We start from the raw sequence: 922,746 nt of genomic DNA, 5'->3' as shown, positions 1-922,746 counted from the left end.
CAGGTTGATAAGGTGGAAGTAACACATAATGAATCACTTTCCTCCCATATGTATCAGGATGGCCGCGGCTCCGGTGCTAATCAACAACAGCAATCCAACCAGCGTTCCAAAGCTCAAAGTAGAGAAGAGAACGAGGATGCTTTGAAGGTAGCCGAAATGGCAGAAGAGCTGCGCAACTGGACAGCAGAACAACGCGCAGATGATGTGAATCGGACAGGTTCCTTTACAGCACAAGCGTAATGATGGAGGTGAGAACACTATGACGACTACAGACAACAATGTATCCACCAGTAACGTCTGGCCGAATTACAATGTGAATAATGTCAAAACAGCAAGTGCCAAGGATACCAAAACGATGGGTAAGGATCAATTTTTGAAAATTTTGATCACCCAGCTGCAAAATCAGGACCCGATGCAGCCTTTGGAGGATAAAGAATTTATCGCTCAAATGGCCCAGTTTTCTTCGGTGGAGCAACTGATGAACATTTCTACGCAGTTGACTGCATTGGGACAGTCTTTGGGCACAGCTTCCGGATTGATAGGGAAGGAAGTTAGCTGGATTGAGGCAGGTAAAAAAGATCCCCTGACGGGTGAAACAGCCGCAGGTACGACGAAAAGCGGAATCGTAGATTCTATCGTTATTCGCGACGGTGTGCAGTATGCCAAAATGGGATCGTCCGAGGTAGCATTAAAAGATGTTACATCGGTAGGCCAGCCTAACTCAACAGCTCCTGCAACAGCAACGTCAGATACTACACCTTCTTCCTCTACTGGAAGCGGTGAGAACTCATGAATGACAGAATAACGGTTGGACGCCTTTTTCCCGCCAATGTTCCTCCGGCAGCGATTCCGCAAAACCGGACTAATCCAGTGCCGAAGAATGCCAAACCATTCGATCAGGTACTGCAGGAACAGGTTGTCAAGCTGAGCAATCATGCGGCCAAGCGGCTGGAGCAGCGAGGAATAGAGTTGAGAAGCGATCAGATGGAAAAGATTAACTCCGCTGTCGATAAGGCGGCTGCCAAAGGTGCCAAGGAATCATTGATTTTAATGCAGGATATGGCTTTGATTGTAAGTGTGCCTAATCGGACAGTAGTTACAGCAATGGACAAGCAGTCCATGGAGGATAACGTATTTACGCAAATAGACAGTGCCGTAATTATTTCATAAAAATGGTATACGAAGTGGCTGGCCCGAACAGGAAAGCCATGAAAAAGCCGCGGATCGACTGATGCGGTTAACGAAGCAACCAAACAGAGGAGGATTTACACTCAATGTTGAGATCAATGTATTCAGGTGTATCGGGCATGAAGGGCTTTCAAACAAAGCTGGACGTTATCGGTAACAACATTGCCAACGTAAACACAACAGGTTTCAAATCCAGCCGGGTCATGTTCAAGGATATTTTGAGCCAAACAAGTTCGGGGGCAAGCGCACCGGATGGTACGACAACTGCAGGTCTAAATGCCAAGCAGGTTGGTCTAGGGGTATCCGTCAGCTCGATTGACACACTGCATCTTCCAGGTAGCGCAATGACCACCAATAATCCGACAGATTTGCGGATTAACGGCGACGGATTTTTCTTGGTGAAAATGAATGACGCACAAGAGGTCCCTTATCTGACCCGTGCGGGTGATTTTCACGTAGACGCGAACCGAAATCTGGTTACCTCTGATGGATTTTTCGTAGTAGATACAGGCGGAACTCCAATCACACTTGCAGACAACGTTACTGCGTTCTCTGTCTCGCAGGACGGTACGATTGTACAGCAATTGGATGATGGTACGACTGATAACGGTACTCAAATTGGTGTGGCTAGAGTTACTAACCCGGAAGGTTTGGAGAAAATCGGCGGGAGCTTGTACCGTACTACTGTAAACTCCAACATTGATGCAATTGAGCCGGGTGCAGCAAATGCTAATGGTCTGGGAGCTATCATTGCGGGCCAACTGGAGATGTCCAACGTTGATCTGACTGGTGAGTTTACCGAAATGATCGTGGCTCAGCGTGGGTTCCAAGCGAACTCGCGTATCATTACGACCTCGGATGAAGTGCTTCAGGAAGTTGTAAACTTGAAACGATAATCTCATTTAAACGCGGAGGAGTAGAGTCTCCTCCGCACCTATCAGGAGGTTGGTGTTACGATGATCCCGTTGACGCGGCTGAACGGCTCGCCTATGTGGCTTAATGCGCTGCTCATTGAGACTGTGGAGGAAACACCGGATACATACGTCACTTTGGTGACGGGGAAACGGTTGATTGTATTGGAAAAAGCGGCAGATGTCGTCTCCTTGATCAAGGATTACAGCCGTGAAATCGGCATCCATGCCGCCACGATAAAAGTGCAACAAATGGAGGAAGACGAATGAAGAAGATGCTGCCATGGCTCATTACAATTTTACTCGCGATTACTTTGATTGCAGGCGCGGCCTTTGTACTTATACCAGCGCTTAGCGGGAAGAAGTCGGAAGTCACTCCGAATGTGCAAGCCACCCAAGCAGAACAGCTTCCAAGATTGTCAGCAGATGAACTGGTGGAAGTGAGTTCTGAAATTACCGGTATCAAAACGAATTTAGCGGACGCCGATTACATTGTACAGATGAATCTTTCTTTCCAATTGAACGATGCCAAAGCAAAAGAAGCTTTTGAAAAAATCAAAGACATTAGTATTAAGCCTATTGTTATTCAATTACTTGCAGACACCAAGCCTGATGAGCTCAGAACGGCTAAAGGCCGTAGCCAATTCAGTGACAAGCTGACGGATCTCATCAACAAGTCGCTCCCTGAAGGTCACCTGGGGAACGCCAAAATTACAGACTTTTTACTGGCAGCCATATGATTCCAGGTGAACTTGTCAGGAACACGTAAGGGGGTGAATAACATTGGTGGATGTACTGTCACAAGGGGAAATTGATGCCCTTTTAGCAGCTCTTTCGTCCGGTGAAATGGATGCGGAAGAACTTAAAAAGGAAGATACCCAAAAGAAAGTTCGCGCTTATGATTTCAAAAGGGCGCTTCGTTTTTCCAAGGATCATATTCGGAGTCTGACGCGGATACACGAAAATTTTGCTCGGTATCTGACCACTTATTTTTCAGCTCAGCTTCGTACATTTGTCCAAATTAATGTCGTTCAGGTGGAGCAGCTTCCTTATGATGAATTCATTCGCTCCATTCCGAAAATGACCATTCTGAACATTTTTGAAGCTGAACCGTTGGAAGGCCGAATGGTGCTTGAGGTTCACCCGAATGTAGCTTATGCCATGCTGGACAGGCTTCTCGGAGGAACAGGCTCAGCGCCGCCCAAGGTTAGCGCGTTGACGGAAATCGAGACGACAATCATGGAGCGGATCTTCAGTCGTACCTTTGACAGCCTGCAAGAGGCTTGGAAAACGGTATTGGACATTGAACCGCGTCTGGAGGCGATGGAAACCAATCCGCAGTTTATGCAGATTGTTTCGCCGAATGAAACGATTGCTCTGATTTCGCTCAGTACCAAAATTGGTGATACCACGGGGATGATTAACCTCTGTATCCCGCACGTGGTATTAGAGCCCATTATGGCTAGACTGTCCACGCACCAGTGGTTTACATCCCAAAAGAAATCAAGGGCGCCTGAAGAGATTGACGCCTTGAGATTACGGGTCACCAAGGCAGAGCTTCCTATTGTTGCCGAGCTAGGTGAGTCCCGGATAAATGTGGCTGAGTTTCTAGGCCTTTCGGTTGGGGATGTCATTTCATTGAACAAACCTGTCAAGGAAGGACTGTCCATCCGGATAGGCGAGAAATTGAAGTTTATGGGAAGTCCCGGCATGGTGAGAGATCGTGTTGCCGTACAAATTGACGAAGTTGTCAACGAAGGAGTTGAAGAAATTGACGAGTAAAGACTATTTGTCCCAGGAGGAAATTGATGCCTTGCTGAAACAGTCTGAAGCGGGGACGGATTCTACTCCCGCAGGCAAGACCGTTGACGATTTTCTGACTTCTCTGGAGCAGGATGCTCTCGGGGAAATCGGTAATATAACGTTCGGCAGCGCAGCGACGGCTCTTTCCACACTGCTGGGTCAGAAGGTGGACATTACGACACCAAAGGTTTCAATTATTACCCGTTCTGAATTTGAAACGGCATTTCCAAAGCCGCACGTAGCAGTACATGTGAATTACGTCGATGGATTTGAAGGTATTAACTCGCTCGTAATCAAAAAGCGCGATGCGCAGGTTATTGCGGACTTAATGCTTGGTGGTGAAGGAAATCCGGCAGATGAAGAATTAAATGAAATTCATATCAGCGCTGTGCAGGAAGCGATGAACCAGATGATGGGCTCGTCGGCAACCTCGATGTCTACCATGTTTAACCGTTTTGTGAATATCTCTCCACCGGGGATTGATATTTTAGACCCGATGCACGGAGATGGAGTATCCAGCTTGCCAGATGAAGAGACGCTTGTCACAGTATCCTTCCGTCTATTGATCGGTGAACTCATTGACTCTACATTGATGCAGCTGTTACCTGTAAACTTCGCCAAAAGGATGGTAAGCATCCTGATGAATGGCGGAGAGGACGAAGAGCAGCCGCAAACCTCAGCACAGCAGACAGCTGCAACAGCGGCTCCGGAAGTGCCGCAACAAGCCAAGGCTCCGCAGCAGCCGCCTGTAGCCGCTCAGGCGCCACAGAATGCAGGCCACGGACAGCAGCCGCCAGCATATCCTCAAGACCCGGGATATGGACAGCCAGCAGCTTCAGGCTATGGAGCACCGGGTTATGGAATGTCGGCTGGTGTACCGCCGCAAGCTCCTTATGGGACACCTCATCACTACGGTGCAGTACCGGGACGTAATGTAAATGTGCAGCCTGTACAATTTTCTAACCTACAGTCTGGTGCATTTGCGCAAGTCGATGAAAACAATTTAAATTTATTGATGGACATTCCCCTTAGAGTCACCGTAGAATTAGGAAGGACCCAAAAGCAAATTAAAGATATTCTGGAGCTCTCACAAGGTTCAATTATTGAACTGGACAAACTTGCCGGGGAGCCGGTCGACATCCTAGTTAACAACAAATTGATTGCTAAGGGCGAGGTTGTCGTGATCGACGAGAACTTTGGCGTGCGTGTAACAGATATTGTAAGCCAATGGGACCGTATTCAAAAATTACAATAATAGCATAATTTAGGGAGGATTTATTTCAGATGGCAAACCGTATTTTGATCGTGGACGATGCTGCATTTATGAGAATGATGATTCGGGACATCCTGTCCAAAAATGGATTTGAAGTAGTAGGAGAGGCCCAGGACGGATCACAGGCGATTGAAAAATTCAAGGAGCTTCGTCCGGACCTGATTACGATGGATATTACGATGCCCGAAATGGACGGCATTGCCGCTCTGAAGGAAATCAAACAAATTGACGCCAACGCAAAGGTTATTATGTGTTCTGCGATGGGACAGCAAGCCATGGTTATTGATGCCATTCAAGCTGGTGCAAAAGATTTTATCGTTAAGCCTTTCCAATCGGATCGGGTTATCGAAGCCATTAACAAAACACTGGGTATCTAAGGCGCACCCGGTATGGATACAAAACAGGGTGCCTCTGACGCATTGAGTACATCCAGCAATATAGGCAACATCGCCTGGGTCCTTTTTGTGCTAATCTTGATCATCGTACTGATCGTGTACTTGATACGGTTTTTGAGTAAAAGAAATCAGAGCTGGTTCAGCAACCGCTCCGTTCGCATACTGGGAGGCGTGGGGCTGGGCCCCAATAAATCCCTTCAGCTTGTTGAAGTTGGTAGCAGTGTGTACCTCATTGGTGTAGGAGAAGATATCCGGCTTGTTGACAAAGTATCCGATCCTGAAGAAGTGGAGCAAATTTTGGCCGCACTGGAGCAGGAAGCTTCTCTGCAGCGCGGCCCAATTGCCCCGCTGTTCGCTAAAATCGCGGACAAGCTTCGTCGGAACAACGCGGTACAGCAGCAGCCTGAAGAAGAAACGTCGTTTCACGAGATGTTTGAAGCCAAGCTTCGGCAGATGCCAAATCGCAAGGATAAACTTGAAAAGCTGCGCAATGAGGAGAATACTACAGATCGGTCGGGAGATTCATGAGAAAAAAGATTATACTAGCATGTTTGCTGCTTGTCTTGTTCAGCTTCATTTCGGTGACGGCGGCCTCTGCAGAACCGATTCCGAACATTGATATTCAAGTCGGCAATTCGGACAAAGGACAGCCCGGTGCCACCTCGCTGTCTATTATTTTACTTATAACGGTCATTAGTGTAGCGCCGGCGTTGCTCATGCTTATGACAAGTTTTACGCGAATTGTGATTGTGCTCGGATTTGTGCGAACCTCGCTGGGGACACAGCAGATGCCGCCCAATCAGGTGCTTGTCGGACTGGCTTTGTTTCTCACTTTATTCATTATGGCCCCGACGTTCTCGGCTATGAACGAAACTGCGCTTCAGCCATATCTGAAGGGGGATATAACACAGTCCCAGGCGCTGGACAAGGCATCGGTACCGATCAAGACTTTTATGTTCTCTCATACGCGTGAGAAGGATCTACTGCTCTTTATGAAGTACACCAAGATGGAAAAACCAAAAAATTATCAGGAAATTCCATTAACAGTGATGGTCCCGGCTTATGCAATCAGTGAGTTGAAAACGGCATTTCAGATGGGTTTTATGATTTTCATACCATTTTTAGTCATAGACATTGTGGTGTCGAGTACACTCATGGCTATGGGGATGATGATGCTGCCGCCTGTAATGATTTCACTTCCTTTTAAGATACTGCTTTTTGTGCTTGTAGATGGCTGGTATTTGGTCGTCAAATCATTGCTTCTGAGTTTTAACACATGAATATTTCCTGCAAGGACAGCAATCAAGGAGGACGGCAATGACTTCGGAGTTTATTATTTCCCTGGCTGGACAAGCGGTGTACATTGTACTCAAGGTGAGCGCTCCGATGCTGATTTTGGGGCTAGTCGTGGGTTTGATTATCAGCATTTTTCAGGCGACAACCCAAATTCAGGAGCAGACACTGGCCTTTGTTCCGAAGATTGTCGCCGTATTGCTGGCGTTGCTTTTGTTCGGACCTTGGATATTGACCACTTTAGTGGACTTTACGTATAACATTCTGGACAATTTGTACAAATATATAGGTTAGGCTGAAAGCTATGAACATGGTGTTACAGAGTTTTCCTGTTTTTCTGCTGATTTTTTGTCGGATTGCCTCGTTTTTTGTAGTAGCACCTATCTTTTCAACCCGAGGAGTACCTAATATCTATAAGGTTGGAATTTCAGGATTTCTGGCTTTGGTCGTGTATCTTACCTACGGTACACATCAACAGGTACCAACCGATGTTGTATATGTGCTGTTAGTAGGTCGTGAAGTGCTGATTGGGTTGCTGTTGGGGTTTACTGCATATTTGTTTATGACAGCGATCCAGACCGCCGGTTCATTTATTGATCTACAGGTAGGTTTTGGGATGGCCAGCGTGTTCGATCCCATGACAGGCGCTTCAACGCCTTTAACAGGGAATTTCAAGTTTGCCATAGCTGTGTTGTTCTTTTTAAGTATCAATGGGCACCATCACCTGCTGAATGCAATCTTATATAGCTATGATTGGGTACCGCTGACAAATGATTTTTTTGTGAAACTGTATGGCGGCAGTGTAACTGAATTCCTGGTACGCACCTTTGCGGAATCCTTTTTGCTGGCCTTCCAAATTGCTGCTCCCATTGTAGTGGCTACTTTTCTGACGGATGTGGGCCTTGGCTTTTTAGCAAAAACAGCGCCTCAGTTTAACATTTTTGTCATTGGTGTACCGCTTAAAATTATTGTGGGATTGTTCATGTTGCTGCTTCTCATGCCAAGTTTTGCTTTTATATTCGAAAAATTGTTTTCTGTGATGTTCGAATCCATGCGCAACTTATTGGATATTATGGGCACCCGCCCTTAATGTCTGGTCTGGAGGAACGTAGTTTGTCATTTAAATATGCTATGAACCTGCAGTTGTTCTCAGGGGAAAAAACGGAAAAAGCTACACCCAAAAAGAAACAGGATGCAAGACAAAAAGGGCAGGTTGCCAAAAGCATGGAGTTGCCCGCCTCCGGTGTTTTGCTGGCTACGTTTTTTTGCCTTATGATGTTCGGCGGGTATTTTAAGGATCATGCGGTTCGCTTGTTTCGGGATATATTTATGAATCGCCTCAATATGGAGGTAACACCAAACACAACGCTGCTGATGATGGGTGAGTATGGCGTGCAAATCATCATTATGCTGGCTCCTATTTTTATTGGGGCTATTGTCATCGGGATAGCGGCGAATTACATGCAGATCGGTTTTTTATTAACCGGAGAGGGCATTACGCCCAAGTTTAGCAAGATTGATCCGATTAAAGGATTCAAAAATATTTTTTCTATGAGGTCATTGGTCGAATTCCTGAAATCAGTTTTAAAGATGACCGTGATTGGTTATCTGGTGTACAGCGTACTTTGGAAAACAAAGGCAGACCTACCCAAACTGGCTGAAATGTCCGGTGATCAAATGTTGAGCTTCACGGCTTCATTAACGATGGAACTGGGGCTTAAAATTGGCGTGGTGCTGTTCATTTTAGCGGTATTGGATTATATGTACCAACGCTATGAACATGAGAAAAACCTGAGAATGTCCAAACAGGACATCAAGGATGAGTACAAGAAAATGGAGGGTGACCCGCTGATCAAAGGGAAAATCCGCGAACGGCAGCGCCGTATGGCCATGCAGCGTATGATGCAGGAAGTTCCTAATGCAGATGTCATCATCACCAACCCTACGCACTTTGCTGTGGCTTTGAAATATGACGGTTCGGAGATGGAAGCCCCTCAGATTATTGCGAAAGGGCAAGATTACGTAGCACTCCGAATTAAGGAAATTGCCAAGCAAAACGGCGTTATAACGATGGAAAACAAGCCGCTGGCGCGGGCGCTGTTTCAAAGAGCCGAAATCGGGGATGCGATACCAGCTGACCTGTTTCAGGCCGTTGCCGAAGTGCTGGCGTATGTATATAAATTAAAAGGTAAAGTGAAATAAAGGGATCGGAGGCCTAGAGACCCATGAAAATGAAAGAAATAACTGTCCTTGCAGGCGTCATCGGCATCGTTCTAATGATGATTCTCCCGATCCCTTCATGGCTGCTTGATATTTTACTCGTCATCAATATATCTATTGCTTTGATGATTCTACTTGTTTCTATGAACACGAAGGAAGCTTTACAATTCTCTATTTTTCCTTCATTGCTGCTTATCACCACATTGTTCCGTTTGGCGCTTAACATTTCCACGACCAAACTCATTTTAGGTGAGGGACATGCAGGGGAAGTCGTGGCTACATTTGGTAGCTGGATTGCAGGCGGACAAATTGCGGTCGGTTTTGTGGTCTTCCTGATTCTCGTGGTCGTACAGTTTATCGTTATCACCAAGGGCTCTGAGCGGGTTGCTGAGGTGGGCGCACGCTTTACATTGGATGCGATGCCGGGTAAACAAATGAGTATTGATGCTGACCTCAATGCGGGTCTGATCAACGAGCAGCAAGCCCGTGAGCGGCGCAGCAAAATCGAACGTGAAGCGGATTTTTACGGAGCGATGGATGGTGCGAGTAAATTCGTTAAAGGTGATGCCATCGCCAGTATTATCATTTTGATTATTAACCTGGTTGGCGGTTTTATCATTGGTATGGCCGTTCAAGGAAAGGGATTTGCAGAGGCACTGTCGACTTATTCTGTTCTCACCATCGGTGATGGACTGGTTAGCCAGATTCCTGCACTGCTCATATCCACAGCGTCAGGTTTGATTGTTACGCGAGCTACATCGGATGGAAACCTGGCAGAGGACTTGACAGGACAGCTTTTCTCTTATCCAAAATTGATCTACATTGTGGCTGTCACGATTGCATTATTGGGCTTTTTCACGCCAATCCATATCATTACAACTCTCCCGCTGGCCGTTCTGCTATTTTTCGCGGCCCGCAGGATGCAGGGCAATATGGAACGCAAGCAGATAGCCGATGAACAGCTGGAAGAGGAACAACAAATTGAAGAGGTACGTAGTCCGGAAAGTGTCATTAATTTGCTTCAGGTTGATCCGATTGAGTTTGAGTTCGGGTACGGGCTGATTCCACTGGCCGATACACAGCAGGGTGGGGATTTGCTGGATCGGATTATCATGATTCGCCGTCAATGCGCCTTGGAGCTGGGTTTGGTTGTACCGGTCATTCGTATACGGGATAACATTCAGCTCAAGCCTAACGAATATGTAATTAAAATTAAAGGCAATACGGTAGGTGGCGGAGAACTGCTGTTGAATCATTATCTGGCTATGAGCCCGGGATACGACGACGATTCCATTACAGGGATCGAAACGACAGAACCGGCCTTCGGATTGCCTGCGCTCTGGATTGATGAGAACACCAAGGATGTTGCGGAACTATCAGGCTATACCGTAGTTGATCCACCTTCAGTCGTAGCTACTCACTTGACGGAAACGATCAAGAAACATGCTCATGAGTTGCTTGGCAGACAGGAAACACGTTCGTTGGTCGACAATCTCAAGGAAAATTATCCAGTGCTGGTGGACGACCTTATTCCTTCCGTGCTGGCAATTGGAGATGTACAAAAAGTATTGGCCAAGCTGTTGAAGGAAAAAATTTCAATACGGGATATGGTTACTATTTTCGAGACACTGGCTGATTACGGTACTTACACAAAAGATCCCGATGTGCTGACTGAATATGTACGTCAGGCGTTGTCCCGTCAGATTACCCAGCAGTTTGCTCAGCAAGGCGAGACGTTGCGTGTCATTACCGTAGGACCGGGACTGGAGAAGAAAATTGCTGAAAGTGTGCAACAGTCGGAGCAAGGAAGCTATTTGGCCCTTGATCCGGTGTCAACGCAAACCGTGTACCAGAAGATGATGGAGCAAATCAATCGTCTCATTCAATCCGGACAGCAGCCGATCGTATTAACGTCACCGACGATTCGTATGTATTTGCGGCAAGTGATGGAACGGACAATGCAGGATGTCCCGGTGCTGTCGTATAGTGAACTGGAGCCGAACGTTGAAATTCAAAGTGTCGGGGTGGTGAACTTATGAGAGTGAAACGATATGTGGTGGATACCATGCCGGAAGCCATGCTGCAAATCAGGGGTGACTTAGGAACGGATGCCGTCATTTTAAGCACGAAGGAAATCAAGGCCGGCGGTTTTATGGGGATGTTCAGTAAAAAGAAAATCGAAGTGGTCGCTGCAGTAGAGGAGAAGCAACCTCAAAAGCCTCAGCGGATTGGAACCCCACGACAACAGTCTTTTCCTATAGCAAAGGAACCTGAACAGCCGGAGGTGCCATCGGCGCCTGTAGTTCCCAGACAAGCCGCTCCAGAAGCTTACCGGCGTGTAACGCAGATGACGGGCGGTTCCAGAGAGGGAATGGCTGATTTAACAGCCGGCTCGGAACAAACGGCATCAGCCTCGGAGCATTCATCTGCAGGGTCTGATCATAGTCCGGAAACAATAGCTCAACTCCTGACGAATGAAGCCTTATTTTCGAACATGGAAACGTCCAGTGAACTATTGAAGCAACCAATGGAACCAAGGGTTCCAGACAAGAGCGGCGCAGCGGAAAATAAGGCTCTGCTCAATGAATTACGGGAAATGAAAGCTATGATGACTCGCTTTTCCCGCAACTCCTCGCTGGAAAGTACTTGGCCGGAGCCATTGCAAGAGATTTGTGAACGATTGTTGGAACAGGAAGTGGAGCGTGATCTGCTGGAGTATTGGCTCGAACGAGTATATGAGCGACGTAGTGAGCACCTTTTTGCTCCAGAGTCTTTTGATTGGGAACAAGCCCTTCGTGAAGAAGTAGCCGAATTTATTCGGACAAGACTGGACAAAGGCATCTCAAAAGATACCAAAATTGTGTATGTGGCAGGCCCAACGGGGGTAGGGAAAACGACGACCATTGCCAAGCTGGCAGCAGAGCAGTTGTTTAAGCATCAACGCAAGGTTGGATTTATTACTTCTGATACGTATCGTATTTCGGCCGTTGAGCAACTGCGTACATATGCTACGATTTTGAATGTACCGCTTGAGGTTGTGCAATCTCCCGGGGATGTTCACAGAGCCATTCAGCGTCTGGAGCATTGTGACCTGATCCTCATGGATACTGCGGGACGAAACTATCGGAATGAGCTGCTGGTTTCCGAATTGCAAAGCCTGCTTTCACCTATTAAGGAAAGTGAGACGTATCTGGTGCTCAGCATGACGTCCAAAAGCAAGGATATGCTCAATATCACCGGCCATTTCAGTAAGTTCGGCCTTGGCAAGGTTGTATTTACGAAGATGGATGAGACGGGAAGCTGCGGAGGAATGTTTAATCTATTGCATCATTTTCCGATGCAACTAGCCTATATCACTAACGGACAAAATGTTCCTGATGATCTTCTTCATCCAGATACAGAAATGGTGACAAGCATGCTGCTCGGAGCCAAAGCATTATCAGGAGATAGCGGAGATTTGATATGAGCGACCAAGCCCAATCACTTAGACAGATGGCTTCAGCCTTGGATAAATTCCGATTGCCCCCACGTGATCGCCAGGCGAAAATTGTAACGGTCACCAGTGGTAAAGGCGGGGTAGGCAAATCCAATTTCACGCTCAACTTTGCTTTGGCCCTGCAATCCCTTGGTCGAAGGGTACTTGTATTTGACGCTGATATTGGTATGGCCAACATTGATGTGTTGATGGGGGCCAACTCACAATACAATCTTCTTCACCTGCTAAAACGTGAAAAATCAATGGATGAAATTATTCAAACGGGTGTAGGTGGTCTGCCTTATATTGCCGGAGGATCGGGCTTGAGCGAGCTGTTTGCGCTATCAGATGATGATCTGAATTATTTTGCCGATGAAGTAGAAAAAATGGCAGCAAATATGGATTATATTTTGTTTGACACCGGTGCGGGTTTGTCCAAGGAAAACCTTAAATTCATCACTTCAGCTGACGAATGTATAGTTGTAACCACACCGGAACCGACGTCCTTAACAGATGCTTATGCGCTAATCAAGGTCGTGAGCGGCTTGCAAAAGGATACGGTATTCAAAATTATAGTCAATCGTGCCGATAACGATAATGAGGCCCGTCAAGTTGCCGATAAGATTGCACTTGTTGCAAGACGTTTTTTGGAGATCGATATCCCGTTGCTTGGACATATCAGTGATGATACACATGTCATACAGGCAGTCAAAAGGCAAGTACCTTTCTGGGTTGCCTTTCCGGGATGTGCGGCCTCCAGAGATGTATTGAATCTGGCTCACCGTTTTGCAGCAATGCCGCAGGCTCCGCAATCTAGCACATTGAGCGGAATTAAAGGTTTTATGCAAAAATGGCTGCGACGTTCTGTACATTGATTTTGATGAGAGGAAACAGAGGTGTTTAACATGTGTGCTTACCGGGTGCTGGTTGTAGATGATTCGGCCTTTATGCGCAAAATTATTTCAGATTTAATTGTAAGGGATGAGTCGTTCACCATCGTAGGTACAGCTGCCAACGGCAAAGAGGCTGTAGAGAAGGTAAAGGAGTTACAGCCGGATCTGGTTACTCTGGATGTCGAAATGCCTGAAATGAATGGGCTTGAAGCATTGCCACTGATTATGGCAGCCCATCCGTTGCCTGTCATTATGTTGTCTGGCATTAATGAGCAGGGCATGAAGGAGACCATCATGGCTCTGGAGGCAGGAGCTTTCGATTTTATAAGAAAGCCATCCATATCTCATGCGCAAGACATTGGGCAGGTGAGCAAGGCGCTGCTGGAGCAGATGCATACCGCTATGCAAGCAGTGCGCAGCCGTATGGAGCGGAAGGAAGCGAATGAGCGCAAAGCAGCACTGGAGCAAGAAAATAAAACGCCACTGGAAAACCCTCCAGAGGGACAGGCTGTGACAGAGAAACGAGTGGAAGCACCAACAGAGAAGACCCGTATTACTCCTCCAGTTTCTCCACCTGCTATATCGGCGCAGCCGAAGCGAGTTGCTGGCAAACCCGTCCAGGCTGCTGCCAAGCCAGAAACAAAACGGAAGCAGTCAGAAACATCTGTGACTGGTGAGCGCAAAGGTCAATCCTCGGCTCAGCCGAGCAAGCCAGCGAAAGCACCTGCTGCGCAGCCGAAGCAGGAACCGTCCAATGGTACGGAACGAAAGAATAGGAAACTGGATATTTCCGGTACGGCTGCTGCCAAATCGCTGCAGGGGACGGACAAGGCAGGACTGGTTAAGCCGGAGCAGCGGAAGACCGTAACTTCATCGGCTTCTTCCACTCCTTCAACGGCTACGCCTTCGGTAACGGCACCTGCAATTCCGACTCCACCTAAGGGGCTGTCTTTTAAAAAAGGTGTGCATACATCCAACTTTCGCAAGCTGGTAGCGGTCGGATGCTCTACAGGTGGCCCGCGGGCGCTGAAGACGTTGCTGGAGCGCATTCCTGGGGATTTTCCTGCCCCCATCGTCATCGTTCAACATATGCCTCCTAACTTTACTCGCTCGCTGGCACAACGTCTGAACACGTTGAGCCCTCTCCGAGTAGTGGAGGCAGAGCAGGGAATGACGCTGGAGACCGGTACCGCCTACATCGCTCCAGGAGGATATCAGTTAAGAATTGTGCCAGGAGCGGGCGGTAAATACACCGTTTCACTGAAGACGGAAGAAGCTCGTAATGGTCACCGTCCTTCTGTAGATACGATGTTCGAATCCTTGCTCCCGTTAACCTCGCTGGAACGGCATCTAGTGTTGTTGACTGGCATGGGAAGCGACGGAGCTAAAATGATGAAAAAGCTTTATGATGCTGGGGTACAGTCCACATTTGCTGAAAATGAAGAAACTTGTGTCGTGTACGGAATGCCCCGCTCAGCAGTAGAGTTAAAATGTGTGCGTCACCTTCTGCCTATGCAGGAGATCGCCCCCAAGCTTGTACAAGTTGTGAAATAATCGGAGTGTAACTCATGGAGGAGGTGTCTCACAATGGACATGAACCAATATTTAAACATGTTTATTGATGAGTCGAATGATCATCTGCAATCTCTTAACGAAAATATGCTTCAACTGGAAAGCAACCCTACAGATCTAGGCATCGTTCAGGTGATTTTCCGTTCTGCCCATACCCTCAAAGGAATGGCCGCTACGATGGGGTTTGAAGATCTGGCATCGCTCACTCACCAAATGGAAAACGTTCTTGATCTGGTACGCAACAACAAGCTGGCGATGCATGAATTTATATTCGATACCTTGTTCAAGGGATTGGATGCTCTGGAGTCCATGGTGCAGAACATTACAGAGGGCGGCGATGGAAAAGCGGATGTTTCCTCCATTGTAGCTTCACTGCAATCCATTGTGAGCGGTGATTTCCAAAAGTCCGGTACGGGTGCTGTTTCTGTGGATTCTCCAGCCCAAAAAGTGGAACGTAGCGATAGTGCTGGGCTTGTTCTGGATCAATTTCAGTATTCTGTACTGGAGCAATCTATTTCCGAGGGGCATCGTGTTCACTATATTCAAGTGACAATCAGCTCAGATAGCCAGCTGAAGGCGGCACGTGCTTTTATGGTATTTAACACGCTGGAAAACTCCGGTGAAATCGTGAAAGCTTATCCGTCCGTACAGGATATTGAGCAGGAGAAATTTGAACAAAGCTTCTCGTTATATTACATAACGCAGAAAGAAGTCGGGGAGCTGGAAAAGGAAATCGCGAGTATTTCCGAAATCGAAACTGTCTCCGTAGTACAGCTGGATCAGGAATCTCTTAAACAAATGAGCGAAGTTACTGCCGGAGTGGCAGAGGCTGCTGCGGTGCAGGAGGCTGTTGCCGTACAACAATCCGCTCCATCCCAGCCGCAGTCTCCAGCTGCGGCCTCTGTTGCTAAGCCAGCTGCAGCTAAAGCACCAGCAGCCAAGGCAGCTGCACCTACACATAACCGTACTATTCGTGTCGATATTGAACGTCTGGACGTACTGATGAATTTATTCAGCGAGCTGCTCATTGATCGGGTACGGTTGGAGCAGCTGGCAAGTGAAGCTTCCAATCCGGCATTGACAGAAACGGTAGAGCACATGAGTCGTGTGAGCAGCGATTTGCAAAACGTTGTGCTTAAATTGCGGATGGTTCCGGTCGATACTGTTTTCAACCGTTTTCCACGCATGGTACGCGATCTGGCCAAATCACTTGATAAAAAACTGGATCTGGTTATTACTGGTGCAGAAACTGAAATGGATCGCACCGTTATCGACGAAATTGGCGATCCTCTGGTGCATTTGCTCCGTAACTCCGTGGATCATGGAATTGAGTCAGTAGCCGACCGTATTGCCGCTGGCAAACCAGAGACAGGAACGGTGCAATTGCGTGCCTTCCATAGCGGAAACAACGTATTTATCGAGATCGAGGATGACGGGAACGGCATTAATCGTGAGAAGGTACTGAACAGCGCTATTTCCAAAGGGATTTTGACAGAAGAGCAGGCAGCCGTCATGACCGACGAGGAAGCCTATCAGGTACTGTTTGCTCCAGGCTTTAGTACAGCGGCGGTTATTTCCGACGTCTCAGGACGAGGTGTTGGTCTGGATGTTGTTAAATCCAAAATTACGGCTTTGGGTGGCAATGTTACCGTTCACTCTACCTTGGGGAAAGGCACCAACTTCTCTGTACAATTGCCACTGACCTTGTCCATTATTGCAGCGATGATGATACAGATTGGCTCTGAAAAATATGCAATTCCTTTGTCATCCATTGTGGAGACCGCGATCGTCAAACGGACACAAATTCGTTCGGTACATGGCAATAAAATGATCGCTTTCCGCGATTCCCATATCCCGCTTATCTCCTTGAGTCAGCTGTTTGAGGTACCGGACTTCAATGAAGATGAGGAAGAAGAGACTGAGGTCGTGGTAATCCGCAAGGGAGACCGTCTGGCAGCACTTTCTGTGCAGGACTTTTTGGGGCAAAGTGAAATTGTCCTTAAAAATTTGGGCAAGTACCTTCCAAACATTCAAGGAATTTCAGGCGCCACGATTTTGGGTGACGGTCAGGTTGCTTTGATCATTGACCCGAATGTTTTCATTAAATAATGTCTTCATTAAAAATGAAAGAAATGTGAGATTGCTGACATCAATAAGGAGGGTTTTTAGACATGGGAGAAGAAATTAAAGTTATCGTATTTAAGCTTGGTGAAGAGGAATACGGTGTCGAAGTAGAAAAAGTCCAATCTATTGAACGCATGGTGCCGATTACACGGGTTCCGAGAACATACGATTTTGTTAAAGGCGTATTCAACATGAGAGGCGTAGTCATCCCAGTTATTGATCTTCGTGGCCGCTTTGGATTGCCTGAAGCTGAATATACGGATCAAACCCGTATCATTATCGTTGCAGTAGGTGAGATGCAAGTCGGCTTTATCGTTGATTCGGCGAATGACGTTATCGACCTGAATACCGACAACATCGAGACACCACCAGAAGTGATTGGCGGAGTCAAGGCTAAATACCTGCGTGGAGTTGCTAAAATCGGTGAAGAACGTCTGTTGATCATGCTGAACTTGTCCGAAGTTCTGAATCGAAGTGAAATGAACCAACTGGAAGGTTTAGAGGACTAATATATGGAGAATCTTAGGAATCTCGAAGACTTCAAGTTGGATGTTTTGAAAGAGGTTGGCAACATTGGTTCGGGGAACGCTGCTACAGCGCTCTCCCGGCTTCTCAATAAACCGATTGATATGGGTGTGCCCAAAGTACAGATGCTGCCCTTTGAGGAAATTGCCGATAAAGTCGGTGGAGATGAGCAACTTGTTGTTGCCGTGTTTTTTAGGGTCGAAGGGGAAGCGCCAGGTAATCTATTTTTTATATTGCAGCCTCAGGCGGCCAAAAGTCTGCTGTCCCGTCTGGCGAACATTCCTTCAGATGACGAAGACAGCTTTAACGAAATGGAGCATTCAGCCCTCTCCGAGATTGGAAATATTTTAGCGGGCTCATACCTGTCCTCGCTGGCGGATTTCACACGTTTGTCTATGTATCCGACAGTCCCTGCGCTGGCATTGGATATGGCGGGAGCAATTCTCAGCTACGGGCTGCTCCAATTTGGGCAAATGGGGGATGCGGCTTTATTGATTGACACATCGTTTCTGGAAGGTCAGAATCAGATTGAGGGTCAATTTTTCCTTATTCCTGATCCAGAATCGTTCGGGAAAATTTTTAGGTCGTTAGGAGTCCCGATGAACGATGATTGAGGAGAAAAGCATCATTAAAGTCGGCATGGCAGACTTAAATGTAACCAGCAATCCGAATTCGATTCGCACGACAGGACTTGGCTCCTGCGTCGGATTGACCCTCTACGACCCTCATTTGAAACTGGCAGGCATGGCACACGTGATGCTACCGTCCTCGGATATTGCACGTGAAGGGCAATTGAACATTGCCAAATACGCGGATACAGCACTGCCGGAGCTATTTGAGCGGATGCTGAAATTGGGAGCCGAACGCCGCAGACTGATTGCCAAAATGGCAGGCGGAGCGCAGATGTTCGCCTTTGCCGGTAGTGGAGATACCATGCGGATTGGTCCGCGCAACGTAGAATCATGTAAGGAAATGCTCGTAGATCTTGGTATTCCTTTAATTGCGGAGGATACTGGCGGTAATTATGGACGAACGATTGAGTTGGACTGTGAAACCGGCGTTTTGAACATTCGAAGCGTACAAAAAGGTGTAAAGGAATTATAATTATGTTATTTGGCAGCTTACGCATTAATCTTTGGTCTGGAGTAGTCGGATTTTTTCTGACTTTTGTGTTGTCCGTTGGCAGCAATCTGCTGACCACGAGCTTAATTCGTGGCTTGATCGCCTTCGTTTTTTGGTTCCTACTTGCATTTGTGCTGCGCTGGACACTTGGTGTTGTAGCGCGGCCAGATCTGGGGAATGCCCAAAGCCGGGCAAGCTCTCAGGTAGATGGCGTAGGTGAGAATCTGGACCTGATGACACCAGACGAAAATGAAAATCTGAATGAATTGCTAAAGCCGAAGCCAGAGCAGACGGACGGGGGAGATCATGGTTTCGCACCTTTAAACCCGCCTAAGCTGGTTTCCAACAAGAACCCTGAAGAATTGGCCAAGGCCGTTCGTCACCTGACAGACAAATAAGGAGGGTGAAGCCGATGAACGAGCGAAAAGCCGCTCATTTAAACCATTCCGAGCTGTGGGAGCAATGGAAAGAACACGGTGACAAGGAAGCAAAAAAGCAGTTAATTGAAAAGTATCTTCATATTGTGGAGTATGTGTCGGGTCGGCTTGCAGTAGGCTTACCTAAAAATGTATCCAAAGACGACTTGGCGAGTAACGGGGTCATGGGCTTGATTGATGCTTTGGAGAAATTTGACTATGGACGTGGTTTACAGTTTGAGACTTATGCTTCTTGGCGTGTTCGTGGAGCGATTTTGGATGGTCTTCGTCAAGGGGATTGGGTTCCTCGTTCAGTTAGGGAAAAAGCGAAAAAAATTGAAGATGCCTACCAGCATTTGGAACAGAGATATTTGCGTACAGTTAGCGATGAAGAGATGAGCCATTATTTGGACGTCTCCGAGAAAGAGTTTCAAAATATGATTCAGGAAGTTGCTGTTATGTCGATCGTCTCACTGGAGGACCCGATCCGCGAAGAAGAGTCGGAAACACGACTTTCCCTTTTGGTGGACGAGAAGGCGAAAAATCCGGATCATAAAGTCAATGAATTTACACTTCGTGATGCCCTTGCACAAGGCATTGACAAATTGACTGAAAAAGAGCGTATCGTTGTTTCTTTATTGTATTACGAGGATTTGTCGCTCAGTGAAATTGCTGAGGTCATGTCGCTCTCTCCTTCGAGAATTTCACAGTTGCATTCCAAGGCAATATTACGCCTGAGAGCGACATTGGACAAACAACGGGATTTGTTAATGCGTAAAGATTAACGTACGGGAGGTTACAGTAACAGTTAAACGGAAGGAGCACCCTTGTGGAGAAGCAATATGCTTTGGACCAGTTTTTAAAAGTGGTTGTCTCACCTGACAAACAAACCGCCTATTTGGAGTTTGCGAAACGTGAAGAAGGCTTTAACTGTTCTGTCGAGGAACTAGAGCGTTTTCTGAGCAGCCAGAAAATATCTTATGGTTTAATTACTGATGCGATCCATACATTTGTGGCACGTCCAGAAGATCATTTCTTCACCAAATTATTGATTGCTCAGGGACAGCAGCCGATCCATGGCAAAGACGGAAAAATTAATCTGGCCGAAATCGTGACCGGAGATTATTCACATAAGCCGCTCGAAACCGCTGACGGCAGGGTGGACTATAAAGAATTAACTCGTTTGCGAAATGTAAAGCGTGGACAGCTGATTGCCGAACGAGTTGAGCCTATGCCGGGTGTACCGGGTATTGCTGTAACTGGGGAGGAGATTCCTTTTCTTCCGGGTAGAGAGGCCCGCTTTAAGATTGGAAAAAATGTAGTGGTTCATCCGGAAGGCATTGCGATGTATGCGGCTATTGATGGATTGGTGACTACAACTGAAAAGGGCAAGCTTAATGTATTCCCTGTATATGAAGTAAACGGAGACGTGGATTATAGTGTTGGTAACATTGATTTTGTTGGAACCGTCGTCATTCGTGGAAATGTATTGACAGGTTTTCGTATTCGGGCTGCTGGCGACATCCGTGTTATCGGTGGTGTGGAAGGTGCTGAACTGGAAGCGGAAGGTTCGGTGGAAATCAGTGGCGGCATTATTGGATACCATAAGGGCTATGTGAAAGCAGCACAAAATGTGAAATGCTCCTTTATACAGGATGGTAACGTCATTGCGGGAGGCGATATTCTCGTATCCCAAAGCATTATGCATTCCCAGATTAAAGCGAGCAAAAATGTGATCTGCGAGGGGACAAAAGGACTCATCGTGGGTGGCAATGTACAAGCAGGTGAAAAGGTAGTGGCGCGTACTATCGGTAACACGATGTCCACAGCTACCATTATCGAAGTGGGCGTGCTTCCAGAACTGCGTAATGAGCTGACAGAGCTGCGCGCACGTTTGAAGCAACAGACAGACAGTCAGGATAAAACCAATAAGGCTCTCACTATATTGGATCAGCTAGCTGCCACTGGACAGCTTGCACCGGAAAGAATGGCCATGCGAATCAAGCTGACATCTACTAAAAAATCTAATGAGCATGAGCTTTTGGAAACCAAGTCCAGGATGCTGGAAATTGAACGAACATTGGAAGATACGAGCCGTGCACGGGTAGAAGTAAAAAATATAATTTACGGCGGCTCTAAAATAGTTATCGGCAGATATACGAAATTTATTAAAGATTCAGTGGAAAGAATGGCGTTTTATTATCATGAGGGAGACATCAGCATGTCCTCTTATGTATAATTTGGTATACGGATTCTAACTTGACATTGTATTCCTCGGAAGACATACACGGATGCTCAATCGGAAAGGGCGTGGTCCAATGAGCTTGAAAGCTGTTGAATTGCAAATTGCCGTACCTCGTACCAGTGAAGCAGGTAGATACCAAAGTGATTTCCAGCAGCGGCCGATGAATGACCAGGCACTGCTAGGACAAAAGAACGCGCTGGAGACGGAGAACTTGCGTCAGCGAAGCAGTGCGGTAGATGAGTCTGCAGAAGCATTTGTCGATGAACGGCAAACAGGAGCTCAGGGCAGGGAATCTTCGCAGCAGGGCCGTTCCCAATCTGGTGAGAACGAGCTGCCCAAAGAGCATCCAGCAGAGCATCCGTATAAGGGACACCATATTGATTTTTCGCTCTGATTACAACAGGTGGAGGAGCATAATTAAAGGAGACGATGGGCAGTGGACCAACCATGGATTTATATTGTTCTGCTGGGCGTTGCAGCTGTTGTCTACGCCTGGCTGCTGCCTAAGCGTCAGCCGGATCGGGGAACAGAAGAGGCCGTCGTCCAAAAGGTCGAGGCCACACTGGAGCAATACATGGCCGATATTGAAAGCGATAATGACGAGCTGATTGAACTCGTATCTGGTATGAAGCAGGAACACGCAGTTAAGCAGGCGGCATTACAGGAGCAGGTGGCTGAGCTGCGAAACCGTATCGTCGAGCTTGAGCGACAGGCTGTGCTTGTTGCGGCCTCTGCACAAGTGGAGACTACATCTGGGGGAATACGCTATACAGGTATTTCTCAACAGGCAGCGGCTGCTTATGACCAGTTTCACAGACCGCAGTCTGCAATGCCCTTACAAGAAGGGCATCCTGTTTCGGACGCTCTCAACGTAGCTGGGGATGAGCAGCCAGCATTGCAAGAGCCTGAAACCAAACAGTTGACAGAATCCATCCGTGATCGTTATCAAGAGCTGTTCACGCTCTATGAGCAGGGGAAGTCGGTGGATTATATAGCCAAGCAATCAGGTATCCAGCGGGGCGAGGTACAGCTCATATTGCAACTGGCAGAACGGGAGGATCTAAATTGATCAAAAATCGTTCATTTATGCTAGGCATGGGTACCGGACTTGTAACAGGCGCATTGCTGCTGCAACTGGCAATGATCGGTCAAGGACAATCCCAGCCATCCTCAATAGACCCGAAAAACATGACCCGTGAGCAATTGGAGAAGGCAGCAGCTGGATTAAATCTTCAGATCAGTGACCCTTCTGATCCGAAGATGACAGAAGAGGAATGGCGGAATAAGGTGATTAAGGAAGGCAGCAAAACACCGACTGCACCTCAAAAGGCAAAACCAGCCCAAACGCCATCAACACCAAAGGCACCCGCGAACAGCACACCTTCGACTGCTTCCAAGCCTGCGGCCAGCACGTCTATACCGAAAAGACCGGATAAACCGCAAGCGAAAGAATCTGGTACTGAGACTACTCCAGCTATCCCTAAGCAGCCTGCTGCTCCGCAAGTGCAATATAGCATTGCATCGGGAAGTAATTTGAGAAGTGTAGCATCCGGCTTGGAGAAGGCGGGCGTTGTTTCAGATGCCAATGCGTTTGAGGCAGCGGCTAATGCTCAAAAAATCAATACTAAAATTCGTACCGGCACCTATCAGTTTGTCAAAGGTGAGGATTTCGGTTCTATCATTACTAAAATTACAAAGAAGCCGTCCAACTGACCAGTACGGGAAGTGGATGGCTTTTATCTTTTCTTAAAAGCTCGACAGACGGAAGCACCCAGTTACTTTGGGCACGGATTCAATGATTGTCGAAAAGTTGGTTGCAACGATACAAGTGTTATGGTATATTAATTGACGGTGTTAAAAACGCACGTCGGTTAATTTCGTGAAGGGTGCTTTCAACAGAAAGTCTTTATGAAAAATGATGTCGGCGGAGGACACACAAAAAACCAAACTTAGGAGGTGTGTGAAGATGGCAGTAATCTCCATGAAACAGCTTTTGGAAGCTGGGGTTCACTTTGGTCACCAAACACGTCGCTGGAACCCGAAAATGGATCGTTATATCTTCACTGAAAGAAACGGTATTTACATCATTGACTTGCAAAAGACAGTGAAAAAGGTTGAGGAAGCTTACAACTTCGTAAAAAGCATTGCAGCTGAGAATGGTACAATCCTGTTCGTAGGCACAAAGAAACAAGCGCAAGATTCCGTTAAGGAAGAAGCAGAACGCGCTGGTCAATTCTACATTAACCAACGTTGGTTGGGTGGAACATTGACTAACTTCCAAACTATTCAAAAACGTATTGATCGTTTGAAACAGTTGGAATCTTGGGAAGAGGACGGCACATTCGCAGTTCTTCCTAAAAAAGAAGTTATCATTCTTCGCAAAGAAAAAGATCGTCTTGAAAAATTCTTGGGCGGTATCAAAAACATGAAGGGCCTTCCAAGCGCTCTGTTCATCATTGATCCACGCAAAGAACGTATCGCGGTTGCTGAAGCTCGTAAATTGGGTATCCCAATCGTTGGTATCGTTGATACTAACTGCGATCCAGACGAAATCGACTATGTTATCCCAGGTAATGACGATGCGATTCGCGCTGTTAAATTGCTGACTGGTAAAATGGCTGATGCAGTTATGGAAGCAAACCAAGGCGAAGAAACTACAGCATAATATTTCCGATAGGAAATACCTATACGAATTAAATGAAAAGGGTGGTTGGCAGGTGGATAACCTCTCACTACCCTTTTTTTAAGGAATAAAGCTCGTATATACCACTGAAAATCAAATTTGGAGGGAAATAATATGGCAGTTAATGCTAGCGCAGTAAAAGAGCTTCGTGAAAAAACAGGCGCAGGAATGCTGGATTGTAAAAAAGCGCTTGAAGAAGCAAATGGTGATTTGACAAAAGCGGTTGAAGTTCTGCGTGAAAAAGGACTTGCAGCTGCAGCCAACAAAGCAGGTCGTATTGCTACTGAAGGCGTTGTTGAATCCTACATTCATGCTGGCGGCCGTATCGGCGTACTGGTAGAAGTAAACTGCGAAACAGACTTCGTAGCGAAAACAGACCAGTTCAAAGATTTTGTACGTGACATTGCAATGCATATCGCTGCATCGAACCCTCGTTATGTTCGTCGCGAAGAAGTGCCACAAGAAGAGATTGAAAAAGAAAAAGAAATCCTGAAAGCACAAGCTTTGAACGAAGGCAAACCAGAAAAAATCGTTGAAAAAATGGTTGAAGGCCGCATCGGTAAATACTACGAAGAATTCTGCTTGCTGGAGCAATCTTTCATCAAAGATCCAGACAAAACAATCTCCACACTGATCAACGAGAAAATCAGTACGATTGGTGAAAACATCTCCGTACGTCGCTTTGTTCGTTTTGAGCTGGGTGAAGGTCTGGAGAAAAAAGAAGACAACTTCTACGAAGAAGTTATGTCTCAAGTGAAACAATAATTACCAACGAGCGGTAATTGAATATGGAAAAGCGGAAATGGAACACATCGGTGTTCCTTTTCTTGCAACAGGACACTTATCCTGTTACATAAAATATAAATGATATTGGAGGGTGATCATTTGGAAAAACCTGTGTTTAAGCGTGTAGTCCTGAAGGTTAGTGGAGAGTCGCTGTCAGGATCGAACGGTTACGGTATTGATGCAGATACGATTGCTTCGATTGCTCAGCAAGTCAAAGACGTTGTGGAACTGGGTGTGGAAGTTGCCATCGTATGTGGAGGCGGCAATATCTGGCGTGGTATCGCTGGAAGCGCCAATGGGATTGACCGGGCGACGGCGGATTACATGGGTATGCTGGCAACGGTGATGAACTCACTGGCTTTGCAGGATGCTTTGGAGCAAATTGAAGTACCTACACGTGTGCAGACATCCATCGCGATGCAACAAATTGCAGAACCTTATATCCGTCGTAGAGCTATCCGCCATCTGGAAAAAGGCCGGGTCGTTATCTTTGCGGCAGGTACAGGGAATCCGTTCTTCTCGACTGACACTACTGCTGCTTTGCGAGCTGCTGAGATTGAAGCCGAAGTGATTCTGATGGCTAAAAATAAAGTGGACGGTGTATATTCAGCCGATCCGTTTAAAGACAGCACTGCTGAGAAATATGAGCAGCTCACGTATTTGGATGTGCTCAATAAAAACCTCGGTGTCATGGATTCTACAGCTTCCTCGCTGTGCATGGATAACAATATTCCGTTAATTGTCTTTGCTATTACAGAGCAAGGTAACATTAAACGTGTCGTGCTGGGTGAGAAAATTGGTACGATCGTCAAAGGGAGTGTAAATTAATGCCACAATCCGTGAAAAAAAGCGCTGAAGAGCGCATGCAAAAAGCAATTCAGGCCTTGCAACGTGATCTTTCATCTTTGCGTGCAGGGCGGGCGACACCAGCTTTACTGGACCGTGTGCAGGTTGAGTATTACGGCGCAATGACTCCGGTCAACCAACTGGCGAACGTAAACACACCTGACAGTCGAACCTTGATGATTCAGCCTTGGGACAAATCCTCCTTGGCCGACATCGAGCGCGCTATCCAAAAATCGGATCTCGGTTTGACACCTTCGAATGATGGAAACACCATCCGTCTGAGCATTCCTGCTTTGACAGAGGAACGCAGAACTGAACTGGTGAAGATGACGAAAAAGAACGGTGAAGAGGCGAAGATTGCTATTCGTAACATCCGCCGTGATGCAAATGATGATATCAAAAAAATGGAGAAAAGTGATATTTCCGAGGACGAATCTCGTAAACATCAGGAAGATATCCAGAAAACAACCGATAAATTTATCGCTGAAGTGGATAGAGTTCTAGCTGCAAAAGAAAAAGAAATTATGGAAGTCTAAAAGAATGGCAGCCCCTCCCTTACGGTGGGGTTTGTCTCTTTTCAAGCCTGAGGCACATTTTCAGAGAATGCTGGAGGAACTGGAATGATCAAACGGGTTCGGTCTTGGTGGAACAGGGAACAAAATCAGCAAACACCGGCCATTTCAAAAGACAATATTCCGCAGCATGTTGCTGTCATCATGGATGGAAACGGCAGATGGGCCAAACGGATTGGAATGCCGCGGATTGTAGGGCATCAAAATGGAATGAAGGCAGTGAAACGCACGGCAATTGCGGCGGACGAACTGGGCATTAAGTATTTGACTATGTTTGCTTTTTCGACTGAAAATTGGACGCGTCCAAAGGACGAGGTTGATTTTCTAATGCGATTGCCACAGGAATTTCTGGCTATTGAGCTGGATGAGCTGATTGAAAAAAATGTGCAGGTACGTATGATGGGAAACAAGGAGCTTTTACCTTCTCATACCGTTGAAGCGTTGACTGAAGCGATTCGGCGAACCGAACATAATACCGGACTTGTTCTTAATTTTGCATTAAATTATGGAAGTCGGCTGGAAATCACAGAATGCATGCAAACGTTGGGTCGTCAAATTGAGAGCGGGAAACTCAAATCAGAAGATATAACACCTGATATGATCGGAAACACGTTGCTTTCCAGTGATATGCCAGACCCTGATTTACTGATTCGGACAAGTGGTGAGCTTAGACTCAGTAATTTCATGCTATGGCAGCTTGCTTACAGTGAGTTATGGTTTACGGATATTTATTGGCCTGAATTTAAGAAAGAACACTTATACGAAGCAGTGGTCGAATATCAGCAAAGATCACGACGGTATGGCGGACTGAAGTAAATGGAGGATGAAAGCCGTTGAGACAGAGATTAATTACCGGTATTCTGGCAGGCGTATTCTTTTTGGCGATGGTCCTGTGGGGCGGCTTGGCCTACCATTTGCTTATTTTGGTGATGGCCCTGATCGGATTTTATGAGTTCGCACGAATGACACAGGTATCTCCTTTTGGGGGTACGGCAATGCTCGGGTACGTAAGCATATTAGCTTTTGTATTCCCTTATCAACCTTTGGGCTTGCATTCACCACTACCCTTTGCCAGCATGCTTTGGCTGATAATGATAGCTTTTATGGTCATTACAGTGGGCACGAAAAACAAAATCCCTATTCAAACGGTAGCTATGCTATTCCTTGGTACCGTTTATATAGGTTTTGGATTTTCGTATATTGCGGAATCACGTCATATGGAACATGGGCTGTTATGGACTTTTTTATTGCTTGCTTGTATTTGGGCAAGTGATGCTGGGGCCTATTTTGTAGGTAAAATGGCAGGAAAAACAAAGCTATGGCCTGCGATTAGTCCAAACAAAACGGTCGAAGGGTCCATCGGTGGGATTATTTTAGCGTTGGTTATAGCTCTGCTATTCGCCGGTTTGTCAGGAGGACTGCTGCCGTGGTCCAAAGCCTTCGGTATTGGCTTGGCCTGTGCGGTTGTGGGGCAACTGGGCGATTTGGTGCAATCTGCATACAAACGAGTGTACGGCATTAAAGATTCCGGTAATCTGCTGCCAGGGCACGGTGGTATTTTAGACCGCTGCGACAGCTGGATTGTCGTTTTTCCATTTGTACATATGCTGATGCTGCTTCCATGAAACTTACCTGGTGATTACAGTTTATGCTCAGGATTAATCTCTATGCTGCTCACACCGCTTCATAAGAAGGATGAAACCAATAGCATAGCTGCCCTGAATAACAAACAATGAGCTCCTGGATAAAAGTGATTTTCAGGATAGGAAGGTGCATCATGAAAAGAATTACGGTACTCGGTTCAACCGGATCTATTGGAACACAAACGCTGGATGTGGTATCTATGCACCCGGATCAGTTTGCTGTTGAGGCTTTAGCAGGTGGTTCTAACATAAAGCTGCTTGCTGAACAGGCGCATCTTTATCAACCTAAAAAAGTGTCTGTCGGCACCAGGCAGCTGGCGGAAGAAATTCGGCCTTTACTGCCACCTGGCATGGAACTGCATTGGGGAAATGAAGGACTCGTTGAGCTGGCTGCAAACACAGAGGCAGATATGGTTGTGACGGCTGTAATGGGCAGTGTCGGATTGCACTCCACGCTGGCCGCGATTGAGGCTGGGAAGCAGATCGGTTTGGCCAATAAGGAAACACTGGTTACTGCCGGTCATCTGGTCACAGAGCGGGCTCGGGCGAAAGGCGTACCGTTGCTGCCGATTGACAGTGAGCACTCAGCTATTTTCCAATGCTTGAACGGTGAGCGCATGAAAGATGTGGCGCATATCACCCTCACGGCATCGGGAGGTTCTTTCAGGGATCTGACAAGAGAACAGCTTCGTGAAGTTACGGTGGAAGATGCACTTAAACATCCCAATTGGTCGATGGGCGCCAAAATTACGATTGATTCAGCAACGATGGTAAACAAAGGGCTGGAGGTCATAGAAGCCCACTGGCTGTTTGGGCTTGATTATGAGCAAATTCACGTATTGCTTCATCCGGAAAGCATCATTCATTCCTATGTGGAGTTTCAGGATACGAGCATCGTTGCCCAACTGGGGAATCCGGACATGAGAGTACCCATTCAATATGCTTTGACTTACCCTGAACGAATGAAGTCCCCGGCGAAACCGCTGTCGCTGGCTGAGGTCGGCAAACTCCATTTTAAGGAAATGGACTTTTATCGTTTTCCTTGTTTAAGGCTTGCCTTCGAATGTGGTAAAATGGGTGGAACAGCACCAACCGCATTTAATGCAGCTAATGAGATTGCTGTTGCCCGTTTTCTGCGCGGAGAGATTCCTTTTCTGCAAATTGAAGCTATTATTGAGCGTGTGCTGGAGCGACATGTCAATGTGGCTAACCCTGATCTGTCTACGATTGAAGCTTGTGATACTGAGACTCGCAGCATAGCTGGCGGGCTATAGGGCTGATTTGGGGTTGGAGAAGCTAAATGTGATTCTCTTGTGCAGGATTGGAGAATAATGATAATCTAGGAAGACAAACTCGATCTCATTGAAAGGGGAACGGAAACGATTGGAAACGATTCAAATAGTGTTGATGACGGTGCTCATGTTTTTCGTCATAGTGACGGTGCATGAATGGGGGCATTATTATTTTGCCAAACGCGCCGGGATTCTGGTACGGGAGTTTGCGATCGGTTTCGGTCCGAAACTGTTTTCTTATAAAAGAAACGAGACGCGATTTACGCTACGTTTGTTGCCTTTCGGTGGTTTCGCCCGCATGGCGGGAGAAGATCCGGAGGTTAATGAAATTGAAGCCGGACAAACGATTGCTGTACGCGTAACGGACGGCGTCGTTAAAACCATTTATCTGGATCAATTGGATAACCGTAAAAATGTGGTCCGTGGCGAAGTTTTGGATATTGATCTGGAAGAGGCGCTGACTGTAAAATTGGATGTGGATGGTGAAGATCAGCAATACACTGTACACCCGCAAGCGATGATGGTAACCAAAGGACAATCCATTCAAATTGCTCCGAAGGATCGGCAGTATGGCAGCAAAACGGTGGGACAGCGCGCGCTGGCTATTTTTGCTGGACCACTGATGAATTTTATTCTTGCCTTTATTCTGTTTGGTCTGCATATCCAGATGGTCGGGATACAAGTGGAGAACCCCACTTATGTTCAAATTAGTGAAATTACAGCGGGGATGCCTGCTGCCGAGGCTGATTTGCATAAGGGAGATATCATTGAATCGGTGAATGGTACTGCAATTGGTGCGAATGTTGAAAATTTGATCAAGCTGATTGCCGATTCTCAAGACAAGCCGATGAAGTGGAAGGTTCGCCGCGATAATCAAACATTTGATCTTACCATCACACCTCGTGCAATGGAGGGGCAAAAGGGCGGCAAAGTAGGTATCGTGCCTGAACTTCCAAAGCGCCAAGCAGGGGTTGGAGAGACCTTTAAATTTGCCGGACAATCCATGGTAAGAACGACCGATATTATTTTCCAGGGATTTAGCCAGCTCATTCAACGCTTTTCTATTAATGATCTGGGCGGTCCTGTACGTACTTTTGAAGTGACGGGACAAATTGCCAAGCAGGGCATTGAGCAGTTAACGTATTGGACGGCTATTATGAGTCTCTATCTGGGGATATTTAATTTGTTGCCTATCCCGGCGCTGGATGGTAGCAGACTTGTGTTCCTCGGTGTAGAGGCGGTAAGAGGACGTCCCATTGATCCGGGCAGAGAAGGAATGGTCCATTTTGTTGGTTTTGCTATGCTATTCCTGCTTATGATCGCAGTCACGTACAACGATATTTTACGCTTAATTAACGGTTAATTAGAGGCGGACTTTATAAAAACGGTCTGTATGGGAGGACATGCATTTCTATGTCGAACGATAAACAGTTTGTCGAGGAAATTACGCCACAGAGCGAAGATTTTTCCCGATGGTACATTGATGTAATTAAAAAAGCAGAGCTGATGGATTATTCCCCGGTTCGCGGGTGTATTGTATTTCGCCCGGACGGTTTTGAAATTTGGGAGCATATCAAGGAAGCGATGGACGTGCGTTTCAGAGAAACGGGTCACCGCAATGCTTATTTTCCAATGTTTATCCCCGAAAGCTTTTTCCAAAAGGAGAAAGAGCACGTGGAAGGATTTAATCCTGAGCTTCCTTGGGTAACCGAGGCTGGCGGGGAAAAGCTGGAAGAGCGCCTTGCAATCCGACCGACTTCAGAAACCATGATTGGACATATGTACTCCAAATGGATTCAGTCCTATCGAGATCTGCCTGTGCTTATTAACCAATGGGCTAACGTGGTGCGTTGGGAAAAACGGACACTACCTTTCTTGCGTACAAGTGAATTTTTGTGGCAGGAAGGTCACACGGCTCATGAAACAGAGGAAGAAGCACGCGAAGAAACGATGAAAATGCTGGAAGTGTACCGTGAGGTTATCGAAGAAGTTCTGGCTATTCCAGTTATTACTGGACAAAAGACACCATCTGAAAAATTTGCAGGTGCGAAGGAAACATTCTCACTGGAAGCGATGATGAAGGATGGGCGTGCGGTACAAGCTGGGACCTCCCACTATATGGGGACCAATTTTGCGGTTGCATTTGATATTAAATATTTGAGCCGTGAAAATAATCTGGAGTTCGCACATACAACTTCATGGGGAACAAGTACACGCTTGATTGGTGCACTGATTATGGTCCATGGAGATGATCGCGGTTTGGCTTTGCCTCCTAAAGTTGCACCTACACAAGTCGTTATGGTTCCAATCGGACCGCCTAAGAAGCGTGATGCTGTGATCGCGCGCGCAGATGAACTGTTCGCTCAGTTGAAGCAATCAGGTGTACGTGTGAAAATGGACGACCGCAGCGATGTGAGTCCAGGCTGGAAATTTAACGAATATGAAATGCGCGGTGTACCAGTACGTTTGGAAATCGGACCTCGTGATATGGAAAACGGTGTCTGTGTACTCGTATCCCGTATTAGCGGCGAGAAAAAAATTGTACAGCAGGACAACTTGGTAGAGGAAGTCCAGGCAATGCTTGCACAGGTACAACAGGAAATGTATGTTCGTGCGAAGAATTTTATGGAAGAAAACTTCTATTCCGTCGATACGCTGGATGAAATGAAGGCGCTCATGGAAGAAAAACGCGGCTTTACTTTGGCAGGCTGGTGTGGATCTGAGGAATGTGAAGACAAGGTCAAAGAAGTGACAGGCGCTACAAGCCGCAACATACCGTTTAAAACAACCGAGCAAAAGACCACATGTCTGTGCTGTGGCAAACCGGCCAAGCATACTGTAGTGTTCGCACGGGCGTACTAATAAAGAAGTAAAGCAAACCCATTATACTCACTTCATTTTCTCTGCCAACAGTATAACTGTACGTGGCAATGCCCCGTAGGATTTATATTGTCGCGTTGGAGGGGTGAGGAGGGCTACGAAAAGCTTTTGCGGTCGGAGATGTTTTTGACGCAGAAGCTTTTCATGTTTTCGGAATGAAAGTTGAAGATGAGGAGACCGCTGTACACTTTAAAGACAGCTAAGATAGAATTATTAGGAAATGGGGGGGAGAGCCATGGGCGGAGCTGAAGAAAAGAGAAGGCGGCTGGAACTGCTGATGAAACAGGTTGTGATGCCTGCGGGAGTGGTTGAACCTTATTTCTTGGACGGTTGGATTGATCAGGTGGAAATTAGCCGTACCAATAAGGACTGGAATATCATTCTTGTCAAGGAGACACTGGTTCCCGCTCAGGTATATCGTACGTTCTGCATTCAGGTACAGGAAAAGATGAATCATATCGCCAAAATAACGTTTCGATTTCATTATGGTGATCAGGTTCAACCTGGTGATATTATCGGTGAATACTGGAAGCTTTTTCTGGAGTGGGTACATCGTGAAATTCCCTCTGTAAACGGTTGGATGAATCGGGCTGTGCATGAGTGGGAAGATGGGCTGTTCATACTGACGATGAGCGATAGCATGTCGCTGGAGCTGGCGCGTAAAAAACAGATTGACCAAGCTATTATCAAATTTTACGACAAATATTTTGGACTCTCCATGCGCGTTAAAATTCAGGTCGGTGAAAGTAATCAGGAGGCTTTGCAACAGTTCCAAGAGAAGAAGATGCAGGAAGAACGCGAAGTTATTCAGAAAATGATGGAAAGTATGGAAGCTGAAATGCCGCCTGTAGAAGAGGAAGAGGGAGATGTCCGGCTTCAATTTGGTTATGAAATCAAAGAACCGCCTGTTCCGATGCAGGATATTCAGGACGAAGAGAAGAAAGTTACTTTGCAGGGGACGATCTTCGGTCTGGATAGTAAAGAGCTGCGCAATGGCAGTACGTTGTTTACGTTCTATTTGACAGACTTTAGTGATTCCTTGCAGATGAAAATGTTTGCTAAAACAAAAGAAGATCTAAAAGTGCTCAGCCTGCTGGCTAACGGAAAATGGGTCAAAGTCCGTGGGCGGGTAGAATACGATCGTTTTATGCAAATTCCCGAGCTGGTTATGATTCCTTCCGATCTGATTGAAGTACAGGCTCCGCCTACACGTAAGGATAACGCAGAGGAAAAGCGGGTTGAATTCCATCTGCATACAAAGATGAGCGCAATGGATGCTGTAGCCTCGATTGATCAATATGTCAAAACAGCCGCTAAGTGGGGGCACAAAGCGATTGCGGTCACCGATCATGGTGGAGTGCAATGCTATCCTGATGCCGCTAAGGCAGCCAAGAAAAACGGAATTAAAATGATCTACGGCATTGAGGCCAATGTGGTTAATGACGCAGTTGAGGTTGTGATGCAGGCGCAGTCGTTAAATTTGAAAACAGCGACCTATGTCGTTTTTGATATTGAAACCACCGGTTTGTCCGTCACGCAAAATAAAATCATTGAGATAGCGGCTGTCAAAATGTATGAAGGCAAGGAAATTGACCGTTATGCGACCTTTGTGAATCCGCATGAGCGTATTCCCTACAATATCCAGCAACTGACCAACATTAACGATGAAATGGTCAAGGATGCACCGGATGTGGAACCGGTTATGAAAGAGTTCGTCGATTTTGTTGGCGATGCCGTGCTGGTTGCCCATAATGCGCGATTTGATGTTGGCTTCATCCAGGCAATGCTTCGAAAGATGGGGTTGCCTGAAATGACCAATCCGGTGCTGGATACGCTGGAACTGGCCCGCTTGCTGTTTCCGACGCTGAAAAATCACCGATTAAATACGCTGACGGCTAAGTATAAGGTTGCGCTCGAAAGCCATCACCGGGCTATTGATGATACCGTTGCGTTGGCAGAAGTGTTGAACGGATTGCTCAATGATGCGGAACAAATTAAGGGTTTGCAAATGCTCGATCGCTTGAATGACTATGTTGGGAAGGATTTATCAACCGCTCGTCCCTTCCACTGCTGCATTTATGCCCTGAATCCGATAGGTAAAAAAAATCTGTACAAGCTGGTTTCAATGTCTCATACCGAATATTTCAAGCGTGTGCCTTGTATTCCTAAATCTAAATTGTCGGAAATGAGAGAGGGATTGCTTATTATTTCCGGCTGCGAAAAGGGAGAGTTTTTCGAGGCTGTGTTGAATAAATCCGAGGAAGAAGCCGAGGAAGTTGCACAGTTTTATGATGTGTTGGAGATTCAACCTTTAACAATGTATATGCATCTGGTGGAAAAGCAGCTGGTAAGCGGACCTGACGCTCTCAAAACGGCCATACGCAAAGTATGCGAAATAGGAAAGCGGCTTGATAAGCCGGTTATTGCTACAGGCAATGTTCACTATTTGGAGACTCGCGATAAGCTGTATCGTGATATCACCATACACGGCATTACCGGGTTTAGCCCGTTAAAAGATATCCGTAAGCCGGATGCTCATTTGCGGACAACGGATGAAATGCTGGCAGAGTTTGAGTTTTTGGGTGAGGAAAAAGCTTATGAGGTTGTTGTGACCAACACAAGCGAGCTGGCGGAGCGGTTTGAGGAACTGGAATTGTTCCCTGACAAGCTGTTTACGCCATTGCTGGACGGAGCAGATGAGGAGATCCGTAATACATGCTATGAGACGGCTCAATCCATCTATGGCGAATCCTTGCCCGAGGTCGTTGTAGCTCGTCTTGAAAAAGAATTGGAGCCTATTATCAAATACGGGTTCTCCGCTAACTATCTCATTTCCGAGCGTCTGGTTAAAAAGTCTAATCAGGATGGATACCTGGTAGGTTCACGGGGCTCTGTCGGTTCTTCTGTGGTAGCTACTTTCCTCGGTATTTCCGAGGTTAATCCATTGCCTGCTCATTATATTTGCGTTAATCCTGAATGCAGACACAGTGAATGGTTTTTGGATGGAAGTGTGCCGAGCGGGTTTGACTTGCCAGACAAGAACTGTCCGAATTGCGGTGGCAAGCTTAAGGGTGAGGGACAGGATATACCATTTGAAACGTTCCTCGGCTTTAAAGGAGATAAAGTTCCCGATATTGACTTGAACTTCTCCGGAGAATATCAGCCTGTCGCGCATAACTATACGAAAGTGCTGTTTGGTGAAAAAAGTGTTTTCCGTGCAGGAACCATCGGTACGGTTGCTGAGAAAACGGCGTTTGGATTTGCCAAAAAATATGAAGAGGCACATCATAAAAAATGGCGCGGAGCCGAGCTGAACAGGCTGGCTTCCGGTTGTACAGGTGTAAAACGCAGTACCGGACAGCATCCGGGCGGGATTGTGGTTGTTCCCGATTATATTGAGGTCGAGGACATTACGCCGGTGCAGTACCCGGCTGATGATACGAGCTCGGAATGGAAAACGACGCATTTTGATTATCACGCTTTTGATGCGAACTTGCTCAAGCTCGATATTCTGGGCCATGATGATCCGACCATGATGAGGATGCTTCAGGATTTGACCGGGGTTGACCCGACGACGATCCCCATGAATGATCCCAAAGTGATGAGCATGTTCAACTCCACGGAGGCACTCGGTGTAACACCACAGCAAATCCGCACACCTGTCGCAACCTATGGTGTACCAGAGATGGGGACGAAGTTTGTACGCCAAATGCTGGTAGAGTCGCAGCCGAGCTCTTTTGCCGATTTACTGCAAATCTCCGGTTTGTCTCACGGTACGGGCGTATGGCTGGGGAACGCGCAGGAGTTAATCAAAAATAATACCTGCAACATCAAGACTGTAATTGGTTGCCGGGATGATATCATGCTGTTTTTGATTTACAAGGCGGGGATGGACGCAGGTCTGGCCTTTAAAATTACGGAGAGCGTGCGTAAAGGTAAGGGTCTTAGTGCCGAATGGATTGAGGAAATGAAAAAATGCAAGGTGCCGCAGTGGTACATTGATTCCTGTCTGAAAATCCAGTACATGTTTCCGAAGGCGCATGCCGCAGCCTATGTTATTTCAGCGGTGCGTACAGCGTATTTCAAGCTGTATCATCCGATAGAATATTATGCGACTTACTTCTCCGTACGTGCAGCCGATTTTGATATTGAACTGTGTTGTCAGGGATATGATGCAATTGGAAAGAAAATTGTCGAGATCGAGCAGCTTGGCTTCCAGGCCTCGCAAAAGGAAAAAGGGATGCTGCCAATCCTGGAAATGGCTTTGGAAATGACAGCTCGCGGCTTCAGTTTCAAATCGATTGATTTGTACCGTTCCGAAGCTACACGCTTCAAAGTGGATGGAGATTCGCTCATTCCGCCGTTTGGAGCCCTTCAGGGGATTGGTGAAAACGCGGCGCGTAACATCGCGGCTGCCCGTGAACAGGGTGAATTTTTGTCTGTCGAGGATTTTCAGCAAAAGTCGAAGGCCAGTAAAACCATTGTCGAAATGCTGTCCCAGATGGGGTGCTTTCGAGGTCTGCCAGAGAGTAATCAGCTGTCTCTGTTTTAATCCGAACCACAGTAGTCAAGCTCTGGCACTTGTCACATAACTACGGTTATGATATAATTTTTTTGGTAATCATGGAGATAAAACCGTTGCTAAAAGAGTGGGGAAACCCACTCTTTACTGTTTGATATACAGTTACAACGTGAAAACGTTATTTTTGGGCCAAAACCGGTAAGCCGGTTTATTTGCAGTGAGCCCGAAATGAACATTACATCAAATAAAAATGGAAAATGCCGGTGATGAAGAAGCATTGTCCATCGTAATGGGGCGTCTTTTTTCACCACAGGAAAGTTTACTTTTGGAGGTTATAATCTTTGAGCACACCAAAGATCAAGTCAGCAGTAGAAGAAATGGCCCAACCTTATTTTGATGAGCATGGCTTTGAACTGGTCGATGTCGAGTATGTCAAAGAGGGCAGCAACTGGTTTCTTCGCGTTTTTGTGGACAAAGACGGAGGAATTGATCTGGACGACTGTAGTATGATCAGTGAATATCTGAGCCAAAAGCTGGATGAGAATGATCCGGTTTCTACAGCATATTTTCTGGAAGTATCCTCACCAGGTGCCGAGAGACCGCTGAAAAAAGCGGAGGACGTAACTAAAGCGGTAGGCAAAAATGTATTTGTTACTACATACGAGCCGATCAACGGCCTGAAGGAATTTGAAGGTCGTCTGCTTTCTTTTGAAGATGGGGAGCTCACCGTTCAAAGCGGACAAAAGAAGCATGCCATACCTTATGAAAAGGTAGCTGGTGCAAGGCTCGCGATCATATTTTAATTTGGATTTGACTGTTGCTGTTTGACATGACTTCATGTTTTATACCTCGTGTGCTGACCAGGACACAGGTGCCATCATTTGAAAGGGGGAGCAGTAATCCATGAGTATGGATTTTATTGAAGCAATGAACGAGTTGGAAAGAGAAAAGGGGATCAGCAAGGATGTGCTGTTTGAGGCCATTGAAGCAGCCTTGATTTCCAGCTACAAACGGAATTTCAATACCGCACAGAACGTCCGTGTTGATATGAACCGCAACTCGGGAGTCATTAAGGTATATGCGCGCAAGCTGATTGTTGAGGAGGTATTGGACCCTCGCACCGAGATTTCGTTGCCAGCAGCTCGTGAAATTAATCCGCATTTTCAGTTGGAGGATATCGCTGAAATTGAAGTTACACCACGTGATTTTGGACGGATTGCTGCACAAACAGCGAAGCAGGTTGTGACCCAGCGTATCCGCGAAGCGGAACGGGGCTTGATCTACAACAAGTTTGTGGACAAGGAAGAAGATATTGTAACAGGAACTGTACAGCGCCAAGACCCACGCAATATTTATATTGATTTGGGCAAGGTAGAAGCGGTTCTGCCGTTGAGCGAGCTGATGCCAAATGAGAAATTCAACCATCTGGATCGGATTAAGGCCTATATTACCAAGGTGGAGAACACAACTAAAGGGCCGCAAATTATGCTGTCCCGCTCACATCCCGGTCTGCTTAAGCGTTTGTTTGAACTCGAAGTGCCTGAAATTTTTGACGGTGTGGTAGAGATTCGTTCTGTAGCGCGTGAAGCAGGCTTCCGTTCTAAAATCGCGGTTCATTCCCGCAATGAAGAGGTTGATCCGGTAGGCTCCTGTGTAGGACCTAGAGGAACACGGGTACAAACCATTGTGAATGAGCTGCGTGGCGAAAAAATTGACATCGTGCGCTATTCCGATAACGTTGACGAATACGTTGCTAATGCGTTAAGCCCTTCTAAAGTACTTGAGGTACAGGTATTTGAAGAAGAAAAGATGGCGCGCGTCATTGTGCCGGATTATCAGCTTTCTCTGGCTATTGGCATTAAAGGGCAGAATGCTCGTCTTGCTGCTAAGCTTACTGGCTGGAAAATTGATATTAAGAGTGAAACACAGGCGGAGGAAGAGCTTGGCAGACCAAGAACATCCACCGATGAAATGCATCAGGATTCCGTTTCTGTAGACTAAGCGGAGTGTAGGGGGGTTAATGCATGAAACAGAGAAAGATACCTTTGCGCAAATGTGTGGCCTGTCATGAAATGATGCCAAAGAAGCAGTTGATCCGTGTCGTTAAAACCCCTGAAGACGAAGTGCTGATTGACTTGACTGGTAAAAAGTCAGGACGCGGTGCTTACTTGTGCGGCAAAGCCGCCTGCTTCAAGCTGGCTCAAAAAAGCAAAGCACTGGATCGAGCATTGAAGCACTCGGTTCATCCTGACATCTATGAGCAGCTAAGTCGTGATTTTGCTGCCGTCGAGGAAGAATTCCTGGCGGCACAAGGCAGCGTGCAGGATGAATAAGGCGCTGTCTGGATTGGGTCTTGCCATGAGAGCTGGCAAGCTGCTAACAGGTGATGAGACCGTTTATAAAGCGATCAGGTCTTCAGAAGCCAAGCTGGTCATTCTTGCAAAAGATGCTTCAATGAATACTCAAAAGAAATTCCGCGACAAATGCGGGACGTACAAAATCCCCTTATTGATAGGATTTGACCGGGAAAGCTTGGGAAGCAGTATCGGCAAACCTGAACGGGTTGTGCTGGCTGTGACGGATCAAGGATTCGCGAAATTGATCATGAAACATGCGGGGATAATGTCGGAGGTGGAGTATATTGAGTAAACAAGAAAGCAAAGACAAAGTGCGGGTATACGAATACGCCAAATCGTTGAACATGAGCAGCAAAGAAATTATCACCATTCTTAAACGGCTGGATATTCCCGTAAACAACCATATGAGCGTCATGGAACATGATGCCGTAGGCAAAGTGGAAAATTTTTTTAAGAATATCAAATCCAATGCTGCGGCCAAGCAAGGTGGAGCAGACACGGCGCAAGTGAGCTCGAATCAGGCTGGCTCAAGCCAGAACGGTTCAAGTCGGACTGGTTCAAGTCAGACCGGTTCAAATCAGAACAGTAATCATTCAACTGAGCAAACCAAAAATCAACAGGAAAAGCAGGTAAGTATGAATAGGACAAATAACAACCAAAACAGTAGTCGAAGCAGCGCTCCAAAAGCGCAAGGTAGTCAGCAGGGCGGTCAAAACCGCAGTCAGCAAAGTGCGAATAAACCAAGTGGCCAGCAGGGCAGCCAGAACCGCAGTAATGGTCAACAACAAGGGGGACAACAGCGTTCCGCTAGCAACACAGGTACGCGTTCTCAAGGGAGTAGCCAAGGTGGAACGGCAGTAAGAACATCTTCATCTACGGGAAGCGGCAATGCCAACCGTAATGGTGGTGGCAATCGTACAGGCAGTAACTTCAGTAACGGAAATAACCGTTCCGGTCAAGGTCGTTTCGACGATAACCGTCAAGGCGGAGGACGTGGTGGTAACGGCGGTGGCCGTGGTGGCAATAATCGCGGTGGTAACAATCGTGGCGGGAAATTTAACAACCGTGGTAAAGGCCAACCGCAGGAGCGCCGTGAGAAAATCGACAATACGCCTAAGAAAATTATTGTACGTGGCGAGATGACCGTAGGCGAAACAGCGAAGCTGCTTCACAAGGATGCGTCAGAAGTTATCAAAAAGCTGATTATGCTCGGAACAATGGCGACAATCAATCAGGAACTGGATATGGATACCATTCTTTTACTGGCTGGTGATTTTGGCGTTGAAGTCGAAGTGAAGATTCCGGTCGAAGAAGATCGTTTTGAAACGGTGGAAGAAAATGATGATCCAGCGGATTTGAAAACACGTCCACCAGTTGTAACAATCATGGGTCACGTCGATCATGGTAAAACCACTTTGCTGGATGCTATTCGCTCCACGAATGTAACAGGTGGCGAAGCCGGTGGTATTACACAGCATATCGGTGCATACCAGGTTGAAATTAACGGTAAAAAAATCACTTTCTTGGATACACCGGGTCACGAGGCCTTTACTGCAATGCGTGCTCGTGGTGCTCAAGTTACAGATATGACGATTATCGTGGTTGCAGCTGACGACGGTGTTATGCCACAGACGGTCGAAGCCATCAACCATGCGAAAGCGGCAGGTTTGCCTATTATCGTGGCTGTGAACAAGATTGACAAACCGGATGCGAACCCGGATAAAGTGAAGCAGGAACTGACTGAATATGAGTTGGTACCTGAAGAGTGGGGCGGAGATACCATTTTCGTCAACGTCTCAGCGAAACAAAGAATGGGTCTGGAAGATCTGCTCGAAATGATTCTGCTGGTAGCTGAAGTGAACGAATACAAAGCGAACCCGGACAAACGGGCACGCGGTACTATCATTGAGGCTGAGTTGGATAAGGGCCGCGGTTCTGTAGCTCGTGTGCTTGTGCAGAACGGTACTCTGAAAGTCGGGGATGCCTTCGTAGCGGGGAACTGCTTCGGACGTGTACGTGCCATGGTCAACGATAAAGGTCGTCGTCTCAAGGAAGCTGGGCCTTCCACACCAGTTGAAATTACTGGTTTGACAGAAGTTCCACTCGCTGGCGATCCGTTCATGGTGTTTGAGGATGAGCGCAAAGCCCGTGCTATCGCGGATAAACGTGCGATCACGCAGCGTCAGTCCGATCTGGGCAGCAACACCCGCGTAACGCTGGATGATCTGTTCCAACATATCAAGGATGGTGAGATGAAGGATCTGAACGTCATTATCAAAGGTGATGTACAAGGTTCTGTCGAAGCGCTGAAAGGCTCCTTGAACAAGATTGAAGTTGAAGGTGTACGCGTCAAAATTCTTCACAGTGGTGCAGGTGCAATCACCGAATCCGATATTATTTTGGCTGCGGCTTCCAATGCCATTGTCATTGGTTTTAACGTTCGTCCTGATAATCAGGCGAAATCTACAGCGGAAGCTGAAAAAGTGGACATTCGTCTGCATCGCGTCATTTACAATGTCATTGAAGAAATCGAGCAGGCTATGAAAGGCATGCTGGACCCTGAATATAAGGAAAATGTGATCGGACACGCTGAAGTTCGTAACGTATTCAAAGTTACTAAAGTCGGTACGATCGCTGGTTGTATGGTGACGTCCGGTAAAATTACCCGTTCAGCAGAAGCACGCCTGATTCGTGACGGCATCGTCATTTTTGAAGGTAAAATCGACTCACTGAAACGCTTTAAGGACGACGCAAAAGAAGTTGCCCAAGGTTATGAATGTGGTATCACCCTTGATGGCTATAATGATGTTAAGGAATCCGACATTATTGAAGCGTTCGTCATGGAAACAGTGGAGCGCTAACGGCAGAGAGGTGAGCATCCATGGCTAAAATACGTACAGGTCGAGTTGGCGAGCAGATTAAGAAGGAGCTAAGCCTACTCATACAAACCGAATTAAAGGACCCTCGTATCGGTTTTATTACGGTGACGGGTGTCGATGTCACAAACGATTTGTCCCAAGCGAAAGTATACTTGAGCGTACTTGGGGATGACGAACAAAAGACTTCTTCCCTGAAGGCGTTGGACAAAGCGAACGGTTATCTTCGTTCTGAGCTTGGCAAACGGATACGGCTCCGCCATATTCCTGAGCTGATTTTCAAAATTGACGAATCTATTGCTTACGGCAGCCGAATTGAAAAGCTGTTGAGTGATATCGACAAGGACGAAAAATAGGAAATCCTCTTGATCCGAAGAAACCATGAACTGAATGTAAAGGAGACGGCAATGCATACCTATGAACAGGCGCTTCAACTAGCGAAGGAATTTATTCTGGAGCATGATGATTACCTGATCGTATCGCATGTACAGCCGGACGGAGACGCAGTCAGCTCCACCGTAACGGTGGGCTGGCTTCTCTCATGTCTGGGGAAGAAATTTACCATGCTGAACGAGGGAGCTATTCCCAAACGCATGGATTTTTTATGGCATGCCGATGAGATTATGGATATGAGCCAGCAACCGCCAGAACGGAAATACAGCCGGATTATTTGCGTGGATTGTGCAGACTACCGTCGTGTTGGTCTGACAGAACAGTTTTTTGCGGAAGATGCCGTTATCCTGAATATTGATCATCATCCAACGAATGATGCGTATGGTACGGTGAATGTAATTAAGCCGGATGCAGCGGCAACAGCGGAAATCCTTTTTGATTTACTGGAAATATTTGCAGTGAAGTGGGACGTTGAAGTAGCGACTTCTGTGTATACAGGACTGCTTACGGATACAGGAGGCTTCCGGTATTCCAACACTTCGCCAAAGGTGATGTCTATTGTGTCTCAGTTGCTCACTTACGGTGTAGACGGTCCATCTTTGTCTGAAAATTTGCTGGAAGAAATGACATTTCCGCAGATGAAGGTGCTGACCAAGGCATTACAGACGCTCACGATGTCGGAGGATGGTAAAGTCGCCTGGGTGGTTGTTACACCTGACGATATGGAGGAGTGCGGAGCTGTTAACGAGGACTTGGAAGGGATTGTTAACTATCCAAGAAATATTCGTGGCGTTGAAGTCGGCATTTTCTTTAAAGTCATCAATGAACAAGCGGTTAAAGCCAGCATGAGATCAGCAGGCCGTGTTAACGTAGCTGCGTTAGCCCAGTCGTTTGGGGGCGGAGGACATGTTCGTGCTGCGGGCTGCCGGCTGGAAGGTAAACTGGAGGATATTATTGAGACGGTTGTAGGGCGGGTGAAGGACGAGCTATGAACCCAATGAAGAAGGAACAGGCAAGTTGGGAAGGTATTTTGCCCGTCCTTAAACCCGCTGGATTTACCTCTCATGATGTGGTGGCAAAGGCTCGCCGTCTACTGGGGATGAAACGGATTGGACACACCGGAACGCTTGATCCGCAGGTAACCGGTGTGCTGCCCTTGTGTCTGGGGCGGGCTACCCGAGTCGTTGAATACATGCAGGAGCGGCCCAAGGAGTATCAGGCCACGTTGAGATTAGGCATAGCGACCGATACCGAAGATCTTACAGGGACAGTTACTGAAGAAAGTGAACGCCCAGTAGAGGTGACGGAAGTAGAAGCCAAAGCGACGCTGGAGCGATTTGTTGGTACGATCTCTCAGGTGCCGCCGATGTATTCTGCGCTCAAAGTGAATGGCAAACGTCTATATGAACTGGCCAGGGAAGGAAAAACCGTGGAGCGCAAAAGCCGCGAAGTAGACATTTACGAGCTGGAGATGACAGGATTCGAGCAGACAGGATCGTATGTGGATATTTCCTTCCGTGCCCTATGCTCCAAAGGGACGTATATCCGTACACTATGTGTTGATATTGGCCGTGCGTTGGGATATCCTTCAACGATGGTCAAGCTGGAGCGAACCATGTCTGCGGGAATATCCGCGGAACGTTGCCTGACGTTCGATGAGATAGAGCGCTGCGTAGCGGATGGCAGTCTGGGTGAGCGGCTCATTGCAACCGATCAGGCGATTGACTATATGCCTGAGCATACGGTGGCCGAAGCAAAGGCAGCTGCAGCTTTGCAAGGTCAACGTTTGTCGCTGAATATGATTTCACCACCTGTGACCGATAGCCAGCCCTTTCGTTTGTATAAAGAGGATCAAACGTTTTTAGGCATATATGGACGAGATGAATCAGGTGCGATCGCTCCAATTAAAGTTTTTTTAAAATTATAGAATTTATAAATTTTCAGCGGAGCTGAACAATTCTATAATCGCAAGAAAAACTTCCACTAGGCGCGGTCTGGCTGCTGTGAAAGTGTGTCGATAGACGTTTTTCTTACCTTGAATTGTGCTATAATTTTGACGAAGTTAGTCAAATGATGTGAAATGCAGGTGAATGAATATGATTACCGTTTCATTATCTTATCCATTGAGTGATGAGCTTTTACAGCAATGGGGGCGTCCACAGGTCACGGCGATTGGTCAGTTCGACGGTCTTCATCTGGGACACGCAAGCGTCATACACCAAGCCGTTTCGTTGGCTCGGGAACAGAAAGTGTCGGCATCTGTCATGACTTTTCATCCTCACCCGAAGGAAGTCATGAAAAAAGGTGACTATGAAGGTTATCTAACACCGCTTGCGGACAAGCAGGCTATTTTGGCCGACATGGGTGTGGATGTTCTTTATATTATGAGCTTTAACGAAGATTTTTCCAAGGTCAGCCCTGAGGCGTTCATGACAGATGTACTGCTTCCATTGCAAATCCAAACGGCAGTAGTGGGCTTTGATTTTCGGTTTGGCTACCGAGGTGCGGGGCATGAGGATACGCTTCGCAAGCTTGGTGGAGAGCAGATGGCTGTTCACACCGTACCCCCGTTTGAGCTGGATGGGGAAAAGGTGAGCAGTTCTGATATCCGCCGTGCTTTGCAGACCGGGGATCTGACCCAAGCGTCTCGCTGGTTGGGACGTCCCTACCGTATACGGGGGACTGTAATGGATGGAGAGAAGCGGGGGCGCACGATCGGATTTCCGACCGCTAATCTCAAACTGGATGATACCTACGTAATTCCGGTCAAGGGTGTATATGCTGTACGGGCACTCGTAGGCAATCATTGGATAAGCGGTGTCATGAATGTAGGAGTTAAGCCTACCTTTCATGAAGGCGTGCTGAATCCGTCGTTTGAGGTGCATCTGTTTGATTTTAATCAGCAGATTTATGGGGAGTCTGTGGTGGTTGAGCTTCATCATTACATCCGTCCTGAACGTAAATTCTCTTCTGTAGACGAGCTGATCAGTCAAATTGGCAATGACGCACAGACGGCTAAAAAGCTGTTAGGCTAAATTATTTACATAAGACAGGCGCTGTGTTATACTGACTTATGTTGTGTAAACAACGATGAACCTTAGCTTGGTTGTCCGCTTTCACCGGCGGCTACGAGGCTAGTGGCGATTATAATGAAGGAGGTGAACAGGATGGCATTGACTCAAGAGCGTAAACAGCAATTGATCGAGGAGTACAAAACTCATGAATCCGATACAGGATCACCTGAGGTACAAATCGCTATCCTTACTGAAAACATCGTCAACTTGCAAAGTCACTTTCGTTCGCACAAGAAAGACCATCACTCCCGCCGCGGGTTGTTGAAAATGGTCGGTCAGCGTCGTAAACTTTTGGCTTACCTGAAGAAGACTGATGTTAAACGTTACAGTGCGTTGATCGAGCGTCTCGGACTGCGTCGTTAATTTTCAGACATGTAATGTGAAAAGAAGCCTGGTTGTTCACCGCTTGTCCCTGCTAAGGCGACGGCGGACAGCAGCCGGGTTCTTTTTTGAAATGGGAATCTTTTTTGAAAGCAGAATCTTTTTTTGAAATTACATATCGTATTTGAATGTGAATTTCTTATGAATAAGACCTGCGCAGGAAATACTGGATATGTATAGAACTTTTACAATGAAATGAAATGGAGGGATACCATGGAGCAACGTGTAGAAATGCAGCTCGGCGGAAGAAAGCTGGTGCTGGAAACAGGACGTCTTGCGAAACAGGCTAATGCGGCAGTTAAAGTAAGCTACGGAGAAACAGTTGTGCTTTGTACCGTGACTGCTTCCCGTGAACCGAAAGATCTGGACTTTTTTCCACTGACCGTGAACTATGAGGAAAGATTGTATGCTGTCGGGAAAATTCCAGGTGGATTTATTAAACGTGAAGGACGCCCAAGTCAAAAAGCGATTTTGTCCAGCCGTTTGACAGACCGTCCAATTCGCCCATTGTTCCCGGAAGGCTTCCGGAATGATGTACAGGTGTTGAACCTGGTGATGAGTGTTGATCAGGATTGCGAACCGGAAATTGCAGCGATGATCGGAACCTCGGCGGCACTTAGCATTTCGGATGTGCCTTTTAACGGGCCGATTGGTGGAGTTGCTGTAGGCCGTGTCAACGGACAATTCGTGATTAACCCGGACATTGCGCAGCAGAAAACCAGCGATTTGTACCTGGTTGTAGCCGGAACGAAAGATGCCATCATGATGGTAGAAGCAGAAGGCGATGAAATTCCAGAGGAAGTCATGCTGGAAGCGATTATGTTCGGTCATGACGAGATTAAGAACATTGTGGCAGTCATTGAACAATTGGTTCAAGTCGCAGGAAAAGAGAAAATGCAGGTTAAGCTGCATGCTGTTGATGACAAAGTGAACAGTGAAGTACGTGCTTATGCAGGTGACCGTTTGGTGGAAGCTGTAAAAATTGCAGAAAAACATGCCCGTCAAGAGGCGATTGATGCAATCAACGAAGAGACAGTTGCCCACTTTGAAGCGCAATACATAGAGACGCCTGAGCTTTTGAAAGACGTGAGCGAAGTTCTCTATGATATCGTGAAAGAGGAAGTTCGTCGTCTGATTACGCATGATAAAGTGCGCCCTGACGGTCGAAAGCTTAATGAAATTCGTCCGATCGAAAGCGACACGAGCATTTTGCCGCGTACGCATGGCTCGGGCTTGTTTACACGCGGTCAAACGCAAGCGCTTAGCGTTTGTACACTTGGCGCATTGGGTGACGTACAAATTCTGGACGGTATTGATCTGGAAGAAACGAAACGTTTCATGCATCATTACAATTTCCCTCCATTCAGCGTAGGTGAGGCTCGTCCTTTGCGTGCACCGGGTCGACGTGAAATTGGACATGGTGCGCTTGGTGAGCGTGCGCTTTCCAAAGTAATTCCTTCCGAAACTGAATTTCCATATACCATCCGTCTGGTTTCCGAGGTTCTGGAATCGAACGGTTCAACCTCACAAGCTAGTATTTGCGCTAGTACGCTCGCTATGATGGATGCGGGTGTACCGATCAAGGCTCCGGTTGCAGGTGTAGCTATGGGATTGATCAAGGACGGAGATCATGTTTCGGTGCTGACGGATATCCAAGGTATGGAAGACCATCTGGGCGATATGGACTTTAAAGTGGCTGGTACAGCAGAAGGTGTAACTGCCATCCAAATGGACATTAAAATTGACGGTATTGACCGTGAAATTTTGCAGGATGCGCTCAAGCAAGCTAGAGAAGGACGTTTGTTCATTCTTGGCAAGATGATGGAAGCCATCCAAAAGCCGCGTGAGCAGTTGTCTCCGTACGCTCCAAAAATTATGACGATGCATATTAATCCGGATAAAATCCGTGATGTTATTGGTGCAGGTGGTAAAATCATTAACAAAATTATCGAAGAAACCGGCGTAAAAATTGATATTGAGCAGGATGGTCGTGTGTTCATCGCTTCCACAAACCAAGAGATGAATGAAAAGGCGCGCTCCATTATTGAAGGTATCGTTAAAGAAGTTGTGGTCGGTGAAATTTACATTGGTACAGTGAAGCGGATTGAAAAATTCGGTGCATTCGTCGAGATTTTACCGGGCAAGGACGGTCTGGTTCATATTTCTCAACTGTCTACTGAACGTGTAGCCAAAGTTGAGGATGTGGTTGCTATTGGAGATACGATTACGGTGAAAGTAACTGAAATCGATCAGCAAGGTCGTGTCAATTTGTCCCGTAAGGCGGTTCTGACGGCTGAAGCTCCTGCAAAGTCCTAGGTATTGGTACCGCGGACCACAGCAAGAGGAAGCCTATCCGTTTTACAGAACACGGGATTGAATAGCATGATTTAAGCTTTTGGAAAGAGGCAGAGCTACGTTTCTGGCTCTTTTTTCATACATACGCACAAGCTGTGCTGAACTGGGCTTCTAGAAGCTTACTGCGTCATAGTTCTTGTCCTCCCCGCATACAATGTGGACAAACGCGTGGGAGGATGAAGGGATCATGAGAAGTGCAAAGAGAGCAGTGTGGGTTGTAGCCAGTTTGGCCATCACGCTGATTATCGGACAGTTTAGCGGGGTTCGTGAATACATTGGTCAATTACGTAACGGACAAGGCACAGGGGGTAACGAGCCAGAGGCTGTAACAACAATGGGAGTTGCAGCTTTACCTGATAATGCGCTTATGCAGCGACTACGTGCTGAAGCAGCCCGTCAGCGGCGGGAACCGGTTGATGCCAAGATCGACAGAGTATGGAAGGCTATCCCGGGCTATAACGGACTGGAGGTCGATCTGGATGCCACCTATCGCAAAGCGATTAAAGCTCCAGACCGCCCAATCCAGTATGTGTATCGGCAATTGGCACCCAAAGTACATTTGAACCAGCTGGGTAATGTGCCGATCTACAAAGGGAATCCTGAGAAGCCGATGGTCTCCTTCATGATCAATGTGGCTTGGGGAAACGAGTATATCGTACCGATACTGAATACGCTGGATCAGGAAAAGGTCAAGGCTACGTTTTTTCTGGATGGAAGCTGGTTGAAAAAAAATCCTGAACTCGCCAAGGAGATTCAAAAAAGAGGACATGAGCTTTCGAATCATGCCTACTCCCATCCCGATATGAGTCGTCTGAGTCGGGAAAGGGCCACACAAGAAATACAGAAGACGGAAGTGCTTCTTCAAGAAATCTTGGGTGTGAAAAACAGCTGGTTTGCCCCGCCGTCAGGTGATTTTAATCAGCAAACCGTTGATCTGGCCGCAGAACTTGGACTCAAAACCGTGCTGTGGACATTGGACACCGTAGACTGGAGGCATCCGTCGCCAGAATCGGTGGTTAACAAAATCAGCAGTCAGGTTGAATCAGGCTCCCTGATATTAATGCACCCTACGGATTCCTCAGCGGCGGCTCTCAAGGGCATGATTCATGCCATTCGGAGTAAGGGACTCGTGCTCGGAACTGTCAGTCAGACGCTTTCCCCCGATCGGCAGCTACCTGCTCCGGTTGAGTGAACGTCCTTTTTCTGTTAGGATTGAACATTATGGCTAAGTATGCAATTCAGTTTAGGAGGGCCAATCGTGGAAAGAATTCAACTCAAAAACGGCCTAAGAGTGGTCATTGAAAAAATTCCAACCGTGCGTTCAGTTTCTTTTGGTATCTGGGTAAAAACCGGCTCCCGGAATGAAACATCGAGCAATAGCGGTATTTCTCATTTTATTGAACACATGCTTTTCAAAGGAACAGAGCGCTTTAATGCCAAGGAAATTGCCGAGCAATTCGACGCTATCGGGGGAAATGTGAATGCGTTCACTTCCAAGGAATATACCTGCTATTATGCAAAAGTGCTGGATGAGCATCTGCCAATCGCGGTCGATGTGTTGTCTGATATGTTCTTTCATTCCAAATTGGATCGTGATGAACTAGCAAGAGAGAAAAATGTGATTCTTGAGGAAATCTCCATGTATGAGGACACACCGGATGATATGGTACATGATCTTGTATCTCGGGCAGCTTATGGTGGACATCCACTGGCTTTTCCAATTCTCGGAACCGAAGGGCATCTGCTTGCTATGGATAGCTCACATCTCAGCCACTATATGAAGGAGCATTATACCATTGATAATACAGTTATCAGTGTGGCTGGCAATGTGGACGATCGACTGATCGAATTGCTGGAGCAACATTTTGGACATTTTGATAATCATGGTACCGCTTCGCCGCTGACAGTGCCTGCGTTTAACGGTGAGCTGCTGTATCATGAGAAAGCGACGGAGCAGAATCACATTTGCTTGTCCCTGCCCGGATTTGCAACTGGCGACGAACTACAGTATGCTATGGTCTTGCTGAATAATGCGATCGGCGGCGGCATGAGCTCACGTTTGTTTCAAGAAATTCGGGAAAAGCGCGGACTGGCTTATTCGGTTTATTCCTATCATAGCTCTCATGCAGATAGCGGCTTGTTCACAATCTATGCAGGGACGGCCCCTAAGCAGACGAAGGACGTGCTGGATTTGACGCTGGAGCTGCTGCAGGATGTGGCTATCAACGGATTGGACGCTAATGAGCTTCATAAAGGCAAGGAGCAATTAAAAGGAAGCTTGATTTTAAGTCTTGAAGGTACAGGCAGCCGGATGAACCGTCTTGGAAAAAATGAGTTGATGCTGGGTCAGCATTATACGCTGGATCAAATGATCGAACATATTGAGCAAGTGACGGCTGATGATGTGAACAAGGTGCTGAATCAGATGTTCTCGGAGCCGTTTGCTCTGTCGATGGTCGGAGCAAGTGATTCAGCGGTTAAGGATATGAGGAGGGACTATTTTGTTAACTTACGTTGAAATTAACAGACTTGAGGGCAATGAAGATATTGAGTTACCTCGTAAAATGTCAGAGCTGGCATCCGGGTTTGACCTGTATGCAGCGGTGCAGGAGGAACTGGTGCTGGAGCCGGGCAAACGTTGCCTCGTTCCAACCGGATTTGCAATAGCGATGCCAGCCGGACTGGAAGCACAAATCCGTCCACGTAGTGGACTGGCTCTCAAGCATGGTATTACCTGTCTCAACACACCGGGGACGATAGATGCGGATTATCGTGGGGAAATAAAGGTACTGCTTATTAATTTGGGCGAGGAACCGTTCACGATTACACGTAATGAGCGAATTGCGCAAATGGTATTTCAGGCTGTACCTGAGGTGGAATTGAAGCAAGTAGACCAGTTGTCTGAGACAGTGCGTGGTGCTGGGGGCTTTGGTCATACAGGACGCTGAGTATATGGTTTATCTATAAATTTCCTTATTCATTTTTCATGGCTCGGCAGCACAACATGTAAACGAATTAATGCGTTTCGCTCTATATATTACCGAGTTGAAATCGCTCTTGGCATGTATTCAAATGGCCTGCTTATGAATATAAATACACATAAAGGCTGTCCCATAAAGGGGCAGCCTTTTTTGCTTTTCACCCCTTTCCGGGCGCATGCATAGAATAAAAACATGATCGTGTCTCGGAAAGGAGTGATCTGGATGCTAACAGGAATACGCATCCTTATTTTGGGTGGCGATGCAAGGCAGCTTGAAGTCATCCGCAAATGTGTGGACATGGATGCTACGGTCAGCGTGGTTGGTTTTGATAAGCTTGAAGCGCCACTCAAAGGAGTATCACTAGAGCCATTGTCTGTCAAGCTGCTGGAATCGTCAGACGCGCTAATTCTGCCGGTTGTGGGATGCGATGAGGAAGGGAACGTGACTGCACTTTTTGGAGCGCAAAAGCTCCAATTTTTGAATGAGCATGCTGCTGCTCTTCCACCGCATTGCGTTGTGTACACAGGAATGGCGAGGACATACTTAAAAGATATTTGTAACAGGCACGATTTGAAGCTAGTGGAGCTGCTGGATAGAGATGATGTAGCCATATACAACTCCATACCTACGGCCGAAGGCGCATTGATGATGGCCATTCAGCATACAGATTTTACGATTCATGGTGCCGATTGCATGGTTCTGGGCATGGGGCGGACTGGATTTACCATGGCAAGGGTACTGCAGGGTTTGGGAGCCAAGGTGAAGGTTGGAGTACGGCGGGCAGAGGAAGCGGCGAGAGCGGTGGGAATGGGGTGGAGCCCTTTTATGACAAGGGATCTAGCGTGTGAGACACAGGGAGTTGACTTGATTTTTAATACGATACCCTCTATGATAATCACAGCGCAAATCCTGTCTAAGTTGCCACTGAGCACCGTGATTATTGATCTTGCCTCCGCCCCGGGCGGATGTGACTTCCGTTATGCGGAAAAACGTGGAATCACGGCTGTGCTTGCCCCCGGCCTTCCCGGTATTGTTGCTCCCAAAACTGCTGGTACCATTATAGCGAATACACTGGTGCAGTTGTTAATGGAAGATAATCCTGAGCGGGGGGATGCACAATGAGTTGGCAAGGGAAAACAGTAGGTTATGCCATTACAGGCTCACATTGCACATTTGAAGAGGTAATGCCTGTTATACAGCGCTTTGTTGATGAGGGTGCTAAGGTCATTCCCATTATATCCAATGCGGTACTAACAACGGATACTCGCTTTGGTACTTCGCAAAGTTGGCAAAAACAGTTGAAAGATATAACAGGGAATGATATCATTTCTACAATTGTGGAGGCTGAACCACTGGGACCCTCCCAAATGCTCGATGTGCTGGTGATTGCACCTTTGACGGGGAATTCAATGAGCAAGTTGGCGAATGCGATGACAGACAGTCCGGTTTTAATGGCTGCCAAGGCGCAATTACGCAATGGTCGTCCACTTCTTTTGGCCATATCTACGAATGATGGTCTGGGTCTGAATGCTGCCAATATCGCCAAGTTACTAGTAGCTAAAAACATCTTTTTTGTGCCGTTTGGACAGGACAATCCACTTAAAAAGCCAAACTCGCTTGTGGCTAACATGGAGCTGATTCCGGAGGCAGCTTACGAAGCAATACAGGGCAAACAGCTTCAGCCGATGATTGTGGAACGCAAGACCCTATGAAGTACTATAGTTGACTGCTGAGCATCCCTCGCCTAGAAGATGATTCGATCATGCATCGGGTCTAATTTCTTGTTGGCGGTGGATGCTTTCAGAATAAAAAATGGTTTTTTTAGTCGAGAAGGGGAGATAAGCCAGATGAGCAATAGAAAGTTTAATGTAGCTGTCGTTGGAGCGACGGGCGCTGTAGGAGAACAAATCGTAAATCTGCTGGAAAAAAGAGATTTTCCTGTGGACAAAGTTAAATTTCTTTCGTCGCCTCGTTCTGCCGGCACGTTAATTAGCTTTAAAGGTCAGCAAATTCCAGTAGAGATCGCTACCCCCGACAGCTTTGAAGGAATCGACATTGCCTTGTTTAGTGCAGGCGGAGACGTAAGTAAGGAATTGGCACCACATGCTGTTCGTCATGGTGCAGTTTGCATTGACAACACGAACGCATTCCGAATGGAACCGACAGCTCCTCTTGTAGTTCCTGAGGTGAACAGTGACAAAATTGCCGAGCATCAGGGTATCATTGCCAACCCGAACTGCTCCACCATCCAGATGGTAGCTGCTTTGAAACCATTATATGATAAATATGGCATTTCTCGTATTATTGTATCCACATATCAGGCAGTGTCCGGAGCTGGAAGTCGTGCCATTGATGAGTTAAATCGTCAAAGTGCAGCGATCCTTAACGGTGAAGATGCTCAGCCCGATCTGTTGCCGGTAGGCTCATTGCCAGTGAAGCATCAGATTGCTTTCAATGCTATCCCGCAAATCGATAAATTTCAGGACAACGGTTATACACTGGAAGAAATGAAAATGGTACGTGAAACGAAAAAAATACTGGGTGACGAATCCGTAGAAGTAACGGCAACATGCGTACGGATTCCTGTCGTATACGGTCACTCGGAATCTGTCTATGTAGAGCTTAAAGAAGATTATGATTTAGAGGAAATCCGCAATCTGCTTGCTTCGGCACCAGGAGTAACGCTGGTGGACGATCCTGCTGCTCAGCTCTATCCGCTGGCATCCGAAGCCGCAGGAAAACCGGATGTATTCGTAGGACGTGTACGCCGTGATTTGGGCAATAGCCGTGGATTAAATTTGTGGGTCGTATCCGACAATCTGCTCAAGGGAGCGGCATGGAACGCGGTACAAATCGCGGAAATTATTGCTGCAAATGCGGAGTAACGTTCCCGAAGCAGGGAGTAAGATGGGGGAAGAATGATGGGTATTTTAGTGCAAAAATTTGGGGGAACTTCGCTGTCCACACCTGAAGCGCGTCAACTGGTGCTGGGACATGTGAAGCGAGAGCTGGAACAAAATGTTCAACTGGTTGTTGTTGTGTCAGCCATGGGGAGGAAAGGAGAGCCTTATGCGACGGACACGCTGCTCGATTGGGCGGCGTCTAACGGCGACAGTCTTCCGAAGCGCGAACGGGATTTACTGCTGTGCTGTGGTGAAATCATTTCTGCCGCTACATTATGCAGCCTGATGGAGAAGGAAGGTATTCCTGCTACGGTGCTAACTGGTGCACAGGCAGGCTTTATTACGGATGATCAATACGGCAATGCTCGTATTTTGGATATAAAGCCGGATCGTATTGTGGAAGAGCTAAATCAGGGCCGGGTCGTTATTGTGACAGGTTTTCAGGGACAGACGGCAAACGGTGATATGACTACACTGGGCCGGGGCGGCAGTGATACATCGGCGACTGCGCTAGGTGCTGCACTACATGCGGATATGGTTGACATTTATACGGATGTGAACGGCATATTGACTGCAGATCCGCGCATTGTAGAAAATGCCAAGCCGCTTTCGCATGTTAGCTATACAGAAATTTGTAATATGGCTCATCAGGGAGCAAAGGTTATCCATCCGCGTGCTGTTGAAATCGCTATGCAGGCGAATATTCCGGTTCGTGTTCGCTCCACCTTCTCTGATGGAGAAGGTACGCTGGTTACAAATCCAGAAGGCTTCAAGGACGTAGAGGCAGACATCGTAGACCGCTTCGTGACCGGTATTGCGTATGTCGGCAACGTCACTCAAATTACCGTAGAATTAAAGCCGGGTTTGGAGCATTTGCAGCTGCATGTATTCAAATCTATGGCGGAGCACGGAATCAGCGTTGATTTTATTAATGTCACTCCATCCGGGGCAGTTTATACGGTGTCCGATCATGATGGAAGCAAAGCAGTTGATGTGTTGAACAATTTGGGCCTAGAGGCTAAGATTCTGGCCGGGTGTGCTAAAGTTTCAGTCATAGGAGGCGGTATCAACGGGGTACCGGGCATTATGGCGACGATTGTAGAGGCATTGGCAGAATCAGATGTACAGATTCTTCAATCGGCAGATTCCAACACGACTATCTGGGTACTTGTAAAAAAAGATGATATGGTGCAAGCTGTACGCGCATTGCATAATAAATTCGAACTCCATCAGTAGGCGCATGTCCGTGCTCGGACTTGCAAAAAAAGGAGGCAGCATGGTGAACTTCGGCAGACTGATTACCGCAATGGTGACACCTTTTGATCAGCAAGGAGAGATTGACTGGGCTGCATTGTCCTCGTTGATTGATTATTTAATAGAAGAACAACATTCAGAGTCACTTGTCGTATCAGGGACAACAGGCGAATCCCCTACTCTGAGTGATGAGGAAAAAATCAAGCTATTTGCATTTGTTGTAGAAAAAGCAGCCGGACGATGTAAAATCATTGCCGGAACCGGAAGCAATAATACACGTCATTCTATTCACTTGACCCGTGCTGCGGAGCAGGCAGGAGCAGACGGTGTGCTACTGGTAGTGCCTTATTATAACAAACCGAATCAGGAAGGGATGTATCAGCATTTTGAAAGCATTGCGAACTCCACTTCCCTTCCAGTTATACTGTATAATGTTCCAAGCCGTACCGCAGCGAGTCTGACAGCTGAAACGACGCTGCGTCTGGCACAAATCCCGAATATTGTGGGCACCAAGGAATGTGCATCACTCGCGCAGGTTACACAAATTGCAGCGGCAGCCCCAGAAGGCTTTGTAGTTTATTCAGGGGATGACGCGTCTGGATTGCCTGCTATGGCTGTGGGCGCATATGGTATTATCAGCGTAGCCAGCCATGTGGTAGGCACAGAAATGAAGCAGATGATCGATGCACTTGTTGAAGGGCACGCGCAGGAGGCAGCGAAGCTGCATCAGCAGTTGTTCCCGGTTTTCAAAGGCTTGTTTGAATGTCCTCATCCTCTGCCTAATCCGGTCGCTGTAAAGTATGCATTGGAATTGCGGAATGTTAAGGTCGGTTCGGTTCGGTTGCCGCTTATTTCTCCAACCGAGGAGGAAGCGGAGTTTATCAAGAAGTTATTTACTCGGTAATTGAAGATCTCGCGGTGAGAGTTTATGGCCTGACAAGATTTTTCGGCATGAAGGGCGTTCTTATGGAACGCCCTTTTTGTCGTGCTTTTAACCATCCATCTGGATAAATGGACTGGATTTGGTTTTAGACGGCAATGGGAAACCTAGCGTAACGGACTGGATGACTTGTTTTTTCGTATTTTAATCATGTATAATGGGGTCAAGTGACTGGGTGCGGTATTTTTTTGAAAATTAAATAAACAAATCAAGGTACGACGTCCAACTACCATAGGAGGTTTAGATTCATTTGTCTAAAAAAACAAACAACGATAAATTGATGATTTTCGCTTTGGGCGGCGTCGGTGAAATCGGGAAAAATATGTATGTCGTTCAATACGGCAATGACATTGTCGTGGTGGACTCCGGCTTGAAATTTCCGGAAGAGGACATGCTCGGCATTGATATCGTTATTCCTGATATTTCCTACCTTACAGAGAACCGCGACAAGGTAAGAGGCATTGTGCTGACTCATGGTCACGAGGACCATATCGGTGGTTTGCCTTACGTGCTGAAACATTTGAATGTACCTGTATATGGTACCAAATTGACGCTGGGATTGGTGGAGAACAAGCTGAAGGAAGCGAATCTGCTTGGCGAAACCAAACGGATTTTAATCAATGCTGATTCCGAAATCAAGCTGGGTTCCTCGCTGAAGGTAACATTCTTCAAAACAAACCATAGTATTCCGGATTCTGTAGGTGTCTGCATTGATACTCCTGAAGGTGCTGTTGTTCATACTGGCGACTTCAAGTTTGATCATACCCCGGTTAACGGACAATATGCGGATTTACAGCGTATGGCTGAAATCGGTGCACGTGGCGTACTGGCTCTTTTGTCAGACAGCACCAATGCGGAAAAACCGGGCTTTACGCCTTCAGAAAAGAGCGTCGGCATCGTGCTGGAAGATATTTTCCGTAAGTCGAGACAGCGTGTGGTTGTAGCAACTTTTGCTTCCAACGTACACCGCATTCAGCAGGTTATCAATGCTGCGGAAGCGACAGGGCGCAAAGTAACGGTTATCGGTCGCAGCATGGTGAATGTCGTAGGAATTGCTTCTGATCTGGGCTATTTGGAAATTCCAGACGGAATGCTGATCGAGCCTGAAGAAGTTGGTAAAATGTCAGCAGATCGCGTAGTTATTCTCTGCACAGGCAGTCAGGGCGAGCCAATGTCCGCTTTGACAAGAATGGCTCGTTCCACACATCGTAAAGTGGATATTCTTCCGGGAGATTCGGTCATTATCGCAGCTACTCCGGTACCTGGTAATGAAAAATATGTGGGTCGCACGATTGACGAATTGTTCCGTTTAGGTGCCAATGTATACTACAGCGCAGCTAATCCGGGGATCCACGTTTCTGGACACGGAAGCCAGGAAGAACTCAAGCTGATGTTGAACCTGATGAAACCCAAATTCTTCTTGCCAATTCACGGTGAGTTTAGAATGCAACGCCGTCATGCTCTGCTTGCTGAAGGAGTAGGTGTAGAGCCTGAAAACATCTTCATCACAGACATCGGTGAAGTCATTGAAATTCAGAACGGCGGGGCGCGCAGAGCTGGTAAAGTTACAGCAGGGAACGTGCTAATCGACGGACTGGGTGTAGGGGATGTAGGAAATATCGTATTGCGTGACCGCAAGTTGCTGTCACAGGACGGTATTCTGGTGGTTGTTGTAACGCTGAGCAAGCAAGACGGTACGATCAAATCGGGACCGGATATCATTTCTCGTGGTTTCGTATATGTCCGCGAATCGGAAGGCTTGCTGGATGAAGCCAATCGTATTGTCTCAAGTACATTGCATAAGCTCATGAGTGAAAATGTAAATGAATGGGCTTCCCTCAAGACAAACGTCAAGGATGCACTGGGTCGCTTCTTGTACGAGCAAACTCGTCGCAGACCGATGATCCTGCCAATTATAATGGAAGTGTGAGTCAATTGAAATTTGTTGGAAAACCTGAATTAAAAACTTAAGTCACAGGCACACAGTCGCCTCTCTCCCGCAGGAAATATTGGACGGTTTCCGCGGGCGGAGAGGCTTTTTTGAGTTTTTCGACTGAGGAAAGGCATGGGGACGGGTATAAAATATTCCATTCCCATCCCATACTAGAGGGTGAATACGGGTCACATAGATGCGTAAAGCGAAAGGAAGATCACCTATATGGAACAATACAGCAACCTATCATCTGGCAACGAGGAAACGGAAACGCCGGATCAACCAGAAGTTGGACAAAGACCCGCTTTACCTGCTATGGAGGCATTGCAGCAGCTGGGACAAACCTCCATGCCCGGAAGCGAATCCAATATTTTCTGCATGACAATTATCGGCCAAATTGAAGGACATCTCATTTTACCGCCTCAAAACAAAACGACCAAGTATGAGCACATCATTCCCCAACTGGTAGCGGCAGAGCAAAACCCACGAATCGAAGGATTAATGATATTGCTGAATACAGTTGGTGGTGATGTAGAAGCTGGGCTGGCTATTGCTGAAATGATCGCTTCGATGAGTAAACCAACAGTGACTATCGTCATTGGCGGAGGGCATAGTATCGGTGTCCCTATTGCTGTATCATCCACTTATTCCTATATTGCCGAGAGTGCGACAATGACCATTCACCCCATTCGTATGAGCGGTCTGGTCATCGGAGTCCCGCAAACGTTTGAATATATGGAGAAAATGCAGGAACGTGTCGTACGTTTTGTTGTTTCCCATTCCCGGATCACTGAAGAGAAATTCAAGGAACTGATGTTCAAAACGGGTGAATTAAACCGCGATATTGGTACAGCAGTTGGTGGAGCCGATGCAGTAAAATATGGATTGATGGATGCAGTTGGTGGCATCGGAGAGGCGCTGAAACAGTTGAATACCATCATTGAAACACGTCGCCAGCAAAACGGGCTGGCAGGGAATCAGCAGCAGGCTTCGTTTGCTCCTTTTTCACCCAATGCTACTGGTAGCCCTACAGAGACGCATTCAGGTGAGCATAGCGGGGAGCTGCCCCAATGACCTTATATACGGTAATGCCAATGGAAATGGTGTGGGAAGGTATGTGGAAGGAGCCAGAGGGGTTTGCAGAGGTTCGGGTGGACGGTTTGCTTATGCAGGTGCAACAGCTCGAAAGTCGTCGGGGAATCATTGTACGATTGTTGGACTGCCCGCTGGAAGCCTACCTGAATCCGCGTTATGAGCCAGGGCAAGTCATCGAGTGGTCGTAGAAGGTGTCGAATAACACGAAAATAGGTCGTTTATTGCTGAAAAAGAACATATGTGCGGATACCCGGTGACGTGGTATAATATTCTTCTGGGGGGTGACCTTGTATGTCCAGAAGAAGAAAAAAGAAAAAGAAGGCTGTGTTTGGCGGAGTTCTAAAATTTGAAATTTACGGCATTGTGCTGATTACATTGGCGGTCATTGCGCTATCGGGTGAAGCGGCGGTTGGCCGGTCGCTATCCAAGATGTTCGGGCTTGTACTGGGAAAATTCTATTTTGCAATCCCGCTGATTGGCATTTATTACGGTCTGATGGTGATGATTCATCGTAAATGGCCGAACCAGTGGAACTCACGTAAAACGGGATTGCTGTTACTGGTATTCGCCTTTACACTTATGAGTTCTATTTCATCGATGGAGCAGCGTTTGGGGCCGATTAACGCGCTTCAACCGGGCGGAGTGATGAGCCAAATACATATAGATATGCGTGAGCAGTTGCTGTCGCCTGACAAGGTAGGTCATACCTCCATGCTGAACAAGGATATTAGCGGCGGGTACGTCGGCGCATTGCAGCTTACCGTTCTGTTGTGGCTGTTCGGGATTACAGGAGCCAAGCTGATTATGATTGTCATGTTTGTTATTTGCTTCATGCTGTTGACCCAGCTGTCTTATGTGGATTTGGTACGGATTGTACGGACCAAGCTACTGACAGCAGGGGGAAGTGTGCGAAAAAAGTGGATTGGTAAAGCGACTCCACTTTCGGCATCTGACAAAGGCAATAGAAAAGTCAAGTCCGAGCCCATTCCTGCTTATGAGGAGGATATGGATGATGACTTTGAAGAAATGCAGCCTCCGGCACGCAAGCAGCCGATTTTCTTTCAGTTGTTTGGTCTCAAAAAATCTGATAAATCGGATAAGGAAGAGCATTCTGACCATGTGGATGAGGATAATTATGACCTTCCATATGAGCCTGAGGCTGCAGAGTCCCAGTGGCGAAACGGAACTCAGGAAGAAGAGCTGTCTGATGTGATCGAGCACGCTGGGGAGGAAGCTTCAACTCCAGTGAAAAGGTCGCCGATTATTCGGGATTTCTTTGAGCAGGTGAAGCATGAGGAAAGAAGATCAGAAGCTGAGGAGTCTCTGGCAGAGGTGGAGCATTCGGATTCTGTCTATGATGAGCCGCTGGATGATAACTTCACGGATGCCGTGGTAAACACAGATATGGATAATGCATCGGCGTCTCGTAGCACAACGGATGGTACTGAAGGACAAGCTCAGACGACTGCAACTGGATTTACAGGTGTCGGGACTGAAGGTGCCGATGCAGCCATGCCTGCTCCACCGCCTCCTAAACCGTATAAGCTTCCGTCGTTTCGTTTGCTTGCCAAACCGCAAAACGCGGGCAAGGGTATGGGACAAAAGGATTACATGCAAACGGCACGCAAGCTGGAGGCAACGCTGGAAAGCTTTGGTGTGCGGGCAAAGGTGTTGGAGGTTGTCCGTGGACCTGCCGTAACGCGTTATGAAATTCAGCCGGACATTGGTGTGAAGGTCAGCCGTATTGTGAGTCTGACGGATGACATTGCGCTTGCGCTTGCTGCAAAAGATATCCGTATGGAGGCTCCGATTCCTGGCAAATCTGCTATCGGAATTGAGGTTCCGAATAATGAAGTTTCCATCGTAACGATGCGTGAGGTCATGGAGACAACCGTTTTCCAGGAGTCAGCTTCCAATTTATCCATTGCATTCGGACGTGATATTGCAGGTCAGACGATTGTCGGTAATTTAGCCAAGATGCCCCATTTGCTTGTAGCCGGAGCAACGGGCTCAGGTAAATCGGTGTGTATTAACGGGATTATTACAAGCATCTTGTATAAAGCGAAGCCAGATGAGGTCAAATTCCTGATGGTCGATCCAAAAATGGTGGAGTTGAACGTGTACAACGGAATTCCGCATTTGTTGGCTCCAGTCGTGACCGATCCGAAGCGTGCCTCGCTTGCTTTGAAAAAAATCGTTGTTGAAATGGAAAAACGCTACGAGTTATTTTCCAAATCGGGAACACGCAATGTTGAAGGCTATAACAATCTGATGAAAGATAATCCGGCTGCATTTCTGCCTTACATTGTCGTTATTGTCGACGAGTTGGCGGATCTGATGATGGTAGCTGCCGGAGATGTGGAGGATGCGATTGCCCGGCTTGCCCAAATGGCGCGTGCTGCAGGCATTCATCTGATCATTGCTACGCAGAGACCTTCGGTTGACGTTATCACTGGGGTTATTAAAGCCAACATTCCTTCACGTATTGCCTTCGGTGTTTCTTCGCAGGTGGATTCCCGTACCATACTGGACATGGGGGGAGCCGAGAAGCTGCTTGGACGTGGTGATATGCTGTTCATGCCGATGGGAGCCTCCAAGCCGGTTCGCGTTCAGGGGGCGTTTATGAGTGATCAGGAAGTGGAGAATATCGTTAACTACGTGCGTGAACAGGGTGAAGCGCAGTATGATGAAACGCTGGTGCCTGAGGTGGAAGAGGTATCGGCTGATGCGGATGAAATGCTGGATGAGCTGTATGATCAAGCCGTCAACATCATTTTGGAAGCCAAGCAAGCCTCCGTATCTCTCCTTCAGCGCCGGATGAGGATCGGTTATACACGTGCTGCCCGGCTGATTGACTCCATGGAGGCTCGCGGTGTGATTGGCCCTTACGAGGGCAGCAAGCCTCGGGAGGTACTTATCTCAATAGAGCAATATCAGCAAAATAAAGTTAGCTCCTGATCATTAGCTTTTATCAGAACTACATGAAATCGCTGTTTGTACGCTTGGACGGTTGCTTCAATATGGCAACTTCATCCGTACACCACAGCGTTTTTTTTGTGCTGTTTTTTCAGGTGCTGCGGCTGTCTGCTGTAAGAAGATTAAAAGGGTGAATAGCTTCAAGCAGAGCTTGTCATAATAAACGTAGCCATCCTGTTAATCCCACAAAAGAAAGGTAGATCACAGCATATGAAAAAGACAATGGTCTGGATTTGCACGGGTATTCTCGTAGCCTCGGCTATTACGTACACAGGGCTTTTAAAAATTGGCTCTGCACAGCAGCAAGCAAAACAGCTGAATACGCAACAGAAAGTACAAGTGGCGCAGCCTTCCCAGCCGACATTCAGCTCAGAAGCGATTAATTTTGGTTCTTACGGTCAGGATGTATATGAGTTGCAATCACGATTGAAGCTGCTCGGTTTTTTCGGCGCGCAGGTGGACAGTCAGTTTGGCAACAGCACGTTAAAGGCTGTCAAAGGATTTCAAAAGGAATTTGGCATGACACCGGATGGAGTGGTCGGAGCGAAAACAAAGCTGAAGCTGGTCAACGCTACTCCTCACTGGAAACCGACAGAAACTCCTTTGCACCGTAAAAATCAAGGCTCCACACAAGGACAGACAGCGGCCAATGATGATCAAAATGATGAAACGATGGGATCGGCCAACACGATGGGGCTATCTGAAAATGATCTTAAAATTATGGCCAATGCGGTCTATGGTGAATCCCGTGGCGAGCCGTTTGAAGGCCAAGTTGCCGTAGCGGCAGTTATTTTAAACCGGGTCAAATCCCCCAGTTTTCCAAACACACCGTCTGGGGTAATTTTTCAACCTGGAGCCTTTACGGCTGTAGCTGATGGTCAAATCTGGCTCACGCCGAATGAAACTGCACAGAAAGCAGTGCGCCAGGCATTGAACGGCTGGGACCCAAGCGGAGGTTGTCTCTATTATTTTAATCCGAAAACAGCCACCTCCAAATGGATTTGGAGCCGTCCGCAAGTGAAGACGATTGGTGAGCATATTTTCTGCATGTAAACCGCCGAAGCAGCCGGAAACTTGTCTCCGGTTGCTTCTTGGCTTTTGCATGGTTAGAATAAAGATTGGCACACTTTACCTCTTTACAGGAGAATGATTCACAACGGTCTATGCTAACAAAGGCTGGACGAAATTGACGCCACAAAAGGAGTTTTGGACTTGAACAAAACAGGTTTCGAGCGTGGCACGCGCAGGCAATTAAGAATTCATGTGCTGCCGACCAAACGCTTTAAGACGTTTGCCATATCATTGTATGTAGGTACTCCACTACGAGAGGAAACCGTAACCCGAGTGGGACTGACACCATTCGTACTGCGGCGGGGAACAGAATCATATCCGCAGACTACACAATTCAGAGAACAATTGGAGCAATTGTATGGGGCGGGCTTTGGATTCGATGTTTATAAGCGCGGAGATTATCAGATCGTGCAATTTCGCATGGATACGATCAATGACAGCTTTGTAAACAGCTCGGACAGCTTGCTGGATCGTTCGTTTGCTTTTCTCGGAGAAGTGTTAACAAAACCAGCTCTGGAAAAAGGTGCTTTTCAAACTGGATATGTTCAGCAGGAACGAGAAAATGTTCGCAAGAAGCTGGAATCTATAGTTAACGATAAAATGCGTTATGCCGCAGAGCGCTGCATGGAGGAAATGTGTAAAGATGAGCCTTATCGTCTGCATCCCCTCGGCCAACGCTCCGATTTGGAAAGCATAGATGCACAGGGATTATATCAGGCTTATGGACAATGGCTAAATCATGCCAGCATGGATTTATACGTTGTCGGGGATACAACGCTGGATGAAGTTGAGAAGTATGTTGATCGTTATTTTCAGTTAAACCGTTCAGCGGAAACAGAGTATGTTCCCGAACAGCCCAAGTCGGTGGAGCGTGATGTTCAAACGATAGTAGAGCGTCTTGATGTGAATCAGGGTAAGCTGAATATGGGCCTGCGTACTCCCATTACGTATGGCGATGATCGTTATGCTTCTGCGCTGATGTACAATGGAATTTTGGGCGGATATCCGCATTCCAAGCTGTTCGTCAATGTGCGTGAGAAGGAAAGCCTGGCCTATTACGCCTCATCGCGGTATGACGGTCATAAGGGCATTGGCACGATTCAATCCGGTATTGAAATTCCCAATTACGAAAAAGCGGTCACTATTATTCGCAAGCAATTGGAAGATACGCAAAATGGAGCGATTACCGAGCTGGAAATGACCCAAACGCAGGCGATGATTCGCAACTTGCTAAAGGAAATGCAGGATTCCGCTTTTGAAATGATTGCCTACGATTTTAACAGACAGCTTTCCGGCAAAGAGCGGACGGTAGATGAGCTGCTGAGCCAGGTGGAGGCTGTCAAGGTGCAGGATGTTCAGGATGCCGCCCGGACGTTCCGACTGGACACTATTTATTTCTTGAGAGACCAGAAGGGGGAATAGCGGGTGGAGCGCATCGTTTATGAGCATCTGCAGGAAACGTTGTACTATGAAGTGATGGATAACGGCTTGCACGTCTATGTGTTGCCCAAACCGGGTTTTCAGAAGACATACGCCACATTTGCAACAAAATATGGCTCAGTCGATAATCATTTCCGTGTGGAAGGTCAACAACCGATCAAGGTACCGGATGGGATCGCCCATTTTTTGGAGCATAAAATGTTTGAAGAGCCTGAGGGGGATATCTTTGCTACCTTTTCTTCGAATGGGGCATCTGCAAACGCATTTACGAGCTTTGATCAGACCGTATATCTGTTTTCTGCAACCGAACGCATTCAGGAAAACTTGACTACCCTTGTGAATTTTGTGCAGCATCCTTACTTTACGGATGAAAATGTAGAGAAGGAAAAAGGCATTATCGGCCAGGAAATCAATATGTATGGGGATAACCCGGACTGGCGGAGCTACTTTGGTCTGATTGAAGCGCTATACAAAGTCCATCCGGTGCACATTGACATTGCAGGTACGGTCGAATCCATCAGCACGATTACAAAGGAAACGCTGTATAGCTGCTATGAAGCTTTTTATCACCCGAGCAACATGATTCTTTTTGTGGTCGGCGGGGTGGACCCGACTGAAGTAATAGAACTGGTGCGTAATAATCAGGCGAAAAAGGACTATAAGCCGCAGGGAGAGATCGAGCGGATTTTTGATGAGGAGCCTGCCACGGTTGCAGAACCGCGCCGTGAGGTGAAGCTGGCGGTCTCTCTGCCGAAGCTGCTGTTCGGATTCAAGGAGGCCAAGGTAGGTCTGACGGGTGATGAATTGCTCCGTCATGATCTGGAAACCAAGCTGATGCTTGATCTTCTTTTTGGCTCCAGCACACAGCTGTATCAAAAGCTTTACGATGAGGATTTGATTTCGGACAGCTTTGGTCATGAGTATAACTCTACGCCACAGTATGCCTTCTCTGCCATCGGTGGGGATACCAAAGACCCGGATCGATTGCTGGCGCGAATACGTGAAGAGGTAGAGTCTGTTCAGAAGCAGGGCTTTGCGGCAGAGCATTTTGAAAGAGCCCGTAAAAAGAAAATCGGCGGTTACTTGCGTACTCTCAACTCACCCGAAAATATTGCGCACGAATTTACAAGGCATCGCTTTCGGGGCAGTGATTTCTTCCAACTGTTGCCGATCTATGAAAGCATTACACTAGAGGATGTAAATCGGCGTCTGAAAGATCATATCCAGTGGGATCAATTAGCAATATCTTTGGTGGTGAGTCCATAATGTCCAGGGAGAGGGAACCGATAACCACCAAAAACGGTGCATTAAAAGCCATTGGCGATACGACCGTACTGATTACAGGAGCGAGTGGGGGGATTGGGGCGGCGATTGCCGAGCGGTTTGCATCTGTAGGGATGAATGTAGTCATCCACTACATGAAGTCCCATGAAAAAGCGAATGAGGTTGCCCGTCGTTGTATGGTTTATTCAGGCAAGGTGATGACCGTGTCTGCGGATCTGCGCAGCAAGGAGCAGATTGAGCGTATGCGGGAAAAGCTTGAAAATCACGGAATGAGGCCGGATATTCTAGTGAATAATGCTGGATTATCTCATTATGGACTGCTATCGGATGTATCGGAAGAGGAATGGGACGAAGTGATGGCCGTCAACGTTAAGGGAACCTTTTTGTGCTCGCAGGCTTTTATGCCCCATATGATTTCTCAACGCTATGGCCGCATTGTAAATGTGTCATCCGTGTGGGGGATATGTGGTGCTTCATGCGAGGTGCTGTACTCCACCACCAAAGGAGGCATTAACGCTTTCACGAAAGCGCTGGCTCAAGAGGTTGCACCTTCCGGTGTGACGGTAAATGCTGTAGCTCCGGGCGCGGTGGATACATCGATGCTGGATCATTTGGATGAGGGGGAAATTACCAGTTTGGAAGAAGCGATTCCTGCCGGGCGATTGGCTCGGCCTGATGAAATTTCGTCCCTGGTATATTTTCTCGCACTTCCTGAGTCAGGCTATATTAACGGTCAGGTCATAAGTCCTAATGGGGGATGGGTAACTTAAGGGGAAACTATGCTTGGGGGAATCCACCAGTATAGTAAGCGTCTGAGAAGAGAATATTACAACTGTTGATTTTAAATCTGAATCATCTAAGGAGGATTTAAGCATGTCAACAGTCGTTAAGGATTTTGATGTTTGGAAAAAGTTCCTCGGTCAGCGTGTAGAGCAAGCGGAGAAGCTGGGCATTAGTCAGGACACCATTTCAGAGCTTGCTTATGAAATCGGTGATTTTCTGGATGAAAAGGTCGACCCAGCCAACCATTCCAACCGTGCACTGAAGGAACTGTGGGGAGTTGCCGATGAAAGTGAGCGTCACACCATCGCCCGGCTAATGGTCAAATTAGCCAAAAGCAGCACATAAGCAGGAATTCACATGAAAAGCTCCCTTTTGGGGGGCTTTTCTGTAATGGTTACAGACCTGTTCTTGTAATTCCATTGTAATTTATATATCATAAACGTGATTGAATCATTATTGAAGCGTACAACTCAATAACGACCTTTCAGGTCTCAATAATTGGTTTTGTCGAATGATGGTATTTTATGATACAATAATGCTTTGATTTGGAATTTTTGGCGGTTTGAATGTGAATGAGGTGCTAATGTGACGGAGGAAATGAAACAGTGGTACATGGAGTACAAGATACATAAAAATCGGCCCGGACTGTTGGGGGACATTGCTTCCATGCTTGGTGTTCTGGGGGTTAATATATTAACGATCAATGGTGTTGAAGGCGAAAGACGGGGAATGTTGCTGGAAACGGATGACGATGAGAAAATACGCATTCTCGGAGATACGTTGAAAAAGGCCAGCAACATTACTGTCACGGCCTTGCGTGCTCCGAGACTGGTCGATATATTGGCAGTAAGACATGGTCGTTACATTGACCGGGATTCGGACGATCGTAAAACATTTCGCTTTACTCGCGATGAGCTTGGGTTGCTGGTCGATTTTTTGGGTGAAGTATTAAAGAGGGACGGCAATCAGGTCATTGGCCTTCGCGGAATGCCACGTGTAGGTAAAACGGAATCTATTATTGCCAGTAGCGTATGCGCCATGAAGCGCTGGACTTTTGTATCCTCGACGCTTCTGCGTCAGACGGTGCGCAGTCAGCTTTCCGAGGAGGAAATGAACCCGAACAACGTGTTTATTATTGACGGGATTGTGAGTACAATTCGATCCAATGAAAGACACTATCACTTGCTTCAGGAAATTATGAGCATGCCAAGCACCAAAGTGATTGAGCATCCTGACGTATTTGTGCGTGAATCGGGATACAGCTTTGACGATTTTAATATTATTATTGAACTTCGCAATAATCCGGCTGAGGAAATTATCTATGATACCTTTACAGCCAGTTATACAGAAGAGCTTTAAATAAGCGTAATTATACAAGGAGATGATGACATGTCAGAACTGGGTCAGCAATTAAAGGAGGCCCGGCTGCAAAAAGGATTGAGCCTTGACGATGTTCAGGAAATGACGAAGATACGCAAACGTTATCTGGAAGCCATTGAGACGGGCGATTACAAAGTGCTGCCGGGAAGCTTTTATGTCAGAGCTTTTATTAAAACATACGCCGAAACGGTCGGTTTAAATCCCGATGAGATTTTGGAAGGACATCAAAGCAATGTACCTGAACCTGAACCGGAAGCGGTCATGGAGCCTGTCACACAGAAACGCTCTAGCCGTCCCGCTACAATTGGGAGTCTCAAATGGTTGCCTACTGCGTTAATGTGGCTTTTTCTAGTTCTCATTGTTGGGGTTATTTATGCTTATTGGGTGAGCAACAATCATTCAGCTCCAAAAACAGCAGAAAACACAACACCGGTCACAACACCAAGCTCGTCTGCTCCTGATACTACCAAGGGTGGAACTACGCCGCAACCACAGGACACAACACCAGCCCAACCGGATAATAACAGCCAAACGACGACTCCTAACGGTGGTGGAGGGCAAACCACTGATACAGGACAAACGGGACAGACTCAGCCAGGTGGTACGGGAACTGTTACTCCTGATGGAACTTCACCTGACAATAGCCAGCAGCCGAATACAACTGCGCCACAACAAGGTGTAACTGTGGCACAGGACGGCAAGCAAGGCAAAACAACGATTTTCAAAGTCTCCAGTGCGACTGGGGCCACGGTCAAGGTTGATATTAAAGCAACGGGTGAAAGCTGGCTTGAGGTATACAAGGGACAAAACTCCCGTGGTGAAAAGCTGAGCTATGGTATGACTAAAAGCGGGGATGCCATGTCCTTTGATATTGGTCCGGAAGGCTTATATATCAAATCAGGACGATCTTCTGCCACAGACATTTCTGTAGCTGGCCAGCCGATAACCGATAACAAATCGACTACTCGTGTACTGATACAGCAAGGAGAACCTTCTTCTACCGGAACAAGTGCCGGGGTGACGGGTTCACCTACAGATTCGACGACAGGCAGTAATACGGATTCTGCGCAAAGCGGTGCAGACTCTACAACTACGAACGGCGAATAAACATCTTCGTGCGAGTAAATACTAATGACTGTAATTCTTGGGATGCCAGTCATTTTATTTCCGCAAAGTGAGGTGTACACGTTATGACCGTTAGCTGGATCGTGACAGGGCTCGGAATCATTGTCAGTTTGCTTGGCTATTATCTGACACCGAGTGCTTGGGGCTATGGCATACTGGGCTTTGGTCTTGCTCACATTTTGCTTGGAGTTTTGGATATGTTTCGAACTCCAACCCGTATCTACAATTAGACATGTTGAATCGTAGAATTGAAATAAGGCGTTTTTGTCAGGGAAACTGGCAGGAACGCCTTTTTAATGAACGGATTATTGGATTTTTGTAAATGACTAGCCTATAATTAGATATTGAACTTTGTTGTGGAAAGGGAAGTGAAACGATGGCTTCAGAAAATTCATTTGATATCGTCTCCAAAATGGATATGCAGGAGTTAACGAATGCAGTTCATCAGACGGAGCGTGAAATTGAAACACGGTTTGATTTTAAGGGGAGTAAAAGCAGCCTAAAGCTTGAGAAAGAAGCTCTTACGATTGCATCAGAAGACGAATACAAGCTGAATGCGGTGATTGATATTTTACAATCCAAAATGGTCAAGCGAGGATTGTCTCTTAAAAATGTGGAGTTTGGCAAGCTGGAACCAGCTTCTTTAGGTTCAGTACGCCAGCGCCTTACGCTCAAGCAGGGGATTGATCAGGATAATGCCAAAAAAATCAACATTCTTATTCGGGACTCCAAGCTAAAAGTGAAAAGCCAGATTCAAGGTGATCAAATTCGCGTAACCGGAAAAAGCAGGGATGATTTACAGGCGATCATTCAATTGCTGCGTAAAGCTGATTTGCCATTGGAGCTCCAATTTACGAATATGAAATAAAGCCGTTTTCCCTCATGCTTTGTGTAGGATAAAACGTTGCTTGATGTGGGCAGGCTATTTTGACATGCGTTTTGCACCATATTATACTTGTAACGAAAATGCAGACAATGCAGGTGTATAGCGCTTGTCGGAAGCGATTTACATCGGATTGAATTCAATCCGAAAACTGCCATTTGTAATCAAGTACGATAATCAGGGGAGAGTGTGTTGTGAATTTACCCAACAGAATTACAATTACGCGGATTTGCCTAATTCCGGTGATGATGCTGGCTTTGCTGGTGGACTTTGATTTTTATCCGCCGCCGATTGAGATCGGAGCTTTCAAGTTGCCGTACAATCAGCTGATTGCGGCTATTATTTTCCTCATAGCAGCCAGCACAGATGGTCTTGACGGATATTTGGCCCGCAAAAATAACATGGTCACCAATTTGGGCAAGCTGTTGGACCCCCTTGCTGATAAGCTTTTGGTAACCGCTATTTTGGTTTCTTTGGTGGAAATGGGCAAGATTGATTCGTGGATTGTCGTTGTGATTGTTAGCCGTGAGTTCGCGGTTACGGGTCTGCGCCAGATTGCCTTGCTGGACGGTTCAGTGGTCGCTGCAAGCAATTGGGGCAAATTAAAGACGATCATTCAGATTGTTGCTATTGTAGCGCTGCTCATTAATAATTTCCCATTTGTTTTTCTGGGTATTCCATTCGATTTAATAGCGATGTGGGCGGCTGCGCTGGTTACTATTTATTCGGGTATAGATTACTTTGTGAAGAATATTCATTTGCTGAGTTCCTCCAAAGTTTAACAGGATAAATTTTAATGGAAACAGCAATAGGGACAATACTTATTGCTGTTTCTTTACATAATTCCCACAACATTTGCAGTACAGGAGGAAAAGACAATGAAGGCTGAAATCATCGCAGTAGGAACAGAATTATTGCTTGGACAAATCGTGAATACAAATGCTCAATATTTGTCACAAGAGTTGGCCGCAATCGGAATTGATGTATATTTTCAGACCGTAGTTGGCGATAACATGGATCGGCTTCAGGAAGCGGTACGACTGGCTCAGAAGCGTGCAGATATTATTTTGTTTTCCGGTGGTCTAGGACCAACTCAGGATGATTTGACGAAAGATGCGATAGCTGCTGTACTGGGGCGGAAATTGCATATAGATCGTCTTGCCATGGACAAGCTCGAACAGTTTTTCCGCAACCGTGGGGTAGTAATGACCGAGAATAACCGCCGTCAGGCGCTGTCTATTGAAGGGGCTACCCCGCTTGAAAACGAGACCGGATTGGCTATAGGGGACGCCATTGCACAGGATGGTAAATTTTATGTGGTTTTACCTGGTCCTCCTAAGGAACTTAAACCGATGTTTGAAAATCAAGCGAAGCCTTGGCTGCTTCAGCAGGCATTGAGCGGTAAGGAAATGCCGATTTATTCGAAAATGCTAAAATTTGCAGGGATTGGTGAGTCCGCACTGGAAACCCGGCTTCTAGATCTGATTCAGTCTCAGACGGACCCGACTATTGCTCCTTATGCCAAGGAAGGGGAAGTCACGATCCGCATATCCACCAAGGCTGCGAGTGAAAGTGAAGCGTTAATCAAGCTGACGGCTACCGAAGCAGAAATTCAACAACGTCTTTCCGAACATATGTATGCAAGCGAGGATGTTACGCTGGAGAAGGTCATCGTGGATCTAATGTCCAAGCGGGGGCTAACGGTTAGTGCTGCGGAAAGCTGCACAGGCGGGATGCTGATGGAACACATTACTGCCGTACCGGGGAGTTCTGTTATGTTTCAAGGTGGCATTGTGTGTTATTCCAATGAAATGAAGATGAAGCTGCTCAACGTTCCTTATGATTATTTGGAAGGGGATCATGCGCCCGGCGCAGTGAGTAAGGAAGTGGCCCTTGTGCTTGCAGAGCAGGCAAGAATAGTCATGGACAGCGATTTCGGACTTTCAGTTACAGGTGTGGCCGGACCTGGATTTTCCGAACGCAAGCCTGTAGGCCTGGTATACATCGGTATCGCTGAACGCGACAAGGAAACGGAAGTATATGAGCTGAATCTGAGTGGAAACCGTGAAGCAATCCGCCTGCGATCTGTCAAAGCAATCCTATACAGATTGTGGCGCAGATTGATGGAGAACGAGAAGCTCTCTTCATGATGTAGAGGGTGCGAATCATAAAGTTGTTTTTGATAGACTATTCATGATATAATGATCCTATCGGAAGAACCGTTGCAGAGCCTTTTGCCTACGGTTCTTTTTTTATTTTAAGAGACAGATGCAATTATAGTAGAGAACCGACTGAGCAAAAAAAACGAATGTATGTTCGAAAAAATGCTTGGCAAGCGTGTCAAAACAAGGTATTATTAAAGTACAAACAATGAAGGATGTGAGTTTATTGTCAGATCGTCGTGCTGCGCTGGATATGGCGCTCCGTCAAATAGAAAAGCAATTCGGTAAAGGTTCCATTATGAAGTTGGGTGAGTCCACTCACATGCAGGTGGAAACGATTCCCAGTGGTTCGATTGCTTTGGATATTGCGTTAGGAACGGGTGGCTTTCCAAGAGGCCGGATTATTGAAGTATATGGACCGGAATCATCCGGTAAAACGACAGTAGCTCTTCATGCTATCGCAGAGGTGCAAAAAACAGGCGGACAAGCCGCCTTTATCGATGCCGAGCATGCGCTTGATCCGTCGTATGCGAGCAAGCTGGGCGTCAATATTGATGAGTTGTTACTATCGCAGCCAGATACAGGAGAGCAGGCACTTGAGATTGCCGAGGCTCTTGTGCGTAGTGGAGCAGTAGACATTATTGTCATTGACTCTGTAGCGGCACTTGTACCGAAGGCAGAAATTGAAGGTGAAATGGGGGATTCCCACGTTGGTCTTCAAGCGCGCTTGATGTCGCAGGCATTGCGCAAGCTGTCTGGAGCCATTAATAAATCGAAAACCATTGCTATCTTTATTAACCAGTTGCGTGAAAAAGTAGGTGTTATGTTCGGCAACCCTGAAACTACACCAGGTGGACGTGCATTGAAGTTTTACTCAACGGTACGCCTGGATGTTCGCCGTGTTGAAAGCTTGAAAATGGGGAACGACATCGTGGGTAACCGCACACGTATTAAAGTCGTGAAAAATAAAGTGGCTCCTCCTTTCCGTCAGGCCGAAGTGGACATTATGTACGGTGAGGGCATTTCCAAAGAAGGTAGCTTGATCGACATCGGTACGGAGCATGATATTGTCGACAAGAGCGGAGCCTGGTATTCTTACGAAGGTGAGCGCCTTGGTCAGGGACGCGAGAATGCGAAGCAATTTTTGAAGGAAAATCCGAACATTGCTAGTACAATCGAGCAAAAAATTCGGTTGGCCAGTAATTTAATTACGACAGTTGCGCCACCGACAGAAGAAGAGTTGGCACAGGAAGCCAAGGAAGAACAGGAATTGCTAGAGCTTGAATAAGCTTGGCTGAATCTTGGTTTCTGTTCTGTCATGTGAACTGTGGCCTGAGGATTATGGCACAGTCCGTTTGAATAGCATAATTCTGATGCCCTGCACAGTTAGTTGTGCAGGGCATTTTTGCATCGAACACGGTCTGTTCTGTCAGCAGGAATCTAACTATTGCGTGGCAGGCGCTCTCAGCCTGCTTTCGTGAATTTCAAAGTGAGGGAAGCACATTGCATTTGCACAATGAGGATGAAAATATCCCGAACGAAAATGAGCAGCAAGGGATTTCTCATTTTCCGGATAACGAAGAATTGATGATTACCAGGGTGGAGCAGGGACAGGGACGCAAACGTGGAAGATACATCATTCATTTCGGACCGTATTCACTGTCCGTGTTGGAAGATGTAATGATCAAATACAATATGCTTAAAGGAACGTTGTTCGACAAAAAAGAACTGGAAGATATCGTTCTGGCAGATGAAAAGCAGCAGGGTTACGTGTATGCGCTCTACTATTTGGGGCGAAAGCCGCGTACACGTCAGGAAATTGCGCAGCGATTGGTGCAAAAGGAACTGGGTCAGGCTGTTATAGATGAAGTGTTGATGCGACTGGAAAGGGAACGACTCGTGGATGATGATTTGTACGCCCGCCAGTGGGCAAGGCAGCGTATAACGAGCCAACGTAAGGGGAAGATGTGGGTTAGGCAGGAACTTCGTCAAAAGGGCATTTCTAAAGCCTCTATCGGGGAGGCTTTAGAAGAGATCACTGATAACGAGGAATGGGAAAGTGCTTTGGTAATCGGGCGTAAGAAGTGGGAACAGGTACGCGGTGACGTGATGGAGAAAAAACGGAAAACGTATCCTTTTCTCATGAGACGCGGATACTCGGGTGACATGACACGCCGAGTAGTCAATCATCTCACTGCGGCTGAGCAAAACGGAGCTTATGATGATGAGGAATTATCGCAGTGGGATGAATAGTTGTTAAATGTCGGTCATTTATTGGCTGGTGATCTGATCGGGCAGGGCGAACAGGTTATTACATGGAAACTGCACGATAGCCTACTAAAGTTTGCATTCCCTTGACAATGCCATTTGTCAAATAATAAAATATATATGAAACGATACTTGTGGAATGCCCTTTTTCCTTCCAAAAAAGCGGAATCCACGGTAAGTTCTCATCGCCAAATAACAAGTGATGCCGCTATGCCAGGCGGAATTGTACATGTGAGAGCATGTGCATATGAAATGAAACGACCTCGTGTCGTTATCTTAGTTTGACGATTAAAGTAAATATGACAACTGCAAAAAGTCCCAAGGAATGCCTTGGAGGAACCAACGGGGAGGTGAACAGTATGATGACTGCGATCTGGTTCGTTCTCGTTGCTGTAGCCGCGTTATTCTTTGGGTTCTGGATTGGTTATTTTATTCGCAAATCTATTGCAGAAGCTAAAATCTCCAGTGCGGAAGAAGCTGCCGCGCAAATCGTGGAGAACGCGAAAAAAGAGGCGGAAGCACTGAAGAAGGAAACGGTATTGGAAGCGAAAGATGAAATCCACCGCATCCGTGCCGAAGCTGAAAAAGAAACTCGTGAACGTCGCAATGAAATTCAACGACAGGAACGAAGATTGCTGCAAAAAGAAGAATCGCTGGATAAAAAATTGGAATCGCTGGAACGTAAAGAAGAACAAGTGGCCAACAAAGAGAAACGAATCGATGAAACCCAGCAGCAAATTGATTTGATTTACAAGAGTCAGGTAACTGAGCTGGAGCGTATTTCCAATCTGACGATGGAGGATGCAAGAAGTATTATTCTGACCAACGTAGAGCAGGAAGTTCGTCATGAAACAGCTCAGATGATTAAGGAAATTGAACAGCAGGCTAAAGAAGAGGCGGACAAAAAGTCTCGTGAAATCATCACACTGGCCATCCAACGCTGTGCGGCAGACCATGTAGCAGAAACGACGGTTTCTGTTGTCACGTTGCCAAACGAAGAAATGAAGGGCCGGATTATCGGGCGCGAAGGCCGTAATATCCGTGCACTTGAAACCCTTACGGGAATTGACCTCATTATTGATGATACGCCGGAAGCTGTTATTTTGTCCGGATTTGATCCGATTCGTAGAGAGATTGCGCGTACTGCGCTTGAGAAGCTCGTAGCGGACGGACGGATACATCCGGCACGTATTGAAGAGATGGTTGAAAAATCCCGTAAAGAAGTGGACGAACGAATCCGCGAGTATGGCGAACAGGCTACCTTCGAGGTGGGTGTGCATAGCCTGCATCCGGACTTAATCAAAATTTTGGGACGTCTCAAGTTCCGTACGAGCTACGGACAGAACGTGTTGAAGCACTCGATGGAAGTTGCATACTTGACAGGTCTGATGGCCGGGGAACTGGGCGAGGACGTTGTACTGGCAAGACGGGCAGGATTGCTGCATGACATCGGGAAGGCGCTGGATCACGAAGTGGAAGGATCACACGTTGAAATTGGCGTGGAACTAGCGAAGAAGTACAAGGAACACCCGGTCGTCATCAACAGCATTGCTTCACATCACGGCGACTGCGAAGCGACTTCAGTGATCGCCATGCTGGTCGGGGCGGCAGATGCTCTGTCAGCAGCAAGACCGGGAGCGCGGCGTGAAACGCTAGAGACGTACATCCGTCGTCTTGAGAAGCTGGAACGTATCTCCGAGTCTTTTGAAGGCGTTGAAAAATCATACGCGATTCAAGCCGGACGCGAAGTTCGTGTTATGGTACAGCCAGAGAAAATTGATGATGCGGAAGCATTCCGACTGGCCCGCGATATAACGAAAACGATTGAAAATGAACTGGACTATCCTGGTCATATCAAGGTTACCGTCATTCGCGAGACGCGCGCGGTAGAATACGCAAAATAAAAGCATTTCAATGAAAAGTGGCCGCTGCTTGTAGGGCCACTTTTCATTATGTAGGGCAGACTAGGGAGGGCTTTCTATCAACGTATTATTTATTGGAGACATCGTCGGCAGTGTAGGCAGAAAGGCATTGAGGGAAAATCTTCCTTCATTAAAGTCAAAATACAATCCGCATGTTATTATTGTCAATGGAGAAAATGCGGCTTCGGGAAGAGGAATTACCCCAGCCATCGCCAGGGAGTTTTTTGATTGGGGCGTTCATGGGATTACGATGGGAAATCATACATGGGACAATAAAGAAATATTTGATTTTATAGATGATGAGCCGCGTATTATACGCCCGGCCAACTTTCCACCGGGAACACCGGGACGGGGTTACACTGTTGTAAAGGGTGGGGGAAAAGAGCTGGCAATCGTTAATTTGCAGGGCAGAACCTTTTTGCCAGCTATTGATTGCCCATTTCGTGCAGCCGATGAAATTGTAGATGAGCTGCGCAAAAAACACAAGCATATTCTGGTCGATTTTCATGCTGAAGCTACCTCGGAAAAGATCGCCATGGGCTGGCATCTGGATGGACGTGCTTCTATTGTGGTAGGCACACACACACATGTACAGAGTAATGATGATACCATTTTGCCGCAAGGAACTGCGTATCAGACAGATGCGGGAATGGTGGGTCCCTATGAGGGAGTGCTTGGTATGCAAAAAGAGGCTGTGCTGCAGAAATTCAAGACGCAGCTTCCGGTACGTTTTCAAGTGGACATGGGCAAATGGCACTTTCATGCCATCAGCGTAGAGTTGGATGATGACAATGGAAAAGCCCGCAAAATTCAGAAAATCAGACTTAAAGAAGATGAATGGCGGATGGATTAACCTTTTTACAAACTACTTAAGGAAACAATATGGAAAACTGTCACCAAAAAGCAGGAATTTTTTGCTGACCCTCGAATAACATCTAATAGTGGAATCAAACCATCATCATTCCCAGGGGAGGTACTTACTATGGATGTATTAAAAGTATCAGCAAAATCCAATCCCAATTCAGTTGCAGGCGCGCTTGCAGGTGTACTGCGTGAACGCGGAAATGCAGAATTGCAGGCGATTGGAGCCGGTGCACTAAACCAAGCCATTAAAGCGGTAGCCATTGCCCGGGGATTTGTCGCACCAAGCGGAGTGGATTTGATTTGTATTCCTGCTTTTACAGACATTGTTATTGATGGAGAAGATCGGACTGCAATTAAATTGATAGTAGAGCCAAGATAATAAATGATATTTGTCTGAGCCTGTTTACGCTGGTAAACGGGCTTTTTTGCTTTGTGGCTCGTTACGATATGATTTTTAAAATACATTTCGTGCTTCAAGCTATGAAGGAGGTAAAGTGTATGAACGGTAAGTTAAATGCAAAACGGCCAGTTGTTGACTTTCATTGTGATGTGCTGTGTAAAATGCAGCTTGATTCAAAGGTAGATTTCAGTCATCCATCGCTTGATGTTACAAAGGAGCGCTTGCTGGCAGGTCATGTGCGGCTGCAAACGTTTGCTATATATATTTCACAGGTATTGGGCACGCCAAGATTTGAGCATATCGTTCGTCAAATTGAGCTGTTCAGGCAGCATGTGGTATCTTCCTCAGGTGGGCTGAGACCCTTGCTATGGCGGGAAGACTTGGCAGAACAAGACGAACAGGCAGAAAAGCCGAAGCATTTGGATGGTAATAGGGCGGATCAAACCGACTCGCCTTGGGCTCTTCTCTCACTGGAGGGAGCAGACGCGCTAGAAGGGAATCCGTTGTATGCGGAACTGTGCTATGCCATAGGAATACGGCTCATTGGATTGACGTGGAATCATGCAAATTGGGCGGCTGATGGCATTATGGAGCCAAGGGGGGGCGGCCTGACACGTAAAGGGCGTGAACTGGTTAAGCGCTCCAATGAGCTGGGGCTGCTGCTGGATGTATCGCATTTGTCCGTACAAGGATTCTGGGAGGTACTGGAGGAGGCAACTTTACCGCCAATCGCTTCGCATTCGAACGCTTTTGCCGTTTGTTCTCATCCACGCAATTTGCGGGATGATCAGATTCGGGCGTTGATCGCATGTGACGGACGAATCGGTTTGACTTTTGTCACGATGTTTATCAAGGAGCAGGGTACAGTAACTGCTGAGGATCTGCTACCGCATATTGAGCATATTTGTGCCTTGGGCGGTGCACGGCATATGATGTTTGGCTCTGATTTTGATGGTATCGAGCGTCATGTACAGGGATTGGAGCATCCGGGGAAATATCCCGAGTTTGCAGAATTGCTATTAAAGCATTATCCTGAGGAGCTGGTCACGGGCTGGTTGGGAGGCCATGCGCTTCATTATTTGCAAACCAATCTGCCCTCTAAAAGGTCTTTTTGAATGCTCTTATTGTCAAAAAAGGGAACTTTGTGTCCTTTCCTTTTCTTTCTTGACGAAATAAGAGTATAATAGCAGAGGTGTGTAAAGTATTGTATAGAGAAAAAGGAGTGACCTTACGATGAGTAAAATCGTACCTGTCGGCGTTTCCGCACGTCATATTCACCTGACTCAAGAGCATATTGAAATTTTGTTTGGAGCAGGCTATCAATTGACTGAATTTAAACCTTTGTCCCAACCAGGACAATTTGCCGCAAATGAAACCGTAGCTGTAATTGGTTCTAAGGGCCAATTTGATAAGGTTCGCATTTTGGGACCGGCTCGCCCAGCTTCCCAGCTCGAAATCTCCCGTACAGATTCCTTTGCTATTGGTGTTAAAGCGCCTGTACGTGAATCTGGCAGCATTGATGGTACACCAGGAATCACGGTAAAAGGACCAGCCGGAGAAGTGGAACTGCAAGAGGGTGTTATTGTAGCAGCCCGTCATATTCATTTTCATACATCAGATGCAGCTAAATGGGACATTAAAGACAAGCAGCTGCTAAAAGTACGTGTCGGTGGCGAACGTGGCCTTGTGTTTGAAAATGTGATTGCACGTGTATCTGATTCCTTTGCTTTGGATATGCACATTGATACGGATGAAGCGAACGGAGCCGGTGTGAAAAACGGCGACAGCGCTGAAATTGTAGACTAATATACGTATTGTATTGATGCCGGAAGGCTTTAGAAGCTCGATTCTTGCAAAGGAATCGGGCTTTTTTACATATATAGAAAATTCACAAATCTTCACATATACATATAAAGATCATTCGTTCAGATTGGCGGCATTTGCCGTCTGTGGCTGCTCTATGGCTATGGCCTATAAATCATGCTATAATTTAGTGTAATGCCTTTTTCAAAGGATATTAATGGGCTTAAAAGGATATATACATGTATGGGAATTTAGTAAAAGCGCAAATGGCGTGAAATAGATGGTGTAAGGAGTGACCAGGAATGGCTAAGGAAACAAAAGATTACTCCAAATATTTTGATTTCTCGGATGCGAAGATTATTTCTGAAGATGAGCATAGCAAAAAGATCCGCATTCGCGGACGTGAAATCAACATTATGGCGGAGCCGAACCATAGAAAAGAAAAGCAGCGCGGTAAAGAGGACGTACAGGTATTGTATGATAACGCAGTCCCGGATGAGCTAAAGCATATCGGTCAGGGAAAGCATTATATCGTATATACATTCGGTTGCCAGATGAACGAGCATGATTCCGAAACGATAAAAGGCTTGCTGGAGCAAATGGGCTACCAGGCAACCGAGGATCGGAAGGAAGCAGATATCATTTTACTGAACACTTGCGCCATCCGTGAAAATGCGGAGGATAAAGTGTTTGGTGAACTGGGCCACCTCAAGCATCTCAAAACAGAAAAGCCAGGACTGTTGCTCGGCGTGTGTGGCTGCATGTCGCAGGAAGAGAATGTCGTTAACCGGATTATGCAAAAACACGGTTTTGTCGATATGATTTTTGGTACCCATAATATTCACCGTTTGCCTCAACTTGTTAAAGAGGCGCTCTTCAGCAAAGAAATGGTGGTCGAAGTGTGGTCCAAGGAAGGCGACATTATCGAAAACCTGCCGAAGAAGCGCGAGGGAATGCGGGCTTGGGTAAACATCATGTATGGCTGTGATAAATTTTGCACCTATTGCATCGTTCCCTTCACACGTGGTAAGGAAAGAAGCCGTCGGCCAGAGGATGTTATCGCCGAGGTACGGGATTTGGCACGTCAAGGCTTTAAAGAGATTACCTTGCTGGGTCAGAATGTCAATGCCTATGGCAAGGATTTGAAGGATATGAATTACAGATTCGGGGATCTGATGGATGATATGCGCAAGATCAATATCCCGCGTGTACGTTTTACCACATCACATCCACGTGATTTTGATGATCATTTGGTTGAAGTGCTCGGTAAGGGCGGCAATTTGGTGGAGCATATTCATCTGCCGGTACAATCCGGCAATACGGATATATTGAAGAAAATGAACCGAAAATATACTCGTGAGCGTGTTCTGGAGCTGGCAGCGAAGATTAAAGCGGCTGTTCCGCATGTTTCTCTGACAACGGACATTATTGTAGGTTTCCCGGGTGAAACTGACGAACAGTTTGAAGATACACTATCACTTGTGCGGGAGGTCGGGTACGACTTCGCCTACACATTCATCTATTCACCACGTGAAGGTACGCCAGCTGCTTCGATGGAAGACAATGTACCAATGGAGGTCAAAAAAGAACGTCTCCAACGTCTTAACAAGGTTGTGAATGAAAACAGTCTCCGCTTTAATAGTCGACTGCGGGGCGAGGTGGTTGAGGTGCTGGTAGAAGGCGAGAGCAAAAATAACAGCGAGGTGCTTGCCGGACGTACCCGATCTAATAAGCTCGTGCATTTTGAAGGTTCCAAGGATCTGATCGGTACTTTTGTGCAAGTGAAAATTACAGAGCCTATGACCTTCTACATCAAGGGTGATCTGGTTCAAACCGCAGTTGCGGTTAACGGATAAAAAAGATTCTAGCGGGTTGCATTTGAATGACTATAAGTACCACCGGGTGCATAGATCGCCTAAGTGAGAAAAGGAGCGATGAACAGTGACAGAGGAGCGGTTGCAACAGACAGAACTTCAATCGGCGGCGCGCCAGCATGATCATTTGGTCAATCGCGATATGATATTGGCAAAAGCCAAAGAGTTGGCAGGTATTTTGGGCAACAGTGAGGAAGTGCAGTTATTTCGGAAAGCAGAAGAAAAGATTCGGGATCATCAGCGCATCCAGCAACTGATTGCAACTATGAAGAAGAAGCAAAAGGAAATTGTAGCGTTTGAATCCTTGAAGAATCAAAAAATGATTGCCCAAATAGAGGCCGAGCTTCAGGAGCTGCAGGAAGAGCTTGACGGTATTCCGATTGTAACGGAGTTCCAGCAAAGTCAGGTTGAAATTAATGAATTGCTGCAAATGGTGATCATGGCTATCCGTGATACGATTGCGGAAAAGGTGAATGTAGAAGAGGGAAAAAGCACTTCTGCCTCCAATTGTAGTGACTAAAATCAGATGTATGGTGTGGAGGCTTAGGCTTCCACGCCTTTTTTTCGAAGGCAATCTTGAGGTGAGGAATGCATGCTGAACCATGCACACTGAACCATGCATACTGCGCCAGACATCAGGAGTAATGTGACATCGAAGAAGGGATGAAAACTAGGAAATGGATAAGTTGCGTAAGATGGTAGAGGGGGAAGGGAATACATTCTGGAGTTACTTGGGATGTGAGCTGGTTGGTGCGGATGAGAACGAGGTACGCATTGCCTTGCAAGCTGGTCCGCAGCATACGAATGTAATGGGGATTGTCCATGGGGGCGTGCTGACTTCGTTAATGGACCAGGCCATGGGAATGGTTGCTATGGGCTCGCGTCAGATGCAGTCATGTGTAACGACGAACCTGAATGTTCATTTTTTGTCAGCGATGAGGCAAGGGGCACTGGAAGTGAAAGCTCGGATTCTTCATCAGGCAGGTCGCACCATCACGACAGAGGCAGAGGTAAGGAATGGTGAAGGGACACTCGGATGCATATCTACGGCGACCTTTCGAGTGTTGCATAAACAGCCAACTGACTAAGGACAAGGTCTAAAGCTTGACAAAACTTTTTATTATGTCATAATGAATTTATCAAAACGATATAATATGGTGATGTGAATGGATAACAATCGTACAAACGAAGAGGCGCAGAAGGCGTCGTACAACATTAAGAAATACCGCACCCCGGATGGTGCTCCGGCAGATATCGTAATGTTTACTTTAACGAAGCGGGAACGCAAGACGGTGACGAAGACATTGCCGATCCGGGAACTGAAGGTAATGCTCATCAAGCGCCGCAGGTGGCCGTTTGCGGGACGCTGGGCGTTGCCCGGAGGGTTTTGTCAGGAAGATGAGTCTATGTATGGAGCGGCCAAGCGGGAGCTGTTAGAGGAAACCGGTGTGGACGGCGGACATCTGGAGTATTTAGGTGTATACAGCGGACCGGGGCGTGATCCGCGTGGCTGGATTATATCGCATGCATTTTTTGCATTGGTAGAGGAATGGATGCTGGAGCAGCGGCAGGCAGCGGATGATGCTTCCGAGGTAGGGCTGTTCACGATCCGTGAGGCGCTGGAGGAATTGGAGCTGGCGTTCGATCACCGGGACATCATCGTCGATGCTTATCGGAAGATTCAGTTGCAGATGCTGCAGACGACGATAGCCAAGCAGTTTTTGCCGCCACATTTTACACTGGGCGAGCTGTATCAGGTAATTCAGAGTGTCGTGCCGGATTTTGAAGAGCCGAATTTTATCCGTAAAATAACATCGACCCGCAGCAGACAGGGGATATTGGAAGAGGTACGGGATGAAGATGGTAAACCGCTCAGCTCCAATCAGTATTCACAAAGACCGGCTCAGCTGTACCGTTTTAGTGACAGAGTACCGCGGTTGTCTATCTACACCTAATGTGATAAGACAGGTCATACGAAGAGCGCACAATCCCCAACTTTGTGGATGAAGGAGCTGATTGTACGATGAAGGCACTCATTGTTATTGATTACACGAAGGATTTTGTAGATGGCAGCTTGCCTGTAGGTCAACCGGCGATTGACCTGGATGATCGGATTGCAGCAATCACACAGGCGTATGTGGATCAGGGGGACTTTGTAGTCATGGCTGTGGATTTACATGAGGAGAAAGATCCTTATCACCCGGAGAGCAAGCTATTTCCCCCACATAATATACGTGGAACTGAGGGACGACATCTATATGGCAAGCTCCAGCCCCTCTATGAGAAACAAAGTGATTCTATCTATTGGTTGGATAAAACACGGTATAGTGCGTTCGCTGGCACCGATCTGGAGCTCAGGCTGCGCGAACGAGGCATTTTGGAGGTTCATCTGATCGGTGTATGCACGGATATATGTGTGCTCCATACGGCTATAGACGCCTATAACAAAGGCTTTGCTATTACCGTTTACAAGGATGCTGTGGCGAGCTTTAATCAGGCTGGACATGATTGGGCTTTGGGTCATTTTGAGGGAAGTCTGGGAGCTGCCATATGGTCGGCTGAGGATACGATTTTACTACAGAATAAGTAAATAACTTAACGATTGTGCACCATTATCCGATAACAAATGGAGCCGGATACTGCTAAGCTGGACAGATGAGACGATATGCCGTCGCAATCGCAAAACCGGGGATAGTCAGAGAGGATGAATACGATGCAATCAACGAGCCTCGCATTACATACAGATAAATATCAGATTAATATGATGTACGCCCACTGGGTGAACGGAAGTCACCAGTGTAAAGCTGTGTTCGAGGCGTATTTCCGTAAGTTGCCCTTTGGCAATGGTTATGCGGTGTTCGCTGGTCTGGAACGCATTGTGAATTACATCTCAAATTTGCGTTTTACAGAAGAGGATATTCGCTACCTTTCGGAACAGGAAGAGAAGTATGATCCTATGTTTCTGGAGGCTTTGCTGCAGTTTAGATTTGGCGGAACGGTTCATTCGATGAAGGAAGGAGCTCTCGTTTTTCCGAACGAGCCTCTGATACGCGTTGAGGGAACAATTATGGAAACGCAGCTGGTGGAGACGGCGATACTGAATTTTATGAATTATCAGACGCTGATCGCTACAAAGGCGTCACGTATTAAACAGGTGGCAAATAACGACACGCTGCTTGAATTTGGCACACGGCGTGCCCAGGAAGCAGATGCGGCGATTTGGGGGGCGCGCGCAGCTTATGTAGCAGGCTTTGACGCGACGTCCAACATGCTGGCAGGAAAGCACTTTGGGATTCCGACGAAGGGGACGCATGCCCATTCCTGGGTGCAAACCTTTATGTCGGAGCAGGAGGCTTTTGACGTGTATGCCAAGGTTTTGCCAGATCAGGTTACGCTGCTGGTAGACACCTTCGACACGCTGGAAAGCGGTGTTCCTCATGCGATTCGCACAGCGAAGATGCTGGAGAGCCAGGGCAAGCGCATGAACTCAATCCGTCTCGACAGCGGTGATTTAGCTTATCTGTCCATCCAGGCGCGGGAAATGCTTGATGCTGAAGGCCTGGATTATGTACAAATTGTAGCCTCCAATGATTTGGATGAAAATACAATTTTTAATTTGAAAGCCCAAGGAGCGCGTATTGATGTATGGGGTGTGGGAACACAGCTTATTACAGCTTCGGATCAACCTTCACTTGGCGGAGTGTACAAGCTGGTTGAGCGGGAAGTGGACGGCGAAATGCTGCCGACGATCAAGATTTCGGGTAATCCGGAAAAAGTAACCACACCGGGCAAAAAGGATGTATACCGCATCGTGGATAAAAAGAAGGGAAGAGCCGTTGCAGATTATATTTCTTTTCCGGATGAAGAGCGTCCGCGTAATGGAAAGCGTCTGAAACTGTTTAATCCTTTGCATCCATATATGAAAAAATACGTAGAAAATTACGAAGCCGTACCGATGCTTGAACCCATTTTCATAAACGGGCAGAAGGTATATGCGCTTCCCGAGCTGGATGAAATTCGAGCTTACCATGCTTCACAGCTGAAGCTGTTTTGGCCAGAATATTTGCGGAAGCTCAACCCTGAAATTTATCGCGTTAATCTCAGCGAAAAGGTGTGGGGGCTGAAGCAAAAGCTGATCGACAGCTATATGCAGCCTGAAGTAGAGGAAAAGGAATAATAGTATGAAGAGGCACCTCATGAATGTATGGGGTGCCTTTGTGTTGTGGCGAGTATGGAAAAAGAGAGCTTACTTATAAATTTCTCTCATGACATGTCTTAGCTCAGGTACAATAATGCGTTCCATCGCCAAACGTACAGCCCCACGTGAGCCAGGCATGGAAAATACAGCTGTCCGGCCTATCGTACCGGCCACAGCACGGCTTAATATAGCCGCTGAACCAATATCCTCGGCAAAGCTGAGATATCGGAAGATTTCTCCAAACCCAGGCAGCTCTTTATCCAGTAGGGAGGAGACAGCTTCATATGTGGTATCCCGAGGGGAAATACCGGTGCCGCCTGTCAAAAGCACAGCTTCGATGCCGTCCTCTGCTGCAGCTTCGGATACCAATTGCCGGATGCCTTCATAGTCGTCCTTGACGATGACATATCGGGCGATCTCATAGCCGTTGGTTTCCAGCAAGTCCATGAGCAGTCGTCCGCCAGTATCTGTTTCTACGGTGCGTGTGTCGGAGACGGTTATGACCATGCAGCTAACCCGCTGCGGAGCTTCCCGTCGGTGCTCTTCTACAGAAGTCATATTCATTACAATGTTCACTCCTTGAATCAGTGGTTAAGCCTACTCTTTTTACAATAGAGGAATGGTTGTCCGTATGCAAGTCAGGAGCGGAGACTATAAAGCTTTGTGATGAATATCCTTGCTTTCATGCATTGGAATATAGTACACTTCCTTACATAAGTCGGGACTTTCTGGTTTTATTTTGTTGAAAGCGCGAACATCAACCGATTAATCTCAATTATTAGCGGGTAATAATCAGCAGGGTCGACAACTGGGAGGTAATGTAATATGGATTATTCATACCAACAATGTGTAGATGCTTGCCTGGAATGTTTGAACGCTTGCAATGTTTGCAATGTAGCGAGCTTAAAGGAATATGATTTGGCCATGCTGCGTGAATGTATCCGAGTGAGCAGGGAATGTGCGGAGATATGCGGGTTTGCTGCTCAAATGCTGGAGCACGGAACCAATTTCGCCGAGCAAATCTGTGAATTGTGTGCTCATGCCTGTGAAGTATGCGCTGCCGAATGCAGCAAGCATACCCATGATCATTGCAAACAATGCGCAGAAGCCTGTCGTCGCTGCTTTCAGGCTTGCCGCCAATTGGTGGCTGTGTAATTACATATATGGAGTTAGCGCCTGAAGAAGAAAAGGTTGCTTTCTACTGAATAGATTTGTATAATGATGGGAAATTAACGTCGTGGAATGGGAGAGTAGCATTGAAGCCTGATCATTACAGCGAGCCGGAAAAGGTGGAAGCCGGTATGAGGTTTGATGTGAAGCGCACCCGGGAGATGGTTGGTCGAATCATGAAGTACATTCAGGAGATTCCTTGAGTGTAGTTCCTTTAGTAGATCAGCCCGGCAGACACCGTTATTCGTCATTGGAGTGAAATCGGCGATTTGTGCAAGTAAGCTTTTAGCTGCGCAGCCCGATTTACGAAGAGTGGTACCGCGGGGATATTGAAGTTCTCGTCTCTTGAATCATGTCAAGAGGCGGGAGCTTTTTTTGTTAGACAAGGATTTTGCAAAATCCTGAAATCTTAATAGAGAAGGAGAGAGAAAACATGCTGTTAAAGACTGCTGCCAAGGTTTTATTGACCCATACGGGCTTGGAGGAAAAGGAAGTTTTATCTTTATTGGAGATACCCCCGCAGCCGGAATGGGGAGATTTGGCGTTTCCGTGTTTTGTGCTGGCTAAAAAGCTTCGCAAGTCTCCACAGCAAATTGCACTTGAATTGGCGGAGGCAATAAGTCATGAGGAAGGTTTAAGTGCTTCGGCTGCTGGTGCCTATGTAAATATAACACTGAATCGTTCTGTTCAGATTCCGCTTATGCTGGCTGAATTGAACAAGCCTGATTTCCTCAAGCCAGATATTGGGCATGGACAGCGGGTGGTGATTGATATGTCCTCACCTAACATCGCCAAACCATTTGGTATCGGCCATCTTCGCTCTACTGTCATCGGTGCTGCCCTGTATCGCATTCTAGGGGAAACAGGACATGTTCCTATTAGCGTGAATCATCTGGGAGATTGGGGAACACAATTTGGCAAGCAAATTGCAGCCTATAAAAGATGGGGCAATGACGAGCAGCTACAACAGGATCCGATTGGAGAGTCGCTTAAGCTATATGTGCGTTTTCATCAGGAGGCCGAGCATGACCCGTCTTTGGAGGAAGAAGGCCGCGAGTGGTTCCGGCGTTTGGAGCATGGGGATGCCGAGGCACAGCGACTATGGGAGTTTTTTGTTGAGGTCAGTCTGGGTGAATTTGATCGCATGTACCAGCGTTTGAACATTACATTCGACCATGTGCTAGGGGAAAGTTTTTATAATGATAAGATGCAGGCAGTTGTTGCCCAATTAAGAGCGAAAGAACTGCTGGAGGAAAGCGACGGGGCACTCGTGGTTCGCCTGGAAGAAGAGGAGTTGCCGCCGTGTCTTATTTTAAAAAAGGATGGGACCACGATTTATCCGACACGTGACCTGGCAACAGCGATCTATCGTCGTGAGGTGATGAAGGCTGATTGGTTGCTTTACGTCGTTGGCGGGGAGCAGAGGTTGCATTTTCAGCAGGTGTTTGCGGTACTGAAGCGTGCAGGGGAGACATGGGCGGAGCAATGTGAGCATGTGCCGTTTGGACTGATGCGGTTCGCAGGCAAGAAAATGTCTACGAGACGCGGCAAGGTTGTGAAGCTGGAGGAGGTGCTCGATGAAGCTGTAGCGCGTGCTCAAGCCATTATCACGCAGAAGAACCCTGATTTACAGGACCAACAGGAAATAGCCGAGGACGTTGGGATCGGAGCGATTATTTTCGGTGATTTAAAAAACAATCGTCTAAATGAAGTGGATTTTTCGCTGGAGGAGGCGCTCACCTTTGAGGGCGAGACCGGGCCTTATGTACAGTACACTCATGCGCGCATACGCAGTCTTCTGGAAAAAGCTTACGCGCGCACTCACGCTGGTGCTCATTCTGATTTTAGCGGCACCGTCCCAGCGCAGGAGAAGCATTCCTCTGAATTGACTGACGCCTCGAGTGAGATACTGGGTGATGCAGGCTGGGAGCTGCTTAAGCAGTTGGATCGCTATCATGGACAATTGATACGTGCGGTTCGACAGTTGGAGCCTTCGGTTATGGCGAGATTTGCGTTGGATACGGCTCAAGCGTTCAACCGTTTTTACGCCAAGGAACGGATTGTTGGTGGTGGGCGGTGGCGTATTCAGCTGGCGGAACAAACTGCGGATATTCTGGCAAGTACGCTGCAGCTTCTTGGGCTGAAAGCACCTAATCGGATGTAAACCAAGCGAATAAAGGGCTGCTTGCTGTGCTGTTTTGCAATCCTTTTGTGCATATGTGAAACATTTGCTGCTCCTATTACGTCGGTAAGTATAGAACATAGTAAAAATGGAGGTGCACCACATGACAAAAAATAAAAGTGTGACAGCTGCTCTGCTCGTCATCTGCTCATTGGCAGTGGCTACATCGGCTTCTGCTTTTCGTGATATAAAAGGAGCTGAACAGGAGAAAATCGTGAATTCGCTTCAGGAGAAAGGTATTATTCAGGGAATAACAAAGGACAAGTTTGCACCTGACCAAACGCTTACCTATGCACAAGGAGTGCATATGGTCGTTAATGCCATGGATCTTCAGGTTATGCCTGATTTCACAACCGGTTCCTTTGCAAACATTCCCGCTTCAGCCTGGTATGCCAAGTCCTACCGGATTGCAGCACAGCATCAAATCCCTCTGTCACCGGATATTGACCCAGGTACTCGCATGACAAGGGAACAATTCGCAAACATTCTGTATAAAGCAGTGAGTGCCACAGGAGAATACCCAACCGTTCGTATGTACGTTAATGTAGCGGACGGCAAAAAGCTGGACCAGGATTCAAGCGAAGCGGTTCAATTTCTGCTGTTGACCAAAATTGCCAAATTGGATGATCAGAGCAACTTTAATCCGGATCGAAAAGTAACCCGGATGGAGGCAGCGGAAATGGTCTATAACGCATCTGAATTTGTGCAAAATCATAGACCAGCTGAGGCCACTCCTGAAAATCCGGCCGAGCCTTTAGATTCGGTTCAGCAAAACGGTATTAGTATGAGCATAGAGAAGGTGAATGACCAGCAGAACAAGGTGACAATTACCCGTTTGCAGGCACCTAATCCGGGATACGGCATTGAAGTGGATCATATCGACTATGTAGATGATACGAATGCAGTCATTTACTACAAGTTAACAAGTCCAAAGCCGGGGGAAATGAACATCCAGGTTATTACAGATACCCACACAAGTACATTGGTGAACAGCAAATATAAGGTTACGCTCAAAGCTGTAGAAGGAACAGTATCTCCACCCGCAGGCACAGGTACATCGGTAGCTAAATAAGGTCTGTAGCCCATTCAGGGAATGTAGCAATATACAAAAATAAAACCAGCAAGTCTCCTATATCTAATGGAAACTTGCTGTTTTTTTTAATGCTTAATTTTAATGCATCACGCGAGTCATTTGCCCAAGGCAAAGTCGTTTATTTCATCTTTACAAGCCGACTTAAGCGTTTCCGCCAACCAAGCCGGGGCCGCTTTGGCCGGAACTTGCTTTCTGCGAAGCGCTGGAACTCGACCGATTGTCAGACTTTCCAGAAACCGTAGCCATTGCGGCTACAGTATCTTTACCGCCAAGCAAGCCGTCCTGCGCAGGTGATGAGGCTGCATCTGTTCCAACCGTTCCCGACTGAAGCTGATACATTTGGAAATAACGACCGCCATGAGCCATAAGCTCCTCATGGCTACCGCGCTCCACAATTTCACCCCGATGCAGCACCAAAATTTGGTCCGCGCTGCGAATGGTCGACAAACGGTGAGCGATGATAAAGGTCGTGCGCCCCTTTTTAAGCACCTCAAGGGCAGATTGAATGAGCGCTTCCGTTTCGGTATCAATATTGGCAGTAGCTTCATCCAAAATCAAAATGGCTGGATCGAAGGCCAGCGCGCGCGCAAAGGAAATAAGCTGGCGCTGGCCGGCAGATAATGTGCTGCCTTTTTCAATAACAGGTTCATCAAAGCCTTGCGGCAAATGAGCTAACAGTTTGTCAGCTCCAACGTCATGCAGCGCTTTGTCCACCTGTTCTCTGGTGATGCGGCTGTCTCCGAGACTGACATTGGAGGCTACCGTACCTGTAAACAAATACGGATCTTGAAGAACAATGCCCATATGATGGCGAAGCCATTGCTTAGGGATTTCCTTGACAGGCGTTCCGTCAATGGTGATCGTTCCTTTCTGCGGATCATAGAAGCGGAACAGCAGATTAATAATCGAGCTTTTACCTGATCCGGTATGTCCGACCAGGGCAACCGTTTGGCCAGGCTGTGCTGTAAAGGAAATATGCTTAAGCACATCATCTTTTTTGTAGGCAAAAGATACGTCGTCAAATGCTACCTTCCCTTTGTAGCGCGGCATGGTGCCGTCCGTCACGGGCTCTCCGGTTTCATCCATCAGTTCAAATACCCGTCCGGAGGACACGATGGACGTATCCAGTACGGCAAGTTGGTTGACCATACCTGTCATAGGTTGGAACAGTCGCCCTAGCACATCGACGAAGGCATACAGGACACCTAGCGATATCGCACTGTCTGTAGTGCCAAGCGCCTTGGACCCGAAATACCATAACACCACAGCAAAGGCGAGGTTTCTCAACACGTTGACCAAATTGTGCGAAGTAAAAGCGTTCAAATTCAGCATTTTATTCTGATGCTTCATATAGTCATCATTCAATTCTTCAAACTCGGTTTGCGTTTGCTTCTGATGACGGAATACACGAATAATGGACATACCCTGAATAGATTCATTGATAATCGCATTGATTTCACTGAGCCTGGATCGAATGATCGTATTATAGCGGGTGGCAACCTTGCGATATAGCACAATCCACAAGATCAGCAGCGGCACAATGAATAAGGAGATCAGGCCCAATCTGAAGTCCAGCAGGAAGAGGGCAACATATACCCCTGTCATCGTCACAATACCTGAGGTAAAGTTTGACAATACAGCTACGAACAAGTCTTTGACCGCCTCGGTATCATTCGTAACACGCGATACGACCTTGCCTGCGGGCAGGTTGTCAAAAAAGTAAACCGGCAAGCGCTGAATGTGCGCGTAGAGGTCTAGCCGAAGCTTCTGAATGACCTTGTTGGCAGAGGATTGCAGCCAGTACGTTTTGCCAAACTCGGCAAAGATCGAAACGACCAGAAAGAAGCAATACCAGCCAATCAGTTGAAAGATGCCGGGCATTTCCGGTTTGTAAAAGCTATACAGCTCATCAGCAGTCAAAGCCTTGGCTTCATAGCGAAAGGTATCGGAGCCGCGTGTCACCGTTAGCGTACCGTTAGCAAAGGAGCGGTTGCCGTCAGCCACCTGCACCGAGCCATCAACAAATACAAAGGATTTGCCCACTTGTAAAATTCTCGCTTCGCGACCTTTGGCTTCTCCGGGCTCAAAGCGGTCTTCACGCTTAAAGTGGGTTCCGGCAAAGCTTACAGTACCGTCCACACTCGTTGTTTCATAAAATGGTTTTTCTATAGCGAGCATATGGTCGTCGATCATCGTTTTGGCGATGAAGGGTCCGGCCAGCTCGGCGGCTACTCCAATGGCCAATGCGATGAGTGCAGCGATAAAACCTGCTTTGCTCGTCAGGGCGTACTGGAACAGCCTTTTGCCGATATTGGGTTTCATTAGGATACCTCCCCTGAGGTCAGATCAGATTCCACTTGTTGCCGTTCATACTGCTGCCGGTACCAACCGCCAGCCTCAAGCAGCTCACTGTGGGTTCCTTCCTCAATAATGCGTCCTTGCTCCAGCACGACGATCCGGTCTGCATGTTCGACAGCCGAGAGACGGTGAGTGGAGATCAGGGTTGTTTTACCCGAGCGCTTACGCCGGATATTTTCGATAATACGCGCTTCCGTCCGGGCATCTACCGCAGACAGTGCATCGTCGAGCACCAGAATATCCGGCTCACCGATAAAGGCGCGCGCCAGCGAGACACGTTGCTTCTGGCCGCCGGACAGGGCGATCCCTTTTTCCCCAACGAGTGTATCCAGTCCATCGGACAGGGTCCCCAGGTCCTGATCAAAGGCAGCAGTGCGGATAGCTTCCATGATGTCGTCATCATCTGCACCAGGCTTACCGAACTGAATGTTCTCGCGTACCGATTTGGAAAACAAAATTTGCTCCTGCGGCACGTAGCCGATCCAGCTGTGCAGCTGCTCAATGGAAATGTCCTCCAGCCTTGTGCCAGAGATTAAAATATCACCACTGCCTGTCGGGTACTCATGCAAAAGTTGTTTGAGCAAAGTGGACTTTCCGCTGCCAGTTCGACCGACAACGCCTAGCGTTTCACCACGTTTCAACTCCAGGCTCATATGCGACAAATTATCGACAGTGGAGGTGGGATAACGGAAGGTAACATCTTTCATCGTAATGGACTCAGGACGGCTAACCGATACGGGATGGGCTGCATCCTGTACGTCTGGCTGGACATTGAGCGTTTCATTGACCCGATCCAGAGAAGCGCTGCCGCGCTGCATGATGTTAATCAGCTCACCGATGGCAAACATCGGCCAAATCATCATTCCCAGATACATGTTAAAGGAGACCAGCTCGCCCAGCGTGATATCGTTATGAAAGACCAGATAAATACCATAGCCGAGGCCGATGACGTAGCTAAGTCCTACGCAGAGGCGGATGGTTGGTTCAAAGAGAGCGTCCATTCGGGCGACTGCCAAATTTTTACGAAACACATCCTCGGTAATATCTGCGAAACGCTTTTCATCCATCCGCTCCTGGACATAGGCGCGAATGACCCGGATGCCTGCCACTGATTCCAGCACCTGATCGTTCATATCGCCAAATGCATCCTGTGCGAGTGTGTAGCGCTCGTGAACGGCTTTGCCGTAAATGCTCATGGCCAGGGCAATAAAAGGCAGCGGCAGGATAGCCGCCAGTGTCAGTTTCCAGCTAATCAGGGTGCCCATGGCAACTAATACCACGGTCAGATAGACCGTCGAGTCTGTTAATGTCAGCATCCCGAAGCCCGCTGTACTAGCTACGGAACGCAGGTCGTTCGTGGCACGAGCCATTAAATCACCTGTACGATTGCGCTCAAAAAAAGGCGGCGTCATTCGCAGCAGATGATTCATAAAGCGCGTACGAAGCAGACGCTCCACCAGATTGGCCCCACCAAACAGCTTGTGCATCCATATGTACGTAACGTAGTAGATGACGGCGAGAATGCCCAAGATCATAAAAATATAACGCCAAAGGGAGGACCAGGATATCGTACCGCGCACGATTTCATCAATGGCGCTGCCTAGCAGACGAGGAGGAGCCAGCTCTACAATACCAACGGCTATCAGCATAAACAATCCAATGGAGTATCGGCTTCGTTCTTTTTTAAAAAACCAGCTTAAATTTTTGAGTACCGAAAACAAGAGGAATCCCATCCTTTCATAACAAGCTCATTCGAGAGTTGTGTACCATTTTGAAAAAACAACAGCAGTTTCTGCCACGAGCTTGATCAGGCAACAGGCGCAAAAAAGGCATACCGTCCACAGACGATATGCCTTAAATCTCAATATCATATGGCGTGCAGGTATTTTCAGCACACTCACCACTGAAAAACTGCTCAAACACAGGCAAACATTCGTATTAAACCATACAACGTGAATGGCCCAATTCGGAAAGTTGCGACAGGGGAGGTGCTCCGGTATGAAGTTGTTGTGTGTGTAGATGAAATACAATAGGGAATTTTAGCACCGGTAACACTCCTTTCTTCCTCAAAATGGGTTCATTTTTACATGAGTAATCGTACGAATTGTAATAAATTCCAAAATGGATCTCGTATGGTTGAATCTTAACACCCTTATTTGCGAATTGTCAAACCCTTTTCAAAAAAATGTATATGACTTGTACCGAAAGGCTGGCTAAAGCAGGCGGTTGGTGGCCATTCCAAAAGATGCTATGATATAGTTGGCAGGATGTCATTGTACAAGGAGATGAGCATAACGCATGAGTATACAGGTAACTGAGCCTGCGGCACAGTGGTACATTAAGGAGCTTGGTTTGAATCATGGTGATTCGATCCGTTTTTTTGTTCGTTACAGTTCTGGCGGCGGGTTGCATCCAGGCTTTTCTCTGGGAATTGCCGTAGAGCCTCCGCAGCATCCCGTATTGCAGCATGAAGCGGCTGGCATTACGTTTTATATGGAGGACCAGGATTACTGGTATCTGAAGGGTCATGATCTGCAAGTCAAGTATTTGGAGGAACATGACGACATTATTTACACCTACACGGAGGAAACGCAAGCGTAATGTCCCAGTGTTGAAATAATGTGCAAGAGTTGTTTGTGGACATGAAAAAGCGGCGGAGCATCGTGCTGCAGGGGATTAGCCTGCGCATGATACACCGCCGCTTTATTGCGTTTAAGGAGGTATGACATATGTTAAGGATTGTTAAACATCGGATCATCGACCGCAAAATCAAAATCATCAATGTCATATACATGCACAGGTACAGAAGCTTCAATAATGCGGTGAATCCAATCCAATTGATCTGTCAAAATGGGCAATGCTTCACGCTGGGCAGTCAGTACCAGCTCGGTTTCGATCGGATCAAAATATTCTCCATAGTGCGCCGTATCCACAGCATTAATGACAATAAGCGAGGTGTTGGCGTCGAATAGAATGGGCAAGCTTTTGGCCCAGGGCATCTGAAGGGCACGCCTTATTTTTTTCTGATTCAACGGCTCCTCAAAATAGCTGATGAGCTCGCTTACCTTTCGCTTCACATGCTGGTCGTCCATAGGATTATCCATGAGAGGCTCCGTGCTATCCTTAAACTCGTATAGCTCCAGCAGTGATGTGTAAGGCACTATATATTCAACAGGGGCGGGAGATGTAAGCAACTGGCCGTATATGGCCACCATTACAGCTTCCGTTACAAATTGTCGAGACATCGGTCAAGCCTCCTGCATTTACCAAATTATGCGATAAGAGTATAACACAAAAGCGGGACTGAATTCAGCCCAACATGCAGATTGCTTTATTCGGACCATAAGCCAAGGGTTTAGGAGCGGCCGATCAAGAGAGACAGCAGTCCGGCAGCAATAAGCGGCCCTACAGGTACACCCTTAAAGAAGGCAACGCCAATGACAGTCCCGATGAGCAGACCTGTCACAATGATAGGCTGACCGGACATCAGGGTTACTCCGCGACCGCCAAGATAGGCTACCAGGATGCCGATGGCAATCGCGAGCAGTGACTTCCAGTGCAGAAAGGACTCCATCACTTGATTGATGCTGATTTTACCGCTGGCTAGCGGGGTCATGACCCCGATTGTCAGCATGATAATTCCGATCGTCAAGCCGTACTTTTCAAGCCAGGGGAAAGCAGAATTCAAACTAGTTACCCGCAGTAGCAATAATACGACCATGGCGATGGTCACCGTGGAATTGCCGCTGATAATTCCAAGACCGGCCAGCGCCAGTAAAATAAGTGAGCTGTAATCCATGTCGGTGTTCTCCTTAGTTCGTTTGGCTTTGAATATGCTCAGCAATTTGACGTCCATGCCAGCGCCCTGTCTCAATGAATACCTCATTGGCATTGCTGCCGGAAGCGATCACGCCCGCCACATATATACCCGGTATGTTCGTTTCCATCGTGGCAGGATCAAACTCGGGTTTATCCAGATCTTCAGCCATGTGGACGCCGACCGATTCCAGTAGTTTTCGTTCCGGGTGAAACCCGGTTAGTGCCAGAACAAAATCATTTTCCAGTCGGAACGCTTCGGCCTCCAGCGGAGTGACTACTACATGATCTGGATGGATCTCCGTAATACGAGCACCTAAGTGCAGCGTAATTTTCCCCTTTTGTACCATACTGTCGAACAGTGGACGAACCCACGGTTTGATGTAGGGAGACAGCTCGGTCCGACGGTATACCATATCAATCGTAGCCCCGACCCGCACTAGCTCCATCGCTGCATCTACTGCAGAGTTACTGCCGCCGATGACCGCGACTCGGGTTCCTGTATAAGGATGGGCTTCGCTGAAATAGTGAGTGACTTTATCTAATTCTTCCCCGGGAATGCCCAAATAGTTCGGATGATCAAAATACCCTGTAGCCACTACAACATAGCGGGACGAATACGATTGGGGTATTCCACGCTTGCTCATGGTATGAACGGTGAATGTACCGTCATCCTGACGAGCGATGGTTCGAGCCTCCTCATAATGCTGAATGTTCAGGTTATAATGTGTCGCTACTTTACGGTAATACGCCAAAGCTTCATGACGAAAAGGCTTGTCATTGGGGGTGCTGAATGGAACATCACCAATCTCCAATAGCTCGGCGGTGCTAAAAAACTGCATGTTCGTCGGATACAGAAAAATAGAGTGGACAATGTTGCTTTTTTCAATAATAACGGTTTGCAAACCTTTGCGGCTGCATTCGATAGCAGCGGATAGCCCGCATGGACCGCCGCCAATAATAATTACGTCATGCATATAGATGAACCTCCAATTGTATTGTTCTACTGCGTAAGTATTTCGCAGGATTAGCATTGCGCATCATTCGATTCCAGTCGCTCGTTGGTACAAAATATATACGGTCAGAATCATTCTGATTAATATTTTGATCCATGAAAGCTGTGCTCTGGATTGATGCAAAATGCACGGGTATGTAAGAAGTTTTTCAAATAATAATCCTACCGCAATGCGTACATAATATCCAGCCGTTTTCAGGAAGAAGTGATGGGAGGATATGATTGACAGATATTTTTGACAAACATTTTTGATATACATATAATTAGATCAATATCTATTTTGATTAAGTTCGTTTGTAGGGCAAGTCTCGCTTTTTGCAGAGCAAGTAAGGATTAAGGAAAAGAGGTGTTATCACGATGCAGCTGGATAAGATGGTCAATTATCATAAAGCGCTTGCTGATCCGACGCGTATGCGCATATTACTCCTGTTGTCCCGTGGGGAGTTGCATGGTCAGGCTTTGGCGAAAAAGCTGAATTTATCCCAACCGACCGTTACGCATCATGCTTCCAAACTCCGTGAGGCTGGATTAATCAAAGAACGACGGGATAAAAATACGGTGTATTTCACATTGAATCCGGAGCTGATCCGGCAGCATGCCGAGGCGACGGTACGTTTTATCTTCGAAAAGGGAGAGGGTGAGGAAGAGATGTCAGAGCTTAATGAAACATTGGAGGCGACGGTTTTACGTAATTTTTTTGCCAAGGACGGCAAGCTGCGCCAAATTCCTGCACAGTACAAGAAAAAGCTGATCGTGCTTCAGATGCTGGCTGAAAAGCTGGAGCCGGGCCGCGTGTATCCTGAACGTGAATTAAACGAGTGGATTAAACAGTACCATGACGATTTTGCGACGATTCGGCGTGAGCTGATTATGCATCAGTTTATGTATAGGGAACGGGAAATGTACGAATTGAATCCACGTGAGATGTGGACGCGCTGGGATCAGGTACGCTAAACGAAACACAAAAAAGATTAAAAAAAAGTTTTGCGGCAGGCTTGACAGATGATTTATCGACTTGTATGATAAAGGAAATTTTAGGAGGAGGCGATGTTATATGCGTACGAACAATAATGGATGGGTTCAGCAGCAGAATGACTTGTCTCCCGCACGGACGATGCTCAGTTAAGACTGTATCATATATAGTTTTAGCTAGGCAGTTGGTTGGACAGTAGAACCGACGAAATCCGCAGGGAGTGATTCCTTGCGGATTTTTTTACGGTTAGGTGTCCTTGTATAGGGTTGTTGGTTCCGGAGAGCAGTTTGCGCATAAGCCGCTTGCTTACGTAACGAACACGGATTACATCGGCTTCAGCCGCATACTTTCCGCAGGGGTTTCCCTGCGGATTTTTTGCGTTGTTTGCTTGCGGGAGGAAAAATGTGCACATATCGATATCGAATAACACTACAATCAAAAAGATGATTTTCAGGAGGAAAAAAATGAGTATACATCAATACGGTTGGTCTGATGAGTGGAACAGTTATTGGGACCAATGGAAGCAAAGTTTTGAGGAACGTGCAGGACATTCACAGCTGCGGCCTGCCCGCTTGATCGCCGATTATGGGCAAAAAGTCAAGCTTATCACGATGGATGGGGAACGCTGGGGAGCAGCTTCTGGCAAGCTGCGACATATCATCGATGATCCCGCCGAGATGCCGGCTGTCGGGGATTGGGTGGCGATCAGCACACCGGATGGAGTGTCGGATGCTGTGATTCATGCCGTCCTGCCGCGCAAAAGCAGAATATCCCGACAGGCTGCGGGTTTTGAGACAAAGGAGCAGCTGATAGCGACCAATGTGGATACCCTTTTTCTCGTAAATGCGTTGAATCATGATTTTAATATGCGCAGACTGGAGCGGTATTTAATTATGGCTTGGAACAGTGGGGTGAACCCGGTGGTTGTGTTGAGTAAGAGCGACCTTTGTGACGATGTTGAGGCACGGATCGCAGAAGCGGAGGGGGTAGCTCCCGGTGTGCCTGTCATCGTTATTTCTGCGCTGCAAAACGAAGGCAGAGAGCAGTTGGAGGCGTTTCTTCAACCCGGCTGTACCGTTGCTTTAACAGGTTCTTCCGGGAGCGGCAAATCAACGATTGTAAACTGGCTCTCCGGGACTGAAGTACAGTTGACACAGGATGTGAGAGAGGAGGATAGCCGGGGACGGCATACGACAACTCATCGACAGCTTTTTCCCATCGCCAAGCAAGCCGTTCTGCTGGATACGCCTGGCATGCGCGAGCTTAACCTGTGGGATGATTCCACGGGTGTCGCTCATACCTTTGCTGATATTACCGACATAGCGCAGAAATGCCGATTTGCAGATTGCAAGCACAAGGGCGAAGCCGGATGTGCAGTGGAGGAAGCTGTACAGACGGGGAGACTGTCTGAATCCAGAGTGAACAATTATCGCAAAATGCAGCGAGAGCTGGAATATCAGGCGCGCAAGGAAGCGGACCGACGCAGAAAGGATGGCCGTACCAGCACAACCTCAGGTCGAAGGGATCAGCGAAGTGGCTGGCGACGGGATGTGGAATGGTAAGCCGAGCTGAATTGAAGCAATTTTGGTAAAAATACAAGAAAATCTGAGTTGTGATCGGCATATGGTGTAAAGGGGTGAGCATATGCCGAACTACAATATCGTGGTGGATTTAACCGAACGTCGTTTATATTTGAAGGATGGCGATCAGATTGTAGCCAGTTATCCCGTCGGTATTGGTAAAGTGGCTACACAGACGCCGAGCGGACAATTTACGATCATTAACAAGCAGCCCAATCCCGGCGGTCCTTTCGGAGCGTTCTGGATGGGGCTGTCCAAGCCGCATTATGGGATTCACGGCACCAATGATCCTTCGTCCATTGGCCAGTTGGTGTCACATGGCTGCATCCGAATGCATAACGAGGATGTGCTTGAGCTTCAGGAGAAGGTAAGCATCGGCACACCAGTAACGATCCAGTCTTAACAATATACTTAGAAGTCTGGAGTCTGCCTTACATTCAGGCGGTGAAATCGCAAATCCCAGTATATGCTGAGTCTGTGAGCATGGTTTATACTAAACAGCAGCATCTTTAAGCTGTGTACGCTGACCCGTTACGGTTTGGGCTGTATACGGACACGGGGCTTCAATCCGTTTGGAGCCCTCTTTGTCGTTCATAGCTCTGTGTTCAGACAAAAAAATAGTCCCTCTTAGTAGAGGGACAGTGCCAATGAATCATTTTCACTAACGCTATGCAGGATGGCTTCACAGCCGATTATCTCTATACTGATCAAGGAGTTGAGACATTTCTTAAGGGCACGTTTGCCGCTGGAGATTTTATTCTCCAAAGTATTGCTTAGAAGTTTTAATGTTTTTTGTACGGGTTGTTTATTTTCTTGGTTAATGTATACGGGAATACGTTTGTTTTGAAATGTAATTAATGTTCTCACAAAAATCACCTCACCTGAGTTATTTCATGGCTTTATTGTAGAGCCCGTTTCTTAAAATTACCTTAAAAACACCTTATAAAAACATAAAGGTCTGAGAAATTTACAAACTGTTCACAATAATCTGGATAACAATCGAGTTTAGTTCTAACTAATTGACAAAATGACGCAGATGCGATTATTAAAAATGTTCAAATACATATTTATGATTCAATTGACTCTATTAATTCATGAGAATGAGACTAAAGTCTTTAAATCATTTTGAGAGTGGGTATTTTGTAACAAATTGACAGTTTAATGGGCGAATGCTACAGTTACGATAGCCATCTTTCTATCGAAAATAGGCTTTTTGTGGGAACTTTATTGTATTGATCAAGGATCGGGAGGGATGACAGATGATCCTGACCGTGCTTTCAGGACGACAGGAAACAGAGTGGTTTGACATCGAGGTGGCTGATGAATATTCGGTGGAGCATTTGAAGCTGATGCTGGGTGTGCGTATTTTTGGAGAGCCTCCGGCGGAGGGGATGCAATATATTATGGAAGCAAAGTTTCCGGAGGGGCTTTGGTTCAGAGTGGAGGACGTCCAGCTGCTTACTGGGGCAGGTTTGCGGGAAGGCTGTACGGTGCGTATTCAGCGTGCCTTTTCGACAACCCAGGACGAAGCGCCTGTATATGGACGGCGTTCGCTGTTTCAAAACGAAAAAAATGGGTCAATACACACATGAAATTATATGAAACCTTGGTAAAATGAAATAGTAAGCGAAAAGGGGGACTTTTGTCTTGAATGTATTATACCAGCGATCCCCGAGATTAAGGCCGGCCCTCCGCGAGGAGAAGCTGGAGATTTTACGGCCCCCGGCAGAGCCGAGCAAGCCGTCTTTTTCTATTATATCTATACTTATACCGTTAATGATGACGTTGGTGACGATAGGCTTTTATGTATATATGAGCAAAACAGGCAAGATGGGCAATAGTAACTATTTGATGTTTCAGATGATTACTGTAGTCATGATGCTTACATCTTATACAATTCCTTTTTTCGTCTACTTAAGTAACAAGAAGGAATATAAGCGCAAGCTGGAGGAACGCGACCGGATGTACCGGGAACAGCTCCAGAAGCATCGCGAAGAGCTTGAGCTTAAGCGTGAGGAACAGATTCGTACATTGTATGAAATTCATGGTGATCCGCAAATATGCACCCAAATCGTCAAAAACCGTAACAGCTCCCTTTGGGAGCGCTCGCCGGAGGATGAGGATTTTTTACAGGTCCGTATTGGGACTGGACAAGTTCCCTTTCATATTAAATTGCAAATCCCTCGCCCGGACGGTTACGATCGTGACCCTCTGCTCGGGGCTGCGGATGAGCTGGAGGAAGAGTTTCGTCTGGTGGATGCGGCTTCCATTGCATTACCGTTGTTTCAATCCAAAGTGGTAGGACTGGTTGGTGAGCGAGAGCATACTCTTGCTGCCTTAAGAGTGATTCTGGCGCAGGTGGCTGTGCGTCACTCGCCGGATGAAGTGAAAATCGCATCCTTTTATGATGAGCGTGAGGAAAATGAATGGGTCTGGATGCGCTGGCTTCCGCATGTGTGGGATGATGACAGAACCCAGAGGATGATGTCAGATCGCAGCAGCAGCGCTCATCAGTTGGCTGATTTTCTGTTTGCCAGGCTGAACCGCCGTAAAAACAATCGCAGCGAACGTCATGGAAAAGGAATGGAAATCCCTTGCTATGTGATTGTTTTATCCGATAGCCAGCTGATTGAGGAAGAGCCTTTGCTTCCATTATTGCTGGAAGACGGACGAGCCATTGATTCATGCACGATTGTGCTGGCTTCTCGTAAGGAAGCATTGCCGATGCAGTGTCAGCTGATCGTGGAGGCTTCGAAGGAGCAGGGGGTATATGCCCGCAAATCGGAATCGGCGGAGGTTGAACAGCAGAGCTTTAAGCCGGATCGCTTGTCCAAAGAGGAAGCAGATGCATTGGCCCGGTATATGGCTCCTATTCGCTTGAAGCGTTCCTCGGCTTCAGATATTCCATCTGTACTGCCTCTCTTTGAGATGATGAGCGTAGCAGATGTGGAGGAACTGGACGTAACAGAACGGTGGCGGCGCAACCGCCATCCGGATACTTTACCTGTGCCGATGGGTGTGCGAGCAGGCGGCAAGAAGATCATGATCAATCTGCATGATAAAATAGAGCGCCAGGGACATGGTCCGCACGGCCTGATTGCGGGTACGACCGGTTCTGGGAAGAGTGAGGTTATTCAGTCTATTGTAGCCTCCCTTGCTGCCGAGTTTCACCCGCATGATCTTGCTTTTATGCTGATCGACTACAAGGGCGGCGGCATGTCCAACACATTCGTCAACTTGCCGCATGTTGTGGGCACGATTACGAATTTGGACAACAACTTGATTGAACGTGCCAAAATATCTCTCAAGGCAGAGCTGGTTCGAAGACAGAAAATATTGAACGATGCAGGCAATTTGCAGCATATTGATGAATATTACAGATTACTTCGGCAGCGGCACGAACAGCCGCTGCCTCATCTGGTTATTATTATTGATGAATTTGCACAGCTAAAACGGGATCAGCCTGAGTTTATGGACGAGCTGATCAGTATTGCGGCGATTGGGCGGACCTTGGGTGTCCATTTGATTTTAGCAACCCAGAAGCCCGCCGGTGTTGTAGACGATAAAATCTGGAGCAACTCCAGATTTCGTATCTGTCTCCGGGTGCAGAGCGAAGGCGATAGCCGTGATATGTTGAAAATACCGAATGCGGCGTGGATTACCAAGCCGGGACGAGGATACTTCCAAGTCGGCAGCGATGAAGTGTTTGAGGAGATGCAGTTTGCCTGGAGCGGTGCGCCGTATATAGGCAACAGTGATATTTCTTCCGCCCTGCCTGTACATGAAGTGAGATTGAACGGAAAACGAGAAGCGCTGCTGACGGGCGGTGAACGCGCCAGTTCAGGCTTCAAAGGAGAAGAGGCTCCCAAGCAGCTTCAAATCTTCATTGATTATATTGCAAATGAGGCTGCTAAAGCAGGGATTGAGCGGCTTCAGGGACCATGGCTTCCGCCGCTGCCTGAATTGCTTGATTTAACTCATTTGCGTCCAAGCACGAAAACGGATAGTGCATCATCTCCTCTGGAGCTGCAGGCGCTCATCGGGCTGGTCGACGATCTGCCGAATCAGCGCCAGGAGCCGATTTATGCATCACTGGATCATGGCCATTGGGCGGTGTACGGCATGCCTGGCATGGGGAAAACGACCTTTTTGCAGACTTTGCTGATGTCAACGGCTCAGCGCTTTGATGCGAACCGTTGGAACGGTTATATCATTGATATGGGGCGGACGATGCGCGATTTTGGGGAACTTCCGCAAATCGGTTCTGTGATGATGGCAGAGGAGGACGACCGGATCAAGCGGTTGTTCCGTTATCTGTTCAAGCTGGTTGCTGTACGCAAGGAAATGATCTCAGAAGCCGGCGTCAAAACGATAAGCTCGTATCGTCGTTCTGCGGTTGAGGATGTACCGCAAATTGTCGTAGCTATTGATGGCTATCTTAATTTCCGCAATGCTTATCCGGATGAAAATGAACTGCTGGAATCACTTTTGCGTGAAGGTGGCAGTTTAGGTATCACCTTCATCATCACAGCGAACCGGATTACGGATGTGTTTGAGAAATTCCGCAGCAACATTCCGAATGCTGTTTCTTTTGAATTATCCGATCCAAGTGATTATTATTACGCGGTGGGACGACCGGCGAAAACGCCGGGACTTTTAATTCCGGGCCGTGCTCTGGTTAAAGGGCATATTCCACCACTCGAGTTCCAGACGGCATTGCCTTCACCGGGAGGAGATGAGGCGGAACGTTCGACACAGCTGCGCCGCAATATCGCGAGCATTGTGCAGGAATGGAAGGGAGCGCACGCTCCAGCCATTCTCCCGTTGCCCGAGCGTATTCCGCTGGCGGAACTGCTGCAGCAGTGGGATCGGACAAGCGGGCCTTCCGATGCGCTCCCTTATGAGGTGCCTGTAGGTCTACAGAGTGACGATCTTGAGCCTTTCCTCCTGAATCTGAAAGAGGGTCCTAATTTTATCGTCGGCAGTCCGATGGAGGGCGGAAAAACTTCCTTTCTCATGAGTTGGATCCTATCGCTGGCTTATTACACCTCACCGGGGCAATTGGAAGTCTATACGCTTGATACCCGCTATGGAGGCGGTGGACTATCACGGTTGCGGCATCTTCCTCATGTCAAGGCTGCGGCCGAAAGCGAGGAAGAAATTGGGCCTCTGGTACAGCAAGTGCATGATATTGTTCAACAGCGGAGCAAGGATGGAAATGATCCCGAGTTACTGCTGGTTATTGATGATGCGGATATGTTAAGCAAACAGCTGAACGATTTTATGGTAAAGGATCAGCTCTCCGCCATTGTACGGTTGGGACGTGATCGCAATGTGCATGTTGTGTTATCGGGTGTGCCATCTGATTTTCCGACCTTTGGGGTAGACTGGTTCAATGATGTCAAGGCAAGTCAAAGTGGTATGCTTTTTGGAACACTGGATTCGAATGATTTATCGTTCTTTCGTATCCCCTATTCGGAAGCGAATGCCGCTGCTGGTGGCCTAAAAGTCCTGCCGCCTGGACAGGGATACTACGTACGGCGCAAATTTACCAGGATTAAAGCGGCAATTCCTTTCTCAGAGCAAGTGAGCTGTGAGGATTGGATAACGAAAATTCGTGACCGATGGCATGTTGTAGTTTGAAGGGAGGTGGCTCATAATGTTAACGTTTCAAGCTTCCAAGCAGAAGTTAATAACTCTCAAGTCGAAGGAACTGTTTTTTCTGGCAGGCGTGCTGGGTTCTGACAGACTGCTTGGGGTGGAAGATCCGTTTAAGGGCTATCTGGCGGAGGAATTGACAGAAGAGTGGGAGAAGGTAAAAGCTGCTCTTTTGGAAAAGGGGTATTTAAAACGGGTAGACAAGGGCAAGGAATTGGCCATGCCCCCTACTGTTTTTTCAAGGGTTGCTATTGCCGGATTATCTAACCGGGCTTGCCGCATACGCTATGCACGGGAAGGCAAGCAGTTTGAAGGCTACCTTCATTGTACGAATGAGCGTGTCGTGGAGCTTGTGAAATCCGTTGATGAACCCGATGAATACCGCCTGTATGATCTGGGTAATGTGGAAAAGGCTTGTGAAACATTGATTGATAAAATGGGCTGGGTAGATCGACCCCTGCCTGAATCTCCAGCACTCATGTTTTCAAAGCAGGCATTTAATGAAATTTACAAGCAATCTGCAGGAGAGAGTGTGCCTCTAATCAGCAGTAAGCTAACCGAGGCTAGCGGCGATGCGGAAGGGGCTGCCAAACTGGCTCAGTCGCTAAGCTCACGAGTAGCCGAAGGAGAGCTGCAATTGCTGGTTTGGAACGGCAGGGAGTGGGAGTCACAACGGGCTGCTTTTGTCCTGTGTCCTGCAATGAGCTGGATATTTCGTATGAGCTCTAATGGTAATGGAGACTGGCTTATTGCAGCCATGACTTCGAGGAATCAGTTTGTGGATTTATTATTAAATTGGCTTAGACAGTCGGCAGTAACTGAAGAAGAGACAGAAGAAGGGTGATGGATATGCGCATTCGAGTTGAACCGGATGTGCTTCGGGGGCTTAGCGGGCAGCTACAGCATGCGGCGGAGCAAATTCAACAGTTAACAGCAGGTTTGGAGCAGGCGTTACAATCAGTGGATTGGGATGTATCTGCACGTGAGACGGTCTTGAATCATTGGATGCAGGCCAAGCGAATGTCGGAGCAGATTCATGCTTATCTCCATACATCAGGTGCACAACTGAACCGAAAGGCAGAGGAGTTTCAGGCTGTTGACCACGACTATCATACGATCCTGTCATTAGCCAGCCAACCATTGGGACGACCCGTCACAATGCTCGATTGGTCGAATCAGCAATCCCCGTCTATTTTGCCCGGGCAAACTTCGGAAGGAAGCGATCTGATTTCAAACCCGCAGTCTGTCGTACATGCCATTACCGGCATACCGTCTTCAGATGCAGGAACACTGAATCAGGATATTCTGGAGCAGGCAACCTCCAGCAGTCCGCAGGATTGGTATTTTACGGACCCGTCTGTAGCGAGAGATCAACCTGTCGCTTAGTAGAGCTAATTTCGTGATGATCCTGTTTGATTGCGAGGTTCATAGGAATGAATAGCATAATTCCTGGTTCTTTGGGACTTATTAGGTGTTTTTTTGTCGAAATCCTACTGTTAGATGCTGTTTTATAGTTAAAAAGTGGGATTATTGCATTTAGGACCTTTGCCTTTTGTAGGGAATTAAATAATCATAGTACAATTTGAACCAGTTAAACAATAAACATTTTTTCATCAAGGAGGACTCCAAAAAATGGCAGGACGCATTTTAATTACACCAGAACAGGTTGATCAGGTAGCCAACCAATTTAAACAAAGCGGTGAGCAAAGTCAGCAAATCGTTTCCAGTCTGACACAGTCCATCTCAGGTATGGAAGGTCAATGGGAAGGTATGACCAAGCAACGTTTCTTCCAAGAATTTCAGGAAGCCAGCAAGCAAATGCAAGCTTTCGTAACGACTTTGAACAGCATCAGCCAAGAACTGACGGCTATCGCTAACAAATTCCGTACGGTTGACCAAGCCAAGTAAGCTGCCAGTAAGGCATTACTCTATAATTTACCACTCTATGAAGAAGCAATATGTGAACTATTCCTCACGGTTTAGTATAGGTGGTTCCATGTAGAAACGGTTTGGCTGTCCTTTACCAGGATGATATCCATTTCTGCGATAAATATAAGAACAGAGGATAACGGCAAACGTGTACCTTCTTATATTTCAAGAAAACCGGGCGATCTCAGGACACCCGGTTTTCTTGCCATCCACGGATGTTTATAATAAAGTGAGGAAACTAGCATATTGAATGATGTAAGGAGAGGGATGTTTCATGTCTTTTCAACCGAATCCGGGAGACGAATTGATCATAAACGGTACAGCTTATGTGGTTGGACGACATCCGGCTGCACCCGGTTTGGCTTATGCTCAAGCGGGGCGCCAAGGCATTGTATATCAGTTGAATGCCAAAAGTGGAGCGCCACATGAGGCTAAAGCCCTTAAAGTGTTTTTTCCAAAGTTCCGTATCCCGGCTATGGTTTATCAATCTGAGCATATGGAAGCATACGGGAATATTCCCGGTTTGCAGGTGTGCAAGCGTGATGTGCTCACTCCAGAAAGAAACGGAAGTCTGATTGCCGAGCAGCCTGATTTGCTGTATGCGGTACTGATGCCATGGATTCATGGTACGACGTGGTTCGATTGTCTCACAGATCAGCGTCAGCTTGAGGCTTCTGATAGTCTGGCTTTAGCCAGAGCGCTGGCAGGGATCGGTTCGGCTATGGAGCAAAAAGGACTGGCACACTGTGATTTATCAGCGCCGAATGTCATGCTTCCGTTTTTTTCTGAAGTGGAACTGCCTGAAGGCACGTCAGCAGTAGAATTGGTGGACGTGGAGCAAATGTATAGTACCAAAATGGATCGGCCAGACGCTCTATTGGCAGGTTCACCGGGATATGCCGCCCACCGTACCGTTCACAGTGGGTTATGGAGCGCATACGCAGATCGTTTTGCAGGGGCCATTATTATTGGAGAAATGCTGGGCTGGTCTGACCGTGTAATTGTAGATAAAGCATGGGGCGAAAGCTATTTTGACCAGCACGAAATGCAGACACCTTGCGAGCGATATTTCATTTTGCGAAAGTCGCTGGAAACCCGGTGGGGGAGCAAGGTGGTAGAGTTGTTCAGCCGTGCCTGGGACAGTCAGGATTTAAGCAGTTGTCCGACTTTTGGTGAGTGGCTGGTTGTGCTTAATGCAATAACGGAACAGGATATTCCTGTTGAAACAGAGGCGACGGAACTGGAGGCAGCGGAAACAGCAACATCAGTGGAAGCGGCAGCTACGGAAAGTTCTTCCGTTGAGACAGTCTCCTCTTGGGTTGCACCGCCCGGAACTGAGCAGGCTGCAATGCTAAATCATGCTGCTGAGGAGCAGGGGGAGCGAGGGGTAACAGACAAACTGTTCCGACAGGCCCGTGAGCTTGAGCAGCAAAATAAACCTGCTGCAGCGCTGGAGGTATATCGTTCGTTATATCATTTTGTGGAAGATGGCAGCCCTTTGCATGTGGAGGTATCGGCTGCTATTACAGGACTGGAGGAGCAGCTAAATCCCAAGGCATCGGAGCAACCTGAAAAAACGCCAGCCTGGTATCGTTCGAAAACATTTATCGTGTCGACAGCGGCTGCGGTCGTTCTATTAGCGGCTGGAATTCCAGCGGTTAGCATTCTTGCGGATCAGTCCAATCAGCGACAAATTGAGGCAGCTAAGCAGGAAGAAGCCGCGAAGGCGGCGCAAGCCAAACTGGTTGCCGAGCAGGAGGCCGCGTACAAGGCATTGTCTGAGAAGCAGCGGCAGGCAGCGGAAGAGAAGGCCAGACAGCAGGCCAAGCAGCAGGCTCTTGCTGCCCAAAAACAGCAGGAAGAGCAGAAAAAACAGCAGGCTCTGATAGATCAACAGGTCAAATATGAAGCATATCTTGCGCAAAAGGACAAGGATAAGCAGGCGGCTGTCAAGCTGGCCAAGCAAAAAGCGTATGATCAGCAGGCAAAGTATGAAAAGTATTTGGCTTGGAAAAAGGACCAGAAAGCCCGTGCAGCCCAGCAAGAGGCAGCGCGTAAAGCGACAACTGAGGCGGAACAAAAGCAAAAAGCGTCGATGCAGGCGCGCAACAAGGAGAACGTTCTTCAGCTTATTACTCTGTATAACAAAGCCTACGCCTCCCAGGAGGGGGGAAGCGCGGCAAAGGCCAAAAGCTTTGCCAATAAGTTTAGAGCATTATATGATAGTAATCCATCCTATTATCGCTCGGTAGGCGAAGTGGGATATCGGGCTTCTTCTATCTATAACTTTTTAAGCGACACGAATTTTAGACTGCCTAAAATTTAATTTTTGAACTATTTATGCTGGATAGACTGATAGATAAAGATACAAGGTAACTGAGGGGAGCATGTACAAACCATGAATTATACAATACAGGCATCACAACGTACCCCCGCCCTGATCATTTACCTGATTGACATCAGCGCGTCGATGAACATGCTGATGGAGGGGCGACGGCGAATTGACGTTGTGTATGAGGCTATATCGTTGGCGATCCGGCAGATGGTGTTCCGTTCAACCAAAGGGAATCGTCTGACTGCACGCTATCGGATTGCGATTTTGGCTTACAGTGACGACGTGTATGATTTGCTGAATGGTGTAAAAGGGATTGATGAAATCGCGGCCATTGGTTCGTTGCCCGATTTGACACCCAAACGGTTTTCAGATTCGGCAAAGGCTTTCTTGCAAGCTGAGCGTATTTTACAGGCAGAGCTACCGGGGATGCAGGATTGCCCTGCTCCTCTGGTATGCCATATGACAGATGGGGTATCTACAGGCGATGATCCGGAGCCGATTGCCAAGCGCATTATGAGCATGAGCGTACCGGACGGCAATGTACTGGTAGAAAATATCTTTTTATCCGACAGACTGCTGGAGACGCCCATTCAGGACCCTCGTCGCTGGAAAGGCTTGACGCACAATACGCCGTTGCAGGATGAGCATGCTGTGAAATTGCGTAATATGTCTTCTGTACTCCCTGAAAGCTATCGGGAAATGCTGTTTGAGGCAGATTATCAGTTGGGTGAAGGAGCGATTATGATGTTGCCTGGAACCTGTGCGGAACTGGTGTCGATAGGTTTTCAAATGTCGGCCGCAACGCCTGTACGGTAAGGAGGTAAAAGCATGAATCCACTGCTGTCTCTGCTCCCCGCGAGCAAAAGAAAGGGAATGAATGCAAGGCTGGCTCAGCATTTTGCTTATATAAGCTCTCAGACAGGCGATCAGCCTTTATCATCTCATCTTAGTCGTTTTCTGTGTCGTTATGGCTATGGAAGGTCTGCCGAATCTGCCAGCATGGGGGAAAGCGGACAGGATTTTGCCGCAGTGCGTATTCATAAATCCGTCTGTTGCTTTGTCTTGTGTGATGGTGTCGGGCTCAGTTATCGAGGAGATTTTGCAGCCCGCTATCTGGGCTCTTCTTTACTGGATTGGCTGGAAGAGGGGCGGGATCTGTCTGCTGATCAATTGAGGATGCATCTCGAACGTTTGGCTAGTACAGCTACAGAGGAACTGAATCGGCAGCCTTTGGGTCATGAATCAGGCTTAATGCGTTCAGTATTAGAGGACAAACGTCGCCAGGGAAGCCAGTCCATGTATATTTGCGGTCGAATCGAACTGCCGAAGCGCGGTACCCGTGGGCGTCTCAGACTTGCCTGGCAGGGAGATTCACGCCTGCGACTATGGAACGGTACGGAGGAAATCAGCGAGCTGTTTGATCATACCTTCTCTACAGCGGAGCGCTGGTCCACAAGCCGTGGACCGATCGGAGGCAAGCCTCATTGGTACGAAAGAAGCATACCCGCAGATATGGCGATGAGATTGCAGGTATATAGTGACGGTTTATCCGATTTGGACCCCATTCGCGAGCCTGTCCCAGATGAGCAGATACAAGTATTGCTGGATGCCTCCCATACCGGGGGACTTGATGATGATGCTGCGTTTATTGAATTGCAGTGGTAAATGAATATGTGTAAGGACGTTTGCATCCATACCGATGGCTGTAGAACGTCCTTTTTTGATACATACATACAAAAAAATGAATAATTAAGATATATATGAGATGCAATCGAGATGCAAGAAGAAAAAATGCGCAAGAATGGTGATTATAAAGTATCCCCTTTTGGGTAATCTTGTGATTATACAGGATACTGAAAGGAGCGATACATATGAGCTATACATCTGCAAGAAGCGCGCGCTTTGAAGGCAAAACGGCTCTAATCACGGGGGCCGGTTCTGGAATTGGTAAAGCAACAGCTATTCAAATGGCCAGAGAAGGAGCGAATGTCGCTCTTTTTGATGTAAGTAATGAGCGGATTTTAGAGACAGAAAAAGAGATTAATGCTATACGAGAAGGCTCGGCCCGGGCATTTGATGTGGACATTGCCGATCCGGTTCGTGTGGAAAAAGCAGTCCTGGAAGCTGTTGAATTGTTTGGCGGGCTGCATATCATTTTTGCCAATGCGGGGATTAACGGAGTGGTTGGACCGATTGAGGATTTGAGCATTGAGGATTGGCGGCAAACGTTGTCTACAAATCTGGATGGTACCTTCCTGACGGTGAAATATACGGTGCCGCATTTGAAAAAGAACGGAGGCGGCAGCATTATCATTACCAGCTCCATTAATGGAAATCAGCGTTTTACCAGCTTTGGGATGTCCGCGTACAGCACTTCGAAGGCAGGTCAAACCGGGTTTGCTAAAATGGCTGCGCTGGAACTGGCCAAATTCCGTATTCGTGTCAATGTCATCTATCCCGGTGCCATTTCGACCAATATTGATGAAACAACGGAGAAATCCGAAAGATTAAAGCAGATTACCATCCCCGTTCAGTTTCCCGAAGGTGGACAGCCGTTGGCTAATGGGCCCGGTCAACCTGGTCAGGTAGCTGATTTGGTGACCTTCTTGGCTTCGGATCATTCGCGCCACATTACCGGCGCACAAATTGTAATTGATGGTGCGGAATCTTTATTGTTTTAGCGTTAAAGCATTCTCTATGACGGAAAAAGGATTTATGGTATCCTGATTGTAACATTTTGGTTAAGGTGCGAATGTGGAGCTCACATAAAAACCCCGGGTCCTTCGCACCTCGAAATTTGTCGAAAAGGATAAAAATCTGATTTCATCTATAAAAGTCAATAGTAGATTTAAGCTTTTTTGGTATTGTTTATTTTGAAATTGTATCGAATAGATACCTTTTTTGGATCAATTGGGTACATTTTCGCTGTCGCACTCTATATGAGTGCGTGGATTGAAATACCCCTTAATTTTTTCCACTATAATTCCCAATGACAGTCGCACTCTATATGAGTGCGTGGATTGAAATAGCAATCCACCTGGATAGGCACTTGCAGTAGGCACGAGTCGCACTCTATATGAGTGCGTGGATTGAAATTGTAAATGGTTAAAAAGTAACAGTCGGGAGGGAAGTCGCACTCTATATGAGTGCGTGGATTGAAATTTCCTCCGGTATTCTTTTGCGCCCCAATTATATCGTCGCACTCTATATGAGTGCGTGGATTGAAATCAAAAAAGCTGCTTTTCTTTTTGCCCGTTTGGAGTCGCACTCTATATGAGTGCGTGGATTGAAATTTTTTGCCCGTTTGGAGTGCTATGATTAACAAAAAGTCGCACTCTATATGAGTGCGTGGATTGAAATCCACCATCGTTTTTGATTAGCAGCTGCAATCATCCGTCGCACTCTATATGAGTGCGTGGATTGAAATTTATTCTACTGGATTTGACGCAGATATTCAATGGTCGCACTCTATATGAGTGCGTGGATTGAAATTTCTCGCTTGACGGTGTACAATTGGCGCTTTTTGGTCGCACTCTATATGAGTGCGTGGATTGAAATTTCTCGCTTGACGGTGTACAATTGGCGCTTTTTGCGTCGCACTCTATATGAGTGCGTGGATTGAAATCTTTCGTAGAGACAAGGTCTATGACGACCGGGACTAGTCGCACTCTATATGAGTGCGTGGATTGAAATAAGTACCATAGCGAAATATTTCCCTTTTTCTTCGGAGTCGCACTCTATATGAGTGCGTGGATTGAAATCTGAAAATGAGGTGCCTATGACCATCTTTTGCAGGCGTCGCACTCTATATGAGTGCGTGGATTGAAATTTTTTGCCCGTTTGGAGTGCTATGATTAACAAAAAGTCGCACTCTATATGAGTGCGTGGATTGAAATAATCAAGAGATCATTGTCATGCGAATCGAATATCGTCGCACTCTATATGAGTGCGTGGATTGAAATTTTTTCAAACTCCGATACCAAACAAAATAATTAGTCGCACTCTATATGAGTGCGTGGATTGAAATTGCTGAGCGTGTTGGAATAAGCAATAGTGTGCTTTCGTCGCACTCTATATGAGTGCGTGGATTGAAATATCCATCATTTGTTTGGACGAGGCTCATACCGATGTCGCACTCTATATGAGTGCGTGGATTGAAATTTACAAAAGAAAAGGCCACGTTTCACGTAGTTGTGGTCGCACTCTATATGAGTGCGTGGATTGAAATTTCATTCTCGCAGTTTAAGCGGCGCAAAAGTAAGTCGCACTCTATATGAGTGCGTGGATTGAAATACCTTCAAGCTCTTGTATTTTAAGTTTCAAGCGTTTGTCGCACTCTATATGAGTGCGTGGATTGAAATCTCCTAAACGTTGGGAGATAATAGAAGACAAAATTAAAGTCGCACTCTATATGAGTGCGTGGATTGAAATACGAACAACCATATGTGCACTTTGTTTCACATCAATAAGTCGCACTCTATATGAGTGCGTGGATTGAAATTTTACCCCATGTATCCACGGCAGTAACCTTGAATTTGTCGCACTCTATATGAGTGCGTGGATTGAAATAGCACCGAAAACTTGGAACTCTCTAACGTTCGTGGTCGCACTCTATATGAGTGCGTGGATTGAAATTGAAATAGATCATACATATTTTTTTGATGTTGAAGTCGCACTCTATATGAGTGCGTGGATTGAAATCATCAAAGAAATATTCGAAGACTCTCGCGTCGCCGTCGCACTCTATATGAGTGCGTGGATTGAAATAAGAGAAGCCAAAAAAATCTGAAACTTACATTGGTCGCACTCTATATGAGTGCGTGGATTGAAATAAGTAGTGGGCATATGGAAGATTGGAGCCGACTTCGTCGCACTCTATATGAGTGCGTGGATTGAAATAATCTCTGCACCTCTTGTAAGTCTTGTTTATTCAGCGTCGCACTCTATGTGAGTGCATGGATACAGCAATAATTTTACGAGGGAAAAAATCCAAAAAACCTTAATTTTTTATACTTGTTCTATATAGTAGTACCAACGATTGATAGCTATTAGCTAGGTAGGATTCCTCTCTGGGGTTTAGCGGGCTGTGCCATTCGAACCGCTCTTGGGAAAACATCCATAAATCTAATTGTGGTATTATAGATGGGATTCATTGCTGCTAACAATGGAATAAGTACTAAAAATGTATGTGACAAGGTTATATGGGATACTGGTTTGTATTAAAGAAATGAACAGAACGTATACAGCAGGTAATGCATTAGCATGGGTTGGATTTTATTGGTATTTAATTGACGAAAGGTTATTCTCGAAGAAAAATTAAAGGAGTGAAAAAATGGACTATATCGCCCACATACGGGAAAGTGACCATGAGATTCAGACAGTTGCAGATCACCTGATGGAAACTCAACAACTAGCAGAAACTTATGGTGACAAAATAGGAATACAACATATTACTGGACTCGCTGGTATGCTGCATGACTTGGGGAAATACACAGAAAAATTCCAGAATTACATACGTTTAGCCGTACAAAATCCTGATATTCCGCCGAAACGAGGAAGCGTGGATCATTCTACCGCTGGTGGGAAATTGTTGTACAATCTCTTTCACATCCAACCTCAAGGGCCATTTGATAAGCAGGATTTCATGAACAAAGCTTTATTATCCGAAGTTGTAGGGAATGCGATTATTTCACATCATGCCTATCTGCAGGATTTTTTAGACCCTGACCTGGAATCAAAATTTTTGGATCGGGTGCGTGATCGAAAATTAGAGGGGTTTGACCATGCGGTGACCCTTTTTTATGAACAGGTGATGGAGGAATCTGCCTTTATTCATTATGTGAATCAAGCAGGGATCGAGTTGGCTGATTATATGAAACGGGATGATAATCCAGATATTGAACTCAAAATGATGTTTTTATCCAAGTTTGTGTTCAGTGCTTTGATCGATGCTGATCGCACGAATACCCGTTGTTTTGAAGAAGTTAACGTTAAAAACGAGAAGAACAGCAATGAACCGATGATTCGCCAACAGCTATTTCAAACGTATTACGAAAGACTAATGGAGCGTATTACCGATCTGCAATCAGGAGAGAATGCCGATACAACCATTAATCTGCTTAGAAAGCAAATGTCCGAGCAATGTGAGCAATTTGCAGTCAAGCCTTCCGGGATATTTACACTCTCCATACCTACAGGGGGTGGAAAAACGCTGGCCAGTCTGCGTTATGCCCTAAAGCATGCAGTCACATTTGAAAAGAAGCATATCATCTACGTCGTTCCATTCACAACGATTATCGAACAAAACGCTCAGGAGGTTCGTGAAATTATACGGGATGACGCTAACCTTCTGGAGCATCACTCCAATGTGGTCACGAACGAAGTAGAGGACATAGATGGTGAGGATCATGAGCTTGAAGATGTTGTTGTGAATACGCATCAAAAATTAAAGCTGGCTAAGGATAATTGGGATTCGCCAATCATTTTCACGACCATGGTGCAATTTTTAAATGTGTTTTACGCGGGTGGCAGCAGAAATATCCGTAGGCTTCACAATTTGAGTGAGTCCGTCATTATTTTTGATGAAGTCCAAAAAGTCCCCACACACTGTACTTCTTTGTTTAATCAAGCACTGAATTTTTTGAAAATATATGCCTCTTCAAGTATTGTTCTTTGCACCGCTACCCAACCGGAATTGGATTTTGTACACAACAAGCTGGACATAGACCCAGATGCCGAAATGGTGCATGACCTCGATCATGTTATCGAAAAGTTTAAGCGGGTTGAAATTGTTGACAAGGCGACAGATGATACTTTGGATACCGAGAAACTTGCTAATTTTGTTGAGCAAAAACTTGCCGATGAACCAAGCATACTCGTTATTCTCAATACAAAAGCGGTGGTCAAAAATCTATATCACCGATTAACAGAAGGAGACGGTGCCATCCCGATCTACCATTTAAGTACCTCCATGTGCCCAGCTCATCGCAATCGCATATTGGGGGAAGTAAAAACACATTTAGATCATAAAGAACCTGTCGTTTGTATCAGCACACAACTCATCGAGGCGGGAGTAGATATTAGTTTTGATTGTGTCATCCGATCCTTGGCTGGTCTGGATTCGATTGCTCAGGCGGCAGGTCGATGTAATCGCCACGGAAGAGATGGAACGAAGCAGGTGTATGTCATTGATCATGAAGAAGAAAATCTCAAAGATCTCAAAGAAATTAAAATCGGCAAAGAAATTACCAAAAAAATGTTCATTGACTTAAAACGTGACAAAACCTGCTACGGCGGTAACATATTGTCCGGACATGCTATGGAAATATATTTCCAAAAGTATTATACCGAGCTGGCATCGGATTTAAACTATTTTATACCTAAGCTAAGAAAAAATATGACCGAGCTATTATCTGTCAGTCGCAGTGAAAATACGTATTATCGCTCCTATTACGATGAACATGATACACTTCTTCCTTTATTTTTAGCGAATAGTTATAAGACAGCAGCAGACCACTTTCAAGTCATTAAGGATCATACGACAGCCGTCATTGTTCCTTATGGAGATGGAGAGAAGGAAGGAAAAGAGATCATCGCTGATCTGAATGGACAGCAAAGCATAGAGGATCTTAGCAGCCTGCTCCGCAGGGCACAGCAATTCACCATTAATATAACAAACACAGATAAAAATCAATTGAGTCACAATAAGGCGCTGGTTTCTTTTTTGGACGGAAAAATATGGGCTCTGACCGATGGGGCTTATGATGATTCATATGGGCTCAATCTTCAAAATGATAGCTCGCATGGTGGTTTTATCCTTTAAAAATGCCTTTAACGGGGCTTAAGGGCTTATCTTTTGCGTTGACTGACTATGTTGAAAGTAATACTCTGGTATTAAGTTTGGGTAAAAAGACTTAGAAAGGAGGAAGCTACCAGTTGAGAAACGCAATCGAATTTAGAGTGTACGGAGATTATGCATTGTTCACTGATCCGCTAACCAAACTGGGTGGTGAGAAACTAACATACAGTGTCCCCACCTATCAGGCACTAAAAGGGATCGTAGAAAGCATTTATTGGAAGCCTACGATTACGATGGTTGTGGACAAGGTTCGTGTTCTAAACGCTATCCGAATGGAATCCAAGGGGATTCGGCCCATTGAATATGGCGGCGGTAATACGCTTGCTAACTATACTTATCTTAAAGACCCTTGCTATGAGGTTCAGGCTCATTTTATTTTTAATCTGCATCGTCCCGAGATGGAATATGACCGTAATGAAAACAAACATCATAATATTCTCAAACGCTCGTTGCTTGCGGGTGGACGCAGAGATATTTTCCTGGGTACACGAGAATGCCAAGCTTATGTGGAGCCCTGTGTTTTTGGTGAAGCACCCGGTTTCTATGATAGCTATGGCGACATTCATCTAGGCAATATGGTACACGGGATTAACTACCCGGATGAGACAGGCAGGAATCACTTGGAGGTACGCTTGTGGAATCCGGTGATGAAGGATGGAGTCATTGAATTTATTCCACCGGAGATATGCACACAAGTTCGCATCATAGCGGATATGCAGCCCAAACAGTTTGATGAAAATAATGTTCAATCCGCTGATGAGCTGTTTGCAGAGTGGGAGGGGTGGGGCATGAAATGAGCTGGCTACTAAATCTATATGAAACCTATGAATCCAACCTTGACCGTGTGGGTGTGATTGAGAAAAAGCATAATGATCGCGAATATACGCTGCTGCCCATCTCCCATACAACTCAAAATGCACAAATTGAAGTGGAAATTACGGAACAAGGTGATTTTCATTCAGCCAGAGTGCTGGACAAGGACGATTTTAGCACATTAATTCCTTGTACCGAGAAATCCGCCAGCCGGGCTGGCTCTGTCGTAGCACCTTATCCGCTGCATGATAAATTAAGCTATGTGGCCGGAGATTTTGTCGCATATGGCGGAAAGATCAAAAAAGAAGAGCCCTTTGCTGCTTACATTCAGCAGTTAGAAGGGTGGGCTAATTCAGAATATGCCACTCCCAAGCTGAAAAGCATCTATCGTTACTTGAGCAAGCGCCGACTGATTAAAGATTTGGTAGACGAATCTATTTTATACCTTGATGAGGATCAAAAATTAATAAGTAAATGGGAAAAGAAGTATGAGCGTTCACCTGGGGAGAAACCACGTATATTTACGGCAGTTCCCGGTGAACTGGAGAGCGCATTTATTCGTTTTAACGTGTATTCACCAGATAAAGCGTTAACTAAAGTATGGCAGGATAAAGAGCTATATGATTCATTTATTGGTTACTACAGTAAGTTGCTGGGCGAAGAAGACATTTGTTATGTCACCGGAAAGCAGCTCCCGAGCACAGACAAGCATGCAAACAAAATCAGAAATTCCGGGGATAAAGCAAAGCTGATTTCTGCTAATGATACGAGCGGGTTCACATTCAGAGGACGGTTTGCCCATAGTCATGAAGCAGCAAGCATCAGCTATGAAGTATCTCAAAAAGCCCATAATGCATTAAAATGGCTGATTCATCGTCAAGGGAAAACCACCATGGATAACCGTGTTTTTCTCGTCTGGGGTAATGACGCCACGAATGTGCCGAGTCTTACCGACAATGACAACATCTTTGCAATGGGTTTTGGTACTGAATCATCCAGGCCGACAGCAATCAAAAGTCATACCAACGAGGAGCTTGCATTTGATCTGGCCAAAGCCCTGTCGGGTTATCGTAATAAACTGGCCGTCAAAGCAGATTCCAAAGCAAACGTCAATATTCTGGTGCTTGACTCCGCAACAACAGGGCGCATGGCTGTTCTCTATTATCGGAATTTGGATAAAAAATTGTATTTTGACAGGCTTATTGATTGGCATTCCAAATGTGCCTGGTTACACCGTTACCAGAAGGACGAGCAAGGTGAGTTATTACTCTTTTGGGGGGCTCCGGCAACCAGAGACATTGCTTTCGCGGCATACGGCCCTAAGGCGAATGACAAACTCATTAAAGGCTTGATGGAACGAATGCTTCCATGCATTGTGGATGGTCGAACAATTCCGCAGGATATTGTGAGAAGTGCTACTCACCGTGCCTCTAATCCGGTAGCTATGGACAAATGGGAATGGGAGAAGACACTGAGTATAACATGTGCATTGATTAACACACGGGAGGGATACAACGTGGGATTAGATGAAGAAAATACGGATCGCAGCTATTTATTCGGCAGACTGTTGGCCATTGCTGATGTACTGGAACGAAATGCACTGGAACGAAGTGGACAGGATAAGGAAAAAAAGCGTTCCACCAATGCCATACGCTATATGAGTGTATTCTCACAGCATCCGGAAAGAACCTGGAGAACGATTCAGAATGCTTTGCAGCCGCATCAAGCCAAGTATGGTCAAAGCCTAAACTATTATTCCATTATGATTGATGAGGTTGCTTCAAAAATCCCGTTTGATCAATTTAATAATGAACCGCTGACCGGGAAATATTTGCTTGGATTCTACAGTCAGCGCTATAAGCTCTATCACAACACGGATAAAAAGAAACATCAGGCAAATACCACAGAAACGAATGACAGCCAAAACGATAACACCCCAGCATAAAAATCTTTTAAAATATAGAGTTATATGAAAAGGAGAATCATCATATGTCTATTTTGGATCATAAAATTGATTTTGCCGTTGTATTGTCTGTCGCGAAAGCAAATCCTAATGGCGATCCCCTGAATGGCAATCGCCCACGGCAAAATTACGATGGATTTGGCGAAATTTCAGATGTGGCTCTGAAACGGAAAATAAGAAATCGTCTGCAAGATATGGGAGAGTCTATTTTTGTTCAATCGAATGATCGCAAATCGGACTCTTTTAGTAGTTTAAGAGAACGTGCCGAAGCCAATCCTGAGCTGGGAAAAATTTTTAAGAGCAAGGAAGGTTCAAGCGAGGAGTTTGCCAGAATGGCCTGTCAGGAGTGGATGGATGTTCGTAGTTTTGGTCAAGTTTTTGCATTCAAAGCGGTGGGTAAAGGGGCAGGAGTATCTGTAGGGGTAAGAGGTCCTGTATCTATACATACGGCAACCAGTGTTCTACCTATTGATATTACCAGCATGCAAATTACCAAAAGTGTAAACTCCGAACCAGGTAGCGAAAAAGGTTCCGATACGATGGGGATGAAGCATCGGGTGGATTTTGGCGTGTACGTTTTTAAGGGAAGCATCAATACACAGCTAGCTGAAAAAACAGGATTTACAAACGAAGATGCGGCAAAGATCAGGGAAGCGCTGATTTCATTGTTTGAAAATGATGTCTCATCCGCCCGTCCTGACGGTAGTATGGAGGTTCATAAAGTCTATTGGTGGGAGCACAATTCCAAGCTTGGAAAATACTCATCTGCTAAAGTACACCGATCTTTGGAAGTGAAACCGAAAGAAAATGTAAATGCAGCCGACAAATCTTTTGATACACATTATGAATGTATATTAACACCGCTCGAAGGCTTAGAGGTCCAAGAGTATGCAGGGCTATAACGAAGAAGATTATTTGCTATTATCCGGTATTCAGCATTTTAATTTCTGTAGAAGACAGTGGGCGCTTATTCACATTGAGCAGCAATGGGAAGAAAACGTGCGAACGATTGAGGGCAATCATTTGCACCGAAAAGCCGATCAGCCGATGATTCGTGAGAAAAGAGGGGATAAGCTCGTTGTACGCGCATTACCTGTACATTCCAGAGAGCTTGGGATCACTGGTATCTGTGACGTGGTGGAGTTTGTGCGTGATCCCCTTGGTGTCCCACTTGCAGGGGAGGAAGGGACGTACCTTCCTTTTCCTGTGGAATACAAGCGTGGCAAGCCGAAACGAAATGATTCGGACCATGCCCAGTTGGTCGCACAAGTAATGTGTCTGGAAGAAATGCTCGTATGTGAGATTTCAAAAGGCTACTTTTATTACGATGAGATCAAGCATCGCGTAGAGGTTATCATCACAGCGTCTGACCGTGAACGTGTGCGTGCCAGCTTGCAGGAAATGCGGCATTATTTTGAGCGAAACCATACACCCAAAGCCAAAGCAGGTCCCCATTGCCAAAGCTGCTCGCTTCAACACATATGTGTGCCGGAGATTTTGAATAAAAAATCAGTTTCAAGCTTTATTGAAAGCAGGATCGCTGAATGAAAAAACTACTGAACACATTATTTGTGACCATGCCAGATACGTACTTGTCACTGGATGGGGAAAATATCGTAGTCAAACAAGAAGAGTCCATTCTTGCACGGTATCCTTTGCATAATTTGGAGGCAGTTTGCACTTTTGGCTACTCAGGAGTCAGTCCTGGCTTGATGGGAGCTTGTGCAACACGTAACATAGACCTAACCTTTATGACGCGAAGCGGACGTTTCCTGGCACGAGTTACGGGAGAAAGCCGGGGAAATGTAGTGCTGAGAAAAGAACAGTACCGGATTTCCGATGATGATAGAAGAAGCGCTCGTGTAGCCAGAAATATGATTATAGGTAAGATCTATAACCATAAATGGATTTTGGAACGGGCTACGAGGGACCACCAGCTTCGGATTGACATGGATCGTATGAAAAAGGTGAGCGCTTCTTTAACAGAGATCATGAAGCAGGTCCGTGAAGTGGAGGAGCTAGACATTTTACGGGGCTTGGAGGGTACGGCGGCCGTTCAGTATAATTCCGTTTTTGACGAGCTGATCTTGCAGCAAAAAGATGATTTTTATTTTCATGGACGCCATAAACGTCCACCGTTAGATAATGTAAATGCGTTGTTATCTTTTGCCTATACATTGCTGTCCAACGATATGAAATCGGCTTTGGAAGCTGTCGGCCTGGATGCGTATGTAGGTTTTCTGCATCGAGATCGTCCGGGAAGAGAATCTTTGGCATTGGATGTGATGGAAGAGCTTCGAGGAGTATATGCCGACCGTTTTGTGCTGTCTTTGATTAACAAAAAGCTAATTCATGGCACAGGATTTTATAGGAAAGAAAACGGATCTGTGATGATGGATGATGATACGAGGAAAATCGTATTGAAGGCCTGGCAGGAACGGAAACAGGACAAGATCATTCATCCTTATCTGAATGAGAAGATGTCTTGGGGGCTGGTGCCTTATTCACAGGCATTGCTTTTGGCAAGGCATATTCGGGGAGACTTGGACGAGTACCCTCCATTTTTGTGGAAGTAGGTGTGAAACTTGCTCATTTTGATTACTTATGATGTAAGTACGGTAGACAGAGAAGGTAGAAAAAGACTGGCAAAGGTTGCGAAAAAGTGTGTAGATCACGGACAAAGGGTGCAAAATTCTGTATTTGAATGTATTTTGGATTCGACCCAGTTCCGCCGTTTAAAGTATGAATTAGAAGAATTGATAGACAAAAAAGAAGACAGCCTGCGTTTCTACAACTTAGGCGATAACTACAAAAAGAAAGTAGAGCATATAGGGGTCAAAGAGGCTTACGATATGGAAAGCCCACTCATTTTATAAGGTGCGAATGTGAAGCTCACATAAAAACTCCGGATCCTTCGCACCTCGAAATTTGTCGAAAAGGTTTGAGCTGGTTATTTTAGATAAATGTCAACGCTTGATGCAAGCCTTTTCGGCATCGTTTTTTTGCGGAAATGTGTGGAATTGATCTCATTAGAGTATGAATTACTGCATTTTCGCCGTCGCACTCTGTATGAGTGCGTGGATTGAAATTTTTTGCCCGTTTGGAGTGCTATGATTAACAAAAAGTCGCACTCTGTATGAGTGCGTGGATTGAAATAATACACCATAGTGTTATGGTTAGTTACAAGAGCGTCGCACTCTGTATGAGTGCGTGGATTGAAATCTCTTTCTCGTGCCTACTGCAAGTGCCTATCCAGGTCGCACTCTGTATGAGTGCGTGGATTGAAATCGATCCTGAGCGCATATGCTATGTCGATAGACCTTGTCGCACTCTGTATGAGTGCGTGGATTGAAATTGTTTCACCAAGAACCTGGAACCACCGCGAAAATGTCGCACTCTGTATGAGTGCGTGGATTGAAATTGGAAATACGGCGATGTGACCGTGTTCCAAGACAGTCGCACTCTGTATGAGTGCGTGGATTGAAATATGTGCTGGACGCTGTGGGCAGCTGGCATAAGTTTGTCGCACTCTGTATGAGTGCGTGGATTGAAATTTAAATTCCAATAAGAAATACAAATTTCAATACACCAGTCGCACTCTGTATGAGTGCGTGGATTGAAATTAATGGCGATACCATTTAAGGTACGTCGGACTAGAGTCGCACTCTGTATGAGTGCGTGGATTGAAATGCATTGCCACGTTGCAAGAACCTACCGATACCATGTCGCACTCTGTATGAGTGCGTGGATTGAAATCTCTTTCTCGTGCCTACTGCAAGTGCCTATCCAGGGTCGCACTCTGTATGAGTGCGTGGATTGAAATGTTCTTGTATCCGCTATAACCCTTGTCTCCTGGCCTGGTCGCACTCTGTATGAGTGCGTGGATTGAAATCATTGGGCTTCGGACATCTTCAAAAGTCCTTTTTCGTCGCACTCTGTATGAGTGCGTGGATTGAAATACTCATTGCTTAAAGCCACCCCACTTCCTCGTTATGTCGCACTCTGTATGAGTGCGTGGATTGAAATTTTGATGTGGAAACTATGATGAACGATAATTGGGAGTCGCACTCTGTATGAGTGCGTGGATTGAAATAATCGTCCTACTGCTGCGCTAATGATCTCCCGGTAAGTCGCACTCTGTATGAGTGCGTGGATTGAAATACCGATTTTTTTAATGTTGGATGTGTAAACTGACCGGTCGCACTCTGTATGAGTGCGTGGATTGAAATAACCACCCGAGGAGAGGGCCGAAGATGCTATCGACGTCGCACTCTGTATGAGTGCGTGGATTGAAATTGTGGCTTATGGCATTAAACGTTTGGTGATCGAAGTCGCACTCTGTATGAGTGCGTGGATTGAAATTCTGAAATTTCGTCTAAAATCTCCTGGAGTATCAAGTCGCACTCTGTATGAGTGCGTGGATTGAAATAGATTCACCCTCTTGCTGCAAGATTATTTTCGCAGTCGCACTCTGTATGAGTGCGTGGATTGAAATTTCCAAGTACGCGGGTAATCTCAACTATTTTGTGTTGCACTATATGATTGTTCACCCTTTTATTTGTAATATATGTAAATTTTTCATTTCAAATAATGTAGACATAATATATTGGCAGATGGCCAATTTTGGCGAGAAATAAAGTGTGCATTTTGAAATTATGGAATTTTTATGTGAAGGGTGGTTATGGCTTGAAGCATACACCCTACGATTACAAAAGCACTCTTTTTGTCATATAATCTAAATGCGAAAAATGAAACACAAGAACGAAGTAGGCGGAATGGTGCTGTACAAGCGAAGCGGTCGCTTTTGTCCCCGGATTTTTACCCTTAATCATAGGCTCCATTCAAGAAAATCCGGGGGCGGTGGCGATGGGAAGCACCATCTGACTGCGTAGTGGCACAAAAAGTAACTTTTAAGTTCAGCTTGCAGGAGACTGTAGCATTTTAACTAAACATAAACCGCCAAAGTGCCTCTGGGATGCTCCAGAAGCACTTTTTTTGACGAGCAAATTTTTAAAAAAATCCAAAAATTTACATTTTACATTAGGGTATGACATAGAAGGAGGAATCATGCTGATGAATCCGGGTGTGACTTTACTTCGTGTCGAACGGGCTAGAAAAAGACTGCATCAAGTCCAGAAGAAATACGGATTTTTAACCCATCCCAAAAGTGATCGAACAATCCCGGAAACTGGATGATTTATTGAATCATGCAAATCAAAAACTTAACTAATGAATGCATTACGTGCTATAAAAGGAAGAATGCGATTCCCGATCCTATCCTTTGAACAAAATCTTAATTGGAGGTAACATTGTTGAAAAAACGCAATGCGGTAACCCCTTATGGCTGGAAAATCAAACAAAAGCTAGTCGAGAAGCAGATGGATCAGGGAACATTTTGTGACACCTACCATATTCCTCCCAGCCGCTTGTCCAATCTCATTCACGGAACACGTAAGGCTAAAAAATATAGAAAGCTAGTATCTGAATTGCTTGGGCTTGAAGAATAATCGCTCTTTCTCCCCCCAATCTATACGGGACACCCTAATGATCGTATGGTACAGTGGCAAAAGAATCTGTTTTATTATTAAATAGGATTGTACATATAGGCTGTTAGCCATACTAAATATGCAGTAGAGCAGAACGAATGCTATAAATGCAGATACAGGAGTGGATAGGATCTATGGGAATGTTCTTCAGAATGGCTGAGCAGAAGATTGCAGAGGCGATGGCGAAAGGCGAGTTTGATCATTTACCCGGAGCAGGCAAGCCGCTGGTCATCGAGGATTTATCACATGTTCCAGAGGAACTGCGTATGTCGTACAAGCTACTGAAAAATGCGGGCATTTTACCGGAGGAGCTTCAGCTACAGCAGGAATGTGTCCAGATGCGTGATTTGCTTCATGCTTGTCATGAGGCAGGAGAGCAGCAGCGGATCAGTCGCAGGCTGACTGAAAAGTCACTTCGTCTCCGCATGCTGCTGGAAGAGAGAGGACTGAATACTTCGTCTGTATTTTATGAATATGAGTCGGCTGTGCGTAAGCGGTTGGAGGAATAGAAGCGACAGGAACAAAGGGCGGAATGCCCTTGTCCGTATGCTTGAGTACTACCGTCAATAGCAGCGTTAACGCTGCAAATCTGACAGTCTCCTGAAGAACTGTTCCGTCAGGATGACTGGCTCCTTGGGCAGCTTATCGAGATGAAAATCCTGGACCAAATCCACAGCCTTCACAGGCTCGGGAGAATCCAGCAACCCGGAAAAATAGGCGAGCCAGCCAATGACCGCTTCCGGTGTAATTCCCTGCCTACGCATGGCCCGGAGTGCTACACCGCCGTGTCGTTTGGCGAGCCTTCGTCCGTCAGGCCCCAAGACGAGGGGGACGTGTGCGAAGCGTGGCGGCTGCAAGCCCAAAGCTTGGTATAGCAATAGCTGACGAGGTGTCGAATCGAGCAGATCGTACCCGCGCAGCACGTCGGTGATATGCATGTCAGCATCGTCGACAACGACGGCCAGCTGATAGGAGAACATGCCGTCTGCCCGTTTAACGATAAAATCTCCTCCATCCCCGGCGCCGAAGATTGCATGGCCTGCTACCTGATCATGAAATGAAATCACCGCATCCGAATTTTGCGGTACTTTAAAGCGAAGTGAAGGGAGCTTATGTTGTGAGTTGGTCTCTGCTTCCTGAGGGGTAAGACTGCGACACGTCCCCGAATAGGCTGGCCCTTCACCAGACAGTCCATGCGGAGCACTGGCGGCGGCCACAATATCCGCCCGGCTGCAAAAGCAAGGATACAGCATATCCTGCCCCTGTAGTTTGTCCAATGCAGCCTGGAAGCGTTCCAGCCGCTGGCTTTGAGTGTAGGGACCGTAGGGACCGCCTACATCCGGTCCTTCGTCCCATTCCAGACCGATCCAGCGCAAATCTTCCATAATTCCTTGGGCCAATGGGCTGCGAGCCCGTGTCATATCAATGTCCTCGATACGTAAAATATAGGTTCCGCCCAGGGAACGAACGTGCAGCCATGACAACAACGCGGTGCGGGCGTTTCCCAAGTGTATCCATCCCGATGGTGTTGGAGCAAATCTCCCTCTGATGGGTTGGTCCTGTAATTCCATACGAAAGTTACCTCGTTTCTATATCCCGTTCTTGACAATCCATATAATACTATTATAAAACGATCCTGCCGCGAGTGCATCTCGACATAGATCGTTTCCATGTATTCAATGCATACTTGGTGAGATCATCAACAAAAACAGACCAAAACGGTAATAAAGTTTTGGTCTGTTATATAAAACATCCTTCACTATAATGGCAAGAACTCGCCACTTCCAGGCACCGTACCCTTATTCGCAAACAAAGAACTGCCGCTAAAACCTCGGTTTTACAAACTTTAACGTCCGCATAACATATTCCGCAACGTCCTCCTGCATACTTAGTGGTGCCAAATCAAGAGAGTGGGGGGCTTAAAAGTATGCTGCAACTTCACACATTACTGTCGGGTACCCGACAGAATCATATTGTCTTTTCTCTTATACTGGGCTTGGGTTCGTCGATGAAAGCAGCCAGGCTACACTTGGTGTACAGAAGTGGAGGCGGATGCGGCAATGCTTGATTTAGCGGCAAAGACTGTATCTACCGGGTCGAAAGCGTCGAAGCGCTCCATCGATTCCGTGTATGCCCTGCACCGCAAATACGGAACCTTGCGGAGGTTCCCGAAAGGCTCGTTTGTCTTTACCAAAGGAAGTGTTCCTGTCGGCTCCTATTTCATCGAAAACGGACTGCTCAAGGTATGCCAATTTACCGAGGAAGGACGGGATGTAACCTTTTTCATCCGAAAAACCGGGGACGCCTTCGGGCTTGCAGAAATTGTCCTGGGGCAAAATCATCCCTGCTACGCTCAGTGTCTGCACGACAGCCAGATTTGGGTGCTTGACGCGGCCATTATTCAGGAAAAAATCCATTCAGACCATGAGGTCATGAGCGACATCCTGTATACGATGACCGATCGGCTCATTCATCATCAAAGTACGGTTGAACTGCTGATTTCCAAGCCTGTGCCGTGGAGGCTCGCCTGGCTTCTCCAGCAATTGGGCACGCCTGTTGGCGATGGCGATTCCAGAATCGACCTGGTACTGAACCATGAGGAAATATCCAACATGATCGGATGCAGTCGGCAGACGGTCTCGGAATTGCTGAGCAAATGGAAGGCCCAGGGCATCATCAGCTATGACCGGAAGCATATTGTGCTTCACAATGTACAAGCGATATTCGGCGCCAGCGGCATGAATTGACCTTTTACAGGCATCAAACAGAGAAAGTAGTGGAATCCATTGTCGAGAATTATTTTGGATACGGATATCGGAACCAACGCGGACGATGCGGTGGCGCTCGCCCTCGCTCTTAGATCAACGGAAATCCGTATTGAAGGCATCACCACCGTCTACGGAAAAGTCCGGACCCGCGCGCAAATTGCGCAAAAAGTGCTGAACCTGTGCGGAGCCTGTCATATCCCGGTATGTCCCGGGATCGAATTACCGCTTCTGCGCAACCGTCCGCTACTCAGAGCAGGAATCGAGGGAAAAGGCTTGCACCTGGAAGAAAGCGGAAGCAAGTTTGACAGGCATGCGGTCGATTTTATCATGCAATCCGTAATGGAGCATCCTGGAGAAATTACACTTGTCATGATCGGTCCGCATACGAACGTTGCGGCGGCCATGATCCGGGAGCCCCGTATTGCCGAGTGTGTGAAACAGATTGTCATGATGGGCGGCGTTACCCGTCTTGCTCCTAACGGCAGCGATTTGTCACCTGTCGAGCATAATATCCAATGCGATCCGGAGGCGGCAGCGATTGTTTTTTCAAGCGGAGCGCCCATCCTAATGCTTGGTCTGGACGTGACCCGGCAAGCTGTATTTTCCAGGGAAGAAGCTGACCTCATGGGGGCCAGCGGAACTCCGCTTGCGGGAACCCTTGTACGGATGATGCATGACTTTATGGACTACATGCAGCGAGATTTTTCGTATATGTGCGACCCGCTCGCCATCGCCGTGCTTATCGATCCTACATTGATCCGCACCAAACGGATGGACATCCGGGTCCAGTATGAACGCGGAGAATTTTCCGGACAAACGATCGCTGAGGCATGTGCAGACGGGAATGTGGAAACAGCGCTTGAGGTTGATACTGCCCGTTTTTTTGAACTGCTGAACCACAGATTGTTTTTTACGGGATAAAGCCCTGTTTTAAAAAAAGCATACTCTTTAAACCATAAATCGTTAAGTCATAAATCGAGGTGGAACATACATGATTCCCAAACAACCGGTAAAACGCTTTGCCGCTTGGTGTGCGCCTATGCTGGCGGCAGCCGTCCTTTTTACAGGCTGTTCGCAGGGAGCGGGCACATCTGCAGATTCTTCAAGCTCGAACGGGCAAGGCTCCTCCACTTCTTCTGCAACAACGGAGATTTCGTTTGAGGCCTACTCCAATTACGAGAAGCCGCTCACGAAGGTGGTCGAAGCTTTTGAACAGCAAAATCCGAACATCAAAGTCAAAATGAATCTCGTTCCGATTGACCAATTGACAGAAACGATCGAAATCAAGCTCAGCTCCAAAGCCGAGGATTTGGACGTGCTGTTTGTCGATACCCCACTGGTCATGAACTATTCCGTGAAAGGCTATCTGGAGCCGCTGGATTCTCTGATCCCAGCCGATGCTAAGGCCAAATGGACGAAATCCGCGGTGGACACGGTATCGTACAAAGGCGAGCTCATGGCTGCGCCTATGAACAGCTCCAGCCAGGTGCTTTACTACAATAAAGATATTTTTAAAAAGAAAGGCATTCCTTTCCCGGACGCTGACAAGCGTATGACGTGGGAGGAAGTCCGGGATTTGGCGAAACAGCTGACTTCGGATAACGTATACGGTTTTTCCTTCGAGCAGGTGGACAAAGCGTACCAGCTTTTGGCCCTGTCGGATAGCCTGAGCGCCAAAATGCTCAGCGACGACGGACTGGTGTCCAGCGGCTATTCGAATTCGCCGGAGGCCGTCAAGGCCTTCCAATTTTACGCGGACCTGTTCAACAAGGACAAAGTCAGCCCGAAAATCAAAAAAGAAGAATCCATCGACTATTTTACATCCGGCAAAGTGGCGATGTTCGTGTCCACCAACCAGAACATGCCGAAGATTAGGGATTCCGGCTTGAACTTTGGCGTCACGCTGCATCCGTATTTCGCGGGTCAGAAAGTAGCCACGCCAACCGGGGCATGGAACGTGGGTATCTCCAAATATTCCGAGCACAAAGAGGCATCCGCCAAGTTCATTAAATTTCTGACGTTGGGCGAAGGAGCAAAAATCCTGTTTAAAGAAGGAGGGACGCTGCCTCCACAGATCGATCTGCTCAATTCCATCGACACCGATCCGAAATATGAGCAGTTCCCTGACAATGTCATCCGCATTGCTGCCAAGGAATCGCGCGAAACTGCCGTTCCCCGTCCCAAAACGCCCGGTTACCTGGAATGGGAAAAGAATATGAACAAAGCATTTGAAGATATGAAAAACGGTGCCGATCCGCAAAAAGCGCTGGATGATGCCGTCCACGTCATAGATAACCTATTGAAAAAATATAAGGGTGTAGCAGCAAATTGAACACATTCGGGGGAACGAAGGGCTGAGCACGGTTCCCCCTTTTTCCTTCAAGAGGATGCCAGCGGTCCTTCCTGGCCCTGAATCCGAATTGCTGCAAAAGGTGAATGTATGAAACTGAAAAATAATATTGGCTCTATCCTGCTCTTTCTACTGCCTACCCTTGCCGGGCTGTTTCTGTTTAAGCTGTATCCCATCTTCAGCGCTGTAGTGCAAAGTGTATACACGACACAATTTTTTACAGGCGAAAAAAGCTTCGTCGGATTGCAGAACTACCAATCCTTGTTCGCGGACCCCGTGTTCTGGAATTCGCTGAAGGTAACGCTGGTGTTCAATCTGATCATTAACCCGCTGCAAATTGTACTGGCCTTCGCGCTGGCGATGCTGTTAAATACGAAAATCAAGCGGATTGCTTTCTTTCGCGGTATTCATTTCGTACCTGTCGCCGTATCCGTCCCGACCGCCTGCGTCTTATGGAACATTATGCTCAGCCCCGAGCAGGGCGTCGTAAATTCGATTTTGGTTGCGCTGGGACTGGACCCGCAGCCGTTTTTGGGTAGCAGCCTCCAGGCGCTCGGCTCCATTATCGCGATTGCGTCATGGAAGGGTGTCGGCTATTGGTCGCTGTTCCTGCTGGCCGGTCTCCAGGAGATTCCCGGTTCGCTGCTTGAAGCCTCCTCCCTGGACGGAGCGAGCCGTTGGAAGCAATTTGTCCATGTGATCCTTCCGCTTATGAAACGCCCACTCACCTTTATCGTCGTGGCCGTGACGACGGCAAATTTCCTGCTGTTTTCACCGATGTACATTTTGACCAAAGGCGGGCCTGAAAACAGTACGAATGTGCTGATGCTTGAAAGCTTCAATAACGCTTTTCTATATTCCGATATGGGCAGATCGTACGCGATTATGGTCATTTTGCTGCTGATTACGCTAACTGTTGTCGCCCTGCAGTTCAAGTGGCTGCGGACCTCCCATTAGAAAGGATTTCAACGTGAACCGATTTACCCGTTCTCATCTGTTGTTGTATGCCGTACATATCGTTCTGGCGCTGCTGGTGCTGCTGCCGCTGGCGTTTGCCTTCGTTTCGTCGTTCCGTCCGCTGGAGGACATTTATAAATATATGTCGCCGATCACCTGGAAAACGTTTTGGCCGTCCAATTTTACATGGGGAGCTTATCAAATGCTGTTTACGGAGCGAGGGTTCGGACAAATTTTTCTGAACACGTTTTTTGTCGGAGCAGCCAACGTGATTGGCGGGCTTTTGCTTGGCTCCATGGCCGCGTTCGCATTCGTATATTTTGAGTTTCGTGGAAAAACGCTGCTGTTTCTGCTGGTGCTGCTCACCTTCATGATTCCGTTCGAGGTCATCTCCATCCCGTTGTACAGCCTTGTCAACAGCCTGGGCTGGGTGGACACCTATGCGGGCATCATCATTCCCGGCATTGCCAACGGACTGGTCATCTTCCTGTTCCGTCAGTTTTTTCTCGAACTGCCGACGTCTCTGGTCGAATCTGCCCGCATGGACGGGGCCTCCTGGCTGCGGGTATACACTCGAATCGTCATGCCGCTCTGCAAGCCCGTTACCGTCAGCGCCAGCCTGCTTATTTTTATTCAGCAGTGGGAATCGTTCCTGTGGCCACTCATCGTGACACGCTCGAAGGAGTATAAAGTGATTCAGGTCGCGCTGAGCGACTTCGTTACCGAATACGCCACCTACTGGAACGAAATGTTCGCGGCCGTCATTTTGTCCATCCTTATCCCCGTTGTGCTGCTGCTTCCACTGCAGCGCTATTATGTGCAGGGGATTGCCAATACGGGATCGAAGGAGTAGGACGCACCGAGAACGAACCATTTCTCCAATCGCTGTTGCCCCGAATTTCAAACTATTTTTTTAGCGGTAGAAATTCGGGGATAAAGGCGAACCCAACGTAACTTACATAAATTATGAGGATGAAAATGCTAAACTGAATGAAAGCCTCGGTATCCAGGCTAATGATTGAGCATGGACTACACATCATAAGTGAATTGCCCAATGTATCAAGCATCTGTATACTATTTTCAATAGAGATATTCCGACTCTGACCATTTTGGGAACTTTTCTCGGAGGGGATCGTGTGAAGCGAAATTGGGAGCTGGGCGAGTACCATTCAATACATAGCTAAGCAGATCGAAACCCCAGCGTAACTGTACGCGAGGAACAACTTTTCCAATCTACATTTGACACAATAATAAAAAGCTAAAGCTTAGATTCACGCATCTGCGTATCATTGGAGAGATTTCATTGACAGATAAACAACTGCCTATCATTCAAATTATACCCGAGCTTAAAAATGCGCTGCGATCCCATTCGGCTGCCGTATTGATTGCGCAGCCAGGCGCGGGCAAGACGACGGTTACGCCGCTTGAACTGCTGCACGAGCCGTGGCTGGCGGGTCAAAAAATGCTGATGCTGGAGCCAAGGCGCTTGGCGGCACGTGCAGCAGCCGCGCAAATGGCGAAAGCGCTGGGAGAACAAACGGGGCAGACGGTGGGCTACCGGGTTCGCATGGATACAAAAATAGGACCGAATACGCGGATTGAAGTGGTTACTGAGGGCGTGCTGACACGGATGCTGCAAAGTGATCAGGCGTTGGAGGGGACTGGACTGATTATTTTTGATGAGTTTCATGAACGCAGTCTGCATGCAGATTTAGGGCTGGCGCTTGCTCTACAAAGTCAGGCACTGCTGCGGTCGGATTTGAAAATATTGATCATGTCTGCCACGCTGGAGGCTGAGCCGGTCTGCCGTCTACTGGGGGATGCTCCACTGCTGGAATGTCCAGGCACCGTATTTCCTGTAGAAACCTTTCATATGCCCAAGCCTTCATCGGCCACATTAGAAACTTTTACAGCAGAGACCGTAGAAAAGGCGCTCCATGCCCATAAAGGAGATCTGTTGGTCTTCCTGCCTGGGGCGAGGGAGATTCATCGCACGGAGCGTGAGCTGACTTCAAGAAATTTGTCTCCACATGTCAAGGTTATTCCGCTGTACGGAAGTATGAAGCTGGAGCAGCAGGACGAGGCGATACGCCCTTCGGCTTCGGGCAGCCGAAAAGTCGTATTGGCAACCTCGATTGCCGAGTCCAGCCTGACCATAGCGGGGATTACGGTGGTGATCGACAGCGGACTGTCGCGGGAATCGGTGTTTTCCGCGCGAACCGGCATGAGCCGTTTGACCACCGTCAAGGTGTCCAAAGCCTCGGCCGACCAGCGCCGCGGCCGGGCGGGCCGCCTTCAGCCGGGCGTATGCTACCGGCTGTGGAGCGCGCAGGAACATGCCGCGCTCCCGGATGCCAGCCGCCCGGAAATCGCGGCGGCTGATCTGGCTCCGCTCGCGCTGGAGCTGGCCGCCTGGGGCGTGCGCGAGCCCGCCGAGCTGGCCTGGCTGGATGCCCCGCCTGAGGCGGCGTACCGCCAGGCCACGGGCCTGCTGCGCCAGCTCGGCTGCCTGAGCACCGCAGCCGATGGCAGCGCAGGCGGCATCACCGCGCATGGACGCGAGGTGTCCGCTCTGGGCGCGCATCCGCGCCTCGGACACATGCTGCTGCGCGCGGCCGCCCTCGGTCTGGCGCCAACCGCCAGCCGTCTGGCTGCGCTGCTGCAAGAGCGCGACCCGTTCCGCGCCCATGGCGGAACGGATTTGCGCCCGCGGCTGGACGCCCTGCGCGAGGCGGCTCATGCCCGCAGCACGCACAGCCTGCTGCGGGCGGCAGACGATACGGTGATTCGCCGTATCGTGCAGGAAAGTCGGCAGCTGCTGGCCACGCTGCCGAAAGTAGCGCAGGACGAGCCTGACGGCTCCGCGTCCTGCGGGCTGCTGCTGGCCTTTGCGTATCCGGATCGGATCGCGCAGGGCCGGGGTGACGGCCGCTTTTTGCTTAGCGGCGGCCGGGGCGCGCGACTCCGACAGGTGGAGTGGATGTCGCGCTCGTCCTATCTCGTCGCCGCCGAAGTGGACGACGAGGGAGCAGATGGTGCCATTCAGCTGGCGGCACCCGTTGAGCTGCAAGAGCTGATCGAGCATTGCAGTGAATGGCTGCTGGAACAAGCCCATGTATATTGGGACAGCTCAGCCTCAGCTGTGAGAGCCCGCAAGATACTACAGCTTGGCGCGCTCGTTTTAAAGGAAACGTCCTATGAGCGGCCTCCGGCAGAGGAAATAGCTGGCGCCTTGATGGTGGGTGTCCGCGAACGTGGTCTAAAGCTGCTGTCCTGGAATCGGTCAACCCTTCAGCTGCAGGCGCGCTTGATTTTTATGCACTTCTCGGCACCCGAAGACTGGCCGGACAGCTCGGAATCCGCACTGCTGGATTCACTGGAATCGTGGCTGCTGCCTTTTGCGCTTGGAGCCAAAAATGTATCTGATCTGCAACGACTGGACGGTAGCGAATTGCTGCTCGGCAGGCTGGATTGGGAGCAGCGGCAGCAGCTTGAGCAGGAAGCACCGACGCATATACGAGTACCCAGTGGTTCCCGTATTCCGGTCGATTATTCGAATCCCGAGGCTCCTGCGCTGGCAGTGCGGCTGCAAGAGCTGTTCGGCCTGAGGGAAACGCCGCGGATTGGCCGGGGACGTGTGCCGCTCGTGCTGCATTTGCTGTCACCCGCCCAGCGGCCTGTGCAAGTAACCTCCGACCTGTCCAGCTTCTGGAGCGAGGCCTATTTTGAAGTTAAAAAGGACCTGAAAGGCAGATATCCCAAGCATTATTGGCCGGATGATCCGTTGGAAGCTGTGGCGACCAGCAGAGCGAAGCCAAAGCGTTGAGCTGCTTTGTTTGGTGTCCAATCCGTTCATTATAGCGAGCAGTGGTCTTCCCAAGAGGGAAGGCTGCTTTTTTTATAGGCTATGTTAAATCCAAAAGTCATAGAGATATACCACTTAGAAATAGGCGACATCGGGATCAGCAGTATGGAATTGTTTTTGGAATAGGAATCCTGTGGTGTAAGGTGACGATTGTCCTTTTAGTCGAAAAGCTTTTTCAATTTCAACTGCAGCATGACGTGCATCTTCCACGGTTCGCTTGCCAGTAATGATGTCGTTCATCAAGTTCAAAGCCATAAAATTCGCCGCTTCTTGATCGCATTTAGCCGTAGCTTCACCAGCCGTTCGGTCTGGATATAAACTACCATCAAACCTCGCTAAGTCGCCAAAAAATTGAACCGGGACCCTATAATCAATGGTTTGTGCTAAATAATCAAGATGGGGAGTCGGAGTATTATGAGGTACTGTACGAAGATGAACAACCGTCCGTTTCCAAGGACCATTATTATACCATGTAATTTTTGTCCAGCTTGCGTCATTTGGTAAGCCATATTTGTTGATTAACAAATAAACTGTTTTTTTGGGTTCCCCAGTCCACCGCTCCAAAATTCGATCTAAAACTGGATTTATACCAGAATATTGACATTTATATCCGTCTAATCCATTATTCATTAAAAAATCCCTCCTGCTAACAGATGTAATATTATATTGTGGGCATCTGTCCATGGTTACACATATAGATACTCTCCCGCTGGCACGTTTATCCATTCTATATTTATTTTGTGGAATTGCAGTTATAATAGATTCATACTTTGCTAGACATATCTGCTAGACATAACAGGAGAGTGACATGAGTCAAAAAGAGAGAATTTCCGAAGTCGCTTTGCTGAGAGGATTGGCTTTTGCCGCTGTCGTTCTTCAGCATTCCATCGCACACTATGCGGTTGCGCAGGGGGCGCGCATCCAGGACGGAGTGTTGCTGACACTATTACTGCTTTGTTCCAAGTTCGCAGTTCCCGTGTTTGTATTTATCACCGGGATGGTGTTGTTTTACAATTATGATGGAGCCTTAAAGTATGGAACGTTTTTACGTAAAAGATTTATGGACATCATCGTACCTTATATCATATGGTCTCTTTTATACGAATTGGGAAATCAGCTTGTCCAAAGTGGAGGATCTATTCATCCGCTGGATTTTTTGCAGAAGCTTTTGAACGGAAAAAGCAGTTATCATCTGTGGTACATCGTTATGATTATCCAATGCTATGTGTTATTTCCTGTGTTTCGTTATGCTGTGCGCCGTTTGTCTGCGCTGCTGTCGTCACAATGGCAACCCGCTGCATTGGCTGGAGTTGGCGCGTTATATTTTTTGCTTATGTTCGCAGTTGGACCTGTGTACCACGCGATGGACAAGCTCCAGCTCCCGGTCATCACCTCCTGGTTTACCCTGTACGCTGACCGGAATGTGATCTACTTTTTCTTTTATTTTGTGTTAGGAGCGGCAGCCGGGATGAACGTTCAACGCTGGAATGCCTGGGTAACCAAGGGACAGATGGTGTATTGGCCGCTGTTTATCGTGCTTACAGGATACTTGCTGTACGAGATGACCAGTCTGTTTCAGACGCCGCGAGGTACGGTTCTTTCCTTTAATTACTTGTCCCTGCTGCGTCCGATCATGGCTGTATATTGTGTTACGTCTATTTTTGTGGCATATCGGGTAGCCACGTGGATCGCTTATAAGGGTGGCCGTGTGGCGAATATGCTGACTGCCATCGGAACGTTGTCCTACGGAGCGTATCTGATGCATGCCTTTATGCTGCGTGTGACCTACTTTTTTGATGAAACGTTGTTTGCAGACTGGAGCCACGTGCTTCGTACGCTAATCTCGTTCATTCTCTGCGTGGTCTTTTCCATTGCCGGAACATGGCTGCTGGCCCGTATGCCTCTGGGCAAATGGATTGTGGGGCTTCGGGTTCGTCCCCGCCCGGCGGGAGGATCGCCAGCCTTGCAAAAGCAAGCCTGACCTTGCGGTTTCCTGATGCATCAAATGATCTCGTTGTGGATGCTGCTTAAATCCACAACGAGATTTTTTGTATAAATCGCAAAATTAAACGCAGAATCTCTGTTTTTTTATTTCTTATAACAATGCTATAACGATATTATAAACCGTTTCTTCTTTAAAAATGGAGGGGCCAATTCCAAGATCGGAATCAGGGAAGGGCCTATTTTTTAATGCTTATTATAATTTCACTATATGAAAAATTCATAATAGAAAATAGAACTACAACCACCGCCCACCAATCGCAACCTGCCTAACGAGGCTTCATTTTAGTTCGCTCGCAATCTTTAAGAACGGTCATAAGGGGGAGGAATGTTCTCATACATCCTCATGAAAATGAAAGGAAATAGTGTATGGACATAGAGTGGGTTATAATGGAAGATAAGGTATATGAATAAGGTGTGGAGGAGGCTTATGCAATGGCGTTTATGATATCCCAGCGGGCTTTTATCAAAATTTATCTGATCACAATGGTGGAGAGGCATCGCGGTTATGGATATCAGATGCTTGAATCGATGAAGGATGAGTTTAGCAGCTTCGGATATGTTCCGCCTCAGAGTGAGGTCTACCGAGCGCTCCATGAGCTGGTGCAGGAAGGCGTTTTTTACCGTACCAAACAATTAAAAGGAACAGACCCGCGGGTGGATTTTCAGGAAATTGTACTCTATCATTTTACAGATGATGGGGAGGAGAAGGCCCGACTTTACAAAAAGCAGGTTAAAACCGATTTGGACCGTTGCTTAGGCATGTTGCATAAAGCGGAACAAGACAACTATTCCTGACCACGAAAGGATGAGAATGATGGGTAGAAAGCTGAAATGGGGAATTTTGGGCACTGCGGAGATTGCCCGAATAGCTGTCATTCCGGCGATTCAGCAATCCGAACGCGGAGAAGTGCTCGGGATTGCCAGCCGTGATACCAATAAAGCTGCTGACGCTGCCCGGGAATTCGATATTCCGAAAAGCTATGGAAGCTATGAGGAGCTATTGGCTGATCCCGAAATCGGGGCGGTGTATATTCCGCTGCCAAACCATCTGCATGAAGAGTGGACGATTCGGGCGGCCGAGGCAGGAAAGCACGTTTTGTGCGAAAAACCATCTTCTCTCAGTTCAGCCGGGACTAGCCGCATGATTGAAGCCTGTAAAAGTGCAGGCGTGATCTTTGCAGAAGCTTTTATGTATCGCTATCATCCAAAGCATCGAAGAATTAAGGAAATTATCCATAGCGGGGAAATTGGCGACATTCGCGGTATTCATTGTACATTTACGTTTAACAATGCCGATCAGGCAGATAATGTGCGTTTTAATAAAAGCATGGGCGGCGGCTCGTTATATGATGTAGGCGTGTATCCGATATCCGCGGCTCGTATGTATTTGAATCGGGAGCCCGAGGCGGTGACGGTACATGCCTTATTTTCCCCGGAGCATGACAACGTTGATATGATGGCATCCGGCCTGCTGGAATTCCCGGGCGGGGTCAATCTCACCTTCGATTGCGGCATGTGGGCCGCGAACCGCTCCAATATGGAGATTCTCGGCAGCAAAGGCACGATCGCGATGCCCAAAATGTTCGGCTGGGAAAGAACGTCTGTTGTACCGCAGATCTTCGTCCACGTCGGTTCGGTTACGCGCGAGGAACGTCTTAAAGGCTTTAATTCCTTTGAACTGCAGGCGGATGCTTTTGCCGAGGCGGTGCTTGACGGTGTTCCGTTGCCATATGAACCAGAAGATGCAGTAAACAATATGAAGGTGATCGACGCCTGTATTGAATCGGCTCGCAGTCGCAAACGGGTGGAAATTGGATCAGAATAATTGAATTAAAGTAATAGCTGTGTCACAGCAGAATTAAGAACAGCAGCCTGTCACAAAGACAAGCTGCTTTTTAGATCAACAAATACATAGAATGCATACGCATACAATCAGGCTTCGAGCCTTTGCATCTCACATATTTTTATCATAGCTTGTGGCATCGTGTTTGGCTTCCTTGATACCGCTCACAGGACGGGGCAATCAGCAGCGACTTTTATTCCCGGCCTAGAATGTGATATAAAAAGAATAGTGCGTTAAGGAGGGAACAACGATGGATGAACATATGAAGCGTCGTCTGGATAAGCAAAAACAGTTGTTTAAACAACTGGGCATTCAGCTGGACGCGCTCTCCATTCATGAAAAACAGTTTAAAAATAAAATGCGCGGCTATGATCCGGATGAGGTAGATGCTTTTCTGGATGAAATCATCAAGGATTATGAACGCTTTTATGCGAATATAGCCGACTTGATGGACAAGTGGCAGGAGCAGCAGGCAACGATACGTGATTTGAAAAATGCACCTAAGCCTGCTGCCGATTTCAGCGGGCTTGATCGTCGTCAGCTGGAGGACATCGTCAAGCAGCTGGAATATAGCGTGCGCCAGTTGAAAGTGCGATTGCGTCCTGAAAATGACTATTTTCCGGAGTGAGGCGCTGTAAGCGCTGTGTTGATGCCTCTTTAATGTGGTATGATGTAGGTATGCATTTTACACAAGATTTAATGAGGCACACATATAAAGGTGGTTAACATGAGTACCCATTTTTCCGTTAGTATCCATTGTCTGCTTCTACTGGCTGAAGGAGCGCCGGAACGAATGACTTCGACGATTATCGCTTCCAGCATCAATACGAACCCGGTCGTCGTGAGAAGAATTATGAGCCGACTCAAGCAAGCAGGTCTGGTTGATTCCTCGCCGGGAGCACGTGGCTTTCGTTTGAGTATGTCAAGTTCCAACATGAATCTTAAAATGATATATGAAGCGACCAAGGATGAAGGGCCGTTGTTCGCCATTCATACCGACAGTAATCATAATTGTGAGGTAGGCAAAAACATAGACGCTTTGTTAGACGGTTTATATACCGTGGCAGAGGAGAAAATACAGGCGTTTTTCGAGACCGTTACGCTGCGAGATCTGGAACAGGCACTCCAGCAGCGGATTGAACACCAGAGCTCGTCTGTGTAGAGACGCCGATAAGGAGATTTGAATATGAAAATCGTCGTACTTTCAGATACTCATATGCCGTATCGAAGCAAGGCGCTTCCGAGTCGGCTTGTACAGGAGCTAAAAGACAGTGATCTCATTCTCCATGCCGGAGACTGGACGGACTGGTTCGTATATGAACGCCTGGCGGAGTTTGCACCTGTGCAAGGAATTGCCGGGAACAATGATGGAATAGATATCGTAGATCGCTTGGGCTATCAACGAATCGTTGAGGTTGAGGGCAAACGGATTGGTATGGTCCACGGTCACGGCTGGCGCGGCTCGACAGAGAATATTGCGCTGAATACGTTTAAGGGAGAACCGTTGGATTGTCTGATTTACGGACATTCGCATATTCCGGTGGTTAAAAGGGTGGGAGAGCTGCTTGTCCTGAATCCCGGTTCTCCGACTGACAAGCGTGGTGAGGACGAATACTCATTTATCGTGCTGAACCTTACAGGTGGACGGTTGGAAGCACAGCTTATTCTTTATCCAGATAAACATTAATCAATCAACATCCGTTGAATAAAGGGGAAGCTATGGCTATATTTGAATTAGAAACGATGAAGCACCATGTATTGATCTGTAATGGAGGTACATGTATGCGACATGAGGGTGAAGAAGTGACACAAGCAATCCGGGATGAAATTCGTAAACAAAACGCAGATGCTTATATTCACACGACCAGAACTCGCTGTAATGGTCGTTGTCATGATGCTGCGGTTGTGATCGTATACCCTCAAGGCGACTGGTATGGCCAGATGACGCCTGCTGCGGGGACACAGCTGGTACAGAAGCTCGTAGAGGGAGAAAAGCTGGAAACTCATCTTTTTCATGAGTGTGCAGGCAATTCCCGTTCGGAATAATCCAATAAGGGATCAAACAGGCATAGGGAGAGAAAATCTTTACGGAGATTTTCTCTTTTTTGCGTTTAATCCCTGTTCTGAAAGGTAAAAGTATACTGTGGACAACTAAGCCGAGAGGGAGGGAAACAACAATGGCCTCATTTAACGATGAGCTGCACCACCAGAATCAGAATGACGGGAAAGAAGAGACAGGGAGAGGGACAGCGGAGTATGCTGCTCAGGAACAGCCCTTAAGCCGGGATCATGCGGAGCAGTATCCGACAGAGCAGAAGAGCCTGTTTGATCGTTTTGAGAGTGAGCAAACCGTAGATGCTATTCCCATGGAGGATTTAAAGATGGAACGCGAGGAGGAATTCGACAAGGACGTAACCAAGCACACCTCTTCCAGTGAGAAAAAATACAAAGGCGATGTATAAACCAACAGGTTGCTGGTAATATTTAAAAAGAAATCTCTTGACATTAAGATAAGTGTAATATATATTTAGTTACGAAAAGTAATTAATTTTTCTCAGGAGGTAACAAAAATGTCTAAAGACTTCTTTACAGCTCTGAAAGAAAGACGCTCCTATTACGGTATCAGCAAAGAACAGGTCATTTCCGATCAAAAGATTCAAGAGATTGTAGAGGAAGCTGTGAAGTATACACCTACCTCTTTTAATTCCCAAACTTCACGCGCAGTGGTATTGCTCGGAGAGCAGCATGACAAACTGTGGAATATTACTGAGGATATTTTGCGTGAGGTTGTAGGCAACGAAGAGCAATTCAAGTCTACTGCTGAGAAAATGAACGGCTTCCGCAGCGGCTACGGAACAGTCTTGTTCTTTGAAGACAACAACGTTGTAGCAGGTCTGCAACAACAATTCGAAGCGTATGCGGACAATTTCCCAATTTGGTCCAACCAATCCAATGGTATGCTGCAACTGGTAGTATGGACGGCTCTGGAGCAAGAAGGACTGGGTGCATCCCTTCAGCATTACAACCCTTTGATTGATGAAAAAGTAAAAAATGAATGGAACATCCCTGAACATTGGAAGCTGATTGCTGAAATGCCATTCGGTAAACCAACCTTCCAACCAGGTGATAAAGAGTTCCAACCTGTAGAAGAACGCGTAAAAACGTTTAAATAAGTCAAACAATATATAAACGACCAGGTTTCATCCTGAGCAGAGCACTGTGATACCCACAGTGCTTTTTGTCATTCCATTCGTTACGTGACTAACCTGTGGAAATGCGCTGATTCGGAGATTAATTCAGACGTCAACGGGACTAACCGACTGTTTTCCCAAGCTGGAAGGGCTCGAGGCTTGCTTGGGTAACAGTGTGTATGTCTGCCCGGATAGTGATGGGTATGAGGTTCCGGTATGTAAACAAAAGTACCGCAACGCTAAGAGCTGCGGTTAAAAGGGGGGATGTATACCCGTTTGAAGATGCTGTTCGAAGCGTTTTAACTGATCGCTCATGCCGTATTTACGTAAAATCTCCGTTTGCTTGCTGCCGATCAAATCAAAATGAGGATAGGGCTGACGCTGATGAATATATCGAGGGTCCAAACCGTTATTGTTGCACCATAAGCGCAGCTTGTCCAAATCTGAGCAGCCTACCTTGGTGACCGTTGTAATTCCTGGAAAACGATTATCCAGCCAGTAATGCGTCAGAAAAGCAATTTCACCGCGACTGACCTCTCTTTTCCAGGCTGCAAGCTCCTGTCGGGTAATGCCAAATGCCATCCGTCTCATCCTTTCTTGGCTCAATCCAAAATCATGAGCAGCCCGCGTGGTTGTACCATTATTTTCGTATGCTAGCCTGTATTATGATCCTTAAAAGGTAACACAATAACAGGAGACCGTGTAGGACGATCTCCTGTTGGTGGTTAAAGCCATCTTTCGGCCCAGCTCTCTACACCATTCAATGCATCACCAAGTTCCTTTCCCTTGCGTGTCAGCGAATACTCGGTACGCACAGGCCGCTCTGTGATGACATTGCGAAGGACCAGGCCGGAAAGCTCTAATTCCTTGATGCGTTCGTTCAGCATACGTTTGCTAAGATCAGGTATGGAGACATGAATTTCACTGAATCGTTTGGGATGTTCCATCAAAGTATGAATGATGAGAGCGGTCCATTTTTTGCTGATGATCTGAAAGGACTGTTCCACCTTGCCGCACAAAAGCTTGGGCTGCCTGTCGTCGCTCATCTTGAATCCCCTCAATTTCATTATTGTTTTAGACAGTATACTAAAAGTAACTCTGTATACCAATAGTAACTATATCATGTTGTAGTAACTGTAACATATTTAACATTATTTTCTCTTTTCTTTCGTCAATCATACCACAGAAAACGTTATCATTACAGGATATTTCGAATGTTCACGAATTCGCTAAAATTTGATTGACTTGCCCCTTATTTTGGGTGTATTATGGGTTACGTTAATTCCTCAGGTAACTTTTAATAACCTCATCTTTTATAATGGGAAGAAGGAATAATTCATGGATTCAATGACTTTTGTCTTATTTGGAGCGACAGGGGATTTAGCAAAACGCAAAATTTACCCTGCCTTGTATAATTTGTTTGTAGAAGGTAAAATTCCGGCTTCCTTCTCTGTAATTGGGATGGGGCGCCGTGAAGTGGCTGACGAGCAATTTCAAAGTAATGTAGAGCAATCCATTAAGGATTTCTCCAGACACGTGAATGATGACCGTGCACAGATGGATCAATTCCTGAGTGCGTTCCGCTATAGCGCTTTGAACGTCAATCATCCGGAAGATTATAAAAAGCTGCTACAGCTTGCTGAACAGCGTGAAAATGATTTGGGAATTCCGGGGAACCGCATGTTTTATTTATCGGTGGCACCGGAATTTTTTGATGTGATTGCCCTCAATATCCGGGAAAGCGGTCTGGCCGAAACCAAGGGCTGGAAACGACTGATTATCGAAAAACCGTTTGGACATGATCTGGAATCAGCACGCGAGCTGAATGATCGTTTGAGCAGAACATTTGCTGAGGACGAGATTTACCGTATTGACCACTACTTGGGCAAGCCGATGGTGCAAAACCTGGAAGCCTTGAAATTTGCCAATCCTTTGCTTCAAGGAGTATGGAACAATCAGTACATTGCCAATGTACAAATTACCGCTTCCGAGATCGTAGGGGTTGAAGAACGTGCTGGATACTACGATCATTCTGGAGCTATTCGTGACATGGTACAAAATCACATGCTGCAGGTGCTGATGATGGCAGCCATGAACAAGCCTGAACATGTAACTGCTGGACAGGTGCGTGACGAAAAAAGCAAGGTTATGCAGGCACTCCGTGCGCTTGATCCTTCGGATATTGCTTCCAGTGTGGTTAGAGGGCAATATACGAGCGGTGAGATTAACGGAAACGCAGTTCCTTCCTATAAAGAAGAACTGGGCATTGCGCCTGATTCGCAAAATGATACATTTATTTCAGCCCGTCTATGGATTGACAATGAGCAATGGTCAGGCGTGCCATTCTATATTCGCACTGGCAAACGCATGAAAGAAAAATCCACACGTATCGTTGTGGAATTCAAACAGGACAGCACAGATCCATATGCCGCTCAAGGGCAGCCATCTGAACCAAACTTACTTATCATTCATGTGAATCCAGATGAAAAGGTAACTCTGCGTCTGAACAGCAAAGACCCGCTGAACAATGGTCAACTGGAGACGGTTCTGATGAACTATAATTCCGAGGACAAGGATGTACCGGAAGCTTATGAGCGCCTTATCTTTGATGCGCTGCGCGGCGACTCCACCTTTTTTGCTCACTGGAATGAAGTTGAGCTTTCATGGATGTGGGTACAACCTGTGCTGGAAGCTTTTGCACGTGGAGAAGTTCCGCTTCACACCTATGCAGCAGGCTCCTATGGTCCGGAAGCTTCGGATCAATTGTTAGAGGAACAGGGCTTTACATGGTGGCTGGATCAAAAGTCCGAAAGTTCTGAAAAAGCAGTTGTTCGTTCATAAGCATTAACAAATAGACAATATATTTTGCTACGGCAGGAGGCCTTTACAATGCAAGTTGGACTAATTGGTTTGGGAAAAATGGGCTTGAATCTCGGAAAAAACCTGATCGACCATCAGCATGAAGTTGTTGCTTATGATGTGAATGCAGCAGCGATTCAAGAAATGAAGGATTATGGTGCTACAGGTGCTTCCACATTGGAAGAGCTCGTACAGGCAACCCAGTCTCCGAGAGTCCTGTGGATTATGGTTCCCCATCAAATTGTTGATACTGTGCTGGATCAGCTTCAACCATTGCTCTCCAAAGGGGACATCATTATTGAAGGCGGCAACTCTCATTACAAAGAGTCCATTGCCCGTCATACCCGTCTGAAAGAATACGGCATCAGCTTTATGGATGCAGGAACGTCCGGCGGCATGGAAGGCGCACGCCATGGTGCATGTTACATGATCGGCGGCGACCCGGAGGCATGGGCGGTTGTTGAGCCTATTTTCCGCGATACAGCGGTGGAAAATGGTTATCTGTATGCTGGTAAATCCGGCAGTGGACATTTTCTCAAAATGGTTCACAACGGTGTGGAATACGGTATGATGGCTTCCATCGGTGAAGGATTTGAAGTGCTGGAGAAAAGCAACTTTGACTTTGACTATGAGCAAGTAGCGCGCGTGTGGAACAACGGCTCCGTTATCCGCTCCTGGCTCATGGGCTTGACTGAACGTGCCTTCTCCAAGGATGCGAATCTGGATGAAATCCGTGGGGTTATGCACTCTTCCGGTGAAGGCAAATGGACAGTTGAGGAAGCACTGGATCTTCAGGCAGCGACGCCGGTCATTGCTTTGTCCCTGCTGATGCGTTACCGTTCTCTGGACTCGGATACGTTCAACGGAAAAGTGGTTGCTGCGTTGCGTAATGAATTTGGCGGTCACGCGGTAGAAAAAAAGTAAGAACGAGATAAGCTAGTATCTATCCCCGCAGCTTCACAACTGCGGGGATATTGCTATATGTTTTTGCTATACGCTTTTTGCTGTATGCATATTTTTCCTTGTATATCCGCACAATAGATGAAAAAGGCGGAAGGAAGAAGAGCATATGTGCAAAAGATTTTCGTTATCAGCGGATTTGGATGAGGTAAGGGACCATTTTGGTATACAGCGGGTGATGTATTATTACAAAACACGATATAACATGAGTCCCACCCAGCATATCCCGATTGTGCTGCATCAGGATGGAGAACGGGTGCTTGATGAATTCCGCTGGGGTTTTATCCCTTACTGGGGCAAGGATTGTGTTAACGCCGACTTAAATTCGCTTCGGGTAAATCCGAGCTATCGCAAGATGGCGGAAACCCGGCGGTGTATCATTCCTTGCAACGGATTTTATTATTGGAGAAAATTAGGTAAACGCATGTGTGCTGTACGCGTGGTGCTGCCGGAACAGAAAATGTTTGCGGTCGCGGGCTTATATGAAATATGGCAGGATAGTCGCAAGGAGCCGCTGCGTACCTGCACGATGATGACAGTTCAGGCCAATGTGGATATACGTGAATTCGACAGTCGTATGCCGGCTATTCTGAACCCCGAACATATTGGTGCATGGCTGAACCCGTCCATTCAAAACGTCGATGAATTGCTGCCGTTACTGCGCACATATGAGCAAGGCGATATGAGCATCTATCCGGTGACTCCGCTAGTGGCTAATGATGAACATGATAGCCGCGAATGCATTCAGGAAATGGATTTGCAATATTCCTGGATTAAACCTTAAAGATCATAAACTGCCCGCCGCCTGCATAAGTATGTATTGGGGAACAAGCTCATGATCCGGGGAGAGGGGAAACGGCCGAAGGAGTATCTCATATGGGATGGAGGCGATTGGAATGAGTAACGATACACTCATCCAGCTGCTGGTGCTCATGGTGACGATCATCGGTCTGGTCCAAAACCGGTAAGTGGCAGGTTCCAGAAGGCGGGAGAATTGCCGTAGGCAATCTTCCGTTTTTTTCTGCGTAAAATACTCGCAGATTCAGTAAGCTTGCGGTACAATAGATGCTAGGCTGCAGATGACAAGACATCTGAATATACGGCTGTATATGATGCATTTAGGGGAGAGCGAATCATGAGTGAATTAACTTCATTACCACCAGCTAAGAAAAGGAAGCTGCTGTTTAGCGCAGGGCTCAGTTGGCTTTTTGATGCCATGGATGTGGGGCTGCTTTCATTTATAGTTGCAGCGCTAGCCAAGGAGTGGCATCTGGGATCAGAGCAAATTGGTCTGGTGACTTCGATGAATTCAATAGGAATGGTGTTTGGGGCCGCTTTGGCCGGGATTTTAGCGGATCGCTACGGCAGACGTGCTATATTAGTGTGGACGCTGCTGATTTTTTCCATTGCCAGTGGTCTGTCTGCTTTTGCGACGGGGCTCGGAGTGCTGCTGGTGCTGCGTTTTATTGCAGGCGCAGGCTTGGGCGGGGAATTGCCTGTAGCTTCGACGCTGGTGTCGGAATCGGTGCCTGTTAAGGAGCGAGGGAGAGCCGTTGTATTACTGGAAAGCTTCTGGGCAGCAGGATGGATTCTTTCGGCCCTTATTGCCTATTTTGTGATCCCGAAGTATGGTTGGCAGATGGCCTTTATTCTCGGCGCAGTGCCTGCGCTGTACGCTCTTTATTTGCGCAGGGCTGTTGAGGATTCACCGCGTTACAAGCAGCAGAGCATCAAGCTTTCGCTGCGGGAACGTGTGGCTTCTATTTGGGCGGGAGCGAATCGCAAGTCTACGTTAATGCTGTGGATATTATGGTTCACGGTTGTATTTTCCTATTACGGCATGTTCCTGTGGCTGCCGAGCATGATGTTTATGAAAGGGTTTGAGCTGGTTAAAAGCTTTGAGTATGTCCTGATCATGACGCTTGCACAATTGCCAGGTTACTTTACCGCTGCGTATCTGATTGAAAAGCTGGGCCGCAAATTCGTCCTGATCCTCTATTTACTGCTGACGGCGGTGTCTGCCATTTGGTTCGGAACCGCGGAAACGGCCGGGATGCTGCTGGCTGCTGGGATTTGCTTGTCCTTCTTTAATCTTGGTGCGTGGGGAGCGATGTATGCCTATACTCCGGAGTTGTATCCGACGGCCGTCCGTTCTACCGGTGTGGGCATGGCGGCTGCGTTTGGCCGTATCGGAGGCGTCATCGGACCATTGGTGGTCGGAATATTGGTAGGACAGGGCATTGGGTTATCCGCTATCTTCGGGATTTTCTTCGTCGCTATCCTGATTGGAGCAGCCGCTGTAGGGTTGCTGGGGACTGAAACGAAAAATCAGGAGATCGACTAACTTTACATTCACCTATATAAAGATTCATAATACAAGAGAGAGGAGTGACCTGAAATGGAGCATACCTTTCTGCTCAAGGCAGACTGGAACGGGGGACGCAACAGCGACGGCCGTATTGAAGCCGGACAACTGCGGACTGCGATTTCGATCCCGGCTGAGATGGGTGGCCCCGGCGTGGGTACGAATCCGGATGAAATGCTGCTCGGTGCTGCCGCAACCTGCTATTTGATTACGTTGGCAGCGATGATGGAGCGTGCCAGTCTCCCGGTGGCATCCCTGGGGCTGGAATCCGAAGGGATTGTCGATGTAACGAACAATATTTTTACATATCGTCGAATCGTGCATCGTCCGTGGGTTCAGCTGGCTGCTGATGCGTCAGAATCGCAGATCGAACAAGCATTACGTCTGACAGAGCAGGCAGAGACATCCTGCATGATCTCGCGTGCCGTTGCGGGAAACGTGGCTTTGTCTACAGAGCCTGTCGTGGAACGCGCCTCTTAAAGCGATATTTGAACCAGGAGCAATCATTCCAATTGCCCATTATTTTCTAATTCAAGGAGGACAAAACCATGACAGCACAACAAAAATTGCTCGTATTCGCAGGCTCTTACGCCGAATTGGAAGGCAGTGGAGTGTATGCGTACACTTTTAATGAAGAGACTGGCGCACTTACATTACAGGATGAGTTCTCCGGCTTGAAAAATCCTACATTCCTGAATGTGGACGTCAAAAATCGGAAGTTGTATTCGATCGGTGAGACGATTTCGGCTAGCGGAGCGAAGGTAGGCGAAGCTGCTGCGTTTGAAATTGACCCGGTCAAAGGAACATTTACATTGCTGAATCGCGCGGAAAACGTTGGCTCAACAACCTGCCACATTCAGCGTGATCCATCCGATCGTTTTCTTATCGTAGTCAGCTACCATGGAGGTATGGTGGGACTGGTGTCTCTGACTGAGGACGGACGTATCGGTGAGCTGCTGGATGTGAAGCAGCATGAAGGTAAAGGAGCGCATCCTGAGCGTCAGGATCGTCCACATCCTCACTCCAGCTTCTTTAGCCCTGACGGCCGCTTCCTGTTCGTGCAAGATCTCGGTCTGGATCTGATCCGTATCTACACCATTGACGCTGGCAAAGGCCAGCTGGTGCTTCATGGTGAAGCCAAAACCCATGCAGGTGCAGGTCCACGCCACTTGACTTTCCATCCGAACGGTAAGTTTGCTTTTGTTATTAACGAAGTGGATTCGTCCATTACTTCTTTTGCATATGATGCAGAAGCTGGCAAGCTCACTGAACTGGAGAGTGTACCGACATTGCCGTCTGACTTTACTGGCGAAAACACAACCGCTGAAATTGCGATTTCGCAGGATGGTGCTTATCTGTACGGTTCCAACCGTGGACATGACAGCATTGTGGTGTACGCTGTAGACGGAGCAAACGGCAAGCTGAGCCTGGTCGAGCATGTATCTGCCGAAGGCGAGCATCCGCGCCATTTTGCATTGACTCCAAACGGTGATCATTTGCTGGTGGCAAACCGTGACACGAACAACATTGTTACATTCAAAGTGGACAAGGCAAGCGGCCGCTTAACCTATACCGGACAACAAGTAACCGTGTCCAAGCCGGTATGCGTACAGCCTTTTTACTTTTCCGTGTAAAATGACGGGGTAACTAAAACGACTAAGTAACGGTATGCGGCTCATGTCCGCTACGAGGACGGATCATTCTTCCGATCGCTGCCGCCTCCGGATTTCTTGAGTGTATGTTCAAGGGTAGAAATCCGGGGACAAAGGCGAACGGTCCGCTTCTTCAGAACGATTCCGTCCTCTCCGCTGCTTGGGTGCTTTTGGCGATGATTTCGGTGATTCACCAAGCATAGAGGATTTTTAGAAGACGGTTCGTAGATTAATCTGCGGCCGTTTTTATTTTTACGCTTAGTCGTTTCTAAAGAAGTCAATACCCACGAATGTAATCTAAAGCTTCAAAATTACAAATAAAAATACGAATAATCTCGGTAGGAAAAGGGTACATATGTTATAAGCGGGACAATGATCCCTTATACAAATATAGGACAAGCGTTGCGAACTCATATAAGAGTTAGAAGCTTTAATGAGAGTATACATTTTGGCCTGAGCTTCGGTATCAGTTTGTTTAGATCGTTGTTTTTTAGAGACGAACTTATAAAAATGAGAATGGCAGGGATAAGCTGAGTAACGAAGCGGGCAGATGGATTTCGGAGAAACTATCTATTCGCGCAGTGGGCCACAGAGACCGATAAAAGTATATAAAGGAGGGATTTGCATGAAAATCATCATTACGCAAAAGGAAGCCGCCGACAAAGGAATCTGGACAGAGATTATGGGGATGTTTGGTGTAGCAAAAGAGGACGAGGTGTGGGGAAATGAGGAGTTTATTCTCACTGAGGAACAGGCGCGTCAGGTCGGTTTGATAAGATGACGAGAAGTAGCAGGACATGTAATCAAGTTTTAAGACCAAGTCTTAAAAAATCGTAACTTATTTTTTATGTATCTGATACACTTTTAAACCGTACAACGTTTATGATAAGTGCACAAGGGTAATGAAGCTTACAGACACCGTGTACATACCCAGACGGTAAGGAGAGATCAGACATGATGAGATTAGCTTCGAAATGGACAGTATTGGCTTTAATGATGATGCTGATGACGGCGGCGGGAGCAACAGCACAAGGTTACACGCCCGTAACACCTGCTGAAAATCAGGAGACCGTATATATAAACCAAATGGACATGCGCAACGGACAAATCTATTTGTCGGCAGATCCGATTGAATGGTATGAAGGCAAGGCGGCGGACAAGGCGTTCTTAGAGCATGAAGGAAATACAGGGTTGGACGGAGCGCCAGACGGCTACTACATCGTAAACAATTCCGTTCAAAATGATGTATATCAGGTTGCGCCGGATGCTTCGGTAGAGGTACAAATCTATGATCATACCGGTCGTATTGAAGATACAGATGTGAAATGGAACGAGTCGATTCCGCTGGAACAGTTTGAACAAGATTTCGCCAAAAAAGATGTACTGGACCTCAGCCAATTTCCGTACCATGTGACGCTGCGTGACGGCAAGATCGTTAAAATCGTGCAGCAATTCATTCCTTAACATACAAGGTATGCATGAAAATGAGTTGATATATCGAGAAACGTCGATATAATGCGAAGTGAGCGATGAACAGCTTGAGAAGTATGTCGCAGATTACGTCAACGATGTAGAGGGTCGTCCGGCCCTCTCCGGTAGGGGGCAAAAATAACGGAATATCAATAACAAAAAAAGAGGATATCCATCCCCAGCGGGGTGCGGATATCCTCTTTTGATCATATATATGGTATTAGAATGATTTTGCTGCTTCTACTGCACCTTGAACAGCAGATGCTACGATGTCTTGTGCTTGATCTGGAGCTTGGTTATGTCCTTCCAGTACAACCTTCACGATGTCTTTTACTCCGAAGAAGGATAAGATGTTGCTCATGTAGTTCAAAGACATTTCAGCAGCAGCAGCTGGTCCCTCGGAATATACGCCGCCTCTTGCGTTCAACAGGACTACTTTTTTGTCAGTTACGAGACCAACAGGACCTTCAGCAGTGTATTTGAATGTTTTACCAGCTTGGTTCAGGTAGTCAATGTACGTATGCAATACTGCAGGGATTGTCATGTTCCAGAGCGGGAAAGCAAATACCACTTTGTCTGCTGCCAGGAATTGATCCAGGTAGCCATTGGCAATGTTGGCCAGGCGAGCTTCTTCAGCGTTCAATTCCAAGCCTCTAGCGGATTTGAACGTACCGTTAATCATGTTGGCGTTCAAATAAGGAAGCTCGACAGAGAACAGGTCCAGCTCAGTGATTTCATCAGATGGGTGGGAAGACTTGTAGCTTTCCACGAAGGCGTTATACAATTTAACCGTTGCAGATTCTTCGGCTGTACGATCATTAGCTTTGACAAACAATACTTTAGACATGAAATATTTCCCCCTAGGTAAATTGAATAAGTAAGTTAAGTTAGTAAGTTACCTCGTAATATTACAATATAAAGATAATTTCTGTCAACTCTTTTATATTAAATTTATTTTGAAAAGCCGCTTTATTTTTTACACTGTAAAAACCATGTGTTTCTTTTGCAAATTATCAGTTTTGCGGTAAAATTTAAATATGAGCAGTTGAGAGTATGGATGAATAGGTAAAAATTGAAGTTACGACGTTGCCTGCAAAATGCGGTACAACAATTGAACGAAAAAGGTGAGTAGCTTGAAAATTGGTTTTTTTGATTCAGGACTAGGTGGAATTACGGTATTATCTGAGGCGTTAAGACGGCTGCCGAACGAAAGTTTTGTATATATGGCAGATACGCTTCATGCTCCTTACGGGACGAAAACACCACAAGAAGTACGCGGATATGTCAAGACTTTGGTACAAACGATTCTAAAAGAAGAGGTTAAGGCATTGGTTATTGCCTGCAATACCGCGACGAGTATTGCGGTTGCGGAACTGAGAAGAGAATATTCTATCCCGATTATTGGCATGGAGCCTGCAGTGAAGCCTGCGGTAGAGATGAATCGAGCGAATGGGAAAAGAGTACTGGTATTAGCCACATCGCTGACATTAAAGCAATCCGGTTATGCAGCACTGGTATCGAGGGTTGACGATCATGGAAGTGTGGACTCACTACCTCTGCCGGAGCTTGTGCAATATTGTGAACAGTTAAATTTTGACCGGACAGAATTGTTCGAATATTTTAACCGTAAGTTGTCTTCGTTTGACCTGGACATATATGGTACGGTCGTTTTGGGATGTACGCATTATCCATTTTATAAGGAAATTCTGAAGGAATTGCTGCCTTCTCATATTCAGCTTATCGATGGAAGCCAAGGAACGGTCAGACGATTAAAACAGGTGCTGTCCGAGCGTAATTTGCTGGCATCTCCGGTAAAAGCGGGTCAAGCGCAGGAGGGGCACGTTACATTTCTATGTTCCAGTCAGGATGAAGCCTATGTGCATAAGATGGAACGCGCGCTTGAAATCTATGCGGAGCATGAAAAGATATATTTGTAAATATAACAGACATTCTCCAGGAAAATGATGGGGGTGTCTGTTTTTTTACAGAAATAAGCAAAACGGGGATGTTCAAACTTTTCAAAAATTGCTAGAATATAGTAATCTCGAACGTTCACTTCGTAGAGGGTTTCAAAGTTTCATAGACGGATGGTTTCCGATTGTATCCATGAAGGAGGGAATAGGATGGAACGTAAAGTGCATATCATTCCTTACCAAGTGATCAAGCAGGAGCAGCAAGCGAATGAAATACCGCGAGGTGTAGAGCTGATTCAGGCCCCAGCGGTATGGAACCAGACCCGAGGCCGAGGAGTGAAGGTAGCCGTGCTGGACACGGGCTGTGATTCGGACCATCCTGATTTGAAGGAGCGCATTATTGGCGGCCGGAATTTCACGGATGATGATGAAGGTGATCCGGAGATCTTCAAGGATTACAACAGTCACGGTACACATGTGGCAGGAACCATCGCGGCAGCGGAAAATGAGCATGGTGTCGTCGGTGTCGCCCCTGAGGCGGATTTGCTCATTATCAAAGTGCTGAACAAGCAGGGCTCCGGCCAATATGACTGGATTATTCAAGGCATCTATTATGCGATTGAGCAAAAGGCAGATATCATCTCCATGTCGCTCGGCGGACCTGAGGATGTGCCGGAGCTGCATGAAGCGGTGCAAAAGGCTGTAGCCAGCCAAATCCTGGTCATCTGTGCAGCTGGTAATGAGGGAGACGGTGACGATAGAACGGACGAGCTCGGCTACCCCGGCTGCTATAATGAAGTGATCAGCGTAGGTGCAGTAAACTTTGACAGACATGCCTCGGAATTCAGCAACTCCAATAATGAAGTGGATTTGGTTGCACCGGGAGAGGATATATTGTCCACCGTTCCGGGCGGCAAATATGCGACCTTTAGCGGAACTTCGATGGCTACCCCGCACGTAGCAGGCGCTTTGGCACTGATTAAGCAGTTGGCGAATGCGAGGTTTGAGCGTAATCTCACCGAACCGGAGCTGTACGCACAGCTCATCAAACGCACAATTCCACTCGGCAATTCTCCTAAGCTGGAAGGCAACGGTCTATTGTACTTGACAGCAGTAGAGGAGCTTTCCCGTATTTTCGATACACAGCGTGTAGCAGGAATACTGAGTGCAGCATCTAATAAGTCGCTACTTTAGCGGCTATTTTTGAATTTAAGGTAGAGTATAAGATGGATTTTGCATTGATTATAGGCAACATGAGATATAAAATCAAAAAGGAAGCATTGATTTGTTTCTGAAAATTTCAAAGGAGTGTTGTGAATGTATTTCCCAACTTTAATTATTTTAACTGTCGGTGTTGCATCCTATTAGAGGATTGCAGCAATCCTCTAATAAACGATTAAAATATTAGAGGAGTAATATAAATGAAAAACAAGCACGATTATATAAGGAACTTTTCTATAATTGCCCATATTGATCACGGAAAGTCGACATTAGCAGACCGGATCATGGAGATGACCCAGACGGTTTCAAAAAGAGACTTGAAAGACCAAATGCTGGATTCGATGGATGTGGAACGCGAGCACGGTATAACAGTTAAATCACGGACCGTCCGTGTGTTCTATCAAGCAAGGAATGGACAGGAGTATAAGTATAATTTGCTTGATACCCCTGGACATGTCGATTTTTCATATGAAGTTTCAAAAAGCCTGGCTGCCAGTGAAGGAGTAATTTTACTTGTTGATGCCACTCAAGGTGTTCAGGCTCAGACGATTGCCAATTATCAAATTGCGAAGGAAAATCACTTAGTCATCATACCTGTAATAAATAAAATGGATAGTCCAAACGCTAATATGGATCAAACCCGCCAGCAGATTATTGAATCCATGGATTTTAACGAGCAGGACATATTATATATTTCTGCAAAGACAGGCCAGGGTGTCGCAGATGTATTGGAGCGTATTCAAGCCGTTATTTCTCCACCTGCAGGCTCAGTTGAGAAACCTTTAAAGGCCTTGGTTTTCGACTTGCATTACGATCCGTATAAAGGAGTAATTGCCTACATTCGTTTGTTTGAAGGTTCTTTAGATAAGGAAAAGACACTTGTATTCATGGCCACACAAGCAGGGTTTGAACCCATTGAGATAGGAGTGTTTTTACCTCATATGCAGTCAACGGGTTCACTGTCTGCTGGGGAGGTTGGATATATCGTTACGGGTTTGAAAGAAGTTCAAAGGGTCAAACTTGGTGACACGCTAACTTCATCTGCCGATCCTGTTCAAGAGCCGCTGCCAGGGTATAAAGAGTCTAAATCGACAGTATTTGCAGGATTTTACCCAAGTGACGACAGATACAAAGATTTTGAAAATGCCATTCATCGACTGGCTTTGAACGATTCCTCTTTTCGTTATGAGGAGGAGCAATCTGATCTATTAGGGAAAGGATTTCGTTGCGGATTTTTAGGTATGCTTCATCTGCAAATTATACGAGAACGTCTAGAAAAGGAGTATGGGGTCACAGTTCTTACAACTGCTCCTAACGTTTCGTATCATGTGATCATGAAAAATGGCAAGGAGCTATGGGTGAATAATCCGGTAAACTATCCGCCATTCGTTCAGGTAGAAAGGGTAGAGGAGCCCTTTTCTGAGGTAACTATTACATTACCGGAAGAATATATTGGCGATATGATGAAGCTGGTAACCAGCCGAAAAGGAATCTTTTATGATTTAAGCTACCAATCCAATCAAGCCATATTAAAGTATGAAATGCCTGCTTCCGAAATTGCCTATGACTTTTTTGATCAGTTGAAATCCATATCCCGTGGGTACGCCACAATGGACGTAAAATATAAAGAGTACCGAACCGCAGATCTAGTTAAAGCAGAAATATTAGTCAACTATTTACAGATTGATGCCTTGGCTTTTATTCTGCACCGAGAGGATGTTTACCATACTGCCTCAGAGCTCGTATTAAAGTTAAAACATACGATTCCCAGAAAACTGTATCCTATGCCAGTTCAAGTGCTGGTTGAGGGGAAAGTAATCGCCAGAGAAGATGTTCCTCCATTAAGAAAGAATGCTGCGGTTAGCGGGGAAAAGAAGAGCATCTCCAAGAAACAAGCGTTGTTGCGAAGACAAAATATGAATAAACGCAAAATGGAAAGTAGCGATATACGATTGCCACAGGAAGTGTTTAACACCATTCTAGAAATGGGTAAAGGGAACAACTAAGTAACACGTATAATTGCAGAGACATGTCGAAGACAACTTCAACTACGGTCTCCTGCATCAAAAAAGATCACAGTCAGAGAGATGTAAGCCTCATTCCCTGACTGTGATCTTTTTGCTATAGGGTCCGTATCCTGATGAGTTATACCCTGTGATTACTGCGGACCTTCGGTAACAGCGATTTCTTTATCCAGGTTTTCTCTGGACAGGTTGGCGGTCAAGTAATCCGGTGTATCAGGCAGCACCAGATGCAGATTGGATTTTTGACAAATACGGATGGTGCACTTTTCAATGATTAAATCAAAGACGTGACCGCCTCCCGTGCGTTCCTCATTAATAAAATGCAGATGAAACCCGGCTACGCCAATGCCTTGCGCATAGGCAGGTGTCCAGAAGCCTGTGATCACGCCGGAAGCCTCATTAAAAGTGAAGGTAGGCTGTGACTTGGTTGCTTCAATAAAAGGCTTATAAGGTTTCACTTGGTGAGGCACGGTTCGTGTTTTTACTTCACGGAAAGTGCCATCTAAACGGAAGGCATAGAATAAATTGCGGCTTGGAAACAGCTTGAGCAGCAGGGCTTCCAGTTCATCGCGATGCATGGGGCGATCAATGGTATATGTGAAATCTTCACGAAAAAAGGTGACTGTGGAAAAAGGAGTGGTCTCTTCCGGTTTTACACGATGGGCCGTACCGTCTGGAAGCAAGTGAAAAAATTCACCATCAAACGCAATCATCTCACCATTGAGCTGGTCAAATGTACCAAGCCCGAAATCCCCGTGCTTTTGTAGTTCCTTGAAGGCTACGACCCCATCATAAAGACCATCTAATAAAGCGAGCATGGTGGACGTTTGGTAAATATCATGATCAAGTTCAGTTTCTTCCTTGTTTTCCAGTTCTGCAACGGTCATGGCAATACACTTCCTTTTGTAATTGTATGCATTTATTTTCTTTCTTTTTCAATAATAAACGTAAATTTTCAGTAAATAACATGAATAATTCAAAAAAAGCATAAAAAAAACGTTATACTCCTTCATTGTCACGAAGCTGTCACGAGTGAGGCCCAGTTAAGGTTAATTTAACTGATTAGGAAGCAGTTTACGTCCTAGCTGGATATTATCCTGATAATCAATCGGAATATCGACGACTACGGGACCATCGGTATCAAGTGCCTGCTGCAGCACACTTTCCAGTTCTTCAGGGCCATGTACACGCAATCCGGTTGCCCCAAAGCTTTCGGCATATTTCACAACATCTACATCTCCGAATTCTACACCGGAAGTTCTGCCGTATTTCATTTTTTGTTGAAAAGCGACCATGTCGTAGCTTCCATCTCTCCATACGATATGCACGAGCGGAGAGTTAAGACGTACGGCGGTTTCGAGCTCCATGGATGAGAAAAGGAATCCTCCATCACCAGAAATAGAAACGGCCTTTTGACCGGGGTTGACGAGAGTGGCAGCAATACCCCAAGGTAGAGCTACGCCTAAAGTCTGCATCCCGTTGCTGAACAGGAGTCGCCGCGGTTCATAGGAACGGAAATATCGGGCCATCCAAATGTAGTGTGAGCCCACATCACAGGTGACCGTGACGTTATCATCAATCAGGCTGCGTAATGTACGAATGAATTGTAATGGATGAACCAGATCATTTTGCTTGCGTGCAGGAATAGCGGCCTGATCATTCAAATCTTGGCGAAGTCGGTCCAACTGGGCGCATGAGGCTTCAGGCAGCTTTAAGGTAGGTATTTCCTCTGCGAGGCTGCTTACGATCAGGCCTATATTACCGATAAGCTCATAATCTGGCTGATAATCATGGTCGATATCCGCTTGATGATCATCCAGGTGAATCAGGGTTCGATTTGCGGGAATGTTCCAGTTTTTTGGATCATATTCTATAGGATCATAGCCAATTGTTAGTACCAGATCTGCCGCCGCAAGAAGCATGTCGCCCGGTTGATTGTGGAATAGCCCCACTCTTCCGAAATAGTGGCTTTCCAGCTCACGAGAGATGGCTCCAGCGGCCTGAAATGTTTCGACTACAGGCAAATCCGTATTTCGAATGAGTGCGCGGATGGCTGCGGTGGCTTTAGGAGTGCTGGCTTTCATACCGAGAAGAAGTACGGGCAGCTTGGCTTTTTTGATTTGGCCTGCGACTTGCTTGATTAGCCCGTCTGGTGCAATTCCAAGCTGTGGAAGGGAAAGCTTTTCAATAGCTGTTACTTCGGATGACGAAGTCAACACGTCCTGGGGCAGACTGACAAAAGTTGCTCCAGGCTGAGCTGAGGTCGCAATCCGAAATGCATTGGTAATAGCTTCCGGTACATTATCAGGATGTTCTACTTCGACGCTGTATTTGGTGATGGGTTCGAATAGTCCGGCGTTATCCATAGATTGATGCGTGCGTTTCAAACGTTCGGATCTTGGGACTGCACCAGCAAGAGCAACGACGGGATCACTTTCCGCATTAGCGGTGACAAGTCCTGTCGCCAAATTCGATGCACCGGGACCGGAGGTAACAAGACATACGCCGGGTTTCCCAGTTAATCGACCGACCGCAGCTGCCATAAAGGCGGCGTTTTGTTCATGACGGCATATGATCAATTCTGGACCACGATCTTGAAGAACGTCAAAAACGGAATCAATCTTGGCACCTGGAATACCAAAAATGTGCGTTACTCCTTGCTTGATCAAACAATCGACAACAAGGTCAGCTCCTTTCGTAACGGTCTTTGCTTGGACATCTTGCACTTTTGTACTCAATGCAGTCACCTCTTCTTTTGTCTTTGAAATATTATGAAATACTTTCAATGTAAAACATTGGATGCATGTGACAATTATAATACAATAACTGGTATTTTCAAGAGAGAAATTTTCAGAAAAATGGCAAAAAATAATGAAATCGTTTTCGAAATGCCATTTTAATGGGGAAATACAGAGTGCGGAGACTTGAAAAAGGAATTCCTGTCGAAAGGAAAGTTACTTCGTATGAAGCAGACGAAATTTTGGTTTTCGTATGCCTGTATCGGGTTCCTGTTTATTTTTTGTCATCCCACATGATAAAAATCACTTTCCTCTGCAAAGGATAGCGGTTACAATATAGTTGTTGTTAACGTAAACATTAAATTTAAGGTGAAATGATCCAGAGCGATATGAGAAGCAGGAATCATAATATGGCCTGATCGTCTTGTATAATAACGTGACCTGTTAAGTTATGCAGAATGCTATTGCTAAATAATAGGCAGAATACAATCATTTTTGTTAACGTTAACAATTTTGTTGGAAAGAGGACTATAGAAGGGATGAGAGAGTAATGACTAAAGCATTTTTAGATGAAAACTTTTTGTTAAGCAATCCCACAGCTGAAATTTTGTATCATCAGTATGCCAAGGATATGCCGATTATTGACTATCATTGTCATTTAAGTCCACAGGAAATTTACGAAAATAAAGAATTCAAGAATATTACGGAAGCTTGGTTGTACGGAGATCATTACAAGTGGAGACTGATGCGGGCCAATGGGGTAGAGGAGCGCTTGATTACGGGGGATGCCGAAGATTATGACAAGTTTTTGGCTTGGGCCAAAACCGTACCTACACTGATCGGTAACCCACTGTACCATTGGACACATTTGGAGCTTCAACGCTTTTTCGGTGTACATGAGCTGTTAAATGAACAGAACGCACCTTTGATCTGGGAGAAAGTGAACCAAAAGCTGCAGGGACAGGGCTTTGGAGCACGTGATCTGATTGTAAATTCGAAGGTAACTGTTGTGTGCACCACAGATGATCCGACGGACCATCTTGAATACCATAAACAAATCTGCAAGCTGAGCGATTTTCCAGTGGCTGTATTGCCGAGCTTCCGCCCGGACAAAGCCTTGGAAATTAATCGTGAAACCTTCCAGCCTTGGGTAGCCCGTCTGGGTGAGGTCAGCGGCCTGGATGTTTCCGGCTTTGAAGGATTTTTGAATGCGCTGGCGAGCCGGGTGCGTCATTTTCATGCTGCTGGAGGACGGGTATCCGATCATGCACTGGATACGGTAGTCTATGAGGAAGCGACACGGGAAGAAGCGGCTGCCATATTCGGCAAGGCACTAAAGGAAGGTCGTGTGACTCCGTTAGAGGAAGCGAAATACAAATCATATGTGCTGGTATTCCTCGGTAAGCAGTATGCAGAGCTTGGCTGGGCGATGCAATACCATATTCACGCGCTGCGTAACAATAATACCGCTATGTTCCGCCATCTGGGACCGGATACCGGCTACGACTCCGTAAATGACGGCTCCTTTGCCCGCTCGCTGGCGGCATTGCTGGACGCGCAGGAGCTGGCAGGAGGATTGCCAAGAACCATTTTGTACTCGCTTAATCCGGTTGATTATCCAGTGCTGGCAAGTCTTGCGGGCTGCTTCCAATCCGGTGGAACCGTGGGCAAAATTCAGTTTGGTACTGCGTGGTGGTTTAACGACCATATCGAAGGCATGCAGGAGCAGATGAAGCTGCTGGCCAACCAAGGGGTGCTGTCCCGTTTTATCGGTATGCTAACAGATTCTCGCAGCTTCCTGTCCTACACACGCCACGAATATTTCCGGCGCATACTCTGCGATCTGATCGGAACGTGGGTTCAGGAGGGCAAGGCGCCTGAGGATTTGGAGCTGCTCGGAGCCATGGTACAAAATATTTGCTACAATAACGCCGAGCAATATTTTAATTTCCCCACCGTTGTTCATAGCAAATGACACTTTTATGTCAAGGCAATAGCTTACGTATTCCATAAAAAAGATGCTCTTGCCAGGAGGTTGTATTTAATGGCCTGGTAAGAGCGAGTGACAAACGGGTAGACATCAAACATTTATGTGAATAAAATCACAATAGAAGAGGAGTGTGTAGGTATGGGAGTGCCTATCGTACAGCAGAGCGTTCAAGCTGACAACAAAGCAGGCGAGCACATTAGCCTGAAAGAAAAGATTTCGTACGGTATGGGTGACTTTGGCAACGGGTTCATGTTTGATTTGGGGCAGCTGTATCTGCTGAAATTTTTTACGGATGTGGCAGGTGTTTCAGCGGGAGCAGCCGCCGGCATCTTTTTGGTCAGCAAGCTGTTTGCCGCCATATGTGATCCGGTTGTCGGGTCCTTTGTTGATTACCGCAAGCATATTGGTTCACGTGGAAAATTCAGACCTTTTCTCATCATTGGAAGCGTTATCCTTGCGATTCTTACGATTCTTACCTTTATTTCACCCAATATTTCACCCACAGGCAAACTCATTTACGCTTATGCGTCCTATATGATCTGGGGGATTGGCTATTCTATTGTAAATATTCCATATGGTTCACTGGGTGCAGCCATTACGCAGGATACCATTCAGCGCGCCTCGTTGTCTTCTTTCCGTCAGGCAGGCTCACTAGGCGCATTATTTGTAACCAGTGTCGTTGTTATGCCGCTGATTTTGCTGTTTCCTAATCATCATGTTGGCTATCCGGTTGTGATGGGAATCATGTCACTCATCGGTGTGATTGCTTTCATCATATGTTACCGAGGAACGAAAGAACGCATTATTAGTCAATCCGGACCCAAGGAAAAGCTGTCTTTAGGCGTTATTGTGCACACCTTTACGACTAACAAGCCTTTGCTGGTACTCGTTTTGATGACGATTTTCACCATATCCGCGTACAATATCAAGTCCGCACTGCTGGTCTATTTTGCCGAATATAATTTGGGGCATGTAGAGCTAATGGCTTATATGAATTTTATTATTATCGGTTCGTCGCTGCTGGGTGTGTTGTTTCTGCCCAAGCTGGTGCGGCGTTTTGGTAAACGAAAAACAGCCATGCTCGGGATGCTGGTTAGTGTCATTGCCGACTCCATCAACTTTTTTATGCCTTCAAATGTATATATTTTCACAATTCTGGCCAGTATTTCGTTCATTGGTATTAGTATTCCTAACGGAGTTACCTGGGCATTTGTCTCCGATATCATTGACTACGGCGAATGGTCATCCGGGGAGCGGAAGGAAGGGATTACGTACTCACTATTCAATTTTTCGCGCAAGCTGGCTCAATCCTTGTCCGGCTTTCTATCGGGGATCGGACTGGCGCTCATCGGATATGTTCCGAATGTGGTTCAGTCCTCTGGAACACTGCTCGGGATCAAGGCATTGCTTTGTCTCTATCCGGCTGTTGCCCTGGCATTGGCCATGCTGGTCATCGGTAAAATGTATAAGCTGACTGATAGCAAACATGCAGAAATGGTTCAAGACTTGCAGCGTCGACATGCGGAAAACCGCGTATAATTTGTGAAAGTCTTCTTTTCCGGGCGGCTCCTGTGGTATGGTGGGTATATAATTTTTTAGAGCCTCACTAAAGAAAGGATACGTATATGGCAGCTACCATTAAAGACATTGCCAAATTAGCGAATGTTTCCCATACAACCGTCTCCCGGGCGCTTAACAATAGCCCGCTGATTAAAGAAGATACGAAACGCAAAATTATGGAATTGGCAGAGCAACTGAATTATATTCCAAACTTTAACGCCAAAAGCCTTGTTCTCCAGCGCTCGCATACGATTGGCCTGTTTTTCACCAGTATTTCACAAGGCACCAGCTCCAGTTTTTTTGCGGATACCATCCGTGGAGTGAATCGTGTCATCGGGGTGGATTACAATTTGTTTGTGCGAGGAATTGACGATTATACCGATTTTTCAGCCATTCACCGTAAACGCTTTGATGGCATTATTCTGATGAGTCAAAGCGAAGCGGACAACCCGTTTATTTATCATGTGCTCGGCCAGGGCATCCCGCTTGTTGTACTGAATCGGCAGGTGTCCGGAGCTGGCATCGTGAATGTGATTTCCAATGATAAGGAAGGGTCCTATGCGGCGGTTTCCTTTCTCATTGAAAGTGGACATGAACGCATCGCAATCATCGAAGGGGTCGAAGGCTTCAAGTCTACCCAGCAGCGCCGCGAAGGTTTCATGAACGCGCTGATTGATAAGGGAAAGCCGATCCGACACGAATACATCGTCCAGGGGCATTATGACACCGAAAGCGGAAGCCAGGCGATGAAGCAGCTGCTTTCCTTGCCGGAGCCGCCGACCGCGGTATTTTGCTCTAACGATGATATGGCCATCGGTGCGATGAATGCAGTATTTGAAAACGGCTTGAAGGTACCTGAGGACGTATCTGTTATTGGCTTTGACGATATTGGCTTCTCCATGTATACAACCCCGCCGTTAACGACGGTCAAAAGACCGATTGAGCAGATTAGCGCGCGCGGAGCTGAATGCATTCTGGAACGGATTCAGTCACCGTCGAACGAGGGTGAGCTTATATTTATGGAGACTGAGCTTATGAAGCGGAAATCGGCGGCTAAGAGGTCAGGCTGAATATCATTCTGAAAACAGGCAGGCCGCAAAAGGGCAGGTTCGGTGCATCAAGCACTGTTCCTGCCCTTTTTTGCCTAAAATCGTGCTGTTTTGCAGGTACTTAACGTAAGAGATTGGTTTTCGCCAGTTCAACAATCTCATCACCGCGCCCGTTCAGCACCGCTTTCATCATCCACAGTGTAAAGCCTTGTGCTTGTTTAAGATTAATTTTAGGCGGCATGGATAGCTCCTGACGGTTGACCACCACATCCACCACAACAGGGCCATTATAGGCCAATGCTTGCTGAATGGCACCCTCCAGCATAGATGGATCTTCAACCCGGATGCCCTTGAGTCCCATGGCTTGCGCTACAGCACCAAAATCAGGGTTAAGCAGCTCGGTACCACTTTCCAGGAACCCGGCCGCTTTCATTTCCAGCTCGACAAAACCAAGAGCGCCATTATTGAATACAATGACTTTAACAGGCAATTGATGCTGTTTAAGGGTTAGCAGATCGCCCATCAGCATCGTGAGTCCGCCATCGCCCGAGAGGGAAATGACCTGCCGTGCAGGCTCAGTGGCCTGTGCACCAATTGCTTGCGGCAGTGCGTTTGCCATCGTTCCATGGTTGAAGGAACCGATAAGCCGCCGCTGGCCGTTCATCTGCAAATAACGGGCTGCCCACACCGTCGGCGTACCGACATCACAGGTGAAAATGGCATTGGCTTGAGCGGCATCACTAATGACCTTGGTGAGATATTGTGGATGGATCGGCATATGTCCCGGCTTGCCAGCCGCCAGTTCATCCAGCTCCTTGCGGACCTTGGCATAGCGGGAGACCGATTTTTCCAGATGCTGGTTATCATGCTCGGACGTCAAATGAGGAAGCAGCATCTCCAGCGTTGCTTTTACATCTCCGCACAATCCATAGGTTAGAGGAGTACGTCTGCCGAGGTGGGAAGACTCAATATCCACCTGCAGCACAATCGCATCCTCCGGATAAAATTGTCTGTAAGGAAAATCCGTTCCGAGCATGAGCAAGACGTCGCAATCCATCATCGCATGATACCCGGAAGAGTATCCGATCAGCCCGGTCAAGCCTGCATAATAAGGGTTGTTATATTCCAGATATTCCTTGCCCCGCAAAGCAGAAACGATAGGTGATTTTAGCTTGTCGCACAGCTGCATGAGCAATTCGTGAGATTGTGCGCAGCCTGCTCCGCATAATAAAGTAATTTGGTTGCCTTTATTCAAATATTCGGCCAGCCGGGAAATTTCGGAAGGTGACGGGTGCACTACAGGTGCAGTGGGATGGTAGACGTGTTCGGGGACGGAGACTTTTCCCGCCTCCAAAGCTGCTACATCGCCGGGAAGGACAATGACAGAGACACCTGAACGAGACACGGCCTGTTGAATGGCCATAGTTACGGTTCTCGGAACCTGCCGCGGTGTCATAATAACCTCACAGAAGTGACTGCATTCTCCAAAAAGACGTTCGGGATGTGTAGCCTGAAAGTATTCACTTCCGATCTCGTCACTGGGAATATGGGCTGCAATAGCGAGTACAGGCACCCGATTGCGGTGGCAATCATACAATCCATTAATCAGATGCAAATTTCCGGGACCGCTGCTGCCGGCACAGACAGCAATGCTTCCGCTAAGATCGGCATCTGCCCCGGCTGCAAAGGCAGCCACCTCTTCGTGTCTGACATGAATCCATTCAATTTGGCCACTCCTGCGAATGGAATCAACCATATTATTTAAAGAATCTCCAACGATGCCATAAATCCGTTTGACCCCTGCGTTGACCAAAACTTGTACAATAGTATCTGCGATTGTCTTCATAGTAGTTCCTCCTGTCTAGTCCTTGCCTAGCCTTTGTCTATTAAGTAACGTTATCCTACCCGTGCTTTGTTGTATTTATTCTCCTGAGATATATAAAAACAAGCTTTGTGGAAGAGGATGATAGTCAACCCTTAACAGTTTTGTATCAGGTGCGAAACAGCAGAAGGAGCGGCATAGACTGCGGATTGGCGTACAACCTCTTATGTTCACGTGTTCATATTATTGTCATTAATATTTATAAAATCTAAAAATGTTGAGAAAACTATTTTGTTCACGTGTGCATTGTGATAAAATAATCTTGCAATCATAATGGTAATAATGGGAGGTTACTCCGGATGAAACAAGTAGATGAATTAGACCAATTAAACAGAAAAAGCTTTATTGTAACAGAACCGTATCCTGAGAGGGTGCTGCAATTCGGGGAAGGCAACTTCCTGCGTGCATTTGTAGACTGGCAATTTGACAAAATGAATAAGCAGGCAGAATGGAAAACGGGTGTTGTGATCGTACAACCGCAGCCGGGAGGCATGGTGGAGAAGCTTAACGAGCAGGAGGGCCTGTATACGGTCATTCTCGAAGGGATTAAGGACGGGCAAGCCATGAAGGAGCATACCGTAGTGGAGTGTGTAGCCCGTGGACTCAATCCATACACTTCAGACTTCGCTGAATATGAGGCGTTATCCCAAAAGCCTGAGCTGCGCTTTGTCGTATCAAACACGACGGAAGCAGGAATCGCTTATGTGCCAGAGGACCGGCTGGAAGATCGTCCGCAAAAGAGCTTTCCAGGCAAGCTGGCCGCTTTACTGTACAAGCGCTTTCAATTTTTCGGAGGCGATCAGAGCAAGGGATTGGTGATCATTCCGTGCGAGCTGATCGACCGCAATGGTGATGCGCTTAAGGAGATTGTACTGAAATACGCTGATCAATGGGGGCTTGGGGCTGCATTTACAGCCTGGCTGAAGGAAGCCAATACGTTCTGCAACAGCTTGGTGGACCGGATTGTACCTGGTTATCCCAGAGACCGGATTCATGAAATTCAAGCAGAATTGGGCTACAAGGACGATTTGGTTGTTGTAGGCGAGCAGTATCATCTCTGGGTCATCGAAGGACCGCAATGGCTCAAGCAAGAACTGCCGGCTCATCTGGCGGGATTAAATGTGCTGATTGTTGACGATATGGCGCCTTATCGTACACGCAAGGTGCGCATTTTGAATGGGGCGCATACGGCGCTTACACCTGTTGCTTATTTATATGGCCTGGATACGGTGGGGCAGGCGGTCGAGCATGATGTCATGGGCGCTTTCATCCAGTCGCTGATTCGAGACGAAATTATTCCGACACTGGACTCCCCGGAAGCAGAATTGAATCTATATGCCGACGCTGTTATTGAACGTTTCCGTAATCCATATGTGAATCATTATGTCATGAGCATCGCTCTCAATTCGGTGTCCAAGTTCAAAACACGGAACTTGCCGTCCTTGCTCCAGTATGTGAAGCAGCATAAGGCATTGCCCGCCAAAATGGTATTTTCGTTGGCGTCTCTGCTTGTATTTTACCGGGGAGACAGAAACGGCGAGCCGATCGCCCTGGCAGACGAATCGGAAGTGTTGGGCGCATTTGGTGAGCTGTGGAGTAGATATGACGGAACACTTGCCGGAGCGAAGCAATTGACCGAACAGGTACTTGGCAAGCAGACATGGTGGGGTCAAGACCTGAACCAAATCGAGGGGCTGGCCGAACAGACGGCACAGCACGTGTATGAAATGACAAGCAGAGGAATAAAGGAGACGCTGGAATCTCTAACCGGGAACAGTGCCCCCAGAGCATAAGCAAGGAGGAAACCGGAATGCTGGAATTCATTCAAATCCATGATCAAGATAACGTGGCTGTCGCTTTGCGTGATTATAAGCGGGGAGAGACGCTGATGTGGGGAACGCAAAAAGATCAACGCGTGGAACTGGTCGACGATGTGGCGCGCGGGCATAAAATTGCGCTGCAGAACATACCTGAAGGTGAGCACGTCCTGAAATACGGATATCCTATCGGTCATGCTACTCAGCCCATTCAGGCCGGGCAGCATGTGCATACGCATAATACGAAAACAAATCTGACGGGCGTAGAGGAGTACACCTACAATCCTAAGCCAGCGCCCCTTTTATATGAACAGGAGAGCCGGACGTTTCAAGGCTTTCGGCGTAAGGACGGTCGTGTGGGGATTCGCAATGAGTTGTGGATTGTCCCAACAGTCGGTTGTGTAAACGGGATTGCCGAGCTTATTTTGAACCGCTTCAAGCAGGAAGTAGGCGATATTTCGCCTTTTGAAAATGCGCTTGTCCTCAAGCATAACTATGGTTGTTCCCAACTGGGTGACGATCATGCGCATACACGCACGATTTTAATGGATGCCGTAAAGCACGCGAACGCGGGCGGTGTGCTTGTGCTTGGTTTGGGCTGCGAGAACAACGAAATGAAGGAATTTAAGGAAGCTATCGGTGAATATGATCCGGAGCGGGTAAAATTTTTGTTGTCTCAGGAAGTATCGGACGAAGTGGAGGAAGGGGTACGGCTGCTGCATGAAATTTTTGCGGCCGTGCAGGAAGATCGGCGTGAGCCTGTACCTTTATCCGAGCTGAACATTGGCTTGAAATGCGGCGGCTCTGACGGCCTGTCGGGCATTACTGCCAATCCACTGCTCGGACGGCTGTCGGATTATATGGCAGCGCAGGGTGGAACAACGGTGCTGACTGAGGTGCCTGAAATGTTCGGCGCGGAGACCATTTTAATGGAACGTGCTGCCGATGAGCAAGTATTCGGAAAGATCGTACATCTGATTAACGATTTTAAGCAATATTTTCTGGATTACAAGCAGCCGGTATACGAAAATCCGTCACCTGGCAATAAAGCAGGGGGCATCACGACACTGGAGGATAAATCACTGGGCTGTACGCAAAAATCCGGTTCTTCCACGGTTACGGATGTTATTCAGTACGGGGAGCGTCTCAAGACCAAAGGACTCAACCTGCTCAGCGCACCGGGGAACGATCTGGTTGCTTCTTCGGCACTCGCAGCAGCGGGCTGTCAGCTCGTTATTTTCACTACCGGACGCGGTACGCCTTTTGGCTCCTTTGTTCCGACGATGAAGGTATCGACCAACTCGCCGCTCTATAAGTCCAAACCGCACTGGATCGACTATAATGCCGGTTCGTTGGTGGAGGATGTCAGTATGGAAGATGCGCTCCGCAACTTTGTAGACTACATTGTCGATGTAGCCAGCGGAACCTGGGTAAACAACGAGAAAAACAATTTCAGGGAGCTTGCTATTTTTAAAAACGGCGTGACGTTGTAGAAGTTTGGAACACATCGGGAGGCGGAATTTATTCCGCTTCCTTTTTACGCTGTATATCTCTAAATAGGCGTGCTAGAATTTAGGGGAAACACACCGAATCGCGTCAGAATAGGAGGAAATACAGTGCAAAATGCAATTATTGCTTATCGGGAAGAAAATCATGATCAGCTCGTAGATATTTGGCACCGGGCTGTACGCCGGACACACACTTTTTTAGAGGAAGAGGATATCCAATTTTATCATCATATCGTGCGCAATGGCGCCCTTAGAGAAGTCGAAATTTGGATGGCATGGAATGAAAGTCAAGGTCCAACAGGGTTTATCGGGCTGGACGGGCCCAAAATAGAGATGCTATTTGTCGATCCTGAGTTGCATGGGCAGGGCATAGGCAGTCGGCTCATTCAACATGCCGGGAAAATAAAAGGTACACACCTCAAAGTGGACGTGAATGAGCAAAATGAGAAAGCACATGCTTTCTACAAGCATTTTGGCTTTGTCCAAACAGGGCGATCTGAGCTGGATGGATCAGGTCGGGCATTTCCTTTGCTTCATATGGAGTGGAACCAGTAAACGAAGGACATTCACCTCCGTTCATAACTGGAATATATTATCATAATTTTGTTGCCACACACTTGATTTTATGATATAACTTAATTACGCAATAAATACGTAATTAAGTTATATTTTAGCTGGAACGTAGATCATGCTTTTGTTTGATGAGTACTAAAAGTCGGACAAGGAGGTGGGGAGGGTGGATGATCTCGTTCACTCCCATATCACAGATCTGGACACACTTGTTAACATGATTAAGCTGTCATTTTCATTTGCAGACGGAGCCGACATGATTGCTTTATGTGATCATCTGTATAACCATGCCAGCCAAAAGTATCAGGAGCTGCAGCTTTATAAAGCGCGCAAGAAGCCTGTACAACTCATACATAACAAACGGCCGCTAGTGTATTACTACGGCTACAGTCATCTTATGAAAGGCATGGCCTTCCAAAAACAGGGCAAATATGAAGCCGCTCGGGATTGTATCGAAAAATACGCGGAATTGGGCTGGTTTAATGGCCTTGATCAGCAGGGGGAAGCAGAGGTCGAATATTATCGTCATGCTGCCAAAGCCAACCTGTACGCCCTTGATATTTTGTCCGGCCATGCTGAAGTGCTGCAGGAATACGTCCAATTCCTTCGGGACAATCCGGAAGAGCTGTTACCGGGGCTTCTTTCCATCGTAGAAGGGGCATACAGGCATGATTACCCTTTAGAGACTATACTTCAATCATTTGCCGAGCAAATTGATGATTTCAAGTATTTAGAAGAGCCTGTGAATGTATCTTACTATTTCCGCTTCTGCTATCAATTGGCTCTCTACTATATCAAGCAGCAACAAGTTACAGCTGCATTGGATTATATTCTGCAATCCCTCATGCTGTCAGATACCCTGGGTATGGAACATGAGCATGAGTTTAGAAAATGTACCGCTATATTCGAGATTTTCCGAACCCAAGCTACAGCAACACAGCAAGACCAATATATAACTATTTTAAAAGGAGTGTTAAAGGATGAAAAAATTGATTTCACGGTCTCTGTCGCTCAGTCTGTTTAGCTTGCTGGTGTTTGTTACAAGTCATGACCTTATCTCGGTATTCTACCATGGAGCCAATCATTAATTAGGACAGAAACAAGGCAAAAACGAAGCTGTTTAGAGGTATGAATTTGATGTGAGACGTTTGATGTGAAAAAATTTATTAAGTACACCAAATAGCAGGTGAAGCTCATTATAATCCGGGCTTGCTTGCTATTTGGCGTTTTTATGAAAAGTATTTTGTATTACATTGTTGCGGGGTTACGGAGTAGACCTTGTTCTGAGGGGTGCAATGAAATCCGTGTTTGTTGGTAAGCTGGGAATGCTTCTGTTGAAGGGTATGTCCCGCTTTTTAGTGCTGCATCCAGTGCCCGCAATAAGGAACCGGTGAATTGCTCTGGAGAAAAGAATATACTTTTCCCGACCATATGAATATGGAGCTCGTTATGGTCGCGGTTGCTTACGGACAGCAATAAACCTTGGCCCTGAAAGCCCGTGCCGATGGCCCGTACTTTGTGTATACCCGCAAGCAGCATCTCGGTTTTTAACGCACGCCCGTGTTCTTCCACAAATACAGAAATCAGGCGTTTGTCTGTAACGATAATAATCTGGTTTCCCCGAAACGTATGCGTTAGATGAACAAAATCTTTGTACACTCCAATAATCTGTTCATGCCCAGCAACAATCCCCATGCGTACAAAATCATCCAACACAGCAGCATCGGGTTCCTGATGATTTTTAATCCGTTTCTTAATGCTGAACTGAATGGTTAGTATACCAAAAACGGCCATTAGAAAAGGGATGAGCCCGCCGTTCTGCAAGAAGAAAAGCAGGATGATAAATACGGCCAAAAAACATTGCCCCCAAGTAAGATAACGCAGTTTTTGTTGAACCGTACGGCGATAGTAACGGAACCCTTTTCCCGGTTGATACTCCGAGGCATACTTCGTCATACCACTCATCTGGGTTAATCCATAGACCGCCAGAACGGTCAGCCCAAGCGAAAGGAGCGTCATAAACCATTCTTGTGTTGCAAAGCCAACTAACGTGCAAAGCCCGAACATGATGATCCCCGCCCAGCAAGCAACTCTTTTGATTCGAACCTGTTTTTGAATCGAACGAACTAATTCTTCCATCTTGCAATCCTCCTGATCTAGGTACATAGGTAATGATTGGAATATCAATAGTCTTATCGTACCATCTGATAGTCTTTTTCGTAAATTCTTTAGAAGATATTGTATTTGTGAGCCTTTAAAACTTCACTGCCTTTTTACCCTTATCCTGATATAATAAATGTAAGTATAACCATGTCCTTCGATCAGAAAGTTTGTACACATATCAGATGAATCGCCAAACGGAAGGGGAGAGTATATGGTTATTTATGAAACGGACCAAGCTTATGTAATGACAACGCAGCATGACCATGCCCACATTTCAGGTGAACTGGCTGCACAATGGGAAGAGAGTGCCTTCAAGAATAGGCGGCATAAGCAGGATTTTGTATATGCAGCCAAGGAGCATGACCGGGGTTGGATTAAGTTGGATGCTGCTCCTTTCTGGAATGATCATGTATCTGCACCTTATACGTTTATTGATTTTCCGCTCAGCCCTCGGTTTGTCTTTTATCGTCTTGGGATTGATGAAGTGGAGCAAGTGAATTCGTATGCCGCGCTGCTGTGCAGCTTGATGTACAAGGAGCTGGTCGGACGGAGCGAGCATGAAAATGCTCAGGACAAGCAGCTTACGCGAGCTTATCTGGAGGCGGAGGAACAGCGGCGACACAGGCTCAAACAGGAGCTGGCGGGTGGCGTCACCTTCGACCATCAGGTGCGTACGGATGTGCGCAGAATGTTGTTCTGCGACGAATTGAGTCTGTTTTTGTGCAGCCGGGAGCCAGGGACGCCTGCGGCAGATTATGAATGGTTTGCTGATGGTTTAAGCTTCCCGGCTGTTCGCCATGAAGGCGGACGGGTTCGGGCCGAATGGTTATCGGATCAGACGGTGGGGCTGTCCTTTTTTCCTTTTAAAAGCAAGGTGGGGATTACACATACCTTTAAGGAGGTGGCCAAAGAGCAAATTCATACCTCAGGGCTTCTGCAAGCCTATCGTTCCTCCGAATGGAAGCATCGAACCTTTACCGTCGAACATATCATGGAAGTAGAAAAACGCAAGGAGAATGCCTGACCGTCTACCGATACGGCCTTGGACAGAGCAAAGCCTCCCTGAATAAATCCACTCAGAGAGGCTCGTTTTTTTATCGCATGCCCCTTTATTTCTCATCAGATACGTAACACCCATTCCCAATGCGGCTACCACCCATTTTTTATTTTTTATGAATAGCACCTCTTTAATGTGAAATGCTGAACGAGATTTTACAATTTAGTGCTTCCCTGCGCTCGTTCCGCATAACTATGGTTTTACCCTTTCCATGAAATCTTACCCGTTCCATCGACAATGAAATGATTACGAGTGTCTATTCACGTTTAATGGATATGATCCCAATATCCTGCCGCAATTGCTTCAGATGCACATGACAGGGAGGTCTTTGTGATGAGAAAGAAGGAAGTGGTGGCCATGCTGCTTGCCGGCGGACAGGGCAAAAGACTCAAAGGACTGACCCGGACACTTGCCAAACCGGCTGTATTTTTTGGAGGAACCTACCGCATCATTGATTTCCCCCTTAGTAATTGCGCCCACTCCGGTATCGACACGGTTGGCGTATTGACCCAGTACGAACCGTTGGTGCTCCATTCCTACATCGGCGTAGGCAGCGACTGGGATTTGGATCGCCTGGATGGTGGAGTTTTTGTGTTGCCTCCGCATGAAAAAGAAAACGGGAATAACTGGTATAGAGGTACAGCGGATGCGATTTACCGTAACCTGCATTTTTTGGATCAATATGACCCGGAGCATGTACTGATCTTGTCAGGCGATCACATCTATAAAATGGACTACAGTCGCATGCTCGACTATCACAAGAAAAAGGGAGCAGACTGCACGATTTCTGTCATCAACGTCACGATTCAGGAAGCCAAACGGTTCGGGATCCTGAACACGGATGATGACCTGAAAATATACGACTTTGAGGAGAAGCCGGAACAGCCGAAAAGTACACTGGCCTCGATGGGCATTTATTTATTCAAATGGGAGGTACTGCGTCGCTATCTGCTGGAGAGCGCAAGCGACTCTGAGTCCTCGCATGATTTTGGCAAGGACATCATTCCGATGCTGCTCCAGCATGGACGGTCGCTGTATGCTTATCCGTTTGCCGGGTACTGGAAGGATGTGGGCACGATTCAAAGCTTGTGGGAGGCTAACATGGATTTACTGGCTCAGGACCCGCCATTGGATTTGAATGACCCTTTCTGGCGTATCTATACCCGCAGTCCCAATCAACCGGCTCAGTACATCACCCAACGAGCAATCCTGAAAAACAGCATCGTCAATGAGGGCTGCATGGTGGACGGAGAAGTAAGGCATTCCGTGCTATTTTATGGAGTCGAAGTGGGCGGAGGCAGCATTATTACCGAATCCGTCATCATGCCGAATGTAAAAATTGGACGCAATGTTCGTATTCATCGAGCTATCGTGAACGAAAACATGATTATTGATGACAATATGGTCATCGGATCTGAGAATAGCCCGAATGAGATTATTTTGTTCGATCAGGAATGCGAGCTTCATGCACGAATATAAACCGGATAAGGACGGTGTCCGCTATGAGCCGACTCATTGGAGTTATCAACCTGGATCACGAACTGGATCAGTTGAAGGAGCTGACCTATTTCCGGTGCGGGGCCGCAGTTCCCTTTGCCAGTCGATATCGGCTCATTGATTTTACCTTATCCAACATGATGCATGCAGGGGTGTATGATATTGCACTGTTCGTTCGTCGCAAATACCGTTCGCTGCTGGATCATCTGGGTGAAGGACGGCCCTGGGATTTGGACCGCAGACGAGGCGGGCTGTTTATTTTGCCGCCAGACTGGAATGATCCGACGGATGGTTCACGCGGGGATTTGCAGCATGTGCACAACAACCTGGATTTTTTTCATCGGTCAGCAGGGCAAGTTATTGTACACGCAGGAACGCAGCATGTGAACAAGGTAGATATTGAGGATGTATACCGTTATCATCGCGAAAAGAATGCAGACGTTACTCTCGTCTACAAAGTGATAGAGCAGCTAGAAGCTGAGCATGCGCCTTGTGTACGGCTGGAGATTGCCGAGGACGGGCGAGTGACCGGTATTCATCAGGAGCAGGATCATCATAATATTTATCTGGAAATGTTCGTAATAGACAAAAGCTTGTATCTGGATCAGGTGAAGCATTGCATTGCCCATCAGGATAACCATTTCTTCCGGGATGCGATTCAGAAAAATCCAAGCGGACTACGTATTTTCGCATATCCTTATGAAGGGTATCATGCGGTCATTAATTCCATCGAGAGTTACTATAAAAATAGCATGAGGCTGCTGGATCAGCAGCAATATCAAGCGCTGTTCCAGGATCAGCCGGTGCATACGAAAATCAAGTACGAAGCCCCGACCCGCTTCACTCACAGCGCCGAGGTGGAGCATTCGCTTGTCGCCAATGGCTGCATGATTGGGGGCAAGGTTGAGAATAGCATTCTTTTTCGCGGGGTACGGATAGAGGCGGGCGCGTGGGTAAGCAACTCGATCATTATGCAAAAATGCACGATTCGTAAAGGCGCCATTGTCCAGAATGTGATTTTGGATAAGGATGTGGAGCTTTCACCGGAACGGACTTTGATTGGAGACATTAGGGCTCCCTATGTCATTGCCAAGAACAGCGTCATTTAAAGGGATATATTGTGCATTTAAAACCGAAATACAGGAGGGTACACCTTTGTTCAGCAATAAAGAAGCTTTTAAGCAGGCTTTTCGAGAGCAACTGGTCGGAAGGCTGGGCAAACCGATGCAGGAAGCTCAGGCGGAAGACGTATACAAGGTTTTGGGCGGTATGATCCGCGAACAGGTCGGCAAGAAATGGGCGGAAACGAATCAAGCCTATAAAGAAGGACAAGAGAAGCAGGTCTATTACTTTTCACTGGAGTTTTTGATAGGCCGTCTGCTGGGCAGTAATTTGCTGAATTTGGGTGTATTGGACATGGTTCGGCAAGCGCTGGGAGAACTGGGCTGGGACCTGGAAGAAATCGAAGAGCAGGAGGCAGACGCCGGGCTGGGAAATGGCGGTCTCGGTCGTCTGGCCGCTTGCTTCATGGATTCGCTGGCATCCCTCGGCTATGCAGGACATGGCTGCGGCATCCGATATAAGTACGGTCTGTTTGAGCAGCGTATTGTAGACGGAAATCAGGTGGAGCTGCCGGATTACTGGCTGCAAAAGGGCAATGTCTGGGAGGAGCGCCGTCCTGACAAGAAGGTCGAGGTTCACTTTTGGGGACGGGTGGAGACTCGTGAACAGGATGGCTGTCTCCTATTCGAGACTCAAGATGCCGAAACGGTCTGGGCCGTTCCGTATGATATTCCGCTGGTGGGCTATGGACACGCGCAGGTGAACACGCTGCGGATTTGGAGCGCGGAATCAGCGCTCGACCCCGTTCGAGGGCCGATTCGGGGCGAGGGTGGCTACTACCGCTTTCTCGACTATAACCGCTCGGTGGAGTCCATCTCGGCCTTCCTCTACCCGGATGATTCCAATTATGAGGGTAAGCTGCTTCGCTTGAAGCAGCAGTACTTTCTGTGCTCGGCCGGCTTGCAAAGTATTTTGCGTACGTTCGAGAAGCTTCGTTTACCGTACAGCCAGTTGCCTGACAAAATTGCGCTGCACATTAACGATACACATCCAACGCTGGTCATTCCCGAACTGATGCGAATTCTAATGGACGTAAAGGGCTTGGGCTGGGACGAAGCATGGGATATTACGACACGGACGGTTTCGTATACCAATCATACGATATTGAGCGAGGCCTTGGAGCAATGGCCTGTCAATATGGTGCGGGAGCTGCTTCCTCGAATTTGTTTAATCATTGAAGAGATTAACAAGCGTTATTGCGCTATGCTGCTGGAGCGTTATCCAGGTCAGGACATCAAAATTGGTCAGCTGGCGATTATTCACGGTGAACAAATCCGCATGGCCCATTTGGCTATCGTCGGCAGCTACAGCGTCAACGGGGTAGCGGCGTTGCACACACAAATTTTGAAGGAACGTGAAATGAAGTCGTTTCACGAGCTATACCCTGGTCGTTTTAACAATAAAACGAACGGAATTGCTCATCGTCGCTGGCTGATGCACGCGAACCCTGAGCTGGCAAGCTTGTATGATGAGACGATCGGTACACGTTGGCGAACACGTCCACGTGAGCTCATCGACCTGCTTCGTTACAGTGGGAACGAGTCGTTCCAAGAGCGGATTCAGAAGATTAAGCGAAATAATAAAATCAGGCTTGCCGAGCATGTGTTTGAGAAACACGGCGTTCGACTGGATACGTCCTCGATTTTTGATGTACAAGTCAAACGGCTGCATAGCTACAAGCGACAGTTGCTTAACATTTTGCATGTGATGCATCTGTATAACCAGCTCAAAAATAATTCTTCGCTGGATATGGTGCCACGCACGTTTATTTTCGGGGCTAAAGCAGCTCCGGGCTATTTTCTTGCCAAGCAGACAATTAAATTGATTAACAATGTGGCGGATACGATCAATCGGGATGTGGATGTCAGGGACAAGCTGAAAGTGGTTTTTCTCGAAAACTATTCAGTTTCGCTGGCGGAGCTGATTATTCCTGCAGCGGATGTCAGTGAGCAGATCTCTACGGCAGGCAAGGAAGCTTCAGGCACAGGAAATATGAAATTTATGATCAACGGTGCACTCACCCTGGGCACATTGGATGGAGCCAATGTTGAAATGCATGAGATGGTAGGCGATGCCAACATGTTCATTTTTGGCTTAAAGGTGGATCAGATTGAGGCGTATGTTCAGGACGGCCAGTATTCAGCGCGTAAAACAGCCAACAGTGACGAAAGACTGCGCGAAGTGCTGGATCAACTGGTAAACGATGCTCCTTTTACACGGCATGAACGAGAATTTGAGGCCATTTATCAATCCCTGATTGATCATAATGATGAATACTTTGTGCTCAAGGACTTCGCAGCCTATGTGGATACCCAGGTTCATGTGGAGCAAGTGTACCGGAATTCGTCCGAGTGGACGCGGCGTGCTATTGTGAATATGGCCCACTCCGGCAAATTTTCCAGTGATTGCACAATTCAGCAGTACGCAGCGGAAATTTGGGATATTGCACCTCTCGAAACGATGCCAACAGGCGAATCTTGTCCTAAAAAAGCGAAACAGGCGGAATAGCATTGCTTTTCGACCGCTGAGGGTTATAATGACAGTATAAACATACTGTTAAAGGAGTCCTCCTATTGATCAAGCTCAATCCGAACAGGCTCAAACCTCATAAATCGAAGAAGAAATATAATATGTTCCAAAATATATGGCGGGCGATTCGTCTGAATTTTATCAAGCTGTTGCGTGCACCTGGTGGCGTCAAAAAAATCTCCTTGGGCTTTGCCATTGGCTTCGGGCTGGAGATGATTGTGATTTCCACGGCATCTCTGATTTACCTTGTGTTTTATCCCATTGTTCGGCTGTCCGGCGGTTCGATGCCTGCGGCCATCGTGGGCAATGTAGTAGGCAAGCTGACCTTTTTACCGATTGTGCTGATGCCGTTCGCCAAGCAGCTTGGGGCCTGGATTTACCCATCTCATTATCCGGTACACGTCAGAGGCGGTCGACTTCACGAGCATTCTTTTATGGAGCTGTTTCATGGCAACTGGTCTGTATTCAGAGACTTGCTGCACGGAGGGCTGCACATTCTGATCGGAATGTCGATTTTCGGTGTGGTACTAGGCATTATCTCGTATTTTGTCATTCAGGTCTTGTATAACCGTTCACTGCACAAACGGCTGGAGAAACGGAAATTGCGTCATGGTACAGCCTTTTCGGCGGCTAGATTGCTAAAAAATGGATAACGTAGGTGATTAAGAAGCTCCTTGAGCCTGAAAATTAGGCTTGAGGGGCTTCTTTTGTAATTGGCTTCATCCATTCAAATCGTTTACAATACGTGTGCATACAACACTGGACGATAGGTTAATGTACATACAAGGAGTGGTGAGGTTGCGGAAGATTTGGCACATCTACTTGACGGACTGGAGAAATGTATTCAAAGTATCGACCGGGACTTTATTAGTTATTGGCATTATTCTTTTGCCCTCCGTCTATGCATGGGTAAATTTGAAAGCGATGTGGGACCCGTACGCGAATACATCGGGTATTAAAATTGCAGTAACGAGCCAGGACCAGGGTGCTGAGGTCAACGGGAAAAAAATCAATATCGGGGACGAGGTTTTGCATAACCTTCACAATAACAAGAAGCTGGGCTGGACGTTTGTGAATGAAGCAGAGGCGCGAAGAGGTGTGCTGAACGGTGATTATTATGCCAGCCTGCTCATCCCCAAGGATTTTTCGAAGAAAATTACGAGCGTGCTTACGGAAAATCCGCAAAAGCCGGAGATTGATTACGCGGTAAACGAAAAAATCAATGCGGTGGCTCCGAAAATTACCTCCTCGGGGGCCACCTCTCTGACGAACCAGATTAGCCAAAACTTTATTGAAACAGCCAGTCAGGCTGTGTTGACGAAGCTAAAGGAAGCCGGGGTGAAGCTGGAAGAGGAGTTGCCTACCATTCGCAACATTGAGAACCGGGTGCTGGAGCTGAACAATCGTCTGCCGGATATCGATAGGTTAGGTAAACAGGCGATTGAACTGGAGCAAAATTTGCCTAAAATCAAGGCGCAGGGGCAAAAGATCATTGCCCTGAAGGAGAAAATTCCTGAAATTAACCGCGCTGGCGAGCTGGTGCTTAAAATTGACAAAAACCTGCCTGAGCTGGATAAGGTAGCAGCGGTTATTCTGGATATCCAAAAAAGGCTGCCGGACATTCAAAAGGCCGGAGACCGGATTGTCGAGCTGGATCAAAACTTTGGCAAGGTGGAAAGCGCGTTGGCCACTGCCTTGGAGGACACACAAACGGCTCTTAAGGTCATTCATGCTGCACAGAAAGCACTGCCGGAAGTGCAGAAGATCGCGGATACAGGCAAGGATTTTACAAGTGGCTTACTTGATTTTCTGAACAAAAACGAGGGTGCACTCGACTCCATTGGAACGCTGGTCAAAGAGGACTTGCAGCTGGTTCAGCAAATTGCGAATGAAGTTTCCGAGATTACAGGCATCATTCGTGGGGTGGATTTTGATCCTAAAGCAGCACAGGCTGCGGTGAATCGGGTTAGCGGAAGACTGGCGACTGCTGTGGGGGTGCTGGATCATATTTCCCAGCTGCTGAACCGTGTGAACGGATATTTGCCGAGTCAGCCTCTGAATTCGCTCATTTCCCGTGTAGGCGGGCTGAAGGATCGTCTTGGCCGCTTGAACAGCACCGTGACAAGCATTGGAGATGCCATACAGCGTGGCGAGAAGCCTGCACAAAATTTGCTGGATGACGCAGACCGCCTGGCCGGAGAGGTTAGCAGCGGAATTGACAGCATTTTGAGCAATTATGATACGGAGTATGCGCCCGCCATTCAAAAGGCGCTGGATCAAATCAAAACCGTTGCGCGCAATTCCGCCAATGTGCTGAATACCGCTCAAGAGCAGCTGCCGAATATGGAAAAGATATTAAATGATGCACAGGCTGCTGCAGAATTCGGTCAGCAAGAGCTGGCTCGTCTCCAGCAGGATTTGCCGCAATATCGTCAGAAGCTGCATGAAGCGGCTATAACGATTCAGGGACGCATGGGCGAGTTCACAACTGCTGTCAACAAAGCGGCAGACTTTGTAAATAACGATTTGCCTGCGGTTAAAGGTAAAATCCATCAGGCAGCGGAATTTGTACGCAATGATTTGCCGAAGGCGGAACAACAGTTTGTCAAAATGGCTGACCTGATTGAAAACAAGTTCCCCGAGGCAGAAAAAGCGGTACATCAAGTCGCTAATTTTGTGAGAACAGATCTTCCAGCTGCCGAGGATTCCATACGTCACGCGGCAGACACGATTCGTAAACTGAGAGGCGAAAATGCACTGGGACGAGCCATTGCGTTGCTCAAGGGGGATGTGAAGAAGGAAAGCGATTTTCTCGGCAGTCCGGTATTGCTGAAGCAGGAGCGAATATACCCGATCCCGAACTATGGCTCTGCGATGTCCCCTTTTTACACGACATTATCGATCTGGGTGGGTGCGATGCTGCTGGTCTCGATGTTCAGGGTAGATGTGGAGGACCCGGAAGGCCAATATAAAAGCTACCAGGTGTATTTCGGACGACTTATGACGTTCTCTACGATTGGTATATTTCAGGCGCTGAGCGTGTCCCTCGGTGATTTGTACCTGCTCGGGGCGTATGTGGATGCCAAAGTAGCATTTGTATTGTCGTCTATGCTGATCAGTCTGGTGTTTACGGCCATGACCTATACATTGGTTTCTGTGTTCGGCAATATCGGCAAGGGTTTGGCGGTTATCCTGCTGGTGCTTCAATTTTCCAGTTCAGGCGGAACATTCCCGATTGCAACGAGCACACCCTTCTTTCAGGCGCTGAATCCGTTCGTCCCATTTACCTATGCGGTTAGTCTGCTACGGGAAACGGTAGGAGGGATGCTGCCTTCAACGGTAACACGAGATGTAGTGATGCTGTTTGTATTTATCGGAGTGTGCTTCCTGTTTGGATTGGTGCTTAAGAAGCCGCTCAGCAAGTATACGAAAAAAATGGCCGAGCGCGCGAAAGAAACGAAATTGATTCCTTGATTGTTGAAAAAAGAGTGAGTTACGGTGGGTGAAGAGGCGCTCCGCGAAAGATTTGATCTTACGATCGCTGTTGCCACGGGATTCTTTGGATTGGATAGGACATGAAAAGGTAAGAATCCCGTGGCAAAGGCGAACGCTCCGCTTCTCCAGATTCAAATCCTCCGCTCCGCTGGCAACCACCGTAAAGTCACTTTCTTTAACATTCGGCGGGTAGTAGGAGGGGAGATGCCTCGCGTTTGCGGCTTCGGCAATGCGTGAGGCTTTTTTTGCATACGCTATCCAAACTAAAAATGCATTTTGGAATGTTTCAAAATGGTTTTTTCTGGTGAATGAAATGGGTATGGTCTTTTTTTATGCAATTTTAGCGGAATTTATAAATCTTAAGCAAAGGCGGGAGGCAGTGTGGAGTATTCATACTTGGGCAAGTCAGGCTTGAAGGTTAGTCGGTTATGTCTGGGCACGATGAATTTCGGACCGGAAACCGAAGAAAAGGAAGCGTTTAAAATCATGGATGCCGCGTTGGATGCGGGCATTAACTTCTTTGATACAGCCAATGTATATGGGCGTGACCGCAAAGGCTGGACAGAGGAAATTATCGGGCGCTGGTTCCAGCAGGGTGGCGGAAGACGTGAGAAGGTTGTGCTGGCGACAAAGGTATACGGGGACATGAAAAATGAAAATGACGGACCAAACGCAGGATCAGGCTTGTCTGCTTACAAAATTCGCCGTCATCTGGATGCTTCTCTGAAACGCTTGCAAACCGATCATATCGAGCTGTATCAAATGCACCACATTGACCGGAACGTCTCATGGGATGAACTGTGGGGTGTGTTCGAATCCGTTGTGGATCGGGGACAAGTGGATTATATCGGCTCCAGTAACTTTGCGGGCTGGCACATCGCTGTAGCGCAGGCCGAAGCGAAGGCAAGACGTTTTCTCGGTCTTGTATCTGAGCAGCATCTGTACAATCTGAATGAACGTTCTGCCGAGCTGGAAGTATTGCCGGCAGCTCAAGCATTGGGACTGGGTGTGATCCCTTGGAGCCCGTTGGCAGGTGGACTGCTGGGACGTAATGCATTGGCAGGTACAGGCTCCCGTAGTGCACGGGCCAAGGAAAAGGTGGAACAGAACCGTGCCAAGCTAGAGCAATTTGCAGCATTGTCCCGCGAGCTGGGCGAGAAGGAGGACGTGATAGCACTGGCTTGGGTGCTGTCCCACCCGGCTGTAACCGCTCCAATTATCGGTCCGCGGACCTTGGAACAGCTGGAAGATGCTTTGCGGGTGCCTGAGGTCAAATTGACTGACGATGTGCTTGCCAGGCTGAACGAGATTTTCCCCGGCCCGGGCAAACCTGCGCCGGAAGCTTACGCTTGGTAATAATTCATATTCAAGGGGCTGTCGCAAAAGTAAGATTTTCTGCGAATGAGACAGTCCTGTTCACTTTAGAAACCGTAAAAAGCCAGCAAAGCAGCGATTCTCTCGTTATTGGAGAATCGCTGCTTTGCGTTTTTGGTCATTGGCGGCTTGCTTTGGAATATTATGGGCAAGGGAAATATCAAGTGCAGACGTTGATCCTACTCCAAGAAAGGTTATCTCAAGTACCCATTTCATGGCTTATGAAGTAAGCCCATGCACGCGAAACAGTAATACGTTAGACCGTGTCTATCTTTTTGGATACCAGTCGTTGATCCGGTTTCTTATAGTGTGCAACATAGCTGTGCAGAACCATACCGAGGATGACGACGAACATACCCACCCATGATAGAAGTGACGGAGTTGGGATGGATAAAAAGATCAGTTCCCCCATTAATGCGAACAGCACTTCCAGAGATTGTGTTGCTTCAACGGTCGCCAGCTTTTGCATATTTCCGCGCACCTGATCCGTTGCTTTAAAAAATAGAACCGTCGCGATCACTCCTGAAAAGACGGCTACCAGAGCAGACTGTATCGTCTGATCCTTACTTGGCATTCCTGCACTGAACACTCCGTATAGTGAAAGCAATAACCAGAAGGGCAAACTGGCTAAAGTCATCCCGAGCACACGTTGATAGGCATCTAACCGTCCTGCACAAACCTCCATCATTTTGCGGTTACCTAATGGATATGCGAAGGAGGCAATGATGACCGGCAGGAAGCCAAACAAAAAATCTTGTGTAGAAATGGATTGTGCCTGCTCGTTTTGCATGAGTAGAATTCCAACTAAAATAATCAGAGACATCATAAGTCCTTGAATGGGGATTTTTCCGCGCACCTTTACTGGCCCGTTCACCGTTTGTACAACCTCTGTAAATAACGGCACAAGCAGAGAACCGGAAATAATGGTAACTTGCCAAGTACCCGCAATCAACCAACCCGGCGAATAAGCCGATGCGAAGCATAATGGAGCATAAAATAAGCCAAATCCGATGAAGCTCCATAACAGCCATGTTCCCGGTCGTTCCTTCATGACGATCCAAAGAGGCTTAAGCTTCTGCCGGCTCATAACAATGACGAGTAAAATAGGAACCATAAACACATACCGCAATGAAGCACTCCAAATCCAGCTCCCGCCAGACAGCTCCATAGACCGATTGAGAACAAATGTAAAAGCAAAAAACAAAGCAGCCAATACACCTAGCCAAATGGATCGCAACACATTCACCTTATTCTTTAAATATTGTTATTACCCATAATAATAATGTTTGATCATTTATTTCAAGACATTCTTCGTCGTTGACAAGGCAAAAGGGATGCTGTATATTACTGAATGCCGACTTTAATAGTAATCATTACGATTTAAAAATGTGACATAACAAACAAATAGCAAAGGGAGCATTCTGTCAATGAATAAAAAAGCAATACCGGTAACTGTGCTGAGCGGATATTTGGGTGCAGGGAAAACGACGATTTTGAATCATGTATTAAACAATCGGGACGGAATGAAAGTGGCGGTGATCGTTAATGACATGAGTGAAGTAAATATAGATGCCGAATTGGTTAAAAAAGAAGGAGGCTTGTCCAGAACTGAAGAAAAACTGGTGGAGCTGTCCAATGGCTGTATATGCTGTACATTGCGTGAGGATTTATTGCTGGAGGTCAAGAAACTGGCCGAACAGGGCGAATTTGATTATATTTTAATTGAATCGACAGGAATTAGTGAGCCTGTGCCCATCGCTCAAACCTTTACGTACACCGATGAAGCAACGGGCATTGATTTATCCTCCTTGGCAAAACTGGATTGCATGGTGACCGTGGTCGATGCAAACCGCTTCTGGCATGATTTTGAATCAGGGGAAACACTGCTGGATCGTAGGCAGGCTACTGGAGAAGACGACATGCGTGATGTCTCAGATCTGCTAATTGACCAGATTGAAACGTGTGATGTACTCATTCTGAATAAATGCGATCTGGTTCAGCCTGCCGAGCTGGACAAGCTGGAGGGTGTGCTGCGCAAATTACAGCCTGAAGCCAAAATCATTCGTACTACTAAGGGACAGGTCGCTCCTTCGGACATTTTGAATACAGGGCTTTTTGATTTTGACAAGGCCAGTCAATCGGCTGGGTGGATTCGAGAGCTGGAGCTGGATAGTCATACCCCGGAAACGGACGAATATGGTATTCACTCCTTTGTGTATCGCCGCAGAAGACCGTTTCATCCTGCCAGACTGGCTGAATTTATGAGCTATTGGCCGCAGGAGGTCGTGCGCGCCAAAGGTTTGGTCTGGATTGCGACACCTCAGGATTGGGCAGCGAGTATTAGCCAGGCAGGCCCATCCATTCAGTTTGGACCGGCGGGAAGCTGGCTTGCCGCGTTGTCGGAAGAAGAACGGCAGGAGATCGTCGCAGCCGACCCAGAAGCTCTGGACAATTGGGACGAGCAATGGGGGGATCGCATGAACGAAATCGTCATGATCGGTATCGGAATGGAGCAATCGGACCTGGAAGAGGAACTGGATCAATGTCTGCTGAACGATACGGAGATGAACATGGATTGGTCTGATTTTGAAAATCCTCTGCCGTGGCCAGACGGGCAATAATGATTCGTCTCTGAATGAAACAGGATGTAAAGATATAGCGAATAGGTATAGTATCATATATATTCATTTTTTTATCTCAGTCTTGTGGTTATAATCGAATTTGAGGATTTTGCAAAATCCTTACTTAAGAAAAAGCTGATAACCATTTAATCTCTGGGAGGTACACTTATGAGTTCAATTGCAAAAACGCCACAGCCCCCTTATTATGCTGCTATCTTTACTTCCGAACGTACTGAAGGAGATGGCGGATACGGAATGATGGGAGACAAAATGGAGAAACTGGCTGCTGAACAACCGGGTTTTCTGGGCATGGAAAGTGTTCGTGACCAAAATGGAGTAGGCATCACAGTTTCCTATTGGGAGTCCCTGGACGCTATAAAACATTGGAAACATAACGAGCTGCACAAGATAGCACAGGAGAAAGGGAAATCCGAGTGGTATAGAACATTTGGTTTAAGAGTGAGCAAGGTAGAACGAGATTATTTTTTTACAGTGTAAAGCATCTGTCATTCTTCGAGTGGGATTGGTCCTTCCATTAAAAAGGAAGTGATTGTCGATGATTTTACAAACGGTTCTATTCATATTCAGTTCATAAATGTGGGTTATCCTCTCTATAGAAACCGTTGTAGGGAGGAAATCAAAGTGGATTATACAGACAGAAAAGAGGCCTTGGCCATTGAAGCAAAGGGACTCGTTAAAGTTTTTGGCGATAAGCGTGCGGTTGACGGTGTCGATCTGAATGTGCGTGCCGGTACGATCTACGGTGTGCTTGGTCCTAATGGAGCAGGCAAGACGACTACCATCCGAATGCTGTCAACGTTATTGCGGCCTGATGGGGGATCAGCGCGCATCTTCGGGCACGATGCAGTAAAGGAGCCACAGGTTGTGCGTCAATTGATCGGTGTGACAGGCCAGTACGCATCGGTCGATGAGTCGCTTAGCGCTACCGAGAATCTGATCATTTTCTCCAGGCTGCTCGGACTGGGACGTGCGGAGGCACGTCATAAGGCAGCGGAGCTGTTGGAGGAATTTGGCTTGACCGAAGCAGCCAAGCGACCGTTAAAGCATTTCTCCGGAGGCATGCGCCGCCGCCTGGATTTGGCCGCAAGTCTCATTGCCAAGCCGCCACTGATCTTCCTGGATGAGCCGACCACGGGACTGGACCCGCGCACACGTACCCAGATGTGGGACACGATCCGGCGTCTGGTGAAGTCAGGTTCCACCGTATTGCTCACGACCCAGTACCTCGACGAGGCAGATCAGCTTGCTGACCGAATAGCGGTGATCGACCATGGCCGGGTAGTCGCCGAGGGTACGGTGGACGAACTGAAAGCGGCAGTGGGGGCGTCGACTCTGCAGCTCAGAGTGCAAAATCAACAGGACATTGAGAGGGCTGCCCAGATCGTTGAACAGGTGCTTTCAGTCAAGGCCAGCGTATTGGTGGAGGCTGGAAAGATCATTTCTCCGATGGCCAATGCTGATCGGGTGACGGATCTGCTGATCGCCCTCCGTGCCGGAGAGATTCATCTGGTAGAGATGAGTGTGCAGAAGCCGACGCTTGACGAGGTGTTTCTGTCCATCACTGGTCATGGGGTAGAAGTAAATGAGCAGCAGTCGGCCCAAGGCGCGCATGTTGTGGAAGGGGTGAGAGCATGAAAAGCACCATTGATATGACATCTTCCGATCGCACATTGAAAAAGTCCGTGAGTTTCAGGCAGGCGTTCGCCAACTCCATGACGATGGCCTACCGGGGGGTTCTGAAGCTCCGGCATACTCCCGAGCAATTGTTTGATGTCACGCTCCAGCCGATTATTTTCACCCTTATGTTTACCTATATCTTTGGCGGCGCCATCTCAGGAGATGTGCAGCATTATTTGCCGGTCATCATTCCAGGTATCCTCGTGCAGACTGTCATTTCGACCTCCGTCGTTACCGGCGTCCAACTGCGTGAGGATATGGACAAGGGAGTGTTCGACAGGTTCAAATCACTCCCGATTGCACGGATTGCGCCTTTGGCCGGGGCTTTGCTGGCCGACAGCATCCGGTATACCATAGCGACTGTACTTACCTTCGCTATGGGGTATATTATGGGGTATCGGCCAGGGGGTGGACTGCTGAATGTCGCTATCGCCGCGCTTCTGGTCATCGTGTGTTCCTGGGCAGTCAGTTGGATTTTCGCCTTCTTTGGCGTGATTGCCCGCACTGTTTCCAGTGTACAGGGCATATCCATGATTGTTCTGTTTCCGCTCACCTTTGTTTCCAACGCATTTGTGCCTGTGGGCACTATGCCTGGCTGGCTGCAGTGGTTTGTGAACGTCAACCCGATTTCACATCTTGTGAATGCGGTCAGGGAGCTGGCGAATACGGGAATGGTTGGCCGGGAACTGGCAATCTCCCTGCTTGGTGCTGCAGTTATTGTGGCGGTCTTCGCGCCGCTTACGGTGCGTGCCTATATGCGTAAAGCATAAATGGAGGTCTTCTTGACGAGGACGAGAGGTTTAAGACAGAGTTAGTTAGGGGGATCGAAATGACGCGTGTATTGGTCGTTGATGATGACCCGCACATTCGTGAACTGGTCGGACACTTTTTGAGACTGGAAGGTCTGGAGGTAGTTGGGGCGGTGGATGGTTTGGACGCTCTGCGCATTTTTGATGAAATCAAGGTCGACATGATGGTTCTTGATATCATGATGCCGGGAATGGATGGTTGGGAGCTGTGCCGTAAGCTGCGCGAGCAGACCGACCTGCCATTGCTTATGCTGACAGCCAAGGGAGAGACGTCACAGATCGTGAAAGGCTTCGCACTTGGAACGGACGACTATCTTGTCAAGCCCTTCGACCCCATGGTACTTGTCGCACGCGTGAAGGCTTTATTAAAACGCTATCGGATCATGGCTTCAAAATCGGTAACTGTCGGAGAGCTTGTCCTGCGCAGCGATACATTTGAGTGCCGGGCTGGGGAGAAGGAGATTACCCTGCCCCGCAAGGAATTTGAGCTGCTCTTCAAGCTGGCCAGCTATCCTGGCAAAACCTTTACCCGCGACCAGTTGATCGAACAGATCTGGGGTTATGATTACGAGGGAGACGAAAGAACGGTTGATGTGCATATCAAGCGCCTTCGGGAACGGTTTCCGGAGGCAGGCCATTCCTTCCGGATCAGCACGATTCGGGGATTGGGTTATCGGCTGGAGGTACAGCAATGAAGCGGGAATCGGGGTTACTCCATATCCTTGCGAGAGTCCTACTGGTAATATTGGCGCTGTATCTTAGCTGGACTGCCGCGTTCTTTATTACGGCGGCGATCTATTCGCGCATGTCATGGGCTCCCCATGACTTGTTCGCCTTTCTTATTAATGCGACGCTTGGCTTTTTCTTCTTCAGTATCATCAGCATGGTTGTCAGGCGCTTCATTCAGCCTAGAGAGCAGCATTTTTTTACCGAAATGATCGACGCTTTAAAACGCATTTCACAAGGGGACTTCCACATTAATCTGGATTGGGACTTCGGCTGGAGAAACGGAAAACCTCGGAGGCCGCATCCTTATGTACAACTGGTGGACGGCATCAATGATATGGTGGCAAATCTAAAGGCTATGGAAGAGCTGCGGGAAGAGTTTGTTTCGAACGTATCCCATGAAATCGGCTCACCGCTGACCTCGATCATCGGATTTGCCAAGGCGCTCAAGGACGAGAATCTGGATCGTGAGCAGCGGGACCGGTATTTGACGATTATCGAGACGGAATGTACACGTCTGTCCAAGCTAAGCGATAATCTCATGAAGCTGGCTGTTCTGGATTCAGAGCGGCATCCGTTTCGTCCGTCCCCTTATCGGCTGGACAAACAACTGATATCGCTTATCTTGGCCTGCGAGCCGCAATGGGAGGCTAAAAAAATCGACATGACTGTGGAGGCGGATAAAGTTGAGGTCCACGCGGACGAGGATCTGATGGGCCAGGCTTGGGTGAATCTCCTTCACAATGCCATTAAATTTACACCAGAGAGCGGAAGCATATCTGTTTCTCTTTCAAGTAACGGTGATCAGGCGATTGTCTGCATTGCCGATACGGGACTGGGCATCGACGAACAGGATCAGCAGCGCATTTTCGAGCGATTTTATAAAACAGACAAGTCACGGGCGCGAACTGTAGGAGGCAGCGGCTTGGGACTTTCCATCGTCCATAAAATAACGGAGATGCATTCCGGCTCGATCTCGGTGTCCAGCAGGGTGGGGGAAGGAACGGCATTTACAGTGTTGCTGCCACTGCACCAGGAAGCAAAGAAAGGCAGCAGCAACTGCTGACCGCACTCCGGTACAGTAATAAATAAAATGTTGATGACTTGATGAAATCATGACAGGTTAAAGGGAGCGCCTTCAAAGCCGTAAACGGCTGATAATACGCTCCCTTTTGGTTCCCATACTTATATTGTTATATTCATATACGTATAAGCTCAGGATTTAGACGAATTTACCGGCTGCATTTCCTGGATAGCTTCCTTCAAGTTGTGTGAGCATAGCTCATACAACTGCTTTCTTTGCTGTTCACTGGAACTCAAGGCCAGCTTTTGCAGCTCGGTTGTACATTGCTGCAGCAGCGTCAGCACGGCTTGATTAGAGTCCTGTACCTTGGACATCTGTACGTTATCGCTGTATTGGTCAATGTACAGCTCCCCTTGCTGGTCCACCTGTGCGAAAAATACGTCTTTGACCGTCAGACTTTTTTCTTTCAGCTTTGCATCCAGCCATTGTTGCGTAATTCCTATGTAGGCCATTTGCTGCTCCATGACTTGTCCATCCATAATAATGGCTGTTGGTTCCTTCTCCGGCAGCTGCAGCATATTGAGGTCCTTAAGGGTCACCGGCTGCTTGTCTTTGGTCAGCAGCACGTTGATCTCACCACTGGTTTCCATAATCGCAAATTCCACGTCAGATACCTTGAATGCATTTTTACCCCGCAGCTGCTCCATGAGCTCATCTAGTGTAAGCCGTTCCTTTCTCATATTATCCTCTAAAATTTTGCCGTCTTTGATCAGAGTAGTGGTCTTTCCATCGGTAAAATCTCTGATTTTCTTGCTTTTAATTTGCAATATTTCAATGACAAATGTTGTCAGGATCCATACTGCCAAGGCTATAAAGCCCAAGTACCAAGTAGCTTCTCGTTCCATAGGAATGGTAGCGGCCAGATTCCCTATCGTGATTCCGGTTATATATTCGAACACGGAAAGCTGGGATACTTGACGTTTTCCGAGAATTTTGGCAATTAAAAATAATACAGCGACAGCCATTAATGTGCGTGTAGCAACCTCGGCCCAATCCTGCATTTGCTCCACCTCATTTCATTTCATATTGCCGCAAGTGCGCTAATATTCCAAGCATATCCGCACCAGGATTAGTTTAAACGCGAGCACTTTAATTTAGATAAACCGTTTAAAGCATATTAAAATTTTCTATCGTTGCATTGTCGATGTCTATTAGCCGAGCGATTGACGGAAAGGGGGGAGCAGGATACATTATAAATATAATTCTTATTTAATTCATCGGGATTATAAACATTAAGCTCACGGAGGTATGTGTATGTCGTCCAAACCTAAAGTTGTTCTGTGGAGTAAAACCGGCTGTCATTTTTGTGGAGAGATCAAATCGTACCTGGAATCCCAAAATCAGCCGTATGAAAATATTCAAGTAGACGGAAATGATGCGCTGCGTGATGTGCTGGAGACCAAATATGGTATTCGTTATGTCCCTGTGGTAGAGGTGGGTGGGGATAACAAATATGAAGCCCTGCTCAACCCGGATCTGGAAGAGTTGGCTAAAGTGCTGGAAAGTTACAATCAAGCGGTATAAGCCGACGGGAAATCATTATTTTCAAGAAAGGTGGAAGAGTTCATGGCTAAGAATAGACAAATTAAATTTGGCGCCATTATTCACGGTGTTGGGGGAAGCATGACGACTTGGCGTCACCCCGAAGTGCCTGCGGACGCGAGTGTTAATTTTGAATTTTATAAAACACAGGCGCAAAAGGCAGAGGAAGGCAAGTTTGATCTTGTATTTATCGCAGATGGTCTGTTTATTAACGAAAAATCCATTCCTCACTTTCTAAACCGTTTTGAACCCATTACGATTTTGTCCGCTTTGGCCGGGGTAACCAAGCATATCGGATTGGTTGGTACACTGTCGACTTCCTATAGCGAGCCGTTTACGGTAGCACGCCAGTTTTCTTCCATTGATCATATCAGTGGCGGTCGTGCAGGCTGGAATGTGGTAACTTCTCCGCTGGAAGGCTCTGCTCTTAATTTTAACAAAGGCGAGCATCCGTCGCATCCGCAGCGCTATAAGATTGCCGATGAATATTTGCAGGTAACCAAAGGGCTGTGGGATTCATGGGAAGAGGATGCGTTCATTCGTGATAAGGAAACCGGCGTATTCTTTGACCCTGAAAAGCTGCATACGCTGAATCATAAAGGTGAGTTCTTCTCTGTGCAGGGTCCATTGAATATTGGGCGTTCCAAGCAGGGACAGCCGGTTATTTTCCAGGCAGGTTCTTCAGAGGATGGTAAAAACCTGGCTGCGAAGGAAGCGGACGCTGTGTTTACGGGACATGAAACATTGGAGGAAGCACAGCAGTTTTATCGTGATGTGAAGGAACGGGCGGTCCGCTATGGCAGATCGGAAGAGGATATCGTCATTTTACCGGGCATTTCACCGATTATTGGCAGTACGACGGAAGAAGCGGAACGGAAGTATGAGGAGATCACCAATCTGGTGACGATTGAGGCCGCGTTAAAATATTTGGGACGTTTCTTCGATCATCATGATTTCTCACAATATCCGCTGGATGAGCCATTCCCTGAGCTTGATGGTATTGGCAGCAATGCGTTCCGCAGCGGTACAGATAAAATCAAACGGACAGCCAAAGAGCAAAATCTGACTCTGCGCGAGGTTGCATTGCGTTCGGCTACACCGAGAACCTCTTTTATCGGGACTGCTGAGCAGGTGGCGGATCGGGTGCAGGAGTGGTTTGAAAGAAAAGGGGCAGACGGATTTATTATCGGCTCTGATGTGCCATCGGGTCTGCATGACTTTGTAAATCTGGTTGTGCCTATTTTGCAGGAACGCGGCATTTACCGTCAGGATTATGAATTTAGCACACTGCGTGAAAACCTGGGCGTGCCGATTCCAGAGAACCGTTACACAGCGGCCAGATCCAAAGTGAAGGTAGACGCATAACAGAAGGAGGTAGAAATATGTCCAAGGTTGTCATCCTGTCAGGCAGTCCGTCTACACAATCCCGTCTATATGGCTTGATTAACTATACGACCGAGCAATTGCAGCAGGCCGGAGCGGAGACCACCTTGCTGAATGTGGCCGACTTGCCAGCCGAGGACTTGGTGAAGGCCAACTTTAACAGTCCCGCTGTTACTGAAGCACTTGCGCTGATTGCAGCAGCAGATGCCATCATCGTGGCTTCTCCCGTGTACAAAGCCGCCTATTCCGGCCTGTTGAAGATATTTTTGGATTTGGTTCCACAGGAGGGACTGAGAGGCAAACCTGTACTTCCTTTATTTATTGGTGGCACGCTGGCTCACCTGCTGGTCATAGACTATGCCTTGAAGCCAGTTCTCAACGCGCTGGGCGGAAGACATATTCTTGGCGGTGTGTATGCGTTGGATCAGTGGGTTGAACGGCTGCCGGATGAAGCATACGGGTTGTCCGAAGAATTGGTTGCACGCTTGGACCGTTCTGTGAAAGAGCTGAATGGGCTATTAAAGTGATAGATATTTTCAATATGTCCATTGACAGGTCGTTCAGTGAGTTTTATGATACAAAAAACCGAGTTAACATATTGGATAAATGTATATAAACTCACTGGGGGACTTGCGTATGAATATCGAGAATATGGAAGCCTTTGTATACGTGAATCACTATGGCAGTTTTAACAAGGCGGCAGAAGCGTTGTTCTTGTCACAGCCCTCTGTCACAGCACGGATTCAGACGCTGGAGCGCGAGCTGGAATGCAAGCTGTTTGACCGCCAAAGCAAGCAAACTGTTCTGACGGAGGATGGACGGAAGTTTCTTCCCTATGCGGAGCAGATGCTACAGGTACTGCAAAAAGGAAAGCAAAAGCTTCAACAGCGCAAGAAGGCTCCTCAGCAAATTCGAATCGGCTGCACGATATCGGTGTCGAACTATATCATTCCTGAGATTTTAAAGCAGCTCCGCGCCCGCTATCCGGAGGTTAACTACAAAATTGTGACGGCTACGACGGATCAACTGGTACAAAAGCTGTTGAACCGTGAGGTAGATATTAGTTTTGTCCGTAAAGTGATGCACCCGGCCATTCGCACGCTGGCTTTTTATGAAGATCCTATTTCTCTGTATGTATACGAGGGTCATCCGTTTATGAAGACAGGCAAGGCCAGCATTCAGGATATCCAACATGAAACACTGGTGTTTTTTGAATGCGGATCATTGGATTGGATGAGAATTCATCGGGCTTTTGAATCACTGGAGCAGCCGCCGGATATTGCGTTTCAGGTAGATAATGTGGTTACGGCCAAAAAGCTGGTATTGGAAGAAGCGGGCATTGCCTTTTTGCCGGATGTCTGTGTAAGTCGTGAAGTGAAGGATAAGAAATTGTTCCGCATTCATGTGCCTGAGGTGGCTAGTGTATCTATGCAGATTAGCATTGTGGCAACCAAAGAAGACTGTGCAGTGACATCGGATTTTGCAGATGCGTTGACAGATGGCTTCCGCGAGGCTGTTTTGCTATAGAAAAGTTCTATTACCTGGTGGATTGACGTATATGATTCCAGGTGTTAAATTAGTCACATCTAAAAACCGATTAAACTTATAGGAATTATTAAATACTAAATATTGTAGCTAGCATGTATGTCGCAAACTGCTGATATACCAAGAGACGAGGGGGATTCATATGAAGAAGTGGTTTGCATTATTGTCTGTTGTGGCGATGATTCTGGTGATAGCAGGCTGCGGTTCCTCAGATAACGCGTCTGGCGCGTCGGGTTCAGATGGAGACGTGAAGAAAATTATCGTAGGCACGGGTACTCAATTCAAAAATGTATGCTTTATTGACGAAAACGGAAATCTAACAGGCTTTGATGTGGAACTGATCAAGGAACTGGACAAGCGCCTGCCTCAATACGAATTTGAATTCAAAACAATGGACTTCGGCAATCTGCTGCTGAGTCTGGATGCCGGTAAAATCGACATGGTATCTCATCAAATGGAAAAGAACCCGGAGCGCGAAGCCAAATATCTGTTCAACAAAAATCCGTATAGTATTTTCCTGAACAGAGTTGCCGTAGCAAAGGATAACAATACGGTCCATTCGATTGATGATTTGAAAGGGAAAAAGGTACTTACCAGCCCAACCAGTAATGCAGCCTATGTGTTAAAGGAGTACAACAAAACTCACGGGAACGCCTTGAACATTGTGTATACGAGCGGTGCAGCCAATGATACGGTGCAGCAAATTACGAGCGGCCGTATAGATGCTACTATTACGACAGATTTTGCGAACCGTTTTAACACGGATGAAAAAGGAGAAGTAGCTCTGAAAACCGTCGGTGATCCTCTGACTCAATCGGATGTATTGTATGTACTGAACAAAAATGAGCAGGGTCTGGCGGACGATCTGGACAAAGCGATTCAGGAAGTCAAGGACGACGGCACGCTGTCAAAGCTGAGCGTGAAGTGGCTCGGAGAGGACTTTACCAAGTCTCTGGAAGATGTGAAAAAGGAAGGCAGCAGCAAGAAATAAGGATAGGTTTGAATGTTCAGCGGTCAGGGTACTCCGTGTATTCTGACCGCTGATGTATAGGAAGGAGGCAGGTGTATGAGCAGAGAGTTCAACATTGACTATGTTTTTAGCTTTATTCCGAAAATGCTGTCTTATTTGCACATCACGTTGTTTATAGTGGCAAGCTCGCTCGTATTGGGGCTGATGATCGGTCTGTTGGTTGCGCTGCCTCGCATGTATAACATTCCTTTTCTCAAACGTGTTTCTCAGGTGTATGTTTCCTTTTTTCGTGGAACGCCTATTTTAATCCAGCTGTTTCTGGTGTATTACGGCTTGCCGGAGCTGCTGAAGCTGGTTGATATCAACTCCTCCAGATGGGATGTGCTGTGGTTTGCCATAGCGACCTACGCGCTCAACAGCGGGGCATTTATTTCGGAGATTATCCGGTCAGGTGTGGAAGCCGTAGACCGTGGACAGATCGAGGCAGCACAGTCGGTCGGCATGACCGGATATCAGACCTTTACACGCATTATATTGCCGCAAGCGCTGGCTGTTGTGGTTCCGGTATTTTCCAATTTGGTGATTGGCAATCTGAAGGATACTTCGCTGGCGTTTACCATCGGAGCGATGGAGATGACAGGGAAATCACAGACATTAGGCTCGGCTACCCAGCATTTTGTTGAAACCTATATTGCACTGTCTCTGATTTATCTGGTGATCAGCCTGATTTTACAAAAATTGTTCAAGGTGCTGGAAAATGTGCTTCTCCGACATGAACATCGGGATACCGCCCGGAAAGAGCCTGAACAACGAAAAGGCTTTGTGGTACGGCACCTGAGAAGTCCACGTCTCAGCAAAGGGGGCAAAGGCATATGAGTCTGGACTTTGGATTTATGTATACCGCTTTTTTGGGGCTGTTCTCCGCGCTGCCCAACACGTTAATCATTACGGTGGTTTCCGTACTGGCAGGGCTGGTCATCGGAATTATAACGGCGCTGGCCCGAATTTATAAGGTGCCTGTGTTGTCCCAGATTTCGCACGGTTATGTGACCTTTATCCGGGGTACACCGATGCTGATGCATTTGCTGCTTATTTATTTCAGCTTGCCTTTGTTGATTGATGCGGGAGCGAAGCATTTTGGCTGGTCGTTTCATTCCAAAGACGTTCCCTATATGGTATTTGCACTCATTTCATTTTCCATTACCAGTGGCGCGTATATGTCTGAGGTCGTCCGTTCCGGTATTCAATCGGTGAACCGGGGGCAGATCGAGGCAGCCTATGCGGTCGGCATGACGACGTGGCAAGTGCTGAGACGAATCGTATTTCCGCAGGCGTTCGTGGTGAGCTTGCCGAACCTGACGAATTCTGTGATTGGGATGCTTCATGGCTCCACCTTGGCCTTCACGGTTTCGGTGACAGAAATCCAGGCACAGGCTGAAATTCTGGCATCTACGAACTGGAAATATTTAGAGGTATATATTGCGGCCGCTCTGCTCTTCTGGGGGTTGACGGTGCTGATTGAGCGAATATCCGGGTTGGTAGAGAAAAAAATCAATGTGTTTCATGGAGGTAGAGCATCATGATCCGTCTGCAAAATATAACGAAATCGTTCGGCAAGCATGAGGTGCTCAAAGGCATTGATTTGACCGTGAACAAAGGCGAGGTCGTCGTTATTCTGGGCCCGAGCGGTTCTGGCAAAACGACCTTGCTGCGCTGCATCAATTACCTGGAAAAGCCGAATGACGGGGAAGTCAGCATCGGTGATTTTACGGTAAGCTGCAAGCGGCCTGCGAAAAAGGATGTTCTGGCTTTACGGCAAAAGACGGCCATGGTCTTTCAGCAATACAATTTGTTCAAGCATAAAACGGCGCTGGAAAACGTCATGGAGGGACTTGTCGTCGTCCGTAAGGTGAAGCCGGAGGAAGCGAAAAAAATCAGCATTGAAGTGCTGGAAAAGGTCGGTCTGGGCGAGAAGCTGCATCATTATCCGAGCCAGCTATCCGGTGGACAGCAGCAGCGTGTCGGCATTGCGCGTGCTTTGGCGCTGAACCCGGAAGTGATTTTGTTCGATGAACCGACCTCGGCGCTGGACCCTGAACTGGTGGGCGAGGTGCTGTCGGTGATTCGCAAGATCGCGAAGGAAGGCATTACGATGATTGTCGTTACGCATGAAATGGGCTTTGCGCGAGATGTTTCCAATCATGTGGTATTCATGGATGGCGGTCATGTCATCGAGGAAGGCACACCGGACGATATTTTTAACCACCCCAAAGAAGAACGGACCAAGCAATTCCTGAAACGGATTACACCAGAATATAATTACTCAATATAGACGGGAGAGGGAGACATGAGTATTAAAATCGGAGTGTTGGATCAAAGCCCTATAGGCGAGGGAGAAACAGCAGCACAGGCGCTTCGCAACACGATTAAACTGGCACAGCGTGTAGAGGAATTGGGGTTTTCACGCTTTTGGGTATCAGAGCATCATGATTCCGAGCAGGTCGCGGGCTCTTCGCCAGAGGTACTCATTTCCCATTTGCTGGCACGTACCGAGCATATTAAAATCGGCTCTGGCGGGGTGATGCTTCAGCATTACAGCCCGTATAAAGTGGCCGAAAACTTCAATGTGCTGGCATCTCTTGCGCCGGGTCGCGTAGATTTGGGCATTGGGCGTGCACCGGGTGGATTACCAAAGTCCACACAGGCATTGCAGCGCAACGTGCATGATGCGCCTTCTCTGGAAGAAAAAATTGATGAAGTAAGTCGTTACATTCATAATATCCCGTCTGAAGAAGGGCCGCTAGCCGGACTACAGGCGAATCCGATTCCGGAAACACCGGCGGAAATTTACGTTTTGGGTACAAGCACAGACAGTGCTGGCATTGCCGCACGTTTGGGGTTGCCTTATGTTTTCTCGCAATTTATCAATAGCAGTGAGCAGGTGGCATTGGATGCATTCCGCACGTATCGGGAGTCATTCGATTATAGCTTTGGACGTGAACCGAAGGTTCTTTTTGCACTGTCCGTTATTGTAGCTGACACCTCCGAGGAGGCCGCGGCCTTGGCAGGCGAGCATAAGCTGTACAAGATTCTTCTGGCCAGTGGAAAAACGGCGACGGTGGGAACGCTGGAAAGTGCAGAGGAATTCGGCAAGCAATCGGGTGAAGAGTATACGATTGAAGTTACGGAAGCGCAAATTAACAAAGGCAATAAAGACGAAATTTATGCTTTGTTGACGGAAATTCAAGCAAAATATCAGGCTGACGAGCTGATCGTAACGACGGGAATACGGGATATTGAAAAGCGCGTGCGCTCATTCGAGCTGCTGCATGAAGCCTTTGCCGGATCGCTTGTACAATCCTAGCTGCTATCGGCTTGAAAAGGCTGACACTATTCTGGATTCACGAAGGAGGAATGGGAATGAGCGAATCAATCGGGACCAAGGAGCAGGTTTTGGAGCAGAAGCTGGTGGACATTCGTCGCCATCTTCATCAAAATCCCGAGCTGTCGAATGAGGAAGTTGAAACGACCGCTTATATCCGCCGTCTGCTGGAAGAACAGAACATAGCCATTCTGGATGTGCCACTGCGCACCGGACTGGTGGCAGAAATCGGCGGGCAGCAGGAGGGGCCGCTTGTGGCGCTTCGAGCGGACATTGATGCGCTGCCGATTCAGGAGGAGACGGGATTGGCCTATGCCTCGGTGCATCCGGGCAAAATGCATGCCTGTGGGCATGATTTTCATACAGCTTCCCTCTTCGGGGCTGCTGTATTGTTAAAACAGCGGGAGCAGGAGCTGAAAGGTACGGTTCGGCTGGTGTTTCAGCCAGCCGAGGAAAAAGCCAAGGGCGCAGCCCAAGTGCTGGACAGCGGTGCATTGGCAGGCGTGCAGGCCATATTCGGCCTGCATAATAAGCCGGACTTGCCAGTAGGCACAGTCGGGATCAAGGAAGGTCCGCTAATGGCAGCGGCGGACGGCTTTTACATTGAGGTGGAGGGGCTGAGCACGCATGCAGCCGTTCCACATGCAGGGATTGATCCGATTGTGGTTTCATCACACATCATTACCGCCCTGCAATCGATTGTGAGCCGCAGCGTCAACCCGCTGGACAGCGCAGTGATTAGTGTTACGAAGCTGCACAGTGGCAACGCCTGGAACATCATCCCGGACCGTGCCTATCTGGACGGCACCATCCGGACATTTGACGAAAACGTGCGGGCCCAGGTGGCTGAACGCTTCGAGCAGGTCGTCAAAGGTGTTGCCGATGCTTTTTCCACGAAAGCGACCATCCGCTGGATCGAAGGTCCGCCGCCTGTGCTGAATGACGGGCCGCTGGCTGTCATTGCGGAGCAGGCAGCTCGCGCCGCTGGTCTGGAGGTCGTTCGCCCCGTGCCATCCTCGGCTAGCGAGGATTTTGGGCTTTATCAGAAGAGCATCCCCGGTGTGTTCGTTTTTGTTGGCACTTCAGGCAGCCAGGAATGGCATCATCCGGCTTTTGACCTGGACGAACGCGCACTGCCGGGAACGGCGAAGCTGCTGGCATCACTGGCAGAATCGGCATTGGTATCCATAGAGTAGGGAGGAGAGTCTGCTCCTTTGATATTTGTCCCCTCTTTGCAAAGAGGGGGTTTTTTAATTGACGATTTTTTATTCCAGTGATACTATAAAATTGTTATTTTATTCAAATTGAGAGTGGGTGAAATAGTATACGAAAATAATAGGGTTGTTATTCCCAAGTATGATTATCAAAAAATTACAGGTGATGGAGGTTGAAGAAATGCCGAAGAAAAAAGGAATGATGATGGCTTCTTTTTCATTGATAGTGGCAGCTTCTTTACTGGTTGGCGGGGCTAATATAGGTTCAGCGGCCCCTGATTTGGAAAGCGCTTCCGATATTGAGTCCACGAGCATTAGCTTGGCCGCTGCCGATATACCTGCAAAATTTAAGCCATCGGTAGAATGGGTTTGGAAGAATAGAATGGTTAAGGAAGGCTCAACCAACCGTAAAAACTTGATTTTTGATCAGATTTATGCGGGAAAAGGGACGTTAAATTATGTTGTCCGCTGGCAATCTCCCAAAAATATCACTCTTCAGCAGCGCAAAGATATGGCTTCCATGCTGAGCCGTCAAGTCAATAACTGGAACAAGCAGCTGAAAGGGTATGATGGCTGGCCTTATAACAATATTACTGTCAAAATCGTAGGCTGGGCTGTTGCGAATCCGTCACAAATCCTTAACAAACAATCTAATGAAATCGTTTACACGGATACCATTATAGATGATTTAAGCAAATCAAATCCAAGCATTCCTGCCAAGCTCCCGGTTGCACCTGATGCACTGTCCCGATTTGAACATTTTAATGATCCCAACTATGCTTATCCCGGCGGATTGGACAAGCGGTTTGATATGTATCTGTGGGGAACAGCTAACTTCGGTGGTGGGGCCGGTGGTGACTGGGGACAACGCATGTCTGATGATTACATCCTGAGCACCCTGAACGCTGATGAAGTCCATATCACAGAGCATGAAATGGGTCATGGATTTGGCCTGCCTGATTTCTATGAAGAAAATGACCGTCCACCTGGCGGGTTCCCGACACCCACAATTATGTGGGCAGGAAATTCTTCCAAGATAACAGAATGGGATACCTGGATGTTGCGCTATACCTGGAGCCAAGTCAAGAAGGATACTTCTCGTTTTCCTAACCGATAAAAGATTCTTGGAATAGCGCAGAAAAGCTGATCAACAGGACCGTTTCTTCCAAAATCAAATTCTGTGATGAATTGATTTTAGTGAAGGAGCGGTTTTTCATTTTTTACAAAATACCTGTTTTTTGCATAAGAAGCGACGATATCGTTCCAATATACGATCAAAATACCTAATTTAAATCATTAAGGAAAATATTGACGATGCAATATTCCAGTGATAATATAGTTTGTGATTATTTACAAAAAACGACAAGGAGGATTGATAGATTATTGTTGATCTTATAGATCAATACATAAATACGCAAAAGAGGTGATGTGATAGAGTTAAACGTTTAGGCAATCTATCGTTATTCATACCAATAGATATGGAGGCCAATGCATGTTGAACAAAAAAGGAATGATGATGGCTTCTTTTTCAGTTGTGATCGCCAGTTCATTACTGATGGGAAATGCTACGATGCTATCTGCGGCTTCTGCAGAAAACAGGAGTGCGGTGACTGCTGCAACAGGTGATTCGACACTGGCTGATATGCCAGCTTATCTCAAATCATCGGTGGAGTGGGTTTGGAAGAATAGAATGCTGACCGAAGGCTCGACGGCTCGCAACAACACGATTTTTGATCAAATTGATGCGGGAAAAGGGACTCTTAATTATGTTGTACGCTGGCAATCTTCCAAGCCGGTTACGCTGCAACAGCGCCAGGATATTGCTAGAATGCTAGGTCGTCAGATGAACCATTGGACAGAGCATCTCCAGGGATATGATGGCTGGCCCTACAAGGAGATTAAAGTAAAAGTGGTAGGCTGGGCTGTTGCTGATCCTTCATTGCTATTGGACAAGCAGCCGGATGAGGTCGTATATACGGAAACGACTAGAGATGAGTTAGCTTCCGAAAAACCGGAAATTCCCGCTGTACTCCCGGTTGCGCCTGCAGCCTTGTCCAGATATGAGCACTATTGGGACCCGCACTATTCGTATCCAGGTGGATATGATAAACGCTTTGATATGTATTTGTGGGTAACTGAAAATTTTGTAGGAGGTACCGGTCAGGATTGGGGCCAACGTGTGAATGATGATTATCTTTTTAGCACCTTGAACTCGGATGAGATCCAGATCACGGAACATGAAATTGGACATGGCTTTGGCTTAACTGATTTTTATGAAGAACACGAGCGTCCACCAGGCGGCTTCCCAACCAACACCATTATGTGGGCTGGTGATTCCGACCATATCACGGACTGGGATATCTGGATGCTGCGTTATACCTGGAGCCAGCTCAAAAAAGATACTTCCCGTTTTCCAAATACGCCTAGAGATCATGAGGGGCCGATTGATACATCACCTGATGAAAACGTAAACATTGGGCGAGCTGCCAAAGCCAGCACTTCCTATACTTCGCCTTGGGAAAATGTGAGCGCACTCAATGACGGCTTTGATCCTACCAGCTCCAATGACAGAAGTCATGCCGTGTACGGAAACTGGCCTGAAACAGGAACACAATGGGTTCAATATGATTTTGATCAAGAGCATACGGTATCCCAAACCGATGTATATTGGTTCAAAGACGGGGGTGGCATTGATGTTCCCAAGTCTTACAAGATCAAGTACTGGAACGGTCGAGGCTGGTCCAATGTCAAGCAGGCCAAAGGATTGGGCACTGCGGCAGATCAATATAATACGACCACTTTTACGCCTGTAAAAACAACGAAATTAAGAATTGAAATGGTATCCCAAGGTTCGGCATCCACAGGGATTTTAGAGTGGAAAGTCGCGGCTAATTAATTAAGTAATATTTTGAAATGATATGGAGGGAAACGAATGTTGAAGAAAAAAGGAATGATGGCGGCTTCATTTTCTGTGGTGATTGCTAGCTCCTTACTGATGGGAAACACTAGCTTTGTATCTGCGGATGCGCAGATGAATGAGAGTGCCGTGGTTGCGGCAACGGGTGATTCGACATTGGCTGATATGCCAGCTTATCTCAAATCATCGGTGGAGTGGGTTTGGAAGAATAGAATGCTGACCGAAGGCTCGACTAACCGTAAAAATTTGATTTTTGATCAAATTTTTGCGGGAAAAGGAACGCTAAACTATGTAGTGCGTTGGCAATCTTCCAAGCCTGTTACACTGAAGCAACGCCAGGATATTGCTAGAATGCTAGATCGTCAGATGAACCATTGGACAGAGCATCTCCAGGGATATGATGGCTGGCCCTATAAGAATATTAAAGTAAAAGTGGTAGGCTGGGCTGTTGCCAATCCTTCACTGCTGCTGGACAAGCAGTCTGACGAGGTCATTTATACGGATACCATTACAGATGTGTTAGCTTCCGAACAACCGGGAATTCCTGCTGCACTTCCGGTTGCGCCTAATGAAATATCTCGGTTTGAGCATTTTTCGGACCCGAACTATTCGTATCCGGGTGGATTGGATAAACGTTTTGATATGTACCTTTGGGCTACAGAAAATTTCGGTGGGGGAGCCGGCGGTGACTGGGGACAACGTATGAATGATGAATACGTTCTGAACACGGTGAACGCTGATGAGATTGAGATTACCGAACATGAAATTGGACATGGCTTTGGATTAAACGATTTTTATGAAGAACACGAGCGTCCACCAGGTGGCTTCCCAACGAACACCATTATGTGGGCCGGCAATTCCGATCATATCACGGACTGGGATATCTGGATGCTGCGTTATACCTGGAGTCAGCTCAAAAAAGATACTTCCCGTTTCCCAAGCGCGAATAACGGCGGCGAGGGTCCCATCGATACATCACCTGATGAAAACGTGAACATTGCGCGAGCTGCCAAAGCCAGCACTTCCTATACTTCGCCTTGGGAAAATGTGAGCGCACTCAATGATGGCTTTGATCCCACCAGCTCCAATGACAGAAGTCACGCCGTGTACGGAAACTGGCCTGAAACGGGAACCCAGTGGGTCCAATATGATTTTGATCAAGAGCATACGGTATCCCAAACCGATGTATATTGGTTCAAAGACGGGGGTGGCATTGATGTTCCCAAGTCTTACAAAATTAAGTACTGGAACGGTCGAGGCTGGTCCAATGTCAAGCAGGCCAAAGGATTGGGAACTGCGGCAGATCAATATAATACGACCACTTTTACGCCTGTAAAAACAACGAAATTAAGAATTGAAATGGTATCCCAAGGCTCGGCATCCACAGGGATTTTAGAGTGGAAAGTCGCAGCGAACAAACTTTAAGCATCACATTATTATTTCAAAGGGTTGTCTCTTGCAATATGCAGCAGACAACCTTTTTTAATTCATAGCTGAACAGTTGGAGTCTGATGATATCAGGCTTTTTTTGTATCTTGATATATGTGGCCAGCATCGTTCATATTTGTATGCATGGATTATTGAGAATGAACGTGTGTACGATAATATGTATAATGAACGTTAGACATGAAAGAAAAGAGGACAGAGAGCGATGAGTCACGACGTGGATGCTCCTTATGATGTACATGTAGCATATGGACCGGTGTTTGAGCTGCTCAGCAGCCTGCACACCTTTATTTGCCGCAAGGCTTACAAGAAGACTGATTTATCTTCTGCATGGGCGGAGCAGGTGCGAGGAACGCTGTCTCCAGGCTTGACCGGATTGCTGGAGCCCATGGAAATCAATGCAGATTGGAAGGTCATTTATGGACTTGTCTGCATGCTTACAGATCAAGGGGATATTGCTGAGGTTGTAGATCGTTTGGAGAGCCGGACTGCACAGGAATTGAATGATCAGGCATCAGCCTATGGTATCCCGCTGCCTGACGATATGGAGAGGCTTCGCAGGCTTGCTTTGCGGCTGCTATCCGGCTGGTATGAGGAGTATTTTCGCCATGTGGATACGAAGATTTTAAGCGGGCTGGAGCAGGAAGCCGAACGGAGAAATAAGGAGAAGGATGTATATAGCTCTATGGAATGGGTGGATCGTACAACCAGTGGCTTTCGGTTTGAGCCTTCCGAGGGACTAACGCGGGTGTTGCTGGTGCCACAATACCATTTTCAACCTATTAATATCATTTACCGGTTTGGATCGCTCCTGCTGTGTCACTATTCGGCGGGGATTTATGTTCAAGAGGAAGACTTTTTGTCCCCACAGGAATACCGTATGATTCGAAGCCTGGGGGAGAAGAGCAGGCTTAAGATTCTAAAATATTTGTACCAAAGCCAGTCTCCACGAACCTTTATTGAAATTGTCCGTCATCTCAAGCTGTCCAAGGGAATCACGCATGACCATATATTCAAGCTCCGTGCCGCTGGCTTCATCCATGCTCATTTTGATGGCGAAACATTGCTCGGTTACAGTGCGAGGCTTTCGGCCGTGGATGAAATGCACGGGAGTATCCTGGGCTACATGGAGCGAAAATAGGCTGCCCACACAGGCGGACTTTAACACTTTAAACAAATAGACGCAGGTCATTTGGAATCCAGATGAGTTGACGTCTATTTTTTTACATAAAAAATGGAGTTCTCTCTTTACAGAACCGGAATAGATTCCTATAATGAGATTTATCTTATTAATCACAACTTGTTCTATCGGAATTTACTAAATTAACTCGGGGGGATTATTTTGAAAAAGGGAATTATTCTACTTAGCAGTCTACTTCTGGCAAGCTCTGCTTTATTAGCTGCTTGCTCTAGCGGGGGAACGGATAGCGCTAGCCATGCTAATACGCAGAATAATGAGAACACGCAGCAGGCTGCTACAGCACAACCTTTAACAAGTCTGGTAAAGGCCTCTGATCTGTCCAAGTTGCCAGAAGTGTCCCAAAAAAGAGACGACACGATTATTGTCGGTCTGACCGACCCGGCAGGCGTGTTCACACCGTATTTTAATCAGAGCGGTTATGACGGCAACGTCATTTCGCAGTTGTGGACTCCGCTGGTTACGGTAGACGAGAAGGGGCTTCCACTGCCTAATCTGGCGAAGAGCTGGGATATTTCCAAGGATAATCTGACGTATACATTCCATATGGTTCCAGGTACCAAATTCAGCGATGGCTCCCCTTTGACAGCAGAGGATGTCGCTTTTACCTGGACGTTGATCTATGACAAGGCCTATCCTGGCGACAGCCAAATCCGAAAGCTGAACATTAAAGGCGGCAAAGCCTATACGGAAGGCAAGGCAAAACAAATCGACGGGATCAAGGTGGTTGATCCGCAGACCATTTCTGCGACGCTGGAAAAACCAAATGCGCTGGCTCTGTCCATTCTCGGTGACAATGTACTGTCCAAGGCCTACTACGGCAAGGATTACAAATTCGGACAGCTGGATTATTTTAAAAACCTGCATGGCAGTCCTCTGGGCAACGGAGCTTACAAGCTGGAAAAGTTCTTACCAGGGCAAGAGGTTCGTATGGTGGCCAATGACCACTTCTTCAAAGGCAAGCCGAAAACGCAGCACTTCATTTATAAGACAGCGGAAGGCGATGCTTGGCAGTTTATTGAAACGGGCGATACCGACTTTGCTTCCTTCACAGCAACGCAAGAAAATATCGACAAGCTGAAAGGGCTTGGCTTTTTGAACATTTTGCCCTACACCCCGAGCACCTACGGATATTTGCAGGTCAACCTGGAAAATGAAAAGCTGAAGGATAAAAGGGTTCGCCAAGCGTTGACCTATGGACTGGATCGCAAAAGCATTTATGTCGACGCGGCTCAGGGAGCAGGGGCGGTAGCCAACATTCCAGCTTCCCCTATATTCTGGTCCTACACAACAGACGGAATCAACCCGTATAACTATGACCCGGAAAAAGCAAAAAAGCTGCTGGATGAAGCGGGCTGGGTAGAAGGAAGTGACGGTATTCGCGAGAAAAACGGCCAGAAGCTGACTATTCATCTGCTGACCTCCAAGCGTCCGGAGACAGACACCTTTATTGCGCTTGCGGCGGAGAATTACAAGGCGATTGGTGTGGATTTGCAGCCGGAGATCTTTGCAGATTTTAATGCCATGGTTGCCAAAGTGGAAGGGAAGGATTATGATCTGGCCGCCTTCTCGACAGGTATGCTGACAGATCCATCTGATGGAATCGAACAATTCGTCAATGGAGAAATCAAGGGATATAACAATCCAAAGGTCAAAGAGCTATATGAAAAAGGCTTGTCTACGACGAATATTGAAGAGCGCAAGAAAGTATATAAAGAATTATATGTGCTGTTGAATGATGAGCTGCCTGTCATTTTCACCAATTACAAGAAGACGGTGTATGCCTACAATGGTCGGATGGAGCATGTAAAGGTCAGCCCGTTCATTGGCTTGGCTGGCAATCTGTTCGAATGGTCTCTCAAATAAGGTAGGCATGCGGGCCCCTTGTGAAGAACCCCAGGTTCAGATCAAGGGGCTTCCCAAATGGGGATTGTGATCGAGCAGCCTGAGCCTGAATTGAAAGGAGTCTGTCATGAGCTCGTTTTTAACGAAAAGACTGACGTACATGATTATTATTTTGTTGGCCGCTTCGATGATGATATTTTTCCTGTACGCCATGACACCGGGAGATTTCATTAGTGGCAATCTGAAGCTGTCACCGGAGAGAAAGGCGGAGCTGAGAGAAATCTACGGCCTGAACAAGCCTATTTTTGAACGCTATGGAAATTGGCTGGGAAATGCGCTGCATGGCAATTTCGGCTATTCGCTTGCCCAGCAGAAGCCGGTGCTGACTCTGTTTAATGAGTATATCTGGAACTCGTTCTTGTTGGCCATTGTATCGACCTTCCTGACCTGGTTGATCGCCGTCATTATTGGTGTGATTGCTGCTTACAAACAATATTCTTGGTTCGATACTTTGGTTATGGTGCTGATTTTCGCCGCGATGTCCCTTCCATCTTTTTTTATCGGGCTGTATCTGATTAAAATTGCGGCGGTCGATCTAAAGTGGCTGCCACCGGGCGGCATGCTCAATACAGGCAGTAACGCTACAGGCATGGAGTATGTCAAGGAGGTTCTCCAGCATATGACCTTGCCGGTGATCGTGATGACGCTGCTGGGGTTGGGCTCACTGACCCGCTACTTCCGCAGCAATATGATCGACGTGATTCAGCAGGATTATATCCGTACGGCCCGTGCCAAGGGCTTAAAGGAAAGAAAGGTACTCTTTACGCACGCATTGAGAAATGCATTGCTGCCTGCGATTACGCTCGTTGGTTTTGAATTGCCGGCGCTGTTTGGCGGATCACTTATTATTGAAAAGATTTTTAACTGGCCGGGCATCGGCCAGCTGTATATGCAATCCTTTTCGCTTCGGGATTATCCGCTGCTCATGGGCTTCACGATGCTGATTGCCATATTGAGCGTCATTGGCACGCTGCTGTCCGATATTTTGTATCGCATCGCTGATCCGCGTGTAAAAGTGTAAGGAGGGGCTACGGAATGTCATCTGTTAGCAGGAATTTGAGCCAAAGCAGCGGCAGACTGCGGCCAGCTGCCAAATCCTCGATGTGGCAGCAAGCGCTCAGGCAGCTGTTTCGAAACAAGCTGGCTATGGTTGGGCTGCTCGTCGTGGTATTTATGTTTTTGCTCTGTTTTATCGGCCCGTTATTTTCCCCCTATGCTGATAACAAAACCAATATATTGATGATGAACAAGGGGCCGAACATCCATCACTGGCTGGGAACAGACAAGCTGGGAAGGGATGTGCTGACCCGTGTGATGCAGGCAGGGCAAATTTCTCTGACGGTGGGCCTGGCTTCTATGGTGCTGTCAGTCGTTTTGGGGGCTACGCTGGGGGTCATATCTGCATATTTTCGCGGAATCGCCGATCAGATCATTATGCGTGTTGCTGATTTGCTGCTGACGATCCCCAGTTTGCCGCTGCTCTTTATTATGGGCGCACTGCTGTCTGACTGGAAGGTTCCGCCCGATCAGCGGATGTACATTGTCATGCTGATGCTGAGTCTGGTCAACTGGCCGGGGATTGCACGGATGGTAAGAGGTCAGATGCTTAGCTTGCGGGAGCGTGAATTTATGCAGGCTGCGACAGTGCTGGGATTATCCAATCGCCGTAAGCTGTTCAAGCATCTACTGCCCAATATTTTGCCGTTGCTGATCGTGATCGCTACATTGAACATCGGCGGAGCCATCCTGAGTGAATCTGTGCTCAGCTTCTTTGGGCTTGGCGTGCTGCCCACGACACCGACCTGGGGCAATATGATTGATGCGGCCAACAATGTGCTGGATTTTCAGCAGCGTCCGTGGCTGTGGATACCGCCAGGCTTGTCGATTTTTGCTACAGTCATCGCTATTAATATTTTTGGTGACGGGCTGCGGGATGTACTTGACCCGAAACATAAGAGGTAGGTGATCATACACCATGAACAATTTACTTTCGATTGAGCATTTAAGCACTCATTTTTATACAGAAGAAGGAACCGTTAAGGCGGTGGATGATATCAGCTTTCGCGTGAAGCCGGGGGAAACGGTGTGCATTGTCGGTGAATCGGGCTGTGGCAAAAGCATTACGGCGATGTCGATCATGGGCTTGATCCAGAGTCCAGGTGGTAAGGTGGCAGGCGGAAGCATCCGTTTTGAGGGGACTGATTTGTTGGAGCTTGGCAGAAATGAGATGCGCACGATTCGCGGGCATGACATATCTATGATTTTTCAGGAGCCGATGTCTTCATTGAATCCGGTCTTGACGATAGGTGAACAATTGTGCGAGCCACTAATGGAGCATTTGAAGCTGGGGCGCAAGGAAGCACGCAAGCGGGCACTGGAGCTGATCGAGCAGGTCGGCATGTCCCGGCCGGAGCAGATTTTGAAAAGCTATCCGCATGAGCTGAGCGGAGGAATGCTGCAGCGCATCATGATCGCTATTGCTGTGTCCTGCGGCCCCAAGCTGCTAATCGCAGATGAGCCAACCACGGCGCTGGATGTAACGATACAAGCGCAAATTCTTGATATGCTGCGTGAATTGAAAGCCCGATCCCATATGTCGCTCATGCTAATCACTCATGATCTGGGTGTTGTCGCAGAAATGGCTGATTACGTCATTGTGATGTATGCGGGTAAGATTGTCGAGGAAGGCGAAGTGGTGCAGCTGTTCAATCACCCCCAGCATCCTTACACACAAGGCTTGCTCAAATCCAAGCCAGTGCTGAATCAGCGCCAAAAGGAGCTGTATTCCATCCCCGGACAGGTGCCAAATCCGCTGGAACTGACGGCTTCCTGCTACTTTCATGACCGCTGCGCGCAGTGTATGGACATTTGCCGCGTGAAGGAGCCTGCATTAAAAGAAGTTTCAGCTCAGCAGAAGGCAGCCTGCTGGTTATATGAGGAGGCGGTTGTGCATGGCTGAGCCATTGTTGGAAATTGACCGCTTAAAAACGTACTTTCCGGTCAAATCCGGGTTGATGAATCGTACTTCAGGGCATGTACGGGCGGTGGACGATATCAGCTTTACCATCCGTCAAGGAGAAACCTTTGGCCTGGTGGGCGAGTCGGGGAGCGGCAAAAGCACGGTGGGCCGCACGATTGTCAGATTGACGGACAAAACGGACGGTACCGTGAAATACAAAGGGGTCGACCTGCACAGCTTGTCCGCCAAAGGGATGCAGGAGCTGCGTCCCAAAATCCAGCTGATCTTTCAGGACCCGTACAGCTCCCTGAATCCGCGGGTGCGGATCGGCGACGCGATTGGTGAGGCGCTGCTGGATCATGGACTAGCGACGAAGGAGGAGGTCCGGTCCATTGTACTCGACGTGCTCAAGCTGTGCGGCTTGTCGGAGTATCATATCGACCGTTTTCCACATGAATTCTCGGGAGGCCAGCGTCAGCGGATTGGCATTGCCCGGGCGCTGGCACTTCAGCCGGATCTGATCATCGCAGATGAGCCGGTATCGGCGCTGGATGTGTCCATCCAGGCGCAAATTATTAACCTATTTGCCAAATTGCAGGCCGAGCGGGGGTTGACATATCTTTTTATCTCGCATGACTTGAGTGTGGTAGAGCATCTGTGTTCCCGCATTGGAGTGATGTATCTGGGTTCTATGGTCGAAACAGCTTCGCGTGATGAACTGTTCGGAAATCCGCTGCATCCGTATACGAAGGCGCTGCTGTCCGCTGTGCCTATTCCGGTGCCGAAGCTGAAAAGAGAACGCATTTTGCTCAAAGGGGATATCCCGAGTCCGGTTAACCCTCCTTCAGGCTGCAAGTTCCATACCCGCTGTCCCTTTGCGATCGGTCGTTGCTCCCAAGAGGTTCCGCTCTATCGAGAGGCTCGTCCAGATCACTGGGTAGCTTGCCATTTGGTTGAATAAACAACGTTGAATCAGCAAAATTGGAAGCCGTTGAAACGGCAGACCGTTCATCACAATGAAACGGTTCTGCTGGTTCGACGGCTTTTTGATGTGGCCAGAGGAATTCGAATATGTATTGAAATATCATCTTTTTTTGGGTTTTCGTGTAATTCTCGCAATTTCTACACAGTTTCTACACACTTTCTTTTTACAATAACTCAGATTAAAGCACTCGTAAAGGAAGGAAGAGATGAATGAAAAGATGCGGAATCATCGTTGTGCTTATTGGACTCCTCTCGTTTGTCAGCACAGCCTTGGCAGATGAGGCGACAAAACACGATGAGCATGGACAAGCAGGGCACGAAGCGGTACAAGAGCTACAGAACCCGATAAAAGAAGAAATGACTTCTGATATGCAGATGGATGATACCCATTCCCACAGTATGACCATGGAGGAACACCACAACATGGATATGGGCACCAGTAAAGATTCAGTTGACCCTAATCAATCTGCGGAAAGTGGTGGACACGGCGGACATGGTGGACATGGCGAGGAAGTAGTAGAGACACCTCCAAATATTCCGGTATTAAGCATATTTGCAGGCATAATGGCGGGATTTATTCTCTATGGAGCCTGTCGTAAATGGTTACTGAAGAAGGGACGTGCTCAAGCATGATCAACCCGGCAAGTAAAACGCAGCAGGTGAGCATCCCACCTGAAAAAAAGAAATATAATTTGTTGGATATTCCGTTGGTAAAAGCCTTTATTAAGAGCCGATGGTATCCCGGAATATTCCAGTGGGCGGCTATGATCGTATTTTCTGTGATTGTATATGAGCTGGTTGCCGGTACGGTCAACCCCAGTCGAAATTTTGGAACTTCATTAACGTGGGTGCTGTGGTGGCCGGCCATCCCCATTATTTTTCTGGTATTGGGTCGTTTCTGGTGCGCAGTCTGCCCTTTCGGTAAAATCAGTGACATTGTTCGAAAGCTGGTTGGCAGCGAAAGGCCGATGCCGAAGTTTTTAAAGAAATATGGAATATGGATGATTGATATTTTTTTCATCATGATTACATGGTCCGATCACATTTGGGGGATCATTGAATCGCCGCGCGGTTCCGGATATCTGCTTCTTGTTCTGACGACGATGGTTGTCGGTACTTCCGTATTTTTCGAAAGAAGGACCTTTTGTAAAACACTTTGCTTTCTCGGAGGATTGGCGGGCAACTATTCCCGTTCAGGTATGCTGGAGCTTCGGGGAACACCTGACGTTTGCAAAACCTGCAAGACACAATCCTGTTTTAAAGGTGATAGCAAGACAGAAGGATGTCCCATGTTTCAATTTGTCCGGACAATGGATGACAGTGCGGATTGTAACCTTTGTGGAAACTGCGTGAAGTCATGCCCCAACAATTCCATCCGTATTACCCCGAGAACGCCGACTGCAGAGCTGTGGGGAATCAAAAAACCAAAAGCCGAACATGCATTTTTGGCAGCGGTTATTATGGGAATCGTTTTTGTACAAAATCTTACGATGTTAGGAATTTGGCAAGATATTTTAAAAGTCATTAGCAAGATTACGCAAACTACCTACTACCCGGTGAATTTTACGGTTGCTTTTGTGGTTTCCATGATGATTCCAATCGCCATGCTGTGGGGGACAGCGAAATTAACTGCCCGCAAAGGAACATCCGAGAAAGTAAAAGAGAATTTCGTGCGTTTTGGTTACGCCGTTATTCCGCTTGACTTGGCTGGTCACTTGGCGCATAACCTTTTCCACATGTTCACGGAGGGAAAAGCCATTTGGTTCAATACGGGTAATTTGTTTGGCTATACATTAACCGGAGACCTGGCATTGGCTTCTGTGGGTACTGTACAGCTTATGCAGTATCTTGTTATTGTACTGGGTCTTGTCGGTTCAGCTTATACCGTTTATCGCATAGGGAATAGGGCTTCCTGGAAAAAGCTGCTGCCTTATTATGCGCTAATGATTTTGTTGGCAGTAATCAATATATACTTGTTCTCTTTGCCGATGGACCACCGGGTATAGCTCCTGATAACGCAACAGCCAGTCTTCCTCGTACCATGGGGCGGCTGGCTGCTTTGTTTACCAAGCATAATTGCTTTGGTGTTACAGCTCTTGACAAAACATTTCATCCAATGCTGGCCGGACACTTGTTGGATTTTGGAGCGATAAAGTCGCTGCAACGGATTGAAAAAGAGAATCTGGCAGGATGTTTCTTGCGCTTTTCAAGTTAGGGTAAACGATCAAGTCTATCCTTTTAATCATGGCCTGTTCCTGAATAATCTGACTGTCTTTAAATTGAATCTGGTTATTAACTGATTTTTGTACCAGGATGTTTGTTTTGGGTGTCATAAAGATTTCGAAAAGAATAGAAGGATAGACAACATTATGTTGAAGCTTATTATTAAAGTAACGAAAAATTATAGAGAAACCATGTGTTTTTTGTGGTCAATTTGTGAATGCAGGATAAGGAGGATCGCATGAAATGGAATAAGGTTTATTTAAAACTCAGTCTCACCATGTTTAGTTTGTTTCTTGTGATTCTGGTCTTGCTTAGTATGGTTATCAACCAGCTATTCAGCAACTTTTATACGAAAAAAGCACATGAGGAAGCAAATGAGCTGGCTTTGCACTTATCCGTTATGCTTCGTGATCGAATCTATGCTGTGGAAACGATGGCCGAGTTCTCTGAGGCTAACATTTATCTAGTGAATGGGCAGGGTCAATTTCTTGACATGTCTTCTACAAAACAGAAAAAGATTCAGGAATGGCCGAATGTGTGGGAAAATACACGATTGCTTCAGGGGAAGCGAATTGAAAAGGAGTTTACTGCAGGCGATCAGCTGTATTTATTGCATGGTAACCCGGTTAACCGTTCGGAAAATCCTGCGATCAAGGGGATTTATGTCGTGAGTTCATTAGAACATATGATAGAATCGATCCGTTCTGTTCGTTATCTTATCGGCTTTGCAGGCTTTGGTACACTGCTGCTGGCGCTCGGCTGTATTTTTATCCTTGCCAAAAAGCTGTCTGCTCCATTAGTAGAGATGGAAGCGGCTACTCGTAACATAGCCAAAGGAGAATTGGAAGTACGTCTTCCCGTCCGTTCCCATGACGAAGTAGGCTCATTGTCCGGCGCGATTAATGACTTGGCCATGGAACTCAAGCGATATCGTGATACACGCTCAGAATTTTTTGCGAATGTCTCTCACGAGCTTCGAACTCCTGTCACTTATTTGAAGGGATATGCGAATGTCTTGGCCAATGGACTCGTGGATCATGAAGAAGAAAAACAACAATATTTACACATTATAGCTGATGAGGCTCATCGATTAACGGTGATCATTAACGATTTGTTTGAGCTTGCCAAAATGGAAGAAGGGAAAATTACATTCCATTTGGAATCCGTTGATGTCAGGCGAGCTATTGAAAAGTCGGTAAATAAGGTAAGAATAAAAGCGGAGCAAAAGGGATTACAATTGGTATCCGCTCTGGAAACGATACCACGATGTCTTGTCGACCCTGTCCGCTTGGAACAGGTGCTTTTAAACTTGCTTGATAATGCCATACGTTATACAAGAGAGGGGACGATCAAACTTGCTTTACAGCAAGAGAATGGATTCGGGGTTATTATGATTTCCGATTCAGGGTCAGGAATTCCTCCAGATGAGCTTCCTTACATTTTCGAGCGGTTCTACAGGGTGGAAAAGTCCCGTTCGCGGGAGCTTGGAGGTACGGGGCTTGGCCTTGCCATTGTCCAAAAATTAGTGCAGTTGCAAGGAGGGACGATTGAGGTAGAGAGTGCAATGGGACAAGGGACCGTCTTTCGTTTGTCCTTTCCTTTGGCATAAACAGGAATGATATAGAAAAAAGCTGCCTGAATGAAAAGCCAGATTTCCTGAATAAGGAAGTCTGGCTTTTGTACTGGACCAATATTTGTTTTATTCAGGAGTGTTGTTCAAGTTCGGATCAGGTTGGAACGTATTTTGAAAATCATTATATTTCAGGTCCGTCACCATACCAGCAGAGGCATGATGCAAGTCGTGACAGTGAAACATCCAATCACCGGGGTTATTGGCTGTAAACGCTACGATATATTCTTCTCCAGGTTTAACATTTAAAGTGTCCTTATATACGGGGGAACCTTTAAGTGGAATTCCGTTTTTGCTTAGGACTTGAAACGTGTGACCGTGCAGATGCATAGGATGGTCATCGTTGGCAGATGTATTTACAAAACGAACTTTCACCTTATCTCCAGTTTGTACAGAAAGCGGCTCCGTGTCGGGATACACCTTGTTATTGATCGTATATTCCTGTTTTCCCTGCTGTACACGGGTTCCCAGGTTCATGGTATAACTTACATCATACACATCATTCAACGAAAACCGTCCTTTTTGCGATTTTCCGTAGTTTGTCAGATCTACTGTAGGCAGTTTCGTTAATGGATCGGGTTGATCATTTGTTCCCTGCTCATTGGTGTATTGAATACGCTGCTTCATGTTCGAAATCCTTGGGCTGGAACCGTGCTCTTCCAGGTACCACGTTCCCGGGTTATCGGCCTGAAATTCAATATCCACCCGTTCACCGGGGGCAATCGAAAGAAGCTTGTCCTTAACCCACTTCGGATCAGAGACAGGATTGCCATCGGTAGCAATGATACGGTAACGATGTCCATGCAAATGAAGCGAATGACTCAAATACCCGGCGTTAATCAAGCGTAGACGAACGGTGTCTCCTTGGGTGACTTGCAGCGGCTGCAAGTTATTATAAGTTTGGCCGTTTATCGTATAGAGATCATACATACTCATATCATGTCCCGGCTGAGTAGAGGTATGTTGTTCACTTTGGCCACTTGAGTCGGTTGTGGTTGAGGAATGATCCATGCCGGGCATGTCCATGCTCATGTTCATCATGCCTTCATGACCACTTTCCGAGCTTGAACTCATCCATTCATCTAGCATTAACGTATAATCCCGATCCGCTTTCACCAGATCATCTTCTACAACAAAGGAACCATAAAGCCCCTTATCGATCTGATTGACGCTGTCTTGATGAGAATGATACCAGTACGTGCCGGGAACCGTCGCTTGAAAGGTATAAGTAAAGCTCTTGCCTGGAGCAATCGCATTTTGCGTGATCCCCGGAACACCATCCATTTTAAAAGGTAAAGGGTATCCATGGATATGCAAGGAGAGGGGCACTGTTAACTGATTTTTCACGGTAATGTTTACGGTTTTTCCTTTTTTAATCCGGATTTGCGGGCCTGGCACTGAGTTATTGAACGTCCAAACCGGGAGGGACGTTCCTTTTTCTACTTCCAGGTTGCTGGCCTCGGCCGTCAAGGTTACCAGTTCACCATTTAATTCAGTGGGCTTAACCGTTTGTTTTAATGATACGGCTGTGGACGCGGTTTCTTTAGATAAAGCTGCTGTAGATTTAACGTCTTTAGCTGTTGAACAACCAGCCAAGATGCTACCGAGCACAAATATACCCAGGATTGTCTTTCCAAGCAAAGCTTTATTCATGACGTATTCCCTCCTTCTATTATTAATAAGACGCATTATAGGTCACAATCTTGTGGAAAGTATGAAGTTAGCACAAATTTTAATTATAAGAATTTCCTCATAAAAACCACACAATTAAGGGCTATACTCAAGACGCCCAGAGAGGAGGGATCAGCATGGATTGGAGTTGGCTGCTTGTGCTTGCATGCCCTATCATGATGATTTTTATGATGTTTGGCATGAAAGGACATCATGGTCATGGTAAAAGAAAGGAAGAACAAGATGCGGTAAGCCGATCAGAGTATGAAGCTCTTGTTAAGGAAAACCAGGCAATACAGAAGCAATTAAATCAGATACATGAGAAGGTTCATGGATGATAACTTTTAGATAAATGAAAAAAAGAGACGAAATGGAGCGAATAACAGATGAAAAAGAAATACTGGTTGCTTGCGGCAATGATCGTATTGCCAATAGTTGGATTTAATCTGGTGAGTCAATGGAACATCAGTCAAGCTAAAGGTAGTGAACAGTCGCTTAAGTCTGATCAAGCAGCCGACCATGGCCATATGTCAAACGTTACGATGAGTATGATGAATGAAAATAGAGGTATGCACGCATCTATGAGTAAAGATATGGACATGGAGGGGATGATGGATCATCAGAAGAATATGCAAAAAATGATGGAAGGTAAGGAAGGCTCGGAAATGTTGAAGCAGTGTCAAGAAGCTTTAAAGTCATCTAAAAATGCAAAATCAGGAATATAACCTCAAATGCATCTTGTTCTCATGTTTGTTATGCTGATGTAGGGACAACGACTTCACTAAGGTAGGGGAATAGGCGTGAGTCAGTTAAGAGTACTTGTGATCGATGACGAATGGAATATGCGTAATCTTCTTCGAATTTATTTAAGTAACGAAGGATTCCACGTAACCGAATCATCTAACGGAAGTGAAGGTTTGAAAGCTTTTAGGAGCCAAACGCATGACGTTGTTTTATTAGACGTTATGATGCCGGACATGGACGGATGGCAGGTTTGCAAGAAAATGCGAGAAATTGCGCCTGTTCCAATACTCATGCTAACCGCTCGAGGTGAGGTTAAGGACAAGGTACTGGGACTTGGCATAGGGGCGGATGATTATGTCGTGAAGCCTGTCGACCCGGAAGAACTTATTGCCCGAATTTATGCATTGTTGCGACGCTCCAGCCATCAAGCCCATGCTGTGGTCAGGGAGCAGAAGCTTACATTCCCGGATTTAACCATATATCCGGAACGGCGGCAGGTAGTGGTGATGAACGAAAACATCGACTTAACCCAAAAGGAGTATGATATTTTACAATTATTAGCCCAGCACCCGCAACGAACGTTCGAACGGGACGCTATCGTTGAACGCTTATGGGGGAACGATTTTTTGGGAGAAAATCGAGTCATTGATACTCATATCAAAAACATTCGAGAAAAATTGCAACTTGCTGGACTATCTTATAACCCTATAAAAACGGTTTGGGGAATAGGCTACAAATGGGATGATTCGTCTTATTACTCGCTTAAAGTATAGAGGTGAATGATGAATAAATCGGATTGGACAATTGCTGTTTCGATAATCTTCGTCGGCTTGTCCTGTATGATCATGTCAGCAACCGCGTATGCACCAAATCCGATGTTATCCTATTTTGGAATCATGCTGAAATTAACAGTGGTCGCCGGCATACTGATATCTTTGTTTTGGCTCTCATACATATGGTTGAATAAAAGAAAAAAATAATACTAAAGAAAAACATGCTCCAGATTCTGAGGAACATGTTTTTTTAGCTGTTTTTCATGTGATATATATTATAGTTTGTATTGATTCTCCACAGATGGTTAGGTAAAATATGGACGGGTTGAAAATAATACATAGCAAATGATTACATAATGTGGCACTATCAGATTATGTATACCTCAGGAGGAAGCTACGGGATGGAAGAGAAACAGAGAGAGGACTCCTTTTGGAGTCTAGTAAAAAAGGGGAATAAATCCTCGGGCTCGGCGGCGTTAGGTAATACTGGCATTGCTCTGGTTAAAGGAATTGCTTTTGCCTTGACAGGCAGCGGTTCCATGTTTGCCACGATGATGCATTCCATTGCAGATGCAGTGAACCAAATGTTTGTATTTGCAGGCAGTGTACTGGCAGAGAAAAAGCCGACCAAACGCTTTCCCACCGGCTTTGGCCGCGTGATTAACCTGTTTTGCATGGTTGCCGTTATTGTCGTAACGATTATGGCTTATGAAACAGCTTTGGAAGGCATTCATTTGCTGCAGCACCCGGCTGAATCAGCACAGGGATTTTGGATTAATGTAGTGGTGCTTGTTTTGTCACTGGTGGTTGACGGATTTGTCTGGAGCAAAGCAATGAAAGAAGTGCTGCATGAATCTAGAGTAGAAGCCAAGGGATTCGGCATTTTTACGTCTGCGTTCCGTCATGTGGGACGTGCTGCACCGCCGACCCGTCTGGTATTTTATGAGGATTTGGTCGCAACAACGGGTGGTGTGCTTGCCTTGCTGGCTGTCGTGGTCACATCGCTGACAGATTTTAAGCTGTTGGACGGGATTTCGAGTATTCTTATCGGTTGTCTGATGGTCGGCGTTGCGTTTCGGGTCGGCTACGATAATATGGTGGGCTTGATTGGTGTATCGGCTCCCCCGGATATTGAAGAACGTGTGGCTTCTATTATTCTTGCCGATACGCATGTAACGGATATTTATCAAATGCGTATCTTGCAGGAAGGACGCTATTATCACGTGGAAGGGCTGATTGAGCTTACACCGGGAATGACGCTGGCAGATGCGGATGATATCAAGTTCAGAGTCGAGGATGCTTTGCTGCGTGATCCTCATATTTCGGATGCTGCCTTAGGTATTCTGGAAGATGATGGGGTTAAAAACTGGAAGCAGGAGGCCTCTCAAGGCCAGAAACGATAGATTCAATTAAACCTGGACGGAGTCTGGCAGGAACGCTAATCAAGAACTTCCATGACCACGGAAACGTGGCGTGGAGGTTCTTTTATTTTTCCAAATGGTGGGGCTACCCCTTTGAATTTAGGCTCATTGTTAGATACAATGAAAGCGTTAACAAAAAAGAAGGTGAAATGAATGCTTCTTATGGGGAGGAAAAGCGAATGAGTCTTTTGAAGGAGGCTTGGCCTGCTTCGCGGCTCGTTAAGGTGCTGTCTGACGGGGTGCAGGACACAGCAAGGCAAAGTGTAAGGAGTGAATGGACAAAAAGGCTGCGGGCGACTGTTGCTGAACCGGTATACGCCGAGCTTTGGATGGACATCGAACGTGTCTGCAACGCTAATCGGGAAACACCATGGCCTGAGCTTCCGTTGACACTGTTTCGACAATTTGCACTTACGGGAGAGCGCAAGCCGTATGAGGATGTGTACTTTGAACGGCGTGGACGACTGGTTGCTTTGGTGCTGGCAGCTGTTGCCGATTCGGAGCCCTGGAGGATGAAAGAGGTGGAAAGCGGCCTGCTGGAAATATGCCGCGAGTACACATGGGCGCTTCCTGCACATGTCAGGGAAGAGGACACGGTGACACCACCTTGGCAGCAGGTGGATTTATTCGCGTCTGAAACAGTGCAGATGCTGGCTGAAATTTTATTGCTGCTAGGCGAGCAGTTGGATGGACATGTGGTCGCTCAGGTGCGCCAAGAGGTCGGGCGCCGTGTGCTGGAGCCTGTGTTTTGGCAGCCTCGACATTTTGAATGGGAGACAGCGGACCATAACTGGGCAGCCGTATGCGCTTCCGGTTGCGGAATTGCTGCATTGCTGCTGGTGGAAGACAGTCTGGGCAAAGCCGAGGCCATCGAGAAAATGCTCGGTGCGCTGGATTGTTTTCTTGCAGGTTACAAGGAGGACGGAGGGTGCCCTGAGGGCGTCGGCTACTGGGTGTACGGCTTTGGTTATTTCATGTATTTTACCGATATGCTGCGTGCGTTTACCGGGGAAGCCGTAGATATTCTGAACTCGGAAAAGGTGAGACAAATCGCCGCCTTTGCGGAGCGGGTGCATCTGTCGGATGGTATTTTCGCCAATTATTCAGACAGCAGTGAAACTGAACGCTTGCCCTCTGGACTCATCTCGTATTTGAATTCTTTGCAGGAAGGCCACTCGTCACTCCCTTTTCACGTACCTGGTCTGCTGGAGGACCCTTGTCGTCGCTGGGCACACGTATTGCGCAACCTGGTATGGGCGAATCCTTTGGCATTTGGAAGCGATCCGGCTGGAGTCGATTATTTGCCACAGCTAGGATGGCTGATGTGCCGTAGCCGTAGTTTTAGGCATAGTTCCAGTCATGGCAGAGCTGGAAGACAAAAGCCTGAACTAGACGCAATGCTTGCATTTTCAGCCAAGGGTGGGCATAACAATGAACCGCACAATCATAACGATCTTGGACATTTTATCCTTCATGGCGGTGGTGAAAATCTGCTGTGTGATCTGGGAGCAGGTTTGTATACGAAAGCCTATTTTTCACCGGGACGAGAGTCGATCATCAACATTTCCTCCGGTGGCCATTCTGTGCCCATAATCAATGGGACCATGCAGCAATCGGGTGCAAGGGCAAAGGCGGTTGTACTGGATATTGCTGTGGATGAGCAGGAGGAGACACGGACGGGCACAAGGCTAAAACTTGATTTGACATCTGCGTATCCGGTAGAGGAATTAACGGTTTTCACCCGCTCCTTTGCATGGACTGCGCTGGAGGAAAACGAGGGAGCGAGGCTTACTGTCACAGATCATTTTGAGTTTGAACCGTCCGGCGTGAGTATGAAGCCATGGGATGTGGAGGAGCTTTTGATCAGCCGTATTCAGCCTAGAACAGGAATGGGCTTCGTGGAATGGCAAGGAACGAAGGCTGTGGTCAGGCTGGATTATGATGCCAGTGTGGTGCAACCGAGGGTGGAGGCTGTGAAGCATCTGGATCATGATGGAGTACCCTTTGTGTTTTATAAAACATCACTGAAATTGGCCTCAGATCGCTGGAATGATTCTGCAAGCGTAGATTGCAATCTGTTTTTTATCATCAATCAATCTTCATGTTGAATGGGAGGCAGACAGGATGAATAAGCTGCATACAGGTAGCGTGTATCCTTGGCAGACGGAGCTGGAGAGATTTTTAGAGCAGTTGGAGATCACACGGAATCGAGTGGAGGACAGCTGGACACGCCAACGCAAGCTTACCATGCTGGAAAAGCTCGTTCGTGCATATACTCTGCATCAGGATGAAACCGGAGCTATCATTGACCCCCATTCTGAAAGTGAACGGTATTACTCTACTCCATCCTATGCGCTGGCTGCAGCGGTACTGGTCAAAGAAGGTCGGCATGATTTACTCGAATCTGCGGCTGCGGCTTTGACGCACAGCATCGCTTGTGTAGTGGAGGAAAAAGCGCCGGATCAGCACCCGGACTTTTTTCCCATCATGATGATGGGAGCGTACCGGCTCCTGAAACATTTGCTGCCAGAGCAAGCTACAGCTTGGAAGCAGCAGTTGAGCAGGATTGAGCCGGAGCAGACCTACATTTTTACGATGAGCAAAATGAAAAATCCGAACCGGATGATCAACTGGAACGCGATTATGATGTCCGGCGAGTTTTTGCGTGCCGCCGAAGGGCTTGCAGCCGATGCCAAGTGGATGGAGGCGTATATCCGCAGCTACCATTTGCCACGCTTTACCGGCTTGGGACTGTATCAGGACGGTCCGCTGGACCGACCCAATAGCCCGTTCGCCTACGATATCGTCACTCGCTTTCATCTGGGCGTGATGCTGGAGAACGGATATGATGGCGGCAGCGCTCTTGAACTGCGTGACCATCTTCGCAGAGGGGCGCTCAGCTCATTGCTGGCGTTATCCCCGCACGGAGAAATTCCGCCGCGCGGTCGAAGCGCGCAGCATCAGTGGAACGAAGCGGCGGCAGCCTTCGTCTTCACGACCCATGCGCAGCAGGCTTATACAGCAGGCGAGCGCGGGCTTGCGGGTGCGTTCCGGCGGGCAGCAGACCTGTGCTGGCAAGCGATTAGCCGCTGGCAAATCGACAATGGCAAGCTGCATATTGTCCGCAATCATTATTCGTCCGAGGCACGGCATGGCTTCGAGGTGTACTCGAACCACACCTGCTACAGTCTGTGGACGGCGGCTGTGCTGGCTCATACCCTGCTGTACGGGGAAGGGATAGAGCGTATTGCTCCAGCTTCTATACCGGCGGAGATTGGCAGCCGAGTGCTGGAAACGGACGGCTGGTTCCAGACGGTCATTGCAACTGTAGACGGCCAGCAAATGCTTGTGCAGACGTCGGTCAATGACCCGTACAATATTCCCGGCATTGTGCGTATTCAGCAGACCTCGCTGCCGTCACTGATGGGTCCGTCCTCAGCAGGGCATGCAGACCGCGGCTTTACAGGCTTTGCGGAAGGAGATATTTTCCCGCTAAGCTATTCTCCAGCCTGGCAAACGGAGGACGGAAAGTGGCACAGCCTGTCGGAAGGCATCCCCGGAACGCTGGAATTCGACCGGGACGGAGGGATTGATCCGCAGGATGGTGGAGGGTCCGTACAGGTGGAGCAAAGCTCGGCATCTGACGGAGCAACGGATTTTACATTGCTATGGAGAGGACCCTTTCCGGGGGTGAGGGAAATCCGCACACATTATCGTCAGATGCGTGGAAAAATTGAGGTGGAGTATGAGCTTCAAGGCAATATTCAGCATGTGGGAGCGCTAATTCCCTTAATGGCGTATGACGGTCGGGAGCGCAGCGTAATTCATCATGTGATGTCAGCCGGGGAAGAAACGGAAAGCATACGGGTGGAATACGCAGGCGCCAGTCTTGAAGTCATCCCGACAACGGAAGGAACGAACGTGGTATGGCCGGAGGAATTGACTTCCGTAGCCTGCCGGAACGGCTTGCTCAAGGGAGCGCGTCTGGAATGCACAGGCAGTCGTATTTCCTTTATCATTCGGCTGCCTGAATAATTAGGGCTGTAGTTATAGGCGTTTTCGAAGTGTTGGAGAAAGGGAGAGTAAAAGAAATGACGAAAACAGAAGCATGGCTGGAGCAATCGTGGGAGCTGGCTTTGGACAAAACGCTTGCCTTGGCGGCAAGACTGGGAGACGCTTTTCCACATGTTGCGGAGGGTGGACGCTATGACAATCGTGAGGAAGCGTGGTGGACAGCAGGCTTTTATCCAGGGCTGCTATGGCTGGCAAATCGGGCCCGCCCTGACAGCGGAGCCGCCGGGATTGCGCAGCGGTGCGAGAGTCGTTTGGAAAACGTGCTCTATAACAGCGAAGCGGTAGACCACGATCTCGGTTTTATTTGGTTGCTCAGCGGTGTTGCCGCTTATCGGTCGACGGGGGATGCTGAGTCCAGAAGACGGGGACTGCTGGCTGCTAATCTGCTGGCCGCCCGTTTTAACGTGAATGGCCGTTTTATTCGTGCGTGGAACTTTCATTCGAAGGACATGGATACACGGGGCGTCGCGATTATAGACAGTATGATGAATCTTCCTTTGCTTTATTGGGCCTCGGAGGAAAGCGGAGATCCTCGTTTTGCTGCTCTGGCTGTGCAGCATGCGGATACCGTGGCGCGTGAATTTGTCCGTGCGGACAGCTCCATCGCACATGTGGTCGAATTTGATCCGGAGATCGGAAAAAAGGTCGCCGAGCATGGTGGGCAGGGGTTCGCTCCCGGCTCCGCCTGGGCACGTGGCACGTCATGGGCTTTGTACGGCTTTACGCTTTCGTACGGGTACACGCACGATGCGCGTTATTTGAAGGTAGCCGAAAACACAGCAGACTTTTTCCTGTCCCAACTGGGAGATGCTTGTCTGCCTGTGTGGGATTTTAGAGCACCAGAGGGACATCGCGGAGCATGGGATTCATCTGCTGCGGCCATTGCAGCAAGCGGTTTGTTGGAGCTGGCCAAATATTCGACGCGTGCGGAGCATTTCACCCAAAGGGCAGAATCCATCCTTATGGGCTTGCATCACACATGCACAGCGTGGGGCGAGGAGCACGAGGGCTTGCTGATGAACGGAACCGTACATTATCCTGAGCAAAAATACATCAACGTTCCCATTATTTACGGCGATTATTTCTTTGTAGAGGCTTTGGCAAAGCTACGCGGGGAGGAAGGCTTGTTTAGTGTTTGCTAAATGAACTGTGAGGCAGCGTGTATGTAATCTCATTTACATTACATATACGCTGTTTTTTTATGCACGAAAAGGCTGAATTTTATTCGCAAATTGACAAATATAGGCGGGTAGCCGTATGATATCTTTTTGGATACAGGAATAAACTGGATTTTAAATTACATAGGCAATTTGAATCTCATAGGCAAAAGGAGTTATACATCATCATGACAGCAGCAAGTGATAATGCAAGACGAATATACGGAGGATTTTGGATAAGAACAGCAGCGTTTGTGATGGATCTGTTCATTGTCTTTGTACTTGTTCTTTTAATAGGAGGAGCATTTAGTATTCCACTCCTTCTGGGCATAGAGGAGACTGGTTTCATAAAAGTGTTAATGATGTGGTTGCCGCTGATCTTGTGGCTCATAGTGCCATGGCTGTATTGTGTGTTTTGGGAGTCATCGAAGGTCAAAGCAACACCAGGAAAGCTTGTGTTTTCTCTAATTGTTGTAGACAAGGAAGGAAAGCGGCTTGCATTCTGGCACGCTTCCGGGCGTTATTGGATTAAAGTTATTTCTTTTATGATTGTTCATATTATTTACATCGTGGTTGCTTTTACTGCGAAAAAACAGGGAGTTCACGATCTTTGTGCCAATACCCTGGTTGTAAATAAAAAAGAGTTACAGCGAAATGAGCAGCAATCGTCTTTTCTTCCAGTATCAACGGATATCACCAATTTGTAAGGAAAACTTAAGTAGTCTTTGATTTTCAAAATAATGGGGGAACATGAATTCATGCAACAACGAAAATGGATGTTTTGTTTAGTTGTAGTCCTGCTGCTGTTCGTAGCGGTTGCGGGTTGTACGAATCAAGGACGCTCTGGGGAGATCAGCTCTGGAGATGCTAGAAAAGATCAGCCTGGAAGCACTTTTTTGGAGAACTTGCAGGCAGATCTGCCACAACCCACTGTGGGGCAATTTTCCACGCCCGAATTGGTGGTAGAAGCCTTTTTTGAAGCTGTAAATGATCATGATCTCGACAGCGCGTTGAAATGTTTCCCTATTATGGAAAAGTATCATGCGAATACGGTAGATAATCATTTCAGCCTGCTCCATACCTATGAGCTTCAGGCGGACGCTCCTATTACTTCTTTTGAAAGCCATAACTTTTTCAAAAACTTTTTGGGATATGAACAGTATTGGGAGAAATTTTATATGCTGCTGTTCCTTAATTCAAACCCGGATATCATGGGCAAACGTGTCGTCATGGGCGAAGCCAACGCCGCTACGGAACTGAAGAAAATCAAGGAAATGAAGGTGAGTAGCACATATTCCAAGCCTGAAATAGTTGCGATTCATAGTGAAAAGAATAAAAATGTTATGGAGCAAAGTATGAGTATTCAAGAAATACAGGTGCTTGAAGTTAAGCTTTATATAGATGGAGAAGAACAGAACCATGTATTAATAAGCGTGGGGAAAATCGGATCTAATTGGCGAATTTTGAACATGAGTTAAGGGGAACGAGCTTCTAATTAATGCATATTCTTCAATCCATAAGAAACCAGCTAATGCCTGCAATAGATTAGCTGGTTTCTTGTTTTTTTAATTTTGTTATGACTATTTATTTTTTTGTTATAAAATTAAATTTTTTATTTGTAAAATACCAATATAACGGTGGTGTGCAGCGTAGTGGAGGATTGGAATCTGGAGAAGCAAAGCGTTCGCCTTTGCCACGGGATTCTAACCTTGAAAAGGTTTATAAAAATCTGAGAATCCCGGGGCAACAGCGATCGTAGGATCAAATACTACACGGAGCGTCTCATTCAGACGAAAGCATGTGCCTTTATTTTCAAGGAGTCTCAAAGGAGTCTTTATACCAACATAAAAAATATAAGCTGCTCTTACAGTTTACATATTCCTTTTAGCTTGTTTTGCGTTATAATGAAAGGATGCACATTATGAACGAATTGGAGGCACAGCCCGATTGAGTACTTACCCTTTTGCCTTTGATCCGTCCAAGCCGTTTATTGAGCAGGCAAGTGACTGGATTGCGGATGTATTTTATGAAGTTTTGCCTGAAGTCGGCTTTGAGGTTCGGGATGAACAAATTTATATGGCATTTCAGCTGGAGCGTGCCTATAAGGAGAAAAAGACGATATTTGCGGAGGCAGGTGTGGGCACGGGCAAAACGCTGGTGTACCTGCTGTACGCCATTGCATATGCCCGGTACATGAGGAAACCTGCGATTATCGCCTGTGCGGACGAGTCACTGATCGAACAACTGGTAAAGCCGGAAGGGGATATCGCCAAGCTGGCACGGCATTTGAATTTGACGATTGATGCCAGACTGGGTAAGTCGCCGGATCAGTATATCTGCCTAAACAAGCTGGACGAGGCCCGTAGCGGGCTGGATGAGGATGCGGATGTCTTTCGTGATATTTATCAGGACTTGCCGGATTTCGTCCATTTTCCAGACACCTTGCAGTCCTTTACCCCTTACGGGAACCGCAAGGAATATCCCGAGCTGACGGATGGACAATGGAGCAGACTGGGCTGGGACGTTTTTCAAGACTGTCTCGTTTGTCATCAGCGCCATCGATGTGGGCAGACGTTGTCCCGTGATCATTACCGCAGAGCGGCGGATTTGGTCATCTGCTCGCATGATTTTTATATGGAGCATGTATGGACCTATGAAGCAAGAAAGCGTGAGGGTCAGCTGCCGTTGCTGCCGGAGCACAGCTCTGTTGTCTTTGACGAAGGACATTTGCTGGAGACGGCGGCACAGAATGCGCTCACCTACAAACTGAAGCATACACAATTTGAGGCGATTATCACTCGTCTGCTGGAGGGGGAAGTACGGGAATCTCTTGCCATGACGATTGAAGATGCAATCTCCCAAAGTGAGGCTTTGTTTGCTGCGCTTCAAAAGAACAGTCAACCTGTACAAGGTTCTGACCGCAAGGAATTTAATCTGAATGAGTCGCTGCTTCGAGAGGTGAACCGTTTTAGCGACCTGATCGGGACCATCGAAGAAGAGCTTGTATTTGAAAGCGGGTTATTTTCGTTGGATGAATATCAGCTCAAGATCGTGGAAGAGCATCTTGAAATGATCCAGACGGCCTTGGCCTTGTTTAAACGCCCTGAGCTGTTGATTTCGTGGGTAATTGAGGATCAGGACGGATTAACGCTCGTGGTTATGCCCAAAATGGTAAAGGAGATTCTCAAGGAACGAGTATTTGCCCAGCATATGCCAATCGTATTCTCGTCAGCTACCCTTTCCGTGGAGAACTCATTTGATTACATGGCTCACAGTCTCGGAATTGAAAATCCGCTGACATTTTCCGTCGCTTCACCTTATGACTATGCTGATCAGATGCAAGCGACTTTGTATCCATTGCAGCCGGAGCATCAGCCAATCGAGAGAGTGCTGGCACTGCTGGAGAAATCACAAGGCAGAGCGCTTATTTTATTTCCTTCACAGGAGGAGCTGGCTGTCTTCCAAACAGGCCTCGCCGCTTATCGGGAGGCATCTGCCTATCGTTTTCTGTATGAAGGCTCGGCGGAAATCAGCCATCTGATCTCGGCTTTTCAGAATGATGAGGAAAGCGTCTTGTGTGCTGTTACCTTATGGGAAGGCCTGGATATTCCCGGGCCGTCTCTGTCGCATGTCATCATCTGGTCGCTGCCGTTTCCTCCGAACGATCCTGTGTTTACGTCTTTACGCAAGGATGCGGCGGAACCATTTATGCAGATCGATATGCCTCATATGGCACTTCGACTTAGACAGGGCATAGGACGTTTAATTCGCTCACGCAATGATCGGGGCTGGATTTCTATCCTGGGCCAGGATTTGAATCGTCAAGAAGTACGCACTCAAGTTGAGCAGCTACTGCCTGCGGGCGTAGAATGCACAGTAATTGCTGGAAAACCGGAGGGAATGAAGATATGTTAAATTTTACATCGTACACGATGGAACAGATTAAAGACGCTTTTGGTATTTTGAGCGGGCAGCGGTATGAATTTATTATTGAGGTGGAAGTTGAGGAGGACGACGAGCTATACACCGAAAACGGACTGCATATCCGCGCCCTTTATTTGGTAGACGAAGAAAAGACGGGATTGCTGAAATATGAGTTGATTGAAAAAGTAACGAATCGTTACATTGATCTTGAACTCGAAGAAGATGAGCTGCAGGCCGTTGAGAACTTTTGCAAAGAGCATGTACAGGACACAACAGGTGAATAAAACGCTGTGGCTGCTGATGGTGATCGTCAGCGTATAGCCCCAAAATAACGGGATAGGTAAAGGAGCTCTGGTTTGACCAGACTCCTTTTTTTTATGCAATACGCGGGAGCATGTAAGTTGTAGTGATTTTGTGAATATAAAATTTGAATTTCATGCTTGAAAAAGAAAGCGCATTCAATTACTATGAATGTGTAACCGATACCACACTATTGATTGGATTCATTTTATAAGATTTTAACCTTGAATTTCTTTGTATATAGGCGATTTTTGGAAAATATCGATAAGTAGGTGCCATTTTAATGATATGAATGTGTTAACGGTTACACATCATATTCACGCAGGGGGGATTGTTATCGCTACCATTCGGGATGTTGCCAAACTGGCGAATGTGTCCGTAGCGACGGTGTCCAGATATCTTAATCAGAATGGATATATCAGTAAGGATGCAGAGGATCGAATTAAGGACGCGGTCGGTAAGTTAAATTACTCACCCAATACGATGGCCAGAGGTTTGGCGGGATATAAGACCAATACCATTGCCCTGATCGTTTCAGAAATATCGAATCCGTTTTTCTCTGCCTTGGCAAAAGCGGTCGAGGATACGGCGACCAAACTCGGGTATACGACATTGCTGGCGAACTCCGACAGAAACAGTTTGAAAGAGATTCGTTACATTGAGGCTTTGAAGAAAAGACATGTGGACGGCATTATTTTTGCCACACAAATGCTTGCCACGAACGAAATTAATGAGCTGCTGGGGGCCAAAATCCCGATTGTCTCGATTGACCGTGCATCCTCTGAACAGGCGGTGCACAACATATCCATGCTTCAGGTCAATCACTATAAAGGGGCAGTGATGGCTGTTGAGCATCTGTTATCGGTGGGCTGCAAAAATATCGCTCACATAAGCGGACCGGGAATTGTCATTCCCGCTAAAGACCGTCTGCAGGGATATATCGACACGCTGACCCGGTACGGGCGCTTTACCCCTTCGTATATCGTGGAAGGTGATTTCACGATGGAGAGCGGATTTAAGCTGACGCAGGATTTGCTCGCGCGTCACCCGGAGATTGACGGTATTTTCGCCACCATTGACCTTATGGCTATCGGGTCTTTAAAAGCGCTCCTTCGATCAGGGCGCAAGGTGCCGGAAGATGTGGCGCTGATCGGATTTGACGGCATTGAGATGACCGGGCTTACCGAACCGGAGATTAGCACCATTGCTCAGCCGATCTATGAAATGGGTGAACAAGCGGTATATCAGCTTATTCACCAGATTGAGGACAAGAGCAGTCCGATCCAGTTGAAGCAGCTGGATGTAAAACTCCTCGCAAGAAGCAGCACTACAGGTCTGCCCTGAGCGGTCTATAATTGCACAAAACATGTTGCGTCATTTGGACTTAAATTTTCGATCCTCACCCACTACACTGTGTTTAAGCAAGGTCAGCCCCGAGCCAAACGGTGAAATGGCTGAAGCAGCTCAGTTGTTACTGCGGGCAATGCTCTCAGGGAGGTGAGGATCGCACAGAAGCAGCCTGGTGTCAGAGCTATTCAAAATAATATGATCTCTAGGGGGATTATAAACGATGAAAAAACTAACTGTATTATTACTTACTGTATTTGCACTGACAATGATTTTGGCGGCCTGCGGCAATGGCGGCACCGCAACTTCCACTACGAAGACGGGGAACGGAAGCACGGCTCCGGCAAATGAAGGAGCATCGGACACAAAAACAGGGAAACCTAAGATAGCCGTCATTTTGAAAACGCTTAACTCTCCGTTCTGGACCCAGATGAGAGACGGAATCAAGAAAGAAGCGGACGAAAAGGGCTTTGATGTCGAAATTTTCGCTGCCCAGGACGAAACCGATTTGCAGGGTCAAGTAAAAATATTTGAAGACATTCTGAGCAAAGACTTTGACGGCGTGGCTGTGGCGCCTTTGACTCCGGTCAACATGATTCCTTCCATCGTTCAAGCCAATAAAAAGGGGATTTATGTCGTTAACATTGATGAGAAGATCAATATGAATGAGCTGAAAAATGCCGGCGGATATGTTCTGGCATTCGCTACCTCCGACAATGAGAAAATCGGGGCGCAAGGCGGTAAGGCTATTGTAGATGCGCTGGGTAAACAAGGCGGCGAAGTGGCAATCATCGAAGGAAAAGCAGGCAACGCATCGGGAGAAAGCCGCAAGAAGGGCGCAGAATCCGCTTTTGCAGCGGCTTCCCAAATCAAGCTTGTCGACAGCCAGCCGGCTGATTGGGACCGTCAAAAAGCGCTGGACGTAGCGGCTAACCTGCTTCAGCGTTATCCGAACCTGAAGGGCATCTATGCGGCTAACGACACGATGGCTCTGGCGGCGCAGCAAGCTGTTGAGAATGCAGGCAAAAAAGATCAGGTAGTGGTAGTGGGAACGGATGGCGATCAGGAAGCCCGGGATTCCGTCGCAGCCGGCAGCCTGTATGCGACAATCGCCCAGGACCCTGCCCAAATCGGAATCACTTCCCTTAACAAACTTATCGATGCGATTAACACAAAGAAGCAAGGCAGTGTTGATGCTGAACCGGAAACCGTCTGGATTGACGCTCAGCTGATCACGAAGAAGTAAAACTGTACAGAGAAAAGGACGGTGCCGGAGCGAAGCTGATATTCCGGTACCGGACCAATCTGGCGGAGTTCCCTGGGGAACACCGCTCCAGGAAGGAGAAACCGAAGTGGAATATCTTGTGGAGATGAAAAATATCGCAAAGCATTTCGGAGCCGTAAAGGCTTTGCAGGATGTGTCGTTGACACTGAAGCCAGGCGAAGTTCATGTACTGCTTGGAGAGAATGGAGCGGGCAAGTCGACGCTGATCAAAATTTTGTCGGGCGTATATGAACCGACCGAGGGCCAGATCGTCATTAACGGCAGCGAATTTAAAAAGCTGACGCCGAAGGAATCGACCGAACAGGGGATCAGCGTTATTTATCAGGAGCTGAGTATGATCGACGAGTTGTCCATCGCGGAAAATATCTTTGTGGGCAAGCTGCCCATGATCAAAAAGTTCGGCATCCCGGTCGTTGACCACAAGACGATGCATGCGCTTGCACAAATGATGATTGAAAGAGTTGGTCTGATATGTCCGGCTACCCGAATGGTGGAGACGCTATCCATTTCGGAGAAGCAGCAGGTTGAAATTGCAAAGGCAATTGCAGCGCGCGCCAAGGTCATTATCATGGATGAGCCGACCTCCTCGCTTACGATTGACGAGACGAACAAGCTGTTCGCAATCATCCGCCAACTGCAAAGCTATGGCGTAGGCATTATCTATATTTCCCACAAGCTTGAAGAATTGCTGGAAATCGGGGACAGAGTCAGCGTATTGAAGGACGGCAAGTATGTAGGCACACGGGATATCAAGGACGTTACGCGTGAGGATTTGATTACGATGATGGTGGGGCGTGCAGTCAGCGAACGCCACCTGAAATCGGAGGACAGTCAGCACAAAAATTCGGAAGTGATTTTGAAGGTGGAGCATCTGACCCGAAAAGACAAACGGGTGAACGATGTCAGCTTCGAGCTGCATAAAGGGGAAATTCTCGGCTTTGCCGGCTTGATCGGCTCCGGAAGAACGGAGCTCATGAATGCCATTTACGGAGCGGCACCAATACAAAAAGGGCGAATAGAACTGTTCGGCAAAGAAATCAAGGTCAAGGATCCATATCATGCCATCAAGCTGGGCATCGGACACGTAACGGAGGCACGTAAAGAGACGGGCTTTTTGAAAAACTTCGAAATCTGGAAAAACATCTCGATCTCCAAGCTGCTGAAGGAGTCAACCGCCGGAGGGACCTGGGGACTCGTAGACCACAAAGCGGAAATCAAATTGGCTGAACAATTCAAGCAGACAGTCAATATTAAATGCTCCAGTGTAGAGCAGAACATAACCGAGTTGTCAGGCGGCAACCAGCAGAAGGTGTTGATCGCCAAATGGCTGGCCGCCGGCTCACGCTTAATTATTTTTGACGAGCCGACCAAGGGAATCGATATCGGAGCCAGAGGCGAGATTTACAAGATCATGCGCGATCTGGCGGAGTCTGGTGTGGGCGTCATCGTCGTTTCGTCGGAAATGCCGGAGCTGTTGTCGGTATGTGATCGAATCGCCGTATTCCGGGAAGGCACCATTAACAAAACTCTACTGAATGAAGAGGCCACGGAAGAAAAAATCATGCTGGCCGCTACATCATAGTCAAGGAGCAAATATCTATGCAAAAATTCAACCTGATTTGGGAAAAGTACGGAACTTTCGGCATCCTGCTGCTGATTACACTGGGCTTGGGCATCGGCTCTCCCCAGTACTTTTTGACAACGAGCAATCTGACCCAGGTGCTGCTGCAGAGTGCGGTTACCATTTTGATTGGCGTTGGCGAATTTTTCACTATTCTAATCGCTGGAATTGATCTTTCTGTAGGCTCTATCATGGCGCTTACAGGTATGATCTCCGCCAAAATGATGATTGCGGGCGTGCCGTGGCCAGTTGCGATCCTCATCGGCGGCGTTGTGGTCGGCGGGACTTTGGGCTGCTTCAACGGATTTCTGGTGAATAAAACAGGTCTGCACCCTTTTATCATTACACTGGGGACCCTGGCGATTTATCGCGGGCTAACCCTGATCATCTCGGAGGCGGCGCCGGTGTTCGGGCTTCCCCAGGGCTTTAAGAGCGGCATTGCCGGCTGGCTCGGACCTGTTCCGATTCCGGTATTGATTGCCTTGATCGTAGCTCTTGTATTCATCTTTATTACGGTTAAAACCAAACTTGGCCGCAACATTTATGCACTGGGCGGCAACAGCCAGGCAGCCTGGTTCTCGGGAATCAACATCAAACGCCATACGCTGATCGTATTCGTCATTTCCGGAATTTGCGCCGGCATTGCAGGCGTTGTATTGACCGCTCGCCTGGGGGCAGCGGAACCGCTGGCCGGCACGGGCTATGAGACGCAAGCGATAGCTGCGGCCATTATCGGAGGCACCAGCTTTTTCGGAGGAAAGGGCCGAGTCATCGGGGTCGTCATGGGCGGACTGATCATCGGTGTGATTAATAACGGACTGAACATTTTGAGTGTACCGACCTACTATCAGCAAATCGTCATGGGCGGTCTGATTATCCTAGCGGTGTTCCTAGACCGTCTCTTCGGAAGTAAAAAACTGGCAGCCTAACAGACAGGAGTGAAAAAAACGATGAAAAAGCATTTATTTTCCCCATCCCTAATGTGTATGAACCTGATGGATATTGAAAACCAGCTCAAGGTGTTGAACCAAAGAGCGGATATGGTGCACATAGACATTATGGACGGTCACTATGTCAAGAATATTACGCTTTCCCCCTATTTTATGGAGCAGATCCGCGAGTCTTTAACGATACCGATGGACGTGCATTTAATGGTCGAAAAGCCCTCCGAATTTATCAAAATGATTATTGATGCAGGTGCCACTTACATCAGTCCGCACGCCGAGGTCATAAATAGTGAAGCCTTCCGTATGATTGATACGATCAAGAGTGCCGGTTGCAAGGCGGGAATCGCGCTTAATCCGGCAACACCGCTCAGCCACATCCAGCATTACATTCACCATTTGGACAAAATCACCTTCATGTCGGTTGATCCGGGATTTGCCGGACAGAAGTTCATTCCGGAGGTTCTTGACAAGATTCGTGAAGCGAGGGCGCTCAAGGAAAAGCATGGCTATAACTATCTGATTGAAATCGACGGCTCCTGCAATGAAAAAACATTTAAGATACTGGAAGAGGCGGGAGTCGAAGTGTTTATCGTTGGAACATCGGGCCTGTTCAACCTCGATAGCGACCTGAACAAGGCATGGGACCAAATGATGGAGCATTTCAATTCCCAAGTGAACGCCGAAGTCTGAATACCTAGTAAAGGGAGTGGTTAAATGTCATTGGATGAGCGCAGTTCCAATATATTGACCAAGCTGCTTGGTTCCAGCTCCCATATTTCCATAAATGAGCTTACCTCTGCTTTTCAGGTATCCAAACGCACGATATATTATGACATCGAGAAAATCAATGATTGGTTGAAGGACAACAAGCTTTCTCCCGTTTATTATGTGCGCTCGGCAGGATTTCATCTCGATGAGGATACAAGAAAAAAAGCACCGGACAAGTTCAGCAATATCCAGCAATGGAATTATGAGTATTCACAGAAGGAGCGCAAAGCGCTGATCGCGGTCTATATTATCGGACGAGAAAAGCGGGTGCAACTGGAGGATCTTATCAACCGCACGCGGGTCAGTCGCAATACGGCAATTGAGGACCTCAAGCTGCTGAGAAGCGAGCTGCAGGATTTTCAGACTACGCTGTTGTGTGAACGGCATACGGGCTATTACATGAAGGGCTCAGAAGAAAATATTCGCAAGGCGCTTACTCATTACCTTTCCCAGTTAACGGTTGATCTGGAATGGAGCAAGAGCTTGTTCAGCGCGGATGACATTCAGCTGGACCGGCAGCCTGCTTACGGATTGTTCGAGATCGAGCAGGTGAAAAGCATTTATCAATCATTGACATTGTACGAGCGTACCCTCAAGATCCGGTTTGCAGATGACACGCTGCGGAATCTGAGCATTCAACTATTTTATTTTCTTAGAAGAATGCTGCGGCGGCGAAACGTTAAGGTGGACACTCAGCTCAAAGAAACACTCAAGGATTCGGCTGCGTTCAGCGCCGCCAGCAAGACGGTTGTTCCTGCACTGGAGCGCCTGTCGGATCTGCCAGTTCCCAGTGATGAAATCTTTTATTTAACGATGCATCTGCGGGATGCAAAATTGCATGAAATGAAGCAATCCCGCAGAGACTCCTCTTCCTATGAGAAAATCAGGGATATCGCGAGGCGGATGATTGATGACTTTCAGCAGCAGGCCTGTATCGTGTTTCAGGAGCGCGCAGGGCTGGAGGAGGGATTGACCGTACATCTTCAATCCGCTTATCACCGGATTCAGTATAATCTGGATGCTCCTAATCCCTTGAAAGAAATGATTCAGGAGAAATATAAGGATGTTTATGTATTCACCTTAAAAGTAGTGCATCATTTTGAAATCGAAGCGGGCGTACATCTTGATGAAGATGCGGTAGCCTTTATTGCGATGCATTTCGGTGGATGGATGAAAAGAGAGGGCATCCTGTTTCTGTCGCGGATCACGGCAGTTGTCGTTTGCGCCAGCGGTATTGGAACGTCGCAAATGCTGAAAAAGCAGCTACAGGAGCTTTTTCCGATGATCGACTTTATAGAAACGATGGCCATCTGCGATTATGAGACGGCTATGCCACAGGTGGATTTTGTATTCAGCACTTCACCGCTTAGAAGCGGCGGCAATGAGGTGTTTCTCGTAAGCCCGATTTTGAGCGAAGTTGAAAAGATCAACCTACTTAAGAGAATCTATGCCAAATTAGGGGCTTATGACCATGTAGGCCAATCCATTGAGGGATTGATCAAGATCATCCGCAAACATGCCCTTATCCGCAATGAAGAACAGTTGTACGGGCAATTGCGGGATTATATGGCCCGCCAAGACTGGATTCGAATCGACCAGGCGCCGCGTCCGATGCTGAACGAGCTGTTGACGCCGAGCCGGATTCAACGGATGGATCGCGTGGGCAGCTGGGAAGACGGGGTTGCTGCCGCGGCCTGGCCCTTGCTGAAGGAGGGGGCCATTGCTGATTCCTATATCGAGGCAATGGTTGAGAACGTGAAGCAGCGGGGGCCGTATATCATTATTGCGCCGCTAGTAGCGGTTCCACATGCCAATCCCCTGTCCGGCGTTCATAAAACGGGGATCAGCCTTCTGGTATTGAAGGAGGGAATAGCCTTTTCAGAACAGCCGGAGCACGAGGTGCGGCTCATCTTTACACTGGCCGCGATGAATAATGAAACCCATCTTAGAGCCTTGTCCCAGCTCACCTCTCTGTTGACCGACGAAGGCAACATTGAGAAGCTGTTCCGCTCGCAATCCACTGAGGAGATTATGGAGATCATCCTGCGGTATTCCGTATAGAAAGAGCAAATTAAGATACTATTCAAGTTACTATCAAGAGAGACAGGAGCCATTTGTATGAGAGCGATCGGGAGAGACCTCGCAGCGTTTCAAGGCAATTCGGATGGGAGATGCTAGCGTATGGACAGCAATGAACGTATACAAGGGGGATACACCATCGGAATCGATATTGGCGGAACGAATTTTCGTATCGGACTATTGTCCGAGATGGGGGAGCTGCGCCATTTTCATATCGAGAGCAGCCGTTTGTTATATGCAGAAGGGGAGCCCCAGGATAATCTGCGGAACTATATTACTTCTTATATTCAAAAGCATCCGGAGGCAGAGATTAAGGGGATCGGCATCGGCTTTCCATCCGTGGTCAGCAAAGACAAGAAGACCGTATATTCGACGCCGAATATTGAAGGCTTCAATCAGGTGAATGTCGTTGATCCGCTGGAGTCGGCGCTGGCCATCCCTGTTTATCTGGATAATGATGTGAATTTTCTGCTGCTGACCGAGATCGTCGCGCACAAGCTGGAACGGCGAGGCATTGTAGTAGGCTTTTATCTTGGTACAGGCTTCGGCAACTCGATTTATTACGAGGATCACTTCATTGCCGGCAAGCATGGATCGGCAGCAGAGCTGGGACATGTTCCTGTGCTGGGGCGGCAGGATTTGTGCAGCTGCGGCAATCCGGGCTGCATAGAGCAGTATGCCTCGGGCAAGCGGCTGCGCGAGCTGCATGAGCTTCATTTTGCCGGAACTCCGTTTGAGGATATTTTCGTGAAGTATGGAAGCCATGAGATTATCCAGGATTTTCTCGAAGCGGTGGCGGTGGTGATAGCCACAGAAATCAATATACTGGACCCGGATTACATTGTGTTGGGCGGCGGCGTACTGCATATGTCGGGATTTCCGAAAAAAGAGCTTGAGGCGAAAATATACAGCCACGCCCGCAAGCCCTTTCCCGCTGAGGGACTGAACTATATTTATGCTAAGGACAACCAGGAGGCCGGAGTCATCGGCGCCGGTTACCGCGCCTGGCGGGGGAATTCCCCGGCGCTTATAAAGTGATATTACGAAGAGGTCTATTCCGCTGGTCTGACCAGACTGGCAAATAGCCCTCTTTTTTCTTTTATTAGTTCAATCTTTGCATAAAGAAGTGTGGGGGATATTGTAGGCCAACTGGATGATGGAACACGTCAGGTAGCGGCCATACCGAATCTGCTTGACCTGAACGCCATCAAGCGTGTCTTGGCGCAGCATTTGCAGGCCTGAGAAGATTGACAAATGCTCCGATTACACATAAAATCTTATTGCACAAATACACACCGTATTACTTTGTTTTCCGGGAAAAGAAGTAAACTTTTCCGGCAATACCCTGCTATTTTTTTACCATTGGTTTATTTAGGATTCGCCATTAAAAGGAGCTTGAAAATTATGAATGTATATCGCAACACCCTTGAATTAATCGGACGCACGCCATTAGTGGAGTTGAACAGCTATTCTCTTCCGAGGGGAATTCGTCTGTTTGCCAAGCTGGAGTTTATGAATCCGGGCGGTAGTGTGAAGGATCGGGTGGGTAAGGCTCTTATTGAAAAAGCATTGAAGACAGGTCAGCTGAAGCCAGGCGGGACTTTAATTGAAGCAACAGCAGGCAACGCAGGCATCGGCCTGGCTATGGCGGCGCTTCATTATAACATTTCGGTTATTTTTGCTGTGCCTGAAAAGTTCAGCCAAGAGAAACAGGATCTGATGAGGGCGCTGGGTGCGCGTATCGTTCATACTCCGACAAGTGCGGGGATGAAAGGGGCCATCGAGAAAACGAAGGAATTGGCTGCGGAAATCAAAGATGCATACTTGCCACGTCAATTCAGCAACCCGGATAATCCAGAGGCATATTATACGACAATGGGCCCTGAAATTTGGAACGATCTGGACGGTAAAGTGGACGTATTTGTGGCAGGAGCAGGCTCGGGGGGCACATTTATGGGAACCTCGCGTTATCTTAAGGAGCAAAATGCAGCTATTAAAACGGTCATTGTGGAGCCGGAAGGGTCCATTTTGAATGGCGGCGAGTCAGGTCCGCATAAAACGGAAGGAATCGGCATGGAATTGATCCCCGAGTTTATGGATAAAGGGTATTTTAATGCCATTCATACCATTAGCGACGTGGACGCATTCAACCGGGTCAAGGAACTGGCGGAGCGTGAAGGGATTCTCGTCGGCAGTTCCTCCGGTTCAGCCCTGCATGCTGCTTTACTGGAAGCAGAGAGCGCACCGGATGGTGCACATATCGTTACCATTTTCCCGGATAGCAGCGAACGTTATCTGAGCAAAAAAATATATGAAGGCGGGATATAAAATGAAACGTAAAACAAAACTGATTCACGGCGGGCTACCTACCGATCCTCATACTGGCGCGGTTAACGTTCCTATTTATCAGGTAAGCACCTATGAGCAAGAGGAAATCGGCGTTCATAAGGGCTACGAATATTCGCGTACAGGCAATCCGACCCGGTTTGCGCTGGAGGAGCTGATCAAGGAGCTGGAGGAAGGCAAACGCGGTTTTGCTTTCGGTTCCGGTATGGCAGCGATTCATGCGGTATTTTCCTTGTTTAAAGCAGGGGATCATATTTTGCTGACTGATGATGTATACGGAGGCACCTATCGTATCGTAAGCAAGGTGCTCAGTCGGATCGGGATCGAGTCCACATTCGTGGATACGACAGACCTTGAGGCCATTTCTAAAGCGATCCGTCCAAATACGAAGGCATTGTATGTGGAAACGCCAACGAATCCGCTGTTGAAGGTTACAGATATCCGCGCAGTTTCGGAGTTGGTGAAAAAGCATGAGCTCTTGTTGATTGTGGACAATACCTTTGCCACGCCTTATTGGCAGACGCCTATTACACTTGGAGCGGATATCGTCATTCACTCTGCCACCAAATATTTGGGCGGGCATAGCGATGTTGTAGCCGGGCTGGCCGTAGTAAACAGTGAAGAGCTGGGCGAGCAGCTTCATTTTCTGCAAAACGCCATTGGCGGTATTCTCGGCCCGCAGGATTCCTGGCTATTGATCCGTGGCATCAAAACACTGGGTCTGCGTATGGAAGCGATTGAGCAAAATGCGAAGGGAATAGCAGCCTTTTTGGAAAAGCATCCAAAGGTCAGCAAGGTGTACTATCCTGGGCTGGCAAGCCACGCGCAGCATGGGCTGTCCAAAACACAGGCTGACGGCTTTGGCGGCATTATTTCCTTTGATGTAGGCAGCGATGCCAATGCAGCTGCATTACTGAAAAAGGTGAAATATTTTACGCTGGCTGAGAGCTTGGGGGCAGTAGAAAGCCTGATCAGCGTTCCAGCACGTATGACCCATGCTTCTATTCCGGCAGAACGCCGTGCAGAGCTGGGCATTACGGAAGGTTTGGTGCGGATTTCTGTGGGGATTGAAGATCTGGAGGATTTGATCGAAGACTTGCAGGCAGCATTGTAGGGCCAAAAAACGTAAAGATTAAGAGAGGTGGCTGAGGCTGCCTCTTTTTTGTCCAAAAACGTTGCTTTCCCTCAAAAACCGAGTATAATACTCGGTAATAGAATATATCATAAGGAGAGAGAGCAGATGCGACGGGCAAAAACACACAGTTACCTGCAGGTAGATGACTATTTGGATCTTCTTAATTATGCGAAACAATTACATGATATAAAGTGGCAACAAGAGCTCAAGGAAGCCTTGCAGCATCATTTGCAGGAAAACGGCAAGGAGACTAAGGATTCTAAAATTAACGCGCTATGGCGGCATTTTGACCAGATTAACGACAGGCTGCTGGAGCTATTTGATCTTTTACGAAATAGTAAAAACGCGGCGGAGCGAAACTCGTGGAGCGAACAAATTTGGGAGCTGAAATTGGAGCAAATCAAGTTGGAAAAGCAAATACAAGCGAGCTATTCACATTTATAAACATCAGCATAGAAGGTTATGAGCAGACAAAAGTCAACTAAATATAGAAATTTTAATAACGAAGTGAAGCACGCTGCTTTCTTCGTTTTTTGGTTTATACACCGCTTCTTTTTTTGGAAAAAACAGAGGAGTAAACAGAGATGATAACGAATAGTTTTATATAGTTGTTTTAAGTGTTAACGGAAAAATTTCCGGAAGAATATCGCGGCTACGTCTTTCGAGGAAACAAAAACCTGGAGGGGGAATGTTATGAGGTTCACGCATCTGGAAAAAGCAACAACTGTGCTGTCGGATCATCCGGTTCGTTTGACGTCTGCTTATGCAATCGGTCCGGTCGAGCTGCCGGAAAATTGCGGTGTGGGCAGGGAATGGTCGAATTATTTCACCCATGAAGACTGGAATTTGGAAAGGGCATGTGAAGAGGGACTGGAGCTTTCAGCCGGGGGAAGGGCAGCCTGCCGATTATTAACCGAACTGGACCCCCGGAACGCGGAACTGAATTTAGGGGTTTTCCCACCTTTGGCCGAGCAAGAAAGGCTTTTGCTGGTTTCCAACCTTCGTTGTATGACAGCACAGGAAGTCGTTATCAGACCGTTTGAAGGGACAGGACAAATTTGGATAGACGGCATGCTGTTATATGCGGAATCCGGTCCTTTTCGCTTGCATCTGGAGGAAGGCGATCACACAGTGATCATCATCGCAGCGTTTATTCCCGATGAAGCCCGTTCTATTCGTATTAGCGGAAATCAGATATGCGATCATCCAGATGTGGCAGAGCTGCAGCGTGAATTTGTAGAGCGCAATATACGTTTTCATATGGCTTGGCTAGAGGTTGAGAAAAGTGCGGAGAGGGAGGGGGAAAAAAGTCCGATCTCGTTTTATTTGCTGCGTAAGGATCGCGTAGATCTGCCTGCAGATCAAACGGTATGGATCGAGGTAACGAATGATGCAGGAACGAAGCTGGATCGGTTTCAAGCGACCTGGGAGCAGGAGCAAAGGTATGCCTGGGATGAGGAAATGACCGGGAACACAGGGATGCTGCATTTTACGGTTGCATATCACGATCATGAGGCAGGAGAGCACCATTTTGTGTACTCGGTACTTGTACGTCCTTTGTCTGCCGTTGTGCAGGGTTTGCAGGAAGAGTATGACCACTACAAGCAGGCTCACGTCAGGGATGCTCTCAATCTCAATGCTGCACGAAAAATACAGATAGAAGGTCTGCTGGAGGAACTAAAAAGGTTAACGGCTTTGCCGGAAGATCCTTTTGAAATCTGGGACTATCGGGTTGTGCGTGAATATATCAAGCTATTAAAACAAATTTTCACATATGGATGTGCCGAACAGTCTCAGCATTCATTCTCACTTCAGGAGCAAGACATCTTTGTATCTCCTGACGGGATTGGCGAAGGCTTTTTTGTCTCCCGCTTGGATAACAGCTTACAGCGCTATACCATACAGCTTCCAAGAAGCTTCTCGCCAGAACGACAGTACCCCTTGATTGTCCTGATGCCGGGCAAGCGGTATGAGCTGGGTCTGCCTGATTTCCAGCAACGTGATTTTGGGCGGGGCTGGGAGGAAGAGGCGATATTTGTTACTTTTTCGTGTCGTGGCGTAACGTTGGGCAGTTATATTGGCGAAGCCGCTTTCCTGGAGGCGTTGGATGTCATTCTGCAATCGTACCCGGTGGACGAAGACCGAATTTATCTGACAGGTTATTCTAACGGCGCTTATGCGGCCTGGGCGATGGCACAGGCGTATCCTTCGCGTTTTGCAGCTATTGCTGTAATCGCAGGTGCGCCGCATCCAAAGCAGCTAATGAATCTGTCAAATTTGCCTATATTGAACATCGTTGGCGAGCAGGATTATCTGTTTGACCAGGCGTATACGGCTCCTGCAACTGAGCTTGCATCCAGCCATTTCAAAGGTGTAGTGGAGCATTGCTCTAATCACTGGGACACACATGAGCTGAGGCTTCTGGACGGTGTGATGGGCTGGCTTATGCAATGGAAAAGAGATGTCGCACCTCAGCGTATAGCCTACCGGACAGAACGGGGCAGACATAATCGTGCCTATTGGCTGGAACTGGCGAAAATGGATGAACACGAGGAATATGCTGAGCTGCACGGTGAAATGAGCACAACAGGCGAATTGGACATTACGGCCGTTCATGCTGACGAATTTATCATTCATCTTTCTCATGAAGTCATGGCTTTGGAACTGGTCCAGGTACGTATCGGAGCTCGTATTTTCGTTTTGGATCTGCTGGAATACAGTCGCTTTCGCTTTGTTAGAATGGAGTCACAGAAGCGCCCCTCGCCCGAATACCGTTTAATTGCTGAACGGGGGAGAGGAAGCGATGTAAGCTCTGCAATAGAAACAGAGACCGAGCAGGGAACAAGTGGGATAAAAAGCGCAGGAAGAAATGCTCGGAGCCACGGTATGGGCGTGCTTGACGTTTATATGGATCGTCTTCATATTGTCCTTCCATCCAGCTATGCTACACCGGAGGAAGAGCAGGCGATGAAACGGACAGCGAACGCCTTGGCCAGTCCGCGGACAGCGACTTGGAATCCCTATATTGGTGTCCATTATCCTGTTGTGTCTGCTCATGACATTTCGGAGGAAGAGCTGGCTGACAGTAACGTGATTTGTATCGCTTCGGGCTTGACCAGACATGAGCTGCTTCAACGATACCAGGAAGATTTGCAATTCGTATGTACGGAGGAAGGGTATACGCTGGGCGGTGATTTTATAGCAGGGGAATATTGTCTGTCATATATTCAGCCTAGTCCTTGGTCTGCACACCGACAAATGCTTGTCGTAGCGACCAATTCACCACGGATGCTAGGCAAAAACCTGTTTATGCGCAAGCTGATCATGCCCGGCTATTTTAACGGTTTGCACCCGTATTTGAATAAGGAAATTATTGTATATGACAGTAAGGGTGTGCGTGCTTTTAATTTTATATCCAATCAGCATGACACATATATCCTATAAAATTCCAAAATTAAAACCGTCTGGAGGCACGTTGGTGATCCTGACGGTTTTTTTCTGATTTATTGCAGTGATTTGCAATCGATATGACGTCATATATAAAAGGGCGTTGTAGCAGGTTAGCTTTTATATTGCTCCATCAGGTACATGATCTTCACCTCATCGGCCAAATCTCCGAAGGGTTCTAACGGATTTTCCTGAATGATATGATATAATCGTTGGACTCTTTCCTTGGGTAGCTTGCGTACATATCTGGAAATAAATGCGGCATGGGTGACTACGTAACGCTTTTTGCGGACAGCCGCATTGGCTACGCGGACGAGAATATCCTCGCCTCCTGCCATTTCCAGAATGCGACGCTCATAAAAGGTGACATATCGGAATGTTCGATCCTTGATCAGCTCACGATTTAATCTAGCAATTTCTCCGATATATCTGACCATAAGCGGTTCAAAGCTTTTGATCAGGAGAGGATCGAGGATCAACTCCATATCTTTGCGCAGAACAAAGGATTGCAGCAGGGCAACCTGCTGGAGCCTTATCCGGTCGTTGTGAATGAGAACAGCAATCTCACGCAGCATCTCATAGGAGACACGCTCACTGAGCTGTCGCAGGGCAACCGCGTTTTGATGATTGACGCCCAGTCCCTCATGGATCTGTGAAATGCGTCCTCTGAACAGGCGTATAAGCTGTCTGCGCTTTTCAAAAGGATAAATACGCTGCTGCAGAAGCACCAACGGCAGCAGGAGGAGTGCACCGACAACACCGCTCAGAAGCATTTGCTGTGTTGAGTGACCAAAAAAGACAGCAGCGGCCAACAGCATGATGCCAACGGCGAGGTCTTTACGGAAATAACGTCTGGCACTGAGCTTGGCGTATTGCTCTACAGGAACCAGCGTATCCCGATCGCAGGATGTACATTTTTCTTCCCAGAGGGCGGTGAATTGTCCGCAATGCCTGCAGATTCTCAGCTTTTGGAAGGCATGCTCCGTGCGGGTGAATGGACGGAATTGTACAGCCTGTTTGGAGCTATTCATTGCGTTCACTTCTCCGGTTCAGCAGTGCCAGCAGCTCGGTGTCGATTTGCGTAATCAACGGAGCACGTTTTTTATGTATATAGTAAATGATTAATTTAATGGCGACAAAAAGAAACAAAATCGCCAGACATCCGTATGAGATCATAGTGTACTTCCTCTTTCTGCTTGGATTTTGACTTTGATATTTTACATGGGCAGGTTTCACTGCTGTCATTTTTGTCGTATAAAGGAGAAGGCTGGTGCCCGATTGCCCTGGTTGGGGTATAATTATATCATTACTGCAGGATATTGGTAAAATCTCGCGGTATAACAGGCTTTTTGGCGGTATTATGACCATTCAGGCAGTATTTTCAGCTGGCACTCATGTAAAACTCATTATAATTTAATAGTAGGGGAGTACAACTGTAATTTAGAGTGAAAAGTTTCTAGAAATGAGAATTAAACCGGCAAAGGGGTACAAGCGATGTTGAGTAGAGACAGAAAATGGTTTTTGGTCATCGGAATCATATGTGCAATGATCATGACTTCGATTTCGGCATGGCAGCCACAGACGGCGAATGCCGCTTCACCCTCTGCCTCCAAGGTAGATGCGGTGCTGGTTGTCGATGTAAGTAATTCTATGAACACCAGTGATCCTGGGAAAATTGGCAATGAAGCCATGAAAATGTTTATTGATATGCTGTCGACGCAAAACGACAAGGTTGGGATCGTAGCATATACGGATGTTGTACAGCGCGAAAAAGCCTTGCTTAATATCACGTCTGAAGCGGATAAGCAGGAATTGAAGGCATTTATTGACGGGCTGAACCGGGGGGCGTATACTGACACCTCCGTAGGCGTCAAGGAAGCGATCCGCATTTTGCAGGATGGCAAAACAGCCGGACATGCGCCTATGATCGTTATGCTGGCTGATGGCAACAACGATTTTAATAAAACGACAGGCAGAACCGAAAGCCAGTCCGAACAGGATATGGCGAAGGCTGTAGCCGAAGCTAAAAATAGCGGTGTTCCGATCTATACCATCGGTCTCAATGCAGACGGAAAGCTGAATAAAAACAAACTCGCCGACATTGCGCAGCAAACGAGCGGCAAGTCCTTTATTACAAGCTCGGCGGATGATCTGCCGAACATTTTGAGTGAAATTTTCGCCAGCAATTTGAAATTGAAGGTTGTGCCCTTGCAGTCCATTACGGCGAACGGCAACTATCAGGATGTTACGGTAACCGTACCGAACGATAGCGTGCTGGAGGCCAACATTTCGATTATGTCCTCGAAACCGGTGGATGCAAGACTGATAGATCCGTCGGGCAACACCAAGCCGATTCCTTCAAGCGATGTACTGTTGTCCAAGTCGAAAAGCTACTCGCTGATCAAACTGCTCAAGCCTGTAGCTGGCGACTGGAAGCTCCAGGTCAAGGGAGTCCGGCAGGATCAGATCGATATTAATCTGGTATTTAACTATGATTTGGAATTGAAGCTGGACGCACCGCCTGCCCAATCGTACAAAAAAGGTGACTCGGTTCAAATTCGTTCCTATCTGACGAGTAATAACCAGCAGTTTCAGGATCAGGAATTATATGCGAATATGAATGCTGTTCTGAAGGTCAAGGACCTGGATTCCGGGACAACGAATGAGGTGTCGCTAACCAATGCAGGCGATGCTTTTACCGGCTCTTACACGATTCCGGATGAGCATGACTATGAACTAAGTGTCAGAGCAGAAGAGAAGAGCTTTTACCGTGAAACCCAGCCGATAACCATCAGTGCTAAAGCAGGAGCGGGCAGTGGCACGAATACAGGTACAACTCAAACGGCAGCACCTGCCGAAAAGTCCAACCTGCTGCCACTCATTCTTGCAGGACTGGGATTGCTTGTTCTGCTGATTGCCGCATTTTTCATCTGGAAGGCTGTCAAAAAAGCCAATCGTGGTTTTGTCGGCCAAATTGTACTGGAAATCCGGGATGAAAATACCGGTGAAAAAACGTATCCGCAATACAAGAAGCTGAACACCTTCCGGGGCAAATTCAATCTGCACCAGTTGCTGCAACTGGCACCGGAATTTTCCGGAACCGACAAGGTGGTGTTCACGCCAGCCAATCAGGATCGAATCATGGTGCGCAGCACCCCGGAGATTACGATTGAAAAATCCGGACGCGCTGTAGACACAGGCAGCGGTCTTGAACTGAAAAACGGTGATCGTCTGACGATCCCGCTGGCTAGTGTGGACAAAACCATTTTGCTGGAATTCATTTCAGTGAACAGCTAAACGAACCCTTAGGAGGTCAAATCTATGAAACCCGTAGTTAGAGAGCATATTCAACAATTAGACGTATCACTCGGTGGGGGAATCGTAAGCGACAAGATCAGAGTAGATACCATTGATAATCCTATATTAATTATCGGACTTGGAGGTACGGGGATCGATGCCCTCCTTCGCTTGAAATATCAAATTAACCGCAGATTCAAGCTGCCGGCAGATCCAATTTCCAAGAAAAAGAGCGAAAAGCCGGACAATGTGGAATTTCTCGCTTTTGAAACGAATGAGCAGGATCGCAACAAAAAATACAAGGGCATTGGGCTGGACCCGATCAATGAGTTTGTACTGCTGTCCAATGCTGAAATCGGCGGATTGCTGCAAAATCGCAGCATTCTGGAGCCGTACATTACTGACTGGCTGTCTCCCGAACTGAGCATTACGGATGGAATGAACGGAGCCGCAGGGGTACGTCAGGCTGGACGCCTGCTGCTGTTCACCAAAATCAATCAGGTCGTACAAAGCATTGACAAAAAAATCAAAACCCTGTCGGAAGGCACCAACAAGAAGCTGATGGTGTTCCTGCTGTCCGGTTTGTCCGGCGGTACAGGAAGCGGCACCTTCCTCGATATCTCCTATATCGTCCGGGGAATTATTGAACGTGACTACGGCTCCGCAGGTGTAGACCGTGTGAATACATTAGGTTATCTGTTTACACCGGATATTAACCTGGCCAACAAGAGCCTGAGCGAGCATACACGTGAATATATAAAAAAGAACGGCTATGCCGCACTAAAAGAGCTGGACTACTGGATGAATGTGGATAGTCGCGGTGAACGCTTTAAGCAGCAGTACGGTAACATTTTGACCGTAAACTCGCCGTTGCCGCCGTTTAATCTGTGTCACCTTATTTCGGCCACGAATACGGAAGGCAAGCTGCTGGAAAATGCTTATGATTATTGCATGAATGTCACCGCCGAGAACATCACCAACTTTATGGCGAGTGAGGAAAAACAGTCGGGCGAAGAGTTCGCCATCCATGACTATATCAGCAACATTCGTACGAACATTGCACAAATGAATAAGACCTACCCGGCAAACTACGATTACAATATTATCGGGGCTTCCTCGGCAGTGCTGCCGATGGAGGAAATGACCACGTATCTGGCTTACCGGATGTTTGGTAAAATGTCCAAAATGTTCGAGCAGGCGCCGAATCAGGAGGACGTAGAGAAGTTTGCCCGCAAGCTCGGCGTGGATCTGGACAGCATGATCAAAAACTTTGAATCACGTGTACCAGAGCCACTGCCGGGATTTGAAAATAGTGAACGACTCAGCTATAGCAATGTTGTGAAAATGCAAGTTGTCAATATGGACACTGAGCTGGAGCAGACGTTCCTGACACGTGCCCGTGAAGAATATATCAAAGCAAAGAAACAGCTTCCAGGCGAGATTACGGGGCAGTTTACAGATCAGATCCGCCGGATGTTCCTGCATCCCGAGCAAGGACCGTTCTATGTATCCCGTATGATTTATACGGAAAAAGGATTCAGCTTGCTGAAAATGCTGCTTTCTTATATTGAGGTGTTGAGAGAATCCCTGCACCGTATTCCTACGGATATTGAATGGGCGCGGGAGCAGGCGAATGAGAAGCTGGGCGATGCCAAGAGCGCGTTTGTGTCCAAGGATAAAAAGAAAAATGCATATATTGAAGCAAAAATCAATGAATATTGGCTTCGGGCCGATGTGGAGCGTACAGAGCAGCTTATTGAATTTTATGAAGACCTGTATGACTTGCTAAATAAGGAAAACAACCGCATTTATAATGTATTTACTGAAATTTTGAACGCACTGAGTGCCATTTTCGAAAAGAATGGCGATTTGCTGATCAATGGCGAGGAACAGTCCGATCATAAAGGCAACAAAACGTACTATTGGAATCTGGTAAGCGTCCCGGATATTTCCGAAGTCGTGACCAAGCTGCTGGATAAGCGTAACGGTGATGATTTGATTCGTGATTTTGCCCAGGAATTGCTGGAAAATTCAGATCAATGGGTGAAAGATCAGGATATGGACATCATCAGCTCCATCTCCAATTTCTTGACCGAAAAGTTCGGTGATCTCATTACCCGTTCCATGGAGGATTTCCTGGTCATGAAATACGGGCAGGATGAAGCAATTGAAAAATTCGTGGAGCGCTACATTGCGAGCAAGCTGGATGAGGAGGCTGTACCTGTCTTCCATCTGAGCAACAGCTCTGGTAATTTGTACTTCCCGTCATGGGGATTTGTATCGGTACCTGTGCAGTCACCTAACATTTTGAAGGGTGTTCGCAATTATCAAAATAATGCGATTGGCAAATCGCACTTTACGATTAAAGAGAGTGAAGTCCGTAACCGTATTTTCTGGCTCAATACGCGCAATGGCGTCCCGCTGTTTGTATATACGCCACTCAAAGTGTATGAAGAAAGCTATGAAAAAACGATTCTTGACCGCGAAGGTATTGGCCGCCATTTGGTACAGACAGGTCAGAATAACTGGACCAATCTGCCTTCGCCAATTCCTGAAAAATCATGGGGCGAAACCTATGTCAATCCGCGTGTGCAGGCTTACAATGCCCGTATCCGAAATGACTTCGACCATGCGAAGTCACTTGGTGTTATCCGTGAGAAGGATGTCGATCAGAATACGAGCAGCCGCTTTACCGTGCTGCGTTCACGTGCGCTGGATCTGAATGCGCTGTTGGCAGGCTACGATATGCGTTTGCAGGAATCCAAGCCAAATCTGGGTGAGGTGAAGAGAGCATGGTCTGAGCTGAAACGTCTACTGGCTGAAGGATTGGATCAGACGGGAAGCAAAGACATCTTTGGCAGCATCAATGAAGACATGGCCAAGGAAAACCTGATCCGTTCACCGGAGCTTACGCAGGTGGTTCGTGAAGAACTGGCGAAATATACTGAAATCGAAGCAAAGGCTGCGGAATTGGAGGCTTTGCTGGGCAAATATCAGGATGAGGAAAAATGGCTGGATCAATTCATCCAGGTCCTCTATACCGACACGATTTCGAAGAAAGGCGCTTTGTACGTCTATGATCGTGACGAAGAGGAAGAGGCTTGGGAGCCGTTCGCCAACGTTATGAAGAGTCGTAATTATGTGGAGTTTGAAGTGTTTACAAACTTCCGTGGTCTGGAAGAGAAGAAACTTGCAGCCCTGATGCGTAAAGCGGATCGCCGTGATGCTGTGTTGACTTCGTCGGAGGATATTACACCATTGCTGACAAAGCTGGATGGACTCGCTGCGACCTTTACAGAAGCCCGTAATCAATTGGAGTATGAAAAGGTGGAGCTGGCTAATGGAGCTGAGCTTTATGCGTTTTATGCTCAAATGGCCGGTAAATTAAACGACATTCGCAGAAAGTTGAAGTAAAGTATGAGAGAGCAGCTGTTGCGTTATGCGGCTGACTATGCAGCCGCAGAGGACCAATTAATCGGAAGCGGGGATGGACGCAGCAGCATCCATTTCCCGTCCGTGTTTCTTTTTATCGGTGACGGTATGGGATCGGTGATAAACACCATTGCAGATATCAACCGGACCAAGTGGGATAACAGCACAGGGGTAACCTATATTCAGATTCGCTCACAGGATGAGCAGACGGGTGTAAACCGTTCTGTAGATACTATCCTGCATACGGTAGCCGTACCGGAGGATAGCAGCCACCAAACGATACGCCGTGATTTGCATCAGGCTTTTTATACACATGAATCGCAGTTGATTGAACTTAACACCGCATTGCGCCGTGCAAGTGGGCACTTGGCGGATTACGGCCGGTTGTATTCCTCGTTCGAGCGTGTCCATTTGTCGATCTTGACGACAGCCGATGATCCGATGAATGTATTGGTTCCCGAGATTACGCTGTTGGCGGAATATATTTTTGCGCAGTCCTTCAAGTCCGTACAGATGGATTTGTATGTGCTGGTGAGTGAAGGCGATCAGGCTGCCCAATTCGGCTACCGTAGTGCAACGTCCGTTGCTTTTATGCGGGAACTGGACTATATCCAGAGCCCGGAGTATACGTTTACGGCGCCGCTCCATATGACCGAGGACAAATTGACCATCCCGGTATTCCATGCTCCATCGCCGTTGTTTGATCTTGTTTATGTGCTGTCCGACAAGAACGAGCGCGGCATAACGGTGCCTAATAGCCTGCGCGAGAGCTGCGACATCATTTGTCACATTCAGCTCCTCAAAAACCGTTATCAGGCAGGAGATTCCTATCGGTCACAGGATGGGGGCTACAACAATACATCGTTTAAGAACAATATTATGACGGAATCCGGGCGGCAGGGCTATGTGTCGGCCGGATTTTCCCGGGTCAAGCGCCCCAACCAGTCGATCGCGCTTACGGTACTGTATCACTTTTATGTGAAGCTGCTGACACGTATGAGAACGGAGAGGGAATGGGACGTACGCGATAAGCTGACTTATTTTGGCTTGGATGCTGCCGAGCGCGGGCGTACGCGAAATGATCTTGTGCCTGGGAATGATGCGATTACAGACATGGGTGCGCTGATGACGAGTGGAGCCAGTTATGGCTCGTTGAAGCGGATGTCATTACGTGAGGCAGAGGAAGCCTTGTTTGGTCAAGGCTGCGAAACCTTTTTCCGCGATAACTGTGAACGGATCGTACACAAACGGCTGGGCGATTTTCAGGCGGAATTACGTTTGCAGACAGCTGTGAACACAGCTGCCAAGGAGCATCCCGAAATCGGCCTATTCGAGCTGGCAGACTGGACAGATGAAAATAAACCGGGAAATGTGCTTACGGCTATTCGGGGAATGATTCGTGATACGTCCAATGATTTGCAGGTTAGTGCTGCTGAGCTGGATACCCTCTATAGCGGCCGAGTGGAGGATCAGCCCTTTCAACGGCTGCCGCTCATGGATAAGCATAATGTGCGCAGCCTGATCCGGTATCTGACGGAGACAGTCTACGGGCATAAGCTGCATATGCTGCGGATTCAAGCGGATTTGGAGCTATTGCGCCACTATGAGCTGGCGCTTGAAAAATGGCATGCACAGGCAAAGCATATTACGGTACAGCTTGCCAGCCTGGAGCGTGAACTGCATCAAGCCGCAGCGGACAGTATTCGCCAGGCTGACAGCTACACGGGTCAAAACCTGTTCGAGTATTACGAGCGGGTAACAGAGGATGTCATGCACGAGCTGGAAACCAAACGGGGGAAATCTGTATTCTTTGATACCCGTCATATGGGGCCTGTGTCCGGATTGCTGGACGGAGGTCTGTCCCTACTGGTGGATCGACTTACACAGACCTGCCGTACCATGATTCTCAGCTCACAGCCGTTTAATCAGACATTCGAAGAGGAGTTGCTACGGCGTGCCAATGTAGCCGCTGCATATGAAAATCGGCTGGTCGTTCCAAAGGATGAGCTGTTTAAAAAGCTGTACCAAACATTAGAGGAGCATGGCGGAATTAACGTGCGCTTGCTGGATTATACCCATGAGCATCGGTATGAAGAAAAGTATTTCTTTGGCGACTATGAAGGCGAATTTCTTCCTTATGCGATGGATGTGGACATTACCTCGCGTATTTACAAGCTGGGGTTTGTGCATGAACGTCGCAGCAGCGGGGTGGAAAAGCTGCATTTGATGGGCGGCTTCCATCTGGAGGATCTGATGGTGTATCGCAACGGCAAGACGTATTATGAGACATATACCGCGAACGGTTTTGAGTTTCACGGAATCGCCGCGGATCGGTTGCCGGAATTGCGGTAGCCACTTGTTAATCCTACTTTAATGATGGAAGGAAGCAACGATTCTTATGAAGCAGCGTAAATTTAATGTTCTCCTGCTGCTGTTCGGCTTGCTGGGCGCTGTAGTGGGCTTCATTGTAGGAGAGATTATTCTTCACAAATGGATAGGACACTGGCCGCATATTATTGTGATTGGGCTGTATTTTGGCATCTTGGCGCTATGCATTGGTCTGGGATGTCTTATCGGCGAATGGATTTCACCACAATTAAACGGCCATTCGTGGCGACAACGCTACTCAGGACTGTCCTGGAAGCTGCTGGTGCCTGCTACACTGGTGATGCTGTTCGTGGCAGGCCTGCTGCTGGAGCTGGGCTATCAGGTAAACCCGGAAGGTCGCAAAAGTGTCCAGGACCTTGTGCTTGTGATTGATAATTCCGGGAGTATGCAGGATACAGATCCTGGTAATGAACGGCTGTCGGCTGCCAAGAGCCTGATTGGACAAATGGATGGAGACAAACGGGTAGCCATTGTTTCCTTTGAATCTACTGCGCAATTGGTTCAGCCGTTTACTCCAATTGGGACGGAGGCAGAGAAGCAGGCGGTTTATGCCAAAATTGATAGTATGCATACCATAAAGTCCGCCAGCACAGAAATTAGACTTGCATTGGACGAGACGATCAAGGAGATTGAAAACCAGGGCAATGCCAATAAAGGTTCGCTCGTTATTATGCTGTCTGACGGCTTTAGCGAGCTGGATACCCAGACAGCATTAGCTCCTTTTATCGCCCGCCAGATTCCGATTAATACCATCGGACTCAAGCTGGCTGAATCGAAAGGGATAGCATTATTGCAAAATATCGCCAGTCTGACAGGTGGAACTTATTCGAATGTAGCCAACGCTCAGGGTCTTGCTCAAGCGTTTGGTAAAATTTATGATAAAATTGGTGATCGTACACTAGTAACGGAGCGGACAGGTGAATATGCGGACAGTCTGTATTTTGCCATTTATCGCGTAACGGCTCTGGTCATTATCGGAGCACTGCTGGGATTGGCTCTTGGACTGATGTTCGATAATCGCTTTCTGGCACGGAATTTTGCGATTGGCGGAGTCCCTGCCGGATTGCTTGCCGGTTTCATTTTGGAAAAGGGGCTGTCGGGCTCGTCGATCGGTGATCTGATGATTCGTTTGGTGGCAGCGCTCGTACTGGCGGCGCTCATTGCTGTCTTTTCGCTTGTTCTTCCGATTGGGGAAAATACGCGTCGTTCTTCTGGTGGAGGAAGCCCGGGTGGGCCGTCAGGTCGACGAAGGGGTGCACCGGAAGGCCCGCAGCGCAATCGACGCAGCAGTGGATTTTAGAACGGGGGCTGAAATTTATGCAGTATAGGGATGCACAGCCCGGTGATCCTGTCATTTCGGAGCTGAGCTATAAAATCGACGACAACCGGGTTGTGCTTCGCTGGCAGTGGCCTGAAGGCGCGGCCGTGGTATATATTGCGAAGGAATCATCTGATCCGAGTGCCGGAGAGCAGAATGAGGGTAGAGGTTTACCGCCTTTTTCAAGCCTAAAGCTATTTACGCGTGAGGAATATAAGGCAGCAGGCAGCTACCGTGACCGGATTGAAGGGTTTGGACGCGTGCGCTATACCGTGTATCCGGCTGTGCGTGAGGATGGCGACACTCTTGTGATTTGTCAACAAGACCGAGCCAACCAACTGGAGCTGAGTACAGGTAGAGCTAAAATCAGATATGCAGTTCAACATAAAAAAGGCTGGTTTCGCAGCCGCAAAACAGTTCAGATTCAGGTGAGAGCTGAGGTTCCTGTTCCGCAGGAGGCACTTTGCTACGTGAAGAAACGTGGAGGTTACCCGGCCGACCGTGAGGATGGAACCTTGTACCCGTTCACGGCACCCTTTGCCGCGGGACGGAATGTGTTGCCCACAATTGAAGTGGGCGGAGATGAATATGTGCGGTTATTTTTTACGGACGGTCAGAAATATGGCACGATATATGAATTAGTTCCTGAATGAAAGGAGGCCGCAACCCATGAGTTTTCTTAGCAATTTATTCAGAAGAAAGCCGCAGGCAGCGCCAAGGCCATTATTTTATGATATTGTGTGCCCGTATTGCTTTAGTAAATTTTCCCCGGAAGAAGTGGTATTCCGTGCTTCCCACCACCGCGAAGATGACGAGGATTACGCTTTGGGTGAAGATGAGCTGTTGAACAAATATCGGGAACGCTTTGGTTTGGATAGCGTGCATGATATGGAGGCGATTCTTCATCCCCACGATGTTCCGGAAGAGCACAGATTATATTCGGATCATGTACTGACAGGTCTGACGGATCGTTATGGTGAGCTGACGCGTCACCGATTGTGTCCGCACTGCCACAACGAACTGCCGGTGACTGCAGGTAAGGTGCCGAGCAATATCATTTCGATTATCGGGGCTTCGCAGGCAGGAAAATCAGTTTATATGACTTCCCTGATTCACACGCTGCAGCATGTAACGGCAGATCATTTTGATGCGGCTTGCATGCCGCTCAATGCAGAGATCAGCCGTAAATTCCGCAGCATGTATGAGGAACCGTTGTTTGAGCGAGGCGACCTGCTGACATCCACACAAAAAGAAAAGATGCAGGAGCCTTTTATTTTCCAGTTTGTATTTAAAGATGAGGAAAAGCCGCCGCTGACGCTGGTATTTTTTGATGTTGCCGGCGAGGGGATGGTCGATCAGGACTATCTGGGGCTGCATGGACAGCATATTAAGAATTCGGCGGGTATTCTGTTTATGGTCGATCCGCTGCAAATTCGCTCGATTCGGGAGCGTATTAAGATCAACCTTGGCGACAAGCCGGGCGAATGGGTTTCGCAATATGATGAACCGCGTGATGTCGTACTGACGATGTTCGGTGATTTTATCGCATATCAGGATAAGGGAAAAACGGACATTCCGACCGCAGTCGTCCTGACCAAAAGTGACATGTTGACTGCATTGGCAGATGAGGAAGGCACCTACATCAAGACGAACAGCAACATTTTTAATCCGATGGAGCACCGCAAGTATATGGATCTGGATGAGTTCGCGAACATTGATGGCGAAGTCCGGCGCTTTATCGAGAAGGTGGATAAGCCGTTCAAGGGCACGATGGATGTGTATTTTACAGATACGGCTTATTTCGCGGTTTCCGCTCTGGGTAGCAATCCGGTCGAACAAAAGCTGCAAGGGCTGGTCAGTCCGATCCGGGTGGATGAGCCATTCATCTGGCTGCTCTATAAGTTGCAGTACATTGAGGGGAGAGAATCACAGTGAGTCATTCAACCTCTCATTTGATACAGCAGCAGATGTACACACGGGAACGGCGTGGAATTTTCCGCTCCACGGAAGGTTTCGATACGGTGGCTAATTCCAAAGGGCTGGATGCTTCTTTTATAAAAAAGGTACTGCATCCTTTATGCGTATATGATGCTCCTGCTGCCTTAACAGCCCGTGGCGAGAAGCAAGAGAGCGTCTATCCTGAAGCCATACATCTGGTGCGGACCGAGTCCGGGGATGTGGTCCTGGGACGGAGTATCTATAAAGCAACGGATTTTACCGGGCTGCGAAGCGCTTTTTTCACGCATAACTATGTGATTCCGCCCGGACATGGTGAATCTCCGTCTGATTACAAGCAGTGGCTGAACACATCCTTTGTTGATGCCTATGATATTGAGCAGGGAACGGAGCTGCCGGAATTGGAGCGACTGCCGGGTGGAAGCGTATTTCCGTCTGTTGATCCGTCAGCGGTGCTGACTCAATTAAAGCTCAGCGAAGAAGTGTTCAAGCAGCTTCTATACGCTGTTATGATGTCGGCCACAGGCCGCAAAAAAGTATATGTTGCGCTGAATGTTCCTGCAGAAGAGGTGGCATCTTCAGCCAAGCTGCTGCTCGGTGTATTATACGCGGCATTGCCTTATGCATATCGTAACAGGATCGGATTTCTTACATATGCGCTGGAGCCGAACAGCAGAAAAGGTATTCACTTGATGTTCGTGGAGCCTTTCAGTATCCGGCCTGGTGATCGGAACGTGGATAAGGATTTTGTATTTGACCTGTCGGCCAATAGTCGAATCCTTAATGTGGATGCGGAGCAGGTGAGACAGCCTTATTTTGACTGGATTGTCCGTACGCTGCTTGGTGGCGGGACGCCGGACGATTTTTTCAAATTTGCCGAGCAAATGCTGACAGGCATGGAGGCAGGGCGTAATCTGACGCTAGCTAGCTATCATGAGCTTATTACACTGTACAGAATTGAGCAGGGGGAGCGCGCATTATACAACGAACGACGAGTTGCTGTGCTGCGAAGCCTGACTGATTATTTATCGTCACCTGATGCGTTGTCACGTAAAATGCAGTTGAATGACTTGTTTTTGTCATTTTTTGATCACGAATTTGACCGGGTGAAGGATGGATATATTCCAGAGGCGGGGCTGGTCGATTGCTTTAAGGACTATTATAAAGTTCATGCTCGCACCAGTGAAAATCGACTGGTGGAATATTTAATCCGCTCGCTGAATAACGCTTATACCGCCAGAAATACGGAAGCTGTGACGTATATCTATCATACAATTGAAGAGAATCCGTCATTAGGCAAGGCGTATTTTACAAAGGTGCTGGGGAATCCGGCGCTTACCAAAATGCTGTTCATTCCCTACATGGACAGTCAGATGAAAAGAACAACGGATGTAAAGGGCCTGCTGGCAGTCGTGCATGAATGGGGCAGTCGATATATCGAGGTATCAGCGAATGCCGATTTTCAGCTTTTGGCTGAATCTGCATTGATGGGCAGACTGCGTGCCGAAAGAAAGCCGGTAGAGACTGTGGCTGCCATTCATCAACGCTTGCGTCAATGGGATAGCAGTTCAACGGGCGGGAAGCTTTCCCCGTTGGAGCAATCCGGATTGACAGAGCGCTTGCAGGAGGCGTCGGATCGGTATTTGCTTACCGAAGTAGAGCTAAAAGAAATATCACCTGATCAGCTCGTACAAATTCCGTTCTTCACGCGGCCTGACTTGGTACAGTGGGTGGGCAAGCTGCCCGCTCCTCTCAAGGGACAAGCAGTGCGCTTGATCGCGGCTTATGATTGGTTTAGCACGGAGGACCCGGAACCGTCGGTGCTGGACGGCCTGGAGCCGGGCGAAATAGAGAAGGTGCAGGACTGGGCTTACGGATGGCTGCCCCAGCAGCTAACGGAAGGCCATTTTGCCCGCCTGCTGCCCGCATTCTACCGCTCTGACGGTCCGGGCGAAGGCATATTGGACTTTGCCCGCCTGGTTAGCTCTGTCCGCAAATGGGCGAAGGATAACGATACGATGTACCGCTTTATCCGCTGGTCCGAGGGACAGACTGAATTTGCTACACCACGGGGTGGTTTTGAACCGGCCTACCGACGGGCGCTGCTGTTGTTTTTCCAAAAGGAAGGGCGCGAGGGGCTGCATAAAAAAGCACTGTGGCGTCAATATTTTGAACCTGCAAATCCGGTCTTCAAAAATTTCTATCTGACAGCGAAGCGCGAGACGGATACGTCTTTGGTCAAAACGCTGCGCCGCTTTCGCAAAGGCGGCATCATTTCGGGGATCGTGCTGATTGTCATTGCAGGTACGCTGGGCGGCTTGAAAGCTGCCGGGGTGATCGGATCTGGTGATTCAACTGCGCCTGCTGCGGCTCCTAAGCCTGTGCAGCAGCCTGTAGCAGAGCCTACAGTGCCTGTAAAAGAGGAACCGACGATGATAGTGACCCATATACCTAACACCAAGTCGACTACGAAAATGGTCAAGCTGTTGTTTGCGTTTCAAACATCGGCGGAGCAGGCGGCGTTTAAGCCTGAGAAGCTCGTTCTTGTCGGCGCGGATCAACAGGAGCATTCATACGAAAATTTTACGCTTGCTGAGCAAAACGACAAGGCCGCAATCGATAAAACCGGCAAAGGACAGTCGGGTGACGCGAAAACCGGCAGTACCGTTGGAAGCACGACACCGGCTGGAGAATCCGCAGGTAGTGACTCGACAACTCCTGGAGTGGGCAACGGCGCAACTGCCAATCAAGCCACAGGAAGTACAACGTCCGGTACTACAGCAACAACGGCTAACCAGGGGGTAGGTTCAGGCGATGGAGCCAACACAGACGCTAACGCGCCAACGGAGTATGATTTGGAAAAGTATCCTTATCGTACACTCCTGACCATTTGGCAACGGCTGGAGCTGGACGATGCTGGCACAGTTACGGTCGATGGCAAAGAATACCCGTTGGTTCAAGTGAAGTCAGCGGATTAAGCAACCACATATTTTATGTGTAAGCAAAAAGATGAGCTTCCCTTACAGGCTCGTCTTTTTGCTATGTATTTAAATAATAAAGTACCTTACGAAAAGTATTGACACGAGGCAGATGACTGTTTAAAATTAGTTGGAATTCAAACTATTAAAATTTGGCGGATGTGGAGGTTAGGAATGAGATGGGAAGTGAGGTGTATCCCGTTTGTCTTCCTTGGGAGGAAGAAAGCACGATGTATTTAATTAAGCGGATCTTTACCACTGTCCGACGCGAGATTGAAACGGCACTGCGCCCTTTGGGTCTGACCTCCTCGCAATCGCAGACGCTCTATGTACTGGCGATGTCGCCTGGAGTGACCAACACCGATTTAGAAAAGCTATTGCTTATTGATAAATCAAGTGTTACCAGCCTGGTCAACGGGATGGTTGCAAAAAACTGGGCAGTGCGTCAAAGCCACCCGGAGGATGCTCGAATGAAGCAAATATATTTGACCGAGGAAGGCTTGAAAATTCACAAGGCAGCGGAACGCACCATTGAGCAAATTAAAAGCTCGGTAGGCGAAACACTATCTGTCGATGAATCGGAGACACTGCGCGGTTTGTTAAAAAAAATACTTCACGACTATCGTCCTGTGAATACAGGCGTTTGAGTGGATCTATAGAGAGCTAAGTCTTTTCAGCATAGAGGGTATTTTACAGGAGAGGAAGAAACCATATGACCCAAGAGCAAACTTATCCGAATGCGGATAAGCTTATGCGTGTACTGGCCTTCACACTTGTTTTTTCAGTGATGAACGCCTTTATGTTTAATGTAGTTATGCCTGTCATTCGCAAGGAATTTCATATTAGCGCTTCCGATGTAAGCTGGCTACTGACCGGCTATATGATCGTATATGCGGTTGGCTCGGTGACCTACGGCAAGCTGGCGGATAAATATCGTCTCAAGGATTTGCTTACGTTTGGGATTATCTTTTTTGCGCTAGGCTCACTAATAGGCCTGTTGGCCCATCAATTTTGGATGCTCATTATAGCTCGCTTACTTCAGGCTGCCGGGGCTGCTGTCATTCCGGCAACGGCTATGATCGTGCCTGCCCGCTATTTCTCGGCTGCAAAAAGAGGACAGGCCTTGGGTGTCACGGCAATCGGTCTGGCACTAGGTACTGCACTGGCTCCGATTATTTCCGGTTTGATTACAGGCTTTGCGAGCTGGCGCTTTTTGTTCATTATTTCCATGCTGCCGCTTATCGCCTTGCCGTTCTTCCGCAAATACCTGGACGACCAGCGTGGAGCGGATCAGAGGTTCGATTTTCTTGGGGGATTATTGCTGGGCGGAACAGTAGCCTTCCTATTGCTTTCGATTTCGCAAGCGAACATGACATTTTTGGGGCTCGGCGTTGTTTTATTTGCCTTGTTTATATGGCGCATTAACACTGCGAATGATCCATTCATCCAGCCGAAGCTGTTCCGTAACAAGCAATATTCCTACGGTCTGCTTATCGCCTTTTTAGGGGCAGGGGTCAGCTTCGGGCTACCGTACCTGGCACCGCAGTTTTTGAACAGTCTCAATCAGCTTATGCCGGCCGCGATTGGACTGATTATGTTTCCGGCTGCGATTGCGTCGGCACTGCTCGGCAAAAGTGGTGGGCGTTTGGCGGATAGCAAAGGCAACTCATTCCTCGTCTACACGGCGGTTACGCTGATATTTATCTGTTTTATTAGCCTGTCCACGTTTGTAGGTGCGTCGCCTTACCTGATTTTATTTTTGCTGATTTTCGGAAATGTAGGTCAGACCTTCATGCAAATCGCCATGTCCAACACGATTTCCCGTACCTTGGCGAGGGAGCAGGTAGGGGTTGGCATGGGACTGTTGTCTCTGCTGAACTTTATTTCCGGGGCGATGACCACCAGCATTTTGGGCAAAACGCTCGATAGCTCATCTACTTTTCATTTGAATCCTGTCGTTTCCAATGTGCAGGTATTTAATTTTAGCAATATATTTACGGTTCTTGCACTGATTGCGCTTGTGACGATGGGACTTTACGCGTTGCAGTTCCAGCGGGGTTCACGTCGTAATACACCTAGTGTCGAACAAGGATGATCATTTGATGCAAACTCATGCCAAAACAAGGGTATAATATAGAAGGAAAAGTTCATCTATGGAAGGACGGAGTGTCCGGTATGACAAGAAACCTTCAATATGTACCCTATGGCTATGAGCCTCCGATCGAGACGCATAAAGGGACCATGGTCTACTATGATACGTTTGAGCAGATTACAGCGAGAGAGCTGGAGCTTTTTGCGGAAACGGGGGCAGCATTATCTTTTACAAAGCTGGTGCTGTATCCGCTACACGAAGAAACAGCCAGAAGAATGTGGAAGCAGCCGATACGCTCCTATTACAAGCGGATGGACGAGCTGGGGGAGTGGCAGCGAGAACAGGCTTTGAGCGCTGTTGTGATTGAAAGCTGGGAAGGTAAGCGTAAAAAATATACGCCGATTGAAGCAGCCATCCGTTTTTTGATGGAAAAATATACGACTCCGCTTTTTTTGTACATGAGTCCTGAAATTGCAAATTTGTGCGCTTCCTATGCATCGTTTGAGGAATGGGTCCGAAACGTCAGATTAGTGCTTTCGAGTGAACCATTGGAGCTTCATCCGAAGCTCGCACAGTATCACAATCGCTGGAATACGATAGAAGAAGCGATAAGCCGACATACTAAGGTTGACAAAGAGCAGCGTGAATTATAGAATAAAACTAATCGTAAAAATTACTATTGTAATTGTATACCATGTATTCCAGTTAAGGAGGAAGAGAAATGCGCGTAATTGTTACCTTGGCATGCACCGAATCCGGTGATCGCAACTATACAACAACCAAGAACAAAAGAAATCACCCGGAGCGTCTTGAAATGAAAAAATATTCTCCGCGTCTGAAAAAGTATACGATCCATCGTGAAACTAGATAATTTGAGGCTGGCTACATAGCGGCCTGTATTATGGAACCGGCGAAAACCTGAATTAGTCCAACGGACAGAGCATGGTTGCCGAGTTCTCCTGTGCTGGTGGCAGCATTCGGGACGAGCCGGAGGACCATTCACGATATGCTTATATAACGATGAAGGCTGACGAAAGATGTGGGGCGTTCGTACAATGGGCGATGCGAAAAATGTGGCATCGTTTGCTTGTCGTTTACGGGTCTGAGCACAACCGTTGCGATCTGTCGTCTTTTTTTCTGGGGAATAACTGTTCCTTTTGCCAACTGATGGAGTATTGCGCCAGTATGTTTGAGTTTGAAACTAAAATGACATGAAAGCTTAGGTGAAACAAATGAAAAAAGATCTTCATCCAACTTTGAACAAAGTTATCTTTTTGGACCCTAGCTGTGGATTCTCTTTCCTGAGTGCTTCCACTAAACATTCGCAAGAAACGATGGAATGGGAAGATGGCAACACATACCCGGTTATCCGTGTAGATACTAGTTCCGCTTCTCACCCGTTCTTCACAGGTAAACAAAGAAACGTGGATATCGGTGGTCGTGTGGATCGCTTTAACAAAAAATACAACCTTAAGTAAGACCCGTCGAGCGTTATGTTCGTGGATTATGCCAATAATTCGCGAACAACGCTTTTTTATTATCTACAGATAAAACCCTCTGCAAATAACTCATTAAAATAGAGGTACATACCACGTACAGGATAGTTGTTGAAAAAGGCTCTTCCATGACTTGTAGAGGTCAAAGGAACAGCCTTTTTTATCTCGAACTCAATCTGTCGGTTAAAGCGAAACGAAGCACTGCTCCCATTGATCGGCAATAAATGTCTTGTCCAGTTGTTCCCCAATAAGCGTGACATATCCCTGACTTACCGGAAGGGCCGTAGACTGCCATTCGAAGTGGTTTCCCGAAAATTGCAAAAGCATTGTACCTTCCTGTGGAAGCACGCAATAGCCTTTCGCCCGAAGCAGTGAGGAGCCGAGTCCGGTCAGAAAGTTTTCCAAACGCTGTTTTTCCAATGGTTGCGAAGAATATTGATGCAGTGTCACGCTCTCCAGACGGGAAAACGAATCGGGCTGGTTGGGATCGTAACTGTAGCTATGGCTGTGCGCAGAAATAACTTTGAATGCCGTACTTCTGAACATACTGGCAGGTCGTCTGATCTCTTTGCCAGTAGTGGGGATCGACGTTGCGACTGCATCGGCTGGTTGAGCCTGTACTGGTGCGGGTTGAGGCACCTGCTCGGGATTGGCAGCGACGGATAAACGGGCCAGAACAGGCTCCAGCAGTGGCTCAAGATCAACCTGGCTATATGCAGTCGTTTGCAGTTTGGCCGTATCGTTATGCTTGCGAATGCTCTTGACGACCTTCTTCACTTCACGGCTACTTGCGGCATCCGTCTTGTTCACTACAATGAAGTCTGCGGTGCGAAGCTGCCCGTGCAGAGTTCGAACCAGCTCCTTGTCAGCGGTGAAGCGGCTGTTGTATTCATGAAAAAGCTCTGCGTCCACAACACTGATGCTATGAACGAGATAGAGCCGGTTTGCCAGCAGCGGGGAGCGAAGCTCTTCCAGTACTTGCTCAGGGTTGGCTACTCCTGTCGTTTCCATAAAAATCAAATCCGGCTCCTGACTGAGGAGGGTATGCAGAGCACCTGCCAGCTCGCTTTTTTTGCTGCAGCAAATACAGCCCTCCAGCAATCCTTCCACAGTTACGTCAGGCATTTCTTCTGAAATGATGGCACCGTCTACGTCATATTCACCCATTTCATTCATTAATACAGCAGCGCGAAGCGGGATTTGACGGGTATGGGCCAGCAGGCGCAGAAGCAGAGTCGTTTTGCCGCTTCCGAGAAAACCGCTGATTAAAATCACTGGAACCTTGTTCATCATGTATCCTCCTTGCCGGGATTAGTATGCTGCATTCAAGCGATCAAAGGTGGCTACCGAGTCTGCTTGGGTATAGACATAAGGAGATTCTGGCTGCGCGACTTCGGTTATGTTGTCGGATCGAATTTCAAGTATTGGAGCATTGTTCTTATATGTGGCATGCAATGTTCCTTCAATGGTCACCCAGGTATCCTTGTCAAAGGACGGGGGCTTGTGGGATTGAACGATGACCCCGAAGGGCATGGCATCAGCAGTGCAACACATGACGAGGAACCTGCCCACCGCAAATAAACCTTTATCCAGCAGACTGCTGTCTTTATAGACAAAGCCGGTCACCTGTACTTTTTTGCCTTCAAAAGCGTGCTTGTATAATTCGATGGCTCCGATGGTTTCAGAGAAAATTTCCGGCTTGATCTGTATGATAGGCTGCTGATACAGACGTTTTGCCAGCTCGGCGAATTCCGTATTGTACTTGTCAGGCGGAACGAACAGCTTATCCAGCGTTTCCTGACTCCATTTGTCCTTGGGTGGAGACGAAGCTGCCCCACGAGACACCGATGATAAAATAGGGGATCCAGGTGCAGGGACGGACTTTATATCTGTTTTGCGGCGAATATCCGGGTTAGGATAGGTGAAGGACATGCCTTTTTTGGCCGCCATATCACTGCCGAGTGCCTGATTGGGCAGCAAAGCGCCGAACAGCAGCGGAATGAGCAGCATTCCATATACGAGCATTGTTTTGAACCAGCTTTGAGGTAAAGGATGCTCGCAATCACACATATCCTCACCGTCTCGCGCTCCGACTATTCCATGCCATGCCATCGCGAAAGCAATGAATAGCAAGGGTACAGGGCAGAGCAGAAGCAGCTTTTGCATGTGTGGAGCCAAGTAGTAATGAAGTGTGTTTGTGCGGCTCAATAGGATGATAAGCAGGGCCAAACCAATCATAAGAAAGGAGCGTATACCATATTGCCAGCGGATGCTAAAGGCTGAATTCACACCAGTATTCACCTCCTTAATTCTCACCTTCCTAATTTTCACTTTCCTAATAACCATTCAGCAGCTATAGAACCCGCCAGCACAAGCGAAATAATGAGCAGGCACAGGACGGCGACAAATTTGGTACGAAAGGTGCTTAGCAGCATAAGTGTACCTTTGAAATCCAGCATCGGACCGAGCACGAGAAAGGCTGCCAGCGGACCTAATGTAAAGGTATGCGAAAAAGCGGTAGCGACAAAGGCATCGGAGGTTGAGCACAGCGACAGTACATAGGCAAAGCCCATCATAAAGACATATGAGCCGATTGTTCCACCGCTTAACGAAAGCATTTCATCGCGCGGGATGAATGTCTGAATACAGGCCGTCAATAATGCGCCAATAATGAGATATTTACTCATGTCCAAAAATTCATCGCCAGCATGTACAAAAAAGCCTCGCATGGTGCGATGATGCTGATGAGTCTGGCCGCTCTGCTTCTGCTGGTTAAAAGACAGCAACGACCGTTTTAGCGGATGCACACGCACAAAGGTATATACGATCAGCCCAATCATTGCGGAAACGGCAAAGGCCAGCCCCATGCGAACGGCCGTGACCTCTGGATGGGAAGGGAAAGCCATCATCGTTGCAGCCAGCACGACGGGATTGATGATCGGCCCGCTTAAAATAAAGGTGATGCCCATATAGGCAGGCATTCCCTTGAGCATCAATTGGCGAACGACAGGAATCATGCCGCATTCACAAATAGGAAACAGCAGCCCCAGCAAGGAGGCCAGCAGAACACCCGGAACAGGATGCGCAGGCACCATTTTACGTATCCATGCTTCCGGCACAAGCCATTGTAAAAGGGAGGAGACCAGGACGCCAATAAGGAGAAACGGCATGGCTTCCAGGAAAATACCCATAAATACCGTTTTTAACGACTGCATCTGACTCATATCCAATGAGCGAAGCCACCGGGGAGAGAGCGTAACAAGCACGGGGATCAGAAAGACGAATGGAATCATAAAAGGCAGCATCTTCAACAGCGTACTGTTTTTCATTACACGTCTCCTCGAAAATAAGGGTAGTTGTCTACATCCTATGTCTGTTGCAGGACAAACATGCCTGCAGAAGAGTGTGTGGATCACCTCCTATGTTGACAAGTCAATGACGGGTCATATATATTTATGTTTGTTAATAGTAATTATTACGATTAAAATTCGATAAATGATTGCAAGAAGGAAACTTTTACGGTACGATCCATATTAAATGTTGTAAAGACAAGGAGGATCATATGATACCGATTGTTGTTTTATCCGGGTTTTTGGGCAGCGGTAAAACAACTCTTCTTCAGCATGCACTGGCTTATTATAAAGAGCAGGGCCTAAAGCCAGCTATTTTGATGAATGAGTTGGGCGATGTGAATCTGGACGGCAGTGTGGTGAACGGTCAAGCTCCCATGAAGGAAATGCTCAGTGGTTGTATATGCTGCACCATTCGCGGGGACCTGGGTGTTGAATTGATGAATCTTGCCGAGGAATATAAGCCGGACGTGATTATCGTCGAATGTACCGGAGTAGCCAATCCGATGGAAATTGTAGATGCCGTGACAGATGCTTCTATGTATTCCGCTATGGTTTTACAATCCGTTATTACGGTGATGGACGCGCGTCAATTTTTGGATTATGCCTCGGGTAACGAGAGAAGCAAGTCGCTTCGTTTGATGCAGGATCAGCTTCGCTGTGCTTCCAAGCTGATTATCAACAAGACCGATTTACTGGCCGCGGGTGAGTTGCAGAAAGTACAAGCCCTCGTCAAGGAATTAAATCCCTATGCGCTGACTGTAACTACGCAACGGAGCGACGTGGACACGAATGCTTTTTTCTCCATTCAAGGAGAGGATCGCATGGATGTCTCGCGTTCAAAAGAGCCCATAGCCGATAACGGGAATGATCATCATTCGGAAAATCATCTGCACGATCATGATGATCCTGCAGACCATCACCCTGCAGACCATGACCATCATGATCACCACCACAATCATGATCACGGACACGGGGGGCATGTTCATTCCTACGACCATGTTGTCGTTCACACGCATTTCTTCGGGCAATCTGTGCCGCGTTCCAGGTTTGAACAGCTGTTCCGCAGCTTGCCTGCTGAAATTTACCGCGCCAAAGGAATTGTACGTTTTCTCGAAACAGAGGGTCAGATGATGTTCCAGTTTGCTTATCGGGAGCTGGAAATCATTCCGATTCGCCCGCAAAAGCCGGTGAACGATGTTGCGGTCCTTATGGGTGAAAATTTCTCGGCTTCCGAGATTGAAGAACGGTTGAGAACGCTGGAATTGGCCCGAAAGCCATTGACTGGGTTATGACATCGGGAACGAGTAGCGTTTATCCATCAAAACATAATTCTCGCACCCATATAGCTGGAAAATCTGCTTTGGGATTTACCACCATTCTGCTGCTACTGGCTGCCGGGCTGGTGCTGTCGGTCACAGTTGCAGTCATGCTCGGTCCTGTGGCTGTCGCGCCAGGAACGGTATGGCGAATTGCACTGTCGCATCTTCCCTGGCTGGACCAGTGGTTACCTGTGACATGGACCAGGCCTGAGGAATATATCGTCTGGGAAATCCGCTTTCCACGCGTGCTGCTGGGCGTTATCGTAGGGGGAGGGTTAGCTGTTACAGGGGCGGCTATTCAGGCATTAATTCGCAATTCGTTGGCAGACCCCTATATTTTAGGAGTCTCGTCCGGGGCTTCTGTTACAGCGACGCTGGTTATTGTGTTTGGAGCCTTTGGTATCCTTGGACGGTTTGCGCTGCCTTTGTCTGCTTTTTTAGGTTCGCTTGCAGCGATGCTTATGGTGTTCGGATTAGCCCGTGTGGCCGGACGGATATCGACGACGCGATTACTGCTGGCAGGCGTAGCGGTGTCCATGATGCTGTCGGCTGTGACCAGCTTTATCGTTACGATGGCTCCCAATGAAAAGGGTATCCGTGATGCGATGTATTGGATGATGGGCAGTCTGGCAGGTGCGCAGTGGGATACGCTTCTTATTCCGACCCTCATTATAGCTGCCGGAACGATAGTTCTGCTGACTCAATACCGCTCACTGAATGCTTTGCTGACAGGCGAAGAGGCAGCAGTGACGCTCGGTGTGAACGTACAGACGTTTCGCGTGCTTCTCGTTATTGTCGCCTCGCTTCTAACCGGAGCGGTTGTAGCGGTTAGTGGCTCCATTGGCTTCGTAGGGCTGATGATTCCGCATATCGTCAGGCTGATGGTGGGATCGGATCATCGACGTGTTTTGCCCGTCAGTCTGTTGGCGGGAGCGATCTTTGTGGTATGGGCAGACGTATGTGCTCGGCTCGTGCTGGCTCCGCAAGAGCTGCCGATCGGCATTGTGACAGCCGTTTGCGGAGGACCCTTTTTTGTGTGGCTGCTGCGGCGTAGTTCCTATTCATTTGGAGGCGAAAAATGAATGTAGAAGTTAAGCACGTGACCTTCAGTATTCACGATAAGCAGTTGATCGATGACATCTGTCTTCAGGTCCAAAAGGGAGAGCTGGTCGGTCTGATCGGTCCGAACGGCAGCGGCAAATCGACGCTGCTCAAAAATATGTACCGTGTGCTAAAGCCTGACAACGGATGGATCACACTGGATGGCCGGGATATGCTGAGGATGAAGTACAAGGAAACGGCCCGGCAAATGGCGGTGGTGAGTCAGGATGCACCTCAGACGTTTGATTTTTCAGTACGGGACATCGTCTTGATGGGCCGCCATCCACATAAAAAGCTGCTGGAGGCGGATACCGCTGTCGATTATGAATTGGTAGAACAGGCATTGAAGCGGGTAGGTATGGACACTCAGGCCGAGCAGAGCTTTGCTACCTTGTCCGGTGGTGAAAAACAACGGGTGCTGATTGCCAGAGCGCTGGCCGGACAGGCGAATTTTCTCATGCTGGATGAGCCGACGAATCATCTGGATATCCGGTATCAGCTGCAAATTCTTGATTTGGTCAAAGCGCTTCAGGTAACTACGCTCGCCGCGTTGCATGATTTGAATTTGGCGGCTTTGTATTGTGACCGAATGTATGTATTACAAGAGGGCAAGGTGGTTGCTTCCGGTATCACAGAGGATATACTTCAGCCGAACCTGCTGCGCAGTGTCTTCGGAGTGGAGACGGAAGTCTGTATCCATCCGAAAACCGGGAAGCCGAATATTACCTTTTTACCGGATTCTCTCAGGCGAGAGGAGGCCATCCATGACGCTAACTGAAAAGGCGATACGATGAGGTAAGATAAACTGCAAATGAAAGAGGGGACGGTACATATGAAAAAATATAGCAAGCGCGCAATATCCTTGACGATGCTTGCTTTGGCGGCGGTACTGCTGCTATCTGCTTGTGGATCAGGAAACACAGCTCAAACAACCGATTCAGTTACAAACGGACAGCAGCCTGCCTCATTGCAATCGGAGAACAGTAAGGCGTCGGTAGAACTCGAGAATATGGGGGTCAAGATGATATTTCCCGAAGCCCCCAAACGTGCAGTTACACTAAACCAGCACGCAACAGAGGTGATGCTGGCCCTTGGACTGGAGTCCTCTATGGTAGGAACTGCGTATTTGGATGATCAGATTTTGCCGGAATATAAGGCTCAATATGAGAAAATCCCGGTACTGGCCAAGCAGTATCCGTCTAAAGAGGTATTTATGGCTGCTGCGCCGGATTTTGCCTATGCGGGCTGGAAGAGCGCCTTTAATGATAAAAATCTTGGTTCCCGTGAGGAGCTTGCCGAGCAGGGAGTGGCGACCTATGTACAGGAATCATCCAATAAGCCGGGCCCAACGTTAGAAGATGTATATCTGGATATACTAAATATTGGACGCATTTTCCGGGTTGAGGACCGGGCAGACAAGCTGGTAGGTGACATTCGTAAACAAGTGCAGTCCATTCAGACTCAAATTGGTACTGTAGAGAAGGCACCGAAGGTGTTTGTCTATGACAGCGGCGAAGATAAGCCTTTTACGGCTGCCAATAATTATCTGACTTCATTGATTAAAAGCGTAAAGGCGAAAAATATTTTTGGTGATGTCAACAAAAGTTTTGCAGAGGTAAGCTGGGAAGAGGTTGTGAGCCGCAACCCTGACGTCATTGTCATTCTGGACTACGGAGACACTTCACTGGAGGATAAGGAGAAGCTGCTTCTGAGCAAGCCTGCACTGGCAGGTGTGGAAGCGATCAAAAACAAACGTTTTATAGTACTGCCCCTGTCTGCAGCGGCTGAAGGCATACGCGCACCGATTGCATTGAGAACCTTGGCTGCAGGTCTGTACCCGGACAAAGTGAAGTAAACAAACAAAAGAGTTGTCAAAGCATTGACGAACCTTGCCCAAACTGTTAAACTTGCTAATGCGTAAAGGTTACGTTTATCGAGCGCTTCTTTTTTTAATACCAAATCGTAATAATTACGGTAGATGGTTTAATGATCATAAACGACCTGGAGAATCTGCGCAATGATGATTGCTTGGGTGGCTCCAGGCTTTTTAAAGGAAAGGGAGATTTGCGTCATGTTATTGGCCTCATTGGAACAAGTCACTTTTGGCTACGGAGATGTTCCTAACTTGGTGGATGCCAATGTTGAAATTTTTTCCGGAGAATTTGTGGCAATTACCGGACCGAATGGTGCTTCCAAATCAACCATGCTTAAGCTGTTGCTGGGTTTGCTTCAGCCTTGGCAGGGCAAGGTGTTTATGTCTGACCGCACAGGTGAAGGCAAGAAGCTCGTTGTTGGATTTGTATCGCAACAAATCGCTGCCTTCAATGGTGGTTTTCCAAGCACGATTCTGGAATTTGTCCGTTCAGGAAGATACACGCATGGCTCCTGGCTGCGCCGTATGCGGCCTGAGGATCATGCCTTGACAGAGCAGGCGCTTCGTCAGGTAGGGATGTGGGATTTGCGCCATCGTAAGATTGGCGAATTGTCCGGTGGACAGAAGCAGCGCATTTGTGTTGCACGCGCGCTCGCCCAGGAATCGGATTTGCTTATTTTGGATGAGCCTACAACAGGTATGGATCAGGAAAGCCGCCATCATTTCTATGACTTGATGAATCAGCAGGTCAAGGAATATGGAAGAACGGTGGTCATGGTCACGCATGGACTATCGGAAGTGCAACATTATTTGGATCGTATTATTGAGCTTGAGAGGAAGGAAGATGGCGGATGGAAATGCTGCACTACGACTTCATGCAGCGGGCATTTTGTGCCGGTGGGGTAATTGCGCTGCTGGCCTCGGTGCTTGGAGTGTACCTGATGCTGCGGCGTCAGGCTCTGATGGCGGACATGCTTTCGCATGTATCGCTGGCAGGGGTGGCAGCGGGTGCCTATTTGGGCATGAACCCAACGATTACCGGTTTTATTGTAGCTGTGATCGGCGCGATTATCGTTGAATATGTCCGCAGGTCCTATAAAACGTATAGTGAGATCTCTGTGGCTATTATTATGGTCGGCGGTTTATCGACGGCTGTTATTTTAATGAATCTGAATCAGAGCATTAATAAAGGGTTTTCCGCTTATTTGTTCGGTTCGGTAGTAGCGGTCAATCAGACAGAATTGATGTTGATGATCGTAGTGGCTGTGATCGGAGGCATCTTCTTTTTCGTCTTCCGGCGCCCCTTGTACCAAATTACCTTTGATGAAGAAACAGCGAAAACCAATGGTCTTCCCGTCAAGTCCATTTCATTTGCGTTTAGTATTTTGACAGGGATGATTGTAGCTGCCGCCATGCCGATTGTCGGTGTGCTGCTTGTCTCCTCACTAATCGTGCTCCCTGCTGCGCTGGCCATACGAATTGCACCGAGCTTCGCGGCAGCCATCTGGATATCTATGGTAACTGCCTTGATCGGCGTATTTATGGGGTTAACTGCCTCGTATGAGCTGAGCACGCCCCCAGGAGGGACCATTGCCATGGTGCTGTTATTATTCCTGATCTTGGGAGTTGGTATTCATAAGCTGGTTCGCAAGCTGAGCAAGCAGCAGGCTTCCGGGCGGAAAAATACGGCACGCAGTGAGAGCAATTAAAAATAGTAACTAAAATATACAGGGATAAAGGAGTTATGAACATGAATGCATGGTTCAAAAAATCATTTGTTTTGTCTGCGGGACTGGCACTTATTTTGTCCGGCTGTGGAGCCCAATCTGATCATACAGCTACAAATGCTTCCCCAACCGAGCCGGGTACGGCACAAAGTGGTAACAAGCTGAACGTGGTCACCACTTTTTATCCGATGTATGAATTTACAAGACAGGTTGCCGGAGACCATGCGAACGTAACGGCCCTGATTCCTGCTGGTGCGGAACCCCATGACTGGGAACCGAGCGCCAAGGATATGGCACAGATCAAGGACGCTAACGTATTTGTCTATAACGGTATCGTCGAAGGCTGGGCAGAGCAGGCTTTGAGCAGCGCAGCCAATGACAAGCGTGTTGTAGTTGAAGCGAGTAAAGGGCTAAACCTGATGGAAGGTACTGCTGAGGAGGAAGAAGGCGAAGCACACGCAGAGGAAGGCCATGATCACGATCATGTGCTGGACCCTCATGTATGGCTTGATCCTGTATTGGCGCAAAAGGAAGTAGAGTCTATTGAAGCGGGTCTTGTAAAAGCCGATCCTGCCAATAAAGCCGATTACGAAAAAAACGCTGATGCTTATATCGCCAAGCTGAAAGAGCTGGATACAGCGTTCAAAGCAGGTCTGAAGGATGCAAAACGCAAAGACTTTATTACACAGCATGCTGCTTTTGGTTATTTGGCCAAGCAATATGGTTTGACTCAAGTGCCGATTGCCGGACTTTCTCCCGAGCAAGAGCCTACACCGGACAAACTGGCAGGTATCATCAAGTTTTCCAAAGCAAACAATGTAAAAACCATTTTCTTTGAAACCCTCGTAGATCCAAAGGTGGCTCAGACCGTAGCCACTGAAATCGGTGCCAAAACGGATGTTCTGAATCCGCTCGAAGGACTGACAGATGAAGACAAACAGAACAACCTGGACTACCTTGGTGTGATGAAAAACAATCTGGAGGCTTTGAAGAAAGCTCTGAATGAATAAACAGACTTTAAAGGAATAGTTAAAAACTGACGTTGGAAGTATACTGACGTCAGTTTTTTATGTCTATATAAGCTGAATTTAAAAGTTACTTATCGTGCCACTGCACATCCGGATGGCATCGATAGGTAACTTTTTAAAATAGTACTAAGGTTTCACTGAATACCTAGTACTTTGTGATCTTTACCCTACAGGAACGAATTACGTCATTGTGAAACGATTTTTTGAAAACTAATTCTATGGTAGCTAGTTTCCAATTGCTTTTATAATTCAATGGTAGCGTTTTTGTTTTTACAGATTTTTTCTATTAATATTGCTCGTTTTTTCACCGATATTGAAACTTAAGTGTGTACGTAACCTACAACGGATTGGAGCGATTATTTTGGCAACAGTTATAATAGTGGATGATTCTTTATTTATGCGATCTGTGCTTAAAGATATTTTTTTGGATTTAGGTCACTCTGTAATTGCAGAGGCAGAAAATGGGTATGATGCTGTGTTGAAATACGCGCACTTTCGTCCAGACTTAATCACCATGGATATCAATATGCCTAAGATGGATGGACTTGAGGCCGTTAAAAAAATTGCCGAGCTTGATCCAAAAGCCAATATTTTAATGTGTTCTGCTTTGGGTCAGCACGAAGCGATTATAAAAGCATTTCAGGCAGGCGCAAAAGACTTTATTGTTAAGCCATTTGAGATGGAAAGGGTCGTAAATGCAGTCTCAAAAATGCTTGATAGTTAATAAATACAGATTTTAATACATAAAAATTGAACAATTTGAAATAAGAAGTCCATGGTTATTTTCACGAATATGGAGATGAAGAAGATGAGCAATCGGGTATTGTCTCAAAAAGTATTTATAGATGAACTGATCACTACGATCAGGAATGGAGGGCTTGTTCCTCTAAATTATGAACAGCTCATAAGCGAACATAGAGATAGAATGGATGCTCTTAACAATGAGCTTACGGTGCGTATAGAGGGATTAGAGACGGATTTGATTCCTGCTTCGACGTATTCCATTCCTTTTTCCAGTGGTGAAATTATGTTTCTGGCTCGTTATATTGTACTTATGGGGGATCAAACCGAGGGGTACTTTGTGTTCTATCGAGCAGAGGACTGTGAAAGTCCGGAAGAGGTGCAGTTTATAACAAGCTCTTATCAGCTTCCTCATTTGTTGCTTGAGCTGGCTCTTACTTTAAAAAAAAATGGCACGAGTAAGCCCGTTGATATTTTGACTTATTGGAATGGACCTGTTTATCCGTTAAAAGATTTGAATAAAGAGGATATTAAGCTGTCCACCTATGAATTTTAAAGCTATATATGCCATTGCATAATTTCCAGGTATCAAAATCCCTTGAGAGAGTCAAATCCCTCAGGGGATTTTTTACATTGATAATCAAACGCATGTTCGCATATAATACAAACAAACGTTCTGATAAGGAGTGAAGGATCATGCTGGAAAAATACGTGGGGCAGATCGTGGAAATCGTGTATATGGACCGAAAGGGCAAACTGTCTCATCGGCGCATTGAGGTGCATCGTGTGCAAAATGGTTTGATACGGGCTGCCTGTTTACTGACAGGCCAGCCACGCGTTTTTCGATTAGACCATGTACTGGCATGGCATCCTGTAACCCAAACAGCATAGGAGGCGTTTACGATGGGGAAAAAGCTTGAAGGGAATGGCATATGGGAAAGCTCGCGCATGATCTTGCCTGAGCATCGGGATGCGTATCTGAGACTAATGAAGGAGCAGGGCAGACGTGACAAGCCGACACTGGACGATCAGGAAATGTGGCAGATTGAACAGGCCCTTATCATTTCCTATAATGAACGGAAGTCTATTACGCTGCGGGTATTTAATCCGTTTGATGACGAGGAGTTATGTGGGCTTGTAACGGTGATTAACACGAGTCGGCGAGAAGTAAAGCTGTCCCGCGGAGAAGAGGACTTTAGCTGGATTAAGCTGGAGGAAATTATCGAGGTGAATATATAGCAACAATAGGATTGTAGTCGTATAAGCTCACGTTTAAAATGAAGCAGTAGCTGCAAAAAGAAGGAGGAATTCAATTTGAAAGTAAGCAAAAGCAATGCTGAACACTATATATGGGGAGATCAATGTGATGGTTGGCGTTTGGTGAATCATAAAGATTTGAGCATTATCCATGAGCGTATGCCTGGCAATACACACGAGGTCAGACATTATCACCATCATGCCCGTCAATTTTTCTTTATTTTATCAGGTACAGCGATACTTGAAGTGGACGGCGAACGAATTCAGTTAGGATCTCAGGAAGGCTGTGAGATTCCTCCTTTGATCGCTCATCAGATGTTTAATGAAACGAATGAGGATGTTGAGTTTTTGGTGATCTCTCAGCCTGCGACTAGAGGTGACCGGGTGCTGGCCGAAAACTAATATTTTGGGGCAGACAAATACAAGTGAAGTTTGACAAGTATGTTTTAGTACCGTATAGTGCTAATTATGATGAAAAAAAATAAAACGACCAATCGGGATGTTGTTCTGAGCATTGCGACTTCATTGTTTCTCACTAAAGGCTATCATACAACAAGCATGGACGAAATTGTGGCTGTCAGCAATGTATCCAAAACGAACATTTACTATTATTTTAAAAGCAAGGAAGAGCTGCTGTCAGCTATTCTGGACCAACTGATTCGAACGTATAGCGAGCTGATTTTTGAGGTTGTTTCACGTAAGGATCAATCCGTGCAGGAACGTCTGGAGACCCTTCTTCAATTGCTGACTCAACAAGAGACAGATTATTTGGGCGGCTGTCCCTTTATTACTCTGTACACGCAAATGCCTCAGGATATTCCCTTGTTTCGAGAGAAAGTGAGCCGATTTTTTCAAAGCCAAATCACCACGGTGGAAGCGTTGTTGAACGAGGGGATGGAGAGTTTGGAGATTCGGGCTGAACTTCCTGCCAGATCGACGGCTGAATTCATTGTCTCAGCTATCGAAGGCGCACTCTTTTTACAACATGCAGGTCAAGACCCGGGCATACTTGTAAATTTAAAAATGACTTTAGCGTTTCTGCTAAAGTGATTTTTTTTCATCATGATTAGCACTGTATGGTACTAAAAAATATAGAAAGCAGGTTATATTTATGGCACATATCTTGATCACGGGCGGTACAGGTTTTATCGGCATGCATACGCTGCAGCAACTTTCCCGGGAGGACCATACCGTTACCGTTCTTGTTCGCTCGCTGAAGAAGTGGGAACAAATATGCAGGCAAATGAATCTGGAGACCGCATGGCATACGGGGAAGTTAACGCCGGTTATTGGTGACTTAAGTGCACCTGCTCTGGGGCTGAGTTCTTCTGACAGGAAGCGGGTTGAGACAGCAGATGTGGTGATTCACGCAGGAGGACCGATGGACATATTGCTGGGAGAGGAGGAGGCGAGAGGCGCTTTTTTGCAAGCAGCAGAAGAGCTGCTGACGTTGGCTGCACATATTCATGCAAGCAAGGGGTTGCGACATTTTATCCATTTGGTTGGATTCAAAAGCCCTTTTAATCATCATAACTGGAATGCCCCGGAGCCTGTCATTGCTCATTTGGAACATGCGCCTCCTTACGAGCGCATGAAATTCCTGGCTGATTTGCGTATCCGTCAGGGAGCGCACAAAGAAGGATTTCCGCTGTCGGTTATCCATTTGAGCGTGGTCATTGGTGACTCGGCGCACGGGAATACGCCTCAAACCGGTGGGCTTGGCATACTTGTGGCTTCTACAGCGCGCAAGCTCACGGGTCTTATTCCAGGGGGCAAGTCCCATTGGCTTCCTATGGTTCACGTAGATCATGCAGCCGAATTCATCAGCGTGCTTGCCAAGGAGACACACCCTGTCAGTGAAACATACTACCTAATGGATGAAAGGCAACAGAGCCCAACGATGATGGAACTGGGAACGAATATGGCGAAGGAGCTTCGAGTTCCAAAACCATGGGGCTCCATTTCACCCGCTTGGCTATCCAGCATCTTAGGCACTCCATTGGGACGAAAGCTGGGTATTCCAAAGGAGTCACTTGATTTTATTGTGGATGTGGACTATCCATTGGATGCGACGCGGGGAGTTCAGCGTAAATTCGGATTGACACAGGCGGTAAATACGGATGTTTTCCCATTTGTCATTACGGACCTTGATTTCAGAATTGCACATTCCCGCACGGATACAGATGGATTTGTCCGCAGCAGGCGCGGGCCTTTGGCTACACTGGAGCGAAGGGTGGAAAATGAAAATCCTCCGATGGTGTTTGTTCACGGTACTTTGAGCGGGGCGGATTGCTTGATACCACTGGCCGAGCAGTTTCCGGAATCCTCCGTTTGCCTGGTAGATCTCCCCGGGTTTGGGCGATCTCCTTACCATCATCAGGAGGATGTACTGGAGGGTTACATCGAATCGCTAGTACAAGCGATCCAAACTTTTGAAACACCGATCAACCTTGTGGGTCATTCCTTCGGCGGATTATTGGCCGCCAAAGTGTGGGAACGTGTACCTGAGCGCCTGAGCAGCTTGCATCTGTTGCAGCCTGTATTCCATCCTGCTCCGCGCAGGTATCGGAGTGCACGAATTACGGAGAGCGTACTGGGCAGACTCAGCGAGTCAGGCTTGCGCAAGCAATTGCTGTCGCAGACTTGTTTTGAAAGTATGGAGGCCATTCCGCCAGCATACATCACGTATGTCCTTGAGGAATTGCGTTCTCCCCGCGTAAAAAAGACGACTGCGGAAGCGCTGGCCATGTTAACAAGAGCGGATAGCTTCCGGTTCGCGTCCAAGAATCTCGGACCATCGTTCAAGGAGAAGGTTTCGATTATATGGGGGATGAAGGATCAGATTTATAAACTGCCTGAGCCATTTCATGGCTTGCACACGCTGCATATTCCGGCAGCCCATCATTTTCCGATCTCGCAGCCGGAGCAAACCGCGCACTGGCTAAAGCAGCACATGGAGCAGATTGCCGATGTTCTTTCTGGGTCCGTTAAATAAAATCATAGAGTGAATAGAGGAAGTCGCCATATTGGCGGCTTTTTCTCGTTGGAGAGAGGATTATAAAGGTTTACCGTGTGTTTATTCTGTAGTAATATATATTAATCGTAATTATTACAATTAAAGGCGTGATGGTGAAACAGCCTCTATTAGCCTTGGGCAATCATAATTGAAGGAGTTATCAGCGTGAGAGAAAACAGAGTAACCTCGAAACTGCCTTCCAAGGCAGAGCGTCATCGGCTGTTCGGTTCGGTGGACCCTACTCCGGGAGATAAACCCACATTGAAAGAGCATATGTCCGATTTGCAAAATGAGCAGCGCAACTATTTGTTCGACATTGAACAGGTGGGCATCGCCAGAGTAAAGCACCCTATTACCGTGGAGGCGGGTTTAGCCCCTGCTTCACAGGTAAGCATCGGAACCTTTAAGCTAACAACCTCGCTGAATCGTGAGGCCAAAGGAATTAACATGAGCCGCCTGACAGAGCACTTGGAGGAGTATCGGCAGCAGGGTGGAACAACGGATTTGGCACAGCTCATCCGTTTTACAAAAGGTTTGACCGCGCGGATGAATCAGGAACGGGCTGAGCTGGAGCTTTCGTTCCCGTGGTTCTACGAACGGCGCTCCCCTATGCTGGGGAAAACGGGACTAAACCATGCCGAGGGGTTAATCCGAATCAGCTATGAGGAAGGACGGGGAAGCTGTGTGGTGGTTGGCCTGACGGTGGCGGTAACAACTTTGTGTCCATGCTCCAAGGAAATCAGCGAATACAGCGCCCACAATCAGCGTGGCGTAGTAACGATGGAAGCGCACATAGATGAACTGGATATGGAGCAGGACTGGAAGGTCATGCTGCTGAATGCAGCAGAATCTAATGCCAGCGCTCCGCTGCATCCGATTCTTAAGCGCCCGGACGAGAAGGCGGTAACTGAAAAAGCGTATGAAAATCCGCGTTTTGTCGAGGATATGGTGAGGCTAATTGCTGCTGATTTGGTCGAGCTGAAGGCCGTTCGTGCCTTCACGGTGGAGTGCCGAAATGAAGAATCCATTCATCTGCATGATGCCATAGCGAAAATTTCATATAAAAAACCACGTTCCTGATTCTTCAGGAAGGAAAGCCACAGAACCACGGTGAAAATGGTCGAAATGACGATTTTGCTGTGGTTTTTTATTCTATTTTAGGAATTAAAAATAGTTTTTGTCCAAATTCCGGTCTGAAATGTCCATGGAATCAGGATATTTATTCCATATAATAAGGAGGTGAATCAAATGAAAATGATTATCAATATCAAAGGAGTGATCGAGTTGTCAAAAGCTGCAACTGCTATCTCGCAAAACACCCGTTACCTGGAAAGCCAGGCTGCGCGGGAATCCAATGCCAGATCCTACCCCCGGCGTATTCCGATAGCCATCGCCGAAGCAGAAGGCATCTATGTCAAGGACATGGATGGAAAAAACTATATTGATTGCCTGGCCGGGGCCGGAACTTTGGCACTCGGTCATAACCATCCAGTGGTCCTGGAAGCGATCAGAGAGCTGCTGGATCAAAAACGACCTCTGCATACGCTGGATTTGACCACGCCAGTGAAGGAGCAGTTTGTAGAAGAGCTATTCGCCAGTCTGCCTCCTGAATTTGCCCGTCAAGCCAAAATCCAATTTTGTGGTCCAACCGGAGGCGATGCGGTGGAAGCCGCGATCAAGCTGGTCAAAACGGCTACGGGGCGCCGGAGCATTTTTTCCTTCCAAGGCGGTTATCATGGCTCAACCCACGCGACGATGAGTCTCAGCGGGACTTTGGGACAAAAAGAGCGGGTGCAGGGCTTGATACCGGATGTTCATTTTATGCCCTATCCCTATGCGTATCGGTGCCCATTTGGAGTAGGTGGAGAGCAGACGCATGCGCTTAGCAGTCGTTATATTGAGAATCTGCTGGATGATCCCGAGAGCGGAATCGTTACGCCATGTGCTTTTATTCTGGAGATAGTTCAAGGGGAAGGCGGCTCCATTCCTGCGCCTGTTGAGTGGATTCGGGAAATTCGCCGCATTACCAAGGAACGGAATATCCCGTTGATTATTGATGAAGTCCAGACCGGACTTGGACGTACAGGCAAGTTGTTTGCTTTTGAGCATGCGGATATTATCCCCGATGTACTGATCTTGTCCAAAGCGATTGGCGGCAGTCTGCCGCTGTCGGTGGTTATTTATAACGAAGCACTGGATGTATGGAATCCGGGCGCGCATATCGGTACTTTTCGTGGCAATCAGATGGCCATGGCTGCCGGACTGGCTACGCTGAAATATATAAAGGAGTACTATATACCCGACCATGCTGCAGCCAGAGGCGAACAATTCATGAACCGCCTGAACATCTTGAAGCAGCAAATAAGCTGCATCGGAGATGTACGCGGCCGGGGGCTTATGATCGGGGTAGAGATTGTGGACGACCGACAGTCGGTGGATCATTTGGGACATTATCCAGCCCACAAAAAGCTGGCTGCTCGAATACAGCAGGAATGCCTGAAACGTGGACTTATTTTGGAGGTTGGGGGAAGGCATTCTGCCGTGATCCGCTTTTTACCGCCGCTGATTGTGACCGAGCGCCAAATTGACGACATATTTCTTATTTTCAATGAAGCGGTGCATGCAGCCTATGCCGGGTTGCAGCACGAACACGACTAAGCAGGCTACGGGATGAAAAACCATGCTGTGGCTAAGCAATGGAAGGTCGTCATCACGGTGATGCTCGGCACCTTTACGGTTTTGCTGAATAACAGTTCGCTGAATCCGGCGATTCCGTCCTTCATTAAGGTGTTCGATACGAACGCTGCCACGGCGAGCTGGCTCATTACCATTTTTCTAATCACGATGGGGATGACCATGCCTTTAACCGGGTATTTGGCGGATCGCTTTGGAAAAAAGAAAATCTACCTGAGTGGACTTGCACTTTTTGTTACAGGCTCCTTACTCGGTTCGATATCGTGGGGGCTCGCCGCTGTAATCATGTGTCGTGGACTGCAAGGGATAGCGGGCGGGCTGATGATTCCGTTGTCGCTGGCGCTGATTTTTGAAGCTTTTCCCAAGGAGGAACGCGGCAGGGTTACGGGAATATGGGGGATTGCAATTATGGCCGCCCCGATGCTCGGGCCTACAGTTGGCGGAATTGTTTTATCGCTCAGCAGCTGGCAGGTACTTTTCCTTATGAATGTGCCAACTGGATTGCTGGGATTGCTGCTGGGAATACGCTACTTGGCCGCCACACGTGGCAATCTGTCTCGCACCTTTGATCGCAGCGGATTTATAACGATCACCTTGGGGGTAGGATTCATTCTGTTTGCGCTGGGCAGAACAACGACGGCGGCAGATGTAGTTGACCCGCTGCATATGTTGCTGTTCCTTGCCGGAGCGATTTTGCTGGTGATATTTGTACGAATGGAGCTGATCAAGGAACAGCCCTTGCTGAATGTACACATTTTTAAAATACCTACCTACAGCCTCAGCGTAATCGTGGCGAGTGTACAGGCGATTGCGATGTTTGGCAGCATTTTTCTGGTTCCGATGCTGGTTCAACAAGTATATGGCTATGACGCCATGATGACAGGACTTGTGTTTTTGCCTTCTGCTATATGCACAGGCTGGTTCGTCACCCTTGCAGGCAAGCAACTGGATCGCAAGGGGCCTAAAGGGATTATCAGCACTGGACTTATCCTCACGTGCGCGGCTACAGCGTTGCTCGGTATGCTCCAGCTCCATTCACCGCTCTGGGTCATTTTTGTCCTTATGATGCTGCGGGGAATTGGATTGGGTCTGTCCAATATGCCTGCCACCACCGCCGGATTGAATGCGATTCCCGATAAGCTTGTAGCCCAAGGCTCGGCGATGAATAATGTGATGCGCAGACTGACCTCCTCGCTTGGAATGGTCGTCATTTCGATTTATTTTGAGGTTCGCAAGGCTCAGCTGCTGGTGGCGGGGTATTCGGTGGAAACGGGGACGCTGCAAGCGATCCGGGAAGGTTTTATTGGAATGAGCATACTCATTTTACTTACGATTCCCGCCGCTTTTTTCCTCAAGCCACCCGCATTCCTTCCTGAAAAAGAAGCGCGTCGTACATCCCGTGATGCCTCGGAAGTGAAAGCGCCTGCGTCTGTACCTAAAGCTTGAACAGGAAGGGAGAGGATAAATACATGCTGACACAATCAAAGGAGGCTTCCGCTGCCGCTGAAGAACGGCCCAAGAGTAGAATATGGGCGGAACAAGCGACACTGCGAGCCTTGGTTAACAGCTATCTGCGGGAAACGCAGCAATTTGACCCGAGAATGGATGCGGTGGCACAGGATATGAGGGTGATTCTGCCACGGACCGGGCGACAGGTCAGAGGTACGCTGCTTCATTTTTCTGCGACCGGACAACATGTGTATGGGAAAGAGTGGTACGAGGCGGAGGAAGAAGGAGCCGGCAGACTGCTTGAGATGGATGAGATCATACAATGGCTGCTGGACGAGCTGGGCTACCACGCCAATCCCGAGCAGCGGGAAGCGGAGCAGCAAAAGATGAAGCAGCGCATTCGCAACAGCCTGCACAAAATGACGCTTTTTATGGATAAGCATCTGAAGCTTGCAAGCGAGAGCAGGACCGAATCCTCAAGTAAGGGAGATCGGCTGGCGTATGTCCGCTCGGAACAGTCTTTGCTGATCGGACATCCCTTTCATCCTTTTCCGAAAAGCACGGAGGGTTTTGCCGATGATGAGCTTTCATTATACAGTCCCGAGATGAGCGCGGTGTTCCAGCTGTATTACTTTGCGGTTCATGAGGATAACGTGCAGGAGGAATGGATTGGTGAAGAGTACCGCAGGGACGCCATTGACCCGTCTGTACGGCTCCATGCCGAGCGCCAATGGGGAAAGGAGTTGGAACGCTATTGTATGTTGCCTATGCACCCTTGGCAGGCTGAGCATGTGTTGCGGGAACCGTATATTCAAAGCCTGATACGACAGCGGCAGCTGATTCCTATGGGAGCGCTAGGTCCTGTTTTTTATCCGACTTCTTCAATAAGAACAGTGTGGAATATAGAAACCGGAAATGGCTACAAGCTGCCGTTGCATGTCCGAATTACGAATCTGGTGCGCGATAATACGCAGGAACAGGCTCGGCGTACCTTGGACGCTGCGAAGGTCATCCATGATCTTTCAGCCGAATGGTCATCCCATATCCAATCCGAGGGCTTCAAGGTGCTGACAGAAACGGGTTATAGCCGTGTATGCTTCAAGCCGAATAACGAGACAGAATGGGCGGGAAGTTCGGATGCAAAATATGATGCCGGACAGGAGTCTGGTCCAGTGGCGATAGAAGAAGGAACAGCAGCGGTTCACGAGCTGGAGCAGCTGTCGGACCAGTTTACAGTTCTCTACCGTCCGATGGACTTGAACGCTGAATCAACCTATGTCATGGCATCCTTGCTGGAGCCGCTGCCGGGTGAACAGGAGCCGCGGCTGATTGGAGTGATTCGGGACCATTCTCCGAGTAACGTTGGAGAGCAGCCGAACCTGTCAGCATGGCTGGAACGGTATCTCCACGTATCCATGGTACCCATGCTACGTTTGCTTGCGGTGAAAGGGATCGCCTTCGAAGCCCATGTGCAAAATTCGCTCCTGTCCCTTCAGGACGGAAGGCCGGAATGCTACTATGTACGTGATTTGGAGGGTGTGAGTATTGTGCGTGAACAGGCTGAGGCAGCCGGATGGATCGGTTCACTGATTTCTGAGGATAGTCCTGTCCTATATGGTGCACAAGAGCCGTGGCTGCGTACCCGCTATTATTTTTTTGTGAATCACTTGGGTGCTTTGATTCATGCCCTTGCGGTTCATCAACAGCATAGTGAGCAGGAGTATTGGGGAGTGGTTCGCAAGGTGCTGGAGCAATTAAAGGAGCAACTAGAAGCACAGGAAGAAGTACAAGTACAACAGGAACGGGAAACAGGCTCGAAGCAAGGTGCAGACGCTCGTGTACGTCTAGCTGCCTATATCCAGGATTTATTGACTAATCCTGCACTGCCTGCCAAAGCCAATTTTATAAGCTGCTTTCAATCCAGAGGGGATACACCTTCGTTTATCCCGATTCCTAATCCAATTCAGATTCGTGAGGTGACTTCATGACGATAACGAACATTCCTGGAACTAACAATTCAGTAACTAATAATTCTGGAACTAACAATTCAGATAACTTGCCCACAAGCAATCTTTCTGCAACTTCCTCTGGCACCGCTTCGACCACTCAGCGCTTTATTCAAGCGCTTCGTTCAGATGCCTTTGTACAGGTGGAGCAGCGCATCATCCGACAACTGATTCAGGCATTGTTATATGAAGAAATTTTGCCCTATGACACTCGCGACGATGCTGTGGAAGATGGCTGCCAGCATTATATATTATACGGCAAGAACACTACAGGGCAGCCCGTTCAATATCGTTCTGTTGGAAAACGAATGGACAGCTTTGGGCGTATTCGGCTGGCTCGTATTCCAGTCATACGGGTCGGGACAGACGGAAGCGAAACGACGGCTGCGCTGGCAGATTTTGCGAACGAAGTCCTCAGCGCCGCACAGCAGGGAGAGCGACTTCAACGCTTTATAGAAGAGCTGGAGCAAACTTTGCTCAAAGATGTGCAGGCGCAAAGTTATTTGACAGCGCCATCTCTCGCAGATGACCAGCGTCGATATGATGAGCTGGAAGGCAATTTGGGAGACGGCCATCCGTATCATCCATGCTATAAATCCAGGATTGGATTCACGCTGACAGATAATGAGCAGTATGGCCCCGAGTTCAAGCAGCCGATTCGTCCTGTGTGGCTGGCCATTGCCAAAAGCCACAGCCGGGCCGGGCAATCGCAGGCGATTGATGATGAAGCATTTATTCGCCAGGAACTGGGAGAAGGCGAATTTGCACGCTTCCAAGCCTTGTTGACCAGCTATGGTCAGCAACCGGAGGCTTATCGGCTCATGCCTGTGCATCCGTGGCAGTGGCAGCAGGTCATTTTGCCCCGCTTCCATCAAGAGCTGGCGGAGCAACAGATCATATGGCTCGGTGAAGCAAGCGATGTGTATCAGGCGCAGCAGTCGATCCGCACATTGTCCAACCGAACGACACCGGAGCGCGCTTATGTGAAGCTGTCGCTCAGTATTACAAACACCTCCACCAGCCGGATCATGGCTGGACATACCGTACTGAACGGGGCGCTTATCACGGACTGGCTGCATGGGCTGCTAAAGCACGATGAATACGCCGTTCAACAGGGATTCTTTGTTTTGCGTGAGGTTTTGGGTATCACATTTGACTATGAGCAGCTACCCGAATACCGTCAGGCGAAAACGTATGGCTCGCTGGGGACGGTGTGGCGAGAAAGCATTCACGGCTATTTGCAGCCGGATGAGGACGCGATACCTTTTAACGGATTATGTTATGTGCAGAAAAACGGGGTTCCGCTCATTGATCCATGGGTACAGCAATTCGGAGTAGAGGAATGGACTCGCCGGGTTCTGGAAGCGACCATATCGCCGCTTATTCATATGCTGTATGCGCATGGGATCGGTATGGAATCTCACGGTCAGAATATAATTTTGCTTCATCGAAACGGACAGCCAACGCGGGTGGCACTTAAGGATTTTCATGATGGCGTCCGGTTTTCCGTGAACCATCTGACGGAGCCGGATCAATGTCCACATCTTCACCCTGAGCCGCCAAGTCATGCCCGTATTAACCGTAATTCGTTTATTAAAACGGGTAATCCGGAGGATGTACGCGATTTTACTTACGATGCTTTTTTCTTTATTGCAGCCGCCGAGCTGGCGATGTTTCTTGCCGGGCATTATCAACTGGACGAGCAGCGATTTTGGCAGATGTCTGCGCAGGTCATTCATGACTATCAGCGCCAGCATCCTCAGCATGAGGAGCGTTTCCGCCTGTTTGACTTGTTCGCCCCAACCGTGCAGATTGAAGAACTGATGAAAAGACGTCTGCTCGGGGATGAGGATCTTCACTTCAAGCCAGGGATCAATCCGTTGTATGCACACCGGGAGCCTCAATGCTAACGATCAATCGGCTTCAGGAGAAGCTGCTGAAAGGGCAGGAGGTATTCGGGCTGATTGCCTCCATCCCGGCGGCGCTTACGGTCGAAATGATCGGACATGCCGGATATGACTTTGTCATTATTGATATGGAGCATGTCATGATCAATCCCGAGACCGTAGAGCATATGATCCGTGCTGCCGAAGCCGCACAAATCACGCCCTTGGTGCGTGTACCCGAGGTCGATGCCAAGGAAATATTGAGGGTGCTGGACAGCGGAGCACAGGGAATCGTCGTTCCGCATGTGGAGAGCAGGGAGCAGATGGTGGAGCTGGTACAGGCTGCAAAATATAGCCCGGAGGGCAAGCGAAGCCTGAACAGTGGCAGACCTGCCGCATTTGGCAAAGGAAGTTTGGTGGATTACATGAAGCAGGCCAATGATCAGATCATGCTGGTGCCGATGATTGAGAGCGAACTAGGCGTGGAGCGTATCGCAGATATTTTATCCGTACCAGGCCTTGGCATGGTGCTGGAAGGAGCCGCAGATTTATCGCAATCGTGCGGTGTGCCATGGCAGACCGATGCGGCGATTGTGCAGGAGGGTCTACAGCGGGTCTTTGAAGCTTCACGGGAAGCAAAGGTTCCATACTGTGCCATTCCGCGAAAGGCTGGGGAATACGGTGCATGGATAGAACAAGGGGTTCATGCCTTCGTGCTGGGTGATGAGCGGGGAATTGCTTTTCGTGCCTTGCAAGCAAGAAGGTCTGACCTATACTAGTTCTCAATATAAAGGAGGATGAACATGAGTCAGCTTGTTACAGCACTGTCTGGAGGGCAGGTCGTTTCGTATGTGGAAAAGCTTATCCAGCAAAAGCGGGAACGAGAGCAGCAACCCGTATGCGCCTATATCTATGACCTGGGCGCACTGAGGGAACGGGCACAACGTTGTGTGAGCAGCTTGCCTGATGATTGCAGTTTGTTTTACGCGGTCAAAGCCAATCCCGATCCTCAGTTGATCGCCAGTCTGCTTCCCATTGTGAAGGGCTTTGAAGCGGCATCCATCGGAGAAATTCGTACCATCCGTGAGGTATCAGCCGACGTGCCGATTATATTTGGCGGTCCGGGGAAAAAGGACGCTGAAATTGAGGAAGCGCTGGAACGGAATGTGATGCTGATTCATGCCGAAAGTTTGCATGAGCTGCAGCGTATCGGCTGGATTGCAGAACGCAGACAGCAGCGTGTAGCTATTTTGCTGCGCATTAATTTGCGGCGTACTTTGCCAGAGGCGAGCATTACAATGTCCGGTCGGCCTACTCAATTTGGCATAGATGAAATTCAAGTGCCGGAAGCAATCCGACTTGTTCAAAGCCTGCCGTTTGTACAGCTGGAGGGTTTTCATATGCATTCCCTGTCCAACAATCTGGATGCCCGGCTGCACGCCCGTATGGTAGCTACGTATTTGCAATGCGTGCAGACCTGGATTCAGGAGCATTCCCTGTCCATCCGTTATCTGAATGCTGGCGGCGGCTTCGGCATTTCGTATACCGATCTGGAGCGCAGGTTCGAATGGAATGATTTTATAGAGGAATTGCAGCAAGTATTGGAGGACTATCGTATCCCCGGCGTCCAGCTGATTTTTGAGTCCGGGCGCTACATCGTGGCGCACTGCGGGTATTACGTCGCAGAAGTGATCGATCTCAAAACCAATCATGATCAGCATTACGCCATTATTCGCGGGGGAACCCACCACTTTCGTTTGCCGGTATCGTGGCAGCATAATCAGCCCTTTGAGGTGATTGCTGTGGATGATTGGCCGTATCCTTTCCCGCGAACCGAGCGGCGACAGACATCGGTGACGATTGCAGGAGAGCTCTGTACCCCCAAGGATGTGCTTGCACACGAGGTGCACGTAGAGCATTTGCGGATCGGAGACGTTTTGCTGTTCCACATTGCCGGAGCCTACGGCTGGACGATTTCGCATCATGACTTCCTCAGCCATCCCCATCCGCATTTCTACTATATAAACCAAACTTGAGAGTTACCTTTAGTGCCACTACGCAGCCGGAGAGTGTGCTTCCCATGGCCACCGTCCCAGAGGCTATAAAGGTGATAAAAGCAGCACAAACATAAAGAAGGAGGAATGAATCTGTATGAAGTCCACATTAAACACGAACCCGGTGCTTTCATCCGAAGAAGCAACGCGTCTGCACAGACAAAAACAGGCTGAAAGCCAGGTTATGCAGGATCTTGTAAACACATTGCTGGCGGAAGGGTTTTGGGAGCGTACCGATGTTGAACTGTTGTCTATCCCGCAATGGCAAAACGACTATGCTAGCGTTCAGGCTGAATTAAGCGACTTGTTTTCTTTTAAGGAGAATGAAGCTGCTGACTCCAATGGGGATACGGCTGCAAATGGCGGTCCGATTAGCCTTTACCGCTGGTGGGTGGATCGGGAGCAGCAGCACAGTATCTTATTCCCTGTACACGCTGCGGTGGTTCAGCCCTATCGCTACCTGCGGTCAGGTGGAGTGTGCGAAATTCAGCGGCAGCCAGAGGGAGAAGAATTCCATGCCAAATGGCTTCACCCGGTGACGCTGATGCAGCGTGTAATTGAGGAATGTCTGGACGAGGAATATCGTCGTCAGGAAGGAGTAGGGCGGTTTGTCCAGCTACTGGAGCAGACAATTGAGCAAACTGCATGGTCGCTGGATAGCGGGCTGGGGGATGACAATATCCTGGGAATATCGCCCACTGAGGCTTTTCAACGCCTGGAACAGCATTCCTCATTGCGTGATCGCCCTTTTCACCCCGTATCCAAGGCTAAAACAGGCATGAACGAGCAGGACTATCGAAAATATATCGCTGAATTTGGACAGGATATCACGCTAAGCTGGGTAGCACTTCGCAAGGACGCGATAATGACCGGAGTGGGCATCACACAGGGGCCTCATTTTGCGGACACAGAAGCAGGAGCGACGGCAGCCGAAGCTGAACCGGGTATACAACGTTCATATGCTGGACAGCAGCCTGACGACCTTCTTCTGTCCAGCTCCGAACGTCAGCTGGTAGAGCAGGAGATGCAGGAACGCGGACTGTCTGCGGATTATATCGCGATACCCGTTCATCCGTGGCAGCTCACGCATATACTGCCCCAACATCTGCACGCCGAACAGGCAGACAAAGTGTGGATTCCGCTGGATGTAAAGGCCGGAGCCTTTCAGGCGACCTCGTCTGTACGCTCCTTGTCTCCGAAGGATGGTGGTCCCAATTATGTGAAGCTGCCCTTGAGCGTGTTCTCACTGGGGGCATCCCGCTATTTGCCTGCTGTGAAGCTGATTAACGGGGATCGCGGACAAGCTTTATTGCAGCAGGCCAAAGCACGTGACCCGCAGCTTCAGGAGCGATTGTTTTTATGCGATGAAGGCTCCTGGTGGGCTTATATGCCGCAAAATGGCAGCCTGTATGATGATCCGCCCCGGCATTTGGCGGCGATGGCCCGGATGTATCCGCACGAATTAATCCATGATCCTGCCGTGCGCCTCATTCCCATGTCTGCACTGGCTGCAAGGCAGCATCATTTTTTCAGGGAATGGGCTGCTGAACGCGGACTTCCTGACACGGCAGCTTCGGTAAAACAACTATTCGGTGAAGTATGCCTGACGTTTTTTGAAATTATGCTGCGCCTGTACCGCATCGGGCTCATGCCCGAGATCCATGGGCAAAACTGTGTGCTGGTTTGGAAAAACAGAAAGATAGAACACATTTTACTGCGCGACCATGACTCTGTGCGTCTGCATCTACCCTGGCTGACAGAGCATGGGATTGCCGATCCTGAATATCAAATCCGCCCTGGCTATTCCAACAGTCTGTACAATGAAACACCAAAGAAATTGCTATTCTATCTGCAAACACTGGGCATTCAAGTTAATTTGTACGCGATTATAGATACACTTTCAGATATTTATGGCATAGACGAACCGTCTCTGTGGTCTGTATTAAGGCAACAATTGGAGAACGCTATCCACCACGTGCCCTTCAAGGCTGACGTTCGCCGGGAGATCAAGCAAATGGTATTTGAAAATCCGGAGTGGCCGCTCAAGCTGCTGGTGAAACCTTTGCTGGAGCAATCTGGTGTACCTGGCAGTATGCCGTCTGGTCAAAGCCGTATACAGAACCCGTTTTATCATTTGAATATGGCTCATGCCCAAAATGTAGATCCTTTATAAGCTTGAGCGCAATTCCATTTTGCAAAATCCGACCCAGTCTATATATAATGAAAAGAGTTCTCATAACATGGAGAATAATGATCAATATATAGAAAGGCTGGGAGCCATGAATACGCAGGATCAATCTTTTACTTCATTTCTTTATAAACTGCAAGATATTCAGCATGTGTGCTCTGGCCGATCTTTCTCCCGGCAAGAAACGTCTTTTCATACGTTGTTATTATTCAATGAAGGGGAAGGGGATATCGTCATTGATGGAATGACGTATCCTCTTTACCGTCAAAAGGGCTTTATGCTCGCTCCTGGCGCAGTCATGAAGCTCCATCTGTTGTCCGGCGCTCCGGCAGATTATTATGTCATCCGTTTTCTGGCATTACAGCCGTCGGGGGAGCTGGACTGTTACATACCTGCAGAGGCCATCGGACCACAAGAATGGAACATTCCCCACTTCCGTTTTGTGATGGACAGAGTCGAGGAAATCAAGAAGAAGCATCATTGTGATCGTATATGGGACCAAATGAAGGCCAATATTTTATTTCAGGAAATGCTGATGTCATTGTTTCAGCATGTGAGCCGGGATCAGAAGCCGGACGTGCAGCAGGCGGTGACCTTGACGCTCCACTACATGGAGCAGCATTACGCTTCCGATATTACGCGGGACAAGCTGGCAGAGCTGGCAGGAATGAGTGCCGATTATTATTCGCGTATGTTCAAAAAAATGATCGGCAAAAGCCCAATGGAATATTTGACAGACATTCGTATGAATCACGCGAAGCAAGCGCTGGTGCTCACTCGTGATTCTTTTCGCACAATTGCTCACGGTGTCGGCTTTAGCGATGAGTTCTATTTTAGCCGTAAATTTAAAGCCGCCACTGGACGCTCCCCCTCAGCCTACGTCAATACGATTCGATATACGGATAAAATCGCTTCGCTCAAGCATCTGTTAACCGGACATTTGATTGCACTGGGCATAGAGCCATATGCGGCGGTGATTAACAAGGCTTACCCTGTCACCGAAGGCTTTTGCAACACGATATCAGTAGGTGAGGTTCAGCCCGATCTGGAAAGGCTGATGTCGGCCCGGCCTGAGCTGATTTTAACCTGTGAATTCAGGGATTTTGAGAAATCAAAAAAGGAAAAAATGTACGAGCAGATTGCGCCCACCGTCACCGTACCCTTTTTCCAAAGCTGGCGTACTCATTTTCAGTCGATAGCCCGCATTGTCGGCAAGGATGCAGAAGCGGTTGAATGGTTGGAGCGCTATGAAACGAAAGCAGAACGGATTTCCCGAAAGGTCAGGCAAAAGCTCGGAGGGGAGAGCGTGCTGATCGTTGGGGTTGGGAACCAGAAAATGTGTGTGTATGGACAGCGGAATGTGGGATCGGTTTTGTATGGAGACTTGAAGCTGGCGATGCCTGCGGGGGTCGAGAATATCGCCCATTACCGGGAGGTAACGGTGAGTGAGCTGAATGAATTTGATGCAGACCGCATTCTGCTGACTTGTTATCGCCATTATGGCAACGCCTGTGAAGAACAAGCAATTCAGCAGGAGTGTCTGGCACTGTGGCGTTCCCCCGAATGGCAGCAGCTAAAGGCGGTACGGAATGGGGCCGTACACCATATGTGTGATAGCAGACACCTGTATACATGCTATACTTCGTTGTCTCACGATCTATTATTGGACAAATCGTTAGAGCTGCTGTTGTCTGATTCGTCCAAATAAAGAACGTTAACGTCCATGGTCATACTAAGACCCCTCTTTATAATTAATGATGAGAATGAATATCATTATTGGCGATCTAAATAGGGGGAATAGAGAAATGTTCCGAGCATCAAGCAAAGGGAGTATATGGGTTGCACTCATGGTTGTATTGCTGCTTTTATCAGGCTGCGGTGCTGGAGGTGCGGGTACGAATGCCGGTGGAGCGCCAGAAGCTTCCTCAACCGACTCCGTACGCACCATCGAGCATGTCTTGGGTAAAACCGAAATTAAGGGTACACCCAAGCGGGTCGTAACGCTGTATAACGGAGCCAACGATGTTATGATCGCCTATGGTATAAAGCCTGTGGGGATTGTGGAGGCGAGTGGAACCGAGCCGGTGTATGATTATTTGAAAAAGGATCTCGAAGGGATTCCGACAGTTGGTCTGGAGACACAGCCGAATATGGAGGAAATCTATAAACTGAAGCCGGATGTCATCATTGCAACCAAATTCCGTAACGAAGCGACGTACCAGCAATTGTCGGAAATCGCACCTACGGTTGCCGTCGATCAGCTATATGAGTGGAAAGATACGGTGAAGCTGATCGGGCAAGTGTTGAATCAGGAGGACAAGGGGGCACAATTGCTGGCAGATTGGGATCAGCGTGTAGCGGACTTTAAAAAGAAAATGGGTGATCGCCTGCCGATCAAGGCTTCCATCGTTAATTTCCGGGCAGACCATGCGCGTATTTATTATATGGGCTTCGCAGGACAGATCCTGAAGGAGCTGGGCTTCACCCGTCCTCCTGAGCAAGAAGCGGACAAATGGGGAATCAAAGTCAACAGCAAGGAAAGCATACCAGACATGAATGCAGATACGTTGTTCGTATTTAACTCGGGTAAGGATCAGGCTGCTATTGAAAAAAATTATGAGGCTTGGACAAGCCATCCTTTGTGGAAAAACCTTGATGCATACAAGAAAAAGAGCATTTTTAAGGTTAATGAAGTGAATTGGAATCTGGCCGGTGGCTATTTGAGCGCAAATCTGATGCTGGATGATCTTTATCAATTGTATGATCTGAAATTATAAATAACTATCATAAAGCAAGACGGAAATACAGCAGAGGGGTGAGGGGTCTAGATCTCTCATCCTTCTTTTGTGTTGTACATTGCTGCTGAAAGAGTGAGGATATGCAACGATGCTAACGACGATTGTAAGAAAATGGACTGGACTTGGTGTATGTCTGATCCTGCTCGCGGGTGCCTTGTTCCTTGGCCTGCTGCTGGGCAGAACGCTGATTCCACCGCAATTGATGATATCTTCTCTACTGTATTATGATGCTCAAAATGTAGAGCATGTGCTGATACATACCGAACGTTTGCCGCGCATAATCATTGCTGCTGTTGTAGGCGCGGGCTTGGCGATGGCAGGAGCCTTTATGCAGGCGCTTACTCGCAACCCGTTGGCTTCGCCGAGCACGTTCGGTATCAATGCGGGTGCTTTATTCTTCGTTTCTATCGCTGCGGTCGTGTTTTCGGTCCAGTCCATGATGTCTCTGATGGGCTTTGCCTTGATCGGCGCAGGACTGGCGGCTGTGCTGGTATATGTCATCGGTTCATTAGGTCGGGATGGTTTGACACCGATCAAGATTGTATTGTCCGGCTCTGCCATTCACGCCTTGTTTATGTCGATGATCCAGATTATTTTGGTGATGAATGAAACGGGGATGCAAAATGTGTTGTTCTGGATGGCTGGCTCTGTCAGCGGACGTTCGCTGGAGATGCTGCAGCCTCTATTTCCTTTTATGCTGGTGGCGGGGATCTCGGCGATGTTGATGGGTAGAGCGGTGAATCTGCTTGTGACCGGGGAAGATGTAGCGAAGGGCCTGGGGCAAAATACGTTATGGGTAAAATGCGCCATGGGACTCATTATTGTGGTGCTGGCTGGATGCTCTGTTGCGATTGCGGGGGCGATTGGCTTCGTCGGTCTGATCATTCCGCATGTGGCGCGGGCTTTGGTTGGTGCGGATTATCGCTGGATTACCCCTTTTTCGGCGGTATTGGGTGCTTTGTTATTGGTGTCGGCCGATACTGCTGCCAGAGTGCTGATTTCACCGCAGGAAATTCCGATTGGTGTGATTACGGCTTTGATCGGGGTTCCCTTTTTCATCTACATTGCCCGTAAAGGAGGGGCGTGGAAATGAAGCGTATGAAAGTGAACCATGGTGCCAGCACAGGCAGGTTGAACAAGAGGCGTTATGTAACGCTGCGGAGCAGGAACGGCCAATTTCATATCCAGTTGGAAAAGAAAGTGTTATGGATGATGGGTGGTTTGGCCCTGGCGCTTCTGATCATAGGTGTGATCAGTGTGGGCTGGGGGGATACGTATGTACGTCCTTGGGAAGTGCTTCGAGCGATATGGGGACGCAGTTCAGACGAATATGACTTTATTTTGTACAGACTGCGGTTCCCGCGAGCGGTTACGGGAGTGCTGGTTGGCGCGGCTTTGGGCATCGCGGGAGCGGTGCTTCAGGGCATTATTCGCAATCCGCTGGCATCTCCGGATATCCTGGGCATTACAGGCGGGGCATCTGCTGCTGCAGTGACGTTCATTGCTTATGGAGGAGCTGTTTTGAGCTTCCAATGGCTGCCTGTGGCGGCTGTAGCTGGCGCACTGATCGTATCGCTGCTAGTGTACGTGCTGGCCTGGAAGGACGGCGTAACACCCATCCGACTGGTGCTGGTGGGGATTGGTTTGGCTTCTGCCATGAGTTCGGTTACGACGCTGATGTTGGTTATGAGCTCGTCCTTTACAGCCGGCAAGGCTTATATCTGGCTGACGGGCAGCGTGTATGGAGCGTCGTGGAGCAACGTATATACGATGTTGATCGCTATTGGAGTCTGTACACCTCTGGTTCTCTATTTTGCACGCAGTCTCAACACACAGGAGCTGGGGGATGATGTAGCCACCGGGCTGGGCGTAGAGGTGCAGCGGCATCGTGTGATTCTGCTGCTGCTCAGTGTAATTCTCGCCGGAACTGCGGTAGCAGTCGCGGGAGCGATTGGCTTTGTCGGATTAATTGCGCCACATATTGCACGTCGATTGGTAGGCCGCTCTATGGGCGGACTGACGCTGGTGTCAGCACTGGTAGGGGGATTGCTGGTGTATCTCGCTGATTTGCTGGCCCGCACGGCCTTTTATCCTATTGATGTTCCCGCAGGTATTTTTACAGCTGGCGTAGGGGCGCCGTTTTTTCTGTATTTGCTGCTTCAGCGACGGAATCGGCATTAAGGACTGAAATAGAATGACTTCACGATATGGGAGGGAAGCTGCATGGGTTTAGAGATGAAGGACCTGATGATTAACTATGGGACAGATCCGGTTATTCAAGAGCTGGACCTGCAAATCCCGGAGGGAAAGATTACGGTGCTAGTAGGCAGTAATGGCTGTGGAAAATCGACGATTTTACGTGCCATGGCGCGGCTGTTAAAGCCTGCAGCAGGAGCGGTGCTGCTGGATGGGCAGGCGATTGCTGAGCTCCCCTCCAAGCAAATTGCCAAAAGGCTGTCCATTTTGCCGCAGGGACCCTCGGCCCCGGAAGGGCTAACGGTATATCAGTTGGTCAAGCAGGGCAGATATCCGCATCAGAGCTGGCTCAAACAGTGGTCGGTAGAGGATGAGGAGCAGGTGCAAAACGCGCTGCGGGCAACACAATTGGAGGCCTTCGCGGACCGTCCGGTGGATTCTTTATCCGGTGGACAGCGTCAGCGTGCATGGATTTCCATGACTTTGGCGCAGGGGACGGACATGATTTTATTGGATGAACCGACGACTTATTTGGACATGACACATCAAATTGAGATTCTGGACCTGCTGTTTGATCTGAATGAACGCGAAGGACGGACCATTGTTATGGTGCTGCATGATCTGAATTTGGCCTGCCGTTATGCGCACCATATGGTTGCAGTACATGACAAGCGTATTTATGCGCAGGGAAAGCCGGAAGAAATCATGACCTCAGAGACGGTGGAGACTGTATTCCAACTGCGCTGTCAAGTCATTCCTGATCCGTTGTACGGGACTCCGATGTTTATTCCGCATGGAAAGGGGAGGAAGATAGATGCCGTACGGCAAAACGTCTTCGTTTGAGCCTGCGGAATGGTCGTATCTCACGGAAAAACTGCGAATCAGCAGCGATGCACAAGCACCCACTGGCCGATACGATCTACCCGCTGAAGATCTGCTCGATGCATCTGCATGTACCATCTATCTGGATCTCCTGTCAGAACTGCATGATTTTTCTTCACGTAAGGTGACGGCCTCTGCCTTGGCGAAACGATACGGTTTTTTGATCGTATCCCCGGCTCTGTATGCGATGTCTGTATATAACAAGATGCTGGGAGTCGGGATTGCCGATTGTGCGATTCGTTCTGATTTTGTCAAGGATACGTGGCTTCCAAGGCTGCATTTGAACAGACTGCGGGTTAGTGAATATAACAAACATACGGAATATGGCGGTGAAACGGAAGATGGGGACAGGGATAACGGTGATACAGCCCAGCATCAGTATCAGCGTCATGCTTGGCGTGATTACGTCATCAGGCAGGTATTTGCAGAGCATTTGGCCCCGATATGGCGCACGGTTTCTGCTGTTGCCTCCATTCCGAGAACGGTATTATGGGAAAACACCGCCATCTATGTCTATGCGCTGTATGAGAAGCGCATCTGGCAGGAGCTGAATGGCGGGGATCGGCTGCGGATAGAAGAGGATTTTAAATACTTGATCTATGAAGCACCGGCTCATTTGTTTGGTGAACGACACAACCCGCTGGCTCGGTATGCAGACTCTGCTCGTACACAGCGTACCCCGATGATCTCTGTATCCACCGCATCTATGGACACGGTGCAAGCAGTACGTGTGCGCAAAACCTGCTGTTATTTTTATCAGATGAAGGACAAGGGCGGCGGCTATTGCCCTACCTGTCCCAAAATACATGGTACGAGCTAAGTAGGAACTATGATCCCAAAAGGAGCTGACTTGCATGTTTCGGATTCAACCTCGTGTCGAGGGTGTAACGAAGGAGCTACTGGAGCTTTATCAGCATATTAGTGCTTCCACGATAGGGCATTTTACGGATTTTGGATGTATGCAGGGAGCGCAGCCATTGTTCCGTCCTATTCGTTTGTTGGGGAATGCGGTTACGGTGAGGCTTCCCCATCTGGATTCCACCGCGATCCGTCATGCACTGGAATTGGCACAAGCGGGTGATGTGCTTGTCGTCGATATGTCTGGTGACGATGCCAGAGCCTGCTGGGGGGAATTCAGAGCCTATGTAGCGCTGAAAAAACAGCTGGCGGGGGTGATTGTTTCCGGCTGTGTCACGGATGTTAGCGTGCTGAACCAACTGCAATTTCCCGTCTTTTCAAAAGGGATTAGCGCCTTGACTACACGCACACTGGAACTGGAAGGGGAGGTGAATATGCCGATAAGTCTGTTTGGGGTCAGCGTACATCCGGGTGATCTTATTTTGGGTGATGATGACGGAGTATTTGTGATGAAGCCGGAGGCAGCATGGGAACTGGGGGTAAAAGCAGTGGAAAAACAGCGCAAGGAGGAGCTTACCCGCCAGCAGTACGGATACGATCAGCTTTTGAACGCACGGCTTAACAGGTAAACATCCTACCCTTGCTGTGTTCATGTAAAGACACATAATATTCACGTAAAAGCTACCATTCACATAAAGGCATACCATTCACGACTTGGTGCCGACCGCAAGCATATGCGGGCTCATACCGATGATGGACTCCTGCTCTTCCACCTGCCGTGCAATAGCCGACAAACGTCTGCGATGGTCTGGGACCATCCACTTTTCTTTAAAACCGGGAGCAATCCAGACAGGTCCCTCTACTCCGAAAATACGAGGCTCCTGCAATCCAGCCGCTTGCCAGTCGGCTCGCAAGGCAGCAGGTGTATGAAAGTAGGAGCGAGCGATAAAAGAGGGATACGTTGGAAGGGAGTACATGCTGGCCATTCGTCAGCTCTTGTCTAACCATGTCCATGAACACGTCTTCTTCGACAATGGTATTGTGGTCGCCGTATACAGATAATCCCCGAAACAACGAGCCAAACCTGGATATAGCTGAAGTGATCAGCGTCCCACCCTTTTTTAAGACACGTGCCGCTTCTTGCAGTGCTTTTATTCGTTCATGCTGCTCCGTTAAATGATATAAAGGACCCATTAATAGAACGATATCTGCACTTTCATCTTCACGGTTCACATTTCTAGCATCTGCGGTTTCGAGCTTGCTGATTACGGGTTTGCTCCGTTGTTGCTGACGAGCGAATTCAATGGCTTGGGGGGATAGATCAAACAAATCTATTTCCGCGCCACCATCGTAATAAGCGAGAATTTCTTGCTCATCTTTTTCAAACATAGTACACCTCACCTAAAAGTTCGTCATCCACGACTTGAACCCTACAAATATAAGTTGCATATATTATCAAGCAAGTTGGTCCATAAGCTTTGAGTTTGAAAGGGGAAGAGCACGTGATAATACATGTATATGCTTTATGCTGGAATGAAGAAAAGATGCTCCCGTTTTTTTTCAAGCACTATGATAATATAGCGGATAAATACTATATTTTCGATAATGGCTCAACTGATAATTCTGTATCTATGTTAAGGGAAAATCCCAAAGTTGTTATAGATAGATTCGAAATAGAAGGTAATTCTCTCGTGAAATCAGCACAAGATAAATTCAATCAATTTTGGAAAGGAAGCAGAGGAAAGGCAGACTGGGTTATTGTCTGTGACGCAGATGAACATTTCTATCACCCTAACCTTAGAACATATCTGCAAGAATGCACCTCTAAAGGAATAACATTGATTGTCCCTGATGGTTATGAGATGGTTTCCGATTTTTTCCCGAGTAGCGATCAACCATTACATGAGACGGTAAGGAATGGTGTAAGAAGTCAAACGTACGATAAGCCTCAAATCTTTAATCCAAACGCGATTCAAGAAATAAATTTCAGTCCTGGCAGGCATACTGCTTCACCTACAGGGGACGTTGTAAAGCCATCCAATAATGATGTTTTATTGCTACATTATAAATACTTAGGTTTTGACTATATAAATTCACGTTTCCCGGCTTTAAAACAAGGGCTGCGAGAAGGGGACAAAGCAAATAGATGGGGATTTCATTATTTATGGGATGAAAAACAAAGGTTGGAACAATTCGAGGAATTAAAAAATAAATCTATCAGAGTGTTGTAGATCTACAAGGATAAGGGCACCTTTTTTCTCAGGGGGCCTTTATCCTTTTTATTTTTAATAGGCAAACAAACAATCATATGCAACAAATTATTAATATGATACATGGAGCTACATAATCCCTATTCTGTTCTATATATAGTATTTTTATATAATATGGATTTGTAGTTGATAAATGGGAAAGGGGGATCAACTTAATGGCAGTATTATCAACTGGACCTATTGAGAATAGTCCTGTTAGTGGGATCAGGCCTATTCAGCAGGTTACCGTTAAAATAATTAACCGCGATTTAGTCAATTCTTCGATTGTTTTAATTCAGGGATACTTTTTAAATGGTATACGAACATTGTATGTACTAGAACAAATGGCTTTAGCCCCCAATACAGTTACTACGAAAAATTATCTAGCAGACTTCGACGCATATGAATTCGTTTTTACCACAAGCGGTTTAGCAGAAGAAAGTACTGATATTTCAGTTTGGGGAAAAAACGGGAATGGTGAAATCATTGATGTTCAGCGTGTTGTTGCGGATGAGCAGCTAAATTCTTAAAACTCAGCATATGTATAGAGATAGAACCACAATCGCAGTAAATGGATGAAACATAAAATAGAGGGAACGGGATCTTGAGAAAGATCTTTTGTTCACAAAAAAAGCTTATTTTTACTAGAGAGGAGGGAGTACCTAATGGCAGTATTATCAACTGGACCCATTGCAAATGATCCTGTTCTAGGAGTCAGACCCACCCAACTGGTCACAATAAAAATAGATAATCGAGATTCTGTCAATTCTTCTATTGTATTGATAGAGGGTTTTATTTTAAACGGCAGCAGAACATTATATGTACAACAACTAGTGGCAGTGGGACCCAATGTGGTTTTAACTAGGAATTTCTTTGCAGGTTTCGACGCATTTGAATTCGTTTTTACCACAAGCGGGCCAGCAGAGAATGAAACTCAAATTTCTGTTTGGGGTAAAGATACATTGGGGCAATTAGTACCTGCCCATCGGTTAGTATCTGATGAACTTTTAGGAACTGATCAAGGCGTCCAAGGACCTCAGGGAGTTCAAGGACCTCAGGGAGTTCAAGGACCTCAGGGTGTTCAAGGCCCTCAGGGAGTTCAAGGCCCTCAGGGAGTTCAAGGCCCTCAGGGAGTTCAAGGACCTCAGGGAGTTCAGGGAGTTCAAGGCCCACAAGGAGACCAAGGACCTCAGGGTGTTCAAGGCCCACAAGGAGACCAAGGACCTCAAGGAGTTCAAGGAACCCAAGGCGACCAAGGACCTCAAGGCGTTCAGGGACCACAAGGAGACCAAGGACCTCAGGGTGTTCAAGGCCCACAAGGAGACCAAGGACCTCAGGGTGTTCAAGGCCCACAAGGAGACCAAGGACCTCAGGGTGTTCAAGGCCCACAAGGAGACCAAGGACCTCAAGGAGTTCAAGGCCCACAAGGAGACCAAGGACCTCAGGGTGTTCAAGGCCCACAAGGAGACCAAGGACCTCAAGGAGTTCAAGGAACCCAAGGCGACCAAGGACCTCAAGGAGTTCAAGGCCCGCAAGGTGACCAAGGACCACAAGGCGACCAAGGACCTCAAGGAGTTCAAGGAACCCAAGGCGACCAAGGACCTCAAGGAGTTCAAGGCCCGCAAGGTGACCAAGGACCACAAGGCGACCAAGGACCTCAAGGAGTTCAAGGACCACAAGGCGACCAAGGACCACAAGGAGTTCAAGGCGTTCAAGGCGACCAAGGACCTCAAGGAGTTCAAGGACCACAAGGCGACCAAGGACCACAAGGAGTTCAAGGCGTTCAAGGCGACCAAGGACCTCAGGGAGTTCAAGGCCCACAAGGAGACCAAGGACCTCAGGGTGTTCAAGGCCCACAAGGAGACCAAGGACCTCAAGGAGTTCAAGGCCCACAAGGAGACCAAGGACCTCAGGGTGTTCAAGGCCCACAAGGAGACCAAGGACCTCAAGGAGTTCAAGGCCCACAAGGCGACCAAGGACCTCAAGGAGTTCAAGGCCCACAAGGCGACCAAGGACCTCAGGGAGTTCAAGGCCCGCAAGGAGACCAAGGACCTCAAGGAGTTCAAGGCCCACAAGGCGACCAAGGACCTCAAGGAGTTCAAGGCCCACAAGGCGACCAAGGACCTCAAGGAGTTCAAGGCCCACAAGGCGACCAAGGACCTCAGGGAGTTCAAGGCCCGCAAGGTGACCAAGGACCTCAAGGAGTTCAAGGCCCACAAGGAGACCAAGGACCTCAAGGAGTTCAAGGCCCGCAAGGAGACCAAGGACCTCAAGGAGTTCAAGGACCACAAGGCGACCAAGGACCTCAGGGTGTTCAAGGCCCACAAGGAGACCAAGGACCACAAGGCGTTCAAGGCCCACAAGGCGACCAAGGACCTCAGGGAGTTCAAGGCCCACAAGGCGACCAAGGACCTCAAGGAGTTCAAGGCCCGCAAGGCGACCAAGGACCTCAAGGAGTTCAAGGCCCACAAGGCGACCAAGGACCTCAGGGAGTTCAAGGCCCACAAGGAGACCAAGGACCACAAGGCGTTCAAGGCCCACAAGGCGACCAAGGACCTCAGGGAGTTCAAGGCCCACAAGGCGACCAAGGACCTCAAGGAGTTCAAGGCCCGCAAGGCGACCAAGGACCTCAAGGAGTTCAAGGCCCACAAGGCGACCAAGGACCTCAGGGAGTTCAAGGCCCGCAAGGTGACCAAGGACCTCAAGGAGTTCAAGGCCCACAAGGAGACCAAGGACCTCAAGGAGTTCAAGGCCCGCAAGGAGACCAAGGACCTCAAGGAGTTCAAGGACCACAAGGCGACCAAGGACCTCAGGGTGTTCAAGGCCCACAAGGAGACCAAGGACCACAAGGCGTTCAAGGCCCACAAGGCGACCAAGGACCTCAGGGAGTTCAAGGCCCACAAGGAGACCAAGGACCTCAAGGAGTTCAAGGCCCGCAAGGCGACCAAGGACCTCAAGGTGTTCAAGGACCGCAAGGAGACCAAGGACCTCAAGGAGTTCAAGGACCGCAAGGAGACCAAGGACCTCAAGGAGTTCAAGGCCCGCAAGGCGACCAAGGACCTCAGGGTGTTCAAGGACCACAAGGAGACCAAGGACCTCAAGGAGTTCAAGGCCCGCAAGGCGACCAAGGACCTCAAGGAGTTCAAGGACCGCAAGGAGACCAAGGACCTCAAGGAGTTCAAGGAACCCAAGGCGACCAAGGACCTCAGGGCGTTCAAGGCGTACAAGGCGACCAAGGACCTCAAGGAGTTCAAGGACCGCAAGGTGACCAAGGACCTCAAGGCGTTCAAGGACCGCAAGGTGACCAAGGACCTCAGGGCGTTCAAGGCGTACAAGGCGACCAAGGACCTCAAGGAGTTCAAGGACCGCAAGGAGACCAAGGACCTCAAGGCGTTCAAGGCCCACAAGGAGACCAAGGACCTCAAGGCGTTCAAGGACCGCAAGGAGACCAAGGACCTCAAGGTGTTCAAGGACCGCAAGGAGACCAAGGACCTCAGGGAGTTCAAGGCCCACAAGGAGACCAAGGACCTCAGGGAGTTCAAGGCCCACAAGGTGACCAAGGACCTCAAGGCCCATAAGGTGGCCAAGGAACAGTTTAAGGTCAAGGTATATTTAGAGGACTCAAAAGTTATTTATAACTTTTGGGTCCTTTTTTTGTCTTAAGTTCATGTTTGCAGATCTGGTGTAACGAAAAAACCTTTATCGAAGTCTCATGGAAATAATTCAGAGAGACTTCGACAAAAGTATTGGAAAATAACTGTTGGCTAATGTTTTAATCAGCCTTGCCTGAGATTTAGGGCAACACAACCACTTTCTCTTTGCAGGACGCAATAAATTTTGCATATTGAATACAAGTTTCTAATGAATCATTTGGCTCCATTGGCCACCATCGTATGGCTCCCCTGGGAGCTTTGGAGGCATAGGTTTCGATTTCTGATGGAATTCGACCTACAACCACAATTTCGATCTCCCTAAAGTTGTTTTCAATGCCCTTTTGGAGCGTCTTAATTAATTGCGTATGCTCTATTTCAGGGCAGGAATGGGGGATAGGGAATAATATCGAGAATCTTGAGGTATCTTCTTGAATAACGTGAGCAGATTTCCGGGCAGGATCGTTCGTAGAAGTCTCCCAAATACGACGATAAGGCAATAGCTCTGGTAATTCGAGCTCTTTCAATCTCATTTGAATTCTTTGGAAATAGCATCTATATAGTTCCCCTACAAGAACCTGAATCTGCTTATTTCTGAGGAATGTAGTGTTATTTCCATGTTCGTTACGATATTGGATATATATCAAATCAGGGACGTTTACTATTTTGGTACAAAGAAACGTCCGAACCAGCATATCGTAATCATCTGCTACCAGTAGTTCATTGCGATGGCCTCCAATCAGATGATAACAGTCTCTCGTCCACGCACGGGGATGATTGGGTAAACCGACCAAATGACAAATGGTTTTGCCATTAATAGTCGTATGTTTTTGTACATTTTGCCATCTGTTCATTTCATGCAGCCAGACTCGATAATGAACACTGTAACCAAAGCCACAATCCCAGCCATACCAATGCGCATGATTGCTCCCTGCATACACCTCAGCACAATCTCCATAAACAAAGCCACAGTCAGGGTTTTGTTGAAATGCTTTGACGATTTTCTCCAGGCAGTCAGGAGTTAGCTCATCATCATGATCGACTTCTACTAAAATTTCCCCTGTACATAGACCTGCTGCAAACCTTTTGATGGCCCCTATATAGCCATTACGTGAATCCTGGCGATATCTCCGCACACGGTGATCCTCTAAAGGGAGTAAATGCTCCTTGTATGTCTCATCTTCATCACCGGAATCATCCACGATTACCCATTCCCAGTTCTTGTAGGTCTGCTTCAATAAAGATTGATAAGGTCGTTGAATTTTTTCTTTTGATCTGTAGCTGGCAGTAAAGACGGATATTAAAGGTGTGTTTGAAGAAAAATGTGTTGGAGGAATCGTTCTATTCTCCGGAAGGGGATCTGTTGCCTTGAGCCAGCAGAAAAATAAATGCATAGGTTGAATTTCGTCTGGTGATTGGAAGTGCAACCAGCGTTTTTTTTCGTGACCAGGCAACGCTTTTAGTGCTGAAAATTCTCCCCACTCTTCTCCGAGCGAGATGTAAACCCGAGGCTTTTGGAGGCTAATGTCTATAAGTGGTTGATCAGCCTCATACCGTTTTATTGTAATGTGATTTTCTTCCAATCTATCTATCAATTCTTTAACATCATCCTTTAAAACCTTCTTCGATACAAATAAATGAGTTGTCAGCAGCGGAGTGAAATTCAATGACATGATCATTCCCCTTTACCAATTTCGAACACCAACGAGAGGGAGGTGCCGATTCAGACGCATTTTATTAAAACATCCATTTTCCTGGCATCATTTTATTTCCCAGTAGTATATATGTATGTGTATGTATTCGGGGATGTGAGGAACAGGTCAGCCCATATGAAACCAACAGAGTAAATCGGCTGAAACCTCCGGCGTAGACACCTAAGCATAAAAGAAAGGTGGAGTAAGTGTGGAATGCCCATTAGTAAGTGTAGTTATACCTGCATATAACCGCCCGCATACACTAAAAATCGCCATCGACAGTGTATTGGAACAAACTTACCCGAATATCGAAATCATTATCTGTGATGACAGTACAACAAATGAAGTACAAGAAATGCTTGAAGATTCTTATTTAGATTCTTTTCCCAAAATTAAATATTATAAAAATGATAAAAATCTTTTCCTCGGAAATTGGCATAAATGTTTTGATTTGGCGTCAGGTGAATATATCAATTACTTGATGGATGATGACATATTTCATAAAGAAAAAATAGCAAGGATGATCTATTTCTTTGAAAATTTTGAAAATATCACGCTGGTTACCTCGTATCGGCAAACCATTGATGAATCAGGGGCTATTCTCCCACCGCTCTATGCAACGGAAAGGCTGTACGAGGAAACAAGGATCATGGACGGAAAAATGCTGGCAAACGTTGCCTTAACTCATTGTTTAAATGTGATTGGTGAGCCTACGACAGTGTTTTTCAAAAAAACAGATCTTATCGAACGGTTTGGGGTTTATAAAGGAAAACAGTATTCTCTTCTTAATGATTTAGCGTCTTGGTTGAACTTACTATCCAAAGGAAAAGCAGTTTATATTCCTGAAGCACTAAGCTATTTCCGAATACATCCCAACCAAAATAATCAGACGCTTGGTCAAAATGCATTCACGGAATGGTTAGATATTATGATTGCCTCAAGAGATGATGGGTTTCTTGATACTGACGATTTGTTTAGAACTGCACTTCATTCTTATCATGAACGTATAAAGGGTCGTCCACAATTTGCTGTAGATATCAAGCGAATTGAAATGATATTGAAAACATTGGAATCCTAGCTTGCTCATCCCATATGCGAAGGAGGCTGGCTCATGTTCGACATTCCCTTTTTACGACCTAATTTAGTAAAAAAGGAACGATTTAGTTCCAATTTTGAGAAAATAGAAGAGACGCGGATTTACTCCAATTATGGTCCCTTAAATAACCTGTTTGAAGAGCGGGTCATTGCGCAAATGTTTGATGGAATCGGTTCGGCTGTGACCGTTCATAACGCTACCGTTGGCTTGATTTTGGCGATTTCTCAAAGCAAGCGACCACAGGGCAAATATGCTGTTATGCCTAGCTTTACTTTTGCTGCCACCCCACTTGCTGCTGAGTGGTGTGGGCTAGAACCCTACTTCCTTGACATTGAACCGGAGAATTGGCAAATGAATAGGGAGCAGTTAGAGCAGGCAGTCAAGCAACTGGGCGATGAGATTGCGGTAATCGTTCCTTATGCCACTTTCGGTACAGCTATTGATTTATCCATATACAATAAGCTGCAGGAGCAGGGAATTCCGGTAGTCATTGATGCGGCTGCCAGCTTTGGAACGATAACTCCCGAGGAAGCCACCCATTTTGGCAAAGACTTTGGAGGAGCCGTCGTATTCAGCTTTCATGCCACCAAATCTTTTGGTATTGGAGAGGGTGGATTAGTATACAGTTTGGACCAGGATCTCATTAAGCGAATTCGTCAGGCGGGGAATTTCGGTTTCTCTAGCAGCAGGGAGTCTGTCACCCAAGGTCTTAACAGTAAGATATCCGAGTATACCGCTGCTATCGCTTTAGCCACTCTCGATCATTTCAAGGCTGTACGTGAGAATAGAAGGACGATCTACGAATATTATCTTCAAGAACTGCTCCAAGCAGACTTATTAGAACGAGGGTGGTCTTTACAAAAAGTGCAAGGATCAGTTGTTCATCAATTTATCCCTATTCTTAGTCCAGATGCCCACACAAATCAAGAAGTCGTAAAGTTATTAGCCTCTAATTCAATAGAAGCCAGAACCTATTTTTCTCCGGCGTGCCATCAGCAGAAGCAATTCCAAAGCTATACCCGGTCTACTCTTCATGTTACCGAACACATTACCAAACATATTGTCAGCCTGCCCTTGTGGGAGGAGCTGGACCAGATTATTGTTCGAAGAATTGTGAACGTTCTCGGAAGCCTGGAAAAAGAGACAACCGGATGAGGAAAATCGTGATTTGGGGATCGGGCGGACATGCAAGGGAAATCAACTGGTTATGTGAAGAGCTGGGAGTTCAAGTGACAGGTTTTTTAGACGAACGGCCTGAGACGAAAGGGCAGATCGTAAATGGCGTTCCTGTGCTGGGAACATTGGCTGACATTGAAGCGTTAAAATATGAGGTAGAGCTAATATGTGCCGGGGTGGGGGACCCGGCATTAAAGAAGCGATTTGCTCATCATACAATTCAATCGGGATTTCGTATCGCAGCCCCGCTAATACATCCACGTGTTCGTTTGTCTCGAAGAAACACCATTGGAGAGGGAAGCATGATCTTTGAGGGGGCTGTCCTGTCGGACAATATTAAGATCGGACAGCATGTAATTATCAATCGGAGTGTTAACGTGAGTCATGATGCGGTTATTGGCGATTATGCAACTATAGCCCCCGGTGTGAATCTGGCAGGCAATGTAACCATAGATGAGGGGGCCTATATAGGCATTGGTGCCTCGGTACGGGAGAAGCGCCGCATCGGTTGTTGGTCTATGATCGGTGGTGGAGCCTTTGTTAAAGAGGATATACCCGAATTTACCATGGCTGCAGGTGTACCAGCAGTCGTTAAAAAACGACTTGATATGCCCTGAGCCTCCTTGCTTCGAAACAAAGCGTAATCAATTCGTAGCAATATGCTTGGCAAAGAAGTGATTTACCTGCCCAAAGGCTGTACTGGAAAAGGTTCTTATGACCTGACCCGGCACGGCCTTATTATATTTTAAGCTAATATACTTGTTTTGCAGTTAGTAAAAATTAAATTTATTTTTGATTATTTTTGTATTTCATATTTTCAAATTGAAACAAAAGTGTTATAGTCTCCGTAAGCAAAAATAAACACTATAATAAAGCAATTCAAAACTAAACAGAACTTGGAGGTCTTTTTCCTATGGTACAAAGTCTGTGGAATTCTTCACAAGCATCTGAGCAAAAAAATACGCTGGAACAGCTCGTATACCGTTCTAACCTTATCGGTACGGATAGAAGCGTGTGCAACTGGGGAGGCGGCAATACTTCGGCCAAAACAACGATACAGGATTTCCGCGGACGTGAGGTGGAAGTGATGTATGTCAAGGGCAGCGGTTCCGATCTCGCAACAATGAAAGCGCATAACTTCACAGGGCTTCGTATGGAGGATATCCGTCCTTTGTTTGAGCGGGAAGATATGTCTGACGAGGATATGGTTGCTTATCTGGCGAATTGTATGATTGATGCCAAGCATCCGCGTGCCTCGATTGAGACGCTATTGCATGCTTTTTTGCCTTTTAGACATGTAGATCATACACATCCGGACGCGATTATCAGCTTGTGTTGTGCGCACAACGGCAAGGAAATCGCAAAGGAAATTTTCGGTGAACGCTTTGTATGGGTGCCTTATATCCGACCTGGCTTTAAGCTGTCCAAAATGATTGCTCAAGGTGTACTGGATCATCCTCAAGCCGAATTGGTATTGATGGAAAAGCACGGCCTGGTGACGTGGGGAGATACGTCCGAAGCGGCGTATGCGAAAACGATCGAAATCATTCAGGAAGCAGAAAGCTATATCAAAGCACGTCAAGAGGCAAAACAGCCGTTTGGCGGCGCAATTTATAAAGCGCTTACTTCAGAGGAGCGCCGCAGCATTGCGTCTCAGGTCATGCCAGCCGTCCGGGGGGCGGTCAGTGATGAGAAAAAGATGATCCTCACCTTTGATGATGCGGAGGACGTGCTGGAGTTTGTGAACGGTCAGGAAGCTGCTGCTTTATCCCAGGTCGGGGCAGCGTGCCCGGATCATCTGGTTCATACCAAGATGAAGCCGCTTTTTGTGGATTGGACGCCGGATGTGGAGGACGTAGAGGGCTTGAAGATCAAGCTTGCAGAAGGCATAGCAGCCTACAAGGAGGAATACCAGGCCTATTTTGAACGCAATCGTCATGAGGGAGATGTTAGGTTTGAGGCTGCACCGCGTGTAATTTTGATTCCGGGTGTTGGTATGATCAATACAGGAAAAAGCTGGAGCAATGCGCAGGTGAGCGGTGCCTTGTATCATCGTGCTATCGCTGTTATGCGGGGGGCAACTGCGTTAGGGCAGTTTGTGTCGCTCAGTGAAAACGAATCGTATAACGTGGAGTACTGGCCTCTGGAGCTTTATAAGCTGTCACTCGCACCGGCAGAAGCTGAATTTTCACGTAAAATCGCACTCATTACGGGCGGAGCAGGTGGAATCGGCAGTGCAACCGCGCGCCGTTTGGTGGACGAAGGCGCACATGTCGTACTGGCAGACCTGAATCTGGAAGGTGCGCAAAAGGTAGCCGTAGAGATAAATAGCAGCTACGGAGAAAACCGTGCCATCGCCGTAAAAATGGATGTGACGCAGGAGGATCAGATTCAGGCTGCCTATGCTGAAACGGCTCTGAACTACGGCGGTGTTGATATCATCGTCAACAATGCAGGTCTCGCTACCTCCAGTCCCTTCGATGAAACGTCACTAAAGGAATGGAATTTAAATGTGAACGTGCTGGGCACGGGTTATTTTCTGGTTGCACGGGAAGCGTTCAAGCTGATGAAGGAACAGACGCTTGGCGGCAGCATGGTGTTCGTCGGCTCCAAAAACTCGGTCTACGCAGGTAAAAATGTAACGGCCTACAGCTCGGTCAAGGCGCTGGAGGCGCATCTGGCCCGTTGTATTGCTGCAGAAGGCGGCGAATACGGCATCCGTGTGAACACGATTTTACCGGACGCGATTCTGCAAGGCTCGGCGATCTGGAACTCCAACTGGCGCAACGAGCGCGCCGCCGCCTACGGTATTGAGCCAGACCAGTTGGAGGAGCATTACCGCAAGCGGACGACGCTGCTGGTCAATATCTATCCGCAGGATATCGCGGAGGGCATAGCCTTTTTCGCTTCATCCAAGGCAGAAAAAACGACAGGCTGTATGCTGACCATCGACGGCGGTGTTCCCGCAGCCTTTACAAGGTAAACAGTGGAGTACGGCTCAAGCTTAGGCCGGTATGTCTCTTAATATCGCGAAATGATCTTGAAACAAACGTAAATAAGTCATGATGACTCATTTACGCACTGATGTCTTTTATACACACTAGCACTTCAAAATAGAAGTGACTTTATGGCTGGTCAGCAGCGGAGCGGGCGGAATTGTTCTGGAGAAGCGCAGCGTTCGCCTTTGCAACGGGATTTTAACCTTATTCGGTGTTATAAAATGAAAAAATCCCGTTGCAACAGCGATCGGAAGAACAATCCGCACGCGAAGCGGCCTCCTCCCGTAACTCACTTTATTTTCCAAGGAGGAACCACGATGAGCGACAAAGCCTACGCCTTATTCGAGGAACAGCAACAACAACGGGGGATTGATCTGGAGCAGGTAAAGACAAAGCTGAAAGCGCTTAGCATAGAAACGCCATCCTGGGGTTATGGCGACTCAGGTACACGGTTTAAAGTCTTTCAGAAAACGGGTGTACCGCGTGATCCGTTTGAAAAGCTGGAGGATGCCGCGCAGGTCCACGCCGTGACGGGCTTATGTCCATCGGTCGCCATTCATATCCCGTGGGATAAGGTGGACCATTATGGCAAGTTCCGCAGTCATGCCGAAAATCTCGGTCTGCGGATTGGGGCCGTGAATCCCAATCTGTTTCAAGATGAGGATTACATGCTAGGCAGCGTTACCAATGTAGACCCGGCCATCCGTCGCAAGGCCACCAACCATTTGCTGGAATGTGTGGATATTGCGAAGGAGACGGGCTCTACTGATCTTAGTCTATGGTTCGCAGATGGAACGAATTATCCCGGTCAGGGGGACATTCGCAAACGGAAAAACTGGATGCTGGAGGCACTCGGCGAAATGTATAAGGCGCTCACGCCTGATATGCGCATGCTGATTGAATACAAGGCGTTCGAGCCGGCCTTTTACCATACGGATATTGCCGATTGGGGCATGGCGTACCATTACGCGACCAAGCTGGGGCCGCAGGCACAGGTGCTCGTGGACACAGGGCATCACCTGCCAGGGGCCAATGTGGAGCATATTGTTGCGTTTTTAATGGATGAGAAGCGGCTGGGCGGTTTCCATTTTAACAGCTATAAATATGCGGATGATGATCTGATCGTGGGCTCCGCCAATCCGTATGAGCTGTTTTTAATTTTTTATCAGATTTTGAACGCAGCTCAGGATGTGGATGCAGATATTCGCCATACCGTGGATAAAATTGCTTATATGATCGACCAGTCGCACAATATCGAGCCCAAAATTCCGGCCATGATTCGCTCGGTGCTGAATGTGCAGACTCAATATGCGAAGGCCTTGCTGATTAATCATGCAGAGGTGGAAGCGGCGGCAAACCGCCAGGATGTGCTGGGTGCGGAGGATGCTGTGCGCCAGGCGTTTGAGTTTGATGTGGCACCGCTGCTCAAAGCGATACGTGAAGAGCAAGGCTTGCCTGCTGATCCGATGAAAGCCTATCTGGCGTCTGATTATGGCAAGCAGATTTTGCAAAGAGGCAAGGGTGGTGCAAGCTGGTGAGCATCCTCGCTTATGATTTGGGGGCAAGCAGCGGCAGGGTCCTGCTCGGACGATTGACAGGCTCACGTATAGAGGTGGAGGAAATCCATCGCTTTTCGAATGATCCGGTCAAGGTTGGCGAACGCCTGCACTGGGATATGCTGCGTCTGTATCATGAGGTTCAGCAAGGATTGCTCAAAGCCAAGCATATGGGGGTGAATCCGTCCAGCCTGGCAATTGATTCCTGGGCGGTCGATTTTGGACTGATCGGAGAAACCGGAGAATTGCTGGGCAACCCTTATCATTATCGGGATTGGCATACCCACGGGGTAATGGAGGAAGTGCAGGAACGGCTGGGAAAAGAGTTTATTTTTCAGCGCACAGGCATTCAGTTTTTGACGTTTAACACCATTTATCAATTGGCTGCCATGCGAAATATGAGCTCACCCTTGCTGGAGCAGGCAGCGCATTTCTTGATGATCCCTGATCTGCTGCGGTATTTTCTGACAGGTGAAATGTACAATGAGTTTTCAAATGCGACCAGCACGCAATTATATCATCCGTTGCAGCAAGACTGGGATGATGAGCTTTTGTCCGGAATCGGCATCCCCCGCTCCTGGTTCGGAAAGGTACTGGAGCCGGGAAGTGTTGCAGGTACCATCCGTTCATCGGTCATGACTGATCTGGGCATTGAAGCGATTCCTGTGATTGCAGTAGCAGAGCACGACACAGGATCAGCAGTGGCTGCCGTGCCTGCGCTGGAGCGCTCGTTTGCGTACTTGAGCTGTGGAACATGGTCCCTGATGGGAACGGAAACGGCACAGCCTGTAATCAATGACGACACGCTTCGATATAATTTTACGAATGAAGGTGGTGTGGGTCGGACCTACAGGCTGCTGAAAAACATTATGGGACTGTGGATTTTACAGGAGGTGCGCAGAGAGTGGGAGCGGCAGGGAAGCTCCTATTCCTTTCCTGAATTGGTTCATATGGCGGAGCAGGCTCCGGCGTTCACCTGTTTGATTGACCCGGATGATGAACTGTTTCTGCATGCCGGAGATATGAAAACACGCATACGCCAATACTGTCGCAATACCGGGCAGCCCTTGCCGGAGACACCGGGGGAGGTCACACGCTGTATTTTGGAAAGTCTGGCCTTGAAGTACCGTTACGTTTTGGAGTTGACGGAACGTGTGTCAGGGCAGCAGTTTAATGGGCTTCATATGGTGGGTGGCGGCATTCAAAATCGGCTGCTGTGCCAGTGGACGGCTAACTCGATTCAAAAACCCGTGTGGGCAGGACCAGCAGAAGCAAGCGCAATCGGCAATCTTGCGGTACAATGGATAGCACAGGGAAAGTTCGCCGATATATGGGAAGCACGCCGGGTCATCGCGGATTCTATTGCCGTGGAGGTTTATGAGCCTGCCGATTCAGAGGCGTGGGAGGATGCCTACGGACGATTCCGGCAGGTGGCGAGACTTTTTGTACATTAAAGATGTGGAGTGAGATTGCCATGCTGGTCGCAGAAAGATATGAAATGATTGTACAGCTCGTGAATGAAAAAGGAAGCATACGGGTGTCGGAATTGAGTGAGCTGTGCAAAGTAACGGAGGAAACGATCCGCCGCGATCTGGACCGTCTGGAGCAGGCGGGACGATTGCGTCGTTCGCATGGGGGAGCGGTCAGCGTCAAAAACGAGCAGCCTGAAACCCCCTATGCAGTGCGGGAAATTATGAATGCAGAGGAAAAGCGCCGGATTGCCGAGGAAGCGGTCAAGCTGATTGAGCCGCATGATCGTATTTTGCTGGATGCCAGTACGACCGCCTGGTATATGGCGTCAAGTCTGCCGGATATTCCGCTGACCATATTAACGAATTCAATTCGGGTAGCTACAGAGCTGGCGGGTAAGGAAAAAATCGAGGTTATTTCCACAGGCGGTCAGTTGCTTCAACGCTCGCTGTCGTTCGTAGGCCCGCTCGCGGAGCGTTCATTGGAAACCTATTATGTGGATAAGCTGTTTTTTTCCAGCCAGGGGGTTCATCTGGATCGTGGCATTAGTGAGTCGAATGAGCTGCAAGCTCGTCTGAAGCAGAAAATGGTCAGCATCGCAGACCGTGTGATTTTACTGGCAGATGCGAGCAAATTTGGACAGCAGGCGTTTACGCATGTTGTGAACCTGTCGCAAGTGTCCGAAATCATCACGGATTCGCGGTTGTCGGACCCGATTCACAGTCAACTTGCGGAGCTGTCAATTCCGGTTACGGTTGTGTAAATTTAAAAATGCCGAGGTGGAGGGTGTTGCTCCGCATTTCATTTGATCTTACGATCGCTGTTGCAGTGGGATTCTTTGATGATGTAAAACACGTATAGGTGAGAATCCCACTGCAAGCTTATGCTTACGTAGAGAGCTTTCCTCTGGAAAGCTTTAGGCGAACGCTGACGCTTCTCCAGATTCAATTGAGCCGCTCCGCTGGTATTCTCCATAAGTAGATTTTTAGATAGTAAGTAGATATCGGTTCAAACATAGTGACGTTAGACTAACTAAGACAGCTCAACAGGAAAAGATACAGCATTCAAGATGATTAGAAAGCGTTTACTTTTCATATAAGCTGAACTCGAAAAATTCACATCAAAACGGAGCAGGCGGAATGGTGCTGTAGAAGCGTGAGCGGTCGCTTTAAAAGCTTTCCGTAGGAAAGCTCGCTTCGGAAGCATCACTTCCCCGGATTTTTACCCTGATGAAAGGCTTTATTCAAGAAATCCGGGGGCGGTGGCGATGGGAAGCACCATCCGACTGCGCAGTGGCGCCATATGTAGCTTTCCAGCTCAGTTTATATATAAAGTAATAGCTATTCCATGCACGGAAGGGGTGTCTCGTATGAAGGTATCTTTATTTATTACCTGCCTGAGTGATGCGATTTATCCCAAGGTAGGGGAAGCGATGGCACGCTTGCTTGCCAGATATGGTGTCCAGCTGGATTTTCCAAAGGTACAGACATGCTGCGGACAGCCGTCCTATAACAGCGGCTATTGGGATGAAACGCGAGCAGCAGCCAAAACGATTTTGAAAGCATTTGATGACAGCGATTTTGTCGTATCTCCCTCCGGTTCCTGCACATACATGATTCACCATTACCCTGAGCTGTTCAAGGATGAGCCCGAATGGCTGGACTCGGCACGCAGGCTGGAGCAAAAGACGTATGAATTTACGCAATTTATGGTACAGGTGCTTGGTGTGACCGATGTGGGCGCGTCTTTTCCGCATACGGTAACCTACCATCCGTCTTGCCATGGCACACGCTTGCTAGGCGTAAAAGATGAGCCGATGCAACTGCTTGGCAGTGTGAAGGGCCTGCAATTGGTACCGCTCCCTTTTGCCGAGGATTGCTGTGGCTTTGGGGGCACTTTTGCGGTCAAAATGCCGGATATTTCAGGCGCAATGGTAACGGAAAAGGTGGACCATATCAGGGAAACGGAAGCCGAGGTGTTGGTCGGACTGGATATGGCGTGCTTGATGAACATTGCCGGAAATCTCCGGTATCGGGAGGAGCCGGTTCGGGTGATGCATCTGGCTGAGCTGCTGTATGAAGGGGTGAAGCACGCATGACCGCTGTACATTCACATTCTATGAATCAAAAGGTCCGAAAACGTGCGGAGCTGGCCCTGAACGACGATTTTCTGCGCAAGGCTGTTCGTTTTACCACCGAGCGGCTGCGCAACGGCAAGCAAGTGGCTTCAACGCAGCACGGACATTGGGAGGAATGGCGTGAGCGGGGACGTCAAATCCGACTGCATACCATTGCCCATCTGGACTATTACTTAAATCTATTCGTGGAAAATGCCCGTGCCAACGGGGTGCATATCCATTTTGCCGATACAGCCGCCGATGCCGTACAAATTACATTGGATATTGCTGCACACAGTCAGGCCCGCTCCGTCGTCAAATCGAAGTCGATGGTGTCGGAGGAGCTGCATCTAAATCAGGCACTGGAAGCGGCAGACATTGAGACGATTGAAAGTGACCTCGGTGAATATATCATTCAACTGGCAGGGGAAGCCCCGTCCCATATCGTTATTCCTGCGATTCACAAAAATCGCTATCAGATTGCCGAGCTGCTATCCAAAGAAGCAGGCGAGGAGCTGTCTGCGGATACGACGGTATTGGCGGGCTTTGTCCGCAAAAAGCTGCGTGAAAAGTTTCTGGAAGCGGATATCGGCATGACCGGGTGCAATTTTGCTATCGCCGAGACAGGCTCCATGGTCCTGTTTGAAAATGAAGGCAACGCACGGATGGTATCTACTTTGCCCAAAACGCAAATTACGCTGATGGGCATGGAGCGGATTATTCCATCCTGGACGGATTTGGAGGTGATGGCTACATTGCTGCCACGCTCCGCTACCGGACAGAAGCTGACCATGTACATGTCCGGTATTTCAGGTCCACGGCGCAGCCAGGATGCCGATGGACCGGAAGAAATGCACATTATCATTGTAGATAATGGACGCTCGCTTCAGCTAGGCAATCCCGAGTTTCAAGAGCTGCTGAATTGTATTCGCTGCGGGGCTTGCCTGAATGCCTGTCCGGTATATCGGCACATTGGCGGGCATGCGTATGGCGGGACATATAGCGGTCCGATTGGAGCTGTGCTAACACCTGCACTGCATGGCAACATTGAGGAGTGGAACGATATTGCAAGCGCGTCCAGTCTGTGTGGGGCCTGTTATGAGGCCTGTCCGGTCAAAATACCACTGCATGACATGCTGGTTTATTTGCGTAGACGCAAGGTGGAGGCAGGTCAAGGAGATAAGCTGGAAAGGGCAGGGATGAAGGGGTTTGCAACAGTGGTTTCCAGCTCAAAGCGATTCGCAGCAGCGATAAGGCTGGGGCAGATTGCCCAGAAAGCAGTCGTCCGTAAGGGCGAAATCACTCTTAAGCTTGGCCCGTTAAAGGGCTGGAATACGTACCGTGTGGCTCCCTCTCTGGCCAAAAAGTCCTTCCGTCAGCAATGGAACACACTGGAACGTGAGCTGGAGCAGGAACGCAGCGAGATGCAGCCGGACGTTCGCAGCCGAATGGAGACGATTTTGGCTGACAGGAACAAAGGAGGAATGCAGCATGAGTGAACAGCGTCATTCTTCTGCACAGGCGAAGTTGAGCCACGAAGCATGGCTCCGCCAACGGGAAGCCGAATCGCGCGCCAAACAGGCACGCTTCATGGATGGCATCGCGTCGCGGCTCAACCGTCCGCGACAGACCCAGCCGCCCATGCAGCCGTTCCGCGGCGCGCCTGATTTTTGGCACGAATTCGATTGGAGCGCGGAGCAGCGCATCGAAGAGTTCACCGCCAACTTTACAAGTGTTGGCGGGCATGTCGTGCGTCTGCCGAGTCTGGAGCATTCGGCAGACTGGATCGCGCGCAAGGCGCGCGAACTGGGAGCGGCCTATATCGTCCGGCAGAATGAGCCGGACCTGGATGCGCTCCAGCTGGAAGCGGCGCTGCCGGAAGTCCGGCTGTCGGTGTGGAACACCGATCCGGCCGAAGACTGGAAGGCGCGCGCCGCCGAGGCGGATATCGGCCTCGTCATGGCCGATGAGGCCGCCGCTTACACCGGCTCAGTAGCGGTGCTATCCTCGCCGGAGAAGGGCCGCTCGGTCAGCTTGCTGCCGACCGTGCTGATCATTCTCCTGCCAGTGGAGCGTCTGCGAACGCGACTGGGCGAGATTTTAGGCCGTTTTGACGAAGCCGGGCGCGAGCAATTGCCCGCAGGCATTCATTTTATTACCGGACCCAGCCGCTCGTCGGATATTGAAAATGATCTGACGATTGGCGTACATGGACCCGGCATCGTCTATACGCTGTTATTGGGTTAGTTTGTAGGTGGAATTAGCATGGTAGACTGGCGAACCTTCAATTCAAAAGAGAGTGGGGCAGGCTCCAGCGGCTGGCCGTTCAACTGTCGATGCAGCGTACGGAACATTTCCTGTCCGATTTGCTGCAACGGGTTCGTAATATTGGTCAGCCCCATGGCGTCGGCTACCTGACTTTCGTCAGCTTCAAAACCGACCACCGCCAAATCCCCGGGAACATTCCAGCCTTTACTGCGGGCGGCTGAGATTATACCGCATGCCACAAGATCGTTGGTGGTCATGATGGCATGCGGACGTTCCTTTAACGATTCCAGCTTGGCGAACGCCCGCATTCCGTCCTGTACCGTATGGATCCCGCTGAGCAGCCATTCCTCATTCACTGGCAGCTTCCTTGCCGCTAGCAGGTCATAATAGGCTTGGAGTCTTCTTTGGCTGTTGACGCTGTTTTTTCTGCCTATGGTGCAGGCGATTTTTTCAAATCCCAACTCGACCAAATGTTCCAATCCGATCCGAAATCCTTCATAATGGTCGAGGTAAATGGATGAAATCTCTTTATTTTTTAATGGCTCACAGGTCACAATCGGCCCATATTTGGTATAATGCCTCACAGCAGACCAATCCAGCATACGCCGTAAAATGACAATCCCGTCCACTTTTTTCTGCCTCAAAAGCTCTAACGCCGCGCTTTCCAAATCCCGATTTTCCTCCGTCTGGTAGATCAGGACCTGATAATCCTGCTCTTTACCCGCATTGGATACTCCCTTGATAATTTGCATGTAATAATTGTTAATCGTTGGGGTCATGATCCCGATCACCTTGGTACGGCCTACTTTCAGCTGCACCGCATTAATATTCGGAATATAATCCAGTTCCTGAATGACTTCCATCACCCTCGTCCGCGTAACTTCACTGACATAAGGATGATGATTCAGCACCCGAGACACGGTACTTGTCGATACCCCCGCAACTTCCGCAATTCTTTTTATATTGTGCATGACCTTCATCTCCAAAAATTTAGTTCTTGACCTGGAATGCATCCCAGATTGTAGCATGAAAGCATAAAGCGTATGCAGCAATCCGGAATGCACTCTAGGCACACGGATTCCGTCATACTTCTTCACAAATTATAACCTACTTGGAGGAATGCGACATGGAACAGGCAAAAGGATTTCCCAAAGACTTTCTGTGGGGCGGGGCAGCGGCTGCCATGCAGATTGAAGGTGCTTACAACGTGGATGGGAGAGGGCTCTCCATCTCTGATGTATTTACCTTTGATCCGACACTCGACAAAAAGCACTGGCTGGATCAGTGGCATATGATGACCCATGCCCAGGTCAAGGAAGCATTGGACCCTAACAGCACCAAAAATTATCCCAAACGCCGGGGCAATGATTTCTATCACCGTTATGAAGAAGATATTCATCTGATGGCCGAGATGGGTTTTAAATGCTTCCGTACCTCTATATCCTGGACACGTATTTTTCCGAATGGCGACGAGACGCAGCCCAATGAGAAGGGGCTGCAATTCTATGACAAGGTATTTGATGCCCTGCTGGCCAAAGGCATTGAACCCGTCATCTCACTTACCCATTACGATATGCCCTTGTATCTTGTGACCGAGTATGGTGGCTGGAAAAACCGGAAACTGATTGAATTTTTCGTCCGTTTTGCCGAGACTGTGTTTACCCGTTACAAGGATAAAGTGAAATACTGGATTACGTTTAACGAAATGAACTGTGTCAAACACCATCCGTTTGTCAGCGCCGGGATCATTGAGGAGAATCATCCGAACCTGGAGCAGGACAAGTATCAATCGGCCCATCACCAGTTTATAGCCAGTGCGCTGGCCGTCAAAGCCTGTCACGAGATTATACCAAACTCCCAAATTGGAAGCATGATCAGCTATCTGCTGCTTTATCCGAATACCTGCAATCCGGATGATGTGCTTGAATGCCAAAAGGAAGAGCGAGTATCGTTCTTTTTCAGCGATGTACAAGCCAGAGGGTATTATCCGTCCTATACCGAACGCATGTTCAAGGAAAAAGGCGTTGTCCTGCATAAAGAACCTGGCGACGATGAGATCTTGCGCGATAACCTCGTAGACTTCATATCCCTGAGCTACTATATGTCCAACAATGCCAGCGCCACTGCCGACCAGCATGCCAAAGCAAGCGGAAATCTGATTGGCGGCGTGAAAAATCCCTACCTGGAGCAGTCTGAATGGGGCTGGCAGATTGATCCCAAGGGATTGCGTTATGCGCTGAATTACCTGTATGACCGCTACCAGAAGCCACTGTTCATTGCGGAAAACGGCGTGGGTGCGACAGATCAAATGAACCCCGACGGCACGATTAACGATGATTACCGTATCGACTATCTGAAAAAACATATCGAGCAGATGAGGGAAGCGATTGAGGATGGAGTGGACCTGTTCGGCTATACCGCCTGGGGTCCAATCGACATGATCAGTGCTTCGACCTCACAGGCATCCAAGAGATACGGCTTCGTCTACGTCGATCAGGATGATCTGGGCAACGGAACACTGAACCGCTACAAGAAAAAAAGCTTTAACTGGTATAAAAAAGTGATTGAATCGGGCGGAGAAGTGCTCTAAACGGAGGCGTATGATGCATGAAAGGCTTGAGCCTGCTCTTATGCCTGATCTGGGGCTTTAATTTTGTCATTATGAAATGGGGCAACGGAGCCTTTGAACCCGTCCAATTTGCGGCTTTCCGGTTTCTCACAGGCACGCTGTTCCTGTTCGGAATTCTCATTTGGAAACGGGTTCCGAATCCTGACAGGCACACGATGAAATGGATTATACTCTGCGGGATTCTCCAGACAACCTATTTTAATATTGCGATTCAGATATCACTGAACTACATTAATGCTGGCTTAACCTCTGTGCTTACGTACAGCATGCCGCTGTTTTTATCTATTATGGCTCATTTTATGATTCCGGGTGAGCGGCTGAATACACGCAAAACGATTGGCATTGCTACAGGGATCATGGGGCTATTTTTTGCTATGGACATTCATTTGGGCGGCAATTTGTGGGCTATGCTGCTTGGGTTGAGTTCAGCGATCGCTTGGGCACTTTCGAACCTGATTATCAAGCTCAAGCTCCAGCATTGCGATAAAACACAGTTCACGACCTGGCAGATGGCGTTCGGTACGCTCGGATTGCTACTGTATTCCCTGTTGTTTGAACGCTGGGAGCCGCACTTTAGCGCAGCGTCGATCTTTTATATTTTATTTTCCGGCATTGTGGCGTCTGCGCTTGCGTTCCTGCTGTGGACCCATATTCTCACCAGAATGGAAGCAAGTAAAGCTTCTATTACGCTTCTGCTGGTTCCCATCATCGGTGTTGTATCCGGCTGGATCTTTCTTCACGAGGAACTCAAAGCGGCTACCTTGCTCGGCATTTTTTTAGTACTGGCAGGCATTTGGATTGTGAACCGTTCAGGGGCTCCGAAGCCGCAGTAAGCGGCTGGAAGGCTTTTTTTAATAAAGGGTTGACAGAAAAAAAGAAACTCTATTATAATGAAGCCAAGAAAACGATTACAACAATGAATCTTATAATTTTCAGGGTGTTACTATTTTAGGCATAACCTGAATGGAGTTCCGGTAAATGGGCGATAACGTCTATTAAGCGGTATTCTGTTCAGGTTTTTTAGTGTATGCACATTTTTTAACAGAGTCTCTTTAAAAAATGGCCTTCCAGTAAATAAAAGCAGGTGGTCGCATGATTTTGAAGAAAGCGCTTAACAACAATGTCGTATTAGCAGAGGAAGAGAACGCCCAAGAGGTCATTGCGACAGGGAATGGAATCGCATTCAACCTGAAGCCGGGAGATACCATCGATGAGCGGAAAATCACCAAGCTGTTTGTCGTCAAAACTCAGGATTTATCCTCCAAGCTGGCGGATTTGCTGAAAGATGTGAAGATGGAATGTATTGAAATCGCGGATGAAATCGTGGAGTATGCCAGACCGAGATTGGCTGGAGACATTAGTGATTATATATACCTGGCCTTGATTGACCATATTTCATTTGCCATTGAACGACATGAACGGGGGACCCCGATTGAAAACCGGTTTCTATGGGAAATCAAGCGGTTTTATCGCGAGGAATTCGCGATCGGGAAGCATGCGCTGGAGATGATTCGCAACAAGATCAATATCACGTTCGATGAAAATGAAGCCGGGTTTATTGCCCTGCATTTCGTCAACGCCCGTCTGGATAACCAGAAGCTTGACCTGACGCTAAAAACGTCAAAAGTCATTAAGGATATTATGGATATTGTAAAATACCACTTTAATGTCGAGTTTGATGAAGATTCATGGAATTACAACCGATTTGTAACGCATCTTAAATTTTTTGCCCAGCGGCTTTTTGCCCACGAATCGGCAGACCCGCAGTACATGAACCTGTTCGAAGACCTGAAAGTTAAATTTCCGGAAGAGCACAGATGCGTACAAAAAATAGGGGTTTACGTGAATAAGCAGTTTGAGCAGAAATTAACCAATGATGAAATGATGTATCTGATGATCCACATTTCCAGATTGGTCAACCGAACAGAAAACTAACAGGGTGTTACCATTCGTGGGCATTACCTGAGTGATTTCGATACTAAATGCATTTTGGTATCAGAGATTACTCAGGTTTTTTTATATCAACTAGAGAGCATTGGAGGCAGACTTTATGAGCAAACATGATGAATTAGCGAAATTCATTGTAACGAATGTAGGCGGAGAAGAAAATATCCGTGATCTGTACCATTGTATGACCCGACTGAGATTTACACTCAAGGACAAGCAAAAAGCCAACAAACAGGCTTTGGAAAATTCCGATGGAGTTATTTCCGTGATCGAAAGCGGAGGGCAGTACCAGGTAGTGATCGGCAATCATGTGAGCGAGGTTTATGATACGATTGCGAAGAATTATAACCTTCAGGTCAAAAGCGGCAATGAAAAGAAAGAGGCTGATGCAAAGGAAGGTAATTTCATCAGTCGTGCTTTTACCGTCATGAGCTCTATTTTCCAGCCGATTGTACCTGCTTTGGCTGGTGCAGGGATGCTGAAAGCCATCCTGGTTATCCTTACGCAGTTAGAGTGGCTGGACAGTGCTTCCAGCACCTATGCTATTCTTGCTGCCGCAGGCAACGGCGTATTTTTCTTCCTGCCACTGATGCTAGCGTTTTCAGCTTCAAGAACGTTCAAGACCCAGCCTATCGTATCTGCTGCCATTATGGCCGCTCTGCTAGAGCCTAACTTTACCAAGCTGATGGAGAACACAGGGGACATTGCTTCCTTTATCCACATTCCCGTCGTCCTAATGAGTTATACGACATCCATTATTCCTGCGATTCTAGCCATTTGGCTGTATTCATACCTGGAACGATTCCTGAAACGGGTGGTCCCGAAAAGTATTGAATTATTTATGGTCCCGCTCGTCTCCTTATTAATTATGGTTCCGCTTACGGCCATTGTGATCGGTCCGCTGGGAGTGTATACCGGTAAAGGTATTGCTGATGGCATTGAATTTTTGAGTACGCAAAGCGGCCTCTTGACCGGGGCTATTCTGGGAGGCGGTTGGACCTTCCTGGTGATGTTTGGTTTACACTGGGGGATTGCACCAGCGATGATCAACAATCTTTCGCTCAAAGGGTTTGATACGATCCGGCCTATGATGGCTTCCGCGACCTTCGCCCAATCCGGTGTCGCTCTTGGGGTCTTTCTGAAAGCCAAGGACAAAAAGCTGAAAGCTTACGCACTGTCATCTATTTTCCCTTCACTGTTCGCCGGTATTACGGAGCCTATCGTTTATGGCCTGTCTGTGAAACTGAAAAGACCGATGATTGCCGCTGTCATCGGAGGAATGGTCGGAGGGGCCATCGCCGGTCATTTCCAGGCGACCGTGCTTGCTTATGTGTTCCCGGCCATAACAACGATTCCGGCGTTCTTTACGAATACCATCGCTTTTTATTTGATCAGTATCATCGTTTCATTCGTGGTTACGACCGTATTAACTTATATTCTTGGTTTTAATGAAGGCAACGGGGCAACGGATGCGGAGACAGGAAAGACGGAATCCGAAAAATCCGAGCCTGCCTTACAGACTGAATCTGGACAAATCGCAATCACCGAGAATGTCTATGCACCGATAAATGGCGAAATTGTTCCGCTTAGTCAAGTGAATGATCCGGCATTCTCTACGGAAGCGATGGGTCAAGGTGTAGCCATTCTGCCGAGCGAAGGAAAGGTATATTCACCAGTGTCCGGCGTTGTCTCGCTTGTATTCCGAACCGGCCATGCGGTAGCCATCACCTCAGACAACCATCTGGACCTGTTAATTCATGTGGGACTGGATACGGTTAAGCTGAAAGGCGACTATTTCACAAAGCATGTAGAACAAGGGCAACGGATTGAACGAGGCGATTTGCTGCTTGAATTTGATATTCCGAAAATCCAGGCAGCCGGTTATGACCTGACCACCCCGATCATCGTTACCAACAGCACTGCTTACCAAAAAGTTACCCAGACACGGCAAAAATCCGTCGATTTGCAAAGTGTTTTGCTTACAGTACATTAAATAAGGGAGGAAATGAGTTATGACAGAACATATAGCCCAAAGTTTTCCTGAGAATTTTTTATGGGGCGGTGCTATAGCGGCGAATCAGGCCGAAGGGGCATGGAACGAGGACGGTAAAGGACCAGCGATCAGCGACGCCTTCCGGGGAGGCATTGTAGGCGGGACGTTTGATGATACGATTGATGAGAACAAGTATTATGCCAGCCATGAAGCGATTGATTTTTACCATCGTTACAAAGAAGATATCGCCCTGTTTGCAGAGATGGGCATGAAATGCTTTCGGACCTCCATTGCATGGTCCCGAATCTTCCCGAATGGGGACGATGCCGAGCCGAATGAAAAAGGATTGCAATTTTACGATGATTTGTTTGATGAGTTGTTGAAGCATGGAATTGAGCCTGTCATCACCATTTCCCATTTTGAGCTGCCCCTGAATCTGATCCGCAAATATGAAGGCTGGAAAAGCCGCAAGCTGATTGGATTCTACACCAAATATGCGGAAGTTGTCTTCAAGCGTTATAAGAACAAAGTGAAATATTGGATGAATTTCAACGAAATTAACCATTTTCACACGATTCCTTTGGCGGCGGGAGGCATTGTCGTTCAAGACGATGAGCACAAGCTGCCTACGATATATCAGGCCAGTCATCATGTTTTCGTTGCCAGCGCTCTGGCTACCAAGCTGTGTCATGAAATGATCCCGGGCGCGATGATGGGCGCTATGTTATCCCTGAGTCCGATCTATCCGAATACCTGCAATCCGGACGATGTGTTTGACGCCTATGAGCTGAGAAGAAGATCCTTATTTTATTCCGATGTGCTCCTTAGAGGCTATTATCCAAGCTATGCCAAACGGATCTGGAAAGAGCACAGCATCAAGGTTCAAATGGAGCCCGGTGATGAACAATTACTGCGGGAGCATACGGCTGATTATTTGGGATTTAGCTATTATCGAAGTACGACACATAAAGCAGGTATGCCCATCTTGGGCAATACAGGAGGAATTATGGGACTCGACAATCCCTATTTGGATAAAACGCCATGGGGATGGCCGATTGACCCAAAAGGCTTCCGTTATGTATGTAATGAAATGTACGACCGATATCAGAAGCCTCTTTTTGTTGTAGAGAACGGTTATGGCAGTCATGATGAAATTCTGGAAGACGGCTCCATTCATGATCCTGAGCGGGTAGACTATCTGAACAAGCATCTGATCCAGCTGCATGAAGCCATTGAGGATGGCTGCGAAGTGCTTGGCTATACCTGGTGGGGTCCAATCGACATTGTCAGTGCGGGAACGGGAGAAATGAAAAAAAGGTACGGCTTTATCTATGTGGACAAAAACAACGATGGTTCGGGTACGCTGGAAAGAAGAAAAAAGAACAGTTTCTACTGGTACCAAAAGATTATTGAATCCAACGGGAAAGTATTGTTTGAATCGCAAAAATAAAGGGATATAATCCTTAATTCCGTAAAAGTCAGGAACGAACCGGCCAAAGATACGATCTATGGCTGGTTTGTTTTTGATGTGCAGGAGTAGAATGGAAGCGGGCCGAATCTGATACGAACGCTATTGATCGGCTAGGGCTGTTGTATGCTGGTTAACGAGCGTGATGGAGTGGAAAACGGGTTTCAAAATCCGTTTGTCTGCGATTGCTCCTAACCGAAATGCGGCCATCGTGCAGCTCGGTAATGCTTTTTGTAATGGCAAGCCCCAGCCCGGTGCCTCCGGTTGCCTTGGAGCGTGATTTGTCCACCCGGTAAAACCGTTCAAATAAATGAGGGATGTCTTCTGCCGGAATGGGAGCGCCGTAATTGGTGCAGATCACGACCGCCTCGTCTCCTTCACGTCCTACAGTGATATCGAGACGCTTGCCATCTTTTCCGTAGCGAATCGCGTTGGAAAATAAATTTTCATACAGACGCACCAACTCGTCCGGATCGGCCAAAATTCGGACAGGCTCGACGATCCGCACCCGGTAGGACATGTCCGCCTGTTCCAGCGACGGCACAAATTCCTCAGCAAGCTGAGTGAGCAATTTGCCGAGGTCTACAGGCTCCAGCTCTAGTGGCAGACTGCCACCGCTTACGCGCGTATATTCAAACAAGTCGTCGATCAGCTTTTTGAGCGTCAGTGATTTTTCATAAGCAATGTTCACATAGTAGCGCAGCTCAATTTCGTCTCGGTAGCGGTCAGTTTCAATATACTCCAGAAAGCCGATCACGGATGTGAGCGGTGTGCGAAGATCGTGGGATACACCGGTGATCAGATCGTTTTTGGCTTTGGCGGAAGCCCGCTCCTCTTCCAGAGAGAGACGGAGCTTGTCTGCCATGGTGTTCATATTTTTCGCCAAGGTTGCCAGCTCATCCGCTGAAGACACCGGAATCGAATAGGACAGATTTCCGTCCGCGAACTTCTGCATCCCTGTCGTAATCTCGCGTAGATAGCCAATCGTATTTTTGGTAAAAAGGAAAAAGAAATAAATATATAAAGGCAGCCCAACGACCAGTATGATCAGTGAGGAACCAATGTGATTTACGGTCCAGCGGATCAGCCGGGTGCCAAAAAATGAACGGGAAGGATTCAGCCATAACAGCAATGACGCTCCATAATAAAACACCATCAAAATCAGTCCGGTTAAAGTGAAGGCGGCAAGGCTAAGGGCTGCCAGCTTCCATCCCAGCGTATCGTATCGTTTTGCCTTCAAGTTGCAAGTCCTCCATTAATCGAATTTTTCCATTTTGTAGCCGATGCCCCACACTGTTTTCAGGTATTTGGGTTTCCTCGGATCATTCTCAATTTTCTCGCGAATTTTACGAACATGAACCATCAGCGTGTTGTTGGATTCCAAATACTGCTCCTTCCATACTTTCTCATAGATCTGCTCCATGCTGAGTACTTGACCCCGGTTTCGAGCCAAAAGCTCAACAATGGCGAATTCACGAGGTGTCAGCTTAATCGACTCTCCGGCGAGAGCAACCTCATGTGTAGCAGAGTTAATGGATAGCTCATCCAGTATCATTTCATGCTCCTGCACAGGGGAAGGGTGGGTATATTTCCGTACCCTGCGCAGCTGGGATTTGATGCGTGCCACCAGCTCCAGCGGACTGAACGGCTTGGTGACATAATCATCCGCTCCCACGCTGAGCCCCGTAATTTTGTCCATGTCTTGTCCCTTTGCAGACAGCATGATGATCGGAAAATGCTCGGTTTCCCTGATTTTCATGCAGGCTTCGATCCCGTCCATGTTGGGCATCATCACATCAAGCACCATCACATCTATCGTTTCCCGGCTGACCAGTTCCAGCGCTTCCAGTCCGTCCCGTGCCATGAGCAGTCGGTATCCTTCATTTTCCAAATATATTTGCATGAGCTTAATAATTTCAGGTTCATCATCGACTAATAAAATAGTTCCGTTATGCATGGCCGCGCATCCTTTCTGTTCTTTCCAGCAGTATACAATATGGGCGTATTATATACCTTTTTAGATAGCCAGCCTAGACATGAATTCGTTTAGGTTTTTTATGTCTCTACTGATCAATATTAACACTTACAATAAACTATACATAAGCAAAATGATGATATTCTTAATCACGAAATCATTGCAAACCATCTGGAAAGGTATCTAAAGTAAATATCTGAAAGGTATATGGTTTTATTCTAAAAAATGGTACAATCAAGAGCGATAAAAAAGTATTCTACTGCTTATTTCTCAACTTCATAGTTTATTTGAGTATGCATCATATGACGATTTTATGATGGAAGGGTGGTTTATTCATGCAAATCACACCTACGATACAGGCAGAAGTTCAAACCTATCTGATACGTAAAGGATTAACCATGACCGAGTTTGGTCACATTATTGATTTGAATGTAGGTACACTTAGCGGCATCATCACAGGCAATCGTTCCTTATCTGTTTACCAGCTAGATCGCATTACTATGGGAATGGATTTACCACCGGACTATTTTTATGAACGTTATATTGATGAATGTATTGAAGAAGAACCGTTCAATTGGAAAAGAATTAGCCCTTTTTTGTACCGCTGCGTGGAGTTAGGGCGACTTGATTGCTTGCGACGAGTTGTAGGTATGTTGCTAGATAATCCTGTTTATCTTCCTTCACTTTTTAAAGTAGCCGAGAATTCTTTTAAAAAAGGTTATAATGAAGCAGCGGCGTACCTTTATGAAAATGTAGCAGAAGGGGAAAAGTATCAGTATTCAGATAGATTGGCAGTTTGCCAGTATCGTTTGTTTACGATTCGTGTTGGAGACGATCAAAATCAAAATCTCAGGGCAGCTTCGGTATTTGAAGCTTTTGTAGAGCGCCTAGATGAAGTAGAGCAGCTTGACGCATTGAAGGATTTGGCAAACGTGTATAGGTCTTTGCGTAAATGGGACAAGGTTGATGAAATGGCAAGAAAAATGAGAGATAAAGCGAAAATACAATATACTTTGAGACACCAACAGAACAGTCGAGAAATCAATGAGGCTGCTAAGAAGCTAAGTCGTCCCTTGTTTGTGTACATCGCTTATGCAGATTTGCTGTGTGCCAATGCATATGAAGAGCAGGGTGATTATGAGCAGGCATTACATTATACATACGCCTACTCCAATTTAGATTGGGTTAGAGAGACCGATGAGGATGCCAAACACTGGATCGGTTTGTTTAAACACTGGTCACAAGCTAATATACTTGCATATAGGCTTTTATCTGGAGATATAAAGGCCTTATATGATTATGTAGAATATATTGATGCATCGTCAGATACAACTGTCCAAGATATGGTTACCCAACTGTTGAATATTATGATGATGGCAAACCGATACCAGATAGACGTACATGATATACTAAAACGCTTTGAAACGGAGATTGATTCTATTACCCAACAGGAACCATCTGCTGATATGTATACTCATCAAGTAGTACCAGAACAATCCACGCGTTTTAAGTATGAATTAGCTAAGTATTACTTGAATAGAGGCAGATACTCAATTGGATTTAAGTATTTATTAGACGTTTTATCAAAATCATTAGCCATTAATAAAGAAGCTTTCTTTATTAGGTGCATAAGATTATTTGAACAGTTTAAAGAATTTGCAGATGTTAAAGCTTGTGTAAAGTACGAAAATTTAGTTAGTGAAGGGCAAAAAGAGAAATTATTTTATTATTAGTGGTGATTAATTTTTCAAAGTTAAATTCCAAGCCCTTATGTAAATCTTATAGGTTTGGTTAGACAATGTTAAGAAAAATGGTGCTATTGAATCTTCGTAACTAGTTTTTTGTGTTTATCGTGACTGCACCTGTTCAGACTCATAGCCAACACCAGAATATCGTGCTTTACGATTAACATGGAGGGACTTAATATTTCAAATGAATGTGAAAAAAAGCCCAGCTTAAAAAATACACTCCCTAAAATGGATATTGGAGAAACCCAACACAGGTTTAGCCGATAAGATTCTAAGGAGTGTATTTTTTATGTAATTGACAATTGGGAAGAAATATATGTGCGAGTATTCAGACAAAGACCCAGACCAAAATAATTTTAGTTAGCAAAAAACACAAACCGATATTGCACAAGATCTAAATAGTAATTATAAAAAACTCTTAACTCTTACTCCTGAGTTACAGGATATGGTTGAGGATCAAGATTTGAAAGCGACGACCGCTACATCCTAACTTAGGTATCATCTAACAGCGATATACACTACTTTAGTCGTATTCATCTCTGTTTTACGCCAGTTCAAATGTCATATCAATTAAAAGGAAATAACAGGATAACAGATGGATTTCCCTAAATCACCCCTTCTGATAAGCTTATTTCCATCAAAATTAAAGTGGACGTGGTAAATTTAACTGGAGTATGGATTATGCTGATTTAGAGAACTTGATTGAGGAGTTCAAAAATAGGGAGCTACCTGCTTATGTTGAAGGTCTGACTCAGGAGATCGAAGAAATAAATGAACTTAAGATTTGGGATCGAGTACAAGAATTTGTTTATTTATATGGACAAAGAAATTTGAACATAAAAAAGATCGAGCGCATGATTGAGTTGTTACTGACAAAATTACACGGAGATAAATAAAAATGCAACATTTAGCTCACTCTGAACTGTGATCCGTAAGATGGGCAACTTTGAAAAAAGTGACCCACTTACGGGTATTTGCAGGTATCGGCGGTATTTGAAATCAATAGACTATAGAGTTTAAATCTGATTTCCACAATAAAACTATATACATAGTGCCAGATGAAAATACCTTTAATCATAAAATCATAATAAACTATCCAAAAGGCATCTTAAGTAAATATCTGAAAGGTATACGATTTTATTCTAAAAAATGGTACAATATGAGCAAGAAAAGATATTCTACTGCTTATTTCTCAACTTCATTATTTATTTAAGTTTGCATCATATAATGATTTTATGATGGAAGGGTGGTTTATCCATGCAAATCACACCTACGATACGAGCAGAATTAGACAGATACTTAAAACAACAGGGTTTGAGTCTAACGCAATTTGGGCATATTGCAGGCATTAATCGGGGAATAATAAGTAGTATTGTGACAGGAAATAAGTCTATGTCTGTTAACCAGCTTGACCGAATTACTGAGGCTATGGGTTTAGCGGAAGGCTACTTTTACGACTTATTTATAGAAAACTACATTATCGACTTTCCCCCGAATATGAGACGGATTGAGCGGTTGCTATATCGTTGTGCAGAGCTGGACAAGCTGGATGCGATCCGTCGAATCGTTGGACAAATCATGGACAATCTACTCTACTCACCTAAACTATTTGACATAGCAGAAGCGCTATTAGCACAAGGTCGACATCATGCTGCATTGTTGCTCTATGAGGGGGTTGCAGAAGCGGAGAAATATCAGCACTCCGAACGTTTGGCCATCTGCCAATATCGTATATTCACGATTCAGATTGGAGACGATCAAAATCAAAATCTCAGGGCAGCTTCGATATTTGAATCATTTGTAGAGCGCTTAGATGAAGTAGAGCAGCTTGATGCATTAAAGGATTTGGCCAACGTGTACAGGTCATTGCGCAAATGGGACAAGGTTGATGAAATGGCAAGAAAAATGAGAGATAAAGCGAAAATCCAATATACTTTGAAACACCAACAGAACAGCCGAGAGCTCAATGAGGCTGCCAAGAAGCTGAGTCGTCCCATGTTTGTGTACATCACCTATGCTGATTTACTGTGTGCCAGTGTATGTGAAGAGCAAGGTGATTATGACCAGGCATTGCAATATACATATGCCTATGCCAATTTAGATTGGGTCAAAGAGACGGACGAAGATGCCCTATATTGGATAAAACTGTATCAACACTGGGCACAAGCTAATGTACTTGCAAATAAGCTTTTATCTGGAGATGTAAGTGTGCTATATGAATATCTAAACTATATTGAAGCATCGTCAGATACAATTCAAGAAGATAGGGTTACTCAACTACTTAACATTATGATAGCAGCTAACCGCTATAAGCTAGATGTAAATGATATACTCAAACGATTTGAAACGGAGATTGCCTCTTTTTCACAGCAACCATCATCAGATGATATGTATACTCAGCAAGTGATACCGGACTACTCGGCGTGGTGTGGTTACGAATTGGCCTACTATTATTTAAATCAGGGGATGTTCGGTGATGGTTTTAACCAATTGTTATGTGCAATGTTAAAAGCACATATACTAAACAATGAAACATATTTTATAAATTGTATAGGGTTGTTTGTGCGTTTCAAAGCCCATGCGGTTCCTGAAACCAAAACTGAGTTTTTCAATCTTATTGAAAAGGTATGGTGGTTAAACAATGTTGAAAAAAGTGGTAATGCTGATCGTTGCGGGTAGTTTTTTGTTTATCTTAACTATGCCTACTCATCCTTACAGCCATAATGAGGGAATCCAACTTTTTGCACAGCATGGAGGTTCTTAGACGGAAATTAAATTAAAAGTTCGTTAAAAAATGCACTCCCAAAACAGTTATTGGAGAAGAACCAACAGGTTTAGCCAATAAAGTTTTGGGAGTGCATTTTATATTTATATAAGTAATTAGTATATATTAGGAAATGGTATGTCAAATAATTTTACTCAAGCTAGGAACAGGCGTTTGAGTGGTGAATAAAAGTGAAATAGTAAAGTACAAATTGGCAACTGCGAGATGAATGCTAGGCTACCTAGTGCATCTTTTTAAAATATGGAAAAGTACATTATTTTTTTTGTGTGATGAAATCTAACCATTTATTTAAGTTATCTTTTGAAAATACTATTTGACCATTTAGGTCAGCGTAAGGGATAAATTGATAAGTGTCATAAACCGATAGTTTCTTTTTTGTTCAGTATCTCTTTTTATAATATTGTCTAGTTGTGTCACAGGAATCTTTAGATATGCTGCTGCTTCTTCTTTGTTTAAAATATTATCGCTTGAAGAAGTTTGTGAAATCTGAGGGCTAAGAATTTTTTCGTTCGAATTAAAATACGCGTTAATACAGCTTCCCAATATAAAAGAAGCACCAAGTATTATTGAGGATACGATTATTTTGGAATCTTTATTCATTTGTCACACTCCTTAGTAATTGTATCCATAATATATCATTTTTTCTACTTTTTTTGCTACAAAAAGAAGGGAATAGAATTTTTATGCAGTATATATAGTTAACTACAAAAAATAGAAAAAAAGGATGATGATTTTGAAGAAACTTACCGCAGTAATTTTATCTCTATCAACTGCTCTAGCCGTCTTTGCTCCATTGTCTTTTGCAGAAGAAAATTCAGGTAATACTATTCAAAACACAACCGTAGAAATTGCAGAGCCGAATATTCAGGATGTTCCAACATCTGCAATTACCAGATTTGAAACACAAGGTAATCCAAATGCGCGCGTTGAATTTGTTGATCCCAAGCTCGTTCAGAAAAATTCTGTGATCACACCTCAGGCTGGAGATCGTCGCGTTTATGTTAAGCCAGAATATGCACTTGGTAGTAACAAAATTACTGGATATTCTGTGGGGCCAATTCAAAAACAAACACTTATTATTAGCGTGGCTAAAGGGCGAACTGCAACACGTAGTTCTAGCCTTACAGTAAGTGGAACAGTTTCAATTACAGCAACAGTTGATGCAAATATTGCATATATAGTTAAGGAGAGTCTTACAGGAAATGTAAGTGGTACAGTATCTAAAACTTACAATACTACAGATGTATACTCTGGCCCTCCTGAAGGCTCATCCTACAATACAAGAAACTATTACGCAGCTATCAACTACGATCAGTATAATACAACTATTGTTAGATATGATTATTATGACTATTATATTGGGAATACTTACCAAGGTAGACAATCGGAAAACGCTGGATACACTTATGTTAATGGAACAAAAAAACCTATTAATATTGAGTATCCAAAAGATGTGAATTATTAAAAGGCAAATAAGATGACTGGACTTTGATTCACATGAAAGCTCACTCCTCAACTATAAAATGGGAGCGAGCTTTTTTGTATAGTTATATACACTTCTCTAAGGAATTATCATATTATTATTTGACCAAAGGAAGATTTTCTGATGGCTTTACTTTTTTGTTAAGTTGTTTGGCAAAATTTACATTAAACAATAATAAATCGTATGTAATTAAATGTATATGGCAGTATGAGTCTTATCAGGAGTATGCTCACCTGATACAAAGGCAGCTTATAGAAATTTGATTAAAGAGGTGGAGGAAGATGAAGCGTAAAATTGTCCTAAGTTATATGTACCCCTATACAATTTCAAGATAAAGGATCTAGTTACCAACCAACACATCACGGTGAAATTTAATCATTCCTAATATGGATCAAAGAGAAACAGGGTGGCACACTAAAGTATATAATCAGCTCAGTGTCAGTGGAAGGTTAGATGGGATTGTCCGTCTAGTCTTTTTTGTATTTGCTGAAGCTTGCTAAATGTAATGTTGAGTTGGAGAGGATTTATGGAATTGAGCATGGAGGAGACAGAGCTAAAAAATATTCTTCAGAAGACAGACCGAAATAACTTTGCTCTGGCAAAAACTCAAGAGGATATCGCTAATGATTTGAATATAACTACTCAGCAGCTTAGAAACTACAAAAAACTCTTCACACTTATTCCTGAGTTACAGGATATGGTTGAGGATCAAGATTTGAAAGCGATCACTGCTACATCCTAACTTAGGCATCATCTAACAGCGATATACACTACTTTAGTCGTAGTAATCTCTGTTTTATTTCAGTTCAAATGTCATATCAATTAAAAGGAAATAACAGGATAACAGATGGATTTCCCTAAATCACCCCTTCTGATAAGATTATTTCCATCAAAATTAAAGTGGGCGTGGTAGAATGGGGAGAATATTGGTTCCACCTGACAAATTGATGGAAGTGGCTGACCAGTTCTTGCAAGGCAAACATGAAATGGAACGGATGCTGAACTTTTTGAGTGGGCGAATTGATTTTGTGCAACAAGGCTGGTCGGGGGCTACCCAAGAGAGGTTTTTTCAGGAATTTCAGGTTTCCCGACAATCCATGGGCATGACGCTTGAACGACTATCAACAGTAGCACAGGAACTCATTTTTATTTCAAAAAACTTCACACAGGTTGACGGAGAAAAGGTCGTATTAGATGTGCCGGGGAATGGTGTACCTATTAAAACGGCATCCAGCGATGAAGGCTGGCTACATAAAATTTTTGAACAAATTGGACAAGCTGAGATCACCAAGGCAGAAGCCCAGATGGAAGCTAGTAAGCTTCAAGGAGAAATTTTATGGGATGCTGCTCAAGGAGCAAAAGGAGCAATTCAGGAAGATTTAACCTTGGGGATGCTGCCCGACAAAGACCGCGACTATGATCATCCAATGGCAGCTAAAGTAGGTGAAATTATCGGTCACGTAGCTACAACATTGCAGGGTGCTGGTGAGGTAATCGTTGGAACAGGTGGAGAAGGATTATCAGTTGCTGTTTCATCTACAGGAGTTGGTAGTATAATCGGAATACCTGGATTGATTGGCTCAGCGGCTTTAGCGGCACATGGAGGCACAACCGCAGTTAAAGGTGCGAGTGGCATAGGGAAAAGCTCAGCGGAATTGTGGCAGATGTCGAAGGGAGAAGGGATTTCTAAGACCGAAATATTAAAAAATAAAGCTAATGATATACGTAAAAACGTAAATAATAATATATTAGATGAAATGGAATCTAATGGTGGGCATTTGCTTCAAAAGCACGTTGGCAAGACAAATGAAGAATTAATAAAACGTGCCTCCCAAGAAGGAGTCCCTTCTACAACGTTTTCTGATAAAAGTATAGCTCTCAAATCAACGCAAGAGAATATCAGAAGAAACGCTGATAAGATTGCAGAATGGATAGAAAACCCTAATTCTAGAGGATATCTCATAACAAAAGCTGATCACGAGTTTTCTATTGGACGAGGCGTAGACGTAAAGAATGGAGGGAACTCATCTTCAAAGCATGTAACAAATGACTTATCGAAGTCCCAACTATATTTAGTAAAAGATTCCTCGATGCCAACCGGATTTAGAATTATTACGGGTTATCCCGTGTTTAAATAAAAGAGGAGAATAGTATATGAACCAAGAAGTGAATTATGAAAATTTAAAGTATTTTATAGAGAGTTACTTTAACTGGAGTATGGACTATGCTGATTTAGAGAACTTAATTGAGGAGTTCAAAAATAGGGAGCTACCTGCTTATGTTGAAGGTCTGACTCAGGAGATCGAAGAAATAAATGAACTTAAGATTTGGGATCGAGTACAAGAATTTATTTATTTATATGGACAAAGAAATTTGAACATTAAAAAGATCGAGCGCATGATTGAGTTATTATTGACAAAATTACACGGAGATAAATAAAAATGATCTTGTAGAGCAATAGAATAAAAATCCGACATTTAGCTCACTCCTTTAAAGGGGTGAGCTAAATGTCGAAAGAATACTCTTTCTCAAAGCAAGCATGACAAATTAATTAGAGAAATAGCATTACATTACCACAAATGCGGTATCTATATTCTTACAAATAAACTGATATCAAAGTTGACCGTTTGTCTCGCGTCATCAGCCTTTGGACAATATCGTTTCGGGTGAAGAGATACAGTCTGCCTGTTTGAATGGGCTTTTCCGTATTCCCGGCAGCTGACCGAACAAAATCCATGCAAATGGCAGGAAACGGGTAGTCACCGACACGACGAGCCAGGAGCAAAGAAGCGCAAAGAAAAAGCCTCCGGCGTACCACATATGAATGAGCTGCGGTGAACCGATGTGTGGCGAAAACTGCCGATACAGCAGCAGGAAGAACGGATGAATCAGATACACATCAAAGGACAGGGTGCCCAGACGTTCCAGCTTGCGAATGACAAAGGAATGTTGCCGTCTATACATTGAAAAGGAAACTTGTAGCAATACCAGCGTACTGGACAGGCTGTACATATTGTACATAAGCTCAAAAATCAGCGAATTGTAGGAAGTTCCGTATATTCTGCTTTCGTACCACATGTAGACATGCACGGTAGCTGAAATCAACCATACGGCCCAAACTCCGATCCATGACAGCACCCCGGCAAAACTTCGTTCCCCCTTGCGCATCAGGAACCACGTTCGGAGCTGCGGATAATAGTAGCCAAGAGCAGCGCCCAGCATGTAGCAGGCCATATAAGACAGCGCCCAGCTACCTTTGTTTTGAACCTGAAATAGAAATTTGTTGCCAATTACAAATGACCACTGTACCAGCAGACCCATGACGATAGACCATTGCGGAATATACCGATAACGCTGGAACATCCACAGCACGAGTGGAAATGCAAGATAGAATTGCATCATGATAAAAATATAGTATAAATGCGTATACGCTTTACCTGTCGCCAGCTTCAAAGCAAAGCTTTCCGCAAGCGCGGCTATATTCAACGGTTCGGAGCTGCCAGCCATGAGAGAAAGGACAAAATAAAACAGAGAGAACATAAAGTAAGGCAAGAGAATATACAGCAATCTCTGCTTATAAAAGCGGATTAATAGCTGTCGTCTCATCGGACGATCCTTATAGTTGTAGAACAGCACCATGCTGCTTAGCGCGATAAATACAGGTGTACCATACTTCATCAGCACATTGAGCGCATTATATACAACATAAAGGCTGGAATCTGTAAGTTGAACTGTTGCATAGGAAGTGGCGTGGACCATAATAACGGCTACAATCGCCATGGCTCTAACTAATTGCAATTCGGGAATTTTTTCCTTGTTTGTATGCTTCATAAGCTTCATTTCCTTTCGGCCGTGAACTGGATCTTATTGAACTCTTTCTATTAAAAGATAAAGTTCTTAACAATCCGAAAGGGTAGGGCTTAAGAAACGCTTATCAACTTCTTAACATTTGTTAAGAAATTAAGAATTCGGCGGTTCCTGTCGCATTAGTTCTGACGGGAGGTGCTTCTAATGTTCCTTCTTTCCCCGTGCTGATTTAGTGTATTCATAGGACCAGAGAAAGAGCTGCACATTCCCCTATTCATCAGAAGTTGTGTGTTTTACAAGTGATATAGTCCAAGCACAAAACGATTTTTTTCATAGTCTATTAGTGTCTGATCGAGAGAGGGGGGAAAACCATGGGAACATTTATTGATGGAAGAACATCTCAAAACGCTTCATTTGCAAACTCCATTTTCATTCCGATCACTGTTTTGAATACGCCTCAATTGTTTGGGCAGATCGGATTAAACACACTGGGAATAACAGGTACGCCACGGGTTCTGCTTAAAGGCACCATTTCACTTCAACTTCCGCTTGCTTTAGTAGGAATTACAATCACCATTGTAAGAGGTACGTTGCCAACCGATCCTCTCGTTTATTCGGCAACGTCTACGTTCAGCTTAAGTGTATTGGCTCCACAGGTTATTACGTTCTCGGCAGATGATTTCAACCCGCCGATTACACCACAATTGACTTATACAGCTTTTGTTTCTTCGAACCTGGCGGGTACGATACGGGTAGGTCCAGAGAGCTTCGACGGTATTTTGGTTGGAGACTAATGTTGCGACTGATTACAGTAATTGTGAAATAAGGAATTTTGATTCACGTAGCTTCGCAGATGTGTCTGCGAAGCTTTTTTGATTACAATTTGCAACGAATAAGCTGCTTTTCTATTGCATAGAAATCAAATAGGTACAAACCTGTATCTAGATAGAAAAATTTTATGTATACGCTTACAACAGAGTTTGAAAGGTTCATTTAGTACAATTTAAATTCTGGAGGAGGAATGAAGATTGAAGTGGAAAAAAGGTTTGACAGGTATGCTTTTAGCTGCTTTTTTATGGGGTGCACCGGGTTTGGGCATAGCTGCCCCCGCGTATGCAGCCGCAGGCGAGTATAAGTTTGATTTTGGGGGAGGCACGGTCGAAGCGGGCTATACCGGAGTGAGTGCTTCGCTGTCCTACGATAAGGCACGCGGCTATGGCTTCCGTACCCCCGAGAACATGCGCAATGTCAGTGCCTCTGGGGCTGGAGTGGCTAGTGATGCGGTACAGTTTCTGGCTACCGGAACGAAAAGTGAAAACACCTTTGATGTTGATCTTCCTCCCGGACTGTATGAGGTGTCGGTTACGTTAGGAAATACCTCTCGTTCGAGTATTGCCGCTGAGGGCGTGTATCAGGTCATTAATATGACAGGAAATGGGGCGAAGGATCGCTTCCAAATTCCAGTAACAGATGGACAGCTGAACCTGCTGGTCACCGAAGGCAAAGAGGGTGCAGCCTTTACACTCAGTGCATTGGAAATCAAGCAATTGTCTGGTAATCCGGTTACCAATCGAACGATTTATATCGGCGGAGATTCTACTGTATGTAACTATTATCCGCTAAATAGTAGTGTACAGGCCGGATGGGGACAACTGTTGCCAGCGTTTGTGAACCCCAATACTTTTCAGATCCGCAACATGGCGTCAGGCGGTCAAATTGCTAGGGGCTTCCATCAGGACGGACAGTTGGAGGCCATTGTCAAATATATTAAGCCCGGGGATTATTTCATTCTCCAGCTAGGCATTAATGATACCAATCCCAAGCATAATGAAAGTGAAGCGGAGTTTAAGGACTGGATGCGGGATATGATCCGTCAGGTTAAGGCGAAGGGGGCGACAGTCATCCTGTCAACACCGCAAGGCCGAGCCACGGACTTTAATGCTAACAATGTACACAACGCTGAGCATAGATGGTATAGAAGTGCTATTTTGGCACTGGCTCAAGAGGAACAAACGCCTTTGGTTGATTTGAACGTACTTAGCTCAGCTTATTTTACTTCTATTGGCAAAGAGGCTACGCTCGCCCTGTATATGAATGGTGACTCTCTTCATCCGAACTTTGCAGGTGCAAGGGAGCTGGCACGTTTGGTGGCGCAGGATTTAAAAAGACAGGGTCTGAACGGATTCTGAGTTTACATTTGGGATAACGGGGGTGATATAATCATAGAAAAAGCAATAGTAATGCAGGAGGATCAGAATATGCAGCCTTTCACTGCCCGTGTGCTTCAAATTATATTGCTGATTCCTGAGGGGAAAGTAATGACCTATGGGCAAATTGCAGCAGAAGCTGGCAGCCCGAGAGGGGCCAGACAGGTGGTACGCATTTTGCATTCACTAAGCCAGAAACACCGGCTTCCCTGGCATAGAGTAGTCAACCGCTTGGGCGAGATTGCTTTGCAGGAGGACGGATCAGCATCGCTGCAGCGTCTGTATTTGGAGGAAGAGGGCATATGTTTTAATGCAAACGGACGCATCCCGCTGGATCAATATCTTTATAATCCGCCAGCGGAGATCGAAGAGTAGGCGAGGAACAGCAAAGATTGGATCATAACAAAAGAACCGGGACAAATCAAACTATCGATTTGTCCCGGTTCTTTTTAATCTAGCACACATCATGCAGGCAGATGAGGATGCCCGTTCATATATAGCTTTAAATTCGCCTAACGGCTTATCCAATTAGGTGCTGCTGATTCCGTTGGGCAAGATGAAAGGAAATGCTGTTCATCAGCGGTATATCGTTATTTTTTCGCGCTTCCCGGATCAGTTGCATCTTTTGCTGTTCCGATTCACGTAAAAAACGGGTCATCCACAAATCAGACGGTTCGTTCGCAGTTGTCATGCGAGATTCTTTTATCATCTATTAACCCTCCTAGTGAGCGGCTGTTATTCTTTCTCTAGTATATGTCCCCAACCTTAATAGATTCTGTTGTTTTCCTTAAGATTAGCTGAAAATTAGGTAAAGTTCAGGTAAAAACAGACTGATTCTGATATTTCTCATAGATATGAAGAGCTTTGGGGACGAGTGGCATGAAAGTAAAGGTTACAAAAATGTATTGTTTTTACACCTTGTACCCACATAAACCGGAAAGTACAATAGATTGCGGATAGATGTGGAAATTTATGTCGAATGCAATTGAATGATGCGAATCATGTACGGAAAGGGGAGAAATTCATCAATGAAGCAAAAAGCGGCCGCCACGCTGCTTGTATTGTCATTATCAGCAGGTCTGGTTTCGACCGTACAAGCCGACAGTGCATCGGGAAGTACAGCAACAAGTACAGCAACAAGTACAGCATCGAATACGTCAGGTGCTTCATCTGCAGTGACCTCAAAGACAGCATCCACAACGGGTCAGGCTTTGCCTACATTGACGCTTAAGCAGGCAGTGGAATGGGCACAGACCAACAACTACAACACGCGTTCCACCGAGCGCGATGTGGAGCGTCGCAGAATTGAGTTTAAGAATGCGGAAAAGGACTTGGGAAATGCCTATCTTGATTTGATAGAAGGTGAATATGTTGGCGATGAAGCATCCTGGAGAAATTATAATTCATCGACGTTATCTTATTTAGCTAGCAAAAAGCAGGCTCTGTACGCCAAAGACCAGCTTTATTTTAATGCGATGAAAACCTATCAAAGCGTATTTGTAGCAGAGAATCAGGTGAAAAATGATCTGGAAGCGCTTGAAATTGCACAGGCGGAGGAAAAGATTGCACTTGCCAAGTTTGCCCGCGGGAAGCTGTCCGAGTATGCGAAAAACGAGAGCGTACAGGCCAGAAGCCAGGCGCAACAGACCGTAGAGCAGAGCAAAACCGCGCTCCAGAAAGCACGGGATGCTCTAAATTTCCTCATGGGACAGCCGAACGGGTCAGTCTATGAATTGGTAGATCGTCCTATATACAAGGAACCGGAGAAGCTGGATATTGAAGTACATATACAACAGCTGATGGATATGAATCCAAACTTGTGGAAGCTGGAAGACAACATCAAGACTTCGGAGCTCAATGTAAGATATTTCGACTTTAACAGCGGTGCAGGCGCTTATGATCTGGCCAAGCTGGATGTCGATACCGCCAAGGAGGAGCTGGACAAGGGACAAAAGGATTTTGCCGAATCGCTTCGCAATCTCTATGCCACGTTCAAGGACAATCAAAAAAAATACGTACAACTGGAAGAAAGTCTGATTACGGCCAAAGAGGGATTGGAGCTGTCACGCAAAAAGTGGGCCAGAGGCTTAATTATTGAGCTGGAGCTCAAAAACAGCCAGTTGAAGGTGGAACAAATTGAGCGGCAAATGGAAGAACTGGCGATTGAGTTGAATCAGAATGAGTACACGTTGAACAAGCCATGGAGCACATAGGGAGGAAAAGGCTTTGGCAGAAACGGTTATAAATGATGCTTTAATCAAGTTACGGAGAAAACGGAGAAAAAAGTGGATCTGGACTGCAATTGTTCTGCTGGTTGTAGGTGGGGGCGGAGCAACAGTATACATGAATCTGCCCAAGGAGCAGGCTGCGCCACTGGTTCAGGACGAGACACTTAAGGTGGAGCGCGGGGATGTAAGCGAGAAGCTGGATACGTCCGGCACGGTGCAAGCGTCCAAGGAAGTGAAGCTGAACTTCACGAGCGCAGGTGAAAACAAGCTGGCGGAGGTACACGTGAAGGCCGGGGACAAGGTAAAAAAAGGACAGGTACTGGCGCTTCTGGACAGCTCTGAAATAAAAATGCAGATTCAAAGTGCATCTGATAATTTGGAAATATCCAAATCCAAGCTGGCTGAATTGGAAAAAGGGCCGAAGGCGGAGGATATTGAAATACAGAAGACAAACGTACTTCGGGCCAAAATGGCTGTCGATACAGCGCAGGAATCATTTGAGCTGGAAGAAGCCGAAAGTCAGAAGAAGACTTCCCAAAAGCAGTTGGAGCTGGCGCGGAAGGCATATGAAGATCAAAAGTTTTTACATGATGCCGGGGCAGTATCGAGCAGTGAACTGGAGCAGGCAGAGCAAACGCTGGATAAAGCACAGACAGACTACGATGGTCTGGATCTACAATTTCGCAAAATGATGTCACAAAAGCGCCGCACCATCGCAGAGGCTGAAATCGGTTACCGTACGGCTATGGCTGAGCTTCGCAAGGCACAGGTTCCGGCTGATGCATCCAATATTCAAGCCTCACGGATAGAGGTTCGAAGACTGGCGACTGAGCTGGAGCAGAAAAAAAATGAGCTTAACAAGCTTCAGGTCACAGCACCGTGGGATGGAGTGATCCTAAAAGTGAACGGGGATGTAGGGACCAGTCCGACGGCTCCGTTTATTGTGATGAACAACTCGGATTCCAACAATCTGAAGGTGGTAGTGAAAGTCAGCCAGTCCGACATTGTCAAGGTGAAAAAAGGCCTTTCGGCGGTGTTATCCACCAATGCATATCCGGGTGAAACGTTTCCGGGGAAGGTGCAATTCGTCTCACCGGAAGCATCTACAGATGAAGGGATGACGACGTATCTGATGGAGCTGTCCGTTCATGACCCGAAAGGGAAGCTTAAAACGGGTATGATTATGAATGTGGCTGTTATTTTGGGAGTACATAAAAATGTACTGTTCGTACCTGCGACTGCGCTGAGATCCGAAGGGGGACAGGATGGGGTCTATCTAGCTACGAATCCTGCGAATCCGGGTGCGCGGACGTTCAAGCCTGTAGAGCTCGGATTTTATACGCCGGACCAGGTTGAACTGAAATCAGGTGTAAAAGAGGGTGACACGATTGTTATCCCGGCTCCTGAAGCACCGCCGGACCCTTCCAACATGGGCGGCATGCAGGGAGGATTTTAACAGGCTATGAGATACGTCATTCAAATTGAAAATCTGAAAAAGGTGTATCAGGTCGGGGATCAGGAAATTCATGCCCTGCGTGATGTGCAGCTTGACATTGCTGACGGTGATTTTGTCGCCATTATGGGACCTTCTGGATCAGGAAAATCAACGATGATGAATGTCATCGGCTGTCTGGATTTGCCTACATCGGGACAATTTTATTTGGACGGTTATTCGATATTGGATGCCCGTGAGGATGAACTGGCCATTATACGTAATCAAAAAATCGGATTTGTATTTCAAAAATTTCATTTGCTCCCGCGCGCAACGGCTTTGGAGAATGTGGAGCTGCCTATGATTTATGCGGGTGTTCCTGCCAAGGAGCGGCGCTTGCGGGCAATGGAGGCCCTCACTAGCGTAGGATTAGGCGAGCGGATGAACAATAGGCCGAACGAATTGTCAGGCGGTCAGCAGCAGCGGGTATCCATTGCGCGCGCGCTTGTGAACAATCCGGTTATTCTTTTGGCGGATGAACCGACAGGCGCATTGGACTCCAAAACAAGCGTTGAAATTATGGGGATTTTTCAGCGTCTGAACGATCAGGGGAAAACGGTCGTACTGGTTACTCATGATCAGGAGGTTGCGGAATACGCCAAGCGTCTGATTCATTTTCGTGACGGACGGATTGAAGAGGATCAGCCTGTCGAGAAACGAAGAATGGCGGCAGAGGAAGTGAAAGCATGAAATTTCGGGAAATTATCCGGGTATCACTGAACAGTTTGCGAACCAATATGCTGCGATCCTTGCTAACCATGCTGGGCATTATTATCGGAGTGGCTGCTGTAATCACGATTGTAGCGATTGGAAAAGGCTCTACCGCTACGATTACGTCGCAGATTAACAGTATGGGCAATAATTTGCTTATGATTTACCCTTATGCTCCGTATGATGGTTCGAGCTCCATGTCCTTTAGCCAGACCAAAGGAATCTCGCTTGAGGATGTTGAAGCACTGGAGCAGCAAAAATCAGTGGCCGACGTTGCTCCAAGTGCTATGACCAGTGCGGACATTACGTGGAGTCGCAATAAGGTCAGCGGACAGATTGAAGCAACTTCCCAGGCTTTTGTCCATGTGAAAAAGCTGTCGCTTGCTCAGGGCAGGTCGTTTACCCATTATGAAGTGGATAAACGGTTGAACGTTGTGGTGCTGGGAAGCGACGCGGCCCGAAATATTTTTGGGCCGGACACCTCCAAGGCGGTCGGTGAGACGATCATGATCAAACAACTTCCTTTCAAGGTGGTCGGGGTTCTAACGAATTCTAACTCCAGTATGAATAATAGCTCGCAACAGGTGTATATACCGATCACGACGGGGATGGAACGGCTGGGGAATATGAGCATCCAGCAGGTCAACGCTTCTGCGACAACGGAGGAGAAGATTGATCAGGCGCGTGATGAAATCAAGCAGACATTACGTGCACGGCATGAACTGAAGCCTGCGGAGGGGGATGATTTTCAAATTACGACCCAAACGGAGATTCTTGAAACGGTTTCAGGTGTAGATAAGGTTATGAATATGCTGCTGATTGGTGTGGCCGCGATTGCACTCGGCGTCGGCGGTGTTGGCATTATGAATATTATGCTGGTGTCTGTTACAGAACGGACGAGAGAGATTGGGATTCGCAAGGCGATTGGTGCACAGCGCAGTGATATTATGCTTCAGTTTCTGGCTGAGGCCGTTTTTCTCAGTCTGATGGGTGGATTGGTTGGCGTGATGACGGGTCTTGGGGGCGCAAAGCTGCTCGAGAAATTCGTCCAAATGCCGATTGTGTATTCGATGGAGCCGGTGCTGTACTCTTTTCTGTGCTGTATGGGCGTCGGTGTGTTGTTCGGAGTCTATCCGGCGCGGAAGGCGTCCAAGCTGCGTCCAATAGATGCTTTAAGATACGAATAAGGGAAGCGGATATTACCACCTTGCTCGGAAGAGTATAGTGGAAAGTATCCGCTTTTTAGGGTGGAATAAGTGTTTTAAACGATAAAAAAGCATGAATAACCGCCTTAATTTTATATATGTGATGTTTTATATGCTTTTATAGGTTGATTTATAAATATATATGACGTATTATATTCAATATCAGATGACAAGAAAAAAAGGAGGGGCGTTCATCATCGACCTTACGGCAAGACAAGTGGAAATTTTAACTATTGTACAAAAGCATGCCCCGATTACCGGTGATCAAATTGCGGAAATGCTCAACCTCAGCAAGGCGACCATTCGGACCGACCTATCCAAGCTGGGCATTCTAAATTACATAGATGCGAAGCCCAAGGTTGGCTATTTTGTCGGAAAGCGGGGCACGCCGAACCGGGAGGAAAAATTCCGGCTTATGCAAATGAAGGTTGGCGATCTTCACGGGGTTCCGGTCATCGTACGTGAAACAACAACGATTCAGGAAGCTGTGGTGGCACTTTTTTTGGAAAATGTGAGCAATCTGATCGTTACCGATGAAGATGGGGATCTGGCGGGTGTAGCTTCCCGCAAGGATTTGCTCAAGGTTACGTTAGGCAATCCGAATGCAGCGACTATTCCTGTCAGTCTCGTAATGACCCGTCAGGCGAATGTTGTCACCGTTTCCCCGGAGGACACCGTTCTGGAAGCAGCGCGCAAAATTATTGCCCGCCAAATCGACAGCCTGCCTGTCGTCGTCCCGTCCGACTCCAACAAACCAGGCGAACACTGGAAGGTCGTGGGACGCATTACGAAGACGAATATTATTAAAATGTTGCTCGATATGGTAGCAGAAGATTAATGGGAGGAATCGAATGGTTCAGGCGAGCAGTCATTTTATAGCGATCTGTTCAGACTCGATTGGTGAGACGGCAGAAGCTGTCGTACAGGCGACCATGCGCCAATTTGAGCTACCGGACACAGAGATCAAAAGATTCATGAATGTAAGGGATGAAGATGAGTTGAGCCGGGTGATGGAGGAGGTCGCCGAGCGGAGAGGTTTTGTGGCTTATACGCTGGTTCAGCCGGAATTGAGAGAGGCGATGAAAGAGGAGGCTGTCCGGCTGAATGTGCGGGCGGTAGATATTATGGGGCCGATGATGCAGGCATTTGCCGACACGTTCCATAATGATCCCAAAGAGAAGCCCGGTCTGCTGCATCGAATGGATGACAACTATTTTCGCCGTGTGGAAGCCTTGGATTTTGCGGTTCAATACGATGATGGTAAAGATGTGAGCGCCATTCTCAAAGCGGATATTGTATTGCTTGGGGTGTCCCGTATTTCCAAAACCCCGTTATCGATGTTTCTGGCACATAAAGGTTATAAGACAGTCAACATTCCGATTGTACCGGAGCTGACACCGCCTGCACAGCTGAAGGATGTACAGCACGGTCGGGTGTTCGGGTTGACGATCCAGCCTGAGCTGCTGTTAAAAATACGCAGTGAGCGGCTTAAGGTTATGGGGCTTCCTAACAATGTGCAGTATGCCACATCGGCGCGGGTGGAGGAGGAGATTGCGTATGCGCAGTCTTTGTTCAAGGAACTGAGTTGTCCGGTCATTGATGTCACGGATAAAGCAATTGAAGAGACAGCAGGTCTGATTATCAGAATGTTGTAGTAGCACAGTAACTTTGTTATATAGAGAAAACATGAACCACAGGATACTGGAGTGTAATATATAAAAGGCAGTAAAACTGCTCTAAAGATAAGGATCGGCCGTAGGATATAGGAGATTATATAAATAGATAAACAGATAAAACAGCAGCACAGCTGCTCTAAAAAAATGATTTGGTGTAGGGTAATCATTATATAGGAGAGGTGGAGGGATAGGTATGGAGAGTCAATTGGCATTGGAATTCGTTCGGGTAACAGAGGCGGCAGCGCTGCAATCAGCGCGATGGACAGGACGTGGGGATAAAAATAGCGCAGACGAGGCGGCTACGGTAGCCATCCGCACCCATTTTAATGCGGTATCCATGGACGGTACGGTCGTCATTGGCGAAGGAGAAATGGATGAGGCTCCCATGCTGTATATCGGGGAAAGAGTAGGCAATCGCAGAGGACCGGCTATAGATATCGCTGTTGACCCGCTGGAGGGAACCGAAACGGTGGCGAACGGTTTGAACAACGCTCTTTCGGTCATTGCTGCTGCACCTCGTGGAAGTTTGCTCCATGCTCCAGATATGTACATGCAAAAAATGGCTGTTGGCCCGGCGTTGGCTGGAAAGCTGTCACTGGATGACCCGATCCCGACTACATTGTCAAAAGCCGCACGGATTCTTGGCAAATCCTTGCCCGATCTTACAGTATCCATTTTGGATCGTTCACGTCATGCTGGAATCATCAAGCTTCTGCGGGAAAGCGGCGTTCGAATCAAGCTGCTTGGTCATGGAGATGTGATGGGGGCGATTGAAACTTGCCTGGATAGCGGTGTAGATTTGCATATCGGCTCCGGCGGTGCTCCCGAGGGTGTGTTGGCCGCGGCAGCATTGAAATGCATGGGCGGAGAAATCCAGGGGCGTTTGCTGCCTCATGGTGAAGAAGAGCTTGAGCGCTGCAAACGTATGGGCATTACGGACCCAGGAGCATTGCTGTCCATGGCTGATATGGTTGGCCGCCAAGGTGTGATGTTTGTGGCTACTGGTGTGACCCCTGGCGAGTGGTTACAGGGGGTTCGTTCTCTCCCTGGTCACAGAGCGGAAACGCATTCGGTCGTGATGCATTCGGAGACGAAAACGATTCGCTTTGTGCGCAGTATTCACCATACAGCAGACGCTTCCGGTACGCTCGCTGCAGCGGCTTCCTCTTAAGTCTTCACAGCTACATCAAAGACCAAGTCATAATAAGCTTGAAAAAAGCAAGTCTCTTACCATATGGAGACTTGCTTTTTGGTGTTTCCGGTTGTTTGCCCATTGCAGAAGGGACATAACCAAAATATAAATTCGCTATAAATCGGCACTTTTGCAGGTGGATAAAAACGTTTCTATTAAAGTTTGAAAAGAAAATTCATAGCCTGAGGAGTAAAAATTCAATCTGAACTGAAATTTTTAGGCGGAGAGTCAAAAAAAATTTGCATGATAATTAGTTCTATAGAACTACAAAATGCCAGTGTTTATTAGAAAATTAAAGAGTTATTAATTTCGATTGATGCAAGCTGAATTAAATTTAATACCATAAAATAGGGGGATGAAGGAGGTTGCGAAAAAAGACGGATTTTGTCGGATGATATCAGGAGAAATTTGTTACATTTATGTTAATGGCATGTAAAGGTAAAATCGTTGTAGTACAAGGCTTTCATCTTCTATTGAAAATCATAATAATTTTGATTTTACAAAATTGATGAAAATCTGAAAGCTCGTTTTAAATCAAAATAACAGATTAGAACGGGCAGGGGATTCATGTCAAAAGTGAAATTGTTGCTTTTAAAGACTTGAAACAAATAGCACAATCTGGATTTTGTTTTATTTTTATGAACGCTATCAATTTAGATCTTTTGTCCCATGTCAAGCGGTTTTAAAGTTTGTATATTTAAAAACAGCTAGAAAGTGTTGGAAGAAAAAAAGCGATATAAGGATTTACTGTAAAATCCTGAACTGCATAGAGGATGGAGGAAAATCACATGACGACCCGGTTACAATCTTGGTTTGCGAAAACCGCAGTCCATCCGGCTGAGAAGCTCCAACTATTTTGCTTCCCTTATGCCGGTGGTGGCGCTTCCATATTTAGTTCCTGGAAGTCTAGACTTGCGCCCGACATTACTGTTATACCTGTACAGCTTCCGGGGCGTGAAAGCCGTTCAACCGAAGCCCCAATGGACACTATTCAGGACATCGTGCACTCGCTGCTTCCTGCTATGGCTCCGTACATACATAAGCCGTTTGCTTTTTTTGGACACAGCATGGGAGCACTGATTGCATTTGAAACAGCGCGGCAGTTGTCTAGCCAAACCGGAAGACTGCCTGTCCATATCATCGCATCCGGTAAATCCGCACCACATCTTCCGTATTCCAAAAAACAACTCCATGATTTAGCAGATCAGCCTTTCACCGAAGAGCTTCGTTTGATGCAGGGAACACCCGAAGAAGTCTTGCAAAATGCAGAGTTAATGCAAATTATTATGCCCCGTCTGCGTGCGGATTTTAAGGTGTGCGAAACATATGTTTATCAACCGGGGAATCCATTGGCCTGTCCGATGACCATTTTAGGCGGAATGAAGGATTATGAGGTGACCACGGATTCACTTCATGCCTGGCAGCAGCACACCTCATCGCCCATAGATGTGCGAATGTTCGAAGGCAATCACTTTTTCATTCATGAACAAGAGCAAGAAGTGATAGGCGCAGTCGTAAATATTTTGTCCGCATCCTCAGCCCTGAACCACGCTGCCGCAGCTCATGCATCATACAGCACCAATACCCTACAACCACGATTCAGACAGAGTTAAATAACCCACACATCACGATACACCACGTACACAACATGATTAACATCTCGGCAACCATTCGACAATTAACCCACCACCAGGATGCAACTCTTAGCATAATTCAAGAACGATTTCATTCCATGTAAATACTCATACATCCAGAGCCAGAGTCTATCTCACCATGTCCATTGCAACTTAAGAAAAACGTCTGTCGACGTGTTTTCCAAGAAGCTAGACCGCATGTGATCGTAGCTTTTCTTGCGATTATAGAAACGTTTCAGCTCCGCTGAAAACTTATAAATTCTATAATCTAAAAAAAGTTCACACTGCGAAAGTGTGAGCAACGAAAAAGAGGGATGTCCTTGTTTCGATCCAATTCTGCTTTTCGGAAACTCGCCCGTTATGTAAGACCGTACAATTTATGGGTTTTCATAACGGTAATCGCCTCCTTATCCCTGGCAGCCATAGACATTATTTTGGGTAAGGCCATCGAGCAAATGGCACAGGGGACCTTCTCCTCCACCCGGAACATGATTTATCTGGTTGTTGGTATGACACTCATTGGAATGCCCTGTAAGTTTGTGATGAGGTACGCTTCGGCTCGATTTAGCGTTAGTGCTTTGCGCGACTTGAGAGGCGACCTCGTACATAAGTTTTGCGATTTACCGGTTTCCAGCGTAGAGAGGAAGTTCACCGGAGATTTGGTCTCCCGCCTCACGAACAATACGGCGATGTTACAGAACTTTTTTATCCAGCAGTTTGCCAATCTGTTTTATTTGCCGCTTGTGTTTACAGCATCATTAACACTGCTCTTAATGACAAGCTGGAAGCTGGTTTTGGCAAGCCTCGCGCTCATGCCTGTAGGGATGCTCATAACATCATTGATGAGCAGGCCGATTGAAAAATATTCGGAGCAGCTTCAGGAGAAAATGGCTCATTTGAATGCGGTCGGGCAGGATGCGATTGGAGGAATTCCTATCGTCAAGGCATTCAATATGCAGGCTGTGCTGTTGAAGAAGTATATGGTGATTACGGAGGAGGTCGTCAGGCGCGGCCTGGGGCTGGAAAAACGCTATGCATCCATTACTCCGGTAGGTGTGATGATGCTGGCAACACCGATTATTTTGGTCATTGTGTACGGAGGATACCTGATTCAACATGGAGAGCTGAATGCTGGAGGCATTGTCCTGTTTTTATATCTGATTTCGTTCATATTGCAGCCCGTTGCCATGCTGCCAACGATCATTTCGCAGATGAAGGAAGCGGGGGGAGCGGCGAAGCATTTGTTTGAGGTGCTGGATTGGCCAGATGAACGTCAAGGCGGCGAAATCACCTCAGCCGGTCAGGATCGTGGAGATAAGGTCCTTCGTTTGGAAGACGATGCAGATAGGGAAGCCTGCCAAGTTAGTCAAGCCAGTGGAAGCGAAACAGACGGAGCAGAAAGCGATGATGACGCTGCTGTGGTCGTGGTCAGCTTTGAGCATTTGACCTTTGGCTACAACGAGGGGAACACGGTGCTCAAGGATATCAGTTTCCAGGTGCGACAAGGGGAAACGGTAGCGATTGTCGGTGCCAGTGGTGGCGGCAAAAGTACAATTTTCAAGCTGCTTTGCGGATTTAATGAACCGGGAGAGCATGCTGGAGCCGTTCAGCTATTTGGAAAGAGTTTGACAGATTGGAATTTAACAAGCCTGCGCCGCCATATTTCGATGGTGTCTCAGGAGCCGTCGCTTTTTCCGGCCACCATTGCAGAAAATATCGGATATGGACGTCTGGAGGCGACCCGGGAAGAAATTGTCGAGGCGGCGAAGGCGGCACACGCGCATGATTTTATTGTTCAGCTTCCCGAGGGCTATGAAACCATTTTGAGCGAGCGGGGAGGCGGACTGTCCGGCGGACAAAAGCAGCGTATTTCCATAGCAAGAGCATTGCTGAAAAATGCTCCGCTACTTCTGCTGGATGAGCCGACTTCAGCGCTCGATAGCCAGTCGGAGGCTCAGGTGCAGATCGCGATGAATGCGGCCATGCACAACCGGACGGTGCTGGTCATTGCTCATCGGCTGTCAACCGTGCGTCAGGCGAACCGGATTATTGTACTTGATCAGGGGAGCATTGTGGAATCGGGCACCCATGAGGAATTACTGGGCCGCGACGGTGAGTATCGAAAGCTGTATTTGCAAAATTTCGAAGAAGAACAGCATACAGCGGAAAACGGCCATTCGATGCCGGAGGAAAGGAGCGAGAAGCGTGACCTTCAAGCAGGGGTTTTATGAGTTTAGGCAGCTGATGTCCCTGATGAAGCCGCACCGGAAACGGTATTTTGCCGGGCTGATTGGCAATAGCCTGACCAATGCGAGCATCACGATTTTACTTTCCTTTGTGGTGCATTATTTGCTGAATTTTGCGGTTAATGGCGATGTGCAGGAGCTTTACCGGGCGATTTATTTGGTCAGCGGTACATTTTTGGCATTAAGTCTTATTTCCCCGCTGTGCAGCTACATGTACAAGCGATGTGTGAAGCTGGCGATTGCCAATGTACGAGTGAGACTATTCGGGCATATCGTCAAGCTATCGTATGAAAAGGCCGAAAAACGCCATTCGGGTGATCTTGTATCCCGCATGACCAACGATGTACAGACGTTGGAGCAGGCTTACACCGTTCATATTCGCTCGATTATACTGCAAATTTCGCTCTTTTTTGGCTCGCTGATCATCATGATGGCACTGGATTGGCGATTTGGGGTTATGGCGATTTTACTTGGGCTGGCCTCAGCCTGGGTCAATTCTCATTTCGCAAAAAAGATGCGACAGACGAGTGATGAGTTACAGGGAAGGATGAGCAGGTTCACGGAACGGTTGAGCGATTTGCTTTCCGGCTTGCAGACGGTGAAGCTGTTCGGCTTGCGGACCAAGGTAGGTGGACTTTGCAACGATACAAGCGAGGACATAAACCGAATCAGCATCCGGCAGGGACGTCATATGGGCTTGCAGGATATGTGCAATTTTCTCATTGAATTCATTACGCTGGGCGGTGTGCTTGTCGCCGGATTGATTCTGGTTTCGCAGAAGCAAATGGAGCTGGGAGTACTGGGACAGATTGTGCAGCTGCAAAGCGGCATTTCCACGGTGTTTTTGGAGCTGGGGGCGGCTGTATCACTGCTGCAAAACTCCTTGGCGGGCTTGGTGCGAATCCGCGAAATTCTGGATGAGTCGCAGGAGCAGGAGCACTTCCCAGTAGCACAACAGAAGGGGGTGCGGGCTGGGTTTATCGACCCGGAGGCGGCAGTTTTTTCAGCCAGTGATACGAAGGGATCTTATAGTGATGTCGAAACCGTAAGCCCAGGCCATGCCTTTGAACAAGTTCCAGCCGCGCTGGAGCTGCACGACATCACCTTCGGTTATCAGCCGGACCGTCCAACACTGCGAAGGCTGAGCCTGATCGTGCCGGAAGGGCAGGTAACCGCGCTTGTCGGCCCGAGTGGTGGTGGCAAAAGCACAGTTATGAAGCTGTTACTGGGCTTTTATCCACCGGATGAGGGTATACTGCGGGTCCGTGGTCGTTCGGCAGGTGAGCTTCGGTTGGACGAGGTCAGGGATTTGATGGCCTATGTCCCGCAGGAGGCTACGCTATTCCATGGCACAGTAGCGGATAATATCCGCTTTGGCTCACCGGATGCCACGGATGAGGAGGTAGAGGCTGCGGCCAAAACGGCCTATGCCAGCGGCTTTATAGCCGACCTGCCGGAGGGTTACGACACCATTGTCGGTGAACGCGGAGCCAACTTGTCGGGCGGTCAAAGGCAGCGGATCGCGATTGCCCGCGCATTGCTCAAAAATGCACCGGTTTTGCTGCTGGATGAAGCGACTTCGGCGCTGGACGCAGAATCGGAACACGAAGTCCAGCAGGGCTTAAATGAGCTGATGAAGGATCGCACGACATTAGTTATTGCCCATCGCTTGTCTACGATTGAGCGGGCGGATACCATCTGTGTCCTTGCCGAGGGCGAGCTGAAAGAGCAGGGCACCCATGACCAGCTCCTTGCCCAGGGCGGCCATTATGCGGAGCTGTATGAGCTCCAGTTTCGAAAGCATCCTGAGGAACAAACCGCATAAATATGCGAAGTTCCTTTTTAACAATAACTATTTTGCGAGGAGAGAGACGTATGACTCAGCATGATGTTCAATTGATTTCATTAAGCCAGCCACAGCAGCGTATTTGGTATACGGAGCTTTTGTACCCCAATCGCAACACGTCCACGATTATTGCAACGGTTAAAATCAAGGGAACGGTTCGTATAGATGCATTGCAGCAGGCGATGAACGAAGTTATTGCGCAAAATGATTCTTTTCGTATCAAAATCACTGCTCAGGATGGCATTCCATATCAATATGTAGAGCCATTTGCCGCTCAAAACATAGAAACGCTCCAGGTTACCCCGGAGGAAGCTGATCAATGGGTAAACCGCAACAATCCACAGCCGTTCTCATTGCTGGATTCGCAGCTTTACCGGTTTGTTATTTTACAGCTGGGGGCAGAGGAAACCTGGTTTAATTTCAAAATGCACCATATTATTTCAGATGGTGTATCCATGAATCAGGCCATTAATGAAATTACCGCGCATTACATGGAGATTGTGCATGGCAGTGGTCAAGACAGGGCGACTAAAGCGAATCCATATCTGGATTTTATTCAGGTGGAGCAAAGCTATGAGCAATCTGACCGTTATGAAAAGGACAAGACGTACTGGACGGAGAAGTTTGCCGATTTGCCGGAGACTACAGGTTTAAAATCATACAATCCGCTAACACTGAGCACGGCTGCACGCCGGGAAAGCTATATACTGGAGCATGAATTGTATCGTGGTGTTGCGGCTTTTTGTGAGGAGCATAAAATCAGTATTTTTACGTTCTTCCTGGCCGCCCTGTATATATATTTGCATAAAGTAACGGGGGAACAGGATTTAACAGTAGGTACACTGTACGCTAACCGTACGTCGAAAAAGGAAAAGGATACGATTGGCATGTTCGTCAGCACCGTGGCTACGCGCCTGCTGGTTGAGCCGGAATCCGAGCTGTTGACCTTCCTGCAAGGTGTGGGCAAGGAACAGTCGTCCATTTTGCGGCATCAACGTTATCCGTACAACAAAATTATTCAAGATTTGCGTGAACAGCAAAACAGTCTGGACATTCAGCGCCTGTTTGGTGTTTCCATTCAGTACCGTACGCTGAGCTTCTCCCGTTTTGATGAAGCTATTCAGCAGGTGAACAACGATTTCTGCGGAGATACGGTGAACGACTTCGATATTCACATGGTGGAAATGCTGGATGACGACAGACTTGTCCTGTACCTGGATTATCGTACCGAGCTGTTCAGCGAGCAGGAAATTGCCCGAATCATCCGACAATTCTTGAGTGTGGCGGAGCATATGGTGAAAGGGCCACAGAAGAGGATACAGGAGTTGTCGCTGATTAATGACGAAGAGCGGGCGCAAATTGTAGATGTGTTCAATGCTACAGCAGTAGAATATCCACACGATGCAGGGATTCATGAGCTGTTCGAGCAACAGGCAGAACGTACACCGGATCAGACGGCGGTTGTGTATGGAAACAGTCGTTTAACCTATGGACAGCTGAATGAACAGGCCAACCGACTGGCTCATACGCTGCGCGGTTACGGTGTTACTGTTGAACGGACGGTGGGTATCGTCGCTGAGCGTTCCACAGATATGATCGTCGGCATGCTGGCGATCCTCAAGGCGGGCGGCGCATATGTGCCGATTGATCCGGATTATCCGGCAGAACGTGTACGCTACCTGCTGGAGGATTCAGGCGCGAAGCTGCTGCTGGTGCAGCGCGCGGAGCAGCAACCCGATGACTATAGCGGAATTGTGCTGGATCTGAGCGACGCCACTGTCTATGGAGCAGAGGATGATCAAGGCTTAAATACCGTACAATTGGAGCAAAACGAGGCTTATCATGCGGATTATACCCATTATGCAAATCCGAAAAATGAGATTCCACAAACAGGTACATTCGGGGATCGGCTCGCCTATTTGATGTACACTTCGGGAACGACTGGGCAACCCAAAGGGGTTATGGTGGAGCACCGCAATGTCGTACGTTTGGTGAAAAATACAAACTATGCGCAATTGGATGCCGACACGCGCATTTTGCAGACCGGTGCCGTTGTCTTTGACGCGTCCACCTTTGAAATCTGGGGTGCGCTATTGAACGGCGGCCAGCTGGTGCTGGTGAGCCAGGATGTCATTCTGGACGCGCCGAAGCTCAAGGAAGCCGTGCGCAGCCACGGCATTACGACGATGTGGCTGACCGCACCGCTCTTTAACCAGCTGTCCCAGCAGGATCTGAAGCTGTTCGAGGGGATACGGGAGCTGCTGGTCGGCGGGGATGTGCTGTCCGTCCCGCACATTAACCGGGTGCTGGAGGCTTATCCGTCCCTGCGGATTATCAACGGCTACGGCCCGACGGAAAATACGACCTTTTCCACCACGCATGCGATTACTGGCGTACAATCCGAATCGGTGCCGATTGGCAGCCCGATCCATAACTCGACGGCGTATGTCGTGGATCGTTCGATGCAGCTCCAGCCTGTCGGGGCGTGGGGAGAGCTGATCGTCGGCGGTGATGGGGTAGCACGTGGATACCGCAACCGTCCGGACCTGACGGCTGAAAAGTTCATCGACAGTCCGTTCCGCAGCGGAGAACGCTGCTATCGCACAGGCGATCTGGTGCGCTGGAATGCAGACGGGACGCTGGAATACAAGGGGCGGATTGACGCCCAGGTGAAAATCCGGGGCTACCGGATCGAGCTGGGCGAGGTGGAGACACAGCTGTTGAAGCTGGAGGCGGTGCGAGAAGCCGTCGTGATTGCACGTGAGGACGAGCAGGGGCAGAAGCAATTGTGCGCCTATGTGGTGACCCAAGCGGATGTAGCGGCAAGTGAGCTGCGCAGCGCATTGAGCCAAGAGCTGCCGGGCTACATGGTGCCATCGTATTTCGTGCAGCTGGAGCAATTGCCACTGACGCCTAACGGCAAGGTGGATCGCCGGGCGTTGCCGCAGCCGGAGGGAAGTGTGGATTCCGGCGAGGACTATGTAGCAGCCCGAAACGATGTGGAGCGGACGCTGGTATCGGTATGGCAATCCGTACTGGGTATCGATCACATCGGCGTACTAGATAACTTTTTCCATCTGGGTGGCGACTCGATCAAGGCCATTCAGGTGTCTTCAAGATTGCTGCAAAACGGCTATAAGCTGGAAATGAGGGAGCTGTTCCAATATCCGACCATCGCTGAGCTGAATGGTCGAGTGCAGAAGGTGAACCGTGTCTCGGATCAAGGGGAAGTCACTGGAGCGGTAGCGTTAACGCCGATTCAGCATTGGTTTATAGAGCAGCAGCCATCCAAGCCGGAGCACTATAATCAGGCGTTGATGCTGCACCGTGAGGATCGTATGGACGAAACGGCGCTTCGTCAGGCACTGCAACGCATTGTCGAGCATCATGATGCTTTGCGTATCGTATTTCGGCAAAATGCAGACGGCGGATATGAAGCCTGGAACCGTGGTGTGCAAGAAGGTGATCTTTTCAGCCTCGAAGTGGTCGATTTTACGAATGAGCCTGATTTTGCTCATGCGCTGGAAGCAAAAGCCAGTGAAATTCAAGGCAGCATCTGCCTGCATAAAGGCCCTTTGGTGAAGCTGGGTCTGTTCCGCTGCGCTGATGGCGATCATTTGCTGGTGGCGATCCACCATTTTGTGGTCGATGGTGTATCTTGGCGCATTTTGCTGGAGGATTTGGCAACTGGCTATGAGCAGGCTTTAAGAGGCGAGTCTGTCCGTTTACCTCATAAGACGGATTCCTTCCGTCTGTGGGCTGATCAGCTGTCAGCTTATGCGAACAGCACAGCATTGGAGAAGGAGCGTGCGTACTGGCAGCAACTGGAGCAAGCTGGGGCTGCTCAAGCAGCTTTGCCCAAGGATTACACTCGCAAATCCGAGACCAAGCCTCAGCTGCGCGATGACCGTACACTTACGGTAGTGTGGACGGCCCTGGAAACAGAGCAATTTTTGAAGCAGGCACACCGTGCCTACAATACGGAAGCGAACGATCTGCTGCTGACGGCTCTGGGAACCGCCGTTCACGAGTGGGCTGGCATCAGCCACGTGCTTGTGAATCTGGAGGGTCACGGGCGGGAAGCCATTTTGCCGGATGTGAATATTACACGTACCGTCGGTTGGTTTACCAGCCAATTCCCAGTTGTGCTGGATATGGGCGAGGACCGAAATGTGGGACGGCGTGTCAAGAATGTCAAGGAAGGGTTGCGCCGTTTGCCGCATAAAGGGATTGGATACGGGATCTTGAGATATCTTGCTGGTGGGGAAGGGAAAGCACCTTTTATAGCCGAGCCGGAAATCAGCTTTAACTATCTCGGACAATTCGATCAGGATTTGAAAAATAATGCATTCCGCATGTCTCCTTACTCCATCGGGGCTTCCATAAGTGACACGTTGACCAAGCGGTATGCACTGGATATCAACGGCATGATCACGGGCGGTGTGCTGGAACTGACGATCAGCTACAGCAGCAAGACGTTCATGAAAAAATCAATCAAAAGACTGGCTGATCTGCTGCAGGAAAGCTTGCGTCAGGTATTGGCCCATTGTGTGGAAAAGGAGCTGCCGGAGCTGACACCAAGCGATCTGTCCTTCCAGGAACTGACGGCTGGAGAACTGGAGCACATTGTAGAGCAAACCGCTGCTGCAGGAGAGCTGGAAAATATTTATTCGTTAACACCCATGCAAAAAGGCATCCTGTTCCACGGCTTGATGGAGCCGCAATCGGGAGCGTATTTTGAGCAGGCGACCTTTGATCTGCAAGGCAGCTTCCAGGTGGATGCTTTTGCCGAAAGTCTGAATCTATTGGTGGACCGCCACCAAATTTTCAGAACGAACTTTTATAGCGGATGGAATGAGCAGCCCTTACAGGTGGTGTACCGTCATAAGGCTGCCGGATTCCGGTTTGAAGATGTGCGTTCCATGGAGCCAGCGGAGCTGGACGCGTACATTGCCGATTTTGCCGAGCGCGACAAAGCAGAGGGCTTTGATTTTAGCACAGGCGAGCTGATGAGAGTATCTGTATTACGTACGAGCGAGGAAACATACCGTTTTGTGTGGAGCTTCCACCATATTTTGATGGACGGCTGGTGCTTGTTCCTGGTTGTCGGGGAAGCATTTAATACGTATTTTGCATTGCTTGAAGGCCGCAAGCCAGAGCTTGCCCCGGTAACACCATACAGCGAATATATTGAATGGCTGGAACGGCAGGACAACTCGGCAGCAGAACGGTTCTGGAGTGACTATTTTGCTGGCTTTGAACAACAGACGGTGCTGCCGCAAGCGAAGCAGTTAGACGGTCACGCCAAGGAATATGAAGCGGAGAAGCTTTCGTTTACACTGAGCCGTGAATTGACGGAACAGATGAACAAGCTGGTCAAACAGCAGCAGGTGACGGTAAATACGTTGCTGCAAGCAGCGTGGGGCGTGGTCCTGCAACGGTATAATCATAGCCGAGACGTTGTATTTGGCAGTGTCGTATCGGGTAGATCAGCGGATATTCCGGGCATCGATAAAATGATCGGTTTGTTTATTAATACCGTTCCGGTGCGGGTTCATAGCGGCAAAGATGTTACGTTCGCCCAGTTGATGAAGCAGACACAGGAGCAGGCGCTTGCTTCCCGTGCCTATGAAACCTATCCGTTGTATGAAATTCAGGCCCTGACGGAGCAGAAGCAGGATCTGGTGAACCATATTATGGTGTTTGAGAACTATCCGGTGGAACAGCGTATGGAGCAAATGGGCAGCCATGCCACGAATGGTTTTACGATTGCCAATGCTTCCATGTCGGAGCAAACGAACTATGATTTCAACATTACCATTGTGCCGGGCGATGAAATCGGTGTTCATTTGGAATACAACGCGCTGGCGTTTGAACGTGAGGCTATAGAGCAAATCCGTGAGCATTTGCTGCACATTATAGAGGAAGCAATCAATAGACCGGATGCGCTGGTCGATGAGCTTGAGCTGGTGACTGCTGAGGAAAAAGCGAAAATCATCGACGGTTTTGGTTCCGTTGGCGTGTCTGCGTGGAGTGATGTGAAGGAAGCAGCATGGTTGTTCCATGTCTATGTGGAGGAACAGGCGCAGCTTGTACCGGATCATGTGGCAGTGGTGTACGAGCAGCAGCAGCTAACGTACCGTGAGCTGAACGAGCGTGCGAACCAATTGGCCCGCAGATTGCGGAATGAAGGCATTGGACGCGAGTCGATTGTCGGCATTTTGAGTGAACGTTCGGTGGACATGCTGGTCGGCGTACTGGCGGTATGGAAGGCTGGAGGCGCGTATGTGCCTTTGGATGCCGATTATCCGTCGGAGCGAATCCGCTTCATGCTTGAGGATAGCGGGGCGACGGTGCTGCTGACCCAAATCGGCTTGCAGGAGCGTGCTCAGGCATGGCTGGAGGAAAGCGTGTGGGCCTTGGCCAGAGGGAAGTCTGAGGGGCAACTGGAAACGGCGGTTAGCGCTGAGGCGATGGAACAAGATGCTCTCCATGGAGACCTGAGCCCTTTAACATCAGCTTCGCTATCTAACCGTGAAGCAGCGTCCGAATCCGCGGCTGTACTGCGCCTGCATACGGTGCTGGCGCTGGACGATGAGTCGCTGTACACCGGGGATGCCACGGATATCGAGCACATCAACGAGCCGCAGGATCTGGCGTATGTGATCTACACCTCCGGGACAACGGGACGTCCGAAGGGCGTCATGATTGAGCATCGCAGCCTGGTGAATACGGCTGCGGCGTACCGCCGGGATTACCGTCTGAGCCAGTTCCCGGTACGGCTGCTGCAGCTGGCGAGCTTCTCCTTCGACGTGTTCGTCGGCGATATCGCACGGACGCTCTATAACGGCGGCACGATGGTCATCTGCCCGAAAGACGACCGGATTGATCCAAGCCGTCTGTATGGCTGGATTCGTGATTATCAGATTACGGTGTTCGAATCGACACCGGCTCTGATCGTACCGTTCATGCAGCATGTGCATGAACACGGACTGGACATGAGCAGCCTGGAATTGCTGATCACCAGTTCGGACAGCTGCAGCGTAACGGATTATCGGGTGCTGCAGGAACGATTTGGCGCGGATATGCGCATTATTAACAGCTATGGCGTCACGGAAGCGGCGATTGATTCCAGCTTCTACGACGAAGAGCTATCGAAGCTGCCAAGCAGTGGCAATGTGCCGATTGGTCAGGCGTGGCTCAATGCCCGCTTCTACATCGTGGACAGCCAGCTGAATCCAGTGCCGATCGGCGTGCTGGGCGAGCTGTGCATTGGCGGAGCCGGGGTAGCACGCGGGTATCTGAACCGTGCGGATCTGACGGCCGAGAAATTCGTGGCGAATCCGTACGTACCGGGTGAACGACTGTACCGCACCGGCGATTTGGCGCGGTGGATGCCGGACGGGAATGTGGACTTTATCGGCCGGATGGACTATCAGGTCAAAATCCGGGGCTACCGGATCGAACTGGGCGAGATCGAAACGGCGATCCAGCGGGTGCCGGGCGTGCGTCAAGCGGTGGTGATCGACCGGACGGATGAGCGCGGGCACAAGTATCTGTGCGGATATCTCACGGGAGAAGCGGAGCTGCGAATCGAGGAGGTACAGGCAGAGCTGGAAGCCGGGCTGCCAGCACACATGGTGCCTGCACGCTTGATGCGTCTGGAGACGATCCCGCTGACCAGCAACGGCAAAATCGACCGCAAGGCCTTGCCGGAGCCGGAAGGCAGCCTCCATACCGGCGCAGCCTATGTAGCACCGCGTACAACGGTCGAGCAGGTACTGGCTGCGGTATGGGCCGGGGTGCTCGGCGTGGAAGCGGTAGGCACGCAGGATAACTTTTTCGAGCTGGGCGGCGATTCGATCAAGGCGCTGCAGGTATCGTCCCGCTTGCTGCAAGCAGGCTATCGACTGGACATGAAAGACCTGTTCAGCAATCCGACGGTAGCTTCACTGAGTCCTTTGCTCCGCACAGATGGCAAAATCGCCAGTCAGGAAGAGGCAGCAGGTAAGGTAGAGCTGACACCTATTCAACGGTGGTTCTTCGAGCAGCAGCCAGTTGACCTACATCACAGCAACCAGGCGATGATGCTGTATCGAGCTGGACGCTTTGATGTAGACGCGCTGCGCCATACTATGGAACGCATTGTGCAGCATCATGATGCATTGCGTACCGTATTCCGCGCGACAGAGCATGGCTACGCAGCTTGGAATCGCAGTGTGGAGGAAGGCGAGCTATATACACTGGAAATTGTCAATTTCAGCGGGGTTGAAGACGAAGCTGGCGCTGTGGAAGCCAAGGCGAGTGAAATTCAAGCCAGCATTCATTTGAGCGAGGGTCCGCTTGTGAAGCTCGGTCTGTTCCCATGCGCTGAAGGCGATCATTTGTTAATCGTCATTCACCATTTGGTGGTGGATGGCGTCTCGTGGCGTATTTTGCTGGAGGATCTGGCATCTGGTTATGAACAAGCTGTCGCAGGGAAAACAGGCAAAGCCCTTCGACTACCGCATAAAACAGATTCGTTCCAGACATGGGCTGAGCATCTGTCGGCTTATGCGAGCAGTACGGAGATGGAGCGGGAGCTTGCTTACTGGCAGCATATCGAACAAGCGGAAGCAAGCATGGTGAAGCCGTTACCGAAGGATTTTGCGAGCGATCACGCCTTGCTTGGAGACAGTGAGGTTGTCACAGTCCGCTGGACGAAACAGGAAACGGATTTGCTGCTCAAGCAGGCTCACCGCGCGTATAACACGGAAATGAATGACCTGCTGCTGGCTGCACTCGGCAAAGCCGTATATGACTGGTCCGGTTCTGAACGGGTGCTGGTCAACCTGGAGGGCCATGGACGGGAGGCCATTTTGCCGGATGTGGATATTACGCGCACAGTTGGCTGGTTTACGAGCCAGTTCCCGGTTGTACTGGATGGAAGTCTGGGACAAGGTGGAAATACCGCTCGTTTGATCACACAGGTCAAGGAAGGGCTGCGACATATCCCGCAAAAAGGCATTGGCTACGGTATTTTGCGATACCTGTCAAATACGGATGCTTTTGCGCAAGCAGGTGTGAAGCTTCAAGCGGAGCCGGAGATCAGCTTTAACTATCTGGGTCAGTTTGATCAGGATTATAAAGGCAATGATCTGCAGCCTTCCTCCTATTCCATCGGTGTGCCTGTCAGCACAAACGCGGCTATGGATTTTGCGCTGGATATCAATGGGGTGATTGAGGATGGCGAGCTGCTTTTCACGATTCGTTACGGCACAACGCAATTCCGTCATGAAACGATTGCACGGCTTGGAGAACTGCTGGGAGCTGGCTTGCGTGAGGTGATTAGCCATTGTGTCGCCCAAGAAAGAACGGTATTGACCCCAAGTGATGTTCTGTTAAATAACGTCACACTGGACGAGCTGGAGCAGTTGGTGGAAGATACGCGGGATCTGGGTGAGCTGGAAAATGTGTATGCCTTGACACCCATGCAAAAGGGCATGCTTTTCTACAGTCTGATGGACACGGATTCTGCGGCTTATTTTGAGCAGGCAACCTTTGAGTTGAACGGACGTTTTGATGTGGTTGCTTTTGGCAAAAGCTTGGATCTGCTCGTCCAACGACATGAGGCACTGCGGACGAACTTTATCAGTTCATGGAAGGATGAGCCTGTGCAGGTCGTCTTCCGCAGCCGCAGCGGAGCCTTGTATTACGAAGATTTGCGCGGACTGGCAAAAGAGGAACGTGAAGCTCGGGTTGAAGCTTTTATCCTTGCAGATAAAGCCAAAGGATTCCGTCTGGCAGAGGATGCACTCATTCGTGTCTCCATTCTGCAAACCGGGGATGAAATGTACCACTTTATTTGGAGCTTCCATCACATTTTGATGGATGGCTGGTGCTTGTCCTTTATGACGCAGGAGGTATTTGGCAGCTATCTGGCACTTCGTGCAGGTCAGGAGCCAGTGCTGGAGCCTGTCACGCCGTTCAGTCGCTTTATCGAATGGTTGGAGCGTCAGGATCGTGAGGCGTCCCTGCAATACTGGAGCGGATATCTGGCTGAATATGAGCAGCAAATTACGCTTCCACAGCAAAAAACGCAGCCGAAATCCACACAAGCCGGGGAATATGTCGCCGGAGAGCTGGAATGCGACTTCCAGCCAGAGCTGGTCGCTCAGATTGAACGGGTGGCAAAGCAAAATCAGGTGACCATCAACACATTGATTCAGACAGTATGGGGCGTCCTGCTGCAAAAATATAACAACAGTACGGATGTCGTGTTTGGCAGCGTTGTATCCGGTCGTCCAGGTGATATTCCGGGTGTGGAGCGCATGATCGGGTTGTTTATTAATACGATCCCAGTGCGCGTGCAGTCAGAAAAGGGCGAAGCCTTTGTCGAGCTGATGAAGCGAACACAGCGACAGGCGCTGGCCTCCAATGCCTATGACGCCTTCCCGCTGTATGAAATTCAGGCGCTTACCGAGCAGAAGCAGGATTTGATCAATCATATTATGATATTTGAAAATTATCCGGTGGAGCAGCAGGTAGAGCAACTGGGAAGCGAAGGACAGGAACTATTTACGATTTCGAACGTGGTGGCTACAGAGCAAACCAACTACGATCTGAACGTAGCCGTTATGCCGGGAGAAGGCATAAAGATTCGTTTTATGTATAACGCGCTTAGTTTTGATCAGGCAGGCATTGAGCGTCTGCATGGACATTTTGCGCGTCTGCTGGAACAAATTTCGCTCAACCCGCATGTTCGTGTTGAAGAGCTGGAATTGGTCACGGTGTCGGAAAAACAACAGATTACAGCGTCGTTTAATGATACTGCTTCTGTATATCCGCGCAATCAGACGATCCAAAAGCTGTTTGAGGAGCAGGCTGAGCGGACGCCGGATCATATGGCCGTAGCTTTGGGACATCAATCTCTAACCTATCGGGAGCTTAATGAAGCGGCCAACCGATTGGCACATACGCTGCGGGATGCAGGAGTCAAGGCGGATGAACCTGTCGGTATTCTGACCGAGCGCTCGCTGGATATGATTACCGGAACGCTGGCTATTTTGAAGGCTGGAGGCGCGTATGTTCCGGTAGATCCTCAATATCCGGAAGACCGTATCCGCTATATGCTGGAGGACTCGGGAGCCAAGCTGCTGCTGGCTCAGCAGGATTTGCTGGACCGCTGCTATTTTGACGGACAGATTGTCAATCTGAATGATGAAACGTCTTACAGCCTGGATGACTCCAATCTGGAGATTGCTGGCGCGGGCCATCATGCTGCTTATGTCATTTATACCTCAGGCTCCACAGGCAAGCCGAAGGGCGTAGTCGTTGAGCATCAAAGTGTCGTGCGTCTCGTGCGCAATACGGATTATGTGCCGTTCGATGAATCGACGCGAATGCTGCAGACTTGCGCGTTTGTATTTGATGTATCGACGTTTGAAATTTGGGGCGCGCTGCTGAACGGCGGTCAGCTGGTGCTTGTGCACAAGGATGATCTTCTGGACGCGGCCAAGCTCAAGGAGACAATACGGGATCATCGTATCAACATGATGTGGCTGACCACACCGTTATTTAATCAGCTTTCACAGCAGGACAGTCAACTGTTCGGCGATGTGAAGTATTTGCTGGTCGGAGGCGATGTGCTGTCCGCACCGCATATTAACCGGGTACTGCGTGATAATCCGGATATGAACATCATTAACGGCTATGGGCCTACGGAAAATACTACCTTTTCGACAACGTACCACATTACAGAAGAACAGCTGGATTCTGTGCCGATCGGACGTCCAATCCGCAATTCGACGGCGTATGTTGTGGATTCGGCGTTCAATCTGCAGCCGGTTGGAGCTTGGGGTGAGCTGGTTGTCGGTGGCGACGGGGTTGCACGTGGCTACCTGAACCGTCCTGAGCTGACGGCTGAAAGATTCCTGTCCAACCCTTGGGTGGAGGGAGACCGTCTGTATTGCACGGGGGACCTTGTCCGCTGGCGTGAGGATGGCATATTGGAATATGCCGGACGGATTGACCAACAGGTTAAAATTCGCGGTTACCGGATTGAGCTTGGTGAAGTGGAGACTCAGCTGTTAAATATCGATTCCATTCGGGAAGCTGTGGTGTTGGCACGCGAGGATGAATTTGGACAAAAAGTACTGTGCGCGTACTACACCTCTGATCGGGAGTGGAGTACAGGAGAACTGAGAAATCTGCTGGCGCAGGAAATCCCGGGCTATATGGTGCCATCTTATTTCCTTCATCTGGAGCAGATTCCACTGACGGTGAACGGCAAGGTGGACCGCAAAGCACTGCCGGCACCGGAAGGCGGATTACAGACTGGAATTGAGTATGTAGCACCACAAACAGCAGCGGAACAGGCGCTCGCGGCTGTATGGCAAACGGTGCTTGGTGCTGGACAAATCAGCACGCTGGATAATTTCTTCGATCTGGGCGGCGATTCGATTAAAGCGATTCAATTCTCCTCCAGACTGCTTCAAGCCGGATACAAGATGGATATGAAAGATTTGTTCAAATATCCGAGCGTCAAGGAACTGGCTCCGCATCTGCGTCTGGCGGACAAGAGAACCGCCGAGCAGGGCGAGGTTACAGGAAAAGTGCCGCTGACGCCGATACAGTACTGGTTTGCAGAGCAGGAGCAGGTGAACGACCATCACTTTAATCAGGCAGTCATGCTGCACCGGGAGAAGGGCTTTGATGAATCGGCTCTGCGTCAGGCGCTTCATAAGCTGGCAGAGCATCACGATGCACTGCGGACGGTGTTCAGCAAAACCGAGCAAGGCTATGAAGCATGGAACCGCGGATTACAGGAAGGTGAGCTGTATCACCTGGATGTGCTGGACTTTACGGACCTGACGGATGAAGCCTTGCTCAGCGCAGCGATTGAGGCAAAAGCCAGCGAAATTCAAAGCAGTATTCGTTTGCATGAAGGACCGCTTTTCAAAGTCGGCCTGTTCCACTGTGCTGATGGGGATCATCTGCTGCTGGCGATTCACCATTTGGTGGTGGACGGGGTATCGTGGCGCATTTTGTTTGAGGATTTGGCTACAGCCTATGAACAAGCCGTCAATCAGGAAGTGCTGCAGCTGCCGGACAAAACGGATTCCTTCCGTTCCTGGTCTGGACGACTGTCCACTTTTGCGAATAGTGCGGCAATGGAAAGTGAATGCGCCTATTGGGAACAATTGAACGCATCCGCTTTGGCTGATCAAGCACGGCTGCCTGAGGATCAGGCTCAGGATGGCAGATTTACCTTGGCTGACACGGATACAGTAATTGTCAAGCTTACGAAAGAAGAGACAACACAGTTATTGAAGCAGGCATACCGCGCATATAACACGGAAGTGAACGATCTGCTTCTGACTGCATTGGGCATGATGCTGTACACATGGACCGGTCATGAACGCAGCCTGATCAATCTGGAGGGGCACGGACGTGAGGACATTTTACCGGATACGGACATTTCGCGTACTGTAGGCTGGTTTACGAGCCAATATCCAGTGCTGCTGGACCTCGGTCGTGATCGTAGTCTGTCGGGACGCATCAAACAGGTTAAAGAGAGCCTGCGTCGTATTCCGAACAAAGGAATCGGCTACGGTATTTGGCGGCATCTGAGTCAATCCGGTCAGGTCGTTGGTCAATCCGATGCAGGTTACGCCGAGCCACAAGTGAGCTTTAACTATCTCGGACAGTTCGATCAGGATTTGCACAACAGTGATACTCGCATGTCTCCTTACCCGATTGGCTCGGTCGTCAGTGATCGGACGAAGATGAAATACGCGCTTGATGTGGGCGGTCTCGTCACGAACGGCGAACTGGAGCTGGACATTCGGTATAACGGCAAGGCCTTCCGCAAGGATACGATCCAAATGCTGGCTGACCTGTTAAAAGCAAACCTGCTTGAAATCATCGAGCATTGTGTCACACGGGAGCGGACTGAATTGACTCCAAGCGATGTACTGTTAAAAGGTCTGACGCTGGAGCAATTAGCCACCATTATGGAGCAGACAAAAGACGTTGGAGAATTGGAGAATGTATATCCGTTAACGCCAATGCAAAAGGGTATGCTGTTCCATAGTCTGATGAATGCAGAATCAGGAGTGTATTTTGAACAGGCGACGTTTGATCTGGAAGGACATTTCGAGCCGGATGTATTTGAGACAAGTCTGAATTTGCTGGTAAGCCGACATGCGATACTCCGGACGAACTTCTACAGTGGCTGGCATGGTCAACCGCTGCAGGTCGTCTACCGCCACAAAAAGCCGGTCTTCCATTATGAGGATGTCAGAGGGCGTGAAGACGGTATAGCTGAATTTGCGGCTCGGGATAAGGCTCAAAACTTTGATTTGGGCAAGGATGCGCTTATGCGGGTAACGGTCTTCCGTACGGCTGATAGCTCGTACCGTTTTGTGTGGAGCTTCCATCACATCGTGATGGACGGCTGGTGCTTGTCACTAGTGACAGAAGAAGTGTTCGGTGCATATTTGTCCCTGAAGGAGAAGCAGCAGCCAGTGTTGGCACCTGTCAAACCGTATAGTCAATATATTGAATGGCTGGAACGGCAGGATGCGCAGGAAGCAACCCGCTATTGGAGCGACTATCTGGCTGGCTTTGAGCAGAAGACCTGGTTGCCCGGGGAAAGTGTACAGGCATCTGTAATGGAACGGGCTGAGGGAACAGACAGAAGCGGTGTGACTTCAAATTCCGGATATGTTTCGGAAAAGCTGTCATTCGTGCTGGGTGAAGAACGGAGCGCGGCATTGAACGAAATTGCCAAGCAGCAACATGTAACGATTAATACACTGCTGCAAAGCGTGTGGGGCGTTATTTTGCAGAAATACAACAACAATGAGGATGTTGTGTTTGGCAGTGTTGTATCCGGGCGTCCGGCAGAAATTGCGGGTGTGGAAAACATGATCGGGCTGTTCATCAATACGATTCCGGTTCGCATTTACAGTGAGCGGAATGCAACGTTTGCTGAAATATTGCAGCGTACACAGGAGCAGGCTTTGGCTTCCGGTGCGTATGACACGTTCCCGTTGTACGAAATTCAGGCGCTGACCGAACAAAAGCAAGACCTGATTAATCATATTATGGTATTTGAAAACTTCCCGATCGGGCAGCAGATCAGTCAGGCGACCGGCTCCGGCGAGACAAGCACACAGGCTGGTTTATCCATAACAAACGTGGCCATTGCAGAGCAAACCAACTATGATTTTAACCTGATTGTAGTGCCTGACGAGGATATCTCCATCTTGCTTGAGTACAATGCCCTGGTTTATAACCGAGCTGCTATGCAGCGTATCCAAGGTCATATCGACCATGTCATCGGGCAAATTGTTGACAATCCGCACATCCGTGTGAATGAGCTCGAATTGGTGACACCAGAAGAACAGGCGCAGATTATTCAGGTCTGGGGAGATACAGCGGCAGTCTATCCGCAGGATCAGACGTTAAGCGCGCTGTTCGAGCAGCAGGCAGCGAACACGCCGGAGCAAACGGCGGTGCTGTGCGGAGCGGAATCGTTGACCTATGCTGAGCTGAATGAGCGTGCGAACCGTTTGGCCCGGACGCTGCGTGCGGAAGGAGTTCAGCCAGATCAGCCGGTAGGCATTCTGGCACAGCGCTCGCTGGAAATGATCGTGGGTATCTACGCGATCCTCAAAGCAGGCGGAGCCTACGTGCCGATTGATCCAGAATACCCGGCGGATCGCATCCGCTTTATGCTGGAGGACTCGGGAGCGAAGCTGGTGCTGTCGCAATCACATTTGGCTGAGCAGGCGTCGCTGAGCTTTGATGGCAAGGTGCTGGACCTGGACCATTCGGTGCTGGATCGTGAGGGCATTTACCACGAAGACGGCTCCAATCTGGAGCCATTGGCCGGACCGCACCATGTAGCCTACGTCATTTACACCTCCGGTTCCACCGGAAAACCGAAGGGCGTTATGGTCGAGCATCATTCGGTCCTGAACCGGATTTTGTGGATGCATGACCGCTACGGCTTGAGTGCGGAGGATACGATCCTGCAAAAGACTGCCTTCACCTTCGACGTGTCGGTGTGGGAGCTGTTTTGGTGGTCGATGGTTGGCTCGAAGATGAGCCTGCTGCCCGTTGGCGGGGAAAAGAATCCGGAGGACATCGTCGACACGATTGCCCGTGATAGAGTCACCACGATGCACTTTGTGCCTGCCATGCTGCATGCGTTCCTGGAATATGTGGAGCAGCAGCCACGGGAAGTGATGCAAGCGAAGCTGGGCACGCTGCGCCATGTATTTGCCAGCGGCGAAGCGTTGCCGCCGCAGCATGTGGCGCGGTTCCAACGGCTCGTGTCGAGTCTGGGCGGAGCGAAGCTGATCAACCTGTACGGCCCGACGGAAGCGACCGTGGACGTATCGTACTTCGATTGCGAGCCAGGAGAAGAATATGCGGTGATTCCGATCGGGAAACCGATTCAGAACATCCGTCTGTACATCGTCAAGGAAGGAACGGAGCAATTGCAGCCGATCGGGGTTGCAGGCGAACTGTGCATTGGCGGTGTAGGCGTAGCCCGCGGCTACCTGAACCGACCGGAACTAACGGCGGAGAAATTTGTTGCCGATCCGTTTGCAGGCGGCGAAGCCGGATATGAGCGGATGTACCGCACGGGTGATTTGGCGAGATGGATGCCGGACGGCAACATCGAATATTTGGGCCGGATCGATCATCAGGTGAAAATCCGGGGCTACCGGATCGAACTGGGCGAGGTGGAATCACAGCTGCTGAAAGTGGAGTCCGTACGAGAAGCCGTCGTTATGGCGCGTGCGGATGAAACGGGACAAAAACACATGGTGGCGTACTACGTCGCCGGGCAGGAGATCGGTGCTGGCGAACTGAGAAATGAACTGGGCCGGGAGCTGCCAAGCTATATGGTGCCGTCGTACTTTGTACAGCTGGAGCAAATGCCGCTGAGTCCAAATGGCAAAATCGACCGCAAGGCCCTGCCAGCGCCAGAAGGCAGTCTGCAAAGCGGAGCGGATTATGCAGAGCCGCGTACGGCGCCGGAACGGGCACTCGTGGCGGTCTGGCAGTCGGTACTGGGCGTGCAAACCGTCGGTATTTTAGACAATTTCTTTGATCTGGGCGGCGATTCGATCAAGGCGATTCAAATCGCGTCCCGTGCATTCCAGGCAGGCTACAAGCTGGATATGAAGGATCTGTTCCAGTATCCAACGATCGCTGGGCTGGCACCGCATATGCACGAAGTAAGCCGCGTGGCAGACCAAGGAGAAGTAAGCGGGGAAACGGCGCTGCTTCCGATCCAGCACTGGTTCTTTGCCCAGGAGCGCGAGCGTCCGCAGCACTTTAATCAGGCGGTTATGCTCTATAGCGCCACAGGCTTTGATGAGACGGCGGTTCGCCAGGCAATGGATCACATCGTGGAGCATCATGATGCGCTGCGTACGGTTTTCCGTCAGGCTTCCTCCGGTTATATGGCTTGGACACGCGGTGTGGATGAAGGCGCATTGTATACGCTGGAAACGGTGGATTACCGTGAACAGGCGACCTATTCGGAGGCTCTGGAAGCAAAAGCAACGGAAATCCAAAGCAGCATCGACCTGTCCGCAGGACCTTTGGTCAAGCTGGGATTGTTCCGCACAACCGAGGGCGATCATCTGCTGATATCCATTCACCATTTGGTAATGGACGGGGTGTCGTGGCGGATTCTGTTTGAGGATTTCGCTACAGGCTACGAGCAAGCGGTGAAGGGCGAGCCTGTACGATTGCCTTATAAAACGGATTCCTTCCAGACGTGGGCACGCGAGTTGACGGCTTACACTCATCGTTCCTCGGCTGCTTCGGATGCGACCTATTGGAAGCAGGTAGAGCAGGTCAAAGCCAAGATGGCTCCGCTGCCTAAGGATTTTGTCTATGAAGGCTCCTTGCATACCGACAGTGAAGTGCTGACGGTGGAGTGGAGCGAAGACGAAACCCGGCAGCTGTTGAAGCAGGCCCATCGCGCCTACAACACCGAGGTCAATGATTTGCTGCTGACCGCACTGGGGCTGGCGCTGCATAACTGGACAGGTGCAGGACAGGTGCTGGTGAACCTGGAGGGCCATGGCCGGGAAGCCATTCTGCCAGAGGTGGATATCACGCGCACGATCGGCTGGTTTACGAGCTTGTATCCGGTGCTGCTGGAGACAGGCAAGGGAATGACACTGGCACAGCGGATTAAAGAAACGAAGGAAGGTCTGCGCCGAATTCCGCATAAAGGGCTGACATATGGCACCTGGCGTTATCTGTCCCCTGCGTCCGCTGCGGATGAAGTGCGTACGATCGCAGCAGAGCCGGAAATCAGCTTTAACTATTTGGGTCAGGTCGACCAGGATTTGCAAAACAGCGGAATTACGTTGTCGTCCTACAGTGCCGGGGAGACAGAGGATGCACATTCCCGTTTGCCGTACACACTGGATTTGAATGCGATGATCTCGGAAGGCACGCTGCGCTTGACGATCGCTTACAGCCGCAAGCAGTATCGCAAGGAAACGCTGAAACGGGTGGCGGGCCTGCTGCAATCCGCCTTGCAAGAGGTAATTGCGCATTGCGCCGCTCAGGAACAGCCGGAGCTGACCCCGAGTGATGTGTCCTTCAAAGGCCTGACGATTGGGGAGCTGGAGCAAATTGCGGAGCAGGCTGCCCATACCGGTGAGCTGGAAAATGTATACGCACTGACCCCGATGCAGAAGGGCATGCTCTTTTACAATCTCATGGATTCACAATCAGGAGCTTATTTTGAGCAGGCATCCTTTGATTTGCAAGGACACTTTAACATTGCTGCGTTTGCGGCAAGTTTGGATATATTGGTGCAGCGGCATACGGCACTGCGCACGAATTTCTACAGCGGCTGGAAGAATGAACCGCTTCAGGTCGTGTACCGGAATAAGCGTAGCGAGCTGTATGTAGAGGATTTGCGGGATATGGAGGAAGTGAAGCAAAACGATTACATCCTCGAATTTACGCGCAAAGACAAGCAGAGAGGCTTTAATCTGGCGCAGGATGCATTGATGCGTGTCGCTGTTTTACGCACAGGTGAGGATGCGTACCGTTTTGTATGGAGCTTCCATCATATCGTGATGGATGGCTGGTGCTTGTCGCTGGTGACAGGCGAAGTGTTTGCGAGCTATTTTGCAACACTGGCTCATAAGCAGCCGGAGCTGGCACCTGTAACGCCATACAGTCAATATATCGAATGGCTGGAGCAGCAGGATCGTCAGGCTGCATCCGGTTACTGGAGCAAATATCTGGAAGGGTATGAGGAACAGTCCCGCTTGCCACAAGCAAAAATTCAGGGCAAAACGGGGTATCAGGCAGAGCGTCTGGACTTTGACCTGGGTGCGGAGCTAACGGCTGGCATTCAGCGAGTAGCCAAGCGTTATCAGGTGACTACTAATACGTTGATGCAGACCGTCTGGGGCATTTTGCTGCAGAAATATAACGGCACGGATGATGTGGTGTTTGGCAGCGTAGTATCTGGACGTCCGGCAGAAATTCCAAATGTGGAGCACATCATAGGTCTGTTTATCAATACGGTCCCTGTACGCATCAGCACTCAAGAGGACAGCTTGTTCTCGGATGTGATGAAGCAAAATCAGCAGCAATCCATTGCTTCCCATGCCTACGATACGTACCCGTTGTATGAAATTCAGGGGCTGTCGGAGCTTAAACAGGATTTGATTAATCATATTCTTATTTTTGAAAACTATCCGGTAGAGGAGCAAATTGAGCAATTAGGCAACGGTGATGATGAGTCCAGCTTCAGTATCACAGGAGCCGAGTCTATCGAGCAGACCAACTATGACTTTAACCTGGTGGTGCTGCCGGGGAACACCATCCACATGAGCTTTGGTTATAATGCACTGGCATTTGAACGTGAAAGTGTAGAACAAATACGAGGCCATCTGGTGCAGCTGCTGGAGCAGGTGGCAGCGAAGCCGGACATTCGGGTGCAAGAGCTGGATATGTTAACCGAGCAGGAGCGCGAGCAAATTCTGGGCGTATGGGGAGATACAGCGGCCGAGTATCCAAGCGGGCAAACGATTCACGGCTTGTTCGAGGCGCAAGCAGCGCAGACACCGGAGCAGGCAGCGTTGTTCTTCGAAGGAGAGCTGCTGAGCTATCGCGAGCTGAATGAACGTGCGAATCGCTTGGCGCGTACCTTGCGCAGTCAGGGAGTGACGAAGGATCGTTTGGTGGGTCTGATGACCGAGCGTTCGATAGACATGATCGTGGGCATTTTCGGGATTTTGAAAGCCGGGGGTGCATATGTCCCAATCGATCCGACCTATCCAGAGGAGCGTATCCGCTACATGCTGGACGACTCGGAAGCGAAGCTGTTGTTAACACAAAGTCATCTGGTGGACAAAGCAGTTTTCGATGGCAACGTACTGGTGCTGGATGGAGCGCAGAGTGTGTATCACGGGGATGGTTCCAATCTGGAGCCGTTGTCCGGTCCGAACGATCTGGCGTATGTGATCTATACATCGGGTACGACGGGACAGCCGAAGGGCGTTATGCTGGAGCACCATGGGCTGTGCAATCTGAAAACGTATTTTGATCAGACTCTTCGAATCAGTACGACGGATCATGCGTTGCTGTTCGCCAGCTATTCGTTTGATGCGGCTTGCTGGGAAATCTTTCAGGCGCTGTTCTGTGGAGCCACGTTATATGTTCCAACGTCAGAGACGATTTTGAACTACGAGCGTTTTGAGCAATATATGGCGGATCATCAAATCACTGTGGCAGCCTTGCCGCCAACCTATGCGGTGTATCTGGAGCCGGAACGGATGCCAAACCTGCGTATTCTGTTCACTGCAGGTTCAGCGTCTTCAACAGAGCTGGTATACAAGTGGAAGGATCAAGTAGCGTACTATAACGGCTACGGTCCAACCGAAAACTCGGTCGCGACGTCGATCTGGCCGGTATCCGAGGATGAGAGAGCAGGGCAACTGATTTCCATCGGGCGTCCTATGCCGAACCACCGGGTATACATGGTGGATATGCATGGACATCTGGCGCCGGTGGGCGTAGCGGGTGAGCTATGCGTATCCGGTCCGGGTCTGGCCCGCGGCTATCTGGATCGTCCGGAGCTGACGGCAGAGAAATTTGTACCGAATCCGTTCGCTGCTGGAGAAGCGGGTTACGAACGAATGTACCGCACGGGTGACTTGGCGAGATGGATGCCGGACGGCAACATCGAATACTTGGGACGGATCGACCATCAGGTCAAAATCCGGGGCTACCGGATCGAGCTGGGCGAGGTCGAGGCCCAAATTCTGAAAGTGGAAGACGTGCAAGAAGTCATCGTACTGGCACAGGCGGACGAGCAGGGGCAAAATCAACTGGTGGCGTACTATGTGGCCGAGCGGGAAGTGAGTGCAGGCGAGCTGCGTGGTTTGCTGGGCGAGGAGCTTCCAAATTACATGGTGCCTTCGTATTTCATCCAGCTGGAGCAGATGCCGCTGACACCAAACGGCAAAATCGACCGCAAGGCCCTGCCGACACCGGAAGGCAGCCTGCAAAGCGGAGCGGATTATGTAGAGCCGCGCACGGCGCTGGAGCAGACGCTGGTTTCCGTTTGGCAAGCCGTGTTGGGTGCGAAGAGAGTCGGGATTTTGGATAATTTCTTTGATCTGGGCGGCGATTCGATCAAGGCCATCCAGGTATCCTCCCGTTTGCTGCAAGCTGGCTACAAGCTGGAAATGAAGGATTTGTTCCAATATCCTTCCATATCGCTGCTGAGTGGTCATGTGCATAAGGTCAGCCGTACTGCTGATCAGCGGGTAATTTCGGGGGCAGTTAAATTGACTCCGATCCAGCAATGGTTCTTTGGACAATCATCGGCAGAGCCGCATTATTTCAACCAGTCGGTCATGCTGCATAGAGTGGAAGGCTTCGATATAGACGCATTGCATCAAGCGGTGACCAAGGTTGCCGAGCATCATGATGCACTGCGCATGGTCTTCCGTCAGACCGAACAGGGCTATGAAGCGTGGAATCGTGGCTTGAACGAAGGCCAGATGTACAGTCTGGACGTTGTTGATCTGACGGACGTAGAAGACGCTGCGGACGTGGTGAAGGCCATTGAAGCGAAAGCAAATGCCATTCAAAGCTCCATTAGTTTGGAAGAGGGACCACTGGTCAAGCTGGGGCTGTTCCATTGCATGGATGGAGATCATTTGCTGATTGCAATTCACCATTTGGTGGTGGACGGCATTTCATGGCGGATTGTGTTTGAGGATTTTGCCACTGGATATGAGCAGGCGGTTCGAGGAGAAGCGATTCGTCTGCCATACAAAACGGATTCGTTCTCCACTTGGGCTGAGCGCTTATCTCAATATGCGAATAGTCCGGCCAGCGAAGACGAACGCGAATACTGGCAGCGTCTTGCCCAAACGGAATTCGTATCGCTGCCTAAGGATTACGAGAGAGCGGAAGGACAGCATTATCCGCTGAGAGACAGTGAAATTGTGACAGTGGCTTGGAGCGAGCAGGAAACACGACTGCTGCTTCAGGAGGCACACCGTGCGTATAACACGGAGGTGAATGATCTGCTGTTAACTGCACTCGGCACGGCATTATACAACTGGAGCGGCCAGGAGCGCATACTGGTCAATCTGGAGGGCCATGGCCGGGAAGCTATTGTTCCAGATATCGACATCACACGTACAGTGGGCTGGTTTACGAGCCAGTATCCGGTGCTGCTCGATGTTGACGGCAAGGCAGAGGTAGAGCAGCGGATCAAACGGGTGAAGGAAGACCTGCGCCATGTACCGCATAAGGGTATTGGCTACGGTATTTTGAAATATATGTCTGCGGGTGATACCGATCATTCCTTAACCTTGCAGCCTGAGATCAGCTTTAACTATTTGGGACAATTTGATCAGGATTTGGAAAATAGTGATATCGGTATGTCCTCACATACAGGTGGAGAGCCGATGAGTGACAGCACCCTTTTAGAGCATCCACTGAATGTGAACGGCATGATTACAGCAGGCGTGCTGACGCTGGAAATTCGCTATGACAGCAAGGTATATCATGGGCCAAACGTGGAGAAATTTGCGCGGCTGCTGCAGGAAAGCTTGCAGGAAGTGATCGTTCATTGCGCCTCCAGGGAGCGGAGTGAGCTGACACCAAGTGATGTATTGTTTAAAGGCTTGACACTAGAGCAGTTGGAGCAATTGACGGAGCAAACGGCTTCTGTCGGTGAACTGGAAAACGTGTATGCTCTTTCTCCAATGCAAAAGGGGATGCTTTTCCATAGTCTGATGGAGCCGGGGTCAGGCGCATACTTCCAGCAAGCGTCGTTTGATCAACAGGGCAGCTTTGATGTTGCTGTTTTCCGTCAAAGCCTTGATCTGCTGACACAGCGGCATGAAGCGCTGCGGACGAATTTCCATATGTTTGAGACAGGTCGGAATCAGGAGCCATTGCAGCTTGTGTTCCGTCGTAAAGGCAGCGATCTTTCCTTCGAGGATTTACGCGGAATGCAAAAAGCGGAACAACAGGCGTATATTCAGACGTTCAAGCTGCAGGACCAGGCTCGGGGCTTTGATCTCGGTATGGATGCGCTCATGCGCGTACAGGTGTTGCAGACAGATGAAGAGACATATCACCTGGTATGGAGCTTCCATCACATTGTAATGGACGGCTGGTGCCTGTCGCTGGTGACAGGCGAAGTGTTCGGTACGTACTTTGCACTGCTGGAGCAGAAGCAGCCGGAGCTTGCTGCGATTACACCATACAGCCAGTATATTGAATGGCTGGACCGTCAGGATGAGCGTGCGGCAAGAGACTACTGGAGCAGCTATTTGGCCGGATTTGAGCAGCAGACGTTGTTGCCTGGTTCGGATGCTTCAATGAAGAATCAAGCGCTGGACAATAAGGAAAGTGCTGCATCTGTTTCAGCGAGTGAGACTAACGAATATGTTTCTGAAAAAATAACGGTTGATCTGGATCAAACGTGGAGCGAAGCCATGTACCGGATTGCGAAGCAGCAGCAGGTGACGATTAATACGCTGATGCAGACCGTGTGGGGCGTTATTTTGCAGAAATATAACAACAATGAGGATGTCATATTCGGCAGTGTCGTATCTGGACGTCCGACGGATATTCCTGGTGTAGAGAATATGATCGGCCTGTTCATTAATACGATACCGGTTCGGATTCAAAGTGAACGGAATGCCACTTTTGTGGAAATGATGCGGAAAACGCAGGAGCAAGCACTGACTTCGGGAGCATATGACAGCTTCCCGCTGTATGAAATTCAGGCGCTGACCGAGCAGAAGCAAAATTTAATCAACCACATTATGGTATTCGAGAACTATCCGGTAGAGCAGCAAGTGGAGCAGTTCGGCGAAGTTCGTCCATCCGCTTTTGAAATTACGAATGTAGAGGTTATCGAACAAACGAACTATGATCTGGACTTGATTGTAATGCCGGATGATATCTTCCGTATCATGTTCAGATATAACGCGAATGTATACGACCGGTCTACGGTAGAGCGTATGCAGGGACATGTATTGCATGTCATTGAGCAAATTATCGACAATCCGCATATCCGTGTGAATGAGCTGGAATTGGTGACACCGGAAGAACAGGCACAGATCGTTCAGGTGTGGGGAGATACGACGGCAGCCTATCCGCAGGATCAGACGTTAAGTGTGGTGTTCGAGGAACAGGCGGCACGGACACCGGATCAGGTGGCATTGGTATTTGGAAATCAGAGTCTGACTTATCGGGAGTTGAATGAACGGGCCAACTCATTGGCACGAATGCTTCAAGCACAGGGAGTAGGACCTGACAAGCTGGTCGGCTTGATGGTGCAGCGCTCAGTGGAAATGATCGTCGGTCTCATGGCGGTTCTAAAAGCAGGCGGTGCTTATGTGCCAATCGATCCTGAGTTTCCGTCAGCTCGTATTAAATACATGCTGGAAGATAGCGAGGCCACAGTGCTTCTGACCAGTCGTGATTTGGCAGAAGAGCACCATTGCAACGCCAATGCAATATTTCTTGAGGATGCAGAATTGTATCAGGGAGAAAGCGGCAACCTGGGGGCGATTGCCCGCCCAGAGGATTTGGCTTACGTCATCTATACCTCAGGATCGACCGGAAACCCGAAAGGAGTTATGCTCCAGCATCGATCGGTACTCAACTTTATCACAGGGATGCGCGAGCTCATCGACTTTGAAGCGGACAAAACCATTTTGTCACTCACGACCATTTCATTTGATATCTTTGTCCTGGAAACCATCCTGCCACTGTTGGGTGGAATGACTGTTGTGCTTGGCGACCGCCAGCATCAGGCGGACCCTCAGGCGCTTGGCAAGTTGATTGAGGATCATCATATTGATATGTTGCAAATGACACCATCACGGCTGCAAATGCTGCTGGGTCATGAAGCAGGTTCCCGCGCGCTGCGAAGCGTGAAGGAAATTATGGTCGGGGGTGAAGCACTTCCGTCCAAGTTGCTAGCAGCGCTGCAGGAAATAAACGGTCCCCGCATATTTAACATGTACGGACCTACAGAAACGACAGTTTGGTCGGCCGTACGGGAACTGACCCATGCTAGGCAAATCAATATTGGACGTCCTATCGCGAATACACAAATATATATCCTGAATGCGCATGGGGGAATGCAGCCAGTCGGTGTGCCGGGCGAGTTATGTATTGCAGGGGAAGGATTGGCCCGTGGTTATTGGAAACGTGAAGAACTGACGGCAGAGAAATTTGTGAAGAATCCGTTTGCCGGAGGCAGAGCAGGCTATGAGCGGATGTACCGTACAGGCGATTTGGCGAGATGGATGCCGGATGGCAACATCGAATATTTGGGCCGGATGGACCATCAGGTAAAAATCCGGGGTTACCGGATCGAGCTGAGCGAGGTGGAATCGCAGCTGCTGCAGGTGGAGTCGGTACGAGAAGCGGTCATTATGGCCCGTGCGGACGAAACTGGTCAAAACCAACTAGTGGCGTACTACGTCGCGAGTCAAGCGCTTGGAGCTGGTGAGCTGAGACATGAGCTGGGGCAGGAGCTGCCAAGCTATATGGTGCCGTCGTATTTTATTCAGCTGGAGCAGATGCCACTGACACCGAACGGCAAAATCGACCGCAAGGCCCTGCCGGCACCAGAAGGCAGCCTGCAAAGCGGAGCCGACTATGTTGCACCGCGGACGTGGGTGGAAGCGAAGCTGGCGCAAATTTGGCAGGATGTGCTGGGACTTGCGCAGGTCGGCGTGAAGGAAAACTTCTTCGAGATTGGCGGACATTCGCTGCGGGCAACAACGCTGGCCTCGAAGATTCACAAAGAACTGGACAAGCCGCTTCCATTGCGCAGTATTTTTGAAGCACCAACGATTGAACAACTGGCCGTCGTCTTGGAACAACTGGATCAAGTGGCGTATGCATCCATTCCGGTGACGGAAGAGTGCAGCTTCTACCCACTGTCTTCGGCGCAAAAACGACTGTATGTGCTGCATCAGTTCGACCCGAATGATGTGAACTACAACATGCCGTCGGTGCTGCATGTAAGTGGTCCGCTGGATGTGAAGCGAGTGGAGAACGTGTTCGGTCAACTGATCGCCCGCCATGCGACCTTGCGTACCCGCTTTACCCTGGTGGACGGTGAGCCGATGCAGTGGATTGAGGACACCGTGCCGTTTGCGGTGGAGTATACGGAGGTACAGGTCGGAGATACGACTGCGGATACGGACACAGATACAGGCACGGACACGGACACGGTAGCCAGCCCGGAAACACAAGAACTGGTACGGCGCTTTGTACGTCTGTTCGATCTGCAGACCGCTCCGCTGCTACGGGTAGGCGTGGCGGATCTGGGCGTACAAGGACCGGGGCAAGATCCGCAGCATCTGCTCATGCTGGATATGCACCACATTGTGTCCGATGGGGTTTCCATAGGGGTACTGACCGATGAATTTGTCCGCTTGTATGGCGGTGAAGAGCTGTCCCCATTGCGGATTCAGTACAAGGATTATGCGGTATGGCAGCAAAGCGAAGCCCATCAGGAGTGGATGCAGCGTCAAGAAGCGTACTGGCTGGATACCTTCCGGGGCGAGCTGCCTGTGCTGGATCTATCGACAGACTTTGCCCGTCCGGCGGTGCGGAGTACCACAGGGGATACGGTCGTATTCGGACTGGAGCGTGAAGTTAGCGAACGCCTGAAAGAACTGGCGGCACAGACAGGCTCGACGCTGTATATGGTGCTGCTGGCGGCGTACACCGCGCTCTTGCATCAATATAGCGGACAAGAGGATATCGTGGTCGGTACACCGATTGCCGGACGGCCGCATGCGGATCTGGAGCCGATCATCGGGATGTTCGTTGGCACACTGGCCATACGGAACTACCCGACGGCAGGGCAAAGCTTCCGCAGCTACGTGGAGGATGTGAAGACACGTGCGCTGCAAGCTTACGAGCATCAGGACTATCCGTTTGAAGAGCTGGTGGAAAAGCTGAATGTGAAGCGGGATATGAGTCGTAACCCGCTGTTCGATACGATGTTTACGCTGCATACCACCGAGGAAGGTGAGCTGAAGCTGGCGAACCTGAGCTTCCGTCCATACGGATTGGAGCAAACGCCAGCGAAGTTTGATCTGACGCTGGAAGCCAGCGAGGAAGAGGCAGGCATCCAGTTCGGCTTGCAATATGCGACCGCATTGTATCAACAGGAAACCGTGGAACGGATGACACGCCACTTCATCCGTCTGGCCGAAGCCGTGGCGGCGAACCCGGATGTGAAGCTGGGTGAGCTGGAGCTGATCACGCCGGAAGAAAGCGAACGGATTCTGAAGGTGTTCAACGATCCGCAGGCGCATAGCATGTGTGGAGCCGGATACGCACAGGAGCAAACGTTGAGCACCCTGTTCGAGCAGCAGGCAGCGAATACGCCGGATCAAGTAGCAGTGCTGTGCGGAGCAGAATCGTTGACCTACGCGGAGCTGAACGAGCGCGCTAACCGTCTCGCACGTACCTTGCGCGCGGAAGGAGTTCAGCCGGATCAGCCGGTAGGCATTCTGGTGCAGCGCTCGCTGGAAATGATCGTAGGCATCTATGCGATCCTCAAAGCAGGCGGAGCCTACGTGCCGATTGATCCGGAATACCCGGTGGATCGCATACGCTTTATGCTGGAGGACTCGGGAGCGAAGCTGGTGCTGACGCAAGCGCAGGTAGCCGAACAGGCATCCTTGAGCTTTGACGGCCAGGTACTGGTGCTGGATGGTCCAGAGCAGGATGGAAAGGACATCTACCACGAAGACGGCTCGAATCTGGAGCCACTGGCCGGGCCGCATCATGTCGCGTACGTCATCTACACTTCCGGTTCGACCGGAAAACCGAAGGGCGTGATGGTTGAGCATCATTCCGTTATTAACCGGATTTTGTGGATGCATGACCGTTACGGCTTGGGCGCGGAGGACACGATCCTGCAAAAGACCACCTTCACGTTCGACGTGTCAGTGTGGGAGCTGTTCTGGTGGTCGATGGTTGGCTCGAAGGTAAGCTTGCTGCCCGTTGGCGGGGAAAAGAATCCGGAGGATATCGCAGATGCGATTGCCCGCGACGGAGTCACTACGATGCACTTCGTGCCTGCCATGCTGCATGCATTCCTGGAGTACGTGGAGCAGCAGCCACGGGAAGTGATGCAAGCGAAGCTAGGCACGCTGCGGCATGTATTTGCCAGCGGCGAAGCGTTGCCGCCACAGCATGTGGCGCGGTTCCAACGGCTCGTGTCAAGTCTGACCGGAGCGAAGCTGATCAATCTGTATGGCCCAACAGAAGCAACCGTAGACGTATCGTACTTCGATTGCGAGCAGGCAGAGGAATATGCAGTCATTCCAATCGGGAAACCGATTCAAAACATTCGTCTATATATCGTGAAGGAAGGCACAGAGCAACTGCAGCCGATCGGGGTTGCAGGGGAACTGTGTATCGGCGGTGTAGGGGTAGCACGCGGCTATCTGAACCGTCCGGAATTAACGGCGGAGAAATTCGTTGTCGACCCGTTTACCGGTGGCGAAGCCGGCTATGAGCGGATGTACCGGACAGGCGATTTGGCGAGATGGATGCCGGACGGGAACATCGAATATTTGGGCCGGATCGACCATCAGGTGAAAATCCGGGGCTACCGGATCGAGCTGGGCGAGGTGGAATCGCAGTTGCTCAAAGTGGAGTCCGTACGAGAAGCCGTCGTTATGGCGCGTGCAGATGAAACGGGGCAAAAACACATGGTGGCGTACTATGTGGCCGGGCAGAAGATGGGTGCTAGCGAGCTGAGAAGTGAGCTGAGCCGGGAGCTGCCAAGCTACATGGTTCCGTCTTACTTTGTACAGCTGGAGCAGATGCCGCTGAGCCCGAACGGAAAAATTGACCGCAAGGCCCTGCCTGCACCGGAAGCACGTCTCGCAGTAGACAGGGAGTACGTGGCGCCACGGACGCGGCTGGAAGAGCAACTGGTGCGTATCTGGCAGAGCGTACTGCATGATCCGCAGATTGGAATTACGGATAACTTCTTTGAAGTGGGAGGACATTCTCTGCGCGCGACAACCCTGGTGGCGAAAATTCATCAGGAGCTGCATCACAAGCTGGCGCTGCGAGATATTTTCCAACATCCGACGATCGAGCAATTGGTACAGGTGATGGGTGAACAGACACAGCAAACGTATGCATCCATACCTGTTGTGGAGGAGCGCGCATATTATCCGGTTTCCTCGGCGCAAAAACGGATGTATGTTCTGAGTTATCTGGAAGGTGGAGAGGTTAGCTACAACATGCCGGGAGCTTTGATTATTGAAGGTTCCCTGGATAAAATGCGGCTGGAGCAAGCCTTCCGCCAGCTGATTGCCCGTCATGAAACCCTGCGAACCAGCTTCGACATGGTGGATGGCGAGGTCGTTCAACGGATTGATCCAATCGTCGAATTCAACGTGGAGCATGTGCAGGCAAGCGAAGAAGAGACACAGCAGTACGCACTGGACTTTGTACGCGCATTTGACCTTGCGCAGGCACCACTGCTGCGGGTTCAGCTGGTGGAAAACGGACCGCAACGTCACGTGATGCTCTATGACATGCACCATATTATTGCGGATGGCGTTACTGATGGAATTATCGTGCAGGAGTTCTCTCAATTGTATGAAGGCAAGGAGCTGCCGCCGCTTCGTATTCAGTACAAGGACTATGCCGTTTGGCAGCATGCGGGTATGCAAAGTGACCGTCTTCGTGAGCAAGAGAGCTATTGGCTGAAGACGATGGCTGGTGAAATTCCGGCGCTGGATATGCCAACGGATTTTGCAAGACCGGCCGTACAGCGTCTGGAAGGAGCCCGATACGATTTTGCAATTGGCGCAGAGGGCAGCGAACAGCTGAAACAGCTGGCCGCTCAAACCGGATCGACCTTGTATATGGTGCTGCTTGCGGCGTACAGCACACTCTTGCATAAGTATACGGGGCAGGAGGACATTATTGTCGGAACACCGATTGCCGGACGACCACATGCGGAACTGGAGAATCTGGTAGGTGTATTCCTCAACACGCTGGCGATCCGCAACTATCCGTCTGGCGACAAAACGTTCCTCGATTACCTGCAGGAAGTCAAAGAACATGCGCTCAGCGCTTATGAGCATCAGGACTATCCTTTTGAAGAGCTGGTTGAAAAGCTGAATTTAACACGGGATACGAGCCGGAATGCGCTATTTGACACGATGTTTGAGCTGAAAACATTTGAGCAGCAGGAGTTTGAGCTCCAAGGTCTGACCTTTAAGCCGTATCCGACGGAAAATAATACTTCCAAATTTGATTTGACCTTGGATGCAGTGGAGCAGCCGGAAGGCATTCTGTGCAGTCTGGAATACAGCACGGCGCTGTACAAGCCTGAGACCATCGAGCGATTGGCCAAGCATTTTACCGAGCTCGTTCGTGCAATTACGCTTCATCCGCAGCAGCCGCTGGCAGCCTTGGATATGGTAACCGTTGAGGAAAAAGCAGCAATCATCTACGGTTTTGGAGGTGTGGGGGTAACGGATGTTGCAGCTGTTGAAGCAGAATCCTTGTTCCATGTCTATGTGGAGGAACAGGCGCAGCTTGTACCGGACCATGTGGCGGTTGTGTACGAGGAGGAGCAGCTAACGTACCGTGAACTGAACGAGCGTGCGAACCAATTGGCCCGCAGATTGCGGAATGAAGGCATTGGACGCGAGTCGATTGTCGGTATTTTGAGTGAACGTTCGGTGGACATGCTGGTCGGCGTACTGGCGGTATGGAAGGCCGGAGGCGCGTATGTGCCTTTGGATGCCGATTATCCGTCGGAGCGAATCCGCTTTATGCTGGAGGACAGCGGGGCGACGGTGCTGCTGACCCAAATCGGCTTGCAGGAGCGTGCTCAGGCATGGCTGGAGGAAAGCGTGTGGGCCTTGGCCAGAGGGAAGTCTAAGGGGCAACTGGAAACGGCGGTTAGCGCTGAGGCGATGGAACAAGATGCTCTCCATGGAGACCTGAGTCCTTTAACATCAGCTTCGCTATCTAACCGTGAAGCAGCGTCCGAATCCGCGGCTGTACTGCGCCTGCATACGGTGCTGGCGCTGGACGATGAGTCGCTGTACACCGGGGATGCCACGGATATCGAGCACATCAACGAGCCGCAGGATTTGGCGTATGTGATTTATACCTCGGGTACAACGGGACGTCCGAAGGGCGTCATGATCGAGCATCGCAGCCTGGTGAATACGGCTGCGGCGTATCGCCGAGATTACCGTCTTAGCCAGTTCCCGGTACGGCTGCTGCAACTGGCGAGCTTCTCCTTCGACGTGTTCGTCGGTGATATCGCACGGGCGCTCTATAACGGTGGCACGATGGTCATCTGCCCGAAAGACGACCGGATTGATCCAAGCCGTCTGTATGGCTGGATTCGCGACTATCAGATTACGGTGTTCGAATCGACACCGGCCCTGATTGTACCGTTCATGCAGCATGTGCATGAACACGGACTGGACATGAGCAGCCTGGAATTGCTCATTACCAGCTCGGACAGCTGCAGCGTAACGGATTATCGGGTGCTGCAGGAACGATTTGGCGCGGATATGCGCATCATTAACAGCTATGGCGTTACGGAAGCGGCGATTGACTCCAGCTTCTACGACGAAGAGCTGTCGAAGCTGCCAGGCAGCGGCAGTGTGCCGATTGGTCAGGCGTGGCTCAATGCCCGCTTCTACATCGTGGACAGCCAGCTGAATCCGGTGCCGATCGGCGTGCTGGGCGAGCTGTGCATTGGCGGAGCCGGGGTAGCACGGGGCTACCTGAACCGTGCGGACCTGACGGCCGAGAAATTCGTGGCGAACCCGTACGTACCGGGTGAACGGCTGTACCGCACAGGCGATTTGGCGCGGTGGATGCCGGACGGGAATGTGGACTTTATCGGCCGGATGGACTATCAGGTCAAAATCCGGGGCTACCGGATCGAACTGGGCGAGATTGAAACGGCGATCCAGCGGGTGTCGGGTGTGCGTCAAGCGGTGGTGATCGACCGGACAGATGAGCATGGGCACAAATATCTGTGCGGATACATTACCGGAGAAGCGGAGCTGCGGCTGGAGGAGGTACAGGCACAGCTGGAAGCCGGGCTGCCAGCACACATGGTGCCAGCACGCCTGATGCGTCTGGACGCGATCCCGCTGACCAGCAACGGCAAAATCGACCGCAAGGCCTTGCCGGAGCCGGAAGGCAGCATCCATACGGGCGCAGCCTATGTGGCACCGCGTACCACGGTCGAGCAGGTACTGGCTTCGGTATGGGCCGGGGTGCTCGGCGTGGAAGCGGTAGGCACGCAGGATAACTTCTTCGAATTGGGCGGCGATTCGATCAAGGCGCTGCAGGTATCGTCCCGCTTGCTGCAAGCAGGCTATCGACTGGACATGAAGGACCTGTTCAGCAATCCAATGCTGTCTGCATTGGCGCTGAAAGTCCAATCTGTGACAAGATTGGCGGATCAGAGCGAAGTGGTGGGCGCTGTGGAGCTGACACCTGTTCAACAATGGTTCTTTGAGCAGAACCTGGCGGAAGCTCATCATCATAACCAGTCCATCATGCTGTATAGCAAGGACGGTTTTGATGAAACGGCACTTCGCACGGCGATGGATCAGATTATTAGCCATCACGACGCGCTGCGTACGATTTTCCGACCTGCCGAGCAGGGATATGAAGCCTGGAACCGTGCAATTGGTGAGGGTGAGCTGTATACGCTGGAACGGGCAGATTTCAGCAATGAGGCTGAGGTGTCTGTGACGATTGAGGCCAAAGCGAACGAAATTCAAGCCGGAATTCATTTGAGCGAAGGACCGCTGGTGAAGCTTGGGCTGTTCCGTTGCCCGGATGGAGATCATTTGCTGATTGCTATCCATCACTTAGTAGTGGACGGCGTATCCTGGCGCATTTTGTTCGAGGATATTGCGACAGCCTATGAGCAGGCATTGAATGGACAAGCGATTCGTCTTCCGCACAAAACGGATTCGTTCCGCACCTGGGCCGATGAGCAGTCACGATATGCGAACGGTTCGGCAGTGGCAGCAGAACTCGCGTTCTGGCAGGAAATCGAACAGGGTGTATATGAGCCGCTTCCAAAAGACCAGCCACAGCCATATTCCTTGAATAAGGACAGTGAGATCATTACTGCCACGTGGACAGCACAGGAAACGGAGCAGCTGTTAAAACAGGCGCATCGTGCCTACAACACGGACATGAACGATTTGTTGCTAGCCGCATTGGGAATGGCTATTCAACGCTGGGCGGGCATTGAACGAGTGCTCGTCAACCTGGAAGGCCATGGACGGGAGTCCATTTTGCCAGAGCTGGATATTACGCGCACCGTTGGCTGGTTTACGACTCAATTCCCGGTTGTGCTGGATATGAGCACGGGGCAAGACCTTGCACAGCGCATCAAAAATGTGAAGGAAGGATTGCGCCGCATTCCGCAAAAGGGCATCGGCTACGGTATTTTGAGATACCTGTCCGCAGCACGTGAGCATGCGAGCTTTGCAACCGAACCGGAAATCAGCTTTAACTATTTGGGACAATTTGATCAAGATTTGCAAAACCAAATCATTGGTGTATCTCCCTACGCAAGCGGTGCAGTGCTTAGCCCACATGCGGCAAGATCATACGCGCTGGACATGAACGGACTGATTTCAGAAGGCGAACTACAATTGACGATCAGCTACAGCAATCAGGAATACCGTCGTGAAACGATGGAGCAGCTAGCCGAAGAGTTGAGAACCAGCTTGCAGGAAATCATTACGCATTGCGTAAGCCGCAAACAGCAGGAACTGACTCCAAGCGATGTCATGCTTAAAAATGTAACGATGGCCGAGTTGGACCAACTGATAGAGCGAACTCGCGACATTGGCGAGCTGGAAAATGTATATGCGTTGACACCGATGCAAAAAGGCATGTTGTTCCATAGTCTGATGGATGCAGATTCAGGTGCTTATTTTGAACAAACGACATTTGATCTGCGCGGACGCTTCCAAGTGGATGTTTTCCAAGACAGCTTGAATCGTTTGGCGCAGCGGCATGAGATTTTTAGAGCTAATTTCTACAGCGGCTGGCAGGATGAGCCTGTGCAGGTCATTTTCCGCCGCAAGGATATTGGTTTCCGATGTGAAGATCTGCGTCATCTGGATGATCGGGAACGGGACGCGTATGTGAAGGAATTTATTCGCAAGGACAAGGCAGCCGGATTCGATTTGTCCCGGGATGCGTTGATGCGCGTGGCGATTTTACGAACAGGTGACGAGAATTATTATTTTGTGTGGAGCTCTCATCACATCTTGATGGATGGCTGGTGTGTGGCGCTGGTAACGGATGAGGTGTTTGAGGCTTATTTTGCAGCCGTGGAGCACAGAGAACCAAAGCTTGCCCCGGTTACTCCATACAGTCAGTATATTGAGTGGCTGGAAGCACAGGATGTAGAGGCTGCATCTTCATACTGGAAGGATTATTTGCTCGACTATGATCAGCAAACTTCGATTCCGGCCGGAAAAGCAGGCGTGAAAGCGGACGGTGCGCAATTTGAGCATGTGCTGTGCGATCTGGGCAAGAACTTGACAGGACGCATTGAAATGGTTGCCAAGCAGCACCACGTGACCATGAATACATTGCTGCAAACGGCATGGGGCTTGCTGCTTCAAAAGTACAACGGTAGTGACGACGCTGTTTTTGGCGGCGTAGTGTCTGGCCGTCCGGCTGACATTCCGGGTATCGAAAATATGGTGGGCTTGTTCATTAACACCATTCCAGTACGTATCCGCAGTGGGGCTGAGGATACATTTGCAGACATGATCAGAGCAAATCAGAAGCAGGCGTTGGCATCCCAGGCTTATGAAACGTATCCGCTGTATGAAATTCAAGCCTTGACCGAGCAAAAGCAAGACCTGATCAACCACATCATCGTGTTCGAAAACTATCCGGTGGAGGAACAGGTTGAGCAGCTTGGCGAAGGCGCAGATTCGGATTTTGAAATTAGCAATGCAGGTATGATTGAACAGACCAACTATGATTTCAATCTGGTCGTCATGCCGCAGGAAGCGATGAAAATCCGATTCGAATACAATGCGAAGCTGTATGATCGTGAAGCTGTTGAACGGGTTCAGGGTCATCTGGTGCAACTGCTGGAGCAGGTGGCAGCGAAGCCAGACATTCGGGTGTATGAGCTGGATGTGTTAAGCGAGCAGGAGCGTGAGCAAATTCTGGGCGTATGGGGAGATACAGCCGCCGACTATCCAAGCGAGCAAACGATTCACGGCTTGTTCGAGGCGCAAGCCGCAGAGACACCGGAGCAGGCAGCGTTGTTCTTCGAAGGAGAGCTGCTGAGCTATCGCGAGCTGAATGAACGTGCGAATCGCCTGGCTCGTACCTTGCGCAGTCAGGGTGTAACGAAGGATCGTTTGGTGGGTCTGATGACCGAGCGCTCGGTGGACATGATCGTGGGCATCTTCGGGATTCTGAAGGCCGGAGGCGCGTATGTCCCTATCGATCCGACGTATCCAGAGGAGCGTATCCGCTACATGCTGGACGACTCGGGGGCAGAGCTGTTGTTAACACAAAGCCATCTGGTGGACAAAGCGGCTTTTGACGGCAATGTGCTGGCGCTGGATGGGGAGCAGGATGTGTATCACGAGGATGGTTCCAATCTGGAGCCGTTGTCCGGTCCAAACGATCTGGCGTATGTGATTTATACGTCGGGTACGACGGGGCAGCCGAAGGGCGTTATGCTGGAGCATCGCGGGCTATGCAATCTCAAAACGTATTTTGATCAGGATTTTGGGATTAGTACATCGGATCATGCACTGCTGTTCGCCAGCTACTCGTTCGATGCGGCTTGCTGGGAAATCTTCATGGCGCTGTTCAGCGGAGCCACATTGTATGTGCCAACGTCAGAGACGATTTTGAACTATGAGAGATTCGAGCAGTACATGTCAGAACATCAAATTACGGTGGCGACATTGCCGCCGACCTATGCGGTATATCTGGAGCCGGAACAGATGCCAAGCCTGCGTATTCTGGTCACGGCGGGCTCAGCCACTTCCACAGAACTGATATACAAGTGGAAGGATCAGGTAGCATACTACAACGGCTACGGTCCAACCGAAAATTCGGTGGCGACGTCGGCCTGGTCGGTGTCCGAAGACGCAAGAGCAGGACAGCTGATTTCCATCGGGCGCCCTATGCCGAATCACCGGGTATACATGGTGGATGTACATGGACATTTGGCGCCGGTGGGCGTAGCGGGTGAGCTGTGCGCGTCTGGTTTAGGACTGGCCCGTGGTTATCTGAATCGCCCAGAGCTGACGGCCGAGAAATTTGTACCGAATCCGTTTGCGGCTGGAGAAGTGGGCTATGAGCGGATGTACCGCACAGGTGACTTGGCGAGATGGATGCCGGATGGCAACATCGAATACCTGGGCCGGATCGACCATCAGGTGAAAATCCGGGGTTACCGGATCGAGCTGGGCGAGGTCGAGGCCCAAATTCTGAAAGTGGAAGACGTCCAAGAGGTCATCGTACTGGCACAGGCAGATGAGCAGGGGCAAAACCAACTGGTGGCGTACTATGTGGCCGAGCGGGAAGTGAGTGCAGGCGAGCTGCGTGGTTTGCTGGGCGAGGAACTGCCAAATTACATGGTGCCTTCATATTTGATACAGCTGGAGCAGATGCCGCTGACACCAAACGGCAAGATCGACCGCAAGGCCCTGCCAGCACCGGAAGGCAGCCTGCAAAGCGGAGCCGACTATGTTGCACCGCGGACGTGGGTGGAAGCGAAGCTGGCGCAAATTTGGCAGGATGTGCTGGGTCTCGCGCAGGTCGGCGTGAAGGAGAACTTCTTCGAGATTGGCGGACATTCGCTGCGGGCGACAACGCTGGCCTCGAAGATTCACAAGGAGCTGAACAAGCCGCTTCCATTGCGCAGCATTTTTGAAGCACCAACGATTGAACAGCTGGCAGCTGTGCTGGAAAGCCAGGATCAAGTGGCGTATGCATCCATTCCGGTGACGGAAGGGCGCAGCTTCTACCCGCTGTCCTCGGCGCAAAAACGACTGTATGTGCTGCATCAGTTCGACCCGAATGATGTGAACTACAACATGCCGTCGGTGCTGCATGTAAGTGGTCCGCTGGATGTGAAGCGAGTGGAGAACGTGTTCGGTCAACTGATCGCCCGCCATGCGACCTTGCGTACCCGCTTTACCCTGGTGGACGGTGAGCCGATGCAGTGGGTTGAGGATAACGTGCCGTTTGCGGTGGAGTATACGAAGGTACAGGCAGGAGATACGACTGTGCATGCAGACACGTCTGCAGACATGGTAGTCACCCCAGAAACGCGAGAGCTGGTACGGCGCTTCGTCCGTCCGTTCGATCTGCAGACCGCTCCGCTGCTGCGGGTAGGCGTGGCGGATCTGGGCGTACAAGGACCGGAGCAAGAACCGCAGCATCTGCTCATGCTGGATATGCACCACATCGTCTCTGATGGGGTGTCCATGGGGGTACTGACCGATGAATTTGTCCGCTTGTATGACGGCGAAGAACTGTCACCCATGCGGATTCAGTACAAAGACTATGCGGTATGGCAGCAAAGCGAAGCCCATCAGGAGTGGATGCAGCGTCAGGAAGCGTATTGGCTGGATACCTTCCGGGGCGAGCTGCCTGTGCTGGATTTACCGACAGACTTTGCACGTCCGGCGGTACGGAATACGACAGGAGATACGGTCGTATTCGGACTGGAACGAGAAGTCAGCGAGCGCCTGAAAGAACTGGCGGCACAGACTGGCTCCACGCTGTATATGGTGCTGCTGGCGGCGTACACCGCGCTCTTGCATCAATACACCGGCCAAGAGGATATTGTAGTCGGTACGCCGATAGCCGGACGGCCGCATGCAGACCTGGAGCCAATCATCGGAATGTTCGTCGGCACGCTGGCATTGCGGAACTATCCAACGGCAGAGCAAAGCTTCCGCAGCTATTTGGAAGAAGTGAAAGTTCGTGCGCTGCAAGCTTATGAGCACCAGGACTATCCGTTTGAGGAGCTGGTGGAAAAGCTGAACGTGAAGCGGGATATGAGCCGCAACCCGCTGTTCGATACGATGTTTACGCTGCAAACGACCGAGGAAGGCGAGCTGCAGTTGGCGAACCTAAGCTTCCGTCCATACGGATTGGAGCAAACGCCAGCGAAGTTTGATCTGACGCTGGAAGCGAGTGAGGAAGAAACAGGCATCCAGTTCGGCTTGCAATATGCAACCGCATTGTACCAGCGCGAAACCGTGGAACGGATGACACGCCACTTCATCCAGCTGGCTGAAGCTGTGGCGGCGAATCCGGATGTGAAGCTGGGCGAAATCGAACTGATTACGGCGGAAGAAAGCGAACAGATTCTGAGCGTGTTCAACGATCCGCAGGCGCATAGCATGCGTGGAGCCGGGCACGGACAGGCGCAGGATCGTTTGCTGAGCGAACGGTTCGAAGAGCAAGCGCAGCGCAGCCCTGAGCGGGTAGCGGTAGTATGCGAGGATACGTCCCTGACCTACGCCGAGCTGAATGAACGGGCGAACCGATTGGCTCGTGTGCTGCAGGCGGAAGGAGTTCACGCCGATCAACCGGTAGGGATCTTGCTGGAACGTTCCGCGGATATCCTGGTGAGCATTCTGGGGGTACTCAAGGCCGGAGGCGCGTATGTGCCGATGGATCTCATGTATCCGCAGGAACGGATTGACTACATGCTCCAAGACAGTGGGGCACAGGTCGTGATTACGAGCCACATTGCCCAACTATCGCTCAGCTTGCCGTCCACCGTATGCCCTATAGTCCTTGACGATGAGGACGTGCAGGCTGGGCTGGCGGGACAGGATGCGAGCAACCTGAGCCCTGTCGCTGCTCCCCATAATCTGGCCTATATGATCTACACGTCAGGAACCACTGGTCAGCCGAAAGGGGTCATGATTGAGCAGGGCAGTGTCAGCAATCTGGTGGATGCTTTATCCGAGCGGGTGTACAGCCGCTATGAACAGCCGCTTCAAGTGGCATGGCTGTCAGCATTTGTATTTGACGCCTCGGTGAAGCAAATCTTTGCCAGCCTGCTGTTAGGCCACACTTTGCATGTGATATCCCGTGACGTCAGCCTGAACGGAGAGCAATTGATCGGCTACTACCGTACGCACCGGATTGACCTGTCGGACGGCACACCTGCGCACCTGCATATCTTGAACGAGACCGTCAACGTGACGGAAGCGCCGGAAGTGAAGCATTACCTGATCGGCGGCGAAGCGTTGCCTGTGTCACTGGTTCACGGGCTTCTGCACAAGTGGTCCAAGTATCGTCCGGTCATTACCAACGTGTATGGTCCGACTGAAACGACGGTAGATGCAACCACTTATACGATTGAAGATGTGGAAAGCCTGAACGTGCTGCTGGAAAAAGGGGAACACACGGTATCCATCGGAACACCGCTTCCGAATCTGTCCGTGTACATCTTGAATACCAAGCAGCAACTGGTACCGATTGGTATCGTGGGCGAGCTCTATATCGGGGGTGCCGGAGTCGGACGAGGATACCTGAACCTGCCAGAACTGACGGCAGAGAAGTTCATCCCGAATCCGTTTGCCGATGCGGCAACAGCCGAACAAACGGGCACCACTCACGCGAACCGGATGTACCGGACGGGCGACCTGGCACGCTGGCTGCCTGACGGCAGCATTGAGTATCTGGGCCGGGTCGACCACCAGGTGAAAATCCGGGGCTACCGGATCGAGCTGGGCGAGGTGGAAGCGCAGCTGCTGACCGTGGACGGCATCCAGAAAGCCGTGGTGACCGCATGGGAAAGCGAAGACGGGCACAAGGACCTGTGTGCCTACATCGTAGCCTCAGCGTCACTGAGTTTGCCGGAGCTGCGGAACGCGCTGCAGCCGAAGCTGCCGGATTACATGATCCCGACGTATGTCGTACAGATGGATCGATTCCCGCTGACGCCAAGCGGAAAAATCGACCGCAGAGCGCTGCCAGCGCCGGAAGCACGCCTCGAAGGAGGCATGGAGTACGTTGCGCCGCGGACGCCGCTGGAAGCCAAGCTTGCTCAAATCTGGCAGGATGTATTGAAGTTGTCCAGCGTAGGCGTCACCGACTCATTCTTCGACATGGGTGGACACTCTCTGCGGGCAACGACGCTGGTGGCCAAAATCCACCAGGAACTGGACAGCCGGATTACACTGCGTGAGGTGTTCCAGCACTTTACGATTGAGCAGCAAGCCCAGCTCATAGCTGCGCACGGGACAGACACCTATACGGTGATCCCTGCTGCGGCGAAACAGGCGTACTATCCAGTTTCTTCGGCTCAAAAACGGCTGTACATCCTAAGCCATCTGGAAGGTGGGGATGTCAGCTACAACATGCCGGGTGTGTTAACGGTAGAAGGGCCGCTTCAGGCAGATCGGCTGGAGGATGCGTTCACCCAGTTAATTGCCCGTCATGAAACGCTGCGGACTTCCTTTGAGATGGTGGAAGGCGAGGTCGTTCAGCGGGTTTACGATCAGGTTGAGTTTGCAGTAGAGCGCCTGCAGGTGGATGAATCCGAAACCGAAGCGTATATCGAGTCTTTTGTACGCAGCTTTGATCTTCGGCAGGCACCGCTGCTGCGTGTTCGCCTCATTCAAACCGGACCGGAGCGCCACGTTTTGATGTACGACATGCACCATATCATTTCGGATGGAGTATCGTCTAACAATATCGTGCAGGAACTGGTACAGCTGTACGAGGGACGGGAATTGGAGCCATTGCAAATTCAGTACAAGGATTATGCCGTGTGGCAGCAGCAGGAAATGCAGCGCGAGTCATACCAACGTCGGGAACACTTCTGGCTGGAGCATTTAGCCGGAGAATTACCGGTACTGGATCTGCCGATTGCTTATCCGAGACCTGCTGCCCGCAGCTTCGAGGGTGCGCTGTATGAATTTACAGTTGATCCGAATGTATCCGAGCAGCTGCATCGAATGGTGGCACAGACCGGAAGCACGCTGTACATGGTACTTTTGAGCGCCTACACCGTTCTGCTGTCCAAGTACAGCGGTCAGGACGATTTGATCATCGGTACTCCGGTAGCAGGCCGCTTGCTGCCTGAGCTGGAGCCACTGATCGGAATGTTCGTCAATACGCTAGCGATCCGGCATCAGCCGAAGGGCAGCCAAACGTTCCACAGCTACCTGCTGGAAGCCAGAGATCGTACGCTGCAAGCCTTCGAGCATCAGGATTATCCACTTGAAGAGTTGGTGGAAAAACTCGATGTAGCACGGGATGCAAGCCGCAACCCATTGTTTGACACGATGTTTGTGCTGCAAAATACGGAGTCGCAGGAAGCGAAGCTTGAGACCTTGTCCTTCAGTCCGTATGTTCAGGAGCACAGTATCTCCAAATTCGATTTGACCTTATCCATGAGTGATGAAGACGGGGTGATCAAGGGTTCCTTTGAATATTGCACGAAGCTGTTTGGGGCAGAGGCTATTGAACGATTAACGGAAGATTTGTTAGCGATTCTGTCACAGGTTGGGGCAAATTCAGATTTGCTGTTAAGCGATATTCAGGTGAGCTCGAACGAGCAGCCAGAAGGCTTTTCACCGGATTCCATCGACTTTGTTTTCTAAATCCGTTTTCTAAAATGCAATGATTTCACTTTGTGTGTGCAGGGGGCGGCGCTTGTCCGCTGCCCTTGCCTGCAAAGTATTATTTTTCCAACACCATGTTCATTTACGTAACAACGCTCAATTACGCATCAAAGCACCATTCCAACCGGGGTACGACCCTATGAAGCAGGAGGGATGTCATGAAAGCCTTATTTGAGAAGGAAAAAAATTACTGGAGTCATAAGCTGGAACCTGAGGATCATATCATTTGCCTGCCATATACCAACAACGTATCCAAGGATGCAAATACAACGAATTCAAATTCCCATACGTACACGCTCACATTTCCATCTGAAATTTCCGGGCGAATATCCTCTATAACAGGTGGCGCTCCATGGGCAGTGTTTATGGTTCTGCTGGCTGGAGTAGAAAGCCTATTACATAAATACACAGGTGAGGAACGTGTGCTGCTGGGCATTCCGGTAGCCAAATCTGGCAACAGTGCAACAAAGCCGATCAATCATCTACTTTTACTAAAAAACACGCTGGATTCCACCACATCCTTCAAAACTTTGCTGGCTCTAATCAAAACCTCTGTCAGCGAAGCGATTGAACACCAAAATATTCCCTTTTGGAGCTATACCGAAGGACTGGAAATTCCACGCAGCGAGGATGACAAGCCTCTTATTCACACCTCGATATCTATGCAAAATATTCATATTTCTGATTTTTTGAATCATGTACAGTCTGAGCTGGATTTTCAATTTCAATGGGAAAATGCAGCCGTTTCCCTGAATGTGAAGTATAGTAGCGACCGTTATAGCGAGGCAACGATTGAACGCTTTGTTGAGCAGCTGTTGCGGTTGTACACCATTGTTTTGCATCAGCCAGAGCTGGCGATTTCCGCAGCACAAGTGCTGTCAGAGCAAGAAGTGGAGCAACTGGTTTATACCTTCAACGATACAGCTGCGGATTATCCGCGTCATGCGTCCATACATGCGTTGTTTGAGGAACAGGCGCAGCAGACACCACAGCAGGTGGCAGTGGTGTACGGACAAGACAGGCTGACCTATGGAGAATTGAACGAAAAAGCGAGCCGTATGGCTCATACATTGCGTAAGCTGGGAATCTGCACCGAGCAGACGGTTGGCATTGTGGCTGAACGCTCGATTGAAATGATCGTCGGTATGCTTGCGATTCTCAAAGCAGGCGGAGCGTATGTGCCGATTGACTCCGATTATCCGAATGAACGTGTACGCTATTTGCTGGAGGATTCCGGTGCAAACATACTGCTGGTACAGCGAATGGAGCATCGGCCCGTTGATTTTGCCGGGACTGTGCTCGACCTGAGCGATTCCGCAATCTATGGAATGGATGAGGCTGATCGTTGCAATCCCGTTTTGCCAAATGATCACGGGACGTATACTGGCACGGCTGATATGGGATACGTAGACTGCCTAAACCCGCTCTATTCCATTTCCGCTAGTTCCGAGCTTGCTTCTACTACAACGACACAACCAGAAACCATTCAACCAGAAGCTACGCAATCAGAACAAGCAGAACAGATACAACAGGCTTACACAGCTGGAGAACACTCGAAGGCGACCGCTGCTGATCGCCTGGCATACATTATGTACACCTCAGGGACAACAGGCCAGCCCAAAGGGGTTATGGTGGAGCACCGCAATGTCGTACGTTTGGTGAAAAATACAAACTATGCGCAATTGGATGCCGACACGCGCATTTTGCAGACCGGTGCCGTTGTCTTTGATGCGTCCACCTTCGAAATATGGGGAGCGCTATTGAACGGTGGACAGCTGGTGCTGGTGAGTCAGGATGTCATTTTAGACGCACCCAAGCTGAAGGAAGCCGTGCGCAATCACGGCATTACAACGATGTGGCTGACGGCACCGCTCTTTAACCAGCTGTCCCAGCAGGATCTGGAGCTGTTCGAGGGAATACGGGAGCTGCTGGTCGGCGGGGATGTGCTGTCCGTACCGCACATTAATCGGGTGCTGGATGCTTATCCGTCCCTGCGGATTATCAACGGCTACGGCCCGACGGAAAATACGACCTTTTCCACCACGCATGCGATTACTGGCGTGCAATCCGAATCGGTGCCGATTGGCAGCCCGATCCATAACTCGACGGCGTATGTCGTGGACCGTTCGATGCAGCTGCAGCCTGTCGGGGCGTGGGGAGAGCTGATCGTCGGCGGTGACGGGGTGGCACGTGGATACCGCAACCGTCCGGACCTGACGACCGAAAAGTTCATCGACAGTCCGTTCCGCAGCGGAGAACGCTGCTATCGCACAGGGGATCTGGTGCGTTGGAATACGGACGGGACGCTGGAATACAAGGGACGGATTGACGCCCAGGTGAAAATCCGGGGCTACCGGATCGAGCTGGGCGAGGTGGCAGCACAGCTGTTGAAGCTGGAGGCAGTGCGAGAAGCCGTCGTGATTGCACGTGAGGACGAGCAGGGGCAAAAGCAGCTCTGCGCTTATGTGGTGACCCATGCGGATGTAGCGGCAAATGAGCTGCGCAGCGCGTTGAGCCAGGAGCTGCCGGGCTACATGGTGCCGTCGTATTTTGTGCAGCTGGAGCAATTGCCGCTGACGCCCAATGGCAAGGTGGATCGCCGGGCGTTGCCGCAGCCGGAGGGAAGTGTAAACTCAGGCGCAGCATATATACCTCCTCAAACTCCATTGGAAGAACAGCTCGCGAGTATTTGGCAAGAAGTGCTGGAGCTTGAGCGCATTGGAAGGAAGGAGAATTTTTTTGAAGCAGGCGGTCATTCCCTGCGGGCGACACATGTCATATCGCTTATCCATAAGAAATTGCATAAAAATCTGCAGCTAAAGGATTTGTTTGAGCATCCGACGATTGAACAGCTTGCGCAGGTGATTGAAACGCTGGAGCAAACCGCCTATGCATCCATCTCTGTTGCAGAGAACAAGCCGTTTTATACAGTATCCTCAGCGCAAAAACGGATGTATATCCTCAATCAACTTGACGGAGCGGGAGTTAGCTATAACATCCCCGGCGCCCTGACACTGACAGGTTCACTTGATTATAAGGCACTGGAAAAAGCGTTCCGCCAGCTTATTGCCCGTCATGAAACATTGCGTACTAGTTTTGAAACCATGAACGGCGAACCTGTCCAGCGGGTGCATGACGAGGTTCCATTTCACATCGAGCTGCTTCAGGCCGACGGAGCCGACCGGATGCACACAGATAAGCTGGTACATGATTTTGTCCGGCCGTTTGATCTGGCGCAGGCCCCGCTGCTCCGGGTGGGCCTGATTGTAATCAGTCCAGAGCATCATATTTTGCTGCTGGATATGCACCACATCATTTCGGACGGCACCTCTATCCATGTGCTGATTCAGGATTTCATCCGTTTATATGCAGGCGACACGCTGCCATCACTGCGCATTCAGTATAAGGACTACGCCGCTTGGCAACAGGAGCAGCAGCAAAGTGAACGCTACCGGGAGCAGGAAAGCTACTGGCTGAATACCTTCGCGGGAGAGCTACCCGTGCTGGATATACCGACCGACTATCCGCGTCCAGCGGTGAGAAGCTTTGAAGGAGATTTGCTGGAATTTACGCTCGATCAACGGCAAAGCGAAGGATTAAGAAGAATTGCGATGCAGACGGAATCAACATTGTATATGGTGCTGTTGGCTGCCTATACAGCTTTGCTTAGCCATTACAGCGGACAGGAGGATATTATTGTCGGTTCGCCGATTGCGGGACGGTCCCATGCTGATCTTGGCAGTCTGATCGGGATGTTCGTGAACACACTGGCGATCCGCAATTACCCGGAAGGCGGGAAAACATTCCGTGATTATGTGCTGGAGGTCAAGGACAACGCATTGAAGGCTTTTGGACATCAGGATTATCCGTTTGAAGAACTGGTAGACAAGCTGGGTGTAGATCGAGATTTAAGCCGCAATCCGTTATTTGATACCCTGTTTGCTCTGCAAAATCTGGAGCAAAAGGAGCAGCAGCTGGCAGGGTTGCAATTGACATCCTATCCGAGTGAACAAACGACGGCCAAATTTGATTTGAGTCTGCTCGCGCTGGAAGATGGGGAGGAAATCATCTGCGGTCTTCAATATGGAACCCGGCTCTACAAGCGGGAGACCATCGAACGATTGGCGTTGCATTTCCAGCAGCTTATCCATGTGGTAATAGAACAGCCGGATATCGTTCTTTCGGCTATTGAAATCGTTTCGTCCCAAGAAAAAGAGCAGATTGTGCAGCAATTTAACGATACAGCAGCAGACTATCCGTATCCGTGTGATCAAGCTGTGCATGTGCTGTTCGAGGAGCAAGCAGCACTATCGCCGGATCGGGTGGCAATCACCTTTGCGAGCACACAGCTTACCTACCGCGAGCTGAATGAACGTTCCAACCGTCTGGCACGCATACTCGCTTCCCATGGGATACGGCGCGGCTTGGAGCCGGAAATACAGCGGGTAGGGATTATGGCTGAGCGCTCTATTGAACTGATCGTCGGTATGCTGGCGATTTTGAAGGCTGGAGGGGCCTATGTTCCCATTGATGCCGATTATCCTGAGGAGCGTATCCGTTATTTACTGGAGGATTCCGGCGCTCAGCTGTTACTGGTACAGCGACGCGAGCAGGTTCTTTTTGAACCGGGTATTCCGGTTATCGCTTTGAGTGATGATCCAGAATGGAGCAGCGAACCTGAACTTAATACTCATGCGGATGAATCTGCTGCGATCTCAACGGACGGATCTTCCTCAGATCTTGCGCATGTCATCTATACCTCTGGTACAACAGGCAAGCCGAAGGGGGTTATGATCGGGCACCGCAATGTCGTGCGTTTGGTGAAAAACCAAAGCTATGCCACATTTGATGAAAATACGCGTATGCTGCAAATAGGAGCAGTTGTGTTCGATGCTTCCACGTTTGAAATCTGGGGAACGCTGCTGAACGGTGGCCAACTGTATGTGGTAAGTCATGACACGATTTTGGACGCCGCCAAGCTCAAACAAACCATTGACAAGTATCGTATTAACACCATGTTCATGACCGCAGCTTTATTCAATCAGCATTCACAGCAAGACATTGGAGTGTTTGCTTCCTTGAAGGAATTGCTCGTGGGTGGCGATGTATTATCCGTACCACACGTCAATCGCGTGCTGAAGGAGTACCCGCACCTTCGATTGATCAATGCTTACGGGCCGACGGAGAACACCACCTTTTCCACCACCTATGACATTACAGAAGCGCAAGCCCAGTCTGTTCCCATTGGACGTCCGATTCATCATTCGACCGCTTATGTGGTCAATCGTTCGTTAAAGCTGCAGCCTGTCGGGGCATGGGGAGAACTGATCGTCGGTGGCGACGGCGTGGCGCTCGGGTATCTGAATCGGTCCGAGCTCACGGCGGAAAAGTTTATTGAAAGTCCATTCCGGCCCGGAGAATACTGCTATCGTACAGGAGATTTGGTGCGCTGGCGTGCAGATGGCGTGTTGGAGTACAAGGGAAGAATGGATGAGCAGGTCAAAATTCGCGGCTACCGCATTGAGCTGGGTGAAATTGAAACCCGATTGTCCACGATTGCAGGTGTGAAGGAATCGGTTGTTACCGTGCAGCAAGATGATAACGGGCAAAAACAGCTATGCGCATATTTCGTAACAGACAGCGAATTGAGTGCGAGCGACATACGTAACGTTTTGTCGCAGGATCTGCCTGGCTATATGGTGCCTTCCTACTTTGTGCAGCTTTCCAGACTGCCCTTGACGCCCAATGGTAAAGTAGACCGCAAGGCACTGCCTGCACCTGAGCATAATGTCGACACAGGCGTGAATTATGTGGCACCCGAGACGGCAATTCAGCAGGCGCTGGCTGCGGCTTGGGGGGCCATTCTGGGTATTCGGCAAGTGGGCATACAGGATAACTTTTTCCATTTGGGTGGTGACTCCATCAAGGCTATCCAAGTATCGTCGCGCTTGTTTCAGGCGGGATACAAGCTGGACATGAAGGACTTATTCAAGTACCCGACAATTGCGGGACTGAGCCCATATATTCAGCCTGTGAACCGACTGGCGAAGCAGGGCGAGGTTACAGGAAATGTTGTGCTTACACCGGTTCAGCGCTGGTTTTTTGAACAGCAGGCGGCAGAGCCGCACTATTTTAACCAATCTGTCATGCTCTATCGCCAGGAAGGCTATGATGAACAGGCACTCCGTCAAGCACTTGACCAAATTACCGCTCATCATGATGCATTGCGTATGGTTTTTCGTTCATCGGAGAACAGGTATATCGCATGGAATCGCGGTGTAGGGGAAGGCGAACCATACGATCTGGAGAGTTTTGATTATAGGGACTTTGCTACAAGCGAGAAGGATTTGGCGAAGATTATTGAAACGAAATGTAATGAAATCCAATCCGGTATTTCTTTAAGTGAAGGCCCGCTCATGAGGCTGGGGCTGTTCCGTTGCCCGGATGGAGATCATTTGCTGATCGTGATTCACCATTTGGTGGTGGATGGGGTATCCTGGCGCATTTTATTCGAGGATTTAGCGACTGCTTATGAGCAGGCCTCCAAGGGTGAACGGGTAATTCAGTTGCCTCATAAAACGGATTCATTCCAAACGTGGGCCGAGCAGTTGCACGCTTATGCCAACAGTCCAGCCATTGAACGTGAGCGCGCGTATTGGAAGGAGCTTGCGCAAGCGGAACTGGTTTCTTTGCCGCAGGATTATGGGCATAACGAGCACGAAAAGCCGTTAATGGGTGACAGTGAGTCGGTTACCGCTGTTTGGACAAGTGAGGAGACAGAGCAGCTGCTTAAGCAGGCAAATCGTGCCTACCGAACAGAGGTTAACGACCTGCTGTTGACAGCGGTAGGGATGGCATTGCAAGCGTGGTGCGGTAATGAGCGTTTCCTGATTCATCTGGAGGGGCATGGACGGGAAGCTATTTTTCCAGAGGCGGACATTACTCGAACGGTAGGATGGTTTACAAGCCAATATCCCGTTTTGCTTGATATGGCAGAAGAGCAGTCTCTTTCGCAGCGAATTAAGCATGTGAAGGAAGGACTGCGCGGCATCCCGCAAAAAGGGATCGGATACGGCGTGTTGAAATACTTAGCTGATCGCCAGGGACAAGCGGCATCTATAGCCCTGTTTGAAGCAGATCCTGAAATCAGCTTTAACTATTTGGGACAATTCGATCAGGATATGAAGGGAAATGACCTGCAGTCATCCCCTTACAGTGGAGGAATGCCACTTAGCCCGACCATGGCCCGGACGTATACGTTGGATTTTGGCGGCATCATTTCGGGAGGTCAGTTGGGTCTGACGATTAGCTATAGCCGTACCAGCTATCGAGCGGAGACGATAGAGCGCTTGGCGAGATTACTGGAATCGAGTCTGCGTGAAATTTTGGCGCATTGCATCCATAAAGAACATCCGGAGCTGACCCCAAGTGATATTTCCTATAAAGGAATGAGTATAGAGGGCTTGGACAGCCTGTTATCTGAAATGGGTACTGCGGGTGAGGTCGACAATATATATACACTGACCCCGATGCAAAAAGGGATGCTGTTTCACAGCCAGCTCGATAGTCAAGCAGCCATGAATGACGCGTATTTTGAGCAGGTTTCTTATGATATGCGAGATCAGTTGGATATTCGGGCTTTTGCAGACAGCCTGAATATTCTGGTTCGGCGACATGAGGCGCTGCGTACACATTTTTATTTTGGCAGGGATACGGAGCCGTTGCAGGTGGTGTATCGAAGCCGGGACTGCGGCTTTTATTACGAAGATTTACGCGAGCTGGATGTGGAAACAAGGGATACCTGGCTGAAGAGCTTCAAGTTGGAAGATAAAGCACGGGGCTTTGATCTGCGTCGGGATGTCCTGCTGCGTGTAGCGGTTTTGCGCACCGGGGAAGACAGCTACCATTTTGTGTGGAGTTTTCATCATATCGTGATGGATGGCTGGTGTCTGTCCCTTGTGAATAAAGAAGTGTTTGAGAGCTATGCAGCACTTCAGGAGGGCAGAGTGCCAGAGTTGGCACCGGCAGTGCCGTACAGCAGCTTTATTGAATGGCTGGAAGCACAGGATCGCGAGGCGTCAGCCGACTACTGGAGAAGCTATTTATCCGGGTATGAGCAGCAAACAGCGCTGCCTGCTGTAAAAACCGGTCGTAAGAATGAAGGCTACACAGCCAGCGACTGGGTGACGGATTTGGAGCATGAGTTGACCCTCCGGGTGGAGGAGACGGCCAAGCGATATCAGGTGACCATGAATACGTTATTACAAACCGCATGGGGGATTGTGCTGCAAAAATATAACAACCACAATGATGTCGTATTTGGCAGTGTCGTCTCAGGCCGTCCATCGGACATTATCGGGGTCGAGGACATCATCGGCTTGTTCATTAATACGATTCCCGTTCGCGTACGTACCGAGCCAGGGGAAACATTTGCAGAAGTCATGAAGAACATGCAGGAGCAGGCGTTGGCTTCTCATACGTATGATACGTATCCGCTGTTTGAAATTCAGGCATTGACCGACCAGAAACAGGATTTAATTAACCATATTATGGTGTTTGAAAATTATCCGGTGGATGAGCAGGTCGAGGAGCTGGGAAATGACGGACAGAGTACATTTACGATTTCCAACGTGGTGGCTACAGAGCAGACCAACTACGATCTGAGCGTCGTCGTTATGCCGGGAGAAGGCATCAAGATTCGTTTTATGTATAACGCGTTAAGCTATGATCAAGCAGGCATTGAGCGTCTGTATGGACATTTTGTACGTTTGCTGGAGCAAATTTTGCTTAACCCGAATGTTTGCGTAGAAGAGCTGGAACTGGTTACAGCGGCGGAAAAACAACAGATTACAGGAGAGTTTAATGATACTGCCTCTGCATATCCACGTAATCAGACGATCCATAAACTGTTTGAGGAGCAGGCTGAGCGCACGCCGGATCATGTTGCCGTCGTTTTGGGTCATCAATCTCTAACCTACCGTGAACTGAACGAGAGAGCCAACCGTCTCGCACGGACGCTGCGTGCAGAAGGAGTTCAGCCGGATCAGCCGGTAGGCATTTTGGTGCAGCGCTCGCTGGAAATGATCGTAGGCATCTATGCGATCCTCAAAGCAGGCGGAGCCTACGTGCCGATTGATCCAGAATACCCGGTGGACCGCATCCGCTTTATGCTGGAGGACTCGGGAGCGAAGCTGGTACTGACGCAAGCGCAGGTAGCCGAACAGGCATCCTTGAGCTTCGACGGCCAGGTACTGGTGCTGGATGGTCCAGAGCAGGATGGAAAGGACATCTACCACGAAGACGGCTCGAATCTGGAGCCACTGGCCGGGCCGCATCATGTCGCGTACGTCATCTACACTTCCGGTTCGACCGGAAAACCGAAGGGCGTGATGGTTGAACATCATTCCGTTATTAACCGGATTTTGTGGATGCATGACCGTTACGGCTTGGGCGCGGAGGACACGATCCTGCAGAAAACCACCTTCACGTTCGACGTGTCGGTGTGGGAGCTGTTCTGGTGGTCGATGGTTGGCTCGAAGGTAAGCTTGCTGCCCGTTGGCGGGGAAAAGAATCCGGAGGACATCGTCGATGCGATTGCCCGCAACGGAGTCACCACGATGCACTTCGTGCCTGCGATGCTGCATGCATTCCTGGAGTACGTGGAGCAGCAGCCACGGGAAGTAATACAGGCGAAGCTAGGCACGCTGCGGCATGTATTTGCCAGCGGCGAAGCGTTGCCGCTGCAATATGTGGCGCGCTTCCAACGGCTCGTGTCAAGTCTGGCTGGAGCGAAGCTGATCAACCTGTATGGCCCAACGGAAGCGACCGTAGACGTATCGTACTTCGATTGCGAGCCGACGGAGGAATATACAGTCATTCCAATCGGGAAACCGATTCAAAATATTCGTCTATACATCGTGAAGGAAGGCACGGAGCAATTGCAGCCGATCGGGGTTGCAGGGGAACTGTGTATCGGCGGTGTAGGGGTAGCACGTGGCTATCTGAACCGTCCGGAATTAACGGCGGAGAAATTCGTTGTTGACCCGTTTGCCGGTGGCGAAGCCGGCTATGAGCGGATGTACCGGACAGGCGATTTGGCGAGATGGATGCCGAACGGGGACATTGAATATTTGGGCCGGATCGACCATCAGGTGAAAATCCGGGGCTACCGGATCGAGCTGGGCGAGGTGGAGGCGCGGCTGGCAAGTGTACCGTCCGTGCGGGATAGCGTTGTTATCGCTTTGCAGGATGGAGCAGGCCAGCAGCAATTATGTGCTTACTTCACTGCCGATGAACAGCTGACCATCCGTGAGATTCGAAGTGCATTGTTTGCTGCCCTGCCAGGCTATATGATTCCATCTGCCTTTGTACAGCTGGATCGTATTCCGCTGACGACTAACGGCAAAATCGACCGCAAAGCGTTACCTGTACCGGACAAAGCGTTGCACACGGGTACAGAATATGTCGCACCGCGAACCGATGTGGAGCAGTTGCTGGCAGCCATTTGGCAGGAAGTGCTCGAAATCCCGCAAGTGGGGATCCACGATGACTTTTTCACGTTGGGGGGACATTCCTTGAAAGTACTGGAGCTTGTACGCAAAGTTCACCTTGCCACAGACATCGAGCTTCCAATTCGCAGTGTTCTGGAGTTTCCGACTATAGAAGAGCAGGCGCTCGCATTATTGAAATCCGATCTGGAATACAAGGCGGATAGTCCAATCATTCGGTTGAATGAACACGGTCCTGTCTCCATCTTCTGCTTTCCGCCCATGCTTGGATATGGGCTGTCGTTCGCGGAGCTTGCAAAACAACTGGATCAGGATGCAGTCGTGTATGGATTGGAATTCGTAGAGGATGCTGCGGATGAGCACGAAATGTTGACACGGTATGTTGATTTGATCGTCAGCACGCAAGCACAAGGTCCGTATGTGCTGCTTGGCTATTCCATAGGCGGTAATCTGGCGCATAAGGTTGCCGACACGCTGGAGCGTCAAGGTCATGCTGTATCCGACATTTTTATGCTTGATTCAGTCAAAAGGACGGAAGCCCGGCCCTTCACAGCCGAAGAAACAGAGCACGATATTCATGCCATGCTGGAACAGGTTCCCGAGTCCTACCGTGAGCTGTTGAATGACACGTACCAGCGTAAAATGATCGCTTACGCGGTGTATGGCAACCAGCTTGTGAACACAGAGACCGTTCAGGCCAATATTCACGGTTTTGTTGCTGTCGGATCGGAAATGGTGAAGGGGACGGGAGACAATCGACTCTTATGGAAAGACGCTACACAAGGAAGCTATGAAGAGCATAGCTTGATCGGCAGTCATTATGAACTGCTGGAACCCGGTTTTGTCGAGGAAAATGCAAAATGCATCCGTGCCGCAATACAAAGCATAGCCCGAAGCACGGGGCAAAATATGGCTCTTGGCTCTTCAAAGTCAATGGTCGATGATATGTCCGGCATTCGTTAATTTATAATCTGACAGAATCCTGATCGAACAGATAAGAAGCCTTCTGCTTACGCGATTCGATCAGGATTCGCTTTATCATCTGCATTCCCGCTATGGGAAATGCGATGATTACATAGCGCCATGCAGATAGCTCCGATATGGGGTGAAGATATCTGCTCCGCTATGCAATCACCGCACTGTCAACACAATGATCCAACTTCATACTTACATTGCTGCATACGGTATATCTTTTTCATTGGGGTTTTCTCCCTATTCATTATTCCTGAACGTTTACAAAACATTGCATGTCCGAACATAATTGAATGCTAAAATTTGTATTTGGTCCCCCCTCAGCCAGGGAGCCACAAACTAACCAACAGGAGGAATAGAATGGGAATCATTCGTCTTTTTGCAGCCCGCAGCATCAAATACGCTACTGCGATGGTATTCACTTTGTCATTGTACGCGGGCGCTGTGAGCGGCATACAGCCGGCATCGGCAGAAGGCCCGGCCGATCCGGCTCCGTTCATCGCTGCCAAGGTGGTGAATGAGAATGCTGGCAAAAAAGTGTTATTCGATAATACACACGGACAGACGTCCGGTGCCGCAGACTGGGTCATTGACGGAGGGTTTTCCGACTTCGGACAGGCTCTTGCGAACCGTGGCTATGATGTGCATGAGCTTCGTAAATCTACGCCGATTACTTACGATGATTTGAAAAATTATGATGTATTTGTGACGGCAGAGCCGAATATTCCTTTTAAACAAAGCGAACAGGCTGCAATGGAGCAGTATGTCAAAGCAGGCAACAGTATTTTCTTCATTGGAGATCACTATAATGCAGACCGCAACAAAAATCGGTGGGACGGCTCGGAAAGTATAAACGGCTACCGCCGTGGAGCATGGGAAGACCCTGCCAAGGGGATGAGTTCAGAGGAAAGAAGCTCGGCAGCGATGCAGGGTGTAGTCAGCTCGGACTGGCTGGGCAGCCAGTTTGGTGTACGTTTCCGCTATAATGCACTAGGCGATATTACCGCCAATCAGATTGTGGAGCCTGCGCAGGCGTTCGGCATTACAACAGGGGTGAGCAATGTCGCGATGCATGCAGGGTCCACGCTGGCGATCATCGACCCCACCAAAGCCAAGGGCATCGTATACCTGCCCGAAACGAATCAAGCCTGGGGCAATGCAGTCGATCAGGGCGTCTATAACGGAGGCGGTATACCGGAAGGACCCTATGCAGCCGTATCAAAAGTAGGACTGGGCAAAGCAGCTTTCATCGGGGATTCATCTCCTGTCGAAGATGCAACGCCAAAATATTTGCGCGAAGAGACAGGGACCAAGAAGACGACATATGACGGCTTTAAGGAGCAGGATGATGCTATACTGCTGGTTAACCTGATCGACTGGTTGTCCAAGAAGGAGGATTACACCAGCCTGACGGATGTGAAAAGCTTGCAGCTTGACCAGCCGACGGCGCTGCTGCCTTTTGAAGAGCCGCAGGCTTCGACGGAGCCGCAAGCTGAGCCTTGGTCTGCTCCCGCAGCAGGCTACAAATGGTGGGATCAGCAAACCTTCAAGACTGGCTCTTATGGAGGACCCACAGCCAGCGCACAGCCTGTGTACAGCATCGTTCGTCAGGAACAGCTGCCGAATGCACAGCCTTTTCAAATTCGAATTGTTGCTGACCAGTTGGCTCCCAATACCACGGTTAGTGGATTCAGCACAGGCATTTATGTAGCAGGGGGCACTCAGGTAGCCCAGATTCAAAACCCGGATGGCACTTGGCCAACCTCGTATGGCTATAGCGGAGCATTTAGTCTGGCGTCCGACAGCAAGGGGCATGCCTACAAAGAACTCACCGTACGAATCAAGCCGGGAACCAGCGGTGCGGCCAATCTTCGATTGAGGCAAAATGGCAGCAACCTGCTAACCCAATCGGTCGTACTGGCCGATGTCCCGGCAGAGCCGCTGCCTGAGGAAGGAAATACCATTCCGTCACGTATTAGCATTGCCGAAGCACGGAGCCTCCCGGCTGGCAAAGCTGTGACCGTGGAGGGAGTCGTGACGACACAGCCAGGCGCCTTTGGCGGTCAAGCCTTTTATATGCAGGACGAAAGTGGAGGCATTTATGTATATCAAAACCAAAACGGGTTCCAGCAGGGCGATCAAGTAAAAATTACAGCCAGCCTTGCATTGTACAACAGTGAACTGGAGCTGACCGATCCGGTGGCTATTGAAAAAACGGGAGCAGGACAGCTTCCACCGGCCATGCCAATCACGGAATTAAACGATGCCAATCAAGGACAGCTGGTTGAGCTTCCCTCAGCCACCATTCGTAATATAATCGACGCGACTCCAGCTGGTTCATTTGAATTTGATGCGGTAGCTGGCGAGGCAAGTCACCATGTTCGCGTGGATGCACGTACAGGCGTCACTCGGACATCCTTTCCTTATCAGGCAGGGCAGCAAGTAAAAGTAAAAGGGATATCGGCGATTTTTAAAGGAAATTACCAGTTAAAGCCGCGCGGGCTGGATGATTTTTCAGTTCAAGCAGGGGCAGAGCTGCAAGAAGTAAAGCTTTCGCTGGACCACCAGAACCTCATCGTGGGGGATACCGCATCTACACACCTCAGCGGTACACTAACGGATGGCAGCGAAGCAGATTTAAGCAATGCTTCTGTGCAGTATACCAGCAGTCATGAGTCCGTTACACTGGACACGTATGGCAAGCTCCAAGCGGTAAAAGAGGGCAGCGCCGAGATTACAGCCAGCGTCACTCTACAAGGCAAAACCGTCGTATCCAATCCTGTAACAATTACCGTCGGAAAAGCCAATGCTGGTGATGTCCCGGGCAAACCTGTTTTATCCAATGATAACGGGCAGGACAATGGCCTAAAGGATGGTAATTATCATATCACTATGAATCTGTGGTGGGGTACGAACGGCGATGAACTCAAGCTGTATGAAAACGGCGAGCTGATCGGGACCCAGTCTTTGCAAGCCGCTTCCCCCGGAGCACAGCATGCCATCATTCCAGTAACGGGGAAAGCGAATGGTACCTACACATACACGGCCGAACTGATCAATGCTTCCGGTAAAACGACCAGTGATCCGTTAGTCGTCAAAGTGACCGATGCTTTACCGGGCATTCCGGTGCTCTCTCATGACAATTGGGACGGTGACGGCAACTACACGGTTTCCATGAATATGTGGTGGGGTACCAATGCAACAACATATAATTTATATGAAAATGGTGAGCTGATCGACACGCAAGAGCTGGCGAGCAAAACCCCCCAGGCTCAAAGTGCAGCTACAAACATTCAAGGCCGAAAGCCGGGCACCTATGAGTATCGGGCCGAGCTGGTCAATGACGCAGGAAAAGTTTCGAGCCAAACGATTACTGTAAAAGTGAAGTAGCGTTAATAAATAGCAAGAGCATCTATTGGCTTTGCGGAGCCTGATAGATGCTCTTCATTATTTAATATCAAAAAAAGCCCTGCTGGAACGGGGACCTGCCCATTTAGGATTAAGATGTAGTTGGTGTAGTCGAGAGAGTATCTAAATCGGCAGAGCCGAAGAAAAATAAAACAATCAGAATGGTGAGAATGATAAACTCTGCAAAATGCTCCCCGTCAAACTCGCCTGCCGTAAGCTCACTCACCGCAAATAACCCCTTTCGTCATCGGTATATTACTTATCCATTTTCTTTTGAAAGGCTTGTATGACTTGATCCAGCGTCATATTTCCGTTGTCATTTAAAAATTTCACCATGTTGTCGACATTGGTGGAGTTCGATGCCAGTGTTTTGAATTTTCCCGTTAATCCTACAAGCAGAGTTGCTTGTCTGTATAAAGTAACGGAATCGACGCGCAGCTTGCCTGTTAACAACAGGGCCGCTACCACGACCTCTACATTTTTTCCATGCAGAGCAGAGAAGATAGCCGCATTGCTGTCTAGTTTGCTTTTCTTTTGTCCGTTGGAGGAGCCAGGGGATGATTTGGAGCTGCGATTCCCATTTCCATTCTTTCCTAAGGAAGCCATTGAATCTTCCTCCCACCATAAACTGTTCTTGTCAGGTATGAAAAAAGTTTGGGACAAGGACAGTGGCACTGCACGTGCTCATCAAATGCGATATAATCTTATTGTATGCGATAAAAAAGCATTGGTTACTGCAAGAATAACCCTGACTGAGTGTTCCCAGGCTCCTCTTATTATGTAAATTATTTTCGCATGTTGGTTCAATATAGAGTAAACTACAATAAAGCAAACGAAATAGGAGTTGTGAATAAAGTATGTCAAATGAAGAAGTATTGTTAACCAAAGAGGGATTAGCCAAGCTGGAGGAAGAACTCAAGGAACTGAAGACTGTAAAACGCAAGGAGCTGGCTGAACGTCTCAAGCTGGCGATCAGCTACGGAGACTTGAAGGAAAATAGTGAATATCACTCAGCCAAGGATGATCAAGCGTTTATGGAAACTCGTATTTTGACACTGGAAAAAATGTTAACCAAAGCTCGGATTGTGGATGAAAGCAACCTGGACCTCCGAACTGTCAGTGTAGGCTCAACTGTCGTTCTCAATGATATTGAATTTTCGGAGAAGATGGAGTACAAAATTGTAAGTCCTGCTGAGGCAGACGTTCTGGATAATAAAATTTCCTATGAGAGTCCTTTAGGCAAGGCGCTTTTGGGTAAAGAAGTGGGCAGTATCATTCATGTAGACGCACCTATGTCTGTCATTAAATATGAGCTGCTCGAAATTAAGCTCACATAGTTCATTCCCGATTCCCTTGGTAAGGGAGCCGGGATTTTTTATTTACTGGAGGGCCACTTTCTTGTTGCTTTAGGCCAATATCCACTCCGCAATATCCTCCAAAACTTCAGTAGACACCTTTTGTGGGATTTTGTACTCTTTTTTGAAGTCCTTGACCCTGTCATAAACCGACTTCATAAACAGGTGGTTCAATCCGGGGTAGAGCTTGAAACGGACATTGGGCTTACCGATGCAGATTTGCTGATAGAGTGCGAAATCCTTTTCCGTGGAGACCTGAAAATCCTTGTCTCCCTGCAATATCAGCAGGGGTTTTTCTGTTCTGCTCAGATAATGGGCAACGGGATGTTCAGCCATTTCCTTGAAATACCATGCGTAGGTTTTACCAAAAATCTTTGTCTGTTTTGCTTTTTCCTCATTCATACCGGAGATGGCGTCGAATTTGGCTTTGAGACCCACGATTTGCCTATTCGCTATTTTTTGTAGAAATTTAGGCAGTTGACTGAGCACATCATCATTTTGGCTCATCAATATATCGCTCAACATACGCGGCGAGCCTGCACATATGATTATACCTGCGAAATCGCCGCCCTCCGCGTCAATACGCGGCGCGAGCATACCACCGAGGCTGTGACCTAAAATGTACACCTTGTCGGAGTCAATTCTGCCGTCATTTTTAAGCAGTTTGGCGGCAAGGATGGCGTCCTCTATTGTTTCGCTTTCCACAGTAACATCGCCGGGGCTTTCTTTCAGCATCTGCTTCCCGTAAATCTTTGTGCGCTTGTCATAGCGAAGCACAGCGATTCCTTTGGCAGACAGTGCTTCTGCAATATCGCGGAACGGCTTATTAGCGCCGATACTTTCATCCATATCCGCAGGGCCTGAGCCATGCACCAGTACCACAGCCGGAACCATTGAAGTACAATGATCCGGCAACGACAAAATCCCATTCAAAGGGTATTTCGTTCCCCTGCCAATAATTATTTTTTCGTTCATGTCTATAACCTCCGACCAGATAAGTGATGGCGCTATTACATGTGGAATGAGTAAGTGCAATACAATGTCGGTAGAAAAGTGGGCAATCATAGCCGAGGCCCAAAATCACACCTGTTATAATTATGGCCAGCCACACGCGCTGCCTTCATCAATTCAACGGACATTTTCCAGAACGGGATGCACAATGTCTATTTCCTTCTATAAATTTTTCCATTTTATGAACGACTCGTTGATATCTAGGGTCATCTCGCAACGAATCGAACGCTGGATTCATCAGTCCATCCCGCATCAAGCTTTCCTTAATTATTTGCTCGCTGCGGGGCGCGACTTCGACGCAATCATTCAGCCACGGTTCAATCAGGTCAAAGAAGGAATCTCCATGAAGCTCGAAGGGGAAAAATCCTTCCACGCAGGTATCCACATATTTTCCAAGCAGTTCAATTGCTTTTTCGGGGAAATTGTTCGCGCAATACATATGAGCACCTTGTGCATAAAGCAGGATGACATTGTTTGGGTTTAGCCGCTTCATATTAAAATTTCGTGCGATATCTGTCGCCCTCAGAAAGGCTTCTTCCGCTTTTTCGAGGTTGTCCATATTCGTTTGCAGTACTTTCAGCAGCCCTTGAAAAGTCGCCATCGTATACTGATACAGATCAATCTGCAAGGTTTCTTTGGCTTTGCCAAAGTTACCCATAACCTGATAAGCCTGTGAAATTAACACACCCTCCGGCATCACAGGTCGGATTCCTTCCCCAAGTAAATCCAAAACCCGCTGTGGTTTATTAAGCGTCAGACAGCAAATCGCCTGATATAAAACCGCTTCTTTGGAAAGTTGAACATCGTCGCTTTCTGCCTGAATCCGCTCACATAGCGTCACGGTTTCGTTCAGGAGCGCCTCTTTTCGTTCCTGCGTTCCCGCCAGCATGAAGTGATTGGTGTACAGTCTGACTATTTGCAAAAGGAGTGGAAAACAGGCGTAATATTTTTTAATGATGGTAGCGCACTCCGCGATTACATCTTCAAAAGGCAGGGTAGCGAAATCGGAGGCCAACCTGGTGTATATTTTTGTGATGTCCGTCCGTTCCATTTGCGGGGAATAGCCCATCAGTTCGTCTATGCTGATGTTAAAATAGGCGGCAAGCTGTGGGAGAAATGTGATGTCGGGATAGCTTTGCCCCGTTTCCCACTTAGAAACAGACGCTTTGGAAACGCCGATATATGCCGCAAGCTCATCCTGCGTGATTCCTTTTCCCCTGCGTTTGGCCACAATGACCGATGCCAGATTGATGTCTTTCATCAACGTCACCTCCGCTTATTACTATACGGTTTATATAGTAAACTTCCAAGCGACTCCTGGTTTACTTTTCGAGAAACAATCAACCGTAGGGAAACAATATAAAATAAACAGCCCACCCCGTAGGGTGAGCTGTGTTTTAAATACTATACTTGACTGTTACAAGAATCTTGTTATCGCCGAAGCCGTGTTAGAGCGCGGCAAACCTAAAACGTCCTGCCGGGTTCGATATTTTAATAAACCAAGCCAGTCCAACACTTTATTTTCGTGTTGTGACTGGCTTTTTCCATGAAAGGATTTAAGCTAGTCCGTCATCAAAAAGCCGGCTTGCTCCAATGCAGCACAGGCATCATTAATTTTAGCTTCATCCGAGGCTTGTAAGGTATGAAGATGGATGCCTCCGGTCAGCTGGGACAAATAAGTGGCTTGAGTGGAGTTGATTTTGCGAATAAAATCCTCCACTTCCTTGCGATTTCCGACCCGTATCGGAGCAGTCAGATCGCCATATACCGGATGCTCCACAATAACATCCTGCACACTTACACCATAGTCCACAATTAGCTTTAATTCCTCTTCTGCCTGTTCAGGTCGGTGATTGCACACGATAATACGTGAGGCTATGGGAGCAGCCTGCCCTGCAGGCTCCATATAAATGTATCCTTGGCTCGTAGCCAGGATAGGCTCTTGGCTTGCCTTTAACAGGGAAATATCCTGTACAATTACTTGTCTGGAGACGGAGGCTCTTCGTGCCAGCTCGTTCCCGGTCAGCGGAGATTCATTTTTGAGCCACAGCAGCAGCTGCTTGCGGCGATCCGTTCCTGACCATTTTGAAGATTCTGTCAATGGGATAAGCTCCTTTCTTGTCGATGCGTCAATTCTGCCAAAATACCTACCAGTACATTCAGATCCTCGATTGTAGTTGTCCTTCCGAAAGAAATACGGATAAATTGTAAAGCTTCACGATCAGACGCTCCGAGCGCTTGTAAGGCAGGTGAGGGTTCGTGGTGTCCGGCGGCACATGCGCTGCCGGTAGATATGCACACACCACTGCGGTTACATTCCAGCATAACATATTGTCCCTCGTAACCGTGAAAAAAACATCCCACGATATGACTGAGCACTGCTTCTGTGCCGCTTTCCTGTACGACCCAACGCAACGGAATGGATTTATTTTGAACTTGGGTCATAAAATATTGCCTTAACATAGCATACCGCTGCTGATGCAGCTCCATTTGTTCAGTCATCAATTCTGCTGCTGCGACAAATGCAGCAATACCGGGAACATTAACTGTTCCGGGACGAAATCCGTTTTCATGCAATGTATCAGGGTACACGGGACGCCACGGAGTCCCCGGCTTGAGATATGCAGCACCGACACCTTTGGGGCCATACACCTTATGGCTTGAAACGGAGAGGGCATCTATTCCCATGGCTGCTACATCAATGGGTATGTTCCCGAAAGTCTGTACCGCATCACTGTGTAGCAAAATACCACGATTTCGCAGCAGGGGAGACAAGGCCGCAAGATCCTGAATCAGCCCAGTTTCCGAATTGGCGTGCTGTATGGATACGAGTCCGGTATTTTCTCTGAGATGAGGCAAGAGAGCTTCGCTGGTTATTCGTCCGTCCTTGTCCGGTTGTACAATTGTCAGCTCATAGCCCTGCCGCTCCAGCAAAGTGGCAAGATTGTACATAGACTGATGCTCCAGTGCGCTCATAATCCAATGCTTTTTGTGCTGCGGCAATCCGTTCAGGATCGACTGGACAAGCAACATATTGGATTCCGTTCCTCCTGTTGTAAAATAAACGCCTTCCTTTTGCCCGCCAATCATATTCGCTATCCGTTGTCTGCTGTAATCCAGCGCATAAGCTGCCTGGCCGCCCGCGTCATGAAGGCTGCTGGCATTTCCGAACATTTCCTTATTTAATGCGTTATACATATTCAATGCTTCGTCACACATTGGTGTGGAAGCGGCATAGTCCAGATAAATCACAGCCAATCCTCCCTGTTTAAAAATAATTCCATCACAAAAATCCTTGAGATTATTGTAGGCATGTGTAAATATAAGTGTCAAGACACTTGTAAATATGCATGTAACACGTCGGCTGTCTGTTCATAAAAGCAGAGACAGACCGCCGCAGAGATAATGGAGGGATTGGAATGTCTATACTTGATGTTTTACAAGGAAATCGAGGGCTGATGCCGGAGAGCTATAAGACACTGTCAGTTGCAGATATGGAGCGTCGTGTTGCCGAACTGAAACAAAAATGGGGTCCAAAGCTGCTCATTCCGGGCCATCACTATCAGAAGGATGAAGTGATTCAGTTTGCTGATATAACAGGGGATTCTCTACAGCTTGCCCAAATGGCGGCACAAAACCAGGAAGCGGAATTTATTGTGTTTTGCGGAGTTCATTTTATGGCGGAAACGGCGGATATGCTGACTGCCGACCGACAAACGGTCGTACTGCCGGATATGCGCGCAGGCTGTTCGATGGCAGATATGGCGAATATGGAGCAAACCGAACGGGCTTGGAAGCATTTGCAGGAGCTTGTTGGAGACACGATTATTCCGTTAACCTATGTGAATTCTACAGCAGAGATCAAAGCCTTTGTAGGACGGCATGGCGGGGCTACCGTGACCTCTTCGAATGCCAAGCAGGTGCTGGAATGGGCGCTAAAGCAAAAGGAACGTATTTTGTTTTTGCCGGATCAGCATTTGGGTCGCAATACAGCCTACGATCTTGGAATTCCGCTGGATGAAATGGCCGTGTGGAATCCAATGACCGATCAGTTGGAGACTGAACGGGACCCGGCAACCGCGAAAATTATTTTATGGAAAGGGCATTGCTCTGTTCATGAAAAATTTACGGTAGATCATGTTCGCAGCATCCGTGAGCGTGACAAGAATATCCGGGTCATCGTTCATCCCGAATGCTCTTATGAGGTCGTACAGTTCGCAGATTGCGCGGGCTCCACCAAATTCATCATCGATACCATCCGTGCGGCAGAGCCGGGGACCCGATGGGCCGTCGGCACAGAGATGAATCTCGTGCAACGAATCAAGCAGCAGTACCCTGAACAGCAGATTGAATCGCTCAATCCCGATATGTGCCCTTGCCTGACCATGAATCGGATCGATCTTCCACATCTGCTATGGGCATTGGAGCAAATTGATCAGGGAGAGCCTGTGGGTGTGATTCGTGTGGGTGAGCAGGTCAGACAGGAAGCTGTACTGGCGCTGAATCGCATGCTGGCAATCCGTTAGACTTGTGCCGTGTCCAGCGGATTCCTTCTTGAAATCTTTGGACTTACTTTAGAGATGCAGGGAGCTTGACGGCAAGCAGACGGTTGCCGGATTGAATAAATATCATCCCGCCGGATTTGAGTGTAGGACCGAAGGAGCGTGAGCCTGTGTTGACAGTAAACACGGGATTCAAGGCCATCAGGTCATAGCCGTGAAATACGCCATCTGATTGTCCGACGTACACCCCTTTGCCAAATACGTCAGCTTGAATGATCGGATTATCACCGCCGAAATGAATGAACTGACCTGAGGCCAGCTTCATGGCAGTCAGTCCGCCTTTACTAAAATCCTGGTAGAAGATGCGGCCTTCATGAATGGACGATAAAGGAAAAAGTTGTTCATAGCCTTCTTGCGACCACTTGCGAGCAGGTTTGCTGTCTGCTTTGTAGTTCCAGAAGTCATAGGAAGCCAGTGCCTTTCCTTGAAAGACATAAAGGTCTTTACCGTACAATAAAGCAGAACCATATATGCCTCCAGATTGGAAAGTGCCATCTTTATTTTCAGCTTCGGTCCATCGGTACTGACGATCTCCTTTGGATTCACCTGTCTTGAGGTCGAACTGTGATATCGTAACTTTTCGATTTACCGGATCATCATCCATCATAAACGTATTGGCAAGAGAGTAGACCACCCCGTCTTTAACGGCCAGTGGAAAGGAATTTCTGAAGCTTTCCCAAAGCTTTTTGCCGGTTTTAGCGTCATAGGCATTGATCTGTTCAAAAGTCAGGCTGCCCTGTACGTTATAATTGCGGATAAGGACACCATCGGTCTCCATTAGGTTGTTCAGACCATGGTATGAGTCCTTATCCTCACTGATTTTCCATTTGAGTTTGCCGCTGGCAGCATCGACCGCAGCCGTTTGTTCCGACTGTGTAATGTATACTGTAGAGCCGATTCGATAAATATGATCCGCCTTCGTAAATCCTAAAGAAGTGGTCCATGCTTTCTTGCCTGATTCTGTAACTGCATAGATGGAGCTGTTCTGTGTCATTCCGTAGATGGTGCCATTGCTATGAATCAAAACAGGGGCAAGCTGATCACCATATTGCCACAATTTCCGGCCCGAGCTGCCCTCTAGGGCAACCAGTCTGTGGTTAGCATCAATTGCGAACACCTTACCGTTTTCCGCTACTGCAACCGCCTGCTCTGAATATTGATTTCTATCGATTGGGATAACAGGAAAAGACCAGGAAGGCTTGATCACAGGTGCTTGGATTGAGCTGCTATAAGCTCCGCTGCTCATCGAGACGGCAGATTGCTCTGCACTTGCTTTTTCAGCGAATCCACCAATGATCAGGGGCAGCCCAATACTGGCTACCGCCAATCCTGTTAACCATGAGCTATGTATCGTTTTTCTCATACGTGTTTGCTCCTTTACGAATTAATGGGGAGTAAGGTTTTACATGAAATTCCCTTTTGATTAGACTGTAAATAAAGCCAAAAGTTTCATGTGTTTGTGAACCTATCTGTATCTCTAATTAAAGATTAGTCGTTAACCCGGTTTCGTGCTATAATCGTAGCAACCAACCGAAGGAGGTTGAATCCCTTGTTTGAGCTTCAGGACCTGCTCCCTTATTTGTTTACAATTGGCTTGCTGTGTACCGTAACCTATGCGTATCTCACTCATTTGCACGGCAATGTACCCGAATGCTGGGTAGAAGGCGGGGCTGTGCGGTCACATGCTTCTTCGCTGATGCCGATATCTGCTCGTGGACAGGACATGCCTGTCCGACTGGCACGCCATATCCGGCGCAAGGAAGCGCCGGATGAAGACACGTCAGATTGTTTCCCCTCGTTGAACGATAGTATAGCTAATCAACGAGGAGGAACATATGAAACGTTTCAAGGGATTCACCTTTTGGGGTAAAAAAGAACGGATATTAGGAATGATGGCAGCATTGGCGGTGGTCTTGCTGCTATCTGGCTGCGGTGCGACTGCTGGAGAGATTAATTCACAGACACCCGGTTTTTTTAATCATTATGTGGTGTTCCCACTTTCTTGGCTCATCCAGCAATTAGCGGAATGGTTTGGTGGAAGCTTTGGACTGGCCATCATGACACTGACGTTAGTTGTTCGTCTGGCGTTACTGCCGCTAATGATGCGTCAAACACGTGCCCAGCAGGGGATGAAGCGCAAGATGAGTGCCATGCAGCCCGACCTGGACCGAATTAAGAAGAAGTACGAAAATAAGAAGGATGCTGCCAGCCAGCAGAGTATGCAGCAGGAAATGATGTCGCTTTACAAAGAGCATCAATTCAATCCGCTCAATATCGGCTGTTTGCCTATTCTCATTCAGCTTCCGATATTGAGTGGGATGTACACTGCCATCCGGTTAACCCCGGAACTGGCCTCTCACTCCTTCCTGTGGTTTCGGCTCGGACAGCCGGACTGGATTTTGGCAATCATCGTTGCAGTCGTTTACTTGGCACAGGCTAAGCTTTCTCAGTCTCAAATGACGGCTGACCAGCGCAAGCAATTTGCCATTATGGGATATCTTTCACCGATTATGATGGCGGTCTTTTCCTTTAGTGCCCCTGCAGCCATGCCGTTATACTGGACAGTAAGCGGCACCTTTTTGCTGCTCCAGTCGCTATGGTTTTGTAAACGTTATCCAACCGAGGAAGCAGAGAGTAAGGCCAAGCTTGGAGAAATCACACCAACCTAAAAGAAGAAGATGTTTGTTTAAATATCGAATTGTGTTGCAGCATGACATATGAAATAACAGGATGCCGTTCGAGCCATTATCAGGCTTGAACGGCATTTTTTTGTGCTGATTGTGTACAATTCGCTTGCGTTATTTCAGTCATTATGAAATCCTATTTTAATAAGTTTATTCTTAGAATTGGGAGGCGCGATATGAAAAATCCAGCCACGTCCATTGAATGGTATAAAAATCAAATCAGGGAGGACGGCTGCTATTGCATGAGAAGTATGCAAAAGGCACTGGGCTATGTACACAAGCTGAATTGGACAGAAAACGAATTTTCCCAAGGTTTGACTTACATACAGATAAGAAAGGACAATAAACCTGCAGGATTTATGGAGTATGCGTTGGGTGAACAGGCATGGAGGGCCGTTCATGCGGACGGATATCTTCTGATTCATTGTTTATGGATGGGGGTAACCGGATTGGGGCTAGGCTCTCAACTTATTCAACGTTGCATCGAGGACGCTGTCAGATTGGGTAAAAAGGGAGTTGCTGTGGTCACCAACACGGATACATCGTGGGCACCTGGCCCCGACATTTTTCTGAAGAACGGGTTTCAGCATGTGGAGAACGGACCTTATTCTTTTCAGCTGTATGTTTATAAGCTTAATAGGAATCATATTGATCCTTATTTTCCAAATAATTGGTCGCAGCGGCTAGAGCGCTTTAGTGAAGGCTTAACCATCTTGCGAACTCATCAATGCCCCTATTTGGAGATTGCCACGCAAAATGTGATTGAAGCAGCAGAGAATGTGGGCATACAACCAGAAATCATGTATATACACGATCGTTCACAGCTGATGGAATTGTCCCCGACACCTTATGGTGTATTCCATGTGATCTATAAAGGTGAATTGATTTCATATCACAGACTGACTCCGCGTTCTTTTGCAAAAAGGTTGAGCATGCTTTACGATAAAAGTTGATTCTTTGGGTGAAATTATGTAAGAAAGGTTTGTAAAGTAAAAATAAGAAACGGAGATCACGGAGGACCAACAAGATATGAAACAAACATCAACCAAGCTGCCCATCTCCTTGGCCCTACTCACATGTATAGTATGTGCGCTCGGTTTTACTTTAATCGCATTATGGGTCAGCGACCATCAGGTACGGCATTTTGACTACAAGATCATTACGGATATTCAACAGCTGGAGTCACCAGCAATGACTCGTATAATGAAATTTTTCACCCTAATCGGCAGCGGGATTCCGGTTGCGATCCTTATTTTAATCACCATGCTGGTGCTAAACAGAGTATTGGGCCACCGTAGAGAACTGCTGTTTTTAGCAATTGCTGTGCTGGGTTCGGTGTTGCTGAATACGGTATTAAAGTTGCTCTTTCACCGTGCGCGTCCCGAAATTAACCGTATTATTGAAGCGAATGGATACAGCTTTCCAAGCGGACATTCCATGACTGCATTCAGTATGTATGCGGCGCTGACCTTTTTAGTGTGGAAGCATGTTCCTTTCAAGCTAGGCCGTATCCTGCTGCTCGTGCTCAGCAGTCTGCTGATTATAGCGATCGGGACAAGCCGGATTTATTTGGGCGTGCATTATCCAAGCGATGTTCTAGGCGGCTATTTTATGAGTGGCTGCTGGATGGCGGCCTGTATTTGGTTTTATCAGCGATATGAAGAACGCAGGCCGTCACTTCGCTTTAAATCGACAGTGTAGTTCGTGACGCGGGCATTGAATTATAAAAAGCAAGCAGACGCGTTTAGCGTCTGCTTTTCATTTGGACAGAGGAAGTGAGGTGGTAATACTACATTAATTAGCATGAATAAATTACTCCTTAACATCAAAAAATGAATTACAAAATTACATTATAGAGCTTCCCAACGAATTAAAGCCTAAATCAAATAAAAATGCATGTATTTTCCAGTAGTCATTTGTTTTTCTATAGAAAATAGGTGGTTTTGTGGTGAAAAAATCGGTGCTGATCATTGATGACGAAGAGAAGATATCCAGGTTACTCCAATTGGAATTATCCCACGAAGGATATGCAGTTGAAATCGCTCAGACAGGCAAAGAAGGATTGGAAAAAGCTTTGGCACACACATGGGATATCATCATTTTGGATGTGATGCTGCCTGAGCTTAACGGGGTCGAGGTGCTAAAGCAGATTCGAAAAGTGGACAATCATACACCTGTAATTATGGTCACTGCACGTAACACAACTACTGATAAGGTCTCCGGTCTGGATGGAGGTGCGAATGATTACATTACGAAGCCTTTTGAAATCGAGGAGCTATTAGCGCGCATGCGGGCCAGTATGAGGCATCAATTGGAGTCAAGAGCTACCTCTGCACAAGAAGAGGACAATCCGCCGTATCTTCAGGTCGATAGCCTGATGCTGGAACCCAAAACACGTTCTGTGATGCGGGAAGGGAAGCGAATCGAACTGACGCCCAAAGAATTTGATCTGCTTCATTACCTCATGGAACACAAAAATCAAGTATTACAGCGGGATCAATTGATTCAGGACGTATGGGGGTTTGATTTTGTGGGGGATACGAATGTAGTCGATGTGTATATCCGATATGTTCGTAAAAAAGTGGATCATGGCTACAAAAAAAAGCTGATTAAAACCGTGCGTGGCGTAGGATATTGCATCAGGGAGGAAGATCATTGAAGCTGCGGACTAAAATTACCCTGCTCAGCTCGATTCTAGTGATGACCATTCTCCTGTTTGTAGATGTGACCGTGCATCTGTTGTTTGTCAAAATCGCCACTCGCAATGAAAGAGAAGTGCTGCAAAATAAGTGGACTGAAATCATTTCTGAAACCGGTTCCAAGATGATTTTGAAAAATGCTTGGGGACCCGAGTTAAAAGATGAGCTTTCGGGAGACACGATCCTGAGGGTTTTTGATCAGCAATCCCACCTTCTATATGAAATAAGTCGTCAGTCCCGCTTCAAGCTGGGTGATATACGTTTTAACCCTTCTCAAAGTTCACAGCTGACAGATGTACAGGGCCATAAAATCCTGGTCATTCATCTTCCAGTGCTTTCTCCGGAGGGAAATCAGGAGGGAACGCTGGAGATCGTGGAAAAATGGGATGCGCTCCAAAACAATCTCGATATTTTAGATACGATTCTAGTCACCCAAACTATAGGAGCTATGTTGCTTAGTCTGGTAGGCAGCACAATCTTAGCGAATGCCATCTTACTACCGATTTCGAGCAGTATCCAGACGATGCAGGAAATTGAAAGAAGCCTTAAATTCAAAAAAATCCCTGCTCGCACTCACAATCAAGATGAATTGTCTCAAATGACCGCAACCTTTAACCGAATGATGGACAGATTGGAGGAGAGCTTTCAAAGCCAGCAACAATTCGTCTCCGATGCTTCGCATGAGCTGAATACGACATTAATGATCATTGAGGGCTATGCTAACATGCTGCGACGGTGGGGCACGCGTGACGAGGAAATCCATAAGGAATCCATTGAATCCATCTATGAAGAAACGCAGCGGATGCGAACGATGACGCAGCAATTACTGACTTTGGCTTCCTCACAGCAGGAAGACCCGGAGCCGTATGAGCGAATGGAACTGATCGGTTGCTCTCAACAGGTAGTAGCACATCTCAAGCTTGTACATGATCGTCAAATGACGATTCTTACAGATGAAAAAGAAATCTGGCTTGATGCCAATCTTACCAAAATCAAGCAGCTACTGCTTATCTTGCTCGATAATGCTTTAAAGTACAGCTCAGATCCGATAGAGATTCTGTTGTCCACAGATAAAAAGGATGTGCACATCCGGGTCAAGGACTACGGAATCGGAATACCAGCGGGCGAGGTCAAGCGAGTCTTTGAGCGATTTTATCGGGTAGATAGCTCCAGACATCGTAAAACTGGAGGAACCGGGCTTGGGCTGCCCATTGCCAAGGCTATTACAGACGCCCATCAAGGGACGATACGTATGGAAAGCGTGGAAGGAAAAGGAACACAGGTGACCGTCACGTTGCCTCGAAGACAACAGGAAGGGCTGTCCCTACGGTAGACGTATCTACTCGCGGAACAGCCCTTTGCGTTGATACTTATAAGTGGCCATAGAGGAATGGGATCTTATCTATGCCTGTCCTACAGGACACGACGTGCTGTAGTGTAATGGGAACTCCACCATCCGGAATTAAGGTTCGTAATCGTTACGCCGCCTTTACCGAATGTGTGTAAAATCTTGCCATCCCCCATATAAATAGCTACATGGTGAATAGGAGAGTAGAAGAAGACCAGATCGCCTTTTTGCAGCTGACTACGTGGTACAAACGTGCCGACAGTCGATTGCTGTCTTGACGAACGCGGAAGCTTGATTCCATTTTGTCCAAATACATATTGAGTAAATGAAGAGCAATCAAAAGAGCTAGTGTCGCCTGCCTGTGCTCCAAACTGATAGGGTACACCCATAAATTGGGATCCTGTAGAAATGATCTGATCAGCTGTATCTACCGAAGCGGCGTGAGTGGTGTCAGGTCCAACTACAAAGCTTCCTGCGCCGAATGCCAAAGTCATCGTAAAGCAAATGCCCATCCATAATTTTTTTGAAGTGTGTTTCATATAAGATACCTCCGTTATTTCGTATTTTGTATCTTGTCGTGATGTCCTGATATGACAATAACACAAATAAAATATCCGGAATTTACCACTTAAGGTTACAATCCTGTTACCCCAACGCTTTTCCCTCATTTATTAGAAAACGATGAGAATTTTCACCTGATATTTTGATTGACAGAACGTGCATTTCCCCCTTATCACTGGGTCCGTATGACAAAAAGCGACTTGCAGACGATATGCACAAGCAATCACGCAAAATATGCATACCTATATACTAGAGTTAATAACTTATACGGGAACAAGCCTGGATTCCCGTTTATATCGAAAAGACCACACCGCTTTTCCGGTCAGGAAGGGGAATTCGTATGGCTTCAAAGCAGATTAAACAGCCCGAAGGTCGACATCTAACCATAGTTCAGGTCATTTCCAACTATCCCAATGCACAGCCGGTACCCTCCATCAAGGGTGGAACGGAAAAGGTCGTATATGAATTGACGGAGGAACTGGTAAGACGAGGACATCATGTAACTTTGTTTGCTGCCCGTGGGAGCAGGAGCAGTGCGCGACTGATTACCTATCCCAAGGGATTGAAGCACGATCAGATCTACCAATACGTCCTTCAGCACATGCCTCCCGGAACACAAATCATCCATGATCATACCTTTCGCTCTGCTCTGGGGCGCAAAAAGCTGCCTTGTCCGTCGATATGCACAGTTCATCTTCCAGTGAAGAAACACGGTAAAAATCCGGTGTTTGTCAGTAAGCGGGCACGTCAGCTTATGGGCGGAGGGAAAGGATCCTATGTCTATAACGGTATCAACACACATGAATACGAGTTCAGCAGCGAGAAGCATGGCTATCTACTGTTCATGGGTAGAATTATACGAAATAAAGGTGTATTGCAAGCCATTCAAGTTGCAGAACGAACAGGAAAAAGACTGCTTATTGCCGGTCCTATCAAAGCCCCTGTCTATTTTCGCCAAGAGATTCAAAAGCGAATTCAGCACAATCCCAAAATCCACTATGTAGGGGCGGTCGGAGGGGAACAAAAGCAGCAATTGCTGAAGCATGCCGAATGCCTGCTGTTCCCGACACTGTGGGAAGAGCCCTTTGGACTTGTGATGGTAGAGGCGATGGCTTGTGGAACACCCGTACTTGCTTTAAAAAACGGCTCTGTTGCCGAGGTTCTTTCAGGCTTTCCACAGCTGATTTGCAAATCAGTTGGCCAAATGGAGCGAAAGGTGCAGCAAAAAAATTACCCCTCACCCGCTCAGCTGCGCCAGTATGTCACCCAAAGATTCACTAACAAACAGATGACCAATAAATATTTGAAACTTTACCGTCAAATTATTCGTCGGCAAGGACAGAAGAAAAGGACATCGAAAGCCTGAGCCTAAACGGAGGTGAAGGGAATGAAGGTAAAAAAGCTTATGCTTGGAAAGGGTAATTCCTGGGCCACTCCTTATTATATAGCCACGGGGGAGCAGGAAGGTCCGCATGTGATGGTAGTCGCGGGCATACACGGCAATGAAATCGCGAGCATTCGCGCGGCTGAAAAGCTGGTAAAGCTGTTAAATCAGCAGAAGCTGCAAATCAGCCAAGGCAAGCTTATTATTGTGCCTATTGTGAATCAAGTTGCTTATCGCAAACGAATCAGGGGCGTACCCGATCTCAATCGAACCTTTCCACGCAAAAAAAAGCAGGCGGCATCCAATCCACTTTCCGCTGCGGTATTCCAATTAATACTAAAGCATACACCCGAGTGGTATCTCGATCTGCATGAAGCCAACGGATTATCACAAAAGGATGCCAAGGTGCTTGGTCAAACGCTAATTTCCGATCAGGGGAATCCGGTAGTTCCTGCGGTGCGGCGAACTATAAAGCGAATGAACCATTCCATCAAAAGCAAAGATCGGCATTTTAACATTCGGTTACATGAGCTGCCAGGCTCCTCCCGCACTGCGGCATCCCGCATTTTAGGCGCACGCGCAGTCACCGTGGAAACAGGCTGGAGTCTGCCCAAGCAGGTACGTATAAGGTATCAGCTGAAAATTGTGCAGCATCTTTTGAGAGAAGCCGGGTTGACCATATAACAATACAAAATAAAAATCGCTTCTAGAGCTATGGAGTTTCCTTTCCCATACTCAAGAGCGATTTTTTATTTGCAATTCTCGTCCTCAAATTGATTTTTGGGGCTTATGTGACATCTCTTTGCATCAGGCTTCGGGTTTATAGAAAGAGCTTACCAGGCTTTCTCCCAGGCGAACCTCAATCAGCTCCAATGGCTTATCCTGATCGGCACGGATCGTGTGATGGGTATCGACCAGAATACGAAAGACTGAACCGCTAACCGCCGTAAAGCGTTCTCCGTTCAGCATGACCTCTCCTCGACCAGAAACGATCGTCCACACTTTCAGCCCACTGCCATGACAATGGCCGTTTAAGCGATGATCCGGGAGTACGGTCAAACGTATGGCAAGAATATCGTTCAAACTCCGATGATCAAATTCGTCCAGTACCCGGTAGCTGCCCCAGGAGGTTTCCCCATGCATGGGATGTAGCTGAAGTGTCCCCAGCTTCTCCTTGATCGCGTGGGCATGACTTTTGGCGGCAATGAGGATGCCATCGGGGCTGGCAGCAGCAATAATACCCTCCACGCCAATGACATGGAGTGGAAAGGGCAGCTCATTGACAATATGCGTGTCATGAGCGGGACCGCTGATCTGTCCGCGCCCAATCACTCGGTTGGCGAGCTGGTTCGTTAATGTCTGCCAGCTGCCGATGTCGAGCCATTCACCCTCGTAGGGCAGGACGACGGCGTGTTCGGCACGCTCCGCAATCTCCTCATCGAAGCTGCGAACAGGGAGTCTGTCATACATCGAGCATAATGCCTTGTCGTTCAGGGGCAAATCACTACGCTCCATGCAGGCCAGCATATACCGTAGCTTAGAGGCGTAAATGCCACAGTTCCAGAGTGCACCTTGGCTTATAAGCTGTTGCGCCCCTATGCGATCCGGCTTTTCTGTGAAGCGGGCAACCGACGCATAGGAGGCTTTCCCTTTCCTTCCTGTTTGCTGCCCTGGAACGATATAGCCGTATTGGTCAGAGGGATGTGTAGGCCTTGTCCCAAGCATGGCCAGATCGGCTCCACTATCAAGCAACAGATCGGAAAGTGCCGCTACACTATGGAAAAAATCCTCGCCCGCAAACATATCCGCAGGAGCGATACAAACAATTTCGTCCAATCCCACGCCTCTGGTGTGGAAATAAGCAGCAGCGAGCGCAGCAGCGGTGAAGGTTCCCCGTTTGGCAGGCTCGCCGAGAACGGGCAGACGACCTTCCGTATGTCGCAAGGCCAGATTCACCTGACTCCGATGAGCCAGCAGCAGGGCAGAGGAATCCAGCCCGGCTGCAGCAAGTTGTCGATACACCCGACTGAGCATGGATTCCATTTGCCCGTCAGGGGCAGGCAACAGTCGGAGAAACAGCTTCGAGCGGATATCGTTGGACAATGGCCACAGCCTTTTTCCAGCCCCACCGCATAACAATACGAGTTGCACAGACGCTTCCTCCTTCGATACAGCTCCATGTCGGAGCGTATCATTTTACGGAATTTTTTTGATTTTAAACGATTTCACCAATGATTTGAGCTTGGATATTGGAGCTCGCTGATACACCTTGCGTTGATGGAAGGATAAAGAACGATGGTTTTTAGCCAAGCTATCCAATTGTTTTTCCGACAGGGATGAAGCCTGGCTATGAAGCGCTTTATTAAGGGACTTGCGTAAAATCATCCGAGCGGGCTGCTTACTGTACAGATAGTTGGCATATGTTTCATATTCGGAGAAACCGAACTGTTTTTTCCGGTTTATGCTTTGGATAATCGCATTGTACCAGGATTTTCCATGACGGGTTTCTATGACCTGCTTAAGCCGGGTAAGCTGCGCTTTCTCAAACAGCATATAGTGAGTAACAAAGGACTTGGGTGAGGGAGCTTTCACGCCCATCAGCTTGCGGTAGGTGCGGAAATACTCGGGCTGGCTCCAGCTCCGATAATAAAATATCGTTTTGCCATCCTTTCGAAACTTATGAGGACGAATCAAAATCGTATCCGCATCAATGACGAGAAAGAAAGGCGCTTTGCTAATTTTATCACCGTTCATTTTGAGCAATTGCTGATACAGCCAGCCAGAGCGGTCCCAGCGTGCTGTACCGTAACGAATGTGTTTTTTAGTGATAGGCAGCACCGTCTTTTCATCTACAAATGTACAGTTCTTGCTTGCACATAGTCGACGAATGCGATCGCTTTTCGGTGAAACGATGTAAATCGTCCCAATTCGGTGCTGCACGTAATGGCGCAGGCTGTCAATCACCAGCGGCAATGTGCCCATATCTTTATCAATTGCAGGAATCAGAACATCCATTGTAATAGAACCCTTCTGTAACCCATCCGGTTGCGCTGACAAAGTTATTCACTCCCTATACATGGAAATGTACGTGCCCGTATCTTACATTATCGTATGCCTGGACAGGCAATTTCGACCGGGCAGGCCAGTTGAATATTTCTAAGCAGGCCGGGCTAATGCAGCTTTCGGACGGGGAACTGGCGCATATGATGGATTGATCTTTATAACAGGAGCGTTCTACCTTGAAAGAGAGAGGAGAAGGGGAAATGAAAACTTCACGAGCACAGGCTATACGCAGCAAGTGGCGTAAAACCCAATTGCTGCTCCGTCATCAGGGGATTAGACCTTTAATACCGGAGACCCGAAAATATAACAAAGTCAGTTTGACGTCCATGCTGGAGAAGTACAAGATGGTCTATGTAAAACCCGATGGAGGTACATTCGGTAAAGGCGTAATGAAAGTAGAGCAGGATGGAAGTCAGCCTTTTGCCTATCAACACGGGGAAAAGCGCTGGGAGTTCAAAAATGTAGAGGCACTGTATAAGAGCATGTCGAAGCGAGTGGGGGACCAAAGCTATCTCATTCAAAAGGGAGTTCATTTGCTGCGTCACCAAAAGCGTTATTTTGATATCCGGGTCATGGTGCAGCGCAATGCCAAAGGGACATGGGAGACTACCGGAATTATTGGCCGACTTGGTCATCCTCGTAAAATCGTAACCAATTATCATAGTGGCGGTAAGCCAATGGCATTGGAGGAGCTGCTAAAATCCCATTTATCCCCAGGCAAGCAGGCCGAACTGATCAAGAAACTGAATGCGCTGGGCCTTACCATAGCTGCGCAACTGCAAAAAACATATCCGAATTTCCAGCAAATTGGATTGGATATTGGATTGGACCGGAACTTTACCCCATGGGTTCTCGAAGTGAATACGAGGCCCGATCCCTTTATCTTTAATCAGCTAAAAGATAAATCGATGTACCGCAAAGTATTAAGCTATTGGCGACTGGCCAATGAAAAAAGAAAAAAGACAATTCAGGATAAAGACAAGGATAAAGTTAAAGAAAAAGTTAAAGTCTCCAAAAAAGCAAAAAGTTCATGAGCCGGGAATTGCAGTAGTGACGGAAGCTCTGAACGAAAGAAATCAAAGGATGAATGCCCTATGGATTCATCCTTTTTATTTATCCTATTTCCTGATGCTTGTTGAGTCATACATTGCCTTCTTTGCAAAGAATGTAATGAAAAAAATGAAGTTGGAAAAACTACAAGAAAACAATCAGAACTGAGGTCTTGGTATATGGAATTATTGGAAACGATGTTAAGGTCAATATCTGCATTTACCCTTATGATGCTTATAGCACGTATATTGGGCAAATCGACTATTGCGCAAATGACCTACCATGATTTTGTAGCTGTCATTACATTGGGGGCTATTACTGCGAATCTTGCCTTTAATAACACCATAAGTATAAGGATTTTACTAACATCCTTACTTACATTTACTGGGATTGCTTACTTGCTGATGTTTTTTTCCATGAAGAACCGGAAGCTGCGAAGCTGGTTTTCGGGAAAACCAACCGTGTTAATTCAGGAAGGAAAAATTATGGAGAGCAATATGAGAAAACTTAAGATTACACTGGATACTCTGAATCAGGAGCTAAGAGGAAAGAATATTTTTAATATTCAAGAAGTTCAGTATGCCGTACTTGAGCTGAATGGAAGCATTTCCGTATTGCCAAAGCCGGAGAGTCAGCCTGTAACCAGAAAGGATTTACATTTGAAAAATCAATCTGAGCCGGCTTTTCCCATAGAATTGATTATGGACGGAGACATCATTGATGCGAATTTACAACAAAATGACATAACGAGAGAGTGGCTGCATTCACAGATCAAAAAGAAGGGGCTCTCTATTGAAAATGTCAATTATGCCGTAATCAGTTCTAATGGAAATCTATATTTTGATGAGTATAAGGATCAAATTGAGCATCCGGTTGATAAAGAATGAGCATATTTGATTTGATTTTATTTACATTAAAGGTGTATAATAGAAGTACATAATAAGTAAATACAGACATATGAAATGATTTTAAGGAGGAATCGGCTATGAAATCATTTAAGTATGCGTTGGAGAAAAAGGAGCCCAGAACCGGACCGGGAGGTATCACACGTGGGGCTTCGGTGCATGATTTTCCTGTATCAGAAGGAATAGCAGGGGTTTCTATGCGTCTGGAGCCGGGTGGAATGCGTGAGCTTCACTGGCATGCTAATGCGGCTGAATGGGCCTATGTGATTAGCGGCTCTTGTCGGACAACAGTTATCCATCCAGATGGTTCTTCGTATGTCGATATTTTCAATCCTGGTGATGTGTGGTATTTCCCGCGTGGCTACGGTCATTCCATTCAAGGTCTGGGTCCTGGAGAGTGTCATTTTATACTGATTTTTGATAATGGAGATTTTTCGGAGGATCACACGTTCAGTATAACGGATTTTCTGGCTCAGACTCCTGCGGAGGTTGTCATGCAGAACCTGGGGCTTGCAGCCGACGAGCTGGCTCTTTTGCCAGATAAGGAAGCCTATTTTGTAAAAGGACTTGTACCTTCTAACGGATCTCATGATGCATATCCCCGCATTTCTTCCGATCTGATCACTAAACATCGATATCCTTTAATGGCCAAACAGCCAAGATTAGCACCGGGTGGAGGGACACAACGGACAGTTACCGTAGAAGATTTTCCGATTTCTTCGACGATGGCAGGATCTGTGATTGAGCTGGAGCGGGGCGGATTACGAGAAATGCACTGGCATCCGAATGCGGACGAATGGCAATACTATTTGGACGGTAATGCAGAAATGACTGTATTTCTTGCTGAGGGGAATGCAGTGACAGAGCAGTTTGAAGCCGGAGATGTAGGGTATGTACCCATGGGAGCCGGGCATTATATTAAAAATATCGGATCAGAGGTATGCCGCATTTTGATTGGTTTTAACAGTGGTCATTACGAAGCCATTGATCTGAGTGAGTGGCTAGCTGGAAACCCTGTTGATGTATTGGCAACGAATTTGAGTCTTCCTCGAGAAATAGCGAAAAAACTGCCTCATAAATCGGTCTTCATTGCTCCAGAATCTTAAATCATAGAACAGCTAAAAGGCCCGCTTTCTGCTCTCGTATGTATGGGACAGCAGAAGCGGGTTATTGGTCATGATTCCGTTTCTGTTGTACAACCTGCAACCCTGTGCTATTCTTATACGAAAGTGAAGATTAACGTAGTAAAAATAATAGTTTTACTGTACTTATAAACATCAGATGATATGATCAATAAAAGGGGGAACAATTATGAACCGAGTCATTGAACTTAACAATGTAAGCTGGAAAAGAGACAATCGCACCATACTGGATCAGATCAACTGGCAGGTAGCCGAGGGGGAGCACTGGGCTGTACTTGGACTGAATGGGTCGGGTAAAACAACGATGCTGAATATGATCAATGGTTACATATGGCCAACTACAGGCAGTGTCAGTGTGCTGGGACATACGTTCGGGGACGTGGATCTGAGGGAGTTGCGCAAATCTATCGGCTGGGTCAGCTCTTCTTTACAGGAAAGAATTAATGGCAGTCAGCGCACTCAGGATGTTGTCATTAGCGGCAAATTTGCCTCTATTGGACTGTATGACCAAACAACAGCTACGGATGATGAGCAGGCTGTACACCTCATGACCCAACTGGGTTGTGCTCACCTCGTGGACCGTTTGTATCAAGGGTGCTCACAGGGTGAAAAGCAAAAAGTGCTTATTGCCCGCGCGCTAATGGCCTCGCCCAAGCTGCTGATTTTGGACGAGGCGTGCAACGGTCTGGATTTCTTTTCCCGGGAATCGTTGCTAACCAGCATTCATCAGCTGTCCGAATCGCCAGGTTCGCCGAATTTATTGTATGTTACACATCATATCGAGGAAATTTTACCGATGTACACGCATACGATTTTGATCCGCCGGGGCACTGTTTTTGCCAAAGGTAAAACGACAGATATTCTAAGCAGTGAAACGCTTAGTGCTTTTTTTGAAACACCTGTGCAAGTAGATTGGAGGCAGGAACGTGCATGGCTCTCTATGGTATAGAGAGTCAATGCGGTTTATTCTTTTCCAATCCTGACTACAATGGCATAATAGAACCATTGTGGAGAGGTGATTGGAATGTCAGAGCATCCATTACAATCTTTTGTAAAAACGGCGAAAGATCATTTAAAGGACATGGTGAACGTCAATACGGCCATTGGAGAACCGGTTGCCTTGTCTGACGGAACCATGATCATACCGGTTTGTAAAGTGAGCTATGGCTTTGCGGCAGGTGGAAGCGATTTGGACAGGCACAATCAGGAATCCGCATGGGTGATGCCGTCATTCGGCGGAGGTATGGGCGGAGGTGTGTCCGTAACACCTCTCGCAATTTTAATTATCGGCAAAATGGGCGTTCAAACGATTTACCTGGATAACTCTCCTACTGTTTACGACAAGATTTTGGATATGGCGCCACATCTTTTGGATAAATTGCACAATCTTATGAAGCAATACCAAACAGGAGATGATAGCAGTCAGTGAATCAGGTCTGACCCGTTTGTGTGTGCAGAGGCTGTTAACGGGGTTATGCAATCGTCTTGAATAGTCAAAGAATTGTTTTTCTTTACTACTAGATTTTTGGCCTCTATCTGGCTACAGCAGGGGGGCTGTTCATTGTGCGCTATGACATATCGTCCATCGGGAAGCAGCTGTCGGGCTTTCATATTATCATTTAGCAGCAGCAATAAATATTGGATGACAACAGATTGATGTTCTTCATTCAATAGCGGACACATCAATTCAATCCGCTTGTCCATATTTCTGGTCATCCAGTCCGCACTGGATAGCCACAATTGGGGCGTGCCGGCATTCTCAAAATAAAAAATTCGGGAATGTTCCAAAAATCGGCCGACAATGCTGCGAACGGTAATATTGTCGCTCAGTCCGGGAATTCCTGGACGCAAACAGCAGATGCCGCGAACGATCAGATCAATTCGGACGCCTGCCTGGGATGCAGCGTATAGTTCGTCGACCAACTGTTTATTCGACAGCGAATTCATTTTGGCTATAATCCTTGCAGGTTTACCGATCAAGGCATTTTCCACTTCTCGCTGAATGCAATCCAACAACCGTTGTTTCAAATGCGCCGGAGCTACGCTGAGGTAATGCCACTGGCTCGGGGCGGAAAATCCGGTAATTTTGTTGAATAAATTGGAGACATCTTCGCCGATCTCCGGATAGGAAGAGAACAGCCCGATATCTGTAAATATTTGCGCCGACACTTCATTGTAATTTCCGGTGGAGACATGGATGTAACGTCTAAGAGAATCCGCTTCTTTACGTACAACCAAAATCATTTTGGCATGAATTTTCAACCCGGACAGGCCATAGACGACATGGCATCCTGCTTTTTCCAATTCTTTTGCCCATTCGATATTTCGAGCTTCATCGAACCGTGCTTTCAATTCGACGACTACAGTGACCTGCTTTCCTGCTTCGGCAGCTCGATTCAAAGATCGGATAATGCGTGAATTGCCGTTTACGCGATACAAGGTCATTTTGATAGCCATAACGGATGGATCAGCAGCAGCATGTTCAACAAAATCATTAACAACATCAAACGATTCATACGGATGAAATAAAAGAACATCTCTTTTTCGCAGCACTGAAAAAAAATCGTCTGTCTTCGTAAATTCCCGTGGACAAAGAGGATCAAATCTCGAATGCTTGAGGTGCTCATAACCCTCGACCGAATTGGCGAATGACATGAAGTAGCTCAAGTCAATAGGTCCATCATTCGTAATTAAAAACCGGCTTTCTATCTCCAGTTCTTTTTCTAGCAATTCCAGTGCAAATGGATCAAATCCCTTTTCTATTTCCAAACGAACCGGAGTACCCCATTTTCTTGCGCGTAATACTTTTTCCACTTCATCAAGGATATCTTCGGCTTCCTCCTCATTTAAATCAAGGTCTGCATTTCGAGTTAAGCGGAATGTATGGAAAGTTACAGGCGTATACGTAGTAAACAAAGTGTGTATATGCTGCTTAATCAAATCCTCGAGCAAAATAAACTGCCAATGATCATGATCGGATAGAGACGGAACTTTAATATAGCGAGGCAGATTGGACGGAATTTCAACCAAGGCAATATAAACCTCCTTGCCCGATTCATCGGAAGGCGGCTTTAAACCGACGGCCAAATATACACTTTTCGAACGAATCAATGGAAAAGGGCGGCTTTTATCGATAGCTAGAGGAGTTAGCACGGGAAATACCTTTTCAAGATAATAGGTTTCCATTTCTTTCTTCTGCGCAGGACTAAGCTTACCAAAATCAGTGAAAACAAGGCCTTCTTCCTTTAACAGCCGAAGAATCCGCGCGTGGGTTGCATACTGTTCTGCTACTAATTGCTCAATCATGACGATTACTTTATCTTGTAACTGTTGCGGAGTAAAGCCCGTAAAATCGACCTCTTGATTGCCCGTTCTAATTTTATCCATAAGTCCTGCGACTCTGACGCTGACAAACTCATCCAGATTGGTAGAAACAATCGATAAGAACTTTGTTCGCTCCAACAGAGGAGTACTTTCGTCCTGCGCTTCCTCAAGAACACGTCTGTTAAATTGAAGCCAGCTTATTTCACGATTAATATAGTTCACAGCGCACACCTCCATCTGCCTATTCTTTTTTTCTAAATAATAAATACCGTATTTTTTGGAACAATTGCCATGTGGCGCTGAGGCGAATCGTGATCGTATCGGGAATATTCTCATCGTTTTTAGTCATGGTTGTCAGGTTCCTCTCGTTATTAAAATAGGGAAAACTCGCTAAACGAAGTTAGCGAGTTATATGGATATTTTGTTATTTATTCGTGAGATGCTGTCGTCTTCATTGCATCCACTACCGGGCCCGTTATTGACTCGGTTACTTTCGATGCGGATTGTGTCATGTTGCTGAGCAAACGGTTGTTAAGAAGCACACTGCCTGCTTGCATTCCGACTGTTTGGCCCACACTGTTCCCTAACAACCCACCAACAACGGACCCAAGGACTGTCCCTACTCCTGGCAGCAACGAGGTTCCGAGGATAGCCCCATACTCAATACCGGCCATGACACCGAGTGCTCCTGTCAAATTCCCCGAAGTATGAACCATATAGTCTTTGTTATCCATTTGTCCTTTTGTCAAGCTAATGGTATCCTGCAATTGGGTTAAACCTCCGGAGATAAGACCTCCCCATAATGAACCGCCTTGAAGCATTCTGATCTCTCCTTTGCTTGATTTTTTTACTCCACGATAGTAGTTCCCCATTATGCATTTTTTTAATGATTTTACATTTGCCAATTGTTACGGAAGCAAAACCTTTTCTGTATTTTTTTCTTCAATTTTTACTGCTTCTGTGGACCGTAGCTCTTTAGTGCTGTCTTTGACTTGATCCGCGAGCTCAAGCATCATTGCTGCTCCTTTAACGGCAAGTTTGCGTGCGGCTTTTCGGGCTTCGGGGGACACAGCAAGTGCTATGGCCGCAGCAGTGAAAATAATACCAAGCGGTGATTTGACCACAATACCCTCTCCTTAAAAAGTTGTTAATAAAATAATTCCATTAAATGAAATTTTTATACTGGTTTACATACAGAAAACAAAATGCATATTTTGCTAACTATTGTTAATCATAAGTAAAGTTGAATTTTAAGTATGGAAAAGGGAGGTTAGATATGGTATCGCTGCGAAACAAAAACAGGTTCCTTCATGTTTTACCAGGAAGGATACGTATGGAAATTCACGGCTTGAAAGGGAGCAAAGCTGCCGCAGAGCTTTTAGCCAAAAGCCTGTCCGCTTGTAGTGGAATTTACAGAGCGGAACCCTGTACAGTGACGGGCAGAGTGCTGCTCCTTTACGATGTAAAGCTTGTGTCTGAGCAGGACATTTTCCATATACTCCGTGAAACAGAAGATCGGATTTGTTCGGCCAATCTAACAGCCCGCCCGGATATCCACAACGAGGTTACCGGGGTGAAAGAAGCGAAGCGAGAAGCTGCCGCTGCTCAGGCTGAATTGGATATTCCTTGTGATCAGTCGATTATCTCTACGACGCCTAAGACCAATACGGGCGAGCCAAGGGAAAAAGTCCCGATTCCGTTGGCTATTTCCATGGGCGGTTTAGCCGTGCTGGGAATCAAGCAGGTCTTTTTCGGACGTTCAGCCCTGGCAAGAAGTCCGGCGCCGTTCTATTTATCGGCGCTCGTATCTGTTGTAACCGGCTACCCTTTTCTCAAACGAGGAATTCAGACCTATTCGGACAAGAGAAAAATAAACTCGGATCTCATTTTAGGTACAAGCGCTCTCGCTCTTGCGCTTATGCGCGAAAATCTTGTAGTGCTTGCCGGACTCAGCATTTTGCAATATTTGAACTGGAAGCGAAGCCGTTCTGTATTAAATGAACAGCAAGAGGCTTCCTTGTCACCGGAAATTCAAGCATATAGCGATAAAGCAGGTAAATTAGGTCTCATTGCAGCCGGAATGACCTGGGCCGTTACCCGGAATCCGTTTCGTGCCATTGCCGTACTTCTGGCAGCAAATCCGCGGGTAATAACTGTACCTGCCCAGTATGCCTGGAAACAGGCCGAGCTCGTTTCAGGAGAAAGAAAATACGTAGTTCCGGAAAAAGGCTCATTATCTCAACTCGCTCGAACGAAAACGATTTTATTCGAAGATTCGTCACTCCTGTTTAATCGTCCAGAGATTGAAGAAATTCAATGCATGGCGGAGAAGGAACAAGATACGGATAAAGTGATATGTTTGGCGGCTTCATTAATGGAGAAAACAGAACATCCATGGAAAGAAGAAGTGTTCAGCCAGGCGAAACGAACTTGCCGGACGATCCGCACTGCTTTTCATGTGGAAGAAGAGGCGGAGGGGATAAAAGGAAAAGTCAATGATAGACAGATTATCATTGGCAGCTACAAATACATGGAGGATCACGGTATTGATTGCAGTGCCTTCGAGCTTAAATCAAAGAGGCTTGCAAGAAATGAATACGATGTCCTTTTGGTTGGAAGCCAGGGGAATGGCAAAGGCGAATGTCTTGGGTTAATTGCCAGACATCGGCAATCAACGTTCAACGACTACGGCTCTGCCGCCTTTTCATTCAGCGAAAAAGGCTGGAGGCTTGGACTGCTGCATAACAGCCTGCATATCAGTGCTGACGAGCTTTCGCAATACGGCATGGATACAAGCTGGTCCTCTTTTGAACAAGGCGAAGTGATTGAACGGATCGCAGTGCTGAAGCAGCATGGCGAAGAGGTTTTATTTGTCTCAGGTCTGGAACAAAATCCGCTCAATGAGTTCTATAAAGAAGCCGGAATCCAGACGATTTCCATTCAAGAGCTGCGGCCTATTCAGGAAAGCGCTTTGTACGCCGAGAAAACAGAGCAGATCGTAAACGAGCACGCTTTAATTGCTAAAAAATGGAACCTTTTTGGCTCTGCTTTTGCTACATTAGGCATGATCAGTGCCCCAGTGGTCAATTTGATCAGTGATGCTTTATCGCTTGTGTTTATGTCCAGAACGAAAAACAGGAGCGAAGCCTTGCCAGCTCCACCGGAAATGGCGTATGAGAACGAGGCTGCGGTCGCTTCCGAAGCTTTTGCCTGGCATCAACTGCCTAACGAACAGATTTTCACGAAGTTTCAAACAAACCTGCAAAACGGGTTGACGTCTGATCAGGTTCTTTCTATGAGAACCCAATATGGCTCAAATCAGCTTGAAAGTAAAAAACCTACTCCTTGGCTCATTGCATATTTGGGCCAATTCAAGGAATTCACAACTCTGATCCTCCTTGGGACAAGTGCACTCGCCTTTCTTACGGGCGGATTATTTGATGGACTTGCAATGGGGGCAATCCTGCTCGCGAATGCCGCAATTGGTACGATTCAGGAACGCAAAGCGGAAAAAGTTGTGGACAAGCTGAATCAATTTCAACCCCCGGCATGTAAAGTCATCAGACAAGGCCAGCACGTAGAGCTAAACGCTGTGGAATTGGTGCCTGGAGATATCGTTTCCCTGGAAGCAGGGGATCGCGTTCCAGCCGATATTCGGTTGATCAACTCATGGAACATGAGCGTCAACGAGTCGGCTCTGACTGGGGAATCTCTTCCCGTCGAAAAGAATGAGTCCTCTCTCTCAGAGGATTGTGCTTTATCTGAGCGAACCAACATGCTCTTCATGGGAACCGACGTGTGCGGAGGCAAGGGAATTGGTATTGTTGTCCAAACCGGGATGAATACTGAGATGGGGCATTTAATGTCGCTTTTAAAGCAGGATGAAAAAGAAGTAACCCCTTTACAGGAAAAAGTAACGTCAATTAGCAAAAAATTTGTGAAAGGCGCTCTCATCGTGGGAGGAATCGTATTTGCAATGGGTATGCTCCGTGGCATCCCTTTTCCACAAATCATTTCGACTTCGATCACGCTGGCGGCTTCTGCCATCCCTGAAGGGCTTCCGGTTACCATCACCATTGCTCTCAGCGCAGGCATATTCCGTATGGCGAAGAAAAACGCGCTGATCCGAAAGCTTTCCTCATTGGAAACACTAGGAAGGACCACGGTTATTTGCACAGACAAGACTGGTACATTAACCAAAAATGAAATGACGGTAAAAGCGCTCTCTACCGCGGATCGTGCATGGACTGTAACAGGCGATGGCTACGAACCGACGGGAGCATTGGAGGAGCTTGCTTCCGAGGCTGCCGCTGCAACTGCAGAGCTCAATAATGTAGAAAGTTGTGAAGACCCCTCAACCCATCCTGATTTGACTCGCTTGCTGCAAATCTGCTTGCTATGCAATAACAGCAAGCTAGAGCAGCAGGAAGGACAGTGGCTGACCAAAGGGGACCCGACTGAGGGCGCGCTTTTGACGCTTGCAGCCAAAAACGGACTGTGGCTTAACGATATGACCCACTGGCATCGTGGGCATGAAATTCCATTTGACTCTAAAACCGCGAAAATGAGCGTGGTTTGCAAGGATGTTCAGGCGGAGCAGGAATGCTATCTCTTTTCCAAAGGAGCCGTTGAGACGATTCTCCGCCATTGTAATCGATATCAAAAAAACGGGGAGATATTGCCTCTATCCGAAGAACAGAAGCAGCACATTGCACAGCAAAATGAAAAGTTCTCAGCCGCAGCACTTCGTGTGCTTGCTTTCGCGTATCGACCTCTCGATGAGAGCGCCGACAACGAGTCCATTGATGACGAACATGACTTAATTTATGTCGGTTTGGCTGGCATGATGGACCCACCCAAGCCTGAAGTAGAACAAAATATTCAGGAGGCATTTGCACTCGGGCTAAAACCTGTGATGATCACAGGCGACCACCCGATTACTGCCATTGCCATCGCGAAGCAGCTCGGAATTAACAGTGATGCGCAAAGTGTTGTAACCGGACATGAGCTTGACCGTTTATCAGACGAAGAGTTGAGCCAAATTGTGGAGCAAGTATCCATTTTTGCCCGGGTCACACCTGAGCACAAGCTTCGCATTGTAACAGCGCTGCAAAAAAGAGGGCAAATCGTTGCCATGACTGGTGATGGCGTCAACGATACGCCTGCTATCAAGCAAGCCAACGTTGGTATCGCAATGGGAAGAACAGGAACGGAAGTAACGAAGGAAACTGCGGATATGGTGCTAACGGAAGATCATTTCGGCACCATTCTGGAGGGGGTTAAAGAAGGCCGAACAATTATTGGAAATATTCGTAAGGCACTCGGCTGTTTATTAACCGGAAATCTGGCCGAGATCATCGTTACCAGCGTCGCCGTGATGGTCGGATTGCCGATTCCTTTGGTTCCTATTCAAATTCTGCTGATGAATTTGTTGACCGACGCTTTACCGGCAATGGTTCTTGCTGTAAATCCAGGTCAGAAAACAAAGCAGCAGAAACGAACGGATTTCATCGATAAAGACCTGTACCGGAAAGTGATTACAAGAGGGGTTCTGCTGGGATTGGGATCGCTCGGCCTATTTGCCGCAAGCCTTGCAGTTGGTGCTCCGATGCCTGTGGCTCAAAGCGTTGCTTTTGCAACATTGGTCGCGGGGCAATTGATACAAACCTTTTCGTGGCGACAGGAAGGCTCTGAAGAAACAGTGCGCGATTGGACAAAAGATCGCTTTCTGATCGGGGCTCTCTGCATTTCCTGGCTGGCTCTACTAGGAGCCTTGTATATCCCGCCATTGACCGGGTTTTTCCACACCGCCCGTCTGCCGCTGAAATATTGGATTCCTATCCTTGGCGTAGCCGGATCGGTATCTCTTTTGTCCAAACCGATTTTGACTTTGATTTCAAAAAATCAGACAAGTGAGGATGACTCTGCAAACCACATCTACGCTGCGGCTTAATCAGCCGCAGTAATACTTAACTCAGGATTTTGCAAAATTCGATTCCAGTCGCTCCAAAGTGCAATATATAGACAAACTAGACCATTTTGATCTATATATTGTTGATTGGAAGTCGCTTATTGGATTTTTGCAAAATCCTCAATTACAAGGAGGATCACGATGGTGCAAAATAGCTTTGAAAGAATGGTTATTGGTACTGCGCTCGCCTTTGCGGCTTCCGCTTTGCTTCCCATTGCTAAAACTACTTTCCGCCCTCTTGCCGAAGCTGGCATGCAAGGCGGAGCCAATTTGATCAATCGGGGCAAATCTTACATTCAATTAGCGCGGCAAGAAGTGGAAGATATCATTGCCGAAGCCCAATTTGAAAGAATGAAAAAACAGCTCGACCAAGAAATCTCATTGCTTGACGATACCCAAAAGTGAGGAGAACGGATAGATGAACGAACAAAATATAGATAATCATTTACGCGAAGCCTTAACGCATCTGGAATCGGCCTTAAACCAAAGTGTAAGATGCGTGCTTGAAAACGATAGCACGAAAAAAGAAATAGGTTTAAAGTGGGAACAATTTCTCGGGGAATTTATGGGACAAATCCGGGAAAAGGGAAAAAAATCAAGATTAAATCTGCTGGGCTGGATCAGTTTTCCACGAATACGATAATGGATTGTATGCAGCCTGAAGTCGACAACAGGCTGCATACTGGATTCTCTACACGATAGAGAGTCTTTTTTTCTAGCTATCCTGCTACGATCATAATGAGAATAGGCAAAATCAGGAATGAGGCAATCGTGCTCCACAGGATGCAGGTGGATACCAGTTTGGGCGATGCATTAAATTTTTCTGCTAATATGACAGCATTCACGGCAACCGGCATGGAGGCCAGAATAAAGAGCACGGAGAACAGAAGGTCTGATATCCCCAGTATCAGCATGGCAAGATAGGCCGTAAGCGGAGAGAGCAGAAGCCGGATGATGAGTCCTGCGTAGCTTGCTTTTTTAATAGACGGCTCCAGCTTGAATATTTTCACATAAGCCATCTGGGTGCCAAGGATCGCCAGCACGACCGGAGAATAGGCCGCAGCAATCATTGAGACGCCCGATTGAACGCCGGAGGGCAAATGCCAATCCAGCAGACGCAGCCCCAGGGCAAGTATAGCTGCATAGATCGCAGGCAGTGAGAATACCGACTTGACTGCGCTTTGAACGGAAAATTCAGAGCGGGCTGCAAAATAAACTCCAAGGGTATTGACCAGAATTATCTGAATGACCACATACACAGAGGCTTTATCCAATCCAAGCTGCCCAAAGGCAAGCAAAATGAGCGGCAACCCATAATTCGCACTATTGGTCAGCGTGGAGATCAAGGTAAGTCCAGCCGTTTCCGGGGCGCTTAACTTGAAGATTTTCCCTGCCAATTGAGCAATTCCCCATAACAGCAGCAGATTCAATATCGAAAAGGCAGCAGTCTGCGCTACATCATGCAGAGAAAGCTGTGCCTTGAGCAGCGTGTCGAGAATCATCGCAGGACTTAAAAAGTATAAGTATAACGTCGACAGCGGTTTGGTTTCCAGCTTCATGAATTTGCCGAGCAAAAACCCGGAAATCACCGGTATGGACAGCGGAACGATAACGGATAATAGCGTTGAAAGTACGATTTGAATCATGAAATCCACCCATCCTTTTTCTGTAATGACATTTTCATTATAAGATGCAGCTTTCGAGCCCGTCCAAGATGTAAATTCGATCAAGCTTATAGGTATATACTATGAATCTTGCGTCAGTTATTCTAAGCATGCACAGAGTAAAATATTGACTTCACAATCAAGGAACGTTATACTCCATTTATTAAATGAGTTATAAAAAGTATTAATTAAAGGGAGAAAACATGCAGCCTGTTACACACAATACGATTCAACTCAAAAAAATGAACGTAGAACTGGTAAAACATGTGCTAAAAGCGCAGGGGATCGGAACCAAAGCGTCGATTGCAAACCTGACCAGGCTAAGCGTAGCCACATGCGGTACCATATTAAACGAACTTGTCGCTGTTGGTGAGGTTATTGAGCTGGAGTCAGATGGACCAAGTGGCGGCAGACCTGCCAAACAGTATAAGTATAACGCCGACTTTGGCTGCGTCGTTTGTTTGCTTGTCAAGACGGAAGGAGGCATTCACTCCATCAGTTACAGTATTGTGAATCTGATCGGCGAAACCGTCAAAGAGACAACGATAGAACTGCAACATATCGACGTCGATGTGATTGATGGGCTGATCGAAAAACTTGTAGGCGAAAACGGTAATGTACAGGCAATCGGCATTGGAATACCTGGTGTCGTCCATCGCGGAGTAATCGGCGTTTGCGATGTTCCAGACCTTGCAGGCAAACCGGTAGGACCCTATTTTGAGGAAAAATATGAAGTGTCAGTCACCATTGAAAACGACATGAATATGACGGTTTATGGTTTTTATCATTTACAAAATTTCGAAGAAGAAAAGACGTTTGCCGTCGTTACGTTTCCCAAAAACCATTTTCCCGGTGCCGGTTTTATCGTTGACGGGCACATATTATCCGGTAACACGAAATTCGGCGGCGAAGTTTCTTTTTTACCTTTTGGAATGACACGCGAGGAGCAACTGCGGCAACTGCATACCAATGAAGGCTTTGTACGATTGGCTGTAAATACGCTAACCTCGATCATTGCCATTATTAACCCGGTAACTATTGCGATTACAGGTGAGCTTCCCCGTGAGACTCAGCTAGACGAACTTTATAGGGGCTGTATAAAGGATATTCCGGAAGAGCATATGCCTCAGCTTTTCATTCAAAATGATACGTACCGGGAATACATGAAAGGCATGGTGACGGCGACCTTGGAAAGCTTAACCTATCGGCTGCAAGTGATTGAAAGAAGATAACGAATAAGGAGAAGGCAAAGAGTGAAGGAGCGTACAGGCAAATTCAACAAGATTTATGCTATGCAGCTTGCTACAATATTTCTAGGCTTCGTCATTTTCGGGTTTTCGGAAAATATTAAAGGACCAGCTATTCCGCGCATACAATTTGATTTTATGCTGAATGAATCACAGCTTGGCACCTTATTGTCCCTGAATGCCCTTGGTTATTTGATTGCTTGCTCTTTTACGGCTTATTTAACCAGGGTATGGGGAATTAAGGTGGTAACGGTCACGGCTTTCGCGGCAATGGCTGTCTCAGGTATACTCATTTTTTTCTCGCATCACTATTTCATGTTTTCAGCCTCTTACTTCCTGATGTACATCGGAAATGGAATGCTGGAGATTGGATTAGCTATTCTTGGTGCCCGCATCTTTGTGAAAAACACGGGAACGATGATGAATTTGAGCCATGGTTTCTACGGCCTTAGCTCGACAGTTGCTCCGCTCATCGCTACAGGTCTGATGGAAGTTACGGTCAATGGTTATACGCTGGACTGGCGCGGAATGTATCTCGTAATGCTTTTATTGTCGATATTGCCGATTATTTTTGCGTTGTTCAGCACTTTTCCGGGAGATGATATTCAGCATGAGGAACGTGTTCCTTTAAAAGCTTTGCTGATGGACCCTGTTTTATGGTTTATGGTTCTCATTCTTTCTTTTGGTGTCGTATCGGAACTGGCGGTTGGTGGATGGCTTGTTAACTTTCTAGAAAAGGCTTACAAATGGGACACGGTTACGGCTTCAGGGATACTATCTGCCTTTTTCTTATGCTTTGCGCTTGCACGGCTTTTGCTAGGCCCGTTCACCGATAAAATCGGGTTTACATTATCACTGATTATATTTTCGGGATTTTCAGCCGTATGCACATTTGCCGCAATTTTGGGCGGAGAACGCTTAGCCTTTCTATTTGCTGCCGCTGGTGTAGGTATTGCAATGATCTATCCGACAGTGATGGCTTTTATAGCCAGAAGATACCCGAACGGAAGCGATGCAGCCATTACAATTACGGTTACACTTATGGGATTAGGCAGCGTTATCGGTAATTATCTAATTGGGGGAGTAATCGAGATCGTTAAGAGGCATTTCGGCGAAGATTCACAGATTGGACTACTTCGCGGGCTTCAGGCTGGATACGGAGTTATAGGTTTATGTGCGGCGCTGTGCGCGGTTACCGGTCTTATATTATATATTTATTTGTCCAAGCGGAAAGAAATCATTTAGACAAGACTTTTTTACGAGAGGAATCATTCATATGCAAACAAAAACCGAAAAAGAAAAGATGCTAAGCGGTGAACTTTATTATGGGTCTGACCCAGAGCTGATGAGCGAACGTTTGAACGCCCGGAGGTTGACACGGTTGTTCAATCAGTCACTTGAAACAGATGATGAAAAAAGAACAGAGCTTCTAAGGGAGCTGTTCGGATCAACGGGCAAGAATCTTTATGTTGAGCCGTCGTTCCACTGTGATTATGGCTATAATATTCATGTCGGCGAGAACTTTTATGCGAATTTTGATTGCGTGTTTCTTGACGTGTGTGAAATCCGTATAGGCGACAATTGCTTTATGGCTCCGGGCGTACATATCTATACCGCAGCTCACCCCTTGGAGGCTCAGGAAAGAAATACCGGAGCGGAATTTGGCAAGCCGGTTACGATCGGTCATAACGTATGGATCGGTGGGCGGTCAGTTATCAACCCTGGTGTAAAAATAGGCAATAATGTGGTTGTTGCTTCTGGAGCGGTTGTTACCAAGGATGTTCCTGATCATGTGGTTGTAGGTGGTAACCCTGCTAGGGTTATTAAGCAAATTGACAATGGCTAGTTAACAGAGAGATGAGTCAGTACAACCTTTTGTTAAGTTGACAGGACACGATAGCATAGTAAAATAGCGGCGTACCAAGGACATTATTTTTCAAGTCCTGGTACGCCGCTGCTTCATTTTTAGGGCCAGTCTAATCCTTAAATTACAAAGGTTGACGATATTTTTTCCTTAAAGCTCTGAATATCAGGCAGTTGAACCTAATACTTTATTTTTCGAGGAGGCTATGGTCCGGCACTCGTCAGAGCAATAGTGCTGATGCTGCTCTTCGCAGTCTGGGCATACGATATGCTGGAGATTGCACACTGGGCAGTTGATATAATGATCGTTTGGTGTTTCGCAATGGAAGCACTTGCCGACAACAACGTCTTCATCAGTATGGTTGATTGGAATCGAAATCCGTTCGTCAAATACATAGCATTTGCCGTCAAACAAACGTCCTTGTACTTCCGGGTCCTTGCTGTAAGTCACAATGCCGCCATCCAGCTGGGCTACATCGTTAAAGCCTTCTTTGATCAGAAGACCGGACAGCTTTTCGCAACGAATACCTCCGGTGCAATACGTCAGGATTTTCTTGTCCTTAAACTGACTCATATTGTCGCGAATCCACTGTGGGAATTCACGGAACGACTCAACTTCCGGGCGAATGGCTCCGCGGAAATGACCGATGTCATATTCATAGTCGTTACGACCGTCCAATACAACTACATCCTCACCTTGAAGCTGCTCATAAAACTCCTTTGGTGACAATCGCTTGCCGCTAATTTCATTAGGGTCGAGCTCGTCCTCATGGCGCAGCGTAACAAGCTCCTGACGATGACGTACAAATATTTTTTTGAACGCATGACCGTTAGATTCATCTATTTTAAAAACGATATCGTGGAATTTCGGATTGGCGCGCAAATCACGAATATACTGCTCCGTTTGCTCTACCGTGCCAGACAATGTTCCGTTAATACCTTCCCCGGCAATCAAGATTCTTCCCTTGACGCCCAGTTCCTTGCAGTAAGCCAGATGCTCTGCCGTAAAGGCAGCAGGATCTTCAATATTTACATATTTGTAAAACAACAAAATTCGATAAGCATGCTCACACATGTAAAATCACCCTCTGATTCAAGTCAAAGTTTTTTAACAACCAATTTTAAATGTACCACATTCTTTAACTTAGTCAACACAAATGTTTAAAAAGTGGAAATGTAAAAGCTGACAAGCGACAAAAGTAAGGGGTTACATTATAATAGAGTCATAGTGATAGGTGAATATTGGTAGCTGCATGAGTTCAATGAGACAGAGTTTTATGAGATAGATTCTATGAGAAGAAAGGATGAATGGGAGATGCAACATCATTTGGTAGCGCATACACCGCCTATGGGGTGGAATAGCTGGGATTGCTATGGTGCGGCGGTACGGGAAGAGGAAGTACGTGGGAACGCTCAATATATGGCGGAGCATCTGAAGAAATATGGTTGGGAATATGTCGTGGTGGATATTCAGTGGTATGAGCCGGGAGCTGTATCTTCGCAGTATCGCCCGTTTGTTCCGTTGGAAATGGATTCATATTCACGTCTGATTCCTGCGGTCAATCGTTTTCCATCGGCAGCAGATGGACGTGGCTTTCAGGCCCTGGCGGAATATGTACACAGTCTCGGCTTGAAATTTGGCATACATATCATGCGAGGGATACCGCGACAAGCGGTGCATCAGGATACACCGATCCTGGGAACTACGGCAACGGCCAGACAGATTGCCCATCCCAACTCTATTTGTCCCTGGAATACAGATATGTATGGGGTGGATGCATCCAAGGAGGGTGCACAGGAGTACTATAACTCGTTGTTTGACCTGTATGCGGAATGGGGAGTTGATTTTGTCAAAGTTGATGACATTGCTGCGTCCCGTCTCTACGGTATTCATTTGGCAGAGATTGAATTGATCAGGCGGGCTATTGCTGAGTGCGGACGTCCGATGGTATTGAGTCTGTCTCCTGGTCCTGCACCGCTGGAGCATGCATCAGAGCTTATTGCAAATGCTAATATGTGGCGCATGACTGACGATTTTTGGGATGTGTGGCCTTTATTGCATGGTATGTTTGAGCGCTGTGAGAAATGGGCAGAACATGTGGGTCCGGGTCACTGGCCGGATTGCGACATGTTGCCGTTGGGTCATCTGGGTATTCGTTCGGTAGATTCGGTAGCGTCCGGCAGTCATGATCGCTGGACACGATTTACAAAAGATGAGCAGCTGACTATGATGACCTTGTGGAGCATTTTCCGGTCCCCGCTGATGTTTGGGGGGGAAATGCGGGACAATGATACATGGACACTTTCTTTGCTGACTAATGAAGAAGTACTGGATGCTCATCGCAACGGTGTGGGTGCGCGGCAGGTTTATAGAAAAGATGATCATATCGTTTGGACTTCGCATAACGAGGAAGGTTATGTATATGCTGCTTTGTTTAATGCTGGAGATGAAGTTTCGAAGGTCCGTGTATCGTTAAAAGACCTTGGTATTGAAGGGCAGGCAAGTGCCAGAGACTTATGGAATCATATGGATTTAGGCACGTTGGATCAAGAATTGTCCGCAGATATACCACCTCATGGAGCCGCACTGTTTATTTTAAAATAGGTATGCTGTAACGAAGGATATAAGCAGTATTTTAATTAAAACACCCTATCGTAAATGGATGACTTTTACGATAGGGTGTTTTGTTGTAGAGAGTAGATGCATTTTCAGGATATTTTAAGGTATTCGACATAGTTCTTGGGAATTCGACATTTGGAACGTGTTAATTTTAGTAAGTACCTATTTTCTATAAAATCTAATTCATTGCTTTACAAATTAAAAACAACCAGCGCGAGCAGTTCGCGAAAGGGGTCAAATGATGAAATTAAAACTAAGCCGCAAAAATGAACTGGACGAGCCTTGGCCCACTAAACAACAAATACTATGCATCGGGGGAGCCAATTTAGACCGCAAAATTAAGGTTAAAGGTGCATTTCAGCTTCACACCTCCAATCCGAGCAATGCCAGGCGGCAATCCTGTGGTGGAGTGGCTCGCAATGTAGCCGAAAATTTGGGGAGGCTCAGCCAGCAGGTCAGCCTGCTAACCGCAGTTGGCGATGATGCGGAAGGTGAATTTATAGTTGAGCAATCCAGACTTTACATGAATGTGATTCCTTTGCAGGTCAAGGGAGAACCGTCAACCGGGGTTTACACTGCTGTGCTGGACGAGCATGGTGAGCTGGTTGTAGCGACAGCAGAGATGGAGATTTATGATCAGATTCGTCCTTCAGCCATCCTTGGGAATATCCCCTTAATCACCGCATCCCGACTGGTGTTTTTGGACACTAATTTCCCTATGAGTGTAATTGCTTCCACCATACGAATATGCCATGAACATCGAGTCCCGCTTGTCATTTCTTCGGTATCAGCCTCCAAAATGAGCAGACTTCCCCGAAATTTGCACGGAGTGGATTGGATGGTATGCAATCATATGGAAGCTGAAGCCTATTTGGGGATGCAATTTACGGATGATCAGCAACTAATGGACGCAGCCCGAATTTTTCATCAACTTGGAGTTCAAAATGTAATTATTTTCCATGGAGTGGACAGTGTTTTATTTGCCTCTCAGGATGGAACTCATGCACAAATTTCCATACAATACATTTCGGAAGTTATTGATGTAACGGGTGGAGAAGATGCCTTTATTGCCGGCATGATATATGGAATTATCCAAGGATACCCTATGGAGCAGGTGTGCCAATTCGGAATCAGTTGTGCCGCCTTAACTATTCAAACGGATCGGACGGTTTCAGAGACTCTATCTCTGAATAAGCTGCATTCCATGTTTAAACAGTTGTACGGCATACATTCGCAAAAGTTTATGTTTTTTAAATGTGTGTATTTTAAGGAGAAAGATACATAAATAAAAGAGAATCGAACCTACTTTTGGTGCTGAAACTGTAAAAGGAGCAGGTCGCTTGATGAATAATATGAAATATGCCATCGTTTTTTTGCCGCTGTTCCTCCTGTATTTGTTTTTAAAGGGAGGTTCGTTCGTGGCAGGTTTGTTTTATCGAATGATGTACCCAATGCTGCGCCCGCATCGGAGGCTGGATGACGAAATTCTTGCTGTACGGCACGCCAAACGTATTATCGTGATCGGTTCGCCAGGGAGCGGCAAAACCTTTTTGGCCAAACGTCTTTCCAAACGGACTCATTTGCCGTACATCTCTCTGGATGATTTGTATTGGGGACCAGAGTGGCAGCGGAGCACGGACAAACAATTTCTCAAACAGCTGGAAGAAGTGGTCGAAAAGGAAGAATGGATCATTGAAGGGAATTATCATGATTATTATTTTACCGAGCGGCTTCAGCGCTCTGACACGATCATTGTAATGGATGTTAGTACGATTGAGGCGATAACAGGAGTAATTACACGCTCGCTTAATCGTTTTCTGTTCTCTAAGGAGCTGCCCGAAGAAATAGAACAGGAGGCGGTCCGTATATGGGACATTTCGCCTCGGTTTGTCCGCTTTGTTTTGGGGTTTCGCAGACGTGTACGACCTAAAATTTGGCCGTCCATTATGCAATATGGCAGCCAACGCAGTTTGATTATTTTGAAATCCAAATATCGTTCATCTCTCTGGGTGCAACAGGGAGACGCTTCACATTAGAGAAGCAAGCAGACGGATTTAGGCTATTCAAGCATCAGTGTCTCGTAAAATATGACCTTCACCAAGTGTAATCTCGTAGAAGCCAGCCATTTGACGTGTCTGAAATCGGATCGGTTTGTGCCGGCCGATGATGATGATATTTTGAATATCAGCAGCACCTTCCGAGGGTAATGAAAAAGCAGCAACATAAGCGAACTCTTCACGCAATGTCGTATGAATGGCATTTATCATGTGATCGTGTTCACTTTTGCCCATTAAGTTCATGATGATAGAGCCCTCGGTATCCAGCTTTGCTTTGACCAGCTTAAAAAATTCTCTGGATACCAAATGCAGTGGCGTTCCCTGCTCCGTGAAGGCATCCAAAATAATATAGTCATAAGCGTCCGATGCCTCCTGCTCCAAAATGCGCCGTCCATCCCCAATCGTCACATTGTCTTTATCGTATCCAAAGAAGAGCTGGCTTAACTTCACGACCAGGGCGTCCAGCTCTGCAATTCTAAAGTTTTTTTCTGTAAAATGGCGAACAATCGTTCCAATTCCATGCCCGATCACAAATACGTCCTCGAACGAAGGATCGTTCAGCTCCATCAGGTGGATGATCGCTTTGGGGTATTCGAACAGAATACGCTGCGGGTCATTCAAATCTAACGCACCTTGAATCGCTGCATTTGAAAATTGCATGACACGGAATGAACCCTTTTCACCGTATAGTTCCGAGGTGTCGTACACCGTGATTTCATAGTTATTACTGCGTTTGCTATACAATACATCCAAGTGATTAATCTCCCTCAAGTCATACTTCACCCTCATATTAGACATTTATGAGCCTGATGTCCATATATTAAGCGGCGGGGCCGTTCTACTCTTGCCGAGCAAATCCAAGCCGTATAATTGTTCAATCATGCGCAGCATAGAAAAATGATTGCTTTTTTCATTATAGGGGCCATTTTTTAAATGAGCGCCTATGATTACAGTCGGAATTTTGTTTTTGCTGCTCATATCATCTTCATCCCATGTTAAAACCAAAAGGCTGTTATGCTGCGGTGCCCAACGGGCATAAGAGGATAGGTGGGTCTGTAGCCATTGATCTGCTTCCCGGATCGTGCCGTCGTGCATATCGTGGTTTAGATTGGGAATGACAAAAGAAACCGTCGGCAGCTGATTAAAGTTTTGTGGAAAGCTGGTCAAAGGCATATTGATTGAAGCCGGCAGATTCGTAAAATTCACCCACGGGTTATGTTTACGCGCATACAGGGTTTTCAGATCATATGGACCGGTAAATCCGGTTCGAGGCAGCCCCTCCGAGTAACCCCCAAATGTATATCCATGTTGTATAAGCTCCGAAGCCAGATTGCTGGTGTTCATTTTCTTTGGAGTCAAATCATTGTGGACGCCCTGATTAGAACCGGAAAATAGATCCAGGTAGTTTGGTTGACTTGGATGTTCAATCGCATAATGATTCATCAGATTGACACCTTTTTTCATCAAGTCGTTCATAAATGGGGCGAAGGGATTGCCCGAGATTTTTTTCGACGAATGATTTTCTTCTACCACAATGACGATATGGTCAATACGTTGCGGGGATTTGACAGCACTGGCCTGAGATGCTTTAACCTTTACAGAGGAGTCAGCCCAGGCTGTAGATTGAACGGCCTTAGCATCAGAGCGGACAGTAAACCAGCCGACGTGAGACAACATACAGAAAGCTGCCGATAGAGTGATGGCGGTTATCAGTGTTTTCATTTTCAAGAATACGACCTTCTTTCATGATGAATGGCTAACAGGGGCAGGTTCATAGAGTCATGATCCAGCTTACACAGGACACATTAAAATATCATGAGAAAAATAAATTGAAAAGATCATTATTTTTTAATGTACATAGAGTAAACTGATTTCTATATCAAGCGTTTGGAAAAAGACGCTCTTGCGCCTGGAAAGGAAAGCTATGAAAAAGATACTCCTGATTGAGGATGAGAAAAATTTGGCCCGTTTCATTGAGCTTGAACTAAAGCATGAATCTTACGAGGTGACTGTCGAGTATGAGGGGCGGAAAGGGCTGGAGTCTGCGTTAAGCGAGGAATGGGACATCATTCTGCTGGATTTGATGCTACCAGGCATCAATGGCATTGAAGTGTGCCGACGGATTCGCAAAACAAAGCAAACCCCGATCATTATGCTAACTGCAAGGGACGGTGTGATGGATAAAGTGATGGGACTGGACAGTGGAGCGGATGATTATATCCCAAAGCCTTTTGCCATTGAGGAACTCCTGGCCCGGATGCGATCTTTGCTCCGGCGCAGTGGATTTGTTGAAGATTCCAAACAAATTGCTTACAACGGGCTGATGCTGGATAGCGAGGCGCGTATTTTGACAAAAGACCAACAGATTATTGAATTGACGAAGCGTGAATTTGATCTGCTGTCCATATTGATGCATAACATCGGACGCGTCATGACTCGTGAGAGACTGCTGGAGCTTATATGGGGCTATGATTCGGAGGTCGAAACGAATGTCGTGGACGTGTATATTCGTTACTTGCGCAGCAAAATCGACGAGCCCGGAGAACCAAGCTTTATACAGACATTACGCGGATTAGGGTATGTGATTCGATAATGGCAACGCTAAAATCCCTATTTTCTCGGCTACCCATTCGTTGGAAATTGGCGGTGTGGTCTTCGTTGCTGTTATGTATTTTGTTTGTTTTGTACAATGGTGTCCAATATTTTACGATTAACCAGTGGATGGTCAGTGAGGGAAAAGTGAGTATCCGCAAAAGCATGAACGAACTCCAAACCCTTTTGCAGGAAAAACACTTGTCTGCTCAGGAAATCGTGAACAGTCGACGTTTTGTTGAGAATTTGAATGATCGGCATCAAATGATCCGCATTTTGAATCAGCAGGGAGTTCCACTGCTCAGCGTCAGCAACGAGCTGCCTGAGGATTGGTTCCTTCCGCAAGCAGCACATAGCACCCAGATTATGACTGCCTGGCATCTGGAGGATCAGGTCTTGATTATGCGAAGTCCGTTGACTTCAGATCACTTTACCGGAACCATCGAAATTATAAACAACATGGAAAATATAGAAAAGATTAGTGACAAAATAAAAGGTGTCGTGATTGCAGGCGGTATAGGAGCGATTATATTAAGCGCCTTGGGAGGGATTTTTCTTTCACGCCAATTGATGCGACCCATTCAGTCCATGACGGATACGATGATCAGAATTCGCAAAAAAGGGTTGCATGAGGAACGTGTGCAAGTATCGGATAATAATGACGAGCTGTCGAATCTCGGGAAAGTATTTAATGAGTTGATTGATCAGTTGGAGCGTTCTTTCCTTCAACAAAAACAGTTTGTTGAGGATGCCTCCCATGAATTGCGCACCCCAATTTCGATTATTGAAGGTCATATCTCCTTATTGAACCGTTGGGGCAAGCACGATCCGGCCATATTGGACGAGTCGCTTCGTGTTTCTGTTCAGGAGCTTGAGCGATTGAAGGGTATTGTAAACGATCTTCTGGAGTTGACGCGAGCTGAATCCAAGAATTTGGAACAGGATGTGCCTGCGATAGATATCAGTCATACCATTCAATATACGCTCACCAATTTTAATATGCTGCATCCTGATATGGTATTCCGGAGTGAACTAACTCTCCTCGAACAGGTACAGGTCCATATCACACCGCAGCATCTGGAACAGTTATTGCTGATCGTGCTGGATAACGCCGTTAAATATTCTGGCTCTTCAAAAGAAATCCTTGTAACCGGAACGCTGGAACAAAACGAGGTTTTTATTCATATTACGGATTACGGAATCGGGATTCCTGCAGAGGACTTGCCTTATTTATTCGACCGATTTTATCGGGTGGATAAGGCCAGAAGTCGTGAGCAGGGGGGGACAGGCCTGGGCCTTGCTATAGCCAAGCAACTGGTCAAGCGATATAACGGTAATATCAGAGTGAGCAGTAATGAACATATAGGGACAACCGTAACGCTTTGTTTTCCGGCGTACAGGGTCTGAACATATTGGATAAATCAAAGGAGCCCCATAAACCATAACTATGGCTTATGGGGCCTCATCACGCTCAAGCATCCTCAGATTGAGGCTTTGTTGATTTGTTCCAAATTTTATGTTCTGCTTTTTCGTACAGCTCTAGGCACGAATCTGCCAATTGCTGAGGACGCTTGAAACGCAGAAGCATAAACCGGGTACTAACTGCGCATAAGGCACCGACCAGCGCACCAGCCGCAACATCCGACGGATAATGGACGCCTGCCCAGATACGGGAAAAACCGATAAGCAGAGCAGCGGCCAGCCAGAACATTTTAAACCTCTTACCGTACAGCCAAAACGTGACTGCCAGTGCAAAAGCTCCAATGGCGTGGTCGCTCGGAAAGGAGGCATTGGCCGGGTGCTTAATGAGCTGAATAACGGTGTGTGTGACGAATGGACGATCCCGGTACATGAGATGTCCGATGATAAAGCTGATCCCCATGCCCAAGCTTGCAGATACTGCAGCAGACAAGACCATTTTCCGGTTGAGTTTATTTCTTGAAAACCAGTATAGCAACAAGGCAAGGGCGAACACATATTGGGCATCTTCAGCGAAAAAACGCATCAGTCCATTCAAAGCAGAAAAGCTGTTCGCTTGTTCATTGATGAGATGAAAAATCTGATAGTCCAGGTTGGATAACATACAGGGATACTCCTTTTCTAATGTGATTCGAAAGTAGTATGATCTTAACTCTTTAACATGGGAGCATCTTTAGATGAAAATTAGAATTTCATGAGAAAACGTTTTCATATGTGGTGAAATGGTTTGAACTTGTCCATATGTCCTTTAAAAGATATAATGTATAAGGATATCATAAAGTTCGTTGTGTATATTTATATAGGAAGAGAGCGGGATATTATGGGACGTAAGTGGAATAACATTAAAGAAAAGAAGGCATCGAAGGATGCTAATACGAGTCGCATATATGCTAAATTCGGCGTAGAAATCTATGTAGCAGCCAAGCAGGGCGAGCCTGATCCAGAATCCAATCGGCAGCTGAAAGTCGTACTGGAACGTGCAAAAACGTACAATGTACCGAAAGCGATCATTGACCGCGCTATTGAAAAAGCAAAAGGGGCCGGCGATGAAAACTACGTAGAGCTTCGTTATGAAGGCTTCGGACCCAACGGTTCCATGGTTATTGTAGATGCACTGACGAATAACGTAAATCGCACAGCATCGGATGTGCGTTCTGCTTTTACCAAAAATGGCGGCAGCCTGGGGGTAAGCGGATCAGTAGCTTACATGTTTGATTCAACAGCAGTTATTGGTTTGGTAGGCAAAACTGCTGATGAAGTGCTGGAGCTGCTGATGGAGGCAGATGTAGAGGTACGTGACATCATCGAAGAAGATGAAGCCATTATCGTATATGCAGAGCCTGACCAATTCCATGCTGTACAGGAAGCTTTCAAGCAGGCAGGAGTGACTGAGTTTACTGTGGCCGAGCTCACCATGCTTGCCCAAAATGACATCTCACTTCCAGAGGATGCACAGGTGCAATTTGATAAATTGATTGATGCATTAGAAGATCTGGAGGATGTTCAACAGGTTTACCACAACGTAGATTCTGAGGAATAGTTTTTGTTGGACAGATCATAAAAACATCGTATTTCGATACGGTGTTTTTTTGTTATTGCAACTAAAATTGTAGGGCGTCACAAACCGATCCTGATAGCCTGGTTGCGACGCCCTTGTCAGTTGGAGACAGACACTTACATAATGCTTGATGTTACCTTCCAGTTATTGAAATCATAGGTCCGTCTCTCTCTATCATGAACCAAATCGAGTTTATCTCCATTATAATTCTGATGCATCCATGGATCATCCAGCAGAGGCCAATTCGCATAATTCACTTCTACACCCTGAATTTTACGTGAGGTGGCATATACGATTTCCATCTCTTTACCTGTTAATCCTTTGTAATAGACCCGGGGATTGGTAGTGTTAACACCGCTGAAATCCACTACGGTTTTCGTCAGTACAGCTTCAGCAAAGCAGTCGAGCTCCCTAATGCAAGTACCTCCTGCATAGTCCTTAAGAGGTGCTGTTTCAACGATGACTGCATTTTTTGCCCCGTCACTCCGTAACGCTCTCTGATAACCTCCATATTTCCACGATTCCGTGCCATAAGGCCAATCGTAAGGTTGTGCCGTCCTGACAGCCATCAGCATTTTACCTGTGTGAAAGAATATCCAGCCGTTCCTGTTGAAGGGGTCCTGTTCGATCGTTGCTTTAATTCCGTTATATGAAACAGGGCCGTCGATCCATGTATTTGAATTTGTGATATTGTATACTGCAATGAGTGCACCGCCGTCCTGAAGCACTTCCTCCATATTCGTTCCGCCCATCCAATATTCCGAGTTGGACGGATTCAAGTTTATCGGCTCACTGTAGTGTTGCTTCATGAAGAACGTATTTGGTTCGTCATTGTATGTATCTCCCACCCATTTGATGCCCCAACGATGAAGCTGGTTTTGTGCAAGGCGATTATCCTTTTGACTGAATACGGCATAATCCGGGGTGATGTAGCTTGTCTTACACGGTCTGTTACTGTTTCTGGACATTCGTTCCTTATGCGTGTAAGTTGTAGAACGGGCTGTTGCTATACGCTTGAAAATGTCTGGCAACTCGTAGCCCGCAAGCGCAAATGGGATCGTGGTAAATTTCAGATTGGTTTCATTGCCGAGATATATCGGCTTACGACTGTCACCAAACAACATCCACAGCAGTACTGCACTTTCATCAAGTGTAAATCCCGGCTCTTGCTGCGCATTATATGTTCTGGCCTGACTGGTCACCCAGTACCCATGCAGCCACTCTCCTACGATACTGGCAAAATACCACTCCAACGTCAGTTTGGCCATATTCCGCAATGTCGCATCTTTCAAGTGTTCGGTAATGAACAATAGCGGTCCTACATGATGGATAAAATATGTTGGAGAGTCGTATTCAAAGTATCCTTGTTTTGTAATTGTGGGAAGTTCGGACAGCAGATAGTTTCTGGCGATGGTAGCATAATTCACCGGATAATCTGGCCATTCTTCCGCTCCGACGACCCCGACTGCTGCGTACATGAGCCGTTGATTTTCTGTATTTCCCGACAGAGCCGTTCCATCGGCATTCAAAATGTTAAAACTGAGCATTTTTGCTTTTACTTTATCCTTTAATTCAGGTGTGTAATACTTTTTAAACTTCATATAAGCTTCCATTACGTTAATTCCCCAGAACATGTCTTTGTTCCGATCCAAATGAATGTTGACGTAGGCAAGTCCAGTGCTGATATTTCCTTTGGAAAATTGTGCCATAGCCGCATAACCACCGACCTTTCGCCCCTGATCGTACTCATTGTAAGGATAGCCCAATGCTGCTACATCATCGATTACGATCTGTTTGCGCTCCTGTAGTGAGCTTGTCAAAATCTCATTTTTAAACATAATTACAGCCACTCCCTAATAATAGAATAATAACGCGAGCATAGTATGGATTTAAGAATGTGAGAGAAAGGGAAACCTAAATACAAATTTGGCTGGACAAGCTGATTATAATTGTTAAAAGAGGTTGTTTTTTGTAATTATAAGGCCTTTGTTTATTAATTTCAATAATTTACTATAAATATTGTGAAAATATTGTAGTAATACTAAAAAAGATATAGGCTCGGCTAAAGTCGAGGACCTATATCTTAATGATTAACTTGCGTTTAACTCCGGTGATTGTTTCATTTTAGAAGCATTTAGAGTAGTGTAGATCATTAAAGCTATAAGAATTGTAACCAGTACCAGCGAAGATCCCATCGTACCTAAATCCAAACCTCCCTTTGCGTGTGATTTGGTAAGAAGGTCTCCAAATGTCGCTCCAAAAGGACGTGTTAATACAAATGCTAGCCAGAAGAGAAATACTCGTGAGACATTTGTAAAATAAGTTAATAGTAGAATAATACCGAGCAAGCTCCCTATTAAAACCGCTCCTCCTACAAATCCAAGGCCGGAACTATCCGCCAAAAAATCACCTAAAGCAGTACCCAAAGTATTTGAGAACAAGATAGCAATCCAATAAATTACTTCAACTTTCCGTGTAGTAATATTATTAACGTTCAATGATCGCTCACTAAAATACCAAAATGAAAAAATGGCTAACAAGATACATACTAAAATGAATGATCCCGTTGCATAACCCAATCCTAGGCTACGATCCATGTAGTCCGACATGGTTGTGCCAGCAGTGCTCGTTGTAAGAATTACAGTCCAATAAAGAGATGGGTGGTACTTATTGGAAAAAAGTTGAAAAATAAGACTAACTAAAAATATACTAAACAGAATCATGGAACTAATGGCATAGCCTACATTAAGGGTTTGTGATAATAAGTCACCTGCGGTTTCACCCAGCGTCGTAGCGCAAATCTTCATAATCCAAAAAATGGCCGTAACTTGTGCGATTTTTTGCATCTTTCATTTCTCACTCCCCGAATTTTTACAGCATTTTGTTTTTATAAAATGCCATTTGCGTAACTATATCCGGAGATCATTAAATTCACATTAGAAAGCCGTGAGAAATGAGTGAGGATATTCAGAGCTTACTCTTTCGGGTAAAAAGAATACCCTGGATATTTGACGACAGGCCATTTTTCTTTTCGCAATTTGGAGGTCACATCGGTGCCAACATGTAAATTGCTCTGAATTAGTTCTGTTGGGGTGAGAGCCATCCATTGATTCAACGAAACATCTGCAAAACGGTCACTTTTAAACATTTCTAGAAACCAAAGTGTGCTGGAGCCTGTATTTTGAATGTAATGACCGTAAGCAAAAGGCACATATCCAACATCCCCGGCTCTGAAATCAAACGTACGGGCTGCACCATTACCGCCGAAGACAGTCATCCGTCCTTGCCCGGCAAGGTAATATTGCCATTCGTCATTATTGGGATGCCAGTGCATTTCCCGCATGGCTCCGGGTTCAATTTCAACTAAAGCAGCGGCGATGGTTTTGGATATCGGAAAATTGGAGGAGTCGACGATTCGTACGCTGCCACCCGGCGTTTTAATCGGAGGCTGAGCCAGTAATTGATGCTTGAAGGACTGAGGCACCGTACCATATGGAGAGGGAACCGCCTGACTTTGAAGAGGACCGGGAACGCAATCTTGATAGATGTATACTTGGTCTTGAGGAATCGACGCAAAATCAGCTTCTGGAACACCAAAATTGGCAGAAAGTACATCTTTAGGGGTATGTGCGAACCAATCAGAAATGGATAAAGTGTTTAAATCCGAGAAGCTGCCATCGTCAAAGACCAGCAAAAATTCGCACCCATGCTCAAGACCTTGTATAGAGTGCGGAATGCCGGGGGGAAAGTACCAGAGATCGCCTGGGCCGACATCAGCAATAAAATTACGTCCATTCTGGTCGACAGCCGTAATGCGTGCACTTCCCAGCAGCATATAGGACCATTCCGCTTGCTGATGCCAGTGAAGCTCACGTACGCCACCAGGCGTCAAGCTCATATTTACACCGGCAAGGGTCTTGGCGATGGGCAATTCCCTTACCGTTATTTCTCTTGACCACCCGCCATGATTAAGCTGCATATGGGTGTCTGAAAAAGAGAATCTCATGTTTGGAATGAGTCCATTATCCGTTACAGGCGGGACTAGCATATCGGGATTTTGCAAATCCCTCATCACATCACGAGGACCCTTGTCCATGCCCCCAGTGCCATCACTTCGAATGGGCTGTGGAACTCCACCATTTTTCGAGCAGTCTTTATGCATGATTTGATCTTCCTCTCCAGGTTGAAGCTAAGGATAAGAAAAATACGCATAAAGATTTTATGAGCATGTGGAGAGTTTTATGCTGTATGGGTCAAATCTGCAAACTGTGCCTGAATAATTTGAGCCAAATCCTGTGGATTCAACTCCAGTTGGGTTCCAATTTTTCCAGCGCTTACAACGATGGTTTCCAGCTCCAATGCAGGCTGGTCGATAAAAGTGGGGTAGAGCTTTTTCATTCCAATCGGCGAGCAGCCGCCGCGAATATATCCTGTATGCTTTTGCAGATCTTTGACTGGAAGCATTTCTATTTTTTTCTCTCCCGCGGATTTGGCAGCCTGTTTAAGATCAAGCTCTTTATGTACAGGAATCACAAAAACAAACAAACTTTGTTTGCTGTGTGCAACCAAAGTTTTAAAAACCGTTTCCGGTGCTCTATCGATCTTTTCAGCTACGTTCATACCGTCTATTTTTCCATCCTGATGATCATAACTCAAAATATTGTAGTTTATGTGCTGACCGTCCAATATGCGCATAGCGTTTGTTTTACTGATACTCATCTTACTTCTTCCTCCCCTAATCAGCTTAAGCGTACTCCAGAAATGACACACTGAAAAATTAGCTCGATACGAATAGTATAGCACAATGCTTTTTCCGCCAATTGAAGAATAGCTATTTGGAGATCATAGCATGATAAGCTCAGGATGTGTGTCGCGATAATCACTGACCGCTGGAGTTGAAAAAATACTTGACATGAAACGCGTTACAATACTTAAGATTCAATTAGAAGTAATTTAGAACACATTAGCATAGAGGAGATAAATTCCTATCCTTGTTAATGAAAAAATATCAGCAAAGGCGGAGAGAACATGAGTACACAGTTTCCAAAAGATTTCCTGTGGGGCGGAGCAGTTGCTGCGAATCAGCTCGAAGGCGCTTATCAAGAAGATGGAAAAGGCTGGTCCATTCAGGATGTAACCCCTCGTGGTGGCTGGGGGCCGGTTACGGATGTGCCAACAGAAGATAATATGAAGTTAATTGGTATTGATTTTTATCACCATTATAAGGAAGATATCAAGCTTTTTGCCGAAATGGGCTTTAAAGTGTTCCGTACTTCCATTGCTTGGTCGCGTATTTTTCCTAAAGGTGACGAACTGGAGCCTAACGAAAAAGGCCTGCAATTTTATGATGATTTGTTTGACGAGCTTCATAAATACGGTATTGAACCTCTCGTTACATTGTCTCACTATGAAACACCTTTACATCTATCCAGAGAATACGATGGCTGGGTAAACCGCAAGCTGGTTGATTTTTATGAGCGCTATGCTACGACTGTATTTAAGCGCTACAAAAATAAAGTAAAATACTGGTTGACTTTCAATGAAATCAACTCCATTCTTGAAGCTCCATTCATGAGTGGCGGGATCAGCACACCTAAAGACCAGCTTAGTGAGCAAGATCTGTATCAAGCCATTCACCATGAGCTTGTAGCGAGTGCAAGAGCGGTAAAAATCGGTCATCAAATCAATCCTGATTTCAAAATCGGTTGTATGGTGCTGAGCATGCCTACTTATCCGCTGACACCTAATCCAGACGATGTGATTGCTGCAATGGAGTTTGATCACAGAAACATGGCTTTTGCGGACATTCATGCAAGAGGTCAATACCCAGGCTACATGAAACGTTTCTTTAAAGAAGAAGGAATCACGATTCATTTTGAACCGGGCGATGCCGAAGATTTGCAGCATACCGTTGATTTTATCTCGTTCAGCTATTACATGAGTACTTGTGAGACGGCTGACGAAGCTAAAAAAGTCAAAGGTGAAGGGAACATCCTCGGTGGTGTCAACAATCCGCATCTTGAGGCTAGTGAGTGGGGCTGGCAAATTGACCCGCAAGGTCTGCGTTATGTGCTGAATACGTTCTATGATCGCTTCCAAAAACCACTTTTCATCGTTGAAAATGGCTTGGGCGCCGTTGACGAACTGATCACCAATGAAAAAGGTGAAAAAACAGTAGAAGATGACTACCGGATCAACTACCTGAATGATCATTTGGTTCAAGTTGGGGAAGCAATTGAGGATGGAGTAGAGGTTATGGGCTATACGTCTTGGGGCTGTATCGACCTTGTCAGTGCTTCAACCGCTCAGCTTAAAAAGCGTTACGGCTATATTTATGTAGACCGTCATGATGATGGCAGCGGTACACTTGAAAGATACCGGAAAAAATCATTCAATTGGTACAAAGAGGTTATTGCCACAAACGGTCAAAGCCTTAAACGTTAATTTATAAATAAACCAGTGATTTTGTTTTAAATAACAATGAAGATTTTACGTAGCGACCGCTTCTGCTCTTTTACGGGGAAGCGGTCGCTTATTTTTTAGGTATTAGCATTTTTGCACAGATTTGTTCAGGGAATCATGTAATAATGGACGTAAGAGGAATATCTTCTAAATAACAATGGCCTATTCAGAAAGGAAAGAATAATCATGAAATTGATGTGTATATCAGATATTCACGGCTCGCTGCACTGGTTGCAATTGGCGCTGGAAAAGTTCAGGGAGGAGAAAGCCGACCGTCTAGTCCTGCTCGGAGATTATATGTACCATGGACCGCGCAATCAGCTGCCGGAGGGATATAATCCAGCAGAAGTAGCTGCTTTGCTGAATCAGTACAAGCCGCATATTGCGGTATCTGTCCGCGGGAATTGCGATGCAGAAGTGGACCAAATGCTGCTTGAATTTCCCATGATGGGCGATTATGCTCTGTTATACGATGAAGGGCGGCGTATTTATGTCACCCACGGACATGGCTACAGTATCGGGAATTTACCTCCACTGGAAGCGGGGGATGTATTCATTCAGGGGCATACCCATATTCCGGTGGCAGACGTGGAAAATGGGGTATTTGTACTAAATCCGGGCTCCATCTCGTTGCCGAAGGAAAATTATCCGCCATCTTACGCTTTATTGGAGGGAACACAATTTACAGTCAAGGATTTTGATGGCAATACGATAAAAGCCATCACATTTTCGAAGTAACTACTCCATATGGATGTAAAACATTCAAAACTTTCAGGCTCTGATTGAGACAAAGATCATATTATTGTATGATAGGAGCGGAGTCTTCAGGCTCCATATTATGAAAAAGAAAGAGAGCTTCAATCCATGCAAATTAAGGATTCACATTATAAGATGCCGCCTGAATGGGCGCCGCATGAACGCACGTATATTTCCTGGCCGGTACAGTCTTCCATGGTTTACCCGGATATGCATGCCGATGTATGCAAGGGCTACGCTGGAATTGTACGCGCTATGGCAGAGTTTGAACCGGTTACCGTGGTCGTAAATCCGGCTGATCTGGAGAGCGTTCGGGCGCTTGAACTCGGGGAAAGGGTGGAGCTGCTGCCAATTGAGCATAGCGATGCGTGGCTGCGTGATAACGGTCCCACCTTTCTCACGAACGAGCATGGCCAGCTGGCTGGTGTGAACTGGAAGTTCAACGCCTGGGGCGGCAAATACGCTCCCTGGGACCTGGATGATCAGGTTGCGCCACAAATTTTGGACAAGCTTGGAGTTCCGCGCTTTGATGCACCGCTTGTGATGGAAGGCGGCTCATTGCACGTAGATGGCGAGGGCACACTGATAACAACGGAAGAATGTCTGTTAAATCCGAACCGCAATCCGGAGCTAAGCAGAGAAGATATTGAACGGTACGTGCGCGAGTACACAGGTGCCGAGAAAATCATCTGGCTAAAGCGTGGACTGAGTGGTGACGAAACGGACGGCCATGTGGACAATATTGCTTGCTTCGCTGCTCCCGGCAAGGTTATTATGCAAGTATGCGATGATCCTGAGGATGAAAATTACGAAATTACACAGGAAAATCTGCGCATTCTGGAGCAAGCAACGGATGCCAAAGGTCGCAAGCTGGAAGTGATTCGGATCGGTCAGCCGCCGCGTGTGGATTATGAAGACAGCCGATTGACACTGAGCTATATTAACTTCTACTTTGTGAATGGCGGTATTATTTTGCCGGTGTTTGGCGGCACTGCCGCGGAGAGCGATCTTGCAGCCCAGCAGGTGCTGACCAAAGTATTCCCAGATCGTACGATCCGTACTGTAGATGGTATGGCGGTGATCCGTGAAGGCGGCAACGTGCATTGCACGACTCAGCAGATGCCTGCTGTAAAGCGCTAACGATACAACATCAAAGAGGAGGACTACAGTGAGAAAAGTAAAAGTGGCGGCAACGCAAATGAGCTGCTCTACTAATATCGAAGAAAATATAAGCAGAGCAGAGAAGCTTGTACGTGAAGCGGCGGCGCAAGGCGCGCAAATTATTTTGCTGCAGGAATTGTTCGAGACTCCGTACTTCTGCCAGAAGGAAAAGTCTGATTATTATGTATATGCAACCGAACTGGAGCACAACAAGGCGATTAACCATTTCAAAAAGATCGCCAAGGAATTACAGGTGGTGCTGCCCATCAGTTTTTATGAGAAGAAAAACTACGCGCGCTACAACAGCCTGGCTGTAATTGATGCTGATGGTGAGGTGTTGGGTAAATACCGCAAAAGCCATATCCCGGACGGTCCAGGGTATGAGGAAAAATTTTATTTTAATCCGGGCGATACCGGTTTTAAAGTTTGGAATACACGTTATGCCAAAATTGGAGTCGGTGTGTGCTGGGATCAATGGTATCCTGAGGCGGCCCGTTGTATGGCGCTGATGGGCGCAGAAATTTTGTTCTATCCGACAGCTATTGGTTCAGAACCGCAGGATTCTTCCATTGACTCCAAGGATCACTGGCAGACTTGCATGCTGGGTCATGCTGCTTCCAATTTGATTCCCGTCATTGCCTCCAATCGTATTGGAACTGAAACAGATGAGGATTCCAGTATCAACTTCTACGGCTCCTCTTTTATTGCCGGGCCTCAAGGCAACAAGATAGCAGAAGCTGGCCGTACTGATGAGGAAGTGCTTACTGCCGAATTTGATTTGGATGAGCTGGAAGTAGGACGGATTGAATGGGGGATTTTCCGCGACCGTCGTCCAGAGCTGTACAAGATGATTGCTACCTATGATGGTGAATTGAAATTGTAGTGGAATAGAAATAGAACAGAAATTGAATAGAAGTATAATCTTTGTCTGCACAAAAGGAACATTCCTCATCGGTTTGTTCCTTTTTTGTGTCTAGCTCCAATTATCTATAGATAAAAACTATAGTTTTGTACATAAAATAGCATTAGAATTTATGGATCGCATGATATAAAATCAAGTCATAAGGAAGGATCGTATTCAACAAAAGCTCGATATTCTTTAAAGTGAAAAAAATCACATATAAGAATCCTTTAATGAAACCCTGAAAATGAAATTTGCAAACTTGCAAGGAGGAAGAACAATGAACCACTATCCTGCTATCTTTGAACCTCTGACCATACGGCGTATGACGTTGAAAAACCGGATTGTAATGCCCCCCATGGGAACGAACTTTGCTGCCATGGATGGAAGCTTTGTTCAGGATCATATTGATTATTACGTGCAACGGGCCAAAGGGGGGACCGGCCTGATCACAGTAGAAAATGTTTGTCTGGATTTCCCAATGGGCACGAACGGAACAACTCAGCTGCGTATGGATAATGATCAGTTTATTCCCGGGCTGTTTAGATTAACTGAAGCATTACACTCTTATGGAGCTTGTGTTTCCGTACAAATTAACCATGCAGGTGCTTCCGCTTATGCAGGACGGTTGAACGGAGCTCAGCCTGTATCCTCCTCTAATATCCCATCGAAAAAGGGAGGAGCGATTCCTAGACCTTTGCAAAAAGAAGAAATTTACGCCATTGTACGCAAATACGGTGAGGCAGCAGGAAGAGCGCAACGAGCCGGGTTTGACTGTGTTGAAATTCATGCGGGACATTCCTATCTGCTAAGCCAGTTCCTGTCCCCGATGTATAACAAGCGTACGGATGAATTTGGCGGCAGTCCAGAAAACCGGGCACGTTTTGCCAGATTAGTCATTGATGAAATTCGTTCGGTGGTTGGCCCATTTTTCCCTATATGCTTGCGCTTTAGTGCGGAGGAGTTTACAGAAGGCGGCAACACATTGGAAGACACACTGGAGTTGTTGGAGTATCTGAATGATGAGGTAGATATTTTGAACGTGTCTGCCGCTCTGAATGATTCCATCCAGTTCCAGATTGACGGAATGAATTTGCCGGATGGCTGGCGCTCTTATATGGCCAAAGCAGTGAAAGAAAAGTTCGGAAAGGTCACGATGACCTCAGGTAATATTCGGAGCCCGCAGGCTGCCCAGGAAATTTTGGAAAGAGGCGACGCTGATCTTCTGGCGATGGGTAGAGGACTGATCGCAGAGCCCAACTGGGTGGTTAAAGTACAGAACGGCTACGAGCATTTGCTTAGAAAATGTATTTCCTGTAACATCGGTTGTGCCGACCACCGTATTTCCAAAAGTAAACCGATTTGCTGTACAGTAAATCCTGATCTGTTCAAAGAAGCTGAATACCGCAAACAACGAGTTAAGAACGGTATCAATGTTGTTGTTATTGGTGGGGGTACCGCGGGGATGGAAGCGGCATGTACGGCGGCCGAAGTGGGCTGCAAAGTAACCCTTTTTGAAGAAAAAGCGGAGCTGGGTGGTCTGGCTCGTGATATTGCCCGTCTGCCGGACAAAACACGTATCAATGACTTCCCTGATTATTTGATCCAGCGCACCAAGCAGTTAACTAATCTGAACATCGTCACTGGGACCCGGGCTGATCTGGCGATGATTACTGCTTTGAATCCTGATATTATTGTCAATGCTACGGGGGCCACACCGCTGCTTCCACCCATTGCAGGTCTGCATGAGCAACTGGGCAAGCCAGGTACCAAAGTGTTCTCCATCTTTGATCTTTTGCACAATCTAGAGAAGTTCCGGGAGTTTGAAGGTAAACGTATTGCTGTAGTCGGTGGCGGAGCCGTAGGGTTGGATGTCGTCGAATATTATGCAGAACGTGGAGCAGAAGAAGTTTCGATCATTGAGATGATGCCATTACTGGGCAAGGACCTGGATATGATTACGCGGATTTCCATGATGAAAATGGTAGAGGAGCGGAAAGTGAACGTCCATACAGAAACGGCTTTGACAGAAGTGTGCAGCGACCGCTTTAAAGTAAAGCATGGAGAACAGGAGTTTGAGATTCCATTTGACCTTGGGTTCGTATGCTTGGGCATGCGTCCGCATAGTCCGCTGATGGACAGCTTGCTCGAATATGGTAAAGAACATCAAGTGGAAGTTGTTAACATCGGGGATAGCAAACAAGCTCGTCGTATTATTGACGGCACCCGCGAAGGACGCAATATTCTGAAAACCATTCAACGGGTAGACGCATTCAAAAATGAGTTCTCGTTTTCTTATTAATTGACGGTATAAAGTATTTAGTATGATTATGGCAGCTCACTTGCTAACAGGGTTGAGGAGACAGCCTTGTCTTTTCAACCTTTTTTACTGGGCGTACTTTAACAACGACGTACCTGATTTATTTTTTAAATTTATGGCTTTGTATATTACAAGCAACCAACTGTCATCCATCCATTGGGCGATTCCGTTTGGGAAAAAAGAAGTGGACGATATGGTTCAGCAAGCTGAGCAGGTTTTGGAGGTGTATGATTACTTTCAAACCTATATACCCAAATGGTATTTACCGAGTTACCGCGCTTAAGCAAAAGTTCCATTAAAAAATGAAGACCGACGCTCCTCTCAGAGTGACGGTCTATTCTTACATGCTCTATTATTGTTTCTTAATTTTGTACGTAAACTCCCACACAGCTTGATTACCTGAATAACGTCCACGGTTTTCAGTAACCGTGACTCTTAACTTAACGGTAGAACCTTTGGCGGAAATCGTGGAGACCTTTACATTCTTGCTGGCTTCGCCTTCGTCTGGGATCTTGTCCTGTTCCTCAGCATACGCATACAGCTTTATGCTGCCACCCGACTTGACCTTCACCTTTACGCTGTTACCTTCACTAATGGACTTGCCATCCACCTGAGCAGCAATGGCCCAATCGTTGCCTACATGATCATTGGATACCAAGGTTGCCTGCTGAAACGTAACGACATACGTTGATGCTGCCGAAGCGGCGAGCGCATACGTTCCGTTGAATAACAGGGATGCCACTAATAATAGAATAGCCGATGCTTTCGTCCATACTCTATACATTTATTTATCTCCTCCAGTTTGAGATATCGAAGGGAGAATCCCCTCTAATCCTATTATCGTTGGCTAGATAAATAATTGTTAATGGTTGGTAAAAAAAGAATTTCACTTCTTATTGCAACACCTATTATTCTTCCGGATTTGGCTTTTGCAAGTGGTCTTACCGCAGCATTTTTGATTTTTTTGTTCGCGTATAGACGAGGGATAGATATTTCGCCAACGGGCTTGATTTTAACGGGGGTTGCGAAGCGCATTATCGCTTATAACTGCGCTTCGAATTCATGCTAATAGACAAAGATTTATGACTATACTAAAATGTGAAATAAAATAAATATATTGTTTTACAGAAAATAAGGGAGTGAAACAAATGTATTTTCCTACTTTAATCGTATTAACCATTGGTGTTGCATCCTATTAGAGGATTGCAACAATCCTCTAATTATTTGAATAATACAAATTAGAGGAGTTTTATAAAAATGAAAATTCAATCCAAAAATATACGAAATTTTTCGATCATCGCGCATATTGATCATGGGAAATCGACATTGGCGGACCGGATTATAGAGAAGACTCTAACTGTTTCGAAGAGAGATATGAAGGAACAGCTGCTGGATTCCATGGATGTTGAGCGAGAGCATGGAATTACAGTGAAATCGCGTACAGTGCGTACCTTTTATGAAGCAAAGAATGGACATAAATATCAGTATAATTTGATTGATACGCCGGGACATGTTGATTTTTCGTATGAAGTTTCGAAAAGCTTGGCTGCATGTGAAGGCGTCCTATTGATAGTAGATGCCACGCAAGGTGTTCAGGCTCAAACCATTGCCAATTACAACATAGCGATGGAAAACGAACTGGTCATTATACCTGTGGTTAATAAAATCGACAGCTTTAATGCTAATATAGAGCAAACTTGCCAGCAGTTGATCGACGTGATGCAGTTTAATGAAGAAGACATTCTATATATATCTGCAAAGACCGGTCAGGGCGTTGATAAAGTGCTGGAGCGTATTCACTCGGTTATCCCGGCACCTACAGGTACAGCAGACAGTCCTTTAAAAGCATTGGTTTTCGACTTGCAGTATGATCCGTTCAGAGGAGTCATCGCTTATCTTCGTTTGTTCGAAGGAACACTAAGCAAGGATAAGACCCTTCGTTTTATGGTGACGCAAGCAGAATTCAATGCAACGGAACTGGGGGTGTTTTTACCCCACATGCAGCCAACTGATGTTCTCCGGGCAGGTGAAGTTGGTTATGTAGTTACCGGACTGAAGGAAGTGCAAAAAGTAAAGATTGGAGATACCTTAACAACCACAACTGATCCAAGCCAACAGCCGTTACCCGGCTACAAGGAATCCAAATCAATGGTATATGCAGGCTTGTTTCCAAGTGATGACAATGATAAAGACTTTCAAAATGCGATTCATAGACTTGCTTTAAATGATTCATCCTTCTGCTATGAGGAAGAACGCTCTGAGGTGTTAGGGAAGGGCTTTCGGTGTGGCTTTTTAGGAATGCTGCATTTACAAATCATTCGAGAACGTTTGGAAAAAGAATATGGTTTGACTGTACTCATAACTGCCCCCAATGTCACCTATCAAGTTTTAACCAAAGACGGTCAGGAGCTACGGATAAATAACCCGGTCTATTATCCGACCTTTGATAAGATAAAAACAGTGAAGGAACCTTATGGGGTTGTGACGATCACTTTGCCAGAAGAGCATGTAGGCGATATCATGAAGCTGGCTACAAGTCGAAAAGGGATTTTTATTGATTTGAATTATCAGGTGAACCAAACCATCTTGCACTATGAGATACCAACTTCAGAAATTGCGTATCATTTTTTTAATCAATTAAAATCCCTATCGCACGGTTATGCCACGATGGATGTACAATTTATGGACTATCGTGAAGCTGATCTGGTTAAAATGGATATCCTCGTGAATTATGTTAAGATAGACGCCTTGGCGTTTATATTACACCGGGAAGATGCTTATCGTGTTGCTGCAGATCTGGTAATGAAATTAAAGCATACGATTCCAAGAAAACTCTATCCTATGCCTGTGCAGGTGGTAGTGGAAGGCATCGTGATTGCCAGAGAAGATGTTCCTCCATTGCGTAAAAATGCGGCAGTCAGTGGCGATAAAAAAAGCATTTCAAAAAAGCAGGCACTGCTGCACAGACAAAATATAAATAAACGAAATATGGAACATATGAACATCCAACTGCCGCAGGAAGTATTTAATTCTATTTTGGATATCAATATAGGAAACGATTGAGAATAAGCCCTCACAAAGCATTCAATCAGAATAGCTTGCGAGGGCTTATTCGTCGTATAACCATATAAAAGACTAACTGTCGGTTATTCCGTTATCATAACTTAATTGCCATTCGATTCCGAATTGATCCTTAAGGCTACCGTAGCATTTGCTCCAAAATGTTTCTTGAAGCTCCATTTTTACGGTCCCGCCTTCTTTTAACTTATGAAAGACCGATCTGATTTTCTCCTCATCCTTATTGACGAAGGCGAGGCTGATGTTATTTCCGGCAACAAAAGACATACCGGGAAAAACATCAGAAAACATCACATTACTTCCATCAATGTTGAGCCGTGTATGCATGACCAAATTTTTCGCTTCTTCCGGTAGAGGATAATCGGGGTTGGGCGGTGCTTCACCAAACGTCATGATCTGTGGCTTCTCAGTCCCAAAAACCTCTGCGTAAAACTCTGCTGCTTCACGGCAGTTTCCATTAAAGTTAAGATAAACATCAACAGACATCTGGTTCACTCCTTTTTGGCTGATTTCTTAACAGATAAATTCTCACCTCTCATTATTAACCTGTGCACAAGCAAAAATACCATGTGTGTATGGACATTTAAATCGATTTTGTGAGAAGATTTTTGTTTCATTGCTTCTATTTTCAAAACAAACAGGCATTATGCCTAAAGTAATGGTATGATAGCGTAGTTACATCTGAACGACGACTATTGGAGTGATCATATGGGTGGAAAAAGCAAGGGCGGCGGAACCGGCAGAGGTACAGGCAGTAAGGGCTGGACACGCTGGAATAAAACAGCGAAGCCTGTCAAAAGAAAAAGCGCTTCTACAAGCGCACCGGGAAGCACGGCAGCAGGAGCTGCAAAAGGTGGCGTTGACGCCAAATCAAGTGGGAACAAGAGCCGCGGCAGAAGTAAGTGAGCCGAGCAAGTATAGGATTGTCTTCAAGGCGAACATCTGATTATGCATACGTAATCAGATGTTTTTTTAAATAAACCAGTGTAGAATGTACTTTCTTATTTATCCATATATCTCATATTACGACGTAAATTAGGTGAATCATGCGAATTAACAAGTTCATAAGCGAAACGGGATTCTGCTCCCGTCGGGAAACGAACAGATTGATTGCTGCGGGGAGAATTACGATTAACGGCACAGTTTGTGAAGCAGGGGCTCATGTAGAGCCACAGGATATCGTGCTGATCGATGGGAAAGCTATTCCGATTAACCGTAGTGAACCCGTATACTTGGCGCTAAATAAGCCTGTCGGCATTGTATGTACGGCAGCGGAGGAGGTGGCTGGCAATATTATTAGTTATGTCAATTATCCTTCACGCATTTTCGCCATTGGCAGGCTGGATAAAGCGTCAGAGGGGCTCATTTTATTAACGAACGATGGAAGCATTGTCAATCAAATGATGCGTTCCGAGCATGGTCATGAGAAGGAATATGTGGTGACTGTAGATAAGCCTGTTACAGATGAATTTACGCAGGCCATGTCTCGCGGCGTTGAAATATTGAACGTCATTACCAAACCGTGCAAGGTTGATCGTACAAGCGAGTTCGAGTTCCGAATTATTTTGACGCAGGGGTTGAATCTGCAAATTCGCAGAATGTGCAAGGCTCTGGGATACAGAGTGCTAAAGCTGGAGCGTGTCCGAATTATGAATATTACCTTGGATCATCTGGAACGGGGACAATGGAGACATTTGGACAGGGGGGAACTGGAAGTTCTTCTTTCTAAATTGAAATGATGGATACAACAAAAGTGCATTCCCGGTCAGATTCAGAGACTCATTCCAACTCTCACGGTTTCATTATCGTATAATGTACTGGTAGCATAACCGAAAAAAGGGAGATGAACGTTATCCATATTTCTCGATTGGATCATTTAGTTTTGACGGTTAGAAATGTGAATACAACCTGTGATTTTTATAGCCAAGTATTAGGGATGGAAGTTATCACTTTTGGGGAGGGAAGAAAGGCACTTCACTTTGGACAACAAAAAATAAACCTGCATGAAGTGGGTAAAGAGTTTGAACCCAAAGCAAAAATGCCCATGTCCGGTAGTGCTGATCTATGTTTTATAACGGATGTTGAGCTTTCGGATGTGATTTCCCATTTGGATAGCTGCGGAATACCTATTGAAGAAGGACCAGTACAAAGAACTGGAGCATTGGCTCCTATAACATCCGTGTATATTAGAGATCCTGATGGTAACCTGATCGAAATTTCGAACTATTAAATTGAACCCAACTTACGGGCAGATTAGTATTAAATAGATCGAAAATAAATTAAGCAATAAACTTGAGGATAATTTCCAAGTGTTGACATAGAAATATGCTGACTCAAATGATAGCTCTGCGGCATCCAGAGAGAGTTTTAACTATCACCCTCTTATCAACGTCCAATTTTGCTCCCGATCTTCCACCGATGGAGGAAGGATTATGGATAATTTCTCGAATATGGGAGCAATAGATTGGACGAACGAACAATCGGTAGTCGAATTTGTGATGGGTAGATCAAGAATTCTAGTAGGTTCAAAGCATCTTTTTGATGAAAATAAAATTTTTAAATTGGCAAAAGAAGATTTGGAAAGAGTTCAGTTAATGTGTACATTAGCTGAATAAAACAGCGGTAGTACTTTAATTTCCCATCCATGGCTGCCGCTGTTTCTATTACTAGAGTCAGTCTAATGTAGTATCGTTTTACTCTTTAACATTATACAAAATAATGCTTGTTTTCATTAACCCATTGAGTAAATGTTCTGGCTGGCTTGCCTGTAACTTGTTCTACTGTCGGTAGAACTGTATAGGCTCCTTTAGGAGGGTTTTTCCCAATCCCTATAATAAAGTATTCAATAAATTCATTGTCATAGCCTTTGCTTTTCCAATCTTGTTTTACTTGTTCTTCTGTAATTTCAACAAGATCAATGTATTTATCTGTAACTGCAGAAATTTGTTTAACCATACTTCTTGGAGACAATGCTTCTGATCCTGTCAAATCATATGTTCGTTTATCATGCCCTTCTTCTGTCAGTGCCCTTACTGCGACATCAGCGATATCAGCTTCATGAATTCTAGCGCTTAAACTATCGGGGAAAGCTGTACGAATAATTCCTTCTTTTTGGATTGATTCTGCCCAACCACTGTAAAGTGCATTTTTCATAAATTCCACTGGCTTTAATAAAGTCCATTCCATCCCGCTATTTTTAATAACGTCCTCAATTGGGTTCCCTTCAAAATCTATCAGAGCTACAATTCTTGCAACATTAGCTTCTTTTGCCATCTGAATAATTCTTTTGTTTTTTATAAATTTTTCGTCCGATTGTTCACTCTGAGTGATCAGAAACAAGCTATCTATAGTATGGAGATGTGCTTTTATAGTTTCGGGAATATCAAGATCACCTAGAACTACTTGTGCCCCTTTAGGCAAGTTGCCTTCCTTCCTTGACAATGCCTTTACTTCTATATCTTTTGCAAGGAGTTGTTCAACAATATAACTTCCTACACTTCCTGTTGCTCCTGTAACTAGAACTTTCATTCCTTATATCCTCCCGAGATTAATGATTTAGGCATTACTAAATTGCCAAGTAGCCTTCTTCGTAATATCCACTGCTATTTGAAGGTTACTTGGTTATAATAAAGTGTGGTGTAACACCATAGTCAAGGAGGGATTTCATGGAGAATAATGTTCAAACTCATTTAACTTCAGGACAATTTGCAAAAGTGATGGGTATTAGCAAGGATACTTTATTTCACTATGATCGACTTGGAATTCTTTCTCCTGAATTTAAAGCTGAAAATGGGTATAAATATTATTCAATTAATCAAATTGATGTTTTTAAAGTGATTTCAATACTTAAAGAATTAGAAATGCCATTAAAAGAGATAAAAGAATATTTAAATAAAAGGTCACCTCATGAGCTCATTGTCCTACTTGAAAATGAAGAGGCAATGCTGAATTCAAAAATTAAACAACTGCAAAAAATGAAAAGTATAATATCAGAGAAGAAACGAATTACCCAAGCAGCAACTGAGATTATTTCAACTGATATTATTATTGAGGAAAATAACGATGAGTTTTTGGTAATAACAGAGGCTGATCCTTATACAAATGATAAAAGTATTTACGATTCTATGATAAAACACGAAAAGTACTTGAACATTTATAGTATTGATGCCTCTCACACAGTAGGTTGGATGAGAGATACAAAAAGAGTTTTAGCAAATGAAGCATTCAATTATGATTATCTTTTTACTAGAGTTTGTAAAAAATCAAATTATTCGAATTTCAAGCGAAAAAAAGGAACATATTTAATCGCGTACCATACAGAGGGATACTCGAGTGTATGTGACACTTATGATCGAATAATAAATTATGCTAATGATAAGAGCATAGAACTACAGGGATTTTTTTATGAGGATGTCTTGTTAGATGATCTTTCAGTTAGAGGTTATGAAGAGTATTTAATTAAGATCTCTGTTCAAATTTTAAAGATGTAGATTAGAAAACACTACTATTAATTGGGGTGATCTACAGGTCGCAAGAGATAATGAATGCAAGCATTCAAAAAAACATGTTGAAAATAGTACCATATCGAACTATAATTTTAGTACGATATGGTACTTTTTTTGAAAAAATGGAGGTGCAAATGAGAATTATAAAAGGAAGATCTGTTTTTTTATCAGCATCCGTAGATGCATTGCTGGCTAGAATAGTTTCAAGAAAACACAGGGAATCTGAGGTTGATACTTTAACAGCAACACAAGCAAGGATTTTGTTTTATCTTTGGGCAAAAGACGAAATACCTATCCATGAAATCTCAAGGATTACCAATCTTCAAAAGTCAACTTTAACGAGTATATTAAGTAAGTTGGAAAAAGCAGGACATATCAGTTTTATGCCTTGTCAAACAGACAAACGGAAAACAATAGTTAAAGTAGTGAATAGAAATGAAAATCTAGTGAAATTGAACAAGAAGATTATTGATGAAGTCGGAGAGATTTTTTACAAGGGATTTAGCGAGGATGAAATAGCATTGTATCAAAGTTTCTTAATAAGAACTTTAGATAACCTGATAGAATGCGAGAATGAAAAAAAGTGAGAATCAAGGAGAGAGAATATGAATAAAAAACTAAGAATGGTATCCTTCGCACTTTTAGCAACATTGGCTTTTGCCACACAAAAGGAAAGTTTCGCAGCAGCTGAAAGTCCTCCTACAGATGTTATTCGTATGGCTCCTACCTATAAAGATGTGGTGTATGCAACCGTAACTAATGACGATGGAAAGAAAAAAGAGCTAAAAATGAACATCTTCAAGCCGGAGGGTGTAACCGAAGCAACTCCTGTCTTGGTGTATGTTCATGGAGGAGGATGGGTTATAGGGGACTATCAGGGCGATGATGCTCCTAAAGATGCAAAAAAGGAAACAGCCGCACCACCAAATCGATCAGCACAAATGACAGGTAGAGCCACAGATCAAGTGGCTACAGATTCAGCATACCAGGTTTTCAAAAAAGTATTAGAGGATAAAATTACTTTCGTTTCTATAGATTATCGGCTAAGTGGCGAAGCTATTTTCCCGGCTCCAATATATGATGTTAAGGGCAGTATCAGATATCTGCGTGCACATGCCAAGGAATACGGTATTGATCCAGAAAAAATTGCAGTAGCAGGAAATTCTGCAGGTGGACATCTGGCTACCGAACTCGCTGTTACTGGTGATATAAAAGAGCTTGAAGGTGATGTTGGGGGCAATCTTGAGTATTCAAGCAAAGTAATGGCTGCAGTTGATTTTTACGGTCCAACAGATATGTTTACCATGGGACCTGAGATGGACCCAACCCTGCAATCTCCTGAGGAGGCAGCCGAAACACATGACTCTCCACGAGCAGCTGAAGCCCAACTTCTTGGATTTGATAAAGAAGGACAAGGTGTGGCAGTCCTGAGAGATATTCGGGATAAACAACAAACCAATTCTCCTTATTGGGAAAAAGTAAAGTTGGCAGAATTGGCAAGTCCTATAAATTATGTATCTTCAGATGATCCACCCATGTTTATTGCACATGGAGGACGTGACAGTTTAGTATCTATTCAACAAAGTTGGAGACTTAGAGATACTCTTAACCATGCTGGAGTCGAAAATATTTTTATGTCTAACTCTAAAGCTCCACACGGAGGCCAGGGTGAAGATGTCAATAATGCAGCTATCAATTGGATAACAAAAAAATTGCTTAATAAGTGAGATGTTTTAAATATCTGATGTTATTTCATTAAAAAAAGGGAGCCTCATTTATGGAGGTTCCCTTACCCATTGGATATCAGGATGAAATTGTTGCTTGAACGGAAGATGCCGACCGAACAATAGGATCAGATCATTTTGTAGCGGAAAATGCTCATATGTGAGATGTCATAATGATTTTAGAACTCTATCCTGAGGGGTAGGGCTTTTTTTGGTTTGTTCTATTTAGTAAATAGTCTGTGCTCGTATGATGGAAGTCGGCCAATTTAATTAAAATCGTCGTTGGAATATCTACATCTCCACGTTCATAATTGCTATATATCCGCTGGCTACAATTCAGAAAATCTGCCATATGAGTTTGGGTCAAATCCTTATCTTCGCGTAAATTTCGAATTCGTGGGTACATCTTGCTCACCTCAAAACAAGAATACCCTAGCGAAATATTCGCTATTGATATTTAGCGAATATTTCGCTAAAATTATTTAGAAATGTAATACATATGAAGAGGGGGAAGAAGGTGAGTATCTTGGAGGATTTATATTATGGAAACTGTAACCCAAGTGAACGAGTAAAACCGAAAGATCCCGAATTGGAACTGGTATCGCAGAAAATATCCAAAACTATGGAAAGCCTGAAAATAAAAATGCCAGAACACGAGTACAAACTAATTGAAGAATTATCCGATTTACATGATAATTTGATCTCCATATTATCCGCTTCGGCTTATATAGACGGATACAAGTTGGGGGCATTAATGATGGTTGAAGTATTTGACGGGAAAGAAGGAGGGCGTTCTGCAGAAAAGACGATTCACAATTAAGGAATACAATATTAATTAAAGCCCTTGAAAGGTAGCTCTGGTCATACGGAGTTACCTTTTTTGTTTTTATTGAGCACAGGGAGGCAAAATCATAAACTTGAGTTATTCTGTTCTACCGGGTACGCCTTTTTTTCATTAGTTCTATTTAATAAATAGTCTGTACTTGTGTGATGAAAATCAGCTAGTTTGATTAAAATTTTCGTTGGAATGTCTACATCTCCACGTTCATAGTTGCTGTAAATACGCTGGCTGCAATTCAGATATTCAGCCATTTGTGTTTGGGTCAAATCTTTATCTTCCCGTAAATCTCGAATACGTCTATACATCCTACTCACCTCTATGCCAAGAATAGCCGAGTGAAATTATCGTTATTCATTTTTAGCGATAATTTCGCTATGGGTAAAAAGGATTATTGCAACTAGAGTGTGATTGATATATTGACGGAATTAGTTCCAACGGAGTGTTGAATGATCAACATGATTCTAAAAAATATAAGTTACTTTAGATATAGTGATCTTCGATTTATAACAGTTCATATGTCATATATTTTAAAAGGAAATATTAGGATAATAGATGGATATCCCTAAATATCCCCTTCTGATAATATTATTTCCATCTTATTTAAAGTGAGCGTGGATAAAATGGGCAGAATCATGGTCCCACCTGAAAAGCTTATAGAAGTAGCTGATCGTTTTTTGCAAGGGAAGCACGAGATGGAGCGTATGCTTAATTCTTTGAATAAGCAGATTACATTTGTCCAAGATGGCTGGTCTGGCGCTACCAAGGAGAAATTCTTCCATGATTTTCAGATAGCGCAACAATCTATGAGTGTGACATTAGCAGGATTATACAATGTATCACAGCAATTGATATTTATTTCAAAAAGCTTCGCTCAAGTTGATGGGGAGCAGGTGGTACTAGATATACCAGGAAGCGGCTTACCTGCCCAAACGGAATCTAACGGAGAACAGTGGTGGAAAAAAGTTGGAGATCAGTTCAATGAACTGGTGGATGATGTTACAGATGGTGCAGTGGACGTGGCACATAAAGTAGGCAATGAAATTGAATATGCGGTAGATGTGGGAAAGGAGTTTGTGTTGGGTTCATCCGCAGCTTTTACAGAGGATTTATCGCTTGGCATCCTTCACAAGGATTACGACTCCAATCATCCGTTTGCGAATGTGTTAGGGGGGCTCGCAGGACACACCCTTTCTTCCGTTCTAGGTGTTCTAGGGACAGTAGTAGGCGGGGCAGGAGAAGTAGGTTCATTCGCTTTGGACTTTACTGGAATTGGCGCGATCGTCGGCGTACCCGCAGGTGTAGTCTCGGCAGGCATGATGGCGGCGGGAAGCAGTCTGGCCTTTAAGGGTATCAGCGGAGGCTTCGAGCAGACGAAAGATATGTACCAGATGATGAAGGATAAAGATAGCAAAGCCCTTGAACCTTCCAAACCCTCAGATGTGAAAACAGAAAACACAACGAATATTGAAGGAGCTGAAGCTACAACCAGAACATATGAACCTAGCCCTAAACATGACCCGCAAAGTGGGTGGGGGAGTCCAAACCCAATTCCAGATGCTAAAACAGGACAAAATTTGTTAGATACGGCTTATTCATCATCAAAAAATAAACAATTATACAATATCTATGAAGGTAAACTTGTTAAGTTTCAGCCAGATGGTGAAACAGGCTGGCATCCTTATGAAGTTACGAATCCTGCTAAGGAGGTTCCTGCGGATGTATTGAGACAGTTGCTTAAAGACGGTAAGATTACGAGAGTAGAATACAATAAGCTATTAAAGAACAAGTGAGGTGCTTTACTTTGAGAACATTTGGAGATCAAAACATATTTGCTATCCATTATGAGTTTGTTAATAATCCTTTTAATGAAAGTAGTTTAATTGGTGAAACATGGGGAAAATTTCAATTGTTTGTTCATGGAATAGATGTTTGTCAGTATAAGAGAGAAAACAGCGTAACAACCTTTCAATGGAATCTAATATATATTGTTGAATGGTTAAGTGAAAATCTTAAGCATATTTTAACCGATGAAGCATTTCCTCTCCCTGTTGCAGGGCAAAACTCTCTTGAGCTTATGGATCATTGTTTACTGTTTGAGTCAGACGATGACGATGAATTTGATGCATGGTTCGATACGAAGCAAGAATGGGAATTTAAACACTCATGGTTCTCAAATAGGGCAGGATCATTCTTGCCGGACGTGTTTTTCAGGAGGGTTAAGGATGACATAGAGATTGCATGGAATAATGAATCGACATATTCATCGGAGGGTGTCACTTTTATAAATCCGACAGGAACTGAATATATTCCTATTGACGAGTTTAATTCTATCGTAAAAAAATTTATAGGAGATTTTTCGGATCGTCTTCTGCTTAATTCTAAAAATAAAAGCGATGCCGAGGAAGTATGCCAAAAAATAAAGGACTTGATCGAGTAGTATATTGCTAAGTACCGAAGGCAGCAGGACTATTAAGCGTTGATTTATGATGATGACAGGAGGTTACATAGAAGTGGAGGATTGATACCCCTCCTTTTCTACGTATATATTTATTGTCCATCAAAAGAAGATTGGATCAAAAGATATAAACAATATTATGGACTTCTCCATTGAGTGACTGTATAGATAATTTTTCTCAATCCTATGTGGAACAAAAAGGAACAGAAAGAAGTAGAAGCTGTCTCCCTTTGCAGAAAAAACTCTGCAAAGGGAGACAGCCTCTTTTTGCCGACCCATGCATAAGTTCTTGCACTGTCAATCATACTACAACAATCATTGGTCACGGTTGGGGCTTGTTGTTCCTCGTATCTTCGAGGCGATCCAGTACGATTTGCACGGCAATCGCATCATCCAGATAACCTAATGGAAATACATAATCGGGGATGATATCTGTGGCGGAGACGAAGTACAACAAGCCGCTGCCGAGGATCGAGCGCTCCTCCGGGGTGATGTTTTCGCTACTGTAGAGCTGATACATTCTCTTGAGCTCCTCAATGAACGGTCCCGCCCCGTTGACGCTTTTTACTTTACCGTGAAAATCATTGTGGATAATCCGCGCTCCTTCTTCGGTTAGGACATAGGGCTCGTATTTGCTCAGTTCTTTCTGAACCAGCTCGGCAGTAAACTGGTGGTCCATGAGGTTGGAGGCTTGAAGAATTTCTTTAATGCTGTTGATGGAGGAGTAGATATCATTTGGCTGGTTCTGGTGAATAGAGGAAGCGGGAGCACCATAACCAGCAGCTTGGAAGAGTGGAGCGGAAGGAACATCAAGATGAAGGGCAAAAGCTTCCAGATGTTCAGGCTTGGCTCTTTGCTTCCCGTTAACGATCCGCGATATCGTGGCCGTATCAATGCCGGTAGCGGCGCTTAGCTTTCGCATAGACAAAGAACGTTCTTTCAGCAAGGAGAGCAGTGTTTCGCCCAGTATGGCGTTTCTCTTCTCATCAGACATTTGCAGTTCACCTCACCTTGTGTTGGTGTTGAATCAAATGTTGAGGGAATCTCAACATTTTTAGAAATGATGAGCACCTTTTTGCAATATGCTCAATAGTATGACTGTAAACTGACAACAAGGAGTGAGAACCCCATGGCTGCTTGGCTTGTAATTTTTGGCTTTGCCATATCATCCAGTCTGGATAATTTGGGTGTTGGAATATCTTATGGGATTCGGGGTATTCGTATTAACTATTTATCAAATTTAATCATTGCGGTTATCTGTTTTATTCTTAGCATGATAGGGATCATATCCGGTCAGTGGCTGGCGAAGATTCTTCCGGGCGTATTACCCGTCCTGATTGGAGCGTTATTGCTGTTCATTGTCGGTGCCCGCATCATTCTGCTGGCAGTACCGCGTAAGAAGCAGGAATCCAGCCAGGACGGTGAAGAGGAGGCTGCGTCGGGCGGATCACTCGAAGGAATTCTGCAAAACCCCGAAACCGTGGATAAAGACAAATCAGGCTCTATAGGTTACCTTGAGGCAGTGGTGCTGGGGGTTGCACTTGCCGCTAATGCCGTTACGAATGGGATCGGTGCAGGCCTGATGGGAATGTCACCACTTGCGATCTCTCTGACTGCGGCAATCGGCAGTTATATCACGGTCTGGCTAGGTATGATCCTGGGACAAAAAATGTCGGCGATTCGCATCGGTTCCTTCACATTAGGTCAGTTCAGCACGGTCTTAAGCGGAGTTATCATTATTTTGATTGCTTGCAATTCTTTCTTTAAGTAAGTGTAGAGTTGGAAAGGAGAAATTCATAGTAAACACGGACATCTTTTAGCGATTGTCGAAAAAGCGATTGTCGAAAAAAACAAAGCGACCATGCTTAGTATGCATGATCGCTTTTATTTTAAAGTTAAAATGGACCGCATAGGTGATCCATTTGTACATTCCTATTTTATTAATGATGCCACCACGATTCCACAATTTGATGAGCATGTTGCGGTTGATATCCTCTTCCTATGAGGTAGGAAACTGCTGCCGCCTCTCTTAAAGCATGCTCCGTAGAAATGGTCTGTGCTTCCCACAAACCATTTTTTACCCAAGGCTCCACTACTGCTAATGTTTCATGTTTTAAATTGTGCATATCAGACGATTTCGGATAATGGCTACACATATGAGTCGATTGCGGATAATAACTATATGCCAATTATTTTTCCTCCTTTTTTTCTAGTAAGAATACACTAGCATATGCCCATATTGTTTTTTGGTGAGCCCAAAATTCTCAACTATGGTTTTGGGACTTATATGAATATGTATTGTATTTTTATTTATCAAGCGCCAATTAAAGCTGTCCGAACCCTTGCTAAAATTCAACATATGGCATGCTTCGCCTATGACAATTACCCTACACATGTTAAGCAGTTCAATAGGAGGTGCCTTGCTTATTTCAGGGATTGACTTTGTCTTTTCCTTGTGTCTGTCGGAGCATTCGAAAGTTGACGATACTGCATTATAAAAGATATTATATATAGATTAAATCCTGAATTGAGGTGAACCACCGAACATGAAGTATTCTAAAGCGACGAACTATGCCCTTCACACCATGCTCTTTTTAGTAGTATTAACTCCTAATAATAAGCCTGTTGGTGTACAACAGTTAGCGGATCGGCAAGGGGTTTCACCTACTTACTTGTCTAAAATACTGACCAAGCTGGTCAAGGCGGGAATGATTGAATCCACTTCAGGTGCCAATGGAGGTTATAGATTGAAGCGGAACTGGGAGGATATTTCGTTTCTAGATGTCATTCATGCGATTGAAGGCACAACTTCTTTGTTCGATTGTTCTATGAACCATGAAGCAGAATGCTTGATTCAAAAAGTAATGGTTTCAGCGGAGAGCAAAATGGATGAGCATCTTAGAAACCAAAAGCTGTCTGAACTTGCTAAAGAAATAAAATTGGTTCTGTGAGCCATATTTATTTCAGATTGACTATAGATATAAAGAATCTTTTATATATTTCAAGTGGACTATAGAAGTGGCCCATGTAGGGCCGCTTTTTTTGGTTTTGAAAAGCATTGAGGTACTAGTTGGGGGAAATAGAGTTTCAGATAGATCAATATTTTACAGGCCCATTCCTTACCTTAAAAGGAGTGGATTTTTGCATAGTCGCTTTAAATAGGTTTTAGATCAAGCAAAAAAATATAAACAACACATTTAATTGAGGCGCTAGCTTTAGCAGCACATGGAAGTACCACTGGATTAAATGGAGCTAGCGGGCAGGGAAAAGCTCAACAAAATTGTGCAGATGACGCAGGAAGAGGGTGAAGGAAAAAAATTATACAAAGAATTGTTCCTCTGATTATTCCCCGACTTGATAGTATTAAAGATATCCTGGAAACCACAAAATGAACTCAAAAAAAGCTTTTTTCTTCTTGTTGACTCAGAATCATTCTTTTATGCTATGGGTATGCAAAGGATTTTCGAAATATTGAAAGCGTTTTCGCTTTCCAGTGGACTATAGCGTCTTCTGAAAATGTAGCTTTAAATAGACTGATAAATAAAAAATGGAGGTAATACGTTTATGATTAAAAAGCTTTCGGTGTTTATATTAGCTGTTACATTATTGCTGAGCTGTTTACCAATGATGTCTGTTCATGCTGCTAACAATGCAATTGCAAAACTTCCAGGGAATTCAAATCCTCTGATAGACCATAAATTGGGGGCCGATCCCTATGCGCTAGTCTACAATGGAAGGGTTTATATCTATATGTCAAGCGATGCGTATGTCTATAATAGTGACGGAACGGTTAAAGATAATGATTTTAGTGCACTTAATAAAATAAACGTCATATCTTCTGCTGATATGGTGAACTGGACAGACCACGGTGCAATTCCGGTCGCAGGATACAATAATGCAAATAATGGAACTGGCATTGCAAAATGGGCATCACTCTCATGGGCTCCGTCGGTTGCACATAAAAATATAAACGGTAAGGATAAATTCTTCCTTTATTTCGCAAATGGTGCCTCAGGTATTGGTGTGCTAACTGCAGACACTCCGATAGGACCGTGGAAAGACCCACTCGGAAAAGCTCTTGTTACACAAAGTACAGCTGGAATGTCCGGAGTTACATGGCTTTTTGACCCGGCAGCATTGGTGGATGATGATGGAACAGGATATCTGTATGTTGGTGGAGGTATACCCAATACCTCGGATCCAGCGTCAATTGCAAATCCTAAAACAGCCAGAGTTCTAAAATTGGGCACTGATATGACTAGCATTGTTGGAAGTGCAGTAACCATTGATGCTCCTTACATGTTTGAAGACTCCGGAATTCATAAGTATAACGGCAAATATTATTATTCTTATTGTATCAATTTTTCCGGAACGCACCCGTCAAGTTATCCGGCAGGTGAAATCGGCTACATGGTGAGCAACAGTCCAATGGGGCCCTTTACTTATAAAGGGCATTTCCTGAAAAATCCATCTACTTTTTTTGGAGTTGGCGGAAATAACCATCATGCTGTGTTTAACTTTAACAACCAATGGTATGTCGTGTACCATGCCCAAACGGTCAGCAAAGCTGTATTGGGGGCTGGAAAAGGATATCGTTCCCCGCATATCAATAAGCTTGTGCATAATGCTGACGGCACAATACAAGAGGTTCAGGGAAATATGGCAGGCATATCTCAGTTAGCCAACCTTAATCCATACAATAGGACTGAGGCTGAAACGATCGGATGGAATGCAGGTATTACAACGGAGGTAAGTCAAGCAACTGGCGGTCCAACAAATAATCTTGATGTGACCAATATACACAATGGAGACTGGATTGCTGTAGGAAACGCTGACTTTGGCTCTGGCGGAGCGAAGACGTTTAAAGCAAATGTAGCATCAAATGTAGGCGGCAAAATAGAAATACGTCTTGATAGTGCAACGGGTGCTCTTGTTGGAACTCTTGATGTCAGTTCTACTGGAGGAACACAAACCTGGAAGGAAGTAGAAACCACAGTTAGCAATGCTACCGGTGTTCACAAGGTTTTCTTAGTGTTTACCGGAACAGGGACTAAAAACTTATTTAATATTGATTACTGGCAGTTTACACCCAATACTGCTGGAGCAACCAGGGTTGAAGCCGAGAATATGACCCTTGGCGGTACTTACGCTGGAAAGATCAGTTCTCCTTTCAACGGGGTCGCTTTATATGCTAATAATGATTACTCTGCGTACACTCAGTATTTTGCCAACTCCACCCATAGTATTTCGGTCCGGGGGGCTTCGAATAACTCCGGTACCGCCAGAGTTGACTTGCAAATAGGAGGAACCACAGTCGGTTCCTTTTATTTTACCGGAACTACGCCGACGGTCCAAACCTTGTCCAATATCAACCATCCAACCGGAAATCAAGAAGTTAAACTGATCGTAACTACTGATAACGGGACTTGGGATGCATACGTGGATTATTTAGAAATTAATTAACGGTTTATGAAGAAGAACCTATGAAAGATTGGGAGGCGTTCACTTGTATAAGAGAATAGGCATATTTTTGGTGATTTTACTACTGTTCATGAGTATGATGTCGAGCACTTCTGTATTTGCGGCTACTACTTTTAACAATCCGTTTATATATGCTGATACTCCAGACAACGATGTGATCAGGGTGGGTAATGCATTTTATATGACTAGTACGACTATGCACATGAACCCCGGAGTTCCGATCATGAAATCTTATGATCTCGTAAATTGGGAAATCGTAAATTATGTTTACGATACGTATGCCAACGATGATGCACAAAATCTTAACAACGGGAAAAACGAATATGGAAAGGGCTCGTGGGCAAGCAGTCTTAGATATTATAACGGTATCTATTATGTGTCTTTTGGCTCCAATTCTACCGGCAAAACATATATTTATCAAACCAGTAATATAGAAACCGGACCATGGACATCATCTGTGCTTAACAGCTATTATCATGACGCCTCGTTGCTGTTTGATAATGGACGTGTATTCTTGGTCTATGGCAGTGATAATATCAGCATGATCGAGCTCACTGCAGATGCAAAAGCAATCAAATCAGGGGGACTTAATCAGGTGATTATTCCCAATGCAAGTAATATTGCCGGTTCCAGCTTCATCGTCAAGGCCGAAGGAGCTCACATCCAAAAGATCAACGGAATGTACTATGTATTCCTCATATGCTGGCCATCGGGAAGCAGCCGCACCCAACTAACCTACCGTGCAAGCAGCTTGATCGGACCCTACACAGGTCGGGTTGCATTGAGCGATTCAGGCATTGCACAAGGAGGAATTGTTGATACTGCCTCTGGCTCCTGGTATGCCATGCTGTTCAAAGACAGCGGAGCAATTGGACGTATGCCGTATCTTGTTCCGGTTACATGGTCAAATAATTGGCCGGTATTTGGCGTTAACGGCAAGGCTCCCCTTACAATGAATGTCCCTGTTGGAGGTTATCCGGTTAAGAAAGTCTATGCATCCGATGAGTTTTCATCTAGTGCGACTCTTGCAAAGGTGTGGCAGTGGAACCATAACCCTGACAATACGAACTGGTCCCTTACACAGCGTCCTGGATTTATGAGAATGACTACTGGAAAAGTGAGCACAAGTATTCTAGACGCCAGAAATACGCTTACGCAAAGGACATTTGGACCGAAAAGTACAGGAATCATTGCAATGGAAACAAGCGGTATGAAGGACGGGGATTATTCCGGTCTTGCAGCATTTCAAGCTAAATATGGGTTCGTAGGCGTAAAGATGTCCGGGACTTCCAAATCGATTGTTATGGTGAATGCCGGTTCGGGAGCCATGACTGAAGTGGCAAGTGTCCCGTTTTCCCAGAACAGAGTATATTTTAAGGTTCTCTGTGATTTTACAAATCAAACAGATAAAGCATATTTCTACTACAGTCTTGACGGTACCAATTGGACGACTATAGGCAATACGCTTCAGATGTCATATACCATACCGCACTTTATGGGATATCGTTTTGCTTTGTTCAATTATGCTACTAAATCCACTGGTGGTTTTGTTGATTTTGATTATTTACACTTGCAGTAATAAGAGAACAGGAAAGAATGCATCCGCAACATCCGTCAGGAGGGTTGCGGATGTTATTATGACTTTATTTTTTTCTTGTGAAGTTATTTCCATCCCCTGCGACTTCTCCAACCAATTTGGGTAAACTAATATTATCTTTACCCAAAATCCAACCGAAAAGAGGTGATGTCCCATGACAACGAATAGCAAATCCAATAGATTAGTACATGAGAAATCTCCTTATTTACTCCAACATGCTCATAACCCAGTGAACTGGTTTCCTTGGTCAGATGAGGCTTTTGAAGTCGCCAAGCGGGAAAATAAGCCCATTTTCCTCTCCATCGGCTATTCCACTTGTCATTGGTGTCATGTAATGGAAAGAGAGTCGTTCGAGGACGAAGAGGTTGCGGAGATATTAAACCGGGACTTCGTATCCATTAAGGTGGATCGGGAAGAACGTCCGGATGTGGACCATATTTATATGTCCATCTGCCAGACGATGACCGGACATGGAGGCTGGCCGCTGACGATTCTGATGACGCCGGATCAGAAGCCTTTTTTTGCGGGTACGTATTTGCCCAAGGAGCAAAAGTTTGGCCGTGTCGGTCTGTTGGAGTTGTTGGACAAGGTGGAAACCCGTTGGAAAGAACAGCCTGAAGAGCTGATGGAATTAAGTGAGCAAGTGCTGACAGAGCATGAGCGGCAGGACATGCTTGCAGGGTATCGCGGTGAACTGGATGAACAGAGCTTGAATAAAGCCTTCCACCAATACAGCCACACCTTTGACAAGGAATATGGTGGCTTTGGAGAAGCACCTAAATTTCCTTCTCCGCATATCTTGTCCTTTTTGCTGCGATATGCACAGCACACTGGAAATCAGCAGGCACTGGAAATGGCAGAGAAAACGCTGGATGCGATGTATCGGGGTGGAATTTACGACCATGTGGGCATGGGGTTTTCGCGGTATTCAGTGGATGAGAAGTGGCTGGTGCCGCATTTTGAAAAAATGCTGTATGACAATGCTCTGCTCGCCATTGCTTATACGGAGGCTTGGCAAGTGACGGGCAAGGAGCTGTATCGGCAGATTACAGAACAAATTTTTACATATATTGCAAGGGAGATGACGGATGCAGGAGGGGCCTTCTATTCGGCAGAGGATGCGGATTCCGAAGGAGAAGAGGGGAGATTTTACGTCTGGGACGACTCTGAGGTAAGGGCAGTACTGGGGGATGAGGATGCTTCCTTTTTCAACGACTTGTATGGGATTACGCCTTATGGTAATTTTGAAGGCCACAACATTCCAAATCTGATTGATATCAATCTGGAAGCCTACGGGCTGAAGCATGACCTCACTAAACAAGAGTTGGAAGATCGGGTACGTGAGCTGCGAGACAAGCTGTTTGCGGCCAGGGAAAAGCGGGTTCATCCTCACAAGGATGACAAGATCTTGACCTCGTGGAACGGGTTGATGATCGCTGCATTGGCCAAGGCAGGACAGGCTTTTGGGGACGTCACCTATGCGGAACGGGCACAGAAGGCAGAGTCGTTCCTCTGGAGCCACCTGAGACGAGCGGACGGGCGACTGCTGGCGCGTTATCGGGATGGCGATGCGGCTTATCCCGGATATCTGGATGATTATGCTTTTTATGTGTGGGGCTTGATTGAGTTGTATCAGGCGACCTTTGATGTACAATATCTGCAACGGGCGCTGACGCTCAATCAGAATATGATTGACCTGTTTTGGGATGAGGAGCATCATGGTTTGTTCTTTTATGGGAAGGATAGTGAGCAGCTCATTGCCAAGCCTAAGGAAATCTACGACGGTGCGATCCCGTCCGGCAACAGCATCGCGGCCCATAATTTGGTGCGGCTGGCACGGTTGACGGGTGAAGCCCGATTGGAGGACTATGCAGCAAAGCAGTTCAAGGCTTTTGGGGGTATGGTTTCTTATGATCCGCCAGGATATTCGGCCTTGCTAAGCTCGTTGTTGTACGCGACTGGGACGACGAAGGAAATTGTGATTGTAGGACAGCGTGATGACCCACAGATGCTTCAATTCATTCGGGCGATTCAAGCTGGATTCAGGCCGAATACAGTTGCTATTTTGAAGGATGAAGGACAGTCTGCAATCGCAGACATAGTCCCTTATATCCGTGACTATACGCTCGTCGACGGTAAACCGGCTGTGTATGTGTGTGAGCATTTTGCCTGCCAGGCACCTGTAATGACTCTTGACGATCTTAAAGCTTTGCTGGATTGAATAGAATGAAATAAAAGCAAACCTGATCCCCTTTGGGGTAGCAAGCATATGGCATTTTATGAAAAATGACCTTATGTATGCCACCTTCAAGGGGATTATTTCATGTTAAGAGGTAGGCATAGTGAGTTGAAACTAACATTTTCTTAACATCTATAGCGTATTTTTTTTAATATTTTTTAGGTATATTACATTAAGGAAACGGTTCCAACGAGCCTTGCTGCATTCGAAATTAAGCACAAAGACCTACTCGCTACTATGTTTATAACTTTTTGTGTACAAGCATTTTAGGGGGAGTTGATAAAGAACGAAAAATGGATTTGTCGAGTGAACATCACTGGTAACACGAAGTGGTTCACCATAAACAAGCATTCTTAATAATGAAATGGAGATGTTGATGATGAAGAAGTTTTCTAGAAAATGGCTCATGGGAGGGAAGCTCAGCAATAACTTTAAAATGAAGCTGATGGCAGCTTTTATCGCTTTTTTGATCATACCGTCCTTGATTATTGGGGGGTTGTCGTTTATGAGCGCCAGCCAGCAGATTCGAAAGCAGATTGAATATAGCGCCAAGCAGGCTATTATCCGCACTAATTATGTTATTGACAGTGCTGTTTCACCTAAGGTATACGACGCAGAATATTTTGCTGAGAGGCTAAAAGGCAATCGAGTAGAGACGGAGGAAAAGGCAGCAGAGCTGGAGGAATTTCTCAAGCAATATATTACACTCCATCCTGAAACAGAATCCATTTATTATGGCTCAAAAGAAGGTAAATTTACTACCTATCCGCAGAAGGAATTACCCGATAACTATGATCCTCGAGTTAGACCTTGGTATGAGGAAGCCATGAAGGAACAAGCCAAAACAGTGATCAGCTCGCCCTATCTCTCTGCATCCTCCAAGCAAATGACAGTCACGGTGTCCAAGGCCACGCCAGATGGTTTGGGTGTTATTGGCATTGATCTGAAGATTAGCGGAATTAAAGAGACTTTGAACGATATTAAAGTAGGCCATGAGGGTTATGCCATATTGCTGGACAGCAATCGTACTTACATTGTTCATCCGACGAAGGCAACAGGCGCCAAAATTGCAGATGCTGAAGCACGCATGTATGAGAGCGACGCGGGTGAATACGAGTATCAGTATGAAGGTCAGCCCAAATATATGAATTTTGCGACTAACAAGCTGACAGGCTGGAAGATAGGCGGCACGCTGTATTTATCTGAAGTGGATGAAGCAGCACAGCCGATTTTGATCAGTACTTTGCTTACGATTGTCGGGTGTCTTGTGGTAGGCATAATCATTGTCTATTTCCTGATTCGTTCGATTATCAAGCCTATTATAAAATTGAAGGAACAAGCGATGAATGTGAGCGCGGGTGACCTGACGCAGGACATTCAAGTGAAGAGTGAGGATGAGATCGGACAATTGGGACTGGCTTTCAGAAATATGCAGGATAACTTGCGATCTGTCATTCAGAACGTAGGGGATAGTGCAGATCATGTCGCCAGATCCTCGAACGAGCTAACGGTAAGCGCAGAACAAACCAGTGCTGCAAGTGAGCAGGTGTCTCAGGCTGTCCAGGAAATTGCCAGCGGAGCGGAAAAGCAGACTACAGGCCTGGAAAATAATTCGGTGTCGCTGGATGAAATTGCGCAAGGGGTTACGCAAATCGCGGAACGCTCAGTTTCGGTAGCGGATTTGGCCAGACGATCCTCATTGCAAGCAGAGGAAGGACGAAAGTCCGTTGAGCAGACGGGAGAACAGATGGATTCCATTCACCAGTCGGTAGAGCGATCTAACCGGATGATTCAAACCTTGCAGGCCCGTTCTCAGGAAATCGGCGAAATTACGAAGGTTATCGGTGATATATCCAATCAGACGAATCTGCTGGCCCTGAATGCAGCCATTGAGGCGGCCAGAGCAGGTGATCATGGCAAGGGCTTTGCGATCGTTGCTGATGAGGTGCGCAAGCTGGCAGAGCAATCGCAGGCATCTGCTACACAGATTGCCACATTGATTACCGAAATTCAGCGTGAAACGGAAGCGACGGTGCAGACGATGAACCAGGTTACGACTGAGGTACAGGATGGGCTGCAGATTTCCAAGGAGACGATTGTCAAGCTGGGACACGCGATGGAGGGCATTCGAGAGACAACACCTCAGGTGGAGGAAGTCGCTGGGATTGCACAACAGATATCAGCCAGTGTGCAGGAGATTGCAGCGACAGCCAACGAACTGGCGACGATTGCAACCGGTAATGCTGCTACATCAGAGGAAGTCGCCGCATCCTCGCAGGAGCAGCTGGCTTCCATGGAGGAAATATCGGCTTCTGCTCAGATGCTGTCCACAATGGCTACTGAGTTGAAGTCGATGATCAGTCGTTTCAAATATTAAAACGGACTTGAACCGTATGGAATCTATAGTACAATGAATGCTCGGGACAGTTCTTTAAGCCTTATGGCATAAGGAATCTGTCCTGAGTTTTTTATATGTTCAATATAGCTTGCAAAGTAGGGGAGATTACAGGAGGGAGAACACTTGGTTCGCGACTTGGTGCTATATGCTATCATGCTATTATTAATTGTTTTGATTTCTCAGCTTATCCGGCAAACGATTATACAACGTTTGCTGGATCAAAATCGAGATCTTCTAAGTCTACTTCGGATTCAACCCGGCTTTACCTTCAAGCTGGAGAAAAACGGCGACGAATTTTATTATAGGCTGCTCGAAGGAGGCTTGCTGAAGCGGATGGGTCTGGATCTGCAAGTCAGCTACAATCGAAGGGAGCATGTAGAGCGGCTCGGGAACATTTTTAAGCTATCCTCTGAAACGATGGATCAGCTTAGCGAATATTACAGACAGGCATGGTTCGGTGAGCGGACGGTATTTGAGCTGGAGTTGTGGGAATACTCGGCTTTAATTACATTACATCCGGTCAGGGAGAACGGGACCACCAAGCATGTCATCGGACATGCAATGGATATTACGGAGTATAAAGCCTCTGAGCAGAAAAGAAAGAAGATGGACGAGGCTAACCATGCCAAAAGCGTTTTTATGGCTCACCTGAGCCACGAAATTCGCACACCGCTGAGTGGAATCATGGGTTTGTCGAAGCTGTTGAACAAGACAGAGCTGACGGCCGTTCAAAAAGACTACCTTCACAAACTCCTCGCCTCATCGCGGACCCTTTCGTCCATGCTCAATAACGTACTGGACTTCTCCAAAATGGAAGCAGACAGTCTGGAATTGGAAAGGATTGAATTTGAGCCGGAAACAATGCTTCGGCACCTTGCAGATACAGTAGGCACTTTGCTGGAGCACAAAAAAATAGAGGTTGTTTTTATAACGGCTCCCCATTTACCCAAAAGGGTTAAAGGTGATCCATTCCGAATGGAGCAGGTGCTTTTAAACCTTCTGGCCAATGCCGTCAAGTTCACGGATCAGGGGCATGTATTGCTACAGGTAAAAATGCTAAGCCAGCAGAACGGGCGGGTAGCGTTGTCCTTTATGGTGGAGGATACAGGTATAGGTATTTCTGAGGAGTATATGGACAAGCTGTTTATCCCTTTTATCCAAGCGAAACCATCAACCACCCGCCGATATGGAGGATCGGGGCTGGGTTTGGCCATTAGCAAGCATTTGGCTGAAGCGATGGGTGGAAATATAGAGGTGGAAAGCCGATTGGGAGAATATAGTCGATTTTATTTTAATGTCGAGCTGGATATCGGGGAACTACATCAGGAAGACACGCTGATAGAAAACCAAATGAACGGCAAAGCCTTGATTGTTGTGCAGCACGAGCTGTTGAGATATAGCCTGAACGAATTACTGCAAGGCACAGGCCTAGAAACGCGCACCATCTCATCCTTTCAGGAATGTGTGGAGGCTTTTGAAAAGAGTGAACCATTTGATTGGGTTATGATCGACATGAATATGGATGGTTTCAAAGAACTGGAGGCAAGGAGATGGCTTCAATTGCTGGATAGACAAATGACTCGGGTCATTGGACTAACAACTGTGTTCGAGATGGAAGGGATAGAAACTGGGGACGAGGATAGCAGGGTGGATGTCTTTTTGTCCAAGCCCGTAGCTCGGAACGCTCTAGTGGAGGCTATTGCACATACGATGATGAGTCCTCGTTATGAAGGAGAGACTACAGCACAGAAATATCAAATTCTCATAGCGGAGGACAATGAGATTAATCAGGTGGTGATTACCGAGTTCCTGGCAGAGCGCGACTTTGAAGTAACCATGGTTGCAAACGGAAGAGAGCTGTTAGATTCACTGGAGCTGCGTCCTTGGGATATGGTAATGCTTGATCTGCATATGCCGGAGATGGATGGCTTTGAGACGGCCAGACATATTCGCAGAAAGAAAGCTTTTAACAGACTGCCCATTATCGCCTTTACAGCCGATGCCGGGCAGCATGAACAGGAGGATTGCCTTCGTTCAGGCATTAATGCTGTGCTGCTCAAGCCTGTCCATGAACTGAATGCTGTAAGAATGTTAAACAGCTGGATTCATTTAGCGTGGCTGCAAGAATTACAAGGGGTTCACGCGGAACAGGCGATAGCTGGTATGGATGGGAAGGTATATATTTTTCAATTTGCTCTTTACAAATGGATTCAGGAATATCAGCATTTCGACAAACGAATAATGAGGAAAATGGACAACGGGCAGTTATCTGCCGCTATCCGGTTAATCCACTCGCTTAAGGGAGGAGCAGGGAACCTGTGCGCGTCCGAGCTGCTGGCAAAGGCCAGCGAACTGGAAAAGCGATTGAAGCGTAGCCATGAAACCTCAGTGGGGGAGCTGTATCCAGACTGGCGAGAGCAATTGAGGTTGGTTCAGAAGGAGATTAACGAAATCAAGTCATCGGTTCCCTGGAACTGATCGTGCTACTGCATAAATTTATAACCAATTCCCCAGATAGTCCTGATCAATTTTGGCTTTTTAGGGTCTTTTTCGATTTTTCTGCGCAAATGGTTGATATGTACGTCTACAGCCCTCTCATTAATAAAGGAGTCTGTGCCACGGAGGGCTTGAATCAAGGCATATCGGCTGAATACAATTCCCCGGTTCAAATAAAAAAGCTTCATAAGCTCAAATTCCGAAAATGTCATCTCCACAATCTGCCCATTAACGGTAATCATTCTTCGCGCCAGATCCAGAACTATGTCTGTTTCAGACTCGGCTTCAGGCGCAAAGCCTCTTCTCTGTAACCGTGTAATCTCAATACGTCGGAAAAGAGCCTCGATTCGTGCCTTTAGCTCCTGCATACTAAAAGGCTTGCAAATATAATCGTCTGCTCCCAACGTAAGTGTACGAATGCGCTCTGAGATGTTGTTTTCTGAAGAAATCACGATGATTGGCACATCCGTATGCTTGCGTATCAGTGGGCAGGGATTTATGCCGTCCAGGTCTGGAAGCAACAGATCCAGCACGATAATATCAGGCTGAACGATATCAAGTTGGGTAATCCCCTTAGTCGCTTGTGCCACTCTGGTCACGTTATAACCCTCACCTGTCAAATACAAGGAAAGTGTGTCGCCAAGCATATTATCATCTTCAATAATTAAAACATTAGACATATTGATGTTTCCTTATCTATTTTTAAATTTGGCACGTTCTTTCTGATAGAGTAAACTCCTTTGGTCAGTCTGTCAAAAGATCAGGTAGATTGCGGCAAATCTATGATCAAGAAACCCGGATTTATATCTATTTGATATGGAAATGCACTATTTTTGAGGTTTAAAACCATAATACGACAATTTTCGAACTGTTATAACAATAAACAGCAGGACTTTGTCATTCCATTACAAAAAAATAACAAATCACACCAAAAACATGCATTGACTTCAAAAAAAATCATGGTATTTTATTACATAGGAGTGACATCCACTGATTGGCCCCTTAGAAAACCCCACCCCATATCTTCTGAATGTAAACTACTTTCAGGCATGCTAATCTATATATCATTTTTTTCGTACTCTATTCATTTTCGCGATCGTACTCATGCATTCTTTGGTGTGGCAGCCCCATTGTGATTCAGATTGTCGCCTCATTTTAGATTACATATTTACATTTTTTTGCTTTCCATGCTTGTATTTTTCCAAATCAGGTCAGCGGGAGGACGAGAAATCAATGAACACATTCGAAGCGCTGGAGTCCAATGTAAGATCCTATTGCAGAAGCTTTCCGGTTGTTTTCAACAAAGCCAAAAACGATGTGCTGTACACAGAGGCAGGAGAGGGATATATCGACTTTTTTGCCGGGGCAGGGGCCTTGAACTACGGGCATAACAACGATTTTATGAAAAATCGGATTTTGGATTATTTAACCTCCGATCGGATCATGCACGGTCTGGATATGTACACGACGGCCAAGCAAGAGTTTATAGAGTCCTTTTCCGAGCGTATTCTCCAGCCTAAGGGCTTGAATTATAAGCTGCAATTTTGCGGACCAACGGGAACCAATGCGGTGGAGGCAGCACTGAAGCTTGCACGCAAGGTCAAAAAAAGAAATGGAATTTTTGCTTTTATGGGCGCATTCCATGGCATGTCGTTAGGCAGTCTGTCTGTTACCAGCAACAACTCTATGCGAGAAAGCGCCGGTATATCCCTGAATAACGTCACCTTTATTCCTTTTAACAGTACGTTTAATGGAATGGATACCATTTTATATATGGAGCAGCTTTTGACGGATACCCATTCTGGGGTAGAAAAGCCAGCTGCCATCATTCTGGAAACGGTACAGGCCGAGGGCGGTATTAACATCGCAGATATCGAATGGATGCGTGATTTGCGGCAGTTGTGCGATGACCATGATATTTTGCTGATTGTTGACGATATACAGGTCGGCTGCGGCCGAGTTGGCTCGTTTTTCTCGTTTGAACGGGCGGGGATCGTTCCTGATATGGTTATATTGTCTAAATCGATCAGCGGATACGGACTGCCGATGTCACTTTTGCTGCTCAAGCCGGAATTGGATATATGGAGTCCTGGTGAGCACAATGGAACCTTCCGCGGAAATCAGCTCGCCTTTGTCGCTGCCAAGGCAGCGCTGGAGTTCAGGGATACTGTAGGGCTGGAAGCAGAGGTGAAGGAAAAAGAGGCATTTGTCCAGCAATTTTTGCGTGAGCATATTCAAACCATCGACCCTCTCATTGCAATTCGCGGTTTGGGTCTGATCTGGGGAATTGATGCGTCTCATCTGGGAGAAGCGTTCGCCAAGGAGGTAGCTGCTCTCTGCTTTGAAAAAGGCCTTATCATTGAACGGGCTGGACGTAACGATACAGTCATTAAGATTATGCCTGCGTTAACCATAAATTTGGAAAATTTGCGAAAAGGCTGCAACATTATTAAAGAAAGTATGGCTCAGGTGTCCAATAGCTTAGTCACTTTATAATATTTTTGTGAATTATTGTAAAGCGATTAGTAAATCCCCTTGGCTGGAGCTGCCATCTGCTATGAAGCAGAATATGACAGCTGCCTGCCAAGGGGATTTTAGCGTAAAAATTAAGAAATAACCGTTTGTGCGTATTTTTGTGCAGATTGCTCCAGCTGCTCATCAGTCAGTCCCGCGGCATCATATTGTACGAAATAAGGCAGCAGCTTGGTGCCAACCATATGGCCTGTAGCTTCCAGAGGTCTCAACAACTCTTCAATCGTATATCTATTCCGTCCGTTATGTTGATAATTTTCCTCAACGCTGGCAGCAGACAAGGCGATCAACAGCTCTTTGCCCTGCAGCTTGTCGCCTTCACTTCCAAAAGCCCAACCGTAAGTTAAAACCTTATCCTGCCATTTTTTCAGCAGGGAAGGAGTGCTGTACCAGTACAAAGGGAATTGCAGAACGATACGGTCATGCTGCTCTAGCAGTTCCTGCTCCTGAGCGACGTTAATTTGCTCATCCGGGTATACTTCATACAAGTTGTGAATCGTCACGCCGGATTGCTGCTTGAGCTCTTGTACCCATCTTTTGTTAATGCGAGACTCCGCAAGATTAGGGTGAACAACAATTACGAGTGTTGACATGATGAAAAACATCTCCTTTAAACTAATTTTTTGTAAGTAAATTACCAATATATATATGCGTAACTATTTTAGTTTCAACTAATAAGATTGTCAATTCCTTAAATTTTTAAACTCTACATAAAAACTCCGGCAAGCTCATGCCGGAGTCTCATCAAATGAAGTGTTTTTTTACATCAAGCGATATGGTTAAGCTCAGCAACAATCTTATTTTTTCCAGTACGCTTGGCTTGATACAGATAGTCATCGGCTCCCTGGAAGAATGTATCTTTGTTCATTTCTTCCGAATAGCTTTTTAATCCAATGCTTACAGTCACGGAAACGCTTTGCATCTTCTCGCCAAAGGTCATCTTCTCCACTTCACGCCGGATGCACTCGACAATCTGATAAGCTTCCTCAAAAGTATGCTCGAACATTAGAATAGCAAATTCCTCACCGCCATATCGGGCTGGAATGTCATTGGCTGTAATCTGTTCTGTAATGATTTGCGAGATGCCCTCCAAAATTTTATCTCCAAACTGGTGTCCGTAAGTGTCATTAATTTTCTTGAAATTATCAATATCTACTACCGCTAAGTGGATGATAGCACCTTGTTTGGCGTATTCGAGTGCTTTCTCATAAAAAGTTTGAAACGATAAATGATTGTATAGCTTGGTCAGTCCATCGGTCATTGACATTTTGCTTATAATCGCGTTGCTGATCATTAACTCCTGCTGGGCGTGCTGTGTTTTATACAAATCCACTAGCAGATCACGACCGCTGTCCTGAATGATGAGAGCAAGAAAGGTGGACATCATCAAAAATGTCGGAGTGGCTACGATGTCAAACGGCGATAAGTAAGCACGAAAAGAACCATCGATAGCTAACAATAGAAAAAATACCACTATTTGCAATATGAAGGAAAGCCATATTAGGCGGCGATTGAAAAACAAGACGGATGAGAAAATAGGCAGCAAGCACAATGCCGTAATAATCCGGATATCATAGTTTAAACGAATAATCATCCAGCATATAACCGTACTCGCCACAAACTGGATTACGAAAGAAAACCTGTTGCATTTATGATGAGCCAGCTCTGCAAGTAAGTTGGAACCGCACATGATTAGCGTGGGAACAATAAGGGTTCCAACGTAAAATTCATAAGGTGTAGCAGGATAGTCGAGAAATAGATAGCTTCCAAGCTGGACGATAAAATGTACTGCTATGATCACCCAGTAAAGCAATAGCATTTTGCGTCCCCAGCGGCCTTGTTTTGTAATATAATCCATTGTTTGAGTATCCCGTTTTGTCTTGTTCATGATGTCACCACACTTAATGTATCTTTAGCCATTCTCGTATTATATGATACTATGTGATGAAGTTGAAGCTAATTTTTTAAAGGGTTAAGTACTTGTCTGCCCCAGTAACACTTTTACTTGATGGATAGAACCATCCCCTGCAACAGGCAGAAGATTGTCAGTGAGGGCAGTATTGTCCACGGTAACCGCAGCTACACCCTTGGACACATGCTGGGGATTCATGATCTGAATCACATAGGTATCGCCGCGGAAGATGCGGGTGACTGTATATTCATCCCAGGCTTTAGGAATGCACGGGTCAATGCGCAGGCCATCCCATTCTGGCTGAATACCGAGAATCGATTGGGTAATGGCTATAAAGTTCCAGGCAGCTGTGCCCGTCAACCAGGAATTTTTGGCTTCGCCTTCACGAACGGCATCCTTGCCTGCAATCATTTGTGCGTATACATATGGCTCCGTACGATGAATGTCGCTGATGTCCTCCAGATAGGATGGAGCAATTTTGCTGTATAGCTCAAAAGCACGATCCCCACGTCCGATTACAGCCTCTGCCATCATAATCCACGGATTGTTGTGACAGAAAATTCCGGCATTTTCCTTGTATCCTGGAGGGTAAGACGAGATTTCGCCCAGATTGATATAGTAGCGGGAATAAGGCGGATTTTGCAGTACAATGCCATATGGAGTTTCCAGCCGATCACGTGTGGAATCAAGAGCCCTTTGAGCCAGACCTTCCTCCACGCCGATTCCTGCCATAACACAAAAGCCCTGAGGTTCAATAAAAATTTGGCCTTCCTCACATTCCTTGCTGCCTATTTTCTCTCCGTAGTGGTCGTAAGCACGTAAGAACCATTCTCCGTCAAAACCATGCTCCAAAGTGGATGCCCGCATGAGATCCACATATGCTTGAACTGCTGCTGCTTCGTTATCCAATCCTCTGCGCTTGCAAAGTTCAACAAAATCCGGTCCTGTATATACAAATAGTCCGGCGATGAACACCGACTCGGCTACGCGGCCTTCCAAATTTTGTGTGGTCTGATAGGGTTCATCCGGCGTATTTGAAAAACAGTTAAGATTCAGACAATCGTTCCAGTCAGCCCGCCCAATCAGGGGAAGGCCATGCGGGCCGAGGTTTTCTACAACATGGTAAAATGAACGCTTCAAATGCTCAAACAGCGTAGCCGTGTGGTCTAAATCCCCATCAAAAGGTACATGTTCGTCCAGTATGCCGAAGTCTCCCGTTTCTTTGATGTACGCTGCGGTACCGACAATAAGCCATAGCGGATCGTCGTTAAAGCCACCGCCAATCTCGTGATTTCCTTTTTTGGTTAGAGGCTGATACTGGTGATAAGCTCCGCCGTTTTCAAATTGAGTAGAGGCGATGTCGATAATCCGTTCTCGTGCACGCTCTGGTATTTGGTGAACGAAGCCGAGCAAATCCTGATTCGAATCCCGGAAGCCCATGCCACGTCCGATACCGGATTCGAAATACGAAGCGGAGCGTGACATATTGAACGTGACCATGCATTGATACGGGTTCCATATGTTCACCATTCGGTTCAATTTATCATCGTGAGTTTGAACAGTGTACTTGGACAGGAGGTTATTCCAATAGGCTCGCAGCTCGCTCAAGGCTCGTTCTACATCGGATTCATTCGCAAATTGTGCAATCATGGCATGAGCCTGTTTTTTGTTAATGACGCCGGGGGACTCCCATTTTTCATCCTCCGGATTTTCCACATAACCGAGTACGAAGTTACAGCTTGTTTCCTCGCCCGGCTCCAGCATGACCTCAATACAGTGCGATCCTATGGGAGACCAGCCGCTGGCAATAGAGTTGGAAGCCTGCCCTGCAATGACCGTCTGAGGCTGATCCAGACCGTTATAGAGTCCCAGAAAAGCTTCACGGTCTGTATCGAAGCCCGCCAGCGGACAATTTGCAGAGAAAAAAGCATAGTGATTGCGGCGTTCACGGTATTCCGTTTTATGATAAATGACGGAGTCTTGTACTTCGACCTCGCCTGTGCTTAAATTGCGCTGAAAGTTGGTCATATCGTCATAGGCGTTCCACAGGCAAAATTCCACAAAAGAGAAGAGCTTGATCCTTTTAGCCTGTGGTGAGGTGTTCCGAAGCTTGACTTGATGTACTTCACCATCAAAAGATAGCGGCACAAAAGCCAGCTGGGTAGCTCGAACACCGTTTCGTTCCCCCATAATGGAGGTATAACCAAGTCCATGGCGACATTCATACTGATCCAGCTTTCGTTTGACCGGCATCCATCCCGGAGTCCAATAATCTCCGTCATCATAAATATAAAAATAGCGCCCGCCGTTATCGACAGGGATATTATTGTACCGATACCTTGTCAAGCGACGCAAGCGAGCATCCCGATAAAATACATAGCCGCCGCCGGTATTGGAGATCAGTCCAAAAAATCGTTCATTGCCTAAATAATTAATCCAGGGATAGGGGGTTTGAGGGGTGTGGATGACATATTCCTGATTGGAATCATCAAAGAAACCGTACTTCATGGCGCAGAACTCCTCTCGAATTGAAAAATAAGACCTAACACTTGATTATATTCAAACATAAAGCTGTTCTTCCCTGAGAAAGACATTTCCTTCCTAAAACAGAAGGTACTTGATTTCCCTGACCATTTTTCTTTAACTTGCAAAATATTTGAAATGGGTAAATATCCCTTTTTATGCTAAAATGAAAAAGTTAGGATTCAGCAAGGCGGGAGGTTGCAAAATGGCACCTATTACATTGTTTTTCATTCCATATGCAGGTGGATCGGCGTCCATCAGCTTTAAATGGAAAAAGCTGTTGCTTCCACAGATTAAGCTTGTTCCACTGGAACTGGCGGGCAGAGGGATTCGTTCCGGAGAACCGCTAAAGGATAGTATCGAGGAGATGAGCGATGATCTACTGCATAAGATCGGGCAAGAGATAGCTCCCGGTGATCCTTATGCCATATACGGTCATAGCATGGGGACGATGATTGCATTCGAGCTGTACTACAAGCTGGTGGCTGGCGGATACGGCGAGCCTGCTCATCTGTTTGTTTCCGGTGGACGAGCACCGCATGTCCCAAGAAATCTCCCATGGACACATGATCTGCCTGCAGATCAGTTCAGGACACATTTGCAGCGGTATGGCCAGCTTTCCGAGGCAATTTTTGACAATCAAGAATTATACGACTATTTCATGCCGGTGCTGAGAGCGGATTTCAAAGCCGTCGAGACGTATAAATACACGGCCAAGCCCGAGCCTTTACACTGTCCAATTACCGCTTTGACAGGACTGGCTGATAACACGATAGCCTTGCAGGAGGTAGAGGCGTGGGTGCAGCATACGGATCAGGAATTTCGTATGTTCACCTTCGACGGAGGGCACTTTTTTATTCATGATGAAATGGAGCGAATTACACATATCATCAATGAGAATTTGGAACGCAGCGCAGTGGCAAACAGAATACAACATTAAAAAGAAGAGGTGATTATTGTGACTGTAGGTGTATTGGCACATTTATTTGGCAAGCTGCCATATCGTGAGCTGGCTGCGAAGGTAGGAGCAGCGGGCTTTACCCATGTTCAGCTGGCTCCGTGGAGAGCGATCAGTGATGTGGATTTTAATAAGCCGGGCAAGTTCAGCCCAGGCTTGGCATTGTCTATCGCAGAGGAGTTTCGCAAGCATGGTGTATCCATATCGGTGCTCGGGTGCTATTTGCATTTTTTTGTACAGGATGAGGAATTGTTGCGTGAAAATGTAGAGCGCTTCAAAGAGCTGATCCGATACGCGAGTCTGCTCGGAGCACCCATCGTTGCAGCTGAAGTCGGACGCAATGAGGATGGGAGCGCGTATACGGAACAGGACTGGAGAGTTGTCAAAGAGGTTGTGCGTGAACTGGCGGATGAAGCGGAAAAATGGGGCGTATTCGTAGGATTGGAAGCCGCTAACGATCATTTGGTCGGAACAGCTGCAGAGCTGGCAACCTTGCTGGAGGAAGTACCTTCATCCCAGATTGGTGTGGTCATTGATCCGGGGAATCTGCTGAGAACGGAAAATCTGGCACAGCAGGATGAGGTTATTCGCGAAGCCTTCCGATTGCTGGGGCCTCGTATTATCGCAGCGCATGCCAAAGACCGTCAGTTATCATCATCAGGTGAGATCGAGACGGTACCGCCGGGATTTGGCGACATGAACTATGGCCTCTACATGGAACTGCTGGAGCAGTATAAGCCGGGGGTTCACATCATTATGGAAGCAGCGCAGGAGCATCAAATGGCCGAATCCAAACGCTATATCGAAGGCCATCGGTTAACGGCTCAAAAAGCGCAGGAAGTACAGGCGAAGTAATCCTCTCCTTCATATTACGAGAACAGTTCAAGAGACTTGGAAGCGTCTACTTTTCCAAGTCTCTTGTGTTGGGCAGGGCTTAGCCTTGCACAATCGCCACGATGACAAGCACCCAGCTTGCCAAAAAAGCCAGCCCGCCAAATGGGGTGATCGCTCCAAGCTTTTTGATACCGGACAAACTAAGCGCATACAGGCTGCCCGAGAACAAAAGGATTCCCGCGAACATAACCCAGCCTGCGGCTAGGACCAGGGAAGAATGAACAAGATTCCCTGCAATCGCTCCAAGCAGAAGCAAACCCAGCCCGTGTGCAATGTGGTATTGAATGCCCGTCTGGAATATGCTCATCATGTCTGCGGAAAGTCTCTTTTTCAAAGCATGAGCCCCGAAAGCTCCGAGAGCTACTGCTAAAAAAATCATGATACAGCCAACAATCAGCAATGTTTGCAAATTTAATTTCCTCCCTTCTGTGAAATACTACATATTTCGTGTGAATTCGTCAATTTCCATAGATATTAACTAAAAGATATTAATTTTTTCAACTCTCATTTGATGGCGTTTGTGGTATATTTTTTCCATAGGGCCAATGAGAAGCATTTGAATGATCGGCAGCGTGTCCTCTACTTTTTTTATATGAGAAAGTGTGGTGATATGCTGTTTTTTTGTGCTGTCGTTTTTTTGAAACAAAGCTTTGTGTAATGTCAAGACCTATTTTTGGAGAGGATGGATGTAGCAGTGATACGCAAGAAATCGGCATTTAGGAAGTCTTTCACAATGGTCATGTCGGCCGTTTTGGTGCTTCCGCTAACTATGGGCTTAGCTCAAGCTAGCCCTGCCGGGGCATCGGCCGTAAAATCGGTCACAGCTTCGGCAGTCTCATCAGAGGCGACACGTTTTCTTCAAATGTACAAGCAGTTGAAGGATCCGGCTAGCGGTTATTTTTCAAAGGAAGGGATTCCTTATCATTCCGTAGAAACGCTGATTAGTGAAGCCCCGGATTATGGTCACCTCACGACTTCGGAAGCGTACAGCTACTGGATGTGGCTCGAAGTGCTGTATGGCCATTACACCGGAGACTGGAGCAATCTGGAATCCGCTTGGGATAACATGGAGAAATATATTATCCCTGGTAAAGAAGCTCAGCCTACGATGGGCAACTACAATCCAAACAGTCCTGCTACCTATGCAGCGGAGTATTCGCAGCCAGACGCATATCCTGCCCGTCTGACCGGTCAGTATGCCGGTGGTAAAGACCCGCTGGATTCAGAGCTGAAATCGACTTATGGCAACAATCAAACTTATCTGATGCACTGGCTGCTGGACGTGGACAACTGGTATGGTTTTGGCAATCTGTTGAATCCGTCGCATACCGCTACTTATATTAATACGTTCCAGCGCGGAGAACAGGAATCGGTTTGGGAGACTATCCCGCATCCGTCGCAAGACAATCAGAAGTTCGGCAAGCCTAACCAAGGTTTCATGAGTCTTTTCACCAAGGAAGATAAGAATCCTGCTCCACAATGGCGTTATACGAATGCCACTGATGCGGATGCTCGTGCGGTTCAGGCGATGTATTGGGCTAAAGAGCTGGGATATGACAACGAAGTATATTTAAATAAAGCAAAGAAAATGGGCGATTACTTACGCTACGGAATGTATGATAAGTACTTCCAAAAAATTGGTAGTGCTGCCAACGGAAGCCCGACTTCCGGTTCCGGCAAAGATGCAAGCCAATACCTGATGGCATGGTATACATCATGGGGCGGCGGCCTCGGCCAAGAAGGCAACTGGGCATGGCGGATCGGCGCAAGCCATGCGCACCAAGGCTACCAGAACGTGGTGGCGGCATACGCATTATCCGACAAGAATGGCGGTTTGGTTCCAAAATCACCAACTGCAGGACAGGATTGGAGCACCTCGCTGCAACGCCAGCTGGAGTTCTACACTTGGCTGCAATCCGATGAGGGAGCAATTGCAGGCGGAGCGACGAACAGCTGGGATGGTGCCTATAAAGCATATCCTGCTGGCACAAGCACTTTCTATAACATGGCTTATGTATCAGCTCCTGTATATCATGATCCGCCGTCCAACAACTGGTTCGGCATGCAGACTTGGCCTATGGAGCGTGTTGCGGAGCTGTATTACATTTTAGCGAAAAAAGGCGACACCTCTTCCGAGCAGTTCAAGATGGCCAAACAAGCTACGGAAAAATGGGTTAAATGGTCCAAGGACTATGCATTTGTCAATGAACGCCCTGTGACTGATGCGCAAGGCTACTATCTGGATGCACAAGGCAAACGTATTCTGAGCGGCAAAAATGTAAAAGTCGCCACTAAAAAAGCCCAAGGCGAATTTTGGCTCCCGAGCAACCTCGAATGGAGCGGACAGCCGGATAAATGGAACGGCTTTGCTAAATATAAAGGCAACAGTGGTCTACATGTAGTAACCAAAAATCCGGTACAAGATGTCGGGGTATTGGGTAGCTATGTGAAGGCACTCACTTTCTTTGCTGCCGCAACCAAGGCCGAAAATGGAGACTTTACTGAATTGGGCAAAGAAGCGAAGGGTCTGTCCAAGTCCTTGCTGGATGCCGCATGGAACTATAATGACGGCGTAGGTATTGCGACGAAGGAAACACGTGATGAATACTACCGCTACTTTACCAAAGAAAACTACATTCCAAACGGCTGGAGCGGTAAAACAGGACAGGGCAACACCATTCCTGGCAAAGATGCAGTACCTTCCGATCCTTCCAAGGGCGGCAATGGTACGTATTCCAGCTATGCAGATATCCGTCCTAACATTGTGAAGGACCCTATGTGGTCCTACGTCAAGGATAAATATGAAAACTCATTTAATAAAGAAACGAAGAAATGGGAAAACGGCGCGCCTGAATTCACTTATCACCGCTTCTGGTCCCAAGTTGATATGGCAACAGCTTACGCTGAATATGATCGACTGATTAATGGCGGCGGAACTGCTGAACCAACGGCTCCTAAGGCTCCGAAGAATCTGAAGGCAACCGGTGGCGATGCTGAAGTTACACTGACTTGGAGCAAAGCGACTGGCGCAGAGAGCTACACACTCAAACGTTCCACTACAAGCGGCGGACCTTATGAGACGGTAGCAACTGTAACGGATGTAACATACAAGGATACAAATGTAGTGAATGATACAGCTTATTATTATGTAACCAGTGCAACGAATTCCTTGGGTACCAGTGAGGATTCTCAAGAAGTTAGCGTCACACCAACTGCAGCACCTGTACCAGCTACAGGAGATCTGGTTACACTGTACCGTGTGGGCGATACCAATGCAGGCGACAATCACATTCGTTCAAGCTTCCGTATTGTAAACAAGGGCGAGGAAGCTGTTGATTTGCAAAATGTCAAGCTGCGGTATTATTACACGATAGATGGCGATAAAGCACAGGAATTCCATTGTGACTATGCACAGATGGGCAACGGCAACGTCAAGGCCCAGTTTGTGAAGCTGGACACGCCTGTGGCCGGTGCGGATTATTACATGGAAGTCTCCTTTGGCCCCGGTGCGGGAAGTCTGGCACCAGGACAGGATACTGGAGAAATCCAAACGCGTGTAAACAAAACAGATTGGAGCAATTATAACGAAAGCGACGATTTCTCCTATGATCCAACCAAATCGTCTTATACGGAATGGGAGAAAGCTCCTTTGTATGTCAATGACAAGCTCGTTTGGGGCTTGCAGCCTTAATAGTGGTATTATCGTTCTGTGAAGAGTGGCCTACTTTTTTCATCACAGAGCTGTAAAAACGAACCAGCAAGTTTCCGACCCTCCGGAGACTTGCTGGTTTTTATTTTGGGCTGATTATGGGCCATTTCTCCAACATCGTGTATTCCCGTAGGCTCTTGTGTTACACTAAGTATGCTACATATCACATAAATAACCGAGGTGACCTGAGACATGAATGACAATTTGGCACAGGCTCTGAACGAGCAAATGAACTTTGAATTTTACTCCGCTCATGTGTATCTGGCGATGGCCGCTTATTGCTCCAGTGAAAGTCTAGATGGATTCGCAAACTTCTTTCTGGTACAGGCGGAGGAGGAACGGTTTCATGCGATGAAGCTGTACAAATATATTAATGACCGCAGAGGGCGAGCTACGTTGGCAGCATTACCTGAGCCTAAAAATAGCTACGAATCCATGCTGGATTTATTTGAACACGGCTACAAGCATGAACAGCAAAACACACAGAAATTTTACCATTTGGCCGACTTGGCTCTGGACGCACGTGAACATGCCACGATCCATTTCCTGAAATGGTTTATCGATGAACAGGTTGAAGAGGAAGCTCTGTTCGACGGAGTCATCCAAAAGCTCAAGCGTATTGAGAAAGACAGCAACGCCTTTTACATGCTGGACAGTGAGTTTGCCAAACGAAGCTTTACAGCACCTGCGGAATAACACAGCCTGTACAAGTTTTATTTAAACTTATACAAGATACATCTATCCACAGGAAGAGGACTGATGAACAGGGTGAAATATAATCGTTTGGGAAACAGTGGGCTTCAGGTGTCTGAGCTTGGCCTTGGCACCAATTCCTTCGGTAAAAGAGCGGACCAGCAGACTTCGATAAATATCATCCATGCTGCGCTCGACCAGGGAATTAATTTTGTGGATACCGCCAATATTTATGCTGGTTCGGAATCGGAAAGAATTATCGGGCTGGCGTTGGAAGGTAGACGGCAATCTGTCGTTCTTGCCACCAAAGCAGGTCTTCCGAAGCACGAAGGACCAGGGGGGAGCGGATCTTCCCGCCATCACCTGATGCAGGAGCTTGAGGGCAGCTTGCTCCGTCTGAAGACCGATTATGTCGATTTGTACCAGATTCACACATTCGACCCCTACACTCCGTTGGAGGAAACGCTACGCACGCTTGACGATATGGTCTCCGCAGGTAAAGTGCGTTATATCGGTGCTTCCAATTACGCAGCCTGGGAAATGATGAAGGCGCTGGGGATCAGCGAAGCGCAGAAGCTGGTCAAGTACGTCTCGATTCAGTGCAGCTACTCCCTCGCCGATCGTACGCCGGAGATGGAGCTGCTCCCGCTCTGCCTCGATCAAGGGATCGGGATCATTCCCTATTTCCCGCTTGCCGGAGGTATTCTCACCGGCAAATATGCCGGAGGTGGTGCCGCACCTGTTGGCTCCAGAGCCGAAACCGATCCTAACTTCAGCCGCTTCCTTAGCCCCGAGCGAATTGAACTCGGAAAGCAAGTAAAAGGAATCGCTGAAGAGCTGGGCACTTCGCCCACGGCGCTGTCATTGGCCTGGCTGATGAACAGGCCCGCCGTTTCTACTGTTATTGTTGGAGCCACCCAGGTAGAGCAGGTGCAGCATAATCTGCACAGTGTCTCCGTTCATCTGGATGCATCAACGCTGGGCAAGCTGGAGCAAGCCAGCCTTTCCTTCCGCAGCGGCGAGCCGTTCGCATTCTATCGGCTGCCATAGCGGAATATTTATGCCGAAAACGTTACCCCGGACAGCGGGCGTAACGTTTTCGGCTTTTTTAATGAGCATATTACAACATTTAACATTGTTATTTTAAATGTAGCTATAGAAAAAATTAATTAGTCACTGCAATAGTGAGCGTGCTACAGTAATATTATTCTTCATATCTGATTAAGTAGATGGGATTAATGAAGTTAAGTGACGGGCACACTATAAATGACAATATAGAAAGGCGGGTTAACATGAGCGAAATCTATCGTTTGGCACAACAGGAGGACGCCGAAAGATTGCAGTATGTGACGTACGAGGCATACGAAACGATTCGGCAGCTGGGGCTTCAGTGGCCTGCCGCTCAGGCAGACGTGGCTCTCATTCAGGAAAACATTAAAAATAATGATTGCTATGTGCTGGAAGTTGATGGTGCCATACAGGCTACGGTTAGCCATCTGAAAAATAGAGCCCTTGATTTTATAACCGATTTACCATTTGTGATGTGGTTCGCCGTGGACCCGACTGCACAGGGTAAAGGATACGGGAGAAAACTGCTGAACTGGGTAGAGCAGGCGATTATTCGTGATCAGGTGGTAGCCCCTGCGGTGACACTGGCGACAGCGGAGAAACATCCATATTTGCTATCCATGTACGAGCGTTGGGGATATGAACGTATCCATGCTTTTGATCACGGAACTGGGGATGGGACGATGCACTTACTGCGTAAAGTGGTGAATCCTGAATTATTTGATACCTACATTCGTGAGAAAAATGAAGCCGGGACAGCTAAGCGAAATTAGACCCGATCAGCGGGAACGACTCGGTACGCCTTTCTTAACACAAAATCCGTTTCTTACACTTTACTGCACAGAAATTTTCACAAAAATTCATTAAAAATTACAAACAATGCCTAATTTTTAGACAAAAGAGGGCATTGTTTGTGTGTATAATATATGTATACATTATATCGACATACTTTAATTTACTTTTATGTTTATATTGAAACAAAAACATTTATATATCGCATTTTTTTCTTATTAAAGGAATTTAAAAAGATATTGACATTTTTCGAGTCCATATCTATTATATAAATAAAATATTTCTCATTTAATACTTACTTATCAAAAAACATCCTGTATGACCTCAGCAATTTCTCATCACATTCATCTATGATGCTGAATTTTAGGTTCCAAGCCTGAAATTCCAGCATACCTCAAGGTTTTTACACTTCCAAGTCTACTCACACATCTGACTTTTGATCTCAACCACACCACGAATGGAAACTCCATAACCCATTCACTTTTACATGTCGATTACTGTTTTTTGACAATCGATTTTGTTGCTTTTTGCAGCATCTATCTCTACAGCTGTTGTCTTCATACATATGTACATTAACACCTGAATCGTAAAAACATTTTTGTTTTGCCACATCTTTGTGGGGAGGAAAGGGGTTTGGTATGAATCGCATGGCTTTGGTTTTTCCTGGACAAGGGTCTCAGTATGTAGGAATGGGAACGGCATGGCATAGCGGCTTTACAGAAGCGGATCGCTTGTTTGAAGAGGCTGCTGATATTTTGGGATATGATCTGAAGGCTTTATGCATGGCAGGTCCGATTACCCAGCTATCCAGAACGTTCTATACTCAGCCCGCACTTCTTACGATCAGCGTCATTGCATTTCGGCGTTATATGCATGAAATCGGGATGATCCCTGAATTTTCAGCAGGTCATAGTCTGGGTGAATATTCAGCTCTGGTAAGTAGCGGTGTTCTAGCCTTTGGCGACGCTCTGCGACTGGTTCAAGAGCGGGGACGCTTCATGGAAGAAGCTGCAGTGGCAAAACTAGGCAGCATGATTGCCGTTCGCGGAGCTGAGCCAGGCGCCGTGGAAGAATTCTGTCGTTTACACTCCACAGTCGATCAGCCTGCTGTCATTGCCTGTTACAATTCACCTAACCAGTACGTCGTTTCCGGTCATCGCACCTCTGTCGCTGTGGTAGCTGGCGAGTTAGAACAGCGGGGCGCCCAAATTACGCGCTTGCAGGTCAGCGGTCCTTTTCATAGTCCGCTTATGCAGCATGCTGCGGACAGACTGGCCGCAGAGCTGCAAAGATACACTTTAAATGAGGCGAAGTGGCCCGTGATCTCCAATGTCACTGCTCAGCCATATCCCGATGTTGACAGCATCCGTCAAGGATTGATTTTGCAAATGACTCAACCGGTTCGATGGATTCAAACCATGCAGTATATGGCGAATCATGGTGTGAAACAAGGCGTCGAGTTAGGTCCACGAACGGTGCTGAAAAATTTGGCGAAGGAAATAAATACTGCTATCGAAGTGCTGTCTCTGGACAGAGACCTGGATCGCGTTGAACTGGAACGCCGGTTCTCGATCCGTAATTGGATTGCCTGTTCCCTGTCACTGGCGGTGTCTACCCCCAATGCCAACTGGAATGAAGATGAGTATCGAAAGGGTGTTATTTTACCTGTTCGGAGACTGGAAGAATTATTGCGAAACTCAGAATCAGGCAGCGGCCCTCTTCCTGCAGCTGAGCAAAGACTGGAAATACTGGAGTGTATTCGCCTGGTGTTGCAAACCAAACAGGTCTCCGAAGGAGAGCAAAAAGTAATGCTAGAGCACTTGAGGAGGGAGCAAGATGGAGCAATTTCAAACTTTAATTGAAATCATTCAAGACCGTGCAAGCCGGGATGAGAACGGAATCACCTTTATTACTGGTGATAAGCAAGAGGAATACGTATCCTACAGTAAACTTCTGGAGCAAGCATTACAGGTACTTCATGAGTTACAGGTAAAAGGGATACAACCTGGCGATGAGCTGATCATGCAGATCGATGACAATCATACTTTTGTAAATGTATTTTGGGGTTGTCTTCTCGGTGGAATCGTTCCAGTTCCTGTAAGCATAGGGAACAATGATGAGCATAAAATGAAATTGTTTAAAATCTGGAATACACTCTCCCGTCCTTATATGATTGCAGATGACAAGGTATTGGAGCAGCTGGAAAAATACTCGCACCAGCACGAACTGCTGGATTCCTTTAAGCTTGTTAAAAAAGCGACTTTTTCAAGCCATACATTCGATTATTCCAGTCAGAGTAAAGGTGTAGTTCATATATCCAAACCAGAGGATTTAGCTTTTATCCAATTTTCCTCAGGTTCTACAGGTGATCCCAAAGGAGTCATGCTGACGCATGAAAATTTGGTTTACAATATTCGGGATATCGCAAATCAAACGGGCATGAGCTCCAAGGATGCTTATTTGGGCTGGATGCCGCTTACGCATGACCTGGGATTGATCGCCTTTCATTTAACCTGTGTGATCGCTAATGCCAAGCAACTGATTATGCCAACAGCACTTTTTATCAGACGCCCGTCTTTATGGCTAAAAAAAGTATCGGAGCATAAGGTGACTCAAATATGCTCTCCCAATTTCGGATATAAATTTTTTCTCGATCAGTATAAATATGAAACAGCAGCTAACTGGGATTTGTCAAGTGTTCGTATGATCTTAAATGGAGCTGAGCCCGTATCTGTGGAGCTTTGTCATGTGTTTATGGATGCCATGAGTGTTCACGGTTTGAATAAAAATGCAATGCTCCCTGTCTACGGATTGGCAGAGGCGAGTGTGGGGGTTTCCTCTCCACCTCTGGACAAAAGTACTTTTATCCCCATTCATTTGAATCGGCAGCAATTACACGTAGGTGAACCCATCGAAGAAGTGGACAAGTCCGACAAGCGGTGTCTTACTTTTGTGGATTTGGGGTATCCGCTGGCCAGCACCTCTGTCCGCATTTGCGATGAACAAAATCAGGTGCTCGAAGATGGGGTGATTGGACACACACAGATCCGCGGCAAAAATGTGACAGCCGGATACTATAATAATCCAGAGGCTACCGCGAAGGTCAAAACAGAGGATGGCTGGCTTATCACCGGTGATTTAGGTTTTATGCGGAACGGCCGCCTGACTATTACCGGTAGAGCCAAGGATATCATTTTCGTGAACGGACAGAATGTCTACCCGCATGACATCGAGAGGATTGCCGAGGAACTGGATGGCGTAGATCTCGGGAAAGTAGCTGTGTGCGGTGTACATGATGCGCAAACGAGACAGGATCGTATTGTTGCCTTTGTGATGCATACGAAAAAGATAGAGCATTTTGTACCGCTTGTCCAAAAGTTGAAAAGCCATCTGAATTACCGGGGAGGTTGGCATATTCAGGATGTGGTTCCGATCCGGCGCATCCCTAAAACAACCAGCGGGAAAGTTCAGCGCTTCAAATTAGCCCAGAGTTATGAGCAGGGTGAATTTGATGAAATATTGACAGCACTGGCCGAGGCTACTCGAGTCATACAAGCAGCTGAGCGTGTAGCCTTGCCTCGAGGAGAGATAGAACAGAAGCTGATTGGAATCTGCCAGGATATTTTAAATGTAAAGTCGATCGGGACGGACGACAGCTACTTTGATATCGGAGTGACTTCCTTGCAGCTCGTTCAAATTGTGGATCAGTTGGAGGATCAATTAGGGATTCATATGGAGGTGACGGACTTCTTTTCCTATCCGACCATCGCCAAGCTGGCTGCGTATATCTCCAGTCAGGACCTGAGGAGTGAAGCGGCTGCAACAGCACAGTCTGAGGACAAGAAGGAAGCGAATGACCGGGATATTGCCATCATTGGCATGTCTGGCAAATTTCCTCAAGCGGAAACACTGGAGCAGTTTTGGGCGAATGTGGCAGCAGGGGCTGACAATATCGGCCCGTACAGTGACGAAAGAAGGAAAGATGCCGAAGCTTTCATTTCCCGTCTGAATACGGAAGGACGGAATGTGCAAATCGCGGAAGGTGGATATCTGGACGAAGTAGACAAGTTCGATTATTCCTTCTTTAAGCTGACTCCGCGCGAAGCCTCGCTCATGGACCCCAATCAACGGCTATTTCTACAAACCGCGTGGAGCACGATTGAGGATGCGGGGTATGGGGGTAAGCAGCTGGCAGGTCAAAAGGTCGGCGTGTATGTCGGTTTTTCCAAAACCAGCTTCGAATACGAGCGTTTGTTGTCTGAGGTGGAGCCCGGCGCGCTGCCGAACTTTGCCATTGGCAACTTGTCGTCCGTTATTTCCAGCCGGATTGCATATTTGCTCGATCTAAAAGGCCCGGCGCTAACCGTTGATACAGCATGTTCTTCCTCACTCGTGGCAGTGCATTTGGCCTGCAAGTCCATCCTGAATGGAGACTGCGACATGGCCTTGGCAGGTGGAGTGAAGACGATTTTGCTGCCGCTGAAAGCAGGCATTGGCATGGAATCCTCCGATGATCGGGCACGAGCCTTCGACGACCAGTCGGACGGAACGGGCTGGGGTGAAGGCGTTGGAGCCGTCTTCCTGAAGCCGCTGCGCAAAGCGGAACAAGACGGTGACAACATTTTAGCCGTGATCAAGGGAAGTGCCATCAATCAGGACGGCAGCACGATTGGTATTTCCGCGCCGAATGCGCTGGCTCAGGCAGAAGTGATTTCGCAGGCGTGGCGCGATGCACGGATTGATCCTGAGACAATCAGCTATATCGAAGCGCATGGCACCGGAACCAAGCTGGGCGATCCGGTTGAGATTGACGGCATTACCAAGGCTTTCCGCAAGCATACACAGCGTAAGCAGTTTGTGGCGATCAGCACGGTCAAAACAAATATCGGTCATTTATACGAAGCTGCCGGGATTGCGGGCTTGATCAAATCCGTACTGTCCATGAAGCACCAACAGATTGCGCCGCTCGTTCATTTCCGCACACCAAACCAAAAGATCCATTTTGAGGAATCCCCGGTATATGCCAATACGAGGCTGAGGGAATGGAAAACGAACGGTTTCCCGAGAAGAAGCGGGCTGAGTTCTTTTGGATTCAGCGGGACAAACTGCCATGTGGTGCTGGAGGAATATATGGCGAAGACGGAATCAGACCAAGCCTCAACGGACAGCAACAATAGATCATCACCGCTGCTGCTGACCTTGTCAGCGCGGAGTGAGTCCGCTTTGCGAGAGCTGGTCGGGCGGTACGCAGAACGGTTCGGACGCGCGGAAGAACTCGTGATGCAGGATGTATGCTATACGGCTAACACAGGCAGAAGTCACCTGAATCACCGGATTGCTGTGACTGCCGCAGAGGCGGATGCGCTGAAAGCGAAGGTGCTTCAGTTGCACGAACAAGGCAGGGTCGTCGAAGGTGTATACACCGGGAAAGTGGGTAGCACAGGTGGCGCAGAGATGATCGCTGGAAGCTTGGACACGTTGCAATCACTGGAGCAGTTGGCTGCCAAGTACGTGCAAGGAGCGCAGATCGATTGGAATGCCCTCTATGCAGGTAAGCACTACAAAAAGGTTTCTCTGCCTACGTATCCATTCGAACGGAAAAGATGCTGGATTAACGTGCCCGAACAGGTTCGGATGGAGCAGAAGGCACCAGTTCATGAAAACTCAACAGTAAAGGAGTCTGGAATGATGGGAAACGAATATTCAGCGTCGGCATCTGCTACCGGTCAGCACAAATCATCTATTCTTCAAAAGTTAGCGAAAATGATCGGTAACGTATCTCAGCTCAGCCTGGAGGAACTGGAGCCACAAACACATTTTCTGGAGCTTGGGCTGGATTCCATTAATTTGTCCCAGGTTCGCCACAGTATCAAGGATACCTTCGGACTGGACGTTCCAATGAACGAATTTTTCGAATCGTTGACCACGCTGGAGCTGTTGGCCAGCTACGTAGCCGAGCGGGTGAGCATTTCCACTTCTGCTGAAAACCCGGTTCAATCTGTGGAAAATCGTCCAGAAACAACGCTGAATCAGGTTGATTTTGCAGCCTTCCCGTTAACCCAACCATCTCATGACTCCGCCGTTCCGGTTGCCGCATCCGCGTATGCCATAGATACGGCTGGGCATACACGGGCTCAAAGCCTCCCAATCGCTACAGCTTCTGCTGCTGTAGAGCGAATTTTGGAGCAACAACTGCATCTGATGTCACAGCAGCTCGATGTTCTCAGGCATCAGCCATCTGCATCCGTAATAGCTTCCGAGCCATTTAGCCCGAAAACAGGCATTTTGCCATCGACAAGTAGTGAAAGTGCACAGATCATCCGTATTGAATCCAAGCAGAAAGTCGCAACTGCATTAGCACCGGCTCCATCCGTAAAGGCTGTTGCCAAGCAGACAAGCAATGAAGTCAAGCCATATACGCCTTATAAAAAGCTGGATGTTAAAGCACGTGAATTGCTTTCGCTCCGTCAGGAACAACACCTGCAAGAGCTGATTGAGCGCTACACGGCCCGTACGCGCAGCACCAAACAGTACACCCAGCAGTATCGCTCCGTATACGCCAACAACCGCAATGTGGCTGGTTTCCGGCCTGTTTTGAAGGAAATGGTGTATCAAATTGTATCCCAGCGTGCAGACGGTGCAAAAATTTGGGATCTGGACGGCAATGAATATGTCGACTTGACGATGGGCTTTGGTGTGAATCTGTTCGGACACAATCCAGCTTTTATTCGTGAAAAAATTGAGGACGAGCTGAAGAATGGCATCTGTGTCGGCCCCATGTCCAACATGGCCGGACAGGTCGCCGAGCGAATATGCAAGATGACCGGCGTGGAACGGATTGCCCTGTATAATTCTGGGACGGAGGCCGTTATGGTCGCGCTCCGTTTGGCACGTGCTGCCACTGGACGAGCTAAAGTCGTTCTTTTTGCCGGCTCGTATCACGGTACATTCGACGGGGTGCTGGCATTGGGGAGCGCCGGTGATAACAAGGAGCATTCGACACCTCTGGCTCCAGGTATCTTGCAGCATATGGTGGACGATGTCGTCGTGCTTACTTATGGGACGGACGATTCCCTGGATTATATCCGCACCCATGCGCATGAACTGGCCGCGGTTATCGTGGAGCCGGTGCAAAGCCGTCGACCAGATTTTCAGCCCAAAGCTTTTTTACGGGAAATTCGTCAGATAACGGAGCAGTCGGGTACTGCCTTTATTTTTGATGAAGTCATCACAGGCTTCCGGATTCAGCCCGGGGGAGCCCAAGCGTGGTTTGGGGTGCAAGCCGACCTCGTGACCTACGGTAAAATCATTGGCGGCGGACTGCCCATCGGCATCGTAGCCGGGAAAGCCGCCTTTATGAACGGGATCGACGGAGGCACGTGGAGCTTCGGGGACGATTCCTATCCCCAGCATGAGCAGCAGCGAACCTTTGTGGCAGGAACCTTCTGCCATCATCCGCTGGCCATGGCTGCATCCTTAGCGGTGCTGGATCATTTGGAGAAAAATGGCGAGCAGCTGCAAAATCGCTTAAACAGCCGTACCTCGGCGTTAGCAGCGGAGCTGAACAGCTATTTCACTGACGAACACGTACCTATGAAGGTTGTTCACTTTGGCTCTCTATTCCGCTTTGTGCTCAAAGGCGATCTGGAATTGTTCTTTTATCACATGCTGGACAAAGGCATCTATATCTGGGAGGGACGAAACTGCTTCTTGTCCACGGCCCATACCGAGGAAGATATTGCGCGAATCGTACGAGCGGTCAAGGATAGCGTAAACGAGCTGCGCAAAGGGGGATTTTTACCGGACCCGCCCCCGAATGGAAACGGCCCGGGACCGGGCAAGCAACCTGTAACCGTACCTCCAGAGGCTGAAGCAGCAGAAACTGTGATTGCGTTGACTCCAGAGCAAAAGCAGCTTTGGTTCGCCTCTGTTTCAGATCGAAGTGACTCTCAATCCTTACACGAAACCGCCTTGTTGCGGTTTCGTGGTTCACTTCAGCAGCAGGCGTTCAACCAGGCTGTTCAGGCGATCGTAAACCGTCATGAAGCCTTACATACCTTTATGAGCGGCGATGGGGAAACTCAGGTGATCGCTCCTGTGATGAAAGCGGAAGTCCCGCTTCATGATTTTACCAGTTATCACCCGGATGAACAGGAACAGCATATCCGGGCATGGATGATCAAGGATAGCGAAACCCCATTTGCCATGACGCCAGGCGAGCCGTTATTCCGGATTCATTTGCTGAAAATATCGGATGAAGAGCATCTGAGTGTCTTTACGTTTCATCATTTTATCGCGGATGGCTGGTCGATTGGTGTATTCATTCAGGAACTGGAGCAGATCTATTCTGCGCTTGTCCGACAAGCTGACTACAGCCTTCCAGAACCAATACCTTTTCGGAATTACGTGGTTTGGCAGCAGGATCAATTGAAGACCGGGAAAGAAGAGGCCCTTGCTTTTTGGTCGGTAATGCTAGAAAAGCAGCAGCCTGTCCTCCAACTGCCATCTCCGGTGAGGGGAATACAGATTCCGTCTTCCAGAGGAAGCAGGCATGCTGTAATGCTCGAAGCGGCGCTCGTTAAACAATTGAGATCCGCCAGCATAAAGCTAGGCAGCAGCCTTTTTGTAACGCTGCTATCCGCCTTTCAGATTTTTCTGCATCGCCTGACAGGGCAGCAGGAAGTAACGGTGGGTGTTCCCACCGCAGGACAATCCCATATGGACGCCTTCTCTTTGATCGGCAACTGTGTCAACTTGCTTCCGATGATCAGCGAAGTGCGTCCTGATGCTACTTTTACGGAGCATGTCCAAACGGTCAAAAAGCGTATGAATGAACTGGACAGCTTTCAAAAGTACAGCTTTGCCGGACTCGCTCAGTTGGGGCTGAGGCATTTGCCTGTCATTAACGCTGTATTCAATATGGATCGACCGATTCCGCGTTTTCAATTCCATGGACTGGAAGCAGAACTCGTTGAGAATGAGGTGTCATTCAGCAAATACGAGTTGTTTTTGAACGTGACAGAGGCGCAGAAGCAATTGCGTCTTGATTTCGACTACAATTCGGATCTTTTTCAGCAAAACATGATCGAAGCATGGTCAGGATATTTCCTGAATCTGCTGCATTCCATTGTAGAGGAAGAAGGGGCTTGCGTTTCCGCGCTGTCTTTACTCCGTGCGCCGGAGAATGAACAGCTTCGAGCAGCATGGGCAGCAAATACCGATGCCAACGGAAACTATCTTTGCGTCCTTGATGCCTACAAGCATTTGGCACCAGTTGGGACAGCAGGGGAGGTGTATCAAGCCTCAGCAGCAGGTTTGTTGGGAACGACCCGGGAATGGGTTTACGTGGAAAACGATGGCAAGCTGCGGCATATTGGAAATTTGAATCGGAGCATCCACATTCGCGGACATCAGGTTAACCTGGAGCAGCTGGAGAAACACCTGCTGCAAGTTTTCCAATTGGAGTCCTGCGTCATTACACCACAAACGGACGAAGCTGGAAAAGTCTCATATATAGCCGCCTATGTGGTCGCAAACGCATCGAAGCCTTGGGAAGAAGGAGCACTAAAAAAGGCTGTAATCGAAATTCTTCCAGATTATACGCAGCCCCGTTTTTGGATTCCTATGGACCATATTCCTCTTCTGCCGGATGGTCAGCCTGATCTACAGGCTTTGCCAGAGCAGGGACAAGCAAGCGTATTCATTAAAACAGACGCCGTTTCTGAGAACCACGACGTAGAAGATCAACTCGTGAACATTTGGATGGACGTTCTGAATGTAACGGATATCAGCGATGACGATAACTTTTTTCAATTGGGCGGTGATTCACTAAAAGCGACGGTCATTCTGTCGAGAGTCAACAAGGAATTAGGTGTACACATTCCACTCAGCCACATTTTTGAACTGCAAACGATTGGTGATCTGGCTACATATATTGCGAGTGGAACAAAGAAGACCTATGAACCGATTGTATCTGTGAAATCGCAAGCCTTCTATCCGGTATCTTCTTCCCAAAAGAGAATGTATGTGCTGGATCAGCTGGGAGGTGGGACGGCCTATCATGTACCCGGTCAGCTTTTTATAGAGGGAGATCTGGAGGTTTCCCGCTTCATTGAAGCCGTTAGGGAAGTTATTTTGCGTCATGAATCCTTTCGGACGTATTTCGATCTGGAGGACGGGGAAGTGGTACAAAAAATTCGGGACACGATTCCATTCGACATCCCGTATACCCGTATTTCCAAGGAAGAAGCAAAACAGGCTCGGACCTTGTTTGTTCAGCCTTTTCATCTGGGAACAGCTCCTTTATTCCGCGCCGAACTGTACGAATTTATCGAAGGTGGCTTCAATCTGCTAGTGGATATGCACCACATCGTGTCCGATGGTTTCTCCATGGCCGTGCTGCTGGATGAAATCATTCAACGGTATCAGGGTAGACAGCTTGCGAACGTTCAGCTTCATTACAAAGACTTTGTTGCTTGGCAGAAGCAGCAGATCATGGATGACGCATGGCAAGTGCATGAATCATATTGGCTTCAGACCTTGAATGGCGAGCTTCCTGTACTGAATATGCCTACGGACTTTTCACGCCCGCAAGCACAAAGTTTTGAAGGCGACAGCTTGACCATCACCCTGGAATCCAAACTTACGAGCAGACTTTACAAATTGGCCCAGGATACCGAATCTACCATCTTTATGGTACTTTTGACGGCTTATAATGTCCTGTTGGGCAAATATTCCGGCCAAGAGGACATTATCGTGGGTACACCTGTTGCCGGAAGACGGCATGTGGATACGCAAACGATGATTGGCATGTTCGTCAATACGCTGGTTCTTCGCAATCAGCCGCAAGCTTCTTTAACGTTCCAGTCCTTTTTGCAGGAGGTTAAGCAAAACTTGCTGCTGGCACTGGAGCATCAGGAATACCCGTTCGATGAGCTTGTAGACAAGCTGGAACTGGTACGCGACGTAAGTCGAAACCCGATATTCGATACGATATTCAGTTTGCAAAATGTCGGCACAGATGTTTTGGAAACAGGAGGCATTCGTTTTAAACCGGAAGAATTCAACGCGGGCATATCCAAGGTAGATTTTTCATTGCATGTGACCGAGGAGAAAGAACGTTTGTCCTTCACTTTGGAGTATGGCACAAAGCTGTTTAAACCGGAGACCATCCGGCGGCTGGCCGAGCATTATGTGCGAATTTTGGAAACGGTGACGCAGGATGCCGGGGTGCGGTTGGCCGATATTACGATCGTATCTGATGAAGAGAAGCAATTGCTGCTAACGGGATTTAATGATACTGTCGTACCTTTCCCATACCATGAGACACTCCACGGGCAGTTTGAAAAGCAAGTCTTACAGACGCCGGATCATATAGCATTGGTGTTCGGAAAGCAGCGTCTGGCCTACCGAGAGTTGAACGAACGCGCGAACTCACTGGCACGGGTACTTCAAGCGCATGGTGTAGGACCCGATAAGCTAGTCGGTCTGATGGTGAAGCGTTCGGCGGAAATGATTATCGGTCTGCTCGCCGTGCTAAAAGCGGGTGGCGCTTATGTGCCTATCGACCCTGAATATCCGTCAGCCCGTATTGAATATATGCTGAGTGACAGTGAGGCTGCCGTACTCCTGACCAGTCGCGAGCTGGTAGGAGAACACCATTACAGCGACAACACGCTGTTTATCGAAGATGAGGAAGTATATCAAGGGGAAAGGACCAATCTGGAAGCCAATGCTCAGCCGGAGCATCTGGCTTACGTCATCTATACTTCTGGCTCAACCGGAAATCCGAAAGGAGTTATGCTCCAGCATCGCTCGGTGCTGAATTTTATTACAGGAATGCGTGAAGTGATCGACTTTGCAGCGAACAAAACGATGTTATCGCTCACTACCATTTCGTTCGATATTTTCGTTTTGGAAACGATTCTGCCGCTGCTGGGCGGAATGACCGTCGTGCTAGGCGACCGCCATCATCAGGTCGATCCTCAGACACTTGGCGAGCTGATTACTGCACATCATATTGACATGCTGCAAATGACGCCATCCCGGCTGCACATGCTGCTGAATCATGAGGAAGGCTCCCGTGCGCTGCAAGGTGTACAGGAAATTATGGTTGGGGGAGAAGCGCTCCCGTCCAGGCTGCTGGAGGCATTGCAGAATTTGAACGGTCCCCGCATTTATAACATGTATGGGCCAACGGAAACGACGGTTTGGTCGGCAGTACAGGAGCTTACCCATGCCAAACAGATTGACATTGGACGCCCCATTGCGAATACGCACATTTATGTCATGGATGCGCAGGACAGATTGCAGCCAATCGGCATACCGGGCGAGCTATGTATTGCAGGGGAAGGGCTGGCCCGTGGCTATTGGAACCGCGAGGAGTTGACGGCGGAAAAATTTGTGAATAATCCATTTTCAACAGGAACACAAATGTACAGAACGGGTGACCTCGCTCGCTGGAAAGCAGACGGAAATCTGGAGTTTATCGGCCGAATCGACCATCAGGTGAAAGTACGCGGATTCCGGATCGAGCTGGGTGAGGTTGAAAATGCTTTGATGAGCCATTCTGCAATTCAAGAGGCAGTCGTCACTGTAAATCAAAACAAAGAGCAAGAATCCGCCTTGTGTGCCTACCTTGTACTGAATACAGAAGAAACACCGAGCTTAACGGTCATTCATGAACATGCCGCCAAGTTGCTTCCGTATTACTCGGTTCCGTCTTACTTCGTGTTTCTGGATCGGATACCGTTGACACCGAACGGAAAAACCGACCGAAAAGCATTGCCGGAGCCTGAAAAGCTATTCCGACCGGATGTGGCCTATGTAGCACCGCGAAATGATGTGGAAGAAGCTTTGGCCGCCGTATGGCAAGATATTTTGGGACGTGATCAGGTGGGCATTCAGGATAACTTCTTCCTGCTCGGAGGCGATTCCATCAAAGCAGTTCAGGTCATTGCACGCATGCGTCTTCACGGATATTCACTGGATATCCGACACGTACTGGAGCATCCGTCCATTGAAATTCTGAGCGGCTATACAGAAACACTATCCCGCCCGATAGAGCAAGGCCAGATAGATGGAGAGGCACCACTGACACCGATACAACGACATCTAATCGATGGGTTCGAACGGCATCCAGCATCCGAGGCCCTTCCTGCCGCAATGTCGGTACTGCTGTTGGCAAAGTCGGGCTTTGACGAGCAGCCATTGCGTGCTGCATTGAAGAAAATCGTAGAGCACCACGATGCTCTGCGCCTTGGCTTATTACGACAGGCTGACGGGTCGGTTATGCAAGCTCACAAAGGACTGCATGAGGAGCTTTTTACCCTGGAGGTGTTGTCGCTGACGGGAATAGAAAGCGAAGCACGCAGCCAATTGGAAGCCGAATGCCAACGGATGCAAAGCAGCCTGCGATTGTTTGAAGGGCCTCGGGTTCGGGCAGGGCTTTTCCATCTGGATAGCGGGGACCATCTTTTCCTTGCCGTAGACCCGCTGGTAGCTGACCAAGTATCGTGGAGCATTCTGCTGGAGGACCTTGCAACAGGCTACGGACAGGCTTTGAACGGGGAAATGATTGTCTTACCGGACAAAACGAACGCTTACCAAACGTGGGCAGAGCATCTTGAGCATTATGCAAATAGCAAAGAGCTGCTCAAGGAGCAGGACTATTGGAACAAGATCGAGTTGTCCGAGTGGGGGACGTTTCCCAAAGACCATGAAGTCATTGCGGATTCTGGAGCGGAGAGACAAACACATCAGCTCCACCTGCAATTATCAACAGACGAAACCCAGCATCTGATGACACAGGTCAACCATGCCTACAATACCGTGCCGGAGGAAGTACTGCTGTCCGTGCTGGGTCAAACAGTGTCCGAATGGTCAGGACAAGAACGGATTGCACTCTACGTGGAGAACCCTGGCCGAGAGCCGGGTGAAACAAATTCGCTGGATATCTCCAGAACGGTAGGGCAGTTTACGTCCGTGTATCCAGTTGTACTGGATATCAAATCTGCGGATGATATAGCGCGGTTGCTCAAGCGTGTGAAGGAGACCATTCGACAGGTTCCCAACCATGGGCTAGGCTACGGTGTATTAAAATATTTGACCGAATTCAGCAATCCAACGAATTCCCAACGTTCTCGTCATCCGGAAATGGGGTTCCGTTATATAGACGCCCTACACCCGGAATCGGTTTATTTTTCAACATCGCCGCTGCAAGCTGAAGTTGGAGCAGGTAGCAAGGATGCGGTTAATTGTTCATCTTATGCTCTTTATATGGATAGCCGCTTGGAAGACGGAAAATTAAGTATCCGTATATCCTATGACAGAAATGCATATGAAGAGCGCACGGTCAAACAACTTTTCTCTCGCTTCGAAACTCACCTGTTGAATGCCATCCGTCATTGTCTGGATCAATCCGGTCAGGAACTGACACCAACAGACGTAGGGGCAGATGATCTGGATCTGGAAGAGTTCGAAGAGATGAAGCATTTTTATGAAAGCCTATAATTATTCGCCCGAGGGGGAAATCCGATGAGTAAAAGGCTTGAAATCGAAAAAGTGGCCAATTTAACGCCTTTGCAGGAGGGGATGCTCTTTCATACGGTGATGGAGCCGGAATCACAGGCGTACTATGAGCAAGTACGAATGACCATCCGGGGTGAACTGAACCTGGAGGCTCTGCAAAAGAGCTTTCAGACCCTGGTACAGCGTCACGAAACGCTTCGTTCGAATATTTATCATAAAAGTGCCTCCCGCTCGCGGCTCATCGTGTTTAAGGAGCGAAATCCAACGCTTCGTTACGAAAATTTGATGAATATTCCCGAGGCAGAGCAAGCTGAAGCCATTCGCAGCTACGTAGACGCAGACCGGAACCATCGTTACGATCTGAGCAAGGATTTGCTCATTCGTCTGGCTGTGCTTCAAACTCAAACGAATGCATATACGCTGCTTTTAAGCTTTCATCATATTATTATGGACGGTTGGTGCCTCGGCATCGTGATGGACGAGCTGTTCACGGCTTATGAAGCACTGAAAGCGGGTAAGACCGTACAACTGCCAACACCGCAGCCCTATACTGGCTATGCCCGCTGGCTGGATAAGCAGGATAAGGAGGCGGCGAGGGAATACTGGCGGTCCATCCTGAACGGCTATGATCAGCCATCCGTGCTGCCAACTCTGCCTGTAGCCGATCCGCTCCAGGCAGATACCGGGTACTTGCTGCATGAGCATAAAATAACACTCACGGATGAAACAACCCGTCAATTGCGGGCGGTGGCTGAACGCAACGGAACAACCCTTAGCAGTCTGTTTCTGGCTGCATGGGGAGTGGTGCTTGGAGGATACAATCAAAGTGAAGACGTCGTCTTCGGCACCGTTGTTTCCGGTCGACCGCCGGAACTTGAAGGTGTGGAACAGATGTTGGGACTTTTCATTAACACCATACCGGTACGGATCAAGTTGAATGCAGATCAGCCATTCTCAGGTCTGCTTCGTGAAGTGCAGCGCAGCGCGGTTCAATCACGGGCATATGACTATTTTTCACTCGCTGAAATACAGTCCCAGTCAGCGCTCAAGCAGCAACTCATGAATCATTTTGTTGTGTTTGAAAATTACCGGCTGGAGGATATGGTTGGCCGGCCTGATCTGAAGGAACGGCTTGGATTCGTCGTGGAGGACGCCCAGCTGTCCGAAGAAACGCCTTACCACTTCAACATCGAAGTGGAGGACGGAAAAGCGCTGAGCTTTATGCTGTCCTACAACAACTATGTCTACAGCGATGAAGCGATGACACGGTTAGCCGGACATTTGGAGCATACACTCGTTCAGATTGCACGTATACCAGAGCTCCTGCTGCGGGACATTCGTCTGCTGACCGCTACAGAAGAGGCAGAGCTAACTAATGTATGGAGCGGACCGATTGCTGACTATCCTGCCGGAACGTTTCATGGAATATTTGAGGCGCAGGCAGAACGTATCCCGGAACAGACCGCTGTCATCTACGAAGATACTGCACTGACCTATCATGAGTTGAATGAGAAGGCCAATCTGCTTGCTCAAGCACTACAGAACCGTGGGGTCAAGCGCGAACATCTCGTCGCCGTGATGCTTGAGCGTTCAGCAGACATGATTATCGCTGTGATAGGGATTATGAAGGCGGGAGCTGCCTACGTACCTGTCGATCCGACCTACCCGAAAGAGAGAATTGCTTACATGCTTCAGGACAGCATGGCTACGATTATGCTCACGCAGTCTTCTTTGACTCAACTATTGACCGATGTGGATTTTGCTGGTGAAGTGCTGGACTTGCCAGCGTTATTTCAACAAGCTTCACAAGCGGAGCATTCCCATCAACAAGCGCCCATCTACACGCCTATTCATGATCCTGAGGCTTTGGCCTACGTCATTTACACATCGGGAACGACGGGCAACGCCAAAGGGGTGATGATCGAGCATCGCCATTACGTAAATACGGCGTGGGGCTATAGAGAAGCTCACCAGTTAAAAGAGTTTCCAGTCAAGCTCCTTCAGATTGCCAGTATGTCGTTCGATGTCTTTGCCGGTGATCTGGCCAAGACATTCTTGAACGGAGGCACCATGGTCATTTGCCCGCAGGATGTGCGCAACGATCCTCCAGCTTTGGCCCAGGTTCTCGAACAGCACGAAATTACGACGTTTGAAGTTCCGCCAGCCTTGTTGACACTGTTTATGGACTACGTATATGAACACGGTACAGATGTCAGTGCCATGAAGCTGCTTACTACAGGCGCGGACAGCTTTGGCGTTGAGAACTATCGGACGCTTTTGAATCGCTTCGGCGATACGATGCGCATCATAAATACCTACGGTGTAACTGAAGCGGCTATTGATTCCAGCTTTTATGAAGAAACAGCTGAACATCTGCCTCCATCAGGTATCGTCCCGATTGGAAAAGCACTGCCAAATCATAAAGTATATATTGTGGATGAGGCTTTGCGGCCGCTCCCTATCGGTGTAGCCGGGGAGTTGTGCTTGGGCGGTGCTTCTGTGGCCCGCGGTTATTTGAACCGTCCTGACCTGACGGCGGAGAAATTTGTACCGAATCCTTTTGTGAACGGAGAGCGTCTGTACCGCACCGGAGATCTGGCCCGCTGGCTGCCAGATGGCAACATTGATTTTCTAGGCCGGGTTGACTTTCAGGTAAAAATCCGTGGCTACCGGATCGAGCTTGGTGAAATTGAGTCGGCCTTACTCCAATTGGATGAGGTACGCCAAGCGGTGGTCACGGATAGAACGGATAAGACCGGACAAAAGTATTTGTGCGCCTACGTAGCAGGTACAACCGACAAATCCTTCCTGCGGACAGAGCTTGCCAAGCAGTTGCCAAGCTATATGGTGCCTGCGCATATGATCGTTATGGATCAATTGCCTTTGACCCATAACGGTAAAATTGATCGACGTGCGCTTCCAGAACCCGAAGATTTTGCGTTGACCGACGTCGAGTATGAAGCGCCGCAGAGCGAGCTGGAGCAGACACTCGCTTCCATCTGGGAGGAAGTCATTGGCGTTAAGCCGATTGGCCTGCGCAACAACTTTTTCGAGCTTGGCGGGGATTCGATCAAAGCACTACAAATTATGGTCCGGTTGAATGCGAAGGGTCTCAAAATGGATATGAAGGATTTGTTCCGTCATCCGCAGATTGATTTGATCGCTCCTTATATCAAAGAAGTAACCCGGACCATCCCGCAGGGGGAAGTTCAAGGTGTAGTGGAGCTGACACCGATCCAATGGGAATTTTTTGAGCATCATCGAACAGAACGTCATCATTATAATCAGGCTGTCATGCTCCAGAACGCCGAAAGATGGAACGAAGCCTGGCTGAGAATCGCCATGGATAAGCTGACCATGCACCATGATGCCTTGCGCATGACCTTTGATGAGCGTGAAAAAGAACCTGTCGCCTTTAACAAAGCCATAGCCGAAGGTGAACACTTTACATTGAAAAGCTACGATTTATTACATGCTGACCAGCCTGAGGAAGAAATCGCGCAGCTTGCTGACGCGTTACAAAGCCGTTTTGATTTGCGCAACGGCCCGCTTGTGCGTTTGGCTTTATTCCGGCTACAGGAAGCCGATCATTTATTAATCATCATTCATCATCTTGTCGTAGACGGTGTGTCGTGGAGAATCCTGCTGGAAGACCTGGAAACAACCTACCAACAGTTAGCTAACGGAGAAAAGCTACAGCTCCCCGCCAAGACCGATTCCTACAAGGAATGGGCAGCGCGTTTGTCCGAGTACGCGCAAAGCGCACAGGCGCGTCAGGAAATAAACTACTGGAATGCGGTAGAAGCTCGTGAGATACACCCTCTGCCAAAAGATCATGAGGTTTCGGTTAGCCTCATTCGTGACGCATGCCAATCCGAAGTGACACTCACCCAGGCAGAAACCGAAAACCTGTTGAAACACGTGCACCATGCCTACAATACCGAAATTAATGATATTTTACTGACGGCGCTAGGGTTAGCTTTTCATGAATGGAGCGGGCATGCTGAAATTGCGGTTTATTTGGAAGGGCACGGCAGGGAGGAGTTCATCAAAGACATAGATGTTTCCCGCACAGTCGGCTGGTTTACGTCCGAGTATCCGTTTGTGATGGACGTAAGCAAGCCGGAAGACTTGGCCCATCAGATCAAGCTGGTTAAAGACAAGCTGCGGCGGCTGCCCAACAAGGGTGTAGGATACGGGATTTTACGCTATTTGTCCCCAAGGAACCAGCAGGGTACGAATACACTTTTTTCAGCCAAGGTCCCGGAAATCAGCTTTAACTACTTGGGACAACTTGATGGGAAGGCTGGAGCAGATGCACTTTTGCGAACTTCAACGCTTTCTTCGTTGGTCGGTGCTGAAGTGAGTCCCCATGCCGAAAGAACATTTACCTTTGATATCAACGGCATGGTAATGGATGGAAAATTTCGTCTTGTATTTGACTATAGCGGGCGTGAATATGAACCATCTACGGTGGAGCGGTTGACTACAGGATATAAAAAGCATTTGCTGGGGCTCATTCGCCATTGCTGCGCAAAGGAAACAACCGAGCAAAGTCCGACTGATTTCACATATGGGCAATTATCCATCGGAGAGTTTGAACATATGGCAAGTCGTTTGGCCGACAAGCTGTTGAACAATCTCAAATAAAGATGAACAAACCAACATGAAATTAAACATTCGCACGGTAAAGGAGAGGTGAATTTTGGCTCAGGTGAAAATTAAAGACCTCTATCCGCTTTCGCCAATGCAAGAGGGCATGCTGTTTCATTCCATATTGGATCAAAAGTCGGAGGCTTATTTTGAACAGACCGTTATCACCATTCAAGACATTTTGGACGCCAGCCTAATACAGCAAAGCTTGCAAAAGTTGGTCGACCGATACGATATTTTCCGCACTGTCTTTATGTATAAGGAAACCGAACGGCCTCTTCAGGTCGTTCTGGAACAACGGGAGGCCACTCCCATCCATATTGAAAATTGGAGCGGACAGCCGGACGAAGAAAAAAAATCTCTTCTGGAATCTTTTCTAAAAAACGATCGACAAACAGGCTTTGATCTAGAAAAAGAGGTTCCGATTCGACTGGCTTTAATTCAATGGACAAAGGAAGACTCCAAGCTTATTTGGAGCTTTCCTCACATTGTGATGGATGGCTGGTGTATGGGTACAGTAGCCCAGGATTTTTTCGACATCTACAGTTCTCTTCGGGACAATACGTCTTTAAAGCTGGGGCCAGTTTTTCCATTCAGCAGCTTTATCCAGTGGCTGGAGAGACAAAACAAAGAGGAAGCGGCCGCATACTGGCAACGATATTTGCTTCATGTTGAAAATGAAACCGTCGTTCCCGGCTATATGCGGTCGTTCGATTCCTCCTATAGGGCAAAACAATTTACAAGCATATGGGAAGAACGCCTGACCCAAGGCTTGGAGCATATTGCCAAGCAGTACCGTGTCACCGTTAGCACCGTGTTTCAAACCCTGTGGGGTATTTTACTACAAGCATACAATAACAGTAACGATGTCATTCTGGGTTCAGTTGTATCTGGCAGACCGGATGAAGTACCTGGGATAGAAAATATGGTTGGTTTGTTCATCAATACGATCCCGGTACGAATCATCAGCTCCCCGGAACAACGGTTTTCGGATTTACTGGCGTCTGTGCAGGATTCCATGATGGAGTCCAATCGGTATTCCTATCTGTCACTAGCTGATATCCAGTCTCACACCTCATTAAAGCAAAATCTGATTGGTCATATTGTCGCATTTGAAAATTATCCAATTTCCGAAGATCTCATGAGCCTTGAGGAAGAATCAAAAACGATTCGCATCTCGGAAGTGGAGGAAATCGAGCAAACGAACTACGATTTGAACGTTGTTGTCGTGCCTGGATGCAAGCTTGAAATCAGATTTAGCTATAACGAGCTAACCTATGACTCAAACATGATCCAGCTTATCGCCAGTCATCTCAGCCAAGCCATGGAGCAGGTCCTTCTTAACCCGGATATATCCGTTAAGGACCTGGATTTTGTGACGACAGAGGAGAAACAGTGGCTCTTGTTCGATTTTAATGATACCCGGACCTTGTACCCTGCTGAGCATACAATCCATCACTGTTTTGAGGAACAGGCAGAAAAGACACCGGAAGCGGTGGCAATTGTATTTGAAGATCGAGAGCTGACCTACAGGGAATTAAATACAAAGGCTAATCAGTTGGCCTCCAAGCTGCGGAAGCTGAGCGTTCAGCCAGATACCATTGTGGCTATCCTGACCGAACGATCACCCGAAATGATTATTGGGGTACTAGGTATTTTAAAAGCTGGAGCAGCTTATTTGCCGATAGATCCTGCCTATCCGCAAGACCGGATTACATTTATGCTTCAGGATAGCCACAGCGATATTTTACTTACATTATCAGGCAGGGGAAGCCAAACAACTGGATTCGAATTTTCCGGTATTGTGCTGGATTTGGGCGATATCGGCTCTTATGATACCGACGTCTTCGCCAGTTCCAATCGATCGGCAACAGCAGATGATTTGGCGTATGTGATGTACACCTCCGGCTCCACGGGTCGTCCTAAGGGAGTCATGATTGAGCATCGAAATGTCATACGACTGGTCAAAAATACAAATTACGTACAATTCGCAGAGAACGACCGCATTCTAATGACCGGAGCTTTAGTATTTGATGCCTGTACCTTTGAAATTTGGGGAGCTTTGCTCAATGGTCTGCGTTTGTATATCGTGCCGGAATCCATCATTTTAAATGCGGTGAAGCTGGGTACTGCTCTCGAGCAAAATCACATTACGACGATGTGGCTGACATCGCCATTGTTCAATCAACTTGCTCAGCAAAAGCCCGAACTATTTTCCCCTCTCAAATACCTGCTAGTAGGGGGAGATGTGCTTTCACCTGCAATCATCGCTAACGTTAGAAAGAAATGTCCTGGCTTGACGATCATTAATGGCTATGGTCCGACAGAGAATACCACATTCTCATGCTGTTTTCCGATTGAAAAGGAGTATAGCAACATTCCGATCGGGCGGCCAATCGGAAATTCCACTGCCTATATACTGGATTCTTCAAACAGATTGCTGCCTATCGGGACTCAAGGCGAAATTTGTGTGGGTGGTGATGGTCTGGCGCGCGGATATCTGAACAGAGATGAGCTGACTCGGGAAAAGTTTGTCCCTAATCCGTTCATTCCCGGTGAAAAGATGTACCGGACAGGTGATCTGGGCAGATGGCTGCCAGACGGTAATCTGCAGTATCTTGGACGAATCGACCAACAGGTTAAAATCCGCGGCTATCGAATCGAGCCTGGGGAAATAGAAACCAGGCTTATGAGACATGATGCTATTTATGGAGTACATGTTGCCGTAAGAGCTGCGAATGATGGTCAAAAAACACTCTGTGCTTACATTGCAACCGATGCAGTTTTGACTATAAGTGAGATGAAAGCCCATTTGGCGGGTCAATTGCCAGACTATATGATTCCTGCCCAATATGTATTTCTGCCGTCGCTTCCTTTGAACACGAATGGAAAGATTGATCAGCAAGCGCTTCCTAAGCCGGAAGCGATCAATAGTTCCCAGCTAGAGTACACGGCCCCCAGAAATGAAGTGGAACAGCAACTGGCGAACCTGTGGCAAGCGGTGCTTGGAGTCGAAAGGATCGGTATTGACGACAGCTTTTTCGAGCTTGGCGGGCACTCTTTAAAAGCCATCCAGCTGGTATCCAAAGCACAGGAATTGAACATCCCGTTGGATATACATCAATTGCTTCAATATCAGACGATTCGCAGCTTGTACGATCTTTTGCAACGCGGGGAAGCGGGAGTAGAGGAAACAAGCAAACTTATAGCCGACCCTCGGGAGGCCGGGCGGATTATCGGAGAAGCCTTTGGTACTCATGCCTTGCTTCGAACCGTATCCAGTGCTCAACAAGACTATCTGTTCCTGCAACTAGAGCCTTTCCATGCAGAGCAGGTTCAGGACATTACAGAATTTATTCAATCCCGCATACACCCCGAGCTGTATCCCCATTATATTATTCCATGGGGCATAGACGAGCCCCATCGGGTATGCGGAGTTCCCGTGACAGATGACTCCGAGCTGACAAACCCTGAACAAGAAGCCCTCATCCAACATCAGGCCGAAGAATGGGCGGACAATATTGCTGGCTTAAATACGGAATGGAGTACCCATATACTGGCTCCGGACACGATTGGACAATACCCGCTTGCTCCTGTACAGCTCTATCATTTGCAGCATCCTGTCGGGTCAGGCATGTCTATCCGGTTGGACAGCTATTTGAACATCCCACGATTGACCGCCGCTATTCTACGACTAATTCATCGTCATGAGTTGCTGCGAAGTGTCATTATGAAGTCAGATGAAACGTGGACCTGGGGGCTTAAACCTGCACCAGAGCATATCAGCTTGCCTATGGTGGATCTTTCTGAGTATCCGGTATATATACAGCAGAGGCTCCTTTCTTACATGGTGCCCAAGTTTTATGAGGAACCGTATGAGCAGACACATGCTTTACAATATCGTATTGTCCTGATTCGCTTAAACTTGCGGGAGCAACTGCTTCTGCTGCCATGCTCACATATTATTTTTGATGCTACAAGCGGTGGGATTTTGCGGAGACAGCTTCTTGATGAATATCACCATCCCCAGCAGGCACCACAGCAAATAGAAGCCAATCATTATCGGGATTATGTGGAGCATATCCGTCAAGGCCCTCAAGGCATCAGTGATCAGCAAATGAACAAGCAATTCAGGCTTCAGGTGTTTGGCGAAAATAACGATCTTATTCAGGCCCTAACACAAAATCGTAACCATGCCGTATCTACCAAGTATCATTGGAGATTGGATGTGAGCCACACTCCGGAGCCGGGGCAATCTGCGAGCATGTGGAGTCTTTCACTACAGATGGCTTACCAATTTTTCAGCGCCTATTTTCATATTTCCGAGGTTCCGCTATGGATGACAAATTACGGAAGACAGTATGGTGATCAGAACTATTTTGGAACGGTGGGCGAATGTATTGATCATATTCCCATTGTACTTCAGGAAGACGACATCGCAGCTCGTGAAAAAGGCATCCTTGCACAATTGGACTCGGCTACACGCCATCATTTGAACTTTTTTAATCTAATGATCAACGCAGATATGGAGGAGGCTTATCCCGATTCCAGCCGTATCTTGAAAAAGGGGCTTGAACAATTGCCTGTTGTTTTCAATTATTTGGGGGAGAGCAGAGAAGACTCGGCACTTTTTGACCAAATGGATGCAGATGGAGAAAAATTGAGCGTCAATAAAGCCATTTTTTTCGAGATACAGCATGTCGGCAAAGTTCTGGAGATTTCTCTGATCCTTCCGTATGAAGAGGACCGACAGTATATCCATCAAATCTTCCAGGCTGCTAGTGACAAGCTTTTAAACGCTTTGACCATTTCGCAGTAAGGAGATGAAGATGTGAATCAATTGTTTAAGGATAGTCGTTTTATCCGTTTCTTTGCTTCCCGTACTTCTGCCAATATCGCGGACAGCATTTATTCCATCGTCCTGCTGTATTTTGTACAGCAATCAACGCAATCGGTGGCGATGACCAGCTTTACGTATACAGCCGTATCTGCGGCGTCGATTTTCAGCTTTCTCGTGGGTCCTTTAGTGGACCGTTATTCACCGCCTTTGTTGGCCAGCATCGCCTTGTTTACGCAGGCTGTGCTTATTTTGACCGTCCCGTTTCTCATTCAGGATGGGATGGTTAATCTGGTCGCTATCCTTGTTATTGTGTTTATTGCATCCTGCTTCTCCACACTGTTTTATCCGGCCAACAGTAAAATGCTGCCGCAACTGGTAGGCTCGCCGGATTTGATTGTCCGGGCGAATTCCATGATTTCGTCGACGGATCAGGTTATTAATATCGCCGGATATCTGGCTGGAGCCTCGCTCATCATCGCAATGGGGATGAAAAATACGTTTTTTCTAGCCAGTGCGATACTGTTTCTGTCAGGCTTTGTGTACGTCAGGCTCAACAAGCAAATCGATGCTCCTGCGGTGGAAGACGCGAACGGGAGGGGTTCACTGAAGCTGGGGTACTATCTGAAGGAGCTGAAAGAAGGGTATCTTTTTGTAAAACGGCACACCTTCCTGAGAATTATGCTTCCGTTCTTTGCTCTAACGAACTTTTCGATGGCGATCTTGGTAATTGCCATGCCTTCCATCGCTGTATCCTATGGCTCACCGATCTATTACAGCTTGCTCTATGTAGCCTATTTTATCGGTATTTTTATCGGTTCCTTTCTAGTCAGTGTATTGAAAAAGAACGGCATTACCATTGCGGTTTCCTGGGTGGCTATGGGGCTGGCAATCTATGTGTTTTCCATCGTGCCGGAGATGTGGATGAAGCTGCTGGCAGCTCTGTTATTAGGCGTTTTTACAGGCATCATCAATGTACTGCAAACGTCTTTGATTCAAATTATTACATCGCTGCCGTTGCTGGGACGTGTTACAGCCTTTCTAAACACCTTATCGAGCGCGGCTCTGCCATTAGGGGCCTTGATTGGAGGGGCGTTAACTTTACGGTTTGCTTTGAGTGAGGTCCTATTTTTCAGCGGACTGATTACTGCATTGTGCGGATTGGTTATGTTCCTGGTCAAGGATATTCGCCAGTTTGAGATTCCATCAGGGGAGATTGGAGGAGTAGCCCCTTCCCACAATTCATAAGCTACGCATGCAAAGTGTCAGGTCCTCATCACAGGGCCTGGCATTTTTAGTATGTCTGGCTTCACCATGTTAAGGCTGATTATTTTGGTGCTGGTGCTGGTGCTGGAGCGCTGTTTATGGTTATCATAGACGAAGGTATAAATCTATCGTTACATTCGAGTGTAAAAGGAGATACGAGATGGCTGAGCCTTTAAAAAATATATACACAGAGGATTTTCTTCGCCTTTTCGGTGAAAGAGTACAAACTGCTTATAGCTCGTTTGATACCAACGGATTTATCCTTCAAGTTATGGACGGGACGTGGAATGAGCTGGAGCTAAAAGCCCGGATGCGACAGATTTCACTAGCATTGGGAACGTTCTTGCCAAGTCGTTATGAAGAAGCCTTGGCTGTCCTTTTTGACATAGACGAGCATTGCAGCGGTTTTCCGTACTTATTCTTCCCTGACTTTGTGGAGGTGTATGGACAGGGGGAGGAGCATTGGACACTTTCCATGGAGGCATTGGAGCGCTTCACACAGAAGTCATCTGCGGAATTTGCCGTGAGATCCTTCCTGTTGCGTGAACCGGAACGGATGATGCGCCAGATGACAGCCTGGGCAGGACACCAAAGCGAGCACGTCCGCCGTCTTGCCAGCGAAGGCTGTCGTCCACGGCTGCCGTGGGGGCAGGCACTGCCCATGTTTAAACGCGAGCCTGCACCGGTATTGGCCGTGCTGGAATTGTTGAAATCCGATCCGTCACTGTATGTACGTAAAAGTGTAGCCAACAATCTGAACGATATCGCAAAGGATCACCCCGATACGGTTATCGCGACGGCTAGGAGGTGGAAAGGCACACATCCTGATACGGACTGGATTGTGCGTCATGGCTGCCGGACTTTAATCCGTAAGTCCAGCCCCGAGGTGATGACACTGTTCGGTTATGCCGAAGAAACGAACGGATCACCGTTAGTTACGGAAGCATCTTTTACCGCCGATCCGGCCGTGTTAAAGCTCGGTGATAGCTGCGAGTTGAGCTATGCGCTTCAACTTCGGCAAGGTGACCCGGTACGGGTCCGCATCGAATACGGCATCGACTTTGTGAAGGCGAGAGGACAAGTCTCGCGTAAATTATTTTTGCTTTCCGACAAAACCGTTCCCGGAGGAACCCGTCTTACAGGTATGCGGACGCACCGTTTTGCAGATCTGACGACCCGTCGCCATTACCCGGGCGCACACCGTATTGTACTGCTTGTGAACGGACAGGAAGTCGCATCTACAGTAGTGGAGCTTCAGTTGTATGCTCAATAGCAGGTAAGAAAAAGAGTCTGAAACGAGGCTCTTTTTTTATCGTTCGCTTCTAGAGACTTTATCTTTTTGATAAAAAATTGATTCTGGTATTAGAACCTGGTACTAAGACGTGCTATACTACGATTAGATCATAGTTCTCATCTTATGTATAAAGGGGAAGATACAATTGACAGATCAGCAACAATGGCTTGCGCCTGAATATTACAATATGACCTCGGAAATGGAACACCATGATGCTGATAAAACAGCACTCAAGTGGTTGAGCGAAACTGGAGAATACGAGGAGATCACCTACGGAGAGCTGTTGAAAAAGGCCAATCGACTGGCTGGTGGACTCACAAGTCTGGGATTTAACAAAGGAGACAGAGTTCTGGTCGTAGTACCACGGCGTATTATTGCGTATGTGATTTACCTGGCGTGCTTGAAGCTGGGACTTGCCGTTATTCCTTCTTCGGAAATGCTGCGGGCAAAGGATATTGCGTATCGTCTTCGCCATTCACAAGCACGAGGGGTCATTGCCTGGACCGGAGTAACCGGGGAAGTAGACAAAATAATTGATGATATGCCTGCCCTGGATTATCGGATCATGGTTTCCGGTGACAGCACGGAATCTACACCCGGCTGGCTTGTTCTGGATGAACTGATGGACGGGCAGGACGATACTTTTGAAGCTGTGAAGACACATCGGGACGACATGGCGATTCTGGCCTATACCTCGGGTACTACAGGGAATCCTAAAGGTGTCGTACATAGCCATGGCTGGGGGTATGCTCATCTGCGAATAACATCCCCATGGCTGGATATCCAAGCTTCAGATGTAGTATGGGCTACAGCAGCACCGGGATGGCAAAAATGGATTTGGAGTCCGTTTTTATCCGTACTGGGGAATGGAGCGACCGGATTTATATACAATGGTCCGTTTCGTCCGGGGCGCTATTTACAGCTCCTGCAGGAGTATGGGATTCAGGTATTATGCTGTACGCCCACGGAATATCGGATTATGGCCAAAACGGATGGCTTGGATCAGTACAATCTGTCCCAATTGCGCAGCGCAGTTTCCGCGGGAGAACCTCTCAATCAGGAGGTTATTAACAAGTTTCAGGAGCAGTTCAACATTACGATTCGTGACGGTTATGGGCAGACGGAGAGCACATTAATTATTGGCAACTTGAAGGACGTACCTCTGCGTACAGGTTCGATGGGCAAATCCATTGCGCCGGGACTTGTTGAGGTCGTAGACGAGGATGGCATCCCGCTGGCGGCGGGTCAAGTCGGTGATATTGCAGTACGTGCTGATCTTCCGGCATTATTCCATACGTATTACCTTGATCCGGAACGCAAAGCAATGAGTATCCATGGTGAATATTTTGTGACAGGAGATCGGGCTCGCAAAGACGAGGATGGATACTTCTGGTTTGAAGGACGCGGTGATGATATCATTATCAGCTCCGGTTATACTATTGGTCCTTTTGAAGTAGAGGAAGCGCTTATGAAGCATGATTCCGTGCAGGAATGTGCTGCCGTAGCAAGCCCTGACTCAATACGCGGACATGTCGTAAAGGCCTACATTGTACTTAAAGCCGGAGTAGAAGGATCACCAGAGCTGGCAAAGGAGCTGCAGCAGCATGTTAAAGCATGGACTGCACCCTATAAGTATCCACGAAAAATAGAGTTCATTCAGGAACTTCCCAAAACCAGCTCGGGCAAAATTCGAAGAGTGGCGCTGCGTGAATTGGAGAAGCAAGCCGTACTGTAATGATAAAGCTTAAATACGTGAAAACGGAACAGGAGCGTGGGAGCATGAGTACATTTGAAACATTGCTGGAGCAATATGCAGAGCTTGTCGTGAGGGTAGGGGTCAATATTCAGCCCGGGCAGGTCTTTTTGGTTACAGCCCCGCTGGAAACCATTGATTTCACGCGTTTGATTGTCAGCAAAGCCTATGAGGCAGGGGCCAAATACGTGCAGGTAGAGTTTGAGGACGATCAAATTACGCGCAGTCGTTTTGAGCATGGTGACGATGCCTGCTTTGACTATTACCCGGTCTGGAAAGCGGAAATGATGGAAAAACTCGCCGAAGAGGGTGGAGCGACGCTAACCATTAAGGTACCGAATCCCGATCTGTATCAAGGTATTGATCCGCAAAAGGTTTCGCGTGCAACGAAGGCGGCGGTCACGGCGAGAGAGGGCTTTTCCCAATATACCAGGAATCATAAAATTAGCTGGTGTCTGATTAAAGCGCCAACGAAGGCTTGGGCCGATAAAGTATTTGCCGATGTGGCAGAAGAGGATCGCATCCGTGTCATGTGGGATACGATTTTCCGAATGAACCGTGTAGACGGCTCAGATCCCGTTCAGAATTGGCAGGAGCATTTGAAAAACCTCGAACAGCTGCAAAACAAGCTGAATCATAAAAAGTATAAAAGCCTGCACTACCGCGCACCCGGAACAGATTTGAAAATTGAACTGGCCGACGGACATATCTGGCGCAGTGGTGGTGGTGAAAACGAACGCGGAAATTATTTTGTGGCGAATATGCCAACAGAAGAAGTGTTCACGATGCCTAAGCGTACTGGTGTGAACGGTTATGTCACCAGCACCATGCCGCTAAATTTGAACGGACAGCTGGTAGATCGGATTACATTTACCTTTAAGGACGGCAAAGTTACCGAGTATACAGCGGAATCTGGCGAGCAGCATCTGACTCATTTGCTCGCTACGGATGAAGGGGCCAGCTATTTGGGTGAAGTTGCGCTGGTTCCGCACGATTCACCGATTTCCAATCTCAATCGTATTTTTTACAATACAGGCATTGACGAAAATGCCTCCTGTCACTTGGCTCTGGGCAGTGCGTATCCCTTTAATATGGAAAAAGGAACACAAATGAGTCGAGAGGAATTGCTGAAGAACGGTGCCAATGTCAGCCTGACTCATGTAGATTTTATGATCGGTTCAGCCGAACTGGATATTGATGGCGAGCTGCAGGACGGAAGTAAAGAAGCTGTGTTTCGCAAAGGAAATTGGGCCATTTAGCTTTTATTTCAATATCCATTCAAATAACCCGCATACGATCTTATTCGTTTTGCGGGTTTTTCTATATCCCAAATGTCAGACTGTCCCCTGGCACGGCATTGTTGTGAATATAAAAGCAAAAACCATATCTCGCTCTCCCTTTTCTAAACAACAGCTAGGATCGTACTATCGCAAATCGTGTATGTTGGATGATCTTCAATATCATTGTTTACAAGTTGGAAACAAGTAGAGGTATTCTGGAAATGCGGTTTAGTTACACTTGGTTTGTACCTCATTGAAACAAGGAAAGAGTGATCTCATGATAAAACATTTACATCAACCACATGAACCAAAAAAGCTGCCCTATAAGCTAGTCACAGCTACTGCTTTGATGGCTATAAGTTTCGCTGCCATCACCGGATGCGGCAATAGCGGAGAAGCAAAATCAACTGCTCCAATTACGGAAGGAGCAGCAGTTGCACCGTCTACCGATTCCACGGTTCAGCATACGGACGACAATCGTAAAAATGCAGATACGAACAAGCAAGGTTCGGACACAATCCAGCAAAGTCAGGGTCCAGCAGATTCCAAGGATACCAGAAAGGTGTCTGGGCAAGGTTCATCCTCGCCCCATCAGTCACCTGCCAGTAGTGCAGCGCCATCTAAAAACGCACACTACCCAGCAACCATACTCAGTGCAGCCAAGCAGGGGACACTTCCGAACTTGCCCAAAGGTCTTGGTTTGGGAACTGGCAGCGATCTTTTGTTCGAGCTGTGGGGAAAATCCGAGTCAGGCTCTACTGGCCATACGCGGAGCTACACCAAGCATCATACGGATATCGTACTGGACGGAAGCGATAAAGTTACAGAGATTACATCATCTGATCCCTCTTACAGAAAGCTGGTTATCAGCCAAGTCATTAAGGAATTGGGTACGCCGACCGAAACGAACGACACTTCCAGAAGTGTACCCAATACAGCAGAAGCCAGTTATACGATCAAAGACGCTTCCGGACTTGATCAGTATTTAGTATTTTCCTATCAAACCAAAACGCAAAAAATCAACTATGTGAGATTGTATTTTAACTCCATGACTCCATAATCTTGATCCACAACAAAAGAGTCGCTTCCGTAAAACCATTACGGAGACGACTTATTTTTCTGAGCGATTGCCATTGCATTTTCGTACAGTGTCATTTATATTAGATTTAGTAATTGATTAATCACTTAACTGAATCTATGATAAACAAAAGGATGAAAAAGTCATGGCTAAAGCTACGTCAACGTCAATAAATCGCCAAAATGAAATTATATCAGCCGCTATTGAAGTGTTTGCAGAGATGGGCTATTATCGAGCCACAACTGCCAAAGTGGCAGAACGGGCCAACATTTCCCAGCCGTATGTTTTCCGTTTTTTTGCTACCAAGGAAGCATTGCTTGTCGCAGCCCTGAAGGTTTCCTTTGCACGCATCCTGGAATCTTTTCAACAGGTCATTCATTCGTCCCCATCTGAACAGCTAGAGCAGGAGCTGATCGCAGCTTATTCGCAAATTATGACAGATTATCGCAATGAAATCCTTTTGCAAATGCAGGCGCAGACCATCGGGGAGGATGTGGTTGTGAGCGTGATGCAGCAGGGATTTCGTGATGTTCATACGACTGTTTATGCTGCTTTTCGTCAAGTGGGTATTGAGCATGCATTGGAAAGAACAATGCTCTTTCTTGCCAGAGGTATGCTCTGCAATATCTCGATGTCACTGGATTTGCCGGAACTGATGGAAATAGACGAATAGTATTTTGTTTATGTTACAAAAGTCACGCCTTTGCGTGGCTTTTTTCTTTTGTTTGTGAGTTCAAATCATCAAACAGGTTGACAATGAGAGCAGGCTTCGATATCTTATATACATATAGGGGTATATGTATAATAAATTAAACCGTTACCCTTCCAAAAAATATGCGGAGGTATATATTATGTCATCCAATAACATCCAGGCAGATTATATTCTTGATTGCAAAGGGCTGGCTTGTCCTATGCCGATTGTCAAAACCAAAAAAGTGATGAAGGAGCTCAAAGCAGGGCAGGTTATGGAGGTGCAAGCGACTGACAAGGGTTCATTAGCGGATTTTCAGAGCTGGGCACAAAGCACCGGGCATCATTTTATCGGTACTTTTCAAAACGGAAATGTCATGCATCATTTTTTGCGTAAAGGGGAGCCTGCTGAAGCGAAGGCCGAACCCCTATTACCTTCAACCATAAGCCATGAAGAGCTGCAGACAAAATTGGCTGAAAAGGGGAACCTGTTACTGCTGGATGTTCGGGAGCCTGCAGAATTTGCGTTAAAGCATATCCCTGGATCGAAGTCCATCCCTCTGGGTGAACTGGAGAACAGACTGGGTGAGCTAAAGCTGAATGAAGAGATTGCAGTGATTTGCCACGCTGGAACACGCAGTGAAATGGCTTGCCAGTTATTGGTGAAGAGTGGCGCCACAAACGTCAAATCCGTCCTTTTAGGCATATCCGAATGGACAGGAGAGACGAAGGGGAGCGAGTCCATATGACTTCAACCGCGGAACAGGGACTTACTCATCCCAAAACAACAATCGTATTATTCAGCGGGGACCTGGATAAAGCGATTGCTGCATTCATTATTGCGAATGGAGCGGCAGCATACGACCATGAAGTAACTATCTTTTTTACGTTTTGGGGATTAAACATGCTGCGTAAAGATGAGCTGGTGAGAACGAATAAAGGAATACTTGAAAAAGCCTTCGGCTGGATGATGCCGCGCGGTCCGCAAAAGCTTGCACTGTCCAAAATGAACTTTGCAGGGCTCGGCCCGCAGATGATCAAGCATGTCATGAAAAAGCACAATGCGCTCTCTCTTCCACAGCTTATTGAGCTGGCGCAAGAGCAAGGGGTTAAGCTCATAGCCTGTACCATGACAATGGATCTGTTGGGGTTGCAGCAAGAGGAGCTAGTCGACGGTTTGGAATATGCCGGAGTTGCCGCCTATTTGGGCGAGGCTTCGCAAGGGAAGGTTAATTTATTTATATAGGGTGTCCTATTTATTTTTTTGATTTATAATATACCTATACATGTATATACGTAAATCAAAAAGGGAGTGCAGTGCTCATGGAATATAATTACACTGATGAACTGAAAACGCGCTTGAGAAGAATTGAGGGCCAAGTCCGTGGGGTACTTCGCTTAATGGATGAAGGAAAATCGTGCAAGGATGTTGTCAGCCAATTGTCAGCCGTACGTAATGCATCAGATAAAGCAATTGCGCAAATTGTAGCCGAAAATCTGCAACACTGCATTATGGAAGAGCAAAAGGCTGGAGGAGATACGGATAAGCTGGTTAAAGAAGCGATTCAACTTCTTGTGAAGAGTAGATAACAAGAAATCACAGAACATATCATTCAAAAAAATGCTTCTTAAATTAAGGAGCATTTTTTTTGCAGCCGTTGTAACGATTATTGTTACAGCGGCTTTTAGAATGCAAAACTCGTGAGCTTTGCAGTTATTAATTATTACATATGATGGAATTAATACCTATTCATCTCTATTATTTTATTGTATAATTTAGAAATGTAAGGTAATAAAATCCTCTATGTAAGCTGCTTCGCTATCTATACTTCTGCAAACATGGGTTTCTTGAACTCCAAGATTCAAAGAGGATTCTACACAATCAGAACAATGGGGAGAGGATTCAGAATGCACAGTAAATCGGATGTTAGAGATTGGTTCCCAAGCGAGGACGGAAGTTTGTTACAACGAAAACGGATCATGGAACTGATCGAGCAAATGATTAGCGGCGTAGATGAGTTGAAGAACCCCGAAGCTGTCAATCTCAAAGGAGAGAAACGGCGGGATGGGGATTTTTACGGTCAATTGGTTGCACAAAGTCAGATTCCCTATGAAGGTGCTCCTATGAAGGAGGTAAACGCAGAGCTATTGCAGTTGCTGCACGGACATCCTTACCATACAAAGTATTTTTTTACGAATATACTGCCAATGGCCTCCATTCCCGGAATATTGGGCATGTTATCCGCGATGCTGGTGAACGGCAACAATCTTTGGGATGTTTACGGGCCTGCCGGTGCCGAGGCCGAGGTCAGAGTAATGGCGATGATGTCCAAGCTGGTAGGCTATGATGCCGGGACAAGCGGGGGCTATACCACCTGGGGAGGTCAGGGCGCCATATTTTCCGGATTGCGGATTGCCATTGCCAAATATGACCCGAATGCGTTAAAGCACGGGGTTCCGGACAACTTGTATGCCTTTTGCTCGGAATTGGCCCATTACAGCCTGTTCAAGTCGATGGAAGCGTCCGGGATCGGCAGTGATCACCTCATCAAAGTAAAAGCTTTATCCGACAGTTCTATGGATGTGGCTGATTTGAGATGTAAATTAGCGGCGGTCGCTGTAGGCGGAGGCGTGCCTGTGTATATAGTGGCAACAACTGGGACAACAGATGCCATGGGTATTGACAATGTCCTCCAAATCCGTACCGTTGCGGAGGAATTTTCGAAGCAATTCGGGTTGCCATGCCCGCACATTCATGCAGATTCGGCTCTGGGCGGTTTTTTTGCCGTCTTCAACGATTACGACCTGGAAAAGAACACGCAGCAATTCAGCCCGGGCGTCATCGGGATGCTGACTTCTATTCAGGAGAAGATGAGACATCTTTCATTGGCAGACTCCATGTGCTTCGATTTTCAAAAACTTGGACAAACACCTTATGTCTCAAGCCTGTTTCTGCTCAAAAATGCAGCGGATCTTGGCCTTCTGGAGCTTGATGCGGACGAAACTCCTTATGTCGGGCATCGCGGCTACGGGGAGTATCACACCGGATATACGTTGGAGTGTTCTCGCATGGCCAGCTCCATTAGCATGTACAGTTCGCTGTTGGCCTTTGGGGTAGAGGGCTATCAGCGTCTTCTCGCCCAATTTCTGGAGGTGAATTTGCAATTTCGTGAACGGCTTGTTGCAGAAATTCCGGAGGCCGATATTGCCAACCCGGATAACCCGGGAATATCAACACTGATCCGCATTTATCCACCAGATGGGCCGCGGTTTGCCGAAGAAATAGGCGGAAGCAGCTCTTGGGGGGTTATCGAGCGGAACAATCAATTGAATGAAAGGCTGTTTGAGAAATTGGGCAAACATCGCGATCGGATGTTCTTTGGGGATACAAAGAAACATCTGCTGGTCAAGACCGTTGAAGGCCGGCAAATTCCGCTCTATGTCAGTAAATTTTTTGTCATTTCGCCTCATACCCAACCGGAGCATGTACCGGAGATCGTGCATTATTTGAAGGAATGTATAACCCAAGTATGTGAGCAGTTCGTGTATCAATGAATAAACAAGCTCACTATTCATGAACTTACCAGCAATGAACTTACGATCAGTGAAATAACAATCCAGGAGATGAATCTTGTAATGAAGAAAAAGATGCATTGAATGTTTTCATAGGTTCCATTAACTATACTGGACAGTGAATTTAATAGGGAATTGTGTACAAAATTTTCGGTCATAAAATACATAAAGTAAAACGGCCAACTTGTTGTACTTTTTTCTAATTGTATTCGTTGTGGTAATCCAAAGGAAGCATTAGTGAGGGCTAATGATAGGTTATCAATTGGATAAAACATTATATGGTTTCGAAGATCGGCTCAATTACTGCCTTTCGCGTTAAATTGAATAAGAAGGACTTTATCGACGAATTTGAGAAATCCTTATTGAGTTAAGTTCTATTATTTACAGCATCTGTGGATAAACAAAGAAACCCTTCTTTCTGGTAATGGTTGCTCGACACTTCTATATTACCAAAAGAAGGGTTTCTTTTTATAAAGCATCACAGCGGCAAATAGATTGTTTTATTCCCAGCAAGTGATTAATTTATTTATAAAATCGTCGAAGTTATGAGCAGAAGACAATAGATTCACATTTTTATCGTCTGTTAATATGGTGGCCAATGCATCGAATACGTCGCGGAATATTTTTCGATCCTCTCCGCTGACGGTGAGTAACAATACAATTTTCACGGTCGAAGAATCCCATTTGATCCCATTCGGATTCAAATAAATGAACATGCCTGTTTTGTGAGATTCCATTTTTATCGCATGAGGGATGGCAACGTGTCCGAAAGCAGTAGAGGACATGGCTTCCCGTTCCATGATTTTGCCCCAAAAATCTTCGTCCGTATAACCATCCCGATTCATAATTTGACAGATAAAACGTAAAACATCTTCTTTCTCGGACAATGCTGTGGAGTTGTAAAAATGTCTTTCGTCTAAGAAAGATTTTAAATGGATCTTAAATTGATTTTTCTTTTTTTGCTCTTTTAATTCAAATATTTTGTTCGATACTTTTTCCCGATCACTTTCTATAAAAAATGGGGTAATCACGACATAGGGGACTTCCGGAATCTTATGCAATTGGGCAGAAGAAATAATAAAATCACTTGTTACATAATTCAAATCGCTCTCATCGGTTACAATCGAATGTATCGACATATCATCGCCAAAATACTGCTGTAATTTATTGATGATTTGCACATTCATATTGTAGTAAAGCGGAAACAGTACCGTACACGAAATTTTTACGTTCGATTGCCGTTGCATTTCGATGGCATACCCTAGGTGAAAAGCTAAATAAGCAATTTCATCATCACTAATGATATAACCGGTTTTTTCTTTAATCACATGTGAAGCATGAACAGCGCAATCATAAATGAGCGGGCATTCTCTTTTTATCGTATGCGTTAATGGATTTTTCGTTGAGTGATGATTTTTTAATCTCATCAAAAGGTTTTTTACATGCAGTGTAAAACGCGTAATAAAATCAGAATCGGCAATACTGATATAGTAATATTTATCCAAGTCAATGGCTATTTCACTAACCAGATTAATACAGTCTCTCCCTGCGATATTTTCCAGATCGCTTACTTCAATTTGCGTAAAGTTCACATTGGTCGCATTACACGAAATTAAGATCGCCAAATCGGTGATTTCTTCTTCCGGATAGGTTACATGAAAATACGATTCTAATTTAAAGGCGATTTCTTTGGCGATTAAATATGCGGTGTTGTCGACGTTATAATTCACGGTCTTATTTAAAAACTGAAAATCATGTTTCATTCTGTCCAATGCAATGGTGATGTGGATAATCACATTGGTTAAATAATAATCATTGGTAAAAAAATGATGGGCAGAAAAGGTTTCAACGACGACTTCCCGAATGTAATCGATATTTAGCTCTTTATAAAATCCTTTGATTTTATCGATATCAATAAAACTTCCGTTGGCCTCTTCGTACAAAATACTGCTCATTAGCTTGCGCTTATCTTTTTCTCTTCCTTGCAACCGAATATGATCCTTGCTCAACTGTAATTCCAAGTTATTTTTGGCAAGCTTTTCTTTGATCAGCTTCAGATCAAGTCTAAGCGTTGACTCGCTGATAAACAGAGCGTCGCTTAAATCGTAAATATAAATGGGCTCATTGGTTTGCACCAGTTTTTTCAGAATATAAGCCATTCTTTCGGATTGGGTTTGCGGGATTGCTTTTTGTTCACTCGTTAGAAACCTGTTTACTTGATCGGTATTGACCTTATAACCTTTATTCGACGATAGGATCAACCCGTTGTGAATAGCATTGATCTCACTTATATAAGATTTGATGGTGCGTTTGGACACGTTGCATTTATCCGCCAGGCTTTTCGATGAAATCCAATCATTTCTGTTTTCGGTTAAGTATTGAATTAGATCAATATACTGCGTTTTCATTTAGGATCCCTCGCTTTAAAATGTTGCACCATAGGGGTGCAGTTTTTTATTTGAGCCTGTTTTAAGATTTGTAATATAGTTTGGTTGTAACAAAGATAGCGCTATCATTTCAGAATTATAAGAAAAACTTCTATCGATGTACAGTCACAGAAGACAGACCACGTTTAGCGGAAATTTTTCCTGCGATTAAAGAAAGCTTCAGCTCCGCTGAAAACTTATTCTTTCTTTAATCTAAAGAAAAACTTCTATCGATGTACAGTCACAAAAAAAGCAAGGAGGATTACCATGGAAAATTCAAGCAAAATGTTAAAAGTATTGTTAGTTTGTGGGTCCGGGGCAAGTTCCGGTTTTATGGCTGCCAATATTCGCAAGGCCGCTAAAAAGAGAAACTTGAATATGGATATCAAAGCCAGAGGTGAAGCGGAAATTGAGAATTATATCCATGATATCGATGCTTTGCTGGTCGGTCCCCACTTGGCTTATATCGTTGATGAAATCGAAGAGCTTACCAAAGATGTCCATGTCAAAGTGCTCTTAATGAAGCCTTCTTATTATTCCACTTTAGATGGGGAAGCCGCTTTAGATGATCTGCTGCGTGAGTTGAACAGTTAAAGGGGATAACCAAAATGAACAAATTAATAGAATGGCTGAAAAACGACTTCTCTCCCAAGATGAATAAAGTCAATAACAATGTATGGGTCATCACACTTAAGGATTCTGTCATGCAATTGTTGCCTTTTATTCTTTTAGGATCGGTATTTTGTCTTCTGACTATACCTGGAGATGTGTATCATATCAAAAACTACCCTGATTTTTGGGTTCCGTTCGGATGGACGATGGGCATGCTTTCTCTGTTGGTTTCTTTCCTGATTCCGTTTAATTTGATGGAAAAGAAGAAGTTAAGAAAACAGCGTTTTATTGCCGGATGTACAAGCCTGGTTACTTTTTTGATCATCGTAACTCCTCAAGTCGTAAAGGATGGTACGGTTGGTTTTACTCATAGTTCTTTGGGCACCGGAGGCATGTTCGTTGCCATCATCGCCGCTATGATTACCGGTTATATCATGGGGCTGTTCGGAAAATTTTCCTTTTTCAAAGAAGATTCCGTCATCCCGGACTTTGTCAGATCCTGGTTTGATTCCATGCTTCCCATTGGGGTGACTATCGTTCTGGCCTGGGTGTTGGTCGATCTCGTTCATATTGATATATACAACATCATTTTAAATATTTTTATGCCGTTGGCCAACGTGGTAGAGACACCTTGGGGATTCATGTTAATTCTGTTTATCAGCTGTTTCTTGTATTCCATGGGGATTTCCAGTTGGATTTTGACCCCTGTCACCAAGCCGATTTTTCTGGCGGCCATTATGGCAAACGCTACCGCGGGGGCGCACAATATCGTAACGGCCGAAACGATTTATTCGGCATACTTGTGGGTAGGCGGTGTGGCCTGTACGTTGCCGCTGGCCATTATGCATCTGCTTTCTAAAAGCACCAAGCTAAAAGCACTGGGACGCGCAAGTCTTGTACCTTCCATCTTTAATATCAACGAGCCTTTAGTGTTTGGGTCAATCGTATGGAATCCCATTATGATGCTACCGATGTGGATCAATGGTTTAATTTTACCGTTGATCGTTTGGATCGGAACCAAAGTCATTCACTTTGGTCCTATCCCGAAAGTGGTTTTCGATATGTGGTACGTTCCTTTTCCAATTTCGACGTGGATTACAACGGGAACCATTACAGGCATTATCCTGATGCTAATCGTTGTCGCGGTAGCCACGATGATTTGGTATCCATTTTTCAAAACCTACGAGAAACAAGAGCTTGAAAAAGAATTGCCACAAACCAATTAATCTATTCATGGCTTTTTGAACAACCTCTATAAAGGAGATTTTTATTATGACTTTGGAACAAGTAGCTCAAGATGCGATGCAAATCATTTTGCACGCAGGGGAAGCAAGAAAACATTGTACGGATGCCCTAAAGGATATTGAAAACAGCGACTTTGACAGCGCTAAGGAGAAAATGAAATTAGCCAACGCGGAAATTGTCATCGCTCATCGCGTGCAAACGAATTGTATCCAAAAAGAAACGGAAGGAGCAAAAGGAGAGTACTCCGTTTTATTTGCCCATGCGCAAGACACGCTCATGACGGTCTATAGTGAAATTAATATTGCCAAGCGGCTAATTGATATTTTCGAGAGTTTGAATCAGAGATTGATCCAACTGGAAATGGCCAATAAATAAATAATCAATAAATAACGAGAGGAAGTAATCAAAATGAAGAACATTCCAACGGGATTCCCCTCCGATTTTTTATGGGGGGGAGCGGTTGCCGCCAACCAATTAGAAGGTGCTTACAATGTTGATGGAAAAGGGTTAAGCGTAGCGGATATTAATGAATATTTGGATGGCATTCCTTTAGATAAAAAGTCGAATTTAGAACTGACTACGGACTATATTAAAGAAGCCATTAAAAGCGAAGATCGGATTTTCCCGAAACGTTGGGGAATCGATTTCTATCACACCTATAAAGAAGACTTGAAATTGCTAGGGGAACTGGGACTCAAAACCTTTCGCACCTCGATTAACTGGACAAGAATTTTTCCCAATGGTGACGAAACACAGCCGAATGAAGCAGGCTTGAAATTTTATGATGACCTGATCGACGAAATTATAGCGAACGGCATGGAGCCGATGATCACCCTATCGCATTATGAAATGCCGATTCATTTAACGACGGCTTATAAAGGGTGGTACTCCAGAGATTTGATTGATTTTTTTGTTCGCTTCGGCCAAGTGGTTTTTGACCGGTACCATAAAAAAGTGAAATATTGGATTATCGTTAATCAAATCAATTTGATCGATCATGAATCCTTCAACCACCTGGGCATTGCAGAGGATGTGGTGGAGGATTTGGCCTCCGCCAAATACCAAGGCTTGCATCATGAATTTGTTGCCTGCGGCCTGATCACGAAATATGCCAAAAGTCTGGATCCAAATTTGCAAATCGGGATGATGCTCTGCGGGGGACCGGCTTATCCGGCTACCTGCCGGCCGGAAGACATTTTTGCCACCGTGCGCAGAAATCAGATGGAGTACTTTTTCTCCGATATTCTGCTTCGCGGATATTACCCGGGTTATGCTTACCGTTATTTCACCGACAATAACATCACTGTCGAATTTGCAGAGGGCGATGAAGAGGCACTGAAAAATACGGCGGACTTTATGTCCTTCTCCTACTACTATACCCGCATTTACGATGCGGAAAGCATGAAAAATAAAACGGGACCTTACCGCAATGCCGAACTTCCGGCCAACCCTTGGGGATGGACGATTGATCCGATCGGTCTGCGCACTTTTCTCAACCTGTTCTATGACCGCTATCAGTGCCCTATTTATATCACGGAAAACGGGATCGGTTACCATGACACCTTGGAAGAAGACGGTTCCATCCATGATTCCTACCGAGTTGACTATTACCGGGCCCATATTGAGCAAATGAAAGAGGCCATTAAGGACGGGGTGGATTTAAGAGGATATTATGCTTGGGGGCCTATTGATATTATTAGTTGTTCTTCCTCGGAAATGAGCAAACGCTATGGATTTATTTACGTCGACCAAGATGATCATGGCAACGGTAGTAAAAAGCGCCTCAAAAAAGACAGTTTTTCTTGGATGCAAAAAGTGATCGCTTCTAATGGAGAGAACTTGGACTGAGGTTTTGTAAATGCCTATTTATCTGAAATTTGGCGGACGATTCATGATTTTGGTCGTTGCCATGGTGCTTACCGCTCTAGCCGTTAATTTATTTATCGAGTGCAATATAGGGTCTGATACATTAACCGTTTTATTGGACGGATTGCACAAAAGTACTGGAATGAGCGTAGGTCTGACAAGCTTTTTCGTAAATATGGTACTTCTTGCTGCAGGTCTTTTATTAAATCGTAAATCTATAGGTTTTTCGTCGATGATTTATTCCTTTTTTGTCGGACCATTCATTAATTGGATTCATCCGTTTATTGCGCATATGGAGCTGTCAGATTTATCTCTATTCATTAAAATAGTGATCGTCATCCTGGCTAACTTTTGTTACTCCATCACTTATGTGTTGTTGATGAAATTTGGCAATGGCATGTATGCTATAGACGCTGTTTTGCGATATACAGAGTCAAAATTTGGATTAAGGTATGATATCGGCAGAATAGGCGTAGATGCTATCTTTTTAAGCACCGGATTCTTTTTCGGGGGAATCGTCGGCATCGGAACCGTTATTGCCTTTGCTTTAACTGGGCCGGGAACTTTGCTACTTGAAAAGATTTTATTTATACCGCTGCAAAAAAAATCGAGAAATAAAATAACACCTTAGGAGTTTGGGAGAGATACACGGAGAAAATTGCGTCGATTGCAGAGCCATCTGGTATTGATGGCATTAAACGTAAGCCGAAAACAGAATAGTGTTCACATAAAACCGAAAGCATGGATTCCATAGAGCGGGACCATGCTTTCGGTTTTCCTTTCGTCTCTGCATTGTAATTCCGGTCTTTATTTGAAGAGGGGGAGAGAATTTATTAACAGATTGGGGCCTTTATTGCCAGCAGCCCAGTAAACAGTTTAACGCGTTAGGAATTTACCCCTTCAACTGGTTGCGGTAGCTGGTAGGAGAACAGCCTATTATTTTTTTGAACAATCTTGAAAAATAATAGGGATCTTGAAAGCCAAGTGCTGCGGCGATTTCTTTAATAGAGTCACTTGTCAGGTCCAACAGTTGCCCCGCACGCTGCATTTTCATACGCAGGAAATAATCAATCGGTGAGTAGCTGGTAGATTGCTTGAATATAAAGTTCAAATGCTGCTTCGATATCTGGATGTGCCGGCTAAGCTCTTCTACAGTGATCGTGGATTCCAGATGTTCACTCATATAGCGGGTCGCTTTGTCGATATATCTCTGAGTTTTGCTGTCCTGCTTGCGGACGGCTACGGACGCAACAAAACTCAGCAGGTAACGGATGCTTTGAGAGACCTGTACCTGATGGATGACAGAATAGGGTTTGTCCACGAGCAGGTCATAGCATTGATGAAATAACTCCAGCAGCTTTGCCTCGTCTCCGGGCAGCAGAGATATACAAGGTTTGAATGGCTCCAGCAGAGCTATAAATTCTCCAATCTGTTCCCCTCTCAAGTGAAACCAATATATGGTCCAAGGATCATTTTCATCTGCTCCGTACGCATGCGGCACATCCATGGGGATATAGGCAAAACTTTGCTCAGTCATAGATATGACGCCTTGATCTCGCATCTGAATCCACCCTCTGCCGCTGGCGCAGTAGATGAAAATATGAGAATTGCAGCCTTGAGGTCTTTCACGAAAATGATGGCGGGCCTGTGGGAAATAGCCAATGTCTGTAATATGCCCGTCCCTCGTAAGTGCATGCGATTTTAATTCATCCACAATATAAGCGGGGAGCACATACAGCTTCTCCCGTTCAAATCCTGCGTCTTTTTTATCCATCGTGATCTGCCTTTCTTCTATAACCTTTTCATAAAAAAATAAGTGTATAGTCCATCATAAACAGGAGATCGTTAATTGTGCAACTGCTTATGCTCTTGTAAACTTTTATTCATGAAAGCCATTACATGAGTTGAGGAGTGATCGTGTTGAACATCTCCGTCTCCAAGGTGAAAATATGGGAAGAGACCGTCCAAATTCCGACATATGGAGTTGGTGAGCCTGACAAGAACCCTATGTTTCTGGAGAAACGGGTGTATCAAGGCAGCTCGGGGCGTGTGTATCCGCATCCAGTGATTGACAAAATTAATAATGAGAAGCAGTTACGTGACTACAGAATGGTCTTTCTGGAGAATGAATATGTACAAATCCAGATCATGCCTGAGCTCGGGGGACGGATTTACCGGGCTCTTGACAAAACGAATAATTACGATTTTGTTTATTACAATCAGGTCATTAAGCCTGCACTCGTTGGCCTGGCTGGACCCTGGATTTCGGGAGGCATCGAGTTCAACTGGCCACAGCATCATCGTCCGAACACCTTCGGTCCTGTTAATTATAAGCTGACGGAAAATGAGGATGGGAGCGCAACAGCATGGGTCAGCGAGATTGACCGAATGTATGGCACAAAAATGGCTGCTGGCTTTATGTTGCACCCGAACAGGGCTTACATCGAGATCAAGGTTCAATTGTATAACCCTACCCCGGAGCCGCAAACATTCTTGTGGTGGGCCAATCCGGCTGTAGCGGTAAATGAGCATACTCAATCCGTGTTTCCTCCAGATGTTACTGCCGTGTTGGATCACGGGAAGCGGGATGTGTCTCGTTTTCCAATAGCTACTGGCATCTATTACAAAATGGACTATTCCGAGGGTGTAGACATCTCCAGATATAAAAATATACCGGTCCCCACCTCGTACATGGCCTATAAATCGGACTACAATTTTGTAGGCGGATATGACCATGCACTGCAGGCAGGACTGCTGCATGTAGCGAACCATCATATCTCACCGGGCAAAAAACAGTGGACGTGGGGCAAGGGTGAATTTGGCAAGGCGTGGGATCGCAATCTGACAGATGAAGACGGGCCGTATATTGAGTTGATGACCGGAGTCTATACAGACAACCAACCTGATTTTTCTTGGCTTCATCCCTATGAGGAAAAGTCATTCAGCCAATATTTTATGCCCTACAAAAATATCGGTGTCGTGAAAAACGCTTCAATTCATGCAGCCGTAAATCTCGAAATTGACCGGACCGCAGAACTGGCAGAAGTTTTGGTCTATGTGACTTCGCCGTTTCCAAACGTACTTGTCGAACTTTGCAGCCCGCGTAGGGTTTATCTTCAAGAATTGGTTCATTTGGCCCCGGAGCACACCTTTGCCAAGCAAGTAACGATTGCAGCGGAGGACGAGGATCATGAACTTCAATTAACGGTTAGAGATGAGAATGGACGATTGCTGATCAGCTACCAGCCGCAGAAACCGAAAGTAGAGCCATTGCCGGATGCGGCATCACCGTTGCCTGAGCCCGCCCAAATAAAAACAAATGAAGAATTGTACCTGGCTGGCCAGCATCTGGAGCAATACCGGCATGCCACCTTTGAACCGGAAGCCTATTATACAGAAGGACTGAATAGGGACAGCGAGGACAGCCGAATTCATATCGCCTACGGTACATTGCTTCTACGCCGGGGACTATATAGCGAAAGCGAAAAGCACTTTCGTCAGGCGATGATACGCTTAACAACACGGAATTCGAACCCTTATGACGGAGAGGTTTTCTATCAACTTGGCTTGTCACTCAAGCATCAGGGGCGACTTGAGGAAGCATACTCCGCTTTTTACAAATCGGTTTGGTCGGCGGCCTGGCAAGACGCGGGCTACTTCCTACTTGCTCAAATTGCATGCGAAAAAGGCGACTATGAAGAAGCTCTTGAGCTGACGGAGCGGTCGCTTATTCGCAATTCCCGCAACTACAAGGTGCGCAATCTGAAAGCGGCACTGCTGCGGAAACTTGATCAACATGATGCGGCCTTACGCTTTTGCGAAGAAACACTTCAACTGGATATGACCGATTTCACCGCTTATCATGAAATGATACTGTCACTTCAAGCACTGGGGCGAGCAGCCGTTGCAACGGAAGTGACCGCCGAGCTATTCAAACTGATGCGCAGCGATGCACATAATTATATGGCGGTAGCAGCGGATTATGCAGCAGCAGGTTTGTATGAGGAAGCAGTTGATGTGCTGGAGGATGCTCCAGCACAGGCACGAAATTATCCTATGGTGCATTATGTGCAAGCCTACTGCTGCGCGCAGTTGGGGCGGTCGCAGGATTCGAACAGAGCTCTCGTCTTGGCCGCCGCCACACCACCCGACTATTGTTTTCCGAACAGCTTGCTTGAGCTTGATGCATTGGAGTTTGCCATTCGTATGAACCAAGATGATGCGCGAGCCCGCTATTATTTGGGAAATTGGCTGTATGACAAAAAACGGTACACCGATGCAATCGCTGCCTGGGAAGCATCACGGACGACTGATTCTACCTTTTCCGTGGTTCACCGGAATCTTGCTTTAGGGTATTTTAATAAATTAGGTCAGCCGGAGAAGGCACGACAAGCGCTGGAAAAGGCATTTGACTGTAATCGCACCGATGCCCGCATCCTGTATGAGCTTGATCAGTTATACAAGAAAGTCAGCGTGCAACCGGAGGCAAGACTGAACATGCTCGCAGCACATCTGGACGTAGTCACACGGCGTGACGATCTTTATCTGGAGTATGTAACGCTTCATAATACACTGGGGCAATATGAAACAGCATCATTACTATTGAAGCAGCGGATATTCCATCCCTGGGAGGGCGGGGAGGGGAAGGTGACCAGCCAATATGTGCTGGCCATGGTGGAGCTGGCCAAGATTGACCTGCAAACAGGCAAGTTCGATCAGGCTGTAGAAAGGCTCAAGCAAGCGCTTCTGTATCCGGAAAATCTGGGAGAAGGCAAGCTGCACGGGGCGCAGGAGAACCATATTTATTATTATTTGGGCTGCGCCTATAGGAAGCTGGGAAAAGAGAATGAAGCACGTGAGTCATTCACCGTAGCTTCACTGGGACTTGAAGAGCCTGCCAGCGCGATCTATTATAACGATCAGCCGCCAGAAATGATCTTCTATCAGGGCTTGGCCAGACAGCTGCTTGGTCAGACAAAGGAAGCACGCAGTCGCTTCAACAAACTCATAGATTATGCAGACAAACATCTGTTTGATGATGTAAAAATTGATTATTTTGCAGTTTCTCTACCTGATTTCCTCGTTTTTGAAGACGACCTGAATATGCGTAACCGGATACATTGCAATTATATGAAAGCATTGGGTTTACTGGGTCTGGGGCAGCAGCAGGAAGCTGAGCATCATTTTGAATTTGTATTGCAGCTGGAACCGCACCATCAAGGAGCGCTGATTCATTTGAAGCCAAATGACCTTATCATGACAACGAACGAAGGAGGAACCCTCGGATGAGCGATCCAATGGAAAATCTGCCACGGAAACTAACGATTACCATGTGGGATTTCTCCTGGTATACGATGACTTTGCCGGGAGAGCCTTATCACGATCTTGCGGCTCGTTTTCAGGAGGCTGTAGACCGGGGCTATAATACCATTCGTATATGTGCGATGCCGTTTATGCTGTTTACAGCGGAGGGGAAACGGCCAGGACCGTTAAAGTTTGGCAATCTCGGAACAGTCGGACAGCGCACGCGTTGGTACAATTGCCGGGGCGGGGCCGAACTGGACGGTCATGCCCACCTGCTGGAGCTATTCAGACAGGCGAAAAAGCATGGCTGCTATATTATTCTGTCCTCCTGGGAGTACCAGCAGAGCCCCAGCTTTCTGGCTCATCCTGCACTGCGCGACGAACTGGCTGCTATTCCACCGCAGGACCGGTTTATGGCCATTGCACGATCCATGGATCAACTCATTCGCTTTGTCAAGGACGAAGGTTATACAAGCCAGATCGTGTATGCAGAGCTGCATAACGAGGTGGAGTTTGGGCAGCTGACAGCTGTTGGTACAGTTCAAGGCATTGCAGCATCGGATACTGCGGCGCTTGTAAAAGCCATGCAGCCTTATGTGGAGGAGGCCATTTCTTTTCTGAGAGAACGTCATCCCGATGTCCTGATAACGGCGAGCTATACGCTGAACGAAGCCTATCCGAAGGCGTATGTAGCGCGGAATATGCAGGTGGCCCATTTTCACCTCTATTTGAAAGGTGTACTGAATGAATTAATGGATCGCGCCGGACTGAATGATGAGAAAGTTCCTTTTCCAAACAGCTTTGCTCAATCCTTGCTGCGAGAGGATGCCCCTCCCTTTGAGGAATGGACATTGCCTGCAGGACAGGAATGGCGCATGGAGGGCAACCCGGTTGGCATGAAGCTAATTTATTTGCATGACTGGGTAGATCCTGAGCAGTGGGATTTGTTTTTGTATGACCGGTACAGTGATCATAAAATGGCGATGCTGCAAAAGGCAGACTTGCGACTGGAGGAAATTTACGAATGGACTCGTCATTCCGGTATGCCTATTGTCATTGGGGAAGGATACGTTGGTTATACGCCGCTTTTTGCCAGCTTTGAGGAAGGGCCTGTCGGCAAGTTCATTGCTGAATATGCCCTGCGCAAAGGCATGTCGCTTGGCTTCTGGGGAATGACCTTGTGCTCAAACTGCGCGCCGCATCATCCATTCTGGAACGATATCGCATGGCAGCGAAAGTGGAACAACTTTATTCTCGACTCGGCATCGTGTCGCCAGGTTTGACTTTCATGTGGAGAGGTGCTCTTTATGAAAAATTATCGAATTATCGTCGAAAATGATCACAAGCACATTTACAGTGGGCATATCCCTCTGGGTGGAATCAATCCCTTAGGAGAGTCGATTAGCTTTACCAATTATTATATGGAGAAAGACGACGAGCCGTTTTTTGGGATTTGCGGTGAGTTTCATTTTTCCCGTTACCATGAACAGTATTGGGAAGACGAGATTGTAAAGATCAAAATGGGCGGTGTCAACATCATTGCGACGTATATTTTCTGGAATCTGCATGAAGAGGTCGAAGGGGTGTTCGAATGGGAAGGCAACAAAGATTTGCGCCGGTTCATTGAACTGTGTGCCAAACACCGTTTATACGTCATTATACGCATCGGTCCTTTTTGCCACGGCGAGATACGGAACGGCGGTCTTCCGGATTGGTTATTTGGTCGTCCCTTTGAGGTACGCTCTAATGATGAAGGCTATCTTGCTTATGTGCACCAACTGTATCAGGAAATCGGGGTGCAGGTGCAAGGATTGCTGTACAAGGACGGCGGTCCTGTGATTGGAACCCAGATCGAAAACGAACACCAGCATTCCTCAGCCCAGTGGGGCCTGACGGTAGGCATCAACAATATGTGGGTGAGCAGTGGAAGGGATGGCAACGCTCATATGCTAAAGCTGAAGGAGATGGCGCTGAAGGCAGGAATGGATACGCCGATTTACACCTGTACAGCTTGGGGAGGTGCGTCGACTCCGGTACCGGATATGCTGCCATTATGGGGTGGGTATGCGTATTGGCCCTGGATTTATTATGAGGAAGGACGTGTAGCTAATTTAACGGAGCATCCGGCCACACCGGAGTACATTTTCCGGGATAAACATAATAACAACATTCCGAGCAGCTATGATTTTGAGCCTTGTTATCTGCCGGAAACTTACCCATATGCGTGTTGCGAGATGGGTGGCGGCATGGTGCAGTTCTATAAATATCGTTTTGCATTTCCGTATAATAGCGTTCCAGCTATGACGGTGATGAAGGTAGGGGAAGGCTGCAATCTGATCGGTTATTATATGTACCATGGCGGTTCGAATCCAAAGGGCAAACTGAATCCATATACCAACGATTTGGCTACGCCCAAAATATCTTATGACTTCAACGCCATGATTGGAGAATTTGGTCAGGTCAGAGAATCGTATAAGCGAACCAAACTACAGCATTACTTTTTATCTACGTTCCAAAAGCTTTTTTCATGCACCAAAACACGGTTGCCAGCAGACACATCCCAAATGGACCCTTATGACGTAAAAACGTTGCGTTATGCCGTCCGATCGCATAAGGGAGCAGGCTTTTTATTTCTAAATAACTTCCAGGATCATGTGGATACTCACAACCTGGAGGATTTTAATGTCAGTGTTGATCTGCCGGGAGAAACCATTACATTTCCGCATCAAGGCGAATTAACACTGGGAAAAGACAGCTTTGCCATCCTGCCGTTTAATTTTGACCTTGGCGGTATAACACTCAAGTACGCCACGGCACAGCTGATTACGAAAATGGAGGTAGATGGGGAGGAATATTATTTTTTCTATATCCCGGAAGGGATGAAGGGCTCGTATGCGTTACAATCGGAAGGCATCAAAAAAGTGACGGTAGATAAGGGAAACTGTAATCAGCTTGGAGAATGGACCGTTGTTGAAGTCGCTGGTTCGGAGTCTAGTCTGATTCAGCTTGAACCTATTCATGGTCCCAAAATAATGATCTATACGATGACAAGTCAGCAAAGCTTGTATTTCTGGAAAGTAAAGCTGCACGGCAGAGAAAGAGCTGTATTTACAGATGCCAATCTGCTTGTGTACGAGGACGGAGAAGAGTTGAAGCTGGAGTCAACTAACCAACATACGGTTGTCATGAGTGTTTTTCCGGCTTTTGAGGATTCTTTTGCATCGATAAAGGGTGGAGAGCTGATCGGAATTGCCCAAGAGGGACTATTCAAGACGTACAGCTTGAAAGCGCCTGCAAAAGAAGTCAATTATGAGTTTACCAAGATAAATAACGAACGAGCCACACTCGACTTTGCAAGGAATGCTTTTACAGGATTGAAGGAAGCGCTGCTGTGTATTCATTATACAGGTGATATTGGATATGCCTTCATCAAAGGCGAGCTGATCAATGATAACTTTTGCAACGATACAGCTTGGGAAATCGGTTTGAAGCAATTCGAGGAACGTTTAGTGGAGCATGGCATGTATCTGTACGTTTCACCGATCCGCAAAGGTACAGTGGTCAACAGTAATACAACCATGGCTGGTTGGAATGAGACGGCAGAGCAGTCCATTGCCGATATCCTTTCTGTCAGCATCGTTCCCGTGTATGAAATTTCCATCAACTTCAACAAATAAGCTGAAAAACACTTTAAAGGATAGCATCTCTCAGGAGACTGGAAGAACTGCTATCCTTTTGATTCATCATTGCGAATGAAGATGTGCGTATCTCCCGCTCATTCCGCTTTAATTCCTTGAAATGCAGAGTTCATTAAATGTTCTATATACGCATCGTCCAAAGGCCCCCCGGTAACCAGTAAGCGATAGAAAATGGGTCCGTATATGAGATCAATACTTAATTCGATATCAAGATTCCCCTTTAATTCCCCACTCCGAACTCCCCGTTCCAAAAGCTGTCTGGCCTCAAGTCGGCGAGGATGGATATATCGGGTCTGATATGCCTCTGCCAGTCCTGCATCAAACTGGCCTTCACCAATCAATTCCGCAATGATTTTTCCCTCACGGCTGAGCATAAATCGAGTGACATTGGTAGCGTGGATGAGTAAGTCTTGAAAAGCCGAGCCTGTGTCCGGTATGGGCAGCCTTTCCGCAGCCGCAGCCAGGAAGCCATCTATGACAACAGCGGCCTTATTCGGCCACCATTTATAAATCGTGGCCTTGCTGACTCCGGCGTGTTCCGCAATTTTTTCCACGGTAACTGCGCCAAAACCACCCTCCAACAACAAATCATAGGAAGCGGATAGTATAGACTTTTGCGTTTCAACATTCCGTGGACGTCCTCTTTTGCGCTCCATAAAAATCCTCTCCTCAAATAAAAACGGTACGTTCAGTATACTAAACATTCGAATTAAAAGAAAACAAAATTGCCTATTTACAAAACGATACGTTCAGTATATTATTTGTTTATCGAATTAATGAACTGAACGTTTAGTATTTAAATTTTGGATGACAGCCATGCTAATCAAGTTGTCCTGCGTTCATTCAAAAAAACAAAAAGAGGAGAAGGATGATCATGCAAAAAAGTGTATTCAAAGAGAGTGTATTCAAAGAGAGCAAAGGCATTTCACGTTGGATGATGCTGCTGTTGGCATCCGCATGCGGTCTTATCGTCGCTAACCTGTATTATGCCCAAACACTGGTGGGTCCTATCGGTGCCGCAATGGGGCTTTCTTCAGCAGCAGCCGGATTAATCGTCACCTTGACCCAAATCGGTTACGTTGCAGGACTGCTGTTTATCGTCCCGCTCAGCGACATCATTGAGAATCGTCGTCTGGCGGTTGTCGCTTTGGCAGTTGTGGTATGTGCGCTGCTGACGGCAACGTTTGCTCCGAACGGAGCGCTGTTTTTAATCGCATCGCTGTTTATTGGATTGGGCTCAGTGGTGGCCCAAATCCTGGTGCCTTATGCCACCTATCTGGCAGCGGAAGAGCAGCGTGGCCGCGTGGTAGGGAACGTGATGAGCGGACTTTTGCTCGGAATTATGTTTGCCCGGCCGGTCGCAAGCTTAGTCACCAGTCTTTGGGGCTGGCAGGCTGTATTTTCCTTATCGGCCGTTATTACCACGCTACTGATCATTCTGTTGTCGCGTGCTCTTCCTGAACGGAAGCCTTCGCCTACGGTGAACTATGGTAAATTAATTTTCTCATTGGGCGTTCTTTTCAAACAAACACCTGTATTGCGTCGTCGTGCCTTTTATCAAGCCTGCTTATTCGGAGCATTCAGCCTTTTTTGGACAACAGCTCCTTTACGGTTGGCACACGATTTCGGGATGTCTCAGCAAGGTATCGCATTGTTCGCATTAGTTGGAGTAGGCGGGGCAGTCGCGGCGCCGATTGCCGGGAAGCTGGCGGATAAGGGTTGGACCCATTTATTGACCGGATTAGCTATGGTCATAGCTGCGCTCTCTTTTTTGCTGATCTATTTGTTTCAAGACCATTCAATGGTAGCCCTCGTCATCCTTTTCATTTCTGCGATTACGCTCGATATGGCTGTATCAGGAAATCTTGTCCTTGGACAGCGTGCCATTTATTCATTGGGGAGTGAGGCGAGAGGTCGCCTGAACGGTCTTTTCATGTCCATATTCTTTATTGGGGGAGCTGTTGGCTCTTCATTGGGAGGATGGGCTTATGCCTATAGCGGCTGGTCTTTCACAGCACTCATTGGGACTGTTTTACCACTTTTATCGCTGCTTTACTTCTTCACTGAAAAGAAACATTGAGGAGGGGACTGCATCACTAGGCTGGATAGGCACGTAATTATGAAAATACTCTGGCTCTGCTATGGGCCGTGACTTGACGGCTCAACCAGGTTCTGTATAATAACCGGGAGATCAAACTGCATTTTTAGTTTGCTCCCGGCATTTGATGCTTCCAGCAGGGCAGTAAGCCGGATAATATTGTGTGAGTAATATAGCGAGGTAATGACATGGAGGTAATCATGAAATACGAAGTTATTTTATTTGATGTCGATGATACACTATTTGATTTTAAAAAGGCAGAGCGTCATGCGCTACATCATACGTTTACCCAATTCGGCTTGCCACAAGGGGCTACAGAGTATAAGGCCAGCTATGATGAAATCAATAGTACGCTGTGGAGGGAAGCAGAGGAAGGACATATTACTTCGGCGGAGCTGCGAGTGGAGAGGTTCAAGCGATTGTTTGCTGCTCATGAGCTGGATTTCAATCCAGATGCTTTTAGTGCTGCTTATTTACGTTATTTGGGTGAAGGAGCCTTTTTGATTGACGGAGCGGTTGAAATATGTGAGCTGCTGTCCAACTGTCGGTTGGCGATCATTACGAACGGGATCAAGGAGGTGCAAACCTCCCGAATTCAGCTTTCACCGTTGAGTCATGTGTTTGAAGAGGTGATTATTTCCGAGGAAGTGGGTTGCCAAAAGCCACAAGCCGCTATTTTTGAATATGCATTTACAAAGCTGGCCGTTTCGGATAAAAGCAAGGTTCTCATGGTCGGTGATTCGCTAACTGCGGATATCCAGGGAGGGAACAATTACGGAATTGATACCTGCTGGTTCAACCCTGCCGGGAAAGCAAACACATCTGGAATTCAACCAACTTTTGAAATAAAAAGCTTGATGGAACTAGCGAATATTGTAATTTCAGAAGGCCATGTGTTGAATCTTACAGCACCTAAAATCTAGATGAGTGAATGAGAACGCAACAGAATATTTTGGATAATGAAGAGCCTGACAACACATATTCAGTGGGGTCAAGCTCTGCTCATTAATTCAGGCTTTTTTAAACGAATGTTTGAGCTCACAAAACGCTTAAGAGGCGAGATAGACTATAATTACCGGCATACCTTTGTGCCAGCTGTTTGGAGGGCAGCTGTTTATTCTGTATTAAAGATGTTTTTATAATCGATCTTGGTATTGATATGTGGCTAAGCTTCTTGACAGTCTGTTTATATCGAGGTTATCATAGATATATAATATCTGTGATTAAAAACAGAGGGAGAAGAAAATTATATTGAAAGTATTTGAAGCACTCTTACAAAAAGGAGATCGAGTCTATGTGTAGCGAACCCTTTACCCATCACGGAAACCCGGAAGCGTATAATGATAAGTTGGGTTTTGTCGCCAAGTTAGAAGAGGGTGTCTTATCCTTGCTGCAGCCTCAACGCGGAGAGCGAATCCTGGACGTAGGCTGCGGGAATGGAGATTTGACCGCCAAGATGGCAGCCGCCGGAGCGATTCCCACAGGTATTGATCTGTCTGATGAGATGGTGAGACGGGCCAGACAGAAGTACCCTGAACTACATTTTCAGGTAGAAAATGCTTGTCATTACCGAACGGATGCCCCCTTTGACGCTGTGTTTTCCAATGCAGCTTTGCACTGGATCAAGGATGCTGCGGCTGTCGCCCGCTCCATCTGGCTGGCCCTTCGGGAGGAAGGACGATTCGTAGCCGAATTCGCAGGCAGCGGTAATGTCGCCGTACTGACTGCTGCTATAAAAGAGGAGCTGGAGGCACATGGTTATGCGTGGGAGGGCCGAAGTCCGTGGTATTTTCCCACCATTGGTGAATACACCAGTTTGCTGGAGCAGATTGGTTTCCGCGTTACGTTGGCTCAGCACTTTGATAGGCCCACTCCGCTCAAGGGCGATGCAGGGCTTCGCAGCTGGCTTGACGGGTTTGCCGATTATTTCTTCCCGGACGTCACATCCACAGACAAAGTGCTGATCTACCGCGCCATCGAGGCAAAGGTTAAGCCGCATCTGGTGCAGGGAGGACAATGGACAGTAGACACAAGTCGATTGCGTATCGTCGCCATCAAGAAAACCGCTTAGAGAGAGCAAAGAAGCGGTGAGGAAATCCAAACACCTTCAAGAGCAACCTACCGTGTCGTAAGATATGGAGATGCCTTGGAGGTGTTTTTCGTTAGCTATTGTAAACATTCGCATTGGATTCTTAAGTTTGGTAAGTGATTTCGTTAAGAATAGATGATAGGAGAGGTTAGCTTCCTTTGTTATTATTAAATTGTAAGGTATTGAAGGGTATAGGCCTACTCCGTTGAGATTACCTGCAGTTATATAAGAGCAAAGCGCAGACATTTAAGAATAAAATGTAACCGCTTTATTAAGCGCTTTCAAAATGATTTTTTGCTTACGTGATATTTCGTTTGTTGACACCTAGATGATGACTGCTTTTTCAGGAGGGAGATACTATGGACAATCGCAAACTCGCCGAAGATATTATCAAGTATGTTGGCGGTAAAGAAAATATTGATCATTTGGAGCATTGCGTTACCCGTTTAAGATTTATGCTGAAAGACAATGCCACTGCCCAAACGGACAAAATTAAGAATCTGGACGGGGTGATGACAGCGATCATCAGCGGGGGACAATATCAGGTCGTCATTGGCAACAAAGTAAAAGACGTTTATTCAGAGGTTATGAATCAGTTGGGCGCTCATTTTACGACCGAAGAATCCAACACAGCGGGATCGGACAAGAAAAAAAATGCGTTTAATCGTCTTATTGATGTGATCGTCGGTATTATTTCACCAATTATTGGGGTCATGGCCTCAGCGGGGATTATTAAGGGCTTTCTCGCTCTTTTTACCGCTTTACATTGGCTTGCGCAGACAGACGGTACCTACATCTTGCTCAATGCACTTGGAGATAGCTTGTTTTATTTTCTTCCGGTTTTGATTGGGTTTTCTGCAGGCAAAAAGTTTGGTGCCAATCCTTTCATTACGGCTGTACTTGGAGCAGCACTGGTATATCCCAACATTGTTACCGCTTATAATGCCGGGAGTAGCCTAAGCTTTGTGGGCATTCCCGTCGTTCTGGCCAATTATACATCGTCCTTATTTCCGATTATTTTTGCAGCTTGGATGGCCGCGAAAATTGAAAAGTGGTTTGAACGAAAACTACCTGCTTCACTCAAAATGATATTTGTTCCGCTATTCACTATTCTCATTACGGGAATACTGGCATTCCTGATCGTGGGTCCTGTACTGTCTGCATTCAGTGATGGTCTTGCAAAGGTCACCATGGCTATCTATAACCTTAGCCCTGTGGTCGCAGGCATCATTCTGGGCGGATTTTGGCAGATCATCGTCATTTTCGGACTTCATTATGCCTTTATACCGGTTCTGATTAATAATATCACTACACTGCATTACGATCCCGTAAATGCGATTTTGAACGTTACCGTTCTAGCGCAAGTCGGAGCAGCATTGGGTGTATTTCTCAAAGCCAAAAGCAAAAAAGTCCGCAGCATCGCAGGGCCTGCCGCTTTATCAGCAGCCATGGGTGTCACGGAACCAGCGATATATGGTATTTCCTTGCCCATGAAAAAGCCTTTTGTTATGGCGGGAATAGCGGGAGCCATGGGCGGAGGTATAACTGCAGCTATGGGAGCCAGGATGTATGGGTTCGGAGGCTCAGGGATGTTTGCGGCTCCGCTGTTTATCAATCCAAAAGGAATTGATGTGAGCTTCTACGCCTTCTTGACCTCCAGTGCGACAGCCTTGGTGGTCGCTACCATACTGACTTATCTGTTTGGTTACAAAAACCAGCCAGAGCCGGCGGCAGATAAAGTAGCCGAGCCTGTAGAGGAGAGTTCCGGCACAAGTGATTTGCACATTAATGATACGAAGACGGTTTACAATCCTGTTCAAGGTATGCTTATTCCGCTCTCTGAAGTCAAAGATGAGGCCTTCTCTAGCGGCGCGATGGGTAAAGGTTTTGCGATCATTCCGAGAGACAACAAAGTATACGCTCCCTTCGACGGGACTATTGTAACAGTCGCTAATTCCAAACATGCCTTGGCGCTTTTATCCACGGACGGTGTGGAACTGCTTATTCATATCGGAATTAACACGGTCAAACTAAAAGGCGCTCCGTTTGATATTAAAGTGAAGGAAAATGATAGGGTCAAAAAGGGGCTGTTATTGGCAGAAGTAGATTTTGCCATGATTGTGGAGAGCAACTATGATGTCACTATACCCATCATTGTCACCAATAGCTTTGATCATCAACTCATTGAACTCCAGGCTGCTGAAAACCAGGAAGTTCAAACTGGAGATCCTGTTCTCAGCATTCGATAAAATAAGCATGTCTCCAGAGGCTTGACTGGCTAGCTTGCTGCCAGCCAGTCAGCTATCTGTATTTTTTACGGTAATCGCTGGGTGTTTGATTGAAGAAGGAAGTGAACTTTTTATAGAAAAATCCGAGATTGTTATAACCGACTTCATTAGCTACTTCGTTAACCGTCAATGAAGTGTTGGTTAGAAGCATGGCCGCGCTTGTTAATCGCTGGATTTGAATCATTTCCTTAAATGTTCTGCCTGTGGCTTTCCTTAGATAAGCACTCAAATAGTTGGGGTGGAAGTTGAAATGCTTAGCTGTAGCAGCTAATGTTGCTTCCTTGTAATGTTCTTCGAGATACTTCAAAATTTCAATCAGATTGGTGCGGGAAGGATTTTCAATGTATTGTTTTTCCTGATTCCCTTGGAATGTCTGCAAAAGCTTGCTAAACATGATTACCATATAGGAATCGATGATTTCCTTGGAGTACATGTTGGGATCAAATGATTCGCACATCAGATTCTCCATGGTTTCTTTAAAAGAGATTTCGTTATCGGTATGAAAAATAATATAGCGGTTATGGTCCTGAATCTGGGAAACTGCATTGATAATGAATTGGGAAATAATCCCTGTACTTGCCAGCCTGCTTAAAAAAGAAGTTGTAAAAAAGGGCTTAAGCATAATGAAATTTATAATGATATCTTCCTCTGTTGTTTCTAAAATGGTGTGGGGCACATTGGTATCGAGCATACAAAGATCACCTTCATGAAGGGTGATATGCTGCCCATTAATTAGCTGCTTACACTGACCGGCGTAAACATAATTAATCTCCACATAGTTATGAATGTGAACGGGAATTTTGGAGTATCTGGAATGCTGGCGAATCGACATTTGGGAGATTTGTAATTTGTTAAAGGCATTTTCCGGGAATTTTGAATTCCGTTGACTGTGAAGCGAGTCATTATCGAATTCAAATATGTACACTGGCTCTTCGGATGCACGAGTCGTTTTTCTCATTTTTTCGTACATTTGAAGCCCGCTATCGGGGTCCTTTTTATGCCGAAGTTCGCTTTCCGACATTTCCATAAGACGTTGCCTGAGCTCTTCACGATACATGTTTGATTCACCTCTGCAGCTATCACTATAGAAGATTAAGTTTAGTAAGTCAAATGGTTAAGTTGAGAAGATATTAAAGTCAAGGTTACCTTTGTTATCATGGAATTGAACTCAAGATTACTTTAAAAATAAACAGACAGTAATTTAGAAGATAAAACGAATCGATGGGATGGGTGTGTTATGAAAAGGCTGACTGATGTCTTGGAAAATAAGCAGGACAATTATATTTTTCCGCTGTTTTGGATTCATGGTGAAGAAGAAGAGATTCTCAGAGAAGCCGTAGGTAAAGTTCAGGATGCCGGCATTCAGGCTTTGTGTGTGGAGTCCAGACCACATCCGGATTTTGTTGGTGAGCTTTGGTGGAGGGATATGGATATCATCATGGATGAGGCTCGCAACCGGGGCATGAAGGTGTGGCTTCTGGATGACTCTCATTTTCCTACAGGTTATGCCAACGGTAAAATCGTTTCTGAATATCCGCAGCATGCCAAAAAATATTTAAAAATTCATCAATTGGATTTTGTGGGCCCTCTGAAGGACTCCTCTTTTCTGGTGAAATGGGGCAGCCCCGGGAATCGGATGAGTCTTGATTTGAAACCAGTCCCGATTCAGGATGAAATTCTGGGGATCGTTGCTGCTCGTCGAACTGGAGAGAACAGCGTAGATCCTTTAACCCTGCAGGATGTGACCTCTTTTGAGAAAAACGGAGTTTTGTATTGGGACATACCGGAAGGGGATTGGCGGATATTTATTATGCTGCAGACAGTGCATGGGGGAGAACCCCATACGGATGGATATTTAAACCCGCTAGATCCGGAAGCGGTAAAAGTATTGATTGAGGAGGTGTATGAACCTCATTACCAGCATTATAAACATGATTTTGGAAAAACGTTCGCCGGCTTTTTCTCGGATGAGCCGCGTTTTGGAAATATGCATGGCGCGTTTGGGGCCATCGGCAGAGCCGAAATGGTTTTCCCCTGGAAAGAAGGACTTCTCGAAAAATTTACACCTGAGGAGCGGCTTCAGCTTCCGCTGCTGTCCACGGTAGAGGGGCAAGGAACCGAGCACTCGATTCGCTATAAATATATGGATATGATCAGCCGTATGTACGGTGAGTCCTTTACTGGTACATTAGCAGCCTGGTGCCGCGAGCGTGGTGTTGAATATATCGGTCATCTGATCGAAGACAACAATGCGCATGCTCGCCTTGGCTATGGAGCCGGACATTTCTTCAGAGCCATTTGGGAGCAAGATATGTCCGGTATTGATGTGGTGTTAAATCAAATTATGCCTGGTATGGACAAAGGGACGTTCAAATCTATGACGGCTAAAGGATGGGACGGCGAGTTTTTCCATTATGGACTTGCCAAAATGGGCACATCCTTGGGGCACCTCGATCCCAAGAAAAACAACCGCACCCTGTGTGAAGTATACGGAGCCTATGGTTGGGCGGAAGGCATTAAGCTGATGAAATGGATAACGGATCATATGCTGGTCCGGGGCGTCACCCATTTTGTTCCTCATGCTTTTTCGCCGAAGGAATTTCCGGACCCTGATTGCCCGCCACATTTGGATGCGAGGGGACATAATCCGCAATATCGGTTCATGAGGGAGCTGTTCAACTACCTCAACCGTGTCAGCCACCTGCTGAATGGAGGGGAGCATGTTGCTCCTGTAGGGCTGCTTTATCATGCGGAAGCGGAGTGGCTTGGGGACTATATGCTGTTCCAAAAGCCTGCCCGTGAGCTTATGCAGCATCAAATTGACTTTGATGTGATTCCTGTCGATCTGATTGTAGAAGCTGAACCCGAGGGAAATGAATACAAGATCAATGGGAAAGCATTCAGGGTTCTCGTCATCCCCTATGCGGAAGCTTTGCCGCAAAGACTGCTGACGCAAGTCAAGACACTTACGGATGCCGGCATCCCGGTCTATTTTATGGACGGATTGCCAGTACGTAATGAGTACGGGGAAGCGGTAGATCCTCTGCTTCTGGCAGGAGCAGCTATTAAAAAATTAAGCGATTTTGCAGTCCAGCTACAGGAGGAAGGAATTAGCGATATCCGGACATCGGAGTTTCAGCCTTATCTTCGTTACTATCACTATCAGCAGAAGGATGGGAATCTGTACATGTTCTTCAATGAAGATCCTTACCGGATCATTGAGACAAAGGTAACTTTAAGCACTGGGAAGCAGATTGCCGCTTACGATGGCTTTGACAACCGTCTGAAGTCCATTCCTCAAACCTTGGAAAATGGAAAAAGGATTGTCTCTCTCAAGTTGCATCCATATGAGTCGATCGTGGTATTTGAAAGTGAAGAGGCTGTTGAAGCAGGCAGAGAAACAGTAAACGAACTGGCAAATATCCACGGCCCATGGAACATTTCCTTTTCGACGGCTGAAGCTTATCCTCATTTTTCATCCCAAATTGTTCTGGACTCGCTTCAGGATATCTCCAGATTGGAAGGGCGTGAACGATTCTCCGGAACAGTACGTTATGAGCTGTCGATCGATCTAGAAGAAGAAGTCGAAGACGTCCGAATCGACTTGGGTCGTGTATATGAGGTGGCTGAGGTAACAATCAACGGTCGAGATCTGGGAGTGAAAATCTGTCCACCTTATATCGTTGAAGTTGGAGATGCACTGCGTAAGGGGAAGAATGAAATCATTATTGAAGTCACTAACAACCTCGGCAAGCAGGAGCAGGATTTCTTGTCCCAATACATGATTCAGGAGCCGACAGGGCTGTTTGGACCGGTGCGTTTATTGAAATCATATTTAGCAGAGTAGGCAGCAGGGAAAACAATGGTTATGGTTTTAAATTAAGGCGGTGGAATGAATACGCCTAATTGAGAAGCTCAGCATGCAAGATTCAGGCAGCCGATCATTCGGCTGCCCTTACAATGCCCAGTTTGACTTAGGGATAACTTCAAGAATGAAACCCGTTTCACTAAGCGTTTTTATCTGATAAGATAATCAGGAATATTAGATGCAAAGGAAGGTTTCGCATATGACACCGATCACAATATACGATATCGCAAGAGAAGCGAATGTATCCGTCTCTACCGTCTCCAGGGTACTGAATGACACGGCTCCGGTGCGTGCAAGCACATTTTTTGGGTAGGTAAAATATAATGAGACCAAATATGAACCCCTTTCATTAACGAAGTGGATTTTATACTCACTTTAATGAAACCCCTTTCATGAAATGGGTTCCATTTTATTTTTTCTTTGGTTCATCACATTTAAGGGGGCGCTTAGTTTGCAAAGAAGCTTGAAAGTAATTTTCTTATTGATTCTGGCCATGGTATTAGGTCTGACGGCTTGCAGTAAAGGGGGGAGCAGTGCATCCGGGCCCGACGGCAAGGTAAATCTGACGATGACCATCTGGGGTTCGGAGAATGAGAAGAAAATCTATCAAGAGCGGCTGGATATCGTGAAGCAGACCTACCCGGATATCAACGTGAAGCTGAATCTGGTGGCCGGGGATTACGATCAGAAGGTACAGACCATGATCGCTGGGGGTACAGCGCTGGACATCATGATGATTGCTGAGAACTATCAAGCATATGCCTCCAAAAAGCAAATTATTGCGCTGGACGATATGATCCAGACGAACAATGTGAATATGTCGGAACGCTATTCCGAGGATATTATGAACTTGATGAAGTATGATGGCAAGCAGTACGGTATGCCGGATCGGGCGGGAGCGATGATCCTCTTTTACAACAAGGACTTATTTGACAAGGCTGGAGTGAAATATCCATCTAAGGACTGGACCCAGCAGGATTTAATGGATGCAGCCCAGAAGCTGACGGTCAAAGAGAACGGCAAGACCATTCAATGGGGGTACTATCCAGGCAGTTGGTGGCCGCAGTGGATGCAGCTGATCTATCAGAACGGCGGCTCTCTGTTCGACCAAGAGGGTAAGCCTACCTTTAACACGGAACCTGTGCGCAATGCCCTGCAGTTTATGAATGACCTTACCTTCAAGTACGGCGTCGGACCGACACCAACGGAGATTGCCGACATGGGCAATATCGGGGCTGACCCTCTGTTTGCCCAAGGCAAGATCGCTATGGAAACCACCGGTTTCTGGAACATTGGCTCGCTCGCAAAAGTGGAAGGCATCAACTGGGATATCGCTTCCATCTGGGGTGAGACGAATGCATTTTTCAACGGCTTCACGATTACGAATGCATCCGAGCATAAGGAAGAAGCCTTCAAGGTCATTGAGGCACTGACGACACTGAACGGCCAGATGCCATTAATTAAGGCGGGGCAGGATGCACCAGCGACCAAGGCGGGGCTATCGAGTGACGAATTCCTCAATGCCGAATATGGAGGCAAAAAAATCAATATGGCAGCCTTCAGCGAATCGAAAATCTACGCGGAGCCCTTCAATCCGAAATGGAATGAAATGATGAAGCTGATCAATGATAAGTTGAGTGTCTACTTCAACAATAAGGCGTCACTAGACGATACGGTGACCCAGATTCAGAGTGGGATGGAGAAACTATACCCGTAACTGCACAGCTTTGGCAAGTTCAATAGCATAGAAGAGAGAGGATGAATGGAATTTGGATACCGTGCAGGTTCCATTTTCTCTCTCGTCAATAGGGAGGGCTTGACGTGAAGCAAAAGGACGGCAAATGGTTCTATATCTTCATCTCGCCTTGGCTGATCGGGTTCGTCGGGCTGACACTGGGGCCGATCCTGTTCTCGATTTATATGAGTTTCACCAACTGGGATTTGTTCCAGTCCCCGTCATTCATCGGATTGGACAATTACAAGACCTTGCTGACCGATGATCCGCTGTTCTGGAAGTCGGTGGGCAACACCTTCTTTTACGCGTTGATCTCCATACCACTGGGCATGGCAATTTCGCTATGTATTGCCTATTACCTGAACAAGAAGATCAAGGGTATTACCTTCTTCCGGATTCTGTTCTATCTGCCTTCTGTCGTTCCGGTAGTGGCCAGCTCACTGCTGTTCGTGCACCTGCTAGCACCGAGCAAAGGACTGATTAACAAAGCACTGGCCTTACTTGGTATTCAGGGGCCAGCTTGGCTGCTTGATCCCAACTGGGTGAAGCCCGCCTTGATCCTGATGTCCCTGTGGGGCGTCGGGGGAGGTGTCGTGCTGCTGCTGGCCGGGATGAAGGGAATTCCTCAGGAACTATACGAGGCAGCTGCCATCGACGGAGCGCAAAGCACGCAGTCTTTTTTCCACATTACCTTTCCGATGCTGACGCCCGTCATTTTCTTCAACCTGGTGACCGGCATCATTGGAGCATTGCAGACCTTCGCGCAGGTATTTATCGTCACTTCCGGGGGACCGGACAATGCGAGCCAGATGGTCGTGCCCTACCTGTTCCAGAATGCGTTCCAGTTCTACAAGATGGGCTATGCTTCCGCGATTGCATGGGTGCTGTTCATCATGATCATGGTATTAACCCTACTCATCTTCCGGTCATCGGCGTTATGGGTGCACTACGAGGAGGGAAAAACAAATGAGTAATCCATCCACCGCGGAGAAGGCCATCTCCTACATTTTTCTGATTCTTGTTGGCGTGCTCCTCGCTTCGCCATTCCTCTACATGATCTCCATAGCCCTGGCTAGTGATGCGACAACGATTAAGCTGGCATTTACCTTCGTTCCGAGAGAATTCGAGTGGTCCAACTTCTATACCATCTTTACAAACAATAACCTGGGCACTTATCTGGAAAATTCGGTTATGATCACCATGTTCACCATTATCGGCTCGGTGCTGTCGGCTTCGGTCGTATCATACGGCTTTGCACGTATACAGGCCAAGGGCAGTCGGTTCCTGTTCATCGTGCTGCTCAGCACAATGATGATCCCGGGTGAGGTAACAATGGTCCCGCAGTTCATCATCTTCCGTCATTTGGACTGGATCAACACGTTTTATCCGCTGATTGTGCCGAGCTTTTTTGCCGGTGCGTTTAATGTGTTCCTGATCCGGCAGTTCGTAATGAGCATACCGAGGTCGCTGGATGAAGCCGCCATGATCGACGGCATGGGACATCCGGGGATCTACTGGAAGATTATCATGCCACTGACCTATCCAATTCTGGCCGCCATCGCTATCTTCTCGTTCTCGTGGAACTGGGGGAACTTCATGGGGCCACTCATCTACATCAATGATCCGGAGAAAATGCCGCTTGCACTGGGTGTGCAGCTCCTCACCACAGTAAGTGGTGGACAGTTGCCTCCATGGAATCTCGTGATGATTGCATCGTTGTTCTTGACCATTCCAATGGTGCTGGTCTATCTATTGGGACAGCGTTATGTATATGAAGCCAATATTAGTGGAGGCAGCAGTGGCATTAAGTGACAGGAGGAATTTGCATGAATCATGCTTCGAAAAAAATAACTAGGTCCATTACATTTATGAGCGAACCGGTGCGAATCAAGCTGGAAGAATCGTACGATCATTTTGAAGGCTGGGGTACGTCGCTTGCTTGGTGGGCGAATGAGCTGGGCGGATGGGAGGATCAGGCAAAGGCTGCCGAGGTGATGGATCTCGTATTTGACCCGGAGAAGGGGCTTGGATTGAATATCGTACGATATAATATCGGTGGCGGTGAAAATTCGGATATGCAGGAGCTGCGCCCTGGTGGAGATGTGCCCGGCTTTCAGCCAGAACCGGGGAAGTGGGACTGGGAGGCTGATGCCGGACAGCGTGCGGTGTTGCAAGGAGCGCTGAAACGCGGTGCCAACATTGCCGAAGCCTTCTCCAATTCACCACCGTATTGGATGACCAACAGCGGTTCGGTGACGGGGGCAGTGGATGGCGGCAACAATCTGCGTGAGGACCAATATGATGCTTTTGCTGATTATTTGACCGAAGTCGTAAAGTATTACCGGGATCAGTGGGGAATCACGTTCCGCACACTTGATCCGCTGAATGAACCGTCCTCGAATTGGTGGAAGAAGGGAAACATACAGGAGGGCTGTCATTTCACGGTCGACAAGCAGGCCAAGATTATCCGCAAAGTGGCAGGCTCCTTGAAGAGCAAGGGGCTGGATGCTACGGTGGTCAGTGCGGCGGATGACAACAGCATTGATGAGACAGTGCATAATCTACAGGCCTATGACCTGGACACTCTGGACGTGATCGGACAGATCAACACACATTCCTACAACGGAAGCCGGATGGAGGAACTGAGGACGCTGGCGGAGCAACTGGGTAAGCGACTATGGATGTCCGAGTGCGGTACGGGCGGCAGTGAGACTCACAGTCATGACGATATGACCTCGGTGCAGGAGCTGGCGGAACGAATCATGCTCGATCTGAAAATCATGCAGCCGTCCGCTTGGGTATACTGGCAGGCCGTAGAGGATGAAGGCGCAAATAACAATTGGGGGTTCATCCATGCCCACTTCACCGGAGAAGAGCAGTATGAGGTGACCAAGCAATATTATGGCATGGCCCAGTTCAGCAAGTTCATCGACCGGGGGCATCCATTATTCCAACCGATGACGGACGAACGCTCGCTACCTATGATCCGGCCAGACGGAAACTGGTGCTGGTGATCCGCAATGAGCTATCGGCTAGCAAGACGGCCATTGAGCTAAATGATTTCACCTACTCGGATGCTATGGAGGCGCAGGTTTACCAGACTTCTCCCGACAGTAATATGAAGCGTCTTGAGAATGTTTTGGTGTATCACAACGGGCTGGAAGTGGATACGGCAGAGAATTCGATTACAACTGTGGTTCTGAACGAAGTTACTCTGAAGTTGAAGTAAGATCAATATTGTTGAATGATCGATTTGATCCTGATTCAGTCATCTTGGATAGCACGAACTAGGTGGAAGCCCAGTAACGATATTTATGCAAACGCTTACAAATTATAAGTTTCTATTCTGCGAAAGGGGTGGTATGTCATATGATCACATGTTAGAACTTTCAGAAAGTGAAGCGTTGGAATACAACAGCCGGTTTAACGGCATCATCATCTAGCGTAAAGGAGAGGGTTCTATGTTAACGGTAATGAAAGAACGCACATGGTTATTAAAAGCATGCAAGTCAGTTTTCATCGTATTTCTTGCAGCAATGATTCTGTCCGGCATTATAAGCCCAAATACAGCGAGTGCAGCAACAAGTGTTTATACAATCTCGGCTTTTACCAATAGCAGCGAGTCCAATCTGTATATTTACCAATCCTATAATGCCACGAATTATGGCCTCCTAAAAGGCTCTGCTTACACCCCGCCAGAGGACCTAATCCGCGATCCCAGCATTATAAAACACACGGATGGCCTATATTATGTGGTCTACACCACGAATTGGTCGGGTAATACGATCGGCATAGCATCAAGTCCGGATAAGGTAAACTGGAATTTTGTCCGCAACATCCCACTATCCTTGCCGAGTGGTATCGCTCACACCTGGGCCCCCGAATGGTTCGTGGACAGTAATGGAAGTTTGAATGTCATTGTGTCCCTATCGCCGGGCAACTATGAAAACTTCAGACCGTATGCTATCACGGCAGCGAACAGCAACCTTCCTTCTACGGCCTGGTCGGCTCCGGTCGAGCTTGCAGGCATTGCCCCAAATTACATCGATACTTTCATCGTCAAGACCGGGTCGACCTACCATGCGTTTACAAAGAACGAGTCGACCAAATATATCGAATATGCCACAGCGCCCTCTCTAACCGGTCCTTATACTTTCCATGGCACCGGAGACTGGGCCAACTGGGGGTCTTGGGTAGAAGGTCCTGCGCTGGTCCAGCTAGATAACGGAACATGGCGCATCTATTTTGACGGTTATTCTGCACAAAAATATTATTACAGCGACTCCTCTGATGGATTCCAGACATGGACTGTGAAAAAGGAGCTTCCAGGCCTGACCGGATTAGTCCGACACATGACCGTGTTGAAAGAAACCGGGCAGCCGGGTGACATACGGGAGCTGGAATCTTACAATATGCAGGGAAATTATATCCGACATTACAACTATCAGGCACGGATCGATAAGAACGTAAGCCCTGTGGAAGATTCGAAATTTCGAATTGTTCCCGGCCTCGCAGATGCTTCCGCCATCTCATTTGAAGCTGTCAATTTCCCAGGATATTATCTACGCCATAACAACGATCTGATCTACCTGGAAAAAAATGATGGCAGCCAAGCCTTCACGGCTGATGCCACGTTTCGACGCAAAGACGGACTTGCTAATTCAGCCTGGACGTCGTATGCATCGTACCATGATCCTGACAGATACTTGAGACATTACCATAGCCTGCTCCGTTTGGACCCGATTGTTACAGCGATCGATAAATCGGACGCTACTTTCAAGGAGACCACGGAATAATGGAGCAGGTCATAGAGGAGTGAACGCGATGAATTGGTTCAAGCGAATGTTTGCCCTGCTGATGGCCGGCAGTCTGGCTCTGAGCCCCCTTGGAACAGAAGCGTCGGCCGCAAATTCTTATACAGCCGTGGCTGATCCCTCGCAGCAGTATCAGACCATTGAAGGCTGGGGGACTTCGCTTGCGTTGTCTCTTTCAGTTCCTTATTATTATATCCATTTGCACTAATATTATATTTATAGGCGAAACTTATGCAATTATAATGACATTATATTTATAGGGAGGTTCAATTAATACAAATGGAGGAGTAATTCATATGAGTAATATGTTTCAGTCAAAAGTGAGAGAAAAATTAAGGTGGCTGAATGAACGTGTGCACTGGGAGTACACCGAAGAAGATGGATTGATCATTGATGCACCGGCTAAAGTTGATTTTTTCAAGGATCCTGGGGGAAAACATGTAGCCGATTCCGCTCCTTTTCTACATTTTCAGGTTGATTCATCATTTCAGCTTACGACACAGCTTCAGGTAGACATGCGTCATCTTTATGATTCAGGGTGCTTGATGTTGATGGCTGACGAGAACAATTGGGCTAAACTTTGTTATGAATTTAACGGCAATTACGCTACGATTGTGTCTGTTGTAACCAAGAATGGCTCCTCCGATGATTGTAATTCTGAGCGTGTAGTGGTTGATAACCCACATTTGAGGATCAAGAAAATTGGGAGGATAATTTCTTTTTACTATTCGCCTGATGGCGAGGATTGGAAGCTAATCCGCTACTTTGGAATGGAACATTCTGCTCAGTTCATAGCGGGTGCACTGGCCCAGTCACCGATGGGATCAGGTTGCCGGGTCCATTTTAAATATTTAAACTTAACGATTCCCACTGAAGATAGCAGGTTCTAGGATGTAAGAAGTCGCCATATTGGCGGCTTTTTTTGTTCTAACGATATAAGTTTATTCTCGATGATGCGATTCGGCAGCTAAAAAAAAAAATTTGACATGTAATGCGTTACACAAATTACAGTGTAATTGTAGGACAAACAACAATCATCTCATTAAACATCATTCGTTTAAACAAGGGAGACAGCATACTAATGAATAGAGACACTCAAAAAATTGTGTTTATCGATATTGACGGAACACTTGTCGGTGATGACGGCATGGTGCCTGAATCGGCACAGAAAGCCTGCAAAATAGCACGCGAGAACGGTCATCTGCTTTATCTGTGTACAGGTCGTTCAAAAGCTGAAATCTACGATGCCATTTGGGATATCGGGTTTGATGGTCTTATTGGAGCAGGAGGGGGATATGTAGAGTCCGGGAATGAGATTCTTTATCATAAAAAAGTTACGCCTGAGGATGTTAGGCAGATGGTGGATTTCTTTAATTCACATGGAATTGATTTTTATCTGGAATCCAATGCAGCGCTCTATGCTAGCCATAATTTAAGACCTCATTTGGAGAGACGGATCTATGGGGATGTTGAGAACGATCCTGTGGCCAGAGAAAAAATGGAGCGTTCCCCGCATCCATTCATCGCGGGTTTGACTTATGGAGAGACTGATTTGTATAAAGACGATGTCAATAAGGTTTGCTTTCTGGAAAGTACTGTACCCTTTGAACGCATCAAGGAAGAATTCCAGGGGAAATTTGAGGTCATCCAGTGTACCGTTCCGATCTTTGGTAAGGACAGCGGGGAAATGATGATCCCTGGCATCCACAAGGCAATCGCCATTGCTGATTTGCTGAATCATTTGAGCCTGCCCCAGGAACAGACGATTGCCATTGGAGACGGAATGAACGATGCCGAGATGCTCGAATATTGTGCTGTAGGTATTGCTATGGGCAATGCAAAGCCGGGTTTGATAGAAATTGCAAATGATATTACTGGCAGCGTTGAGGAAGATGGATTGTATAAAAGCTTTGTAAAATATGGTTTGATATCGAATAATTAACGCATAATTTGTTGCATGAAGCTTGGGGGCCTGTCCTCAGGCTTTTTTAGTATCAATGTCCATATGTCATAATAAAAAGAGCAGAAGGAGTTCCGGCTCGTTCGTGTATGAATATCAAAGCATTTTATTCTTGCAAATTACATTTGGATTACATATAATACATATGAACAAGTGCTCATATATTGATTTAAAAAGTGGATTATTAGAATCTTATAGAAGAGAGGCGTAGGTAGATGAGTAAGAAAAGTCACGGACATGGGCATTCCCATAGCCACGGGCATTCCAATAGCCACGGGCATTCTCATGGACATGGAGCGAACAAAAATGCTTTGAAGCTATCATTCTTTTTAATTGCCGGTTATATGATCATTGAGTTTATTGGTGGATTACTGACTAACAGCCTGGCACTGTTATCTGATGCGGGACATATGTTGAGTGATGCAGGTGCATTGGGGTTAAGCTATCTGGCGATGACCTGGGGACAACGGCAAGCGAGCAAGTCAAAGACGTTTGGATACAAACGGTTTGAAGTACTGGCCGCTTTTATTAATGGCTTAGCGCTTGCCCTGATATCGATTTATATTTTCTGGGAAGCTTTCGAACGGCTTTCTAACCCACCAGGAATCATGACTTCAGGTATGTTGACCATCGCAGTTATTGGCTTGCTGGTCAATATAGCTGCTGCTTTTATCCTCATGAGAGGAGATACATCTGAAAATCTCAATATTCGCAGTGCTTTTCTACACGTACTAGGGGATTTGCTAGGCTCTGTAGGGGCGATTGTGGCTGCATTATTGATTATGTTCTTTGGCTGGAATTTAGCTGATCCGATTGCCAGTATATTGGTGGCGATTTTGGTGATCATCAGTGCATATCGGGTGACTCGGGACTCCGTACATATTCTGATGGAAGGTACGCCGCTGAATATGAACATAGATCAAATTAAGCAATCCCTGCTTGATCTTGAGCATGTTGTTGAAGTACACGATCTTCATGTATGGGCGTTATCATCAGATGTTCCGTTGCTAAGTTGCCATATCATCATTCAAGATCCAATGTACAGTAGTGTTGTAATGGAACAGGCACAGAAGTTGTTGAAAGAGCAATACGAGATCAAGCATATTACAATACAGATTGATAGATCGGGAACCCAATGTCATATTGAACATCACTAACAAGAAGTTTAGAAGAGATCTACGTGACGTAGGTCTCTTCTGCTATATTAAAAGACTAAACCAGGTCAATGCACCTCTGATCATTCATGAGGTAGTGAAGAAAAAAGTGAAACCCATGTCTTGAAAAGGCAGGGGTTCTCGACAACCTGACGTTCACCTTAAAAAAAGGTGGGCGTATTTTTATTTTCAGCATTTTGTGAAAATCGGGTGTCCTTCTTCGATTCACTCTGAATAAACTGAAATCATTTGGGTGATTTTATATAAAAAACCAGGTTGGTTGAAAGGATTCCATCTCCATGAGAAAACTCCGCATGCTCAGAAAACTGATCAAACCGACCGGAATCCAACTGAATGGAAGGCAGATTCAGCGAGAAAGCGTTGAGGCTCCACAGGCAAAGCAGCTTTATCCGGATTTGCAGCAAAATGAGCTCCGTCTTCGTTTGCTTTACGACAATTGTTCGGATGTAGTTTACCGTTCCTTTCTGATCGGCGGAAAGACAAATGCCTTGTTAATGTATATTGAAGGATTGGCCGATTCCGAAGCGATCGAACGACACGTTATTGCTCCATTCATGCAGGAGGTAGCCGATGATAACGATGATATCAAGCAGCTTATTGAACGGAAAGTATCGGCAATACAAGCGCAAGAATTCACGACGTTTACCAAGTGTATCGAATATCTTTCGAACGGATATACGATCCTGCTGTCTGACAACTATACTTCCGGCTTTGGCTTCGGATTGACGAAATGGGAGAAACGCCCCGTCGAAGAGCCTTCGGCAGAAGTGGGGATTAGGGGGCCGCGTGAGGGATTTACCGAAACTCTGCGCACCAATACTTCCCAAATCCGGCGCATTATTAAAAGCCCACTGCTTAAAATGGAATCGGCGAGAATCGGCGAATATACCCAAACGAATATTGTCCTGGCTTATATTGAAGGACTTGTGGACAAGACGCTGGTGGAGGAAATGCGCAACCGGCTCATGCGTATACGGATCGACGGAATCCTGGAAAGCGGTTATATCGAGGAAATGATTGAGGATCACCCGTATTCTCCCTTTCCGCAATTGCTCAGCACGGAACGGCCTGATGTCGTCTCCGGTTGTTTACTGGAAGGGAGGGTGGCGATTTTAACAGAAGGAACGCCGTTTGCCTTGGTCGCCCCGGTCACTTTTTTTTCGTTAATTCAGTCACATGAAGATTATTATCAGCGGTCCCTGATCTCCACCGTCATTCGATGGCTGCGCTATTTCTTTATAGCGACATCTCTCCTGCTTCCATCAGTATATGTGGCGGTGCTTACTTTTCATCAAGAGATGGTGCCTGGCTCTTTGCTTGTCAGTATGGCCAGTTCCCGGGAGCAGGTGCCTTTTCCGGCGTTAATTGAAGCATTGATGATGGAGATCACCTTTGAAGCGTTGCGTGAAGCGGGCGTGCGGTTGCCCAAGCAGGTTGGCGCTGCCGTCAGCATTGTCGGAGCGCTGGTCATCGGTCAGGCGGCTGTCCAGGCAGGACTTGTATCCGCGCCCATGGTTATTGTGGTTGCGATTACGGGGATCTCTTCATTTATGGTTCCGCGTTACATCGCCGGCATTGCCATAAGGCTGCTGCGGTTTCCATTAATTTTTCTTGCCGGAAGCCTGGGGCTTGTCGGCGTGGTTATGGGGATCATCGCTATCGTTCTGCATATGTGCAGCTTGCGCTCATTTGGCGTCCCCTATCTGTCCGAAGTCAGCACTCCCAAGCTGAATGAATGGAGAGATGTTCTGGTCAGAGCTCCCTGGTGGAAGCTGAACACACGCCCACGCTTTACGGGAACGTATGACAAATATCGGCAGCCAGCCGGTCAAAAGCCTGATCCAGCCCGCGGGAACAGCGAGTAGCTGAAACAAACACCTGGCAAAGGAGAGTCGGATGGATGAAGACATGGATAAGGACATGGATAAAAACAGCGGTTTTCATCCCGCTGCTGCTTGTGCTGGGAGGCTGCTGGGATCGCACAGAGCTTAATGACTTGGCGCTGATTACAGCGCTCGCATTCGACAAGGTGGAGAATAATCAGGTTCGCGCGACCGTACAATTCGTCCTTCCGCAGAATCAGTCTGGAGGTGGAACGACAGGAGGCGGTGCTATGGGAGGCGGAGCGGCAAGAAGGACGTCCGTCCGATCGGAAACAGGTTTTGACATCACGGACGCTCTGTCCAAGCTGCAACGGGTAATCCCCAGGGAGATGTTTTGGGGGCAATGCAGAATCTATATATTTAGCGAATCCGTGGCCAGGACGGGGATCCGCGAACATCTCGATTTCCTAATCCGTTTTCCTGAGACGAGAGAGCGGGCTTATATGTTCGTAAGTAAAGGAGAAGCGGCATCAGCGCTTGAGTTGTTTCCGCCAATCGAAAATTCCTCGGCCGAAGTGCTGCGGAAGCTATCCGATTTGCGGATTGGGATACGGGTGACGATGCACCAGTTGAGCCTCATGTTAAGCGGGGATTCCCGGACGGCTATTCTACCGATGATCTATATCCTTCCAAAAACCGAATCAGCCGGGCCGTTTCAAACGATTCCGTACCTGCTGGGGAGCGCTGTATTCAAAAATGACAAAATGGTAGGGCAAATTTCAGAAAGAGTCACAAAGGGTGTCCTGTGGCTCAGGAATGAAGTCAAAGGATATACGGTTGTGTTTAAACCGGAGGGATCGGAAGGACTAATGTCTTTAAAACCGGTAAAGGCGAACGTCAAGCTGATTCCAAAGATTGAAGGCGAAACCTGGAAGATGACAGTCCGGGTTAGAACAGAAGGGGACATTATACAAAATGGCACTATAATGGATCCCATGAATCCGCAGCTGCTCGCTGTTATAAGCAAGGGATTCAAGGATGATGTAAGAAAACGAATCGAGTCGGCGCTTTACGAGGTTCAACGGCGGCACAAGACGGACGTTTTTAATTTCGCCCAGACATTTCAACGAAAGTATCCCAAGCAATGGGAGAAGATGAAGGACCGATGGGATGAGCAGTTTTCCAAAGTTGAAGTCAATACGGAAATTGAAGCAAAGATTCTTAGACCTGGATTAATCAGCTCTCCAGAAGGGGTGCCCAAGGAAGAGGTAAAAAAGAAATGAGATGGTATTTTTTCTGCGTTGTTACGATCTCCGTGCTGCTGATTACCCGTTTCGAGTGGCCGAAACTAAAAGCAAAGCCGGTAAAGGAAAAAGCTGTATTCGTATCGCTGCTGCTCCTGGTTTGGATCCTATCCATGCTGGACCTGCCCAATACGCCCGGGCCAACTACAGTGCTTCTGTTCATTTTCAAGCCATTCCGGGGTTTAACGGAACCGTAACCGATCTTTATACGAAGGGACAGGAATAACTCAAGGCGGAGGTGAAGGAACATGTTGGAGAAGGGGAAAATTTCAGCTTTTCAAATGGGACTCATGATGTATCCAACTGTGCTGGCTTCCGGTTTTCTTGTTTTGCCGACCATAACGGCCCAATTTGCCCAAAATGATCTTTGGCTTACGGGAATATTGGCCGCTCTGACAGGTTTGGTTACCGTCTATACTGTGACCCGATTGCATGAGCTTTATCCGGGGCAGACGGTTGTCCAGTACAGCGAACAGATTCTCGGTAAAATTCCCGGAAAAGTCATCGGCCTCGCCTATATCACTTACAATCTGCATGCCACCGGGGGGGTCACCCGGCAATATGCGGAATTTGTCACAGGCAATTTTTTGTATAAAACTCCCTTATTGATCATCATGGGATCCTTGATCTTGCTAAGCGCGATCGCTGTTCGCGGCGGTGTGGAGACGCTGGCTAGGAGCACTGTCATTTTTTTACCAGCGTTTATTTTCCCTGTCTTTTTTCTGCTGCTGCTGCTTCCCGATTTGGATGTCAAAGCCATATTTCCGGTCCTGAATCATGGGGTAACCCCGGTCATCAAAGGCTCCTTCTCGATGATGGGCTGGATGAACGAATTATTCCTGATGACCTTTCTTCTGCCCAGTGTGACCGATCCGGAGAAGGGGAGAAAATGGGGATACATTTCGATGATCACTATCACTTTGTTTTTGACTTATTCCAGCCTGATCGCCTTATTTTTGCTGGGGCCGAACTTGGGGAGTAGAGTGTACCCGATTCTCATCGCTTTTCGTTATGTCAGCGTCGGTTCTTTCCTGGAAAATCTGGAATCATTGCTTCTGGCGATGTGGGTTATCGGAAATTTCCTGCAGGTTGGCATCTTTCTTTACGCTGCAACGCTTTCTTTTGCACAATGTTTTCAGTTAGCGGACTACCGTCCGATTGTTTTTCCGCTCGCTCTGCTCAGTCTGATCATAGGTATTTGGGATGTACCCAATTTTCCGGTCTTCGGACTTTTGGTGAGATCGGCAGTTCCATTCCACATCCTATCGACTTATCTGCTTATTCCGCTATTATTGCTGGCTGTCGCCTCCTTGCGCAAACGAAAAACAAGCCGAAAAGAAGGCTGATGTTGCTGCTCATGTGTAGTTTGTGGAAGATTCTTTATTAAAAGCCAAAAATAGAATCATTATAATGATGCAGATTGTGCCAATCCATTGAAACATTCCAAGGGAATCTTTTAACCAAAAGACTGTTGTTAACACAGCTGCTAGTGGTTCCAAGCTGCCTAAAAGACTCGACTCTTTCGGCGATAGACTGTTTAAACTCTCTATATAAAACCAAAAAGCAAGCATAGTACCAAAAATGATAATGAAAATCAAATAAAAGTAGGTTTCTGGTGTTAAGTTCTTAAAATCCATTTGCCAAGGTGGGTGGATAAAACTTAATGCGACTCCCCCGATCATCATAGCCCAGCCAACAATGACCAAGGAATTGTATTGCTTCAGTAAAGGAACAGCATATAAAGTATAAAATGCAAGCGCAAGCCCAGATAAAATTCCCCAAACGATCGCAACTGACGGCACAGATAATTGTGAGAATGAGCCGTTGGTTAATAAGAAAAAGCAGCCAACTAGAGCGAGCGAAACGGTGAACACATCTTTTCTTGTTAGAGGAGACTGTCTACTGATGAATAAGTAAACAATAATCATTACAGGTGCCAAATATTGTAATAACGTTGCTACAGCAGCATTACCATGTTTAATGGATACCATATAGGTGTATTGAACCCCAAGCATACCGACTAATCCAAATATTATGAGGTGAAACGATGTCTTTTTATTTTTCCAGATCCCAAAAATCTGAGCACGGTCTTTTCCAACAAATTGAACTGACAGGAGTAATAAACCTGCAATGAGTAATCGAATCGTGACAAGCCAATTTACGTCAATGGCGTATTGTTGAAACAGCTTTTTGGCAACGGTGCCACCAATTCCCCAAAATATCGCTCCGGTTATAATGAGAAATATTCCTTTTCCTCTATTCATAATCAACTCTCCATCATAAAATATAAATATAGTATAGTATACTTCACATGATAAGTGGAAAATCGTTAAATGAATACCTAAATCGAATGGAAAAGTATAAATATATTGAGGTGGCAAGATGCAAATAAAGGATTTCATGATTGACCGGAATTTAAAAGAGCTAACTGAGCATCGTACCGTTGTGCTGCCGATTGCATGTTACGAAACAACGATTAGCCAAAATATAAATGGATATATACCACTTCATTGGCATGATGAATTTCAATTTGTTTTGATCTTAAAAGGACAAGCCATCTTCCAAATACGAGAAGAAAAAATTACGATTCACGAAGGGGAGGGTTTGTTCATAAATAGCGGCTGTTTGCACATGGCGACAGACAAGAATGATTCGGGCTGCATCTATATTTGTTTAAATGTTTCTCCAAGCTTTGTACTATCACAAGAACTTTATACAGCCTATGTATATCCCTATATTCAAGCAACTAATTTACCTTACGTACACTTGAATACCAAGGAGCTTTGGGCCAAAAACATTCTGGGCGCTATTTTAAAAATCAATCAGCTGATTCAGCAAAATCCACCCTACTATGAAATGGACATTACCGTACAGCTAACGTTGATTTGGAGAAATTTGATTGTTAACGGCTTTCAACTGGAATATGAACAAACAGAAATGTTGAAGAATCTTCGAATGAAGGAGATGCTGAACTGGATTCACCTGCATTATGCTGAGAAAATTCTTTTAGACGACATCGCACGAGCTGGGCAATTAAGCCGGTCCGAATGCTGCCGATATTTCAAACGAATTTTAAAGAAGACACCTTTACATTATGTATTGGATTATCGAATTCAAAAAAGCCTAATTTTACTTCAACAACCCGAATGCAATGTCACAGATGTTGCTTATCAAGTAGGATTTAATAGCACAAGCTACTTCATTCATCATTTCCGAAAGTCGATGAACATGACACCATTAGCATACAAAAAATATAAAAATAATGGCTTCAATGAATGAGGAGATAGAACGATAATATGTCTATCTTAAACGCGTCCAGACAAAGAAATAGAAGAAGCAATGTATTGCTCTAATATTGTGGGTAGTAGTGCTTACTAATGCTGAAGCAGCAGCGGTAGTTTGGGATTTTATTTCCCCAAACTACCGCTTTTTTGTGTAGCCAGGTGCGCGATTGGGCTTATGCTATCAGGAGTAGCGCTCATCCCCCAAGTGTCCCCGCTTTCTCCGATATCTCCTTGTAACTAGCAATGCGATTGCGCCCATGACTCTTGGCGTAATAAAGTGCTTCGTCTGCTTTTGCAATCAGCTCCTCAGGAACACTGTTGGCATCAGGATTGCACGTTGAGACTCCGATACTGACGGTGACCACATTTTTCATCCACGATCTGTTATGAAGGATTGCGGCATTTTCTACGGCTAATCTCAGATCCTCGGCAAGTTGCGCCGCTCGCTTGGCACTTGTATCAGGCAGGATAACCGTAAATTCTTCCCCTCCGTAACGGGCGATTGTAGCCGCTGGATGGTTGAGGGTCTTTTTGGCGATGGCCGTTACTTTACGTAAGCATTCGTCCCCGGCCTGATGTCCGTAAAGATCGTTATAAGCTTTAAAATGATCTATATCAAAGAAGATAAGAGACAATCCTTTCTCATTCTGCTCTGCATTTTTCCATTCCTGTTTGAGCATTTCATCAAAAAAACGACGGTTTGCAATTTTGGTTAGTCCATCCAACAGGGAAAGCTGCTTCAATTGCTCTTCCATTTTCTTTCTTTCGGAAATATCCTTGGCAAGCCCAATGACTCCAACCGTTTTCCCGTCCAGTAAAAGCGGTGACAATGTCAGCAATACCGTTATCCTGGTACCATCCTTCCGAATATATGACCATTCTCGTCCTTCGGATACATATTCTGCCGCGCCGTAAAAAAACACATTTAATCCATGAATGGGTTTACCTATTTTTTCGGATAATTCTTTCCCATAAGCTTCTACTTCATTCGGGTCATGAAAGATCAGGGGAGATTCCTTGCCAATCAGCTCGTCAGCCCGGTAGCCAAGCATTTTTTCTGTACCCTTATTGGCATGCGTGATCTGTCCCTGCCAATCGATGGCTATGATAGCCGTACCTACTGCGGATTGAAAAATCGCTTCTTGAAGTGCATGTAGGGAACGGTATTTTCGCTCGCTGTGCTCCAATTGTTTAGTTAGTTGATTCGTTGTAGAAAAGAAAGCAATTAACGATGCTGCGAAAAGTCCGCCCAAACCAACAAGCGCTAAATAGGAATAGGTATCCTTGATGATCCCCCTCATGAGCGACATAATCGTAATAAGCGTCATACTCAGTAATACCGAAAGCAACCAGCGGTACCTATAACGTTTGACAACCTGCATAATGATCCCGCTGCCGATGGCAGCTAATGTAATCGATAATAATGGCGTCATGCTGGCAGGCGAAGGCGTAAAAGTCCCCACTAATGTAACACGGCCCAACACAAAGAATAAGGCGGTCACTAAAGAAGCGGGCAGCCCCCCAAAATAAGCGGAACTGATGACAACGATATGGCGGAAATCGATAAAGGATGTTTCGTTTATTTGATAACTGAACAACAGAAGAAGAAGAGCACAGCAGCCGTGCATGATCCCTATCAGCAACTTAAATCGCAAGGTACGATGGTCTTCCATCAAGTAGCGTCGGAATAAATGGTTGAATAGAAAGAGGAACGCCGTTAACAAGGCAAAATTCGCAATCATATATCTATACATAGGTAGTCCTTCCATCATGTTGTTTATCGTAGATGTTGTTCTCTTCAGTATATGGGAGGACAACATAACGAAAATCGCTCCAGCTATTATTCTTCAGCTTGCATGATATAAGTATAATGGGAAACAGAAGTAAAGGTAAGCGGAAATTCCTACGTTATAGTGGTGTAGGCAACTCATCCTAATGGGGGGTAAATACGATGACAGAGCAGTGGAATGTTAGATATGATTTTAACCTGAGCATGGCTGGATCAAATGTTGGAGGGATACGAGAAACACAAGAGATGATCGAATTTGCCGCTCACCACGGTATTGTTCCTAAAATTGAGCTTAATCGACGCTGATCAATTAGAAGAGGTGTATAAATACTGAAAAAAAGGGCTAGCTCTTCGGAGAAGAGCCGCCCTTTTTTTGATGTTACAACGTAGATACGTCGATCACGAACCGATAACGAACGTCACTCCGGAGAACTCGGTCATAAGCTTCGTCAACTTGATCCGCAGCAATGACTTCGATTTGCGGAGCAATACCGTGTTCAGCAGAAAAATCAAGCATCTCTTGAGTTTCACGGATACCGCCAACGAGTGAGCCGGCAATACTGCGTCGACCCATTATTAAGGAAAAGACATTATATTGATCGGGCTTACTGGGTGCACCCACGTTTACCATTGTTCCGTCAATGCTTAGTATTGATAAGTAGGCATCTACGTCAAGATTGGCAGATACAGTGTTCAAGATAAGGTCGAAACGGCCCGCCAATTCAGTGAATGTCTCTGGATCACTTGTTGCAAAATAATGATCAGCACCAAAGCTCAAAGCCTCATCTTTTTTATTCAACGACCGACTCAGTACAGTGACCTCAGCACCCATAGCATGCGCATATTGGATCGCCATATGGCCTAAACCGCCCATTCCCAAAATAGCTACTTTCTTGCCAGGTCCGGCATTCCAGTGCTTCAAAGGAGAATAGGTGGTGATTCCTGCACAGAGTAGCGGACTTGCTACATCCAGCTCTAGGCTGTCCGGAATATGAACAACAAAACCTTCTTTTACAACAATCTTCTGGCTATATCCACCATAAGTTGGATTGCCGTCGTAGTCTCTGGAATTATAGGTGGCGACAAAACCTTTTGTACAAAATTGCTCTTCGCCTCGCAGGCAGTATTCGCATTCTCCGCAGGAGTCTACATAGCAACCTACACCAACTCGGTCGCCAATAGAAAACTTAGTGACCTCAGAACCTACGGCTTCTACAACACCGGCAATTTCATGGCCAGGAACCATGGGGAAGATGCCGCCGCCCCATTCATCATGGGCACTATGAATGTCGGAATGGCAAATCCCGCTAAATTTAATATCGATTAAAACATCATGTGGCTGCAATTCTCTACGCTTAATTGTGGTCTTTTCAAAATGTGCTTTTGCACTTGGTACACTCAGAACGCGAGTTTGACACATATTTTTCAACCCCTTTGTATGAATAAATGATAAATAATCAAGCGAAGGTTACATTTCCGATGGGTGCATTCTCCCTTGACCAAACTGCACCGAATAAAATATCGTCGCCATTTACACATCCTCCATTCGATTTTTTTGGTTTCGTTATGTAGTTTAAACCTTAAAGCCCACTTTAAGGCAAGAGGAAATTTTGAAACAAGAAACGCCATTACGCTTGAAGTTGTAAATCTTGCTTAAAGTTAACTTTAAGTGATAAGGTCAATACATAAAGAAAATACGAGGTGAAGAAAATGAATATTGCAAAAGTGGCAGAGCAGTTTGATTTAACATCAGCAACACTTAGATATTATGAACAGGTTGGTTTGATTCCACCGGTAAACCGTAAAGAAAGCGGTGTCCGTGACTACACTGAAGAGGATATTAAATGGATCGAATTTATAAAATGCATGCGAAGCGCCGGATTGACGATAGAGGCGTTGATTGAATATACATCTTTATTTATTGAAGGAGACCGTACCATAGAAGCTCGCAAAAAAATCTTGACTAACGAAAGAGAAAAGCTAGTAAAAAAAAAGATGGAAATTGACGAAACCATAAAGAGATTGGATTGGAAAATTAATGATTATGACGGGAAATTACTGGCTAGTGAGGCTAGCCTCAAAATATAGAGCTGTAACAAGACTACGGTCACCAGATAGTAAAAGCAATATGGTATAATGGCCATGAAACGGAAAATTATAGACAAGAAACGAAAGAGAGGGAAAGCGATGAGACTCATTGATTTGAGCGTCCCGATAAGCCCTAGCATCCGTGAGCCGATAGCAGCAAAGATCGAGTATTCGAGCCATAGCGAAGGCGCGATGCAAGCGTCAGCCTTACTAGGTCTGAAACCTGACGACTTTCCGGAAGGCAAAGCATGGGCTACCGAAACTGTAACGCTTAATACGCATTCGGGGACGCATGTCGACGCACCTTGGCACTACTGGCCAACATCGCAAGGGAAACCGGCTAGAACGATTGACGAACTGCCGCTAGAGTGGTTTTTTTCTGATGGCGTGCTTCTTGATTTTAGTTCTAAGCCGCCCGGCTATGAGGTAACATCTGAAGATCTGGTTGCGGAGCTGAGCCGCATTGGGTACAAGCTTAAGCCGCTCGATATTGTGCTTATCCGGAGCGATGCGGATAAGCGGTTGTATGATGAAAAGTATGCATTTCTTCATGCTGGTGTCTCGGCCGAAGCGACCATGTGGTTACTGGATCAAGGAATTAAGGTAGTTGGTACTGACGGCTGGGGTTGGGATATCCCGCTCAATCTCCAGGCGGAGGCCTACAAGCAGCAGCCGAGAGATGGCGTCCTGTGGGCAGCGCACTATGTCGGCAAAGACCGGGAATATTGCCAGATCGAAAAGTTGGCCAATTTGGAGCTTCTGCCAAAGCCGTTTGGCTTCAAGGTCTGCTGTTTTCCGGTTAAAGTGGAAAGAGCGAGTGCCGGATGGGCTCGTCCCGTAGCAATCATAGAGGAATAAAAGGGGAGCAACGTTCCAGCAGCAATAATGCAACCTGGAGCGTTATTTCTTTTTTTTCAACAACTATAAATTTTTACTCTTTAACCTAACTGTAATTTGAGTAACATATTCACTCTCATCTTTTGCACCAACTTCATCGATAAGATATTCCTCATAAGCAAATTCCTGAATAAGAAAATTTTCCTTTTCAATATACTGAATTAGTCTCTCATAGGTTCTGCCGATCTTTTCATAGCTTCCATGATGATATGCAACAGCGTATAACCCCTTTGGTTTTATGAAATTTGAAAAATGTGTGTTATTTCTATTGTTTGTTTTTACAAAAAGATACGACTTTGAGGCATATTTACCCGCTAAAATAGCTTCTTTATCCAACATAGACCCAACAAAAGATGCTCCAACAGATTGTGTACTATGTTCAAATTTTTTGAAATTCATCATCCATTCAGCGTAATCGTTTATATTGTTTTCCTCCAATGAAGTGCTTCGAATGATTCTTTCCTCTTCATGTTCTTCCAATTTAATTTCACTACTTGTAGAGTTTAATCCCTTGTGCGTATAGACAATGGTTTCTTCCAATATGTGCTTAATTTTAATCATTTTATCGATTTCTTTATTCACTTCTGATATTTTGTGTTTCGACAAATCCAATATTCGTTCTGGAGTTCTCTCATCAAGATACGTCTTGATTTCTTTTAAAGGAACGTTTAATTCCTTTAAAACAGTAATAATGGAGAATAAATCAAATTGATGATAAGAATAATAACGATACCCGTTTTCATCTATAAAAGCAGGTTGGAATAGCCCAATCTCATCATAATGAAATAAAGTCCTCTTATTTACCTTGCATATTTTAGCGAATTGTCCTGTTGTAAAATACGTTTCCGAATTTTTTTTCATCATTTCATCCTCACTTGACTATCTGGTTACGGTATACCTTATTGTATGAATAGTAATGAGCCAAAGCAAGGGAGAGAAGACCTTGTTGTGCTGGCTACTGCTGTGACCACACGCTTAACTTTATTGCAGTAGAAATTAGGAATCATAAATTATGTACAGGAAAAGGTTGATATGATGACAGTCTCTATTAGAGAAGTGACTAAGGAAAATGTGAAAGAAATATTGTCTTTGCGTGTAAGCGATCATCAAAAATCATATATTGAAGCTTCAGAACAAAGTTTGGAAGATGCTAAAGATTGCACTTTCTACCGACCAGCAGGACTTTATTGGGAACATGTTTTGATTGGGTTTGCCATGTATGGATTCTTTCCTGGAGAAGGTCATAGCGGCCGAGTATGGTTGGATCGATTCATGATTGACGAGAATTTCCAGGGACAGGGATTTGGGAAAATGATGCTTACAGCACTTATTGAACATCTTGTCAATTTATACCATTGTAAAGAGATCTATCTAAGTCTTTATGAGGACAATCACCGAGCCTTGTATTTATACCAAAAGTTTGGTTTTCGTTTTAATGGAGAGCTAGATATAAACGGAGAAAAGGTAATGGTCAAAGAGCTGTCTGGTTTATCGACCTATTCTTTTTGAGTGCTATGACAATCCTCATTCATGCGATCTATGATTTGATAGCAAATCTTCGCCATTTCCTCGGCCGTCTGCTGCATACCATCTCGAATCCAACTCGCTGCTACACTGTAAATGGCATCACTCCAAAAATAAGATTTGTAATTTTCCTGGATACTATCTTTGGATACAGAACTCTGCATTATGCTGTGTATTTCGCTTAGTAATGCATCTCCGAAATTCGCCATGAGAAGTATTTGTAAACTATCGGCATGTTGTTTTAGCATGTGGAATAAGGAGTACCAGTATTCATATGTGTTACTTATTGGAAGACGCAGATTCATGGCAACTATGACTTTATCCACGATTTCCTTCATTACGCTTCGCAATATATCCTCTTTAGAGTCGTAGTTGCGGTAGTAGGCAGTTCGAGACACACCAGCCCGTTTTACAATATCTGTAATCGATATATCATGGAAGCATTTGTCCTTCATTAATAAAAGTTGAATTTTTAGGCCGCTGATTAGAAGATATGTGGAAATCAGCGGCTTGAATATCAGAATCAGGATTGGCCAAACCAATGACATTTGGTGCATGATGATTCGTACCACGCAATGATTTGTAAATTTGAACTTGGTGAAACCTACGACTCTTGCAATTGTCCTGACTCCCGGCGTCGCCAACTCATGAATACCAAAGACAATGCAATTACCGTGAGGATAATCCCAAGCACTTGAAATCCCTCGAAGCTGAACTTACCTCCCATTACGATACTTATCAACAATGAAGAGAGAATGGTTCCCAGGTATCTTGATGTATTAAATAATCCGGATGCTACACCGATTATTTCTTTTGGAGAACTTTGGAACATGGCTGCTTGCATACCTACATTGTTCAACCCGTTGCTAATACCGAATGCAGCCAGAGCCAAACACACGCTGATAACCGGTGAAGTTTGACTCAATGTCACGAGCCACACCGACCCCAATGTCATCAGAATTGCGGACATTAGCAATGCCGGTCTGGGTCCTGATTTATCGATCCATCGTCCTGCTATTGGAGAAGTAGCTAGCGAGCACAAGCCTAAGCTTAGCATGAGAAGCCCTGTTTGGAACTCGCTGACATGACGTGCTATTTGCAAGTAGGATGGAACCCCGAAAAAGAGCGAGTAATAAAGTACATTAACGAGCATGAATTCGATATTAACCCAAGTCATCGTAGGATATTTGGCGAATGTGCGTAAAGGAATAAAGGGTGTCGTCGCTTTTAACTCATATCGTACGAATGCCCCCAGCGCAACGAGGCCTATCAGCCCGACAATGACATTTTCTAATGAGATATGCCCAGATGATTTTGCCGAGAGTAATCCAACGAGCAGGGCAACCAGACCCAATGTGAAGAGCAGAATCCCTGATGCATCAATCAAATCAAACCATTTACGAAAGGACATGTTGCGTGCAACGGATATTGGCGGTTCGTCCTTAGGAATAGTCCTCCAAGCCAATAGAAAGCTAGCCAACACAAACGGAATATTGACGAAAAAGATAGCAGGCCAATCCCACCAATGAATCAAAACCCCGCCAATAAAGGGTCCAATTGCTGCCGCTCCTGACAGGAATATGGACAAAACAGACAGCGCAGTCGCTTGTTTCTCTGTAATATGGATTCGAACAATGGCCATTCCAACCCCTACCATCATGCTTGTTCCGATGGATTGCACAATGCGGAACACGATGAGCCACCCGAAGTTTGGTGATAATGGAGCTAATAATGATGCAATGAAGGCTATAACAAGTCCGGTAAGAAATATCTTCCTGCGACCGAATAAATCGCTGGCCTTTCCCATGACAGGTTGAGCGATGCTACTAGTAATGTAGAAAGAAAAAATAATCCAGGAAACACCTGTAAAGTCAAGTTGGAACACATTTTGCAGACTTGGAATAGCAACAGAAACTATCGAAGAACTTAATGGGTTCAATAGTATCCCTAGACCAACTGAAATCATTAACCACCAGTTGCGAACACTCATTTTTGGTCCCCCCAAAGCGAATTAATATCATCGTACTTGAAATCAATTATTTATTCCAATGCATTTGATGTTATAATCTCATTGACTTGAGGGAATGAATGGAGGTTTGAAATGGAACTTCTTCAACTGCAATATTTTCTCGCGGTAGCTCGTTTGGAACATGTAACCGAAGCTGCACGAAGTCTGCACGTTACTCAATCGTCGCTGAGCAAAACAATTCAACGCCTGGAGGAAGATCTGGGGGTCTCTTTATTCGATCGAACAGGGAGGAAACTGCGATTGAATGAGTTCGGAAGCAGATTCCTTCACCGTGCAGAGAGGGCTTTGTTTGAATTGGAACAGGGGAAGCAGGAACTTAGCGATTTATTAAGCCCGGAACATGGCACACTCGAATTGGCGGTGACCACCGCAAGCACATTACCAAATATCCTTCGAGAGTTTCGGAAAAAGCGACCCTATATTCAATTTCATGTGCAAATGCTGACCACGCAAGAAATGGTTACGCTTCTTCATAGAGGAGAGGTCGATTTTTGCTTGTCGTCACCGCCTATAGAGGGGGATGAGATCGAATGTCAAATCGTGTTTATCGACCCAATCCTTGTAGCTGTTCCCAAGGGACATCGGCTGGCAGATCGAAGCAGCGTATCCTTGGCAGAGCTGAGGGATGAATGGTTTGTCGGTGTAAAGAGAGGCTACGGTACTCGTGATTTAGTGGACTCTGTATGCAAATCGGATGGTTTTGTGCCTAAATATGTGTATGAGGGGGATGAACCTGCAAGGCTTAGTACTCTTGTGGAAGCCGAAATTGGTATAGCCTTCATACCAAGCACGGCAAGAAATTCACGGGAACATCTCAAATATCTCCAAGTAGAGAATCATAAATTGGTACGTGAGATAGCTTTATTATGGCACAGGAGTCGGTACATTTCACGGGCTGCCCTGGAATTCCGTGAGGTAGTTGTAGAATATTTCGGGGCGATATCCAAGCAGAACATATAGACTGAATAACAAAACCTGCGATCGCTATTAACATGTACGTTTAAGGCGACCGCAGATTAGCAGCAAGGTCAGTGTTTCATTATTTATTCTTACTCATATATAGGGTTAACAGCATTCCTGCATATTTGGACAATGCTCTTTTACTTCGCTGCCTTATGTGCTTCTACAGGCACAATAAATTTGGTTTCATGCAGCTTCTCATGCGAGTCGTAGGCACCAACGTTGAATTCAACCTTATCGGTCTTTTTGTCATAAAAAGCGTAAACCCATTCTGCGCCCTGTACGCTTTGGCCCGGATTTACAACCCCGATGCGATCCATGCCAGGCACGAATAGGGTGTAATGCGAGCCGTCTGCACTATTATTTTCCGGATCGTGTGCATCTGTCATCCAAAAATGAGCCTTGGAGAACGCGAGTGGCTCGCCTCCAGCTGGACGAATGTTCTTGTAGCTGTAGTTCACGATTAGCACCTGCTTGGCCGGTCGGTTACCATCTATCGTGTTGCCCTCTAGTGTGGTCTCGCGAACCGAATTGACGGTAAATTCCCATTCGTTGTTTACTTTCCAGGTTTCTCCGGCACGATATTCATTCGCATGTTTCGCTAACGTAGCAGAACCAGCATGCGAGGCCGCGATAGAAGCGCTGGCAGGAGAGGTTGCTAGTACAGTCGCTAGACTTCCGATAAGCAGGCAAGCAGATAGTGCACCTGCAACTGTTGTTTTTTTCATTTTCATAATAGATTCAATCCTTTCTTCAATGGCTAATTTGCTAAAATAATTGTTCATGGATGGCAGTGCCAGCTTTTGCTCTTCCATATGGATCAGGGTGCGCGCATAATCGGAGCGCCGCTGATAGCCAAGACGTCGTATTACCGCCTCATCACAGTACAACTCTATATCCCGGTTAACAAGTACATACGTCAGCCATACAAACGGGTTGTACCAGTGTAGACAGAACGCCAGCAGTAGCAACATTTTCGTACCGCTGTCGAAGCGGCGGATATGCACGTATTCATGAGTCAAAACATATTCCAGTCGCTTGTGATCGCTCCAATCTATTGTTACGGGCATTAAAATAACAGGCCGAATAATCCCGTATGTAAGTGGAGAAGCAATTTTCTCAGTCTGTCTGATCTGAATGCTCCGCAGCAGACGATGGCGGGATAGCCAGCGATCTACAAATTCATGCTTGACCGGACGGGCAAAGCGGAAACGGCGATACCACCTGATATACGCTACGGTGAAAAACACTACGAGCCCGATTGCACCTATCAGCCAGACGAGCAGCCATGCCGACGCGTCAGGTGCTGATTGCGGAAAAGTGGAAGGCAGTACGGACAGTACGCCCCATGATTGTTGGGGGGGCGTTGAATCCGATAAAGCCGCTGTCCAGGTAGCCACCGGAGAAGTAGGAACTGCCGTAGCTGCCATATTCGTTGGACCACTCAGCTTATTGGCCGCTGTATTCAACAACGAATACAGATTCCATTCCGAAGGCAGGGAAAAAGGAATGCAGAGTCGCAGCCAGACGATCGCCCACAGCCATAAAAAAGCAGAGCGGGGGAGCGTGTTTTTGTTCAATGCCCGCACACCGACCACAATAACGATCATCAGAGCTGCGGAAATATCCATTTGCAGCCAGTTCATCATAAGCACCTCATTCATCCAACTCGTCTACCATTTTTTTCAGCCGGTCAATCTGCTCATTGGAAAGTTCCTTTTTGCCGAGCAGTGAAGCGAATAGCTTGTTGGTGGAACCGTCGAAAATTTTGTTCACCAGATCCATTGTGCTTTTTCTCTGCACTTCCTCTTGAGACACCAGCGCATGGCAAATGAAGTTCGGTTCGGAGCGTTGAATCGCTCCTTTTTTGATGCAGCGCTTGATGAGCGTATATGTCGTATTTACATTCCAGCCGTAGCTGTCGGACAAAATACCGGCGATATGCTTGGCTGTTGTATCGCCTTCCTGCCAGAGGACAGACATGACCTTCAACTCGGAATCGCCCAGATTCAGCTTATCCATAACACTCTCCTTCCCTAAGACAATTGTAGTTTACATTTATGATAATACAACTGTCTTATGGAAAAATCAATGTCAGAACGATTACAATATGTTCATCTTTTAATGTATCTATTTGTTTCAGAGATTACTATCGGATAGAGCAAAACAAAGCTCCGTCCGATGATACAGTCGGCAAGATCGAGTCAGCTTGACAATAAATTAGTTTTAGCCCGTCATAATAAAGTTTTTTTGTTTGACAGACCGGGAGGATTAAATCATAATACTATCCATACTAAATGCATATGCTTTATACGAAAAAGGAGGATTATACGTGCTAGAGTTAAATGCATCATTAAGAAAGCCATTGTGGGTAGGAACGTTAGCAGTTCTATTATTGGTGTTAGTTGCGGGATGCTCCGGATCGAAGAACGCTCCTGATCAAAATAATGGCGCTCAGCAGAGCACGAATCAAGGAGCGAATCAGAGTGCAAATACGGATAAACCTGCAGTGGGCGGCACTTTCGTCTATGGACGGCCTGCTTCAGTAACCTCGTTTGATTTACATAATGAGATTACGTCGAACAATGCCTTTGCCATTGACAAAGTATTTGAATCTTTGGTTACTTTCGATAGCAAAGGCAAAATTGTGGACTGGCTTGCCAAGTCACATAGCATCAGTGATGACGGCTTGACGTATACGTTTGTGCTGCGTGATGGCTTGAAGTTTTCCAATGGTACTGATGTTACGGTGGAGGATGCCATTTTCTCGTTGCAGCGTCATTTGAAGGTTGGTGGTCCACTGGCAATAGCGGCAAAGGTCGATACCATTAAAGCGAAGGATAGCAAAACGCTTGTTATTAAACTTAAGGAGCCATATACACCGTTTATTTCTGAACTGTCCAATTTCTCAAACGGTATTCTTCCGAACAATTTCGGTGGAGTTTCCGAAAAAGAGTTTTTCAAGAAACCGGTAGGTACGGGGCCTTTCGTTGTTGAAAAGTGGGACCCTGCGGGCGATCTGACTTTCACCAAGAATCCGTACTATTGGCAAGAAGGTAAGCCATATATTGACAAGCTTGTTTACAAGCTGATTGAAGACGACAGCCAAGCTATCAACCAGCTTAAGGCGGGAGAAGTTGATGCGGTAGAGTCTTTGGCTCTGCAAAATGCTAATGAGATTAAGCAAGGAGCTGACACTACAGTAGTAACCAATGGAAGTTGGGTGACAGAGCAATTGTTCTTCAATACGCTGGACAAGCATTTTTCTGATGTGCATGTCCGTCGTGCTTTGGCTCTGGCACTCGATCGCGAAGGCTTGACTAAGGCGCTTACCTTTGGCTATGCACAGACTGCAAATTCATTACTGCCAACAGCTATTCCATATAATTCAAATGATACGATCAAGGCACTGAACTTTGATATCAATGCAGCTAAGGAGGAGCTTGCCAAATCTGCCTTCCCGAAAGGATTCATGACAAAATTGCTTGTGGCATCTGGAGACAGCACAAGAGCACAAGAGGCGCAAATTATCCAGGCAGCGGGTAAAGCGATCGGTATCAACATCGAGATTGAATCCATTGAATTGGCCACTTTCCGTGAACGCTTCTTTGCCTATGATTTCGCGGTAATGCTCAACAGTGGTCAAGCCGATTCTCCCGATGCGAACTCTATTATTGCTTTCCAAACAGATCCGAAAGGTTTCAGCAAATCGTACTGGACGCATTACACGAATAATGAAGTAACCAAGCTTTTATATGAAGGTCAAAAAACGTTGGATGGTAAGGATCGTGCGGAGATTTACTCCAAGCTGCTGCAAACTCTTGCAGATGAAGTACCGTACATTCCACTTTATTATCCAGATATTTTGAAAGGTGTTCGTTCTTCAGTGAATAACATCGTTGTTTTACCCAACGGCAGCGTCCGCTTTGAAGAAGTTCAAATTAAAAAATGATAAAATCCATTAAATCGTTATATCAACCAACAGGAATCAATACAACATGCGGTTGGCTTGTGATAGCTCTTGTAAGAGCATTGGTAGTAATCCTCTGTGTGATGACTGCAGTTTTTTTCATCATCAGAATCGTGCCAGGGGACCCCGCGAAAATGATTTTGGGAGAATACAGCACGCCTGAGGCCATCGAGAGTATGCATCATACTCTCGGGTTGGACCTCCCTTTATGGGAACAATTCATCAGGTTTGTAAAGACATTGTTTACACAAGGAGATACCGGTAATTCAATTATTGTGGGTACTTCTACAAGAGAGTTGATTGCCGAACGTGCTCCCATTACTTTACTGCTCATTGTGATGGCTTGTGTTTTGGCGATCATTATTGCACTTCTGCTAGCTACGCTTGCAGCCACACATAAGGATAAGCTGCTGGATCATTTGATACGTATTCTTCCTACAATAACTCTAGGTATGCCAATCTTTTGGGTTGGTTTACTTTTGATTCTGGTTCTAAGTGTCCGTTTTCATTGGTTCCCCGTTGGAGGAGTAGGCGAAGGGTGGATTGGGACCTTGTACAGTCTCACACTTCCGGCAATTACCGTCGCATTTTCTCAGATTCCTACGCTTGTTCGTTCTTTAAGAGCGCAGATGCTTGAAGTATTGGAATCCGATTTTGTAGTCACATTGAAGGCTGCGGGAATACCCAGCAGGGTAATTCTGTTTAAGCATGTGCTGCGGAATTCTGCTCTTCCAACTCTTATGCTGCTTGGCGTAAATATTTCTTATCTTATCGGTGGTACATTGGTCGTAGAACAGGTGTTTGGCATCAAGGGAATTGGTAGTTTGCTGTTTACTTCAATTGCAAAACGCGATTTTCCGGTCATTCAAGGAATAGCACTTTACTGTGCGATATCTGTTGTGATCATCAGCCTCCTCATTGAAATCATTTCGCGGTGGCTTGATCCCAGAACGAAAGGAAAATAATGAGACATACAAGAATAGCCCCTCAATTGCATGAGTACGGTAAGAAGACAAGCATCATAAATCGAATATGGACTACCCCTGCACTTCTGGTGGGAAGTATCATGTTTGCAGTACTTATTGTCTTGGCTGTGTTCATACCGTTTATTAGTCCTTATAATCCTTCCGAGCAAAATTTGAGTGCCTTTCTGCAGCCACCGTCTGCCGAACATTGGCTGGGGACAGATCAATTGGGACGCGATTTGTTTACGAGACTGATCTATGCTGCGCGAACTGATTTGAAAATCATGGTTCTGGCAGAAATTGTTCCATTTTGCACTGGTGTATTTCTGGGAATGCTTGCAGGGTATTATGGGAAATGGATTGATACTGTCATTACGCTGCTTACGGATACGTTTATCGCTTTTCCTTTTTATCTGATCGTTATTATCGTGGCTTTTGCCAGCGGAGCCGGTCAACGGGGCATTTATATCACTTTTATACTTGTAGGCTGGATTGTATTTGCCCGTGTAGTCAGAGGTCTTAGTGCATCTTTTCGCAAGCAAGACTGGGTAGCGTCCGCTCAAACTTTAGGACTGCCTGGCGTAAGAATTATCCTTCGTCATCTCCTGCCTAATGTACTGCCTCAAGCAGTTGTAGTCCTCATGACGGATATGGTTGGGTTGCTTGTGGCGATTGTTACGCTTGGTTATCTTGGCATTGGCATTACACCGCCAACCCCGGACTGGGGCACGATGATCTCGGATGGACAATCCTTCATAACTACAGCTTGGTGGCTCTCGGCAGTTCCGGGATTTGCGGTGGTCTACACGGGAATTGCTTTGTCACTTGTAGGTGATGGGTTGGCCGATATATGGAGGAAAAAATGATTTCTACAAGTCCGATTTTGGAAATAGAGGCACTGACGCTGGCAACAAAGTCAAATAAAAGATTAGTCAGCAATGTTAGCTTTTCACTAGGCAAAGGGGAGAGTCTGGGGTTAGTAGGCGAATCGGGTTCTGGAAAATCGCTTACGCTGCGTTCGATTCTTGGATTACTTCCACGTGGAGTTGAGCAGATAGGAGGAAGCATTAAGAGTGACATAAGCAGCGCAATGGTTTTTCAAGACCCAAGAGGTGCGCTAGATCCACTCTGTCCGGTTGTCAAGCAGGTTGCGGAAGTCGTTTACTACAGACAAAGAGTAAGCCGAAAGGCTTCTCGCGCGATAGCTCTGGAATTGCTCGAAATGCTCGGTCTCCCCGATTCTTTAAAGAGATCAGATCGGTATCCGAACCAGCTTTCGGGTGGTCAGTGTCAACGAGTAGTCATCGCAATGGCGCTGGCTTGCAAGCCAGGCATTCTTCTCTGTGATGAGCCGACAACGGCGCTGGATGTTACCGTTCAGCGGCATATTCTTGAAACGATCACTCGTCTGCAAAATGAACTAGGCTTTGCCATGGTGTTTGTTACGCATAATCTTGCGATTGCAGCTGCCATGTGCTCAAAACTCTGCGTGATGAAAGAGGGGCAGATTGTTGAGCATGGCAATACCCTTGCTCTTTTACAAAATCCGAAAAACCCTTATACACAGATGCTGATTAGCTCAGTGCTTCCTTTGCCGAAGCTTGAAGGGAGCGAACATTCATGGAGTTAGCCTTGCAAGTAAAAAATGTCACGGTTCATTATAGCGGGGTTACTGCGCTGGATCGCATCAATCTGAATCTGCGGCACCATACTACCCTTGGTCTTGTCGGCGAGTCCGGTTCGGGCAAATCCACTTTGGCGCGGGTCATTGCCGGATTGATCGCTCCTGATGAAGGGCAAATTCTGCTAGGTTCACAAGAATTGAAGAAAAAGAGAAGCCGTGAGCAGCACAAAATGATACAAATGATCTTCCAAAATCCGGATGCATCGTTGAATCCCAAACATTCCATCAGGCAGATTCTTTCCGAAGCACTGATGTTTCATAAAATTGTGGATCGCACAGGGGTCGAGAAGAGATGTAAAGAGCTTTTGGCACGTGTACACATTGCAGAGAGCGCTTTGGACAGATTTCCTCACGAATTCTCCGGCGGTCAACGCCAGCGGATAGCGATCGCACGTGCATTAAGCGTTGAGCCGAGTATTCTGATTGCGGATGAACCGACGAGCGCATTGGATGTTTCTGTACAACGGAGTGTACTTGAACTGTTTAACATGCTCAAAGCAGAGCTTCATCTTACGATGCTGTTCATCTCCCATGATCTGGGGGTAATCCATGCAATTAGCGATACGGTAGCGGTCATGCGGCAGGGAAAACTTGTTGAGATCAATCCAAAGGATCAATACTTCGCTCACCCTGAAACTGCATACAGTCGTGAACTGTTGTCCGCTGTTCCGAAAATGCCTAAATTAAATACATCAGGAGGTTTTTTATGAGCCAGGAACATAAAGGATTTGTACCGCTTTCACTGTCTGAGTTCAATACGCTTACAAGCTTGCTCTCCAAGCTCTTGTTTACACAATATCCTCCGGTCATCATTCCTGGTGAGGCGATCTTGGGCATCGAGGCGATGGCAGCCGGGATATCTTCGCCTGGTCGTACGATTTTAAATGTAGTAACAGGCCCCTATGGAAGTTTATTTGGAAAATGGCTTGAACGAGGCGGGGCAACGGTGGTTGAAGTTAAGGTCCCCTTTGATGAAGTGGTTGCTGTGGAGGAGGTCGCTGCAGCGATTGAACGGTATAAACCGTGCGCGCTTTCCTTTGTTCAGGCTGAAGTGGTTACAGGTGGCTCTAATCCTGCCAGAGAAATATTAAATATTGCACGCAACTTTAACCTTATTACTGTGATGGACTCCGTTTCGGCGGTCGGGGGAGAGGCTCTGCTAGTTGATGAATGGGGAGTTGATCTTGTAGCTGTGGGTGCGCAAAAAGCCCTGGCTGGACCTAATGGCGTTAGTGCCGTAAGCATTTCACCACGTGGCTGGGAATTCCTTGAGTCCAATGAAAATGCGCCGCGCAATTCCATTTTATCCTTACTGGATATGAAACCATCACAGAATGGGTCCGCGTCGGTACGGGTTCCTGCCAACATTCCAACCCTGGAGGCCAGAGCTCTGATCTCGGCATTGACACGAATTGAGGAAGAAGGATTAGCACAAGTTATCAAGCGTCATGAATTGTCTGCATCATCCACCATTGCCGGTATTAAGGCCTTGGGTGTTGAGCCTTGGCAGAAGGATAGCAAATACTATTCAACGCTGACTACGACGGTTCGGATATCTCAAGAGCAGAACTTGCGTATCGATCAGCCTATTGGTATCGTAGCTCCTGGAGACGGAGAATTGTTTGGCAATCTTCTGCGAATAAACCATTTTGGAGCGAACGCTTGCCAGCAAAGCGTAGAAGAAGCCATTGCGGTACTTGCCCAATTGTTGAATCAAGACCCTGATCATGCAATAAAGGCTATTCGGCTAATTTGGGGGAATGAACATGATCAATAAGCATCCGCAAGCGAGAATATTCAATCATATTTTTATAGCAGGTATTGATGGAAAACGTTTCGATATTTCGATTAAAAATGGTCGGTTTTCATCTATTGTTGAGTCGGAGCCGTATAATGATCAGCCAACTCATCCAAGCAAAGATCTATGGATAAGTCCAGGGGTTATTGATCTTCATACACATCTGGCCTGGACGGACTTTGACCATGCTGATCAATTGAAACGAGACAGCGGAGAGATCGAAGTAATGCAGGCACAGGCCTTTGAGGAAACCCTTCGGACCGGTGTAACGACGGCGCGTGATGCAGGCGGGATTCTGCCAAGCACCGTGCAGCATCTCGTTTCGCACTATCAACAGCCTTTAAGAGTACAAACCAGCAGTGATATGCTTGGTGCAGCGGATGCCCGCGGTCTTAGGCATTTGGAACAACGAATGACAGAAATTTTTGATACAGGGGCAGGCTGGATCAAAATCATGGCAACAGGTGGTCTTGGATCACCTACTGAGAAAGTGCTTGATCCCGTTTTTTCGGAGGAAGAGTTCTCGTTCATTGTTCGCAATGCGCATGCTCATCATAAAATGGTCATGGTTCATACATGGGGCGGAGTGACGGTGGACTGGTCCATCCATGCTGGCGTGGAATCTGTAGAGCACGGAATGTTCATGACCGAGGATCAGGCCGGCAGACTTGCACAATCTGGCATAGCCTTTGTGCCTACAACATCAATATATCGCATTGCTGCAGATCCAAAAGGCGTTCTGGCTTTGAACCAGGTTATTTGCGATCGGGCTGCTCGCGCTGCCGAAGCCCACTCTAAAGCTATTAGCTATGCAAAGAGAGCAGGGGTTCGCTTTGGATTCGGTACCGATTATGCCACACCTGCACTTCATGGTTACAATCTTCAAGAGCTGGATACGTTGATGGATTATGGCTTGACTCGGGCAGAAGCATGGCAGGCCGCCACAGAAAACGCTGCTGATATTTTGGGAAGTGGCAACGAATTGGGACATATTGCAGAAGGTTATATTGCGGATGCGATTATTTTTGATGCCGATCCGTATCAGGCGCAAAACGCAGCTGCATTGCAGAAGAGCATCGTTTCCGTCATTACCGGGATGCAGGAATCAGATCTGATTCGGGCATTGGCCGGGAATAATAGCTAAGAAGTATATGTATAAAAACTAATCCCCAAAATCGAAACAGCGGCAGTCATGGACGAGGAAATAAAGTCCTGATATGCTCCCCTTATGGTAGTCAGGTGAAATAATAAAACCTGCTACTATGAGGGGAGCTTTTTCATGATATGAATATGATGGTTGTAACGAGCGGGGAAGGGGAGTACCATTTAATTTAATCCGACTAATCAGGTATAAATAATAAAATTTATTGATGAACTTGGTGGAGGAGTGCGGATGTTTGGCAAGAAGCTATTTACGGTGCGGGGGGTCAAGCTGAAGTGGATTCGTTCGTTTCTGATCGTCATTGCAATTAGTATGCTGCTGGTGCTGATATTTATGCTCTGGATCCGCAGTAAAGCGACCGAGGAAGCGCTCAGCAGCCATTATCATTACAGCAGCTTTATTAGTCATGTGATTGATGAGCAGATGGGCCAAATAACGAATTTGTCCAGCAAAATTATGAATGATCGTACCCTTATACGTATGATTGAAGCGGATGCGGGCGGGAATATCAAAACAGAGTCTGCTTATCAATTGGTCGATCAGCTGCGCAACTTTATGATAGCCAATCAGATGATCGAGGAGATATACATTTATTATCCCGAACAAGATTATATTTTGGGCACTTTGGGAATTTACCGTCCTATATCATACTATCTGCTTCAAAATGAGCTAAAGAGAACCGGATATAACCGATGGCTGTCCATGGTGAAGGCTGCCGATAATATGTCCTTTTTCTTTTGGAGCAATGAAGGGAAGAAAGAATTACTGTTCAGCCGGGCCATTTACAGGGACTCGCAAAAAAGCAGCGTGATGATTATTAAACTCCGCAAGTCCTATATGGAGTCCCTATTAGAGTCGGCAAATGCCCAATATCCCCACCGGCTGAATGCACTGACTGACGATGAGCAAAAGGTATATGCGTACTATGGCGAGGAGATCCTGCTGCCGCTGGTGCAAAATTACAACGACCGGGAAGGGTACACACAGCTGCGCCAAAATTATTATGCATCGAACGAGCATTTTATTATAACGGAACCCTCTACCTTCCGCGGCCTTCATTATTATATGATCAATACTAAGAGCAACGTCCTGAAGATTCAGACAGCGATTACCCGTCTACTGATGATCTGCATCGCCAGCATGTTTTTGGTCGGAATTGTACTATCCGTTTATATGAGCCATTATAATTCTCGGCCGTTGCGCCTTTTGCTTGGCAGATTGCAGCCGGGGCAGCAGGACAGTTCCGACAATGAGTATGATGTAATCTCGCGTAAGATGGATGAACTGCTGGAGGAAAACCAGTCAGCCATTTTGCTGCTTAGACAGCAGCAGCGATTTATCGAGGAGTCCTTCGTCAGGACGATCCTCTCGGGCGCGGCACTGACAGACAAGCAGTTGGACGCGGTACAGCGTACTCATAATTTGGGATTTGAAAATAAATACTTCTGTACGATCATCCTGTATTCGGACGTCAATTCCGTTAGGCTGGACGAACAGCAGCAGCAACTGCTTGAGAAGTTTGTCAGCGATCGATGCGATGATACACTCACTGTGTTTTACGGTGCAGTTTACCCCAATTATCTGTTTATTCTTAACTATAGAGCGCCGAATTCGGAGACTGAAGAGATAGCAGAGTGGTTTACAAAGCAGCTGTCGCATTGGCTTGCAGATCAGCAATTGCCTTACAGCTGTGTAAACGGATTTGTTTCGATAGAGCAGCGAGATATATATCGTAGTTACCAAAATGCGCTTAACCAAATTGCAAAATCGGCCACGGCACTAGCACTGATTGAGGGAACTGATTATGTTGAGCAAGTAGAAGGGCAGATGCATGCAGCAGAATCTGCATGGAACACACCACACGACAGACAGCCGTTCCAGGATTTCGGAGGAGTGAAGGAGAAGCCGAGCAATCCACGAGGGCAGAGCAATGACGAGGCAAAGGAGTCCGGAGGCGTGCTTGCCAGCAGAATCAGAGAGATTATCGACAGCCAATATGGGGATGCGATGCTCAGTCTAACAATGATTGCAGAACAGCTGCAAATGTCTAATTCGTATATTTCCCGGGTATTCAAGGAGCAATACCAGCTAGGACTTGTTGAATATTTGAACCAGGTACGAGTGGAGAGGGCCAAGGAGCTGATGAACCTCCAGCAATTGTCGATCAAGGAAATCGCCCGTGAGGTGGGCTTCGCGAGCGATGTAAGCTTTATCAGGGTCTTCAAGAAGTACGAGCATATGACCCCGGGGAAATACAAGCAGACGGTGAAATAGCATTCGGGAATCCGTGCTGATTTACAATTTGTGTGGAGGATATACAATTTCGGACATGGCGCCACCTCAGAATCGTTATGGTAACGGATAAGCGAACTATTTTGTTAATTACTATGAGAATACCAGGATTTATAGTCGAAAAAATGAGGAATAACCTCATTTTTTTGCTTTTTATATGCAAATGATGCAGTTACGGCCGAAGGAAATTAACGATTTTTGCACTGCTCTGTCTTCGTTGACAGGCTTCGTGAGCCCTTTCTATAATCGTTATCACGCAAGACCTATTAATCAGAGAAGGATGTGGGGGATTTCATGAAGAAGAAGTACGGTGCCGCGAAGCGTACGGTCAAGTTTGGCAAGATGCTGTTGTTACTACATGCATTCTTGCTCGTTCTTGCCGCCTGTTCGTCGGGAGGTGGGGCCCAATCGACCAACAACGAACAGAAGGGGGCAAGCGCTGGCAACAATGAAGCGGTGGAAACGATTAAGGTATGGCTGCCTCCATTTTCTACCGGTGATGTTTCTGATGAAACATTTTGGCGGAAGCAGCTTGATAAGTTCGAGAAGACCCATCATGCAAAAGTTGAGCTGGAGATTATTCCGTGGTCCAACTATGAAGAACGATATTTGACGGCTATTTCATCGGAAAATGGACCGGATGTCGGTTATATGTATATGGAAATGCTGAGCGATTATATCAAGCTCGGTACGCTGGAACCGCTTGATGATTATTTTACACAGGAAGAAAAGGATAATTATATTTACTGGGATAAGGGGACCGTGGCGGGAAAACAGTATACTGTTCCTATCATTGTGGGGAATGTCAGTGTACTGTATGCCAATATGGACATTCTCAGAAAATCGGGTTTTACCGAGCCTCCGAAAACGTGGGATGATCTCGTTGCCTATGCCAAGAAAATTCAACAGGACAGCCCTGAGGTGTACGCTTTTGTACAAGAATGGGGTGAGCCTTCCATAACCGGACTTAACCACTCGTTTTATCCGTATTTGTGGCAAGCTGGAGGCGAGCTTTTCAATAAGGAAGGGACCGAATTGACCCTGGACAGTCCTGAAGCGCTAAAAGCCATAAAATTTCTTAATGATTTGAAGCATACCTACAAGATCATTCCGGATGCGGCCACCTCGCTCACGACACAGGATCTCAAATCATTATTGCCTGAAGGTAAGGCGGCAATGGCTATTATGGGAACGAGCTTAAGCGCGGATCTCGATAAAGCAGGAATAAACTGGGATTATACAACATCGCTAACACAAAAGCAGGGCGGGACCTTCGCGGCGGCCGACTCACTGGTCATGCTGCGCACAGCCAAAAATAAGGAACTTGCGGCAGAACTGATCAAGTTTTTGACGAGTCCCGAGGTGATGGAAGCATATCATCAGGTGATCTATAGCGCTCCTCCTATTTCCAAAAACGAAAAGTACTATGATAATGCCAAATTTGAGAAGCTGTATACCAAGGATTCGCAATTATTTCACACGTTAACGCCGATTGACGGCTCAAGCAAAATATATGACGCATTGTACAAAAATCTACAGCTGATGATTTTGGGGCAGCTTACTCCGGAAGAAGTACAGAAGGATACCGCCCAGTATGCTAAAAGTATTTATAACAGATAAAATGGTTGATCCGTGCTAAGCGAGGGGAAGAAATGAAACACAAAACGATAGATGCTTGGACAGGGAGGCTGTTCGTATTACCCAGTTTTTTGCTTATACTGGTGTTCTCTATCATTCCGATTGTGTTGACGGTACTGCTCAGCTTCACAAAGTACAATATGATTCAGCAACCGGAATGGATTGGTTTGAGAAATTACGGTTATCTGTTATCAGATCCCTTTGTAGCGGCATCCGTGAAAAATACGCTGTTATTCACCTTGCTTGTTGTTCCGCTGCAGACGGTGCTGGCGTTGCTTATTGCCGAGGTTTTACATGCGAAATTTCAGGGGCGTTTTAGCCGATTTGTTAGAGGATCGCTGTTTGTCCCGGTCATTTCCTCGACAATTCTGATCGGCACAGTCTGGTCCATTTTGTTGATGACAGACGGAGGGATGGTCAATACGCTGCTGGACGGTTTGAGCATTCCCAAGGTGAACTGGCTGGGAACGACGCAAACGGCGCTTGTAAGTGTCGCTTTGATTACCGTGTGGAAAAATATCGGATATTTTCTGGTCCTATACTATGCAGGCATACTGAATATTCCTGCCAGCTTGTATGAAGCCGCAAATGTAGACGGAGCGAGCGCGTGGTACCGATTTTGGCACATTACGGTACCACTGCTCCGGCCCATTACGGTTCTGGTTGTAACGCTTGGGACGATCTGGGCATTTCAGGTGTTCGATCTGGTTTATACGATGACTGGTGGTGGGCCCGGAAGATCTACGGTGACACTGGTGCTGACGATTTACCGATCAGCCTTCAAGGATCTCAGTATGGGTTATGCAAGTGCGATCTCGGTGCTCTTTTTATGCCTTATCATGGTTATTACGATGCTGCAGCGCTTGTTGTTTGGCCGAGACAAGGAGGCACAGCTATGAGTCAAAATACGCGAGAGCTCTACTTTGTTGGGTACACTCGAATTTTCATGGCAGTTGTCCTGGCTGCTCTCAGTGCACTCGCGCTGCTTCCGTTTCTGTATATGGCCTATTTATCACTCACCCAATCCAGCACGCTTTCTTTGCAATGGAAGCCTGCCGACCTTGGATTGGAAAATTACCGGCGCGTCCTCATTCATTTTCATTTTTTTCGTTACTTGGAAAACAGTATAATCGCTTCTGGTCTGGCGTGCGCACTCAATGCGATTATCTCGGCAATGGCCGCTTACGGGTTTGCCAAAAAGCAGTTTACTGGCAAGCGGACGCTGTTCTTCCTATACATTGTGACGCTGATGGTGCCCAGTCAGGCTACGCTGATTCCACAGTTTATGTTGATCAGAGAACTGAATATGCTCAATACGTATATTGGGCTTGTTTTGCCCGTTATTAACGCTTTTGGCGTGTTTTTACTGCGGCAGTTTATGAAAGAGGTGCCGGATGAACTGCTTGCGGCTGCGGACATGGATGGCTCTGGTGAAATACGTAAATTTATGAGTATTGTATTGCCGTTGCTGCGGCCCGCCATTGTAGCGTTGACGATTTTTACGTTTATTACGACATGGAATGACTTTATTTGGCCTCTTGTCATTACTACTGACCAGGGGATGCGGACACTGCCGCTTGCACTGTCTATTCTAAAGGGCAATTACACAACCAACTATGGATTGGTCATGGCTGGCTCATTGCTGACTTTTTTGCCGCCGTTCCTGCTTTATCAGGTACTACAACGGCAATTTATTCAAGGAATTGCATTGAGCGGCATCAAAGGATAGTTACCAACCGGCCCATGGAGGAGAGAATTTATGACTGTTTCATTTGATCCACAGTATTTTGATGTACGTCAAATCAGTTCGCTCGAAAAGGTTTTTCCGGTTAACAAGCCACTGGAACTGGCCGAAGTGCACGAGCTGGGTTTGCTGAAAAATGAATCGATATCCTACCAGTTGGCTTACCGTTATACGCGTCCGTATCATATGAGCCAGATGGAAGCGACGGTTCAATTGCCCAAAAATCCACTGGTCAAGGTGGAGGTGCTGTCGCCAATCAGTGATCTAGTGAACGTGCGCCAGGTCAAATGCGTTCCGTCTATGTACCCAGCCTATGCTGAAACGGATGATCATTATTTGACGACCGAAGCAGGGCTGTTCCCGGATGTGCTTAAGCCTTTTGACGGAATGCTTCAGTTCATACCGTATCAGTGGAGGAGTCTGTGGATTGAGGTGACGGTTCCAAAGGCTGCAAAAGCGGGGAAATATCCGGTTATAATTCAGTTTACAGCTACGGACGGTACAGTAGTAAACCGTCAACGGATGACCATCCATATTATGGAGGGGGTACTACCGGAGCAACAGTTGCTTCATACCGAGTGGCTTCATGGGGATTGTTTGGCGGATTACTACGGTGTTGAGGTGTTTGGGGAAGAACACTGGCGCATTCTGGGCAACTTTATTCAAACGGCGGCCAAACGGGGGATCAATGTGCTGCTGACCCCGCTGTTTACGCCTCCATTGGATACGTTTATAGGTAATGAACGCACCACGATACAGCTTGTGGACGTTTCATATGATGTGAACGGCTACCGATTTGGCTTTGATAAGCTGGACAAATGGGTGCAGATATCCGAAGCGGTGGGCATTACCCATTTTGAAATGGCGCATTTGTTCAGTCAATGGGGAGCAAAGTATGCTCCTAAGATCATCGTTGAGGTTGGTGGTGTTCCCGAGCAGCGCTTCGGCTGGCATACACCAGCAAATGATCCAGAGTTTCGCAGCTTTCTAGCAGCGTTTTTGCCGGCGCTTACGGAACGACTGCACCAGCTAGGCATTGCTGAACGTTCATTGTTTCATATCTCTGATGAGCCGGTGGCCGGCAACCTGCACACCTATCTGGAGGCCAAACAATTCGTTGCTCCTTATCTCGAAGGCTTTCCAATTATAGATGCTATCAGTGATGTGGAATTTTATCGCCGGGGGATTATTGACCAGCCGGTGGCCGGAAGCGATACGATCCACAACTTTATTGATGAAGGTGCCTCCAATTTGTGGGTGTATTATTGCTGCGGTCAAAATCTGCATGTCAGTAATCGATTTTTGGCCATGCCCTCCTCACGCAACCGTATTTTGGGCGTTCAAATGTACAAATACCGGATCAAGGGATTTTTGCATTGGGGATTCAATTTCTATAATTCCCAGTATTCTCTGAAAAAGCTGAACCCATATGTGGATACGGCTGCCCTTGATACTTTTCCTTCTGGAGACAGTTTTCTGGTATATCCTTCTGAGGACGGTACTGCGCTGGAATCTTTAAGGCTGGTGGTGCTGCAGGATGCACTGACGGATTTGCGTGCACTGCAATATTTGGAGAGCCTGAGCAGCAGGGAATTCGTGCTGTCGCTGATTGGGGAGGATTTGCAGCAAGAACTGACTTTTTCCTGTTATCCACGGTCTGCGGATTATCTGCTGCATTTACGCAATAAGATTAATAAACAGATCGAGCAACGGCTTCGGGAAAATTAAGTCCGCTATAGGGAAAAGGAAACTCTAAAAAAGTAAAAAATAGAAATAATATACACATCTAAGAAGTCGCCATAATGGCGGCTTTTTGTATTGTTCTTAGCTCATCTGTAGTTGGTAATTTTCTGGTAATAAAATGAAAATAATTAATCGAGAAAGACAGATAAGGATATGCTATATTAGCATAGGAGTATGAATGTGGAAAGTCTCTAAAAAAAGATTAGATGAGAAGAAGGGTGGTTATCGTTTTGAATATAGAAAATATTGAGGCATTCGTCTATGCTGTTCATTTAGGGAGTTTTGTTAAAGCAGCAGAGGCACTTTATCTTACCCAGCCTTCTGTAACTGCCCGTATTCACTCCCTGGAACGTGAGCTTAATGCGGAATTATTTCATCGTTCTGGGAAGCAAATCTCAATAAATGAAAAGGGTAAGTCGTTTTTACCATATGCACAAAACATTTTACAATCTTATCAGGAAGCCAAATTAATGTTGCACCAACCAATACTTACGGTTGATAAATTGAAAATTGGATGTGCTACCTCCATCGCGAATTTCATTATCCCTGAAATTCTTCCCGCTTTTAAAACTAAATTCCCCAATGTGAACGTTAAAATTCTAACCGGACATTCTAATGATATATTAGACAAGGTTCTTAACAACGAGGTGGATTTCGGAATGGTTCGAACAGTTACACATCCCCAAATTGAATCAGAGATATTTCGTCATGATCCAATCGGATTGTTTGTCCCTATCAACCATCCCCTATTGCTCAATAGTCAAGTAACTATTGAAGAAGTCAGTGAAGAACCGCTCATCTTTTTTGATTATGGATCGGTAGACTGGCTTATGATTTATGGCTTGTTTGAATCTAAAAATCTAAAGCCAAATGTGGTTCTTGAAGTGGATAGTATGGAGGCTGCAAAAAATTTAGTGGTAAATGGCATGGGAATTAGCTTTTTACCGGAGCATTGTGTGAAGAAAGAACTGGAAAGCGGGCAGTTATTCCGTGTGCCATTAGTCTCATCCGGGAGATTCGATGTAAAAATTGACTTTATCTACGCAAAAGGAAACCATAAACCTGCATATATAGAATATTTTATAAAAAAATAGCTGACTATAACTAGTCTAGGGTTTTCAACTGATGGGAATATAACGACTGTCTATTATTTTATTTCTATATAGATTTATCCTATATAGAAATAAAATACATTTAATTTTCTATATGGCACCCTATAATTTAGAATAATTGCAGGTCCAAATAAATGTAAGCGATTACACTTTTCTGACCGCAATCTAAGAATAGGGGATGAAGATTAAGGATGAAAAAGTTAGGACTAGCATGGCAAATACTTATCGGATTGGCTCTAGGCATTGCAGTGGGTGCCATTTTCTACGGAAATCCTCTAGTAACGGACATTTTGACGCCGATTGGTGATGTATTTATCCGTCTGATTAAAATGATTGTTTTGCCTATTGTCATTTCTTCTCTTGTAGTAGGTATAGCGGGCTCTGGAGATATGAAAAAATTGGGGAAGATAGGCTTTAAAACGATTCTGTATTTTGAAATTATAACTACTGTAGCAATAGTTATAGGTTTGTTCGCGGGGAATTTTTTCAAACCAGGATTAGGCATTGATATGTCGCATCTGGCCAAAACTGATATACACCAATATGTAAATACCGCAGAAAATGCTAGTCATCACAGTCTGGCTGACACGTTCGTTAATATCGTTCCGACAAACATCGTTCAAGCTATGGGTAACGGCGATTTGCTAGCCATCATTTTCTTCTCTGTACTGTTTGGGGTCGGTATTTCTGTAATTGGTGAAAAAGGTAAACCGGTGATTCATTTTTTGGAAGCCGTCTCTGAAGCGATGTTCTGGATGACCAATCAGATCATGAAATTGGCCCCTCTCGGTGTGTTTGCTTTGATTGGTGTTACAGTTGCTAAATTTGGTATTTCCTCTTTAATACCGCTTGGCAAACTGGTAATTATACTCTATTTGTCCATGTTTGTGTTTGTGCTTGTCGTATTAGGCATAGTAGCAAAAATGTGTGGCACCAGCATTGTGAAAATTTTAAAATTATTGAAGGATGAAATTATTCTGGCTTTCTCGACCGCAAGCTCGGAAGCCGTTCTACCGAAACTGATGCTTAAGATGGAACAATTTGGATGCCCAAAATCGATTGTATCCTTTGTCGTTCCTACCGGATATACTTTTAATTTGGCCGGCTCTGCACTGTATCAATCGCTGGCTACTCTATTTATTGTACAAATGTATGGTATTAATTTACCGATCTGGTCACAGATCAGCATAGTGGTGGTATTAATGTTAACCTCCAAAGGGATGGCTGGTGTTTCCGGCGCTTCCCTGGTTGTTCTGCTAGCTACCGTAAATTCCGTAGGGCTCCCTGTTGAAGGTGTTGCGCTGATTGCTGGAATCGATCGTATTCTCGATATGGCGAGAACCGTTGTTAACGTGGTAGGTAACGGTATAGCTTCAGTCGTTATTGCCAAATGGGAAGGCCAGTTTGATCATGGAAAAGCAGATACTCAAAAATAAATTACTTTATCCTTATTGCTTTCCAATTGTTTCTGCCCAATATATAGGATTTCTATATTTGAATAAATTCTCTTGATATACACTGCTTTCCACTTAAGATTTATACTCTTAATGTGCAAAAGAAAAAAGTGGAGGGATCTTCATGATAGAAACTGTTGGAATTATGGGAGGGATGGGGCCGCTCGCAACAGTCGATTTGATGAACAAAATTATTCGACTAACCCCTGCCCAAAATGACCAGGATCATATTCATATGATCGTTGATAATTATCCTCAGATTCCGGATCGTACATCAGCCATAATGGGTAAAGGCAGTGATCCCCTTCCCTTTATGAAACAATCTGCCAAGAGATTGGAGGATGCCGGTGCAGATTTGATTGTAATCGCTTGCAATACTGCACATTATTATCTGCAAGACATTCAAGAAACGGTTAGGACTCCGATTGTTAATATGCCCAAAGAAACTGCAAGTTTCATAGGCGAAGCTGGTATTAGACGTGTCTCATTGTTAGCGACTGACGGTACATTGAAAACGTTGCTTTATCAAAACGCTCTCCGTGAGAAAGGCATTACTGTGTTGGAGCCTGATGAGATTACACAAGCTATCGTAATGGAAGGTATTTATTCAGTAAAAGCTGGACATATCGAAAAAGGCAAGCGTTTATTGGTGAACGCATTTCAAACGATGATTGCCAAAGGAACGGAGGCCGTTGTTGCAGCTTGCACAGAGATTCCAATTGTCTTGAATGAAGTAGACGGGATTAAAGTAATAGATCCAACTTATATTTTAGCCAAGAAGGTTGTAGATGTTGCCTACCGGGAGCATGTGTTGTAAATGAGACTTTGAAATTTAGAAGTAAGGGAGTTAAAAACTCATGAATGAATATCGTAAAGAAAAAGATTTTCTTGGAGAAAAAGAAGTTCCATCTCAAGCCTACTACGGTATACAAACTGCTCGAGCATTAGAAAATTTTCCGATCACAGGCTATCGTATCCATGAATCGTTAATTCGTGCTATGGCTACGGTTAAAAAGGCGGCGGCGTTGGCTAATATGGAGATTGGGCAATTGAATCCAAATATCGGTAATGCGATCGTATTGGCAGCGCAAGAGATCATGGACGGTAATTGGCATGACCAATTTATAGTTGATCCTATTCAAGGTGGAGCAGGCACATCCATCAACATGAATACCAATGAGGTTATCGCCAACCGGGCGATCGAGCTGCTGGGGGGAACCAAGGGGGATTATTTCAAAGTGAGCCCCAACACACATGTGAATATGGCCCAATCAACCAACGATGCTTTTCCCACGGCGATTCATATTGCAACCCTTTCTTTGATTGATAAGCTGATCGTCACGATGAAGGAAATGCTCGCAGCATTTCAGACTAAAGCCGTACAATTCGACGGGATTATCAAAATGGGTCGTACTCATCTGCAAGATGGCGTGCCGATCCGTCTGGGGCAGGAGTTTGAGGCCTACAGCAGAGTGCTGGAACGTGATATCAAGAGGATTAGTCAGACTCGTGACCATTTGTACGAGGTTAACATGGGCGCAACAGCCGTCGGCACGGGCTTAAATGCCGATCCCCGATACATTAAACGGGTCGTGGAATATCTTGCCGAGCTCAGCGGATTGCCGCTTTGCAATGCCACGCACCTGGTAGACGGGACGCAAAATACGGATGCTTACACTGAGGTGTCCGCCGCTTTAAAAGTTTGCATGATCAACATGTCAAAGATTGCCAATGATCTGCGTTTGCTTGCCTCCGGGCCTCGCACCGGGCTGGGGGAATTGAATTTGCCGGCACGCCAACCCGGTTCGTCCATTATGCCGGGCAAGGTCAATCCGGTTATGGCGGAGGTAGTGAATCAGGTGGCGTTTCAGGTCATCGGCAATGACCATACGATTTGCCTTGCCTCCGAAGCGGGGCAGCTGGAACTAAATGTTATGGAGCCTGTGCTCGTGTTCAATTTGCTGCAATCGCTGAGTATGATGAATCAGGTGTTCAACGTATTCCGCGTGTATTGTTTGGAGGAAATCGAAGCAAATGTGGAGCGCTGTAAAGAGTATGTGGAGAAAAGTGTAGGGGTTATAACGGCGCTCAACCCGCACTTAGGCTATGAGACAGTCGCGAGAATCGCGCGTGAGGCGATTTTAACGGGGCGTTCGGTACGCGAGCTGTGCCTTCTTTATAACGTTTTGACGGAAGAGGAGCTTGAGATCATTCTTAACCCATATGAGATGACGAATCCAGGTATCGCAGGAGCAGAATTATTGGAAAAGAATTAAAGAGAGGCGTGCAATAAACGCTCAACGAAAACAAAGGGAGAGTGCCAAAAAATGTCAGTGTCAAGCGGAGCCAGCACTTATATGTTATTTCGGATTCAAAAAGAAAAAGGACGAACCCCCCTCAGCGATATCGCTGCAATAATTGAAAAAACGGGCGGAGATATTGTGGGGATTGATGTCATCTCGTCCGATCACACGGGCACGATTCACGATATCGCTGTGAACGTATTCGATCAAGCACACAGCCAATTGATCAGCGAGTCGCTTCAGAAGCTAGATGGTGTCAAAATAATTCATGTGTCAGACCGGACTTTCCTTGCACATTTGGGCGGGAAGATTGAAATTGCCTCTAAGATATCGGTGAAGAACCGTGACGACTTGTCACGGGTGTATACCCCCGGTGTCGCAGGCATATGTACGGCGATTGCGGAACAGCCGAGCAAAGCCTACTCGCTGACGATCAAACGCAATACGATTGCGGTAGTTACCGATGGAACGGCCGTTCTGGGGCTAGGTGATATCGGACCATTGGCGGCTATGCCGGTGATGGAAGGCAAGGCTATGCTGTTCAAGCAATTCGCAGACGTGGATGCTTTTCCGATTTGCCTGGACATGAAAGACCCTGACGAAATGGTCCGAACCATTAAGGCACTGGCTCCGGCATTTGGGGGCATCAATCTGGAGGATATTTCGGCACCGCGTTGCTTCGAAATTGAGGAGCGTTTGAAACGGGAGCTAGATATCCCGGTGTTTCACGATGACCAGCATGGAACAGCCGTTGCCCTGTTAGCGGGTCTGTTGAATGCACTCAAAATTACCGGCAAGCAAATGTCGGAGATTAAGGTCGTTGTCAACGGCATCGGTGCAGCGGGCATCGCTTGCTCAAAAATGTTGCTGTCCGCCGGCGTGAAAAATTTGATCGGGGTGGACCGTAATGGGGCTCTTCATCGGAATGCACATTACGATAATCCTTATTGGACTGAGTTTGCTCAAATAACGAATCCGAATGTGGAAACTGGCAACTTGTCCGAAGTGATCAAGAATGCGGATGTTTTTATTGGCGTATCGGCTCCGAACATTCTAAAGGTGGATGACGTTCGTTCTATGGCGAAGGACCCCATTGTCTTTGCTATGGCGAACCCGATTCCAGAGATTGACCCCGAGTTGGCCAAACCTTACGTTAAGGTCTTGGCGACCGGGAGGTCCGATGGTCACAATCAGATCAACAATGTGCTTTGCTTTCCGGGGATTTTCCGCGGCGCATTGGATTGCAGGGCGAGTGAAATCAATGAAGCCATGAAGCTTGCAGCTGCACAGGCGATCGCATCCGTCGTTACAGATGACGAACTGAGCGAAACGTATATTATCCCGAGCGTATTTAATCAGGAAGTGGTAAAAAAGGTTAGAGATGCCGTAATTGAAGCGGCGTATCGTACCGGGGTTGCACAGAAAAGCATGAGAGATGCAAGTTACGGATAATTCTGTACATGGTGACGGATATACCTACCGAACAGTTGTCGCTGAGAGTTCCTCGGCGACAACTTTTTTTATGGCTTAGTTCTGAAAGTTGATGGATTTCCACACTAGACTTCGCAGTTTCCCTTCAATCAATCACCGTAATGATGGGAGCGTGTGTCGAATGGGTTACGTAGTCTGATTTTTTTTGTTGATACGTTTCCTAATAAGATGAACAACGAGCAGGATTAATGGAAAAGCGAAGGCATAGGTAAGGTCCCAATCTACCCAGTAGGCTGGGATCTCCTTGACGTAGAAAATAATATCTTTCGCAATCAGATGCGACAGTCCGTAAATCATAAACGCTACTGGAAAGATCAATGGCCGATAGGATTTAAGCTTTAATAGCTGAGCTGTCCCCAAGACAAATGCGTAGAAGAACAGCACTGTCTTGAAATAGGTGCTAATGATCCACGTGGTGGCCATTAACGCCTCAATTCGCTGCAAAAAGTTGGCAATGTTGACTCTCTGGGCAAGAATATAGGCAGCGTAAAATTCGTGCTCTGAGAAATATGCCCCGAGTACTGTCAGGGAGAGAAACAAAATGAGGTTGAGTGCAACGCCCCCGATCAATAGGGAGAAATATAAATTGCGGCTTGTATTGCTTTGTTTACGGACATAGGGATACACCATGAAGAACACGCAAATTTCTCCAAAGGGATAAAATACGCCGAACATAATGGTGTGCAGCATGTCAGGAAACGGTGTATTCAAAATAGGATAGATACGCTCTATCTTGACATCGGGGAACAGGAGAACGATTAGGCAAATCAGAAAAAACGCAAAGAACGGGAAAAAAATCTGGGCTGCTCTTCCCAGCGTTTCAAGACCCAGCCGCAAGCCATACACCAGCAGAATAATCGCCATGAAGCGAATGACCCCGCCGGGTGTCGCCTCGTAAATCTGTGTACACATGAAATCTTCGATTTCTCTGACATAGGTGGAGGTTGCAATCAGGTAAAAGAATAAATAGCTCAACGCTACAACTCCACCCACCCATTTTCCTAATACTTGTAATGAAAGCTCGATAATCGTTTTAGTTGGATCAATATTGGATGCAGATACCATCAGCTTTACGCATGCAAGTCCTAGCGGAATACTAATCAAGCCGGCAATCCATGCGTCCTGGTGGGCTCCTGTTGTTATTGCCGCAGGATAAACAAGCGCCATTTCCCCGATGAGTGAGAAAAGCGCAAGCATCATCATTTGAGCTGTACTGATCCGATCTTTTTCAAGATTCATGAGTTACCTCCAAATCTGCTGCAAACTGCCCTTCAAATTTCCTTTTGTCATTTCCTTTAGTATGCGATTTTATTACATAATTATTAATTGATAGTCGAAAAGGAATGTGGAGGAATAATTATCAACTTCTTCTGTCATACTATCTGCAGCTTGCTCACGGAATGCGGAGGTTGCGACATGAAGGATACAATTACGGGCACACTATCACATCGCTTGGAGGACAATGTGGCGCAGTTGGTTCAACTGCTCGGGACAAGCAACGATTTGATCACTAAAGAGCTGCAGTTGGATGAGTCTACGCATATCGCCTTGCTTTATATTGACGGTCTTGTGGATACTCAGGTCCTGCATAACTCCATATTATTTTCACTTCAGGAACGCTGTGCCCCTGAGCAGCTGAGAGATCTTGATGCGAATCAGAAGATGGAGCTTTTGCGAAAACGTGTGCTGATTGCGGGGGATCTGTCCGTCACGCATGACCTTGGACAATTTGTTCATGAGCTGCTATCCGGTAATATCATGGTGCTGGTTGAAGGAACCTCCAGCGCCCTGCGGATCGGACTGCCTGGATGGGAGGACCGCAATGTAGGCGAACCCAGCTCACAATCGGTTGTGCGTGGGCCGATGGAAGGGTTCACGGAAAATTTGCGGACGAACACGGCATTGCTCCGAAGGAAGATTAAAGACAGCCAATTGTGGCTGGAAACCTTCCAGGTCGGTAGGGTGACTCAAACCAGCGTATCCATTATGTATCTCACCAACATCGCAAACCCTGACCTGGTGCAGGAAGTAAAGCGCAGATTGGCCAAAATCGATACAGACAGTATTCTGGAGAGCGGATATATCGAGGAGTTTATTCAAGATACGGCTGCTACGCCGTTCCCCACGATCTATAACAGCGACCGCCCGGATACTATCGCAGCGGGAATCCTCGAAGGCAAAGTGGCGATTCTTGTAGATGGAACACCATTTGTCCTGCTGGTGCCTACCTTTTTTGTCGCCTTTTTTCAATCTGCAGAAGATTATTATCAGCGGGCCGATATCGCTACCTTGCTGCGGTTTATTCGTTTTCTTTCCTTTTTTATTACGTTGCTTGCCCCTTCTTTTTATGTGGCGGTTACGACTTATCATCAGGAGATGATCCCTACCAATCTGGTTATCAGCCTTGCTGCACAGAGAGAAAGCGTTCCTTTTCCTGCATTTGTGGAGGCGATGCTCATGGAATTAACGTATGAGATTCTGCGTGAAGCGGGAGTGAGGATTCCGAAAAATATAGGGCAGGCGATATCCATTGTTGGAACACTTGTCATAGGCCAGGCGGCGGTTGCAGCGGGGTTTATCTCTTCAGCGATGGTTATCATTGTATCCATTACGGCTATTGCCAGTTTTGTCATGCCAGAGTCAGGCATGTCGATCGCTGCAAGAATCATTCGTTTTCTACTTATCGGTCTGGCCGGTTTTCTTGGATTATACGGGATTCTATTCGGTATCTTTTTGATCGTGCTTCATTTGGCGGGTCTGCGTTCTTTTGGCATGCCCTATATGAGTCCGATCGGGCCATACCGTTCAGATGATCTGAAGGATTCCATCTTTCGCTTTCCCTGGCCGCTTCTAAAGACAAGGCCGGCAGAAAATATGGTTCAAAACCTTGATCGTCAAAGCACAGCCAAGCGAAAGGAGTCGGCAGATGAGCCCAAAAAACCGTAAAACTATTTCGCGACTGCTGCTTGCCCTTTTGGTCCCTATGCTGATCAGCGGTTGCTGGGAAAGACAGGAGTTAAACGAAATGGCTTTTGTGCTGGGAATGGGGCTAGATAAGGCTGAATCTGGCTATAAGGTTACGCTGCAGGTGGTTATTCCTTCAGCAATTGCCTCGCAGACGGCAGGAGGGGCGGGAGGTGGCGGGGTGCCGGTGATTGTATCTACCTTCACGGTACCCACGATCTATGAAGCCCAGCGCAAGTACAGTCTCGAAAGCGCGAGAGCCAGCTACTATGGGCATATCCGTATACTGGTGATCGGAGAGGAGCTTGCCCGGGCTGGAATTGGCGAGGTACTTGATATGCTGAAACGGAGCCGCGAGCCGCGTAATGATTTCTACGCTATGGTCGCCAAAGACACCACTGCCGAAGATGTCCTGAAGGTCCTTACCCCGCTAGAGAAATTGCCAGCAAGTAAATTGTATAATTCCCTGGACCAATCATATAAGGCATCGGCCAAAACAGTCGCTGTTTCTTTAAACGAATTTATTGAAGATTTTCTGTACGAAGGGACGAATCCGGTGTTGACCGGAGTAAAGATGTCCGGTAGTGTCAGTGAGGGCGAAAAGAAGAGCAATGTGGAAGATAGCTCGCCTACAGCCAGATTACGTTACAGTAATGTAGCCGTATTTCGGAAAGATAAGATGATCGGGTGGTTAAGTGATAACGAGACGATCGGCTACAATTATGTCACCAATAATGTTGTTAAAAGCTCAGGGCCTGTACAAGGAGACGACGGACGACCCATCGTTATTGAAGCACTTCATACAGACACCAAACGAAAAGTCAAGATTATTGACGGCAAACCACATATTTACATCCATGTAAAGGCCTTGTGTAATGTTGAAGAAGTCATGAGCAAAGATAATCTGGAGGCAGAGCGTGTGATTACAGAGCTGGAAAGAAAATCGGAAGAAAAAATTATCTTTCGGATGAAAACGGCAGTTGAGCAAATTAATGAGCGCTACAATGTGGATACTATGGGCTTTGGACAGTTGATCTATCGTGCCAATCCCCAAGCTTGGGCCAGGCTGCAACGGGAAAAAGGGGACAATTACCTAAAATCGCTACCCGTCCATTACAAAGCCAGCGTGACGATTAACCGGATTGGCATTACAGACAAATCCTTTCTTCAAGATATTAAGGAGTGAGCGCAATGGTGTTACTGCTTTTTCTGGCTGCAGCGGCGGCTTGTGCGATCATCGATGTGCCTTTGCTGAGACGAGGGAGCAGGCGCCGAGACTATCTGGTCTGGGGCTTGTTCTGGATCATGGGCATTGGTGCAGTGGTCTGCTCCTTATACAAGATCAATGTGCCGAGCCCATTGCTACTGGTCATAATGATCTATAAACCGGTTAACAATCTGTTTACATCCTGGTTTTATTAGGTTGGTGAACGCATGTAGGGCAGTTGATGATGTCCTTCGTCATTGGGGTAAAGTGACAGACTTGACTTGAGCAGAGGTATTTCCGTACATATCCTTGGCCAGCACGAGAATATGCAGCGTATCGGCTTGGGAGGCCCCAGCCTGTTTGTATTTAGCAGTTGGAAGTGTTGCTGACCAATTGGCTTTATCTTCTGTAATAACGACACGAATGCCATTGACATAAACTTTGAGCTGCGCGATAGCGCTTTGATCTGTGACTGAACCGTCCAAAGCGAGAACATCGTCCTTGATCGAGGCATTCAACTTAAGCACAGGGACTTCTGTTTCCTTGCGTTTAGAGGGTGGGAGCACAGTTTGCGGGTTATAGGAGAAGGTTTCATTTTCAAGCGCTGGTGTACGCGTTGCGATAGGACGGTTTTTTGTCGCCTGCTCATAGGAATAAGCGTAACGCAACAGGTCATTATCGCTGTATGCGGCACCCGCCATCGTCAGGTTAACGGGCATACCGGTATCCTCCATCGCGCCCATGCTTACGGACACACTTGGGATCCCATATTCGCGCAAAATGTAATTCGTATTGGAGAAATAGTTTCCATTCTCCCAAGCTTCTTCATAGGACGTTTCATTCACATCGGAATCGGCTTTGCCGATATTGGAATTTGCCGGGAACGCTATGAAATCAAGGTCGTTCTGCTTCATCCAATCCTCAAAATCAATCTTTCGAACATTCTCAAGCCCCTGCAGTGCTTCATAAAATTGTGGAATTTGTTCGTATGGGGTGACCCCTTTTTTTATGGTTTCAATGAACGCGTCGTATCGACCAAGATCTCTGCCACGTTTGGCATCTACCGTACCTGGCGGATTCGGGAAAACGGTTGCAGGGTCGATATTAGCCCATGACGGGAAGTTCGGATCGCCCACGCTTTTGAGGAATTCCTCAGCCGCATAAGGATTAAGCAGCCCAAATTCCTTATCATGCCATTTTACTGGCATCAAACCGCGCTCCTCAGGTGTTTTTGCTGTTGCACGGTCTTTCTCGCTATTCGCCTGCAGGGGGAAATCTACTTCCACAACTTCAGCTCCAAGAGCAGTTAAATCCTTTGCAGCTTTTTCCCATAATACTTGTATCGAAGGTCTGAATTTGATTGGATTTGAGCTCTCATGGTCCTTACCGATATAAATTTTCGGAACGCCAATACGTTTACCCCTCAAAGCTTGGGTGTCTCGCAGCTCTAAATAGGATCTCGGACGGACGCTGTTGACAGAAGGTAACTGAACGGCTTTCTGTTCTCGCCAAAAATCACCTTTGGTGATCTTATCCTCTGCAACGATCACGTCAAGCAAGCGCAGCATGTCCTCGACAGTTCTCGTATGCGGGACAACGACATCCCGTATAGGGAAGAGCGGCCAATTCCCACGAATGGAGATCAGACCCCGCGATGGCGTGTAGGCAATTAAACCATTGTTAGATGCTGGTGATCTTCCAGAAGATACCGTTTCTTCTCCCATGCCGAATGCAGCAAGGTTGGCGGCTGTTGAGACGCCGGATCCGTTAGAGGAGCCAGAGTACCAGGCTGCAGCCAAATAATCCGAATTGTATGGACTTTCAGCACGGCCATAAACGCCTCTTTGCATCCCTCCCGCTGCCATTGGCGGCATGTTGGTTTTGCCGATCAGCACACCACCGGATTCGCGTATCTTTTCTACTGTAAAGGCATCGTCCTTTGCGGTCAGGTTTTTGAAAGCCGGTGATCCAGAAGCGACAGTGAGTCCCTTAACCTGGTAGCTGTCTTTAACCGTGTAGGGTATGCCTAATAGAGGTTCGGTAGTAATACCCTGAGCCCTTAGTTGATCAGCCTGAGCGGCTTCTTTTAGTACGTCAGGGTTCAGGACAGGGATGGAATTCAGCCGAATGCCACTAGAATCATAAGCATATACCCGGTTAAGGTACATGGCTGTGAGCTCGACACTCGACAGTGCCCCTGAATTCATCGCGTCCTGCATCTGAGCAATCGTAGCCTCTTGCAATTGAAATGTAACCAGGGAGGAGGTGGGTTCACTATTGATTTTACTTGAGGACGAGGACGAAGGGGCGGCGGATGCAAGTGAGCATCCCGTGAGAGTTAAAATCATACCAGCTGCGATCCATTTGCAATAGCTACCGATTACATTCCCTGTATTCGCTTTTACCGTTCGTGCGCACATAGCATTTTCACTCCTTAAGAGGGGTAGGACCAGAAATTGGACAATGTCAGTTTTTTATTATGCTACTTCAAAGATAGATCAAGATTCAAGCTAAACAGGTTATTTTTCTAAAGGTTTTTGAAAATAACTTCTAAATGTTGGTAATTAATTATCCAAATCCGGAAACAAATTAGAAATAATGTAGATGAATATGTGGGAAAATTGAATTTTTCAGCCGCTGATATCGGAGGACAAGACATAGTCGCATAAAAAGTCGCCAAAGTGGCGGCTTTTTTGTTTTAACGATACAAGTTCTTGTCCCTGGCAGAGGACAAGAACTTGGTATCATAACCGATTAGGTGAACTAATTGTATGGATAAAAAGCACTTCAACTATATAAATTAAGGGTTACTTGTTACGGATTATAAGCTCTGTGACGTGGGGCGGACAATCAGTTCGTTTATTGTCACATTAGTCGGCTGCTGGATCGCAAACAGCACGGTGTTGGCAATGTCGCCTGGGTCAAGTTGGTCCCATTCCTGACTTCCTAATTTCTCCAATGTAGGATAAATCGAGTTGTCGGTAATAGTGCTGTACAATTCGGTTTCCACTGCACCAGGGGAGATGAGGGTCGTCCGAATATTCTGTTTGGCTCCCATTTCTGTCCGCATGCCTTCCGTGAACACCCGGACTGCATGTTTGGTTGCGCTGTAGACGGAGCTGGAAGGAAAGGTCAAGTGTCCTGCAATAGAGGAGAAATTAATGATATGTCCCTCATTGCGTTCTTCCATATGCCTGTACACTGCTGCCATCCCATAGAGGACGCCTTTTATGTTCACATCAATCATGCGACCTTTAAATGTCTGAAAAACGAAAGTGGCATGATCCCAGCGTTGTTAATCATGATGTCGATTTGGCCGTAGGTTTTTATTGCTGCTTCCGCCAGCGACTCAACGTCGGCACGAGAGGTTACGTCCGTCACTTTGTAGCTGGCTTCACCTCCAGTGTTGCGGATTTCATCCGTCAGCTGCTGTAAACGGTCTTCACGGCGGGCTGCCAGCATAACTTTTATGTCGTTTTTAGCAAGGAGCTTGGCCGTAGCTGCCCCCATTCCGCTGCTGGCGCCTGTGATGATGGCTACTTTTGTATTCATATCGGATTCCCCTTTGTTTTTTGTAGCCAGTCGTTACTGGCTCGACTTTAGAGTACCAAGTGGAGTCAACTGTAAGTCAAGCCCTGGTCAAAATCAGTGACACAAGTTGAGAAACCTTGAATAATCGCTGTTTATATGAAAATTTAAAATAAATTTCACCAAAAACGGGGAAAAACAAGGGCAAATTGTTTAGAGTAGACTCTAAGAAATTTGCCCAAAAAAGCGCGTGACCCTTCCGATGAGCACGCTTGGTTCCGATAGAAACACTTATAATGAGGCTGGTCTAGGGCATCATTTTCGATAATTCTTTTTCCTGCACATCGTATAACGCCAGTTTGTAATTGATCTGCTCCAAATATTTGTAAGTTTGCAAGAGATCTTTCTCTACTTTTTTCTTATGTTTAAGCATCATTTGTTTGCGAGATTTGAGTGTGCTTTCGCCTTCCAGGTATAAATCCACATATTGCTTGATTTCGACAAGCGGCATACCGGTCGACCGCAGCGCCAGAATAAAATACAGCCACTCCAGGCTTTCTTCATCGTATAAGCGATTTCCGCTCGGATCACGTTTAACACCAGGCAGTATACCTTCCCGCTCATAATAACGAAGCGTGTAAGCAGAGATGCCTGTACTATCTGAAACTTCCTTAATTGTGGACATGTTCTTTCCTCCTTTCATGTATCAAAGCCTTGCTGTCGCGTCTGATTGCGGTATTGCAAAGGTGTTACAGAAGTGATTTTTTTGAACTGCTTGCAAAAGTAAGAAGAGTCGGTAAAGCCGACAAGGGATGCGATTTCCCCAACGGAGTGACGTTCTTCTGCCAGGAGCTTCATTGCTTTTTGGACCCTGATGGAGAGCAGCAATTGCAAAGGGCTCAGTCCGTATTTTTTCTTGACGGAGCGAATGATATGAGCCGGATGAAAGGAATACTTGGCGGCAAGCTCGTTCAAATCGAAAGCGTTCTGATAATGCGAAGAAAAATAATCGAAAACTTCCTCAGCCAGTTCCTTTTCTTTTTCGTGTTCTCGTAAATCGCAAAAAATCGTTAGTATTTTCAGAAATAACTGCTGGTATTCGATCTGGGATTTTGTCGATGAATAAAACAGCTTCTCATTATGATATTTGTCAATTTTGACTTGGGAAATGCTGTCCATATAATTCTTGAGGATTTCGTGCAGACTGTCGTCAATCCTTCCGTATTGGGGAAGCGAAATATAAAATACATCTTTTTTATAGTATTTCGTTTTGTTCATTTTGGAATCGACATGTGTGATGGGATTCTCAGAATAGAAGAAATCTCCCGTTGTATAAAAATGAACCCAGGAGAAGGTCGTATCGGAAGTACAGGCTTTGTAGCCTTTATGCAAGTTGCCAGGTGTCAAAATTAAATATTGGCCGGGCTCGATCGTATATTTGCACCCATCCTCTTCCAGATAAAGAGCTCCCGAAAAGACGAATATCAGGTCAAAGGTATGCTCAAGAACGCGACGTTCGTGAAGATCTCCTTTTCGGAACAGCGATATCCCCCCGACGATAAGATGAGGCAAGGGAGGACAACTGAAATGGATGTATAGCAATTCTGCCACCTCAAATCAATTTTATTATATAAACCATAGCATAAAAACGTCGGAATGATCAATAAATTCAAAATTCAGGCTGGAAATAAGTATGATATTCACGAATCAAAAAAAATGAAAATGATAATAATGTTATATTTTTAAGGCTAATAATATTATATTTTTTGTTTATTTTAATGATTTTAATCCCCCTTCCAGGGTGTCATACTTATATCAATAAGTCGGTCCGCTTAAAAAGTTTAGCGCTTTCATTCAGTCGACGGAATGAGCCTATTATTCATATTTACCTGGGGGGAAGAAGGGTGCAAGTCTTAAAAAACTATAAATTCTCGATTATACTGCTGGCTGGAGTTTTAGTGGGCGCGATCGCTGGCACGATTATGGGTGAAAAATCCGCAGTCCTGCAGCCCTTTGCAGATGTTTTTCTGAACATGGTATTTGTGATCATTGTGCCGCTGGTGTTTGTATCTATAGCCGGTTCTATAGCGAGCATGACCAATTTGAAAAAGCTGGGGAAAATTTTGGGCATTTTCTTTTTGGTGGTGGTGGTTACGGGCATCATTACGGCTATTTTGGCATTGATCACCGGTCTGATCTTTAATCCGGCCCTGAACGCTGAAGTTAGCTTTGGAAAGGCAGTTCAGGATCAGGCGGCTGCTTCGCTGGACATTGTCGGTTTGATAACTGTAAGCGATTTCGTTGAATTGTTATCCTTAAAGCATATGATGGCCTTGATTGTTTTTGCAATCCTGTTTGGAATTTCCGTAAGCTCCATTGGAGAAGAGGGAGCTCCGGTTTCCAAATTGCTTAATAGTTTATCCTCTGTGTTGAATAAAATTGTTTCCATTGTTATGTATTATGCTCCTGTGGGCATCGCCTGCTACTTCGCGACACTGATCGGAAAGGTAGGCAATCAAATTGTCTGGTCCGTTGCCAGGGCGTCCATTATTTACGTGGCATTTTGTATATTATTTTTCATTCTGTTCTCCTTTTTGGCCACTTATTTTGGCGGAGGTAAAACCGGAATCAAGCGTTTTTGGAAAAATATATGGCTGCCGCTGACCACGGCGATGGGAACATGCAGCAGTACGGCTTGCATCCCTGTGAACAGACTGGCCGTGAAGCAAATGGGCATTCCCGATGAAATCGGCGACATTATCGTGCCGCTTGGCGCAAACATGCACAAAAATGGTGTAGTCGCCGTTCAAATGATCAAAATTATTTTCTTGTTCGGAATTTTTAATATGACGATGGGCACGGGAGATATGGTAAAGGCTGTTCTGGTAGCCTTGATAAGCGGAATTATTGTGGGTACGATCCCAAGTGGCGGATTTATTGGGGAACTATTCATCTGTACCGCCTTCGGCTTTCCGATGGAAGCGGTTCCGATCCTGGTTATTTTGGGAACGATTACAGACCCGCTTTGCACTATGGTAAATGTAACCGGCGATCCGGCCATTAGCATGGTGATTTCACGGATCATCGAAGGCAAGAACTGGATCAAACAAAAAATAGGCGCTGTGACACAGGCGTAGAGTACAGAAAGGCGGATGGGAGATGGAACTGGGGAAAAACGCCGTCGGATCGGCAAGCGCGAAAGAAATAACGGAACTGGACGGCGATGCGATTTATTTGGGAAACTTAAATACTGTAGAAGCCGATTTGAAGCTTCCGCTGATGGGGAAGTATGGTTCTTCCATTCAGTGGGAATCGAAAGAAACACTATTTATAAGTCATACAGGCAAGGTTACGAGACCTACCTTTGGGGTAGGCAACCGGAAAGTTGCCGTTGTCGCAACGTTGACATATGAAGGAGAGGTCACCCGCAAGACATTTGAAGCAACGGTTCTCCAGGAAGAATATAAAGCAAAGATCGTTGCGGTAAATCCACTGACCGTGCGCACGAAAGTTGGGGAACAGCCGGAACTGCCAACCGTCGTCATTGTAAAAAATGATACCGGAAGTTATACCGTAAGCCAGGTTTCCTGGGACCCAGTCAAAGAGGAGGCTTATCGGCAACCGGGATTTTTCTCGATCCACGGTAAAGTGGAAGGAAGTCCATTGAAGGCCATAGTCACCGTTCAAGTGGTGGATAAGGTTGAGGAAACAACGGATCACGTCAAGCGGGTGAAGGAATTTAAGGGTCAAAAGGTAAGTCTGGAGAGGGAAAGTGAATTTGAAGCAGCTATGAACCGTTTCCTGCAGTTTGTACGGTCAGTGAACGATGACCAGATGCTGTATAATTTTAGAGAGGCAGCCGCCATCGACACCAAAGGAGCACAGCCGATGACAGGGTGGGATGCTCCGGAATGCAATCTGAAGGGGCATACCACTGGACACTATCTTTCTGCGCTGGCGCTTGCTTATCATGCCACGGAGGACTCCGCGCTACTCGGGAAAATTCAATACATGGTTGCAGAATTGGGCAAATGCCAAACAGCCCTGTCTGAACAGACGGGCTATGGCCGGGGGTTCCTGAGCGCGTATTCGGAAGAACAGTTTAATCTGCTGGAGCAGTACACAACTTATCCGGAAATATGGGCTCCCTACTATACGTTGCACAAGATTATGGCCGGTCTGCTAGATTGTTACCAGCTTGCGGGCCAGAGGGAGGCTTTGGATATTTGCGATAAGCTGGGCCATTGGCTTCACAGCCGACTAAGCCGGCTTCCGAGAGAGCAGCTGCATAAAATGTGGTCATTGTATATTGCCGGGGAATTTGGGGGTATGAATGAGGTATTGGCCAAATTATATGCGATCACCGGCAATGAAAATTATTTGGTGACAGCGAAATATTTTGACAATGAAAAGCTCTTCCTTCCGATGAAGGAGAATGTGGACACTCTAGGAAATATGCATGCCAACCAGCACATTCCGCAGGTGATTGGAGCCTTGAAGCTGTTTGAGGTTGCGGGGGACAAGGCTTATTACAATATCGCAGAGAACTTCTGGACGATGGTGGCACAAAGCCACATTTATCCGATCGGAGGCACCGGAGAGACGGAAATGTTCAGAGAGCCGGACGCCATTGCCGGTTTTCTCACCGATAAAACGGCAGAAACCTGTGCGAGCTATAATATGTTGAAGCTGACCAAAGAGCTTTTTCAGTTTAACCCGCGCAAAACGTATATGGATTATTATGAGAAGGCGCTTTATAACCATATTCTTGCCTCAGAGAATAGCCAAAAAGCGGAGGGCGGCAGCACCTACTTTATGCCACTGGCGCCCGGATCTATCAAGAAATTCGATACACATGAAAATACCTGCTGTCATGGAACCGGTCTGGAAAATCATTTTAAATACCAGGAAGCCATTTATTTTCATGATGAAGACAGGCTGTATGTGAACTTGTACATTCCCTCTCGACTGGATTGGAGCGAGCAGGGGCTTAGCCTGATGCAGAAGCGGGATCGGGACGGCTTGGAGACAGTCCGCTTTTATATCGAGGGCGGCCCCGAAACAACCCTAATGTTCAGAATCCCCGATTGGGTATCTGAGCCCGTTCAAGTAAAGATAAACGGAGTGCCTTGCCGCGATCTGGAGTATGAACACGGATATTTAATGCTGCACAAAGTATGGAAAAAGGATGAAATCGAGCTGACGCTGCCCTGCTCCTTGAGACTGGCTGACGCTCCCGATGACCACACCCTTAAAAGTCTCACTTATGGACCGTATGTACTGGCAGCAATAAGTCAGGAACAGGATTATATCTCCTGGACATACAGTGAACAAGAATTTCTGGAACAAATCATTGAACAAAAGGATAGTCCTTTGACATTTGTTTTGGATGGCATCAAGTTTGTTCCCTTGTATCAAATTCAGGATCAAAGTTATCATGTATTTTTTAAACTTACCCGCTGCAAAAGGTAACATATACGCATAAGAAGTCGCCATATCGATATTATCCTCTTTAAGTAGACAGTGTCTAAAAACACATTAAAGCCTACTTGGAGGGGATTTTTCATGGGCGAAATACGGAAGACATACATATGCTGCTGACTAACAGTAGACCGGACAATATCCGATTCATTCAAGGCTCTCTTTTAAAATCTCCAGCCCTCTTCTTAATTCCTCTAAAGAACTAGTGGATGAAAGCGCTATTCTTAGATAGTTCTCTTCCGCATTCCCCCCGCTCAGAAACCGATTGGAATGAAATACACGAATCCCTTTTTCCAGGAAAAAACCTTCAGAATAAGCTTCATGCATAACTTTTGGTAAAGGGAGCCATCGATAAAAACTCAGTGGATGTCCCCCGTGGAGAGTATTTGGGAAGAATTCAGCAAATAACTGGTTGGCCGTCTCGGCCAGTTGTTTTTTCTCTGCAACAATCGTATTCGCTTTTCCTGACAGAATCAGCTCAGTTATGATCTCTGCGTCCAAAGAGGATGTCTTGACGTTGACGTTGTATATGGCCTTCATCATTGTGTCTTTGAATGCTTCGTTAAACACGATATAGGCCACTCGAAGACCTGAGCAGATGGATTTAGCGGTGCTACAAATATAAACCGTTTGTTCAGGGAGCAGCTGATACATCGGCTGACCATAATGATCTATAATGCCCGCTGACAAAAAGGCATGAATGTCGTCCTCAATCAGGATCAAACGATGTTTTTGAATGACCTGAGCTAATTCTTTTTTTCGCTTTTCCGGAATCATAATGGCCGTAGGATTAGCGCAGGAAGGCATCAAAAACACACCATGTACATTCGATTGAGAACATTGGTCTTCCAAAGATTCAGGTAACATCCCATACTCATCACCTGGAATAGGAACTAGTTTGATACGAAGCATTTTGGAGACTTCAATAAAATTGGCATACGTATACAGATCAACCGCAATTCGATTCCCGGGCTCAAACAGTGCAAAGAGTGTAATAGCTAATGCATTTTGCGCTCCCGAAACGATGGCCATATGTTCAGTATCGGCCTGGATGCCGAAAGCCTTCATCCAATTGAGTGCAGCCAGTTTCTGATGCGGGATACCTGCAGGATCATTGTAATTCAATAGCTGCTCCAGATAACTTTTCTCCACCACATGTTTTACGGTTTCAGTAACCAGATCATTGGTTTGCTCAAATGAGGCAACAAAGCCAAGATCAATATATACGTTCGAAGATGGATCTTTTGAAATGGTGACCGACTGAGCCGCGTTGGCTGAAACAAAAGTACCGCTTCCGGTCACGCCATGAATTAAACCTTTAAGTTCGCAAAGCTTGTATGCGCGTGTAATCGTTGTGAAGTTCACATCCAAAAAGTCGGCCAGCTCCCGCTGAGGGGGAAGTTTTGTACCCGGAGCCAAAAATCCATGTCTGATGTCATGTTCCAGCAATAGGGCGAGAGAGCGATAAAGCGGTCGTTGCAATCGATCCTTGTCAGGTTTCCACGACATCGGATAATGTTCAAACGAATTAAATGGCATAGCACACCTCACAATATTGTAATCCATACAATTATAACATTGATTGTATGGATTTGTATTGCTAAACTATCGAAGAAAAGTAATCTTATCAAGGAGATGTAGCAAACATGATACACAGAAGCAAGCTTCAATTGGCCTTTAAATCAGCTTTCCCTTCCACACTTCCCATACTAGCTGGATTTTTGTTTCTAGGGATTGCCTACGGCATTCTTATGAATATATCTGGCTTTGGTGCGGGGTATGCGATCCTTATGGCCTTATTTATTTTTGCCGGATCAATGGAATTTGTTGCAGTGCATTTGCTGCTCGGTCCGTTCAATCCACTAGGTGCCCTGCTAATGGCCTTAATGGTGAACGCCCGGCATTTATTTTATGGCATATCCATGCTTGAAAAATACAGAGGCACCGGATTCAAAAAGTTCTATCTGATTTTCGGACTATGTGATGAATCGTTTTCAATTAATTACACGGCAAACATCCCCAAAGAAGTGGATAAGGGCTGGTACATGTTTTTTGTAACCTTGCTTAATCACAGCTATTGGGTACTTGGCGCTGCCATTGGTGGAATTTTCGGATCACTGGTGCGCATTAATATGGAGGGGCTTGAGTTTGTGATGACGGCCCTTTTTGTTGTGATCTTTATTGAACAATGGATGAAAGAGAGTACACATCACAGTGCATTGTTGGGTTTGGGAATTTCGATCCTTTGCCTGCTTATTTTTAACAGCGAAAATTTCATCGTTCCATCCATGATAGGTCTTCTTATCGTGCTCTCCTTAATGAGAAAATCACTAGATAGAAAGGCAGGTGAGAGACATGATGTCCATGACTTTGCTTGAGAACATCATAACTATAGGGATGGTTGTCTTGGGAACGATGATGACCCGATTCATTCCATTTATTTTGTTCCCTTCGGGGCGTCCCACACCCAAATATGTGCAGTATCTCGGTAAAGTGCTTCCCTCGGCAGCTTTAGGACTACTGGTTATTTACAGCATTAAGGATGTTACTTTTTTCTCTGGGTCTCATGGTGTGCCCGAATTGATTTCCATTGTCGTCATTATTATGCTCCATCTCTGGCGAAGAAACATGTTGATATCCATTGCTGGCGGTACACTGCTCTATATGTTCCTGGTCCAATTTGTACTCTAAAAGCATCCATTATTTCTAAAATGAACTTGTGTCTTCCAAGGAACAGGATCAATGACCGAACGGTAGCTATATCCCTTTTCTGTGAGTACTAATGGTTTTTTGTCACAATTAGCCGAATCCTTATCTCAAAACAAGCCTTTAACAGATTTAAAGGTATTATTGGAGAAGTACGCTGTACTGTTCCCGAATGCAAAGAAGAAGGCAAAACATAGATCGGCAAAATTATGAGGAGTTTATTAGACGTAATGAGGAACTTTCTGAAATACCTTGTATAGAAACTTTGGTGACTTATTTATACTTAGGACAAGATTGGCCGTGGGGTATATTGTGCCGCTTAGCCAATCTGCGTGATCAAAGTGAAGCCACAACTGATAGAACGCGTTTCTTCAACCCTGTTTGGTTCACTTGTGGACTGGTTGGGTGGTATACCTGCGCTGAATACAACAGGGGAGAATACCAAATAAGGATAACAACTGTATGATAAGAATTTTTAAAATCTTATTAGCCTATTCTTTTTGAGTGCTATGACAATCCTCATTCATGTGATCTATGATTTGATAGCAAATCTTCGCCATTTCCTCGGCCGTCTGCTGCATACCATCTCGAATCCAACTTGCTGCTACACTGTAAATGGCACCACTCCAAAAATAAGATTTGTAATTTTCCTGGATACTATTTTTGGATACAGAACTCTGCATTATGCTGTGGATTTCGTTTAGTATTGCATCTCCGAAATTCGCCATGAGAAGTATTTTCAGACTATCAGCATGTTGTTGTAGCATGTGGAATAACGAGTACCAGTAGTCATATGTGTTTTGTATTGGAAGACGCAGATTCATGGCAACTATGACTTTATCCACGATTTCTTTCATCACGCTTCGCAATATATCCTCTTTAGAGTCGTAGTTGCGGTAGTAAGCAGTTCGAGACACACCAGCCCGTTTTACAATATCTGTAATCGATATATCATGGAAGCATTTGTCCTTCATTAATAAAATCATAGCTGATTCAATACACGTTTTAGTGATGCGGTTGGATTCTGCGTTAGACAAGCGTAAGATTTCTAATCGCTGCATTTCTGTCGTTTTGTTTTCAGTCATTACAATTCCTCCTGTTTTGTTTAGTCCGTATCCTATCCAATTGACGCCTAAAATCACCAGCGTTACAATTGTAACGGAAACACATGTGTATTCTATTTACTCTTAAGATAAATGTCAAATATAAAAGAAATTCCACATAGCAGGTACCAGTGCCACAGAACAATTCAGGAGGTAGTATTTTTATGAAAGCACTTGTTTTAGAAGAACAGGGGAAGATAGAAAGCCTTACGGTTGTACAGGATAGAGAGATGCCCATGCCGAAAGAAAATGAAATCAGGGTAAAAGTTTTTGCATCTGGTTTAAATCCTTCAGATTATCAAGTTGCAGCTTATACCGGCCTGGCAAGTGAAAAGCAGAGAGTGCTCGGGTTAGATGTTGCTGGAATTGTGGATGCGGTTGGAAGCGAGGTCAACAACTTTAAGGTTGGTGATCGTGTATACTATCTCCGCAGCATAACAAATCTGGATGGAGGATTTGCGGAGTATGCCTGCACGACAGCTCATACAGCAAGCAAGCTGCCAGAGTCGATTCCTTACGAGGTAGCTGCCGTAGCACCCGGGGCAGGGTTTACAGCATATCAGGCAATCATTCAAAAACTCAGACCGAAAGCAGGAAATACGATACTGATACACGGAGGAGCAGGTGGTGTAGGAGGATATGCTATTCAGTTGGCTAAATTATGCGGCTTAACGGTATATACGACTTGCCAAGGAAGAGACATAGAATATGCAAAAAGTCTGGGTGCAGATGAGGCAATTGATTTTACAAAAGAAGATGTGTATGCAGTGATTGCCAAGTTGACAAACGAAAGAGGCGTTGACTACGTACTGAATACCATCAGTTCAGCAAGTGCTACTAGAGATATTGATGTACTTGCCTTTGGTGGTGAAATTGTAGTCACAGCTGGTTTTCCTGAATTTAATCGACTTCGATTTTATGAAAAGGGCATGTCACTGCATGAAATTGCTCTTGGAGGTGCTCACACAGAAGGGGATTACAAAACACAAACTAATTTAGCTGAAATTGGAGATGAATTCGCCCGATTATTAGTTGAAAAGAAAATTGCACCTCCAGCATTGACGGTCATCTCTATGGAAGAAATTCCTGAGTATTTAGTAAAACTAAAAGAAGGAAAAATAACAGGGAAAGTTGTTGCAAAAATCAATTCGATGGAGTGAACTAGCGACAAGAGCAGGGTCAGCTTGGTTGAAGAAAAAAGATATAATGGTCGCTGCGCAGTTAACATGAATTTTGAGTTTGATTTAACTTGTTAGTTATAGGTGCTGACTATTCTTTCAATCCTACAAATACTGACTTACATGAACAAGTTATGAATATTACAGAAGGTAGAGGATTTGATATTGTGATTGAATGCTCAGGTGCCGCCTCAGCTGTGGAACCTGCATTTAATTTTGTTGCTCGCGGAGGGACCTTAATAATTGCTTCAGCTTATAAAAAAGACTTTAAATTCCCATTAGATATGGCTCAGGTATTCTCTAAAGAGATGACTATTAAAGGTGTGTTTCTATCACCCAATTTATTTGACCGTTCTGTTCGAATGTTGAATAGAATTAATTTTAAAGAGACAATTACAGCAGAATTTCTACTTAGTCAGTATCAAGAAGCATTTAAAGCGCATAAAAGTGGTAAGCATATAAAAATTGTTTTTAGAATCGATTGATATACTCCTCTACGGACTGATTTATTTATGATGCACTTTCTTTTTTTCTTTTGCTTAGTTTTTTTTAGTGGATGAATTTGAGAGTAAGTTAATACTCATTTGAAGAGCTTCCATTAAATTAATAATTTGAATTTAGTTAGAAAAGTTGTAATTCGGCTTAACAAAACAGATAAAACGCTACTGACATACTGTTGTCAGTAGCTTTCTTATATATTTAGGTAGGCAAAATGAGGGAGGGGGTCAAGAAAATGATCGACGGGGCACCTGATACTGTACTCTTTGAGAGAGATTTAACGTGTTCTAATCAAGAACGTTATTGGATCGGCGTAGTTTCTGCATCCCACGTCAGCTATGCAGTGGAAGAGGGGATTGCGCAGACTTGCCATGGGAAAGCTGGCCTACTCCGAAGAATGCAATCAGGGGACTGGCTCATCTATTACTCACCACGCACAGAAATGAAGGGAGGGGAGACCCTACAAGCATTTACAGCGATTGGCCGGGCCATAGACAATGTTGTCTATCGATATAAAATAAGCGACGATTTTATTCCACATCGTCGAAATATGAGTTATTTGCCTTGCAGGATCGTAAAAATCGCCGGTCTGTTAGACAAGTTGACGTTCACCAGAATGGAGCAGAATTGGGGATATCCATTTCGCTTCGGGCAATTCGAAATTAATCGGAAGGACTTTCTAACTATAGCGAATGAGATGTTGGGGAGTAGCTGCGAAGAAACTGTTAAAGAAGAATCACTCATCTTTTATAAACAATTAGAATTCAATTGGTGAAGTATTTCCGCTTGGATGTTGTGAGGAAATTATTCTCTCATTTACACTTCGCTGAGAAATATTTTTAATAATGGGAGGCAATCATTTTGAAAACTATTTCAATGGAGAAAAGCTGACTCCAACACTCCGTTCGATCAATTGCTGTCTGATGCCGAGCGAATAAAGCTTGTCCAGATAGATGAACTCTGTGATCAATTCATTGCGGCGGATAAATATATCTTTGCTTCGCCGATGTGGAACCTCACGATTCCGCATGTGTTGCTTAATTATACTAATTGCTTAGTTATCCCAGGCAAGACATATCGCTATACGGAGACCGGCCCTGTGGGACTTCTAACTGACAAGAAGGCGCTTCATATCCAGGCTAGCGGCGGAGTTTACTCGGAAGGCCCTGCTTCGTTCCTGGAGTGTGGAAATAGTTACTTACGTACGATCATGCAGTTCATCGGAGTCACTGATGTCCAGAGCATTTTCATTGAGGGAATGGCCGAAATGCCTGATCGAGCTGAAGCCATTAAGGAAGAGGCTGTCGCGAAAGCGAGAGAAGTTGCAAAACAATTTTAATATCATTTTGATTGCAATGAATTTGTGGCCTTTCTAACAGGATAAGGCTGCAGATTCATTGCATTATTTGGTATTATTCTTATGGATATCGGCGTTCAAGGGGCTCAGATTTCGAATCAAGCTCGAATATAGGCATTAGATGAAGGAGCCAGAAGCAGGCTGAATACGGTTTTAATGGTAAGCACATTTATTAGCGGAGTTTTTGGATCTTCGCTAGGCAGCTATATGTGGAGTGTCGGGCAATGGTCGGCAGTTTCTCTCACAGGACTCTGTTTGACCTTACTATCATTTGTCGTATGGCGAATCGTCCGGTTGAGAAATCGGTGAGATCAAGAAGCACCCCGGATTTTCATCCAGGGTGCTTCTTGGTATCAACGCAAAATGTATCGACTATTCCAAAAGATCTTCGATATTTAAAGTGACTCCGTTATAGGTAGCATAACCATAACTTTTGGGCTTGCCGTCTATATCTGTATCAAACAACAGGCTAGCAGGCGTAGGTCCCGTCATGGGGGAGAAGGTGGCTCTAAAATTCATTTCACCTTGTTTGTCGCCTGTTAATTGAACATTAGCTTCATAACGGCTTTCACTGGCAAGACTAGAGTTTGTCTTTTCAAATCCATTGTAGAAATTCACGCCATCATCGCTAAAGTTTACGTACTGAACTTCCGATTGGCCTGAGAACAATGATGAACCTGTTCTTTTATAATAGAGGTATCCAGAATGTTTTCCAGCAATTTTCCCATCTACATTCCCATATACAGAGTCCAGCACAGTTAAGTCTTTAATACCGTATGGAATATCATCCGTAGTGGGTTTTATCGGTACTGTTTTTTTAGGCTTATAATCAAGTAGTTTTGCTTTCTGAACCCGCTTTTGAGAACCATCGCTGCCTCTTAACACCTCCAGCCACATAGCACGTTTTCCATTAGGGTGCCAGGACATAGGGGAGTAATACACCCAATCCTCATCTGTGGTGAGTTGTACGCCTTGATATCCATCCTGGTGCATAGAACGGTTAATGTCGATCAAAGCCGGGCCAACGTTGCCCTCTCTAAAATTGCGTACCCCGGTTACGGCATAAGTGTACTGCAAATACATCATATCCGTTGAGGTATATATACCGTAGGGCCTAGGCATGAGTCCAAAAATGGCAGGATCCGTTTGCTCCGAGAATCTTGTAGTCATTACCATTCCCAATCGTTCATCAGGGGAAAAAATCGTTGTTTCATTATATCCGGGAGTATAAGTGATTTGCGTAACACTTTCAGAATTTAAATCCTGTACAAGGGAATCCGGTGTACTGTAATACATTCCCCCGACAATGGAAATGGCATTTCCCCCCTTGACAAACTGCTTCACTTCTCCGCCCCTCAAGGGCTTGGGGATGAAAAAGCCAGGATTATTCGGATCGTTTTCAAGGGCGTGTATTGTACTAATAAGCTGCACATCTTCGAGAACATAGTTATCCGTATGACGCTCCAAGACACCGATCGCTGCCGCAGCACCAATATCCGAGCGGAGCATAGTCCAGCTCATATGCTTATTGTCAGGTGCTATGATGATTTCAGACCAATGTTTGAACGTATCTGAGTCATCTACTAATATTGACGGAAATTCGACAGGAACTAAAGTTGTACTTAAGGAATTGTCGATGTTAGGCGAACATTCAAGGACATAATCCCCCAGCAATACCCGCTTATTATCCTGGAATGGCATAATCCGGATCCCAGGCGACTTTGGTTTTGTCGGGATGACTCCAGAGTAGATGATCTTGAAATTCGTTCCGTTATCGTTGAGAACACCTATGTTCCAAAAATCGGCTGTAAGGATATCGTTCTCTGTTTTATAAATAATAAGGACCTTCCCTGAGTACGTGTAAGTACTGCTTTCCAACACCTTCACTTCATCCGGTAATGGAATAGTGCTTATTTCCACTCTTCCGATTCCATTGTTTCCGGCTTCCGAACTGTTGGTGTCTGAAGATACGATGGAAGCAGCCTGTGTCGGTATTCCCATTGATAATAATAAACTAAGCATCGTGAAGACTAAAAAGAATCTTTTTTCCATCCATTTCGCCTCCAAATAAGCAGTATTTTATTATCGCTTGCTACAATCATCAAAATGGATTGATCCTACCGACATCTGTTTTAAAATGATTTAGTACATTGGTACTTATTCTCACCTCCCTGCAAAAAATTATAGGCGTGTAAAAAATGATACAAAACGGAAAATGTATCCGTTTTCATAAAATATAAGCACTGGAAAATAAATGATCAACATGTCATTTTTAAGATAAACACAGTCATTTTTATGATTTCTAATGAGATTAGTGCAAATGGAGGTTGCAGCGTGTACAATGGGACAAAAGACGCTTAGCAGGGGAAGGATCAAAGATGGTGGATGATAAGTGGTTCCACGGAGCAGTGACGAAGCTAAGGAACATGAGGCTTCAAAATAAACTGTTGATGGGATATCTTGTGGCTTGTGTTATTCCATTCTTGATTGTAAGCGCATTCATTTATCATCAAGCGGCTGCAGAATTGGAGGATTCCTCACAAGAATTCGCTGCCTTGTACACCTCGCAGCTTGAGACCACCTTGAATCAGTTCATGGAAGAATATGATAGGGTAACCAAGTCGGTCCTAGTTGATAACGACATCATCAACAAACTGGGCGACACACGGAGCCAGCCTATAGACGAACAGGCCCTCCAGCGATTGACCATACAGCGCCTGCTTATGAGGGTAGCCATACTGAGACCGGAGATAGGTAATCTGATCCTAATCAGCGAAGACAACAGCGTCTATCAGTATTCCAATACCACCAGCATGGTAAACGAAACTTCACTATTGTCGCAAGAATGGTACAAGCGGCTGCGCGGCTCGAACGAAAAACTTTTTATTACAGGATTGCACGACCGCTCTTATTATGAGGATCGGGGGGACGGTGCTCTAATCACCGTCGGCAGAGTGCTGCTCGGCTCAGACGGAGCGTTCAGAGGAGTGATCCTTATCGATCTTGATCCGTTTAACCTCCTGGAATTAAACCAAGACTTTGTGTCAGCCCGGGATAAATACGGTATGAGTGTTACCGTTAGCAATGCATTGGGAGAAACCATTTATCATTCCGATGCGGCCAGCGGCCGGGTTACCTGGAAGCAAGTGCTGGAGTCGGACATCGATTATACCAAGGATACGAGCAGCAAAGACCTGATTATTCTCTCCGGAAGCACCCGATTAGGACAACTGATTATCAAGACACAGATACCGCGCGAGAAAGATCCGCTGAACCCTATGCTGACAAGCAGCGATCATTCGGAACTGGTTCTCCAAAAGGCAGGGCATGCATCCTTGGTGGAAACCCAAAACGGGGAGTGGTACTTGGCTCACTTGTGTGGAAGACCAACGGCAGAACTCCGATGTACTTTGGGCAGGGAAACAGCATTGCAGCACTGCTTCTGGGACGATAATGGCTGGTTGCGTATTGAGGGGGGGGCAATAGTCCTTCAGTCCATGTCAAGGCTCCGCTACTTCCCGCTCATCCATTTGAGATTGAACCGGAGAAGGATGATTTTGATGAATCCACGCTGCGTTTGCAATGGAGTACGCTCCGTATCCCTCCGGATACCAACTGGTTGACCTTAAGCGAGAGAAAAGGGTATTTGCGCTTGAGAGCTTTCAGCAAATGACAGGATTAATCCTTTATTACGATACGGAAGATTATGTGTATCTGAGAATCACGCATGTGGAGGAGCAGGGCAGAGTCCTCGGGATTATACAAACGATCCGGGGCAACTACGACGAGCTGCTTGCGCAAGACCTGTCACTTCCAAGCTCGGGGCCAATTCGATTAAAGGCCGCGGTGTGCCGAGATTGCCTGCATTTTTTTTATGCCCTGGGCGGCTCAGATTGGCAGTCGATTGGCGTGAAAATCAATATCCTTCATCTAGCGGATGAAGCTTCTGACCTGCTCCGGTTCACGGGAACTTTTGTCGGAGTTTGCGTTCAGGATTTGGGTGGAACCCGCCGTCATGCTGATTTTGACTATTTTATTTACAGGGAAATTGCTCCAAAATAATCGGAAGGCATAAAAGAGAGGCTTAGGGCCTCTCAGATTGTCGAGAAACCCCGTCATTTTGAGACGTGGGTTTCTTTTTTTACATCACGCGGTGTCTATATAGAATGCTTTTTATCTTTCTCATGATTTGGTGATGTACCAGAGTGTGTTAATATGCGGTCTAGTACTTTTTCAGTAAATGGCATAAAGCAATTGAGTATTAGCCCCCCTAAACAAACGGTTAACAAAGTTCCAACGCCAATTGGTCCATTTAAAATCACTGCTATGATCAAGAATATGAGGTAGATGAATGTTCTCGAAAAAAATAGATTTGTTCTAGTTAATTCTTGTATGATTATTGTTAAACGGTCAACTGGAATGGGTGCAAAATTTGTCTGCAAATATATTGCAGTTCCTAATCCTACAACAACTAAACCAATTCCAAAACAAACAACTTTGCTGTACCATAGTTCAGGTGTTATCAAATTGTGCAATAAAAAAAGCCACATATCAATACCAATACCCGTTATAAATGCTGTTAACAACCCCAAAACTTCTGGTCTTTGTCTTTTTAAAAGTGAATTACAACATATCAATATTATAGCTATTATGATTTCCCAACTTCCCACAGTAAGCCCCACATTTATGGACAGTCCTACCAAAAGTGCATCAAAAGGTGAAGTCCCAAGGTCTGATTGTATAGTGAAAGAAATTCCAAGGGATAATATAAAAATTCCTAATACAAAAAAAATATATCTCACTTTACTCGACCTCTTTATCATAATTCCATGTTGCAAATGCAACAAAATCAGGGTAAATTTAATATATACCATTTTTATTGCATTTGCAATAAAATAGATGCGAAGGAGTTAATTTATGAAGGAAGTACTTCGTGAAATTGGAATGATAGCAAGGGCATTAGATTCTATAAGTAATATAGAATTTAAAGAATATGATCTTACAAAAGGGCAGTATTTGTACCTTGTGCGAATATGTGAAAACCCAGGAATCATTCAAGAAAAGTTAGCTGAGATGATAAAAGTAGATCGAACAACTGCATCTCGTGCTATAAAAAAGCTTGTAATTAATGGATTTATTGAAAAGAAAGAGGATAACCATAACAAAAAAATTAAAAAACTCTTTCCAACAGAGAGAGGGAACAATGTTTATCCTTTTATAAAAAGAGAAAATGATTATTCCAATAACGTTGCATTAGAGGGATTTTCGGAAGGAGAAGTAGAAACCATTTTTTATCTTCTTCAAAGAGTAAGAGAAAATATAGGGAATGACTGGGAATTTGTGAAAAAGGGGAACAAGAGAAATTATTGATTTATATAAAGGAGCGATACACTAAAATGACTGTAAAAATCATAAAGTGCAACCGTGAAGATTTACAAATACTCCAAGAAATAAGTATTGAAACATTCAACGATACATTTAAAGATCAGAATTCACCTGAAAATATGAAAGCCTACCTGGAAAGAGCATTTAACCCTAAACAGTTGGAGGAGGAATTGTCCAATATCTCTTCAGAAATCTTTTTCATCTATTTCAATGAAGAACTCGCTGGATATTTAAAGGTAAATATGAATGATGCCCAATCCGAAAAAATGGGTGATGAGTCATTCGAAATTGAGAGGATTTATATAAAGAACAAATTTCAAAAACATGGGCTTGGTAAATATCTGCTAAATAAAGCAATGGAAATTGCGATGGAACATAATAAAAAGAAAATCTGGCTCGGTGTATGGGAAAAAAATAAAAACGCTATTGCTTTTTATAAGAAAATGGGGTTTGTTCAAACTGGCGCACACTCTTTTTATATGGGTGATGAAGAACAAATTGATTTCATAATGACCAAAACAATTAATTTTAGATTGTAATTTGTTTACTAATATATATAACATTATATGTAATTGAATTTAATTTATTTGAATTGGAGAATTACAGTTTATTCACACTGTACAGCTAACCTCGCTCAGGTGATATTTTAACTATGCAATTTCTAAATTAAACGACAGGTGTCAAAATCCAAATTTGGGATTATTTTTCCGTTGAAAACGCTATCCCCATCCTGTATAATAACTATACAATTAATATTAGGGTTGTTACTGCAATGCAGGCAAAGCCTAAACCAATCCGTACTAAATTATGTTTAGTTTTGGATTAGTTTAGGTTTTTTTTGTTAGTAAAAAATATAAAGTGGGCGAACTCATGAGGATTAAAAAAATATTCAACAATAATGTTGCATTGGTAGAAGGGCCAAATCGATCCGAGATCATTGTTATTGGAAAGGGACTAGCCTATCGGAAAAATCCAGATGAAAATATAGATCCATCCAGAATTGAGAAGACTTTCGTGATGGAGACTAAAGAATTATCTGAGCGGCTATCTACATTACTGAGTGAGATTCCTACAAAGCATCTAGAATTGACAGATCAAATTATCCGTTATGCAGTAAAGGATCTAAATACTTCCTTTAGCAATAATATCTACCTGGCTCTTACAGATCATATTAGTTATGCAATTACGCGCGCCGCACAGGGATTGAGTCTCAAGAATGCGCTGCTCTGGGAGATACAGAAGTTTTATCCGAAAGAATATCACACGGCAATGCATGCACTACACTTAATTGAAAAGGAAACAGGAATTAAATTACCTGTAGATGAAGCTGGCTTTATTGCAATGCATTTTGTGAATAGTCAGCAGGATGGTCAGGAAATGGAGCAGACCTTAATGGTAACCCAGATGGTTCAAGGAATTCTTAATATAGTAACACTTCATTATGGGATTGAGCTAGATGAGAATTCGTTAAATTATAGCCGCTTTGTGACTCACTTAAAATATTTTTCTTATCGCACCATGCGTCATGAATCGATTCCTTCTGAGGATGATGAGCTGTACGAACAAGTCGTTGCCAAGTATCCTGAAGCTTTTGCCTGCAGTGAGAAGGTAAGAGCATATTTACGGGAAGAGTATCAAGTTGAGACAACCGAAGGTGAAATGGTCTATTTCATGCTCCATATTAGGCGTGTGACCAGCAGAGATTAGCCATTACAATAAATAGCAGGGTTGTTACCATTAGTTGGGCAAAGCCTGGATAAGTGATGAGTGTACTGGTTTTCAGTGTGCTTTATCACCTGTTCAGGTTTTTTTGTTTCATATAAAAAGAATGAGGTATAAAGGAGCGAGAACAAATGAAGTACGAAAGACTAGCCAAAGATATCGTGCAGAACATTGGGGGAGAGGAGAATGTCACGAATCTTGTCCATTGTGCAACCCGATTGAGATTTAATTTAAAAGACAATCATGTACCCGATAAAGAGAAGCTGAAAAGATTGGAAGGAGTGCTATCGGTCGTAGAAAGTGGTGGTCAATTCCAAGTGGTTATCGGGAGTGACGTTGCACACGTGTATCAAGAGATTATGAAAACCAGCAAACTAGGGGCGGGCAATACTGCATCCGAGGATGGAGATAAACCTAAGGAGAAGATCATGTCCAGAATTTTTGCAGTGATTTCTGGAAGTTTATCTCCCCTGTTGCCTGCTATGGCGGGGGCGGGGATACTTAAAGCTTTCCTAACCTTATTCACAACTTTTGGATGGATCTCTGCCGAAAGTGGAACTTACCTAATCCTGGCTGCAGCAGCAAATGCCGTCTTCTATTTCCTGCCTATATTCCTGGGTGTCTCTGCAGCGTTCAAATTCGGCGTCAATCCTTATGTAGGTGGAGTTATTGGTGCAGCATTAATGGAGCCGAATTTTACGGGGTTATTGGCCAATGGAAAAACTTCTTCATTTCTAGGCATTCCTGTAGTCCTAATGGATTATTCGTCAACCGTCTTTCCGGTGTTCGTAGCTATTTGGATATTCTCTTACGTGGAGAAATATCTAAAGAAAATCATCTATAAAGAGCTGCAGACGTTTTTGGTTCCGTTATTGTCTTTAGTCATCATTGTACCGCTCACTGTTATGATCTTTGGCCCATTTGGAGTATATGTCGGAAACGCGATAGCCGATGCCATTAATTATCTCATGGGAGTAAGCGGGCTGTTGACAGGAGCTGTCATTGGCGGGTTAATCTTTTTCCTTGTTGTTTTTGGCCTTCATTGGGGCATTATTCCGATCGTTCTGGCAAATCTTACGAATGGAACCGATCCAATCCTTGCGATGTGGGCAGCCTCTAACTTTGCGATGGCTGGGGTGGCTCTGGCTGTTTTTATTAAATCCAAAGAAAAGCCTTTGAAATCAATTGCTGGTTCCTCTACATTAAGCCTGTTGTTAGCAGGTGTCTCTGAGCCGACTGTCTACGGGATATTGCTGCGTTACAAGCGCACGATTCCCTATGTTATTATTGCCGGAGCTATCGGAGGGGCAATTAATGGCGGTTTCCATACGTATGCTACAGCATTTGTCTTCCAAAATATTTTTTCAATCGGTGCATTTGAACCTATTGGGTATTATTTAATAGGAATTGCAGCTGCCATGGGTATTGGTTTAATTCTGACGATTCTTTTCGGATACATGGATAAAAAAGCTGTAACAGTAGCTGAGCCAATTAATGAAACTCCTACTGTAGAAACAAAGGCTATTCAACCAGAAGCAAGTGTCAATGTTACTGATGGTTCGCCGAGCTTAATGAAAGAGATACTGGTCAGCCCATTAACAGGTGATGTGAAATCCTTGACTGAAGTTCCCGATCCTGCCTTTGCAGAAGGTGCTATGGGGAAAGGTATTGCAATAATCCCGAGTGTTGGCCAAGCCTTTTCGCCAGTGAACGGTACGATTGGTACTGTACTTAAGTCAGGTCATGCTGTAATTATAATGTCCGAGAATGGCGCGGAGATACTGATTCATATTGGAATCAATACCGTTCAATTAAAAGGGCAGTATTTCACGCCTCGAGTAAAGGCAGGAGATCAGGTCCGCCAAGGAGATCTATTAATTGATTTTGATCTTGAGAAGATTAAGGAAGCCGGATACAATCCGATCACGCCTGTTATAATCTCGAATACCAGTGATTATTTGGATGTTATTGAAACAACAAACTCATCAGTTTTGACACAAGATAAGTTGCTGACGCTTGTTGTCTAAGCAAAACTAGTTAGGAAGGAGACTCAGTGCATCAAATGGGTCTGATTTAGATTAGCATATAGCAAATATAAAGGCCGTCCTTTCATTAGGGACGGCTTTTATGTTAAGAATAATTATATATAATCATCGTGATCACGTACCAGGGCGTGTTTTCAAACTCAGTGCAAGCTACACCACAATGGATGCCAAGGCCAAAAATGCCTTAAACGTAGAATTTAATTTATCATAGCGCGTCGCCAGACGACGATAGTTCTTTTGTCTATAAGATTGGTGCATTATTTCTTGGTATTCTCGGAACCGTGGTGGAGCTAACAATAGTATTACGGAGTAAAGCGCTCCAATTTATAATGATAAATATTCCGACAAACGCATAATTCTAAATATTGAATCCACAAAAACAAAAGCTTCGGATCAAGACGAAAGAGTAAGAAGAAAGATGTTCTATCTGAATCATGGCTACAAGGAGACCAACCTCTCTATTCAAGAAAGAGGAGAAACATATCAAATGCTGATTTTAGGTGGAGAAATAGAAAAAGAGGAGTACCGTGAACTATTAAAGTTTACAATGGGAAGAACACTCTTTTGGTTTATAGGACCTAAGATCATTGATGATTAATTTAGTTGTTTTGGAAAAGTTGCTGATTTATTTATTGTATGCAAGGAGGGCTAGAATATCGAAGATAAAAAAGCACGTATTATCCAAGCAGCTATTGAAGTTCTAAGCAGCAAAGGCATTGAAAAAACCAAAGTGTCCGATATAGTTAAGCGTGCTGGTATTGCTCAAGGTACATTTTATTTGTATTTTCCATCCAAACTAGCCGTTATGCCTTCTATTGCTGAAGTAATGGTCCAAAAAACACTAAGTTATCTGGAAAAGAATGTAGATCCCGAGGCTGCAATTCAAGAACAACTCCAAGTTTTAATCCGAACTGTATTTCAATTGCAAAATGAGGAACGTGAGAAGACTGCGCTCCTCTTTGCAGGGCTTGCATCAAGTGAGTATTTAAAAGAATGGGAGTCCATATATGCCCCTTACTACAAATGGATGTCAACATTGTTAGGCAAGGCGCAAGCCAGAGGAACTATCCGATCATCTTTGGATGTTAACCGAACAGCACGGCTGCTAATTGGTATCATTGAATCAGCCGCCGAGCAGATTTATTTGTATGATCAAATAGATGAAATGGAAGCAAAAGTACAAACAGATGAGCTTTATACATTTATTAAACATGCACTAGGTATTGAGGTCCTTTAAAGAAGGACCTTTTTCAAAAAGGACAGTGACTGACAATCATTCATTATAAAAAAGAGTGTCGAGACTTTGCGTATGACTTAAGCTCTAATAATCTAATACGTTTGAGCAATAAACGTTATCATAACGAGCTTCATAAGATAGGTTGGGAGGAAGACGAAATTATACGTGCCAAGTCACCCGGGCTCCAGCAGGCGGATGTGTTGGGCTGGTTCGATGGTGAGAAACTGGCTTCTCAGGTAGCAACCTATCCTTTACAGGTTAATATATTCAACCGAACTTATGCCATGGGTGGCTTGACAGGTGCGGGTACCTTTCCTGAGTACTCCGGTCAAGGTCTGATGAAGCTACTCTCCTGGAATCAGGGAACGTATACGTTACGAATTGATCCCAAAGGAAAAGGGGAGATATTTCGAAGTCATAAACAAAGTGAGGATAGCATTAGCATTCAGACAATGACCACGATGCTGCTCGGATATAAACGACCTGAATATCTGCATAAGATTGGCCGCATCAAGTGCGCCCCTGAAACGATTGAACTACTGGAAAATACCATTGAACAGAAGACGCCTTATTTTTCTGATTTTTTTTAAATAATTGCAGATCAGGAGTGCCGCAAGAGGCTATGGTCCGAACTAAAGTCGAGCGCCGGCCATCGATCGCAAAACCGGGCTTCTTCCAGAAGTACCTGAAGCGTAAGCTGCTGGAGATCATGGCGGACGTCGCCACATGCCATCTCAAGACGAGGGCTAGAAGATGATCTCTATAACTCTATCAAGAAAAATGATTATCCTACAGGTTGTTTAATCATAGCCAGATTACGTAGGAGAGGAAGGAACTTACTTAGACGTATGAGCAGGTTGCAGCATTGAAAGAGGCTAGCTATGCCCCTTTCCCACGGGTTGTAAGGAAAGGGGGGGATGCTAAGTCGCGAGGGAAATATCTGCTCTAGTTAGTTCATCATACAACATTTGAGGCATGGCACTAAGCGTTTTGCGATTGTGTTCTTCGGGAGTGTCGAACGGTTCATTAAGCAGCCACTGTCTGGTCATATTGGAGCATGCAAATGCGTGATAATTCATAAAAAATTCCAAATCTTTGTTTATTGGGAATGTCCCAAATTGTGATAGTGAATTTAAATATAAACTTACAAAATAAGTGTGTGAATGTTCCAATAATGAATTCTGTCCACTTTCAACCAAGACTTTTTTATAAAATGCTCTTTTCTCATTGAGCTTTTGAAAAAAAAGATATGTGACTGTGCTCCATGGTTCGGACGAGTTTTCCGACATTACTTTTTCTACATCTGAGGAGTAGATCCAATTGACCAACTCAAATTTGTCATGGAAATGATAATAGAATGTTTGGCGTGGAACGCTACAGGAATCTGCTAGCATTTTTACGGTAATTTTCTTAAAAGGTACACTATGCAATAGTTCAACTAAGGCTTCGGCAAACATTGCCTTAGTCATATCTTTTGTTGACATCGTTCTTTTCACCTTCATATTCCATAGTCATTTGACGCATCAAACGCTTATTATATTTTAAAAAGTATGCCACTGAAGACAAATTATTAACAATGGCAAAAAATTTGTCACCTACCTTCAAGTGTCTATATTAAATAAGACTTTACTACATATACAATGCTAATGTATTCAAGTTAATTAGAGAGGTGGATTATTGTGAAAACAGAAAATCGTGTTACAGATATACTTGGAATACAATACCCGATTGTTCAGGCGGCCATGTCCTGGATAACGGACGCTAAATTTGTCGCAGCAGTATCAAACGCGGGAGGGATGGGAGTATTGGGTCCTCATGCCGGTCATAATACGTCACCCTCTGGTCCAGATGAAGTTGGCAAAAGGATTGGAAATGAAATACGTAAGCTAAAAGCTTTGACGGAAAAACCTTTTGCTATGAACCTTTATTTGCCTGAAGATGGCCATTCAGATAAATATTCAGAAGCTACATTCGAGGCAGCTATAGGGGAAGGTGTAAAATACTTTGTGACAGTAGGCTCAGTCAATAAAGCTATGATGAAAGAAATCAAGGATCACAATTGCATTTTGATTCATCGTGAAGTCACTCCTTCACCTAAAGCAGCGAAAATGGCCGAGGATCATGGTGCAGATCTTATCATTGCAACTGGTTATGATGAAGGTGGATGGATTCCTCAAAACAAAATAGGGACGTTCTCGATTGTTCCAACGATCGTGGATTCAGTAAGTATTCCGGTTATGGCGGCAGGTGGCATCAATGATATTCGTGGAGTGAGAGCGGCGTTTGCTCTTGGAGCTGAAGCTGTATATATAGGAACTCGTTTTATCGCATCTGAAGAATGCCCTGCTGCCGATGCTACGAAACAAGATATTGTTGCTTCAAAAGGTTCAGATCTGCTTATGGTATCATCAATGCAACGTTCCACCCCACATCAATTTGCTCGTGAGTTAGAGACCTTGTATAGAAATGGAGAATCATCCGAAAATAACGAAAAAAGAATAAGTGCAATCGGTGGTGTTTCTACTAGCATGTTACATGGAAAGCTGGATGAGGGGATCGTCTCTGTAAATACAGCGATAGATCTGATAACTGAAGTGAAAAGCTGTAAAGAAATCATTCATGAATTGATGGCTGACTTTATAGAGAGTTAATAATGATAGCGGGGAAATCAAAAAAGAACCTGGGTAGTTTTCTCAGGTTCTTTTATATTGCATATAAACAAACACGATGTTATAATCAGATCGCGACTTTGTCAATTTATATGGACAAAAGTCATGTATCTTACACTCTAAGTTTACCATGCCGCTAACCTCTTGTCAAATGTTTTTCTCACTTTAATGGTTAGGAGAGATGTTGAATGAATTCCTTGGTTCTCGGTTTTCAGGAAATGGAAAAAACGCAGCTTTTGCTCGTTGGTGGAAAAGGGTTAAATTTAGGGGAACTATCAAAAATTGAAGGAATACAAGTACCCGAAGGATTTTGTGTTACAACAGTAGGATATCAAAAAGCCATCGAACAAAACGAAACGTATCATGCTTTGTTGGATCGACTAACCATGCTAAAAGTAGAAAATCGAGATCAAATTGGTGAAATCAGCAGGAAGATTCGACAAAGCATTATGGAAATAGAAATTCCTTCCGATGTTGTGCAAGCAGTTGCTCACTATCTCTCCCGGTTTGGTGATGAACATGCGTATGCAGTGCGTTCTAGTGCGACTGCTGAAGATTTACCACATGCCTCTTTTGCTGGTCAACAAGACACCTATTTAAATATCATCGGCAAAGAAGCAATCTTGCAGCATATCAGCAAATGTTGGGCTTCCCTATTTACGGATCGCGCGGTAATCTACCGTATGCAAAATGGATTTGACCACAGTCAAGTTTATTTATCCGTTATCGTTCAAAGGATGATTTTCCCACAGGCTTCGGGGATTTTATTTACCGCTGATCCGATTACTTCCAACCGAAAGCTGCTATCCATCGATGCCAGTTTTGGACTTGGAGAAGCACTGGTCTCTGGCTTGGTCTCTGCCGATGGTTATAAAGTACAGGAAGGGGAAATCGTCGATAAGAGGATAGCAACCAAAAAAATGGCTATCTACGGACGAAAAGAAGGCGGAACAGAGACAAAGCAGATCGATCCTGATCAGCAAAAGACTCAAACACTTACTGAACAACAAATTTTAGGGCTGGCACGCATCGGAAGACAGATCGAAGCTTATTTTGGTTACCCGCAAGATATCGAATGGTGTTTGGCCGATGATACATTTTATATTGTCCAGAGCCGGCCAATCACGACTTTATACCCGATCCCTGAAGCGAATGATCAGGAAAATCACGTTTATGTATCTGTCGGTCATCAACAAATGATGACTGACCCGATAAAACCATTGGGATTGTCTTTTTACCTGTTAATAACTTCTGCGCCCATGCGTAAAGCCGGTGGAAGGTTGTTTGTTGATGTTACACATATGCTGGCTTCACCTGTCAGAAGAGAAACTTTCTTAAATACCCTGGGAAAATCCGATCCGCTCATAGAAGACGCATTTATGACCCTAATAGAGCGAGATTTTATAAAATCGTTACCAGATGATAGAAAAGAACTGAGTCCCGGTAATAGCAGTAAAGGGTTGTCGTCTGCAGGTTTTCAAGCACAAATCGAAAACGATCCGGCAATCGTTTCTGATTTGATTAAGAACAGTCAAGCATCGATAGAAGAATTAAAACAAAACATCCAAACGAAATCAGGAGCAGATTTATTTGATTTTATTCTGGAAGATCTCCAGGAATTAAAGAAGATCTTATTTGACCCACAAAGTTCAAAGGTTTTTATGACTGCTATGAATGCTTCGTCATGGATCAACGAAAAAATGTACGAGTGGTTAGGTGAAAAAAACGCAGCAGATACGCTTTCCCAATCTGTACCAAACAACATTACTTCGGAAATGGGTCTGAAGCTATTGGATGTTGCAGATGTGATTCGTCCTTATCCCGAAGTCATTGCTTATTTACAACATGTAAAAGATGATAATTTTTTGGATGAACTGGTTAAGTTTGATGGTGGACAGGAAACTCAAGACGCTATCTATGCTTATCTCAACAAATACGGAATGCGATGTGCCGGTGAAATCGATATTTCGAGAACTCGTTGGAGTGAAAAACCACTTACACTTGTCCCTATGATTCTCAGTAATATCAAAAACTTTGAGCCTAATGCTGGCAATCGGAAATTTGAGCAAGGGCGACAGGAAGCTTTAGAAAAAGAACAAGAGTTATTAGATCGATTGAAGCAATTACCGGATGGTGAACAAAAAGCTGAAGAGACAAAACGAGTGATCAGCTTAATCCGGAATTTCATCGGTTATCGTGAATATCCAAAATACGGCATGGTTAATCGCTACTTCGTTTATAAGCAAGCTTTACTGAAAGAAGCCGAACAACTCGTACAAGCGGGCGTTATTCATGAAAAAGAAGATATATACTATCTCACTTTTGAAGAACTTCACGAAGTCGTACGCACAAATAAACTGGATTATCAGATCATCAGCAAACGAAAAGACGAGTACAAATTATATGAAAAACTAACTCCACCACGTGTTATCACGTCTGATGGTGAAATCATTGCAGGTGAGTACAAACGAGAAAATCTCCCAGCCGAAGCTATTGTAGGTCTACCTGTTTCTTCCGGAGTTATTGAGGGACGAGCACGTGTCATCTTAAACATGGAAGATGCTGATCTCGAAGATGGAGATATATTAGTCACCTCCTTTACTGACCCTAGCTGGACACCATTGTTTGTATCCATAAAAGGCCTAGTTGCCGAAGTTGGTGGACTGATGACCCATGGAGCAGTTATCGCACGTGAATATGGCTTGCCAGCAGTTGTCGGAGTGGAGAATGCTACCAAGCTGATAAAAGATGGGCAACGAATTCGCGTGCATGGAACAGAAGGGTATATCGAAATATTATAATGGCTAAGATAAAAGGGCGGTTACCCTGATCGTCCTTTTATCTACCCATCTTTTTATGGGCAATATAAGTATAATCTCTCTTGTAAACCTTCTAAGACCTTATCTGGCACGTCCCTGACCTTGATATCCGCACCTAGGAAAAGTAGCCAATTTATGATTTCGGTTAATTCTTCTGAATTATGAACATCGATAAAAGTGTTTAGAATGGCTGTGGTTTGGTAAGGATTCGTATAGGAAATTGAAACTTTTAAAGGATGGTATTTTTTGAACTGGGCAATCGCCTTTGGACCAAGTTCAAGGACAAGATTGATGACTTCTTCCTGCTTACTTAGTTTTTCTAAAATCTTTTTCTTACTTGCTCTTTTTTTCGTGGGGTATGGTTCTACATTGGTGAGATTGTCGACAGGAAAAATCCGCCTCTTTTCTCCCTCTAAGTCAAAGCCTTCAATGTGCCATAAGTTTTTTTCACGATAAAGGTGCAAGAGATAAATGGGATAAGACTTTATTACCTTCTCTTCTTTGACGGTAACCAATAAATAGCTATCCAAAAGAAGGATTTGGATGAGTTTTTCCAACATAGGATGGGGCAGGTCTGACAGATCAAGCAGGTCGGGATTATGGGGGTTGGTCCCTTCAAAAAGCAATATTTGATTCAAGAGAACAAGGTCATCTTGCTGGTTTTCCGAGATGAGGCCTAGTAATTTCTCAGCCAAAGACTGACGACTCTTTAAATAAGGAAGTTGTTGGTTTCTTGTGGCCATAAAGGCGATAAACAGAGCTTTAATCTCATTATCGGTAAAGCGGACAGTGGGCAGGACAGAGTTGTTCATGACAAAATACCCCCCATCCCTTCCAACTTCAGCGACAAGTGGCATCCCCATGGCTTCAATTTCTCTGATATCTCTAATAGCTGTCGAACGAGAGATGTTAAATTCTCGCATGATTTCAGAAATTGTAAAGTGGGCGCGGTTGTTGATATACCGCATGATGGTATTAATTCGTTCAACTTTTTTCATCGGGCCCCCCTAAACAGTATCATTTTTTGACATGATTTATGATTATTATAAACCCATCAAGTGAAAAGACCAATCATTTGATTAATTCAAAAAAGAGGAAGGTTTTGAATATGGTGGATTTTACCCTTGAGGAAAAAGACAGCTTTACCGTTTTAGGCATTGGAACTGAGCTTAAGAGCGATTATACAGACTATGCCGGCATAAACAAGGAAAAGGCAGATTTTTGGCAGGCAGTGAAACAAGATGGAAGGCTTGACACTTTAAAGTCCATAGCCGCAAATGGCTACATTTTTGTCGTGAATGAAGCGGTGAATAACAAGATGATGCATTATGCTGGCGTCATGACAGAGGCATCGGTATCAGAAGCATCCAGAGTTATTCAATTTCCTAAGGGGGAATACTTGGTTGTAAGAGGAGAAGGGAAGACGGCTGAAGAGTTGAGTAATAAGCTTACTGGCATTGCCTTTGGTCAAGTCTTGCCAGAAGCAAAGAATTTTGCCTATGTTGGCGGGCCAAATGCAACGGTTGAGATGGGACAGCGAAACGGCTTAGTATTTGGTGAAATGTGGATTCCTGTCGTTAGGAAATAAAGAAATAAGTGTATGCTTCCGATGCGAGTTTTGCTCGAAGTAGGATCTAAGATATAACGTTCGCAAAACTTTTAGGAGGAATGGAAATGTCCTATATCGTTGACTTTAAAAATGTGTCTACGGTTGGCCTAGAGTCTTCACCAGTTGCAGAAGCACTTGCTGGTTTACGAGCGAATGAAGCCCGTTACTTTATGAACAAATATAAGCATGAATTTACGGTTGTACCAGCCAGCCAAAGCCAGGAAACCCTTGATTATGTGAACCGAATTTTGAAAGAAGAACGTAATATTGAGTTTGCGGCCAAACCTTTAGAGACGTCGCGTTTTCAAGTGGAAAATATCCAATTTGCATACATTTTTTATGAGGATGGTCTGGGGCTCAATGTCATGTATACGATTGATGACTCTAAGAAGCGGGCCGTTGGTTTTAAGCTTTCTGAGGGAATGGAGGTACCAAAGGAATTAGAAGGGAAGTTTAAGTTTGCAAGACAGAAGTCTAAACTAGCTGGAACCATTCGGGGCTCGTTTTTTGTAATTAAAGGAGAATATTAGAGTAAGCAAAGTCGAAAAAATTATTAGATAATAAGGTAGCTTTGGTAACAGGGGCTGCAAGCGGGATCGGTTTAGAAATTTCACGTGAGTTAGCTAAAACAGGGGCAAAAGTTGTCATTTCTGATTTAAATGAGCAAGCTGCCAAAATTGCGGCTGAAGAACTTCAATCCCAAGGGTACGAGGCTTTTCTTGTGGCATGTGATGTTACCAAAGAAGAACAAGTAAAAAAGAATTTCGCTATAAAAAACAAAAAAATTTGGTCGTATTATCAATATGGCTTCCATTAATGGCCTCATTGGTTTTGCAGGAAAAGCAGCTTATTGCAGTGCTAAACACGGGTAATGGATGGCGGTTACACAGCGCAATAACCAGAAGATCCACTAGGACATGTATGGAAACTATAAATGGTGATAGGCGGCTTTGAGAATCAGACAGAAGCCGAGGAACTGCTTCAGCATACCATAGAAAAGCCGGCGGTCTGAGACCACCGGCTTTTGCCGCTAAACAGACAACGTGTTTTCGTAAATATTTTCTTATCCCAAACTTTTCCTAGCTTGTTCGAGTAAGTTGGATACATAATCGGCTTTTTCGTCCGAATAGGAGAGCAGTTGGTATATCCTTTATGGATAGAACTGAGTTTTTTTTCACAATATTGCTTGGCTACATACGGGTTATCTCTTAAGTAATTTCTGATGAGAAGGTTATTTACCCATTGCTCGCCATTCCAGATGACGACGGCAAGATTATAGGCATGTTCTTGGCGTTTTCGATAATATAATCTTCCCTTTACACCCGTTTCTCCGAATCCTTCATAACCAAGTTCTACTGTTCATCATAAGGAACTAGACTAATAATCTCATCAATTCCCATTCCCAATTTCACTCCCTTTATTTGGTGTATTGTATCGCACGAAGAGAATGAAAACAACCCCAATATCAGGCGCTTGTTCATAATGCCTTGAGAGGACATGGCGTCCTCCTGCCCGCCCCGCAAAATGAAGGGAAAATTCGGTATGATATAATACAACGTTGAATTCGAAAGGAAACGGAGTGTAATGATTCCATCATGATAAAGCATGTGCTTCTCGCTGACGATAATGCAAATATCAGAAAGTGACTGGTGAAAGATGGGGATAAAAAATCGTCTCTCAGGTTAAATTAAACATCAACAGAATTGACAGCCATAACTTGATTTGGTGATAGGAGGAGGTGAGGGTGCAAACTCGATTTTCTGCTTCTCATGGCAACATCGAATTAAAAGATCGCACTATTCTAGTTGCTGAGTTAGACCTTAATGTAGAGGCGTTCCAAAGAGTATTAGGTGAAGCCGACGATGTTTCGTTTCGCTCGTTTTTGATCGGCGGAACGGTACGGGCTGAACTCGTCAATATACCGGGCATGTCGGATAGGCAGGAAATCGACAATAACGTCTTAAGGCCTCTCATGCAATCGAGGGACGTAGTATGCAACGATTTGCAATCTGTTAAAATGCGCCTCCTACCCGTAATTTCTGTCGATGAGGCTACGACCGTTGAGGAATGTGCTAAGCAATTGATCAAAGGAAATCCTGTTCTTCTAATTGACGGTTGTACGTGTGCTTTACTACTAGGACTCGCTCAATGGGACAAGCGTAATGTAGAAGAACCTCAGACTGAGACATCGTTGCGGGGGCCGCGTGAAGGCTTTACCGAATCGATCTCGACCAATCTCTCGCAGTTGCGACGAAGAATTCAGAGCATAAAGCTGCAAGTAAAATCGCACAGAATTGGCAGCTATACGGGGACTGAAGTCTGTATTGCTTATATTGACGGTTTGGCTAAATCTTCCTTATTACATGAGGTGCAAAGCAGGCTTGAGCGTATCGATATCGACAGCGTTCTGGAGACAGGGTACATAGAAGAACTAACAGAAGACAATCCTTACTCGCCGTTTCCACAGCAGCAGTTTACGGAACGGGTTGATGTTGCGGTAGCGAGCTTGCTCGAAGGCCGTGTCGTTCTGTTGGTCGACGGCACGCCTGATGTGCTCATCGTTCCCGCGACGTTGGCTACGCTTCTGCAAGCAGCAGACGATTATTACAACCGAACAGTATACTCCAGCTTCTTGCGTTTTTTGCGGTACTGGACGCTTATCTTATCCATGATACTTCCGGCAGTATACGTCGCGATTTTGAATTTTCATCATGAAATGGTGCCAGGCAAGCTGTTGGTCAGTATTGCCTCAGCACGTGAGGAAATTCCGTTCCCGACTTTCTTAGAAGTAATGATGATGCAACTCGCGTTTGAGGTGCTGCGTGAAGCCGGTCTCCGTCTTCCAAGACAAATCGGTTCGGCTGTTACTATCGTCGGTGCGTTAGTCGTAGGAGAAGCTGCTGTCTCGGCCGGGCTCGTGTCGGCACCAATCGTCATTATTATTGCGTTCACAGGCATTGCAGGATTTACAGCTCCTCACTACTCTATAGAGTTTGCCATTCGTCTATTGAGGCTGCCGCTTATCATTCTTGGTGGGACGCTGGGTATGCTTGGTGTGATGTTTGGTGTTATCGCGATAGCAACGCATTTGTGTATGCTTCGTTCTTACGGCGTCCCATTCTTATCTCCTTTTGCACCTTTTGTACCAAATGAAATGATGGATACCGCCATTCGGGCTCCACGATGGAAAATGTCAAGACGTCCCGGTTTTTCAAAATTACAGAACCGCCATCGACTTGCTAGGGGGCAGAAACCGGGCCCAGGCAGAGGAGGCGGGAACTGACGGATTATGGAGATCAGATTATTATTCATCTGGATACATGTTTGTAAGGGAGTATTGCTAGTAATGACGGCATCCGTTTTGCTATTTTCAACGGGCTGTTGGGATAGAAACGAAGTAAATGATCTGGCGATTGTGACTACAGCCGGTTTGGACCAGAAGAAAGATGGGGAGATTGAATTATCTCTAGAGATTGTCATTCCTAAGGAGGGAGGGGGTAAGGCACAACAGGATAACAGTAAATCTAAAACTAGCGGTTCGACTTTGATTTGGTCCGCTTCGGGGGCAACGGTAGCGGAGGCTGCCTCCGAGCTGCAGCGAAAGCTGTCCCGCGCCGTCTACTGGGGGCAACTTGAAATGTTGGTTGTCGGAGATTCGTTATCTCGCAGCCAGTTTCGGGAACAGTTGGATTATCTCGCTCGCGACAGTAATATTCGCCTTCGGATTCAACCATTCGTCTGCAAGGGAACAGCACGTGCTTTTCTCGCTTCCGCCTCCCCGCTCGAACGGACCAAAGCGGATTTTCTGGGTGGTGAATCCAAACGGCTCTTTCGCAGACCGATAACCCTAAACCGTCTCGTACAGAACCTCGGCAATATTTCAAAAGATGCGGTAATCCCTTACGTCGACACTACACAAGACGGAAAGGAAAGCGTCCCATATGTGAAAGGATATGCAGTCTTCTCCCGTGACCGTATGGTCGGATTGATTCAAGGGGAGTCATTCTCGGGGATGAAATGGATTTTGAAACAAACGAGGGGGGATGTTGAGACGGTCAAGTTGGAATGGCCCCCCTCTTCGTTACTATCGTTAGGAGTCCTCTCTTCCAGCACTCGACTTGTTCCAAAACTTGAGGGAGAAATGCCGCATATGGACGTTTCTATCGAAGCGGAGATGAGCGTCGTTCAAAATACGACTCACTTTAAAACTTCGGATTCGAAATTTATTCGCGCTATTGAACATGCGGCTGCCGACAAAATCCGACAAAAGGTAGAGACAACAATTAAGCAAGCCCAAAAGATGGGGGCCGATATTTTCGGCTTCGGCGAAGCGATCAACCAGCGAAATCCTCGGGAATGGCAACATTTAGAGAAGCGTTGGAAACGAATTTATCCTTCGGTTCCAGCCAATGTGATGGTTAAGGTAAAGATCCGACAAATCGGGATGAACAATGAACCCGTTGGCGATTCTTGAAATGAGGTGTAAAACCAATTGATTTGGTTGAACATGGCGGGAACAACATTTGTATGCGCCTTGATAGTTTGGGCTGAATGGCATTGTCTAGGAGACAATCAAAAAAGAGAACGGGTGTCATTAATCGCCGTTACAGGTGCTGTATGGCTCATAGCTGTGCTTATCCTCATGTTTCCCGATATTCCGGGACCGATCGCTATGCTTAACAGTATATTCAAGCCGCTGATTTCCGGGTTGAAATAAGGAGCGTTTTCCTATGATGGAGAAAGGAAAGATTTCAGCAGCGCAGTTAGGTCTTCTTTTTTATTCGGTTGCTGCCTACGATGGAATTCTGTATATTCCAAAAATAACGGGAAAGGATGCCGGACACGATTTATGGATATCACCGATCTGGGCTCATCTGCCTGGTTTACTGTTCGTGCTAGCGATGATCCGCCTCAGCAACATGTTTCGGAGGGAAACCATCATTCAGTATAGTGAGCGGCTGCTCGGACCTTGGCTGGGCAAAGCCGCGGGACTTGCCGTCATATTTTATGGAATAAATCTGACTTCCGTTATATTGAGGGAATATGGCGACTTTATTTCGGCCGTCTTTTTAAGAAAAACGCCCACACTTGTCGCCATTGGCGGTATGGTTTTGCTTGTATCCTACGCCGTTAGAGGAGGTGTGGAGGTTTTAGGAAGGCTTGCACAGCTGTTCCTTCCGCTTACATTCTTGGTGTTCGGACTGTTGATCATCTTGTCAATTACTGAATGGGACGTAAACAATATCTTACCTATTATGGGCAAAGGGATCATTCCCTCTGTTAAGGGGGCCATCATTCCGTTAAGCTGGTTCTCCGGATATATGATGCTTGGAATATATTTCCCGTTCGTGTCAAATCAGAGGAAAACGACAGCGTACGCATTATTAACCTGGTTTTGTCTGCTGGTTACATTGTCCGTCTCTGGGCTCGTATCCGTTTTCCTTTTCGGGAAGCATGTCAGCACTTTGAATTATCCGTTTATTGAGGTCGTCCGGTATATAAAAATAGGAGAATTTATCCAGCATGTCGACGCTTTGTTACTGATCGTCTGGCTCCCCGGCACGTTCATTCAGTTAACCTCCTATCTGTACACGGCAGCATTGGGGGCAAGTCAATTACTTGGACTTAAACAATACCGCCAGCTTGTGTTTCCATTAGGCTTGCTTACGCTAGTAATGAGTATGTGGAGAACCCCTAGCGTTGACGAGTTCGAAATATATCTAGGAACGAGCCAAGTCATATTAGATTTCTTCTGCATTGCTCTAGGCCTTCTCCTTTTCGTAACAGCTTGGATTCGAGAACGTGTAAACCGGCTATAGTATATGTTTGTTTAGATGTGCTTTTTTACGTCTTTTACCACATAGTTTAAAGTCCATAAGTGTCAGCGAGCTTACAGTGAGGTTGAAAGTTGGTTTGAGGTATACATTTGAAGAATCCCAAAATGTGGTTTTTATGTTGTGAATTCCACCTAAATATAATATCAGAATGTAATTACGTTGTTATTGGATTGTAAATGTTCGAAAAGCAAAGTTAAATATGTCGCTTTCCCATGGATTCTTTGGTGTGATTCAGTTAAGATAAATGTAACGGAATAACATACAAAATGTGGAGGGTAAGGATGCATTCTTCCTATAGCGAAGTGGAGAAAAGAAGGAAAGAAATATTGCAGGAATTAGACGAGCGCGACAAAGTCTATGTCAAAGAGCTTGCCGAAAAATTCGGTGTAACAACCGAGACCATTCGGCGAGATCTGGACAGGCTGGAGAGTTTGAACAAACTAAAAAAAATATTTGGCGGAGCGATCAAAACGAGCCATCAAAAGCTGGAATGGGTATATAACGATCGAGAGTCGATCAATTTGGAGGTCAAAAGAAAACTGGCGGCCGAGGCAGCCAAATGGGTGGAGGACAATGATATTATATTCCTCCAGGCAGGGAGCACTATTGCCCAAATGCCGCCATTCTTAAGAGACAAAAAGGAGCTTACGGTGGTCAGCAATTCTGTTCCGATCATATTTGAATTCGCTCAATATAAGCGAAATGGGGAATTTGACGGCCGAGTGATTCAGATTGGCGGAGAGCTTCAAGTTTCTTCGATGGGAATGTCAGGCGTACTTGCTCAAGAGATGTTAAGGGATATTTCCGTAAACAAAGCTTTTTTTTCCTGCGGGGGGTTTACGCCTGAAAATATCAGTACGTTTCAGAGTGAGAGCGCGATAATGATGAAAAGCTTGTTGGCTCATAGCCAAAAGAAAGTACTGGTAGCGGATGCTTCCAAAATGGGCGTCAATCATCTGTATAAAGTAACCGCCCTACATAATGTGGACATGATTATTACGGATACGGACTTGCCGGAAGAATGGAAATCACACACCGAATTGTCCTCATTACAATGGCTTTCTATTTAATTTTATAAGAATTTCGATACAAGCAGCACATCGTTTGGAAACAAATGATGTGTTGTTTTTATTTGGTATTTTAATTGTATTTATAAATTTTACAATATTAATTCGTTGTTTTTACGTTTGTATTACATTTACGTGTTACGATTTCCTTGTAGAAACCACATGAAACGAAAGGAGAAGCCAACCATTGAATTATCAATTGAGTGAACGTGTCCGTGCGCTTAATCCTTATAACGGAGCGGAATTAAGAGATAAAGTCGAAACGCTTCGTCGATCAGGTCGCAAGCTTATCGCGCTTAACGTGGGGGAGCCGGATTTTCCCACACCGGTCCATATCGCTCATGCAGGTATAGAAGCGATCCATCAATCGATGCCAAGGAGTGCACATGGATAAACATTTAAACAAAACAAGCATAGCCAAATGGGCGTATACGAATTTAACTGCTTATTTATTGGTTTCGCCAGCCATTATTCTTCTTGTTGTATTTCATCTTTATCCGATGGGTATGACATTTTTTCTGAGCCTGACGGACTGGAATCTGATTACCCCTGATTTTAATTGGATTTTCGCAGGCAATTATTCGCGGATGTTTACTTCGTCCGAATTTTGGAGTGTCGTTGGAAACACGTTTATATTTAGTATCTTCTCAGTTGGCTTTACGGTCTTGCTGGCTACTGTACTGGCTGTTGTACTGGACGAAAAACTGCGAGGCGTCAGATTGTTTCGTTCGGTCGTATTTTTGCCCTATATTACACCTATGGCGGCTATTGGAACCCTATGGGTATGGATGTACAACCAGAATTTTGGTCTGATCAACTGGGTGCTGGATTTCTTCTCTATTCCTCCCGCTCCTTGGCTGGCAAAGCCGGGGTGGGCCATGGCTGCGCTAATCATTACGAAAGTCTGGAAGGTAGTCGGCTACTACATGGTGATTCTGCTGGCCGGCAAGCAAAATATAGCGGACTCCCTGTATGAAGCGGCCAAGATGGATGGAGCGGGAAGGCTGCAGTTGTTTACCCGAATTACGCTGCCGCTGCTTTCTCCTTATATCTTCTTTGTACTGATCGTCGCGTTAATTGGCTCTTTTGAAGATTTCGATCTGCTGTTTACGATGACCCGTGGTGGGCCTGCAGAAAGCACAAATATGATCATTTATTACATTTACCAGCATGCCTTTGAATTTTTTGATATCGGCTATGCTTCCGCAGCCTCATCGGTGCTTTTTGTTATCCTTATGCTCATCACATTTATCCAGATGAAGGTCTCCAAAAGGTGGGTGCACTATCAATGAGATTGAAGCAATTTGCATTTAGATGGTTCGGATTCGCCCTTTTGAGTCTTTTTTCAATCGTTATATTATTTCCTTTTATATGGATGTTGAGCAGTTCATTAAAGAGCGCCGATCAAGTGTACGTGTTTCCTCCTACGTTGATCCCGGAAGTATTTCGCTGGGAAAACTACGTGGAAATATGGAAATTGGCTCCGCTGGCCCGGTATCTATTCAATAGCCTATTTACAGCAAGCGCCACTATCATGGTGCAACTGCTGTTGATCATCCCGGCTTCTTATGCTTTTGCCAGGCTGCGTTTTAAGGGAAGCGGTTTTCTTTTTCTCTTGGTTCTCGCTACCATGATGATTCCGGACCAAGTTACGTTTATCCCTAATTTTTTGACGGTCAAACAACTCGGTTGGGTGGATACGTATATGGGCTTGATCGCGCCATTCACCGTAAAAGCATTTGGCATATTTATGCTGAGACAAGCCTTTATGCAAGTGCCGAAAGAGCTTGAGGAAGCAGCCATTCTCGATGGCTGCGGACACACCAGAATCATGCGCCATCTCATGATGCCTTTATCGGGAGCAGCTGTTGTGACGTATATCTTGTTGTCCTTTATCTGGAATTATAATGAATTGTTTTGGCCGCTCATTGTAACCAACAATGAAAATTTGCGGACAGTTCAGTTAGGACTATCGCGATTTATGGAAGAAGGCGGCGGAAGGAGCGGGGGAACGCAGTGGAATCTGGTCATGGCCGCTGCTGCAGTTATTATCGCTCCATTAGGCGTATTATTCATTTCCATGCAGAAGTTTATTGTCAAAGGCGTGGCCACTACGGGTTTGAAGTAAGCGATATGTCATTATAAGAAAAACGTCTATCGACGTACTTTCACAGAAGACAGACCGCGTTTAGCGGAAGTTTTTCTTGCGATACCAGGTAGCTTATCCCAGGAAGTTTATTCTTTCTGATATCTAAAAAACGAGGTGAAAACATTGAAACGTACATTCATTAAAAGTGTTATCATGGCGTCAAGTTTGGTTATGTTGCTTGCAGGTTGCGGGCAAGGAGCTTCGTCTTCCATCACATCACAGCAAAGTAACAAGCAGGGTCCGGTACAAATTGAGTTCTGGTACGGCAATAGCGGCGTGATCGGGGACACCATTAAAGATTTGACCGAACAATTTAATCAATCGCAAGATGAAGTGAAGGTCAATGCGGTATTCCAGGAAAGTACGAATAATATCGGCAAGAAATTATTGACAGCAATTGTGGGCAATGCTGTACCGGATGTTGTTCAGTTGAACGCCAGATTCTGGCCGTCCTTTGCTTACAATAAAGCATTGCTGCCGCTTGACCCTTATATTCAAAAGGATCCGGAGTTTAACTACAGCGATTTTGTAGACAGCTTTGTAGATAACACGTTAATCGAAGGAAAGACATACACTCTTCCGTTCAACCGGAGTACACCGATCTTGTATTACAATAAAGATATCGTGAAGGAGATCGGGCTTGATTCGGAGCACCCGGTATCCACTTGGGACGAAATGATGACCGCCGCGAAGAAAGCGACCGTCATCAAGGATGGGAAGACAGAACGATTCGGCTATGCGTCATTGCTGCCGCCCCTCTACTACTACTCGTTGATGTGGTCCAATGGTGGAGATATTCTTAGCCCGGATCAAAAGGATGTCGTGATCGACCAAGCGCCGGCGATTCAAGGTCTGGAAATGTACCGGAAAATGATATATGACGATAAAACCATGATGCAGCCTCTCGGTGGGAATAGAGACGGCGATCAGGAAATGATCAATTTTCAAAACGGCAAGGTAGCTTTCCTGCTGGCCTCGACAGGAGACCTGAACCAGATCCAAAACAATGTCAAGTTTAAGCTTGGCGTCGATTTTGTGCCAAAGTTTAAAGAATATGCCGTTCCTTCGACTTCCGGGGGAAATCTCGCGATTGTGGCGAAGGCCCCGAAGGAAAAGCAAGATGCGGCCTGGAAGTTCATAAAGTTTCTTACCGATAAGCAGCAAACCATTTATTTTGCCCAGCATACCGGATATATGCCGATTCGAAAATCTGCAGTTAAAGCGCCTGAAATGGTGAAGTTTTATAAAGAAAATCCGTTCTTTAAAATCACTGTCGACCAACTTCCCTACGGTAAGGGAATCCCGGTCGTGCCTAACTTCGAAAAGATTGAGACTGAGATCCAAAATGCGCTCGGAAAAACCTATGCCGAAAATGTTCCGGCCCAGGAATCGATGAAGGAAGCTGCCGACAAGATACGTGAGCTGTTGAAGGAATAGAGTGCAGCTAAAAAATGAATGACTATTTAATAGAAAAGGACTGAGAACCATGGGGAAAACGACTGAGAAGAAAAGTCCTTCGGGACGGCGGGTACTCATTATCGGAACGGACGGATTAAGGCCCGATCAGGTTAATGCCGACACGATGCCTACTTATTGCCGGTTAATGGAAAGCGGCACGGTGTTCAAATCTTTTTATTCTGTTTATCCATCGCTGACACGGGTGTGCATGGCCTCATTAACCACTGGATCCTATCCGGGACAGCATGGTGTGATGGGCAATCTCATGTACTCGCCTCGTTTTTCGGAAGACGGACTGCTCCAGACAGGTGACCATCGGGAAATATTGCAATTCCAGCAGCGAACGGGGGAAGAGCTGCTCTTGCGTCCAACGCTCGGGGACCGATTGGCCCAAGCGAACTTGCGTTTGACGGTTTCGGCCGGAAGTTCGCCGGGAGCTTCATTGATCTGGAATTTTCACCATCCGCAGCATGTTATGAATCCGTCTACCGACTATGGTCTCCCGGAGCTTAGCGAATTGCATGCTGCGCGTGGTCCGGCCGCTGACGAAACCGATGTCTCGATCCGAAAGAAGGAACGCACTTTATGGGCCGTTCGGACGCTCATTGAACAGCAATTGCCCGATGAACAAAATACCGTTATGGTGCTGTGGCTTCCCGAACCGGACGAAACGCAACATTTTTGCGGCATCGGTTCGCAAGAGGCTAAACAAGCCCAAAGGCTAGTGGATCAATGTTTGTCCGAGATCTTGGAGGCTGTCTCGCGACTTGGCCTCGAGGATGAATTGGATATCATGCTCATCAGCGATCACGGACATTCGACAGCTAACATGGTCGGTAGTCTGGAGGATTATTTGGATCAAGCCCGGAAAGAATTGAAAAGAGAACTGAATTTGACCGCGGTAGACGCTTTCATTTATGGGGACGAAAATCAAGTCGAGGAATTGCAGGCGCTCGCTGACTGGCTATCCGCTCAACCCTGGTGCGGTATGCTATTGGCGAGAGAACCGCTTCATCAGCAACTGAAAAATGCTCTGCCTTTGAGTGCGGTAATCGGAATCATTACTCACGAGAGAGCCCCTCTGTTGGCTGTCGTTCCAGCGTGGACCGATGAATTAAATCAGGATGGCATTCAAGGAGTTGTTCATTATTTAAACACCAAAACGGAGAATAAAGCCTACCATGGCTCTATCCGGAACGGGGATATGCGGCCGTTTTGCATGGGATTTGGCCCAAGTTTTAAAAAAGGTCATGTGACGGACATTCCGGCAGGCATTATTGACATTGCGCCAACGGCTTTGCACTTGGTTGGAGTTACGGGTGAAAGCGGCTTTACAGGAAGGGTTTTATTTGAAGGCCTGAAAGGTTGCGAAGAGCATGCGGTTCAGCACGACACTGTTAAGTATGAAGAATTATATGCGGATTCCGAACGAGCAAAAGGAATTCAGATCGCTGATGTGAATGGATCGACATATCTCACCGATTGTTTTTGTGAAAATACAAGTAACGCTCTTTCGAAAGCCGCAAAGAAAGGATGAGCTACGATGCCAACAAAATTTTGGGAAAACAAGGAAGCCGACATACTCGACCTGATTGAGAGGCTTGTCAATATCGATAGCGGGACGTTTTATAAAGCGGGTGTGGATCAGGTGGGGAATGTGCTGGCCTCTGCTTATCAGGCTCTTGGATTTCAGGTTGCGGTCGATCAGCAGTCTGAGCGGGGGGATCATTTGGTCATTGTTCATCCTGAGGGACAGCACCCGGACATCTTGATTATTGGACATATGGACACGGTATTTCCTGTGGGCACCGCAGAAAGCCGGCCATTTTCACGCGATGAATCCTATGCTTACGGACCCGGCATATATGATATGAAGGCCAGCTTGGTCATGACACTGTTTGCGATAAAATCATTGATTGAACAAGGCGACGAGAGCTTCAAGCGGGTCAAAATCATTCTGAATTCGGATGAAGAGCACGGTTCGATCTATTCCAGGAACCTGATTGAGCGGGAAGCGGCAAGCGTTAAGTATGCTTTGATTGTTGAACCGAGCGATATGACGGGGAGACTTATAACCGGTCGGCGCGGCGGCGGTAAATTCGAATTGCATGTAACCGGAAAGGCGGCGCATTCCGGAGAAGAACCGGAAAAGGGACGAAGCGCCATTGGCGAACTTGCGTATAAAATTATTCAACTTCATGCGCTGACTGATCCAAGTGCAGGCGTCCATGTCAATGTCGGGGTGATTAGCGGCGGAACGACTCCCAACACGATTGCTGCCCATGCCAAGGCTTCTATTGATGTACGAATGGAGACACTGGAACAGGCCGTAGAGTTGGAGCACAAAATCAAACATATTTGCGGGGCGCCAACGATTGAAGGAACAACGTTAGTCTTGCAAGGCGGTATTACAAGACCTCCGATGATCAAAACTGCGAAATCTGAGCATTTATTGAAAAACGTTCAAGAAGAAGCGATGCAACTGGGAGAGTCGTTAACGGATATGAAAATCGGTTCAGGATCGGACGGTAACCTGACTGCGGCAGTAGGCGTAGCTACGATTGATGCGTTAGGTCCGCGTGGCGGTAACGCGCATACTGCGGAGGAGTTTTTGGATATCGAAAGCTTGGTGCCGAGAACAAGGCTCTTGGCTAACGTGATTAAACGATTAAGTAGTGAATAAATCATTTCTTTCCTAAGGCAGAGGATACCCCCATATGTAAGAGACTATGATGCCACCCGGTTGAGCACGACAACCGGGTGGCATTTATTATGTCGGTAGGATCATGAAAAGGCCACTTCGTCGATATTCCGGGCAATTTTATAGGAGCTTCGGAGATAAATCTCGGCATCGAAAGCGTAAAAGCGTTACGTGAGAAAAAGAGGCTTCGCAAATAAGGGACTTATTCGCGTAGAATTTTGAAAACAATGTGAAAGCGGCGGACGTTAAGCCGAGATCGTCATAACCTCGCTTCATTTGACTTGCTGACGGACACTCCCAACAAGGTGGTGTCCGTTGTATTTATTAGGCAACATTTTATTAAAAACAATCCTAGGATGTGATTTTTACCTTGTCAATTCTACTTAAATATAATATTAGAATGAAATTACGTTGTTTCTGAATTGTAAATGATCGAAAAGCAAAGTTGAATATGTCGCTTTCCCATGGATTCTTTGGTGTGATTCAGCTAAGATAAATGTAATGGAATACACAAAGAGTGTGGAGGGTAAGGATGCATTCTTCCTATAGTGAAGTGGAGAAAAGAAGGAAAGAGATATTGCAGGAATTAGATGAGCGCGACAAAGTCTATGTAAAAGAGCTTGCCGAAAAATTCGGCGTGACAACCGAGACCATTCGGCGAGACCTGGACAAGCTGGAGAGCCTGAACAAATTAAAAAAAATATTTGGCGGAGCGATCAAAACGAGCCATCAAAAGCTGGAATGGATATATAGCGATCGAGAGTCGATCAATCTGGAGGTCAAAAGAAAACTGGCGGCCGAGGCCGCCAAATGGGTGGAGGACAACGATATTATTTTCCTCCAGGCAGGAAGCACCGTTGCCCAAATGCCGCCATTCTTAAGAGACAAAAAAGAGCTTACGGTGGTCAGTAATTCTGTTCCGATCATATTTGAATTCGCTCAATATAAACGAAATGGGGAATTTAACGGGCGGGTGATTCAGATTGGCGGAGAGCTTCAAGTTTCTTCGATGGGGATGTCGGGCGTACTCGCTCAAGATATGTTAAGAGACATTACCATAAACAAGGCTTTTTTTTCCTGTGGAGGCTTTACGCCTGAAAATATCAGTACGTTTCAAAGCGAGAGCGCGCTAATGACGAAAAGTCTGCTGGCTCAAAGCCAAAAGAAAGTGCTGGTAGCGGATGCTTCCAAAATGGGAGTCAAGCATCTGTATAAAGTAACTTCTCTGCTTGAAGTGGACATGATTATTACGAATACAGACTTGCCGGAAGAATGGAAACCACACACCGAATTGTCCTCATTGCAATGGGTTTCTATTTAAATTTAAGAGAAATGCGAAACAAGCAGCACTTCGTTTGGAAACAAACGGTGTGTTGTTTTTATTTGGTTTTTTATTTGTATTTATAAATTTTACAATATTAAAATGTTGTTTTTACACTTATATTACATTTATATATTATGATTTTGTTGTAGAAACCACATAAAACGAAAGGGGAAGCCAACCATTGAATTATCAACTGAGTGATCGTGTCCGTGCGCTTAATCCTTATATCGGAGCAGAATTAAGAGATAAAGTCGAAACACTTCGCCGATCAGGCCGCAAGCTTATCGCGCTTAACGTGGGGGAACCGGATTTTCCCACACCAGTCCATATCGCTCATGCAGGTATAGAAGCGATTATTAAAGGCGTGACGAAATATACACCTGTGCAGGGGACACATGATGTTCGGCAGGCTGTTTGCGACAAACTGAAGAGAGACAACAGTCTGAGTTATGGCCCGGAGGAGGTGATCATCACCACTGGAGCCAAACAAGCCGTAGCGAATGCGTTGCTTTCGATTTGCAACGAGGATGACGAAGTGCTTTTACCGATTCCCTGCTGGGGGAGTTACCCGGAAATGATCGCCCATACAGGGGCTCGGCCTGTGTTCGTTGAAACCGACCCGGAACAAGACTTTGGGCTCAACGTGGAGCGACTTGGCAGTAAAGTAACTTCCAAGACGCGGGCTATTTTGCTGACAAATCCCAACAATCCGACCGGAGCGGTACTTGATAGAGAAACGCTGTTTGCCATCGGTATGATCGCTGTTCGTCATGATCTTTACATTATTGCGGATGAAATTTATGAACATTTGGTCTATGGCGAAAAAGTTCCTTCGATCGCTGCTTTAAGCGAGGAAATTAAAGCGCGGACGATTACGATAAATGGGTTATCCAAGGCGTATGCCATGACGGGCTGGCGAATCGGGTACGCATGCGGTCCATTGCCCGTGATTCGCGCCATGACAGTCATTCAAAGCTACACCACCTCCAATCCAAGCTCGATCGGTCAATACGCGGCGATTACGGCGCTCAAGGATGAGGGGGATTCGGTAAAGGAAATGACAAAATCTTTTGATGAACGAAGGCAGTATCTGATTCGTGAAATTCAATCGATTCGGGGATTGTCATGCCCCAATGCGAGAGGCGCTTTTTACTTGATGGTGGATGTGTCCCGTTACTTTGGTTCAGTTTATGAGGAGGGGACGATTGCTGATAGCAAGGACTTTGCCGAATATTTGCTGGATCAAGTGGGTGTCGTCGTAACGCCGGGGGACATGTTTCAGGCTCCCCGATTTATTCGGCTTTCCTATGCTACATCCCTGGCACAATTGCAGGAGGCTGTTGCCTTGATCAGGGCGGCATTGTCTCTATTGAAAATGCGAGAGGAAAATCTGAAATGAATCCATCTGCGTTTTTGAAAGCCGCAAAGAAAGGATGAGCTACGATGCCCAGGATCGGACGGCAACCTGACTTCGGCGGTAGGGATAGCGACGATTGATGCGTTTGGTCCGCGTGGCGGTAACGCGCATACTGCGGAGGAATTTATGGATATCGAAAGCTTGGTACCGAGAACAAGGCTCTTGGCTAACCTGATTAAACGATTAAGTCGTGAATAAACCATTTTACGGATTAAATGATCCGACATTGGGGATATATGTCAATGTTGGGGTTGAATAAAAATTCCAATATTTTAAAGGAGATACTCCATTGCGAAATAGGATGAAGCAAAAACTTTTAGCAGGTAAAACGGCTTTAGGGGTTTCAATTATGATCCCTTCGGTTCAGCTTGTAGAAATGGCCGGAAAATTAGGATACGATTGGGTGCTGATTGATTGCGAGCATGGTTCCATCTCCTTGGAAACCGTTGAATACATGGTAATGGCAGCGGAAGCGAGCAACATTACACCCATCATTAGACCGCAAAAAAACGATCCGGAGTTAATCGGGCAATACATGGATCGTGGTGTGATGGGGATCCAAGCGCCACATGTCAGCTCTGCGGCAGAGGCTCAGGACGTTGTCAATGCAGTAAAATACTATCCGGTCGGCAATAGAAGCTTGGCCGTGGGAACACGCTCTGCCAATTACGGATTCGGGATCAGTTTAACTGATTATGCCCAACAGGCTAATCAAGATCTGTTGGTCTGTGTCCAAATTGAGGACAAGGCTGCTGTGGATAACCTTGATTCTATCGCGAAAGTTGAAGGAATTGACGTGTTATTTATTGGCCCGTCCGACCTTTCTCAATCGCTTGGACATCCCGGAAATGCCGGGCATCCTGTGGTAAAAAAGGTTATGGACGATGCTTTTTGCAAAATTATAGAGTCCGGAAAGCTGGCTGGTACGGCGGGCAATCTTGAAATAACGCCAAGACGTTTGGAGCAAGGCGTGAAATATTACTATACGCATTTAACAACGCTGCTGGCATATTCATCTTCCGTATTCTTGGGAAATGCCAAGGAATGAACCCCATAGAAACAATCATTGATTTGAAGGGAGCAACATCATGTCCATCATTAGAAAAGCGCTTTTTCCCTTATTAAGTATTCTGGTCATCTTCGGAACGGCAGGATGCGCCGGACAAGGCACTCAAAACACTGGAGCTGCTAAAAGCAGCCAACAGGAAACCTCAGCCTATACGCCCGACAAGTTGAAAATCGGGGTTATTCCCAGCGAAGACAGTGAAAACGTTGAATCAAAAATGGAGCCTTTAAAAAAATATCTATCCAAGAAACTTGGCATGGAAGTTGATATTTTTGTAGCTAATGATTATACAGCTGTAGTGGAAGCAATGAGAAGCAAGCAAATCGACGTTGCCCATTTAGGCCCTTTTTCCTACCTGCTAGCTACCGAGAAGGCCAATGCCGAGGCTATAGTGTCGAAGGTTGACGCAGACACTGGATTACCAACGTATAAGAGCGTTATCCTTACACGCAAGGACTCGGGAATAAAGACGATTTCTGACCTTAAAGGCAAGACATTTGCATTTATCGATCCGGCATCCACTTCAGGAAATCTAGTGCCCAGAAATGAGCTGCTGAAAAACGGGGTCGATCCTGACAAAGATTTTTCCACTTCGCTCTATGCGGGTGGGGGGGATGCTTCAGCTCTGGCAGTACAGAATAAAAAGGTGGATGCTGGTGCGACTTCCGATACTGTATATAAAGCAATGGTAGCGAAAAACCTGCTCCCAGATGTAAGCATTCTTCATGAATCAGCCCCTATTCCAACCTCTCCGGTAGCAGTACGAAAAGACCTGGATAGCGGATTGAAAGAAAAAATTAAGCAGGCGTATCTTGACATGGATAAAGAATCCCCTGAATCTTTGAAAGCCTTGGGATTGGATAAATATGGTGAAATAACGGATTCGGCTTATGACAATTTACGGGAAATTGCCAAAATATTAAACCTTGACCTTACTGAGTTGAAATAGACTAATTAAAACGGAGGAAAAAGATGATTAAAGTGGAAGACTTGGTCAAATCTTATGGTCAAGAAACTATTTTAAATAATATTAATTGCTCCTTTGAAAGCAATGACGCAGTTGTTTTGCTCGGCCCCAGCGGGGCCGGCAAATCAACTTTGCTGAGGTGCCTAAACGGGTTGATTGAGGCAACTTCAGGCAGTATTTATATCGATGGGAAGAAACTGCCGACCGACAAAAAGGGAATACGGCTGTTAAGAAAAAATATCGGAATGATCTTTCAGAATTTTAACCTTGTCAAGCGGCTCACAGTACTGGATAACGTGCTTTGTGGGCGCTTGTCCTATAATCCGACCCTGCCATCTTTTTTCAAGGTATATAAAAAGGAAGACTATGAACTGGCACTTTATTACCTGGAGAAGGTAGGGTTGGTTGATAAACGGAATCAAAGAGCCGACAACTTGAGCGGCGGGCAAATGCAAAGGGTGGCCATTGCCAGAGCCTTGGTGCAGCGGCCGACATTGCTGCTTGCCGATGAGCCGGTTGCCAGTCTGGACCCCAAAACTTCCCATGCCATCATGGATCTTTTGATGGAAGTCTATGAGGAAGAGAAATTAACCATGATTATTACTCTGCATCAGATTGACCTGGCTCCAAAATACAGCAAAAGAATTCTTGGTCTGAACTCCGGGAATATCGTGGCAGATTATCGTTCCGATCAGGTCAAAGCTTCTGATTTGTACCAGCTTTACGAGAACGGTCAGGAAACAGGTGAAGATAGAGTTTATAAATATGAGGAGCAAAGACATGATAGATGATCAGAAAAATAGGGTTACTGACGCAAAGAAGGTCAGCCGCCAGTCTTTCAACTCAAAAAGGAATTTCCCAATATGGTTATCAACAATAGCTTTTCTTGTGATATTAGGCTGGAGTGCTCAGCAAGTTAATTTTAGTATTTCCGATCTGATTCAAGGTCTTCCTAATATATGGGATTTTATCTCCAGATCGTTTCCTCCTGATTTTACACATTTGGGTAAATATTCATTATCCGTTCTCCAGACCGTTCAAATGGCACTTGTTGGTACTGTGCTTGCCGTCATCATTGCCATTCCGCTCGGAATCGGTGCGGCCAAAAATATCAGTCCACATCCTGTGATTTACAGTATTTGCCGGACTGTCCTCAACACGCTCAGATCGATCTCGGAAATGATCGTGGCACTAATTTTTGTAACCGCAGTTGGTCTGGGGCCGTTTCCCGGTGTACTGGCGCTTGCCATCCATTCGGCAGGAATGCTTGGTAAATTTTATGCTGAAGCTATCGAAAATACGGATAAAGGCCAGATCGAAGCTCTGGAAGCATCAGGTGCCAATCGTTGGCAGGTTATCCGCTATGCCATCTGGCCGCAAATTTTACCGGAGTTTATATCCGTAAACCTTTTTCGCTGGGAAATCAATGTAAGATCAGCAACCGTACTGGGACTGGTCGGAGCCGGGGGAATCGGATTTGAACTGACTTCTACGCTCCGTCTTTTCCGCTACCAGGAATCACTTACCATTGTTATCTTAATCCTGGTCACAGTCATGATTCTGGATAAGTTATGCACAAAAATTCGACAGCACATTTTATAAGAGAAGTCATCCACCTTGCTAGGAAGATGGGCGTGACACATTTGACCATCACAAACCATGATACGACAATGGATTTGCGGGGATCTATGAGTTAAGAGCATGCAATGATTCAGTATTATAAAAAATACAAGCGGAAATAAAGAAGCCGATGGTCCTAAGGGCCGCCGGCTCTTTCTTCTAAATAGATCCAATGCTTTTCTTAGCTGCTTTGAGTAATAAATTTTGCTAAATAGGGCTTGATTATTTTAATACAATGACTATACTTAAGACTAGAAAGTGATCCGAAACGTTTTGGAGGACAAAAATTGGCTACAATTAAGGATATATCACAATTAACGGGCTTTTCGATCACGACCGTTTCGAGAGCGTTGAATGGCTATTCTGACGTCAGCGAAAGTACCCGTAAGCTGATTAAAGAAGCTGCTGAGTCGTTAAGCTACAGTCCGAACGGCTTGGCTAGAGGATTGGTCATGAAAGAAACGAAGACACTGGGATTGCTTGTGTCGGGAATGACGTACAAGAACATCGACAACAACTTTGTGTTCGAAGTGTTATGTGGCATTAATGATAGCGCTGCCAATTCAGACTATGACCTCATTTTGTTCAGTACAAACACTGCTAAGCAGAAAATGAAAACGTATACACAGCTATGTCGGGAACGCAAAGTGGACGGGGTGATCCTGCAGGGCGTCAAGACCGACGATCCGTATTTGCAGGAAGTTCTGGACAGCGATATTCCTTGTGTGCTGATTGACATTCCGATCCAGAGCGAAAATGTGGGTTATGTATCGACGAATCACAAGGAAAGCGCTCAGGCTGCCGTAGAGCATTTGATCAGGCTAGGGCATCAGAAGATTGCCATGATTAACGGTTATCCGGAAGCTTTTGTATCCAAGGAACGTTTTGAAGGTTTCGTCACAGCAATGGACCAAGCCGGGCTGAACTGGAAGCGGGAATGGGTGGTAAACGGCGACTTTACGGAAGAAGAAGCTCAGCATCAGGCCGTGAAACTGCTAAGAGCATATCCGGAAATAACCGCGTTTTTCTGTGCCAGCGATATGATGGCCCTGGGAGTGATCAAGGCTGCTAATGAAATGGGATTATCCGTACCGGGGCAGCTGTCCATTGTGGGCTTTGATGACATTCCGACTGCTGTTTATTTTCAGCCGCCACTGACTACGATTGGGCAAAACATGTATCAGCTCGGGTATGAAGCAGCCAATTTGCTGATGCGCATGCTAAAGTCCGAAGACAGTCCCAAGTCTAATGTGCTTAGAAATGAACTTATTTTACGTTCATCCACGGACAAGCCACATCATCGCAATATTTAAGCAATTACCGAAATGTTTTTTTACCTTCCGAAACGTTTCGGTTTTGTTTTCGCAAAAATCCAAAACGTTTCGGATTATTTAATATGAACTTCTAGGGGGAGTACGATTTGTTGAAATACGATGCTGGGCAAAGAGAATGGACTAACTGGCTGGTAAGGGAAACCTGTTTTGATCCCAACCACCAGGGCAAGGCCGAAGCCATCTTTTCCCTGGGCAACGGGTATATGGGATTGCGTTCGGCTACAGATGAGCGCTATGTCGGTCAGATTCGCAACTGGTTCGTGGCTGGAACCTTCAACAAGTTTCATGAAAACGAGGTTACCGAACTTCCCAATGTCGCAGATGTGACCGAACTGCAAATTCTAATCAATGGTGAAACGTTCAGCCTTGAAAAGGGGGAAACGCGGCACTACAGCCGTGAGCTTAACCTGAAAACTGGAGAGTTGACCCGTGATATTGTATGGGAAAGTCCGAAGGGAGGAACGTTCCAACTTCAGTTTAAGCGGTTCGTGTCCCTGAGCAATCTGCATGTTGTCGCCTCCAAGGTCAGCATCAAACCGCTCGACTGTGAAGCTGATGTCCAGATTGTATCAGGCATCAACGGTCAATGGACGAATTCCGGAGCACAACACTTTACCGAGGGAGAAAAACGGATTTTTGATAAAACCTACATTCAAATGACCTCCACCACAACGGAGTCCGGCATTGATTTTGTGACGCATACCGTTCACCAATGGAGTCTGGATGGAAGTAGGCTTGAGCCGGAGCTGCGCCAGACGATGGGACGACGCAAGGTAGGCATTGAAGCCAAGGTTAATGTTCCGATGGGATCATGTCTAGAGATGGAAAAAATATCAAGTGTACACACCAGTCGTGATCTGATATATGGGAAGAGGGATTATTCCCTTGATTTTATGCGAAATGCGGCCTTGTCGGAGTTTAAGCAGGAGGCAAGCAAGGGATACGACCAGTTGTTTTATGAAAGCGCTAACGTGTGGGAGAATACGTGGTCCGCTTATAACATCGAGATCGATAGCGCCAGCGGCTATGACCAGCTTGCGATCCGTTTCGCCATATACCATCTCGTTATCATGACGCCTGCGCATGACAACCGCATGGGTATCGGGGCCAAAGGGTTGAGCGGAGAAGGGTACAAGGGCCATTCCTTCTGGGATACGGAGATTTTTATCCTCCCGTTCTTCATCTATAGCAATCCAGTGGTGGCCCGTTCCTTGCTGGAGTATCGCTATCAGGGGCTGGAGGGAGCTAGAAGAAAGGCCAGGGAGAACGGTTTTGAAGGCGCCATGTATCCTTGGGAAGCGGGCTGGATTGAGGACGGGGAAGTCACGCCAGTCTGGGGAGACGTTGATATCGTAACTGGCGAACAGACCAAGATCTGGTCTGGATTCATTGAGCAGCATATTACTGCGGACATTGCGTACGCGGTGTGGCACTACGTACAGTCTACAGGCGATCTGGAATTCATGGAGCAGTATGGATATGAAATAATTTTTGATACAGCCACATTCTGGGCAAGTCGTCTCGAATGGGACGAAGAAGCTGACCGCTATCACATTAATCAGGTAGTGGGTCCGGATGAATACAAGGAGCATGTGGACAACAATGCTTTCACCAATCATATGGCGCACTTCAATATGCAGCTCGCCATTCAGTACTATGAGAAGCTTCAGCAGGAACGTCCCGATTTGCTTCAGCACCTGGAGAATAAGCTAAATCTTGCAGCCGCAAGGGAACAATGGAACAAGCTTCATCAGTTGTACCTCCCGGAACCCAACAATCTGGGAATTATTCCGCAAGACGATACGTATCTCGGTAAAAAAATCATTGATCTTACACCTTACAAAAACCAGACAAAAGTCGCAAGCATCTTCAGTGACTACAATCTGGATCAGGTTGGTGAAATGCAGATTTCGAAGCAGGCGGACATCATGATGCTGTTTTTCCTGCTGGAAAATAAATTCGAACCTGCAGTCAAGCGGGCGAATTATGACTACTATGAGCCAAAGACACTACACGATTCCTCACTGTCCTTGTCTACACACAGCATCCTGGCCAGCGATTTCGGCGATCGCAAGCTTGCCTACGATCTGTTCCTGCGGGCGACCGAGATTGATTTGGGACCAAACATGCATTCCTCGGATGCGGGTATTCACTCGGCCTCCTTGGCAGGCGTCTGGAAGTGTGTGGTCATGGGATTCGCCGGCGTGCGCATGCTGGATGGTCAGTTGCATCTGAATCCGAAATTGCCCGAATCCTGGAACAAGCTAAAGTTCCCTCTCTATTGGCATAACCACCGGTTGCTTATCACCCTTACACCTGAAGATGTGCTGATCGAGGCCGATACGGAGGAAAGCATCAGCTTGCATGTTTTAGGGCAAAAGGTGAATGTCCATCAACGAATTCAAATCAAAATGTAGACATACATTTCAGGGAGGTCATTTACATGAAAAAAGGATCCATAGGTCTGATCATGATACTGGTGCTTTCCATGCTGCTGTCAGCTTGCTCTTCGGGAAGCAGTACGGACACAGGTAGCTCCGGTGGTAAGGTGAAGCTGACCTTTACCGTATGGGGCGATGTTAACAGCGGCGCGGATGAGGTGAAGCTGGCCGAGCAGTTTAATGCGGCTCACCCCAATATTGAGGTTAAATTCGAACCCATCCCGAGCGAGGGGTACGGAACGAAGCTGACGACCTCGCTTGCGGCCGGACAGGCACCGGACGTATTCCTTGTTGGCGAAGGCGATTATTACAAATACGTAGATAAAGGCGTAGTTGAACCGCTCGATAGCTATCTCGCTGCAGACCCGTCATTCAAGCTGAATATTTTTCAGCCAGACCTGATCAACAACATGAAGATTGAAGGCAAGCAATATTATCTGCCCAAGGACTTCAATCCGCTGGCCCTGTGGTACAACAAACGCATGTTTGACGAGGCACAAATTCCTTACCCGACAGATGAATGGACGTGGGATGACATGATCGCCGTTGCCCAAAAGCTGACTAAAAAGGAAGGCAACAAATATACCCAATTCGGCTTTAACGCCGGGAAATGGGAATATCCGATCTACACCTATCTGTGGGATTACGGAACGGACATCGCCAATGAGGATGGTACCACAGCCGAAGGATACATGAATAGCGACAAAACTGTGGCGGCCATGGAGAAGTATGTCGCCCTCTCTCAAGGAGAGAATAGGGTATCTCCGACTCCTCTGGATTCCCAGACACTTGGAGGAGACTCTTCCATGTTTATGACAGACAAGCTTGCCATGATGGTCACGGGGCGCTGGGTCAAGACTGATTTGGACAAATCCAATGTAAAATATGGTTCCGCCATGATCCCGAAAAATGCGGACGGTACACGTTCAAGTATCATTGCAAGCGCAGGATGGGCCATCAATGTATCAAGCACGCACAAACAGGAAGCGTACGAACTGGTGAAGTGGCTTTCGGGGGCAGATGCCCAGAAGCTGCGTTCCAATAACGGCAAGGTACTTCCAGCTACAGTCAAGGAACTGGAAAAGGTCAAGGCCAAGGAAGTGGCAGACAAACCAGTCATTGAGATGATGAATTTCGCTAAAAAGCCGATTACACTACGTTCCGCAAACGGTCCGATTTTCGTAGAGGAATTCACGAAAGCGCTTGAGAAGATGTTGCTTGGTGAACAAGACACCAGAACGGCTCTGGACGAAGCGGCGAAGAACGTTGACAGCAAGATCAAGAAATAACCATGGAGGTGAGCCGGAGGACATGCCGGTTCACTTTCTTCATCAGGGAGGTTGCCATGCGTAATTCAAAATCCGAACGTGCCGGGTATTTGTTCATTCTGCCGTGGATACTGGGGCTGCTGCTCTTTACGATCGGGCCCATGCTGTTCTCTATGCTTCTGGCCTTCAGCAAATGGGACATCATCACCGGAGTCAAGTCGATTGAATGGGTGGGACTGGATAACTTCCGGACCATGTTTCACGATGATTTGTTCTATCAGTCTTTGAAGGTAACTTTTATTTTTGCTTTAGTTTCGGTTCCCTTGTACCAGATTGCTTCTTTACTCATTGCTTTGTTGCTAAATATGCGAAATCGAGGAATGAAATTTTTTCGTCTGATCTATTTCATGCCTTCGGTCATACCGGCAGTGGCGGCATCGATGATGTGGATCATGATATTCAATCCCGAGTATGGGGTTCTTAACCGTGCGCTTTCTTTGTTCGGTATTCAGGGGCCGGCCTGGCTACAGGATCCCAGCTATGCTCTTGGGGCGCTAATCGTCATGGGGCTCTGGGGAATCGGCAATACCATCATCATTTATTTGTCCGGTTTGCAGGGGGTTCCTGAGGAGCTGTATGAGGCGGCCAACCTGGACGGAGCCGGGCCGCTTCAGCGCTTCCGGAACATTACCCTGCCGATGATTTCACCGACCGTATTTTTTAATCTGGTCATGGGTATCATCGGCGGATTTCAATATTTCACCCAGGCGTTCGTCATGACCAATGGGGGACCGCTCAATTCCACGTTATTTTATAACCTGTACCTTTATAACAAGGCTTTCAAAGATTTTGATATGGGATACGCCTCTGCATTGTCTTGGGTACTGTTCATCATCATTCTGGTGTTCACACTCCTGGTCATCCGCAGTTCATCTATGTGGGTCTATTATCAGGGTGATAACGAGAAGGATTGAAAGGAGGATATATCATGAATTATAGTTCCACGCGGAGCCGGATCGTTTCGCGCATATTCTCGATGGTGCTGCTGATCGCGGGAGCGGTTATCGTTCTTGTACCGTTGTTATGGACGCTGGCTACATCATTGAAGACCCCCGCTGAGGTATTCACAGACAGCTTTTTCCCGGCAGCATGGATGTGGTCTAACTATGCCAATGCAGTGACGGCCATTCCCTTTTTTACCTTTCTGAAAAATACGCTGATTATACTCATTCCAGTCATGATTGGAACGGTATTCTCTGCTGCGTTATGTGCCTACGGCTTTGCCCGCTTCAACTTCCGAGGGAAACGGATGCTGTTTCTGGTGCTATTGGCCACCATGATGCTGCCATCCCAGGTTACGATGATCCCGATGTTCATCATGTTCAAGGAAATCGGCTGGGTCGATACGTTCCTTCCACTGATTGTTCCTGCATTTTTCGGTGGCGGCGCCTTTAATATTTTCCTGATTCGTCAGTTCATGCGTGGCATTCCGCGCGATCTCGATGAATCCGCATTTGTGGATGGGGCAAACCAGTTCCAGATCTTTACCCGCATCATGTTGCCTCTCTCTATGCCGCCGCTAATTGCAGTGTCGATCTTTACATTCATGGGAGTATGGAATGACTTTCAGGGTCCGCTGATCTATCTGAACTCCAGCGACAAGTATACGTTGGCACTTGGTTTGTCCATGTTCAAGGGCTTGTACAACGTGGAGTGGAACATGCTGATGGCGGCTACTATGCTGATCATGATTCCGCCGCTTCTGGTCTTTTTCGTAGCTCAAAAATACTTTATTGAAGGCATTTCCATCTCATCGGCCATCAAGGGATAGACGTATGGCGGCATCGGTGAGATCAGAGAAAAGCCATTGCAGGGGAGGACAAAAGATGGCCCGTATCACTAGCAGGCACCCGATCAATTTGTATTACAACGCAGGAGAATACGTCAAAATTTGCGGAACGCAGGACGGTTATTTCCCTGATTTTGGACACCATATGGCCAATGAAATGGGAGGCGTATGGCTGCACCCCATCAAGCTGCTGGACGGATTTTGGCTGAAAGTTACGGATACTGATCGTCAAATTTCGGTATGGGCAAGAGCAGACAGCTATAGCAGCGAGGCATGGGGAGGAGGCCGGTTCGAATATGACCACGGCCTGAGCCATATTCCGGTGTCCATTGTCCGTTCCCAGTTCGCCCCGGACTACGAAAAGGGTATGGTGGCAGAGTATGAAATCACTTCCTATGGCGAGGGGGAAACGCACCTCAGGCTTGAACTGCTGTCACGGACCGATCTTCGGCCTGTATGGTATTCGGACGAGATCGGCATCTTGCCCGGAACGGCCGAGACGGCCGAATGCCTGTCGCCCCGCAAGGTGATGGTCAAGGACAACAGTCACGACTGGTACGTGCTGGTTGGAAGCGACCTTCCAGGCATTGAGAACACCGTCGGTCCGAACATCTACGGACCAGAGCTGACTGCCGGCAAAGGGACGGGAATATCTTTTGCAGCGGAATGTACGTTGAAGGAAAAGCAAGTGTTGCGTTTTCGCCTGTTCGTTGCCGGGTCGGAAAGCTCTCGTGAGGCATGCGAGCAAACGTATGCTGCCCTTGAGCAGGGACATGACGATCTGCTGGAGCAAAAGAAAGCCTTATATGATCGGTTGGATCAACGCTCCTTGCTTACCATCGAGGGGGAAGAGGAGCTAAATACGCATTTCGCCTGGGCCAAGCGCAACAATCAGTGGCTGGTACAGCGTGTTGACGGCATCGGCCGTGGCCTGACGGCAGGGGGTCCAACTTATCCATGGTGGTTCGGCTGCGACAGCACGTATGCCCTTCAGGGCGTTCTCGCCACTGGCGACCACTCGTTGGTAAAAGACACATTGAATCTGCTGCTGGAGAAGTCGAGAGAGGTGAACGACAACGGTCGATTCGTTCACGAAGTGACCACAATGGGGGCCGTCTCCAATCCGGGAAATACCCAGGAGACCGCGCACTATATCGCTTTTGTCTGGGAAATGTTCCTGTGGACTGGAGATGAAGCGCTTCTGCGAGAACATTATGGCTACTGCGTGCAGGGGATGGACTGGCTGCTGCATACGATGGACCCGGACGGAGATCTTTTTCCCTCGGGCTACGGCATCATCGAGATTGCTGGACTGAACATGGAGCTGATCGACAGTGCCGTATATACAGCTAAGGCACTTCAGGCGCTGGCATGGATGAGCAGTTATCTGGGCGAACAGAACAGAGGCGAGCATTATCAGGAGCTGTCCGAACGGGCCGTACAAGCAATCAATCAGGTGTTTTGGTCTGACAAGGACGGTTTATATGCTGATGCGGTTGCTCCTGCAGGTGATATTGCCCCGAAGGTCACTTACATGGCCTCCTTGGCAGAGAAGCAAGGCATTCAGGGGTACCGCGAATATATTGAAGGGCTGCTGGCGGAAGCCGGAGAGGATCAGGGAGATCGGGGCTGGCTGCTGAACAAGAACTGGGTTATAGTCACGCCGATGGAAGCCGGGATCGCAGATCCGGACAAGGCGCAGCGTGCATTGGAGACGATGCGAAGCAGCGATTTTGTCGGGGAGTACGGCACCTATCTGGCAGCCATTTACCAGCAGGGTACCATGACAATCTCAACCGGAGCGCATGCGGTAGCCGAGGCGACCTATGGTAATCCTGATGAAGCTTTGGGTTTACTTCGGAGGATGGGCAAAAGCTTTTCCCGGGTGCAACCGGGGTCCTTTTCCGAAATGTCCCCGGATTACGGGTGCGTGGTTCAGGCATGGACAATCTACGCTCTCGCGGTCCCCGTCGTCCGGCATTTCTTTGGCATCAGACCAGAAGCATATTTGCAGAAGGTAAGCTTTGTTCCCGATTTTCCACAGGCCTGGGCCGACAAAACGTGCAGACTTGAGCGTCTGCGTGTGGGGGATGCTGAATTTGATATAAGCTTCGAAATACGCGAAGGCTTGCGGATCACAGAAATATCCAACCCTTCAAAGTGGACCGTTGTTTTGGATTGGAAAGGACATAGATTCGAAAGCGATAAAGAACGGATTCTATGGAAACTGGATGGCCAAAGCTGACCTCGAAAATAAGGACCAATTTTGGAAGAGTGGAATCAATAAAAGACAGATATGGGGAGGAACTATAGGTGAAAGGAAATACCGCTCACGAGAATCCATTATACAGGGAGTGCACAATCGAAGCCGTTATTTTTGATTTGGATGGAGTGATAACGGATACGGCGGAATATCATTACATTGCTTGGAAGCAACTTGGGCAAGAACTCGGTATTCCGTTCGACAAGGAATTTAACGAGCAGCTGAAAGGAATCAGTCGCATGCAATCCCTGGAACGCATCCTTCAGCTCGGAGGCCAAGATCAAAGCTATTCTCAGGCGGAAAAAGCTGACTTTGCCCGCCGCAAAAACGAACATTATGTCTCGTTGCTCGATTCCTTGACACCGGAACATACTTATCCGGGTATCCGAGAGTTGCTGCTTGAATTACGGTCAGCCGGCATCCCTGCTGTGATCGCTTCAGCGAGCAAGAATGCGCCGCAAATTCTGCGAGCACTCGGTCTTGAATCATTGTTTCAATATGTTGTTCACCCGGATTCCGTCGCACATGGCAAGCCTGCCCCCGACCTGTTCCTGCGCGGAGCCGTTGAGGTGGGAGCAGAAGCCTCACGCTGCATCGGCATTGAGGATGCCCAAGCAGGCATTCAGGCTATCAAGGCTGCAGGCATGATTGCGATCGGAATAGGGGAAGAGAACGTACTTAAACCTGCAGGAGCAGATGTTGTTATGAAGGATACCGGGGGGGTGAACCTGTCGTTTCTTGAAGAAACGCTGCAGGCGTTTGGATGCTGATAGCCATGTGCTTCTCTGACAGTTACTTTGCCGCTTTATGCAGAATATATGGGAGGGCAATACATGTGTTATAACGACAGTCGTACAATCAACCGTGTATGGTGGAAAGAGGCCGTTGTTTACCAGGTCTACTGGCGCAGCTTCATGGATGCGAACGGTGACGGTTACGGCGATCTGCAGGGATTAATGCAGAAGCTCGATTACATCAAGGGGCTGGGCATTGACGTGATCTGGCTTAATCCGATTTATGAGTCACCTGACAAAGACAACGGATACGATATCTCCGATTATTATCGGATCATGCCCAAAGCGGGCACGATGGAGGATTTCAGGAAACTGCTGATCAAGGTACACGAGTTGGACATGAAGCTCATCATGGATCTGGTGGTCAATCATACTTCCTCCGAGCATCCATGGTTCGAGGAATCGCGTTCATCGCTGGACAATTCGAAGCGTGACTGGTACATATGGAAGCCAGGAAATGCGGGAGGACCGCCGAACAACTGGCGTTCGTATTTCGAGCCGTCTGCCTGGACGCAAGATGAACGAACAGGGGAATACTACTTCCATTCGTTTGCGAAGGAACAACCTGACCTTAATTGGGAGAATGCAGAGCTGCGGCGAGAGGTATACCGCATGATGCGTTTCTGGCTTGATCAGGGTATTGACGGCTTTCGAATGGATGTGATCAATCTGCTGGCCAAGGTACGGGGATTTCCTGATGCGGAACGGCCCGAACATATCGACTACCTGGGAAATAATCCGGGCATTCATGATTATTTGCAGGAAATGAACAGGGAGGTACTTCGGCATTACGACATCATGACGGTAGGGGAAATTCCGTTCGTTACTCCCGAGGATGGCCTGCTGTATGTAGCGGAGAGCCGACAGGAGCTGCATACGCTGTTCCATTTCCAGGTAGCGGACGACATGCCTGTATGGAATTTGGCCCGATTCCGCCATATTCAGGCCACCTGGCATGAAGCCTTCCGGCGCGAGGGCTGGAATTCGCAATTCCTGAACAACCACGATCATACGAGACAGGTGACCCGTTATGGAAATGACGGGGCGTATCGCGTGGAATCAGCGAAGCTGCTGGCAACGATGATTCATACGCTGCCCGGGACACCTTATGTATTCCAAGGTGAGGAGATTGGAATGACAGGAGTCCATTTCCCTTCGATCGACGATTACCGCGACATCGCGATGCACAACAAATACAGGGAAGCGGTAGATAAGGGAGAGGAGCCTGTGCGGGTGCTGAGGGATCTGCAGCCGCTGAGCCGGGACAACTCCCGGACTCCTATGCAGTGGAATGGGGAACAGCATGCCGGATTTACTACGGGACAGCCGTGGATTCAGTCTAATTTCAATTATGCAGAGATCAACGTGGAGCGTGATCTGGCAGCGCCAGACTCCATCTACGCGTATTATCAGCGATTGATCTGCCTGCGTAAAATGCATAAAGTCATGGTGTATGGCGATTATGCCGATCAGTCCATTGGAGAAGCTCACGTATATGCTTATACGCGCAGTCTCGAAGAGGAAACCTGGCTTGTTGTCCTGAACCATTCCGACGTACAGCAGCTTTATGAACTTCCTGCCCCATGGAAGGAAAGATTTGAACATGCTCAGGTCTTATTGGGTAATTATGATGGACCTCCGTCGAAGGACAGGGTGGAGGATGACGGGATTTGTTTGCGATTACGCCCCCACGAAGCGGTTATTTATTCGTTTATAGATTAATTTCGTGATAGAACAGGTATACCCTTACAGATTTCAATGATGTCTATAAGGATCAGTCAATGTTTCATGGCTGATCCTTATTTGCATTTTAACTGTATCCCGATAAAGAGATGCAAGATGAAGAGGAAAGTTGCTCCAGAGGAGCCTTTTCCGCCAGCAAAAGATCGATGGCTTTATCATCCTTTGCGTTCTTTACACTTTTCAGGCAGGGTGTAGTAGTGTAACATAGGGTTACCACTTTCTGTTTGGAATGGTAAGCTCGACACTTCCATTTTACCAATATGCCACAACCCCAGTCATTAAACGGCTGGACGCATTTTCAAAGCCGCGAAGCTTGAATGATTAACTTTAGTTTGGGATGCTGCGAAAAAATTTTTCATGCTGGTTACTTGACTAGTTGCAAGGCTTGTTGTTAGCGATTGACTGCCGGATTGATATTATTCGATGAAACTTTATTAAATAATGAAATTACTGTAATATATACTAATAAATTGGAATGATCAGAAGGAGAAGGCTATGGACGAAAGAACACTGCTATTACTTGGAATATTAAAGTCCCAAAGTTTACATGGTTATCAAATTAATGAATTTATCGATAAAAACTTGAGCCGGATTGCCTCCATGAAAAAAGCTACAGCTTACGCCATTTTGGACAAGCTGAATGCTGCAGGCTTAATCAGTGTACGTGAGGACCAGAATGGAAACCGTCCGCCAAGAAAGGTATATTCCATTACTCCGGCCGGGGAAGAGGAATTTTACTTGCTTCTTCGTGGAAACCTGTCTGAACAGGACATCACGTCCTTCAAGGGCGATATTGGACTTATGTTCATAGACCATCTATCCAAGGAAGAAGCGATCGATTGTCTCTTGCTGCGTTTGAGTGGTCTAACCGAACAAATCGAAGAATTGCAGCAAATACCTAAACATAAGTTCTCAAGAGGGATTGATTTATCGTTCAAGCATCATCTTGTATGCAAACAGGCTGAGAGGAACTGGTTGCAATCTGTTATTGAAGAATTAAAAAAAGAATAGAATCTCGTTCGATTCTTACAGTTCATAGCAGGTTTTGCGCTGCAGCGCAAAACCTGCTTTTTTTGTGTTGGCTTTAGTCTGAATATTACCAAAAATTGAAAACATACATTATGATTAGTCAGTATTGACTAATCATAATATGCGATTTATAATCACCTTTGTATTAATCAATCATGACTAATCAATAAAACTAATTAGGAGGAAATTATGTTGCTTTTTTTCGCAGTTCTGTTTATTAACTTGGCATTGGTTGCTTATACTATCGGTGTTTGGGCTGAAAGAATTTCAGGCCGGTTGAAACCGAAGCATCTTGTTTTCTTCCTTTTCGGTTTATTATTCGATGGAATAGGTACTGGCTTTATGGGGCAGCTGAATCCAAGCAAAGAAATTAATTTACATGGTATTACAGGCATGGTCGCCCTTGTGTTGATGCTAATTCATGCAATATGGGCAACAATTGTTTTATGGAGAAAGAACAAAAAGCAGATCGATCAATTCCATAAGCTTAGCTTGGCAGTTTGGGGATTGTGGTTAGTACCTTATCTGATTGGAGTTGGACTAAGTATTTTCAAATAAGCCATCATGCTCAAGATAAGTGCTACAAGGTTGTAGCATTCCAAACCTGTAGGCAGTACCAGTTATACCGGTACTGCCTACGTTAGTTAATAAAAGGAAGCTGACCCAAAAAAGTCAACTGCCTTCAACTATTTTATTGAGCTTTCGTCAACCTTTGTGCTTCCCTGAAACCTTTGTTTTCCGACAAAACATGTGCCAGTCGATTGTATGGGAAATATTCACTTCCCTTTGCGACATGATGCAAAAATCAGATTCACAACATGATGGCGGCATATTCATTTGTCTTCCAAACTTTAATTCGCAAAAGGCTATTAAATATTTAGAGATATTTAACACGGAATTCGGATCTGGCCCCAAACCGATACCATGGCTTATCCAATGCTTTTCTTAGCTTGTTCGAGTAAATTGGATACGTAATCGGCTTTTTCGTCTGAATAAGAGAGCAGTGTAGTATATCCTTTATGGATAGCGTTGAGTTTTTTTTCAGCATATTGCTTGGCTACATGCGGGTTATCTCTTAAGTAATTTCTGATGAGAAGATTATTTATCCATTGCTCGCCATTCCAAATGACAACAGCAAGATTATAGGCATGTTCTTGGCGTTTTCACACCAACCAAGACATCGATAATCGGCTTTGCAAACATCCCTTGTACCGAGGTACTGCCGAAATGCTGTATGTCGATAGCATCGTCTCCAAATGAAATATTTATGCAATCTCCGTATTCTTACATAATGTAATTAGAGTTTCTTAATAATTGAAGATACAATAAAGAATGATGTTTTGATATAAATAAGTACGGTATAGATAAGTCAAACGATAATTTACAATAAGTTGAGGATGAAGAGATGAATATACAAAAGCTTACCATTGGACAAATGGCGGAACTCAATCATATTACACGGCAAACATTACGGCATTATGAGGCTGAAGGTTTACTTACTCCATATTATACAGACCCGGATAGCGGATATCGATACTATCATATCAACCAAAGCGCAAGGCTGGATATGATTCATCGTTTAAAAATTTGTGGGATGTCGCTCAAACAGATAAAACAGCAGTTTGAGACAGCAAATATAGAGGATATCCAAAGTTCTCTAAAGACGCAACTGGATTTTATTGACGAATCTGTTCGTCGTCTTAATCAGAGCAGGTACATGATTTCAAGAACCTTAAATAATTATGAAAGATATAAGTCACTCCCACAAGGACCCACCATATTCCATGAGCATCTTCCACCCAGAAAAATATATGTGCACACATCAAGTGTAAACTTCTTTGACCAGGAGGATTCAGGTTATGAAATTATGCTTTCGGAATTAAAAACAGGCTTAGTAGAGAAAAAACTGCCTGCAAGCTATTTGTGTAATATAGGAACAATAATACGCAGACCATACATTGAAGAGCGTATGCTTTATTCAAATGAAGTTTTCGTGTTTGTGGAGGATGACTTTGAAATCCCTGCTAAAGTTGAGATTCTTCCTGGCGGGATGTATGTAAACATTTGCTCAGAGACCATTTTCAAAGAGTCCGAGTATGCCGAACAATTACTAAATTACATTACAGATGCTGGTTTCATCATTGCAGGGGATTACATTTGTGAAGTGATCGCCGAGTTCCCGATGTTTGATAACCTCTCACGCAGTATGCTTTATAAAATACAGATCCCAGTGACAACAAAGGAAGGATAGCATATAAAAATATCATTTGACCTTATTGTAACAGTAAGGTTTATATTTGGGGTATAGCCTAAACCAATTTGTATTTTTTACTAAGGAGGAAGGATTTATGGAACGTAAAGTAAGAGCAGCGCAGTACGGTTGCGGCAAGATGAGCGTGTACCTGATGAGATACTTGCTTGAAAAAGGTGCGGATATCGTGGCGGCGTTTGATGTGAATCCCGCAGTCATCGGAAAGGACATCGGTGAAGTCATCGGTTATGGCAGAACACTTGGGGTTAAGGTTTCAGATATAAAGGATGCGGATCAGGTACTCTCGGAACTCAAACCGGATGTGTGTGTTATTGCGACATTAAGTACAATGGCAGATATCAAGACGGCACTTACGGTTTGTGCTAAAAATGGCGTAAACGCGATTTCAACTGCTGAGGAATCACTTTATCCCTGGATTTCTTCGCCTGCAGTCACAGAGGAGCTTGATGAATTAGCAAAAAATAATAATTGTACGCTTTCAGGCAGTGGTTATCCCGATATGTATTGGGGAGTGTTGGTGGATACCCTTGCAGGCTCCTTGCATAAAATCACAAAAATCAAAGGAATCAGCAGTTATAATGTTGAGGACTACGGTATAGCTTTAGCCGAAGGGCATGGAGCTGGTCTTACTCCTACTGAATTCGCTGAGCAAATTGGTAAATTCAACGACTTGAATTCTAATGAAATAAGGGAAAAAATCGAAAATGGCGAAGTTACGCCAAGCTATATGTGGTACCAAAACGGCTGGTTGTGCAGTAGAATGGGGCTTACTCCTATATCGCAAACCCAAAAGTGTATTCCTATGACACATGATAGGGATCTTGAATCCTCCACGCTTGGCATGACGGTTAAAGCTGGCAACGCAACCGGCATGGCGGCTGTGGTTACAACCGAAACCGCAGAGGGGATTGTTATTGAGACCCAGTGTATAGGCAAAGTTTACGCACCTGAAGAGTTTGACAAGAACGAATGGTCTTTTTATGGTGAGCCCGAAGTAACAATTAACGTAGATCGTCCGGCAACAGTACAGTTAACCTGTGCAAACCTTGTGAATCGTATTCCAGCGCTGATTAATAGTGAGCCAGGATACGTGACCACAGATAAATTGCCGAATAATGCATATCTCGTAAAACCGTTGAATGAGTATATTAATTTTTAATAAAATGGGGAGATAGGAACTTGGTCACACTGCTGCTGATAATTATTTATATCGCATTCATAGGTCTTGGACTGCCAGATGCTCTGCTTGGCAGTGCATGGTCGGTTATGAAATCTGATATTGGTGCAACAACAGAAATGGCCGGTTATATCGCATTAACGGTCTCGCTATGTACGGTGATATCCAGTCTTTTTGCAAGCAGATTATTACACAAATTTGGGACGGGTAAGGTAACTTTATTCAGTATATTATCGACAACACTTGCATTGCTTGGATTTTCGTTCTCCAATCATTTCGCTTTTCTAATACTTTTGGCGATTCCGTTAGGATTCGGAGCAGGCTCTGTAGATGCTGCATTAAGCAACTATATAGCCCTTCATTTTAAAGCAAAGCATATGAATTGGCTGCATTGTTTTTGGGGAATTGGAGCAATGACGGGTCCTATATTAATATCATTTTGGCTGAATGAAGGGAATAACTGGCGTGCAGGTTATCTTACAGTAGGGGCGATACTTGCTGTAATCGTTGTAGTATTGTTGTTTTCTCTTCCGCTATGGAGAATTTTTGAAAATGGAAGATCAGATGTAGGTGACGAAAAGAAATTAGTGAGCAACAGAGAAGCTTTGGGCATCAGAGGTGTCAAAATGTCCATGCTCGCAATGCTCTGTTATAATGGGTCCGAAACAGCAGCGGGCTTATGGATGGCATCCTTTTTCATAGAAAGCAAAGGAGTATCTGCCGGAACAGCAGCAGCCTTCACATCCTGCTTTTTTATAGGAATTATAATTGGGCGTGTTTTTTCAGGGTTTCTTTCTACACAAGTATCCAGTAAAAATCTGATTCGATATGGGGGATTAATGGGGTGTTTGGGGCTTTTCATCCTTGTTTTACCTGTATCATATTGGGTAGCCGCAGGCGCCCTGTTTATTGTGGGGTTAGGTGGAGCGCCAATCTATCCTAGCATTGTACACGCAACACCGGTACGTTTCGGGGAAAAGGCTTCTTCCAGTGTAATTGGGCTGGAAATGGCAAGTGCCTATGCGGGTTCTACGCTGATTCCATTATTAATGGGATTGATTGCTAGTCAATTTGGCATGTTTATGGTGCCTATTATTTTGCTTCTGTTGTTTGGTATCATGTTTGCAGCTTCAGAAATGGTTAATAGATCATACAAACTCAAAAGTGTGTAACTTCAAATCATTTTCTAAATAAGAGATATTAAATAAAAAAACTGCTCGGTCGTCAATTGACGACGGGCAGTTTTCATGAACTTGGAGCTAATTAACAACTTAAATTTACTCTATACAGCAACCCTGGAATTCTTCCAAAACCTTGGATTTGTCTCCATGGATCTTTTCCAGGTGATCCTCTCCCCAATAGCATAAATGGTCTAGCGCGGGTTTTAATCCCCAGCCGTAGTGCGTTAACTCATACTCCACTTTAGGAGGGATCTCATTATAAACCTTTCGTGTAACGATCTCATCCTTTTCCAGGCCTCTGAGCTGAGTGGTCAGCATTTTTTGAGTAATGCCGGGCATTAACCGACGAAGCTCAGACGTTCGTTTCCGTCCTGTCATCAGATGGTAGATAATTAAAGGCTTCCATTTTCCTCCCATCACTTCTAAAGCCGCTTCCACTCCAACCTGATACTTCTTTTGAACCCTATTTTTTATCTGTTCAGTCATCCCTTAATCCTCCTTTAGAAGGCTACGTTTACTTAAAACAATCCATCACTTTAATTCGTTACTCAGGTCAGTTTCTAGGGAATTTACCTAGGGTACTTCCATGTTCCTATGGCACCTGTATCATCCTATAGAACTTAAAAGTGCGTACTTCCAGATCATTTTCCTATTGTTTATAATAGCATCAACCATTGATCATTCCTAGAAGTTAGCTGTTGAGAAAGGTAGTGAAGAAGCATGAAAGTATTAATCGTTGTTTCACACCCAAGAAAAGATTCCTTGACCTTTGAGGTGGCCGGTCGTTTCGTACAAGGTCTTGTCGAGGCTGGCCACGATTATGAGATATTGGATTTGCACGGGATTGGTTTTGATCCTGTTTTAAAAGGAGCAGATGAACCCGATTGGTCAGTTGCGGAACAGTCTTTTTCCCCTGAAGTAGAAATGGAAATAAGGCGGATGAAGGAGCATGATGCGTTGGCATTTATTTTTCCACTTTGGTGGTGGCATTTGCCGGCTATGCTGAAGGGGTATATTGACCGTGTATGGAACAATGGGTTTGCGTACGGTTCGAATTACCTGCATCATCAGCATGTCTTGTGGATTGGTTTGGCCGGCGTTTCGAAAGAACAGATGAAAAAGCGCAACTATGATGAAATGATTACTCATTTACTGAATGTGGGAATTGCAGATTATTGCGGTGTTTCCAATTCCAAGGTTGAATTCTTATATGAGACCCTGGATTCAAATCCCGGTCATTTCGAAATGCTGCTGAACCAAGCTTATCACTTAGGTCTGAATTATGCCTATTGACACAGAGAACAGTATGTATATAATGTTGTGTAAAGGTCAGTTATGACCTTTATATTTTCCTCTAATTATTTAACAACATTAATTAATTGTATTGAATAAATCGAAAGGAGTGACAGAATGAAGTCGTTTTTGCCGAATGACATTAAGGATGAGAATAGAAAGATCATTTTTGATATTGTGATGCAGAATCCGGAATTGGCGAAGGTCGAAATCGCGGAGAAGACGGCGATGAGCTTTGTAACCGTAAGTAAGATCGTCAATTTCTTTGAAGAGATCGGACTGTTGACTGCTACTGGAGAAAGCCGGGAAGGCTCTGGCGGCTTGGGAAGAAAAAGAACGGTATACCGATTTAATGAGAACAGCTATGTAACCGTCGGAATTCAAATCATAGGCAACAGAATTACTGCTTTGCTTATCAATCTATACAGCAAAATTATCAATTCATACTCCATTGAGACGGATATTCCGTTTTATAGTGAGCAGTTTATCTCGATTTTTGAAGACATCATTTTGCGTATGAAGAATGTAGCAAAGAAAACGAACAGCGTAGTCTTGGGTATCGGTATCGGGGTCGACGGGGCGATAAACACAAGGAAGAAAACGATCAGAATGAGGATTCAGGACAATAAGGAGCAGGATTACAATTATGAGCCTATCATCGAGAATCTGATTAACCGGGTTGATTTGCCTATTTTCCTTGAGAACGATGTAAACGCTTCTACGGTGGCTGAATTCCGCAATCTGGAGAACTCCGGGAAAGCGCTGGCTGATCTGGTCCATATCGCAGTAGGAGACGGGATCGGGGGCGGCCTGATTATCAATAAGGAGCTGCATAGAGGATTCAATGCAAGCGCGGGTGAGCTGGAGTATATGTGCTTTGACCCGGAGTACAGAAGATCACCGTCCTCCGTCGGCTGGCTGGAGAGCAAGCTGGGGATTCAGCATTTGTTGAGTAGCTATGATCTTAGCTCTGAATCAGACATCGAAGCGTGCGCAGATTATGTAGGCAAGCATCTTGCCCTGGCAATGATTAATATCATCAGCGTGCTCGACATCGACCAGATTATTATCAGTGGCAAGACGGTAGCGCTGTTTCCCGAACGGATTCTTGAGCGAACAAGATATTATGTCGGGCAGTATGTGGAGTGGACTCCAACGATAACTTACAGTGATTCGCATCATTCGACGGCTGTCGGAGCTGCCGTACTCTCGCTTCAGGATGAGATGATAAAAGTAATTTCCGGATAGGAAGTGAACGTGATGATTAAGATTTTTGCAACCGAAGAGGAAGTCGCGGATGCCATTGCCAGAGAGATGAAAGAGCATCTATCGCATGAGCATCCAGTGTTCTGCTTGGCGTCAGGCAGCACACCACAGAAAAGCTACTTGAAATTTGCCGGAGACGCCGAGATTCATGCTAGGATTCAGCAGCTTAAAATTGTCAGCCTGGACGAGTGGGCCGGAATAAGCAGAGAGTCTGAGGGCAGCTGCTATCAAATGCTGAATCAGGATTTATTCTCGCTTGTCCATTTGGACCCCCGTCAGATCGAATTCTTTGATGGGACGGCGCCAGATTTGGAGCAGGAATGTCTGAGAATCGACCGCTTTATCGATCGACATCCCATAACTTTCAGTTTAATGGGGGTTGGAATGAATGGCCATATCGGCTTGAATGAGCCAGGCTGTCCGATGCTGGATCATAGCAGTGTCGTAGATTTGTCGGAGACGACCAAGACCGTGGCCCAGAAATATTTCCGTCAGCCTACTGCATTGGACAGAGGAATCACCTTGGGTCTAAGTCAGGTGGCGGACAGCAAGAGAGTGATTGTAGCGGTGACCGGTGAACGCAAAGCCGGGATCGTCAAAGAAATATTTACAAATTCAGAAGCGAAGCTGCCTGCTCAGGAGCTGCTCGGTTATGAACATATTGATTTCTTCCTGGATTCGGAGGCAGCGAAATATATTAAGCAGCGATAAAAACTGAGGAGTACAAATTATGAGTAACAGCGTCATTGGAGTGGATATTGGAGGAACGAATATACGAGTCGGGTTAGTGAATGAGCAGTTGGAATTGGTTCGAAAAGAGACGGCATTAACTAGCGAGTTCCTAAGCGCTGATGAAGTTTTCAACTATGTCAAGCAAGTGATCGAGAAAGTGGATCATCACAAGACGGCTGACAAGATAGGGATTGCCTTGCCTGTTCCTTGGAAGGAGCGAACCGAGATTATATGCGATGCGACCAACGTTCCCTGCCTGGAAGGGGTTCATACCGAATTTATAAAGCGTTTTTTTCCCGGTTATGAAGTTCATTTCGAGAATGATGTAAATGTCGTGACTCTGCTTGAATCAGAGCATGGCGCGTCCCAGGCGTATGATCAATCGATCTATATTACGGTCAGTACGGGGATCGGCAGCGGAATCGTTCTGAACAACGAGGTTCTCCACGGTGCGCATGGTTATGCCGGAGAGATTGGCAGCATGGTTATATCTGATAACGGCAAGAGCCATTCGACATTGCATCCCGGCACGCTCGAAGCTCTGTGCAGCGGCAGAGCCCTGGAGAAAGAGAGCAAAAATCTGTACGGCAGCGAGGCTACAGCGCATTTATTGTTCGAGAAATACAGGCAGCATGACGAGAAGGCGGCAGGTGTCGTGAATGCCTGGGTTGAGTACTTCTCCAACGCGATTGCTTCATTAATGCAGACGATCGATCCGGATATATTTGTCATTGGAGGAGCGGTCATTCACAACAACCAATGGTTGATAGATAAAATTATTGAAAGCGCTAAAACCAAAGTATTTGAGCATTTAAGCGACAAAGTCAAGGTAGTCTTGCCTAAATTCGGCCCTGATGCAGGCGTGATTGGGGCGGGGTACATGGCGTTAAAAAACAATAAAGGAGCATGAACAACATGAAGAAAATGAAAGTTGCGTTAATTGGAGCTGGCAGCGTGTCCTTTGCTTTGGGGGCACTTCAGGATATGGTGTTGTCCGAGCGTTTGAAGACTCAGGTAGAACTGGAGATCGCTCTGATGGACATTGAAGAAGAGAATGTGGCGAGAACCTATAAATATGCAACAGATATGTTTACCGCCTTCTCACATCCAGCGAACATTTGGCAGACGACCAACTTGGAAGCAGCTCTGCAGGCGGCTGATTTCGTCATCGTGGCGATCGAGGTGAATCGCTACTTCTATTGGTCGCAGGACTTCCATATTCCTCGCCGCTTCGGCAGCAAGCAAATTTACGGTGAGAACGGCGGCCCTGGTTCGATGTTCCATACACTGCGAAATCTGGGACCGATGCTCGAAATCGCCCGCACGATGGAACGTGTCTGCCCAGACGCCTGGTTCATTAACTATACGAATCCTGAAGCGAAATTGGTTGAGGCTATCTCGAAGCTTACCTCGATCAAAGTCGTCGGTCTATGCCATGGACTGGATATGGGGATCGAGCAGCTGTCCCAATTTCTGGAGATGGATATCGCCGATATCGGGATGGAAGGCGGGGGCTTGAATCACTTCGGCTTCTTCACCAAGATCTGGAACAAGAAAACGGGTGAGGATCTTTATCCGTTATTTGATGAGAAGGAGAAAAAGGCCAACCGTCTGGCGCAATTCGATCATGTCGCGCTATCCAGAACGATGTACCGCACTTATGGATATTACCCTTATCCAGGCACCAACCATGTGGGTGAATATATCTCTTATGGAGAGGATTTCTATGCTGGCTTGTCCTTGCAATACCGTTATGATCCAATCCGCGAGAAGCTGTGGGAGAAGGATTCGAGAACCCCTGATTTCGTATACTGTGCAAGCGGTAACAATCTGGATCAAGGCTTGTTCTCGAAGATTCAGACGCAGGAGCTCTGGGTCGAAGAGTCCTATATTTTCGATAAGCAGAAGGTTTGCCGCAGCAATGAATATGCAGTTCCGATCATTGAGGCGATTTTCTTCGATGATGAGATTGAACTGAACGCGGTCAATTTACCGAACCACGGTGCGATCAAGGGACTTCCTGACGATATGGTTGTTGAGACCCAGGCGATCGTTAATGGCAGAGGAATTACGCTGAAGCCGATGACGGTAGAACTGCCGACTGCGCTTATCGGAACGATTCATATTCAGGGAACGATCCATAAATTGTTGCTTGAGGCTTTTGTGGAGCAATCCAAGACGAAGCTACTGCAGGCGATCCTATTAGATCCTCAGGCTCCGACTTATTATCAGGCCTGTGCAATGATCGACGAGATGTGCGAATTGCAGCAAGATATTTTACCTAAGCTGGAATGGAAATAAAGGGGGCTTTATGGACAACAAGAAAATCATCGAACTGCTTCAGAAAATGACGCTCGCTGAGAAGATCGGACAGCTCTCTCAGACGACCGGGGAACATTACGTCGGCAAAATTGATAGCGAAATGGTTGAGACCGGCCCTGACTTCCCGGATCATATGCTTGAGGGAGATACGCTGTATACGATGGGAAGTATTATCGGCGTGTCGAGCGCCAGGATCACGAACCTGATTCAAAGTAAATATTTGCAGAAGTCACGGCTTAAGATCCCTCTGCTGTTCATGCACGATGCGATACACGGATACAGGACGATTTTTCCGATACCATTAGGGCTCTCTTGTACCTGGGATGAGGGAATCGTGCAGCAGGCAGCGGCGGATACCGCTTCAGAATTGCGCGCTGCGGGCATACATGTGAATTTCTCGCCGATGGTCGACCTTGTGCGCGACTCCAGATGGGGAAGAGTGATGGAATCCTTTGGCGAGGACCATCTGCTGTCCGGCAATCTTGGACGGGCGATGATCAGAGGCTATCAGAAAGGCGAGGACGGAGAGTTTGCCGAATCGGGAGTAGCGGCCTGTTTGAAGCATTTTGCCGCGTATGGAGCCGGCATTGGAGGAAAGGACTACAACGCTGTCGATATGTCCTGGAGAGAATTCTATGCCTATTATGGGAAGCCCTATGAAATAGCCCTTCAAGAGAAGCCAAAATTTGTAATGAGTTCATTCAACACATTCAACGGGGTTCCTGTAAGCGCAAGTGAGCAGATGATGAAGGAAATCCTAAGAGGCACCTATCAATTTGACAACATCGTAATATCAGATTGGGGGGCAGTCGCTGAACTGCAAAACCACCGCGTTGCCGGCAATGGCAAGGAAGCCGCTGAAATGGCTTTAAAAGCGGGCATTGATATCGAAATGGTCTCGACCTTGTATCTTGAGCATTATGAACAGATTCTAGAAGAGAACCCGGCGCTGATCCAGGATATAGATGCAGCCGTTCTGAAAATTTTGCAGCTTAAAAATGAAATGGGCTTATTTGAAAATCCTTTTGTAAACGAAGCTCGTGAGAATGAAGTCTTAATGAATCCGCGTTTTCTGGAGCATGCTAAGGACATCGCCAAGAGAACCTGCGTGCTGCTGAAAAATGAACAAATGCTGCCTATAAGCAAGGAATACAAAAAGATCATCATTGTCGGTCCGTTTGCCGGTAGCAATCAGTTGCTAGGCAATTGGCGGTGCAAAGGAAGCTTTGACGATGTAGTTACCTTAGCGGAAGGGATGAAGCGGGTAGATGATTCATTCGATCTGCAAGTCTATGAATCCCTGAAGGACTGTCCTCAAGCTGAGTTGGAGCAAAGCGATTATATTGTCGTGGCGGTTGGGGAGCACTGGGAGTTAAGCGGTGAAGGGCATAGCAGCGTGAATATCGATCTGGAGGCCAGCCAACAGCAGCTTATACGTGAAGTCAAGCAGACGAACAAACCGTATGCATGCATCTGTTTTTCGGGCCGGCCATTGGCGCTTCAGAACATTATCGATGATATCCCCGCTCTCTTGTGGTGCTGGTATCCGGGTACACAGGCCGGCAGTGCGATTGCTGAGCTGATTACAGGTCAAGATACCCCGTCGGGGAAACTAACGATGTCGTTCCCGCGTCATTCGGCGCAAGCGCCGATCTATTACAATGAGTACAGCACAGGCCGTCCGGCAAATGAATCAAGCTACAGCAGCAGGTATCAGGATTGTGAAATCGGGCCTCTGTTCCCATTCGGGCACGGGCTGACTTATACCGGTGCGCAGTATTCTGATTTTAAAATTTCGCGTCATCATCTGACAGCCGGTGAGGAATTGACGATCTCTTTTCAGGTGAGCAATCCAAGTGGGTATGACTATTCTGAAATCACTATCCTATACATTGAAGATCTTGTCTCAAAGGCGGTACGTCCTGTGCGCGAGATGAAGAAGTATCAAGTCGTAGGTGTACCAGCGCATCAGACAGTTAACGTACAGATGACTCTGGCCTTGGATGATCTTCAATATTTGGATACCAGCCTGCAGCAAACGGTTGAAACGGGAAAATTCAATATATATATCAATGATCTTGACCATCCCGTGTTTACCATAGAATATCGATAAAATGTCATGAATTAGAAGCATTTTATCCGAAATGATCACGTTCTTTTGATTCAAGTTTTGCATTTCCTCAAAATAAATAGACCTTCCTTCTTGGAGAATGCCAAAGTGACTTCCCTCTCTTGGGGGTTCCGGTTGACTTCTCCAAGTTGGGGTGAATGTCTGTTTTATTCTCGAAAATCCTTGCCTAAATAAGGCATCAAGTTTATGCAAAGGGCTGAACCATACACAAGTTCGAAATTTTCGAATCAGCTAGCAGATTTTGGATAGCGCTTACATGATTCGGAATGAACTGACAATGCTGTACCTGAATAGGGAGGGGGTATACGGATGAAATCCACATTTAAACATAAGTTTCTATCCCAGTGGGAGCTTCAAGTCATGGTCTGGCCGAGCATTATATTGATGATTGTTTTCTCGTTTGTCCCGATGTTCGGATTGACCATCGCTTTTCAGGATTATTCTCCGTTATCCGGTTTTGCGGGCTCGGAATTTGTAGGTCTGGATAATTTCAAAGCCTTTTTGGGGGACAAAGATTTCTACACTGTGCTGACGAACACTCTTGGCATCAGCCTGATGAAGCTGTTGATCGGTTTTCCGCTTGAGATTGTCCTGGCCATATTAATCAATCAAATCAGATTAGGATTATTCAAGAAATTTACGCAAACGGTATCTTATTTACCGCACTTCCTGTCATGGGTTATTCTTGGCGGCATGATTACATCCTGGCTCGGCTCAACGGGGCTGTTGAATAGCTTCCTGCTGTCGACTCATCTCATATCTGAACCGCTCTCCTTCCTGTCAAATGCGAATGCTTATTGGTGGATAGCGACGCTGTCGGATATTTGGAAAGAGGTTGGCTGGGGAACAATTCTTTATCTCGCTGCCATAACGGGAATTGATCCATCATTATATGAGGCGGCGAAGGTCGACGGTGCGAAAATCTTGAAGAGAATCTGGTATGTCACGCTTCCCGGCATCAAAAATATTATCGTGCTGATGTTTTTGCTGCGTGTAGGCTCGATCCTGGGAGCGAATCTGGATCAGACTCTCGTCCTGCAAAATTCTTCGAACATGCTGCGCAGTGAAGTCATTGACTCTTATGTTTATCATTTAGGTCTGGCGCAAGGGGACTTCTCATTCGCGACTGCGGTCGGAATCTTCTCGTCCGTCGTATCGGTCACACTGTTGCTGGTAGCCAATTTCTTAACCAAGAAGCTTAGCGATAGTTCAATTTTTTAGAAGGGAGGGAGCTATATGGGGCTGGATAGAGGCGAGAAAATATTTAACGTTTTTAACGTGCTGTTCATGCTGTTTTTTATTTCCATCATCGTATTTCCCTTGATCAATATCGTCGCCCTCTCGTTCAATAACGGGTATGACGCGATGAAAGGGGGCATTTATCTATTCCCGAGAAAATTTACGCTGGTAAACTATGAAACCATATTGAAGGATACGACCATTTACAGGGCGTTTGGAGTGACGGCAGCCAAAACAGTAATCGGTGTCATCGGACACTTGGTTATTACAGGAGCCGCAGCCTATGCTCTGAGCAAGTCTTATTTACTGGGAAGAAAGATATTCATCCGTATGGGCATCATCACCATGTTCTTCTACGGCGGGATGATTCCATCATTTCTGGTGGTCAAGTCGCTCGGTTTGGCGAACAACTTCTGGGTGTACATTATCCCCGTGCTATTCAGCTTCTACGACATGGTCATATTAATGAATTTCTTCAGGAGCTTGCCAGAATCTATTGAAGAATCAGCCAAGATTGACGGGGCCAATGTATTTCAGGTGTTCTTCAAAATTATAGTCCCGCTATCTTTCCCGGTACTGGCGACGATCGCCTTATTTCATGGAGTGTACCAGTGGAATGATTTCTTCGTAGCAAAGCTGTATGTGACGGATAAAGCACTGTACCCGATTCAATATTATTTGTATCAGCTGTTGACGAGCGCAGGCGCTGCCAGCTCTGCCAAAGCGGGGGTATATATATCCAAAGCGTTTACGACACAATCATTGCAGCAGGCTACAATGATCGTTACAACCTTACCTATTGTGCTAATTTACCCTTTCCTTCAAAAATACTTTATTAGCGGCATGCTGGTCGGAGGAGTCAAAGAATAATGATAAAAGCGAGGAAGAACAACATGAAGAAATCGATCATCCTTCTGACTTTGGTTGCATTAGTTGTCTTGTTGGCTGGGTGCGGCGGTAAGAAGACAAGCGAAGAATTGCCGGATTCGACGATTAAAGTGAATGGAGATACACCGAGCTGGAAGAATGACAAGGCAACAGCTGAGCTTGACTGGTATATTAATTTCGATTGGTTCGCCCAGACCTGGGGCAATGATGTATCTTCCAAATATATAACAAAGGATACCGGAGTAAGCATCTCTTATTTGGGCGGCAGCGACGACAAACTGAATACGATGATGGCCTCCGGAGACCTTCCGGACATCATTACAATGGATGGAAACAACCCATTTGTTAAGGATGCCGATAAATTCGCAATCCCGCTGGATGTTCTGGCCAAGAAGTATGATCCCTATTTTTTGGATAAAGCAGCCAAGCCGGAAACGCTCAAGTTCTTCACAAGGGACGACGGCCATATTTACGGGTATCCTAACTTCTCGAACACAAAATCAGATTATGAGAAAGGCGGTATTTATGGAAACCAGGCATTTCTGGTGCGGAAGGATATTTATGAACAGCTCGGCAAGCCTGATATGACCACGCCGGAAGGATTCATCTCGGCATTGGAAGCCGCGCAGAAGCTGGGCACGAAGGATGAACTGGGAAAAACGGTCATTCCGATCGGGGTGTCCCCTTTCACAGAAGAAAACCCTGAGAAGAACGGAGTATTCAATCGTACGCTGGCCGATTTTATCGGAGTCCCGATGTTGACGAAAGACGGCAAATACTACGACCGTTATACGGATGCAGATTTTCAGAAATGGCTTAAAGTGTTCGTTGATGCCCGGCAGAAGGGGCTGGCAGACCGGGACATGATTACGATGACCAAAGACGACAAGGATGCCCGGCTAACGAATGGCAGCTACTTTGCCTATTTCGCTTCGGACCTGAACGGTGAGCCGGATCCGTTGTCCGTGTGGGGGAAGGAGCACCCAGACAAAGAGTACATTGCCGTTAACGGGCCAGCTTCTACGATAGGAAATAAAACCGTATTGCCGGGCACTTCCATTGAAGGCTGGACCCAAACCTTTATTACCAAGAATGCCAAGAATCCACAAAAGGCGATGGAATTGGTGACTTATTTAGTCAGCGAGTACGGCAACAACGTCATGAACTTTGGTCGTGAGGGCGAAACCTACACCATCAAGGACGGAAAGCCTGTCTTGAATCCAGATCTGCTGGAATTCAAACAGACCGATCCTGCCGGCTTCGAGAAGAAGGTTGGCTTGACCACTCATCTATGGCTGCAGGATAGCGCTCTGCTCTCCCGGCAAATGGGGATTTCTCAGTTCCCGAAGGCTTTGCAGCAACCAAAAAAATGGACTCAAGATTACGTGGCGCCACAATTCGAATTAGCGAGTCTGGATGTATATTTATCTAAAGAATCTTCCAGAAATAAGGAGAAGATCGATCAGAACTGGGCGCAGACGATCGCCAAGATCTTGGATGCCAAATCGGATAGCGAAGTCGATCAGGCGATGAATGAATTTATTCAATACCGCAAGGATAATGGCTATGATAAATTGGTGGAAGAGAGAAATAATCAAATCGCGGCTAATGTGAAGAAGCTGCAGTAAGCGTAAGAATACAAACTGAGGACTCTCCTTGGATGAGTCCTCTTGTAGAGTATCTGTTTCGACTGATCACTCAGTTTCCTTCCGTGCGCATTCTCATAGTTGGGACCAAGGTACTACTGGAGTCATTATGCTATTGCAGCTCCATTCTAAAAGCAAGCAATGCTGGGGAATCCTTGATCAGGACACGCCCTTGCCGTACAGCCAGAACCCTACCAGACCAAAAGGCGCGAGCCGACAGGGAAGATATCCCTGGCGGCTCGCGCCTTTTTGCGCTGGCCGTTATTCCTTTTGTCCCATTTTCCACTTCTGGTATTCGAGGAAGTCCTTGAACTCTTTTTTGCTGACGCCCGAAGCCATTGCTTCCTGCATCAGCTCCCACCATTCCGGGTCAAGCAGGTCCACCGCAGGGCGGTCGCCGTACAAGAGCAGGTGGATCGAAACGGTTAAAGCATCGGCAATTTTCTCGATAAAGGAAATGGAAGGATTCGATTGAATATTTCGTTCGACATTGCTCAGGTAGGATTTTGCCACATCCGCTTTATCCGCAAGCTCGGACAAGGAATACCCCCGATCCTGGCGGATTTTTTGGATGCGGTCGCCAATACGTTCTGCCATGTAGCGATCGCCCTTCTATCAGAATAATTTGATGTCATTATATCAAAATATACGTGATAGGACAAAGGCGTAAAGTCGGAATTTCGTTAAGTAAAGAACACCTTAACCCAGGACCAGGGTAAGGTGTTCTGCTTCGATTTGACGGCTGAATTATTTGGCTTCTCCTGCGCCTTGCTTCGCTTCGAATGTCCATTTCAGATTCAAAGCGTCACCTTGGAACTCGTTTTGATCCTGACCGTTATCCTTGAATTCGAACTTGACGACCAGGTCGTCGGTATCGCCGGCTTTCAGGCCCCCGTGCTCTTCGAACCAGGCCACCCATTTGTTCTCCACGGCGTCAGGGGCTAGATTTTGCAGATCATATAGCGAGGTTTGGTAAATGACGGTTTCCTGTTTGTCGATGTTCTTCAAAAATCTAACGATGACATGTTTGCCGAAGTCATCCACGTTTTCAGGGGCGCCCGGCTTATTCGTAACCGTATAGGTCGTTTTCAGCAATACCTTGGAGATGTCGAGCGTACCTTCGTTTTTCAGTTTGAACGTGCGGATTGCGAAATCCCCCGGTTTGAGGGTGCCCACGTCAATGATCGCCGTCGGATCGGCGTTGAGATCCAAGGTGCCTGCGGCGAACGTGCCGGTCGTTTCCACGGAATCGCTAAAGTAAGCGAACGTGCCTCCGCCGATCAAAGACAATCCAAGCGCTGCGGCGGCTACCCCAATACCCAAAGTCTTTTTGATCCCCATACAAAATACCTCCCTAATTTTAAATGATTTTTTTTATATTGCATCCTTATGAAGTCATAAGGAGAACAACCGAAAGTTAGAAGCAAGCGTTTTAGTGCGTTATGGAGTTTTGGTGTCCGGTTGGGATACGTTCGGGTCTGACTTCTTGTCTTCCAGCGCCGAAATGGCTTTCCATAAGGACGCTAAGGCATACAGGAACAAAAGGACCCCCGGGATGATCAACAGTGTGACGTTCCCCAATTTCGTTCCGGCGAAGTTGAGAACGTATCCTACGTAAGGGACGGTAAAGCCGGTGTAAACACCGGTGACATTGGCCGGATCAACCGGCTCCAGGTCGGCGGCATCGTTGTTGTCTCCCTTGGTCCGGTAAAGGAGCTGACCGGTTAGCTTATTGCGGGTTACTTCGACGATGCGGTGGGTAATCAGCTTCTTTTCGTCCGCCCGGAAGGTGATGACATCGCCAGCGGTAAATCGGGTCATATCGCCTCCGGGCTTAATGGCCACGATGGAACCGGTAAGTATGGAAGGCTCCATCGAGCCGGACAACACCGTTCTCAACTGATAACCGTAGAAATTTGGTTCGCTGCCGGACATTTTCGACATGACGACGGAGCCGGCCACGGTAATAAAGGCAGCCGCCATCAGAAACGTCAGCGCATTTCTCAACCATTTTCGAATCCGCATAACTTATTCACCGCCTTTCGGATCATTGGCAGAAGAAGGGGCGGTATCGGCATCGGCGGAATCTCCAGCGGAGGAGGAATTTTCGCCCGCGTCGTCGTCGCCATCCGCAGAAGTCCGTACATCCCCGCCGCCCGTCTCGCCAACCGTCGGGTTCTCCCCATCGGCAGGCGTTTCACCCTTTGCCGGTTGTTCGTCTCCCGGCGGAGGCGTTTTGCCGTCGTTCGGGTTCTCGGTCTCGTCCGGAGCTGCCGTTTCATCCTCTCCGGCTTGCTCTTCTTGTTTGGCTTGCTCTTTATGATGCTTCTTCAGCCGTTCGATTTTCGCCAGCCGCTGCGCTTCCGCCTTCGTCAACAGCTGCGCTCTCTGCGCCTCCAGACTGGAGATGTCGGCGGTCAGACCTGCTATGGCCGACTGCAGGGAGGCCTGCACGCTTTCAAAGTAAACGAGCAGCTCTCCTCCGACTGGGTCTCCATCGACAGCGATCCGGCCATCGAAAGGTTGGGCGAAGGCAAAGGCTGCATAGCTATCGGCCTCAATGCTGTTGGACGTCATCAATCCTAATTGATGGACGGAACGCAAGTAGTTCAGGATCTCTTGCAGCGTCCCGCTTAACGGATCAGAAAGCATTCCGTGCCGCTTCAAAAGGTCGGTGATGCGGTCCAGCAGCGTCGTTTGCGACAGATTGGCGCAATTCGGCTCCAGCTCGTTCAGCGAGGTTAGCAGTTCATGAATCAGCGCGGAGGAGGAGGCTAGTTCCTGAAGCAGTTCCTGCCAAATGGACTGATTCAAGGCCTTTTGCTGTTCCAACTGCTGAATCATGGCGTTCAATTCACCGATTCGCACCGACAGGTCGGCCGCGGCCTCCTCCAACCGGCTGCTGACCTCGAATCCGCTTGCGCCCATCAATCTTCCTTTTAAAGAAGCGGCCCGTTCGAGGTGTTCGGCCAACAGCGAAAGTTGGCTTTCGATTTGGCTGGGGAATACCCGGCAAGCCTTAATTTCCAAATTATCCTCGTGTCCGCTGGTGAATCCTCCGAAAGTGGTGCCGACTTGCTGGGAGGTCCACAATAGCAAGGTAGAAAGGATCAATCCGGATTGTAGCAATTTAACCATAGTTTGTTTCTTTCGTTTTTTGCGCAGTTTGCGGATCACGTCAGTTCGGGATCTTCGCAGAAAAGGTTCCTCCTTTCTAAGCAGGATTTCATCTGTTCGTTGATATGTTCGTTATTAAGAACGAATTCCACGACTTGAATATACACGAAATCCTAGAAGAAAGGGAAACCGGAAAATCATTGAAAAATTCTTAATAAAGAACGGGAATCTTGAGTTTCCTTGATATTTTGGCCGTTTACGTTTATTTACCATGATTTTCGTTCTTTTTTAAGAACAAAATCTTGTTTTGTGACTTGCATCATTTTTTTTACTGTAATTGACAAGGGATGTGATCCATAAACAAAATACGCTAACTTTTCCCACGAAATCCGCTTGTTTAGTCTACGCAGAGCGACATACTTTTCATATCGGGGACATTATAATAAGAACCAAGGAAGCTTTCTGGCTGAAAGCCCGTTATCCATTGGCAAACTATAGCACCAGCAAAGGGTAAACCTGCCCGGAAAGCAGGGGCACAAAGTCCCAGATCTAAGGTAGAGATACTAGGATGGCTGGTCTACCCGGGACAAGCCCAAATAATGATCTTAGGAGGGGATTGCTGTTGGAAAAGTCCGCCCAGGTTATTGTTCGTGATCGGTCCCCTGGGGAAATCGATCCTGAATGGGTGGTTCTGCTCGCTATGGCCAAGGAGGCGGGGATATCCATCGAGGAGGTTCGGCGCTTTTTGTCGGGGGAACGATCATCAAATTATGCAGAATGGCATTTACATAATAAATAGCTGGAAAAGGTAGCTGGAGAATCGTCTTGAGCGGAAGTGGGACGATTCTTTTTTTCGGCGATTTTTCCTCGGAGGCAAAAAGGGGCGTAAAACGCGGCGCCAGCGCGGTGCAAGGGGAAAAACGGCGATTTTTGTATGCCAAAGGCGATTTTATTTGATCTTTTAAAGGTTAGTTGATTCCATTTTTCGTCATACGACTCAGCGTCCTTCCAATTCACAACGAAAGAACGATCAGTTTTGAAGCCCTTCTACATATATGAAATGTTCCAAGTTATGTGGAAAAATATAACTGGCCATGGGCGTATGGACCATATTTATGTTCAGCCAAAGCATGGCTTGGGACTGGAAGCCCGTAAGCAGTGGAAGTCGTGTCCAGGCACCGAATTAGTCGGATTATGAAGGAGCAGGGGGTGGTCTCCACGTACACGGTGGCGCAGTATAAGCCGCATAAAACCGCTTGTAACGAGGCCGCCACGGCTAATGTCCTAAATCGTAATTTTGACCAAACCGAAGCCAAGCGATTCGTCGTCAGCGATCTGACTTACGTAAAAGTCCAAAATCGTTGGCATTACATCTGCGTGCTGGTTGATTTATTTAATCGAGAGATCATTGGCTATAGTGCGGGCCCGAAGAAGGACGCTGCTCTGATTTCCCGTGCTTTTGCCACGGTGCAGGGGGATTTGCGCTAGATTCGGTGGTTTCATACCGACCGGGGCAGCGAGTTTAAAAATCAAATGATAGATGGACTTCTAAAGATGTTTGAAATCGGCCGATCAGTGAGTATAAAAGGCTGTCGGTATGACAACGCCGTGGCTGAAGCCACCTATAAAATCATGAAAACGGAGTTCGTGAACCAAATGAGCTTCCAGAGCCTTCGTCATTGGGAACTGGAATTATACGATTACGTCAATTGGTTTAACCAACATCGCATTCATGGAACATTAGGATATATGACGCCTATTCAATATCGCCATGTAGCCCTTAAAAAAGTTGTTTGATTTACTGTTGACAATCCACATTTTATCTTACGGGTGTCTTCTCAGTCCAACTCACGTAGAACTTGAAGTTGGATCTTTGTAATTTGGTTTGCCATCCCGTCCACCATCACTTCATCTAGAATATACTCCTCGTATGCATATTCCCCGATTTTTAATCCACTTTTTTCAATAAATTGAATAATCCTATCATAAGCTGCTTCAACTTCATTTCCTTTTTGGTAACCGACAGCATACAACCCTTTTGGTTTCACATGATAATCTAAATTCTCAACATTATTTGGTATCTTGAAAAATAAATGTTGATAATTATAGAAGTCTTTTTCCAGTATTTGTTCTTTCGCCAACATACCGCTTACAGGGTGCCCCAGATTCAATTCATGTGATTGAACATAATGAATAAGATCTGAGATAACAGTAATGTATGGCCATTCAGATAAGCCTAATAAATTTGGAGTAATCATGATTCTCTCTTCTTCTAAATACTGAATAGAAACGGAAGAAAGGTCCGCTTCTATTGCTTGTTCAGCAAGTTTCACTTTTGTCTCCATGATTGTTTTTAAATGTTCGAGTTTTTTAATTTTCTCCCCTATTTCAATGGACTTTCCCTTAAAAAGGGTGATTATATTGTCTGAGGTCTTATCATTTAAGAGGAACTTTATCTCTTTTAAAGGAACGCCAACCTCTTTAAATAAACTGATTACTTGAAAAAGTTCAAATTGAGTATGGGAATAATATCTATACCCATTTTCTTTTCTTACTTCGGGAGAGAACAAGCCAATTTCGTCATAGTGAAACAGAGTTTGCTTTTTTATACGGAAAAGATTTGCAAATTCACCAGTTGTAAAATACCCATAAAATTGTTTATCCATAATAAACCTCCTCTTGACTATCCGGTAACCATATACTTTATGATTCTCATTGTACTTAATGAGAGGGAGGAGGACAAGATAAATAGGCAGGCTGCATTATATTGGGGGGAATGTACGGACTTTAGCAAAAAAATTTCAAGATTAATATATAGAGAGTTGATGAAGTGAAAAAGATAAATTCTCCAACGGTTCAGTTGTTTCGCCAAATCTGGTTCCAAAATTATAAGGGGATCAGTATTACTTATTTATTAATTATTATTGAAAATATTTGTAATCTTCTTCAAGCTGCAGCAATTGGTCTTGCAATTGATGGATTATTGAAAGGGAACCTTTCCAACTTTTTACCAATTTTCGCTTTATGGATTATTCACTTGTCTGTCGGGCTATATAGACATGTCTACGACACCAAAATCTTCGGTGATATTTATTCTCGTATGGCTTTTGATATGGTTGAGCGCCAGCGTGCTAGTGGAATTGAAGGAAATAAGATTGCAGGACGAGTTTCATTGTCTCGAGAAATTGTGTTTTTCTTTGAAACAGAATTGCCTGCAATAGCCACAGCTGCGATTTATTTTATTGGTGCAATCACTATGCTTTTTATTTATGACCCATTTATTGGATTTTTCGGGTTATTTATAATGATTCCAATTGTATTAATTAACCGATGGTTTGCCCGACGTGCTTATCGTCTGAATAACGGACTTAACAACCGATTAGAGGTACAATCGGACATAATCATGCATCAGCCTCTTTCATTTGTTCGACGTCACTTCAATCGGATGCAATTCTGGCGCATATCGATTTCAAACACTGAAGCTATAACTTGGGGTATTGTAGATATTATGGTTATTATCTTAACAGTTGCAACACTACTAAGGCTAACGCATTTGTATGGAATAACTGTCGGGACAATATATGCCATAATATCTTATATATGGATGTTAAAAGATGCGGTGAATGACATCCCAGTCATAGTAGACAATGTTTCGCGTGTATATGATATCGGTGGACGTGTAGCCGAAAAAATTGAAACAGATCATCCTGAATAAAAAGTGAGTAAACTTATTAAATCTTTTCCGTGCTTGTGAGTATGAGAAGATAACTTGAACTGAAGAAAAACACCTTTTATAACATGACAGAGGAGAGATATTGTGGAGAAATTCAGAGGAATTAACATTATTGAAATGACACTTGAAAACAAGAATGATTACGAACGCAAAGAACATCCTTTCACGGTTATAGGGAGACTTATACCTAAATTAGAAAATGGCATATGGAGTTATCAAGAAGAACTTTATGAACAACCTTATGAATCAAAATACCCGGAACACGAGGATCTTGATGAATATATTAATAGCGATGACAGCATTGCTTTCTTATACTATTCCCAAGGAAAATGCTTGGGACATATAAGATTAAGCGCAAGTGACGAAATTAAATTTGCTTCCATTGACAGACTTATTGTATTAGAAAGCAGCAGAGGAAAAGGAATAGGAACCGCCTTGCTCAATAAGGCAAAGGAATGGGCATTACAAAAAGGAATGAAAGGATTCACGCTTGAGACGCAGGATGTTAATTTGCTCGCTTGCCGGTTTTATTTGAAGAATGAGTTTGAAATTGGCGCTGCGGACACTATATTGTATTCAAACTCAAATTATAAAGATGAAAATGCAATTTTCTTTTATTCAAAATTCTAATACTTTCCCATGATAGGACATGTTTGTTTAACTCGCTTAAATTGCAATTAGAGTAGAAATGGGGATCAATCAGAAAAGAATTAGAAAAGCTGTTGATTAGGTATTTAAATCAACGGCTCTTTTTGTTGCATAGCGTGCTTTTTTTGATTGGATTTTTGATTGAACGTTAATTAATTATGAATTACAAATAAACGTTGACAATAAACATAGTTGTAACTTATATTATTACATGTACAAGATGTAACTAAAATTATTACATCATAGCAAAATAAAACAAAAGGAATGATAAAGATGACAAAAGTACTTTTTATTACAGCACACCCTCTAGAGGAGTCCACATCTTATAGCCTGGCTGTGGGTAAAGCATTTATCGAATCTTACAAGGAAGCTAATCCGGAAGATGATATTGTGAACATTGATTTGTATAAAGAATATGTTCCTCACATTGATGCGCATGTTTTTAGTGGCTGGGGAAAACTCCGCTCCGGAAGTGAATTTAATCAACTCTCAAGCGATGAGCAAGAGAAAGTAAAACGTCTCGCAGAACTGTCTGACCAATTTATTGAAGCGGACAAATATGTGTTCGTTACTCCTTTCTGGAATTTTTCATATCCTCCAGTGATGAAAGCTTATATTGATGCTGTTTCTGTGGCGGGTAAATCTTTCCGTTACTCAGAACAGGGTCAACCCATTGGATTACTGACTGATAAAAAAGCAATTCATATTCAGGCACGGGGTGGTTTTTACTCCGAGAGTCCTGCGAATGAACTTGAAATGGGGCATCGTCACCTTCAAGTAATTATGAATTTCTTCGGTGTACCTTCATTCGAAGCTCTGTTTGTTGAAGGGCATAATAAAGCTAAGGACAAGGCACAAGAGATCAAAGAAAATGCCATTGCGAGAGCTAAAGATCTTGCCAAAACATTCTAAAATATAGGATAGAAAGGTGAAACAAATATGAAGATTGCGATTATTGGAGCTAGCGGAAAAGCGGGGAATGTAATACTAGAGGAATCTATAGAACGTGGTCATCAAGTAACTGCAATTGTTAGAAATGCAAGCAAGATTAAGAAAAACGACGTTCAAATTCTCGAAAAAAGTGTATTCGACCTTAATACAGAAGATATTAAAGACTTTGATGTTGTCGTAAATGCATTTAAAGCTATCGAAGGTCAGGAACATCAGCATGTAGAAGCTGGAACAGTTCTTATAAAGGCTCTTCAAGGAACTATACAAACGAGACTAATTGTTGTGGGTGGTGCAGGAAGTCTGTTTGTAGATGAAGCTCAAACAACTCGTAAATTTGAGGCACCTGGTTTTCCGGAAGTATATTTACCAACGGCTGTTAATATGGCCAAAAATCTTAATGATCTTCAGCGATCTACTGGTATTCAATGGACGTATCTTAGTCCAGCAGGAATTTTTGATCCTGAGGGTCGGAAAACAGGGTCATACCAAAAAGGCGGAGATCGAGTAACCTTGAACATTCAAGGGGAAAGTTACATTAGCTATGCAGACTATGCCATCGCTTTGCTTGACGAAATCGAACACCCGGAACATGAAAACATGCGATATTCAGTTGTTGGAGAGCGTTAAGTTAGTTAAAGGAGTTGTGAATGATGAAAAATAACGAGCTTTCTCTAATTTATGTGTGGGATGCTTATTGTGGCTGGTGTTATGGATTCTCGAAAAGCCTACGGACATTTCATCAAAACCACTTAGAATTACCGATCCAAGTGTTGTCTGCTGGTCTTTTTGTAGGTGATCAGAGTCAATCAATAGCAGCATATCCGCATATTCCCGAAGCAAATAAACGGATTGGACAGCTTACCGGTGCAGTGTTTGGTTCTTCCTATGATAAACTTTTAAATGAAGGTACATTTATTATGGATAGTGAGACAGCAGCTATCGGATTTTCCGCTTTACGCTCTTTGGCCCCAGAACAAGTAGTGTACCTAGCGGCTGCAATGCAGCGAGCATTTTATTACGAGGGCAAAAGTCTTAGTGATTTAGAAACATACCAAGAAATAGCAAAACAATTTGATCTGGATGAACAGAGACTGATTGAACGGATTAAAACTCCAGAGACATTGGATGAAGTCAAACAAGAATTTTTAATTGCCGCCAACCTTGGAGCAAGAAGTTATCCAACACTGTTCTTGAAAAAAGAGGATGGATTGTATAATCTCGGCGGTGGCGCTATGATAGCTGAGAAGTTAGAAGAAAAATTTGCTGAATTAATCTAATTTAAAGTTACATGAAGAGAATTTCTCTAAGAAAAAGGTACCTTTCATTTTCTACGTTAATCTGGATCAAGCGAATTTATTCCCTGCTTGGTCCAGTTTTTATATTGGATAGACTCCAATGGTTAAACACAGGTGTGCTCCCTGAAATATTACAACTCTCATTGTAACATTCTAAATACATGTTAGAATGTTATTACCGCATCCTTGGAATATCCAGGTTAAATATTTTATAAGTAACTCAAATTATTCTTGTACCACTGGGGTGAAAAAATGTCCGTAAGTTCTCGGTTTTATATAGGTATACACATTTTGTCGTTGTTGGAGATTAATAAAGAAGGAAATAACTCATCTGAAATGATTGCAGACAGCGTAAATACACACCCTGTAATGATCCGTAAAATTATGGGGATGTTAAAAAAATCAGGATTGGTGAATGTAACCCATGGAAAAGCAGGGGCTAAACTCGCACGAAATCTAAGTGAAATAACATTATTCGATGTTTACAAAGCAGTGAATGCAGTGAATGACAATACTTTATTTAATATTCAAGAGAAACCAAACCCAGATTGTCCGGTTGGTAAAAACCTCCAAGTGACGATTGAACCTATTTTTTCATTGGCACAAAGAGCATTGGAAAAAGTACTTGAACAAGTAACTTTACAAGATATAGTGGCTGATCTAGATAGGGATTCGGATTCACTTGATTAGCTTATTTTTGAATTTTAGTCAATACCAAGCAGCCAGTTGCTGATTAAACTTCGGTGACTGGCTGCTTAAATGTACAAGGTGTTTTCTATTTACTATTCACCAAGAGTACAGTTATGAAAACACAGTTTGGCTAAGTCAAAGTTCTCTAAATTTAATGTGTTGAAGAAAGCTTGAATTCATCGGCTAACAGTTTGTACGCTTTATGACGCGCAACTTTGTCTGTATATGCTTCCCATAACATTACTTCATCGACCATGGTCTCTGATGCCAGATTTCTTAATTGATCAGAAACTGTTTTAATCCCTCCGATAATGAACCGATTCCTGTTTTCTTTACGTGCTTCTTTTTCTGCTGAAGAATAAACATGTGAATGCGCTTCTTCCAAACTAGGAAATGGCTGTCCTTGCATTAGGGTACCCGCGTACATCCTAGCCCATAGTAATTCAAGAGGAGCTGCCAAATACTTGGCTTCATCATCCGTTTCTGCGGTGATTACAATGGCTGAAATAATACTTCGTGGTACTGACATAAATACAGATGGTTTGAACCGTTCTTTGTAAGCACGTAGTACTGGCACAGTCATTTGCGGTGATAAATAGGACGCGAAGGCTAACCCAAGCCCTTCTTTGACAGCAAAATTCAATCCACCATCACTGGAGCCCAACATATATAGCTCAGGAATCGCTGGTTCCCCTGAAATAACTTCAATATTTCTGAATGGATGATCTGAAGCAAAATTCCTTGAGAAAAACGAGAGTAACTCATTCAACTGCTCAGGAAAATTAACCACTTCTTGTGAACGACGTAGTGCGTAAGCAGTCAGTGCTATCACCATTCATAATCGTTGCAATATTGAGGATAGATAACTTAAGTTCTTGCTTTTTTGGATGAATAGACATATTTTTTACTCCTCCGAAAAAAGAAATGTCATACTGGTTAACAACTGTGACACAAGACAAAGTATAGGGGATGATTTTAGCTGTCATGAAATCTACAGAAGAGATGGTTTGTATTAAAACCATTAAGGAAACGATGGACATCTTTAGTGGGAAATGGGCAATCATTATCATAGGAGCTCTGCATGCAGGAGCAAAACGTTTCAATGAACTTAGTAAAGAATTAGGGATAAGAACCACATCGCTATCTGATGCTTTGAAAAGTCTGGAGTCTAACGGTATAGTTACTCGCACAGTTTACCCTACAATTCCTATTACAGTAGAATATTCTTTAACTGAAAAGGGGAGTGATTTCGGAGAAATTTTCTTGGCTATTAATGACTGGGGAATTAGATGGATCAAGAACGACATAGATTATTCAAAATAGCGGAATAAAACGTAAATATTATTTCTAACGAATTATCACGTCTTTTTCACCAAACATAACGTTTCTCTATATCAGAGGAGAGAGCAAAAGAATCAAACTTATTAACAAGATAGTCCTACAAAAATGTCGCTATTAGCGACATTTTTGATTAAAAATATTAAAATTTTTCTCACACTGATAAAAGAAATTATTCAATAATCACAGCAAATAATAAAAAAATACATACGTGATAAGTAGGTGTATAAAGTATACTAACATCATTTATTTTGAGTACTTTATAAAATATATTAACTTGATATAATAAGCCTTGCTAAGGGACTTGAAAGTGACTAGATCAACTTTCAAAAATTGTGATTTCTAATTCATAAAGGAGAATACGTGATGGAAAATAAAATACGATCAAAATCAATAGTTCATATGAACGCCTGGAGACTGCACGACTACGGCGGTATAGGTGCTATGCGCCTTGAAGAAATCTCTTGCCCTACCCCAAAAAAGGGCGAGGTCTTGGTACGGTTACTTGCAGCAGCTACCAACCCATTTGATTGGTACATGGCAGAGGGAATGATCGCTAAATGGGAAATCAATTTGCCAATCACATTTGGACGCGATGGAGCAGGAATCGTGGAAGAGCTTGGTGAGGGGGTGACTGAATTCAAAGTCGGTGAGGCTGTTTATGGCCAAGCAGATCCAGCGGAGGACGGGACCTTTGCTGAATATGCAGTTTTTCGTGCAGATCGCTTAATGCGCAAACCTGAATCTTTATCCTTTGCTGAAGCTTCTGCTTTGCCAAACACGCTCTACGCAGCTTGGAATGCTCTGTTCTCGACTAAAACGGGTATGGATTTACAACCTGGGCAATCCGTATTAATCCACGGAGCAGGTGGCGGAATTGGAAGCTTAGCACTGCAACTTGCCAAGTGGCGTGGTGCTCATGTAATTGCGGTGGCTGCTCCGAAGCACGAAAACCTTTTACGTGATCTCGGTGCCGATCAGTTCATTGATTACACACATCAGCGTTTTGAGGAAGAAGTCATCGATCGCGTAGACGGAGTAGTAGACACCATTTGTGCAGAGCCGGCAAGTAAGTCCTACTCGATACTGAAGCCAGGTGGGATGTATGTATCACTGCTCAGGACACCTGATCAGAACGAGGCTAAAGCAAAAGGTGTTCGTGCAATACTTACATTTGGTCCAGACAGCTATCCCGCAACGAACGAAATTGAGGCAGCAGTTGCAGCTGGTGCTGTTCGCCCGATTGTTGACAAAGTATACCCCCTAGCCCAAGCACCGACTGCCCTAATTGAATTGAAAACGGGTAATGGAATAGGGAAGATTGTACTTAAAATTAATGAATCAATATAACGATTACTTGTTGAACTGAAAATGTTAAAGGATTCAAGTTCCTATCACTAGCGTAGATCGGAACTTGAATCCTTATTTAAACAGGTATTTCTTCAGTGAAATAATCCAATACCATACAACCAGCCCCCTGAGCCACAATATTGTAGGCTGCAGTGGACTTAATTATTTCGACATTACTGTTTGGATGAAAACTTACACGATCCTGTGCAGTTTTAGCTGCGACATCAAAAAAACGCGGTTTCGGCACTAGTGTACCTCCAAAAACCACAATTTCTGGACGCAATAAAAAAATCAAATTACTAAGGCCAATCCCAAAATAATAGGCTGCATCTTCTACCACAGCTAAACAGAGTTCATCGTTTTGTTCTAAAGCATGTAAAATATGAAATAAATCAATATCTTCAACATCATTAACTTCACATGACAGCATGGAAGGTTTACCACGTTTTATAAGTCGAATCAATTCCTCACGAATAGCTGGCAAACTACTGTAAGCTTGAAGACACCCGTATGAACCACATGAGCAACGCCTACCGTGGATATCAATAATGATATGTCCAAAGGTATCCTCCGTCTCACGTTTACTACTGACTAATCTCCCTTGTGAGATCGTACCACACCTAATCCCAATATCACTGGATACAAAAACCAAGTTGTCCGTCTCTTTCCAATAGTTCATACGATATTCAGCAAGAGCAGCTAAATTGGTTCCGTTTTCTAAGAATACAGGGATATCCGTTTTGTTTTTTAAGTAGTCGACAATATTCAGATCCCATCCGTCTGCAGGAAAGTGCTGCGGGTGTGAAATAGCCCCCATGTCAGGGTTGAACGAATCCAGAACCCCAATACCGATACCCAGCAAATTCTCTTTAGGAATGTGATTCTGATCTAATAAGTTATCAACGCATGCTGCAATATAGTTTAATGTAAATTCTCCAGTGCATTCAGAGGTCATTTTTAATTTTTCAACGCTTATGATATTTAGCTTTAAATCAAGGAGTAAGATCGTAGTATATAGACTTGTTAGCTCTACACCAACTAAATAATATGAATCTGGCTTAATAACATAGGCTAAAGGTTTACGTCCACCACTTGATTTTCCAATCCCACTATCATAGATAAGACCTTCCTCAACGAGCTCTTCTAGTAAACGACCACAAGTTACATGTTTAAATCCAGTATGTTCAGTTAATGTGTTAATGGTTACAGGACCCAATTTACGTACTAAGCTATATAACAGCTTCAAATTTTTTGCTTTAGGTGAGGATAAGTCCTCAAATTTATTTAGCATTTTTTTTCTCCTTGATATGTGATTCTATAGGAAACCAAATCAAAACGGATATAGTTTATTATCCAACTTTTTTTATAATAGTTCCACTCCATTTAATTTTTATTCTACTAAATTACGAACTTTAAATAAAACTGATTTACATAGTATATATCGTATTGAGTACTTTTTTAATTAAAGTTTAACTGAAAATGATTGAAAGGAGATAAATACACTTGAAAACACTGTGCTTTTTATATAAATGATAAATAGTTATTTACAAAAACAGAATAAGCCATTAGACTTAACTATAGAAAGTGCCGTAGTAAGAATCTTGAAATGTTCGTTAAACGTTTCATAGCACAATATATTTAGGAGGAATGCAACATGCAAAAAATGCAAGATATTCAGGAAGCCAGAGACTTTATCATAAGTAAGACCTCGTATCGTCCAACAATTGGGATGATTTTGGGATCGGGACTGGGTACATTAGCTGATGAAATTGCAAACCCTTTCACAATTCCCTATAGTGAAATCCCTTATTTTGCAAAATCAGAAGCAGTAGGACATGCGAACGAATTAGTTATTGGGGAGCTAAAGGGAAAAACTGTGGTTGCGATGAAAGGACGCTTTCATTATTATGAAGGTTTTACTCTTGATGAAGTAACTTTCCCTGTTCGTGTAATGAAGGCTCTAGGAGTTGAAAACCTGCTCATCACTAATGCGTGTGGTGCCGTCAATAAAGAATTTAAACCGGGTGAGTTAATGTTGATTACGGATCACCTCAATTTGGTCGGTACGAATCCATTGATTGGGCCGAATAATAACGATCTAGGTACTCGTTTTCCTGATCTTTCCCAAGTGTACAATGCTGAATTGCGACAAATTGCTATGGAAGTTGCAAAAGCGCAAAATACAACTTTACGCGAAGGCGTATACTCCTGGTGGAGTGGTCCGGCTTATGAAACACCAGCTGAAATTCGCATGATTCGTACATTAGGGGCAGATGCTGTTGGTATGTCAACCGTACCGGAAGCCATCGTAGCTGTCCACGCGAACATGAAGGTACTTGGAATCTCCTGTTTAACCAACATGGCTTGTGGAATTCTAGATCAGCCTCTAAGTCATGATGAAGTAATTGAGGTAGCTGCCTTGGTAAGAGAGAATTTCATTGCTTTAGTTAAGGGAATTGTAGAGAAGGTTTAGTAATTAGGTAAAATCCGATGAAGGAAAAGGCGAAGTTATGAAAGGGTATATATATGTTATATTAGGTGCGATTTGTTATGGTTTATTATCGACTTTTGTGAAATTAGCCTATAAAGATGGTTTTATCGTTAATGATGTTGTTGGAATACAGCTCTTCTTAGGATCGATATTGTTATGGGGCGGAGTGCTTATTACTAAGGGCACGAAGAGTACAAAAGAGAAGAAGTTTGTAACGCCAGGTAAAAGGGAACTACTTTTATTAATGACTGTAGGGTCTACAACGGGACTTACAGGGATGTTTTATTATCTCTCACTTCAATATATTTCAGCTTCTTTGGCGATTGTACTCCTTTTCCAGTTTACATGGATCGGTGTGTTGCTAGAGGCAATTTTCAATAGAAGAATTCCTGAAAAAGGAAAGCTACTATCCATCATTCCTTTACTTATCGGAACAATAAGCGCAACCAATATTTATTCGACTGGAATTTCTGCCGTTCATTGGCTTGGCTTTTTGTTTGGTCTTCTTGCAGCACTATCTTATTCCATTTTTATGTTTGTTAGTGGTAGGGTCGCGGTTCAAGCAAACCCGATTATGAAGACAGCTTTCATGACTACCGGAGGTCTAATCGTTTGTTCGATCATTTTACCTCCAACGTTTTTAACAGACGGAAAACTGTTATTACAACTGGCTGTGCAATATGGGTTTGTTTTAGCTTTTGTCGGTCCCTTCCTTTCCACACTGCTCTTCTCGAAAGGTGTTCCGTTAGTGGGATCTGGAATAGCATCAATATTGGGGGCTATGGAGCTTCCAACAGCCTTACTAATGTCTGTCTTCGTCCTGAATGAGCACATTGGTGTTCCGCAATATGTAGGGATCGTCCTGATCCTAATTGGAATATCATTACCTGGATTACTGAAGAAAAATAAAAAGGACATCTTAAGCGTTTAAAACGTCCTTAGCTAGATAATAATCATAGATTAGGGAGGAATTTGGAATGATAAACAAAGATGAAATCTTTATGAAAAAGGCAATTAAGGTTGCCCTACAAGCCCGAAAAGAAGGGAATGAGCCCTTTGGAGCAATTTTGGTAAAAGGGGAGGAAGTCGTAATGGTTGGGGAAAATAAAATTAATACATTTTGTGATCCAACGCATCATGCAGAAATCGGTTTAATCCGGAAATTTTGTTCTGAAAACAATATATTTGATTTGAACGAATACACTTTGTATACAAGTTGTGAACCTTGCGTAATGTGTTCGGGTGCCATGGTGTGGTCTAACCTGGGTAAAATTGTATATAGCGTATCACATGATCAGTTAGCTGAAATCGCTGGGAGCAACATTATGATCGCTTGCAATGAAGTGTTTGAGAAAAGCCCTCAAAGACCTGAACTGGTAGAACAAGTACTCAACGAAGAAGGTTTAAAAGTATTTGATGGATACAAATTTTCTCATTAAATAACTTTTTAATAAAACAAGAATTTATGAATTCATTGGACAACTTTGCTGGATGGGCTGATTTGATCCTTTCTAAAGGTGAGAGACGAATTGTGGTACAAGCAAAGCGCTACAGCAAGAATGTCGGCTTAAAAGCTGTTCAGGAAGTGCAGGGCGCACGTGCACACAACAGAGCAAATGCTGCATGGGTTGTAACTAATAGCAACTTTACATCTCAGGCCTATGAGTTGGCTAAATCGAATAGTGTCAGGCTAATCAGCCGGGATGAATTGGTAGAGATGCTGCTACAAATGAAAGAAAAAATGTTGTTCTCTAAGAAGACAAGTGCTTAATTCAATAACGATGCTGCCTATTGTAGAATTATTACCTTATAAAGAAGAAATGATTTTGAATATTATTAAAGTGATCCCGCGAGAAATTGAGGAATGATTCAACTGTTGCATGAAAGGGGGATGATCCTTAGCTAGTGCTTGTTTTGATTGTTTATTGCATTTTTTGTTCATAGATGGACGCTCCTTCTTCTTTGAAATGAGCGCATCTGACCCAACCGTATTTAGCTGCATCCTCCATTTTCGAATTAATGCTGGAGAGGAAATGTTAAAGATGACCGCCGCTTCGTTAGGAGATATCCCCATTTCGTTCATATAGTTAAGTACGTCCATTTTAAACTGTATGGTGTAGGATGTATAGGACTTCTCAAAGGCGGCTAATCCGTGATACTCAGCTTGTTTAGTCCACATCCGTACAACTTCGTGGTTCGCCCCTATTGCACGAGCAATTTCCCTTATACTTTCCAATTGACTTTGATATCTAATAACTGCATCCACTTTTTGATCATTTGTATATTTAGCCACAGAAAAACTGCACCTCCAATTATTATATAGTGTCTAATAATTGGGGTGCAGTTCATTCTGCTGACTGCTTTACTTTTGGTTGTTATTTTGAGGGAGATGTTGACGCTGCTCCAAAATGCAGGATATTGTCGATAACCTTCGATGGCAGGTTAAGTAAGGTGGAACCTCTGTTTTGAAATCCGGATAAATTCGGACGTAGCTGCAGTTTCATAAGTATCTTTACGACGTATGAATAGAATCGGTGTTATATAGGATTTATCCGATATCTTATGAGAGCGTAAATTATATTGAACCATGGCTCTCTCAATTACCGAGCGAGGTAAAAGAGAGATACCGAGGCCAGCGTGAATACATCCGAGGATTCCCTCCAATGTTCCGAATTCCATGATCTTTGCGGGTATAATTCCTTTCAGACGTAACCAGTCCTCGAGTTTTTGACGATAAGAACAACCAGCACGAAAAACCAGTAAAGTCAAATTTCCTAATTGTTCCGGTTGATCGATTGAGGGGAATTGTCCTCCTGATATGAGTGCAAGTTCCTCAACCCCAACCTCTATAATATCGAGCTCTGGGTGCTGGACTGGTGCAGCTACGAAAGCACCGTCCAACTCGTATTTCAACACTAAATGGATAAGTTCTTCCGTCGTTCCAGTTTTTAATGCCAAATCAACCTCTGGATAAGATTTATGGTAATCGGTGAGAATAGACGGTAGCCGAATCGCAGCTGTGGTTTCGGGCGATCCGATCCGAAGCGGCCCTCTTGGGATTGTGTTATCTGCCACGACTCGTTCCGCCTCTTGAGTAAGAAAGACAATTTTCTCAGCATAGGACTTGAGTGTCTCTCCGGATGTTGTGAGCCGAACCCCTTGGCGTCCACGACGAAATAGCGCTGTTTTCAGTTCTTTTTCAAGCTGCTGGATACGGATACTTATACTCGACTGAACATATTCCATTTTTTCGGCTGCTTTGGTAATGCTTCCTTCGTTTGCAACTGCCAGAAAAATCTGCAAGTCCCGGATGTCCACCGTCATTCCCCCATCTAATTATTGATAATTTTAATATTACAAATCGATTAAATTCATTTTACACGATATCTTTGAAAAGTTACAATTAGTTTAGAAAGAGGCGGGTCTTATGAAGAAAACAGGAGGTTACAATATGACGACTTATCATTCATTAGAAGTAGAAGGATTAAACGTATTTTATCGTGAGGCTGGTAATCCGAATAATCCAGTCATTTTATTGCTTCATGGCTTTCCGTCCGCAAGTCATATGTTTAGAGAGCTAATACCTATTTTAGAAAAAGACTACTATTTAATTGCTCCTGATTATCCGGGGTTCGGGAATACCTCATCACCTGACAGAGAAGATTTCCAGTATACATTTGACCATATTACTGAAATTATCGAAACCTTCATCGATAAACTAGGGCTTGCTAAATATGCGTTATATGTCTTTGACTACGGAGCCCCTATTGGCTTTCGTATAGCTATGCACCATCCAGAACGTGTAACAGCAATAATAAGCCAAAATGGCAACATTTATCGTGAAGGACTAGGGGAAAAATGGGCGGCACGAGAAGATTATTGGCGTTATCCCACACAAGAAAAAAGAGAAAGTTATAGGGCAGCATTTGCGCCTAACACGATCAAGGGCCAATATGTTGATGGAACAAAGGAAAGCCAAGTTTCCCCAGATGGCTATACTCTTGATATTGCTTATATGTCCCGGCTGGGAAATGATGAGAAACAATTGGATTTAATTTTCGATTACCAAAATAATGTAAAAATGTATCCGGAGTTTCAGCAGTATCTTCGCGAATATCAGCCGCCCTTATTAGCAACGTGGGGTAAAAATGATGTTTCATTTATTCCAGCTGGTGCTGAAGCTTTTAAAAAGGATTTACCTAAAGCCGAGATTCATTTATTAGATACTGGGCACTTTGCATTGGAAACACATGCATATGAAATCGGAAAGCAAATGTTGGATTTTTTGAAAAACAATAAAAGGGTGGAATAGGGATAATTTGAATTTAGAAGGGTGACAAGTCAGTCTCATGGAGAATTCAGGAGCTAAAAATGCGAAATTGTTTAATTCCACAAAGACCATGATCGGTGGATTAGTTATGCTCATCATTTCAATGGGGATCGGACGTTTTTCATATACTTCCATACTTCCATTGATGCAATCACAAGCTCATCTATCCGCTACGGAATCCGGATATTTGGCAGGGAGTAATAACTTGGGTTACCTTATCGCTGCCTTTGGTGCAGGTTTCATAACATGGGGGTCCCGAAGAGCCTATCATCTCCGGATGCAATTGGTACTCTGCATTATTTTAACAGGACTTATGGGAATCACTTCATCATTTTTATGGTGGATGATTTTGCGCTTTCTGGCTGGAGTTAGCAGCGGACTTATTTTCGTTCTATCATCAAGTTTAGTGTTGGATGCGCTGTTTTCAGATAAACGTGAAAAATGGGTAGGTATATTTTACGGCGGGGTTGGTATAGGCATTGTTTTAGCTGGGTTACTTACGCCTGTTCTTAGCATTTTCACTTGGAGGGGAACTTGGATCGGGCTTTTGATCATCAGTATCATCCTCATCATACCTGTGTGGTCATTTATCCGTGATAAAGAGCCGAAACCTATAACTCAAAATGCTGAATCCCTGAGTTCATCAGCGGAAAATCCATCTATCTTCGGCTGGCTACTTGTTGCTTATGGACTTGAGGGGTTAGGTTATATAGTAAGCGCGACGTTTCTTGTGGCGATGGTTAAGCAAATGCCTCATATGTCAATTTTTGCTGACTTTAGCTGGATTATCGTTGGGATAGCGGCGGTACCATCAACAGTGATCTGGTCCTGGTGGGCGAGTAAAGTCGGTTACATCAAACCATTGATTATTGCGCTTATCCTGCAAGCTGTTGGAATCATACTGCCTGTATGGCTTCCCAATATATTCGGCGTGACGTTAGGATCTGTCCTTTTTGGAGGCACGTTTATGGGCATTTCCATGCTTGCTCTCGCCGCAGCTCGTATGTCTAGACCATCCAGTGGTAATAGAGCAATTGCTTTGATGACAGGATTTTATGGTATAGGTCAAATACTCGGTCCAATCGGAGCCGGAATCGTGTTGGAAATGGCGCATAGCTACAAACTATCATTACTTCTGGCCACTTTGGTGCTTGTTGCTGCTGCTATTATATTGCTATCCGGTGCAGTTAATTCAAGTAAAAAAAGAGCGATAGGAAATTTGGACCATGCTCGTATTCATCCTGATCAAGAGCTTAGTTAGATCCTGGGCAATTTGCATTGGACAAATGGAATTGGTGAATTGATTCCTTTATTGGAGGAATAAAAAATGCAAAATTTTGAAAACTATTTTCATCGGATGTTAATATAACTGATGGAAATAATGGAACTGCAAAAAATTTAAAAAAAGTATTGGAAGAAATGAATTCTTTAAATGAAGGCAACGGCAATATTTCTTTCTTTTGTTCAGGAGTCAAAGTCGAGGATAAGGCTAAATTAAAAGATTTTAATAACCTGTTCAAAAGATTGGACGCTATTAACGAATGTGAAAAGTCTGAGATTTTACAATAAAAGGAGGTTTTTAAAGGTGTTTGAGACTGATCTGACGCGTGCTCTTAAAATTCGATACCCGATTTTTCAAGCGCCGATGGCTGGTGGCGTTTCGACGCCCGAATTAGTAGCGGCTGTTTCAAATGCCGGTGGGCTAGGCAACTTGGGGGGCGGATACTTAACTCCGGAGCAACTCCGTAGCGAGATCCAAAAGATCAAGCAACGAACGGACCAGCCTTTTGGAGTAAACTTGTTTGTGCCTGAGCAATCAGAAGATTCGGAAGAAGCAATTTACCGGATGGCAGATTATCTGAATAAATACCGCATCAAACTTGGTACTGCTCAAAATCCAGCGATTATGAAGTTTTCAGAATCATTTGAGGAGCAGGTACAGGTACTGTTGGAGGAGCGTGTCCCCGTATTTAGTTTCACTTTCGGCATACCATCTCAAGACGTGATCCAAACCATGAAACAGCATGGAATATTCATCATTGGAACTGCAACAACTGTTGATGAAGCCAAGCAATTGGAAGCAACTGGTGCAGATGCAATTGTGGCTCAGGGGAGCGAAGCAGGCGGGCATAGGGGGACCTTCATGAAAGACCCTTCCCATGCTTTGATAGGCACCATGGCTATTGTTCCGCAGATCGTTGACCATGTGTCGATCCCGGTCATCGCAGCGGGGGGAATCATGGATGGGCGGGGACTTGCAGCAAGCTTTGCATTAGGAGCCGCTGCAGTACAGATGGGTACTGCGTTTCTAGCCTGCCCCGAGAGCGGCGCCCACGAAACGTACAAACAGAAAATCCTCTCGACAAATGAGGACTCCACTGAAATTACACGTGCATACTCCGGAAAAGCTTCAAGAGGCATTCAAACAAAATTTATGATTGACATGCATCAGTACCCAGGAACAATTCCGGCTTACCCCATTCAAAACGCGATGACCCGGGACATTCGTCAGGCGGCTGCAAAAGCGAACAAACCCGAGTATATGTCACTTTGGGCGGGCCAGGGTCTTCGGTTAGCAGGCGACCAACCTGCCGCTTCAATTGTAAAACAAACCATTGATCAAGCTAGTGTTCTTGTCCGGAAATTTTCTTTTATTAGAATGGTTGATAATAAATAGGGAAAAATAATTTTTATTAAAAGGAGGAAGTTAAAATGCCATTACTTCGTTTTGATCTTATTAAAGGACGAGATAAAGCAAGCCTGAAAAAACTTTTGGATGTTGCCCACCAAGTCGTTGTGGAAGCTTTTGACGTTCCTGAGCGAGATCGTTATCAAATCGTTCACGAACACTCGGCGAACCATATGATTATTGAGGATACTGGGCTAGGATTTAACCGTACCGATAGTCTAGTTATTCTCTCCATAATAAGCAAAGCCCGGCCAAAAGAGAAGAAACAAAAGCTCTATTCCTTACTGGCTGAAAGGTTAGAAGCTGAATGCGGCATCGCACCAACCGATTTAATGGTATCTATTGTTGAAAATAATGATGATGATTGGAGTTTTGGACTGGGGGAGGCACAATTTTTGACCGGTAAGTTAAGCTGATTCAACGCTAGCCGTTTCGATCTCAATCGGTAATATAACCAATATTAATCGCCCTTAAATTGGCCTGGTAGGCTAGTTGAAGGGCGATTTCCATGAGTCTTGGTATTGAGATGATAAAATAGGCTTATGGATGTTCAAAAATTACAACTACGGCTAGATGGAGAACGCGAAAAAGACGTTCATTCTGAGTAAGATAAGCATAGTTACCAATTGAGCCTAAAAAATAAGGTATCTTGTTGCGGCTTACAGCATCTCTTCCTCATTGACCGAGTATAGGCAAAACTATCTTAAATTTTGGGGACAAAAGGCTATAATCATAAATCATAATTCTTCCGATAGTAGAGATCTGAATTATCTGGTCTCTAACCATCGGAGGTGTTTTTTTGCATATGGCAAATCCCTTTGTGCTCAATTTTCATTTATAACTGCAAATTGGAAATCTATCGTGTTATTCAGTAGAGCTAACGGTGCACCGCCAATGGTTTAACGGGCAGGGCAAGCAAACAATATGTTTATCCAATCATTCTGATGTGTAACAGCCCAATTCATAGTAAGTATTATTGTTGAAATCAAAGCTTTTAATCACGTCAAGACCAAGCTTTTTGGTATGGGCAGCGTATGATCTGTGATTGATGTGGTTTATAAAAGTTATCAATAACGGATATTTTTTACTCATTTGCATTCTGGAAAAATCAAAAACCTTTCGGAGTACTTCCGTACCCCTGTAATCCATATCAATGCAAATTGGCCCATACTGATAAGTGTTTTCTGTAGAAAGCGTAATTCCCTTATATTCTGTATCTTTCAAATCGTCAATCATATATTGAAAAAGAGGCCATTTAGCCCAATACTTCCACGAGGCAGCCATTACATAAGCAACAATCTTCTTGCCATGACATGCAATTGTAATTCCATTTTCCTTTTCAATTAATTCCTTAAACTGTTCTTCTGTAAATAAGGTTGTAACGAAGCCATCGGGTTTGTCTTTTTCACTAATAGTTGTAATGTGATATTTTTTTTGTAATTTCACTATAGCAGATATATCATCAACAGTAGCATTTCTATAAATCATTGTTATCCTCCTATATAAAATGAGCTAAAAAACTTATACCTCAGCATACATCATAATTGAAACCATTTTAAATGACAATTATTGAATTGTTTATGGGTGCAGCGCCTACACATTTGGTTTGCAGTTATTTCATTCATTCCAGTCGATTGCTATCCGCTTCCCGGAACCTTGAAATCAAGGCAGACGTAATTTTACTAAAGTTATATGAGTGTTTTGGGCATTATAAAATATATTTTAGCACCCCCGGATTTCTTCCCGTAACGGATCGATATCTTCTGTAATTGCAATATTCGTAATGTCCGCTTGTGTCAATTGAAACAGGAAAGGGAGGCATTTTTTCAGAACCGCTTTTTGTATCATGTTCAGTGCAGGCAGGTAGACACAAAGTTTCTCTCTTTCAAGGTGAATGACACAAAGTTTCACTCTTTTGAGGAGTTTGTAACATTTAGAAATGACTTCTTTCGTCCTCAGTACACGCCACGCTGCTTGGCCAATGCAATTCCCTCTCGCTGACGTTCGCGAATCAAGGCACCGCTTGAACTCTGCAAAAGCCCCCATCACCGAAAGCATAAGGTTGGCCATAGGTGAATCTTCACCAGTAAAGGTTAAATTCTCTTTAACAAACTCGATCTGAACGTTCCGTTTGATCAGGTCTTGGACGATTTTCCGAAGTCATCCAAGTTGCGGGCGAGACGATCCATACTATGTATCACCACTAGATCTCCTTCGCGAACAAACGCGAGTAACACTTCTAATTGCGGTCTTTGCGTATCTTTACTAGATGCTTTGTCTGTCAATATCCGATCTATCTGAACTTGTTCCAATTGTCGTTCTGGATTCTACTCGATGCTTTACCCAGACATAACCAATGCGTTGACCCTGCAGTAGAGCGTGTGTGAACAACGTTCGAACTATGCTCACTCAGATAATGGCTAACGCTAAGATTGGCGGGACGGGCAGCTTTGCTGCGAAGGTGCTTGATTATTGACTTCGTGGTCAAGATTGGATATGATGATCCCACGAGGTGATTTCATGAGCAGACCAAGAGAATTTGATGTCGATCGTGCACTACACCAATCCATGGAAGTGTTCTGGACGAAAGGCTTTAAGTCGACCTCCTTTGAGGATTTGACCCAAACGACGCGGGTCAAGAAACAAAGTTTGTACGGCGTTTTTGATGACAAGCGATCATTGTTTTTGAAGGCGTTGGTGTTGTATCGCAAACAGAGTGTAGCAGTGCTGGAAGAATTGGTCTCCCAGGACGACATGTCTCCCATAAAGAAGCTAGACGCTATACGAGGTATTGCGCTAGGTCAATGCCACGAAACAATTCGCAGAGGATGCCTCATGGTGAATTCAGCACTGGAATTCGGTACCGACGACAAGGAGGTAAAACGCGAAGTAGAGATGATGTTTGCCGAAGTCGAACAATTACTTGAGAAGATAATCCGTAGCGGTCAGGAGCAGCAGTTGATTACGACCCGCTATACCAGCAAAGAGCTTGCTGCTTATCTAAACAATGCTCTTCAAGGCGCGAAAATGATGGAGAAGTCTGGTGCATCCTGGGAGCGGATCGATATGGTCTTATATACGTCTTTTGCGATGATCGTGCCCTAATCCTTTTTTTTACGAAATTTTTGACTATGTGGTCAATAAAAGATCTACAAGGTAAAGAATTGATGATAAAAATGAAAGGAGGTGGTTCTTTGGGATTATATAATTATGTGTTGAGTAAAAATACGAATTTAAGATGCTGATTGTAACACTTTTAACGCAACCGCTAGTCTGTTGCACAAAAATATCCAGATATTTTAAATAAATTAATTTGGAGGTCGTTATGAATAATACTCGATCTGTTCAGGCCCTGTTCAAACCATTCGCAATCGGGAATATGACTCTATCTAATCGTATCGTGATGGCGCCGATGACCCGACAATTTTCCCCAGATGGGGTACCGAGTTTAGACATGGCTTCCTATTATCGTCGCAGAGCTGAGAACGGTGTTGGTCTTATAGTCACTGAGGGTACAGTCATCAATCACCCGGATTCGTCAAGTCAAGACAACGTACCACACATCTATGGTGAGGCTGCTTTAGAGGGTTGGGCAAACATAGTGGCTGCGGTACACGAGGCAGGCGGACGGATCATACCGCAGATTTGGCATATGGGGACACGAGGCAATGTCGGCGATTATTCGGAATCGGAAATCGTCGCAATCATCCAAGCCTTTGCACAGGCAGCAGTTGAAGCCAAGCGGCTTGGCTTTGACGGCATCGAGCTCCACGGTGCGCATGGTTATTTGATCGACCAATTCTTCTGGGAGAAAACCAACCCGCGTACCGATCGCTTTGGCGGCGACATGGTTGCGCGTACCCGCTTTGCAGTAGAGGTCATCGAAGCTTGTCGCCGTGCCGTCGGACGGGATTTCCCAATTGTATTGCGTTTCTCGCAATGGAAGGGGGATGACTATACGGCGAAATTGGCTGAGACACCGGTACTGCTAGAGCAGTTCTTGGGGCCATTGGTCGATGCGGGCGTCGATATGTTCCATTGCTCCACTCGCCGTTTCTGGGAGCCCGAATTTGAAGGATCCGATCTGAATCTTGCCGGATGGACGAAAAAGCTGACAGGGAAACCGACGATTACAGTTGGATCGGTAGGTCTCGATGGCGAATTTATGAGTCTTTTAACCGAAGGAAAGGGAGCGGGTAATACCAAGATCGACGGGCTAATCGAGAGGCTGGAACGTGAAGAATTCGATCTGGTAGCCGTAGGCCGGGCATTATTGGCTGATCCTGCTTGGGCAAAGAAAATCCGAGACGGCCGAACAGACGAATTGATCCCTATTACAGCTGAGGCATTGAAAACACTTCATTAAGTTTCCGCTTGATTAGCAAAAACGGGATACAATTTTGAGCTAACGGGGACGTTAGTTCAACTTCGCTTGCTATTACGAGAACCGGATTCTCTTTAAGGGTCCTGTTTTTTCATGCAACGCATTGCTTAGCGTACGATTTTTTCCGTTTCGTGAGGTGACGGCATTAAGCAAGGAATTTTGTCTAGTTGGGAGTACGGCCAACAACTAGATATAAAGATCGAATACAAGAAGGGCGTTTCCGGAATGAGCTGGGAGCGTCCTTTTTTTGTTCCCTGTTCAAACTAGGGATGGTTTAAAACAGCCTCAATCTGGTAGAAAGAAACTGGTTCCGGATCGGTGAGCAATGTAGGGGTGATGAACACGCAACGGAATGGACAAGAGAGCAGGGTAACCGTGCTCACGCTTAACCTATAGTCAAAACAATTTGATAAGCAAAATAATGACTGCAAAAATACCGACTACAATTAGCAAGTTTACTGCATTACGTAAAGAGCCGAAGTTTTCTTCGGCTCTTTTCTAAAATATACAGTTGCTTTATTGCAAGAAGCGATAACCCGTTAATACTTGATTTTAGTTCAGAGCAATATCTGGATTCTCTCTTGAATCTACTTTTTAACTGGAATCAACCTTAGCGCGGTGCAATACCGAACTGAGGTTGATTCCAGTTAACTATGACATACTGCCGTTTACTTCAGATAGGTTCCCGTTTCTCCAATTCCACCTCTGCCATTCAATACATAAACCCTTGCATTTCCTTTGCCGGAGCATGTCAGGGTAATCTTGCCATCCGTAACGGTTTTGGAATCACCAGTCACCGCATCCACATAGGTTCCGTTCGGAATGCCGGTAAACGTGGCGTTTCCCGAAATCGTGACCAATGCAAAGCTGTCAATGCCTTTGGCGCTGTCGGTATATCTTCTCTTAAACGCCAGATCGCCCGACACATTCTCTGTGGAATACTGACCTTTTTGCAAGGCGGGAACAGCTCTTCTGATTAAATTAAGCTGTCTGATATGTTTCGCCAGAGGATGGTTGAGCGATTCCGCAAGTGTTCCGGTAGCATTTGTGTATTTACCGTAATCTTGTACCGTAACATTGCCTTCTATGTGATCGCCGTAGTAAGCCCGTCCCGTTTTGCTTAGCGGTGCATTTGGACCCGGATCAATGACAGCCCCCTTTTGAAATTCGATTTCGGAACCATAGAAGATAGCGGGTATTCCGCGGAAGGTGAACATCAGATCGAGATTCTCAGCCCAAGTATCCTGTGTACCCGCGAATCTTTGATTTTCTGGAGCCTGGTCAGGCGCATAGTCATGTGAGTCGACATAGGTTACATTCCACGTAGCATCATTATAGTATTGGTCGCCACTTCTCATATTGAATGCTTCATGCGCGGTCTTGAATGCCCAATGCATTGGGAAATCAATCACATCCATACCAGATTTCATCGAATAGTCAGGCTTATGATAGGTATTTCCGTTTAAGAAAGCATTGTTCGAGGTTGGCTGTCCTGCTGTAGTAGAAGAGTTGTCCGCCCACTCTTGTTCAACCGACATTTTATTGGAGGCATAGTCATTTTTTCCATCGCCCGGATACGATTTTGAGCTTTTCCAAGTATAGAATGGCGTCGAGATCGCTGGAATTCCACTGTTCCAGACATCTCTGTAACGAGTAGCTACTTCTCCAAAAATATAGAAATCCGAGCCGCCTCTTGTCTTCCAGGCAGGAATATAGTATTTATTGAAAATATACCGGCTCACATGCTTCACCGTATCGACACGAAAAGCATCAACACCCATGTCAATATAGTGATTGTAGGTATCAATTAAATATTTGTTAACTGCAGGATTTTCTGTGTTCAGGTCCACACAATCTCCCGCTATCTGTCCGGTTTGAACCGTATAGGATTCCCAGGAAAGACTTTTCTCTGTATGGTAAATGTTATTATTCGTTCCCTCGTTCTTCATTAAATCGAGCCTTGCCTGATATTGCTGATCAGGCGTCAAAGTATCATAGTTTGACGGCAGCTTATCTGTAGTTTTCACCAAGTTGTTAGCAGTATCCGGTTTAGCCGGATCTTTCTTAAACATGGGGTACAGGTTCTCTTCACCAAAATTACCGGTATGATTGACGACGATGTCCTGAATAACCTTCAGCCCTTTGGCATGGGCCGCATTGATCAAATCCTGATAAGAAGCTCCCGCCGACTCATATCTAGGGTCTACTTTGGAAAAATTTATTGCATGGTAACCATGATAATCATAACCGCTGGCATTTTGCACAACAGGTGTAATCCAGATGGCGCTGAACCCGAGGGCTTTGATATAGTCGAGCTTTTGAATCAGCCCCTTAAAGTCCCCTCTCCAAGCCGGGTCTGAATCCGGATTACGCGCCTTGGCATCATCCCATGCGTGCATGTTGTTGCTCGGATCACCGTCATAGAACCGGGAAGTAATCACGAAGTAAATAGTGTCTTCCCGAAAGTCACCTTTATTTCCAATATTATAAACAAAGCTCTGTTTGGTTTGATTGCCAGCGCTGTCTATAACGAGAAATTTTAATGTCGTGGTCTTGGAGATAAGGATGGACGGACCGGTCAATCCGGCCAGAGCATTGCCAAGGACATAGACTTTTGAACTTATGGTTGGTTCCGTACCATCTTCCGTATAGTATGCCTTGGTCGTTGCCGCCTTGTTATCTTTGATAGTGAAGGATACAGTCACCGAGGAATCGGAATGCCCGGCAGGTAAATTCGCTGTGATTGTGGGAGCTTGTAGATCTGCATTCAGGTCAATCACATAAGCGAAAGAGGATGCATTTCCAGTTTGACCAATTGAGTTGACACCTAAAGCCTTAATGGTCAAAGAGGACGCAACTTGAATTGGAGAGGTATACAAGGTCGAGGATGTCGTAGGTGTCGAACCGTCTAGCGTATAGTAAATCTTATCGTCACTGTTGGTGCTGGACAGCGTCACCGTTTGGGACGAATCGTATGTTTTGGGTACAGGAGAGGCAGAAATCGCTGGAATTTTAGGCATTTCCGGGTTGGCATCATACCATGTGTTATCTGTGTAATACCAGCCCTCTTTCACACTGCGGGACAAGTCGGCCGTCTGTTTGCCGCTGCCGTCATTAAAGATGAGACTTGAGCCCATAGCCCCGGTAATGGTGTAACTGTACCAGTCGTTTCCATCCGACGTCATCAGAATTCCCGGCCACGCCCCGCTAATTGGAACAGTTGCCGGTTTCAGATTCCAGTAATGGATTCGAATCGCTGAATTCCAGCTTGAAGGTTTCTTAAAGTGAACCGTTAACCCAGTTTGAGTTGAATTAAGTGTTGTGGTAGATGCATACGTTGCGGTAACGGTAGACGTGATCGAAGCGGTGGTCGATGGAAGAGCAGTCGCTGTGGAATTCGTGTAGGTGGCTGTATAATTGTTGTTGCTCGAAGCTACGCCGGGTAAACCGAAGAAGCTGAAGCAAAGCGATACAATCATCAACCAAGAAATAAAACTCCCCGTTTTTTTTCTTAGCAAGTTAACAACCTCCTGATAATTTTAGTGGGTTAGATCATGCAATCGGTTGCATTGAAAGTAAAAAAAGAAAGGCATTTATTTTGATGAAATGGATTCATTGATCGCCTCCTCCGTTGTATATTTGGAAAATAATCATTGTACACGCTTACAAAATAAACTATGAGAACAGCCCATTCACACAGGCTCTATACCAATGATTTTTCCTTTTATGATTATATCAACCATACTTTTACTGGTCAATGTATTGCTGGGGACATATTTCAAACCCTAAGATAGCCTGTTCATAATTGAAGCCAATGTCCGAAAAGCTTATAAATTTATCTTTAATATAAGTGTTGACAAGTTGTTAAATAAATGAAATCATGTCATTGAGTGCAAACGATTGCCTATTTTGAAAGCGTATACAGTTTGTTTTGCCCTCTTTTATTTACTCCTAATCTCTTATGAGAGGTTGGTTGTAAAATAATATTAAAAGGAGTGTTTAGCATGAGGAGGAAGACAAGCCCCGTTTTGAGACGTACCTGGAGTATTGTTCTTTTTGTCGTATTGTTGTTACAAACGATTGGGTTTACTCCCGAAGCACAGGCGAATGCTGATGTTCAGCAGTTAGGCGGTTCAGACGCGAAGCTAACAACTGCCACAAACTACGAACTTCCGGAAAGGACGAAGGATGGTCTTATTTTTCATGCATGGAACTGGTCTTTTGACAACATCACCAGGAACCTTCCTGAACTGGCTCAGGCGGGATTTAAAGCGGTGCAAACTTCACCAATCCAAGCTAACAAGGAAGGGTTGACAGAAGGCAGCAAGTGGTGGATTTTGTACCAGCCCATCAACTTTAATATCGGTAACTCTCAATTGGGAAGCAGGGAGGATTTCAGACAGCTTTGCCAGGAAGCGCATAAATACGGCATAAGTGTTATCGTTGATGTTGTCGCCAATCATACGGGGAATGCGGGCGGTGGAAATCAGCAGTATCAGCCAGCGCATAATGTTGATCCGGTGATCAAGAATAACCGCTATTTCTGGCATGAGGCCAGAGGCGTGGAAAACTGGAATGACCGTTGGCAAGTCACGCAGTGGGGAATTGGTCTGCCCGACCTCAACACGTCTAATCAGGAATTGCAAGATATTATTATCGGCTTCCTGAATGACGCCATTTCCTTAGGCGCGGATGGCTTCAGATTCGACGCCGCTAAGCATATTGAGCTGCCTAACGATCCGGGGGGCTCCAACTTCTGGCCCCGGGTACTGGGCTCGTTGAACAATAAAGACAGACTGTTTAATTACGGGGAAGTGCTTCAAGGCGGGGCTGACAACTTTGCCGGCTATGCCAATTACCTCAGTTTGAGCGCATCCAGCTACGGGAACAGTGTCAGAAGTGCTGTTGGTTATCACGGTAGTATCAATATTGATGCAGCCAAATCTTTTAACGCTAATAATGTAAGCCCTTCCAAATTAGTTACCTGGGTGGAATCGCATGACACTTATGCAAACGACAACAGCGAATCAACGGGGTTGAACGATTGGCAGATCAAAATGGGCTGGGCAATTATCGCCTCCCGGGCGGAGACGACCTCTCTGTTCTTCAACAGACCGGCAGGAAATGGAAAATTTGCGAACCGACTCGGCGACGCGGGGAATACGCTCTGGAAGGACCCGGACATCGTTGCCGTTAACAAGTTCCACAATGCCATGGTAGGTCAAGACGAATACCTTAGGACGCAAGGGAATCAAATTATGCAGGTTGAACGCGGAACCAAAGGTATGACGATTGTAAATCTTGGAGGCAATGCTCAAATCAACACCCCTACCAGACTGGAGGACGGCGTTTACCAGAACAAGGCCAGCGGCGGTGGATCATTTACGGTATCGAACGGCAGAATTACCGGTCATCTGGACGGAGGCAGGATCGCCGTACTGTATAATGCGGCGCAGCAAACTCCGACAGTATCCGTCGATCCTGAGGAAGGCGCTTTCTTTACAGATTCAGTTACCGTGAGAATGAACTATTCCAATGCAAATTCGGCAATCTACACTTTGAACGGGGGGCCAGCAACTCCGTTCAAATCAGGGGATATGGTCAGCATTGGCGCTGGGACTCCAATCGGATCAACGTTTGTTCTGAAGATTGTCGCCGCGAATTTGTCCGGTCAAACAGAGAAGACTTTTAGGTATACGAAGGAGGAACCGAGCTCGGGCATAACCGTTCATTTCTACAAGCCTTCTGGCTGGGGAGCACCGAACATCTACTACTACGACGATTCTGTGACTCCGCTCAAGGAAGGCTCAGCTTGGCCGGGCGTGGCCATGCAGGACGAAGGTAACGGCTGGTATGTATATAGGGCCCCAGGCTGGACGCAGGCGAAGGTCATATTCAACTCAAACGGAAATCAGGTGCCCGGATCGCAAATGCCTGGATATGATGTAAGTGGCGAGAAATGGATCAAGGAGGGACGGATTACTTCGCAAGATCCCCATGGGATAACCGACAGTTACGATCGATAAACCGGAAGAAGCATTCCACTGAGATAGTCTGGAGATCATGCTCAATTACAGTGATGCCGACAATGGTACTCACATTCTGAACGGTGGTCTTTTTCTTCCGGACATAAACTGACGATAGGCACAGGCGATCCGTCTGTGCCTGCTATATGCTGGAAGTCACATCAAATATTAGGGAACGAAAACTTACTTCGGTAAATTTTTCACATATACACAAAATAATGAGGAGATTGCGAAAGAAACAAACAGTTCTATTGACCCTATTCTGGTATTTAGGAAGTACATTACAATTATCGACAGTAAATAATTTGTTGTGTTGTATTATAAATCTAAAATTTGAAATGCGAAAGAGAGTGATCTGGACAAATTACCGATATAACAACAAGTGAAAACCACATTTGAATTACAAATGTATGGAAAGTTATTATTTTGTTGAGGAGAGATGGAAATGAAATCCCATGTAAAAAAGTCAATCTGCTCATTGTTAGCATTGGCAACTGCGTTGCCGATCATGTTAACAGTGCCAGCGCCCGTTCAGGTGTCAGCGGCAAGCGATGTAACCGTTGATTTATCAGCCGAAAAGCAAGTCATTCGCGGTTTTGGAGGCATGAACCATTCCGGTTGGGCTGGAGATTTGACACCAGCTCAAAGAGAAACCGCTTTTGGCAATGGCAATAATCAGTTGGGGCTTACTGTACTAAGAATTCCTATTGACGAAAATAAAAATAATTGGAAAAGGGAAGTAGCAACAGCAAAAAAGGCGATCGAAAACGGCGCAATCGTTTTTGCTACGCCTTGGAATCCTCCAAGCGACATGGTTGAGACCTTCACGCTCGGAACAAACTCAGGTACAGGCACTACATATGAAGCGGAAACAGGTACCACACTCACCAATGCAAAAGAGGAGCGTACGAATTCGGGCTACACCGGTACCGGGTATGTCAAGTTTCAAAATACAACCAATTCTGCTGTCCAATTCAATACAATCCCCATCGGCAGTACAGGAACGAAAAATGTGAAAATTCGCTATGCCCTGCCAAATGGAACAAGCAAGCTGGACGTCTATGTGAATGGGGCGAAAACACAGAGCAACGTTCCTTTTGAAGCCACTGGCAGTTGGAGCACTTGGGGCGAAAAATCAATCCAGGTATCGATGGCTAATGGAACCAGCACATTGAAACTGGTCACGACAGGGACAGAAGCCCCGATTATTGATAACATCAATATTACTGCTTATGTTGAGTCCCAAACGGCAAAACGCCTCAGATACGATAAGTATGATGCTTATGCCAAGTATTTGAATGAATTCGACTCCTTTATGAAAAGCAATGGTGTAAATCTATATGCTATTTCTGTTCAAAACGAGCCGGATTATGCCCATGACTGGACATGGTGGTCTGCCGATGAAATTCTTCGCTTTATGAAAGAAAATGCCGGTTCCATCAACAACCGAGTCATGGCACCTGAATCATTTTCTTATGTCAAAGCAATGTCAGACAAGATTTTGAATGATCCACAGGCCCTTGCAAATATGGATATTCTGGGAGCACATACTTATGGTACGAGATTCAGCGATTTCTCTTATCCGCTGTTCAAGCAAAAAGGAGCTGGCAAAGAGCTCTGGATGACAGAAGTCTACTATCCGAACAGTGAAGCCAACTCGGCAGATCGCTGGCCTGAGGCACTGGATGTCTCCTATCACATTCACAATGCGATGGTAGAGGGAGACTTCCAGGCATACGTATGGTGGTACATCCGCAGACAATACAGCCCAATGAATGAAGACGGTACAATCAGCAAACGCGGTTATAATATGGCTCACTTCTCGAAATTTGTTCGTCCTGGATATGTAAGAGTAGATGCAACAAAGAACCCTGCTGCCAACATTTACACTTCTGCCTATAAAGGTGACAACAAGGTCGTCATTGTGGCAATCAACAAAAGTGCTTCCCCAGTAAGCCAAAACTTTACACTGAAAAACGGAACAGCATCCACAGTCTCCTCCTGGGTAACAGATCGAACCAGAAATCTGGCAGCCGGACCAAAAATAAATGTGGCAGGCAGTTCCTTTACGGCTCAGCTTCCTGCGCAAAGTGTAACTACTTTTGTAGCTGAATTAGGCAAAAATAACAACATCGTCAATACCAATGTCGGTACCACTTACGAAGCTGAGAAGGATACCACCTTGGTTAACTCCGTAGTAGAGAGCACTTACTCGGAAAATAACAATATTCAATTTGTTAATTTTAACACCATATCCGATGCATCCATTCAGTGGAACAGCATTAACTGTGCTTTTGCAGGCTCCAAAAATGTGAAATTCAGATATGCGCTGGATAAAGGTACACGATACCTGGATGTGTATGTGAATGGAGCAAAAGTAATGAGCGACGCGCCTTTCGAAGCCACTGGTAGTTGGGGAACCTGGGGTGAAACTACAGTCCAGCTACCATTCAAGAGTGAAGTAAATACCTTAAAAGTAGTAACTACGGGTACAGAAGGCCCCAATATTGATAAAATCACTGTATCACCCCAATAACCTAATATAAGCAAAAGCTATAAAGAATGAATTGTACCCTGTTAGTCAGACACGACGAAGAAACTATGTCTACTTGGCAGGGTACTTTCATTGGTTTAAGGAGGATAAAACGATGTGGAAGAAATGTAGTTTGTTTTTATTCGTTCTAGCACTTGTCTGGAGTTGCACTTCTGAAGTGCCTGCGTCTGCAGCCAGCTCTACAATTGCCAAGCATATTGGAAATTCCAACCCACTGATAGACCATCATTTAGGAGCAGATCCCTTTGCGTTGACCTATAACGGAAGAGTCTACATCTATATGTCCAGTGATAACTATGAATACAATAGCGACGGAACGATTAAAGACAATTCATTTGCTAATTTGAAGAGTGTATTTGTCATATCTTCCGCAGATATGGTGAACTGGACCGACCACGGAGCCATTCCAGTAGCAGGGGCCAATGGCGCCAACGGCGGCAAGGGCATTGCGAAATGGGCCGGTGCTTCTTGGGCGCCGACAGCCGCAGTTAAAAAGATCAATGGCAAGGACAAATTCTTCCTTTATTTTGCAAATGGTACCGGAGGTATCGGTGTTCTCACGGCAGATAGCCCCATTGGGCCATGGACAGATCCGTTGGGAAAAGCGCTGGTTACTACTAAAACACCAGGCATGTCTGATGTTGTATGGCTTTTCGACCCAGCCGTATTGGTGGATGACGACGGCACAGGCTACCTCTACACTGGTGGTGGCATTCCTGGTGGTTCTACACCAACCCAAGAGCAACGGGCCAATCCCAAAACAGCCAGAGTGTTGAAGCTGGGAGCCGACATGACCAGCGTTGTTGGAAGTGCATCTATGATTGATGCTCCATTTATCCTGGAAGACTCAGGAATTCATAAATATAACGGAATCTATTACTATTCCTATTGCATTAACTTCGGAGGCGTACACCCTGCCAATATACCAGGGGGGCAAATAGGGTATATGACCAGCACAAGTCCGATGGGGCCGTTTACGTACGCAGGACATTTCCTGAAAAATCCAGCATCCTTTTTTAAGGCCGGTGGGAACAACCATCATGCTGTTTTCAACTTTAAAGGGGAATGGTATGTAGCCTACCATGCTCAAACGGTTAGTTTAGCGTTATTTGGTGAAGGTAAGGGATACCGTTCTCCCCATATCAACAAGCTTGTGCATCGTGCAGATGGAAGCATTCAAGAGGTTGCTGCCAATTATGCAGGCGTAGCCCAACTGGACAATCTTGATCCCTATCAACGAGTAGAGGCAGAAACATTTGGTTGGAACCGGGGAATTTTAACTGAGAAATCTTCAGCGATAGGCGGTCCGGTCAACAACCAGCACGTAACTGGTATTCACAATGGAGACTGGATTGCGGTAGGTAACGCTGACTTCGGTTCCATAGGAGCCAAGACCTTTAAAGCTAATGTTGCCTCCATCACAGGTGGTAAAATTGAAGTCCGTCTTGATAGTGTAACAGGCAAGCTGGCAGGAACGCTTAACGTACCTTCAACAGGTGGAGAGCAAACCTGGAGAGAACTAGAAACTACTGTAAGCGGTGCAACCGGTATTCACAACGTCTTCTTTGTATTTACCGGAAACGCTACAGACAGCTTGTTCAATTTCGATTACTGGCAGTTTACAAAAAATAATGCCACTGCGGTGGCTGCTGGAGGTACCACTTATGAAGCGGATAAGGATACCACATTGGTCAACTCCGTAGTACGGAGCACTTATTTGGACAATAAACCCATACAATATGTCGACTTTACTGCCATGTCCGAGGCATCCATTCAGTGGAACAGCATTAACTGTGCCTTAGCAGGCACAAAAAATGTTAAATTCAAATATGCTTTGGAGAGAGGTATAAGGAATCTCGATGTGTATGTGAACGGAACGAAGGTAATTAGCGATGCAGCTTTTGATGCAACTGGGAGTTGGGGAATATGGGAAGAAAAAACAATTCAGATACCCATGAGTAGCGGAATCAATACATTAAAAGTGGTAACGACCGGCACAGAAGGACCGAATTTAAAGAGTATTCATATTTCATCCCAGTAGGTCGTTAAGGCTAAAGGCTTAGTTATCCAAGAAACCTGTTTTACGTTTTACTTAGTTACAAATTGGATATTTCCAAAGATGATTGTTGCAACGTGCTGAGTTCGGTTTAAAAAAGGATTGGAGGCTGAGATCCACGGTGGTTGCACAACTCATTGCTGCACTTCAAGGGATGACCATATATATTCATGGTTGTTCGGATTCTACATGGCCGAGCCAACTTGCTATCGTTTGGGCATGAACAACTTAATAAATAAGTAAAATCACCTAAATGCGCTTCGAACAAATTGACTGTTTTTGATGCTCTTTTAAATCGTTAATTAAGGAGGCTCCATATGAACAAGGGACTGTCCCAAAAGTCGATTTGGGAAATTTCGGCCCCCAAATTGTAAATGATTTCATTTAACAAAAGAACCTTCATTTCCACTTACATAGTGGTTTTGAAGGTTCTTTTGCATCATTTATTGTCTAAGAGGATCATTAAATTGAAATACATAAAGTAACGTGTTATAGAACGTTTTGATTCCATTTCTATAAGGTGATACATTTATAAAATTGGGGGGCAGTTTTATGGCAAAACGTGCAATGACAGATGAAGCGAAGGCGTTAAAGGCGCAAGCCATTCTAGATCAGGCCGCTCGCATGTTTGAAGAATCCGAATACAATCACATTAAAATGTCGGACATCGCTAAAGAAATGCAAATGTCAAAGGGTATTCTTTTCGTTTATTTTAAAACTAAAGAAGCTTTATTTTTCAATCTACTGTGTAGAGAGTACGAGATAAGGCTAATTCGGCTAACTGAACTAATAATCGAACAACCTATTCACAACTTCAACGATTTCAAACGCCTAATTATGACCGAGCTGATCGAATGGTTAAAGCGATGATCGACGTAGCAGATGAGGAAAACGCGCCGCTTCGATTAACGTTGGGAAGCGATGCATACGATGCGATTCATACAAGTCTAAGCTCTCGCTTGGCGGCGCTTGAAGGACAAAAGGACACGGCGTATTCAACCGATTTTGAGACGAAAGCTGAATAATTTTTAATAGAAAGGGAGAAGAAAATACTAATGGAATATGTGAAGTTAGGCAATACTGGCCTAGATGTCTCCAGTATAGCTCTCGGTTGCATGAGTTATGGCGACCCTGAACGTGGAAGACATCAATGGACCTTAAATGAAGAAGAAAGTCGTCCCATGATTAAGAAGGCTCTTGATCTGGGTATCAATTTTTTTGATACGGCAAATGAATATCAGAAAGGCAGCAGCGAAGAAATTGTTGGCAGGGCTCTAAAGGACTTTGCCAACCGAGATGAAGTGGTCATCGCAACCAAAGTGTTTGCTGGAATGAGAGAAGGACAAAATGCGGTAGGTCTCTCCCGAAAGGCCATCATGACGGAGATTGATCACAGCCTTAGACGACTGGGTACAGACTACATTGATCTTTATCAAGTCCATAACTGGGATTACAATACGCCCATTGAAGAGACGATGGAAGCGCTGCATGACGTTGTAAAAGCTGGCAAGGCACGTTATATTGGAGCTTCCAACATGTATACCTGGCAATTTCAAAAAGCGCTTTATACTGCCGAGCGCCATGGGTGGACCCGGTTCGTCAGTATGCAAAATCATCTGAACTTATTGTACCGAGAGGAAGAACGGGAAAAGCTGCCGTTTTGCAAAGAGGAAAAAATCGGTGTGATTCCATGGAGTCCGTTGGCCAGAGGCAGATTGACCCGGAACTGGGATGAAACAAGTTTTCGTGCGGACAACGATATGTTTGGCAAAGTTCTATACCAGGCAACAGCAGAATCAGATCGAAAAGTCATCGAATCGGTGAATGAGGTAGCGGAAGCGCGTGGAATTCCCCGTGCTCAGGTCGCTTTGGCATGGGTGCTGCAAAAAGATGCTGTTACAGCTCCAATCGTAGGAGCTACGAAAGAGCAGCATTTAACCGACGCAGTAGCGGCACTGGACGTTCGATTGACTGACAAAGAAATCGAGAAACTGGAAGAGGCATACGTTCCTCATCCGGACAATCTTACCAATCTTACGTTTTATGCGAAACAAAATGCTTTGATGAAATCTGTCTCCGCCCCGTCTGCTCATTAATGATTTCAAATAAGCAATACGAAAGAGTCACCCACGTGTAGAGTGGCTCTTTCGTATGATCAGGTTAGCCAGTAAATTTGCTTAATGAAGAAGTTATGCCTTTGGCCTTAGTATTTATTGTATTAATCAAATTGATTTCTTCATCATTATCCAGGTAGTCGTACGTCATAAAGGGAATGTTTAATTCAGAATTTGTCCTTCGGTATACCGTTTGATTCCTCCAAGGCGATGTTGCCCATCCATTAAGGAAGCCTTACTTTTACATAACAATCGTCCTTGGAAACTGTAAACTTATTTTCACGTTATGCATAATTGAATGAACAAACTTCATGGCAAAGTATGCTCAACAATAACGAATTTACATTTGTTCAGAGAAAATCCAAAAAATCAAAAGCGGGCGCTGTCCAACAGGGGAGAGCGCCCACTAAATAGAAATAACTTAACTTTCAGTTTGACCGACCATAAGTCATGAAGTTGTTTAGTGGGTGGGATGCAAAAGCTATTAAAATAGCGACTTATACTTATATAAGTTGATCCTTATGAATGAATTCAAGGAATCAACTCCAGCCTTTCTCCCGGTTTCAACACTTTCCCTACCCCCTCCTTTAGAAGCGAAGCGAAGTAGTGAGGGTCTTGTTTAATAGAAGGGAACGTATTGAAATGGATCGGCACAACTTGTTTCGCTTGAAGCCATTCAGTTGCCAGTGCAGCATCCTCTGGTCCCATAGTATGGTTGTCTCCGATCGGGAGAAATGCCAAATCGATGTTGTTGAGTTCTCCAATCACCTTCATATCGTAGAACAAACCTGTGTCTCCTGCGTGGTAAATCGTTTTGCTCTCTGCCGTGAACAGAATCCCTGTAGGCATTCCCGTATAGATGATTGTTTTGGTCTCCGGATTAACTTGGCTTGAGCTATGAAAAGCTTGGGTTAATTTCACTTTTCCAAATTCGAATTGGTAGGCTCCCCCAATGCTCATGGCATGGGTTCGTACACCTTCCCAACTGAGAATATCCGCTAGCTCGGCCGATGCAATGACCAGCGCGTTATTTCGTTTCGCAATTTCCACAGTATCTCCAACATGATCCCCGTGACCATGGGTCAGAAGGATTACATCAGCCTGCACATTGACTGCTTCCAAATCGGTGTTGGAGTTGCCTGTAATAAAAGGATCAATAAGAATGGTTGTGCCGTTGGTTTCGATTTTTACAACCGAATGTCCATGATAAGATATTTTCATTTTTCTTCCCCCTTTGGTTGAATTGGCGATGCCGGGTGTATTCGGATTAACGTGACGTAACAAACCACTGCCGCGATATTAGAAAAGGCAATAACCAGCCCCATGGGAATTGCAGATTGCCCTCCACCAATACCGGTTACGGGCGCTGCGAGCCCCCCTAATATGAACGAAATCAAGCCAAGCAGGGCAGAAGCGCTTCCTGCAGCAATGCCGTACTTTTGCATAGCTAGGGAAAATCCCGTTGTCGTTACGATCCCGACACTGGATACCACGATAAATAATGGAACCAGCACAGCGTATAGTCCACCGCCGCATAATAATACTACTAACAATGTCACACCACTAAGCGTAGCCAGGGAAATTCCGCTAACGAATAGCTTATGCTCACTAACCTTACCAGATAGTCTACCCGTAATTTGCCCCGCTACAATCAAACCCAACCCATTCAGGGCAAATATTACACTAAACAGTTGCGGAGAAGCTCCGAATATATCCTGAATCACAAACGTTGAACCTGATATATACGCAAACATCGCAGCAAGGACAAAGCCTTGTGATAATGCATAGCCCATGAACGTCCGGTCTTTGCTCAGGGTACGGAATGTGAAAAGCGTTTGTTTCAATCCGCCCTTAGCTCTTCCTTCGGCAGGCAACGTTTCTTCCAGGCTATAGAACACGGCAAAAAATAAAGCTACGGCGATCAGACTTAACACAAAGAATACGCCTTGCCAGGAAGAAATGCGCATAAGCTGTCCACCAGCGATCGGTGCAAAGATCGGCCCCGCCCCGTTCACCAGCATTAGAAGCGAGAAAAACCGGGTTAATTCCGGCCCTGAAAAGAGGTCCCTCGTAATCGCTCGGGAAATCACGATCCCAAAGCTTCCTGCCAGACCCTGAACAAACCGCAGCGCAATAAATGCCCATATCGATCCACTTAAAGCACACCACGCGGATACGATGATGTATAGGATCAACCCCGCAAGCAACGGCCTTCGGCGACCATGAATATCGCTCAGGGGCCCCGCTGCCAATTGCCCGAACGAGCCCCAGCATGCAGGATGTCAGGCTGAGTTGGGCAATGGAAGGTGCAGCCTGTAAATCCTTGGCCAATGTCGGTAGCGTGGGCAAATACATGTCCAGGGAAAAGGGAGCGAGCGCCGCCAAGGCGCCCAAAATAACGGCCACTGTCGCACGTCTTCTGCGAGTCAGCGTAACCCCTGCCCGTGTATTTGTCATATTTTTCATCCTCTCGGACATCCCGAATGAGTTGTCAATTTTTAATGCTCATTAAATGCTCAATGGAAGATGCAAATAAACTCTCATAACCCTATGAGAGTTTTATTTGCATGAAAGTAATGAAGCATGCTTGAATCACTATCGGAAAATACTCTTAGAAATTCTTCGCAGCGTTGCGGGCTTTTTCGATTGCATCGGCTTTGATTTGGGGAGCGCGGTCTCCCGCCGTGGACAGACCCTCCACAAACAGACTGTCGAAGTCTGTTACGCCGACAAAGTTCAAAACGGTCTTCAAATGACGGCTTCCATTCTCACGTTCCGCAACAGGACCTTCCGAATAGATGCCGCCGCTAGCTTGAATGTGAAATGCTTTTTTATTATGCAGCAGTCCAACGGGGCCGTTCTCCGTGTATTTAAACGTTTTGGCTCTGACGCAAAAGGAATCAATGTACGCCTTCAATACCGGAGGGTAAGAGAAGTTCCACATTGGTGTAACGAACACGTACTTGTCCGCAGCGATGAACTCTTCTAGCAAATGATTCAATTGAGTTACTTTTTCTTGCTGCGCAGAAGTCAATTGGTCAAACGGTGCTCCCGTTTGAAGCTTGCCCCATGCCTCCAATACATCTGCATCGATATGCGGAATGTTTCGTTGATACAGGTCTACGTGCACAACCTTATCTTCTGGGTGGCTTTCTTGATAGGCTTGTACAAATTGCTCGCCAACGGAAAGGCTGTAAGATGCTTCTGGATTACCGGGATGCGCAGTGATATAAAGAACAGTCGACATAGTTAAAATTCCCTCTCTCTTATGAAGAATTACGAATTAAACAATAAATGGGGCGATGCCGTTGCCATAAGACCAGTTGTCTTTCGTGACTTCAATTAAATTGATGAAAACATCTTCCGTTCTAATGTTGCACTGTTGATGCAGTTGTTCAGCTAATGCCGCATAGAACTCTTTTTTTACTTCGGACGATCTGCCGGCATTCAGGATGATTTGAACGATGAGAAATCCATCGCTTCTTTCAATGTCCAGACAGTTTGGATCAAAGCTGAAGTTCTCCTGGTTGTGTTCCTCGATAATCAGAAAACGATCATTTTCAGGCACGTGCAGTTTGTCCACGATCGTTTGGGAGACGACCTCTTTAATACGGGCTTTAGCCTCGCTCGAACGTCCTTCCAACGTGACGATACGCGTTAAAGGCATGTAGATTACCTCCTTTTTTTGTTGATATGCTTTATTTTATCTGTTAAAATCCTGAACACAAATGTACATGAGTTCGTGTTTGTACGTGTCAGAGATGCTCAAACTATTGAAGCCAGGTGATAAGATGAAAGACGAAAAATCTTCAAAAGATTGGCCCCATGATTGGATTAAAAAAATTCGTTCCAGGCCCGCTAGACATAGCCTTTCCAAAAGAATGCGGCAAGTTGACCTGGCAAGGCAAGTTGGTGTCGATCCACGAACTGTGCAACAGTGGGAGAGCGGAGATCGTCTTCCCAGCATTGGGAGCCTTAAACGTTTGATTCAAGTCTTTTTGGAAGAAGGGCTCTTCTTGGAGGGGGCTCAGCAGAAAGAGGCTGAGGAGCTTTGGCTTGCAGTAAAACGTTTCTCAGAAGCACGTTCTGCAACAAAACGGGAGTTTCCGGATTTTGATGTCACTTGGTTTGAAACCGTAGCTTTGTTTGAAGGTTCCGCGCAGGAAGGTCGGGTTGCCACGCAAGCCGTTTCAGATGCAAGCAAAAGTCCGTTACCAAAGCTTCTTTCTCGCTTTGTAGGAAGAAGCCAACCCATGGCCGACCTGAGAGAACGGCTGAAGATTCATTCCCTTGTTTCAATCGTAGGTCCCGGGGGAATAGGAAAAACGTCTCTTGCCGTTCGAGTCGCTTCAACGCTTGCAGAAACGTATCCGGACGGTATTTGGATGTTTGAATTCGGCGCCGTGAAGGACCATCATTTTTTGGGCCAGTTTCTTTTATCCACTATGGGACTGCAAAATCAAGTGAATCGAACGGATCTCCAAACCATATTGGATGTTGTGTCTAACAAGAGAATAATGTTTATTTTCGACAATTGCGAACACGTCATTGATGCATGCGCGGCTTTAGCCGAATCACTCCTGATGGCTGCGTCAGCACTAAGCATCCTGGTCACGAGCCGGGAATCCTTGAACATCTCTGGGGAATACGTCTATCGGCTCCCCCCGTTATCCTTTCCAGGGGAGGAGTATTCGCTGGGCGAACTCTCCGAAGAAGAAATTAAGGAATTTGAAGCCGTGCAACTGTTTTTGGAACGTGCACGTTTGGCGGCCCCTGAGTTTCAGCTCACGCTGCCAAACTTGAAGCTTGTCGGTGTCATTTGCAGAAAATTAGAAGGAATTCCGTTAGCCATTGAGCTTGCGGCTTCCAGAATGAGCATGTTGACACTGGAACAGATGGAAGAGCGTCTGGCGAGTCTGCTGACATTATTGACTGCGGGAAAACGAAATGCTGTGCCGCGTCAAAAAACGCTGAAATCTACAATCGATTGGAGCTACGATCTATTAACCGGCAAAGAGCGACTGCTCCTGAGGAGGCTCAGTGTATTTTCAGGAGGGTTTACGTTGGAGGCAGTGGAGCAGATCTGTAGTTGCGAACCCATATCGTCCATCGTTGATGATAAACTTGTCCGGGAAGATATGCTTGATCTGTTATCTGGACTGGCCAACAAGTCACTCGTCTCAATCGAAATCAGTGATGACTACCACTACATCCGTTATTTCATGCTGGAAACCATTAAGGAATATGCTGACGAGAAGATGCGGGAGGAAACTGACGACCGTAACAGACATGTTCTTCTTGAACGTCATGCTCAATATTACAGCCAAATTTTGAATCGCGCGGAAGCCAAGTTCAGGACTCGCGAGCGTAATGCCTGCCTTGACGAAGTGAGACGGGAATATGCAAACCTGCGCTCAGTCATGCAATGGTCTTATGAAAACGCGCATGCCAACCCGATTGGGCTTCATATGGTTTCGAACCTTTACTGGTTCTGGCTTCATGAAGGCGGGTTAAAGGAGGGCTTGTTTTGGCTTAATCGTTTTTTGGAAAGTACTGTTCATGAAGAACTGCCTGGTGGAGATTTTGCCAAAGCATTGCATGGGCGGGGCGTCATTCAATTCGTCCAAGGAAACGTTAAAGATGCCATGGTCTCAGCTGCACGCAGCGTTGATCTCGCCCGTGATCTAAATGATGCTGCACTATTAGCCTCTTCTCTTCGTCTCATGGCATTTCTTTACATCAACCAGCTACATTCGGAAGAAGCCGAACCTCTGGTTCAGGAGAGCGTTGATATAGCGAGGAAAACGAAGGACATGTGGAATTTGGCGGCTTCGTTGCATGCTTACGGAAAGCTAAAGCTGGAACAAAAAGAGTTTCATGACGCATCTATACTTCTAAAAGAGAGTGTGTACTTCTTCGAATTGGTTCAGGATAAATGGGAAGTATCCGGTCCGTACGAAAGCCTCGGTTATGCTGCCTTGAAACTTGGGCAGATCGATCAATCCATTGAATACTTCAAAAAAAGTATTACGATTAGCCAAATCTACAAAGGGACATGGATTCTCTCTCGTGGAATAGAAGGACTGGCTATAGCGTTTTGGGCAAAGAAGGCTTATCCAGAAGCGACCATCCTTCTAAGTGCTGCTGAGAAATGTCGCGAAAGCTTCGGAGGTGCAGCCATTCCGAATTTTCCCGTGGAGCATAATGTAGCGCTTCTTGATCTTCAACATGTTTTAAATGAACAGGAAATGCGTGATATTTGGAACAAAGGAAAGAGTCTAACGAAAGACCAAATTCTTGCATATTCGCTAGAAACCTAGATGTGAGACACCCAACACGGCGGGAATATGGTAAACTTTTTATATAATAAGACGAAACGAATTAGAGACCATCAATGGAACCGACTAAATTATGAAAATAAGCAGCAGATTTTCAATGGCGGTTCACATTAATTCCTTGCTAGCTGCCGCCAAGAATGTGCACTGCACCTCGGAATGGTTCACCGATATCGTCGGTACGAATCCGGTTAATATTCGGAAAATACTCGTGCAGCTAAAGAAAGCGGGATTGGCGGGCGTACGAGCCAGTATAGGGGACACTTTTTTGCTTATAGGGCTCGACTGCTGAATGTTTATCGGGCAGTGGAAGTCATGAAGGAGGAAGCTCTTCCATATCCATGAACAGCCGAATCCCGAGTGTTTGGTCGGCGTAAATATTCAAGCCGTTCTGGAGCTGAACTTTAGACGAACCTAAAATGCAATGGAAGCGAGCTTGGCTAGGTGTATGAGTTAGTTTCCAAGCTTGCAAAGCATATCAATTGGAAGAGGGGACATCATTTTTTGAAGTTGTTGTAAATGTTATCATTACAACGACAAATCCCGGAATTCGTGAGAGGAGGTGCACAGAATGTAGCACAGGCTGATTTTAAACCAAAAAAAAAGATGAACAATGTCTAATTTAACTCGAAGTTTTATAAACACCGCCCAAGCATTCAATGTATAGCTGAGGATGCAGAGTGGACGGAAGCGTTCGGGTTTCCATATATAGGTACTTGTATCCGATACGAGGAAGATGCCCAAAAAGTATTTCCCAATTAGGTAGTGAGTGGGATAGGTATAAAGCAAAGTAAGCGATTATTACAAAGACGGGGATACCGTCATGCGGCCTGCGTCTATTCAGGGGTCTACAAATTCGAGCGAATTTCGCCCATAAAGACGCCCAAGGCTATCTCTGACGAAATAGCTATCGATGGCATTGAAGACGATCGTTATGAAATTTGTAGCAGACGATTCGGGTCGCAAAGAGCGGAGTGAATTCGCCGGCGACATTCAAGCATTGAATCCTGAATTATTTAAATCATAACAAAGGAGTGGATTTATCATGGCAATTGTATTGTACGTAACCAGGAGACCAACCTAGGAGATGAAGTCATTCATTTGGATCTGTACCGCATGGATCTTCCGCAAATCGACGCCGATCTTCTAAGACGCTGGGGGCAATCGCCAAGCGGTCCTTCTTTCGATGAACTGAGCGAGGAGTCGAAGGTCAAAGCGGTGCGGATACGCGAGATTGTGGATCAATTCATGGCCACGGATAAAATCGTCATTGTCAATCCGGTATGGAATTATTCTTTCCCGTCGGTTCTGAAAGCGTACATTGACGCGGTTACGGTTATAGGAAAAACCATTAAGCGATCCGATAATGGGCTGCGGGGGTTGTCCGGTTTGACAGGGACTCAGCAAGGCAAAAAAGTGATGCACATTCAGGCTTCAGGCACGGTTCTCTCCCACGGGAAGTTTAAAGATGTCGAGTACAGCCACAGTTATGTAAATGCTATCATGAATTTGCTGGGCATTGACTGTGATGGCTAAGATTGAGTTTAATACCAGTAAGGAGACTCAAGACCAGTTGCTAATCGAATAGAAGGAAAAATACTTCGGGAAGACGATTTTGAGAAATTTCGTCAGTTTGTGGCCCATGATTTCGGTGAGGTCAATAGAACAAATAAAAGATTAATCCATTTCCATGAGTTTAATCGTGAACGAGATACAGCCATAGTATCCCTGATACTTGGATCTGGACTTCGCTTGTCAGAAGTAGCAGGTATTAATCTCGATGATATTGATATAAATAAAGCTCTGGTACGCGTGATTCGCAAGGGAAATAAAGAACAGTACGTATATTTTAGTCAGCAAGCTCTATTGGATCTGAAGGATTATTTGAAAATCAGAGCTATTAGATATATACCAGAAAAGTCAGAAAATTATCTGTTTATCGCAGCACCAATTGGTCGAAAAGGAAGAAGCAGACGTTTAACACCTAGGTCAATTGAAAAACTTGTTGAGAAATATGCGAAAGCATTTGGCAAACCTGCGTTGACAGTACATTCGTTAAGGCATTCATTCGCAACTCGTTATCACCTGGAGAACAATAATGTACCTAAGTTAAAGAACCAATTAGGGCATTCTTCAATACAAACTACTATGATCTATACACATTTATCTGATGAAGAAATGAGAACTGCAGTCAATAATATGGATAAAGATAGATAGTTCGAACATTTGTTTAACGTCATTAAATTGTGACAACAAGTTTACCCCCTGAGAAGGAAATTTCATTTAAATTTAAATTCTACTGCTGCTTATCATATTCACAAAACTCGTATTTTATACATATGTCAGTAACTCGACTAAAGCCCTTATAGACTATGAATCTATATGGATTGTGTCACAATCATGTGCCTTATTATTTGTCGTTGTTTTTCTCACTTCCATTTTTCTCATAAAAAAACCAGCTGCTCCAAGTACTTTATTGGCTTTCCGGACAGTGCATACAGAAGTTGTAGTTCTGTTGCGATCCCCCAAAATTTTAAAATTAGTTTTAGAAAGCTAAACAGAAGGTATCGAGTTAAAATAAACATTGATGAAATATTAAAACGCGAGAGCTTACAAAGCTCTCACGTCTTTTTCTTTGGTCATTTTAGATTGAAATATAATCTTCTTTCTTCCTGATTTTAAAATGTGTGGGAACTGGTTAAATGTCTATCAATGTTTAGTATCCGTCGTTTCTTCAAGATTCGGCTCTCTTACCGTCCTCACATTCTTAAAGCAAATGTCCGCCAGACACTTCAATGTCTTGGGCTGTAACCCAGCCGAAATCATCGGACAATACGTTCACAATGACCTTCGCAAGATCTTCTGGTTGGCCGATTCTGCCAAATACAGATTGCTCAGCCAGCGGCTTGATGAATTCGGGATGTTTATCGAATACTCCATCGCCGAAATTGCTGTGCGTAGGACCGGGAGAAACGGCGTTGACCCGAATTTTGCGAGGTGCAAGTTCTTTGGCGATATAGCGAGTCCAGGTTGAGAATGCTGCTTTTAACGAGCCGTAGGCGGAGTATCCTGGAAACGATTGGTTCTTGGATGAACTCGTGGTATTTACGATGGCTCCAGCATCATCCATGAATTGGACGAGGTGTTGTGTTAAAAAAACCGGTCCTTTAAAGTTCGTATTAAGAATTTTGTCGAAGTACTCTTCGCTCATCTCATGGAACATCATGGGTCCGCCAACACCGCCATTATTAACTAAGTAATCGAAAGTCGTTCTGTCCCAAATTTCTTTGAGGCTCTTTTTTACTTCTAGAACGAAACCTTCGAATGTTGATATTTGCGTCAGATCCAACTTCAGTGCTACAGCCCGAACTCCTTTATTCTTCTCAACTTCCTTAACGACAGCTTCTGCCCGGTCCTTATTGGAATTGTATGTGAGAATGACGCTAATTCCGCGCTTGCCAAGCTCAAGAGCCGTCGCTTTCCCAATGCCATTGCTTCCACCTGTTACGATTGCAATTTTCATAAGATCCTTCCTTTCTTGTGTTCGATCTGGATTTTATTTTAGTGGTTTCTGCTGAAATAATATAGATTTAATAATGCCTATTAATTGCCTAAAACCACCATGTATGATTTCGATAAACCAGGAGTATCCCTTCTCTTTATTATAAGAAGAGCCTAAAAATGCCGGTGCATTTCTGAGTTGTGTTGAGGGATAAGGAGTCATGTGGTAAAATAAGTGCATGAATAAAGTTTTAGATGAAATTATTGATTTAATGAAAAGTGCAGGTACTCGACCGATTGAAACCGGAGTACCGGGGCTGAGCATGATTAAGGGAGATATTCCCGCACATCAGCTCGCAGCGCTCTACGAGCCGATGATCGGTTTTACGGTTCAAGGAACAAAGATTCTTTCAATCGGGGAGCGCAGCACTACCCTGGAGGGGCCCTCGTATTATGTGCTGCCGGTACATGTTCCCGCAACGGCGAGTGTACATCCAGACCGTGATGGCCGTCCTTACATGTCCCTTGGTCTTGCGTTGAATCAGAATGTTCTTCAGAGTTTATTAAGAGATCTGCCTGAAAATCTAATACCAACTTCTTCTGAGCAGTTCGCAGCTTGTGAAATAGATATTGAATTTATGGAGGCATGGCTGCGCTTATTGCGATTAACGAATACATCAAGAGATATTCCAGCTCTTGCACCGGCTTATGAACGCGAAATCCTTTATCGCGTTCTGATGGGACCACAAGGATGGTATCTGAGGCAACTGGGTCTGCGGGAAAGTGATTTCTCTAAGATTTCTCAAATTGTAAAATGGTTTCGCGATAATTTTATGAGGCCAATAGACATCGGTGAGATGGCATCAAAATCTGGTATGGCTATAAATACCTTTCACCGTCAGTTTAAACGTGCAACGGGTTTAAGTCCGATTCAATTTCAAAAGCAGTTGAGGCTTTTGGAAGCTAGAAACCTCATTGCATTTGAGGGCTATGCAGTAGCCAGTGCCGCATATCAAGTTGGCTATCAGAGTCCCTCACAGTTTAATCGAGAGTACTCCCGCTTCTTTGGTTCATCTCCAGCTCGGGATACTGAGAAACTAAGACGAATCGAAAGCGCGAGGGATTAGATCAATGTCATTAAGTTAAGCTCAAAGACTAACCGGGAATAAAAATGGAATTCGCAACGGCATGGGGAATCAACCCTGCAAAGAAAGCACGCTATGCACCAAAAAGAGCCGTTGATTTAAATACCTAATCAACAGCTTTTCTAATTTCTTTTCTGTATGATGATTTTAATGATGGAAAGAATACTACGTCTACACTAAACAAATGTCCTAACAAGACGTTGGTACTAATTTTTAAATTGTTTTCACTTATACATTCGAATTATTCCCCAATAATCCAAGTAATTCCGGGCATTTGCCTGAAGTTGCGTTGACCGATGTGTTGTCCAAGAGAGATGGCACCCGTTTAGGTTTCTTTTGTTCAAATTACATATTTTCACACATGTTTGCGGGTGGTTTCAGCGATGCTGTCACTACCCCTATCAAGTCAATCAGTTTACTATCAATCATATCGCAGTTAAGTGGCTCAGTATCCAATGATAAAGAAGTGCTCAAGGAGCAAATCGGGCAAATCCCTTCATCCTTAAAGCAGACCGTCATCAGCCCAAATAGCAAATACGCTACTATTCAATTCCAAGTAAACCTGCCCCCCACTTTGCATGACCGTAATAACTCCAGAGATTTTTCAACTCTCGATTTTGGCAACGCTTTCATCTTTTAATTGAAAACGCAAATTGAATTTTCTTTTTGGTATCAAGTTATTGACAATGGCCAAAGTTTGCTTCTATACTGATAGCGAAACGGAATACTAAAACTTGTTTTGGATGTGGATTTTTCTAGAGAGTCATCTCTATTTTCGCCACACAAATGCCTTAGTGGACATTTGTGTGGCTTTTTTTACATTCACAAAGGAGGATTATTATGAAACTGTGGCATTATGCATTCATTGTTTTCTTAGGAGGTTGCTGTTACGGGATATTGTCGACATTTGTTAAGTTGGCGTACTCGGCAGGTTTTACAGTAGCAGAGGTAACGGGTGCGCAATATTTCTTTGGTACAGTACTGAGTTGGATTGTGGTTTTATTTACGAAAAGGAAAAAATTAACTTATAAACAAACTTCAAAGCTAATACTATCGGGAATTCCGTCCGGTTTGACAGGTTTATTTTATTGTCAATCCCTACAAACCTTAAATGCTTCTCTGGCCATTGTTCTATTATTCCAATTTGTTTGGATTGGGGCATTATATGAGTGGGTATTCCAGAAAAGAAGGCTGACGAAGAAGAAACTTATATCCATCGGGATACCTCTGATTGGTTCCATGTTAGCCGCAAATGTCATGTTTCAGGAAAATGTAACTCTTTCTTGGCAAGGAGCCATTTGGGGATTTTTAGCCGCGTTATCCTTTGCAATGTTCATTTTTCTGAGTGGCTCTGTTGAAAAAGGTACTCCACCTATATTAAAAAGCGCTCTTCTTTCTACCGGAGCTGTCATAACCGTTTTTGTCGTATTTCCGCCAACATTTTTGTTTAACTTTGATGTATTAACAGGTTTGAGTCCTTATGGATTGCTTCTTGGTGTATTTGGAGTTGTTCTTCCACCTCTCTTGTACTCCATTGGAATGCCTCAAGTTGGATCAGGAATGGGTACCATTCTGACAGCTTCTGAACTGCCGATGGCGATTTTAATGTCCTCTCTGGTGCTAGGAGAACATGTAGGTTTACCTCAGTGGATTGGAGTCCTAATTATATTAGGAGGGATTGTTGGTAGCAACATCCGGCGTGGGGATTCGGAGCAGCAATCTTTGAATATACAGAAGAGCACGACTTTTTGACAATACACACTGACTTCGTTAACAGAGCATATCAATGAATGCGGCACCCCTTTGTGAAAAGGGCTAAATGGAGTAGGATTACTGATCTGGATTTGAAGTACTTGCAACGTTGTGTTGACCTTACCCAAGTTGCCCTTGAAAATGGGGACGAACCCTTTGGTTCTCTTCTCGTTGCCGCAAACGGTGACATTCTTGAGGAAGATTATAATCATGTTTCTGGCGGCGATCACATACCCAGCACCCCGAGTTTGCTCTGGCCCGTTGGGCAGCTAATCATATGTTACAACAAAGAAGACTGCCGTAAATTTCGTCGACAGTCTTTCTCTTCCAAGTAGTATACTCCTCAATTCTATTCGCTCGACAATTCCTTAAGCGATTTAATTTTACCATGGGGATGCTGTTCTTGCTTTTGTGACTTCCAGGCAGCTTCTTTCCTTCTCTTCTGGTGAGCCATAACAGATATCCTCCTTTGGAAATTGTGATGTATACCACTTCGTTAAGTTGTCATTTCTCGGCTCTGTTTATTCATAAAACTAAATTCGTTGGATTTTTGTTATAACTCAGGGTGATACCTGCCCCTCTTTTACAGTTCCAAAGTAGCCTCTGCCCGTATGGGGGCCAAACCGCAACTTTATTGTACACAGCAATTCCTCCGTCTTATCGGATTATAGGGTCAAAAAGAAAAAAGCCGCATAATGCGGCTCCCTAAGCATATAGATTCGTGTCACAATAACACTCCAACCTGTAACTCCTGCTTCTTTGTCTCCTTTATGTGATGCAAGGGTGTTAGGATTAGTTAGCGGGCATTTCGTTGAAGAATGTAATGTCGTCTATAGGCAATCGAGTTGTCTGATGGCCCGGCTGTGCCGCTTTGCCAAGTGCAATCAGCATGATCGGAATGTACCGCTCGCTGATACCGAACGCTTGCTTAAACTCAGCCGTATCATAGCCGCCCATCGGGACGGTATCGTAACCGTGAGCACGCGCAACCAGCATGAGCTGCTGGGATACAATACCACCGTCGATATGGATGACTTTGTGTAGGCTTTCTTCTGGCATCGAAGTATAGGCATTAATCGATCTTTCCACGAACGCTTTAGCGGTATCTTCCTCCATATAGCCGCGTTTTACGGATTCACCGAAAACTTCATCGAGCCTCTTATATCCTTCCGTATCACCAAGCACAGCGATCACCGCTGCAGCCTCAGTAACCTGAGATTGATTGTAGGCAATCGGTTGCAGCTTCGCTTTCAGTTCCTCTGTCTCAATAACTAAGAAACGCCAAGACTGAGAGTTACTGGAGGAAGGCGCAAGCGTCGCTTCCTTCAGCAGATCCTTAATTTCCTCGTGAGATAAGCGAACCGACTTGTCGTAATGACGCACAGAGCGGCGCTCGTGGATGACATCGGCGAATAAAGCGGAACTCTGACCAGTAGTTGACATGATAAATCCTCCCTTGGATAAATACTGTTAATGATTCAGCACAGTTAAATTCAGGCTAAACGATCCAATTTAAAGCTCAATGCTGGAATGCGAAGCAGATGTTTGTAGATGAAATCGGTAGTAAGATTACCAAATTGCTTCAGCGTACAGACCATTCGCGGCTCGCTCTAAACTGTTGTTTATATTGCACAGTATAAAATCTAAGCAAGCCGCTGTCAACTGTCTTTTTCCAGATTCATCTAAAGCTTTGCTTCCAGTTGTTTGGCGAGATCAGCAATTGTGTATTTGCTTAATACTCCGCGCATACTGTCATCCATTTCTTGGGTGATATCCTCAAGCGCAGATTTCATACATTTACCAAGCGGATGCGTGCCGACTGTCTCGGTAATACCAAAGGAAAGCCTGCTGTCTGCACGAAATACATCATACACATCAACCAGTCGAATGGACTCTGCTGGTTTCCCAAGGCGGTACCCGCCGTCACGGCCTTCTCGGGTCCCGATAAACCCTTCCTTGGCGAGAACGGAAAGTATTCGGCGCAGCAGGGAAGGCTCCGACTGAAGATCTCTGGCGAGTTCAATACTTGGACAAGCTGTGCTCACGTCCTCCTGTGACAATATAACAAGCGCTTGAACAGCCAGTCCAAACCACTTTGGGTGCTGAGTCGGCGTACAATATTCCTTCCTCAACCTTTGCTCTCCCCTTCCAGTTTACTCTTATCTAGTATGAGTAAATTGTACCGAATTCCCGGATATGCTGCAATAGATGGGCTTAATGGACAGCGGAAAGGTGTATTTTTCTACCACGAAGCTGCACGATTCATGCGAAGAGTGAATGCCTTCTTGGTAAGACGCCACAGCCAAGTAGGCAACTTTGTGTTATTCTTAATTACTAATAAGTGTCAGTTATAAAAATATGAAATGATAAAATATTAAAATTTTGTTGACTCTGGATGAAACTTGAGTGCTCCAATCATGAGTAAAATAGGATGTGCAAACCATGAATGAAAAAAATATACCGTGGGCGAAGTAAGCCAAATCACAGGCATTTCTAAAGACACCCTGAGATTTTATGATAAAAGCGGCCTTTTAAAACCAGGCTACGTTGACCCCAAAAATAATTACCGCTATTACACATTCAATCAGTTTTGGCGTATTGACATTATACTCTGTTGCCGTAAATTGGGTATCTCTTTAGAAAAGATCAAGTCCGTACTCGACCTGCATGACAATAATAAGATTGTTGAATTGCTTCTGGAGCACCGTGCCGATGCAATCCGGCTCAGCAATTACTATATGCGTATCGCAGATGATATCTCGTGGTATGAGTCTCAAAATAGTCAAATTGCAAAAGCCCGTCAAGCACAAAATATTTGCGTAAAAACATTACCGGAACGCAAAGTGATAGGGATCAATCGAAAAAACGAGTCCGCTTATCAACTGCAGCTCCATCAAGCCTACCGGAACGAGGTACTCCATACTGAATCTATAAAACGGAATTACGGCTATTTCCTAAACACCGAAGATATTTTCAATAATCAATTCCATAAGACTGGCGGATATATTGAAGTGGGCTCCGGGCAATATCAATATGTTGAGGAAAAGGACATTTTGACCATTCCGGGCGGCAAATATGCCTGTTTTATCACAGACGTATCGAAGGATACGGCTGACTTTTCGCCGCTTGTTAACTGGATTAATGAGCATGATTATAAAGCTGATTTTATCATAGCAGATGAAATTGGATTACAGCTTTATGCCTACATGCAGTATCCTTGTGAAATAAAAATGCTGCTAAAAAAATGATCAGATTCTTTTTTTCTTGACATTGGAGTCGCTCCAACTTTTACAATATCCTCTATGCAAAGGAGGATATTTTTTATGCGAAAAGAAGTTTCACTGGCTGATGAACCGGTTCTAAAGCTGGCGCCGCCAGTTATGTTGGCTTTGTTAATTCAGTCACTTTATAACATTGTAGATAGCTGGTTTGTGTCCCGTTATTCTGAACATGGCCTGACGGCACTCTCCCTCATATTTCCGATCCAGCTGCTGATGATTGCTTTGGCAACCGGTTCCGGCGTAGGTACAAACGCACTTATTTCCCGCTTTTTAGGAGCGAACGACAAGCAATCCGCACAAAATACCGCCTTCAATGGCTTGCTGCTCGCTGTTGTAAATTGGATTCTATTCATGTTGGCTGGCCTGCTGCTGCTTCGACCCTATTTTGAAATGTCAACTTCGACACCAGATGTTCTCGTTTACGGTCTTTCTTTCGGGAAAGTGATTCTTTTATTTTCCTTCGGGATTTTCATAGAAAGTCATTGCACCAAAGTCTTACAGGCTTCAGGCAATATGGTAACCCCGATGATCGCACAGGTAACCGGCGCTGTCATCAACTGTGTTTTAGATCCTATTTTTATTTTCGGGTGGGGCTTCATCCCCTCCTTTGGTGTTGAGGGCGCTGCGATTGCGACGGTTACCGGACAAATTACCGCCATGTTCATCACCATATTTGCCGCCAACAAAAAAGGAAAAATAAAATTCAGAAACAGAAAAGCCAATCTTCGTATCATGAGTAACATTTATTCCGCTGGTGCTCCATCTATGATCATGCAGTCGCTTTTTACAATATATATTGTAGGGTTGAATTTGATACTCGCAAGTTTCACGGAAAACGCGGTAACGGTCTTGGGGATTTATTATAAAATCCAAACCTTTTTCTTTGTTCCGCTGATGGGGCTGGATCAGGCGATATTACCAATCATTAGCTTTAATTATGGGGCAGGAAAGCCTAAAAGAATGTGGGATACATTGAAATATGCCAATGGCATAGGCGTTCTTTTGATGAGCCTCGGTACAGCAATATTCTGTTTCCTGCCGGAACAATTACTGCGCATCTTCACGAGCAATCCGGATATTATTGAAATTGGGGTTCCAGCTTTTCGTATTATTGGTGCAAGCTTTATCCCGGCAGCTTTTACACTGATCACACCGACCTTCTTTCAGGCAACCAGTCGTGGCTTTAGGAGCATCTCTGTGACCATACTCCGACAGGTCATATTGTTAGTTCCGCTTGCGTGGCTGTTTTCTCACAAAGGCTTGTTCTGGACATGGCTTACCTTTCCTTGCACAGAAGTGATCACGATGGTAATATCATTCCTGCTGCTTTCTAAATTTAAAAAGCAGCATATCACAGCCAACATGCCCATTTATATTCAAAAGAATTGAATTTCTTGAAAAAAGAGTTCTCTTCCTTTCATTGAAGGAGAGAACTCTATCGCTTATATGACAACATATGAACATTAGCCCTTAACCGAGCCTGCTAGGCCGGAAACAAAGTATTTCTGAAATAACAGGTAGACACACAGAGTCGGAATAATGGAGATCAGCACACCGGCGTTCAGCAGCGTATAATCGGTTGAATGCTCGCCTTTAAAGGCAAGCAGCCCGGTTGTAATGGTCTTCATCGTATCCTTGGTGATAAAAATCTGCGCCAGCAAAAACTCATTCCAGGTTGCCATAAAGTCAAAGATGACAAGCGTGGCGATGGCCGGCATGGATAAGGGTAATATAATCCGAAAAAATTTCCCCATGTCTCCGCATCCGTCAATCAAGGCAGACTCATCGATTTCCTTCGGAATGGTGCGGAAGAAGCCGCGCAAAATCAGAATGCCAAACGGAATGCCGAATCCGACATACACGAGAAAGATTCCGGGATACGTGCTGACAAGATGCGTTTTGTTGAGAAGTATATTCAAGGGTACAAGTGTGGCCTGCATTGGGATCATCATACCGATCAGGAAAAAGGCAAACATCGAATTACTCCATTTAAAATTCAGCCTAGTCAAGGCAAATGCCGCGAACGCTTCGATCAGGATGCCCAGCGGTACCTTGACGAGACAGATGAACAACGTATTTTTCATGTACATGCTCATTTTACCCTGGTCCCACGCTTTCAGAAAGTTATCCCACTGAAATTTTTCAGGCAGCGCGTAAAACGGGCTGGTCATCAGATCCGCTCTCGATTTCAGCGCAGTGAAGGCGATAAACAGGACCGGGATTAAAAATATGGCCGCAAAAATAATCAGGAATACGTACCGTAATACCTTTACTGCCGGGTGGACTCTCAATTCCTCCATGCTGCACCACTCTCTTTCTGCACGTTATACATAGGATTTCCTGGTCGTGTAATAAACATAAGGAATGATGATGGTCATGGAAACCAATACAAGAATAAAGGCAATTGCCGAACCCATTCCGATATTCGCAAACTTGAATGTCTGACTGTACATCCATGACGAGAGCACCTGGGTGCTTTCGGCAGGGCCACCGCCGGTCATGCCGTAAATAATGTCATAAACTTTCATGGAAGCAATCAGCGTCGTGGCCACCACAATGACAAACGTTTCGCGCAGCAGCGGCAGCGTGATATAGAAAAAGGACTGATACGGTTTCGCTCCGTCGATCAAAGCCGCTTCATACGGGTCATGCGGAATACTCTGCAACCCTGCCAGGAAAAGAACCATAGGCTGTCCGATGCCCTGCCACATGGCCGCTGCAAAAACAGCGTACAGTGCGATATCCGGCTCTGCCAGCCAGGCATGCTGCCAGCTTTCTAGCCCCAGCAAAGCCAGCATTTTATTGACAAATCCCTGCGTTGGATTGTAGAGCCAGGTCCATCCGGTGGCAACAACAATACCTGACAATACATACGGAAAGTAGAATACACCGCGGAAAAAGATCCGCCCCTTCAGCTTTTTGTTCAGCAGCAGCGCCAATCCCAGACCTGCCCCCATAATCAGCGTTAGAGAACCGATCATCCAGAACAGATTGTTTTTCAGCGCTCTCATGAACACGGTATCCTGCGTGAACAATTCGGCATAGTTGCCCAAGCCTACAAACTCTTTATGGGGAGCAACTCCATTCCAGCTGAAAAAACTGAGAAAAAAGGTGTATACCGCCGGCACAAAAATAACCGTTAAGTAAATAATTAAAGCAGGCAGCAGAAACAGCCACGGTTTAAGCATTCTTGATGTCATGCCATTCTCCCCTTTCCACATAAATCGCGTCAGCAGAAATTTCCTGCTGACGCCTTGCTCGATCCAGTCCAGGCGGTAAGGCCCTGATCATCATTTCTGTTTGCTTTTGTACGCAGACACGGCGTTCTCCATGTTTTCGGCGGCCTGCTGCGGTGTCCACTCGTTCAGCGCCACTTTATCCTGTGCTTCGAACAGCTTCTGCACGACCTCCTGCGGAAGAGCCTGGTCAGTAATCAGGAAACCGCCATTCTTCGCGCTGTCAAGCAGCGGCTGAATATGTGGTGTCTTTTCCGAGACAGTGAAGCCTAGTGTAGCCGGTGAACCATAATCATTGATATATTTATTGACCACCTCAACACTTGTTAAATACTCGCCAAGTTTGATAGCCGCTTCTTGCTTCGCAGGGTCTGATGCGCCGTTGATCTGCAGCATTTCCGCGAACACGGATGCACGTGTCGGCGTTTGTTCTGTCGGAAAATTGAATACATCAAATTTTGCCGGATCAAAGCCATTTTCAGTAATGTTGCCGTCAAACCAGGTTCCCTCATTAATAATGCCCGCCGACTGCTGGTAAAACAGCATTTCGGCTTCACTTGGATCCAATGAGGAATAACCCATCGGGAAGTAACCCTTGTCCGTATATTCTTTAATCTTTTCAAACGTTTTAACGACCGCCGGATCGTTCCATGACGCCTCCAGATTGTTCAGTTTGTCATGCAGTTCCGGACCAGCAAAATGCTCAAGCAACTGCTCGGTTAGTCGCATCGTATGCCATCCGCCTTTACTGCCGAAAGCCAGAGGGGTAACCCCGTTATCCTTTAGCGTTTTCAGTTGGGACTCAAAGTCGGCAAATTTTGAAGGCGCTTTCAAATTCAGCTTCTGATACAGCTCTTTCGGGTACCACATGCCCAGTACATTCAAGTGCATCGGAATCCCGGAAATTTTCCCGTTAAAAGTGGACATATCAATAGCGGTTTTATTGTATTTTTCGGACCATTTGTGGTCTTTAGCCACCTGAGTCAAATCCATGGTCATGCCATTTTCCGGGTAAAAGGATCCCAGCGATCCGCCCCATGTAAACCACATATCCGGCAGCGTCTTCGAGCTTGCCGCCACCTTGAGGTTTTCCTTGAATGGGTCTACCTCATACTGGGTAAGCTCCACATCAATATCCGGGTTAGCGCTTTCAAAATCTTTAACTGCCGACTGCAGCCATGCCCACCCCGTATTCAGTGTCCACAAGGAAATACTGACCTTGGGGCTGCCGGAGGATGAGCCCTCCTGACTTTGTTGCCCCGCATCCGATGAACACCCAACTGCGCCCGTAACTACAAGCAGAACACTAGCCAGCAATGCAACCCATTTTTTCATCATGTATGTCCCCCTACGTTTATTGGTTGGTAGCTTGAATGCGCAGCGCTTGGTAAGGCTTGCCTGGTAATTCCACGCGGCATGTTCCTTCATATGCTCCAGGCAGCGGAGTAATCGTCATATTCCATGTATCGATCAGTTCAATGGTAAAAGTGGTGCCCTCCGGCAGCGGCAACATGCGGAATCCCGGACGGCTTGAGCCGAAATACACGAGATAATATTCACCATCCACCCCGCCCGCCGCAGTATCCCACTGAAAGTCAGCGCTCAGGCGGCCGAGCTGCGGTCCAGCTTCGATAATACGGCGGAGAAATTGGATTCTGGACGGGCTTTCTCCGTGCAGTGTTCCTCCGTGCGACCACCAGATGATATTGTCTTCATGCAGAAAAGTTTCCCCATGCGTGACATAACCGCCATTCAGCATGCCTTCCCAGAAGCATTCTACCATCCGTTCCGCCGTGATATTCCCCCATCCGTGGTTTAGATTTCCTTCATAACGGCATTCGTCCACGACAATGGGCTTCCGGTAGGTCTCCTGCCATTCGCCGACAAAATGGAGATCATGGTGCTGGATGCTCGCATGTGTAACCCACGGCTTGCTATGGTCATACCAATGCAGGTTGCTGCGGTAATGGATACCCGGATGGTGCCAGTTGTGAATGGACCGGAGATGATCGTAAGCATCGCGCTCCTGAATGATTCTGAAGAACCGATCCCAATCCCGCATCGTTTTGGCCTTCATCAGATCGAACTCGTTAGCCAGCGACCACCAGATGTTGCGAAACGCCGAGAGACGGGCGACGGCATAACGCAGATAAAAATCGTCAGTCTCGGGAGTCATCTCCGCAAATCCCCACCGGTCATAAGGATGAAAAAGGATGAGATCGGCCTCGATGCCAAGCTTTTGCAGATCCTCAAGCCTGCGTTCAAGCTGCCGCCAGTAGGCGGGATTGAATGCCGTGAAATCCCAGCCCTTTTCCAGAGACCCTGCAAATGGGTACAATGCCGGTTCGTTCAAATTGTAATCATAGTGCTTTGGAAAAACGCACATTCGAATTTTATTAAAAGCACCCGCTTTGGCCAGACTGCGAAGGGTAATCTCCTGCAGCTCTTCGTCCTGGTGATTCCATACATAACTTGTAGTTCCGAAGGAAAAGAAGGGTTTGCCGTCGGCATAGGCGAAATGGACTTCGCGATCCACTCCAACGGGTCCGTGATTTCCCGCTGAAGGGTCAACACATTTAAATGTGCCTTGAACAAGATTCAATTCTGGCACATTGCTAACCGTCTCATAAGCCCATACCCCCAAAGTATCCGGCATAAAACGCACACGGTAACAGCCTTCCCCGTCATAGAAACCGTCTGCCTCAATGATCCGGCGTCCCTGACGGAAACGTGCTCCAAACGTCACATCTGTAAAGGGATTACCGTCCTCCGGGCCGGGAAGGAACAGTTCAAATCTCCCCCAGCGTTCAATTACTGGCGCTTTCGCTAGTTCCTGCATCATACTTGTTTCGCCCCTTTCTCTACTGGTCATTCAACCTCTTGCACCATTCATTCTAATGATTAGCTCCTGGTGATAGTAGCGCGCGAATCGGCTTTTTCATATGCAATTTTGACGTGTACACAGATCCTGTGGCTGCTTCCGGTCCCGGCAATAGATGATTTTTGCAAAATCATACGTTTTTTTAACTTTCGCTCGGTATGCTTGCCGGCTCCGGTTCATTGATTGCGGTATTCAAGAGGGGTGAGTCCCGTACGGTCCTTGAACAGCTTACTGAAGTAATAGGGGTTGCTGTATCCGAGATCGGCCGCGATTTCATACACCTTGCGGCTGGTCTCGCGCAGCATTTTTTGGGCGATTTCCATTTTGTTGCGTATGATGTAATCGCTGAAGTTTTCACCGATTTCCTTAAGAAAAATCCTGCTCAAATATCCCGGACTAACGTGAATGGATTCCCCGACCTTGGCCAGCGTGACATCGTCCAGCAGATGCCGGTCCACATATTCTTTAGCCCGGCGCACAATAAAGCTGTCGCTCTGTTCATTGCGGGGAAAACGCAAAAGCGCGGACATATAGGCGCCCGGCAGGCTGGAAATATCCCTGCAGGCAGAAGAGCCGCAAGCAAAGATCAGCCGGACGTTCAACAGCTCAAGCACCTTTTGCCGCAAGCCGTTCAAATAACTTGGCATATCGCCATCCCCGGTTAGAGAACGGACGGGAGCTATCCAAATCATTTCACGGAAATTCCGGTGAAAGACCAGCCCTCCCCAGTCCTTTGCCACCAGCTTGCTCATAAGGTGCAGAATGGAAAGAAAACGCAGCTGTTCCGAATCTTCATTCTCCTGAACCGCGTCGCATCTTTTGCGGATAATCGCAAGTTCATAACCTTCCTTATAAGATTCGTCCGCGAGCTCGGGCAGGAGCTTCATAGGCTCCGCCGGAAACGTAAAAGGATCCAGCAGCGATAAACAGAACTCGTTTCTTTCTTCTTCCGTACGCTGCGGCGGCTCATTTGAGGGCAATTTAAAACGGGAGATGACCTTTTGCATCGTGTCCGCAATTTCATCTTCATCCATGGTAGGTTTATGCAGATAATCAGCTGCTCCCAGCCGAAGGGCCTCCCTCACATAGGAAAAAGTATCATAGCTGCTCAGGAAAATAATTTGGATCTCCGGGTTCCTGTGCCTGATTTTTTGCGCCAACTCGATCCCGTCCATACCGGGCATCCGGATATCGGTCATGACAAAGTGAATGTTCTCTTCTTCCAAAATACGCAGTGCCTCTTTCCCGTCGGCCGCCTCGGCCTTCCAGCATATCCCCAAATCTTCCCAATCAAGCATATAACGCAGTCCCATTCTGACAATGGATTCATCATCAACGACCAACAGATTCCACATCTCTGTCCCCTCCTGTCTCTGATGCTTCTAATTTCAGTGGTATTTTAACAATAGCTTTCGTGAGATCATCCGTACGAATTAACGACAATCCGTACGGCTCGCCAAATCTGAGAAGGATCCGTTCGTGCACATTACGTAAACCTATATGGTCAGCGCTCTCTTCCTGCAGCAGAATTTCTTTGCCGGTAAATCCTGTGCCGTCATCCGCAATTTCAATGAAAAGCGTCCCGCTCTCCGCATCCTGTCTGGCCGTTATGGAAATGCGCAGAGTTCTGTCCAGCCCTTTGGCCCCGTGAAAGATCGCGTTCTCCAGCAGTGGCTGCAGCAGCATGGGCGGAATGGGCACTTGCAAGCACTCGTGCGGAATAACCCAATGCACTCTAAAAACACCGGTGTATCTTAAATCCATCAAAGCAGCATAATCTTTCAGCAGCCGAATCTCCTCATCCAGCAGTACCAGTTCGCTGTCAAGCTTCATATTCGCCTGAAGCAGCTTGGCCAGCGATTGCAGCAATTTGGCAATATGGGACGAATGCTGCAGTATGGCCAGCATGCGAATGGAATTCAGTGTGTTGTACAGAAAATGGGGCTGTATGCGTGCCCGCAATGCGTAGAGTTCGGCGTTGCGCTTCTGGCGTTCCTTCTCCTCAATGGAATGCACCAGCTTGTCGAGACGGCTGACCATCCTGTGATAGCTGCTTTCCAGCCGTCTCATTTCATTGTCTTCCCCTACGGGTGCAGGTGCTTTGAAATTCCCCTGCTCGACCTCACGCATGGAGCGGATTAAGCGGTTGATCGGCCTCGACAGCCTTTTCGCAAGCAGCCAGGAAATGGCGGCTGAACAAATCACCGCGCCCACCGCCACCAGGAAAGTAAAATAGCTGATGGAACGGCTGCCCGCCAGCAGCTCCTCACGATTGACTCCCAGGTATACCTTCCACTTCAAGTAACCGCTTTCAAGAAAAACGCCGCTGTATCTCTCCTGCCCCTGATCCGCAGACACGTCAGCCTCCCATCTGCCCCGCTGTTCGTTGGCACCGATGGACAGCTGTCTGGCCGCAAGGGCAGGATCGGATGCGTAAACGATATTCCGGTTCTGATCGAGGACGGTGACCTTAACGGTCGGAAGCTCCAGCGTCTCCACAAATTTGGGGATAAAATCGGGACTGATGAAAATGGCCATGACAGCCAGCGGTTGATATTCCTCGTCCATCAGCAGACGGGAGCCGATCAGGGCAGGGAAGGCCCCGTCTTTAAACTGGTTGATCTCTCTGACCCCGGTAATGACAAAACCGCCCCGCTCTGCTAGCGCTTGCTGGTACCAATCCTCATCTATAACCTTTTCTTTGGGATTAATTACCGTATTCCCGCTTATTCGGTAGCCGTTGACGGTTCCGTTCATGCCGTAGATCATCAGTCCCTTGATTGAGGAGTTGATGGAAGGATAGGCCCCCATGAGCCGGGCCATCGTTCTCTGTGCATGGATTTCCGCGGTCCCCCACTGCTCCTTGGCCAAATAAGGCTTATTTAAAAAGCTGAAAATGTCCGGCAAATAGTACGGGATCATTGTAAACCGGTCAAAATCCCTGACCTGGCGTTCAATCGATGTATTCAGCTGGGCCAGAATCACATTCAGATCCTGCTCATTCCGGGCCTGTAGCATCATGGAGGATTTACGGTAGGCCATCGTCCCGATCAGCAGCGCCGGAATGCTGCTCAAAAGAATGAACACGACAAAAAGCTTTGTCTGAAACCGGATGTTGGACAATTTCTGCATGCTCTCACCTCTGATGTCTCGGTCTTGAACGCACCGTTTCATTCTTCCAACTCCCTGTCAATAGATACATGAAGTTTACATCGCACTTATCATTATTGCAATGTTTATAAAAATTAAAATATTATTTTAGTTGTTATTGCGTTTTATTAGCTAAATGAGCCATTGACACCGCTTTCTTCCAATGACACGATGGCGTCGTAAATACAAAACAAGTATTTTGTTTAGTTAAATTAACTAAACAAACAAAAAACATTTTATGTTAAGTCATCTCGCTTTATCCATCCAAGAGGAGACATGATCTATGAAAAAATTGAAATTGGGTTATGCTCCGCCACGCCATTTTACCTTCAGCGCCGAAGATGCATTCAAGTACAAAATCGCCATTCGCCTTTAGATTGAGAGCTTTGCCCTTTTCGGTCTGCTTATTTTATCCACACTGGCCACAATGACCATTTTCCGTGGAGTGAACATGGTTTTTACGGAAGGCAACCCGATTACAGGGCTCAGCGACAGTGTGAGGTTCCAGCTGTTGTGCTCGGCGGTACCAGCCTTTCCAGAGGAAGGGGACGGATTGTCGCCACGCTGATCGGGGCGCTGATTATCGGCGTGTTGAACAACGGATTGAACCTGCTTGGCGTTTCTTCATTCTATCAGTTCGTCGTTAAAGGGATCGTGATCGTTATTGCCGTTCTGATGGACCGCAAAAAAAGCCGATTAAGGGGAGAAGATCATGAGAAAATACTGTATTTTTCTGCTGCTCGCACTTAGCTCGTTCCTGGTGGCCGGATGCTCACTGGAGCCTCCTTCCTGGGCGAAAGCGAAGACTGCTGGTGATCTTAATGATGTCAAGATCGGCTTATCCATGTCCACATTGAACAACCCGTTCTTCGTCTACCTCAAAGACATGGTGGTTCAGGAAGCCAGCAGGCAGAGTTTTGAGATCATCGTGGTGGATGCGCAAAATGATCCGGCAAAGCAGAACAATGATGTGGAAGATCTGATCCAGCAAGGGGTTCATGCACTGCTCATCAATCCCACAGATTCATCGGCCATCTCAGCGGCTGTGCAGACGGCCAATGGCGTCGGCATTCCCGTCATTGCAATCGACCGGGCGGCGGATAAAGGCGAGGTCGCCTCCCTCATCGCTTCTGATAATGCCGATGGAGGCAAAATGGCCGCAGAATATATTGTGGATCAGCTTGGCGAAGGCGCGGTCGTTGCGGAACTCGAAGGCATTCCGGGCACGTCCGCCGCTCGGGAACGCGGTCAGGGATTCCACTCCGTTGCAGATGAAAAATTGAAGGTAGTTGCCAAGCAGGCGGCGGACTTTGACCGAACGAAGGGCCTGAACGTCATGGAAACTATGCTTCAGGGCAATCCTGATATTAAAGCCGTTTTTGCCCAAAACGACGAGATGGCGCTTGGCGCTGTAGAAGCCATCTCGGCTACGGGTAGGGATACTCTGGTGATCGGCTTTGACGGAAGCGCGGATGCGCTGCAAGCGGTCAAAGACGGCAAACTGTCTGCTACCGTAGCGCAACAATTTGACGTGATCGGCCAAAAGGCGGTCCAAACCGCCGCTGAGGTACTTCAGGGCAAGACGGTTGAAAGCAGCATTCCGGTGCCAATCAAGCTGGTTACGAAGGATAACAGCCAGTAGTAGGACGGTCATTGGCCGAGGGTTTGCTAAGCTTCTCCTGCAGAGTTCTTATGCCGCCGCCCATGAACAGAGGTATTACGCTCATTTTCAAATGATGCTTAACCCCTGTCGCATCCTTAACCTTTTGGCTTAATCAGCAAGGCTGCCAAAAATGAGAAAATAATGGCTGACGAAATACCTGCGCTGGTGACCTTGAATATACCGGTAATGACTCCGATCCATCCGTCTTTCTGTAATTCCTCCAAAGCGCCGTGAACCAGAGAGTTTCCAAAACTAGTGATTGGAACGGAAGCTCCAGCCCCGGCAAACTTAACGAGCGGGTCATACAAGCCAAGTCCGTCAGCGACTGCTCCCAGCACGACGAGTAACGTCATGGTATGGGCTGGAGTCAGTTTAAACACATCGAAACAAATCTGTCCGAAGACGCAAATTGCGCCCCCTACAAGAAAGGCCCATAAAAAGATCATGTCAGCTTCTCCCTCCTGATTCGATCGCTACAGCATGTGCGATACAAGGAATACTTTCTCCTTGTTGGTACGAAAGCGGCGATAAGAGCGCCCCAGTAGCAACAACAAGCATGCGTTTGATTTCTCCCATTTGCATGCGTTTCAGTAAATGACCGTAGGTGACAACGGCCGAACAACCACAACCGCTTGCCCCCGCCTGCACCATCTGAGTATCATAGTCGTAAATCATCATGCCACAGTCGGCATACTCCGTTTGATGCATCGGAATGTTATGTTTTTCAAACAATTTGCAGGCAATCTCATAGCCTACTTTAGCCAGATCGCCTGTGACGATCAGATCATAATAACCGGGCTCGATTTGTAAATCTCGAAAATGAGCTTGGATGGTGTCAACCGCAGCAGGTGCCATGGCTGCCCCCATATTAAATGGATCCGTAATCCCCATATCGATAACCCGGCCAATTGTCGCTGACGCGATGACAGGTCCTTCCCCTTCCTGCGAAACGATCGCTGCACCGGCACCGGTTACGGTATATTGGGCAGTTGGCGGCTTTTGTGAACCGTATTCTGTCGGATACCGGAACTGCTTCTCTACGCTTGAATTATGACTGCAGGTCCCTGCCAGTATGAATTTCGCTGCTCCACTATTGACGAGTGCGGATGCAAGAGCCAAGCTTTCCATCGAGGTTGAACAGGCACCGAACACACCAAGATAGGGGATCGACAGCGTACGAGCGGCAAAGCTGGTACTAATTATTTGATTCATCAAATCGCCGCCGATATGAAATTGGACTTGCTCCTTGGTTAACCCTGCTTTTTCAATCGCCAGTTTTGCAGCCTGTTCAATCAAAATTTTCTCAGCTTTTTCCCAGCTTTCTTCTTCCAGCATGGAGTCACCATGTATGATGTCAAAATCGCCGGCAAGCGGCCCTCTGCCTTCAAACGGGCCAACTACGGTAGCCGAGGCCTTAATATTCGGTTTATTTTCAAAGATCCAACTTTGATGCCCTTTTAGCATATCAGTGTCCTCCTCCAGTACCCTTAAGCACAAACGTGATGATACCCACAACAAACGCCGCTACCGTTCCAAAAACAATAACCGGACCGGCAAGTTTAAACATTTTTCCGCCGACACCTAAAACCATTCCTTCACTGCGATGTTCTATCGCGGCGGATGCCATTGAATTTGCAAAACCAGTTACGGGAACAGCCGAACCGGCACCCGCCCATTGCGCGAATTTGTCATATACGCCGAGGCTCGTTAAAATAATGGAAATGAGAATTAACACGGCCGCAGTTGGATTGGATGCTTTTTTCTCATCAAAGCCGGCCCAATGAACAAACATTTCCTGAATGGCTTGTCCAATCAAACAAATCATCCCCCCGGCAAGAAACGCACGACAGCAGTTTTGAAATAAGGGCCGTTTGGGTTCAAGCTGGTTGGCGAGTTGTTGATACTCCTGTTGGACCGGCGTTGCTTTTTTCATCTTTTCATTGCTCATTTTTAAATCCTCCTGATCATCTGATCTAACGAATGAGTAGCGGTCTAACTTCCTTAATGACCCGTTCCAGCTCTTTTGCGCATTCTTCATACATTTTTTTTGCATTTGGCGCTGTGGTGGACAGGCTGAACATTTCAAGATCCGCTTCACATTTTTTTAAAGTCGACAGCAAAGTAGCCTTATTCTGAGGCTTAGGGACTCTGATCTGATCGTCAAATAAGTCAACATAAAGCTGGCCGTAGGCATCTACCTGACCAAAAAGCACGTTTTCAATTGAAACGCCCATCTTTTCGAGTTCCGCATCCAGCCAACCCCGGTTGAGTCCCATCACAGCTAATGGTTCATCCATGACATTTCCATCCATAATGACTACCTGCGGCTCCTTTACGGGTGCGACTGTAATGCCTAGGTGTTTGGGGGTTAGAGGTTGATTTTCTTTCGTTAGCAGAACGTTGATTTCTCCATTCGGTTCCATAATCGCAAATTCTACATCCGACGCTAGAAAAACATCTTTTTTTCGCAGCTGTTCCATCAGTTCGTCGGTGGTAAGTCGTTCCTTCTTAAGGTTATCCTCCAGAATTTTTCCGTCTTTAATTATGACCCTTGGTTTACCATCGATAAAATCCCTTGCTTTTTTACTCTTAATTTGTAAAAACTCGATTCCTAAAGAGACGCCTACCCATACAGACAATGAAATGACACTTAAATGCCACTTTTGATCCATCTCTAATGAAGTATAGGCTGCTAAGCTTCCGATCGTGATCCCAGTTATGTACTCAAAAAGGGATAGCTGGGAAATCTGTCTCTTTCCCAATAGCTTAGTCATTATAAAAAGTACGGCAATCGCTAACAATGTCCGTAGTATAATAAGCAACCAATCTGACATCATGTACCCCCCTTATCTTTGTACCAAGTGTAATTTTTCCAATTGATGGTAAGCGGTATATAAGCAAGATCGTCAGTTTTTCGTTTTTTTATTCATTGAAATGTAAATTTTTTGTTCCAGCTCCCTTCCTTTGATTTGGCTTTTTATCGCTCTTATTGGTGTATGATTTCGAAAAAAGGGGGATACATTATATATGTTACCTGGGTAGGAATAGCAGTATTTTATGTTCCTTACACCTTTAGTTCGTTAAAGGAGGTGAAACGAAATGACCGTAGCTTCCGATGTCAAAACGTGTGTTGCTTCATTAAAAAGCGCTCAGGCCAGCTTAGAAACATTCGCTTTGAGCACCCAAAATCAAGAGGCAAAAACTCTTTTTACAAACGCGGCTCAGCAAACACAACAAATTTTGCAGCAAGTCGAAAGCCGAGTACAGCAGCTAGAAAATGAAGAACCACAATACAAAGGTTTCTGAGAACGAGGAAACAAAAACAGCCATGTTCATAGGAGCATGGCTGTTTTTCTGTGTAAAAAACATGAAGTGGGTGAACCCATCGTTGAAATATAAGGAGAAAGTCCGGTCTTTGAAATGCCAAGGTTGTCTTTGCACAATCACAGTATTCGTTATTAAATAAAATAAATAACAGGCTTTCGGGGGCGCATGCCCTACTTCATCATAGATTTTACGGGCTCTTTTAATTGTTTATAAAGTGGCCATGTCAATCACGAACCGATAACGCACATCGTTGTGCAGCACACGGTCAAATGCTTCATTCACTTGATCGGCACGGATTACCTCTATTTTAGGAGCAATACCATGCTGAGCAGCAAAATCGAGCATCTCTTGTGTTTCTTGAATTCCACCAACATTTGAAGCAGTAATGCTGCGACGTCCTGCGTATAGGGAGAAAATATTGTACTGTTCTGGTTTGTTTGGCAGACCAACATTTACAAGTGATCCATCTACTTCAAGCAGGGATAAATATGCATCAACATCAATATTTGCAGACACTGTGTTTAGGATGATGTCAAAATGACCAGCCAATTCCTTGAATGTTGCGGGATCACTGGTAGTATAGAATTGATCTGCGTCAAAGCTCAAGGCTTCATTTTTTTTACTCGTACTTGTACTCAAGACAGTGACTTCAGCGCCTAAGGCATGAGCAAATTGAACGGCTAAATGACCGAGGCCGCCCATCCCCAGAATGGCAACCTTCTTACCAGGGCCTGCGTTCCAGTGTTTTAATGGAGAGTAAGTGGTGATGCCGGCACATAATAACGGGCTTGCTACAGCCAGATCCAAGCTGTCTGGGATACGTACAACAAAATGTTCTTTTACAACAATCTTTTGGCTATATCCACCGTAAGTAAGATTTCCATCGTAGTCTGTTGAATTAAATACAATAACTACGCCTTTTGTACAAAATTGCTCTTCACCTCTTAGGCAGAATTTACATTCTCCACAAGAGTTAACAAAGCAGCCGACACCAACGCGATCCCCAACAGCGAATTTTGTAACTTCTGTTCCTATTGCTGTCACGATCCCTGCAATTTCATGACCTGGTACCATTGGATAAACCCCGTTGCCAAAATCATTGTGGGCAATGTGAATATCTGAGTGACAAATCCCGCAATACTTAATATCGATTAAAATGTCGTTAGGCCGTAATTCTCTCCGCTCAATAGTTGTCTTTTCGAAAGGTGCTTTTGCGCTTGGAACGCTTAGAACATGGGTTGTACACATAGGTCTCCTCTGCTCCTTTACCTTTGAAAATGAGGCAGCTGGTTAAAGATAAATGCACATTGATCGATTTTTCTCTTCTCCAACTGCTTATATTTCATTATATTACCAGTTGTTAAATGAACTCAATTTGTGTATTTAACAACACAAAGAGATTTATAGGCAACCGAAGGAGCAACTACGCCGATTGACCATTCGTCCGAAAGGTGTATTCGTTTGTGTCCTATATATCCTTAGCCATGATCGTAACGCCAGACGAAAAAGTAGGTACGTAGGTTGCATTCTCTACAACGCTCCCGATTATCTTAACAGATGCCGTTCTACCGCCCGTGCAATTGACCAGCCTCTGCCCTCCGGTACCTTTGAACGTTACGCCCATCATAATAAGGTTGGTGTTGCTGTAGGTCATACCAGTAGTGCTTATATTATAAAGCACGATTGATGTATTCATTACCTCGCTATTTACAAGCTTTATTGTGTCGACGGGAGTAGTAGCTGTGATTAATCGGGGCACGTCAGCCTGCATGTGTATGTTTTCCAAAATGATACTCTTTTGGATGGGTGGTGTTGCGTTCGGGTAGTAACTACGGGAGTAGTTGTCCTTGTCAAAGTGGATACTAACAGCAACGGGTCTATTTTTCTGTAGATAGATATTTCGCAAGTGGATATTTCTACAGCCTGCCGTGTAGGTAACATCGTCCTGTATCATTGCCCATTTAATATTACCGTCGAGAGTAACCGTTCCGCTTGCGTGTGTAGGTGCCATCGTGGATGTGTACTTAGTGCCGTCGGGATTCGCGACAACTCGGTACAATCTCCCATTACTTACCACCGTGTCTGACTTTTGCAGCTCCATGCCGGAAAACCAGTCAACCCAAGCGCCGGCGAGAACACGTAAGAAGTATCCAGTCGTAGATGCAGCGGCTAAATCGTAGCAGTTTTCTATTAAGCCATTCTCGATCCAACCAAGCTGTGGATTTCCTGTATCGTAGTCATGCCCGTTTAGCGCTATAGGATCGTCGTACGTTTTAAATTTTCCATCACGGACCACAAAGCTACTGCCTCTACCAAAGTGTACCGCGTCCTTGCCGCCCTCTACTCGTATCTTGTCTATGATCACATCCTCGAAGGTACATATCTGTACGCAATAACTATAGGATAGGAGGTCGAGACATTCGAAGTTTTCGATTGTGAGATTTTTAACGTAGAAAAAAGAAATTTGACCTCTCAACCCGGTAATTAATTCTGAGCCCGCAGTGGATTCTTTACCGTTGCATATTAGCTTTAAACCTCTTATTACAATGTTTTTATTGTAACTACGAGTAAACGCCCCTTTATTGACGAGTACGTACCCGTTTGATGTGGTGCGCCTTAAAAAGACACCTGGACCAAAATCTAGAGTGACGTTGTCCCCGATCTTTATCGCTCTGTCGATATCGTAGAGGCCTTGCTGTTCTACCCTTATCGTGCCTCCCGCATCAACGGCCCTTTGTAGTGCAACCGCATTAGTTGCCGCGTCATTACTTGGCATAAATCCAAATTTAAGTGAGCTAGGTATAAATATAGGTTCTGTCGTAGTTGTGATGTCTACGGTGTAGACTTGGTAAGATGTTTTGCTTGTATCGGCAACTACAATTCTTACAAAGTAAACGTCATCATCGACCGTGTAATAATTAATATCAAACGCAGCTTGACGCAGCATCTGCTTCGCCGCGTTGTATAAGTTAACCCTATGCATAATTGTGTTATTTTCTAGCCTGAGTCTCTTCACCTTAGACACGTCGATGTATCCAGACTTATAACTATTCGTAACACTCGTCTCCATACCAGCGCTGGTCAGTCCACCCATTGCCCAATCGGAAGGTATCGGGATTGTAATTTCCTCAGCTACCTTGGTGGTAGTTTTACCTATTATCTCGCCTACTTTAGCGTCTGCTTTCCTGGCAATTGTTCGGGCCACTGTGTCTTTTATCGTCATTTTAATCCCCCCTACTCACTGAATGATAAGGACTTGCTGCGGAACCATCCGCCCCGGAGATTCAATTCCTAGTAAAATATTTCTTGTTGGCAATAAGATATGTATAAAAATAGAGAAAAGAACCTCTCATTTTTTTGGAAATTGAGAGGTTCTTTAAAATAAACATTTATAGCGGGAGGCGAAAAAACCGACTTTTGGGGCAGCCCCTCAGTCTTATAAATGTATGCTGCGGAGTCAGCATCAGGCTGACATTACTTAGGTATCCAACGTATACAAGGGCAGGTTTTCCGGCAAAGCCGCCGGGCGCTGACATGTGCTCTGCATCGGATAGAACGTCTGCTCATCGGAGGAATCATGGAACGCCCACATCGCCTCCAGCACATGGTAGGCCAGTTCACCACTGGCGCGGTGAGGCCGTCCGCTGCGGACAGCATAGGCCATATCGGCAACGCCGATGCCCCGTGTGTTCTCCTGGTAGCCCGGCAGCAGCGGCACCTCTGTCCATTTCTGCTCACCCAGCAGCCTGTAGCGTACCGGCCCTCCGAACGTGTTCGGGTCAGGCACCTGCAGCGTGCCATGAGTACCATATACCTCGATCGGCGGCAAAGTGCTTCCACCAAAGATGTCAAAGCTGGTAATAAGCGTGCCGACAGCCCCTTGCTCGAAGCGCAGCAATCCGGCTACATGGGTCGGAATGTCGACCTGGATGGTCTGTCCTCTCTTTTTCTCGCTCGTAATCGTACGCTGGTCCTTCGCCTTGCTTGTCATGCCGGAGATAGTGGCAATCGGACCAAGCAACTGCACCAGAGCCGTCAAATAATAGGGCCCCATATCAAACATCGGACCACCGCCAACAGCATAATAAAATTCAGGATCTGGATGCCAATGTTCATGCCCACGGCTCATCATGAAGGCCGTAGCAGCTACCGGATTGCCAATGACCCCGTCCTCAATCAGCTTCAATGATGTCTGTATCCCGGAGCCGAAGAAGGTCTCCGGTGCACAGCCCACAAGTAGTCCCTTGCTGCGGGCCAGCTCCAAGACAGCCTGGCCCTGCTCACGGGTGACCGCAAGCGGCTTCTCCACATAGACATGCTTGCCTGTCTCAAGGGCTCTGAGGCATACGTCGGCGTGAACGGCCGGAATGGTCAGATTAATGATGAGTTCGATCTCCGGATCAGCCAAAATCTCATCTACCGAATATACGTTTGGAACGTTGTACGCTGCCGCCTGCTCCTCTGCCCGGATATGGTCCAGATCCGCTACTGCAGACAGCTCCAGAATGTCAAAGCGATGGCAATTTTCCATGTAAATCCCGCTGATTTTACCACAACCGATAATGCCCACTTTCATTTTGTTCATGCCTGGACTCCCTTCTCCTTCACAAAAAAATGGATAATGGCATTCCGCTGCTCTTCTGGACTCAGTCCCCTTCCAACCATGGAGGATACAAGCCGCCAAAATTTCTTCCAGTGGCCTGCCGCTTCATCCTGTTCGCACTACCGCTGCTGGCTGTCTGCCATGCCCGTATAAGCCCCTGACAGGGAACTGCCCCGGGCTGCGGCCGCCTGTTTGCCTGCAGCAGCCCACAGGAACCCGCTGCGCATCATCTCGGTCACTTGAGGCATATCTATGATATCTGCGTGATGTCCCAGCGAATTGTAGAAGACGCGGCCGTTCCCCCAGCGCTTCGTCCATACAACAGGCATATCCACTTGCCCATTGGCCGAATGCGGTCCTGGTACGACCGGGAAACGTGTAGTTGCCAGCACTTCAACTGCCGGGTCTACGTGGAGGTAGTACTGCTCGCTTTTGACCTGAAAATCCTGAATATGGTCCAGCAGCGGGCTGGAGCCGCGCTTCATGTTTACCATGTACTCCACCCCGTCATTGCCGGGATGGGCAACCCATTGCCCGCCTGTCATGAATTGCCAGTCTACATTGTTCCGGAAGGCATCACACATGCCGCCATGGCAGCCTGTCAAGCCTACGCCGCTTTGAACCGCTTCCGAGACATTATTGACCAGTTCCTGCTCAATCTGTCCCATGGTCCACACCGGAACGATCAGGTCCAGGTCAAGCAGTTTCTCCGCATCCTGGTAGGCTTCAAGGGTATTAGACACCTCCACCTCGAACCGCTCTTCCTTCAGAATGCGTTCAAAAATGGCCGCCACCTGCTCCGGCTCATGTCCGTTCCATCCACCCCATACAATCAGTGCCTTGCTCATCTGAAATCCACTCACCTTTCGGAATGTAATATTATGTTACATTTCTTCAATGGATACCCAGCGTCGTTCCTCTACGGATCGTTCCACTGCTTCAAGCACAGCCTGACAAGCAACCCCGTCGTGGAAGTTCGGTACAGGTTGCCGTCCTTCGGAGATGGCACTCAACATCTCAAGCATCTCGTGGGTGAAGGTATGCTCGAAGCCAATCGTATGTCCTGCAGGCCACCAGGCTTCGGAGTACTTGTGTGCCGGATCGGTGGCGAGCACGCGGCGGAAGCCCTGCACGTCCTCCTCATCCTGTGTGAAATACACTTCCAGTTCGTTCATTCGTTCAAAGTCAAACCGCACACTGCCCAAACTCCCGTTGATCTCGAATGAATTTGTACTCCGATGTCCGGCAGCAAACCGTGTGGCCTCGAAGCTGCCCAGCGCACCTCCGGCGAAGCGTGCCAGGAACAGCGTGGCATCATCTACCGTCACTTCTCCCATCGGTGCATTCGCCTCGGCGCTCCCCTTGGAGCTTAGTCCGCTCATTTCCAAAGCCAGCGGTCGCTGTTTGATAAATGTCTCGCTCATGCCGATCACTTCATGGAACTCACCGACCAGGAATCGGGCGAGATCAATCAGATGAGCGCCAAGATCACCATGAGAGCCAGAACCGGCCACCTCCTTTTGCAGCCGCCATACTAGCGGGAAGGACGGGTCCATGACCCAGTCTTGAAGGAAAAAGGCACGGAAATGATAGATTTTGCCCAGGCGACCACTCTTGACTAACTGCTTTGCCAACTGGACAGCCGGAGAGAAGCGGTAGTTGAAACCGATCATATGTCTGACACCCGCTTCCTCAACTGCCTGCAGCATGTCACGAGAATCCGCCAGCGAGAGCGCAAGCGGCTTCTCACAGAACAGATGCTTGCCATGGAGGGCAGCCTCAACGACAATTTCCTTATGGGCATCACTCGGGGCGTTGATGTCAATAAGATCAATATCGTTGCGTTTTACCAGATCACGCCAATTGGTAACACTCTCGGTCCAGCCGAACTGGCGGGCAGCCGCCTGAACCCCCTGTTCGTTGCGCCCACAGATGACGGACATCTCCGGCTGCAGCGGGGCATTTGGGAAGAACATGGGCAGACTACGGTAAGCGTTGCTGTGAGCCTTGCCCATAAATTTGTAGCCAACCATTCCGATACGAAGACGATTAGACATGTCGTTATCCTCCTTATGGGTCTGAGTTCCAACGGATTTTTGACGAATGGGGCTATTGCCGAATGGATGACTCCCTGATAATCAGCTTCGTGGACAGAAGCTGCCTTATCGAGGTGCACCCGGTCAGTTCCATGGCTGGAATAAGGTCCGGAGAATCCGGTATAAGCTTCGAGGCCGCAAGCTCCCCCATCTCATACAAAGGAACTCGGACACTGCTCAGTGGCGGAACGGCCATCTCGGCCGCATCCGAATCGTCATAGCCCACAAACGCCGGGAATCGGTCAACTTCCACTCCGCGCTCGCGCAGACCCTGCATCACCCCGATGGCCATCCGGTCGTTCGCTGCAAATACGGCATCAATATCATTCAGCCTGTCTGCGATTGTAGCCGATGCTTCGAGCCCGCTTCGACGGCTGTAATTGCCCTCCAGAAGCAGCTCATGATCATATTCAATACCAGCCTCCTGAAGCGCGGTGCGGTACCCCTTCAACCGCTCAATACTGTTGGAATAGATATCCGGTCCGTTGAGAAAGGCAATTCGCCTGCACCCTTGCTCAATGAGGTGACTTACAGCCATCCGACTTCCCTCCACATGGTCTGCATCCACTTCACAGAACGACTGTCCTTCAAAATGGTGATTCATGACGCAGAACAGACGTCCTTCTTCCTGAATTCTCTTCAGCGCTTCCAACTCATCATGGTCATCCCTGGCTCCAAGGATGATACAAGCATCGATCTTTTGCTGGCGGAAAAGACCGCTGTAATCCATCTCTTCCCCCGGCTTCCTGAACAATAGCAGCAGATCGAGCCCGCTGTCCCTGGCCTTGCTTCCGATGCCGCTCAGCATCTCGGAGAAAAAATAGGCTGAGAACAGATGCGCCTTCGGTACATAAGGCATAACCACGCCAAGATGACCGCTCTTGCTTCGGGCAAAGTTGCGGGCCAGCGCACTGGGAACATATCCAAGCTGGTTGGCGGCGTCCAAGACCCTTCTCCGCGTATCTTCCTTGATGGGACCAGCCGCGTTCAATACCCGCGACACCGTCGCTTCAGACACGCCGGCGAGTTCTGCTACTTCCTTGCGTGAAACGATATTGCCCACCTCCACTTATTTTATGTACGCGCGTACATTTTCTCATGCAACCATACCTCTGTCAATCCCAAAAAGCGTGCCCTATAGATGGATAAGCTCTTTCCTCTACAGAAAGAACATGTGTTACCAGTCTAGATGGAACCGACCGGGCTTCTAAGAAAATATGGTTATGAATTCGTGTAAACAGTTACACTCGGACAGATTGCTATGGAGGGCAGCAATACGTACCGAATTAGAGAAGCCATTGAACAAATTATTCATCATTATGATAAGCCTCTGCGGATCGAGGAGCTTGCTGAAGTAGCCAGTATGAGCGTTTCATCATTTCATCGGAACTTTAAAGAGGTAACGGCTATGAGCCCACTTCAATTTCAAAAGCTGCTGCGCCTGCAGGAGGCCCGCCGTCTTTTATTATCCGAGTCGGCAGATGCCGCTGATGTCGCATTCCGGATCGGCTATGAGCGCGCGTCTCAATTCAGCCGTGAATATTCACGTATGTTCGGTTCTCCTCCAAGAGCGGACATCAAGCGTTTGAAGGAAAATTTTCATTTCGAATAGTTGCTTTTCGCTACAAATAAAAAGCAATTGAATCAGCGGAGTTTTCACTTTCATACTCCGGATTCAACTGCTATCTTGAAAAGATCATTCGGATGTGCTAGGATGAAATCGAATTTTAGTAAAATTATTAACTAAAAGGTGTGAGTTCTTTGGCAACCATTAAAGACATTGCCCGCGAGGCGGGTGTGTCTGCCGCAACCGTTTCGCGGGTCTTAAATAACGATCTGTCTTTGTCCGTGAGCCCGGATACCAAGAGCCGAATTTTTTCGATTGCTGAACAGCTCGAATACAAACCTTCCCGGTTGAGGCAATTAAAGCAAAACACAGAGCGTGCCGGGAAAACGGTCTCTCTCCTGCTCTGGTGCTCCATTGAAGAGGAACGGGATGATCCGTATTACGCTTCGATTCGCCGTGGAATCGAGCTGCGCTGTGAGGAGCTTGGTCTGGCGCTGGGACAGACTCTGCGAGGCCGCTCTTCCATCGCCACCTTGCAGAAGACAGATGGTCTGATTGTTGTGGGCGGCGTTGACCCTGAAGAGGTGATCAAGCTGCATCCTGACCAGGACACCATTGTCTTGGTCGACCAGTACGATGAACAGCTGGAGTACGATTCCGTACGCCTCCATTTCCGGCAAGCTGTTGATCAGGCACTCGGACATCTGATCGAGCTGGGCCACCAGCAAATCGGGTTTATCGGCGGCAAGAGCGACGGAGAGCGACGAGCGCATTATTTTGAACGATTCATGCGGGAACGGGGATTGTACAATCCTCAATATGTCCGTGTAGGCGCCTGGAGTACCGCAGATGGATATCGGATGATGAACGAGCTCCTTGCCGGACAAGAAAGACCGACGGCCTGCTTCGCTGCAAGCGACCCGCTCGCCATCGGTGCCCTCCGCGCCCTTCATGGACATGGAGTCAAGGTACCGGAGGATATGGCTATCGTCGGCTTTGACGACATTGAGATGGCTGCCTTTGTACAGCCTCCATTAACCACTGTGCGCGCCTATCCCGAACAAATGGGAAAGGCTGCCGTTCAACTGCTCTCTGAACGGTTTGGGGGACGTGAAGCGCCTGCCCACAGCGTGATTGGGACCAAGCTTGTCATACGGGAGAGCTCATCCGCAAACAGCTAAAATCGGTTTTTGAAAGTCTTCTTGGCATGGATAAGTATCCTGTCGTAAAACAATCGATATGATGAACCCCTAAGGAGTGAATATCATGAACATTCATGTAAATGAGGCGCTTGGCTTGTTCCATCTGCAGTCCAAAGATTGCAGCTATATTATCCAGCTTGTAGAAGGGTATCCTGCACATGTCTATTGGGGGGCCCGACTTCATCATGATAAAAGCCTGGCAAATATACTGGAGCTCAGGGAGCGCTGCTCCTTCTCTCCTAATCCTGTGCCTTCCAACCGCACGATTTCCCTGGACACCCTTCCCCAGGAATATCCTCAATATGGAACAAGCGACTTTCGTCAGCCCGCTTACCAGGTTGCACTTGCAGATGGAAGCCGGATTACGGAGCTAAAATATAGCGGCTACCGCATTGTACCGGGTAAACCAAAGCTCGAAGGGCTTCCTGCCGTCTATACCGAATCGGACGATGAAGCTTCAACCCTCTTTCTTATCCTTGAGGACCAATACTCGGGACTTAAAACTACACTGCTCTATACCGTATTTGCTAATCACAGCGCTATTGTCCGATCTACTCTTTTTGAGCATAAAGGAAGCGCTGTCATAAATATTGAGCAAGCCATGAGCGCCTCTGTCGATTTCGCAGATTCCAACTACCAAGCTCTCTACCTGTCCGGAGCCTGGGTGCGTGAAAGACATATCCAGCGCCGCGACCTCGGGCCTGGGGCTATTCGCTTGGAAAGTCGCCGGGGTTCCAGCAGTCACCAGATGAATCCCTTTCTGGCACTGCTTCGTCCTGATGCGACTGAAGATCGCGGAGATGTGTACGGCTTTAGTCTGGTCTACAGCAGCAACTTCGTTGCACAGGCAGAAGTAGAGCAGTTCAGCCAAACCCGTGTAAGTATCGGAATCAATCCCTTTGATTTCTCCTGGCGACTTGAACCGGGTCAGTCATTCCAGACCCCTGAAGCCGTACTGGTCTTTTCCGAAGAAGGTCTTGGGGGCATGTCGCGTACCTATCATCGGCTCTACCGCACACGTCTGTGCCGGGGTGTTTACCGTGACAAAGAGCGCCCTATTCTCGTAAACAATTGGGAAGCCACTTATTTCAACTTCGACGCCGATAAAATCGAAGCGATTGCCAAGGAAGCGGGTCCCCTTGGTATTGAGCTCTTTGTTCTCGATGACGGTTGGTTTGGCAAACGCGACAATGACGATACTTCTCTTGGAGACTGGTTTGAAGACCGCCGCAAGCTGCCTGGAGGTCTTGCTGACCTGGCCAAACGAGTTAATGAACAAGGATTACAGTTTGGGCTGTGGGTAGAGCCGGAAATGGTGTCTCCTGATAGTGAATTGTACCGCAAGCATCCCGATTGGTGCCTGCATGCTGAGGGTCGGCGGCGGACGGAAGGTCGGTCCCAACTGGTGCTTGATCTCTCTCGCAAGGAAGTATGCGATTATTTGTACGAAACGCTTAGCTCCGTGTTCTCGATTGCTCCAATTACTTATGTCAAGTGGGACATGAACCGTAATATGACGGAGATTGCTTCGGCTACAGCTTCTAACGAACGGCAAAAGGAAACCGCACACCGTTATATGCTCGGACTTTACGATCTGCTGGAACGTCTGACCTCCCGCTTCCCGAACATCTTGTTCGAAAGCTGCTCTGGAGGAGGCGGACGGTTCGATCCCGGAATGCTCTACTATATGCCGCAAACGTGGACCAGCGACGATACCGATGCGATTGAAAGATTGGCTATCCAGTACGGAACAAGCATCGTGTATCCGGCCAGCACCATGGGGGCACACGTATCGAGCGTGCCGAACCATCAGGTGGGACGAATCACCTCTCTCGCTATACGCGGCGACGTGGCCATGAGCGGCAACTTTGGCTACGAGCTTGACCTCACTGCATTTACAAAAGAAGAAGAAGAGCTCGCTGCCAAACAAATCGCTCAGTATAAGGAAATTCGCTCCCTTGTACAGCAGGGGAATATGTATCGGCTTCTTAGCCCGTTTGAAGGCCGAGGCGATACGGCCTGGATGTTCGTCAGCGAGGACCAGTCGGAAGCATTTGTTGCTTATTTCCGCGTGCTGGCCCAGCCAAATGGACCAATTCGGCGACTAACTCTAAAAGGACTTGACCCAGAGAAAAAGTATAAAATCGAAGACAGCGTTTCCCCTTTCTGTTCAGCGTTCGGCGGCGAAATCTTTGGAGGTGACCGCCTAATGAGAATCGGGCTTGTTGTCTCGGACCTGGCAGGGGATTTTGTCAGCTCTACCTTCCGCCTTAAGGCTATTCCCTGCGGATAACAGATGCAATCTAAAATGACGATAAGAAAAATCAAAACAAGGCAGACCGAAGAAACGGACTGCCTTGTTTAATAATTTCTCATTGTGTTTTATTTTTATTTGAATTATGACCATGACCGGATAATGAAGCAAAATAAATTTCTCTTTTGTAGTCAGGCTTAGCATCTATTCCCCCGTTACATTGTTCTCCGATTGAAAATGGTGTGAAAGACAGGGTGTCGTTTTAATAAATCGAGTTAGTAGACGTGCAATTTCAGCCGGAGGCAACGACTGATCCTTCATGAACCAATGCTGGATTAAACCAAACTGTGCATTGCCCAAATAAGCTATAAGATAACCAGAAGGATAAGTTGACCACTGAGCATGCGGATGATCTTGTTTCAAATTTTCATACAAACGGGTTCCAACCAGAAATTGCAGTCGGTCTCTTAATTCACTGGGAGCCGAAGAATGGAATACGGCTTTAAAAAAATAAGCGTGTGTCTGCAAATATTCAAAAGCTTGGACAAATGCAGGAAAAGGTAATTCCTCATCCTCATGCAACATCAGTTGGTTTAAGTCTATTGGTTCAAAAATATCCAGCAATCCTCGCATTATTTCCGTTTGTTCTATGAGATCGAAGATGTCTTTGTAATGTAAATAGTATAATTTTAATCCCCCCCCCAAGTTTTAGTCCTATATACCCATAATAACTTTATATATCAATAGATTTTAAATAATGATCGAAACTAAACAAGTGATAAATACATGACTTAACAATTTGTTTTTTTATATTTACAAAAATACGTTTTTCATAAAACCAGCAAGGGAGAATTGCGTCACAAAAAAATGACACCATTCTCCCCTACAGCTTACTTTAATATTCTCCTTTTATTACAAAAAACGAGCCCCGAATGGTTCCAGCTAGTTTAGACTTTTGCCTGGCGAACTTAAACTTCACATCCACTCCTTAGCATGCTTTTTTATTAATGAAATCATACTTTTCATTGATGGTGAAAGCCATTTATCTTTGTGGTAAGCAAGGTACGTTGAAACTGCGGTAAGATCAGATTCGACCTCTTCCCCGATTAATTTATGGCTTTCCAATTCCTCTTGTACCGAAAAATAAGGAACCATGGATATTCCTAAACCGCTCCTAACACATTGTTTAATCGCTTCGATGCTCTGAAATTCCAGACTTTCTTTAACTTTTAATTTCTTGTAATGGATATATTCATTAAAAACAGCCTTATAACCGCAACTACGTTCGGTATAAAGTACAGCCCCCAGTTCAAGATTCTTTTCAAGAGTCGGGCTGATGATCACCATTTTTTCTCTCATCAGCTGTTCACAGTGGAGTTCGGGCAATTTCCATCCATCACTTTCCAATACTAATGCAATATCGATTTCTCCTGTTTGAAGACAGGCCATAATATCTTGGAAATCAAGTGTTTTGAGGGATAAATTCACATTCCGATATACTTTTTTATACTCGACAAGAAGAGATGGGACGCGATGAATCATAAGTGATTCCGATACACCCAGTGTAAGATCACCTGTAGGTTCGTTGTCTGTCGTTAAAGCTTGATCGTATAATTCAATGATTTTTAAAGCGTAAGGAAGAAACTGTTCTCCGTAGTGGGTTAGCACGACTTTTTTACCCAAACGATCAAAAACAGGTTTTCCGATCTCAGCTTCCAACTCCTTGATATGTGCAGTGACGGAGGACTGGGCGTAACCTAGATGCTCAGCAGCTTTTTTAAATCCGCCTTTTTCAACAATAGTTTTCAGGGTTATGAGATGACGAAGCTCCACGTTTTCACACCTTTGTATGTAAAATTTATGACATGACTATAGTTCATTATTAATGAACGTTTAATTCTAATATATCAATTTTACTGCACATAAAACTCTGATTTATAATGTACCTGTCTGCAGACAACAATTCAACCTAAATTTATCGGACGATGTGATCCTGCCAGGAACCCGAACTCTACAAAGGAGTGTGAATTCAAAAATGGACAACACAGGCAAGAAGAAGATTATTGAACACTTCCTCAGCCTTTATGGGCAAGGTCGTTGGGGGGACCCTCAGAACACGGAGCCGTTGAATGCACTACTCGACATGCTCACCGATGATGTCGAGTGGTGGATGAGCGGACTTCCACACCCCGGGTTCGTCTCCAAGGATGAATTCCGATCGATGCTGGCCCCGCTGAACGACATTACTGACGGGCCACTTCAGATCGTCCCTACCGGTTGGATCATCCAAGGGGACCGTGTGGCAGTGGAGGCCTACTCAACGATGAAGTTGAAGAGTGGACTTCGCTATCAGAACCATTATCATTTTCTCTTTGAGCTCCGGGGCGATAAAATCGCCGTCTACCACGAGCATCACGACACGGCCCACGTTAACGACGTATTAGTCAATATCACGGGTGACGCCGGGAAATAAGCAAAAAGGATGAGTTTAGATCCACCGTTTGCCGAATGTGAATCTTGCTCATCCTTTTTCAACCATTACAATATTTCAATGTACCCTTCTGTTCCATTCACGCGAATGCGTTGCCCGTCTTTGATCAGCCCGGTAGCATTTTCCACTCCGACAACTGCCGGCAAGCCATATTCACGAGCGATAACGGCTTCATGGGTCATCAGTCCGCCAACTTCGGTAACCAGGCCTTTAATGGATACAAATAATGATGTCCAGCCAGGGTCAGTAAAGGCGGTGACTAATATATCTCCATCTTCCAGATCAGCATCTTCCATGTTTAAGATGATACGTGCTCGTCCTCTATAACTCCGGTAGAAACAGGTAGACCTACAAGCGCTTTGTCTGGCAGATTTTCTCGTTTGTACTCGCCCACAATGATTTCACCATCAGACGTGATTACACGTGGGGGAGTTAGCTTTTCGAAAAGTTTGTAATCGTCCTTTCGTGTACTGATGATCTGATAATCCAGTTTATTTGTGCGTACGACTTCGTGAAGCTCTTCAAAAGTGAGATAGTATATATCTTCTTTTTCATGAATAACGCTTGCGTGTACGAGTTGTTCGGCTGTTTTCAGTAAAGCCTGCTTATAAACGAAGTAGCGATTAATATAACTATATTTTGGATATTCCCGATATCCAATGAGATTCCGGACTAGGTCGATCATTCGTTTTGTCTCTTTGGCTTTTTGTTCGCCATCCGGTAATTGCTTCAATCGTTCTAATAACTCTTGTTCTTTTTTCAAAGCTTCCTGTCGCCCTTGCTCAAACTTCCGCTTTCCGGCATTAGGCTCAAAATTTTTGATATTACCCAGAATCATGGGGACAAGTGTAATTGGTTTTTCGCTCCAACGGGTTCTGGTAATATCGATTTCACCGGCAGTGGCTAGTTCATGGATATCCGAGCGTTTTCTATAATCTCCATACTATTGCTTCTCCTCCCGCTGCTTCCATGCTGTAAAGAAAGCCTAGGCGACCGGGATTTCGGAACAGGGCGAGCAGACGATTCAGGACTTCATTCAAGCTCTCACCACCCACGAAGATTTGAATCCCAAAACATTGAAAGAGTACGCAAGCGACTTGAAGCATTTTATCGTTTCAAATTGAAGATGTGGCTACTCCAACATTAACACGATACCGGGAAGTTGCACAAAAAGTAATGGAATTGAAACCAGCGACCATTAACCGACGGCTTATAACTCTGAAACGTTTTTTCGAGTGGGCCGTATCGGAATCCAGGATTCGTCGAGACCCTTCGAAGCTGGTCAAATTGGTTTCGGGAGAAAAGGTAAGCCCAAGACAGATGACAGATAAAGAAGAAGCTGCATTGATCGCTGCGGCTGAGCACAGCGGTTCTCTTCGGGACCAGACGATTCTAATCATGATGTTTCACACCGGCTTGCGGACAATGGAAGTGTGTGACCTGGCTCCCAGAGATATTCAAATCGGTAAACGCAGTGGCCATTTAACAGTCCGATCCGGAAAAAGGAATAAACAGCGAGAAGTTCCTTTGAACGCTACGTGCAGAGCTGCTTTAGAAAAATATCTGGCAGAACTTACTCCGAACAGCCCTTATTTGTTTCCATCGGAGAAGACCGGTTATCGATTAACCGAACGTGCTTTACGTCATTTGATTCAAAAATATGTGAAAGCCGCCCGGCTAGAAGGATTAAGCGCCCACGATCTACGGCACCGCTTCGGCTATGTTATGGCAGAAAACACGCCGTTGCACCGTTTGGCGCAAATTATGGGACACGATAGTCTGGACACAACGATGATTTATGTCAAAGCAACCCGTGTGGATCTGCAAGCGGAAGTCGAAAAAATAGCATGGCAATAGGGGGATTAGAACGATGTACGCAAGAGTAAGGGAACTGCTGACTCCGGAGGAACGGTTGCAATATTTGCAAATACCGTCTGATCTCGGCGAATGGGAATTGGGCACCTATTTCACATTTACCAAGCATGACCTTGAAATCATCCAGCAGCGGCGAAGAGATTATAATCGACTTGGCTTCGCCGTGCAGTTGTGCGTACTTCGTTATCTCGGCTGTACGCTTTCTGATATAAAGGAAGTGCCGGTTCATATTCTTCGTTATATTGCAGTGCAAATCAATACTGATGTGTATTCCTTTGCATCTTACGGCGAACGGGAAGCTACGAAATATGAGCATTTAGAGGAAATCCGGAAGGAGTATGGTTACCAGACATTTACATTGAGCGAGTATCGTTCTTTGTGCAAGCATCTTTTTAGCCATGCAATGGCAAACGGCAATCCCTTACACCTGATTCAGCTCGCACTTGAAGATTTACGTAAACGTAAAATCATTCTGCCCTCAATGGCTACGATTGAAAGAGCAGTTTGGGAAACTCGCAAACGGACAGAAGAAAAAATATTCAAGCTGCTCAGCAGTTCACTGACAGAATTACAAATTGCCAAGCTGGATTGCGTCTTAACCACCATGCCGGAAAGCAGCAAAACTTACTTGGCGTGGTTAAGGGAAATTCCAGGTAGGAACTGATCCGTTTGTTGCGCTTGATGCCGTTATGCCGTGGGATCAGATCGTCGCATCCGTGGAAGAAGCTAAACGGCTATCGCGGCCCGTAGATTACGACTATTTGGACTTGCTGGAAAAGAAATTCTATGCGCTCCGGAAATACACGCCAACACTGCTAAAATCGTTGGAGTTTCAGTCTACTAAGTCGGCAGAGCCGCTAATGAAAGCGGTTGATATCATCCGGGAAATGAACGAAACCGGAAAACGAAAAGTTCCGGAAGGCGCACCGCTGAACTTCGTTTCAAACCGCTGGCAAAAACATGTTTACGACGACGACGGAACCATCAACCGGCATTACTACGAAATGGCTGTCCTGACAGAGCTGCGGAATTATGTTCGTTCTGGGGACGTATCCATTGTCGGAAGCCGTCAGCATAAGGACTTCGAGGAATACCTTGTACCGAAAGCTGATTGGAATATTCTTGATCCTAACGCTACAAAGCTTGCCGTTAGCTTGTCCGCAAAGGAATATCTTGAAGAGCGTACTGAATCACTGCTTCAAAGATTAAACTGGGTTTCGGACCATATCGATGAACTGGACGGCGTTAATTTGGAGAACGGGAAATTGCATATCGAGCGATTGGAGAAAGATGTTCCCGATGAATCCCGGAATTTCAGCCTTTCCCTATATGAACTGCTGCCACGAATTAAGCTAACGGATCTGCTCATGGAAGTAGCCAACTGGACTAATTTTCATGAGCAATTTATTCACGCGTCCAGTAATCGCGCTCCGAACGAGGAAGAAACGACAATCCTCATGGCTACCCTTATGGCAATGGGAACGAACATTGGACTTACAAAAATGGCTGAAGCCACGCCGAACATTTCATATCGGCAAATGGCTAATACAGCGCAATGGCGGCTGTACGAAGACGCGATGAATAAAGCACAGGCTGTTCTTGTAAATTTCCATCACAAGCTTGCTCTGCCCTCATATTGGGGAAACGGCACGACCTCATCATCTGATGGTATGCGCGTCCGGATTGGAGTTTCGGCACTTCACGCAGACGCGAATCCCCATTACGGAACCGGAAAAGGAGCTACGATTTATCGGTTCGTGAGTGACCAATTTTCTACGTTCTACACGAAAGTCATCAATACGAACGCTCGGGATGCCGTACACGTCATCGACGGTTTGCTCCACCATGAAACGGACTTAGCCATCGAGGAGCATTATACGGATACAGCAGGGTACACCGATCAAGTCTTTGGTTTAACACATCTGCTCGGATTTCGCTTTGCGCCGCGCTTACGCGATCTGGCTGATTCCAAGCTCTACACTATCGGGAAATCTTCTGATTTTCCTAAATTAGAGAAGCTGCTTCGCGGACAGATTAACACAAAGATCATTCAAGAAAACTACGATGATGTTCTCCGGCTGGCTCACTCCATCCGGGAAGGCACCGTTTCAGCATCACTCATTATGGGGAAGATCGGTTCCTATGCAAGACAGAATAGCTTGGCTACCGCGCTGCGAGAAATGGGGCGTATTGAGAAAACGATCTTCATTCTGGATTACCTTTCGAGCGAGGCGCTACGGCGAAAAATCCATCGGGGGTTAAACAAAGGGGAAGCCATGAACGCGTTGGCCAGAGCAATTTTCTTTGGCAAACATGGCGAGCTGCGAGAACGTGCGTTACAAGACCAGCTCCAACGGGCAAGCGCATTGAATATCATAATTAATGCAATTAGCGTTTGGAATACCGCCTATCTCCAGCAAGCAACAGAACACCGCAAAAAGCAAGGAAAGCTTCAGGAGGAACTACTAAACCACATTTCTCCCCTTGGATGGGAGCACATTAATTTCTTAGGCGAATACAAATTCAATTTCAAGCAGAATACGTCTCTCAATTCCTTACGACCGCTTAAACAACAGGAAGTTGAATGACCAGTGATCTGGGGCCGTACCCGGCTTAGAGTAAGAAAAAACGCTAAGTCGGGTACGGCCGAAGGCTTAGCGTATATTTTCGTTAAAATGTTGGCGGGACCCCTAAAAGAACTAATCGCTCACCATTCATTGTATTACTCCAGTAAAAGAAAAAATCGTACATTAGGGCAAACAGCCTAATGTACGATCAGGTAGGTTTCAAGCAGTACTATAATCTATCAATCTTTTGTAGCATCTACAGAGACAATGAGTTATCGCTATTTGTACGCATTTCCTTCTTATGCTTCCGCTTCAGCTTCAGATTAGCTACTACCATATAAAGAGTCGGAACTACAAACAACGTTAAAATGGTTGAAAAGATGAGTCCGAATATAATGGTCGTTGCCAGCGGCTTGAACAGGACCTCTCCTATTGTAGCAATTGGGATCATACCGACAATCGCAGTTAGTGAAGTGAGCAAGATCGGACGGAAACGGGCAGAGCATGCCATAAGAATCGCCTCTGTCAAATCAGCCCCTTCACGCCGCGCATCTTCAATAAACTCTATCAACACGATACCATTACGCACGACAATACCAGCAAGTGAAATGATACCCATAATACTCATAAAGCCAATTGGCATACCTGAAATAAAACTACCCAGGATTCCTCCAGCCGCAGCCAGATAAACTGTGGTCATAATAATTAGCGGTGTGGAAACCGAGTAAAATTGCATGGTAATCAAGAGAAGAATAAGAAAAACAACGATAATAGCTAATTTGCCCAAATCCATAAATATATCGGACTGCGCAGATGTTTCCCCTCCCATCTCCCAAGTGTACCCCGGTTCAAACTGTGTGTTTGCAAGCTTGCTACGAATGTCCTGGGTAAGCTCGGTAGCCGTACGCCCATTGGCATTGGCTGAAATTGTTACAGTCCGTTCCAGATCATAACGATGAATTTGCTGGATGGAAAAGTCCGGTTTCATCATAGCTAACTGGGACAAGGGAATTTGCTCGTTTGCCGCATTGGTCACAGTTAATTGTTGGAATAATACCTCTGGATCATTATTTGGCTTGTCCATGTAGATATTGATATCCAGCAATTCTTTACCCGTATCAAAGTCCGTCACATTCACCCCGTCCCCCATTAATAACAAAGTACGGGTTAAGTTGGAATAGCTCACTTTATATTTGTCCAGGGCCTGCTGGTTGACTTGAAAATTCAAATTATAGCTTTGCATCCCCATATTATCAGTTACATCTACAGTCCCGGTGGTCCCCGCAACAATTTCTTTTACTTTAGTTGCCATTTTTTGCAGTTTTCCAATGTCTTCACCTTTAATACGGATAGATACTGCACTACCAACCGGAATACCTAGTTGAGGCACACGTATGCTGATGGATGCTGATGGATATTTAGCTTGCAGTGTATTTGTCCAACGATCCACTGTTTTTTGGAGATCAAATAACCCCTTTTTTCCAACGACAGCAAGCTGTCCGTGAACCGCTCCCCCAGAGCCACCGCCACCTGCTACATCACTGTACATCTGAGGTGCGCCTCCGCCTGCCGCTGCCGACAGTCGTTCTGTTTCTGGCTGTTTTTGGACCCAGTTCCCGATCTCGTTTATAACCTGATTGGTAGCTTGCAAGGATGTTCCTTCTGGCATCGTTACACTGATGGTGGCATCTGCCTGATCGGATTCCGGAAATAATTGAATGGGAACAACCGCAACTAGTCCATATGTTGCCGTACCAATCGTAAGACCTAGAAGAGCGGTAAAAAGCGGACGTCGCAGTATTTTCGGCATCCAGCTCTTGGAGTATACATTAGAGAGAGACTGTATTTGATTCCCAAGAAGCCCGGGCGGCTTGACTGCTTGACTACGCTCCTTCCCCTTGCGGCGTTGATCGTACCATTGGCGGAAAATAGGAATGATCGTAAGCGACATAATCATCGAAGCCAGCATCGTTAACGATATCACGGTAGGAATCGGCTTAATAAAGTCTCCAATATTGCCCGGCAGAAATAAAAGCGGGGCAAAGGCTGCAACCGTAGCCAGCGTGGCTGTAATGATTGACAAGGAGACCTCTTTCGTTCCTTTAATGGCTGCCTGGGTAGCATCTTCCCCAAATTCAGAGCGTCGTCGTTCAATGTTGTCATTGACCACGACGGCATCATCGACCAATATACCTAGTACAATGATTAATCCGATGACCGAAATTTGATTCAGCGTCGTCCCTGTCATCGGCAAGAAAATAAAGCCGATAGCAATAGAAACAGGAATAGCCAGAGCGACAAACGCAGAAGTCAGCAAATTTAATCCTAATGTACAAACCACAATGACCGATAAAATAGCGATGATCATCTCTTTGGTCAGATTACCAAAGATTTCACTTACACGATCATTTTGAGCAAACAGCAGTTCAAAATGTACATCCTTAGGCAAGCTGCTCGCAAGTTCATTAATTTTGGCTGTTACCGCTTTGGAAACCGTTGGCACATCTGTACCTGTATCTCCACTCAAACTGATCGAAATCGCAGGCTTAGTATTCACATACGTATAATTACCCGCCTTTTTAAAAACAAGCGAGGCTGTACCTACATCCTTCAAATATATCGGAAATCCATCTTCGTTGCTTGAAATCTCGATGTTATTTAAAACACTCGGGTCAGTTGAGGCATTCACCGTCAATTGGTAAGTGCGCTCATTAAATTCCAGGCTTCCTGTAGGAACCCTGTCGTTTTCATCCTTAATGGCTTGAACGACCTGTTCCCAGGAGAGGTTATATTGCTGCATTTTTTGTGTGTTTAAACTGACTCGTATTTCTTGGTCCGGTATTCCTTGAATACTAACTTTCGAAATACCCGGAACCGTTTTTAATTGATCTTTCCAGGTGCTCATCAATTCTTTTAGCGAGTATAAATTCTCAACTTTATCAGAGGTAATGGCATATGAACCGATAAAAGAGCTTGTCATGCTATCATTTATAATGGGTTGCTTGGCATCAGCCGGAAGCTCGGACTGTGCATCCTGCACCTTTGTGCGAAGATCAGACCACACTTTTGTCGGGTCCGCATCATTCAAAGCTTCTATACTTATGCTGGATTGGCCTTTAGATGAAGTGGAAGAAATCGTTTTGACACCTTGGACTTCTTTAATTTTCTGTTCCAATATCTTGGTAATGGTTTGCTCAATTCTTTCAGGCGAGGCGCCCGGATAGACAGTTGTAACACTTGCTGCCATAGGAACAACATCGGGCTGTTCCTGTTTAGGTAGCGATGTAAAGTTGAAAAGTCCCAGCATAATGCACATGCCAAAGAAAATAAGGGTAATCTTCTGCTTTTTAACGATGTATTTAATCATTTGGACGACTCCTTCGATTCCCCAAGTACATCACCATTAAATAAGGTTCCTGCTCCTTGCGTAACGATGAGATCACCTGCTTGCAGTCCGGAGATAACTTCGAACTGATTATTCGTCACTTTTCCAACTTTAATCGCTGTTTTAACGGCCTTATCATTTACAGCTTTGAAAACATAAGGGTCATCTCCGTTGCTAATTACAGCCTCTACTGGCACTAACAATGCATCGGTTTGACTCACGCTTTTAGCGGCACTGATAACTTGTCCCGGCTTCCAATTCAGCTCAGGATTGGGAATGCTGACTTCCACATTGATGCTTCCTGTTTTGGAATTAGTCGATGGATAGATCTGGGTGACAGTCCCTGTTCGAATTTCATTATAGAGAGAGACATTGACTTTTTGATCTTTCTTCCAGGATAAGATTTCACTGTCTGGTACGGGCAGAAGCACTTTTAAAGTACTAATATTTCCAACCGTAAATGCCTCACTCCCGCTGGAGCCCAGTTGACCATCAGAAACCTTTTTCTCAATCACAACACCGGTGATCGGAGAAGTTAAGGTAGCTTTTTTCAGAGACAAAGATGACTGTTCATATGCAGCTACTGCATCCTCATAAGTCGCCTGCGCCTGAGCTTTACTGGCCAGTCCTTGTTGCCTAGTAGCGATAGACGACTCCAGCCCTGCCCTGGCCTGATCTACACCAGCCGAAGCTTGGGCACGCTCTTCCTGAGAAGCCCCTGCAAGCAGGAGCGACAATTGCTCTTGCGCGTCAACCAAATTTTTATGTGCGTTCGTTAGTTCGAGTTGCGCATTTTCATTTTCCGTCAATGATACCCCACCTGCCTGAAATAAACTTTGGCTCCGGGCAGCATCTGCCTTTTTCTTGTTGTAACTACTGGCTGCCGCATCTACGGCATTCTGTGCCTTTACAATTTCCTGTTTTTTTGCGCCGTTGTTTAATTCCTGTAATTTGGATTGGGCCGCGTCAACCTGGGATTGTGCATTACGAATACCTGCCTGTGCCGATTGAACAGAAGCGTCCGCTTGGCTGACACCTGCTTTTGCCTTTTCCATGGTTGCCCTTGCCCGATCGAGCTGCAACTGGTAAGCGGATGTGTCTAACTTCGCAAGGATACTTCCTTTTTGTACAGAGTCTCCTACCTCAACCATCGTGTTCAATATACGTCCATCCGCTTCAAAGGAAACTGTGGCTTCATGGCTTGCCTGCAATGTTCCCGCCAAATTAAATTCATTAGCCAGCGGCTTCATCGTCACTTTTTGAATTTGTACCGGCTGACCGGATTTTGGAGCGGTGGTGTCCTCCGAAGGGCTTGAGCAACCAGACACCACCATAGCGAAAGTGACTCCCGTGACTAGCATTTTGATTCGTGTACTATTCAACAATTTCATCCTCCTCGACTTCCTCTAACAGTTATCAGAATCCAAGATATTAAACTGCATGTATTCTCTTTTCACATTACAACAGTTAACAAACAAAAAAATCGTACATAAGGGCAAGCACCTCATGTACGATTGGGCAGATCAAAATACCTATATTTTTTTGAGATTTCCTGTTATTAAAGATGCAGGATACCTCGTTCCAGAGACACGGCTACCGCTTCAGATCGGGAATCGACGCCGAGCTTGTTGTAAATGTTCGTCAAATGTGCTTTCACAGTCCGTTCTGAAATCCCCATATCGAACGCTATTTCTTTGCTCCTAAGCCCCCGTGCAACGGACTGTAATATGAGTATTTCTTTTTCGGTCAGTATTGAAGTATCTTCACGCTGCTCACGCTCGGATTCCTTCTTGCTTGTATTAGCAAAAACTCTGGCCGTAATTTCCGGCTGAAGAAGTGTCTCTCCCCTTAATGCGGATTCAATCGTCCGAAATAAATTTTCACGGCTGGTATCCTTTAATAAATATCCTTTGGCTCCCAAAGATAGCCCCTGAATCATTAAATCATCCTCGTTGTAGGTTGTCAGGATAATAATCGGCGTTTTATTTTGCTTCTCTTTTAAAGCTTTCATCGTTTCCAATCCGCTCATATGTGGCATATATAGATCCATTAAGATTACATCTGGCCGAAGCTCCTCAACCAGGGCAAGCGCTGTTTCTCCTTCTTCCGCTTCACCAACCACTTCGTAGCTGTCATTTGTTTCTATAACAAGCTTTAGCCCTTCTCTAACCACCCAATGATCATCTACGATTAATATTTTATATTTCATAAAATGTCTCCTTTAGCAAGGGGTGCCTCTATTTTAACAGTTGTTCCTTCTTGAGCTGTGCTGCTGATCTTGATGATTCCGCCCAGCAAGCGTGCACGCTCATGAATGCCTATCAGTCCATAATGTCCTGATTGTCTTGCAATGATATTTGTATTAAATCCTTTTCCATCATCACGGATTTCTATAGAAAGTATACCTTGATGATCTAAAATAGAGATCCACACGTTCTTGGCATGCGAATGCCTGGCTACATTCGTTAGACATTCACTTATGATGTGTAGTCCATGCTCAATCATCAGCCTGGATACCGAGGCTTTAATCTTGATATCCAGTGATGTTTGAATTCCGGTAGCCATCGTAAAACGCTGTGCTTCTTCCCGGATTGCATCAGCAAAGTCGACTTCCGAGGCTGATTTGGAGCGCAGATTGTCGATTGCCCGTCGTGAGTCTGCCAACGCCTTGCGCGCTTGTGACATGGACTGCTGAACGATTTCATGAGCTCTCTGCGCGCTGCCTTTTGTCAGGTGAGCATCTATGGCTTCCAGCTGCATAATAAGCCCGGCAAGACCTTGAGCGAGTGTATCATGCAAATCCCGTGCCATGCGTTGCCGTTCATTGGCTAGCGTAAGCTCTTCCACTTTTTGGTGTGCAAGCTCCAGCTCAGCAAGAAAATTTTGGGTACGAATCCGTGCATTAACCTGCCTGTAGAAAAGATTAGCGTAGGCAGCCACGACAATGGCAATAAGAATAAGCAGCGAAATAAATAACACGGAGCTATCGCTGTCGTAACTCCATATCATGTAAGAACAAAAAAGCAGATAGAAACCAAAAAACACAAATACAACTTTTTTTGCTTGATAATAAACACCAATGCTTTGACCGATTAAAGCAGGTGTTAATCCAACCAGCACAATGGGAAAGCTTTTAGGCAGAAGAAAGGCGCTTGAAAAGATGATCGCTCCTTGAATAATAAAATAAAACCATGAACAGTAGTGTAAAACTTTACGAACATGCCAGTACAAAAGTACGTGCACAATCATGGCCAAGGAAAACAAAATACTTTGAAACGGCAGTATTGTATATTTATTCTGAAAAATAAGCCCTTCACTATGAATCAAAATGGCCCATATTATAATAGGAACTCTGGATGTACTAATTCGATCTCTATCGCCGTCGTTTATCTTCAAGTTTACACCTTGATCATGTTCATTGGATTCTTTGTCCATAGTCCACCTCTTTATGTCTTGGGTTCAACTTTTATATTTTATCATTTTGCGGCTTTAGTTAAAAAAATAAAACAATTCCTCAAACCATTTTACAAAATGGCGGAGTTAAAAAAAACGTACACATGGGCGAGGACCTATGTACGTTTGGGCAAAGTGTGTTTTATCCCTTCGATCTAATTGTTAAAGACAATATTTCAAATCCTTATAAGTTCCTTAGAATCATCCTTTACATTAGTCCCCAGAACGAATGAAAAGGATGAACTGATATGGATAACATGATTTTACAGACTCACAATCTCTGCAAAAGCTTCAAAGGCCAACAGGCAGTGAACAACGTTTCACTGTCCATTCAGAAGAATTCTGTCTATGGCCTGCTCGGGCCAAACGGGGCCGGAAAATCAACTACGCTGAAAATGCTAACCGGTATGCTCCGTCCGACATCCGGCGAAATTTTATATGAAGGGCATCCCTGGTCGCGAAAGAACCTTGCCCAGATCGGTGCGTTGATCGAATCTCCTCCGCTTTATGAAAATTTGACAGCCAGAGAGAATTTGAAGGTCCGTACCACCCTGCTCGGACTGCCTGATTCGCGGATTGATGAAGTACTAAACATGGTTGATTTGACCCACACCGAAAAAAAACGTTCCGGTCAGTTCTCGATGGGTATGAAGCAGCGGCTGGGCATTGCGATTGCGCTCCTGAACCGTCCCAAGCTGCTGATCCTGGACGAGCCGACCAACGGACTTGACCCGATTGGCATTCAGGAGCAGCGCGAGCTGATTCGTTCCTTTCCGAAGCAGGGGATTACCGTGATTCTCTCCAGTCACATCCTGTCCGAAGTCGAACAAATCGTTGATCATGTTGGCATCATCGCTGGCGGCGTGCTGGCTTATCAGGAGGCGGTTACTCCGGGACAAAACCTGGAATCGTTGTTCATGCAAATTGCACGGGAATACCGGAAGGGCGGTGAGTAAGATGCAGCAATACATAGCAGCAGAACATTTGAAGTTAAAGCGTACCTTTACCAAAAAGCTCGTCTGGCTTGCCCCCATCGTCACACTTCTGTTGTGTACTGGGCTCATGGGGGGAAATATGTTCCAAAGCGCCAGCTACAATTGGTGGTATACCATGCTGCTGCCCGGTGCCCTTACCATAATGTGCGCAGGAGTGATCCAAAAGGACAGCAGGAAGCTTAATTACCGTGCTGTCCTCGGAGTGCCTGTAGACCTGCTTCGTGTCTGGTTCGGTAAAATCGGGGTTTGCGTAAGTCTTTTTTTCGTCTCCTCCCTTATCTTGTTTATTGGGATAACCATTGGCGGATTCGTGTTCTCAAGCTCCGTGTCATTGGTGGAAAGCGTCGCTGCAAGTCTGCTGCTGTTCATCACTTTTTTATGGCAAATTCCACTTTGCCTGTTCCTTGCAGACCGAATCGGCATGTTTGCCACACTGATCATCAACATGGTCGGCAACGTAGCCTGCGCTATCCTGTTTGCTACCTCTACCGTGTGGTGGTCGGTCCCCTATGCAATTCCAGCCCGTTTGATGTGCGCCGTTATTCAGGTTCTGCCCAATGGACTTGCCGTTCCTGCGGGAGATTTGCTCCTGGATAGACGTGTTATTGTACCCGGCGTAGTAATTTCACTCGGCCTGTTCATAATTCTGTCGGCACTGACGGCGATGTCTTTCCGCAAACGGGAGGCCAAGTAAAATGATATCTTTTTTCCGCTATTTGAAAGCCGATATGCTCAAACTTAGAAGGCAGCCTATGCTGCTTGTGCACCTCTTTGTACCGCTCTTGGGCATATCTATCTTTCTGGCCTACTATTCTTTCACTCCGTACTTACCGACTTCTAAGGTGGAAGGCTATTTGCAGGTCTTGGCCGTGTCCCTTCCTACCCTGATCGGCATCGTCTGCTCCATGGCTACCGATCAGGAAGCAGCCGCCGGGAAATTTCAGCAGCTCTTGACCTCGCCGGTCAAGCTGCTGCCCTTCCTAAGCAAGTTCAGCCTGCTCCTGATTTTGGGACTTGGCAGTGTTCTACTCGCCTCGGTCGGTTTTGGTACAGGCTTTATATACCTTTTGGATGAGTCTCCGTATAGTTTGGGATTCTATGTGCTTGCTGCCTGCATCCTGTTTTCCGCCAGTATCTTTATTTATGCTTTCCATTTCTTCATGAGTGTGCGATTCGGCAAAGGAGCATCCATCGGTCTGGGCATTGCGGAGAGTCTGCTGTCCGCTTTGCTTCTCACCGGGCTGGGTGACCATCCTTGGATATACATCCCCTGTGCCTGGGCTTCCCGGTTCGTCACGATTTGGGTACAATACGGTGCAGGCTCAGCAGCTGCTCCCCCTAACGTGATGCAGCTCGATTGGGAAATTGGATATTGCGCGCTTGGAACCTTAGCGATCATGGTATTATTGGGATTATGGATTTGGCGCTGGGAAGGGCAAAATTCGTTGGAGTAGAGAAAGCAAAGGAAGTGAAATAAAGTATGGCAAACTTGTTGGCCGTTGATGATGAACCTGCCGTTTTGGCACTCCTTCAAAATATTTTGCAAAAAGATGGCCATGTGGTCACCGTGGTCTCCACCTCCTCACAGGTTCTCACCATGCAGCTTGGAGCATTTGACCTCATACTGCTCGATGTGATGATGCCAAAGATGGACGGGTTCACACTCTGCCGGGAAATACGCGGCAAGGTAGACTGTCCGATACTATTCCTCACCGCAAAATCCATGGAGAACGATGTGATGGTGGGACTTGGTGAAGGCGGAGACGATTATATTATCAAACCGTTTGGGGCCGGAGAGCTGCGCGCGCGCATCAACGCTCACCTCAGACGGGAAAACCGTGAACGGCGTAATGTGTTCTGTATCGGGGACGTTCATTTCAATCTGTCCGGTAAGGAAATCACCGTTCAGGACGTCATGGTCCCGTTTACCAAAAGCGAATATGCAATATGTGAGTTTCTAGCCCTGAACCGGGGCCAGGTGTTCTCTAAAGAGCGGATATACGAATCCGTCTTCGGGTTTAACGGAGATAGTGATTCCGCCACCATCGTGGAGCATATCAAGAATATCCGGGCCAAGCTTGGCAAAGCAGAGGTTTCTCCGGTAGAGACGGTTTGGGGGATCGGATACCGATGGAAATAATCAAAGTACAGCAAAAACGAAAGTCGACCAAACTGCGGACTATTTTCCTCGGTTATTTAGCTATATTCTGTATCGGGACGATTGCACTCGCCCTGTTCCTGGTCCTCATCTTCTATGTCCTGATGTCTAATGGTGCCCTTCTTCCAGCGAACTATGCGGAGAAGCAGGTACTGGAAGCCAAGACCATCCTTGAAGCGGGCAAGCCCCTTCAGCCGGACTTCAAGCAGACACTGTATAACTACGCGTTATTCACTTCAGACGGTAGCCTTATGGAGGGGGATCTTACTGAAAAACAGGCGAAAGCCGCCTGGAACCTTACGCAGCATAGTGATACGACTTATCAGTTCCCCTACAACTATGTAAGAGTCCCACATCATAATAAGATTACCGTGATGCGCTACTCGATCGCGGCACAGTTTGAACCCCCTATCCTGCGCCAATATATGCCAAACGCGGAGTTGTCCTTTTTTGCTGTATTTTGCATCACCTTTCTGGTGGGAGTTGCCCTACTGGCTTCCTCCTTCGGGCGAAAACTGGGGCGCAAAATGAGCGGACTGCAGCAAGCTGCACAGCAAATCCAAGCACAGGATCTGGACTTCTCCATTAAGCTCAGTGGCGTTACGGAGATCGATCAGCTGCTTCATTCCATGGATAGGATGAAAGAAACACTAAAGGCCTCACTGCAGAAGCAGTGGGACCTTGAAAAAAGCCGTCGTGAGCAAATCAGTGCTCTGGCACACGATGTCAAAACACCGCTCACCATCGTTCGCGGGAACGTAGATCTACTGTCCGAAACCGAGCAATCCGAGGAGCAAAAGGAGTATACCGCTTATATAGCGGAGAGCACCAGACAGATGGACCAGTATATCAAGACGCTCATTGAAATTACAAAGGCGGAAACAGCAGTGAACCTGCAAGCGGAAACGATAGATACTGAGTACTATTTAACTAAAGTGAAAGATCAGGTACTAGCCTTGACTGCCGCCAAAAAAATATCCGTAGTGTTCGATGTATACAACCTTCCTGACACGCTGTACGCTGACCCGGTTCTGCTTGAGCGAGCCATCATGAATGTGACCTCCAACGCAGTAGACCAAGCGTCGGAGCATAGCGAGATTCGACTGATCGTAGAGACAGTAAAACACTCTATCCGCTTCACCGTCATAGATGAGGGCCCGGGCTTCTCCTCGGAAGCACTCAAACAGGCAGCTGAACAATTTTATATGGGCGATTCGTCCAGAAGATTAAATGGACATTACGGAATGGGGCTGTACATTACCAAATCTATCGTCAACCTGCATGGCGGAACGCTGCACATCGCTAACTCCACTCAGACGGGAGGCGGGCAGGTAAGTATCGAAATTCCGATCAGTCGAATATCGACATGATCGGAATTTACCCAGGAACCAGATATAATCGGCTACATTTAAGCCTTAGACAGTAGGAACCGTTCCACCATCGATGACATAGTTGGCGCCTGTAATGGAGCCGGCACGGTCAGAAGCCAAGAATGCTACCAATTCGGCAACTTCTTCCGGATAACCGGGACGGCCTAACGGAATGCCTCCCAAAGCATCCATTACGGATTGAAGCGCGCGCTCAACACTGCCTGTTACCTTAGCAATATTCTCCATCATTGCATCAGCAGCAGTGGTTTGGATAAATCCTGGTGATACGGTATTAATACGGATGCCTTTGGGAGAAAACTCCTTGGATAAGCTTTTGCTATAGTTAGTCAAAGCGGCTTTGGAAGCAGCATAAGGTACAGTTGACTCGTACAGTGGCAATTTGCCTTGAATAGATGAAATGTGAACAATTGCACCTTTGCCATTGTCCAGCATCAACGGGAGCAATCCACGATCCAGACGAACAGCAGCAAGTAAATTCCAATTTAAGGTTTCCATCCAGTTCTCATCTGTTGCTGCTAGAGCACCGCCTGGAGGAGTATTAGAACCGCCAACATTATTGACTAAGATGTCAATGGTTCCAAAACGCTTTTGAACTGCCTGGACAACCGTTTCTACACCTTCAAGGGTTGAAATGTCTGCTTGAACAAACAGGTTAGGATCAGCAAGCTCAGCCGGAATGGAACGTGCAGTCGTCAGGACGGCAGCACCAGCCGCCGCAAATCTTTGCGCGATCTTTTCCCCCATCCCTTTAGTACCGCCTGTTACAAGCACTTTCTTACCTTCGAATTCAGTCATTGGATTTGCATAAGTGATAGCCATTAAATTTGATTTCCTCCTTTTATTCAAAAAAAACGCCCTTCTCCTCTTTCGGAATTCCTTCAATAATCATTCCACGATAGGTTCCGCCCTTCAATCGGTGCTGCACAGCATCCTGATAGGCGGGACTATAATACCAAGCTTTTGCTTCCTCAAAACTAGGGAACTCCAGCAACGCAGCTCCTTCAGCTTCAGGACCCTCGATAACTTCATGCACACCATACACGGCTAATGGTGTAACAGGATGCCCTTCCAAGCCGATTGGAGCTTTGGCGGAATAAAGCTTGAGTTCTTCCGGATCATTCGTTTTCTCCCGTATAAAAATGACATAGGCCGTCATACTGGATTACAACTCCTTTCGTTATTTGTGAAGTCTCCCAAACCCAAAGTTATTGTAATCTTGACATGAATTGATTGTCTAATTTATAGTTTTAATGAAATCTATTATTATTATTCATAATTCAAGAGGTGTTCCTATTGGAGCTTACGCAATTGCAGTATTTTTTAACGGTTGCCCGTCTTCAACATATGACCAGCGCATCAAAGGCGCTTAACATAACCCAACCTGCATTAAGTCATGCGATTTCCAAACTGGAAAATGAACTCGGAATTCCTCTATTTGAACGGAATGGCCGGAATGTAGAGCTCAACCGATACGGGAGAATATTTAGCAAATGGGTCGAGGAAGCCCTGAATAATCTTGAAAAGGGAAAACAGGAGATTGAAGAATTATCCAATCCCGATCATGGTGTCATACACATTTCTTATTTGAACATTTTGGGTATTGATCTGGTTCCAGCTTTAATCAGGGATTATCAGATCACCAATCCGAATGTGCGTTTTGATTTGACACAAGGCAACCTTGGCGACATCAACGAGCATTTTGATAAAGGCCATTCCGATTTGATGATTACTTCAAGAGAGTCCACCATAGACAATCATGAATGGATTGTTATACAGAAAACGCCTTTGTATATTGTCGTTTCTGATCAGCATCCTTTCGCCAACCGATCCTCTTTAAGTTTGTTTGATTTATCCGGTGAACCCTTTGTTGGTCTCAAGAACAATTGCGGGCTCAAAGCCACCATAACGTCCCGCTTCGAAAATACAGGTTTTATGCTGAGTTCCACTTTTGATGCAGAAGATTTGCCCACAGTGGCGGGGTTTATTAAAGCCGGGCTTGGGGTATCGGTGCTTCCCAAAACCTTCGGCTTAATGCTTGATGGACTTGTATGGGTTCCGATTCAGGAGGAAGGCTGGGAATGGGAAGTAGGATTGAAATGGAGAAAAGACCGCTATATATCTCCAGCGGCCAAGCGATTTATTGATTATATCGACTTTAGGAACGTTTCTGCTTTTTCACAAAAATAGACTAACCAGGAAATATATAATTTTAATAAGCTCATAAAAAGAGTTCCAAAGTAAAAACTATGGAACTCTTTTTGGTGAAGTATTATTTTGTAATCGTAATTTGCTTGGATGCACTATTATAGTTCACCTGATAGCCCGAAAGCTCGCTAATCACTCGTAGTGGAACCAGCGTGTAGCCGTTAATAATAACCGGAGCTGTGATGTTCGTCGAGTAATTCCGGGAGTTGTTTAACTCATACACGGCAAGGGTCGTATTTTTGATTTGAAGCACCACTTGTTTGCCGTCAGTAGGGCGATTCATGATGATTTTTTTGGTCGCTTTATCATAGTTTACCTGATAGCCCACCCGTTCACTGATAAAGCGCAACGGGACCATCGTTACCCCATTTATGATTCGCGGAGCCTGAGCCATCGTCGTAGCACGACCATCGACATAAGCTGCTTTAGCTCCCGGTGTCAGGGTGAACGAAGTTGAATACGAGGAAACCGCATTGTTAGAGTTTGAGGGCGTTGTACCGGAAGTGGTTGTAGTAGTGCTCGTCCCGGACGATGAACTACTGGTACCAATCGCTCGATTGCGAATAGCTTCCAGCCGATCCAGCAGGTCGCTTTTACGTGTCCCGCTCGGCAGATCACTGATTGCGTCTCTGGCAGAGCGCCAGTCGGAAGCATTCAAACTGTTTTCCGCAATTCGCATCAAATCTCTTGCTTTCTCATAGTTCGATGAATAGGACGATGACGATGACGAGGAATAACCATCTGTGCGTTCCGACACCTCTACCCCGCTGGACTCTCTACCACTGCTATTTACCGTTGTGACCTTAATCTCGTACCAGCGTCCTTCACGCAAACCCGTAATTTTATAGGATTCGGAGGATGTAGTCCCCTTGTAGTCACCATCAGCATATATTTTTACTTTTTCAGCCGAACTCGGCATATCGTAGGTGATTTTGATCCAGGTATCACTCTTGCTATCTACATCAAGATTGGAAACTTCCGACGAATTGGAAGACGTGCTGTTCGTTGTAGCCGTCAGCCTTACACCGGAGGACAATGCACCTGTGCTTCGTTTGGATTTAATCGTAAATGAATACGACGTTCCTGATGAAAGATTATTGAATGTGTAAGACGTGCCTGTTGAGTCTGTGATCAGTGTTCCGTCCCGATATAAACTGACCGTACTAATTCCGCTAGGCCTCGTCCAGGAAACAGTAACGCTATAGTTATTAACTGATGTCACTGAAGCTCCTGTCACTTCCGGCACTGTATCAACGGTGAGCGCTGAGGTCGTAACCGGAATACTGATGCCTCCAGATATGTTGCCGGATTTGTCTATAGTCCTGATCGTTACGTTATAGTTTGTGGACGCAATTAATCCACTGAACGTATAGGACGTCCCTGTAGTTCGCTGCATTTCCTTGCCATTTAAATAGATAATAGCTTGGCTCAAGTCTGTATCCTTGGGCATTATGTAATTTACGGTAAAAGCGTTGTACCCCAAATTCGCCACGCTCAGCCCGCTAACCTCTCCTGGAGGCGTCTTATCTACAGGAGCATCCGCGGAAGCAGTTTTGGCCTGTATTATAGTACCAGGAGAATCATTCCCACTTTTATCCACCGTCTTTACCCGGAAGGTATATGCCGTATTCGGCTGTAAGCCACTCAACGTATAAGAGTTGCTTCGAATGTTGTCTACATACACAGCGTTACTGACACCGATCACCTGTACATGGTCAAAATTGATGTCCGACGGGTTAGTCCAAGACAAATTCACCCTTGTTGTATCTAGCGCAGCCGCATTCAAATTGGTTACCTCCGCTGGTGCAACACTCAGAGCAGCAGATTGGCTCGCCAACGCATCCGTTCCTCCCCAGATGCCATATCCCGTATTTAAAATCAGTGTAGCCGTTGCGAACGGAGCCATCCATTGGCGCAATCGCTTTTTATTCATGGTCAATGCTCTCCTTAATGGTTACATGTTCATTTAAATGTTATCGGAATTATCATAGAGAATGTTTAGGGCTTCACCTTATTTGATGTTAGGTGAAAACTCAGACAGCCCCTAGGATATGCTGTAAATATTCGATATATCGTAACTTTTTACCGTTTTATAGCATCGGTTTGTAGGTTATATTAAATTTTAATTAATAAAAAGAAAGGAGATTTATGATGTTCAGAAATGCATTTAAGACCTTTGGTTTCATCGGTAATATTGAAGCAATTTCATATTTGCTGCTCGTATGTATCGCCATGCCTCTTAAATACGCAGCCGGGATGCCGCAAATGGTAAGCTGGGTGGGGATGATTCATGGGGTACTGTTCGTGGCTTATGTGGCTGCGACTGTAGTCATGCTGATTTTACGGAAAATAACAATACTGCAAGGGCTTATGGCCTTGATTGCCTCACTTCTGCCATTCGGGCCTTTCATTTTTGATCGCAAGGTGCTGAAGAAAGCCGAAGCACGTGGTAATAACACTACTCCTATAAAGGCCACATAAGCATATACGAGGCTTCCTCTCTCTCATACGCATATATACAAAAACAACCGATGGCTTCAAACCACTCGGTTGTTTTTTAAATAGAGATTGAAAAATGCTACTTTTTTAGGTTTTCCTTCTACTTAACTATGTAAGCTTGACTAATCTCTCGGGTAATTGACACTCATAATGTCCATAAAAGGAACCTTATCCGTTTCACCATTATTCTCTACATGAACTCTTCCCGTTCTTGGGTCCATTTTGATGATTTGTCCGCGGACTGCTTCTTCACGCCCCCATACGGTCAATACAACTTCGGATTGCTCTTGTTGCGCTTCTACAAGCTGATTTCCGATTTCCTCCAGCACAAATTCATCCCGAGTAGGCCGTTTAGCCACTTTCGCCTTTGCCACTTGTGTTCACCCTCTCTTTCGTGCAAAATCAAATTCATTCCATTTTACCATACTTTTCATCATTTGGTGCTGGTAATCTGAGTAAAATTTTATCCACGGGTACATAAAAAGAGCCGATTTCTCAAAACAAGAAAATCGGCTCTCAATGCAGTTGTTCGAGTTTATTCCGGAGCATTTTGAAGGTTCTGGTTATTTGATCAGCTGTGGAATATAATCCACTACATTATAAATGGGTGCACTGCTCTGTTGAGTAACGGCTAGGATTAAAGCTCCTTCCAACATGGAAATAATAAGCACCGCGAAACTACGCGCCTTTTCTTCCATCCAGCCTGCTGCCTGAAGGCGTTCCGTATAAATATGCTGCCAATCTGTAAACGTATTCACACAGGCATGGCGAAGAGATTCACTAATGCAGGAAGTTTCTGCAGCAGCCCAAAAGCCAAAGGGCATGAATCCGCTAAAGCCGTTACGGTCTGCGTCCACAGCTGTTTCGCGAATAAATTCCTGAATGGCCAGTACGGGATCATCGTTTCCTGCCAGAGCCTTCTTCAATTTTTGTTTAACAAGCTCATTCCCTCTTCTAATACATTCCAACGCCAACTCTTCTTTGCCACGTGGAAAATAATAGTATAGAGACCCCTTCGGGGACCCGCTTTCTGTAAGAATCTGATTAAGCCCAGTAGCGTGATACCCCTGATGAAAAAAGAGCTTCGACGCGGTTTGTACGATATTCTCATATGATTCGGGTTTAGCAGCCATATACAGCATCCTTCATTGTATAATATTTAAATTTTTACTTTGACAAAAAAATAACAGCATGTTTATTATATATAGACCGATCGTTATAATTCAATACCCATCAATATATTGGAGGAACAAAAAACAACATGAGTACAATGAGTCAAACAAGCGCTCCTTCTGAACCCACAACGTTCAAGGTGCTGCCTATTATGATTGCCCTGCTGCTTAGCGGTTTTATCGGAATGTTTAGTGAGACGGCGCTGAACATTGCGCTGAATGATTTAATGCAGATTTTGCACATTACGACAGCAACAGCCCAATGGCTGACTACAGCTTTTCTGCTGACACTCGGTATTTTGGTACCTGTATCTGGATTGCTGCTTCAAACCTTCACGACAAGACAGCTGTTTGTTGCATCGTTGCTATTTTCTATTGCAGGTTGTCTTGTTGCTGCGCTCGCACCTACATTTTCAGTGCTATTAATCGCGCGCATTCTTCAGGCCGTCGGCACGGCGCTGTTGTTGCCGTTGATGTTTAATACCATCTTGATCATTTTCCCGGCTGAAAAGCGAGGCGCGGCTATGGGAATCATCGGATTGGTGATTATGTTTGCACCTGCGGTTGGACCTACCATTGCAGGACTGGTGCTGCAAAATCTGTCCTGGCACTGGATTTTCTGGATCTCCCTTCCGTTCCTGGTACTCTCGTTAATCTTCGGCATTTTATTTATGCAAAATGTTTCGAAAATTACCAAGCCGAAAATTGACATTTTATCTATTCTATTGTCCTCCATCGGCTTCGGCGGTGTCGTATTCGGTTTCAGTAAATCCGGAGAAGGCGGCGAGGGCTGGACCAGCCCGGTTGTTCTGCTGCCGGTGATCATCGGGCTGATCGCGTTGATCCTGTTTTCGATGCGCCAGTTAAAAATGAAGCAGCCTATGCTGAATTTGCGTGTTTTTAAATATCCGATGTTTGTCATCGGAGTCGTGATGATCTTCCTGTGTATGATGACTATCCTTTCTACGATGTTAATTCTTCCGCTCTTTTTGCAAAAAGGGCTGGCCCTGTCCGCTTTGACAGCAGGTTTGGTGCTTCTGCCAGGTGGGATTATCAATGGTCTCTTGTCTCCTATTATGGGCTCCCTGTTCGATAAATTCGGTCCCAAATGGCTCGTCATCCCGGGGCTTGCGATCGTTGTCGCTGTTTTGTTTTTCCTGTCCGGCATTACGACGACATCAGCTATCGTACTCATTATTGTGCTTCATTGCTGCCTGATGATCGGGATATCCATGATTATGATGCCAGCTCAGACGAATGGTCTAAATCAGCTGCCTCTGGAGCTTTACCCGGATGGAACAGCCATTATGAGCACGCTCCAGCAAGTTGCTGGTGCTATTGGTACAGCCATAGCAGTAAGCATTCTCTCCAAAGGCATGGAAAGCTATTTGAGCCAATCCAGTATGCCTGAATCCGTAAACGAAATGGCGAATGCCATGGTATTCGGGTCCCAGCATTCATTTTTCTTTGCCATGATTGTCAGTGTGATCGGGCTATTCCTTGCCTTTTTTATCCGCAGAGTTCATGTCAAAAAAGGAGCAGCTCAAGCTCCGATGCACTAATTGACAAGCCCACAGTAATCTGAAATCAAAATCAAAGGCTGCTGACCTTATTTCCACGGTCAAGCAGCCTTTTTCTCTATGAATCGATATACATATTCATGCAATTACATATTTACAAAGCTCCCCCATTTGGTTACGATATGCTTTATGAAGTAAATTGTAAAAATTACGATTACTATTAAGGGGGATTATCAGTTGTTTAAGCGTCCATATTTGAAGCTATTCATACCTGCAGTCATGGCGGTGATGGTGGCGGCCTGCTCATCATCTCCATCAGGCTCACTCACTTCATCTGATGCAAACGCACCACAAGATAAAAGTGTCACCTTATTGTTCAACGTACAAAGCTCCTCCATAGATCCGCATACGGATGTGAATTATACAGCCGTCCGCGCTGGAGTGGGTGAAACACTGGTCAAAGTGAACAAAGACCTCAAGCTGGAAGCTTGGCTTGCAGAGAAATGGAACAGCAAGGATGGACAACACTGGACATTTAACATCCGTCCGGGCGTGAAATTCCATAGCGGTAAGCCCGTTGATGCCGCTGCTGTAAAAGCGTCTATGGAAAGAGCGCAAAAACTCAACCCCTCGGTTAAAAATGCGCTGCATATTCGTGACATCCAGGCGAATGGGCAGATTTTGAAGGTTACGACAGACAGGCCTTTCCCGGAATTTGCGTCTGAGCTGGTTCACCCCAATACGGCGGTCATAGATACTTCCTCAACAGATGCCCTTCCATCGGGGACGGGGCCGTTCAAGGCTGCGAGCTTTCGTGTCGGTAGTGAACTGAATTTGGAACGCAACGATCAATATTGGAACGGTGAAGTGAAATTGAAGCAGGCCAGGTTCTTATTTAACGAAGACGCCAATGCGCGCCAGCTTGCTTTTCAAGCCAAGGACGCTGATATTGTATATCGTCCGCCGATTGAAAGCCTGGACCTGCTGAAAGCCGATTCCACGGTCAAGGTGGACTCTCTGCCCAGCCTGCGAACGCATCAGCTCATTTACAATATGAACAACAACGATCTGAAAAAGACGGCCGTGCGTAAAGCCTTCGACCATCTGATTAATCGTGATGAGATTGCCAATGGCATCATGTCTGGTCAGGGGACTCCCGCTCAGGGTCCGTTCCTGTCCGGTTTTCCTTTTTCGCCAGCATATGCTATGAAAAAGTTTGATTTGAGCGCTGCACGAGACAGCTTCAAGCAAGCTGGATATTCCGTGCAAGACAGCAAAGTGAAAACGCCCGATGGACAAGCTCTCCATCTCACGTTATTGACTTATCAGTCAAGGGCGGAGCTTCCGCTCATTTCACAGCTAATCCAGGCTAACGCCAAGGAGCTCGGTATTACAATTGATATCCGGCAGGTCGATAATATCGACGAATATCTTGCCGCTCATCAGGATTGGGATTTGGCAACTTACAGCAGTATTACGGCTCCGCGTGGCGACGCAAGCTATTTTTTGAACGCGGCTTACATGCCTGAGGGGGCACTGAATTACGGACATGTGCACTTGCCAAAATTGGAGGCTGTGATTACGAAGCTGAATAGGGCGGTGAATGAGGAACAACGCAACAAACTGGCTCTGGAGGCTGTCTCGATGATTGATCAGGAAACCCTGCAATCCTTTCTTGTTCATCCGAACAACGTAGTGGCCTACCGCAATTACGTACATAACTGGGTAACAAGCCAAAGTGAGTACTACCTGCTAACCCAGGACCTGGATGTGGACTAGCATGCTCAAATCCATCGCCAAAAAGCTTCTTGAACTGGTATTGTTCTTTCTTATTCTCTCCTTTGTAAGCTTTTGTCTGCTCAAGCTGGTTCCGGGCGATCCTGTCCGGAGCATTCTCCGGGTAGATGATGTAGCTGTGTCCAATCAGCAAATTGCGGATATGCGCAGCCAACTCGGACTGGATCAGTCGTTACCTGTGCAATATGGCAAGTGGCTGGTTCAGTTGCTTCAGTTTGATTTTGGACAGTCTTATTTAACCCAGCGTCCGGTATTTGCAGAGTTTATGGAAAAACTGCCTTATACCCTCCTGCTGACCGGTGGCTCTCTGTTCATTATGCTGGTCATTGCGCTTCCAATGGGAACGATGGCTGCGCTGTATCGCAACCGCTGGATTGACAACGCCAGTCGTATGTTTGCCTTAATTGGCTCCTCGATTCCCAGCTTTTGGCTCGGTCTCTTGTTTATCGAATGGTTTGCGGTTAAACTGCGTATTTTGCCGTCTATGGGTGAAGGAACCATTTTTCATCTGGTGCTCCCTTCCCTCACTTTGGGACTGGCGATGGCAGCCGTTTATGTACGAATGATCCGTGCCAGTCTGATTGAAAGCTCGGGACAAGATTTTATCAAGGCAGCGCAAGCCCGGGGAATCAGTCCGGCTCGCATCTTTTTCAGACATATGTTCCGACACAGTCTTGTTCCACTCATTACCGTATTCAGTGAGAGCATAGGCAGTCTATTGGGAGGTACGGTTGTAATTGAAGTGCTATTCGCCTATCCGGGGCTGGGCAAATGGATTGTGGATGCAATTGCTGCAAGGGATTATCCCATTATTCAGGGTTATACACTGTTTATGGCCGTGTTCATTGTATGTATCAATATGACTGTAGAGCTATCCTACCGTTGGATTAATCCCGAAATGGCTTTGAAGGAGAAACGTCCATCATGATAAAATCCTCTCATGCGGAAAGCAGGGAGTTCGTCAGCCCGCAACGGTCCAGAGCTTGGATTGTGCTGCTCTCTACCCTGCTCATTCTTGCAGCAATTACAGTGATTCCGCTCTTTGCTCCCCAAGATCCGTACCGTATTCAGATGGGGAATCGGCTCCAGCCGATCAGCGCAGCCTACTGGCTGGGAACCGATCATTTGGGTAGAGATGTGCTATCAAGAGTGCTGACAGGACTTCGAACAACTGTCGGAACCAGCTTGTTGATCTTGGCCGTTTCACTGGTTGTCGGGGTTCCGCTCGGCCTGCTGTCAGGATTTGTCGGGGGATGGGTTGATCGTATATTCAAACGAGTGGTCGATGCTTTCATGACATTACCCGATTATATTTTTGCGATTGTGCTGAGCGGTCTGCTCGGACCAGGCTTGATGAATCTTATTTTCGCGGTGACTGCGGTAAAATGGGTCAGTTATGCACGGCTGGTACGCAGTACCGTACTCGCTGAAAAGCAAAAGGATTATATTTCGTTATCCATACTGGCAGGCACATCCTCCCTGCAAATTGTCATGCGGCATATTCTGCCCCATGCGATTGGGAATGTCCTGGTACTGGCTGCACTGGATATTGGAAAAATCATCTTAATGATTGCCTCCCTGTCCTTTTTAGGCTTAGGTCCGCAACCGCCGATACCCGAATGGGGTGCCATGCTAAATGAAGGACGAGCATATTTTCAAATGGCTCCCCACCTGATGCTGGTTCCCGGAATGGCTGTCGTGCTCACGGTGCTACTGGCGAATATGCTGGGAGACAAGCTGCGTGACCAATATGATGTTAAAACACGGACGGAGGAGTGAGCCGTATATGCTGTCTATTGAAGGCTTAACGATTCGATCAAAAGCAAAAACCGTTGTAGACCAACTGGAGCTCGCCGTTCGTCCGGGGGAGTGGTTTGCCCTTGCCGGAGAAAGCGGCAGCGGCAAAAGCATGACGGCTTCCGCAATCGGTGGGCTGCTCCCCTCTTCTTTTACAGCGCACGGAGTTATTGCCTGGAAGGGCAACAATTTGCTGACCTTGTCCGCCAAACAAAGACGTTCCTTGCTTGGCAATGAAATCTCGTATATTTTTCAAGACTATCACGGAGCGTTTACCCCCTTTCTGCGAATAGGCAGTCAACTGGACGAGCTGATGCACGCTCACGGCTGTCCAGATCGCAATGCGCGTAAACAGCGCTGTATAGAGGTCCTTGAGCACGTACAGCTTCCCGCCGAGCGGGTATACCGCAGCTATCCGTTCCAGCTCAGCGGCGGCCAGCTGCAACGAGCGGCTATTGCGGCCGCATTGTTGCTAAAACCACAGCTTCTGATTGCCGACGAACCAACAACCGCGCTGGACACCCTGACAGCACACCGGGTGCTCCAGCTCATCAACCAAATCCGGATGGAAACCGGGATATCTGTCCTATGGATCACTCACGACCTCCGCCATGTCCGCAAGTATGCGGATCGAATCGCGGTGATGCGTACAGGGTCGCTGGTCGAGAGCGGCGAGACACAAGCGGTGCTGGATCATCCGACACATCCGTATACACGTCGTCTGCTGGCAGCGATTCCGCCGCTGGCCCCAAATGCTCCGGCACGTTTACCGTACAGCACTGAAGAACAAATCACACCAGAAAGGAGCGGTTTACATGGATGATCACGTCTCCTCTCTTCAACATGTACACACATCTAATCCTGTTGTCACCGTCTCCGGTTTGACGAAGGCTTTCACCGGAGGCAAGACGGTGCTGCGCAATGTTTCTCTGTCGATTTCACCCCAAGAATGTCTGGGCATTGTCGGAGAAAGCGGTAGTGGGAAAAGCACGCTTGCCCGCTGTATTTTAACCTTAGACTCGTTTGATGAGGGTGAGCTTGTGCTGGATGGACAAGTGGTCCGGGGATTAAAGCGAAATGAGTTAAAACGGTTACGCAGCAGGCTGGGTGCGGTATTTCAGCATCCCGCAGCAGCTTTAAACTCCAGACTGACCATTCTGCAATCCCTGCTGGAACCGCTGGATCAGCTTAAGGGCTATGTCCCCTCCTATATGAAGGGTATGCCTTCGGGGCGTCGGGAAATAGCAGCGCACCTGCTCGGTATGGTCAAGCTTCCAGCCAGCTATATGGATAAGTACCCGCATCAGCTCAGCGGCGGGGAGAAGCAGCGCGTAACCATTGCGCGCGCAATCAGCACAGAGCCGGACTTTATTGTGCTCGACGAGCCAACGGCAAGTCTGGATGTGACAACGCAGGCGACGGTTTTAAATCTGCTCAAGGATTTACAGGATGAACTGGGAGTGGCTTATCTGTTCATTTCCCATGATCTGGCGGCCGTACACTTCATGAGTGATCGGATCATGGTCATGAAAGATGGCAGTGTACTTGAGGATTTTGCCAAGGAAGCTCTATTCCAGCCTGATCGCCATCCATATACCCAATCTTTACTGGAGGTTTTTTCAACATGTTGCCTACCCACCGAGCCTATCTTGCTTTAGCAATCCCTTTAATTCTTTCGACGATTACAACCCCACTGCTCGGTGCGGTGGATACGGCGGTAATCGGTCATTTGAGTCATGCCTCCTTTTTGGGCGGTGTGGCTGTAGGCACTCTTATTTTCAATACTTTATATTGGCTGTTTGGCTTTCTGCGCGTCAGTACATCAGCATTTACCGCACAGGCAGCGGGGGCTCAAAATAACGATCATAGCATAGCTGCGCTCATGCGCCCACTGGCCATTGCTTTACTGGTCGGCGGGTTATTCATTATACTGCAAAAGCCGATCCTGCTGGCCTCTTTACAGTTAATCCATCCTGCTCAGGATGTAGCTGCGCAGGCAGCGATATATTTTAACATTCGTATTTGGGGAGCGCCACTTACGCTGGTAAACTATGTGCTGCTCGGCTGGCTGATGGGATTATCCCGCGTGAAAGCTACCTTATTTCTGCAAATTACGATGAATGTGATCAATATGGTATTGGCCATTGTGTTCACACAAATCATGCAATGGGACGTAGCCGGTGTGGCAGGCGCTACACTCATCGCAGAGTTTCTCGCCTGTGTGCTTGGTTCTATTCTTGTACTTCGTTCCTCGGTCTGGAGGGAATGGCGGCAGAGTGGAAAAAAAGATTGGCAGGGCTGGTTTGGAGCCTCAGAGCTGAAAAGTGTCATGGCAACGAATCTTGACCTTATGATTCGCACAGCCTGTCTGCTGACGATGTTCAATCTGTTTACATCACGTAGTGCGAGCTTTGGAACCGATCAGCTTGCTGCAAATGCGATTTTGTTGCAAATCCATTACATTATGGCTTATCTTTTTGACGGATTTGCCAATGCCAGCAGCATCATGACGGGACAAGCTCGTGGTGCCGGAGATCGGAAAATGCTGCAAAGAGTAATCCACTTGTCCTGGTTCTGGACACTGCTCACCGGCGTGGTATCAGGCGGACTGTATTTAGCACTGAAGGAGCCGCTTATCCGGCTGTTCACAGATAACACTACAGTGATTAGCCTAACAGGTCCATACAATGGCTGGCTTGTCGTCTTTCCGTTGGCTGCCGGACTGGGGCTGGTATTCTACGGTGTGTTTACGGGGATGACAGTAACGTATCCAATCCGTAACTCCATGCTGATTTCGCTGGTCTTCTTTTTAGCTGCTCTCTTCTGGTGTGTTCCCCACTATGGTAATCATGGGCTATGGCTTTCCTTTATCGTATTTGCTCTGGGAAGATCATTATTTCTTGTGATCTATTTGCCTCGGTTGAAGAGGATATAGCAGCTTATAGTGTTGACGAACGCGTTAATACGTGCTCCTATGACCGCTACGCGGACGGATCATTCTTACGATCGCTGTTGCCTCCGAATTTCCTGATTATAATTTCAAGTGTAGAAATTCGGAGGCAAAGGCGAACGCTAACGCTTCTACAGAACGATTCCGTCCTCTCCGCTTGCTTTATGCTGTTTAACATCATTATATTTTTAAACACCAAAACACACCAAAATAAGCCGCAAAACCTCGTATTATTAGGCTTGCGGCTTTCTAGTTTTAGAATTTTTCCTTTGGTTTATAAAACTGGTACACCTAAAAGCAGCGGAGGGGACGGAACGATTGTGGAAAAGCGGTAGCGTTCGCCTTTGTCTCCAGATTTACACCGCTTAGTGTGATTCAACAAATCTGGAGACAACAGCGATTGGAGCAACGTTCCGTTCGTGGAGCGTCCACCATACACACGTGATTTACATCGCACTCAAAAGTAAAGGATGTCCCATCAACCATATGTGGCGCTGGGACATTCTTTTTATATCGATTCATGTGACTTTTGGTTAGGAGCTTATAGATGCCTTTATTCGCCTTGAGGAACGGTCAATCCCAATCCTTCGGCTATGCGGCGTCCGTATTCAGGGTCAGCCTTGTAGAAATGTCCGATCTGGCGCAGCTTAATTTCGTCGCTTTCTACGGGCTTCATCGCATTTACGATGTTTTGCACCAGACGTGCACGCTCATCCTCACTGAGCAAGCGGTACAGGTCTCCCGGCTGTGTATAGTGATCATGATGATCGTAGGCTACACTTTGAGCTTCGCCAGACACTTCAAAAGGAGCGATTTTGTGTGCTAGGGATTCTTTGGGTCCACCGAGACTGTTAGGCTCGTAGTAGACAGAGCCACCGCCATTGCTGTCACTGCGCAATGCGCCATCACGCTGGTAGTTGTGTACTTCCGCATGCGGACGGTTGATCGGCAGCGAATTGTGATTGGCACCTACACGATAGCGATGTGCATCACCGTAGGCAAACAGGCGCCCTTGCAGCATTTTATCCGGAGATGCTTCAATACCCGGCACAAATGAACCCGGAGAGAACGTCGCCTGCTCGACTTCTGCAAAATAGTTCTCAGGATTGCGATTCAGCACCATGCGCCCTACCTCAATCAGCGGGTAATCCTTTTGCGACCATACCTTTGTCACATCAAACGGATCAAAACGGTATGTGTTCGCATCCTCTAATGGCATAATCTGCACATAAAGTCTCCATGCAGGAAAATCGCCTTTTTTAATCGCATTGAATAAGTCTTCTGTATGATAATCCGGGTTTTCACCGGCAATTTTAGCAGCCAAATCAACATCGAGATTTTGTACGCCCTGTTCTGTTTTAAAGTGATATTTTACCCATACGGCCTGGCCATTAGCGTTCACCCATTTGAACGTGTGACTACCAAAACCGTGCATATGTCTAAGTGTAGCGGGAATGCCGCGGTCAGACATGAGGATCGTTACCTGGTGCAGTGATTCAGGAGATAAGGACCAGAAATCCCACACCGCATTCGGGTTTTTCAGATGGGTTTGGGGATGGCGTTTTTGCGTATGAATAAAGTCTGGGAATTTAATGGCGTCTCGAATAAAAAAGACCGGCGTATTATTGCCTACGAGATCATAGTTGCCTTCCTCTGTGTAAAACTTCACCGCAAAGCCGCGCGGATCACGTACCGTATCAGACGAGCCCAGTTCACCCGCAACGGTAGAAAAGCGGATAAACATCGGTGTACGCTTGCCTACCTCGGACAAGAAGCTTGCTTTGGTATACGCAGACAAATCATTAGTGACTTCAAAATATCCGTGCGCCCCCGCACCTTTGGCATGAACAACGCGCTCCGGCACACGTTCGCGGTTAAAATGCGCCAGCTTCTCCAGCAAATGCACATCCTGAATCAGTGTAGGTCCGCGTGATCCGGCCGTTATAGAATTCTGATTATCACCGACAGGAGCGCCCCAGCTTGTAGTCAGGTTGGTTGGTTGTTTACTCATGATTGAAATCACCTCTTGAATGGATTGGTTGACGATGCGTAGTAATCAAAAAGACCTCCCACCTCTGACACCATACATCTGAAAGAACCAGGCCAGGGGGAGATTCAGACGGCTTCAAAATGGAGAGGTCTATTCTATTTAAACATGAATTCCAAATTGGATAATGAAGATTTCAGGAAGATTTGAAAAAGGTTTGACAAAGATTAGAACAGCAAGGATTCCCGGTCGAGAAAATCCAGGATATCCTGAACCGACCGGGCTACCTCCCGACCTTCAGTAGATACGATGAGATCAGGCTCCAGCGGTGCTTCATAAGGAGCATCAATACCTGTAAAATGACGAATTTCTCCCGCTCGCGCTTTCTTGTACATTCCTTTTGGATCACGTCGCTCGCATTCCTCCAGACTGCACTGTATATAGATCTCATAGCAGCCTTCCTGCTGTAAAATTTCCTTTACCATTTCACGATCCTCACGATAAGGGGAAATGGTGGCACATATCGTTAGAACACCCGCATGTGCCATTAGCTTGGATACCTCAGCAATACGGCGGATATTTTCCTTACGGTCAGCGGGCAGGAAGCCCAGGTTACGATTCAAGCCATGTCGAACATTATCCCCATCCAAAATAAACGTGCGTATGCCGCGTGCATATAATGCTTTTTCCAGTGTGGAGGATACCGTTGACTTTCCCGAGCCAGACAGCCCTGTCAACCAAAGCACCGGACTTTTATGCCCATTCAGAAGCTGACGCGCTTGCCTATTAATATCTGACGCATGCCAGGTAATGTTCGAGGATGGATTCATTCAGCACTCTCCTTATCATGATGTATTGCTTTTCAAGAGATATTATCATAAGCATTTTTTATAGCATGATCTCCAGCTTCAGGAAAGGACTGTTTTAAAGCTGTTTAAGGTACGCTGCCCTGCTGTGTGATCCAATACTGCAAAAACAATTCGTTCAAACAATAAGGCATAGCCCTCATCTACAAGCACTTGCTTGAACCAGTTTGCGACCTCTTCCGGCTTATTGCGGAATACCCCGCAACCATAGGCTCCAAGTATGAGATGTTCTACTCTGTTTTGCTTGGCCATTCCAAGAATGTAACGGATACGTTCCAACATCACTTCACCTATTCGGCTGACCTGCTCTGGCTCCCGTTCTCGCACAACTCCGGCATTAACAGCAGGAGCAGTCAGAAAATCGACCAGATACGGCTCATCCAGCAATGCTCCCTGATCATCCCGAAATACCGGAACTTCAGGCGAATAAATCATATAATCCGAATAAAAGCAGCTTCGCAGCTTTCGGTTATGCTGGTACATCTCTTCCATTTGTGAAATACAGGGATACAAGGCTGACGAACGAGCCAAGCTTTCCTCTTGGGCCTGGCTGCCTCCGAGAAATCCACCACCCGGATTTTTAGCTGATGCAAAATTCAAACATGCCACGTGCTCCAGCTTCTCCTGGGCCCGGAGCCTAAATGCTGCCTGCAACGTGCTTTCTCCCGTAATTTCTATCTTTCCAGAAAGCACCCGTTCGCCTATGTACGAAGAAGACTCCAATGCGCCTTGTATCCTTTGCTCTGCCTCTTGCTTTACATCCACCAGTTGAGAAGGTGCATATAGCTTCGAGCCTGTGATCGCGTTAGCCACCTCTTTGGCCATATTCACTTGTGCTTGTTTGGTATTTGTGTAATATCCATGCTCCAATATAGATAGCGTTTCCTGCGCCATATGTGATCGTGCGTCCCGGTTGCTCCGGTGATTCATCGTACTTGTCATGATGACAATTCCTCCTTTTGCAATATATCCTCACGTAAATTCGTTAATATTTCTCCAAGCCAATTCGTGCCTCGCCATGACCTGCGACTGTTAATGCGGGCATCACTTTCAGCCAAGCCTACACCCCAAATGGTGTCTGTCGGACTAGCCTCAACCAGTGTAGTGCCCTTCGTCTTAAGCAAATATTTAAGCAGATTCGGATTTTGCGTAAATTTGGCATAGTTGCCGTCATACACAAATTGTCGGCAATTCTCATCCCACAAGGATTGATCGAACCCGCGAACACTGCGGCCACGAGCCTTTTGCTCCCGAGGGGTAGTTGCCAGCATAATTTTGCGGGCCGCCTCTTCATCCCCAAAAAGCTGCGCTTTTTTAAACATCATATATTGCTCCGCACAGTTAAACGCCAATCCATCTACGACAAAATCAGAAGGATACCATTGTGAAAATGGCGAATGACTGCGATAAAAAAATGTAAACTTTTCCATGACAATTCCTCATTTCATGTTCCTTTAAACTATATAAAACGTGACCTAGGCTTGAATCGATACAGCTTGGATGGACGGTGTCCAGCCGCTTTTCTATATTCATTCGTCTCGTCCACGAGATCCGCTATTTTTCGGCGGAAGGCCGCAGCGAGCAGCTCCTTGCCTAAAATAATTTCATACACCTGTTGAAGCTCGCCCAATGTAAATAAGGATGGCATCAAATGAAATGCGATATCTGTATATTCAATTTTGCTGCGCAGACGCTCAATGCCGTAAGCAATAATTTTGGCATGGTCAAAGGCAATTCCCTGTGACTCCAATACTTCTCGCTTGATTTCAATCGTTTTCCCCTTCAGGATTTCAGTCACTTTTACTTTGGATGACAAGCGAATGTCCCCATGCTTCAGAGTAACGTCAATATCTTGCTCCCACGTGTAACCTTCCGGCTGGTTCGTCCGCGTCTCCTGAGCCACGCTGTAATCCAGCTCAAACCATCTGGCATCCGCTGCATCGTCTCCAGCCTGTACCTCCAGAGAATCGTGGTCTACCAATGCCATGTAAGCGCAGCTGATGACCCGCATACGCGGATCACGTGCTACATCTCCCCAGGTGTATAGCTGCTCCATATAAATCTGATCCACATTCGTTTCGGTTTTAAGCTCGCGTCGTGCTGCTTCTTCCAGGCTTTCATCCATCCCTACAAAACCACCCGGCAATGCCCATTGCCCTATGAATGGGTGCTCCCCTCTTTGGATCAAAAGAAGCTGGAGTGTCTTCTCCGGCAGCTTGCGATAATTATGCTGGAGCTGATCCATTACAGTAAAAAGCAGCATATCTACCGTTACTGACGGGCGCTCGTATTGAGTTGCATCATAGGCGGCCAGAAATTGCTCCTCCGTCAAGCCGTTAGGATTGTATTTTGATCTTTCTGTCACTGGTGTCACCTTCCTGTTCATATATGGGGATAGGCTATTTTCGTTATGATAAAAACAAGATGTTAATATCAACATGGTAATATATAAATTCGGCTTCGTCAACAGCAGTCCATAAAATCCGTAGTCAATCTGATAAAGGTGATAACAGTCCACTTAGTTTAACAGCATAGCGGTGCAGCATTCCCGGCATCCCCAGAAATTCAAGTTCGCCATGAGCGATTAAATATTGAATCCGATATTCCAAAAAGGTGTCGCTTCTTAGCTGTGACCATTGTGTTAACGCCTCACCAATTATTTTTCCGGTGTTTACATATTGCTGATTATTCTCTAACTGCAGTTGGCCGATCATATCCAGCAAAGCCTGGTCAAAGTAATCTTCTGGAACATGAACGATTTGGTCATTGTCCCATAATCTCAGCACACTATCCTGTTCACTGAGTTCCAGCCACTCTTGTTCGTATCGTCGTCGGTCTTCTATGCTTACAACATGAATTTTATCTTCATTTCCCTTAATGAGCCCTTCGATCTCTTTTGAATGCACCACACTCATGGATAAAGGGAATGGATTCTCAGCATCAGCATTTAAACGATCATTCGACTCCCGTTCCATGGCATCCGTAACATTGATGACCCGAATAGGAGTAGCCCTTTTTCGCAGAACATATAATGCAAACCGTAATCCGATCTGCTCATGAGCATTAGACCCACACCAGATCGTGATTGACTTATCATCAGAAATTTCACTAAGAGTAGCCATCATTTGTTCAATACGGTGCTCCCAATTGGAGTAATGGAAAGATTCATAATGAACCATCCGTTCAGCCAACCAGCTGTGACGGTTTTCTTGTCCTTCTTGTGTTTCCAGCTTCCACAACGGCCCTATCGAAAACAAATCATTAAAACACAGCACCTTACTCTCATACCGCAACCCTGCTCCCGAAAGGCCTTGCTTCATTGAGCCCGCTGCAGACTGAGAGAACAGTAGGTGTATATGCCTTTCCCGAGTGCGCTCATGCTCCAAACGCTCATTTTGGCTTGCCTCCACATTGTTTGCCCACTGCTCCAATATGTAATTAGCCCATTCAGGATTTCTGTCCGATAAGGCTATGGCCTGCTCCAGCACACTATGTACAAAGTTTTTAAGTCTTCCACCATTTGATATCTCATTATAATCTTCATCAAAATTTGATTTATTGTTAGATGACAAGTCATCTGCCTCCTTCATTTGATCCAATTAGCGCTTGTCTTTCGACCGAAAATTTCTTTAAAATAAGTGTATAGTCATCAATTATTGCTCTACAATAACATTACCACAGGATGGTTACTTGACTGGAGGAAAATAAATGACATCGGAGTGGCAGAGACTACAATCCAAACTGCCGGAATGGGTGGAGCAAAACCGTCATGAGTACATACATGGCAAGGTAGCGGCGTATATTCCCGAATTGTCCAAAGCACCGGCAGACGCGCTCGGTGTTGTTGTGATGAACGGTGCGGGTGAGACCGTGGTAGCCGGGGATACGGAGCTCCAATTTACGATGCAGAGCATCTCAAAGGTATTCACGCTCATCCTGGCCTTGATGGATAATGGAGAAGACGTTGTCTTTTCCAAGGTGGGTATGGAGCCTACGGGAGATCGTTTTAATTCCATGTTGAAGCTGGAACTGGTCGAGCCAGGTATTCCGTTTAATCCGCTCATTAACGCTGGAGCAATCGCTGTCTCTTCTTTGATCCGCGGAAACAGCCCGGAGGAAAGGTTTGCCCGTGTCCTGCAATTTTTCCGTCTGCTTACCTGCAACGACACGCTGGAATATGACCAGGATGTCTACGATTCGGAATCTGCCACAGGCCACCTGAACCGTTCCCTTGCTTATTTTCTGATGGAAAAAGGGATTCTAAGAGGCCGTGTCGAGGACGTACTGGAGGTTTATTTCAGACATTGCGCTGTAAAATTGAACTGTACGGATTTGGCACGTATGGGACTCGTACTCGCCTACAATGGGCGTGACCCAGTTACAGGCGTGCCCCTGATCCCCCGCCGCTTTGTGCAGATTGCCAAAACATTTATGACAACATGCGGTATGTATGACGCCTCTGGAGAGTTCGCCATTCAGGTCGGACTCCCCGCCAAAAGCGGTGTATCCGGCGGCATTATGACGATGGTGCCCGGACGATATGGCATTGGACTGGTGGGACCTTCCTTGAACCGTATGGGCAACAGTACAGCGGGTGTACACTTGCTGGAGACCATGTCCCGGGATTTGGATTGGAGCTTGTTTTAGTATACAAAAACAGGGGATTTCCGGCCTAATGGCTTATGGGAATCCCCTGTTTGTTGTGTTTCCAATATATTAAGCGTTCTGACCGCTCACCAGTTTAATGTTAATGCGGAACGGGTCAGCTACATACTTGGCACCATCTCGTTCTTGCACGGCATAGCCCGCTGCCGCCAAACGAGCGACAATCGTATCCAATTCTTTCTGATCCGGCACAATCAATTCAAAATAATCCAGTCCAGCTGCGTTCTCAGGAGCTGGGGGTGCGCCTTCCCCTGCCCATATATTCAAGCCCATATGGTGGTGGTAACCTCCTGCAGAGATGAACATCGCCGAGGAGCCATACCGGGACGTAATGTCAAACCCAAGCACATCGCAATAAAATTGCTGTGCCTTGAGCAAATTAGACACATGGAAGTGAACGTGCCCAATTACGGTTCCCTGCGGCAGTCCCTGCCAAGGTATGTTTTCGGAAATGGCTACTAAGCCTTCCGCATCCACGGGATCTGTTCCCATGATATAAAATCCATTGGCATCCTTTTTCCACTGCTCGCGAGGACGATCTGCATAGATTTCAATCCCGTTATGATCGGGATCATGGATATATAGTGCTTCACTTACATCATGGTCTCCCTGCCCGATTTCAATCTCATGAGCCAGCAGATTGCGTAGAGACAGCCCCAGAGCCACACGGTTCGGTAGAAGAATAGCAAAGTGGTACAGTCCGGCTGCGGACTGGCGCGGAAGAATGACTGCATTTTCAATATATTTCAGGGTCAGCAGCGGATGCTCCCCGTCCACAGTTAACTCAGCAGTATCCGCCGTTTGACGCAGCAAATGAAAGCCAACGACCTCGGTATAAAATCGAATCGAGCGCTCCAGGTTACTAACCTTTAGTGAAACCTGCCCGATGGTAGTTTTGTCAGGAAGATGTGCTGTCATGGGATTTCCCTCTTTCTTCATGGATTGGAGGAGCAAACTATTCCAAAATTAATGTTCTGTTGATGTACGACGGCTGAACAAAGAATCCAGAGACAAGCGGGTCGTCGGTGCAAAAACCAGATGAAGAGCTACCAGAATAAAAGCAATATCCAGCTCATAGCCGGCACCTTGACCATTCCCCATCAATCCACCAGACAATTTGGCTGTAAAAATCGCACCGATTAATAAAATAACAAAAACTCCGGATACATAACGGGTAAACAATCCGAGGATTAATGCAATCCCGCCGACCAACTCAATCACCGCAACAACATAACCTAAAAATCCTGGAATGCCAATGCTGGAAAACCAGCCTGCTACATTACCCAGCCCCATTTGGAATTTGGCGATTCCGTGTGCCAAAAACAAAATCCCCAGCGCCACTCGCATAATTGTAGAAATGTTTCTGCTTGCTGAACTCATGTCTATCTCTCCATTCTGTTTGTTTTTCACACTCACAAGTGTATATGAATAATTAATTTATATTACTAATAATTTGCTTAAAAAATAATACAGTTCGAATCTATGCTGCAACAGATTTGTGTGAATTAAACTCAAATTATTAGTAATAGGAATAATTATTTTGTAATGCGAATTTATCATATGAAACTGTGGTCTGTCAACAAAATATTTGGTATGATAAATATTAAATTAGTATAAATTATATTTTTTAAGGGGGAAAGCTCTATGGGTATAGGATGCAACATAAGGGCTGCACGTAAACGTAAAAATTTATCCATTCAGCAAATATGTGAGCGAACCGGACTATCACAAGGGTTTATGAGCCAGGTGGAAAACAATAAAACTTCCCCTTCCATCGCTACACTGGACAGCATTGCTAATGCGCTTAAGGTCCCTCTCGCTTTTCTGCTTCTTAAAGAAGAGGAACGAATGCAGGTAATTCGCAAGGACGAGCGCCGTAAAACGGTGTATGGCAAAAGCAACCTCCAGGTCGACCATTTAGGGGGTCAGGGTAACGTTAAAATGATGCTGGTGGACATGCCGCCGGGCTCATCAACAGAAGAAGAACATGCTCATGCTGGAGATGAAATTCATTATATTTTGGAAGGCACGGTTTATGTAGAGCAAGGTGAGGATTCAGCTACCCTCGAAGCGGGGGATTCCTTTAGCTGGAGAGCAGCCATTCCCCATTATGCCAAAAACGTGGGAGCAAGCAACGCTCGCGTTCTGATCTCCGTGTTTCTCGAAGCGGAAAATGACGCTTAATAAAAGCTTGAGCACATCACAATATCAACCACCCATTTCATCAAAAAAAGCGTGTACCGGGAAGTTAAATTAACTTCGAGCGATATACGCTTTTTGTATGTTTTAACACCAACTGCTAAACTATCTCTTTTTGGCTGCGTCAATGTCACTAGGATTCAGTCCTGCCCAAATGTTCGGGATGCTGACGGTTTCCGGATGCTCAAATACGAGAAACGCTGTCGGCAAATACCGTTCGCCGTATTCGGAAGAAGGTTTATTGACAATGGCGTGATCCTTAACGAGCACGGTCGATGATCCACCATCCAGATTAGCACCAATAACTGCTCCGTGTTTAAGTAAAATATTTTGCATATCATACAAATTAGCACCGATGCTGTAACCAGGCTGACGCCCGTCAACAGTCACGAAAATAATCGCACCGTCAGCTCTTTGCCCCATTGCGGTACGAGGAGCAATTCCCCAGCCTTCACTGGCATTTCGAATCAGACCTTTGCCATTCACGATTAAACGCGGCTGAAAGGTGACTGCTTCTTGCACATTCATTTTGGACAATTCAGATAATGAATAATGACCGGCAATCATTTTCCCTTGCTTGTCAATACCTACGATTTGGGCAGAAGCATTTTTCCCCATATCGTTGTAGTATAACTGCCCCTGAGAAATGACAACACCGATCGGTTTAAAGCCATTCCCGTTCCAGTTGGGATCGGCAAATCCACCGCCATTTACGCCAGCAACAGCCCCCAAACGCTCGACCATGCTGGATACCCGTTCTCCCCTGCCAACCGTGGCAGGAATCCCGAGTCTGATTTTTGTCGGGTCATGCACAATCGTCACGTAGCCATGATAATTCCGACCTGATACCTCTTCCACTTCAACCAGCGGCGTTTGCTGCAACTTGGTCGATATCAGAGGCAGCTTGATCGTATGCCTGTCCTTCTCCTCCCCCATCTGCTCAAAACGAGCCGAATATTCGGCCACACGTTTTTGCGCCTCCGCTTCACCGATAAAATATTTCGCCCAGTGGCGATGCTGAGTCGTAATCAGCGTATCCGCAGCCAAATAGCGCATGTCCTTGCCGGAAGGGGTTAAAAATAACCATGCCCCGCCCCCTATTCCTGCTAGCAGGAAAACTATAAAAAGTCGCAGCACAAAACGGCCGAATCTACCTTTTCGTTTCTTCTTTTTATTTTTCTGCCTGCGGGCTGCTGCACGCTGTGGCAAAATTTCCGGTTTCATTCAACATCTCTCCTGTTATGGTGACTTCAATCTTTAAAACTCACTGTTATCTATTAAACAGCAGCATCTATCGACAATATCATAATCTAATTTTGTAGAATGATAGTATCAATTTTTTAACAGATTCATCACGCTGTAAAATAGCACAACAAAAAAATCCTCCACACAAATGTGAAGGACCGTTATCGAAGCATGAACAATTCTTTCATCTGCTGTCGCTTGAGCTTGGGACTAAGCACATACAACGTGTCCCCCGGCTCAATCACAGTTGTGCCTCTTGGGGCGATAATTTGCTCGTTTCGAATAATGGCGGTGAATAAAATGTCATCCGGCAGCTGCATATCCTGAATCGCTCTGCCTGTAATTGACATTCCCTTTTGCACCTGAATATGATTGATTTCCGAAGTGGTTTTTCCCAGAGAAACCAACTCCAGCAATGAAGGGGACGACGTCTCGTTAGGGTCCATTAAGCCAAGCTTCACTGCCAGCCACGAAATGGTTGTACCTTGAATAATCGCAGAGGTAAGCACGACGAAAAATACAACATTAAAAAACATGGGCCCTACATCCATCTCATCCAGCAGAGGATAGGTGGCCAGTACAATAGGGACCGCTCCTCGTAGCCCTGCCCAGGATAACAGCGTCTTTTCGCGTACTGAGTACCTGGAAAAAAGCAAACTCAGGAAGACACCAATCGGGCGAGCTATCAGCATCAGGATAACGGAAAGCGCCAAACTTGGCCACGCAATGCCCAGCAGCTGATCCGGGAAAACCAGTAGTCCGAGCAAGACGAACATCATAATCTGCACCATCCAGGCGAAGCCATTGTTAAAATGAATAATGGACCGCTTGTAGGTCAAGTCGGAGTTACCCAGCACGATGGCCATAACATATACCGCCAGCAGCCCGCTTGCTTCCAGCAAGGAGGCCGCCGCATACGTCAAGACCGCAAAGGCCAGGGCCATCACGGGATACAGGCCGGATGACTCAAAATTCATTTTATTAATGGCGTATACGCCTAAGCGTCCAAGTGCAAAACCAATAACCAGACCAAAGCCCATTTCCCATAAAAACAATAAAATATGTATCCAAATGGATTGCTCAGGGTGATGGATCAGCTCAATCAACGTAACTGTAAGAAATACAGCCATCGGGTCATTGCTGCCGGATTCCGCTTCGAGCGTAGAGGTAATTCGTTTCTTGATATTTTTACCACCCAAAACGGAAAACACAGCCGCTGCATCCGTCGATCCCACAATAGCGCCGAACAGCATGGATTCCATCCAGCCTACGCCTAAAATAAACTTGGCACAGACGCCAACAACTACAGTCGTAATCATGACCCCCAGCGTTGATAATGACAACGCAGGTCGAATTACCGGCTTAATATCTGCAAACTTCGTCTGCATCCCGCCTTCAAACAAGATCACAATCAGTGCGAGAATACCCACCAGCTGCGTAATAAAGGCATTATCAAAATAAATAAACTGACTGAGCACCATGCCAACAGCAATAAACAAAACAAGTGCAGGCATACCGAAACGACTGGAAAACTTAGTGGTCAGAACACCGACCAGCAGTAAGCCGGACAGCAAAAGCACAATAAAATTAATTACGGTTGTTTGTTCCATACGGCTTCTCCTATCTTGAAAATAGATGTTCATTTTTCGCCTTCTATCTATATACCCTCAAATCATGCAGAATACTAATTTCTGATCAAAAAATGTTTAGAAATCGAAAAAATCCAGCTCACGATCTGTGCTAAAATAGCACTCCATGAGCTGGATGTATGTTTTTTATAGACTTAGCTGCGACACGCGTCGCGCTTTATGCTTTAGGCTGAATCATTTGAGCCGGTACGACATACTGGTCAAACTGTTCCTCGGTCAGCAGACCGCTACGAAGAGCCGCTTCTTTGAGAGACAGTCCCTCCGCGTGCGCAAGCTTGGCAATTTTGGCAGCATTCTCATATCCGATATATGGATTCAATGCCGTCACCAGCATCAGCGAATTGTTCAAATTGTGCTCAATTTTAGCGAGATCCGGCTCGATGCCGATCGCACAGTTATCATTAAACGCCACAATCGAATCGGCTAGCAGATTCACGGACTGCAGGAAATTATAAATAATAACCGGCTTAAACACGTTCAGCTCAAAATTACCCTGACTCGCAGCAAAGCCAATCGCTGCATCATTACCCATAACCTGCGTAACAACCATTGTCAGCGCCTCGCTCTGGGTCGGATTTACCTTGCCTGGCATGATCGAGCTGCCTGGCTCGTTCGCAGGAATCGTAATTTCACCCAAGCCGCTGCGTGGGCCACTTGCCAGCCAGCGGACATCATTGGCGATCTTCATCAGATCAGCGGCAAGCGCTTTGATTGCCCCGTGTACGGCTACAACCTCATCATGGCTGGTGAGTGCATGAAACTTATTCGGTGCAGAAGTGAACGTTTTGCCAGTGATGCTGGAAATTTCGGCAGAGGTTCGGGTACCGAACTCTGGATGGGCGTTAATACCTGTACCTACAGCAGTACCACCAATCGCCAGCTCCTTCATATATTGAACCGTGTCGATGATCATTCGCTTGCTCTTGTCCAGCATGGCAGTCCAGCCACTGATTTCCTGACCCAGTGTGAGCGGCGTTGCATCCTGTAGATGAGTACGTCCGATTTTAATAATATCCTTAAATTGCTCTGACTTCTGTTGGAAGGTTTCTTTCAGCTTGTCAATGGCAGGCAGCAAGCGCTCCTCAACTGCAATGACGCCTGCCACATGAAGCGCCGTGGGAAACGTATCATTTGAGCTTTGCGACATATTCACATCGTCATTGGGATGCAGCTTCGTATCTTTTCCCTGCTCTTGCAACCATTGGCTTCCCAGATGAGCAATGACTTCGTTCACATTCATATTGGACTGCGTACCGCTCCCCGTCTGCCATACAACTAGCGGGAAATGGTCATTAACTCGTCCAGCGAGAATTTCATCCGCTGCGTAAATAATGGCGTCCTGCTTTTCCTGTGACAGCTTGCCCAGCTTATAGTTGCTGATCGCTGCACTCTTTTTGAGCACCGCAAACGCCTGAATAACCTCTAATGGCATTTTCTCCGAACCAATCGGGAAATTTTCCTTGCTTCGCTGTGTTTGCGCGCCCCATAGACGGTCTGCCGGTACCTTGATTTCGCCCAACGTATCCTTTTCGATGCGGTAGTTCAATTCATTTCCTCCTCTTGGCTTATGTAATTCAGACAAAATATCGTGATCTTCTTTGCCTATTATACATTATATTTCAAATGATATCATTTATTTTGCAAGCGCTTTTTTACGATAAGATCGGAGGAGGAAAAGAATATCGACTACCAGCCTGATCTCTAAGTCAGCTAATGGTGATATTACCTCTGGCATAGACTTTTTTTCTGCCCAACAGCTTGTTCAGTGCATCGATATAGGCTTTAGCACTAGCTTCCAAAATATCTGTACTTGTACCTCTTCCTCGAGCCGTGTACTCTCCTTGCCTTAGAATGGCATGTACTTCCCCCTGTGCATCCTTGCCATACGTTACAGACTGGATTGAATAATCCTCCAACTCCACCTCTTCACCACTCGCCTTATCTATAGCGTTGAAAATAGCATCTACAGAACCGTTCCCCATCGCTACTTCATCAATTGCGGTTCCGTCTTGCTTACTCAACCGAATAGACGCTACCGGAACAGATTGATTGCCATAGGATACTTGAATGGAGTCCAGGGTGTAAATCCGTGGAGAGACATCGCGGCTTTCGTCCATCAGGACAAACAGATCTTCATCCAACACCTGTTTTTTCTTGTCGGTCAAGGCTTTGAATTTATGGAACGCCTCCTGAAGCTGCTCCTCTGTAAGAGCATCAAACCCCATGTCCGCCAGCTTTTCTTTAAACGCATGTCGACCCGAATGCTTGCCCAGCACAAGCTTGCTCGTCTTCACACCAATGCGCTCGGGCGAGACAATCTCGTACGTTGTACGCTCCTTAAGCATACCGTCCTGGTGGATACCGGACTCATGCGAGAAAGCATTGGCTCCAACGATGGCCTTGTTTCCGGGGACAGACATTCCTGTGCGTTTGCTTACCAGCCGACTGGTAGCATACAGCTCTTCCAGCACCAGACTTGTATGTGCCTGATATAGCTCTTTTCGGGTATCAAGCGCCAGTACAACCTCCTCAATCGGTGTATTTCCTGCCCGCTCACCGATGCCATTGATGGTCCCTTCAAATTGGTCTACACCGTTACGGATAGCCGCCAGTGTGTTGGCTGTAGCCATTCCAAGATCATCATGACAATGTGTGCTGAGCTGTATTTTTTCGATGCTATGCACTTGCTGTTTGACGACTCTGAACATTTCACCGAACTGATCGGGCGAGGCATATCCCACCGTATCCGGCAAATTGACGACTGTCGCCCCTGCGCGGATCGCCATATCCACGACCTCACAAATAAAGTCCAGCTCGGTACGACTGGCATCCTCCGCCGAAAATTCTACCTTGCTAAAATATTTGCGTCCATAACGAATGGCAGCGGCAGCGGTCTCTAATACCTTCTCCTTATCCATTCGCAGCTTATGTTGGCGGTGAATAGGTGAGGTGGCCAGGAACAAATGAAGACAGGCATCCTCGGCTCCCCGCAGCGCCTCTCTCACCGCATCAATATCCTGTTCTTTGGAGCGTGCAAAACCAACCAGTGTGGCCTGGGTAACCTGTTTGGCAATCTCCTGCATGCTGGATATCTCACCAGGCGAGGTAGCCGGAAAACCGGTCTCAATCCGATCTACGCCCAACTTTTGAAGCTGAAGGGCAATTTCCACCTTTTCTGTGCTGGTCAGGCTAACTCCCGGTGATTGTTCCCCATCTCTTAATGTTGTGTCCAACACCCATATTTTGCGCATACAGATACCACCTTTGCTTTAGTTTTAGGAGATGCTCAAAAAATAGTTTACAGAATATCTTATTCATCCGATCATCAGATGTTTAAGATTAAAAAAATTATGAACTAGCCATAAGCTTTTGCAGTTCCAGCTTGGTACCGTCCAAATGTTGAATGCTATACAGCTCAGCAGCCTTGCCATCCTGATCCCGGATCGCTTCATATATTTTCTCATGCTGTAATGTAAAATGGTTTGGCATTGCCGGATCGGTAACGAGATTGTTCAGCGCCTTTCGAATCGCCTCTACAAAGCTGCGATATACGTCTGTAAGCACTTTATTGCGTGTAGCCCCGGCAACAGCCAAGTGAAAAGTGATATCCGCATCCAGATACCCGTTCATATCTCCAGCGGCCAATGTCGCTGCACGACGGTCCAGTGCCTCCCGCATCAAACGTAAATCCTCGTCATTACGGCGTAAGGCAGCCAATCTGGCAATCTCTAGCTCCAATACACTTCGCACCTCATAAACCTCGATGATTTCAGCACGGCTTAGACGGTAATCCAATGGCTCCTGAGAGGTCGTCGGTTGGCAGACAAAGGTTCCATGTCCTTGTTTTTTCTCTAATAGACCGGCATGCACCAGAACGCTAACCGCTTCACGCACTGTGGATCGCCCAACCCCAAAGAGCTTCATGAGCTCAGGCTCTGTTGGAATCCTTGTACCTATGCTCCATTCACCAGCTGTTATTTTTCGTTGCAGCTGTTCAGCCACTTCATCAGCAATTTGCTTGCGTTTGACGGCTTGAAAAGGCACCATACCATCATTCATCTGATCATCTCCTGTTTCGTATCATACTATGACTGCTTCACATTTTGCAACTCATCACCTTCAGCTTTTCATCCATCCAAATAAAGCCTGCACCGTTAGACACGATGCAGACTTATCCGATACAGTAATGCTAGGATTTCGATTTATTTAGGTGTAACACAATACAGACGACTGGTTGTTTCAAAAATATGACCCGGCGCCAGTGCAATCAACCCGATGTCTTCCGCAGGCAAATCCGTACGATTCGGTGCATTGATCATGTTCATTTGCGGCTCAGGACAAATAAATTCCTTGTTCGCTTTGTTGTTCCAGATCATCCAATGCTTATAGGCTGTGCCTACATCATATACGAGGGTAGCACCTGTCTTGCTGTGTGACAGTTCCATGTAGTTGCGTCCATTTTGTGGAACTGCCGTGTAATGATTATCCATAGAAGCAAAATAAGGACTAACTCCCGTCGTCTTCAGCAATTCCTCTTCCGGCGATAAAGGCTGGAACTGTCCTGTAGCCAGCAACCGTTCCGTCAGCTCACGACGTTCACCGATCGTGACCTTAATCTTGTAGTCCTCAGGCGAGCTATCGGGTACGAACGGAACCCGAATCGCCGTGTGAAAGGCAAACAAGTTAGGAATCGGTTGATCACCCTCGTTATGGATCACATAACGCTGTTGTAGGCCAAATTCGTCCAGCGTGTACGTCAGCTTCATCGTGAAGGTAAACGGCAAGTATCGGAACATGGGATGCCCTTCCCTGACATGCTGATTCATTACCACATAGCTGCCCTGCTCCCCGGAGCCATAGTCCTCAACTTCCCACCGAACGGTGTGTAAAAAGCCGTGCAAATGATTATGGGTCTTCTCTTCATTAATCGGCAGCTCATATGTAACTCCATTCCACAGGAATTTCCCGTCCTCATACCGATTCGGAGGGTACAAAAAAGGAATTCCATAAACCGACGGGTTTTGTTTAAAAGCCCCTATGCTGTCGGCATCCGGCTCACGCAAAAAAGAATATCCCGTTTCATTGTCACGAAAAGAAATCAGATTCGCACCGTTTCCCGGCAAGGCTACCGCTTCATACCGCCCAAATTTAAGACGAATGGCGGGGATTCCGTAATAAAGATCACCAATTGCAGCATGCTGTTGTGTCATCAAAAATCCTCCTTGATGAAATGACGATGATTAATGAAAGCGTTTTGCTTTTGGCTTGACTATACCATGCTCAGCAAAAAAATTCCACGTCACCACAAAAAAACGATGCCCCGCAAAGCATCGCACTTCTCACATCATTACACATACCGTCCCTGTTTGGGTACCGCGATGCGCTCAAAATCTGCGGCCAGTCGCTCCAGCTGATTTCTCAGCTCCATTCCATGCATGGAATGACCGTGTCCTGTAACCGCAATTTCAGGCTTCAAACCAGCCAGCATTGCCACTGAGCGCTGCGCAGCCTGCCAATCTGTCGTAAAATATGCAGGCGGCCCGTGTATTTCTTTTTTCTGTGAAATTTCTTTTTCCTGTAAAATAACAGTCAGTGCCGCTTCCTGCTTCACCGTAATAAAAGCATCCCCAGCCACCAGCAGCCGTCTTCGCTCATGAAAAAGCGATACATGACCAGGTGTATGTCCTGGCGTATGCAGCCACTTCCAACCGGGAGCACCAGGGACACTGCCATCCTGAGGCAAGGGAGCAATGCGATCATCGAGATCTATAGCATCATTGGGGTACAGAAAAGAAATACCCGACAACAAACCTCCACCCACACCGGGATCAGGTTTCTGATAATCCTTCATTCCCGTCAAATAAGGCAATTCCAGCGGATGTGCATAAACAGGAGCCCCCCAATGCTGTACCAGCTCAATAACAGAGCCTACATGATCAAAATGACCATGAGTAAGCACAATAGCAATCGGAGGACCGGTAAACCGTTTCTCAGCCAGGCTTATAATCGAGTCTGTAAATCCCGTCATCCCCGTATCCACCAGCACCCAGGCTCGGCTTCCCGGCTCCCCGATAAAACACACATTTACAAACAGCGTCCGTAAGCTCAAGAGATCGGGAGCAGCCTCTTCATTTGCCGTCATTCCTTCGGTGAACAGATGATTTGCCAAAGCGTCACCCTCCTATTCACATGGAATTTCCTGTTATTATCGACCTATAGGCTTCCCCCATGTCAGCAGATTATGCGGACACTGCTAAATATAATCCGCTTGTCACGAAAATAGACCTGTTTACATTACTCGGGTAATTTGTTCCAAGCCGCATCCAGCAAATAATCGAACAAATCATCATTTTCTTCAATCCAGCTATCCATCTCCAGCATTTCTTCCTCTACCCGCGATTCCCCCGCAAAATGAAGACTGTAGTCCCATTCCTTCCCCTTTTTACTGTGGAAGGTAATCTCATATACAGACTGATGTCCATTTACTCCAAATACGACTTGGCCTAAATAAACACCGTTTTCATCTCTCGTCATCTGTGCCTGTTGAATATGTACTTCCTTCACTTCCTGAGGTGAATTTTGCTCTGTCATTCATTGATCCGCCCTTTCATTTTTACTAAAATGTACCAAAACTGATTTGAGAACCTTTTCGTTACATTGTACAATATATAAGCTATGTGTAGAATTTGCAAAAAAACTGTGCAAGCGACCCAAGCCTGTTTAAAGCTTTTTCGTGAAATGGAGGAAAGTAACATGTCAGATTTTCAACAAAAATTGCAAAAATATGCCGAATTAGCCGTTCGAGTGGGCGTCAATGTCCAGCCTGGACAGACCCTCATCGTTCATGCTCCCATCTTGTCCGCGGAACTCGTGCGACTGATTGTCAAATCAGCCTATACGCTCGGAGCGAAGCTGGTTAAAGTAAAATGGAGCGATGAGACCATCACCCGGCTACAGTATGAACTGGCTCCTGACGAAACGTTTAATATCCCCCCCAAATGGTATGCAGCCGAAATGACGGAAGAGGTCGAACATGGCGCGGCAGTCCTCCATGTTATTGCCGATAATCCCGATCTGCTTAAAGGCATCCCGTCCAGTCGAATCACGGCTGCACAGCGGGTGCGGTCACATGAATTACATCAATACCGTGAATATCAAATGGCTGACAAATTCAGTTGGTCACTAGTAGCTTACCCTTCTGTAGAGTGGGCAGCCAAAGTATTCCCAAATCTCCCTGCCTCCGAACAAATAGATAAGCTGTGGGAAGCCATTTTCAGCACTGTGCGTGTGGATCTGGACAACCCCGTGGAAGCTTGGAAAGAGCATTTGAAAACCCTTTCCAGCAAATCCGATATTTTAAACGCCAAACGCTATAAAAAGCTTCATTATTTAGCCCCAGGAACCGACCTCACCATCGAATTGGCCAAGGCTCACCTCTGGGTAGCTGCTGAAAGCGTCAATCAACAAGGACATACCTTCGTAGCCAACATGCCTACCGAAGAAGTATTTACAGCTCCACTTAAAACAGGAGTGAACGGCAAAGTCAGCAGTACCAAACCACTTAGCTACAGTGGCAATATTATCGACAACTTTTCGTTGACCTTTGAAAATGGACGCATTGTCGATGTACAGGCTGATACAGGTTTGGAGACTCTTCAGCATCTCGTAGAAATGGATGAAGGCTCCCACTACTTGGGAGAGGTTGCTCTCGTACCTCACAAGTCACCTATCTCTGACAAAAATATTTTGTTCTATAATACGTTGTTTGATGAAAATGCATCCAACCATCTGGCGATTGGCAATGCCTATGCATTTAACCTTAAAGGCGGCAAGGAAATGACTGCAGAGGAACTGGCAGCGAACGGTCTAAATTTCAGTCTGACGCATGTCGACTTTATGATTGGTTCAGCTGAAATGGACATTAATGGCGTTACCGAGGACGGTACTGAGGAACCTATCTTCCGTAAAGGAAATTGGGCGATCTAAAATGACAAAAGGCTCTCGCCGCTTCATGCGGGGGAGCCTTTTAACTTCTGAGCAGGTGATGTCACAAATATTTTATAGTGTATTAAGCCACTGATTTACAGCAATACCAAATACAATTTGTACCACGCTGATGATGAAGAAGACGATAAAGCAGCTTACGACTCCTCGTTTGGTGCTTTGATGCATGGATAAAGATGATTTCACATAAAACATACTGCCCAATATTCCTAAGCACACACCCAAGATTCCCGCAAATAGCCATCCAATAGCCAGGCTAAGTGTGACAAAAGCCCAGCTCCAGCCGGGAACTTTGCTCACAGGAACATAAGGTTGCTTGGACCCGAGATACACACCGTCCACGGCCAAATCCGCTTTGTTGCCGATAACCACAACATTCACAGCTTTATGATTCAATTTGATTGGAAAATCAATCAAATTCAAAAATGCATTCTGGCTTTTAACTCTTTGCTCGCTCCCATTCACAATAATCTTGCCGCCATTCAGGCTGCGCTTGTACTCAATACTATATTGAGTCCCGTTGTCTTCCACATTCCATTTTGCCATTGTTAAACTCCTCTCAAGTTTTAGGTAAGCCGTAGATGTACTTCCGGCATTTCCTGATTATGTATCAATAAAACCATAACATAAGTTACAAGTTAAATAATGGAAAAAAAGACCGCTTATCAGCGGCCTTTGCGTTCATTTATATTCTAAAAATTAGTTTTTTAGGTTAGTTCTTATATCCAATTTTAGCCTTATAAGCCTGTGAATACTGATCAGCAGCTAAAATCGCATCCAGTACATCATCCGCTGTAACGGCAAATGGCAGATTGTGAGCCGTTTCGCCTTCTTTCGTGGCTGCCTGAGCTACCCGGTACAAATCCTCGCGGGAAGCTTCCTTGAGCTTAACGTCTTCCAGCGTTACGGGCAGCTCCAGCTTTAGATAAAAGTCAATATATCGTTCCACCTCGGTCAGAGGTCTTTGCTCCAGGGCAAGCTGTACCAAGGTGCCAAAAGCTACCTTCTGACCGTGCGTCAGATGGTGGATGTCACCTTCCAGCACGGTAAAACCATTGTGAATCGCATGTGCGCCTGCCAAGCCACCGCTTTCAAAACCTAAACCGCTCAGTAGCGTATTGGCTTCCACCACCGCTTCCAGCGCAGGTGTGACGACTTTGCGCTTTACAGATTCGTAAGCCTGCAGTCCGTAATCGAAAAGAACCTCCTCGCACTTGGACGCAATGGCTTCGGCTGCCAAGGTTGGCAAACCGCCAGCCATCGTCGTTGCACGAGCTTCGATGACCGCACGGGCTTCAATCCACGTTGCCATGGCATCCGCAATACCTGAGGAGAGGAATAGTGGCGGCGCTTGGGAAATGACTTTCGTGTCGACCAGGATCAAACTTGGATTTTTACTAAAAAAGGAATACGTATCAAACGCACCTTCATCCGTGTACAAGACAGATAGCGCACTGGTCGGTGCATCCGTGGAAGCAGTCGTAGGAATAATCACAACTGAGGAACCGAGTAGTTCATTAACGGCTTTGGCGGTATCCAGCGTTTTGCCACCACCAACACCGATGACAATATCAACCTTACCGCTTCGTCCCTGATCAGCAATACGGTTCACTTCATTTTTGGACGCTTCTCCTTGAAATTCAACCTTAACCGCCGTAATCCCCGCCTGCTCCAGACTTTTGACTACCCGGTCAGCTGCGATGCCCCAAACCAGCTTATCTGCAATAACCAGAGCCGTATGACCTAATGGCTTGACATACTCACCCGTTTTATCAATCACGTTTTTCCCTTGCACATATTTACCTGGACTAATAAATACTTTTTCGCTCATCGTTCAACTCTCCTTTCAAGTTTTGTACAACTCTTATTATACGGCGGAAAGGGCGCATATCTCAATTTCAAACCCGAGATCTTCAATCATTTGATGATCAGCTGTGACCTCTTGCCCTTCTGTCGTCAAATAATCGCCTACAAAAATCGAATTAGCTGCATATAAAGATAGAGGCTGTAGTGAGCGTAAATTGAGCTCCCGTCCGCCAGCAACACGTATCTCTTTGGATGGACAAATGAACCGGAACAATGCCAGTACCTTTAACGCTCGGATTGGCGATACACGCTTTGCTCCTTCCAGTGGAGTTCCGGGAATCGGATTCAGAAAATTAACCGGAATCGAATCAGCATCAAGTTCCCGCAAGGCATAGGCCATGTCAACGATTTCCTCATTCGTTTCCCCCATACCGATAATAACGCCAGAGCATGGAGACATTCCGTGAGACTGAGCTATTTTAACGGTTTCGATCCGTTGATCGTATGTATGTGTAGTGGTAATGGACGGATAGTTGCTCTTACTCGTATTTAAATTATGGTTATAGCGATGTACGCCAGCCTCTGCCAGCCTCCGGGCCTGATCCTCCTTGAGAATCCCCAGGCAAGCACAAATTTTGAGCGGCAGCGTACTGGTAATCTCCTGCACAGCCTCAATCACCTGATCCAGCTCTCGATCCGTAGGGCCTTTGCCGGAGGCGACAATGCAGTACGTTCCCGCTTTCCGTGATATCGCTTCTCGCGCCCCGGCCAGCAGAGACTCCTTGTCCAGCATACTGTACTTGCTGACAGGCGCTGTGGAGACAATAGATTGTGAGCAATAGCCGCAATCCTCCGGACACAGGCCGCTTTTGGCGTTCATGATCATGTTAAGCTTAACCTTTTTACCGTAAAAATGATGCCGTACCCGGAACGCAGCTTGCATAATCGGCAATAGCTCCCCATCATCGGCTTCCAATATCGCAATGCCTTCCTTTTGTGACAATTTGCTGCCGTGGATCGCTTTATCTGCCAATGAGTACCAATCTAAACCTGCATTGAATAATTCCATACTTCATACCTCCATTATTTTGATCATGAAAAATAATAAAATGCTCAGGAACATTTAAATTCATTTTTTATTGTCAACTTATCGCATATTATTTAGGTTGACAATAACACGAACAATCATATCAATTCATATCCTATCTGTAAAGAAGGCAAATTAAAAAGCGACCCCATATCATTCAAGGTCGCTTCCAAGGTTTTATTCCATTATGAGACTCCTGCTTCCTCCACGATGACAGGCTGCTTTATCAGCCGAATACGTGAAATCCGCTTATTTTCAATTTCCTCAACAACAAACATACATCCTTCAAACACAACAGACTGACCCGGCTGTGGAGGAATAACCTCAACATGTGAGTATAGCCAGCCTCCTACCGTATCATAATCCTCATGATCGAGTTCCAGTCCAAAGCGATCGTTCACTTCATCAATTAATAACATACCGTCAATGGAAAATTCCTCGTCATTAATCTGCTCACAGCCAGGACGTTCCTGATCGAACTCATCCTGAATTTCACCCACGATTTCTTCCATAATGTCTTCCAGCGTTACCATCCCCGATGTTCCGCCATATTCATCAATCAAAATCGCAATTTGCGTCTTGCTGCGCTGTATGCGCTTAAGCAGGTCACTAATTTGTGTGGATTCAGGAACAGCCAAAATCGGTCGAATCATCGTACGGGTATCCAGTGTGTTCGCCCGCAGAAGGTCCTTAATGTGGATAAAGCCAATGATATGGTCCTTATCTTCGGCGCAGATTGGATAACGGGTTCTCATGCTTTCCGTCGCAATCCTGAGATTTTCCTCTCTGGACTCATTGCTGTACAAACAGATCATCTCGGTACGCGGAATCATAATTTCCCTGGCGGTCGTATCGGCAAAATCAAATATATTATCAACAAGCGCCAATTCCGTATTATCAATTAGTCCGCTCTTATTGCTTTCTTTCATCAGAATGCGTATTTCATCTCCCGTATGCGCGGAATCGTCATGTTCAGATACCGGCTCCATACGGAATAAACGCAACAGGCTGTTCGCCATTCCATTCAACACCCAGATGAACGGATACATCAGCTTGTAAAACCAAGTCATCAGCATGGCTGAATACAGCGTAATGGTTTCAGATTTACGAATCGCTATCGTCTTGGGCGCCAATTCACCCAGCACAATATGCAAAATCGTAATGACAATAAATGCAATGACCACGGCAGTTCCGTGCACATATACCGCACCCAATCCGGCGGCAGTAAATACAGGTTCGATCAAATGTGCGATGGCCGGCTCTCCGATCCACCCCAGTCCCAGCGATGCTAGTGTAATGCCCAACTGGCAGGCTGACAGATATGCATCCAAATTGCGTAGCATATTGGCAGCGTACACGGCCTTTTTGTTGCCCGCCTCCACCAATGTTTCAATACGGCTGCTTCTGACCTTGACCATGGCAAATTCCGCAGATACAAAAAAACCATTCAATAATACTAATGCAAAAACAATAATCAAGTTAAACATACTCGGTAAAGGGTCACTCAATATGCTCCCCATCAGCCGTCATTACGGCAGACAGGCGCACCTCCTTCGGATAATTTCATCATAGACAGAACGATAACACATCATAAGCAGCATCAACTTCCCAACACGTTCACTCCTTCCTGCTTCTAAAAGCATTTTTCCGCATGATTAAATAGATTTTTATCAGCTTATATTCAATTATATAACTATACTCTATACAGTCAAACCACAAGCAATGTCATAAAAATCAGTTTCCCCTGTTATTTAGGTCAAAAAGCTTCATTTTTCGCCTCTTACCACAAAGGAAGCAACTATATTTGAGAAAGATTATAAACAAAATACATCCCCTGCCTTCAGGCAGAGGATGCAGACTAATCTATATAAAGGCATCAGCGAACCGGGGATACGCCCGGGCTCCCGATGACGCCGGGATATTGATACACCAAAGGCTCATCAAAAGTAGCATAATCCAGGTTTACCATAAGTAGAACGGTCCGCTTGCCCGTAGCCGGATCACTGATAATAATGTGGTCACGACCCGCTGCTTCCAACGTACCTTTGAATATTTTCGCGTTCCATTCCCGGTTATTTTCATACGTCATATAAAAGGTTCCTACTTTACCCAAGTTCAAGCGTAAAATGTTTTCAATATAGGATTGCTCATACTGTGGAGTCTGACTCTGTACCACCGTGCCAGTCGGTGTCATCGCGCTACCGCTGTTAACCTGAGGGGGAAAGGTGCTGATGGGCTGCATGGTTCCCATTGGATACATCCCTCTGGGCCATTCGGGATACCCACCACCGGCAGGATAAGAAACAGGGCGATAAGCTTGCTGTGAAATCATGTAAATTCCTCCTAAAATGGTTTTAAATCATCCAAACTCACGTTAAAACTCTCTAGTAGACGGCAGGACAATCCTGTACGGAAGGGATAAAAAAACAGTGCGCTTTGAAGCGCCCGGAATTGACCTGGTTATACCAGGTATCTGGACATTCTCCGGCAGGTCTGAAAAACCATAATGCATTAGATGCGGGACGTATTTTCTCACCATTAATTACACGTCTGGCCAGTCGAATGTCCCGATCACGGGCTCTTTGATAAAAGTACCCCTTCTGAGTAGCTTCAAACCCGCCAGGACTCTGAAAGACCATATCGTTCATGAGGCGAATTCCCTGAAAATCCAGACAATTGCCCAAAATCCGATTTACTCCGACATTGCCAACCATGAGCATCCCCAGCTCTCCTTCTCCTTCGGCCTCTGCCCGCATAAGTCGGGCGAGTGTCCTTACATCCTCTGAGTTGACATTAATAACAGCCAACGCGTCCCCTCCTCGTTCTTCATCACATACCGTATCGTATGGTACAAATGCCCAATAGGTGACAGTTCCAAAAAAACAAATTAAAAAAAATAGCTCCCAAATCAGGGACTACTTATTCGGTCAGTATTAAGGCTCATAAATCATTTTGCGCGTCATGCCGCCATCTACCACCAGATTTGTACCTGTTACAAAATCATTACCAGGTTGGGTCAAATACAGACAGGCCCGTGCGATGTCTTTAGGAGTCCCCACGCGTCCAGACGGATGTTGCCTATGGTCTTCTACACGCAGTTGCCCATAATCCCCGGTCTCAATCCACCCTGGACTGATGCAATTGACCTGAATTCCATCCTTTCCTAGGGATATGGCCATCGCGTGTGTAAGGGCCGCAATGGCGCCTTTGGACGCCGCATAGGCTTCTGTATCCGGCTCCGACATAAAAGCCCGTGTAGAGGTCATATTGACCACCGATCCCCCCTCCGGATTTCGTTTCATCACCTTGGCCGCTTCCCGTGTCGCAATAAAACAGCTGCGTACGTTCGTATTCAAAATGTCATCCCATTCTGCTACCGTTAACTCATACGGGGATTTCCATTTGGAGACACCTGCGTTGTTGATCAGTGTATGAATAGTGCCGTATTCTTCCTCCGTGGTACGAATTAGCGTTACAATATCTTCTACTTTCCGCACATCACAAGGAATAAAAATGGCCTGATATCCTTCATTTCGTGCCACTGCAGCGGCGGCCGCGCCCTCTTCCTCATTACGGTCCGCAAATACGACTTTGGCACCCTGTGCAGCGTAGGCAAAAGCGACCTCTTTCCCGATTCCATGGGCCGCTCCTGTCACAATAACAACTTGTCCTTCAAATGACACGCCTCATTCCTCCCTCTAAACTCTTTACTAGTATATATGTACCAAAATGTGCTGTACAAGAAACACTCACAGCCCCCTACCCTGTTGCATCGCAGAAGGCCGTGAATGATCAAATGAGGGAATAAGCTGTGATCACATTTTAACCTGTTCCAGGCTATAGCGATTCAGACGTTGAAATCCGATATATCGTGTACCCTGAAAGGTAAGCCGACCCTCATCCCCTTCGGCACATTGACCGTATTCTTCTCCTGTTACCTTAAACTCCATTCGGTCGCCGCTCTCCACTTCAAAGGTTAAGTAATAGAAAGTATAGGTACGAGTCCCTTGCTCCTCCTGCCGCCTCTGCTGGAGATGTGTCCTTCTGGCCGTAATTCGGGAACCAACTGTCAATACAGGCTGCCTTTTATTTCGGTGCCACTCCATGACTTCTCTGCCCGCAGACAACACGACAATGCCTAACACGACTACGAAAAAAACGGGCAGTACCGTACCCAGCCAATCGAACATCCATAATGACTCAAATCCCATGCACCGCACTCCTCTCCGCCAGGCATTCCACAGGGAAACCGCCGGGCATCCTCACATGACCTAAGCTTTCCCTAATAGTATATGTAGACTCCTGCCCAAATTTGATAGTAACTCCTTAAGAACGCCAAGAGCCTCCGCGGAATGATCCGGGAGGCTCAAGATATGGCGATATCAGAATGGTACATTGATTTACACATGTACAAGCTGGAGATAATGTTGTGTCTCATCCAGAACTTCACAATCTTCGGCTTCAGCGTAACGCTCCGCACACTGCTTGCAGTCCTCTTCAGTCGTGCAACCATAGGCATCCTGACAAGTGTAACAAAATTGAAGGTAGTATTGGGTTAACATATGATCCTGATTCGCTCTCATGATTATCACTCCTATCGTTGTTTACAGGTTTAGTATAACAGCGCCGCAGTTTTTACATTGTGATTTTTTTCACATATTGTCGTATAAAATTTAAATTTTTTAAAAATAAACCGCCCCACGCCTTTTTCCTGAGTCTGCATGTCTTTTGAGAACCTGCAAAGTTAGGAAAAAAGCCCAGGGCGATCAGCTTTATAAAGTTTATAGAATTCTCCAGTTTGCGCCGCCGTCCGTCGTTTTCAGCAATAGTGATTTCTTATCGTCCAGACGCTCCAAAAGCAGCCAGCCTACCGAAGATGAAACAAAACGGAGCTTGACCGATCGAGGGTAATCTTTTAGCTTCGAAGCCAGTACTTTGTTGCCTGTGAGACTTGTCCACGTCTTTCCCCCATCCAACGTGCGGCTCATTCCGGTTTGGGTTATAATCCAGCCTTCCTTTTCGTTTAGGAAGGTACGCCCAGGGATAATAGACTTGCTTTTGCTGCTCAGGCCCAAAGACACAGCGTTCCATTGTGTGCCTGCATCAGCAGTAAACAGCCCGCTATATTTTGTGCTGTTATCTCCATAGCAAAGGACTGGAACCCAATATGAGGAGCTGCTTCCTTGAAGAGACTGCTGAGCTTCTGCCTGTACCTGTGGGCAACCCTGCAATCTATGAACTGCCGGAGTCCATGTTTTCCCTTGATTCAGAGTTCTATACAGTTTAACACTGCTATCCAGATTGATCGCAACAAAACCCTGATTGCCGGAAGAAAAACTCATCCCCGCTACACTGCCCTGATCGGGCAGCCCCGAGCCTGATACACCGGATATCATACCGGAACTTTGCGCAATCTTTTTCCAGGTGGCTCCCCCGTCAGTGGTGTGATACAACAATTTTTGCTGATCCCGCTCATTCAGGTTTACATATGCCATGATCCAGCCTGTAGACGGATTCACATATTGAATTGAACTCACATATTCCCCGTTTGGCAGTGCTGACACATCCCAGCTCTGTCCTCCATCAGCCGTTCGGAGAATAACGGTTGCTGTTTTGTCCAAATTTTGACGGACAACCCAACCGTGACGGGAATCAGTGAAGCTAATGTCCTTTCCATATTCAAGTTTGTCTTGAAATTGAACATTTTCGGAAGGAGATATATTATTCCAGGTCTTTCCTCCATCATGTGTATAGTAAAGTCGAAGCTCATTGCGGGTAACTCCCCAAACCAAGCCTTTATTGTTATCGATCAAATGAAAATCGGCTATTCGCGTCTGCACTACATATTTGGCGTTTGGATCGCCCACCTGTGGAGTTAAAGGTGGATTAATCGTGATCGTTTGTCCCTGGTCATCAGGTTCTTCTACCGGGGGTTGGGTTACAGTTTTTGGGGGTTCAGAAGAGCAGGCAGTCAACAGAATGCCAGTCAACAGCATTATTCCCCCCAGAAGCGCACGCCAGCGCAGTTTCATATATAAAAATCCTCCCTCAATGGCATGCGGTAATCCCGTGCCAAAAGCTTATCTGAAACAAAATTATAACATAAACGACCTTATGTGACACTTTTCGCGCTCATGACAAAAAAAACCGGATCTGCACTTAAGTGCAGAAATCCGGCTTTTTCCATAATCATTCGATCAAGATTTACGATTCAACAAGCTTTTGTGATATCCATAAAAGAAGTAAATCAGCAGCCCGAGCAGGAGCCACACGATGAATCCGATCCACGTACTAATATGAAGCTGGAGCATCAGACCGATACACACGAGAGCACTCAAAATCGGAATCAACGGAACCCATGGCACGACAAATCCTCTTTTCAAATCCGGCCGTTTCTTACGAAGAACGATAACTCCCACCGATACGACTGCAAAAGCGAACAGGGTTCCAATGCTCGTCAGATTAGTCAGTGCCTGTAACGGAAACAATCCACTAGCCAAGGCAATAATGCTGCCGACCAGCCAGGTGCTTCGAATCGGTGTTTGAGTTTTGGCATTTACTTTAGACAAAAATAGCGGTAAAAGTCCATCACGTGACATGGAGAAAATTAACCGTGTCTGACCATACAGCAGCACCAGCAGTACAGTAGTCATCCCTGCAATCGCACCGACTGAAATCAATCCTGCCACAAAGTCCTGATGAATAAAGCGCAGGGCAAACGCAACAGGATCGCTTACCCCCAGCTGCGTGTAAGGCACCATTCCTGTTAATACGACCGAAACCGCTATATACAGTACCGTACAGATCGCCAACGAAGAAATAATGCCAATTGGCATGTTCCGCTGCGGATTGCGTACCTCTTCGGCAGCGGTTGAGATGGCATCGAAGCCCAGATAAGCGAAAAATACGATGGCTGCTGCACTTAGAACACCGGAAAATCCATAAGGCAAAAATGGCGTCCAGTTGGCAGGTTTAACATAGAAGATTCCGATTCCAATAAATAGCAGTACAACTCCGACTTTGACACAAACCATTATAAAATTGAATCGAACAGTCTCCCTTGCCCCGAGACTCAGCAATAGCGTAATTAACATAATGATGCACACGGCAGGCAGATCAATAATGGTCCCCTTGACCGAATCGAAGGCTGCGGTTAGAGCAAGGGGCAGATGTATATCGAACCCTGCCAGCAGGCCTTGAAAATAAGCAGACCAGCCACTGCTCACAGAGGCGGCCGCCACTCCATATTCCAGAATCAAGTCCCATCCCAGCACCCAGGCCAGAATTTCTCCAAATACAATATAACTATATGCATAAGCACTGCCCGCTGCGGGGACTGTAGATGAAAGCTCTGCATAGCACAAAGCAGCCAGCACACAGGCAATCCCTGCAATTACAAAAGAGAGCATCAATCCGGGACCTGCATTTTCTGCTGCTGCCTTGCCAGTGATAACAAAAATCCCGGTACCGATGATACAACCTACACCCAGCATAGTAAGGTCAAAGGCGCTCATCGTTCTCTTTAACTGTCCTGTAGATCCGCTTTCCTCATGTGGGAGTAGTCCAGTTTTTTTTCGAAATAAGTCCATATCCATAATCCTCTTTCCCTAATTCATACGTTAATATCGCTGCTGCAACGCTTTAGTGTATGTTCTTAGCATTCGATTAATTATTAGCGAGTCTCGCTTTGAAGTCAAGGAGAAATGTCATATTTTTTTGCAGTAGAGTACACATATACGTTAAACTAAGTTGGAAAGATAAATTTTAAATAATTATTCTAAAATGAAAAGGTAAACAACCCGAGAAGGAGATGAGGATTTTATGAGCTTAAAACCTTACAAACGAAGCAGAGTGGCCATTGTCGGCATGGGAGCAGTCGGCACAACGACCGGTTATACCCTGCTGCTACGCCAACGCATGTCAGAACTTGTCTTTATTGATGTCAACGTCAAAAAGGCGAAGGGGGAAATGCTCGATATGAATCATGGGCTTCCTTTTCTCGGCGGTGTCAAAGTATGGGCCGGTGATTATGAAGATTGCCGTGATGCGGACATCATTATTGTTACAGCAGGTGCTTCACAAAAACCGGGAGAAACACGTATTGATCTGCTCAAGCGTAATGCCGAAATTTTTGAAAGCATCATTGATAATATCGTTAAGGTGAACACACACGGCATATTGCTGATTGCAACCAATCCGGTAGATATTCTCTCCTACATCTCCTGGAAACGCAGCGGTTGGCCTTCAAGCAGAGTCATCGGCTCAGGTACGCTATTGGACAGCGCGCGCTTCCGCTATTTGATCGGTAAGCAAAAAGGTATAGATCCACGCAGTATCCATGCTCATATTATTGGTGAACATGGTGACTCCGAGCTGCCTGTATGGAGCACGGCCAACGTTGCAGGAACTCCACTGGAGCTGAACGAAGACACGAAAAATGAAATTTTCGAAAACACCAAAAATGCAGCCTATGAAATTATAGATGCCAAAGGCGCAACTTCTTACGCCATCGGGCTGGCTCTGGACCGGATCGTAGCCGCTATTCTCGGAGACGAAGGGTCTGTACTTAATGTGTCCACCTTGCTGGAAGATTATAACGGAGTATCTGACGTATATTTGGGTGTCCCAAGTATCGTGGATCACAACGGGGTACGTGAAATTTTGGATCTTCCGCTCAATGATGAGGAACGGGCAAGACTGCTTCAATCGGCGGACAAGTTAAAAGATCAAATCAGTAAAGTGCATCTGTAGAACAGGCAAAATAAATGGTAAACAAAAACTGGCCTCTACAGCGGTAACATCCGCCCGAGAGGCCAGTTTTTTGATCATTTTATATAAGAGTCCAGCTTGTTTCATATACGATAGTCGCATTACCAAGGCGGAGTATCACCATCCTCTGCTTCTTGCCGGCGTTTCTCTTTCAGCCGCTCAGCTACTGTTTCAAACGATTCCGGTTGAAGCAGCTCAATTGGTGAAAAACCCTTTTCAAAGGTAAATGCATCACCTTCAATGATAAGCGCATATCTGTCATGCAGCTTCGTAATATGCAGCTTGGCCCCAAAGTCGGACAGCAGCCCGCGCACAGCCGTATCATCCAGCTTGAAGCGAACTTCAATTTCCGGTTTCAGCTCAACAATGTGCTGTGCAGCCTCTACGACCTGCAGAGGTTCCCATTTCCCTTGCAAATCACGCTTTTCACTGGCCGCCCAAAGCTCCAGTTCGCGCTCTTCCTGCTGTCTTTCCTCATTAGATGCATCTGGCCATTTGGTTTCTACATAGTTCTGAACAAAACCCATGACATGGTCATTGACGATTTCCGGCATGGATTGCTCATAGGTCACAAATTTCAGAAAATCCTCAAAATAACGGGCATGGGAAGATTGGTGAATCTTAAGCTCCCATTCATCGTTCATGCCCTCCTCCAGCATGTAAGGATACATAATGGATTTCATATTACGTGCTGAAATGGCCATTTCAACTTCACTGACCAGACTGCTTTCCGTTATCCGGGCAATTTTGGGTTCAAAGTCGCATTTGAGCACAAAAATAAACGGATCGTCCGAGTGTGTATTTAAGGTAGCCTGTACAATGATCAATGCTCCACCACGTACCGCGCTTGTATCCAGATACATTCGCACCAGATCGTCGCATGCGTTTTTGAACTCTTCCTTCTCCTCTGCCGCTCGCAGCCGTGCGAACATATTGAAATTCGGATTGCTGCTCAGATCATGCTCCGGTTCGACGATAAAACGGCCAATTTTGGTCGGGGCCTGCTCCGTACTTGGGTTTTTCTCGACCTTGCGTTTGCTGATACGGGCAAATTCCCCGTCCAGAAATTTTTTAACATCGCTTTCGTCATAATCATAGTTATCCATCGTAGCGTAATGCTTGTAGGACTTGCCGCCTTGCCCTTCCTTTCCGTCTACCTGAATTACAAAAAAAGATAAAAAGTCCACTTGAAAGTTCATCTACGTTCCATACGCTCCTTTTCAGGCATGTACGCGTAATTATATCACTATGAATTTAAAAGGTACATCCGATTCAAATTCACATCGTTAAGCTGCACATTAAAGTTTACATAATAAATATTATGAAAACTAAAATACAAATTTGAAATGACTACTATCTTAATACAATTTTTTTCATTTATTTAATTGCACCTTATTTGCCTCTTTAAGTGCAGTTCGACCTCTTTAAGTGCAGATTATGAAATCAATTTTTATACATCTAGCTCTTTTGGATTACAAAAAAACAATTGACTAAATTAAGACGTTTCATTATATTATCTATTGTTAAACAAACAAAAGTATTTATCGTTTATTAATTAGAACAAAACACTTTCAAGGATGTTATCCCTGAGAGAGGATGAAAGGAGAATTATCTGTTGTTAAAAAATCCATATATAAGGACCATTATCGCCTCCAATGCACTGCTCAATTTAGGCATTTGGGTGCGAAACTTTGCCATCCTGCTGTATGTAACTGATCTGACTCAAAATGATCCCGTGTATGTATCGCTCATTTCGGTAGCGGAATTTGCACCCATTTTTCTGTTTGCCATCATTGGGGGCACATTCGCGGATCGCTGGCGGCCCAAACGAACCATGATCAGTTGTGATCTGTTATCGGCCGCTTCCATTTTCATCGTGTTATTGGCGTTGTGGTATGGCTCATGGCAGGTACTATTACTGTCCACTTTTTTCTCTGCAATTCTATCTCAATTTTCTCAACCATCTGCAATGAAATTATTGAAGCAGCAAGTGGAACCTGAACAACTTCAGGGCGTCATGGCCCTTTTTCAGTCTCTCATGGCTTTATTTATGGTTATCGGCCCTGTTATCGGTACATTTATTTATCAACACTTTGGAATTTTCGTCTCATTGTCTATAACAGGCATATTGTTTCTCATCTCGGCACTTGTTCTGACTCGTATTCCACAAGATGAACGAGAGCTGGAAATAGATGATCATCCAACTCATTTCATTCAAGAGCTCAAAGAAGGAATACGTTATGTATGGAATAACCGTACACTTCGCACGCTTGGGGGAACATTTACGGTAATTGGACTGGCAGTCGGACTTATACAGCCTTTAATGATTTTTGTCGCCATAGAGAACCTTGGACAAAACAAGGAATTTCTGCAATGGCCGTTAATGGCGAACGGAGCGGCTATGTTGATAGGAGGCGGCATGATTATGGGGGTTGCCAAAAAAGTACAGCCGCAAATGCTGCTGGTGACCGGGCTTTTGGTCAGCACACTGGCCACCTTTGGAGTCGGATGGTCGCACAGTATTGTGCTAACCATGACACTACAAGTATTCAGCGGCCTATTTTATCCGTGCATTCATATCGGTATCAACACCATGATGATGAAAAATGCCGAAGCTGCTTTTATCGGCCGCGTTGGTGGCGCCCTCTCTCCCCTGTTCTCCGGGATGATGGTCGTCGGTATGAGTATCGGCGGAACACTTAAACGCGAATCCTCCCTGGACACCGTATATACCGTGAGCGCCGGCTTGTTTTTAGTCGGAGCGATGCTATTGTTTCCATTACTTCGTGACAGGCAGTCTGTACAAGCTGTCGTAGCCGATGATTCTGAATAACAGCACAAGAAACCGCCCCTGGAGGTATGATTTTCCATTCTCCCGGGGCGGTTTTTTAATGTTTGTATCATGATTTCATGCCTGATTGAAATAATCATTAAATGTAGATTGAAAGATAATAAGCGTTTGAATTATATTAGGTTAACATAATATATTTTACGTAAATATCGTCCCGATCTCCTCTTGATCATCATTGTATCGAATTGAAGAATTGGCCTTGACTTTTGTGATTTCCTAATCGTATAGTATGGGTATATCTTCAATTAAGGGAGAGATTTTGATGTCGGTGAACGTTCTTAACTAAGCAATTGCATATTCAGGGAAGACCATCAGGCGCTTGTACCTTTCGGGACAGGTTTGTTTGTTGCTATGTTTTTTCCCTGCTATTAGTTAAGAACATGCGGATATCATAAATCGCCTCAGGGATTATTTTCATCTAGGCCTTATTCCGTGCTGTGTTCAGCGCGGTTTTTTTGTTTTCAGATTCTGTAGCCTTCTTTTAAACGTCTTTCATTCACGAGCCGAATGGCTTACAAATGGGCTGATACGTGAATGGATTGAAGTCGTAGAGATTGGGCTGCAAAAGCTGAAGGATAGGCTTATTTGTCGATAATTTCCCTCTTTCCTTATGGGCGGAGAATGAACGATTTGTTCATTCTCCGCCCTTTTTCTTTTGCAGCAAGGTTCCAAAAATCCTGACAAACCACCAAAGGAGAGATTTCTCATGAATGAAACCACAATGCAGCGTTTGGAATACGACCGAATCAAAACAAGAGTCTCCGAATGTGCCTTTTCTTACCTTGGCAAGCATCATGCCGCTTCCATGCTTCCCATTACAGACATTCGTACAATCAGGACTCGTCTTAATGAAACAAACGAAGCCTTGCAGTTGATACGCCACGGAGCAAGCGTCCCTATCCCCTCACTGGAAGGGATGGAATACATTCTTCACTTGTTGGGAACCGGTTATTTGTTCAGCGAGCGCGATTTTTCTCACATGGCTCAGTTTATAAGAAGTTGCAGCCAACTCATAAAATACATGAATTCGAAGGCAGATGCCGCTCCAACTGTCAGTGCCTACGCTTCCTCCATGTATGGTATGGAGCCACTTCTGTCTGAAATCGAGAAATGTATTTATTCAGGACAAGTGACGGATATCGCCAGTAAAGAGCTGGCTAAAATTCGCAAAAAAATAACGGTCACTGAAGAACGAATTAAAAGGAAACTTGATTCTCTTATCAGCCGGCATCGATCTATCATGCAGGAAAATATGGTTAGCCAGCGTGGCGGCCGCTATGTGCTTCCAATCAAAAAAGAATTTCGCAAACAAGTAAAAGGCAACGTCCTCGACGAATCAGGAAGCGGTCAAACGGTTTACGTTGAACCTGCTGAAATTGTCAGCCTGCAATTCGATCAGAGCGCGAACATGGCGGAAGAATCAAAAGAAGAAATGAAAGTGCTTGGAGAGCTTACTGCCCTCGCCGAATCATACACCCGGGAGCTCAGTATCAACACAGAGACGGTTGGTGTGCTGGATTTTTTATTAGCCAAGGCTAAGTATGCCATGACACTAGATGCTGTGCCGGTCGAGCTTAACCAAGACGGGATTATAGATATCCATGGTGCACGTCACCCGTTGATGGCGAATAGCATGGTTCCGCTTGATTTTTCAATTGGTCAAGGCTATTCCTCGCTCATTATTACCGGTCCAAATACAGGTGGAAAAACGATGACTCTCAAAAGTGTCGGCCTGTTGACTCTAATGGTACAATCCGGATTGCTCGTACCTGTGTTGGAAGGCAGCCGAATGGCTGTATTCGAGGAAATTGAGGTAGACATCGGGGACGGACAAAGCATTGAACATGCGCTGAGCACCTTTTCAGCACATATTCGCAATATGATTGGCATTTTGGAAACGGCGGGCAGTTCCACACTGATCCTGATCGATGAAATGGCATCTGGCACCGATCCGGGAGAAGGCGTAGGACTCTCCATTGCACTGTTGGAAGAATTCCACCGCCGCCAGGCAACGGTAGTGGCCACGACACACTTTAGTGAAATCAAGCATTTTGCTGAAAACACACCGGGATTCCAAAATGCTCGTATGGAGTTTGATACCGAAACGCTGCAACCCTTGTACCGTCTTCGCATCGGCGAAGCTGGGGAAAGCTACGCATACGCAATTGCCCTGAAGCTGGGTATGTGGAATCGTATTATCGAGCGTTCTCAGACCATTTCTGCAGGCAGAACGTCTCGGAATACACAGAAACCGTTTATTATGCCCCCTGCTCTTGATGATGAGAAAGCGGTTATAGCCCCGTCTGTCACAAAACAGAAGGAACCAAACCATCCTGCCCAAACCAAGCCATTTGCGCTTGGCGATAGTGTTTTTGTAGGCTACCTCAATCGGACTGGAATCGTATGTACAACAGAGGATGAACGAGGGAATGTGGGAATTTTGATCCAAGGCCAAAAGCTGGCCATTAACAAAAAGAGGCTCACGCTTCACATTGCTGCTACTGAATTGTATCCTGACGACTATGATCTGGACATTGTTTTAGAAACCAAGGAAAACCGCAAAAAACGGAAGCTTCTAGGCCGTAAACATGTCCCGGGTCTGATCATTGAAACGCCTCCAGAAGATTAAGTGCAAGTACAAACGTATAGTCTGACTAAACGGAAGCTGTCCTAGACGGGACGCATAAATGAAAATCTGCAAGCTGGGTGCTGTAAAAAGCAGTCCACTTGCAGATTTTACATTTTCTGCTTAATATTTATTATCTAAGATTATAAGAAAATTTAGGTTTACATAATAATTATTATGTCTCTTTGTACTTCTTTTATTTTACATCTCTATATGATGTGACTTTTTGTAATTATAAACAGCACCAAGCAAATTGGCTTCATTACCTAGCTTGCTTTGTTCAATATTGGCATGAACAAAATCAATTAGAGAATGCTCATAAAGCTTCTCTAATTCCTGCTTAATCGTAATGACGAGCAGCGGATTTGCAGAGATACCGCCTCCAATAACAAACTTTTCAGGGTCAAGGATGGATTGAAGATTGATGATTTGGGTGGCTATATTCTGGCAATATGCTTGAAAAACAGATTGAACCATTTGATCCCCCTCTTCGAGGAGGGAGAATACCTTTTCACCTGTAATAGAGCCTTCAGGAAGCTGCTTCATTTTTGCGACAGTTTTGGTTAAGGTTACACTGCTTCCCTGGAAACCAAGCATATATTCATGGTTGTTCGTGAATTCATTGTTCGTTCGAATGAAAGAAAACTCCCCTGCAGATAAATGATGACCTTTCAGCAATTTCCCCTGAGAGATGATTCCGCCTCCCATCCCTGTTCCAATGACCAAGACAACACCATCAGAAATTCCCTGTAATGAGCCGCGCCATGCTTCCCCAAGTGCAGCACATTTCCCATCATTTTCAATCGATACGGGAAGGCCAAACGCCTCTTCAAAAACTTTAATCATATTGATGTCACGTATATAATCCAAGGAGCCACCATGCACCATATGACCACTTTCTGAATTTACGACCCCCGGTATACTTATGGCTATACCTTCACTTTCATCTATAAACTGATGGTGTATTTGTTTCAAAGCGACTATAAGGCTTTCCAGTGAATCCCTGGGCGTTACCACTTTCCCCTTTGTTAAAAAGCGATCCTCGAAATATAAACTAAACTTGATAAAGGAGCCTCCGATATCAAAAACGAGTATTTTATTTTTCATGTCCATTTCCTCCATAGAGTGATCTCGATGCCTGATTAACCGTTTTCAAAAATAATAATTACTTTTTTGTAAAATTCAGCCACCAGGGCACAGAAACCACAATGTCATTGTACTCTTCTTGGATATTAGCTTTTAAAATCCGCCTTCACTTGTACAAGCGATGATAATTAGATTATAGACAAAATGCTCAATCACTTCTATAGCTTGTAATTAACTCTTCTCCCCTTTAAATATCAAATTCCCCTTGATTAGGATATAAACCCCTCTTCTGCTAGATAAGGCAAACCTTCATACACAACCTCATACAACTAACAAAAAATGGGTGGAATCACAAGAAAGTCCTCACTGTTTTTTGCAGTTATAACTTTACTTTACCTGATGAAACGCGTTACAAGTCAAGCACTGCTTCAATACTTCGCAAACCAGGTTATCATACAGGCCCACCTCTTGAGGATTAAATAACCAGAAAAGTCGTTGGTTTGGCTTTCTTCCGATATCTCATAAATAAAAAAGCTCTCAGTGCGTTGTCAGCAGCGATACTTGCCCAAACCGCGGGAAGACCTAAGCCTAAATGCCAAGCAAATAAGTACACGCCAAGAGTTCGAACTCCCCAGATACCAATTGTCGTCACGATCATCGGATATTTGCTGTTTCCTCCTGCCTGGATGGCTGAAGTATCCACTAGAGCTGAAGCTAAAAACGGTTGTGACAATGTGTCAATAGCCAGCACAATAAACAATAAATGAATTACATTGCTATTATCGGTAAACATTAAGCCAAATCCAAGGCGAAAAGATGCAAAGCAAAGCGGTAATAACCGTCATAGAAACAGCAGACTGGATATAACTCCATCGTCTGTAGGATTGTACAGCAGAATCATTTTTGCTCCCGATTGCTTGTCCAATTGTTACGCTGGCTGCTATGGCAAAACCTGAACCAACGGTTGATGCGAATACCGTCAGTGTACCCGCAATGTTATGCGCGGCATATGTTTCAACACCCATTCTTACAATTAGGCCAAAATAAACGACTTGCCCAAGTCTCATGGATAATCGTTCAAAGGCAACGGGTATAGCGAACTTCATCATGTTTGCCAAGAATGATACCTGTATTCTTAGGTCTTGTTTTAATAGCGAAATGGCTTCGACCTTTCTGGACTTCCACCACAGACGTAAAGACGCATACAACCGGGCAAGTACCATAGCCCACGCTGCACCTGCTAAACCAAATCCGGGTATAAATCCAATTCCAAAAATCAGAATGTAGTCAAAAATAATGTGAATCACATTCATCTCTAGTCCAACTTTAAGAGGCGTTCTCGTATCTCCTGTAGCACGAAATGCTGCCGATTGAGCAGTAAATAATGCTATTAACGGTGAAATTCCTAGCACTATACAAAAATACGGTAAAGCAGTCACTTGCAATTCTCCATAAGCCCCCATGATATGCAAAAGGGGTACAGCAAAAATGACCGACCCTATGGAGATCAGTACCCCTATAATAAAAGCAACCACGAAACCATGCCAAATAGCCGAACGTCCTTGCTCCAAATTTGTAGCACCAATGGCTCGGGATACATAAACAGATATCGCAGTGGAAACTGCGGTGAATACGCCAAGGTACGTCAAACTATAAATATTTGTCACTCCAACGGCATTTATGGAAAGCAGCCCGAGCCTCGCAATAAAAAATGAGTCAGCCACGCCGAGAAGGCTCTGGAGATAATAATCAATAACTAAACTATGCGTTAAACTGAAGATTAACTGTTGACGATACTTTTGCTATTGAAATTAAATGAAAATCCAAACCAAAAAGATTACATAATATATATTATGTAATCTCGTTGTTTAACCCGCTTCATTCGTTCATGATATTTTCTCATGATTCTACCATCGGCACCTGAATATCCAGCTTATCCATCGCCTTTTCCTTCTCCCGATCCGTGACATGCGTATAAACGGTGGTTGTCTGGATGGATGAGTGCCCCAGCAGCTCCTGCACCGTACGCAGATCGGCCCCCTTACGCAAAAGCATCGTTGCAAACGTATGCCGCAGCTTATGGCTGGAGTAAGCAACTCGAGCCTGCGCACCTTTATCTTGCTGGAATCGCTCGAACGTTTCTGTAGCGATCTGCTGGATAGAGCGCACTGCCAGTCGGCGGCCTTTTTGCGACACGAACATTGCATCCTCCTTCCCTCTCCACGGCGTTAATCTTTCCGCCACTGCACGGTCTAAAATATCACACACAGCCTCCGGCACTGGAAGAGTACGCCACTTTCGTCCTTTACCGAACACATCCAAAGTGCGTCGTTCCCGGCTGTAATCCGAGACATTCAAAGAGTGGACCTCCCCCACCCGCAATCCCATATATACCATGAGCAGAAAAATAGCCGTATTCCGATTAGCATACTTCCCTTCCACCGCGAGTAAAAATGGCCGGATTTCATGTTCATCCAGGTACACGGGCATACGATTTTTTACTGTCTTTGCTTTTTTAATTCCGGACGCCGGATTCGTGCTGCATAATTCAAACTCCTGCAGTGCTTTGAAAAAACTGCTCACCGCTGCATGCTTCCGGTTTCGGGTACTGTCTCCAGCCCCACCTTCCCGAGCTTTAGACAGATACGACATAACATGAATCTTTTTCACTTGATCGAGTGGTTTATCCCGCAATGTGCACAAAAACTGCTTTACATCTCCTAAATAGTTTTTTTGCGTATGTACTGTATATCCCGCATCCTTCATCCAGATTAAAAAGGCTTCCAACTCCTCAGCATACATTTCATCTGTTTGATCTATTGTGAACGCCCCCGTATGCCGCTGCTCTTTTCTCATTCCAATGACCTCCTTTACCATTCTTATTCTGAAATATGCTGCAAAACGTTCAATTTCGTCTGCTTTTTATCGACAATTCAATCGACATCTTTACTCAAGAAGGCTATAGAAAGTCGTTTTAAACCTAAATTGCGTATAATTTATATTATACGCAGTTATTTTAGGCACTTTTTAAGTATAAAAAAGCTTGTTGCCCTTGTCCAGCTTCTAATCCCAATTCATTTTCGAAAAACAAAAAGAATCGCAACATATTCGTACTCCAGTACTTGCTGTAGAAAGCCAATCAAATTTTAAATGGATTCAGGCAGTGGATTGATATTCGAATAGGCTAATTACGTCTAATATCCTGTTATCACCAGCATTAGGCAGCATATCTAAGAACCCATGGGGTGAGTAGCCGTTGCCACGACAAGGGTGATGAGAAAAAGCATTTTGCTGTCTTGCTCCGTTTTTCCTGGATCATCCAGCACGATATACTTAAAGAAGTCGAAAGCCAAGCTGATTTACAGCCTATGCTCATTTCAAAAATATAGGTTTATTCATGACAAAGGGAGTGTTCATTTATTTATGAGTACCGAAATGCTGGAACGTCGAAGTGAAATTCTTAAACGTAACATCCATCAGTTGCTGGTTCAGGAAAATCAACACGGCGTGACACGTCAGGAAAATTACACGTTGCACAAAATGATCAGAGAACTGCATCAAACCTCTCATGCTCTGAATACTTCCCGTTGAGATGCAAGACTGCTAAAACGCAAATGAAAAATAACCTTCATCCCACTTTCTTAGTGGTTTTGAAGGTTATTTTTTGTGTTATCCCTTGGAGCGGCTCAGCAAATACAGGAAGTATGGCGCACCAATAATGGCCACGATCAAACCTGTAGGAATTTCTTTCTGCAAAGGCAAGGATCGTGTAATCGTATCTGCTACGAGCACCAGTAGTGCTCCGACTAAAGCGCTGGTTACCAGCAGCATTTTATGCTTTGGCCCCACCAGCTTTCTCGCTAAATGCGGAGCGACCAAACCAACAAAACCGATACCACCACTAACTGATACACTGGAACTAGCAAGCCCCACTGCAGCAGCAAGAAGAAGAATACGCTCCCTTTCGATAGGAGTACCTAAGCCGGATGCTGTCTGATCTCCTAGGTTCAGTACATTCATTACATTGGCTTTATAATATGCGAAGGGAAGCAATATGATAAGCCAAGGCAACAGTGCCATGACGAATTTCCAGTTTGATCCCCATATGCTTCCAGCCAGCCAATTTGCCACAAACGTGTAGCTTTCAGGTGTCAGCTTTAGCGTCATAATGATCATGGCAGCACTGATACCTGCCGCTACACCAATACCGCTCAGCAATAGCCTTGTCGGTGAAATCCCTTCGCCCTTTTTGTAAGAAAGCGCATAGATTAGAATTGCAGCCGCTCCTGAGCCTATCAGCGCAAGCCCGGGCAATAAGAATAATGAATTTGTAGTTTGCATGGATGGAAAAAGCAATACAAACAGCATCACCATTAGCCCGGCCCCCGCATTAATTCCCAGGATACCAGGGTCCGCCAGACCGTTGCGCGAAACCCCCTGCATAATACACCCGGATACAGCCAGACCTGCACCGATCAAAATGGAAATAACCATGCGCGGCAATCGAAATTCAAACAGAATTAATTCCTGCTGTGGAGTCCCTTGACCCAATAAAGTTTTAAAAAGCTCCATGGGCGAAAGTCGAATCGTTCCCGTATTCGCGCTTATGGTAAATGCAGCAATGAGCAACATGATTAAAATGATAACAACGATCCAATCATGGATTTTTTTGCGGTGACTTGCTTTGGCAATAACCCCACTCGTAACATTGTTCATCTTACAGCGCCCTCCTTTCTTTGCGTGCCAGATAAAGGAAGAACGGCACACCAATGAGGGCAATAAGCACACCTACCGGTGTTTCCTCAGGTGCATTAATCATACGGGCCGCCAGATCGGCAAACACGATGAGCAAAGCTCCCATAATGGCCGAGCACGGAATAATCCAGCGATAATCAACCCCAACCAGCTTACGGGTGATATGAGGAATGATCAATCCCACGAAGCCTATGGAGCCTACTAACGATACCGCCGCACCTGCGAGAATTAGAACAAGCAGCATTCCCGTTATCTTTACCAGCCCTGTACGTTGACCCAGACTCAGTGCGATTTCATCGCCCAAGCTAAGCAGCGTAATAGAGCGCGACAACATGAGAGCGCCGATAAAGGCTACCACCACCCAAGGCAAGACAATACTCAGCTGAACCCATTTCGTTCCACTCAGTCCCCCTGCATACCAGAAGGCCAGATCCTGTCCAACATTAAAATACAAGCTGATCGCGTCACCCAAGGCAGACAATAATGCTGTCACAGCTGCACCTGCCAATACAAGCCGCACTGGTGTAATGCCGGTCTTGGATAAGGAGCTTGTACCATATACCATCACAACAGCCAAGGCCGCACCAACAAAGGAGTACAGCATCAACTGTAAAAAGGAAGAGCCGGGAAAAAGAGCAAAGCAAATCGCCATCGCCAAACTTGCTCCTGAATTCAGGCCAAGCAAGCCCGAGTCAGCAAGTGGATTGCGGGTCATGCCCTGCATAATTGCCCCTGCAACAGCAAAGCAGACTCCGATTAATACACCTCCCAAAATTCGAGGCAAGCGGATTTCCCAAATAATTTGATGGTTTTGAATTGCAGGATTAAAATGAAAAACTGCGTTCCATACCTCAAACAGCCTAATCGAGGCTGCACCAAAGGATAAGGATAAAGCGATACCGAATGCTAAAAGAGCTATCCCTGCTGTTAAAATAAGTGAAGCCGCCCACGGCCGCGAGTGAAATTGAGTTGGCGGCTGGTTATGACTACTCCGAGCAGGATTATCCGATGATTCTGATAATTTCATGACTATTGTTCACCCTAACTGTTGAATAGTATGTAGGTTCCCCATAAACCTGCGCTGACGAAACGTATGATAATGAGAATTATTATCACGCAATCTTTATTATTGTAAATTAATGCGTCAATCGCTTCAATAGCTAATTTCGACAATCTCATATAGCTTTGCTAATTAGAAATAATTAAAGCCCTTCGGCATAAATACCAAAGGGCTACCAGCAACGTCTGAGCTGCTATTTCTATGAAGCGTTCACTTCATTCCGCTGCACAAGAAGATCTGCAAGCTCTTCAGCTTGTCCCACAATAGCAATGGGATCAAAATACCAATACCGGTCCTCCTGAAGCTCAAAAACTCTGTCATTTCGAACGGCACTCAGTGACTTCCATATGCTGTCTCCCTTATATCCGGTGTTTTCCTTACTAACGGTCAGAAAAATATAAGAGCCTGCATACTTGTCAATTACCTCTCTCGAAACGGACTTCCATTGAGTTTCACCCATGAGTTCTTTTTGAACCAGCGGTGGTGGTGTTAACTCAAGACCTCTATAGACTGCCTGGCCTCCTCTGCCAAAATTGTCACCATATACATAGTATTCCTTGGCAGAGGCCTCCATAACGGTAAACGTATCCCCTGGCTGGATGATTCCCTTCAACTTGTCACGCGCCGCCTGTATCCGCTGATCATATTGAGCTAGCCATGTTTTGGCCTCCTGTTCTTTTCCAAGAAGCTCACCAAAAGCGGTCAGCTCCTCATGCACATTTTTGTACGTCCCATAAGGAATGACGATGGTCGGAGCAATTTTGCTGTATTTCTCATACTCGCCTACATCTTTGGAACCAATCAGGATCAAATCCGGCTCCAGAGCCAGGACTTTTTCAACGGACACGCTACCACGGTCTCCAATACTTGAAATGCCTTGTACAAGCTCCTTCGAAAACGGGTTATCCAGATAATACTTTACACTTCCCACGGGTTTGATCCCAAGGGCCAATAAATCATTTTGATACATATCTACCACGATCCGTTTGGGCTGAACAGGAATCGTAATCTCTCCATGAATGGTTTGGACTGTCTTGGTTGCCGCTGGCTTCTCTCCGCCAGAAGCTTGATCCTGCTTTTCAGCAGACGGATTCGTTTGGCCTGCACATGCGCTCAGAGCTACAACGAGTATAAACAGTATTGCCAAACTCAAAATTTGCTTCTTCAAGAATTTCATCCCTCTCACTTTTACTTTCAAAGGTCTAATTACGTACCATACTGAGCTTGGTGCAGACGGCTATATGCCCCCTTTGCGGTCAGCAATTCTTCATGTCTACCTTGCTCGGCGATACCCTGATCTGCAACTACGATAATGCGGTCGGCATTTTTGATCGTTGCCAAACGATGGGCAATCACGAGCGTTGTTCGGCCTTGCGACAGCTCCGTCAGTGCTTGCTGAATCGCGGCCTCCGTTTCCGTATCCAATGCTGATGTCGCTTCATCCAAAATGAGAATTGGCGGATTTTTCAGAAACATCCGAGCAATTGACAAGCGTTGCTTTTGACCGCCGGACAGCTTCACGCCTCGTTCGCCAATCATCGTATCCAGCCCTTCCGGATATGAGCGAACCAGATCTTCAATCTGAGCCCGCCGGGCAGCATCCCAAATTTCATCTTCTGAAGCATCAAGCTTGCCGTAAGCAATATTTTCACGAATCGTTCCATCAAAGAGAAATACATCCTGCTGTACGATACCAATCATGGATCGCAGCGAATCCAGCTTCATTTCACGGATATCCATGCCATCAATCGTAATGCTGCCTTCCTCGACATCATAGAAGCGAGGCAGCAAGCTGCAAAGTGTCGTTTTACCTGCTCCCGATGGACCAACAAGTGCTACGGTTTCTCCTGCATGAATGGATAGGTCCACTTTGCGTAGTACCTTATCTTTGTTTTCATAGCCAAACGTGACACCTTCAAATTGAATATCTCCGTTAAGATGCTTAACGGCCTTGGCGCCTGGCAGATCCTCTACGTCAGATCCACTCTCCAGCAAATCCAGGTAACGTCGGAAGCCGGCAATCCCTTTGGGATATGTTTCAATGACGGAGTTAATTTGTTTGATTGGTGCGAGAAATACATTGGACAGCATCACAAATGCGATAAACTCCCCATAGGTCATCTGCCCTTCAATAACAAACCATGTTCCACATACAAGCACAAACAGTGAGACCAGCTTCATCAGAATAAAACTAATCGAAGAATTCCATGCCATAATGCGATAAGCGATCAGCTTTGTATTACGAAACCGTCCGTTATTTTCAGCAAAACGCTCTATTTCATGTGCTTCGTTGGAGAAAGCCTGAACAACGCGGATACCGCTAACGTTGTTTTCAATCCGGGCGTTGTAATCCGCAATATCAGAAAACATACGATGGAAAGCAGCATTCATTTTACGGCTAAAATACAAGGACAAGTAAATCATCAGCGGAACAATAATAAATGTCAGCACAGCCAGCTTCCAGTTAATGCTGAGCATGATACCGAAGGCCCCACCCAGAGTCATCAGTGCAATGAACAAATCCTCGGGTCCGTGGTGGGCAATTTCTCCGATATCCATCAGATCGTTGGTCATACGGGAGACCAAATGCCCTGTTTTGTTATTGTCAAAAAAACGAAAGGATTGCTTTTGTACGCGATCAAACAGCTTTTTGCGCATGTCTGACTCAATGTTAATTCCCAGCTTGTGCCCCCAATAAGTAACCACGTAATTCAGTCCGGCACTTACGACATAAATCCCAAGCAGAGCTAGACAGGCAAATAAAATCCATTTCCAGTTCCCACTAGGCAGCAAATCATCGACCACTCGGTTAACCGCAAGAGGAAAAGCCAGCTCCAGCAGCGCAGCCAGCAAAGCACAAGAGAAATCAATGATAAATAAAGTCCGATAAGGACGGTAATATTCAAAAAATCGTCTAAGCATAGTTATGATTTCTCCCTTCTTAATTCAAATGAACTAATTATTTAGGATCACCGGAAAACATTTGAATGGCTTCATCCAGTGATTTATCAATAGCAAGGGGTGAATATGTAAACCATGGATCATCCTTGATGAAATACACTTTGTGGTTTTTGACAGCCGGCAGGTTTTTCCACAGAGCACTTTGCTCAATTTCCTTAAGTATCCCGTCTTTAGTCGCCTCATCATAAACGAGCATAATAATCCGGTCTCCAGACAGTTCGGGCAGCTTTTCCATCGAAATGGAATCATAAACAAAATTAAATTTCGGGTCCTGAGCCAGCTTCTGACGTATGTACTCGGGCGGGTTCAATTCCAATGAACGGTAGATGACATGGCCTACATTTCGCGCCCCGTAAACTCTTAGCACATCCTTGCCATAGGTCATATAAATCGTTATTGTTTCATCTTTCTTAAATTTCCCGGCTAGTTTCTTTCGTCCTTCTTCGGCCTTTTTATTGAGGCTGGCGATCCACTGCTCAGCTTCCTTATCCTTACCCAGCACGGCTGCAACATCCCGCAATTGCTTGAATACATCTCCGTTGCCAAAAGAAACGACCACGGTTGGAGCAATCTTTTCCAGCTGCTCCTTCACTTCCGGAGTGGTATCTTCTGTTGCAATGATCAGGTCCGGTTGGAGCTCCAACACCTTTTCAACATTGGTCGGGTTCCCAATATCAGCAATCCCATCAATCTTTCCATTTAAATAGACGCCCTCCAGCAAATAAGAAGTAGCTCCCACTGGCTTAACACCCAAAGCCAGCATAGCATCCAAATATTGCGTCGTGACTACTCGCTGCGGATTGGCAGGAATACGGATCTTATTGCCGGTAGCATCTGTATATTCACGCGTAGCAACCGTTTTCGATTGCCCGGAAGAATCATTAGTACCCGTCTCTTTGTTCGTCTGATTGTTGTTACCCGCGTTCCCGCATGCACCCAGCACCAACGTCAACAGTACAACCAGACAAATCGTGATTCCCAATTTCGTTCTCTTAATTTGCTGCACGATATAAATCCCCCTTAAATATATATATCAAAATGATAGTGATTCTCATTATCATATAATTTTTATTTTATCTATTAACTAGTCTTCTTACAATATAAAAATAAAAAAAGACTGATGCACCTTTCTGCACCAGTCCTGCATTTTAACTATGTCGGGTATACACCCGTTTTATTTCGATTGATCCACTAACTCCAGCTTCGCGGGAATTGATTTTTCCACGGTTTTGCCTTGAAGTACATCCTTGGCTGCCTGAACAGCCAATTGCCCAATTAGCTCGGGTTGCTGTGCTACCGTGGCTGTCAGCTTGCCCTCCTTAATAGATTTAAGCGCATCCTCGTTACCATCAAAGCCGATGACTGGAATGTTCTTGCCTGAGCTTTGGATGGCCTCGATCGCCCCCAGTGCCATTTCATCATTGTGGGCAAATACTGCCTGAACATCCGGATTGCCTTGCAGCAGATTTTCCATGACATTCAAACCTTTGGTTCGGTCAAAATCAGCCGCTTGCTTGGCAATCACTTTCAGTTCCTTGTCGGCCACTTCATGAAAGCCTTTTCCCCGTTCGCGGGTAGCGGATGCACCCGGCACACCTTCCAGCTCGATCACCTTGGCTCCTTTGCCAGCATGCTCCACCAAGTATCTGGCTGCCATCCGTCCGCCCTCCACGTTGTCAGAAGCGACCAGCGTTTTTACATCCCCTTTGTCAGCCGAACGATCCAGCGTAATGACCGGAATGTTCGAAGTATTCGCGGATTGTACTGCCGTAGAAATCGCTGACGAATCCGTCGGGTTGATCAGGAGGGCATTCACACCCTGCTGCATCAAATCTTCCACATCGTTGCTTTGTTTCGCCGAATCATTTTGTGCATCGACGACTATGACCTGCAGTCCTTGTTTTTTGGCCTCTGCAACGACTCCGTCCTTGAGAGAAACAAAGAATGGATTATTCAATGTGGATATCGACAAGCCGATTTTAATGTCCTTTAAGCTTGCGGCTGCTTTAGGTTTCGCCCACTCCGGCGATTCCAGGGAACAGCCTGTCATGAGCACAAGCAGCAGGGCTGCCATGATTAATGTAAGCTTTTTCATAGTTGTGGTCTCCTTTTATACAGATTAGGTGATTTATGCGGATTTCTTACGGTCAATCAATACAGCAATGGCGATGACAATCCCTTTTACCACCATTTGATAAAAAGAATTAACACCCAGCAAATTCAAGCCATTGTTTAACGTACCAATAATAAGCACACCAATCAACGTACCTACGATTCGTCCGCGTCCTCCTGACAAGCTTGTTCCACCCAGTACGACGGCTGCAATGGCATCCAGTTCATAAGAGGCTCCTGCTGTCGGCTGCGCCGAGTTCAAACGTGAGGTCAAAATAGCACCCGCCAAAGCAGACAGCATTCCAGCGAGAGAGTAAATCCAAATTTTTACGCGAGGCACTTTAATACCGGATATGATGGAAGCCTTCTCATTTCCCCCGATGGCATACGTTTTGCGTCCGAACGGCGTTTTATGCAAAATGGTCCACAGTACTGCAAACGTAATGAGCATCGTAATTGCCGGAACCGGAATACCAAACTGATAGCCGCGACCGAACAATTGAAATATCAGACTGTCCCCAAGTCCTGTAATGGGATTCCCGTCGGTATAGACGAGTGTCAATCCTCTGAAAATGGTCATAGTTGCCAGTGTAGCGATAAACGGAGCCATTTTACCTTTCGTGATCATCAAGCCGTTGACCATCCCCATCACGCCACCCAATGCGCAGCCAATGATAATCGCCAGAATTGGATCAAAACCGGCCAGCATCATATTGGCAACAAAGGCACTGGACAATGCTAATATGGAGCCGACTGACAAATCAATTCCACCTGTGAGAATAACGAAGGTCATGCCAAACGCAATCAGCGCATTAATGGACACCTGTCGTAACAAGTTCAAAATATTAAGCGGTTCCAAAAAACTGGGATTCAAGACAGAGACGATGATCACCAGAATAATGAGTCCCAACAACGGACCAAGCTTTTGTGTAATTTGTGACATCGAAAAGCCTTTGCTGCCTTTTGCTTCATTCATAGTTGTCATATTACTGTCCTCCTGTAGCTAACGTCATAATGTTTTCTTGTGTGGCTTCTTCCCTGCTCAGCTCTCCACTGATCTTTCCCTCATGCACCACGACAATACGGTCGCTCATGCCGAGTATCTCGGGGAGCTCTGAGGATACCATGATAATGGCGACTCCGCGTTCAGTCAGTTCGTTCATTAATTGGTAAATTTCTCGTTTGGCCCCCACATCCACGCCTCTCGTTGGTTCATCGAGGATAAGAACGTTTGGTCCAATGCCTACCCATTTGGCGATAACTACCTTTTGCTGATTCCCACCTGACAGACTGCGGACAGGCGTTTCGCCCGACTGGGTTTTAATTTGTAAGCGCTTAATTAATGTATTAACAAAATCCAGCTCTTTTTTGTCTGAAATCAATCCTTTTGAAGTAAAGCTAAACAGATTGGGCAGCACCATGTTTTCCCTGATCGAAAAATCCAGCACCAAACCTTCATCTTTACGGTCTTCAGTAATGAAGCCAATTCCCAACTTCACCGCATCATCCGGCTTGCGAATAGACACCTTTTTTCCACGTACATGTATTTCTCCGCTGTCCAAAGTATCCAGTCCAAAAAGTGCCCGCATGATTTCGGTCCGTCCCGAGCCCATCAAACCTGAGAAACCTACAATTTCACCTGATCTTACCGAAAAATTCACATTTTCAAACAGACCTTTATGCGAGGCATTTTTGACCTCCAATACCACGTCCCCCAAAGCAGGCGTTCTTACCGGGTAGCGTTCGGTCAGCTCTCTTCCGACCATCTTACGTACAACCTCATCAAAATTGGTATCTGGAATGGCTTGGGTATCCACTGTTTTCCCGTCACGCATGACGGTAATACGGTCGCAGATCGCAAATATCTCCTCCATCCGGTGTGATATATATACAATTGAAACGCCATCCTTTTTCAAGGAAGCAATAACCTCAAACAGCTTTTGAATTTCCCGTTCGGTTAAAGCGGCTGTTGGTTCATCCATCACGATAACTTTTGCATCCGTCATCAGTGCTTTGGCTATTTCAATCATCTGCTGTTGACCTACAGAGCAATCGCCTGCCTCACCATTCAAGGGAAGATTTACTGCAAGCTTAGCGAATTGCGCGTTTGCTAACGCTTTCATTTTAGTACTGTTCAGTAATCCCCACTTGGATGTCATTTCCTTGCCGATAAACAGATTTTCCAGCACCGTCATCTCCGGCCACACATTCAATTCCTGATGAATAAAAGCAATTCCCTTTTGCTCGGCCTCCTTGGGATTAGTAAAATACGTTTCCTGACCGTCGATCGTGATCGTTCCCTCATCACGCTGGTGCAATCCAATTAAAATATTCATCAGCGTTGATTTGCCTGCGCCATTTTCACCCATGAGGGCATGTACTTCTCCTTCACGGAGATCAAAATCTACTCCACTCAGCACCTGATTGGTTCCAAAGGATTTGTGAATTCCCTTCATTTGAATCTGCATGCTGCACCCTCCTTTTTATTCAAAAAATATCTTAGCCAAAATGGATTATCCAAAGTTAACCCCTGCCTGTAAAATACAATTAGCATACGGCTTGGCTTCACCTGTGCGAATGATCGCCTTGGCATGCCGGGTCAGCTCCTTGAATTGTTCATGCGAGCAAAATTCAATGACTGCAGGTTGTGCCGCAAGCTGCAGATTTTCTGATTGCTCCCCTGAAAACGTACGGGTAATCTGCTGTAATGCCCGTTCATTTTCATGTTTGATTTCTTCAGCCAACGTCACCTTTTCGATTACCATATCCGCAGCGATGACATCTACGACGTCCTGAAAAGAGGGAACACCCAGCTTAAGGGCCAAATCAATTTTGGGAACGCCTTCAGGAACAGGCAGACCGGCATCGGCCACGACAATATAGTCCGTGTGGCCGAGATCCGACAAAATTTTGGATATATGACTGTTCAGGATTCCATGTTTTTTCATATTATAATTGCTCCTCCACTTCACGTCGGGTCGGCATACCACCCTGGGCTCCAAATTTGGTAACGGACAATGAAGCAGCACGATTAGCGAATTTCACACTGTCAGCCAGCGATTTTCCTTCAGCCAGTGCCACCGCAAATGCAGCGTTGAATGTATCACCTGCACCGGTGGTATCAACAGCCTCTACTTTATAAGTAGGAACCACTACTTCCTGTTCTCCGTCGAAAAACCGTACTCCATTGCTGCCCTCCGTAACAAACAGCTTGTTCGGATATTTGCGCAGGGCCTCTTGAAGGCTCAAGTCCTTGAACATGATGGCAGCTTCATGCTCATTTGGCGTAATGTATGTCGCATTCTCAATCACGCTGGCCTCTACTTCACGTGCCGGAGCAGGATTGAACAAGAACGGTATTTGGTACTTTGCGCACATTTCGCTTACATAAACGACCGTTTCCGCCGGTATTTCCTGTTGTACCAGCACCATATCCGAGCTTCGGATGACATCAAGTGCTTCTTCCACATAGGCGGGTGTCACTTCGTTATTGGCTGCCTTGACCATAATAATACTGTTATCGCCCTCAGCCAGTATAATATGTGCAGTGCCGCTCTCCATATGTGTAACCGGTTTCACATAGCCGATATGGACATGATTTTCTTCGAAATTCCGTAAAATCTGTTGTCCGAATTGGTCATCTCCTACACGTCCAATCATCGTTACGTCCGCTCCGAGACGGGCTGCAGCTACTGCCTGATTAGCGCCTTTGCCCCCAGGCACGGTTGTAAAGCTTTCGCCGAGTACAGTTTCTCCTGCACCAGGGCGCTTCGATGAAGTGACTACAAGATCCATTGTACTGCTTCCAATAATCAAAATTTTAGCCATGAAAATCCACCTTTCTCGTCGTTGCCCGTTCGATGAATTTGACGGGCAACTGAATGCTTGAATAGGATATGCTTGAATGAGGTTGGCGCATGCTTGACTTCGTTGCTTGCGATTGCTCAATCAGTTGAATCAGCAAACCTGCCGCTTCCCAGCCCATTTCATAAGCAGGCTGGCGAATCGTTGACAAAGGCGGGAACAGCAAGCTGCTTAATGGTATATCATCAAACCCGATAATTTGAACATCATCCGGGATTTTTTTCCCTAATCGATGTGCCTCATGCATCACCGCTGTAGCCACAATATCGTTACTGGCGATAACCCCGTCCGTATCCGGATGCTTGCTAAACAGCTCTTTGGCCCACGATTCCGCATCCTTGAACGAAAAGGACGTTGTTTCGACGACATGATAAGTAATGTTCAATTGCTGAAGTTCTTCAACCGCTCCACGAAAACGATCCTGCGCCGGACGAATATGTGCGGGACCCTGCAAGACTGTAATTTGTTTGCTGCCACGGGCAACCATTTCCTGAGCCGCCAATCGACCACCATGGGCCCCATCTGCAAATACGGAAAGGCTGTCACTGGAAGTCCGGTCAAGAAAAACGACAGGAATTTTCAGCTTGGCATAGCAGTCGGCGTCTGGATCATTGGTAGATGAAATGACTCCAACAACATTATTTTGCGTAAACGTGTCCATGTAATCCAGTTCTTTTTGGCGATCTTCATCGCTGTTGCCAAAAATAATTCGAAAATCATTTTCCTGCATTCGATCCTCCACCCCGCGAGCCAGCAAGGGAAAGTAAGGATTCGTAATGTCTGGCAAAAGCAGACCAATTAATCTGGATTTCTTTTTATACAAAGAACGAGCGACCTCGTTAGGCTTGTAATTCAGCTGCTTAACAGCCGCCTCAACCTTCCGGCGTGTGTCCTCATGCACATAGCCTGTTTCATTAATAACTCTGGATACGGTCGCTACAGAAACACCTGCAAAGCTGGCGACCTGTTTAATTGTTGTCATAATGTAGTTTCAACTCCAATGTGTAACCGGTTACAGGTATAAAATATCACAGTAATTGTTTTTTGACAAGTATTAAATATTTGCACATTAAACGCCGTGGGCTTATAATCCATATTGTAACCAAATAAGTTTCATCTTTGATACACATTGTAAAAGTGAGCTGACTCATTTCCGCTTACTCAATAAAACATGGAGGCTTTTCCTTATGAATATTGAAGTTTGGTCAGATTTTATGTGCCCGTTCTGTTATATCGGCAAACGCCGTTTGGAACAAGTGCTGCAGCAATTCCCACACCGCGATGAGGTAAAATTAACATTTAAGAGCTTTGAACTGAACCCGGATGCTGTAAAAGATAGCGGCAAAACGATTAATGAAGAGCTGTCAGCTAAATATGGCGTCAGTCTGCAAGAAGCACAAGCGATGAATGACCGTATGAACGAAAATGCACGCTCTGCAGGTTTGGAATACAATATTCACGCGATGGTGCCGACCAACTCTCTTGATGCTCACCGTTTGACACATTGGGCTCAAACACAGGGCAAAATGCTGGAGCTGAGCGAGCGTTTATTCCAGGCTGTCTTTATAGAAGGCAAGCATACCGGCGACCATGAAGTGCTGGCGGCATTGGCTGCCGAGGTAGGTTTGGATCAGAAAGAAGCTGCTGCTATATTGGCCAGTGACCGCTTTACGGATGAAGTTCGTGCCGATGAAGCCGAAGGCGCTGAGTTGGGCGTTCGCGGTGTGCCGTTCTTTGTGTTTGATCGGAAATTTGCGGTTTCGGGCGCTCAGCCGGAGGAAGTGTTCCATGATGCTCTGCAAAAAGCATGGAGCGAACGTTCTCCATTTACGATGGTAAGCGCAGACTCCTCCGAACATGATGCAGGCGGTGTTTGTACTGACGACGGTTGTGAAATTCCTCGCCAGAAATAAAACTTCAAAAAAAGCGTGCCTAACAGCCGATGAACTTCGCTGCTGGCACGCTTCTTTATTTATAACGATTTAATCATTCCGCCATCAACAAGAATGGTACTGCCTGTCAAATAGGATGAAGCTGTCGACGCCAGAAAAGCAACGACTTTACCAAACTCCTCAGGCTCCCCATATCGTCCCAACGGAATGCCCTCTTCTGCTTGCCTGCGAACCTGATCTGCCGTCTGGGAAGTTTTCTCTGCCCGATGCTCGTCCAGGCTGCGAACACGATCTGTTGCAATTCTCCCAGGTGCTACAGTATGTACCAGAATATTGTAAGGAGCTAATTCCATAGACAATGTTTTTGCCAGTCCAGCGACCCCAGTACGCAGCGTATTCGAGATAATCAGGCCAGGAATCGGCTGCTTCACCGAAGAAGAGGCAATATTTAAAATCCTGCCGCTTTGCTGTTTTTTCATATATGGCAGAGCCTCGCGAATCAACCGGATATGACTAAGTAAATTTTGCTCAAAGGCCTGCAGCCAAACTTCATCCGTAAAGTCATCAAATGTTCCCGCAGGAGGCCCACCCGCATTGTTAACCAAAATATCGATGGTACCATACAAATCCACTGTGCGGCGGATGGCCTTGGAAATATGCTCTGGTTTCGTTACATCACAAACTACATATTCAACCCGTCCACTCGCTGTTGCCTGTAATTCGGCCTGTGTCCGCTGAAGCTCGGCTTCGTTCCGTCCTGAAATCACGACATTCGCTCCTTCACGCGCCAGTTCCCGTGCGCTTGCCTTGCCAAGCCCTTTACTGGAACCCGCAACAAAGGCAGCCTTTCCCGTTAATCCCAAATCCATGTTTGCCACTTCCTTTTCTCTGTTATCTCAATTTAATTGTACACATGCCGAGCATGTAATGCGAGTAACCTTTCCTTTTGAACACAGATAGAAAAGGCTCTGACGATTTAGTCAAGAGCCTTTTCGCTATTACAAAAATTTGTGTTCACAGCACATTAGGGTGTTGATGTAGGTGTTGATGTAGGCGTTAATGTTGTTGGCTGCTCGTATATGACAACGGACTGGCTCTCAGGCTCCCATTTAACATTGGCTCCCAAGGCCTCTACGATTACCCTTACAGGGACCATTGTCGTCCCGTCCACTATGGATGCCGGCTGCTCGATAGAATACGACTGACCGTTAATATATACGTTGGAGCTGTTAACAATTAATTTGACAGTTACGCCGTTACGAGTGACAATAACAGCCTTTTCTTTCGGATCCCAGGCAACCTTCGCATCCAAGGCTTCGGAAGCTGTTCTAAACGGAACCAGTGTGGTTCCATTGCGATTAATCGGTTTGGTGTCGTATTGCTTACCGTTCACGAACAGCTTCATACCTGACTGCACTCCAGCTTTCTTCGAGAACTCACCTAGCTTTTTGTAGCTGTCCAGATCAGTTACATCAGCCAGCACCGCTTCCTCTTGCATGTAAACAGCATCTGTTACATTTCCATTTTGGGCCAGCAGATCAGCTGCCTCAGTCAGTGCTTTACCTGAATTCCGGATCAATTCGAGTTCAGCAATCTGCTCCTGAGTCAATCGGTCCGGGTATTTCGTAAGCAGCAGGTTCGCAATAACCGCTCCTGCCGGCTTATCCTTCGTATTTTCTACCGCTTTAAGCAGCCCCTTGTACCCGTTGTGTCCCTTGTGACCTTTGAACTCCCCGTATGTATCATACGTTACTGCAGCAGGTGCAGCTTCACCCTTTTTTCCAGATGCTTTATCGTTAGGATTTTTGGACTGATCATTGTCTGAGTCATGAGGTTTGCTTACCTTTTCCCTGCTCTTTTCATTCACGTCTTTAACAGACGTCTTTGCTTCCTGCCTGTTCTCTTGACCATTTCCGCGCCCCTGTTTGGCTGCAGCAGTTCCTGCTGTCAATCCCAAGACTAGTATACACGCTAATAAGGCTGTCCAAGTGTTTCTCATGATGCGATTCCTCCTTATAGTAAGACCGGGCTCCAATGTCCCTAGATGTATTAACGGCTTCTATAAGCTGATTCTTTATCTTTTTTTAACTAATGGGTGAAACGCCGTGAGAGCTGCAGCGCAGATTGCCAATCCAGTCTAAAATTTTAATATACGCCTGACCGATTTCCACAGTATAATGGAATTTACACATGCATTTTTAAGCATTAGCCCTTACATTCGCATAATAGAAAGAAGATGAAACAGACATGTTTGGCACCATACTTTTGGACGTTGTTTTACCTATTTTTGTACTCATTGGCTTGGGATGCATCATGCAATATTATTTCCGACTGGATTTGTACACCTTGGCTAAAATCAATTTTTACTACATCACCCCTGCGGTAGTGTTTACGGGCCTTTATAATTCGGAAATATCCTTGATGCTCATGGGTGAGGTTTCGCTTTTTTACGCCTTATACATAGCTATTCTGTACGTGATCAGCACAACCGTCGCCCGATCTCTGAAATACAGCCCCGGAATGCGTGGAGCATTTACAAACAGTGTTATGCTAGATAATTCAGGAAATTATGGGCTGCCAATCAACCAATTGGTGTTTAAGGGTGATCCACTGGCTATTTCCGTTCAAGCTCTGATCATGACCTTTCAAAGCTTTGTTACGTTTACATACGGTACATTTGTTGTACAAAGTGGCAAGGCCAATACCCGAAAGATTTTAATTAATTTTTTGAAAATGCCTGTCCCCTACGCGCTGGCGCTGGGCTTGCTGCTGAATGTGCTGCATAGTCCATTGCCCCATTTACTAACTGAGCCTTTGAATTATATCAGCCAGTCGATGGTTGCCGTTGCTCTGCTTACTTTGGGGGCGCAAATTGTGCAATATCCCTTCCGTTTGCGCCGTACAGCCGTGTATATCAGTATGGTACTGCGCCTGATCGCAGGTCCCATAGTCGGTTTTCTGATTGTATCGCTGCTTGGTCTCAAAGGAATTCCGGCTCAGGCACTGCTCATTGCATCCGGTATGCCTACTGGCGTGAATACAAGTATTCTGGCGGAAGAATATAAAAATGAACCTGATTTTGCCGCACAAACGGTATTGCTTTCTACGATTGTGAATGTCATAACGATGACCCTGTTGATTTACGCATCCCGGTACCTTGTATGACGGTCATTCCCATTCCACAGTTTAAACGCCTTTTTCGAACGAGGGCGTTTCTTATTCACCAATTAAAGAACATATGTTCTATCTTCTTCTTTTTCTTATGGCGGATGTGTGTTTTATGGAGATATGGGGCAACAAGAGACGGTTTTTCTATTTTGAATTTTTCATATAGTGAAATAGTTATTATAGAATCTGCAACCGCCTCTTTATACATTAGTAAGACATTTTCTTTTAAAAAACGATTTTTAGCGTTTGACGTGGGCATCCGGCGCTTTATCCGATACGAGATTCAAAACAATATTGTGCTCCAGAAGCGCCTTCAGTCCGCAAAGGACAATTGTAAAGCCCTCCGTTGACACTATGGCTTGCTTTACAATGTCATCACCATCGCCTTTAAATCCGGTGTTGGTAATCGTAACGAGCGTTTCATTCTCCGTCCGGGAAGCAAATATCCATTCGACTGTGGTGCCAAATTCGATGAGGATTCGCTTGTTTTCCTCCACTTCCTTTACCTCTACGTTTGCGGAAACGCCGTACATCTCCCAATCCCATCGAACACATTCTCCCGTTTTTAAGCTTCCGCTGCTTTTGGTGAACCAGAATTTTGTGGTAACCGCAGGGTCGATAAAAGCCTCGAACACCTCTTTTACCGGTTTTCTAATCAACATTTCCGCCTTTGCTGCTGGTTGATGACTTAAGGTTAGCTTCATCATTTCATCCTTTCTGTGCGTCTGATGGCTCGCTAGCTTGATACTTTCTTATTTTGTCTCGTTCAAAAGCTGTACATGCACCAACAAGTTTACCGTCCGAAGCCTGCAATAATGGCTGGACAGCAAAAAGCCAGCTCACTCATACAGAGTGGCTGGCTTCATTGCAAGCTTTAAACAGTTGCAGGACTCGCAAGGCTTATTGCTGAAAAATTAGCCTTGTGTGCATCCAAGATATGTCTAACTAGATTTACGGTTCAATTCCCCACTGTTTGCTGCCAGATAAATAAGCAGTTATTTTGCTTGAATCCTTCATGCTGTTTGATGCACTGTCAAAGGAATAATCATCAAATTGTGAGTAGTTGGTCCAATCCACCTTGGATATCCGAGTTTGCAGCTCGACACTTTGACCAGGCTCCAAATAACCTGCTGTAGATTTAAAGCCGATTTCCGCGTAAGTATCCGCTCCTGTTTTTGGATCGGACATCTTTTTAAAGCTGGCGAATACATTGGATGCGCCGTAGTTAGACCAATCCGTGAAGAAATTCAAAGCTTTCTCCCCGTTCACGGTAAAGTAATAGCGCAGCGTCACATCCGCTAATGAGACGCGAGAAGTGCCTGTGTTAAAGATTTTAATTCTAGGATTAATTGTATTTGTTGTATCCATCAAATTGCCATTGTATGCCTGTACCTTCAGAACGCCCTGCTCTGTTCCAGGCTCAGTGCCTGGGTCCGTTCCTGGATCTGTTCCCGGATCAGCACCTGGGTCCGTTCCTGGATCTGTTCCCGGGTCACTAGGCGTGTTGTCCTTCACTGTAACGACAAATTGAGCATCGCCACCTGTATTGAAATGGAACGTCAATGATGTGTTTCCTTTTGGAAGTGTGGACAAATACTTACTGGAGAGGATTACCTTTTCGCCGTCTAGTTTATAATCCTCATCTTTCTTTAATACCTTGCTGCCCTGCTGGATTTCATCCAGCGTATTGCCATTCAGTGTAAGCTTGACAGAAATATCAGCATAACTGCCGTCCGGCCCATAGGTTGCAGCCGTAGGGGTAATCGTGGACTGAGCCGGAGCCTCTTCGCCGCTCAAGCGGTCCGCCACGAGAATTCCACGTCCATTGGTTCCCAGATACGCACGTCCGTATACCCGAGGGTCGCCGATAATCGTCGTCACCCGTGCGTACTGGTGTTCGTCATCATTAATGCGCACCCAGTTCGCGCCGCTATCATCCGATCGGTAAAATCCACGTACACCATCGATTTTGCCGACGATGAATACGGCCGCATTGGTACGGTTCGGAGCCGCTTTGCCGAAGCCGACAAAGTCTGCTTGCTCAACATTATCCAGCTTGGTGAAGGTGACGCCGGAATCCTTGGAATGCCACAAGCCATAAGACCCTCCATCCTCGGAGCCCCCGGCGAGCCACACGTCTCCTTCCACACCACGGACAGCACCGATATCCGCATTGCCTTGGGATGGCAATCCAGTTGCCGCAGATGCCTTGAAGGAAGCCCCTCCATCCGTGCTCGTATATACTTTTCCGGCTGCAAATGCGTAGTATTTGTTCGGGTTCACCCGGTCAGAGGCGATCTTGGCATTTGCCGGAACACCTGTGCTCGCTGTCCACGAATTACCGGATGTCTTGGAGTAAAATACTCCTTTGTCCGATGTGCTCCAGAGCAAGCTGTTGCCATCAGCAGCTACGGCAATGCTGCCTCCTCCTGCAGTGCCGGAAGGCTCGCTGTTCGCTTTATACCAGTTCGCTCCGCCATCATGGGAGAATCCGATGGATTTGGCATTTGGATCTTTTTTGTAATCCGCCTTGCCAACCCGTGCCATAAAGCCGGGATTTGACTCTGAATAATCTATGCTTTCGCTGCTTGTAAAGGTCGGGTTATCCAGCATTTTAGCTGGAGCCTTGAACAAGTCATCATGTCTAAAGCCGGAGACATCACCGACTCCGCTCACCAAAGGGGCACCGCTTGGAGGACTCACCAGATCCAGAATGGCCGTTTCCTCTATACCCTTGGCTGCCACCGAAATGTCAATCTTTCCGCCTTTATCCCAGTTGGTCAGATTTTTGGAGCCATAAATTGTAGCCCCCGTACCATACATCATACGGTCTGAATTGAATGGGTCAATCTCCAGATCACCGACCATCCAACCAAGCTTCGGAGATACCTCAGGCGGGGCAGGAATCGTATTAAAGGTCAGCCAAGGCGCGGCTGTAATATCCTGATTGTATCTCATCTTGCGATTTGGATAATATTCGAATTCCCAAATGGGGCTCCAGGTTGCCCCGCTGTCTGTGCTGCGATAAATTTGTGCATCCGGCCACCAGGAATTCAGCGTAGACACCATCAGAGTACCTGGCTTCTGCGCATCCACTGCCAATCCGCCATATCCAAAATAATCGTCCGAACTGCTGCTGGCGACAGGACTTATATCGGTCCATTGCCCGCTGGCGGTATTCAATTTCCACACTTCACCTTTTGTCCCGTCATAAGGGCCGGCTCCATCACTATACGTAATGTACAAATTTCCGTCCGAGGACAAAACACCATGATGCGGCAAATAACCTGTTGGTTGTCCCGCTACAGCAGACCAGGTCTTCCCGCCATCCGTACTGCGGTACACACTTTCCTTCTTATCGGCTACACCTACATAAATCGTCTGAGTCGCTTTGTCGGATGAGCCTGTTTTTTTATCAAATGTAATCCAGGCCAAGCCAATGTTATCACTGGTATACTCATTTGAAGGGTCTTGCACGAAGTCGCCAGGATTCGGGAAGCTGGTCACCTTGCTCCAGGTCACCCCGTAATCATCACTTCTCCACAAACCATTGCCGCTGCGTGCCCCGAAGAACAAAATATTGTTCTTATTCGGGTCAATCGTCAGCCGTTCACCCATCGAACGTCCCGGCATATTACCCCCGACCTTAAAAGGAAGCTTGGTTGTCTGCCACGTATTGCCCCGGTCGGTCGAACGCATAATTTGCCCATTTTCCTTGTCCCAGGAATTGGTATACGTACCTGTGGCAATATATACCCGATTGGGATCGACAGGGTCGGTAGCCAGCGCGTCTACCCCATTTTTGTTCCAGTCATCCCAGCCAACAGAATCCGTCAGCGGAATCCAGCTCTCTTTGGCAGCATCCCAGCGGTAAGCCCCTCCGATATCCGTACGGGCATATATCAGATCCTTTTCCTTTTCATTAAAAATAATACCGGGCACAAACCCGCCGCCTCCGCCTGTAACTACACTCTTCCAGCTGTACTCATCGCTTGTTGGTGCCGCATGCACCTGCGCTGCCATCCCCGGCCAGGAAGCTCCTGCGATCATGAGCGCCAGACACGCAACTCCTAATTTGTTTTTTGCCTTTTTCAATGAATGCCATCCTCTCTTTCGTTTGAACATACGTCATACCTGCTGTCAAAAATTAGCCAATTCGATCCTCCGTTTCAACTCGTTTCAGCCCACAACTCAAACTGACTTCTTCCGCCTTCACCTCCAATCATGCAATGAAATAATAAAAAGAAGTCACCAATTAAGCCTTTCCTTTCCAAATAAGGGCTTACATTGTGCATCTCATTCAATACATTCGTCATTTTTCTGTTATTTCCTTGTGTAAAAATTCAAGAATATGTAATATTACCTATATAATTTATGTACTTTTACTCCTGCTAAATCGCTCCATTTACCGCTTATTCCATCTGTTTTTTTCTATTTATAATTTTTCATATATTGAAATAATCATTTAGTTTTCTTGTTTTTGCATATGTCAAAATTCCTCGATAAATGCCAAAAAACCGCGCATAGCGCGGTTTAAGCGATTTTCGGCCGCAGCTGATGCCCCGGCAGGATTTAATTAATTCCATATTATTACATATACTCAAGCGCTAATGCTAAAAAAATGCTGCCTGCCACCAGCAGAGCACGCTCATCGAAATCAAAATGAGGATGGTGATTGACAACAAAAAAAGAGCCGCTGGATCATCGCCTCGACTCTTTTTGTTCATAGTATATTATTATGAATTTTTCATGTATTGAAAAACTGACTTATATTCCCTCGTACGGGATGTGTCTGTTCCCTGTAATCCCCGTTCGTATAGCGATCAATCACCTTGCGCCAAAAGGATTGTGCCGGTCTATTCGTGCTCATCTGTGTCACCTTCCAACGCCCGGCAAAACGTCCAAACAGCTCATGAGCTGCCCAGGTTCCGACGCCATTATGCCGATAAGGACGAAGCACAAAAAACTCAGCCATATAGTAGTCAGCCTCCCGATTGCTGGACATTCGGTCAACCAGCGCAAAGCCCACAGGAATATCCTGTCTCCATATTAAAAAAGGCAGCTTCTGTTCGCCACTCGTCCAGTATTGATACAAATCCGGGTAAGCCGGGAATGTACCTTTCTCAGTAACATCAATTCGAAGATAGGCTGTAAAATCATATAAATAAAATTGCATGAGCTGGACAATAATGTCCTTCTGCGACTCTGGTACACTTTTTATGGACAGCTTAAGTTCGGATTTGATATTATACCCCATACTTTCCCCCCTCTTGGCGGTTCCGTGCATTCTTTACTTTGGTTACATCCCATCCAGTACTGTTCAAAATATGTTAAAATACATATATATTATGACCGGACGAGGTGGAACCCAATGAATATACAAAAGATCATCGACCGGCGCAAACTGGATGAAAAAATGCCGGATCTACCGTGGTACGTACAGCAATTTATGGATTACAAGCTTCCCGACCTATCCCCCTCTACCCTTCTGGAATATGTACGGGATTATGAAGCTTTTTTTTCATGGCTTCGCTCGGAAGGCTTGTCTGCCGGAGAAACGAACGCCCAAGTTACGCTGGAAGAATTAGAGACACTTCATATGGACAGCATTACAGGTTTTCGTTTGTTCCTGTCCACTAAACGCGAAGGCTCCAACTCCCGCATTACGATTTCACGCAAGCTATCGTCTCTCCGTTCCCTCTTTCATTATTTAAGCCAGATCGCTGAGGATGAAAATTTTTATCCGTTGCTCAAACGCAACATTATGGCCAAGGTGGAAATCAAGCGCATACATAAACCCAAGGATACAGCCGCCAAGCTCAAGGGAAAAATATTGGAAGAGGAAGAGCTGCTAGAATTTATCGGCTATATTTATGAAGGCTATGGACACGATCTGGCCGACAACAAGCAGGCGCTTTACTCCTATGAGCTGAATAAGGAACGGGATGCCTGTATCGCCAGTCTCATTTTGAACTCGGGTCTGCGCGTGTCCGAAATCGTCAATCTGAACATGGATGATCTGGATCTAAACAATAAATTACTATACGTGTACCGCAAAGGCAATAACGATGAAACGTTTAAAACACCGGTGTATTTCCGCGAGCAGTCCAAGGATGATCTTGTACTCTATTTGTCACTAAGACACACCCGTTACCGTGCTCCAAAAAAAGAAAAAGCTCTCTTTGTAGCACGACCCAACGGCAGCACGGAGGGCAAACGGATGACCAAAAGAGCGATTCAGGCGATGATCATCAAGTACGCCAAACGGTTCGGCAAGCCTTACCTGACCGTTCACAAGCTCCGCCATTCGTTTGCCACCGACTATTATTTGCAAAATGATATCTACAAAACCAAGGAACAACTCGGGCACGCTTCGACAGAAACGACTGAAGTCTATGCCCACCTGACCGACAAAACCATGTCTCAAGCGATTGAACGGCGGCTGGAGTCTCAAGCTGAATCATCCGATTGATGTCTCAGTTTCGTTCATCCGGTGCATCTTCACTTTGCTGCTGAATCTGACCAATTAGCCAGCGACCTGCCTGGTCGTTGGCATTGGCAGCAAATATTTGTACCGTTTTGTCCGAATAGTGATCTTGAGCCCATTCCATTTGATGCTTCCAAACCGCTACTCCCTGAACATTTGACAGCGTAGCTGCAAGATGGGCATCTGTTGAATCACGTATCATGACGAGCTTGGGGTAATGCTCCTGCTTAAAGCCTTCAAGCAATACACAGTCATAGGCCTGAAAATGCCGAATCAGTCCGCTGACAGGTCGACTCTGCTCTTCTAAAATGGCTGTTCTTCCAGCAGAAACAATAGCCACGCCTTCGGCACCCGCTTGCCGATGCTTGTATGTATCTGTCCCCTCATGATCCATCTCAAACTCATGCCCATCATGCTTGACCACTGCCACGCGCAGCCCGGAATCCCGCAAATAACGAATCAATCCTCCGAGGAAGGTCGTTTTCCCCGTATTTTTGTAACCGACGATCTGACACACATACGGCTGATTCGAATTCACGTTATCTGGCCGCCTTGGAGTACCAATACACGCACCTCTTCTCCAGCACGCAAGCCTTCTGTTGTTGGAGGAACCACGATCAGACAGTCACTGTCCTTTATTGTCACCATAACACTGGATTCATCTGCTTGCGCAGGAATGGCATACACTTGACCGTCGCGTATTTCAAGAGAGCTGCGTACAAAACGGGTAAAATTGTTCACCTTCGTATAATCTGCGCCCAGCCGTACCGTCCAGGTTGGCAAATACGGCTGCTCCGAAGACAGCATCATTTGAATGGTAGGTCGCACAAACAGCTCACAGCCCACAAAGCATGCACCGGGATTGCCCGAAAGCGCAAATAGCAGCTTGCCGTCAATCACGGCGGCTGTTGTCACACTGCCCGGACGCATCGTGACCTTGTTGAACAGCATATCTACGTCCTCCTGGCGAACCAGGTCACCCATAATATCATAATCCCCTACCGATACACCGCCGCTCGTAACGACGATATCATAGGCTGCGATTGCTTCACGTACAGCAGCACGGGCCAGATCAAGCTCATCATGAATAGCTTGCAGGATGAAGGGTTCTCCTCCTGCCTCCCTGATTTGAGATGCCAGCATATATGTATTACTGTTTCGAATTTTTCCCGGTTGTAACGGTTCATCTACCGCAAGCAATTCCGAGCCTGTAGAAAAAACGGCCACCCGTGGCTTCCTGTAAACAGGAACCCGATGTACACCAAAGGTAGCCAAAACCGAGATATGTCCCGGTCCCAGGCAAGTTCCTTTACTGAGCAGGAGCTGTCCTTCCTGAATCTCATGACCAATCGGCGTTACATTTTTGCCGATCTCCATACGCTTCTTCAAGCCGACGTATGTCTGTCCATCTTCCTCGCGCAGCTGTGTTGCCTCCAGCATGACAACGGTGTCGGCTCCCTCTGGTAGTTGTGCTCCCGTCATAATGCGGGCCGCCAAGCCCGTCTCTACCCGCTTGTCCGATACGGAACCGCATGGAATCTCGTCCACGACGCGCAACCAAATCTCCTGACCGGACGAGCAGGCATCGGTGTCCGAGCCCAGAATTGCATACCCGTCCATACCAGAGCGACGAAAACGAGGATACGGATGTGGTGCAGTCAAGTCCATCGCTAAATATCGTTCATGCGCCTGCTCCAGCCCTACCTCCTCCCGTTCTCCCTGTTTGACATGCCCTGCGATTCGGCTCTGTGCCTCATCCACCTGAATCGCTTTACGCTGAAATTTTCCCAAGTCTAATGATGTCTGGTTCATAATGTCACTCCGTTCTTCTATAGTTCCCCTTTCTGTTATAACCCTAAAACCGCTTTCTGGCAAATCGACTTCCTGCTATGAAACAAAAAACAGCCCGGGATCTCTCCCGAGCTGCTTGGGCTGCATGACCATCATCGTCGACTTCGTCGACTGATCTTGCCTGAGCCACTACGTGTTTTAGGCTTGCTGTAGGATTTGCGCGGTGAGCCAAATATGCTGGAACCGTCGCTACCCTGATCACGTGAAATCGAGCCTCTGCTTGGTGAACTGCTGCTGGAGCCTCTGTCAAACAAGCTTCCGCCTGATCCGACCGTGGAGTCTGATCCCTTGCCTCGACGAGTTACCGAGCCCTTTCGCTCCACTGTAATCGGGGGAATAGCTTTCTTTTCCTGCACCGTAGGAGCACGGTATTGCCCCTGAGAAGGCCGGTATACATCTCTGCTGGAGTAGCCCCGGTAAGAACCTGAGCCACGCAACGAATCAAAGAGTGCATCCAGTACAGTTGCCGTTAAGTATCCTTTTAGAAAGCTGGAACTGTAATTTTGTTCGACATACTTTTTACTGTCGACCTCAATTAACGTATCTTCCTTCTTGGCTGGGTCTTGCTGCAAATGGTACCATTCATCGCTATATACCAGAAACATCCGCTCATTGCTCTGCGGCGACATTTGCTCCGGTGTACGCTGCTCTTTCAATTCCTCTGCTACTTCTGGAACCGTTTTGCCAGCGGCCCGGTACACGTATGAGGTTGAGTTTCCGCTACCGCTTACCGATTCCAGCGGGTACGTATCTTTCACATTTGGCGCACCGCAGCCGCTTAGCACGGATACGAACAAGCTCAGCGCCACAATAACCTTTAATGCATACTGCCAGGTGCGTTTGCTCATGTGTAACCCTCTCCTAGCTTGCCCGAATAACCTTGACGTCTCCGGTAATCACTTCTTCACCTTCATAAAGCATAAAGCGACCATCCTGCCACTCTACCCGCAACAGATGATAGTCATCCGACTGGTATTGCCAAACATGCTGTTCTCCACCCTGTCGGAATGGCGCACGCCCCATAACCGTAACATGCCCGGAATATTGCTCCTCCAAATGATACGTTGTATCATCCAATTCCAATATAGTCGGCACTTCTTCCGGGTTGTCCAACCTGCCATCGATAGCCTGATAAAGTCCGAATTGGAGCGTTTCCCGTTCCTCAATATGAAGGTAGCTGACTTGGTTACCATCCTGAAGCGTCAAAACAACGGCATTCCGGGCACGATTATGCACTCGGCCTACCACTTCATAGGTGACAAGCGACACTTCACAGATATCACCCGGATTTAAGTGAAGCATACTCTTCTCCGCTTTTGGCGGCTCAGGCTTGGCAAACAGATTTGAAATTCGTTTCCACACACCCATGATAACTTTCCCTGCCTTTCTTAGCCTAGAAGCATGCTGTAATAATCAAGGCGCCAACCAGATGCAGCGTCCCTGAAAACAGACCAAAACCAATTTTGCCTTCCTGTGTACCTTTATCCAGATCAAACTGCGCCCAGTACCGCAACAGTAAACGTACAATAATTTCCAAAATAAACAGGATGACAAAAGCAATGACCGAGTACACAAGCGCCTCTAGCAAATTGTTAGCTGTAGCAATGGAACCTGACAAAATGTACCCCTGTGCAATCAGCTTCATAATCAATCGTACTGTTACGGCCATATTACCGGCTTTCACTTCGGCAAAATCCTTATATTTCGTAAATAAAGAGTCGACATACATCAATACGAACAGCAAAACGGCACCCGCGCCAGTCCATACCAGCATCGCCTTCATCGTTTCTAAAAAATGCATTTCATCCCATCCTCCACATCTTCTTGACCTTCATTTATGTTGCTTTACGCCTCCAGGCAGGGAAAAGCGAAGGAGAAAACATTTCTCCTTCGCTCCCTAACCATTACGCTACCATTACGCTGATGGCAATGCTCACACTGCTTATTTATTTTCGTATTGCTTCAACAAAGCAGCAAGCTCGTCGTCCACGGCGCTTTTCTTATCCAGCTCCTTGAACTCCTCATCCAGCGATTTTTCCTTGGAGGACATTTCGTTGCTCGCTTCAGCACGCGCTTCTGCTTGCAGCATTTTTTCTTCCATACGCTTCAATCCGGCAGTTGCCGTATCTGAGCTGAAACCGTTCATTGCTTTGTTAATTTCAGTTTGCGCTTTTGCTGCGTTATAACGGGCAACCAGTGTCTCACGCTTGTTCTTCATTTCTGTCAGCTGTCTGCGCATTTCATCCAGCTTGCCACGCAGGTTGTCGGCCGCGGCTTTGTTCTGCTCGTAACCAGCCTTGAACTCGTTCATTTTTTGCTCGGCAGATTTCTTTTCTTCCAACGCGCGACGGGCCAGATCCACATTTTGTGCTTTCGCTGCGGTATGAGCCTGCTCTTCACGTTTTTTCACCAAAGCCGCTTGCTCTTCATATTGCTGCTTGAATCTCTTTTCAATAGCAATTTGAGCAGCTACCGCTTTCTCGGCATCTTCCAGATCCTCTTGCATATCACGAATGTATTGATCCGTCATTTTGACTGGATCTTCTGCCTTGTCGATAATCGCGTTAATGTTGGACATCGTAAGATCTCTTAATCGTTTGAAAATAGACATGTGAAGTTCCTCCTAGAGTTGAATGCTTAAATTTTAAGCTCTGTACACATGTTTACGCAAGTTTTGCATGAGGGTTTCAAAAATTCTAAAAGCCGCGCAGGTAAGGCTCCGGGATATCCGCTTGTACTTTCAACGCCCGCGATGCATGCAGCGCCCAATAGGGATCACGTAACATGGCACGGCCTATCGCTACCAAATCCGCCTCTTTCTGCCGAACAACCCGGCTGGCATCCTCATAATCATCCAGTAAGCCAACAGCAATTACGGGCACATTCAGCTTTTCCCGGATGTGATGGGCCAAATCCACCTGATAGCCAGCACGCGCAGACGGACCTCCGCCCGAACCAATCGGCCCCTCGCCACCGGAAGAAATATGAAAAATATCCACACCTGCATCGCGATAGCGTTCCCCTGTGCCTGATATGTATTCCACATCATAACCGTCCTCGACATATTCTTTGGCAGATATCCGCATGATCACAGGCATATCAGCAGGAACAACCTCTTTAACAGCACCTACAACCTCAACACCAAACAAAGATAAATCCTGTCCATACTCATCTTCTCTGGTATTGGTTAAAGGGGAATGAAATTGATGGATCAGATAACCATGAGCGCCATGAATCTCAACCGTGTCAAAACCGGCTTCCACTGCGCGACGCGCACCTTCTTTGTAAGCTTGAACCAGTTCCCTGGCTTCAACTGTCGTCAAGGCGTGCGGTACTTTAAAGCGCTCACTAAAGGGTATCGAGGACGGAGCCACAGGCTGCTCAGCATCCTCAGCCTTACGACCGGCATGGCCTAATTGAATTCCAATTTTGGCACCGTATTTGTGAGCTTCCTCCACAATTTTACGATATGCAGGAATATGGTCGTCACTCCAAATGCCCAAATCACGATCCGTAATGCGTCCATCCGGGTGAACCGCTGTCATTTCCACAATAATGAGTCCAGTGCCGCCTACCGCCCGGCTAACGTAATGGACATGATGCCAATCCGTCGGCTTTCCGTCCTTGGCCTCCACGCTGTATTGGCACATCGGGGGCATAACAATCCGATTTTTTAAAGCCAGCCCCTTTAATTGATAAGAAGTAAACAAGTCGGTCACTTTTATCCATCCTTCCTTCAATTCCATGTCTGTACAATTATGAATTGCATCTCCATTATACATCAGTTGTCACAGTATACCGAATCCGTTATCGGGCTAAAACCTGCTAAAATGCTGTTGTTTTCAGTCAGGTTAAGAAAATATGTACGTTTAGCTTCGTCATCTTCACTCATATCCATCATCATATGCTATCATCCCATTGCATATGAGCCTAACCCGATTTAGCGGCATAATTTTAATAGGGCAGGTGCATAATAGCTGAGAGCACCACTAGGTACCACGTACCACTGGACGGAAAGGGGGAATACATATGCCGTACAGAGGAGTGTTACCAAGTATGGCACTGTTACTAGCATTTACGAGTTTTCCTGTTCACGCGGATGTGCCTCCCAGCATCGGAGCGCACCATCCCAAGGAAGCGGCAGTTACTTCTTCTGTACATCAAAGTACAGACCGGACAGCTCCTACCTTAGGCATGCTGCGAAAAAAACATGCCGACATTTTTAAAATGTGCGGCCCGCATACCCGCCAAATTGCCTTAACTTTTGATGATGTACCCGATTCCAGGTATACGCCACAGGTTTTGGATGTTTTGCACGCGAACGGCATCAAGGCCACCTTTTTTATCGTAGGTCACCGCGCGGAGAGACATCCGGGTATCATCCGCCGTATTATCCGTGAAGGTCATGCGATAGGGAACCATTCTTATACCCATCCGGATTTCAGGAAGGCTACACCAGAACGCTTTCGCAATCAGATTACGAAAACAGAACGTATTTTACAAGCCAGCGCCGGTTTTCGTCCCAAGCTGATTCGTCCACCATATGGCGAAATCACGGAGCCTCAAATCCAGTGGGCACGTCGCCATGGCTACATGATTGTCAATTGGAATGTAGACTCCCTCGACTGGAAGGGACTAAGTAAAAAACAAATCCAGCGCAATGTGATCCCTGCTACCGGGCCCGGCTCCATTATTTTAATGCACGCAGGCGGAGGCCAAAGCTCCAACCTGCAAGGCACAGTCCAGGCCCTTCCGGGTCTAATTCAGTCCCTGAAGGCCAAGGGCTACAAATTCGTTACAGTTCCCCGGCTGCTCCACACATCGGAACGGAAATAAAGGGGTTGTTTAAGGAGCAAGCACCGAACTAGATTCAACCAAAAAGCTGTCCTGCTAGCAGATGCATTCTGCTAGTCAAGACAGCTTTTTAGGTGTGGGCCTGTTTTAAACCTGATCCCATTTATTAAATTGTACAATCTATGCATTAAGTTTACATAATATATATTATGTTTGTTTACTCTGTGTTCTAGCTAATGTTATTTATCAATAACGTATAATTTCACATTTTGAAAGCCAAAATCGTTCACAAATGATTTGCTGCCAGGAATAAAGATATCAATTCGCTTGCCTGTAATGGCACTGCCCTGATCGCGGGCGACGGCCACAAAAGAATGGTCTGGCAGGCCGGGGTGGGAATACCCTGTAACTAGCACCTTCGTTCCCATCGGAATTACGTTCGGGTCTACCGCAATCGTACCTAGCTTAAGCGGATTGCCGTAGTAGTCTACCGCGCCCCACTTGCCATTTTCATCACCTGCGGCAGAATATGCTGTAGCTTTAACATCAACTACTTTACTGTAATTGAATGTTTTGCCCCATGCTTTAATCGTTGGACCCTCATTTGGTTCTGTCTCCTTAAGAAGCTGTGGCTTCGAATCCGAAGCAGCCTTCACACCTGTGTCACCAGGCACCATAATTTGCAGACCTGCGTATATGTTGCCTGGGGCAATATTCGGGTTTGCCTTCGTCAGTTCGTCTACCGATACTCCATAACGTTGAGCAAGCAAGAAGAAGGTATCGCCCTCTTTGGCGGTATGTAGCGAAGCGGCATTCGCTACTCCGGCTGTTTGTGCCAGCCCTGCAATAGCTGCGGCAAGCACCGCAAATTTCATGGTTTGTCCAATACGTTTCAGATGTTTCAAAAGATATGTACCTCCTCTGTTATGCCTGCGAAGTTAGCTGTCGGATTCGGACTCAGGAGAAGCCCTATGCTTGTGCAATTCACCCCTAGGCAGCTTCCAATCCTATCCGTCTTATGACGAATCGGAATGACTGCCGTTGTTACGTCCCCCGCACTTCCCATAGTTTTGGTCCAAGCATTCGGCGTATATCATGAGCTTTATGCTGGCCCGGCAAGTTTTGGCTTACTGCATAATATCACAATTTTGTAACCTTATCTGCATGAAAATGTTGGGAACCTTGAACATCATACTATATTCATTACAATTTTGTCACTATGAAATCGGTATCTATTACGAAAATATGGGGAAATAGTGACAGAAAAAGAAAAATCCCTCCTGTCAGACATAGGACTGTGGTCAAGACCCTATTGACTGCGGAGGGGTTGCTTTATAACTTAATGAATCAATTCGTTACAATACTTTGGCAAGAAAATCTCGGGTGCGTTCATGGCTTGGCGTACCAAAAACCTGTTCTGGTGTCCCTTGCTCCACGATTTGGCCCTTATCCATAAAGATGATCCGATCCCCTACCTCACGTGCAAAACCCATTTCATGTGTGACAATCACCATCGTCATGCCGCCTTCAGCGAGCTTTTTCATTACATCGAGAACTTCCCCAACCATTTCAGGGTCCAAAGCAGAAGTAGGCTCATCGAACAGCATCACGTGCGGCTGCATCGCCAAAGCGCGTGCAATCGCAATCCGTTGCTTTTGACCGCCGGAAAGCTGGTTCGGATAGGTATTCTTCTTATCCTCAAGCCCAACGGTACGCAGGAGCTCCAACGCAATTTTCTCTGCTTCCTTGTTGGACTGACCTTTAACCTGTATTGGTGCGAGTGTCAGGTTTTGCAGCACTGTTTTATGCGGGAACAGGTTAAAATGCTGAAACACCATGCCCATTTTCTCCCGAGTCGCATTAATGTTATGGCCACGGGCCGTTATCGGCTCGCCCTCAAACAAAATCTCGCCGTCTGTCGGCTGCTCCAGCAGATTCATACAACGCAAAAACGTACTTTTTCCCGAACCACTGGGACCGATGATAACGACAACTTCCCCCTTGGCGATTTCTATATCAATTCCCTTTAAAATTTCGTTTTTGCCGAACGATTTACGCAGTTGCTTAACGGTGATCACTGGCTCTCAACTTCCTTTCCCATAAACCCAGCAGCTTGGACAAGCTGAATGTCATTACAAAATAAATAGCGGCCGCGATTAAGAACGGACTTAATCCTTCGTAGGTAATATTCTTGATGACCTGGGCCTGATACATAATATCCACCATACCTATAGTGGAAATAATGGACGATTCTTTAATAATCGTAATAAATTCATTACCGATTGCAGGCAAAATAGACTTAAAGGCTTGCGGTAAAATAACATGACGCATAGCTTTGCCCCGTCCCATACCGAGCGAGCGGGCAGCTTCCATCTGACCACGGTCTACCGCCTGGATACCTGCACGGAAAATTTCAGCCAAGTATGCCGAGCTATTCAGTGACAACGTAATTATACCGGACTGGAGTGGCGTAAAATTGACACCCAGCGTCAGAGCAACCCCGTAGTGGATGATCATGAGCTGCACCAGCATAGGTGTACCACGCAGTACCTCAACGTAAGTCGTCCCCAACCACTCAATAATACGTATACCGCTCATTCGCAGCAAGGATATAATCAAACCAATGACAAATCCGAACAGTACTCCGAGCGCAGACAGCAACAGCGTGTAGCCAATTCCTGTAGCGTATAAGCTGCGATATTTCCAAAAAATATCAACAATACTATTGGAAGAAATCTGACGATCGGCAGACAGGGCACTCGCTTCTGTCGAAAACTTCTCAATAGAACCATCTGCTTTCAAGCGAGCGAGCGTTTTATTTACAGAGGCTAGCAGTTCTGTATTCCCCTTGCGAATACCTACGGCTGTCTCTGCTCCCTCATCCTCAGGCACCGCCTTGGCAAGCGTTACAGTACCGTCCAGTGTGTATCCTTTGGCAACTGTATCCTCAATCACGACAGCGTTGATACGATTTGTCCGCAGCTGAAGCACCAGGTCGGATATTTTATCCAGCGAGGTTACAGAGGCATTGGGCACTTTTTGAGCGATTTCTTCCTGGATACTGCCCTTTTGCGCGCCGAGCTTCTCGCCTTTCAGAGCCGCCATCGTCGGATATTTGTCCTTATCCTCCGGGCGTACCATTATGACTTGCTTGGAGCGGTAGTATACGTCGGAAAAATCAATGCTCTTTCTGCGTTCATCCGTTGGTGTCATACCGGACAGCACCAAGTCTACGCGACCACTTTGCAGGGCAGGCAGCAAGGAGTCGAAGCTCATGTCCTCGGGGACCATCTCCGCACCCAGATCCTTGGCGATTTCCTTGGCGATTTCAACATCGAACCCAACAATGGTATCCTTACCGTTAATGACTTTATGAAACTCATACGGTGGAAAGTCGGCACTCATGCCCACTACAAGTTTTTTTTGTGGCTTTGCTTCCGTTCCATATGCGGTGAGCATGGGAAGGCCAGCCAACAGCAAGATAACCGCCGTCAGAATCAGGGCGGTAAAACGATATAGCTTTTTCAATCTTTTTTTCTCCCCTTAAATTCTTTATAATAAATAAGATTGTGTCATTATAAATGAATATGCATGATTATGCAATGAATGTTATAGTACAATTTCAGCGTACCTGACGCAGTACCTACATTACAGCTTATATAAAGGAGTTTTCAACATGGATTTTAAACAGAGCATTCAGCAGACCATTGAGCAGCATGCCCAGCGCTTTAAGGACATTTCGTTATTTATTGGCGCGAATCCTGAGCTTGGTAATGAGGAATTTCTGGCCGCTGCCCGTTTAAAAGAAGAACTCGTCTTTCACGGATTTGAGGTTCAGGCACCTGTGTTGGGCATAGAAACAGCCTTTATTGCAACTTATAAAGCAGCCAAGCCCGGGCCAATTATCGCTTTTCTGGCGGAATATGACGCTCTGAAAGGACTAGGACATGCCTGCGGACACCATTTGATCTGCATGATGAGTACCGGAGCCGCCGTCGGTCTCAAATCGGTCATCGATGAGATTGGTGGAGAAGTACGGATATATGGCACACCTGCCGAAGAAACATGCGGTGCAAAGGTTCCGATGGCCGCTGCCGGATTGTTTGATGATTGCGACATAGCACTTATGACGCATCCCTATGACCACTACGAGAAATCAGGTAAATCGCTGGCAATGGATGCTGTACAATTTGAATTTTTTGGTCAATCTGCTCACGCGGCGGCCAGTCCGCATGAAGGCATTAACGCACTGGATGCAGTGATCCAAACGTTCAACGGCATCAATGCGTTTCGCCAACAGGTGAAAAGTACAGTACGTATCCATGGCATTATCAATCATGGTGGGCAGGCAGCCAACATCATTCCAGATTACGCTTCTGCCCAGTTTTATGTGCGAGCGGCCACACGTCATGAACTGAACACGCTGACCCGCCGGGTTATTCAAATTGCCGAAGGAGCGGCTTTACAGGCCGGATGTCGTCTGGAGACCTCCAATTACGAGACTTCTTATGATGAAATGGTGACTAACCGCGCGCTTTCCGATACCTTTACTGCAAATCTGGTGCAGGCCGGAATTGCACTGGAGGACATAACGGAAGGTGAAGATCACGGCTCCATGGATATCGGAAACGTATCGCTGCATTGCCCTGCCATTCATCCGTACATTCAAGTTATTGACGAGAAGCATGCCCTGCATACGCCTGAATTCCGCGATTTGGCGATGCAGGACCGGGCTATGGAAGGAATGCTCCTGGCGGCGAGAACCTTGGCATGGACTGCTTGTGATGTCATCACGAACCCTGAACTGCTGGCACAAATTAAAGAAGAATTTGCTCTGTTAAAAAACGGAACTTCTTAAGCTTACTCCTCTTTCTTTCCAGAAAGGAGCAGCCATATATGGATCCATTCTACAGCCAAAAGGGACATTCCTCAGCCATCACTGGCTAAAGGGATGCCCCTTTTTTAGTCAAATTCAATCAATCGGACTTTGTTAGCGAACGGTAAATATCCATATACGCTTCGGCTGACACATCCCAGCTATACTCTCCTGCAAAAGCCGTCTGTGTAAGCTTGGACCAATGCTCAGGCTGGCGATACAAATCAACAGCACGACGAATCGTATGCAGCATGTCATGTGCGTTATAGTTCGTGAAACTAAAGCCGTTTCCTTCCCCTGTGGATTCATTGTAAGCTTGCACGGTGTCGTTCAGCCCACCTGTTTCTCGCACAATGGGAATACTTCCATAACGAAGCGCCAGCAGTTGGCTGATACCACAAGGCTCAAACCTCGACGGCATCAAAAACATATCGCTTGCAGCATATACTTTTCGTGACAAAGGCTCGCTGAAGGTAAGTTGCGCTGACATTTTAGCAGGATGGCGCCCCGCCGCCTCCCGGAACCAGTGCTCAAAAGCAGGATCTCCTGTGCCCAGCACGACAAATTGAATATCATCATAATATAAAATCTCGTCAAGCACTCTGGTTACCAGATCAAGCCCCTTCATATCGACAAGCCGGGTGACCATGGCCATTAAAGGCACATCCGAACGAATCGGCAGCCCCAGTTCCTTTTGCAGGCCAATTTTGTTTTCCTTCTTCTTGGCCAAACTGGTACGATACTTCGTATAAATACGATTGTCCGTGGCAGGATTATAGCTTGTGGTATCAATTCCATTCACAATCCCTGACAGGCGTCCCTGCTCTCCCAGCTTGTGAAGCAGACCCTCTAACCCATATCCGTAAAACTCCGTCTGGATCTCCTCAGCATAGGTTGGACTCACAGTTGTGACATGATCCGAGTAAGTAAGTCCCCCCTTCATAAAATTCAATCTGCCGTAATACTCCACACCCTCGGGGGTAAAATAGCTCCCGTCCAGGTTCAGCAGTTCTGTTAAGACCTCATATGGAAATTCCCCCTGATACAGCAGATTATGTATCGTAAACACCGTACGAATTTCACTGTAAAAGGGTAAATGGCGATAATCAGCATGCAGAAGCAGCGGAACCATGGCTGTATGCCAGTCATGACAATGCAGAATATCTGGGCGAAAATCCAGATCAGGAAGTATTTCCAAAACGGCCCGGTTAAAAAAGGAAAAGCGCTCGCCATCATCCATGTAGCCGTAAACGCCTTCGCGACCGAAGTAATATTCGTTATCTATAAAATAAACCTTGATTCCGTCCAACGTCAGTTCCTCTACTCCACAATATTGCTCGCGCCAGCCCACAGGTACATGCTTTATCGTTACAGGCCGCAATGAACTCTTATACGTATCAGGAATCCCCGCATATTTAGGCAAAATGATGCGGACGTCACACCCCGCCTGACGAAGTGCCTTCGGCAGTGCGCCAATGACGTCAGCCAACCCACCTGTCTTAATAAATGGATGTGCTTCTGCTGCCGCAAACAAAATATTCATATGGTCTTCCTCCCTATGTGGTTAGTCTGCTTTTTTAGGCCTCCGGGGCACCTTCTTGAGTATAACAATACTGAGGGGTGGAATGGTTACCTCCAGGCTGTAAAGCTGTCCGTGGCAAGGAATTTTGGCGGTTCGGATCACTCCGGAGTTCAACTGGCCACTCCCCCCAAAGTCCTTATGATCGCTGTTCAGCATTTCCATATAGCTTCCTGCCTTTTGCAGTCCAATTCGATAATTTTCTCTTTGCACGGGCTGAAAATTAATAAGCACAACCAGAGTATCTCCCGGCTTTTTCCCTTTACGCAAATACGTAATTACGCTCTGTCCACGGTCTTCCGCCTCAATCCACTGATAGCCGTCCCACGAATGATCCAGCTCCCATAATGCCTTTTCCTGAATATACAAATGATTCAGCGCTTTCGTATAGACATGCACAGACCGATGACTGTCATATTCCAGCAAAAACCAGTCGAGCTGATCCTGATCCTTCCATTCAATAAATTGGCCAAATTCCCCGCCCATAAATAAGAGCTTTTTACCTGGTGAGGTTATTTGGTAGCCGAGAAGCGCTCGCAGTCCGGCAAATTTTTGCTCATAGGTGCCCGGCATTTTATCAAGCAGCGACTTTTTACCATGTACGACCTCATCATGCGATAACGGCAGTGTAAAATTTTCGCTGTATGCATAGGCTATGGGAAATGTCAGCAAATTATGGCGCTCAGGCCGACGGTCGAAATCCGTTTGAACATAATCAAGCGTATCGTTCATCCAGCCCATGTTCCATTTATAGTTAAAACCAAGCCCCCCATCGCTTACCGGGGAGGTCACCATTGGCCAGGCACTGGACTCCTCTGCCATCATAAGGGCATATGGATAATAGCGGAATACAGTCTCATTCAGTTGTTGAAGGAAAGCGATCGCCTCCTCATTTTCGACGCCTCCTTTGGAGTTCATACAATATTGTCCATCCTGCTTTTCAAAATCGAGGCGCAACATACTCGTCACTGCATCCACACGCAGGCCATCTATATGGTACATCTCCATCCAGAACAACGCGTTGGAGATCAAAAAGGAACGTACTTCCGGCTTGCTATAATCAAACGTCAATGTCCCCCAGCCAGGTTTTTCTGCAATTAGCGGGTCCGCGTATTCAAACAGTGGCGACCCGTCAAATAGTCTCAATCCATGAGCATCTTTCGCAAAATGAGCCGGAACCCAATCCATAAGCACTCCAATTCCCGCCTGATGACAACGATCCACCAAATACATAAAATCATGCGGCTCACCGTAACGGCTTGTCAGTGCAAAGTATCCCGTAAGTTGGTATCCCCAGGAAAGGTCATATGGATGCTCACTCAACGGCATCAGTTCAATATGTGTATACCCCATATCGCTCACATAAGGCACAAGCAGCTCTGCCATTTCCCTGTATGTATAAAACGTTTCGTCTTCTTTTTGCCTCCAAGTACCGAGATGGACCTCGTATATATGAAGAGGCTTTCCATATAGTGCTCTGCGTTTTCGGCGCCAAACCGCATCATTCCAATGATATCCATCTAAAGAAGCGACCACAGAAGCCGTTGCCGGTCTCACCTCAGCACGAACCGCATAAGGGTCTGCTTTCAGAAAACGTTCACCGTTTGCACCCGTAATATCGTATTTGTAAAAAGTTCCTTGGGATATCCTCGGAAAAAAACGACTCCAAAAACCTGATTTGGGAACTCTATATAAGGAATCCTGTTCCCCATTCCAGTTGTTACGATCTGTAGCAAGCCCGACATGGAGAGCATGAGGAGCCCAGACCGTAAAACGGACGCCCTGTTCTCCGTTCTCCACAGTAAGGTGGGAACCCAAAGATCGGTAGCTGAAATAAAGCGTTCCTTCATGAAACAAATAAATATCTTCCGATGATACAGCCTGTTGCGGAAGAGTTTGTTTTGTCATCACGTCACCACCCTTATATGTTTGTATCATTACCCCATTCTAGCCACAATGAACAGAAAAATGACTACGAAAAAAATAAACCTTGGTTTTTGGGGTATCTTATACACCTGATGGTTTCAAGAGCACCCCATACCGTTTATGTATGTACTACAACAGGCAACTAAACCGGGAGGGAAACGAAATGTTTAACAAAGAATGCATTGCCATGCTGCTGGCAGGCGGAGAGGGACGCCGTCTTGCTCCCCTTACTTCAACGATTGCAAAGCCCGCCGTACCTTTTGGCGGTCATTACCGAATTATCGATTTTCCTCTCAGCAATTGCGTAAATTCAGACATTGACACGGTGGGTGTACTGACGCAATATGAGGCGGAATCCTTACATGAGCATATTGGAGACGGGACACCTTGGGGGCTTACAAAAACCGACGACAAAGGAATTACGCTGCTCCCATCTTATGATACAGGTAATGCTGAATATTTGGGAACGGCAGATGCTATTCATAAAAATATCGAGTATGTAGACAGCCAGAATCCAGAGCATGTGCTTATTTTATCCGGTGATCATATTTACTACATGGATTATCGTGAAATGCTGGACTACCACAAAGGTAAAGGTGCCGCGGCTACGATTTCTGTTATGGAGGTTCCTTGGGATGAAGCGCACCGCTTTGGTGTTATGAGTGCCGATACAGATTTGCGTATTACAGAATTTGCCGAGAAGCCGGAAAAACCGGAAAGTAATTTGGCCTCTATGGGAATTTATCTTTTCAAATGGGATTACTTGAAAAGTTATCTACTGGAGGACGCACTGGATGATCAATCCAGTCATGATTTTGGTAAAGACATCATTCCCAAAATGCTGGCAGATCAAGAATCCTTGTACGTTTATGAATTTCAGGGCTATTGGAAGGACGTAGGTACCGTTAAGAGTTTATGGGATTCTCACATGGACCTGCTGCAAGAGAATTGCGCAATTGATCTTCAACGGACGGACTGGCCTATGTACACGCGGGAACGCCGCACAAGATTGAGTGCACACAAGCTAACTAACCGTATAGCACACCCTATGGGCAGCCTATTGCACGACTCCTGCCAGGTCGAAGGTCAAATTGAACGCTCTGTCATATTTGGTGATGTTGAGGTAGGTAAAGGCTCAGTTATTAAAGATAGTATCATTATGCCTGACACGCGTATCGGGCGCAATGTGCACATTGAGCATGCGATTGTCGGCGAAGGTGCGGTCATTCGTGATGGTGCCGTCATCAAAGGGAACCCGAGCGAAATTATGGTCATCGGGCCCAATGAAACGGTATTTGCCAAAATGGCGGTGCGTCCGCAAACAGCTCGTATGCTGAAAGAAGCCTATGAGCGTAATACACGCCTGCGTGCTGAAGGCTTTACTTCATAAACAGTACGCAAAAATTAAAACAGCCAGCCCTCCAATATGACGAGGACTGGCTGTTTTAATGAAACCTGTAACCAGCTTCAGGTATACATTCTAGCCTTCCATAAGCTGCGGCGGTTCCTTGGCCTGCTCGGCTTGCAAAGCAGGCAGTGAAACTGTAATCGTGGTGCCTGCTCCCAGTTCACTTCTGATGAGCATTTGTCCATGGTGGAGTTCTACAAACTGCTGTGAAATTGCCAATCCCAGTCCTGTACCGCCATTCTGATGGTCTACCTGGAAAAAGCGGTCTCTTACTCTGGCCAGGTTTTCCTCACTAATCCCAATTCCTGTATCCTGGACCGATATCTCAATATTGTCCCCAATCCGTTGCAGAGACAGAAAAATAATCGAGCTTTCATGCGAAAACTTGATTGCATTATCCACAATGTTCAGAAACACCTGCTTCAGACGATTACCATCTCCATGCACGAGATATGCCGTCTCCTCTGCATCCAGTTGGAGCTTAATTTGCTTCATTTCCGCCTTGGCCCATACGTTCAGCATAATTTCCTGCAGCAACTCCCGCAGATCCACCGTTCCCATGACGAGCTTCATGGCGTTTTGCTCCAGCTTTGAAAAATCGAGAATTTCCTCTACCAAGCCGATCAACCGATCCGTCTCCTTGGATATAATCTGCATCCCGATCTTCGTTTCTTCCGGGTCATAGCCGCCAGAATTCAACGTTTCACTCCAGCCCTTAATGGAAGTAAGCGGGGTACGCAGCTCATGGGATATGGATGAAATAAAATCATCCTTGATTTGATTTGTTCTAACAATCTCCTGTGCCATATAGTTCAGCGTCGAAGCCAGTTCCCCCAGCTCATAGCGATAATCGCCTTTGATGCGTGCATCAAACCGCCCCTGCGCCATCTGGGCAGATACATCGCGGATATTGTTAATGGGTCTGACAATGGAATTGGCGAGACCTGTACTCACTACAAACACTATAATCAGTACAGCTGCCATGATTCCCACGGAAAACACCGTAATGGTGAACAACTTGTCATTTACCAATTCCAGCGAGGTTGTATACCGGATAATGTACACTTGATCTCCGACGATGTTGTCCAGTTTTTTGGATACCGCCATCACCTGCTGACCCGTACCCGGTTGCTTTCCGATCCATTTTCCCATATCTCCGGCTTGCGCCTGTGTCACATCACTCGTCTGCACACTTAGATCTGCCGCAAAATTCGTCGAGTTATCAATGACATTTCCCTGTTCATCGAGCAATTGCAGTTCCGTGCCATTTAGGGAAAATGTATTCAACAAATACGATTGCAAGGATTGCTCCGGCTCTTTGAATTTGGATGCAAACTCACTTACCGATGAGATGCGATTCTCGATTTTTTTATAGATGGAGTCATAATAATACGACCGGATGAGAAGCATGAAAATGACCTCAACTAACAGAAGCGCCAAGAACACTACGAAAAAATAGTGCAGCACAATCTGTCTGCGAATCCCCTTTTTGATCATTGAGACTGACCTTTCCATTTATATCCATGTCCCCACACTGTTTGTAAGAAAGCGGGCTCGGAAGGGTTATTTTCGATTTTCTGCCGCAAACGTCGGATGTTCACATCCACAATTTTCGGATCGCCCATATATTCCTTGCCCCAAACGTGGTCAAGCAGTACATCCCGGCTGAGCGGTGTGTTTTCTTTTTCCAGGAAAAATTGAATCAGCGAGAACTCTGTCGGTGTCAGCTCAATCAGCTGCCCGTTTTTCTTAAATTGCTTGGCAATCAAATCCAGCGTAAACGGACCGGACTGGAAGGATACCTTGGCTGCCGTCTCGCGATGCACATTCACCCTGCGCAGTAACGACTGAATACGTGCAATCAGTTCCGTCGGGCTGAAAGGCTTGCTCACATGATCATCAGCTCCTACGGACAAGGCATATACCTTATCCTGCTCCTGTACCTTGGCTGTAAGAAAAATAATGCCGATGCGCTCATTCGTTTCCCGAATTCTCCGACAAACCTCAAAGCCATCCATTCCGGGCACCATCACGTCAAGCAGCGCGATATCAATATCCCGCACCGTGTTCAAAATATTTAGTGCCTCATGCCCTTCCGATGCCTCCAACACCTCAAAACCGTTGCGTTTCAAATTAATAACGATAAAACTACGGATGGATTCCTCGTCCTCCATAATTAAAACTTTACTCACTCTACTCTACCTGCCTTTCCCCCAGCTTGTTTTTAATCGGTTTATGTGGCTCCAGCTCACTGGATCGCTTAATGCCAATCACCTGTGCATTCGTTCGCCACAGTTGACTATAACCTTCGTTGTTTCGTTCCCATTGTGACAACGAGAAATATTTTATTTCCGCTACCGTCTTATCTGTATCGCTCAGAATGAACCGCAAATAGCTGTCCTTCCTTGAAACCTTTGGATCAATGGTCACCTTGCCGTGCAGCTCCTTCGGTAACCTGAAATAAACCTGCTCATTGGAATCACGATACTGCTGCTGCTTGAAAATCGTCCCTTTCTTCCCGTCCCACTGATAGAACGATACAAAATACGGAACCTCATCCAGCGGCTTGTTGCTCCAGCCCTTAGGCTTCTCCAAATTACCAAATTCCAGAATACCGTCACCGTCCACATCACCACTGGCGATGGTCGCATCCTTGAAAGTAACATCCATAAGATTAAGCTTCCTGAGCTTGCCATGATCCATCACAATGACATTGGAAACGGTAGTAGTCTGGGCAATTTTGGTATCAATAATGATCCCCTGCCTATCCTCCGCTACCTTGCCAGCGACGACATTATAGACACTTAAGACCTGACTGTCCAAATCCAGCGATCCGATTTCCTTAAAGGTTCCCCCGCTGAATTGGAATGTTTTGACCGTAAAGAATTCATTGCGACGGAGCAAAATAATCGTCAAGTCATTCAGTTTATCCCCGTTCAAATCCATCTTGTTATGTTTAAAATCGTCTACGACAAAATCCGTATAGCCTGTAGCATAAATTTTCTCCAGGGTTCCTCCAGTATAAGAATATACGATAAGCCCCTTCTGATCTACGTTGTCACCACTATCTCCGCTCGAAAAACCCGCAACAATATCGAGCGTACCGTCATTCGTTAAGTCTACTAGCTTAAATGATTCCAATACGGTGCCTTCTCCATCAAACGTCAGCTTCTTTACCCATGTCCCGCCCTGATCCTCAAACAAGGCACCATGTATTTTTACACTCTCATCCGGCGTTTCATAAAAGAGCACTGCCTCGTCTGTGCCATCATTGTTCAAATCCCCGGTCCGGATGGGTGTCGGGTCATCCGGGTCATTCGGCCTTAGCGGCTGCACCCCTCCTAGTTGCGTAATCACTGCGCCATTCAGCTGCTGTTTCTCGTCAGACATCGTCGGTGTCTGCATTAGCGAAACCGGGTCGCTAATGACATTACAACCGCTCAAAAATCCAGCAAGGAGCAGCAAGGGACAGCAGCCAGCCAACATTCTCAACAGCATTATTTTCACTTCACTTGCCGTTCCCTTCATAATTTGTTCTTTTCTGCTTGTGTCAACCGTCTGCCCTGGATATCAAACACCAACTCGCCATGGTTCAGTCCCCATATACGGGATGCAAAGCGTTCAGCCATTTCCAGCGGCAGTACAGTAATAATCGTCACCCGTTCATCAGAAGCCAGCTTGCGGAAGGTATCCATCACATGTGACGCTGAAGTTGGATCAAGACCATTTACAGGCTCATCAGCCAAAATGACCCTGGCTCCATGAACGAGAGCACGTGCTGTCGCCACCCGCTGCCGTTCGCCGCCGCTGAGCTTGTCGCATTTATCATGTGCCTTATCCAGCAGTCCCAGTTCCTCCAGTACATCCATCGCTCCCATATAATCGTCAGAGCGAACCATACCAGTCACCATTCTCCACCATGGAGTTTGACCGGATCTGCCGATGAGCACATTTTTGAGAGCGGTCCGATTCATATTTAGATGCGGATTTTGCTCCAGGTATGCCCATTCGCGCTTTATTTTCATCTTGCCCGTCCAACCGGATTTCAGCACATCATTGCCATCTACAATCAAACTGCCTTCTTGCCATGGTTCTTGCAAAGCAAGACAACGAAGCAGCGTTGTTTTGCCACTCCCGCTTGGTCCCACTATGGCAATGAGCTCGCCCTGATGAATTTCAGCATCAATTCCTCGAAGTAACGGGGTGCGCTCAGGACCCACTTGCCTGGTCAGCTTCTGAATTTTAATCATCTATGTGATTCCCCTTTGTCCGCCATCAATATTGTCTATAGTTTATAGCAAATATAAAACAAATACCATGCTAACCGCAGTTTTAAGCCGTCAATGCTCTTTTTTGGGCCAACAGCCCCAGCAAGCCAAAAACGACGTAGCTGCCTCCAAGAACGATAAACATACTTCCTTGGGTCCCAAAGTCCAGCAGACCTCCACTAATATTAGGTCCGATCACGCTTCCCAGATTAAAATGAAAGGATGCCAATACATTGGCGGCTGCCAAAAATGATTTGGGCAGCAGATCAGCGGCATAAGCCAAGCCAAGGGAGAAAAAAGAACCCACCAAGCCTCCGGCTATGGTCAGCAATACTAAAGTGAACATAAAATGATTGCCGCTCCAGGGCAACAGCATAAAGGTCAAGCCACCTGCTATACCTACGCTCATTAGCACCTTTTTACGTCCCCAGTGGTCACTTAAAATACCTAGCGGCAGCTGTAGCACCAACCCACCCAAGCTGACAAACGGCAGCAATGCGGCAATTTCAGCGGTATGGAAGCCAATACGCAGACCATAGACCGGAAAGTTGCTGTTCAGACTGGCTTCCATATAGCCGTAGAGGAATGCAGGCAATAGAGCATACCATGCCCAGCTGTAGCTGCGTCGGAATCTTTGTGCGGGACGTGCCTCGGTTGCCTGCTTTTCCGGTCTGGAATCCGGTAGCTTTACTAACACCAGCAGCAAAACAAGCAGGCACAGCAAGGCCAGTGCAGCAAACGGAACCAGTGTTCCATAATCAAGCAGCCATAATCCCAATGGCCCCATTGCAAAGCCCAAACCGTAGGACATGCCATAAAAGGAGATGTTGCGGCCACGGTTTTCTGCTGGAGTCACTAGCAAAATCCACAGTTGGGCAGAATAGTGAAGCGCACTGTCACCTATACCAACCAGCAGCCGCAGTACGAACCACACCCGGATATCAGGAATTAGCGGGAATAGCAGCAGCGTCACAAGTACAAGCACCAAGCCTCCGGCCATCAGTTTTTTGAAGCCCAACCATCCTAGTGTCCGTTCAGCGACCAGCGTCATAGCGAATGAACCTATATATAGCGCAGCCGCGTTCATTCCATTTAGCGAAGATGAGACCCCCATTTGCTCCAACGAGATAGACAGGATAGGTAACAGCAAACCTTGACATAATCCGGCTACGATAATAACCGCAATTAGAATAAAATAATGAACACGTAACGACGACGACATCATGGTACCCCCTGGTAAAAACAATAAAATATCAACAGCAAAAATGAGTATTAAGGAATGATTTGCATTTGATACCATAATCAATAATAATTCTTATCCATATACATGCTCTGCTGGCCTGAAAAAGCAGCCAACACATAAAATTCAGGTGATTTTAGCGCATTATAGAATGCAGTACGACACGCATCGCAGCATGCATTCAGCACGCATTTCAGAAAAGAAGAAAAAAATCGTCATCTGAGATGACGATTTTACGGAAAGAGCTTGTCTGATATGTAATCCGACTCCGTTCGTTAAGGAGTCACGTATGTTCAATCCGAACCTCTTCATGCACAGCGCACTATTTCATATTATAGTGGACAATGTCCGGCAGAACAAGCCATAATAAATAAGTGAGCAATTTCAAAATGCTCGTGTTGTGCTTATGGACGGGCTTAATTCGTTCACCGCTCTGGGCTCGAAGACAGAATAGGAGGCATTTGATTCCATGAGTTATCAAATTAAAATAGACACTTCTCCAATTTACGAATTACTCGGCAGCTTCATGGCCTATGTAACTAAAAAATGGGTACACGATATGGACCTGGGGCATGAATGGGTCGACAAGGTGGATGCACGGCTGCAACACGAAGTTCGTACCGAGCTTGCCACGGCCCAGGATTGCCCTTTTAGCGATTATGACGCACTCTATGCCTGGGCCTTGCTTCGACCGGAATCGGATGAAATATCCGACTATATCACTTATTTGGAGCACGGTCCAGATCAAGATATGTTTGAGCTGCTTGTTCCGCACATCCCTTTTTTAACCTTTGAAGAATCTTTACGCATACGCAAGGTATATGCGCCCCTCCTCAAATTATGGGATCGCGATTATTTTCGGGCTCTGGAAGGCGAGCTGCGCGTGCTGGCAGAGGAAGACGCTGCGGAAAAGCGTATGCTTTTGAGCAAGATGGAGCCGGAAGCACTGGTTGAATACGCCACAGCCGGATTGGTCGTTCCACATATGGAAGATCTGGATACGGTTGTCCTGTTTCCGGTCGTCCATAATCGCCCGATTAATTCCTACTGTTTTTATTCGCGCATGCTGCTAATCCAGTATCCGGTAGATATACCCGAGGAAAGCGAGGAAGAACCGCCTACGCTCCTGCTGCGGCTCACTCGTGCGGTCAATGATCCGCAACGACTGCGAATTTTGCGTTATGTAGCTCAAGGCCCTAAATCTCTGGAGGAAATGCGCCATGATTTGAGCCGATTGGAAGATACACTTATGTCTGATATGATGATTTTGCGAGTGGCTGGTCTGCTTCGCATTCACATTGGACGCTATCACAAGGAAAAATTCAGCATCCGCCCCGACGGAGCGGCTGATTTACAGGTATTTTTGGAATCCTATATTGGATTGTAATGAAACTGCACCTTTAGTTATACGGAACACCGTTAAAGCTTTGGGCTTGGAAGGAGTATGCAACATGTCGTATCCGAAGCAGCACATTTTATTTGATCTTGATGACACTTTGGTTCACTGCAACAAGTATTTTGACCTGATTCTCAGCCATTTTTTTGATTTGCTTCAGGAATGGTTTGCAGCCCATAATCTGACGAAAAATACAATTCGCGAGAAACAAATCGAAATTGATGTGGCTGGTGTTCATCAGTTGGGCTTTGCCAGCGAGCATTTTCCACAATCTTTGATTGATACGTACCACTTTTTCTCCGAACAATTCGGACGCCGTATTGATTCTCGGGACGAGCAGGAGCTTCGCTCCCTTGGACGAAGTGTGTACGAGCAAGAAATCGAACCGTACCCGGGAATGGTTGAAACATTGAATTCGCTCCAAAAAGCCGGGCATTCCCTGTATCTCTACACTGGCGGTGAGCAGGTCATTCAGGAAAGAAAGATTGAACAAATGAAGCTGGCTAATTATTTTGATGAACGCATCTATATTCGCCAGCATAAAAATGTCGAAGCACTCGAAGAAATCATTCAGATGAATAGTCTGGACCGAAGCATTACCTGGATGATCGGAAACTCCCTGCGTACCGACGTATCTCCAGCACTTGCGGCAGGTATTCATGCTGTATATCTCAAGCAGCCCAAGGAATGGATTTACAATATGGTTGAACTGCAAAAAAACGTGAATTCCGTGATGTATACGATACAGAAGCTAACAGAAGTACCAAGAGTCATACACGAAAGCATACAATTGCATCAACAAAAAAGGACTCTCGGCTAGAGAGCACTGCTAATATCCCCTTCAGGTAGGCACTCAAAAAAGTCCACATGGTATCATGAGGATAGAGTGAACTTGGAGGGGAATTTTTATAATTGCCAACGATTTCAGCCAAACGCAAACAACGCGCACCGATTGAGTATCGGCACGCGCTGGTTGCTTAGTCCTTCTTCACTTGTTTACTTGACAGGGGTATAACCATTCATCAAATGTTCCACAGATAAAATGTGGTCAAAAAGACCAAAGACCTCTTCTGAATCATACATATTCTCCAATACGCTGACTTCCATCATTAAACGTCCCGAAAGCGTAGCGGTTGTGAGCAGTAACGACTGGTTTTTGATGGAAAAATAGATCGTATCCACCCATTCCTCCATAATCGGATACGATATAATACCCACATTGGACAAGGTGATGGAAAAATTCCACAGTGGGAATCTTTCAGGCATTGTTTTCATACACAATTCAAGGCACTGTTGTTTATATTTCCGATATGAATTGGAAAACGAAGAAAAAAAGATCGACAGTGCATAGGGAACCCCCCTTTTGAACCATTTGAATGCGGATTTCACCTGTTTTTCCAAATTCACGTTCCGGAAAAATTGCATCGGAAGACTGGCGACGTAATTGCCGTGCATCGTTTCCGGCGAATAGTCAAGCAGCAACTGCAAATCCATAGGCATGGAGACAAATACGCGCTGCATGCCAGGAGCATGTTGCAGTAGTCCATCGGTCGTTCGAAAGCAAATGTATTCGGTCAATGTCATTTTTTTGCTCCGGCATTGCCGTAAAATCTCAGCTGTCTCTTCTTTACTGAAACAGTACGATTTTTTAATGTAGCCACCGCCTTGCTCCGGTTTTCTGCCGTAGCTCAAATCAACGGTTTCGCCAGCGCTTGTCCTTTTTCCCATAACCCTGGATATAAAGCCTGTAATAAAAACCGGCATCCATAAAAAAGCGGAAACTCTTCTTTTCATACGCAACAGCTTGTCTCCGGGGATGTCTCCCTTTGCTGCCTCCTTTTCCGGCTTCGCCTCAGATTCGCCCGCATAATATTCCAACCATCTCTTGATCCAGAAAACCAAGCCCCGTCCATTAGTTACCGCATGGTTCATCGCAAATATCATGGTATGTTCATTTATAGGGATAATGCGAAATGGCAGTCTGGAATTGGTTGGAGCATACTGGGCCAGTGCCTCTTCTTCCGTAAAATATTGGGAAAGCTGCACCTTTTCAGTCTCCAGCAAATTTTCCAGCTCTTCCTGCGAAAAACATCCCCATACAAACGTGTCTTTTTCGAACTGTTCCACCCTTTTGGCTTGCAGCAATGGATTGTCCATGATAAGCAAACGGTAGCTGGAAAACAATTTTTCAGCGTCGATTCTTCTTTTAAAAGTAACCGTTGCGATCATGCTGTTGGATGAAAGATAATCTTCCGTTCCGAAAAAGTAAGTGCTTGCCAGTTTAATGGCGTCCATTCTTTTTCCCTCCTCTCCTGTTTTTTTACATGAACTCTACCTTTTTGACATGATCCATCATCAGCTTCACTTTTTGACCATCCAGCCTGGACCATTCAAACCCTAGCGCCTGCAAAATACCGTCGGTCTTCTTGTTCATTGTCATGAACAACGTTTTGCTTGCTCCCTCAAAGAAGACGTTGGAATGAACAAGAATCCGGGCAACCTCCTGCTGCGTCTGTGCTTCATCGTATTTTTCAAACATGTATTCGGCAAAATCCTCCACTGGCATCGGCTGAACTTGTATATCCGCCTGCTTCAAAAGCTTGGCAAAGGATATCATGCTAACCTGATGGCTATTAAATAGATGATAGGTTTCATTCTTGAGATTTTTGCGGTCGAACAGCAGTACAACAGCTTTGGCAACCTCATCCACAAAGGAGAAATTCATGGTTTTATCTTGAATTGCAGGAACCCGACCAAGTTTGATCATCGACTTGACCAATGAATAAAATGCATTGTCCGAGATATTTTCCTGGAAGATCCCTGAATTGGAATCAAAAACGAGGTTTCCGACTCTGAATACATTGGAATCAAGCCCTTGTTCCCTTGCTTTAATAATCTCTTTCTCGGCTTCGAGTTTCGTCATAACATAATAGTTATCAGAGCTTTGTCCAACATTGCAATCATATTCAGTGAACACGAAGCTGTTCTGATCTTCTATCCATCCGCTGCCTACGCTGGTGGTAGAAACAAAATTGTAGGTCTTTTTCTTCCCTGTGCTGGCAAATTCGATCACTCGTTCGTTCCCTTCCACATTGACGGCATAAAATTCCGAGTAATGCCCAAAATGCTTCACGTTTGCCGCCGAATTAATGATCGCATCAATGATTTCGGCCAAACGCTCATAGCGCTCCCGGCTCAGGCCAAAGCAGTCCTGGGTTAAATCTCCGCAGAACACGTGCACCCTGTCCTCCCAGGCATTCTGCCCGGCAAGCTCATGGCCAAAATGAAACTTCAGCTTCGCCCGCAGTCTTTCCAGTGCCTCTTCGTCGCTCGTTCCCCGAACAGGCACATACACCTCATATTCCGTATTTTGCAGCAATTGAAACAAAATATGGATCCCGAGATACCCTGTCCCTCCAACCAGCAGAATATTTCGGTAATCAGCCCGTTCAGCAAGATTGATGCTTTCATATACCTGATTTTTCTTGCCATATTCCTTGAGACTCTCGCGCAATTTCCATACAACACCAGGTACGCCACTTTTTCCGACAGCTGCTGCTTCCTGCAGGGCGTATACGAATTGTTGTAATCTGCCTTTGGAATATTTGATGTGATCCGCCAAGCCCCGAATCGTCGGATATTGAAAAATGTCGTTAATACCCACTTCAAAATCCAGCGCCAGCCTTGAAACCACCTGAATTGCCTTGATCGAATTGCCGCCCAGTCTGAAGAAATGCTCATCAATGCCGATCAGTTTCATACCGAGAATATCCTGCCATACCTTCTGGATTTTCAGATCAATGTCATTTCTTGGGCTGCTAAATGTATCGTCGCTCCCCTGCCATTCAGGCTCAGGCAACGCCTTTCGGTCAATCTTTCCGCTCGGAGTCATCGGCATGTGTTCCAGCTGCATAAAGCTGGACGGCACCATGTAATCAGGCAGCTCCTGCAACAGCTGTTCCCGCAGTTCTTCCGCTTCCGGTTCGCCTTCTGCTGTAATATACGCTGCCAGATACTTTTCCTTCTGCTTGTCCTCTCTGGCGATTACCGCCACCTCCTGGACAAGCGGATGCTTTTGCAGCTGCGCTTCGATTTCCCCCAGCTCAATGCGGAACCCTCGAATTTTCACCTGATCGTCGATTCTTCCCAAAAATTCGATATTCCCGTCCGGCAGCCAGCGCACCAGATCGCCCGTGCGGTACAGCTTCTCCCCAGCTTCATAGGGATTCACCACAAATTTCTCCGCCGTCAGCTCCGGTCGGTGCAGATACCCCCGGGCCAATCCATCTCCCGCAACGCACATTTCCCCGGCTGCTCCAAGCGGCAGCAGCTTTTGATGTTCATCCATAATGTAAATTCGGGTATTGGCAATGGGTTTGCCAATCGGTACCGATGAGTACCCCATATCCTCTTCCCGGTACGTCCACGCCGTTGCTATGACGCTCGATTCGCTTGGACCATAGGCGTTCATATACTCCACGCTGTCCTTCCAGCGTGTCACCAGTTCTTTCGTGATCGCCGATCCACCCGTCACCAGTTTTTTCAGTGCCGGCAGCTTCTCCGGTTCTATTCCCGCCAAATAGGTAGGCGGTAGCAGCGCAATCGTAATCTGGTTTTCGTTGACAAAGCGCGCAAACTCATTCAGGTTATTAATAATATCTCGCGAAACCAGATAAAGCGTTCCGCCTCCCAGTAAAATCGTGAACATTTCCCAGACCGAAGCGTCAAACGAACTGCTGGCAAACTGCAGCATCCGATCCGATCCGTTCACGCCCCATTGTTCCTGGAAGAAATGCCAGAGGTTGATGATTCCCCGGTGTTCTACCATGACCCCTTTGGGCTTCCCAGTGGAACCTGAGGTATAGATAATATAGGCCAAATCCTCCGGCTTGTTAGCAGGTTGCAGATTGGCATGGCCATCCAGTTCCAAATGCTTTAAGTCTTCGCCATCCACATCCATGATCGGGCCGTGATAAGTGAGCTTGTCCCGAAGATGCTTTTGCGTCAGCAGCATGGACGCGCCGCTGTCCTCCAGCATGTAGTGAATCCGTTCCTCCGGATAGTTCGGATCGATCGGCAGGTAGGCTCCGCCCGCTTTGAGCGTTCCCAGGATGCCGATGACCATTTCCATGGAACGCTCCGTCATGATGGCAACGATATCGTCCGCCTTCACTCCGCGCGCTCTCAAGACCTTGGCCAGCCGATTCGCCTGCTCGTTCAGTTCCCGGTAGGTCAGTGTTTGCTCTCCCCAGACTAAAGCCGGATGATCTGCTCTTTGCTCCGCTCGTTCCTCAAACAAAGCGTTAATCGTTTGATCCTTCGGATACTCCGCCTCTGTGCGATTGAAATCGTGAAGCAGCAGGCTACCCTCTTCCTCCGGTACGATTTCGATATCTTCGATCCGCATCTTTGGACAACGGACGATTTCACGGATGATCATTTGGATCTGCCCGGCTACCCGCTCTATAAAGTTTCTGTCATAGGCCAAGCTATTGTAGCGGAATTTGATCTGCAAATCATGTTCAGGCATAACAATGAAATTAAAATCAAAACTCGTCTGTTCGGAGACCTTTGCGGACAGAACCCTCAAATCCGGTCCGTAGTCGCCCTGTCCTTTGACGGCTTCCTCCATCGGGTAATTTTCAAAGGCCAGCAGGTTTTGCACCAATCCGCTTCCATGAGCGGTCCGCGACTGAATTTCCGCCAGCGGATAATAGTGATGCTGCTCAGATAGCCATGCCTCCCGCTGGAGTTTGGCAACCAGGGCAGAGAAGCTTTCTTCCTTTTCTGCCCGGACTCTGACAGGAATCGTATTGATAAATAACCCTACCATCCGTTCAACGCCTTGGATTTCCGCCGGTCTTCCCGAGACAACCGTCCCGAACACCACATCCCGGGTATTGTTGTAGCGTTGCAGCAAAATCCCCCATACGGCCTGAATCACCGTACTTAACGTAGCGCCGCTTTCTCTTGCAATCCCCTCTAAACTTTCCTTCATGTCCCTATTTATCGTAAAATCGTATTCCTCCTGAATGTATCCCGAACTAGCCTTACTATTTTTGGTTTTGGGCAGCAGCGCCGGCTGTTCGTACTCCGTAAGATAATTCTCCCAGTAAGCCGCCGTCTCCCGATCATCCCTTTGTTCTAGCCACTGGATATATTGACGATATGGATGCACCGTACCTAATTGCGGTATGCTTCCTTGATGAAGCGCACTGTAAACTTCCAGTAGTTCTTTAAATACAATGCCAAGACACCATCCATCCATAATGATATGATGAAAACTCCAAATCAAACGGTAGCTGTCGGCACTCATTCTAATCAAAGCGAATCTGATTAGCGGCTCCCGGGTGAGATCAAAGCCCTTTTCTCTGTCCTTGTCCAAATAGGCTTCAAAATAGTTTTCTTTCTCTCTCTCTGTCAAGAAGGAAATATACTCGAAAAACATTTCAGCCGGTCTGTCCTTTAAAACGACCTGAAGCGGTTTTTCCACCTTTTCATAAACAAAGGCGGTCCGCAAAATATCGTGCCTTTGAATTACCTGCTGGAAAGCTCGCTCAAGCAAACTTCTATCGATCTCACCCTGCAGACTGATCACGGCCTGCTCAAAATACGCATGTGAGTTTTGCTCTCTGAGGAAGTGGTATAGCATTCCCGACTGCATAGGGGTCAGTGTATAAATATCCGTGATATTGGACCTGGAATCCCCCATCGCGCGGTATACCTCTTCTACCTCCTCCATCATAATGTGTCTGGAACTCACATCACTGGCTGTCAGTTCCGTATATTCCCGTGATGCGCAATGCTCAATAATTTGCTCCAGATTGCGCTTAAAGCTTTCCCCTACTCTGATCAGCGTGGCCTTTTCATATTCGTGCTTGTGATAGGCAAAACTCAGCCGTAGTTTTCCATCAGTCACTTTTCCGTTAATATCCAGGCAATAGGGTCTCTGCATGTCAGGTGAAATGGTCTCATCGGCAAGAACATCAGAGAGGGTAAATATTTCGGTATCGATATCCTGGTCAAACTGCCCCAGGTAGTTGAAGCTGATCTCAGGCCGCAATTTAAATTTTAAGATTTCTTCGTCCTGAACAATCGTTTGGTATTTTAAAATGCCATAGCCGATGCCTTTATGCGGAATACGCCGGAGGCTTTCTTTGACGGATTTCAGGCGGGAAGACACGTCTTTGACACCTGACATATCCAAAATCACAGGGTATTGGGCGGTAAACCAGCCAACGGTTCTGCTGATATCCACATCCTGAATGATTTCTTCGCGTCCATGCCCCTCCAGGTTAACAAGTACCTTGTCTTCTCCTGTCCATTCTCGAATCGCCTCTCCCAGTGCCATCAAAAGAACATCGTTGATTTCCGTATTGTAAGCCTTATTCACTTCTCTCAGCAGCTTGGCGGTTTGGACTTCATCCAGTTCGATTTCGATATGGTCGCTATCCATATATTTTCTGCTATGAACGGAATGATCCTTGGGAATAGGCTTGATTTCATTCTGCTCCAGCTCACGCCAATATGTGATTTCTTGCAGAAGCTCCCCGCTGCCGGCATACGTATAAAGTTGTTCAGACCATGTGCGGAAAGAGTCCGTTTTCCCTCTGAATGTGATTTTTTCTCCCTTTTCCGCCTGCCGGTATCCCGTAGAAAGATCCTCAAAAAGAATCCGCCAAGAAATCCCGTCGACCACCAGGTGGTGAATACTTACGCACAGATAGTCACCGTCCCCCGTTTTGAACAAGCCTGCATGCATCAGAGGTCCACGCTCTAAATCCATGCCTGACTGAAGCCGGATGGCTTCCTCCTTTACCGCATTGGCATTTATATCATCCTTTGTAAAATCCTTTACCTCCAGTGAATATAGCTCGCCTTCCATGTCCCGGTTGAACAAAGCAACCTGTCCCGCCTTCTCGCGCACTACAATACGCAGCGCATCATGGTGCTCCACCAAGCGGTCGAACACTTTTCTTAACCTCTTTTCGTCAAAACCCTGTTTCCGATGTAACAGAACTGACTGGTTGAAGTGATGTTTTGCTGCAAAAGGCTGCTCGAAAAACCAGCTTTGGATAGGCGTGAGCATCATTTCCCCTGTTACCATTCCTTGAAAAGCAGTATGCTCGACAGATTGTACATAAGCACTCAATTGCTCAATTACAGGATGGTCAAAAAGATCCTTCAACTGCAACTTTAGCTTGTAATCATGAAGCTTGGACACGATCTGGATGGCTTTAATGGAATCTCCCCCCAGATTGAGAAAGTGATCCTTAATGCCGACCCGTTCGACTTTCAGGACTTTTCCCCATATTTCAGCCAATATCTTCTCTATCTTGTTTCTCGGTGCCTCATATTCCTCCACTGCACTCACACTCAGATCGGGCTCAGGCAACGCCTTTCGGTCAATCTTTCCGCTCGGAGTCATCGGAATGCGATCCAGCTGCATAAAGCTGGACGGCACCATGTAATCAGGCAGCTCCTGCAACAGCTGTTCCCGCAGCTCTTCCGCTCCCGGTTCACCCTCTGCTGTAAAATACGCTGCCAGATACTTTTCCTTCTGCTTGTCCTCTCTGGCGATTACCGCCACCTCCTGGACAAGCGGATGCTTTTGCAGCTGCGCTTCGATTTCCCCCAGCTCAATGCGGAACCCTCGAATTTTCACCTGATCGTCGATTCTTCCCAAAAATTCGATATTCCCGTCCGGCAGCCAGCGCACCAGATCGCCCGTGCGGTACAGCTTCTCCCCAGCTTCATAGGGATTCACCACAAATTTCTCCGCCGTCAGCTCCGGTCGGTGCAGATACCCCCGGGCCAATCCATCTCCCGCAACGCACATTTCCCCGGCTGCTCCAAGCGGCAGCAGCTTTTGTTGTTGATCCATAATATAAATCCGGGTATTGGCAATGGGTTTGCCAATCGGTACCGATGAGTACCCCATATCCTCTTCCCGGTACGTCCACGCCGTTGCTATGACGCTCGATTCGCTTGGACCATAGGCATTCATATACTCCACGCTGTCCTTCCACCGCGTCACTAGTTCTTTGGTGATCGCTGATCCACCTGTCACCAGTTTTTTCAGTGCCGGCAGCTTGTCGGGTTCTATCCCCGCCAGATAGGTAGGCGGTAGCAATGCAATCGTAATTTGGTTTTCGTTGACAAAGCGCGCAAACTCATTCAGGTTATTAATAATATCTCGCGAAACCAGATAAAGCGTTCCGCCTCCCAGTAAAATCGTGAACATTTCCCAGACCGAAGCGTCAAACGAACTGCTGGCAAACTGCAGCATCCGATCCGATCCGTTCACGCCCCATTGTTCCTGGAAGAAACGCCAGAGGTTGATGATTCCCCGGTGTTCTACCATGACCCCTTTGGGCTTCCCAGTGGAGCCTGAGGTATAGATGATATAGGCCAAATCCTCCGGCTTGTTAACAGGTTGCAGATTGGCATGGCCATCCAGTTCCAAATGCTTCAACTCTTCGCCATCCACATCCATGATCGGGCCGTGATAAGTAAGCTTGTCCCGAAGATGCTTTTGCGTCAGCAGCATGGACGCGCCGCTGTCCTCCAGCATGTAGTGAATCCGTTCCTCCGGATAGTTCGGATCGATCGGCAGGTAGGCTCCGCCCGCTTTGAGCGTGCCCAGGATGCCGATGACCATTTCCATGGAACGCTCCATCATGATGGCAACGATATCGTCCGGCTTCACTCCACGCTCTCTCAAGACGATGGCCAGCCGATTCGCCTGCTCGTTCAGTTCCCGGTAGGTCAGTGTTTGCTCTCCCCAGACTAAAGCCGGATGATCTGCTCTTTGCTCCGCTCGTTCCTCAAACAGTCCATGGATCGTTTGATCCTTCGGATACTCCGCCTCCGTGCGATTGAAATCGCGAAGCAGCAGGCTGCCCTCTTCCTCCGGCACGATTTCGATTTGTGAAATAGGAGTTTCACTTTGTTCCATGGCTTGAGCAAATAAATATTCAAAGTGGGAAACGACATTCTCAATAGGGATGAATCTTTCAAAAGCCTGTATCTGATAGTCAAAATTAACGGCTACATCCGTTTTACCTTCTTGTCCCCATATAAAGAGATTAAGTGCATTCCTTTCATGATGATGCGGCATGCTTACAATCTGGGTTGCTGTACCGATCAATGATTCTCTGTTTTCCTGTTCTTCGAAAGAAAGCGATATATCAAACAGTTTTCCTTTCTCATGGCTATTCTCGTAAACTGCCCGGTAAATTTCACCGAAGGACATTTTCTGATGTCGGTAGCATTGCATAAGCTCACGTTTGATGCGCTTTATCAGCTCTTTAAAGCTTAGATCTTCTTCAGGGCTGATCCGCAGCGGCAGCACGTTGGCGAAATGTCCCATCGTTTGCTTATATCTCGCTTTGCCCCGGTTAAAAACCGGGACGCCGATCACCATCTCGTTCCGATTACAAACCCTGCTGAAATAAAGGAACAGTATGCCTAAAAAGTAATGGAACGACGAACACCCTTCCTCTTTGCAAAATTCAATCATTCGATTGTATAAGGTCTTGTTTATCGTTAAGGTTTGCCGATCACTCCAAGCGGAATCACCATCATCGAAGTTCACTCCTCTGCTCAATAGAGGCTCGGGAATGGTTTGGTATTTGTTCTTCCAGAACTCCCTGTCTTTTAAAAAGGCCGGAGAATTCAGATAATCCTGATTATCGGAGATAAAATCAGCATAGGAATAGACAGTTCTGTTCATTTCGTCAATTCCTTGCGCGAGTTTATTGTAATTGTCAAAGAGCTGATTGATTAAGAGAGCAAATCCCCATCCATCGATCACCAAATGATGAACTTTGAGTAAAATAAAATAGGTATTCAGGGTGCCTTGCAATAAATCAAATTGAAAATAAAAGCTATCAGATTGAAAAGGCTTTAAAAACTCCTTTTTCATCCAGTCGATGCAAAAAGAATTTGCATTTTCCTTCATCGAGAAATTATATAGCGGAACTTCATATTCAACTTCCGGCAGGAATGTTAAATAAGGTTCTCCCTTTTTATCGATAAAACGGGCACTAAGAGAATCATTCTGGCTGATTAGTAACTGCAAGCACTCCTTCATGATAGCCGTATCCAGGTTTCCTTTGATCTCAACATACCCACCAATATTGTAAATAGGTTTTTCAGGGTACATGCACTGTTCGAACCATATGTCTTTCTGATAGGAGCTTAACGGATACTCCTTAATAGTTATCATGCTCGTTTTCATAAAATTTCCTCCTGTTGTTAAGCATTTCATGCGTTCTACTCCATATGCCCAAACGACTTTCCATCACAAATAAAAGAAGCCTGTCCCCATATAAAAAACACAGGAACAGGCAGCAGAATTCACCTAGTTTCCTTTGGGAACCTGGCAATCATGGCTGTTGAATCCAGCTTTAGACCCATGGCTTTGTGTCCACCACTTTCGAGGTGTTTACGATTAACGGGAAATAAGTAAGTATATTTTTTGCATCTTTTGAACATCAGGTTGTACCGAAAACAGCAAGTATATCTACTGCTGTATCCACGCCTTCAGGTCCCCCTCCGGCGCCACAATGCGGTAAGCTTTGTTATCAGCTCGTTTTTTTTTCGAACCTTTTACCTTGGATTATATTTACAATAACCTGCAATTATATTTACAATACGTTGTTAGCAGCTGCGTGAAATACTTCATCCCCACCCCCCACATTCCAAGATGCCCACCTGGACAACTTTAGCGGTTTAGCTTTTGAATGATGAATTGTGAGCCATTTAGTATATTATTTTAATATGGAATATATATGAAATAAATTTAATCAATTGTACAATAATAAAAATATCTCATTTTGTCAATTAGTTCTAAGTTTTTAATATGTGTGTAAAGGAGCAATTATCGATTATATAACCACAAGATATAGTCGAAATCTTTGGTAAACAACAATATATAGTGCCATTTCACAATGGCTAATAAATTGTATATTCGCTCATAATAATTACTTTATTTTAAAAGATTATATATTTTCTTTTACAATTTATCATTGATGTGATATCCTTTAATCTTTTATCAGATTACGACAAAAATGATATTCCAAAGCTTCTCTCGCATTCGATGTTTTGCCAAAATTGGCGACGTGAGGTGTATAGGGAGTGGAGCAATTGGTGGGCATCTTCGGAAGAGTAATGTTTTAACCACGATTACTTCGATCTCAGCACTTGGTTGGAAACGTGGCTGATTATCTCAATCTCTCCTGCTGTCAAGGTAAACTGCATCGCCCTCACATTTTCCTGGGCATGATGTATTTTTGAAGCCCCAGGTATCGCAAATACGTTCTCTCCATGGGCGTTAATCAGCCAATTCAAGGCAATCTGCGTTGGCGTCACATTATATTGCTGGGCCAACTGTTCTAGCGTTTCAATCAGTGGCTTCGATCTCTGCAGCCCCGAATCCCGGAATGCCGCCGTCCACTTGCGCGGACCCTTTATTGACTTGACCAAATTCGGATTTTTATGGAATTTTCCGCTTAAGATCCCCTGCATTAACGGGGAGTAGGCAATGATCGCCACACCGAGCTCTTTGGCCGTGTCCAGAATTCCGTTTTGTTCGATTCTCCGGTCAAGAAGGCTGTATTTCACTTGATTCGAAACCAGGCGTAGGCCGTGCTCACGCAACACACGATCGGCTTCACGTATTTGTTGCGCGGAAAAGTTGCTTACACCCACATATTTAATCTTACCTTGCTCGACCAGTTTAGCCATCGCATTCATCGTCGCGCCGACCGAAGAAAAGGAGTAAGGCGAATGCACCTGATAAAGGTGAATCGTCCGTTGAGCCAAATGGTGAATACGTTCATCAATCGTTGCTGTGATGCTGCCTGCAGTGCGAAAGGCCGGCCACCATTTCGTAGCGATATTTGCCTCTTCCGCGAGCGGCCCTCCAATCTCATTTAACGTGCCAGCCAGCAGCTGCTCAGACTGTCCGCCACCGTATGCTTCAGCAGTATCAAACCAATTAATCCCACCTTCTAAACTAGTCTGAACAATTTGCCGTATATCCTCCCGACGCAGCGCCGGCCAGAATTTCCCGACCATCCCTTTTCCGTTGCTGAACTGCCAGCAGCCAAGCCCAAGCGGTGACAGCTTTAAGTCCGAGTTGCCCAGTTTGCGTAATTGCGTTGAGTCTGTCACATTTACCATTTTCGTTTCCACGATTCTTCCACCATCTCCTGTAAAGAAATTTTCATGTCAAACGATCGCGTTCCGCAACGCATAGAGTGTTTATAAATTAACTGGAAAAATTTGTTTTGCATAAACTTCTCTTTATTTTATCGGTCGGAAGCTTACAAATGTTTAATCTAATGTTAATTATTCGATTTTTGTGGGTATTTTTAGAATTCGTAAT

The 922,746-nt window shown here is 46.5% G+C and carries 736 protein-coding genes, 24 pseudogenes, 2 CRISPR repeat arrays, 3 riboswitches and 1 other annotated feature (1 of these 766 running past the window's edge); of the genes and pseudogenes, 549 read left to right on the top strand and 211 right to left on the bottom strand.

Features of this window, described 5'->3' with window-relative positions; translation table 11 throughout:
• The 85 genes from B4V02_RS15310 to B4V02_RS14895 form a co-directional block, all read left to right on the top strand.
• Window positions 1-240 carry the final stretch of a flagellar hook-length control protein FliK gene (locus B4V02_RS15310; RefSeq protein WP_094155457.1) on the top strand. The gene continues 1,218 nt to the left of window position 1, outside the view, so 240 of the gene's 1,458 nt are visible here — the last part of the coding sequence; the start codon falls outside the window, past its left edge; it ends in the stop codon at window positions 238-240.
• Between the two features lie 19 nt (window positions 241-259).
• Window positions 260-793, top strand: a complete 534-nt coding sequence (locus tag B4V02_RS15305) for a flagellar hook capping FlgD N-terminal domain-containing protein (protein WP_007430028.1) — start codon at window positions 260-262, stop codon at window positions 791-793.
• Window positions 790-1,170 (top strand): TIGR02530 family flagellar biosynthesis protein, encoded by a 381-nt coding sequence (locus tag B4V02_RS15300; RefSeq protein WP_094155456.1) that lies wholly within the window; start codon window positions 790-792, stop codon window positions 1,168-1,170. Before B4V02_RS15305 ends, B4V02_RS15300 begins: the two co-directional genes overlap by 4 nt.
• A gap of 104 nt (window positions 1,171-1,274) precedes the next feature.
• On the top strand, window positions 1,275-2,084 hold the full coding sequence (gene flgG, locus B4V02_RS15295) for a flagellar basal body rod protein FlgG (RefSeq protein WP_007430030.1): 810 nt from the start codon (window positions 1,275-1,277) through the stop codon (window positions 2,082-2,084).
• Between the two features lie 60 nt (window positions 2,085-2,144).
• Window positions 2,145-2,369, top strand: coding sequence for a flagellar FlbD family protein (locus B4V02_RS15290; RefSeq protein WP_007430031.1), 225 nt, complete (start codon window positions 2,145-2,147; stop codon window positions 2,367-2,369).
• Window positions 2,366-2,839: a flagellar basal body-associated FliL family protein gene (locus B4V02_RS15285; protein WP_094155455.1), complete on the top strand. Its 474-nt coding sequence runs from the start codon at window positions 2,366-2,368 to the stop codon at window positions 2,837-2,839. Before B4V02_RS15290 ends, B4V02_RS15285 begins: the two co-directional genes overlap by 4 nt.
• Window positions 2,840-2,882: 43 nt before the next feature.
• Window positions 2,883-3,881 (top strand): flagellar motor switch protein FliM, encoded by a 999-nt coding sequence (gene fliM / locus B4V02_RS15280; protein WP_007430033.1) that lies wholly within the window; start codon window positions 2,883-2,885, stop codon window positions 3,879-3,881.
• Window positions 3,871-5,157 carry a flagellar motor switch phosphatase FliY gene (gene fliY / locus B4V02_RS15275; protein ID WP_094155454.1) on the top strand — a complete coding sequence of 429 codons (1,287 nt, stop codon included), beginning with the start codon at window positions 3,871-3,873 and terminating at the stop codon, window positions 5,155-5,157. Before fliM ends, fliY begins: the two co-directional genes overlap by 11 nt.
• A 29-nt stretch (window positions 5,158-5,186) precedes the next feature.
• Entirely contained in the window at window positions 5,187-5,552 is a 366-nt protein-coding gene (locus B4V02_RS15270; RefSeq protein ID WP_007430035.1) for a response regulator, read from the top strand.
• Window positions 5,553-5,564: 12 nt separating this feature from the next.
• Window positions 5,565-6,098 carry a flagellar biosynthetic protein FliO gene (locus tag B4V02_RS15265; RefSeq protein ID WP_094155453.1) on the top strand — a complete coding sequence of 178 codons (534 nt, stop codon included), beginning with the start codon at window positions 5,565-5,567 and terminating at the stop codon, window positions 6,096-6,098.
• Window positions 6,095-6,850, top strand: a complete 756-nt coding sequence (fliP, locus tag B4V02_RS15260) for a flagellar type III secretion system pore protein FliP (RefSeq protein ID WP_007430037.1) — start codon at window positions 6,095-6,097, stop codon at window positions 6,848-6,850. The genes B4V02_RS15265 and fliP overlap by 4 nt, the downstream gene beginning before the upstream one ends.
• Window positions 6,851-6,887: 37 nt before the next feature.
• Window positions 6,888-7,157, top strand: coding sequence for a flagellar biosynthesis protein FliQ (gene fliQ, locus B4V02_RS15255; protein WP_007430038.1), 270 nt, complete (start codon window positions 6,888-6,890; stop codon window positions 7,155-7,157).
• Window positions 7,158-7,167: 10 nt separating this feature from the next.
• On the top strand, window positions 7,168-7,953 hold the full coding sequence (gene fliR / locus B4V02_RS15250; protein WP_043890949.1) for a flagellar biosynthetic protein FliR: 786 nt from the start codon (window positions 7,168-7,170) through the stop codon (window positions 7,951-7,953).
• The gene (flhB, locus tag B4V02_RS15245) at window positions 7,953-9,065 is read left to right on the top strand and encodes a flagellar biosynthesis protein FlhB (RefSeq protein WP_007430040.1); all 1,113 of its coding nucleotides are present in this window, start codon (window positions 7,953-7,955) and stop codon (window positions 9,063-9,065) included. Before fliR ends, flhB begins: the two co-directional genes overlap by 1 nt.
• Window positions 9,066-9,088: 23 nt before the next feature.
• Window positions 9,089-11,122, top strand: coding sequence for a flagellar biosynthesis protein FlhA (gene flhA, locus B4V02_RS15240; protein ID WP_094155452.1), 2,034 nt, complete (start codon window positions 9,089-9,091; stop codon window positions 11,120-11,122).
• On the top strand, window positions 11,119-12,549 hold the full coding sequence (flhF, locus tag B4V02_RS15235; protein ID WP_094155451.1) for a flagellar biosynthesis GTPase FlhF: 1,431 nt from the start codon (window positions 11,119-11,121) through the stop codon (window positions 12,547-12,549). Before flhA ends, flhF begins: the two co-directional genes overlap by 4 nt.
• The gene (locus B4V02_RS15230) at window positions 12,546-13,433 is read left to right on the top strand and encodes a MinD/ParA family protein (protein WP_094155450.1); all 888 of its coding nucleotides are present in this window, start codon (window positions 12,546-12,548) and stop codon (window positions 13,431-13,433) included. Before flhF ends, B4V02_RS15230 begins: the two co-directional genes overlap by 4 nt.
• 30 nt (window positions 13,434-13,463) lie before the next feature.
• Complete coding sequence (locus B4V02_RS15225) at window positions 13,464-15,005, top strand: chemotaxis protein CheB (protein WP_094155449.1); 1,542 nt, start codon at window positions 13,464-13,466, stop codon at window positions 15,003-15,005.
• 33 nt (window positions 15,006-15,038) lie between these two features.
• On the top strand, window positions 15,039-17,132 hold the full coding sequence (locus B4V02_RS15220) for a chemotaxis protein CheA (protein WP_007430045.1): 2,094 nt from the start codon (window positions 15,039-15,041) through the stop codon (window positions 17,130-17,132).
• Between the two features lie 62 nt (window positions 17,133-17,194).
• The gene (locus B4V02_RS15215; protein WP_007430046.1) at window positions 17,195-17,656 is read left to right on the top strand and encodes a chemotaxis protein CheW; all 462 of its coding nucleotides are present in this window, start codon (window positions 17,195-17,197) and stop codon (window positions 17,654-17,656) included.
• A gap of 3 nt (window positions 17,657-17,659) precedes the next feature.
• Window positions 17,660-18,286 (top strand): chemotaxis protein CheC, encoded by a 627-nt coding sequence (locus B4V02_RS15210; RefSeq protein WP_007430047.1) that lies wholly within the window; start codon window positions 17,660-17,662, stop codon window positions 18,284-18,286.
• Window positions 18,279-18,776, top strand: coding sequence for a chemotaxis protein CheD (locus B4V02_RS15205; RefSeq protein WP_007430048.1), 498 nt, complete (start codon window positions 18,279-18,281; stop codon window positions 18,774-18,776). Before B4V02_RS15210 ends, B4V02_RS15205 begins: the two co-directional genes overlap by 8 nt.
• Window positions 18,777-18,778: 2 nt before the next feature.
• Window positions 18,779-19,192, top strand: coding sequence for a hypothetical protein (locus tag B4V02_RS15200; RefSeq protein ID WP_094155448.1), 414 nt, complete (start codon window positions 18,779-18,781; stop codon window positions 19,190-19,192).
• Between the two features lie 14 nt (window positions 19,193-19,206).
• The gene (locus B4V02_RS15195; protein WP_007430050.1) at window positions 19,207-19,995 is read left to right on the top strand and encodes a FliA/WhiG family RNA polymerase sigma factor; all 789 of its coding nucleotides are present in this window, start codon (window positions 19,207-19,209) and stop codon (window positions 19,993-19,995) included.
• 44 nt (window positions 19,996-20,039) lie between these two features.
• Window positions 20,040-21,449, top strand: a complete 1,410-nt coding sequence (locus B4V02_RS15190; RefSeq protein ID WP_094155447.1) for a flagellar assembly protein A — start codon at window positions 20,040-20,042, stop codon at window positions 21,447-21,449.
• Between the two features lie 79 nt (window positions 21,450-21,528).
• Entirely contained in the window at window positions 21,529-21,849 is a 321-nt protein-coding gene (locus tag B4V02_RS15185; RefSeq protein ID WP_043890953.1) for a hypothetical protein, read from the top strand.
• Window positions 21,850-21,891: 42 nt separating this feature from the next.
• Window positions 21,892-22,524: a hypothetical protein gene (locus B4V02_RS15180; protein WP_094155446.1), complete on the top strand. Its 633-nt coding sequence runs from the start codon at window positions 21,892-21,894 to the stop codon at window positions 22,522-22,524.
• Complete coding sequence (locus B4V02_RS15175; protein ID WP_094155445.1) at window positions 22,521-23,168, top strand: endolytic transglycosylase MltG; 648 nt, start codon at window positions 22,521-22,523, stop codon at window positions 23,166-23,168. The genes B4V02_RS15180 and B4V02_RS15175 overlap by 4 nt, the downstream gene beginning before the upstream one ends.
• A 253-nt stretch (window positions 23,169-23,421) precedes the next feature.
• Entirely contained in the window at window positions 23,422-24,120 is a 699-nt protein-coding gene (gene rpsB, locus B4V02_RS15170) for a 30S ribosomal protein S2 (protein ID WP_007430055.1), read from the top strand.
• A 132-nt stretch (window positions 24,121-24,252) separates the two neighbouring features.
• Complete coding sequence (tsf, locus tag B4V02_RS15165; protein WP_007430056.1) at window positions 24,253-24,903, top strand: translation elongation factor Ts; 651 nt, start codon at window positions 24,253-24,255, stop codon at window positions 24,901-24,903.
• 120 nt (window positions 24,904-25,023) lie between these two features.
• The gene (gene pyrH, locus B4V02_RS15160) at window positions 25,024-25,752 is read left to right on the top strand and encodes a UMP kinase (protein WP_007430057.1); all 729 of its coding nucleotides are present in this window, start codon (window positions 25,024-25,026) and stop codon (window positions 25,750-25,752) included.
• Entirely contained in the window at window positions 25,752-26,306 is a 555-nt protein-coding gene (frr, locus tag B4V02_RS15155; RefSeq protein WP_007430058.1) for a ribosome recycling factor, read from the top strand. The genes pyrH and frr overlap by 1 nt, the downstream gene beginning before the upstream one ends.
• A gap of 84 nt (window positions 26,307-26,390) precedes the next feature.
• Window positions 26,391-27,158 carry an undecaprenyl pyrophosphate synthase gene (locus B4V02_RS15150; protein ID WP_007430059.1) on the top strand — a complete coding sequence of 256 codons (768 nt, stop codon included), beginning with the start codon at window positions 26,391-26,393 and terminating at the stop codon, window positions 27,156-27,158.
• Between the two features lie 17 nt (window positions 27,159-27,175).
• A complete protein-coding gene (locus B4V02_RS15145; protein ID WP_094155444.1) occupies window positions 27,176-27,967 on the top strand; it encodes a phosphatidate cytidylyltransferase in 792 nt (263 codons plus the stop codon).
• Between the two features lie 152 nt (window positions 27,968-28,119).
• Window positions 28,120-29,259: a 1-deoxy-D-xylulose-5-phosphate reductoisomerase gene (locus B4V02_RS15140; RefSeq protein WP_094155443.1), complete on the top strand. Its 1,140-nt coding sequence runs from the start codon at window positions 28,120-28,122 to the stop codon at window positions 29,257-29,259.
• Between the two features lie 109 nt (window positions 29,260-29,368).
• Entirely contained in the window at window positions 29,369-30,640 is a 1,272-nt protein-coding gene (rseP, locus tag B4V02_RS15135; protein ID WP_007430062.1) for an RIP metalloprotease RseP, read from the top strand.
• A 50-nt stretch (window positions 30,641-30,690) separates the two neighbouring features.
• Window positions 30,691-32,139, top strand: a complete 1,449-nt coding sequence (gene proS / locus B4V02_RS15130; RefSeq protein WP_007430063.1) for a proline--tRNA ligase — start codon at window positions 30,691-30,693, stop codon at window positions 32,137-32,139.
• Between the two features lie 253 nt (window positions 32,140-32,392).
• On the top strand, window positions 32,393-36,709 hold the full coding sequence (locus B4V02_RS15125; protein WP_094155442.1) for a PolC-type DNA polymerase III: 4,317 nt from the start codon (window positions 32,393-32,395) through the stop codon (window positions 36,707-36,709).
• A gap of 311 nt (window positions 36,710-37,020) precedes the next feature.
• Entirely contained in the window at window positions 37,021-37,482 is a 462-nt protein-coding gene (gene rimP, locus B4V02_RS15120) for a ribosome maturation factor RimP (RefSeq protein WP_007430065.1), read from the top strand.
• A 100-nt stretch (window positions 37,483-37,582) separates the two neighbouring features.
• Entirely contained in the window at window positions 37,583-38,680 is a 1,098-nt protein-coding gene (gene nusA / locus B4V02_RS15115; protein ID WP_007430066.1) for a transcription termination factor NusA, read from the top strand.
• Window positions 38,681-38,703: 23 nt separating this feature from the next.
• The gene (gene rnpM, locus B4V02_RS15110; protein WP_007430067.1) at window positions 38,704-39,012 is read left to right on the top strand and encodes an RNase P modulator RnpM; all 309 of its coding nucleotides are present in this window, start codon (window positions 38,704-38,706) and stop codon (window positions 39,010-39,012) included.
• Complete coding sequence (locus B4V02_RS15105; protein WP_094155441.1) at window positions 39,005-39,328, top strand: L7Ae/L30e/S12e/Gadd45 family ribosomal protein; 324 nt, start codon at window positions 39,005-39,007, stop codon at window positions 39,326-39,328. Before rnpM ends, B4V02_RS15105 begins: the two co-directional genes overlap by 8 nt.
• The gene (infB, locus tag B4V02_RS15100) at window positions 39,321-41,897 is read left to right on the top strand and encodes a translation initiation factor IF-2 (protein WP_094155440.1); all 2,577 of its coding nucleotides are present in this window, start codon (window positions 39,321-39,323) and stop codon (window positions 41,895-41,897) included. Before B4V02_RS15105 ends, infB begins: the two co-directional genes overlap by 8 nt.
• A 20-nt stretch (window positions 41,898-41,917) precedes the next feature.
• The gene (gene rbfA / locus B4V02_RS15095; RefSeq protein ID WP_007430070.1) at window positions 41,918-42,268 is read left to right on the top strand and encodes a 30S ribosome-binding factor RbfA; all 351 of its coding nucleotides are present in this window, start codon (window positions 41,918-41,920) and stop codon (window positions 42,266-42,268) included.
• A gap of 51 nt (window positions 42,269-42,319) precedes the next feature.
• On the top strand, window positions 42,320-43,297 hold the full coding sequence (locus B4V02_RS15090; RefSeq protein WP_094155439.1) for a DHH family phosphoesterase: 978 nt from the start codon (window positions 42,320-42,322) through the stop codon (window positions 43,295-43,297).
• On the top strand, window positions 43,294-44,232 hold the full coding sequence (gene truB, locus B4V02_RS15085) for a tRNA pseudouridine(55) synthase TruB (protein WP_094155438.1): 939 nt from the start codon (window positions 43,294-43,296) through the stop codon (window positions 44,230-44,232). Before B4V02_RS15090 ends, truB begins: the two co-directional genes overlap by 4 nt.
• A gap of 169 nt (window positions 44,233-44,401) precedes the next feature.
• Window positions 44,402-45,340 (top strand): bifunctional riboflavin kinase/FAD synthetase, encoded by a 939-nt coding sequence (locus tag B4V02_RS15080; RefSeq protein ID WP_094155437.1) that lies wholly within the window; start codon window positions 44,402-44,404, stop codon window positions 45,338-45,340.
• Window positions 45,341-45,472: 132 nt separating this feature from the next.
• Complete coding sequence (gene rpsO / locus B4V02_RS15075) at window positions 45,473-45,742, top strand: 30S ribosomal protein S15 (protein WP_007430074.1); 270 nt, start codon at window positions 45,473-45,475, stop codon at window positions 45,740-45,742.
• A gap of 231 nt (window positions 45,743-45,973) precedes the next feature.
• Window positions 45,974-48,076, top strand: a complete 2,103-nt coding sequence (pnp, locus tag B4V02_RS15070) for a polyribonucleotide nucleotidyltransferase (RefSeq protein ID WP_094155436.1) — start codon at window positions 45,974-45,976, stop codon at window positions 48,074-48,076.
• A gap of 226 nt (window positions 48,077-48,302) precedes the next feature.
• Complete coding sequence (locus B4V02_RS15065) at window positions 48,303-49,307, top strand: polysaccharide deacetylase family protein (protein WP_208618683.1); 1,005 nt, start codon at window positions 48,303-48,305, stop codon at window positions 49,305-49,307.
• Window positions 49,308-49,373: 66 nt separating this feature from the next.
• On the top strand, window positions 49,374-50,633 hold the full coding sequence (locus tag B4V02_RS15060) for a M16 family metallopeptidase (RefSeq protein WP_094155435.1): 1,260 nt from the start codon (window positions 49,374-49,376) through the stop codon (window positions 50,631-50,633).
• The gene (gene dut / locus B4V02_RS15055; protein WP_007430078.1) at window positions 50,617-51,063 is read left to right on the top strand and encodes a dUTP diphosphatase; all 447 of its coding nucleotides are present in this window, start codon (window positions 50,617-50,619) and stop codon (window positions 51,061-51,063) included. The genes B4V02_RS15060 and dut overlap by 17 nt, the downstream gene beginning before the upstream one ends.
• A gap of 255 nt (window positions 51,064-51,318) precedes the next feature.
• The gene (gene dpsA, locus B4V02_RS15050) at window positions 51,319-52,218 is read left to right on the top strand and encodes a dipicolinate synthase subunit DpsA (RefSeq protein ID WP_007430079.1); all 900 of its coding nucleotides are present in this window, start codon (window positions 51,319-51,321) and stop codon (window positions 52,216-52,218) included.
• Window positions 52,215-52,808, top strand: a complete 594-nt coding sequence (locus B4V02_RS15045) for a dipicolinate synthase subunit B (RefSeq protein WP_094155434.1) — start codon at window positions 52,215-52,217, stop codon at window positions 52,806-52,808. Before dpsA ends, B4V02_RS15045 begins: the two co-directional genes overlap by 4 nt.
• Before the next feature lie 135 nt (window positions 52,809-52,943).
• The gene (locus tag B4V02_RS15040) at window positions 52,944-53,981 is read left to right on the top strand and encodes an aspartate-semialdehyde dehydrogenase (protein ID WP_007430081.1); all 1,038 of its coding nucleotides are present in this window, start codon (window positions 52,944-52,946) and stop codon (window positions 53,979-53,981) included.
• Between the two features lie 36 nt (window positions 53,982-54,017).
• Entirely contained in the window at window positions 54,018-55,235 is a 1,218-nt protein-coding gene (gene dapG / locus B4V02_RS15035; protein ID WP_094155433.1) for an aspartate kinase, read from the top strand.
• A 40-nt stretch (window positions 55,236-55,275) separates the two neighbouring features.
• Complete coding sequence (gene dapA, locus B4V02_RS15030) at window positions 55,276-56,157, top strand: 4-hydroxy-tetrahydrodipicolinate synthase (RefSeq protein ID WP_094155432.1); 882 nt, start codon at window positions 55,276-55,278, stop codon at window positions 56,155-56,157.
• A gap of 286 nt (window positions 56,158-56,443) precedes the next feature.
• Window positions 56,444-58,123: a ribonuclease J gene (locus B4V02_RS15025; protein ID WP_007430084.1), complete on the top strand. Its 1,680-nt coding sequence runs from the start codon at window positions 56,444-56,446 to the stop codon at window positions 58,121-58,123.
• Window positions 58,124-58,351: 228 nt separating this feature from the next.
• Window positions 58,352-59,200, top strand: coding sequence for a ClpP family protease (locus B4V02_RS15020; RefSeq protein WP_007430085.1), 849 nt, complete (start codon window positions 58,352-58,354; stop codon window positions 59,198-59,200).
• A complete protein-coding gene (locus B4V02_RS15015; protein WP_007430086.1) occupies window positions 59,197-59,409 on the top strand; it encodes a YlzJ-like family protein in 213 nt (70 codons plus the stop codon). Before B4V02_RS15020 ends, B4V02_RS15015 begins: the two co-directional genes overlap by 4 nt.
• Before the next feature lie 103 nt (window positions 59,410-59,512).
• Window positions 59,513-62,179, top strand: coding sequence for an FtsK/SpoIIIE family DNA translocase (locus B4V02_RS15010; RefSeq protein ID WP_094155431.1), 2,667 nt, complete (start codon window positions 59,513-59,515; stop codon window positions 62,177-62,179).
• A 228-nt stretch (window positions 62,180-62,407) separates the two neighbouring features.
• Window positions 62,408-63,250, top strand: coding sequence for a spore cortex-lytic enzyme (sleB, locus tag B4V02_RS15005; RefSeq protein ID WP_094155430.1), 843 nt, complete (start codon window positions 62,408-62,410; stop codon window positions 63,248-63,250).
• Window positions 63,251-63,409: 159 nt separating this feature from the next.
• Window positions 63,410-64,690, top strand: a complete 1,281-nt coding sequence (gene yfmF / locus B4V02_RS15000; protein ID WP_094155429.1) for an EF-P 5-aminopentanol modification-associated protein YfmF — start codon at window positions 63,410-63,412, stop codon at window positions 64,688-64,690.
• A gap of 3 nt (window positions 64,691-64,693) precedes the next feature.
• Entirely contained in the window at window positions 64,694-65,974 is a 1,281-nt protein-coding gene (yfmH, locus tag B4V02_RS14995) for an EF-P 5-aminopentanol modification-associated protein YfmH (RefSeq protein ID WP_094155428.1), read from the top strand.
• Window positions 65,974-66,762, top strand: coding sequence for an elongation factor P 5-aminopentanone reductase (ymfI, locus tag B4V02_RS14990; protein ID WP_007430091.1), 789 nt, complete (start codon window positions 65,974-65,976; stop codon window positions 66,760-66,762). The genes yfmH and ymfI overlap by 1 nt, the downstream gene beginning before the upstream one ends.
• Before the next feature lie 103 nt (window positions 66,763-66,865).
• The gene (locus B4V02_RS14985; RefSeq protein ID WP_007430092.1) at window positions 66,866-67,120 is read left to right on the top strand and encodes a DUF3243 domain-containing protein; all 255 of its coding nucleotides are present in this window, start codon (window positions 66,866-66,868) and stop codon (window positions 67,118-67,120) included.
• A gap of 240 nt (window positions 67,121-67,360) precedes the next feature.
• On the top strand, window positions 67,361-68,134 hold the full coding sequence (locus B4V02_RS14980; protein WP_007430093.1) for a DUF3388 domain-containing protein: 774 nt from the start codon (window positions 67,361-67,363) through the stop codon (window positions 68,132-68,134).
• Between the two features lie 30 nt (window positions 68,135-68,164).
• A complete protein-coding gene (locus B4V02_RS14975; RefSeq protein ID WP_094155427.1) occupies window positions 68,165-69,262 on the top strand; it encodes a helix-turn-helix domain-containing protein in 1,098 nt (365 codons plus the stop codon).
• 83 nt (window positions 69,263-69,345) lie between these two features.
• Window positions 69,346-69,510 (top strand): hypothetical protein, encoded by a 165-nt coding sequence (locus B4V02_RS26160; protein WP_007430095.1) that lies wholly within the window; start codon window positions 69,346-69,348, stop codon window positions 69,508-69,510.
• Between the two features lie 146 nt (window positions 69,511-69,656).
• Complete coding sequence (locus B4V02_RS14970) at window positions 69,657-70,148, top strand: YajQ family cyclic di-GMP-binding protein (protein ID WP_007430096.1); 492 nt, start codon at window positions 69,657-69,659, stop codon at window positions 70,146-70,148.
• Window positions 70,149-70,357: 209 nt separating this feature from the next.
• Window positions 70,358-70,945 (top strand): CDP-diacylglycerol--glycerol-3-phosphate 3-phosphatidyltransferase, encoded by a 588-nt coding sequence (gene pgsA / locus B4V02_RS14965; RefSeq protein WP_025719900.1) that lies wholly within the window; start codon window positions 70,358-70,360, stop codon window positions 70,943-70,945.
• A 96-nt stretch (window positions 70,946-71,041) separates the two neighbouring features.
• Window positions 71,042-72,313 carry a competence/damage-inducible protein A gene (locus B4V02_RS14960; protein WP_094155426.1) on the top strand — a complete coding sequence of 424 codons (1,272 nt, stop codon included), beginning with the start codon at window positions 71,042-71,044 and terminating at the stop codon, window positions 72,311-72,313.
• Between the two features lie 238 nt (window positions 72,314-72,551).
• Complete coding sequence (gene recA / locus B4V02_RS14955; RefSeq protein ID WP_007430099.1) at window positions 72,552-73,613, top strand: recombinase RecA; 1,062 nt, start codon at window positions 72,552-72,554, stop codon at window positions 73,611-73,613.
• 221 nt (window positions 73,614-73,834) lie between these two features.
• The gene (locus B4V02_RS14950; protein WP_425270791.1) at window positions 73,835-74,578 is read left to right on the top strand and encodes a regulatory protein RecX; all 744 of its coding nucleotides are present in this window, start codon (window positions 73,835-73,837) and stop codon (window positions 74,576-74,578) included.
• A 374-nt stretch (window positions 74,579-74,952) separates the two neighbouring features.
• Window positions 74,953-76,497, top strand: a complete 1,545-nt coding sequence (rny, locus tag B4V02_RS14945) for a ribonuclease Y (protein ID WP_007430102.1) — start codon at window positions 74,953-74,955, stop codon at window positions 76,495-76,497.
• A 76-nt stretch (window positions 76,498-76,573) separates the two neighbouring features.
• A complete protein-coding gene (locus B4V02_RS14940; protein WP_094155424.1) occupies window positions 76,574-77,368 on the top strand; it encodes a TIGR00282 family metallophosphoesterase in 795 nt (264 codons plus the stop codon).
• A gap of 129 nt (window positions 77,369-77,497) precedes the next feature.
• A complete protein-coding gene (locus B4V02_RS14935) occupies window positions 77,498-77,758 on the top strand; it encodes a stage V sporulation protein S (protein WP_007430104.1) in 261 nt (86 codons plus the stop codon).
• Between the two features lie 119 nt (window positions 77,759-77,877).
• A complete protein-coding gene (locus tag B4V02_RS14930) occupies window positions 77,878-78,894 on the top strand; it encodes a dipeptidase (protein ID WP_094155423.1) in 1,017 nt (338 codons plus the stop codon).
• A gap of 118 nt (window positions 78,895-79,012) precedes the next feature.
• Window positions 79,013-79,585, top strand: coding sequence for a phosphate propanoyltransferase (gene pduL / locus B4V02_RS14925; protein ID WP_007430106.1), 573 nt, complete (start codon window positions 79,013-79,015; stop codon window positions 79,583-79,585).
• Window positions 79,586-79,884: 299 nt separating this feature from the next.
• Window positions 79,885-81,438, top strand: coding sequence for a tRNA (N6-isopentenyl adenosine(37)-C2)-methylthiotransferase MiaB (gene miaB, locus B4V02_RS14920; RefSeq protein ID WP_094155422.1), 1,554 nt, complete (start codon window positions 79,885-79,887; stop codon window positions 81,436-81,438).
• An 85-nt stretch (window positions 81,439-81,523) separates the two neighbouring features.
• Window positions 81,524-81,976, top strand: coding sequence for a YlbF/YmcA family competence regulator (locus B4V02_RS14915; protein WP_094155421.1), 453 nt, complete (start codon window positions 81,524-81,526; stop codon window positions 81,974-81,976).
• A gap of 157 nt (window positions 81,977-82,133) precedes the next feature.
• Window positions 82,134-82,544 (top strand): PaaI family thioesterase, encoded by a 411-nt coding sequence (locus B4V02_RS14910; protein ID WP_007430109.1) that lies wholly within the window; start codon window positions 82,134-82,136, stop codon window positions 82,542-82,544.
• Between the two features lie 78 nt (window positions 82,545-82,622).
• Entirely contained in the window at window positions 82,623-83,411 is a 789-nt protein-coding gene (locus B4V02_RS14905) for an NUDIX domain-containing protein (RefSeq protein ID WP_007430110.1), read from the top strand.
• A 68-nt stretch (window positions 83,412-83,479) separates the two neighbouring features.
• Complete coding sequence (locus B4V02_RS14900; protein WP_094155420.1) at window positions 83,480-84,046, top strand: cysteine hydrolase family protein; 567 nt, start codon at window positions 83,480-83,482, stop codon at window positions 84,044-84,046.
• A 123-nt stretch (window positions 84,047-84,169) separates the two neighbouring features.
• Window positions 84,170-85,633, top strand: coding sequence for a nicotinate phosphoribosyltransferase (locus B4V02_RS14895; RefSeq protein ID WP_007430112.1), 1,464 nt, complete (start codon window positions 84,170-84,172; stop codon window positions 85,631-85,633).
• Between the two features lie 69 nt (window positions 85,634-85,702).
• On the opposite strand, the gene B4V02_RS14890 is transcribed toward B4V02_RS14895, so the two are convergent.
• Window positions 85,703-86,218: a MogA/MoaB family molybdenum cofactor biosynthesis protein gene (locus B4V02_RS14890; protein ID WP_094155419.1), complete on the bottom strand. Its 516-nt coding sequence runs from the start codon at window positions 86,216-86,218 to the stop codon at window positions 85,703-85,705.
• Window positions 86,219-86,479: 261 nt separating this feature from the next.
• Between B4V02_RS14890 and B4V02_RS14885 the strand changes: the two genes are divergently transcribed.
• From B4V02_RS14885 to B4V02_RS14875, 3 genes are all read left to right on the top strand, one after another.
• Entirely contained in the window at window positions 86,480-86,809 is a 330-nt protein-coding gene (locus B4V02_RS14885) for a four-helix bundle copper-binding protein (RefSeq protein ID WP_007430114.1), read from the top strand.
• Between the two features lie 74 nt (window positions 86,810-86,883).
• Window positions 86,884-87,173: a binding site (T-box leader), on the top strand.
• Window positions 87,174-87,257: 84 nt separating this feature from the next.
• Entirely contained in the window at window positions 87,258-88,988 is a 1,731-nt protein-coding gene (gene argS / locus B4V02_RS14880; RefSeq protein ID WP_094155418.1) for an arginine--tRNA ligase, read from the top strand.
• Window positions 88,989-89,109: 121 nt separating this feature from the next.
• Window positions 89,110-90,078: an S-layer homology domain-containing protein gene (locus B4V02_RS14875; RefSeq protein WP_094155417.1), complete on the top strand. Its 969-nt coding sequence runs from the start codon at window positions 89,110-89,112 to the stop codon at window positions 90,076-90,078.
• A 162-nt stretch (window positions 90,079-90,240) separates the two neighbouring features.
• Here the strand turns inward: B4V02_RS14875 and B4V02_RS14870 are convergent, their stop codons facing one another.
• Both B4V02_RS14870 and B4V02_RS14865 read right to left on the bottom strand, forming a co-directional pair.
• Window positions 90,241-92,421, bottom strand: a complete 2,181-nt coding sequence (locus B4V02_RS14870) for an ABC transporter ATP-binding protein (protein WP_094155416.1) — start codon at window positions 92,419-92,421, stop codon at window positions 90,241-90,243.
• Window positions 92,421-94,178, bottom strand: a complete 1,758-nt coding sequence (locus B4V02_RS14865) for an ABC transporter ATP-binding protein (RefSeq protein ID WP_094155415.1) — start codon at window positions 94,176-94,178, stop codon at window positions 92,421-92,423. Before B4V02_RS14865 ends, B4V02_RS14870 begins: the two co-directional genes overlap by 1 nt.
• A gap of 577 nt (window positions 94,179-94,755) precedes the next feature.
• On the opposite strand from B4V02_RS14865, the gene B4V02_RS14855 reads away from it, so the two are divergent.
• Window positions 94,756-95,058 (top strand): HesB/YadR/YfhF family protein, encoded by a 303-nt coding sequence (locus B4V02_RS14855; RefSeq protein WP_094155413.1) that lies wholly within the window; start codon window positions 94,756-94,758, stop codon window positions 95,056-95,058.
• A gap of 131 nt (window positions 95,059-95,189) precedes the next feature.
• Here B4V02_RS14855 and B4V02_RS14850 read toward each other — a convergent pair whose 3' ends face one another.
• The 3 genes from B4V02_RS14850 to B4V02_RS14840 form a co-directional block, all read right to left on the bottom strand.
• Window positions 95,190-95,702, bottom strand: a complete 513-nt coding sequence (locus tag B4V02_RS14850) for a hypothetical protein (RefSeq protein ID WP_007430121.1) — start codon at window positions 95,700-95,702, stop codon at window positions 95,190-95,192.
• Window positions 95,703-95,812: 110 nt separating this feature from the next.
• Window positions 95,813-96,256 carry a DUF441 domain-containing protein gene (locus B4V02_RS14845; RefSeq protein WP_007430122.1) on the bottom strand — a complete coding sequence of 148 codons (444 nt, stop codon included), beginning with the start codon at window positions 96,254-96,256 and terminating at the stop codon, window positions 95,813-95,815.
• A 13-nt stretch (window positions 96,257-96,269) separates the two neighbouring features.
• Entirely contained in the window at window positions 96,270-97,250 is a 981-nt protein-coding gene (locus B4V02_RS14840; protein ID WP_094155412.1) for a YpdA family putative bacillithiol disulfide reductase, read from the bottom strand.
• Between the two features lie 395 nt (window positions 97,251-97,645).
• Between B4V02_RS14840 and B4V02_RS14835 the strand changes: the two genes are divergently transcribed.
• From B4V02_RS14835 to B4V02_RS14825, 3 genes are all read left to right on the top strand, one after another.
• Window positions 97,646-98,242: a DUF2087 domain-containing protein gene (locus B4V02_RS14835; RefSeq protein WP_094155411.1), complete on the top strand. Its 597-nt coding sequence runs from the start codon at window positions 97,646-97,648 to the stop codon at window positions 98,240-98,242.
• Between the two features lie 483 nt (window positions 98,243-98,725).
• The gene (rsgA, locus tag B4V02_RS14830; protein ID WP_094155410.1) at window positions 98,726-99,823 is read left to right on the top strand and encodes a ribosome small subunit-dependent GTPase A; all 1,098 of its coding nucleotides are present in this window, start codon (window positions 98,726-98,728) and stop codon (window positions 99,821-99,823) included.
• A gap of 82 nt (window positions 99,824-99,905) precedes the next feature.
• Window positions 99,906-100,244 (top strand): L,D-transpeptidase, encoded by a 339-nt coding sequence (locus tag B4V02_RS14825; protein WP_007430127.1) that lies wholly within the window; start codon window positions 99,906-99,908, stop codon window positions 100,242-100,244.
• Between the two features lie 224 nt (window positions 100,245-100,468).
• On the opposite strand, the gene B4V02_RS26690 is transcribed toward B4V02_RS14825, so the two are convergent.
• Entirely contained in the window at window positions 100,469-100,708 is a 240-nt protein-coding gene (locus B4V02_RS26690) for a hypothetical protein (protein ID WP_083837565.1), read from the bottom strand.
• A 392-nt stretch (window positions 100,709-101,100) separates the two neighbouring features.
• On the opposite strand from B4V02_RS26690, the gene B4V02_RS14815 reads away from it, so the two are divergent.
• The 19 genes and pseudogenes from B4V02_RS14815 to B4V02_RS14730 all read left to right on the top strand — a co-directional run bounded on the left by B4V02_RS14815 (window position 101,101) and on the right by B4V02_RS14730 (window position 126,452).
• A complete protein-coding gene (locus tag B4V02_RS14815) occupies window positions 101,101-101,433 on the top strand; it encodes a hypothetical protein (RefSeq protein WP_007430129.1) in 333 nt (110 codons plus the stop codon).
• A 55-nt stretch (window positions 101,434-101,488) separates the two neighbouring features.
• Window positions 101,489-105,484: a type VII secretion protein EssC gene (essC, locus tag B4V02_RS14810; protein ID WP_094155409.1), complete on the top strand. Its 3,996-nt coding sequence runs from the start codon at window positions 101,489-101,491 to the stop codon at window positions 105,482-105,484.
• Between the two features lie 16 nt (window positions 105,485-105,500).
• The gene (locus B4V02_RS14805; protein WP_094155408.1) at window positions 105,501-106,343 is read left to right on the top strand and encodes a hypothetical protein; all 843 of its coding nucleotides are present in this window, start codon (window positions 105,501-105,503) and stop codon (window positions 106,341-106,343) included.
• 5 nt (window positions 106,344-106,348) lie between these two features.
• Window positions 106,349-106,885, top strand: coding sequence for a WXG100 family type VII secretion target (locus B4V02_RS14800; RefSeq protein ID WP_167383761.1), 537 nt, complete (start codon window positions 106,349-106,351; stop codon window positions 106,883-106,885).
• Between the two features lie 246 nt (window positions 106,886-107,131).
• Window positions 107,132-107,407, top strand: a complete 276-nt coding sequence (locus B4V02_RS14795) for a WXG100 family type VII secretion target (protein ID WP_007430133.1) — start codon at window positions 107,132-107,134, stop codon at window positions 107,405-107,407.
• Between the two features lie 295 nt (window positions 107,408-107,702).
• On the top strand, window positions 107,703-109,754 hold the full coding sequence (locus B4V02_RS14790; RefSeq protein WP_094155406.1) for a serine/threonine-protein kinase: 2,052 nt from the start codon (window positions 107,703-107,705) through the stop codon (window positions 109,752-109,754).
• A 72-nt stretch (window positions 109,755-109,826) separates the two neighbouring features.
• The gene (locus tag B4V02_RS14785) at window positions 109,827-110,579 is read left to right on the top strand and encodes a vWA domain-containing protein (RefSeq protein WP_007430135.1); all 753 of its coding nucleotides are present in this window, start codon (window positions 109,827-109,829) and stop codon (window positions 110,577-110,579) included.
• A 12-nt stretch (window positions 110,580-110,591) separates the two neighbouring features.
• Window positions 110,592-111,428, top strand: coding sequence for a hypothetical protein (locus tag B4V02_RS14780; protein ID WP_094155405.1), 837 nt, complete (start codon window positions 110,592-110,594; stop codon window positions 111,426-111,428).
• Window positions 111,429-111,634: 206 nt separating this feature from the next.
• Window positions 111,635-112,444: an SDR family oxidoreductase gene (locus B4V02_RS14775; protein WP_094155404.1), complete on the top strand. Its 810-nt coding sequence runs from the start codon at window positions 111,635-111,637 to the stop codon at window positions 112,442-112,444.
• Window positions 112,445-112,690: 246 nt separating this feature from the next.
• A CRISPR array of direct repeats spans window positions 112,691-114,662; the repeat unit is 32 nt; unit sequence GTCGCACTCTATATGAGTGCGTGGATTGAAAT.
• A 433-nt stretch (window positions 114,663-115,095) separates the two neighbouring features.
• Window positions 115,096-117,585: a CRISPR-associated helicase/endonuclease Cas3 gene (locus B4V02_RS14770; protein WP_094155403.1), complete on the top strand. Its 2,490-nt coding sequence runs from the start codon at window positions 115,096-115,098 to the stop codon at window positions 117,583-117,585.
• 113 nt (window positions 117,586-117,698) lie between these two features.
• On the top strand, window positions 117,699-118,418 hold the full coding sequence (gene cas5c, locus B4V02_RS14765) for a type I-C CRISPR-associated protein Cas5c (RefSeq protein ID WP_094155402.1): 720 nt from the start codon (window positions 117,699-117,701) through the stop codon (window positions 118,416-118,418).
• A complete protein-coding gene (gene cas8c / locus B4V02_RS14760; RefSeq protein ID WP_094155401.1) occupies window positions 118,415-120,379 on the top strand; it encodes a type I-C CRISPR-associated protein Cas8c/Csd1 in 1,965 nt (654 codons plus the stop codon). Before cas5c ends, cas8c begins: the two co-directional genes overlap by 4 nt.
• 44 nt (window positions 120,380-120,423) lie before the next feature.
• Entirely contained in the window at window positions 120,424-121,299 is an 876-nt protein-coding gene (cas7c, locus tag B4V02_RS14755) for a type I-C CRISPR-associated protein Cas7/Csd2 (protein WP_094155400.1), read from the top strand.
• Window positions 121,286-121,945: a CRISPR-associated protein Cas4 gene (gene cas4 / locus B4V02_RS14750; protein WP_094155399.1), complete on the top strand. Its 660-nt coding sequence runs from the start codon at window positions 121,286-121,288 to the stop codon at window positions 121,943-121,945. Before cas7c ends, cas4 begins: the two co-directional genes overlap by 14 nt.
• Complete coding sequence (cas1c, locus tag B4V02_RS14745; RefSeq protein WP_094155398.1) at window positions 121,942-122,973, top strand: type I-C CRISPR-associated endonuclease Cas1c; 1,032 nt, start codon at window positions 121,942-121,944, stop codon at window positions 122,971-122,973. Before cas4 ends, cas1c begins: the two co-directional genes overlap by 4 nt.
• Window positions 122,974-122,982: 9 nt before the next feature.
• Window positions 122,983-123,273 (top strand): CRISPR-associated endonuclease Cas2, encoded by a 291-nt coding sequence (cas2, locus tag B4V02_RS14740; RefSeq protein ID WP_094155397.1) that lies wholly within the window; start codon window positions 122,983-122,985, stop codon window positions 123,271-123,273.
• 181 nt (window positions 123,274-123,454) lie between these two features.
• A CRISPR array of direct repeats spans window positions 123,455-124,892; the repeat unit is 32 nt; unit sequence GTCGCACTCTGTATGAGTGCGTGGATTGAAAT.
• Between the two features lie 572 nt (window positions 124,893-125,464).
• Window positions 125,465-125,627, top strand: a pseudogene (locus B4V02_RS27015) (aspartyl-phosphate phosphatase Spo0E family protein).
• Between the two features lie 82 nt (window positions 125,628-125,709).
• The gene (locus B4V02_RS14735) at window positions 125,710-125,904 is read left to right on the top strand and encodes a hypothetical protein (RefSeq protein ID WP_007430139.1); all 195 of its coding nucleotides are present in this window, start codon (window positions 125,710-125,712) and stop codon (window positions 125,902-125,904) included.
• Between the two features lie 173 nt (window positions 125,905-126,077).
• Complete coding sequence (locus B4V02_RS14730) at window positions 126,078-126,452, top strand: DnaJ family domain-containing protein (protein WP_094155396.1); 375 nt, start codon at window positions 126,078-126,080, stop codon at window positions 126,450-126,452.
• A gap of 66 nt (window positions 126,453-126,518) precedes the next feature.
• Here the strand turns inward: B4V02_RS14730 and gluQRS are convergent, their stop codons facing one another.
• Window positions 126,519-127,514: a tRNA glutamyl-Q(34) synthetase GluQRS gene (gene gluQRS / locus B4V02_RS14725; RefSeq protein ID WP_094155395.1), complete on the bottom strand. Its 996-nt coding sequence runs from the start codon at window positions 127,512-127,514 to the stop codon at window positions 126,519-126,521.
• 489 nt (window positions 127,515-128,003) lie between these two features.
• Here gluQRS and B4V02_RS14720 point away from each other — a divergent pair, with 489 nt between their 5' ends.
• The 6 genes from B4V02_RS14720 (at window position 128,004) to hrpB (ending at window position 135,844) form a co-directional block, all read left to right on the top strand.
• Window positions 128,004-128,690: a Crp/Fnr family transcriptional regulator gene (locus B4V02_RS14720; protein ID WP_094155394.1), complete on the top strand. Its 687-nt coding sequence runs from the start codon at window positions 128,004-128,006 to the stop codon at window positions 128,688-128,690.
• A 39-nt stretch (window positions 128,691-128,729) separates the two neighbouring features.
• Complete coding sequence (locus B4V02_RS14715) at window positions 128,730-129,632, top strand: nucleoside hydrolase (protein WP_157739746.1); 903 nt, start codon at window positions 128,730-128,732, stop codon at window positions 129,630-129,632.
• Between the two features lie 70 nt (window positions 129,633-129,702).
• Entirely contained in the window at window positions 129,703-131,043 is a 1,341-nt protein-coding gene (locus tag B4V02_RS14710; RefSeq protein WP_094155393.1) for an ABC transporter substrate-binding protein, read from the top strand.
• 108 nt (window positions 131,044-131,151) lie between these two features.
• Complete coding sequence (locus tag B4V02_RS14705; RefSeq protein ID WP_094155392.1) at window positions 131,152-132,018, top strand: carbohydrate ABC transporter permease; 867 nt, start codon at window positions 131,152-131,154, stop codon at window positions 132,016-132,018.
• A gap of 13 nt (window positions 132,019-132,031) precedes the next feature.
• On the top strand, window positions 132,032-132,871 hold the full coding sequence (locus tag B4V02_RS14700) for a carbohydrate ABC transporter permease (protein ID WP_094155391.1): 840 nt from the start codon (window positions 132,032-132,034) through the stop codon (window positions 132,869-132,871).
• Between the two features lie 450 nt (window positions 132,872-133,321).
• Entirely contained in the window at window positions 133,322-135,844 is a 2,523-nt protein-coding gene (gene hrpB, locus B4V02_RS14695; protein ID WP_094155390.1) for an ATP-dependent helicase HrpB, read from the top strand.
• 114 nt (window positions 135,845-135,958) lie between these two features.
• Here the strand turns inward: hrpB and B4V02_RS14690 are convergent, their stop codons facing one another.
• Window positions 135,959-136,513, bottom strand: coding sequence for a hypothetical protein (locus tag B4V02_RS14690; protein ID WP_094155389.1), 555 nt, complete (start codon window positions 136,511-136,513; stop codon window positions 135,959-135,961).
• A 178-nt stretch (window positions 136,514-136,691) separates the two neighbouring features.
• Here B4V02_RS14690 and B4V02_RS14685 point away from each other — a divergent pair, with 178 nt between their 5' ends.
• The 9 genes from B4V02_RS14685 (at window position 136,692) to B4V02_RS14645 (ending at window position 142,903) form a co-directional block, all read left to right on the top strand.
• A complete protein-coding gene (locus B4V02_RS14685) occupies window positions 136,692-137,864 on the top strand; it encodes an acyltransferase (protein ID WP_094155388.1) in 1,173 nt (390 codons plus the stop codon).
• A gap of 455 nt (window positions 137,865-138,319) precedes the next feature.
• Window positions 138,320-138,682 carry a replication termination protein gene (locus tag B4V02_RS14680; protein ID WP_007430152.1) on the top strand — a complete coding sequence of 121 codons (363 nt, stop codon included), beginning with the start codon at window positions 138,320-138,322 and terminating at the stop codon, window positions 138,680-138,682.
• A 19-nt stretch (window positions 138,683-138,701) separates the two neighbouring features.
• Entirely contained in the window at window positions 138,702-139,712 is a 1,011-nt protein-coding gene (locus tag B4V02_RS14675) for a Gfo/Idh/MocA family protein (RefSeq protein ID WP_094155387.1), read from the top strand.
• Window positions 139,713-139,980: 268 nt separating this feature from the next.
• Window positions 139,981-140,358, top strand: coding sequence for a DivIVA domain-containing protein (locus B4V02_RS14670; protein WP_010346248.1), 378 nt, complete (start codon window positions 139,981-139,983; stop codon window positions 140,356-140,358).
• 99 nt (window positions 140,359-140,457) lie between these two features.
• On the top strand, window positions 140,458-140,892 hold the full coding sequence (locus B4V02_RS14665) for an Rrf2 family transcriptional regulator (protein WP_094155386.1): 435 nt from the start codon (window positions 140,458-140,460) through the stop codon (window positions 140,890-140,892).
• Window positions 140,893-140,916: 24 nt separating this feature from the next.
• Entirely contained in the window at window positions 140,917-141,417 is a 501-nt protein-coding gene (locus B4V02_RS14660) for a metallophosphoesterase family protein (protein WP_094155385.1), read from the top strand.
• A gap of 32 nt (window positions 141,418-141,449) precedes the next feature.
• A complete protein-coding gene (locus tag B4V02_RS14655) occupies window positions 141,450-141,776 on the top strand; it encodes a (2Fe-2S) ferredoxin domain-containing protein (RefSeq protein WP_094155384.1) in 327 nt (108 codons plus the stop codon).
• 131 nt (window positions 141,777-141,907) lie between these two features.
• Window positions 141,908-142,192, top strand: coding sequence for a hypothetical protein (locus B4V02_RS14650; RefSeq protein ID WP_094155383.1), 285 nt, complete (start codon window positions 141,908-141,910; stop codon window positions 142,190-142,192).
• Window positions 142,193-142,300: 108 nt separating this feature from the next.
• On the top strand, window positions 142,301-142,903 hold the full coding sequence (locus tag B4V02_RS14645) for a nitroreductase family protein (protein ID WP_007430159.1): 603 nt from the start codon (window positions 142,301-142,303) through the stop codon (window positions 142,901-142,903).
• Between the two features lie 270 nt (window positions 142,904-143,173).
• Here B4V02_RS14645 and B4V02_RS14640 read toward each other — a convergent pair whose 3' ends face one another.
• Both B4V02_RS14640 and B4V02_RS14635 read right to left on the bottom strand, forming a co-directional pair.
• Window positions 143,174-143,503, bottom strand: coding sequence for a hypothetical protein (locus tag B4V02_RS14640; protein ID WP_094155382.1), 330 nt, complete (start codon window positions 143,501-143,503; stop codon window positions 143,174-143,176).
• A 143-nt stretch (window positions 143,504-143,646) separates the two neighbouring features.
• Complete coding sequence (locus tag B4V02_RS14635; protein ID WP_094155381.1) at window positions 143,647-143,967, bottom strand: winged helix-turn-helix transcriptional regulator; 321 nt, start codon at window positions 143,965-143,967, stop codon at window positions 143,647-143,649.
• A 292-nt stretch (window positions 143,968-144,259) separates the two neighbouring features.
• On the opposite strand from B4V02_RS14635, the gene zwf reads away from it, so the two are divergent.
• From zwf to B4V02_RS14600, 8 genes are all read left to right on the top strand, one after another.
• On the top strand, window positions 144,260-145,762 hold the full coding sequence (zwf, locus tag B4V02_RS14630) for a glucose-6-phosphate dehydrogenase (RefSeq protein ID WP_094155380.1): 1,503 nt from the start codon (window positions 144,260-144,262) through the stop codon (window positions 145,760-145,762).
• 48 nt (window positions 145,763-145,810) lie between these two features.
• On the top strand, window positions 145,811-146,704 hold the full coding sequence (gnd, locus tag B4V02_RS14625; RefSeq protein WP_094155379.1) for a phosphogluconate dehydrogenase (NAD(+)-dependent, decarboxylating): 894 nt from the start codon (window positions 145,811-145,813) through the stop codon (window positions 146,702-146,704).
• A 145-nt stretch (window positions 146,705-146,849) separates the two neighbouring features.
• Window positions 146,850-147,524 carry an SOS response-associated peptidase gene (locus B4V02_RS14620; RefSeq protein ID WP_094155378.1) on the top strand — a complete coding sequence of 225 codons (675 nt, stop codon included), beginning with the start codon at window positions 146,850-146,852 and terminating at the stop codon, window positions 147,522-147,524.
• A 351-nt stretch (window positions 147,525-147,875) separates the two neighbouring features.
• A complete protein-coding gene (locus B4V02_RS14615) occupies window positions 147,876-149,084 on the top strand; it encodes an MFS transporter (protein ID WP_094155377.1) in 1,209 nt (402 codons plus the stop codon).
• Between the two features lie 54 nt (window positions 149,085-149,138).
• Window positions 149,139-149,585 (top strand): OsmC family protein, encoded by a 447-nt coding sequence (locus B4V02_RS14610; RefSeq protein ID WP_094155376.1) that lies wholly within the window; start codon window positions 149,139-149,141, stop codon window positions 149,583-149,585.
• A gap of 68 nt (window positions 149,586-149,653) precedes the next feature.
• Window positions 149,654-150,739 carry a lactonase family protein gene (locus tag B4V02_RS14605; RefSeq protein ID WP_007430168.1) on the top strand — a complete coding sequence of 362 codons (1,086 nt, stop codon included), beginning with the start codon at window positions 149,654-149,656 and terminating at the stop codon, window positions 150,737-150,739.
• Between the two features lie 643 nt (window positions 150,740-151,382).
• Window positions 151,383-151,538, top strand: coding sequence for a hypothetical protein (locus B4V02_RS26155; protein ID WP_167383760.1), 156 nt, complete (start codon window positions 151,383-151,385; stop codon window positions 151,536-151,538).
• A 173-nt stretch (window positions 151,539-151,711) separates the two neighbouring features.
• Window positions 151,712-152,221, top strand: a complete 510-nt coding sequence (locus B4V02_RS14600) for a hypothetical protein (RefSeq protein WP_094155375.1) — start codon at window positions 151,712-151,714, stop codon at window positions 152,219-152,221.
• A gap of 226 nt (window positions 152,222-152,447) precedes the next feature.
• On the opposite strand, the gene B4V02_RS14595 is transcribed toward B4V02_RS14600, so the two are convergent.
• On the bottom strand, window positions 152,448-153,074 hold the full coding sequence (locus B4V02_RS14595) for an FMN-dependent NADH-azoreductase (protein ID WP_094155374.1): 627 nt from the start codon (window positions 153,072-153,074) through the stop codon (window positions 152,448-152,450).
• Between the two features lie 286 nt (window positions 153,075-153,360).
• On the opposite strand from B4V02_RS14595, the gene murI reads away from it, so the two are divergent.
• The 3 genes from murI (at window position 153,361) to lepA (B4V02_RS14580) (ending at window position 157,367) form a co-directional block, all read left to right on the top strand.
• Window positions 153,361-154,164 carry a glutamate racemase gene (gene murI / locus B4V02_RS14590; RefSeq protein WP_094155373.1) on the top strand — a complete coding sequence of 268 codons (804 nt, stop codon included), beginning with the start codon at window positions 153,361-153,363 and terminating at the stop codon, window positions 154,162-154,164.
• Between the two features lie 186 nt (window positions 154,165-154,350).
• The gene (locus tag B4V02_RS14585; RefSeq protein WP_094155372.1) at window positions 154,351-155,334 is read left to right on the top strand and encodes a S8 family peptidase; all 984 of its coding nucleotides are present in this window, start codon (window positions 154,351-154,353) and stop codon (window positions 155,332-155,334) included.
• Between the two features lie 227 nt (window positions 155,335-155,561).
• Window positions 155,562-157,367 (top strand): translation elongation factor 4, encoded by a 1,806-nt coding sequence (gene lepA, locus B4V02_RS14580; protein WP_094155371.1) that lies wholly within the window; start codon window positions 155,562-155,564, stop codon window positions 157,365-157,367.
• Between the two features lie 152 nt (window positions 157,368-157,519).
• Here the strand turns inward: lepA (B4V02_RS14580) and budA are convergent, their stop codons facing one another.
• Complete coding sequence (gene budA / locus B4V02_RS14575) at window positions 157,520-158,272, bottom strand: acetolactate decarboxylase (protein ID WP_094155370.1); 753 nt, start codon at window positions 158,270-158,272, stop codon at window positions 157,520-157,522.
• Between the two features lie 162 nt (window positions 158,273-158,434).
• Window positions 158,435-160,132: an acetolactate synthase AlsS gene (gene alsS, locus B4V02_RS14570; protein WP_208618682.1), complete on the bottom strand. Its 1,698-nt coding sequence runs from the start codon at window positions 160,130-160,132 to the stop codon at window positions 158,435-158,437.
• A 541-nt stretch (window positions 160,133-160,673) separates the two neighbouring features.
• Between alsS and uxaC the strand changes: the two genes are divergently transcribed.
• The 3 genes from uxaC to B4V02_RS14555 all read left to right on the top strand — a co-directional run bounded on the left by uxaC (window position 160,674) and on the right by B4V02_RS14555 (window position 164,743).
• Window positions 160,674-162,098, top strand: a complete 1,425-nt coding sequence (gene uxaC / locus B4V02_RS14565) for a glucuronate isomerase (protein ID WP_094155368.1) — start codon at window positions 160,674-160,676, stop codon at window positions 162,096-162,098.
• A gap of 153 nt (window positions 162,099-162,251) precedes the next feature.
• Window positions 162,252-163,652, top strand: coding sequence for an MFS transporter (locus B4V02_RS14560; protein ID WP_094155367.1), 1,401 nt, complete (start codon window positions 162,252-162,254; stop codon window positions 163,650-163,652).
• Window positions 163,653-163,738: 86 nt separating this feature from the next.
• Complete coding sequence (locus B4V02_RS14555; RefSeq protein WP_094155366.1) at window positions 163,739-164,743, top strand: LacI family DNA-binding transcriptional regulator; 1,005 nt, start codon at window positions 163,739-163,741, stop codon at window positions 164,741-164,743.
• A gap of 100 nt (window positions 164,744-164,843) precedes the next feature.
• Here the strand turns inward: B4V02_RS14555 and poxB are convergent, their stop codons facing one another.
• The gene (gene poxB, locus B4V02_RS14550; RefSeq protein WP_094155365.1) at window positions 164,844-166,568 is read right to left on the bottom strand and encodes a ubiquinone-dependent pyruvate dehydrogenase; all 1,725 of its coding nucleotides are present in this window, start codon (window positions 166,566-166,568) and stop codon (window positions 164,844-164,846) included.
• Between the two features lie 335 nt (window positions 166,569-166,903).
• Here poxB and B4V02_RS14545 point away from each other — a divergent pair, with 335 nt between their 5' ends.
• From B4V02_RS14545 to B4V02_RS14530, 4 genes are all read left to right on the top strand, one after another.
• On the top strand, window positions 166,904-168,397 hold the full coding sequence (locus B4V02_RS14545; protein WP_094155364.1) for a tagaturonate reductase: 1,494 nt from the start codon (window positions 166,904-166,906) through the stop codon (window positions 168,395-168,397).
• Window positions 168,398-168,414: 17 nt separating this feature from the next.
• Complete coding sequence (locus B4V02_RS14540) at window positions 168,415-169,914, top strand: UxaA family hydrolase (protein WP_094155363.1); 1,500 nt, start codon at window positions 168,415-168,417, stop codon at window positions 169,912-169,914.
• A 123-nt stretch (window positions 169,915-170,037) separates the two neighbouring features.
• Window positions 170,038-170,484, top strand: a complete 447-nt coding sequence (locus B4V02_RS14535; RefSeq protein ID WP_094155362.1) for an acetyltransferase — start codon at window positions 170,038-170,040, stop codon at window positions 170,482-170,484.
• Window positions 170,485-170,665: 181 nt separating this feature from the next.
• Window positions 170,666-171,523, top strand: a complete 858-nt coding sequence (locus tag B4V02_RS14530) for a DNA-binding protein (RefSeq protein ID WP_094155361.1) — start codon at window positions 170,666-170,668, stop codon at window positions 171,521-171,523.
• Window positions 171,524-171,747: 224 nt separating this feature from the next.
• On the opposite strand, the gene B4V02_RS14525 is transcribed toward B4V02_RS14530, so the two are convergent.
• Window positions 171,748-172,638: a hypothetical protein gene (locus tag B4V02_RS14525; RefSeq protein ID WP_094155360.1), complete on the bottom strand. Its 891-nt coding sequence runs from the start codon at window positions 172,636-172,638 to the stop codon at window positions 171,748-171,750.
• A 235-nt stretch (window positions 172,639-172,873) separates the two neighbouring features.
• Here B4V02_RS14525 and B4V02_RS14520 point away from each other — a divergent pair, with 235 nt between their 5' ends.
• The 7 genes from B4V02_RS14520 to B4V02_RS14480 all read left to right on the top strand — a co-directional run bounded on the left by B4V02_RS14520 (window position 172,874) and on the right by B4V02_RS14480 (window position 183,718).
• Window positions 172,874-173,686: a DUF3891 family protein gene (locus B4V02_RS14520; protein ID WP_094155359.1), complete on the top strand. Its 813-nt coding sequence runs from the start codon at window positions 172,874-172,876 to the stop codon at window positions 173,684-173,686.
• Window positions 173,687-174,052: 366 nt separating this feature from the next.
• Window positions 174,053-175,198 (top strand): glucose-1-phosphate adenylyltransferase, encoded by a 1,146-nt coding sequence (locus B4V02_RS14510; RefSeq protein ID WP_094155357.1) that lies wholly within the window; start codon window positions 174,053-174,055, stop codon window positions 175,196-175,198.
• Between the two features lie 23 nt (window positions 175,199-175,221).
• On the top strand, window positions 175,222-176,325 hold the full coding sequence (gene glgD, locus B4V02_RS14505; RefSeq protein WP_094155356.1) for a glucose-1-phosphate adenylyltransferase subunit GlgD: 1,104 nt from the start codon (window positions 175,222-175,224) through the stop codon (window positions 176,323-176,325).
• Window positions 176,326-176,371: 46 nt separating this feature from the next.
• Window positions 176,372-178,846 (top strand): glycogen/starch/alpha-glucan phosphorylase, encoded by a 2,475-nt coding sequence (locus B4V02_RS14500; protein WP_157739745.1) that lies wholly within the window; start codon window positions 176,372-176,374, stop codon window positions 178,844-178,846.
• Between the two features lie 122 nt (window positions 178,847-178,968).
• Complete coding sequence (locus B4V02_RS14495) at window positions 178,969-179,520, top strand: DUF2062 domain-containing protein (protein ID WP_007430191.1); 552 nt, start codon at window positions 178,969-178,971, stop codon at window positions 179,518-179,520.
• Between the two features lie 145 nt (window positions 179,521-179,665).
• Window positions 179,666-182,341, top strand: coding sequence for a YhgE/Pip domain-containing protein (locus tag B4V02_RS14490; protein ID WP_094155355.1), 2,676 nt, complete (start codon window positions 179,666-179,668; stop codon window positions 182,339-182,341).
• A gap of 402 nt (window positions 182,342-182,743) precedes the next feature.
• Window positions 182,744-183,718 (top strand): aldo/keto reductase, encoded by a 975-nt coding sequence (locus tag B4V02_RS14480; protein ID WP_094155353.1) that lies wholly within the window; start codon window positions 182,744-182,746, stop codon window positions 183,716-183,718.
• A gap of 274 nt (window positions 183,719-183,992) precedes the next feature.
• Here the strand turns inward: B4V02_RS14480 and B4V02_RS14470 are convergent, their stop codons facing one another.
• Window positions 183,993-184,973 (bottom strand): DMT family transporter, encoded by a 981-nt coding sequence (locus B4V02_RS14470; protein WP_094155351.1) that lies wholly within the window; start codon window positions 184,971-184,973, stop codon window positions 183,993-183,995.
• 190 nt (window positions 184,974-185,163) lie between these two features.
• On the opposite strand from B4V02_RS14470, the gene B4V02_RS14465 reads away from it, so the two are divergent.
• The 6 genes from B4V02_RS14465 (at window position 185,164) to B4V02_RS14440 (ending at window position 190,656) form a co-directional block, all read left to right on the top strand.
• The gene (locus B4V02_RS14465) at window positions 185,164-186,357 is read left to right on the top strand and encodes a GTP-binding protein (RefSeq protein WP_094155350.1); all 1,194 of its coding nucleotides are present in this window, start codon (window positions 185,164-185,166) and stop codon (window positions 186,355-186,357) included.
• Between the two features lie 168 nt (window positions 186,358-186,525).
• Window positions 186,526-186,855, top strand: a complete 330-nt coding sequence (locus B4V02_RS14460; RefSeq protein ID WP_094155349.1) for an antibiotic biosynthesis monooxygenase family protein — start codon at window positions 186,526-186,528, stop codon at window positions 186,853-186,855.
• Between the two features lie 138 nt (window positions 186,856-186,993).
• The gene (locus B4V02_RS14455) at window positions 186,994-188,013 is read left to right on the top strand and encodes an ATP-binding cassette domain-containing protein (RefSeq protein WP_094157013.1); all 1,020 of its coding nucleotides are present in this window, start codon (window positions 186,994-186,996) and stop codon (window positions 188,011-188,013) included.
• Window positions 188,010-188,825 (top strand): ABC transporter permease, encoded by an 816-nt coding sequence (locus B4V02_RS14450; RefSeq protein ID WP_094155348.1) that lies wholly within the window; start codon window positions 188,010-188,012, stop codon window positions 188,823-188,825. Before B4V02_RS14455 ends, B4V02_RS14450 begins: the two co-directional genes overlap by 4 nt.
• 59 nt (window positions 188,826-188,884) lie before the next feature.
• The gene (locus B4V02_RS14445; RefSeq protein ID WP_094155347.1) at window positions 188,885-189,559 is read left to right on the top strand and encodes a response regulator transcription factor; all 675 of its coding nucleotides are present in this window, start codon (window positions 188,885-188,887) and stop codon (window positions 189,557-189,559) included.
• The gene (locus B4V02_RS14440) at window positions 189,556-190,656 is read left to right on the top strand and encodes a sensor histidine kinase (RefSeq protein WP_094155346.1); all 1,101 of its coding nucleotides are present in this window, start codon (window positions 189,556-189,558) and stop codon (window positions 190,654-190,656) included. The genes B4V02_RS14445 and B4V02_RS14440 overlap by 4 nt, the downstream gene beginning before the upstream one ends.
• A gap of 149 nt (window positions 190,657-190,805) precedes the next feature.
• On the opposite strand, the gene B4V02_RS14435 is transcribed toward B4V02_RS14440, so the two are convergent.
• Window positions 190,806-191,675, bottom strand: coding sequence for a DUF421 domain-containing protein (locus B4V02_RS14435; protein ID WP_094155345.1), 870 nt, complete (start codon window positions 191,673-191,675; stop codon window positions 190,806-190,808).
• Window positions 191,676-191,928: 253 nt separating this feature from the next.
• On the opposite strand from B4V02_RS14435, the gene B4V02_RS14430 reads away from it, so the two are divergent.
• From B4V02_RS14430 to B4V02_RS14320, 22 genes are all read left to right on the top strand, one after another.
• Window positions 191,929-192,198, top strand: coding sequence for a glutaredoxin family protein (locus B4V02_RS14430; protein ID WP_007430202.1), 270 nt, complete (start codon window positions 191,929-191,931; stop codon window positions 192,196-192,198).
• Between the two features lie 42 nt (window positions 192,199-192,240).
• Window positions 192,241-193,581 carry an LLM class flavin-dependent oxidoreductase gene (locus tag B4V02_RS14425; protein ID WP_007430203.1) on the top strand — a complete coding sequence of 447 codons (1,341 nt, stop codon included), beginning with the start codon at window positions 192,241-192,243 and terminating at the stop codon, window positions 193,579-193,581.
• A 17-nt stretch (window positions 193,582-193,598) separates the two neighbouring features.
• Window positions 193,599-194,126 carry an NADPH-dependent FMN reductase gene (gene ssuE, locus B4V02_RS14420; protein ID WP_094155344.1) on the top strand — a complete coding sequence of 176 codons (528 nt, stop codon included), beginning with the start codon at window positions 193,599-193,601 and terminating at the stop codon, window positions 194,124-194,126.
• 109 nt (window positions 194,127-194,235) lie between these two features.
• Complete coding sequence (locus tag B4V02_RS14415; protein ID WP_094155343.1) at window positions 194,236-195,126, top strand: LysR family transcriptional regulator; 891 nt, start codon at window positions 194,236-194,238, stop codon at window positions 195,124-195,126.
• Between the two features lie 160 nt (window positions 195,127-195,286).
• Window positions 195,287-196,135, top strand: a complete 849-nt coding sequence (locus tag B4V02_RS14410) for a transporter substrate-binding domain-containing protein (protein ID WP_094155342.1) — start codon at window positions 195,287-195,289, stop codon at window positions 196,133-196,135.
• A gap of 75 nt (window positions 196,136-196,210) precedes the next feature.
• Window positions 196,211-196,990: an amino acid ABC transporter permease gene (locus B4V02_RS14405; RefSeq protein WP_094155341.1), complete on the top strand. Its 780-nt coding sequence runs from the start codon at window positions 196,211-196,213 to the stop codon at window positions 196,988-196,990.
• A complete protein-coding gene (locus B4V02_RS14400) occupies window positions 196,987-197,697 on the top strand; it encodes an amino acid ABC transporter permease (RefSeq protein WP_007430208.1) in 711 nt (236 codons plus the stop codon). The genes B4V02_RS14405 and B4V02_RS14400 overlap by 4 nt, the downstream gene beginning before the upstream one ends.
• Window positions 197,694-198,446 carry an amino acid ABC transporter ATP-binding protein gene (locus B4V02_RS14395; RefSeq protein WP_094155340.1) on the top strand — a complete coding sequence of 251 codons (753 nt, stop codon included), beginning with the start codon at window positions 197,694-197,696 and terminating at the stop codon, window positions 198,444-198,446. The genes B4V02_RS14400 and B4V02_RS14395 overlap by 4 nt, the downstream gene beginning before the upstream one ends.
• Before the next feature lie 15 nt (window positions 198,447-198,461).
• Window positions 198,462-199,478, top strand: coding sequence for an LLM class flavin-dependent oxidoreductase (locus B4V02_RS14390; RefSeq protein WP_094155339.1), 1,017 nt, complete (start codon window positions 198,462-198,464; stop codon window positions 199,476-199,478).
• Window positions 199,479-199,534: 56 nt separating this feature from the next.
• A complete protein-coding gene (locus B4V02_RS14385) occupies window positions 199,535-200,692 on the top strand; it encodes an amidohydrolase (protein WP_094155338.1) in 1,158 nt (385 codons plus the stop codon).
• A gap of 199 nt (window positions 200,693-200,891) precedes the next feature.
• Window positions 200,892-201,827: a dockerin gene (locus B4V02_RS14380; protein WP_094155337.1), complete on the top strand. Its 936-nt coding sequence runs from the start codon at window positions 200,892-200,894 to the stop codon at window positions 201,825-201,827.
• A 375-nt stretch (window positions 201,828-202,202) separates the two neighbouring features.
• Window positions 202,203-203,606, top strand: a complete 1,404-nt coding sequence (locus B4V02_RS14375; protein ID WP_094155336.1) for a discoidin domain-containing protein — start codon at window positions 202,203-202,205, stop codon at window positions 203,604-203,606.
• Window positions 203,607-203,642: 36 nt separating this feature from the next.
• Entirely contained in the window at window positions 203,643-205,052 is a 1,410-nt protein-coding gene (locus B4V02_RS14370; protein WP_094155335.1) for a discoidin domain-containing protein, read from the top strand.
• A gap of 226 nt (window positions 205,053-205,278) precedes the next feature.
• Window positions 205,279-206,214 (top strand): ArsR family transcriptional regulator, encoded by a 936-nt coding sequence (locus B4V02_RS14365; RefSeq protein ID WP_007430215.1) that lies wholly within the window; start codon window positions 205,279-205,281, stop codon window positions 206,212-206,214.
• 198 nt (window positions 206,215-206,412) lie between these two features.
• Complete coding sequence (locus tag B4V02_RS14360) at window positions 206,413-208,137, top strand: ABC transporter substrate-binding protein (RefSeq protein WP_094155334.1); 1,725 nt, start codon at window positions 206,413-206,415, stop codon at window positions 208,135-208,137.
• Between the two features lie 106 nt (window positions 208,138-208,243).
• A complete protein-coding gene (locus B4V02_RS14355) occupies window positions 208,244-209,197 on the top strand; it encodes an ABC transporter permease (protein ID WP_094155333.1) in 954 nt (317 codons plus the stop codon).
• 14 nt (window positions 209,198-209,211) lie between these two features.
• On the top strand, window positions 209,212-210,138 hold the full coding sequence (opp4C, locus tag B4V02_RS14350; RefSeq protein ID WP_094155332.1) for an oligopeptide ABC transporter permease: 927 nt from the start codon (window positions 209,212-209,214) through the stop codon (window positions 210,136-210,138).
• 13 nt (window positions 210,139-210,151) lie between these two features.
• Window positions 210,152-211,135: an ABC transporter ATP-binding protein gene (locus tag B4V02_RS14345; RefSeq protein ID WP_094155331.1), complete on the top strand. Its 984-nt coding sequence runs from the start codon at window positions 210,152-210,154 to the stop codon at window positions 211,133-211,135.
• Window positions 211,128-212,096 carry an ABC transporter ATP-binding protein gene (locus tag B4V02_RS14340; protein ID WP_094155330.1) on the top strand — a complete coding sequence of 323 codons (969 nt, stop codon included), beginning with the start codon at window positions 211,128-211,130 and terminating at the stop codon, window positions 212,094-212,096. Before B4V02_RS14345 ends, B4V02_RS14340 begins: the two co-directional genes overlap by 8 nt.
• Window positions 212,097-212,329: 233 nt before the next feature.
• On the top strand, window positions 212,330-212,752 hold the full coding sequence (locus tag B4V02_RS14335) for a hypothetical protein (protein WP_094155329.1): 423 nt from the start codon (window positions 212,330-212,332) through the stop codon (window positions 212,750-212,752).
• Complete coding sequence (locus B4V02_RS14330) at window positions 212,719-214,125, top strand: 4Fe-4S binding protein (protein ID WP_244188333.1); 1,407 nt, start codon at window positions 212,719-212,721, stop codon at window positions 214,123-214,125. The genes B4V02_RS14335 and B4V02_RS14330 overlap by 34 nt, the downstream gene beginning before the upstream one ends.
• A gap of 455 nt (window positions 214,126-214,580) precedes the next feature.
• Window positions 214,581-215,951 carry a HAMP domain-containing sensor histidine kinase gene (locus B4V02_RS14320; protein ID WP_094155327.1) on the top strand — a complete coding sequence of 457 codons (1,371 nt, stop codon included), beginning with the start codon at window positions 214,581-214,583 and terminating at the stop codon, window positions 215,949-215,951.
• A gap of 90 nt (window positions 215,952-216,041) precedes the next feature.
• On the opposite strand, the gene B4V02_RS14315 is transcribed toward B4V02_RS14320, so the two are convergent.
• Complete coding sequence (locus tag B4V02_RS14315; RefSeq protein WP_094155326.1) at window positions 216,042-217,625, bottom strand: multicopper oxidase family protein; 1,584 nt, start codon at window positions 217,623-217,625, stop codon at window positions 216,042-216,044.
• 155 nt (window positions 217,626-217,780) lie between these two features.
• Between B4V02_RS14315 and B4V02_RS14310 the strand changes: the two genes are divergently transcribed.
• From B4V02_RS14310 to B4V02_RS14200, 22 genes are all read left to right on the top strand, one after another.
• Entirely contained in the window at window positions 217,781-217,981 is a 201-nt protein-coding gene (locus B4V02_RS14310; RefSeq protein WP_094155325.1) for a DUF2933 domain-containing protein, read from the top strand.
• Window positions 217,982-218,029: 48 nt separating this feature from the next.
• Window positions 218,030-218,368, top strand: a complete 339-nt coding sequence (locus B4V02_RS14305) for a hypothetical protein (protein ID WP_094155324.1) — start codon at window positions 218,030-218,032, stop codon at window positions 218,366-218,368.
• Between the two features lie 75 nt (window positions 218,369-218,443).
• Complete coding sequence (locus B4V02_RS14300; protein WP_094155323.1) at window positions 218,444-219,160, top strand: response regulator transcription factor; 717 nt, start codon at window positions 218,444-218,446, stop codon at window positions 219,158-219,160.
• A gap of 401 nt (window positions 219,161-219,561) precedes the next feature.
• Window positions 219,562-220,563, top strand: a complete 1,002-nt coding sequence (locus B4V02_RS14290; protein WP_007430228.1) for a cation diffusion facilitator family transporter — start codon at window positions 219,562-219,564, stop codon at window positions 220,561-220,563.
• Between the two features lie 197 nt (window positions 220,564-220,760).
• Complete coding sequence (locus tag B4V02_RS14285; RefSeq protein ID WP_094155321.1) at window positions 220,761-222,689, top strand: heparinase II/III family protein; 1,929 nt, start codon at window positions 220,761-220,763, stop codon at window positions 222,687-222,689.
• A gap of 16 nt (window positions 222,690-222,705) precedes the next feature.
• Window positions 222,706-224,616 (top strand): glycosyl hydrolase, encoded by a 1,911-nt coding sequence (locus tag B4V02_RS14280; protein ID WP_094155320.1) that lies wholly within the window; start codon window positions 222,706-222,708, stop codon window positions 224,614-224,616.
• A 56-nt stretch (window positions 224,617-224,672) separates the two neighbouring features.
• Window positions 224,673-225,797, top strand: coding sequence for a glycoside hydrolase family 88 protein (locus B4V02_RS14275; protein WP_094155319.1), 1,125 nt, complete (start codon window positions 224,673-224,675; stop codon window positions 225,795-225,797).
• A gap of 203 nt (window positions 225,798-226,000) precedes the next feature.
• Window positions 226,001-226,519, top strand: a complete 519-nt coding sequence (locus tag B4V02_RS14270) for an RDD family protein (protein ID WP_094155318.1) — start codon at window positions 226,001-226,003, stop codon at window positions 226,517-226,519.
• Window positions 226,520-226,570: 51 nt separating this feature from the next.
• A complete protein-coding gene (locus tag B4V02_RS14265; RefSeq protein WP_094155317.1) occupies window positions 226,571-227,290 on the top strand; it encodes a hypothetical protein in 720 nt (239 codons plus the stop codon).
• A gap of 469 nt (window positions 227,291-227,759) precedes the next feature.
• On the top strand, window positions 227,760-229,727 hold the full coding sequence (locus B4V02_RS14260) for an ATP-dependent DNA helicase (protein ID WP_094155316.1): 1,968 nt from the start codon (window positions 227,760-227,762) through the stop codon (window positions 229,725-229,727).
• Window positions 229,721-230,020: a DUF6509 family protein gene (locus tag B4V02_RS14255; RefSeq protein ID WP_094155315.1), complete on the top strand. Its 300-nt coding sequence runs from the start codon at window positions 229,721-229,723 to the stop codon at window positions 230,018-230,020. Before B4V02_RS14260 ends, B4V02_RS14255 begins: the two co-directional genes overlap by 7 nt.
• Window positions 230,021-230,324: 304 nt before the next feature.
• Window positions 230,325-231,380 (top strand): LacI family DNA-binding transcriptional regulator, encoded by a 1,056-nt coding sequence (locus tag B4V02_RS14250; RefSeq protein ID WP_094155314.1) that lies wholly within the window; start codon window positions 230,325-230,327, stop codon window positions 231,378-231,380.
• A gap of 226 nt (window positions 231,381-231,606) precedes the next feature.
• Window positions 231,607-232,629, top strand: a complete 1,023-nt coding sequence (alsB, locus tag B4V02_RS14245) for a D-allose transporter substrate-binding protein (protein WP_094155313.1) — start codon at window positions 231,607-231,609, stop codon at window positions 232,627-232,629.
• A 106-nt stretch (window positions 232,630-232,735) separates the two neighbouring features.
• Complete coding sequence (locus B4V02_RS14240) at window positions 232,736-234,250, top strand: sugar ABC transporter ATP-binding protein (protein WP_094155312.1); 1,515 nt, start codon at window positions 232,736-232,738, stop codon at window positions 234,248-234,250.
• 17 nt (window positions 234,251-234,267) lie between these two features.
• Complete coding sequence (gene alsC, locus B4V02_RS14235) at window positions 234,268-235,218, top strand: D-allose ABC transporter permease (RefSeq protein WP_007430241.1); 951 nt, start codon at window positions 234,268-234,270, stop codon at window positions 235,216-235,218.
• Window positions 235,219-235,239: 21 nt separating this feature from the next.
• Entirely contained in the window at window positions 235,240-235,926 is a 687-nt protein-coding gene (alsE, locus tag B4V02_RS14230) for a D-allulose 6-phosphate 3-epimerase (protein ID WP_094155311.1), read from the top strand.
• Between the two features lie 24 nt (window positions 235,927-235,950).
• Window positions 235,951-238,065: a BglG family transcription antiterminator gene (locus B4V02_RS14225; protein WP_094155310.1), complete on the top strand. Its 2,115-nt coding sequence runs from the start codon at window positions 235,951-235,953 to the stop codon at window positions 238,063-238,065.
• A gap of 120 nt (window positions 238,066-238,185) precedes the next feature.
• Window positions 238,186-239,121, top strand: coding sequence for an allose kinase (gene alsK / locus B4V02_RS14220; RefSeq protein ID WP_094155309.1), 936 nt, complete (start codon window positions 238,186-238,188; stop codon window positions 239,119-239,121).
• Between the two features lie 366 nt (window positions 239,122-239,487).
• On the top strand, window positions 239,488-240,411 hold the full coding sequence (locus tag B4V02_RS14215) for a PLP-dependent cysteine synthase family protein (protein WP_094155308.1): 924 nt from the start codon (window positions 239,488-239,490) through the stop codon (window positions 240,409-240,411).
• 1 nt (window position 240,412) lies between these two features.
• The gene (locus tag B4V02_RS14210; protein WP_094155307.1) at window positions 240,413-241,543 is read left to right on the top strand and encodes a bifunctional cystathionine gamma-lyase/homocysteine desulfhydrase; all 1,131 of its coding nucleotides are present in this window, start codon (window positions 240,413-240,415) and stop codon (window positions 241,541-241,543) included.
• Between the two features lie 126 nt (window positions 241,544-241,669).
• Window positions 241,670-242,008, top strand: coding sequence for a hypothetical protein (locus B4V02_RS14205; RefSeq protein ID WP_094155306.1), 339 nt, complete (start codon window positions 241,670-241,672; stop codon window positions 242,006-242,008).
• Between the two features lie 249 nt (window positions 242,009-242,257).
• A complete protein-coding gene (locus B4V02_RS14200) occupies window positions 242,258-245,008 on the top strand; it encodes a PHB depolymerase family esterase (RefSeq protein WP_094155305.1) in 2,751 nt (916 codons plus the stop codon).
• Window positions 245,009-245,124: 116 nt separating this feature from the next.
• Here the strand turns inward: B4V02_RS14200 and B4V02_RS14195 are convergent, their stop codons facing one another.
• On the bottom strand, window positions 245,125-246,042 hold the full coding sequence (locus tag B4V02_RS14195) for a hypothetical protein (RefSeq protein WP_094155304.1): 918 nt from the start codon (window positions 246,040-246,042) through the stop codon (window positions 245,125-245,127).
• On the bottom strand, window positions 246,035-246,187 hold the full coding sequence (locus B4V02_RS26150) for a hypothetical protein (RefSeq protein ID WP_007430258.1): 153 nt from the start codon (window positions 246,185-246,187) through the stop codon (window positions 246,035-246,037). Before B4V02_RS26150 ends, B4V02_RS14195 begins: the two co-directional genes overlap by 8 nt.
• 318 nt (window positions 246,188-246,505) lie before the next feature.
• Between B4V02_RS26150 and B4V02_RS14190 the strand changes: the two genes are divergently transcribed.
• From B4V02_RS14190 to B4V02_RS14130, 12 genes are all read left to right on the top strand, one after another.
• The gene (locus tag B4V02_RS14190) at window positions 246,506-248,308 is read left to right on the top strand and encodes a vWA domain-containing protein (protein ID WP_094155303.1); all 1,803 of its coding nucleotides are present in this window, start codon (window positions 246,506-246,508) and stop codon (window positions 248,306-248,308) included.
• 24 nt (window positions 248,309-248,332) lie between these two features.
• On the top strand, window positions 248,333-251,722 hold the full coding sequence (locus B4V02_RS14185) for a tubulin-like doman-containing protein (protein ID WP_094155302.1): 3,390 nt from the start codon (window positions 248,333-248,335) through the stop codon (window positions 251,720-251,722).
• 3 nt (window positions 251,723-251,725) lie between these two features.
• Entirely contained in the window at window positions 251,726-254,092 is a 2,367-nt protein-coding gene (locus tag B4V02_RS14180) for a transcription initiation factor TFIID (RefSeq protein WP_094155301.1), read from the top strand.
• 46 nt (window positions 254,093-254,138) lie between these two features.
• On the top strand, window positions 254,139-255,428 hold the full coding sequence (locus B4V02_RS14175; protein ID WP_094155300.1) for a vWA domain-containing protein: 1,290 nt from the start codon (window positions 254,139-254,141) through the stop codon (window positions 255,426-255,428).
• 17 nt (window positions 255,429-255,445) lie between these two features.
• Window positions 255,446-256,099 carry a beta-mannanase gene (locus B4V02_RS14170; protein WP_094155299.1) on the top strand — a complete coding sequence of 218 codons (654 nt, stop codon included), beginning with the start codon at window positions 255,446-255,448 and terminating at the stop codon, window positions 256,097-256,099.
• 16 nt (window positions 256,100-256,115) lie between these two features.
• Window positions 256,116-257,381 (top strand): TRAFAC clade GTPase domain-containing protein, encoded by a 1,266-nt coding sequence (locus B4V02_RS14165; protein ID WP_094155298.1) that lies wholly within the window; start codon window positions 256,116-256,118, stop codon window positions 257,379-257,381.
• Entirely contained in the window at window positions 257,378-260,380 is a 3,003-nt protein-coding gene (locus B4V02_RS14160) for a GAP1-N2 domain-containing protein (protein ID WP_094155297.1), read from the top strand. The genes B4V02_RS14165 and B4V02_RS14160 overlap by 4 nt, the downstream gene beginning before the upstream one ends.
• Window positions 260,381-260,559: 179 nt before the next feature.
• Window positions 260,560-261,027: a MarR family winged helix-turn-helix transcriptional regulator gene (locus tag B4V02_RS14155; RefSeq protein ID WP_094155296.1), complete on the top strand. Its 468-nt coding sequence runs from the start codon at window positions 260,560-260,562 to the stop codon at window positions 261,025-261,027.
• A gap of 65 nt (window positions 261,028-261,092) precedes the next feature.
• Window positions 261,093-262,475, top strand: a complete 1,383-nt coding sequence (locus tag B4V02_RS14150; protein ID WP_094155295.1) for an MFS transporter — start codon at window positions 261,093-261,095, stop codon at window positions 262,473-262,475.
• An 80-nt stretch (window positions 262,476-262,555) separates the two neighbouring features.
• Window positions 262,556-263,125: a hypothetical protein gene (locus tag B4V02_RS14145; RefSeq protein ID WP_007430270.1), complete on the top strand. Its 570-nt coding sequence runs from the start codon at window positions 262,556-262,558 to the stop codon at window positions 263,123-263,125.
• Window positions 263,126-263,193: 68 nt separating this feature from the next.
• Window positions 263,194-263,343, top strand: coding sequence for a 50S ribosomal protein L33 (rpmG, locus tag B4V02_RS14140; RefSeq protein ID WP_007430271.1), 150 nt, complete (start codon window positions 263,194-263,196; stop codon window positions 263,341-263,343).
• A gap of 361 nt (window positions 263,344-263,704) precedes the next feature.
• On the top strand, window positions 263,705-263,950 hold the full coding sequence (locus B4V02_RS14130) for a type B 50S ribosomal protein L31 (RefSeq protein WP_043890966.1): 246 nt from the start codon (window positions 263,705-263,707) through the stop codon (window positions 263,948-263,950).
• Window positions 263,951-264,151: 201 nt separating this feature from the next.
• Here B4V02_RS14130 and B4V02_RS14125 read toward each other — a convergent pair whose 3' ends face one another.
• Genes B4V02_RS14125 through B4V02_RS14115 form a run of 3 tightly spaced genes read right to left on the bottom strand, consistent with a single transcriptional unit; the run spans window position 264,152 to window position 267,297 of the window.
• The gene (locus B4V02_RS14125; protein WP_094155294.1) at window positions 264,152-265,261 is read right to left on the bottom strand and encodes a CobW family GTP-binding protein; all 1,110 of its coding nucleotides are present in this window, start codon (window positions 265,259-265,261) and stop codon (window positions 264,152-264,154) included.
• 18 nt (window positions 265,262-265,279) lie between these two features.
• Window positions 265,280-266,257: a TIGR03943 family putative permease subunit gene (locus B4V02_RS14120; RefSeq protein ID WP_094155293.1), complete on the bottom strand. Its 978-nt coding sequence runs from the start codon at window positions 266,255-266,257 to the stop codon at window positions 265,280-265,282.
• Window positions 266,258-266,295: 38 nt separating this feature from the next.
• Window positions 266,296-267,297 carry a permease gene (locus B4V02_RS14115; RefSeq protein ID WP_094155292.1) on the bottom strand — a complete coding sequence of 334 codons (1,002 nt, stop codon included), beginning with the start codon at window positions 267,295-267,297 and terminating at the stop codon, window positions 266,296-266,298.
• 233 nt (window positions 267,298-267,530) lie between these two features.
• Between B4V02_RS14115 and B4V02_RS14110 the strand changes: the two genes are divergently transcribed.
• The 29 genes from B4V02_RS14110 (at window position 267,531) to B4V02_RS13970 (ending at window position 299,023) form a co-directional block, all read left to right on the top strand.
• Window positions 267,531-268,613 carry a CobW family GTP-binding protein gene (locus B4V02_RS14110; RefSeq protein WP_094155291.1) on the top strand — a complete coding sequence of 361 codons (1,083 nt, stop codon included), beginning with the start codon at window positions 267,531-267,533 and terminating at the stop codon, window positions 268,611-268,613.
• On the top strand, window positions 268,610-269,722 hold the full coding sequence (locus B4V02_RS14105; RefSeq protein ID WP_094155290.1) for a FecCD family ABC transporter permease: 1,113 nt from the start codon (window positions 268,610-268,612) through the stop codon (window positions 269,720-269,722). Before B4V02_RS14110 ends, B4V02_RS14105 begins: the two co-directional genes overlap by 4 nt.
• Complete coding sequence (locus B4V02_RS14100) at window positions 269,719-270,519, top strand: ABC transporter ATP-binding protein (protein WP_094155289.1); 801 nt, start codon at window positions 269,719-269,721, stop codon at window positions 270,517-270,519. The genes B4V02_RS14105 and B4V02_RS14100 overlap by 4 nt, the downstream gene beginning before the upstream one ends.
• Window positions 270,520-270,573: 54 nt before the next feature.
• A complete protein-coding gene (locus B4V02_RS14095; protein ID WP_094155288.1) occupies window positions 270,574-271,596 on the top strand; it encodes an ABC transporter substrate-binding protein in 1,023 nt (340 codons plus the stop codon).
• Window positions 271,597-271,812: 216 nt separating this feature from the next.
• Window positions 271,813-272,520: a metal ABC transporter ATP-binding protein gene (locus B4V02_RS14090; RefSeq protein ID WP_176718078.1), complete on the top strand. Its 708-nt coding sequence runs from the start codon at window positions 271,813-271,815 to the stop codon at window positions 272,518-272,520.
• Window positions 272,466-273,323, top strand: a complete 858-nt coding sequence (locus B4V02_RS14085) for a metal ABC transporter permease (RefSeq protein WP_094155287.1) — start codon at window positions 272,466-272,468, stop codon at window positions 273,321-273,323. The genes B4V02_RS14090 and B4V02_RS14085 overlap by 55 nt, the downstream gene beginning before the upstream one ends.
• Before the next feature lie 41 nt (window positions 273,324-273,364).
• The gene (locus tag B4V02_RS14080) at window positions 273,365-274,351 is read left to right on the top strand and encodes a metal ABC transporter substrate-binding protein (RefSeq protein ID WP_094155286.1); all 987 of its coding nucleotides are present in this window, start codon (window positions 273,365-273,367) and stop codon (window positions 274,349-274,351) included.
• A gap of 379 nt (window positions 274,352-274,730) precedes the next feature.
• Entirely contained in the window at window positions 274,731-275,093 is a 363-nt protein-coding gene (locus B4V02_RS14075; protein WP_043890970.1) for a response regulator, read from the top strand.
• 84 nt (window positions 275,094-275,177) lie between these two features.
• Window positions 275,178-275,666, top strand: a complete 489-nt coding sequence (locus B4V02_RS14070; protein ID WP_094155285.1) for a hypothetical protein — start codon at window positions 275,178-275,180, stop codon at window positions 275,664-275,666.
• A 140-nt stretch (window positions 275,667-275,806) separates the two neighbouring features.
• Complete coding sequence (locus B4V02_RS14065) at window positions 275,807-276,001, top strand: hypothetical protein (protein ID WP_007430288.1); 195 nt, start codon at window positions 275,807-275,809, stop codon at window positions 275,999-276,001.
• A 12-nt stretch (window positions 276,002-276,013) separates the two neighbouring features.
• Entirely contained in the window at window positions 276,014-276,349 is a 336-nt protein-coding gene (locus B4V02_RS14060) for a YolD-like family protein (protein ID WP_094155284.1), read from the top strand.
• Between the two features lie 75 nt (window positions 276,350-276,424).
• On the top strand, window positions 276,425-276,769 hold the full coding sequence (locus B4V02_RS14055; RefSeq protein WP_007430290.1) for a cupin domain-containing protein: 345 nt from the start codon (window positions 276,425-276,427) through the stop codon (window positions 276,767-276,769).
• Window positions 276,770-276,838: 69 nt separating this feature from the next.
• On the top strand, window positions 276,839-277,417 hold the full coding sequence (locus B4V02_RS14050) for a TetR/AcrR family transcriptional regulator (protein ID WP_094155283.1): 579 nt from the start codon (window positions 276,839-276,841) through the stop codon (window positions 277,415-277,417).
• 61 nt (window positions 277,418-277,478) lie between these two features.
• The gene (locus B4V02_RS14045; RefSeq protein WP_094155282.1) at window positions 277,479-279,362 is read left to right on the top strand and encodes an alpha/beta fold hydrolase; all 1,884 of its coding nucleotides are present in this window, start codon (window positions 277,479-277,481) and stop codon (window positions 279,360-279,362) included.
• A gap of 186 nt (window positions 279,363-279,548) precedes the next feature.
• Window positions 279,549-280,463: a GTP cyclohydrolase FolE2 gene (gene folE2, locus B4V02_RS14040; RefSeq protein WP_094155281.1), complete on the top strand. Its 915-nt coding sequence runs from the start codon at window positions 279,549-279,551 to the stop codon at window positions 280,461-280,463.
• Between the two features lie 168 nt (window positions 280,464-280,631).
• Window positions 280,632-282,041, top strand: a complete 1,410-nt coding sequence (locus B4V02_RS14035) for an aspartate aminotransferase family protein (protein ID WP_094155280.1) — start codon at window positions 280,632-280,634, stop codon at window positions 282,039-282,041.
• Window positions 282,042-282,053: 12 nt separating this feature from the next.
• On the top strand, window positions 282,054-283,523 hold the full coding sequence (locus B4V02_RS14030; protein ID WP_094155279.1) for an MDR family MFS transporter: 1,470 nt from the start codon (window positions 282,054-282,056) through the stop codon (window positions 283,521-283,523).
• A 23-nt stretch (window positions 283,524-283,546) separates the two neighbouring features.
• Window positions 283,547-285,514, top strand: coding sequence for an IucA/IucC family protein (locus B4V02_RS14025; RefSeq protein WP_094155278.1), 1,968 nt, complete (start codon window positions 283,547-283,549; stop codon window positions 285,512-285,514).
• Window positions 285,511-287,442 (top strand): IucA/IucC family protein, encoded by a 1,932-nt coding sequence (locus tag B4V02_RS14020; RefSeq protein ID WP_094155277.1) that lies wholly within the window; start codon window positions 285,511-285,513, stop codon window positions 287,440-287,442. Before B4V02_RS14025 ends, B4V02_RS14020 begins: the two co-directional genes overlap by 4 nt.
• Window positions 287,436-288,197, top strand: coding sequence for an HpcH/HpaI aldolase family protein (locus B4V02_RS14015; protein WP_094155276.1), 762 nt, complete (start codon window positions 287,436-287,438; stop codon window positions 288,195-288,197). The genes B4V02_RS14020 and B4V02_RS14015 overlap by 7 nt, the downstream gene beginning before the upstream one ends.
• A 24-nt stretch (window positions 288,198-288,221) precedes the next feature.
• Window positions 288,222-289,454: a type III PLP-dependent enzyme gene (locus B4V02_RS14010; protein ID WP_094155275.1), complete on the top strand. Its 1,233-nt coding sequence runs from the start codon at window positions 288,222-288,224 to the stop codon at window positions 289,452-289,454.
• Between the two features lie 115 nt (window positions 289,455-289,569).
• Window positions 289,570-291,645: an IucA/IucC family protein gene (locus B4V02_RS14005; protein ID WP_094155274.1), complete on the top strand. Its 2,076-nt coding sequence runs from the start codon at window positions 289,570-289,572 to the stop codon at window positions 291,643-291,645.
• 67 nt (window positions 291,646-291,712) lie between these two features.
• Window positions 291,713-293,368 (top strand): AraC family transcriptional regulator, encoded by a 1,656-nt coding sequence (locus B4V02_RS14000; RefSeq protein WP_244188331.1) that lies wholly within the window; start codon window positions 291,713-291,715, stop codon window positions 293,366-293,368.
• 97 nt (window positions 293,369-293,465) lie between these two features.
• Window positions 293,466-294,437 (top strand): ABC transporter substrate-binding protein, encoded by a 972-nt coding sequence (locus B4V02_RS13995; protein WP_094155273.1) that lies wholly within the window; start codon window positions 293,466-293,468, stop codon window positions 294,435-294,437.
• Window positions 294,438-294,546: 109 nt separating this feature from the next.
• Complete coding sequence (locus tag B4V02_RS13990) at window positions 294,547-295,551, top strand: FecCD family ABC transporter permease (protein ID WP_094155272.1); 1,005 nt, start codon at window positions 294,547-294,549, stop codon at window positions 295,549-295,551.
• Window positions 295,548-296,639 carry a FecCD family ABC transporter permease gene (locus tag B4V02_RS13985; protein ID WP_094155271.1) on the top strand — a complete coding sequence of 364 codons (1,092 nt, stop codon included), beginning with the start codon at window positions 295,548-295,550 and terminating at the stop codon, window positions 296,637-296,639. The genes B4V02_RS13990 and B4V02_RS13985 overlap by 4 nt, the downstream gene beginning before the upstream one ends.
• A 42-nt stretch (window positions 296,640-296,681) precedes the next feature.
• Window positions 296,682-297,497 (top strand): ABC transporter ATP-binding protein, encoded by an 816-nt coding sequence (locus B4V02_RS13980; protein ID WP_094155270.1) that lies wholly within the window; start codon window positions 296,682-296,684, stop codon window positions 297,495-297,497.
• Window positions 297,469-298,356 (top strand): IucA/IucC family C-terminal-domain containing protein, encoded by an 888-nt coding sequence (locus tag B4V02_RS13975; protein WP_094155269.1) that lies wholly within the window; start codon window positions 297,469-297,471, stop codon window positions 298,354-298,356. Before B4V02_RS13980 ends, B4V02_RS13975 begins: the two co-directional genes overlap by 29 nt.
• 34 nt (window positions 298,357-298,390) lie before the next feature.
• Entirely contained in the window at window positions 298,391-299,023 is a 633-nt protein-coding gene (locus tag B4V02_RS13970; RefSeq protein WP_094155268.1) for an RraA family protein, read from the top strand.
• A gap of 199 nt (window positions 299,024-299,222) precedes the next feature.
• Here B4V02_RS13970 and B4V02_RS13965 read toward each other — a convergent pair whose 3' ends face one another.
• On the bottom strand, window positions 299,223-299,783 hold the full coding sequence (locus B4V02_RS13965; protein WP_244188330.1) for a class I SAM-dependent methyltransferase: 561 nt from the start codon (window positions 299,781-299,783) through the stop codon (window positions 299,223-299,225).
• Between the two features lie 113 nt (window positions 299,784-299,896).
• Here B4V02_RS13965 and B4V02_RS13960 point away from each other — a divergent pair, with 113 nt between their 5' ends.
• The 3 genes from B4V02_RS13960 to B4V02_RS13950 all read left to right on the top strand — a co-directional run bounded on the left by B4V02_RS13960 (window position 299,897) and on the right by B4V02_RS13950 (window position 304,306).
• Window positions 299,897-300,625 carry a glycosyltransferase family 2 protein gene (locus B4V02_RS13960; protein ID WP_094155267.1) on the top strand — a complete coding sequence of 243 codons (729 nt, stop codon included), beginning with the start codon at window positions 299,897-299,899 and terminating at the stop codon, window positions 300,623-300,625.
• 194 nt (window positions 300,626-300,819) lie between these two features.
• Window positions 300,820-301,173: a hypothetical protein gene (locus B4V02_RS13955; RefSeq protein WP_094155266.1), complete on the top strand. Its 354-nt coding sequence runs from the start codon at window positions 300,820-300,822 to the stop codon at window positions 301,171-301,173.
• Window positions 301,174-301,720: 547 nt separating this feature from the next.
• On the top strand, window positions 301,721-304,306 hold the full coding sequence (locus B4V02_RS13950) for a hypothetical protein (RefSeq protein ID WP_244188329.1): 2,586 nt from the start codon (window positions 301,721-301,723) through the stop codon (window positions 304,304-304,306).
• Window positions 304,307-304,436: 130 nt separating this feature from the next.
• On the opposite strand, the gene B4V02_RS13945 is transcribed toward B4V02_RS13950, so the two are convergent.
• Window positions 304,437-305,966 carry a glycosyltransferase gene (locus B4V02_RS13945; protein ID WP_094155265.1) on the bottom strand — a complete coding sequence of 510 codons (1,530 nt, stop codon included), beginning with the start codon at window positions 305,964-305,966 and terminating at the stop codon, window positions 304,437-304,439.
• Window positions 305,967-306,195: 229 nt separating this feature from the next.
• On the opposite strand from B4V02_RS13945, the gene B4V02_RS13940 reads away from it, so the two are divergent.
• The 4 genes from B4V02_RS13940 to B4V02_RS13925 all read left to right on the top strand — a co-directional run bounded on the left by B4V02_RS13940 (window position 306,196) and on the right by B4V02_RS13925 (window position 311,242).
• Complete coding sequence (locus B4V02_RS13940) at window positions 306,196-307,065, top strand: glycosyltransferase family 2 protein (protein ID WP_094155264.1); 870 nt, start codon at window positions 306,196-306,198, stop codon at window positions 307,063-307,065.
• Between the two features lie 33 nt (window positions 307,066-307,098).
• Window positions 307,099-308,238 carry a DegT/DnrJ/EryC1/StrS family aminotransferase gene (locus B4V02_RS13935; protein ID WP_094155263.1) on the top strand — a complete coding sequence of 380 codons (1,140 nt, stop codon included), beginning with the start codon at window positions 307,099-307,101 and terminating at the stop codon, window positions 308,236-308,238.
• Complete coding sequence (locus tag B4V02_RS13930; RefSeq protein WP_094155262.1) at window positions 308,235-308,876, top strand: acetyltransferase; 642 nt, start codon at window positions 308,235-308,237, stop codon at window positions 308,874-308,876. Before B4V02_RS13935 ends, B4V02_RS13930 begins: the two co-directional genes overlap by 4 nt.
• Before the next feature lie 296 nt (window positions 308,877-309,172).
• The gene (locus tag B4V02_RS13925; protein WP_094155261.1) at window positions 309,173-311,242 is read left to right on the top strand and encodes a bifunctional aldolase/short-chain dehydrogenase; all 2,070 of its coding nucleotides are present in this window, start codon (window positions 309,173-309,175) and stop codon (window positions 311,240-311,242) included.
• Between the two features lie 117 nt (window positions 311,243-311,359).
• On the opposite strand, the gene B4V02_RS25905 is transcribed toward B4V02_RS13925, so the two are convergent.
• Complete coding sequence (locus B4V02_RS25905) at window positions 311,360-311,524, bottom strand: hypothetical protein (protein ID WP_157739744.1); 165 nt, start codon at window positions 311,522-311,524, stop codon at window positions 311,360-311,362.
• A gap of 51 nt (window positions 311,525-311,575) precedes the next feature.
• Here B4V02_RS25905 and rhaI point away from each other — a divergent pair, with 51 nt between their 5' ends.
• The 6 genes from rhaI (at window position 311,576) to B4V02_RS13895 (ending at window position 318,647) form a co-directional block, all read left to right on the top strand.
• Window positions 311,576-312,796: an L-rhamnose isomerase gene (gene rhaI / locus B4V02_RS13920; RefSeq protein WP_094155260.1), complete on the top strand. Its 1,221-nt coding sequence runs from the start codon at window positions 311,576-311,578 to the stop codon at window positions 312,794-312,796.
• Entirely contained in the window at window positions 312,793-314,268 is a 1,476-nt protein-coding gene (rhaB, locus tag B4V02_RS13915) for a rhamnulokinase (RefSeq protein WP_094155259.1), read from the top strand. The genes rhaI and rhaB overlap by 4 nt, the downstream gene beginning before the upstream one ends.
• A gap of 20 nt (window positions 314,269-314,288) precedes the next feature.
• Entirely contained in the window at window positions 314,289-315,047 is a 759-nt protein-coding gene (locus B4V02_RS13910) for a DeoR/GlpR family DNA-binding transcription regulator (protein WP_007430322.1), read from the top strand.
• Window positions 315,048-315,653: 606 nt separating this feature from the next.
• Window positions 315,654-316,382: a (Fe-S)-binding protein gene (locus B4V02_RS13905; protein ID WP_094155258.1), complete on the top strand. Its 729-nt coding sequence runs from the start codon at window positions 315,654-315,656 to the stop codon at window positions 316,380-316,382.
• Window positions 316,379-317,899 carry a LutB/LldF family L-lactate oxidation iron-sulfur protein gene (locus B4V02_RS13900; RefSeq protein WP_094155257.1) on the top strand — a complete coding sequence of 507 codons (1,521 nt, stop codon included), beginning with the start codon at window positions 316,379-316,381 and terminating at the stop codon, window positions 317,897-317,899. Before B4V02_RS13905 ends, B4V02_RS13900 begins: the two co-directional genes overlap by 4 nt.
• On the top strand, window positions 317,892-318,647 hold the full coding sequence (locus tag B4V02_RS13895) for a LutC/YkgG family protein (RefSeq protein ID WP_094155256.1): 756 nt from the start codon (window positions 317,892-317,894) through the stop codon (window positions 318,645-318,647). Before B4V02_RS13900 ends, B4V02_RS13895 begins: the two co-directional genes overlap by 8 nt.
• Here B4V02_RS13895 and B4V02_RS13890 read toward each other — a convergent pair.
• Entirely contained in the window at window positions 318,644-319,639 is a 996-nt protein-coding gene (locus B4V02_RS13890) for a LacI family DNA-binding transcriptional regulator (RefSeq protein WP_094155255.1), read from the bottom strand. The genes B4V02_RS13895 and B4V02_RS13890 overlap by 4 nt on opposite strands.
• Window positions 319,640-319,794: 155 nt before the next feature.
• Here B4V02_RS13890 and B4V02_RS13885 point away from each other — a divergent pair, with 155 nt between their 5' ends.
• The 5 genes from B4V02_RS13885 to B4V02_RS13865 all read left to right on the top strand — a co-directional run bounded on the left by B4V02_RS13885 (window position 319,795) and on the right by B4V02_RS13865 (window position 326,687).
• Window positions 319,795-321,258: a glycoside hydrolase family 1 protein gene (locus tag B4V02_RS13885; RefSeq protein WP_094155254.1), complete on the top strand. Its 1,464-nt coding sequence runs from the start codon at window positions 319,795-319,797 to the stop codon at window positions 321,256-321,258.
• Between the two features lie 17 nt (window positions 321,259-321,275).
• On the top strand, window positions 321,276-322,130 hold the full coding sequence (locus tag B4V02_RS13880; RefSeq protein ID WP_094155253.1) for a DMT family transporter: 855 nt from the start codon (window positions 321,276-321,278) through the stop codon (window positions 322,128-322,130).
• A 259-nt stretch (window positions 322,131-322,389) separates the two neighbouring features.
• The gene (licT, locus tag B4V02_RS13875) at window positions 322,390-323,232 is read left to right on the top strand and encodes a BglG family transcription antiterminator LicT (protein WP_094155252.1); all 843 of its coding nucleotides are present in this window, start codon (window positions 322,390-322,392) and stop codon (window positions 323,230-323,232) included.
• Between the two features lie 115 nt (window positions 323,233-323,347).
• The gene (locus B4V02_RS13870) at window positions 323,348-325,237 is read left to right on the top strand and encodes a beta-glucoside-specific PTS transporter subunit IIABC (protein ID WP_094155251.1); all 1,890 of its coding nucleotides are present in this window, start codon (window positions 323,348-323,350) and stop codon (window positions 325,235-325,237) included.
• A 19-nt stretch (window positions 325,238-325,256) separates the two neighbouring features.
• The gene (locus B4V02_RS13865) at window positions 325,257-326,687 is read left to right on the top strand and encodes a glycoside hydrolase family 1 protein (protein WP_094155250.1); all 1,431 of its coding nucleotides are present in this window, start codon (window positions 325,257-325,259) and stop codon (window positions 326,685-326,687) included.
• 151 nt (window positions 326,688-326,838) lie between these two features.
• Here B4V02_RS13865 and B4V02_RS13860 read toward each other — a convergent pair whose 3' ends face one another.
• Both B4V02_RS13860 and B4V02_RS13855 read right to left on the bottom strand, forming a co-directional pair.
• Window positions 326,839-327,945 carry a sensor histidine kinase gene (locus B4V02_RS13860; protein WP_094155249.1) on the bottom strand — a complete coding sequence of 369 codons (1,107 nt, stop codon included), beginning with the start codon at window positions 327,943-327,945 and terminating at the stop codon, window positions 326,839-326,841.
• A gap of 15 nt (window positions 327,946-327,960) precedes the next feature.
• Window positions 327,961-328,662, bottom strand: coding sequence for a response regulator transcription factor (locus B4V02_RS13855; RefSeq protein WP_094155248.1), 702 nt, complete (start codon window positions 328,660-328,662; stop codon window positions 327,961-327,963).
• Window positions 328,663-329,015: 353 nt separating this feature from the next.
• On the opposite strand from B4V02_RS13855, the gene B4V02_RS13850 reads away from it, so the two are divergent.
• The 3 genes from B4V02_RS13850 to B4V02_RS13840 all read left to right on the top strand — a co-directional run bounded on the left by B4V02_RS13850 (window position 329,016) and on the right by B4V02_RS13840 (window position 333,107).
• Window positions 329,016-330,413, top strand: coding sequence for a helix-turn-helix domain-containing protein (locus tag B4V02_RS13850; protein ID WP_094155247.1), 1,398 nt, complete (start codon window positions 329,016-329,018; stop codon window positions 330,411-330,413).
• Between the two features lie 689 nt (window positions 330,414-331,102).
• On the top strand, window positions 331,103-331,324 hold the full coding sequence (locus B4V02_RS13845) for a hypothetical protein (protein ID WP_244188328.1): 222 nt from the start codon (window positions 331,103-331,105) through the stop codon (window positions 331,322-331,324).
• Window positions 331,325-331,685: 361 nt separating this feature from the next.
• The gene (locus B4V02_RS13840) at window positions 331,686-333,107 is read left to right on the top strand and encodes a helix-turn-helix domain-containing protein (protein ID WP_094155246.1); all 1,422 of its coding nucleotides are present in this window, start codon (window positions 331,686-331,688) and stop codon (window positions 333,105-333,107) included.
• 427 nt (window positions 333,108-333,534) lie between these two features.
• On the opposite strand, the gene B4V02_RS13835 is transcribed toward B4V02_RS13840, so the two are convergent.
• Entirely contained in the window at window positions 333,535-333,813 is a 279-nt protein-coding gene (locus B4V02_RS13835) for a hypothetical protein (RefSeq protein WP_094155245.1), read from the bottom strand.
• Window positions 333,814-333,946: 133 nt separating this feature from the next.
• Between B4V02_RS13835 and B4V02_RS13830 the strand changes: the two genes are divergently transcribed.
• From B4V02_RS13830 to B4V02_RS13815, 5 genes and pseudogenes are all read left to right on the top strand, one after another.
• Complete coding sequence (locus B4V02_RS13830; protein WP_157739743.1) at window positions 333,947-334,678, top strand: hypothetical protein; 732 nt, start codon at window positions 333,947-333,949, stop codon at window positions 334,676-334,678.
• A gap of 83 nt (window positions 334,679-334,761) precedes the next feature.
• Window positions 334,762-334,988 (top strand): annotated as a pseudogene (locus B4V02_RS26680) (transcriptional regulator); the annotation flags it as partial.
• A gap of 234 nt (window positions 334,989-335,222) precedes the next feature.
• Complete coding sequence (locus B4V02_RS13825) at window positions 335,223-335,438, top strand: hypothetical protein (protein ID WP_094155243.1); 216 nt, start codon at window positions 335,223-335,225, stop codon at window positions 335,436-335,438.
• A gap of 172 nt (window positions 335,439-335,610) precedes the next feature.
• A complete protein-coding gene (locus B4V02_RS13820) occupies window positions 335,611-336,834 on the top strand; it encodes a WXG100 family type VII secretion target (RefSeq protein WP_094155242.1) in 1,224 nt (407 codons plus the stop codon).
• Window positions 336,835-336,850: 16 nt separating this feature from the next.
• Window positions 336,851-337,135 carry a contact-dependent growth inhibition system immunity protein gene (locus tag B4V02_RS13815; protein ID WP_094155241.1) on the top strand — a complete coding sequence of 95 codons (285 nt, stop codon included), beginning with the start codon at window positions 336,851-336,853 and terminating at the stop codon, window positions 337,133-337,135.
• Window positions 337,136-337,336: 201 nt separating this feature from the next.
• Here the strand turns inward: B4V02_RS13815 and B4V02_RS13810 are convergent, their stop codons facing one another.
• Window positions 337,337-338,527 carry an acyltransferase gene (locus B4V02_RS13810; RefSeq protein WP_094155240.1) on the bottom strand — a complete coding sequence of 397 codons (1,191 nt, stop codon included), beginning with the start codon at window positions 338,525-338,527 and terminating at the stop codon, window positions 337,337-337,339.
• Between the two features lie 347 nt (window positions 338,528-338,874).
• Here B4V02_RS13810 and B4V02_RS13805 point away from each other — a divergent pair, with 347 nt between their 5' ends.
• The 3 genes from B4V02_RS13805 (at window position 338,875) to B4V02_RS13795 (ending at window position 341,085) form a co-directional block, all read left to right on the top strand.
• Window positions 338,875-339,297: a hypothetical protein gene (locus B4V02_RS13805; RefSeq protein WP_094155239.1), complete on the top strand. Its 423-nt coding sequence runs from the start codon at window positions 338,875-338,877 to the stop codon at window positions 339,295-339,297.
• A 234-nt stretch (window positions 339,298-339,531) separates the two neighbouring features.
• Complete coding sequence (locus B4V02_RS13800) at window positions 339,532-340,692, top strand: rhamnogalacturonan acetylesterase (protein ID WP_094155238.1); 1,161 nt, start codon at window positions 339,532-339,534, stop codon at window positions 340,690-340,692.
• A gap of 69 nt (window positions 340,693-340,761) precedes the next feature.
• Window positions 340,762-341,085 carry an MGMT family protein gene (locus tag B4V02_RS13795; protein ID WP_094155237.1) on the top strand — a complete coding sequence of 108 codons (324 nt, stop codon included), beginning with the start codon at window positions 340,762-340,764 and terminating at the stop codon, window positions 341,083-341,085.
• A 145-nt stretch (window positions 341,086-341,230) separates the two neighbouring features.
• On the opposite strand, the gene B4V02_RS13790 is transcribed toward B4V02_RS13795, so the two are convergent.
• Window positions 341,231-341,419, bottom strand: a complete 189-nt coding sequence (locus B4V02_RS13790) for a hypothetical protein (RefSeq protein ID WP_007430340.1) — start codon at window positions 341,417-341,419, stop codon at window positions 341,231-341,233.
• Window positions 341,420-341,738: 319 nt separating this feature from the next.
• Here B4V02_RS13790 and B4V02_RS13785 point away from each other — a divergent pair, with 319 nt between their 5' ends.
• The 13 genes from B4V02_RS13785 to B4V02_RS13725 all read left to right on the top strand — a co-directional run bounded on the left by B4V02_RS13785 (window position 341,739) and on the right by B4V02_RS13725 (window position 412,043).
• Complete coding sequence (locus B4V02_RS13785; RefSeq protein WP_094155236.1) at window positions 341,739-342,923, top strand: TolC family protein; 1,185 nt, start codon at window positions 341,739-341,741, stop codon at window positions 342,921-342,923.
• A 13-nt stretch (window positions 342,924-342,936) separates the two neighbouring features.
• Window positions 342,937-344,394 (top strand): efflux RND transporter periplasmic adaptor subunit, encoded by a 1,458-nt coding sequence (locus B4V02_RS13780; RefSeq protein WP_094155235.1) that lies wholly within the window; start codon window positions 342,937-342,939, stop codon window positions 344,392-344,394.
• Between the two features lie 6 nt (window positions 344,395-344,400).
• Window positions 344,401-345,120, top strand: a complete 720-nt coding sequence (locus B4V02_RS13775) for an ABC transporter ATP-binding protein (RefSeq protein WP_007430344.1) — start codon at window positions 344,401-344,403, stop codon at window positions 345,118-345,120.
• The gene (locus tag B4V02_RS13770; RefSeq protein ID WP_094155234.1) at window positions 345,117-346,328 is read left to right on the top strand and encodes an ABC transporter permease; all 1,212 of its coding nucleotides are present in this window, start codon (window positions 345,117-345,119) and stop codon (window positions 346,326-346,328) included. The genes B4V02_RS13775 and B4V02_RS13770 overlap by 4 nt, the downstream gene beginning before the upstream one ends.
• A 184-nt stretch (window positions 346,329-346,512) precedes the next feature.
• The gene (locus B4V02_RS13765; RefSeq protein WP_094157010.1) at window positions 346,513-347,184 is read left to right on the top strand and encodes a helix-turn-helix transcriptional regulator; all 672 of its coding nucleotides are present in this window, start codon (window positions 346,513-346,515) and stop codon (window positions 347,182-347,184) included.
• Between the two features lie 13 nt (window positions 347,185-347,197).
• Window positions 347,198-348,001, top strand: coding sequence for a pyruvate, water dikinase regulatory protein (locus B4V02_RS13760; RefSeq protein WP_007430347.1), 804 nt, complete (start codon window positions 347,198-347,200; stop codon window positions 347,999-348,001).
• Between the two features lie 214 nt (window positions 348,002-348,215).
• Complete coding sequence (gene glpX / locus B4V02_RS13755; RefSeq protein ID WP_094155233.1) at window positions 348,216-349,193, top strand: class II fructose-bisphosphatase; 978 nt, start codon at window positions 348,216-348,218, stop codon at window positions 349,191-349,193.
• 809 nt (window positions 349,194-350,002) lie between these two features.
• The gene (locus B4V02_RS13750) at window positions 350,003-350,827 is read left to right on the top strand and encodes a thioesterase II family protein (RefSeq protein ID WP_094155232.1); all 825 of its coding nucleotides are present in this window, start codon (window positions 350,003-350,005) and stop codon (window positions 350,825-350,827) included.
• 341 nt (window positions 350,828-351,168) lie between these two features.
• Entirely contained in the window at window positions 351,169-353,079 is a 1,911-nt protein-coding gene (locus B4V02_RS13745) for an ABC transporter ATP-binding protein (protein ID WP_094155231.1), read from the top strand.
• On the top strand, window positions 353,054-354,919 hold the full coding sequence (locus B4V02_RS13740) for an ABC transporter ATP-binding protein (RefSeq protein WP_094155230.1): 1,866 nt from the start codon (window positions 353,054-353,056) through the stop codon (window positions 354,917-354,919). The genes B4V02_RS13745 and B4V02_RS13740 overlap by 26 nt, the downstream gene beginning before the upstream one ends.
• A 50-nt stretch (window positions 354,920-354,969) precedes the next feature.
• Window positions 354,970-397,152 (top strand): non-ribosomal peptide synthetase, encoded by a 42,183-nt coding sequence (locus B4V02_RS13735; protein WP_094155229.1) that lies wholly within the window; start codon window positions 354,970-354,972, stop codon window positions 397,150-397,152.
• A gap of 179 nt (window positions 397,153-397,331) precedes the next feature.
• A complete protein-coding gene (locus tag B4V02_RS13730; RefSeq protein ID WP_094155228.1) occupies window positions 397,332-408,644 on the top strand; it encodes a non-ribosomal peptide synthetase in 11,313 nt (3,770 codons plus the stop codon).
• Window positions 408,645-409,013: 369 nt separating this feature from the next.
• Window positions 409,014-412,043 (top strand): endonuclease, encoded by a 3,030-nt coding sequence (locus B4V02_RS13725; RefSeq protein WP_094155227.1) that lies wholly within the window; start codon window positions 409,014-409,016, stop codon window positions 412,041-412,043.
• Between the two features lie 109 nt (window positions 412,044-412,152).
• On the opposite strand, the gene B4V02_RS27010 is transcribed toward B4V02_RS13725, so the two are convergent.
• Both B4V02_RS27010 and B4V02_RS13720 read right to left on the bottom strand, forming a co-directional pair.
• A complete protein-coding gene (locus tag B4V02_RS27010; protein ID WP_279628184.1) occupies window positions 412,153-412,287 on the bottom strand; it encodes a hypothetical protein in 135 nt (44 codons plus the stop codon).
• A gap of 29 nt (window positions 412,288-412,316) precedes the next feature.
• Window positions 412,317-412,667, bottom strand: coding sequence for a hypothetical protein (locus B4V02_RS13720; RefSeq protein WP_094155226.1), 351 nt, complete (start codon window positions 412,665-412,667; stop codon window positions 412,317-412,319).
• 251 nt (window positions 412,668-412,918) lie between these two features.
• Here B4V02_RS13720 and greA point away from each other — a divergent pair, with 251 nt between their 5' ends.
• Entirely contained in the window at window positions 412,919-413,398 is a 480-nt protein-coding gene (gene greA / locus B4V02_RS13715) for a transcription elongation factor GreA (protein WP_007430366.1), read from the top strand.
• A 69-nt stretch (window positions 413,399-413,467) separates the two neighbouring features.
• On the opposite strand, the gene B4V02_RS13710 is transcribed toward greA, so the two are convergent.
• The 4 genes from B4V02_RS13710 to B4V02_RS13695 form a co-directional block, all read right to left on the bottom strand.
• A complete protein-coding gene (locus B4V02_RS13710; RefSeq protein WP_094155225.1) occupies window positions 413,468-414,391 on the bottom strand; it encodes an alpha/beta hydrolase family protein in 924 nt (307 codons plus the stop codon).
• Between the two features lie 148 nt (window positions 414,392-414,539).
• On the bottom strand, window positions 414,540-415,688 hold the full coding sequence (locus tag B4V02_RS13705; RefSeq protein WP_094155224.1) for a helix-turn-helix domain-containing protein: 1,149 nt from the start codon (window positions 415,686-415,688) through the stop codon (window positions 414,540-414,542).
• Between the two features lie 300 nt (window positions 415,689-415,988).
• Window positions 415,989-416,528, bottom strand: a complete 540-nt coding sequence (locus B4V02_RS13700; RefSeq protein ID WP_094155223.1) for a transcription repressor NadR — start codon at window positions 416,526-416,528, stop codon at window positions 415,989-415,991.
• Window positions 416,525-417,679 carry an IscS subfamily cysteine desulfurase gene (locus tag B4V02_RS13695; protein WP_094155222.1) on the bottom strand — a complete coding sequence of 385 codons (1,155 nt, stop codon included), beginning with the start codon at window positions 417,677-417,679 and terminating at the stop codon, window positions 416,525-416,527. The genes B4V02_RS13700 and B4V02_RS13695 overlap by 4 nt, the downstream gene beginning before the upstream one ends.
• A gap of 167 nt (window positions 417,680-417,846) precedes the next feature.
• On the opposite strand from B4V02_RS13695, the gene nadA reads away from it, so the two are divergent.
• Window positions 417,847-418,953, top strand: coding sequence for a quinolinate synthase NadA (gene nadA, locus B4V02_RS13690; protein ID WP_094155221.1), 1,107 nt, complete (start codon window positions 417,847-417,849; stop codon window positions 418,951-418,953).
• A gap of 43 nt (window positions 418,954-418,996) precedes the next feature.
• Here nadA and B4V02_RS13685 read toward each other — a convergent pair whose 3' ends face one another.
• The gene (locus tag B4V02_RS13685; RefSeq protein WP_094155220.1) at window positions 418,997-420,352 is read right to left on the bottom strand and encodes an outer membrane protein assembly factor BamB family protein; all 1,356 of its coding nucleotides are present in this window, start codon (window positions 420,350-420,352) and stop codon (window positions 418,997-418,999) included.
• Between the two features lie 186 nt (window positions 420,353-420,538).
• Here B4V02_RS13685 and B4V02_RS13680 point away from each other — a divergent pair, with 186 nt between their 5' ends.
• The 6 genes from B4V02_RS13680 (at window position 420,539) to B4V02_RS13655 (ending at window position 425,705) form a co-directional block, all read left to right on the top strand.
• On the top strand, window positions 420,539-420,859 hold the full coding sequence (locus tag B4V02_RS13680; RefSeq protein WP_094155219.1) for a hypothetical protein: 321 nt from the start codon (window positions 420,539-420,541) through the stop codon (window positions 420,857-420,859).
• Complete coding sequence (gene yidC, locus B4V02_RS13675; RefSeq protein ID WP_094155218.1) at window positions 420,825-421,658, top strand: membrane protein insertase YidC; 834 nt, start codon at window positions 420,825-420,827, stop codon at window positions 421,656-421,658. The genes B4V02_RS13680 and yidC overlap by 35 nt, the downstream gene beginning before the upstream one ends.
• Before the next feature lie 191 nt (window positions 421,659-421,849).
• On the top strand, window positions 421,850-422,626 hold the full coding sequence (locus tag B4V02_RS13670; RefSeq protein WP_094155217.1) for a GNAT family N-acetyltransferase: 777 nt from the start codon (window positions 421,850-421,852) through the stop codon (window positions 422,624-422,626).
• 76 nt (window positions 422,627-422,702) lie between these two features.
• Window positions 422,703-423,374: a phosphatase PAP2 family protein gene (locus B4V02_RS13665; RefSeq protein WP_094155216.1), complete on the top strand. Its 672-nt coding sequence runs from the start codon at window positions 422,703-422,705 to the stop codon at window positions 423,372-423,374.
• Between the two features lie 247 nt (window positions 423,375-423,621).
• Window positions 423,622-424,332, top strand: coding sequence for a response regulator transcription factor (locus B4V02_RS13660; RefSeq protein ID WP_094155215.1), 711 nt, complete (start codon window positions 423,622-423,624; stop codon window positions 424,330-424,332).
• The gene (locus B4V02_RS13655) at window positions 424,329-425,705 is read left to right on the top strand and encodes a sensor histidine kinase (RefSeq protein WP_094155214.1); all 1,377 of its coding nucleotides are present in this window, start codon (window positions 424,329-424,331) and stop codon (window positions 425,703-425,705) included. The genes B4V02_RS13660 and B4V02_RS13655 overlap by 4 nt, the downstream gene beginning before the upstream one ends.
• Window positions 425,706-425,785: 80 nt before the next feature.
• Here B4V02_RS13655 and B4V02_RS13650 read toward each other — a convergent pair whose 3' ends face one another.
• Entirely contained in the window at window positions 425,786-426,259 is a 474-nt protein-coding gene (locus B4V02_RS13650) for a C40 family peptidase (protein WP_094155213.1), read from the bottom strand.
• Window positions 426,260-426,621: 362 nt separating this feature from the next.
• Here B4V02_RS13650 and B4V02_RS13645 point away from each other — a divergent pair, with 362 nt between their 5' ends.
• Window positions 426,622-427,647, top strand: a complete 1,026-nt coding sequence (locus B4V02_RS13645; protein WP_157739741.1) for a glycosyltransferase — start codon at window positions 426,622-426,624, stop codon at window positions 427,645-427,647.
• A 21-nt stretch (window positions 427,648-427,668) separates the two neighbouring features.
• On the top strand, window positions 427,669-428,349 hold the full coding sequence (locus tag B4V02_RS13640) for a succinylglutamate desuccinylase/aspartoacylase family protein (RefSeq protein WP_094155212.1): 681 nt from the start codon (window positions 427,669-427,671) through the stop codon (window positions 428,347-428,349).
• A 123-nt stretch (window positions 428,350-428,472) separates the two neighbouring features.
• On the opposite strand, the gene B4V02_RS13635 is transcribed toward B4V02_RS13640, so the two are convergent.
• Together B4V02_RS13635 and B4V02_RS13630 are read right to left on the bottom strand one after the other, a co-directional pair.
• A complete protein-coding gene (locus B4V02_RS13635; RefSeq protein ID WP_094155211.1) occupies window positions 428,473-429,816 on the bottom strand; it encodes a sugar phosphate nucleotidyltransferase in 1,344 nt (447 codons plus the stop codon).
• Window positions 429,817-429,861: 45 nt separating this feature from the next.
• Window positions 429,862-430,722, bottom strand: a complete 861-nt coding sequence (locus tag B4V02_RS13630) for a DUF6492 family protein (RefSeq protein WP_094155210.1) — start codon at window positions 430,720-430,722, stop codon at window positions 429,862-429,864.
• 206 nt (window positions 430,723-430,928) lie between these two features.
• Between B4V02_RS13630 and B4V02_RS13625 the strand changes: the two genes are divergently transcribed.
• From B4V02_RS13625 to ytfJ, 5 genes are all read left to right on the top strand, one after another.
• Complete coding sequence (locus tag B4V02_RS13625) at window positions 430,929-431,762, top strand: YheC/YheD family protein (RefSeq protein WP_094155209.1); 834 nt, start codon at window positions 430,929-430,931, stop codon at window positions 431,760-431,762.
• Window positions 431,763-431,957: 195 nt separating this feature from the next.
• Window positions 431,958-432,665, top strand: a complete 708-nt coding sequence (locus B4V02_RS13620) for a DUF421 domain-containing protein (protein WP_094155208.1) — start codon at window positions 431,958-431,960, stop codon at window positions 432,663-432,665.
• A gap of 98 nt (window positions 432,666-432,763) precedes the next feature.
• Window positions 432,764-433,789, top strand: coding sequence for a cupin domain-containing protein (locus tag B4V02_RS13615; RefSeq protein ID WP_094155207.1), 1,026 nt, complete (start codon window positions 432,764-432,766; stop codon window positions 433,787-433,789).
• Window positions 433,790-433,994: 205 nt separating this feature from the next.
• Window positions 433,995-434,774 (top strand): ABC transporter ATP-binding protein, encoded by a 780-nt coding sequence (locus tag B4V02_RS13610; RefSeq protein WP_094155206.1) that lies wholly within the window; start codon window positions 433,995-433,997, stop codon window positions 434,772-434,774.
• A gap of 75 nt (window positions 434,775-434,849) precedes the next feature.
• The gene (gene ytfJ, locus B4V02_RS13605; RefSeq protein WP_094155205.1) at window positions 434,850-435,254 is read left to right on the top strand and encodes a GerW family sporulation protein; all 405 of its coding nucleotides are present in this window, start codon (window positions 434,850-434,852) and stop codon (window positions 435,252-435,254) included.
• On the opposite strand, the gene ppk1 is transcribed toward ytfJ, so the two are convergent.
• The 3 genes from ppk1 to B4V02_RS13590 all read right to left on the bottom strand — a co-directional run bounded on the left by ppk1 (window position 435,248) and on the right by B4V02_RS13590 (window position 438,273).
• Complete coding sequence (ppk1, locus tag B4V02_RS13600; protein ID WP_167383759.1) at window positions 435,248-437,386, bottom strand: polyphosphate kinase 1; 2,139 nt, start codon at window positions 437,384-437,386, stop codon at window positions 435,248-435,250. The genes ytfJ and ppk1 overlap by 7 nt on opposite strands.
• A 191-nt stretch (window positions 437,387-437,577) precedes the next feature.
• Complete coding sequence (locus B4V02_RS13595; RefSeq protein WP_094155203.1) at window positions 437,578-437,970, bottom strand: hypothetical protein; 393 nt, start codon at window positions 437,968-437,970, stop codon at window positions 437,578-437,580.
• Window positions 437,971-438,057: 87 nt separating this feature from the next.
• Window positions 438,058-438,273 carry a hypothetical protein gene (locus B4V02_RS13590; RefSeq protein WP_094155202.1) on the bottom strand — a complete coding sequence of 72 codons (216 nt, stop codon included), beginning with the start codon at window positions 438,271-438,273 and terminating at the stop codon, window positions 438,058-438,060.
• Between the two features lie 152 nt (window positions 438,274-438,425).
• Between B4V02_RS13590 and B4V02_RS13585 the strand changes: the two genes are divergently transcribed.
• The 3 genes from B4V02_RS13585 to B4V02_RS13575 all read left to right on the top strand — a co-directional run bounded on the left by B4V02_RS13585 (window position 438,426) and on the right by B4V02_RS13575 (window position 443,763).
• Window positions 438,426-443,102: a cation-translocating P-type ATPase gene (locus B4V02_RS13585; protein ID WP_094155201.1), complete on the top strand. Its 4,677-nt coding sequence runs from the start codon at window positions 438,426-438,428 to the stop codon at window positions 443,100-443,102.
• A 159-nt stretch (window positions 443,103-443,261) separates the two neighbouring features.
• Window positions 443,262-443,525 carry a DUF5132 domain-containing protein gene (locus tag B4V02_RS13580; protein ID WP_094155200.1) on the top strand — a complete coding sequence of 88 codons (264 nt, stop codon included), beginning with the start codon at window positions 443,262-443,264 and terminating at the stop codon, window positions 443,523-443,525.
• Window positions 443,526-443,538: 13 nt separating this feature from the next.
• Window positions 443,539-443,763, top strand: a complete 225-nt coding sequence (locus tag B4V02_RS13575) for a hypothetical protein (protein ID WP_043890994.1) — start codon at window positions 443,539-443,541, stop codon at window positions 443,761-443,763.
• A 76-nt stretch (window positions 443,764-443,839) separates the two neighbouring features.
• Here the strand turns inward: B4V02_RS13575 and B4V02_RS13570 are convergent, their stop codons facing one another.
• Window positions 443,840-444,766, bottom strand: coding sequence for an AEC family transporter (locus tag B4V02_RS13570; RefSeq protein WP_094157009.1), 927 nt, complete (start codon window positions 444,764-444,766; stop codon window positions 443,840-443,842).
• 221 nt (window positions 444,767-444,987) lie between these two features.
• Here B4V02_RS13570 and B4V02_RS13565 point away from each other — a divergent pair, with 221 nt between their 5' ends.
• From B4V02_RS13565 to B4V02_RS13555, 3 genes are read left to right on the top strand one after another with little or no spacing between them, the layout of a single operon-like run.
• Entirely contained in the window at window positions 444,988-446,016 is a 1,029-nt protein-coding gene (locus B4V02_RS13565; protein ID WP_094155199.1) for an ROK family protein, read from the top strand.
• Between the two features lie 60 nt (window positions 446,017-446,076).
• Entirely contained in the window at window positions 446,077-447,276 is a 1,200-nt protein-coding gene (locus B4V02_RS13560) for an MFS transporter (protein WP_094157008.1), read from the top strand.
• Between the two features lie 31 nt (window positions 447,277-447,307).
• A complete protein-coding gene (locus tag B4V02_RS13555) occupies window positions 447,308-447,877 on the top strand; it encodes a sugar O-acetyltransferase (RefSeq protein WP_094155198.1) in 570 nt (189 codons plus the stop codon).
• A 183-nt stretch (window positions 447,878-448,060) separates the two neighbouring features.
• Here B4V02_RS13555 and trhO read toward each other — a convergent pair whose 3' ends face one another.
• Entirely contained in the window at window positions 448,061-448,969 is a 909-nt protein-coding gene (gene trhO, locus B4V02_RS13550; protein ID WP_094155197.1) for an oxygen-dependent tRNA uridine(34) hydroxylase TrhO, read from the bottom strand.
• A gap of 240 nt (window positions 448,970-449,209) precedes the next feature.
• Between trhO and B4V02_RS13545 the strand changes: the two genes are divergently transcribed.
• The 3 genes from B4V02_RS13545 (at window position 449,210) to B4V02_RS13535 (ending at window position 452,550) form a co-directional block, all read left to right on the top strand.
• Complete coding sequence (locus tag B4V02_RS13545; protein ID WP_094155196.1) at window positions 449,210-450,499, top strand: glycoside hydrolase family 27 protein; 1,290 nt, start codon at window positions 449,210-449,212, stop codon at window positions 450,497-450,499.
• Between the two features lie 256 nt (window positions 450,500-450,755).
• Entirely contained in the window at window positions 450,756-451,799 is a 1,044-nt protein-coding gene (locus B4V02_RS13540) for a carbohydrate kinase family protein (protein WP_094155195.1), read from the top strand.
• A 58-nt stretch (window positions 451,800-451,857) separates the two neighbouring features.
• Entirely contained in the window at window positions 451,858-452,550 is a 693-nt protein-coding gene (locus tag B4V02_RS13535) for a P-loop NTPase family protein (RefSeq protein WP_094155194.1), read from the top strand.
• A gap of 27 nt (window positions 452,551-452,577) precedes the next feature.
• Here B4V02_RS13535 and B4V02_RS13530 read toward each other — a convergent pair whose 3' ends face one another.
• A complete protein-coding gene (locus tag B4V02_RS13530; protein ID WP_094155193.1) occupies window positions 452,578-453,342 on the bottom strand; it encodes a spermidine synthase in 765 nt (254 codons plus the stop codon).
• Between the two features lie 27 nt (window positions 453,343-453,369).
• The gene (locus B4V02_RS13525) at window positions 453,370-454,293 is read right to left on the bottom strand and encodes an alkaline phosphatase family protein (RefSeq protein WP_244188549.1); all 924 of its coding nucleotides are present in this window, start codon (window positions 454,291-454,293) and stop codon (window positions 453,370-453,372) included.
• Window positions 454,294-454,495: 202 nt separating this feature from the next.
• Between B4V02_RS13525 and B4V02_RS13520 the strand changes: the two genes are divergently transcribed.
• Both B4V02_RS13520 and B4V02_RS13515 read left to right on the top strand, forming a co-directional pair.
• Window positions 454,496-455,164, top strand: coding sequence for a response regulator transcription factor (locus B4V02_RS13520; RefSeq protein WP_094155191.1), 669 nt, complete (start codon window positions 454,496-454,498; stop codon window positions 455,162-455,164).
• On the top strand, window positions 455,164-456,570 hold the full coding sequence (locus tag B4V02_RS13515; protein ID WP_094155190.1) for a HAMP domain-containing sensor histidine kinase: 1,407 nt from the start codon (window positions 455,164-455,166) through the stop codon (window positions 456,568-456,570). The genes B4V02_RS13520 and B4V02_RS13515 overlap by 1 nt, the downstream gene beginning before the upstream one ends.
• A 64-nt stretch (window positions 456,571-456,634) precedes the next feature.
• Here B4V02_RS13515 and B4V02_RS13510 read toward each other — a convergent pair whose 3' ends face one another.
• A complete protein-coding gene (locus B4V02_RS13510; protein WP_094155189.1) occupies window positions 456,635-457,246 on the bottom strand; it encodes an undecaprenyl-diphosphatase in 612 nt (203 codons plus the stop codon).
• 216 nt (window positions 457,247-457,462) lie between these two features.
• Here B4V02_RS13510 and B4V02_RS13505 point away from each other — a divergent pair, with 216 nt between their 5' ends.
• Complete coding sequence (locus tag B4V02_RS13505; RefSeq protein ID WP_007430407.1) at window positions 457,463-458,182, top strand: YebC/PmpR family DNA-binding transcriptional regulator; 720 nt, start codon at window positions 457,463-457,465, stop codon at window positions 458,180-458,182.
• A 134-nt stretch (window positions 458,183-458,316) separates the two neighbouring features.
• Here the strand turns inward: B4V02_RS13505 and B4V02_RS13500 are convergent, their stop codons facing one another.
• From B4V02_RS13500 to ybaK, 4 genes are all read right to left on the bottom strand, one after another.
• Window positions 458,317-460,038, bottom strand: coding sequence for a hypothetical protein (locus tag B4V02_RS13500; protein WP_094155188.1), 1,722 nt, complete (start codon window positions 460,036-460,038; stop codon window positions 458,317-458,319).
• Window positions 460,039-460,290: 252 nt separating this feature from the next.
• Window positions 460,291-461,046, bottom strand: coding sequence for a COG4705 family protein (locus B4V02_RS13495; RefSeq protein ID WP_094155187.1), 756 nt, complete (start codon window positions 461,044-461,046; stop codon window positions 460,291-460,293).
• Between the two features lie 128 nt (window positions 461,047-461,174).
• A complete protein-coding gene (locus B4V02_RS13490) occupies window positions 461,175-462,362 on the bottom strand; it encodes an oxalate decarboxylase family bicupin (protein ID WP_094155186.1) in 1,188 nt (395 codons plus the stop codon).
• Window positions 462,363-462,439: 77 nt separating this feature from the next.
• Window positions 462,440-462,919: a Cys-tRNA(Pro) deacylase gene (gene ybaK, locus B4V02_RS13485; protein ID WP_007430410.1), complete on the bottom strand. Its 480-nt coding sequence runs from the start codon at window positions 462,917-462,919 to the stop codon at window positions 462,440-462,442.
• 309 nt (window positions 462,920-463,228) lie between these two features.
• Here ybaK and B4V02_RS13480 point away from each other — a divergent pair, with 309 nt between their 5' ends.
• From B4V02_RS13480 to B4V02_RS26675, 6 genes and pseudogenes are all read left to right on the top strand, one after another.
• Window positions 463,229-464,644, top strand: coding sequence for a glycoside hydrolase family 1 protein (locus tag B4V02_RS13480; RefSeq protein WP_094155185.1), 1,416 nt, complete (start codon window positions 463,229-463,231; stop codon window positions 464,642-464,644).
• A gap of 204 nt (window positions 464,645-464,848) precedes the next feature.
• A complete protein-coding gene (gene yfcE / locus B4V02_RS13475) occupies window positions 464,849-465,400 on the top strand; it encodes a phosphodiesterase (protein ID WP_007430412.1) in 552 nt (183 codons plus the stop codon).
• A 126-nt stretch (window positions 465,401-465,526) separates the two neighbouring features.
• Window positions 465,527-466,558, top strand: coding sequence for an agmatine deiminase family protein (locus tag B4V02_RS13470; RefSeq protein ID WP_094155184.1), 1,032 nt, complete (start codon window positions 465,527-465,529; stop codon window positions 466,556-466,558).
• 28 nt (window positions 466,559-466,586) lie between these two features.
• Complete coding sequence (gene aguB / locus B4V02_RS13465) at window positions 466,587-467,462, top strand: N-carbamoylputrescine amidase (RefSeq protein WP_007430414.1); 876 nt, start codon at window positions 466,587-466,589, stop codon at window positions 467,460-467,462.
• 298 nt (window positions 467,463-467,760) lie between these two features.
• Window positions 467,761-469,782: an NAD(P)/FAD-dependent oxidoreductase gene (locus tag B4V02_RS13460; RefSeq protein WP_094155183.1), complete on the top strand. Its 2,022-nt coding sequence runs from the start codon at window positions 467,761-467,763 to the stop codon at window positions 469,780-469,782.
• Between the two features lie 94 nt (window positions 469,783-469,876).
• A pseudogene (locus B4V02_RS26675) lies at window positions 469,877-470,083 on the top strand (phosphotransferase family protein); the annotation flags it as partial.
• Between the two features lie 69 nt (window positions 470,084-470,152).
• On the opposite strand, the gene B4V02_RS13450 reads toward B4V02_RS26675, so the two are convergent.
• On the bottom strand, window positions 470,153-470,584 hold the full coding sequence (locus B4V02_RS13450) for a hypothetical protein (protein ID WP_094155182.1): 432 nt from the start codon (window positions 470,582-470,584) through the stop codon (window positions 470,153-470,155).
• Between the two features lie 473 nt (window positions 470,585-471,057).
• Here B4V02_RS13450 and lepA (B4V02_RS13440) point away from each other — a divergent pair, with 473 nt between their 5' ends.
• On the top strand, window positions 471,058-472,863 hold the full coding sequence (lepA, locus tag B4V02_RS13440; RefSeq protein WP_094155181.1) for a translation elongation factor 4: 1,806 nt from the start codon (window positions 471,058-471,060) through the stop codon (window positions 472,861-472,863).
• A 72-nt stretch (window positions 472,864-472,935) separates the two neighbouring features.
• On the opposite strand, the gene B4V02_RS13435 is transcribed toward lepA (B4V02_RS13440), so the two are convergent.
• Window positions 472,936-473,364, bottom strand: a complete 429-nt coding sequence (locus tag B4V02_RS13435; protein WP_094155180.1) for a VOC family protein — start codon at window positions 473,362-473,364, stop codon at window positions 472,936-472,938.
• A gap of 222 nt (window positions 473,365-473,586) precedes the next feature.
• Here B4V02_RS13435 and B4V02_RS13430 point away from each other — a divergent pair, with 222 nt between their 5' ends.
• The 4 genes from B4V02_RS13430 (at window position 473,587) to B4V02_RS27225 (ending at window position 475,493) form a co-directional block, all read left to right on the top strand.
• A complete protein-coding gene (locus tag B4V02_RS13430; protein ID WP_094155179.1) occupies window positions 473,587-473,784 on the top strand; it encodes a DUF3934 family protein in 198 nt (65 codons plus the stop codon).
• Window positions 473,785-473,924: 140 nt separating this feature from the next.
• Entirely contained in the window at window positions 473,925-474,617 is a 693-nt protein-coding gene (locus tag B4V02_RS13425) for a pseudouridine synthase (protein WP_094155178.1), read from the top strand.
• A 104-nt stretch (window positions 474,618-474,721) separates the two neighbouring features.
• Window positions 474,722-475,108: a VOC family protein gene (locus B4V02_RS13420; RefSeq protein ID WP_208618679.1), complete on the top strand. Its 387-nt coding sequence runs from the start codon at window positions 474,722-474,724 to the stop codon at window positions 475,106-475,108.
• A gap of 202 nt (window positions 475,109-475,310) precedes the next feature.
• Entirely contained in the window at window positions 475,311-475,493 is a 183-nt protein-coding gene (locus tag B4V02_RS27225; protein WP_244188325.1) for a hypothetical protein, read from the top strand.
• A 91-nt stretch (window positions 475,494-475,584) separates the two neighbouring features.
• Here the strand turns inward: B4V02_RS27225 and B4V02_RS13410 are convergent, their stop codons facing one another.
• Window positions 475,585-476,406 (bottom strand): SDR family oxidoreductase, encoded by an 822-nt coding sequence (locus B4V02_RS13410; RefSeq protein ID WP_094155177.1) that lies wholly within the window; start codon window positions 476,404-476,406, stop codon window positions 475,585-475,587.
• A 137-nt stretch (window positions 476,407-476,543) separates the two neighbouring features.
• Between B4V02_RS13410 and B4V02_RS13405 the strand changes: the two genes are divergently transcribed.
• From B4V02_RS13405 to B4V02_RS13395, 3 genes are all read left to right on the top strand, one after another.
• Complete coding sequence (locus B4V02_RS13405; protein ID WP_094155176.1) at window positions 476,544-477,368, top strand: MerR family transcriptional regulator; 825 nt, start codon at window positions 476,544-476,546, stop codon at window positions 477,366-477,368.
• Window positions 477,369-477,517: 149 nt separating this feature from the next.
• A complete protein-coding gene (locus B4V02_RS13400) occupies window positions 477,518-477,970 on the top strand; it encodes a MarR family winged helix-turn-helix transcriptional regulator (RefSeq protein WP_094157006.1) in 453 nt (150 codons plus the stop codon).
• Between the two features lie 18 nt (window positions 477,971-477,988).
• The gene (locus B4V02_RS13395) at window positions 477,989-479,110 is read left to right on the top strand and encodes an alpha/beta hydrolase (protein WP_094155175.1); all 1,122 of its coding nucleotides are present in this window, start codon (window positions 477,989-477,991) and stop codon (window positions 479,108-479,110) included.
• A 184-nt stretch (window positions 479,111-479,294) separates the two neighbouring features.
• Here B4V02_RS13395 and B4V02_RS13390 read toward each other — a convergent pair whose 3' ends face one another.
• A complete protein-coding gene (locus tag B4V02_RS13390) occupies window positions 479,295-479,459 on the bottom strand; it encodes a helix-turn-helix domain-containing protein (RefSeq protein WP_425270790.1) in 165 nt (54 codons plus the stop codon).
• Between the two features lie 165 nt (window positions 479,460-479,624).
• Here B4V02_RS13390 and B4V02_RS13385 point away from each other — a divergent pair, with 165 nt between their 5' ends.
• Entirely contained in the window at window positions 479,625-479,927 is a 303-nt protein-coding gene (locus tag B4V02_RS13385) for a DUF6809 family protein (RefSeq protein WP_094155173.1), read from the top strand.
• A gap of 89 nt (window positions 479,928-480,016) precedes the next feature.
• On the opposite strand, the gene B4V02_RS13380 is transcribed toward B4V02_RS13385, so the two are convergent.
• Window positions 480,017-480,253, bottom strand: a complete 237-nt coding sequence (locus B4V02_RS13380; RefSeq protein WP_094155172.1) for a helix-turn-helix domain-containing protein — start codon at window positions 480,251-480,253, stop codon at window positions 480,017-480,019.
• 315 nt (window positions 480,254-480,568) lie between these two features.
• Here B4V02_RS13380 and B4V02_RS13375 point away from each other — a divergent pair, with 315 nt between their 5' ends.
• Window positions 480,569-481,738, top strand: coding sequence for a WXG100 family type VII secretion target (locus B4V02_RS13375; RefSeq protein WP_094155171.1), 1,170 nt, complete (start codon window positions 480,569-480,571; stop codon window positions 481,736-481,738).
• 11 nt (window positions 481,739-481,749) lie between these two features.
• The gene (locus B4V02_RS13370; RefSeq protein WP_244188324.1) at window positions 481,750-482,385 is read left to right on the top strand and encodes a DUF5984 family protein; all 636 of its coding nucleotides are present in this window, start codon (window positions 481,750-481,752) and stop codon (window positions 482,383-482,385) included.
• Between the two features lie 340 nt (window positions 482,386-482,725).
• On the opposite strand, the gene B4V02_RS13365 is transcribed toward B4V02_RS13370, so the two are convergent.
• Window positions 482,726-483,397: a DUF1232 domain-containing protein gene (locus B4V02_RS13365; protein ID WP_094155169.1), complete on the bottom strand. Its 672-nt coding sequence runs from the start codon at window positions 483,395-483,397 to the stop codon at window positions 482,726-482,728.
• Between the two features lie 135 nt (window positions 483,398-483,532).
• Between B4V02_RS13365 and ytaF the strand changes: the two genes are divergently transcribed.
• Entirely contained in the window at window positions 483,533-484,174 is a 642-nt protein-coding gene (gene ytaF / locus B4V02_RS13360; protein WP_094155168.1) for a sporulation membrane protein YtaF, read from the top strand.
• A 169-nt stretch (window positions 484,175-484,343) separates the two neighbouring features.
• Here ytaF and B4V02_RS13355 read toward each other — a convergent pair whose 3' ends face one another.
• Window positions 484,344-484,592: a hypothetical protein gene (locus B4V02_RS13355; RefSeq protein ID WP_244188323.1), complete on the bottom strand. Its 249-nt coding sequence runs from the start codon at window positions 484,590-484,592 to the stop codon at window positions 484,344-484,346.
• A 357-nt stretch (window positions 484,593-484,949) separates the two neighbouring features.
• Between B4V02_RS13355 and B4V02_RS13350 the strand changes: the two genes are divergently transcribed.
• The 6 genes from B4V02_RS13350 to B4V02_RS13320 all read left to right on the top strand — a co-directional run bounded on the left by B4V02_RS13350 (window position 484,950) and on the right by B4V02_RS13320 (window position 496,596).
• Window positions 484,950-485,354, top strand: a complete 405-nt coding sequence (locus tag B4V02_RS13350) for an Rrf2 family transcriptional regulator (RefSeq protein WP_007430432.1) — start codon at window positions 484,950-484,952, stop codon at window positions 485,352-485,354.
• Between the two features lie 613 nt (window positions 485,355-485,967).
• On the top strand, window positions 485,968-487,866 hold the full coding sequence (locus B4V02_RS13345; protein WP_094155167.1) for a carbohydrate-binding protein: 1,899 nt from the start codon (window positions 485,968-485,970) through the stop codon (window positions 487,864-487,866).
• A 43-nt stretch (window positions 487,867-487,909) separates the two neighbouring features.
• Window positions 487,910-489,463 carry a glycoside hydrolase family 43 protein gene (locus B4V02_RS13340; RefSeq protein WP_094155166.1) on the top strand — a complete coding sequence of 518 codons (1,554 nt, stop codon included), beginning with the start codon at window positions 487,910-487,912 and terminating at the stop codon, window positions 489,461-489,463.
• Between the two features lie 172 nt (window positions 489,464-489,635).
• On the top strand, window positions 489,636-491,702 hold the full coding sequence (locus B4V02_RS13330) for a thioredoxin domain-containing protein (protein ID WP_094155164.1): 2,067 nt from the start codon (window positions 489,636-489,638) through the stop codon (window positions 491,700-491,702).
• Window positions 491,703-492,099: 397 nt separating this feature from the next.
• Complete coding sequence (locus B4V02_RS13325; protein WP_094155163.1) at window positions 492,100-494,097, top strand: methyl-accepting chemotaxis protein; 1,998 nt, start codon at window positions 492,100-492,102, stop codon at window positions 494,095-494,097.
• Between the two features lie 144 nt (window positions 494,098-494,241).
• Window positions 494,242-496,596 (top strand): response regulator, encoded by a 2,355-nt coding sequence (locus B4V02_RS13320; RefSeq protein ID WP_094155162.1) that lies wholly within the window; start codon window positions 494,242-494,244, stop codon window positions 496,594-496,596.
• 5 nt (window positions 496,597-496,601) lie between these two features.
• Here the strand turns inward: B4V02_RS13320 and B4V02_RS13315 are convergent, their stop codons facing one another.
• Window positions 496,602-497,294 carry a response regulator transcription factor gene (locus B4V02_RS13315; protein WP_007430445.1) on the bottom strand — a complete coding sequence of 231 codons (693 nt, stop codon included), beginning with the start codon at window positions 497,292-497,294 and terminating at the stop codon, window positions 496,602-496,604.
• Window positions 497,295-497,847: 553 nt separating this feature from the next.
• Between B4V02_RS13315 and ectB the strand changes: the two genes are divergently transcribed.
• Window positions 497,848-499,110 carry a diaminobutyrate--2-oxoglutarate transaminase gene (ectB, locus tag B4V02_RS13310; RefSeq protein ID WP_094155161.1) on the top strand — a complete coding sequence of 421 codons (1,263 nt, stop codon included), beginning with the start codon at window positions 497,848-497,850 and terminating at the stop codon, window positions 499,108-499,110.
• 110 nt (window positions 499,111-499,220) lie between these two features.
• Here ectB and B4V02_RS13305 read toward each other — a convergent pair whose 3' ends face one another.
• The 3 genes from B4V02_RS13305 to B4V02_RS13295 form a co-directional block, all read right to left on the bottom strand.
• A complete protein-coding gene (locus tag B4V02_RS13305) occupies window positions 499,221-499,739 on the bottom strand; it encodes an NAD(P)H-dependent oxidoreductase (RefSeq protein ID WP_094155160.1) in 519 nt (172 codons plus the stop codon).
• Between the two features lie 173 nt (window positions 499,740-499,912).
• Window positions 499,913-501,034, bottom strand: a complete 1,122-nt coding sequence (locus B4V02_RS13300) for a GGDEF domain-containing protein (protein ID WP_094155159.1) — start codon at window positions 501,032-501,034, stop codon at window positions 499,913-499,915.
• A gap of 84 nt (window positions 501,035-501,118) precedes the next feature.
• A complete protein-coding gene (locus tag B4V02_RS13295) occupies window positions 501,119-503,566 on the bottom strand; it encodes a glycoside hydrolase family 94 protein (protein ID WP_094155158.1) in 2,448 nt (815 codons plus the stop codon).
• A gap of 220 nt (window positions 503,567-503,786) precedes the next feature.
• Here B4V02_RS13295 and B4V02_RS13290 point away from each other — a divergent pair, with 220 nt between their 5' ends.
• Together B4V02_RS13290 and B4V02_RS13285 are read left to right on the top strand one after the other, a co-directional pair.
• Window positions 503,787-504,521 carry a thioesterase II family protein gene (locus tag B4V02_RS13290; RefSeq protein WP_094155157.1) on the top strand — a complete coding sequence of 245 codons (735 nt, stop codon included), beginning with the start codon at window positions 503,787-503,789 and terminating at the stop codon, window positions 504,519-504,521.
• An 18-nt stretch (window positions 504,522-504,539) separates the two neighbouring features.
• On the top strand, window positions 504,540-505,394 hold the full coding sequence (locus B4V02_RS13285; RefSeq protein WP_094155156.1) for a sugar phosphate isomerase/epimerase family protein: 855 nt from the start codon (window positions 504,540-504,542) through the stop codon (window positions 505,392-505,394).
• Window positions 505,395-505,473: 79 nt separating this feature from the next.
• On the opposite strand, the gene B4V02_RS13280 is transcribed toward B4V02_RS13285, so the two are convergent.
• Window positions 505,474-505,842, bottom strand: a complete 369-nt coding sequence (locus B4V02_RS13280; RefSeq protein WP_094155155.1) for a DUF423 domain-containing protein — start codon at window positions 505,840-505,842, stop codon at window positions 505,474-505,476.
• A 324-nt stretch (window positions 505,843-506,166) separates the two neighbouring features.
• On the opposite strand from B4V02_RS13280, the gene B4V02_RS13275 reads away from it, so the two are divergent.
• The 18 genes from B4V02_RS13275 (at window position 506,167) to B4V02_RS13190 (ending at window position 546,630) form a co-directional block, all read left to right on the top strand.
• Window positions 506,167-509,124, top strand: coding sequence for a glycoside hydrolase family 48 protein (locus B4V02_RS13275; protein WP_094155154.1), 2,958 nt, complete (start codon window positions 506,167-506,169; stop codon window positions 509,122-509,124).
• A 210-nt stretch (window positions 509,125-509,334) separates the two neighbouring features.
• The gene (locus B4V02_RS13270) at window positions 509,335-509,838 is read left to right on the top strand and encodes a ferritin (protein WP_094155153.1); all 504 of its coding nucleotides are present in this window, start codon (window positions 509,335-509,337) and stop codon (window positions 509,836-509,838) included.
• 72 nt (window positions 509,839-509,910) lie between these two features.
• On the top strand, window positions 509,911-510,885 hold the full coding sequence (locus tag B4V02_RS13265) for an aldo/keto reductase (RefSeq protein ID WP_167383801.1): 975 nt from the start codon (window positions 509,911-509,913) through the stop codon (window positions 510,883-510,885).
• Window positions 510,886-511,127: 242 nt separating this feature from the next.
• The gene (locus tag B4V02_RS13260; RefSeq protein ID WP_094155151.1) at window positions 511,128-511,676 is read left to right on the top strand and encodes a GNAT family N-acetyltransferase; all 549 of its coding nucleotides are present in this window, start codon (window positions 511,128-511,130) and stop codon (window positions 511,674-511,676) included.
• Window positions 511,677-512,333: 657 nt separating this feature from the next.
• Window positions 512,334-513,557, top strand: coding sequence for an ACP S-malonyltransferase (gene fabD / locus B4V02_RS13255; RefSeq protein WP_094155150.1), 1,224 nt, complete (start codon window positions 512,334-512,336; stop codon window positions 513,555-513,557).
• The gene (locus B4V02_RS13250) at window positions 513,532-526,206 is read left to right on the top strand and encodes a non-ribosomal peptide synthetase/type I polyketide synthase (protein WP_094155149.1); all 12,675 of its coding nucleotides are present in this window, start codon (window positions 513,532-513,534) and stop codon (window positions 526,204-526,206) included. The genes fabD and B4V02_RS13250 overlap by 26 nt, the downstream gene beginning before the upstream one ends.
• Before the next feature lie 24 nt (window positions 526,207-526,230).
• A complete protein-coding gene (locus tag B4V02_RS13245; RefSeq protein ID WP_094155148.1) occupies window positions 526,231-530,874 on the top strand; it encodes a non-ribosomal peptide synthetase in 4,644 nt (1,547 codons plus the stop codon).
• Window positions 530,875-530,938: 64 nt separating this feature from the next.
• Window positions 530,939-535,696, top strand: a complete 4,758-nt coding sequence (locus tag B4V02_RS13240; RefSeq protein WP_244188548.1) for a non-ribosomal peptide synthetase — start codon at window positions 530,939-530,941, stop codon at window positions 535,694-535,696.
• 12 nt (window positions 535,697-535,708) lie between these two features.
• Window positions 535,709-536,962, top strand: a complete 1,254-nt coding sequence (locus B4V02_RS13235; protein WP_094155146.1) for an MFS transporter — start codon at window positions 535,709-535,711, stop codon at window positions 536,960-536,962.
• A 178-nt stretch (window positions 536,963-537,140) separates the two neighbouring features.
• Complete coding sequence (locus tag B4V02_RS13230) at window positions 537,141-538,253, top strand: DNA alkylation repair protein (RefSeq protein WP_094155145.1); 1,113 nt, start codon at window positions 537,141-537,143, stop codon at window positions 538,251-538,253.
• A gap of 166 nt (window positions 538,254-538,419) precedes the next feature.
• Window positions 538,420-540,009 (top strand): acetate--CoA ligase, encoded by a 1,590-nt coding sequence (locus B4V02_RS13225; RefSeq protein WP_094155144.1) that lies wholly within the window; start codon window positions 538,420-538,422, stop codon window positions 540,007-540,009.
• 44 nt (window positions 540,010-540,053) lie between these two features.
• Window positions 540,054-541,286 (top strand): aminopeptidase, encoded by a 1,233-nt coding sequence (locus B4V02_RS13220; RefSeq protein ID WP_094157005.1) that lies wholly within the window; start codon window positions 540,054-540,056, stop codon window positions 541,284-541,286.
• Between the two features lie 298 nt (window positions 541,287-541,584).
• Complete coding sequence (locus tag B4V02_RS13215) at window positions 541,585-542,367, top strand: DUF4309 domain-containing protein (RefSeq protein WP_094155143.1); 783 nt, start codon at window positions 541,585-541,587, stop codon at window positions 542,365-542,367.
• 163 nt (window positions 542,368-542,530) lie between these two features.
• The gene (locus B4V02_RS13210; RefSeq protein WP_094155142.1) at window positions 542,531-543,058 is read left to right on the top strand and encodes a TetR/AcrR family transcriptional regulator; all 528 of its coding nucleotides are present in this window, start codon (window positions 542,531-542,533) and stop codon (window positions 543,056-543,058) included.
• Window positions 543,059-543,236: 178 nt separating this feature from the next.
• Window positions 543,237-543,824: a sulfurtransferase TusA family protein gene (locus tag B4V02_RS13205; RefSeq protein WP_094157004.1), complete on the top strand. Its 588-nt coding sequence runs from the start codon at window positions 543,237-543,239 to the stop codon at window positions 543,822-543,824.
• Complete coding sequence (locus B4V02_RS13200; protein ID WP_094155141.1) at window positions 543,821-544,321, top strand: DsrE/DsrF/DrsH-like family protein; 501 nt, start codon at window positions 543,821-543,823, stop codon at window positions 544,319-544,321. The genes B4V02_RS13205 and B4V02_RS13200 overlap by 4 nt, the downstream gene beginning before the upstream one ends.
• 77 nt (window positions 544,322-544,398) lie before the next feature.
• Entirely contained in the window at window positions 544,399-544,665 is a 267-nt protein-coding gene (locus B4V02_RS13195) for a metal-sensitive transcriptional regulator (RefSeq protein ID WP_007430470.1), read from the top strand.
• A 318-nt stretch (window positions 544,666-544,983) separates the two neighbouring features.
• Window positions 544,984-546,630, top strand: a complete 1,647-nt coding sequence (locus tag B4V02_RS13190; RefSeq protein ID WP_094155140.1) for a pyridoxal phosphate-dependent decarboxylase family protein — start codon at window positions 544,984-544,986, stop codon at window positions 546,628-546,630.
• A 518-nt stretch (window positions 546,631-547,148) separates the two neighbouring features.
• Here the strand turns inward: B4V02_RS13190 and B4V02_RS13185 are convergent.
• Window positions 547,149-549,056: a BglG family transcription antiterminator gene (locus tag B4V02_RS13185; protein ID WP_094155139.1), complete on the bottom strand. Its 1,908-nt coding sequence runs from the start codon at window positions 549,054-549,056 to the stop codon at window positions 547,149-547,151.
• A gap of 303 nt (window positions 549,057-549,359) precedes the next feature.
• Here B4V02_RS13185 and B4V02_RS13180 point away from each other — a divergent pair, with 303 nt between their 5' ends.
• The 5 genes from B4V02_RS13180 to B4V02_RS13160 are packed head-to-tail and all read left to right on the top strand — an operon-like array spanning window position 549,360 to window position 553,428.
• Window positions 549,360-549,668 carry a PTS sugar transporter subunit IIB gene (locus tag B4V02_RS13180; RefSeq protein ID WP_269744428.1) on the top strand — a complete coding sequence of 103 codons (309 nt, stop codon included), beginning with the start codon at window positions 549,360-549,362 and terminating at the stop codon, window positions 549,666-549,668.
• Between the two features lie 14 nt (window positions 549,669-549,682).
• The gene (locus B4V02_RS13175) at window positions 549,683-550,912 is read left to right on the top strand and encodes a PTS sugar transporter subunit IIC (protein WP_094155138.1); all 1,230 of its coding nucleotides are present in this window, start codon (window positions 549,683-549,685) and stop codon (window positions 550,910-550,912) included.
• 46 nt (window positions 550,913-550,958) lie between these two features.
• A complete protein-coding gene (locus tag B4V02_RS13170) occupies window positions 550,959-551,306 on the top strand; it encodes a PTS lactose/cellobiose transporter subunit IIA (protein ID WP_094155137.1) in 348 nt (115 codons plus the stop codon).
• A 33-nt stretch (window positions 551,307-551,339) separates the two neighbouring features.
• Entirely contained in the window at window positions 551,340-552,779 is a 1,440-nt protein-coding gene (locus B4V02_RS13165; protein WP_094155136.1) for a glycoside hydrolase family 1 protein, read from the top strand.
• A 43-nt stretch (window positions 552,780-552,822) separates the two neighbouring features.
• The gene (locus tag B4V02_RS13160) at window positions 552,823-553,428 is read left to right on the top strand and encodes a YczE/YyaS/YitT family protein (RefSeq protein ID WP_244188321.1); all 606 of its coding nucleotides are present in this window, start codon (window positions 552,823-552,825) and stop codon (window positions 553,426-553,428) included.
• A 261-nt stretch (window positions 553,429-553,689) separates the two neighbouring features.
• Here the strand turns inward: B4V02_RS13160 and B4V02_RS13155 are convergent, their stop codons facing one another.
• On the bottom strand, window positions 553,690-554,571 hold the full coding sequence (locus B4V02_RS13155; protein ID WP_094155134.1) for an AraC family transcriptional regulator: 882 nt from the start codon (window positions 554,569-554,571) through the stop codon (window positions 553,690-553,692).
• 146 nt (window positions 554,572-554,717) lie between these two features.
• Between B4V02_RS13155 and B4V02_RS13150 the strand changes: the two genes are divergently transcribed.
• Genes B4V02_RS13150 through B4V02_RS13140 form a run of 3 tightly spaced genes read left to right on the top strand, consistent with a single transcriptional unit; the run spans window position 554,718 to window position 561,778 of the window.
• Window positions 554,718-558,086, top strand: coding sequence for a DUF5107 domain-containing protein (locus B4V02_RS13150; protein WP_094155133.1), 3,369 nt, complete (start codon window positions 554,718-554,720; stop codon window positions 558,084-558,086).
• Window positions 558,083-559,384 (top strand): cellulase-like family protein, encoded by a 1,302-nt coding sequence (locus B4V02_RS13145; protein WP_094155132.1) that lies wholly within the window; start codon window positions 558,083-558,085, stop codon window positions 559,382-559,384. The genes B4V02_RS13150 and B4V02_RS13145 overlap by 4 nt, the downstream gene beginning before the upstream one ends.
• A 24-nt stretch (window positions 559,385-559,408) precedes the next feature.
• On the top strand, window positions 559,409-561,778 hold the full coding sequence (locus B4V02_RS13140) for a beta-galactosidase (protein WP_094155131.1): 2,370 nt from the start codon (window positions 559,409-559,411) through the stop codon (window positions 561,776-561,778).
• 98 nt (window positions 561,779-561,876) lie between these two features.
• On the opposite strand, the gene B4V02_RS13135 is transcribed toward B4V02_RS13140, so the two are convergent.
• Window positions 561,877-562,455, bottom strand: coding sequence for a TetR/AcrR family transcriptional regulator (locus B4V02_RS13135; protein WP_007430483.1), 579 nt, complete (start codon window positions 562,453-562,455; stop codon window positions 561,877-561,879).
• A 218-nt stretch (window positions 562,456-562,673) separates the two neighbouring features.
• Here B4V02_RS13135 and B4V02_RS13130 point away from each other — a divergent pair, with 218 nt between their 5' ends.
• The 4 genes from B4V02_RS13130 (at window position 562,674) to B4V02_RS13115 (ending at window position 568,235) form a co-directional block, all read left to right on the top strand.
• Window positions 562,674-563,879: an MFS transporter gene (locus B4V02_RS13130; RefSeq protein ID WP_094155130.1), complete on the top strand. Its 1,206-nt coding sequence runs from the start codon at window positions 562,674-562,676 to the stop codon at window positions 563,877-563,879.
• Window positions 563,880-564,097: 218 nt separating this feature from the next.
• Window positions 564,098-564,820 carry a YjjG family noncanonical pyrimidine nucleotidase gene (locus B4V02_RS13125; protein ID WP_094155129.1) on the top strand — a complete coding sequence of 241 codons (723 nt, stop codon included), beginning with the start codon at window positions 564,098-564,100 and terminating at the stop codon, window positions 564,818-564,820.
• A 371-nt stretch (window positions 564,821-565,191) separates the two neighbouring features.
• Window positions 565,192-565,968, top strand: a complete 777-nt coding sequence (locus B4V02_RS13120; protein WP_094155128.1) for a class I SAM-dependent methyltransferase — start codon at window positions 565,192-565,194, stop codon at window positions 565,966-565,968.
• 377 nt (window positions 565,969-566,345) lie between these two features.
• On the top strand, window positions 566,346-568,235 hold the full coding sequence (locus tag B4V02_RS13115; RefSeq protein WP_094155127.1) for a beta-glucoside-specific PTS transporter subunit IIABC: 1,890 nt from the start codon (window positions 566,346-566,348) through the stop codon (window positions 568,233-568,235).
• A 52-nt stretch (window positions 568,236-568,287) separates the two neighbouring features.
• Here the strand turns inward: B4V02_RS13115 and B4V02_RS13110 are convergent, their stop codons facing one another.
• The gene (locus tag B4V02_RS13110) at window positions 568,288-569,331 is read right to left on the bottom strand and encodes an AraC family transcriptional regulator (protein ID WP_094155126.1); all 1,044 of its coding nucleotides are present in this window, start codon (window positions 569,329-569,331) and stop codon (window positions 568,288-568,290) included.
• Window positions 569,332-569,511: 180 nt separating this feature from the next.
• Between B4V02_RS13110 and B4V02_RS13105 the strand changes: the two genes are divergently transcribed.
• From B4V02_RS13105 to B4V02_RS13035, 16 genes and pseudogenes are all read left to right on the top strand, one after another.
• Complete coding sequence (locus tag B4V02_RS13105) at window positions 569,512-572,121, top strand: glycosylhydrolase-like jelly roll fold domain-containing protein (protein ID WP_094155125.1); 2,610 nt, start codon at window positions 569,512-569,514, stop codon at window positions 572,119-572,121.
• Window positions 572,122-572,320: 199 nt separating this feature from the next.
• A pseudogene (locus B4V02_RS13100) lies at window positions 572,321-572,443 on the top strand (LacI family DNA-binding transcriptional regulator); the annotation flags it as partial.
• Between the two features lie 150 nt (window positions 572,444-572,593).
• Window positions 572,594-573,859 (top strand): ABC transporter substrate-binding protein, encoded by a 1,266-nt coding sequence (locus tag B4V02_RS13095; protein WP_094155124.1) that lies wholly within the window; start codon window positions 572,594-572,596, stop codon window positions 573,857-573,859.
• A 104-nt stretch (window positions 573,860-573,963) separates the two neighbouring features.
• Entirely contained in the window at window positions 573,964-574,851 is an 888-nt protein-coding gene (locus B4V02_RS13090; protein ID WP_094155123.1) for a carbohydrate ABC transporter permease, read from the top strand.
• Window positions 574,844-575,689 (top strand): carbohydrate ABC transporter permease, encoded by an 846-nt coding sequence (locus B4V02_RS13085; RefSeq protein ID WP_094155122.1) that lies wholly within the window; start codon window positions 574,844-574,846, stop codon window positions 575,687-575,689. The genes B4V02_RS13090 and B4V02_RS13085 overlap by 8 nt, the downstream gene beginning before the upstream one ends.
• Window positions 575,690-575,703: 14 nt before the next feature.
• Window positions 575,704-576,891, top strand: a complete 1,188-nt coding sequence (locus B4V02_RS13080) for a glycoside hydrolase family 30 protein (protein ID WP_244188517.1) — start codon at window positions 575,704-575,706, stop codon at window positions 576,889-576,891.
• Window positions 576,888-577,106, top strand: coding sequence for a hypothetical protein (locus B4V02_RS26665; RefSeq protein WP_244188516.1), 219 nt, complete (start codon window positions 576,888-576,890; stop codon window positions 577,104-577,106). Before B4V02_RS13080 ends, B4V02_RS26665 begins: the two co-directional genes overlap by 4 nt.
• 232 nt (window positions 577,107-577,338) lie before the next feature.
• Complete coding sequence (locus B4V02_RS13075; RefSeq protein WP_094155121.1) at window positions 577,339-578,673, top strand: glycoside hydrolase family 43 protein; 1,335 nt, start codon at window positions 577,339-577,341, stop codon at window positions 578,671-578,673.
• A 28-nt stretch (window positions 578,674-578,701) separates the two neighbouring features.
• On the top strand, window positions 578,702-578,899 hold the full coding sequence (locus tag B4V02_RS13070; protein WP_094155120.1) for a hypothetical protein: 198 nt from the start codon (window positions 578,702-578,704) through the stop codon (window positions 578,897-578,899).
• A gap of 88 nt (window positions 578,900-578,987) precedes the next feature.
• A complete protein-coding gene (locus tag B4V02_RS13065) occupies window positions 578,988-579,581 on the top strand; it encodes a DUF1349 domain-containing protein (protein WP_094155119.1) in 594 nt (197 codons plus the stop codon).
• Between the two features lie 191 nt (window positions 579,582-579,772).
• The gene (locus B4V02_RS13060; protein WP_094155118.1) at window positions 579,773-580,633 is read left to right on the top strand and encodes a Cof-type HAD-IIB family hydrolase; all 861 of its coding nucleotides are present in this window, start codon (window positions 579,773-579,775) and stop codon (window positions 580,631-580,633) included.
• Between the two features lie 233 nt (window positions 580,634-580,866).
• Window positions 580,867-581,808 (top strand): cation diffusion facilitator family transporter, encoded by a 942-nt coding sequence (locus tag B4V02_RS13055; RefSeq protein WP_094155117.1) that lies wholly within the window; start codon window positions 580,867-580,869, stop codon window positions 581,806-581,808.
• Between the two features lie 296 nt (window positions 581,809-582,104).
• Window positions 582,105-583,691: a spore germination protein gene (locus B4V02_RS13050; protein ID WP_094155116.1), complete on the top strand. Its 1,587-nt coding sequence runs from the start codon at window positions 582,105-582,107 to the stop codon at window positions 583,689-583,691.
• Between the two features lie 35 nt (window positions 583,692-583,726).
• The gene (locus tag B4V02_RS13045) at window positions 583,727-584,932 is read left to right on the top strand and encodes a Ger(x)C family spore germination protein (protein WP_094155115.1); all 1,206 of its coding nucleotides are present in this window, start codon (window positions 583,727-583,729) and stop codon (window positions 584,930-584,932) included.
• The gene (locus B4V02_RS13040; RefSeq protein ID WP_094155114.1) at window positions 584,929-585,150 is read left to right on the top strand and encodes a hypothetical protein; all 222 of its coding nucleotides are present in this window, start codon (window positions 584,929-584,931) and stop codon (window positions 585,148-585,150) included. The genes B4V02_RS13045 and B4V02_RS13040 overlap by 4 nt, the downstream gene beginning before the upstream one ends.
• 51 nt (window positions 585,151-585,201) lie before the next feature.
• Complete coding sequence (locus B4V02_RS13035) at window positions 585,202-586,299, top strand: GerAB/ArcD/ProY family transporter (RefSeq protein ID WP_094155113.1); 1,098 nt, start codon at window positions 585,202-585,204, stop codon at window positions 586,297-586,299.
• 9 nt (window positions 586,300-586,308) lie between these two features.
• Here the strand turns inward: B4V02_RS13035 and B4V02_RS13030 are convergent, their stop codons facing one another.
• A complete protein-coding gene (locus tag B4V02_RS13030; protein ID WP_094155112.1) occupies window positions 586,309-587,217 on the bottom strand; it encodes an EamA family transporter in 909 nt (302 codons plus the stop codon).
• A 118-nt stretch (window positions 587,218-587,335) separates the two neighbouring features.
• On the opposite strand from B4V02_RS13030, the gene B4V02_RS13025 reads away from it, so the two are divergent.
• Window positions 587,336-588,232, top strand: a complete 897-nt coding sequence (locus tag B4V02_RS13025) for an AraC family transcriptional regulator (RefSeq protein WP_094155111.1) — start codon at window positions 587,336-587,338, stop codon at window positions 588,230-588,232.
• 199 nt (window positions 588,233-588,431) lie between these two features.
• Here B4V02_RS13025 and B4V02_RS13020 read toward each other — a convergent pair whose 3' ends face one another.
• Window positions 588,432-589,991 carry a sensor domain-containing diguanylate cyclase gene (locus B4V02_RS13020; RefSeq protein WP_094155110.1) on the bottom strand — a complete coding sequence of 520 codons (1,560 nt, stop codon included), beginning with the start codon at window positions 589,989-589,991 and terminating at the stop codon, window positions 588,432-588,434.
• A 197-nt stretch (window positions 589,992-590,188) separates the two neighbouring features.
• Here B4V02_RS13020 and B4V02_RS26660 point away from each other — a divergent pair, with 197 nt between their 5' ends.
• The gene (locus B4V02_RS26660) at window positions 590,189-590,332 is read left to right on the top strand and encodes a hypothetical protein (RefSeq protein ID WP_244188515.1); all 144 of its coding nucleotides are present in this window, start codon (window positions 590,189-590,191) and stop codon (window positions 590,330-590,332) included.
• Between the two features lie 73 nt (window positions 590,333-590,405).
• Here B4V02_RS26660 and B4V02_RS13010 read toward each other — a convergent pair whose 3' ends face one another.
• On the bottom strand, window positions 590,406-591,455 hold the full coding sequence (locus tag B4V02_RS13010; protein ID WP_094155109.1) for an NAD(P)-dependent alcohol dehydrogenase: 1,050 nt from the start codon (window positions 591,453-591,455) through the stop codon (window positions 590,406-590,408).
• Between the two features lie 281 nt (window positions 591,456-591,736).
• On the opposite strand from B4V02_RS13010, the gene B4V02_RS13005 reads away from it, so the two are divergent.
• Both B4V02_RS13005 and B4V02_RS13000 read left to right on the top strand, forming a co-directional pair.
• Entirely contained in the window at window positions 591,737-592,114 is a 378-nt protein-coding gene (locus tag B4V02_RS13005) for a MerR family transcriptional regulator (protein ID WP_007430511.1), read from the top strand.
• A 99-nt stretch (window positions 592,115-592,213) separates the two neighbouring features.
• Entirely contained in the window at window positions 592,214-592,972 is a 759-nt protein-coding gene (locus B4V02_RS13000) for a cyclase family protein (RefSeq protein ID WP_094155108.1), read from the top strand.
• A gap of 63 nt (window positions 592,973-593,035) precedes the next feature.
• Here the strand turns inward: B4V02_RS13000 and B4V02_RS12995 are convergent, their stop codons facing one another.
• Complete coding sequence (locus B4V02_RS12995) at window positions 593,036-593,875, bottom strand: MerR family transcriptional regulator (protein ID WP_244188514.1); 840 nt, start codon at window positions 593,873-593,875, stop codon at window positions 593,036-593,038.
• Between the two features lie 171 nt (window positions 593,876-594,046).
• On the opposite strand from B4V02_RS12995, the gene B4V02_RS12990 reads away from it, so the two are divergent.
• Window positions 594,047-594,520 (top strand): GNAT family N-acetyltransferase, encoded by a 474-nt coding sequence (locus B4V02_RS12990; RefSeq protein ID WP_094157003.1) that lies wholly within the window; start codon window positions 594,047-594,049, stop codon window positions 594,518-594,520.
• On the opposite strand, the gene B4V02_RS12985 is transcribed toward B4V02_RS12990, so the two are convergent.
• The 3 genes and pseudogenes from B4V02_RS12985 to B4V02_RS12980 all read right to left on the bottom strand — a co-directional run bounded on the left by B4V02_RS12985 (window position 594,508) and on the right by B4V02_RS12980 (window position 596,525).
• Window positions 594,508-594,873 (bottom strand): TetR-like C-terminal domain-containing protein, encoded by a 366-nt coding sequence (locus tag B4V02_RS12985; RefSeq protein ID WP_244188547.1) that lies wholly within the window; start codon window positions 594,871-594,873, stop codon window positions 594,508-594,510. The two genes, B4V02_RS12990 and B4V02_RS12985, sit on opposite strands and share 13 nt — an antisense overlap.
• Before the next feature lie 57 nt (window positions 594,874-594,930).
• A pseudogene (locus tag B4V02_RS26655) lies at window positions 594,931-594,990 on the bottom strand (TetR/AcrR family transcriptional regulator); the annotation flags it as partial.
• Window positions 594,991-595,139: 149 nt separating this feature from the next.
• Entirely contained in the window at window positions 595,140-596,525 is a 1,386-nt protein-coding gene (locus tag B4V02_RS12980) for an MFS transporter (RefSeq protein WP_094155106.1), read from the bottom strand.
• A 111-nt stretch (window positions 596,526-596,636) separates the two neighbouring features.
• On the opposite strand from B4V02_RS12980, the gene B4V02_RS12975 reads away from it, so the two are divergent.
• On the top strand, window positions 596,637-597,524 hold the full coding sequence (locus tag B4V02_RS12975; protein WP_094155105.1) for a LysR family transcriptional regulator: 888 nt from the start codon (window positions 596,637-596,639) through the stop codon (window positions 597,522-597,524).
• 140 nt (window positions 597,525-597,664) lie between these two features.
• Here B4V02_RS12975 and B4V02_RS12970 read toward each other — a convergent pair whose 3' ends face one another.
• The gene (locus B4V02_RS12970; protein WP_094155103.1) at window positions 597,665-599,188 is read right to left on the bottom strand and encodes a M56 family metallopeptidase; all 1,524 of its coding nucleotides are present in this window, start codon (window positions 599,186-599,188) and stop codon (window positions 597,665-597,667) included.
• Window positions 599,181-599,546, bottom strand: coding sequence for a BlaI/MecI/CopY family transcriptional regulator (locus tag B4V02_RS12965; RefSeq protein ID WP_007430520.1), 366 nt, complete (start codon window positions 599,544-599,546; stop codon window positions 599,181-599,183). Before B4V02_RS12965 ends, B4V02_RS12970 begins: the two co-directional genes overlap by 8 nt.
• A 310-nt stretch (window positions 599,547-599,856) precedes the next feature.
• Here B4V02_RS12965 and B4V02_RS12960 point away from each other — a divergent pair, with 310 nt between their 5' ends.
• The 17 genes from B4V02_RS12960 to B4V02_RS12880 all read left to right on the top strand — a co-directional run bounded on the left by B4V02_RS12960 (window position 599,857) and on the right by B4V02_RS12880 (window position 620,841).
• The gene (locus tag B4V02_RS12960; RefSeq protein WP_094155102.1) at window positions 599,857-601,476 is read left to right on the top strand and encodes an ABC transporter substrate-binding protein; all 1,620 of its coding nucleotides are present in this window, start codon (window positions 599,857-599,859) and stop codon (window positions 601,474-601,476) included.
• Entirely contained in the window at window positions 601,473-602,459 is a 987-nt protein-coding gene (locus B4V02_RS12955; protein ID WP_244188513.1) for an ABC transporter permease, read from the top strand. Before B4V02_RS12960 ends, B4V02_RS12955 begins: the two co-directional genes overlap by 4 nt.
• Window positions 602,459-603,325 (top strand): ABC transporter permease, encoded by an 867-nt coding sequence (locus B4V02_RS12950; RefSeq protein ID WP_094155100.1) that lies wholly within the window; start codon window positions 602,459-602,461, stop codon window positions 603,323-603,325. Before B4V02_RS12955 ends, B4V02_RS12950 begins: the two co-directional genes overlap by 1 nt.
• Window positions 603,322-604,089, top strand: a complete 768-nt coding sequence (locus tag B4V02_RS12945; protein ID WP_244188511.1) for an ABC transporter ATP-binding protein — start codon at window positions 603,322-603,324, stop codon at window positions 604,087-604,089. The genes B4V02_RS12950 and B4V02_RS12945 overlap by 4 nt, the downstream gene beginning before the upstream one ends.
• Window positions 604,080-604,853: an ABC transporter ATP-binding protein gene (locus B4V02_RS12940; protein WP_094155098.1), complete on the top strand. Its 774-nt coding sequence runs from the start codon at window positions 604,080-604,082 to the stop codon at window positions 604,851-604,853. Before B4V02_RS12945 ends, B4V02_RS12940 begins: the two co-directional genes overlap by 10 nt.
• Window positions 604,850-605,920: an aminotransferase class V-fold PLP-dependent enzyme gene (locus tag B4V02_RS12935; RefSeq protein ID WP_094155097.1), complete on the top strand. Its 1,071-nt coding sequence runs from the start codon at window positions 604,850-604,852 to the stop codon at window positions 605,918-605,920. Before B4V02_RS12940 ends, B4V02_RS12935 begins: the two co-directional genes overlap by 4 nt.
• Window positions 605,910-607,085, top strand: coding sequence for an amidohydrolase family protein (locus B4V02_RS12930; protein WP_094155096.1), 1,176 nt, complete (start codon window positions 605,910-605,912; stop codon window positions 607,083-607,085). Before B4V02_RS12935 ends, B4V02_RS12930 begins: the two co-directional genes overlap by 11 nt.
• 249 nt (window positions 607,086-607,334) lie before the next feature.
• On the top strand, window positions 607,335-609,377 hold the full coding sequence (locus tag B4V02_RS12925) for a helix-turn-helix transcriptional regulator (protein ID WP_094155095.1): 2,043 nt from the start codon (window positions 607,335-607,337) through the stop codon (window positions 609,375-609,377).
• 312 nt (window positions 609,378-609,689) lie between these two features.
• Window positions 609,690-611,015, top strand: coding sequence for an ABC transporter substrate-binding protein (locus B4V02_RS12920; protein WP_094155094.1), 1,326 nt, complete (start codon window positions 609,690-609,692; stop codon window positions 611,013-611,015).
• Between the two features lie 32 nt (window positions 611,016-611,047).
• Complete coding sequence (locus tag B4V02_RS12915) at window positions 611,048-611,932, top strand: carbohydrate ABC transporter permease (RefSeq protein ID WP_094155093.1); 885 nt, start codon at window positions 611,048-611,050, stop codon at window positions 611,930-611,932.
• Window positions 611,929-612,762 (top strand): carbohydrate ABC transporter permease, encoded by an 834-nt coding sequence (locus B4V02_RS12910; RefSeq protein ID WP_094155092.1) that lies wholly within the window; start codon window positions 611,929-611,931, stop codon window positions 612,760-612,762. The genes B4V02_RS12915 and B4V02_RS12910 overlap by 4 nt, the downstream gene beginning before the upstream one ends.
• Before the next feature lie 30 nt (window positions 612,763-612,792).
• Window positions 612,793-614,505 (top strand): DUF4091 domain-containing protein, encoded by a 1,713-nt coding sequence (locus B4V02_RS12905; protein WP_094155091.1) that lies wholly within the window; start codon window positions 612,793-612,795, stop codon window positions 614,503-614,505.
• Between the two features lie 245 nt (window positions 614,506-614,750).
• Window positions 614,751-615,614: a LysR family transcriptional regulator gene (locus tag B4V02_RS12900; RefSeq protein ID WP_043891038.1), complete on the top strand. Its 864-nt coding sequence runs from the start codon at window positions 614,751-614,753 to the stop codon at window positions 615,612-615,614.
• A gap of 209 nt (window positions 615,615-615,823) precedes the next feature.
• On the top strand, window positions 615,824-617,068 hold the full coding sequence (locus tag B4V02_RS12895; protein ID WP_007430534.1) for a cation:dicarboxylate symporter family transporter: 1,245 nt from the start codon (window positions 615,824-615,826) through the stop codon (window positions 617,066-617,068).
• A 142-nt stretch (window positions 617,069-617,210) separates the two neighbouring features.
• Window positions 617,211-617,903: a cysteate racemase gene (gene cuyB, locus B4V02_RS12890; RefSeq protein WP_094155090.1), complete on the top strand. Its 693-nt coding sequence runs from the start codon at window positions 617,211-617,213 to the stop codon at window positions 617,901-617,903.
• A gap of 40 nt (window positions 617,904-617,943) precedes the next feature.
• Complete coding sequence (gene aspA, locus B4V02_RS12885) at window positions 617,944-619,362, top strand: aspartate ammonia-lyase (protein WP_094155089.1); 1,419 nt, start codon at window positions 617,944-617,946, stop codon at window positions 619,360-619,362.
• Between the two features lie 51 nt (window positions 619,363-619,413).
• Window positions 619,414-620,841, top strand: a complete 1,428-nt coding sequence (locus tag B4V02_RS12880; protein ID WP_094155088.1) for an NAD-dependent malic enzyme — start codon at window positions 619,414-619,416, stop codon at window positions 620,839-620,841.
• Between the two features lie 165 nt (window positions 620,842-621,006).
• On the opposite strand, the gene B4V02_RS12875 is transcribed toward B4V02_RS12880, so the two are convergent.
• Window positions 621,007-622,119 (bottom strand): GerAB/ArcD/ProY family transporter, encoded by a 1,113-nt coding sequence (locus B4V02_RS12875; protein ID WP_094155087.1) that lies wholly within the window; start codon window positions 622,117-622,119, stop codon window positions 621,007-621,009.
• Between the two features lie 177 nt (window positions 622,120-622,296).
• On the opposite strand from B4V02_RS12875, the gene B4V02_RS12870 reads away from it, so the two are divergent.
• From B4V02_RS12870 to B4V02_RS12860, 3 genes are read left to right on the top strand one after another with little or no spacing between them, the layout of a single operon-like run.
• Window positions 622,297-623,826, top strand: coding sequence for a spore germination protein (locus B4V02_RS12870; RefSeq protein WP_094155086.1), 1,530 nt, complete (start codon window positions 622,297-622,299; stop codon window positions 623,824-623,826).
• A complete protein-coding gene (locus B4V02_RS12865; protein ID WP_094155085.1) occupies window positions 623,807-625,030 on the top strand; it encodes a Ger(x)C family spore germination protein in 1,224 nt (407 codons plus the stop codon). Before B4V02_RS12870 ends, B4V02_RS12865 begins: the two co-directional genes overlap by 20 nt.
• A 5-nt stretch (window positions 625,031-625,035) precedes the next feature.
• The gene (locus B4V02_RS12860; protein WP_007430541.1) at window positions 625,036-625,266 is read left to right on the top strand and encodes a hypothetical protein; all 231 of its coding nucleotides are present in this window, start codon (window positions 625,036-625,038) and stop codon (window positions 625,264-625,266) included.
• Window positions 625,267-625,305: 39 nt separating this feature from the next.
• Here the strand turns inward: B4V02_RS12860 and B4V02_RS12855 are convergent, their stop codons facing one another.
• The 4 genes and pseudogenes from B4V02_RS12855 to B4V02_RS12840 all read right to left on the bottom strand — a co-directional run bounded on the left by B4V02_RS12855 (window position 625,306) and on the right by B4V02_RS12840 (window position 630,190).
• Complete coding sequence (locus tag B4V02_RS12855) at window positions 625,306-627,471, bottom strand: amidase (protein WP_094155084.1); 2,166 nt, start codon at window positions 627,469-627,471, stop codon at window positions 625,306-625,308.
• Window positions 627,472-627,872: 401 nt separating this feature from the next.
• Window positions 627,873-628,603: pseudogene (locus B4V02_RS12850) on the bottom strand (SDR family oxidoreductase).
• A 283-nt stretch (window positions 628,604-628,886) separates the two neighbouring features.
• On the bottom strand, window positions 628,887-629,264 hold the full coding sequence (locus B4V02_RS12845) for a MerR family transcriptional regulator (RefSeq protein ID WP_007430544.1): 378 nt from the start codon (window positions 629,262-629,264) through the stop codon (window positions 628,887-628,889).
• A gap of 14 nt (window positions 629,265-629,278) precedes the next feature.
• Window positions 629,279-630,190 (bottom strand): helix-turn-helix domain-containing protein, encoded by a 912-nt coding sequence (locus tag B4V02_RS12840; protein WP_244188510.1) that lies wholly within the window; start codon window positions 630,188-630,190, stop codon window positions 629,279-629,281.
• A 293-nt stretch (window positions 630,191-630,483) separates the two neighbouring features.
• Between B4V02_RS12840 and B4V02_RS12835 the strand changes: the two genes are divergently transcribed.
• Both B4V02_RS12835 and B4V02_RS12830 read left to right on the top strand, forming a co-directional pair.
• The gene (locus B4V02_RS12835) at window positions 630,484-631,716 is read left to right on the top strand and encodes a dicarboxylate/amino acid:cation symporter (RefSeq protein ID WP_094155082.1); all 1,233 of its coding nucleotides are present in this window, start codon (window positions 630,484-630,486) and stop codon (window positions 631,714-631,716) included.
• Between the two features lie 22 nt (window positions 631,717-631,738).
• Window positions 631,739-634,051 carry a beta-L-arabinofuranosidase domain-containing protein gene (locus B4V02_RS12830; protein WP_094155081.1) on the top strand — a complete coding sequence of 771 codons (2,313 nt, stop codon included), beginning with the start codon at window positions 631,739-631,741 and terminating at the stop codon, window positions 634,049-634,051.
• Between the two features lie 156 nt (window positions 634,052-634,207).
• Here B4V02_RS12830 and B4V02_RS12825 read toward each other — a convergent pair whose 3' ends face one another.
• Window positions 634,208-635,599, bottom strand: coding sequence for an aminotransferase-like domain-containing protein (locus tag B4V02_RS12825; protein WP_094155080.1), 1,392 nt, complete (start codon window positions 635,597-635,599; stop codon window positions 634,208-634,210).
• Window positions 635,600-635,706: 107 nt separating this feature from the next.
• On the opposite strand from B4V02_RS12825, the gene azlC reads away from it, so the two are divergent.
• The gene (gene azlC / locus B4V02_RS12820; RefSeq protein ID WP_094155079.1) at window positions 635,707-636,438 is read left to right on the top strand and encodes an azaleucine resistance protein AzlC; all 732 of its coding nucleotides are present in this window, start codon (window positions 635,707-635,709) and stop codon (window positions 636,436-636,438) included.
• A complete protein-coding gene (locus B4V02_RS12815) occupies window positions 636,419-636,751 on the top strand; it encodes a branched-chain amino acid transporter permease (protein ID WP_094155078.1) in 333 nt (110 codons plus the stop codon). The genes azlC and B4V02_RS12815 overlap by 20 nt, the downstream gene beginning before the upstream one ends.
• 506 nt (window positions 636,752-637,257) lie before the next feature.
• Here the strand turns inward: B4V02_RS12815 and B4V02_RS12810 are convergent.
• Window positions 637,258-637,851: a TetR/AcrR family transcriptional regulator gene (locus tag B4V02_RS12810; RefSeq protein WP_094155077.1), complete on the bottom strand. Its 594-nt coding sequence runs from the start codon at window positions 637,849-637,851 to the stop codon at window positions 637,258-637,260.
• 182 nt (window positions 637,852-638,033) lie between these two features.
• On the opposite strand from B4V02_RS12810, the gene B4V02_RS12805 reads away from it, so the two are divergent.
• The 4 genes from B4V02_RS12805 (at window position 638,034) to B4V02_RS12790 (ending at window position 640,884) form a co-directional block, all read left to right on the top strand.
• Window positions 638,034-639,029, top strand: a complete 996-nt coding sequence (locus tag B4V02_RS12805) for a zinc-binding dehydrogenase (RefSeq protein ID WP_094155076.1) — start codon at window positions 638,034-638,036, stop codon at window positions 639,027-639,029.
• 89 nt (window positions 639,030-639,118) lie between these two features.
• The gene (locus B4V02_RS12800; RefSeq protein ID WP_094155075.1) at window positions 639,119-639,532 is read left to right on the top strand and encodes a zinc-binding dehydrogenase; all 414 of its coding nucleotides are present in this window, start codon (window positions 639,119-639,121) and stop codon (window positions 639,530-639,532) included.
• A 248-nt stretch (window positions 639,533-639,780) separates the two neighbouring features.
• Complete coding sequence (locus B4V02_RS12795; protein WP_094155074.1) at window positions 639,781-640,320, top strand: EVE domain-containing protein; 540 nt, start codon at window positions 639,781-639,783, stop codon at window positions 640,318-640,320.
• Window positions 640,321-640,458: 138 nt separating this feature from the next.
• The gene (locus tag B4V02_RS12790) at window positions 640,459-640,884 is read left to right on the top strand and encodes an FMN-dependent NADH-azoreductase (RefSeq protein ID WP_244188509.1); all 426 of its coding nucleotides are present in this window, start codon (window positions 640,459-640,461) and stop codon (window positions 640,882-640,884) included.
• Between the two features lie 390 nt (window positions 640,885-641,274).
• On the opposite strand, the gene B4V02_RS12785 is transcribed toward B4V02_RS12790, so the two are convergent.
• The gene (locus B4V02_RS12785) at window positions 641,275-642,954 is read right to left on the bottom strand and encodes a hypothetical protein (protein WP_094155072.1); all 1,680 of its coding nucleotides are present in this window, start codon (window positions 642,952-642,954) and stop codon (window positions 641,275-641,277) included.
• 326 nt (window positions 642,955-643,280) lie between these two features.
• Between B4V02_RS12785 and B4V02_RS12780 the strand changes: the two genes are divergently transcribed.
• Window positions 643,281-644,525 (top strand): PDC sensor domain-containing protein, encoded by a 1,245-nt coding sequence (locus B4V02_RS12780; RefSeq protein ID WP_094155071.1) that lies wholly within the window; start codon window positions 643,281-643,283, stop codon window positions 644,523-644,525.
• Window positions 644,480-644,964, top strand: a pseudogene (locus tag B4V02_RS12775) (beta-xylosidase family glycoside hydrolase). Before B4V02_RS12780 ends, B4V02_RS12775 begins: the two are co-directional and overlap by 46 nt.
• A 95-nt stretch (window positions 644,965-645,059) precedes the next feature.
• On the opposite strand, the gene B4V02_RS12770 reads toward B4V02_RS12775, so the two are convergent.
• Window positions 645,060-645,704 carry a YczE/YyaS/YitT family protein gene (locus B4V02_RS12770; protein ID WP_094155069.1) on the bottom strand — a complete coding sequence of 215 codons (645 nt, stop codon included), beginning with the start codon at window positions 645,702-645,704 and terminating at the stop codon, window positions 645,060-645,062.
• Between the two features lie 115 nt (window positions 645,705-645,819).
• Here B4V02_RS12770 and B4V02_RS12765 point away from each other — a divergent pair, with 115 nt between their 5' ends.
• The 7 genes from B4V02_RS12765 to B4V02_RS12735 all read left to right on the top strand — a co-directional run bounded on the left by B4V02_RS12765 (window position 645,820) and on the right by B4V02_RS12735 (window position 651,881).
• A complete protein-coding gene (locus tag B4V02_RS12765) occupies window positions 645,820-646,272 on the top strand; it encodes a MarR family winged helix-turn-helix transcriptional regulator (RefSeq protein ID WP_094155068.1) in 453 nt (150 codons plus the stop codon).
• Between the two features lie 26 nt (window positions 646,273-646,298).
• Window positions 646,299-646,826 carry a spermidine/spermine N(1)-acetyltransferase gene (paiA, locus tag B4V02_RS12760; RefSeq protein WP_094155067.1) on the top strand — a complete coding sequence of 176 codons (528 nt, stop codon included), beginning with the start codon at window positions 646,299-646,301 and terminating at the stop codon, window positions 646,824-646,826.
• Window positions 646,827-647,157: 331 nt separating this feature from the next.
• Window positions 647,158-647,994 carry a BglG family transcription antiterminator LicT gene (gene licT / locus B4V02_RS12755; RefSeq protein WP_094155066.1) on the top strand — a complete coding sequence of 279 codons (837 nt, stop codon included), beginning with the start codon at window positions 647,158-647,160 and terminating at the stop codon, window positions 647,992-647,994.
• Between the two features lie 146 nt (window positions 647,995-648,140).
• The gene (locus B4V02_RS12750; protein ID WP_094155065.1) at window positions 648,141-650,036 is read left to right on the top strand and encodes a beta-glucoside-specific PTS transporter subunit IIABC; all 1,896 of its coding nucleotides are present in this window, start codon (window positions 648,141-648,143) and stop codon (window positions 650,034-650,036) included.
• Between the two features lie 436 nt (window positions 650,037-650,472).
• A complete protein-coding gene (locus B4V02_RS12745; RefSeq protein WP_094155064.1) occupies window positions 650,473-650,652 on the top strand; it encodes a hypothetical protein in 180 nt (59 codons plus the stop codon).
• Between the two features lie 57 nt (window positions 650,653-650,709).
• The gene (locus tag B4V02_RS12740) at window positions 650,710-651,291 is read left to right on the top strand and encodes a TetR/AcrR family transcriptional regulator (protein WP_157739780.1); all 582 of its coding nucleotides are present in this window, start codon (window positions 650,710-650,712) and stop codon (window positions 651,289-651,291) included.
• A 101-nt stretch (window positions 651,292-651,392) separates the two neighbouring features.
• On the top strand, window positions 651,393-651,881 hold the full coding sequence (locus B4V02_RS12735; RefSeq protein WP_244188508.1) for a sterol carrier protein domain-containing protein: 489 nt from the start codon (window positions 651,393-651,395) through the stop codon (window positions 651,879-651,881).
• 330 nt (window positions 651,882-652,211) lie between these two features.
• On the opposite strand, the gene B4V02_RS12730 is transcribed toward B4V02_RS12735, so the two are convergent.
• Complete coding sequence (locus B4V02_RS12730; protein ID WP_157739738.1) at window positions 652,212-652,775, bottom strand: TetR/AcrR family transcriptional regulator C-terminal domain-containing protein; 564 nt, start codon at window positions 652,773-652,775, stop codon at window positions 652,212-652,214.
• A 195-nt stretch (window positions 652,776-652,970) separates the two neighbouring features.
• On the opposite strand from B4V02_RS12730, the gene B4V02_RS12725 reads away from it, so the two are divergent.
• Together B4V02_RS12725 and ppsA are read left to right on the top strand one after the other, a co-directional pair.
• Complete coding sequence (locus tag B4V02_RS12725) at window positions 652,971-653,942, top strand: NAD(P)H-dependent flavin oxidoreductase (RefSeq protein ID WP_094155061.1); 972 nt, start codon at window positions 652,971-652,973, stop codon at window positions 653,940-653,942.
• A 206-nt stretch (window positions 653,943-654,148) separates the two neighbouring features.
• A complete protein-coding gene (gene ppsA, locus B4V02_RS12720; protein ID WP_094155060.1) occupies window positions 654,149-656,761 on the top strand; it encodes a phosphoenolpyruvate synthase in 2,613 nt (870 codons plus the stop codon).
• A 53-nt stretch (window positions 656,762-656,814) separates the two neighbouring features.
• Here ppsA and B4V02_RS12715 read toward each other — a convergent pair whose 3' ends face one another.
• On the bottom strand, window positions 656,815-657,777 hold the full coding sequence (locus B4V02_RS12715; RefSeq protein WP_094155059.1) for a helix-turn-helix transcriptional regulator: 963 nt from the start codon (window positions 657,775-657,777) through the stop codon (window positions 656,815-656,817).
• A gap of 110 nt (window positions 657,778-657,887) precedes the next feature.
• Between B4V02_RS12715 and B4V02_RS12710 the strand changes: the two genes are divergently transcribed.
• From B4V02_RS12710 to B4V02_RS12700, 3 genes and pseudogenes are all read left to right on the top strand, one after another.
• Window positions 657,888-658,367, top strand: a complete 480-nt coding sequence (locus tag B4V02_RS12710; protein WP_094155058.1) for a GyrI-like domain-containing protein — start codon at window positions 657,888-657,890, stop codon at window positions 658,365-658,367.
• 86 nt (window positions 658,368-658,453) lie between these two features.
• Window positions 658,454-658,918, top strand: coding sequence for a phage tail protein (locus tag B4V02_RS12705; RefSeq protein WP_094155057.1), 465 nt, complete (start codon window positions 658,454-658,456; stop codon window positions 658,916-658,918).
• Window positions 658,919-658,959: 41 nt separating this feature from the next.
• Window positions 658,960-659,257, top strand: a pseudogene (locus tag B4V02_RS12700) (SDR family NAD(P)-dependent oxidoreductase); the annotation flags it as partial.
• A 112-nt stretch (window positions 659,258-659,369) separates the two neighbouring features.
• Here the strand turns inward: B4V02_RS12700 and B4V02_RS12695 are convergent.
• Window positions 659,370-659,681 (bottom strand): annotated as a pseudogene (locus B4V02_RS12695) (hypothetical protein); the annotation flags it as partial.
• A 445-nt stretch (window positions 659,682-660,126) separates the two neighbouring features.
• Between B4V02_RS12695 and B4V02_RS12690 the strand changes: the two are divergent.
• The 28 genes and pseudogenes from B4V02_RS12690 to B4V02_RS12560 all read left to right on the top strand — a co-directional run bounded on the left by B4V02_RS12690 (window position 660,127) and on the right by B4V02_RS12560 (window position 691,273).
• Window positions 660,127-661,671 (top strand): spore germination protein, encoded by a 1,545-nt coding sequence (locus tag B4V02_RS12690; RefSeq protein ID WP_341865690.1) that lies wholly within the window; start codon window positions 660,127-660,129, stop codon window positions 661,669-661,671.
• Window positions 661,672-661,734: 63 nt separating this feature from the next.
• A complete protein-coding gene (locus tag B4V02_RS12685) occupies window positions 661,735-662,862 on the top strand; it encodes a Ger(x)C family spore germination protein (protein ID WP_094157002.1) in 1,128 nt (375 codons plus the stop codon).
• An 18-nt stretch (window positions 662,863-662,880) separates the two neighbouring features.
• A complete protein-coding gene (locus B4V02_RS12680) occupies window positions 662,881-663,105 on the top strand; it encodes a hypothetical protein (RefSeq protein WP_094155055.1) in 225 nt (74 codons plus the stop codon).
• Between the two features lie 13 nt (window positions 663,106-663,118).
• The gene (locus tag B4V02_RS12675; RefSeq protein WP_094155054.1) at window positions 663,119-664,207 is read left to right on the top strand and encodes a GerAB/ArcD/ProY family transporter; all 1,089 of its coding nucleotides are present in this window, start codon (window positions 663,119-663,121) and stop codon (window positions 664,205-664,207) included.
• 299 nt (window positions 664,208-664,506) lie between these two features.
• Window positions 664,507-665,295 carry a DeoR/GlpR family DNA-binding transcription regulator gene (locus B4V02_RS12670; RefSeq protein ID WP_094155053.1) on the top strand — a complete coding sequence of 263 codons (789 nt, stop codon included), beginning with the start codon at window positions 664,507-664,509 and terminating at the stop codon, window positions 665,293-665,295.
• A gap of 184 nt (window positions 665,296-665,479) precedes the next feature.
• On the top strand, window positions 665,480-665,686 hold the full coding sequence (locus tag B4V02_RS12665; RefSeq protein ID WP_094155052.1) for a hypothetical protein: 207 nt from the start codon (window positions 665,480-665,482) through the stop codon (window positions 665,684-665,686).
• Entirely contained in the window at window positions 665,679-666,584 is a 906-nt protein-coding gene (locus B4V02_RS12660; RefSeq protein WP_094155051.1) for a carbohydrate ABC transporter permease, read from the top strand. The genes B4V02_RS12665 and B4V02_RS12660 overlap by 8 nt, the downstream gene beginning before the upstream one ends.
• Window positions 666,581-667,420, top strand: a complete 840-nt coding sequence (locus B4V02_RS12655; protein WP_244188507.1) for a carbohydrate ABC transporter permease — start codon at window positions 666,581-666,583, stop codon at window positions 667,418-667,420. The genes B4V02_RS12660 and B4V02_RS12655 overlap by 4 nt, the downstream gene beginning before the upstream one ends.
• A 144-nt stretch (window positions 667,421-667,564) precedes the next feature.
• Window positions 667,565-668,878 carry an ABC transporter substrate-binding protein gene (locus B4V02_RS12650; RefSeq protein WP_094157000.1) on the top strand — a complete coding sequence of 438 codons (1,314 nt, stop codon included), beginning with the start codon at window positions 667,565-667,567 and terminating at the stop codon, window positions 668,876-668,878.
• A gap of 49 nt (window positions 668,879-668,927) precedes the next feature.
• Window positions 668,928-670,436, top strand: coding sequence for an alkaline phosphatase family protein (locus B4V02_RS12645; protein WP_094155050.1), 1,509 nt, complete (start codon window positions 668,928-668,930; stop codon window positions 670,434-670,436).
• A gap of 6 nt (window positions 670,437-670,442) precedes the next feature.
• Window positions 670,443-671,582 (top strand): M20 family metallopeptidase, encoded by a 1,140-nt coding sequence (locus B4V02_RS12640; RefSeq protein ID WP_094155049.1) that lies wholly within the window; start codon window positions 670,443-670,445, stop codon window positions 671,580-671,582.
• A gap of 550 nt (window positions 671,583-672,132) precedes the next feature.
• Complete coding sequence (locus B4V02_RS12635) at window positions 672,133-672,921, top strand: DeoR/GlpR family DNA-binding transcription regulator (RefSeq protein WP_094155047.1); 789 nt, start codon at window positions 672,133-672,135, stop codon at window positions 672,919-672,921.
• 184 nt (window positions 672,922-673,105) lie between these two features.
• Complete coding sequence (locus B4V02_RS12630; RefSeq protein WP_094155046.1) at window positions 673,106-674,323, top strand: pyridoxal phosphate-dependent aminotransferase; 1,218 nt, start codon at window positions 673,106-673,108, stop codon at window positions 674,321-674,323.
• A gap of 60 nt (window positions 674,324-674,383) precedes the next feature.
• Window positions 674,384-674,539: pseudogene (locus B4V02_RS27100) on the top strand (M20 family peptidase); the annotation flags it as partial.
• Between the two features lie 151 nt (window positions 674,540-674,690).
• Complete coding sequence (locus B4V02_RS12625; RefSeq protein ID WP_094156999.1) at window positions 674,691-675,389, top strand: HpcH/HpaI aldolase family protein; 699 nt, start codon at window positions 674,691-674,693, stop codon at window positions 675,387-675,389.
• Between the two features lie 40 nt (window positions 675,390-675,429).
• Entirely contained in the window at window positions 675,430-676,356 is a 927-nt protein-coding gene (phnD, locus tag B4V02_RS12620; protein WP_094155044.1) for a phosphonate ABC transporter substrate-binding protein, read from the top strand.
• Window positions 676,357-676,379: 23 nt separating this feature from the next.
• A complete protein-coding gene (phnC, locus tag B4V02_RS12615; RefSeq protein WP_094155042.1) occupies window positions 676,380-677,165 on the top strand; it encodes a phosphonate ABC transporter ATP-binding protein in 786 nt (261 codons plus the stop codon).
• Window positions 677,155-677,976 carry a phosphonate ABC transporter, permease protein PhnE gene (phnE, locus tag B4V02_RS12610; RefSeq protein WP_083837576.1) on the top strand — a complete coding sequence of 274 codons (822 nt, stop codon included), beginning with the start codon at window positions 677,155-677,157 and terminating at the stop codon, window positions 677,974-677,976. Before phnC ends, phnE begins: the two co-directional genes overlap by 11 nt.
• 305 nt (window positions 677,977-678,281) lie before the next feature.
• Complete coding sequence (locus B4V02_RS12605) at window positions 678,282-679,307, top strand: LacI family DNA-binding transcriptional regulator (RefSeq protein ID WP_094155041.1); 1,026 nt, start codon at window positions 678,282-678,284, stop codon at window positions 679,305-679,307.
• A gap of 107 nt (window positions 679,308-679,414) precedes the next feature.
• Window positions 679,415-681,745, top strand: a complete 2,331-nt coding sequence (locus B4V02_RS12600) for a glycoside hydrolase family 65 protein (RefSeq protein WP_094155040.1) — start codon at window positions 679,415-679,417, stop codon at window positions 681,743-681,745.
• Window positions 681,746-681,771: 26 nt separating this feature from the next.
• Window positions 681,772-683,058: an ABC transporter substrate-binding protein gene (locus B4V02_RS12595; protein WP_094155039.1), complete on the top strand. Its 1,287-nt coding sequence runs from the start codon at window positions 681,772-681,774 to the stop codon at window positions 683,056-683,058.
• 56 nt (window positions 683,059-683,114) lie between these two features.
• Window positions 683,115-684,011 (top strand): carbohydrate ABC transporter permease, encoded by an 897-nt coding sequence (locus tag B4V02_RS12590; protein WP_094155037.1) that lies wholly within the window; start codon window positions 683,115-683,117, stop codon window positions 684,009-684,011.
• 14 nt (window positions 684,012-684,025) lie between these two features.
• Window positions 684,026-684,868 (top strand): carbohydrate ABC transporter permease, encoded by an 843-nt coding sequence (locus B4V02_RS12585; RefSeq protein WP_094155036.1) that lies wholly within the window; start codon window positions 684,026-684,028, stop codon window positions 684,866-684,868.
• Between the two features lie 55 nt (window positions 684,869-684,923).
• On the top strand, window positions 684,924-687,131 hold the full coding sequence (locus B4V02_RS12580; protein ID WP_094155034.1) for an alpha-L-rhamnosidase-related protein: 2,208 nt from the start codon (window positions 684,924-684,926) through the stop codon (window positions 687,129-687,131).
• 68 nt (window positions 687,132-687,199) lie between these two features.
• Window positions 687,200-687,919 carry a beta-phosphoglucomutase gene (gene pgmB, locus B4V02_RS12575; RefSeq protein WP_094155033.1) on the top strand — a complete coding sequence of 240 codons (720 nt, stop codon included), beginning with the start codon at window positions 687,200-687,202 and terminating at the stop codon, window positions 687,917-687,919.
• A gap of 63 nt (window positions 687,920-687,982) precedes the next feature.
• Window positions 687,983-689,665 carry a glycoside hydrolase family 13 protein gene (locus B4V02_RS12570; protein ID WP_279628277.1) on the top strand — a complete coding sequence of 561 codons (1,683 nt, stop codon included), beginning with the start codon at window positions 687,983-687,985 and terminating at the stop codon, window positions 689,663-689,665.
• 516 nt (window positions 689,666-690,181) lie between these two features.
• Window positions 690,182-690,697 (top strand): PadR family transcriptional regulator, encoded by a 516-nt coding sequence (locus tag B4V02_RS12565; protein ID WP_007430600.1) that lies wholly within the window; start codon window positions 690,182-690,184, stop codon window positions 690,695-690,697.
• Between the two features lie 207 nt (window positions 690,698-690,904).
• On the top strand, window positions 690,905-691,273 hold the full coding sequence (locus tag B4V02_RS12560; protein WP_007430601.1) for an HsmA family protein: 369 nt from the start codon (window positions 690,905-690,907) through the stop codon (window positions 691,271-691,273).
• A gap of 371 nt (window positions 691,274-691,644) precedes the next feature.
• On the opposite strand, the gene B4V02_RS27005 is transcribed toward B4V02_RS12560, so the two are convergent.
• On the bottom strand, window positions 691,645-691,821 hold the full coding sequence (locus B4V02_RS27005; RefSeq protein WP_341865691.1) for a GrpB family protein: 177 nt from the start codon (window positions 691,819-691,821) through the stop codon (window positions 691,645-691,647).
• 34 nt (window positions 691,822-691,855) lie between these two features.
• Window positions 691,856-691,918, bottom strand: coding sequence for a hypothetical protein (locus tag B4V02_RS27000; RefSeq protein ID WP_094156996.1), 63 nt, complete (start codon window positions 691,916-691,918; stop codon window positions 691,856-691,858).
• Window positions 691,919-692,120: 202 nt separating this feature from the next.
• Here B4V02_RS27000 and B4V02_RS12545 point away from each other — a divergent pair, with 202 nt between their 5' ends.
• The 3 genes from B4V02_RS12545 to B4V02_RS12535 all read left to right on the top strand — a co-directional run bounded on the left by B4V02_RS12545 (window position 692,121) and on the right by B4V02_RS12535 (window position 695,336).
• Window positions 692,121-692,966, top strand: coding sequence for a MerR family transcriptional regulator (locus B4V02_RS12545; protein ID WP_094155031.1), 846 nt, complete (start codon window positions 692,121-692,123; stop codon window positions 692,964-692,966).
• Between the two features lie 97 nt (window positions 692,967-693,063).
• Window positions 693,064-694,146, top strand: a complete 1,083-nt coding sequence (locus B4V02_RS12540) for an NAD(P)H-dependent amine dehydrogenase family protein (protein WP_094155030.1) — start codon at window positions 693,064-693,066, stop codon at window positions 694,144-694,146.
• A 20-nt stretch (window positions 694,147-694,166) separates the two neighbouring features.
• Window positions 694,167-695,336: an MFS transporter gene (locus B4V02_RS12535; RefSeq protein ID WP_157739737.1), complete on the top strand. Its 1,170-nt coding sequence runs from the start codon at window positions 694,167-694,169 to the stop codon at window positions 695,334-695,336.
• Window positions 695,337-695,441: 105 nt separating this feature from the next.
• On the opposite strand, the gene B4V02_RS12530 is transcribed toward B4V02_RS12535, so the two are convergent.
• Window positions 695,442-695,831 (bottom strand): winged helix-turn-helix transcriptional regulator, encoded by a 390-nt coding sequence (locus tag B4V02_RS12530; RefSeq protein WP_094155027.1) that lies wholly within the window; start codon window positions 695,829-695,831, stop codon window positions 695,442-695,444.
• A gap of 234 nt (window positions 695,832-696,065) precedes the next feature.
• Between B4V02_RS12530 and B4V02_RS12525 the strand changes: the two genes are divergently transcribed.
• The 9 genes from B4V02_RS12525 (at window position 696,066) to B4V02_RS12485 (ending at window position 706,844) form a co-directional block, all read left to right on the top strand.
• Window positions 696,066-696,638 carry an NAD(P)H oxidoreductase gene (locus B4V02_RS12525; protein WP_094155025.1) on the top strand — a complete coding sequence of 191 codons (573 nt, stop codon included), beginning with the start codon at window positions 696,066-696,068 and terminating at the stop codon, window positions 696,636-696,638.
• Between the two features lie 117 nt (window positions 696,639-696,755).
• Complete coding sequence (locus tag B4V02_RS12520; RefSeq protein WP_094155023.1) at window positions 696,756-697,886, top strand: ROK family protein; 1,131 nt, start codon at window positions 696,756-696,758, stop codon at window positions 697,884-697,886.
• Window positions 697,887-697,898: 12 nt separating this feature from the next.
• A complete protein-coding gene (locus B4V02_RS12515; RefSeq protein ID WP_094155022.1) occupies window positions 697,899-698,615 on the top strand; it encodes a 6-phosphogluconolactonase in 717 nt (238 codons plus the stop codon).
• 19 nt (window positions 698,616-698,634) lie between these two features.
• A complete protein-coding gene (locus B4V02_RS12510; RefSeq protein WP_094155021.1) occupies window positions 698,635-699,546 on the top strand; it encodes an ROK family protein in 912 nt (303 codons plus the stop codon).
• 5 nt (window positions 699,547-699,551) lie between these two features.
• On the top strand, window positions 699,552-700,937 hold the full coding sequence (locus tag B4V02_RS12505) for a family 4 glycosyl hydrolase (RefSeq protein ID WP_094155019.1): 1,386 nt from the start codon (window positions 699,552-699,554) through the stop codon (window positions 700,935-700,937).
• Between the two features lie 10 nt (window positions 700,938-700,947).
• Window positions 700,948-703,071 carry a glycoside hydrolase family 3 N-terminal domain-containing protein gene (locus B4V02_RS12500; RefSeq protein ID WP_094155018.1) on the top strand — a complete coding sequence of 708 codons (2,124 nt, stop codon included), beginning with the start codon at window positions 700,948-700,950 and terminating at the stop codon, window positions 703,069-703,071.
• Between the two features lie 327 nt (window positions 703,072-703,398).
• A complete protein-coding gene (locus tag B4V02_RS12495) occupies window positions 703,399-704,310 on the top strand; it encodes an ABC transporter permease (protein ID WP_094155017.1) in 912 nt (303 codons plus the stop codon).
• 15 nt (window positions 704,311-704,325) lie between these two features.
• The gene (locus B4V02_RS12490; protein WP_094155015.1) at window positions 704,326-705,198 is read left to right on the top strand and encodes a carbohydrate ABC transporter permease; all 873 of its coding nucleotides are present in this window, start codon (window positions 704,326-704,328) and stop codon (window positions 705,196-705,198) included.
• A gap of 23 nt (window positions 705,199-705,221) precedes the next feature.
• Window positions 705,222-706,844 carry a type 2 periplasmic-binding domain-containing protein gene (locus tag B4V02_RS12485; protein ID WP_244188506.1) on the top strand — a complete coding sequence of 541 codons (1,623 nt, stop codon included), beginning with the start codon at window positions 705,222-705,224 and terminating at the stop codon, window positions 706,842-706,844.
• 279 nt (window positions 706,845-707,123) lie between these two features.
• Here the strand turns inward: B4V02_RS12485 and B4V02_RS12480 are convergent, their stop codons facing one another.
• From B4V02_RS12480 to B4V02_RS12465, 4 genes are all read right to left on the bottom strand, one after another.
• A complete protein-coding gene (locus B4V02_RS12480; protein ID WP_094155012.1) occupies window positions 707,124-707,459 on the bottom strand; it encodes a helix-turn-helix domain-containing protein in 336 nt (111 codons plus the stop codon).
• Window positions 707,460-707,609: 150 nt separating this feature from the next.
• Window positions 707,610-708,203 carry a TasA family protein gene (locus B4V02_RS12475; protein ID WP_007430617.1) on the bottom strand — a complete coding sequence of 198 codons (594 nt, stop codon included), beginning with the start codon at window positions 708,201-708,203 and terminating at the stop codon, window positions 707,610-707,612.
• Between the two features lie 99 nt (window positions 708,204-708,302).
• Window positions 708,303-708,887, bottom strand: coding sequence for a signal peptidase I SipW (gene sipW / locus B4V02_RS12470; RefSeq protein WP_094155011.1), 585 nt, complete (start codon window positions 708,885-708,887; stop codon window positions 708,303-708,305).
• Between the two features lie 3 nt (window positions 708,888-708,890).
• Window positions 708,891-710,039 (bottom strand): hypothetical protein, encoded by a 1,149-nt coding sequence (locus B4V02_RS12465; RefSeq protein WP_244188505.1) that lies wholly within the window; start codon window positions 710,037-710,039, stop codon window positions 708,891-708,893.
• Between the two features lie 439 nt (window positions 710,040-710,478).
• Window positions 710,479-710,564, top strand: a riboswitch (cyclic di-GMP riboswitch).
• Window positions 710,565-710,601: 37 nt separating this feature from the next.
• On the opposite strand from B4V02_RS12465, the gene B4V02_RS12460 reads away from it, so the two are divergent.
• Both B4V02_RS12460 and B4V02_RS26650 read left to right on the top strand, forming a co-directional pair.
• Window positions 710,602-710,778 carry an anti-repressor SinI family protein gene (locus B4V02_RS12460; protein ID WP_094155009.1) on the top strand — a complete coding sequence of 59 codons (177 nt, stop codon included), beginning with the start codon at window positions 710,602-710,604 and terminating at the stop codon, window positions 710,776-710,778.
• A 368-nt stretch (window positions 710,779-711,146) separates the two neighbouring features.
• Window positions 711,147-711,776 (top strand): annotated as a pseudogene (locus tag B4V02_RS26650) (IS3 family transposase); the annotation flags it as partial.
• Window positions 711,777-711,817: 41 nt separating this feature from the next.
• On the opposite strand, the gene B4V02_RS12445 reads toward B4V02_RS26650, so the two are convergent.
• A complete protein-coding gene (locus B4V02_RS12445) occupies window positions 711,818-712,645 on the bottom strand; it encodes a MerR family transcriptional regulator (RefSeq protein ID WP_094155005.1) in 828 nt (275 codons plus the stop codon).
• A 164-nt stretch (window positions 712,646-712,809) separates the two neighbouring features.
• Between B4V02_RS12445 and B4V02_RS12440 the strand changes: the two genes are divergently transcribed.
• From B4V02_RS12440 to B4V02_RS12415, 6 genes are all read left to right on the top strand, one after another.
• Window positions 712,810-713,694, top strand: coding sequence for an ABC transporter six-transmembrane domain-containing protein (locus tag B4V02_RS12440; RefSeq protein WP_094155004.1), 885 nt, complete (start codon window positions 712,810-712,812; stop codon window positions 713,692-713,694).
• Between the two features lie 102 nt (window positions 713,695-713,796).
• Window positions 713,797-714,342: a GNAT family N-acetyltransferase gene (locus B4V02_RS12435; RefSeq protein ID WP_094155003.1), complete on the top strand. Its 546-nt coding sequence runs from the start codon at window positions 713,797-713,799 to the stop codon at window positions 714,340-714,342.
• A 291-nt stretch (window positions 714,343-714,633) separates the two neighbouring features.
• Window positions 714,634-715,272: an FMN-dependent NADH-azoreductase gene (locus B4V02_RS12430; protein WP_094155002.1), complete on the top strand. Its 639-nt coding sequence runs from the start codon at window positions 714,634-714,636 to the stop codon at window positions 715,270-715,272.
• 27 nt (window positions 715,273-715,299) lie between these two features.
• Window positions 715,300-715,938, top strand: a complete 639-nt coding sequence (locus B4V02_RS12425; protein WP_094155001.1) for an NAD(P)-dependent oxidoreductase — start codon at window positions 715,300-715,302, stop codon at window positions 715,936-715,938.
• Window positions 715,939-715,961: 23 nt separating this feature from the next.
• A complete protein-coding gene (locus B4V02_RS12420) occupies window positions 715,962-716,588 on the top strand; it encodes a DsbA family protein (RefSeq protein ID WP_094155000.1) in 627 nt (208 codons plus the stop codon).
• 270 nt (window positions 716,589-716,858) lie between these two features.
• Window positions 716,859-717,296, top strand: coding sequence for an Rrf2 family transcriptional regulator (locus B4V02_RS12415; RefSeq protein ID WP_094154999.1), 438 nt, complete (start codon window positions 716,859-716,861; stop codon window positions 717,294-717,296).
• A 151-nt stretch (window positions 717,297-717,447) separates the two neighbouring features.
• On the opposite strand, the gene B4V02_RS12410 is transcribed toward B4V02_RS12415, so the two are convergent.
• Window positions 717,448-718,131, bottom strand: coding sequence for an LLM class oxidoreductase (locus B4V02_RS12410; protein ID WP_157739734.1), 684 nt, complete (start codon window positions 718,129-718,131; stop codon window positions 717,448-717,450).
• A 149-nt stretch (window positions 718,132-718,280) separates the two neighbouring features.
• On the opposite strand from B4V02_RS12410, the gene B4V02_RS12405 reads away from it, so the two are divergent.
• Together B4V02_RS12405 and B4V02_RS12400 are read left to right on the top strand one after the other, a co-directional pair.
• Window positions 718,281-718,619, top strand: a complete 339-nt coding sequence (locus B4V02_RS12405) for a winged helix-turn-helix transcriptional regulator (protein WP_094154997.1) — start codon at window positions 718,281-718,283, stop codon at window positions 718,617-718,619.
• Window positions 718,620-719,000: 381 nt separating this feature from the next.
• The gene (locus tag B4V02_RS12400) at window positions 719,001-719,984 is read left to right on the top strand and encodes an NADP-dependent oxidoreductase (protein WP_094154996.1); all 984 of its coding nucleotides are present in this window, start codon (window positions 719,001-719,003) and stop codon (window positions 719,982-719,984) included.
• 76 nt (window positions 719,985-720,060) lie between these two features.
• Here the strand turns inward: B4V02_RS12400 and B4V02_RS12395 are convergent, their stop codons facing one another.
• Window positions 720,061-721,275 (bottom strand): ROK family protein, encoded by a 1,215-nt coding sequence (locus B4V02_RS12395; protein WP_010344995.1) that lies wholly within the window; start codon window positions 721,273-721,275, stop codon window positions 720,061-720,063.
• A 363-nt stretch (window positions 721,276-721,638) separates the two neighbouring features.
• Here B4V02_RS12395 and B4V02_RS12390 point away from each other — a divergent pair, with 363 nt between their 5' ends.
• From B4V02_RS12390 to B4V02_RS12375, 4 genes are read left to right on the top strand one after another with little or no spacing between them, the layout of a single operon-like run.
• Window positions 721,639-722,457 (top strand): purine-nucleoside phosphorylase, encoded by an 819-nt coding sequence (locus B4V02_RS12390; RefSeq protein WP_094154995.1) that lies wholly within the window; start codon window positions 721,639-721,641, stop codon window positions 722,455-722,457.
• Window positions 722,458-722,494: 37 nt separating this feature from the next.
• The gene (locus tag B4V02_RS12385; protein ID WP_094154994.1) at window positions 722,495-723,406 is read left to right on the top strand and encodes an EamA family transporter; all 912 of its coding nucleotides are present in this window, start codon (window positions 722,495-722,497) and stop codon (window positions 723,404-723,406) included.
• Between the two features lie 46 nt (window positions 723,407-723,452).
• On the top strand, window positions 723,453-723,914 hold the full coding sequence (locus tag B4V02_RS12380; protein WP_094154992.1) for a nucleoside deaminase: 462 nt from the start codon (window positions 723,453-723,455) through the stop codon (window positions 723,912-723,914).
• Window positions 723,915-723,940: 26 nt separating this feature from the next.
• On the top strand, window positions 723,941-724,246 hold the full coding sequence (locus B4V02_RS12375) for a restriction endonuclease (protein WP_244188504.1): 306 nt from the start codon (window positions 723,941-723,943) through the stop codon (window positions 724,244-724,246).
• Window positions 724,247-724,282: 36 nt separating this feature from the next.
• Here the strand turns inward: B4V02_RS12375 and B4V02_RS12370 are convergent, their stop codons facing one another.
• Together B4V02_RS12370 and B4V02_RS12365 are read right to left on the bottom strand one after the other, a co-directional pair.
• A complete protein-coding gene (locus tag B4V02_RS12370) occupies window positions 724,283-724,768 on the bottom strand; it encodes a transposase (RefSeq protein WP_094154991.1) in 486 nt (161 codons plus the stop codon).
• 149 nt (window positions 724,769-724,917) lie between these two features.
• On the bottom strand, window positions 724,918-725,793 hold the full coding sequence (locus B4V02_RS12365; RefSeq protein ID WP_043891318.1) for a LysR family transcriptional regulator: 876 nt from the start codon (window positions 725,791-725,793) through the stop codon (window positions 724,918-724,920).
• Between the two features lie 133 nt (window positions 725,794-725,926).
• Here B4V02_RS12365 and B4V02_RS12360 point away from each other — a divergent pair, with 133 nt between their 5' ends.
• The 4 genes from B4V02_RS12360 to B4V02_RS12340 all read left to right on the top strand — a co-directional run bounded on the left by B4V02_RS12360 (window position 725,927) and on the right by B4V02_RS12340 (window position 729,910).
• Window positions 725,927-726,787, top strand: a complete 861-nt coding sequence (locus tag B4V02_RS12360; protein WP_007432322.1) for an alpha/beta fold hydrolase — start codon at window positions 725,927-725,929, stop codon at window positions 726,785-726,787.
• Window positions 726,788-726,824: 37 nt separating this feature from the next.
• A complete protein-coding gene (locus B4V02_RS12355) occupies window positions 726,825-728,066 on the top strand; it encodes a YbfB/YjiJ family MFS transporter (protein WP_094154990.1) in 1,242 nt (413 codons plus the stop codon).
• Window positions 728,067-728,390: 324 nt separating this feature from the next.
• Window positions 728,391-729,482: an NAD(P)H-dependent flavin oxidoreductase gene (locus B4V02_RS12345; RefSeq protein ID WP_094154989.1), complete on the top strand. Its 1,092-nt coding sequence runs from the start codon at window positions 728,391-728,393 to the stop codon at window positions 729,480-729,482.
• 35 nt (window positions 729,483-729,517) lie between these two features.
• Window positions 729,518-729,910 (top strand): tautomerase family protein, encoded by a 393-nt coding sequence (locus B4V02_RS12340; protein ID WP_094154988.1) that lies wholly within the window; start codon window positions 729,518-729,520, stop codon window positions 729,908-729,910.
• 520 nt (window positions 729,911-730,430) lie between these two features.
• Here B4V02_RS12340 and B4V02_RS12335 read toward each other — a convergent pair.
• The gene (locus B4V02_RS12335; protein WP_094154987.1) at window positions 730,431-730,982 is read right to left on the bottom strand and encodes a GNAT family acetyltransferase; all 552 of its coding nucleotides are present in this window, start codon (window positions 730,980-730,982) and stop codon (window positions 730,431-730,433) included.
• Window positions 730,983-731,629: 647 nt separating this feature from the next.
• Window positions 731,630-731,779 (bottom strand): recombinase family protein, encoded by a 150-nt coding sequence (locus tag B4V02_RS27220; protein ID WP_256873587.1) that lies wholly within the window; start codon window positions 731,777-731,779, stop codon window positions 731,630-731,632.
• A 235-nt stretch (window positions 731,780-732,014) separates the two neighbouring features.
• Here B4V02_RS27220 and B4V02_RS12325 point away from each other — a divergent pair, with 235 nt between their 5' ends.
• Window positions 732,015-732,599 (top strand): TetR/AcrR family transcriptional regulator, encoded by a 585-nt coding sequence (locus B4V02_RS12325; RefSeq protein WP_094154986.1) that lies wholly within the window; start codon window positions 732,015-732,017, stop codon window positions 732,597-732,599.
• A 220-nt stretch (window positions 732,600-732,819) separates the two neighbouring features.
• Window positions 732,820-733,860, top strand: coding sequence for an NADH:flavin oxidoreductase (locus B4V02_RS12320; RefSeq protein WP_094154985.1), 1,041 nt, complete (start codon window positions 732,820-732,822; stop codon window positions 733,858-733,860).
• 686 nt (window positions 733,861-734,546) lie between these two features.
• Here B4V02_RS12320 and B4V02_RS12315 read toward each other — a convergent pair.
• A complete protein-coding gene (locus tag B4V02_RS12315; protein ID WP_094154984.1) occupies window positions 734,547-737,396 on the bottom strand; it encodes an alpha-amylase family glycosyl hydrolase in 2,850 nt (949 codons plus the stop codon).
• Window positions 737,397-737,882: 486 nt separating this feature from the next.
• Here B4V02_RS12315 and B4V02_RS12310 point away from each other — a divergent pair, with 486 nt between their 5' ends.
• The 10 genes and pseudogenes from B4V02_RS12310 (at window position 737,883) to B4V02_RS12285 (ending at window position 746,610) form a co-directional block, all read left to right on the top strand.
• A complete protein-coding gene (locus B4V02_RS12310; protein WP_244188503.1) occupies window positions 737,883-739,904 on the top strand; it encodes a starch-binding protein in 2,022 nt (673 codons plus the stop codon).
• Window positions 739,905-740,349: 445 nt separating this feature from the next.
• A pseudogene (locus tag B4V02_RS26640) lies at window positions 740,350-740,730 on the top strand (carbohydrate-binding protein); the annotation flags it as partial.
• A pseudogene (locus B4V02_RS26635) lies at window positions 740,716-741,069 on the top strand (carbohydrate-binding protein); the annotation flags it as partial. The pseudogenes B4V02_RS26640 and B4V02_RS26635, both read left to right, overlap by 15 nt.
• 81 nt (window positions 741,070-741,150) lie before the next feature.
• Window positions 741,151-742,011 (top strand): annotated as a pseudogene (locus tag B4V02_RS26630) (glycoside hydrolase family 30 beta sandwich domain-containing protein); the annotation flags it as partial.
• 75 nt (window positions 742,012-742,086) lie between these two features.
• A complete protein-coding gene (locus B4V02_RS26625) occupies window positions 742,087-742,440 on the top strand; it encodes a carbohydrate-binding protein (protein ID WP_244188546.1) in 354 nt (117 codons plus the stop codon).
• Window positions 742,441-742,552: 112 nt separating this feature from the next.
• Window positions 742,553-744,088 (top strand): annotated as a pseudogene (locus B4V02_RS12300) (glycoside hydrolase family 43 protein); the annotation flags it as partial.
• A 126-nt stretch (window positions 744,089-744,214) separates the two neighbouring features.
• Window positions 744,215-744,499 carry a carbohydrate-binding protein gene (locus B4V02_RS26620; protein WP_244188545.1) on the top strand — a complete coding sequence of 95 codons (285 nt, stop codon included), beginning with the start codon at window positions 744,215-744,217 and terminating at the stop codon, window positions 744,497-744,499.
• 567 nt (window positions 744,500-745,066) lie between these two features.
• Window positions 745,067-745,384 carry a TetR/AcrR family transcriptional regulator gene (locus B4V02_RS12295; RefSeq protein ID WP_244188502.1) on the top strand — a complete coding sequence of 106 codons (318 nt, stop codon included), beginning with the start codon at window positions 745,067-745,069 and terminating at the stop codon, window positions 745,382-745,384.
• Entirely contained in the window at window positions 745,369-745,539 is a 171-nt protein-coding gene (locus B4V02_RS12290) for a hypothetical protein (protein WP_244188501.1), read from the top strand. Before B4V02_RS12295 ends, B4V02_RS12290 begins: the two co-directional genes overlap by 16 nt.
• 30 nt (window positions 745,540-745,569) lie before the next feature.
• Window positions 745,570-746,610, top strand: coding sequence for an aldo/keto reductase (locus B4V02_RS12285; protein WP_094154980.1), 1,041 nt, complete (start codon window positions 745,570-745,572; stop codon window positions 746,608-746,610).
• Between the two features lie 549 nt (window positions 746,611-747,159).
• Here the strand turns inward: B4V02_RS12285 and B4V02_RS12275 are convergent.
• The 4 genes and pseudogenes from B4V02_RS12275 to B4V02_RS12260 form a co-directional block, all read right to left on the bottom strand.
• Window positions 747,160-747,849, bottom strand: a complete 690-nt coding sequence (locus B4V02_RS12275; protein WP_094154979.1) for a metal-dependent hydrolase — start codon at window positions 747,847-747,849, stop codon at window positions 747,160-747,162.
• Window positions 747,846-749,094: pseudogene (locus B4V02_RS12270) on the bottom strand (multidrug effflux MFS transporter). Before B4V02_RS12270 ends, B4V02_RS12275 begins: the two are co-directional and overlap by 4 nt.
• A gap of 145 nt (window positions 749,095-749,239) precedes the next feature.
• The gene (locus B4V02_RS12265) at window positions 749,240-749,875 is read right to left on the bottom strand and encodes an FMN-dependent NADH-azoreductase (protein WP_014281655.1); all 636 of its coding nucleotides are present in this window, start codon (window positions 749,873-749,875) and stop codon (window positions 749,240-749,242) included.
• A gap of 36 nt (window positions 749,876-749,911) precedes the next feature.
• Complete coding sequence (locus tag B4V02_RS12260) at window positions 749,912-750,295, bottom strand: tautomerase family protein (protein WP_014281654.1); 384 nt, start codon at window positions 750,293-750,295, stop codon at window positions 749,912-749,914.
• Window positions 750,296-750,419: 124 nt separating this feature from the next.
• Here B4V02_RS12260 and B4V02_RS12255 point away from each other — a divergent pair, with 124 nt between their 5' ends.
• The 4 genes and pseudogenes from B4V02_RS12255 to B4V02_RS12240 all read left to right on the top strand — a co-directional run.
• Window positions 750,420-752,948: a helix-turn-helix domain-containing protein gene (locus B4V02_RS12255; RefSeq protein WP_094154978.1), complete on the top strand. Its 2,529-nt coding sequence runs from the start codon at window positions 750,420-750,422 to the stop codon at window positions 752,946-752,948.
• Window positions 752,949-753,039: 91 nt separating this feature from the next.
• Window positions 753,040-753,482: pseudogene (locus B4V02_RS27275) on the top strand (Rrf2 family transcriptional regulator).
• Window positions 753,483-754,079: 597 nt separating this feature from the next.
• Window positions 754,080-754,499 carry an NAD(P)H-dependent oxidoreductase gene (locus B4V02_RS12245; protein WP_244188544.1) on the top strand — a complete coding sequence of 140 codons (420 nt, stop codon included), beginning with the start codon at window positions 754,080-754,082 and terminating at the stop codon, window positions 754,497-754,499.
• Window positions 754,489-755,180, top strand: a pseudogene (locus tag B4V02_RS12240) (tyrosine-type recombinase/integrase); the annotation flags it as partial. The gene B4V02_RS12245 and the pseudogene B4V02_RS12240, both read left to right, overlap by 11 nt.
• A gap of 550 nt (window positions 755,181-755,730) precedes the next feature.
• Here B4V02_RS12240 and B4V02_RS12235 read toward each other — a convergent pair.
• On the bottom strand, window positions 755,731-756,486 hold the full coding sequence (locus tag B4V02_RS12235) for an SDR family NAD(P)-dependent oxidoreductase (RefSeq protein ID WP_094154977.1): 756 nt from the start codon (window positions 756,484-756,486) through the stop codon (window positions 755,731-755,733).
• A gap of 217 nt (window positions 756,487-756,703) precedes the next feature.
• Here B4V02_RS12235 and B4V02_RS12230 point away from each other — a divergent pair, with 217 nt between their 5' ends.
• The 3 genes and pseudogenes from B4V02_RS12230 to B4V02_RS26615 form a co-directional block, all read left to right on the top strand.
• Window positions 756,704-757,591 carry an AraC family transcriptional regulator gene (locus B4V02_RS12230; protein WP_007432368.1) on the top strand — a complete coding sequence of 296 codons (888 nt, stop codon included), beginning with the start codon at window positions 756,704-756,706 and terminating at the stop codon, window positions 757,589-757,591.
• Between the two features lie 858 nt (window positions 757,592-758,449).
• Complete coding sequence (locus B4V02_RS12225; RefSeq protein ID WP_094154976.1) at window positions 758,450-759,361, top strand: EamA family transporter; 912 nt, start codon at window positions 758,450-758,452, stop codon at window positions 759,359-759,361.
• A 38-nt stretch (window positions 759,362-759,399) separates the two neighbouring features.
• Window positions 759,400-759,656 (top strand): annotated as a pseudogene (locus B4V02_RS26615) (tRNA-specific adenosine deaminase); the annotation flags it as partial.
• A gap of 54 nt (window positions 759,657-759,710) precedes the next feature.
• Here B4V02_RS26615 and B4V02_RS26610 read toward each other — a convergent pair.
• The 3 genes from B4V02_RS26610 to B4V02_RS12210 form a co-directional block, all read right to left on the bottom strand.
• Window positions 759,711-759,815: a DUF6254 family protein gene (locus B4V02_RS26610; protein WP_007432370.1), complete on the bottom strand. Its 105-nt coding sequence runs from the start codon at window positions 759,813-759,815 to the stop codon at window positions 759,711-759,713.
• Between the two features lie 338 nt (window positions 759,816-760,153).
• Window positions 760,154-760,804 carry a nitroreductase family protein gene (locus B4V02_RS12215; RefSeq protein WP_094154975.1) on the bottom strand — a complete coding sequence of 217 codons (651 nt, stop codon included), beginning with the start codon at window positions 760,802-760,804 and terminating at the stop codon, window positions 760,154-760,156.
• Between the two features lie 239 nt (window positions 760,805-761,043).
• A complete protein-coding gene (locus B4V02_RS12210; RefSeq protein ID WP_007432372.1) occupies window positions 761,044-761,493 on the bottom strand; it encodes an RrF2 family transcriptional regulator in 450 nt (149 codons plus the stop codon).
• 330 nt (window positions 761,494-761,823) lie between these two features.
• Here B4V02_RS12210 and B4V02_RS12205 point away from each other — a divergent pair, with 330 nt between their 5' ends.
• Window positions 761,824-762,609 (top strand): MerR family transcriptional regulator, encoded by a 786-nt coding sequence (locus tag B4V02_RS12205; RefSeq protein ID WP_094154974.1) that lies wholly within the window; start codon window positions 761,824-761,826, stop codon window positions 762,607-762,609.
• 75 nt (window positions 762,610-762,684) lie between these two features.
• Window positions 762,685-764,031 carry an MATE family efflux transporter gene (locus B4V02_RS12200; protein WP_094154973.1) on the top strand — a complete coding sequence of 449 codons (1,347 nt, stop codon included), beginning with the start codon at window positions 762,685-762,687 and terminating at the stop codon, window positions 764,029-764,031.
• Window positions 764,032-764,105: 74 nt separating this feature from the next.
• Here the strand turns inward: B4V02_RS12200 and B4V02_RS12195 are convergent, their stop codons facing one another.
• The 6 genes from B4V02_RS12195 to B4V02_RS12170 form a co-directional block, all read right to left on the bottom strand.
• Entirely contained in the window at window positions 764,106-764,942 is an 837-nt protein-coding gene (locus B4V02_RS12195; protein WP_094154972.1) for a carbohydrate ABC transporter permease, read from the bottom strand.
• A 24-nt stretch (window positions 764,943-764,966) separates the two neighbouring features.
• A complete protein-coding gene (locus B4V02_RS12190) occupies window positions 764,967-765,842 on the bottom strand; it encodes a carbohydrate ABC transporter permease (RefSeq protein ID WP_094154971.1) in 876 nt (291 codons plus the stop codon).
• Window positions 765,843-765,932: 90 nt separating this feature from the next.
• Window positions 765,933-767,213, bottom strand: coding sequence for an ABC transporter substrate-binding protein (locus B4V02_RS12185; RefSeq protein ID WP_094154970.1), 1,281 nt, complete (start codon window positions 767,211-767,213; stop codon window positions 765,933-765,935).
• Between the two features lie 19 nt (window positions 767,214-767,232).
• On the bottom strand, window positions 767,233-768,717 hold the full coding sequence (locus B4V02_RS12180; protein WP_094156994.1) for a DUF5605 domain-containing protein: 1,485 nt from the start codon (window positions 768,715-768,717) through the stop codon (window positions 767,233-767,235).
• A gap of 218 nt (window positions 768,718-768,935) precedes the next feature.
• Window positions 768,936-770,114 (bottom strand): response regulator, encoded by a 1,179-nt coding sequence (locus tag B4V02_RS12175; protein ID WP_094154969.1) that lies wholly within the window; start codon window positions 770,112-770,114, stop codon window positions 768,936-768,938.
• Window positions 770,092-771,891: a cache domain-containing sensor histidine kinase gene (locus B4V02_RS12170; protein ID WP_094156993.1), complete on the bottom strand. Its 1,800-nt coding sequence runs from the start codon at window positions 771,889-771,891 to the stop codon at window positions 770,092-770,094. The genes B4V02_RS12175 and B4V02_RS12170 overlap by 23 nt, the downstream gene beginning before the upstream one ends.
• Window positions 771,892-772,410: 519 nt before the next feature.
• On the opposite strand from B4V02_RS12170, the pseudogene B4V02_RS12165 reads away from it, so the two are divergent.
• Together B4V02_RS12165 and rbsB (B4V02_RS12160) are read left to right on the top strand one after the other, a co-directional pair.
• Window positions 772,411-772,659, top strand: a pseudogene (locus tag B4V02_RS12165) (hypothetical protein); the annotation flags it as partial.
• The gene (gene rbsB, locus B4V02_RS12160; protein ID WP_094154968.1) at window positions 772,622-773,551 is read left to right on the top strand and encodes a ribose ABC transporter substrate-binding protein RbsB; all 930 of its coding nucleotides are present in this window, start codon (window positions 772,622-772,624) and stop codon (window positions 773,549-773,551) included. The pseudogene B4V02_RS12165 and the gene rbsB (B4V02_RS12160), both read left to right, overlap by 38 nt.
• A 116-nt stretch (window positions 773,552-773,667) precedes the next feature.
• On the opposite strand, the gene spoVAE is transcribed toward rbsB (B4V02_RS12160), so the two are convergent.
• Genes spoVAE through B4V02_RS12140 form a run of 4 tightly spaced genes read right to left on the bottom strand, consistent with a single transcriptional unit; the run spans window position 773,668 to window position 776,406 of the window.
• Window positions 773,668-774,018: a stage V sporulation protein AE gene (gene spoVAE, locus B4V02_RS12155; protein WP_007432386.1), complete on the bottom strand. Its 351-nt coding sequence runs from the start codon at window positions 774,016-774,018 to the stop codon at window positions 773,668-773,670.
• A gap of 1 nt (window position 774,019) precedes the next feature.
• Window positions 774,020-775,036, bottom strand: coding sequence for a stage V sporulation protein AD (gene spoVAD, locus B4V02_RS12150; protein WP_094154967.1), 1,017 nt, complete (start codon window positions 775,034-775,036; stop codon window positions 774,020-774,022).
• 1 nt (window position 775,037) lies between these two features.
• Entirely contained in the window at window positions 775,038-775,520 is a 483-nt protein-coding gene (spoVAC, locus tag B4V02_RS12145) for a stage V sporulation protein AC (RefSeq protein ID WP_094154966.1), read from the bottom strand.
• A gap of 25 nt (window positions 775,521-775,545) precedes the next feature.
• A complete protein-coding gene (locus B4V02_RS12140) occupies window positions 775,546-776,406 on the bottom strand; it encodes a DUF421 domain-containing protein (RefSeq protein ID WP_094154965.1) in 861 nt (286 codons plus the stop codon).
• A 265-nt stretch (window positions 776,407-776,671) separates the two neighbouring features.
• Between B4V02_RS12140 and B4V02_RS12135 the strand changes: the two genes are divergently transcribed.
• Window positions 776,672-776,878 (top strand): DUF1657 domain-containing protein, encoded by a 207-nt coding sequence (locus B4V02_RS12135; RefSeq protein WP_007432390.1) that lies wholly within the window; start codon window positions 776,672-776,674, stop codon window positions 776,876-776,878.
• A 228-nt stretch (window positions 776,879-777,106) separates the two neighbouring features.
• Here B4V02_RS12135 and B4V02_RS12130 read toward each other — a convergent pair whose 3' ends face one another.
• The 6 genes from B4V02_RS12130 to B4V02_RS12105 form a co-directional block, all read right to left on the bottom strand.
• Window positions 777,107-778,147 carry an NAD(P)-dependent alcohol dehydrogenase gene (locus B4V02_RS12130; protein ID WP_094154964.1) on the bottom strand — a complete coding sequence of 347 codons (1,041 nt, stop codon included), beginning with the start codon at window positions 778,145-778,147 and terminating at the stop codon, window positions 777,107-777,109.
• A 220-nt stretch (window positions 778,148-778,367) separates the two neighbouring features.
• Window positions 778,368-780,122 (bottom strand): hypothetical protein, encoded by a 1,755-nt coding sequence (locus B4V02_RS12125; protein ID WP_094154963.1) that lies wholly within the window; start codon window positions 780,120-780,122, stop codon window positions 778,368-778,370.
• 255 nt (window positions 780,123-780,377) lie between these two features.
• On the bottom strand, window positions 780,378-781,484 hold the full coding sequence (locus B4V02_RS12120; protein ID WP_094154962.1) for a Gfo/Idh/MocA family protein: 1,107 nt from the start codon (window positions 781,482-781,484) through the stop codon (window positions 780,378-780,380).
• Window positions 781,485-781,621: 137 nt separating this feature from the next.
• Window positions 781,622-782,350: a ThuA domain-containing protein gene (locus B4V02_RS12115; protein ID WP_094154961.1), complete on the bottom strand. Its 729-nt coding sequence runs from the start codon at window positions 782,348-782,350 to the stop codon at window positions 781,622-781,624.
• Window positions 782,351-782,386: 36 nt separating this feature from the next.
• The gene (locus B4V02_RS12110) at window positions 782,387-783,559 is read right to left on the bottom strand and encodes a Gfo/Idh/MocA family protein (protein ID WP_094154960.1); all 1,173 of its coding nucleotides are present in this window, start codon (window positions 783,557-783,559) and stop codon (window positions 782,387-782,389) included.
• Window positions 783,560-783,611: 52 nt separating this feature from the next.
• Window positions 783,612-784,661 carry a LacI family DNA-binding transcriptional regulator gene (locus B4V02_RS12105; protein WP_094156992.1) on the bottom strand — a complete coding sequence of 350 codons (1,050 nt, stop codon included), beginning with the start codon at window positions 784,659-784,661 and terminating at the stop codon, window positions 783,612-783,614.
• A gap of 180 nt (window positions 784,662-784,841) precedes the next feature.
• Here B4V02_RS12105 and B4V02_RS12100 point away from each other — a divergent pair.
• The 3 genes and pseudogenes from B4V02_RS12100 to B4V02_RS12090 all read left to right on the top strand — a co-directional run.
• A pseudogene (locus tag B4V02_RS12100) lies at window positions 784,842-785,210 on the top strand (helix-turn-helix domain-containing protein); the annotation flags it as partial.
• A gap of 149 nt (window positions 785,211-785,359) precedes the next feature.
• On the top strand, window positions 785,360-786,346 hold the full coding sequence (locus B4V02_RS12095) for a LacI family DNA-binding transcriptional regulator (RefSeq protein WP_094154958.1): 987 nt from the start codon (window positions 785,360-785,362) through the stop codon (window positions 786,344-786,346).
• An 85-nt stretch (window positions 786,347-786,431) separates the two neighbouring features.
• The gene (locus B4V02_RS12090; RefSeq protein WP_094154956.1) at window positions 786,432-788,660 is read left to right on the top strand and encodes an alpha-galactosidase; all 2,229 of its coding nucleotides are present in this window, start codon (window positions 786,432-786,434) and stop codon (window positions 788,658-788,660) included.
• A gap of 165 nt (window positions 788,661-788,825) precedes the next feature.
• Here the strand turns inward: B4V02_RS12090 and B4V02_RS12085 are convergent, their stop codons facing one another.
• Both B4V02_RS12085 and B4V02_RS12080 read right to left on the bottom strand, forming a co-directional pair.
• A complete protein-coding gene (locus B4V02_RS12085) occupies window positions 788,826-789,326 on the bottom strand; it encodes a TetR-like C-terminal domain-containing protein (protein WP_244188499.1) in 501 nt (166 codons plus the stop codon).
• A gap of 270 nt (window positions 789,327-789,596) precedes the next feature.
• A complete protein-coding gene (locus tag B4V02_RS12080; protein ID WP_068502740.1) occupies window positions 789,597-790,454 on the bottom strand; it encodes a LysR family transcriptional regulator in 858 nt (285 codons plus the stop codon).
• 202 nt (window positions 790,455-790,656) lie between these two features.
• Here B4V02_RS12080 and B4V02_RS12075 point away from each other — a divergent pair, with 202 nt between their 5' ends.
• Window positions 790,657-791,094, top strand: coding sequence for a nuclear transport factor 2 family protein (locus tag B4V02_RS12075; RefSeq protein ID WP_007432328.1), 438 nt, complete (start codon window positions 790,657-790,659; stop codon window positions 791,092-791,094).
• Between the two features lie 65 nt (window positions 791,095-791,159).
• Here B4V02_RS12075 and B4V02_RS12070 read toward each other — a convergent pair.
• Window positions 791,160-792,010 (bottom strand): annotated as a pseudogene (locus tag B4V02_RS12070) (PEP-utilizing enzyme); the annotation flags it as partial.
• A gap of 100 nt (window positions 792,011-792,110) precedes the next feature.
• Here B4V02_RS12070 and B4V02_RS12065 point away from each other — a divergent pair.
• Both B4V02_RS12065 and B4V02_RS12060 read left to right on the top strand, forming a co-directional pair.
• Window positions 792,111-792,969 (top strand): annotated as a pseudogene (locus tag B4V02_RS12065) (tyrosine-type recombinase/integrase).
• Window positions 792,970-792,982: 13 nt separating this feature from the next.
• Window positions 792,983-795,575: pseudogene (locus B4V02_RS12060) on the top strand (Tn3 family transposase).
• A 235-nt stretch (window positions 795,576-795,810) separates the two neighbouring features.
• Here B4V02_RS12060 and B4V02_RS12055 read toward each other — a convergent pair.
• The 4 genes from B4V02_RS12055 to B4V02_RS12040 form a co-directional block, all read right to left on the bottom strand.
• The gene (locus B4V02_RS12055; RefSeq protein WP_094154954.1) at window positions 795,811-798,921 is read right to left on the bottom strand and encodes an efflux RND transporter permease subunit; all 3,111 of its coding nucleotides are present in this window, start codon (window positions 798,919-798,921) and stop codon (window positions 795,811-795,813) included.
• Window positions 798,918-800,330 carry an efflux RND transporter periplasmic adaptor subunit gene (locus B4V02_RS12050; protein WP_094154952.1) on the bottom strand — a complete coding sequence of 471 codons (1,413 nt, stop codon included), beginning with the start codon at window positions 800,328-800,330 and terminating at the stop codon, window positions 798,918-798,920. The genes B4V02_RS12055 and B4V02_RS12050 overlap by 4 nt, the downstream gene beginning before the upstream one ends.
• Before the next feature lie 167 nt (window positions 800,331-800,497).
• Window positions 800,498-801,148, bottom strand: a complete 651-nt coding sequence (locus B4V02_RS12045) for a response regulator (protein ID WP_094154951.1) — start codon at window positions 801,146-801,148, stop codon at window positions 800,498-800,500.
• Window positions 801,145-802,374 carry a sensor histidine kinase gene (locus B4V02_RS12040; protein ID WP_094154950.1) on the bottom strand — a complete coding sequence of 410 codons (1,230 nt, stop codon included), beginning with the start codon at window positions 802,372-802,374 and terminating at the stop codon, window positions 801,145-801,147. Before B4V02_RS12040 ends, B4V02_RS12045 begins: the two co-directional genes overlap by 4 nt.
• Window positions 802,375-802,640: 266 nt before the next feature.
• Here B4V02_RS12040 and B4V02_RS12035 point away from each other — a divergent pair, with 266 nt between their 5' ends.
• Genes B4V02_RS12035 through B4V02_RS12015 form a run of 5 tightly spaced genes read left to right on the top strand, consistent with a single transcriptional unit; the run spans window position 802,641 to window position 806,915 of the window.
• Window positions 802,641-803,348, top strand: coding sequence for a lantibiotic protection ABC transporter ATP-binding protein (locus B4V02_RS12035; protein WP_094154949.1), 708 nt, complete (start codon window positions 802,641-802,643; stop codon window positions 803,346-803,348).
• 1 nt (window position 803,349) lies between these two features.
• On the top strand, window positions 803,350-804,081 hold the full coding sequence (locus B4V02_RS12030; RefSeq protein WP_094154948.1) for a lantibiotic immunity ABC transporter MutE/EpiE family permease subunit: 732 nt from the start codon (window positions 803,350-803,352) through the stop codon (window positions 804,079-804,081).
• Window position 804,082: 1 nt separating this feature from the next.
• The gene (locus B4V02_RS12025) at window positions 804,083-804,841 is read left to right on the top strand and encodes a lantibiotic immunity ABC transporter MutG family permease subunit (protein WP_094154947.1); all 759 of its coding nucleotides are present in this window, start codon (window positions 804,083-804,085) and stop codon (window positions 804,839-804,841) included.
• A gap of 26 nt (window positions 804,842-804,867) precedes the next feature.
• Window positions 804,868-805,527: a response regulator transcription factor gene (locus tag B4V02_RS12020; protein WP_094154946.1), complete on the top strand. Its 660-nt coding sequence runs from the start codon at window positions 804,868-804,870 to the stop codon at window positions 805,525-805,527.
• Entirely contained in the window at window positions 805,518-806,915 is a 1,398-nt protein-coding gene (locus tag B4V02_RS12015) for a sensor histidine kinase (RefSeq protein WP_094154945.1), read from the top strand. Before B4V02_RS12020 ends, B4V02_RS12015 begins: the two co-directional genes overlap by 10 nt.
• Before the next feature lie 45 nt (window positions 806,916-806,960).
• Here the strand turns inward: B4V02_RS12015 and B4V02_RS12010 are convergent, their stop codons facing one another.
• On the bottom strand, window positions 806,961-807,755 hold the full coding sequence (locus tag B4V02_RS12010; RefSeq protein ID WP_094154944.1) for an SDR family oxidoreductase: 795 nt from the start codon (window positions 807,753-807,755) through the stop codon (window positions 806,961-806,963).
• 19 nt (window positions 807,756-807,774) lie between these two features.
• On the bottom strand, window positions 807,775-808,092 hold the full coding sequence (locus B4V02_RS12005; protein WP_094154943.1) for a DUF1330 domain-containing protein: 318 nt from the start codon (window positions 808,090-808,092) through the stop codon (window positions 807,775-807,777).
• A 137-nt stretch (window positions 808,093-808,229) separates the two neighbouring features.
• On the opposite strand from B4V02_RS12005, the gene B4V02_RS12000 reads away from it, so the two are divergent.
• The gene (locus B4V02_RS12000; protein WP_094154942.1) at window positions 808,230-809,123 is read left to right on the top strand and encodes a LysR family transcriptional regulator; all 894 of its coding nucleotides are present in this window, start codon (window positions 808,230-808,232) and stop codon (window positions 809,121-809,123) included.
• Window positions 809,124-809,205: 82 nt separating this feature from the next.
• On the opposite strand, the gene B4V02_RS11995 is transcribed toward B4V02_RS12000, so the two are convergent.
• Window positions 809,206-811,074 carry a fibronectin type III domain-containing protein gene (locus B4V02_RS11995; RefSeq protein ID WP_094154941.1) on the bottom strand — a complete coding sequence of 623 codons (1,869 nt, stop codon included), beginning with the start codon at window positions 811,072-811,074 and terminating at the stop codon, window positions 809,206-809,208.
• A 218-nt stretch (window positions 811,075-811,292) separates the two neighbouring features.
• Here B4V02_RS11995 and B4V02_RS11990 point away from each other — a divergent pair, with 218 nt between their 5' ends.
• Complete coding sequence (locus B4V02_RS11990; protein WP_094154940.1) at window positions 811,293-811,622, top strand: DUF3817 domain-containing protein; 330 nt, start codon at window positions 811,293-811,295, stop codon at window positions 811,620-811,622.
• A gap of 140 nt (window positions 811,623-811,762) precedes the next feature.
• Here the strand turns inward: B4V02_RS11990 and B4V02_RS11985 are convergent, their stop codons facing one another.
• Both B4V02_RS11985 and B4V02_RS11980 read right to left on the bottom strand, forming a co-directional pair.
• Window positions 811,763-812,014 (bottom strand): YolD-like family protein, encoded by a 252-nt coding sequence (locus tag B4V02_RS11985; RefSeq protein WP_094154939.1) that lies wholly within the window; start codon window positions 812,012-812,014, stop codon window positions 811,763-811,765.
• 189 nt (window positions 812,015-812,203) lie between these two features.
• Complete coding sequence (locus tag B4V02_RS11980; protein WP_094154938.1) at window positions 812,204-812,773, bottom strand: TetR/AcrR family transcriptional regulator; 570 nt, start codon at window positions 812,771-812,773, stop codon at window positions 812,204-812,206.
• A gap of 137 nt (window positions 812,774-812,910) precedes the next feature.
• On the opposite strand from B4V02_RS11980, the gene B4V02_RS11975 reads away from it, so the two are divergent.
• From B4V02_RS11975 to B4V02_RS11945, 7 genes are all read left to right on the top strand, one after another.
• Window positions 812,911-814,374 carry a DHA2 family efflux MFS transporter permease subunit gene (locus B4V02_RS11975; protein WP_198286472.1) on the top strand — a complete coding sequence of 488 codons (1,464 nt, stop codon included), beginning with the start codon at window positions 812,911-812,913 and terminating at the stop codon, window positions 814,372-814,374.
• A gap of 195 nt (window positions 814,375-814,569) precedes the next feature.
• Window positions 814,570-816,111, top strand: a complete 1,542-nt coding sequence (gene nikA, locus B4V02_RS11970) for a nickel ABC transporter substrate-binding protein (protein ID WP_094154937.1) — start codon at window positions 814,570-814,572, stop codon at window positions 816,109-816,111.
• A 1-nt stretch (window position 816,112) separates the two neighbouring features.
• The gene (gene nikB, locus B4V02_RS11965) at window positions 816,113-817,057 is read left to right on the top strand and encodes a nickel ABC transporter permease (protein WP_094154936.1); all 945 of its coding nucleotides are present in this window, start codon (window positions 816,113-816,115) and stop codon (window positions 817,055-817,057) included.
• Window positions 817,054-817,908 carry a nickel transporter permease gene (gene nikC, locus B4V02_RS11960; RefSeq protein WP_094154935.1) on the top strand — a complete coding sequence of 285 codons (855 nt, stop codon included), beginning with the start codon at window positions 817,054-817,056 and terminating at the stop codon, window positions 817,906-817,908. The genes nikB and nikC overlap by 4 nt, the downstream gene beginning before the upstream one ends.
• A 7-nt stretch (window positions 817,909-817,915) precedes the next feature.
• A complete protein-coding gene (locus B4V02_RS11955) occupies window positions 817,916-818,749 on the top strand; it encodes an ABC transporter ATP-binding protein (RefSeq protein WP_094154934.1) in 834 nt (277 codons plus the stop codon).
• On the top strand, window positions 818,742-819,584 hold the full coding sequence (locus B4V02_RS11950) for an ABC transporter ATP-binding protein (protein ID WP_094154933.1): 843 nt from the start codon (window positions 818,742-818,744) through the stop codon (window positions 819,582-819,584). Before B4V02_RS11955 ends, B4V02_RS11950 begins: the two co-directional genes overlap by 8 nt.
• A complete protein-coding gene (locus B4V02_RS11945) occupies window positions 819,551-820,861 on the top strand; it encodes an MATE family efflux transporter (protein WP_094154932.1) in 1,311 nt (436 codons plus the stop codon). Before B4V02_RS11950 ends, B4V02_RS11945 begins: the two co-directional genes overlap by 34 nt.
• Window positions 820,862-821,429: 568 nt before the next feature.
• Here the strand turns inward: B4V02_RS11945 and katA are convergent.
• The 6 genes from katA to B4V02_RS11915 form a co-directional block, all read right to left on the bottom strand.
• Window positions 821,430-822,887, bottom strand: coding sequence for a catalase KatA (gene katA, locus B4V02_RS11940; RefSeq protein WP_094154931.1), 1,458 nt, complete (start codon window positions 822,885-822,887; stop codon window positions 821,430-821,432).
• Between the two features lie 203 nt (window positions 822,888-823,090).
• Complete coding sequence (gene cysC, locus B4V02_RS11935; protein WP_094154930.1) at window positions 823,091-823,693, bottom strand: adenylyl-sulfate kinase; 603 nt, start codon at window positions 823,691-823,693, stop codon at window positions 823,091-823,093.
• Between the two features lie 78 nt (window positions 823,694-823,771).
• On the bottom strand, window positions 823,772-824,671 hold the full coding sequence (locus B4V02_RS11930) for a TIGR02452 family protein (protein WP_094154929.1): 900 nt from the start codon (window positions 824,669-824,671) through the stop codon (window positions 823,772-823,774).
• Complete coding sequence (locus tag B4V02_RS11925; protein ID WP_094154928.1) at window positions 824,668-825,159, bottom strand: riboflavin biosynthesis intermediates N-glycosidase; 492 nt, start codon at window positions 825,157-825,159, stop codon at window positions 824,668-824,670. The genes B4V02_RS11930 and B4V02_RS11925 overlap by 4 nt, the downstream gene beginning before the upstream one ends.
• Before the next feature lie 29 nt (window positions 825,160-825,188).
• Entirely contained in the window at window positions 825,189-826,094 is a 906-nt protein-coding gene (locus tag B4V02_RS11920) for an NUDIX hydrolase (RefSeq protein ID WP_094154927.1), read from the bottom strand.
• 124 nt (window positions 826,095-826,218) lie between these two features.
• Window positions 826,219-827,319: a DUF1835 domain-containing protein gene (locus B4V02_RS11915; protein WP_244188543.1), complete on the bottom strand. Its 1,101-nt coding sequence runs from the start codon at window positions 827,317-827,319 to the stop codon at window positions 826,219-826,221.
• A 118-nt stretch (window positions 827,320-827,437) separates the two neighbouring features.
• On the opposite strand from B4V02_RS11915, the gene glsA reads away from it, so the two are divergent.
• The gene (gene glsA / locus B4V02_RS11910; protein ID WP_094154925.1) at window positions 827,438-828,376 is read left to right on the top strand and encodes a glutaminase A; all 939 of its coding nucleotides are present in this window, start codon (window positions 827,438-827,440) and stop codon (window positions 828,374-828,376) included.
• A 69-nt stretch (window positions 828,377-828,445) separates the two neighbouring features.
• Here glsA and B4V02_RS11905 read toward each other — a convergent pair whose 3' ends face one another.
• Both B4V02_RS11905 and B4V02_RS11900 read right to left on the bottom strand, forming a co-directional pair.
• Window positions 828,446-829,312 carry a VOC family protein gene (locus tag B4V02_RS11905; protein WP_094154924.1) on the bottom strand — a complete coding sequence of 289 codons (867 nt, stop codon included), beginning with the start codon at window positions 829,310-829,312 and terminating at the stop codon, window positions 828,446-828,448.
• Between the two features lie 48 nt (window positions 829,313-829,360).
• The gene (locus B4V02_RS11900) at window positions 829,361-829,774 is read right to left on the bottom strand and encodes a DoxX family protein (RefSeq protein WP_094154923.1); all 414 of its coding nucleotides are present in this window, start codon (window positions 829,772-829,774) and stop codon (window positions 829,361-829,363) included.
• Window positions 829,775-830,038: 264 nt separating this feature from the next.
• Between B4V02_RS11900 and B4V02_RS11895 the strand changes: the two genes are divergently transcribed.
• Window positions 830,039-830,578: a helix-turn-helix domain-containing protein gene (locus tag B4V02_RS11895; protein ID WP_094154922.1), complete on the top strand. Its 540-nt coding sequence runs from the start codon at window positions 830,039-830,041 to the stop codon at window positions 830,576-830,578.
• A 120-nt stretch (window positions 830,579-830,698) separates the two neighbouring features.
• Here the strand turns inward: B4V02_RS11895 and B4V02_RS11890 are convergent, their stop codons facing one another.
• From B4V02_RS11890 to B4V02_RS11855, 8 genes are all read right to left on the bottom strand, one after another.
• Window positions 830,699-831,817 carry a phosphodiester glycosidase family protein gene (locus B4V02_RS11890; RefSeq protein WP_007432442.1) on the bottom strand — a complete coding sequence of 373 codons (1,119 nt, stop codon included), beginning with the start codon at window positions 831,815-831,817 and terminating at the stop codon, window positions 830,699-830,701.
• 182 nt (window positions 831,818-831,999) lie between these two features.
• A complete protein-coding gene (locus B4V02_RS11885; protein WP_094154921.1) occupies window positions 832,000-833,448 on the bottom strand; it encodes a potassium/proton antiporter in 1,449 nt (482 codons plus the stop codon).
• Between the two features lie 196 nt (window positions 833,449-833,644).
• A complete protein-coding gene (gene fumC / locus B4V02_RS11880) occupies window positions 833,645-835,033 on the bottom strand; it encodes a class II fumarate hydratase (protein ID WP_094154920.1) in 1,389 nt (462 codons plus the stop codon).
• Window positions 835,034-835,193: 160 nt separating this feature from the next.
• Window positions 835,194-836,738: a 2-isopropylmalate synthase gene (locus B4V02_RS11875; RefSeq protein WP_094154919.1), complete on the bottom strand. Its 1,545-nt coding sequence runs from the start codon at window positions 836,736-836,738 to the stop codon at window positions 835,194-835,196.
• A 97-nt stretch (window positions 836,739-836,835) separates the two neighbouring features.
• The gene (locus B4V02_RS11870; protein WP_094154918.1) at window positions 836,836-837,546 is read right to left on the bottom strand and encodes a FadR/GntR family transcriptional regulator; all 711 of its coding nucleotides are present in this window, start codon (window positions 837,544-837,546) and stop codon (window positions 836,836-836,838) included.
• A 143-nt stretch (window positions 837,547-837,689) separates the two neighbouring features.
• Window positions 837,690-838,697, bottom strand: a complete 1,008-nt coding sequence (locus B4V02_RS11865; protein WP_094154917.1) for an aldose 1-epimerase — start codon at window positions 838,695-838,697, stop codon at window positions 837,690-837,692.
• Between the two features lie 137 nt (window positions 838,698-838,834).
• Window positions 838,835-839,656: an MBL fold metallo-hydrolase gene (locus B4V02_RS11860; protein WP_094154916.1), complete on the bottom strand. Its 822-nt coding sequence runs from the start codon at window positions 839,654-839,656 to the stop codon at window positions 838,835-838,837.
• 125 nt (window positions 839,657-839,781) lie between these two features.
• Window positions 839,782-840,078 carry a hypothetical protein gene (locus tag B4V02_RS11855; RefSeq protein WP_007432450.1) on the bottom strand — a complete coding sequence of 99 codons (297 nt, stop codon included), beginning with the start codon at window positions 840,076-840,078 and terminating at the stop codon, window positions 839,782-839,784.
• Window positions 840,079-840,240: 162 nt separating this feature from the next.
• On the opposite strand from B4V02_RS11855, the gene B4V02_RS11850 reads away from it, so the two are divergent.
• Window positions 840,241-841,473 (top strand): aminopeptidase, encoded by a 1,233-nt coding sequence (locus B4V02_RS11850; protein ID WP_094154915.1) that lies wholly within the window; start codon window positions 840,241-840,243, stop codon window positions 841,471-841,473.
• A 72-nt stretch (window positions 841,474-841,545) separates the two neighbouring features.
• On the opposite strand, the gene B4V02_RS11845 is transcribed toward B4V02_RS11850, so the two are convergent.
• The 11 genes from B4V02_RS11845 to bcaP form a co-directional block, all read right to left on the bottom strand.
• Window positions 841,546-842,037, bottom strand: a complete 492-nt coding sequence (locus tag B4V02_RS11845) for a hypothetical protein (RefSeq protein ID WP_094154914.1) — start codon at window positions 842,035-842,037, stop codon at window positions 841,546-841,548.
• A 166-nt stretch (window positions 842,038-842,203) separates the two neighbouring features.
• Window positions 842,204-843,322, bottom strand: a complete 1,119-nt coding sequence (locus tag B4V02_RS11840; protein WP_094154913.1) for a glycerol dehydrogenase — start codon at window positions 843,320-843,322, stop codon at window positions 842,204-842,206.
• Window positions 843,323-843,358: 36 nt separating this feature from the next.
• Window positions 843,359-844,366: a biotin synthase BioB gene (gene bioB, locus B4V02_RS11835; protein ID WP_094154912.1), complete on the bottom strand. Its 1,008-nt coding sequence runs from the start codon at window positions 844,364-844,366 to the stop codon at window positions 843,359-843,361.
• Between the two features lie 203 nt (window positions 844,367-844,569).
• Window positions 844,570-845,871: a hemolysin family protein gene (locus B4V02_RS11830; protein ID WP_208618730.1), complete on the bottom strand. Its 1,302-nt coding sequence runs from the start codon at window positions 845,869-845,871 to the stop codon at window positions 844,570-844,572.
• A gap of 389 nt (window positions 845,872-846,260) precedes the next feature.
• On the bottom strand, window positions 846,261-846,716 hold the full coding sequence (gene gerQ / locus B4V02_RS11825) for a spore coat protein GerQ (protein WP_094154910.1): 456 nt from the start codon (window positions 846,714-846,716) through the stop codon (window positions 846,261-846,263).
• Between the two features lie 52 nt (window positions 846,717-846,768).
• The gene (locus B4V02_RS11820; protein ID WP_094154909.1) at window positions 846,769-847,191 is read right to left on the bottom strand and encodes a cell wall hydrolase; all 423 of its coding nucleotides are present in this window, start codon (window positions 847,189-847,191) and stop codon (window positions 846,769-846,771) included.
• Window positions 847,192-847,317: 126 nt separating this feature from the next.
• Entirely contained in the window at window positions 847,318-848,067 is a 750-nt protein-coding gene (locus B4V02_RS11815) for an SDR family NAD(P)-dependent oxidoreductase (protein WP_094154908.1), read from the bottom strand.
• Window positions 848,068-848,199: 132 nt separating this feature from the next.
• Window positions 848,200-848,595, bottom strand: a complete 396-nt coding sequence (locus B4V02_RS11810; protein ID WP_094154907.1) for a DUF2500 domain-containing protein — start codon at window positions 848,593-848,595, stop codon at window positions 848,200-848,202.
• A gap of 189 nt (window positions 848,596-848,784) precedes the next feature.
• Window positions 848,785-848,967 carry a hypothetical protein gene (locus B4V02_RS11805; RefSeq protein ID WP_080572162.1) on the bottom strand — a complete coding sequence of 61 codons (183 nt, stop codon included), beginning with the start codon at window positions 848,965-848,967 and terminating at the stop codon, window positions 848,785-848,787.
• 198 nt (window positions 848,968-849,165) lie between these two features.
• Complete coding sequence (locus tag B4V02_RS11800) at window positions 849,166-850,416, bottom strand: YCF48-related protein (protein WP_094154906.1); 1,251 nt, start codon at window positions 850,414-850,416, stop codon at window positions 849,166-849,168.
• 165 nt (window positions 850,417-850,581) lie between these two features.
• Window positions 850,582-851,973, bottom strand: coding sequence for a branched-chain amino acid transporter BcaP (gene bcaP, locus B4V02_RS11795; RefSeq protein WP_094154905.1), 1,392 nt, complete (start codon window positions 851,971-851,973; stop codon window positions 850,582-850,584).
• A 232-nt stretch (window positions 851,974-852,205) separates the two neighbouring features.
• Between bcaP and B4V02_RS11790 the strand changes: the two genes are divergently transcribed.
• The gene (locus tag B4V02_RS11790) at window positions 852,206-853,135 is read left to right on the top strand and encodes an L-lactate dehydrogenase (protein WP_094154904.1); all 930 of its coding nucleotides are present in this window, start codon (window positions 852,206-852,208) and stop codon (window positions 853,133-853,135) included.
• Window positions 853,136-853,254: 119 nt separating this feature from the next.
• Here B4V02_RS11790 and B4V02_RS11785 read toward each other — a convergent pair whose 3' ends face one another.
• Entirely contained in the window at window positions 853,255-854,352 is a 1,098-nt protein-coding gene (locus B4V02_RS11785) for a DUF3900 domain-containing protein (RefSeq protein ID WP_094154903.1), read from the bottom strand.
• Window positions 854,353-854,768: 416 nt separating this feature from the next.
• Between B4V02_RS11785 and B4V02_RS11780 the strand changes: the two genes are divergently transcribed.
• Both B4V02_RS11780 and B4V02_RS11775 read left to right on the top strand, forming a co-directional pair.
• Entirely contained in the window at window positions 854,769-855,986 is a 1,218-nt protein-coding gene (locus B4V02_RS11780; protein ID WP_094154902.1) for an MFS transporter, read from the top strand.
• A gap of 724 nt (window positions 855,987-856,710) precedes the next feature.
• Complete coding sequence (locus tag B4V02_RS11775; protein WP_094154901.1) at window positions 856,711-858,633, top strand: endonuclease MutS2; 1,923 nt, start codon at window positions 856,711-856,713, stop codon at window positions 858,631-858,633.
• Window positions 858,634-858,831: 198 nt separating this feature from the next.
• Here the strand turns inward: B4V02_RS11775 and B4V02_RS11770 are convergent, their stop codons facing one another.
• The 4 genes from B4V02_RS11770 to B4V02_RS11755 all read right to left on the bottom strand — a co-directional run bounded on the left by B4V02_RS11770 (window position 858,832) and on the right by B4V02_RS11755 (window position 862,572).
• On the bottom strand, window positions 858,832-859,737 hold the full coding sequence (locus tag B4V02_RS11770; protein ID WP_094154900.1) for an ROK family protein: 906 nt from the start codon (window positions 859,735-859,737) through the stop codon (window positions 858,832-858,834).
• A 454-nt stretch (window positions 859,738-860,191) separates the two neighbouring features.
• Window positions 860,192-860,509 (bottom strand): MATE family efflux transporter, encoded by a 318-nt coding sequence (locus B4V02_RS11765; RefSeq protein ID WP_094154899.1) that lies wholly within the window; start codon window positions 860,507-860,509, stop codon window positions 860,192-860,194.
• Window positions 860,496-861,440, bottom strand: coding sequence for an MATE family efflux transporter (locus tag B4V02_RS11760; RefSeq protein WP_157739732.1), 945 nt, complete (start codon window positions 861,438-861,440; stop codon window positions 860,496-860,498). The genes B4V02_RS11765 and B4V02_RS11760 overlap by 14 nt, the downstream gene beginning before the upstream one ends.
• A 175-nt stretch (window positions 861,441-861,615) precedes the next feature.
• Window positions 861,616-862,572 (bottom strand): tyrosine-type recombinase/integrase, encoded by a 957-nt coding sequence (locus tag B4V02_RS11755; RefSeq protein WP_094154897.1) that lies wholly within the window; start codon window positions 862,570-862,572, stop codon window positions 861,616-861,618.
• A gap of 567 nt (window positions 862,573-863,139) precedes the next feature.
• On the opposite strand from B4V02_RS11755, the gene B4V02_RS26140 reads away from it, so the two are divergent.
• Complete coding sequence (locus B4V02_RS26140; protein ID WP_007432475.1) at window positions 863,140-863,307, top strand: hypothetical protein; 168 nt, start codon at window positions 863,140-863,142, stop codon at window positions 863,305-863,307.
• A gap of 78 nt (window positions 863,308-863,385) precedes the next feature.
• On the opposite strand, the gene B4V02_RS11750 is transcribed toward B4V02_RS26140, so the two are convergent.
• The 11 genes from B4V02_RS11750 to B4V02_RS11700 all read right to left on the bottom strand — a co-directional run bounded on the left by B4V02_RS11750 (window position 863,386) and on the right by B4V02_RS11700 (window position 875,450).
• Window positions 863,386-864,432: a FecCD family ABC transporter permease gene (locus B4V02_RS11750; RefSeq protein WP_094154896.1), complete on the bottom strand. Its 1,047-nt coding sequence runs from the start codon at window positions 864,430-864,432 to the stop codon at window positions 863,386-863,388.
• A 1-nt stretch (window position 864,433) separates the two neighbouring features.
• Window positions 864,434-865,498: a FecCD family ABC transporter permease gene (locus B4V02_RS11745; protein ID WP_094154895.1), complete on the bottom strand. Its 1,065-nt coding sequence runs from the start codon at window positions 865,496-865,498 to the stop codon at window positions 864,434-864,436.
• A gap of 232 nt (window positions 865,499-865,730) precedes the next feature.
• Window positions 865,731-866,708, bottom strand: a complete 978-nt coding sequence (locus tag B4V02_RS11740; protein ID WP_094154894.1) for an ABC transporter substrate-binding protein — start codon at window positions 866,706-866,708, stop codon at window positions 865,731-865,733.
• Between the two features lie 29 nt (window positions 866,709-866,737).
• On the bottom strand, window positions 866,738-868,453 hold the full coding sequence (locus tag B4V02_RS11735; RefSeq protein ID WP_094154893.1) for an ABC transporter ATP-binding protein: 1,716 nt from the start codon (window positions 868,451-868,453) through the stop codon (window positions 866,738-866,740).
• Window positions 868,454-868,490: 37 nt separating this feature from the next.
• Window positions 868,491-869,498: an ABC transporter substrate-binding protein gene (locus B4V02_RS11730; RefSeq protein WP_094154892.1), complete on the bottom strand. Its 1,008-nt coding sequence runs from the start codon at window positions 869,496-869,498 to the stop codon at window positions 868,491-868,493.
• A 168-nt stretch (window positions 869,499-869,666) separates the two neighbouring features.
• The gene (gene rbsB / locus B4V02_RS11725; RefSeq protein WP_094154891.1) at window positions 869,667-870,587 is read right to left on the bottom strand and encodes a ribose ABC transporter substrate-binding protein RbsB; all 921 of its coding nucleotides are present in this window, start codon (window positions 870,585-870,587) and stop codon (window positions 869,667-869,669) included.
• Between the two features lie 33 nt (window positions 870,588-870,620).
• Window positions 870,621-871,589, bottom strand: coding sequence for a ribose ABC transporter permease RbsC (gene rbsC, locus B4V02_RS11720; protein WP_094154890.1), 969 nt, complete (start codon window positions 871,587-871,589; stop codon window positions 870,621-870,623).
• A gap of 1 nt (window position 871,590) precedes the next feature.
• Window positions 871,591-873,072, bottom strand: a complete 1,482-nt coding sequence (locus tag B4V02_RS11715) for a sugar ABC transporter ATP-binding protein (protein ID WP_094154889.1) — start codon at window positions 873,070-873,072, stop codon at window positions 871,591-871,593.
• A gap of 45 nt (window positions 873,073-873,117) precedes the next feature.
• A complete protein-coding gene (gene rbsD, locus B4V02_RS11710; RefSeq protein ID WP_094154888.1) occupies window positions 873,118-873,552 on the bottom strand; it encodes a D-ribose pyranase in 435 nt (144 codons plus the stop codon).
• Between the two features lies 1 nt (window position 873,553).
• Window positions 873,554-874,432: a ribokinase gene (gene rbsK / locus B4V02_RS11705; RefSeq protein WP_094154887.1), complete on the bottom strand. Its 879-nt coding sequence runs from the start codon at window positions 874,430-874,432 to the stop codon at window positions 873,554-873,556.
• Window positions 874,425-875,450 carry a LacI family DNA-binding transcriptional regulator gene (locus B4V02_RS11700; protein WP_094154886.1) on the bottom strand — a complete coding sequence of 342 codons (1,026 nt, stop codon included), beginning with the start codon at window positions 875,448-875,450 and terminating at the stop codon, window positions 874,425-874,427. The genes rbsK and B4V02_RS11700 overlap by 8 nt, the downstream gene beginning before the upstream one ends.
• Before the next feature lie 205 nt (window positions 875,451-875,655).
• Here B4V02_RS11700 and B4V02_RS11695 point away from each other — a divergent pair, with 205 nt between their 5' ends.
• Complete coding sequence (locus B4V02_RS11695; RefSeq protein ID WP_094154885.1) at window positions 875,656-876,381, top strand: DsbA family oxidoreductase; 726 nt, start codon at window positions 875,656-875,658, stop codon at window positions 876,379-876,381.
• Between the two features lie 59 nt (window positions 876,382-876,440).
• Here B4V02_RS11695 and B4V02_RS11690 read toward each other — a convergent pair whose 3' ends face one another.
• Window positions 876,441-877,229, bottom strand: a complete 789-nt coding sequence (locus B4V02_RS11690) for an SDR family oxidoreductase (RefSeq protein ID WP_094154884.1) — start codon at window positions 877,227-877,229, stop codon at window positions 876,441-876,443.
• Between the two features lie 155 nt (window positions 877,230-877,384).
• Window positions 877,385-878,359 carry a copper amine oxidase N-terminal domain-containing protein gene (locus tag B4V02_RS11685; protein ID WP_094154883.1) on the bottom strand — a complete coding sequence of 325 codons (975 nt, stop codon included), beginning with the start codon at window positions 878,357-878,359 and terminating at the stop codon, window positions 877,385-877,387.
• A 248-nt stretch (window positions 878,360-878,607) separates the two neighbouring features.
• Between B4V02_RS11685 and B4V02_RS11680 the strand changes: the two genes are divergently transcribed.
• A complete protein-coding gene (locus B4V02_RS11680) occupies window positions 878,608-879,525 on the top strand; it encodes an AEC family transporter (RefSeq protein WP_094154882.1) in 918 nt (305 codons plus the stop codon).
• Window positions 879,526-879,767: 242 nt separating this feature from the next.
• On the opposite strand, the gene B4V02_RS11670 is transcribed toward B4V02_RS11680, so the two are convergent.
• The 3 genes from B4V02_RS11670 to B4V02_RS11660 all read right to left on the bottom strand — a co-directional run bounded on the left by B4V02_RS11670 (window position 879,768) and on the right by B4V02_RS11660 (window position 884,785).
• On the bottom strand, window positions 879,768-880,232 hold the full coding sequence (locus tag B4V02_RS11670) for an SRPBCC family protein (protein ID WP_094154880.1): 465 nt from the start codon (window positions 880,230-880,232) through the stop codon (window positions 879,768-879,770).
• A 247-nt stretch (window positions 880,233-880,479) separates the two neighbouring features.
• Window positions 880,480-883,623, bottom strand: a complete 3,144-nt coding sequence (locus B4V02_RS11665) for a cellulose binding domain-containing protein (protein ID WP_094154879.1) — start codon at window positions 883,621-883,623, stop codon at window positions 880,480-880,482.
• Between the two features lie 652 nt (window positions 883,624-884,275).
• Window positions 884,276-884,785, bottom strand: a complete 510-nt coding sequence (locus tag B4V02_RS11660) for a GNAT family N-acetyltransferase (RefSeq protein ID WP_007432507.1) — start codon at window positions 884,783-884,785, stop codon at window positions 884,276-884,278.
• A 114-nt stretch (window positions 884,786-884,899) separates the two neighbouring features.
• Between B4V02_RS11660 and xerS the strand changes: the two genes are divergently transcribed.
• Entirely contained in the window at window positions 884,900-886,000 is a 1,101-nt protein-coding gene (gene xerS, locus B4V02_RS11655; protein ID WP_007432508.1) for a tyrosine recombinase XerS, read from the top strand.
• A 4-nt stretch (window positions 886,001-886,004) separates the two neighbouring features.
• Here the strand turns inward: xerS and mobB are convergent, their stop codons facing one another.
• The 7 genes from mobB to B4V02_RS11620 form a co-directional block, all read right to left on the bottom strand.
• Window positions 886,005-886,553, bottom strand: coding sequence for a molybdopterin-guanine dinucleotide biosynthesis protein B (gene mobB / locus B4V02_RS11650; RefSeq protein ID WP_094154878.1), 549 nt, complete (start codon window positions 886,551-886,553; stop codon window positions 886,005-886,007).
• Complete coding sequence (locus B4V02_RS11645) at window positions 886,550-887,827, bottom strand: molybdopterin molybdotransferase MoeA (protein WP_094154877.1); 1,278 nt, start codon at window positions 887,825-887,827, stop codon at window positions 886,550-886,552. The genes mobB and B4V02_RS11645 overlap by 4 nt, the downstream gene beginning before the upstream one ends.
• Before the next feature lie 131 nt (window positions 887,828-887,958).
• Window positions 887,959-888,714 carry a DUF4247 domain-containing protein gene (locus B4V02_RS11640; RefSeq protein ID WP_094154876.1) on the bottom strand — a complete coding sequence of 252 codons (756 nt, stop codon included), beginning with the start codon at window positions 888,712-888,714 and terminating at the stop codon, window positions 887,959-887,961.
• 13 nt (window positions 888,715-888,727) lie between these two features.
• A complete protein-coding gene (locus B4V02_RS11635; RefSeq protein ID WP_007432513.1) occupies window positions 888,728-889,234 on the bottom strand; it encodes a DUF4178 domain-containing protein in 507 nt (168 codons plus the stop codon).
• 25 nt (window positions 889,235-889,259) lie between these two features.
• Complete coding sequence (locus B4V02_RS11630) at window positions 889,260-889,667, bottom strand: DUF350 domain-containing protein (protein WP_025719331.1); 408 nt, start codon at window positions 889,665-889,667, stop codon at window positions 889,260-889,262.
• A gap of 141 nt (window positions 889,668-889,808) precedes the next feature.
• Window positions 889,809-890,477, bottom strand: a complete 669-nt coding sequence (locus tag B4V02_RS11625; protein WP_010348252.1) for a PspA/IM30 family protein — start codon at window positions 890,475-890,477, stop codon at window positions 889,809-889,811.
• A gap of 85 nt (window positions 890,478-890,562) precedes the next feature.
• Window positions 890,563-891,585 (bottom strand): NADH:flavin oxidoreductase/NADH oxidase, encoded by a 1,023-nt coding sequence (locus tag B4V02_RS11620; protein ID WP_094156991.1) that lies wholly within the window; start codon window positions 891,583-891,585, stop codon window positions 890,563-890,565.
• A 310-nt stretch (window positions 891,586-891,895) separates the two neighbouring features.
• Between B4V02_RS11620 and B4V02_RS11615 the strand changes: the two genes are divergently transcribed.
• Window positions 891,896-892,702, top strand: a complete 807-nt coding sequence (locus tag B4V02_RS11615; protein WP_094154875.1) for a polysaccharide deacetylase family protein — start codon at window positions 891,896-891,898, stop codon at window positions 892,700-892,702.
• A gap of 197 nt (window positions 892,703-892,899) precedes the next feature.
• Here the strand turns inward: B4V02_RS11615 and B4V02_RS11610 are convergent, their stop codons facing one another.
• From B4V02_RS11610 to B4V02_RS11600, 3 genes are all read right to left on the bottom strand, one after another.
• Window positions 892,900-893,565, bottom strand: a complete 666-nt coding sequence (locus B4V02_RS11610; protein ID WP_094154874.1) for a 3D domain-containing protein — start codon at window positions 893,563-893,565, stop codon at window positions 892,900-892,902.
• Window positions 893,566-893,572: 7 nt separating this feature from the next.
• Window positions 893,573-893,746: riboswitch (cyclic di-AMP (ydaO/yuaA leader) on the bottom strand.
• 269 nt (window positions 893,747-894,015) lie between these two features.
• A complete protein-coding gene (locus B4V02_RS11605; RefSeq protein WP_007432519.1) occupies window positions 894,016-894,738 on the bottom strand; it encodes an amino acid ABC transporter ATP-binding protein in 723 nt (240 codons plus the stop codon).
• A complete protein-coding gene (locus B4V02_RS11600; protein WP_094154873.1) occupies window positions 894,725-896,188 on the bottom strand; it encodes an ABC transporter substrate-binding protein/permease in 1,464 nt (487 codons plus the stop codon). The genes B4V02_RS11605 and B4V02_RS11600 overlap by 14 nt, the downstream gene beginning before the upstream one ends.
• 148 nt (window positions 896,189-896,336) lie before the next feature.
• Here B4V02_RS11600 and B4V02_RS11595 point away from each other — a divergent pair, with 148 nt between their 5' ends.
• Window positions 896,337-897,518, top strand: a complete 1,182-nt coding sequence (locus B4V02_RS11595) for a M20 family metallopeptidase (RefSeq protein WP_094154872.1) — start codon at window positions 896,337-896,339, stop codon at window positions 897,516-897,518.
• Window positions 897,519-897,636: 118 nt separating this feature from the next.
• Here B4V02_RS11595 and glgA read toward each other — a convergent pair whose 3' ends face one another.
• Both glgA and glgB read right to left on the bottom strand, forming a co-directional pair.
• On the bottom strand, window positions 897,637-899,079 hold the full coding sequence (gene glgA / locus B4V02_RS11590) for a glycogen synthase GlgA (RefSeq protein ID WP_094154871.1): 1,443 nt from the start codon (window positions 899,077-899,079) through the stop codon (window positions 897,637-897,639).
• Between the two features lie 21 nt (window positions 899,080-899,100).
• Window positions 899,101-901,023 (bottom strand): 1,4-alpha-glucan branching protein GlgB, encoded by a 1,923-nt coding sequence (gene glgB / locus B4V02_RS11585; RefSeq protein WP_094154870.1) that lies wholly within the window; start codon window positions 901,021-901,023, stop codon window positions 899,101-899,103.
• 181 nt (window positions 901,024-901,204) lie between these two features.
• On the opposite strand from glgB, the gene B4V02_RS11580 reads away from it, so the two are divergent.
• Window positions 901,205-902,431 carry a glucose-1-phosphate adenylyltransferase gene (locus B4V02_RS11580; protein ID WP_094154869.1) on the top strand — a complete coding sequence of 409 codons (1,227 nt, stop codon included), beginning with the start codon at window positions 901,205-901,207 and terminating at the stop codon, window positions 902,429-902,431.
• A 90-nt stretch (window positions 902,432-902,521) separates the two neighbouring features.
• Here the strand turns inward: B4V02_RS11580 and B4V02_RS11575 are convergent, their stop codons facing one another.
• The 5 genes from B4V02_RS11575 to B4V02_RS11555 all read right to left on the bottom strand — a co-directional run bounded on the left by B4V02_RS11575 (window position 902,522) and on the right by B4V02_RS11555 (window position 907,939).
• On the bottom strand, window positions 902,522-903,946 hold the full coding sequence (locus B4V02_RS11575) for a sensor histidine kinase (protein ID WP_007432525.1): 1,425 nt from the start codon (window positions 903,944-903,946) through the stop codon (window positions 902,522-902,524).
• On the bottom strand, window positions 903,943-904,641 hold the full coding sequence (locus B4V02_RS11570) for a response regulator transcription factor (RefSeq protein WP_007432526.1): 699 nt from the start codon (window positions 904,639-904,641) through the stop codon (window positions 903,943-903,945). Before B4V02_RS11570 ends, B4V02_RS11575 begins: the two co-directional genes overlap by 4 nt.
• Window position 904,642: 1 nt before the next feature.
• Window positions 904,643-905,977, bottom strand: a complete 1,335-nt coding sequence (locus B4V02_RS11565; RefSeq protein ID WP_007432527.1) for a hypothetical protein — start codon at window positions 905,975-905,977, stop codon at window positions 904,643-904,645.
• A complete protein-coding gene (locus B4V02_RS11560) occupies window positions 905,974-906,699 on the bottom strand; it encodes a phosphonate ABC transporter ATP-binding protein (protein WP_094154868.1) in 726 nt (241 codons plus the stop codon). Before B4V02_RS11560 ends, B4V02_RS11565 begins: the two co-directional genes overlap by 4 nt.
• An 82-nt stretch (window positions 906,700-906,781) precedes the next feature.
• A complete protein-coding gene (locus B4V02_RS11555; protein ID WP_094154867.1) occupies window positions 906,782-907,939 on the bottom strand; it encodes an MFS transporter in 1,158 nt (385 codons plus the stop codon).
• 487 nt (window positions 907,940-908,426) lie between these two features.
• Here B4V02_RS11555 and B4V02_RS11550 point away from each other — a divergent pair, with 487 nt between their 5' ends.
• On the top strand, window positions 908,427-909,344 hold the full coding sequence (locus B4V02_RS11550) for a hypothetical protein (protein WP_007432531.1): 918 nt from the start codon (window positions 908,427-908,429) through the stop codon (window positions 909,342-909,344).
• Between the two features lie 64 nt (window positions 909,345-909,408).
• The gene (locus B4V02_RS11545; RefSeq protein WP_094154866.1) at window positions 909,409-910,173 is read left to right on the top strand and encodes an HAD family hydrolase; all 765 of its coding nucleotides are present in this window, start codon (window positions 909,409-909,411) and stop codon (window positions 910,171-910,173) included.
• 176 nt (window positions 910,174-910,349) lie between these two features.
• On the opposite strand, the gene B4V02_RS11540 is transcribed toward B4V02_RS11545, so the two are convergent.
• The 3 genes from B4V02_RS11540 to B4V02_RS11530 form a co-directional block, all read right to left on the bottom strand.
• Window positions 910,350-911,648, bottom strand: a complete 1,299-nt coding sequence (locus B4V02_RS11540; protein ID WP_094154865.1) for a hypothetical protein — start codon at window positions 911,646-911,648, stop codon at window positions 910,350-910,352.
• 25 nt (window positions 911,649-911,673) lie between these two features.
• Complete coding sequence (locus B4V02_RS11535; protein WP_094154864.1) at window positions 911,674-920,595, bottom strand: non-ribosomal peptide synthetase; 8,922 nt, start codon at window positions 920,593-920,595, stop codon at window positions 911,674-911,676.
• Window positions 920,596-920,727: 132 nt separating this feature from the next.
• A riboswitch (cyclic di-GMP riboswitch) is annotated at window positions 920,728-920,817 on the bottom strand.
• 725 nt (window positions 920,818-921,542) lie between these two features.
• Window positions 921,543-922,553 carry an aldo/keto reductase gene (locus tag B4V02_RS11530; RefSeq protein ID WP_094154863.1) on the bottom strand — a complete coding sequence of 337 codons (1,011 nt, stop codon included), beginning with the start codon at window positions 922,551-922,553 and terminating at the stop codon, window positions 921,543-921,545.
• Window positions 922,554-922,746: the final 193 nt, after the last annotated feature.

The sequence above is a fragment of the Paenibacillus kribbensis genome (genome assembly GCF_002240415.1).
In the GTDB taxonomy this organism is placed as follows: Bacteria; Bacillota; Bacilli; order Paenibacillales; family Paenibacillaceae; genus Paenibacillus; species Paenibacillus kribbensis.
This window is presented reverse-complemented; position numbering and strand designations above follow the sequence as displayed.

Excerpts from the sequence above, each read along its gene's own strand:
- B4V02_RS15305 (WP_007430028.1), top strand. The coding sequence starts at position 260 with ATGACGACTACAGACAACAATGTATCCACCAGTAACGTCTGGCCGAAT.
- B4V02_RS15300 (WP_094155456.1), top strand. The coding sequence starts at position 790 with ATGAATGACAGAATAACGGTTGGACGCCTTTTTCCCGCCAATGTTCCT.
- flgG (WP_007430030.1), top strand. The coding sequence starts at position 1,275 with ATGTTGAGATCAATGTATTCAGGTGTATCGGGCATGAAGGGCTTTCAA.
- B4V02_RS15290 (WP_007430031.1), top strand. The coding sequence starts at position 2,145 with ATGATCCCGTTGACGCGGCTGAACGGCTCGCCTATGTGGCTTAATGCG.
- B4V02_RS15285 (WP_094155455.1), top strand. The coding sequence starts at position 2,366 with ATGAAGAAGATGCTGCCATGGCTCATTACAATTTTACTCGCGATTACT.
- B4V02_RS15270 (WP_007430035.1), top strand. The coding sequence starts at position 5,187 with ATGGCAAACCGTATTTTGATCGTGGACGATGCTGCATTTATGAGAATG.
- B4V02_RS15265 (WP_094155453.1), top strand. The coding sequence starts at position 5,565 with ATGGATACAAAACAGGGTGCCTCTGACGCATTGAGTACATCCAGCAAT.
- fliP (WP_007430037.1), top strand. The coding sequence starts at position 6,095 with ATGAGAAAAAAGATTATACTAGCATGTTTGCTGCTTGTCTTGTTCAGC.
- fliQ (WP_007430038.1), top strand. The coding sequence starts at position 6,888 with ATGACTTCGGAGTTTATTATTTCCCTGGCTGGACAAGCGGTGTACATT.
- fliR (WP_043890949.1), top strand. The coding sequence starts at position 7,168 with ATGAACATGGTGTTACAGAGTTTTCCTGTTTTTCTGCTGATTTTTTGT.
- flhB (WP_007430040.1), top strand. The coding sequence starts at position 7,953 with ATGTCTGGTCTGGAGGAACGTAGTTTGTCATTTAAATATGCTATGAAC.
- flhA (WP_094155452.1), top strand. The coding sequence starts at position 9,089 with ATGAAAATGAAAGAAATAACTGTCCTTGCAGGCGTCATCGGCATCGTT.
- flhF (WP_094155451.1), top strand. The coding sequence starts at position 11,119 with ATGAGAGTGAAACGATATGTGGTGGATACCATGCCGGAAGCCATGCTG.
- B4V02_RS15230 (WP_094155450.1), top strand. The coding sequence starts at position 12,546 with ATGAGCGACCAAGCCCAATCACTTAGACAGATGGCTTCAGCCTTGGAT.
- B4V02_RS15225 (WP_094155449.1), top strand. The coding sequence starts at position 13,464 with ATGTGTGCTTACCGGGTGCTGGTTGTAGATGATTCGGCCTTTATGCGC.
- B4V02_RS15220 (WP_007430045.1), top strand. The coding sequence starts at position 15,039 with ATGGACATGAACCAATATTTAAACATGTTTATTGATGAGTCGAATGAT.
- B4V02_RS15215 (WP_007430046.1), top strand. The coding sequence starts at position 17,195 with ATGGGAGAAGAAATTAAAGTTATCGTATTTAAGCTTGGTGAAGAGGAA.
- B4V02_RS15210 (WP_007430047.1), top strand. The coding sequence starts at position 17,660 with ATGGAGAATCTTAGGAATCTCGAAGACTTCAAGTTGGATGTTTTGAAA.
- B4V02_RS15205 (WP_007430048.1), top strand. The coding sequence starts at position 18,279 with ATGATTGAGGAGAAAAGCATCATTAAAGTCGGCATGGCAGACTTAAAT.
- B4V02_RS15200 (WP_094155448.1), top strand. The coding sequence starts at position 18,779 with ATGTTATTTGGCAGCTTACGCATTAATCTTTGGTCTGGAGTAGTCGGA.
- B4V02_RS15195 (WP_007430050.1), top strand. The coding sequence starts at position 19,207 with ATGAACGAGCGAAAAGCCGCTCATTTAAACCATTCCGAGCTGTGGGAG.
- B4V02_RS15185 (WP_043890953.1), top strand. The coding sequence starts at position 21,529 with ATGAGCTTGAAAGCTGTTGAATTGCAAATTGCCGTACCTCGTACCAGT.
- rpsB (WP_007430055.1), top strand. The coding sequence starts at position 23,422 with ATGGCAGTAATCTCCATGAAACAGCTTTTGGAAGCTGGGGTTCACTTT.
- tsf (WP_007430056.1), top strand. The coding sequence starts at position 24,253 with ATGGCAGTTAATGCTAGCGCAGTAAAAGAGCTTCGTGAAAAAACAGGC.
- frr (WP_007430058.1), top strand. The coding sequence starts at position 25,752 with ATGCCACAATCCGTGAAAAAAAGCGCTGAAGAGCGCATGCAAAAAGCA.
- B4V02_RS15150 (WP_007430059.1), top strand. The coding sequence starts at position 26,391 with ATGATCAAACGGGTTCGGTCTTGGTGGAACAGGGAACAAAATCAGCAA.
- B4V02_RS15140 (WP_094155443.1), top strand. The coding sequence starts at position 28,120 with ATGAAAAGAATTACGGTACTCGGTTCAACCGGATCTATTGGAACACAA.
- proS (WP_007430063.1), top strand. The coding sequence starts at position 30,691 with ATGTCGAACGATAAACAGTTTGTCGAGGAAATTACGCCACAGAGCGAA.
- B4V02_RS15125 (WP_094155442.1), top strand. The coding sequence starts at position 32,393 with ATGGGCGGAGCTGAAGAAAAGAGAAGGCGGCTGGAACTGCTGATGAAA.
- nusA (WP_007430066.1), top strand. The coding sequence starts at position 37,583 with ATGAGTATGGATTTTATTGAAGCAATGAACGAGTTGGAAAGAGAAAAG.
- rnpM (WP_007430067.1), top strand. The coding sequence starts at position 38,704 with ATGAAACAGAGAAAGATACCTTTGCGCAAATGTGTGGCCTGTCATGAA.
- B4V02_RS15105 (WP_094155441.1), top strand. The coding sequence starts at position 39,005 with ATGAATAAGGCGCTGTCTGGATTGGGTCTTGCCATGAGAGCTGGCAAG.
- rbfA (WP_007430070.1), top strand. The coding sequence starts at position 41,918 with ATGGCTAAAATACGTACAGGTCGAGTTGGCGAGCAGATTAAGAAGGAG.
- B4V02_RS15090 (WP_094155439.1), top strand. The coding sequence starts at position 42,320 with ATGCATACCTATGAACAGGCGCTTCAACTAGCGAAGGAATTTATTCTG.
- truB (WP_094155438.1), top strand. The coding sequence starts at position 43,294 with ATGAACCCAATGAAGAAGGAACAGGCAAGTTGGGAAGGTATTTTGCCC.
- B4V02_RS15080 (WP_094155437.1), top strand. The coding sequence starts at position 44,402 with ATGATTACCGTTTCATTATCTTATCCATTGAGTGATGAGCTTTTACAG.
- rpsO (WP_007430074.1), top strand. The coding sequence starts at position 45,473 with ATGGCATTGACTCAAGAGCGTAAACAGCAATTGATCGAGGAGTACAAA.
- pnp (WP_094155436.1), top strand. The coding sequence starts at position 45,974 with ATGGAGCAACGTGTAGAAATGCAGCTCGGCGGAAGAAAGCTGGTGCTG.
- B4V02_RS15065 (WP_208618683.1), top strand. The coding sequence starts at position 48,303 with ATGAGAAGTGCAAAGAGAGCAGTGTGGGTTGTAGCCAGTTTGGCCATC.
- dpsA (WP_007430079.1), top strand. The coding sequence starts at position 51,319 with ATGCTAACAGGAATACGCATCCTTATTTTGGGTGGCGATGCAAGGCAG.
- B4V02_RS15045 (WP_094155434.1), top strand. The coding sequence starts at position 52,215 with ATGAGTTGGCAAGGGAAAACAGTAGGTTATGCCATTACAGGCTCACAT.
- B4V02_RS15040 (WP_007430081.1), top strand. The coding sequence starts at position 52,944 with ATGAGCAATAGAAAGTTTAATGTAGCTGTCGTTGGAGCGACGGGCGCT.
- dapG (WP_094155433.1), top strand. The coding sequence starts at position 54,018 with ATGGGTATTTTAGTGCAAAAATTTGGGGGAACTTCGCTGTCCACACCT.
- dapA (WP_094155432.1), top strand. The coding sequence starts at position 55,276 with ATGGTGAACTTCGGCAGACTGATTACCGCAATGGTGACACCTTTTGAT.
- B4V02_RS15020 (WP_007430085.1), top strand. The coding sequence starts at position 58,352 with ATGGAACAATACAGCAACCTATCATCTGGCAACGAGGAAACGGAAACG.
- B4V02_RS15015 (WP_007430086.1), top strand. The coding sequence starts at position 59,197 with ATGACCTTATATACGGTAATGCCAATGGAAATGGTGTGGGAAGGTATG.
- B4V02_RS15010 (WP_094155431.1), top strand. The coding sequence starts at position 59,513 with ATGTCCAGAAGAAGAAAAAAGAAAAAGAAGGCTGTGTTTGGCGGAGTT.
- sleB (WP_094155430.1), top strand. The coding sequence starts at position 62,408 with ATGAAAAAGACAATGGTCTGGATTTGCACGGGTATTCTCGTAGCCTCG.
- ymfI (WP_007430091.1), top strand. The coding sequence starts at position 65,974 with ATGTCCAGGGAGAGGGAACCGATAACCACCAAAAACGGTGCATTAAAA.
- B4V02_RS14985 (WP_007430092.1), top strand. The coding sequence starts at position 66,866 with ATGTCAACAGTCGTTAAGGATTTTGATGTTTGGAAAAAGTTCCTCGGT.
- B4V02_RS14975 (WP_094155427.1), top strand. The coding sequence starts at position 68,165 with ATGTCAGAACTGGGTCAGCAATTAAAGGAGGCCCGGCTGCAAAAAGGA.
- B4V02_RS26160 (WP_007430095.1), top strand. The coding sequence starts at position 69,346 with ATGACCGTTAGCTGGATCGTGACAGGGCTCGGAATCATTGTCAGTTTG.
- B4V02_RS14970 (WP_007430096.1), top strand. The coding sequence starts at position 69,657 with ATGGCTTCAGAAAATTCATTTGATATCGTCTCCAAAATGGATATGCAG.
- B4V02_RS14960 (WP_094155426.1), top strand. The coding sequence starts at position 71,042 with ATGAAGGCTGAAATCATCGCAGTAGGAACAGAATTATTGCTTGGACAA.
- rny (WP_007430102.1), top strand. The coding sequence starts at position 74,953 with ATGATGACTGCGATCTGGTTCGTTCTCGTTGCTGTAGCCGCGTTATTC.
- B4V02_RS14935 (WP_007430104.1), top strand. The coding sequence starts at position 77,498 with ATGGATGTATTAAAAGTATCAGCAAAATCCAATCCCAATTCAGTTGCA.
- B4V02_RS14930 (WP_094155423.1), top strand. The coding sequence starts at position 77,878 with ATGAACGGTAAGTTAAATGCAAAACGGCCAGTTGTTGACTTTCATTGT.
- pduL (WP_007430106.1), top strand. The coding sequence starts at position 79,013 with ATGAGTAAAATCGTACCTGTCGGCGTTTCCGCACGTCATATTCACCTG.
- miaB (WP_094155422.1), top strand. The coding sequence starts at position 79,885 with ATGGCTAAGGAAACAAAAGATTACTCCAAATATTTTGATTTCTCGGAT.
- B4V02_RS14910 (WP_007430109.1), top strand. The coding sequence starts at position 82,134 with ATGGATAAGTTGCGTAAGATGGTAGAGGGGGAAGGGAATACATTCTGG.
- B4V02_RS14905 (WP_007430110.1), top strand. The coding sequence starts at position 82,623 with ATGGATAACAATCGTACAAACGAAGAGGCGCAGAAGGCGTCGTACAAC.
- B4V02_RS14900 (WP_094155420.1), top strand. The coding sequence starts at position 83,480 with ATGAAGGCACTCATTGTTATTGATTACACGAAGGATTTTGTAGATGGC.
- B4V02_RS14895 (WP_007430112.1), top strand. The coding sequence starts at position 84,170 with ATGCAATCAACGAGCCTCGCATTACATACAGATAAATATCAGATTAAT.
- B4V02_RS14890 (WP_094155419.1), bottom strand. The coding sequence starts at position 86,218 with ATGAATATGACTTCTGTAGAAGAGCACCGACGGGAAGCTCCGCAGCGG.
- B4V02_RS14885 (WP_007430114.1), top strand. The coding sequence starts at position 86,480 with ATGGATTATTCATACCAACAATGTGTAGATGCTTGCCTGGAATGTTTG.
- argS (WP_094155418.1), top strand. The coding sequence starts at position 87,258 with ATGCTGTTAAAGACTGCTGCCAAGGTTTTATTGACCCATACGGGCTTG.
- B4V02_RS14875 (WP_094155417.1), top strand. The coding sequence starts at position 89,110 with ATGACAAAAAATAAAAGTGTGACAGCTGCTCTGCTCGTCATCTGCTCA.
- B4V02_RS14870 (WP_094155416.1), bottom strand. The coding sequence starts at position 92,421 with ATGAAACCCAATATCGGCAAAAGGCTGTTCCAGTACGCCCTGACGAGC.
- B4V02_RS14855 (WP_094155413.1), top strand. The coding sequence starts at position 94,756 with ATGAGTATACAGGTAACTGAGCCTGCGGCACAGTGGTACATTAAGGAG.
- B4V02_RS14850 (WP_007430121.1), bottom strand. The coding sequence starts at position 95,702 with ATGTCTCGACAATTTGTAACGGAAGCTGTAATGGTGGCCATATACGGC.
- B4V02_RS14845 (WP_007430122.1), bottom strand. The coding sequence starts at position 96,256 with ATGGATTACAGCTCACTTATTTTACTGGCGCTGGCCGGTCTTGGAATT.
- B4V02_RS14840 (WP_094155412.1), bottom strand. The coding sequence starts at position 97,250 with ATGCATGACGTAATTATTATTGGCGGCGGTCCATGCGGGCTATCCGCT.
- B4V02_RS14835 (WP_094155411.1), top strand. The coding sequence starts at position 97,646 with ATGCAGCTGGATAAGATGGTCAATTATCATAAAGCGCTTGCTGATCCG.
- rsgA (WP_094155410.1), top strand. The coding sequence starts at position 98,726 with ATGAGTATACATCAATACGGTTGGTCTGATGAGTGGAACAGTTATTGG.
- B4V02_RS14825 (WP_007430127.1), top strand. The coding sequence starts at position 99,906 with ATGCCGAACTACAATATCGTGGTGGATTTAACCGAACGTCGTTTATAT.
- B4V02_RS14815 (WP_007430129.1), top strand. The coding sequence starts at position 101,101 with ATGATCCTGACCGTGCTTTCAGGACGACAGGAAACAGAGTGGTTTGAC.
- B4V02_RS14805 (WP_094155408.1), top strand. The coding sequence starts at position 105,501 with ATGTTAACGTTTCAAGCTTCCAAGCAGAAGTTAATAACTCTCAAGTCG.
- B4V02_RS14800 (WP_167383761.1), top strand. The coding sequence starts at position 106,349 with ATGCGCATTCGAGTTGAACCGGATGTGCTTCGGGGGCTTAGCGGGCAG.
- B4V02_RS14795 (WP_007430133.1), top strand. The coding sequence starts at position 107,132 with ATGGCAGGACGCATTTTAATTACACCAGAACAGGTTGATCAGGTAGCC.
- B4V02_RS14790 (WP_094155406.1), top strand. The coding sequence starts at position 107,703 with ATGTCTTTTCAACCGAATCCGGGAGACGAATTGATCATAAACGGTACA.
- B4V02_RS14785 (WP_007430135.1), top strand. The coding sequence starts at position 109,827 with ATGAATTATACAATACAGGCATCACAACGTACCCCCGCCCTGATCATT.
- B4V02_RS14780 (WP_094155405.1), top strand. The coding sequence starts at position 110,592 with ATGAATCCACTGCTGTCTCTGCTCCCCGCGAGCAAAAGAAAGGGAATG.
- B4V02_RS14775 (WP_094155404.1), top strand. The coding sequence starts at position 111,635 with ATGAGCTATACATCTGCAAGAAGCGCGCGCTTTGAAGGCAAAACGGCT.
- B4V02_RS14770 (WP_094155403.1), top strand. The coding sequence starts at position 115,096 with ATGGACTATATCGCCCACATACGGGAAAGTGACCATGAGATTCAGACA.
- cas8c (WP_094155401.1), top strand. The coding sequence starts at position 118,415 with ATGAGCTGGCTACTAAATCTATATGAAACCTATGAATCCAACCTTGAC.
- cas7c (WP_094155400.1), top strand. The coding sequence starts at position 120,424 with ATGTCTATTTTGGATCATAAAATTGATTTTGCCGTTGTATTGTCTGTC.
- cas4 (WP_094155399.1), top strand. The coding sequence starts at position 121,286 with ATGCAGGGCTATAACGAAGAAGATTATTTGCTATTATCCGGTATTCAG.
- cas1c (WP_094155398.1), top strand. The coding sequence starts at position 121,942 with ATGAAAAAACTACTGAACACATTATTTGTGACCATGCCAGATACGTAC.
- B4V02_RS14730 (WP_094155396.1), top strand. The coding sequence starts at position 126,078 with ATGGGAATGTTCTTCAGAATGGCTGAGCAGAAGATTGCAGAGGCGATG.
- gluQRS (WP_094155395.1), bottom strand. The coding sequence starts at position 127,514 with ATGGAATTACAGGACCAACCCATCAGAGGGAGATTTGCTCCAACACCA.
- B4V02_RS14720 (WP_094155394.1), top strand. The coding sequence starts at position 128,004 with ATGCTTGATTTAGCGGCAAAGACTGTATCTACCGGGTCGAAAGCGTCG.
- B4V02_RS14710 (WP_094155393.1), top strand. The coding sequence starts at position 129,703 with ATGATTCCCAAACAACCGGTAAAACGCTTTGCCGCTTGGTGTGCGCCT.
- B4V02_RS14705 (WP_094155392.1), top strand. The coding sequence starts at position 131,152 with ATGAAACTGAAAAATAATATTGGCTCTATCCTGCTCTTTCTACTGCCT.
- B4V02_RS14690 (WP_094155389.1), bottom strand. The coding sequence starts at position 136,513 with ATGAATAATGGATTAGACGGATATAAATGTCAATATTCTGGTATAAAT.
- B4V02_RS14685 (WP_094155388.1), top strand. The coding sequence starts at position 136,692 with ATGAGTCAAAAAGAGAGAATTTCCGAAGTCGCTTTGCTGAGAGGATTG.
- B4V02_RS14680 (WP_007430152.1), top strand. The coding sequence starts at position 138,320 with ATGGCGTTTATGATATCCCAGCGGGCTTTTATCAAAATTTATCTGATC.
- B4V02_RS14675 (WP_094155387.1), top strand. The coding sequence starts at position 138,702 with ATGGGTAGAAAGCTGAAATGGGGAATTTTGGGCACTGCGGAGATTGCC.
- B4V02_RS14670 (WP_010346248.1), top strand. The coding sequence starts at position 139,981 with ATGGATGAACATATGAAGCGTCGTCTGGATAAGCAAAAACAGTTGTTT.
- B4V02_RS14665 (WP_094155386.1), top strand. The coding sequence starts at position 140,458 with ATGAGTACCCATTTTTCCGTTAGTATCCATTGTCTGCTTCTACTGGCT.
- B4V02_RS14660 (WP_094155385.1), top strand. The coding sequence starts at position 140,917 with ATGAAAATCGTCGTACTTTCAGATACTCATATGCCGTATCGAAGCAAG.
- B4V02_RS14655 (WP_094155384.1), top strand. The coding sequence starts at position 141,450 with ATGGCTATATTTGAATTAGAAACGATGAAGCACCATGTATTGATCTGT.
- B4V02_RS14650 (WP_094155383.1), top strand. The coding sequence starts at position 141,908 with ATGGCCTCATTTAACGATGAGCTGCACCACCAGAATCAGAATGACGGG.
- B4V02_RS14645 (WP_007430159.1), top strand. The coding sequence starts at position 142,301 with ATGTCTAAAGACTTCTTTACAGCTCTGAAAGAAAGACGCTCCTATTAC.
- B4V02_RS14640 (WP_094155382.1), bottom strand. The coding sequence starts at position 143,503 with ATGGCATTTGGCATTACCCGACAGGAGCTTGCAGCCTGGAAAAGAGAG.
- B4V02_RS14635 (WP_094155381.1), bottom strand. The coding sequence starts at position 143,967 with ATGAGCGACGACAGGCAGCCCAAGCTTTTGTGCGGCAAGGTGGAACAG.
- zwf (WP_094155380.1), top strand. The coding sequence starts at position 144,260 with ATGGATTCAATGACTTTTGTCTTATTTGGAGCGACAGGGGATTTAGCA.
- gnd (WP_094155379.1), top strand. The coding sequence starts at position 145,811 with ATGCAAGTTGGACTAATTGGTTTGGGAAAAATGGGCTTGAATCTCGGA.
- B4V02_RS14620 (WP_094155378.1), top strand. The coding sequence starts at position 146,850 with ATGTGCAAAAGATTTTCGTTATCAGCGGATTTGGATGAGGTAAGGGAC.
- B4V02_RS14615 (WP_094155377.1), top strand. The coding sequence starts at position 147,876 with ATGAGTGAATTAACTTCATTACCACCAGCTAAGAAAAGGAAGCTGCTG.
- B4V02_RS14610 (WP_094155376.1), top strand. The coding sequence starts at position 149,139 with ATGGAGCATACCTTTCTGCTCAAGGCAGACTGGAACGGGGGACGCAAC.
- B4V02_RS14605 (WP_007430168.1), top strand. The coding sequence starts at position 149,654 with ATGACAGCACAACAAAAATTGCTCGTATTCGCAGGCTCTTACGCCGAA.
- B4V02_RS26155 (WP_167383760.1), top strand. The coding sequence starts at position 151,383 with ATGAAAATCATCATTACGCAAAAGGAAGCCGCCGACAAAGGAATCTGG.
- B4V02_RS14600 (WP_094155375.1), top strand. The coding sequence starts at position 151,712 with ATGATGAGATTAGCTTCGAAATGGACAGTATTGGCTTTAATGATGATG.
- B4V02_RS14595 (WP_094155374.1), bottom strand. The coding sequence starts at position 153,074 with ATGTCTAAAGTATTGTTTGTCAAAGCTAATGATCGTACAGCCGAAGAA.
- B4V02_RS14585 (WP_094155372.1), top strand. The coding sequence starts at position 154,351 with ATGGAACGTAAAGTGCATATCATTCCTTACCAAGTGATCAAGCAGGAG.
- lepA (WP_094155371.1), top strand. The coding sequence starts at position 155,562 with ATGAAAAACAAGCACGATTATATAAGGAACTTTTCTATAATTGCCCAT.
- budA (WP_094155370.1), bottom strand. The coding sequence starts at position 158,272 with ATGACCGTTGCAGAACTGGAAAACAAGGAAGAAACTGAACTTGATCAT.
- uxaC (WP_094155368.1), top strand. The coding sequence starts at position 160,674 with ATGACTAAAGCATTTTTAGATGAAAACTTTTTGTTAAGCAATCCCACA.
- B4V02_RS14560 (WP_094155367.1), top strand. The coding sequence starts at position 162,252 with ATGGGAGTGCCTATCGTACAGCAGAGCGTTCAAGCTGACAACAAAGCA.
- B4V02_RS14555 (WP_094155366.1), top strand. The coding sequence starts at position 163,739 with ATGGCAGCTACCATTAAAGACATTGCCAAATTAGCGAATGTTTCCCAT.
- poxB (WP_094155365.1), bottom strand. The coding sequence starts at position 166,568 with ATGAAGACAATCGCAGATACTATTGTACAAGTTTTGGTCAACGCAGGG.
- B4V02_RS14545 (WP_094155364.1), top strand. The coding sequence starts at position 166,904 with ATGAAACAAGTAGATGAATTAGACCAATTAAACAGAAAAAGCTTTATT.
- B4V02_RS14540 (WP_094155363.1), top strand. The coding sequence starts at position 168,415 with ATGCTGGAATTCATTCAAATCCATGATCAAGATAACGTGGCTGTCGCT.
- B4V02_RS14525 (WP_094155360.1), bottom strand. The coding sequence starts at position 172,638 with ATGGAAGAATTAGTTCGTTCGATTCAAAAACAGGTTCGAATCAAAAGA.
- B4V02_RS14520 (WP_094155359.1), top strand. The coding sequence starts at position 172,874 with ATGGTTATTTATGAAACGGACCAAGCTTATGTAATGACAACGCAGCAT.
- B4V02_RS14510 (WP_094155357.1), top strand. The coding sequence starts at position 174,053 with ATGAGAAAGAAGGAAGTGGTGGCCATGCTGCTTGCCGGCGGACAGGGC.
- glgD (WP_094155356.1), top strand. The coding sequence starts at position 175,222 with ATGAGCCGACTCATTGGAGTTATCAACCTGGATCACGAACTGGATCAG.
- B4V02_RS14495 (WP_007430191.1), top strand. The coding sequence starts at position 178,969 with ATGTTCCAAAATATATGGCGGGCGATTCGTCTGAATTTTATCAAGCTG.
- B4V02_RS14465 (WP_094155350.1), top strand. The coding sequence starts at position 185,164 with ATGAATAAAAAAGCAATACCGGTAACTGTGCTGAGCGGATATTTGGGT.
- B4V02_RS14460 (WP_094155349.1), top strand. The coding sequence starts at position 186,526 with ATGAGTTCAATTGCAAAAACGCCACAGCCCCCTTATTATGCTGCTATC.
- B4V02_RS14450 (WP_094155348.1), top strand. The coding sequence starts at position 188,010 with ATGAAAAGCACCATTGATATGACATCTTCCGATCGCACATTGAAAAAG.
- B4V02_RS14445 (WP_094155347.1), top strand. The coding sequence starts at position 188,885 with ATGACGCGTGTATTGGTCGTTGATGATGACCCGCACATTCGTGAACTG.
- B4V02_RS14440 (WP_094155346.1), top strand. The coding sequence starts at position 189,556 with ATGAAGCGGGAATCGGGGTTACTCCATATCCTTGCGAGAGTCCTACTG.
- B4V02_RS14435 (WP_094155345.1), bottom strand. The coding sequence starts at position 191,675 with ATGCAGGATTGGGCCGAGGTTGCTACACGCACATTAATGGCTGTCGCT.
- B4V02_RS14430 (WP_007430202.1), top strand. The coding sequence starts at position 191,929 with ATGTCGTCCAAACCTAAAGTTGTTCTGTGGAGTAAAACCGGCTGTCAT.
- B4V02_RS14425 (WP_007430203.1), top strand. The coding sequence starts at position 192,241 with ATGGCTAAGAATAGACAAATTAAATTTGGCGCCATTATTCACGGTGTT.
- ssuE (WP_094155344.1), top strand. The coding sequence starts at position 193,599 with ATGTCCAAGGTTGTCATCCTGTCAGGCAGTCCGTCTACACAATCCCGT.
- B4V02_RS14415 (WP_094155343.1), top strand. The coding sequence starts at position 194,236 with ATGAATATCGAGAATATGGAAGCCTTTGTATACGTGAATCACTATGGC.
- B4V02_RS14410 (WP_094155342.1), top strand. The coding sequence starts at position 195,287 with ATGAAGAAGTGGTTTGCATTATTGTCTGTTGTGGCGATGATTCTGGTG.
- B4V02_RS14405 (WP_094155341.1), top strand. The coding sequence starts at position 196,211 with ATGAGCAGAGAGTTCAACATTGACTATGTTTTTAGCTTTATTCCGAAA.
- B4V02_RS14400 (WP_007430208.1), top strand. The coding sequence starts at position 196,987 with ATGAGTCTGGACTTTGGATTTATGTATACCGCTTTTTTGGGGCTGTTC.
- B4V02_RS14395 (WP_094155340.1), top strand. The coding sequence starts at position 197,694 with ATGATCCGTCTGCAAAATATAACGAAATCGTTCGGCAAGCATGAGGTG.
- B4V02_RS14390 (WP_094155339.1), top strand. The coding sequence starts at position 198,462 with ATGAGTATTAAAATCGGAGTGTTGGATCAAAGCCCTATAGGCGAGGGA.
- B4V02_RS14385 (WP_094155338.1), top strand. The coding sequence starts at position 199,535 with ATGAGCGAATCAATCGGGACCAAGGAGCAGGTTTTGGAGCAGAAGCTG.
- B4V02_RS14380 (WP_094155337.1), top strand. The coding sequence starts at position 200,892 with ATGCCGAAGAAAAAAGGAATGATGATGGCTTCTTTTTCATTGATAGTG.
- B4V02_RS14375 (WP_094155336.1), top strand. The coding sequence starts at position 202,203 with ATGTTGAACAAAAAAGGAATGATGATGGCTTCTTTTTCAGTTGTGATC.
- B4V02_RS14370 (WP_094155335.1), top strand. The coding sequence starts at position 203,643 with ATGTTGAAGAAAAAAGGAATGATGGCGGCTTCATTTTCTGTGGTGATT.
- B4V02_RS14365 (WP_007430215.1), top strand. The coding sequence starts at position 205,279 with ATGAGTCACGACGTGGATGCTCCTTATGATGTACATGTAGCATATGGA.
- B4V02_RS14355 (WP_094155333.1), top strand. The coding sequence starts at position 208,244 with ATGAGCTCGTTTTTAACGAAAAGACTGACGTACATGATTATTATTTTG.
- opp4C (WP_094155332.1), top strand. The coding sequence starts at position 209,212 with ATGTCATCTGTTAGCAGGAATTTGAGCCAAAGCAGCGGCAGACTGCGG.
- B4V02_RS14345 (WP_094155331.1), top strand. The coding sequence starts at position 210,152 with ATGAACAATTTACTTTCGATTGAGCATTTAAGCACTCATTTTTATACA.
- B4V02_RS14340 (WP_094155330.1), top strand. The coding sequence starts at position 211,128 with ATGGCTGAGCCATTGTTGGAAATTGACCGCTTAAAAACGTACTTTCCG.
- B4V02_RS14335 (WP_094155329.1), top strand. The coding sequence starts at position 212,330 with ATGAAAAGATGCGGAATCATCGTTGTGCTTATTGGACTCCTCTCGTTT.
- B4V02_RS14330 (WP_244188333.1), top strand. The coding sequence starts at position 212,719 with ATGGTTACTGAAGAAGGGACGTGCTCAAGCATGATCAACCCGGCAAGT.
- B4V02_RS14320 (WP_094155327.1), top strand. The coding sequence starts at position 214,581 with ATGAAATGGAATAAGGTTTATTTAAAACTCAGTCTCACCATGTTTAGT.
- B4V02_RS14315 (WP_094155326.1), bottom strand. The coding sequence starts at position 217,625 with ATGAATAAAGCTTTGCTTGGAAAGACAATCCTGGGTATATTTGTGCTC.
- B4V02_RS14310 (WP_094155325.1), top strand. The coding sequence starts at position 217,781 with ATGGATTGGAGTTGGCTGCTTGTGCTTGCATGCCCTATCATGATGATT.
- B4V02_RS14305 (WP_094155324.1), top strand. The coding sequence starts at position 218,030 with ATGAAAAAGAAATACTGGTTGCTTGCGGCAATGATCGTATTGCCAATA.
- B4V02_RS14290 (WP_007430228.1), top strand. The coding sequence starts at position 219,562 with ATGGAAGAGAAACAGAGAGAGGACTCCTTTTGGAGTCTAGTAAAAAAG.
- B4V02_RS14285 (WP_094155321.1), top strand. The coding sequence starts at position 220,761 with ATGAGTCTTTTGAAGGAGGCTTGGCCTGCTTCGCGGCTCGTTAAGGTG.
- B4V02_RS14280 (WP_094155320.1), top strand. The coding sequence starts at position 222,706 with ATGAATAAGCTGCATACAGGTAGCGTGTATCCTTGGCAGACGGAGCTG.
- B4V02_RS14275 (WP_094155319.1), top strand. The coding sequence starts at position 224,673 with ATGACGAAAACAGAAGCATGGCTGGAGCAATCGTGGGAGCTGGCTTTG.
- B4V02_RS14270 (WP_094155318.1), top strand. The coding sequence starts at position 226,001 with ATGACAGCAGCAAGTGATAATGCAAGACGAATATACGGAGGATTTTGG.
- B4V02_RS14265 (WP_094155317.1), top strand. The coding sequence starts at position 226,571 with ATGCAACAACGAAAATGGATGTTTTGTTTAGTTGTAGTCCTGCTGCTG.
- B4V02_RS14255 (WP_094155315.1), top strand. The coding sequence starts at position 229,721 with ATGTTAAATTTTACATCGTACACGATGGAACAGATTAAAGACGCTTTT.
- B4V02_RS14250 (WP_094155314.1), top strand. The coding sequence starts at position 230,325 with ATGAATGTGTTAACGGTTACACATCATATTCACGCAGGGGGGATTGTT.
- alsB (WP_094155313.1), top strand. The coding sequence starts at position 231,607 with ATGAAAAAACTAACTGTATTATTACTTACTGTATTTGCACTGACAATG.
- alsC (WP_007430241.1), top strand. The coding sequence starts at position 234,268 with ATGCAAAAATTCAACCTGATTTGGGAAAAGTACGGAACTTTCGGCATC.
- alsE (WP_094155311.1), top strand. The coding sequence starts at position 235,240 with ATGAAAAAGCATTTATTTTCCCCATCCCTAATGTGTATGAACCTGATG.
- B4V02_RS14225 (WP_094155310.1), top strand. The coding sequence starts at position 235,951 with ATGTCATTGGATGAGCGCAGTTCCAATATATTGACCAAGCTGCTTGGT.
- alsK (WP_094155309.1), top strand. The coding sequence starts at position 238,186 with ATGGACAGCAATGAACGTATACAAGGGGGATACACCATCGGAATCGAT.
- B4V02_RS14215 (WP_094155308.1), top strand. The coding sequence starts at position 239,488 with ATGAATGTATATCGCAACACCCTTGAATTAATCGGACGCACGCCATTA.
- B4V02_RS14210 (WP_094155307.1), top strand. The coding sequence starts at position 240,413 with ATGAAACGTAAAACAAAACTGATTCACGGCGGGCTACCTACCGATCCT.
- B4V02_RS14205 (WP_094155306.1), top strand. The coding sequence starts at position 241,670 with ATGCGACGGGCAAAAACACACAGTTACCTGCAGGTAGATGACTATTTG.
- B4V02_RS14200 (WP_094155305.1), top strand. The coding sequence starts at position 242,258 with ATGAGGTTCACGCATCTGGAAAAAGCAACAACTGTGCTGTCGGATCAT.
- B4V02_RS14195 (WP_094155304.1), bottom strand. The coding sequence starts at position 246,042 with ATGAATAGCTCCAAACAGGCTGTACAATTCCGTCCATTCACCCGCACG.
- B4V02_RS26150 (WP_007430258.1), bottom strand. The coding sequence starts at position 246,187 with ATGATCTCATACGGATGTCTGGCGATTTTGTTTCTTTTTGTCGCCATT.
- B4V02_RS14190 (WP_094155303.1), top strand. The coding sequence starts at position 246,506 with ATGTTGAGTAGAGACAGAAAATGGTTTTTGGTCATCGGAATCATATGT.
- B4V02_RS14185 (WP_094155302.1), top strand. The coding sequence starts at position 248,333 with ATGAAACCCGTAGTTAGAGAGCATATTCAACAATTAGACGTATCACTC.
- B4V02_RS14180 (WP_094155301.1), top strand. The coding sequence starts at position 251,726 with ATGAGAGAGCAGCTGTTGCGTTATGCGGCTGACTATGCAGCCGCAGAG.
- B4V02_RS14175 (WP_094155300.1), top strand. The coding sequence starts at position 254,139 with ATGAAGCAGCGTAAATTTAATGTTCTCCTGCTGCTGTTCGGCTTGCTG.
- B4V02_RS14170 (WP_094155299.1), top strand. The coding sequence starts at position 255,446 with ATGCAGTATAGGGATGCACAGCCCGGTGATCCTGTCATTTCGGAGCTG.
- B4V02_RS14165 (WP_094155298.1), top strand. The coding sequence starts at position 256,116 with ATGAGTTTTCTTAGCAATTTATTCAGAAGAAAGCCGCAGGCAGCGCCA.
- B4V02_RS14155 (WP_094155296.1), top strand. The coding sequence starts at position 260,560 with ATGGGAAGTGAGGTGTATCCCGTTTGTCTTCCTTGGGAGGAAGAAAGC.
- B4V02_RS14150 (WP_094155295.1), top strand. The coding sequence starts at position 261,093 with ATGACCCAAGAGCAAACTTATCCGAATGCGGATAAGCTTATGCGTGTA.
- B4V02_RS14145 (WP_007430270.1), top strand. The coding sequence starts at position 262,556 with ATGACAAGAAACCTTCAATATGTACCCTATGGCTATGAGCCTCCGATC.
- rpmG (WP_007430271.1), top strand. The coding sequence starts at position 263,194 with ATGCGCGTAATTGTTACCTTGGCATGCACCGAATCCGGTGATCGCAAC.
- B4V02_RS14130 (WP_043890966.1), top strand. The coding sequence starts at position 263,705 with ATGAAAAAAGATCTTCATCCAACTTTGAACAAAGTTATCTTTTTGGAC.
- B4V02_RS14125 (WP_094155294.1), bottom strand. The coding sequence starts at position 265,261 with ATGATGAACAAGGTTCCAGTGATTTTAATCAGCGGTTTTCTCGGAAGC.
- B4V02_RS14115 (WP_094155292.1), bottom strand. The coding sequence starts at position 267,297 with ATGAAAAACAGTACGCTGTTGAAGATGCTGCCTTTTATGATTCCATTC.
- B4V02_RS14110 (WP_094155291.1), top strand. The coding sequence starts at position 267,531 with ATGATACCGATTGTTGTTTTATCCGGGTTTTTGGGCAGCGGTAAAACA.
- B4V02_RS14105 (WP_094155290.1), top strand. The coding sequence starts at position 268,610 with ATGACATCGGGAACGAGTAGCGTTTATCCATCAAAACATAATTCTCGC.
- B4V02_RS14100 (WP_094155289.1), top strand. The coding sequence starts at position 269,719 with ATGAATGTAGAAGTTAAGCACGTGACCTTCAGTATTCACGATAAGCAG.
- B4V02_RS14095 (WP_094155288.1), top strand. The coding sequence starts at position 270,574 with ATGAAAAAATATAGCAAGCGCGCAATATCCTTGACGATGCTTGCTTTG.
- B4V02_RS14090 (WP_176718078.1), top strand. The coding sequence starts at position 271,813 with ATGTTATTGGCCTCATTGGAACAAGTCACTTTTGGCTACGGAGATGTT.
- B4V02_RS14085 (WP_094155287.1), top strand. The coding sequence starts at position 272,466 with ATGGAAATGCTGCACTACGACTTCATGCAGCGGGCATTTTGTGCCGGT.
- B4V02_RS14080 (WP_094155286.1), top strand. The coding sequence starts at position 273,365 with ATGAATGCATGGTTCAAAAAATCATTTGTTTTGTCTGCGGGACTGGCA.
- B4V02_RS14070 (WP_094155285.1), top strand. The coding sequence starts at position 275,178 with ATGAGCAATCGGGTATTGTCTCAAAAAGTATTTATAGATGAACTGATC.
- B4V02_RS14065 (WP_007430288.1), top strand. The coding sequence starts at position 275,807 with ATGCTGGAAAAATACGTGGGGCAGATCGTGGAAATCGTGTATATGGAC.
- B4V02_RS14060 (WP_094155284.1), top strand. The coding sequence starts at position 276,014 with ATGGGGAAAAAGCTTGAAGGGAATGGCATATGGGAAAGCTCGCGCATG.
- B4V02_RS14050 (WP_094155283.1), top strand. The coding sequence starts at position 276,839 with ATGAAAAAAAATAAAACGACCAATCGGGATGTTGTTCTGAGCATTGCG.
- B4V02_RS14045 (WP_094155282.1), top strand. The coding sequence starts at position 277,479 with ATGGCACATATCTTGATCACGGGCGGTACAGGTTTTATCGGCATGCAT.
- B4V02_RS14035 (WP_094155280.1), top strand. The coding sequence starts at position 280,632 with ATGAAAATGATTATCAATATCAAAGGAGTGATCGAGTTGTCAAAAGCT.
- B4V02_RS14030 (WP_094155279.1), top strand. The coding sequence starts at position 282,054 with ATGAAAAACCATGCTGTGGCTAAGCAATGGAAGGTCGTCATCACGGTG.
- B4V02_RS14025 (WP_094155278.1), top strand. The coding sequence starts at position 283,547 with ATGCTGACACAATCAAAGGAGGCTTCCGCTGCCGCTGAAGAACGGCCC.
- B4V02_RS14020 (WP_094155277.1), top strand. The coding sequence starts at position 285,511 with ATGACGATAACGAACATTCCTGGAACTAACAATTCAGTAACTAATAAT.
- B4V02_RS14015 (WP_094155276.1), top strand. The coding sequence starts at position 287,436 with ATGCTAACGATCAATCGGCTTCAGGAGAAGCTGCTGAAAGGGCAGGAG.
- B4V02_RS14010 (WP_094155275.1), top strand. The coding sequence starts at position 288,222 with ATGAGTCAGCTTGTTACAGCACTGTCTGGAGGGCAGGTCGTTTCGTAT.
- B4V02_RS14005 (WP_094155274.1), top strand. The coding sequence starts at position 289,570 with ATGAAGTCCACATTAAACACGAACCCGGTGCTTTCATCCGAAGAAGCA.
- B4V02_RS14000 (WP_244188331.1), top strand. The coding sequence starts at position 291,713 with ATGGAGAATAATGATCAATATATAGAAAGGCTGGGAGCCATGAATACG.
- B4V02_RS13995 (WP_094155273.1), top strand. The coding sequence starts at position 293,466 with ATGTTCCGAGCATCAAGCAAAGGGAGTATATGGGTTGCACTCATGGTT.
- B4V02_RS13990 (WP_094155272.1), top strand. The coding sequence starts at position 294,547 with ATGCTAACGACGATTGTAAGAAAATGGACTGGACTTGGTGTATGTCTG.
- B4V02_RS13985 (WP_094155271.1), top strand. The coding sequence starts at position 295,548 with ATGAAGCGTATGAAAGTGAACCATGGTGCCAGCACAGGCAGGTTGAAC.
- B4V02_RS13980 (WP_094155270.1), top strand. The coding sequence starts at position 296,682 with ATGGGTTTAGAGATGAAGGACCTGATGATTAACTATGGGACAGATCCG.
- B4V02_RS13975 (WP_094155269.1), top strand. The coding sequence starts at position 297,469 with ATGCCGTACGGCAAAACGTCTTCGTTTGAGCCTGCGGAATGGTCGTAT.
- B4V02_RS13970 (WP_094155268.1), top strand. The coding sequence starts at position 298,391 with ATGTTTCGGATTCAACCTCGTGTCGAGGGTGTAACGAAGGAGCTACTG.
- B4V02_RS13965 (WP_244188330.1), bottom strand. The coding sequence starts at position 299,783 with ATGTTTGAAAAAGATGAGCAAGAAATTCTCGCTTATTACGATGGTGGC.
- B4V02_RS13955 (WP_094155266.1), top strand. The coding sequence starts at position 300,820 with ATGGCAGTATTATCAACTGGACCTATTGAGAATAGTCCTGTTAGTGGG.
- B4V02_RS13945 (WP_094155265.1), bottom strand. The coding sequence starts at position 305,966 with ATGTCATTGAATTTCACTCCGCTGCTGACAACTCATTTATTTGTATCG.
- B4V02_RS13935 (WP_094155263.1), top strand. The coding sequence starts at position 307,099 with ATGTTCGACATTCCCTTTTTACGACCTAATTTAGTAAAAAAGGAACGA.
- B4V02_RS13930 (WP_094155262.1), top strand. The coding sequence starts at position 308,235 with ATGAGGAAAATCGTGATTTGGGGATCGGGCGGACATGCAAGGGAAATC.
- B4V02_RS13925 (WP_094155261.1), top strand. The coding sequence starts at position 309,173 with ATGGTACAAAGTCTGTGGAATTCTTCACAAGCATCTGAGCAAAAAAAT.
- rhaI (WP_094155260.1), top strand. The coding sequence starts at position 311,576 with ATGAGCGACAAAGCCTACGCCTTATTCGAGGAACAGCAACAACAACGG.
- B4V02_RS13910 (WP_007430322.1), top strand. The coding sequence starts at position 314,289 with ATGCTGGTCGCAGAAAGATATGAAATGATTGTACAGCTCGTGAATGAA.
- B4V02_RS13905 (WP_094155258.1), top strand. The coding sequence starts at position 315,654 with ATGAAGGTATCTTTATTTATTACCTGCCTGAGTGATGCGATTTATCCC.
- B4V02_RS13900 (WP_094155257.1), top strand. The coding sequence starts at position 316,379 with ATGACCGCTGTACATTCACATTCTATGAATCAAAAGGTCCGAAAACGT.
- B4V02_RS13895 (WP_094155256.1), top strand. The coding sequence starts at position 317,892 with ATGAGTGAACAGCGTCATTCTTCTGCACAGGCGAAGTTGAGCCACGAA.
- B4V02_RS13890 (WP_094155255.1), bottom strand. The coding sequence starts at position 319,639 with ATGCACAATATAAAAAGAATTGCGGAAGTTGCGGGGGTATCGACAAGT.
- B4V02_RS13885 (WP_094155254.1), top strand. The coding sequence starts at position 319,795 with ATGGAACAGGCAAAAGGATTTCCCAAAGACTTTCTGTGGGGCGGGGCA.
- B4V02_RS13880 (WP_094155253.1), top strand. The coding sequence starts at position 321,276 with ATGAAAGGCTTGAGCCTGCTCTTATGCCTGATCTGGGGCTTTAATTTT.
- licT (WP_094155252.1), top strand. The coding sequence starts at position 322,390 with ATGATTTTGAAGAAAGCGCTTAACAACAATGTCGTATTAGCAGAGGAA.
- B4V02_RS13870 (WP_094155251.1), top strand. The coding sequence starts at position 323,348 with ATGAGCAAACATGATGAATTAGCGAAATTCATTGTAACGAATGTAGGC.
- B4V02_RS13865 (WP_094155250.1), top strand. The coding sequence starts at position 325,257 with ATGACAGAACATATAGCCCAAAGTTTTCCTGAGAATTTTTTATGGGGC.
- B4V02_RS13855 (WP_094155248.1), bottom strand. The coding sequence starts at position 328,662 with ATGCATAACGGAACTATTTTATTAGTCGATGATGAACCTGAAATTATT.
- B4V02_RS13850 (WP_094155247.1), top strand. The coding sequence starts at position 329,016 with ATGCAAATCACACCTACGATACAGGCAGAAGTTCAAACCTATCTGATA.
- B4V02_RS13845 (WP_244188328.1), top strand. The coding sequence starts at position 331,103 with ATGGATTATGCTGATTTAGAGAACTTGATTGAGGAGTTCAAAAATAGG.
- B4V02_RS13840 (WP_094155246.1), top strand. The coding sequence starts at position 331,686 with ATGCAAATCACACCTACGATACGAGCAGAATTAGACAGATACTTAAAA.
- B4V02_RS13835 (WP_094155245.1), bottom strand. The coding sequence starts at position 333,813 with ATGAATAAAGATTCCAAAATAATCGTATCCTCAATAATACTTGGTGCT.
- B4V02_RS13825 (WP_094155243.1), top strand. The coding sequence starts at position 335,223 with ATGGAATTGAGCATGGAGGAGACAGAGCTAAAAAATATTCTTCAGAAG.
- B4V02_RS13820 (WP_094155242.1), top strand. The coding sequence starts at position 335,611 with ATGGGGAGAATATTGGTTCCACCTGACAAATTGATGGAAGTGGCTGAC.
- B4V02_RS13815 (WP_094155241.1), top strand. The coding sequence starts at position 336,851 with ATGAACCAAGAAGTGAATTATGAAAATTTAAAGTATTTTATAGAGAGT.
- B4V02_RS13810 (WP_094155240.1), bottom strand. The coding sequence starts at position 338,527 with ATGAAGCATACAAACAAGGAAAAAATTCCCGAATTGCAATTAGTTAGA.
- B4V02_RS13805 (WP_094155239.1), top strand. The coding sequence starts at position 338,875 with ATGGGAACATTTATTGATGGAAGAACATCTCAAAACGCTTCATTTGCA.
- B4V02_RS13795 (WP_094155237.1), top strand. The coding sequence starts at position 340,762 with ATGCAGCCTTTCACTGCCCGTGTGCTTCAAATTATATTGCTGATTCCT.
- B4V02_RS13790 (WP_007430340.1), bottom strand. The coding sequence starts at position 341,419 with ATGATAAAAGAATCTCGCATGACAACTGCGAACGAACCGTCTGATTTG.
- B4V02_RS13785 (WP_094155236.1), top strand. The coding sequence starts at position 341,739 with ATGAAGCAAAAAGCGGCCGCCACGCTGCTTGTATTGTCATTATCAGCA.
- B4V02_RS13775 (WP_007430344.1), top strand. The coding sequence starts at position 344,401 with ATGAGATACGTCATTCAAATTGAAAATCTGAAAAAGGTGTATCAGGTC.
- B4V02_RS13770 (WP_094155234.1), top strand. The coding sequence starts at position 345,117 with ATGAAATTTCGGGAAATTATCCGGGTATCACTGAACAGTTTGCGAACC.
- B4V02_RS13765 (WP_094157010.1), top strand. The coding sequence starts at position 346,513 with ATGACAAGAAAAAAAGGAGGGGCGTTCATCATCGACCTTACGGCAAGA.
- B4V02_RS13760 (WP_007430347.1), top strand. The coding sequence starts at position 347,198 with ATGGTTCAGGCGAGCAGTCATTTTATAGCGATCTGTTCAGACTCGATT.
- glpX (WP_094155233.1), top strand. The coding sequence starts at position 348,216 with ATGGAGAGTCAATTGGCATTGGAATTCGTTCGGGTAACAGAGGCGGCA.
- B4V02_RS13750 (WP_094155232.1), top strand. The coding sequence starts at position 350,003 with ATGACGACCCGGTTACAATCTTGGTTTGCGAAAACCGCAGTCCATCCG.
- B4V02_RS13735 (WP_094155229.1), top strand. The coding sequence starts at position 354,970 with ATGACTCAGCATGATGTTCAATTGATTTCATTAAGCCAGCCACAGCAG.
- B4V02_RS13730 (WP_094155228.1), top strand. The coding sequence starts at position 397,332 with ATGAAAGCCTTATTTGAGAAGGAAAAAAATTACTGGAGTCATAAGCTG.
- B4V02_RS13725 (WP_094155227.1), top strand. The coding sequence starts at position 409,014 with ATGGGAATCATTCGTCTTTTTGCAGCCCGCAGCATCAAATACGCTACT.
- B4V02_RS13720 (WP_094155226.1), bottom strand. The coding sequence starts at position 412,667 with ATGGCTTCCTTAGGAAAGAATGGAAATGGGAATCGCAGCTCCAAATCA.
- greA (WP_007430366.1), top strand. The coding sequence starts at position 412,919 with ATGTCAAATGAAGAAGTATTGTTAACCAAAGAGGGATTAGCCAAGCTG.
- B4V02_RS13710 (WP_094155225.1), bottom strand. The coding sequence starts at position 414,391 with ATGAACGAAAAAATAATTATTGGCAGGGGAACGAAATACCCTTTGAAT.
- B4V02_RS13705 (WP_094155224.1), bottom strand. The coding sequence starts at position 415,688 with ATGAAAGACATCAATCTGGCATCGGTCATTGTGGCCAAACGCAGGGGA.
- nadA (WP_094155221.1), top strand. The coding sequence starts at position 417,847 with ATGTCTATACTTGATGTTTTACAAGGAAATCGAGGGCTGATGCCGGAG.
- B4V02_RS13685 (WP_094155220.1), bottom strand. The coding sequence starts at position 420,352 with ATGAGAAAAACGATACATAGCTCATGGTTAACAGGATTGGCGGTAGCC.
- yidC (WP_094155218.1), top strand. The coding sequence starts at position 420,825 with ATGAAACGTTTCAAGGGATTCACCTTTTGGGGTAAAAAAGAACGGATA.
- B4V02_RS13670 (WP_094155217.1), top strand. The coding sequence starts at position 421,850 with ATGAAAAATCCAGCCACGTCCATTGAATGGTATAAAAATCAAATCAGG.
- B4V02_RS13665 (WP_094155216.1), top strand. The coding sequence starts at position 422,703 with ATGAAACAAACATCAACCAAGCTGCCCATCTCCTTGGCCCTACTCACA.
- B4V02_RS13650 (WP_094155213.1), bottom strand. The coding sequence starts at position 426,259 with ATGAAACACACTTCAAAAAAATTATGGATGGGCATTTGCTTTACGATG.
- B4V02_RS13645 (WP_157739741.1), top strand. The coding sequence starts at position 426,622 with ATGGCTTCAAAGCAGATTAAACAGCCCGAAGGTCGACATCTAACCATA.
- B4V02_RS13640 (WP_094155212.1), top strand. The coding sequence starts at position 427,669 with ATGAAGGTAAAAAAGCTTATGCTTGGAAAGGGTAATTCCTGGGCCACT.
- B4V02_RS13625 (WP_094155209.1), top strand. The coding sequence starts at position 430,929 with ATGAAAACTTCACGAGCACAGGCTATACGCAGCAAGTGGCGTAAAACC.
- B4V02_RS13620 (WP_094155208.1), top strand. The coding sequence starts at position 431,958 with ATGGAATTATTGGAAACGATGTTAAGGTCAATATCTGCATTTACCCTT.
- B4V02_RS13615 (WP_094155207.1), top strand. The coding sequence starts at position 432,764 with ATGAAATCATTTAAGTATGCGTTGGAGAAAAAGGAGCCCAGAACCGGA.
- B4V02_RS13610 (WP_094155206.1), top strand. The coding sequence starts at position 433,995 with ATGAACCGAGTCATTGAACTTAACAATGTAAGCTGGAAAAGAGACAAT.
- ytfJ (WP_094155205.1), top strand. The coding sequence starts at position 434,850 with ATGTCAGAGCATCCATTACAATCTTTTGTAAAAACGGCGAAAGATCAT.
- ppk1 (WP_167383759.1), bottom strand. The coding sequence starts at position 437,386 with ATGGAGGTGTGCGCTGTGAACTATATTAATCGTGAAATAAGCTGGCTT.
- B4V02_RS13595 (WP_094155203.1), bottom strand. The coding sequence starts at position 437,970 with ATGCTTCAAGGCGGTTCATTATGGGGAGGTCTTATCTCCGGAGGTTTA.
- B4V02_RS13585 (WP_094155201.1), top strand. The coding sequence starts at position 438,426 with ATGGTATCGCTGCGAAACAAAAACAGGTTCCTTCATGTTTTACCAGGA.
- B4V02_RS13580 (WP_094155200.1), top strand. The coding sequence starts at position 443,262 with ATGGTGCAAAATAGCTTTGAAAGAATGGTTATTGGTACTGCGCTCGCC.
- B4V02_RS13575 (WP_043890994.1), top strand. The coding sequence starts at position 443,539 with ATGAACGAACAAAATATAGATAATCATTTACGCGAAGCCTTAACGCAT.
- B4V02_RS13570 (WP_094157009.1), bottom strand. The coding sequence starts at position 444,766 with ATGATTCAAATCGTACTTTCAACGCTATTATCCGTTATCGTTCCGCTG.
- B4V02_RS13565 (WP_094155199.1), top strand. The coding sequence starts at position 444,988 with ATGCAGCCTGTTACACACAATACGATTCAACTCAAAAAAATGAACGTA.
- B4V02_RS13560 (WP_094157008.1), top strand. The coding sequence starts at position 446,077 with ATGCAGCTTGCTACAATATTTCTAGGCTTCGTCATTTTCGGGTTTTCG.
- B4V02_RS13555 (WP_094155198.1), top strand. The coding sequence starts at position 447,308 with ATGCAAACAAAAACCGAAAAAGAAAAGATGCTAAGCGGTGAACTTTAT.
- trhO (WP_094155197.1), bottom strand. The coding sequence starts at position 448,969 with ATGTGTGAGCATGCTTATCGAATTTTGTTGTTTTACAAATATGTAAAT.
- B4V02_RS13545 (WP_094155196.1), top strand. The coding sequence starts at position 449,210 with ATGCAACATCATTTGGTAGCGCATACACCGCCTATGGGGTGGAATAGC.
- B4V02_RS13540 (WP_094155195.1), top strand. The coding sequence starts at position 450,756 with ATGAAATTAAAACTAAGCCGCAAAAATGAACTGGACGAGCCTTGGCCC.
- B4V02_RS13535 (WP_094155194.1), top strand. The coding sequence starts at position 451,858 with ATGAATAATATGAAATATGCCATCGTTTTTTTGCCGCTGTTCCTCCTG.
- B4V02_RS13525 (WP_244188549.1), bottom strand. The coding sequence starts at position 454,293 with ATGAAAACACTGATAACCGCCATCACTCTATCGGCAGCTTTCTGTATG.
- B4V02_RS13520 (WP_094155191.1), top strand. The coding sequence starts at position 454,496 with ATGAAAAAGATACTCCTGATTGAGGATGAGAAAAATTTGGCCCGTTTC.
- B4V02_RS13515 (WP_094155190.1), top strand. The coding sequence starts at position 455,164 with ATGGCAACGCTAAAATCCCTATTTTCTCGGCTACCCATTCGTTGGAAA.
- B4V02_RS13510 (WP_094155189.1), bottom strand. The coding sequence starts at position 457,246 with ATGTTATCCAACCTGGACTATCAGATTTTTCATCTCATCAATGAACAA.
- B4V02_RS13505 (WP_007430407.1), top strand. The coding sequence starts at position 457,463 with ATGGGACGTAAGTGGAATAACATTAAAGAAAAGAAGGCATCGAAGGAT.
- B4V02_RS13500 (WP_094155188.1), bottom strand. The coding sequence starts at position 460,038 with ATGTTTAAAAATGAGATTTTGACAAGCTCACTACAGGAGCGCAAACAG.
- B4V02_RS13495 (WP_094155187.1), bottom strand. The coding sequence starts at position 461,046 with ATGCAAAAAATCGCACAAGTTACGGCCATTTTTTGGATTATGAAGATT.
- B4V02_RS13490 (WP_094155186.1), bottom strand. The coding sequence starts at position 462,362 with ATGCATAAAGACTGCTCGAAAAATGGTGGAGTTCCACAGCCCATTCGA.
- ybaK (WP_007430410.1), bottom strand. The coding sequence starts at position 462,919 with ATGAGTATCAGTAAAACAAACGCTATGCGCATATTGGACGGTCAGCAC.
- B4V02_RS13480 (WP_094155185.1), top strand. The coding sequence starts at position 463,229 with ATGAGTACACAGTTTCCAAAAGATTTCCTGTGGGGCGGAGCAGTTGCT.
- yfcE (WP_007430412.1), top strand. The coding sequence starts at position 464,849 with ATGAAATTGATGTGTATATCAGATATTCACGGCTCGCTGCACTGGTTG.
- B4V02_RS13470 (WP_094155184.1), top strand. The coding sequence starts at position 465,527 with ATGCAAATTAAGGATTCACATTATAAGATGCCGCCTGAATGGGCGCCG.
- B4V02_RS13460 (WP_094155183.1), top strand. The coding sequence starts at position 467,761 with ATGAACCACTATCCTGCTATCTTTGAACCTCTGACCATACGGCGTATG.
- B4V02_RS13450 (WP_094155182.1), bottom strand. The coding sequence starts at position 470,584 with ATGTATAGAGTATGGACGAAAGCATCGGCTATTCTATTATTAGTGGCA.
- lepA (WP_094155181.1), top strand. The coding sequence starts at position 471,058 with ATGAAAATTCAATCCAAAAATATACGAAATTTTTCGATCATCGCGCAT.
- B4V02_RS13435 (WP_094155180.1), bottom strand. The coding sequence starts at position 473,364 with ATGTCTGTTGATGTTTATCTTAACTTTAATGGAAACTGCCGTGAAGCA.
- B4V02_RS13430 (WP_094155179.1), top strand. The coding sequence starts at position 473,587 with ATGGGTGGAAAAAGCAAGGGCGGCGGAACCGGCAGAGGTACAGGCAGT.
- B4V02_RS13425 (WP_094155178.1), top strand. The coding sequence starts at position 473,925 with ATGCGAATTAACAAGTTCATAAGCGAAACGGGATTCTGCTCCCGTCGG.
- B4V02_RS13420 (WP_208618679.1), top strand. The coding sequence starts at position 474,722 with ATGAACGTTATCCATATTTCTCGATTGGATCATTTAGTTTTGACGGTT.
- B4V02_RS27225 (WP_244188325.1), top strand. The coding sequence starts at position 475,311 with ATGGATAATTTCTCGAATATGGGAGCAATAGATTGGACGAACGAACAA.
- B4V02_RS13410 (WP_094155177.1), bottom strand. The coding sequence starts at position 476,406 with ATGAAAGTTCTAGTTACAGGAGCAACAGGAAGTGTAGGAAGTTATATT.
- B4V02_RS13405 (WP_094155176.1), top strand. The coding sequence starts at position 476,544 with ATGGAGAATAATGTTCAAACTCATTTAACTTCAGGACAATTTGCAAAA.
- B4V02_RS13400 (WP_094157006.1), top strand. The coding sequence starts at position 477,518 with ATGAGAATTATAAAAGGAAGATCTGTTTTTTTATCAGCATCCGTAGAT.
- B4V02_RS13395 (WP_094155175.1), top strand. The coding sequence starts at position 477,989 with ATGAATAAAAAACTAAGAATGGTATCCTTCGCACTTTTAGCAACATTG.
- B4V02_RS13390 (WP_425270790.1), bottom strand. The coding sequence starts at position 479,459 with ATGGCAGATTTTCTGAATTGTAGCCAGCGGATATATAGCAATTATGAA.
- B4V02_RS13380 (WP_094155172.1), bottom strand. The coding sequence starts at position 480,253 with ATGTATAGACGTATTCGAGATTTACGGGAAGATAAAGATTTGACCCAA.
- B4V02_RS13375 (WP_094155171.1), top strand. The coding sequence starts at position 480,569 with ATGGGCAGAATCATGGTCCCACCTGAAAAGCTTATAGAAGTAGCTGAT.
- B4V02_RS13365 (WP_094155169.1), bottom strand. The coding sequence starts at position 483,397 with ATGTCTGATGAGAAGAGAAACGCCATACTGGGCGAAACACTGCTCTCC.
- ytaF (WP_094155168.1), top strand. The coding sequence starts at position 483,533 with ATGGCTGCTTGGCTTGTAATTTTTGGCTTTGCCATATCATCCAGTCTG.
- B4V02_RS13350 (WP_007430432.1), top strand. The coding sequence starts at position 484,950 with ATGAAGTATTCTAAAGCGACGAACTATGCCCTTCACACCATGCTCTTT.
- B4V02_RS13345 (WP_094155167.1), top strand. The coding sequence starts at position 485,968 with ATGATTAAAAAGCTTTCGGTGTTTATATTAGCTGTTACATTATTGCTG.
- B4V02_RS13330 (WP_094155164.1), top strand. The coding sequence starts at position 489,636 with ATGACAACGAATAGCAAATCCAATAGATTAGTACATGAGAAATCTCCT.
- B4V02_RS13325 (WP_094155163.1), top strand. The coding sequence starts at position 492,100 with ATGAAGAAGTTTTCTAGAAAATGGCTCATGGGAGGGAAGCTCAGCAAT.
- B4V02_RS13315 (WP_007430445.1), bottom strand. The coding sequence starts at position 497,294 with ATGTCTAATGTTTTAATTATTGAAGATGATAATATGCTTGGCGACACA.
- ectB (WP_094155161.1), top strand. The coding sequence starts at position 497,848 with ATGAACACATTCGAAGCGCTGGAGTCCAATGTAAGATCCTATTGCAGA.
- B4V02_RS13305 (WP_094155160.1), bottom strand. The coding sequence starts at position 499,739 with ATGTCAACACTCGTAATTGTTGTTCACCCTAATCTTGCGGAGTCTCGC.
- B4V02_RS13300 (WP_094155159.1), bottom strand. The coding sequence starts at position 501,034 with ATGAACAAGACAAAACGGGATACTCAAACAATGGATTATATTACAAAA.
- B4V02_RS13295 (WP_094155158.1), bottom strand. The coding sequence starts at position 503,566 with ATGAAGTACGGTTTCTTTGATGATTCCAATCAGGAATATGTCATCCAC.
- B4V02_RS13290 (WP_094155157.1), top strand. The coding sequence starts at position 503,787 with ATGGCACCTATTACATTGTTTTTCATTCCATATGCAGGTGGATCGGCG.
- B4V02_RS13275 (WP_094155154.1), top strand. The coding sequence starts at position 506,167 with ATGGTCATGTCGGCCGTTTTGGTGCTTCCGCTAACTATGGGCTTAGCT.
- B4V02_RS13270 (WP_094155153.1), top strand. The coding sequence starts at position 509,335 with ATGAATGACAATTTGGCACAGGCTCTGAACGAGCAAATGAACTTTGAA.
- B4V02_RS13260 (WP_094155151.1), top strand. The coding sequence starts at position 511,128 with ATGAGCGAAATCTATCGTTTGGCACAACAGGAGGACGCCGAAAGATTG.
- fabD (WP_094155150.1), top strand. The coding sequence starts at position 512,334 with ATGAATCGCATGGCTTTGGTTTTTCCTGGACAAGGGTCTCAGTATGTA.
- B4V02_RS13250 (WP_094155149.1), top strand. The coding sequence starts at position 513,532 with ATGGAGCAATTTCAAACTTTAATTGAAATCATTCAAGACCGTGCAAGC.
- B4V02_RS13245 (WP_094155148.1), top strand. The coding sequence starts at position 526,231 with ATGAGTAAAAGGCTTGAAATCGAAAAAGTGGCCAATTTAACGCCTTTG.
- B4V02_RS13230 (WP_094155145.1), top strand. The coding sequence starts at position 537,141 with ATGGCTGAGCCTTTAAAAAATATATACACAGAGGATTTTCTTCGCCTT.
- B4V02_RS13220 (WP_094157005.1), top strand. The coding sequence starts at position 540,054 with ATGAGTACATTTGAAACATTGCTGGAGCAATATGCAGAGCTTGTCGTG.
- B4V02_RS13215 (WP_094155143.1), top strand. The coding sequence starts at position 541,585 with ATGATAAAACATTTACATCAACCACATGAACCAAAAAAGCTGCCCTAT.
- B4V02_RS13210 (WP_094155142.1), top strand. The coding sequence starts at position 542,531 with ATGGCTAAAGCTACGTCAACGTCAATAAATCGCCAAAATGAAATTATA.
- B4V02_RS13205 (WP_094157004.1), top strand. The coding sequence starts at position 543,237 with ATGTCATCCAATAACATCCAGGCAGATTATATTCTTGATTGCAAAGGG.
- B4V02_RS13200 (WP_094155141.1), top strand. The coding sequence starts at position 543,821 with ATGACTTCAACCGCGGAACAGGGACTTACTCATCCCAAAACAACAATC.
- B4V02_RS13195 (WP_007430470.1), top strand. The coding sequence starts at position 544,399 with ATGGAATATAATTACACTGATGAACTGAAAACGCGCTTGAGAAGAATT.
- B4V02_RS13190 (WP_094155140.1), top strand. The coding sequence starts at position 544,984 with ATGCACAGTAAATCGGATGTTAGAGATTGGTTCCCAAGCGAGGACGGA.
- B4V02_RS13185 (WP_094155139.1), bottom strand. The coding sequence starts at position 549,056 with ATGAAAACGCAGTATATTGATCTAATTCAATACTTAACCGAAAACAGA.
- B4V02_RS13180 (WP_269744428.1), top strand. The coding sequence starts at position 549,360 with ATGTTAAAAGTATTGTTAGTTTGTGGGTCCGGGGCAAGTTCCGGTTTT.
- B4V02_RS13175 (WP_094155138.1), top strand. The coding sequence starts at position 549,683 with ATGAACAAATTAATAGAATGGCTGAAAAACGACTTCTCTCCCAAGATG.
- B4V02_RS13170 (WP_094155137.1), top strand. The coding sequence starts at position 550,959 with ATGACTTTGGAACAAGTAGCTCAAGATGCGATGCAAATCATTTTGCAC.
- B4V02_RS13165 (WP_094155136.1), top strand. The coding sequence starts at position 551,340 with ATGAAGAACATTCCAACGGGATTCCCCTCCGATTTTTTATGGGGGGGA.
- B4V02_RS13160 (WP_244188321.1), top strand. The coding sequence starts at position 552,823 with ATGATTTTGGTCGTTGCCATGGTGCTTACCGCTCTAGCCGTTAATTTA.
- B4V02_RS13155 (WP_094155134.1), bottom strand. The coding sequence starts at position 554,571 with ATGGATAAAAAAGACGCAGGATTTGAACGGGAGAAGCTGTATGTGCTC.
- B4V02_RS13145 (WP_094155132.1), top strand. The coding sequence starts at position 558,083 with ATGAGCGATCCAATGGAAAATCTGCCACGGAAACTAACGATTACCATG.
- B4V02_RS13140 (WP_094155131.1), top strand. The coding sequence starts at position 559,409 with ATGAAAAATTATCGAATTATCGTCGAAAATGATCACAAGCACATTTAC.
- B4V02_RS13135 (WP_007430483.1), bottom strand. The coding sequence starts at position 562,455 with ATGGAGCGCAAAAGAGGACGTCCACGGAATGTTGAAACGCAAAAGTCT.
- B4V02_RS13130 (WP_094155130.1), top strand. The coding sequence starts at position 562,674 with ATGCAAAAAAGTGTATTCAAAGAGAGTGTATTCAAAGAGAGCAAAGGC.
- B4V02_RS13125 (WP_094155129.1), top strand. The coding sequence starts at position 564,098 with ATGAAATACGAAGTTATTTTATTTGATGTCGATGATACACTATTTGAT.
- B4V02_RS13120 (WP_094155128.1), top strand. The coding sequence starts at position 565,192 with ATGTGTAGCGAACCCTTTACCCATCACGGAAACCCGGAAGCGTATAAT.
- B4V02_RS13115 (WP_094155127.1), top strand. The coding sequence starts at position 566,346 with ATGGACAATCGCAAACTCGCCGAAGATATTATCAAGTATGTTGGCGGT.
- B4V02_RS13110 (WP_094155126.1), bottom strand. The coding sequence starts at position 569,331 with ATGTATCGTGAAGAGCTCAGGCAACGTCTTATGGAAATGTCGGAAAGC.
- B4V02_RS13105 (WP_094155125.1), top strand. The coding sequence starts at position 569,512 with ATGAAAAGGCTGACTGATGTCTTGGAAAATAAGCAGGACAATTATATT.
- B4V02_RS13085 (WP_094155122.1), top strand. The coding sequence starts at position 574,844 with ATGAGTAATCCATCCACCGCGGAGAAGGCCATCTCCTACATTTTTCTG.
- B4V02_RS13080 (WP_244188517.1), top strand. The coding sequence starts at position 575,704 with ATGAATCATGCTTCGAAAAAAATAACTAGGTCCATTACATTTATGAGC.
- B4V02_RS13075 (WP_094155121.1), top strand. The coding sequence starts at position 577,339 with ATGTTAACGGTAATGAAAGAACGCACATGGTTATTAAAAGCATGCAAG.
- B4V02_RS13070 (WP_094155120.1), top strand. The coding sequence starts at position 578,702 with ATGAATTGGTTCAAGCGAATGTTTGCCCTGCTGATGGCCGGCAGTCTG.
- B4V02_RS13065 (WP_094155119.1), top strand. The coding sequence starts at position 578,988 with ATGAGTAATATGTTTCAGTCAAAAGTGAGAGAAAAATTAAGGTGGCTG.
- B4V02_RS13060 (WP_094155118.1), top strand. The coding sequence starts at position 579,773 with ATGAATAGAGACACTCAAAAAATTGTGTTTATCGATATTGACGGAACA.
- B4V02_RS13055 (WP_094155117.1), top strand. The coding sequence starts at position 580,867 with ATGAGTAAGAAAAGTCACGGACATGGGCATTCCCATAGCCACGGGCAT.
- B4V02_RS13050 (WP_094155116.1), top strand. The coding sequence starts at position 582,105 with ATGAGAAAACTCCGCATGCTCAGAAAACTGATCAAACCGACCGGAATC.
- B4V02_RS13045 (WP_094155115.1), top strand. The coding sequence starts at position 583,727 with ATGAAGACATGGATAAGGACATGGATAAAAACAGCGGTTTTCATCCCG.
- B4V02_RS13040 (WP_094155114.1), top strand. The coding sequence starts at position 584,929 with ATGAGATGGTATTTTTTCTGCGTTGTTACGATCTCCGTGCTGCTGATT.
- B4V02_RS13035 (WP_094155113.1), top strand. The coding sequence starts at position 585,202 with ATGTTGGAGAAGGGGAAAATTTCAGCTTTTCAAATGGGACTCATGATG.
- B4V02_RS13030 (WP_094155112.1), bottom strand. The coding sequence starts at position 587,217 with ATGAATAGAGGAAAAGGAATATTTCTCATTATAACCGGAGCGATATTT.
- B4V02_RS13025 (WP_094155111.1), top strand. The coding sequence starts at position 587,336 with ATGCAAATAAAGGATTTCATGATTGACCGGAATTTAAAAGAGCTAACT.
- B4V02_RS13020 (WP_094155110.1), bottom strand. The coding sequence starts at position 589,991 with ATGTATAGATATATGATTGCGAATTTTGCCTTGTTAACGGCGTTCCTC.
- B4V02_RS26660 (WP_244188515.1), top strand. The coding sequence starts at position 590,189 with ATGACAGAGCAGTGGAATGTTAGATATGATTTTAACCTGAGCATGGCT.
- B4V02_RS13005 (WP_007430511.1), top strand. The coding sequence starts at position 591,737 with ATGAATATTGCAAAAGTGGCAGAGCAGTTTGATTTAACATCAGCAACA.
- B4V02_RS13000 (WP_094155108.1), top strand. The coding sequence starts at position 592,214 with ATGAGACTCATTGATTTGAGCGTCCCGATAAGCCCTAGCATCCGTGAG.
- B4V02_RS12995 (WP_244188514.1), bottom strand. The coding sequence starts at position 593,875 with ATGATGAAAAAAAATTCGGAAACGTATTTTACAACAGGACAATTCGCT.
- B4V02_RS12990 (WP_094157003.1), top strand. The coding sequence starts at position 594,047 with ATGACAGTCTCTATTAGAGAAGTGACTAAGGAAAATGTGAAAGAAATA.
- B4V02_RS12985 (WP_244188547.1), bottom strand. The coding sequence starts at position 594,873 with ATGAAGGAAATCGTGGATAAAGTCATAGTTGCCATGAATCTGCGTCTT.
- B4V02_RS12980 (WP_094155106.1), bottom strand. The coding sequence starts at position 596,525 with ATGAGTGTTCGCAACTGGTGGTTAATGATTTCAGTTGGTCTAGGGATA.
- B4V02_RS12975 (WP_094155105.1), top strand. The coding sequence starts at position 596,637 with ATGGAACTTCTTCAACTGCAATATTTTCTCGCGGTAGCTCGTTTGGAA.
- B4V02_RS12970 (WP_094155103.1), bottom strand. The coding sequence starts at position 599,188 with ATGAATGAGGTGCTTATGATGAACTGGCTGCAAATGGATATTTCCGCA.
- B4V02_RS12965 (WP_007430520.1), bottom strand. The coding sequence starts at position 599,546 with ATGGATAAGCTGAATCTGGGCGATTCCGAGTTGAAGGTCATGTCTGTC.
- B4V02_RS12955 (WP_244188513.1), top strand. The coding sequence starts at position 601,473 with ATGATAAAATCCATTAAATCGTTATATCAACCAACAGGAATCAATACA.
- B4V02_RS12950 (WP_094155100.1), top strand. The coding sequence starts at position 602,459 with ATGAGACATACAAGAATAGCCCCTCAATTGCATGAGTACGGTAAGAAG.
- B4V02_RS12945 (WP_244188511.1), top strand. The coding sequence starts at position 603,322 with ATGATTTCTACAAGTCCGATTTTGGAAATAGAGGCACTGACGCTGGCA.
- B4V02_RS12940 (WP_094155098.1), top strand. The coding sequence starts at position 604,080 with ATGGAGTTAGCCTTGCAAGTAAAAAATGTCACGGTTCATTATAGCGGG.
- B4V02_RS12935 (WP_094155097.1), top strand. The coding sequence starts at position 604,850 with ATGAGCCAGGAACATAAAGGATTTGTACCGCTTTCACTGTCTGAGTTC.
- B4V02_RS12930 (WP_094155096.1), top strand. The coding sequence starts at position 605,910 with ATGATCAATAAGCATCCGCAAGCGAGAATATTCAATCATATTTTTATA.
- B4V02_RS12925 (WP_094155095.1), top strand. The coding sequence starts at position 607,335 with ATGTTTGGCAAGAAGCTATTTACGGTGCGGGGGGTCAAGCTGAAGTGG.
- B4V02_RS12920 (WP_094155094.1), top strand. The coding sequence starts at position 609,690 with ATGAAGAAGAAGTACGGTGCCGCGAAGCGTACGGTCAAGTTTGGCAAG.
- B4V02_RS12915 (WP_094155093.1), top strand. The coding sequence starts at position 611,048 with ATGAAACACAAAACGATAGATGCTTGGACAGGGAGGCTGTTCGTATTA.
- B4V02_RS12910 (WP_094155092.1), top strand. The coding sequence starts at position 611,929 with ATGAGTCAAAATACGCGAGAGCTCTACTTTGTTGGGTACACTCGAATT.
- B4V02_RS12905 (WP_094155091.1), top strand. The coding sequence starts at position 612,793 with ATGACTGTTTCATTTGATCCACAGTATTTTGATGTACGTCAAATCAGT.
- B4V02_RS12895 (WP_007430534.1), top strand. The coding sequence starts at position 615,824 with ATGAAAAAGTTAGGACTAGCATGGCAAATACTTATCGGATTGGCTCTA.
- cuyB (WP_094155090.1), top strand. The coding sequence starts at position 617,211 with ATGATAGAAACTGTTGGAATTATGGGAGGGATGGGGCCGCTCGCAACA.
- aspA (WP_094155089.1), top strand. The coding sequence starts at position 617,944 with ATGAATGAATATCGTAAAGAAAAAGATTTTCTTGGAGAAAAAGAAGTT.
- B4V02_RS12880 (WP_094155088.1), top strand. The coding sequence starts at position 619,414 with ATGTCAGTGTCAAGCGGAGCCAGCACTTATATGTTATTTCGGATTCAA.
- B4V02_RS12875 (WP_094155087.1), bottom strand. The coding sequence starts at position 622,119 with ATGAATCTTGAAAAAGATCGGATCAGTACAGCTCAAATGATGATGCTT.
- B4V02_RS12870 (WP_094155086.1), top strand. The coding sequence starts at position 622,297 with ATGAAGGATACAATTACGGGCACACTATCACATCGCTTGGAGGACAAT.
- B4V02_RS12865 (WP_094155085.1), top strand. The coding sequence starts at position 623,807 with ATGAGCCCAAAAAACCGTAAAACTATTTCGCGACTGCTGCTTGCCCTT.
- B4V02_RS12860 (WP_007430541.1), top strand. The coding sequence starts at position 625,036 with ATGGTGTTACTGCTTTTTCTGGCTGCAGCGGCGGCTTGTGCGATCATC.
- B4V02_RS12855 (WP_094155084.1), bottom strand. The coding sequence starts at position 627,471 with ATGTGCGCACGAACGGTAAAAGCGAATACAGGGAATGTAATCGGTAGC.
- B4V02_RS12845 (WP_007430544.1), bottom strand. The coding sequence starts at position 629,264 with ATGTCCACAATTAAGGAAGTTTCAGATAGTACAGGCATCTCTGCTTAC.
- B4V02_RS12830 (WP_094155081.1), top strand. The coding sequence starts at position 631,739 with ATGGAACTGGGGAAAAACGCCGTCGGATCGGCAAGCGCGAAAGAAATA.
- B4V02_RS12825 (WP_094155080.1), bottom strand. The coding sequence starts at position 635,599 with ATGCCATTTAATTCGTTTGAACATTATCCGATGTCGTGGAAACCTGAC.
- azlC (WP_094155079.1), top strand. The coding sequence starts at position 635,707 with ATGATACACAGAAGCAAGCTTCAATTGGCCTTTAAATCAGCTTTCCCT.
- B4V02_RS12815 (WP_094155078.1), top strand. The coding sequence starts at position 636,419 with ATGTCCATGACTTTGCTTGAGAACATCATAACTATAGGGATGGTTGTC.
- B4V02_RS12810 (WP_094155077.1), bottom strand. The coding sequence starts at position 637,851 with ATGACTGAAAACAAAACGACAGAAATGCAGCGATTAGAAATCTTACGC.
- B4V02_RS12805 (WP_094155076.1), top strand. The coding sequence starts at position 638,034 with ATGAAAGCACTTGTTTTAGAAGAACAGGGGAAGATAGAAAGCCTTACG.
- B4V02_RS12795 (WP_094155074.1), top strand. The coding sequence starts at position 639,781 with ATGATCGACGGGGCACCTGATACTGTACTCTTTGAGAGAGATTTAACG.
- B4V02_RS12785 (WP_094155072.1), bottom strand. The coding sequence starts at position 642,954 with ATGGAAAAAAGATTCTTTTTAGTCTTCACGATGCTTAGTTTATTATTA.
- B4V02_RS12780 (WP_094155071.1), top strand. The coding sequence starts at position 643,281 with ATGGTGGATGATAAGTGGTTCCACGGAGCAGTGACGAAGCTAAGGAAC.
- B4V02_RS12765 (WP_094155068.1), top strand. The coding sequence starts at position 645,820 with ATGAAGGAAGTACTTCGTGAAATTGGAATGATAGCAAGGGCATTAGAT.
- paiA (WP_094155067.1), top strand. The coding sequence starts at position 646,299 with ATGACTGTAAAAATCATAAAGTGCAACCGTGAAGATTTACAAATACTC.
- licT (WP_094155066.1), top strand. The coding sequence starts at position 647,158 with ATGAGGATTAAAAAAATATTCAACAATAATGTTGCATTGGTAGAAGGG.
- B4V02_RS12750 (WP_094155065.1), top strand. The coding sequence starts at position 648,141 with ATGAAGTACGAAAGACTAGCCAAAGATATCGTGCAGAACATTGGGGGA.
- B4V02_RS12745 (WP_094155064.1), top strand. The coding sequence starts at position 650,473 with ATGTTCTATCTGAATCATGGCTACAAGGAGACCAACCTCTCTATTCAA.
- B4V02_RS12730 (WP_157739738.1), bottom strand. The coding sequence starts at position 652,775 with ATGTCAACAAAAGATATGACTAAGGCAATGTTTGCCGAAGCCTTAGTT.
- ppsA (WP_094155060.1), top strand. The coding sequence starts at position 654,149 with ATGAATTCCTTGGTTCTCGGTTTTCAGGAAATGGAAAAAACGCAGCTT.
- B4V02_RS12715 (WP_094155059.1), bottom strand. The coding sequence starts at position 657,777 with ATGAAAAAAGTTGAACGAATTAATACCATCATGCGGTATATCAACAAC.
- B4V02_RS12710 (WP_094155058.1), top strand. The coding sequence starts at position 657,888 with ATGGTGGATTTTACCCTTGAGGAAAAAGACAGCTTTACCGTTTTAGGC.
- B4V02_RS12705 (WP_094155057.1), top strand. The coding sequence starts at position 658,454 with ATGTCCTATATCGTTGACTTTAAAAATGTGTCTACGGTTGGCCTAGAG.
- B4V02_RS12685 (WP_094157002.1), top strand. The coding sequence starts at position 661,735 with ATGACGGCATCCGTTTTGCTATTTTCAACGGGCTGTTGGGATAGAAAC.
- B4V02_RS12675 (WP_094155054.1), top strand. The coding sequence starts at position 663,119 with ATGATGGAGAAAGGAAAGATTTCAGCAGCGCAGTTAGGTCTTCTTTTT.
- B4V02_RS12670 (WP_094155053.1), top strand. The coding sequence starts at position 664,507 with ATGCATTCTTCCTATAGCGAAGTGGAGAAAAGAAGGAAAGAAATATTG.
- B4V02_RS12660 (WP_094155051.1), top strand. The coding sequence starts at position 665,679 with ATGGATAAACATTTAAACAAAACAAGCATAGCCAAATGGGCGTATACG.
- B4V02_RS12655 (WP_244188507.1), top strand. The coding sequence starts at position 666,581 with ATGAGATTGAAGCAATTTGCATTTAGATGGTTCGGATTCGCCCTTTTG.
- B4V02_RS12645 (WP_094155050.1), top strand. The coding sequence starts at position 668,928 with ATGGGGAAAACGACTGAGAAGAAAAGTCCTTCGGGACGGCGGGTACTC.
- B4V02_RS12640 (WP_094155049.1), top strand. The coding sequence starts at position 670,443 with ATGCCAACAAAATTTTGGGAAAACAAGGAAGCCGACATACTCGACCTG.
- B4V02_RS12635 (WP_094155047.1), top strand. The coding sequence starts at position 672,133 with ATGCATTCTTCCTATAGTGAAGTGGAGAAAAGAAGGAAAGAGATATTG.
- B4V02_RS12625 (WP_094156999.1), top strand. The coding sequence starts at position 674,691 with ATGATCCCTTCGGTTCAGCTTGTAGAAATGGCCGGAAAATTAGGATAC.
- phnD (WP_094155044.1), top strand. The coding sequence starts at position 675,430 with ATGTCCATCATTAGAAAAGCGCTTTTTCCCTTATTAAGTATTCTGGTC.
- phnC (WP_094155042.1), top strand. The coding sequence starts at position 676,380 with ATGATTAAAGTGGAAGACTTGGTCAAATCTTATGGTCAAGAAACTATT.
- phnE (WP_083837576.1), top strand. The coding sequence starts at position 677,155 with ATGATAGATGATCAGAAAAATAGGGTTACTGACGCAAAGAAGGTCAGC.
- B4V02_RS12595 (WP_094155039.1), top strand. The coding sequence starts at position 681,772 with ATGAAAAAAGGATCCATAGGTCTGATCATGATACTGGTGCTTTCCATG.
- B4V02_RS12590 (WP_094155037.1), top strand. The coding sequence starts at position 683,115 with ATGCGTAATTCAAAATCCGAACGTGCCGGGTATTTGTTCATTCTGCCG.
- B4V02_RS12585 (WP_094155036.1), top strand. The coding sequence starts at position 684,026 with ATGAATTATAGTTCCACGCGGAGCCGGATCGTTTCGCGCATATTCTCG.
- B4V02_RS12580 (WP_094155034.1), top strand. The coding sequence starts at position 684,924 with ATGGCCCGTATCACTAGCAGGCACCCGATCAATTTGTATTACAACGCA.
- B4V02_RS12570 (WP_279628277.1), top strand. The coding sequence starts at position 687,983 with ATGTGTTATAACGACAGTCGTACAATCAACCGTGTATGGTGGAAAGAG.
- B4V02_RS12565 (WP_007430600.1), top strand. The coding sequence starts at position 690,182 with ATGGACGAAAGAACACTGCTATTACTTGGAATATTAAAGTCCCAAAGT.
- B4V02_RS12560 (WP_007430601.1), top strand. The coding sequence starts at position 690,905 with ATGTTGCTTTTTTTCGCAGTTCTGTTTATTAACTTGGCATTGGTTGCT.
- B4V02_RS12545 (WP_094155031.1), top strand. The coding sequence starts at position 692,121 with ATGAATATACAAAAGCTTACCATTGGACAAATGGCGGAACTCAATCAT.
- B4V02_RS12540 (WP_094155030.1), top strand. The coding sequence starts at position 693,064 with ATGGAACGTAAAGTAAGAGCAGCGCAGTACGGTTGCGGCAAGATGAGC.
- B4V02_RS12530 (WP_094155027.1), bottom strand. The coding sequence starts at position 695,831 with ATGACTGAACAGATAAAAAATAGGGTTCAAAAGAAGTATCAGGTTGGA.
- B4V02_RS12525 (WP_094155025.1), top strand. The coding sequence starts at position 696,066 with ATGAAAGTATTAATCGTTGTTTCACACCCAAGAAAAGATTCCTTGACC.
- B4V02_RS12520 (WP_094155023.1), top strand. The coding sequence starts at position 696,756 with ATGAAGTCGTTTTTGCCGAATGACATTAAGGATGAGAATAGAAAGATC.
- B4V02_RS12515 (WP_094155022.1), top strand. The coding sequence starts at position 697,899 with ATGATTAAGATTTTTGCAACCGAAGAGGAAGTCGCGGATGCCATTGCC.
- B4V02_RS12510 (WP_094155021.1), top strand. The coding sequence starts at position 698,635 with ATGAGTAACAGCGTCATTGGAGTGGATATTGGAGGAACGAATATACGA.
- B4V02_RS12505 (WP_094155019.1), top strand. The coding sequence starts at position 699,552 with ATGAAGAAAATGAAAGTTGCGTTAATTGGAGCTGGCAGCGTGTCCTTT.
- B4V02_RS12500 (WP_094155018.1), top strand. The coding sequence starts at position 700,948 with ATGGACAACAAGAAAATCATCGAACTGCTTCAGAAAATGACGCTCGCT.
- B4V02_RS12495 (WP_094155017.1), top strand. The coding sequence starts at position 703,399 with ATGAAATCCACATTTAAACATAAGTTTCTATCCCAGTGGGAGCTTCAA.
- B4V02_RS12490 (WP_094155015.1), top strand. The coding sequence starts at position 704,326 with ATGGGGCTGGATAGAGGCGAGAAAATATTTAACGTTTTTAACGTGCTG.
- B4V02_RS12485 (WP_244188506.1), top strand. The coding sequence starts at position 705,222 with ATGAAGAAATCGATCATCCTTCTGACTTTGGTTGCATTAGTTGTCTTG.
- B4V02_RS12480 (WP_094155012.1), bottom strand. The coding sequence starts at position 707,459 with ATGGCAGAACGTATTGGCGACCGCATCCAAAAAATCCGCCAGGATCGG.
- B4V02_RS12475 (WP_007430617.1), bottom strand. The coding sequence starts at position 708,203 with ATGGGGATCAAAAAGACTTTGGGTATTGGGGTAGCCGCCGCAGCGCTT.
- sipW (WP_094155011.1), bottom strand. The coding sequence starts at position 708,887 with ATGCGGATTCGAAAATGGTTGAGAAATGCGCTGACGTTTCTGATGGCG.
- B4V02_RS12445 (WP_094155005.1), bottom strand. The coding sequence starts at position 712,645 with ATGGATAAACAATTTTATGGGTATTTTACAACTGGTGAATTTGCAAAT.
- B4V02_RS12430 (WP_094155002.1), top strand. The coding sequence starts at position 714,634 with ATGACAAAAGTACTTTTTATTACAGCACACCCTCTAGAGGAGTCCACA.
- B4V02_RS12425 (WP_094155001.1), top strand. The coding sequence starts at position 715,300 with ATGAAGATTGCGATTATTGGAGCTAGCGGAAAAGCGGGGAATGTAATA.
- B4V02_RS12420 (WP_094155000.1), top strand. The coding sequence starts at position 715,962 with ATGAAAAATAACGAGCTTTCTCTAATTTATGTGTGGGATGCTTATTGT.
- B4V02_RS12415 (WP_094154999.1), top strand. The coding sequence starts at position 716,859 with ATGTCCGTAAGTTCTCGGTTTTATATAGGTATACACATTTTGTCGTTG.
- B4V02_RS12410 (WP_157739734.1), bottom strand. The coding sequence starts at position 718,131 with ATGGTGATAGCACTGACTGCTTACGCACTACGTCGTTCACAAGAAGTG.
- B4V02_RS12405 (WP_094154997.1), top strand. The coding sequence starts at position 718,281 with ATGAAATCTACAGAAGAGATGGTTTGTATTAAAACCATTAAGGAAACG.
- B4V02_RS12400 (WP_094154996.1), top strand. The coding sequence starts at position 719,001 with ATGGAAAATAAAATACGATCAAAATCAATAGTTCATATGAACGCCTGG.
- B4V02_RS12395 (WP_010344995.1), bottom strand. The coding sequence starts at position 721,275 with ATGCTAAATAAATTTGAGGACTTATCCTCACCTAAAGCAAAAAATTTG.
- B4V02_RS12390 (WP_094154995.1), top strand. The coding sequence starts at position 721,639 with ATGCAAAAAATGCAAGATATTCAGGAAGCCAGAGACTTTATCATAAGT.
- B4V02_RS12385 (WP_094154994.1), top strand. The coding sequence starts at position 722,495 with ATGAAAGGGTATATATATGTTATATTAGGTGCGATTTGTTATGGTTTA.
- B4V02_RS12380 (WP_094154992.1), top strand. The coding sequence starts at position 723,453 with ATGATAAACAAAGATGAAATCTTTATGAAAAAGGCAATTAAGGTTGCC.
- B4V02_RS12375 (WP_244188504.1), top strand. The coding sequence starts at position 723,941 with ATGAATTCATTGGACAACTTTGCTGGATGGGCTGATTTGATCCTTTCT.
- B4V02_RS12360 (WP_007432322.1), top strand. The coding sequence starts at position 725,927 with ATGACGACTTATCATTCATTAGAAGTAGAAGGATTAAACGTATTTTAT.
- B4V02_RS12355 (WP_094154990.1), top strand. The coding sequence starts at position 726,825 with ATGGAGAATTCAGGAGCTAAAAATGCGAAATTGTTTAATTCCACAAAG.
- B4V02_RS12340 (WP_094154988.1), top strand. The coding sequence starts at position 729,518 with ATGCCATTACTTCGTTTTGATCTTATTAAAGGACGAGATAAAGCAAGC.
- B4V02_RS12335 (WP_094154987.1), bottom strand. The coding sequence starts at position 730,982 with ATGATTTATAGAAATGCTACTGTTGATGATATATCTGCTATAGTGAAA.
- B4V02_RS12325 (WP_094154986.1), top strand. The coding sequence starts at position 732,015 with ATGAGCAGACCAAGAGAATTTGATGTCGATCGTGCACTACACCAATCC.
- B4V02_RS12320 (WP_094154985.1), top strand. The coding sequence starts at position 732,820 with ATGAATAATACTCGATCTGTTCAGGCCCTGTTCAAACCATTCGCAATC.
- B4V02_RS12310 (WP_244188503.1), top strand. The coding sequence starts at position 737,883 with ATGAGGAGGAAGACAAGCCCCGTTTTGAGACGTACCTGGAGTATTGTT.
- B4V02_RS26620 (WP_244188545.1), top strand. The coding sequence starts at position 744,215 with ATGTCCGAGGCATCCATTCAGTGGAACAGCATTAACTGTGCCTTAGCA.
- B4V02_RS12295 (WP_244188502.1), top strand. The coding sequence starts at position 745,067 with ATGGCAAAACGTGCAATGACAGATGAAGCGAAGGCGTTAAAGGCGCAA.
- B4V02_RS12290 (WP_244188501.1), top strand. The coding sequence starts at position 745,369 with ATGGTTAAAGCGATGATCGACGTAGCAGATGAGGAAAACGCGCCGCTT.
- B4V02_RS12285 (WP_094154980.1), top strand. The coding sequence starts at position 745,570 with ATGGAATATGTGAAGTTAGGCAATACTGGCCTAGATGTCTCCAGTATA.
- B4V02_RS12275 (WP_094154979.1), bottom strand. The coding sequence starts at position 747,849 with ATGAAAATATCTTATCATGGACATTCGGTTGTAAAAATCGAAACCAAC.
- B4V02_RS12265 (WP_014281655.1), bottom strand. The coding sequence starts at position 749,875 with ATGTCGACTGTTCTTTATATCACTGCGCATCCCGGTAATCCAGAAGCA.
- B4V02_RS12260 (WP_014281654.1), bottom strand. The coding sequence starts at position 750,295 with ATGCCTTTAACGCGTATCGTCACGTTGGAAGGACGTTCGAGCGAGGCT.
- B4V02_RS12255 (WP_094154978.1), top strand. The coding sequence starts at position 750,420 with ATGAAAGACGAAAAATCTTCAAAAGATTGGCCCCATGATTGGATTAAA.
- B4V02_RS12245 (WP_244188544.1), top strand. The coding sequence starts at position 754,080 with ATGGATCTTCCGCAAATCGACGCCGATCTTCTAAGACGCTGGGGGCAA.
- B4V02_RS12235 (WP_094154977.1), bottom strand. The coding sequence starts at position 756,486 with ATGAAAATTGCAATCGTAACAGGTGGAAGCAATGGCATTGGGAAAGCG.
- B4V02_RS12230 (WP_007432368.1), top strand. The coding sequence starts at position 756,704 with ATGAATAAAGTTTTAGATGAAATTATTGATTTAATGAAAAGTGCAGGT.
- B4V02_RS12225 (WP_094154976.1), top strand. The coding sequence starts at position 758,450 with ATGAAACTGTGGCATTATGCATTCATTGTTTTCTTAGGAGGTTGCTGT.
- B4V02_RS26610 (WP_007432370.1), bottom strand. The coding sequence starts at position 759,815 with ATGGCTCACCAGAAGAGAAGGAAAGAAGCTGCCTGGAAGTCACAAAAG.
- B4V02_RS12215 (WP_094154975.1), bottom strand. The coding sequence starts at position 760,804 with ATGTCAACTACTGGTCAGAGTTCCGCTTTATTCGCCGATGTCATCCAC.
- B4V02_RS12200 (WP_094154973.1), top strand. The coding sequence starts at position 762,685 with ATGCGAAAAGAAGTTTCACTGGCTGATGAACCGGTTCTAAAGCTGGCG.
- B4V02_RS12195 (WP_094154972.1), bottom strand. The coding sequence starts at position 764,942 with ATGGAGGAATTGAGAGTCCACCCGGCAGTAAAGGTATTACGGTACGTA.
- B4V02_RS12190 (WP_094154971.1), bottom strand. The coding sequence starts at position 765,842 with ATGACATCAAGAATGCTTAAACCGTGGCTGTTTCTGCTGCCTGCTTTA.
- B4V02_RS12185 (WP_094154970.1), bottom strand. The coding sequence starts at position 767,213 with ATGAAAAAATGGGTTGCATTGCTGGCTAGTGTTCTGCTTGTAGTTACG.
- B4V02_RS12180 (WP_094156994.1), bottom strand. The coding sequence starts at position 768,717 with ATGCAGGAACTAGCGAAAGCGCCAGTAATTGAACGCTGGGGGAGATTT.
- B4V02_RS12175 (WP_094154969.1), bottom strand. The coding sequence starts at position 770,114 with ATGTGGAATCTGTTGGTCGTTGATGATGAATCCATTGTCAGAATGGGA.
- B4V02_RS12170 (WP_094156993.1), bottom strand. The coding sequence starts at position 771,891 with ATGCAGAAATTGTCCAACATCCGGTTTCAGACAAAGCTTTTTGTCGTG.
- rbsB (WP_094154968.1), top strand. The coding sequence starts at position 772,622 with ATGAGAAAATACTGTATTTTTCTGCTGCTCGCACTTAGCTCGTTCCTG.
- spoVAE (WP_007432386.1), bottom strand. The coding sequence starts at position 774,018 with ATGATCTTTTTATGGGCCTTTCTTGTAGGGGGCGCAATTTGCGTCTTC.
- spoVAD (WP_094154967.1), bottom strand. The coding sequence starts at position 775,036 with ATGCTAAAAGGGCATCAAAGTTGGATCTTTGAAAATAAACCGAATATT.
- spoVAC (WP_094154966.1), bottom strand. The coding sequence starts at position 775,520 with ATGAGCAATGAAAAGATGAAAAAAGCAACGCCGGTCCAACAGGAGTAT.
- B4V02_RS12140 (WP_094154965.1), bottom strand. The coding sequence starts at position 776,406 with ATGTCAGATTGGTTGCTTATTATACTACGGACATTGTTAGCGATTGCC.
- B4V02_RS12135 (WP_007432390.1), top strand. The coding sequence starts at position 776,672 with ATGACCGTAGCTTCCGATGTCAAAACGTGTGTTGCTTCATTAAAAAGC.
- B4V02_RS12130 (WP_094154964.1), bottom strand. The coding sequence starts at position 778,147 with ATGTGTACAACCCATGTTCTAAGCGTTCCAAGCGCAAAAGCACCTTTC.
- B4V02_RS12125 (WP_094154963.1), bottom strand. The coding sequence starts at position 780,122 with ATGACGATAAAAGACACAGTGGCCCGAACAATTGCCAGGAAAGCAGAC.
- B4V02_RS12120 (WP_094154962.1), bottom strand. The coding sequence starts at position 781,484 with ATGAACAAAATGAAAGTGGGCATTATCGGTTGTGGTAAAATCAGCGGG.
- B4V02_RS12115 (WP_094154961.1), bottom strand. The coding sequence starts at position 782,350 with ATGAGCAAGGCACTGATTGTATGGGGTGGATGGAACGGACATGAGCCG.
- B4V02_RS12110 (WP_094154960.1), bottom strand. The coding sequence starts at position 783,559 with ATGTCTAATCGTCTTCGTATCGGAATGGTTGGCTACAAATTTATGGGC.
- B4V02_RS12090 (WP_094154956.1), top strand. The coding sequence starts at position 786,432 with ATGAACATTCATGTAAATGAGGCGCTTGGCTTGTTCCATCTGCAGTCC.
- B4V02_RS12075 (WP_007432328.1), top strand. The coding sequence starts at position 790,657 with ATGGACAACACAGGCAAGAAGAAGATTATTGAACACTTCCTCAGCCTT.
- B4V02_RS12055 (WP_094154954.1), bottom strand. The coding sequence starts at position 798,921 with ATGATTAAATACATCGTTAAAAAGCAGAAGATTACCCTTATTTTCTTT.
- B4V02_RS12050 (WP_094154952.1), bottom strand. The coding sequence starts at position 800,330 with ATGAAATTGTTGAATAGTACACGAATCAAAATGCTAGTCACGGGAGTC.
- B4V02_RS12045 (WP_094154951.1), bottom strand. The coding sequence starts at position 801,148 with ATGAAATATAAAATATTAATCGTAGATGATCATTGGGTGGTTAGAGAA.
- B4V02_RS12040 (WP_094154950.1), bottom strand. The coding sequence starts at position 802,374 with ATGGACAAAGAATCCAATGAACATGATCAAGGTGTAAACTTGAAGATA.
- B4V02_RS12035 (WP_094154949.1), top strand. The coding sequence starts at position 802,641 with ATGGATAACATGATTTTACAGACTCACAATCTCTGCAAAAGCTTCAAA.
- B4V02_RS12030 (WP_094154948.1), top strand. The coding sequence starts at position 803,350 with ATGCAGCAATACATAGCAGCAGAACATTTGAAGTTAAAGCGTACCTTT.
- B4V02_RS12025 (WP_094154947.1), top strand. The coding sequence starts at position 804,083 with ATGATATCTTTTTTCCGCTATTTGAAAGCCGATATGCTCAAACTTAGA.
- B4V02_RS12020 (WP_094154946.1), top strand. The coding sequence starts at position 804,868 with ATGGCAAACTTGTTGGCCGTTGATGATGAACCTGCCGTTTTGGCACTC.
- B4V02_RS12015 (WP_094154945.1), top strand. The coding sequence starts at position 805,518 with ATGGAAATAATCAAAGTACAGCAAAAACGAAAGTCGACCAAACTGCGG.
- B4V02_RS12010 (WP_094154944.1), bottom strand. The coding sequence starts at position 807,755 with ATGGCTATCACTTATGCAAATCCAATGACTGAATTCGAAGGTAAGAAA.
- B4V02_RS12005 (WP_094154943.1), bottom strand. The coding sequence starts at position 808,092 with ATGACGGCCTATGTCATTTTTATACGGGAGAAAACGAATGATCCGGAA.
- B4V02_RS11995 (WP_094154941.1), bottom strand. The coding sequence starts at position 811,074 with ATGAATAAAAAGCGATTGCGCCAATGGATGGCTCCGTTCGCAACGGCT.
- B4V02_RS11990 (WP_094154940.1), top strand. The coding sequence starts at position 811,293 with ATGTTCAGAAATGCATTTAAGACCTTTGGTTTCATCGGTAATATTGAA.
- B4V02_RS11980 (WP_094154938.1), bottom strand. The coding sequence starts at position 812,773 with ATGGCTGCTAAACCCGAATCATATGAGAATATCGTACAAACCGCGTCG.
- B4V02_RS11975 (WP_198286472.1), top strand. The coding sequence starts at position 812,911 with ATGAGTCAAACAAGCGCTCCTTCTGAACCCACAACGTTCAAGGTGCTG.
- nikB (WP_094154936.1), top strand. The coding sequence starts at position 816,113 with ATGCTCAAATCCATCGCCAAAAAGCTTCTTGAACTGGTATTGTTCTTT.
- nikC (WP_094154935.1), top strand. The coding sequence starts at position 817,054 with ATGATAAAATCCTCTCATGCGGAAAGCAGGGAGTTCGTCAGCCCGCAA.
- B4V02_RS11955 (WP_094154934.1), top strand. The coding sequence starts at position 817,916 with ATGCTGTCTATTGAAGGCTTAACGATTCGATCAAAAGCAAAAACCGTT.
- B4V02_RS11950 (WP_094154933.1), top strand. The coding sequence starts at position 818,742 with ATGGATGATCACGTCTCCTCTCTTCAACATGTACACACATCTAATCCT.
- B4V02_RS11945 (WP_094154932.1), top strand. The coding sequence starts at position 819,551 with ATGTTGCCTACCCACCGAGCCTATCTTGCTTTAGCAATCCCTTTAATT.
- katA (WP_094154931.1), bottom strand. The coding sequence starts at position 822,887 with ATGAGTAAACAACCAACCAACCTGACTACAAGCTGGGGCGCTCCTGTC.
- cysC (WP_094154930.1), bottom strand. The coding sequence starts at position 823,693 with ATGAATCCATCCTCGAACATTACCTGGCATGCGTCAGATATTAATAGG.
- B4V02_RS11930 (WP_094154929.1), bottom strand. The coding sequence starts at position 824,671 with ATGACAAGTACGATGAATCACCGGAGCAACCGGGACGCACGATCACAT.
- B4V02_RS11925 (WP_094154928.1), bottom strand. The coding sequence starts at position 825,159 with ATGGAAAAGTTTACATTTTTTTATCGCAGTCATTCGCCATTTTCACAA.
- B4V02_RS11915 (WP_244188543.1), bottom strand. The coding sequence starts at position 827,319 with ATGAAGGAGGCAGATGACTTGTCATCTAACAATAAATCAAATTTTGAT.
- glsA (WP_094154925.1), top strand. The coding sequence starts at position 827,438 with ATGACATCGGAGTGGCAGAGACTACAATCCAAACTGCCGGAATGGGTG.
- B4V02_RS11905 (WP_094154924.1), bottom strand. The coding sequence starts at position 829,312 with ATGACAGCACATCTTCCTGACAAAACTACCATCGGGCAGGTTTCACTA.
- B4V02_RS11900 (WP_094154923.1), bottom strand. The coding sequence starts at position 829,774 with ATGAGTTCAGCAAGCAGAAACATTTCTACAATTATGCGAGTGGCGCTG.
- B4V02_RS11895 (WP_094154922.1), top strand. The coding sequence starts at position 830,039 with ATGGGTATAGGATGCAACATAAGGGCTGCACGTAAACGTAAAAATTTA.
- B4V02_RS11890 (WP_007432442.1), bottom strand. The coding sequence starts at position 831,817 with ATGAAACCGGAAATTTTGCCACAGCGTGCAGCAGCCCGCAGGCAGAAA.
- B4V02_RS11885 (WP_094154921.1), bottom strand. The coding sequence starts at position 833,448 with ATGGAACAAACAACCGTAATTAATTTTATTGTGCTTTTGCTGTCCGGC.
- B4V02_RS11875 (WP_094154919.1), bottom strand. The coding sequence starts at position 836,738 with ATGCGCAAAATATGGGTGTTGGACACAACATTAAGAGATGGGGAACAA.
- B4V02_RS11870 (WP_094154918.1), bottom strand. The coding sequence starts at position 837,546 with ATGAATGATGGTATGGTGCCTTTTCAAGCCGTCAAACGCAAGCAAATT.
- B4V02_RS11865 (WP_094154917.1), bottom strand. The coding sequence starts at position 838,697 with ATGACACAACAGCATGCTGCAATTGGTGATCTTTATTACGGAATCCCC.
- B4V02_RS11855 (WP_007432450.1), bottom strand. The coding sequence starts at position 840,078 with ATGACAGAGCAAAATTCACCTCAGGAAGTGAAGGAAGTACATATTCAA.
- B4V02_RS11850 (WP_094154915.1), top strand. The coding sequence starts at position 840,241 with ATGTCAGATTTTCAACAAAAATTGCAAAAATATGCCGAATTAGCCGTT.
- B4V02_RS11845 (WP_094154914.1), bottom strand. The coding sequence starts at position 842,037 with ATGGCAAAATGGAATGTGGAAGACAACGGGACTCAATATAGTATTGAG.
- B4V02_RS11840 (WP_094154913.1), bottom strand. The coding sequence starts at position 843,322 with ATGAGCGAAAAAGTATTTATTAGTCCAGGTAAATATGTGCAAGGGAAA.
- bioB (WP_094154912.1), bottom strand. The coding sequence starts at position 844,366 with ATGGAATTATTCAATGCAGGTTTAGATTGGTACTCATTGGCAGATAAA.
- B4V02_RS11830 (WP_208618730.1), bottom strand. The coding sequence starts at position 845,871 with ATGTTTAACTTGATTATTGTTTTTGCATTAGTATTATTGAATGGTTTT.
- gerQ (WP_094154910.1), bottom strand. The coding sequence starts at position 846,716 with ATGATTTCACAGCAAGCTTATCGCCCTGTTTCTTATCCTGCCGGTGGT.
- B4V02_RS11810 (WP_094154907.1), bottom strand. The coding sequence starts at position 848,595 with ATGGGATTTGAGTCATTATGGATGTTCGATTGGCTGGGTACGGTACTG.
- B4V02_RS11805 (WP_080572162.1), bottom strand. The coding sequence starts at position 848,967 with ATGAGAGCGAATCAGGATCATATGTTAACCCAATACTACCTTCAATTT.
- B4V02_RS11800 (WP_094154906.1), bottom strand. The coding sequence starts at position 850,416 with ATGAAACTGCGCTGGCGTGCGCTTCTGGGGGGAATAATGCTGTTGACT.
- bcaP (WP_094154905.1), bottom strand. The coding sequence starts at position 851,973 with ATGGACTTATTTCGAAAAAAAACTGGACTACTCCCACATGAGGAAAGC.
- B4V02_RS11790 (WP_094154904.1), top strand. The coding sequence starts at position 852,206 with ATGAGCTTAAAACCTTACAAACGAAGCAGAGTGGCCATTGTCGGCATG.
- B4V02_RS11785 (WP_094154903.1), bottom strand. The coding sequence starts at position 854,352 with ATGAACTTTCAAGTGGACTTTTTATCTTTTTTTGTAATTCAGGTAGAC.
- B4V02_RS11775 (WP_094154901.1), top strand. The coding sequence starts at position 856,711 with ATGAATGAAACCACAATGCAGCGTTTGGAATACGACCGAATCAAAACA.
- B4V02_RS11770 (WP_094154900.1), bottom strand. The coding sequence starts at position 859,737 with ATGAAAAATAAAATACTCGTTTTTGATATCGGAGGCTCCTTTATCAAG.
- B4V02_RS11765 (WP_094154899.1), bottom strand. The coding sequence starts at position 860,509 with ATGTTTACCGATAATAGCAATGTAATTCATTTATTGTTTATTGTGCTG.
- B4V02_RS11755 (WP_094154897.1), bottom strand. The coding sequence starts at position 862,572 with ATGAGAAAAGAGCAGCGGCATACGGGGGCGTTCACAATAGATCAAACA.
- B4V02_RS26140 (WP_007432475.1), top strand. The coding sequence starts at position 863,140 with ATGAGTACCGAAATGCTGGAACGTCGAAGTGAAATTCTTAAACGTAAC.
- B4V02_RS11750 (WP_094154896.1), bottom strand. The coding sequence starts at position 864,432 with ATGAACAATGTTACGAGTGGGGTTATTGCCAAAGCAAGTCACCGCAAA.
- B4V02_RS11745 (WP_094154895.1), bottom strand. The coding sequence starts at position 865,498 with ATGAAATTATCAGAATCATCGGATAATCCTGCTCGGAGTAGTCATAAC.
- B4V02_RS11740 (WP_094154894.1), bottom strand. The coding sequence starts at position 866,708 with ATGAAATTCTTGAAGAAGCAAATTTTGAGTTTGGCAATACTGTTTATA.
- B4V02_RS11735 (WP_094154893.1), bottom strand. The coding sequence starts at position 868,453 with ATGCTTAGACGATTTTTTGAATATTACCGTCCTTATCGGACTTTATTT.
- rbsB (WP_094154891.1), bottom strand. The coding sequence starts at position 870,587 with ATGAAAAAGCTTACATTAATCATGGCAGCCCTGCTGCTTGTGCTCATG.
- rbsC (WP_094154890.1), bottom strand. The coding sequence starts at position 871,589 with ATGACAACTATGAATGAAGCAAAAGGCAGCAAAGGCTTTTCGATGTCA.
- B4V02_RS11715 (WP_094154889.1), bottom strand. The coding sequence starts at position 873,072 with ATGCAGATTCAAATGAAGGGAATTCACAAATCCTTTGGAACCAATCAG.
- rbsD (WP_094154888.1), bottom strand. The coding sequence starts at position 873,552 with ATGAAAAAACATGGAATCCTGAACAGTCATATATCCAAAATTTTGTCG.
- rbsK (WP_094154887.1), bottom strand. The coding sequence starts at position 874,432 with ATGGCTAAAATTTTGATTATTGGAAGCAGTACAATGGATCTTGTAGTC.
- B4V02_RS11700 (WP_094154886.1), bottom strand. The coding sequence starts at position 875,450 with ATGACAACAATTAAACAGGTCGCCAGCTTTGCAGGTGTTTCTGTAGCG.
- B4V02_RS11695 (WP_094154885.1), top strand. The coding sequence starts at position 875,656 with ATGAATATTGAAGTTTGGTCAGATTTTATGTGCCCGTTCTGTTATATC.
- B4V02_RS11690 (WP_094154884.1), bottom strand. The coding sequence starts at position 877,229 with ATGGATTTGGGATTAACGGGAAAGGCTGCCTTTGTTGCGGGTTCCAGT.
- B4V02_RS11685 (WP_094154883.1), bottom strand. The coding sequence starts at position 878,359 with ATGAGAAACACTTGGACAGCCTTATTAGCGTGTATACTAGTCTTGGGA.
- B4V02_RS11680 (WP_094154882.1), top strand. The coding sequence starts at position 878,608 with ATGTTTGGCACCATACTTTTGGACGTTGTTTTACCTATTTTTGTACTC.
- B4V02_RS11670 (WP_094154880.1), bottom strand. The coding sequence starts at position 880,232 with ATGAAGCTAACCTTAAGTCATCAACCAGCAGCAAAGGCGGAAATGTTG.
- B4V02_RS11660 (WP_007432507.1), bottom strand. The coding sequence starts at position 884,785 with ATGGGGTATAATATCAAATCCGAACTTAAGCTGTCCATAAAAAGTGTA.
- xerS (WP_007432508.1), top strand. The coding sequence starts at position 884,900 with ATGAATATACAAAAGATCATCGACCGGCGCAAACTGGATGAAAAAATG.
- B4V02_RS11645 (WP_094154877.1), bottom strand. The coding sequence starts at position 887,827 with ATGAACCAGACATCATTAGACTTGGGAAAATTTCAGCGTAAAGCGATT.
- B4V02_RS11640 (WP_094154876.1), bottom strand. The coding sequence starts at position 888,714 with ATGAGCAAACGCACCTGGCAGTATGCATTAAAGGTTATTGTGGCGCTG.
- B4V02_RS11635 (WP_007432513.1), bottom strand. The coding sequence starts at position 889,234 with ATGGGTGTGTGGAAACGAATTTCAAATCTGTTTGCCAAGCCTGAGCCG.
- B4V02_RS11630 (WP_025719331.1), bottom strand. The coding sequence starts at position 889,667 with ATGCATTTTTTAGAAACGATGAAGGCGATGCTGGTATGGACTGGCGCG.
- B4V02_RS11625 (WP_010348252.1), bottom strand. The coding sequence starts at position 890,477 with ATGTCTATTTTCAAACGATTAAGAGATCTTACGATGTCCAACATTAAC.
- B4V02_RS11615 (WP_094154875.1), top strand. The coding sequence starts at position 891,896 with ATGCCGTACAGAGGAGTGTTACCAAGTATGGCACTGTTACTAGCATTT.
- B4V02_RS11595 (WP_094154872.1), top strand. The coding sequence starts at position 896,337 with ATGGATTTTAAACAGAGCATTCAGCAGACCATTGAGCAGCATGCCCAG.
- glgA (WP_094154871.1), bottom strand. The coding sequence starts at position 899,079 with ATGAATATTTTGTTTGCGGCAGCAGAAGCACATCCATTTATTAAGACA.
- glgB (WP_094154870.1), bottom strand. The coding sequence starts at position 901,023 with ATGACAAAACAAACTCTTCCGCAACAGGCTGTATCATCGGAAGATATT.
- B4V02_RS11580 (WP_094154869.1), top strand. The coding sequence starts at position 901,205 with ATGTTTAACAAAGAATGCATTGCCATGCTGCTGGCAGGCGGAGAGGGA.
- B4V02_RS11575 (WP_007432525.1), bottom strand. The coding sequence starts at position 903,946 with ATGATCAAAAAGGGGATTCGCAGACAGATTGTGCTGCACTATTTTTTC.
- B4V02_RS11565 (WP_007432527.1), bottom strand. The coding sequence starts at position 905,977 with ATGAAGGGAACGGCAAGTGAAGTGAAAATAATGCTGTTGAGAATGTTG.
- B4V02_RS11560 (WP_094154868.1), bottom strand. The coding sequence starts at position 906,699 with ATGATTAAAATTCAGAAGCTGACCAGGCAAGTGGGTCCTGAGCGCACC.
- B4V02_RS11555 (WP_094154867.1), bottom strand. The coding sequence starts at position 907,939 with ATGTCGTCGTCGTTACGTGTTCATTATTTTATTCTAATTGCGGTTATT.
- B4V02_RS11550 (WP_007432531.1), top strand. The coding sequence starts at position 908,427 with ATGAGTTATCAAATTAAAATAGACACTTCTCCAATTTACGAATTACTC.
- B4V02_RS11545 (WP_094154866.1), top strand. The coding sequence starts at position 909,409 with ATGTCGTATCCGAAGCAGCACATTTTATTTGATCTTGATGACACTTTG.
- B4V02_RS11540 (WP_094154865.1), bottom strand. The coding sequence starts at position 911,648 with ATGGACGCCATTAAACTGGCAAGCACTTACTTTTTCGGAACGGAAGAT.
- B4V02_RS11535 (WP_094154864.1), bottom strand. The coding sequence starts at position 920,595 with ATGAAAACGAGCATGATAACTATTAAGGAGTATCCGTTAAGCTCCTAT.